The sequence below is a fragment of the Streptomyces sp. NBC_01197 genome, from assembly GCF_036010505.1.
Taxonomy (GTDB): domain Bacteria; phylum Actinomycetota; class Actinomycetes; order Streptomycetales; family Streptomycetaceae; genus Streptomyces.
In genome coordinates this window covers 5,107,936-6,028,213 of sequence record NZ_CP108569.1, presented here as the reverse complement: position 1 = coordinate 6,028,213, position 920,278 = coordinate 5,107,936, and the positions used below count along the sequence as shown (strand labels likewise).

Sequence of the window (920,278 nt, the reverse complement as noted above, 5' to 3'; positions counted from 1 at the left end):
CCGCTTGACAAGTTCCCCGGCGGCGTCAGGTCGGTACTGGAACTGCTGCCGGTCTCGGCACTCTCGGACGGCCTGCGGGACGTCCTGCAGCACGGCGCCTCGATGCCGTGGGGCGATCTAGGGATCGTCGCGGTGTGGGCGGTGCTCGGGCTCGGCGCGGCCGCCCGGTACTTCCGATGGGAGTAGAAAGCGCGACGGGAGTAGAAAGCGCCCCCTCGTGAAAGTACGCACAAGCGCCCGGCCTACGATGTCCCCGTGCCGAAACTGACCCGCGCCGAAGCCGTTGGCGCCGTGCGCAATCCGCTCGCCTTCATCGCCGACCGCTGGACGCCGGGCCCCCGGACCGTCCAGCGCGCGGCGCTCTCGGCCGTCGTGCTGGCTGTGATCATCATCGTCGCCGGCGGGGCAGTGCGGCTCACCGGTTCCGGCCTCGGCTGCCCCACCTGGCCCACGTGCACGGACCAGAGCCTCACCACGACCAGCGCGATGGGCGTCCACGGCGCGATCGAGTTCTCCAACCGGATGCTGACGTACGTCCTGTGCGCGGCAGTCGGCTGGACGATCATCGCCGCCCGCTCGGAGAAGCCGTGGCGGCGCTCGGTGACCCGGCTCGGCTGGGCCCAGTTCTGGGTGGTCATGGGCAACGCCGTGCTGGGCGGCATCGTGGTGCTGGTGGGCCTGAACCCGTACACCGTGGCTCTGCACTTCCTGCTGGCCACCGCGCTGCTCACGGTCGCCGTACTGACCTGGCAGCGCGTCCGCGAGGGCGACGGCGCGCCGCGCCCCCTGGTGGGCAAGGCGGTCGTCCAGCTGACCTGGCTGCTCGTCGTGGCGTCGGCCGGGCTGATCGCGGTCGGTACGGTCGTCTCGGGAGCGGGCCGGCACGCGGGCGACACCAGCGAGGTGGAGCGCATCCCGGTCGACTGGGCGATGATCGCGCAGCTGCACGCCGACTTCGCCTGGGTCGTGGTGGCGCTCACCGCGGCGCTCTGGTTCGTGCTGAAGGCGGTGGACGCGCCCACCGGGCCGCTGCACCGGGCCCGTGACCTCTTCCTGATCCTGATGGGCCAGGGCGTCATCGGTTATGTCCAGTACTTCACCCACACCCCCGAGATCCTGGTCGGGCTGCACATGTTCGGCGCGTCGCTGGTGTGGATCGGTGTGCTGCGGGTGCTGTTCTCGCTCCGCGAGCGGCCGACGGCCGATGCGGCGATCCCCGCACAGTCGGAGGACACGGCGCTCACCGCGGTCTAGTGCCGCGGCAGGCAAGGGCGCCGCTTCACTGGCTGCCCGCCCCTTCGAGGCCGTAGACGCGGCGGGCGTTGCCTGCCGCGATCATTGCGGCGACCCGCGTCGCGTCCGTGTGCGACCAGGCGCCGTCGTCGACCCAGCCGCCCAGTGTCCGGTCCAGCGCCTCCCGGAACATCCGTGCACGCACCACATGCAGCTCGGGAATCCCCCGGGCGCCGCTGGAGAACAGCAGCTTCCCGAACGGCGCCAGCTCCAGGATCTCCGCGAGCAGGACGGCGGCCCGCGCCCCCGTGTGCGCCAGGGCAGGGCCCAGGTCGGCGTACACATGCGGGTGGACGCTCGCCAGCCGCGCGGCGTGCCGGTGGTACGGATGGCCGGGCAGCAGCACCAGATCGGTGCCGAGTCCGGTCGCGGCGGCGATGAAGTCCGTCAGCGGCAGCGGGTCGCCCGCCCCGGTGTGCAGCTGGAGCGGGCGGCCGGACGCGACGGCGTTCCACAGCAGATGGCGCAGCAGCACCGGATCGGTGAGGCTGCCGCCGACCTGGCGGTCCGCGAGCCAGCGCCCGGCGGCGCCGCGCACCTCGCCGGCGCCCGGCGGATCGGGCGCCAGGCCGAGTCCGTGCCGTACCGGGGCGACCGAGCTGAAGGCCACAGCGGAGCCGGCCGCTCCGTGCACCGCCTCGGCCAGGTTCGCGAGGAAGGAGTCGACGGTGCCCGAGGTGTCGGCGACCTGCTCGGCGAGGAGTTCGAGGCGGACGATCTCGTGGGCGTCGGCGTCGCCGGCCGACGCCATCTCCGCGGGGCCGGTGAGGTCGCCCGGCAGCCCGGTGTCCACCAGGTAGGTGGTGATCCCGCTGGAGCGCAGCAGCCGTCTGCCCACCTCCGGCACGCCCAGCTCCCTGCGGCGGGCGAGGTAGCGCGCGGGGGCGCAGTGCGGTTCCAGACCGAGCAGCGGCGGGCACCAGCGGCGTACGGCGAAGCCGGTCTGGGTGTCGAAGAAGGTGGTGCCGGGGGCCGGCGGCCCGGGGGTGCTGCCGAGGTGCGCCTCGAAGGTCCCGAGACCGAGCTCGGTGCGGAGCACGCCATGGCAGTACTGGTCCACCAGGCTGGGTGTCTCGATCATCCGGGCCTCCGCTTCGGGCTGTTCTCCTCCAGCCCTAACGCGGAAACCCGCCCCCAGGTGTTGCCCTCAGCCGTCGGCACCGGCCCGGGAGCCGCCGAGCTGGATACCGGCCATCCGCTTCCACTCGTACGGGCCGGTGCGGACCCTGGCGGCGAGATCGCCGTCGAAGGACTCGTGGACGGTGACCCCCGCCTGCTCGGCCGCGCTCTGCGCCATCGCGTACGACGGTGCCACCAGGTCTCCCCAGCCGCCGTCCTCGCCCACGAGCACGATGCGGGCACCGAGCTCGCCGAGGTACGCGAGCTGCGCCTCGACGCCGCCGTGCTCCCGGCCGAACGCCTGGATCTGCCGGGCGAGCCTGGCCGTCTTCCGGTCGGCTCGGGCGTCCCGCTTCTCGTCAACCTGCGTGTCTGCCATGGCCGTTATGCTACTAGCGGGTAGTGGAACGCGCGATGGGCAGGCCCAGTGGCGTGAACCACTGCACCTGCCCAGTGCGGAAAGTACCGGCAGAGATCGAGAGGAGAGCCGCTACCGCAGGAAGGGGTCCACCGCGACCGCCACGAAGAGCAGCGACACATAGGTGATGGACCAGTGGAAGAGCCGCATCTCCTTGAGCTTGGCGCCCGTCACCCCGTTCTTGGCCCGGCCTCGCAGCGCGTGCGCCTCGCGCAGCCAGAAGGCGCCGGCCAGCACGGCCACCACCGTGTAGAACCAGCCCGTGTAGCCGAGCGGGGTCAGCAGCAGTGAGACGACGACCATCGCCCAGCTGTAGATGACGATCTGCTTGGCCACTACCTGGTTGGTGGCGATCACCGGCAGCATCGGGACTCCGACGCGGGCGTAGTCGTCCTTGACCCGCATCGACAGCGGCCAGTAGTGGGGCGGCGTCCAGAAGAACATCACCAGGAAGAGGATGACCGGGGCCCACGACATGGAGTCCGTGACCGAGGACCAGCCGATGAGCACCGGCATACAGCCCGCGATGCCGCCCCAGACGATGTTCTGCGAGGTACGGCGCTTGAGGATCATCGTGTAGACGACGACATAGAAGAGGAGCGCGCCCAGCGAGAGCGCCGCCGAGAGCCAGTTGACGAGCAACCCGAACCAGAGCGTGGAGAACGTGGCCAGCGCGAACGCGAAGACCAGACACTCTCGCGGCGAGACCATGCCGGTGACCAGCGGACGCTGCGACGTGCGGTCCATCAGCGCGTCGATGTCGCGGTCGATGTACATGTTGAACGCGTTGGCGCCGCCGGCGGAGAGATAACCGCCGAGGCAGGTCGCCAGGACCAGCCACAGATTGGGCACGCCCTGCTTGGCGAGGAACATCACCGGAACGGTGGTGATCAGCAGCAGTTCGATGATCCGCGGCTTGGTCAGCGCCACAAAAGCCTTGACACGGGCCCCGAATGGCCGATGGGCCCCCGGGCTGGGAGTCATGACGACCCCTGCGGGTCGGGACTCGACGGCCGTCACGTACACCCCTGACAGAGAATTTCCCAGCAAGTTCCGACCGTGAAGGGGCGGTAAGGACTTGCGCGTACCACGCCACTCTAGACGTTGCCCATACGTCGCCATCCCCGGGGGTGCGGTCGTGTTGGGCCCGTCGTTCCGGGCTGAATGGCGGGCTCTTCCGAGCGGAGAGGCGCTCTTCGACGCGCGAATCGGGAGCCGCGCACGCACCCTGGGAAGTGTCTGTCTGCCACCGGCGGGAACTCGAAAAGAGGGGCGTTGTCGCGGGGGTAGGCTCGACAACGCCCGGTGCACCGAACGTAACCGGGATTACATATGTGGAGAGGAGCCCTGACCCAGGGTGAGTACCAAGCCGACCACCACTGAACTCGCGTGGACCGAATTGGACCAGCGGGCCGTCGACACCGCCCGCGTGCTGGCCGCGGACGCCGTACAGAAGGTCGGCAACGGCCATCCCGGTACGGCCATGAGCCTGGCCCCGGCCGCGTACACCCTCTTCCAGAAGGTGATGCGGCATGACCCGGCGGACCCCGACTGGACCGGTCGTGACCGGTTCGTCCTCTCGGCCGGCCACTCCTCGCTGACCCTCTACACCCAGCTCTACCTGGCCGGATTCGGCCTGGAGCTGGCAGACCTGGAGGCGTTCCGCACCTGGGGCTCGAAGACCCCGGGGCACCCGGAGTACGGGCACACCACCGGCGTGGAGACCACCACGGGCCCGCTGGGCCAGGGTGTCGCCAACGCGGTGGGCATGGCCATGGCCGCCCGGTACGAGCGCGGCCTCTTCGACCCGGAGGCGCCCCCCGGCACCTCCCCGTTCGACCACTTCATCTACGCGATCGCCGGCGACGGCTGCCTCCAGGAGGGCATCTCCTCCGAGGCGTCGTCGCTCGCGGGCCACCAGAAGCTCGGCAACCTCGTGCTGCTGTGGGACGACAACCACATCTCGATCGAGGGCGACACCGAGACCGCGGTGTCCGAGGACACCTGCGCGCGCTACGAGGCGTACGGCTGGCACGTCCAGCGTGTGGCGCCGAAGGCGAACGGCGACCTCGACCCGGCCGCCCTGTACGCGGCGCTCCAGGCCGCCAAGGCCGAGACCGGGCGCCCGTCGTTCATCGCGATGCGCTCGATCATCGCCTGGCCGGCCCCGCACGCCCAGAACACCGGCGCCGCGCACGGCTCGGCCCTCGGCGACGAAGAGGTCGCCGCGACCAAGAAGGTCCTCGGCTTCGACCCGGAGAAGTCCTTCGAGGTGTCGGACGAGGTCCTGTCGCACACCCGCGCCCTGCTGGACCGCGGCCGCGAGGCCAAGGCCGTCTGGGAGAAGGGCTTCGCCGCCTGGCGAACCGCCAACCCGGAGCACGCCGCGCGGTTCGACCGGGTCAGGGCGGGCGAGCTGCCCGAGGGCTGGACGAAGGAACTTCCCGTCTTCGAGACCGGCGCCTCGCTCGCCACCCGCGCCGCTTCCGGCAAGGTGCTCGAAGCGCTGGGCGCCGTCATCCCTGAGCTGTGGGGCGGCTCGGCCGACCTCGCCGGGTCGAACAACACGACGATCGACAAGACGTCGTCGTTCCTACCCGATGGCAACCCGCTGCCGGGCGCCGACCCGTACGGCCGCACGGTCCACTTCGGGATCCGCGAGCACGCCATGGCTGCGGAGATGAACGGCATCGCGCTGCACGGCAACACCCGCATCTACGGCGGCACCTTCCTGGTGTTCTCCGACTACATGCGCAACGCCGTACGGCTCTCCGCGCTGATGCACCTGCCGGTCACCTATGTGTGGACGCACGACTCGGTCGGTGTCGGCGAGGACGGCCCGACCCACCAGCCGGTGGAGCACCTGGCCGCCCTGCGCGCCATCCCGGGCCTGAACGTGATCCGCCCGGCCGACGCCAACGAGACGGTCATCGCCTGGCGCGAGGTCCTGCAGCGCTACACCAAGGTGTTCGGCAAGGGAGCCCCGCACGGCTTCGCGCTGACCCGCCAGGGCGTGCCGGTGTACGAGGCGAACGACGACGTGGCCAAGGGCGGCTACGTACTGTTCGACGCCGAGGGCGGTGCGCCCGAGGTCGTCCTGATCGGCACCGGCTCCGAGGTCCAGCTGGCCGTCGAGGCGCGTGAGCAGCTCCAGGCCGCGGGAGTTCCGACCCGGGTGGTCTCGATGCCGTGCGTCGAGTGGTTCGAGGAGCAGGACCAGGCGTACCGCGACTCGGTGCTGCCGCCGGCCGTCAAGGCGCGGGTGGCCGTCGAGGCGGGTATCGGTCTGACCTGGCACCGTTTCGTCGGTGACGCGGGCCGGATCGTCTCGCTGGAGCACTACGGCGCGTCCGCCGACGGCAAGGTCCTCTTCCGCGAGTTCGGCTTCACCCCCGAGGCCGTCGCCGACGCCGCCAGGGAATCGCTCGAAGCCGCCGCGCGCTGACGCTTATATACGAACGAGTAGGAGATGCAATTCCCATGACAGACGCACTCAAGCGCCTCTCCGACGAAGGCGTCGCGATCTGGCTCGACGACCTTTCGCGCAAGCGCATCACATCCGGCAACCTCGCCGAGCTGATCGACCAGCAGCACGTGGTGGGTGTGACCACCAACCCGTCGATCTTCCAGAAGGCGATCTCGCAGGGCGACGGCTACGACCAGCAGCTCACCGACCTCGCGGCCCGGAAGGTCACCGTCGAGGAGGCTGTCCGCATGATCACGACGGCGGACGTCCGTGACGCCGCCGACATCCTGCGCCCGGTCTTCGACGCGACGGACGGCCAGGACGGCCGGGTCTCCATCGAGGTCGACCCGCGTCTCGCCCACGACACGACGGCCACCGTCGCCGAGGCCAAGCAGCTCGCCTGGCTGGTGGACCGCCCGAACACGCTCATCAAGATCCCCGCGAGCAAGGCCGGCCTGCCGGCCATCACCGAGACCATCGGCCGGGGCATCAGCGTCAACGTCACGCTGATCTTCTCGCTGGAGCGCTACCTCGCGGTCATGGACGCCTACCTGGCGGGCCTGGAGAAGGCCAAGGCCGCCGGCCTGGACCTCTCCAAGATCCACTCGGTCGCCTCCTTCTTCGTATCCCGCGTGGACACCGAGATCGACAAGCGGCTGGACGCCCTGGGCACCGACGAGGCCAAGGCCCAGAAGGGCAAGGCCGCCGTGGCCAACGCGCGCCTCGCCTACCAGGCGTACGAGGAGGTCTTCGCCTCCGACCGGTGGGCCGCCCTCGACAAGGCGCACGCCAACAAGCAGCGTCCGCTGTGGGCGTCGACCGGCGTCAAGGACCCGGCGTACCGCGACACGATGTACGTCGTGGACCTCGTCGCGCCCAACACGGTGAACACCATGCCGGAGGCGACGCTCGACGCCACCGCCGACCATGGCGAGATCAAGGGCAACGCGGTTTCCGGCACCTACGAGCAGGCCCGTGCCGAGCTCGACGCCGTGGAGAAGCTCGGGATCTCGTACGACGACGTCGTACAGGTCCTGGAGGACGAGGGCGTGGAGAAGTTCGCGACCTCCTGGAACGACCTGCTCAAGTCCACTGAGGCAGAGCTCCAGCGCCTCGCCCCTTCGAAGGGCTGAAACCTTGTCAAGCAGCAATCCGCTGCGTGACGCTGCGGACCGACGGCTCCCGCGTATCGCGGGGCCGTCGGGCCTGGTCATTTTTGGCGTCACGGGTGATTTGTCCCGTAAAAAGCTGATGCCCGCTGTCTACGACCTGGCCAATCGCGGCCTGCTCCCGCCGGGCTTCTCGCTCATCGGGTTCGCGCGCCGCGACTGGGAGGACGAGGACTTCGCCCAGGTGGTCCACGACTCGGTCAAGGAACACGCCAGGACGCCGTTCCGTGAGGAGGTCTGGCAGCAGCTCATCCAGGGGATGCGCTTCGTCCAGGGTGACTTCGACGACGACGCGGCGTTCGCCACCCTCAAAGCGACGATCGAGGAGCTGGACAAGCAGCAGGGCACCGGAGGCAACTTCGCCTTCTACCTGTCGGTCCCGCCCAAGTTCTTCCCCAAGGTCGTCCAGCAGCTCAAGAAGCACGGGCTCGCCGACCAGAAGAACGGCTCCTGGCGCCGTGCCGTCATCGAGAAGCCGTTCGGCCACGACCTGAAGAGCGCACAGGAGCTCAACAAGGTCGTGCACGAGGTCTTCCCGCCGCACGAGGTCTTCCGGATCGACCACTACCTCGGCAAGGAGACCGTCCAGAACATCCTGGCGCTCCGCTTCGCCAACACCCTCTTCGAGCCGCTCTGGAACCGGTCGTACGTCGACCACGTCCAGATCACCATGGCCGAGGACATCGGAATCGGCGGCCGGGCCGGGTACTACGACGGCATCGGCGCCGCCCGTGACGTCATCCAGAACCACCTGCTCCAGCTGCTCGCGCTGACCGCGATGGAGGAGCCCGCCTCCTTCGACGCCCATGCGCTGGTGGCCGAGAAGACCAAGGTCCTGGGCGCCGTCAGGCTGCCCAAGGACCTCGGCAAGGAGACCGTGCGCGGCCAGTACGCCGCGGGCTGGCAGGGCGGCGAGCAGGCGGTCGGCTACCTCCAGGAAGACGGCATCGACCCCAAGTCGACGACCGACACCTACGCCGCGGTGCGGCTGGAGATCGACAACCGCCGCTGGGCGGGTGTCCCCTTCTACCTCCGCACCGGCAAGCGCCTGGGCCGCCGCGTCACCGAGATCGCCGTGGTCTTCCAGCGCGCCCCGCACTCCCCGTTCGACCACACGGCGACCGAGGAACTGGGCCAGAACGCGATCGTCATCCGCGTACAGCCCGACGAGGGCATCACCATGCGGTTCGGCTCCAAGGTGCCCGGCACCTCGATGGAGATCCGGGACGTGTCGATGGACTTCGCGTACGGCGAGTCCTTCACCGAGTCCAGCCCGGAGGCGTACGAGCGGCTCATCCTCGATGTGCTGCTCGGCGACTCGAACCTCTTCCCGCGCCTGGAGGAGGTCGAGCAGTCCTGGCGGATCCTCGACCCGATCGAGCAGTACTGGGACACCCACGGAAAGCCCGCGCAGTACGAGGCGGGCACCTGGGGACCGGCCGAGGCGGAGGAAATGCTCGCACGAGAAGGACGGAGCTGGCGTCGGCCATGAAAATCGATCTGACGGAAACCACAGCCAGCAAGGTCAACAAGGCACTGGTGGAGGGACGCCGCGCCGTCGGCACCCCCGCGGTCGGCATGGTGCTGACCCTCGTCATCGTGACCGACGAGGAGAACGCCTACGACGCGCTCAAGGCCGCCAACGAGGCCTCGCGCGAGCACCCCTCGCGCACCCTCGTGGTCGTCAAGCGGGTCTCCCGCTCCCCGCGCGACCGGGCCGCGGCGCGGCTCGACGCGGAGATCCGGGTCGGTACGGACGCGGGCAGCGGCGAGACCGTCGTCCTGCGGATGTACGGCGAGGTGCTGCACCACGCACAGTCGGTGGTGCTGCCGCTGCTGCTGCCGGACGCCCCCGTGGTGGTCTGGTGGCCGGTGAACGCGCCGCTCGACCCCGCGAAGGACCCGCTCGGTGCGCTGGGCCAGCGCCGGGTCACCGACTCGTACGCGGCCGAGCAGCCCATCGCGGAGCTCTCGGGCCGGGCCGCCGCCTACACCCCGGGCGACACCGATCTGTCGTGGTCACGCATCACCCCCTGGCGTTCGATGCTCGCCGCGGCGCTGGACCAGGTGCCGAGCCGGGTGAAGGGCGCCGAGGTGGAGGGCGAGGAGTTCAATCCGAGTTGTGAGCTGCTCGCGATGTGGCTCGCCGACCGGCTCGACGTACCGGTGACCCGTTCCGTCTCGTCCGGGCCCGGTCTCACGGCCGTACGGATGCAGACGGACCACGGCGACATCGTGCTGGACCGCCCCGACGGTTCGCTGGCCACGCTCTGCATGGAGGGCCAGCCGGACCGCGCGGTGGCGCTGAAGCGCCGGGAGACCTCAGAGCTGCTCGCCGAGGAGCTGCGCAGGCTGGACCCGGACGACACCTACGCGGCCTCGTTGAAGTACGGCGTGGAGCGGCTGGTCACCCGCGCGCCGAAGCAGGAAGGCGACGGGTCGGCCACCGGATCCGGGGACGCGGCGGAGGGCTCGGACAAACCCGAGAAGGCCGCCGCCGCGAAGAAGGCACCCGCAAAGAAGGCGGCGTCGAAGTGAGTGCGCCGCAGCTCGTCGTCCACCGCGACAAGGAGCTGATGGCCCAGGCCGCGGCGGCCCGGCTGATCACGAAGATCGTGGATGCCCAGGCCGCCCGCGGCTCCGCTTCGGTGGTGCTCACCGGCGGGCGCAACGGCAACGGGCTGCTCGCGGCGCTCGCCGAGGCGCCTGCGCGGGACGCCGTGGACTGGTCGCGGATCGACCTGTGGTGGGGCGACGAGCGCTTCCTCCCGGAGGGCGATCCCGAGCGGAACGTCACGCAGGCGCGGGCCGCGCTGCTCGACTCGGTCGGCGTGGCGCCCGAGCGGGTGCACGCCATGGCCGCTTCGGACGGCCCGTACGGCAGCGACGTGGAGGCGGCCGCCGCGGCGTACGCGGCGGAGCTGGCCTCCGCCGCGGGCCCCGCGGGCCACGCCGATGTGCCGTCGTTCGATGTGCTGTTGCTGGGGGTGGGCCCGGACGCGCATGTGGCCTCGCTCTTCCCCGAGCTGCCGGCCGTACGGGAGTCCGTACGCACCGTCGTCGGGGTGCACGGCGCGCCCAAGCCGCCACCCGTGCGGCTGTCGCTGACACTGCCCGCGATCCGGGCCGCGCGCGAGGTGTGGCTGCTCGCGGCGGGCGAGGACAAGGCCGGGGCCGCGGCTCTCGCGCTCTCCGGAGCCGGCGAGGTCCAGGCCCCGGCAGCGGGCGCCCGGGGCCGCGGCAGGACGCTGTGGCTGCTCGACACGGCGGCCGCTTCGCAGCTGCCGCCGCAGCTCTACGCGCCGGCCACCGCCTGACACCGTACGGAACAGGACCGGCCCGCACTCCCCTGCGTGGGGAGGCGGGCCGGTCCTGCTGTGTCTGCCGCCGGCGCCGGTGCCGCTACTCCTTGGCCCGCAGCGCACGGTAGGTGTCGACCAGCGTGGCGGTGGAGCTGTCCAGGTCCGCGCCGCCCCTGCCGCCGGTGATGACGGACTCGACCTTCTTGGCGAGCACCTTGCCCAGCTCGACGCCCCACTGGTCGAAGGAGTCGATGTTCCAGATGGCGCCCTGGACGAAGACCTTGTGCTCGTAGAGCGCGATCAGCTGGCCCAGGACGGACGGGGTGAGCGCGTCGGCGAGGATCGTGGACGTCGGGTGGTTGCCGCGGAACGTCTTGTGCGGGACCAGCTCATCGGCGACACCCTCGGCCCGTACCTCCTCGGGCGTCTTGCCGAACGCCAGGGCCTGGGTCTGGGCGAAGAAGTTCGCCATCAGGAGGTCGTGCTGGCCCGCCAGGCCCGCCGTCAGGTCATCGACGGGCTTGGCGAAACCGATGAAGTCCGCCGGAACGACCTTGGTGCCCTGGTGCAGCAACTGGTAGTACGCGTGCTGGCCGTTGGTGCCCGGCGTCCCCCAGACCACGGGCCCCGTCTGCCAGTCGACCGGGTTGCCGTCCCGGTCCACGGACTTGCCGTTGGACTCCATGTCCAGCTGCTGGAGGTACGCGGTGAACTTGGAGAGGTAGTGCGAGTACGGCAGGACCGCGTGCGACTGGGCGTCGAAGAACGCGCCGTACCAGACGCCCAGCAGGCCGAGCAGGAGCGGGATGTTCTCCTCGGGCGGCGCGGTGCGGAAGTGCTCGTCGATCTGGTGGAAGCCGTCGAGCATCTCCCGGAAGCGCTCCGGGCCGATCGCGATCATCAGCGAGAGCCCGATCGCCGAGTCGTAGGAGTACCGCCCGCCGACCCAGTCCCAGAACTCGAACATGTTGGCCGTGTCGATACCGAAGTCCGCGACCTTCTCCGCGTTCGTCGACAGCGCCACGAAGTGCTTGGCCACCGCGTCCTGACCGGCCCGCAGATTCGTCAGCAGCCAGTTGCGCGCGGAGGTCGCGTTGGTGATGGTCTCGACGGTGGTGAAGGTCTTGGAGGCGATGATGAAAAGCGTCTCCGCCGGGTCCAAGTCCCTTACGGCCTCGTGCAGATCGGCTCCGTCGACGTTCGAGACGAAACGGAACTGGAGGTTGCGGTCGGTGAACGAGCGCAGCGCCTCGTACGCCATCGCGGGGCCCAGGTCCGAGCCGCCGATGCCGATGTTGACGACGGTCCTGATGCGCTTGCCGGTGTGGCCGGTCCACTCCCCCGACCTGACCTTGCCGGAGAAGGCGGCCATCTTGTCGAGCACGGCGTGCACGGCGGGCACGACGTTCTCGCCGTCCACCTCGACGACCGCTCCGCGCGGGGCGCGGAGCGCGGTGTGCAGTACCGCGCGGTCCTCAGTCGTGTTGATCTTCTCGCCGCGGAACATCGCGTCACGCAGCCCGGCCACCCCGGCGGCAGCGGCCAGCTCACGGAGCAGGCCGAGCGTCTGGCCGGTCACCAGGTGCTTGGAGTAGTCGAGATACAGGTCGCCCGCCCGGAGGGTGTACGTGCGCCCGCGCTCCGGATCCTTGTCGAACAGCTCCCGCAGACGCGTGTCGCCCAGCTGCGCCCGGTGCTTGCCCAGAGCGGTCCACTCTGGCATCTGGTTGAGCCTGGTACGGCCTTCTGCGTTCATCTCGGACATCAGTCCATTCTTCTCGTACCTGCGTACCTGCCCCGCTCCGTCCAACCTAATTGATCCGGCGGGCGAGCGCCGCGACAAGCGCTCCCGGCCCACGGGCCGTCGCGGGCACGGCCGGGCGGCGGCTACCACGCAGTCCGGCCGGACACCCGAGTGGGTTCCGGCCGGCATTCACGCTGTCAGATTTCGCCCCGCAGCTTCGCGAGGGCCTCGGCGAGGATCGCCTCACCGTCCTCGTCGCTGCGCCGCTCGCGTACGTAGGCGAGGTGGGTCTTGTACGGCTCGGTGCGCGGCGGATCCGGGGGGTTGTCGCTGTCCTGACCGGCCGGGAACCCACAGCGCTGGCAGTCCCAGGTCTCCGGAACCTGCGCGTCGTGGGCGAAGCTCGGCTGCGTCTCGTGCCCGTTCGAGCACCAGAAGGAGATGCGGAGGCGCGGTGCGGACTCGCCCCGCTCGGCCTCCCCCATCGGCCCCGCTCCGACCCGGCTTCCCCGGATCGCGTTGCCACTTGCCACGGTCGTAACTCCCTGCGTGATGGTGCTCGAAGATGCCCCAGTCTACGTAAGGCCCAACGCGCGTCCAGTGATTGGAGTTACACCCCCGCACCGAAACGCGGGCAACACGCGGAGAGAACGCGGATACCGACGGTCAGTTCTTCAGCTTCATCAGCAGGCCGAGCACGACGATGCACGCGAACCAGAGCAGGCCGAGCACCACGGTGATGCGGTCGAGGTTGCGCTCGGCGACCGAGGAGCCGCCGACGGACGACTGCATGCCGCCACCGAACATGTCGGAGAGGCCGCCGCCCTTCCCCTTGTGCATCAGCACCAGCAGCATCAGCAGCAGGCTGAAGACGATCAGGGCGATCGAGAACCCCAGAATCACGGCTGGACCAACTTCCTCGGAACTCAAAACGGACGAAGGGGCCGGACGGCTGCTGCCAGCCGTCTCGGCCCCGCAAGGGTACGACGGATCCGCGCTAGCGCATACTCACTGGTCGCGGAACCGGACGATCTTGACGAACTCGTCGGCGTCGAGGGCGGCGCCGCCGATCAGCGCACCGTCCACATCGGGCTGCGCCATGATCGCGGCGACGTTCCCGGACTTGACGGAGCCGCCGTACTGGATGCGGACCTTGTCGGCCAGCTCCTGCGAGTACAGCTCGGCCAGCCGGCCGCGGATCGCCCCGCAGACCTCCTGGGCGTCCTCGGGGGTGGCGACCTCGCCGGTGCCGATGGCCCATACCGGCTCGTACGCGATCACGATCGACTCGGCCTCGTCGGCGGGGATGTCCTTGAGCCCGCCGTCGAGCTGCTTCAGCGTGTACTCGACCTGCTGGCCGGCCTTGCGGACGTCCAGGCCCTCGCCGACGCAGAGGATCGGCGTGATGCCGTGCCGGTAGGCGGCCTTGACCTTGGCGTTGCAGAGCTCGTCGGTCTCGGCGTGGTACTGGCGGCGCTCGCTGTGCCCGACGGCCACGTAGGAGCACTTCAGCTTGGCCAGCATCGGCCCGGAGATCTCACCGGTGTACGCGCCGGAGTCGTGCGCCGAGATGTCCTGGGCGCCGTACTTGATCTTGATCTTGTCGCCGTCCACGAGGGTCTGGACGGAGCGCAGATCGACGAAGGGCGGCAGGACCGCCACCTCGACGGCGTCGTAGTCCTTGTCGGCGAGCGCGAAGGAGAGCTTCTGGACGTGTGCGATGGCCTCCAGGTGGTTGAGGTTCATCTTCCAGTTGCCCGCCATCAGCGGGGTGCGGGTGCTCAGATTTGTCATGAGGTTTGTCAGTTCTCCAGTGCGGCGAGGCCGGGAAGCGTCTTGCCCTCAAGGTATTCGAGGCTGGCGCCGCCACCGGTCGAGATGTGTCCGAACTTGTTCTCGTCGAAGCCCAGGATGCGGACCGCGGCGGCTGAGTCGCCGCCGCCGACGACCGTGAAGGCCGAGCTGTCGAGGAGTGCCTGCGCGACGGCGCGGGTGCCGTCGGCGTAGTCGGGGTGCTCGAAGACGCCCATCGGGCCGTTCCAGAAGACGGTGGCCGCGTCGGCGAGCTTCGATGCGTAGAGCTTGTTGGTCTCGGGGCCGTTGTCCAGGCCCATCCGCCCGGCCGGGATCGCGTCCGCGGGAACCGTCTCCGGGTGCGTCGGCGCCTTCGCCTTGAGGTCGGGGAACTCCGCGGAGACCACGACGTCGACCGGGAGCACGAACTCCACGCCCTTGGCCTTGGCGCGCTCCAGGTATTCGCGGACCACCGGGATCTGGTCCTCCTGGAGGAGGGAGCTGCCGACCTCGTGGCCCTGGGCCTTGAGGAAGGTGTACGCCATGCCGCCGCCGATGAGGATGCGGTCGGCCCGATCGAGGAGGTGGTCGATGACACCGAGCTTGTCGGAGACCTTGGCGCCGCCGAGCACCACGGCGTACGGGCGCTTGACGTCGGAGGTCAGCTTCTTCAGGACGCCGACCTCGGTGGCGATGAGGTAGCCGGCGGCGTGCGGCAGGCGCGCCGGGAGGTCGTAGACCGAGGCGTGCTTGCGGTGTACGGCGCCGAAGCCGTCGCCGACGTAGACATCGGCCAGCTCGGCGAGCCGGTCGGCGAAGGCGCCGCGCTCGGCGTCGTCCTTCGAGGTCTCACCCGCGTTGAAGCGGAGGTTCTCGATGACGGCGACCTGGCCGTCGCTGAGGGCGGCGACCGTGGCCCTCGCGGACTCGCCGACCGTGTCGGTCGCGAACGCGACGTCGGCGCCGAGGAGTTCACCGAGGCGCGCCGCGGCGGGCGCCAGTGAGAACGCCGGGTCCGGGGCGCCCTTGGGGCGGCCCAGGTGCGAGGCGACGACGACACGGGCGCCGGCCTCCGCGAGCTTGGCCACCGTCGGCTGGACGGCACGGATCCGGCCGTCGTCGGTGATGGTGGTGCCGGAGAGCGGCACATTGAGGTCGGCACGGACGAATACCCGCTTGCCCGCGACCCCTTCGGCGAGAAGTTCGTCGATGGTCTTCATGGGTTCCTGGACTCCTTGGACGATCTGGACAGGCCACGGGGCCCGGACCGCGCTTCGTCGCGCAGTCCGGGCCCCGTGCTCACATCGAGTTGCCTACCGGCCCGTGCTCAGAGCTGGTTGCCGACAAAGACGGTCAGGTCGACCAGGCGGTTGGAGTAGCCCCACTCGTTGTCGTACCAGCCGATGACCTTGACGCTCTTGCCCTGGACCATGGTCAGGGACGAGTCGAAGGTGCAGGACGCCGGCCAGTTGACGATGTCCGAGGAGACGATCGGGTCCTCGGTGTAGTCGAGGAGGCCCTTGAGCTGGCCCTCGGCGGCCTTCTGGAACGCGGCGTTGACCTCGTCCTTGGTGACCTCGCGCTCCAGCTCGACGACCAGGTCGGTCACGGAGCCGGTGGGGACCGGGACGCGCATCGCGATGCCGTCGAGCTTGCCCTCGAGCTCCGGGATGACCAGCGCGGTGGCCTTGGCGGCACCCGTGGTGGTCGGAATGATGTTCTCGGCGGCGGCGCGGGCGCGGCGCAGGTCCGAGTGCGGGTAGTCCAGGATGCGCTGGTCGTTGGTGTACGCGTGGACCGTCGTCATCATGCCCTTGACGATGCCGAAGTTCTCCAGGAGAACCTTGGCCATCGGCGCCACACAGTTGGTGGTGCAGGAGGCGTTGGAGATGACGTTGTGCTTGGCCGCGTCGTACTTGTCCTGGTTGACGCCCATCACGATGGTGATGTCCTCGCCCTTGGCCGGAGCCGAGATGAGGACCTTCTTGGCGCCGCCGGCGATGTGCTTCTCGGCGTCGGCCTTCTTCGTGAAGAAGCCGGTCGACTCGATCACGATGTCGACGCCCAGCTGACCCCAGGGGATGTCGGCCGGGTTGCGCTCGGACAGCACCTTGATGGTGTGACCGTCAACGGTGATGGTGTCTGCGGTGTGCGTGACCTCGGCCTTGAGACGGCCCAGAATCGTGTCGTACTTCAGCAGATGCGCGGTGGTCGCGGTGTCACCCAGGTCGTTGACAGCCACGATCTCGATGTCAGCACCCTGCTCCAGCAGCGCGCGGAAGTAGTTACGACCGATGCGGCCAAAGCCGTTGATGCCTACGCGGATCGTCACGAACTCGATCTCCTCGTTGGTACGCCGGGTTTCGACGCCACGGCGAGATGTATGGGATGTCCCCGACCGCTTCCGACCCTACCTCTCGAAAGCCCCCAGGGTCATATCGAACAGGCCCGTACGGAATTTGACATCCGGCACCGGCACCCCTACCCACCAGTACATTCACCGGCTCATACGTCGGTGCCGGTACCCATATGGGCACCGGCACCGACGGGTTGGACGCTGGGGGCGTTCCGGGTCGGCCACTTCCGGAATCACTTCCGGAACGCGGGAACGCAGCGGGAGGAGCTTCCGCCGGTTCCGGCGGTTCAGCCGACCAGGCTGTCGTCCATCTCCTCGGACAGCGTGGACTCCGTACCGGGGATGCCCAGATCCTGCGCCCGCTTGTCGGCCATGGCGAGCAGCCGGCGGATCCGGCCCGCGACGGCGTCCTTGGTCAGCGGCGGGTCGGCGAGCGCGCCGAGCTCCTCCAGCGACGCCTGCTTGTGCTCCATCCGCAGCCGGCCGGCCGCCGCGAGGTGCTCGGGCACCTCGTCGGCGAGGATCTCCAGCGCACGGCCCACCCTGGCCCCGGCGGCGACCGCGGCCCGTGCCGAGCGGCGGAGGTTGGCGTCGTCGAAGTTGGCGAGGCGGTTGGCGGTGGCGCGGACCTCACGGCGCATCCGCCGCTCCTCCCACGCCAGGACGGACTCGTGCGCGCCGAGCCGGGTGAGCAGGGCGCCGATCGCGTCCCCGTCCCGGACGACGACCCGGTCCACACCGCGGACCTCACGGGCCTTGGAGGCGATCTGCAGCCTGCGCGCCGCGCCCACCAGGGCCAGCGCCGCCTCGGGCCCGGGGCAGGTCACCTCGAGCGATGAGGAGCGGCCCGGCTCGGTGAGCGAGCCGTGCGCGAGGAAGGCCCCGCGCCAGGCCGCCTCGGCGTCACAGGTGGCCCCCGAGACCACCTGCGGGGGCAGCCCGCGGATGGGGCGGCCGCGGCCGTCCACCAGGCCGGTCTGGCGTGCCAGCTGATCGCCGCCCGCCACGACCCGTACGACATAGCGGCTGCCTCTGCGCAGCCCGCCGGGGGCCATCACGATCAGTTCCGAGTTGTGCCCGAAGATCTCCAGGATGTCCCGCTTGAGCCTGCGCGCCGCCATGGCGGTGTCCAGTTCCGCCTCGATCACAATCCGTCCGCTCACCAGGTGCAGCCCGCCGGCGAACCGAAGAATCGCCGAAACCTCCGCCTTCCTGCAGCAGGTCCGGGTGACGGGGAGCCGGGAGACTTCGTCCTTCACCGCTGCCGTCATCGCCATGGGCCGATCCTTCCATGCATCCGAAAAATACGGTCGTACGCGGCGGCCAGCAGCTCCCTGTCGTGGGTAGGGGAGCCGTCGGGCGAGGCCACGGGCGCCAGCTCGACCGCCGCGCCGAGCCCTTTGGCGGCTTCGGCGAGACTCGCGCGGTCGGGCACGGCGGCCTCGTCGGCAAGCACCACGTCCAGGGCGAGTTTAGGGGCGTGTCGGGCCAAAACCTCCAAATGACGCTGCGGTGAGAAGCCATCGGTTTCACCGGGTTGCGGCGCGAGATTGAGCGAGAGCACCTTGCGCGCCTTCGTCTCGACCAGCGCGTCGAGCAGTTCGGGCACCAGCAGGTGCGGGATCACGGAGGAGAACCAGGAGCCGGGGCCGAGGACCACCCAGTCCGCGTCGAGGACCGCGGCGACGGCCTCCGGGACGGCCGGCGGGTCGTTCGGCACCAGGTGCACGGACTGCACCTCGCCGGGGGTGAGGGCAACCGTGGCCTGGCCGCGGACCGTGTCGACGTCGTCCGGGCGGGCCGGGTCGTGGCCGCGGACCAGCGCCTGGAGCTCCAGCGGCACCGCGGACATCGGCAGCACCCTGCCGTGCGCGCCGAGCAGCTTGCCGACCAGGTCCAGGGCCTGCACATGGTCGCCGAGCTGCTCCCACAGGGCGACGATCAGCAGATTGCCGACCGCGTGCTCGTGCAGTTCGCCCTTGGACTGGAAGCGGTGCTGGATCACGCGGGCCCAGGTCTGCCCCCAGTCGTCGTCCCCGCAGAGCGCGGCGAGCGCCTTGCGCAGGTCGCCGGGCGGCAGCACGCCCAGCTCCTCACGGAGCCGGCCGCTGGAGCCGCCGTCGTCGGCGACCGTGACCACGGCGGTCAGATCCCCGGTGATGCGGCGCAGCGCGGCGAGCGAGGCGGAGAGCCCCCTCCCGCCGCCCAGTGCGACGACCTTCGGCTGGGTACCGCGCCTGATCCGGCCCGGTACCAGCCGTACGCGCCGCAGCTTGGCGGTGCTGCGGCCTGTCACTCGCGCCCCATGTCCCGGTGCACGAGCACCGTCTCGATCCCTTCCGACGCCAGCCGGGCGGCGAGCTTCTCGGACATCGCCACCGAGCGGTGCTTGCCGCCGGTACAGCCGACGGCGATGGTCACGTACCGCTTGCCCTCCCGGCGGTAGCCGGTGGCGATGATCTGGAGCAGCTCGCTGTACTGGTTGAGGAACTCCTTGGCGCCCGGCTGGTTGAAGACGTACGCGGACACCTCCTCGTTGAGGCCGGTGAAGGGGCGGAGCTCGGGGACCCAGTGCGGATTGGGCAGGAACCGGCAGTCGACGACGAGGTCCGCGTCGACGGGGAGCCCGTACTTGTAGCCGAAGGACATCACGGTCGCCCGCAGCTCGGGCTCCTCGTCGCCGGCGAACTGGGCGTCCATCTTGGCCCGCAGTTCGTGCACGTTGAGGCTGGAGGTGTCGATCACCAGGTCGGCGTCGCCGCGCAGCTCGCGCAGCAGGTCACGCTCGGCGGCGATGCCGTCGGTGATCCGGCCGTCCCCCTGGAGCGGGTGCGGTCTGCGGACCGATTCGAAGCGGCGCACCAGCGCGTCGTCGGACGACTCGAGGAAGACGATCCGCCGGGTGACCTGCTTGGCGGCCAGGTCCGCGAGGGACTGGCGCAGATTGTCGAAGAACCGGCGGCCGCGTACGTCGACGACAACGGCGATACGGGCCACGTTGCCCTGTGAGCGGGCGCCGAGCTCCACCATGGTGGGGATCAGCGCGGGCGGGAGGTTGTCGACGACGAACCAGCCCAGGTCCTCCAGACACTTCGCCGCGGTGGAGCGTCCGGCGCCGGACATCCCGGAGATGATCACCAGCTCCGGAATGGCTGCGTCCGTGGTCTCGGCCGGTGTGCCCGTGCCCGCACTGCCCGTACTCACGTCTGCTCCGTCCCGTTCCTGCTCGTCACTCATCTGTGTCGCCCCCGTCGTCTTCCCCGTGGTCTTCGGTTTCCCCGTGGTCTTCGGTTTCCCGGTGGTCTTCAATGATCTCTCCTGTTGCCGTGTTCACGGCAGGGGCGGCCGGGGCCGTCCGTGCGAGCGCCACGGCCACCGACTCGGCCGTCCTGCGGCCTATCCCGGGCACTTCGCAGATCTGCTCGATTGTGGCCTGTTTCAGCTTCTTGACCGAGCCGAAGTGCTTGATCAGGGCCTGTTTCCTGGTGTCGCCCAGACCGGCGACGGAGTCGAGCGGCCCCGCCTTGAAGCGCTTGGCCCGCTTGGCGCGCTGATAGGTGATGGCGAAGCGGTGGGCTTCGTCACGCACCCGCTGGAGGAGGTAGAGCCCCTCGCTGGACCGGGGCAGGACCACCGGGTCCTCGTCATCGGGCAGCCATACCTCCTCCAGCCGCTTGGCGAGACCGCAGACCGCGATGTCGTCGATGCCCAGCTCGTCGAGAGCGCGCTTCGCGGCCGCCACCTGGGGCCGGCCGCCGTCGACCACCACCAGCTGGGGCGGGTACGCGAACCGCTTGGGGCGGCCGTCCTCCTCGACGGCCCCGGCGGCCTGCTCCTCGGTCCACTCCCCCGTCCGCTCCTTCTCCTGGAGGTACCGCCGGAAGCGCCGGTTGATCACCTCGTGCATGGACCGGACGTCGTCCTGGCCCTCGAACCCCTTGATCTGGAAGCGGCGGTACTCGCCCTTGCGGACCAGACCGTCCTCGAAGACCACCATCGAGGCCACCACGTCGTCGCCCTGGAGGTGCGAGATGTCGTAGCACTCGATCCGCAGCGGCGCGCTGTCGAGACCGAGCGCGGCGGCGATCTCCTCCAGGGCCCGGGAACGGGTGGTGAGGTCGGAAGCGCGCTTCGTCTTGTGCAGCACCAGCGCCTGCTGGGCGTTGCGCTGGACGGTCGCCATCAGGTCCTTCTTGTCGCCGCGCTGCGGGATACGCAGCGAGACATGCGAACCGCGGCGGTCCGCGAGCCACTGGGAGACGGCGTCGGCCTGCTCCGGGAGGGCCGGGACCAGCACCTCCTTGGGCACGCCCTCGCCCTTCTCCTCGCCGTACAGCTGCTGGAGCGCGTGCCCGACGAGGCCGGAGGTCTCCACGGCCTCGACCTTGTCGGTCACCCAGCCGCGCTGGCCGCGGACCCGGCCGCCCCGGACGTGGAAGATCTGGACGGCCGCCTCCAGCTCGTCCTCGGCGACCGCGATCAGGTCGGCGTCGGTGGCGTCGTTGAAGACCACCGCGTTCTTCTCCAGGGCGCGCTTGAGCGCCTCTATGTCGTCGCGGAGCCTGGCGGCCTTCTCGTACTCCATCTCCTCCGCCGCGTCCCGCATCTCCTGCTCGATACGGCGTATGTACGTGCCGGTGCGGCCGGCCATGAAGTCGCAGAACTCCTCGGCGAGTTCGCGGTGCTCCTCGGGGGTGACGCGGCCCACGCAGGGCGCCGAGCACTTGCCGATGTAGCCGAGGAGGCAGGGACGGCCGATCTGCGCGGATCGTTTGAACACCCCGGCGGAGCAGGTGCGTACGGGGAAGACCCGGAGCATCAGGTCGACGGTCTCGCGGATGGCCCAGGCGTGGCCGTAGGGGCCGAAGTAGCGCACGCCCTTCTTCTTGGGACCACGCATCACCTGCACCCGGGGGAACTCCTCGTTCATCGTCACCGCGAGGGACGGATAGCTCTTGTCGTCGCGGTACTTGACGTTGAAACGGGGGTCGAATTCCTTGATCCAGGAGTATTCGAGCTGGAGCGCCTCGACCTCGGTGGAGACCACCGTCCACTCCACGGAGGCGGCCGTGGTGACCATCGTGCGGGTGCGCGGGTGGAGATTGGCCAGGTCCTGGAAGTACGAGGACAGGCGTGGGCGCAGGCTCTTCGCTTTCCCGACGTAGATCACCCGGCGGTGCTCGTCGCGGAATTTGTAGACCCCCGGGGAGTCGGGGATCTGTCCCGGCTTGGGGCGGTAACTGGAGGGGTCTGCCATGTCTCCCACCCTACTGGCGGTGACTGACAGCGCGGAGTCGCCGCGGGCGGCGTCAGGCCTTCTCGTCGGGGCCCGCGATGAGCTTTCCGCCCACCACCTTGACCGGCACGTCCGCGAGCGGGCGGCCGGCCGGGCCCTGCAGCACCTTGCCGCTCGTGACGTCGAACCGGCTGCCGTGGCAGGGGCAGATGCCCACCTTGCCCTCGATCTTCTGCAGGGGGCAGTTCTGGTGGGTGCACCGCGACCAGAGCGCCTTGTACTCGTCGGCGCTCGGCCGGCTCACGATCAGGAACTGGTCCCGGTAGTACTTGACCCCGCCGACCGGCACGGCGTCCGCCGCTCCGAGGTCGACGGGCTTGTCCGGCCCCGACGAGGTGCCACCGCCCCCGCCGGAGCAGGCGGTGAGCCCGAGCCCCGCGGCGCCCGCCAGGGCGGCTCCCATGAGGACGGAACGACGGGCGGGGGGCAGACCGGTCATGAGAGGCTCCACTGTTCAACAGGCATGGGCGACGGAACCGACCATACCGGTGGAGATCTCTGCCATCGCAGGCGGTGTTTGCGGCGTTTACGGGCCCGGGAACTTCCGCTACGTTCGGGATCTGTGATCACCGTCGCCGGAGAGTCCCTGATCGACCTGGTGCCGCAGAACGCCGCCGCGCCCGGTGAACCGCTGCCCGCCCTGCTGCCGCGGCTGGGCGGCGGGCCCTACAACACGGCCGTCGCCCTGGGGCGCCTCGGTGCCCAGGTGAGCTTCTGTTCGCGAGTGTCCACCGACGGCTTCGGCGAGGCACTGCTCGGCGGGCTGCGGGCGGCCGGAGTGGACCTTTCCCTGGTGCAGCGCGGCCCGGAGCCGACCACGCTGGCGGTGGCGGCACTCAGCGACGACGGCTCCGCCGGATACGGCTTCTACGCCGAGGGCAGCGCGGACCGGCTATTCGAACTCCCGGAGCAACTGCCTTCCGAGGTACGGGCGTTGTCGCTTGGTACCTGTTCACTGGTCCTCGAACCGGGTGCGAGTGCGTACGAGGCACTGCTGCGGCGGGAATCGGCGCGCGGGGTGTTCACCCTGCTCGACCCGAACATCAGGGCAGGACTGATCCAGGACGGGGACGCCTACCGGAAGCGGTTCCAGGGCTGGCTGCCCCATGTCACCCTCCTGAAGCTGTCGGAGGAGGACGCCCAGTGGCTCGGCGGCACCCCGGAGGAGTGGCTGGCCGCGGGGCCGCAGGCGGTGGTGGTGACGCACGGCGGCGATGGCCTGACCGTACGGACCAGGTCGGGCGGCGAGTACGCGGTCCCCGGTGCGGCGGTCGATGTGGTGGACACGATCGGCGCGGGTGACACGGTCAACGCGGCGCTGCTGCACGGCCTCGCGGAGCGGGACGCGCTGTCGGCGGGGGCGACGGGCGCGCTGTCCGGCGACGACTGGGCCCAGGTCCTGGGCTTCGCGGCCCGGGCGGCCGCGGTGACCTGCTCACGTACGGGCGCCCAGCCGCCGTACGCGCGGGAGCTGGCCTAGGGGCTCGCTCCGGCGGCCTGCCCGGGTTCCCGTTCCTCACCCCCAGGCCCTGGACGGAACGCGCGGACCGAGCCCGGGCTCGCCGTGGCAGAAGGCCGCGGCGAGCCCGGCCCGCCACTGTCAGTGCGTACCCCCGTCACGGCGCCGACTCCGTCAGGCGCCAAGCTCCCCGATCAGTCAGGGCCTCAGAGCCCCGTCACCGCCGGAGTCACAGACGGGCACAGTCCGGACTGCGCAGGTCGGGCAGCACAGTCACGAAACCCGGCGTGTACGCGTCGCCTTCTTCGCGGCTGCCTTCTTCGGCGCCGCCTTCTCCACCGCCTTCTCCGCTGCCGTCTTCTTGGCCGCTGACTTCTTCACTGCTGCCTTCTTCGCCGGCGCCTTGCTGACCGGAGTCGCGTCGCTGATCCGGTCGGCGTCCAGGATGTCCCGGAGGAACTTCCCGGTGTGGCTGGCCGGGACCCCTGCGACCTGCTCCGGAGTGCCCTCGGCGATGACCAGGCCGCCGCCGTTGCCACCTTCGGGCCCCATGTCGATGACCCAGTCCGCGGTCTTGACGACATCCAGGTTGTGCTCGATGACGATTACTGTGTTGCCCTTGTCGACCAGGCCCGACAGCACGTTGATCAGCTTGCTGATGTCCTCGAAGTGGAGGCCGGTCGTCGGCTCGTCCAGGACATAGACGGTGCGGCCGGTGGAGCGCTTCTGGAGCTCGCTCGCCAGCTTCACCCGCTGTGCCTCACCGCCCGACAGCGTCGGCGCGGACTGCCCGAGCCTGACGTAGCCGAGGCCCACCTCGTTGAGCGTGCGCAGATGACGGGCGATGGTCGGGACGGCCTCGAAGAAGTCCAGGCCCTCCTCGATCGGCATGTCCAGGACCTCGGCGATGGACTTGCCCTTGTAGTGGACCTCAAGGGTCTCCCGGTTGTAGCGCGCCCCGTGGCAGACCTCGCACGGGACGTACACATCCGGGAGGAAGTTCATCTCGATCTTGATGGTGCCGTCGCCCGAGCAGTTCTCGCAGCGGCCGCCCTTGACGTTGAAGGAGAAGCGCCCCGGCAGATAGCCCCGGACCTTGGCCTCCATCGTCTCGGCGAAGAGCCTGCGCACATGGTCGAAGACCCCGGTGTACGTCGCCGGGTTGGACCGAGGGGTACGGCCGATGGGCGACTGGTCGACGTGAACGACCTTGTCGACCAGGTCGTCGCCGTCGACCCGGGTGTGCCGGCCGGGCACCGTACGCGCGCCGTTGAGCTCACGCGCCAGGTGCGTGTAGAGGATGTCGTTGACCAGGGTCGACTTGCCGGATCCGGAGACACCGGTGACCGCGGTCAGCACCCCCAGCGGGAACGGCACGTCGATGTCCTGGAGGTTGTTCTCCCGGGCGCCGTGCACCGTAAGCCGCCGCCCCGGGTCCACGGGCCTGCGCAGGTCCGGGATCGGGATGGCCTTCTTGCCCGCCAGGTACTGGCCGGTCAGGGACTGCTTGTTGGTGAGCAGGTCCTTCAGCGACCCGGAGTGCACGACCTTGCCGCCGTGCTCACCCGCGCCGGGGCCGATGTCCACGACCCAGTCGGCGACCTTGATGGTGTCCTCGTCGTGCTCGACGACGATCAGGGTGTTGCCCATGTCGCGCAGCCGGATGAGCGTCTCGATGAGGCGGTGGTTGTCGCGCTGGTGCAGGCCGATGGACGGCTCGTCCAGCACGTACAGCACACCGACCAGACCGGAACCGATCTGCGTGGCCAGCCTGATGCGCTGCGCCTCGCCGCCGGAGAGGGTGCCCGCCGCTCGGTTGAGCGAGAGGTAGTCGAGGCCGACGTCGACCAGGAACCTCAGCCGTTCGTTGACCTCCTTGAGCACCCGCTCGGCGATCTTCTTGTCGCGGGCGTTGAGCTTCAGCCGGCCCAGGAAGTCCGCGCACTCGCTGATCGACATCGCGGCGACCTCGGCGATGGACTTCTCCATCACGGTGACCGCGAGGACGATCGGCTTCAGCCGGGTGCCCTCACAGGTCGGGCAGGGCACCTCGCGCATATAGCCCTCGAAGCGCTCCCTGCTGGAGTCGCTCTCGGCCTCCGAGTGCCGCCGCTTGACGAAGGGCACCACGCCCTCGAAGGAGGTCGTGTAGGCGCGCTCCCGCCCGTACCGGTTGCGGTAGCGGACCTCGATCTGGGTCTTGTGGCCGTACAACAGCGCCTTCTTGGCCCGCTGCGGCAGCCCGGCCCAGGGGATGTCCGTCCGGAACCCGAGCTCTGCGGAGAGCGCGCCGACCAGCCGGGCGAAGTACTCCTTGGTGTGGCCGTGCGACCACGGCGAGATAGCACCCTCGTCGAGTGACTTGTCCTCGTCCGGGATGATCAGCTCGGGGTCGACCTCCATACGCGTCCCGATGCCGGTGCAGTCGGGGCAGGCGCCGAAGGGCGAGTTGAACGAGAAGGAGCGCGGCTCCAGCTCCTCGAAGGACAGATCGTCGTACGCGCAGTAGAGGTGCTCGGAGTACATCCGCTCACGCTCGGGGTCGTCCACCGGCAGATCGACGAAGTCCAGGATGACCATGCCGCCGGCCAGCCCGAGCGCGGTCTCCACCGAGTCGGTGAGGCGACGCTTGGCGCTGTCCTTCACCGTGAGGCGGTCGATGACCACCTCGATGGTGTGCTTCTCCTGCTTCTTCAGCTTGGGCGGCTCGGAGAGCTGGATCGTCTCGCCGTCCACCCGGGCACGGCTGTACCCCTTGGTCTGCAGGTCGGAGAAGAGGTCGACGAATTCGCCCTTGCGCTCCCGCACGAGCGGCGAGAGCACCTGGAAACGGCTGCCCGCGGGCAGTTCGAGGACCTTGTCGACGATGGCCTGCGGGGACTGGCGCGAGATGGGGCGGCCGCACTGGGGGCAGTGCGGCTTGCCGATGCGCGCGAAGAGCAGCCGCAGGTAGTCGTAGACCTCGGTGATGGTGCCGACCGTCGAGCGCGGGTTGCGCGAGGTCGACTTCTGGTCGATGGAGACAGCGGGGGACAGACCCTCGATGAAGTCCACATCGGGCTTGTCCATCTGCCCGAGGAACTGCCGGGCGTACGAGGAGAGCGACTCGACATAGCGGCGCTGCCCCTCGGCGAAGATCGTGTCGAACGCGAGGGAGGACTTACCCGATCCGGAGAGCCCGGTGAAGACGATCAGGGAGTCACGCGGGAGGTCGATCGAGACGTTTTTGAGGTTGTGCTCGCGAGCGCCACGAACGATGAGACGGTCGGCCACGCCGGTCCGCACCTTTCTGGGAGGAGAAGCAGGGGCGGTGCCCCCTCCCCAGGGTATGGGGGGCGCCTCAGCGATGTCGGAAGATGGCTTGTTGGATGTCTCTCACGAGCCTATAGCACGCGCATTCGAATTACGGCCATCGGTAAACAGCTTCACCCGAAGGAGTGGAGGGGCCTATCGTCAGCTGCATGATCGATCACGCGCGCGACCTGGAATCCCTGGACGAGGCGACCGAACGGCTCCTGACCGCGGCTGCCGGACTGGACAACGCCACGGCCGCGGAACCGTCACGGCTCCCCGGCTGGTCCCGCGGTCATGTACTCGCTCATCTCTCACGTAACGCCGACGCGATCGGAAATGTTCTCGCCGGACTGCCGATGTACGCCTCCGCCGAGGTCCGCGACGCCGACATCGAGCGCGACGCGCACCGCCCGCTCGCCGTACAGCTGACTGATCTGCGCGAGAGCGCGGCCCGGCTCCGTGAGCGCACGGCACTTCCCGCGGACTGGTCCCGCACCGTGACCCTCCGCAACGGGGTCACGGAGACGGCTGCCCGCGTTCCCTTCCGGCGGTGGGTCGAGATCGAGCTGCACCACGTCGATCTCGGCATCGGCTACGAGCTGGCGGATCTTTCCGCGGAGTTCACCGAGCGGGAGATCGACTTCCTGCGGGAGCGCTTCTCCGGCGACCCCGCGGTGGCCGGCGTCACCGGGCCCGCCACGGCGCTGCTGGGGTGGCTGTCGGGCCGCGGCGACGGCGAGGGGCTGACGGTTCCCGGCGGTGGCGCTCTGCCGACCCTGCCGTCGCTCTAGTACTGCGCTCCTGCCTCCCTCGGTACGGGACGCCCCCGGCCCAGGGCCGGACTGCCGATCTAGACTCGGCAGCATGACGTACAGCGGAGTGGTGAAGGTCGGCGGCGCGGCGGACGTACACGAGCTGACAGCTCTGATGATCTCCAAGGTCGCGGTGGGCCCGATGAACAACAACGCGTATCTGCTGCGCTGCCGGGAGTCCGGGGAGCAGCTGTTGATCGACGCGGCCAACGACACCGCGACCCTGCTGCAGCTGATCGGTGACGACTCCATCGCCTCCGTGGTCACCACGCACCGCCACGGCGACCACTGGCAGTCCCTGCAGGACGTGGTGGACGCCACGGGCGCCCGCACCTACGCCGGGCGGTACGACGTCGGGGGCATCCCGGTCGCCACCGACGTCCCCGTGGAGGACGGTGACACGATCCGGGTGGGCCGGGTCGAGCTGAACGTCCGCCGGCTCATCGGCCACACCCCGGGTTCGATCGTGCTCATCTACGACGACCCGCACGGCCACCCGCACGTCTTCACCGGCGACTGTCTCTTCCCCGGCGGGGTCGGGAACACCTTCGGCGACCCGAAGGCTTTCACCAGCCTGCTCGACGGTGTTGAGGAGAAGCTCTTCGACCGGCTCTCGGACGAGAGCTGGGTCTACCCGGGGCACGGGCACGACACCACGCTGGGCGACGAGCGCCCACACCTCGCGGAGTGGCGCGCCCGCGGCTGGTGAGCCGCAACCTTCCCCGTACACCTGCCCCCGGGCCGTCAGGCGTCGATGCTGTCCCTGTCCGGCGCCCCGGCCGCCTCTGCGGCCGCCTGCTTCCTGTTGGCGAGGAGGCTGGTGGCCGTGGTGACGATCAGCACGCCGCAGATGACCGCCAGCGAGACCGGAATGGAGATCTCCGGGACGGGCACACCGGACTCGTGCAGCGCGTGCAGCAGCAGCTTGACGCCGATGAAGCCGAGGATGACCGACAGCCCGTAGCTGAGGTGCACCAGCTTCTTCAGCAGGCCGCCTATGAGGAAGTACAGCTGGCGCAGCCCCATGAGGGCGAAGGCATTGGCCGTGAAGACGATGTACGGGTCCTTGGTGAGGCCGAAGATCGCGGGGATCGAGTCCATCGCGAACAGCACGTCGGTGGTGCCGATGGCGAGCATCACGACCATCAGCGGCGTCATGATCCGCTTGCCGTTCTGCTGGATGAAGAGCTTCGTGCCGTGGTAGCGGTCGGCCACACCGAGACGCCGCTCGACCGACTTGAGGAGGCGGTTCTCCTCGAACTCCTCTTCCTCGTCGCCTGAACGCGCTTCCTTGATGAGCTTCCAGGCGGTGTAGATCAGGAACGCGCCGAAGAGGAAGAAGACCCACGAGAAGCCGGCGACGATCGCCGCGCCGGCCGCGATGAAGACCGCACGCAGCACCAGGGCTATCAGGACGCCGAACAGCAGCACTCGCTGCTGCAGGTGGGACGGCACCGAGAACTTCGCCATGATCAGGATGAAGACGAAGAGGTTGTCGACGCTCAGCGACTTCTCGGTGATGAAGCCCGCGAAGAACTCTCCGGACGCCTGACCGCCGCCGAAGAGCAGCAGTCCTAGGCCGAAGAGCGCGGCCAGGGCGATCCAGACGACGGTCCAGACACCGGCTTCTTTGACCGATACGTCATGGGGCTTGCGTCCGATCATGAAGTCGGCCGCGATCAGGGCGCCCAGGCCAAGAATGGTCAGGGCCCACAGGGTCAGTGAAACATCCATCACGCCTCCGGCGATTGCTACGGCTACTTGATCAGCGTCGTCGCTGCCGGAGGTCTCTTCCGCCCGCGCCGGAGGACCGGTGCCGGGCCGGCGCCCCGGGACCTGACAGGTCCGTACTGACGGGTGCGCCGCACTTGGGGAGCACTCCCCTCCGTGCCAAGAACAGTACAGGGAATACCAAGGAAAGGTAAAGAGATTAGTAAAGAATAGTTCAAAACGGCAGCCCGGGAGTGCAGGGGAAGTGCGAAGACATCGGCGGTCGTCCGAAGGACCGGGAGGGCCGGCGGGACTACGGCAGCAGGCGGAGTCAGGTCCGGCGGGCCGCGGCGACCTGGGTCAGCACGTTCCGCAGCACCTCACTGCCCGGTGGCGGCAGCGACGGCTCGTACGTCCAGGCATGCCCGACCCAGGGGTCGGCGAGGTGGCCGTCCGGGACCGGCGTGATGCGCAGCAGCGAACGCCACAGCGGGTCGAGCACCGGACCGAACTCCCGCGCGTCCTCCCGGTCGGCGACCATCAGCAGATGGACACCGACGGCGGGCCCCTCGTCGGCCAGGTAGCGCAGGTGTGTGAGAGCGCGGTCGTCGAAACCGTGCGGAAAGTCATTGACGATCAGCAGCTGCTCCGCCGTGTCCAAATCCGGCGGGAGGGAGTCGGCCGCACCTCCGCGCACCGCCATCTGCACCAGATCCACCCGCTGCACCAGCCGAGCCAGTACGGCAGCCACCCCCCGCGCGCCGGTCGCCGGTGGCGCGTCGAGCACTCCGGAGGCAGTCAACGGAGCCAGTGGTCCGGCACCCGAGCCCGCCGGATCGATCACCTGCACGGTGAACTCCCCCGCCGGGTGGACGGCGAGCAGGCGGGCCGCGTGGGCGACGGCGGTGTCCATGGCGCGGGTGCGCAGCGCGGCGGAATCCAGTTCCGCCCCGGATCCGGTACGGCCGCTGTCGACCCAGAAGCCACGTTCGAGCGGCAGCCGCACCAGCATCGGGATGCGCAGCTCAGGACGGACCGGTAGGTGCAGATCACCGACGCGGAGCGCCAGCGGGGGCTCCGCCGGGACGCGGTACCCGTGCCAGACCGGGTGATCCCAGCGGGCGAAGGCCGGGGCCAGCGCAGGCTCGACCACCTCGGACTCGGCGATGAGCCGGCCGAGATCCCGGTCGAGCACCTCTCGTGCCTGAGCTGCCAGCCCGTCCCGCTTCTGCTGCGCCCGCCGCCGGGCTTCGGTGCCCGCGGGACCGGTACGGATGCGCGGGTCGGAGAGCGCCCCGTCGATCTCGCGTTCCAGACGCGAGTCGGCGAAATCGACAGCACCGCGGTACGCGGCTGCCGCGCGGGCCAGATCCTCGAACATGCCCCAGACCTGGTTGTACAGGCGCTCCTCCATGGACCAGCCGGTGGCGTCGCCCGCGACGGGCCGGCGCTGCTCGCCGGGCCGGGGGCCGGGCACAGCCGGGGGCGGCGGCGTCGGTGGCGTGGTGTGTTGCCGGCGCGGATGCGTGTAGTCGACCGGGGCACCCCGCGGGTGCCCGCCGGCTCCGGGGCCGCCCGACCCCTCGTCCGGCACGGGCCGCGAAGCCGCCGGCACGGAGGCTGCGGCCCGGTCGTCGCGCGGGCCGCCGGCGCCCGGGCCGGGACGTGCCCGGTCGCCCGGTGCGGTACGCGGCGGGGCCGGCGCCACTGAGCGGGCCGCGTCGCCGACGGCTGCGGCCTGGATCTCGTCCGCGAGGCCCCGGGCGCCCTTCAGCCCCTGGTCCCCGAGCAGGTCGGCGAGGCCGCCCGCGTACCCCTGGCCGACGGCACGGACCTTCCAGGCCCCCTGCCTTCGATAGATCTCCAGGGCGACAACTGCCGACTCGGCGCCCAGCCCGGTGATCGTGTACCTGACGACCTCCGCACCGGCCGGTCCGGTGACAGCCACGAAGGGTGCGGCGGCGGAGGCGAACGAGCTGGGCCCGCCGGTGCCGGTGGGCAGAGCCAGCAGGACGTTCACCCGGTGCACGGCCTCCGGCAGTGCCTCCAGGTCCACCGCGAGCCGGTGGTCCGCCGCCGTCTGCCGGGCCACTTCGATGCCGGGCAGCTGCGGGGATCCGGGATGGGCCACCCACTCCGCGCCGCGGACCCGGCCCTGCTCGTCGCTGAGCGTCGCACCGGCCAGGACCGGCTTCCCGGCCGTCACCCGGATTTCCAGTCGGGCCACGGGCAGGGGATGGTTCTGCCCCCGAACCAGCTCGGCCGTCATCGGGCGTGCCCCCTCGTCGCGTTGCACTTGGTCGTCAGTTGGCGGTTCCGCCGCCAGAACAGCCAGTTCCCGGCAGCCTCGTGCCGCCGGGAACTGCTCGCGCACTCTTTCGCGCACTCTTCGAGAGCGCCGTGTGGTGGTGACCAGCCGAGTTGTGGTGACTACAGGTGGGGCAGGATCGCCGGCATCAGGTCCTGGAACGTGCGGCCGTTGGCAGGGTTGCCGATGGCCGTCATCTGCCAGCCACCGCCCGAGCGGTGCACCTTCGCCATGATCTGGGCCGTGAACTGGCCGCCGCCGTCGAGCGTGTAGCGGGCGAGCTCTTCACCGTTGGTCTCGTCGACGATGCGGCAGAAGGCGTTCTGCACTTCCTGGAACGTCTGCCCGGTGAACGAGTTCACCGTGAAAACGATCTGGTCGATGTGGACGGGAACCCGGGCGAGGTCGACGAGGATCGCCTCGTCGTCGCCACCCTGGCCCGCGCCGCCGACCAGGTTGTCACCGGTGTGCTTCACGGAGCCGTCGTCGCTGACGAGGTGGCGGAAGAACACCACGTCCACGGGCTGCTTGTCGGCGAACAGCACCGCCGATGCGTCGAGGTCGATCTCCCGGGTGCGGGAACCGAACAGCCCACGGCGCGGCGCCGCCTGCCAGCCGAGTCCCATCCGCACCGCAGTCAGGGTGCCCCCGTCGTTCTTCTGCAGGCTGATGGCCTGCCCCTTGGTCAGATTGACGCCAGGGCCCTTGGCAAAATTGGCCGTCACGCGCTGTCCCTTCTTCCTGTTTCCCCACGTTTTCCCCGCACCCTACGCAGTCGCGCGGACACCGCAGGAGGGCCGGGCCGTTTTTGTGTCGTTCTTGCAACAGTCGTTCTCGTAACAGCCGTTCTGGCAACCAGCCACTCCTGCGGCAACGAGGTCAGGCCAGCCCGCCCTCCTTCATCTGGCGCAACTCCTTCTTCAGTTCACCGACTTCGTCACGGAGCCGGGCGGCGACCTCGAACTGCAGATCCGCGGCAGCGGCCCGCATCCGCTCGGTCATCTCCTCGATGATTCCGGCCAGTTCCTCGGCGGGGCGGTCGGTGGGGGCCTTCCTCGCCCCCTTCGCGCTCTTGCCGCCCTTCGCGGCCGCGCCGCCCAGCGCAGGCACCGGGGCCTGCGGCTGCTTCCCGTCCTTCGCCTTGCGGTAGCCCGTGCCGAGCAGTTGCTCGGTGTCGACCTCTTCGCGCGCGATCGTCGCGACGATGTCGTTGATCTTCTTGCGCAGCGGCTGCGGGTCGAGCCCGCGCTCCTTGTTGTAGGCGACCTGCTTCTCGCGGCGGCGGTTGGTCTCCTCGATGGCCTTCTCCATCGCCGGGGTGATCCGGTCCGCGTACATGTGGACCTGCCCGGAGACGTTGCGCGCCGCACGGCCGATCGTCTGGATCAGCGACGTGCCCGACCGGAGGAAGCCTTCCTTGTCGGCGTCGAGGATGGCGACCAGCGACACCTCGGGGAGGTCGAGCCCCTCGCGCAGCAGGTTGATGCCGACCAGCACGTCGTACTCCCCGGCCCGCAACTCGCGCAGCAGCTCGATACGGCGCAGCGTGTCCACATCGCTGTGCAGATAGCGCACCTGGATGCCCAGGTTGAGGAAGTAGTCGGTCAGGTCCTCGGCCATCTTCTTGGTGAGCGTGGTGACCAGGACCCGCTCGTCCTTCTCCGTACGGGTACGGATCTCGTGCACCAGGTCGTCGATCTGGCCCTCGGTGGGCTTGACGACGACCTCGGGGTCGACGAGCCCGGTGGGGCGGATGATCTGCTCCACGAAGCCGTCGCCCCGGGAGAGCTCGTACTTCCCCGGTGTGGCGGAGAGGTAGACGGTCTGCCCGATGCGCTTCTGGAACTCCTCCCACTTCAGCGGCCTGTTGTCCAGGGCGGACGGCAGCCGGAAGCCGTGGTCGACCAGGGTGCGCTTGCGGGAGGCGTCGCCCTCGTACATCGCGCCGATCTGCGGGACGGTGACATGCGACTCGTCCAGGACGAGGAGGAAGTCCTCCGGGAAGTAGTCGATGAGGGTGTTGGGCGCAGTGCCGGGGTCGCGGCCGTCGAAGTGCATCGAGTAGTTCTCTACACCGGAGCAGCTGCCGATCTGGCGCAGCATCTCCAGGTCGTAGGTGGTGCGCATACGGAGCCGCTGGGACTCCAGCATCTTGCCCTGCTTGTCCAGCTCCGCGAGCCGCTCCTCCAGCTCCTTCTCGATGCCGTTGACCGCCTTCTCCATGCGCTCCGGGCCCGCCACGTAGTGGGTCGCCGGGAAGATGTAGAGGGACTCGTCCTCGCTGATGATCTCGCCGGTGAGGGGGTGCAGCGTCGAGAGCGCCTCGATCTCGTCGCCGAACATCTCGATCCGTACGGCGAGCTCCTCGTACACCGGGAAGATCTCGATGGTGTCGCCGCGCACCCGGAAGGTGCCCCGGGTGAACGCCACGTCATTGCGCGTGTACTGGATGTCGACAAATCGGCGCAGCAGCTCGTCCCGGTCCAGCTCCTCGCCGACCTTGAGGGACACCATCCGGTCCACGTACTCCTGCGGCGTGCCGAGGCCGTAGATGCAGGAGACCGAGGCGACCACGACCACGTCGCGACGGGTCAGCAGCGAGTTCGTCGCGGAGTGGCGGAGGCGCTCGACCTCCTCGTTGATCGAGGAGTCCTTCTCGATGTACGTATCGGACTGCGGTACGTACGCCTCGGGCTGGTAGTAGTCGTAGTACGAGACGAAGTACTCGACGGCGTTGTTGGGCAGCAGCTCGCGGAACTCGTTCGCCAGCTGGGCGGCGAGCGTCTTGTTCGGTGCCATCACGAGCGTGGGACGCTGAAGCTTCTCGATCATCCAGGCGGTGGTCGCCGACTTGCCGGTGCCGGTCGCACCGAGCAGGACGACATCCTTCTCACCTGCACGGATACGCTTTTCGAGGTCAGCGATGGCCGTCGGCTGGTCACCGCTGGGCTGGTAGGGACTGACGACCTCGAAAGGCGCCACCGTGCGTTCGATCTTGGAAACGGGCCGCATGCAACCACCGTACGACCACCCACTGACAACCGGGTCCGTCCGCCGTCCGGCCGCGCTGTCGGTGGGCCGCCGTACGGTGGGGGCGTGGACAGCGGAAAGCAGGTCGTCGGGGCCGGGGGCGCGGCCGGGATCGAGTGGACCACGGTCGGCAGTGGCATCGGTCCGCTGCTGCTGGCCGCGAGCGGCAAAGGGCTGGTGAGCGTCGTGTTCCATGCCGTTCCCGCGGTACGCCGCAGGGCGCTGGAGCAGCTCACCGCACGGTTCGCCGCCGCGCCGGTCGAGGCGCCGGAATCGGCCCGGCTGGCCGAGCCCGTGCGCCAGCTGGCTGCCTACTTCGACGGTGACCTGCGCATCTTCACGCTGCCACTGGACTGGACGCTGACCGCCGGGTTCAACCGCCGGGTGCTGCGCGAACTGGCGGACGGGGTGCCGTACGGGTCGGTCGTGGGGTACGGCGATCTCGCCCGCCGGGTGGGCCGGCCCGGGGCCGCGCAGGCAGTGGGCGTCGCGATGGCGTCGAACCCTCTGCCCGTCGTCGTGCCCTGTCACCGGGTGGTGGAGAGCGACGGCGGTCTGGGCGGATTCGGCGGCGGCACGGAGACGAAGCGACAGCTCCTGGCTCTGGAGGGCGTGCTGCCGCAGCCCCTGTTCTGAGGTTCCTCGTTGTGAGTGTTCCGTTTGTTCTGAGTGATCCTGTTCTGAGTGTTGCTCGTCGGCCGCCTCTGGTGGCCCGGCCCCTCGCCCTGAGCGCCCAGGGGCCGCACGGGCGACCGGGGCGGGGACGGCGAGCCGTGGCCGGAGGCTTCAGGGGGCTCAGAGGCTGATGTGGTACGCCTTGCGCAGCGTCTCGTGCACGGTCCAGGTCGTACGGTCGCCCTCCCGCAGCACACATGCGTCACCGGGGCCGATACGCAGCGTCTCGCCGCCCGCGACCGCGACCGTCGCCCGCCCGTTGACGACCACGAACAGTTCGTTGGCCTCGGTGTCGGTCACCACTCCGGGGGTGATCTGCCAGATACCGCGCAGCTGCGTGCCGTCCGCGGACTCCCACAGGACCTTGCCGGTGACGACGGGGTCTCCGGACACGATCTGCGCGGGGTCGAGCGGTTCGGGCTCCAGCTCGGCATCCGGTATGTGCACGGCGAAGGAGGGAGCTGTCTGATCACTTGTCGTCATGGCGGGCAACCTTAGCGACCAGGCGGGCTGGAAGAATCCGGTGTCCACAGATCGTGCCGGCCGGTCTCCGTGCCGCCCCGGTCCGCGCGAAGCCGATGTCAGTGGTGGCCTCTAGCTTGGAGTCAGTTGGACCGGCCGGAGGGGCCGGTCCTTGGGGGAGGGGTGTGTGCTGTGGCCGCTGGCGGGTCGGGAAAGACGACGTATCTGGAGCTGTCCCAGGAGGGCGCCGGAGCGCACAAGTTCTACGAAGTGACCGTGAGCGGCACGACGGTGGCCGTTCGGTACGGCCGGATCGGCGCGGACGGCCAGCGCCAGTTCTCGACCTTCCCTAACGCGGCCAAGGCACAGGCCGCCGCGGCGAAGAAGGTGGGCGAGAAGGTCCGCAAGGGGTACGCGCCAGCGGTGCGGGGGCAGCGGGCGGCCCGGGCGGTGACCCGCCGTCAGGTCACCTCCGCCCCCTCGACGGCCCGGGCCACTGCGCCCGTGCTCTGGCGCTTCCGTACCGGCACTTCGGCGTTCGGAATCCATATCGATGAGGACCACTGCTGGGTGGGCAATCAGCGCGGTGATGTGTACACGCTGGGCCACGACGGCGAGGTGCTGGCGCGCTTCTCGCTGCCCGACGGGGTCAAGTGCCTGGTCGCCGACGACTTCTGGATCTACGCGGGCTGCGACGACGGCAAGGTGTACGACCTGTCGTCGAAGGTGCCGTTCGCCGCCTACGAGATCGCGGAGGACGTGGACATCTTCTGGCTGGACATCCACGAGGGCGTGCTGAACGTGTCGGACCGCAACGGCGGTCTCACCGTCATCGACCACGAGGACGAGTTCCAGTGGTCGCGCCGCTCCAAGGGCAACAACGCCTGGATGGTGCGGGCCGACGACCACGCGGTCTACCACGGACACACTCGCGGCGTGACGGCGTACGCGGCGGACGGCAGCGGCGAGTTGTGGCACACGGACACCTTCGGGGGCGTGCTCTTCGGCTGGCAGGAGGAGACGTCGGTGTACGCGGGCACCGGCCGTCAGGTGGTCGAGCGGCTCTCCAAGGCGACCGGCCGTAGCGAAGCGCGATACCAGTGCGACGCAGCCGTGTACTCGTGTGCGACTTCCGCCGACGGTGAGTACGTCTTCGCAGGCGACCTGGCCTCCTCCGTCTACTGCTTCGCCTCGGACGGCGCCCGGCTGTGGAAGCTGGGAACGGGCGGCGGTTCGGCGCTCTCCATGCAGTACCACGACGAGAAGCTCTATGTCGTCACCACCGACGGCTCGCTGGCCTGCATCGACGCGAGCCAGGCGGCGATCACCGCGGCGCAGGGCGGAAGCCTGCCGGTCGCCGTGGATATCAAGCAGGCCGCCGCGCTGCCCACCTACACGCCGACGGCGGACGTGGCCACGGTGAGCGCGCTTCCCGCCCCGGGCGCCGGGATCGTCCTGGAGTGCGTCCAGGTCGGGGGCAGGTTGCGGGTTCAGGTGCTGTCGGACGGCTATGAGCCGACCTGGCACGTGCAGTTCCCCCGCGGGATACGGCAGCCGGGCGCCCGGTATGTGGTGGATGCCCTGCACTCCTCGTCGGGCGGCTTCTACCGGGTCCGCGGCGAGATAAAGCGGCTGGTCTAGATAAAGCGGCTGGTCCAGGGGCCTTCATGTCCAAGGGCCTTCGTAGCCAGGGGCCTTCATGTCCAGGAAATCCGTGGCCAGTGAGGCTTTCCGGATCAGGCCGGTGGTCCGCTCCAGGCGAGATGGCCGGGGTGGTCCGCCCGTACGACAACGTCCGCGGTCTCCGCGGGGGCGACCTCTTCCTCGTACCGCTGGAAGGCGGGCAGCGTCCACTGCTCGTCCGTACCGGTGCGGCGGCTGAGGGCGCCCGACGAAAGCCGCAGATGGACGCTCAAGTCGAAGGGAAACCAGTGCCCGAACAGCAACGGCCCGTGCACGATGAGCACCGCGCCGTCCGGCAGCCGCTGATACGGACTGCGTGTGGCGCGGTCGGTCACCGGGTCCCAGAGGTCGGGCAGCACACGTCCGCTGCCGCCCGCCTCCAGAGGGCCGAAGACCTCGCGCCAGAGCGCGCCGGTGTCGAACCACCCGCTGTAGTACGAGTCGGGATCACGCTTCCCGTACTCGTATCGCAGTGAGGCCGGGCGCAGGAAGCCCTGCGTACTGACCACATGGACGGAGCGGCCGCGGGCTCGCAGCGCCTCGGCGACAGCGGCCGCCAGCTCTCCGGTCGGGGCGGCGGGCGCACCGTCCACAGCGATCTTGGGCCAGGGACCGCCGTCCGCGGCCTTCAGTCCGTCGGCGCTCCGGGCCAGAGCGCCGGTCAGCCGTTCCCAGGAGATCGCTTCGAGTCGCACCCGTTCATCATCACCGAACCGGCCTCTACGGTCGGCCGTATGGATCTGGAATTCGCGCAGAAGTTCGCCGCGGAGTGGCGGGAGGACTGGAACTCACACGACTTGGAGCGCATTCTCGCGCACTACCACGAGGACGTGACCTTCAGTTCGCCGATGATCGCGCGCTTCAACGGGGACACGTCAGGAACGGTTCGCGGCAAGGACGAGCTGCGGGCGTACTGGCGGACGGGGCTCGCACGTATCCCCGATCTGCACTTCGACGTCATGGACGTGCGGGCGGGGGTGGACTCGCTAGTGATCGACTACCGGAACCAGATCGGAGGGCGGGTCTATGAGGTGCTGACGTTCCGGGACGGCCTGGTGATCGCGGGCTTCGGCGCGTACGGAACGGTCCTCGCCGTCGAAGAGCAGGGAGAAGAGCGGTAGCGCCAAGCAGAGCGGGGGAGAAGGAGAAGAGGCAGCGCGGAGAAAGCACAGAGAGTGCACAGAGAAAGCGCGGTGACATGGAGCGGGCCCGAAGGTATGTCCAACCCCCGGGCCCTGATGATGCCGCCCCACTGCACACGCCGGCACGCTTGAGGGCACAGGTCAGCTGTTACGTCGTCGCGCTCTGCCATTGAGCTACCGCCCCAGGGAGAGGGGCGGGCCGGGGTCGAACCGGCAACCGACGACCAAGCCCGTGCCCGGTCGGACCGACGATGAGCGGCGAATGCTGAGCCTGGAGCGAGAGTCTGAGATGGAACGCGGCTCATGCCGCTGCATCACGACGAACTTCAGTTTCAGCTTGCGCTCCTCGCGCACCCCGGCCGCACCGAGGCGGCCGGGGAGTCTTTGACGCTACCCCCGCCCGTCCCCGAAGAGGTAGCCGAATACCGCATCCCCCACCTGCTCGTCGGTGACATCGGCGCTGTTCGCGTCCTCCCGTGCGAACTTCACCGCCTGCTGCAGCTTCTCGATCCGGCCCACCAGCTCATTGACCCGGCGGGCGGGCAGGGCCCCGGAGAACTTCACCGTGGTCCAGTAACCGACCGGCACATCCTCGTAATACACCTCGACCTGCGCCGGATGATTCTCGGTCGCCTCGGCCTTCACGTGGTTGCGGGGCACTTTCCTCGTACGGACCGTACGCACCGGCTCGGTCTTCCAGGCGTCGGTCGACGGGTCCTGCACCCAGAATTCGGATGCGTCGAGAATCGGCAGCTTCCGCGCGAAGGAATGGAGGTCGGTGAGCTGTTTCTCCAGGAAAAGCAGATACGAGACCGGCACGCCGGTGAGCAGCACGCGTCCGTCGACCTTCACATCGGCGCGGGCGGAGCAGTTCGCCCAGTCCTTGGTGGCAGTGACATCGAAGAGCCTGGTCAGGGTGGCGGCAGTGTCCCGCAGCACATCCTCGGCCTGCACCTGCACCCGCGTGGACTCGGGCGGCAGCTGCTCACCCTCCTCATCCTTCGGCTGGTAGGTGCGGGAAATTCCCGACAGCAGGACCGGCTTCTGCAGTCCCTGCTGGGCTGCGGTGAGGTCCTGGTGGGACTTCGACTTGATTCCCTTTTCGACTGCGATGATCTGGTTGAGTTTCGCCACGGTTGGAACGTATCAGCGGCAACTCCAGCGAATCCACGGGTTATTGCTGCCGAACCTTAGGGGAGAGGAAAGGCAGCGGCACTCCCGGTAGGATCTCGGCATGCCGCCGCCCAAGCCATCGCGCACACCAGAGATTGGCAAAACCGCCATACCCGGCAGTGCGTCGTGGACTAGGATGAACAATCCAATAGCGGGCAGCGGGCAGCGGGCAGCGGGCAGCGGGCAGCGGGCAGCGGGCAGCGGGCAGCGGGCAGCGGGCAGCGGGCAGCGGGCCGATGAGTGGACCGGGAAACCCCCCTCAGAAGTCGATCCTCTTCGCAGCGCGTTCGGCAACCGCCCTGCACCGGCTCCTCGACATAGCGCCGGTGTTCGCCGGTGACCACCGGATCGGCCAGCGCCGGTTCACCCTGGTCCCCGGCTCGGACTTCGGGGTCGACGCACTCGCCGCGATAGAGGCCGCGGGTGCGCGCACCGTCCCCTGGGCGGAGGCCCTGCGTCAGCCGTACGACGTGATTGTCGCCGCCAGCCCCAAGGGCGATCTGGATCTGCTCACCGGACCGCTCGCCCTGCTCCCGCACGGAGCGGGCTTCAACAAGTCGCTCGCGGGGGAAGGCTCCGCCGGTTCGGCCTCCGGGCTCGACCCGGCCTGGCTGCTGCGCGACGGCCGGCCCCTTGCCGATCTGCACGGGCTCGCCCACCCCGGCCAGATCGCACGGCTCGCGGCCCACTGTCCGGCGGCTGCCGCCCGCGCGACCGTGGTCGGGGACCCCGTACTGGACCGTATGCTCGCCTCTCTGCCACGCCGGGACGTCTACCGCACCGCCCTGGGAACCGGAGGCCGCAGGCTCATCGCCCTCACCTCGACCTGGGGGCCGGAGTCCCTGCTGGAGCGGCGGCCGGACCTGCCCGCCGAGCTTGCCGCCCATCTCAACTGCGACACCTACCAGTTGGCACTGATCGTGCATCCGAACGAGCACAGCAGGACAGGCGCGTACGACCTGCGACAGGCCCTCTCCCCCGCGCTCGCGTCAGGGCTGATCCTGCCGGGGCCGTACGAGGAGTGGGCCTCGGTTCTCGTGGCGGCCGACGGCGTCATCACCGACCACGGCTCGACGGCGCTGTACGCGGCGGCGCTGGGCATCCCGATGGCAGCCGCGTGCGCCGGCGGCAGCGAGCTCATTCCCGGCACGCCGATGGCCGAACTCCTCTCCCGGGTAAGCGTCCTGCACACGGCAGCAGACCTGGAACCGGCGCTGGCAGCCCACTCGCCGCAAGCGCTGCGCGCCCTGGCCGCGCCGGCCTTCGCCGAGCAGGGCAGGGCACTGGACCGGCTGCGTACCGAGCTCTACGCGCTGCTCGCCATCGCTCCCCCACCAGCCGGGATCGGCGCTCGCCCTCTTCCGGCGCCCGCTCCTGCCACGAGTATCCCGACGGCCTTCGCCGTGCGAACGAAAATCCACGGCACGGAGATTGGTATCGAACGCCGACCCGCCCCCAACGAACTCCCGGCCCATCACCTCGCGGTCGAACCGGAACGCGCCACCGTCCCCCTGTCCCAGAGCGCCGCGCTGCTCTTCCGCCGCCGTACCCGGCCGGACCGGACCCCACCGCACTCGGTCACCTGGACGGCAGCCGGCTGGACCGCGCGTACGCTCGCCGATCACCCCGGGCGCCGTACCGCCGCGGTCGAACTCTCCGACTCCCGCTGGCTGCTCCGCAGGGCGCAGACTCCTCTGCTCACCGTCCGCATAGAGGGATCCGCCGACGAAGGGGCTGTCGTACGGACCGATCCGGCCGCTGTTCTCTCCGGTGTGCACGCCTGGCTCACCGACAATCCGTACCCCGGCACTCCGGTCACTCTGCACTGCGAGGTGGCGGGCCGAACGTACCGCACGCAGCTGGCTCGCGCCGGCGACGACGAGGCGGCGTACGAGCTGTAGCCCTTGCGTGGCAGGAACGTGGGGAGCCCGCCCCCCTTGCCCCACCTGGGCGGGGCGGGGGCGGCCGGCCCCATCAGGAAGGCTCGCCCGCGCCGCCCTCCGGAAGGCCGCCCTCCCGTTCGCGGATCGCCCGGGCCGACGCCCGGTGCGCCGAGGCCGCCTCCTCATCGCCGCAGTCCGCCGCCAGCGAGGCGAGCGCCTCCAGGATCCGCGCCTCGTCCCGCCCGGAGCCACGCTCACGGGCCCCGTTCAGGGCGGCGGCGTACAGAGCGGCCGCCTCCTCCCGCCTGGCGAGCCCTTGCAGCACCCGGCCCAGCTCGAAGCCGGTCCTGGCGGTCATTCGTTCGCGCTCCTGCTCCTGGGCCATCGCGTGGGCGCGCGCCAACAGCGTTGCCGCCCGGTCCTGTTCACCGAGGGCCGCGGCGGCCTGGCCCAGTAGGTGGGTCTGGAGCAGCACCCCGTACGCGTTCTGGATACGGGTGTGGATCTGCCGGGATTCCTCGAAGTCCGGCACGGCGCTCGCCCAGTCCCCCTGTTCGGAACGGACCCGGCCACGGAACTCCAGCGCGGACGCCCATAGTTTCTGCTCGTCGTGCGCCGGGGCTCCGCCGAGCAGCCGGGCGCCGCCGACCGCGAGCCCCACCTCGGTCTCCGCCTCCTCGTACCGCTCCTGTTCCCACAGCGGGCGGGCCAGTTGGCAGCGCATCCGCACCAGGGCGGCGAGGTGCCCCGCCCGCTGAGCGGCGTCCCGGCCCGTGCGGAAGGCCGCGGTCACCTCGCCGTAGTGCGCATGGTCGAGGAAGTGCGTCCACAAGGGTTCGCAGAGCGCCCAGGCCTCGGTGTCCATCCCGTACGCGTAGGCCGCGCGGACACAGCCGTACAGTGCGAGGTGCTCGCCCTCCAACCACCGCAGGGCATGCTGCTTGTCCGACCCGAACTCCACATCCGGTGCCCCCTCGACGGCGGGCATCGCGCCGGCGAACGTCATGCGCGGCCCGGCAGCGAGCGCGTCCGCCCGCTGGGCCTGGCGCAGATACCAGCGGATCACCCGCCCGCGTGCCTCGGCGGCCTCGGTTTCACCGCCGTCACGCCGCGCGCAGCGCACCGCGTGGGCCCGGAGCAGATCGTGCATCGAGAGACGGCCGCCCCGCCCCGGCAGCAGCAGACTGGCCCGCTCCAGCTCCTCCAGGGCGTCCTCAGCCGCATCCGGGCCCTCGCCGAACAGCGCGGTGACACCCTCCGGTACGAGATACGGGCCGGGGTGCACCGCGAGCAGCCGGTACAGCCGGGCGGCATCCGGCCCGAGGTCTCCGTATGCCGCGTCCCAGACGGCTTCGACCATGGGAAGCCCTCTCTCCGCCAGCTCGTCGGTCAGCTGAGCGACCAGCCGCAGCAGTGTTCTCCTGCGGTGCTTGCGCAGCCACTCTCCCGCGACCTCCAGCGCGGCGGGCAGGCCGCCGCACACCCGGGCCAGCGCCTCGGCCGCCGCGGGTTCGGTGGAGAAGCGCGGGTCGTCGGCGATGGACCGCAGCAGCTGTGCGGCGTGTTCGTCACCGAGCGGGCCCAGCGGAATCTCCAAGTCGGCGCCGCCCTTCAGGTCGTCCAGCCGGCCCTGGCCGATGGCGATCACGACGGAGTCCGCCGACGCGGGCATCAGCTGCTCGAGCTCCAGCCCGAACCGGACGTTGTCGACCACCAGGACCAGGCGTCTGCCCCGGGTGCGGGCCCAGTACTGCCGACGGCGCCCGGCGTATGACGGCTCCACCCAGTCCGGCCGCACCCCGAGCGAGCGGAGCAGCTCCCCCAGCACCTCGGCCGTCTCGACGCCACCGTCCCGGCGGTGGTCGTCGAGGTCGACGAAGCGCAGGGCATCAGGAAATTCCTCGGCCAGCCCCCGCGCGAGCCGCACCCCGAGCGCTGTTTTACCAACTCCGCGCAGCCCGTGGACCGCTACGACGAGCGGCCGCTCCGCAGCACCTCCGTCCGCTGCTCCACCGGTTCCTCGGTGTTCCTGAACGGCCCTGGCCACAGATGCCTGTTCGGCGTCCCGGTTGACGAAGTGCGCTGCGTCGGGCGGCAGCTGGAACGCGGCGGTCTCATGACTCGTATCCGCACTCTGATGAAAGTGGACCTCCCCCACGCTCCCGGCCTGGACGACCGTCTCCACTCTGGCCTGCCCGCTCACACTGTTCCGCGTCTCATCGACCACGCGTCAACTCTAAGCAGGGCCACTGACATTGGGGTGCCTCACCACGGGAAGTAATGTGCCATGACAGATCGCCCGCTGCTCCTCATCGACGTGGACGGCCCCCTCAACCCGTACGCCGCCCGCCTCGCCCGCCTGCGCGGTTACACAGCCCACCGCCTCCATCCGGCGAACTGGCTCGCCCGCCAGACACCAGGTTCCCGGGCCCACCGCCGCGGCCTGTGCGTCCGGCTCCATCCGGGACACGGGGCCCGCCTCACCGCTCTCCCCTTCGAACTCGTGTGGGCGACGACCTGGATGCACCAGGCGAACGAGATGATCGCCCCGGCCATCGGCCTGCCGCGCGCCCTTCCGGTCATCGAATGGCCCGAGCTCTTCGCCAAGGACCCCGACGGCCTCTACTGGAAGACGCGCCCACTTCTGGAGTGGGCGGCGGGCCGTCCCTTCGCCTGGGTGGACGACATGATCACGGACCTGGACACGGCTCATGTCACGACGCACCATGACGCGCCGTCGCTCCTCCTGCGGATCGCACCCCGACACGGCTTGCGGGAGCGGGACTTCACGGCTCTGACCGATTGGTCGAAGTCGTTGTGACGCCGGGGGCCGGGCCCTGCTCGGGAGGTTGAGCGTCCAGAGCCGTCCGCCGCAGTCATCCGTCCGCAGGGATCCGCCCGCGGTCTTGTCTCGGAATTAATGATGTGAACCCTCTGGCCCTCAGAGCGTTCGACCTTCCCGACCGCCTTGCCCCCAAGGCCGACCCGGCACTGATCGCTGGCGATGAGCAGCACTTCGCAGCCATCGCGGCGTGCCTCGCCCAGTCGATCGCCGATCTCCGCGCACGCCGATGGCACCGCATGCGTCATCGGCGATCCCGCGTTCCGGCCGGCGCCCCGCGTCCGGTCGCTGACCCCGGAGCTGGCGAAGGGGCTCGAATTCGACCTGGTCGTCCTGATCGACCCGGAGACGTTCGGCGACGGCATCGAGGGAGCGGTCGACCGCTACGTCGCGATGACCGGGCAACCCAGCGACTGGTCATCCTCGCCAGCCCCTGACACCGGCCCGCCCGCTTGTACCGGGCGGATGAACAGCCGATTTCCCCCCATAGCCACCGCACGAAATCACCATGTGCAATGGGGGGTTGACCCTGCCCCCACTGCCTCGTACGGTGCTCGCACCTCGCGGGTGTATCGATTAACCACCTGCTGGGCCCCCACTCCCCCGCCCCCGCAGGAGGCCGCAAACCGTGCGTTCCATGCTGAATCGCCGTGGGTTCATCTCCGCGGGTGCGGCCGTCGCCGCCGGTGTCGCCGGGCCCGGGCTTTCCGGGTGCGGGATGCTCGGAGGGGACGAGTCCGACCCCGACACCCTGGTCGTCCACAGTTCGCTGGGCGGCACCGCTCCCGGCTCCGCGACCTACCGGGCCGTTCTCGACATGTTCCGCAAGGAGAACCCGGGGCTCAAGGTCAAGAGCCTGATCAACGGGGACGAACTGGGGCAGGTCTACGAGACCTCGCGGCTGGCCCACAAAGAGGCCGACGTCGTCATGGTCAACCTCTATGACAAGACCGTCTCCTGGACCGAACTCGGCGCCACGGTGACTGTCAACGGCTATCTCGACGACTGGGACCTGCGCAAGCGCATCCTGCCCGCCGCGCTCGCGGAGTGGACCGATGAGAAGGGCAGGCTCCGCGCCCTCCCCTACATCGCGAGCAACTGGCCCGTCGCCTTCAACCGCGCTCTGCTGCGCGCAGCGGGTGTCGAGGACATCCCGCTCACCGGGGACGCCCTGATCGCCGCGGCCAGGAAGCTCCGCGCGAAGGGCACCGCCCCCGTCACCATCGGCGGCAACGACTGGACCGGGCAGAAGCTCCTCGCCCAGATCATCCAGTCCTTCCTCACCGCCGACCAGGCCAAGAAGCTGTACGCCACCGGTGACTTCAGCGGGATCAAGGGGGCGCGGGAAGGCATCGAGTACTTCGTCGAGCTGCGGGACGCCGGTGTCTTCACCGACAAGGCCCAGGGACTCACCACCGACTCGATGACCACACAGTTCAACACCGGGGCCGCCGCCATGCAGTCGGCGATGTCCTCCGCTCTCGCCCGCGTTCCTGACAACGTTGCCAGCCATACGGACGTCGGCGGCTGGCCACTGCCGCCCGGCGCTGTGCACGACAAACCGACCATCCTGCGGACCTTCACCGTCAACGGGTTCTGGGTCAGCCCCAACGGCACCAGGAAGATCGGGACCGTCGAGAAGTTCGTGCGCTTCATGTACCGGCCGGAGGTCGTCAGCCGCTTCGTCTCGGAGGGCGGCCGGGACATGGCGGTACGGACGGACACCCTCAGCGACCGGTTCCCGCTGGTCGCGAAGGCGCAGCAACTCGGCAGCGGCGTCAGCCAGGTTGTGCTGCCAGACCTCTACGTACCGCCGTCGGCCGTCCAGCCGATGATCCAGGCCACCAGCACCGCCTTCACCCCGGGCGTCAGCTCCCGCCGTATTCTCGCCGCGCTCCAGGGCGCGTACCGCAACGCCTGAGGAGGCAACCCCATGACGATGACCTCGTCCGTCAGGCCCGCCTCCCGGCAGGCCGCCCCGCCCGCCGCACGGCGCGGGCAGCGCGCTCCGCGCACCACGGTCCTCGCGCTGCCCGCCCTCGTCTGGTATCTGGTCTTCATGGCCGGGCCGATGGTCGCGATCTTCGTGATCGCCGCCCTGCACTGGCCCGGCATGCTCCAGCCGACGTCCTTCGCCGGGACCGGCAACTTCCAGGCCCTCTTCGACGATCCCGTCTTCTGGCAGGCCGTGCGCAACACCGGTCTGCAGATGGTCCTCGCCCTCCCGGTGATGATCGTCTGTGCCTACATGGTCGGTTACTACGTCGCCCGGAAGCCGCCCGGCCACCGGGTGATCCGCTATCTGCTGTTCGTCCCCGGGCTCATCTCCACCCCGGCCAAGGCCATGGTCTTCTACGCCGCCCTCGCCCCGGACGGCCTGGTCAACGGCGCACTGGAGTCCGTCGGCCTCGGATCGGTGACCGACGCCTGGCTCGCCAACCCCGACACCGCGCTCTACTGCCTGATCGCCCTGGACGTCTGGGCCGGAATCGGCTTCACCGCGGTTCTCTTCGCCGCGCGGCTCGACAGCGTGCCCGAGGAAATCGGCGAGGCGGCGCAGCTGGACGGCGCCGGGCACTGGCGCGCCATGTGGCGCATCCACTTCCCGGTCATCAAGGAGTACGTCGGTGTCGTCACGATGCTCCAGTTCCTCTGGACGCTCTTCGGCTCCGCGCAGCAGGTGCTGCTGCTGACCCAGGGCGGCCCCGCCAACTCCTCGACCACGCTGTCCTTCCTCGTCTACGAGAAGGCGTTCATGGAGAGCGACCTCGGCTACAGCCAGGCCGTCGGTGTGGTCCTCTTCCTCGCGGGTCTTGCCGGACTGCTCGCCATTCGCCGCGTCTTCCGCCAGAGCTACTGATCGGAGCCCGACCCATGGCCACCATGAAGTTCAGGAAGTCCTGGCTCCCCGCGCACATTCTGGTGTGGGCGTACGCCGTCCTGCTCGCCGTCCCGCTTTACTACTTCCTGGCGTCGGCGTTCAAGTCCAACGAGGCCATCTTCGCCCACCCGCTCGCGCCTCCGACGTCGTTCGGGGCCGGGAACTTCCGTACCGCGTTCGAGAGCGCCGGTCTCGGGATGGCGATCCTCAACTCCGGGATCGTCACGGTGTTCTCGCTGACGCTGACGCTGGGGCTCGCGATTCCGGCGGCGTTCTCGCTGGCCCGCGCGCGGGGCCGGGTAGGCGCCGCCATCGAGCGGATCTTCTCGCTCGGCTTCCTCATCCCCACCTTCGCCGCCCTCTTCCCCACCTTCCTGCTCTCCGCGGCCACCGGGCTCTTCCACACCCGGCTGTTCATGGTGCTGTTCCTGCCGGCCACCGCGATGCCGCTGTCAGTGGTGATCCTCATCCAGTTCATGCGCACCATCCCGCCCGAGATGGAGGAGGCTGCCCGGATCGACGGCGCCTCGACCTTCGGCGTACTGCGGCACATCTACACCCCGATGTGCATGCCGGGCATCGCGACGGTGCTGCTGCTGAACTTCCTGACCTTCTGGAACGAGTACCTGTACTCGCTGATCATCATCGGCCCGGACCCAGACCTGCGGACCATCCAGGTCGCTCTGCCCACCCTGAAATCGCAGATCGGCACCGACTACGGCGTCCTCACGGCCGGTACGATCCTCACTCTCGTGCCGGTCTGGATCATGTACACGCTGCTGCAGAAACGGATGCAGCAGGCCCTGGTCAGCGGCGCGGTGAAGATGTGAGCCCGGGTACGGCGGCCGGCCCCCGGCCCACGATCAAGGACGTCGCCGCGCAGGCGGGCGTCTCCACGGCGGCCGTGTCCAAGGTGTTCAACAACACCGGCCGGATCTCCGAGCCCACCCGCCGCCGCGTCCTGGAGACGGCCGCACGGCTCGGCTGGTCGCCGAGCGCGTCGGCGAGCGCGCTGCGCAGGGCCCGTACGCGCACGGTCGCGATGGTCGTTCGCCGCCCCACCGACGTCCTCGGCACCGACCTGCACTTCTCCGAGCTGATCACCGGTCTGGAGAGCGAGCTGTCGCCGCGCGGGTACGGACTGCTGCTGCACCTGGCCGGCGATGTACGCGAGGAGACCGCGCTGTACGAACGCCTCGCCGCCGAGGGCCGGGTCGACGGGGCCGTACTGACCGAGCACCGGGCCGACGACCCGCGCCCGCCGCTGCTCGAACGGCTCGGGCTGCCCGCGGTCCTGCTGGGCACGGCGAACGGCAGCGGCGTCAGTGAGGTGGTCCGCCATCTGCTGGACCTGGGACACCGGCGCATCGCATACGTCACCGGCCCGACCGGGCTGCTGCACACGCGTTTCCGGCAGCAGGTCCTCGAGGAGACCCTGGCCGTGGACGACCTGGCCCCGGTCGCGGTGCTCCACACGGACTTCACCGAAGCGGCGGCCACTTCCGCCACCGAGCACCTGCTCGCCCTCGACCCGCGGCCCACCGCCATCGTCTTCGCCAACGACTCGATGGCCGTGTGCGGCATCGGCACCGCGCAGCGCGCGGGGCTCTCGGTGCCCGCGGAACTGTCCGTCGTCGGCTACGACAACCTGCCGGTCGGCAGCTGGATCCACCCCCGGCTGACCACGGTCGACCAGTACGTCCAGCAGGCCGGCGCGGCTGCCGCCCGGGTGCTGCTCGCGCGGTGCGGCGAGGACGTACCCCATGAACCCCCCACCGGGCAACCCCGGCTTGTCGTACGCGAGTCGACCGGTCCCGTCTGATTTCTCTGGAGCACTACACATGAAGCGCCACAGCGCCCAGCTCGCCCATGACCCGGCCGTTCTGCCCTGGCTCGGCGCCAACTTCTGGTCCCGCACCGGCGGCCCGCTGATGTGGCGGAACTACGATCCACGTGTGGTGCGCGAGGAGCTCGCCGTGCTGCGCGAGCACGGGCTCAACATGACCCGCTCGTTCTTCTACTGGCCGGACTTCCACCCCGGACCGCACCGGATCGACGAGGAACTGTGCGACCGCTTCCGGGACTTCCTGGACGCGCACAGCGAGTACGGGATGGGCACCGTCCCTACCTTCGTCGTCGGCCATATGTCCGGCGAGAACTGGGACCCCGTCTGGCGCGCGGGACGCGATCTCTACGAGGATGTGTGGATGGTCGGCCGGCAGGCCTGGTTCGCGAGCGAGATGACCCGGCGCTTCAAGGACCACGCCGCCGTCACGGGGTGGCTGATCACCAATGAGATGCCGGGGTACGGGCGGATCCACCAGGTCGACCCGCCGTCGTCCGATGTGGTGACGGCGTGGGCACAGTCGATGTGCAACGCGGTGCGGGCGGCGGGCGGCACCCAGCCCGTGTCGCTCGGCGACGGCGCCTGGGGCCAGGAGGTGACCGGGCGCGACAACGGCTTCTCGCTGCGCGAGACCGCCGCGTACGTGGACTTCGTCGGCCCGCACGTCTACCGCTCGGACACCGATGTGGTCCGCCAGCACTACCGGGCGGCCTTCGAGTGCGAACTCGCGTCGGTGACGGGGCAGCCGGTGGTGCTTGAGGAGTTCGGCCTGTCCACGGACACCGTGTCGGCGCGCAACGCGGGCGTGTACTACCGCCAGACGCTGCACAATTCGCTGCTGGGCGGGGCGACGGGCTGGATCGCCTGGAACAACACCGACTACGACGACCTGTGGGACCAGTCACCCTACGACCACCACCCCTTCGAGATGCACTTCGGCATCACGGACCGCGAAGGGCGCGCGAAGGAGCCGCTGCGGGAACTCGCCGTCTTCGCCACGGTGCTCGGCCAGGTCGACTTCGCCCGGTGCCGGCGGGCGGACGCGGGGGCCGCGCTGGTGGTCCCGGCGTTCCTGGAGCGCGGTTACCCGTACAGCAGGCCGGCGGACCGTCCGCTGATCTTCTCCTCGCTCCAGCAGGGGTATGTCGCGGCGCACGGCGCGGATCTGCCGGTCGGTTTCGTACGGGAGGCGGACGGGCTCACCGAGGACGTACAGCTGTATCTGCTGCCCTCGACCCGTCAGCTGACGACCCGGACCCGGCGGGACCTGGAGCGGCGGGCCCGTGAGGGGGCGACCGTCTATCTGTCGTTCTGCTCGGGCGAGCACCCGGCGACCCGCGGGCCGTGGTTCCACGACCTGGACGGGCTCTTCGGGGTGGAGCACCAGCTGTCGTACGGGGTCGCCGAGCCGATCGAGGAGAAGGTCCTCGACTTGACCTTCGCCGAGGACTTCGGCCCGCTGAAGGCTGGTGAGACGCTTCGCTTCCCGGTCGCGGGGAACGAGGACAGCATCGCGTACCTGCCCGTCGTTCCGGTGAGCGCCCGCGTGGTGGCGACCGACGCGCACGGCCGGCCGGCGCTACTGGTGAACGAGACGGGGGCGGGCCGGACGGTGCTGGCCACCTATCCGCTGGAGCACATGGCCGCCCGCAGCGCGCGCGTCAACCCCGAGCAGACGCACCGGCTGTACGAGGTCCTGGCGGAGGTCGCGGGGGTGGTGCGCCCGGTGACGGTGGACACTCCGTACGTCAGCGCCGATGTGCTGGTCCACGAAGACGGCCGGCGCTTCGTCTGGCTGGTCAGCCAGTCGCCGGACACGCTGACCGTACGGCCGCGCGGGGGCAGGCTCTTCGGCCTCGGTACGGGGACGGAGTCACCGGAGGTCACACTGGAGCCGTACGGGGTGCAGGTCCTCGAACTGCGGCAGTCCGATGTCCTCTGACCGCCGCAGTTCAAGGAGTTGGTGTCCCTGGGGCCTTCCCGCTGATGTCGTTGCGCATGGGGCCCTCAGCCCTGCCCGCCATACGGATTCTTGAAGTTCTCGATGTTCCCGGCCTGGATCACCGTGCCGTTCCGGCTGCTGCCGGTGAAGCTGTTATTGACGACGCCGATCCTTTGGCCGGGCACCGGTGGCGCCAACTCGTCGATCAGCGCGCGCAGTTCCACTGCGGCCTCCGGGTCGGCCAGCAGCGCGCGGCGCATCCGCAGCCGCCACTCCCCCTGCACATCGGCGGCGGCCTCCTCGTCGCCGTCCTGCCGGGCCGTCGCCAGTTCCGCGCGGGCCACGTCCAGTTCGGCGGCGACCGCGGCGGGATCGGCGCTGCCGCGGCGGGCCAGGAAGGCAGCCACCCGGTCGCGTGTGCGCGCCCATGCGTCGGTCGCCATCTGCTGTACGAGGGTGGTCGCCCCCGCCGTCACCAGCGCTGTCAACTCCGCGTCCACCGTTCCCCCTTGATTCGGATCGTGTGAGTCGGACCGTGTGAGTCGGACCTTGCGGCCTGTGCGCATTCCGCTCGTGAAGGTTAGCGCCGGAGCGCCTCCACCGGGTCGGGGTGCGGGGTGTCGCGGGGCCACCAGTCGTCCCGCCCCGGGTCGGATTCGTACGCGTACCAGCGGTTGTCCCGGCCGAAACGTAGCTGGAGGGCGCCGCCGGGCACGGTCAGCCGGTTGCGCGAGGGCTGGAAGCGCGGCAGCCCGGCGGCTGCCAGGGCGGGACGGGCCCGGTCGAAGGGACCGGCGGGTGGGTCCCACGGCGTTTCGAGTACGGCCAGGCCTTCGGCGCCGCCCTGCCGCCAGGCGGCCACCGCCCGCGCCAGATCGGTGGGGGTGCGGCCGGTGGCCGACGCGAGTCCGCGGTAGAGCGTGCGGGTGGTGGCGGTCAGTCCGGCGGTGGGGCGGGCCGCTGCCAGCCGGACCGCGTCCTGCCAGGGGGTGAGGCCGCTGACCGGATCGGCTCCGGTGGTGAGCAGCGTGTGGGCGCGTGCCGCGGCGTCGGTGGCGAGGTCGTCGAGGGCCGACGGGTCGGGAGCCCCGGGCGCCTCAGGGTAGGCGGGCGGGCGACCGGGATACGGCCCGACGGGCAGCGGCACGGGCAGGGGCGGCAGGAACCGCGGGGCGAGGGCCTCCCGCGCGGGGACTCCTGGAGCGGGTGGCGCGGGGGGCTGCTCCCGTGCCTCCCGTGCGGAGTGGGCCGCGCTGCGCCGGGCCAGTTCGTCGAGGAGCTCGCGCTCGCCCCTGCCGCGCATCAGAAGCAGGACGAACGGGTCGGCGTCCAGTAGCCGGGCGGTCTCGTAACAGAGCGCTGCGGCATGCTTGCAGGGGCGGCCGCTGTCCGGGCAGGTGCAGGACGGCACGAGATCGCCCGGCGCCGGGAGCAGGGCGACACCGGCATCGGCCGCCGCGTCGGCCAGCGAGTGGGGCATGTCCTTGTCGAGCAGCGCGGCGATATGGCCAGGCTGGGCCGCGGCAGCCTCCAGGAAGTGGTCCCAGTCGTCGCCGGAGAGCGTACGCAGCCGCAGTTCCGCCCGGTAGGGACGCGGGCGGCTCCCGTGTACGTAGGCGAGGATGCGGCCCGGTGCGACGTTGACCGCGGCTACATGGCCCCCGTTCGCATAGCTCCGGCCCCTTTCGAGGCGTCCCGCGTCGAGCGACAGCCCCTCCAGGGCGGCCACCCAGGCGTTCCCCCACCAGCTGCTCACGAGGGCCTCCGCAAGGACACCAGGTCGGCGAGTTCCGCGTCGCCCAGTTCGGTCAGGGCGCTCTCACCGGAGCCGAGCACCGCGTCGGCCAGCGCACGCTTGGCCGTCAGCATCTCGGCGATCCGGTCCTCCACGGTGCCTTCCGTGATCAGCCGGTGGACCTGCACGGGCTGCGTCTGGCCGATGCGGTACGCGCGGTCCGTCGCCTGTTCCTCGACGGCTGGGTTCCACCAGCGGTCGTAGTGGATGACATGACCGGCTCTGGTGAGGTTCAGCCCGGTCCCCGCCGCCTTGAGGGAGAGCAGGAAGACCGGGCACTCGCCGGCCTGGAAGCGGTCCACCATCTCCTCGCGCCGGGCCACCGGCGTTGCACCGTGCAGCAGCTGCGAGGGGATGCCGCGCGCGGTGAGGTGTTCGGAGAGCAGCCGGGCCATCGCCACGTACTGGGTGAAGACCAGGACGGCGCCGCCGGAGCCGCCCTCCGCGAGGATGGTGTCGAGGAGTTCGTCGAGGAGGGCGAGCTTGCCCGAGCGCCCGGCGAGGCGGGAGGGGCCCTCCTTCAGATACTGCGCCGGGTGGTTGCAGATCTGCTTGAGCGCGGTGAGCAGCTTCATGATCTGGGCGCGCCGGCCGAGGCCCTCACCGGCTTCGATGACGGCCATCGACTCACGGACGACCGCCTGGTAGAGCGATGCCTGCTCCCTGGTGAGCGGGACGGGGTGGTCGGTCTCCGTCTTGGGCGGCAGCTCGGGGGCGATGCCGGGGTCGGACTTCTTGCGGCGCAGGAGGAACGGCCTGACGAGCCGCGCCAGCCGCTCGACCGCACCGTCCTCCTCGCCGTTCTCGACGATCCTCGCGTGGCGGGCGCGGAACGTCTTGAGCGGGCCGAGGAGCCCGGGGGTCGTCCAGTCGAGGAGCGCCCACAGTTCGGAGAGGTTGTTCTCCACGGGTGTGCCGGTGAGTGCGACCCGCGCCGGAGCCGGGATGGTGCGCAGAGCCTTGGCCGTCGCCGCGTTGGGGTTCTTGATGTGCTGTGCCTCGTCGGCGACGACCATGCCCCAGGGGTGCCCGGCCAGTTCGGCGGCGCTGGTGCGCATCGTCCCGTACGTCGTCAGGACGAAGCCGCCCTCGGTGCCGGTCAGCGAGCGGTCCGTGCCGTGGAAGCGGCGGACGGGCACGCCCGGGGCGAAACGGTTGATCTCGCGCTGCCAGTTGCCGAGCAGCGAGGCGGGGCAGACCACCAGCGTGGGTTCGGGCCGGGCGCGGTGCAGATGGAGGGCGATGAGCGTGATCGTCTTGCCGAGGCCCATGTCGTCGGCGAGGCAGCCGCCGAGGCCGAGCGAGGTCATCAGATCGAGCCAGCCGAGACCGCGCAGCTGGTAGTCGCGGAGCGTGGCCTCAAGGCCCGCGGGCTGCGGCAGCGGCGCCGTGTCCGACGTGAGTCTGGAGTGGAGGGCCGCGAGCGCGCCGACCGGGACCGCGTCGACCGGCTCGCCGTCCACGTCTGCGCTGCCGGTCAGTGCCACCGACAGCGCGTCCACCGGTGCGAGGAGCCCCAGTTCGCGCTTGCGCGCCTTTCGCACGAGAGCCGGGTCGATGACGACCCACTGGTCGCGCAGCCGCACGATCGGGCGGTGCGCCTCGGCCAGGACGTCCATCTCCGATTCGGTCAGCCGGTCGTCGCCGATGGCCAGCTGCCAGCTGAAGGAGAAAAGCTGCTCCGCGTCGAAGAACGGGGTGCCGTCCGTGGCCGAGCCGGGTGCCGGTCTGACGACCGCGGCGGCGGACAGCGACCGGACCAGGTCCCGTGGCCAGTGCACGGCCACGCCCGCCTCGGCGAGCCGTGCGGCAGCAGGGCCGAGCAGCTCGTACAACTCGTCCTCGGACAGCGGCAGTACGTCGGGCACGGGCCGCGCCAGGAGCCCGGCCAGCGGGGGCCAGACCCGCGCCGCGCGCCGCAGCGCCAGTACGGTGTCGATCCGCACCCGCGGTCCGAAGTGCTCGTCGCCGTCCCCGGCCCAGAGCCGGCCCGCGTCGGCCACCAGCGTCGGATCGGCGAGGCTGTGCACCTGGACGACAGCCGCGGCGGCCCGCCGCTCCTGTGCCGCGACATGACCGGCCGCTCCGGTGTCACCGGCGGCGCCGTCCGCGAGGGCGCCGTCCGCGAGGGCAGTCATGTCGTCGGCCCGGTCGAACAGCTCGTAACCGGAGAGATCGAGCCGGAGCGAGACCTGTACGCCCGCGTCCGCCCCGGCCGCCACCTCGGCCGCCCACTCGCGCAGCCCCGGCAGCCGCTGCGGTGCACTGGCGGCGTAGGCGGTCCCGGCCGCGTGCGGAGCGGCCGGGGTGCGCGGCAGGGCGTCGGCGACCGCGTCGTAGAACGCCCTGAGCAGCCCTTCGGGTTCGGGAAGTTCCAGGGGCGTGCGGCCGGGAAGCGGGACGGCGTACGCCTCGGGCGGCATGGCGGCGGCCACCGCACGCAGATGGGCGACGTCCTCCGCGTCGAGCGGCCCGGCCCGCCAGGCATCGTGGTCGTCGGCGGTCAGCCCGGGCAGGAACCGCCCGCGCGCGGCCAGTTGCAGGGCGTGCAGCGCCGCCGCGCCCCAGCAGCGGGCGGCGGGGTGGGCGACCGGGGAGTGGCGGGCGGCGGTCAGCAGCGGCAGCGCCTCGGTGAGGGGCAGCAGGACGGCCGGCACGGTACGGCGACGGGCTGCCGCGCCGTGTCGCCGTACGACCACGAGCTCGTCCGGACCGGCGGCCGGCGCCTGTCGCGCTTCCGGATCCCAGAAGGCGAACCGGCCCTTGCGGGGCACGACGGCAGGCAGGAAGATCGCGGCCTGCCGGGTGAGCGCCGCGGGTCCGGCCCCGCTCACCCCCTGCGTCTCCGCTGACTGCCGCACCCCGCTCACCTGCCTTTCCGCCCTCGTTCCTGTCTCTCTGCGAGTGTAGGTGCGGGGTCTGACAGCGGGCTGGGACGGCGGATCCGGCAGCCGGCTCGGGAGTGCGACGAGCGCGGTCCGGCCCTCGACGGACACCGGACCCGCTCAGCGCACCCCCTCCCACAGCGCCCGCTCCACGGGGCGCGGATCGTCGGCTGGGCCGGACTCCTCGGCGAAGATCATCGTGGTGCGGTCGGCCGGTCCGTACGCCGGCCACCCCGGGTCCCCGCTCTCCGCGAAGGCCACCCAGGCGCCGTGCACCGTGTCCGCCAGCGCCTGGGGCGGGTGGCTCCCGAGCATCGGGAGATACGTGGGATCGTGCAGGTTGTCGAAGACGAAGCCCAGCTCCGACGCGTGGCAGGCGCCGAGTTCCCCGTCGAACTGCGGTGAACGCCAGGCGAATTCGTAGACGTGCGAACCGGGCACGGCCTCGGCCAGCCGGAGGGCGGGAATCCGGTAGAACCAGTCGGTCGCCACCGCGTCCAACAGCTCGCCCGCGCTCGCCTGCTCACGGCCCGCGCGGTAGACGGCGAGGGCCCTGTCCGGGTCGAGTCCGTACGCCGTCGCCGCCAGTCGCAGCCGCTCCTCCGTGATCGTGTCCATCCGCCCGGTCGGGACCATGAAGAGGCGGTTCTCCTCCCGGTTGCTGCCGACGAGCAGCTCGACACCGCAGTCCCGGCCCGGCAGGGCGAGTCCGGGTGCGACCGGCTCGAAGGGCATGGCGTTGAGCGCGGCGTCCCCCCACAGCTCCGGATCGGGACGGCGCCCGATCTCCGCGCGCAGTTCCGCCTGCGCTCGGAGCAGCGTCGCGAGCGGCAGGGCGGCGAATTCCTCGGCTGTCGGAGCGACGCCGAGCCGCTCGGCGAGATGTGCGGCGACCAGCCGGGCGGACCGGGGGCGCAGGAAGTGATGTGCGCCCCCGCTCTGCAGAACGGCCCGCCGGAACAGCCCGCGTGCCGGCTCCGCCCCGAGCAGCACACCGATGCTCATCGCACCGGCCGACTCCCCGAAGACCGTGACCCGGTCGGGTGAGCCGCCGAAGGAAGCGATGTTCTCGCGTACCCATTCCAGGGCAGCGATCTGGTCGAGCAGGCCGCGGTTGTCGGGGGCGCCCTCCAAGCTCAGGAAACCGTCGGTGCCCAGCCGGTAGTTGACCGTCACGCAGACCACACCGTCGCGGGCGAACGCCCTGCCGTCGTAGGCGGACGCCGACCCCGAACCATTCGAGAAGGCCCCTCCGTGCAGCCACACCATGACCGGGAGGCCGCCGTTGGGGCCCGGCTCGGGCGTCCAGACACTGAGGTTGAGGCAGTCCTCGCCGTCCTTGCCGAGGTCCTCGGGGATGAGCGCGTCGAAGGGGGGCGCGTACGGCGCTCTGGGCGCTGTGGGACCGTGGGCATCGGCTTCCCGTACGCCCTGCCACGGCGCGGGCGGCGCCGGCGCGCGGAACCGGCGCGGTCCGAACGGCGGCGCCGCGTAGGGGATTCCGAGGAAGGACGCCACCCCTGTGTCGTCCATCCGACCGCGGACAGCGCCCTGCCGCGTCATGCACACCGGTTCCATCTGGTTCAGATCTCCACTCTTCAATTCGGGTCCCAACGGCTCGATCGGAAGCATGCGTTCACCGGCGCGCGGCCCGCCCGGCGAGAGCCGGCCGGACAGAGGACCGGACGGAGGAGGGGTGCCGGAAAAGGAGGGGTGCCGGGCGCCTCCCCCCTGGTACCGTGCCGCCGTCCTCCCGTATGGACCCCGGCTCCTCATCCCGCGTGAAAGGCGGCCCGAATGGCCCGGCACACCACGGTCCCGACGCTCTTCCCACCACCCGGCTACGCTCATGCGGCCGTGGTCGAAGCCGGGCAGCGGCTCGCCTTCATGGCCGGTTCGGTACCGCTCGACGCGGCGGGAGAGCTGGTCGGTCCCGGGGACCCGGTGCGGCAGACCGGACAGGTCATCGCCAATCTGGACGAGGCGCTGCGGGCGCTCGGGAGCGATCTCTCGCAGGTCGTCGCCAGCACCGTGTATGTCGTGGGCGACACCCCGGAAGCCCTTTCCAGCGTCTGGCAAGCCGTACGGGCCTCGGGCCTCAGCACTGGCCCGCATACCTCGACCCTGCTGGGGGTCGCCTGCCTCGGGTACCGGGGCCAGCTGGTCGAGATCACCGCGACCGCCGTCGTGAACTGAGCGCCGTCCCAGACCGCCGACGACGACCGGGCAGCGCCCCCCGGCCGCCTTCGTGGACCGGGCGCTGTCCCCCGCGCGGCCCAGCACCGGATGCCGCGGGGTCCGGAAGCGGGCAGGCTGGCTCCCACCAGTGACTCTCCGTACAGACGGGACCGCGCATGTCCGATCACCGGCGCCTCGGCTTCATCGCCTGCGCAGTGCTCCTGCCGTTCGCCGTAGCCGGGTGTTCCGGTCTCAGCCGCTCGGCGGTCGGCACGATCTCGTACACCACACCGGATTCGAAGGTCGTCACCGTCTCGAACCCGTCCGTGACCGGCTGCCACCCGCTGCCGCGCGGGGGCGCCGCGTCCGTCGCCAACAACACGCTGATCGACATGTGGCTCTACCCGGGCGCCGGCTGCACCGGAAAGCCGTCGATGTACAACGCGACCACTATGACGAACATGGTGACACCACCGCTCGTGGCCTGGCGCAGCTACACCCTGGTCCACTGACAGCGGCGCCCCGCGGGTCAGCGCGTTCACCGGCGGCCGCCCGCCCCCGGGCACCGGGCGCTCACCGGGCGGGCAGTGCCCGGACCCAGGTGCCGTCGTCCGTCAGGTATCTGTTCACAACGAGCCCGGCCTCCCGCAGGTGCCGCTCGAACTCCGCGCGGCTCAGCGGACGCGACAGGAAGGTCTGCGTCCAGGTCGCGTCGGGGTAGACGTACTCGCAGACCATCGCGTCCACGCCGTCCCCGACCGGGGTCGCGGACGTGATGCGCACGATCCCGCCCGCGCTGTTGCGCCGCTCCCTCGGTACGTCCGCGTGCCAGTCCAGGCCCTCGCGCTGCACCAGCACACAGCCGTCGTCCTTCACATGGCGACGGCAGGTCCGCAGCAGCCCCTGACGTACCCGCGGGTCCCCCGCGTGAACCAGGAAGGACGCCAGCATCACCACGTCGTAGGTCTCGCCGGTGTCCAGCTTCTCGATCGGGCTGCAGACCGTGCGGACGCCGTCGACGCCCTCGATCTGTTCCAGCATTCCGGGTGACTCGTCCACCGCGGTGACCGTGAAGCCCCGTTCGGCCAGCGGACGGGTGACCCGGCCCGCACCGCTGCCCAGTTCGAGCACGCTCGCTCCGGCCGGGACCGCTGCCGCGACGACATCCGGTTCGTCTCCGACCGGCAGCCGCTTGTACAACTCGACGGAGCACCCGTCGGGCGTTCTCGCTCCCGGCCCCGTGCCTTCGTACCCCTCGCGCATCCTGACGCTCATGCCGTACAGAACGAACGTGCCCCGGCCGTCGTTCCCGCCGCTTTCCGGAACTCCCGGTTCAGTCCTCGGAGTCGAACCGCGCGGCCCGCAGATACTCGGGCTGCGGGTCGAGCGCGGCGGCCAGCCTGAAGTGACGCCTGGCCTGTTCGGGGCGGCCGGCCCGCTCGAAGGTGCGGGCCAGGGCGAAGTGCGCGAAGGCGTTGTCCGGCTCCCGCTCCAGGACCAGCTGGAACTCCAGCTCGGCCGGGCGGAGTTGCGCGGCGGCGAAGAAGGCCCTGGCGCGCAGCAGGCGCGCCGCGGTGTTCTCCGGATGAGCCGCGATGACCTCGTCCAGCAGCTTCACCGCACCGCGCGGATCACGGGCGTCCAGCAACTGTTCGGCCGCGCGGTAGTCGATGACGTGGGTCTCGGGGTTGCTGTGTGACATCGGTTGCTGGCCTTTCTCCCTCGTGGCTGGCTGCTTTATCAAAGGTGGCCGCCCTGAACGCTGCCGCCGCCGGTCTCGTGGGACCGCGGCGGTCAGCCCCCGGCCCGCTCCGTCAGCTGCGCCCACACCGAGCGCACCTGCGGCTCCAGGGCGGCCAGCGGGCCGTCGTTGTCGATCAGGATGTCGGCGATCGCGCGGCGCTGCTCCCTGGTGGCCTGGGCGGCCATCCGGGCGCGGGCCTCGGACTCCTGCATTCCGCGCAGCCGTACCAGCCGGTCCAGCTGCGTCTCCGGCGCCGCGTCCACCACGACCACCAGGTCGTAGAGCGGAGCGAGACCGTTCTCGGCCAGCAGCGGTACGTCGTGGATGACGACCGAATCCGCCTGCGCCAAGCCCTCCAGCTCGGCCGAACGGGCTCCGACGAGCGGGTGGACGATCGAGTTCAGCGTTGCCAGGCGGTCCGGATCGGCGAAGACGATCGAGCCGAGCAGGGGACGGTCCAGGCTGCCGTCCCCGGCGAGAACGGACTCACCGAACGCCTCGACCACGGCTGCCAGACCGGGAGTTCCCGGTTCGACCACCTCACGGGCGATCCGGTCGGCGTCGATCAGTACCGCCCCGTAACTGACAAGCAGCCGGGCCACTTCGCTCTTGCCCGCGCCGATTCCACCGGTCAATCCCACTTTCAGCATGGCCAGGAGCCTAGGCCCTGTACGCCGTGGCCTTCCGCCGGGGCCTCGGAACACCGCCTCAGACGTCGCCCTCCCGCTCCGCGAGAAAGCGTTCGAATTCGCGGCCGATCTCGTCCGCCGACGGCAGCTCGACCGACTCGGCGACCAGATTGCCCCGGGTCTCCGATCCAGCCAGCGCGTCGTACTGGTGCTCAAGTCCCTGGACCAGAGCGGTCAGTTCCTCGTCGCCCTCACCGATCTGGCGCTCGATCTCGTCCTGGGTGCGCTGCGCCTCGGTGCGCAGGGCGTGCGCGACGCTCGGCAGTACGAGACCGGTCGCCGCGGTGACGGCCTCAAGGGCGGTCAGCGCCGCATCCGGGTACGAGGACCGCGCGACGTAGTGCGGCACATGGGCGGCGACGCCGAGCACGTCGTGCCCCGACTGCGCGAGCCGGAACTCCACCAGCGACTCCGCGCTGCCGGGCACCTGCGCCTCGTCGAACGGCGACTTGTGTCCGGGCATCAGGTCCGTGCGGTTGCCGTGCGGGGTGATCCCGACCGGGCGGGTATGCGGGACACCCATCGGGATGCCGTGGAAGTTCACCGAGATACGAACGCCGAGCCGGTCGACGATCTGCTCGACCGCGGCCGCGAACCGCTCCCACTCGACGTCGGGCTCGGGGCCCGAGAGCAGCAGGAAGGGCGCGCCCGTCGCGTCCTGGACCAGGCGCACATCGAGCGTCGGGGTCTCGTAGTCCGTCCACTGGTCGCGCTTGAAGGTCAGCAGGGGGCGGCGTGCGCGGTAGTCCACGAGCCGGTCGTGGTCGAAACTGGCGACCAGTTGGTGGGGAAGCGTGTCCAGCAGACCCTCGACGATCTGGTCGCCGGCCTCACCCGCGTCGATGTATCCGTCGAAGTGGTAGAGCATGACCAGTCCGGCCGACTCCTGCGCGAGCGCCACATCGACGACTGCCAGGCCCTTCGGCTCCCATGCGTACAAATCTTGCGGATCCAGCACGATTACCGCTCCTCCTCGTGTTCACCGGGGAGAACGCCCCGTACGGTCCGCGCATTCCCCGCAGCCACGCCTTCACAGGCAGCCACCGGAGTGACGGGCGTCCGCACGGAGCCGACCGGGCAACCGTGCCCGGGACATGAGTGAGGCCCGCCCCCCGGAGGGAGCGGGCCTCGACTTCAGCTATTCACCAGCTGGGACCTGAGCGTCAGCTCTGGCCACCGGCCAGCTTCTCGCGCAGGGCGGCCAGGGCCTCGTCCGACGCCAGGGCGCCGGAGTTGTCGTCCGACTCCGAGGAGTACGAACCGCCCGATGCACCCGCACCGGCGTTGCCACCGCTGGCCGCGGCCGGAGCGGCAGCACCCTCGGCAGCAGCGGCCTCGTCGGCCTCGCGGGACTTGATGACCTGGGCCTGGTGCTGCTCGAAGCGCGCCTGCGCCTCGGCGTACTGGCCTTCCCAGGCCTCGCGCTGGGTGTCGAAGCCCTCGAGCCAGTCGTTGGTCTCGGGGTCGAAGCCCTCGGGGTAGATGTAGTTCCCCTGGTCGTCGTACGACGCGGCCATGCCGTACAGCGTCGGGTCGAACTCGACCGAGGCCGGGTCCGAGCCGAAGGACTCGTTGGCCTGCTTCAGCGAGAGGCTGATGCGGCGGCGCTCAAGGTCGATGTCGATGACCTTGACGAAGATCTCGTCGTTGACCTGGACGACCTGCTCCGGGATCTCCACGTGGCGCTCGGCCAGCTCGGAGATGTGGACCAGGCCCTCGATGCCCTCGTCGACGCGCACGAACGCACCGAACGGAACGAGCTTCGTGACCTTGCCCGGGACGACCTGACCGATCTGGTGCGTACGGGCGAACTGCTGCCACGGGTCTTCCTGCGTCGCCTTGAGCGACAGGGAGACACGCTCGCGGTCCATGTCCACGTCGAGAACCTCGACGGTGACTTCCTGGCCGACCTCGACAACCTCGGAGGGGTGGTCGATGTGCTTCCAGGAGAGCTCGGAGACGTGCACGAGACCGTCGACGCCACCCAGGTCCACGAAGGCACCGAAGTTGACGATCGAGGAGACGACGCCGGAGCGGACCTGGCCCTTCTGCAGGGTCGTGAGGAACGTCTGACGCACCTCGGACTGGGTCTGCTCGAGCCAGGCACGGCGGGACAGGACCACGTTGTTGCGGTTCTTGTCCAGCTCGATGATCTTGGCCTCGAGCTCCTTGCCCACGTAGGGCTGGAGGTCGCGGACACGACGCATCTCGACCAGGGAGGCCGGCAGGAAGCCACGGAGGCCGATGTCGAGGATGAGACCACCCTTGACGACCTCGATGACGGTGCCGGTGACGATCCCGTCTTCTTCCTTGATCTTCTCGATGGTGCCCCAGGCACGCTCGTACTGAGCGCGCTTCTTCGAGAGGATCAGGCGGCCTTCCTTGTCCTCCTTCTGGAGAACCAGGGCCTCGATCTCGTCGCCGACCTTGACGACCTCGTTCGGGTCGACGTCGTGCTTGATCGAGAGCTCGCGGCTCGGGATGACGCCTTCGGTCTTGTAACCGATGTCGAGGAGAACCTCGTCCCGGTCAACCTTGACGATGACGCCGTCAACGATGTCCCCATCGTTGAAGTACTTGATCGTCTCGTCGATCGCCGCGAGGAACGCGTCCGCGTCGCCGATGTCGTTGACCGCAACCTGCGGCGTGGTGGCGGTGGTCTCGGTGCTGCTCGTCATGTGGGAAAGGGCTCCGGTACGGACATTGAAGTCGTAGGTACTGCTACGCCGGGAGCCCGTATCGCCTCTGCAGACGCCGGACAGCCCAGGAAGCGCCGATCCGGTATTCCGTGCTCGTTGCCGAACACATCGGTGGCGCCTCGATAACCGAGGGGACATACAACAGATGCAAGCGCAGCCTGCTAGGTCTGAGGAGCGCAGGCTCGCAGCGCAACTTGTAGCATACGGGGACGGCCGGACACGGTCAATGCGCGAAGACGCACACCCAGGGCGGATCGCACCAATCCCGGCACAACTTCAGTTGTACGAGGCCACATCGGCCCCGGCGCTGTCCCGGCGCCGATTTCTCCGGTGCATCCGGACGACCACCGCGACCGCGACCGCGACGACTGCCGCCGGACCCGACGATACAGACTGGCACGATGAGCGAAGAGTACGAGAACGAGCCCGAGGCGACACGCCGTGACGCCGGGGACACCGAGAGCAGCCGGGCCAACCGGGGCTGGTGGGACCGGAACGCCGACGAGTACCAGACCGAGCACGGCTCCTTCCTGGGCGACGACCGCTTCGTCTGGGGACCCGAGGGCCTCGACGAGGTGGAGGCCGAGCTGCTGGGCCCGGCCGAGGGGCTGAAGGGGCTGGACGTCCTGGAGATCGGCGCCGGGGCCGCCCAGTGCTCGCGCTGGCTGGCCGCCCAGGGCGCCCACCCGGTGGCCCTCGACGTCTCCCACCGCCAGCTCCAGCACGCGCTGCGGATCGGCGAGAACCGGCCGGGCGTGGCCTCGGTCCCGCTGGTGGCGGCCGACGCGACGGTCCTGCCGTTCCGCGACGGTTCCTTCGATCTGGCCTGTTCCGCGTACGGCGCCGTGCCCTTCGTCGCGGACCCGGTGAAGCTGTTCCGCGAGGTGCACCGGGTGCTTCGGCCCGGCGGGCGCTGGATCTTCTCCGTCACCCACCCGATCCGCTGGGCCTTCCCCGACGAACCGGGGCCCGAGGGCCTCACGGCCACGTCCTCCTACTTCGACCGCACCCCGTACGTCGAGCAGGACGAGCGGGGGAACGCGGTGTACGTCGAGCACCACCGAACCCTCGGGGACCGGGTGCGGGACGTGCTGGCGGGCGGGTTCCGGCTGGTCGACCTGGTCGAGCCGCAGTGGCCGGAGTGGAATACGTCGGAGTGGGGCGGCTGGTCCCCGCTGCGCGGGAAGCTGATTCCCGGCTCGGCGATTTTCGTCTGCGTACGGGACGACGTACGAGACTGACCGGGTGATCCGTACCGGCGCGCTCGACGTGCTTCCCGTCCGTACCGCCGTGCCCGCCCTTGAGCGGGCTCTCGACGCGCACGGCGCCGCCGTACTCTGCGCGCCGCCCGGCACCGGCAAGACCACGCTGGTGCCGCTGGTGCTGGCGGGTCTCGTCGGGGGCGTGGCCGGGAGCCGCCCGGCGCGGAAGGTGATCGTCGCCGAGCCGCGCCGGATCGCCGCCCGGGCCGCCGCGCGGCGGATGGCGTGGCTGCTCGGCGAAGAGGCCGGCGGCCGGGTCGGGTTCACGGTGCGCGGCGAGCGGACCGTGGGGCCGGACACGGTGGTGGAGGTCGTCACCACCGGTGTGCTGCTCCAGCGGCTCCAGCGCGACCAGGAGCTGGCCGGGGTGGATGTGGTCATGCTCGACGAATGCCATGAACGCCACCTCGACGCGGACACCGTCGCCGCCTTCCTCCTCGATGTGCGGGCCGCGCTCCGCCCTGAGCTGCGTCTGCTGGCGGCGTCCGCGACGACCGACGCCCAGGGGTGGGCGCGGCTGCTCGGGGACGCCCCGGTGGTGGAGGCGCACGGCGTCTCGCACCCGGTGGAGACGGTGTGGGCGCCGCCCGCCCGGCCGGTGCGGCCGCCGCACGGAATGCGGGTGGATCCCGCCCTGCTCACGCATGTCGCCTCGGTCGTACGGAGAGCGCTGGCCGAGCGGACCGGCGATGTGCTCTGCTTCCTGCCGGGGGTCGGTGAAATCACCAGGGTGGCCGGGCAGTTGGCCGGGCAGTTGGCGGGCCTGGACGTGGAGGTGCTCCAGGTGCACGGGCGGGCGCCCGCCGCCGTGCAGGACGCCGTGCTCGCGGGATCGGCCGGCCGCCGGGTGGTGCTCGCGACTTCGGTGGCCGAGTCGTCGCTGACCGTGCCGGGGGTACGGGTGGTGGTGGACGCCGGGCTGGCGCGCGAGCCGCGCACCGACCACGCGCGCGGACTGAGCGCGCTCACGACCGTACGGGTCTCGCAGGCCGCGTCGCGGCAGCGTGCGGGACGCGCGGGCCGGGAGGCGCCAGGCACTGTCTACCGCTGCTGGACGGAGGCCGAGGACACCCGGCTCACCCGCTTTCCCTCCCCCGAGATCAAGGTCGCCGATCTGGCCGCTTTCGCCCTCCAGGCGGCGTGCTGGGGCGATCCGTCGGCCGGGGGCCTCGCCCTGCTCGACCCGCCGCCCATCGGCGCGATGGGCGCGGCGCGCGAAGTGCTCGCCGCGATCGGCGCGGTGGACCCGGACGGCCGGGCCACCGGCCGGGGCGTACGGATGGCACGGCTCGGGCTGCACCCCCGGCTCGCGCGGGCGCTCCTCGACGGCGCACGCGAGGTCGGCGCACGCCGGGCGGCGGAGGTGGTGGCGCTGCTCAGCGAGGAGCCGCCCCGGGAGTACGGGGACGATCTCACCGCTGCCTGGCGTACCGCTCGCGCGGGCGGCGACGGTTATGCGGGCCGCTGGCGCCAGGAGGTCCGCAGGCTGGCTTCGGGGGTGGACGGCGCACGGACGGGACGGGGCGCGCGGGCCGGGGCCGGTGGCGGCGGGCATGACGGCGACAGCGGTCATGACAGCGACGACGCGGTGGCGGGTCTGGTGGCCGCCCTTGCCTTCCCCGAGCGGGTGGCTCGGGCCAGGGGCGAAGGCGCGTTCCTGATGGTGTCGGGGACCGGGGCTGAGACGGCGGCCGGGTCGCGGCTGCGCAGCGCGCCGTGGCTCGCGGTCGCGGTGGCCGACCGTCCGGCCACCGCCGCGTCGGCGCGGGTACGGCTGGCCGCCGTCGTCGACGAGGACACCGCACGGCTGGCGGCGGGCCATCTGCTCGGCACCGCCGACGAGGTCCGCTGGGGGGACGGTGACGTGCTGGCCAGGCGCGTGGAGCGGCTGGGCGCGGTCGAGCTGGCGGTACGGCCGCTGAAGAGCCCGCCGCCCGCACTCGTACGGGAGGCACTCCTTGACGGGCTGCGGCGCGAGGGGCTCGGGCTGCTGCGCTGGACCCCGCACGCACGGGAGTTGCGGCAGCGGCTCGCCTTTCTGCACCGTGAGGTGGGCGGCGGCTGGCCCGACGTATCGGACGAGTCCCTGCTGACGCGGGCCGACGAGTGGCTGGAGCCCGAGCTGTCCAGGGCGCGGCGGCGGAGCGACCTGGAGCGGACCGAGGCCGGGCAGGCGCTCGGCAGGCTGCTGCCCTGGGCGACCGGTGAGGCGGCGCGGCTGGACGAGCTGGCGCCCGAGCGGTACGAGGTGCCGAGCGGGTCCCGGATCCGGCTGGACTACGGCGGGGCGCAACCGGTGCTCGCGGTGAAGCTCCAGGAGATGTTCGGCCTCGCCGAGACGCCGGCCGTGGCGGGTGTGCCGGTCCTGGTGCATCTGCTCTCCCCGGCCGGGCGCCCCGCCGCGGTGACGGCCGATCTGGCGTCGTTCTGGCGGGAGGGGTACCGGTCGGTACGGGCGGAACTGCGCGGGCGCTACCCCCGGCACCCATGGCCGGAGGACCCGTCGGACGCGGCCCCGACCCGGTATACGAAGGCACGCCAGAACAGGGGGTAGGGCCCTTCTTGTCCTGCTGCTGGATCAGGCGATGACCGGTTCCGGGTCGGGCAGCCGCGCGTCCGGCCGGTCGGGCTCCCCCGGCCGGCGGCTGCGTGCCTCCAGCCAGAGCGCCAGCGCGAGCAGGCAGATACCGAGGCCCAGGAAGCCCCAGGGCAGATACGAGGTGAGCAGCAGCACGAGCAGCCGGTTCGACTTGACCAGGTTGACTGTGTAGTTGACGTAGTCGGGCCGCATTTTCACGTCTCCGGCGAACGCGGTGACCTTCGCCCGGCCGCCCAGCAGGGTGCCGCCGCGCAGCTCCTCCTTGTGGATCTCCTCGCCGTTGACGGGGGCTCCGGTGACGGGGTCGACCCAGAACATCCGCTTGGTGGAGTACCAGCGGGTGGTGCCGGTCTTCGCGACGGACTCCGGGGTGATGCCCTTGACCGGCATCTTCTTGGGCATCGACACCTTGGTCCAGGGGATGGTCTGCTCGAAGTAGTAGACGTCGAGGCCGTGGAACTTCACCGTGCCCCGGTAGTGGATCGGGGACGAGGTGCGCGTCTGCGCGTCGAAGTACTCGTAGTCGCGCTTCTGGGTGAGGAAGGGCCATTTGAACTCGATGCCCTCCCGGTTGACGGGGATGCCGTCGACCATCTCGCCGGTCGCGTGCACCGGTGCCTGGGTGTGCGCGTCGAAGATGTACCGCTCGGGGATCTCGGAGACCATCTTGCCGTCGGGTCCGGCGACATAGGACAGCGAGTCCCAGACGACGACGTCACGCCCGGCGCTCTGCTCGATGCGGTCGGATTCCGCGACGTTGCCCCGGAGCGTCTGCACGATGGTCACCTGTGAGACCTTCTTGGCCTGCATGGTGCCGTAGTCGAGGAGGGTCGCGGGCTTCGCCTGCAGGACTTCCTCCTGGTACTGGTTGGCCGGGATCTTCGCCAGCCGGGGGAAGGCGTACCAGCGCAGCAGCGGGGATATGGCGGCGCAGAAGACCGCGAAGGCTAGCAGCACCAGACTGGCTTTACGGCGCATGGCCGTCCTCCTACTGGGTCTTGGGGCCTGCTGGTTCTCGGGCGCCCACTGGCTCTGGGGGCCTACTGGCTCTTGGGTCCTGGGACGGTGGTGAGCAGCGGTTTGGGCGAGGTCTTGCCGGCGGGCGAACCGACCGCCGAGATGGTGAGGACGAGGGCGAAGGCCACGGCCAGCCCGATGGCGGCGGCGACGAGGGCGCGCATGCACGGCCTCCTACGAGATCTGATGCTTCGTCAGGGATGGGGCACCGTAGCAACGCGGCGGCGAGATGAGAACACGTTGTGCGGACCTGTTGCCCGGGCCGGCCGGGGGCGGGCACGACAGAGCCCGGCCGCACACCGCTTCCGGGTGTGCGGCCGGGCTCAGTGGCCCGGTCGGCCGTGGGCGTCCGTACTGGCTGCAGTAGCCGCATTGGCCTTGGCCTTATTGGCCGCAGTCGGCTGTACGTACCGCCGGGCCGGGTCGCTCGTGCCGGCCGGTGGAGGGTGGGCGCCGTCCGGTCAGCCGGTGGCGCAGGGGGACGGGCTGCTCCCGCTCGGCGACGGTGAGGGAGAGGGCGAACCGCTCGCGCTGCCGGACGGGGACGGGGTGGGCGAGGGTGACGGGCGGGCCGAGCCCGAAGGGGACGGCGAAGGGCCGGGGCTCGCGCTGTCCGACGGTGACGGCGAGGGGGTGGGGCAGCCGGAGCCGCTAGGCGAGGGCGACGGCGAACCGCTCGGGCTGCCCGAAGGGCTCGGCGAGGGCGAGGGCTTGCCGCTCCTGCTGGGGCCCGGCACAGGGGAGATCGTTCCGATGTCGGTCTTCGTCGGCTTGGGGCTGGGCCTGGACGACCGGGACGGCGAGGGGGCCGGGGTGTGCCGGGACGGACTGGTCCCGGCACCGGGCGCGTTGCCGCTATCGCCTCCGCCGTGTCCCTGGCCATCGGGTCCGGTGCCGGTGGGCAGCACGCCCGTGCCGTCCGGGACGTCGTGGGTGCCCTTCTTGTAGAACTCGAACCAGGACAGGACCGTACTCAGATACTCCTGCGAGTGGTTGTAGCCCAGGATCGCCTGGTCGAGATCGTGCTGCACGGCGACGTCGCGGCCGTCGGCGCAGAGGTAGCGGCCGGTGGCGAGTGACGCGTCGAAGACGTTGTTGGGGTCCTTCTTGCCGTCGCCGTTCCCGTCCTGTCCCCAGGTGGCCCAGGTGGACGGGATGAACTGCATCGGGCCGACCGCCCGATCGTGCGTCGCGTCACCGTCGTATCGCCCGTTGTCGGTGTCGGAGATGTTGGCGAAGCCCGCGCCGTTGAGTACGGGGCCGAGGATCGGGCTGAGCGTGGTGCCCGTGGCGTCCACCCGGCCGCCGCGCGCCTGGCCCGACTCGACCTTGCCGATCGCCGCGAGCAGTTCCCACGGCAGATGGCAGCCGGGGTCGGTGCCCGCGACGGTCTGCTCCGCCTTCCGGTAGGCGGCGAGCACCGAGGCCGGAATACCGGCTGCGGCCGTCCCGGCCGGTGTGGTGACGGGAGTTGCCGGCTTGGCGGGGGTGTTCAGCGGGGGAAGGTCGGTGAAGTACGGGGAGTCGCCGCTCACCGGGGTACCGGACGGTGGCGTCGCGTCAGCGGCCTGGCTGCTGTTGTCCGGGGACTGGCTGCCCATGGCGTCCGGCGCCTGCGAAGCGGTCATCGCCGCCACCGCAAGCGCGGCCACCGTGGTCGCTGTCGCCCCCTTGCGCAACCGGCTGCTGAAATGCGGTGCCATAGGTGTGGTCCCTCCGCGTCGACTGATCCCGCTCCCCAGGGCGGGACTCCGGTGACATTACGACAACCACCGCCTCCGCGGCACCGGATGCCGACCGCCTTTCACCGTTTCTTCAGCCCTGGGCCGCCCGGTGTCTGCCTGAGGCAGTGCGCAGGCCGGAGCCCTCGCCCCAAGCGGGGCCTGTCCTGGCCAGGCCGGCGTCAGTGTGCGGCGGACTCCCAGTCCGCGCCGACACCCACCGATACATCGAGCGGGGCCCGCAGTTGTGCCGCGGCCGCCATCTCCCTGCGGAGGATCTGCTCCACCTGCTTGCGCTCGCCGGATGCGATCTCCAGCACGATTTCGTCGTGCACCTGGAGCAGCATCCGCGAGGCCAGCCCGGCCTCGGTCAGTGCCCGGTCCACCTTCAGCATCGCGACCTTGACGATGTCCGCCGCGGTGCCCTGGATGGGGGCGTTGAGCGCCATCCGCTCGGCCATCTCACGGCGCTGGCGGTTGTCGCTGTTGAGGTCGGGCAGGTAGCGGCGGCGGCCCAGCATCGTCTGCGTGTACCCGGTGGCGCGGGCCTCCTCGACGACGCGCTGCAGATAGTCCCGCACCCCGCCGAACCGCTCGAAGAAGGTGTCCATCAGCCCGCGCGCCTCGCCGGCCTCGATGTTCAGCTGCTGGGAGAGACCGAACGCCGAGAGCCCGTAGGCGAGTCCGTACGACATCGCCTTGATCTTGCGCCGCATCTCCGGGTCGACGGCCGACTTCTCCACCCCGAACACCTGTGAGGCGACCGTGGTGTGCAGGTCCTCGCCCGAGGTGAACGCCTCGATCAGCCCGGCATCTTCCGACAGATGCGCCATCACCCGCAGTTCGATCTGGCTGTAGTCGGCGGTCATCAGCGATTCGTACCCCTCGCCGACGACGAAGCCGCGGCGGATGGCCCGGCCCTCGTCCGTACGCACCGGGATGTTCTGCAGGTTGGGGTCGGTGGACGACAGCCTGCCCGTCGCCGCCACCGTCTGGTTGAAGGTGGTGTGGATCCGGCCGTCCGCGGCCACCATCTTGATCAGGCCCTCGACGGTCACCCGCAGCCTGGCCTGCTCCCGGTGGCGCAGCATGATCACCGGCAGGTCGTGCTCGGTCTGCGCGGCGAGCCAGGCCAGCGCGTCCGCGTCCGTCGTGTACCCGGTCTTGGTCTTCTTCGTCTTGGGCAGACCGAGCTCGGTGAAGAAGACCTCCTGGAGCTGCTTGGGCGAGCCGAGGTTGAACTCGTGCCCGACCGCCGCGTGCGCCTCCTTCACGGCCTGCTGCACCGCGCCGGCGAACTGCTGCTCCATCCCCTCCAGATGGGCGCGGTCGGCGGCGATGCCGTGCCGTTCCAGCCGGGCCAGCAGGATCGACGTCGGCAGCTCCACATCGTGCAGCAGTCCGGCGGCGCCGACCTCCTTGAGCCGCTCGCCGAACGCGTCGCCGAGGTCGAGCACCGCGCGCGCCTGGGTCATCAGGGACTCGGCCTCGGCCTGCTCATCCGTACCGAAGGCGAGCTGGCCGTCCGCGGAGGCCGCCGGGGCGAGCTCTCGGCCCAGGTACTCCACGGCCAGTGGCTCCAGCGCGAAGGAGCGCCGGCCGGGCTTCACCAGATAGGCCGCGAGCGCGGTGTCCATCGCGACGCCCTCGACGCTCCACCCGTGCTCGGGGAAGACCCGCATCGCGTTCTTCGCGTTGTGCATGACCTTGGGCCTTTGCGGGTCCGCGATCCAGGCGGCGAAGGCCTGCTCGTCCGACTCGTCCAGCTGAGTGGTGTCGAACCAGGCGGCGGGCCCGCCCGCCGCGGCGAGCGCGATCTCACGGACGTTACCGGTGCCAAGCGCCCAGCTCTCCACGGTGGCCATGCCCAGCGGCTGCCCGCCGTGCTCGGCCAGCCAGGGCGCCAGCTCCCCGGAGGCCAGCACGGAGCCGTCCAGCTCCACTCCGGCGGCCGGGGCCCGGTCCGCTTCGTCCGCCGCACCCGGGTCCACCGCGAGCAGCCGCTCGCGCAGGCTCGGATTCCGGATCTCCAGCACATCCAGCATGTGCGCGAACGCCTCCCGGTCGTACGCGGCGCGCTCCAGGTCCGCCGGGCCCTTCGGCAGCTCGACATCGCGGACCATCTCGGTGAGCCGGCGGTTGCGCCGCACCGATTCCAGGTGGTCGCGGAAATTCTGCCCGGCCTTGCCCTTGACCTCGTCGGCGCGCTCCACCAGCTCGGCGAACGAACCGAACTGGTTGATCCACTTCGCGGCCGTCTTCTCGCCGACACCGGGGATGCCCGGAAGGTTGTCCGATGGGTCGCCGCGCAGCGCCGCGAAGTCCGGGTACTGCTGCGGGGTCAGCCCGTACTTCTCCTCGACCTTCTCCGGCGTGAATCGGGTGAGCTCGGAGACGCCCTTGGTCGGGTACAGCACGGTGACGTGGTCGGTGATCAGCTGGAACGAGTCCCGGTCACCGGTGACGATCAGTACCTCGAAGCCCGCCGCCTCGGCCTGGGTGGCGAGCGTCGCGATGACGTCGTCCGCCTCGAAGCCCTCGATCGCGAAGCGGTCCACCCGCATGGTGTCCAGCACCTCGCCGATCAGCTCCACCTGGCCCTTGAACTCGTCGGGGGTCTTGGAGCGGTTCGCCTTGTACTCCGGGAACTCGTCCGCGCGCCAGGTCTTGCGGGAGACGTCGAAAGCCACCGCGAAGTGGGTGGGCGCCTCATCACGCAGCGTGTTCGCCAGCATCGACGCGAAGCCGTAGATGGCATTCGTCGTCTGACCGCTCGCGGTCGTGAAGTTCTCCGCGGGCAGCGCGAAGAACGCCCGGTACGCCAGAGAGTGCCCGTCCATGAGGAGCAGGCGGGGGCGGGTGTCTGCGGTCTGCTTCGATGCTGTCTTTGCCACGGGTCCGATCCTGCCACGGAGCACTGACAATCCAGACCTCCGGACACCTCACCGGAACCGCTGTCAGTGGCACGTGACAGGATCGGGGCTGTACGTCGATCCGCCCGCTCGAAGGGGAGCGCCATGGCTGCCAAGCCGCCCACAGGTGACCCGGTCCAGGACGCGCCGCAGGTCACGGCCCCGCATCATGCCGCAGCCGGTCTGCCCGCCATCGGCCACACCCTGCAGATCGCACAGCAGCAGATGGGCGTGGTGCGGACCGCGAGGACCCTGCTCAAGGTCAATCAGAAGGGCGGCTTCGACTGCCCCGGCTGCGCCTGGCCGGAGGGCGCCAAGCGGCACACCGCGGAATTCTGCGAGAACGGCGCCAAGGCCGTCGCCGAGGAGGCGACGCTGCGCCGGGTCACGCCCGCGTTCTTCGCCGCGCACTCCGTGACCGATCTCGCCTCGCGCAGCGGCTACTGGCTGGGGCAGCAGGGCCGGATCACCGAGCCGATGCTCCTGCCCGAGGGCGGCGACCGGTACGAGCCGGTCAGCTGGGAGCGAGCCTTCGAGATCATCGCCGAGGAGCTGCGGGCGCTGGACTCCCCCGACGAGGCGCTCTTCTACACCTCGGGCCGCACCAGCAACGAAGCCGCGTTCCTGCTCCAGCTCTTCGCCCGCGCCTACGGCACGAACAACCTGCCCGACTGCTCCAACATGTGCCACGAGTCGTCCGGTTCCGCGCTCTCGGAGACCATCGGCATCGGCAAGGGCAGCGTCTCCCTCGACGACATGCACCAGGCGGACCTGATCATCGTCGCCGGGCAGAACCCGGGCACCAACCATCCGCGCATGCTCTCCGCACTGGAGAAGGCCAAGGCCGCGGGCGCGAAGATCATCTCCGTGAACCCGCTGCCCGAGGCGGGCCTGGAGCGCTTCAAGAACCCGCAGACCCCGCAGGGCATGATCAGGGGAGCGGCCCTCACCGACCTCTTCCTGCAGATCCGCATCGGCGGCGACCAGGCACTCTTCCGCCTCCTGAACAAACTGATCATCGAGACCGAGGGCGCGACCGACGAGCTGTTCGTACGCGAACACACCCATGGATACGAGGAGTTCGCGGCCGCCGCGCGCGCCGCCGACTGGGACTCGACGCTCACCGCCACCGGCCTCTCCCGCACGGACATCGAGCAGGCTCTCGCGATGGTCCTCGACTCCAAGCGGACCATCGTCTGCTGGGCCATGGGCCTGACCCAGCATAAGCACTCCGTGCCGACCATCCGCGAAGTCGTCAACTTCCTGCTGCTGCGCGGGAACATCGGCCGCCCCGGCGCCGGCGTCTGTCCCGTCCGCGGGCACTCCAACGTCCAGGGCGACCGCACCATGGGCATCTTCGAGCGGCCCGACCCGGCATTCCTCGACGCCCTGGACAAGGAATTCGGGATCGCCTCGCCCCGCCACCACGGCTTCGACGTCGTCCGCGCCATCGAGGCGCTGCGCGACGGCCAGGCCAAAGTCTTCTTCGCCATGGGCGGGAACTTCGTGGGCGCGACACCCGACACCGACGTCACCGAGGCAGCCATGCGCCGCGCCTCCCTCACCGTGCACGTGTCGACAAAACTGAACCGCTCGCACACCGTCACGGGCACCCGCGCCCTGATCCTCCCCACTCTGGGGCGCACGGACAAGGACGTCCAGGCGAGCGGAAAGCAGTTCGTCACCGTCGAGGACTCCATGGGGCTCGTCCATGCCTCCCGGGGCAACCTCACCCCCGCCGGCCCGCGACTCCTCTCCGAGCCGGCCATCGTCGCCCGGATGGCGCGCGCGGTCCTCGGCGCCGAATCCGCGATCGGCTGGGAGGAGTTCGAGAAGGACTACGCCACGATCCGGGACCGGATCTCGCGCGTCGTGCCGGGCTTCGAGGACTTCAACACCCGCGTCGCCGTGCCTGGCGGCTTCGCCCTCCCGCACGCCCCGCGTGACGAGCGCCGCTTCCCCACAGCCACCGGCAAGGCGAACTTCACCGCCGCGCCCGTCGAGTACCCCGAGCTCCCCGAGGGGCGGCTGCTCCTGCAGACCATGCGCTCGCACGACCAGTACAACACCACGATCTACGGCCTCGACGACCGCTACCGCGGCATCACGGGCGGCCGCCGCGTCGTCCTGGTCAACCCGGACGACGCCCGTGAGCTCGGCCTCGCCGATGGCTCGTACACCGATCTGGTCAGTGAGTGGAAGGACGGCGTCGAGCGGCGCGCCCCCGGCTTCCGGGTGGTGCACTACCCGACCGCCCGCGGCTGTGCCGCCGCGTACTACCCGGAGACGAACGTGCTGGTCCCGCTCGACGCGACCGCCGACGTCAGCAACACCCCCGTGAGCAAGTCCGTAGTGGTCCGTCTGGAACAATCCGGCACGGCCTAAGCGTTTGCTTAAGTCACCGGGCAGCGGACCCGCCAGCGGTCCGCTGCCGGCAGCCGGCGCAGCAGCCGCCACGACGATCGGAGCCGGACCACCATGGGCGAGCAGACCACCGTGAAGTTCCCTCAAGAGGTCATCGACGAGTACGCCGTGCTCGGCGTCGACCTGCCCGCACTGTTCTCCGCCGGACATCTCGGCGAGCGGATGGGCGTACGGATCACCGAGGCCGCCGCCGACCGCGTCGTCGGCACCATGCCGGTCGAGGGCAACACCCAGCCGTACGGCCTGCTGCACGGCGGCGCGTCCGCCGTACTCGCCGAGACCCTCGGCTCCGTCGGCTCGATGCTGCACGGCGGCCCCTCCAAGCTCGCTGTCGGCGTCGACCTCAACTGCACCCACCACCGGGGCGTCCGCAGCGGGCTGGTCACCGGTGTGGCCACCCCGGTCCACCGCGGCCGCTCCACCGCGACGTACGAGATCGTGATCACCGACGAACAGGACAAGCGGGTCTGCACCGCCCGGCTCACCTGCCTGCTGCGCGACGCGACCCCCGCCGGCCCCACTGGCTGACCGACCCACCCTCTGGGCCGACCGGCGCCCTCCGGGCGACGAGGCGCCCCCGCGGACATCCCCCGACGGCCGGGCCCGTCACTCAGAACACCGTTCGTCGCCCTTTAACGTAACGCTGCGTAGCAAGAACTCGATGAATGACAGATTCCGCAGCGCCCCCGCATCCCGCCGCCGGCCCGCCCGGCGGCGGATTTGCGACACCCGCACCGCGCACCCGCGGACAGCACCAAGATTGCCTCAAGCCCCTTAGCGGAACTGCACGTTCTCACATCCCGGGCAAATACATGGTGACCGCATTTCTCCCAACTGTCCGCAGTGCGCCTGCCCTTCGCCTCTCCGGGCATAACAAGACAGTCACATCCTGACCTTCAACGGTCCGCACTTCCGTCACCTGCGCTTAGAGTCACGCCCAGTCACCGCGCCGCCGGGCGCGTCTGCAGCACGGCCCAGCACCAGTCCAGTACGGCCCGGCGAGACCTACGGCGCCTCAGCAGAGGCGGCGGCGCCAGGGAGAGGATTCATCGTGCGACAGCGTTCGTTGCTCATACTCACCACCGTGCTGACCACAGGCGCACTGACACTCACCGCTTGTGGATCGCGCGACAACAAGGACAGCAAGGGCAGCGGCGGCAAGACCGAGGTCGTCATCGGCGTCGACGCACCGCTCACCGGAGCGAACTCCGCCACCGGCCTCGGCATCCAGGGCGGCGTCAGGGTCGCCATCGATGACGCGAACAAGAACAACACCGTGCCCGGCGTGAAGTTCGTCATCAAGGCGCTCGACGACAAGGCCCTGCCGCCGACCGGCCAGCAGAACGCCTCCGCGCTCGTCGCGGACAACAAGGTCCTGGGCGTCGTCGGACCGCTCAACTCCGGTGTCGCGCAGACCATGCAGCAGGTCTTCGCCACCGCCAACCTGGTCGAGATCTCGCCGGCGAACACCGCCCCCGAGCTCACCCAGGGCAAGAACTGGCAGACCTCGAAGAGCCGCCCGTACAAGACGTACTTCCGCACCGCGACCACGGACGCCCTCCAGGGCGGCTTCGCCGCGCAGTACGCCGGGCAGACGCTCAAGAAGAAGAAGGTCTTCGTCGTCGACGACAAGCAGACCTACGGCGCCGGTCTCGCCAAGCTCTTCAAGGCCAACTTCCTGAAGGCGGGCGGCAAGCTGGCCGGCCAGGACCACGTCAACACCGGGGACAAGGACTTCTCCACCCTCGTCACCAAGATCAAGAACTCCGGCGCCGACATCCTCTACTACGGCGGCCAGTACGACGAGTCCCAGATCATCACCAAGCAGCTCAAGGACGCCGGCGCCCACATCCCGCTCATGGGCGGCGACGGCATGTTCTCACCCACCTACATCAAGACCGCGGGCAAGGCGGCCGAGGGCGACCTCGCCACCTCCGTCGGCGTCCCCGTCGAGTCCCTCCCCGCCGCCAAGGACTTCATCGCGAAGTACAAGGCCGCCAAGTACACCGGTGACTACGGGACTTACGGCGGATATTCCTACGACGCCGCCACCGCCATCATCAAGGCAGTGGGCTCCGTGGTGAAGGACGGCAAGGTCCCGTCCGACGCCCGCCAGCAGATCGTGGACGCCGTCCAGAAGACCGACTTCGACGGCATCGCAGGCCACGTCTCCTTCGACCAGTACGGCGACACCACCAACAAGCAGCTCACCGTCTACCAGGTCAAGAACGGCGCCTGGAAGGCAGTCAAGAGCGGCGTCTACACGCCGGCCGGCTGACCAGGAACACCGCAGTGCACAGGGCCGCGCGGCCACGACCACGAGTCACCGCGCGGCCCGCAGTCTCCCCTCGCTCCTTCCCACCCACATGGAGGCCATGCGGTGAACTCCCTGCCGCAACAGCTGGCCAACGGGCTGTTCCTCGGCTCGATGTACGGGCTGATCGCCATCGGATACACGATGGTGTACGGCATCGTCCAGCTCATCAACTTCGCCCACGGCGAGATATTCATGACCGGCGGCTTCGGCGCGCTGACGGTCTACATGTACGTACTGCCCGACGGCACTTCGATGTGGATAGCCCTGCCGGCCATGCTGGTGGGCGGCGCCATCGTCGCCGTACTCGTCGCCGTCGGAGCCGAACGCTTCGCCTACCGGCCCCTGCGCGGCGCACCACGGCTCGCACCGCTCATCACCGCGATCGGCCTCTCCCTCGCACTGCAGCAGGCGGTCTTCAACTGGTACCCCGGCGCAGAGAACGCCCGTGTCTTCCCGCCACTGCCCGGCGGCCCGTACCACCTGGGCTCCATCGACATCCAGAGCGGCGACCTCTTCCTGATCATCGCGGCCCCCCTCTGCATGGCCGCGCTCGCCGTCTTCACCCGGACCTCCCGCACCGGCCGCGCCATGCAGGCCACCGCCCAGGACCCCGACACCGCCCAGCTCATGGGCATCGACACCAACCGCATCATCGTCATCGCGTTCGCCATCGGGGGCCTCTTCGCCGCCGTCGCCGGCATCGCGTACGGCTTCAAGATCGGCAACGTCGACTACAGCATGGGCTTCCAGGCCGGCCTCAAGGCCTTCACCGCGGCCGTTCTCGGCGGCATCGGCAACATCTACGGCGCCATGCTCGGCGGTCTCGTCCTCGGTGTCGCCGAAGTCATGGCCACCGCGTACATCGACCAGGTCCCCGGTATGCACCAGCTCGGCGGCCAGGCGTGGTCCGCGGTCTGGGCCTTCGTCCTGCTGATTCTCGTACTGCTCCTACGACCACAAGGTCTACTGGGCGAACGCGTCGCGGACAGGGCGTGACGGACATGGACACCAACGAGCACAACGAGCCCAACCCGGCCGACGGGGGCACCGCCACCACCCCCGCCAAGACCGCTGTCGACACGAACCAGTCCGCACAGCCCGCCGGGACCCCGTCGCTGATCCCGCTCCCCCTGGTCGCCGCCCGCGCACTCACCATCGCCGGCGCCGTCATCACCATCGTGAGCGCCTTCCTCTCCTGGACCTGGGAGCCCGGCTTCGCCGACGACCTGACCTACTCAGGAAACCCCTCAGGACTCCAGCTCCTCGCGGTCATCGGCGGGGTCGTCACCCTCCTCTTCGTCCTCAGCCACGCCCGCGTACGCGGACTGCGCTGGCTCAACCCCAGCGGCGCGACCGCCCCGGTCTTCCTCGCGGCGCTCGCCGCGTTCGCCGTCGTCTGGTACGTCGTCCTCGCCATCGGCTTCGAACTCGGCGGGCTCGTCAACCTCGACCCCGGCGGCTGGATCGCCGCCGTGGGCGCCGCGGTCGCCCTCATCGGCACGCTCGCACTGCCCCGGCCCGGCGCCACAGCGAAGTCCTACTTCGCCAAGGCCGACCCGATCCCGGCAGCCAAAGCTCTCCCCGCCTGGGGGCAGCGGGTGGTCATCACCGCCGCCACCGTGCTCGGCCTGATCGTCTTCACGTACGGCATCGGCGTCCCCGACGAACAGCCGGAAGTATTCGTCTCGTTCGTACTGCTCGTCGTCTTCAACGCCTGGGCACTCTTCGGCGCCGGACTCACCGACCGCTTCTCCGAACTCAACGCCCGGCACAAAGGATTCGCCACCTCCATGGCGTTCCTCGCCGCGGCGATCTTCCCGTTCACCCAGAGCCAGGACCACAACGCCAACCTCGGCGTGAACATCCTCATCTTCGGAACCGTCGCCCTCGGCCTCAACATCGTCGTCGGCCTCACCGGACTCCTCGACCTCGGATACGTCGCCTTCCTCGGCGTCGGCGCCTACGCCGCGGCCCTGGTCTCCGGCTCGGAGTTCTCCACCTTCTCCGGCGTCCAGTTCCCGTTCTGGGCAGCCGCCCTGACCGGAATGGCAGCCTCCCTGATCTTCGGCGTCCTCATCGGCGCACCCACCCTGCGACTGCGCGGCGACTACCTCGCGATCGTCACCCTGGGCTTCGGAGAGATCTTCCGCATCGCCGTGAACAGCCTGGACGGCTCGTCGGGACCCGACATCACCAATGGCCCCAACGGCATCCCTTCCATCCCGGACCTGGAACTCTTCGGGTTCAACCTCGGCGTATCCCACGACATCGCGGGCTTCACCCTCGGCCGGTTCGCCAACTACTTCCTGCTCATGCTGATCATCACCGGGCTCGTCGTCCTGGTCTTCAACCGCGCCGCCGACTCCCGAATCGGGCGCTCCTGGATCGCCATCCGCGAGGACGAGACGGCAGCCACCGCCATGGGCATCAACGGCTTCCGGGTCAAGCTCATCGCCTTCGCACTCGGCGCCACCCTCGCGGGCCTCGCCGGTACGGTCAGCGCGCACGTGACCTACAGCGTCACCCCCGCCCCGTACCAGTTCGCCGGAGCAGCCCCGCCCAACTCGGCCTTCCTGCTCGCCGCGGTGGTGCTCGGCGGTATGGGCACGGTCGGCGGCCCGATCCTCGGTGCCACCTTCCTCTACCTCATCCCGGAGAAGCTCGGCTTCCTCAAGCAGTACGAACTGCTCGCCTTCGGCATCGCACTCGTCCTGCTGATGCGCTTCCGCCCCGAGGGCGTCATCGCCAACCGGCGGCGCCAGCTCGAATTCCATGAGGACAGCGCACCCGACCTGCCGGAACAACGCACAACCGGCGACGAAACCGTCCCCGCAGGCAAGGCAGGGGCGTGAGGAACGACATGACCACGCAAACGACCGCACCGGCTCCGGAATCCACCGGCGCCCCCGTGCTCCGGGCCGAAGGCGTCATCATGCGCTTCGGCGGCCTCACCGCCGTCCGCGATGTCGACCTCACCGTCAACGCCGGAGAGATCGTCGGCCTCATCGGCCCCAACGGCGCCGGCAAAACCACCTTCTTCAACTGCCTCACCGGCCTCTACGTGCCCACCGAGGGCAAGGTCAGCTACAAGGGCACCGTCCTGCCGCCCAAACCGCACCTCGTCACCAAGGCAGGCATCGCCCGTACCTTCCAGAACATCCGGCTCTTCGCCAATATGACGGTCCTGGAGAACGTCCTCGTCGGACGCCACACCCGGACCAAGGAGGGCCTCTGGTCCGCCATCCTGCGCGGCCCCGGCTTCCACCGGGCCGAGGCCAAGTCCCGCGAACGGGCCACCGAACTCCTGGAGTTCATCGGCCTCGCCCACAAAGCGAGCCACCTCGCGCGCAACCTCCCGTACGGGGAGCAGCGCAAGCTCGAAATCGCCCGCGCCCTTGCCAGCGAACCCGGCCTGCTGCTGCTGGACGAGCCCACCGCCGGGATGAACCCGCAGGAGACCCGCGCCACCGAAGAGCTCGTCTTCGCCATCCGGGACCAGGGCATCGCCGTACTCGTCATCGAGCACGACATGCGGTTCATCTTCAACCTCTGCGACCGCGTCGCCGTCCTCGTCCAGGGCGAGAAACTCGTCGAAGGCACATCGGAGGTGGTCCAGGGCGACGAACGCGTCATCGCGGCCTACCTCGGAACGCCCTTCGAGGGCGCGCCGGGCGACGAGGAGGTGGCCGAGGTCGAAGCGGCCGAGGCCCAGAGCGCGGCAGGGCACACCAGCACCACCAGTACCACCAGCGCCACCGGTACCGAAGGAGACACCCAGTGACCGCTCTCCTGGAGGTCCAGGACCTCAGGGTCGCCTACGGCAAGATCGAGGCCGTCAAGGGCATCTCCTTCACCGTCGAAGCCGGCCAGGTCGTCACCCTGATCGGCACCAACGGCGCCGGCAAGACCACCACCCTCCGCACCCTCTCCGGACTGATCAAACCGGCCGGCGGCACGATCGCCTTCGACGGGAAACCGCTCGCGGGCATCCCCGCCCACAAGGTCGTCGCCCTCGGCCTGGCCCACTCCCCCGAGGGCCGGCACATCTTCCCGCGCCTGTCGATCTTCGAGAACCTCCAGCTCGGAGCTTTCCTCCGGGACGACAAAGAAGGCATCGAGAAGGACATCCAGCGCGCCTACGACCTCTTCCCGATCCTGGGCGAACGACGAAAGCAGGCAGCGGGCACCCTGTCCGGCGGTGAACAGCAGATGCTCGCCATGGGCCGGGCGCTGATGTCGCAGCCCAAGCTGCTGATGCTCGACGAGCCCTCCATGGGCCTCTCGCCGATCATGATGCAGAAGATCATGGAGACCATCGTCGAGCTCAAGTCCCAGGGCATGACGATCCTGCTCGTCGAACAGAACGCGCAGGCGGCGCTCTCCCTGGCCGACCACGGGTACGTCATGGAGATCGGCAAGATCTCGCTCTCCGGTACCGGCCACGACCTGCTGCACGACGAGTCGGTCCGCAAGGCGTACCTCGGCGAGGACTGAACACGGTCCCCGCAGCACACAGCCGGACGGCCCACCCCGAATCTCCCGGGGCGGGCCGTCCGGCTGTCGCCTTCGTACTGCGGACCTGGAGCCGCGCCGGAGCTACTGCTCCTTGGCCGCCTTCTTCTCCTCGGCGTCCTCGATGACCGCCTCGGCGACCTGCTGCATCGACATCCGGCGGTCCATCGAGGTCTTCTGGATCCACCGGAAGGCGGCGGGCTCGGTCAGCCCGTACTGCGTCTGCAGCACCGATTTCGCCCGGTCCACCAGCTTCCGCGTCTCCAGCCGCTGCGAGAGGTCGGCGACCTCCTGCTCCAGGGCCTTCAGCTCGGTGAAGCGGGAGACGGCCATCTCGATGGCGGGCACGACGTCGCTCTTGGAGAACGGCTTCACCAGATACGCCATCGCTCCGGCGTCCCGGGCCCGCTCCACCAGGTCGCGCTGCGAGAAAGCGGTCAGCATCAGGACCGGGGCGATGGACTCCTCGGTGATCTTCTCGGCCGCGGAGATCCCGTCCAGAACGGGCATCTTCACATCGAGGATCACCAGATCGGGCCGGTGCTCCCGGGCCAGCTCGATGGCCTGCTGACCGTCACCGGCTTCACCGACGACCGCATAGCCCTCTTCTTCGAGCATCTCTTTGAGGTCGAGGCGGATGAGGGCCTCGTCCTCTGCGATGACGACACGGGTCGTCAGCGGCGGGACGTGCGACTTGTCGTCGTCGGCGACGGGCTGGGGCGACTCGGGGGCGGTCACGGGGGCTCCTCGTTGCGGGCCGGGCAGGCGTTACTGCCTACGCAGCCTACCTAGCTGCCGCGATGAACGGTGACCCGGTATAGTTCGCGAGGCCGGTCTCGCCGGGTTGGTGGAATGGCATACACGGAGGTCTCAAACACCTCTGCCCGAGAGGGCTTGCGGGTTCGAGTCCCGCACCCGGTACCTTTGAAAGCGGATGTTCACATTCTCGTGAACATCCGCTTTCCGTTGCTCACTGCCACCGCCTGTCGCAGAGAGTGGCAGCATAAATTACTACAACCCCGATGTACGTCAGACGGCGCTTTCACTCCTGCGGAGCGGCGTCAGAAACAGAAATATTGCACGGCAGCTGAACGTGCCATGCGGAACAATTGGCTGGTGGCGACATCAGGACAGAAAGCTGCGGGGCGAAGCGTACGTACCATCCACCGACTGCCCACGGTGCACATACCGGGATTTCGACCATGCGGCTTATGCCTATCTTCCAGGGCTCTATCCAGGTGACGGCCACATCGTCTCGAAACCCAAGCAGCGCCGTCTATCCGTCTACTGCGGCGACGACTGGCCCGGCCTGATCCACGAGGCGGAAAAGGCCATGCGCACGGTGATGGCCACTCCCAGCGTGGCCCGTCGCAGAAGAAGGGTTGCACTGAGGTCATGTCCTTCTCCACCCATTGGATCTGCTTTTTCCCCAGCACGGCCCGGGGAAAAGCACGACCGAACTATCGCGCTGGAACGCTGGCAGGGGCAGTCCGAAGTACTGAACCGCGAAAGGGCCCCTCAGCAGCGAATTCGAGGGGCCCTGGTCTACTGCTGACCAGTCTGGCTACTTCGGCGAATCGTCCTCCCCGACGTGGTGGACGCGGACCAGATTGGTGGAGCCCGCGACGCCGGGCGGGGAGCCCGCGGTGATGACGACGATGTCGCCCTTCTGGCAGCGGCCCGCCTTCAGGAGTTGTTCGTCGACCTGCGCGACCATTTCGTCCGTGGATTCCACGTGCGGGCCGAGATAGGTCTCCACACCCCAAGTCAGGGTGAGCTGGGCGCGTGTGGCCGGATCCGGGGTGAAGGCCAGCAGCGGGATCGGTGAGCGGTAGCGCGAGAGCCGCTTCGCCGTGTCGCCGGACTGGGTGAAGGCCACCAGCAGCTTCGCGCCGAGGAAGTCGCCCATCTCGGCTGCCGCGCGGGCGACTGCGCCGCCCTGGGTGCGTGGCTTGTTGCGGTCGTTCAGCGGGGGCAGGCCCTGGGCGAGGATGTCCTCCTCGGCGGCCTCGACGATGCGGCCCATCGTACGGACCGTCTCCACCGGGTACTTGCCGACGCTGGTCTCGCCGGAGAGCATCACGGCGTCGGTGCCGTCGATGACCGCGTTGGCGACGTCGGAGGCCTCGGCACGGGTGGGCCGGGAGTTGTCGATCATCGAGTCGAGCATCTGGGTCGCGACGATGACGGGCTTGGCGTTGCGCTTGGCCAGCTTCACGGCGCGCTTCTGGACGATCGGCACCTGTTCGAGGGGCATCTCGACGCCGAGGTCACCTCGGGCGACCATGATTCCGTCGAAGGCCGCGACGATCCCGTCGATGTTCTCGACGGCCTGAGGCTTCTCGATCTTGGCGATAACGGGGAGCCTGCGGCCCTCCTCGTCCATGATCTGGTGGACCTCGTCGACGTCCTGGCCGCTGCGTACGAAGGAGAGCGCGATGATGTCGGCTCCAATCCGCAGTGCCCAGCGGAGGTCATCGGCGTCCTTCTCGGACATCGCGGGGACCGACACCGCGACACCGGGGAGGTTGAGCCCCTTGTGGTCGGAGACCATGCCGCCCTCGACCACCATGGTGTGGACCTGGGGGCCGTCGACCGAGGTGACTTCGAGGGCGACCTTGCCGTCGTCCACGAGGATGCGCTCGCCGGTGGTCACGTCTCCGGCGAGGCCGTCGTAGGTGGTGCCGCAGCTGCTCCGGTCGCCCCGGGCGCCGGGAGCGACGCTGATGGTGAACTCGTCTCCGCGTTCAAGGAGTACGGGGCCCTCGGCGAAGCGGCCGAGGCGGATCTTCGGGCCTTGAAGATCCGCGAGGATGCCGACGCTGCGGCCGGTCTCCTCGGCCGCCTTGCGTACGCGGCGGAAACGCTCCTCGTGCTCGGCGTAGCTACCGTGGCTGAGATTGAATCGGGCCATGTCCATACCGGCCTCGACCAGTGCTTTGATCTGGTCGTACGAGTCGGTCGCGGGGCCCAGGGTGCAAACGATCTTTGCTCGGCGCATGGTCCGAGCGTATGCCTTACCGATGGGTAAGTGATGGGTCACACATGACGTCTCAACCACCTTTACATGAAAAGCTATTGACAACTGTTGAATTGTGCGCGGGTGCGCTCCGATGAGCAATTTCGATGGCCACGATGATGACCCGGATGACCCCGATAGGGAATTGCGCCTCAGAGTGCCGGTGGTGACATGGTGAAACGGGCGTTCACCTGGGCGTGAACGGTCTGGCGCTGGGGTTCGAGGTCGATAGCGGGTGCGTCGTCCGCCGCGCCGGGTGCCGCCGCCCTGAATCCACGGGCGCCGGCGAATCCGGGGGCGGGCGGGCGTGCGCCGTCGTCCGCGCCCGGGTCGGAGAGTTCTACGAGGGCGGTCAGCTCGGCTCCGAGCGCCCCGGCGTACTCGCGGGCGCGGGTGACGGCGTCCCGTACGGCCTGCCTGCGGGCGTCGCGGCGGGCGGGTGATCCAGGGCGCAGCGCCCACCAGGGTCCTTCGACCCGGGTCAGTTCCTGGTCGGCGAGGCGGGAGGTGAGGTCCCCGAGTGCGGTGAAGTCGTTGAGCACGACGGTGATCCGGACATGACCGGAGTAGGCGCGGACCTTTTCGCCCCGGCCGTGCTGTGCCGGTTCGGGGCTGACGGAGAGCGCGCCGCTCTCCAGTTTCTCGACGGCTTCGCCGTATCCGCGCGCGAGTTCGAGGATGGCGGCGTTGCGCCGGGTGAGGTCCTGCAGCGCCGCGCGCCGGTCCTTGCCGCGTGCGCTCGTGGTGACGGTGAGGGTGGCGGTCTCGGGTTCGACTTCGAGGCTCGCTTCGCCGCGCACGGCGACGCGCGGGGTGTCGGGCGTGCCGTAGGGCACTGCGGCTCGCGGGGCGGTGGGCTGAGGGGCTGCGGGCTGAGGGGCTGCGGGCGGAGCGGCTGCGGCCTGTGCCGGGTACGGGACTTCGTCGGTCATGGTTCCCACTGTCGCACCCCGGTACGACAGTCGGCGGTCACCAGATCGAAACCTCCGGGGGGTTTTGCGCCGCGTGACTCCTGGGTCAGAATCTACGCGCGTTGTGCATGGTTGCTGTCCGCATCTACGCGCGTTGTGTAGTGACTAGGGAGACGAAATTGCCGCTCAACCGTAGGACGTTCCTGGGTACTTCGGCCGCCGCCGGTGCCGGTGTGGCCATCGCCGGCGGCACTGCGGTGCCCGCCGCCGCGCAGGGGCACGGCCATGGCCACGGGCGTCCGCAGAAGCGGTACTCCTTCACCGTGATGGGGACGACCGATCTGCATGGTCATGTCTTCAACTGGGACTACTTCACGGACAAGGAGTTCGACGACGCCGCGCACAACGATGTCGGCCTGGCGAAGATCTCGACGCTGGTCAGCGGGATCCGCGAGGAGAGAGGCCGCCACAACACGCTGATGATCGACGCGGGCGACACCATCCAGGGCACCCAACTGTCGTACTACTACGCGAAGATCGACCCGATCACGGCCAAGCACGGCCCGGTGCACCCGATGGCGCAGGCGATGAACCACATCGGCTACGACGCGGCCGCGCTGGGCAACCACGAGTTCAACTACGGCATTCCGGTGCTGCGGAAGTTCGAGGAACAGTGCCGTTTCCCGCTGCTGGGGGCTAACGCCCTGGACGCGAAGACGCTCAGGCCCGCGTTCACCCCGTACGTATTCAGGACGCTCCGCACGCCGCACGGCCGGGATGTGAAGGTCGCGATTCTCGGGCTGACGAACCCGGGCATCGCCATCTGGGACAAGGCGAACGTCCAGGGCAAGATGGTGTTTCCGGGGCTCGAGGAGCAGGCGGCGAAGTACGTGCCGCGGCTGCGTTCCATGGGCGCCGACGTGGTGATCGTCGCGGCGCACTCGGGGGCCAGCGGCACGTCCTCGTACGGTGATCAGATCCCGTACGTGGAGAACGCGGCCGCCCTGGTGGCCGAGCAGGTGCCGGGGATCGACGCGATCCTGGTGGGTCACGCGCATGTCGAGATCCCCGAGAGGTTCGTGGAGAACAAGAGGACCGGGAAGCAGGTCGTGCTCTCCGAGCCGCTGATGTGGGGCGAGCGGCTCACGGTCTTCGATTTCGACCTGGTGTGGGAGAAGGGGCGCTGGGCGGTCGAGAAGGCCGGTTCGCGGGTGCTGAACTCCAATACCGCGGCCGAGGACCCGGAGCTTGTGAAGCTGCTGACGGACGAGCACAAGAAGGTCGTTGCGTACGTCAACCAGGTGATCGGGACGTCGTCCGCGGCGATGACCACGGCGGACGCGCCGTGGAAGGACGAGCCGATCATCGATCTGATCAACGCCGTCCAGACCGACACGGTGAAGGCGGCGCTGGCCGGTGGCGAGTACGCGGCGCTGCCGGTGCTCTCGCAGGCGTCGTGCTTCTCCCGTACGGCGCAGATTCCGGCCGGGAATGTGACGATCAAGGACGCGGCGGGTCTTTACCCATTCGAGAACACGCTGGAGGCACGACTGGTGACGGGCGCGCAGATCAAGGACTACCTGGAGTTCTCGGCGCGCTACTACGTGCAGACCCCGGCGGGCGGTCCTGTCGACACCTCGAAGCTGACGAACGCGGACGACACGCCGGACTACAACTACGACGCGGTGTCGGGACTGACGTACGAGATCGACATCGCCAAGGCGGCCGGTTCGCGGATCGCGAAGCTGTCCTTCGGCGGCAAGGCGATCGATCCGGCGGCGCAGTTCGTGCTTGCGGTGAACAACTACCGGGCGAGCGGCGGCGGTAACTTCCCGCATGTGCCGGCCGCCAAGCAGCTGTGGGCCAATTCGGACGAGATCCGGAACACGATCATCGCTTGGGTGCAGGCGAAGGGGACGGTGGACGCTTCGGAGTTCGCTTCGGTGGACTGGAAGCTGACGCGGGACGGTACGCCGGTCTTCTAGGGCCTGCCGCGGCACTGGCGCGGGAAGCGGGCACACCCGGCCTGACCGGGTGTGCCGGTCCGGCCGGCGCCCTTGCCGTCAGCTGCGTTCGGCCAGCGGGATGAGGGCGCTACGGCCCTGCGGGGGCAGGCCGTGCTCGCGGTCGAGGCCGAAGCTGGTGAACGCGGTGCGCCTGGGCAGCGGGTAAGGGTCCTTGCCGGTGAGGCAGTTGAGGATCGTCGCGCTGCGCCAGGCGGCGAGGCCGAGGTCGGGGGCGCCGACGCCGTGGGTGTGGCGTTCGGCGTTCTGTACGTACACGGAGCCGGTGACTGCGGGGTCGAGGAGCAGCCGGTACTGATCGTCGATGTGGGGGCGCTCGGAGGCGTCGCGCCGCATGTAGGGGTCGAGGCCGGCGAGCATTCCCTCGAGCGGGCGCTCCCGGTAGCCGGTGGCGAGGACCACGGCGTCGGTGGTGAGGCGGGAGCGGGAGCCCTGCCGGGCGTGTTCGAGGTGGAGTTCGACCTTGGTGGCGGCGACGCGTCCGGCGGTGCGGACGGTGACGCCCGGGGTGAGGACGGCGTCGGGCCAGCCGCCGTGCTGGGTGCGGCGGTAGAGCTCGCTGTGGATGGCCGCGATGGTTTCGGCGTCGATGCCCTTGTGGAGCTGCCACTGCTGAGGGGCGAGGGAGTCGCGGGCGGCCTCGGGCAGCTGGTGGAAGTAGCGGGTGTAGTCGGGGGTGAAGTGCTCCAGGCCGAGTTTGGAGTACTCCATGGGGGCGAAGGCCTCGGTCCTGGCGAGCCAGGTGATCTTCTCGTGGCCTGCGGGGCGGGCCCGGAGCAGGTCGAGGAAGATCTCGGCACCGGACTGGCCCGCTCCGATGACGGTGATGTGTCCGGCGGTAAGGAGCCGTTCTCGGCTGGCGAGGTAGTCGGACGAGTGCACGACGGGTACGGACGGTGCTTCGGCGAGCGGCTGGAGGGCCTCCGGGATGTACGGCTCGGTGCCGACGCCGAGTGCGAGGTTGCGGGTGTGGGTGCGGCCGAGTGCCTCTGCCTCTCCGTCGGCGTCGAGCTGGGTGAAGTCGACCTCGAAGAGGGCGTGTTCGGCGTTCCAGCGGATGGCGTCGACCTGGTGGCCGAAGTGGAGCCCGGGCAGGCTCTCGCTGACCCAGCGGCAGTAGGCGTCGTACTCGGTGCGCCTGATGTGGAAGTGCTCTGCGAAGTAGAAGGGGTAGAGCCGCTCGCGTTCCTTGAGGTAGCTGAGGAACGACCAGGGGCTGGCGGGTTCCGCGAGGGTCACCAGGTCGGCGAGGAAGGGGACTTGGAGGGTGGCGTCCTCGATGAGCAGGCCGGGGTGCCAGTGGAAGGCAGGGCGCTGTTCGTAGAAGGCGGTGGAGAGTTCGGTGAGGGGGTGGGCGAGTGCCGCGAGGGAGAGGTTGAATGGTCCGATGCCGACCCCCACCAGGTCGTGGGGCCGGTCCAGGGGAGACTGCTGGTCCGTCATCGGGGCGTACTGCCTTCCAGGAGTTTGAGGAGAGCTTCCAGGTCACCGGTGGTGGCGTGGGGGTTGAGCAGGGTGGCTTTCAGCCAGAGGCGGTTGTCCGCGCGGGCCCGGCCCAGTACGGCGTGGCCCTCGGTGAGGAGGGTGCGGCGGATGGCAGCCACGGTCGCGTCGTCCGCTCCGGTGGGGCGGAAGAGCACGGTGGAGATGGTGGGCCGGTCGTAGAGATCCAGGCCGGGGTGGCCATCGATGAGGTCGGCGAGTTCCACGGCGATGGCACAGGTGCGGTCGACGAGGGCGGCGAGTCCGGTCCTGCCGAGGGCGCGGAGTGTAACCGCGATCTTGAACACGTCGGGGCGCCGGGTGGTCCGCAGCGAGCGGCCGAGGAGGTCGGGGAGGCCGGCTTCGGTGTCGTCGTCGGCATTGAGGTAGTCGGCCTGGTGGGTGAGGGCGTCCAGGGTGGCGGGGCACGGGACGGCGAGGAGTCCTGCCGCGACCGGCTGCCAGCCGAGTTTGTGCAGGTCGAGGGTTACCGAGTGGGCGCGTTCGAGTCCGGCGAGCAGGAGCCGGTGCAGGGCGCTGAAAAGGAGCGGGCCGCCGTATGCGGCGTCGATGTGGAGTTCGGCGCCGTGCCGGTCGCAGAGGTCGGCGATCTCGGGGAGCGGGTCGATGAGTCCGGCGTCGGTGGTGCCCGCGGTGGCCGTGACCAGGACCGGGCCGTGTGTCGCGGTGAGTGCTTCGTCGAGCGCGGCGAGGTCGATGGTTCCGGAGGGCGACGGGACGGTGAGGGGTTCGGGGAGGCCGAGCAGCCAGGCGGCGCGGTTCAGGGAGTGGTGGGCGTTGGCGCCGCAGACGATCCGGACGGCGCCGTGGCGTTCGCGGGCGAGGAGCAGTGCGAGCTGGTTGGACTCGCTGCCGCCGGTGGTGACGAGCGCGTCGCCCGCCGGGTAGATCTCGGCGGCGATGGCACGGGTGACGAGGGATTCGAGTTCGGAGGCCGCGGGTGCCTGGTCCCAGGAGTCCATCGAGGGGTTGAGGGCGGAGGCGGCGAGGTCGGCGGCTGCGGCGACGGCGAGCGGCGGGCAGTGCAGATGGGCCGCGCAGCGGGGGTCGGCGGGGTCGGCCGCGCCTTCGGTGATGGCGTGGACCAGGGTGCGCAGGGCTTCTTCCGCGCCGGTTCCGGTGTCGGGCAGTACGGGGTGGGCGGTGGCCCGTACACGTGCGGCGACGGCTTGCGGACCGCCGGGCGGCAGCGGGCCGATCCGGTCGGCGGCCCCGTCGTGCAGCGCGTCGAGGACGGTACCGACGAGGGGCCGCAGGGCGTTCGGCCCGGCGGCCCCTCCGGCGAGTGGCGGCGTACTCATACGGGTGTCCTTCGGTGCGCTGGGGGCTGTCACCCCAGCCTGTACGGGGGACAGGCGGCGCGCCCGAAGAGCACAACGAGCTCAACCCGAAAGTGGTATTGCCCTGGTGCGGAGGGAAGTTGGAGCCTCCTGTGGTGTACAAGGGGCTGACGCCCCCGCACCTGCGGTCATGCCCCGCGGACCTCCAGGGCGCGCCGCAGGTCGTCGAGCTGGTCGGTGAGTTTGCGGCGCAGGGCGGGGATCATGTCGGTGTCGCGCAGACAGGCTTCGCCGCGGGCGAGTGCCTCGGTGGTGATCTCGTACGCGGGGAAGGCGTACCGTCCGGCCGCGTCGGCGATGGCAGGGCCGCGCCGGCCGGCGAGTGCGACGGCGTCCGCGTAGTAGCGCTCGGCGTACTCCGCGACGAGTGCGGCCTGTCCGGGCTGCCAGAAGCCGCGTGCGGTAGCGATGAACAGGTAGTTGGAGAGGTCGTCGGAGCCGAACATCCGCTGCCAGGCCGCGGCCTTGGCCTCCGGTGCGGGCAGCGCGGCCCGGCAGCGGGCGGCGCCCTCCTGTCCGGTGGCGCTGATGTCCCGGTCGAGTTCGGCGTCGATGGCGCTCTCGTCGACGGCGCCGAGGGCGGCGAGGCGCTGGAGGATGCGCCAGCGCAGCTCCGGGTCGAGTTCGGGGCCGCCGGGGACTCCGCCGTCGTCGAGCCATGCCTGGATGCCGTCGGGCTGGCCGGCCGCGTCGATGAAGTGGCGGACGGCGATGAGGCGGAGCCCGGCGTGGTTCCCGTCCTCGGTGCGGCGGATGAGCGCGCGGCAGATCGTGCTGAGGGTGGCGAGTGCGCCGGGCCGGTCGGCGGCCGACAGGTAGCGGTCGGCGATCTGGGTGGCGGCGAAGGCGAGGACACCCTCGACGACGGCGAGGTCCGACTCGTGCGGGAGGTGGGCGAGCGCGGCGTCCAGGTAGGCGGCGGGCGGCAGTTCGCCGTCGCGGACCATGTCGCGTGCGGCGTTCCAGACGACGGCGCGGGTCAGCGGGTCGGGGAGGCCGGAGAGTGCGCGTACGGCGGTCTGCCAGGAGGCGGGGTCGAGGCGGACCTTGGCGTAGGTGAGGTCGCCGTCGTTGAGGAGGAGCAGGTCGGGGCGGCGGCCCTGGAGAGGCGTCGCGATGCCGGTGCTGTCCTCGGCGGGGACGTCGGGTTCGAAGCGTTCGCGCAGGACGAGGTGGGCGGGGTCGACCGGGTCGTGGTCGTAGGCGCCGACGGTGATGCGGTGGGGGCGGCTGCCGGTGCGGGCGATGCTGAACGACCAGTTGTTGTCGGTCTCGGTGACGGTGGGGGTGAGGGTGTCGACTCCGGTGGTGCCCAGCCACTGCGCGGCCCAGCCGTGGACGTCGCGGTCGGTGGCGGACGCCAGGTTGTCGATGAAGTCGGCGAGGGTGGCGTTACCGAAGCGGTGCCGGGCGAAGTGGGCGTTGATCCCGGCGAGGAAGTCCTTCTCGCCGAGCCAGGCGACGAGTTGGCGCAGCGCGGACGCGCCCTTGGCGTACGAGATCCCGTCGAAGTTGAGCATCGCGGACGCGGTGTCGGGGACGAGGGCCGGGTCAGGGGCGACCGGGTGGGTGGAGGGGCGCTGGTCCGCGTCGTACCCCCAGCTCTTGCGGGCGATGGCGAAGTCGACCCAGGTGCCGGTGAAGCGGGTGGCTTCGGCGAGGGTCTGGTAGCCCATGTACTCGGCGAAGGACTCGTTCAGCCAGATGTCGTCCCACCACTGGAGCGTGACGAGGTCGCCGAACCACATGTGGGCCATTTCGTGGGCGATGACCATGCCGCGGGTCTGCCGCTCGGTGTCGGTGACGGCGGAGCGGTAGATGAACTCGTCGCGGAAGGTGACCAGGCCTGGGTTCTCCATGGCGCCGGCGTTGAACTCCGGGACGAATGCCTGGTCGTACGAGTCGAAGGGGTACGGCTCGTCGAACTTCTCGTGGTACCGGTCGTAGCAGGCACGGGTGATCTCGAAGATCTCGTCGGCGTCGGCGTCGAGGTGGGGTGCGAGCGAGCGGCGGCAGTGCAGGCCGAAGGGGAGCCCGGCGTGCTCGGTGGTCACGGAGTGCCAGGGACCCGCGGCGACGGCCACGAGGTAGGTGGAGATCAGCGGGGTGGGTGCGGCCTGCCAGCGGCCGCCGCCGGTGCGCCGGGTGACGGCGTTGGCGAGGACGGTCCAGCCTTCGGGTGCGGTGACGCCGAGCTGGAAGACGGCTTTGAGGTCGGGCTGGTCGAACGCGGCGAACACCCGCTGGACGTCCTCCATGAACAGCTGGGTGTAGACGTATGTCTCGCCGTCGGTGGGGTCGGTGAACCGGTGCATGCCCTCGCCGGTGTGCGAGTAGCGCATCGCGGCGTCGATCAGCAGTTCGTGCTCGCCGGGCGTGATCCCGGTGAGCGGGAGCCGGTTCCCGGAGAGCGTGCCGGGGTCGACGGGGTGTCCGTCGAGGGTCACGGAGCGCAGCTCGGCGGGCTTGACTTCGACGAAGGTGTCTCCGGCCGCACGCGCGGTGAATCGGATGACGGTACGGGAGTCGAAGGTGTCGTCGCCCTGCGTCAGATCGAGGTCGATCGTGTACCGCTGGACATCGAGGAGCTGGGCTCGGAGCTGCGCTTCATCGCGCGTCAGTACGGACATGGGGCCATGGTGCCGTACGCCACCGGCCCTGCGCACGGGGTAATGGGGACCGGTGGCCGATCGGGAGGGGAGGGGGGAGAGCGGTCGTGACCCCACGTTTTCACGCTGTCAGAAGCCCAGTTCACACACCAATTGCTGTGGTGAACCAGAACCGGCGTCTGACCAGCGAGTACATGGAGGACGTCTCGTTTGGTGCCGCAGGGACAGGGAGCTGCGCTCGGTGGGTTCGGATGTTCAGGGGCGGGCAGTGCCGTTGAAGGGTGGCGTAGGACGGTTCAGCCGCCAGACCACGTCGATGCCGCTGCCTGAGGGAGCTACGGGCGGTTTTCCCTGTTCACGCAGGCCTCGGTGAAGCCCAACCGGCGTGGTATGGCGGCGCTGGAGGCGTTGGACAGGTCGTGCGCGATTTCCAGGTACTCCACGTCCGGCAAGGTGAACATCTCGGTGACCATGGCCGCCGGTTGCTCCAGTGGCGATGTGGGCGGGGCCGCCGTCCGCTCCAGTGGTACGGGGGCGAGCCCAGGCGCGTACCGGGCGAGGAGCGTGAGCGTCTGCCACTCGCGGTCCCAGGAGCGGAAACGCTTGACGACCGTGGTGGGGCCGATGCCGATCGTGTGGGTCGTCGTCAGGTCGGTCATCCGGTGGGCCCCCGGTCGCGGCCGGCGGCGGTCAGCTCTCGGGGGCGGAGCCGTCCGCGATGCGCTCGTGGTGTCTGATCACTTCGGCGACGATGAAGTTGAGCAGCTTCTCGGCGAAGGCTGGGTCGAGTTTCGCGCTCTCGGCGAGGCTGCGCAGCCGGGCGATCTGGCGGGCCTCGCGGGCCGGGTCGGCGGGCGGGAGCTGGTTCCGCGCCTTGAGGAGGCCGACCTGCTGGGTGGCTTTGAAGCGCTCGGCGAGCATGTGGACGACGGCGGCGTCGATGTTGTCGATGGATCCGCGCAGGCGGTCCAGTTCGGCCTGTACGGACGGGGCTGTCTCGGTCATGGTCGTCGAGCTTACGTCGTGATCGTCGGCGGGTCGTCGGGGTCCGGTATCTGGTCACTCCAGCCGCCGGGCACGGTGTGCCCCTGCTGCTGGCGGAAGACGACGGGGGCCTTTCCCACCCGGCGGGTGAAGAGCCGGGAGAAGTAGGCGGGGTCGTCGTACCCCACGCGGCGGGCGACGGCGGCGACCGGCAGATCGGTGGCGGCGAGCAGTTCCTTGGCGCGGCCGAGGCGGATGCCCAGGAGGTAGTCCTTGGGACTGCAGCCCGCCCCCTGCCGTACCGCGTTGCGCAGTTCGGCCGGGGTCATGCCGTGCCGGGCCGCGTGTTCGGCGACGGTCAGCGGCTGGAAGGCGTCGCGGGCGAGCGCCTGGAGAACGGGGGCGCCTTCCGCGTCGGTGTCGGCGCGGGCGCGGCGCAGCGCGACGAGCAGTTCATGGACCGCGGCTCCGCTCTCCACTTCGAGCAGCGGGTTCCCGCGGCGCGCGGCGCGGACGATGCGCCCCACGGCGGCGCGTGCACCCGCGACGTCGGTGAGCGTGACGACGGGCCGGTCGGGTTCGATGTAGCCGAGTTCGGTGTAGGTGGCGGTGGCGGGCCCGGTGAAGTCGACGAAGGACTCGTCCCAGCCGGTGGCCGGATCTGCTCCGTAGTGGTGGGTGGCGCCGGGGGTTATCCAGATGAGCGCGGGCGCGGTGACGGTTGTACGGCGTCCGTCGGCGCCGCGGTACCAGCCGCTGCCCGCGCCGACGATGACGGCGACATGGTGGTCGAGCGTCCGCGGCCCGACCGGGGGCAGGGTGCCGTGCTGGAGGCCCACTCCGAGGCAGACCAGGCCGAGCTTGTGGTGGGCGGGGCTCGGAGTGAAGTAGCGCATCCAGGTGTGGTACATCCCTTTTCCGGCCTCCCTGTACGGTGCGTAGCGGTCCATCACGGGTTGTTCGCCGCGGTCTCTTGCGTCCAACCAGCGTTGATCTTTGTCCATGGACCGGGCCGCCGCCAGGGGTGAGAGTGTCGACGTGGCTGATTTCACTGTGGGTGACGAGGATTTCCTGATCGACGGGCGGCCGGTCCGGCTGCTGTCGGGGGCACTGCACTACTTCCGGGTGCACGAGGAACAGTGGGGCCACCGGCTGGCCATGCTCCGGGCCATGGGGCTCAACTCCGTGGAGACATACGTCCCGTGGAATCTGCACGAGCCCCAGCAGGGCCGCTTCCATGACGTGCGGGCGCTCGGCCGGTTCCTGGACGCCGCGCACGAGGCCGGCCTGTGGGCGGTCGTCCGCCCGGGACCGTACATCTGCGCCGAGTGGGAGAACGGCGGGCTGCCGCACTGGCTGACCGGAGCACTGGGGTCGCGGGTGCGCACCCGTGACGCTGAGTATCTGCGCCAGGTGGACCGCTGGTTCCACCGGCTGCTGCGTGAGGTCGTCCCCCGGCAGATCGACCGGGGCGGCCCGGTGATCATGGTGCAGGTCGAGAACGAGTACGGCAGTTACGGATCCGACCAGGCCTATCTGCGCCATATGGCGGGGCTGCTCCGCACGCTCGGGGTGAGCGTGCCGCTGTTCACCTCGGACGGGCCCGAGGACCACATGCTGACCGGCGGTTCGGTCCCCGGGGTGCTGGCCACGGCCAACTTCGGCGCGGACGCGCGCGAGGGCTTCGACGTGCTGCGCCGGCACCGCCCGAAGGGGCCGCTGATGTGTATGGAGTTCTGGTGCGGCTGGTTCGACCACTGGGGCGCCGAGCCCGTCGTACGGGATCCGGCGGACGCCGCGCTGGCGCTGCGGGAGATCCTGGAGTGCGGGGCTTCGGTGAACCTGTACATGGCGCACGGCGGGACGAACTTCGCCGGCTGGGCGGGCGCCAACCGCGCGGGTGAGCTGCACGACGGCGAGCTGCAGCCGACCGTGACCTCGTACGACTACGGCGCGCCCATCGACGAGTACGGGCGGCCGACCCGGAAGTTCTGGCTGTTCCGCGAGGTGCTGGCGGAGTACGCCGACGGTCCGCTGCCGGAACTTCCGTCGGCCCCCGCCGCGCTGGCGGCGCCGGTACGGGCCGCGCTCCCGGAGTGGGTGCCGCTCGGCGGGGTGACGGACGCGCTGGGTGGTCCCGAGCAGGTCACGGGGGCTACGCCGTCGTTCGAGGAGCTGGATGTCGACCGGGGCCTGGTCCGCTACCGCCTGACGGTGCCGGGCCCGCGCAAGCCGTATCCGCTGACCGCGCCCGGACTGCGCGATGTGGCGCAGCTGTACGTCGACGGGGTCCGCACGGAACTGGGCACCCCGGTGGCCGGGCCCGCTTCGGTGGAGCTGTGGGTGGAGTCGCTGGGCCGGGTCAACTACGGCCCCCGGCTCGGTGAGCCGAAGGGCCTGACGGGCGGGGTGCTGCACGAGCGCCAGTACCTGCACGGGGTCCGTGCGCGGGGGCTGCGGCTCGACGCGTTCGACGACGCGTCGGCCGTCGCGAAGCTGCCGTTCCGTGCGGTGCCGCCGGGTGGGCCGGATGCCGGGGCCCGGGGGCTGCACCGGGGGACGTTCCAGGTGACCGGGGCCGGGGACGCGACGCTGGAACTGACCGGCTGGGTACGGGGGTTCGTCTGGGTGAACGGTTTCGGTCTGGGCCGCTACTGGTCGGCGGGGCCGCAGAGTTCGCTGTTCGTACCGGGCCCGGTGCTGCGCGAGGGCGAGAACGAAGTGTGGGTGCTTGAGCTCGCGGGCGCCTCGGCGGACGCGAGCGAGCCGGGGCTGACGCTCCGCTGAGCCTCCTGCGCGCGCCGGGCCGATAAGGCAGCGGGGCCGGTCCTCGGCTGAGGACCGGCCCCGCTGCCGTCGGGCGCGTCCGCTCCGCCACATCTGACGGGCCTCCGCAACACCTCACGGCGCTCCGCTACACCTCGCGGACCTCGAAGGCGTCGAGCGCGAACTCGGCTACCCCGTCGTCGCCGACCTTGCGCAGCCCCACCCAGGCGTCGCCACCGGCCGGCGCCGTGAACTCGTAGCTCAGCTCCGTCGGTTCGGTCGCGACGGGCAGCACCCTGCGGTCCAGCTCACGCGCCGCGGGCTCGTCGACGCCGGTGATCCAGGCGTACTGGCCGGCTGTGTCGTTCTCGTACCGGAAGGCGACCCGGTACCGCTTGGACGGCTCGAAACGGACGGTGTGCTGGACGGTCCGGTAGACCAGGCCGTCGTTCTCGCCGCGCGACTTGAGCGACTGGCCGCCGTCGATGACGTCGTCGATGACCTTGCCGTTCCAGCCCCGCTGGGTGAACGGCGCGTGCCGCTGCCCGATGTGGGTCCGGGGGTCGGTCGAGCCGCCGGCGTCGCCCTTGACGAAGGCGCCCCAGCCCTGCGGGACGTTCTCGAAGTCCTCGAAGGCCAGCGCGCCCGCCTTCCGGGTGGGCTTGGCCCCGGCGATCCGCAGGTTGTCGAACCGCACCTGCGCATCGCCCGCCGCGACCCGCAGCGTGAGGTCGACCCGGCCGCCGCTCTCCGGCACGGTGAAGTACGTGAACATCCGCTGGAAACGGGAGTCGTGCTTGCGGTCGGCCGCGACGTAGTTGCCCGCGCACGACGTGTCGGTCCAGTTGGCCGCGGTCACGCCGTCGGCGGTACGGATCTCCAGGGCGGCCCTGCGCCGCTCCCCCGCCTTCTTGCCGACCTCGACCTGCACCGAGGCTACGTAGGTGCCTGCGGGCAGCCGGCCCAGGCGCTGACCGACGGTGGTGGCCGCTCCGGCGCCGATCACCAGCTCGTAGTCGCCGATGGAGCTGAGTACGACGGACGCGGGCCCCTGCGTCTGCCATCCTTTCAGGGAACCGGAGTTGAAGCCCGGGTCGTACACCGGGGTGCCCTGCCCCCACTGGGGTTCGGCCGGGGCTTTCACCCTTGAGCGGTACAGCACATAGGGCTGTCCCGCGGTGGCCTCCACGGTGACCTTGCCCGAGCGGACCGCCAGGTCACCGGCGTGCACCCGGCCCTGGTCGGTGAGCCGGTAGAGCGCGACGCGCGAGGAGCCCGACCAGCCGCGCGGCAGCTGCCAGGTGGTGCTGCCGCCCTTCGGGTTGTAGTGGTAGAGCTTCTCCGGGTCGGTCGCCCTGCGGGGCTCCCAGGGCAGCAGATAGCTGCCGCCGGTGTAGACGACGCGTCCGTCGGTGGTGATGCGGCGGTTGCCGTCCGCGTCGCCGACGACGGTCCCGGTGGGGCCGAAGAAGGTGATCTCGTGCTCGGTCCACCGCTTGACCGGGTAGGCCTGGAGGTACTTCGCCGGCAGCGCCTCGGTCCAGATGATGTCGTAGAAGGCGTTCCAGTCCGTCTTGTTGACCCAGCCCTCGAAGTTGCCCATCCGGCCGGCGCCCAGCAGCGTGGGCCACTTGTTGGAGAAGACGTCCTTCTGGTGGTTGCGGATGAAGCGGATCAGCTGGGAGTTGATGCCGCGCGAGGTGTCGCCGCCGTAGTCGGTCTCGTTCGCCCAGTGCGACCAGACCGAGGAGCGCTCCAGGCCGTGGCCCCACTCGCTGCTGACCGTCCAGCCCTGCTCGCGCAGGGCGCGCTGGAGCCGGTCGCCGTTCCAGCCGGACTCCCGGAAGACATCGAAGTAGATGGCGTTGAGCGCCGGGTGGGTGTCGTCGCGCAGGTCCTGCAGCCGCTTGATGATGTCGCCGGACACCAGGTCACGCCGGGAGTCGATGCGGTAGGACTGGTCGAGCCAGTCCCACTGCTTGTCGGTCTTGTCGACGAGCTTCTCGGAGAAGGCGTGGGCGACGGGGTACGACTCGGTGGCGTTGACGTGCACGCTGAAGTCGCTGTTCCACTTGCTGCCCTCCTTGACGAGGGTGTTCAGGTCGGCGAGGCCGCCGGCCCGCTCGTTGTAGTTGCCCGCGTAGTCGGGGTGCGCGGAGTCGTGGCCCTCCGACTGGTACCCCTTGAGCAGCGTGTACTGGCGCAGCCCGTCCGTGGCGAGCGAGATCCGCTTGACGTTGTCGAGCGTCGCGAGGAACGGGTTGGTGGCCTGCGAGGCGAAGTTGAACGGGATGTGCGGGACGACCCGAAGATGGGTGTCGTCCGCGCCGAGCGGGGTCACCATGATGTCGCGGAAGGCGATCGCCGCGTCCTGCCAGTCGACCACGCCGTCGCCGTTGCGGTCCCGGGTGAGGATGACGGTCGCGTACGGCAGCGGCTCGGTGGCGTCCACCGGCGAGGAGTCCGCGCGGTGGGTCCACTGGCCGCACGCCAGCTGCGCCTTGACGTAGCCGTCCCTCTTGACGGTCTGCCGCCACATCCGGCCGTTCTCCCAGGTGGCGCCCGGGGTGTCGGCCGGCTTGTCGTAGACCGTGTTGGTCTCGACGGCGCCGCCGAGCCCGTCGTGCGCCACCACTGCGTACGCGCAGCCGACGGGCGCCGCGTCCGCCGCGCTGTCCGGTGCGACCTTCACCAGGGTGTCGCCGCTCTTGGCCTTGTCCAGGTCGAGCTTGGCGGCCAGCAGGGTGGCGCCGGGCTGGTCGCTGCGTACGGAGAGGAAGGCCAGGGCGGGGATCTCCAGCGTCCCGACACGCAGCGCCGCGGTGTCCGCGATACGGGTGACCCGCCAGTCGGTCCGCCATCCGTGGACCCGGATCTCGACGCCGATCTCGGTCCCGCCGTCGAAGGCGAGGGTGTACGCGATCCGGTCCCGGCCGGGCCCGGACGTCACCTTCGGGGTGTGCGGGGCCCCGTCGATGAGCACCGAGGTGACGGGGTCCTCCTGTCCGTGCAGCAGCGCGCCCGTCCGGCGGTCGGTGTACGACACGATGCGCGGGAAGCCGCGGTCGACGCGTACGTCGAGGGCTTCGGAACGCAGGACGGCCTCGGCCCCGCCCGCGGTCCCCGAGCCCGTGGCCCCCGCGTCCGCCGCGAAGGCGGACGGGGTGGCGAATGCCGCACCGACACCGGCCAGCGCGGTGGCGGCCACCACGGTCCTGCGGCTGGGCCCTCGGTCTTCTTCGTGCACGCTCGCTCCTCCATCGCGACGATCATCCGTGCACGTCACGATGGAGGGGCAGGGCGTGTGAGCCTATGGACAAAGGAGGGACAGGTCTTGGACTAAAGCGATATCCGGCGCTTTGTCCTGGCCTCCCGTCCACTCCTCCGACCGGTTTGGCCGTTCTTTTACCCGGCTCTCTTCACCCGGCTCTCCGTTGCCTGGCTCTCTTCTGCCTGGCTCTCTTCTGCCTGGCTGGTGTGCCGGGCGCCCGTCGCGGCGTCAGTGCAGCGCGTCCGCGGCCGACTTGATGTCCGCCGAGAGGGCCGACACCTGGGCGTACACACCCGGGTAGCCCCGCTCGGCGCAGCCCTGGCCGAAGCTCACGATCCCGACCTGGATCCAGTCGCCCTTGTCGTCCTTGCGGAACATCGGACCGCCGGAGTCGCCCTGGCAGGTGTCGACTCCGCCCTTCTCGACGTCTCCGGCGCAGATCTCGTCGCCGGCGTTGAACTGCGCTCCGTACGCCTCCGCGCACTGCTCGTCGGAGACGTACGGGACGGTCGCCTGCCGCAGATAGCGCTGCTGGCCGCCGTTCTCACTCGTCGAGCCCCAGCCCGCGATGGTGAATGTTCCCTTGTCGTACTCCGTACCGGTGACGGTGGGCAGGGTCGGCAGGTCGAAGGGCGCGGCCAGTTTGACCAGCGCCCAGTCCTTGCCCTTGCCGTTGTAGCCGGGGGCCCGGACGACCTGGGTGGACTTGATGTGGACGGCTTTCGGGCCCTGGAGGTCGACCGAGCCCGCGGTGGCGGTGATCGAGGTGTTGGGCCCGGAGCCGGTTACACAGTGGGCCGCGGTGAGGACGATGTCCTTGGCGTAGAGGGCGCCGCCGCATCCCTGGGAGAGATGCACCATAAAGGGGTACGTGCCCTCCGCCACCCGGGTGCCTCCGACGACGGGTTCCGGGGCGGTGGCCGAGGCCGGGGCGGGCTGGAGGCTGAGGACGGCGAGTGCGGCGGCGCCGATGGCCGCACATCGTCCGATGGTGCGCACTGGCTGGTTCAACGGGCTTCCTCTCGTGGGGGCTGAGGGGTCCTCAAGCCCTGTCCGGACAGGATCTGGTCGCCTCGTCCGGGAAGGGCTCTTCCCACGACAATGGACGCTGTCCGGGTTTTCCGCCCGGCCGTAGAGTGGATGCGTGACGGACGACAGCGAGGTCGTACACGGATTTCCACATCTGGAGACCGTGCAGGCGGCGATCACGGCACTGCACAGGCGCCTCTCGTACGACGGCGTCCTCGGCTACGCGCCAAGCGTCGCCCCCGCCGACGTCGCCTTCTCCGATCTGGACGATCTGCATCTGGGCTCCCAGCGGGTGGCCCGTGCGCTGGTCCACCAGCTGCGGCTGCCGGACGCCCGGATGATAGTCGGCTTCCGCGAGATGGAGCACGCGGCCGCGGTCGAACTGGCCGCGGGACCCGAGTACTTCATCGAGCTCAACGACCGTTTCCGTACCCACCGGGGTGACATCGGGGCGGCTCTCGCCCATGAGATCACGCATGTGCTGCTGCACCGGCTCGGCCTCGGCTTCGCGGGGACCCGGGACAACGAGATCCTCACCGACACCGCGACGACCTACCTCGGGGCGGGCTGGCTGCTGCTCGACGCGTTCCGGGAGGACGAGGTGTCCAGCCAGAAGCTCGGCTATCTCACCCCGGAGGAGTTCGGGTATGTCCTGGCCAAGCGGGCGCTGCTCTTCGACGAGGACCCGTCGGTCTGGTTCACCAGTCCGCAGGCGTACACGGCGTACACGAAGGGGCGGGCCCGGGCCGGTCAGGACAGCAGCCGCCCGCCGCTGACCGCCGCCGGGTGGGCCGGGCGCCGCGCCTACGCGAAACACCGCAGGTACGCGCAGGAGCACGGCGGCCGCTCCGCCCCGGGCATGCCGTACGCCTTCGAGGAGGCGGCCGACGGACTGCGCGTCAGTTTCGCCTGCCCGACCTGCCATCAGCGGATCCGGGTGCCGGTCCGGGGCCGGGTGCGGGCCCGCTGCGGGCTCTGCCGCACCGTCCTGAACTGCGACACCTAGGGTCTTTCGGTTGGGTCGGCCGGGCTCGCGGGGCCCGGCATCCGGTTCGTGACACCAGAGGAGCCACCTTCATGCGCGTAGAGACCAAGCACGCACTGGTCCGGCCGCTCCAGCGGTATCTGGTCAACCCACCGGTCCGGCTGCTGCTGCGGCTCGGGGCGGCGCCCGGATACGCGCTGCTGGAGACGCGCGGGCGGGTCACCGGGCAGATCCGCACCACCCCGGTCGGCGAGGGGCGGGAGGGGCCGGTGTTCTGGATCGTCGCGGAACACGGCACGCACGCCGGTTATGTCCGCAACATCCGGGACTGCCCGGACGTGCGGGTCCGCCTCCGTGCGGGGAGCCGCTTCGTCTGGGTGCCGGGGACAGCCCAGCTGCTGCCCGGCGACGACCCGTACGCACGGCAGCGCACCCTCGTCCGGGGGCATCCGCTGCGCGCGCTGAATGCCGTGGTCGTCCGGGCGATGGGGACGGAACTGCTGACGGTCCGTATCGACCTGCATCCCCCGAACTGACGCCGGGCCCGCTCCGCGGAGCGGAAGGGGCCCGGTTCTCACGCTGCCGTCAGGCGGCGGCCCTGCGGCCGCCCTGGCCACCACGGCCCTGGCCGCCGCCACGGCCGGCGCCGCCACGGCTCTGACCGCCCTGACCGCCGCCCTGGCCACCGCTCTGGCCCTGGCCGCCACGGCCCTGGCCACCGCGGCGGCCGCGGCCACCGCGGCCCTGCCCGGCCGGAGCGACAGCCCCGGTCGCGGGCCTGCTGGGCCTGGAGCGCCGCTGCGGGGCGGTGGCCTGCTGCGGTACGTCGATGACGATCGCCACACCCGAGGGCTCCTGCGCCCCGGTGATCCGGGTGAGTTCCTCGTCGCTGGACCTGACCCGGGCGGTCCTGGGTGTGATGCCCGCGTCCGACATCAGCCGGGTCATCTCGCGCTTCTGCTCCGGGAGCACGAGCGTGACGACGCTGCCCGACTCGCCCGCCCGCGCGGTGCGCCCGCCGCGGTGGACGTAGTCCTTGTGGTCGGTGGGCGGGTCCACGTTCACGACCAGGTCGAGGTCGTCGATGTGGATGCCGCGCGCCGCGACGTTGGTCGCGACCAATGCGGTGACCTGGCCGTTCTTGAACTGGTCGAGGGTGCGGTTGCGCTGCGGCTGGGAGCGGCCGCCGTGCAGACCGCCGGCCCGTACACCGCTGGCCAGCAGCCGTTTCACCAGCCGGTCGACGGACCGCTTGGTGTCCAGGAAGAGGATCACCCGGCCGTCGCGTGCCGCGATGCGCGTGGTGACGGCCTTCTTGTCGGTCTCGTCGGCGACGTAGAGCACGTGGTGGTCCATCGTGGTCACCGCGCCCGCCGACGGGTCAACCGAGTGGACGACCGGGTCGGTCAGGAACATCTTGACCAGCCGGTCGATGTTCTTGTCCAGGGTCGCCGAGAACAGCATCCGCTGACCGCCCGGCTCGACCTGCTTGAGCAGTGCGGTGACCTGCGGCATGAACCCCATGTCGGCCATCTGGTCGGCCTCGTCGAGCACGGTGATGCCGACCTGGTCGAGGCGGCAGTCGCCGCGCTCGATGAGGTCCTTGAGCCTCCCGGGGGTGGCGACCAGCACCTCGGCGCCGCGCCGCAGCGCGCCGGACTGCCTGGAGATCGACATCCCGCCGACGACGGTGGTCAGCCGCAGCTGGACCGAGGTGGCGTACGGCGTCAGCGCGTCGGTGACCTGCTGGGCGAGTTCGCGGGTGGGCACCAGCACGAGGGCCAGCGGCGCCTTCGGCTCGGCGCGGCGGCCCGCGACCCGGGCCAGCATCGCGAGCCCGAAAGCGAGGGTCTTGCCGGAGCCGGTCCGCCCGCGGCCGAGCAGATCGCGGCCCGCGAGGGAGTTCGGCAGGGTGGCTGCCTGGATCGGGAAGGGGTCGGTCACACCCTGCGCCGCGAGGGTCTTCAGGAGTGCGGCGGGCATGTCCAGCTCGGCGAAGGCCTCGACGGCGGGCAGCGCGGGGGTGATGGTGTCCGGCAGCGTGAATTCGGCAGGCCTGGGAGCTGCCTTGCGGGCCGGAGACTTTGCGGGGGCCTTGCCTCGGCCCCTCGGCGGACTGGTGCGTGCGGGGCGTGCCGGGCGTTCAGCGGAGCGGGTCATGCGGTTCAAGCCTTCCTGCCGGATGTAGGACAGCACAAACCGGGACCCGCACCTTGGAGGTGCGGGCCCCGGTCAGCGAGGTACGCGTCCGACAATTAGGCCGGAACGATGTTCTCCGCCTGCGGGCCCTTCTGGCCCTGCGTGACGTCGAAGGAGACCTTCTGGCCCTCCTGGAGCTCACGGAAGCCCTGGGTGGCGATGTTCGAGTAGTGGGCGAAGACGTCGGCGCCGCCGCCGTCCTGCTCGATGAAGCCGAAGCCCTTTTCCGAGTTGAACCACTTCACGGTACCGGTGGCCATAACATTCTCCTCAACAGGTGCAGTGCCGGAAATTCGCACTTTACGAATTCCGCGTCGCCGCATTGAACCCCATCCGGAGAAAGCCGGAAAACAATAAAGCGCCTGTCGGAGCATTCCCGTCAGGCGCACATAAAGTTCATGGGTACCAAAACTGCAACAACGTCAGCCTAGCACGCTTGTCGCCCGGATGTCTGGACCCAGCGGGACCCGGATGATCTCCGCGCACGCCTCCGACCGGTGGTTCCGCCCCGAACGCGACCCGGCAGCCGGTCAACTCGCCTGGACGCAAAGAGGAGTTGCCCCGGCACACCGGACCGCCCCGGAAGGCGGCGGAAGCCGGGAAGCTCCCCGCAGGACGAACCGGAAGGGTGAGAGAGTCCCCGCACTGTTCGATTGACGTTCACCCGCGCCCGCGGCGTCCGGGACGCCCCCTCCCCGTACGGGGCGCCGCAGCCCGCAGCCTAGGATTCCGGGCATGATCGCCGAATTGCAGTGCATAGTGCTGGACTGCCCCGAGCCCGCAGACCTGGCCGCGTTCTACCGGTCGGTCCTCGGCGGCAGCGTCGACCGGCCCGACCCCCGCTGGGCGCTCAGCTCCGACTGGTCCACGCTGCACACCGCGTCCGGACTGGTACTGGCCTTCCAGCGCGCCGAGAACCACCGCGCACCGGCGTGGCCCGACCCGACCCGGCCCCAGCAGTTCCATCTGGACTTCGGCGTGCCCGACCTCGACCGGGCGGAGGTCGAAGTTCTCGACGCGGGCGCCCATCTGCTCGACGACAGCGCGCCGGACTGGCGTATCTACGCGGACCCCGCGGGGCACCCCTTCTGCCTGGTCCGCCACTGACCTGCCTGGTCCGCCACTGACCGAAGGCGGGGCGGGCCACTGCCGGCGGGAGCGTGGCCGGTCAGCCCCTGGAGCGCTCGGCGGTGCTCCGCTCGACACAGAACTCATTGCCCTCGATGTCGGCCAGCGTCGCCCACCCCCGGCCGTCGGGCCTGCGGTGGTCCTCGACGAGCGTGGCGCCTAGCGTCAGCAGCCGCTCGACTTCCTCCTCCCGGGTGCGGTCCGTCGGCTGGAGGTCCAGATGCAGGCGGTTCTTGAGCTGTTTGGGCTCGGGCACCTGGATGAAGAGCAGGCCGAAACCGGTGGCCTGGATCAGCGCCTCGGGGTCGCCCGGCTTGTCATCGTCGGCGAGCGGGATGTCGAGGACCTTGGCCCAGAAACTGCCGAGCTCGTAGGCGTTGGCGCAGTCGACCGTCACATGGCGTACGAATGAAGTCATGATCGCATCATGCCTCAACACATGTGACCGGTAAGGGAATTCAGGCGCTCCGCGTCCCGCTCCGCAGGGTGACGAGGGCGGTGTGGCCATCGGCCCGCAGCACACCCGGTGACTCGCCGGTCACCACCGCCGCGTCGTACGGCGCCAGGGCGGCGCCGGCGTCCTCCAGGGCCGCGGTCCCATCCAGCGCGACGACCAGCACGGTGGCGTCCGGCGGGACGTCGAGGGTGAGTCTGCCCCGTACGACCGAGGTGAGCGCTTCGGTGAGCGTCTCCCGGTACATCACGTTGAAGTTCACGACGGGTCCTTCGAGCAGCCGTCCGTGCGTCGCCACGTCGCCGGCGAAGCGGTGCGGCACGAACCGCGCGTCCGCCCGCAGCGGGACTCCGCCGGCCGTCAGCTCCATCCCCGCACCGTCCACCACCGTCAGCACCCTGGTGACCCCGGGGAAGACGGAGAACGGCCCGTCGGCGCCGACATCCGCCAGGCTCACCCGCCAGGCGAAGGTGTCCATCCCGGCGCCTTCAGGCCCGGCGGCGATCTCACGGGTGACCCCGCCGCCGTTCTTCCAGGGCGCGGCGGCCCGGCCTGCGGCCCGCAGTATCCGTACGGTCATACCCGCACCGCCCCCGGCCCCGGTCGCCTCTGCGCCCGCTGTTCCATTCGCTGATCCGCTCTCTCGTCCGCCTTCAGCAGCCCCGGAGACTGCCGGACGCGCCACGGCGCCCACCCAGTGTCCGGTCGGGGACAAGGCAGGCGCCGCGTTCAGTTCCGCACCCCATTGTGCGGGACGTTCTGGTGGGGCCGTCAGACCATCAGTGCCCGGTCCGTCGGCTTGATCGGGGCGTGCAGCTCGCTGGCGCCGGTGAGGAAGCGGTCCACACCGCGCGCCGCCGAGCGGCCCTCGGCGATCGCCCAGACGATCAGCGACTGACCGCGGCCCGCGTCCCCAGCAACGTACACGCCGGGAACATTGGTCGCGTAGTCGGCATCGCGGGCGATGTTGCCGCGGGCGTCGAGCTCCAGGCCGAACTGCTGGACGAGGCCGTTGGCCTGGTCGGTGCCGGTGAAGCCCATGGCCAGGGTGACCAGCTCGGCGGGGATCCGGCGCTCGGTGCCGGGCTGCTGCTCCAGCTTGCCGTCCTTGAACTCCACCTCGACGAGGTGCAGGTACTTGACGTTTCCGACCGTCTCCCCCTCCTCGGGCTCGGAGCCCTCGAAGTGCGTGGTCGAGACGGCGTAGATGCGCTCGCCGCCCTCCTCGTGCGCGGAGGTGACCTTGTAGAGCATCGGGAAGGTCGGCCAGGGCTGGCCGGGGTTCCGCTCGCCGCCCGGCCGGGGCATGATCTCCAGCTGGGTGACCGACTTGGCGCCCTGGCGGTGGGCGGTGCCCACGCAGTCGGCGCCGGTGTCGCCGCCGCCGATGACCACGACGTGCTTGCCCTCGGCGGTGATCGGGGCCACCGTGAGGTCGCCCTCCTGCACCTTGTTGGCGAGCGGCAGGTACTCCATCGCGAAGTGGATGCCGTTCAGCTCGCGGCCCGGTACGGGCAGGTCGCGGGAGACCGTCGCACCGGCCGCGATGACCACCGCGTCGTACCTGCGGCGGAGCTTCGCCGCGTCGATGTCGCGGCCGATCTCCGTCTCGGTGCGGAACTTGGTGCCCTCCGCGCGCATCTGCTCGATACGCCGGTTGATGTGGGACTTCTCCATCTTGAAAGCGGGGATGCCGTACCGGAGCAGTCCCCCGATGCGGTCCGCGCGCTCATAGACGGCGACCGTGTGCCCGGCGCGGGTCAGCTGCTGGGCGGCGGCGAGTCCCGCCGGACCCGATCCGATGACCGCGACCGTCTTGCCGGAGAGCCGCTCGGGCGGCTGCGGGGTGACGTCACCGCTGTCCCACGCCTTGTCGATGATCGAGACTTCGACGTTCTTGATGGTGACGGCGGGCTGGTTGATGCCGAGGACACACGCCGACTCGCAGGGCGCCGGGCAGAGGCGCCCGGTGAACTCCGGGAAGTTGTTGGTGGCGTGCAGCCGCTCGGACGCCGCCGACCAGTCCTCGCGGTAGGCGTAGTCGTTCCACTCGGGGATGAGGTTCCCCAGCGGGCAGCCGTTGTGGCAGAACGGGATACCGCAGTCCATGCAGCGGCCGGCCTGCTTGCTGATGATCGGCAGCAGGGATCCGGGAACGTAGACCTCGTTCCAGTCCTTCACCCGCTCCTCGACGGGGCGGGTCTGCGCGACCTCGCGGTCCGTTGTCAGAAAGCCCTTGGGGTCAGCCATTGGTCGCCGCCTCCATCATCTTCTCGGTGGTCTCGTTCTCGGAGAGACCTGCCAGCTCAGCGGCGTCCTTGGCGGCGAGCACTGCCTTGTAGGTGGTCGGGATGATCTTGCTGAAGCGGTCGGCCGACGTGGCCCAGTCGGCCAGCAGCTTCTCGGCCACGGTGGAGCCGGTCTCCTCCTGGTGGCGGCGCACGACGTCGTGCAGCCACTGCTTGTCGGTGTCGTCGACGGGCTCGACCGCGCCCATGTTGCCGGCGTTGACGTTGTCGCGGTCCAGGTCGATGACGTACGCGACACCGCCCGACATACCGGCCGCGAAGTTCCGGCCGGTCTCGCCGATGACGACGGCGTGCCCGCCGGTCATGTACTCGCAGCCGTGGTCGCCCACGCCTTCCGAGACTACCGTCGCGCCGGAGTTGCGGACGCAGAACCGCTCGCCGGTGCGGCCGCGCAGGAACAGCTCGCCGCCGGTCGCGCCGTAGGCGATGGTGTTGCCAGCGATGGTTGAGTACTCGGCGAGGTGCTCGGCGCCGCGGTCAGGGCGGACGATCACCCGGCCGCCGGAGAGGCCCTTGCCGACGTAGTCGTTGGCGTCGCCCTCAAGACGGAGCGTGACCCCGCGCGGGACGAAGGCGCCGAAGGACTGGCCCGCGGAGCCGGTGAAGGTGATGTCGATGGTGTCGTCGGGCAGGCCCGCGCCACCGAACTTCTTCGTCACCTCGTGGCCGAGCATGGTGCCGACGGTCCGGTTGATGTTCCGGATGGCGACCTGCGCGCGGACCGGCTGGGCGGCCTCGGCGGAGTCGGCGGCCAGCGCGTCGGCCGCCAGCTTGATCAGCTGGTTGTCGAGCGCCTTCTCCAGGCCGTGGTCCTGCTCGGCGGTGCGGTGGCGTGCCGAGCCGTCGGGCAGTTCCGGAACGTGGAAGAGCGGGTTGAGGTCGAGCCCCTGCGCCTTCCAGTGGTCCACGGCCCGCTCGGTGTCGAGCAGCTCGGCGTGGCCGACGGCCTCTTCGAGCGTACGGAAGCCCAGCTCGGCGAGGAGCTCGCGGACCTCTTCGGCGATGAACCGGAAGAAGTTCACGATGTACTCGGCCTTGCCGGAGAAGCGCTCGCGCAGCACCGGGTTCTGGGTGGCGATGCCGACCGGGCAGGTGTCGAGGTGGCAGACGCGCATCATGACGCAGCCGGAGACGACGAGCGGCGCGGTCGCGAAACCGAACTCCTCGGCGCCGAGCAGCGCGGCGATGATGACGTCGCGGCCGGTCTTCAGCTGGCCGTCGGTCTGTACGACGATGCGGTCGCGCAAGCCGTTGAGCAGCAGCGTCTGCTGGGTCTCGGCGAGGCCGAGCTCCCAGGGGCCGCCCGCGTGCTTCAGCGAGGTGAGCGGGGAGGCGCCGGTGCCGCCGTCGTGTCCGGAGATGAGGACGACGTCCGCGTGCGCCTTGGAGACGCCCGCGGCGACCGTGCCGACACCGACCTCGGAGACCAGCTTCACGTGGATGCGGGCCGCCGGGTTGGCGTTCTTGAGGTCGTGGATCAGCTGGGCGAGGTCCTCGATGGAGTAGATGTCGTGGTGCGGCGGCGGCGAGATGAGGCCGACGCCCGGCGTCGAGTGACGCGTCTTGGCGACCCACGGGTAGACCTTGTGGCCGGGCAGCTGGCCGCCCTCGCCGGGCTTGGCGCCCTGCGCCATCTTGATCTGGATGTCGTCCGCGTTGACCAGGTACTCGCTGGTCACACCGAAGCGGCCGGACGCGACCTGCTTGATGGACGAGCGGCGCGCCGGGTCGTACAGCCGGTCGGCGTCCTCGCCGCCCTCACCGGTGTTGGACTTGCCGCCCAGCTGGTTCATGGCGATGGCGAGGGTCTCGTGCGCCTCCTTGGAGATGGAGCCGTACGACATGGCGCCGGTGGAGAAGCGCTTGACGATCTCGGAGGCGGGCTCCACCTCGTCGAGCGGGACCGGCGTGCGGCCGGCGGCGAAGCCGAAGAGGCCGCGGAGCGTCATCAGCCGCTCGGACTGCTCGTTGACCCGGTCCGTGTACTTCTTGAAGATGTCGTAACGACCGGAGCGCGCCGCGTGCTGGAGGCGGAAGACCGTGTCCGGGTCGAAGAGGTGCGGCTCGCCCTCGCGGCGCCACTGGTACTCGCCGCCGATCTCCAGCTTGCGGTGCGAGGCGGAGATGCCGGACGCGGGGTACGCCTTGGCGTGCCGGGCGGCGACCTCGGTGGCGACGACGTCGAGTCCGGCGCCGCCGATCTTGGTCGCGGTGCCGTTGAAGTACGTGTCGACGAAGGACTGGTCGAGTCCGACCGCCTCGAAGACCTGCGCGCCCCGGTAGGAGGCCACGGTCGAGATGCCCATCTTGGACATGACCTTCAGGACGCCCTTGCCCAGGGCGTAGATCAGGTTGCGGATGGCCTGCTCGGGCTCCAAGCCCTCGATGAAGGTGCCGGCGCGGACCAGGTCCTCGACGGACTCCATGGCGAGGTACGGGTTGACGGCGGCGGCGCCGTACCCGATGAGCAGGGCGATGTGGTGCACCTCGCGTACGTCACCGGCCTCGACCAGCAGCCCGACCTGGGTGCGCTGCTTGGTCCGGATGAGGTGGTGGTGGACGGCCGATGTGAGCAGCAGCGAGGGGATCGGGGCGTGCTCGGCGTCGGAGTGCCGGTCGGAGAGGACGATCAGCCGGGCGCCCGCCTCGATGGCGGCGTCGGTCTCGTCGCAGATGTCCTTGAGCCGGGCGGCGAGGGCCTCGCCGCCGCCGCCGACCCGGTAGAGACCGGCGAGCGTCGCGGCCTTCATCCCCGGCATGTCGCCGTCGGCGTTGATGTGTATGAGCTTGGCCAGCTCGTCGTTGTCGATCACCGGGAAGGGCAGCGTGACGCTGCGGCAGGCGGCCGCTGTGGGCTGAAGGATGTTGCCCGCGGGGCCGAGCGTGGAGCGCAGCGAGGTGACGAGCTCCTCGCGGATGGCGTCCAGCGGCGGGTTGGTGACCTGCGCGAAGAGCTGGGTGAAGTAGTCGAAGAGCAGCCGGGGGCGCGCGGAGAGCGCGGCGATCGGCGAGTCCGTGCCCATGGAGCCGAGCGGCTCGCCCGCGGTGCGGGCCATGGGCGCGAGGATGACGCGCAGCTCCTCCTCGGTGTACCCGAAGGTCTGCTGGCGGCGGGTGACGGAGGCGTGGGTGTGCACGATGTGCTCGCGCTCGGGGAGGTCCTCCAGTTCGATCTCGCCGCTCTCCAGCCACTCCTCGTACGGCTGCTCGGCGGCGAGGCCGGCCTTGATCTCGTCGTCCTCGATGATGCGGTGCTCGGCGGTGTCCACGAGGAACATCCGGCCGGGCTGCAGACGGCCCTTGCGGACCACCTTCGCGGGGTCGATGTCCAGGACGCCGACCTCGGAGGAGAGGACGACGAGGCCGTCGTCGGTCACCCAGTAGCGGCCGGGGCGCAGACCGTTGCGGTCGAGGACCGCGCCGACCTGGGTGCCGTCGGTGAAGGTGACGCAGGCGGGGCCGTCCCAGGGCTCCATCATCGTCGCGTGGTACTGGTAGAAGGCCCGGCGTGCCGGGTCCATCGACTCGTGGTTCTCCCACGCCTCGGGGACCATCATCAGCACGGAGTGCGGGAGCGAGCGGCCGCCGAGGTGCAGGAGCTCCAGGACCTCGTCGAAGGAGGCGGAGTCCGAGGCGTCGGGGGTGCAGAGGGGGAAGATCCGGTCCAGCTTCTGCGGTCCGAAGAGGTCGGACGCGAGCTGGGACTCGCGGGCCTTCATCCAGTTGCGGTTGCCCTTGACCGTGTTGATCTCGCCGTTGTGCGCGACGAAGCGGTACGGGTGGGCGAGCGGCCAGCTCGGGAAGGTGTTGGTCGAGAACCGCGAGTGGACCAGGGCGACGGCGGTGGCGAAGCGGCGGTCGGAGAGGTCCGGGAAGAACGGCTCCAGCTGCCCCGTCGTGAGCATGCCCTTGTAGACGATCGTGCGGGCGGAGAGCGAGGGGAAGTAGACCCCGGCCTCGCGCTCGGCGCGCTTGCGCAGGACGAAGGCCTTGCGGTCGAGCGCGATGCCCGTGGCGGGGGCGTCCTGGCTCTGCGGCGCGTCGGCGACGAAGAGCTGGCGGAACTCGGGCATGGTGGCGCGGGCGCCGCTGCCCAGCAGGTCCGGAGTGACCGGGACCTCGCGCCAGCCGAGGACGGTGAGCCCTTCCTCGGCGGCCAGCGTCTCGATCCGTGAGACGGCGCCATGGACGTCGTCGAGGGGCAGGAAGCCGGTGCCGACGGCGTACGCGCCCGCTTCGGGGAGCTCGAATCCGGTGGCCTCACGCAGAAAGGCGTCGGGCACCTGGAGCAGGATTCCCGCTCCGTCACCGGAGTCCGGCTCGGATCCGGTGGCGCCGCGGTGTTCGAGATTGCGCAGTACGGTCAGCGCCTGCTCGACCAGCTCGTGGCTGGCCACGCCGGTAAGAGTGGCCACGAACCCGACACCGCAGGCGTCGTGTTCGTTGCTGGGGTCGTACAGCCCCTGCGGGGCGGGGCGACCCTCCATGGGCGACCAGGCGTGGATGCGCATCGGCTCTCCCGTCGTCGTCGTGGCATATGCAATGGCATAGGGACGACGTTGGCCCTCTGCGAAATTTCGAGCAGGTTACATGATGGAATGCTTCTCGAAAAGCGGATGTTTCATTCCAGCATGCGGACACCGCGGAGCGGTGGAGGCGGGGCGGCACGGCCGGGATCGGCGTCCGTGGGCCCGGAACGGAGCAGGCGGCGTTGCCTGCGGCGCGTTCCCGCCTTATGCCCGGTGGTCCGGCACTCAAAACCGCCGAGTACCCGATACCTATGACGTTCAATGCATAATGCCTCACTCCGCCGGCCGGCGGAGTGAGACATAGGCGACCCGGGGGGCCTGCCGGGCTGGCCCGCCCGTCAGCTCACCGCGGTGCCGAACAGCGCACCCAGCGCATAGGTGATCCCGGCCGCCGCCCCTCCCAGCGCCAGCTGCCGGAGCCCGCTGTACCACCAGGATCGTGCGGTGACCCGCGCCACCACGGCGCCGCAGCCGAAGAGACCGATCAGGGCCAGCAGCAGGGCCGGCCACAGCGCGGTGGCGCCGAGCAGATACGGGAGCAGCGGGAGCAGGGCGCCCAGCGCGAAGGCGCCGAAGGACGACACCGCGGCGACCAGCGGGGACGGGAGGTCGTCCGGGTCGATGCCCAGCTCCTCCCTGGCGTGGATCTCCAGCGCCTGCTCGGGGTCCCTGGAGAGCTGTTCGGCGACCGCGGCCGCCAGCTGGGGCTCCACCCCGCGCGACACGTAGAGCGCCGCGAGCTCCTTCATCTCGTCCAGCGGGTGCTTGCGCAACTCCCCCCGCTCGACTTCGAGTTCGGCCTGGACCAGCTCGCGCTGCGAGGCGACCGACGTGTACTCGCCCGCGGCCATCGAGAAGGCTCCGGCCGCAAGGCCCACAAGACCCGTGATCACGATGGTGCGGTGCGAGACGTCGCCGCCCGCGACCCCGGTCATCAGCGCGAGGTTGGAGACCAGCCCGTCCATCGCACCGAAGACGGCGGGGCGCAGCCAGCCACCGTTGACATCCCGGTGGGTGTGGTTGTCGCGGTGCGCCTCGTGCAGCGCTGCCTCGTTCTCCATGATGGACATCGGTCCCCGCCCTCTCTCTTGCGTCAGCGCCCCCGTTCCGCACAGCGGACCCGGGAACACAGTCGAAAGTACGCACGAAAAATGGCTCTCGCCAGCAAGGAAGGCCGTACTTACCAGGGGCCCGAAGGGCCGGGACCAGCCCGGATGCGACCTTCCGTGAACTCCATTGAGACGTGGATCACACGACGGCCGCATTGACGCCCCGAGGTGGGGTCCTCAGTATCTGTAAACGTTTCCAGTTGCTGGAAACGTTTACAGCTCACACGTCACGGATGCTCAGGGGGCAGGCATGCCGCAGAACGGGACACCGACCATCGTGTCGATCGCCCAGCGCGCCGGGGTGTCCATCGCGTCCGTCTCCCGGGTCCTCAACGGTGTCGGCGCACGCCCCGACACCGTCGCCCGGGTCGAGCGCGCGGTCGCGGAGCTCGGTTACGTACCGAACGCCGTGGCCCGCTCGCTCAAGGGCGGCAGGACCCGGCAGCTGACCTTCGCGATGGAGGACATCGGCAACCCCGTGTACGTGGCGATGGTCCGCGGGATCCAGTCCGTCACCCGGGCCGCCGGATACCGGCTGCTGCTGCACTCCACCGACGCGGTCGTGGAGGACGAGCTCGCCGCCATCCGCAGTCTGGGCGACCGCACCAGCGACGGGCTGATCCTCTGCCCCATCCGCATCACCGGCGCCTACGCGAAGGTGCTCGGCTCGGCGGCAGCGCCGGTCGTGATCATCGGCTCGCTGCCGGAGAACGTCCAGGTCGACAGCGTGCGCGCCGACTCCGTACGCGGCGCCGGGCTCGCCGTACGCCATCTGTACGAGACGGGGCGGCGCAGAATCGCGTTCATCAACGGCCCGCTCGACACGGTGCCCGGACGTAACCGCGCCACGGGCTACCGCAAGGCCCTCGACAGCCTGGGTCTCCCCTACGACGAGGCGCTCGTGGTGAACACCGGCTTCGCCACCGAGTCCGGCGCCGCGGCGGCCGAGCGGCTGCTGGCCGCCTCCCCCGACGCGCTGTTCTGCGCCAACGACCAGCTGGCGGTCGGCGCGGTCCGCACCCTGCACTCCCGCGGGCTGCACATCCCCGACGACATCGCCGTGGCGGGGATGGACGACAGCACCCTGGCCCAGGCCGCCTGGCCGCCGCTGACCAGCGTCGACCTGGGCTCCGTCGAGCGCGGCAGGCGGGCGGCAGAACTGCTGCTCGCCCGGCTGGGCCAGGGCGCGGCCCCTGAAGCACCGCAGCACAGCACCGCCGTACCCCGCCTCGTCGTACGCGCCTCCACCGCGCCGGCGACCGACCTGGAGAACCCGAGGTCCGTATGAGTCTCACCGCAGCCCGGGGCAGAGACGCCGCGGGCCACCGCGGCACCCCACCGCCCCGCACCCCCGACCAGCGCAGACGGGCGCTGGGTCTGGACCGGGGGGCCTGGTTCCTGCTGGCGCCCGCACTGATCCCGATCCTGGTGCTCAGCGTGGGACCGCTGCTGTACGGCTTCTCGCTCGCCTTCACCGACTCGCAGGCCGGGCGCACCACGCCGACGCGGTTCACCGGACTCGCCAACTTCGGCGATCTGCTGCACGACTCACTGTTCTGGGAGTCGTTCCGGATCGGCATCGTGTGGGCGGTCAGCGTCACCGTGCTGCAATTCGTCCTGGCGCTCGGCCTCGCCCTGCTGCTCAACGAGAACCTGCGCTTCCGCTGGCTGGCCCGCACGCTCGCGCTGGTCCCGTGGGCGATGCCCGAGGTGGTCGTCGGGATCATGTGGCGGCTCGTGTACCACCCGGACGCGGGCATTCTCAACAAGACGCTGACCCAGCTGCACCTGATCAGCGACAACGTCGACTGGCTGACCAGCCTCTCGGTGGCGCTCCCGGCCGTGATCGTCGTCGGCGTCTGGGCGGGGATGCCGCAGACCACCGTGGTGCTGCTGGCCGGGCTGCAGAACGTGCCGGTTGAGCTGAAGGAAGCCGCGCAGCTCGACGGCGCCGGGCTGTGGCGCCGCTTCACCAGCGTCACCGGGCCCGCCATCAGGCCGGTGGTGGTCGCGGTGACCGCGCTGAACTTCATCTGGAACTTCAACTCGTTCGGCCTGGTCTATGTGCTGACCCAGGGCGGACCCGGCGGCAAGACCCGGCTGCCGATGCTCTTCTCGTACGAAGAGGCCTTCAAGTACGGACAGTTCGGCTACGCGGCCGCGATGGGCCTGGTGATGGTCGCCCTCATCGCGGTGTTCCTCACCGTGTTCCTGCGCAAGAAGCTCAAGGAGGAGGCGGCATGAGTGTCCCCGCACGGCTCCGCGCCCGGCGGACGGCCGGCCGCACCGGTCAGTACCTCGCCCTCCTGTGCTACCTGGTCTTCCTGGCGTTCCCGCTGGTGTGGCTGGTGTCCACCGCGTTCAAGCCCCCCAGGGAACTCGGGTCCATCAGCCCGACCTGGCTCCCAGTACACCCGACCCTGGACAACTTCAGGGCCGCCTTCGACGCGCAGCCGCTGCTGCACTCCGCGCTCAACAGCCTCATCGTGGCGGGCAGCGCGACGGTGATCTCGGTGGCGCTCGCGGTGCCCGCCGCGTACGCCCTGGTCCGCTTCCGCAGCCGGATGTCCACGGTGGCCAACGGCTGGGTGCTGGTCAGCCAGATGTTCCCGTTCGTACTGATCATCATCCCGCTGTTCCTGGTGCTGAAGAACCTGCACCTGATCAACTCGCTCGCCGGTCTGGTCGCGGTGTACGTGGTCTGGAACCTGCCGTTCTCGCTCTGGATGCTCCAGGGGTACGTCAAGGCCGTCCCGGTCACGCTGGAGGAGGCCGCGGCCGTCGACGGCGCCGGGCGGCTGCGGACGCTGGTCAGCGTGGTCTTCCCGCTGCTCACCCCGGGTCTGGTCGCGACGGCGATGTTCACCTTCGTCACCGCCTGGAACGAGTTCTTCTTCGCCCTCGTGCTGCTCAAGTCCCCGGAGAACCAGACGATGTCCGTGATCCTGACCCGTTTCCTCGGCGCCGAGGGCGTCGCCGACCTGGGGCCGCTCGCCGCGGCCTCCGTCATCGCGACCATCCCCAGCCTGCTCTTCTTCGCGCTGCTCCAGCGCAGGCTGGTCGGCGGGATGCTCGCAGGGGCGGTGAAGGGCTGATGCGCACCCGTACCCGGATCCTTACCGCGGCGCTGGCCGCCGCTGCCGGGCTGGTCCTCGTCACCGGCTGCGACCAGGGCGGCAGCGACGACTCCTCGGGCCGTGTCACGCTGCAATTCCTCAGCCTGGCCTGGCAGAAGGACTCCGTGGCCGCCAACAAGGCGCTGGTCGCGCAGTGGAACAGGCAGCACCCCGACGTCCAGGTCACGTACGTGCAGGGCAGCTGGGACGGCATCCACGACCAGCTGCTCACCTCCTTCGAGGGCGGCCAGGCGCCGGACATCATCCATGACGACGCGTCGGACCTCACGGACTTCGCGTACGGCGGCTACCTCGCCGACATACGCGGGATGCTGCCCGCGTCGCTGCGCAAGGACATCCCCCGGCAGTCCTGGGACATGGCCACCTTCGGCAAGGGGATCTACGGCGTGCCGTTCCTCCAGGAGCCGCGCGTCATGGTCGCGAACACCAAACTGCTCAAGGCGTCGGGCGTACGGATCCCGACCGTCGAACACCCCTGGAGCTGGCAGGAGTTCGAGCAGGTGTCGAAGAAGCTCACGGTCAGGGGGCCGGGCGGGAAGACCCGGCAGTACGGCGTCGCCTGGTCGATGAAGGAGCCGGTGAGCCAGTCCGTCAACAGCTCCGCTTCCACCGGCGGGCAGATCTTCAAAAAGGCCGGCGGCAAGAACAAGGTGAGCTTCGACGCCGCCGACTCGGCGGTGGCCCAGGTCATCAACCGGCAGATCAACCAGGACCACACCGCCCCCAAGAGCAGTCTGGGCATGGGCGGTTCGGACACCCTGCCCGGGTTCTTCGCCGGCAAGTACGCCATGGTGCCGCTGAACTTCTCCTTCCGGCAGCAGGTCCAGCAGCAGGCGCCGAAGGGCTTCGGCTGGACCGTCCTGCCGATGCCCGCGGGGAGCGGGCCGCGGGGCAGCTCGCAGGGGGTCGTACCGCAGACCCTGTCGGTCTCGCAGGACTCCCGGCACAAACAGGCGGCGGTCGACTTCATCTCCTTCCTCACCCAGGGCAAGAACGCCGCGCGCCTGGCCCTCGGCGACTGGCTGCTGCCCGACAGCCGCTCGGCGCTGACGGACCCGGCACTGCGCACCCCGGAGAACGGCTGGCGCACCGGCAGCGAGATGGCCGGCGGCCTGGTCCCCTCCCCCGTACTCGGGGTGCGCGGTTACGCCGAGTGGAAGGACAAGATCGCCACCCCCGCCTTCCAGGAGTACTACAACGGCTCGATCGGTCTGAGCTCGCTGCGCTCCAAGCTGACCGGCGACGGCCAGCGGGTCCTCGACCGGTACCAGCGCTGACGCCTCCCGCGCCCGCGCCCGCACAACCCCAGAAATGAGCACGATCAGCCCATGAGCGGCAGCCCAGGCCCGGCCCCCGAAGCAGACACGGCGAACGGACCACCCCCGGCCCGGCTCCGGCACGAGCGGACCGGTCTTCCCGGTACGCTCCGGGACCGCGCCCGCGGCGCCCTCCTCGGCCTCGCCGTTGGTGACGCCCTCGGGGCCCCCGCCGAGAACATGAAGCCCTCCCGGATCAGGGAGCGCTGGGGCCGTATCGAGGGCTTCGTCCTGGACGAGCCCGCGGGTACGGACGACACCGAGTACGCGATCTTCTCGGGGCTGCTGCTCGCCCAGCACGGTTCGGCGCTGACCGTCGCCCATGTCGAGGCGGCGTGGCACCTGTGGATCGCCGACCGCGACGAAGGGCCGTTCCGCGGCGCCGGGTTCAGTGAGCGCGGCACCCTGGAGAACCTGCGGCGCGGTCTTGCGGCTCCGATCTCCGCCCAGCACCGGCACGCGTGGAGCGACGGGCTCGCCATGCGGGCCGCGCCGTTCGGGGTGTACGCGACGGGGCGGCCCGCCGAGGCGGCCAGGCTGGTCGCGGTGGACGGCACGGTCAGCCATGACGGCGAGGGGATCTACGGCGGGCAGGCCGTCGCCGCCGGAGTGGCCGCCGCCATGGTGAGCGACAGCCCCGACGCGGTGGTGCAGGCCGCGCTCTCGGTGATCCCCGAGGACTCCTGGACCGCGCGCTCACTGCACCGCGCGGTCAGCGCGGCCCGCCGGGCGGTACCGGGGCCGGACGGTTCGCCGCTGCCGGTCGAACGCGCGGTGCGCTCGGCCGTCGTCATCGGCGGATACCCGTGGACCGATCTGGCACCCGAGGCGGTGGGCCTCGCCTTCGGGGCGTTCATCGCCGCACGCGGCGACTTCCGGGGCTCGGTGCTGACGGCCGTGAACATGGGCCGCGACGCCGACACCACGGCGGCCGTCGCGGGCTCCCTCGCCGGGGCACTCGGCGGCGAGAGCGGCATCCCCGCCCACTGGGCCGAAGCCATCGGGCCGGTACGCGGCAGCTGTCTGCCCGCCATGGCGGGACGCCACATCCTCGACGTCGCCGACGGTCTCCTGCCGCGGCAGGCAGCGGACAACACCGATACAGCGAACGACAACAGGCAGGCCGCCTCGTGACGACACAGCTGACCCGTCCCGCCGCCGAGCTGTCCGGCCGCGATCCGCACCGCCGGGTGGAGGGCCTGCTCCTGGGGATCGCCGCGGGTGACGCCGCCGGCTGGCCGGCCGGGCGGCACCGCGCGGCGCTGCTGCCCAACTGGACCCGCAGGCTCACCCGCGAACTGGACACCTTCGCCGAGCAGAACGCGACCACCACACTGCCGGTGCCCATCGCCCTGAACCAGCCGCCGGCCCCGCTCCAGCTGGGGCCGTCCGACGACGCCGAGTGGGCCACGTTCACCGCGCGGGCCATCCTGTCGGCCGCCACCGCCGGGCCCAGCGATCTCGCCCCGCAGCAGCGGGTGCGCTCCGCGCTGGCGCTGGCCTGGAACGCGCTCGCCGACGAGGTGGCCGCCGCGTCGGCCCGGGCCGACGAGATCGAGTCGGCGCTGATCCCGCTGCGCGCCCGGATCTCCGTACGGGCCGGTCTCGGGAATCTGGCGGCGGGGCTGCGGCCCCCCGCCACCGGCCACGACAATCCACACCACTTCGACGACGCCGCCTGTGTGCGCGCCGCGGTACTCGCCGTGGTGCACCCCGGTGACCCGGCAGCCGCCGCCGACCTCGCGGAGTTCGACGCCCGCTACACCCAGGACGGCGACGGGGTGCACGGCGCCCGCGCGATGGCAGCCGCGGTCGCCGCCGCACTGGGCGGGGCGACAGCCCCGGTCTGTGTGGACGAGGCGCTCGCGCAGCTCCCCGACGGCAGCGAGATCCGCCGCAACGCACTGCACGCGGTAGCGCTCGCCCGGACCGCGACGGCCGCCGGAACGGGCCGCCCCGGCAGTGCGTTCGCGCTGGTCCCCGTACTGGAGCACGAGATCGTCGACCACGTGTACAGCTACGGGATCGCCGCCGCCGAGACGGTGCCCGTCGCCCTGGCGATGACACTCGCGGCCGGTGGCGCGCTCACCGAGGCGGTGCCCACCGCCGCCTGTCTGTCCCGGGTCGCCGACTCGGCGCCCGCCCTGGCAGGCGCACTCACCGGTGCCATCGGCGGCGCCGGGTCCCTGCCCGACACCTGGCGGGACAGCTGCCGCACCCTCGTCGGCTGCGCCCTGCCCCAGCTGGCCGGCACCGACCTCGTCGAGGTCGCCGCACGGCTCGCCTCCCATCTGCATGTCCTCCCGGAAGGAACCCGCTCATGACCGTGCCCACCCCCTCCCTGGAGGACCGCACCACCGGAGCCCTGATCGGGGCGGCCGTCGGGGACGCGCTCGGCGGCCCGGTGGAGGGCTGGACCCCGGAGGCCATCAGCGAGCGGCACGGCGGCCGCGTGCAGGGCGTCGTGGAGCCCTTCTACAAGGAGGAGTGGCGTACGGCCCGGCCGATCGCCCCGTACCACAAGGGCGACGGGCACGTCACCGACGACACCCTGATGACCCATGCGCTGATCCGCGTCTACGAGACCGTGCGCGACCACCTCGACGCGTACGCGGTCGCCGACCACCTGGTGCCCGACCTGATGGGCACACCGCGCTGGATCCCCGAACTGGAGGCGGAGGCACTGCCGTTGCAGCGGATCTTCCTCGCCGAGAAGTGGATCGTGGCGCGGCTGCACTACGGGCACGTCGATCCGCGCGAGGCCGGCGTCGGCAACATCGTCAACTGCGGCGCCGCGATGTACATGGCGCCCGTCGGCCTGGTCAACGCGGGCAGCCCGGCGAACGCGTACGCCGAGGCACTCGACATAGCGGGCGCCCACCAGTCCAGTTACGGCCGGGAGGCGGCAGCGGTCTTCGCCGCGGCGGTGGCCGCGGCCTGCAAGCCGGGCGCGACCCCCGACTCGGTGGTCGGTGATGTGCTCGGGCTGGCGAAGGACGGCACCCGCGCGGCGATCGAGGCGGTCTGCGAAGTGGCGGCGGCGCACGACGGGTTCGAGTCGGCGCTGAAGCCGCTGCGCGAGGCGGTGGCCCCCTTCGACACGGTGGGCCCCGAGTACCGCAAGCCGTCGCTGGGCGCCCGCCGACCGTCGCGGCTGCACTCCATCGAGGAGCTGCCGGTGGCGCTCGGGATGCTGCTCGCGGGCCGCGGCGAGTTCCGTGAGACCGTACTCGGCTCCGTCAACTACGGGCGGGACTGCGACTCCATCGCGACCATGAGCGGCGCGATCGTCGGCGCGCTGTACGGCGAGAGCGCGGTACCCGCCGACTGGGCCGGCGAGGTCGCCACGGCGAGCCGTCTCGATCTGCACACTCCGGCCGCCGCGCTCGCGGCCGTCACCCGCGAGGTGTTCGCCCGCGATCTGGAGCGGCACCGGGAGCACGAGGCGCTGTTCGGCGCCATCGCGGGTGCCCGGTGACGGGCCCCGGTTCCCCGGCGCTGACCGGCCGTCCGCTGCGGCTGACCTGGGTGCAGCCCGAGGATCTGGTGGGCCACGAGCTGCGCCAGGCGGCGCAGGACGGGCGCGATCCCGCGGTGGCAGAGCAGCGGTGGACGGCGGCGGGCGGCCATCTGGCGCCGTCCCGCGCGGGTGCCTCCGCCGCACCCGCCACGTCGCAACTGCGGGCGCTCGCCTGCGAACTCCTGGACGAACTGGGCGCGACCGCCTCTCCGTTGGCGGCGGGCGAGCCGACGGAGCTCGCCTCGATCAGGGCACTGTGCCCCGAGTGGCCGGAGCCGAGCGGCGGTCCGGTGGACCGGGACGCCCTGCGCTCACGGCTTGAGGCGTCCTGGCTGGGCCGCGCCGCGGGCTGTGTGCTCGGCAAGCCGGTCGAGAAGCTGACACTGGACGGCATCCGGGCCATCGCCCGCTCCACCGGCAACTGGCCGCTGGACAGCTGGTTCACCGAGGTGGGTCTCGACCCGGAGGTGGCCGCCGCCCATCCGTGGAACCGCCGCTCGCGCCCGACCTCGCTCGCCGAGAACATCGACGGCGCCCCCGAGGACGACGACCTCAACTACCCACTGCTCGGACTGCTGTTGCTCGACCGGTACGGGCCGGACTTCAGCACCGCTGACGTGGCACAGCTGTGGCTGGACGAACTGCCGGCCGGCCGGACCTTCACCGCCGAGCGGGTCGCGTACCGCAATCTGCTCGCCGGGGCCGAACCTCCGGACACCGCCACGTACCGCAATCCGTTCCGCGAGTGGATCGGGGCGCAGATCAGGGCCGATGTCTTCGGCTGGACCCACCCGGGTGATCCGGGTGCGGCCGCCGGCGCGGCCTGGCGGGACGCGGTGCTCACCCATACGGCGAACGGGGTGTACGGCGAGATGTTCGCCGCCGCCGTGATCGCGGCGGCCGCGGGCGGCGGCGAGGACGTCCACGCGTGTCTGCGGGCCGGCCTCTCGGTGGTGCCGCCGGGTTCCCGGTACGCGGCCGCCGTGCGCTTCGGTATCGACCGGGCCGCCGCCGAACCGCTGGGAACCGCCGCCGCGTTCGAGTCGGTCGTGGACGAGCTGCACACGGCGTACGGGGACCACCACTGGGTGCACGTGCTGCCGAACGCGGCGCTGCTCGCGGCCGCGCTCACCCACGCGGACGGCGACTTCACCGGCTCCGTCTGCCGCGCGGTGTCCGGCGGCTGGGACACCGATTCCAACGGGGCGACGGCGGGCAGCGTCGCCGGACTGCTCGCGGGCAGCCCCCGCGCCGTGCCGGCCCGCTGGACCGCGCCACTGCGGAACCGGCTGGCCACCACGGTCGGCGGCCTGGACGGTATCGGATTCGACACGCTCGCCGAGCGCACGCTGCGCCATGTGCGGCGGAGGGGCAGGGCGGTATGAGCGGGGCAGCGGTACGAGCTGGGCAGCGGGGATGAGCAGGGCAGCGGAGGAGCAGCGACTCATGCACGACGACGACATCACACACCCGACGGACACGACGGACACCGCAGGCAGTCAGCCGTCCTCTCTCGAAGGGCTGCGCGTCCTCGACCTCGCGACGCTCTTCGCCGGGCCGCTGGCCGCGACCCTGCTCGGCGACTTCGGGGCCGAGGTGATCAAGGTGGAGCACCCCCGCAGGCCCGACCCCTCACGCGGGCACGGTCCCAGCAAGGACGGAGTGGGCCTGTGGTGGAAGCTGCTGGGCCGGAACAAGCGCAACATCACGCTCGACCTCTCGTCGCCGGGCGGCCGCGATGTGCTGCTGCGGCTGGTCGCCGAAGCGGATGTGGTCATCGAGAACTTCCGGCCCGGCACCCTGGAGAAGTGGGGCCTGGGCTGGCCGGAACTGTCCGCGGCCAACCCCCGGCTCGTGCTGGCGCGGGTGACCGGGTTCGGACAGTTCGGGCCGTACGCCCGGCGCCCCGGGTTCGGCACGCTCGCCGAGGCCATGAGCGGTTTCGCCGCCATGACCGGCGAACCGGAGGGACCGCCGACACTCCCGCCCTTCGGCCTCGCCGACTCGATCGCCGCGCTCTCCACCGCGTACGCCGTGATGGCGGCGCTCGCCGGGCGCGACCGCACCGGACGCGGCCAGATCGTGGACATGGCGATCATCGAACCGATGCTGGCGGTACTGGGCCCGCAGCCCCTCTGGTACGACCAGCTCGGCTACGTACAGCCGCGCACCGGAAACCGGTCGAACAACAACGCGCCGCGCAACACCTACCGCACCCGCGACGGCAGTTGGGTGGCGGTCTCCACGTCGGCCCAGTCGATCGCGGAGCGGGTGATGCGGCTGGTGGGACGGCCCGAGTTCATCGACGAGCCGTGGTTCGGGTCCGGGGCGCAGCGCGCCCGCCACGCGGACGAGCTGGACGCGGCGGTCGGCGACTGGATAGCCCGGCACGACCGGGCCGATGTGGTGAAAGCGTTCGAGGAGGCGCAGGCGGCCATCGCGCCGGTCTACGAGATCGGCGATGTCATGGCGGACCCGCAGTACAAGGCGCTGGGCACGATCGCGGAGGTTCCCGACGAGGAGCTGGGCACCATCAGGATGCAGAACGTCCTCTTCCGGCTCTCCGGGACACCGGGCGCCATCAAATGGGCGGGGCGGCCGCACGGCGCCGACACCGACGCCGTACTCACCGGGATCGGCCTGGAACCCGCCGACATCGCGGCCCTGCGGGAGTCGGGTGCGGTCAGGTGAGCGTGTCGGAGGAACTGCCCGCGCGCAGGCCGGCGCAGACCGTACTGACCTGGTTGTACGTACCGGGCGACCGGCCCGCTGTGGTGGCGAGGGCGCTGGCGGCCGGCGCCGATGTGGTGCTGGTCGATCTGGAGGACGCGGTCGCGCCCGACCGCAAGGCGTACGCACGCGAGGCCACCGCCGAACTCCTCGCCGACCTGGTCCCCGGGCCCTCGCCGGTCCATGTCCGCATCAACGCCCTGGACGGTCCGCTCGCTGAGGCGGACGTACAAGCCGTCGCCGGACTGCCGGGGCTGGCGGGGCTGCGGCTGCCGAAGGCCAACGGGCCGGCGGAGGTGCGCAGAGTGGCCGACTGGGCGGCCGCCGCGGGCCGGGAAGGCGTACCGCTCTATCCGATACTGGAGTCGGCGCTCGGTGTGGAACGTGCCTACGAGATCGCCACGGCCTCCCCGGCGGTGTGCGGACTGGCTCTCGGCGAGGCGGACCTACGGGCGGATCTCGGCGTGTACGACGAGGCGGGCCTCGCCTGGCCGCGGAGCCGCGCGGTGGTCGCGGCGCGGGCGGCGGGACTGGCCCCGCCGGCTCAGTCGGTGTACGCGGACGTACGCGATCTGGACGGGCTCGCGGCGTCCTGCGCACGGGGCCGGGCGCTGGGATTCCTGGGGCGCGCGGCGATCCATCCGAGGCAGCTGCCGGTGATCGAGCAGGCGTATCTGCCCACAGCGGCGGAGGTCCGGGCGGCGCGGGACATCGTGCTGGCCGCGTCCACCGACGAGGGGGCGCTGGCGCTCCCCGACGGCCGCTTCGTGGATGCGGCGGTGGTGGCGGGGGCCCGGCGCACGCTGGACCTCGCGGAGCGCCGGGGCATCTGAGACGCGGGGCGTCTCCCGGACGCGGACGGGTCTGAGACGCGGGGCAGGGAGCGGGCCGGTCAGCCCTTCTCGGCCTGCGCCTCCGCCTTGACCCCGGCCGGCTCCCCGCTCCCGGCTGCCTCGTCCTTGGCGTCCTCGTCCTTCGTGTCCTCAGCGTTGGTGGCCTCAGTCTCGGCGGTCTCAGCCTTGGCATCCGTGCCCTTGGCGGGCTTGGCGTCGACCTCGGCCTGGGCTCCCTCAGCCTGGGCTTCCAGGGCCGCGCCCGTGGCGGCGGGCTCGACGATCTCCTCACGGCCCGGCCGCAGCTTCGCCGAGACGACGAGATACGTCACGGCGAGCAGGAACATGACCAGCGCGGTCCAGTCGTTGAGCCGCAGCCCCAGGATGTGGTGCGCGTAGTCGACCCGCATGTGCTCGATCCAGGCGCGGCCCACGCAGTACGAAGCGACATACAGGGCGAACGCCCGCCCGTGGCCGAGCTTGAACCGGCGGTCGGCCCAGATGACGAGCAGGCCGACGCCGACGCACCAGAGCGACTCGTAGAGGAAGGTCGGGTGGTACGTCCCCGCGATCCTGTCGGGGCCCGCGCTGATCTTCAGCGCCCAGGGCAGATCGGTCGGCTTGCCGTACAGCTCCTGGTTGAACCAGTTGCCCCAGCGGCCGATGGCCTGGGCGAAAGCGAGGCCCGGGGCCAGTGTGTCGGCCCACGCGGGCAGCGGGATACCACGGCGGCGGCAGCCGATCCAGGCGCCGACCGCGCCGAGCGCGACCGCACCCCAGATACCGAGGCCGCCTTGCCAGATCTTGAAGGCGTCGACCCAGTCCCGGCCACTGCTGAAGTACAGCTCGTAGTCGGTGATGACGTGGTAGAGCCGTCCGCCGACCAGGCCGAAGGGCACGGCCCAGACCGCGATGTCGGCGACGGTGCCCGCGCTGCCGCCCCTGGCGACCCAGCGCTTGTTGCCGTACCAGACGGCGACGAAGACACCGATGATGATGCAGAACGCGTAGCCGCGCAGCGGGATCGGCCCGAGATGGACCACGCCGGTCGACGGACTGGGAATGAAGGCAAGGTTCATGGCACCGCAGACGCTACATGGCCGGGCGGGCCGTCGGACAACCCACCCGGCAACGTATGCGTAACAAGCCCCTGCCCCGGCGGGCTCAGGCCCCGGGCGCCGGTGAGACGGTGCCCGCCTTCTTGCCCTGGTTGGCCTCGGTCACCCACTTCTTCAGATTGGCGGGCGAGATCTGCTCGTTGCCCTTCTTGGGGAAGACCGACGAGCCGTTGAGCTCGACCGTCGGGGTGCCGCTGAAGCCGCCCTTCTGGAAGGCCGCGTTCGACCGCTTCACCCAGCTGTCGTGCTTCCCGCTGTTCACACAGGAGGTGAAAGCGGCCGTCTTCAGCCCCTTGACCTTCCCCGCCAGCTCGATCAGCTTGCTGTTCTGCGCGTAGGGGTCCTGGGTCTCCTCGGGCTGGTTCTCGTAGAGCACGTCGTGGTACGCGGGGAACTTTCTCTCGTCCTGCGCGCAGGCGGCCGCGTTGGCCGCGCGCAGCGAGCCCGTGCCGCCCATGTTGCTGTCGATGAGCGTGGCGAGGTGGTACTCGACCTTGAGCTGCCCGGAATTCTCCAGCTCGTGGACTGTGCTGCGGAAGCCGTTCTCGAACTGGCCGCAGGCCGGGCAGCGGAAGTCCTCCCAGACAGTGAGCGTGGACGGTGCGTCGCTCGCGCCCACGGGGACCGCCAGGGCGTCCTTTCCGGTCGCCCCGCTCGGCACGGTGAGGGGGCTGCTCGCGCTGTCACTGCCGCTGTCCGAGCCGGAGTTGGCCGCGACCACTCCGATCACCGCGGCCAGCGCCAGCACCCCGACCACGGAGCCGCCGACGATCATTCCCCGCTTGCGCCGGTCACGGGTCTTCTGCTTCTCGCGCTCTTCGATGAGCCGCTCTCGGGCGGCCCTCTTCGCGTCTCGGTTCTTCTCGCTCACACCCGCAGCAACGAACCGGGGAGGCACGAGCGTGCCTCCCCGGTCCCAGTTCCACCCGTACGAGCGACGGCGTCAGCTTCTGCGTACGCCCTTGGCCAGGTCGCCCGCCAGTTCGCGGACGCTGTCCAGCCCCGCGGCGCCGTTCTCCGCGTCGAGCATCCGCTTGACGAACGCGGACCCGACGATCACTCCGTCGGCGAATCCCGCGACCTCGGCGGCCTGTTCGGCGTTGGAGACCCCGAGCCCGACGCACACCGGCAGCCCGGTGGTGGCGCGGGTGCGCCGTACGAGCTCCTGGGCCTGCTCGCCGACGGAGTTCCTGGTGCCGGTGACCCCCATCAGCGAGGCCGCGTAGACAAAGCCGGACCCGGCCGCGGTGATCGTCGCCAGCCGTTCGTCCCTGCTGCTCGGCGCGACGACGAAGACGGTCGCGAGACCGTGCTTCTCCGCGTGTTCGCGCCACAGCGCGGACTCCTGGACCGGCAGGTCGGGCAGGATGCAGCCAGCGCCGCCCGCCTCGGCCAGCTCGGCGGTGAACCGCTCGACGCCGTACCGGTCGATGGGGTTCCAGTACGTCATGACGAGGATGGGCGCACCCGTGGCCTCGTACCCCTCGCGCACCGTGCGCAGCACGTCGGCGATCTTCACCCCGCCCTTGAGCGCGATGTCGTCGGCGGTCTGGATGACCGGGCCGTCGAGGACCGGGTCGCTGTGCGGGAGACCCACCTCGACGATGTCGGCACCGCCTTCGATGACGGCCTTCACCGCCGCGATCCCGCCGTCGACCGTGGGGAAACCGGCCGGGAGGTACGCGATGAGCGCCGCCCGGTCCTCGGCCTTCGCCCCGGCCAGGACCGAGCTCAGCAGCTCGGTGTTTCCGCCGCGCCCGCCGTGTTCGCTGTTCCCGCTCACTTGGCTGCCACCTCCGCGTCCGCGCTGTACAGCCCGAAGTAACGGGCAGCCGTGTCCATGTCCTTGTCGCCGCGGCCGGACAGGTTGACCACGATCAGCCCGTCCTTGCCCAGCTCCTTGCCGAGGTCCAGCGCCCCGGCCAGCGCGTGCGCCGACTCGATGGCCGGAATGATTCCCTCGGTGCGCGACAGCAGCCGCAGCGCCTGCATCGCCTCGTCGTCGGTCACCGCCCGGTACTCGCCGCGGCCGTTGTCCTTCAGATAGGCGTGCTCCGGGCCGATGCCGGGGTAGTCGAGCCCGGCGGAGATCGAGTAGGGCTCGGTGATCTGGCCCTCCTCGTCCTGGAGTACGTACGAGCGGGAGCCGTGCAGGATCCCGGGCTCACCGGCGGAGAGCGTCGCCGCGTGCTCGCCGGTCGCGATGCCGTGTCCGGCGGGCTCGAAGCCGACCAGCCGCACCGAGGCGTCCGGGATGAACGCGTGGAAGAGCCCGATGGCGTTGGAGCCGCCGCCGACGCACGCGGCGACGGCGTCGGGGAGCCGGCCGGCGCGCTCCAGGATCTGCCGCCGCGCCTCGACGCCGATCACCCGGTGGAAGTCGCGCACCATCGCCGGGAAGGGGTGCGGGCCGGCGACCGTACCGAAGAGGTAGTGCGTACGGTCCACGTTGGCGACCCAGTCGCGGAACGCCTCGTTGATGGCGTCCTTGAGGGTGCGGCTGCCGGACTTCACTGCGACGACTTCGGCGCCGAGCATTCGCATCCTGGCGACGTTGAGCGCCTGGCGCTCGGTGTCGATCTCGCCCATGTAGACGGTGCATTCGAGACCGAAGAGGGCGCAGGCGGTCGCCGTGGCGACGCCGTGCTGGCCGGCCCCGGTCTCCGCGATGACCCGGGTCTTGCCCATGCGCTTGGTGAGCAGGGCCTGGCCGAGCACGTTGTTGATCTTGTGTGATCCGGTGTGGTTGAGGTCCTCGCGCTTGAGGAACATCCGTACGCCACCGGCGTGTTCGGCGAACCGCGGCACCTCGGTGAGGGCGCTCGGCCTGCCGGTGTAGTCGACCATGAGGTCGTTCAGCTCGGCCGCGAATGCCGGATCGGCCTTGGCCTTGTCGTACTCGACGGCGACCTCGTCCACCGCGGCGACGAGCGCCTCGGGGATGAACTTGCCGCCGAAGGCGCCGAAGTAGCCCTCGGCGCTGGGGATCCGGCCGTCCGGATCCGGGATGAAGAACTCTGAAGGCATGCGTGATCTCCGCAGGTACGTAAGTAGGGGTACGCAGGAGGGCAGGGTATTGCTGAGCAGCTGCTCAGCGACGCCATCGCATGCCGTTGATCTGGCCGGGTTCGGACCCGATGTGATACCGCACCCGCCGCCCGTGCACGCGCCGTGCGGGCGCACGGCAGCCGCGGGGCCGGCACCCGCGCGCGAGACGGACTATGGCCATGGTGGTCAGTCCCGCCCGTGCCGCAGGGCCGGGTGGGCGCCGGCGGCGACCAGGTCGGCGACGGCACCCTTCGGGTCGCGGCCGGTGACCAGGGACTCGCCGACCAGCACGGCGTCGGCGCCCTCGTTGGCGTAGGCGATCAGGTCGTGCGGGCCGCGGACTCCGGACTCGGCGACCTTCACCACGTGCGAGGGGATCTCGGGTGCGACGCGCTCGAACGTGCCGCGGTCGACCTTGAGATCCTTGAGGTTGCGCGCGTTGACCCCGATGATCCGGGCCCCGGCTTCGACCGCCCGCTCGGCCTCGTCCTCGTCGTGGACCTCGACCAGCGGGGTGAGCCCGATGGACTCGGCGCGCTCGATCAGCGAGACGAGCGCTTCCTGCTCCAGGGCCGCGACGATCAGGAGCACCAGGTCGGCTCCGTACGCCCGTGCCTCCCAGAGCTGGTACGCGGTGACGATGAAGTCCTTGCGCAGGACCGGGATGTCGACCTTGGCCCGAACGGCCTCCAGGTCGGCCAGCGAACCGCCGAAGCGGCGCTGCTCGGTCAGTACGGAGATGACGGACGCGCCGCCCGCCTCGTAGTCGGCGGCGAGCGCCGCGGGGTCGGCGATGGCCGCCAGCGCGCCCTTCGAGGGGCTGGAGCGCTTGACCTCGCAGATGACCTTGACGCTGTCACCGCGGAGCGCCGCGACGCCGTCCTTGGCCTGGGGGGCCTTCGCGGCGCGGTCCTTGAGCTCGTCGAGGCTGACGCTCGCCTGCCGCTCCGCGAGGTCGGCGCGTACGCCTTCGATGATCTCGTCGAGCACACTCACGCGAGCGGCCCCCTTCCGGGACGTGTGGATGGATCAGGATCAGCCATTGCGATGGTATCCGTAGTAGACCCCGGGCCCCGCATCCGGTCGGTGCGAGTTCCGGTCCCGCGGACGCTCACGGGGCCAGGAAGGACCCCATGGGGAGGTTGCGCAGCACGCTGAAGACCAGGGCGACGCTGCCGATCCCCCACCAGAGGGCCGGAGGGATCGTGAACCGCTCGGACCGTCCCTGAACAGCGCGAATCAGCCACACCACCATGACCACGGCGAAGACGCCGTACCCGACGACCGCGAGCGCGTTGTCACCGAGGGCCGCCGCGAAGTCGCCGTGGGCGACGGCGTGGGCGCTGCGCAGACCGCCGCAGCCCGGACAGTAGATGCCGGTGACCGCGTACAGCGGGCAGACCGGGTAGTGGCCGGGGTGGTTGGGGTCGACGGCCCCGACATAGGTGAAGGCGGCGGCGACCGCGGCGAGCGTGCCGAGCGGTACGAGAAGCCTGCGGACGAGCGGCTCGGAGGCCGGGGGCACGGGGCGTCCGGGCGCCGGGAGCCAGGCCTGCGGCTGGGCAGGGGCCGGGGCGCGGAGGGCGGCAGGGGCTGCGTTGGGGTCCACTCGGCGATTCTCCCTGTTCGTACGGGATGGCGCAGCTCATACAGGAAGGCGCAGCCCGGAGAACCGGACTGCGCCCTGCCGGAAGGTGCTCGCGGAGCAGGCCGTCAGTGCTGCGCCTGGGCGGCCTGGGCCCGGGCCTGGATGCTGGCGTCCGACTCCTTCGGCATACCGAGGCCCGCGGCCTTCATAGCGAGCCCCACGACGCCGCCGATGACCACGACGACGAGTCCGGCGACGAACCCGATCGGGCTGGCCATCACCATGAAGGCGCCCGAGACGCAGAAGCCGATGAAGGCGATGATGACGCCGGTCCAGGCGGCCGGGGTGTGTCCGTGGCTGGTGCCCGCCATGAGTTGCTCCTCGTTGCTGTGTGTCCAGGCCCTGATGCGAGCCGTGTTCCGCGGTCGCCCGTCCCAGCCGTGGCCCGGCCGGGCGCCGGAAGCTCACGCCCATTGTCGCGCACGGCCACGCCGGGCGACGATTCGGGGGGTGAGCTGTCCGTCACGCTTCCCGCGTGGGGTCCTCGCCGCGGTCGAGCGCCTTCCAGATCTCCTCGGGCCGCTCGGGGTCCGGTGCGGTGCGCGGCCGGCGCGGTCGCGGGGTGCCGTCGCGCTCGTACCGGCTGGACATCGCGGGCCACTGCTTGCCGTAGCGGAGAGCGAGCAGGCCCGCGAAGAGGATCAGCAGGCTGCCGAACGCGGACACGTAGGGCCAGGCCGTGTGGGAGAGCGCCTCGATGGTGGTGGCGGTGTTGCCGGCGCTGGTGGCCGCCTTCTCGTCCAGTGCGGCGCTGTCGCTCGCCCCGGCGAAGGCCGCCACGGCCGCTCCGGCCCCGCAGACGGCGAGCAGGGCGGAGACGAAGACGCGGCCCGCGCTGCGTACCGCGAAGACCGCGACAAGGGCGGCCAGACCGACGATGGCGAGGGCCGTGGGCACTCCGGTGACATCACCCCCGTCGGCCGTCAGCGGCAGGACTCCGCCGCCGACCGGGGCATTGCCGCGGGCCCAGGTCTGCCCGGAAGCGAGCAGGACGACGGCAGCGCCGACTGCGCCGAGCAGCAGAGCGGTGGCAAGACTGCGGCGGCTGCCCGGGGAGGCTGCGGCCGGTCCTGCTTCGGATCGGGGCTGGGGTACGGCACTCACGTCCTCCACTATCCCCTACGCCCCGAAGCACCGGTGAGGCGGTTGGCCGAACCGACCGCGCGGAGCACGGCCGCCGCCTTGTTGCGGCACTCGTTGTCCTCGGAGACCGGATCGGAATCGGCCACCACACCCGCCCCGGCCTGGACGTAGGCGGTGCCGTCGCGCAGCAGCGCCGTACGGATGGCGATGGCGGTGTCGGAGTCGCCGGCGAAGTCGAGGTAGCCGACGCAGCCGCCGTAGAGGCCGCGCCGGGTCGGCTCCAGCTCGTCGATGATCTGCAGCGCGCGGGGCTTGGGCGCGCCGGAGAGGGTGCCGGCCGGGAAGCACGAGGTGAGAACGTCGAAGGCGGTACGTCCCCCGGCGACCCGGCCGGTCACGGTGGAGACGATGTGCATGACGTGGGAGTACTTCTCGACCGACATGAAGTCGACGACCTCGACGGAGCCCGGCTCGCAGACCCGCCCGAGGTCGTTGCGGCCGAGGTCGACCAGCATCAGGTGCTCGGCGCGCTCCTTCGGGTCGGCGAGCAGCTCGTCGGCGAGCGCCTGGTCCTCACGCGGGGTCGCGCCGCGGTGCCGGGTCCCGGCGATGGGGTGCACCATGGCGCGCCCGTCCTCGACCTTGACCAGCGCCTCGGGGCTGGAGCCGACGACGTCGAAGCCGTCGAAGCGGAAGAGGTACATGTACGGCGACGGGTTGGTGGCGCGCAGTACCCGGTAGACGTCCAGCGCGCTCGCCGTGCAGGCCGTCTCGAAGCGCTGGGACGGCACGACCTGGAAGGCCTCACCGGCCCTGATGCGCTCCTTGATGTCCTCGACCACGTCCTGGTAGTCCTTGCCGCCCCAGAGCGCGGTGTACTCGGGCAGCTCGGACGCGGGCAGTACGGCGGGCGCGGTCCCGGCGGGGCGCGCGAGGTCCGCCTCCATGGTGTCGAGCCGGGTCATGGCGTCGGCGTACGCCTCGTCCACCCCGGTGTCGAGGTCGTTGTGGTTGATCGCGTTGGCGATCAGCATGACGGTGCCCGCCCAGTGGTCGAGCACGGCCAGGTCCGAGGTGAGCAGCATGGTCAGCTCGGGGAGTTTCAGGTCGTCGCGCTCGCCGGGTCCGACCTTCTCAAGGCGGCGCACGATGTCGTATCCGAGGTAGCCGACCATGCCGCCGGTGAAGGGCGGCATCCCGCCCGCCAGGTCGCGCGGGGTGTGCAGCGCCTCGACGGTGGCGCGCAGCGCCTGCAGCGGGTCGCCGTCGACCGGGACGCCGACCGGCGGGGCGCCCTCCCAGTGGGTGGCGCCGTCGCGCTCGGTGAGGGTGGCGGCGGACCGGACGCCGATGAAGGAGTAGCGGGACCAGGTACGCCCGTTCTCGGCGGACTCCAGGAGGAAGGTGCCCGGGCGCTCCGCCGCGAGCTTCCGGTAGAGACCCACCGGGGTGTCTCCGTCGGCGAGAAGGGTGCGGCTCACGGGGATGACGCGGCGGTCGGCGGCGAGCTTGCGGAAGGTCTCCAGGTCCATGGCGGAAGTCTAGGGCGGCCGGGGCCCCTGACCGGCCGCTGTCTCAGCCCAGCAGGACGTCCGCGTCGAAGCAGGTCCGCTCGCCCGTGTGGCAGGCCGCGCCGACCTGGTCCACCTTCACCAGGAGCGTGTCTGCGTCGCAGTCGAGCGCGACCGACTTGACGTGCTGCACGTGCCCGGACGTGTCGCCCTTGACCCAGTACTCCCGGCGGCTGCGCGACCAGTACGTGCAGCGGCCGGTGGTCAGGGTGCGGTGCAGGGCCTCGTCGTCCATCCAGCCGAGCATCAGTACCTCACCGGTGTCGTACTGCTGGGCGACGGCCGGCACCAGGCCGTCGCTGCCGCGCTTGAGGCGTGCGGCGATCGCGGGGTCGAGACTGCTGGACTGCGGTGTGCCGGGCGTGCTGCTCATGGGTTCATTGTGCCGCTCCCGCGCGGCCCCGCGGACCGTCGTCCACTGGGCGGAACGGAGCGCGCGGCCGTACGCTGGCGGGCATGTCGACCCATGCCAAACGCGAACGACTTCTCCTCGCCGACCTGTTGGAGGCGGCGGGGCCCGGCGCACCGACGCTCTGCGAGGGCTGGAAGACCCGCGATCTCGCCGCCCATGTGGTGGTACGTGAGCGGCGGCTCGACGCGGCGGGCGGGATCTTGATCGGCGCGCTCAAGGGGCGCCTCGACCGGGTGCAGGGCGAATTCGCCGCGAAGCCGTACGAGGAGCTGATCCAGCTGATCCGTACGGGGCCGCCCAAGTTCTCGCCGTACTCGGTCAAGCAGGTCGACGAGGGCGCCAACGCCGTCGAGTTCTTCGTGCACGCCGAGGACGTCCGGCGGGCGCAGCCCGACTGGTCGCCCCGTGAGGTGGACCCGGTCTTCTCCGAGGCCCTGTGGCGGCGGCTGGAGAAGGGGGCCCGGCTGATGGGGCGCAGGGCGCCGGTGGGGCTCGTGCTGCGGCGCCCCGACGGCCAGACCGCGGTCGCGCACCGCGGCACGCCCGTGGTGACGGTCACCGGGGAGCCGGGCGAGCTGATGATGTTCGCCTCCGGCCGGCAGGACGCGGCGAAGGTGGAGGTCGACGGGGACGCGGACGCGTCGGCCAAGGCGATCGAGGCCAGACTCGGTATGTGAGCGGCCGGCCGCCCCCCGGGAGGGAGGCGGCCGGCCGACGGCGCCGCTACCTGACCGGGTGGCCTGCCTGTCGCAGTTCGTCCTTGACCTGGGAGATCCGCAGGTCGCCGAAGTGGAAGACCGATGCGGCGAGCACCGCGTCGGCGCCCGCGCCGACGGCCGGAGGGAAGTGTTTCAGCGCGCCCGCGCCACCGCTCGCGATGACCGGGACGGTGACGTGTGCGCGTACCGCCGCGATCATCTCGGTGTCGTAGCCGTCCTTGGTGCCGTCGGCGTCCATGGAGTTGAGCAGGATCTCGCCCGCGCCCAGCCCGGCCGCCCGGTGGGCCCATTCGACGGCGTCGATACCGGTGCCCCGGCGGCCGCCGTGCGTGGTGACCTCGAAGGTGCCATCGGCGGTGCGACGGGCGTCGACCGAGAGTACGAGCACCTGGCGCCCGAAACGCTCGGCGATCTCGCTGATGAGCTCAGGGCGGGCGATGGCCGCGGTGTTCACCCCGACCTTGTCCGCGCCCGCGCGCAGCAGCTTGTCGACGTCCTCGGTGGTGCGGACGCCGCCGCCGACCGTCAGCGGGATGAAGACCTGCTCGGCGGTGCGGCGCACCACGTCGTAGGTCGTCTCGCGGTTGCCGGATGATGCCGTGATGTCGAGGAAGGTCAGCTCGTCGGCGCCCTCGACGTCGTAGAGCCTGGCCATCTCGACGGGGTCGCCCGCGTCCCGGAGGTTCTGGAAGTTGACTCCCTTGACGACGCGGCCGTTGTCCACGTCCAGGCAGGGGATGACCCGTACGGCGAGTGTCATGACTGCTTCCCCCGGTACGCCTCCACCTCGACCTCGACCACCAGGCTGGGGTCGATGAAGCCGGAGACGATGATCATGGATGCGGCGGGCCGCACCGCGTCGAACAGTTCCTTGTGGGCGCGGCCGACCTCGTCCACGTCACGGGAGTGCGTGACGTACATCCGGGTGCGGACCACGTGCCCGGCGCCCAGGCCGAGCTCCTTGAGCGCGTCGATGGCGACGCCGAAGGCGGTGACGGCTTGTTCGTACGGGCCGCCCTCCGCGATCCGGCCGCCGGCGACCGCGGTGCAGCCGGAGACAAGGACCAGGCCGTTGGGCAGTTCCACCGCGCGGGAGTAGCCGATGGACTCCTCCCACGGGCCCCCGGACGTGATACGGCGTACGCCGTCGTCCGTGGCGCTTTCGCTCATGCCGCCACCGCTCGGAGTGCCTCTTCCAGGGTGAACGCCTTGGCGTACAGCGCCTTGCCGACGATCGCGCCCTCGACGCCGGAGGGGACGAGCGAGGAGATGGCCCGCAGGTCGTCGAGCGAGGAGACGCCGCCGGAGGCGACGACGGGCCTGTCGGTGGCCGCGCAGACGTTCTTCAGGAGCTCCAGGTTGGGGCCCTGGAGCGTGCCGTCCTTGGCGATGTCGGTGACCACGTAGCGGGCGCAGCCCTCGGAGTCGAGGCGCGCGAGCGTCTCGTAGAGGTCGCCGCCGTCCCGGGTCCAGCCGCGGCCCCGCAGGGTGGTACCGCGTACGTCGAGGCCGACCGCGATCTTGTCGCCGTGCTCGGCGATGATCTTCGCGACCCACTCGGGGGTCTCCAGCGCTGCGGTGCCGAGGTTGACCCGGGTGCAGCCGGTGGCGAGCGCGGCGGCCAGCGAGGCGTCGTCGCGGATACCGCCGGAGAGTTCGACCTTGATGTCCATCGCCGAGGCGACCTCGGAGATCAGCTTCCTGTTGTCGCCGGTGCCGAAGGCGGCGTCGAGGTCGACCAGGTGCAGCCACTCGGCGCCCGACCGCTGCCATGCGAGCGCGGCTTCCAGCGGTGAGCCGTAGGAGGTCTCGGAGCCGGACTCGCCGTGGACGAGGCGGACCGCCTGGCCGTCCCGGACATCGACGGCGGGGAGGAGTTCGAGCTTCTTCTGCAAGGCGGTCATCAGAGGGTTCCGATCCAGTTGGTCAGCAGCTGGGCGCCGGCGTCGCCGGACTTCTCGGGGTGGAACTGGGTCGCCGACAGGGGGCCGTTCTCGACGGCCGCGACGAAGCGTTCGCCGTGTGTGGCCCAGGTGACGCGCGGGGCGCGGATCCTGGCGTTGGTGACTTCGAGGGACCAGTCGTGCGCCGCGTAGGAGTGCACGAAGTAGAACCGCGCTCCCGCGTCGAGCCCGGCGAAGAGCTCGGTGTCCGCCGCGGCTTCCACGGTGTTCCACCCCATGTGCGGTACGACGTCGGCCTTGAGCGGGCCGACCGTGCCGGGCCACTCGTCGAGGCCCTCGGTCTCCACGCCGTGCTCGATACCGCGCTCGAAGAGGATCTGCATCCCGACGCAGATGCCCATGACCGGGCGGCCGCCGGCGAGCCTGCGGCCGACGATCCAGTCGCCGCGGGCCTCCTTGAGCCCCTTCATACAGGCGGAGAAGGCGCCGACACCGGGGACGAGCAGCCCTTCGGCGTTCATGGCGCGGTCGTAGTCACGGGTGATCTCGACGTCCGCGCCGGCGTGCGCGAGCGCGCGCTCGGCGGAGCGGACGTTGCCGAAGCCGTAGTCGAAGACCACGACCTTCTTACGGGCGGTCATGTCCAGATTCCCTGGATGCGCATCGCACCGGCGGCCAGGCACATCACGGCTCCGATGGAGAGCAGCACGATGAGGCTCGCGGGCATCTTCTGCTTGGCGAAGGAGTAGACGCCGCCGGCCAGGAAGAGGCCGACGACGATGAGGATGGTGTTGAGGCCAGTCATGCTTACAGGGCGCCCTTGGTCGAAGGAAGAATGCCCGCTGCCCGCGGGTCGTGCTCGGACGCGTAACGCAGCGCGCGGGCCAGGGCCTTGAACTGGCACTCCACGATGTGGTGGGCGTTGCGTCCGTACGGCACGTGGACGTGGAGCGCGATCTGGGCCTGCGCGACGAACGACTCCAGGATGTGCCGGGTCATCGTCGTGTCGTAGCTGCCGATCATCGGGGCCATGTTCTCCGGCTCGGTGTGCACCAGGTAGGGGCGGCCCGAGAGGTCGACGGTGACCTGGGCGAGCGACTCGTCCAGCGGCACCGTGCAGTTGCCGAACCGGTAGATGCCCACCTTGTCGCCGAGCGCCTGCTTGAACGCGGCGCCGATCGCCAGGGCGGTGTCCTCGATGGTGTGGTGCGAGTCGATGTGCAGGTCGCCGTCCGTCTTGACCGTGAGGTCGAAGAGGCCGTGGCGGCCCAGCTGGTCGAGCATGTGGTCGTAGAAGCCGACCCCCGTCGACACGTCGACCTTGCCGGTGCCGTCGAGATTGATCTCGACCACGACCGAGGTCTCCTTGGTGGTGCGTTCCACCCGTCCGATGCGGCCCACGCGAGTCATGCGGTGATCTCCTTGTGCAGTGTGCGTGCCACTTCGAGGAACGCGTCGTTCTCGGCCGGAGTGCCCACGGAGACCCGCAGCCATCCGGGGACCCCGTTGTCCCTGACCAGGACACCGTGGTCGAGGATCGCCCGCCAGGCAGCCGATGCGTCCTGGAAGCGGCCGAACTGGATGAAGTTGGCATCGGACTGCGTCACGTCGTACCCGATGGAGCTCAGCTCACCGACGAGCCTGTCGCGTTCGGCCTTCAGCTGCTCGACGTACCGCAACAGGGTATCGGTGTGCTCCAGGGCGGCGAGGGCGGTGGCCTGGGTGACGGACGACAGGTGGTACGGCAGCCGTACGAGCTGGACGGCGTCGACCACGGCGGGGTCCGCCGCGAGGTAGCCGAGCCGCAGTCCGGCGGCGCCGAACGCCTTGGACATGGTCCGGGAGAGGACCAGGCGGGGGCGGCCCTCGATCAGCGGGAGCAGCGAGGGAGCGTGGCTGAACTCGCCGTACGCCTCGTCCACCACGACCATCGAGGGGCCGGCCGCCTGCGCCGCCTCGTAGAGCGCGAGGACCGTCTCGGTGTCGACGGCGGTGCCCGTGGGGTTGTTGGGCGAGGTGATGAAGACGACGTCGGGCCGGTTCCCGGTGATGGAGCGCTCGGCCGCCGCCACGTCGATGGTGAAGTCCTCATTGCGCGGTCCGGAGATCCAGCCGGTGCCGGTGCCCCGGGAGATGAGGGCGTGCATCGAGTACGAGGGCTCGAAGCCGATGGCCGTGCGGCCGGGGCCGCCGAAGGTCTGGAGCAGCTGCTGGATGACCTCGTTCGAGCCGTTCGCCGCCCAGACGTTGGCCGTTTCGACCGGGTGCCCGGCGGCTTTGGTGAGGTAGCGGGCCAGCTGGGTGCGGAGCTCGACGGCGTCCCGGTCGGGGTAGCGGTTGAGCGTGCGGGCCGCCTCCCGTACGCGCTCGGTGATCCGGTCGACCAGCGCCTCGGGCAGCGGGTACGGGTTCTCGTTGGTGTTCAGCCGTACGGGGACGTCCAGTTGGGGCGCGCCGTAGGGGGACTTGCCGCGCAGTTCGTCCCGTACGGGCAGGTCGTCGATACCTGTCATGCGGTGGGCACCTTCCATCCGAACCTCGCCTTGAGGGCCGCGCCGTGCGCGGGCAGGTCCTCGGCCTCGGCGAGCGTCACCACGTGGTGGGTGACCTCGGCGAGCGCGTCCCGGGTGTAGTCGACGATGTGGATGCCGCGCAGGAACGACTGGACCGAGAGGCCCGAGGAGTGGCAGGCGCAGCCGCCGGTGGGCAGGACGTGGTTGGACCCGGCGCAGTAGTCCCCGAGGGAGACCGGCGCCCAGGGGCCGACGAAGACGGCTCCGGCGTTGCGGACCCGGGCGGCGACCGCGGCGGCGTCGGCGGTCTGGATCTCCAGGTGCTCGGCGCCGTACGCGTCCACGACCCTCAGACCGTCCTCGACCGAGTCGACGAGGACGATCGCGGACTGCTTGCCCTCAAGGGCGGGGACGATCCGCTCGGTGATGTGCTTGGTGGCGGCGACCTGCGGCGCCAGCTCCTTCTCCACCGCGTCGGCCAGCTCTGCCGAGTCGGTGACGAGGACGGCGGCGGCCATCGGGTCGTGCTCGGCCTGGCTGATCAGGTCGGCGGCCACGTGCGCGGGGTCGGCGGTGTCGTCGGCGAGTACGGCGATCTCGGTCGGGCCCGCCTCGGCGTCGATGCCGATCCGGCCGGTGAAGTACCGCTTGGCCGCGGCGACCCAGATGTTGCCGGGGCCGGTGACCATGTTGACCGGGGGGCAGGACTCGGTGCCGTGGGCGAACATCGCGACGGCGGTGGCGCCGCCCGCCGCGTACACCTCGTCGATGCCGAGCAGCGCGCAGGCGGCCAGGATCGTCGGGTGCGGCAGGCCGCCGAACTCCTTCTGGGCGGGGGACGCGAGGGCGATCGACTCGACCCCGGCCTCCTGCGCGGGCACCACGTTCATGACCACGGAGGAGGGGTAGACGGAGCGTCCGCCCGGCGCGTACAGCCCGACACGCTCGACCGGTACCCACTTCTCGGTCACTTTGCCGCCGGGGACGACCTGGGTGGTGTGCTCGGCGCGTCGCTGGGCGCGGTGGACCAGCCTGGCGCGCCTGACCGACTCCTCCAGGGCAGCCCGGACGGCCGGGTCGAGCCCGGCCAGGGCGTCGGCGAGGGCCGCTGCGGGCACCCGCACCTGTTCAAGCCGCACCCCGTCGAACTTCTCCGCGTACTCGATGAGCGCCGCGTCACCGCGATGGTGCACGTCCTCGCAGATCGGCCGCACCTTTTCCAGGGCGGCCTGTACGTCGAAGTCGGCACGGGGCAGCAGGTCGCGCAGGGCGCCACCCTCGGGGAGGGCGTCGCCGCGCAGATCGATTCGGGAGATCATGACACCAATTCTCTCAGACCGGTTATGGCCTCCGGTCGCCCGTATCAGTGGCTGATACACAACTGGCCCCCTGGCGGTGACCGCTAGCGTTCACTCCATCACTCGTGGGCAGGGAGGGGCGGCAGTGACAGAGGCGCAGCACGACGAGCATGCGCCCGACTGGCTGACCGGCGCCGAGCTGGGCATGTGGGAGGCCTTCCGCAACGGCAGTACGTACGATCTGCGCACCCGCAACCCCGTCATGGACAATCCGCTCTCGGCCCGCACCTGGGGCCCCGAGCGCACGGTCCGTGCGCGCGTGGTGGCCCTGCTGCTGCTCAGCGGGCCGCCGGCGCTGGCGGGCCGGGTCTCCTCGCTCAAGCTGACCGGGGTGCAGATCACCGGTGCGCTGGATCTCGCGGGCGGCACGGTCACGCCGTACGTGGAGCTGACCGGCTGCCGGTTCGAGGATGAGGTGCTGCTGCCGGAGTGCCGGGTCACCACGGTCCGGATGGTCGGCTGTGCGATGCCGCGTCTCGAGGCGGCCCGGCTGCACAGCGAGGGCGACCTGCATCTGCCGCGCTGCCGGGTGGCGGGCGGTATCCGGCTGACCGACGCGCAGATCGGCACGGATCTGCTGATCAACATGATGGTGGTGCACCCGGACCGCAAGGGCCGCTCCATCGCGGCCGACGGGCTGTACGTGGCGCAGGACCTGCAGGCCGAGATGATCGAGTCGCACGGCGAGGTGAGTCTGCGTTCGGCGCGGATCGGGGTCTCGCTGAGCTTCAACGGCAGCCGGCTGCTCAATCCGGACGGCCGGCGGGCGCTGAACGCGCCGCAGCTCTCGGTGGAGCGCACGCTCTATCTGTCGGCGGCCGGGGTGGCACCGGATGGTGGCGGCACCACTCCCCCGTACGGCACCGGACCGACCCCGCCGTACGGGACGAGGCTTCAGCCGTTCGAGTGCGTCGGCGGGATACGGCTGGACGACGGGCGGTTCGGGGACGCCCTCGACCTGCGGAGTGCGAAGTTCCGTATGCATCGCGACCAGGAGCTGTCGCTGCGCCGCATCCAGACCCCCGAGCTGCGCTTCCTCGGGGACCGCCCCGAGCAGGGCCGGGTGGTGCTGTCGGGCGCCAAGGTGGTCAACCTGGTCGACATGTCGACCAGCTGGCCCGGCCCCGGCGGTCTGGCGATGGGGGGCTTCAGCTACGAGAACCTCATCCCGGTCGGCAGCTTCCCGCTGGAGCAGCGGCTGGAGTGGGTGACGGCGGCGACTCCGGAGTACGCGCCGGAGCCGTACGAACGGCTGGCGTCGGTGCTGCGCAACAGCGGCGAGGACGCGGACGCCCGCGAGGTACTGCTGGCGAAGCAGCGCAGACGACGCGAGACGCTGCCGCTGGCCGCCAAGGTGTGGGGGTACCTCCAGGACTGGACGGTGGCGTACGGCTACCGGCCGGGCCGGGCCGCGCTCTGGATGGCGGTGCTGTGGGCGGCCGGAACGGTCGCGTTCTCGCACTACCGCCCGGAGCCGATGAGCCGGGACGGGCATCCGCAGTGGAACGCGGCGCTCTACGCGCTGGACCTGCTGATCCCGGTGGTCAACCTCGGCCAGGACGGCTACTGGAAGCTGTGCGGCGGCTGGCAGTGGGCGGCCGCCGCGCTGATCGTGCTCGGCTGGATCCTGGCCACGACGGTGGCGACGGGCGCCACGCGTCTGCTGCGCCGGAGCTGACGGGCCGGGTGCGGTGGCGGTGGCGGTGCGTTCCGTCCGGGGCGGGGAAGCCCCTGGCGGACAGGCCCGCGGCCGGGAAGTCCCGCGACCACCACCCCCCGCGTCCGGAGCGCGATCGCGTCCGGGAAGTCCGGTCCGCCCCCTTACCTCTTTACCGCTCCTTGACCACCCCGCGTACAACCATCGCCCCGATACGAAAGCTTCACGTCCTGCCCCTGGCGCCCTCCTCACCTGCGGTTTTCAATGGTCCGCACCATGTCCCTCATTACGTCTCTGCCCTCCCTCCGCACCATGCCCCTGCGCTCCCTGCGCTCCCTCACCGGGACGGGGCGCCGCCCGCCGCACCGGCCCGCCGCCGGGGCGGCCGACCACCGCGACGACGAGGTGCTGCTCGACGTCCCCGACGCCCGGCTGGCGCCCGTGCTCGTCGCGGCGGCCGAGGGGGACCACGGACCGGCGGCCGGACTGCTGGCCGCCACCCGCGCCACGTCCGGGTGGGAGGACCGCGACCGCTACCTCACCCGGCTCGCCGCCTTCGCCCTCAGCAGGGATGAGTGGCTCTCCGGCTGGCTCGCGGCCTCGCCGCACGACCCGGACGCGCTGCTCCTCGCGGCCGGCCTCGCGGTCCTCAGGGCCTGGGACTCCCCCGCCCGGGCCGAACTGCTGCGGGAGATCCGCCCACTGGTCGACGCGGCGGCCGCCGGCGATCCCCGGGACCCGGTGCCATGGCGCATCGCCCTGGACCACGCCCGCGGTGTGCACGCCACGCACACCGACTTCGAAACCCTCTGGGAGCAGGCGCTGCGCCGCTCCCCGTGGCACTACGGCTGCCATGTGGCCGCCCTGCGCTACCTGTCGGCGCAGTGGCACGGCTCGCACCGCGAGTGCTTCGACTTCGCGGAGCAGGCCGCCGACGACGCACCGCCCGGATCGCTGGTGCGGGCGCTGCCGGTTCGGGCGGCGTTCGCGTACCTCGCCGGCGGCGGGCGGCCCGCCGCGGTCCGGGAGCGGATCGACGGGGCGGCGGACCGCGCCATCGCCCTGTCCGCCGGTTACGGGCCGGGCGACGCGCTGCTCGCTGAGGTCCGGAATCTGCTGGTGTACGTGCTGGTCAGCCGGGAGAGGTGGGCCGAGGCGGTCGAGCAGTTCCGGCTGATCGGCCCGGACGTGACCTCGTTCCCGTGGGCTCGGCTGAGTGACGATCCACTGGGCCGTTTCCTCGAACTGCGCGGCGCGGCACGCCTGCTGGCCGCTTCCGGGGGCGCGCGGCGGGACAGTACGGGGCGCGCCCGCGGCCGCGGCCATTACGCTTGACCGCTGTGACCACCGCGCGCCTCCCTCTCTTCCCGCTGAACTCGGTGCTGTTCCCGGGCCTCGTGCTGCCTCTGAACATCTTCGAGGAGCGTTATCGCGCCATGATGCGCGACCTGCTCAAGGTGGACGACGAGGCCGAGCCACGGCGCTTCGCCGTCGTCGCCATCCGCGACGGTTCCGAGGTGGCGCCCACGCTGCCCGGGCTGCCCGGCCGCGCCGCGCTGCCCGAGCCGGGCCCGGCCGCCGGTTTCGGCGACGATCCTGCCACCGCCCTGCACCACATCGGCTGCATCGCCGACGCCGCGACGATCCGTGAGCGCGACGACGGCAGCTTCGAAGTGCTCGCCACCGGCACGGCGCGGGTGCGGATCCACTCGCTGGACGCGAGCGGCCCGTATCTGACCGCCGAGGTCGAGGAGCTGCCCGAGGACGCCGGGGACGACGCGGGCGCCCTCGCGGAGGGTGTGCTGCGCGCCTTCCGCGCCTATCAGAAGCGGCTGGCCGGTGCGCGCGAACGCTCGCTCACCACCGGGGCCGAGCTCCCGGACGAGCCCTCGGTGGTCTCGTACCTGGTCGCGGCGGCCACCGTGCTCGACGTACCCGCCAAGCAGAGGCTGCTCGAAGCGCCGGACATCGCGACCCGGCTGCGCGAGGAGCTGAAGCTGCTGCGGTCGGAGACCGCGGTGATCCGGCATCTTCCGTCGCTGCCCGCCATGGACCTGACCCGGGCCCCGACCCACCTCAACTGACCCGAGGAGCGCGCACGTGGCGAAGAAGCCCAAGAAGAGGCAGTCGGGCGGCACGCCCGCCACGGCGGCGCTGACCGCGGCAGGCACGGCGTACACGCTGCACACGTACGAGCACGACCCGGCCGCCGCCTCCTACGGCGGGGAGGCGGCCGAGGCACTCGGAGTCGCCCCCGACCGGGTCTTCAAGACGCTGGTGGCCGATGTGGACGGCGAACTGACCGTGGCCGTCGTCCCGGTCGCGGGCAGCCTGGACCTCAAGGCCCTGGCCGCCGCGGTGGGCGGCAAGCGCGCCACGATGGCGGACCCGGCCGTGGCGGAACGCACCACGGGGTATGTCCTGGGCGGCATCTCCCCCCTGGGCCAGCGCAAGCGCCTCCGTACGGTGCTGGACGCCTCGGCGTCGGCGCACGGGACGATCTGCGTATCGGCGGGGCGCAGGGGGCTTGAGGTGGAGCTGTCGCCCGCGGACCTGGCCGGGCTCACCGGGGCGTTGCTGGCCGTGGTGGGCCGGGCCGCCCAGGGATCGCGGCTGGATCCGGAGCCGGCCTGACCGGGGGGCGGCCCGGCGGCCGGACAGAACACCTAGCGCCGTTCGCCCGGCTCCGGGGCGGGGTCGTCGTACGACAGCGGCGGCAGCGTGGCGGGCGGCGACGGCGGGGTCCACTCCGGCTCGGGGTCGCGCGGTCCGAACACCGCGGTCACCCCCAGGTGCATGATCATCGCTGCCACCGGCCAAGCGAGCAGCGCGCCCTTCGCGGCCAGTTTCAGCGGCGCGTCGAAGGTGACGCCCTTGCCCGCGTGCTTCGCTGCCGCGACCACGTCCTGCGACGGGCCCAGCCAGATTCCGACGCGCCAGGCCAGCAGCGAGCCGAGCAGGCCGCCGACGGCGAGTGCGAGGACCAGCGGCACCCCGCCGCGCCTGCGGAAGAGGAAGACGGCGGCCGCGCTCACCGCGCCGAACGCCAGCCCGAGCAGCGCGAACGTGCCGTCCCCGCCGATCGCCTGCTCGCCCTCCGAGTTCTTGAGGTAGACGGCCTTGCCGTCGGAGATCAGCGGAACGCGCGGCGCGAGCCACATCCACAGCAGGCCGAGCAGGACCCCCAGGACCGTCAGCACGACCGCGACGACCGCGGCCTGCACCAGCTCGGCGCGGAGTCCGGGGCCGTCGTCCGCCGCCTGCTCCGGACCCGGCCAGGGGGTGGCTCCCGAAGGACCCTTCTGCCACGGGTCGTCGTTCGGCGGCTGGTGCGGAGGTGTCAGTGGCGCGGTCACTCTGCCATCGTGCCAGGCGGCCCTGGGTGCCGCCTCACCGGACCGCCGCCCGCCGGTAGGCCCAGGTGGCCACGGCCAGCGAGACGACCCCGACCGCCGCGCACACAGCGAGGTCGGCACCGACCATCGGCCAGTCCGGGTGGCCGCCGAAGGTACGGGCCAGCGCCTCGACCCCGTAGGTGGAGGGCAGCAGATCGCGGGCGTACGCGATCGGCTCCGGCAGCCGGCCGGCCGGGAGCACGCCCAGCAGCAGCGCGGCGGACATCCCGAGCTGGCCGAGCAGAGTGGCGAGTTCCTGGCGCGGCGCGAGCAGCCCGAGTGCGGCGCCGAGCCCGGCGAGCGCCGCTCCCGCGAGCGGGACGACGGCGGCGAGCACCCACAGATGCGCCAGCGGCAGCTGGAAGAGCACGGACCCGGCGACCGCGGTGACGACCGTGCCGGGCACCGTGAAGGAGGCGTACGCGCCGGCGGTCCCGAGCACCACGGAGGCGGGCGGCACCGGCAGGGTGGCGTAGTGGTCGAGCCCGCCGCCGGCCCGCAGCTGCCCGAAGTACTGCGCGAGCAGGTTGAGCGCGACGAACGCCACGACCAGGACGGCCGAGCCCGCCACCACGGCGCGGGCCTCGTCGCCGCCGTCGACGACCCCGCGCATCAGGATCATGATCCCGACGGACTGGAACGTCGCCACGAAGAGCAGCGGGATGCGGGCCACCCGGGCCCGCGACAGCTGGGCCCGGTAGACCGCGGCCAGCGCGGGCAGCAGCCGGGCGCGCGGCGCGAGCGGCTCGGCCTCGGTGACCGCGTCGGCGGCCCCGGCCGGGCCGCCCCGGGCGCCCGAGTCGTCAGGGGTGCGGGACTCGCCGTGCGGCGGGGTCTCCGGGTTCGGCTGCGACTGCGCGGAGACCACTGCCGTCACGCCTTCACCAGCCCGAGGGTACGGCCGCCCAGCGCCATGTACACGTCCTCCAGGCTCGGTGTGGACAGCGTGAAGTCGTCGAGTGCGGCGAAGGCGGGTCCGCCGGTCACCGTGGCGACGGCGGCCCGTGCCTCGTCGGGCGCCAGCCGCAGCACCCAGCGGCGCCCGGACTCCTGCGCGGACTCGCGCAGCGCGGCGACCTCCGGGATGTCGAGCGGCGCCCGCTCCCGCCAGACGAGCTCGACCCGGACCTCGCCCGCGACCTGGGCCTTCAGCCCGGCCGGGGTGTCGCAGGCGATCACCCGGCCGCGTTCGATGACGGCGACCCGGTCCAGCACGGTCTCGGCCTCGATGACGTTGTGGGTGACCAGCAGGACGGTCGCGCCGCGCTCGGCCCGCCGCCGGTCGACCGCGGCCCACACGGCGCGCCGCGCGACGGGGTCCATCCCGGTGGTGGGCTCGTCCAGGACGAGCAGCGAGCGCTCGCCGACGAGCGTCGCGGCGAAACAGGCGAGCCGCCGCTGGCCGCCGGACAGCTTTTTGAGCGGCCGCCCGGCGAGTTCGGTGATTCCCAGCTCCTCCAGCACGGCGTCCCGCTCCCGGCGCGCGTCCGGCACGGAGAGCCCGCGCAGCCGGCCGGTGGTCTCCGCCGCGAGGGCGACGGTCAGTTCGTCGAGTGCGGTGGACTCCTGGCCCAGATAGCCGAGCAGCCGGGCGGCGCGTTCGGGGTGGCGTACGAGATCGTGTCCGAGCACCTCGACCCGCCCGGAGTCGGGCCGCATCAGCCCGGTGAGCTGGCGTACGAGGGTGGACTTGCCCGCGCCGTTGGGGCCGAGCAGTCCGAAGATCTCGCCGCGGCGCACGGTCAGGGAGATCCCGTCGGTGGCCCGCACCTCGGGCGTGGCGGGAGCCCCCCGTCTACCGCGCGCGGCCGGGTACGTCTTCACCAGCTCGCGCACCACGCACACATTGCCCGTACTCACGAGGGACGAGCCTACGGGGTTGGACGGCCCGGAAGGGCGCCGGGGCCGGATGCGCCCGCTTCCGGCAGAGGCCGGTCGGCCCGCCTCAGCGCCCGGTCTGCTCCCCCGCGGGCGCGGGCTCCGCGGCCCGTACGTCGATCTCCCGCCAGAACCCGGCCCTGATCGCGTACCGGTCGTGCTCGTCGATCTGGTCGTCCTTGTGGGCGAGCAGCCCGAACCGGGCCGCGTACCGCAGCAGCTCACCGTCGATCCGGTGCGGGATCCGCGGGTACATGCCCGACAGCTTCTGCACATGGCCGGGGTCCGGCAGCCGCTCCATCCACCGCCTGGCGAAGACCTGCCCCACCTCGAAGGGGTCGCCGCCGACCGTGGTGATGTCCTCCTCGCGGTCCGCCCACCGCTGCTCCGCGGTGGTGACCTGGGCGAGCGTCGGCAGCGAAGCGGTCTCCGCTGGTTCACCGGCCTGGCCGCCGGGGCGCTCGATCCAGCCGCGCTCGGACGACCAGCGCAGCGTCGCGTTCGCCGGCTGCTGGGCGGGCGGCGCTCCGGGGCCGCGCAGGCCGGCGAGGTCCTTGGGGGTGGGGACACCTCCTCTGGCCGCCGCCGCGTGTGCGCGCTCCTCATCGGTCGGCTGCTCGGTGGCGGGTCCCGCCGTCGATACGTTGTGCACGGCCGCGGCCTGCGCCGCCCGCTCGGCCGACGCGGCGAGCGCCGACTCCGGGAGCGGAGCGGAGAGGATCGCGGCGATCTCCGGGCGGGACGCGGAGGCCGGCGTGCAGACCCCGCCGGTCTCCTTGGCCCGTACGGCTTTGGTGATCCAGGCCCGGTCCAGCACCCGGCGCTCGTCCGCCTCGGCTACCAGGTCCTCGGACTGGTTGTAGTCCCCGTCGCCCGCCTGCACCGCCCACAGGTGCACGGCCACGCCGTGCTCCTTCGCGGACATCAGGCCGGGCAGCAGATCTCCGTCGCCGGTGACCAGCACGATGTCCGAACAGGCGCGATTTCTGGCCAGTTCGGTCAGCTCCGCGTGCATCGCGGCGTCGACGCCCTTCTGCGCCCAGCGGCCGTCGCTCCTGGTCAGTGCGCCCAGCCGGACGGTCACCCGCGGCATCACCCGCAGCCTGCGGTGTTCGGGCTGCGGTACCCGGTCGGGGGCGCCGTCGAACCAGTAGATCCGCAGCAGCGGCTGCTCCGTGTCGTCCTCGGCGCGCTCGCGCAGGCCCTGGATGAGCGCCGCGTGGTCGACAGTGATGCGGGAGCGGGCAGGTTCTCCTGCGAGGAGACTCGCGGCGGCTCCCAGCAGGTATCCGGCGTCCACCAGGACGACGCAGCGGTCCACGCGATCCACCCTCTTTCGGGTACCTCGGGAGAAGGAGAAGTGCTTCGGGTTTCCTTCGAGTCTGCCCGACCGCACGAGGGTTAACGGCCGGAACTCGATCATCGGCGTGGCGCAGCGCGAAGTTGGTCCGAAGTGACGCGGGACAAGCCCTCATTACGCACGGTAATGATCCAAAATGCGGCAGTCTGTGCGATATGTGAATCTGGTCGCGGCCCTGGCCCCTAGTCCCCCTCAAGGAGGCATCACCATGGCCAAGCACAAGAACCGTCATAAGCACGACAGTCAGCAGGACCGTTCGTCCGCCGCCGAACGCGGCGGCCAGGACGCCCGGTCCAGCTCGTTCGAGTCGCAGAGTGAGTCCCAGCAGTCGATGCCGCAGGGCAGCCCGTCAGATGTCGCACGTAAGCACCAGAAGCGCTTCGGCCACAACTGATCTTCGCCGTAATGATGTTCGAGGGGCGCGCCGTGCACGGCGCGCCCCTCAAGCGGTCCCCAGGGGGCCGGTCAGCCCGCCAGGCAGGACGGGCCAAGCAGCACCTTCAGATCGCCGAAGAGCGCCGGGTCGGGCTGCACCCGGTGCCGGTCGAGCCTGAGCACCGTGGTCTTGCGGGAGCCCTGGAGCTTGATCCGCACCTCTGAGTTGCCCCGGTGGTGGGAGAGGATCTCGCCGAGCCTGCTGACCATCGGCGGGGTGACCTTCACGGTGGGGATCGTGATCGTCACCGGGGCGTTGGTCCCGGCGGACGACAGGTCCGGGACCTGCATCTCCATGGCGACCAGCCGCGGGATGTCCTCGCGCTTGTCGAGACGGCCCTTGACGAACACCACGGTGTCCTCGACCAGCTGGGTCGACACCAGCTGGTAGGTGGCCGGGAAGAACATGCACTCGATGGTGCCCGCGAGGTCCTCGACCGTCGCGATGGCCCAGGCGTTGCCCTGTTTGGTCATCTTGCGCTGGAGGCCGGAGATGATGCCGCCGATGGTGACCACCGCGCCGTCCGAGTGCTCCCCTCCGGTCAGCGCGGCGATGGCGGCGTCGCTCTTGTCCGAGAGCACGTGCTCCAGGCCGAAGAGCGGGTGGTCGGAGACGTAGAGACCGAGCATCTCCCGCTCCTGCGCGAGCAGATACGACTTCTCCCACTCGATGTCGGAGAACTCCACGTCGAGCCCGAAGCCCGGCTCGGAGCTGTCCTCCTCGCCGCCGCCGAAGAGGTCGAACTGCCCCTCCGCCTCCTTGCGCTTGACCGCGACCACGTTGTCGATCATCGGCTCGAAGTGCGCGGTGAGGCCCTTGCGGGTGTGTCCCATCTCGTCGAAGGCGCCCGCCTTGATGAGCGATTCGGTGGTGCGCTTGTTGCAGGCCACGGCCTCGACCTTGTCGAGGTAGTCGGGGAAGGAGCTGTACTTCCCCTTGGCCTTGCGGGAGCGGATGATCGACTCCACCACGTTGGTACCGACGTTGCGGACCGCGGAGAGGCCGAAGAGGATCACGTCGTCGCCCTGCGCGGCGAAGTTGGACTCGGACTCGTTCACATTGGGCGGCAGCACCTTGATGCCCATGCGGCGGCACTCGTTGAGGTAGATCGCCGACTTGTCCTTGTCGTCGCGCACCGAGGTGAGCAGCGCCGCCATGTACTCGGCCGGGTAGTTGGCCTTGAGGTACGCGGTCCAGTAGGTGACCAGGCCGTACGCGGAGGAGTGCGCCTTGTTGAACGCGTATCCGGCGAACGGCACCAGGACGTCCCAGAGCGCTTTGATCGCCGCGTCCGAGAAGCCCTGCTTCTTGGCTCCAGCCTCGAAGAGCACGAAGTTCTTGGCCAGTTCGTCGGCCTTCTTCTTGCCCATCACACGGCGCAGGATGTCGGCCTCGCCGAGCGAGTAGCCGGCGACGATCTGGGCGGCCTTCTGAACCTGCTCCTGGTAGACGATCAGGCCGTAGGTGAGGCCGAGTACCTCCTGGAGCGGCTCCTCCAGCTCCGGGTGGATCGGGGTGATCTCCTGGCGGTTGTTCTTGCGCTCCGCGTAGTTGATGTGCGAGTTCATGCCCATCGGGCCCGGCCGGTACAGGGCCGAGACGGCGGAAATGTCCTCGAAGTTGTCGGGCTGCATCTGGCGCAGCAGGGAGCGCATCGGGCCGCCGTCGAACTGGAACACCCCGAGGGTGTCACCACGGCAGAGCAGTTCGAAGGTCTTGGGGTCGTCCAGCGGGAGGGCCAGCATCTCCAGGTCGATGCCCTTGTTGGCCTTCACCATCTTGACGGCGTCGTCCATGATCGTCAGGTTGCGCAGGCCCAGGAAGTCCATCTTCAGCAGGCCGAGCGACTCGCACTGCGGGTAGTCCCACTGCGTGATGGTGACGTTGTCCGTGTGCCTGACCCAGACCGGGGCGTGGTCGACGATGGGTTCGCTGGACATGATCACGCCGGCCGCGTGCACACCCATCTGCCGGACCAGGCCCTCGACGCCCTTGGCGGTGTCGATGACCTTCTTCACGTCCGGTTCGTTCTCGTACATCCCCCGGATCTCGCCCGCCTCGCTGTAACGGGGGTGCTTGGGGTCGGTGATGCCGCTGAGGTCGATCCCCTTGCCGAGGACGTCGGCGGGCATCGCCTTGGTGAGGCGGTCGCCCATCGCGTACGGGTAACCCAGCACGCGCGCGGAGTCCTTGATCGCGTTCTTGGCCTTGATCTTTCCGTACGTGCCGATCATGGCGACCTTGTCGGCGCCGTACTTCTCGGTCACGTACCGGATCACTTCGACCCGCCTGCGCTCGTCGAAGTCGATGTCGACATCGGGCATCGAGACGCGCTCGGGGTTGAGGAACCGCTCGAAGATCAGCCCGTGCGTGATCGGGTCGAGGTCGGTGATGCCCATGGCGTACGAGACGATCGAGCCGGCCGCCGAGCCACGCCCGGGACCGACCGCGATGCCGTTGTTCTTGGCCCACATGATGAAGTCGGCCACGACGAGGAAGTACCCCGGGAACCCCATCTGGATGATGATGTCCATCTCGTACGCCGCCTGCCTCTGGCGGTCTTCGGGGACACCTCCCGGATACCGGCGCTCCATGCCGGCCCGGACCTCTTCCTGGAACCAGGTGATCTCGGTGTAGCCGTCCGGGATGTCGAACTTCGGCATCAGGTCACGCTTCTCGAACATGCCGGAGGTGTCGATCTGCTCGGCGACCAGGAGGGTGTTGGCGCACCCCTGCTGCCAGGCGTCCGAGGAGTCGATGGCGTACATCTCCTCGGTCGTCTTGAGGTAGTAGCCGGTCCCGTCGAAGCGGAAGCGGTCCGGGTCCGAGAGGTTCTTTCCGGTCTGGATGCAGAGCAGGGCGTCGTGCGCGCTCGCCTCGTGCGCGTAGGTGTAGTGCGAGTCGTTCGTCACCAGCGGCGGGATGCCGAGCTTCTGTCCGATCTCCACCAGGCCGTCGCGGACCCGGCGTTCGATCTCGATGCCGTGGTCCATCAGCTCCAGGAAGTACCGGCCCTCACCGAAGATGTCCTTGTAGTCGGACGCCGCCTGCATCGCCTCGTCGAACTGCCCGAGCCGCAGCCGGGTCTGCACCTCGCCGGACGGGCAGCCGGTGGAGGCGATCAGGCCATCGGACCACTGGGAGATCGTCTCCTTGTCCATACGCGGCCACTTCTGCAGCCAGCCCTCTGCGTACGCGTCGGACGACAGCTTGAAGAGGTTGTGCAGGCCCGTGCTGTTCGCCGCCCAGATCGTCTTGTGCGTGTAACCACCCGAACCGGACACGTCGTCCCGCTTCTGATGCGGCTGGCCCCACTTGACCTTGCGCTTGTTCCGCCGGGACTCCGGGGCGACGTACGCCTCGATGCCGATGATCGGTGTCACGCCCGCCTTCTTCGCCGAATGGAAGAAGTCGTACGCCCCGTGGAGGTTGCCGTGGTCGGACATGGCGATGTGCGACATGCCCATCTCGTTGCAGGCCTCGAACATGTCCTTGAGCCGCGCGGCACCGTCCAGCATGGAGTACTGCGTGTGGACGTGAAGGTGCGTGAAAGGCGGCTTGGTCACGGGGATGCCTCCTGCGGGACGAGTGGGGGAACAGCGTGGAAGTCTACGTCGGCCCACCGACAGCCGCGGGGCACTCCCGGGTGGCTCCGTGCGTTGAGCCCGTTGGAACAGCTGTCCCTTATGTGATGCACCTGGAGGCACCCGCGATGTCGGTCCCGCAGTCCAGCTCCGAGGAACGCGGCGAGCAGATTCTCGCCGTTTTCGGCGCCGCGTTCGGCGAGCTCCTGGCCGCCGATCCGGCTGCCTTCCGGGTCAAATTCCGGAAGATGGCTGCCTCGGCGTTCGCCTTCTACCGGGGCGCGGCCTGCCTCTTCTACCAGGACCTGGGCGAGAGCGCGGAGGGCGGACCGTATCTGGACGAGCGGACCGGCCGGGTCTGGGTGCACGGCGATCTGCACGCGGAGAACTTCGGCACCTATCTGGACGCCAACGGCCGACTGATCTTCAATGTGAACGACTTCGACGAGGCCTATGTGGGCCCCTTCACCTGGGACGTCCAGCGCTTCGCGGCCTCGCTGGCACTGCTCGGGCACGCCAAGGCGCTCAGCGACGACCAGATCACCGGTCTCGTGGAGACCTATGCCGCCGCCTACCGTGAGCGCATCCGGGTCCTGGCGTCCGGCGCCCAGGACGACGACGTACCTCCGTTCACGCTGGACACCGCGGAGGGGCCGCTCCTCGGCGCGCTGCGCGCGGCCAGGTCGCGCACCCGATTCGCGCTCCTCGGCTCCATGACGGAGATCCGCGACCACGAACGCCGCTTCACCGCCGACAGCAGCGCGGTCGAGCTCGACGCCGCGACGCGGTACAAGATCCTGGCCGCCTTCGACGGCTATCTGGAGACGCTGCCCGAGGAGAGCCTGGGGCGGCCCGAGTCGTACCGGGTGAAGGACGTCGTGGGCCGCAGGGGCATCGGGATCGGCTCGGCCGGGCTGCCCTCGTACAACATTCTCCTGGAGGGCCACAGCGACGCCCTGGAGAACGACGTGATCATCTACATGAAGCAGGGGCAGACCCCGGCGGTCTCCCGGCACATCACGGACCCGGCGGTCCGCGGGTACTTCCGGCACGAGGGACATCGCACGGTGATCTCGCAGCGCGCCCTGCAGGCGCACGCCGACCCGTGGCTCGGCTGGACCGAGCTGGACGGGGCGGGGCAGCTGGTGGCGGAGGTCTCGCCGTACGCGGTGGATCTCGACTGGTCGGACCTGGACGACCCCGAGGAGATCGCGGCGGTCGTCGCCGACCTCGGGCGGGCCACGGCCACCATGCACGCGGCGGCGGACGACGAGAGCGGCCACTCGCTGGTGCCGTTCTCGACGGAGCGCGCCATCGACGCGGCCATCGCGGCCGACGAGGACGGCTTCGCCAAGATGCTGGTGGACTTCGCGCATACGTATGGGGCGCAGACCCGGCATGACCACGCCATATTCGTGGAATTGTTCCGCAATGGGCGGATCCCCGGTCTCTAGACTCAGGAACCTTTAAGGGTCTCTTACCTGCACCCATGGCACACTCGGGGCCGATGGACATATCAGGGACGCAGCTCAGAGCGGTTCGCGCGGCGCTTTTCACAGCGCTGGTCGTGACCCTCTCCTCTGCGTCCCATGTGCTCCTCTCGCAGGTCCCGCTGCCGCCGGTCACCGTAGCGGCGCTCGCCGCCGCCGTCTTCGCCGTGGCCTTCGCGCTGGCGGGCCGCGAGCGGGGTTTCGGGGCGATAGCAGGTGTGCTCATTCCGCTCGAACTCGCCGCCGACACCGTCTTCACCACCGGCCAGCATGTCTGTTACGGCCCGTCGGGCGGCCCCGTCGCCGGGGCCCTGCGCTCGGTCGGGGTGGACGTGCTCTGCGGCGGCCAGGTCGGCACCCCGCTGGCCTCCGTGACCGGTCCCGGCAAGGACGCGGTGGCACTGCTCGACTCACCGGCCCCGGCGCTGCCCTGGCTGCTGCTCGGCGCGCATGTCGCCGTCGGGCTGCTGGCCGCGCTCTGGCTGCGGCGCGGCGAGAGCGCGCTGGCGTCGGTGGCCCGTTCGGTCGGCGCCCTCGCCTTCCGGCCGCTGCTCGTCGCGGTGGCCGTCGTGGGAGCGGTCTGCGCCTCCGTACGGAACGGGGCCCTCCCCGCGCACCGTCCGCGCACCTCGCGCACCCTGCTCCTCGTGCACTCCGTGGGACTGCGCGGACCTCCGTACCCGGCTGCTGTCCTGAGCTGAGTACGCAGTTCCGTTCTGCCCCCACCACGTCCCACGGAGAATCCACCATGAGTGCACGCAACAACCACACCAACAAGGCAGCGGCCCGCGAGCGGCTGCGCGCCGAGCGCGAGCGCCAGGCGAAGAGGGACAAGACCCGCCGGCAGATCGTGGTCGCCGGGTCCATCGTCGTCGTCCTCGCGATAGCCGCGGGCGTCGGTTACGGAGTCATGCAGCTGAACAAGCCCTCCGGCTGGGAGGCGGCGAAGAGCGCCAAGGTCGTCGCGCCGAAGAACACATCGGGCACGGACGGCACCACGGTCGTCGTCGGCAAGGCGTCCGCCAAGAAGACGCTGCAGATGTACGAGGACCCGCGCTGCCCGATCTGCGCGACGTTCGACCAGACGGTCGGGGCGACCGTCCAGAAGGACCTCGACGCGGGCAAGTTCAAGGTCCAGTACATCGGGGCCACGTTCATCGACAACAACGGCGGCGAGGGCTCGAAGAACGGTCTGAGCGCTCTGGGCGCCGCGCTCAACGTGAGCCCCACCGCCTTCGAGCACTACAAGACCGCGATGTACTCGGCGAAGTGGCACCCCGACGAGACCACGGACACGTTCAAGGACGACTCGTATCTCATCAAGATCGCGCAGACCGTGCCCGAGCTGAAGGACAACAAGGCCTTCCAGAAGGCCGTCAACGACGGCACCTATGACGCGTGGGCGATGAAGATGTCCGCGAAGTTCGACAAGAGCGGGGTCCAGGGCACGCCCACTCTGAAGATGGACGGCAAGAAGCTGACCACACCGGGCAGTGACAACGCGCCCATGAGCGTCGCCGGCTTCAACACCGCGCTGGACAAGGCCCTCAAGGCCTGATCCGGACGAGAGGCCCCGGGCCCCGTCCCGGCAGTGCGGCTAGAGCGTTTCGAGGAAGCCGAGTGCGACCCGCCAGGTCCGCTCGGCCGCCTCGGCGTCGTAGTCGGTCAGCCCGGGGTCGGTGTAGAGGTGGCCCGCGCCCGCGTAGCGGTGCACCTCCACATCGGCCCCGATCCGCCGCATCCGCAGATACCAGGCGTTCAGCCAGTCGTGCGGCTCGAACGGGTCGGGGTCGGCGACATGCAGCTGTACGGGCAGCTCGTCCACCGACGCGTCGTCCGCGATGTCCGACGTGCCGTGCAGAAGCAGCAGGCCACGGGCCTTCTCGTCGGCGATGGCCAGATTCTGCGCGAGGGAGCCGCCGAGCGAGAACCCGGCGTAGACGAGGCCCTCGTCGGAGTGCGGAGCGGCGGCCGTCACGGCGCGTTTCAGCAGCTCTTCGGAGCCCAGCTCCTCCTTGAAGGCCATGCCTTCCTCGACGGTCCCAAAAGTCTTACCGTCGAACAGATCGGGCACCCGCACCTGATGACCGGCCGCACGCAGCCGGTCGGCTGCCGCGTGGACGGCAGGCCGCAACCCGTACGTCGAATGGAAAAGGATGATGTTCACGTGGCCATGGTGCCAGCTTCGGCCGGAGGCATGGAGACCGTCCTGCGTCCCCTGATCGTCATCGGCGGCTCGGTGCTGCTGACGCTCGCGGTGGGCTGGCTGGTCGACCGCGCGCTCAAGCGGACCGACGCACGCCATCACGAGACCCCGCTCTGGGGCCTGCTGCGGCGCTGCCGGGTGCCGCTGCAGTCGGTGCTGACCACCGGGCTGCTGCGCGGCAGTTACCAGCAGGTGCGGCTGAAGACGGTGGAGCACCACGCCACCGCGATCGGGCAGCTCCTCACCCTGCTCCTGATCGGCTTCACGGCCTGGCTGGCCCTGCGGATCGCCACGGCGGTCGTCGACTCCTCGTACGCCCGCTACGCGGCGACCACCCGCGACCCGGCCAGGCTCCGCCGGGTCCGTACCCAGGTCACGCTCATCCAGCGGGTGGTGACGGCGATCGTCGGGACGGTGGCCGCGTCGGCGATGCTGCTGACCTTCCCCACGATGCGTACCGCGGGCACCTCGCTGCTGGCCTCCGCCGGGCTCCTCGGCATCGTCGCAGGTGTCGCGGCCCAGTCCACTCTGGGCAACCTGTTCGCCGGGTTGCAGATCGCCTTCGGCGACATGGTCCGCATCGGGGACACGGTGGTCGTGGACGGCGAGTGGGGCACCGTCGAGGAGATCACGCTGACCTTCCTCGCGGTGCGCACCTGGGACGAGCGCCGGATCACCATGCCGGTTTCGTACTTCACCGGTAAGCCCTTCGAGAACTGGTCGCGCGGCGGCGCGCAGATGTCCGGCACCGTCTTTTTCGAGCTCGACCACTCAACGCCGGTTCCGCAGATGCGCGAGAAGCTGCGGGAGATCCTGCACGAGATCCCGTCGTGGGACGGACGGAACTGGTCGCTGGCCGTCACGGACACCAGCCCGAGCACGATTCAGGTGCGGGCCGTGGTCACCGCGAAGGACTCCGACGACATCTGGACCGTGCGGTGTGCCGTACGGGAGCAGCTGATCGCCTGGCTGCGCGACGAGCACCCGTACGCCCTGCCGAAGATCGCGACCGCACCGGCCGAGCTCGCGAAGAACCACTGGGGGCCGGATCTGTTCAAGCACGACCCCGCTCCCAGGACCGGCCGGGGCTGAGGACCGTAGCCGAGTCCGGGGCCGAGCACCGTGGCCGACAGCCCGAACTGACGGCCGGGGCCGCGGAAGTGATACGCGCTACCGCAGGCTGCGCACGTCCAGATGGCGCAGCACCCGGTCCACGATCTCCGGGTCCGCGCCGGGCTCATTGCGGGCGGAGAGCACTTCGTGCCGGGCCGCCGACATCATCTCCCGCTGGATCCGCTGGGTGGTTCTGATCCGTTCGGCCCGCTTCAGATACGCGGCGTGCCGCTCCTCGTCGACCATATCGGGGCTGATTCTGACGCCGATCTCGAACGCACCGCGGGCCAGCCGTTCCATGACCTCCTCGGGCAGCTCCTCGACGTCCTGGATCTCCTTGAGCCGGTGTCTTGCCGCCTTCGCCGCCCGTACCGCCAGGCTCCGTTCGAGTTCGCGCTCGGCTCCGGTGTCCGCGCGGACGCCCAGCCTCTTCACCAGCCAGGGCAGCGTCAGTCCCTGGAAGACCAGAGTGACCATGACCACGGCGAAGGCGATGAAGATCATCTCGCTGCGCGCCGGGAAGGGGCTGCCGTCGTCCTTGGTCATCGGGATGGCGAGGGCCAGCGCAACCGAGGCCACGCCGCGCATCCCGGACCACCACATGACGATGGTCTCGCGCCAGCTGGTGGGGATTTCCTCGTCGTAGTCCCGCAGGGTGTGCAGTCTCTTCGCCAGCCAGGTCGCGGGCAGCAGCCACAGCAGGCGCAGCACGACAACCACTCCCACGGCTGCCGCGCCCCAGCCGATCATCTGGGCCAGATGCCCGTTCGCGGTGCCGAAGACCACATGCAGTTCGAGCCCGATGAGGCCGAAGGTCACCCCGGTGACGAGAGTGTCGACGATCTCCCAGAAGGCGTTGCCCTCCAGCCGTCCCCGTACGTCGTCGGCGTCGGCGGTGTGTTCGGCGAGGAACAGGGCGGAGATGAGCACGGCCAGCACGCCCGAGCCCATCAGCTCCTCGGCCAGCACATAGCTGAGGAACGGAACCAGCAGGGTCAGGCCGATCTGCAGGGTGGTGTCGCCCACCAGCCCCATCAGCTTGTTGGTGAGCCAGCCGAGCGCGAGGCCCACCGCCACGGCCACCACGGCGGAGAGCACCAACTGGCCCGCCGCGACCGGCCAGGAGAACGTTCCGGTGACGGCGGCCGCGATCGCCACGTGGTAGAGGACGATCGCCGTCACGTCGTTGAACAGCCCTTCGCCCTCCAGGATCGAGACGAGTCGGCGGGGCAGCCCGAGCGACCCGGCCACAGCCGTCGCCGCCACCGGGTCGGGCGGCGCCACCAGCGCGCCCAGCGCGACGGCCGCGGCGATCGGCAGGCCCGGCACCATCGCGCTCGCGACGGCGGCCACCGCGGCCGTCGTCACGAAGACCAGCGCCACGGCGAGCAGCAGGATCGGCCGGACGTTGGCCGTGAACTGCCGCCAGGAGGTGCGCTGTACGGCTGCGTACAGCAGCGGCGGCAGCACCAGCGGGAGGATGAAGTCCGAGGGGATGCTGACGTTCGGCACGAAGGGCAGCAGGGCGAGGCAGATCCCGCCGAGCGTCATCAGGACCGGGGCGGGCAGCCCGAGCCGCTCACCGATCGGTACGGAGACCACCGCCCCGATCAACAGCAGGAGCAGCAGTGCCAATTGGTCCACGGGGTGCCCTCCGGGGCGTCGGAATCTCCGTCGGCATCGCTGCCGAGACCTTGACGGTCAGTGGCTCAAGCGTGCCATGCAATGCGCGCGTATCAGCCCAATAGCCCCAGCCGGTCCGGCTTCACCTTCGCCACGCTCCGCCTTTCATCCGATGTCTATGGTGCCCGAGGTCTTCCCGTCCGGTGGAGGCACGGGCACTATGCAGAGTGCATGGATTCAGGGACGAGAACACTCGACACATACCTGACTGGAGCTCATATGCCCTCCGCGCATCGACCGCCGTCCAGGAGAGCAGTCCTGGGGGCCGCGGCGGCGACAGGTGCGGGCGCGCTGCTCACCCTCGGCGCCGCCCCGCATGCGTACGCCTCCACCGCACCGGCCCGGCCGACAGGCCACTCCCCGGGCAGGCGGCTGCCCTTCCTCATGGACATGGTCCAGGCGAACCCGGGCGAGCCGATGACCGAGTCCCGCTACAACGACCCGCGCACCCTTGCCTCGTACGGATATGACGGCCAGGTCATCAACGAGTTCCGCCCGCCGCACACCGGAGTCACCTTCGGCACCGTCGACGATCGGATCTTTCCGGCGGGGTCCGCGGCACGTGCCTGGGTCGAGGAGAACGCCAGGGGCATCGACGAGCACATACGGCGCTCGCACGCCGCGGGCATCGACTCGTACTTCTTCACCGACATCATCGTGCTGCCGAAACGGCTGGTCGAGCTGTACGGGGACGAGATCCTGGACGACCAGGGCCGGATCAGCCTGCACCGCCCGCGCACCCTGGAGATCCACCGCCTGATGCTCCGTGAGGTCTTCGCCCGCTTCCCCGGCATCGACGGTCTGGTCATCAGGACCGGTGAGACCTATCTGCAGAACGTGCCGTACCACACGGGCAACAACCCGATCACAGAAGGGAAGGACAGCCACCACCTGCTGCTCGGTCTGCTCCGCGATGAGGTGTGCGTCCGCGCGGGGAAGCGGCTGTTCTACCGCACCTGGTCCACCGGCGGGGACCCTCTCACCAACGACCCGGCGTTCTACCGCACCGTCACGGACGCGATCGAGCCGCACCGGAACCTGCTGTTCTCGGTGAAGCACACGGCGGTCGACTTCTGGCGGACCGTCGCCTTCAACCCGACGCTCGGCATCGGGAACCACCGCCAGATCGCCGAAGTGGAGTGCGCCCGCGAGTACGAGGCGAAGGGCGCCTGCCCGGACTACATCGGTGACGGCGTCATCAACGGCTTCGAGGAGTATGACGGGCTGCCCGGCCCACAGGGTCTCGCGGATCTCGCCGCCAGCCCGGTGTTCGCCGGGGTGTGGACCTGGTCGCGCGGCGGCGGCTGGCGCGGCCCGTACATCACCAACGAGCTCTGGTGCGACCTGAACATGTGGGTGATGGCCCGCTGGACCCGTGACACCGGGCTCGGCGAGGCGGGCGCTTTCCGCGCGTACGCCCACCGCGCCGGGCTCTCCGGCAGCGCCGTCGACAGCTTCCACCGGCTGGCGCTGCTCTCCGCCGCCGGCACCCTGCGCGGCCACTACAGCGCGCTCGCCAAGGTCAAGCGGCTGACCTGGACCCGCGACCAGTTCCTCGGCGGCTCCGACAAAGACCTCACCGACGACTACCGGGCGATCACCGCCGCGGGCAGCGTCGAGCGGATCCTGGCGGAGAAGGCGCAGGCGGCCCGGATCTGGCAGGAGATCAGCGCGCTCTCCGGCCGGCTGCCGCTGCGCGACCGAGCCGACCGCGAGTTCCTGCGCGTCTCGGCCGGTTACGGCCTGCATCTCTACTCGGTCATCCACCACGGCTGGCAGGTGATGCTGCGGGCCTACGCGGGCGAGCGGAGCCGGCTGATGGCCGCCCATCTGCGGGCATACGACAGCGCCTGGGCCTCCTGGCAGCGACTCGCCGACCGCGAGCCGTCCTGCGCCACGCTCTACCAGCCGCTGGGCTTCGGCCAGAAGGACGCGAACGGGGTGTACGGCGCCGACCCCGACCACGGCATGGGCCCGTCCGTCGACGCCTGCCGGAAGCTGCTCGCCTCATGAGGCACCGGGACCCGCTCACCGGCCCCGTACGGCCCGCCCCCGTATCGAACAGGAGTCACCCCGTGCATGACCTCTCCCGCAGACACTTCGCCGGTACGGCGGCGGGCGCGACCGCCGCCCTCTGGCTGGCCGGGTCCCGCACCGCCTGGGCGGCCCCAGCCGACGGCCGGCCCGGGTCCCACGACCCCGATGTGTACGAACGGACGGCCCGCGCCGCCGCCATGAAGTGGCGGCGGCTGCCCACCGGCTGGCAGGACGCCCCGTTCCTCGCCAACGGCTACCTCGGCGCCCAGCTCTACCGGGGCGCGTCCCCGAACACCCTGAAGCTGATGATCAGCCACACCCAGGTACAGGACCAGCGCGGCCAGTGGCGCGGCGGCACGGGCTACTCCCGGCTGCCCGTCGGGTACTTCACGCTCACCCTGGCCGGGGAGATCACTGCGGTCGACTGGACGCTCGATCCCTACGACGCGGAGCTGCGCGGCACGCTCACCACCACCCGCGGCTCCCTCACCTTCTCCGCGCTCGTCCAGAACGACTCGGGCGCGCTGCTGGTCTCCACCCGCCCGAGCGCGGGCGAGGAGTCCGCTGCCTGGTCCTTCCAGTGGCTCCAGGCCGCCAGTACCCGGCTCATCGACAAGCCGGCCGACTACACACCCAATCCGGACCCGCGGGTGGGCGCCGGCTTCGTCGAACAGCCGCTGCTGGCGGGCGGCGGCTGGACGACGGCCTGGCGGGAGCAGCGCGAGGGGTCGGGGCGGCTGCTGGCCGCGCAGCTCGTCTACCTCTTCCCGGGCGATGTGCGGCAGGCGACCGCGGACGCCGTGGCGGCGGTGGACCGCGCGCTGGCCACCGGCCCCGACCCGCTGGTCGCCCGGCACCGCGAGTGGTGGCACGCCTACTACCGGCGCAGCTTCCTCTCCGTACCGGACAAGCGGCTCCAGTCGTTCTACGTCCTCCAGCTCTACAAACTGGCCTCGGCCACCCGCGCCCAGGGCCCGACCCTGTCCGAGTGGGGGCCGTGGTTCCCGGAGGTCGGCAACAGCTGGACGGCGGTGTGGTGGAACCTCAACGTCCAGATCGGGATGCCCGCGGTCAACGGCACCAACCATCCCGAACTGGACTCGGTGACCCAGGCATTCCGCCGTTTCGAGAAGAACCTGCCGACGTCCGTACCGGCCGCCTACCGGGACGGCCACAACTACGCGCTCGGCCATCCGTCCGACTGGCAGCTGCGGGCGGGCGACAACTACGACGTCGGTGTCCCGGGCTCCGGCCACATATCCGACAACTTCGGCAATCTCACCTGGGCGCTGCACAACGTATGGCTCTCCTACCGGCACACGATGGACCTCGCCACCCTGCGCGACGTGGTGTACCCGATCCTCGCGAAGGCCATCAACTTCTACGCCAACTTCCTGCACGAGGGCGGCGACGGCAAGCTGCACCTGCTGACCACCCGCTCCCCCGAGTACGCTAACGCGGCGGACTGCACCTACGACCTCTCGCTGATCCGCTGGGGCGTCGGTACGCTCATCGATTCGGCCCGGCTGCTGCGCGTCGACGACCCCCGCGCCCGGCAGTGGCGGGACATCGCGGCGCGGCTCACGCCGTACGCCGAGGACCCGGCGGACGGGGTGATGATCGGCAAGGACGTGCCGCTGGCGGACTCGCACCGCCACCACTCCCATCTGCTCTGGCTCTATCCGCTGCGGGAGAGGAAGTGGGACAGGCCGGGCGACCGGGATCTGATGCGGCGCTCGCTGGCCCACTGGACGAGCATGCAGAGCGCCTGGCACGGCTACAGCTACGCCACCTCGTCGTCCATGTACTCCGTGATGGGCGAGCCGGAGAAGGCGCTGGACCAGCTGACCTTCTTCACCGACGGGAACACCGTCGCCGACTGTCAGATGACGCCCAACACGATGTACCGCGAGGGCAAGAACCTCGCACTCGAATCCCCGCCGGCGGCGGTCCAGTCAATGCTGGACATGGCGGTGCAGGGCGACGGCGGGGTACTGAAGGTGTTCCCCTCGGTGTCGGAGCGGTGGGCGGACGCGTCGATCGCCTCCCTGCGCACCGAGGGCGCCTTCCTGGTGGACGCGGACCGCGCGGGCGGCGCCACCCGCTGGATAAGGATCCGGAGCGAGGCCGGCGAACCGCTCACGCTCGACCACGGGATCTCCGGCACGGTGGACGTACGGGACGAGCACGGGCGACCGCTGTCCTGGCACGCGACGGGTCCTGGCCGGATCGCGGTGCGGCTGCCGCGCGGCGCGACGGCCGTGGTCACCCCGCGCGGCGCCCGCGCGTCCCGGGGGCCCAGGGACGTACCGGCGAACGGGGCGGCCGAACCGTGGGGGCTGCCGTCCTGACACCTGGTCAGGGTGCCTCCGGGTAACTGGTCCCCCCCTTCGCACTGTTGGGGTACGCGGTGGCCGCGCCCGGTGACACCGTCGCGGCCGCTACGTCCCGACAGTGCGGCGCATCGCCCGGTGCGGGATGCCCGCATCCGGGAACTCGGGTCCGTACGCCACGTACCCCAGCCGCTCGTAGAAACCCAGCGCATGGGTCTGCGCGTGCAGGTCCACCGCGGTCAGCCCGCGCTCACGGGCCGCGTCCTCTATCGCCCGGACCAGCGCGACGCCCACGCCCCTGCCCCGCGCGGCAGCGGCGACGGCGAGCCGGCCGAGCGAGCCGACGCCCGGCTCGTCCACCCCGCGCCCCGGTCCGGCGGCGGGCAGCAGCAGCCGCCCGGTCCCGAGCGGCCCGTCCGCGTCGGCGGCCAGCAGATGCACGGTGTCCGCGCCGATGGCGTCGTACGCGTCGTACTCCAGCTCGGGCGGCACGCCCTGCTCGGTCACGAAGACGTCCCTGCGGACGGCGAAGCAGGCATCGAGACCGGCCTTGTCGGCCACCACCCGCACCTCGTACTCGCTGGTCACCGCTGCTCGCTCTCGGCCCGGATCGCCTCCAGCGCGTTCCGCAGGTCCTCCGGGTACTCGCTCCGGAACTGGACCCACTGCCCGTCCGACGGGTGCTCGAAGCCCAGGCTCATCGCGTGCAGCCACTGCCGCGTGAGGCCGAGCCGCTTCGCCATGGTCGGGTCGGCGCCGTAGGTGATGTCGCCGACACAGGGGTGGCGGTGGGCGGACATGTGCACCCGGATCTGGTGCGTACGGCCGGTCTCCAGCTTGATGTCGAGCAGCGATGCCGCCCGGAACGCCTCGATCAGGTCGTAGTGCGTGACAGACGGCTTGCCCTCGGCCGTCACGGCCCACTTGTAGTCGTGGTTGGGGTGGCGCCCGATGGGGGCGTCGATCGTCCCGCTCATCGGGTCGGGGTGGCCCTGCACCAGCGCGTGGTAGCGCTTGTCGACCGTGCGCTCCCGGAACTGCTGCTTGAGCAGGGTGTACGCGCGCTCCGACTTGGCCACCACCATCAGCCCGGACGTCCCGACGTCCAGCCGGTGCACGATGCCCTGGCGCTCGGCCGCCCCTGAAGTGGAGATGCGGTACCCGGCAGCGGCGAGGCCGCCGATGACGGTGGTGCCGGTCCAGCCGGGGCTGGGGTGGGCGGCGACACCGACGGGCTTGAGGATCACCACGATGTCGTCGTCGTCATGGACGATCTCCATGCCCTCGACGGGCTCGGCGACGATCTGCACGGGCGACGCGGCCGCGGGCATCTCGACCTCCAGCCAGGCGCCGCCCCGGACCCGCTCGGACTTCCCGACCACTGACCCGTCGACCTGGACCTTTCCCGAGGCGGCGAGGTCGGCCGCCTTGGTGCGGGAAAACCCGAACATACGGGAGATGGCGGCGTCGACGCGCTCGCCCTCCAGGCCATCGGGAACGGGCAGGGTGCGGATCTCGGGAACGGTACTCACCCGTCGAGTATGCCTTGCCCGGAGGACCGGCCGGTCCGTCAGCCCTAGTGGGACGGTCCCGTCAGTCCTTGTGGACGGTCCCGTCGGGGTCGAGGCCCTTGAACGAAAGCAGCACGATCAGGATGCCGCCGCAGACGATCGCGGAGTCGGCGAGGTTGAACACCGCGAAGTGCGCGGGCCTGATGAAGTCGACAACCTCGCCCTGGAAGACGCTGGGCGAGCGGAAGATCCGGTCGGTCAGATTGCCCAGCGCGCCACCGAGCAGCAGGCCGAGCGCGACGGCCCAGGGCGCGCTGTAGAGCTTCCGGGCCAGCCGGACGATGACCACGATCACGGACGCCGCGACAATGGTGAAGATCACGGTGTACGCCGACCCGAGCCCGAAGGCGGCGCCCGGGTTCCGGATCGCGTCGAGCTGCAGCAGATCACCGATCACCTTGACGGGGGCGTGGTGCTCCAGCTTGGACACCACGATCGTCTTGCTCACCAGGTCGAGCAGGTAGGCGAGGACGGCCACGGCGAAGAGCACGGTGAGCCTGCGCTTGCCCCGGGGCCCCTCGCCGGGGCTCTCCCCGTCCGCAGCCGACTCATCAGCACCCGTCCCGTCAGCGGCCGGCCCATCGGCGGACCGCGCCCCGGGGGTGGACCGCGTCCCGGGGGCGGCCACCGCGGGGGTCTCCTCCTCGGACGACTGCTCCGGTGCGTCCCCCGCCGACTCGGGAATGTCCGGCGTACCGATGATGCGCTCCGCCTCTGCCACGTGATTCCCTCGCCCTAGTACCTGACTGAGGACGAGGGTACGACACACCGCCCCCGAAACACCGCCCCGGAGCTCTCAGGACCTGCGCTCCTGCTTCTGCTTGCACTCGACGCAGAGAGTGGCGCGCGGGAAGGCCTGCATCCGCGCCTTGCCGATCGGCTTGCCGCAGTTCTCGCAGAGCCCGTACGTCCCCGCGTCGAGCCGCTCCAGCGCCCGCTCGGTCTGCTCCAGCATCTCGCGGGCGTTGGCCGCGAGGGCCAGCTCGCTCTCCCGGGTGATGTTCTTGGTGCCGGTGTCGGCCTGGTCGTCACCCGCGCCCTCGCCGGAGTCCCGCATCAGCCCGGCGAGAGCCGTCTCCGCCGCCGCGATCTCGGCTCCCAGCCGCATGTCCTCGCTCTGCAGCTCGGCCCGCGCGTCCGCGACCTCCTCCGGGGTCCAGGGGTCCTCACCCGGCCGTACGGGCAGCTCCCCCGGGGCCACGGGCGCGGCGACCCCGGCCTTGGGCACGGCGGAGGCGGCGCCACCCGCCGTGCTTCCACCGGCGCTCTTCTTCGTAACCACCGTCTTGGCTCCCGTCTCTTCCGCGGCCTCGGCCGCCCCCTGCGCCGCGGTCGCGGCCGTGCTGTCCGGCGCCGGGTGGCCCGGTGACGTACTGGACGCGGCCTTCTTCGCGGCCTTCTTGGCTGCTGTCTTCTTGGCTGCGGTCTTCTTCGCGGGCGCCTTCTTGGCGGGCGCCCTCTTGGCTGCTGTCTTCTTCGCTGCTGTCTTCTTCGCCGCCGCGGCCTTCTTCGCGGTGGGTTTCCCGGCGACGGTCTCGTGCGCGGCGGCTCCGTGCTCGCCTGCCGCGTCCCCGGCCGTCGCCCCAGTGGATTCTGCGGACGCCGATCTCGATCCGGCGGTCTTCTTCGCCACCATGGCCGCGGCCCCTTCACATTTTGTGATCTTGCTCGCGAGTCTGCTGGGACGATAAATCGACACCAGTCCCGCGGCAACGGGGCACGCCGCCGGTTCAGCCCTCCTCACGTCCGGGACAAGCCGAGCCTGCAAGCGTTGTGCCCAGCTCCCCGCCTCGTAATCCGCCAACGGGGAGTCCCGGTATTCCGCGGGGCCGCGTGTGGCCATTCGGGTCAGCCCGGCGGCCGCGAGCACCTGGGGGAAAACCGGTCGGAACCCGTGCGGGCGGGCCCGTACACTGACCCCAGCGGAAGGCATGGACGGGACGAGTAGCGGCGCAAGCGGCCACGAGCGATCCGGGGACGGTGTGAGCCCGGAGGCAGGCACGGCGTGAATATCACCCCTGAGCCGTCGGAAGAAAGCCCCTGAGCGAGTGGACGGGGCGAGTAGAACCGGCACCGCGACCCCAATGAGGGGGCCACGGCACGACAGCCGGGGCCAAGGAGGGTGGTACCGCGGGAGCGACTGGGCTCTCGTCCCTCCGACGGAGAGAGAAACGTCCGTTGGAGGAGTTCGATGACACCGCCCCTGTACCGCCAGGTGCCCGCCCAGGTCGACCTGCCCGCCCTTGAGCACGCCGTGCTCGACTTCTGGCACGAGGCACAGGTCTTCTCGAAGAGTCTGGAGCAGTCCGAAGGACGCCCCGAGTGGGTGTTCTACGAAGGGCCGCCGACCGCCAACGGTATGCCGGGCGCGCACCACATCGAGGCCCGTGTCTTCAAGGACGTCTTCCCGCGCTTCCGCACGATGCGGGGCTACCACGTGCCGCGCAAGGCGGGCTGGGACTGCCACGGCCTGCCCGTCGAGCTGGCGGTCGAGAAGGAGCTCGGCTTCACCGGCAAGCAGGACATCGAGGCGTACGGGATCGCCGCCTTCAACGACAAGTGCCGCGCCTCGGTCACCCGGCACACCGACGCCTTCGCCGAGCTGACCACCCGGATGGGCTACTGGGTCGACCTGGACAACGCCTACCGGACGATGGACCCGTCCTACGTCGAGAGCGTCTGGTGGTCGCTGAAGGAGATCTTCAACAAGGACCTGCTGGTCCAGGACCACCGCGTCGCCCCCTGGTGCCCGCGGTGCGGCACCGGCCTCTCGGACCACGAGCTGGCCCAGGGGTACGAGACGGTCGTCGACCCCTCCGTCTTCGTACGCTTCCCGCTCACCTCCGGGCCCCTCGCAGGCGAGGCGGCCCTGCTGGTCTGGACGACCACTCCCTGGACGTTGGTCTCCAACACGGCCGTCGCCGCGCACCCCGGCGTCAGCTATGTCGTCGCGACCGACGGCGCGGAGAAGCTGGTCGTCGCGGAGCCGCTGCTCGAAAAGGCGCTCGGCGAGGGCTGGCAGACCACGGGCGAGCGTTTCACCGGCGCGGAGATGGAGCGCTGGACCTACCAGCGCCCCTTCACGCTGGTCGACTTCCCGGCCGAGGCGCACTACGTCGTCAACGCCGAGTACGTCACCACGGAGGACGGCACCGGACTCGTCCACCAGTCCCCCGCCTTCGGTGAGGACGACCTCAAGGTCTGCCGCTCGTACGGCCTGCCGGTCGTCAACCCGGTCCGCCCCGACGGCACGTTCGAGGACAACGTCCCGCTCGTCGGCGGCGTCTTCTTCAAGAAGGCGGACGAGACGCTGGTCGCCGACCTCCAGGCACGCGGCGCGCTCTTCCGGCACGTCCCGTACGAGCACAGCTACCCGCACTGCTGGCGCTGCCACACCGCGCTCCTCTACTACGCGCAGCCGTCCTGGTACATCAGGACCACCGCGGTCAAGGACGCGATGCTCCGGGAGAACGAGAAGACCAACTGGTTCCCGGACTCGGTCAAGCAGGGCCGCTTCGGCGACTGGCTGAACAACAACGTCGACTGGGCGCTCTCCCGCAACCGCTACTGGGGAACACCGCTGCCGATCTGGCGCTGCGAGGACGACCACCTCACGGTCATCGGTTCGCGCGCCGAACTGACCGACCTGACCGGCACCGACCAGTCGGACCTCGACCCGCACCGCCCGTACATCGACGCGGTCACCTTCCCGTGCCCGCAGTGCGAGAAGACCGCGACCCGGGTCCCGGAGGTCATCGACGCCTGGTACGACTCGGGTTCGATGCCGTTCGCGCAGTACGGCTACCCGTACCAGAACAAGGAGCTCTTCGAGCGGCGCTATCCGGCGCAGTTCATCTCCGAGGCCATCGACCAGACGCGCGGGTGGTTCTACACGCTCATGGCGATCGGCACGCTGGTCTTCGACAAGTCGAGTTACGAGAACGTCGTCTGCCTGGGCCACATCCTCGCCGAGGACGGCAGGAAGATGTCCAAGCACCTGGGCAACACCCTGGAGCCGATCCCGCTGATGGACCAGCACGGGGCGGACGCGGTGCGCTGGTTCATGGCGGCCGGCGGCTCCCCGTGGGCGGCCCGCCGTGTCGGCCACGGGACGATCCAGGAGGTGGTCCGCAAGACCCTCCTCACGTACTGGAACACGGTGGCCTTCCAGGCGCTGTACGCCCGTACGTCCGGCTGGGCCCCCTCGGCCTCCGACCCGGCCCCCTGCGACCGCACGGTCCTGGACCGCTGGCTGCTCAGCGAGCTCAACGCGCTGGTGGACCAGGTGACCAAGTCCCTTGACGCGTACGACACCCAGCGGGCCGGGAAGGCCCTGTCCGCCTTCGTCGACGACCTGTCGAACTGGTACGTGCGCCGCTCACGCCGGCGCTTCTGGCAGGGCGACGCGGCGGCGCTGCGCACGCTGCACGAGGTGATCGAGACGGTCACCGGACTGATGGCGCCGCTCACCCCGTTCATCACCGAGCGGGTCTGGCAGGACATGGTCACCCCGGTCACCCCGGACGCCCCGGAGTCGGTGCACCTCTCCAGCTGGCCGAAGGCGGACCTGGCGGCGATCGACCCGCAGCTCTCGCGGCAGATGGCGCTGGTGCGCCGGCTGGTGGAGCTGGGCCGCGCGACGCGCGCCGAGTCGGGCGTCAAGACCCGCCAGCCGCTCTCCCGCGCGCTGGTCGCGGCAGCAGGGTTCGAGTCACTGACGCCCGAGCTCCGCGCCCAGATCACCGAGGAGCTGAACGTCTCGTCCCTGGCCTCGCTCTCCGAGGTAGGCGGCTCGCTGGTGGACACCACGGCCAAGGCCAACTTCCGCGCGCTGGGCAAGCGTTTCGGCAAGGGCGTCCAGGCCGTGGCCAAGGCGGTGGCCGAGGCCGACGCGGCGGCGCTCTCGCTCGCGCTGCGCGAGGGAACGGCATCGGTGACGGTGGAAGGCGAGACCGTCACCCTCGCCCCCGACGAGGTGATCATCACCGAAACCCCGCGCGAGGGCTGGTCGGTGGCGTCCGACTCGGGCGCGACGGTGGCCCTGGATCTGGAGATCACCCCGGAGCTGCGCAGGGCGGGGCTGGCGCGCGACGCCATCCGCCTGATCCAGGAGGCGCGCAAGAACAGCGGACTTGACGTCGCGGACCGCATCGCGGTCCGCTGGTCCAGCACCACCCCGGAGACCAGGGACGCCCTGACCGAACACGCGGGTCTGATCGCGGACGAGGTGCTGGCGCTGGACTACGCGGAGGGCGAGGGAGAGAGCGAGGCACCGTACGGCACCCCGTTCACGGACGAGGGCCTCGCACTGACGTTCCGCCTCCACAAGACAGAGGCGTAACAGCCAGAGCACACCCGATGGGCCCGGCCGGTGGTCCCGGCCGGGCCCATCGGTCTCTCACGGCAAACTCCAGCCCGGTATTCAGCCCTTCCTGGAGGCACCTCCCATCGGCAGCTGGGGAAGATTTGAGGAGCCGGGTCCGGGGCGGAGCCCCGGTTACGGGAAGGTGGGCCCCCGGTCAGAGGCTGTGGATGGGAACAGCCCCGCCGCAGGCGCCACCCACCCGCACCCACCAAACGCCCCCGCACCCAGATCCACACCCCCCGAACCACCCACCCCCACACAAAAGGGCCGGGCCCCAGGGAAACCCCGGGGCCCGGCCCTCAGTCCACCGACCGTCAAGCGCTCAAAGCACTCGCCGTCAGTTGTCATCCTCGTCGATCAGGAACCCCCGCATGGGCGAAGGCGCCTGCTGCATCGGCTGCGGAGCCTGCGGCCGCACCGGTGCCATCGGCTGCGTCATCGCCGGCGACATCTGCTGCTGACCGCCGTACGACGGGCCACTGCCCATCGACGGCTGGCCGGCCATGGACGGGTTGCCGCCCATGCTCTGCTGCGTGTGTCCCATCGCGCCCGCACCGGCCGAAGCCATCGAGGGCGACGGCGGCAGCGAAGCGGTCGCCGGGGTCCGCGGCGGAGCCAGCGAGTCGTCCGCCTGGGTCTCCAGCTGACGCAGCTGGCTCTCCAGGTAGGACTTCAGCCTGGTCCGGTACTCACGCTCGAAGCCACGCAGATCCTCGACCTTGCGCTCCAGCGTCGCGCGGGCGGACTCCAGGGAGCCCATCGCCACGCGGTGCTTCTCCTGAGCGTCCCGCTCCAGTGCGTCGGCCTTGGCACGGGCATCCCGCTCCAGACCCTCGGCACGGCTCCGCGCCTCACCGACGATCTTGTTGGCCTCGGAACGGGCCTCCGCGATCGCCTGGTCGGCCGTCTGCTGCGCGAGCGAGAGCACGCGGGCAGCGCTGTCGCCGCCGGGGCCCTGCTGCTGCATCTGCGGGGGACCGCCGTGGCCGCCCATCGGACCGCCCATGGGGCCCTGGCCGAGCTGCCCCTGACCGCCCATCGGGCCCTGCTGGCCCATGGGGCCCTGGCCCATCGGGCCCTGCTGACCCATGGGACCCGGGCCGAGCTGGCCCTGGCCGCCCATCGGGCCCTGCTGGCCCATGGGACCCGGACCGTGCTGACCCTGCGGACCCGGGCCGTGCTGACCCTGCGGACCGGGGCCGTGCTGGCCCTGGGGACCCGGGCCGTGCTGACCCTGGGGACCCGGGCCGTGACCGCCAGGACCTGCAGGCAGCTGGGGCTGACCGCCCGGCAGTTGGGGCGGACCCATCTGCGGCTGCTGCTGGCCCTGCGGTGGACCGGATATGGCGGCGGGCACCGGAGCATTGGGACCGCCGCGGCCGTCCTGCTGCTCGGGCGGCTTGCGCATGCCCTGCTGCTGATTCTGCGCGGCGGCACGCGTGGCGGCTGCCAGCTTGGCGCGCAGATCCTCGTTCTCGCGGAGCAATCGTGTCAGTTCGGCTTCGACCTCGTCGAGGAAGGCATCGACCTCGTCCTCGTCATAGCCTTCTCGGAGGCGGACGGTCGTGAACTGTTTGTTCCGCACGTCCTCGGGGGTCAGCGGCATCTCTTCTTCACCTCTACGTAGTCGTCGGCAGTCGGCAGGACCGAATCGTTCACACCTTGCTCACAATGCTGATCAGGATGTAGACGATGATCATCAGAACGAAGAAGGACAGGTCGAGTGCCACGCCCCCGAGACGCAGCGGCGGAATGAACCGCCGCAGAAGCTTGAGCGGTGGATCGGTAACAGTGTAAGTGGCCTCCAGAACGACCACCATCACCTTGCCGGGTTGCCATGAACGGGCGAACTGGAAGACGTAGTCCATGACAAGCCGGAAGATCAACACGATGAGGAAACACATCAGCGCGATGTAGACCACATCCAATGCGATGCCCATCTAACGCTTCCCTCTCCCCTGACGTTCTCGTTCTTCCGGCCTCCCGGCCGGGGTTGTACCCGGTGTCTCGTTCTCAGCTCTGGTTGAAGAAACCGCCCTCTGCGATACGGGCCTTGTCCTCCGCCGTGACATCGACGTTAGCAGGCGACAACAGGAACACCTTCTGCGTCACCCGCTCAATGCTGCCATGCAGACCGAAGACAAGTCCTGCGGCAAAGTCGACAAGTCGCTTCGCGTCCGTGTCATCCATCTCGGTCAGATTCATGATCACCGGAGTGCCCTCACGGAAGTGTTCCCCGATGGTACGGGCCTCGTTGTAGGTCCGGGGGTGCAGCGTGGTGATGCGGTAGGGCTCCCGCTCGGACACAACCTTGGGCATGATCACCGGGGCGTTCTTCTCCATACTCGGGCGTTCAGGTGTGATGGACGCCACGGGGGCGATTCGGGCGGGTCGTCCGCTTTCCGCCGGTAGCGCAACTGGCTCGCGCTGGGCGGGCGGTTGCACCATTCGCACCGGTTCGTCCTGCTGGGACTGGTGCGAATGATGCGGAGGTTGGTGTCGCCGTCGGTCCCTCTCGGGCTCAGGCTCGGGTTCGAACTCGTCGTCGGGGTCGAACCCCGGGCCGTCGTACCCATCGTCCTCCACGAGGCCGAGGTAGACCGCCATCTTGCGCATCGCGCCGGCCATGCTCTGAGTCCTCCGCTCTGTGGTGGATCGCCCTTGTGCCAATTTCGCAGCGTCACCAAGTGCCCGCGATCCACTGGGTCTGCCCGCCGATCGGCGGGAATGACCATATTTTCTGCTGTGGTCCGACTTGCTTCGCGACGTTACCCGAGCGGGGGACGGACGCCGAGTACCGCAGTGCCGACGCGGACATGTGTCGCACCGGCCTTCACCGCCTCTTCGAGGTCCCCACTCATCCCTGCTGACACCATGTTGGCAGCAGGATGAGTCGTGCGCAGGCGGGATGAGATTTCCATCAGCCGCTCGAACGCCGCCTGTTGCCGTCCCGCATAGGGTCCGGCAAGCGGTGCGACGGTCATCAGCCCGTCGAGCCGCAGTCCTGGTGCGGCAGCCACCGAGTCGGCCAACTCCCCGACGCCGTCGGGCGCGACGCCGCCGCGCTCGCCCCGCCCGCCGGCCTCCGCGTCGAGCGCGACCTGGACCAGGCAGCCCAGTTCACGGTCCGTGCGGACGGCGGCGGTTGAGAGAGAGGTAACAAGTCTGGCCCGGTCCACTGACTGCACTACATCGGCATAACTCGCCACGGAACGGACCTTGTTCGTCTGAAGTTGACCGACAAAGTGCCAGGAAAGCGGCAGATCCGCACACTCGGTGGCCTTGGGTGCAGCGTCCTGGTCGCGGTTCTCCGCGACCTGCCGTACGCCGAGTTCCGAGAGAAGTCGCACATCGCTCGCGGGATACGTCTTGGTGACCACGATCAGGGTCACCTCCTCCCGCTTACGCCCGGCGGACGCGCACGCGGAAGCGATACGTTCCTCCACGCGGGCCAGGTTCGCGGCGAGTTCGCGCTTACGATCCGTCATGCCGTATCAGTCCAGCCAGACATATCCGGCGAGCCGCCCAGTGGTGCGGTCGCGACGGTAGGAGAAGTGGTCGGCCGATTCGAGGGTGCAGACCGGCGAGTGCTGCCGGTCCACGACGCCGAGCGCCGACAGCTGAGCGAGCACCCCGGCGGTGACATCGACCGCCGGTGTGGACCAGCTCGTCTCCGACCAGGCTTCGGGAACGGTCCTTGCGACCTCGGCCCGCATACCGGCGGGCACTTCGTAGCAGCGGCCGCAGACAGCGGGGCCGGTGCGGGCCGTGATCCGTGCGGGGTCGGCGCCGAGCGAGACCATCGCACCGACCGCGGCGGGGACCACCCCGGCGACCAGCCCGGGACGGCCCGCGTGAGCCGCGGCCACCACCCCTGCGACCGGGTCGGCGAGCAGTACGGGGACGCAGTCGGCGGTGAGCACCGCCAGCGGCACCCCCCGGCGGGTTGTCACGACGGCGTCGATGGCGGGGATTTCCGCACCGTCCCCGAGTTTCGCCGCCCAGGGGCCGTCGACCACGGCGACCTCGCGCCCGTGCACCTGGTTCATCCAGACGACCTGCGCCGGGTCGATGCCCAGCGAGCGCGCCGCGAGTTCACGGTTCGTCACGACTGCGGCCGGATCGTCGCCGACCGCCCCGCCGAGATTGAGCTCCTCGTACGGAACGGCGCTCACCCCGCCCCACCTGTCGGTGAAAGCGAAGTGCGCGCCGTTCGTGGACATCGCGATGTCGTACGCGGTTATGGGACGCCGCATCACTTCAAGAAGTCCGGTACGTCCAGCTCTTCGGCCTGGCTGTCCTGGTACGGACGGGCCGGCGGGACCTGCGGCGAGGCGACCGGTGCTGCCGGGGCCTCGTTCACACGCTCCGTCTCGGCCGGTACCGGCGTCTCCTCGCGCTGGGTGACCGCACCGAGACCGCCGAGCGAACGGGGTGCCTCGGTGGCCCGTACCGGAATGGGCTCCTCGCGCTTGGCGGAGCCGGAACCGCTGGCGCTCTCCCGGCGGGTGGGCGGCTGTCCGCCGTCGAAGCCCGCCGCGATGACCGTCACGCGTACCTCGTCACCGAGCGCGTCATCGATGACGGCGCCGAAGATGATGTTGGCCTCGGGGTGGGCGGCCTCGCTGACCAGCTGTGCGGCCTCGTTGATCTCGAAGAGACCGAGGTCCGAACCGCCGGAGATCGAGAGCAGCACTCCGCGCGCGCCGTCGATGGACGCTTCGAGCAGTGGCGAGGAGATCGCCATCTCGGCCGCGGCCACCGCGCGGTCGTCGCCGCGGGCCGAGCCGATCCCCATGAGCGCCGATCCGGCCTCGGACATCACGGACTTGACGTCCGCGAAGTCGAGGTTGATCAGGCCCGGCGTGGTGATCAGGTCGGTGATGCCCTGGACACCCGACAGCAGGACCTGGTCCGCGGACTTGAACGCGTCGAGGACGCTGACCTGGCGGTCCGAGATGGACAGCAGGCGGTCGTTGGGGATGACGATGAGGGTGTCGACCTCTTCGCGGAGTTCGGCGATGCCGTCCTCCGCCTGATTGGCGCGGCGCCGGCCCTCGAAGGTGAAAGGGCGGGTGACCACGCCGATGGTGAGTGCGCCCAGCGAACGGGCGATGTTGGCGACGACGGGTGCGCCGCCGGTGCCGGTGCCGCCGCCTTCGCCCGCGGTGACGAAGACCATGTCGGCCCCCTTGAGGACCTCCTCGATCTCCTCACGGTGGTCCTCTGCCGCCTTGCGCCCGACTGCCGGGTTGGCCCCGGCGCCGAGGCCGCGGGTCAGTTCACGGCCGACGTCGAGCTTGACGTCGGCGTCGCTCATCAACAGGGCCTGTGCGTCGGTGTTGATCGCGATGAACTCGACGCCCTTGAGGCCGACCTCGATCATTCGGTTGATGGCATTGACACCACCGCCGCCGACACCGATGACCTTGATGACTGCGAGGTAGTTCTGCGGTGCTGCCACGTCGAAGGCCTCTCGCCTCGAGTTACGTGTCGTCGCTGCGCGCTTGCCGCGTCGCGACGACGGATGCCGATGGGACGGTCCGAACGCCGACCCGAACCCTAACTGTGAAGTTGAGGGTTACCAGTGTGTCTGCTCCTTGGACTCTCCGAACAGGACACTAAGTCGACAAGTGGCGCACGTTCAATGAACACGCCGAACCTCCCGTTTTTCTTTTCACCCTATGTGATCAGCCGTTGCGCTGACCAACCAGGGTGCTGGCCAGCAAGGACGTGCGTCAACTCCCTGACGCCGCCGGGGCGGTGGGGGCGCTCACATCGAAGTGCGCCGCCTTGGGCGCCGCTTTCATGAGCGCCGTGAGCGCGCGCGCCTTAGCCGGGCCGAACTCGCTGCTCCCCCAGGCGACCGAGCGGTGCCCGGTCAGCTCCAGCGAGATGGAGTCATATGAACTGACCCGGACGAAAAGGGTTTCCCGGGCGACAGCGGACGGAAGTTCACCGGCCACCCGGACCGCCTCGACCCGCAGCCGGTCCGCGCCGAAGCGACGGAGGCTCGGTGACTGACCGGCCGTCAATTCGAGGACCGGGGCTCCGCCAGGGGCGCTTTCCACTGTGGCGAAACGCACGCCCTTCGCGTCCACTTCGGTGAAGTTACCGCCCGACTTCATGAGCAGTACCGGCTTTCGCTCGGTCACTTTCAAGCTGATGCCGTGCGGCCATGAACGGGTGACAACCACCGAGTCGATTCGGGGCAATTTCTTCCGGAGCCGGTTCTCCATCGCATCCGTATCGACGGAAATCAACGGATCGCCGATCGGAACGGCCGCGGCCGACTCCACCTGGTCCCTGGTCAGAACCCGCATCCCCGTGGTCCGAATATGCTCCACCCGCAGCCAGGAAGAGCCGTAGAGCGCCCAAATGCCGCCGCCCAGCAGAAGCAGCACGACGGCAAGCACCAGGATCACCAGCCGTCTGCCGCGCGGCCGGAGACGGCCGGGGAGCTTCCCCTGCTCTCCGGAGCGGCCGCGGCCGGACTCCGCCGCTGGATTGCGCTCACCGCGCTGTGCGGTCGTCGGTCCGGCCACGCTCGCTCCTTCGCGCGTCACGCCTGGTGGCGCGCCGCAATCGCCTCGTACACCATGCCGACGAGCAGGTCGTCGGCGTCCCGGCGGCCGAACTCGGCGGCGGCGCGGGACATCTCGAACAGCCGGTGCGGATCGGCGAGAACCGGCAGGACGTTGCCCTGCACCCACTCGGGGGTCAGCTGGGCGTCGTCCACCAGCAGGCCGCCGCCCGCGTTGACCACCGGCTGGGCGTTGAGCCGCTGTTCGCCGTTCCCGATCGGCAACGGCACATAGGCGGCGGGCAGCCCGACTGCGGAGAGTTCGGCCACGGTCATCGCGCCCGCGCGGCAGAGCATCATGTCGGCCGCGGCGTACGCGAGGTCCATCCGGTCCACGTACGGTACCGGGAGGTAGGGCGGCATTCCGGGCATGTTGTCGACACGCGGCAGTTCGTTCTTCGGGCCGACCACGTGCAGGATCTGGATCCCGGAGCGCTGCAGCACCGGGGCAACCTGCTGGACCACCTCGTTGAGGCGGCGTGCCCCCTGTGAGCCGCCGGAGACCAGCAGCGTCGGCAGGTTGGGGTCGAGCCCGAAGGCGGCACGCGCCTCGGGGCGGACCCTGGCCCGGTCGAGGACGGCGATGGTACGGCGCAGCGGGATGCCGATGTAGCGGGCGCCGCGGAGCTTGCTGTCCGGGGTGGAGACGGCCACGGCGGCCGCGTAGCGGGAGCCGATCTTGTTGGCGAGCCCCGGCCTGGCGTTGGCCTCGTGGACGATGATCGGCACCCCGAGCCGCTTGGCCGCGAGATAGCCGGGCAGCGCCACGTAGCCGCCGAAGCCGACGACGCAGTCGGCCTTGGTCCGCTCCAGGATCTGCTCGGCGGCCTTGATCGTCCCGCGCAGCCGTCCGGGGACGGTGATCAGCTCAGGGGTGGGTCTGCGGGGCAGCGGTACGGCGGGGATGAGCCCCAACTCGTAGCCTCGTTCGGGAACGAGGCGGGTTTCGAGTCCGCGCTCCGTGCCGAGGGCCGTGATGCCCACGGCCGGGTCCTGCCTGCGCAGGGCATCCGCCAGGGCGAGCGCCGGCTCGATGTGGCCGGCGGTCCCCCCGCCGGCGAGTACGACATGCACCGAAATTCACCGCTCTCCGGACGGACGCTTCTTGGCGCGCCGTCTCATCGACTTCCATCTCACCCCGGGCCTCCGCAAGGCCAGAGCCGTTCTCGCTGCGGGGTCCGACCGCGCAAAGGCGATCAGCAGCCCGACGGCGAACATGGTCGGCAGCAGGGCGGAGCCTCCGTAGGAGAACAGCGGGAGCGGGACACCGGCGATCGGCAGCAGACCGAGCACCGCACCGATGTTGATCACGGACTGGACCGTGATCCAGGTGGTCACACCTCCCGCTGCGTACCTCACGAAGGGGTCCTCCGTGCGTCCGGCCACGCGGATACCCGCATAGCCTAGAGCCGCGAAGAGGCCGAGCACCGACAGAGTCCCCGCAAGACCCAGTTCCTCCCCGGTGACGGCGAAGATGAAGTCGGTGTGCGGCTCGGGGAGTTGGCCCCATTTCTCCACGCTCGCACCCAGTCCGGATCCGAACCAGCCGCCGGACGCCAGGGCGTAGATTCCGTGCACCGCCTGCCAGCACTGGTCCTGCGGGCCCGGGTCGGTGGCGCCGATGCAGGCGAGCCTGCCCATCCGGTTCGGGCTGGTCTCGATCAGCAGGAAAGCCATGAACGCCGCGATACCGAGCACCGTCGCGAACATCCGGGTGGGCGCTCCCGCGAGCCACAGCAGCCCGAAGAGGATCGCGGTGAGGATGATCGCCGTGCCCATGTCGCCGCCGAGCATGATCAGCCCGAGCAGCATGAAGGCGACCGGGACGAGCGGTACGAGCATGTGCTTCCACTGCGTGAGCAGCTTCTTCTCCTGCTTGCGGGCGAGCAGGTCGGCGCCCCAAAGGATCAGGGCGAGCTTGCCGAACTCGCTCGGCTGGAGCATGAAGGGCCCGCCCAGCGAGATCCAGTTCTGGTTGCCGTTGACCGAACGCCCTATCCCCGGCACCTGGACGAGGACCATCAGGAAGACGGTGCCCGCGAGCAGCGGGTAGGCGAAGGCCCGGTGCAGCTTCACGGGCATCCGGGTCGCGATGAACGCGAGAGCGCCGCCGAGTACCGCGGCGAGAAGCTGTTTACGGAAGAAGAACGAGCCGGGTTCGGAGATCTCCAGCGCCTTGATCATCGAGGCGGAGTAGACCATCACCAGGCCCAGCACCGTGATCAGGAGCGCGGACCCCGCCAGCAGGTAGTAGGCCGTCAGAGGCCGGTCCAGGGCGCTCCGCGCCTGCTCGTAGGTGCGGCGCAGCTGGCTGCCGCCCGCGCCGCGCGGTGCGGAGCCGCGCCGGACCGCGGCCGGGCGGCGCACCGTACCCGTACCACCACGCCCGCCTCTGTCGTTGACCGGCATGCCTGTCCCCTCCACTCGTGCCCGGCTGCTGCCGGGTCCCGGCGCGGGGCCGTACGGCCGGCCAGGAGACATGCTCCTAGCCGCTCTCGGCGGCCAACTCGCGTACAGCGTCGGCGAATGCCTCACCACGCTTGTTGTAGTTGGCGAACATGTCCATGGAGGCACAGGCCGGAGCCAGCAGGACCGTGTCGCCCGGCCGGGCGAGCCGTGCCGCCTCCCGGACCGCCGCCGACATGGCCCCAGTGTCGGTCCGGTCGAGGTCGACCACCGGTACTTCCGGGGCGTGTCGCGCCAGGGCTTCGGCGATGAGCGCCCGCTCGGCGCCGATCAGCACGACGCCCCGCAGCCGCTTCGCCGCCCCGCCGACCAGGTCGTCGAAGACCGCGCCCTTGGCGAGACCGCCCGCGATCCAGACGATCGGGTCATAGGCGGCCAGGGAGGCCTCGGTGGCATGGGTGTTGGTGGCCTTGGAGTCGTCGACGTACGCGACACCCGCGACGTCGGCCACCTTCTCGATGCGGTGCGGATCCGGCCGGAAAGCGCGGAGTCCGTCGCGTACGGCGGCCGGCGCCACTCCGTAAGCGCGGGCCAGCGCCGCCGCCGCGAGGGCGTTGGCGATGTTGTGCGGGGCCGGCGGGTTGACGTCGCCGACCTCGGCCAGCTCCTGGGCCTGCTTCTGGCGGTCGGCCACGAAGGCGCGGTCGACCAGGATCCCGTCGACCACGCCGAGCTGCGAGGGGCCAGGCGTGCCGAGGGTGAAGCCGATGGCCCGGCAGCCCTCCTCCACGTCGGCGGCGCGGACGAGTTCCTCGGTGGCGGGGTCCGCGGCGTTGTAGACGCAGGCGACGGTGTTGCCCTCGTAGACCCGGCCCTTGTCGGCCGCGTACGCCGCCATCGAGCCGTGCCAGTCGAGGTGGTCGGGGGCCAGGTTGAGCACGGCCGCCGAGTGGACGCGCAGGCTGGGCGCCCAGTGCAGCTGGTAGCTGGAGAGCTCCACGGCCAGTACGTCGTACTCCTCGTCGCCGAGGACGGCGTCCAGGAGCGAGACGCCGATGTTGCCGACGGCCTCGGTGCGCAGCCCGGCGGCACGCAGGATCGAGGCGAGCATCCGTACGGTCGTGGTCTTGCCGTTGGTGCCGGTGACCGCGAGCCAGGGGGCGGCGCCCGGACGCCGCAGCCGCCAGGCGAGTTCGACGTCGCCCCAGACCGGCACGCCCGCTTCGGCCGCCGCCAGGAAGAGCGGCTTGTCCGGCCGCCAGCCGGGGGCGGTGACCACCAGTTCGGTGCCGTCCGGCAGGGTCGTCGCGTCGCCGAGGCGCACCGTGACGCCCAGCGCGGTGAGTTCGGCGGCCTGGGCGCGGGCGCGGTCGTCGGCGCCCTCGTTGACGACGGTGACCTCGGCGCCGAGGCCGTGCAGGGCGCGCGCCGCCGGAAGCCCGGAGACGCCCATGCCCGCGACGGTGACGCGCTTGCCCTGCCAGATCACTTGGCGGCCGCCCAGCCCGCGTAGAAGAGCCCGAGGCCGACGATCACGCACATGCCCTGGATGATCCAGAAGCGGACCACGACAAGGACTTCGGACCACCCCTTGAGTTCGAAGTGGTGCTGGAGTGGCGCCATCTTGAAGACTCGCTTGCCGGTCATCTTGAACGAACCGACCTGGATCACGACGGACATGGTGATCAGGACGAAGAGGCCGCCGAGGATGGCCATCAGGAACTCGGTGCGGGAGCAGATGGCGAGCCCGGCGAGCGCGCCGCCCAGTGCCAGCGACCCGGTGTCGCCCATGAAGATCTTGGCGGGCGACGTGTTCCACCACAGGAAGCCGAAGCAGGCGCCCATCAGAGCCGATGCGACGACTGCCAGGTCGAGTGGGTCTCTGACCTCGAAACAGGCGCTGGGGTTGGTCAGGGTCGCCGCGTTGGCGCAGGACTCCTGGAACTGCCAGACACCGATGAAGGTGTACGCGCCGAAGACCATCACGGAGGCACCGGTGGCGAGGCCGTCGAGGCCGTCGGTGAGGTTCACCCCGTTCGACATGGCCAGGATCATGAACAGCGCCCAGACGACGAAGAGGACCGGTCCGATCGACCAGCCGAAGTCCGAGACGAAGGAGAGCTTCGTGGAAGCCGGCGTGTAACCGCGCGAGTCCTTGAACATCAGGGCCAGGACGGCGAACGCGATGCCGACGATCAGCTGGCCGGCCATCTTCGCCTTGGCCCGCAGACCCAGCGAGCGCTGCTTGACGATCTTGATGTAGTCGTCAAGGAACCCGACCAGACCCATCCCCGCCATCAGGAAGAGCACCAGCACACCCGAGAACGTCATCGGATCGCCGGTGATCAGCTTGGTGGCGAGGTACGCGATGATCGTGGCCAGGATGAAGGCGATACCACCCATGGTCGGCGTACCGCGCTTGCCGTGGTGGCCGCGCGGTCCGTCGTCCCGGATGAACTGCCCGTACCCCTTGCGGGCAAGGAGCTTGATCAGCAGCGGTGTGCCGACCAGGGTCAGGAAGAGTCCGATGACTCCCGAGAAGAGAATCTGCTTCATCGGGCGGCGACCTCGCCCTCGGTACCACCTTCGAGCAGGGCGTTCGCCACCTGCTCCAACCCCACCGACCTGGACGCCTTCACCAGCACGACGTCTCCCTCACGCAGTTCACTGCGCAACAGGTCGACGGCCGCCTGCGCGTCGGACACGTGCACCGACTCCTCACCCCACGAACCCTCGTTATAGGCGCCCAGTTGCAGCCAGGACGCTTCCCTGCCCCCGACTGCCACGAGCTTGCTCACGTTGAGCCGGACAGCCAGCCGTCCGACCGCGTCGTGCTCGGCGAGTGACTCGTCTCCGAGCTCGGCCATCTCACCGAGCACCGCCCACGTACGTCCCCCCCTTGCCTGTGAGGCCTTGCCCATGGCCGCCAGCGCACGCAGCGCGGCTCGCATGGATTCGGGGTTCGCGTTGTAGGCGTCGTTGACAACCGTCACACCGTCCGGACGCTCGGTGACCTCCATGCGCCAGCGGGAGAGCGTGCCAGCTTCGGAGAGCGCCGTTGCGATCTCGTCAGCGGACATGCCCAACTCATGTGCGACGGCGGCCGCGGCGAGCGCGTTCGACACGTGGTGCTCACCGTACAGGCGCAAGGTCACCTCGCTGCACCCGGTGGGTGTGTGCAGCGTAAACGCGGGCTGTCCGGTGTCGGTCAGGCGGACCTTCTCGGCACGTACGTCCGCTTCATCCGCCTCTCCGAAGAGCAGCAGGCGTGCTCTGGTCCGGGATGACATGGCCCGTACGAGCGGGTCGTCGGCGTTGAGCACGGCGACGCCGTGCTCCGGAAGCGACTCGACCATCTCGCCCTTGGCCTGCGCGATCTGCTCGCGTCCGCCGAACTCCCCGATGTGCGCGGTCCCGACGTTGAGGACGAGACCGGTCTTCGGCGGCACCAGGCCGGTGAGGTAGCGGATGTCGCCGATGTAGCGCGCGCCCATTTCGAGGACCAGGTAACGGGTGTTCGCGTCGGCCCGCAGCGCGGTGAGCGGCAGGCCGATCTCGTTGTTCAGATTGCCTTCCGGGTAGACCGTCGGGCCCTTGCGCTCCAGGAGCTGGGCGATCAGGTCCTTGGTCGACGTCTTGCCGGCGGAGCCGGTGAGTGCGACGACTTCGGTACCCAGGCGCTCCACGACGGTACGCGCGAGCCTTCCGAGCGCGGCGGTCACGTCGGGCACCACGATGGCCGGTGCGCCGACGGGCCGGGTCGCCAGAACGGCCACCGCTCCCGCTTCGACGGCGCTCCGCGCGTAGTCGTGGCCGTCGACGCGCTCACCGGCGAACGCGACGAAGAGACTGCCGGGCCGCACCGCGCGGGAGTCGGTGACGACAGGACCGGTGACCTGGATGGACGGATCCGGTATGTCGTGCGGCTGCCCGCCGATGATGTCGGCGATCTCGGTGAGGGAAAGGGCGATCACTTGGTCATCCCTGACTGTTGTTCTCGATTGCTGCGCGCTCGATTGCTGCGCGGAGGACCTGTCGGTCGTCGAAGGGGCGTACCACTCCGGCGATGTCCTGGCCCTGCTCATGGCCCTTGCCTGCGACCAGCACGGTGTCCCCGGGGCGGGCTCGGGCCACGGCCGCGGCGATGGCCGCCGCGCGGTCGGAGTCGATCAGCACGTCGCCGCGCTCGTGCACCGGGACCTCGGCGGCTCCGGCGATCATCGCGGCGAGGATCGCGAGGGGGTCCTCGCCGCGCGGGTTGTCGGAGGTCAGTACGGCGGTGTCGGCGAGGCGGGCTGCCGCCGCGCCCATCGGGCCGCGTTTGGTCTGGTCGCGGTCACCGCCGCAGCCGAGCACGATGTGCAGGCGGCCCTCGGTGACCTTGCGCAGGGCGCGCAGTACCGACTCGACGGCGTCCGTCTTGTGCGCGTAGTCGACAACGGCGAGATACGGCTGTCCGGCGTCCACCCGCTCCAGCCGGCCCGGTACCCCGGGGACGGCAGCGATGCCGTCGGCCGCGGTCTGCGGGTCGGTGCCGGCTACGGCGAGGGTGACGATCGCGGCGAGGGTGTTGGCCACGTTGAAGGGGCCGGCCAGCGGCGAGGTGGCGGCGATGCGCTGCCCCTGCGGGCCGACGGCGGTGAAGGTGCTGGTGAACAGGGCGACTTCGACGTCCTCGGCCCGCCAGTCGGCGTCCGGGTGCCCCTCGGCGGAGAAGGTGATGATGGGGACGGTCGCCTCGTCGACGAGCCTGCGGCCGTACTCGTCGTCGTAGTTGACGACACCGACCTTGCTGCGCAGCGGGGTGAACAGCTGCGCCTTGGCCTGGAAGTAGTCCTCCATCCCGGAGTGGAACTCCATGTGCTCCGGGCTGAGGTTGTTGAAGACGGCGACGTCGAAGACGCAGGCGTCGACGCGGCCGAGCACCAGCGCGTGGCTGGAGACCTCCATGGCTACGGTATCGACCCCGCGCTCGCGCATGACCGCGAACAGCGCCTGGAGATCGGTGGCTTCGGGGGTGGTGCGCTCGGACTTGATGCGCTCGTCGCCGATCCGCATCTCGACCGTGCCGATGAGGCCGCTGAGGTGCCCGGCCGCCCGGATGCCGCCCTCGACCAGATAGGCGGTGGTGGTCTTGCCCGATGTGCCGGTGATGCCGATCTGGAGCAGGTCGTGGCCGGGGTGGCCGTAGATGTCCGCGGCCAGCTGGCCCATGACGGCCCGCGGGTCGGGGACGGTCAGCACGGGGAGCCCGGTGGCCCCCGCCCGTTCGGTGCCCGTGGGGTCCGTGAGTACCGCGGCGGCTCCCAGCCCGGCCGCCTGCTCGACGAAGTCGGCGCCGTGCAGCCGGGCGCCGGGGAGTGCGGCGTACAGGTCTCCGGGACGCACCGCCCGTGAGTCGTGGGTGATGCCGGTGACCTCGGCGTCGCCCGGTGACGCGATGCCCAGTCGTCCTGCCAGATCCCCCAGAGGGGTCGGTCGGACCTCGGCCGGACGGGGTGCTCCCGGATAGGTCACAGAAAGGTCTTTCTGGGCGATTTGGTACTGATCAGCGTGTGGCACGGCGGTGAGCGTACCGGGCGCACCGGGCTCCCCGCGAAGTGAGGGTCCGGCGGTGTTCCGGTTCCCCGGCTCCGGGGTGATGGTCGTCACTGAGGGTTCCTGAGTCACTGGTGGGGGCCGAAGGTGACCGGCAATGGGTCGGCCTTCTGGCCGGTCGGCGGGGTCTGGAGGGTCTTGAGGGCGAACTCCATGACTTTCTTGTAGACGGGGCCGCAGGTCGAGCCGCCGAAGTGGCTTCCGCTGGTGGGGTTCTGGATGGCGCAGTAGACGGTGACCCGGGGGTTGTCGGCGGGGGCGAAGCCCGCGAAGGAGGCGGTGTATCCGCTGTAGCGGCCCGTCTTCGGGTCCACCCGGTTGGCCGTTCCCGTCTTGCCCGCGACCCGGTAGCCGGGGATACGGGCGGAGATGCCGGTGCCCTCCACGTCGCTGACGACCGACTCCAGCATCCGGGAGACCGTCTTCGCCGTCTGCTCGCTCACGACCCGGCTCTTCCTGGGCGCCGGGGACGGGGTGAAGCGGCCGTCGGGGCCCTTGGTGCCGCTGATCAGCGAGGGCTGCACACGTACACCGCCGTTCGCGATCGTGGAGTACACGGAGGCCGCCTGCAGCGCGCTGAGCGAGAGCCCCTGCCCGAAGGGGATCGTGTACTGCTGGGACGTCGACCAGTCCTGCGGCTTGGCCAGGATCCCCGACGTCTCGCCGGGGAAGCCGATCCCGGTCGGGCTCCCGATGCCGAACTTGCGCAGATAGGAGTAGAGGACCCTGTTGGCCTCGGGCTGCGTCCTGCCGAGCTGGCCCGCGGCCTCGATGGTGCCGATGTTGCTGGACTTGGCCAGTACGCCGTTGAGCGTCAGCGACCAGGTGTCGTGGTCGACGTCGTCCTTGAAGAGCCGGTCCCCGCGGTGCAGCCGGTTGGGGACGGTCACATGGGTCGTCGGGGTGGCCACCCCCTGCTGGATGATCGCGGCCATGGACATGATCTTGCTGGTGGAGCCGGGCTCGAAGGCGTCCTGGACCGCGGCGTTGCCGAGTGCGGAGGGGTCCGCGTGGGTCAGGTCGTTGGGGTCGAAGCCGGGCGCGTCCGCCATGGCCAGGACCTGACCGCTCCTGGTGTCCTGCACCACCACATAGCCGCGGTCGGCCTTGGACTCCTTCACCTGGGCGGCGATCGCGCTCTGCGCGGCCCACTGGATGTCGCGGTCCAGGGTCAGTTCGACATCCGAGCCCGGGACGGCCGGCTTCTCGCTGGCCCCGGCGGTCGGTACCGTACGGCCCCCCGACTGGGCATAGGTGATCTTGCCGTTCCTGCCCGCCAGTTCCTTGTTCAGCGAGGACTCCAGGCCGCCTGCGCCCTGGCCTGCCGAGTTGACCCAGCCGAGCACCCCGGCGGCGAGATCGCCGTTCGGGTACACGCGTTTGGTGCTCGGCTCCTGGAAGACCCCGGCCATCACGTTCGCGCCCTTGCCGCCCTTGGCCTTGTCCGCGGACGCCTTCTGCGCGAAGACGTTCTTCAGGTCCTTGATCTGGTTCCAGACCTGTGGGGTCTGCCGGCTCGCCAGCAGTACGTAACGGGTGTCGGGCGTCCGGAGTTTCCGCGCGATCGCCTCGGCGTCCTCACCGAGAATCGGTGCGAGCAGCGCGCCCGCCTGCTCGGGTGCGTCGGTCGCGTGGCTCTGGGCCCGGCTGAACATCGTGGGGTCGGCCGTGATGTCGTACGCGTCGACGCTGGCAGCCAGGGCCACGCCGCTGCGGTCGGTGATCTCCCCGCGCTCGGCGGTCAGGGTGTGGCTCAGATAGCGGTTCTTGTCCGCCTTGGCCGTGTAGGCGCTCGCGTCGATGGCCTGGACCTGGAGCAGCCGTACGACGAAGACCGCCATCACGAGAGCCAGGGCGAGGCTGACGAGCCGCAGCCGGGGGCGCGGGCTGCCGAGCCGCAGCGTCCGGGCCTGGCGCGCGGGGCGCGGGCTGCGCTGCGCCGGGCGTGCGCTTCTCCGTGCGGCGGGCCGCGCCGGACGTGCGGGGCCCGGTACGCGGCGGCGCGGGGGTTCCTTGGACGGCACTGCGTCACCTGCCGGGGGTAAGGGTCGGCTCTGCTGTCGTGCCTGCCGACGCGGACGGCGCGGAGGGGGCGCCGCCCGAGGGGGTCGCGGCCGGTACCGAAGGGGTGGCGGACGGCTTGGGCGTGGCCGGGGGCGGCGGTGCGGGCTGCGCGGTGGACTCGGCAGCCTCACCCAGGACCTTGCCGTCCGGGCCGAGGAAGGCGGGGCCGCCGCCCGGCACCATGCCGAGTTCGCGGGCCCGTTTCTCCAGCGCCCCGGGTGCTGAGCGCCCGTCGACGTCCCGCTGCAGTGCCTGTTCCTCGTCCGTCAGCTCGGTGATCTGCTTCTGGTCCTTGCTGAGCTTGAAGGAACCTGCGTTCAGTGCCGAGTTGAGCAGCAGGAGCGTGATCAGACCGCCGCCGAGCAGCACGACGACCAGCAGTACGAAGGGCATCCGGGCCGCTCTGCCGGGCCCGGCGGGCAGCAGAGCGGCGAGCCGCGCGGCACGGCCCTTCAGCTGTCGGGGCGGCTTGCTCACAGGGCCTCCTCACGGATGCGCTGCGCACCCCGCAGCCGGGCGGGCGCCGCGCGCCGGTTGTCCGCGACCTCCTCCTCCGCAGGGAGTTCCGCACCGCGGGTGAGGAGTTTGAGCCGCGGCTGGTAGCGCTCGGGCACCACCGGCAGGCCGGCCGGCGCCGTGTTGGCCGCGCCTGCCGCGAAGACCTGTTTGACCAGCCGGTCCTCAAGCGAGTGGTACGAGAGAACGGCGATACGCCCGCCCACGGCGAGGGACTTCACGGCTGCCGGGACGGCCCGCTCCAGCACGGTGAGTTCGCCGTTGACCTCGATGCGCAGGGCCTGGAAGGTGCGCTTGGCGGGATTGCCGCCGGTGCGCTTGGCGGCCTGCGGCAGTGAGTCGCGGATCAGCTCGACCAGCCGGGCGCTGTTGGTGAACGGTTCCCTCTCCCGCTCCCGTACGACAGCGGAAACGATCCGCTTCGCCTGCTTCTCCTCGCCGTACGCGCGCAGGATCCGGACCAGTTCGCCGGGCGGATAGGTGTTGAGCACCTCGGCCGCGCTCACGCCGGTCGTCTGGTCCATCCGCATGTCGAGCGGGGCGTCCTGGGCGTAGGCGAATCCGCGGTCAGCCTCGTCCAGTTGCATCGACGACACCCCGAGGTCGAAGAGGACTCCCTGCACGCGCGGGACGCCCAGCCGGTCCAGGACCTCGGGCAGTTCGTCGTAGACGGCGTGCACCAGGGTGGCCCGGTCGCCGAACGGGGCGAGCCGCTCGCCGGAGAGCCGCAGGGCTTCCTTGTCTCGGTCGAGTGCGACCAGCCGGGCCGCCGGGAAGGTCGAAAGCAGCGCCTCGCTGTGGCCGCCGAGGCCGAGGGTGCAGTCGACGACGACCGCTCCCGGCTGGGCGAGCGCCGGGGCCAACAGGTCCAGGCATCGCTGGAGCATCACCGGGACATGTCGGGACTGGCTCATGCGCCCTCTCAGGTACGGCGCGGCCGGACGTACTGCCGGGTCCCCGCCCGCTCGGAAGGGGACGGCCCGCCGGCGCCGGGAAGGGCGTCGGCCGGCCGGCGAACGGGAGAGGGCCGGGCCGTACGTACGCCGCGCATGCGCGGGTGTGCGGGATGTGTCCGTCGAGTAGATGTGGCAAATGCGGCAAATGCGTCTGGGGTGGATGTGTCTGAGGTGAGTGACCGTGAGGAGTGCGCCTGTGCAGCACGTGACGACGCTCACGCCTCCCACTTCGCGCCACTTTAGTCCACTCGTCCCCCCGGTCAATCAACCACCCAGCGCGCCGCGGACCCCGGTTTTCACCCGGACGGGGTACTGGTCGCCGAAGCTGTGGATTAGGTCACAGCAGTCCGTGTTGACACTTTTTTTCCGACCCCTTGCAGGACCGTTCGATCAGCGGCGGCTACCGTCATACACATGTCGACTGCTGCGCACTCTCCCGCAGAGCCCACCCCGTCCCACCCGCACCTGGCCGTACGTGACGGCGGCACGGTGACCGACCGGCTCGTCGAGTCCAACCGCAAGTATGCCGAGGCGTTCGAGGACCCCGGCATGGACGCCCGCCCCGTGCTCCAGGTGGCGGTGGTCGCGTGTATGGACGCGAGGCTCGATCTGTACGGCGCCCTCGGGCTCGAACTCGGTGACTGCCACACGATCCGCAACGCGGGCGGTGTGGTGACCGACGACGTCATCCGGTCCCTGACCATCAGCCAGCGCGCCCTGGGCACCCGGAGCGTGGTCCTGATCCACCACACCAGCTGCGGCATGGAGAGCCTCACCGAGGACTTCCGGACCGAGCTGGAGGAAGAGGTGGGGCAGCGTCCGGCCTGGGCCGTGGAGTCCTTCCGCGATGCTGACCAGGACGTACGCCAGTCGATGCAGCGGGTGCGGACCTCGCCGTTCCTGCTGCACACCGACGATGTCCGGGGCTTCGTCTTCGACGTACGGGCGGGGCTGCTGCGGGAGATCGACCCGGCCGGCCGGAACCCTGAGGGGTGAGTTCCCGGGCTGCCGTTCGCACCCACGGAGCAGGACGAAATCGCGGCAACCTGCGACATATCCCGCCCACTTATCCACAGGCGAGTGACACGAAGCGGTAACGGCAACAACAATGCGAGGGCGGCACCTCGTCCGGATCCCTCCGGGCGGGGCGCACGCTGTTCGGGGTTGGGCCGGGCCGTACGCAGTGCCCCGGCCCGTGGATGGGGTATCCCCTGCTTCTCAGGAGCGCGGGAGTAGGGCCGAGGAGGGCCGGGTGACGACCTATGACGATCGAGCGAGCCTCACAGATCTGACGACCACGGCGGAGCGCATCCGTGGGTCGGTTGAGGGTGTGATCGAGGGCAAGCCCGAGGTCGTACGGCTTTCGCTGACCGTGCTGCTCGCCGAGGGACATCTCCTCATCGAGGATGTGCCGGGCGTCGGCAAGACCATGCTGGCCAAGGCGCTGGCCCGCAGCATCGACTGCTCGGTACGGCGTATCCAGTTCACGCCCGACCTGCTGCCTTCGGACATCACCGGTGTCTCGATCTTCGACCAGCAGCGGCGCGAATTCGAGTTCAAGCCCGGTGCGATCTTCGCGCAGATCGTGATCGGCGACGAGATCAACCGCGCCTCGCCGAAGACCCAGTCGGCGCTCCTCGAATCGATGGAGGAGCGCCAGGTCACCATCGACGGGAAGGCGTACGAACTGCCGGGCCCGTTCATGGTGGTGGCCACGCAGAACCCGGTGGAGATGGAGGGCACCTACCCGCTCCCCGAGGCGCAGCGCGACCGGTTCATGGCGCGGGTCTCCATCGGCTATCCCAGCCCCGAGGCCGAGCTCCGGATGCTCGACGTGCACGGCGGTGTCTCACCGCTCGACGACCTCCAGCCGGTGGCGCACGCCCACGAGATCCTGAAGCTCATCGACGCGGTGCGCGCGGTGCATGTCGCCGACGCGGTACGCCGGTACGCCGTGCAGCTGGTGACGGCCACCCGCAGCCATCCGGATCTCAGACTCGGCGCTTCACCGCGCGCCACCCTGCATCTGCTGCGGGCGGCCAAGGCGTCGGCCGCGCTGAGCGGGCGGGAGTACGCGCTGCCCGACGACGTCCAGGCGCTGGCCGTCGCGGTGCTCGCCCACCGGCTGCTGCCCACGGCCCAGGCCCAGTTGAACCGCCGTACCGCGGAGCAGGTCGTCCTGGAGATCCTCCAGCGGACCCCCGTCCCCGCGTACAACAACCAGCAGCCCGGCGCCCGGCGGCTGTGATGGCAGTCGGGGGTGCTCCGGCCGCCGCCGACGAGGACAACGGCGGGCTGCGGACCGCGCTGTCGGGGCTGACCACACGGGGCCGCTCGTTCATCGCGGCGGGTGTCGCCGCGGCGGTCTGCGCTTATGTCCTGGGCCAGAGCGATCTGCTGCGGGTGGGACTGCTGCTCGCCGTGCTGCCGCTGGTGTGCGTGGCCGTGCTGTTCCGTACCCGGTACCGCGTCGCGGCCAGCAGGCGGCTCTCCCCCGCCCGGGTGCCGGCCGGGTCCGAGGCCCGCGTCCGTCTGCGGATGGACAACGTCTCGCGGCTGCCCACGGGGCTGCTGATGCTCCAGGACCGCGTGCCTTACGTACTGGGGCCGCGGCCCCGTTTCGTCCTGGACCGGGTGGAGGCGGGCGGGCGGCGCGAGGTGTCGTACCGGGTCCGCTCCGATCTGCGCGGGCGGTATCCGCTGGGCCCGCTCCAGCTGCGGCTCACCGACCCGTTCGGGATGTGCGAGCTGACCAGGGCGTTCAGCGCGCACGACACCCTGACCGTGATTCCCAGGACCGAGCGGCTGCCACCGGTCCGGCTGACCGGTGAGGCGGCCGGGTACGGAGACGGCAGACAGCGCTCGCTCGCGCTGGCCGGCGAGGACGACGTGATCCCGCGCGGCTACCGGCACGGCGATGATCTGCGCCGGGTGCACTGGCGCTCCACGGCCCGCTACGGCGAGCTGATGGTGCGCCGCGAGGAGCAGCCGCAGCGGGCCCGCTGCACGGTGCTGCTCGACACCCGCCGGAACGCCTATCAGGGCGCGGGGCCGGACTCGGCCTTCGAATGGGCCGTGTCGGGGGCGGCGTCGGCGCTGGTGCACGTACTCGAACGGGGCTTCTCGGTGCGGCTGCTGACGGACACGGGCAGCTCGGTGCCGGGCGAGGGCTCGGGGGGATTCGCCGGCGCCACCCAGGAGTCCGCCGACTCGGCCGGGCTGATGATGGACACACTCGCCGAGGTCGGACACTCCGACGGGACCGGTCTCTCCCGCCCCTACGACGTGCTGCGCGGCGGGAACGAAGGACTGCTGATCGCGTTCTTCGGCGCTCTGGACGAGGAGCAGGCCGCGGTCGCGGCCCGGATGCGGCAGCGCAGCGGGGCCGCCGTCGCCTTCGTACTGAACAGCGACGCCTGGGTGCATGGCGAGGCGGCGGGGCGCGGCGCCCGGACGCTGCGGCTGCTGCGGGACGCGGGCTGGACCGCGCTGGAGGTCAGGCCCGGGGCGGTGCTCACCGAGCTGTGGCAGCAGGCGGGGCAGCAGCGCGGCAGTACGGGCCCGGCGTCCTGGTACGGCGGCACAGCGGCGACAGGTACTGGCCCGGGCAGCGGCACGGGCGCGAGCAGCAGCACAGGTACAGGGGGGCGGTCATGAGCGGCCGGGCGAGACTGGCGCTGTGTGGCTATGTGGCCACGATGCTGGCCGCGTGCGCGCTGCTGCCGCTGGTCCAGCCCGTCACCTGGATCATTGAGGCCGCACTCCTGCTCGCCGTACAGAGCGGCGTGGGCATACTGGCGCGGCGCGTTCCGCTGGCGCGGCCGCTGACGGTGGCTGCGCAGGCCGTGACCGCGCTGCTGATGCTGACGGTGGTCTTCGCGCGCGGCCAGGCGCTGGGCGGCATCGTGCCGGGCCCGGAGGCCGTGGAGCACTTCGGCGCAATGCTACGGACGGGCGCCGACGACATCGGGCAGTACTCCATACCGGCGCCGACGACCGCGAGCATCCGGCTGATGCTGTTCGGCGGGGTGCTGCTGGTCGGGCTGCTGGTGGACGCGCTGGCGGTGACGTTCCGCAGCTCCGCGCCGGCCGGACTGCCGCTGCTCGCGCTGTACTCGGTGGCGGCCGGCATCTCGCAGAACAGCGCGGCCTGGCTGTGGTTCCTGCTCGCCGCGTCCGGCTATCTGCTGCTCCTGCTGGCCGAGAGCAAGGAGAGGCTCTCCCAGTGGGGACGCGTGTTCGGCGGCTCGCCGGGCGGGAGCGGAGGAGCCGGTTCCGCGAAAGGTACGGGCGGCCCGTCGGCGCCGGTCCGCACCGGGCGTCGCATCGGGATGGCCGCGCTGGGGTTCGCCCTGGTGGTCCCGGCCGCGCTGCCCGCGATGGACACCGGGCTGCTCGGAGGTGCGGGCGCGGGCACCGGCCCGGGGAGCGGCGGCGGGACCATCTCCGCGGTCAACCCGCTGGTCTCGTTGCAGAACAGCCTCACCCAGTCCGACGACCGCGAGGTGCTGCGCTACCGCACCAACGCGGCCGACACCGACGGGATGTATCTGCGGATCGTCTCGCTCGACCGGTTCGACGGCACCGCGTGGAAGTCGTCGGAGCGCCGGATCAAGGACGTTCCGAAGGAACTGCCGAGACCGGAGGGGCTCGGCTCCGATGTGGGCACCACCGAGGTCAGGACCAATATCTCGGCGGCCGGCTGGTACGCCCAGAACTGGCTGCCGCTCCCCTACCCGGCGACGAAGGTGGACATCAAGGGCCGCTGGCGCTTCGAGCCGACCGGCCGGACACTCGTCGGCGACCGCGGTCAGACCACCCGCGGTGTGGAGTACGGCGTGGACAGCCTGGTCGTCCAGCCGACGCCGGAGCAGCTGGCCTCTGCCCCGCCGCCGCCCGCCGCGCTGCTGCGGGAGTACACGGAAGTGCCGGGCTCGCTGCCCGGCGTGGTGAAGTCCACGGCGGAGCAGGTGACGGAGGGTGCCACGAACGACTACCAGCGTGCGGTCAGACTGCAGGACTGGTTCGCGTCGGAGGGCGGCTTCACCTATGACACTCAGGTGCAGTCGGGCACCGGTACCGACGCCATCGCGCGTTTCCTGAAGCAGAAGCAGGGCTTCTGCGTCCATTTCGCCTTCACGATGGCGGCGATGGCCAGGACGCTGCACATCCCGGCCAGGGTCGCGGTGGGCTTCACCCCGGGCACCTCACAGCCTGACGGCACGATGTCGGTCGGGCTGCGCGACGCGCACGCCTGGCCCGAGCTGTATTTCGAGGGGGTTGGCTGGACGCGCTTCGAGCCGACTCCCACCCGTGGGTCCGTGCCCTCCTACACCCAGGCCGACACCTCGTCCGGCGGTCCGGCCTCTCCGGCGCAGCCGGAGTCCACGTCATCGTCGGCTCCGGATGCGACCCCGTCCGCGACGTCCGCCTGTCCGCCGCAGCTGCGCAAGCTCAGCGGGTGCGGGGCAGCGGCCCAGAGCGGCGGAGTGCCGCCGGCCGGCCGGGGAACCGGCCTGGCCACGAAGGTGGGCCTGGGGGCGGCGGTGCTGTTGGTGGCCCTGCTGCTCCTGCTGCCGATGCTCTGGCGGACCAGGGCGCGGGCCCGGCGGCTGGGGTCCGGCGGGCGGGGCCCCGGGTCTGCCGGAGCGCCGGCAGCGGAGCGGATGCTGTCGGCCTGGCGGGAGATCACCGATTCGGCGTGGGACTACGGGGTCCAGCCCGACGACTCGCTGACCCCGCGCAAGTCGGCCGACCGGATTGTACGGGAGGGCAGGCTGGCGGGTCCGGCCGCCGACGCGGTGCACCGGGCCGCGCACGCGGTGGAGCAGGTGCTGTACGCGCCCCGCGCCGGTGAGGTGAGCGGTCTCACCGACGATGTCCTGCTGGTCCGGGCCGCGCTGCGGACCGGTGCGGGCCGGATGGCACGGGTCCGTGCGGTGCTGGCGCCGCCCTCGTCCGTACGGGTGGTGTGGGAGATCTCCCGGCGCCGGGAACGTGCGGCGGACCGCTGGGGCCGCCGCCGTGCGGGGCTGGACCGGTGGCTGGCAAATCTGCGGCCCTCCCGGCAGCGCGGCTGAGCCGCGCTCAGGGGCTGGTGGGGCCGGCCGGGTCGGCCGCAACACTGCGGGCATATGCCGCAACTGACGTATGTACCTGCGCATGACCGGCATGTCACGACTAGCATATGTCATGGCCGGCGTATGCCCTGGTCGGCGTATGTCATGGCTGAGGGGCGACCGCTTCCGGCTTCCGGGCGGTCGCCCCTCAGTTGCTGATTCATAGGTGACAGTCCGGGTCAGTGGCCCTGTTCGTCGCGGCGACGCTGCCACCGCTCCTCGATGCGGTTCATCACCGAACGGTGTCTCCTGGCCGGCCGGCCCGGGGCCGCGGCTCCGGCCTGTTGCTGTTCGCCGGGCTTGGGCGCTTTGCGCCATCCGGTGATCGCGAGCAGCGCGCAGCCGAGCATGACGAGGAACCCCACCACACTGATCCAGATCTGCCGAGCGACCATTCCTGCCATGAGGAGGGCGATACCCACCAGAAAGCCAGCGATCGCCTGGTACACCCGGCGACGGGTGTACGTACGCAGCCCGCTTCCCTCAAGCGCTGTCGCGAACTTGGGATCTTCGGCGTACAGCGCTCGCTCCATCTGCTCGAGCATGCGCTGCTCGTGCTCCGAGAGCGGCACGGAGTCCTCCTACTCGTCGGTCGCGGGGTACGACCGTGATGCGGCCCTTCCAGAATAGGCAGGGATTCGCCCCCGTGAAACCCGCCCTCTACGCCAATTCACCATCCGGGCCGCCATGCAGGCACAGCTGCCGGGGCGTGCATTCCCCGACGGCCGGACCGTCATGCCGGATGGTTACCCCGATCATACGGGGACTAGCCCCCGTATGGGTGGCCTGTGTGTCAGGACGTGCGTGACCGCACTGCTGATCAGCCCTGCTTCTCGCCCAGGACGTGCAGCTGGGTGGCGACCGAGTGGAAGGCGGGCAGCTCTGCCGCGGCCGCCTCCAGCTTCAGCAGGGCCTCCAGCGCCCCCGGCTCGGTGTCGACCAGGACCCCGGGAACGAGGTCGGCGAAGACCCGGACCCCGTGCACCGCGCCGACCCGCACACCGGCCGTGGCGACCAGTCCGGTGAGCTGTTCCGCGGTGAAGCGCCGGGGCACCGGGTCGCCGTCGCCCCAGCGCCCCGCCGGGTCCGCCAGCGCCTGCCTGGCTTCGCTGAAGTGCCCGGCCAGCGCCCGGGCCAGGACGGCGCCGCCGAGTCCGGCGGCGAGCAGGCTGAGCGCACCGGAGGGGCGGAGCGCGTCCACGGCGTTCCTGATGCCCTCGGCCGGGTCCTCCACGTATTCGAGGACGCCGTGGCAGAGCACCGCGTCGTAACCGCCCCGCTCCACCACGTCGAACAGGCCGAGCACATCGCCCTGCACCCCGTGCACCCGGTCCGCGACCCCGGCCTCGGCGGCCCTGCGCTCCAGGCCGAAGAGCGCGTTGGGGCTCGGGTCCACCACGGTGACCCGGTGACCGAGGAGGGCGACGGGCACCGCGAAGTTGCCGGTGCCGCCGCCGGTGTCCAGCACATCCAGGGCGGACCGGCCGGTCGCTTCGGCCCGGCTGTCGAGGGCGTCCTTGAGTACGTCCCACACCACGGCGGTACGAAGGGAGGCGCGGGGGCGCGGCTGGTCCGACACGGCGGTTGACTCCTCGGCGCGGTGCCGCCGCGGACGGCGGGCCGTAGACAGCAAAGACTGGTTCCCACCCTATTGCCTTGGGAAGGTCCCCCTGGTCACCCCGCCTGGGGGCTCTCGTCCCCGGGCTGCGGCAGCACCGGCTGGAGTACCAGCAGCCGCTCGACCAGGCGCAGGAACATGGCCGCGTCGCGCAGCAGATCGTCGGCGTCACGGCTGCCCGCCGCGCCGGGTATGCCTGCCTCGGCCCTGGCCCTGCGGCCGGCTCCGGAGGCGAAGAGGGCGCTCCACTCGGTCAGCTCGGGTGCGAGCTCCGGCAGCAGCTCCCAGGCCGTGCGGATGGCGTTCCGCCGGCGGGCGCCGCCCGCCCTCCGGCGCGGGACGTCCTCGGGCCTGGCCCGCGAGGCGAGGACCGCGGCAGCGGTGCGCAGCGCGGCGAGGTGGGCCGTCGCGTACCGCTCGTTGGGCGCTTCGAGACCGGCGGCCTCGTCCAGTCCGGCACGGGCCTGGGCCAGCAGGTCGAGTGCGGCAGCGGGCGCCGTCGTTCGCCGGGCGACCGGGTGGATGTCGCTCGCGGGGCCGGCCTGCGGAGGCACGGCGGGCGGGGCCGGGGAAGCGGGCGTGAAGAGAGCCGGTGACGCGGGCTTGGCGGAGCGGGACGGATCGGGCGACGCGGCGAGTGAGGGGGCGGGGACAAGTGAAGGGGCAGGGGCGGTGACACGGTGCCGGTGCGCTGGTGCGGCGTTCGAGCTGGCCATGACGGAACCTCCTGTCGTCGTGTGACGGCACTGTGGCCGTCTGTGCCCATCGTGCGGGCTACCACTGACAATCGGCTCTGACCTGGGGCTTCACAGACTTCGCAGGCTCCACGGACTTCGCGGACTTCGCGGACTTCACCGAGAAAGAACGCCGCCCGTCCCGGTCCGGTCTCCCGGCCGGGACGGGCGGCGCTTCCCCCGTACTCCCCCGCTGTACTCCCCCGTACATTCCGTACTCGTCAGGGGAGCCGCGCCGTTCCGCCGCCCCGTGTCGGCAGTGCCGGCGCTGCGCCCCTTCCGTGCCCCACACTCTGCCGTCTTCGCAGGTGGGGGGCCATCCGCGTAATTACTCATCTCTGCCTCTAGGTACGGATACTCAGACGTGTGTGCGGTACCCCACGGGGGCGCGCAGGGGCACCGATAAAGTTCCTGCCATGGCACGGATTGCGGTGATCGGCGCCGGGATGGGCGCCATGGCGGCTGCCGCCCGGCTGGCTGTGGCAGGCCACCAGGTGACGGTGTACGAACGTACGGCGACCCACGGCGGGGCGGTGGGCCGCTTCGCACGCGACGGCTTCGCCTTCGACACCGGGCCCGGACTGCTCCAGCTGCCCGCCGTCTACCGCGACTTGTTCGTGAAGACGGGCCGTGAACCGCTGGAACAGTGCGTGGAACTCGTGCAGGTGGACCCGGCGTCCCGGCATCTCTTCGCCGACGGGACCGGCGTCCTGCTGCCGAACGCCTCACGCGCCGGGACCGTCGCGGCCCTGGACGCGGCGCTGGGCGGCGGGGCGGGCGCCCGCTGGGGTGCGTTCCTCGACCGGGCGCGGGAGACCTGGGACAGGACCAGGCGCCCGCTCCTCGAAGAGCCGCTGCCTGCCGATTCCGCCCCGCTCGGCCACGATCCGTACCCGGCGCTCAGGACCGGGCTGCTGCGCCGCAGCACGTCCACGCTCGGCGGGATCGGCAGCAGGGAACTGCGGGATCCGAGGCTGGCGGCCCTGCTGGCGAGCTATGCGCTGTCCTACGGTTTCGATCCGCTGACCGCGCCGGCGTCGGCGGCCGTCCTGCCGTACATGGAGCAGACCTTCGGCAACTGGTACGTACGCGGGGGGATGCGGGCGCTGGCGGACGCGGTGTACGAGCGGTGCCTGGCGCGGAGGGTCGAGTTCGTGTTCTCGGCCGAGGTCACGGACGTACGCGAGAAGGACGGCCGGGCCTGCGGTCTTCAGCTGGCCGACGGGCGCGTCATCGATGCCGACCATGTGGTCGCGGGCGCCCCGTTGCCTCCGGTCCAGCGGCGGCCGCACCGGGAGACGGACATGCGGACCGGCCGGTTCGTGGTCTGCCTCGCGCTGCGCGGGGGCCGGGAAGCGGACGCCGTCCACCGGACCGTGGTGCACCGGACGGAGAGCGCCCTGCCGATGGTCACGGTGCTGCGCCCGGACGATCCGGCGCTGGTCCCCGGCCCGGGCCACGAGGCCCTCACGCTGACGGTCACGGTCCCGGTCGTCGACGGGACCGTCGGCGGCGCGGAGGAGTGGGCCACCGGCGAGCACGCCGCGGCGTTCGCCGACCGGGTGGTGGCCGCCGCGGAGGCGGCCGTGCCCGGGCTGCGCGAGCGCGTGCTGTGGCGCGAAGTACGGACCCCCGCCGACACGCTGCGGGAAACCGGTTCGTCCGAGGTGCCGGGGCCGGCCCTGGCCGGCGCGGGAGGACAGCTGCTGCCCGCCCCCAACCGGTCACCGCTGCCCGGCCTCTGTCTGGCGGGCGGCTGGTCGCACCCCGGCGGCGGGCTCGCCCACGCGGGCATGTCCGGGGCGCTGGCCGCCGGGCTGATCGTCGAGGGCGAGGGGTTCCGCGGCTCGCAGTGAGCCGCCCCGGGTCACCGCGTCCCGGTGGCGCCGCCGGCTCTCAGTACCGCTGCTGCTCGTTGTAGCCGTTGTAGCCGCTCTGATACGGCTGCTGCCCCGAGTGCTCGGGTTGCTCGGGGTACTCCTCGTACTGCGGGGTGTGCGGTGCGCCGTACGCCGGTTCGTTGTCGCGCTGCTGCGGGACCCAGACCCCGCCGGGCGGGGTGTCGTTGGCGTACGGATCGGTGTACTGCTGCTGGCCTCCGTAGGAAGCTCCGTACTGACCGGCTCCGATGTACGGGTCCGAGTAGGCCGGGTACTGCTGCTGCTCGCCGCCGTAGCCGTACTGGCCGTCGTACGACTCGGCGTTCCGGTCGTAGCCGGAGCCGTACTGCGCCGCGGTCCCGTACACCGTGTCGCTGTATATGCCGTACTGGCCGGTGTCGTCGGGCATCGGCTGCGGGGCGTAGACGCCGGCGGCCATGGGCTCGGGGGCCTGCGGCTCCGGGAAGGTGCCGGGGTCCGCGGTGTGCGGCGGGTAGGAGGATCCGTCGTAGCCGGTTCCGTCGTCCGTCCCGAAGCCGCTGCCGCCGTACGCGGGCTGCTCGTAGCCGTCGTGTTCGTGGCCGTCGCCGTGCTGCGCGAACGCGAAGGCGTCGTGGCCGCCCTGCTCTGCGCCGTCCAGCTGGTACTGGCCGTCCGACTGGTCCTGGCCGGGCTGCTGCTCGTACTCCAGGTCCGGGACTTCGAGTACCGGCTCCTTCGCCGGGCTCCCGCCGCGCGCCCTGCGCCGCTTGTTCTCCCGGGGGGCGCCCTTTATGGCCCAGCCGGTCGAGAAGCCGCGCCGGAAGGAGAGCGTTACGTACAACTGGCCGACGGCGAACGCGATGGCCCCGACCACGATCACCGGCACGGAGTGCAGCAGCACACCGACGACCACGCCGAGGAATCCGGCGAAGGCGAGCAGACGCCAGCGCAGCCGGGCCTTGTACTGGAGGAGCACTTCGCCCAGCAGCCACAGCGCGACGAATCCGAATCCGACATAGAGGACCGTCCAGCCCATGTACGCCCCTCTCTGCGGCCACCGCCCCGTGCGGGGGGCGGGTGTGCCGGTCAGGACTGCTTGTGCAGTCCGAGATTCTCGTAGATTTCGAGGGTCGCTGTGGAGTTGTTCAGCGTGATGAAGTGCAGCCCGGGAACATCCTCGGAGAGCAGCTTCGCGCAGAACTCCGTAGCGAACTCGATGCCAATGGAGCGTACAGCGGCCGGGTCGTCCTTGACGGCGTGGATGCGTTCTTTCAGGCCTGCCGGGAAGTGCGCGTTGCTGAGCTGGGCGAATCGGTCCAACTGCCGCACATTGGTGATCGGCATGACTTCCGGAATGACCGGGGTGTCGCAGCCTGCGGCGACGACCCGGTCACGCATCCGCAGATAGTCCTCCGGGTCGAAGAACATCTGGGTGATCGCGTAGTCGGCACCGGCCCGGCACTTGTCGGTGAAGTGCCGGATGTCGCTCTCCCAGTTCTCCGAGCGCGGGTGCATCTCGGGGAAGGCCGCGACGCCGACGCAGAAGTCGCCGGACTCCTTGATCAGCCGGACCAGGTCGGCGGCGTACATGACGCCTTCCGGGTGCTTGATCCACTCGCCCATCGGGTCACCGGGCGGGTCGCCGCGTACGGCCAGGATGTTGCGGATTCCGGCGTCCGCGTACTGGCCGATGATGTTGCGGAGCTGGGCGACGGAGTGGTCGACGGCCGTGAGGTGCGCGACCGGGGTGAGCGTGGTGTCCGACGCGATCTGCTCGGTGGCCCTGACCGTGCCCGCACGCGACGAACCGCCCGCGCCATAGGTCACGGAGACGAAGCTGGGTGCCACCGCCTCGACACGGCGCAGCGCGTTCCAGAGGTTCCGCTCGCCCTTCTCGGTCTTGGGCGCCCAGAACTCGAAGGAGTACAGCGTCCTGCCGGTCGCGAGCAGCTCACGCACGGTCGGGGCGTGGTCGGTTCTGGTGGATGAGGTGCCGAAGGCCATACGGGCAGATTAGTCAGGGCTTGCCAGTCCCCCAACCAGGCCCGGACCATATGTCCGATTTGCGGGATACTTGTCCACCCATCGGACACTCCCGGTGCCCCGGAGCCGCCGAGTCCGCTGCCAGGCCCGCTCCTCCTGCCGGCTCCCGCCCCCTTCTCCTGACGGACCTCCCGCGCCGGGTCTCCTACCGGACTTCCTCCCCGGTACGGGCCCGGACCCGGGCGGCGAGACCGGCGGCGGCAGCGGCCGGGTCGTCCGCCTCGGTGATCGCGCGGACGACCACGACGCGGCGCGCTCCCGCGTCCAGCACCTCGTCCAGGTTGCCCGCGTCGATCCCGCCGATCGCGAACCAGGGGCGAGAGGTGGTGAGCGCCGCCGCGTACCGCACGAGGCCGAGCCCCGGTGCGTACCGTCCCGGCTTGGTCGGGGTGGGCCAGCAGGGCCCGGTGCAGAAGTAGTCCACGCCCGGCTCGGCGGCGGCCGCGTCCACCTCGGACTCGGCGTGTGCCGAGCGGCCGATGAGCACATCGGGGCCGAGCAGCGCACGGGCCGCGGGGACCGGCAGGTCGCCCTGGCCCAGGTGCAGCACGTCGGACGCGATGGCGTGCGCGACATCCGCCCGGTCGTTCACCGCGAGCAGCTTGCCGTGCCTGCGGCAGGCGTCGGCGAAGACCTGGAGGTGGTCGAGCTCCTCGGCCGCCTCCAGGCCCTTGTCCCGGAGCTGGACGATGTCCACGCCGTTGGCCAGGACCGCGTCCAGGAACTCGGGCAGGTCGCCCTGGCGCCTGCGCGCGTCCGTGCAGAGGTACAGGCGGGCATCGGACAGCGGTGCGGGTGCGGTGGACATCGGGCGTTCCCCCCATGGGCGGCGACGGACTGCCGGGCCGTTGGAACAGCTGGGCAGCCGGACAGCGATGGACCGCGGGGTACGGCCCGGGACGGGCCCGGTCCGTACACCGCGAGGTGATCACACTCTGCTCAGAGGGCGAGCGCCTGGGCCCGGCGCTTCACCTCCGTCCCGCGATTCTCGCTCAACGCCTGCGCGGGCGTGCCGGGCAGGGTCTCGTCGGGGGTGAAGAGCCACTCCAGCATCTCCTCGTCGCTGAAGCCGTCGTCCCGCAGGAGCGTCAGGGTCCCGGAGAGGCCCTTGACCACTTTGGTGCCGTCGATGAAGGCGGCGGGCACCTGGAGCGCCCTGTTCTCACCACGGCGTACGGCAATCAGCTTGCCGTCCTTGACCAGCTGGCGTACGCGGGTCACCTCGACGTCGAACATCTCGGCGATATCGGGGAGGTGCAGCCAGGCGGGGATGAGAGCATCGGTTTTTGCGTCAATCTCGGTCACGGGACAAGCCTGCCATCCCGCACTGACAGCCGATACCCGGACTCAGCCCTTCAGGGCCGAGGCGTACTCACACCTGCTCAAGGCCGGCGCACGTTCAGGGCCGGCTCGCCTCCGGGCGGACGGCCGACTTGAGCGGTACGGCGGGATCCGCAGCGCGGACCGGGTCCACCGGGGCACCCGACTTGATGAGCTTCCGGCCCTGGGCCAGGTCCCGGGGCCTGCCGACGGCGAGTACCGCGACCAGCCGCTCCTCCCGCAGCCAGCACACCGACCAGGCCGGACCCGACGGGTCGCCGCGCCGGATCAGCGTGTCGGCGGCGGCGTGGTGGCCCGCGTACTGGACGAAGCGGCCGAACTGCTCGGACCAGAAGTACGGCACCGGGTCGTAGATCTGCGGCGTCTCGCCGATCACGTCCGCCGCGACCGTGCGCGGCCCCTGGAGGGCGTTGTCCCAGTGGTGGATCAGCAGCCGCTCGCCGTACCGGCGGGAGGGGAAGGACGCGCAGTCGCCGACCGCGTACACATCGGCGACCGAGGTACGCAGCCGCTCGTCGGCCGTGACCGAGCCGTCTGCGCCCAGCGCGATGCCGGAGCCGGTCAGCCAGCCGGTCGCGGGCCTGGCCCCGATGCCGACGAGGACGGCCCCGGCCGGCAGCCGCCGCCCGGATTCCAGCACCACGGCGCCCGGCTCGACCCGGGCCACGCGCGCGTGGGTGACGAGTTCGGTGCCGCTGTCGGCGTACCAGTCGGCCATGGGCGCCGCGATCTCGGCCGGCAGCGCCCCGACGAGGGGCCGCCCGGCCGCCTCCACGACCGTCACCGCGCAGCCCGCCTCGCGGGCGGCCGTGGCGAACTCGGCGCCGATCCAGCCCGCGCCGACCACCACCACGTCCCGGCGGTCGGCGAGGACGGCCCGCAGCCGCCCCGCGTCGTCGAGCGTGCGCAGCAGATGGACGTCGGGGACCCCCTCGCTGCCGGGCAGTGCGACCGGACGGGCACCGGTGGCGAGGACCAGCGACCCGTACGGGACGGGACCGCGGGCGGTGTCCAGCTCCCGGTCGTGCGGGCGTACGCCGGTCACCTCGCACCCCAGCAGCAACTCGACCCCGAGCGCGCCGAAGTCGACGTCGAAGGCGGAGCCCTCGGCCTTGCCGAGCAGCACGGCCTTGGAGAGCGGCGGTCTGTCGTACGGCTGGTGGGGTTCCTCACCGATCAGCGTGACGGGTCCGGTGAAGCCCTGGTCCCGCAGGGCGACAGCGGTCTGCACTCCGGCCATGCCCGCACCGGCGATGACGACGTTCCTCGGCTCGCTCACCCGATCACCTTAAGCAGCTGACACACCGTCAGGACAGGGGGTCGTCCCGGGACGCCTTACGGACCTGCGGGGGCCGGGGTTAGGCTGGCCGTGCTTGAACCACTCGCGGGAGTCCGGGCGTACCGGGCTGAGAGGGAGGCTGGACGGCCTCCGACCGTACGAACCTGATCCGGATCATGCCGGCGAAGGGAGGGGCTGGACGCCCATGCACGCACACCACACCAACCATCAGGCGCACCGCGCCGACAACTCGGACACGCTGCCGGACGTACTGGTCGTCGGGGGCGGGATCATCGGTCTCGTCACCGCCTGGCGGTCGGCGCAGCGCGGACTGCGCACGGCGGTCGTCGACCCGCAGCCGGGCGGCGGGGCCGCCCAGGTCGCGGCCGGCATGCTGGCCGCCGTCACGGAACTCCATTACGGCGAGCAGGTCCTGCTCGGCCTGAACCTGGAGTCCGCCCGCCGCTACCCGGCGTTCGCCGCGGAGCTGGAGGAGGCGTCGGGACAGGATCTCGGCTACCGCTCCTGCGGCACCCTCGCCGTGGCGCTCGACCTCGACGACCGGGAGCATCTGCGGGAGTTGCACGCACTTCAGCGCCGTTCGGGTCTGGAGTCCGAGTGGCTCACGGGGCGCGAGTGCAGGCGCCTCGAACCGATGCTCGCGCCGGGCGTACGCGGCGGACTGCGGGTGGACGGCGACCACCAGGTCGACCCGCGGCGGCTGGCGAAGGCGCTGGTCACCGCGTGCGAGCGGGCCGGAGTCCTCTTCCACCGCGGCTGGGTCGAGCGGCTGACGGTGGAACGCGGCCGGGCCACCGGTGTGGTGCTGGCCGACGGCGTCGCGCTCGGCGCCGGCCAGGTGGTGCTGGCGGCCGGCAGCCGCAGCGGACAGCTCGCGGGCGTACCGGACTCGGTGCTTCCGCCCGTACGCCCGGTCAAGGGGCAGGTACTGCGGCTGACGGTGCCACGGGTGTACGCGCCGTTCCTCAGCCGGACCGTCCGCGCGGTCGTCCGGGGCAGCCATCTCTATCTGGTTCCGCGCGAGAACGGCGAACTCGTGATCGGCGCGACCAGCGAGGAGCTGGGCTGGGACACCACGGTCACCGCGGGCGGGGTGTACGAACTGCTCCGGGACGCCCATGAGCTGGTGCCCGGCATCACCGAACTCCCGCTCACCGAGACGTGCGCGGGGCTGCGTCCCGCGTCGCCCGACAACGCGCCGCTGCTCGGCCCGACCGCGCTGCCCGGCCTCCTGCTGGCCACCGGCCACTACCGCAACGGCGTACTGCTCACCCCCGTCACCGGCGATGTGATGGCCGAACTGCTCACCACCGGGGAGCTGCCCGCAGAAGCCCGCGCCTTCACTCCCCGGCGCTTCTCCCCCGTAGGACAGGAACAGCCCGCATGAACATGCCGCCCACGCCCACGAACGTGCCGCCGTCGGCTGCCCCGCCGGTCGGTGTGTCGGTCAACGGCGAGCCCCGCACGGTCGCGCCGGGCACCACCCTCGACGTGCTGGTCACCGGCCTCACCAGCGCTCCTTCGGGGGTCGCCGCCGCGGTCAACGAGACCGTCGTACCGCGCGGCCTCTGGCCCCGCACCCCGCTCGGCGACGGCGACCGCGTCGAGATCCTCACCGCCGTCCAAGGAGGCTGACCCGGACATGGCAGACGATTCCCTCACCATCGCGGACACCGTCTTCTCCTCCCGGCTGATCATGGGGACCGGCGGTGCGCCGAGCCTCGATGTGCTGGAGAGGTCCCTGATCGAGTCGGGCACCGAACTCACGACGGTCGCGATGCGCCGCCTGGATCCCACCGTGCAGGGCTCGGTCCTCTCGGTGCTCGAGAAGCTCGCCATCAAGGTGCTGCCTAACACCGCCGGCTGCTTCACGGCGGGCGAGGCGGTCCTGACCGCCCGCCTGGCCCGCGAGGCGCTGGGCACGAACTGGATCAAACTGGAGGTCGTGGCGGACGAGCACACCCTGCTGCCCGACCCGGTGGAGCTGCTCGACGCCGCCGAGACACTGGTCGACGACGGCTTCACGGTCCTGCCCTACACGAACGACGATCCGGTGCTGGCCCGGCGGCTCGAGGAGGCGGGCTGCGCGGCGATCATGCCGCTCGGCTCCCCCATCGGCTCGGGGCTCGGCATCCGCAACCCGCACAACTTCCAGCTGATCGTGGAGCGGGCCGGCGTGCCGGTGATCCTCGACGCGGGGGCCGGTACGGCATCGGACGCGGCGCTGGCGATGGAGCTCGGGTGCGCGGCCGTGATGCTGGCATCCGCGGTGACGCGCGCGCAGGAGCCGGAGCTGATGGCGTCGGCGATGCGCCGGGGCGTGGAGGCGGGCCGGCTCGCCTACCGGGCGGGCCGGATCCCCCGGAGGCACTTCGCCCGGGCGTCGTCACCGGAGGAGGGCCGCGCGGCCCTCGATCCGGAGCGGCCCGCCTTCTGAGGGGCGCACGGCCCCCGGCCGGAGCGGCCCGCCTGCCAGGGCCTCCCGCTCGGAGCGGGCTGGGGCGGCGGGGGGATGTGATGCCTTTCCCCCCGCCCCTGCCCCCTGTCACAGCTCGGCTTCAGTAGCGGCCGATTCACCAGGACCGCTTAGGCCCTGTCAGCGCCGACTCGTACACTCGCCAGCGTGGATACGACGCTTGGTGACCCGCAAGCCCCGCTCGTCGGGCAGCTGCTCGACGGCCGCTACCGGGTGGACGCGTGCATCGCCGTCGGTGGCATGGCCACGGTCTACCGGGCCGTCGACACCCGTCTCGACCGGGTGGTCGCCCTCAAGGTGATGCACCCGGCGCTGGCGGTCGACGCCACGTTCGTGGAGCGGTTCATCCGCGAGGCCAAGTCCGTCGCCCGCCTCGACCACCCCAATGTGGTCGGCATGTTCGACCAGGGCGCGGACGGCGCGCATGTCTACCTGGCGATGGAGTACGTCGCCGGGTGCACGCTGCGCGACGTCCTGCGCGAGCGGGGCGCGCTGTGTCCCCGCGCCGCCCTGGACATCCTGGAGCCGGTGCTGGCCGCACTCGGCGCAGCGCACCGGGCCGGGTTCGTCCACCGCGACATGAAGCCGGAGAACGTACTGATCGGGGACGACGGCCGGGTCAAGGTCGCCGACTTCGGCCTGGTCCGGGCCGTGGACACCGAGACGAACAGCACCGGCACCATCCTGGGCACCGTCTCCTATCTGGCGCCCGAGCAGATCGAGCAGGGCACGGCCGACACCCGGGCGGATGTGTACGCCTGCGGCGTGGTGCTGTACGAGATGCTGACCGGCGCCAAACCGCACAGCGGCGACACCGCGGCCCAGGTCCTCTACCAGCACCTCAACGAAGGCGTGCCCACGCCGTCCGCCGCCGTACCGGGGCTCGCCGCCAGGCTGGACGACCTGGTGTCGAGCGCCACCGCCCGGCGTCCCGATGACCGGCCGCACGGCGCCGTGGCGCTGCTCGGCCAGGTCCGTACGGCCCGCGCCGCACTGAGCGGTGCCGAGCTGGACGCCGTACCGCCGCAGGCACTCCCGGCCGGGCCCGTGGGCGCCGGGGCGGACTCGTCCGAGGACCGTACGGACGTGATCCGGCGCCCGCTGCCCGCCGCGGGGATCAACCGGACCAGCCGTCTGGTGATGCCCGCCGCGGAGGAGCCCGAGCCCGACCGGCAGCACGTGCGCCGCGGCCGGCGGGCCCGCCGGGGTCTGGTCGCGTCGGTCGTCGCCGTCCTGCTGGTGCTGGGGGTCGGAGCCGGTGTCTGGTACATCAACTCGGGCCAGTTCACCCGGGTTCCCTCACTCCTCGGCCAGCCCGAGAAGACCGCGAAGTCGCGGCTGTCGGCCGCCGGTCTCGACGTGAAGAGGACCGAACACAAATTCAGTGACACCTATGACCGCGGCCAGGTCATGAGCAGCAGTCCGGCGTCGGGCGCCCGCATCCGGGACAACGACGCGGTGTCCCTGGTCGTCTCGCGCGGGCCCGAGATCGTCCGGGTGCCCCGCGTCGAGGGTGAGCCGCTCGCCCGGGCCAGGAAGGATCTGGCGAAGGCCGCACTGGCGTCCGGCATGGTCACCAAGGAGTTCAGCGACGACATCGACCGCGGCAAGGTGATCCGTACGGACCCGGCGTCCGGCACCCGCCGGCACGCCGGCTCCGCGATCGCCCTGGTCGTCTCGGAGGGCGCCCCGGTCGACGTACCGGATGTCACGGGCGAGTCCCTCGAGGACGCCCGCGCCGACCTCCAGGACGAGAACCTCAAGGTCGTGGTGGCACCGGAGCAGGTCAACTCCCCCGAGGACGCCGGGCAGGTCGCCAAACAGTCGCCTGCCGACGGGGCCCGGGCGGCGGAGGGTGACACCGTCACGCTGACGGTCTCCAAGGGCCCCCGGATGATCACCGTCCCCGATGTCACGGGCGACAACGTGGACGACGCGAAGAGCGCGCTCACCGACAAGGGCTTCAAGGTCCACGTCGACAAGCCGTTCCTGTCCTTCAGCGACACCGTCGACACCCAGTCCGTCGACGGCGGCAGCCAGGCCCCCGAAGGCAGCACCATCACCATCAAGACAAAGGGACTCTGAACACACCGTGCGCAACCCCATCGGCGGCCATGTCCCCGTGGCCGGCGGCCTCGCCAGGGCAGGACTGTCCTACGCCCGCGAGCTGGACGCGGAGACCGTGCAGGTCTTCGTGGCCAACCCGCGCGGCTGGGCCACCCCCACCGGGAACCCAGCCCAGGACGAGCAGTTCCGCAAGGAGTGCGCGAACGAGTCGGTCACGGCGTATGTGCACGCGCCGTATCTGATCAACTTCGGCTCGCACACGGCCGCGACCGTGGAGAAGTCGGTGGAGTCGCTGCGCCACTCACTGCGCCGGGGCCGGGAGGTCGGCGCGCTGGGCGTCGTCGTGCACACCGGCTCCGCGACCGGCGGCCGTCCGCGGTCCGAAGCGCTCGCGCAGGTCCGTACGCACCTGCTGCCGCTGCTCGACGAGCTGACCCACGACGACGACCCGTTCCTGCTGCTTGAGTCGACCGCGGGCCAGGGCTCCTCGCTCTGCTCACGCACCTGGGACTTCGGCCCGTACTTCGAGGCGCTCGACTCCCACCCGCGGCTCGGGGTCTGCCTGGACACCTGCCACATCTTCGCGGCCGGGCACGATCTGGCGGGTCCCGGCGGGATGGACCAGACCCTGGACCTCCTCGTGGACACCGTCGGCGAGGGCAGGCTCAAGCTGATCCACGCCAATGACTCCAAGGAAGCCACCGGCGCCCACAAGGACAGGCACGAGAACATCGGCGCGGGTCACATCGGAGCGGAGCCGTTCAGGGAGCTGCTCGCCCACCCGGCGACCGAGGGGGTGCCGCTGATCATCGAGACACCCGGCGGCAAGGACGGGCACAGGGCGGACGTGGCCCGCCTGAAGTCGCTGCGTCTCTGAGGCGCGCCGCCCATGAACAGCCTGCTCGGGGCTCAGAGCTCGGGGCCGTCGCCGGGGCCTTCCTGGTACGAGTAGCGCTGCTCCTGCCAGGGGTCGCCGAGGTTGTGGTACCCGCGCTCCTCCCAGAAGCCACGGCGGTCCGCGGTCATGTACTCGATCCCGCGGACCCATTTGGGGCCCTTCCAGGCGTAGAGCTTCGGCACGACGAGGCGCAGCGGGAACCCGTGCTCGGCGGTCAGCAGCTCACCGGCCTTGTGGGTCGCGAAGAGAGTATTCGCATCTGTGAATTCCGCCAGGCGCAGATTGGCGCTGTAGCCGTACTCGGCCCAGACCATCACATGGGTGACCCCGGGAGCGGGCGGTGCGAGCTCGACGAGTGTCCGGGCCCGTACGCCGCCCCATTCGGCGGACAGCATGGAGAACTTCGTCACGCAGTGCAGATCGGCGACCACGGTGGAGAACGGCAGAGCCGAGAACTCCTCGTGGTTCCAGCAGTGCTTCTCACCGTCCGCGGTGGCGCCGAAGACCCGGAATTCCCACCGGTCCGGCTTGAATTTGGGGACGGGACCGTAGTGCGTCACCGGCCAGCCGCGCTGCAGCCGCTGCCCCGGTGGAAGCCCGGACTGCACCGCCCCCTGCTGCTCCCGGCTCTCCGGCTGACCCATGTATCCATGGTGACAGACCTCGCGGGGTGGTCATGACCACGCCTGCGCCGATGAGGTCAACTCGTACTAAGCCTGCACTTACTGGACTGCCTCGATGGGCGGTGACAGGATGCGCGGAATCTGCCCGGATCCACCCCTGGAAGGAGCCTCTGCAATGCAGGGCGACCCCGAGGTCATCGAGTTTCTCAACGAGCAGCTGACCGCAGAGCTCACCGCGATCAACCAGTACTTCCTGCACGCGAAGATGCAGGAGAACTTCGGCTGGACCAAGCTCGCCAAATACACCAGGTCCGAGTCGTTCGACGAGATGAAGCACGCCGAGATCCTCACCGACCGGATTCTCTTCCTCGACGGGCTGCCGAACTACCAGCGGCTCTTCCATGTCCGGGTGGGCCAGACAGTCACCGAGATGTTCCAGGCGGACCGGCAGGTCGAGGCCGAGGCCATCGACCGGCTCCGGCGCGGGATCGAGGTCATGCGCGCCAAGGGCGACATCACATCCGCGAACATCTTCGAGTCGATCCTGGCGGACGAGGAGCACCACATCGACTATCTCGACACCCAGCTGGAGCTGGTCGGGAAACTCGGTGAGCCGCTCTACATCGCCCAGGTGATCGAGCAGCCGGAGAGCTGAGACCGGAGAGCCGGGACCAAGGACCCGAGCGCGCACGGGCGGCGCCGTACGGGGATCAGGCAGCTTCGGGGAGCGGTGATCCAGCGGGCTCCGGCCGGCCGGCGGGCTCCTGGGCGGGCCGGCGCCCCTCGAGCAGTTCACGGCGGGGGCAGTTTCCCCGGCCGAGGAGCGCCTGGATGCTGCGTACGCAGCCGCCGCAGTCCGTACCGGCCTTGCAGGCCGACGCTATTTCGCGGGGGGTGCAGGCACCGGCCTCCGCGTGGTCCTTCACCTGCTTCTCGGTCACACCGAAGCACGAGCAGACGTACACGCGGGTTCACCTCCCGGACGGGATCGCTGACGGGCACCACCCCGAAGTGTTCTTTCTCGTTCGGTGAGGCAACCCTAACCTTACCCGCCACTCCGGGGGCGCAAAAGGGCCGTGGGATCCGGATCGCTGTGATCCGCGCCCCACGGCCCTTTTTACGCTGTTCTGCCGCCTACTGCGCCCGGTACATCTCCGCGACCAGGAACGCCAGGTCGAGCGACTGGCTGCGGTTGAGCCGCGGGTCGCAGGCCGTCTCGTAGCGCTGGTGCAGGTCGTCGACGAAGATCTCGTCGCCGCCGCCCACGCACTCGGTGACGTCGTCGCCCGTCAGCTCGACGTGGATACCGCCGGGGTGCGTGCCCAGGCTCTTGTGGACCTCGAAGAAGCCCTTGACCTCGTCGAGCACATCGTCGAAGCGGCGGGTCTTGTGACCCGAAGCCGCCTCGAAGGTGTTGCCGTGCATCGGGTCCGTGACCCAGACGACCTGGGCGCCGGACGCGGTGACCTTCTCGACCAGGTTCGGCAGCTTGTCGCGGACCTTGTCGGCGCCCATCCTGACGATGAAGGTCAGCCGGCCGGGCTCACGGTCCGGGTCAAGACGCTCGATGTAGCTGAGCGCCTCCTCCGGCGTCGTCGTCGGGCCGAGCTTCACGCCGACCGGGTTGCGGATCTGCGAGGCGAACTCGATGTGCGCGTGGTCCAGCTGCCGGGTGCGCTCGCCGACCCAGACCATGTGGCCCGAGGTGTCGTAGAGCTTGCCGGTACGGGAGTCCGTGCGGGTCAGCGCCGACTCGTAGTCGAGGAGCAGCGCCTCGTGCGAGGCGTAGAACTCGACCGCGCGGAACTCCGCCGGGTCGGTCCCGCACGCCTTCATGAAGTTGAGCGCGCTGTCGATCTCGCGGGCGAGCTGCTCGTAACGCTGCCCGGAAGGCGAGGACTTCACGAAGTCCTGGTTCCAGGCGTGCACCTGGCGCAGGTCGGCGTAGCCGCCGGTGGTGAAGGCGCGGACCAGGTTCAGCGTCGAGGCGGACGCGTGGTACATCCGCTTGAGCCGCTCGGGGTCCGGGATGCGGGACTTCTCGTCGAAGTCGAAGCCGTTGACCGAGTCGCCGCGGTACGTCGGCAGCGTCACGCCGTCGCGGGTCTCGGTGCCCTTGGAGCGCGGCTTGGAGTACTGGCCCGCGATCCGGCCGACCTTCACCACGGGTACGGAGGCAGCGTAGGTGAGCACGGCGCTCATCTGCAGCAGCGTCTTGAGCTTCGCCCTGATGTGCTCGGCGGACACCGCGTCGAAGGCCTCGGCGCAGTCGCCGCCCTGAAGCAGGAACGCCTCGCCCCTGGCCACGGCTCCCAGACGCTCGCGCAGCTGGTCGCACTCGCCCGCGAAGACGAGCGGCGGATACGAGGTGAGGTCCGCGACTGCATCGCGCAGGGCTCCGGCATCCGGGTACTCGGGCTGCTGCACCGCGGGAAGGTCTCGCCAGGTCGCCTCTGCGGCGGGGGCTTGGGTATCAGCGTTCACGGTCACACCGCCAACAGTACGGGGTCACCGTCACCTGTTTGCGTGGTGCCCGGTGGATGAGACGGACGGGCGCCCGGAGGGACACGCCGATGCGCTACAGTCCCCACCATGTTCGCGACGACGACTCGAAACTGGTGGTGGACCGCTCATCCGGCGGCCCACTGACATCGCGCGTACAGACGAAGCGAAGGCCGCCCGAGGGGCGGCCTTCCGTGTTTCCAGCGGCCGTTCCTCTCCGTACTCCCTCCCCGCACCGCGGGGCGCCCGGAAGGAACAACCCGATGCTCATCAGCGCACTGCTGGACGACCACCGCCCCTTCGCCCTGCTGCGCAGGCGTACTCCCGGCCATGACCACGACACCGTCGAGCTGCTGACCGGCGAGGTCCACGAGGTGGCACGGCTCGCGGACATCCCGGCGGGCGGCAGCGGTCCGGTGCTGGCCATGGTGCCGTTCCGGCAGATCGCGGAGCGCGGTTTCGACGTACGCGACGACGGGACTCCGCTGGCCGTCCTGGTCGCCGACGAGACGTACGAGCTGCCGCTCGGCGAGGTGCTCGACCAGTTGCCCGCACACGGCGTACAGGTCGAGGACGGCGGGTTCGACGTCAGCGACGACGCCTACCGGGAGATCGTCGGACGGGTCGTCGCGGACGAGATCGGCCGGGGCGAGGGGGCGAACTTCGTCGTCCGCCGTACGTACACGGGCTCGGTCCCCGGCTTCGGACGGGCGGACGCGCTGGCCCTCTTCCGGCGGCTGCTCGACGGTGAGCGCGGCGCGTACTGGACCTTCGTGGTGCACACCGGGGAACGCACCCTGGTCGGCGCGAGCCCGGAGGTGCATGTCCGGATGTCCGGCGGGACGGTGGTGATGAACCCGATCAGCGGGACCTTCCGTTATCCGCCGCAGGGGCCGACCACCGAGGCGCTGCTGGAGTTCCTCGGCGACCGCAAGGAGACCGACGAGCTCTCCATGGTGGTGGACGAGGAGCTGAAGATGATGTGCACCGTCGGCGACATGGGCGGGGTCGTCGTCGGGCCGCGGCTGAAGGAGATGGCCCATCTCGCGCACACCGAGTACGAGTTGCGGGGCCGCAGCTCGATGGATGTGCGGGAGGTGCTGAAGGAGACGATGTTCGCCGCGACCGTCACCGGTTCGCCGGTGCAGAACGCCTGCCGGGTCATCGAGCGGTACGAGGCGGACGGACGCGGCTACTACGCGGGCGCGCTGGCGCTCATCGGGCACGACGCGGGCGGGGCGCAGACGCTGGACTCGCCGATCCTGATCCGTACGGCGGACATCTCGGCCGGGGGCGCGCTGCGGGTCTCGGTCGGCGCCACGCTCGTCCGCCACTCGGACCCGGCGAGCGAGGTCGCCGAGACCCACGCCAAGGCGGCGGGGGTGCTGACGGCGCTCGGCGTACGGGAGGGCCGGCCCCGCCGGGAGGCGGCGGGGCCCCGGCTCGCGGACGATCCCCGGGTGCGGGCAGCCCTGGAGTCCCGGCGGGCCGACCTCGCGCCTTTCTGGCTGCGGATGCAGGAGACGACCACCGCTGTCGCGGGCCACGCGCTGGTGGTGGACGCGGAGGACACCTTCACCTCGATGCTGGCGCATCTGCTCCGGTCGTCGGGGCTGGACGTGACGGTGCGGCGGTACGACGAGCCCGGTCTGCGGGAGGGCGTCCTGGGGCACCGGGGTCCGGTGGTGCTCGGCCCGGGGCCCGGCGACCCGGCGGACCGCACCGACCCGAAGATGCGGTTCCTGCGGGGGCTCACCGCGGAGCTGGTCAGGGGCCACCGGCACGGGCTGCTCGGGGTGTGTCTGGGCCATGAGCTGCTGGCGGCCGAACTGGGCCTGGAGATCGTCCGGAAGGCCGTCCCCCACCAGGGCGCCCAGGAGCGTATCGACTTCTTCGGGCGCCAGGAGACGGTCGGGTTCTACAACTCGTACACGGCGCGGTGCGACGGGAGCACGGCTGCGGAGCTGGCGATGCACCGGATCGAGCTGAGCCGTGAGCCGGACGGCGGTGAGGTGCACGCACTGCGGGGGGACGGGTTCGCGGGTGTGCAGTTCCACCCCGAGTCGGTGCTGACGAAGAACGGGGCGCGGATCGTGGCCGGGCTGCTGGCGGGAGTTCTGGTGTAGGCGGCAGCCGGGGGCGGATGTACGGCGCCGGGCGGGGGCCCCGCCCGGCGTGCGGGGCGCGGGGCGGCTCAGCCGAAGAAGACCCCGGCCTCCCGGTAGAGCGCGGGGTCGACCGTTTTGAGCCGCGCGGTCGCCTCGGCGATCGGCACCCGCACGATGTCCGTCCCGCTGAGGGCGACCATCTTGCCGAAGTCCCCTTCGCGTACGGCGTCGATCGCGTGCAGGCCGAACCGGGTGGCCAGCCAGCGGTCGAAGGCGCTCGGGGTGCCGCCGCGCTGGACATGGCCGAGCACGGTGGTCCGGGCCTCCTTGCCGGTCCGCTTCTCGATCTCGGTGGCGAGCCATTCGCCGACCCCTGAGAGCCGGGTGTGGCCGAAGGAGTCGAGGGCGCCGTCCTTGAGCACCGCGTCACCGTCCCTGGGCATCGCGCCCTCGGCGACGACCACGATCGGGGCGTACGAGGCGCGGAAGCGCGAGGTCACCCAGGAGCAGACCTGGTCGATGTCGAAGCGCTGCTCGGGGATGAGGATGACGTTGGCGCCGCCGGCCAGCCCGGAGTGCAGGGCGATCCAGCCCGCGTGCCGGCCCATCACCTCGACCACCAGGACGCGCATATGCGATTCGGCGGTGGTGTGGAGGCGGTCGATGGCCTCGGTCGCGATACCCACCGCCGTGTCGAACCCGAAGGTGTAGTCGGTGGCCGAGAGGTCGTTGTCGATGGTCTTCGGTACGCCGACACAGGGGACCCCGTACTCGTCCCAGAGCCGGCCCGCCACACCCAGTGTGTCCTCGCCGCCGATCACGATCAGCGCGTCGACCCCGCCCCTGGCGAGGTTCTCCCGTACCCGGCGGACACCGTCCTCGGTGCGGAACGGGTTGGTGCGCGACGACCCGAGTATGGTGCCGCCGCGTGGCAGGATCCCGCGCACCTCCGGGATGCCGAGTGTGACGGTGGCGCCCTCCAGGGGGCCGCGCCAGCCGTCCTTGAATCCGGTGAACCCGAAGCCGTACTCCTGCACGCCCTTGCGGACGGCAGCCCGGATGACCGCGTTGAGCCCGGGGCAGTCGCCGCCCCCGGTCAGCACTCCGACCCGCATGGAACCACGTCCCTTCGCAGTGGAAGACACCGTGCCGCCCACGCTACGGTGACCCAGGTCACAAAGGGATAGGGCGGAAGGTCAATTCCCGCCTGGCTGAGGGTGGTTGACCTTGCCCGCCACGGGGTCAGACATCATCGAGGCCGCGCTCTATCGCGTACCGCACGAGCTCCACACGGTTGTGCAGCTGGAGCTTGCCGAGGGTGTTCTGTACGTGGTTCTGGACGGTGCGGTGCGAGATGACCAGGCGCTCGGCGATCTGCTTGTAGCTCAGCCCCTTCGCGACGAGCCGCAGCACCTCGGTCTCCCGCTCGGTGAGCCGCGGGGCCTTCGGCTCGTCGGAGGCCGCGGGCGCCGGGTCGGACGCGAGCCTGCGGTACTCGCCGAGCACCAGGCCCGCCAGGCCCGGCGTGAACACCGGGTCGCCTGCCGCGGTGCTGCGGACGGCGTCCGACAGCTCCTTTGTACTGGCGGACTTCAGCAGATAGCCGGTGGCGCCGGACTTCACCGCCTCCAGTACGTCGGCGTGCTCACCGCTCGCCGAGAGCACCAGGACCCGGAGCGCGGGGTCGGCTCCGACCAGTTCCTTGCAGACTTGCACGCCCGGCATACCCGGCAGATTGAGGTCGAGCACCAGGACATCGGGGGCGGCGGCCCTGGCCCGCCGCACCGCCTGCGGGCCGTCACCCGCCGTGGCGACGACGTCGAACCCGGCGGCCGCCAGGTCCCGGGCGACCGCGTCCCGCCACATCGGATGGTCGTCGACCACCATCACCTTGACCGTCCCGGCCGTCGGCTGCTCGCTCATCTCGTTCCGCTCGCTCATGTCCGTCCGCTCCCCCGTGCGTTCCGTGCGTTCCGTCGTGCGCTCCTCGGAACTTTCAGTTCCACCTCGGTGCCCTGGCCCGGTACCGAGATCAGCTCCGCGCTACCGCCCAGCTCCCGCAGCCGGCCGCGGATGGAGAGTGCGACGCCGAGGCGCCCCTCGCCCTCGGCGACCGCGAGCCTCCCCTCCGGGATGCCGGGGCCGTCGTCCCGTACCGTCACGATCACCTCGTCCGGCTCGTCCTCCACCAGGATCCACGCGCGGGCTCCGCTGCCCGCGTGTCTGCGGACATTGTCCAGGGCGGCACTGACAGCCGCGGCGAGTTCCTTCGCGGCCACGGGTTCGAGCAGCACCGGAGCACCCGGTTCCGCGAAGCTCACCGTTGAGCCGGCGTGCGGGGCGAGGAGCGCCCGCAGATCACAGGGTCCCGGCCGGCCGGCTTCCCGCACTCCGGGCTCCCGTCCGGCCCGGTCCGCGCTGTCCCGGCCGTCCCATCCATCCGGTTCGGGCCTGTCGGCATCGCCGGGGTCCCCGGCGGCGGGGTCCCGGGCCGGCGGGACGAGACCGCTGGAGACCAGGGTGCGCAGGGCCACCTCCTGCTCCCCCGCCATCCTGCCGAGCTCGGCCGACTCCCCGCCCAGCTCGGCGCCGCGCCGCTGCACCATGGCCAGCACCTGGAGCACGCTGTCGTGGATGCCGCGGGCCAGCCGCTCCCGCTCACGGGTGGCCGCCTCGATCTCCAGGGCTCGGGCGAGGGTGCGCTCGGAAGCCCGGGCGACCTCGACGATGTAACCGATGGCGATGGAGGCGATCCACACCAGGACCACATTGTGGATGGTGTCCCCGCTGGGCTCGCCGCGCTCGGTGACGTTGGCGACCGCCACCAGCGACGAGGCGAAGGCGGCCCAGCGCCAGCCGCCCTTGATGGCGAAGGCCAGGACGGAGCCGGCGGTCCATATGGACGGCATCGTGGTGGCTCCCCCGACGACCCGGGTGTGCGAGTCGGCGACGGGCGTCAGCAGGATGCCCGCGAGGGCGACGCCGAGATCGGCGCCGAGGAAGCGCTTGGTGCAGCGGGCGGCGCTGGCCACCCTGGGGAGGGTGGCCAGGGTCCAGACGGTCAGTACCGCGAAGTAGCCGATGGCCACCCACGGGCGGTGGAACTCCCGGTACGCGAAGGCGAACAGCAGGATCGCGTAGACCATCGTCAGCACGCGGTACGCGGTCAGAGCGCGCCACAGGGGCAGCTCCACCGACATCCGTATGACGCGCTCGCGTCGCTCCTTCGCCATCACACCCCCGGCGGACGGTACGGCTAGGTGCCGGACCCGTCCGTCTTCTCGCTCTTCCCGGTGTTCGCAGTGTTCGCAGTGTTCCTGGCGGCCTCGGCGGCCTTGCGGGCCTTGTCCTCGTCGGCGATGCGGCGCTTGGCAGCGGTCGCGTAGATGTCCACGTACTCCTGGCCGGAGAGCTTCATGATCTCGTACATGACCTCATCGGTCACCGAGCGCAGGATGAACCGGTCGTTCTCCATGCCGTAGTAGCGGCTGAAGTCGAGCGGCTTCCCGATCCTGATGCCCGGCCGCATCAGCTTGGGCATGACCTGTCCGGGCGGCTGGATCTTCTCGGTGTCGATCATCGCGACCGGGATGACGGGGGCACCGGACGCCAGCGCCACCCGGGCGAGACCGCCGGGCTTGCCCCGGTAGAGGCGGCCGTCAGGTGAGCGGGTGCCCTCCGGGTAGATCCCGAAGAGCTCGCCCCGGGCCAGCACCTCGACACCGCTCCTGATCGCGGCCTCGCCCGCGCCGCGGCTGCCCGAGCGGTCGACCGGCAGCTGACCGACGCCCTTGAAGAAGGCGGCGGTGAGCTTCCCCTTCACACCGGGCGACGTGAAGTACTCGGCCTTGGCGATGAAGGTGACCTTGCGGTCCATGACGGCGGGCAGGAAGAAGGAGTCCGAGAACGACAGATGGTTGCTCGCGAGGATGGCCGGCCCCTCGGCGGGGATGTTCTCAAGCCCCTCCGCCCAAGGCCTGAAGGCGACCTTCAGCGATCCCCCGATGGCGAACTTCATTGCGCCGTAGATCAACTCGCATGCCTTCCTGTGACGGTCGGACCGACCATAACCCGCGCGGGGCGTGCGCCCCCCGCCATCCGCCTCCGGTCCGGGCGTGACGGCCCTGGTCGGTGTCGGTACCGTCGCGTACGGTGAAGTACACCTTTCGAGACCTGACGAACAGGAGACCCCGGTGCCGGTGCTTCCTGGAGCCGAGCCCTACCGCCACGAAGGCGGAGAGACCGGTGTCCTCCTCTGTCATGGATTCACCGGATCGCCGCAGTCACTGCGTCCCTGGGCGGAGTATCTGGCCGACCGGGGACTGACCGTCTCGCTGCCGCTGCTTCCGGGGCACGGCACACGCTGGCAGGACATGCAGGTCACCGGCTGGCAGGACTGGTACGCGGAGGTGGACAGGGAGCTGCGCGCCCTGCTCGACCGGTGCGAGCGGGTCTTCGTCCTCGGCCTCTCGATGGGCGGCGCGCTGGCCCTGCGGCTGGCCGCCAAGCACGGCCACTCGGTGAGCGGCCTCGTCCTGGTCAATCCGCTGAACAAGATGCACGGCCTCATGCCGTACGCGCTCCCGGTCGCCCGGCATCTGGTGCGTACGACGAAGGGGGTCGCCAACGACATCGCCCTGGGCGGCTCCACCGAGCTGGGTTACGACCGGGTGCCGCTGCACTGCGCCCACTCGCTGCGGCGTTTCTGCCGGCTCGTGGACCGTGAACTGCCCCAGGTCACCCAGCCGTTGCTGCTGCTGCACAGCGCCGAGGACCATGTGGTGCGGCCCGCGGACTCGGCCCGCGTTCTCAGCCGGATCTCGTCGACGGACGTCGAGGAGGTCCTGCTGGAACAGAGCTACCACGTGGCGACGTTGGACCACGATGCGGAGCGGATCTTCGAGAAGAGCCACGCGTTCATCGGCCGCCTCGCTCCGAGCGTCGGGATGAAGGGGAGCACCACCGGTGGCTGAGAACGAGGCGGAGCGCGAACCGCAGCCGATCGACGAGGAAGCGGTGTGGGCGGCGATCGTCGCGGGGTACGGCGAGGAGCCCGCCGATCCCGCGGGCACCAAGCCCTTCAAGTCGGTGGAGGACCTCGCCCTGCTGGAGGACGGGGTCAACGCCGACAGGACCCGCGAGCCGGAGACCGGGAAGCCCGACCCGGACGCCGCGCCCGATCCGGCGAGCGGGACCGGCCGGCCGCTGGGCAGCTCGGTCGTCTTCGCCCCGGGCGTCGGCGGCCCACGCGATCACAGCCTGGCGCAGCCGTCCGATGACGACCTGGACGCTTCCGACGAGGGCCACTTCGTCCAGCCCGACCCGGATCTTCCCGAGGCGGATGTCACGGCGAAGTTCGCGTGGCTGGCCGTCGTGGGCGGGCCGGTGCTGCTGATCCTCGCCGTGGTACTGGGCTGGGACATGACGTGGTGGCTCGCGACCCTCGGTATCGGCGGGTTCCTCGGCGGGTTCGCGGCGCTGGTGATGCGGATGGGGCCGGGGGACGACGACGAGGACGATCCCGGCCGGGGCGCCGTGGTCTAGTGCCTCGGCACTAGACCTGTCCAGCGTGATCGGGCCGAACCTGATCCGGTCGCCTCAAGCTCCGGCCGTGCCGGTCCGCACCCGGAGGGCCGCCAGCACCGGGAGATGGTCGGACGCCGCCCGGAGGTCCGCCTGCGGGATGTCCGTCGGCACCCCGCACCCCAGCACCTCGACCTCCGGCGTCGCGAACACCGCGTCGATCCGCCGGTCCGGGTCCGCCGCCGGGTAGGTGTGCTCGCCGCCCCACGGCTTCACCGCCCGGCAGTCCTGGAGTTCCGCCGCCAGCCGCCGGAAACTCCGGCCGTCCGGGCGGTCGTTGAGGTCTCCGCCGACGACCGCGTGCGGGACGTCCATCGAGCCGAGCCGGTCGAGCAGCAGCCCCGCCTGCGTATGGCGCTCAGCGGGCTGCAGGCTCAGATGGCAGTTGAGCACACCGAGCCGGGCGCCCCCGATACGGACCACAGCGGTCGCGAACCCTCGCTGGTGCAACCCCGGGGTGCGCGGCAGGAGTACGTCCTCGCTGCGCTCCACGGTGGCGCGCAGCGAACAGAGCAGCAGCGGGCCGGCCGCGGGGGCTCCGCCGCCGAGTGTCACCAGGTCGGTACCGGCCGCGAGCCGGGCCGCGGCCTTGCGCCAGCGGAAGAAGCGCGGGGCCTCCTGGATGAGGACCAGATCCGGGTCGCAGGCGCGGATCACCCGGGTCAGCGCCGCGCGGTCGTCGCGCATCGAGCGGATGTTGTAGCTGAGCACCCGGATTACGGCCGAGCCGCTCTCCGTACGGGATTCGGGCAGCGTAGTGATGGCCATGGGCGACACCCTACGACGGCGGACAGCGACGGCGCCTGCCGCACCCCGGGGTGCGGCAGGCGCCGGTCCGGCTGCTCGGGTCAGCCCTGGCGTGCCAGGTCCGCGGCACCCACCAGGCCTGCCTCGCCGCCCAGTTGGGCCGCGAGGACCTGGGCGTGCGGGCGCCACGCGCCGCCGATCAGCCAGCGCCGGAACGACTTGCGGATCGGGTCGAGGACCAGTTCGCCCTCGTCCGACACACCACCGCCGACGATGAAGGCCGAAGGGTCGAAGAGCGAGGCCAGATCGGCCAGTCCGGCTCCGGCCCAGCGGGCCAGCTCGCGGAACGAGTCGATCGCCACCGGGTCGCCCTGGCGGGCGGCTTCGCTGATGTGCTTGCCCTGGATGCCGCCCGGTGTGCCGTCGCCGAGGCCGAGCAGCACCCCCGCGTTGTCCGGGGTGGCGTTGGCGCGCTGCGTCGCGTACCTGACGAGGGCCCGGCCCGACGCGTACTGCTCCCAGCAGCCCTGGCTGCCGCAGCCGCACAGCAGCCCGTCCGGGACGACCCGGATGTGGCCGAACTCGGCGGCCACGCCGAACCGCCCGCGGCGCAGCTTGTTGCCGATGATGATGCCGCCGCCGAGACCGGTGCCGATGGTGATGCAGATGACGTCCTCGTGCCCCTTGCCCGCACCGAACTTGTACTCGCCCCAGGCGGCCGCGTTGGCGTCGTTCTCCACGACCACGGGCAGGCCGATGCGCTGCTCGACCTTGTCCTTGAGCGGCTCGTGCCGCCAGTTGATGTTCGGCGCGAAGAGGACGGTCGCACGCTTGTCGTCCACGTAACCGGCGGCCCCGATGCCGACCGCCTCGATCTCGTGTCCCTTGCCGGCCTCGGAGACTGCCGCGCAGATAGCGTCGACGATGCCTTCGGCGGTCGGCGGGGTGGGCACCCTGTGCACATCGAGAATGGCGCCCTCTTCGTCGACCACTCCGGCCGCGATCTTCGTGCCGCCGATGTCGACGCCGATGGTGAGTCCCATGAGTCCCTCAGTTTTCGGTCGAGCCCCGCTGAGGGGCAACCGTACCCGAGGGCCGCAGGGGCAGGGTGATCAGTCCAGGTCGATGCGCTCGGCCGGGCCGGGGCCCTCGTCGCCGCCGTCGTCCTTGCCCGCTTCCCGGCCCTCGGCCGTCTCCCGGCCCGCAGTCCACCGCTGCTCCTGCTTCTCCACCGCCGAACGGTAGGCGGCGAGGAGTTCACCACCGGCGGCGGCCAGGTGGTCGAAGACATCCGGGTTGCGCTCGACGACCGGCTCGACCACGGACTTCGCCTGGCTGAGGAACTGCTGGACGGCGCCCTGGGCGGCCATCCCGGGGATCGACGACTGGAAGTCGGACACCTTGTCGGCGACCGCCTCGAAGAGCTTCTTGAGCTCGTCGGCGGCCGATCCCTCGGCGCTCCCGTACTGGGCGCGACGGCGGGCCTTCTCCGCTGCGAGGTCCTCGGCGCAGGCCTTCGCCCAGGCGTCCGAGTCGGTGTCGGGCTGCTCGGTGGCTTCGCTCATGGCGGACTCCTGCGACGGATACGGGTGTACTTCGGACCGTACTTACGACGTTACCCGAACGGTCCTGCGGTGTTCACCGGCCCGGCCGGCGGCGCTGTGGCCCGCCCGGCCGCCATCTCCGGTTCTCCCGGCTCTCCGGCCCGCCCGGTCAACGGCCCTGCGGCCACAGCCGCGGATCCGGCGCGAACCGGATGCCCAGCACCCCGTCCGTGAGACCCGCGCCCTCGACCGTGCAGCGGCGGAGAGCCGACGGCAGAGTGACGGTCCTGCGGAACGGTCCTGCGGTGAGCAGCAGCTCGTCCCCGCGCCTGACCAGGCCCAGCTCCTCCTTGACCGCGCCGGGCAGCGGCAGCCGCCAGACCAGGACGCCGTCGTCGGCGAGCCGGTCCTCGACGTTCCACTCCGGGGCTGCCGCGCGGCGGGCAGCCGGGCGCGCCAGTGGGGCCAGCTCGTCGGCGGTACGCGGCGCGCGGCCCAGATGGGGCAGTTCCGCCACATCCAGGTCGCCGAAACAGGCCGACAGCTCCTTGAGGTGCTCCTGCTGCTCTGCCGCGAGCGCGGCGAGCCAGGGGTCCCGGGAGCCGGTTGGCAGCAGCCGGTTCGCGACGACCAGGTCCACGGTGCGGCGGTGCAGGGCGATCCCGGTACGGGCGGTGCGCAGCGCCCGGGTCGAGGCGGGCCCCGGCTCGGCCACCAGCCGTACGGTGGTGTCCGGGTCGTCGATCCTGGCCTGGACCGCGGCCAGTTCGTCCTCCCACCGGGCGGCCGTCCCGTACAGCCACTGCGCGGGCATCGGAACGCCCGCGATCTGGGCCAGCATCGGGCGCAGCGCGCGGGCCGCCTGCCGTTCGGGCGGCAGCAGCCGGCGCAGATAGCGGCGGAGCTGCTCCGGGAGGGCGAGGACGGCCAGGGCTTCCTGGACGGGCGGCATGTCGACGACGGTCAGGTCCCACTCGGCGCTGTCGGCGGTGCGCAGCGCGTGGAGCAGCGCGAACTGCCCGGCGCCCGGCAGCTCGGTCAGCTCCTCCTCTTCCAGCCTGGCCGCGCCGAGCAGTTCCAGGGCGGCCGTGCCGCGTTCCTGGAGAGCCAGCAGTTCGGTACGGAAGTGTGCGCCGGAGTCGATCCGTTCGGCCCGCACCCCCGCGTCGCGGGCGGCGGACAGGCTCTCGCCGGGGTCGGGGTCGGTGGAGAGCAGCAGGACCCGTTCGCCTTCGCGGGCGGCCGTCAGTGCGGTGGCCGCCGCGACGGTGGTGCGGCCCGCGCCGCCGGTGCCGGTGACGAGGACCGTACGCATCGGGCGTCAGCCCTCGGGCTGCGCTGCGGCACCGGACTCGACCCGCTTCTTCAGGCCGGCCAGGGCGCGGTCGATGATGACCTTCTCGGCCTTGCGCTTGATCATCCCGAGCATCGGGATCTTGACGTCGACGGTCAGCCGGTAGGTGACCTCGGTGGCGTCGCCGGCAGCGGCGAGGAGGTACGTGCCGTCGAGGGCGCGGAGCATCTGCGACTTGACCAGCGTCCAGCTGACCTCGTTGGCGCCGGTCCAGGTGTACGCGAGGGTGTGGTCGTCCTTGATCGCGCCGGCGTCGAGCACCAGCCTGACCTGCTCGGCGCGGCCCTCGGCGTCGGTGGAGAGCACTTCGGCTTCCTTGACCTCGCCGGTCCACTCCGGGTAGCGGGCGAAGTCGGCGATCACGCCCATGACGTCGGCCGGTGCGGCCTCGATCGTGATGCTTGAGCTGGTGTGTTCAGCCATCGCCGTGGCTCCTCCAGTGCGGAATCCGGTGTGCATGCGCTGTGAAGGCTATCGCGTGCGCACCGGCCCGCCGACCGCTACCACTCCATGACCCAGGGCCGCGAGGTCGAAGCGAAGTGGCCGACGTTCACGCACTCGGTCCGGCCGACGCGGACCCGGCGGGACAGCGGCTGGTGGACATGGCCGAAGAGCGCGTACTTGGGCCGGATGCGCTGGATGGCGGCGAGCAGGGCGCGGCTGCCCCGCTCGAAACGGCGGGCCACCGTGTCGTACACCAGCTCCGGGACCTCGGGCGGGATGTGTGAGCAGAGCACGTCGACGTCCCCGAGCGCCTCGATCTTGGCCGCGTACTCCTCGTCGCTGACCTCGTAGGGCGTACGCATCGGGGTCCTGAGGCCGCCGCCCACGAAGCCGAAGACGCGGCCGCCGATCTCGACGCGCTCGCCGTCCAGGACGGCTGTACCGGGGCGGGCGTACTCGTGCCAGAGCGGCGGGATGTCGACATTGCCGTAGGTCGCGTACGTCGGAGTGGGGAAGGCCGCGAACATGTCGGCGTACTGGCTGCGCACCGCCGTCTCGATCGCGGTGTCACGGTCCACCCCGCTCCAGAGCCTGCGGCCGAGGTCCCGCGCCTCGTCGAAACGGCGCGCGGTGCGCAGCTCAACGATGCGGTCGGCGTTCTCGACTCCGAAGAGGTCGGGGAAGATGCCGCGGGAGTGGTCGGCGTAGTCCAGGAAGAGGACCAGGTCGCCGAGGCAGATCAGGGCGTCGGCCCCGTCGCCGGCCCTCGCGAGACCGCTGGTGTTGCCATGGACGTCACTGACCACATGCACGCGCATGGAGATCACCCTAGGACTCACGGGCACAACATGGATAGAGGGTGCCGGACCTGCGAATACCGCCGCCGTCCGACGTGCGTGGACTACTCTGCGCGAAGCACAGCGGTGTCGTGTGACGCATGGAACATCTGGCCGGACCCCCCTATCGGGAACCGTGTACCCATGGGTAACGTCCGGGCGGTCAGGTCCAGTCGTGGCGACAGCGATGTCGACCAGAGGAGCAGCAGTCTTGCGTGAGTTCAGCCTTCCGGCGCTGTACGAGGTCCCATCGGACGGCAATCTGACGGATCTGATCCGCCGCAACGCCGCTCAGCATCCCGATGCCGCGGTGATGGGCCGCAAGGTGGCCGGCGCCTGGACCGATGTCACCGCCGCCCGGTTCCTCACCGAGGTCCAGGACGCTGCGAAGGGCCTGATCGCCGCGGGTGTGCGGCCCGGGGACCGGGTCGCGCTGATGTCCCGCACCCGGTACGAGTGGGTGCAGCTGGACTTCGCGATCTGGAGCGCGGGCGCGATCACCGTGCCGGTGTACGAGACCAGTTCGGCCGAGCAGGTGCAGTGGATACTCGGCGACTCCGGCGCGGTCGCGGTGCTCGTGGAGAGCGACGCGCACGCCGCGACCGTCGAGGCCGTACGCCACTCGCTGCCCTCCCTGGAGCACGTCTGGCAGATCGACCGGGGCGCCGTCGAGGAGCTCAGGGCGAGTGGCGCCGAGGTAACGGACGCGACCGTGGACGAGCGCAGCTCGCGGGCGCGGGCCGACGACCCGGCCACCATCGTCTACACCTCGGGGACCACCGGCCGCCCCAAGGGCTGTGTGCTGACCCACCGCAGCTTCTTCGCCGAGTGCGGCAACATCGTGGAGCGGCTGAAGCCCCTGTTCCGTACCGGCGAGTGCTCGGTGCTGCTCTTCCTGCCCGCCGCGCATGTCTTCGGCCGGCTGGTCGAGGTCTCGTCCGTGATGGCGCCGATCAAGATCGGCTGCGTACCGGACATCAAGCACCTCACGGATGAACTGGCCTCCTTCAGGCCGACGTTGATCCTGGGCGTGCCCCGGGTCTTCGAGAAGGTCTACAACTCGGCGCGTGCCAAGGCGCAGGCCGACGGCAAGGGAAAGATCTTCGACAAGGCCGCGAACACCGCCATCGCCTACAGCCGCTCACTCGGCACCCCGCAGGGCCCGTCCGCCGGGCTGCGGATCAAGCACAAGGTCTTCGACCGGCTGGTCTTCAGCAAGCTGCGGGCGGTACTGGGCGGACGCGGTGAGTACGCGATCTCCGGCGGCGCGCCGCTGGGCGAGCGGCTCGGCCACTTCTACCGGGGCATCGGCTTCACGGTGCTGGAGGGCTACGGCCTCACCGAGTCCTGTGCGGCGACCGCCTTCAACCCGTGGGACCGGCAGAAGATCGGCACGGTCGGCCAGCCGCTGCCCGGTTCGGTCGTACGGATAGCGGACGACGGCGAGGTGCTGCTGCACGGCGAGCACCTGTTCAGCGGCTACTGGAACAACGAGACGGCGACGGCCGACGCGCTGGCTGACGGCTGGTTCCACACCGGTGACATCGGCACGCTGGACGAGGACGGCTATCTCGCGATCACTGGCCGCAAGAAGGAGATCATCGTCACCGCGGGCGGGAAGAACGTCGCCCCCGCGGTGATCGAGGACCGTATCCGTGCGCATGCCCTGGTCGCCGAGTGCATGGTGGTCGGCGACGGACGGCCGTTCATCGGCGCGCTGGTCACGCTGGACGAGGAGTTCCTGGCGCGGTGGGCCGAGGAGACCGGCAAGCCGGTGGCGTCCACCGCCCTGTCGCTGCGCGAGGACCCGGAGCTGCTCGCCGAGATCCAGCGGGCGGTCGACGACGGCAACGCGGCGGTCTCCAAGGCCGAGTCCGTCCGCAAGTTCCGGATCCTGCCCACACAGCTCACCGAGGAGGCGGGGCACATCACACCGTCTCTGAAGCTCAAGCGCGCGGTGGTGGCGAAGGACTTCGCCGACGAGATCGAATCGATCTACCGGGCTGACCTGGGCTGACCTGGTACGCAAGCAGAACCGGGTGAGGGCCGCGCGGGCCCTCACCCGGTTTGCGTTTCCGTCAGGGCAGCTCCCTCAGAGCAGTTCCCTGAGCTTCTCGGCGAGCAGGTCCCAGCGCCACTTCTCCTCGACCCACTCCCGGCCGCGCTCGCCCATCCGCCGCCGCAGCCCTGGGTCCTGGAGCAGCGTGACGATCCGGTCCGCCGCGTCATCGGCCGAGCCGCCCCGCACCACCCAGCCGGTCTCACCGTCGAGCACCGCGTCGGGCGCACCGCCCGAATCGCCCGCCACCACCGGCAGCCCGGTCGCGGACGCCTCCAGATAGACGATGCCGAGCCCCTCCACGTCGAGCCCGCCCCTGCGGGTGCGGCACGGCATGGCGAAGACGTCGCCCGCCCCGAAGTGCGCGGGCAGCTCCGCCCAGGGCACCGGCCCGGTGAAGCGCACCGAGTCCGCGACGCCCGTCCGTGCCGCCAGCTTCTCCAGGTCACCTGCGTACGGTCCGCCGCCCACGATCAGCAGCACCGCGTCCGGCACCTCCCGCAGGATCCGGGGCATCGCCAGGATCAGGGTGTCCTGTCCCTTGCGCGGGACGAGCCGGGATACGCACACCACCACCGGCCGGTCCGTGAGCCCGAGCCGGGCGCGTACCTCCGCACCGCCCGAGCCGGGGTTGAAGGTCTTCTCGTCGACACCGGGCGGCAGTTGGACCATCCGGCCCGCGGCCGCCGGGGTGAGTGCGGCGGCGATCCGCGAGCGGGTGTACTCGCCGAGGTAGGTCACAGTGTCCAGACCTTCACCGATGCGCCGCAGCAGCCGCCGCGACCCGGGCAGCTGCGCCCAGCCCGCCTCGTGGCCGTGCGTGGTGGCGACGAGCCGTTCGGCACCGGCCGCCCGCAGCGCGGGAGCCATCAGGCCGAGCGGGGCCGCCGCCCCGAACCACACCGACGTACAGCCGTGTTCGCGCAGCAGCCCGCTCGCCCTCGCCGTGACGCGCGGGGTGGGCAGGAGCATCGTGGTCCGGTCGCGTACGACCGTGAACGGCTGCTCCGCGTCGAACGCGGCGGTGGCCGCCGCTCCCTCGGCTCCGTGCTTCCACGTGGAGGCGTAGACGACGAGCTTCCCGGGGTCCAGACGCAGCGCCATGTTGTGCAGGAACGCCTGGATACCGCCGGGGCGCGGCGGGAAGTCATTGGTCACGATCAACGTCTTGTGCATCGCCGCCGACAGTACCCAACGGCCCTGCCTCACCGCTCCCGCGCGTCCTCGCACGGCATCATGACCCCGATGTCGGAGCACACCACGGCGCAGGCCGTCACAGCGGACGGGGCGGTCATGCGGGGCGTACGCGGCGCGGCGCTTCCCGTCGTGGTCTGGGCCGCGACCAGGGCCCTGCTGATGCTCTGCGTGTTCAAGGTACTGGTCCTGCCGGGGGCCGATGTCACCGTCGACGTTTCGGGGATCTACCACGGCTGGTACGAGGTGCTGCGGACCGGCACCTTCCCGCTCTCCGACGTGACCTGGCAGTACCCCCCCGGGGCGGCACTCGCGGTCCTCTCCCCCGCCCTCCTGCCGTTCCTCGGCTACGCACCGGCCTTCTTCGTGCTGACTCTCATCGCCGACGCGGGGGTACTCGGTCTGCTGCTGTACTCGGCGGGCCGGCCCGGCAGGCGGCCGGCCGGTGTCTGGGTGTGGGTGGCGGGCCTGCCGCTGCTCGGCCCGACGGCGTACGCCAGGTACGACCTGATGGTGACCGCCGTCGCGGTGGCCGCGCTGCTGGCAGGGGCCCGCCGTCCGCGCACCATGGGCGCGCTGGCCGCGTTCGGCGCCCTGCTCAAGGTCTGGCCCGCACTGCTGCTCGCGGGCGTGCGGTGCGGCCGTACGGCACGCTGGTCCTGGTCGGCATTCGCCGCGACGGCGGCGGGCCTGCTGCTGCTCGCCGGTACGGCGGTGCCCGGTGCCTTCGCCTTTCTCACCTTCCAGCGCGAGCGGGGCACCGAGGTCGAGTCGCTGGGCGGTCTGGTCTTCCAGGTGGCCCGGCAGTTCGGCTGGCAGGGACAGGTGCTGCTCACCTACGGCTCGGTGGAGTTCGTCGGACCGTACGTCCACCTGGTGAGCGCCGTCGCGCTGGGGCTCACCGCCGCGGCCTTCGGCTGGCTGCTGCTGTGGCGGCTGCGGGCCAGGGAGTACGCACCGGCGACGCCGTGCGACGCGGCGTTCACCGCGGTGTTGCTCTTCACCACGACGAGCCGGGTGATCAGCCCCCAGTACCTGGTGTGGCTGGTCGGTATCGGCGCCGTCTGCCTGGTCTTCCGTACCAGCGCGATGCCGCTCCCGGTCCTGCTGGCGGTGGTCGCCACGGCCGTGACCTTCCTGGAGTTCCCGCTCGGGTTCGATCGGGTGGTGGCCGGGGACGCGGTCGGGGTTGTGCTGATGTTCGTACGGAACGGCCTGCTGGTCGCGGCCTCGCTGACCGCGGCCCGCGCGCTGTGGCGGCACACGGTCCCGCGGCGCGGGCGGACGGCGCCGGACGGAGCTGCCACCAGGTCCGAGGACACCGCAGCCGCCGAGGACGCCGGGGCCGCCGCAGCGGCCGGAGGCGGGGCAGACACCGGAGACACCGACGCGGGCCGTGAGCCGCTCAGTCCAGCTGCGCCCTGAGGTACTCGCGCCACCGCGCCGTGAAGGCGTCCGGATCCGTACCGAGCACGTCGTTCATCGCCTTCTCCACCCCGCCGCCGCTCTGCCCGTGCGCCCCGACCGCCCGGTAGAAGTCCGTCAGTTTCTGCTCGCCCCAGTGCTCGGCGATCAGCCGGCAGGCCAGCCAGCCGCCCTCGTACGCCCGCGCCAGCCGGTCGGCGCTGTCGCTGAAACCGAAGTCGGCGTCGGTGGGCAGGGTCGCGGGCAGCGACCCTGCCCGCACCGCCCGCTGGAGTTCCGGTGCGGCCTCCCGCGGGCTGGTGCCGGTGCCCCGGTAGGCGACCCAGTCGGCGAACCCCTCGGAGAGCCAGAGCGGGGTGGCCGCGGACGTCGCGGTGCGGGTGGCGACATGGGTGGTCTCGTGGGTGATGACCACCTGCCGGCCCGACTGGCCAAGCTGGGCGTACGCCTCGGGGTTGACGATGACCCGGTCGGCGGGCGCGGCCCCGGCGCCGCCCGCCTCGCCGGTGGTGACGGCCGCGATGCCCCGGTAGGTGGCGGCCGGCGAACCGAGCAAGGCGCCCATCGCGTCCAGCGAGGACGGCACCAGCACCACCACCCGCCCTGCCCACTCGCGGTGCCACGCCTTGTCGACGGCGGGGACGGCCCGGTCCGCGACGTCGGCCACCTGCCGGAGCAGTCCGCTGGAACCGCCGACACCGAGCACCAGGCTGTGCCTGCCGCGTACGGTGCGCACCCGGCCCTGCTGCCAGAGCTGCTGCCCGGTGCCGGTGGCGGGGCTGTCGTCGTCCAGGTACCAGCGGCCGTCGCGCTCCACCATCCTGAGCGTGCGCCGGGCCGCCACCGGCGCACTGTCGTAACCGGTGATCCGGTACCGCAGCTCGGCCCGTGCGGTGGCGGTGGCGCCGTCCAGCCGTACGTCATCGAGCCGGTACTGCCAGGAACTCAGCGGTACGGAGGCCAGGTTGCGGAACTCCGCGCGCTGCGCCGTCCGCAGCCCCTTCGCCCGCGGGTCGACGACGGACAGATAGCCGCTCTCGTCATGGCCGACGACGGCGGCGGCCCGCCGGTCGAGAGTCCGGCGGATGTCGCGCTCCGCCGTGCCGGACGAGCCGGGTCCTGAAGGACCGCCGCAGGCGGGGAGCAGCAGGCAGAGGGCGAGCGCGCAGCCGAAGGCCCGCTTCCGTCCCGTCCTGCTCCCCCGCCCTGTCACGCCGCTGATCGTACGTGCCCGGGCGGACGGGCCCGACGGCCGCCCGGCACGGGTCAGACCCGGGTCACCGAGGAGACGGGCATCATCCCGACCGGGTCGTAGCGGACCCTGGCGCCGGGATACGGGGCGTGCAGCACCTGGCCGTTGCCCATGTACATCGCGACATGACTGGCGTCACTGCGGTACACCACGAGGTCGCCGGGCTGCGCCTGGGAGAGCGGGATCCGACGGCCCGCGTACCGCTGCTCCTGCGAGGTGCGCGGCAGGGAGACGCCCGCGTGCGCGTACGCCCACTGCATCAGCCCCGAACAGTCGAAGCCCGAGGGGCCGTTGGCGCCCCACACATACGGCCTGCCGAGCGCGCTGCGGGCCGCGGCCACTGCGGCTGCGGCCCGGCCGGAGACCGGCAGCGCGCCGAGCACGGGCAGTGCGCCCCGGTCCGAGCGCGAGACCTGGTCGTACTGTGCGCGCTGCTGGGCGGGCAGCGCGTCGAGCAGCCGGCGCGCGCGGGCGAGCTTGCCCTCGACGGTGCGCTTGTGGCGGGCGACCTCGGCGCGGCTGCTGCGGAGTTCGGCGAGTCTTCGGGTCGCGTCGGCGCGCCGCTGTGTCAGCGCGCGCTGGGCCTGCTGGATGCGGTGCAGTTCACCCGCCTGGACAGCGCCGAACTGCGCCAGGGCAGCAGCCTTGTCGAGATACGAGCCGGGGTCCGACGAGAGCAGCAGGGCGAGCGAGGGGTCGATGGCACCCGCGCGGTACTGGGCCCCTGCCAGCGCGCCGAGCGCCCCGCGCATCCGGTTGAGCCGTTCCTGGCCGCGTGCGACGCCGTCCTGGGCCTCGGTGACCTGATGGCGCAGCCGCTGGGCCTGCTCGTCGGCCTTGTCGTACTGCTGGGTGGCCCGCTCGGCCTGCGCGTACAGCCCGTCGACCTCGCTCTTGGCGGCCGTCGCCGACTCGTGCGGCTCGGCGCCCGCCTGCGCGGCCCCGAGGCCTGCTCCGGCCGTCGCCAGCGCGGCGGACAGCACGATGATCCGGGTACTCCGGGCGAGGCCGGACTGCGTTGCACGGCGATGGGACACCACAGGAGCCGCACTCCTTCCGCTGCGTGCGGTCCCTGCCGCCCCGATAGGCGGACGAGTTGCCGGGCACCGCACGCCGGAGAGTAGCCGCGCGACCACGCTGTGGCCAAAGACCTCGCCGTGCACACAGAGTGACGCCCCGCCGGAGACCACAAGGTCACCGACAGGGCGGGGAGTCAGCTCACAGCACCGTAATTCGCCCGATCGGGCGGTGTGGGCGGCGCCGACGGAACGGGTCCGGATCAGATGCGGACGCCGAACTGGAAGGGCATGTCGCCCATCGCCTCATACCGGACGACCGCGCCGGTGTGCGGTGCGTGCAGCACCGTGCCGTTGCCCGCGTAGATGCCGATGTGGTGCATGTCGCCGTAGAAGAGCACCAGGTCGCCCGGCTTGAGGGCGCTCTGCGAGTAGATGCGCTGACCGGCGTTGGCCTGGGCCTGGGAGGTGCGCGGGATCGTGACACCGGCCTGTGCGTACGCCCAGGACGTCAGCCCGGAGCAGTCGAAGGAGGCGGGTCCGGTGGCGCCGTACACGTACGGCTTGCCCAGCTGGGTCTTCGCCGCGTTGAGGGCGGCGGCCCCGCGGGCGGAGGCCGGCACGGAGTTGCCGAGGTCGGGACGGCTGTTGTCGCGGTTGGCGCGCTGGTTCTCCGCGGCTATCGAGGCGCGCTCGGCGGCGGTCAGGGAGCTGAGCAGCTTGCGCGCGTCGGCGAGCTTGTTCTGGACTTCCTGCTTCTTCTTGCCGAGTTCCGTGCGCGTCGACGCCAGGTCCTTGAGCTTGTCCTGCGCCTCGGCACGCTCCTGGGCGAGGGTGCGCTGCTTGGCCTGGATCTTCTTGACCGCGTCGGCCTGCTGGTTGCTCAGCTGGTCCTGCGCGGTGGCCTTGTCGAGGAAGGTGTTCGGGTCCGACGAGAGGAAGAGCTGGACCGACGGGTCGATATCGCCCGAGCGGTACTGGGCGCTCGCGATCGAACCGAGCTGGCCCCGCAGCTTGTTGAGGTCCTCCTGGCCGCGCGCGACGCTGTCCTGGAGGTCGCCGACCTCCTTCTTGAGCTTGGCCTGCTGCTCCTTGGCGCCGTCGTACTTCTGGCTGACCGCGTCGACGTCCTCGTAGAGCTTGTCGACCTTCGCCTTGACCTCACTCTTGGTCGGCTTCGGGTCTGCGTGTGCGGCCTGAGCGGTCAGGGCCACGGCTGCGGCAGCGGTCGCGGTGAGCACGGTCACGCGGGTGCGGCTCGGCTGCTTGAGTCGACGGTGGGACGCCACGGAGGCGAGCTCCTTCTTCCTCAGAGCCGCCGAACACGTAGCAAAACCGTGAGGGCTTCGGCGGTTCCTTCGCTGCCACCCCTGGATGAGTGATCGACCGCGCGAAGGTTCGAGGCCCGACCTTAGTGACCTTCTTGTGATCAGTTCAAATCCTGTTGCCAAAAATCTTGGTCACTGAGTGCATATTTTACAGACACCGCACGGGCGGTAACGGTCACTTGACGCTGTGGTGGAAACTGTCCCGCTCGAAGTCGGGCATTGTGCACAGGAGTTATCAGGCGCGCGAAAGCCTCTTCAGCAACAAGACGGACGCAACGGGCCTGGCGCCCGATCTCGCCACGCCGTCGGCGACCTCGCGGTCGGCCGACACGACCACCACAGGACGCCCGGAGGGCTCCGCCCTGACCAGCTGGCGGATCACCTCGTCCGCGGTCACCCCGGGCTTGCTGAACAGCACCCGTACGCCGCGCGGCGGCGCGAGCAGCACCGGCGCCGCGAGCTCGGCCCCGTCGAAGACACAGGTCATCTCGGCGCCGGTCTGCGCGGCGAGCATCGAGAGACCACCGAGCAGGCGCAGCCGCTGCTTCTCCAGCGGCAGTTGCGGATAGCCGGTCTTGGTGACGTTGTAGCCGTCCACCACCAGATGGGCCTGCGGCAGCGAGAGCAGCTGGTCAAGCAGGGCCGGGTCGGTGTCCGAAAGGGCCCTGGCCGCGATGTCCTTGGGCGAGAGCCGGCCGGGCTCGACCGCGTCGACGGAGTCGGCGGGGCGCGTGGTCACCGGCGGCAGGGCCAGTTCGCGCCGCAGCCCCTGGGCCGCGTCGAGCACCGTGTCGAGCAGCAGCCGCAGCCGCATGTCCTCGACCGAACGCCCCTCGCGTACGGCCCGGCGGCCGGCCTCGACCGCCGCCTCGGCCTCACCGAGCCGCGCCTTCAGCCGCCGCGACTCGCTCTCCGCCGCCGCGACCCGGGCCGTGGCGTCGGATCTGACCGTGTCGATCTCGGAGCCGGAGCGGCGCAGCGCCGCCTCGCCGCGCTTCACATCGCTCTGCGCGCTGCGCAGCTTGCGCTGAAGCGATTCAGCTTCCTTGCGGGCCGCGTCCAGCTCCGTACGCAGCCGCTCGTTCTCGGTCCTGGTCTGCGCCCGCGCGTCGGCCAGCTCTGCCCGCAGCCGCTCCAGCTCGTGCTGGACCGCCTCGTCGGCGCGCTCGGCGACCACACGCTGGGCCTCCTCGCCCGCGGCGGCGACGAGCTTCACCCAGCCGGGCGGGCGCAGTACGTAGGCGGCCGCCGCCACATCCACCGGGTCGGCGGCCGCGGGCGGTGAACCGGCTTCGAGCGCCCCGGTCAGTTCGGGCTGGGACTCCTTCAGCCGCTCGCCGATCCGCCGGCGGAACAGCGCGTCGGCCGCCAGGGCCGCGGCCATCGCGTTGCCCGCGAACTTGGCGCGCCTGGTCGGGGTGAACCGGGCGTACTGCCGCAGCTGGGCCGGGAGTTCAGGGACGGTCAGCCCGCCGAAGGCGTCGGAGACGAGCGCGACAACGCGCCGCCGTACCGCTTCGGGCAGCGGACGGTCGAGCGCCTCCGCGGCGTCGCCGGCCGCGTCGGCCGGCTCCGCACCGCGTTCGGACTCCACCATCCGTCACCCCACTGTCACTCTTCAGGGGGCTCCCTCAGGAGCCGCCGCCCGGCCTGTCCACCAGCTCGATCTGGTCCACCGCGTTGCACCACCGGCAGCGCACCTGCTCGATGGTCTCACTGACCACCTCGCGGTCCTCCACCTTGGGCTCACCGGCCAGGTCAAGATGTATGTACTCGACAACTTTCGACGAGCGCGTCACATCGAACCGGGTGAGATTGCCGCAGAGCGTGCAGCGCCACCGGGTGTCGGCGGTCGGCATGGGAACCGTCGTCATACGTGCGTCCTCTTCGTTCGTACTGTCTCGGTCGCGGTGCGCCATCGAACTGCGGATGTACTCCCCGCAACCCTACGGCCTACGGGATACCCCGGGGGCGGACCTGCCGACCGTACGGGGCCCGGCGAGGCGATCTGCCCGATTGCGTCCGGTTGGGTCATGCTCGGTCAATGTTCAAGTGGCGGGATGCACCCGGACGGAAGGCGCCGGGGCGGCGCGGGGACGCGCCCGGCGGGCCGGTGGTGACGTACGGCCTGATCGGCGTCTGCTGCCTGGTCTTCCTGCTGAGCCCCGTCTCCGGGCTCGATCCGGCCTATGGGACCGGCGACAACCTCCTCGCCGCCCAGAGCGCGTACTTCGAACACTGGGGCGTCGTCCCGACCGAACTGATGACCGGTACGGCAGGAGCCCTGCTCACCCCGCTCACCGCGCTCTTCATCCACGCGAACTGGCTGCATCTGCTGGGCAACATGCTGTTCCTCTACGTCTTCGGCGCGATGGCCGAGGAACGCATGGGGCGCCTGCACTTCACCGTCTTCTATGTGGTGAGCGGCTACCTCGCCCTGACGGCCTACGCCCTCACCCACTCGGGCTCCGACCAGACCCTGGTGGGCGCGTCGGGTGCGATCTCGGCGGTGCTCGGGGCCTTCCTGGGCCTCTTCCCCCGGGCCCGGGTGACGAGCATCTTCCCGTTCCTGCTTTTCCTGCCGCTGCGCTTCCCCGCCTGGATCGTGCTGGTCTTCTGGTTCGTCCTGCAGTGGCTGGCGGCCGGGCAGCAGTCCGGCACCGGTCCGGGGGTCGCCTACACGGCCCATCTGGTGGGGTTCTCGCTGGGCTTCGGCTACGCGGCGGTGCGGTACTGGCGTACGACTAGAGTGAAACTCCCAGCGACGGCCACCGAGGGAGAAAGCAAGCCGTGATCACCGCGATCGTGCTCATCAAGACCAGCGTGGACCGGATCCCCGAGATCGCCGAATCGCTCGCCGCCCTGGAGAACATCAGCGAGGTCTACTCCGTCACAGGGACGTACGACCTGATCGCACTGGTCCGGGTGGCCCGCCACGACGATCTGGCGGACATCATCCCCGGCCGGATCAGCAAGATCCCCGGGGTGGAGGCCACAGACACGCATGTGGCGTTCCGTACCTACTCGCAGCACGACCTGGAAGCGGCTTTCGCCATCGGCCTGGACGCCTGAGGGTCGCGGCCGCCCGGCGCGGCGAGGCCCTGAGACCCCGCCGCGCCTGGCGGCCGTACGCAATCCCCGTCGGCGCGGTCAGACGGCCGGCACGCAGCGGCCGTCCTCGGTGCGGTAGTTCCAGCGGGCACCGTCCCGCACGAGTTCCTTCACCGCACCCACGAAGCGCTCCACGTGCTCGTCCGGCGTACCGGCGCCGAAGCTCACCCGGACGGCGTTGAGTGAGCGCTCGCCCGGCTCGCCCTCCGGGGCACCGCACTCGCCCTGGTCCTGCGGGTCGCTGCCGAGCAGGGTACGGACGAGCGGGTGGGCGCAGAACAGTCCGTCGCGCACCCCGATGCCGTACTCGGCGGAGAGCGCCGCGGCGAAGTGCGAGCTGTTCCAGCCGTCCACCACGAAGGAGATGACACCGACCCGCGGGGCGTCGTCACCGAAGAGCGAGAGGACCTGGACCGCCTCCACTTCGCGGAGCCCGTCGAGGACCTTGCGGACCAGCGTCTGCTCGCGCTCGACCAAGGAGTCGAAGCCGGCGTCGGTGAGCGCCCGGCAGGCGGACGCGATGGAGTGGACGCCGATGACGTTGGGCGATCCGGCCTCGTGGCGGGCGGCCGTGGTGTGCCACTCGACGTCGACACCCCCGTCGGCACGCCGGGCCACGCTGCGGGAGGCGCCGCCGCCCGCGAGGTACGGCTCGGCGGCGAGCAGCCAGTCGGAGCGGCCGGCGAGGACCCCGGAGCCGAACGGCGCGTACAGCTTGTGGCCGGAGAAGGCGACCCAGTCGACGTCGAGCGCCGCGATGTCCACGGGGTGGTGCGGTGCGAGCTGCGCCGCGTCCAGCACGATGCGCGCCCCGTGGGCGTGGGCGGCGGCCGCCAGCTCCTTGACCGGCCACAGCTCACCGGTGACGTTGGACGCGCCCGTGACACAGACCAGAGCGGGTGCCTCCGGCGTCGTACGGTCCGCCAGTGCGCGCTCCAGGGTCTCGACGGCCTGCCGCGGGGTGCGCGGGGCGTTGAGGTAGGTCACGGCGGCGTCCCGCCAGGGCAGCAGCGATGCGTGGTGCTCAGTCTCGAAGACGAAGACCTCACAGCCCGCCGGGACCACCGCGGCCAGCAGATTGAGCGAGTCCGTGGTCGAACGGGTGAAGACGACCTGGTCGTCCGGGCGGCAGCCGAGGAACTCGGCGACAGTCGTCCGGCTGTTCTCGAAGAGGTCGGTGGAGAGCTGCGAGAGGTACCCGGCGCCGCGGTGCACGCTGCCGTAGTACGGGGCGTACGCCGCCACGTCGTCCCAGACGCGCTGGAGTGCCGGGGCGCTCGCCGCGTAGTCCAGTGCCGCGTAGGTGACCTCGCCGCCGATGACGAGCGGGACCAGGACGTCCCTTCCGAGGACGGGGAGGTTCCCGGAGGAATCCTTACAAACCGACGCGTTGACGGCAGCACTGGGAACAGACATGACGAACTCCCGGAAAAAGGCAGGCGAATTCACTGCGCGTGCCACACGCGACAGTGCAAGGAAGGGGTGCGGAGAAGGGGCCTACTGCCCTAACGCATTCGCTGAACCACGGAAGAACTCCCTCGACGACCAGGATCCCTGTCGAGGGATCCGCGCTTGCCGAGGACTTCACTGCCCACGGCCTGGTCTTCACCCAGGGCACCCCGCCACGGACGGAGGGTTGCCGGACAGCGGGCTGGGGCCGTAGTCGCTGTCACTCATGACCTGCAGAGGATCCTGCCATACGTATCCGGACGTGCCAAGGCGCAGTCCACAGCCTGAGACCGGCAGCCGGCCGGAGGCTGCGCGACTGCGCCCTGGGTGTCCGGTACCCGAGTGCCCCGGGGGCTCAGGTGTTGCTGGCCGCGACCCAGCGTTCCAGCGCCCCGGCCGCCGCCCCCGAGTCGATGGACTCGGTGGCCCGGGCGATGCCCGCCGCGATCCGCTCGTTGAGGGATCCGGGGCCCGGGTCCAGCGCGACCAGCGCGGCTGCCGAGTTCAGCAGGACCGCGTCCCGTACCGGCCCGTCCTCACCGGCCAGCAGCCTGCGGGCCACATCCGCGTTGTACGACGAGTCGCCGCCGCGCAGCGCCTCCACCGGGACCAGTCCGATGCCCACGTCGCGCGGGTCGAAGGTATCCTCGCGCACCGTGCCGTCCGCCACCGTCCAGACCCTGGACGTGGCGGTGGTGGTCAGCTCGTCCAGCCCGTCGTCACCCCGGAACACCAGGGCGGACGAACCGCGCTCGGCCAGCACCCCCGCGATGATGGGCGCCACCCGCGCGTCGGAGACACCGGTCGCCTGCGCCCGGACCTTCGCCGGGTTGGTGAGCGGACCCAGGAAGTTGAAGGTGGTGCGGATGCCCAACTCCTTCCGGGCGGCGGCCACATAGCGCAGCGCGGGGTGGAACTTCACCGCGAAGCAGTAGGTGATGCCCGCCTCTTCGGCGACCTCGGCCACCCGCTCCGGCGCCAGCTGGAGATTGACGCCCAGCTTCTCCAGGACGTCGGACGCCCCGCTCTGGGACGACGCCGCGCGGTTGCCGTGCTTGACGACCTTGGCGCCGGTGCCCGCCACGACGATGGAGGACATGGTCGAGATGTTCACGGTGTTGGCGCCGTCGCCGCCGGTGCCGACGATGTCCACGCTCGGGCCCGGTACGTCGATCAGCCTGGCGTGCGCGTACATCGCCCGGACCAGGCCGCTGATCTCCGCGACCGTCTCGCCCTTGGCCCGCAGGGCGACCACGAACCCGGCGATCTGCGCGTCCGTCGCCTCACCACGCATGATGCGGTCCATCGCCCAGGCGGTGGCGTCCGCACTCTGGTCGATGCCGCGCAGCAGGGAGTCGAGAACGCCCGGCCATGAGTGGGCCGCCACGCTGTCGCCGCCGACCGGGGTCACAACGCTCATGGTCCACTCCTGGGTCCACCGCCGAATAGGGATACGGCCAGCTTATCCAGCTCCGGGGAACAGCGAAGAGCCCCGTCCATCGAATGGGCGGGGCTCCTGCTGTGGCGACTTTTCAGTCGGTCAGGTGATCAGTGGTGACCGTGGCCGCTGGTGATCTCCTTGTACTCGTCGGCAGTGGGCTTCTCGATCTGGTTGTGCTCGCCGTAGTAGCCCCTGCTCAGCTTGGCGCGGACCCGGGTCAGACGGGACACCTTGCGCGCGACACCGTTCTCGTCGACCTCGGGGCCGATCTCGAGCGGCTGGTACTGCTCGTGCGCGGTGAGCGTGTGCAGCTGTGCGGCCTTGAGCGGCTCGTGCACCTCGATGAACTCACCGTGCGGCAGGCGCTTGATGACGCCGGACTCGCGTCCGTGCAGCACCTTCTCCCGGTCACGACGCTGCAGACCCAGGCACCAGCGCTTGGCGACGATGAACGCGATGACCGGGCCGACGAACATCCCGACCCGGACGAACCAGGTGATCGCGTTGATCGACAGATCGAAGTGCGTGGCCCAGAGGTCGTTGCCGCCGCCGACGAGCAGGATCAGGTAGAGCGTGATCCAGGCGACGCCGAGACCCGTACGCGTGGGGGCGTTGCGCGGGCGGTCCAGGATGTGGTGCTCGCGCTTGTCCCCGGTGATCCAGGACTCGATGAACGGATAGACGCCGATACCGACCAGGACCAGCGGGAAGACCACGATCGGGATGAACACGCCCAGGACGAGTGTGTGACCCCAGGCGTTGATCTCCCAGCCCGGCATGATGCGGACGAGCCCCTCCGAGAAGCCCATGTACCAGTCGGGCTGGGCGCCGGTCGACACCTGGTCCGGACGGTACGGGCCGATCTCCCAGATCGGGTTGATCGAGGCGATCGCGGCCATGGCCGCGATGACACCGAAGACCAGGAAGAAGAAGCCTCCGGCCTTGGCCATGTAGACCGGCAGCAGGGGCATACCGACGACGTTGTTGTTCGTCTTGCCCGGACCCGCGAACTGCGTGTGCTTGTGGTAGAAGACCAGGATCAGGTGGCCTACCAGCAGACCGAGCATGATGCCCGGCAGCAGCAGTACGTGGACCGAGTAGAACCGGGAGACGAAGTCGCCGCCGGGGAACTCACCGCCGTACAGGAACATCGACGCGTACGAGCCGACGATCGGGATGGAGAGCATGACGCCCTCCATGAACCGCACACCCGTTCCGGAGAGCAGGTCGTCCGGGAGGGAGTAGCCGGTGAAGCCGGTGAACATCCCGAGCACCAGCAGCAGGAAGCCGAAGAGCCAGTTGATCTCGCGCGGCTTGCGGAAGGCGCCCGTGAAGAACACGCGCATCATGTGCACCAGCATGCCGGCCAGGAAGACCAGCGCGGCCCAGTGGTGGATCTGCCGGATGAGCAGACCGCCGCGGACCTCCAGGCTGATGTTCACCGTCGAGGCGTAGGCCTCGGACATGTGGATGCCCTGGAGCGGCACGTACGGGCCGTCGTAGACGACCTCGTTCATGCTCGGGTGGAAGAACAGCGTCAGATAGACACCCGTGAGGATGATGATGATGAAGGTGTAGAGGCAGATCTCCCCGAGCATGAAGGACCAGTGGTCCGGGAAGATCTTGCGCATGTTGGTCTTGGCCAGGCCGTAGATGCCCAGACGGCCGTCGGCCCAGTCGGCCACCCGCTCGCCGGCGGGCGCCTTGCGCTGTGTATCCGTCACGGTGCTCATCCGCGCTCCCAGAAAGCAGGACCGACGGGCTCTGCGAAGTCGCCGAGCGCTTCGAGATTACCCTCGCCGTTCACACCGATCCGCAGCTGCGGAAGCGGGTGGCCGGCCGGGCCGAAGATGACGCGGGCGCCGTCGGACAGGTCGAAGGTGGACTGGTGGCACGGGCAGAGCACGTGGTGCGTCTGCTGCTCGTACAGGCTGATCGGGCAGCCGACGTGGGTGCAGATCTTCGAGAACGCGACGATGCCCTCGTGGGCCCACTCGCGCTCCTTCTTGTCCTTGATGTTCTCCGGCTGGATACGGACGATCATCAGGGCAGCCTTGGCGATCTGCGTCTGGAAGTCCTCGTCGGACTCCGAGAGGCCCTGCGGCATGGCGAACGTCAGCGAACCGACGGCCACGTCCTCGGGACGCAGCGGCTGGTTGGTGTTCATGTTGATGAGCACCTTGCCGCGCGCCCACAGCGTCTTGCGGAGCTTCTTCTCCGGCAGCGGGCCCAGGTCGCGCAGCAGCATCACACCGGCGAGCGGGACCATGGCCATGGCGCCGAACATCGTGGTGCGGATCAGCTTGCGGCGGCCGAGGCCGGACTCGGCGGCGCCTGCCGCGAAGTCGGCCAGGACCTGCGCCTTGACCTCGGCCGGGGCCTCGATCGGGTGACGGTCGGCCGGCATCTCGACGTCCGACATCAGCGTGCGGGCCCAGTGGACCGCGCCGGCGCCGATGGTGAAGAGCGCCACGCCCAGGGTCAGACCCAGGGAGAAGTTGAGCGCGCTCACGTGCCCGAACGGGAAGACAAAGATGATCTTGTCGACGGGGAAGATCACATAGGACGCGATGAACCCGATCGTCGCCAGCATCGAGAGCGTGAACAGGAAGGCGACCACGCGCTCGGAGCGCTTGGCGGCTCGCTCGTCGATGTCCTGGATACGCGGCCTGTGGGCCGGCAGCCCCGGGTCCGCGAACGGGTCGTCCGCGGTCTTCACCGCGCCGTGCGCGGGGTCCTGCTCGCTCGGCAGGTTCTCTTCGGAATTCTCTTGGCTACTCATGACTTCTTGGCCTTAGCGGTGTGGGCCGCGACCCAGATGGCAACTGCGATCAGCGCACCGAGTCCGAAGATCCAGCCGAACAGACCCTCACTGACCGGACCGAGGCCGCCCAGCTTGAGGCCGCCCTCGCTGGCGGAGTTGTCGCCGTTGACGGTCTTGATGTACGCGATGATGTTCTGCTTCTGCTTCTCCGGCATCGTGGTGTCGGGGAAGTTCGGCATGCTCTGCGGGCCGGTCTGCATGGCCTCGTAGATGTGCTTCGGATCCACGCCCTCAAGGCTCGGGGCGTACTTGCCGTGCGTCAGAGCACCGCCCTCACCCGTGAAGTTGTGGCACTGGGCGCAGTTGGTGCGGAAGAGGTCGCCACCTGCTGCGGTGTCGGCGCCCTGGTCGCTGTACTGCTTCGGGGTCGGCGCGATGGGTCCGGCACCGAGGGAGGCCACGTACGCGGCGAGCTGGTCGATCTCGCCCTGCGAGTAGATGACCTTCTTCCTCGGCACCTGCGCGCCGGGCTGCTGGGCAGGCATACGGCCGGTGCCCACCTGGAAGTCCACGGCGGCTGAGCCGACGCCGACCAGGCTGGGGGCATCGGATGAGCCCTGGCCGCCCATTCCGTGGCAGCTTGCGCAGCCCACGGAGAACAGCTTCTTGCCCTCACTGATGGCGAGGGACTGGGAGGTGTCGTCGGCCTGCGCCTTGCCCGCGGGAGCGAACGCGGCGTACAGCCCCCCGGTGGCCGCCAGCGCGAGGAGTAGGACGACGACCGCCGCCAGCGGGTGGCGTCGTCGTGCGGAGAGCTTTTTCACGGATTACCCCGGTGTCAGGATCTTCTGCGTCGGTGCTTGCTGGATGAGTGGGGCGTCGGGCCCGATTACTGGATCAGGTAGATCGTCGCGAAGAGGCCGATCCACACGACATCGACGAAGTGCCAGTAGTAGGACACGACGATGGCTGCGGTCGCCTGCTGGTGCGTGAATCTCTTGGCCGCGTATGTCCTGCCGAGAACGAACAGGAAGGCGATCAGGCCGCCTGTCACATGCAAGCCGTGGAAGCCGGTGGTCAGGTAGAACACCGAGCCGTACGGGTCGGAGGACAGCGAGAGGCCGTCATCCTTCACCAGGCTGGTGTACTCGAAGATCTGGCCTCCGATGAAGATCGCACCCATCACGAACGTGATCGAGAACCACGAGCGCAACTTCTTCACATCGCCGCGCTCGGCGGCGAAGACGCCGAGCTGGCATGTGAGAGAAGAGAGCACAAGGATCGTGGTGTTCGTCGCCGAGAAAGGAACGTTCAGCGAGGACGCCATATCCTTCCAGTGCTCGGGACCCGTCACCGATCGCAGGGTGAAGTACATCGCGAAGAGGGCCGCGAAGAACATCAGCTCGGAACTCAACCAGATGATGGTTCCGACGCTGGTGAGGTTCGGCCGATTGACCGACGGGTGCGCGTGCCCGGTTTCTACTGTCGTTGCTGTCGCCACGACCGACATTATGTCGGTCGCTTATCCCGCCCTCACCCTGGGGGGTGCCGTTCGGTGTGTCAGCGGCTCGTGTCCAGCCCTAACGGCCCATCGCGAGGCGGTCCGTAACGGTGTTGACGGGGTGTCGGACGGAGTAGCATCCGCGCCAGGGTCCGGCCTCAACGGGCCCCGCGGGCCCGGCAGATCCCGCTGATCCCGAAGACACAGCCGTCACGGAGGAACAATGCAGCCGAGCGCCACGGTCCTGGTCTACAGCGACGACGCGAACACCCGGGAGCAGGTACGGCTCGCGGCGGGTCGCAGGCCGGCGTCGGACGTGCCGCCGGTGCAGTACCTGGAGTGCGCGACGCTCGACGCGGTCCTCAGCGCCCTGGACAAGGGCGGTATCGACGCCTGTGTGCTGGACGGTGAGTCGGTCCCCGCGGGCGGTATGGGCGTCTGCCGGCAGATCAAGGACGAGGTCTTCCGGTGCCCGCCCGTGCTGCTGCTGATCGGCCGCCCGCAGGACGCCTGGCTGGCCACCTGGAGCCGCGCGGACGCCGCGGTGACCCTTCCGGTGGAGCCGGTGGAGTTCGCGGCCGCACTGGCCGCTCTGGTGCGTGAAAGGCTCGGCGCGGGCACCGTGTCCGCGGGGTCCTGACGGGTCCTGAACAGGGGCCCCTGACCCTCCCCCGCGGAAGCACGGCGCCGGTTGCTGCTCAGAGCGCGGCGGGCCGCAGCCGGGCCGTCTGCGCGGGGGTCTCCGTGTTCTGCTTTCCGCCCGTCAGCGCGCTGCCCTTGGCCCACTTGGCCCAGGAGAGGTTCCAGTCGCCGTAGCCGTTGTCGAACGGGGTCATCGTGTCGCCGTCGCTGCCGACGACCGAGACTATGTCCCCCTGGCGCACGTGGTTGAAGAACCACTCGGCGTTGCTCGTGCTCATGCCGGTGCAGCCGTGGCTGGTGTTGGCGGATCCCTGCGACCCCTCGGACCAGGGCGCGGCGTGCACGTACTCACCGCTGAGTGTGACCTGTGTCGCGTAGTAGACCGGCAGGTCGTACGAGTCGGAGCTGCCGGCGGCTATCCCGATGCTGGAACTGGTCATCCGTACGTAGTACGTCTTGCCCAGTACGACCTTGACTCCGTTGCGGGTGGAGAAGCCCGGCTTGCCGGTGGTCACCGGGATGGTGTTGATCACATGGCCGTCGCGCTTGACCGTCATCTCGTGGGCGGAGGCGTCGGTTATCGCCTCCAGACGGTCCCCCGTCCTCAGCCTGAGCGGCTTGGCCGCGCCGCCGTAGAGCTTGTCGCTGACCTTTATGCCGTTGAGATTGCTGTGCACGCTGACCGTGGCGTGCGCGGGCCAGTACTCCTTGGGCCGGTAGTGCAGCGTCTTGCTGTCCACCCAGTACCAGGCGCCGTCGACGGAGGGCACCGAGTCCACCTTCAGAGCGCGCTCGACCTGCGCCCTGGCCTTCTTGTCCTTTACCGGGGCGCTGAGTTGGGCGGTGACGGGCTGGCCCACGCCGTACTCCCCCGCCTTGGGACCGAAGGTGACGTTCAGCCGGTTGGAGGCGGGCTTGGTGTCGAACGCCATCGTCCGGTTGCCGGGTGCGCCCTGGTCGTCCTCGGTGGCGACCCGGACCGTGTAGTGCACGCCTGCGGCCAGCGGAACGGTGCTGTGCCACCGCTTGCCGTCGGCGGAGAGTTCGCCTGCCAGCTGGCGTCCTGTGCTGTCGGTGGCCGTCACATCGGTGATGCGGCCGTCGTCATCCTTGGAGGTGACTTCGAGCGGCTTGTCGGGGTCGGCCTTGCCGTCGCCCTTGGGGCCGTTGAAGGAAATCGAATCGGCCGCGTCGAACGGCGAGGCGGAGAGCGGATTGCTGCCGGAACCGCCGCACGCGGTCGCCGTTGCCCCAAGGGACACGACCAGCAGCGTGCAGCTCAGGACCGTACGGATTCGAGGTGCATGGCTCATATGCACACGTTAAGAAGATCCCCTGGTAACGGCACGCCGGATGACTGCAAACGAGGAGGCCCGGACACCTGATTGGCGTCCGGGCCTCCTCGTACGGTCCAGCGGTGGGGCTCAGCCCCTACTGGTTCTGGTTCTCTCCGCGGTAGAACTCGAAGACCCAGCCCCAGAGGCCGACCACCACGAGCGGGGCCGAGAAGTACAGCAGCCACCAGCCCATGGCGATGGCCAGGAAGGCGAGCGCGCCGCCGACGGCCAGGAAGATCGGCTGCCAGCTGTGCGGGGCGAAGAAGCCCACCTCACCGGCGTCGTCCGCGACGTCGGCCTCCTTGTTGTCCATCGCGCCGGCGTCGATCCGCCTGGCCGTGAAGGCCAGGTAGAAGCCGATCATGATGCTCAGCCCGAAGGCCATGAAGAGGGCCGTCGTTCCGGCTGCCTCCTTCGACCACACGCCGTAGACGACCGCCACGACGAGGATGAAGACGGCCAGCCAGATGAACATCTTGCCTTGGACCTTCACTTGCCTGCCTCCTTGCCGCCGGACAGGACCTTGTCACCGGAGCCGTGGTTCTCGAGCTGGTCGAGAGCCGCGATCTCCGGGTGGTGCAGGTCGAACGCCGGGGATTCGGAGCGGATCCTCGGAAGGGTCGTGAAGTTGTGCCGGGGCGGCGGGCAGGACGTCGCCCATTCGAGCGAGCGCCCGTAGCCCCACGGGTCGTCGACCTCGATCTTCTTGCCGTACTTGGCGGTCTTCCAGACGTTGTACAGGAACGGCAGGATCGACAGGCCCAGCAGGAAGGAGCTGATGGTCGAGATGGTGTTCAGCGTGGTGAAGCCGTCAACGGCGAGGTAGTCCGCGTACCGCCGCGGCATACCCTCGACACCCAGCCAGTGCTGCACCAGGAACGTGCCGTGGAAGCCCACGAACAGCGTCCAGAAGGTGATCTTGCCGAGCCGCTCGTCCAGCATCTTGCCCGTGAACTTCGGCCACCAGAAGTGGAATCCGGAGAACATCGCGAAGACGACGGTCCCGAACACCACGTAGTGGAAGTGCGCGACCACGAAGTACGAGTCGGACACATGGAAGTCCATCGGGGGCGAGGCCAGGATGACGCCGGTCAGACCACCGAAGGTGAAGGTGATCAGGAAGCCGACGGCCCAGAGCATCGGTGTCTCGAAGGACAGCGAGCCCTTCCACATCGTGCCGATCCAGTTGAAGAACTTCACACCGGTCGGCACCGCGATCAGGAAGGTCATGAAGGAGAAGAACGGCAGGAGCACACCGCCGGTGACGTACATGTGGTGGGCCCACACCGTCACCGAGAGCCCGGCGATCGAGATCGTCGCTGCGATCAGGCCGATGTATCCGAACATCGGCTTTCTCGAGAACACCGGAATCACTTCGGAAATAATTCCGAAGAATGGCAGCGCGATGATGTACACCTCTGGATGGCCGAAGAACCAGAAGAGGTGTTGCCATAGGAGCGCGCCGCCATTTGACGCATCGAATACATGAGCGCCGAACTTGCGGTCCGCCTCCAGCGCGAAGAGTGCTGCGGCGAGTACGGGGAAGGCCAGCAGCACGAGCACGGCGGTCAGCAGCACGTTCCACACGAAGATCGGCATACGGAACATCGTCATGCCGGGGGCGCGCATACAGATGATCGTGGTGATGAAGTTGACCGAACCGAGGATCGTGCCGAAGCCGGAGAAGGCCAGGCCCATGATCCACATGTCGGCGCCGACACCCGGTGACCGGACGGCGTCCGACAGCGGGGAGTAGGCGAACCAGCCGAAGTCGGCCGCGCCCTGCGGGGTGATGAAACCACCGACCGCGATGAGCGAGCCGAAGAGGTACAGCCAGTACGCGAACATGTTCAGCCGCGGGAACGCCACATCGGGCGCCCCGATCTGCAACGGCATGATCCAGTTCGCGAACCCGGCGAAGAGCGGCGTCGCGAACATCAGCAGCATGATCGTGCCGTGCATCGTGAACGCCTGGTTGAACTGCTCGTTCGACACGATCTGCGTACCCGGACGGGCCAGCTCGGCGCGCATGACGAGCGCCAGCACACCGCCGATGCAGAAGAAGGCGAACGATGTGACCAGATACATCGTGCCGATCGTCTTGTGATCAGTGGTGGTCATCCACTTGATGACGATGTTTCCCGGCTCTTTGCGCCGTACCGGCAGCTCGCTCTCGTAGGAGTCGCCTGCTGCCGCGGCACCCTGAGGTTCGTTGAGGATGCTCACAGGTTGTTCGTCTCCGCGTTCTTGGCGTGGCCAGTCTGCGCGATCCCGGCGGGGATGTAGCCGTTCTGGTGCTTGGTCGCCAGGTCCTTGAGGTGCTGCTTGTAGCGCTCCGGGGAGACGACCTTCACATTGAAGAGCATCCGGGAGTGGTCTACGCCGCACAGCTCAGCGCACTTGCCCAGGAAGGTGCCCTCCTGGTTGGGGGTCACCTCGAAGGAGTTGGTGTGGCCCGGGACAACGTCCATCTTCATGAGGAACGGCACCACCCAGAAGTCGTGGATGACGTCGCGCGAAGTGAGAACGAAGCGGACCTTCTCGCCCTTGGGCAGCCAGAGGGTCGGCCCCGGGTTGCCGGTCTGCGGGTTCCGGGAGGCCGGCGTGCCGACGTCGTAGACGCCTTCGGCTCCCTTGGGGAATTCCTTGGTGAAGCGGTCCGGGATATCGGACAGCTCTGTGGTCTTCGCCGCGTTGCCCGTGGACGGGTTGCCGTCCACGTCCTCCACGTAGTTGAAGCCCCAGCTCCACTGGAAGCCGACCACGTTGATCGTGTGGGCGGGCTTCGCCGAGAGACTGAGGACCTTCGACTCATCACGCGCGGTGAAGTAGAAGAGCACCGAGACGATGATCAGAGGGACCACGGTGTACAACGCCTCGATCGGCATGTTGTACCGGGTCTGCGGAGGTACCTCCACCTTGGTCCGGCTTCGCCGGTGGAAGATGACACTCCAGATGATCAGCCCCCACACCAGCACGCCCGTGGCGAGCGCTGCCGCCCACGAGCCCTGCCAGAGGGAGAGGATCCGAGGTGCCTCTTCCGTTACCGGGGTGGGCATACCAAGGCGGGGGAAATCCTTGTACGAGCAACCGGTAGCGGTCACAAGGATCAGGCCCGCAGTCAGCACCTGCGGCAGCTTCCGCCGCATCGGGCGCCGCGACGAGCGGTCGGAGCCGTTGGGACTCACGTAGCGCCTTCCCGAGAGTCTCGCCCGGGCGGCCGGCTGCGGCCGCATCAGGTCGGTCGCCGGTCCTGCTCGGGCAGGGGTTTGGATGTTTATGCGGACCAAACCCTACTGGAGGCCATTTGGGGCCGCGCGGGGAGGGTGCCCAACGCGCCGCCCGACACCCCGAAGGGGTGGAATCCCGGCTTCCGGCGGGGATCTGACGATCCCTCCCCCTACGAGGCGGGCCGTCCGTCCGCAGGCGCAGACTAGCGTGGCGCCGTGTCCTACTTCGATGCCGCGTCCTCCGCGCCCCTGCACCCCGTCGCACGTCAGGCCCTGCAAGCCTCCCTGGACGACGGCTGGGCCGATCCCTCCAGGCTGTACCGGGAGGGGAGGCGGGCGCGGCTGCTGCTCGACGCGGCCCGCGAGGCGGCGGCCGAGGCGGTCGGGTGCCGCCCGGACGAGCTGGTGTTCAGCTCGTCCGGCACCCGGGCGGTCCACTCCGGAATTGCCGGCGCACTTTCCGGCCGTCGGCGTGTCGGCGGCCATCTGGTGGTGTCGTCGGTCGAACACTCCTCGGTACTGCATTCGGCGGCGGCCCATGAGGCGAGTGGCGGTTCGGTGACCGAAGTGCCGGTCGGCCGGACCGGGGCGGTGGCCCCAGGCACTTACGCGGCCGCGCTGACCGCCAGGACCGCGCTGGCCTGCCTGCAGTCCGCCAACCACGAGACCGGCACCGAGCAGCCGGTCGCCGAGGTCGCCGACGCGTGCCGGGCCGCCGGGGTGCCGCTGCTCGTGGACGCCGCCCAGTCGCTGGGGTGGGGGCCGGTCGAAGGGGACTGGTCGCTGCTCACCGCCAGTGCGCACAAGTGGGGCGGGCCGGCCGGGGTGGGGCTGCTCGCCGTACGGAAGGGTGTGAGGTTCGTCCCCCAAGGCCCGGCGGACGAGCGGGAGTCGGGGCGGGCCGCCGGTTTCGAGAACCTTCCGGCGATCGTGGCCGCCGCGGCCTCACTGCGGGCCGTACGGGCCGGGGCCGCGGCTGAGTCGGTACGGCTGCGCGGTCTCGTGGACCGGATCAGGGCCTCGGTGGGCGAACGGGTGACGGATGTCGAGGTGGTCGGCGACCCGGTGCGACGGCTGCCGCATCTCGTGACGTTCTCCTGTCTCTATGTCGACGGGGAGACTCTGCTGCACGAGTTGGATATGGCCGGTTTCTCCGTGTCATCCGGTTCGTCCTGTACCAGCAGCACGCTGACGCCCAGTCACGTGCTGCGGGCTATGGGGGTGCTCTCGGAGGGGAACGTGCGCGTCTCGCTGCCGCTCGGCGTGGCGGAGGCGGACGTCGACCGGTTCCTGGAGGTGCTGCCGGGCGTGGTCCGTTCCGTACGGGAGCGGCTGGGCGCTGGGGCGGGCGCCACTCAGGGGCCGGTGCGGGGTGCGGAGACGGCGCCCCCCGCGGAAGCGGAAGCAGCGGCGGCACCGGACAGGGCGGCTGCCGCGGGGCCCGGGGCCGGCCCTGCGGCGGAACTCGTCGTGGACGCGCTCGGGAAGCGCTGCCCGGTCCCGGTCATCGAGCTGGCCAAGGTGATCGGGGACGTGCCGGTGGGCGGGGTGGTGACGGTGCTCTCGGACGACGAGGCCGCGCGGCTCGATGTGCCGGCGTGGTGCGAGATGCGGGGGCAGGAGTACGAGGGGGCGCACCCGGTCGACGGGGGAACCGCCTTCCGGGTGCGCCGCGTGTCGTGAGCCGGTCGGCAGGGCCGCACCGAAGCGCGCAGGGCCGGCCTGCGGACCGGTGGGCTACTGGAGGTGGACCTGGACCTCTTCCGCCGCGTCCTGGCCGTACGCCTTGGTGAAGCGGTCCATGAAGTTGGCGCGGCGCAGGGTGTACTCCTGCGTACCCAGCGTCTCGATCACCAGCGTGGCCAGCATGCAGCCGACCTGCGCCGCGCGCTCCAGGCCGACGCCCCACGAGAGCCCGGACAGGAAGCCCGCACGGAACGCGTCGCCCACGCCCGTCGGGTCGACCTTCGCCTCCTCCTCTGCGCAGCCGACCACGATCGGGGCCTCGCCCCGGCGGTCGATCCGGACCCCCCGGGAGCCGAGCGTGGTGACCCGGTGGCCGACCCGGTCGAGAATCTCGTCCTCGGTCCAGCCGGTCTTGGACTCGATGAGCCCCTTCTCGTACTCGTTGGAGAAGAGGTACGTCGCGCCGGCGAGCAGCGTACGGATGTCCTCACCGGTCATCCGGGCGATCTGCTGCGAGAAGTCGGCCGCGAACGGGATCGAGCGGGTGCGGCACTCCTCGGTGTGGCGGAGCATCGCCTCCGGGTCGTCGGCGCCGATCAGCACCAGGTCGAGACCGCCGACGCGCTCGGCGACCGACTGGAGCTCGATCAGACGGGCCTCGCTCATCGCACCCGTGTAGAACGAGCCGATCTGGTTGTGGTCGGCGTCCGTCGTGCACACGAAGCGGGCGGTGTGCAGGACCTCGGAGATCCGGACCGACTCGGTGTCCACGCCGTTCCGGTCGAGCCAGGCGCGGTACTCCTCGAAGTCCGAGCCGGCCGCGCCGACCAGGATCGGGGCCGTACCGAGCTGGCCCATCCCGAAGCAGATGTTGGCGCCGACGCCTCCGCGCCGCACGTCGAGGTTGTCGACCAGGAAGGAGAGGGAGACCGTGTGGAGCTGATCGGCGACCAGCTGGTCGGCGAAGCGGCCGGGGAAGGTCATGAGGTGGTCGGTGGCGATGGAGCCGGTGACTGCGATACGCACGGCGAGGACTCCTGCGGATGCGGAGGAGGGAGGCTGACACCTCACGCTACCGGTTCGCGCTCCGCGGCTCGAAGGGAGGAAACTACCCGATAGTAGAGCTTTCTCCGCAGGCCGCCCCATGCCTACGGTGGGATATGCCGAACTCCATCGCGCAGCACCCCGCAGCTCCGTCCGAGCCCGAAGACCTGACCGACCTGCGCGGCCACTGCGCGCGCATGGCCCCGCACTGGGTGGTGCCGGTGAAACCCGCACCCAAGCCCGTGCCCCCGTCCCTGATCCACGGGGTCAGGGTGCCGCCCGCCTCCGCGCGGCTCATCGACGCCATGTCCGAGTACGGGGACTGAGCGGGCCCCGACTGAGCGGTCCGGACCGATCGGCCCCGACTGAACGGCCCGGCGCGGGCCGCCGAAGCAGCAGGCAGACAGCAGGGCAGACAGCAGAGGGAACCGTGCGCTCCCCCGCCTCGTCCCACCTCCGTTCCCCCGCACGGGGGAACGGAGCCACAGCAGTGGACGGCAGCGGAGTCGAAGGAGCATGCGGTGAGCAGCGAGCGACCCGAGCACGACACGGCGCGTCCCCGGCGGCGGTCCCCCGCTGTCGTCACCTCGGTGGCGGCAGCGGTGCTGCTGGCCGGAGGCGGCGGGGCCTACTGGGCGGCGACCGCGGCCGGCCACGACAACGGCGGCACGGAGACCAGCGGCGCCCCCGGCGGCACCACCGGCCCGCCTCCCCTCGCGCTGGACCAGTCGGCGCGGAGCAGCGGCTCCCCGGGCATCGCGCCGGGGGAACCCGACCCGCGGGGCCCCGTCTACCGCTCCGACGGGACCTTTCCCGCCCCGCCGAAGACGGCTCCGGTGTACCGCGCCGACGGCGCCGTCAGCGCCGCCGACGTCGCGAAGCTGGCCGGCGCGCTCGGCGTGCCGGGCACACCGCGGCTCGTGGGTACGGACTGGAAGGTGGGCCCGGCCAAGGACGGCTCCGGCCCGCTGCTCCAGGTCGCCCGACAGGCCCCCGGCACCTGGACATTCACCCGCTTCGGTAGCGGTGGCAGCGACAACTGCCCGCGCGGGAAGGCCTGTTCCACCGGCGGGACCGCCGCGGCCGGCGACGGGAAAGCCGTGAGCGAGCGGGCGGCGAAGGCCGCGGCCGCTCCGGTGCTGAAGGCCCTGGGCGAGAGTGACGCGAAGCTCGACGCCGGCCGGGTGATGGGTTCGGTGCGGGTGGTGAACGCCGACCCCAAGATCGGCGGGCTGCCCACGTACGGCTGGACGACGGGGCTGCAGATCGGAGCGGACGGCCAACTGACCGGCGGCAGCGGCCCGTTGAAGGCTCCCCTCAAGGGGGCCGAGTATCCGCTGATCAGCGCGCCCGACGCGCTGAAACGACTGAACGCGCCCCCGACCGGGGCCCCAGGCGCCGGGACCGGGGGCTGCGCGACGATGGAGCCGCTGACCGAGCGCTCGGCCGCCGACACCGGCAGCGGCAGCGGCAGTAGCAGCGGCAGTAGCTCCAGCACAGGGAGCGCGCCGTCGTCCGGGTCCTGCGCGCCGTCGTCGCCGTCGTCGCCGCCCAAGGCTCCCGGGTCCCGGCAGGTGACCGTGAGCCACGCGGAGCTGGGCCTGGCGGTGCGGCTGGCCGGAGGGCGCCAGATCCTCGTCCCGTCATGGCTGTTCGAGACACGGCCGCCCGCGGGCGCGGCCGGACCCGGAACGGTCACCGCGACGGCGGTGGCGGACCGCTATCTGGCGAAGCCGGAGCCGCCCGCGGCCGGAAACCACCCTGGTGGCTCGTACCAGACCCCGACGGCCTACCACGCCGACGGACGGACCCTGACCCTGCGCATCACGGGTCGGATGTGCGGCCGGTACGGCGTACGGACCACCGAGAACAAGGACACGGTACGGGTGGCACTGACCGCGCCGAGCCCCAAGCCCGGGACGGTCTGCCCCGACATCATCGGCCAGGTGACGCAGAAGGTGGTGCTGGACCAGCCGCTGGGGAGCCGGCAGGTCGTCAACGCGGCGAACGGCGACCCGGTACCCCGGATGTGAGACGAGCCCCCTGCCGCAGAGGCGATCCGGCAGAGGTGAGACGACAGAGGCGGCGGCCCCGGATGTCCGGGACCGCCGCCTCTGGCCGTCTTGCCGAAAGGCCCAGCCGAAGGGTCAGCTGAACGAGTCGCCGCAGGCGCAGGAGCCGGTGGCGTTCGGGTTGTCGATCGTGAAGCCCTGCTTCTCGATGGTGTCCACGAAGTCGACGGAGGCGCCGCCCAGGTACGGGGCGCTCATCCGGTCGGTGACGACCTTGACTCCACCGAAGTCCTTGACCACATCGCCGTCGAGCGAGCGCTCGTCGAAGAAGAGCTGGTAGCGGAGGCCCGAGCAGCCGCCGGGCTGGACGGCGACGCGGAGCGCGAGGTCGTCACGGCCTTCCTGGTCGAGCAGGGCCTTGACCTTGGACGCGGCGGCGTCGGACAGGAGGATGCCGTCGCTCACCGTGGTCTTCTCGTCCGATACGGACATCTGCTTCACTCCCGGGATGGGTCTCCCCGCCGAGGCAGGGAAGTACGGACTGCTTGCCGACCATTGCAACCGGCAGGGCCACGGATTCATTCCGGGCCGGGCACTTCTTTGCCCCTTCATGCTCGCACACCCCTTCCGTCGCGTCACAGAACCGGGCGTCCAGGGATACGTCACACTGACGAGATTGGCATCGTCAATCTGACGTGAAGCGGCTATGATAAATAGCGTCATTTAGACGAGAAGGCCCCGGTGTCCGCACCGGCTCCACCGGAGCGGCACAAGCCGCACGTGTTTCTTGAGAAGAAAGGGTGCGTGTCGTGACCACCGCCCAGCCCCGTCAGGATCTCGATGTACAGCCCTCGCCGCTCGCGCTGCTGCTGCTCGGCCGGGAGGCCGACCCGAAGAGCGAGCGCGGTGTGGAGTGCCCGGGCGACCTGCCCTCTCCGTCCGACCCGGACCTGGTGGAGCGCGCCCGCGTGGCCAAGGAGAAGCTCGGGGACAAGGTCTTCGTGCTCGGCCACCACTACCAGCGCGACGAGGTCATCCAGTTCGCCGACGTGACCGGCGACTCCTTCAAGCTCGCCCGCGACGCGGCCGCCAGGCCGGAGGCCGAGTACATCGTCTTCTGCGGCGTGCACTTCATGGCCGAGTCTGCGGACATCCTGACCACCGACGACCAGAAGGTCGTGCTCCCCGACCTGGCGGCGGGCTGTTCGATGGCCGACATGGCCACCGCCGAGCAGGTCGCCGAGTGCTGGGACGTGCTGACCGACGCCGGCGTCGCCGACCGGGTCGTGCCCGTCTCGTACATGAACTCGTCCGCCGACATCAAGGCCTTCACCGGTCGGCACAGCGGCACCATCTGTACGTCGTCGAACGCGAAGCGCGCCCTGGAGTGGGCCTTCGACCAGGGCGAGCAGGTCCTCTTCCTCCCCGACCAGCACCTGGGCCGCAACACCGCGGTACGGGACCTGGGGATGTCGCTGGACGACTGCGTCCTCTACAACCCGCACAAGCCGAACGGCGGCCTCACCGCCGAGCAGCTGCGCGGCGCGAAGATGATCCTGTGGCGCGGGCACTGCTCGGTGCACGGGCGGTTCTCGCTGGACTCGGTGAACGACGTCCGCGAGCGGATACCCGGCGTACGGGTGCTGGTGCACCCCGAGTGCAAGCACGAGGTCGTCTCGGCGGCGGACGAGGTGGGCTCGACCGAGTACATCATCAAGGCGCTCGACGCGGCGCCCGCCGGTTCGAAGTGGGCGATCGGGACCGAGCTCAACCTGGTGCGCCGGGTGGCCAACGCGCACCCGGACAAGGAGATCGTCTTCCTCGACAAGACGGTGTGCTTCTGCTCGACGATGAACCGGATCGATCTGCCGCATCTGGTGTGGACGCTGGAGTCGCTGGCGGAGGGGAACCTCGTGAACCGGATCGAGGTCGATCCGGAGACCGAGAAGTACGCGAAGCTGGCGCTCGAGCGGATGCTGGCGCTGCCATAGGGGTTGCCTGCGGCGTGGCCGCAGAAGGCCCGGTCCACTGTTGGAGGTCGGTGTACCGGGCTCCCAGCGGGGCCGCCTGACGCCAACCGCCCCGCCGTCAGCCGGCGTTCCCGCCGCTCTCCAGCCGCCGGCCCCGGCTCTCCGCGATCCGCAGGGTGTCCCCCAGCGACTCGGCGAGCCGGGTGCCCGCGAACCGTAGCTCCCGCTCCCCCACCACGGTCTCCGCCAACAGCTCCCGGGCCTGCTCCAGTACGTACTCGGCCGAGGCGATCATCTCGGTCTCCAGTTCGTCGGCCACCCGGGAGAGGTGGCTGTCCGGGTTCGCCGTGCTCAGCCAGCACGGGCCGCCGCGCTCGTTGGTCCACGGGAGCAGTCGCAGGGCCCGGCCCTGTCCGTCGAACATCATGTCGGTCGCTACCTCCGGAGCTGACCCTCTGGCGCACCGCGCAAGAGGGTGGTTACGGTGTGTGCCGCAATCGTCGCCCTGGGGAACTCCACCTCAACAGGGCGCCGCTGTCCCGGCCTTGGGAACGGGACACACGAAAGGCACGCACCGTGACGTTCAAGCCCCAGCCGCTCACCCCTTATCTCTCCGCCCGCCACTACTTCGGCTCCGAGCAGCGCCGTCACCGCGAGCGGGCCGGCCTGTCGCTCGTACAGCTCGCGGGCATCGTGAACTCCAGCAAGAGCACGCTGGCCCGGATCGAGACGGCTGACCTGATGCCGCCACCGGACATCCCCAGCCGGCTGGACATGGCCTTCGGGACGGACGACCACTTCCACGGGCTGTACGAGCTGGCCCGGCGGGAGATCCATCCCGACCAGTACCAGCGGTACATGGACTTCGAGTTCCGGTCCGAGGTGATAGAGCAGTACGGCGCGCAGGCACTGCCAGGCCTGTTCCAGATCGAGGAGTACGCACGGGAGTTGCTCCGTTGCCAGGAGGACCTGAGCGCCGAACAGGTCGAGGAACGCGTCACCGCACGCATGTCGCGGCAGGAACGCCAGCGTTCGGAGGACCCACCGTTCCGGTGGGCGATCATCGATGAGGCCGTGCTGCGACGACAGGTGGGCGGGCCTGCCTGTATGCGTGAGCAACTGGCTTCGCTGCTGGAGCAGGTGGATACTCCGAACAGTAAAGTTCAGGTGATGCCGTTCAGTGCGGGGCCACACTCGCTCTTGGGTGGCGCGCTGACTCTGCTGGCCCTGCCCGACGGCACTTCGGTGGCGTACGAGGAGGGCATCCAGGCCGGTCATCTCTACGAGGACCCGGCCGCGGTGAAGAAGTGGCGACGCCAGTACGAGGTACTGCGCGCCAACTCCCTCCCCCTGGCCGAGTCGGCGGAACTGATCCGGACCACGATGGAGGACTACCGACCATGACCCACTCCCCCGAGTTGGGCACCGCCCACTGGCGCCGCAGCAGCTACAGCAACACCAACGGGGGCGAATGCGTCGAGATCACCGACGATTTCCCCGGCATCGTCCCCGTACGCGACAGCAAGAACCCCACCGGCCCGGCACTCATCGTCCAGGCCGCAGCCTGGGGTTCGTTCGTCTCCTCGCTCAAGCAGCAGTAGCGCTCAAGCAGCAAGCGGGAACCCGGAGGGGCCTGTCCCACCCGCTCGTGTGGGACAGGCCCCTCGTCATGCCAGGGCGGTCAGACGTTCGCCGGCTCCGGCTCGTCCGACGGCGACTCGGCACCCGTGGGAGCCGTATCGCCCGACTTCTTCTCGCGCTTGGCCGCCTTCTTCACCGAGCGGCGCTCCTTGCGGAGCTCCACCAGCGCGTAGAGCGTCGGCACGAGCAGCAGCGTCAGCAGCGTCGAGGTGATCAGACCGCCGATCACCACCACCGCCAGGGGCTGCGAGATGAAGCCGCCCTCGCCGGTGACGCCGAGCGCCATCGGGAGCAGCGCGAAGATCGTCGCCAGTGCGGTCATCAGGATCGGCCGCAGACGGTGCCTGCCGCCCTCCATGACCGCCTCGACCACGCCGAGGCCCTGCGAGCGGTACTGGTTGATCAGGTCGATCAGCACGATCGCGTTGGTGACCACGATGCCGATGAGCATCAGCATGCCGATCATCGCCGGGACGCCCATCGGGGTGCCGGTGGCGAGCAGCAGGCCGATGGCGCCGGTGGCCGCGAACGGGATCGAGACCAGCAGGATCAGCGGCTGGACCAGCGAGCGGAACGTCGCCACCAGCAGCATGAAGACGATCGCGACGGCGGCCAGCATGGCCAGCGCCAGGTTCTTGAACGCGTCGCTCTGGTCGGAGGAGACACCGCCGATCTGGACGGTCGCACCGCTGGGCAGCGTCTTCTCGACGTCCTTGATCCTGGACTGGAGCGCGGTGGTGACCGCGCCCGTGTTGTCACCGGTCGGCTTCGCCGTGATCGTCGCGGCGCGGGCGCCGTCGATGCGGGTCATCGAGACCGGCCCCGGGACCAGCTCGACCGTGGCGATGTCGCCGAGCTTGACCGCGCCGAGGCTGAGGTTCCTCAGCTGGGCGAGGGTGGTGGCCGGCTGCGCCGACTTCACGACGACGTCCCGCTCGGTGTCGTCCAGGATCGCCTTGCCCGACGTGGTGCCCTGGACCGCCTGGCCGACGGCCGCGCCCAGCGTCGTCTCGTTGAAGCCCGCCGCGGCCGCCTTGTCGTTGGTCTTCACCGAGATGCGCGGCACGCTCTGCGAGAGGTCGCTCTGCACGTCCTTGACGTGGTCGAGCTCGGCCACAGCGGCCCGTACCTGCTCGGACGCCTTCTTGAGGGTGTCGCCGTCGCCGGCCTTGACCACGACGCTGAGGTCCTGGTTGCCGAAGCCGCCGCCGCTGCCGACACTGGCGTCGCCGATGCCGTGCAGCTTGGCCAGGCCCTTCTCGATACGGTCCTGGGTCGCGTCGTAGTCCGACGCGTTCTTCAGGGTCACCTGGTACGAGGCCTGGTTGGCGCCCGTACCTCCGCCGAAGGCAGCGGCGAAGCCGGAGGAGCCGACCGTGACCTGGTAGTCCTTGATCGTGTCGATGCCGTCAAGCACCTTCTCGACCTTCTTGGCCGCGGTGTCGGCGGCCTGCAGGCTGGTGCCCGGGGCGAGCTTCTGGGTGAGCGACAGGGTGTCCTGGTCGCCCTGGTCGAAGAAGTTGGTCTTGAGCAGCGGGGCCATGCCGAAGGTGGCGATGAGCACCACGGCCGCGATGACCAGGCTGGTGATACGGCGCCGGGTCGCGAAGCGCAGCACCGGGACGTAGAAGCGCTGCAGACGGCTGCGCTCCTCCTTCTCCTCGGCCCTGCGGCGCAGCTCCTGCGGGTCGGCACCGGCCGAGCCCTTGGGGGCGCGCAGGAACCAGTACGAGAAGACCGGGACCACAGTCAGCGAGACCAGCAGCGAGGCGAGCAGCGCCGCGGTGATCGTGATGGAGAACGAGCCGAAGAGCTGGCCCACCATGCCGCCGACGAGGCCGATCGGCAGGAAGACCGCCACGGTGGTCAGCGTGGAGGAGGTGACCGCGCCCGCGACCTCCCGGACCGCGCTGATGATCGCCGTCCGGCGCTCCTCGCCGTAGCTCAGGTGCCGCTTGATGTTCTCCAGGACGACGATCGAGTCGTCGACCACCCGGCCGATCGCGATGGTCAGCGCGCCGAGGGTGAGCATGTTGAGCGAGAGGTCGCGGGTCCACAGCACGATCAGCGCCAGGAGCACCGAGAGCGGGATGGAGAGCGCGGTGACCAGGGTGGAGCGCAGCGACGCCAGGAAGACCAGGATGACGATCACGGCGAAGAGGAGGCCGAGCGCGCCCTCGGTGGTGAGGCCGGAGATGGACTTCGAGACGGACGGGCCCTGGTCGAAGATGACCTTCAGATCGCTGCCGGAGCCGAGGGTCCTGCGCAGCTCGGGGAGCTTGTCCTTGACCGCGTCGGAGATGGCGACGGCGCTGCCGTCCTGGTCCATCGTCAGCGAGAGGGAGAGGCTGGGCTTTCCGTCCGTACGGGTGATGGAGACCGCGCTCGCGGGCTGCTCGGCGACCTTGGCGATGTCACCGAGGCGGACCGGCTTCGGGGCCTGGCGGCCCGTGGACACACCGCCCGGCGCGGGCTGACCGGTGACGCGCAGGTCCTCGATCTGCTTCAGCGAGGTGTAGCCGCCGCCGACCTGGACCGTGCGGCTCTTGCCGTCCTCGGAGAAGGACCCGGCCGGGAGCGTGGCGCCGCCCGCCTGGAGAGCCTGGCTGAGCGTCGCCGCGTTCAGTCCGGCGCCGGCCAGCTTCTTGACGTCGGGGGTGACGGTGACCTGGAGGTCCCGCACGCCGTCGACGCTGACCTGGCCGACGCCGTCGATGTTCTGCAGAACCGGGACGACCGAACGGTCGAGCTGGTCGGAGAGCGCCTGCTGGTCCTTGTTGGAGGTGACGGCGAGGACGACCGTCGGGATGTCGTCGGTCGAACCGGCGACGACCTGCGGGTCGACCGAGTCGGGGATCTTCACCCGGGCCCGGTTCACGGCCTGCTGGACATCGGCGACGAGCTGCTTGGTGCCGTTGCCGTAGTCGAACTGGGCCATGATCACGGCGTTGCCCTCGCTCGCCGTGGAGGTCACGCCCTTGATGCCGTCGACAGCCTTGATCGTGTCTTCGAGCGGCTCGACGACCTGCTTCTCGACCACGTCGGGGGACGCGCCCTGGTACGGGGCGAGCACCGACACCATCGGCAGTTCGATGGTGGGCAGCAGCTGCTGCTTGAGCTGCGGTATCGCGATCGCACCGAAGACGACGGCGACGATCGATATCAGCCCGATCAGGGCCCGTTGCGCGAGGCTGAATCTGGACAGCCAGGACATGGGGTCTCTCTTCTGTGGCGTACGAGGCAGGTGGAGCCGGAGGAATGGCTGAGGGTGTGCGGGGGTACGAGGGGAGGGACACGTATGACCCACGTCTACCTTCAGCTATCCGGCAGGCCGGATTCGTCGCTCCCAGGTGCCCTACTTATCCGGCGCATACAGCAGCTGGAGTATGCCGCCGCTACGCCCTTGGGTGGACCAGGCCCGATTCGTAGGCGATTACCACCAATTGGGCCCGATCGCGGGCCCCGAGCTTCGCCATCGCCCGGTTCACATGGGTCTTGACGGTGAGCGGGCTGACGGACAGCCGCTCGGCGATCTCGTCGTTGGAGTGGCCGCCGCCGACCTGGACGAGGACCTCCCGCTCGCGGACGGTGAGCGCGGCGAGCCGCCCCGCGTACGCCTCGGGGCCCGATCCGTCCGAACTGCCGCCCTGGGCAAGGAAACGCGCGATGAGCCCCTTGGTTGCCACCGGGGAGAGCAGCGCCTCCCCCGCCGCCGCGATACGGATCGCGTTGAGCAGCTCCTCCGGCTCCGCGCCCTTGCCGAGGAAGCCGGAAGCGCCGGCCCGCAGCGACTGGACCACGTACTCGTCCACCTCGAAGGTCGTGAGCATCACCACGTGCACCGCGGTGAGTTCGGGGTCGGTGCTGATCATGCGGGTGGCGGCGAGTCCGTCCGTGCCGGGCATCCGGATGTCCATCAGCACCACATCGGGGGCCTCCGAGCGGGCGAGGGCCACCGCCTCCGCGCCGTCCGCCGCCTCCCCGACGACCTCCATGTCGGGCTCCGAGTCCACCAGCACCCGGAACGCGCTGCGCAGCAGCGTCTGGTCGTCGGCGAGCAACACCCTGATCGTCATACGTCCTCCCCCGCTCCGGCCGTGACCGGCAGTATCGCCTGTACGCGGAAGCCGCCGCCGTAGCGGGGCCCCGCCGAGCAGGAGCCCCGCAGCGCGGCCGCCCGCTCGCGCATCCCGGTCAGGCCGTGGCCCCCGCCGTCCGCCGCCCCGCCATGCCCGGCACTCTCCGGCCCGGCCTCCGCGCCCTGTCCCGCGCCGTCGTCGAGGACGGTGACCTCCACGGCCGGTCCCACCCGCACCACGCTGACCTCGGCCCGCGCGCCGGGCCCCGCGTGCTTGCGCACATTGGTCAGCGCCTCCTGGATGATCCGGTAGGCGGCCAGGTCGACGGCGGCGGGCATGGTGGTCTGCTCGGGGTTGCAGGCCACCTCCACCGGGAGTCCGGCGTTACGGAAGGTGTCGACCAGCTCGTCGAGCACCGCGAGTCCCGGCGCCGGTTCGGTGGGTGCCTCGGGGTCGCCGGACTGGCGCAGCAGGCCGACGGTGGCGCGCAGTTCGTTCAGCGCGGAGCGACTGGCCTCCCGTACGTGGGCGAGTGCCTCCTTGGCCTGGTCGGGGCGCTTGTCCATGACGTGGGCCGCCACCCCGGCCTGGACGTTGACCAGGGCGATGTGGTGGGCGACGACGTCGTGGAGGTCACGGGCGATCCGCAGCCGCTCCTCGGCGACCCGGCGTCTGGCCTCCTCGTCGCGGGTGCGTTCCGCCCGCTCGGCCCGCTCCCGGATGGCGTCGACGAAGGCGCGGCGGCTGCGTACGGCGTCGCCCGCCGCCGACGCCATTCCGGTCCACGCGAAGATCCCGAGGTTCTCCTGCGAGTACCAGGGGGTCCGGCTGAAGCACATCGCCGACGCCGTCAGCACCGCCATGGTGAGCAGCCCGACCCGCCAGGTGGTGGGGCGGTCGGTGCGGGAGGCGACCGTGTAGAGCGCGATGACCGCGCTCATCGCCACCGGCGCCGGCGGCTCCCCCGCGATCAGCTCGACCATGGTGACCGCGCCGGTCACCGCGAGCACGGACACCGGGCTGCGGCGCCGCAGCACCAGGGCGGCGGCGCCGACCAGCATCAGGACGACGCTGCGCAGCTCCGGGCTCCTGGTGCCGAAGGTCGGGCCGTCGGGGCCGCCGGTGGAGGCGAACGAACCGGTGATCATGCAGACGAGCACGGCCAGGGCCAGCACGGCGTCGAGGGCCGTCGGATGGGCGCGCAGCCAGCCGCGGGCCCGGGCGTAGCGGGTGGCAGCTTTCGACGGTGGTGTCACGTCGAGCAACGGTACGGCGTGCCGCAGCGTGGTCGGGCCGCCCAGCGGCGCGTGCTGTCTCCGCCGGACAGCACGGCGCCCCGCCCTGTTCCGTCCCCCGACTGGAGGGGCGGAACGGGACGGGGCGCCGGACGGAAAGTCGCCGGAGGAGTCCGGACGGGCCGTGGAGCGGCTCAGCCCGGGATCAGACCGTCGTCGTTGAGCATGTCCCTGACGTCCGCCAGGGTCGCTTCGGCGGGCGGCAGGATCAGCTCGGATGGGGCCAGGGAGTCGTCAGGGAGCGGCGTTCCCAGGTCCCGGACCTTGTCGAGCAGGGCGTGGAGTGTGCGACGGAAACCTGCTTCGTCGCCGCCCTGCACCTCGACGAGCAGGTCGTCGTCCAGCTTGTTGAGCTCCGTGAGGTGGCTGTCGGCCAGCTCCATCTGACCTTCACCCATGATCCGTACGATCATGACGCGTCCCTACTGCTTGTCCAGATTCGGATGGGGCCTGTCCTGCGGCTCACTGCCTTCGATGGCCTGCTGGGACGCGGAGGACCCGCCTGCCAGCTCGGCCTTCATGCGCTGCAGTTCCAGCTCCACATCCGTACCACCGGAGATCCGGTCCAGCTCGGCGGAGATGTCGTCCTTGCCCATGCCGGACTGGTCGTCCAGAGCGCCCGATGCGAGCAGCTCGTCGATCGCACCCGCCCTGGCCTGCAGCTGGGCCGTCTTGTCCTCGGCCCGCGCGATGGCCTGGCCGACGTCGCCCATCTCCTCGGAGATGCCCGAGAAGGACTCGGCGATCCGGGTCTGCGCCTGGGCCGCCGTGTAGGTGGCCTTGATGGTCTCCTTCTTCGTACGGAAGGCGTCGACCTTGGCCTGCAGACGCTGGGCGGCGAGAGTGAGCTTCTCCTCCTCGCCCTGCAGCGTCTGGTGCTGCGTCTCCAGGTCGGTGACCTGCTGCTGCAGCGCCGCACGGCGCGACAGCGCCTCCCGGGCCAGGTCCTCTCGGCCCAGCGCGAGGGCCTTGCGTCCCTGGTCCTCCAGCTTGGTGGACTGCCCCTGCAGCTGGTTCAGCTGCAGTTCGAGACGCTTGCGCGAGGTCGCCACGTCGGCGACCCCACGGCGTACCTTCTGAAGCAGTTCGAGCTGCTTCTGGTACGAGTAATCAAGGGTCTCGCGCGGATCCTCGGCCCGGTCCAGGGCCTTGTTGGCCTTCGCGCGGAAGATCATTCCCATACGCTTCATGACACCGCTCATGGGCTTCGCGCGCCCCCTTCTGACGGACTTCAGCTCCAGCACTTGAACCCACACTACGGGGCCTACATCCATTACCGCACTGTTCGGGAGCGGATGCGCTCCTCCTCCAGGACGAGCTGAGGCGGTTCCACTCCCGCGCAGGGAGTAGGAGCACCCCGGGGAAAGCCCCAGCAGAACCGGCGGAACCAGTACAGGGCGGCTCCCGGCCCCTGCAGACCGTTGCGGGATCGTTCCCCCTCGGTCCTGGCGCCCCGCACCGCACCCCGTACCCTTGGGTTTTGTGTTCCGAAGCCGCGCCAATGAAGAGAAGGTCCGCACCTCCAAGGTGACGCCGGACCTCTCCAAGCAGCCCCGCGACCCGCAGGCCCCCAAAGGTCGCCCCACTCCCAAGCGGAATGATGCGCAGTCCCAGCGACGCCGCGCGGTCACTCCCACGACCGACCGCAAGGAGGCCTCCAAGCGTCAGCGCGAGGCCCGCCGTGCGGACATGGCGAAGCAGCGTGAGGCTCTCGCCAGCGGCGACGAGCGTTATCTGCCGGCCCGGGACAAGGGCCCGGTCCGCCGCTTCGCGCGGGACTACGTGGACTCGCGCTGGTGCCTCGCCGAGTTCTTCCTGCCGCTCGCCGTCGTCATCCTGGTACTGAGCGTCATCCAGGTACCCGGCATCCAGAGCATCGCGCTGCTGCTCTGGCTCATCGTGATCGTGCTGATCATCATCGACTCGGCCGGAATCTGGTTCCGGATGAGGAAGCAGATGAACGAGCGCTTCCCGAACGAGCCCAAGGGCGGCGCCCTGGCCTACGGCCTGATGCGCACGCTCCAGATGCGCCGGATGCGGCTGCCGAAGCCGCAGGTCAAGCGCGGAGAGCGGCCCTGAGCACGGGCGCCTCGGGGTTCGACGGCGCTTCGGCCGCATGGCTGAAGGGGCTGGGAGGCCTGCGCAACACCGTCCGCCAGGAGCTCGTCGCGCGTCAGCTCGACGAACAGCTCGCGGCGCGTTTTCCGGTGGGGCAGCGGCTGCGGATCCTCGACGTCGGAATCGGGCAGGGCACCCAGGCCCTGCGGCTGGCCCGCGCCGGGCACACCCTGACCGGCCTGGAGTCCGACCCGGCGATGCTCAAGGTGGCCCGTGACGCGCTGGCCACCGAGCCCGAGGGCATCCGTGAGCGGATGCGGCTGATGGACGGGGACGGCCGGGAGACCGGTGCGCACTTCCTCCCCGGCAGTTTCGACGTGGTGCTCTGCCACGGCGTCCTGATGTACGCCGATGAGCCGGACGCGATGCTGGCCGGTCTGGCCAGGATGCTGGCACCCGGCGGACTGCTCTCGCTGCTCGTACGGAACGCCGACGCGCTCGCCATGCGGCCGGGATTGGCCGGTGACTGGCCGGGCGCGCTGGCCGCCTTCGACAGCGACACGTACACCAACCGGCTCGGCCTGACCGCACGCGCCGACCGGCTCGAAGCGGTCACCGCCACGCTGGCCGGGATCGCCGCCCCCCTGCATGCCTGGTACGGGGTGCGGGTCTTCACGGACAACGTGGGCAACGACGAGGAGCTGCCGTCCGCCCTTGAGCTGGACCAGCTGCTGGCGGCCGAGGACCGCGCCGGGCGGACCGAGCCGTACAAGAACGTCGCAGCGCTGCTTCATCTGTGCGGTGTACGGGGCTGACGCCCAGCTGCGTCCTCCTGGCTGGGTCTTCCGCCCCGGTCTTCCCCTGATCGGCGGCGCACCGCAGGCAGACCCCACTTGCCAAAAGCGACACTACGGACATGGATTCCTCCCGTACCCGTGGCCGTGTCCGTAGCCGCGCGCACCGGCTGCTGCTGCCGCTGACCGCAGGAATCTGTGGCGTCGCCCTGATCGGCGGCTGCTCAGGTTCCGGTTTCTCGTCCGGCCCCGCCGCCGGCTCCGGTCCTTCGGCGTCCCCGTCGGCGGCCGCCGACTCCGCCGCCACCGACGGCGGGGACGCCCTGCAGAGCAACTACGAGCAGGTGATCAAGAACGTCCTGCCCTCGGTCGTCCAGATCGAGTCGGGCAACGACCTCGGCTCGGGCATCGTCTACGACGGCAAGGGCGACATCGTCACCAACGCCCATGTGGTCGGCAAGGCCAAGCAGTTCAAGGTCACATCGGCCACCGGCGGCGGCCAGTTGCACGCCCGGCTCGTCTCCAGCTACCCCGCACAGGATCTGGCGGTCATCAAGCTCGACAAGGTCCCCTCCGGGCTGAAGGCCGCCTCCTTCAGCCAGTCGTCCAAGGTCGACATGGGGACGATCGTGCTCGCGCTGGGCTCGCCCCTCGGGCTCTCCAGCAGCGTCACCCAGGGGATCGTCTCCGCCACCGGACGCACCGTCAGTGAGGGCAGCTCGGGCGGCGGCACCGGGGCCACCATCGGGAACATGGTGCAGACCTCAGCCGCGATCAACCCCGGCAACAGCGGGGGCGCGCTGGTCGGCCTGGACGGGAAGGTCATCGGCATCCCCACGCTGGCGGCGACCGACCCGCAGCTGGGCAGCGGCGCCGCACCCGGCATCGGATTCGCCATCCCGGCGTCGATGGTGACCAACATCGCGGGCCAGATCATCAAGAACGGCAAGGTCTCCAACTCGGGCCGGGCCGCCCTGGGTATCACCGGCCGCACCGTCGTGGGCGCCAATTTCCAGCCCGCGGGGGTCGCGGTGGTCGCCCTGACGAAGGGCGGCGCGGCGGGCGCCGCCGGGCTGCGGACCGGGGACATCGTCACCCGGGTGGGCTCCACCCCGGTCACGTCGCTGACGGCGCTCTCCGAGGTACTCGCCTCGCACAAGCCCGGGCAGAAGGTCAAGGTCGGCTACGAGCGCGGCAGCAGCGTGAAGACGGCCGAGGTCACCCTCGGCACGATGTAGGGCCGGGGCGGCGGCCGGTCGGGAACAGCACCGCGCGGCGGTGACGGACGGTGCCCGTGCGGGCGCCGCCCCTCGCCGCCGCCGGAACGGGGTCTCAGTCCTCCGGACCGGCCGCGTCCGCGCCGTCCGCCGTCTCCTTGGGGTGCAGGCTCATCGGACCGTAGATCTTCGTCGCGTCCTCGAAGAGCGTCACCTGGTCGGCGCCGCCGTCGGCGAGCTCCTTCCACACCTCGCCGACCCAGGACTCCGCGTCGCCCTGCGTGGTGAACTCATCGGGCGCCACCGCCGGCTGGGTCTCCGTACCGTCGGACTTCTCGAACCGCCACGTCCATGCCATGTCCGCCTCCTGGATGCCACTGGATGACACACTGCTGCCACGCTGTATTCGGCCGGCCGGGATCCCGTACGGGTCTCCCCGGCGGGTTCACAGCCTGCTGGCAGCGTAGCCGGGCGAGCACCGCGAGCGGCCGCGCGGGAGGATCTTCCTGTGGAACTCACTCTCCTCGGCACCGGTGCCCCCGACGGGCTGCCCCGTCCCGACTGTCCCTGCGCCGTCTGTGCCGCCGCCCGGGGCGACCGGGCACGGGCGGCGACCGCGCTGCTCGTCGACGGCGTACTGCTGCTCGACCTCACTCCGGGGGCCGCACTGGCCGCCGCACGCGCCGGGCACTCGCTGGCCGGCGTACGCCAGGTGCTGCTCACCCATCCGCACGACGGGCCCCCGGTGGAGCTGCCGGCCGGGCTGCCGCAGGCCGGCCGGGTGGCCGACGGGCGCGTGCTGACGCTGATCAGCGGGCACCGGGTGCGGGCGGTCGCGATGGACTCCCCCGGTACCGGGTACGAGGTGACGTCCCCGGAGGGCGAGCGGCTGCTGTACCTGCCGCCCGGCGCCTCACCGGCCGGGTTCCCGGACGACGGCCCGGCCCCCTACGAGATGGTGCTGGCCGACGTGGTCGGACGCCCGGACGCGCTGGCCAGGCTGCGGGCGGCCGGGGCCGTCGGTGCCACCACCGATGTGCTGGCCGTCCATCTCGGCCACGAGGTGCCGCCCGGTCCCGAGCTGGCGCGACGGCTGGCCGCAGCGGGGGCGCGGGCGGTACCGGACGGGACGACGCTGATCGTCGGCGAGTACCACGCGGTGCCCGACCTGCCGCGCCGCACGCTGGTGCTCGGCGGGGCCCGCTCGGGGAAGTCCGTGGAAGCCGAACGGCGTCTGGAGGGGTTCCCCGGGGTCGTGTACGTGGCGACGGGCGGCAGCCGCGAAGGCGACGCCGAGTGGGCGTCCCGGGTGGGGCTGCACCGTGAGCGCAGGCCGGGATCCTGGCGGACCGAGGAGACCTGCGAGCTGCTGCCGCTGCTGGCGGAGCACGACGGGCCGCCGCTGCTGATCGACTGCCTGTCGCTGTGGCTGACCGACGCGATGGACCGGGTGGGTGCCTGGGACGACGAGCGGTGGACGGACGGCGGCGAACGGGCACTGCACGCGCGGGTGAGCGAGCTGGTCGCCGCGGTCAGGGCCACCGGGCGCATGGTCGTCGCCGTCAGTAACGAGGTGGGCTCGGGTGTGGTGCCCGCGACCGCGTCCGGGCGGCGCTTCCGGGACGAACTCGGGCGGCTGAACGCGGCGTTCGCCGCCGAGTGCGAGCACGTTCTCCTGGTCGTCGCCGGGCAGGCGGTCGTGCTGCGCGGCTGACAGCGCGGCCCCGGCAATCGGCGCACAGAGGGAGGTATGGGCCGCGCGGCGTCCCGCCGGGGAGGGCTGCCGGTACTGTTCGGCGAATGAGCTCGCTGAATCTCGACGACTTCTCCGATCTGATCGAACGCCCCGACAGCGGCGTACGGCGCGAAGCCGAGGAACGCCGGGAGCGGCTGGCCGTCCCGCCCGGCGCGCTCGGCCGGCTCGACGAGCTGGGTGAGTGGCTCTCGGCGGCGCAGTCCGCGGTGCCGGTCAGGCCGGTCGACAACGTCCGCGTGGTGCTGTTCGCGGGCGATCACGGTGTGGCCGAGCGGGGTGTGTCGGCGCGGCCCGCCAAGAGCGCGCATGTACTGGTGCGGGCCGTGCTCGACGGGGAGAGCCCGGTCGCGGTGCTGGCCCGCCGGCTCGGGCTGCCGGTACGGATCATCGACGCCGGCCTCGACTGCGACCCGGCGCTGCTGCCGGACGAGGTCGTACGGCACCGGGTGCGGCGCGGCACGGGACGGATCGACATCGAGGACGCCCTCACCGTCGAAGAGGCCGAGCAGGCCGTACGTCTCGGCATGGCGATCGCGGACGAGGAGGCCGATTCGGGCACCGGCCTGGTCGTGCTGGGCGATCTGAGCGTCGGCGGCACCACGGCCGCGTCCACGCTGATCGCCGCGCTCTGCGGCACGGACGCCTCGGTCGTCACCGGGCGTGGCGGAGCGGTCATCGACGATCTCGTCTGGATGCGCAAGTGCGCGGCGGTCAGGGACGCGCTGCGCCGGGCCCGCCCGGTCCTCGGCGACCAACTGGAGCTGCTCGCCGCGGTCGGCGGCGCGGATCTGGCCGCGATGACCGGGTTCCTGCTGCAGTGCTCGGTCCGGCGGCTGCCGGTGATCCTCGACGGGGTGGTCTCGGCCGCGTGCGCGCTGGTGGGCCAGCGGGCCGCCTTCCGCGCCCCCGAATCCTGGCTGGCCGGCCAGGTCAGCGGTGAACCGGCCCAGGCGAAGGCGCTGGACCGGATGGCGCTCACCCCGCTGCTCGACCACGGGGTGACGGTGGGCGAGGGCACGGGGGCGCTGCTGGCGCTGCCGCTCGTGCAGGCGGCGGCGGCACTGGCGGCTGAGCTCCCGGAGGGTTCGGCGGACAGTGCCGGGGGAGCGGAGGCGCTCGCCTCGGAAACCTCAGCGGAAACCGGGGCCGTAGCCCCCTCCGCCGAGGCTGATCCGGCCGGAAACACACCCAACGCGGCCGGGAATGACGTGACTTCGGTGGCGTCGGGGCCATCAGCGGGAGACAGTGGGGAGTAGCAACGCGGTCGGCGGCCTGCCGTCGGCCGCAGCAGGTCCCGGCAGGAAACCCGGCGCCCCATATCATCGCGTTTCATGGGAGACGTCCGTACATCTGCCGGGGGCACACCCCTGACCACGGTCCGGTCGCGCCACTGTGCGGCGTTCGCCGTCTGGTATCTGCGTGCCGTGGCGTTCATCAATCTGCTGGGCGCCGCCTGGGTCTCCCTGGGCCAGGATGTGCGGCGGCACAACACCGAGTACTTCTTCACCCCCTATCTGCTCACCGCGGGCTTCGCATCGGGTGCGTTCAGCCTCTTCCTGGCGGTCACCATGCGCCGCCGCAAGCGGGCCGCCTGGCTGCTCAACCTGGTGATGAGCGGACTCTTCCTGCTGGTCCTCGTGCTGGCGATGTGCTTCCCGGAGTTCCGCAGGTACGCGCAGAACTGGGTCTCGCTGGCGCTGACCGCAGCCTTCGTCCTGTCGCTGCTGACCGGCAGGCGGGAGTTCTACGCCAAGGGCGACCGCTCCAATCCGAAGCTGGCGGCCACCGTTGCCGTGGGAGGGCTGCTGGTCTGCTCCCTGCTGGCCTCGCTGCTGGTCACCATCACCAACACGGCCCATGACACGTACCGTTCGACGTTCCTGGACCGCTGGCGGTACGGCACGATGCGGCTGGTCTCGCTGGTCCCCAACGACTCCCGCATCCAGGGCATCGAGACCCCCGCCTGGGTCGACGTCTTCATCAACGTCATGTCCACCCTGCTGCTGCTCGCGGTGCTCTTCGCGGCCTTCCGCTCCCGGCGTGCCGTCGACCCGATCACCCCGGACGACGAGGAGCGGCTGCGCGCCCTCCTGGACAAGCACGGCGAGCGCGACTCACTCGGCTACTTCGCGCTGCGCCGCGACAAGAGCGTGGTGTGGTCCCCCACCGGCAAGGCCGCGGTCGCCTACCGGGTGCTGAGCGGGGTCTCGCTCGCCTCAGGTGATCCGATCGGCGATCCGGAGGCCTGGCCGGGGGCGATCGAGCCCTGGCTGGCCGAGGCGCGCGAGCACGGCTGGCTGCCCGCGGTGATGGGGGCGAGCGAGGAGGCGGGCACGGTCTACGCCAGGCACGGCCTCGACGCGCTGGAGTTCGGCGACGAAGCCATCGTGGACACCGCGGAGTTCACCCTGGAGGGCCGGGCCATGCGGACGGTGCGCCAGGCGTACAAGCGGGTGCAGCGCGCCGGGTACACGGTCCGGATCCGGCGGCACGAGGAGATCCCCGATGCCGAGATGGAGCACCTGCTGCACCGGGCCGACGACTGGCGCGACGGAGCCACCGAGCGGGGGTTCTCGATGGCGCTCGGACGGCTCGGCGATCCGGCGGACGGCCGCTGCATGATGCTCGAATGCACGGACGGCGAGGGCGAGTTGCGTGCCGTCCTGAGTTTCGCGCCCTGGGGCCCGGAAGGGCTCTCGCTGGATCTGATGCGCCGTGACCGGGAGGCCGAGAACGGCCTGATGGAGTTCATGATCATCGAACTCCTGCAGCGGGCGAAGGAGATCGGGATCACTCAGATCTCACTCAACTTCGCGATGTTCAGATCGGTCTTCGAACGTGGCTCGAAGCTCGGGGCCGGCCCCGTGCTGAGGCTATGGCGCTCGTTCCTCACCTTCTTCTCACGGTGGTGGCAGATCGAGTCGCTGTACCGCGCCAACGCCAAGTACCGGCCAATCTGGGAGCCCCGTTTCATGCTGTTCGAGAAAAGCGCGGATCTGCTGCGCATCGCTGTCGCCTCGGCGCGCGCCGAGGGTTTCCTGGAGGCCCCGGGCATCCTGAAGTGGCTGCACCGCAAGCCGCTCGGGACCAGACGGTGAACCGGAGCGCCCTGTGCGCCGCGGCCCGCCGCGAGTGGGGGCCGCTGTTCACCACCGTACGGACGGCGCTCGTCAGCAGGAAGTGGCGTGCCGTCCCGCTGACACTCGGCTCCGTCGCCCTGACGGCGTGCTTCCAGATCGTGCAGAACCAGTCGTGGGGGCTGCGGCCTGTGCACGACATCGGGTTCGTCCGGGCGATGGACCCGCTCTGGCTCGCGCTGCTGCGCACCCCGCTCTCACTGTTCGTACCGGCCCTGGACCTGCCGGTCTGGGGCGCGCTGGTCCAGATCCTGCTGGTGTTCGGCATGGCGGAGATCTGCATCGGCTGGTGGCGGACGCTACTGATCTCGTACGTCACCACGCTCGCCGGCACGCTGTACGCCCGCCTCGCGATCTCCTTCGGGCCGCACAACGCCTTCGGCGTGAAGGCGTCGGACGCGCTGATCGTCGACACCGGTCCCTCGGCCGCCGTGGTGGGTCTCGCCGTCTTCGTCTGCTGGCGGCTGGGCGCCCGGTGGACGACCGGCGCGGTGATCCTGGGCATGGTCCTGGAGCTGGTCCTCAAGGACAACCTGGCGGGCAAGGAGCATCTGGCGGCGATCCTGGCCGCGCTGGCGCTCTGCGCCCTGGCGGGCTGGCGGGACCGCCGGCTTCAGCGGGGCGGTCCGCCGTCCCGTCCGGGCAGCTTGGTCCGGGCCGGGTCGGGGGCGCCGCCGATGAACTCCCCCAGCCGGCGCCGTGGGCCCGCCCAGCGCCTGTCGTGACGGTAGGCGCGCCGGATCGCCCTGGCGCGGGTCCGGTGCCTGTTGCGGTAGAAGCGCTTGGCCCACGGGGACACCGGTCGGGCCAGCCGGACGGCGCCGATCAGGGCGACGAACGGGACCACGGCGCCGATCAGGGCGATCCGGGGTTTGCCCTTGCTCAGCGCGATGAGCGCGAAGGCGAAGTCCAGCACGACGTTCACCACGACCGTCGTCCGGTCGTGGGCCTCCTGCGGCGACACCTGATTGACCCCGAACGGCAGGAAGCCGCCCAGGATCAGCCCCACCAGGGCCGCCGTGAGCACCACGATCTCGACGCTCTTGCGGCCCTGTTCGCTCCAGTACACGTCGTCGAGGTGGAGGAGGAGGGCGAACTCGTCGAGGACCAGGCCCGCCCCGGCTCCGAAGACGACCGCCCAGACAGCGCCGCCCACCCCGTGTCTCCCACTGGTCACCGCGCCGAAGCCGCCGATGACCACCAGGATGACGCCGGGCACCACATGGTGGATGTGCATGCCGCCGGGGGTGACGTTCCTGAATGGTCCGCGGCCCGCCCGGATCAGCCGGGCGATGGACCGCACGATCACGAAGGACAGGACGAAGGAGAACAGCGCCAGCGTCAGCGGGAGCTTGCCGGGTTCCACAATGTTCCGCGCCCACCAGTGACCCATGCCACCTGCTTCCCTTTTGAGTGTTACACGTAACTTATCCGCCCTCGCCTGCGGATAGCCTGCGCGCCATGGACGGCATACGTTTCGCCTTCGGCACGCTCACGGTCCTCCCGGTCCGGGTGACCCGCTGGGACCGGGCCGCTGCGCGCTCGGGCATGCTCTGGGCTCCGCTGGCCGGCCTGGTCGTGGGGGTGTGCGCGGCGGCGCTCGGCGCACCGGTGCTGCTGCTCGGTCCCGGGCCGCTGCTCGCCGCGGTGGTGAGCGCGGCTGTGCCCGCGGTCCTCACCCGTGGGCTGCATCTGGACGGCCTCGCGGACGTCGCGGACGGACTCGGCAGCGCGAAGCCGGCCGATGAAGCGCTGCGCGTCATGAAGCAGTCGGACATCGGCCCGTTCGGCGTGGTGACGCTGGTCCTCGTCCTGCTCGCCCAGGTCGCCGCGCTGGCCCGGCTGTACGGGGAGGGCTGGGCGCAGGGAGCGGCCGGCGCCGTCGTCTGCGCGCTCGCGGCCAGGCTGGCGCTGACGCTCGCCTGCCGCCGGGGCGTTCCGGCCGCCCGCCCGGACGGTCTTGGCGCGGCGGTGGCCGGGGCCGTGCCCGCAGGGGCCGCGCTGGGCACGGCCGTTGGTGTCACCGCGGTGTGCGCGGCGGCGGGCGCGCTCTTCGGGCCGTACGGCGCGCTGCGCCACGCACTGGCCGTGCTGCTGGCGCTCGGCACGGCCCAACTCCTGCTGCGGCACTGCGTGAGCCGCTTCGGCGGGGTGACCGGGGACGTGTTCGGCGCGCTGGCCGAGACGGCGGCCACGGCGGCCCTGGTGGTGCTGACGTTCGGATGACAGCCGGTCCGGCGGGCCGTCGTGTCTGCCGCCCTGTCCTGTCCGGCGCTCCGTCGCGCACCGTCGCGCAGGACAAGATCTGCCGCCCCGCTCTATTTGCTGCTCTGTCTAATTAGCAGCCCGCGTGGGCGATTTCCGTCACCGAGCGTAGGCTCTGCGGCGGGGCGGCCCCATCCATCGGCCACCGACCAACTCAACGGAAGCGAGATTTCACCACCGTGACTGCTCTCACTCTCAGCACGGCCGGCGCCGCAACGCTGCGCGCCGACGCCGTCGTCGTAGGCGTGGCGAAGGGCGCCAAGGGCCCCGTGGTCGCACCGGGCGCCGAAGCCGTGGACAAGGCGTTCGGCGGAAAGCTCGCCGCCGTTCTGGAGACCCTCGGAGCCACCGGCGCCGAGGGCGAGGCGACCAAGGTCCCCGCGCCCGCCGGCCTCAAGGCCCCGGTCGTCCTGGCCGTCGGGCTCGGCGCCGTACCGGACAAGACGGACGCCGAGGCCGAGTTCGCCGAGGAGACGCTGCGCCGCGCGGCCGGTGTCGCCGCCCGCGCGCTGGCCGGTGCCAAGAAGGCCGCCTTCGCGCTGCCCGTCACGGCCGCCGAGGACGTCCAGGCGATCGGCGAGGGCGCGCTGCTCGGGGCGTACGCCTTCACCGCATTCCAGGCCGTCCCCAAGGAGGCCAAGGGCCCGCTCGGTGAGGCCGCCCTGCTGGGAGCCAAGCCGCGGGACAAGGCGCACAAGGCCGCCGCCGAGCGCGCCGTGACCGTCGCCGAGGAGATCAACCGCGCCCGCGACCTGGTCAACACCCCGCCGAACGAGCTGGATCCGGCCGCCTTCGCCGCTGTCGCCACCGCGGCCGGCAAGGAGCACGGCGTCAAGGTGCAGGTGCTCGACGAGAAGGCCCTCACCAAGGGCGGCTTCGGCGGCATCCTCGGCGTCGGTGTCGGTTCGGAGGCTCCGCCCCGGCTGGTGAAGCTCTCGTACACGCACTCCAAGGCGGAGAAGTCGCTCGCCTTCGTCGGCAAGGGCATCACGTACGACTCGGGCGGCATCTCGCTCAAGCCGGCCGGCCACAACGAGACGATGAAGTGCGACATGGCCGGCGCCGCCGCCGTGTTCGCCGCCGTCGTGGCCGCCGCGCGCCTCGGCCTCCAGGTCAACGTCACCGGCTGGCTGGCGCTCGCCGAGAACATGCCGTCCGGCTCGGCCACCCGCCCGGGTGACGTGCTGCGGATGTACAGCGGCAAGACCGTCGAGGTCCTCAACACCGACGCCGAGGGCCGGCTGGTGCTGGCCGATGCGTTGGCGAAGGCCTCCGAGGAGACGCCCGACGCGATCGTCGACGTGGCGACGCTGACCGGCGCGATGATGATGGCGCTCGGCAGCCGTACCTTCGGCATCATGTCCAACGACGACGCCTTCCGTACCGAGCTGCACGAGATCGCGGAGGAGGTCGGCGAGCCGTCCTGGCCGATGCCGCTCCCCGCCGACCTGCGCAAGGGCATGGACTCGCCCACCGCCGACATCGCCAACATGGGCGAACGGATGGGTGGCGGGCTGGTCGCCGGTCTGTTCCTGAAGGAGTTCGTCGGCGAGGGCATCACCTGGGCCCACCTGGACATCGCGGGCCCGGCCTTCAACGAGGCAGGCCCCTTCGGGTACACCCCCAAGGGCGGCACCGGCTCGGCGATCCGCACCCTGGTGCGCCTCGCGGAGCGCACTGCCGACGGCGACCTCGGCTGACCGGCGCCACCGCACCTCCCGTACGGCCCCGGGCTCCCCGCCCGGGGCCGTACGGCTTTGCCCTGTCTTTGCCGGTGTTCGCCCTGAACGAAATCCGTACGCGCGTACGCCCGGGTGAGCGGCCCGGAGGGCGGATGGGACGTACCGCACTGCGGCCCGGCGTCTCGTCGGCGGCCGACAAGTGCAAAGATGGGTCTTCGGCAGGACAGGGCCCCCACCACAGGGCCGAAATAAAAGCGGCCGTACACCCGCCGCCGCCCGGTCAGGGAAGACCGGCACCGGCGCACCATGCATGGAGGACGTGACGTGGCGAACGACGCCAGCACCGTTTTCGACCTAGTGATTCTCGGCGGCGGTAGCGGCGGTTACGCCGCGGCGCTGCGCGGGGCGCAGCTTGGTCTCGACGTCGCCCTGATCGAGAAGAACAAGCTCGGCGGCACCTGCCTGCACAACGGCTGCATCCCCACGAAGGCCCTGCTGCACGCCGGCGAGATCGCCGACCAGGCGCGTGAGAGCGAGCAGTTCGGTGTCAAGGCCACCTTCGAGGGCATCGACATCGCCGGGGTCCACAAGTACAAGGACGATGTGATCGCGGGCCTCTACAAGGGCCTGCAGGGACTGGTCGCCTCCCGCAAGGTGACCTACATCGAAGGTGCGGGGCGTCTCTCCTCCCCCACCTCCGTGGACGTGGACGGCAAGCGCATCGAGGGCCGCCACATCCTCCTCGCCACCGGCTCCGTACCGAAGTCGCTGCCCGGCCTGGAGATCGACGGCAACCGCATCATCTCCTCCGACCACGCCCTGACGCTGGACCGGGTCCCGGAGTCCGCGATCATCCTTGGCGGCGGCGTCATCGGCGTCGAGTTCGCCTCGGCGTGGAAGTCCTTCGGCACCGACGTGACGGTCGTCGAGGGCCTGAAGCACCTGGTGCCGGTCGAGGACGAGAACAGCTCGAAGCTCCTGGAGCGGGCGTTCCGCAAGCGCGGTATCAAGTTCAACCTGGGCACCTTCTTCGACAAGGCCGAGTACACCGAGAAGGGTGTCAAGGTCACGCTGGCCGACGGCAAGGAGTTCGAGGCCGAGGTGCTGCTCGTGGCCATCGGCCGCGGACCGGTCTCGCAGGGCCTCGGTTACGAGGAGCAGGGCGTCGCGATGGACCGCGGCTATGTCCTGGTCGACGAGTACATGCGCACCAACGTCGAGACGATCTCGGCCGTCGGTGACCTGGCCCCGACCCTTCAGCTCGCGCACGTCGGCTTCGCCGAGGGCATCCTCGTCGCGGAGCGGCTGGCCGGCCTGAAGACCGTGCCGATCGACTACGACGGTGTGCCGAAGGTGACGTACTGCCACCCCGAGGTCGCATCGGTCGGACTCTCCGAGGCCAAGGCCAAGGAGGTGTACGGCGCGGACAAGGTCGTCGCCCTCAAGTACAGCCTCGCGGGCAACGGCAGGAGCAAGATCCTCAAGACCGCGGGCGAGATCAAGCTCGTCCAGGTCAAGGACGGTGCCGTCGTAGGCGTCCACATGGTCGGTGACCGGATGGGTGAGCAGGTCGGCGAAGCCCAGCTGATCTACAACTGGGAAGCCCTGCCGGCCGAGGTCGCGCAGCTCATCCACGCGCACCCGACGCAGAGCGAGGCGCTCGGCGAGGCCCACCTGGCCCTCGCCGGCAAGCCCCTGCACTCCCACGACTAGCAGCCCTCCCGGGCTCTCAGTCCCTGGGCGCGACGACCACTTCCAGACTTTGTAAGGAGCAACTGAAACCATGTCGGTTTCCGTAACCCTGCCGGCGCTCGGCGAGAGCGTCACCGAGGGCACCGTCACCCGCTGGCTCAAGGCCGAGGGCGAGCGCGTCGAGGCCGACGAGCCGCTGCTTGAGGTCTCGACCGACAAGGTCGACACCGAGATCCCGGCTCCGGCTTCGGGCGTGCTGGCCGCCATCAAGGTCGCCGAGGACGAGACCGTCGAGGTCGGCGCCGAGCTGGCCGTCATCGACGACGGCACGGGCGCGCCCGCTGCCGCCCCGGCTCCGGCCGCCGCCGAGGCGCCTGCCGCCGAGGCCCCCGCGCCCGCCGCCGAGGCCCCGGCCCCCGCGGCTGCTCCGGCTGCCGAGGCGCCCGCCGCCGGCGGTTCCGCCGAGGGCACGGACGTCACCCTTCCGGCGCTCGGCGAGAGCGTCACCGAGGGCACCGTCACCCGCTGGCTCAAGGAAGTCGGCGACGACGTCGCCGAGGACGAGCCGCTGCTCGAGGTCTCGACCGACAAGGTCGACACCGAGATCCCGTCGCCCGTTTCGGGCACCCTGCTGGAGATCCTGGTCGGCGAGGACGAGACCGCCGAGGTCGGCGCCCGGCTCGCCGTCGTCGGTGCGAAGGGTGCGGCCCCGGCAGCCGCGCCCGCCGCTCCGGCACCGGCCCCGGCTGCTCCGGCACCCGCTGCCGCACCGGCCCCGGCTGCTCCGGCACCGGCCGCCGCTCCGGCTCCGGCACCCGCCCAGCAGGCTCCGGCCGCGCCCGCCGCACCGGCGCCCGCACCGGCCCCGGCCGCCGCTCCGGCTCCCGCCCCCGTCACCCCGGCCCCGACCTCCGGTGCGAGCACCGGCTCCACCGGAGAAGCTGTCGCCGCGCCCCCAGCTGCTGACGACGGCGCCTACGTGACCCCGCTGGTCCGCAAGCTCGCCGCCGAGAACGGCGTCGCGCTGGGTTCGGTCAAGGGCACCGGCGTCGGTGGCCGCATCCGCAAGCAGGACGTCATCTCCGCGGCGGAGGCCGCCAAGGCCGCCGCCCCGGCGCCGTCGGCGGCTCCCACCGCCGCTGCCAGGGCGCCGAAGCTGGAGGCGTCCCCGCTGCGCGGCCAGACCCTCAAGATGACCCGGATGCGCAAGGTCATCGGCGACAACATGATGAAGGCGCTGCACAGCCAGGCTCAGCTGACCACCGTGGTCGAGGTGGACATCACCAAGCTGATGAAGCTGCGCAACCAGGCCAAGGCGTCCTTCGCCGCCCGTGAGGGCGTCAAGCTGTCCCCGATGCCGTTCTTCGTCAAGGCCGCCGCTCAGGCGCTGAAGGCCCACCCGGTCGTCAACGCCCGGATCAACGAGGACGAGGGCACGATCACCTACTTCGACACCGAGCACATCGGTATCGCGGTGGACTCCGAGAAGGGTCTGATGACCCCGGTCATCAAGGATGCGGGCGACCTCAACCTCGCCGGTATCTCGAAGAAGACCGCTGAGCTGGCCGGCAAGGTCCGGTCCAGCAAGATCAGCCCGGACGAGCTGTCCGGTGCGACCTTCACGATCAGCAACACCGGCTCGCGCGGTGCGCTGTTCGACACGGTCATCGTCCCGCCGAACCAGGCAGCCATCCTGGGCATCGGCGCGACCGTCAAGCGTCCGGCCGTCATCGAGACCGCCGAGGGCACCGTCATCGGCGTCCGCGACATGACGTACCTGGCTCTCTCCTACGACCACCGCCTGGTGGACGGCGCCGACGCGGCCCGTTACCTGACGACGGTCAAGGAGATCCTGGAGGCCGGCGAGTTCGAGGTCGAGCTCGGCCTGTAACCAGCCTCACCTGCGGCGCCCCCCTCCGGATCCCTTCCGGACGGGGGCGCCGCCGTATTGTCATGGGGGGCCTGGTCCGCGCGACCGGCCACACCCAGACCAATACGGTCCGAAGGAGCACAAAATGACGCCGCCCGTCATCCACTCCCTGCGCGAGCAGATTCGCGAGCACATCGTGGAGGGCATCGTCCGCGGGCGCTGGCAGCCCGGTGAACGGATCGTGGAGCGGCGGATCGCCGTCGAGCTGGAGGTCAGCCAGACGCCGGTCCGGGAGGCCCTGCGCGAGCTGGAGTCGCTGCGGCTCATCGAGTCGGCCCCCAACAAGGGCGTACGCGTACGGAATCTGACCGCTGCCGACCTGGAGGAGAGCTACCCCGTCCGGGCCGGTCTTGAGCAGATCGCGGCCGAGCTGGCCGCCGACCGGCTGGCCGCCGACGTGTCCGTCCTTGAGCCCTCGGTCGCCGCCCTCTACCGGGCCGACCAGGCCGGCGACAGCGCGGCGCAGGTCAGGCACACCGTGGCCTTCCACCGCGAGCTGGTGCGGGCCGCCGGGAACAGTGTGCTGATGCACACCTGGGAGTCCCTGGGCATCGAGGTGTTCACCACGCTGTCGATCCGCTGGCTGGGGACCGTGCAGAAGTCCTACGCGGAAGAGCACGAAGCACTGGTCGAGGCCTTCCGCCGGAGGGACCCGCAGATCGGCCCTCTGGTGAAGGTCCACGTGCTCGGATGTGCACCGCGGGCCTGACGAGAGGCCCTTTCGCGGCACCGCGTGCCCCGATTACTGACACCGAATGCCGACTTTCTACGGTGCGGAAAGATTTTTCCTTCAACCCTTTGATCGATCATCGATCAGCGATTTACAGTCTCCGGAGGGCTTCACCCAGCCCGTCGCCCTGTCCTGCCAGACCGGGCCTATCTGCACCCCCTGTTCTGTCCGGAAGGCGGCGACCATGACCGACCCCGTAGGCAAGCTTCACAGCGAGCTCGACCAGCTCCCGGACCGCGACCCCGAGGAGACCGCCGAGTGGGCGGCCTCCCTGGACGCCGTCACCAAGGCCGCCGGCCCCCACCGTGCCGCATATCTGATGCGCCGCACGCTGGAGCGGGCCGACAGCGACGGTCTCGCGCTGCCCAAGCTGCTTGAGACCGATTACGTCAACACCATTCCGACTTCCGCCGAGCCCGCCTTCGACGGCGACCTGGCGATGGAGAGCCGGATCACCGCGTGGAACCGCTGGAACGCGGCCGCGATGGTCACCCGCGGCTCCCGGTTCGGCGTCGGCGGCCACATCGCCACCTTCGCCTCGGCCGCCTGGCTGTACGAGACCGGCTTCAACCACTTCTTCCGCGGCAAGGAGGGCGACGGCTCGGGTGACCAGCTCTACATCCAGGGCCACGCGTCGCCCGGCATCTACGCCCGCGCCTTCCTCGACGGACGCCTCAGCGAGCAGCAGCTCGACAACTTCCGCCAGGAGGCGGGCGGCGACGGTCTGCCGTCCTACCCGCACCCGCGCCGGCTGCCCTGGCTCTGGGAGTTCCCCACGGTCTCGATGGGCCTGGGCCCGATCTCCTCGATCTACCAGGCTCGGTTCAACCGCTATCTGACCGGCCGCGGCATCAAGGACACCTCGAAGTCGCACGTCTGGGCCTTCCTCGGCGACGGCGAGATGGACGAGCCCGAGTCGACGACCGCGCTCACCCTGGCCGCCCGTGAGGGGCTCGACAACCTCACCTTCGTCATCAACTGCAACCTGCAGCGCCTCGACGGCCCGGTGCGGGCCAACTTCCGGGTCGTGCAGGAGCTGGAGGCCCAGTTCCGCGGCGCCGGCTGGAACGTCATCAAGACGCTCTGGGGCTCCGCCTGGGACGAGCTGATCCAGCTCGACACCAACGGTGCGCTGATCCGCCGCCTCCGCGAGGTGCCGGACGCGCAGTTCCAGACGTACGCGACGCGCGACGTGGCCTACATCCGCCAGCACTTCTTCGGCGCCGAGCCCGCGCTGGCCGAGCTGGCGAAGCTGCTCACCGATGCGAAGATCGCCGAGTGCTTCCACACCTCGCGCGGTGGCCACGAGGCCCGCAAGGTGTACGCGGCGTACAAGGCGGCCCTGGAGTTCAAGGGCGCGCCGACCGTGATCCTCGCGCAGACCGTGAAGGGCTTCACGCTCGGCGAGGGCTTCGAGTCCCGCAACGCCAACCACCAGATGAAGAAGCTGGACGGCAAGCAGTTCCGCGCCATGCGCGACCTGCTGGACCTGCCGATCCCGGACGCGAAGCTGGACGAGGGCCTGGTGCCGTACGGCCACCCCGGCGCCGACTCCCCCGAGGTCCGCTACCTCCAGGAGCGCCGCGCCGAGCTCGGCGGCCCCGCCCCGGCCCGCCGGGTGCACCAGGTGGTGCTCCCGGAGCCCGAGGAGCGTGCCTTCAAGGCGCTCATCAAGGGTTCGGGACATCAGGAGATGGCCACCACGATGGCCTTCGTCCGCCTGATGAAGGACCTGATGCGGGACAAGCAGACCGGCAAGCGCTGGGTGCCGATCGTCCCCGACGAGGCCCGTACGTTCGGTATGGAGTCGCTGTTCCCCTCGGCCGGTATCTACTCGCCGAAGGGCCAGACGTACGACGCGGTCGACCGCGACCAGCTGATGTACTACAAGGAAGCCACCGACGGCCAGATCCTCAACGAGGGGATCACCGAGGCCGGCGCCATGGCCGACTTCATCGCCGCCGCCTCGTCGTACGCGACGCACGGTGAACCGATGATCCCCTTCTACATCTTCTACTCGATGTTCGGCTGGCAGCGCACGGCCGACCAGATGTGGCAGCTCGGCGACCAGCTCGGCCGCGGATTCATCGTCGGCGCCACCGCGGGCCGCACCACCCTGACCGGTGAGGGGCTCCAGCACGCGGACGGCCACTCGCACCTGATCGCCTCCACCAACCCGGCGTCGCTCAACTACGACCCGGCGTTCGCCTTCGAGATCGCGGTGATCGTCAAGGACGGTCTGCGCCGGATGTACGGCCCGGACGCGGAGAACGTCTTCTACTACCTGACGGTCTACAACGAGCCGAAGCCGCAGCCCGCGATGCCCGAGGGCGTCGAGGAGGGCATCCGCCGCGGTCTGTACCGCTTCAAGGAGGGAGCGGAGGCAGCCGGCGCCCCGCGGATGCAGCTGCTCGCATCCGGTACGGCGATCCACTGGGTACTGGAGGCGCAGGAACTGCTCGCGGCCGACTGGGGTGTCACGGCCGATGTCTGGTCGGCGACCTCGTGGGGCGAACTGCGCCGCGACGCGCTGGAGTGCGACGAGGCGCTGCTCCGCGGCGAGCAGCGCACCCCGTACGTCACCCAGGCGCTGGCCGGTGCGCCCGGTCCGGTGCTCGCGGTGAGCGACTGGATGCGACAGGTACCGGACCAGATCAGCCAGTGGGTCGAGCAGGACTGGACCTCGCTCGGCACGGACGGGTTCGGTCTGTCGGACACCCGGGAGGCGGCCCGCCGCCACTTCGGTGTCGACGCCCAGTCGGTCGTCGTCGCGGCGCTGGCCTCGCTCGCCAAGCGCGGCGAGGTACCCGTTTCGGCGGTCAAGGAAGCGCGCGAGCGCTACGGCCTGTGACCGTGTGAACATCTGGCAGCGGGCGCGTGAGCCGGGGGAACCCGACGTCACGGGCCCGTTGTCAGTGGTGGCGTGCATGCTGATTCCATGCGCGCTGCCCGCCTGATCAAGATGGTGCTCCTGCTCCAGTCCCGGCCGCTGATGACGGCGGCCGAGCTGGCGCAGGAGCTCGACGTGTCCGAGCGCACCGTCACACGGGACGCGCTCGCGCTCTCGGAGGCGGGCGTTCCGGTGTATGCGGAGCGGGGCAGGTCCGGCGGGTACCGGCTGATCGGCGGTTACCGCACCCGGCTGACCGGTCTGGCCCGCACCGAGGCCGAGGCGCTGTTCCTCTCCGGGCTGCCCGGCGCGCTGCGGGAGATGGGGCTTGAGGACGCCGCGTCGGCGGCCCGCCTGAAGGTGTCGGCGGCCCTGCTGCCCGCGCTGCGCGACGCCCCCGCGTCGGCGGACCGGCGCTTCCATCTGGACGCGCCCGGCTGGTACCAGGAGCCGAGCACGCCGGAGCTGCTGCCCGCGCTGGCCGGCGCGGTGTGGGCGGACAGACGGGTATCGGCGCGCTACCGCCGCCGGGACGGTTCCGAGGTGGAGCGCGACCTGGAGCCGTACGGCCTCGTGCTGAAGGCTGGTGTCTGGTACGTCTGCGCTCGCGCGGAAGACGGCCCGCGCGGCATAACCGATCCGCGCGACGCGACCGGCCCGCGTGATGCGGCTGACTTCCGGGTGTACCGCATCGACCGCTTCACCGCAGTCACGCTCCATGCCCACGATGGGCAGGGCTGTTTCATACGGGACGAGGCGTTCGACCTGTCCGCCTTCTGGGAGCAGCGTGCGGCGGACTTCGCCCGGTCGCTCCTCGCGGCGGAGGTGGTGGTCCGGGTCTCCGCGGCCGGCGCCGAGTCCCTCCCGCACGCCGTGGACCGCGCGGCGGCGAACGAGGCGCTGACCTCGGCCTCCGCCCCTGATGATCTCGGCCGGGTCACGGTCGCGCTGCCCGTCGAGTCACTGGAGGTGGCGTACGGTCAACTGCTCTCGCTGGGGCCGGAGGTGGAGGTCCTGGAGCCACCGGAGCTCCGGGCGCGCTTCGCCGACGCGCTGACCGCGGCGGCGCGGCTGTACGCCTGAGTCAGGGCAGCCGTTACCGGTACTCCTCCGCTGCCCGGTCCGCGCCGCCGAGCGCGACCTCCGTGATGTACCGCCAGGCGTCGGGCCGACTGCCGTCCGTGTCCGTGAAGCCGTACTCCGCGGCCAGTTGTCCGCTGGAGAGCGACTGCCCGTTCCACCGCGCCCGGTCCGCGTCGGCCGCGACCGCCGCCACCGCGCGGCCCACGAACACCGGCGACTCCGCGATGGCGAAGTGCGGTTCCCTCGCGATGGCGTCGCGCCAGGTCGCCTCAGTCACCCCGAAGTGGTCGAGCATCGCCTCCGAGCGCAGGAAGCCCGGGGTGACACAGATGGCCGTGGAACCGACGGACTCCAGCTCGTGGGCGAGGCCGGCGGCCATCCGGATGGGCGCGTTCTTGGCCAGGTCGTAGTAGAAGTTCACCCGGTAGTCGCGGTTGGACTCAGCTGTTCCGTCGGTCACTTCGACCACCAGGCCACCGGGGGTGCGGGCCAGCAGCGGGAGCAGGGCACTGCTGGTGATGATGTGGCTCTTCACCCCGAGTTCCAGCATCCGGAGCCCCTCCTCCAGCGGGATCTCCCACATCTTGACGTCCTCGCCGACCCGGGCGAGATGGTCACCGCCCCAGATGTCGTTGACCAGGATGTCCAGCCGTCCCTGCTCACGGTCGATGCGCTCGGCCAGCGCCCGGACCTGCTCCTCCTCCAGATGGTCGGTGGGCACGGCGAATCCGGTCCCGCCCGCGGCGCCGATCAGCTCGGCGGTCTCCTCGATGGTCTCGGAACGTCCCACTTCGCTGCGGTGCTCGCGGGTGGTCCGCCCGGTCGCGTACACGGTGGCGCCCGCCGCTGCCAGCTGTACGGCGATGGCCCGGCCCGCACCCCGGGTGGCTCCGGCCACCAGGGCGATTCGTCCCGTCAAAGGCTTGTCTGTCTCCATACGGTCACCGTGCCACCTATACCCGACAGCTTCGGTCCGGTTTTCCGGGGGATTCCGGATCCGGTGGTCAGCCCAGTGCCTTCAGCGTGTCCCCGTTCGCCAGCCGGGCCGACAGCACAGCCCGGTCGCTCTTTCCCGCCCGTACCGCCAGCGTCGTACCGTGCGCCGTGGCCCGTACGCCCCCGGTCGCCTCGATCTCGCGGACCTCCCTGCTGCCCGCGGCGAGCAGGTACCAGCGCCCCGAGCCTGACTCCCACTTGGCACCGGCCAGTACGTTCCGGCCGAAGCGGCTGCACAGCGCGGTGTTCTTCTGCTGCGCCACCATCGCGCCCGGCCTGGACGCCGGCCCGGGGAGCTGGAGCTGTACGGAGACCCGGCCGGGCCCCTGCCAGGTGTCCGCCCTGGTGCACACCCAGGAGGCACTGCCGCCGTTCTCGGGGAGCTGCTGGCGGGCGTACTCCCAGTTGTTCACGGCGCGTACACCGGTGCCGCGCACACCGGCCAGCGAGCAGGCGGTGTGCGCCCAGCTGAGCAGCGCCTGGCTGCCGGTCGCCTCCCTCGGCTGCCCCGCCGGGTCGCGGCCGGCCGGCGGCGGGCTGTAGGTGAGGTGGACGGGCGTGAGGTCGCCGAGGTCGGTGACGAGGAACGCGTGCTTCTCCACCACCTTGCTGGAGGAGCGGAGCTGGAGCGCGGTCCAGGAACCGCATCCGGTGCCACCCACGACCGGGGCCGGGCTCGACACCGGTGCGGTCACTCCGTCCTTGCCCTCGTCGAGCGGGCGCGCCGGGGCGTCCGGGGCGAGGAGGTCGCGGGTGCCGGACTCGGCGACCCAGGGGGCCAGCAGGAAACGGGCGTTTCCGTCGGTGCGGGCGACGACGACCGCGGCCCCGGTGGTGAGGTCCGCGCCGTCGGTGCGGGCGAAGTCGAGCGCGGGCGCACCCTTGCCGCCGGTGGGCTCGGCGTACCGGACGACCCGCTCACCGTCGGCGAACAGCACCACCGCCGCGCCGTCCACGTCGCCCGCGTAGAGCAGCCGGGGCGGCTGGGACGGCGGGACGGTCGCGGCGCCCTGGGTGGCGGAGATCCGTACCGTACGGGCGGGGCTCGCCCAGACCTTCAGCGCCCGGCCGAGCAGCGCGGTGTCCTCCTTGCGCGCGCCTCGCGCGGGCCAGACCGTGAAGTCCAGGCGCGAGCTGTCGGCCCACTCCTGCGCCGGGGCGCGCAGCAGCAGCGCCGGGTCAACGGCGCGGGCGCTGACCGCGGGATCGAACGGCCCGGTCGCTGCCGACGGCGCCGAGCCGCCCTCGCGGTCCACCACCACCAGCGCCACGGCGAGCACGGTCACGACGACGCCCACGGACCGCGCGAACCTGATGCGCTGCCTGCGCCGGAGCAGATCCGTGGGGCGGGTGTGCACCAGACAGGGGTCGAACTCGTCGGATGTCAGCAGCGCGTCTGCGCCCGTCTCCGCCGGGGTGCGGGCCAGCCGGAGCGCCGTGCGCAGCGCGGACCCCGCGTCGGTGGCGCCCGCCGTCGTCAGCAGCGTACGGGTGGCCTGTTCACTCAGCCCCTCGATGCGGTGCAGCACGAGTGCGGCCCTGGCGGCCGCTGTGGTCCCGGACAGCGCCTGTTCCAGGGCGAGTTCGTCGGCGCCACCGGCCCGGGGGAAGATCCGCAGCCCGAAGACGGCGGGCAGCGCGGGCCGCAGCGCACGCGGTGCGGGCAGTTGCCGGGGCCACCAGCCGGGACGCTGTCCGTACGCCAGGGCGGCCGTCAGCACGCGCTGTCTGACCAGGACGTAACCGGGGTCATCCGATGTGCCGCGCTGGGCGGGCACCCGCGGCTCGTCCGGGACGCTGCCGCGCGACGAGGCGGGCAGCGCCCGCTGGACGGCCGCATGGGCGGCGAGCACCCGGCGGTGGCGGCCCAGTGACGGGGGCAGCGTGATGTAGGCGAGGCGGACGAGCCGCGGATAGTGCTCGACGAGTGCGGCTTCGGCCTGTTCCACGCCCACCCGGGCGGCGCCGGACCGCGCTCCTTCCGGTTGCTCTTGCGTTCGCATGACGGGGGCGGCCCCTTTGGGGTGAGTGATCGAAACGCTTCACCCGTCAAACGAGTGATTCATCGGACGGTCACATCGCCTGGTAACAAGAGGGCCGCTGATCGGCGCTCCGCGTGCGCAGCGCCCGGCCAACCACGATGCTGGACGCGTGAGGGACGAGACGGAGTTCTGGGAGACCATCGACAGCACTCGCGCGGCCGCCGACGGCGACCCCGAGGACCATGCCGACCTGCTCACCGAGCGATTGGCGCAGCTCGACCCGGAGTCCGTGCTGGAGTTCGCCCGGTACTTCGAGACGCGCTACAACCGCGCCTACCGCTGGGACCTGTGGGGCGCGGCGGTCGTGCTGCTGCGCGAGAGCGACAGCGACTCCTTCGACTACTTCCGCTGCTGGCTCATCGGCCAGGGCCGGGAGATCTTCGAGGGCGCGCTGCAGGACCCGGACGCCCTGGCCGACCTCCTCGACGACTTCGACGAGGAGATCGACGGCGACGGCGAGGACCTGGGGTACGCGGCCGACGAGGCGTACGAACAGCTCACCGGGGCACCCACGCCCGATCTCGGTATTCCGCCGCAGGCCGCCGACCCGGAAGGGCCGCCGGTCGACTTCGACGACGAGGCACTCGCCGAACGGTATCCGCGCCTGTGGGAGCGGTTCGGCTCCTGAGCGTCCATGCGCCCCGCCGGCATGTGGCCGAGGTTCATTACGCGGTGAGGCCGCGCCCCATCAGCACGTCGTCCACATACCGGCCCGCCAGGTAGAACTCGCCCGGCAGCACGCCCTCCACCGCGAACCCCTCGGCGGCGTAGAGCTCGCGGGCCGGGGTGTTGTGCCCGAGTACCCGCAGGGTGATCCGGGATGCGCCCTGGCGCCGTGCCTCGGCGCACGCGGCCCTCAGCAGCGCCCGGCCCACACCGTGGCGGCGCGCCGTCCCGGCGACGGCCAGGCCCTGGATCTGGCGCACATGGGCGTTGCTGGCGAGCGGAGTCGGCCGTACCAGCCGGATGTAGCCCACGACCGCGCCTGCCAGCTCGGCGACCATGTGGTCGTCGGGGCGGTGCTGCTCGTCGAAGAAGGGGTGGTACGGGGGCTGGGGCGGGGGCATGACCGCGTGCAGCGAGGACCAGGTCACCCGGTCGAGCTCACCGAGCGCGTCACCGTCATCGGGTACGGCCATACGTATGTTCGGATCGGGCATGCGGGCCACTCTGCCACGGACGCGGGCGACGGCGCTGCGCGATTTCGCCGGGGTGCGTGAGGATGGGCCCATGCGTATCGCGATTGCCGGAGCATCAGGACTGATCGGTACGGCGCTGGGCCGCTCCCTGCGCGCCGACGGGCACGAGGTGGTGCGGCTGGTCCGCCGTACGGTCAGGGCAGCGGACGAGGTGGCCTGGGATCCGGCCCGTGAGCACGTGGACACGGCGGGTCTGGCGGGCTGCGACGCGGTGGTCAACCTGGCTGGTGCGGGGGTCGGCGACCACCGCTGGACGGACGCGTACAAGAAGGAGCTGCGGGACAGCCGGGTGCTGGGCACCGCCACTCTCGCGGAGGCCGTCGCCTCGCTCGACGTACCGCCGGCGGTGTTCCTGTGCGGCAGCGCGGTCGGCTACTACGGAGACACGGGCGACCGCGCGGTCGACGAGAACGCACCCCCCGGTGAGGGCTTCCTCGCCTCGCTCTGCGTCGAGTGGGAGGAGTCGGCCCGCGCGGCCGAAGAAGCGGGAATCCGGACGGCGTTCGCCCGTACGGGCCTGGTCGTGGCCAGGGAGGGCGGGGCCTGGGGCCGGCTGTTCCCGCTGTTCAAGGCGGGGCTCGGCGGCCGGATGGGCGACGGCAGCCAGTACTGGAGTTTCATCGCGCTGCTCGATCATGTCGCGGCGCTGCGCCATATCCTGGACACGGAGTCCCTGTCGGGCCCGGTGAACCTGACCGGACCTCAGCCGGTCACCAACCGCGAGGTGACAGCGGCCATGGGCCGGGTCCTGCACCGGCCCACCCTGTTCACGGCCCCGGCGCCCGCGCTGCGGGTCGCGCTGGGCGAGATGGCGGGGGACGTCCTGGGAAGCCAGCGGGTCCTCCCGAAGAAGCTCCTGGAGTCGGGCTTCACCTTCGCGTTCCCGGAGATCGACGGGGCGATCCGGGCGGCGGCGTAGGCGAGTCGGGCCCCGCGCGGACGCCACCGGGCGGAGACCGAATCCAGCCCCTCCGGAGTCCGAGGAGCGGGGTCCGGGGCGGAGCCCCCTGCAACGCAACCGCACCGGCCCCAGCGCGCACCGCCCCACGCCCCCACCGCCCGCCGTGCGACCCCGCGCCCCCATGCCCCCGCGCCGCGCGCCTGCCACCCACCGCCCCACTCCCTACTCTCAACCCGAACCAGGGCATTTCCGCGGCCGGTTGGGGGAATCAGCTCTGCACGGAAGACCGCGGCCGCGCCGACCTCGGGGAGGGGCACGTGCTCAGAACCGCACGCCATGCCGACGTGATCATCGTCGGAGCCGGGCTCGCCGGCCTGGCAGCCGCTCACCGGCTGACCAGTGCCGGTGTGTCGGTCAGTGTCCTGGAGGCCGCCCCCTCGCCGGGCGGCCGCATGTCCACCGAGCTGACCGGCGGCTTCCGCCTGGACCGCGCCGGGGGGTTCCTCAACACCTCGTACCCGGAACTGCTCCGCGCCCCGTGCCTGGGCGAGACGGACCTCAGGCTGTTCTCACCGGGCGTCCTCGTGCACAGCGGGGGCCGTCTGCACCGTACGGGCGAGGCCGGGGGCACACGGGGCGCATTCAGCGCCCTGCGGAGCGCCTCACGCGCCCCCCTGAGCAGTGCCACGGGCGGCGGCCGTGGCGCGAACAGTGCACGCGTGAGCGGCGCACTCGACCGGGCCAGGCTGGGCGCCGCGCTGGCCCGCCTCGCCGCCACCCCGGTGGACCGGCTGCCGGCCCGCCCGGAACAGACCGCGCTGGCCGCGCTCCGCTCGTACGGCCTCCCGCCGCGTGCCGCGGCCGGCTTCCTCAAGCCCCTGCTGTCCGCGCTGCTGAGCGACCCCGGGCTGACCACGTCGAGCCGGTGCGCGGATCTCGCGCTGCGGAGTTTCGCCCTCGGCCGGCTGTGCGTACCGGCGGGCGGCGCGGCCGTCCTGCCCGAGCGGCTGGCGGCGACGCTGCCGCCGGGCACGGTGCGCACCGGGGTACCCGTCACCGCCGCCTCCATCAGCTCGGTCACCACGGCGGAACTGGGCACGCTGAGCTGCCGTGCGCTCATCGTGGCCACCGACGCCCGCTCGGCCGCCCGGCTGCTGCCCGGGCTGCGGGTCCCGGACTTCCACCCGGTGACGGTCCTTCACCATGCTGCCCCGGCGCCTCCGCCCACCGGCCCGGCCCTGGTCCTGGACGCCGACCGCTCGGGCCCCGTCTCGCACAGCGCGGTCATGAGCGAGGTCGACCCCACCCGGGCCCCGGACGGCCACGCGCTGATCTCGTCGACGGTGCTCGGCGACCCGGGCGCCGGCCTGGAACGCGCGGCCCGCGCCCAACTGGCCGCGCTGCACGGCACATCGACCGACGACTGGGAGTTGCTCGCCGTCCACCACTCCCCCGACGCGGTCCCCGCCATGCCGCCGCCGCACGACATGCGCCGCCCGGTCCGTCTGCTCGCGGGTCTTTACGTGTGCGGCGACCACCGCGACACCAGCAGCGCCCAGGGCGCACTCGCCTCGGGCCGCCGCGCCGCGCAGGCGGTCATGCGGGACTTCGGCATCAAACCGGACGTCGCGGTGGACGGGCTCCCGCTCGCCGCGTGACGTGAGCCTCAGCCGAGCGCCGCGACGCGGTCCCGGTACCCCCGTACCGCCGCCGCGTCCCGGTACGGCTCCAGCCTCCGCTCGAACTCGCGCACATACTCCACGGCCCGCACCGACCGCATCTCCCCCGCCTGCTGCGCCGACTCGGCCCCCAGCGCGCACGCCTGGTCCAGTTCGCCGAGGCCCAGCCGCGCGGTGGCCAGCACGACCCGGCAGAAGAGCCGGGAGCGCGCGAAGCTGGGAGCGCGCAGCTGGAGCGAGCGTTCCGCGTACTGCGCGGCGGGCCGGTACTGCTGGAGGTCGCGGTGGCAGTGCCCGAACTCGTCCGCCAACTGCGCCTCGTCGAAGAACCGTGCCCAGTACGGCACTTCGTCGCCCGGCCGGGCCGCCTCCATGGCCCGCTCGGCCCGTGCCAGGGAGGCCGTGCAGGCCCGTACCTCGGCGAGCGCCCCGTGGCCGCGCGCCTCGGCGGCGTGCAGCAGCGCCTGGACGACCGGCGGCGCCGAGCTCCCGATGCCCTGCTGGGCCACGCGTGCGAGCTGGACGGCCTCCCTGCCGTGCCCGAGATAGACGGCCTGGCGGCTCATGGTGACGAGCACGTACGAGCCGTACGCCCGGTCCCCGGCGGCCTGCGAGAGCCGCAGGGCCTGGACGAAGTAGCGCTGGGCGAGCCCGTGGGCCGCGATGTCGTACGAGGTCCAGCCCGCCAGCCGGGTCAGGTCCGCGGCGGCCGCGAAGAGCCGCCGGCCGGTCGCCTCCCCGTACGTCCCGCGGAGCATGGGCTCCGCCTCGTGCTCCAGGTAGCGCACCAGGGCCTGCCGGGCGTGGCCGCCGCCGTACGCGTGATCGAGCGTGCGGAACAGCTCGCCCACCGAACGCAGCGCCGCGATGTCGCCCGGCCCGACCCGCTGCCCGGTCGTCCGCTCGGTCTGCCGCTGGCGCGGCACGGTCGGGCGGGGCTGCGAGGGAATCCTGGCGGCTGAGCGGGGTGGCTCGGCGCGGCCGTTCTGCCCCGGCCTCACTCCACCGGCCGAACCGGGTGCGCCCCAGTCGTCCGGGCGGCCGATCAGCCAGTCCCGGCTCGGCACGACGAGCCCGGCAGGGGTGAAGGCGATCTTGCGCAGTTCGGCATGGCTGCCGGAGTCCTTGCGCCAGAGACCGCTGACGATGTCGACGGCCTCCTCGGGCGTACCGGCGAATTCCAGCCCCGCGTACACCGGCGCGCAGGCGTCGAGCCCCAGATCCTGCGCGGAGAGCCTGCGCCCCAGACGCCTGGTGAAGACCTCGGCGATCAGCGCGGGCGTGGTGCCGCGCGGCTGCTGACCGCGCAGCCAGCGGGTCACCGACGTCTTGTCGTACCGCAGGTCGAGACCGTGCTCAAGGCCGAGCTGGTCGACTCTTCTGGCCAGCCCCGCGTTGGAGAACCCTGCCTCTCCGATGAGCGCGGCGAGCTGGCGGTTGGACGTGCGCTGCGGGGTTCGTTCCGTCATCAGCTGTGCGGTCTCCTGCCTTCCGGGCCGGGAGCAGCCCTCATGGAACGGCGCGAATTTAGCGGGCTCAACCGCTCGTTCCGCCACCTTCGCCCCGGATTCATCCGATCGTGTGAGGAGGTGTCGTTTCTGCCCGCCCAGGGGTGCCGTTCGAGGCGGTCGTACAGTTGCCGGGTGGCGCTCTCCGGGGCGTGCTGTCCGTATGCGATGAGGAGCTGCCGTGAGCGAGCTGCGGTTTGTCCGTCTGGGGTTCGGCGAGGAAGCCGTCGAGTACCGGGAGGCCTGGCAGAAGCAGCGTGAGGTGCACGCGGCGCGGTTCGCCGACGAGACGCCCGACACCGTGCTGCTCCTGGAGCATCCGCCCGTCTACACGGCGGGGCGGCGCACGGACGACAGCGAGCGCCCTCTCGACGGGACGCCGGTGGTGGATGTGGACCGCGGCGGCAAGATCACCTGGCACGGTTACGGCCAGCTGATCGGCTACCCGATCCAGAAGCTGCCGCGCCCGGTGGACGTGATCGCGCATCTGCGCCGCCTGGAGGAGGCGCTGATCCGGGTCTGTGCGGAGTTCGGTGTCGAGACCAGCCGCGTCGAGGGCCGCGCGGGTGTCTGGGTGCTGGGCGATCCGGTGGAGCAGCGCCCGTCCATCGGCGGGCTCTCGCTCGATCTGGACCCGCGGCTGCACGACGAGGAGTTCGACCCGCGGATGAACGGCCCCGAGTACGCGCCGTCCAACGCCGGGCAGCGCCGTGAGGACCGAAAGATCGCCGCCATGGGCATCCGGGTCGCGAAGGGCGTGACCATGCACGGCTTCGCGCTGAACTGCAATCCCGACACCACCTGGTTCGACCGGATCGTGCCGTGCGGGATCCGGGACGCGGGGGTGACTTCGCTCTCGTACGAGCTGGGCCGCGAGGTCACGATCGCAGAGGTGCTGCCCGTCGTGGAGAAACATCTGCGGGACGTGCTGGAGAACGCGGCCCTGGCGCCGCGTACGGTCGAGGGCGCCACCGCCTAACGCGGCCGGCGGGCTCCGTCCGGGCGGTCCGTCCCCGTCCGGAACAGGAGCGGTCCTGGCCGGTAGGGGGAATGCGCCTCAGCGGCCCCGGGTTGGCCAGAGAACAAGCCATACATATGACGGGCGTACCCTGGTGTTCGCCGAAGAATCGAAGCTGTAGGGAGCCGGACGTGTCCGCTGTCGCACCCGACGGGCGCAAGATGTTGCGTCTGGAGGTCCGGAACAGCCAGACCCCCATCGAGCGCAAGCCCGAGTGGATCAAGACTCGCGCCAAGATGGGCCCCGAGTACACGAAGATGCAGGCCCTGGTGAAGTCCGAGGGGCTGCACACGGTCTGCCAGGAGGCGGGCTGTCCCAACATCTACGAATGCTGGGAGGACCGCGAGGCCACCTTCCTCATCGGCGGCGACCAGTGCACGCGGCGCTGCGACTTCTGCCAGATCGACACCGGCAAGCCGGCCGCCCTGGACCTGGACGAGCCGCGCCGGGTGGGTGAGTCCGTCGTCACGATGGACCTGAACTACGCGACCATCACCGGCGTTGCCCGCGACGACCTGGAGGACGGCGGCGCCTGGCTGTACGCGGAGACCGTGCGGCAGATCCACGCCATGACGGCCGAGCGTGCCGAGGGCCGCACCAAGGTCGAGCTGCTCATCCCCGACTTCAACGCGGTCCCCGAGCAGCTGGCCGAGGTCTTCTCGTCCCGCCCGGAGGTCCTCGCGCACAACGTGGAGACGGTGCCGCGTATCTTCAAGCGGATCCGCCCCGGCTTCCGCTACGAGCGCTCGCTCGAAGTCATCACCAAGGCCCGTGAGGCCGGTCTGGTCACCAAGTCGAACCTCATCCTGGGCATGGGCGAGGAGCGCGAGGAGATCAGCCAGGCGCTCCAGGACCTGTACGACGCGGGCTGCGAGCTCATCACCATCACGCAGTACCTGCGCCCCTCCCCGCGCCACCACCCGGTCGAGCGGTGGGTGAAGCCGGCCGAGTTCGTGGAGCTCCAGGGCGAAGCCGAGGAGATCGGCTACTCCGGTGTGATGTCGGGCCCGCTGGTCAGGTCCTCGTACCGAGCCGGCCGCCTCTTCCGCCAGGCGATGGATCGGCGCGGCGCCGCCGCCGTGTGAATCCGGGCACAAGCCACTACTGTGCGGTAGTCGCCGTGAGACGCGGCTCGTACGGTCCTCGCAGGTAGGAGGGCCAGTACGGGCCGCGTCCTCCGTTCCACGGGGATTACCCGGCCTTCACGGGCGTTTGACCGCCTGGACATGCCTTGGTAACAACAATCAGTGACTCTGGAACTACGCACCGCCCCATCGGACCGGACACCGGCCCGGGGAACGATGCGGGGCCCGGTCCGGAGCCACGGCCCGGTGCACGAACCAAGAAGAACCGTTCCGCCCGCCGGTCCCCCGCACACCGCAGAACCGCTCCGCGTCACGCACCGCACCACGTCACACGCACCGCTCGCCGTACCGCACCACTCGCCGTACCGCTGTATCCGCTGTGTATCCGCTGCCGTCCCGAGGGGCCCCATCATGCAGGCCGCGACCCAGTCCGTACGCGTCACCGCCATCCCGACCGTCACCGGAGCACTCCGTGCGGTCGAATCACTGCTGCTGAGCAACGGCCAGCGCACCGCCCGCCGCAATGCCTGGACATCGGTCCTCGAAGACCGCCGCCGGGCCAAGGACCGGGTGGACGCAGAGCACGTACTGGAGGCCGTGGCGGCCCGCACTTCTTAGTCCGCGTAAACTTCTGGCCATGGCGAGGAAGGCAAACGCAGACTCTGAGAATCCCGGGCGACTCAAGCAGATCGCCCTGACCTACAAGATGACCCGCAAGGCCGATCCCAAGGTCGGTCTTGTCGTCGGTGGCCTGGGAATCGTCGTCTTCGGCGTCCTCCTCGGCGTCGGCTTCTTGATCGGTCACCCCATCTACCTGGGCATCCTGGGTTTCCTGCTGGCCTTCCTCGCGATGGCGATCGTCTTCGGACGCCGCGCCGAGCGAGCGGCCTTCGGACAGATGGAAGGCAAGCCCGGCGCTGCGGCGGCGGTGCTCGAGAATGTGGGCCGCGGCTGGACCACGACCCCGGCCATCGCGATGAACCGCAGCCAGGACGTCGTGCACCGCGCGGTCGGCAAGGCCGGAGTGGTCCTGGTGGCCGAGGGCAACCCGAACCGGGTGAAGTCCCTGCTGGCCGCCGAGAAGAAGAAGATGGCGCGCGTCGTGGTGGACGTGCCGGTGCACGACATCATCGTGGGCGACGGCGAGGGCCAGGTCTCGTTGAAGAGGGTGCGCACCACGCTGCTGAAGCTGCCGCGCGTCCTGACCGGTGCCCAGGTCACCGCCGCCAACGACCGGCTGCGCGCGATGGGCGACCTGATGTCGAACATGCCGCTCCCGAAGGGCCCCATGCCGAAGAGCGCCCGCGCCCCGCGCGGCGGAAAGCAGCGCTGACCCACGCCACGCACCACACACCGAAGGCGGCCCGGACCACCAGGTCCGGGCCGCCTTGTTGTCGTGTGCCCCGGGCGACGTCGCCCGGCCGAGATCGGATCCGTACGCCGGCGGTCAGATCCGTACCTGCACGGCGCGGGCCAGCCGGTCGTGGAGGCCGCGTCCGTCGCGGTCCCAGATGAGCGCGGGGATGGCTACGCAGAGCAGCAGACTGCGTACGAAGACACGGCCCGTACCGAGGCGCCCGCCGCCCTCCGCGACGACCCGCAGCCGGAGCAGACGCTTGCCCGGGGTGAATCCGACCGTCGAGACGGTGAGCAGGCTCAGTACGAAGAACACGAGCAGGGCCCAGTTCCCCGCCGACTGCTGACCGCCGCGCGAAATGAGCCCGTATGCGATAAGCATGCAGAGTGCCCAGTCGATGAAAACGGCCCCGAACCGGCGGCCCAGCGGCGCGATCGCGCCCGGCCCTTCCTCCGGCAGGCCGAGCCGCTTGCCCCGGTAGCCGAAGTCGGCGCCCATCTCTTTCGCGGCCTCGCCAGGCCCGGAGAGCCACGATCCGACTACTTGCCTGTTGTCCACCCGTCCACGGTACTGCGGCCCCCTTCCGATCCGTACGGTCGGGGGTCGTCGCAGCGGTGTCGCACCCGGGCCGGTTAACTTCAGCGAAACAAATGGGTCATGCTTGAGAAATCCGCTGTCCCTATGGTCAGGTCCAGCGTGTGCCACCGCACTGGCGCCACAACGAGCCGCAACCCCGCCCCTCCCGGGTCGGGAGTAGGAGGAGTTGGATGTTCCAGAACGCCGACGACGTGAAGAAGTTCATCGCCGACGAAGACGTCAAGTTCATCGATGTCCGGTTCTGTGACCTGCCCGGCGTGATGCAGCACTTCACCATCCCGGCGGCGGTCTTCGACCCGGCCGAGGAGCTTGCGTTCGACGGCTCGTCGATCCGCGGCTTCCAGGCCATCCACGAGTCCGACATGGCGCTCCGAGCGGACCTGTCGACCGCCCGGGTCGACCCCTTCCGCCGCGACAAGACCGTCAACATCAACTTCTTCATCCACGACCCGATCACCGGTGAGCAGTACAGCCGCGACCCGCGGAACGTGGCGAAGAAGGCCGAGGCGTACCTCACCTCGACCGGGATCGCCGACACGGCGTACTTCGGCCCCGAGGCCGAGTTCTACGTGTTCGACAGCGCCCGGTTCCAGACCTCGGCGAACGAGAGCTTCTACCACATCGACTCCGAGGCCGGCGCCTGGAACACCGGTGCGGAGGAGAACAACCGCGGATACAAGGTCCGTTACAAGGGCGGCTACTTCCCGACCCCGCCGGTCGACCACTTCGCCGACCTGCGCGCCGAGATCTCCCTGGAGCTGGACAAGAACGGCCTCCAGGTCGAGCGCCAGCACCACGAGGTCGGCACCGCGGGCCAGGCCGAGATCAACTACAAGTTCAACACGCTGCTCGCCGCGGCCGACGACCTGATGCTCTTCAAGTACATCGTGAAGAACGTCGCCTGGCGCAACAACAAGACCGCGACCTTCATGCCGAAGCCGATCTTCGGCGACAACGGCTCTGGCATGCACGTCCACCAGTCCCTGTGGACCGGCGGCTCCCCGCTCTTCTACGACGAGCAGGGCTACGCGGGCCTGTCGGACATGGCCCGCTACTACATCGGCGGCATCCTGAAGCACGCCCCCTCGCTGCTTGCCTTCACCAACCCGACGGTGAACTCGTACCACCGCCTGGTCCCCGGCTTCGAGGCCCCGGTCAACCTGGTCTACTCACAGCGCAACCGCTCGGCCGCGATGCGGATCCCGATCACCGGCTCGAACCCGAAGGCCAAGCGCGTCGAGTTCCGCGCGCCCGACCCGTCGTCCAACCCGTACCTGGCCTTCTCGGCACTGCTGATGGCCGGCCTGGACGGCGTCAAGAACAAGATCGAGCCGGCCGAGCCGATCGACAAGGACCTCTACGAGCTGGCCCCCGAGGAGCACGCGGGCGTCGCCCAGGTCCCGACCTCGCTCCCGGCGGTCCTCGACGCCCTGGAGGCCGACAACGAGTACCTCCAGGCGGGCGGCGTCTTCACTTCCGACCTGATCGAGACGTGGGTCGACTACAAGCGCACGCAGGAGATCGCCCCGATCCAGCTGCGCCCGCACCCGCACGAGTTCGAGCTGTACTTCGACCTCTAGTGCCGCCGCAGGCACTAGAACGCGCGACCGGTACGTGTGGGCGGAAGCCCGGCCACCGGTTCCGTACTCCGAAAGGGCCGCCGCCCAGTTGCTGGGCGGCGGCCCTCGGTCGTGTCCCGGTCAGTGACCGGTGCGCGAACCGGTGGGCGGCGAGGCCGTGTTCACGCTGCGACCGAGATCAGCAGGGCCATCAGCAGGCCGCAGACGCTCACGATCGTCTGGATCGCCGTGTGTGATTTCGTGGCCTGGCCAAGTGACATCCCGAAGGACTCCTTGACCAGCCAGAAACCCGCGTGGTTCACGTAGTTGAGGCCGATCGATCCTGCTCCGATCGCGACCACGAGCAGTGCCGTGTGCAGGCTGCTGCCGGAGGCCGCCAGAGGGGCCAGGATGCCCGTCGCCGCGACGATTCCCACGGTGGCCGAGCCCGTCGAGAACGACAGGAGCAGGGCCAGCAGCCAGCCCAGGATCAGGACGTTGATGTGCAGTCCCGAGGCTGCCGACTCGACTGCCTTGCCGATGCCCGAGTCCTCCAGGACCTGGTTGAACGCGCCGCCGCCCGCGATGATCAGCAGGATGCCGGCCACCGCCTTGAGGCTGTCCGTCAGGGACGACCTGATGGCGTCGGGGGTCATGTCGCTGCGGTAGCCGAGTGCGAACAGCGCGAAGAGGAAGCCCGCGAGCATGGCGATCACCGGCTCACCGGTGAAGGTCAGGACGTGCCGTACCGGGCTCGACTCGTCGTACACCAGCTCCGCGAGCGTGCGCAGCAGCATGAGTACGACCGGGACGAGTACGGCGGTCAGCGCCCAGCCGGTGCGGACCTTGTTGACGGGAGGGGCGCCGACGCCCGTGCTGTCGTCCGGGTTCTCGGGCCCGGTGAACTTCGCGACCAGTTCCGGGTCGGGGTGCACGTCGAGACGCGGCGCGATCCAGCGGCCGTACACCGGGCCGGCGATGATGATCGTCGGGATCGCGCAGACCAGACCCACCACGATCGTCATGCCGAGGTTGGCGTGCAGCCCCTCCACCGCGACCAGCGGGCCGGGGTGCGGTGCCACCATTCCGTGCAGGGTCGACAGCGCGGCGATCGCGGGGGTGGCGAGGAAGACGTACGGCGACCCCTTGATCCGGTGGGTGTCCTGGAGGCGCCGGGCCACGCTGAAGATCAGCGGGAGCAGCACGATCAGCCCGATCTCGAAGAACATCGGGATGCCGATGACGAAGGCGGCGCCCGCCATGTACCAGGGCAGGGAGCGTTCCCCGGACCGGTCGACGATCAGGCGGGCGATCTTGTCCGTGGCGCCCGACCCCGACAGCAGCCTGCCCAGCATCGCGCCGAAGGCCAGGGTCACGCCCACGTTGCCGAGGATGCCGCCGGCGCCCGACTCCAGTGACTCCGCGATCTTCTCGACGGGCTGGCCCGCGGCCAGCGCGACACCGATCGACACGGTCATCAGCGCCACGAAGGGGTGGAACCGCAACCGTGAGTTGATCAGCAGGATCAGTACGGCGATGGCTGCCGCCAGGATGATCAGCAGCGTCCAGGTGTGCCCCGTCACAGTTGGCCCCCGCGGGTGCGACGCGAGCGGGCCCGTGTTCCGGGGCGCGGTATCTTCAGCAAGAGAACTCCTGGTGCGGCTCGTTGTGTCCCGGCGGGAAGCTATCCGGCGCCTGCCACTGCTCTCCAGGTTCTGCGCACAACCCGCGTAACCCCTGTTCCGTGCGTTGTGTGCATTCTGTGCACCGGGCGTCGGCGGTTACCGTCGGCGGGGTGAGATTCTTCGGACCGTCCGCCAGGGAGCTGCCTGCCGGGAAGCCGTCTGCCAGGAAGCCGTCCGCCGCGAACCCGTCCGCCCGCCGCCCCGCCGCGCGCCGGCGGATACGCGGGCGGGTGCGGCTGCGCACCCAGGTCCTGCTGTTGCAGTGCGCGGTCGTCGCGGTGACCCTGGCCACGGCGTTCGGCGCCTACGCGTACTCCAACGAGCACCGGCTCGTCAGCGAGTACCAGCTGCGTGCGCTCGCGGTGGCCCGTACGGTCGCCGCCCAGCCCGCCGTCCGGCGTGGCGCGGCGAAGTATTCGGCGGCCAACACCCGGCCCGGCGGCGGAGCCGCGAGCACGCCGCGCGCGACGCTCGCCGCCGGACCGGTCCAGACGGCGGCGGAGGCGGCCCGCACCAGGACGGGATCGCTGTTCGTGGTGGTCACCGACGACCGCGGCATCAGGCTGGCGCATCCGGAGCGGTCCCAGCTGGGGCGGATGGTGAGCACCGATCCCAGCGGTGCGCTCTCCGGTCATGAGGTGCTGGCGCGGGACCACGCGCATCTCGGCGAGGAGGTGGTCGCGAAGGTCCCGGTGTACGCACCGGGCTCGCACCGGGTCGTCGGCGAGGCCAACGCGGGTGTCGCCGTATCCGACGTGCGGGCGCAGCTGATCCGTGTACTGCTGGGCGGTCTCGGCTGGCTGGTGGTCGCCCTGCTGCTCGGTATCGGTGCTTCGGCCCTGCTGGCCCGGCGCTGGAAGCGGCTGACGCTCGGCCTGGAACCGGAGGAGCTGGCCGGTCTGGTGCAGGAGCAGGAAGCCGTCCTGCACGGGATCGGCGAAGGGGTACTCGCCGTCGACAACGGCGGGACGGTCACCGTCGCCAACGACGAGGCGCGCCGGCTGCTGGCGACCCCGGCCCGGCCGGGATCGTCCGTGGACTCGCTGGGGCTGACACCGCGGGTGCTGGAGACGATCCGTACGCCCGTCGGCAGCCCGGTCATGGCGGCGGTCGGCGAGCGCGTCCTGGTGCTCTCGGCCCGGCCGGTCGAACGCGACGGGCAGGATCTCGGCACACTGCTGACCGTGCAGGACCGCACCGACGTCGAGTCGCTGACGCGCCAGCTCGACGCGGTGCAGGCGATGAGTTCGGCGCTGCGCGCGCAGCGCCACGAGTTCGCCAACCGGCTGCATGTGGTCTCCGCGCTGGTCCACGGCGGTCACCTCGCGGAGACGACCGAGTACATCGGCACGCTGCTCGGCACCGGTCCGCTGGGTGAGGCCCTGCCCGGTATCGACGCGGTCCGCGACTCCTACGTACGGGCTTTCCTGTCCGCCAAGGCCGCCCATGCGCGGGAGAACGGGGTGACGCTGGTGATCGGCGGGGCGACCTGGGCCGAAGGGACCGTGACAGCCCCGGTCGATGTCACCACTGTGTTCGGCAACCTGGTCGACAACGCGATCGACGCCGCCCGGCACGGGACGCGCGCCCCTTCCCTGGTCGAGGTCGAGCTGATGACCGAGGGCGCCACGCTCCTCATCACCGTCGCGGACACCGGCGACGGCATTCCGTCCGAACCGGCCGACGATGTGTTCCGCGAGGGCGTGTCGACGAAGGACCACACGTCAGCCGTCGGCGGCCGGGGCATCGGGCTGGCACTGGCGCGGCAGATCGCGCGGGCCAGGGGCGGAGACGTCCACCTCGCCGAGCACGGCGGGCCGCCGGCTGGGCCGGAGGCCGGACACGACGGCCCGCCTGGGCCGGAGGCCGAGCACCCGGGCCCCTCGGGGACGTACGGAGCAGGGGCGTCCGCTTCCGGGCCGGGCGGGGACGAGCCGGGGCGGGTCTCGGGCGGTGCCGTGTTCGTAGCCCGGCTGCCCGGAGTCATGGCGCCCGGAGAGACCGAGTCCGGAACCGTGGAGACCGAATCCGCGGTGACCCGAGCCGTGGAACCCGGAGCGGCCGGGCCAGGACTCGTGGAGCAGAAGCCGTGGGGGCAGGAAACGTGGGGCAGAAAACGTGGGGCAGGAAACGTGGATGAGGCAGGCCGATGACCGGACGTGAGCCGTTTTCCGTGCTGGTCGTCGACGACGACTTCCGGGTCGCCGGGATCCATGCGTCACTCGTGGACGGCGTACCCGGATTCCGGGCCGTCGCCCCGGCGAACTCCGCCGGGGCCGCGCTCCGGGCCGCCGAAGCCGCACCCGTTGACCTGGCACTGATCGACCTCTATCTGCCCGACGGTTCCGGGATCGACCTGCTGCGCGGCCTGGAGTGCGACGCGTTCGTACTGAGCGCGGCCGCCGAAGGAACCACGGTGCGGCGGGCGGTGTCGGCGGGAGCACTGGCCTATCTGGTCAAGCCGTTCACGCCGGAACTACTGGCCGAGAAGCTGCGCGGCTACGCCCGCTTCCGCCAGCTGACCGAAGCGGAGATCGTCGACCAGGGCGCTGTCGAGAGCGCGTACGCCGCCCTGCGGAGCCCGCCGGTCCACCGTACGGCCCGACGTCCCGCCCCCCGCACGGTGACCGGCGACGCGGTGCTCTCGGCCGTACGGAGTTCGGCCTCCCCGCTGTCGGCGGGCGAGGTCGGTGCGCTCATCGGCGTCTCGCGCGCCACCGCCCAGCGCTACCTCGCGGGGCTGGTCACCAGCGGCCTGCTGAAGATGAGACTGCGCTACGGGGCGACCGGGCGCCCCGAGCAGGAGTACCGGATTCCGTAAATGTGGCCGGCCACTGCCCCACCGTGTCGCGAGGTCGGCCTCGAAGGGCGAACGGGCGTGGTTCCCGGGGGAGTTGGCCCCCGGAAACCACGCCCGTTGCCACCCGTAGCGGTGGCCGTCGCCTTCGTCCGTCAGTGGCGCGCCGTCCGGCTCACCGTGACGTCCGCCGCGTTGACCAGGATGTACCGGTGGTTGAACTGGACCGTGTAGTAGTGCTTGGCCCCGGTGACCACCTCTCCGCCCTTGGGGAAGAAGTCCACGCCGGCGACCGGCGGTTGGGCCGCGACATAGGCCTGACCGACCGGGATCGAGTAGTTCTTCGCCGTCAGCGGGACCTGCTTCGACGGGGATAGCCCGGCCGGGTACTCGGACGGGTCCGGGTACGCCGTTCCGTACACCGGGGCGGCGGTGGTACCGGCCGGCCTGAGGATCCGTGCGCCCGGGGCGGGTGAGGTGTTGCTGCCGCCGGGGTTGTGGATCCAGCCCTTCTGGCCGTCGTACCAGATCGCCGTCCAGTCATCCTGCTCCCCGGCGACGACGAACTGCTGCCCGGCCTGGACCGTGACGCTCCAGTCGTTGACCCTGTCGGTGCCGCCCTTCGCCGCGGGGTCCGGGTGGATGACCGGGTCGAGGATCAGCGGGGCGTCGTCGCTCGGTGCGCTGCGTACGAACAGGGCGCTCGACGGTCCGGTCACCGGCGTGCAGGCGGTGACCGCACCCGTCGGGTCGTCCTCCGGGCAGACGGTGTACGTCTGCTCGTTCTCGCGGAACCCGGGGGTGATCGTCACGGCGGACCCGACGGGTCCGACGCCATGGCGGCCGAAGTCGAACGGGGCGCCGAGCAACCGCATGAAGCGCGTCCAGTCCCAGCCGTCGGCCGGGTCCCAGTGCATACCCGACAGGGTGGTGTCCGACGGACCCGGCACGTTGTCGTGGCCGAGGATGTGCTGCCGGTCCAGCGGGATGTCGTACCGGGCGGCCAGGTACCGCACGAGCCTGGCGGTCTGCTGGTAGGCCGCCGTCGTGTACCAGTCCGCGCCGTGCGCGGAGAAGCCCTCGTGCTCGATCTGGACCGCGTGCAGGTTGCTGTCGTAGTTGCCGTCACCGAACGCGACGTCCTTGTCGGCCACCATCTGGGTGACCGCGCCGTCCGACGACCGCATCACGTACTGCGCCGAGGCGCCACCAGGGGTCTGGAAGGTCTTGATCGCGTCGTCGTACGCCCCCTCCGTGGTGTGGATGATGATCTGGTTGATCTTTATGCCGTTGGCCGGGCGGTCGGACACCTGGCCGTTGGACGGATCCGCCGGGACGAACCGGCAGTTCATCGTCCGCGGGCATTCGGCCTGCGGCGACGAGGTGTCCTTGAGGTGGAGCTTGCTCAGCTGGCCGGTGACCGGCTTCGCCGACGGCACTGCGCTCATGGTGACCGCGGTGGTGGGCGCCGTGGCCGCCTTGGCCGCCGTGGCCGCCTTCGATCCGGCGGGGGCCTTCGAGTCCTGCTTGGCGCCCGATGCGATGGTGGCGAACACGTCGTCGACGTACGACGTGGCCGCCTTCCGGTCCGACATCCGGCTGTACTTGGCGATCGCCGCGGTCCACTGCGACGGGTCCTCGGACGTACTGCCGGTGAGTTGCTTCTGGTACGAGGCGAGAAGGGCGGCCCCGCCCCGGATGTTGTCCCTCCGGTTGTGCTGGAGCTGTGCGGCCGGAACTCCGGTCAGCTTCGCGGCGGCTCGCAGGGTGTGCAGTTCGGGGTGGTCGGTGAACGAGGTGAGGCCGGAGCGGCCCGCGGCGCCGGCCTCGCCGTCCGCCACCATCTCCGGTGTCACATCAGTGAGGTTCATCAGGCCCCAGCCACCGGTGTCGCTGTAGCCGGTGTGCTGCAGCCAGCCGGACTCCTCATGAGCCACGCCCTGGAGGACAGAGACCGGAACCTTGAACTCCGCAGCGGCTGCGTTGAAGTCGGCCTGCGCGGTGGTCGGCTGTTTCGCGTCGTCCTCGTTTCCCGCCTGGGCGATGGCAGGCAGGAAAGCGAGGGCTCCTGCGGCCAGGGTGCCGCCGAGAACGGCCGCCGGCAGCCATCGCTTCCCTTTTCTCTTGTGCAAGGGTGTTTCCTTCCGTGCAACTGACCCCGGAGTGCCTTCGGCTGGACGGCTGTCGCTTCGCCCCGCGGAGGCCGGGGATGGTGGGGGTGACGCTGGGGGTCTGCTGCTCACGCATACCGAGGTGGGTCGGGCCTCCTGAGCGGAGACGGCCTCGGCGTCCCGGCGCCATTCGATCTGTCACTTTGTCAGTTTCATGTGACGGAGTGAAGAACCGGAGCCGTTCCGTCGGAAAACATTCACAGCGGCTCCTGATACCGGGGACCAGATGGGGGGAACGGAGTCCCGCCGGTAGGTTGACGGGATGACCGAACAGCTTCCCGCCGGTGGTGTCGTGGTGGCTCCGGACGAGATCGACGCACGGTGGGCGGACTGCTGGCGGCCGCAGGAGGTGGCCTCGCGTCTCGCCGGAGTCAGCGCGCCCTGGTACGTCGCCGCGGGCTGGGCACTGGACCTGTTCCGGGGTGAGCAGAGCCGGGAGCACGGCGACATCGAAATCGCGGTCCCGGCGGCCCGGTTCCCCGAGATCCGCGCGCGCCTCACCGTCGGACCTGGGGCGGGAGCCCATCCGGAGGCCGGGCTTTCCCGGGGCGAGTGTGCCGGGGGCGGGCTTTCCGGGGCCCTGTTCGAGTTCGACGCGGTGGGGTCCGGACGTATCTGGGAGGCGGCCCCGGCCACGGCCCTGGCCGTGACCCATCAGACCTGGCTGCGTGACCGGGTGACCGGGACGTACCTGCTCGACGTCTTCCGCGAGCCGCACGACGGCGACATCTGGATATGCCGCCGCGATCCGGCGATCCGGCTGCCGTACACCGTGGTCATCCGGCGGACGGCCGACGGAATCCCTTATCTCGCACCGGAGTTGGTGCTGCTCTTCAAGGCCGGACGGGCCCGGCCCAAGGACCAGCAGGACTTCACCGCCACGCTGCCCCTGTTGTCGGATGCCCAACGAGCCACGCTGGCCGGTTTCCTGACGCGCGCCTACCCGGGGCACACCTGGCTGGCGGCGCTGCGGCAGTCCGCTCCGCCGTCCCGGGTTCGCGGTCAGGGCGACAGCGCCGAGGCGGCCCAGCGGTGACTGTGGGGGGCTGCGGGCGGTGGCCGTTCGGCGTCCCGGCGGGGAGCAGTTCCCCGGCTTCGAGTCCCGGCAGACCGGGGCCGCCGACGACCACCACGCCATCGCCCGCTTCAGCCGGGAGCTGGTGTCCCTCGCCGACGGCTCGGCGCCCGTCGCCGGGTTCGACGTGATCGCGCTCGCGGAGGACGGCCGTATCCGTGCACGGTTCCTGGGCCGCGTCCCCGCTGCTTGAGGGGGCGGTTCGGACTGCCCCCGGCCGGCCACTCAGCCCGGCCCGCCGCCGGACTGTTGAGGCCGGGCCGGGTGCGGTGTGACACTTCCGGCTGAACCGGTCCGGCGGCGGTCGGCGGTCCGATCCCGCCGATGCGAGGCAGAATGGCGTTATGCCTGAATTGCCGGAGGTCGAGTCCCTCACCCGGTTCCTGGGCGAGCACGTCGTCGGCCGTACCGTCGCCCGTGTCCACCCGGTGGCCGTCCACGCGCTCAAGACCTACGATCCACCGCTCACAGCGCTCGAAGGACAGTCGTTCGACCATGTGACCAGGCACGGCAAGTTCCTCGACCTCGGGATCGGCGGAGTGCATCTGGTCATGCACCTCGCCAGGGCGGGCTGGGTCCGCTGGAGCGACCGCCTGCCGGACGCGCCGCCCCGCCCGGGCAAGGGCCCGCTGGCGCTCCGGGTCAGGCTGCAGGAGCCGGAAGGCGCGGGGTTCGACGTCACCGAGGCCGGCACCCAGAAGCGGCTGGCGGTCTACGTCGTCCGGGATCCGCTGGAGGTGCCCGGCATCGCACGCCTGGGGCCCGATCCCCTCGCCGAATCCTTCACTCTCGCGGCCTTCACCGGCCTGCTTGAGGGCGAGCGCCGCCAGATCAAGGGCGTGCTGCGCGACCAGAGCGTGATCGCCGGGATCGGCAACGCGTACTCGGACGAGATCCTGCACGCGGCCCGGATGTCGCCGTTCCGGCTGGCCGCCAAGCTCTCCGACGAGGAGGTGGACGTGCTGTACGCGGCGATCGGGACGACGCTCGGCGAGGCGGTCGAACGGTCCCGCGGGCTGGCCCTGCGCAATCTCAAGGCCGAGAAGAAGAGCGGGCTGCGCGTACACGGGCGCGCGGGAGAGCCGTGCCCCGTCTGCGGGGACACCGTCCGCGAGGTGTCCTTCAGCGACTCCTCGATGCAGTACTGCCCCACCTGCCAGACCGGCGGCAGGATCCTGGCGGACCGGCGGATGTCCCGGCTGCTGAAGTAGCCGGGGCCGCGTGGCCCGACCGCGTAGCCTGGTCCGCGCCCGTGGGGCCGCGCCGGCCTTCAGGCTGACCGGTCCGGGGCTTCGGCCCCGAACCAGCCCCCGAACCGCAGCCCTCGAACCTCCGCCGTCCAGCCGTCTGGTGCACCCCGTGACTGAAGCCTCCGCCGTACTCGCCCGACTGGGCTCGGTAGGGCCGTACTTCACCGTTCAGTACGGCGAGAGGCAGGACCCGGAAGGGTTCGGACCGCTGTCCGGTCTGTACGGAACGGACAGCGCCGACACCATCAACGCGCCCGGCACCGTCCCCGATGGCGACGGCGACGGCCCGGCCGGTCCGCTCAGTGCGTATGTGCGGCTGTACGCCCGGCGGATGGGCACCGACCAGCTCCGGGTGGCCGCTTCCGCTTTCCAGCTGGGCCTCGCCTCCCGCCTCTGGTCGGTCGCGCTCGGCGCAGCCGTACTCGCCGGGCGTCTGCCGGACCTGAACCCGGAGCGGCTGCGGGTACGCCTCACCGACGACGGTCCGCTCGAACTGTGGCTGCCCGTACCGGCACTCGCCCCGCAGGGACCACAGGAGGACCATCCTGCCGACGCCGTACTCGCGGCGGTGGCCCTCGCCCATCTGCGCCCGTTCCACGCGACCCTGCGGGCCCGGTACAGCCTCTCGCCGCACACTCTGCGGGGCAACGCGGCGTCCGCGCTGGCCGGGGCGGTGCGCGTGCTGAACGGCCGGCGCCCCGGCGTCGAGGCGCGGGCCACCGCACTGGCGGCCGCCGTGCTGGCGGGCGAACCCCTCGCGGGCAGCGGCGATTTCATCGTCGAGGAGGGGCTGGGCTTCGCGTTCCTTCGCAACAACTGCTGCCTGTACTACCGGGTCCCCGGCGGCAGCCTCTGCGGCGACTGCGTCCTGCGGCATCCGCGTAACGGCCGGCCCGCCGCCCGGTAGGCCCCGGCCTTCCCCTCACCAGAACACCGGCATGAGACCGGCAAGTTATTTCTGCAAGTTGCAGGAAACTTTTGCGCAAACTCTTGAAGTGCTCATGCCTTAGCGGCAGGCTCCTCTGCGTCTCCCCCCATGGCGGTCACCCGCACGCGGCCGCCCCGGGACACCGCACTGCCCGCCCCACGAAGGAGCCGCAACGATGCGCAACCGTCTGCTCGGCACGTCCATGACCGGGGTCATGGCCGGGGTCATGGCCACCGGCGGTCTGCTCGCCCTCACCCCCTGGCAGGCGCAGGGCGCGCCTCCCGGCGACCGGACCGTCACCGCAACCCTCTTCGAGCGCCCGTACACGGACGTCGGAAAGATCTGCACGGACTCGCTCGGCCCGGCCGGTTACGGGTACGTCGAGGTGTCACCGGCCACCGAGCACATCGCGGGTTCCCAGTGGTGGACCTCGTACCAGCCCGTGAGTTACCGGATCACCGGGCGCCTCGGGGACGCCGACGCGTTCCAGGGCATGGTGAGCGCGTGCCATGCGGCCGGCGTCAAGGTGATCGCCGACGCGGTCATCAACCACATGTCGGCCGGGTCGGGCACCGGGACGGGCGGCACGCAGTACAGCAAGTACAACTACCCGGGGACGTACAGCGACCCGGATTTCCACACCTGCCGCAAGGACATCACCGACTACACCAATCGCGAGAACGTCCAGACCTGCGAACTGGTCGGCCTGGCCGACCTCGACACCGGCAGCGACTACGTCCGGTCCACCGTCGCCGGCTACCTCACCGGCCTGCGGAAGATGGGCGTCGACGGATTCCGCATCGACGCGGCGAAGCACATGGCCGCCGCCGACCTGCAGGCCATCCGGAGCAAGATGGCCGACCCCGGTTTCTGGGTCTCGGAGGTCATCTACGGCAGTGGCGAGGCCGTACAGCCAGAGGAGTACACGGGACTCGGCGACGTCGACGAGTTCCGCTACGGCACCCACCTCAAGAGCGCCTTCCAGGGCGGCGACCTCGGCAGCCTGCAGAACGTCGCCGACGGGAAGCTGCCCGGCGACAAGGCCACCACGTTCGTCGACGACTGGGACACCGAACGGAACGGCTCGACGCTCAGCTACAAGGACGGCGACACCTACAAGCTCGCCAACGCCTTCATGCTCGCGTTCCCCTACGGCTCACCGAACGTCTTCTCCGGTTACGAGTGGTCCGACAAGGACGCGGGGCCGCCCAGCGGCAGCGACGGCTGGACCAACATGCACGCGGACCCCGAGATCACCGGGATGGTCGGGTTCCACAACGCCGTCGGCGACGCGGCGGTGACCGACTGGTGGTCGCAGGGCAGCGCCATCGCCTTCGGGCGCGGCGCCAAGGGGTACGTCGCCCTCAACAACGGGGGCGGCGACCTCCAGCAGACGTTCACCACGTCACTGCCCGGCGGCACGTACTGCAACGTCGCCAAGGCGTCCCCGGGCAACTGCACGGGCAACACCGTGACGGTCGGGAACGACGGCAAGGTCACGGCGACGGTCCCGGCCAAGGGCGCACTCGCTCTCGACACGACCGCCACGTCGTAGGCCGCGGCAGCGTGCGGTTCATACGGCGCGGCGGCACGCCGTTCACACGGTGCGGCGGCCTGTAGTTCATACGGTCTTGATCGCGCCGCCGTCGATGATGTGATCCGCCCCGGTGACGCTGCCCGCGAGGGGCGACGCGAGGTAGGCGACGAGCGCCGCCACCTCGGCGGGCCGCACCAGCCGGCCGGTCACCATGCCCATGAGCGAGGGGAGCTGGGCCAGGAGTTGCTCCTGGCCCAGGTCCATCGCGGCGGCCAGTTCGGCCCCGTAGCCGTCCGGGGCCTCCCACATCGCGGTGCGGACCGGGCCCGGTGAAATCGTGTTGACGCGGACACCACGCGGGCCGAACTCCTCGGCCAGCGCCTTGCCGAACGCGGTGAGCGCCGCTTTGGCGGTCGTGTACGTGACGGGCCCAGCGTGCGGCGTCCTGGCTCCGTTGGAAGAGATGTTGACCACGGCGCCCCCGGTTCCGATGAGATGGGGCAGCGCGGCCCTGGTGGTGCGGACGGCGGCGGTGAAGTTCAGGTCGAACGAGTCCTGCCACTGCTGATCCGAGAAGCTGAGGAAGCCGCCCGTCTGTCCGGCCCCACTGTCACCACCGCCGACATTGTTGACCAGCAGGTCCAGCCTGCCGAATTCGTCCGTCGCGCGGAGCAGCAGGTCGGAGGCCCCGGCGGGGTCGGTCAGGTCCACGGATACGCCCAGCGCCCCGGTGGCTTCGAGCTCCGGAGTGACGGTCCGGGCCGCCGCCACCACCCTCATGCCCTCACCGACGAGCGCGGCCACCGTGGCCAGGCCGATGCCACGGCTCGCGCCGGTCACTACTGCCGTTTTGCCGGTCAACTGCAGATCCATCACACACTCCCGCGCCAGATACGAGTCTCGGATGACGCTTTGAATGTAGTACTTGCGACATCAATGTTGCAAGTAGGAGCTGAATCGCCACGCTGTCGTAGTCTTGGCCCGAGATCACCGCGATCATCGAGAGGTAGCCCATGGATCGCATGTATCAGCGGGGTCCGCGACGGCCTCTGCGCGCGGACGCGGAGCGCACCGTCCAGGCGATCCTCACCGCCGCCGAGCGGGTGCTGAGCGCTCAACCGGCGGCGACGATGGAGCAGATCGCCGAGGCGGCGGGCGTCGCGCGGACGACCGTGCACCGCCGCTTCGCGACCCGGGAAGCCCTGGTCGAGGCGCTGACCGCCTGGGCCACTCAGCAGTTCCACCAGGCAGTCGAGAGTGCCCGCCCCGACAGCACACCTCCGCTGGTCGCGCTCTACCAGGTGACGGCGAACGCTCTGCGGGTAAAGATCAGTTGGGGATTCGCCATGAGCAGGACGGCGCCGGAGAATCCCGAAGTGGCGCGGATCCATGCCGATGTGCTCGGCCGGTGCGACCGGCTGTTCCGGCGTGCCCGGGACGCCGGTGTGCTGCGCGCCGACGCCGATCTGGACTGGACGCGCCGCGTCTACTACGCACTGATCCACGAGGCGGCCCAGAGCCGGACCGAACCGGCCGGACCCGACGACGCCGACGATGTCGACGAGTTGGCCACCCGCGTGGTCGACACCCTTCTGCGCGGCATGGGCGGCCCGGGCACCTTCGCCCCGTGAACGGTCGGACCCCGCGGAAAGGACGGCGCTCTCATGTACTGTTGCCCTCCCCACGCCCGTGGACCGTACCGAGGAGGTGAGCCCCATTACCGCTGTAGCAGGCCGGGCGCTCCCCCTCACGGCCGTGCGGTTCATCTGACCCAGGTGAACCGAGGGAGCCCCACAGGTATCCCGAAAGGCTCACATGCCGGTCCCACCGTCACATCTGACACCTGAGTCACCGCTCTCACCTCAGTCACCGCCGTCACCTCAGTCACCGCTGCCGCTCTCCGCCATCGTCACCAGGCTCCGGGCCGCGGGCTGTGTCTTCGCCGAGGACGAAGCGGCGCTGCTTGTCTCCGCCGCCCGCGACTCCGCCGAACTGGCCGCCATGGTCGACCGGCGCGTCGTGGGGCTCCCGCTCGAACACGTACTGGGCTGGGCGGAGTTCTGCGGTCTGCGCGTCGCCGTGGACGCGGGGGTCTTCGTACCCCGCCGGCGTACCGAGTTCCTGGTCGAGCAGGCCGTCGCCCTCGCTCCGCCCGGGGCCGTCGTGGTCGACCTGTGCTGCGGCTCGGGCGCGCTGGGGGCCGCGCTCGCCGCCGCGTTGGACGGAGCCGAACTGCACGCGGCCGATGTCGACCCCGCCGCGGTCCGCTGTGCCCGCCGCAATGTCGCCGGTGCCGGGGGCCGGGTGTACGAAGGCGACCTCTACAGTCCACTGCCGCGGTCGCTGCGGGGCCGCGTCGACATCCTGCTGGCCAACGTGCCGTACGTCCCCACGGAGGAGATCGAGCTGCTGCCCGCCGAGGCCCGGGTGCACGAGGCGCGCGTCGCGCTCGACGGTGGTGCGGACGGCCTCGACGTACTGCGGCGGGTGACCGCGGCCGCGCTGCCCTGGCTGGCGCCTGGCGGCCATCTGCTGTTCGAGACCAGCGAACGGCAGGCGCCCGCGGCCGTACGGACGGTCACCCGGGACGGGCTGTCCGCACGAGTGGCCAGCAGCGTTGAGCGGTACGCCACGGTTGTCATCGGGACACGCGGCACGGACTGACGGCGGGGCCCGGCCGGTTCCGCTTCGGCCGGTGGGTGCGAGTTGATGTCCGCCCCCACCGACCGAACGACTGGTGAAGCACTCGGTGAATCAGCCGGTGGATCAGTTGGTGAAACCCGGTCGGACTACTGGTGTGCTCAGCGCCCCAAGCGGATCAGGACACGGACCATCCGGCAGGTGGTGTCGGACGGCGGGTGGATGCCCGCGAGAGCAGCCGTGGAGCGTATCTTCCGGTTCGTTGCCTGATCCGGCCGGTAGACACCGGTGTCGAGCAGCGCGATGGTCAGGCGCATCGCCTTCAGCCTGCGGTTGTGCGAGACGTACCAGTCACGTGGTTTTCCTGCGGGCAGCTTCTTCTTGACCAGGGACTCCGTCGGGAACACGGCTACGGCCATCGGCGACCTCCAGGCGCTGGTGAAAGGGCCCTCACGGGCCCTCACGAACTGCTTCCATTTTACTGCCCGGCACTGACAGAAGCCCCTGGCCAGAAGGGTCCGGACGGCCTCTCACGTACCTTTGACCCCATGGAGATCTGGATCAATCCCGCATGCTCGAAATGCCGCAGCGCGGTGGACCTGCTGGACGCGGAAGGTGCTTCGTACACCGTCCGCAGATACCTGGACGACGTGCCGGGTGAGGACGAGATCCGGGAGGTGCTCGGCCGGCTCGGACTGGAGCCGTGGGACATCACCCGGACCCAGGAGCCGGACGCGAAGGCGCTCGGGCTGAAGGACTGGCCGCGCGACGCGGAAGCGCGGGACCGGTGGATCGCCGCGCTGGCCGGGCATCCGAAGCTGATCCAGCGGCCCATCATCACGGCGGACGACGGCACGGCGGTGGTGGCGCGTACGGAGGAAGCGGTACGGGACGTTCTCGGGCGGTGAGTTCCCGCCCGGCCCCTGCTGCTCCGCCGCGCCGCCGGTCACTTCCCGGTCAGCTGCTTCTCCGCCTCCGCCAGGATCTCGGTCAGCCGCAGGCCGAACCGTACGTCGCACGGATGCGGTTCACCGGTCCGTACGGCCGCGAGCAGCGCGTCGACCGCCGCGGCGAACGGCACCCGCGCGGCGCCGCCCCGGCCTTCCGGCAGCACCGCCACCCCGTGGGTGCCGCGGAACTCGACGGTGGCGCCCGCCGCTCGGGCCGGGGCGCTCAGGCTGAGCGTCGCCGAACTGGAAGCGCCCGAGGTGTGGCGCAGCGCGAGGTGGACGGTGTCCCCGGCGCCGCCGGCCGCTGTGACCTCCGTCGCGTCCCCGAGGACCGGCAGCAGGACCGAGAGCGCGTGCGGACCCACATCCCACAGCCCGCCCTTCTCCCCGCGCCACGGGGAGGCCGCGTACGGGCTGTCCACCCCGGGTGAGAAGAGCGCCCCGAGCCACTCCGCGCGGCCGGTGAACCAGCCGTCCACGGCGGCCTGTCCGGCGATCCACTCGGCCACCCCCGGTGTGAAGCGCAGCGTGCAGAAGACCACGGACGCGACGCCGGAGCGTGCGGCCGCGGCCACGACCTCGCGTGCGCCGCTGACCGTCGTGGCGACCGGTTTGTCGAGCAGCAGATGGCATCCGGCTGCCGCGGCGCGGGTCGCGAGCGGCGCCTGGACGTCCGGTGGGAGAGCCACCGCGACCGCGTCGCTCGCCGCGAGGAGCGCGTCCACACCGTCGTATGCGGTCGTGCCGTGTTCGGCGGCGAGCTCGGCGGCCGCCTCGCGCCGTCTGCCCCAGACCCCGCTGAACTCGATGTCCGGGTGGGCGGCGAGCGCGGGGGCGTGGGTGGACCGCGCCCAGGGGCCGGTGCCGAGCAGACCGATACGCGCCTTCGTGCGGGTGGGCTTGGTACGCGATGGCTTCGTCATACCGGTCAGTGTCGGCCATCACATCCGCGCCGGGAAACACCCCGTTCACGCTCGGGCAACGGCCGGGAAACCACGGATTGCGATGCTGCGGCATGGGCCTGCCGCACCGCAGGGCTCGCACCAGCAGGGCCGCACCAGCGAAGGATGGCTTCCGTGACGTTCAAGGCCGAGTACATCTGGATCGACGGGACCGAGCCGACCGCCAAACTCCGTTCGAAGACGAAGATCCTGGCCACCGGGGAGGCCCCGCCGCTCTGGGGCTTCGACGGTTCGAGCACCAGCCAGGCGCGGGGCCACGCATCCGACCTGGTGCTCAACCCGGTGGTCAGCTGCCCGGACCCGATACGCGGCGGTGACCACGTACTCGTCCTGTGCGAGGTCCTCAACACCGACCTGACCCCGCACTCCTCCAACACCCGGGCCGCACTCGCCGAGGTCGCGGGGCGGTTCGAGGCGCAGGAGGCGATCTTCGGTATCGAGCAGGAGTACACGTTCTTCGACGGCCACCGGCCGCTCGGCTTCCCGGAGGGCGGGTACCCGGCCGCGCAGGGGGGTTACTACTGCGGGGTCGGCGCCGACGAGATCTTCGGCCGCGACATCGTGGAGAAGCACCTCGACCACTGCCTCGCAGCGGGTCTTGGCATCTCGGGCATCAACGCCGAGGTCATGCCCGGCCAGTGGGAGTTCCAGGTCGGTCCGCTGTCGCCGCTCGAAGTGTCCGACCAGCTGTGGATCGCGCGCTGGCTGCTCTACCGGACCGCCGAGGACTTCGACGTGTCGGCGACACTCGACCCGAAGCCGGTGAAGGGCGACTGGAACGGCGCGGGCGCGCACACCAACTTCTCCACGAAGGCGATGCGCGAGGGATACGACGCGATCATCACCGCGTGCGAGGCGCTGGGCGAGGGCTCGAAGCCGATGGACCACGTGAAGAACTACGGGGCCGGGATCGACGACCGGCTGACCGGTCTGCACGAGACGGCCCGGTGGAACGAGTACACCTACGGTGTCTCCGACCGCGGTGCGTCGGTCCGGATCCCGTGGCAGGTCGAGCGGGACCGGAAGGGCTACATCGAGGACCGCAGGCCCAACGCTAACGTCGACCCGTACGTGGTGACCCGGCTGGTCACCGACACCTGCTGCACCGCGCTGGAGAAGGCAGGGCAGGTCTGAGCACCCTGGACTCCCTGGGCACCCTGGACTCCTCCCTGAATACATGAGCACCCGGGTACGCATCTTCGCCGCGTTCCCCACGGGGGCGTCCGCCGCACCGGCGGGCGCCCCTGAGCCGTTCCATTGCCGGGAGCCCCTGCTGCCGCTCCGGCGGATCTGGTTCAATGGGCACATGGCCCGCCATCAGAACACCTCGACCGGTCGCTCCGACCTCGAACCGTTCTGGCCGTCCCGTCAGCATCACGACTTCGACCGAGTGTGTTGCCGTGCGACGCAGGCGCCGGCCCTCTAACGCCTCTTCCGCTTCGAAGCCTTCGGCCGGCGCGCACGACGTACGTCCATCGACGACCTCTCCGCGTGAAAGAGCTGACCACTCATGGCTGACACCCGTTCCCTCTCCGCTGCGACCGCCGTGACCACTGCGACCTCTGCGACCGCCAGTCCCTTCCCGTCCCACCGGAACCGGCTGCGGTCCGTCGACCGTGACGAGGTGGTCCCGGTCGCCGACTTCCTGCCGCCGGGCGCCACCTGGCTGCCCGCGCCCCCGCACACCCTGCCCAGCGCGCCGGGGCAGCCCCCGATGATCGGCTATCTGGTGCTGGTGCCGGCCGACCACCAGCCGGGCCCGGTACCGGCCCCCACCGCACCCGGAGGGGCGGTGCGGATCGACAGTGCACAGCGCACCGCCTCGGTGGACGGGCGGACACTGGATCTGACGTATCTGGAGTTCGAGCTGCTCGCGCATCTCGTCGCGCACCCCCACCGCGTGCACAGCCGCGACCAGTTGGTGACCACGGTGTGGGGGTACGGGCATGTGGGCGACGGCCGGACGGTCGATGTCCATGTGGCCCGGCTGCGCCGAAAGCTGGGTGCCGAGCACCGGCACACGATCCGTACGGTGCGCCGCGTCGGGTACAAGTACGCGCCCTGATCACACCCGTTCGTCCCCGCGACACCCAGCGCGGTGCCCTCCCCGGCTTGTTCCAAACCCCGTGTCCCACGTCCCATGGCACCCGGGGAGGGCGCTGCGCTGCCGCGTGCCGCCGTCTGTATTCGGTCAGATGCCTGCCGGGATCTTCGGGGCCGCGTCGCGGTAACCGGGGCCGGGCCGCCGGGGGGAAAGCCCCTTCGGCGTACGCCAGTTGCGCTCGCCCAGCAGCGTCATCACCGCGGGCAGCAGCACCATCCGCACCACGGTCGCGTCCAGCAGTACCGCCACCGCGAGGCCGACGCCCATCTGCTGCATGTCCTGCATCGAGAGCGAGCCGAAGACCGAGAACACCGCGACCATGATCACGGCGGCGCCGGTCACCGCGCCCGCGGTCCGCCGGATGCCCTCGTCGACCGCGCCCCTGGTGCTCAGCCCCCGTTCGCGCGCCTCCCGGATCCGGGACACGACGAACACGTGGTAGTCCATCGAGAGGCCGAAGAGGACGACCAGGACGAAGAGCGGCATCCAGGACTCGATCGCACCAGCCTTCTCCGAGCCGATCAGCGACGCTCCCCAGCCGTGCTGGAAGACGGCGACCATCACCCCGTACGCGGCGGCCACCGAGAGCAGGTTGAGGAGAACGGACGTCAGGGCGATGACGTACGAGCGGAAGCAGCAGAGCATCAGCAGGAAGGTCACCGCCGTGATGAAGGCGAAGACCGGAACGATTCCGTGCTTCAGCTGATGGTTGAAGTCGAGCGAATTCGCCAGTTCCCCGGTGACGTAGGCGTGGGCGCCGGTGCCGTCGAAGGCGGCGGGCAGCCGCTCGTCCCGCAGTTCCGTCAGGCCGGCCCGGCCCGTGGGCAGGGGCACCTCGATCTCCGCGACGTTCTGCCGGCTGTGCACGGCGACCTGGTCGAATCCGGCGAGTGCCTTGCGTACGCCCGGCGCTCCGATGTCGTCGGCCTTGACCACCACCGTGGCCGGGGCGGGGCCACCGGGGAAGGTGTCCGCGATATGGCGGTAGGCGACCGACAGTTCGGACGACGAGCCGAACTGCTTCTCCAGGCCGAGTTCCTCCGTCTTCATACCCAGCGCGGGTGCCGCCAGGGCGAGCAGCGCCACCACCGCTCCGGCCGCGAAGAGCGCGGGGCGGGCGAGCACCGGCTTCAGCAGCCGTCCGGCTGTCGCGCCGCTCTGCCGTACGCCGCGCCTGCTGCGCCGGTTCAGCAGCGGGACGCGCCCGCCGTCGATCCGGTCGCCCAGCCAGGAGAGCAGCGCGGGCAGCACCGTCACCGAGCCGAGCATCGCGATGAGGACCACGATGATGGTGGCGAGCGCGAAGCCCTCGAACAGCATCAGGCCGGACAGGAACATCCCGGCCATCGCCACCATCACGGTGACCCCCGAGACGAGCACGGCCCGTCCACTGGTGGCGGCCGCGATGCGCAGGGCGGTCTCGGCGTCGCGCCCCGCGGCCCGCTCGTCGCGTTCGCGCCGCAGGTAGAAGAGGCAGTAGTCGACGCCGACGGCGAAGCCCATCAGGAACATCACCGAGTACGTGGTCTGGAAGAGGTGCAGCTGGTGGCTGGCGAGCGACAGCAGCCCGAAGGCCGCCATGCACGCCGTCAGCGCGAGCCCGACGGGCAGCAGCGCGGCCACCACGGCCCCGAAGGCCACCAGCAGGATGCCCAACGCCAGTGGCACTGCCGTGAATTCGGCCGAGCGGAGATCCTTGGAGAGCAGATCGCCGAGCCACTTGCCCGCGCTGGCGTCGCCGAACTGGTAGATCCGCACGTCCGGCCGGTCGGCGCGCACCCCGGACACCGCGTCGAGCACCGGCCCCACCCGGTCGGCCGCGGTGTCCGCGTCGCCCTTCATGTCGAAGGTGATCAGCGCGGCCCTGCCGTCCTTCGAGGGGACGGGCGCCGCGATGTTCCGCACCGCTCCGGTCTTCCCGACGGCCGCGGTGACCGCGCGTGCCACAGGCTTCCAGTCGCCGGCGCCGCTGCCCGACACCATGACCATCTCGCCGGCGGGCCTGCTGAGACCGGCGTCCTCCAGGATCCGGGTGGCCTGCGCCGATTCGCCCGCGCCGTTCTCGGAGTCCGACATGTTCACCATGCCGGAGGCCCCGCCGATGCCCATGGCGAGCACCACGAACACCAGCCAGCCGAAAATGGCTGTTCTTCGGTGGTGGGCACTCCACACACCGATACGTGCCGCGAGGTTGAGCCTCATGGCGTTCCGCCCCCAGATGTAAGCGTCGGTTGGTTCGCTTCACACGCTAGGAACGGGCCGCGGGCGGCCCCAGCCGTCCAGGCACCCTGTGCGGAGCCATAGGGCGAGGGCCCGGGGTGGTGCCAGCTACACCCCCGAATCGGGTGCAGAACCCAATGCCCCGGGCGCCCCCTTGCGGCCACACTGGTGTCCAGGCCGGTGCTCACCTGGCCAGGGACGAGAGGGACATCAATGAGGGCGACGAAGGCACGCGACGCGGGGTTGACGGCCGTACGGGGCCTGGCGCTGGCCGGGATGTCACTCATCGGCTCGATCACGCTCTTCGCCCTGGCGGTCACGTCGATCGCCCTGATCCCGGTCGGCGTCGGTGTCTTCACGACGCCGGCGCTGCTGGAGCTGATCCGCTCCCACGCCAACCAGCGCCGGCTGCTGGCGGCCAAGTGGACGGGCACCCGCATTCCCGTGGTGCGCCGGCCGCTCCCGCTCCACCCGCGATCGGGCACAGCCGGTCAGGTGGAGCGCTGCACGGTGCTGGTGAAGGACCCCGCGACGTGGCGCGACATACGCTGGCTGCTGGTCGACATGACGGTGGGCGCGGTCACCGCGCTGCTCCCGCTGTCGCTGCTCAGCGAGGGTCTCTTCGGCATCCTCCTGCTGCTCGGTCTCTGGAAGCCGATCGTCCGTGCGGGCGGTGGGTACTGGTACGAGTTCGTCCGGGTCGACAGCTGGACCACCGCTGCGTTCGCGGCCCTGGTCGGTATCTGCTGGATCGCAGCCGGACTGCGTTTCGGGCCCGCTCTGATCCGTGTCCACTTCACCATCACCGGGTCGGCGCTGGCCCCCACCAGGGAGGCAGAGCTGGGCGAGCGCATCGAACGGCTCACTGAGACCCGGCACGACGCCGTGGACAGTTCGGCTGCCGAACTGCGCCGGATCGAGCGGGATCTGCACGACGGCGCGCAGGCCAGGCTGGTGGCCATGGGCATGAATCTGTCCACCATCGAGGCGCTCATCGAGAAGGACCCGGCGCAGGCGAAGAAGATGCTGTCGATGGCCCGCGAATCATCGGCGGAGGCTCTCACGGAGCTGCGTGACCTGGTGCGCGGCATCCACCCGCCGGTGCTGGCCGAGCGGGGACTCGGTGACGCGGTCAGGGCGCTGGCCTTGCGGCTGCCCGTGACGACCGAGGTCGAGGTGGACATGGCGGGCCGCGCGGAGGCCCCGGTCGAGTCGGCGGCGTACTTCGCGGTCAGCGAGGTCCTGACGAACGCCGTCAAGCACGCGGGGGCGGACCGGATCTGGGCCGACATCCACCACGCCGAGGGGATGCTGCGGATATCGGTCACCGATGACGGCCGCGGGGGTGCGTCAGCGGGAAAGGGTTCGGGGCTGAGCGGAATCGAACGCCGACTGGGTACATTCGACGGCGTACTGGCCGTCAACAGCCCAGTGGGCGGCCCGACCATGGTGACGATGGAGATTCCGTGCGCGTTGTCCTCGCCGAAGACCTCTTCCTTCTGAGAGACGGCCTGGTCCGGATGTTGGAGGCGTACGACTTCGAGATCGCGGCAGCGGTCGAGACCGGACCCGAACTGACAAAGGCCTTGGCCGAATTGCAGCCTGACGTCGCCGTGGTCGACGTCAGGCTGCCGCCGTCCCACACGGACGAGGGCCTCCAGTGCGCGCTGGCCGCCCGCCGGGCCAGACCCGGGCTGCCGGTCCTGGTCCTGTCGCAGCACGTGGAGCAGTTGTACGCCCGCGAGCTGCTGGCGGACGGTACGGGTGGCGTGGGATATCTGCTCAAGGACCGGGTGTTCGACGCCGACCAGTTCATCGACGCGGTACGCCGGGTGGCGGCGGGCGGTACCGCGATGGACCCGCAGGTGATCCAGCAACTGCTGTCCCGGCGGGCCCAGGACAAGCCGGTGGGCAGCCTCACCCCGCGCGAGCTGGAGGTCATGGAGCTGATGGCACAGGGGCGTTCCAATGCCGCTATCGCGGGTCAGCTCGTGGTGACGGAGCGGGCGGTGGCGAAGCACACGTCGAACATCTTCGCCAAGCTGAGCCTGCCGGTGTCGGACGACGACAACCGGCGGGTCCTCGCGGTGCTCGCCTATCTCGACCGGGGGTAGGGCAGGGGGCATGGCACGGTCCGTGGTCCCGTTTTATTCAGTTCGACTTTGGCGTCCCGCGAAACAGCACACATGAGCCATGAACGCGGACGTTTCCGGCCAGGTGATGGACCGGCCCTCCCCTTGAGCGGCTTGAATGCCGACCGCTCGAATGCAACGGCCGTACGCTGCGGCGCATTTCATCAATCAGTTCGGACCCAGCGACGCCGATTGCACCCGGATCCAGCCGTAATGCCCACGAACCGCGGCGTGCCCGCAGAAGATCGTCGCAGGTCAGTACCTGGTGTACCAGGCGTACGATTTCAGGCCCTCCTCGGACCTGATTCTGTTCATTACGGAATGCAGATCACCCACGCACCCGGACAGCGACCAAGCCACTGACAGAACGAAATCGCCCAGTTCGGGATCGCCGTGTGATACCCAACTCCCCACCTTGTCAATCCTGGATTCGGCGGGCCGAAAGATGGAACCGGGCCGCTTTTACGCACCCGAACCTGTGCGCCCCATTGCTCCACCTGCCCCTCGTCATTACCGTGCGCATCGCATGCATCTGTCATCGCACGGACCGTCAGCAGCATTGACGCGCAACACGAGGAGTGCCGATGCACGAGCTGTCCAGACGTACGCTGCTGAGCACCGCGGGTGTGATCGGCGCCGGCGCCGTGATCGGCGCGCAGACCCCCGCCGCAGCGGCCGGCGCACCGGCCGCCCTTCCCCTGGGCCTTCCCATGAGCCACTCCCCCGCCGCACCGGAGCCGCTCGACACCGGACCGGCCCGCGCGGCCCTGAAGCGTCTGCTGCCGCTCCACGCCGACCAGTTCACGCTCACACCCCTGACCGGTGGGGAACGCTTCCGGGTCGCCGGCTCGGCGGGCCGGATCGAGGTCGCCGCCACCGGCCCCGCCACTGCACTGACCGGCGTCCACTGGTACCTCAAGTACGTCTGCCGGGCACACATCTCGTGGAACACCTCGCAGCTCGACCTGCCCAAGCGGCTGCCCGCCCCCGGCAAGGCCATCCAGCAGTCGGCGACTGTCCCGCACCGCTTCGCGCTCAACGACACCCACGACGGCTACACCGCCCCGTACGCGGACTGGCCGCACTGGGAACGGACGATCGACGTGCTGGCCCTGCACGGCTGCAACGAAGTCCTCATCACGCCCGGTCAGGAAGCCGTCTACCACCGGCTGCTCCAGGACTTCGGGTACTCCGACACCGAGGCCCGCACCTGGCTGCCCGCCCCCTCCCACCAGCCCTGGTGGCTCCTCCAGAACATGAGCGGATACGGCGGCCCGCTCTCCACCGCGCTGATCGACCGGCGCGCCGACCTGGGCCGGCGGATCGCCGACCGGCTGCGCGAGCTGGGCATGCACCCGGTGTTCCCCGGCTACTTCGGGACAGTCCCGGACGGGTTCCCGGACCGCAACCCAGGCGCCGACGTCGTCCCGCAGGGCACCTGGAACGGGCTGCGACGCCCCGACTGGCTCGACCCGAGGTCGGAGGTGTTCGACCGGGTGGCCGCGGCCTTCTACCGGCACCAGTCCGAACTCCTCGGCGACGCCGAACACTTCAAGATGGACCTGCTCCACGAGGGCGGCACCCCCGGTGACGTCCCGGTCGCCGATGCCGCGCGGGCCGTCGAGACAGCCCTGCACACCGTCCACCCCGACGCCACCTGGGTCATCCTCGGCTGGGGAGCCAACCCGCGCGCCGAACTGCTCCGGGCCGTGGACACCGACCGGATCCTGATCGTCGACGGGCTCTCCGACATCGACACCGTCACCGACCGCGAGAAGACCTGGGGCGGCGCGCCGTACGCCTTCGGCTCCATCCCCGACTTCGGCGGCCGTACGACGATCGGCGCCGACACCGACCGCTGGACGGAGAAGTTCACCGCGTGGCGCGACAAGCCGGGCAGCGCGCTGGCCGGCACCGCGTACATGCCGGAGGCCGCCGAGCGCGACCCGGCCGCCTTCGAGCTCTTCAGCGAACTGGCCTGGCGCACCGAGAAGATCGACCGGACCGCGTGGTTCACCCAGTACGCCGGGGTGCGCTACGGCGGGGACGACCGCGCCGCGCGGACGGCGTTCGCCGCGCTCGCCACGACTGCGTACCAGCTGACCACCACCGACGGACGTCCGGTCGACTCGCTCTTCGCCCGTCGGCCCAGCCTCACCGCCTCCGTGAAGTCCGCCTTCGACACCGCCGGGTTCGACACCGCTTTCGCCGCACTGCTCGATGTCCGGGCACCGCTGCGCGGCTCGGACGCCTACCGCTACGACCTCGTCGACCTCGCCCGGCAGGCCCTCGCCGACCGGGGCCGGATCCTGCTGCCCCAACTGCACGACGCCTACACCGGCAAGGACGCCGCCACCCTCCGGGCGCTGTCCGTGCTCTGGCTGAAGCTGATGCGGCTAGCCGACACCCTGGCCGGCTGCCACCAGGCGTTCCTGCTCGGCCCCTGGCTTGAGGAGGCCAAGCGTTTCGCCACCAGCCCGGCCGAGGCGGTGCAGTTGGAGTGGACGGCCCGCACCCTCATCACCACCTGGGGTGACCGCACCGCCGCCGACCACCTCAGCAACTACGCGAACCGCGACTGGCACGGGCTGCTCAGCGACGTCCATCTCCCGCAGTGGCAGGCGTTCCTGGACGAACTGGCGGCCGCGCTCGCCGACGGCCGGGGTGCCAAAACCTTCGACTGGTACCCGGACGAGGAGTCCTGGACCCACCGGACCGGTTCGTACCCCGTGAAGGCGACCGGCGACGCGTACCGCACCGCGCAGCGGGTGTACGACACTCTGGCCACGGCCCCGTACCAGGGCGCCGCCACCGTCTCCGCCCAGCCCGTCGCCTTCACCCCGGGCAGCACCGGCACGGTCACGGCCGGCTTCCGTAACCTCAACGGGCTGCGCGCGACCGGCCAGGTCGATTTCACGCTGACCGGCCTGGACGCGGCGCCGAAGGGCGGCACCTCCCTGAAGAGGGTCGGCCCTGGCGCGTCCGGCTCGGTCTCCTGGCAGGTCACCGCCCCCGCCGACCCGCTGACCACTCCGCTGCGCCCGATGCCGTACACCCTCGTGACGCGGTTCGGACCGCAGGGCGAGAAGCAGGTGGATGTGCGGGAGCAGAGCGCGGTGTACGTGGCCGGTCCGCTCGCCGACGGGTGGCGGACGTACACCGGCAACGACGCGGTGTTCGGGCAGCTGGACGATCGGCTGGCGATCAACGGCGGCGGGCAGGACCTGTGGAAGGGCACCACCCAGTTCGGCACCGCGTTCCGCGCGGGGGCGATGTCCGACGGCACGAGCGTGACCGTACGGGTGGACTCCCAGGACAACACCGGTAGCTGGGCCCGGTCCGGCATCGTCGTACGCAACAGCCTGGCGACCCCGGGCTCGGCCGGGTTCCTGAACCTGGCGGTGACGCCGGGCCAGGGCGTCGTGCTCTCGTACGACACGGACGGCGACGGCGCGCTGGACACCTACAAGCGCGTCACCGGCATCAAGGCACCGGTCGTGCTGCGGCTCACCCGGGCGGGCACGGCGTACACCGGCTCCTTCTCGACGGACGGCGGGGGCAGTTGGCGCACGGTCGCCACCGTCGCCGTGCCGAGTGCGGCGGGCAGCCAGGACACGGGGATCTTCATGAGTGCGACGAACGGCGGAAACGGGATGCGCGGCACCGTGGACTTCAGTGGCTGGTCGCTGAGTTGAGCGGTTCGGGGGCCCCGGCGCGGCGGGGCCCCCGGTGACCAACGCACCATTCGCTCGTTCTGCTGAATGTGCCGCCAAAGGATCTCACCCGTCGCCCCGCGTCCGACTCAGCCGCCGCCGATGCCGCAGATGTCGACACCGGACAGGCCGGGGCCGCGCTCGTCGAGCACTACCCCCGGCTGGTCCGGCTGGCGTATCTGATCCTGCCGCCGTCGCTCGGCCGCAACCGCCGGGTGCTGACAGCCCACTCCATCGCGCAGCGGGCGCTGCCGCGCGGACGGCGGTCCGGGGCGGCCGATTCCTTTCCGTCGCCGCGCCGGGCGGACGACTGCGACCCGGCCTACGCCTATGTGCGGGGCCGGGTGGTCGCGGCGGCGCTGGAGGTCGCGCGGCCCCGGCGGTGGAACGCCTGGCCCCGCCGCGCCCAGTTGCCTCCGCTGCTGCCCCAGGTGTGGGGACTGCGGCTCTTCCCCCGGTCCGGCGGCGCCGATGAACTCGCCCTGGACCAGCGGCTCTCCGCCCTCTCCGGGCCGGCCCGCGCCGCGTACGCGCTGCGCGGCCTCGAAGGGCTCGACGACACCCGGGTACGGCGGGTGCTGGAGGCCGCCGGAGTGGCCGACCCCAGAACGGCGCTCGACCGGGCGGACGGCCCGTCGGCGCAGTACGGGCTGCTGGCGTCCGCCGCGTTCGACCCCTGCTCGCTCCAGGCCAGGCCGACCGATCTGCTGCGGCGCAGACGCCGCGGCCGGGGTGCGCTGGCCTCGGCCGCCGCCGTCCTGGTGTGCGGGACGCTGCTGGCGCTGCCGGCCGGCGGTCTGGGCGCCGGGCGGACCGCGGCACCGGCGTACACCGGCAACCCGGTCTCCGAGCAGGCCCTGAACCCGGCGAAGCTGACCCGGGTCGCGGGGACCGCGTGGAAGGCGTCGGCCCGTACCGACTTCTCCGTCTGGCCTGTGCGCGGCGACCGCACCGGTGACACGGCGCTGCTGCGGCGCGCGCTCGCCGTCTGGGCCCGCCCCGGCGACTCCGTACAGGTCTCGGCGACCCCCGGCACACCCGCCGGGCCGCCGATGGGCGCGCCGCAGCTGCTGTACGCGGGCACGGTGGACGACGCGGTGGTCGTGCTGCTCTACGACGGTCTTCGGGTGGTGCGGTACGCGGAGGCGAAGGACGGCGGCGGAGGCACCGCGCTGGATTTCGCGCGGGTGGACGGCGCGGACGAGGTCGCTTCGGATGCGCTGGTCGTCGGCAGGACCGACGGCAACGTCCGCTATCTGACGGCGCCCTGGGTGCGGGGCGCGAGCGTGCGGGACCTGCTCGCCCCTGCGGCGGGGGCGCGGCCGCTGGCCCGCGCGGCCGACGGTGTCACCGACCCGGTACCGGGCCCCGGTGCCTCCCGTACCTGCACCTCCTGGAACGCGCTCGCGCTGGGCGACGGTGCGGGCACGCATCTCTTCACCGACCTGGGCGAGCTGCCCCCGGCCCGGCTGCTCGCGGGTCCGCCGACCGGGCCGCACGACGTGACGGGTGCGGCGGACCTGTCGGGCTGGGCGCATACCGCCTGCCTGCTCCCCGTGGTCCGTTCGCACGGCGTACGCACGGTGAACTCCTGGCAGTTCGCCTCCCAGCAACTGCCGGCCGCGGGCGGCCGGGCGGCCTGGCTCTGCACCCGCGCGGAGACCTGGCGCGGCGCCGGGAGCCGGGTGCTCGCACAGTTCCGGGTCCCGGGCGGCCGGGGGCCGGATCCCGACACGGTGGTGGCCCGGTCGGAGAACTCACCGGCCTGCGGAAAACGGCAGCCACGGGTGCTCGCCGGAGTGCTGTGGAAGTCCCGCGACGGGCAGTGGTACGTACTGGCGGCGGGCAGCGCGCAGTTCACTTCGCTGGCCACGACGGGCGGCATCACGGGCAGCGCCATCGGCCCGCTGCTCGCCCTGCCCGCCAAGCAGGGGACGAAGGCGCAGCTGACCGGACGGCTGGCGAACGGGACCCGGGTCGGCGCGCTGCGGTGACGGGGGCCCGCGGCGCTCGCGCGGCCGGACGGCTGCGTGCAAGGCCCTGTCCCTTGGGCGTACCCGTCGGTACATTGACGCCATGTCTAATACGCAGCCCGCCCCGGTGGCTTCGGAACACATAGCACTCAAGGCCCGCAAGGTCTCCTTCGACTGGGAGTCCACCCCGCTGCACTGGGTGCCCGGTGACCCGTTCACCACGCACACCATCAATGTGCTGCATCTGCTGCTCCCCGCGGGCGAACGCTGGTTCGTGCACGTCTACAAGCAGGTGCTGCCGCTGATCCGGGACGCGCGGTTGCGCCAGGACGTCATCGGGTTCATCGGCCAGGAGGCCATGCACTCGCAGGCACACGACGACGTGCTCCCCCACCTCGCGGCGCAGGGGCTCGACCCGACCCCGTACACCGCCCAGGTCGACTGGCTCTTCGAGAAGCTGCTCGGCGACCGGACGCTGCCGCCCGGCCGGGCGAGCCGCTGGTGGCTCAAGGAGCGGGTCGCGACGATCGCCGCGATCGAGCACTACACGGCGTTCCTCGGCGACTGGGTGCTCAACGCGGAGGCGCTCGACCGGCGCGGGGCCGATCCCACCATGCTGGACCTGCTGCGCTGGCACGGCGCCGAGGAGGTCGAACACCGGTCGGTCGCCTTCGAGGTCTTCCAGCACATCGACGGCGGCTACCGCCGCAGGGTGCGCACCTGGGCGACCGCCTTCTCCGCACTGGTCTTCCTCTGGCAGCGCGGCGTCAGATTCTTCATGGAGAACGATCCGCTGCTTGTGGACGGCCGGGCGACCCTGCGGGCCTACCACCGGCGCGGCAAGCAGGGGCTGCTGCCCACGACCGGGGCCATCGCCCGGTCCGTGCCGGGGTATCTGAGCCGTACCTACCACCCCTCGCAGGAAGGCAGCACGGCGCAGGCCGTCGCCTATCTCGCGAACTCGCCGGCCGCGAACTCCCCCGCATCCAATTCCACCGTCGCGAATTCCACCGTCCCGACTGCCGCCACCGCGAACGGAGCCCACTGAGATGGCGCCGCCCCCGCCCCGCGTCCACACGGTCGTTCTGGTCGCCGGTGCGGCCCTGCTCGCCAAGCGCGCCCTGCACCGCCGTATCGCCGCGTCCCCGCTCTGGCCGCTGCCCGCGCTGGAGCCGCCGGTCTCGGGCCGTGGCCGCCACCGGACCGTCGGCCGGCGGCTGCTGATCACCGAGCGCGCCCCGGAGGCCGACGGCGTCGTGCGGCTCCGGCTGGAGAGCGCGTCCGGCGAACCGCTCGACGCCTGGACGCCGGGCGCCCATCTGGATCTGGTACTGCCGTCCGGCCTGGTCCGCCAGTACTCGCTGTGCGGGGACCCGGCCGACCGGGAGGCGTACACGGTCGCCACCCGGCTGATCGAGGACGGCCGGGGCGGCTCCCGCGAGGTCCATGAACAGCTCCACGAGGGCGCCGAGATCGAGATCCGCGGCCCCCGCAACCGCTTCCCGCTGGTCGAAGCCGCCTCGTACGTCTTCGTCGCGGGCGGCATCGGGATCACCCCGGTCCTGCCGATGCTCCGGGCGGCCGAAGCGGCGGGCGCGCGGTGGCGGCTGGTGTACTGCGGGCGTACGCGCGCCTCGATGCCGTTCCTGGCGGAGGCCGAGAAGCTGGGCGGGGGCGCGGGCCGCGTCACGGTGGTCCCGCAGGACGAACTGGGCCACCCTGGCCTGGAGTTCGGGGACGACCCGGCGGGGACCGCGTACTACTGCTGCGGCCCGGAGGGCCTGCTCGAAGCGGTGACGGCTGCGCTCCCGGCCGGAGCCGCGCTCCATCTGGAGCGGTTCGCACCGCAGGCGGCAGATGCGGCGGACGCGGACAGCTTCGACGTCGAACTGCGCCGCTCCGGCCGTACGGTGACGGTCGCGCCCGGCTCCACGGTGCTGGCCGCCGTCCGCGCGGAGGTGGCGAATGTGCCGTACTCCTGCGAGCAGGGCTTCTGCGGGACCTGCCAACAGCGCGTCATCGACGGCGAGATAGACCACCGGGACGAGCTGCTGACGGACGCGGAGCGGGACGACTCGATGCTGATCTGCGTGTCACGGGCGCGGGGCGGGCGGCTCGTCCTCGATCTGTAGGAGGCATCCGCCGGGCCGGGGTGTCAAGGCCTGCGGAGCCTTGACACCCCGGACCGGCAGGAGGAGCATCCTCACGTCGTTGACAACGTTGTCGGGCGAGCGCCGTTCCGGAGTGGTCGACGGCGCTCCTGTTCAGCACATGTTGACCGCCCGTCACACACAAGTCCGTCTCGCACGAATCGTCACACACGAGTCCGTCACACACGAAGGGCAGGAACGGGTGTCAGACACGCACAGCCGTCGGACGCGCACCGGGACCAGAGCGCTCAGCTCCGTCGTGGTGACCGCCATGGCCGCTCTGGGGATGGCGGCCACCGCCGCCCCCGCCTCGGCCGCATCCTCGCACGGCACCGTCAAGGACCCGGTGTCGTACGTCCACCCGCTGATCGGTTCCGCCAACGCGGGCAACACCTACCCGGGCGCGGTGCAGCCCTTCGGGATGCTGGCCTGGAGCCCGCAGAACTCCAGGGGCAAGCAGGTCTCCACACCCGCGCCCGGCGGCTACCAGTACGACGCCACGAAGATCCGCGGCTTCAGCCTCACCCACCTCAACGGGGTGGGCTGCTCCGGTGCGAACGGCGACATCCCGATCATGCCGTACACGGGCGATGTCGACTCGTCGCCCAGCGCGGACACCACCGACGCCAAGTACGCCAGCAGCTTCTCGCACGCCAACGAGAGCGCGTCGCCCGGCTATTACAAGGTCGGCCTGGACAACGGCGCGTCCGCCGCGCTGACCACGACTCCACGGACCGGCTCCGGGCAGTTCGGCTTCCCCAAGGACAAGCCGGCCAGCATGCTCTTCCGCACCTCCAACTCGGAGAGCGGCAGCACGGACGCCACCGTGAAGATCGACAAGGCGGCCCGGACCGTGACGGGCTCCGTCACCGCGGGCAACTTCTGCGGCCCGCAGAGCGCGAACAACCGGCACGACCTGTACACGCTGTACTTCACCGCCCACTTCGACAAGGCGTTCGCCAAGGTCGGCACCTGGAAGGACAGCACGGTCAGCCCGGGGTCCACCTCGGCGTCCGGCGGTACGGGCTACAGCTCGTCCGGCAACGCCGTGGAGGGCAAGGGCTCGGGCGCGTACATCACCTTCGCCGACGGGACCACGGAGGCGCAGGCCAAGGTCGCCGTCTCCTATGTCAGCCCGCAGAACGCCGAAGCCAACCTCCGCGCCGAGAACGCGCCCCACAAGAGCTTCGGCTCCGTGAAGTCGCAGGCGGCCGGCGCCTGGAACAAGGTGCTGAAGTCGGTCGAGGTGGGCGGCGGCACCGACGCCCAGCGTTCGACCTTCTACACCGCGCTCTACCACTCCATGCTGGAGCCGACGCTGACCAGTGACGTCGACGGCCGCTATCTTGGCGCCGACCGCAAGCCGCACCGGCTGGCCAAGAGGCAGCAGGCGCAGTACGGCACCTTCTCCGGCTGGGACCAGTACCGCGCCCAGGTGCAGCTGATGACGCTGCTCAACCCCAGGGCGGGCAGCGACTACGCACAGTCGCTCTACAACTACGCGGGACAGCGGGGCGGCGAGTGGGACCGCTGGCTCCTTGAGAACGGCAAGACGAGCGTCATGTCGGGCGACCCGTCCGACGCCGCGCTCGCCGGGATCTACGCGTTCGGCGGCCATGACTTCGACGTCAAGGGCGCACTGAAGTCGCTGGTCGAGGCGGCGACCGTACCGACGGCGAACGACTCGGACAGCTCCGGCTGCAACGTCGAGTGCGTGGGCCAGCGCCCCGCGCTCGACAAGTACCTGAAGCTCGGGTACGTACCCTCCGACAACTGCCACTGCTGGGGCGGCGCGGCCGAGACCCTGGAGGACGCGGCGGCCGACTACGGTCTCTCCGAGCTGTCCCGGCAGACCGGGAAGAGCGCCGACGCGAAGAAGTTCCTGGACCGCTCGGGCAACTGGACGAACGTCTTCGACGCCAACGCCACGCCGCAGGGCGGCTACATCCGCGACCGCAAGTCCGACGGCACCTGGGCGGGCACCTTCACACCCGGCACCGGCAGCGGCTTCGTCGAGGGCACCAGTGCCCGCTACACCTGGATGGTGTACTCGGACGTCGCGGGCCTGGCGTCCGCCATGGGCGGCGATGACAGCGCCGTGAAGCGGCTGGACGCCTTCTTCCGTACGCCGGACGGCAAGTTCGACTTCTCGGCGAAGGACGACACGCGCTACGACGCGACCAACGAACCGGACATCAACACGCCTTACCTGTACGACTACCTGGGCGCCCCGTACAAGACGCAGGAGACCGTCCGCGCGGAGATGGACCAGCTGTGGACCGACACCCCGGGCGGCATTCCCGGTAACGACGATGCCGGGACCATGTCGTCCTGGTATGTGTTCTCGGCACTCGGCATGTACCCGCAGAACCCCAGCCGCGCCGATCTGACGCTCTCGGCGCCGTTGTTCCCGCACGTGGTGGTGCACACCGGGCACGGCCGGACCATCACGGTCAACGCTCCGGCCGCTTCGGCGGACAACACGTACATCCAGGGGCTGAAGGTCAACGGCCGGACGTCCGGCAAGCCCTGGGTCCCGGCCTCACTGGTCACCCACGGCGGCACCCTCGACTACACGCTGGGCGCCAAGGCGGACACCTCGTGGGGCAGCGCGGCGGCCGACGCCCCGCCGTCCTTCCCGGGCGGCGGCGTGAAGTACTTCACCGGCGCCACCCCCGAGCAGCTGAAGATCGAGCCCGGCGCCGCCGGTGCGGACATCACGGTCAAGGTGCAGACGCTGGAGCAGGAGCCGACCACGGTGCACTGGACGGCGACACCGCCGGCCGGTGTCACGGTGCAGCCCGCGCAGGGCGACTTCACGGTCCCGGCGGGCGGCGCGGCGAGCGCGAAGCTCTCGGTGTCGGCCGCGTCCGGCACGGCGGAGGGCCGCTACACGGTCCCGGTCACACTGAAGTCCTCGGCGGGCAAGGAGCTTCCGAAGACGTCGTTCGCGGTGACCGTCGCCACGAAGAACAGCATGCTCTGGAACCGGAACAGCACGGCCATATCCTCCGACGACGACAACCCGCAGGCCAACTTCGACGGTGAGGGCTGGAGCTACTCGGGCAAGGCGCTGGCAGCGGCCGGGGCCACACCCGGGGGTACCGTCTCGTCCGGCGGCTTCGACTTCACCTGGCCGAAGGTGGCAGCCGGAGACCCCGACAACATCGAGGTGGCCGGGGACACCCCGCAGGTGCTGAACGTCCCGTCGGCGCAGGGCGCCACGGAGCTCAGCCTGCTGGGCAGCGCGGCCGAGGGTTCGGCCAGCGGTACGGCGACGCTGACGTACACCGACGGCACCACGCAGAAGGCGGACATCGGCTTCAGCGACTGGACGCTGGGCGGCGGAGGGGACAAGCCGTCGTTCGGCAACACGATCGCGGTCCACACCCCGTACCGCGATGTCCAGGGCGGTGGTACGGACCCGGTCGGCACGGAGGTCTTCGCGACCGCGCCGGTCACACTCCAGGCGGGCAAGCAGCTGGCTAGCGTGACGCTGCCGTCCACGACGAATGGCGGCGTGCTGCACGTCTTCGCGGTGGCCACCGCCTGACCCGGAACAGCCGGCCGGCGGGCCGTCGTGGCACGGAATCCGTGCCACGACGGCCCGTTTCGCCGACGCCCGCATCGGGCGCACGTGGCACAGCCCGCCCCGGTACGGCCAACGCCCGGCGGCACCACAATCGGTACCCTGTTCATATGACGACCGGGGTACGCCGCAGATTGGGCGTCGAAGAGCGCAGGCAGCAGCTGATCAGCGTCGCGCTCGAACTGTTCAGCCACCGCTCCCCCGACGATGTCTCCATCGACGAGATAGCCGCGGCCGCGGGCATTTCACGGCCGCTCGTCTACCACTACTTCCCCGGCAAGCAGAGCCTGTACGAGGCGGCGCTGCGCCGCGCGGCCGACGAGCTGGCCGAGCGGTTCGTCGAGCCGCGCGAAGGGCCGCTGGGGGCGCGGCTGCTGCGGGTGATGGAGCGGTTCTTCGACTTCGTCGAGGAGCACGGGCCCGGCTTCGCCGCGCTGATGCGCGGCGGCCCCGCCGTGGGTTCCACCACCACCAACGCGATGATCGACGAGGTCCGCACCACCGCGTATCTCCAGATCCTGTCCCATCTGGACGTCCAGGAGCCGCCCGCCAGGCTCCAGTTGGTGGTCAGGTCGTGGGTGTCGCTCGCCGAGTCGACCGCGCTGATCTGGCTCGACGGGCGGAGCATTCCGCGGTCCGAGCTGGAATTGCAGCTGGTGCACGACTTCGCCGCGCTGGCCGCGGTGAGCGCGGCGTACGACACCGAGATGGCGGCGGTCGTACGCCGGATACTGAGCGAGGAGCCCGCCGACGGGCCGTTCGGGGACCTGGTCGGCCGGCTGCTCTCGCTGGCGCCGCTGCCCGCGACGGAACTCCCCGCCCAGCGCACCGGCTGAGGACGGCCCGCGGGAACACCCGGCCCGCGCTCAGGCCTTGCGGTAGGACGCGTCCAGATCGCGGGTCTCGGCGGAGAGGTGCACCGTGCTCTGCGTGGGCTTCAGGTGGTGGCGTACGACATCGAGCACCGCCTCGCTCAGCCGCGCCTTGGCCTCGTCGGTACGGCCGGCCAGCAGCGCGATCTCCACGTGCACCACGGCGTCGTCACCCGCGCCGTCGCCCGCGACGAACCCGGCCGTCCTGACGAACCTCGTCTTGCAGGCGGGGAGCGTGGCGGAGACCGTCTCCACGACGACCGGGTGCAGGCCGAGTACGAAGCCTCTGCGGTCGAAGGCGTCCTCCAGGGACTCGGAGTACTCGACGGTGATCTGCGGCATGGCGGATTCCTCCTGGCGGGCTTCCGGTCCGGAACGGACGGCGTCCGGTCCGGTCGGCAGGGCGGAGCGGCGCGCTGCCACCGCCCAGCCTCGCACGCCGGTCCCCCCCGCCGGTCAGAGCCTGTCGGGTGGCCTTCGATCGGACAGCGGACGCGGTCTGGTGCGTGCGATTCCAAGGCGACGGGAGGCCCTCGTAGCGGAGCTACCAGGGCATTTCGGCAACGCGGGAAGCGTGCGTGCCAGGGCGTGCCCGCCCGGTCAGAGGTCACCCGACAGGCTCTCAGCCGGTGCGGCGGGCCGTGGACCCCCGTACCACCAGCTCGGGCTGGAAGACGAACTCCGTGCGCTGGACGGGGTTGCCGCCGATCTCCTCAAGGAGCGCGCCGACCGCCGCCGCGGCCATCGCCTGGACGGGCTGGCGGACCGTGGTCAGCGGCGGGCTGGTGAAGGCGATCAGCTGCGAGTCGTCGAAACCGACCACCGAGACGTCGTCGGGGACTTCGAGGCCGCGTTCGCGGGCCGCCCGTACGACGCCAAGCGCCATCATGTCGCTGCCGCAGACCACGGCCGTGCACCCCTGGTCGAACAGCGCGCCCGCCGCGGCCCGGCCGCCCTCGACGCTGAACAGGGTGTGCTGGACCAGGGCTCCGGCCTCCTCCGCCGACTGGCCGAGCCGGGCCGCCACCGCCTCGATGAACCCCTCTCGCTTGCGGCGCGACGGCACATAGCGGGGCGGCCCGACCGCCAGACCGATCCTGCGGTGCCCCAGGTCCGCGAGGTGGCGCACGGCCATATGGGCCGCCGCGTGGTCGTCGGGCGAGACGAAGGGCGCGCTGATCCGCTCGTTGTAGCCGTTGATCAGGACGAACGGCACCCCGCGCTCCGCGAGGCCGGCGTACCGCGCGGGGTCCGACGAGGTGTCGGCGTGCAGCCCGGAGAGGAAGACGATGCCGCCCACCCCGCGCTCCACCAGCTGCTCGACCAGTTCGTCCTCGGTGGCGCCGCCCGGCATCTGCGTACAGAGGACCGGGGTGTAGCCGTGGCCCGCGAGCGTCTGCTCCACGGCCTGGGCGAAGGCCGGGAAGATGGGGTTGGTCAGCTCGGGGGTCACCAGGCCGATCAGGCCCGCGCTGCGCCGGTGCAGCCGTACCGGCCGTTCGTAACCGAGGACGTCGAGCGCCGCGAGCACCCGCTGGCGCGTGGAGTCCGCGACGCCCGGCTTTCCGTTGAGTACCCGGCTCACGGTGGCCTCGCTGACGGCGGCCTGCGCGGCGATGTGCGCGAGCCGGGGCGGTGCGCTCACACCGACCACCAGACGGTGCTGTCCGCGGGCAGCTCGAACTCGCCTTCCGACAGGGTGACTTCGGTGCTGGCCAGCACCATCCGGCCGGGCACGGGCAGACGTACGGGTCGGCCGGTGGTGTTGACGGTGCAGTGGAAGCCGGGACGGGTGAACGCCAGCACTCCGTCCGGGGTGCCGGGAACCCAGTCGACGGACTCGCCGGCCCCCAGGCCCGGCAGCTCCCGGCGCAGGGCGAGCGCGCCACGGTACAGCTCCAGGGTGGAACCGCGGTCGCCGGTCTGCGCCTCGACGCTCAGCGCGCCCCAGCCCGAGGGCTGCGGGAGCCAGCTGCCGCCGCTGCCGAAGCCGTACGAGGAGCCTTCCGCGGTCCACGGGATCGGCACCCGGCAGCCGTCGCGGAATCCGTCCTGGCCTGCCGCGCGGAAGAACGACGGGTCCTGCCTGACCTCGTCGGGCAGGTCGGTGACGTCCGGGAGGCCCAGCTCCTCCCCCTGGTAGAGGTAGGCCGAGCCGGGCAGCGCCAGCATCAGCAGGGTCGCCGCACGGGCCCGCCGCAGGCCCAGCTCCCGGTCACCGGGGGTGCGGATCTGGGTGCCGGCCGGGGGGTTGGCGAAGCGGGTGGTGTGCCGGGTGACGTCGTGGTTGGAGAGCACCCAGGTGGCGGGCGCGCCCACCGGCAGCATCGCGGCGAGCGATACATCTATGACCTCGCGCAGCTCGCCGGCGTCCCAGTGGGTGCCCAGGTACTGGAAGTTGAACGCCTGGTGCAGCTCGTCGGGGCGTACGTAGTGGGCGGTGCGCTGCACGGTCGGCGTCCACGCCTCGGCGACGGCTATCCGCTCCCCCGGGTACTCATCGAGGATCGTGCGCCAGGACCGGTAGATCTCGTGGACACCGTCCTGGTCGAAGAACGGCATGACGTCATTGCCGAGCAGCCGGAGCTGCTCGGTGGTGCCGAGGTCGGGCAGGCCTGGCGCCTTGACGAGCCCGTGGGCGACGTCGACCCGGAATCCGTCGACGCCCATGTCGAGCCAGAACCGCAGGATCGAGCGGAACTCGTCGGCTACCGCCGGATTCTCCCAGTTGAGGTCCGGCTGCTCGGGGGCGAAGAGATGGAGGTACCAGGAGCCGTCGGACACCCGTGTCCAGGCCGGACCGCCGAAGACGGACTCCCAGTCGTTGGGCGGGAGTTCACCGTCCTCGCCCTTGCCCTCGCGGAAGTGGTAGCGGTCGCGGAGCGGGGAAGCGGGGCCGTCGCCGATGGCGCGCTTGAACCACTCGTACTGGTCCGACGAGTGGTTGGGCACCACGTCCACGATGATCCGCAGGCCGAGGCCGTGGGCGTCGCGGATCAGCGCGTCGGCGTCCATGAGCGTGCCGAACATGGGGTCGATGGCCCGGTAGTCGGCGACGTCGTACCCGGCGTCGGCCTGCGGCGACGCGTAGAACGGCGAGAGCCAGACGGCGTCGACGCCGAGGTCGCGCAGGTACGGCAGCCGGCTGCGGACGCCTTCGAGGTCGCCCATGCCGTCGCCGTTGCTGTCGGCGAAGCTGCGCGGATAGACCTGGTAGATCACCGCGTCCCTCCACCAGCCGGTGCGGGCGTCGGTCGTCGGGGCGGCGGCAGGGGCGGCGGAGTGCTGAGTCATGTCTTCCCTGGGTGAGTCAGTTGCGTCGTGGGGCGTACGGAAGGGGCGCGGCTCAGCCCTTGGTCCCGCCCGCCGTCAAGCCTGTGACCAGGTGCTTCTGCACCAGGTAGAAGATGACGGAGACGGGGATGGCGATGAGGACAGCGGTGGCGGCCATGTAGTTCCACTGGGCGTCGTGCTCACTGACAAAGCTGGAGAGGCCCACCGCGAGCGTGTACTTGCTGTCGTCGAGCATGAACGTCGAGGCGAAGGCGACCTCGCCCCAGGCGGTCAGGCAGGTGTAGAACCCGGCCACCGCGAGACCCGGCCTGGCGAGCGGCAGGATGAGCCGCCAGAAGGTGCCGAAGGGGCTCAGCCCGTCGACGCGCCCCGCCTCGTCGATCTCGTACGGGATGGTGTCGAAGTACCCCTTGAGCATCCAGGCGCAGTACGGCACGGCGGTGGAGCAGTACACCAGGATCAGTGCGCCGAACGTGTCGATGAGGCCGAGGTCCGCGAGGATCACGTACATCGGCACCATCAGGACGGCCACTGGGAACATCTGGGTGACCAGCAGCAGCCACATCAGCTTCTTGTGGCCGGGGAACCTCATACGGGAGACGGCGTAGCCCGCGGTGGCGGCCATGAAGACGCCGATGACGCTGGTCGCGACGGCGATCAGGGCGGTGTTGCCGAGCCAGGTGAAGAAGCGGGTGTGCTCCAGGACGAACGAGTAGTTGGAGAACGAGATCTTGGACCAGATCCGGCCCGGGTGCAGATAGTCGCTCTTGTCGGGGCCCAGCGAGAGGAAGGCCAGCCAGGCGATCGGGAAGAGCGCGATCAGGCTCGCGATGCTGAGCGCGGTGTGCGAGAGCACGGTGGCCCGGCGGCTCGGCCGGTCGCGGCGGACGGTGCGGGCGGGGCGCCGTACGGGCGGTGGTGTCCGCTCCGCCGGGGTGGGGTCTGTGGTGAGGGTCGTCATCGGCTTCCTGCCTTCTTGTGTCCGGACGGTCTCAGCTGCCGGCCTTCTCGCTACGGGCCAGCCAGCGCCGGTAGAAGGAGGTGAAGACGATCAGGATGGAGAGCAGCAGCACGCCGTACGCGGCGGACTGGGCGTAGTCCCTGGGCTGCTGGCCGAAGCCGAGGCGGTAGGCCCAGGTGACGAGGATCTGGGCGTCCGGTGCGCCGTTGCCGAACAGCAGGAAGATGATGGCGAACTGGTTGAACGTCCAGATGATGCCGAGCAGGACGACGGTGGAGCTCACCGAACACAGGCCGGGCAGAGTGACGTTGAGGAAGCGCTGCCAGGGGCCGGCGCCGTCCATCTCGGCGGCCTCGTACAGGTCGGCGGAGATCGACTGGAGCCCGCCGAGCAGCGACACCATCATGAACGGCACGCCGCACCAGGTGTTGACGATGATCGCGGCGAGCTGCTGGAAGTGCGGCTCCTCCAGCCAGGCGGGCTGGGGAAGGTGGAGGCCGCCGAGTACCGAGTTCACGATGCCGGAGTCACCGAGCATGATCCGCCAGGAGAAGACGGTGACGAACGTCGGCACCGCCCAGGGCAGGATCAGGAGCATCCGGTAGAAGGTCCGGCCGCGCAGCTTCTGGTTGAGCAGCAGGGCCAGGCCGAGGCCGATGCAGTAGTGCAGGGCCACACAGGCGGCGGTCCAGACGATGGTCCAGAGGAAGTGGGACCAGAAGCGGTCCCAGGCGGTCGGCCCCCAGAGGATGTCCGCGTAGTTGTGCAGCCCGATGAACTTGTAGGTGGCGTCGATGTGGTTGACGCCGATGGTGCGGGCCGAGTTGAGGCTGTTCGCGTCGGTCAGGGTGAGGTAGAGGCCCTGGACCAGCGGATAGCCCACCAGGACACCGAGGACGACGACGACCGGGGCCGCCATCGCGTAGGCGTACCAGTGCTTCTGCCAGGACTGCTTGATGCGCTGCGCCGGCGTAGGGCGCTCCGGGCCCGCGCCTGCGACGGCAACGGTCATCTTGACACCTTTTCAGGGGAGTTCGGGGTTGGTGCGACGTCGCGGACACGGTCGGGCGGCCGCCGGATCAGTGCGGTGCACGGACCCGGCGGCCGGGGCTCACTCGGTGAAGCCGGGGACCAGCTTGGCCATGGCGTCGTTCAGGGCCTTGACCCCGTCCTGGAGCGATTCCTTGCCGTCGGCGACCTTGGGCAGTTCGGTGTCCATCGGGCCCCAGAGCGAGCTGTACTCGGGCAGTTCGGGACGCGGCTGCGAGGCGCTGAGAACTTTCTGGAAGCCGGCGATGCCGGGGTCGGCCGTCACCTCGGCGGTGTAGGCGTCGGAGCGGGTCGGCAGCGTGGAGTTCTTGAGCGCGATCTGCTCCTGGCTCTTCGCCGAGGTCATGAAGTTCAGGAACTTCAGCGACGCGGCCTGGTGCGCCTTGTCGGAGCCCGCGTAGACGGCGAGGTTGTGGCCGCCGGTCGGGGCGCCCGCCTTGCCGGTGGAGCCGGCCGGGACGGTGGCGATGCCGAGGTTCTTCTTGTCCTTGAAGGCCGAGCCCTTGTAGAAGTTCGTGATCTCCCAGGGCCCCTGGATGATCGAGGCGACCTTGCCGTTGACGAAGGCGTCCTGCTGGTGGGCGTAGGCGTCGGCCGTGGTGTCCGCCTTGTGCAGACCGGGGCCGTCGAAGAGGCCCTTCCAGGTCTGCAGGCCCTTGACCGCTGGAGCGCCGGCGATGGTGACCTTCTTGTGCGCGAGGTCGACGGTGTCGGTGCCCTCGCCGTACAGGAAGGGCTGTGCGTAGTAGCCGGCGGTGCTGGCCCAGTAGCCGTCGACCTTCGCCTTCGACTTGACCGCGGCGGCGTCGCTCTTCAGCTCGCCCCAGGTGGCGGGGGCCTTGGTGATGCCGGCCTTGGCGAAGAGCGCCTTGTTGTAGACGAAGGCGAGAGTGTCCGTGACCAGCGGGACACCGTAGGTCTTGCCGTCGAACTGGGCCTGCTTCAGCAGGTTGGGCTCGAAGTGCGCCTTGTCCTTGAGGGCTTCGGTGCCGTCCAGCGGGAGGAAGTAGCCCTTCTTGGCGAAGGCGGGGGTCCAGCCGACCTCGGAGCGCAGCACGTCCGGGGCGCCCTTGGCGCCGGCGGCCGTGTCGAACTTGTTCTGCGCCTGGTCGAAGGGGACGTTGACGTAGGTGACCTTGATGCCCTTGTTCGCCGCTTCGAACTCCTTGACCAGAGCCCGGTAGGTCGGGGCCTCGTTCGTGGCGTTCGAGGTGTCCCACCAGGTGATGGTGGTGACACCGTCCGCCTTGCCGCTGCCGCTGTCGCCGCCGCAGGCCGTCGCCGCGAGCGCCAGGGCCGCGACCAGGGCGGTGGCCGCTATGCCACGTCGCATGTGAACTCCTTCGAGGGGTGCCGTTCCATCACGGCTCCGGGTCGTCGAGGAACGTAACAAGGATGAAAGACGACCGAAAGACCTTGCGAAGAATTTCTGCAAGAACTCGTCTTCGTTACCTCGGCGTGTCCGCACGGTTGCCGTGATGGCCCTTGTCAAACAGGGCATTGGGGCTCTTCCAGGGCTGCGGCGCGGGTCGCGGCGGCCTTCGCAAGCCCTTGCAAGGCTGTTACTTTCGGAGGGGCACCGGCGTTGTTCCCGTACGTTGCAGCCTTCCGAAAGGGACCCAACCCCCATGACGCAGCAGACGCAGCAGACGCAGCAGCTCACCGGCGCGGCCACCGCATCCGGGGCCCGCACCCGATGGTGGCGGGACGCCGTCATCTACCAGGTGTACGTGCGGTCCTTCGCGGACAGCGACGGTGACGGCATCGGCGATCTGCGGGGCATCGAGGAGCGGCTGCCGTACCTCGTGGAGCTGGGGGCCGACGCGGTCTGGCTCACCCCCTTCTACGCGTCGCCGCAGGCCGACGGAGGCTACGACGTCGCTGACTACCGGGTCGTCGACCCGCTGTTCGGGACGCTGGCCGACGCCGAATCGCTGCTGCGCGCGGCGCACCGGCTGGGGTTGCGGGTGATCGTGGACGTGGTCCCCAACCACACGTCGGACCGGCATGTGTGGTTCAGGGAGGCGCTGGCCGCCGGCGGCCCGGCCCGCGCGCGCTACCACTTCAGGACCGGCCGCGGCGCGGACGGTGAACTGCCGCCGAATGACTGGCAGTCGGTATTCGGCGGCCCTGCCTGGACGCGGGTGTCCGACGGCGCCTGGTACCTCCATCTTTTCGCCCCCGAGCAGCCCGACCTCAACTGGGAGAACCCGGAGGTGCGTGCGGAGTTCGATTCGGTCCTGCGGTTCTGGCTGGAGCTCGGCGGGCGCGGCGTGGACGGGTTCCGGGTCGATGTGGCGCACGGCATGGTCAAGGCGGCCGGGCTGCCCGACATCGGCACCGCCGAGCAGGTGCGGATGATCGGCTCCCAGACGCTCCCCTTCTTCGACCAGGACGGGGTGCACGAGATCCACCGCTCCTGGCGGAAGTTGCTCGACTCCTACCCGGGGGAACGCATCGGCGTCGCCGAGGCGTGGGCCCCGTCCGCCGGGCGCCTCGCCCTGTACGTACGCCCGGACGAACTGCACCAGGCCTTCAACTTCCAGTTCCTGCGGTGCCCCTGGGACGCGGCGGCGATGCGCGCGGTGGTGGACGACTCGCTGGCCGCGACGGCGTCGGTGGGGGCGCCCACCACCTGGGTGCTCTCCAACCACGATGTCGTACGCCATGTGACGCGGTACGGGGACGGCGCGGCCGGGCTGCGCAGGGCCCGCGCCGCCGCGCTGCTGATGCTGGCGCTGCCCGGCTCCGTCTACCTCTACCAGGGTGAGGAGCTGGGGCTGCCCGAAGTCACCGACCTGCCCGACGAACTGCGCGAGGACCCGTCGTTCTTCCGCGGCGCGGGACAGGACGGGCTGCGGGACGGCTGCCGGGTGCCGATCCCCTGGACCGGTGAAGGGCCTTCGTACGGTTTCGGGCCCGGCCCGGGATGGCTGCCGCAGCCGGAGGACTGGGGGGCACGTTCCGTGGCGGCGCAGACCGGGGACGCCGGATCGACACTGGAGCTGTACCGCGCCGCGCTCGCGCTCCGGCGCCGGGTGGACGGTCTGGGCGACGGTCCGATGAGCTGGCTCGAAGGACCCGACGGGGTGCTCGCCTTCACCCGGCCGGGTTTCGTCTGCACCGTCAACACCCTGCCTGGCGCTGTCGAACTGCGCGTACCGGGAAGGCCGCTGCTCTCGTCGGCCGCGCCGGACATCTCCGGTGAATCGGTGCGCATTCCCGGTGATTCCTGCACCTGGTGGGCAATCTGACACCCGCCCGGTACAGTCCCTTCCCATGACCGCACGGCTTGCCGACATCGCAACTCAGGCGGGGGTCAGCGAAGCGACGGTGAGCCGGGTCCTCAACGGCAAGCCCGGGGTAGCGGCGGCCACCCGCGAGTCCGTACTCGCCGCCCTCGACGTACTCGGCTACGAACGCCCGGTACGGCTGCGCCGGCGGAGCGCGGGTCTGGTCGGTCTGATCACGCCGGAGCTGGAGAACCCGATCTTCCCCGCGCTGGCCCAGGTCATCGGCCAGGCCCTGACCCGGCAGGGGTATACGCCGGTCCTGGCCACCCAGACACCCGGCGGCTCCACCGAGGACGAGCTCACCGAGATGCTGGTGGAACGCGGCGTCGCGGGCATCATCTTCGTCTCGGGACTGCACGCGGACACCACGGCCGACATGCGGCGCTACGAGCAGCTGCGCGCCCAGGGTGTGCCGTACGTCCTGGTCAACGGCTTCTCGCCGAAGGTGCAGGCGCCCTTCATCTCACCCGACGACCGCGCGGCGATGCGGCTGGCCGTCACCCACCTCGCGTCGCTCGGCCACACCCGGATAGGGCTGGCGCTCGGGCCGCGGCGCTTCGTGCCCGTGCTGCGCAAGACCGAGGGCTTCCAGGCCGAGATGCAGGCCAGGTTCGGGCTGCCGGCGGCCGAGAGCGAGAAGCTGATCCAGCACTCGCTGTACACGCTGGAGGGCGGCCAGGCGGCGGCGTCCGAACTCATCGCGTCGGGCTGTACGGCGGTGATCTGCGCCAGCGACATGATGGCACTCGGTGCCATCAGGGCCGCCCGCCAGCTGGGGTTCGACGTTCCGCGCGACATCTCCGTGGTCGGCTTCGACGACTCCCCGCTCATAGCGTTCACCGACCCGCCGATGACCACCATCAGGCAGCCGGTCACCGCCATGGGCCAGGCAGCCGTCCGCACCCTGCTCGAAGAGGTCGGCGGCACCCCCGCACCGCACAGCGAATTCGTCTTTATGACCGAGTTGGTAGTCCGTGGCTCCACGGCGGCCGCGCCGGGATCCGCGGCAGGCCCGGTATCCCGGGGTGAGGACGTCAACAAGGCGTAGCGGGTGCGAGCGCGCCCCTACCGAGGGATGATCTGTGGGAAGCCGAGTTCTGGCAGACTCTTCCCCTATGGGTGAAACGACTGTGAAGACACTGGACGGCCATTCGGCCACCGCGTCACCCGTCGTGGCCAAGGAGCCTCACATCTCATTCCTCGGGCGTCTGCGTGCGCCGCGCCGCCCCCGCATCTGGTTCGAAGTACTGCTCATCGCGGTGAGTTACTGGGGTTACTCCCTGATCCGCAACGCGGTACCGGAGCAGAAGGCGGAGGCGCTGCGCAACGCGGACTGGATCTGGCGCGCCGAGCACATTCTCGGCATCTCGGCCGAGGAGAACATCAACCATGCGCTCAATTCGGTGACATGGCTGATCGTCTCGATGAACTACTACTACGCGACACTGCACTTCATCATGACCGTCAGCGTCCTGGTGTGGCTGTTCCACTTCCATCCGGGGCGCTACGCGGCGGCCCGCCTGGCGCTCTTCGCGACGACCGCCGTGGCGCTGGCTGGCTACTACCTGTTCCCGCTGGCGCCACCGCGCCTGATGAACAACAGCCACTTCGTCGACACGGTGCTGGTGCACCACACCTGGGGTTCGATGGCCTCGGGCAACCTCAAGAACATGTCGAATCAGTACGCGGCGATGCCCTCGATGCACATCGGCTGGTCCCTCTGGTGCGGCCTGATCATCTTCGCGCTGGCCCGCGCCCCGTGGGCCCGGATCCTGGGCCTGCTGTACCCGGCCCTGACCCTTCTCGTGATCGTCGGGACGGCGAACCACTTCTGGCTGGACGCGGTGGGCGGCGTCCTGTGCCTGACCTTCGGCACGGGCCTCTCGTACGCCTGGTACGGAGCACTGCCGCACCGGCTCCCAAGGGTTCCGGAGAAGGTCAGAGGGGGCGGCAGAGCGGGCGGCACGTTCACCCAGGGCATCCACGGCACGCTGAAGCCTGTACCGGCGGAATCGGACAGCCCGCACGGCACCCGCCCCTACGCCCCGTAGAACAGCTCCTCCATAACCCCCCGCGCACGCCTGGTCGCACGCCGGTAGTCATCCAGCATGTCCCCCACGTGCCCCGTCTCGTACCCCAGGTACCGGGCCATCGCGGCCAGCTCCCGCCCGTCCGATGGGAACGTGTCACCGGCCCTCCCCCGCACCAGCATCACCGCGTTGCGCACCCGTGACGCCAGCACCCACGCCTCGTCCAGCGTCTGCGCGTCCTCCGTGGAGATCAGCTCCGCGGCGTGCGCGGCGGCCAGCGCGGTCCGGGTACGGGTGGTCCGCAGCCCCGGCACCACCCAGCCGTGCTGCATCTGCAGCAGCTGCACGGTCCACTCCACGTCGCTGAGCCCGCCCCGGCCCAGCTTCGCGTGGAGCGTCGGGTCGGCGCCGCGCGGCATCCGCTCGGACTCCATCCGCGCCTTGAGACGGCGGATCTCGCGTACGGCGTCGTCCCCGAGCCCCTCGACGGGATAGCGCAGCGGGTCGATCAGCTCGACGAAACCGCGGCCCAGCTCCATGTCGCCGGCCATCGGCTCGGCGCGCAGCAGCGCCTGGCTCTCCCAGACGCCCGACCAGCGCCGGTAGTACGCGGCGTAGGAGGCCAGTGTCCGCACCATCGGGCCGCTCTTGCCCTCGGGGCGCAGATCCGCGTCGATCATCAGCGGCGGGTCGGTGGTCGGCAGCTGGAGGAGCCTGCGCATCTCGGCGACGACGGCGTTCGCGGCGCGGGCGGCCTCCTGGTCGTCCACGCCGTCCCGCGGCTCGTGCAGGAAGAGCACGTCGGCGTCCGAGCCGTAGCTCAGCTCGTGGCCGCCGAAGCGGCCCATACCGATGACCGCGAACCGGGTGGGCAGGGTCTCACCCCACTGCGCCCGTACGGCGGCCCGCAGCGCGCCCGCGATGGTGGCGGCGTTCAGATCGGTGACGGCGTTGCCGACCCGGTCGACCAGCGCCCCGGGGTCCGATTCCGCCGGGTTCTCCTCGGTGCCGTACGAGTCGATGAGGTCGGCGGCCGCGGTACGGAACAGTTCGCGGCGGCGCACCCCGCGCGCGGACGCGACAGCCCCCTCGGGGCTCTCGGCACGGCCGACGGCCGCCAGGACCTCCTGCTCCAGGATCTCCCGGGGGCGCGGTTCGAGCCCGCCCCGCGCACCGAGCAGCGCGACAGCCTCCGGGGCGCGCAGCAGCAGGTCGGGGGCGAGCCGGCCGGCCGAGAGGACCCGGGCGAGATTCTCGGCGGCGGCGCCCTCGTCCCGCAGCAGCCGCAGGTACCAGGGGGTCTTGCCCAACGCGTCGGAGACCTTGCGGAAGCCGAGCAGCCCGGCGTCCGGGTCGGCGGAGTCCGCGAACCAGCCGAGCAGCACGGGCAGCAGGGTGCGCTGGATGGCGGCCTTCCTGGAGACCCCGGAGGACAGCGCCTCCAGATGCCGCAGGGCGCCGGCCGGGTCCGCGTAACCGAGCGCTTCGAGGCGCTGGCCCGCCGCCCTGGGGCTGAGCCGGATCTCGCCGGGCGCCAGCTGCGCGACGGCGTCCAGGAGCGGCCGGTAGAAGAGCTTCTCGTGCAGCCGCCTGACGACCGCCCCGTGGCGCTTCCACACCCTGGTGAGTTCGGCGACGGGGTCGGTTCGCAGTCCCAGCGAGCGCCCGAGCCTGCGCAGGTCCGCCGGGTCGTCCGGCACCAGATGGGTGCGCCGGAGGCGGTACAGCTGGATCCGGTGCTCCATGGCCCGCAGAAAGCGGTAGGCCGCGTCGAGCTGCGCCGCGTCGGTCCTGCCCACGTAGCCGCCGGCCGCCAGGGCCGCCAGGGCGTCCAGGGTGTTGCCGCTGCGCAGGGTCGCGTCGTTCCGGCCGTGCACGAGCTGGAGCAACTGGACGGCGAACTCCACGTCCCGCAGCCCACCGGGCCCGAGTTTCAGCTCGCGGTCGACGAGGGCCGGAGGGATGTTGTCGATGACCCGGCGGCGCATCTTCTGGGCGTCGGCGACGAAGTTCTCGCGCTCGGACGCCTGCCACACCAGGGGTCCGACCGCGTCGGTGTACTCAGCACCGAGCGCCGGATCGCCCGCGACCGCACGGGCCTTGAGGAGCGCCTGGAACTCCCAGGTCTTGGCCCAGCGCTCGTAGTAGGCGAGGTGGCTGGAGAGCGTACGGACCAGCGGTCCGTTGCGTCCCTCGGGCCGCAGGTTCGCGTCGACGGGCCAGATGGTGCCCTCGATGTTGGTGTCGGAGCAGATCCGCATGAGGTGGGCGGCGAGCCGGGTGGCGGCCTGCATGGCCCCGGCCTCGTCGGCGGCCTCGCCGATGCCGGTGGGCTCGACGGGCTCCGCGACGAAGATGACGTCCACGTCGGACACGTAGTTGAGCTCGTGGCCGCCGCACTTGCCCATCGCGACGACGGCGAGGCGGCAGAGCGCGGCGTCCTCGGGGGCGGCGGCCGACGCGATGGTGAGGGCGGCGCGCAGGGTGGCGGTGGCCAGGTCGGCCAGTTCGGCGGCGGCCTCCCGCACGTCGGTGGTGCCGCAGACGTCCCGGGCCGCGATGGCCAGCAGACACCGCCGGTAGGCGATCCGCAGCTCCACCGCGTCCGTCGCCTCCGCGAGGCCTTCCTCGAACTCGGGAACGCCGGGATGCAGATCGGAGGTCTCGTACGTGACGAGGGCGTGCCAGTCGTGCGGGTGGCGCGCCAGGTGGTCACCGAGCGCCTCGGACGCGCCGAGCACCCCGAGCAGCCGGTCGCGCAGCGGCTTGGCCGCGATCAGCGTGTCGAGGAGCGTCTGCCGCTCGTCGGGCTGCTGGGCCTCGACCATGCGGACCAGGCCGTTCAGGGCGAGGTCGGGGTCGGCGGTGGCACCGAGCGCGTCGAGCAGGACGGAGTCATCGCGTACGGAGGCCAGCTCGGGGGCGTCGAGCAGCCGCTCGGCCGCCGCGGGGTCGGTGAAACCGTGCCGGAGCAGCCGGGTGAACGTACTGCCTCTGCGTCCCGGCACGCTCATGCTGCCGCCTCTCGTCACGTGGCACCCGGTTGCTCGGAACACCGGTTGATCGAAGTCCGGTTCCGAGCGTAGTCGCAGGGGGCCGAGGTGGCGCTGCCACATCGTGTGACGCGGCGCTCAGGGGTCGACCGGGCGCTCAACGAGGCAGAGGGCGGGCGGCTGGTCCCCGGCGGCCGGAGAACCGGCTGCCCGCCGGGATCCACCGGGGTCGTGGCGGCCGCTACTGCCCGATGCCGTTCTCCTCCGTGGCTCCGGAGGCGTCCAGGGTCACCTTGGCGATGGACTGGCAGGTGTCGCTGAGGCTGGACGAGTTGTAAGTGCCCTTGCCCGCACTGGTGGTGGGGATACCGAACAGCAGCTTGGAGTACTTGGCGTCGGCGCAGACGGTGGCGGGGTCGTTCCAGTCGAAGTACTCGGTCCAGCTGTCGAAACTGGACCCGGCCATCGGGTGGTCGCCGTCGATCTTGATCTTCCCGAGGACGGTGGTGGTGCCGGCGGTCCTGTCGACGATGGAGTACTTCCAGTACGAACCGGTCTGCTGCGCCGCCTCCATCGCGTACTGGTGCCCTTCGACGGGGCGCTGGTCAAGCCGGCAGGTCTTGCCGGTGCCGCCCTCGTCGAAGTCCTGGCAGTACGTGCCGGAGCCGCCCGCGGTGGCCTCGGTGCCGTTCCAGATCGAGACGAGGAACATCCCGCCGCCGTCGGCGTGGGTCTGGAACCCCATGTACCCGGAGGCCCCGCTGCCCGCGAAGCCGAACTGGGTCGACCAGTAGGCGTTGTAGTTGCCGGGCGAATGCTGGAGCGTCATCGGGATCGAGACCGATGTGACGTCGGACGGCGCGCTCCAGTAGGCGTACGTCCCCGGGGTCTGCCCGGTGGCGGCGTCCTGTACGGGGGCCGCGGCCTGTACGGGCGCAGCGGGCCCCATGAGCAGCACGGCGACGCCCGCCGCGGTGGCCAGTGTTCCGGTGGTGAGCAGGTGCCGCATCCGCATGTGCATCCGCATGTGTGTCTCCTGTGTGGGGGTGGAGAGTGCACTGATGGCGTTACGTGGCTGTACAGCCGGGTGAGTGGTCCTGTTCACCGGAGGCGTTGAACAAGCACGTTCACGCACCAACTGACGCTTCGTCAACGGCCGGCGGCAAGCCGATGACAAAAGGACAAGCACCGCACCGCCAAAGTCCAAGAGCCACTTGACCGGCTCCGTCATTGCCTCGGCCCCCGAAGGTGCGGTGCCTGCGGAACGTTCGCGCCCTCAGAGACGGGACAAGCCGGCCAATACGGCCCGTTCGACGGGCGTCGGCGCCTGGCCGTCCAGGGCGAGCAGTCCTGTCGGCTCCAGCGGCGGCTGGGCGATGAAGCGCGGGGTAGTACCGCCGTGCCGCTGGGCGGCGTGGATCAGGAACGGATGACAGAGGAACACGTCCCCGGCCTCCCCGGTGGCAGCCACCTCACGGCGGCCCACCGAGTCCGGAACGGCCTCCGCACACAAAGGGAACCACGCCCGCCCCTTCTCACCCGCGGCGCCGAGCAGGGGCGGCACATCCAGGTGCGAGCCGACCCGGATGCGGGTCGGGGCGTCGTCCGGGCCGACGTCGGTGAAGAGAAACAGCATCAGCAACGCCCGCCCGCGCGAGCGCAGGTTCACCAGATACTCCCCCGTGTCCGCGGTCCAGCCCGCGTCGAGGTGCCAGCCGTCGTCACCGGGGTCCCTCTCACTCGGGAAGCGGAGCGGGAAGGTACCCATCCCGCCCGGCGAGCGCCATCGCCCCGCCCCGGCCAACTGGTCGTAGGCCTCATGCAGCACCGGGGGGTTGGCCGCGTCGCGGAACGCCGGAGTGGCCAGGCCGCCGATCCGCACGACCGGCTCGGTCCAGCTCGCGGGATCGTCTGGGGAGCAGCCGCTCGCCTCCCACAACTGCGCGCGGCAGTCCTCCACCGTCCCCCTGGGAACGGCCCCGGGGACACGCACGAAACCGTCCGCGACGAAGGACTCGATCTCGGCGTCGCTCAGCATCGGCATCCCCACAGGCTCGGCGGCTTTCCGGGCAGCCTCACCGAGCGGGGGAGCCGCCGCAACCCGGTTTCCACGTGGCAGGCAGCCCGGTCGCGAGTGGCCGTTGACCGACCGGACAGGGCCGTCTCCTGCTGCCAGAACGGCAGTTCGGGCCAGTCCGGCCACGTCGGGGAGAGTGAGGAGGGTTCTTGCCACGTCTGCGACGGCAATCCTCACTGACCGACGCGGTCCAGCCCGTTCCGTTCAGGCCCCGGCGCGCGCTCACGCTGGGGTCCGAGGTCCTTCCGGGCCCGCCCCGATCGGCGCGGACCCGGAATGTCGCTCAGGCATAAAACCGCCCCGCCCCTACAACACCGGCAGGTTCTTCCGCAGCTCGAACGCGGTGACCTCGCTGCGGTACTCCTCCCACTCCTGCTTCTTGTTCCGCAGGAAGAAGTCGAAGACATGCTCGCCCAGCGTCTCGGCGACCAGTTCGCTGCGCTCCATCAGCTCGATCGCCTCGCCCAGGTTCTGCGGCAGCGGCTCGATGCCCATCGCGCGGCGCTCCGAGTCGGAGAGCGCCCATACGTCGTCGTCGGCGCCGGCCGGGAGTTCGTAGCTCTCCTCGACGCCCTTGAGGCCCGCCGCGAGCAGCAGCGCGTACGTCAGGTACGGGTTGGCCCCGGAGTCGATGGAGCGGACCTCGACCCGCGCCGAGCCGGTCTTGCCCGGCTTGTACATCGGGACGCGGATCAGCGCGGAGCGGTTGTTGTGCCCCCAGCAGATGTACGAGGGTGCCTCGCCGCCCGCTCCCGCGCTGCGCGCCGAGCCGCCCCAGATGCGCTTGTAGGAGTTGACCCACTGGTTGGTGACCGCGCAGACCTCTGCCGCGTGCGTCAGCAGGCCCGCGATGAAGGACCGGCCCACCTTGGAGAGCTGGTACTCGGCACCCGACTCGTAGAAGGCGTTGCGGTCGCCCTCGAAGAGGGAGAGGTGGGTGTGCATACCCGAGCCGGGGTACTCGCTGAACGGCTTCGGCATGAAGGTGGCCTGCACGCCCTGCTCCAGCGCGACCTGCTTCATGACCAGCCGGAAAGTCATGATGTTGTCGGCGGTCGACAGCGCGTCGGCGTACCGCAGATCGATCTCCTGCTGGCCCGGGGCGCCCTCGTGGTGGCTGAACTCGACCGAGATCCCCATGGATTCGAGCATGGTGATCGCCTGGCGGCGGAAGTCCATGCCGACGTTCTGCGGAGTGTGGTCGAAGTAGCCGGAGTTGTCGGCGGGGGTGGGGCGGGTGCCGTCGAGCGGCTTGTCCTTCAGGAGGTAGAACTCGATCTCCGGGTGGGTGTAGAAGGTGAAGCCCAGGTCGGAGGTCTTGGCCAGGATCCGCTTCAGTACATAGCGGGGGTCGGCGAAGGACGGGGAGCCGTCCGGCATCAGGATGTCGCAGAACATCCGGGCGGTACCGGGAGCCTCCGCGCGCCACGGCAGGATCTGGAAGGTACTGGGGTCCGGCTTGGCGATCATGTCGGACTCGTAGACGCGCGCGAAGCCCTCGATGGCCGACCCGTCGAAACCGATGCCCTCGTCGAAGGCCTGCTCCAGCTCGGCGGGTGCCACGGCGACCGACTTCAGGAACCCGAGCACGTCGGTGAACCACAGGCGCACAAAGCGGATATCGCGCTCCTCCAGCGTACGGAGCACGAATTCCTGCTGTTTATCCATACCGTCCTACCTATCCTTGCTGGTCAGCCACCTGCTCCCACGCCTCCGGAGTCCCCGGGGCTCATGAGCATCCCACCACACGATTTCCAGCATGTTGCGAACCCTCGTCCGAACATCTGACCCCGTTCGGGTGTACCGCAGCCTCCATTGTGAGTCACGTCGAGGCCCTGAACGAGTCAGGGTCGCCGCCCTTCCGGACAGCCCCCGCGAGTGCGGGGAGCACAGCGAACACCCCCGTACGGTGTTGAGGTTGCGCGGACTGCCGGCGGGCTGCCAACGGACCATCGGCGGCCTACCAGCGGACCAGCGCACCCAGCAGGGATACCCCCGCGGCCAGCCACGCGACGTAGTCGCCGACGTGCCCCGAGTGGAGCCTGCGCAGTGACCGGAACCGGTCCGGGCCGCCGAGCAGGTCCGGCCGGCGCACAGCCACGGTGGCGAGCCCCGCGGCGAGCACCGTGGACAGCAGGCCCAGGAGCACTCCGGCGGACGACCACTCGGGCCCATGGTCCGCCTTCCCCGGAATCGCCTCGTCCAGCGCATGGCCGACCGCGCCTGCGATGCCCGGCACCGCACCTACCGCCAGCGCCCCGGCGAGCAGCACCGCCGGCACGGCGAGCATGGTGTCGGGGACGCGGGACAGCGGCCGGCCGCCGGTCTCGGGCTCCTCGTGCTCACCGCTCGTCTCGTACGGGCGGCTGTCCTCCGGAGGGCGGCCGAACCCGCCGAAGACCCGCGCGGCGACGCGCAGCACCGCTCCCCCGGTGAGCGCCGACACCGCGACGCAGAGCGCCGTGAGGGGGGTGCCCCCCGATTCCTCGATGACCGCCTTTCCCAGACCCGTGCCGAACGGCGGCAGCCCCGCGAGTGCGAGACCGCCAGCCGTGAACAGCACACCGACGACCGTGAGTCCACGGGCGCGGCCGTGCAGTTCGTGCTCGTCGATGGAGCCGTAGCGGTCGAGGAGAATCCCGGCGCAGGCGAAGAGCGCCGCCTTCACACCCGCGTGCCCGAGCACGTACAGCGCGACGCCCGCCGACGCCTGCGGGGTGAGCAGTCCGAGGCCGACCAGGAAGAGGCCGGTGTGCGCGACGGTCGAGAAGGCGAGCAGGCGTTTGAGGTGGCGCTGGTACCAGCACATGACGGCCCCGACCAGGGCGGTCAGCACACCGAGGGTCACCAGTGCCCGCTCGGCGTCGTGCGCCGGGACCCCGCCCGGGCCGCCGAAGACCGTCCAGTAGATCCGGCCCGTCCCGTACACACCGAGCTCGACCATCACACCGGAGAACAGCATGCAGACCGGGGTGGGCGCGACCGCGTGCGCGTCGGGAAGCCAGAAGTGGAAGGGGACGGTGGCCGCTTTGACCAGCAGCCCGGTGATGATGAGGACGAAGGCGGTGAGGACGAGGGCGTCAGGGCCGCCCTGCTCGTCGAGACGCCGCCCGATGGCCCGCATACCGAGTTCACCGGTGCGGGCGTAGAGCAGCACGATCCCGGTGAGCGTGGCGTACGCACCCAGCGAGTTGACGACGCCGAAGGTGAGCGCGCCCTGGACCGCTTTCGCCTCCTCGACCCGGTAGCCGGTGAGCGCGTAGGCGACCACGCTCATCAGCTCGAAGAAGACGAAGGCGTTGAAGAGGTCCCCGGTGAGGACGAAGCCGCACATACCGGCCTGGAAGAGCAGGACGAGCGCGGGGAACGCGCCGGCATGCCGATGCGGCGGCTCGTCGAAGTACCGCCAGGAGTAGGCGAGTACGGCGACGACGAGCAGGGAGATCAGCGTGGCGAGACCCAGCGCGAGCGGGTCGCCGGTCAGGACGATGCCGACGCTCTGCCCGTGCTTCGGGGTCCAGCCGCCGACCCATTCGGCTGCGTGGTCCGTGCCGCCCACGAGCAGGACGAGGGAGAGCGCCGCGGTGCCCGCCGCGAAGGCGGCACCGACCACTTCGGCGGCGAACCGGGGCAGCCTGCGGCCGGCGGCGACCAGGGCGGCGGCCCCGGCGAGCGGCAGCGCCACGATCAGCGGAAGCAGCTGGTTCAGCTGCCCGGACCCGTTCATCCGCGCAGCTCGGAGAGTTCGTCGGGGTCGACGGTGCCGTGCCGTTTGTCGATCTGTACGACGAGGGCGAGCAGCAGTGCGGTGAGGGTCGCGCCCACCACCACGTCGGTCAGGGACAGGGCCTGCACGACGGGATCCACCAGGGGCCGCGAGCCGGGCTTGAGGTCGGAGAAGACCGGGGCGGTACCGCTGTCGCGGTAGCCGACGGAGAGCAGGAGGACATAGGTGGAGGACTGGCAGACGGTGAGGCAGCCCACGGCATGGATGAGGTTGCGGCTGGTGGCGAGGCCGTAGACACCGACGATGAATACCCACCCGGCGATCGCGTACGGCAGCACGGACATCATTCCGGCCCCGCCTCCTTCGTCTTCTCCGGCTCCTCCGACTCCTCGATCTCCAGTGCCTGGTCGAGGAAGCCGGCAAGGAGGACGACCACCGCGCAGGCGACCTCCACCCCGATGGCCGCGTTGAGCAGCGGCACGGTCCCGCCCGACGCGAGTTTGTTGAAGGTGCCGTACGGCAGGAAGTTGGCGAGGAACGAGGTCCCGCAGAGCAGTCCCGCGAGCCCCAGGACCAGATAGGCGCCCTCGCCCGCCGCGTCACCGATGTGGTAGACGCCGATGGGCCGGACCCGCTCCAGCGCCCGGTAGTCGACCGCGATGTAGAGCAGGTGCAGCGCGGTGGCCATCACGACGCCGCCCTGGAATCCGCCGCCGGGGCTGAGCTGCCCGTGTGCGACCACGTACGCCCCGGCTAGCAGGGTGACGGGCAGCGCCACCAGCGCGTAGCGGCGCACGGACCGCAGGACGGGGGCGGGCTCGGGGCGGTACTGCCGCTCGTCCCGGGTCTGGCGCAGCAGTACGACCGTGCCGAGGACCGCGCCGAAGAGGATGCTCTCCTCCCCCAGGGTGTCGAAGGCCCGCTGATCGAAGTTGACGGAGGCGATGACGTTGGCGGTGTGCCGGCTCAGCGCCGCCCGCACCGCCCGGTCGCCGTACGGGTGGACGTCACCGCCGAAGTGCGGGAGCAGCCGGTACGCGCCGGCGAGCATGGCCGCGAGTCCGGCCAGGCCGAGCGCCAGGACCCACAGTCGCAGCCGCCGGCTCATCCGCTGTGCTCCTTCCGCTCGGCCCCGCGCCTGCGGCGGACCTTGCGTACGGACAGGAGCACGAGCAGCGGAGTGAGCGCCGAGCCCACCGCGAGCTGGGAGAGCGCCACGTCCGGGGCCTGGAGGACGGTGAACAGCACGGCCAGGGCGAGGCCGAGTACCGAGAGGACGAGCGCCTGCCGGGCGGGGTCCCGGACCAGGACGGCCGCGGTGGCCGCGGCGGCGACCAGCAGCAGGGCGATGATGATCAGCGCGTCAGCCACGGGGCGCCTCCGGGACCGGGACGTCCAGCGCCCGTGAAGCGATGATGTTGCCCGTGACCAGCACGGTCCCGATGACGAGCAGTTTGGCGGCCGCCCGGCCCGGCCCGGTCACCACGCACAGCGGCACGACGACCAGCACCGTGGCGGCGACGGCCGGCCAGGTGGTCCGGGAGCTGCGCGGCGGGTCGTCCGCCAGGTCGTCGGCGAGCAGCCGGGCGTACACCAGGGTGCCGGCCGGGCCGAGTACCGCCAGCACGAGGGCGAGGTCGGTGTACGCGGAGGAGCGGTCGAACCCCTGGGCGAGCAGCAGCATGGCGAGGCAGACCAGCAGGGTGGCCTGGTTCTGGGCGACGACACGGCGCCGCAGCGGGCCGGAGGCCACCGCCCACAGGGCCGGTGCCACCCCGCCCACCAGCAGCGCGGCGGCAGCGAACAGCCAGCCGTTCACCGTTGCCTCACCGCCGTCCGTGCCGCACGGGCGGCGACTGCCGCCGGCAGCGCCAGTGCCGCTCCCACCACGACTTCCAGTACGTCCACGGTGCTGATGAGAACCAGCCACAGCGCCGTCAGGGCCGCCCACCAGAGCAGCACTTCCGCGCCGATCGCATACTTGTGCACCCTTCGTCCACCTCCGTACGCCAGTGCCCCGGCCACAGTGCCGCACTTCCGCTGTCCGGTCCCTGTGCCATGCCGCATTCCCCGCCATTACGATCTGAGCCCCCGGACCGTCCGTATCGCACCAGGACTTGAGGACTCATCGATGGCTTCGACGCAGGGCTCGAAGAACGATCGCAAGACCCGAATAGAAGAGATGCGCCGCGCCGAGAGGTCGCGTGAGCGCCGGGTCCGTATCGCCGTGATCACGGTGGCGGCGGTCGCCGTGGCGGGGCTGGTCGGCTTCGGCACGTATCTCGTCAGCTCTGGCTCGGACAGCACCGCGTCCGACAGCAAGGCGTCCGACGGCGAGGCGGACAGCGGGACGACAGCCGGGCCCATCAAGGGTGAGAAGGACTGGGACATCAAGAAGCTCGGTCGCACCCACGTCACCACGAAGGTGAACTACCCGATGAGGCCGCCGGTCGGCGGGGACCACAACCAGGTCTGGATGGACTGCAACGGGAACGTCTACACCAAGCCGCTCCCCGACATGAACGCCGTCCACTCGCTGGAGCACGGCTCGGTCTGGGTCACCTACACGGACAAGGCCCCGGCGGCCGACGTGAAGAAGCTGGGCGCGAAGGTGTCGAGGACCCCGTACTCGCTGATGAGCCCGTACCCGGGCCAGTCGGGTGCGATCATGCTCAGCGCCTGGGGCAAGCAGGTCACGGTGGGCGGCGCGGACGACCCGAGGGTGAACCAGTTCTTCACCAAGTACGTGCAGGGCCCGCAGACCCCGGAACCGGGTGCGGCGTGCACGGGCGGGCTTGACGGCCAGTGAGCAGGAGCACGCGGCTGATGACTGTCGCCGCCGCCGTTCTCGTCCTGCTCTGCGCTGCCGCGGCGACGATGGCGTTCACCACGGGTCACGACACGCACACCGCTGCGCACACCGATGCGGGCGCCGCGCGGACGCCCACCGCGGGCTCGGCCGACGCCGGTTTCGCCCGTGACATGTCGGTCCACCACCAGCAGGCAGTGGAGATGTCGTTCATCGTGCGGGACCGCACGGACAACACCGATGTGCGCCGCCTCGCGTACGACATCGCCAACACCCAGGCCAACCAGCGCGGCATGATGACGGGCTGGCTGAACCTCTGGGGGCTGCCGGTGAGCGACGCGGACCGGCTGCCGATGGAGTGGATGGGGATGGGGCAGGAGCCGTCCGCCGACGGGGCGTTGATGCCCGGTATGGCCACCACGGCCCAGCTCTCCACCCTGCGGAAGCTGAGCGGCAGGAAGGCGGAGATCCTGTACCTCCAGCTGATGACGGCCCATCACAGGGGCGGTATCCATATGGCGGAGGGATGTGTGCAGCTCTGCAAGGTCGGAGCGGAGGAGAAGCTGGCGCAGGGCATGGTGGCCGCCCAGCAGTCCGAGGTGCAGCTCATGGCCGATCTGCTGAAGGAAAGGGGCGCTTCGCCACCAACGGGATCAACTGCCGGTTCATGACCGTTCCTTGAGATCTTCTTGGTCATCGCATGCCCCTGGCGTGAGCTGTTCATCGGGCAAGGTGTGGCGTACACGCGTACCTGCGACGAACCGCAACCAGGGGGTTCCATGAGATCCAGCCGCTCGAAAATGCGCGCCGGGCTGAGCGTGGCAGCGACACTGCCGCTGCTCGCCGGCGCGCTGGCTCTGTCCATACCCAGCGCCAACGCCGACTCCGGTACGGGCAGCCGCCATGCACTTCAGGGCACCAAACCGCTGTGGGCGAAGGCCTCCGCCGACCGTGGCGCGAGCGCGAACTCGGGCCAGGTGAACGCGCGCGTCTATCTGGCCGGGCGTGACGCCAAGGGCCTGACGGCGTACGCGAAGGAGGTGTCGGACCCGCAGTCCGCCTCCTACGGCAAGTACCTGAGCGCGAAGCAGGCCAAGGCCCGCTTCGGCACGACGCCCGAGCAGGTCAAGCAGGTCACCGCCTGGCTGAAGTCCTCGGGCCTGAAGGTCACCGGGACCAACGAGCACTACGTGTCGGTCAGCGGCGACGTGAGCGCGGCCGAGAAGGCCTTCTCGACGCAGCTGCACAACTACCGCAAGGGCAGCAAAACCTACCGGGCCCCGACGTCGACGGCCTCCGCGCCCGCCTCCCTCCAGGGTGCGGTGCTGACGGTGGTGGGCCTCGACAACGCCCCGCACAACGTGAAGCACGACACCACGACGCTGCCCCCGCCCAGTGCGGTCTTCAAGAACGCCGGGCCGATGTCGTCGTACTACGGCCAGAAGGTCAACAAGGACCTCCCGAACGCGTACGGCGAGAAGGCTCCCTACGCGATCAAGGGCTACACCGGCAAGCAGCTGCGCGCCGCCTACGGCGCGGGCAACAAGACCGGCAAGGGCGTCACGGTCGCCATCACGGACGCCTACGCCTCGCCGACCATCGCGCAGGACTCGGCCAAGTACGCCCAGCGCAACGGCGACAGCTCGTACGCCAAGGGCCAGCTCTCGCAGGTGCTGCCGAGCGACTACACCGACATCGACGCGTGCGGCGCGGCCGGCTGGTACGGCGAGGAGACCCTCGACGTCCAGGCCGTGCACGCGGTGGCGCCCAAGTCGGACATCGTGTACGTCGGTGCCGCGTCCTGCAACGACGACGCGCTGCTCGACTCGCTCGGCAAGGTCGTCGACAACCACCTCGCCGACATCGTCTCGAACTCCTGGGGCGACATCGAGGCCAACGAGACCCCGGCCGTGGCCGCGGCCTACGACCAGGTCTTCCAGATGGGCGCAGTCGAGGGCATCGGCTTCTACTTCTCATCCGGTGACAACGGCGACGAGGTCGCCAACACCGGTACCAAGCAGGTCGACACTCCGGCCAACTCCGCCTGGGTGACGGCGGTCGGTGGCACCTCGCTCGCCGTGGGCAAGGGCGACAAGTACCAGTGGGAGACCGGCTGGGGCACCCGGAAGTCGGCCCTCTCGGCCGACAAGAAGACCTGGACGTCCTTCCCCGGCGCCTACACCGGCGGCGCGGGCGGCGGCACCAGCAAGACCGTGGCGCAGCCGTTCTACCAGCGCGGTGTGGTGCCCGGGAAGCTCGCCACGTTCAATGGCAAGACGCCCATGCGCACCGTTCCGGACATCTCCGCGATCGCTGACCCCAACACCGGCTTCCTGGTGGGCCAGACGCAGACCTTCCCGGACGGTTCGCAGCAGTACAGCGAGTACCGCATCGGCGGCACCTCGCTGGCGTCGCCGGTCATCGCGGGCATCCAGGCGCTGGCGCAGCAGGCGCAGCACGGGGTTCCGATCGGGTTCGCCAACCCGTCGATCTACTCCCGCTACGGGACCTCGGCCTACCACGACGTGACCGACCACCCGCTGGGCGCCGGACACACCCAGTCGGTCGTCCGTGTCGACTTCGCCAACAGTGTCGACGCGAGTGGCGGTCTGCTGACCTCGCTGCGGACGCTCGGCGCGGACGCGTCACTGACCGCCACCGTCGGCTACGACGACGTGACGGGTGTCGGCACCCCGGGACGGACGTACATCAGCTCGTACGCCCGCCGCTGACCGCCACAGGCCGTCACCACTGCCGCCACCACCGCGGGCGGTAGCCACAGACGCCGCCCCGCCCTGAGACCCCGCATCGCGGGTGGGGGCGGGGCGGCGTCGCAGTGACATACCGCGCACCCTCCCAACGGGACATCGCGTCAGAGAGACGATTACACTGGCCCCGTGCCTCAACTACGCCTCGCACTGAATCAGATCGACTCGACCGTCGGTGACCTCGCCGGGAACGCCGAGGCGATCGTCCACTGGACCCGGCACTCCATCGAGCAGGGCGCCCATCTGGTGGCGTTCCCGGAGATGATGCTGACCGGATACCCCGTCGAGGACCTGGCCCTGCGGTCGTCCTTCGTCGACGCGTCCCGGGCCGCGCTGCACGCGCTCGCGGCACGGCTGGACGCCGAAGGGTTCGGGGAGGTCCCCGTCGTCGTCGGCTACCTCGACCGCACCGAGAAGGCCCAGCCCCGCTACGGGCAGCCCGCGGGCGCCCCGCGGGACGCCGGGGCCGTGCTGCACCGCGGTGAGGTCGCGCTCACCTTCTCCAAACACCATCTGCCGAACTACGGCGTCTTCGACGAGTTCCGCTACTTCGTCCCCGGGGAGACCCTCCCGGTGATCCGGGTGCACGGCGTCGACGTCGCGCTCGCCATCTGCGAGGACCTCTGGCAGGACGGCGGGCGGGTCCCCGCCACCCGGTCCGCCGGGGCCGGGCTGCTGGTCTCGATCAACGCGTCGCCGTACGAGCTGAACAAGGACGACCAGCGGCTCGAACTGGTCCGCAAGCGGGCCAGGGAGGCCGGCTGCACCACCGCGTACGTCGCGATGACCGGCGGCCAGGACGAGCTGGTCTACGACGGCGACTCGATCGTGGTCGACAAGGACGGCGAAGTCGTCGCGCGGGCGCCGCAGTTCACCGAGGGCTGTGTGGTGGTCGACCTGGAGTTGCCCGCCGCGGGCCCGGTCCCCTCCGGCGTGGTCGCCGACGGGCTGCGCATCGAGCACGTGACGCTCTCCGACGAGCCGGTCCCCGCCTACTCGGCCGAGCTGCCCGGCGGCTACGCCGAGCGGCTCGACGACGACGAGGAGCTGTACACCGCACTGGTCGTGGGCCTGCGGGCGTACGCCGCGAAGAACGGCTTCTCCTCGGTGCTGATCGGGCTCTCCGGCGGCATCGACTCGGCCCTCGTCGCGGCCATCGCCTGCGACGCCCTCGGTGCGAAGAACGTGTACGGCGTCTCCATGCCGTCCAAGTACTCGTCCGACCACTCCCGGGGCGACGCGGCCGAGCTGGCCCGGCGTACCGGGCTGAACTACCGGACCGTGGAGATCGCTCCGATGTTCGACGCGTACATGGACTCGCTCTCGCTCACAGGCCTGGCCGAGGAGAACCTCCAGTCGCGGCTGCGCGGCACCACGCTGATGGCCATCTCCAACCAGGAGGGCCAGATCGTGCTCGCACCGGGCAACAAGTCCGAGCTGGCGGTGGGGTACTCGACGCTCTACGGCGACTCGGTCGGCGCCTACGGCCCGATCAAGGACGTCTACAAGACGTCGATCTTCCGGCTCGCCGAGTGGCGTAACCGGGCGGCGGCCGAGCGGGGCCAGACCCCGCCGATCCCGGAGAACTCGATCACCAAACCCCCCAGCGCCGAGCTGCGCCCCGGCCAGGTCGACACGGACTCGCTGCCGGACTACGAGGTGCTCGACGCGATCCTGGCCCGGTACGTGGACGCCGACCAGGGCCTCGACTCCATTGTCGCGGCCGGGTTCGACCCGGAGCTGGTGGTGAAGACACTCCGGATGGTGGACACCGCCGAGTACAAGCGCCGTCAGTACCCGCCGGGCACCAAGATCTCCGCGAAGGGGTTCGGCAAGGACCGGCGGCTGCCGATCACGAACCGCTGGCGCGAGACGAGCTGAGCGCACGCTCCGTACGGGGGCCTTCCGCGACCACGCGGGAGGCCCCCTTGCGTGTACCGCGGTCAAGGACGCCCGCGGTCACCGCGATGGCCAGGCCGGTCACCGCGAGTGCCGCGCCCACCAGGGTCGGCGACATCCAGCCCCAGCCGGCCGCGATGGCGACCCCGCCGAGCCAGGCGCCGCCCGCGTTGGCCATGTTGAAGGCGGAGTGGTTGGAGGCCGACGCCAGTGTGGGGGCCGACCTGGCCTTCTCCATCACCAGCATCTGCAGCGGGGTCGTGGTCATGAAGCCGACAGCGCCGAGGAGCACCACGCTCAGCAGCGCGGCCCACTTCACATGCACGGTGAAGTCGAAGGCGACCAGCACGACGGCGAGTCCGGCCAGCGAGCCGTACACCGTGGGGCGCAGCGCCCGGTCGCTCAGCGGCCCGGCGGCCAGCGCGCCCAGCGTCATACCGATGCCGAAGAGCGCCAGCACCAGGGTCACCGAGGACTCGGAGAGGCCCATGACCTCGGTGGTGATCGAGGCGAGGTAGCTGTAGACGGCGAAGACCCCGGCGAAGCCGAAGACCGCGGTGAGCAGCCCGAGGAGCACCTGCCGGTTGCCGAGGGCGCGCACCTCGTGACGCAGGCTCTGGCGGGCGTCGACGGGGACGTACGGAATGAGCCGGGCCAGCGCGGCCAGCGCCACCAGACCGATCACGCCGACCACGACGAAGGTGGCGCGCCAGCCGAGGTGCTGTCCGAGCAGGGTCGCGGCGGGGACGCCGACGATGTTGGCGATGGTCAGGCCGAGGAACATGGTGGCGACGGCGCGGCCGCGCCTGCCCTCGTCGACCAGGCCGGAGGCGACGACCGCGCCGACGCCGAAGAAGGCGCCGTGCGGCAGCCCGGCGAGTACCCGCCCGGCCAGTAGCCAGCCGAAGCCGGGCGCGAAGGCGGATGCCAGGTTGCCGACGGTGAAGAGGGCCATCAGGAGCAGCAGCATCCGCTTGCGCGGGATACGGGAGCCGAGGGCGGTGAGCAGCGGGGCGCCGACGACGACGCCGATCGCGTAGGCGGAGACGAGATAACCCGCGGTGGGCACGGAGGTGCCCAGGTCGTCGGCGACGTTGGGCAGCAGGCCCATCATCACGAACTCGGTGGTGCCGATGCCGAACGCGGAGATGGCCAGCGCGAGCAGGGCCAGGGGCATGGAGAAAGACCTTCTCTTACGAGAGCGGGAACACGGGGACGGAAGAACGGCGGCGGGCCGGAAGGCCAGCTTAAGTTCTCCTGCTGAACAAAGTCTCCCCGCCGTGTTGTTCCAGCAGGTGAACATCCCGTTAAGTGATGCGTATCTCGTCCGGCTCTTTACCGCGGCGGGGGCCGGGGCCCCGCCGCCGCCCGCTCAGAGCCTGATGCGGGCCGCGATCGGCAGATGGTCGCTGCCGGTGCTGGGCAGCGTCCAGGAGGAGACCGGGTCGGCGCCCTTGACCAGGATCTGGTCGATCCGCGCCATCGGGAACTTCGCGGGCCAGCTGAAGCCGAAGCCGTTGCCCGCCGCGCCCTGGGTGGAGCGCAGCTGCGCGGTCACGGCGTTCAGCGAACGGTCGTTCATCGTCCCGTTGAGGTCGCCGAGGAGCACCACGTCGTGCAGCGGCTCCTTCCTGATGGCCGCACCCAGCGCGTCCGCGCTCTGGTCGCGCTGCGAGGCGGTGAACCCGGCGTCGAGCTTCACCCTTACCGAGGGGAGGTGCGCGACGTAGACGGCGGCCTTGCCCTTGGGGGTGGTGATCGTGGACCGCAGGGCGCGGACCCAGCCGAGCCTTATTCCGACGGGCCGGGTGTCGCTCATCGGGTACTTGCTCCAGAGCCCGACCGTGCCCTCCACCGAGTGGTACGGGTAGGTGGCCGCGAGGGCGTTCGTGTACGTCGAGACCTTGCCCGCGGCCAGCTCCTCCAGGGCGACCACGTCGGCACCCGACGCGGCGACCTTCTTCGCGGTGCCCACCGGGTCGGGATTCGCCGCGTTCACGTTGTGAGTGGCCACCACCAGGTCGCCGCCGGAGGCCGACTTGTCGGTGAGCAGCCCGCCGAAGATGTTCAGCCAGACGATGGCGGGCAGCAGCAGGACGATCAGGGCGGTGGCCGAGCGGCGCAGCAGCGCCAGCACGAGCAGGACCGGGATGCCGATCAGGCCCAGCCAGGGCAGGAAGGTCTCGGTGAGGCTGCCGAGGTTGCCGACGTCATTGGGGAGATGCCCGTGGAAGAGCATCGTCAGCGTGAGCAGCACCGCGAAGAACGCGAGGACGATGCCCCGGCGCCAGATGCCCCGGTCGCCCCGCCACCGCCCGCCGAACAGACGCCGGGCACCGGATTCGGAATGGCCGTGCTCCGAGCCGCCGTGTTCCGTGTCCGTGAAGTGCGCCTGCGCCATACCGTTGCCCTCGCTGACTTGCCGTGCATGCCGTCCCGGCCCTTGACACTAGGCGATGGAACGGCACTTTCCGCGCCGTGTGGACACGGCCGTACAGACACGAGGACGAGCCGGGTCCCGTACCGAGTTCCGGTTGTGACGGAACGCGCACATTTCAGTCATCCGGTCCATGATCGAGAAGATTTTACCCGGGGGCCGACGGCGGTCCCGGGGTCCACTTCCGTGCGGCGGCGGTCCGGTGCAACCATGGAGGCGGTCCGGGGACGCCGTCAGGGCGCCTCGAGATGACGAACAGGAGCGTTGCGATGACGCGCGCGTTGAACTCTGAGAACTCCACCTCCTCCGACTCCCCCGCCGGAAAGCCCGACAAGCCCGCCGACAGCAGCAAGGCGCTGTACGGCGGCCGGAGCAGCAGGCGCATCACCGTCCACGACATCGGCGGCGCCAAGGAGCGCGGCGAGAAGTGGCCCATGCTCACCGCGTACGACGCGATGACCGCTTCCGTCTTCGACGAGGCGGGCATCCCCGTGATGCTCGTAGGCGACTCGATGGGCAACTGCCATCTCGGCTACGAGACCACGGTCCCTGTCACCCTCGACGAGATGACGATGCTCTCCGCCGCCGTCGTACGGGGCACCTCGCGGGCGCTGATCGTCGGCGACCTGCCCTTCGGCAGCTACCAGGAGGGCCCGGTCCAGGCACTGCGCAGCGCGATGCGGCTGGTCAAGGATGCGGGCGTGGGCGCGGTGAAGCTGGAGGGCGGCGAGCGCTCCCACCAGCAGATCGATCTGCTGGTGCGGTCCGGCATCCCCGTCATGGGCCACATCGGGCTGACGCCGCAGTCCGTCAACTCCATGGGTTACCGGGTGCAGGGCCGCGGCGAGGAGGCCGCACAGCAGCTGCTGCGCGACGCCAAGGCCGTGCAGGACGCGGGCGCGTTCGCGGTCGTCCTCGAACTCGTACCCGCCGAGCTGGCCGCCGAGGTCACCCGCATCCTGCACATTCCGACGGTCGGGATCGGCGCCGGCCCCGAGTGCGACGCGCAGGTGCTCGTCTACACCGACATGGTCGGTCTGACCGGCGGCAAGGTGCCGCGCTTCACCAAGCAGTACGCGGACCTCCGCCGGACCCTCGGCGACGCGGCGAAGGAGTTCGCCGACGAGGTGGTCGGCGGCACCTTCCCGCTGGAGCAGCACACCTTCCACTAGGGTTACCGGCCCTTCCCGGGCCACTGCCGCACGGACCGACAGCCCGCCGACCTCCCCCATCGGCGGGCTGTCGGCATTCTGTCGGTGACTTGTCAGTGGCGGCTGCTCTGATAGTCGGCATGACGCGAATCGACAAGAACCCCGGGAACGGCGGACCCGCCGTACAGGTGCGGGGGCTGGTGAAGCACTACGGGGACACCAAGGCCCTGGACGGCGTGGACCTGGACGTACGGGAGGGCACGGTCCTCGGTGTGCTCGGGCCCAACGGCGCCGGGAAGACCACCCTCGTACGGGTCCTCTCCACCCTGCTGCAGCCCGACTCGGGCACCGCCACCGTGGCCGGCTACAACGTACTGACCCAGCCCCGGCAGCTGCGCCGGGTGATCGGGCTCACCGGGCAGTACGCATCGGTCGACGAGAAGCTCTCCGGCTGGGAGAACCTCTACCTGATCGGCAGGCTGCTCGACCTCCCCCGCAAGGACGCCAGGCGCCGAGCCGACGAGCTGCTTGAGCGGTTCTCGCTGACGGAGGCGGCCAGGAAGGCCGCGATGAACTACTCGGGCGGGATGCGCCGCAGGCTCGACCTGGCGGCCTCGATGATCGGCAACCCGTCGGTGCTCTACCTGGACGAGCCGACGACCGGTCTCGACCCCCGTACCCGCAACGAGGTCTGGGACGAGGTGCAGCGGATGGTCGCGGAGGGGGCGACCGTGCTCATCACCACCCAGTACATGGAGGAGGCCGAGCAGCTCGCCAACGAGCTGACGGTCATCGACAAGGGCAAGGTCATCGCCAACGGCGAGGTGAACGAGCTGAAGGCGAAGGTCGGCGGCCGCACCCTTCAGATCGAGCCGAGCGACCGCGCCCAGCTGCCCGCCATGGCGCGCGCCCTGGCCGAGGCCGGGCTCGACGGTGTCGCGGGCTCGCAGGCGGTTCCCGACGAGGGCCTGCTCAACGTGCCGATCCTCAGCGACGAGCAACTGACCGCGGTGGTCGGCCTGCTGGCCTCGCGCGGCTTCGGCATCACCAACATCGGCACCCATCTGCCCAGCCTGGACGAGGTGTTCCTGGCCATCACCGGCCAGAAGCCCAGCGTGCAGGACCGCTTCGACCAGAACGAGAAGACGGACCAGGTCCAGGAGGCCGCGGTATGAGCACGGCAACGATCGAGAAACCGGGACCCGCCGTGCCGGCCGCGGCCGCCGGTGAGGGGCGGATCGGGCTGCGGGCCAATCTGCGCCACATCGGAGCCCTGGCCCGGCGCAACGCGCTGCAGATCAAGGCGGATCCGGACTCGATGGTCGACGTCCTGTTCATGCCGATCATCTTCACCCTGCTGTTCGTCTTCGTCTTCGGCGGCGCCATCGCGGGCAAGGGCAACCAGACGCAGTACGTCGACTACGTCGTCCCGGGCCTGATGGCGATGATGGGCATGAACATCGCCATGGCCGTCGGCACCGGGGTCAACGACGACTTCAAGAAGGGGGTGATGGACCGGTTCCGCAGTATGCCCATCGCTCGGTCGTCCGTCCTGATCGCGAAGATCGTCGTGGAGATCGGCCGGATGCTGGTCGCCATCGCGATCCTGCTGACCGTGGGCTTCATCCTGGGTCTCACCATCCACACCTCGGTGCTCTCGCTCTTCGCGGCGATCGGCCTCTCGCTGGTGTTCGGCGCCTCGCTGATGTGGATCTTCATCCTGCTCGGACTGACCATGAAGACGGTGCAGGCCGTCCAGGGGATGGCCATGCTGGTCCTGATGCCGCTCCAGTTCGGCTCGTCGATCTTCGCCCCGCCCACCACGATGCCGGGCTGGCTCCAGGCGTTCACCGACTACAACCCGCTCTCCAACCTCGCGGACGCGGCACGGAACCTGCTGAACGGCGGCCCGGTCGCCCACTCCGTGCTGATGACGCTCGGCTGGTCGGTGGCGATCACCGCGCTCACCGCGCCGCTGGCGATCCGGAAGTTCCGCAAGAAGACCTGACCGGACCGCCGGGCCTGATGACCCGGCGGTCCCGTTCACTGATCGCGTCGCTCCACCAGAGCGGTGGCCTCCTCCGGGGTGAGGCCGCCGCCCTCGGCGTACGCACGCTCGTAGCCGGCGTCCCCCAGGGCGGCGCGGCCGGCCGCCTCGGCCTGCTCGCGGTTGGCGCGCTCCGTGGTCGCGCTGAAGTGGCCCGGCGGCAGCTGCGCGTCGGACGCCGCGATCAGCCGCACCGCGTCCCGGGCCTCCGCCGGATCGCCGGGTCCCGCCAGCGCCCAGGCGTACGTGACCAGATGGGCGGCGGGCATCTGCGGGGCCACCATCAGCGACAGCGGGTCACGGGCCCGGGTGATCGCCTTCCGCGCCTTGGCCCGGGCGTCGGCGTACTGGCCCTCCTCGTTGTCCAGCCAGGCCATCAGGCCGAACAGCATCCCCTCGAAGAAGGCCAGCGGCCCCAGCTTGAACTTCTCGTGCAGCAGGGCCAGTTCGACCCGCGCCTCGGCCGGCCGGCCGGTGCGGCCCAGCCAGGTGGCGAGCAGCATCCGGGCCACCGGCCAGACCTCGTGCCCGACGTCCGGCCCCCTCTCCTCCTCCAGGATCTGCCGCAGGATCGTCTCGCCCTCGTCGCCGCGGCCCGCTTCCATGAGCACCCCGGCGTATCGCGCCCGCAACACCGCTACCTGGGTCCGGGCGCCGAGCTGCTCGGCGTAGCCGAAGGCCATCCGGTAGTCCTCACCGGCGGGCAGGAAGTCGCCGCGCCGCTCACGCGCCTCACCCCGCGCCGAGAGTGCCTCGGCTGCGCCCCAGGCGTCACCGAGGCGGCTGAAGATGTCGAGGGCCTCCTCTGCGTCCCTGGCGGCGTCGCCCGCCCAGTCGCTCCGGTTGGCCAGGACGTTGGCCCGCATCTGCAGGGCGGCGGCCAGCTCCCACTCGTACCCGAAGTTCCGGCAGGACCGTACGGTCTCGTCGAGTACCTCCCGCAGCTGAGCAGGAGAGCCGGTGAGCATGATCGCGAAGAACCAGAGCGAGGCAGGGCTCCGGCAGGTCTGCGGCAGCCCGGGGCCGTAGGCCTCCACCACCCGGCTGAGCCGCTCCCTGCTCGCCGGTGTGGACCAGTCGTCGAAATCGTGGTCGGCGGAGGACAGATGGATCAGCCGCACCCCACGCCGCGCCTCTTCCAGCAGTTCGGGGCTCATCGGCGGCGGGGCGTCCGTGCACCGCTCATGCAGTGGCGGGGCCTTCACGACCGGCGGCTCGAACGGGTCGGGTCCGAGGTCCGCGGTCGCGGCGGCCCAGTGCCTGGCATCGCCGCGCAGATCGCGCATCTGCCAGAACCAGGCGAGGGAGTGCACCAGGATCAGCGCCTCCTGCTCGTCGCCCGTCGCCACGGCCCGGCGCAGTGCGGTGCGTACGTTCTCGTACTCACGCACCAGCAGGTCGATCGCCGCGCGCTGCCCGTGTCCGCGCAGCTCGGGGTCGGCCCGCCTGGCCAGCTCCCGGTAGTGCACCAGGTGGCCGTGTTCGGCGTCGGCGCGGTCCCCCGCCTCGTCCAGCCGCTCGGCCGCGTACTCGCCGACGGTTTCGAGGAGCTGGTAGCGCATCTCGTCCTCGCCCGAAGGGACCGCCACCACCAGGGACTTGTCGACCAGCGAGCCCAGTACGTCCAGTGCGTCGGCGCCGCACACCGCCTCCACCGCGGTGAGCCCGCAGCCCCCGGCGAAGACGGAGAGCCTGCGCAGTACGGTGCGCTCCGGCTCGTCCAGCAGGTCCCAGGACCAGTCGACGACCGCGCGCAGGGTCTGCTGGCGCGGCAGGGTGGTCCGGGCACCGCCGGTCAGCAGCCGGAACCGGTTGTCGAGACGGTCGGCGATCTGGCGCGGGGAGAGCATCCGCAGCCGGGCCGCGGCGAGTTCGATGGCGAGCGGCAGTCCGTCGAGGCGGCGGCAGATCTCGGTGGCGGCCGCCGGGTCGTCGTCGATCCGGAAGTCCGGTCTCGCGGCGCTCCCACGCTCGGCGAACAGCCGGAGCGCGGACGGCTGGGGCAGCGGCTCAACGGGGCGTACGACTTCGCCGGGCACCCCGAGCGGCTCCCGGCTGGTGGCGAGGATCGTCAGTCCGGGGCAGCGTGCGAGGAGCATCTCGGCGAGGGTGGCGGCGGCCGCGATGACGTGCTCGCAGTTGTCGAGCAGGAGCAGCATACGGCGGCGGGAGCAGTGCTCGGCGAGCCGGGTGAGGGGGTCGTCCGCGTGCCGGTCGGCGGCGCGTATCTCCTCGGCGCCCGCGCCGCGCAGCACCGTCTGGCGGGCGCCGAGTGCGCCGAGTACCGCTTCGGGCACGGTCTCCGGGTCGTCCACCGGGGCGAGTTCGGCCAGCCACACGCCGTCCGGCCAGGCTCCGGAGGCGGCCTCGGCCGCCTCCTGCGAGAGCCGGGTCTTCCCGGCCCCGCCGGGGCCGAGCAGCGTGACGAGCCGGGCCGACCCGAGGTCGGCGCGCAGGGCGTCGATGTCACTCTCGCGCCCGACGAAGCTGGTCAGCCGGGCCCGGAGGTTGCCGGGCCCACGCCCGCCGGATCCGGGGGCGGCAGCGCGCGTACCAGCAGGCTCCGGACCGGCAGACCCCTGCCCCGAGCTCTGGTCGGCGGGCGCAGCAGGCACAGCGGACGCGGCGGGCTCAGTCGGCGGGGCGGGCTCGCCGGGCGACAGCAACCCGGCGTGCAGCGCGCGCAGTTCGGGGCCCGGGTCCGCGCCGAGCAGCTCCACGAGCCCGCGCCGCACCTCCTCGTACGCCACGAGCCCCTCCGCCGTCCGCCCCGCGTCCCGCAGGGCCCGGATCCGCAGGGCCTGCAGCGGTTCGTCGATCGGGTGGTCGGCGCAGAGCGCGGCCAGCTCAGGCAGCGTCTCATCGGCCCGGCCGAGAGCGAGCGCGGCGGCGAGCGCCGCCCGGCGCGCGTCCAGCCGCCGGGCCTCCCAGCGGGCCGCCACGGCCGTGCGGTCGGGGAGGTCGGCGAGCACCATCCCCCGCCACAGCGCCAGCGCGTCCTCCAGCAGACCGGCAGCCTTGGCCGGGTCGCCCTCGTCCAGGGCCCGCGCGCCCTCCCCCGCCAGCCGCTCGAACCGGTACAGATCGACGTCGTCCGGATCCGCGCACAGCCGGTACCCGCCGTCCACGGAAGAGACGGCCGCGTGTCCGAGCGCCCGTCGCAGCCGGGCCACCAGCGCCTGGAGCGCACCGGTGGCGTCGGCGGGCGGTTCGCCGTCCCACACTTCGCCTACCAGCACGGCCGCCGGGACGGTCCGTCCGACGCGCAGCGCCAGCACGGTGAGGAGAGCACGCAGCCGCGCCCCGCCGAGGGCGACGGCCGTGCCGTCGGGGCGGAGCGCCTGGGTCGTGGAGAGGATCCGGTAGCGCACGGGCCCATTGTCCGTTACTCCGCGCACCTCAGCCGCCCGGTCTCTCCAGCTCGACCAGCACACCGGTCGCACGCCTGTCGTGACCGGGCCCGCCGGCTCCGTCCGCCTCGCGGCTGAACCACTTCGGGCAGCGCCGCACGGAGCGCAGCGCGAGCCGCCCCGGCACGGGCTCGCATCCGGACCCGTCCGGCGTCTCCGCGAACTCCTCTGTCACCACCCGGATCGACCGGACGCGCGCGGTCAGCGGCTCCGCCAGCGGGCCGCCCATGCCGTGGTTCGAGACGCAGAGCGTCCCGCCGGGCAGGCCGGGGCCGACCCCGCCGTACGGGCCCACGGTCCATGTGACCTCGTCGCCCACCGAGAACGGGGTGCCGCAGCACTCCATCTCCCAGTCCGCGTACACCACCTGCCATACCGTCATGTCCCCACCCTGCCCGGAACCCCTCCCCGACCGCGAGACGTTTACCGCGTGTCACCTGTACGGTCGGAGCTCTTGAGACCCGGCCGCCCACGCATCAGGAGCTCCGTCCATGACCACCGCCTTCCCCCGCCGCAGCGAGCGGCGGATCAGTCCGGTCTTCCTGGGGATCGTCGCTGTCATGGCGGTCACCGGCTGGGCGGTGTGGGCGGACTTCGCGAAGGTCCCCGGCTTCTCGGTGTTCCTGTTCGTGACGTCGGCGTGGGTGGTCTCACTCTGTCTGCACGAGTACGCGCACGCCCGCAGCGCCCTGCACAGCGGTGACATCTCCGTCAGCGCGAAGGGCTATCTCACCCTGAACCCGATGAAGTACACGCACGCGATGCTGTCCATCGTGCTGCCGCTGATCTTCCTGGTGCTGGGCGGGATCGGTCTGCCCGGTGGCGCGGTCTTCATCGAGCGGGGCCGGATCAGGGGCCGCTGGCGGCACAGTCTGATCTCGGCGGCGGGTCCGCTGACGAACGTGCTGTTCGCGTTCGTCTGCACGGCGCCGTTCTGGCTGCACGCGCTGGACGGCGTACCGCCGCTGTTCCGCTACGCGCTGGGCTTCCTCGCGCTGCTCCAGTTCACGGCGGCGATCCTGAACTCCCTGCCGGTGCCGGGGCTCGACGGGTACGGCGTGATCGAGCCCTGGCTGCCGTACAGCATCCGCCGCCAGGTCGAGCCGTTCGGCCAGATCGGGATGCTGGCGGTCTTCGCGCTGCTGTGGATCCCGTCGCTGAACCACGCGTTCTTCGACCTGATCGACGCGATCCTGCGTGGCGTCGGGGTCAGCGGCAACGACACGTACTGCGGGCAGAACTTCTACCGCTTCTGGTACGGGCAGCCCGCCGGGTTCTTCTGCCCGCGGTAGCGCGAGCGGCGCGGCCGGTCAGCGGGTGGCGGGGGCGCCTGCCGCCTTCGCGGCGCGGCTCTTGCGCAGATAGAACCAGGCCATGTTCGAGGAGAGTCCCGCCAGCAGGATCCAGACGATCCCGATGAAGCTGCCCTGGACGAAGGAGACCACGGCCGCTGCCACGGCGAGGGCGCAGACGACGAGGGCGTACAGAGCGAGGCGGGGCATGGGGGCGGCTCCTGTCCGGGGGCAAAGTCTTTTCGCCCCCCAGTGTCCCCCATGCCCCGGTCGCACTCACACGTCGGTGACGCGCAGCCCCGCGTGGGCCTTGTAGCGGCGGTTGACGGAGATCAGATTGGCGACCAGCGACTCGACCTGGTGGGCGTTGCGCAGCCGGCCGGCGAAGACTCCGCGCATCCCGGCGATCCGCCCCGCGAGCGCCTGCACGATCTCGACGTCCGCGCGCTCCTCGCCCAGCACCATCACATCGGTGTCGATCTCCTCGATCGCCGGGTCCTGGAGCAGCACCGCCGACAGATGGTGGAAGGCCGCGGCCACCCGGGATTCCGGCAGCAGGGCGGCGGCCTGCTCGGCGGCGCTGCCCTCCTCCGGCTTCAGGGCGTACGCGCCCTTCTTGTCGAAGCCGAGCGGGTTGACGCAGTCGACCACGAGTTTGCCGGTCAGCTCGGAGCGCAGCGACTCCAGGGTCTTGGCGTGCCCGTCCCACGGCACGGCCACGATCACCACGTCGCTGCGGCGTGCGCACTCGGCGTTCTCCACGCCCTCGACGCCGTGTCCGAGCTCTCCGGCCGCGGCCCGGGCCCGCTCGGCGGCACGGGAGCCGATGATCACTTTCTGGCCGGCCCTGGCCAGCCGGTAGGCGAGCCCGCGCCCCTGGTCACCGGTCCCGCCGAGGACGCCGACGACCAGGTCCGATACGTCGGGGAGGTCCCAGGGGTCCCTGGCGGCCGGCTGCTGTGCACTGTCGGTGGAAGTCATGGCCCGACCCTACTTGCTGGTACCCGGTACCCGTACGGATGAGGAGCGGCCAACAGCCCGCGCCGGGCGGCCCGGTGGGGCAGGATGCCGGGCCATGGATGCCGTACGGGTAGCGCTGCTCCGGGAAGTACTCGCCGGGACGGAGTGGCCGCGCGCCACCCGCCGGTTCGCCACCGCGCTGCGGTCGTCCGTGGTGCCGCACGGCGGAGGCCTGCTCCTGGTGGGGACCGAGCGGTACGAGCCGTGGCATCTGGCGGCCCATCTCGTGGACGAGGCCGCCTGGTCGGGGCTGCCCGAACTGGCACCCACGCTGGTACGGCACCGGGTCGGCGGCGGTGAGCCCGCGCATCTCTCCGTGGGACTCGGGAGGATCGAGGCGGCAGGGCGCGGCGAGACGCTGCTCGTCGTGGCGCCGGAGCTGCCGGGCGCGGGGCTTCTCGAACGGGTGCACGGGGCGCGGCGAGCGGGGGCCACCGTGCTGACGCTGGACGGCGGGGATCCGGAGGTGCACGGGCTCGCGCACGAGACGCTGACCGTGGCCGACGGCGACGAGGTGGATCTCGACACCGTGCAGCACCTGGTCAGCGCGGCCGCCGGCGAGAACAGCCTGCCCGCGCAGCGCGGGAAGCCACGCTTCCGTGACCGCCTGTCCCGCCTCGCCGACCAGCTGACCGCTCCCCCGCCGGGCCGCTGGTAATCCGGTTGGTCCGACGGCTCGTCCGCCTCCTCAGCCGGCTCGGCGTCGGTGACGTGATTCTCTGCGGCGCATGATGGAACACAACAAGCGGCGCAGTCGCGCCGCCGAACGCGATCAGTTGCCCCTCGCCAGGAGCAGCCGCAGAGGAGAGAGGTCATGACAGTTCCGGAGGGAAACCGGCCCAGGAGGGATGCCACCGCGCTCCGCCGGGCAGGCAGGACAACCCCCTCCTTGCGGCTGCTCCTCATTTCCGACACCCATGTGCCGGCCCGCGCCAAACGGTTGCCCTCCGAGTTACTGCACGAGGCGGAACAGGCCGACGTCGTCATCCACGCCGGAGACTGGGTCGACACCGCGACCCTCGACCTGCTGGAAGGACACGCACGACGGTTGATCGGTGTGTTCGGTAACAACGACGGCCCCGGGTTGCGTCGCCGGCTGCCCGAGGTGGCCCGCGCAGAGCTGGGAGGCCTGCGGTTCGGTGCTGTTCACGAGACTGGTCCCGCGCGGGGGCGGGAGACACGCTGTGCCGCACGCTTTCCCGACCTGGACGTCCTGGTCTTCGGACACAGTCACATCCCCTGGGACAGTCATGCGCCGGGTGGCCTGCGCCTGCTGAACCCGGGGTCACCCACGGACCGCAGGCGGGAGCCGTACTGCACGTACATGACTCTCCTCGTGGCAGACGGAGCCCTGGACGAGGTCACTTTGCACCGAGTACAGAGAAACCGAGTGCAGAGAAGCTGACCGCCCCACCGAGCCGCTGTTGATCCGGTTGCGGCCGGGGCGCGTGGCGAGCTCGCCGACGTGACCGGCCGGCACGAGGCCGGGCCGGGAAATCTGAGCCCCCGCTCAGGGAGCGGGGCGTCTACCTCGAGAGCGTGATGCCGCCCAGCCGGTGACGTTGCCGTTCGCGGCGGATACACAACTGAGCGGTCGCCGTGGAGTGCCTGATACACGGGTGAGGCCCGCCGGAGCACCGCCGGGTCCAGGATCAGTGGCCGGACGGGACGGCCGGGTGCTGTCCCTCCTCCGTACGAGCGCGCCGCGGCGATTGCCGGCGGCGGACGAAAGGGGAGAGACCCATGCGCAAGTGGATCAGTCCGAGGGCGGCCGCCGTCCTGACGACGGGGGTCGCCTTGACCGCGGCTGTGACGGCCGCCCAGCCGGCAGAGGCCATCGTGGGCGGCACCGAGTCGACCCACGCCTACTCATTCATGGGTTCGTTCCAGCCGGCCTATCCCATGCCGCCGCGCTCGGACGGACATGGCTGCGGGGTGGAGGTCCTCGCACCGCAGTGGGTGCTGACCGCGAGCCACTGCGCCGGCCGGAACCCGACCGGGGCGAAGGCGGGTGTCCCCCGTGGCTGGAAGGTCCGGGTCGGGTCGCTGGACACCACGTCCGGGGGCGAGGTCGCCGAGGTCGACCACTACTACCGGCTGGCGACCCCCAACGACGAGGGCGGGTTCTGGGGCCGGGACATGGCGTTGATGCACCTGCGCACCCCGGTCCGGGCCGAGCCCGTGCGGATTGCCTCGACCACGCCGGCGGACAACTCCTCCGTGCGCATCATGGGCTGGGGCATGACCTGCGACGACAACACCGATCCGGCGTGCTACCCGACGCGGCTCCGGGAGGCTGACACCGTGGTGCAGCCGATCTCGAAGTGCCCGTCATACACGAACGTCGGCGAGATGTGCGTCGGCAGCGCCGACGGCAGGATCGCCGCGTCGAACATGGATTCCGGTGGGCCCGCGCTGGTGCGCGAAGGCGGCAAGTGGGCGGTGGCCGGTGTGGTCAGCGGTCCCGACGAGAGCGGCAAGACGCTGTACACCGACGTCACCAGGCACGCCGACTGGATCAAGGGCATCATCAGCGGCACCCACGTGCCGCCCGACGACAAGATACCCAACGTGGAAGGCGCGGCGGACCTGGGCGACTGCGTGGGCTCGGTGGTGCGCGCCCCGTCCTCCCGACCGCAGGACCCGGCGCTGCTGCTGACCAACGGCCACTGTGTGCAGGGAAATCGGCCCGCGCCCGGAGCCGCGCTGGTGGACCAGCCGGCCGACCGCAAGGTGACGATCGCCGACCGCCAGGGCTACCCGCAGACCACCGCCCATGCGAAACGGCTGGTGTACGCGACGATGACCGGTACCGACGTCGCGCTCTACCGACTGGACCAGAGTTACGCGCAGTTGCAGGCCGAGGGCGCGAAGGTCTTCCGGCTCACCTCCACCCCCGTGCGCGCCGGTGATTCCCTGACCATGGCCTACACAGGCGGCCGCTTCAAGTGCACCGCCGGGGCCGTGCTCCCGCACCTGCGGGAGGGCGGCTACCAGCAGGACCATTCGATCCGCTATGCCACCAGCAAGGGCTGCACTCCCTACTACGGCTTTTCCGGTTCGGCGCTGCTGGCCCCCGACGGCTCCACGGTCGTGGGGATCCACAACACCCACAACGACGCCGGCGAGAAGTGCACCGACAACAACCCCTGCGAGGTGGGCTCGGACGGAACCGTGACCGCCGTACAGGGCCGTGGTTACGGCCAGCAGGTCTCCATGATCCCGTCCTGCCTGACCGAGGGGTCGAAGCTGGACCTGTCCCACCGGGGCTGCACGCTGTCCGGTGCCGCACCACGCTCCGACCACCACGGCGACGCCCCCAGTGAGGAGGAGCAGCGCAGCGGTCCTCCGGCACACCGACGCTGAGCGCGCCGGCCACACCGGCGGACACGGCCCCGCGCGGGCGTGCCGGGGCCAGGATTCGGCAGGGCGGGCGGGTTGGCGCATCATGGGCCCCCAGCACCCAACCACGTCCGATGGGAAGAGATGTCGGTTCCAGCCGCCGCCGGGGTGAGAGCCCCGGAGCCCGTGTCGATCCTGCTCGTCGAGGACGACGAGGTGATCCGCCGGTCGGTCACGATGGCGCTGGAGCGCTACGGCTACCGCGTCACCTCCGCCGGTGACGGGCTGACCGGTCTCGAACGGTTCCGAGAGGGCGGGCACGACCTGCTGTTGCTGGACGTCATGCTGCCGGAGCTCGACGGCATCGGGCTGTGCCGCCGGATCCGGGAAACCAGCACGAAGCCGATCCTCATCATGTCGGCTCGAGGGGGCACCCTGGAGGTCGTGTCCGGCCTGGAGGCGGGGGCCGACGACTACGTCGTCAAGCCGGTCGACACCGCGGTGCTGGTGGCCCGGATCCGCTCACTGCTGCGCCGTGCCACGTTCACACGGGCCGCGGCACCGGCGGAATCCACCACCGTGAGAGATGGGCCGACGGTTCCCCCGGTTCCCCCGCCGGACCCGTCGGCTCGCCTGGAGCAGAGCACTCCGCGCCCTCACCGCGCCCTGCTCGTCTTCGCTGACCTGGCCGTCGACACGGCCGGCCTGGAGGTGTTCCTCGCCGGTGAGCCGGTCGCACTGGCCCCGACCGAACTCCGGCTCCTGCTGGAGTTCGTCGCGTACCCGGGCATCGTCCTGGACCGGCAGACCCTTCTGCGCAACGTGTGGGACTACGACTGGGACGGCGACACCCGGGTGGTCGACCTGTGCGTGCAGCGGTTGCGGAAGAAGATCGGTGCCGGGCGCATCGAAACGGTCCGGGGCTTCGGTTACAAGCTGAGGGGCTGACATGGGAGTCCCAGGGGCCCTGTCCGACCCGGGAAACCGACGGACCCTGCTCAACCGGCACTCGCTGCGCTGGAAGATCGCGCTGCTGGTGGCAGCGGCGTGCTGCGGCATCGCGCTGACGGTCGGGCTGCTGGTGCACCACAGCACGTACGAGAGGTCCATGAACGACGGTGCGGCCAAGGCGTACGGCGCTCTGGACAGCGCGATCTCGGCGGAAAGCGGCGACGGAAGCGACAGCCTGGTACGCGCACCCGGGGAGATGCCGCCGGCTCTGGTGCGGACGGTCCGGGAACACGGCAGCGGCCACCTGTACGATGAGAGCGACGAGTACCGGCCGCGGATGTGGGCCGGCGCAGGGACGCCGGACGGACACATGGCGGCGGTCTCGATCGACATGATCCCCGACCAGCTCAGCCGCCGCTCCCTGGACCGGCACATGGAGAAGTACTCCCTGGCCGCGCTGGCCGTCATCGTCCCTCTCTCCGCCCTCGCCGCCGAGCTCCCCAACCGACGACTGCGGCGGGTGGCGCGCACCGCGCGGCGCATAGCCTCCGGCGACCTGGCCGCCAGAACCAAGGTGGGAGGCCGGGCGGGCGACGAGATCACCGCGATCTCGGACACCGTCGACTCGATGGCCGACAGCCTCCAGGACCGGTTGCGCGTCGAGCAGCGTTTCACCGCCGATGTCGCACACGAGCTGCGCACGCCGCTCATGGGGTTGGTCACCTCCGCCGAACTGCTTCCCGAGAGCGAGGCCACCGATCTCGTCCGGGACCGGGTCCGGGTGCTGCGCATCCTCGTCGAGGACCTGTTGGAGATCTCCCGACTCGACGCCGGCGTGGAACGCGCCGACCTGCGGCCCGTCGCGCTGACCGAGATGGTGCGGGGCTCGCTCCTCCGCAGCGGCCTCGACGCACGGCTCTCGCTCGGCGCCGCGCCCGCCGTGGTGGAGACTGATCCCCGCCGACTCGACCGGATCATCACCAATCTCGTCGTCAACTGCCACCGGCACGGCGCCGGCCCCGTCGAGGTCACCGTCGAGGGCGGAACCGTCATCATCCGCGACCACGGTTCCGGCTTTCCCGACCACCTCCTCGCCGAAGGACCACAGCGGTTCCGCACCGGAGCAGCTGACCGCGGCCGCGGACACGGCCTCGGGCTGACAGTCGCCTCGGGCCAGGCCCGGGTCATCGGCGCGTCACTGCTCTTCTCCAATGCCGCCGACGGCGGAGCCGTCGCCACGCTCCGGCTGCCTCAGGCGGACTGACATCACCGCACCGGTGCACGTCGGACCGGGCGGACCGACCTGTGCGGTCGGGTCCGTCCGGCCGGGGCGGTGGCCCCTGGACGGTCAGCCTTCCTCGTCGGTGGGGGTGGTCCTGTCGTCGTTCCACTTGGGGTCGGTGTCCCACTCCTCGTTGCGCTCGGCCACCTTCTCCATGGCGTGCGCCGCCTCCTCGCGGGTGGCGTAGGGGCCGAACCGGTTCTTACCCGGGCACTCGGGCCCGTCTTCGACCTTTTTGTGCTGGAGGCAGTAGTACCAGTCGCCCGGCTGCGCGGTCGTCCGCCTCTTGAACAAAGCCATGGCCGGTTCCTCTCTCATACACTCGCTGGCATGTCTGGCCAGTCACTGCTCGTACCAGGGGAGCTTTCTCCCACCCGTTCCGTACCCGGAAACATCCGGCGTCCCGAGTACGTGGGCAAGCCCGCGCCAACGCCGTACACCGGTCCGGAAGTCCAGGATGCCGACACCGTCGAGCGTATGCGCCTCGCGGGCCGTATCGCCGCGCAGGCTATGGCGGAGGCCGCCAAGCACATCGCGCCCGGTGTGACGACGGACGAACTCGACCGGGTCGCCCATGAGTTCATGTGCGACCATGGCGCCTATCCGTCGACTCTCGGCTACCGGGGGTTCAAGAAGTCTCTCTGCACCTCGGTCAACGAAGTCATCTGCCACGGGATTCCGGACTCCACCGTGCTCCGGGACGGCGACATCGTGAACCTCGACGTCACCGCGTACATCAACGGCGTGCACGGGGACAACAACGCCACCTACCTCTGCGGGGACGTCGACGAGGAGTCCCGGCTGCTGGTGGAGCGGACCCGGGAGTCGCTCAACCGTGCCATCAAGGCGGTGCGCCCCGGCCGCCAGATCAACATCATCGGGCGGGTCATCGAGTCGTACGCCAAGCGCTTCGGCTACGGCGTCGTCAAGGACTTCACCGGCCACGGCATCAGCACGTCGTTCCACTCCGGGCTGATCGTCCCGCACTACGACAGCCCGTACGCCACGGAGCTGATCCGGCCCGGCATGACGTTCACGATCGAGCCGATGCTCACCCTCGGCTCGTACGAGTACGACATGTGGGAGGACGGCTGGACCGTGGTGACCAAGGACCGTAAGCGGACCGCGCAGTTCGAGCACACGCTCGTGGTGACGGAGACCGGGGCGGAGATCCTTACGCTGCCCTGAGCCGGCTCGCGGGAGTTCACGCCGCCCCGCGCCCGCGCCCCCCGTACGCAGGGGCGCGCGAGCCGGTGAGGAGCCGGCGGGCGGCGTCCCAGCCCGCGTATCGGGCGGACGCCACGGCCGCCTCGTCGTCGCCGAGGACCCGCAGCCACGCGCCGCAGTCGTACGGCAGCACGCTGACCCCGTACGGCAGTCCCATGCCGTCGAGCGCGGCGTGCAGGGCGTCAGCCACCTCGGCAGCGGGCGACCGGCCGGTCACGACGAAGAGCGAGGCCAGCCGGGTGTGGCCGGAGAGCACCCCAGGGCCTGCCGCACCGGGCCGGCCGGGGCACAGCCGTATCGCGTCCAGGGCGAGCAGCCTGCCGTGCGGCCTGCGCACCTCCAGGTCGAGGCCGAGTACGTCGTATCCATGGCGGGCACCGGACCCCGGCCGTCCCGCCGCCACCGTCTCACCGATGACGACGGTGGCGGCGGGGTCCGCTGTGATCACGGTGCGCTGGTAGAGCCGGGCGCCGGGCAGCGGGAGCAGCGGGTCCGGCAGGTACTCCAGATACGCGTCGGGCCCCGCCGAGAGATTGACGAGGCGGGTGGCGTAGCCCCGCTCCATCGGCCGGATCTCGGTCGCTGCCCCCGTCGAGAGATGCACCTCGGTCTCGGCACCGCAGCAGACGTCGACGCGCTGGCGGTCGTCCTGGACCAGACCGCCCGTGACCGGAGCCAGCCGGACGAACGCCATCTGCGGCCGCAGCGGGTCCGGATACTGCGGCCGGCCTGTCCGCAGCGGCATTCTGCTGTACCGGCGGACCAGTTCGGTGCGTCCGCTGACCCGCTCGAACCCCATCTCGAGGAGACCGACCCGGGCGGACGGTCCGGCGGCGGACTCACCGGCGTCGGGGGCGTGCCGGGCGACCTCGGGCGGTACCCGGCCGGGGGTGTGGTGCGCGGCGCAGAGCCGCGACTCCCCCTTCGCGCGCCCCGTCCCCGACGTCTCGGGCATCTCGTCCGTGACAAGCGCCATGTCAGACCACCGCCCCGTTCCGGACACCCGGCAAAGAGAGTCCTGCGCGGCAGCGGGCCGCGCGCGACACTATGTCGTTCATGGTGATTCCTTCCGGTCTCTGGCGGCCGGGTGGGCCGGCAGGTCGTGCGCTGCGTGCTCACTCAGCCGGCGGACGCCTGTGCCGGCGCACGGCCGGGGCGCCCCGAGAGGGCTTCGGCCGCGGGTACGCAGCCGCCCAGATCGGCGAGTTCACGGCGGAGGGCCTCCGCCGTCACCTCCTCGACCACCGGGGCCGCCCCGCGCAGCAGCAGTTGCGTGGCGCTGTGGTCGGCCGCCCCCGTCCGCCGGGCCGCCCCGGCGAAGGCGGCGCAGAACGCGAACAGCTCTGCGGTTACCGCCTGTTGGCGCGGTACGCCCACACCGGCCTGGATGACGGCGGAGACCACCGCACGGTTACCGGGTGCCTCCCTGCGCGCGACCAGAGCGGCGAACTCCTCCACGGCCTCGCTGGGGAACACGGCACGGCCCAGGTCGAGCATCCGCCCGCCGGTCCGGGTCGCGGCCGCCCGCTCTTCCCGGCCGAGCTTGGCGGCGTGGAGCCGTTCGTCGATCTCGGCCACCTCACCCCAGCAGCCTTCCGTGGCGGCGGCATGGGCGAGGGCGAGGGCCGTCGCGTCGGTCGGGCCGACGGCTCGGCGCAGCAGGGTGTGGAGCAGAGGCCCCAGACCGGCCCGGTCCACCCGGTCCGGCCGGACCATGCAGTCCCATTCGTACGCGGGGTTGCACCCGCCGCCCGGGAACCCGGGGTCCGCCAGTTGCAGGCTGACCAGCAGGGAAGCGTGCGGTCCCGGGGCGGCCGGTTCTGCGGGCGTCACCGGATGCGGGGGCAGGGAGGGCAGCACGGCACACCGGGCCCGGGTTCGGCTCCGAGCGGACCATCGGCGCGTGGGACGAGCGGTGGCTCATCTCCGTACGGGTACACCGGCTGGCCGACCATGGTTGCCTCGTTTCAGCGGTTCGGGCAGATCACTGAGGGGAGTCGGGCACGGCGAGGGCCGCGCTTCCGACGCTACGAGAGCCCGGCGGAGCTGCCACTCCAGACGACCCGATGGAGTGAGCGGCGCCGCACCGGCGCGGGGCGGGGTCGCTGCGCGAAGCGGACGCCGCCTTCCAGGATCGGCCCGGCCCGGCGACGACCGGCCGTGATGCGGGGGCGACCGGACCGGCGGAATGAGACCTGAATCACAACACGGACGGGTATCGGTCAGGTAAGCCTCGGTTAAGTTAGGGCTGCCTCACTCGACCATTCACCCAGCGTGGAGCCCCTATGCGACCCGTCCGACTCTCCGTCGTCACCGCCGCCACGGCGGTGGCCGCTCTGACCGCCGTCACGGGCTGTGCCGAGAAGAGTGACGCCAAGGCGGGCAGCGGTGGCGTCGTCTCCGTCACCGCGAACGACTCCTCATGCAAGGTGTCCAAGGCCGAATTCCCGGCCGGGCACGTGCAGTTCGCCCTGGAGAACAAGGGCTCCAAGGTCACCGAGGTCTATCTGCTCTTCCCGGACGACCGCATCGTCGCGGAGCGCGAGAACATCGGCCCCGGCCTGAAGCAGAACCTGACCGCCGAGGTGAAGGCCGGTTCGTACGAGATCGCCTGCAAGCCCGGGATGAAGGGCAACGGCATCCGGCAGAAGGTCACCGCCACCGGAGGCGAAGCCGTCAAGCGCGACCCGAAGCTGGACGCCGCGGTCGCCGCTTACCGCAAGTACGTGCAGGAGCAGGCCGACGAGACGCTGCCGAAGGTGAAGGTCTTCACGGACGCCGTCCGCCGGGGCGACCTGGCGGCGGCCAAGAAGGCGTACGCCCCCTCGCGTATCGGCTGGGAGCGCACCGAGCCGGTCGCCGAGTCGTTCGGCGACATCGACCCGAAGACCGACACCCGCGCGGACGGCCTGGAGAAGGGCCAGAAGTGGACCGGCTGGCACCGCTTGGAGAAGGCGCTCTGGCACGACAAGAGGACCGGCGCCACCGAGAAGTCCCTCGCGACCGAGCTGGACACCGATCTGGCCGACTGGCAGAAGCGCGTGGGCACGGCAGCGATCACCCCGACCTCGATGGCCAACGGCGCCAAGGAGCTGCTCGACGAGGTCGCCACCGGGAAGATCACCGGTGAGGAGGACCGCTTCAGCCACACCGACCTGGTCGACTTCAAGGCGAACGTCGAGGGCGCGCAGCAGGCGTACGAGCTGCTGAAGCCGGTCGCGTCGGAGAACCAGCCGGCCCTGACCAAGGAGCTGGACCGGCAGTTCACCGCACTGAACTCGCTGCTCGACCAGTATCGCAACGACAAGGCCTCGTACGACTTCACCTCGTACGACAAGGTCTCGGAGGCGGACCGCAAGAAGCTGTCGGACGCCGTCAACGCCCTGGCCGAGCCGCTGTCGAAGCTCGCAGCGGCCGTGGTCACCAAGTAGATGCCCAACACGGAGAAGACGGCCGGACAGCAGACCGCCGGACAGCAGAGCACCGGGCAGCAGAGTCAGGAGTGCGGAATGGCAGACGAGACCAGCGTTCCTTCCCCTTCCAGACGTTCCCTGATCGGCTGGGGCGGTGCCGGACTCGCGATCGGGGCGGTGGCCGCGGGTGGCGCGGTCGCCGCGCTGCGCACCGGCGGCGACAGCGCGCCGGTGGCGGAGTCCGGCGCGGCCGTGCCGTTCCACGGCGCGCACCAGGCCGGTATCGCCACCGCGGTCCAGGACCGGCTGCACTTCGCGTCGTTCGACGTGACGACCAGCGACCGGGCCGAGCTGATCCAGCTGCTCAAGGACTGGACGGCGGCGGCCGCCCTGATGACGCAGGGGCACACCGTGGGCGACGGGGCGTACGGCGGTCTCCCCGAGGCCCCGCCGGACGACACCGGCGAGGCGCTCGGACTGAAGCCGTCCCGGCTGACGCTGACGGTGGGCTTCGGCCCCGAGCTCTTCGAGAAGGGGCGGTTCGGCCTGGAGGGCAGGCGCCCCGAAGCGCTGGTCGATCTGCCGGAGTTCCCCGGTGACAACCTCGAAGCGGCGCGCAGCGGCGGTGACTTGTGCATCCAGGCGTGCGCGGACGACCCCCAGGTCGCGGTGCACGCGATCCGCAACCTGGCCAGGATCGGCTTCGGGAAGATCGCGATCCGCTGGTCGCAGCTGGGCTTCGGCAAGACCTCGTCGACCACCCCCGACGCGCAGACCCCGCGCAACATGATGGGCTTCAAGGACGGCACCCGGAACATCTCGGGCACCGACACGGCCGCGCTGAAGCAGCATGTGTGGGCGGCGGAGAAGGACGGGGCGGCCTGGATGACCGGCGGCTCCTATCTGGTGGCCCGCCGCATCCGGATGCACATCGAGACCTGGGACCGCGCCTCGCTGCAGGAGCAGGAGGACGTCTTCGGCCGCGACAAGGGCGAGGGCGCGCCGGTGGGCAAGGCCAAGGAGCGCGACGAGCCGTTCCTGAAGGCGATGCTGCCGACGTCGCACGTGCGTCTCGCCCATCCGGACAGCAACCACGGGATCCGGATCCTGCGCCGCGGCTACTCCTTCACCGATGGCACGGACGGTCTGGGACGGCTGGACGCGGGGCTGTTCTTCCTCGCGTACCAGAAGGACACCCGGCAGGGGTTCATCCCGCTCCAGCGCGGTCTGGCCCGCCATGACGCGCTCAACGAGTACATCCAGCACGTGGGTTCGGCGCACTTCGCCGTCCCGCCGGGTGTCCGTGACAAGAGCGACTGGTGGGGCCGTGCGCTCTTCACCTGAACCTGACTCCCCTCTTTTTCCGTCGTTCTCGTAATCCGGTTCCTGCAACCAGAAAGGACCCGACGTGTTCGGCAACTATCTGATCGGTCTGCGCGAGGGGCTCGAAGCGAGCCTGGTCGTGTGCATCCTCATCGCCTATCTGGTCAAGACCGGGCGGCGTGACGCGCTGCGCCCGGTATGGATCGGTATCTCCACCGCGGTCCTGGTGGCGCTCGCCTTCGGCTTCGCGCTCGAATTCGGCTCGCAGGAGCTGACGTTCAAGGCCCAGGAGGCGCTCGGCGGTTCACTGTCGATCGTGGCCGTGGTCCTGGTGACCTGGATGGTCTTCTGGATGCGGCGCACCGCCCGGCATCTCAGGACCGAACTCCACGGCAAGCTCGACACCGCGCTGCAGATGGGGACGGGCGCGCTGGTCGCGACGGCGTTCCTGGCCGTGGGCCGGGAGGGCCTGGAGACCGCCCTGTTCATCTGGTCCTCGGTGCACACCTCGACCAACGGCGCCCAGGGGCCGATGATCGGCGCCCTGCTCGGCATCCTCAGCGCCGTCGTGCTCGGGTGGCTGTTCTACCGGGGCGCGGTCCGTATCAACCTGTCGAAGTTCTTCACCTGGACCGGCGGGATGCTGGTGGTCGTGGCGGCGGGTGTGCTGGCGTACGGCTTCCACGACCTGCAGGAGGCCGGTTTCGTCCCCGGTCTGCAGAGCCTGGCGTTCGACATCAGCTCGGCCGTCCCGCCGGACAGCTGGTTCGGGACGCTCCTGAAGGGCGTGTTCAACTTCCAGCCCGACCCGACCGTGCTCCAGGCAACGGTATGGGCGCTGTACCTGGTCCCCACGCTCGTGTTCTTCTTCGCCCCGGTAGGGTTCACCACGTCCTCGAAGGCAGCGGGATCGCAGGAGCAGAAGGCAACTCATGGGCAGGCTGGGGCGGCTGACGGCGGGGCTCGCGACGACGGCGGCGATGTCGCTGACGGCGAGCGGGTGCATGACGGTGCACGGCGAGCTGGAGGTCGTACCGTCGGCGACGAAGGCTGAGGCGGCACAGGCGCTCGCCGCTTTCACCATCGCGTACAACAAGGCGGACAAGGCGTACGACCCGGCTCTCGACGAGGGCCGGGTCACCGGTCCGCTGGGGGCCATCAACCAGGCGGGGCTGAAGGCGCGGCACGTCACCACTCCGGCCGGCAACGCGCAGCACTCGGATCTGAGGCTCACCGACGCGAAGTTCGTCATCCCGAAGAAAGCCGGGTGGCCGCGGTGGTTCGTCGCCGACACGGACTCCAACCGGGACCAGGACGGCGGCGGCAGGCTGGACACCCGCTGGCTGGTGGTGTTCGTACGGGACGCGGCAGCCCAGCCGTGGAAGGCCGCCTATCTCTCGGTCCTCCGCCCGTCGGCGGTCCCCGACTTCGTCACGGACAAGGACGGCTGGGCGCGGCCCGCCGAACCGGCCGACCCCTCGCTGGCGGTGGCTCCGGAGAAGCTCAGCGGCGAGTACGCCGGGTATCTGAAGAACGGCAGCCCGGACCACTTCGCCCCCGGCAACGACACAACTGTCTGGCGCGAAGCGCGGGCGAAGAACGCGAATCTGCCGGGGCTCTCCACGCAGTACGTCGACCGGTCGCTCACCGACGGCGACTACCGGCCACTGGGGCTGGCCATCCGGGGCGGCGGGGCGCTGGTCTTCTTCTCCACCCGGCACTACGAGCAGCAGACGGCCGCGAAGGGTCTGCATCTGGCGGTGCCCGCGGATGTGAAGGCACTGATGACCGGTGACGCGAGGAGCACCATCACCAAGGAGCGCGTCTCCAGCCAGGTGGCGCTGGTTCCGGCGAGGGGACAGGTCACGATCCTCAACCGGCTGGCCGGGCTGACGGCGGCGAAGGGCTCGTAACCTCGGGCACTTTCAGCGGGACCGGCGTGTGCACGGGTCCCGCGCCTTTGCGGGCCGGTCACCTTTACGGGCCGGGCACTTTGAGCGGGCCGGCCCGCCTCGCAGCGGGCCGGGCGTGGGGCGGATCAGCGGCCGAGTGGCCACGCCACCGCGTGAGCGTCCTGGTCTCCGTCGGCATGGCGCGCGCAGGCGTCGGTGAGCGTCTCGAGCAAGGTCAGCGGGTCGGGCAGCGGATGTTCGAGCCCGCGCACCCAGTCCACGCTCGCCTCACCGGGCAGCCGGGCGGGCGGTACGAGTACATAGCTGCCGCGGCAGTGCCAGCGCAGCCCCGGGTGCTCGTCCATCGTCTCCGGGTGGCAGTCCAGCTCGCACGGCCACCACTCGTCCTCGTCCTCGGGCGTACCCCGGGTGGCGGTGAAGAAGAGCATCCGGTCGATGCCCGACTGGGCGACGGGTCCCACCTGGATCCCCTCGGCGAGCAGCCGCTCCAGCGCGCTGCGCCCCGCGTCGAGCGGCACGTCGAGGACGTCGAGGACCATGCCGGTCGCGGTGATGAAGTTGGCCTCGGGCTGGTTGCGGACCCAGCGCTCGACCTGGGCGCGGTCGGTCGTGGACTGCGTCTGCCAGGCAAAGGAGAGGGGGTGCCTTGCGGGGGTGGGACAGCCGACCCGGTCGCAGGAGCACCGGTACCCGACGGGGTGGGCGGCAGGCGAGAGGGGCAGCCCGGCTTCGGCGGCGGCGACCAGGAGCTTCTCGCGGACGAGGTTGTCGTCAGGGGACTGTCTGGGGCGGCGGCGCAGCCACTGGGTCATCCTGCTCGCCGGGCCACGGTCTCGGCCGAACTCTGTTCCCATCTATCCCCTCACCTCACCGCTGCCGCTGCATGGTCCACGGACCCTCCATGCTGCCACCATCCTGCGCCCCGGGTGACCACACTTACCGGCCGGGGTGGTTCAGCCACCGTCCGGACGGGCCCCGATACCGCGGAGCACCTGGTCCACACAGGTGTCGGCGAAGGCGTGGGTGAGCGGCCCGGTGCGCTGGAGCCATCGGTGGGTGAGCGGCCCGACCAGCATCTCCACGGCGATCCGGATATCCACGTCCGCGCCGACCTGTCCGGCCGCGACGGCGGACCGCAGCCGTTCCTCGTACAGCCCGAGGGCCGGTTCGAGCAGCTCGCGGGTGAAGCGCCTGCCGAGTTCCGGATCGGTGGACCCGGCCGCTGTGAGGGCGCGGGCGGGCGCCTCGTACTTCTCGTCGTTGAACTGGTCGACGGTGAGCCGCAGCACATGCTTGAGGTCGGCGGCGATGTCGCCGGTGTCGGGGAAGCCGCTCCAGTCACCCTCGGTCTCGGCGTCCCCGGCGAGGGCGAGGGACGCGTCGAGCAGGACGGCCGCCTTCGAAGGCCACCAGCGGTAGATCGTCTGCTTCCCCACTCCGGCCCGGGCGGCGATGGCCTCGATGGTCAGCTTGTTGTAACCGACCTCGCCGACCAGGGCGAGGGCCGCGTCGAGGATGGCACGCCGTGAGCGTTCGCTGCGGCGGCTGGCGTCCGGCGCCCTGGCGGGCCGCCCGGAGGGCTGGGTTCCGGGCTGCCGCGCGCCGGGCTGGTGTCCGGCGGGCGGCTTCGCTGCGGGGGACGGGGAGTCGGCCATGGAGGGGAATCTAACATCGGCGGATCCGATACGTATCGTCTCGGTATCCGCGTGATGTGGGGCTTCCGTACCGATGGTGCGCGGCCCGGCGGGGTTGGCTCGGCGGGTGCTACCCCGGCCGGCCACGGTGGGTGAACCACCCGATCGGTGCACAGCGCGCGGGCCCCGCAGGGCGGACCATGGCAAGCAGCCGGCTGCACACGCGCAGCCCATGTCCGCCGTGAGGAGCCCTCATTGCCTCGTGACGCCAGACCCCGGCGCTATCTGATGTGCCCACCGGCACACTTCAGGGTGACCTACTCCATCAACCCGTGGATGGACCCTTCGAAACCGGTCGAACTCCCCCTGGCCCTCGCCCAGTGGGAGGACCTGCGCGACCGCTACCGCGCGCTCGGCCACACGGTCGACATCCTGGACCCCGGGCCCGGCCTGCCCGACATGGTCTTCGCGGCCAACGGCGCGACGGTGATCGACGGACGCGTTCTCGGCGCCCGCTTCGCCCACGCGGAGCGCGCCGAGGAGGCCGAAGCGCACCTGGAGTGGTTCCGCGCGCACGGCTTCACCGGGATCCACCAGCCCGTCCATGTCAACGAGGGTGAGGGCGACTTCGCCGTCACCTCCTCGTACATCCTGGCCGGGCGGGGCTTCCGCTCCAGCCCGCTCTCGCACGACGAGGCACAGGAGTTCTTCGGCCGCCCGGTGATCGGCCTCGATCTGGTCGACCCGCTCTACTACCACCTCGATACGGCGCTGAGCGTCCTGGACGACTCGGCGGACGAGATCATGTACTACCCGGACGCCTTTTCGCCCGGCAGCCGCTCCGTGCTGGCCAGGCTCTTCCCCGACGCGCTGATCGCGGCCCCGGAGGACGCCGCGGCGCTGGGGCTCAACGCGGTGAGCGACGGCCGCCATGTACTGCTGCCGCAGGCCGCAGTCGGCCTCTACGCACCGCTGCGGGCCCGCGGCTTCGAACCGCTCGGCATGGATCTGAGCGAGCTGCTCAAGGGCGGCGGAAGCGTCAAGTGCTGTACGCAGGAGCTGCGTTCGTAGCCCCGGCGGGATCGGACCCGGTCCGGTCGTGAAGCTCTAGTGCCGCGGCAGGCAAGGTTTGCCCGTCGAGGAGCGGCGTCCGATGCGTTCCCCCAAGCTCTGCGAGCAGCGGGTGCCCCCACTCGGAGTGCCGGCCGGAAGTCCCCGTACTGGACGTACTCGGGCCTTCGGCCGGTGCGGCGAGAGATGGGGCCTCCCCTGTTCGAGCGCAGCCGAGAACTCGGGGAAGTGCCGGGCGTCGCGACGGGGCAAACCCGCCCTGCCGCGGCACTAGGCCCTGTCCGGGGGCGGCGGCCATGCGTCGCCCCATGCGGTGTCCCGGGCCGCGCGGTAGAGGTCGCCGTGGCGCTTGGAGACGGTCTCGCGGGCGAGGCCGCCCGTCTCCCTGCACAGTTCCAGCTGGACCAGGCCCTTGCGGATCTGCGGTCTGCGTACCACCCGGGCCGGGACCGTCGCCACCTCGCCCCGGAACGCGGCGACATAGCTGAACTTCTCGTCCTCGTACGCCAGCGAGCCGCCCTTGACCTGCCGGTGCAGCGAGGACCTGCTCACCCGGGCCGAGAAGTGGCACCAGTCGGTGCCGCGCTCGATGGGGCAGGCGTCGCTGTGCGGGCAGGGGGCGGCGCTCCGCAGGCCCGCCGCGGTCAGCCGGTCCCGGGCCGCCATGATCCGCAGATAGCCGTCGGGCGTGCCGGGCTCGACCACGACGACCGCCTGGGCGGCCTCCGCTGCGGCGTCCACCACGGCGGTGCGGCCGGCCTCGGTCAGCTCCCCCAGGACGTACGAGACCGTCACCAGATCCGTGCTCTCCAGAGTGAGCCCCGGTCCGATACGAGAGCGCTGCCAGTCGGCCGCGCGCAGCGCGGACGAGCCGGACCGCGCGGCGAGTTCACGGCCGAGCACCAGCGCGGGCTCCGCCCAGTCCAGCACGGTGGTACTCCGGGTCCCCGTCCCCTCCGCCCCGTGCGGGCCGTCGTCCCAGGCCCCCGCCACCGCCCAGGTCGCCGCACCGGTGCCGCCGCCGATGTCGGTGTGCCGGGCCGGGGCCCACCCGGGCACCGCGGCACGGAAGGCGTCGAGCGCCGCCCGTACCGCTTCGAACGTGGCGGGCATCCGGTACGCGGCGTACGCGGCGACGTCCGAGCGGTCACGCAGGAGCGGGGTACCGGTGGGGGTGGTCCCCCGGTAGTTGGCGATCAGCCGCTCGACGGCCTGGGCGGCCTGTTTGGGCGGCAGTCCGTCGAGGAGCCCGGCCAGGGCGGTGCGCAGGGCTTCGGCGGTGGGGAGGGAGTCGTTCACTGAAAGAGTCTAGGTCCTGTCCGGACCGTGCCGGGCGCGCGGGGCTGGGCCGGGGGCTGCCGTCCGGCGGGTTCAGATCTTGCCGTCGGCCATGGCGATCGGCCGGTCCAGGACGGCGGCGTCGGCGCGCACCCCGTCGTGCGCGTAGGCGTCGGCGACCCAGGTCCGCAGTCCCCGGACGGCGCCCGCGGTGGCGAGGGCCTGCTCCCGGTCCACGTACATGTCGTCGTGGTAGACGGCCGCGACGGCCGGGACCTCGTTGGCGGCGAGCCTGTCCAGCTCGTAGAGGGCCGGAAGCTCTGGCCCAGTACGCTCCACGGCCGGTCGCCCTGGAGGTGGCGGCGCAGCAGTTCTGCGTCGCGGACAATCGAGTCGATCCCGATGACGGCGCAGACGGCGGAGAGCACCACCAGTATCACCAGACGAGGGGTTCCAGGACACGCGGGTGCGCGGGTTCTTCGTCAAGGCCGGTCGGCGGCGGAACGCGGGGCGGGGCCGGGACGGGGTGCGCCACGGGGGCTCCTCCTTCGGTCAGCACGGGCAGGGACGGGCGAAGCGATGCCTTCGGCGGGGGGAGCGTGCGGGGGCAGCACGCGGCGCACCGGGGACGCGGGCGGATCGCGGACGGACGGGACTGCGCGGGTGGGGTGTGGTGTGGGACTGCGGGTGAGACGGGGGCTGCTGGTGAGGTCGCGGTTTCAGGCTGGGGGCGGGGCGAGGTCAGGCGGGCGTCCGGGGGGCCGGTTCAGCCGCCCAGTGCTGCGGTGATCTCCGCCGCCCCGGCGCGTACCAGGCTCACCAGGGTGTCGGCCGCCCGGGCGCCGCGTTCCACCATGGGTGCGACCTCCTTCGCCTGCGTCGTCCGTTGGTCCGTCCGTTGCGGAAAACGCAACGCCGTTGCGTTTTCTGGCGAAAGGATGCGGGTGCGCTCAGCACGTGTCAAGAGTCTGCCGGGAACCGGATCCGGAACCGGAACCGGCGGCGGGTCGCGCAGTGCCGGTCCGCGTCAGCGCGGACCGGCACCAGGTAAGAGGCCTGCGGAGACCCCGTCAGGCGTGCTGGAAGGCGAGCACCGCATTGTGGCCGCCGAAGCCGAAGGAGTGGCTGACCGCGCGCGAGACCCGTACCCGGCGGGGCTGTTTGGTCACGCAGTCGATGTCGAACTCCGGTGCGGGGGCGGTCAGATTGGCGACCGGCGGTACGAGTCCGTGCTGGAGGGTGAGGACGGTCAGCCCGGCCTCGATGGCGCCCGCCGCGCCCATGCAGTGACCGAGCACGCCCTTGGGCGCGGTCACTGGGGGCCGGTGCGGATAGGCGCGGGCGATCAGCCCGGCCTCGGTGGCGTCGTTGAGCAGAGTGGATGTGCCGTGGGCGTTCACATGACCGACGTCAGCCGCGCCCCAGCCCGCGTCGCGCAGCGCCGCGTCCACCGCGGCCGCGGCGACGGAACCGTCGGGCCGGGGGCTGGTCGGGTGGTACGCGTCGGTGGTGGCGCCGGTTCCGGCCAGCAGGGCGCGGGGGGTGACGTTCCGGGCCTGGGCGTCGGCCTCACGCTCCAGGACCATGACGGCGGCCCCCTCCCCCATCACGACACCGCGCCGGTCGGCGGCGAACGGACGGCAGATGGCCGGGGGTTGCTCCCCGGCCCGCACCGCACCGGCCCCCGACCGTGCGAACCCGGTCAGGGCCAGCCGGTCGATGATCGATTCGGTGGCACCCGCGACAGCGATGTCGCACTGCCCGGTGACCAGCAGATCGCGGGCCACCGAGAGTGCGGTGGCGCCGGACGAGCAGGCCGTGCAGGGCGCCAGGCTCGGCCCGGTGGCCCGCAGCCGGATGGCGACCTCGGCGGCCGCCATATTGGGGACGGTGAGCAGGGTGCCCAGGGGCGAGGTGGCCTCGGGCCCCCGGCGCTCCAGGGCGACCGACTGCTCGTACAGCCCGGTCGAGCCCGCGCTGCTGGTCCCGATGACGACGGCGACCCGGGCACCGTCCCAGCCGGCCGGGGAGAGCCCGGCGTCGGCGACGGCCTCCTCGGCGGCGAGCACCGCGAACCTGACGTAGCGCCCCATGCGGTAGACGGCCCGGCCGCCGACGGCCTCCGCCAGGTCGATTCCGGTGACCCGGCAGGCGAAGTCGATGGCGCAGCCGTCCAGTTCGGGAACGGCACGGGCCGTGGAGCGGCCCGCACACACACCTCGCCAGGTGGATTCCGTGTCGTTGCCGGCCGGGGTGATCATGCCCAGGCCGGTGATGGCGACCGGAGGCAGGGTCATCGGGCGTCGGCCGCGGTGGATTCGGTCAGGAACTCGCTGATCCGGCCGAGGGTTGCCCCCTTGTACGCGGAGTCGGCGTCGGCGTCGACCCCGAGGGTCTCCTTGACGATGACCCCGAGTTCCGCGACGGCGAGGGAGTCCATCTCCAGGTCGTCCATGGTGGCCTCGGGGCGGAGTTCGACGGCGGGGACCTTGAAGGTGTTGGTCAGGACTTCGACAAGGGTCGGGTGCAGCTCGGACATGACATTCCCCTTCATGCAAAGCGGACAGACCTGCAGAGCGGACAGACCTGCAGAACGGGCCTACAGAACAGACCTATAAAACGGGCTGAATATGGATGAAACGCATCCCGTGGATATCGGTCCAACGGCTGGACGATCTTCCGGTTACGCGGTGAGGGAAGGTTTTTTCACCCCCGGGTCCGGTACCGGGAGGCTGCCTCGGAAGCCGTATCGGGAAGCCGTACCGGAAGCAGCGCCGGGCCCACCGAGGTCGACCGGGCAGTGCCTACCGGCAGAAACGGGACAGCACATGGACCGTGCCCCCGTACGCGAGCAGAACCGTGCGCAGCAGGAGCCGGTTCACGACCGCGCCTCCTCGGCCGAACGGTGCCAGGGCCCCTCGGGGTCGTCGTACGCCGATGCGTACCCGGCGCCCGCGACCGGCACATCAGCCAGCCACTCGGCCGGGAGGTCGAAGGCCTCGGTCAGCACCTGCGCCTCTCCGGCGACCCGGGCAGCCAGCCGGTCGGTCTCGGCCGGGATCGCGGCGATGTGCCGGCCCTCGACGAAACCCTCGTTCAGCAGATCACCGCTCCGGGGCGCGATGCGCTCCAGGGCGAACAGCCGGCCCAGGGTGTGCAGCAGCTCAGCGGCGGCGGAGCCCGGCGGCAGCGCGTCCGCGGCCGCCGCCACGGCCTCGGCGGCCCGGAGCTGGGCGTGCGCGGTGGCAGCCCGCAGCGCTGCGGTCGCCCCCGCGTTCCACCGGCCGAGCGCGTCTCCCGGGGCTGCCGCGGCCATCCCGGCGCGGGCCCGGTCGAGTTCGAGGCACTCGACGGCGGCCAGCAGTTCCCTGAGGAACACCGGATCGGTCAGTTCACGGCCGGCCGGGTCGGTGGGCGGCCGTGCCGGACTGTGACCCGACACCATCTGGGCCGCCGCCTTGGCGTGGATGGCCATGTTGTCGCCCTCGGCGGTGATCGCGCCCTCGATGCCCGTCACCAGCGCGGCGAGGCCGTTGTTCTCCAACAACCCCTGGGCACCGCACCGTTCGCGGCACTCGGTGATGACACCGCGCGCCTCCCAGGTGATCCACGCCTTGGCGACGGCGACCAGCCGCTCGGCCTCCGCCCGGCCGGCCCCGTCCGCCCCATCTTGCTCCGTCCGGTCTTGCTCCGTCCGCTCGTGTTCCGTCCAGGTGCGCAGGACCGTGCGGTGCAGCAGCGTCATCGCGTACGCCGTGGCCAGCGCGCCCGCGAGGGGGGCGTAGTGGCTGCGGTGCGCCATGACGGGCACCCGCTCGGGCGCCCGTACGCCGCCGATCAGCCGGTGCGAGCCGTGGCGCACCGCCACCGCCAGGGCCGCCCGTACGGACCCCACCGCTGCGGCGCTCATGCTCAGCTTCCCGGCGGTGACGCGGCCGATCGACAGCAGGAAGCGGCTGCGTCGGTTGGCGACCTCGCTGCTGAAAGTGCCGTCTGCGCCCAGTCGGCCCTGAGGCCCGGAGAGCAGCGACCCACGTGGGACGAAGACATCGTCGAAGGAGGTCAGACAGTGGTCGACCACGCTGCCCATGCGCCGGGGCAGCAGTCTGACGCGTACGCCGGGCAGCGGCCCCTCCGTCCCGGTCAGCGCGGTCAGGAACAGGAATACGCCGAGGTCCCTGCCGTCGACCAGCAGACGGGCCGCCACAACTCCGCTCTTGGGGCCGCCCGCCGTACTGGTGTTGGGCATGAACTTCTGGGCGCCCGCGTGCGGGGTGCGCAGCAGGAATCCGTCCCTGGCGCGGTCGTAGCGGGCGGTCGTCTGCAGTGCCGTCGCGTCGTTGCCATGGTCGATCTCGGTGCACAGGAAGGTCCCGACGCGGGTCAGATCCGCGAAGCCGGACAGATCCCGCCGTACGTCACCGTCGCTGTCGCTGTCGCTGTCGCTGTCATGGTCCAGCAGGGTGCCGAGGAACAGGTTGTAGTGGATGCCTGCGACCGTGGTCAGCGCGGCGTCGACCGGGCTGAGCCACTCGTGCATATTGGCCAGTGCCACCGGGTCGGCGGCCAGCCGCAAGGCGCTGTCCAGCGTGGAGTTGAGGGTGCGCAGCCGCCCGTACGCCAGCCGTAGTTGCGCGTCCGGTGCCAGACCTGACCTGCGCCGGAAGGGCTCCGTGGTGAGGAGCGCGCGCCAGGGGCCGTGGCCGGCCCGGTGGTCGTCGCCGAACAGCGCCCGGACCAGCTCACCGCGCACAGCCGGGCCGCACTCCGCGGTCGCGGTCTCGGTACCGGGTGCGGTTGCAGTGGCAGTGGCTGTGGCAGTGGCAGGCGGGCACAGGACTTCCGCGGCCAGTCCGTCCGTAGCCGTCGTTGCCGCAGTCATCGTCTCCGCTGCCATCGTCTCCGCAGTCATGTCTCAAGCTCCGCGCTGGAAGGCCAGCACCACGTTGTGCCCGCCGAAGCCGAAGGAGTGGCTGACCGCCCGCTCCACGGGCTCGCGGCGCTCCTGCTTGGTCACACAGTTCAGGTCGAACTCGACAGCGGGGGCGTCCAGATTGGCGATCGGCGGGATGACGCCCTCCTCCAGGGTCAGTACGGTCAGCGCGGCCTCGATCGCCCCGGCCGCCGCGAGCGAGTGCCCCAGAACGCCCTTGGCCGATGTCACCGGCGGCCAGTGCGGGAAGACCCGCGCGATCACGTCGGCCTCCACCGCGTCGTTGAGCGGGGTGGAGGTGCCGTGCGCGTTGACGTGCCCGACGTCGTACGGACTCCAGCCGGCGTCCCGCAGCGCCTCCTCGACGGCTGCCTGCGCACAACGGCCGTGCGGGTCCGGGGCGGTGGGGTGGTGCGCGTCGGTGGTCGATCCCACCCCGGCGAGCAGCGCCCGCGCCCGGCGGCCTCGTGCCGCCGCGTCGGCCGCCCGTTCCAGGACCAGCACCCCGGCGCCCTCGGCGATGACGAACCCGTCCCGGTCCCCGGCGAACGGCCGGGACGCCCCCGCCGGGTCGTCGCACCGCTTCGACACCGCGCCCATCTGCGCGAATCCGGACACCACAAGCGGCTGGAGCACCGACTCCGCTCCCCCGGCCACCACGACGTCGCACTGCCCGGAGGCCAGCAGATCCCGGGCGACGGCGATGGCCGTGGCGCCGGACGCGCAGGCGGTGACGGGCGCCAGACTCGGCCCGTGCGCCGACAGCGCGATGGCGACCTCGCCCGCGGCCGCGTTGGGGATCATCATCGGCACCAGCAACGGGGAGACCGCGCCCGGCCCTTCGGCTTGCAGCCGCAGGGCGTTGTCGGTGAGAACGGAGACGCCGCCGACGCCGACACCGATGACGACCCCCACCCGGCCGCCGTCCCAGCACGCGGGGTCGAGCCCTGCGTCGGCGACGGCCTGCCGGGCGGCGATCACCGCCAGTTTGACGAACCGGTGCATCCGCCAGGTCTTCCGTCCGCCGACCGCGGCGTCCAGGTCGATACCGTCCACGGGACAGCCGAAGTCGACCGGCAGACCGCGCAGTTCGGGCAGTCGGCGGGCCGTGGGCCGGCCGGCGCGGACCTCTTCCCAGGTCTCGGCCGCACCGACGCCCGCCGGGGTGATCATCCCCAGTCCGGTCACAGCGATCTCGGGTGTCCTCATGAGAGCTCCTCGGAGAGTGCGGCCGCGGCGGGCAGCGCAGCGGGGGTACGGGAAGCAGGGGTACGGAAAGCGGTGGTACGGCAAGCGGGGATGCCATCAGAAGCAGCGGAAGCAGCCGACCGCGCGGAGGCGGAGGTGGGGGCGCCCGGTGGACCGCCCCACCGCAGCGCGGCCGACCCCCACGTCAGCCCGCCGCCGAAGGCGGTCAGCAGTACGCGGTCGCCGGTCCGCAGCACACCTCTGGCGTCCGCGTCGGCGAGTGCGAGCGGGATGGAAGCGGCGCCGGTGTTGCCGACCCGGTCCAGGTGGGTCACGCACCGGGCGGAGGCGATGCCCAGCCGCTCGGCGACCGCACTGAGGATCCGGCCGTTGGCCTGGTGCGGTACGAAGTGGTCGACCTGCCCGGGGTCCCAGTCCAGCCTGTCGAGGAGGGTCCGGCAGGAGGCGGTCATCCGCTCGACGGCCTGCTGGTAGACGGCTCCGCCGCGCATCCGGAAGTAGCCGTCGCCCGGCCCTGCGGGCTCCCGCGCGGACCGCGCCCGGGAGCCGCCGCCCGCCACGGTGATCAGGTCGTGTCCGGTGCCGTCGCTGCCCAGGTCGAAGCCGAGCAGTTCCCCGGGGGCTCCGGCGGGTCCCGCGGCGACCAGCGCGGCCCCCGCGCCGTCGCCGAAGACGACCCCGGACCTGTGGTCGTCCGGGTCGAGCCAGCCGGAGTACGTGTCGGCGCCGGCCAGCAGGACACGTCCGGCGATTCCGGCGGCCACCAGACCCTGGGCACAGGCCAGCCCGTAGATGAAGCCGCTGCACACCGCCGACACGTCGACGGCCGCGACGGGGCCGAGCCCCAGCCGGGCCGCGACGGCGGGAGCCGTGGCGGGACACAGCTGGTCGGGGGTGGCCGTCGCCAGGACGAGCGCGTCGACGCGCGGATGGCCCGCGCGCTCCAGGAGCAGCCGGGCCGCCGCGTACGCAAGGTCCCCGGTGGAGACGCCGGGACCGCTCCGGTGGCGGGCCGCGATCCCGGTCCGGGTACGCACCCAGTGGTCGTCCACACCCCAGTGCGCGGGTAATTCGTCGTTGGTCACGCGCCACGGCGGGACCCACCCGGCCACCGACTCGACCAGAGCCACCCCGTCCCCCCTCGTCCGTCCGCTGTCTGCGGCAGCAGAACGGCGTACGAGGGGGAAGGGTTTCGCAGCAGGGGGCCGAACGGGTGGGCCTTGGTCAGCCGTTCGAACCGTGGGTCCGTACCGCCATGACCTGCGACGCTTCGGTGCGGACCCGCCGGGCTGCGGCGGCAGCGGGCCGCCGCAGCCCGGGTGGCTACGCTGTGGCCGTCACCGCGGGCGCCCTGCGCTGCCACGGCCGGCACAGCGCCAGGAAGCAGGTCATCGCGCCCAGCCCGCACACCAGCTGGACCACGGCCATCGGGGCGGCGGTCGCCTCGCCCGCGATGCCGACCAGCGGGGATGCCACCGCGCCGAGGAGGAAGGTGGACGAGCCGAGCAGCGCCGAGGCCGATCCCGCGGCGTGCGGAGTGCGCATCAGCGCCTGCGCGTTGGTGTTCGGCATGGCCAGGCCCATCGCCGACATCAGCACGAAGAGCCCCGCGGCGATCGGGAAGAGGCCGACATGGCCGAAGACCCCGGATGTCATCAGCAGCAGTGCCGTGGCCGCGAGCGTGATGACGGTCAGCCCGAAACCGAGCGCCTTGTCCAGGCTGACCCGGCCGACGAGCAGCTTGCCGTTGATCTGGCCGACCGCGACCAGACCGACCGAGTTGATCCCGAAGAGCAGGCTGAACATCTGCGGCGACGCCCCGTAGATGTCCTGCACGACGAAGGGCGAAGCGGAGATGTACGCGAAGAGCGCCCCGAAGGCGAGGCCCCCGGCGAGCAGATAGCCGGTGAAGACCCGGTCGGCGAGGAGCGTGCGCATCGTCCGCAGCGCGTGACCGACACCGCCGGTGTGCCGCCGCTCGGGCGGCAGCGTCTCGTGCAGCCACTTCCAGACAACGAGCGTCAGCACCGTGCCGACCACGGTGAGCAGGACGAAGACTCCGCGCCAGTCGGTGATCTGGAGGATCTGGCCGCCGATGAGCGGGGCGACGATCGGGGCGACCCCGGAGATCAGCATCAGCGTGGAGAAGAACCGCGCCATCTCCAGACCGTCATAGAGATCGCGCACCACCGCGCGTGCGATGACGATGCCCGCGGAGCCGGCCAGGCCCTGCAACAGCCGGAAGCTGATGAGCAGTTCGACACTCGGCGCGAAGGCGCAGACCGCGGTGGCGGCGACGTACACCGCCATGCCGATGAGGAGCGGCCGCCGCCTCCCCCACTTGTCGCTCATCGGACCGACGACGAGCTGGCCGAGCGCCATGCCGATCAGGCAGGCCGTGAGGGTGAGCTGAACGGTGGCGGCGGGCGAGTGCAGCGCGTCCGTGACCTCCGGCAGCGCGGGGAGGTACATGTCCATCGAGAGCGCGGGCAGCGCGGTGAGCCCGCCGAGGACGAGGGTGACCAGGATTCCGGTGGTGCGGGCGACGGCAGGGGCGGGGAGCCCGGTGCGTATGTGCTCCGGGGCAGAGGTCTTCGGCATGGCCTCTATGCTCTCAGCTCGGCGGGTGTGATAAGGACCGATTACGCGAGCCGGGGTGACGCGCGCCCCGCGCGCGGGCGGGATCGGGCCCCGCTCCGGCACCGGAGCCCGCCCCGGTCCCGGCCCTGTCGTAATCTGCGCCCCCATGAACACATCCCTGAACACATCCCGGAAGACAGCAGTGGTCACCGGCGCGGGCTCCGGCATCGGGCGCAGTGTCGCCCGCATCCTGGCGGACGCGGGCTGGTCGGTGGCGCTGGCCGGGCGCCGCATGGAGAAGCTGGCCGGGACGGTCGCGCTCACCGAGGGCGAGACCATCCCCGTAGTGGCGGATGTCACGTCCCCCGACGAGGTCGGCGCGCTCTTCGGCGCGGTGCGGGAGCGCTGGGGACGGCTGGACCTGCTCTTCAACAACGCGGGTATCTCGGGCCCCGGCGGAGTGCCGGTGGAGGACCTTCCGTACGAGGCGTGGCGTCAGGTCGTCGACACCAACCTGACGGGTTCGTTCCTGTGCGCGCAGGCCGCCTTCCGGCTCATGAAGGAGCAGGACCCGCAGGGCGGCCGGATCATCAACAACGGGTCCGTCTCGGCGCACGCCCCGCGCCCGGACTCGATCGCGTACACCGCGACGAAGCACGCCCTGACGGGTCTCACCAAGTCCCTCTCCCTGGACGGCCGTCCGTACCGCATCGCCTGCGGGCAGATCGACATCGGCAACGCGGCCACCGAGATGACCGAGCGGATGCGCAGCGGTATCAAGCAGGCCAACGGTGAGCTGCTGGCCGAGCCGGTGATGGATGTGGCGGACGTGGCGCGCACGGTGCTGCACATGGCGGAACTGCCGCTGGAGGCGAACGTGCAGTTCGCGACGGTGCTGGCGACGTCGATGCCGTACGTGGGACGCGGCTGAGCCGGGCGGGGGCCGGGCGCGAGGTGCGGACGAGTGGCCCGTGCGGACCGGGGAGTTGGCGGAAAGGCGACTTGGCGGAAAGCGGCCACGGCGGCTGCTCCCGCCCTCTACACTCCGCTACTTCAAGGTTTCTTCACACTTTTCACACCAGGAGCGCACCTTGCGCATACGTTCAACGGCCCCCTCCGCACTGCTCGTCGCCGCCCTCGCGGGGGCGCTGCTAGCCACCGCCCCGAGCGCTTCGGCGGCCACCTCGCCCGTACAGATCAGCAAGGTCCAGTATGACTCGCCGGGCAAGGACACCCGCAGCAACACGAGCCTCAACGGCGAGTGGGTGCGGCTCCAGAACCGGAGCGGGTCGACCGTCAGCATCAAGGGCTGGAAGGTGACCGACGCGAGCCGGCACAGCTACACCTTCGGCAGCGTCACGCTCAAGCGGAACCAGTCGGTCACCGTGTACACGGGCAAGGGCACGAACACGACGGCGTCCAAGTACCAGGGGCGCGGCGCGTACGTGTGGAACAACGACCGCGACACCGCGACGCTGACCGACTCCAAGGGCAAGAAGAAGGACAGCGTCTCGTGGTCGCGCCCCGGCAAGGGATACGTCACCAGCTGACCCGCTGAGTACGCGGGCATGGGCGCGGGCACGGACAAAGGCACAGGCATGACCACGGGCACAGGCATGGCAGGGTGCCGTTCATGGATGAACACGCCTGGACCACCGTCGCTCAACTCCACACCTGGCTGGCCCAGTCCGCCTCCCGGCCCCCTCACGAGGAGACCCTGCTCCGCATCCTCAAGCTCTCCGAGGAGGTCGGCGAGGTGGCCCAGGCGGTGATCGGCGCCACCGGCCAGAACCCCCGCAAGGGCACATCGCACAGCTGGCAGGACGTGGAGGCCGAGCTCTGCGATGTGATCGTGACGGCGATGGTGGCGCTGCGCACGCTGACCCCGGACGCGGCCGAGGTCTTCGCCGGTCATCTTGAGCGGGTGGCCGCCCGCTCCCTCAGCCGGCCGGACCCCGCCGGGGAATAACGTGTCATGACCGGGGAATGACCGCGACCGCCCGGCGGTTGGCGACTGACATGACGCCAACCGCCCACGGAGGCTCCGAGATTCTCCGGTACACCGCGTTCTCCACCGACCCCGCCGGAGGCAACCCCGCAGGGGTCGTGCTGGACGCCGCCGGCCTCGACGACGCGGCGCAGCTCGCGATCGCGGCGGACCTCGGGTACAGCGAGACCGCGTTCCTGACCGCGCCGCCGGAAGGGCTCGGCGGAGAGCCGGGCCGGGCCTTCACCGTCCGGTACTTCAGTCCGCAGGCCGAGGTCTCGTTCTGCGGGCACGCGACGGTCGCCACCGCCATCGCCTTCGCGGAACGGCACGGCCCCGGCGAGCTGCTCCTCGCCACCCGAGCGGGCACGGTGCCGGTCACGGTGGCCGTGGAGGGCGGCGCGCTGCGGGCGACCCTGACGAGCGTCGAGCCGGCCGTTCTCGACGTGGCCGGGGACGACGTCGGCGAAGCACTCGCCGCACTGGGCTGGCAGGCCTCCGACCTCGACCCGGCCTTTCCGCCCCGTATCGCCTACGCGGGCGCGCGCCATCTGGTGCTGGCCGCCGCGACCCGGTCCCGGCTGGCGGACCTCTCGTACGACTTCGACCGGCTGGCCGAGTTCATGCACACCCTGGACCTGACCACGCTCCAGCTGGTGTGGCGGGAATCGGAGACGGTCTTCCATGTCCGGGACCCGTTCCCGGTGGGCGGCGTGGTCGAGGATCCCGTGACCGGGGCCGCCGCTGCGGCGTTCGGTGCGTACGCCCGTGAGCTGGGCCTCGTCGCGGAGGATGCGGTCCTCACGCTCCACCAGGGCGCGGACATGGGGCGCGCCGGCGAGCTCACGGTCGCGCTGCGGGCGGGCGACACACGGGTACGGGTGAGCGGCACGGGCACCCGTATCCCGGACAGCAGCAGCTGACCGGGGCAGACGGCCTCAGCGACCTGGCCGCACAGCCCGGCCTGCACACAGCCGACGGGGCGGCCGGGCGAAGTGCCCCGGCCGCGCCCGGTGGGCGGTTCAGTGCTTGCGGGTACGGCGCGGCCGCCGGTTGCGCAGGGCCACCGTGCCGGCGGCGAGCAGTGCGGCCGCCCCGCCGCCCGCACCGAACAGCGGCCATGAGGACGAGGAGCCGCCGGAACCGCCGGAGCCCGCCTTCGCCGCGTTCGGACCCGGCGCCGGGGTTCCGGCGGCCGCAGGGCGGCCGCCCTCGCTGACCGGGGCCACGAGCGTGCCGACCGGGGTCACCTTGCCCGCCGCCCGGAAGCCCCAGTCGAGGAGCGCCGACGTGTCCTTGTACACCTGGTCGTAGCCGTTCACCGGATGCATGACGGTGACCAGCAGGGTGCGGCCGTCGCGGGTGGCGGCGCCGGTGAAGGTGTTGCCCGCGTGCGTGGTGTAGCCGTTCTTGACGCCGATCATGCCCTTGTACACGCCGAGCAGCCGGTCGGTGTTCTGGATCTGGAACTTCTTGCCGCCACGGGCGGGGAACTCCGCGATCCGGGTCCCGCAGTAGGCCCGGAAGTCGGTGTTCCGCAGCCCGTGCCGGGCGAACAGCGACAGGTCGTACGCCGATGACACCTGCCCGGGGTGGTCGTATCCGTCCGGGCTGACCACATGGGTGTCGAGAGCTTGCAGATCGACGGCCTTCGCCGCCATCTCGCGCACGGTGGCCGGCACCCCGCCGTTCATGGCGCTGAGCACATGGACGGCGTCGTTGCCGGAGCGCAGGAAGACCCCGTGCCACAACTGGTCGACGGTGTACGTCGTACCGGCCTCGACACCCACCAGGCTGCTGCCCTCCGGTATGCCCGCCAGATCGGCCGCGGCGACCCGGTGCTTCTGCGCCTTGTCGAACTTGGGCAGCACGGTGTCCGCGAAGAGCATCTTGAGCGTGGAGGCGGGGGGCAGCCGGTGGTGCGCGCGGTAGGCGGCCAGCACCTCCCCGTTCTCGCAGTCCGCGACGAGCCACGACTGGGCGGCAAGGTGCGGAACCCGGGGCGCGCCGCCGAGACTCACCTGTATCCCGTCGAGGCCGAGCCGCTCACCGCCCACGGCGGTGGCGGCCGAGGCCGGTGCGGCCCCGGTGGCGAGAAGAGCGGCGGGCACGGCAGCGGCGGCGAGGCCGAGCACTGCGCGCCTGGAGGGCGAAGCGTCGCTGGTCACTGAGGGATCGTACGAACCGGAGCTGTGCGCGGGTGCGCCGGGGGGTGCGGATCACCCGAAATGCTTCACGCGACGGTTCAGCCGGTGCGTCAGCGGGTGACTCACGAGCGGTCACCTTCGCGGTGCGTCAGCGGTGATTCACGCTGCCGGGCGGGCCCGCGACCGCGCCCTGTGGTCTCCGGCCCCCGGCCCTCCGCTCACGACCTGGCGGGCTGCCAGCCGCGGAGCGCCGGTGCGGTTTCCGTGGCCCGGCGGGCGATGTCACGCGCGGTGGTCGTGGCGACAGCCGCGTCCGGGGCCCGGATGAAGAAGGTGAGGTGGGCGCCGGCCGCTCCGGAGTGGAGGTGCAGATGTTCCAGACCGTCGCCCGGGCGGGCGGACACCCAGAAGAGATCCACGTCATGCGGGGCGAGCACGGTGGTCGGCGGAGAGGTTCCGTGGGGCGTGAGCGTGACCGTGACGATGTGCATCGACCGACCTCTATCGGGAGGGGAGCGGGCAGTTCTCGGGAGGGGAGCGGGCAGAAGCGGAGACGGGCAAGCAGGAAGTGAACAGACAGGGGAGGAAAAGCGGAGAGGGAGAGACGGTTCGCTCCGCCGATCCTGCGACCCCGCGCGGCGGGCCGGTAGGGGTGCGGCCTGGCATGAAGTGCTCACGGCAGGAGGTTGCCCGGCACGGTATGGACCTGGGAAGATCGTCACGTTCCGGGGGCGGACAGGACATCCCAATTTGTTAAGTACGGGGGGATTTGTCTTGTTGTCCGCACTGGGCATCGACGAGCGTGCCGAGGCCGTGTACCGGCTCATGCTCGATCAGTCCGACTGGGGCGTCGCCGAGATCGCCGCGCATCTGGGTCTGACCGAGACCGAGGTCAGAACAGCCCTTGACCGGCTGGCCGAGCTGAATCTGCTGCGTACCTCGCTCCTGACCGAGGGATCGCTCCGCCCGATCAACCCCGCCGTCGGTCTGCCGCTCCTGCTCGCCGAGCAGGAGCGCGAAGTGCTGCGTACGCAGCAGCAGTTCGCCGAGACGCAGGCGGCCGCCATGCGGCTGCTGGAGGAGTACGCCGACCGTGGGGCGTCCCGCCACGACATGGAGCAGCTGGTCGGCATCGATGCCATCCAGGACCGTCTCGAACAGCTCGCCCACGCCTGCACTTCGCGGGTCATCTCCTTCATGCCCGGTGGCGCGCAGTCCGCGGCGAGCCTGAAGGCGAGCAGGCCGCTGGACCTGGCAGCCCGGGAACGGGGCGTCGAACTCCTCACCGTCTACCAGGACAGCGTGCGCAACGACCCGGCGACGCGTGCGTACGCCCAGTGGCTCACCCAGCTCGGCGGGCAGGTCCGCACCGCCCCGGTGCTGCCGGTCCGCATGGTGCTCTTCGACGACCAGGCCGCGCTGCTGCCCGTCGATCCGGACAACACCAGGCGCGGAGCCGTCCAGTTGGGCGGGCCGGGGGTGATCGTGGCGCTGGTGGCGTTGTTCGACACCGTGTGGGAGCGCGCGGCCCCCTTCGGTACGGACCGCGACCGCGAGCTCAACGAAGAGGGGCTCACCGCGCAGGAGGCCCAGCTCCTCCGGCTGCTCACCCAGGGGCTGACCGACGAGATCGCAGCCCGTCGGCTGGGCATCGGGTTGCGGACCGTGCGGCGGATGATGGCCGACCTGATGGGGCGCCTGGACGCCCGTTCACGCTTCGAGGCGGGCGTGCGGGCGGCGCAGCGGGGCTGGCTCGACGAGAAGCAGTAGGACGCGGGACGACAGGACAGAGGCAGTAGGACGGGGAGCAGTGGCGCGGTGGGCCCCACGGCCTGGCCGTGCCCTGCCATCCATACCGGCCTGGCAGTGGTGACCTGCGGAAATGACGGCATGAGCGTGCCGGGTGCAGTAGCTGCCACCCGGAACCTCTACCCCTGCCGGGGCGGATCGGGAAATCTGGTCATCACCAGGGCGGCGCGCCGGACCGGAAACGACGCGACCGGCGCCCCCTGGGAGAACTTCCCGCGACTCACCGCTCTCGATTTGGGGTACCACCATGTCTGCTGCACGCCGCATTGCCACTGCTTCCACCATTGCCGCCCTCGCCTTCACCGGACTCGCCGCAGGTGCGGCGACGGGAGCCGAGCGGCCTGCCGCCGGTCCCGTCGAGGTCACCCGCACGGTGGCCGCCGGCGACGGTACGAGCATCGGCTGGGACAGCGCCACGCCCCAGGCGAGCAAGGCACCGGCCAACAAGAGCAGCATCGGCTGGGACTGACCCACGAGGGCACGGACAGAACGCACGGACAGAACGCACAGCCAGGTCGCACGGACAGAACGCACAGCCAGATCGCATTGATCGCATACAGAGAGACGTTGTGATGCAGCAGTTGGAAAAGCCCCAGGCACCGGCAGCGGCCGAGGAGGAGGCCATGTCCCCCGGTGAGGTCGTTCCCCCCGATGAGCCCGCGCCCCGTGCGGACACCGCGCCGGACGTGCGGGCCGCGTCGGCCGAGAGTGCCGGGGAGCGAACGGCCCGCGCGGTGATGTGGATCGGCCCGGTCCTCGCGACCCTCGCCACCCTCATCTGGTCCGGGAACTTCGTCATCGCCCGCGCCCTGCACGAGGACGTCGCTCCCGTACAGACCGCGTTCTGGCGGTGGATCATCGCGATGCTGGCCGTACTGCCCTTCGCCGCGAAGGCGGTCTGGCAGCAACGCCAACTGATCCGCACCCACTTGCGGTACCTCTGCGGGGCCGCCCTGCTCGGCGTCACCTTGTTCAACACCTTGATCTACCAGGCAGGACGGTCCACCAGCGCCACCAACCTGGCGCTGATCGCCGCCGCTTCACCGGTGCTGATCGTACTGTTCGGGATGATCGGCCGCGGTGGCGAGAAGGTCACGGGACGGCGCGCCGTCGGCATGGTGGTGGCGCTCGTCGGCGTCGTCGCGCTGGTGTCGAAGGGCTCCCTGTCGGTGCTGCTGCACCTGGACTTCGCCGTCGGCGACCTGTGGATGCTGGCCGCGACCGCCACCTTCGCGGGATACACCGCGCTGCTGCGCCGCAGGCCGGAGGGGATCTCCGGCATCTCGTTCCTCTTCACGACGTTCCTGCTGGGTACGGTGCTCCTCATCCCCGCCTATGTGGTGAGCCTGGTCGTGCAGGGCGGCTTCACCCCGTCGGGCGGCACGGTCGGCGCCCTGCTCTACATCGGTGTCGCCTCGTCGGCCGTCGCGTACTTCACCTGGAACAAAGCCATCGACCTTATCGGTGCGGCGCGGGCCGGAATCATCTACTACCTCCAGCCCGTCTTCGTCGCGATCGTCTCCTACTTCGCCCTGGGCGAGGACACCAGCGGGATGCAGGTCATCTGCATGGCGCTGATCATCTCCGGCATCGCGCTCGGCGCCGGCAAGAAGAACTGAACCAATCCCACCTGACCCGCAAGGACTTGACGCACCATGGACAACGCACACGTACCCGGCATCAACGCGCAGCGCCTGCTCACCGACCTCACCCACCTCTCCCAGATCGGAGCCGGTCCTGACGGCTCCATCCACCGCATCGCCGGGAACAAGGCGGACTGGGCGGGCCGTGACTGGATCGACAAGACCATGCGGGTCTCGGGTCTGCACTCGTACTACGACGACACCGGCAACGTCTTCGCCCGCAGGAAGGCCACCGGCGGCCCCTGGCTGCTGATCGGCTCGCACGCCGACACGGTGCCCGGTGGTGGCCATCTGGACGGCGCGTACGGGGTGATCGCGGCCATGGAAGTGCTGCGCACCCTGCACGAGACAGGCCATCCCATGGCCGACCACGTGGAGACCGTCGCCTGGTTCGACGAGGAGGGCGTGACACCGGAGTCGAACGGCGGGCTGGTCGGCTCGACCGCACTGACCCGCGACCCGCACGCGGACGAGCTGGTGGGCTATCTGGAGCTCCATGTGGAACAGGGCCCGCGGATGGAGGCGTCCGGCCTCGAACTGTCCCCGGTCACCGGCATCGTCGGCGTGCGCCGCTACACCCTCACCGTCCGGGGTCAGGAGAATCACGCCGGGACCACGCCGTTCCACCTGCGGGCCGACGCGGGGCGCGTGGCCTCCCGTATGGCGGCGGCCCTGCGGGACATCTGCACCGAGGCGGACCCGTTCTCCATCGGTAATGCCGGCGTCATCGAGTTCGGCCCCGGCGCGGCGAACGTCGTGCCCGGCACGGCGCGTACCGAGATCGAGATCCGGGCCGGGGAGGACGCCACCCTCGACATCATCGAGGCGGAGCTCCGGGACCGGCTGGCGCAGGTCGCCGTGGAGGAGTCCTGCACGGCGGTCCTGGACCGCACCTCAGCGAAGCCGGCCGCGCGGTTCGACAAGCGCCTGGTGGACACCGTGGACGACGTGTGCCGGAGCCGGACGGAGGCGAGCGAACCGCTGCTGTCCTACGCCGGCCACGACGCCAGCGTCATCAGCACCCGGCTGCCGACCGCGATGCTGTTCGTCCCCTCGACGGGCGGCTTCTCGCACTCCAACCGGGAGCACACACCCGACAACCAGCTGGTCCTCGGCACGCAGGCCCTACTGGACGCGGTGGTGCGGACGAGCGCGCTGCTGCTGAACACCATGGACCGCGACGTCATCCTCGCGGCCTGAGCCCCGGGCCTCCCGGGTCTCCGAGCCCCTGAGCCCGGCTCGGAAACGTCCACCCCCCGCACAGGGATGGACGATGGGCGGCTGTCCGGACGGGCGGGCGCCTGTCCGGACGGGCGGGCGGGCGCCTGCAGGGGCGACCGGGCGCCTGTACGGACAGATGTGCGGACCGGGCGGGGCGCACACTGGTCCGAAGGCGCCAAACCCCCTCCCACCAGGGAAGATTCAACGAAATGTTGAATCAAAACCGGCCGCCACCGGAGCCTTGACAGAGATCCCACACCGGCGGCTACGCTCTTGCCGGAAAATTAATTCCGCATGACGGAATAGATAGTGGAATAACACGCGCTCACCACTACCACTACCCCGGGACGACCCCATGCCCCCTGTGCCCAAGCCCCGTCCGGTTGGCGGCGCCCTGCTCCCCCTCATCGGGGCAATCCCGTTCATCGGGATCCTCGGCGGAATCTGGTTCGCGAACCGGGTGACGCCCTACGTCCTCGGAATGCCGTTCATCCTGTTCTGGATCGTCCTCTGGGTGGCCCTGATCTCGGTGGTCATGGCCGTGATCTACAAGCTCGACCCCCGCAACCGAGAGGAGCACTCGGCATGACCGCACTCGTCGTCATCCTCGGCTTCCTCCTGGTCGCCATATGCCTCGGGCTGCAGGCCCGCCGCGGCAAGGACATGGACCTCGAAGAATGGTCCGTCGGCGGCCGCAGTTTCGGAACGACCTTCGTCTTCCTGCTGCTCGCCGGCGAGATCTACACCACCTTCACCTTCCTCGGCGCCTCGGGCTGGGCGTACGGGAAGGGCGGGCCCGCCCTGTACATCCTGTGCTACGGCGCGCTGGGGTACGTGATCTCGTACTGGCTGCTGCCGGCGATCTGGCGTTACGCCAAGGAGCACCGCCTCGTCTCCCAGTCCGACTTCTTCGCCAAGAAGTTCAACAGTCCCCTGCTCGGCGCGCTGGTCGCCCTGGTCGGCGTCGTGGCGATGGTGCCGTATCTGGTCCTCCAGCTGACCGGCATGGGGATCATCGTGTCCGAGGCCTCGTACGGCCATATCTCCAAGACCGTCGCGGTGATCATCGGTACGGTCGCCCTGACCGTGTACGTGACCATCTCCGGCATCCACGGTTCTGCCTGGACCGCGGTTCTCAAGGACGTCCTGATCCTCTCGGTGGTGCTGTTCCTCGGCATCTACCTGCCGTTGCACTACGCGGGCGGCGTCGGCCACATGTTCCACACCATCAACACCGCGAAACCGGGCTTCCTGACCCTCCAGCACAGCGGCTTCAGTCCGACCTGGTTCGTCTCCACGGTCCTGCTGTCCACGCTGGGCTTCTATATGTGGCCGCACTCGTTCAGCGCCTCCTACACCGCCGAGAACGAGCGGGTGTTCCGCCGGAACGCCATCTTCATGCCGCTCTACCAACTCGTCCTGCTCTTCGTCTTCCTGGCCGGATTCGCCGCGCTGATCGCCGTTCCCGGCCTGAAGGGCGCCGACGCCGACCTGTCGATGCTGCGGATCACGGTCAAGTCCTTCGACCCGTGGTTCGTGGGCGTCATCGGCGGCGCCGGTGTGCTCACCGCGCTGGTCCCCGGCTCACTGCTCCTGCTGACCTCGGCGACCTGCCTGGCCAAGAACATCTACAAGCTCGCCCGCCCGGCGACGTCGGAACAGTCGGTGGGCCGGCTGGCCAAGCTGCTGGTGCCGGTCCTGGCACTGATCGCGCTGTTCTTCACCTTCAACGGCGGCAGCAGCATCGTGAACCTGATGCTCATGGGCTACTCCCTGGTGACGCAGCTCTTCCCGGCGCTGCTGCTCAGCCTGGCGCCGCGCAAGCTGGTCAGCAAACAGGGCGCGGCAGCGGGCATCATCGTGGGGGTCCTGATCGTCGGCGCGGTGACCATCACCGGCGCCACCGTCGGCAGCCTGCTGCCGGGGCTGCCGCAGGAGGTCAAGGACCTCAACGTCGGCGTCATCGCCCTCATCGCGAACGCCCTGGTGATGTTCGCGGTCTCGGCGGCCACCCGCACCTCGGTGAGCGAGACCCCGGTGAAAACGGCACCGAAGGTCGGCGCCGTCTGACGGCCTCGCCGCTCCGGCAGCTCCGAAAACTGAACCTGAGGGCTGAACGACGGACGACCCGGCCCGTACGCGGAGTACGGGCCGGGTGTCCGGTCCCACGGCTGTTGAGCCATGGCTACGGCCGGTGGGCGGTGACGACAGTACGGTCGTGCCCTGAGCGGGGCCGCACGGACGCGTTTCAGCCCGTACGTACCGGGTCCGGGACAGCCCCGGCGGGTATGCGAAGGGGCCTCTGACCAGCAATTAAGCGGGGCAGAGGCCCCTTGCGACAGGACGAGCCGGCCTGTACGCCGGGTTCTGTCGCCCGGAAACCTCGCGGTCGCCGGGGAGACGGCCATCCATCTACGACCGGCATTGCTGCCGGCCTCCTGCGGTCTACCCGCGGACTCGGGCGAGCAGCCCTCGAACGTCCGCGCAAGGCCGTCGTGCGACGGCCTCTCTTGACCTTGCTCCAGGTGGGGTTTACCTAGCCGCCTGAGTCACCTCAGGCGCTGGTGGTCTCTTACACCACCGTTTCACCCTTACCGGGGGCCTTGCGGACCCCGGCGGTCTGTTTTCTGTGGCACTGTCCCGCGGGTCACCCCGGGTGGCCGTTAGCCACCACCTTGCCCTGTGGAGCCCGGACGTTCCTCGGGAAGATCCAGAGGATCTCCACGCGGCCGTCCGGCCGGCTCGTCTGCCGTACCAGCCATGCTACCTGCGGGTCGACGCCCCCCGTACCCGGACTTCATCAGACGAAGTCGGCGGTCTCCAGCTCGAAGGCGAAGGGCTCCGGGAGAGCCAGGGACTTACCGAACGGGATGGTGCAGCGCTGCCGGTAGTCGTCACTCTCCGGATCGCTGAACAGCGTCACCGAGGACTCCTCGCGATCGACGAGAAGGTAGAGAGGGATCGCGCCGCGCGCATAGCAGCGCCGCTTGGCCTCCCGGTCCGCCTGCGGCTTGCTGGAGGTGACCTCGACCACCAGGGCCACACCGTCGCAGGGCATCCACGGCTCGGCTCCCCGGAACAACCGCTGAGCGGTGGGGGCGAACGTGCCATCGGGGATGGCGTGGTTCTTGGGGCAGGCTCCGCCGCTCCGCAGCTTCAAGCCTTTGTTCCCAGAGAAATCCATCTCCGTCCGCGAACGTCTGATCACCTGCTTCGCCACCATATTGATGTAGTCCTCATGATCCCCGTCCGGCGGCGGCGTCACGACAATCTCCCCCTCGATCAGCTCCGCGCGGAAGCCCTCCGGCGTTTCCAACGCCAGGAAGCCTTCCAGCAGGACCTCTGCCTGCGTGAGCGGTTCATGCGGCATGGCAGTCATGTCACGCCCCTTCCTCGGTCGCTCGCCAGCGTGGGACATCAGCTGCTCCACTGTCCGTGAGATGGGAGATCTTCCCCCGATCGTGGCACACGCCGGTACGTGCCGGGCGCTGCTCCCGGTTCCTGTGGCGGATGCGTCGGAACCGGCTGCGCGGCAGGGAGATGGGCGGCCCCTCTACCCTGGGCAGACGCTGTTGTCCGTACATGAGGAGACCCGCCGTGCTCGTGCTCTTGCCGCCGTCCGAGGGAAAGGCCGCGAGCGGCTCCGGCGCCCCGTTGAAGCCGGAGTCGCTCTCGCTGCCCGGGCTGGCCGGTGCGCGGGCCGCGGTGCTGGACGAGCTCGTCGAGCTGTGCGCGGCCGACGAGGAGAAGGCGCGCGAGGTTCTCGGGCTGAGCGAGGGGCTGCGCGGGGAGGTCGCCAAGAACACCGGTCTGCGGACCGCGGGTGCCCGGCCCGCCGGGCAGATCTACACCGGAGTGCTGTACGACGCGCTCGGCCTCGCCTCGATGGACGCGGCGGCGCGGCAGCGGGCCGAGGACTCGCTGCTGGTCTTCTCGGGGCTGTGGGGCGCGGTACGGATCGCCGACCGGATCCCCTCGTACCGCTGCTCGATGGGGGTGAAGCTGCCGGGGCTCGGCGCGCTGGGCCCGTACTGGCGCGGGCCGATGGCCGAGGTCATGCCGGAGGCGGCGGGCGACGGCCTTGTGCTCGATCTGCGGTCCGCCGCGTACACCTCGGCGTGGAAGCCGAAGGGCGAGGTCGCCGGCCGTACGGCTTCGGTGCGGGTGCTCCACGCGCCGACCCGGAAGGTCGTCAGCCACTTCAACAAGGCGACGAAGGGGCGGATCGTACGGGACCTGCTCCTCGCGGACGCGGCTCCGGCCGGGCCCGACGAGCTGGTGGAAGTGCTGCGGGAACTGGGTTACGAGGTGGAGGCCCCGGGCCCGGTGAAGCCGGGCAAGCCCCGGGAGCTGGATGTACTGGTGGCCGAGATCCACTGAGCGGCAGCGCGGATGCGGGTAGGTCGGCAGCCGCGGACGCATGGGGGCAGAAACCGCCGCGCGTTGCACGGTGCGCAACGCGCGTTGCGCATGACGTGTGCGCCGGGGCAGGATGCCCGTATGACTTCCGTGCTTGACCTCGCCCCCGTCGTCCCTGTTGTCGTCATCGACGATGCCGCCGATGCCGTACCGCTGGCGCGGGCCCTGGTCGCGGGCGGGCTGCCCGCGATCGAGGTGACGCTGCGGACGCCCGCCGCGCTGGACGCGATCCGCGCCATCACCGCCGAGGTGCCGGAGGCCGTGGTCGGCGCCGGCACGGTGATCTCCCCCGACGGGGTCAAGCAGGCGGTGGCCGCGGGGTCCAGGTTCCTGGTCAGCCCCGGCTGGTCGGACCGGCTGCTCGGCGCGATGACCGAATCCGGCGTGCCGTTCCTGCCGGGGGTCTCCACGACCTCCGAGGTCGTGGAGCTGCTGGAGCGCGGGATCACCGGGATGAAGTTCTTCCCCGCGGAGGCGGCGGGCGGCACGGCCTATCTCAAGTCCCTGGGCGGGCCGCTTCCGCAGGCCAGGTTCTGCCCCACCGGCGGTATCTCGCTGGCGTCGGCACCCTCGTATCTGGCGCTGCCCAATGTGGCGTGCGTGGGCGGCACATGGATGCTGCCGGCCGATGCGGTGGCGGCGCGGGACTGGGACCGGGTGGAGCTGCTGGCCCGGGGCGCCGCGGCGCTGCGCGGCTGAACCACCGGGGGCCGGTTCCGCACAGTCGGCCCCCGGCCCCGCCCCTCCCCCTCGAACTCTCGCTCAGCTGCCCGACTGCTCAGCGCTCAGCGCAGGTGCGACGTGTCGTTCAGGACCCGTACGGACGCGTTGCCGTCGGCGTAGTACGCCACCGTCGACACCGAAGCCGCCGACAGCTCCATCCGGAACAGGGACTCCGGCGGTGCGCCCAGCGCGAGCCGTACCAGCGTCTTGATCGGTGTGACATGCGTGACCAGCAGCACCGTCGCGCCCCGGTGGTGTCCGACGAGGCGGTCGCGGGCCGCGGCGACCCTGCGGGTCACCGTCGCGAAGCTCTCGCCGCCGCCCGTCGGCGCCGCCTTCGCCGAAGCGAGCCAGGCGTCCATGTCGGCCGGGTAGCGTTCGCGTACCTCGCCGAAGGTCAGCCCCTCCCAGGCGCCGAAGTCCGCCTCGCGCAGGCCCTCTTCGATCCTTACCTCCAGACCCAGCCGGTCAGCGACCGTCCGAGCCGTCTCACGGCAGCGGCGCAGGGGTGAGGTGACGACCGCCTGGATCGTGCCGCGGGCGGCGAACGCGGCCGCGGCGTCGGCCGCCTGCCCGCGGCCGACGGCGGACAGCTCGGGGTCCGTGCCCCCACTGCCGGAGAACCGCTTGTGCGGAGTGAGCGCCGTCTCGCCGTGGCGCAGCAGGACGAAGGTCGCCGGAGCGCCCAGATCGGCCGGGGCCCAGCCGACGGACTGCGCCACAGCGGTCACGTCCAGGGCGGCCGGGCCCCGGGCTGCCCCGGTACGGGCGGCCGCGTCCCCGGCCGTGAGCTCCGCCGTCGAGGCGGACGGCTCCCACTGCCTGCCGTCCCGGCCCGCGTCCATCGCCTCATTGGCGAGCCGGTCCGCGTGCTTGTTCTGCGCGCGCGGGATCCACTCGTACGTCACCTGCGTACCCGGCAGCACCATCGCCGCCTCGGCGGCCAGCGGCTTCATGTCGGGGTGCTTGATCTGCCAGCGCCCCGACATCTGCTCGACGACCAGCTTGGAGTCCATCCGGACCCGGACCCGGGCCGCCGGGTCCAGCGCGGCGGCGGCGCGCAGCCCTGCGATCAGGCCCCGGTACTCGGCCACGTTGTTCGTCGCGATGCCGATGTACTCCGCGGCCTCGGCGAGCGTCTCCCCGCTGACCGGGTCGATGACGACGGCGCCGTAGCCGGCGGGCCCCGGGTTGCCCCGGGAACCGCCGTCCGCCTCCACGACGAACTGCCGCATCAGATGCCCGAGTCGGCCGTACGCACCAGGATGCGGCGGCAGTTCTCGCACCGCAGCACGGTGTCGGGGGAGGCCGCCTTGACCTCGTTCACCTCGGTGATGTTGAGCTCCAGGCGGCAGCCCTCGCAGCGTCGCTGGTAGAGCCGGGCCGCACCCACGCCGCCCTGCTGCTCCCGCAGCTTCTCGTAGAGCTTCATCAGGTCGGCGGGGACCGAACCGGCGACGATCTCGCGCTCCTTGGTGAGCGTGCCGGTCTCCCGGTCGATCTCCGCGGCGGCCACGTCCCGGCGCTCGGTGGCGTCGGCCACCTTGGCCTCGACGGACGAGACGCGCTCGGTGAGCTCGGCGGCCCGCTCCTGGGCGGACTCGCGGCGCTCCATGACCTCCAGGACCACGTCCTCCAGGTCGCCCTGGCGCTTGGCCAGCGAGGCGATCTCGCGCTGGAGGTTCTCCAGGTCCTTGGGCGAGCTGACCGCGCCGGAGTCGAGGCGCTGCTGATCACGGACCGAGCGCTGACGGACCTGGTCGACGTCCTGCTCGGCCTTGGTCTGCTCGCGTGCGGTGTCGCTCTCCTCGGTCTGCACGGCGACGCGCAGGTCACGGAGCTGGGTGAGGTCCTTGGTCAGGGAGTCGATCTCGGCGTGCTCCGGCAGCGACTTGCGCTTGTGTGCGAGCTGCGACAGACGTACGTCGAGGGACTGGACGTCGAGGAGTCGGATCTGGTCGGCGTGCGCGGCGTTCAGTTGGGGGCTCCAGAAGGATCGGTTGCGGTGGACGCCGCGTGGGCGGTCCAGGGGTCTGTGACCGTACGGGACACGTGGGTGCGCAGACCCCATCCGTGGCGGTCGGAAATCTCGTCGAGCTGGGCCGCGGCCTGGGTGCACCAGGGCCACTCGGTGGCCCAGTGCGCGGCGTCGAGCAGGCCGAGCGGCGACTGCTGCACGGCCTCGGACACCGGGTGGTGGCGCAGGTCCGCGGTGAGGAAGGCATCGACTCCGGCCGCGCGTGCGTGGCCGAAGAGGCTGTCGCCGGATCCGCCGCTGACCGCGACGGTACGGACGAGTGCGTCCGGGTCGCCCGCGGCGCGGACGCCCTGCGCGGTGGCGGGCAGCCGGGCCGCGGCCAGTGCGGCGAGCTCCCGAAGCGGCAGCGGATGGACCAGCTCGCAGACGCGGCCGAGACCGCGGCGGCCGAGCGGATCGGTGGGGTCCGGTACGAGCGGACCCACCACCCGCAGGTCCAGCGCGCCCGCGAGGGCGTCGGAGACCCCGGGGTCGGCGGTGTCGGCGTTGGTGTGCGCGACGTGCAGGGCGATGCCGTGTCTGATCAGGGTGTGGACGACCCGGCCCTTGAAGGTGTCGGCCGCGACCGTCGTCGTACCGCGCAGATAGAGCGGGTGGTGCGTGACGATCAGCTGGGCACCGAGCTTCACGGCCTCGTCGGCGATCTCCTGGACGGGGTCGACGGCGAAGAGTACGCGGTCGGTCTCATCGTCGGGGTCGCCGCAGACCGTGCCGACGGCGTCCCAGGATTCGGCCCGCTCGGGCGGCCACAGGACGTCGAGTGCGGAGAGGACTTCAGACAGACGGGGCACGCCTACAAGGTTACCTGCGCTCCGTGCCCCTGCTGCCGGTCGGTCCCGCCGGAGCTGCCGCGCCGACCGTCTCCACCTTGAGCTGGTCGTACTTCTCCGCGAGCACACCCACCCCCTCCTCCTCAGGTGAATACCGGGACAGCCACCCGTATGTGTGAAGCGACCGGCCCGGGCCGACTCGGCAGGACGTGCGAAAACTAGCTTCGGTGTCCGGAGGTGACCAAAATATGACGGCCTTGGCCACGAAAACCGCGACACCGACAGCGACACCGCAAGCAACAGCGACAGCGACAGCGATCGTCGTACGGACCGCCGCAGCGGGCAGCGGGGAGGACAGGGCGGAGCGCCGCGCGGAGGACACCGCGGAGCCGGGCGCCGTACCCGAGATGGGTCTCACCATCGCCGACGACGGTTCCTACGCGGCCCGGCTGGCCCGCCGCGCCGGGGACGCCTGGTTCCCCGAGCGCTGGACCCTGGACGGCCCGGAGCCGTACGCGGTGGAGCTGCCCGGCAACCAGCCCGAGGAACCCGGTTCCGATGTGCTGCCGATGGCCGACGGCCGGGTGCTGATCCGGCGGTCCGTGGACGGCCGGCACGCCTTCTCACTGCTCTACCCGACCGGGCCCGGCACCGGTGAACTGCCGCTGGGCGCTGTCGAGTGCGAGCAGCTGACGCTGCTGCCGCCCGCGCCCGGCGGCAGCAGCGCTTACGCACTGGAGCCCCGTGCGCACATGACCACCGTCTGGCTGGTGGCGGGCGGCGCCTTCGGGCCCGAGCGCGTCGCCGATGTGCCGGGGCGCTGCACCGGCGGGGTGTGGCTGGACCGTGGAGGCCGGATGCTGGCGCTCGACCGGGAGGCGGGCGGGGTCACCAAGGCGGTCGCTGTCGATCTGGAGCGGGGCGGCGAGGTCACTCCGCTGCTCCAGATCGCCGACGGAAGCGAGGACCGGCTGCTGCTCGCCGACCCGGACAGCGGTCTGCTGCTCGTACGGTCGGACGCGCCGGGGGACGAACGGCTGGGCTGGGGGGTACTGGGGAGCAGCCGGCCGATCCGGTTCCCGGAGTCCCTGCGGCTGGAGGACGCGCTGCTGACGCCGTTCGCCGTGCAGCCCGGGCAGATGCTCATGCCGGAGAGCTGCGGTGTCGCGCTGCGGATCGCGAGCGCGGCGGGCAGCCGGCTCGGCGTGTGGCGCCCCGCGGGGCGGCGACTGCTGCAACTGGACGCGCCCGAGGGGTGGTTGCCGGGTGCGGGGCTGTGGAGCACGGAGGGAGTGCTCCGACTGCCCTGCGCCACGGGGGCCGCGCCGGTCGGCGTGGTGGACATCGCACCGCTCGGCGGGCTGCCGCTCGATCTCCGGATGGTGTCCCAGGGCGACGGGGTCACAGAACCCGCACAAGCGGAAGCCGCTGGTCAGGAACCATGCGCGGCCCAGATGTCTCCTCTTGTGTGCAAGCCCGTACCGTTGCAGCAGGCGCCTCTGCCGAGCCGCCCGCCGCGTGGTTAGAATCGCGGGCCCGCACACGCAGAATTGATCGAGTTCGCATGATCACTTGAAGCGCGGGCACAGCACCGCAGCACCGCAGTACGGCAGCACCGCAGCACAGCACGGCAAAGTACCGAACACAGCGATTTGACGGGGGAGATTTCCCATCATGTCTGAAGCCAGGACCGACATAGCCCAGTCGCGCCCGCAGCCTGCGGCCGCCGGCCGGGGCGAAGCCGGAGGCTCCGGAAAGCACCGGGGGGGTGCGGCGTCCACCGAGGCGTCCGAGGCGGAGACCAACGGCCGCCATCGCCGCTCGGCGGAACAGCAGCACTCGAACGCGGCCTGACAGTCCGCGCACGCACAACCGCTCACGCACGACGAGTTCACGTACAACCGCTCACGCAGAACTGCTCACGTACAACCGCTCCACGCGCACCGGAAGGGCCGGCCCCCGTTTCAGGCGGAGGCCGGCCCTTCCGCCGTGCCGCCGGGCGTCAGCCGTGTTTGAGGCCCAGGACCTCCGCGGCGGCGAAGGTCTCGTTCGGCGGGCGGTCGGCGTAGTACGGCGAGATCACCTCGTCCAGTTCCTCGTACGAGAACACCGTCTTCGCCGTGTCGAACTTCGCCGCCACCTTGGGCCGTTCCACCACGGCCACCATGCCGCCGTGCACCACCAGCAGCTGGCCGTTGACCTTCGAGGCCGCAGGGGAGGCGAGATAGCCGACGAGCGGTGAGACGTGTTCGGGTGCCAGCGGGTCCAGTTCGCCGGCGTCCGGTTCGCCGAAGCCCGCGAACACGTCCTCTGTCATCCGGGTCCTGGCACGCGGGCAGATCACATTGGCGGTGACGCCGTACTTGGCGAGTGCCAGCGCCGTCGACGTCGTGAGCCCCACGATGCCGCCCTTGGCCGCCGCGTAGTTCGGCTGGCCCGCCGAGCCGGCGAGGAACGCCTCCGACGAGGTGTTGACGATCCGGCCGTAGACCGGGCCGCCCGCCGCCTTGGACCGCTCACGCCAGTGCACCGAAGCGAAGTGGGTGGTGTTGAAGTGGCCCTTGAGGTGGACCCGGATCACCGAGTCCCACTCGTTCTCCGTCATCGAGAAGACCATCCGGTCCCGCAGGATGCCCGCGTTGTTGACCAGGATGTCGAGCTTTCCGTACGTGTCGACGGCCAGCTGGACGAGGGCGCGGGCCTGTTCGTGGTCCGCGACATCGCCGAGGTGGGCGACCGCCTGTCCGCCGGCCGCGCGGATCTCGGCTGCGACCTCTTCGGCGGGTGCGGCGGACGCCTCGCCGGAACCGTCGCGGCCCGGCTGGCCGAAGTCGTTGACGACGACGCTCGCACCGAGCCGGGCGAGTTCGAGCGCTTCGGCACGGCCGAGGCCGCGGCCGGCCCCGGTGACGATCGCGGACAGGCCATCAAGTGGCAAGGACATGGACGAGCTCTCCTTACAGGTCTGCGGGTACCGGCGGTCCGGCTCCGGGCGCACCGGGCACTCTCGTACTCAGGGCGCTCCGGGCGCCTGCGCTCCGGGGGCCCGGGGGCCCGCTCCGGTGCTCCGTGGGGTCCGCTCCGGTGCTCCGGTGGTCAGATCTCGATGCAGGTGCGCAGCGCCTCGCCGGAGCGCATCTGGTCCAGCGCGTCGTTGATCCCGGCGAGTTTCACCCGGTGGGTGATCAGCCCTTCGAGATCGATACGGCCCGACCGCCAGAGCGAGATGGCCCGCTCGTACGAACGGACCACATCCCCCCCGCCGTACATGGAGGGCAGGATCCGCTTCTCGTCGAAGAACAGCTCGAACATGTTGAGCTGGAGGAAGTCGTCCATGGCGCCCGCGCCGACGATGCAGAGGGTGCCGCCGCGCCGGGTCGTCTCATACGCCGTGCGGGCGGTGGCCGACTTGCCGACGACCTCGAAGACGTAGTCGAAGCCCTCCCCCGCCGTGATGCGCTGCTTGGCGTCGTTCAGCGCGTCCGGTGCCACGGCCTCCGTCGCGCCGAAGGTCAGCGCGGCCTCCCGGCGGGAGGCCACCGGGTCGACGGCGACGATCTGTGACGCGCCCTTGAGACGTGCGCCCTGGATGGCGGAGATGCCGACGCCTCCGCAGCCGATCACGGCGACCGACGAACCGGCCTCCACATCGGCGGTGTTGATGGCGGCGCCGAGTCCGGTGGTCACCCCGCAGCCGATGAGCGCCGCGATCTCGAACGGCACGTCGTCGGGGATCGGCACCGCGCACCCGGCCCCCACGACGACCTCCTCGGTGAAGGTGCCGGTTCCGGCGAAGCCGAAGACATCGCCGCCGGGGCGCTTGAAGTTGGGGGTGCCCGCGTTCATGAAACCGGCGAGGCAGAGTTCGGTCTGGCCGCGTTTGCAGGCCGGACAGGTACCGCAGGCGGGCAGCCAGCAGATCACCACCCGGTCCCCCTGCTTGACGCCCGTCACCCCGTCGCCCACGTCGAGGATCTCGCCGGCGCCCTCGTGGCCGGGCACGAACGGCGCGGGCTGCGGCAGCACGCCGTTCATCGCCGAGACGTCCGAGTGGCAGAGGCCGGTGGCCCGGACCCTGATCCTCACCTTGCCGGGGCCGAAGCCCACCGCCTCGATGTCGTCGAGGACTTCGAGCTTGTCCTGGCCAATCTCATGCAGTACGGCTGCGCGCATGGTGCGGCTCCTCACATACGGCTGGTTCCGGTGGATCAGGGGTGGATGGCCGGGCGGACCTCAGTGGTGGGTGACGACCGTGTCGGCGAGGACCGGCGCCTCGTCCCGCTCGACGGCCGAGACCGTCACCTGGACCCGGCCCGGCGACTGCCACATCCGGATCCTGAGCGTCTCGCCGGGGAAGACGACACCGGCGAAGCGGGTGGTGTACGAGTCGACGCGGGCCACGTCGCCGCCCAGCGCCGTGTCGACCACGGCCTTGAGCGTCATTCCGTACGAGCAGAGCCCGTGCAGGATGGGCCGGTCGAACCCGGCGAGCTTGGCGAACTCCGGGTCGGCGTGCAGCGGGTTCCAGTCGCCGGAGAGCCGGTAGAGCAGCGCCTGGTCCTCGCGGATGGGGCGGTCCTCGGTGCGGTCGGGGGCCCGGTCGGGCAGTTCGAGCCGGGCGGAGGGGCCGCGCTCGCCGCCGAAACCGCCCTCCCCGCGTACGAAGATCTGCGAGTCGCTGGTCCACAACGGGCCCTGTTCGTCGGCGACTTCGGAGCGCAGCACGATGACGGCCGCTTTCCCCTTGTCGTACACCGCCTGGACCCGGGCGGTGGTGACCGCCGATCCCTTGACCGGGATCGGCCGGTGCAGGACGACGGTCTGCCCGCCGTGCAGGACGGCCGCCAGGTTCACATCGATGCCCGGTGCGGCGAGACCGCCCATCAGCGCCATGCCGGCGCCCGCGACGGTCGCGAAGCTGGGCAGCACATGGAGCCTGGACTCCAGGGTGTAGCGCAGCTCGTCGGCGCCGGTGGCCGGCCGGCCCGCGCCGATTCCCAGGTGGTAGAGCTGGATGTCCTTGTGGTCCCAGGCGATCTCGCCGGAGCGGGGCTCGGCTGCGACGGCCTCTGCGGCATCAATGGGCATGGGGCAAGCGCTCCTTGACGGTGGAAAGACCTCGGTGCGACCGTCCGCACCGTCAGGCGCACCGAGGTCGTACGGGACCGGCCTCCGGCGCCCTTTATAGAACGCGTTCTAGGCCGATGGCCCCATGTATAACGCACCCCTCATGAGTTGTGAAGACTGCTGACGCCACGTCAGATCCGGCCTTGACTCGCTGCCATGACATCCGGCCACGGCGTGCGGCCGTGACATTTGTCCCGGGCGGCTGCGTACAACCGCATCTGTCCGCGGCGCCGCCCGGCTCCGTAGCGTGGGGGCATGACGCAGACAGCAGACACCGGACCCGCGGTGAGCTTCACGGGAGCGGTCAAGACGTTCGGGGCGGTGCGGGCCGTGGACGGCGCCGACCTGGAGATCCAGCGCGGGGAGACCGTCGCCCTGCTGGGGCGCAACGGGGCCGGAAAGTCCACCACGATCAGTCTGCTGCTCGGCCTCGACGAGCCCGACAGCGGGCAGGTGCGGCTCTTCGGCCGGGCCCCCGCGCAGGCGGTCGGGGCAGGTCTGGTGGGCGCGATGCTCCAGGCGGGGCAGCCCATCCCCCGCGTAACGGTGCGGGAGCTGGTGGCCTTCGTGGCCAGCACGTATCCGCGCCCGCTCCCGGTCACCGAGGCGCTGGACATGGCCGGGCTCGGCGAGTACGGAGCACGCCGGGTCGACAAGCTCTCCGGCGGCCAGATGCAGCGGGTCAGGTTCGCCGTCGCGCTCGCCGGGAATCCGGAGCTGATCGTGCTCGACGAGCCGACGGCCGCGCTCGACGTGGAGGCCAGGCGGGCGTTCTGGGAGTCGATGCGGGCGTACGCGCGGCGCGGCAACACCGTGCTCTTCTCCACGCACTACCTGGAGGAGGCCGACAGCAACGCCGACCGCATCGTGGTCATCCACCAGGGCCGCATCGTCGCCGACGGCAGCTCCGAGGTGCTCAAGCGCGCGGCGGGCGGCAGCCTGGTCTCGTTCGACCTCGCGGGGGCCGGTACCGAGGGGCTCCAGGTGCTGCCCGGGGTCACCGCCGTGGAGATCCGCGGGGACCGGGCCTCACTGCGTACGGACGACTCGGACGCCACCGTCGTCGCCCTGGCGGAGCAGGGCGCGATCCGCGGCCTCGCGGTCGCCCCGGCGACGCTGGAGGACGCCTTCCTGGCCCTGACCTCGCAGGGGAGCCCGCTCCCCAGCCGCACGGACGGCGCCGCCCCCACCCGGGGGAGCGCCGGGATCCCGTCCCGCACCACCACACAGGAAGCAGCGGTCTGATGCTGGAATACGTCAAGCTCGAAGTCCGGCGGACGCTGCGCGACCCCGGGTTCGTCATCTTCGGCATCGGTATGCCGGTCGTGATGTATCTGCTGTTCACCAACATCGGTCCGACCGACTCAGGCTCGGCGGCCTGGCGGGTCACCTCGATGGTCGGCATGGCCGCGTACGGCGCACTGGGCGCCGCCCTGGGCGTCGGCACCGGGGTCGCGTCCGACAAGTCCCTCGGCTGGCTGCGCCAGTTGCGGGTGACCCCGCTGCCGCCCTCGCAGGTGGTGCTGGGCCGGGCGGTCTCCGGTTCGGTGACCGTACTGCCGGGGATCGTGGCGGTGCTGCTGGCCGGGGCGCTCATCAACGGCGTACGGATCGACGCCTGGCAGTGGGCCGTCCTCACCCTGCTGCTGTGGATCGGCGCGCTGCCCTTCACGCTGCTGGGGATCGGCAACGGGTACCGGCTCACCGCCCAGACCACGGGTGTGGTGAACGTGGCGTGTCTGATGGGGCTCGCCATCGTGGGCGGGCTGTGGTTCCCGGTCGACGCCTTTCCCGGCTGGCTGCGGTCCGTCGCCCGCTACACCCCGACCAACCGCTTCGCCGAGCTGGGCTGGTCCACCACCCAGGGCAGCGCGCCCGCCCTCGGCACGGTGGCGGTGCTCGCCGGCTGGCTGCTGGCGTTCGGTACGTACGCGGTGATCTCGTACCGTCGGTCCGCGAGGACCGTGTGACGGGAGAGACCATGCAGGAGAAGCTGGATCCACTGCGGCAGTGGATCGGAGGGTGTGCCCAGCGCCGCAGGGAACGGGTGGCGCGCCGGCGGCCGGGGCCGCCGAACGCGTTCACGCTGATGCCCTGGCTGCTGCTCGGCCTGGGCAGTTTCTCCAACCTGATCGGCGGCCGGACACCGAACCCGTGGATCGGCGGTGCCGGACTGCTGGCCTTCAACTCCCTCTACATCTCCGTGGCGATGCGGGCGTTCGACAAGAGGAAGCGCCAGAGCCGTACGACACTCTGGCTGCTCGGTGCGCTGGCCGCCGTCACCTACGGGCTGGCTCTCGGTTACGGGGGCAGCTGGCTGCTGTTCTTCCCGCTGCTCTCGCTGGCCGTCGGCACCACGCTGCGCGACCGGAAGCTCGGCTTCACACTGATGGTCCTCTCGGCCTCCGCCGGATACATCTCCGGCACGGAGGGACACAGCCCGTGGGACCCGTGGACGCTGGGGTACGGCACGTTCATCTCGGGCGCGGTGACCGCCGGACTCCTGGCGCTCTCCGAAACAGTCATGGAACTGCGCGCCACCCGTCAGGAACTGGCCCGTACGGCCGTCGAGAAGGAGCGGCTGCGTTTCTCGCGCGATCTGCACGATCTGCTCGGTCACACCCTCTCGGTGATCGTGGTGAAGTCGGAGGCGGCCCGGCGGCTCGCACCGCGCGACATCGACGCGGCTCTCGGCCAGATCTCCGACATCGAGACCGTCGGCAGGCAGGCCCTCACCGAGATCCGCGAGGCGGTCACCGGGTACCGGGACGCCAGCCTCGCCAGCGAACTGGACAGTGCCCGCTCCATGCTGACCGCCGCCGGGATCGAGCCCCTCGTACGGCAGTCGGGGCCGCCGCTGGAGCCGCAGAGCGCGTCCCTGCTCGGCTGGGTCGTCAGGGAGGCCGTCACCAACACCGTGCGGCACAGCAAGGCCACCCGGTGCGAGATCGCCGTGGACGGCGAGAAGCCCGAACGTGTGCGGCTGGTGATCAGTGACAATGGGCGCGGCGTAGGCTCGACGCCACCCGGCAGCGGGCTGAAGGGCCTGACCGAACGTCTCGCGGCGGCGGGCGGCTCACTGGATGCGGGCCCCGGCCGGTCCGGCTTCCGCCTGGTGGCCGAACTGCCGGTGGAGACCGCCGTACCGGGCCCGGCGCCGGGGGTGGTGCCCGCCCCGGAGTGACCGGCAGACCGCCGGGCACCGATTGCCCGAGTGACCACAGATTGGGAGAGCAGCGAATGATCCGAGTCCTCCTCGCCGAAGACCAGGGCATGATGCGGGGAGCGCTCGCTCTGCTCCTCGGCCTTGAGGAGGACATCGAGGTGGTCGCCCAGGTGGCCACCGGCGACGCGATCGTCGCGGCGGTGCTGGACGCGAACCCCGATGTGGCGCTGCTCGACATCGAACTCCCCGGCCGCAGCGGGCTCGACGCGGCCGCCGAGCTGCGGACGCGGGCCCCGGGGTGCCGGGTGCTGATCCTCACCACGTTCGGCAGGCCCGGCTACCTGCGCCGCGCGATGGAGGCGGGCGCGGCGGGCTTCCTGGTCAAGGACGGTCCGGTGGAGGATCTGGCCGCCGCGATCCGCCGGGTGCTGGCCGGTGAGACGGTCATCGACCCCGCCCTGGCCGCGGCCGCCCTGAGCGCGGGGCCCAGCCCGCTGACGGCGCGCGAGTGCGATGTGCTGAACGCGTCGGTGGACGGGGCGACCGTCTCCGACATCGCGGGGAAGCTGCACCTCTCGGAGTCGACGGTCCGCAACTACCTCTCGTCCGCGATCGGCAAGACCGGCACCCGCAACCGCATGGAGGCCGTACGGTCGGCCCGGCAGCAGGGCTGGCTGTAGCCCCGCAGGCCGGTCTCCCGGCAGCGAGGCGGCGGCAGGCCCCCGCCGGCGGGGCGCGGTCAGCCGCCCGACGGCTCCGACGAGGAGACCGGGCGGCCGGTCACCCGCGTACGGGCCCCGGGCATCCACACCAGCATCAGCACCGCACCGGCGAGCAGGACGAACCCGCCGCACCGGAACGCCAGCGCGTAACCCTCGGTCAGCGCCTCGGCCCCGGTGCCGCCCCGGGCACGGGAGGCGGCGACGGTGGAGAGGACCGCCAGGCCAAGCGAACCGCCCAGCGTACGGGAGGTGTTGACCAGACCGGAGACCAGACCCGCGTCGCCCGGCGCCGCACCCGACGTGGCGAGCGAGGCGAGCGGCGTCATGGCGAGACCGGCACCGGCCATCATCAGCACACCGGGCAGCATGATCGAAGTGAGATAGGCGCCGTACGCCGTCATCGTCGACTGCCAGCCGAATCCGGCCACGGTGATCAGGATGCCGGCGACCGCCACGTTCTTGGCCGCCGAACCGGGACATCAGCCGCGGGGCGAACTTGGACCCGGCGATGACGGTCAACGAGCTGGGTACGAGGGCGAGTCCGGCCACGAACGGCGTGTAGCCCAGCACGTTCTGGGCGTACAGCGTCATGAAGAACCACATGCCGAAGCTGCCCGTGCCACAGACGAACATCGCCTGTCCGACCGCAAGCGCTCCACGCTTCGGGCGAAGCCCCCCGGGGGCTGGAGCGGGCAGACATGACGGAGCCCCCTCACCGGTTGGGAGGGGGCTCCGTCAGTGCTCGGTCAGCAGACCGCGGGCGGGATGCTCTGGTCGTACTGGAAGACGTTGTGCGGGTCGTACTTCGCCTTGATCTTGCGCAGGCGGTCGAAGTTGTTCCGCCAGTAGGCGGTCTCCCAGTCCTGCGTGCCGATGTTCGGCACGTTGACGTAGGCGCCGTCCACGTAAGGGCGCAGCTCCTGGCTGAACTCGGCGATCCATGCCTGGGCCTGCGGCGTGAGCGGGTCGCAGATGCCCGGCTCGTCACTGCGCTTGCCCCAGCCGACGCCGGGCTCGGCGTAGAAGAGCGCGTCGCGGTGCGGGAACGCCGTGCCGCATTGGGGGCTCTTCCTGACGTTCCCGCCGAACGCCTGGAGGAAGTAGTTGCTTTCGTCCGTAGGAGCGGCCCTGATGAACGAGGAGACGATGTCGATCGCCTTGGTCGGGAACGGCTTCTTGGCGAACTGCGAGTAGAACTTCCAGTTGGCCGGCTCGAGCTCGGTCGGGATCTGGAATCCCGCGTACACGTCGCCCCAGTTGCCCACCTGCGTCGTGACCTCCGGGCTGCCGATCGACAGGATCGGGGCCAGCAGCCTCTTCGTCTCCGCGGGCGTTCCCTCCGGGAGCACCGCGAACAGCAGGGTCTGGTTCCGGTGGGCCTCGAGCTGGGTGCCGAGGCGAACGTCGGTGTACGGCGCAGTGCGCTGGTAGGCCTCGAAGAGCCTGCGCAGGTCGCCGGTGCCGTCCCACGTGGCCTGGAGATACGTGACGCTCTTCAGCGGAGCCAGCTTGTAGGTGAGGGAGGTGACGATGCCGAAGTTGCCGTTGCCCGCTCCGCGCAGCGCCCACAGCAGATCCGAGTGGTGCTTCAGGTCGACCTTGATCACCTTGGCGCACTCGTCGCCTTCCGCGACGACGATCTCGGCGCCGATCAGGCTGTCACAGGCCATGCCGAGCCAGCGGGTCAGGAAGCCGAAGCCGCCGCCGAGCGTGGCGCCGGACAACCCCACGCTGCCTTCGGTACCCGTCGTCACCGCGAAGTTTCGCTTCGCGAGCGTGGTCACCGCTTCTTCCTGGTTGAGCCCGGAGCCGACGGTCGCGACGCGGGCGCCGGCGTCGATGTGGACCGACTTCAGTTCGCTGACGTCGATCACGAGGCCGCTGTCGACGTTCGACCAGCCCTCCAGGCAGTGGCGGCCGCTGCGGATCCGCAGCGCGACATCGTGCTGCCGCGCCCACGTCAGGGCGTTGACCACGTCCTGGGTGTTCTGGGCGAAGACGATGACCAACGGATAGTGGGAGAAGAGCTGATCCCAGCCCAGGCGCGCGTCCGTGTACCCGGCGTCGTGGGGCCGGACGATCCGCCCGGTCAGCTCCGCCGGCGGGCAGTGTCCGTGCCCCCCGAGCGCTCCGCTCACCGAAGCCTCCGTCACAGCGCTCGCAGCGGGGGCTGCGGCAGCAGCGATACCCGGCACGACGACGGCACCGGCGCCGACGACCGCCGAAGTCTTGAGCAACCGACGCCGGGAAAAGTCGTTCATGGTCCGTGTCCTCTCAACCACTCACGGGAGCGAATTGGCATTTTGTGGATCAACAGGGCAAAGCGGACGGTAGCAAGAGCGCCCACGACTGCCCGTCCCGACACGCTCGCCACCATGGCCAAGTCGGATGCCAGAGAGCCATCCACGCAGGTGAGATCTGTCCCGGCCCAAGGCGGGGCCCTTGCACAAGTCGCTTCCGGACGGAGGCTCTTAGTGCTCTGCGTCGTAAGTCCTTCGGCGCGTTGATCATGCTGCCGGGGCGGCAGAGGATTCTTCTGAGGTGATCGGCGGTGTGCCGGTCGAGCCTGACCAGCAGATCGTCCAGGTCGGAGGTGGTGAACTTCCCCTGGAACGGTTGTGCCGTGGCGTTGTAGAGGTCTTCGAAGGCTCGGAGCCCGTCCGCGACCTCGTTGAGGTCGGTGAAGTCGTTGGGTGTCACGACCTTGCGCTGCACGACGGAGAAGTAGATCTCCACCTTCGCGTGGTGGACGTCGTAGGCGGCCAGGAAGGCCACCGCGCCGCCGCGGCCGTAAGTGTGGTTCACCCGCATCGCCCTGGCCTGCCCGGGGGCCAGGGTGGGTGGCAGCGGCAGCGGGCCTGGATGGAGGTCTTCTCATCCGCGCTGATCACGTACTCGTCCGGGCCGAGCGCTTCGCCGTTCCAGATGCGGGCATAGAGGTCGAGCACGCGCTCGGCCTTGGCCGGAAGGCAGGGTCGGTGATGAAGGTCCAGGACTGGTACTGCCAGGGCTTGAGCGCGTCCTGCTTGGGCCAGCGCCGCACGGTGGAGGCGGAGATCGCGCCGGCGATGGCGCGGCCGACGACCTCGCGGGCCAGCTCCGGGGCCGACCAGCGCGAGAGCGGTGTGCCGCCTGGGCGCGCCGGAGCGCTCACTCCCGCCGCAGCACCGTCACCACCGCGGCCCCGCCGAGACCGATGTTGTGCGCGAGGCCGACCCGGGCCCCCGGTACCTGCCGGCCGCCGGCCTCCCCGCGCAGCTGCCAGGCCAGTTCGGCCGCCTGGGCCAGGCCCGTCGCTCCCAGCGGATGGCCTTTGGAGATCAGCCCGCCCGACGGGTTGACCACCCACCGGCCGCCGTGTGTCGTCGCCCCGCTCTCCACGAGCTTGCCCGACTCCCCGTCGGCGCACATGCCCAGAGCCTCGTACGTCAGCAGCTCATTGACCGAGAAGCAGTCGTGCAGCTCGACGACGTCGACGTCCTCGATACCGAGACCGGACCGCTCGTACGCCTGCCGCGCCGCCTCGCGCGACATCGGCCGGCCCACCGCGTCGATGCACGAACCCGACGCGAAGCTCTCCTCGGTGTCCGTCGTCATCGCCTGGCCCGCGATCTCCACCGCCTTGTCGTGCAGGCCGTGTTCGACGAGGAACCGCTCCGACACGACGACCGCCGCGGCGGCGCCGTCCGAGGTCGGCGAGCACTGGAGTTTCGTGAGCGGCCGGTGGATGGTCTTCGCCGCCAGGATCTCGTCCACCGTGTAGACGTCCTGGAACTGGGCGCGCGGGTTGTCCGCCGAGTGCCGGTGGTTCTTGGCGCCGACCGCGGCCAGCTGGGCGGCGGTCGTCCCGTACCGCTCCATGTGCTCCCGGGCCGCGTTGCCGAAGATCTGCGCGGTCGGCGGAGACATCTCGAAGCCGTGTCCCGCGGCCATGATCCCGTAGTGCCTGGCCACCGGGGACGTCTTGAAGTCCCCACTGTCCGCTCCGCCGCCGAGCGCGCCACGCTGCATCTTCTCGAAGCCGAGCGCGAGCACACAGTCCGCGATGCCGCCCTCGACGAACTGCCGCGCCATCATCAGCGCCGTCGACCCGGTGGCGCAGTTGTTGTTGACGTTGTAGACGGGTATCCCGGTGAGCCCCAGCTCGTACGCGGCGCGCTGTCCGGCCGTGGAGGCCTGGAAGCAGTAGCCGACGGGCAGTTGCTGCACCTGCCCATAGGCGACCCCGGCGTCGGCGAGCGCCTGGGTGCCTGCCTCCTTCGCCATGTCCCAGTACTGCCAGTCACGGCTCTCCGGCTTCTCGAACTTGGTCATCCCGACGCCGACGATGTACGCCTTCATGGTCCTGTCCCGCTTCCCGGGCCCGCTGCCCTGTCCCGCGCCCGGCGTGCCGCCGGACTTCCACCTGACGCCCCGTCAGATAGGTAGATAGTGGCAGCGGGAGACGGTCAGCGGAAGGCCGCGGGCCCGGTGAGTGCCCGGCCTCGTGCAGTTCGAGCGCGGTGCTCCTTACTGGCGTGGGGACGGGGCGGGGCCAGGATGGATTTCAGCCTTGGGTGAGGCGGTCGATCTCCGCCTCGACCGGGCGGCGGGGCACTCACGGATCGCGCGGCAGGCCGAGCAGACGCTCGGCGACCACATTGAGCTGCACCTGAGTGGTCCCGCCTGCGATGGTCAGGCAGCGCGACATCAGGAAGCCGTGGACGGCCTGCTCCCCCGGTCCTTCACTGACCGCGCCGGCCGGCCCCAGCAGTTCGAGGGACAGCTCTGCGACCTTCTGCTGGTGCGGGGTCTGCACCAGCTTCCGCACGGAGGCGCCCGCGCCCGGTTCGAGCCCGGAGACCTGCTGGAGGGTGGTGCGCAGCCCGATGCAGGCGAGGGCGTGCGCCTCGGCGGCGAGCGCGCCGATCCGGGCACGCTGGGCGCCGTCGAGCCCGTCCGACCTGGCGATCAGCGCTTCGAGTCCGGTGGGGAAAGTCAACTGGTCGGCCATGTGGACGCGTTCGTTGCCGAGGGTGTTGCGGGCCACCCGCCAGCCGTCGTCGACCGCGCCGAGTACCGCGTCATCGGGCAGCAGCACGTCGTCGAAGTACACCTCGTTGAAGAGCGAGTCGCCGGTGATCTCCTTGAGCGGCCTGATGTCGATCCCGGCGGTCCTCTTCATGTCCACCAGGAAGTAGGTGAGCCCCTTGTGCCGGGGGGCTTCCTGGTTCGTACGGGCGAGCAGGATGCCGTGGTCGGCCCACTGCGCGGCTGAGGTCCATAGTTTCTGGCCGTTGACCAGCCAGCCGCCCTCGACGCGGTCCGCGCGGGTACGCAGCGAGGCGAGGTCGGATCCGGCGCCGGGCTCCGAGAAGAGCTGGCACCAGAGCACGTCGCCGCGGAGCGTCGGGGCCAGATGACGAGCGCGCTGCTCCTCGGTCCCGTACGCGAGCAGGGATGGCACCACCCAGGTGGCGATCCCCAGATCGCTGATCCGCACCCCTGCCGCATTCAACTCCTGTTGTACGGCGAGTTGTTGGACCGGACCCGCGCCGAGGCCGTACGGCTCCGCAAGGTGGGGGGCCGCGTACCCGGTGGGCGCGAGGACGCGGCGCGCCTCGGCCGGGTCCAGGCCGCGGACGGCCCCGATCGCCTCGCGGGCCCGCTCCCGGTACGGGGCGGCCTCGGCGGGCAGTTCCAGGCGCAGTTCCCGGCGTGCGCCCGCGGCGGCGAGCCGCACGGCCCGCGCCCGGTGGGTGTCGCCGGGGCCGAGCAGCTGCCGGGCGACGACGGCGCGGCGCAGATGGAGGTGTGCGTCGTGTTCCCAGGTGAAGCCGGTGCCGCCGAGGATCTGGATGCAGTCCTTGGCGCAGCTGTGGGCGGCGTCCAGCGCGGTGGCGGCCGCGAGCGACGCGACGAGCCCGCGCGCCCCGGCACTCACCTCGGCACCCGCCTCGGCACTCGCCTCCCCGCTCGCATCGGAGGAGTCGCAGCCCGCTTCGGCGGCCCGCGCCGCGTCCCAGGTCAGCGCCCTGGCCTGCTCGACCCGCAGGAGCATGTCGGCGCAGAGGTGCTTGACGGCCTGGAACTGGCCGATGGGCCGCCCGAACTGCTCGCGCACCTTGGCGTGCTCGGTGGCGGTGTGCAGCGCCCAGGCCGCCGTACCGCAGGCGTCCGCGGCGAACAGGACGGCCGCCAGATCGGTGACGACCTCGGCGTCGAGTGTCAGCAGCCGGCCGGCCGGTACGTCCGCCCGCAGCCGCACATCGGCGGTCGGCCGGGTCGGGTCCACGCTCCGCTGGGCACGTACATCGAGATCCACGGCGTCCACGGCGGCCCAGTGCCCCTCGTGCCGCAGCAGGACCAGACCGGCCTCAGCCCCGCCGAGTACCGGATCGCCCGCGTCGCCCAGGGCCACCGCGCCCGTCCACCGTCCGTCCGCGAGCGGCGCCGCGAGGTCGGGGCGGCCCGCGCGGTGCAGCACGGCGGAGGCCAGCACAGTCGGGAGATAGGGGCCGGGAAGCGCCGCACGGGCGGCCTCCTCCAGGATGACGGCCTGCTCCAGGAGGCCGCCGCCCCCTCCCCCGTACTCCTCGGGGAGATGCGCTCCCAGCAGCCCCTGCGCGGCGAGGGACGCCCAGTGGGCCGGTGGCACATCGCCGCCACCGGCACTGTGACCGCCGGCACTGCCACCGCCACTGCCGCGGCCACTGCCACCGCCGTCCTCGCCGGCGCCGTCGCTGCCGGGTGGCGCGTCGAGCAGTTCGCGGGCCTTGGCGGGCGGCACCTCCCGCGCCAGCAGCCCCCGCACGGCGTCGGCCAACTCCCTCTGCTCCTGCGTGATTCCGATGCCCATACACAGCGAGGCTAGAACACGTTCCATTCTGACGGAAGGTCAGGTACCGAGGCCGGAGCAGGTGATACAGATCACGCGGCACTTATATGGCGTTTACCGGAATACACGAACCCCTCCGGAAGCTTCATAGTGCAACCACTTGGACGCCCGGTCCCCTGCCGGTCCGCCCTACGCCCTGGAGGCTTCACGCATGACACAGGCCGCTCCCTCGCTGCCCGAGATCACCACCGAGGAACCGCGCACCCCCCGTGGCAGGGGCGGCATCGTCCCCGTACTCGCCTTCGCAGGCATCGTCGTGGCCGTCATGCAGACGCTGCTCGTCCCGGTCATCAAGGACCTGCCGACGCTGCTGAGCACCGCCCCGTCGAACGCCACCTGGGTCATGACCGCCACGCTGCTCGCGGGCGCGATAGCCACCCCGATCATGGGCCGGCTCGGTGACCTCTACGGCAAGCGGCGGATGCTGCTCGCCAGCCTCGCCGTCATGGTGATCGGCTCGCTGATCTGCGGGTTCACCGACAACCTGCTGATCATGATCGTCGGCCGTGCGCTCCAGGGCTTCGCCATGGGCGCCATCCCGCTCGGTATCGGCATCATGCGCGACGAGCTGCCCCGCGAGAAGCTCGGCTCGGCCATGGCGCTGATGAGCTCCTCCATCGGCGTCGGCGGCGGGCTCGCCCTGCCGGCCGCCGCCCTGGTGGCACAGCACGCCGACTGGCACGCCCTGTTCTTCGGCGCCGCCGGTCTCGGCGTCATCTCGATGCTGCTCACCCTCGTCTTCGTACCGGAGTCCTCGACCCGCGCCCAGGGCAGCTTCGACACCATCGGCGCGCTCGGTCTCTCGGCCGGTCTGGTCTGCCTGCTGCTGCCGATCACCAAGGGCTCCGACTGGGGCTGGACCTCGGGCACCACGCTCGGCCTCTTCGGCGGTGCGCTCGCCATCCTGCTGCTGTGGGGCGTGATGGAGCTGCGGGTCGCGGCCCCGCTGGTGGACCTGCGCACCACGGCCCGCCGCGAAGTGCTGCTCACCAACCTGGCGTCGATCATGGTCGGTGTCGCGTTCTACGCCATCTCGCTGGTGCTGCCGCAGCTGCTCCAGCTGCCGAAGGCGACCGGTTACGGCCTCGGCCAGTCGATGGTGGTCGCGGGCCTGTGCGTGGCGCCGCTCGGCCTCACGATGATGCTCACCGCGCCGGTCTACGCCAAGATCGCCGCGAAGTACGGGCCCAAGGTCTCGCTGATGATCGGCATGCTGATCATCGCGATCGGGTACGGGGCGGGGCTCGCCCTCATGAGCGCGCCCTGGCAGACCATCATCATCTCGGTCGTCGTCGGCGCGGGCATCGGTCTCGCCTACTCCTCGCTCCCCGCGCTGATCATCGGCGCGGTCGACCCCTCCGAGACGGGCGCGGCCAACGGCCTGAACACGCTGATGCGTTCCATCGGCACCTCGGTGTCGAGTGCGGTGATCGGCATGGTGCTCGCGCACTCATCGACCGCGCTGGGCCCGGTGTCCGTACCGAGCATGAGCGGCTTCCGCACCTCGTTCATGATCGCCACGGCCGCGGTCGTGATCGGCCTGGCCTTCGCGGCGTTCCTCCCCTCGCGCAAGCGCGCGGCCGCGAAGTCGCGGCCCGTCGCCACGCAGGACGGCGGCACGGCTGAGGGCAGCACGGCGTCCGTCGCCGAGGCCGCGGCGGCCCTGCTCGAAGCCCAGGACCGCGGCTTCCCGGATTTCCGGGGGTTCCAGGGGCGGGTGCTCGACGCCGACGGCGCTCCGGTGCCGCGCGCCACGGTCACGCTGATCGACCACCGCGGCCGGCAGTCGGGGATCGTGGTCGCGGACGGCGCCGGCACCTTCGCGCTCGCCGCGCGGTCGGCCGGTACGTACATCCTGGCCGCCACGGCGCCCGGCCTCCCGCCGCTGGCCACCCATGTCGCGTACACGAGCGTCGATCAGCTGGTGGCGGTGGACCTGAAGCTGGGAGCGACCGTGCCGGCCAACGCGAGCCGGTAGCCATCGCCGGGGCCGGGGCGAGCCGGCAGGCGTCGCCGGGGGCCCGCTCGGGGCCCCCGGCCCCCGGGACTAGCATGGCCCGGCCCGGCCCACCGGCAAGCCCCACCCGTACCCAGCCCCGCCCAGCCCCGTCCCGCCCCGCACAGGAGGATCCCCATGGCCGCCCCCACGCCAGCGACCCTGGCCGCGTTCGAGGCCGCCAAGGGGTTCATGCCCGCGGACGAAGGGCTCGCACTGTACGAGGCGGCCGTGCTGGCCGCCGGGCTCGGCTTCCCGCTCCTGGAGGTCGGCACCTACTGCGGCCGGTCCACCCTCCTCATCGCCGACGCCGCGCGCGCGGCCGGGGTCCCCGCCATCACCGTCGACCACCACCGCGGCAGCGAGGAGCAGCAGCCCGGCTGGGAGTACCACGACCCCTCCGTCGTGGACCCCGAGGTCGGCCTCATGGACACGCTCCCCACCTTCCGCCGCACCCTGCACAGGGCGGGACTCGAAGACCATGTGATCGCGATGGTCGGCCGGTCCCCGCAGGTCGCCAAGGCCTGGGGCGGACCGCTCGGCCTGGTGTTCATCGACGGCGGCCACACCGACGAGCACGCGAGCGGCGATTACGAGGGCTGGGCCCCGCACCTCGCGGACGGCGGGCTGCTGCTCGTCCACGACGTATTCCCGGACCCGGCCGACGGCGGCCAGGCCCCGTACCGCGTCTACCTCAGGGCCCTCGCGTCCGGCGCCTTCACCGAGATCTCCGTAACCGGCTCGCTGCGCGTCCTGCGGCGCACCGGAACGGGGATCTGAGCAGCCGGACCATCCGGGCCCCCGGCCGGACGGCCGGGCCAGGACCGGTCGGCGACGGAAGGCCGGGCTGTCGCGGGGGAGGCCGTAAGCTCGCGCCGTGCTGTACGACGACGATGACGACACCCGCCCCTCCCTCGCGCGCCGCCTCCGGAAGTCACCGGGGGTGATCACGGTCGCCGTCCTGGTGCCCGCCTGTCTGGCGGGCTGGCTGATCTGGCATGCCGTGGGCGGCCCGGACGAGACGTCCGCGAAGACCCCGGCGCAGACACGGGCACAGGACAGCACCCCGAGCGCCACCCCGTCGAAGCCCTCGCATACGGCGACCGGCGACGACGACGAGCCCGGCAAGAGCGCACCCGCCGGACAGGGACCGCTCACGGGAAAGGTCGTCGTGATCGACCCGGGGCACAACCCGAGCAATTACCGTCACCCCACCGAAATCAACCGCCGGGTGAATATCGGCAATGGCACAACAGAGTGCGACACCACCGGCACTTCGACCAATAACGGTTATGCCGAGGCCCAGTTCACTCTCGATGTCTCGCACCGGCTGCGCGCCCTGCTCGAAAAGCAAGGGGCGAAGGTCACGTTGACCCAGAACGACGACCACAGTTTCGGCCCCTGTGTGACCGAACGGGCCGCCTTCGGCAACAAGGCGAAAGCGGACGCCGCCGTCTCCGTGCACGCCGACGGCTCGTCGGCCGGCCACCGGGGTTTTCATGTGATCCTTCCCGCCCTGGTGAAAGCGGGTACGGCCAACACCGCTGACATCGTGGCCCCGTCGCGTGATCTCGGGACGCGGATCGCCGGAAAGTTCGTCCGGGACACCGGAACCGCTCCTTCCAACTACATCGGCGGCGGTACGGGGTTGGACACCCGGGGTGATCTCGGCGGGCTCAATCTCTCAACCGTGCCCAAAGTGTTCATCGAATGCGGCAATATGCGTGATCCCAAGGATGCCGCTCTGCTCACAAGCGGAAGCTGGCGCCAGAAGGCCGCACAGGGGATCGCGGACGGCATCAGCAGCTTTCTCCACGCGGAGTGACGAGACCCGACACACGAGCCCCCGGGGCAGACGATAGATTCACCCCTACGATGGGGAGCCGCCCCCGAGCTCCACGCCGCCCCGACGAGCCGACCTACTAAGGATTCTTACGTGAACATCCGCTCCCTCACACGAGGCGACGGCGTGGTGATCGGAGCAGCGGTGGTGCTGTTCATCGCCTCGTTCCTCGACCTCACCTCTTACGGCAACCAGTGCAGCGGTTCGTACTGTGCCAACCTGAACAACCCCAGCGCGTGGGACTCACTGGGCACGCTGATGAGCATCTACCTGGCCGGCGTCATCGGGGCAGCCCTGATCACCGTGGCCCGCGCGCTGCCGCAGCCGCGCAAGGTCGCGGGTCTCGACATGGCTCAGTTCGGTGTCGCGTTCACTATCTTCGCCGCGTGGACGGGTTTCTGGACCCTGGTCGACGCGTCGAGCCGGGGGGCCGGACTGATCCTGGGATTCATCGCGGCGCTGGTGCTCGCGGGCGCGGCTGTCGCCGGCCCGATGCTCCCCGCGCTCAAGGGCCCGCTGATGAGCGCCCCGAAGCCGGCCGCCGTGACGCCGTCCCCGTACGGTGTGCAGGCAGCCGGTGCGCCGGGCCAGGGCTACGGGTACCCGGGCGCACAGGCCCAACAGCCCTACGGCGCCCAGCCGCAGCCGGGTCAGCCGCAGCCCGCGTTCGGAGCCCAGGCCGCCGCGCACCCCGGCCAGCCGCAGGACACCCACCAGCCCACGGCGGCCCAGCCGCAGCCTTCGGCCGACGCCCCCGCCGGGGAGTTCGCACCGTTCTGGTTCGCTGTCCCGGTGGCGCGCCCGCTGTACGGGGAGGACGGCTCGCCCGCCCCCATCGCCGAACTGGCCCCGGGGACCTGGTACCTGGCTGTCGAGCAGCGTGGCCCGGGCCTGATCGCGCAGACGCAGGACGGCCGGCGCGGCGTGCTCCAGGACACCACGGGCATCCAGCGCGGCTGACGCCCTTTCTTCCAGCCCTGACGCCTCACAGCCCCCGCCCCTTCCGGGCGGGGGCTGTTGCGTCTACAGTCGCCTGACGGGCCGTCAGTTATTTGCGACCGGGAGGCTTTACGATGCGTCTAGGACTCGCCCTCGGCTACTGGGGCCGCGGCCCGGACCCCGGTCATCTCGAACTGGCCCAGGAGGCCGAGCGGCTCGGCTACGCATCCGTCTGGACATCCGAGGCCTGGGGCTCCGACGCCTTCACCCCGCTGACCTGGATCGCGGCGCACACCTCCCGTATCCGGCTGGGCACGGCGATCGTCCAGATGGCGGCCCGCTCCCCCACGGCCACCGCGATGCACGCACTCACCCTGGACCACCTCTCCGGCGGCCGGATGATGCTGGGTCTCGGGCTTTCGGGACCGCAGGTGGTGGAGGGCTGGTACGGACGCCCGTTCCCCAGCAGCCCGCTCACCGCGACCCGTGAGTACGTCGACGTCATCCGCCAGGTCCTCAGACGGGAGGCCCCGGTCGAGCTGGAGGGCCGCTTCCACGCCCACCCGTACCGGGGCGCGGACGGCACCGGTACCGGCAAGCCGCTCAAGCCGATCACCCATCCGCTGCGGGCCGGACTGCCCATCCTGCTGGGGGCCGAGGGGCCGAAGAACATCGCCCAGACCACCCGTATCGCGGACGGCTGGCTGCCCCTGTACTGGTCGCCGACCCGCTTCGACGTCTACGAGGCGTCGCTCGCCGGCCTCCCCGATGACTTCATGATCGCGCCGATGGTCCGTGCGCACGTCTGCGACAGCGTGGCCGACGGCCTGCTGCCGGTGAAGGCGATGCTCGGCTTCTACATCGGCGGCATGGGCCACGCGGCCCGTAACTTCCACGCGGACCTGATGGCGCGGATGGGGTTCGAGGCCGAGGCCCACCGCATCCAGGAGCTGTTCCTCGCCGGCCGCAGGGAAGAGGCGGTGCTGGCGGTGCCGGACGCGTTCGCCGACGAGATCTCCCTGGTGGGACCGCGCCAACGAATCGCCGAACGGCTGGAGTTGTGGCGTAAGGGCCCCGTGACTGACCTGTTGGTGACGGCTCCGGACCTGACGACGCTGCGGGTGCTGGCAGAGCTGAACACCTGAACCGCACCGGCAGCCGCTGCCGACTCTGCCGTCCTGCCGGGGGCGGGCCGGCAGGGTCGGCGCGAGTCCCTAGAACGAGGCCCGCTCCAGCCAGAAGTCCAGCAGTTCCCGGTCGCCCAGCACCTCCACCCGGTCGCTGCCCGCGGGCAGCCGCCGGTAGAAGACCTGGAGCACGTCGGTCAGCGGCCCCCGCAGCGCCACCGTCGCCTTCTCGTGCGCCCGGCGCCAGCTGAACCCGTCGTCACCGAACTCGACCAGCCACTCCGCACCGGCCGCGTCCGTGGCGTGCAGATGGATCGACCGGCCCGCTCCCCGCAGGTCGGCCGCGTCCTTGTCGCCTGAGGCCTGCGCGAAGGCCAGGATCTCCAGCCACTCGTCGATGGTGTCGGCGGCGACGTCCGCATCGACGTCGAACGGCACACCGGCCGTCAGGGCCGCGTCCGCCCGGTGGACCACCGTCTCGTGGACCATCCGGCGCGCCCAGAACCCGGCGCGCTGATCGGCCGCCCACGTCCAGACCACCGTGTCCGGGCCCGCCGCCCGCAGGGTCGCCGCGAGCCGCGCGGCGCCCGAGGCCAGCCAGTCGCCCAGGGCCTCCGGGTCCTCGTCGGCCGGACCGGCGCTGTCCGGCACCTGGCCGGGCGGAACCGCCTCGGTTGCCTTCGTCCGTACGATCGCCTCGGCCCAGCGGTGCGCGCGGCCCAGATGGCGGGTCAGCTCCCCCAGGCTCCACTCCGGGCAGGTCGGCACCGTCGCCGCCAGGTCGGCTCCGGCCAGCGCCGCCCCGAACAGTTCGGTCTGCCGCAGGAGTTCGTCGCAGTAGTGGTCATGTCCCAGTAGCGTCATGGCCTCACCCTAACCAGCGCAGTGGCGCGGAGATCGCGGATATCCCGGGCCGGTCCGGTCACGGTCGGCCCCCGGAAAGGGCCTGACTGACCGACGGGGGTTTCACACAAGCACAAGCGGCAACACGTTCGACCATGTCCAGATATTCGAGCGCAAGCAGCCCGGCGGCGAAAGCCATCATGGTGGTCGCCGATGTCATGGCCTTCATCCTGGGCCTGTGGATTCTGATGTATCTCCTGGACGCGAACCGGGCCAATGACCTGGTGACCTTCGTCCACCACGCGGCCGACTGGCTGGCCGGCTGGTCCCGCGACCTGTTCACCTTCAATGAGGCCTGGGCCCGCGTCGTCTCGGGCTACGGCCTCGCGGCGGTCGTGTACCTCTTCATCGGCCACCTCGTCGCGGGCCGGTTGCGCCGGCACTGAGCCGCCACCCGCGCGGCCCGTGCCGAACCGTCAGCGGCAGCAGTCCGGTTCGAGCCCGGTCGGCAGCCGCTCCGCCCCGAAGACCGCGGTGGTCGCCTCGTCCCCGCCGAGCGCGGCCACCGCGAGCAGCAGTGATCCCGCCGTCCAGCTGGTGCGTTCCAGCGGCCACAGCGCCCGGTCGTCGAACACGTACCCCGTCCAGTACATACCGTCGTCCGCACGCAGGTGCCGGATCGACTGGAGTATCTCCAGCGCCCGGTCCGACTCCCCCATCACCCAGAGTGTCAGGGCGAGTTCGCAGCTCTCGCCACCGGTCACCCAGTTGTTGGGCAGCACACAGCGCACCCCGAGGTCCGGTACGACGAAGCGGTCCCACTCCCCGTCGATCCGCTGCTTCGCCGCCGATCCGCCGATCGCGCCGCCGAGCACCGGGTAGTACCAGTCCATCGAGTAGCGGCTCTTGTCGAGGAAGCGCTCGGGGTGGCTGCGGATCGCGTGCCCCAGCGCGCCAGTCGCCAACTCCCAGTCGGGTTGCGGCTCCTCGCGCTCGTCGGCGAGCGCGAGCGCGCAGCGCAGCGCCTGGTAGACGGACGAGCAACCGGTCAGCAGCGCGTCCTCGACGACCGCCCCGCCCTCCTCTGCCGGCTCCCTCTTCCAGCCGATCTCGCCGCCCGGCTGCTGGAGTTGGAGCACGAACTCGACCGCGGCCCGCACGACGGGCCACATCCGGTCGGCGAAGGTGTCGTCGCCGGTGGCCAGATAGTGGTGCCAGACGCCGACTGCGACGTACGCGCAGAAGTTGGTCTCCCGGCCCCGGTCGGTGATCCGGGCCGCGTCGCCGTCCTGGTAGGCGGCGTACCAGGAGCCGTCCTCGTTCTGGTGCCGGGCGAGCCAGGCGTACGCGCGCTCCGCGGCCTCGTGCTCGCCGGCGGCGTCGAGCGCCATGGCCGCCTCGGTGTGGTCCCACGGGTCGAGGTGGTGCCCGCGGAACCAGGGGATCGCGCCGTCCTCGCGCTGGACGGCGAGGATCCCGGCGACCGTGCGGGCGGCCTGCTCGGCGGTGAGGACTCCGGGCAGGACCAGATGTTCCGTACGGCCCGGTGAGGTCACGCGTCCACCCGCGGTGTGTGCGGCTTGGTCGCGTACGCCACGAAGCTCTTGCCGACGACCGGGTTCAGCGCGCGCTCGGCGAGCCGGGTCGCCAGCGGCTTCTTCATGATGTCCCAGACGAGGAGCTGGTGGTAGGCGCGGACCGGCAGCGCCTTGTCGTTGTCGACGCCGAAGGCGCACTTGAGCCACCAGTACGGCGCGTGCAGCGCGTGCGCGTGGTGACTGCCGTACGGACGCAGCCCCGCCTCGCGGATCTTGCCGAGGAGTTCGTCGGCCTTGTAGATCCGGATGTGGCCGCCCTCGACCTCGTGGTAGGCGTCGGAGAGCGCCCAGCAGACCTTCTCGGGTCCGTACCGGGGGACGGTGATCGCGATCCGGCCGCCGGGCTTCAGCACCCGGACCATCTCGGCGAGCACTCCTTTGTCGTCCGGGATGTGCTCCATGACCTCGGAGATGATCACGACGTCGAAGGAGGCGTCCGGGAACGGCAGATTGAGCGCGTCGCCCTCCATGGCGGTGGCGGTGGCGCCCGCGGGGGCCTCGCCCTCCTCCTTCATGGCGGCGAACCACTTGGCGACCTCGCGGATCTCCTCGCCGTTCTGGTCGAGCGCCACCACCTGCGCGCCGCGCCGATAGCACTCGAAGGCATGCCGGCCCGCGCCGCAGCCCAGGTCGAGCACACGGTCGCCCGGAGCGAGCGGGAAGCGGGAGAAGTCCACGGTCAGCACGGGGGTCTGCCTTCTTCGCTAGGGGTATGGGAGGGGATGCGGCCTAGGCCGGCACGGAAGGGGTGCCGGAGCGGCGGGCTGCGATGGCTTCGCGGTAGCGCTCCGCGGTGCCGATGGCGGCCTGCTTCCAGGTGAAGCGGGCCAGGACACGTTCGCGCCCGGCCACGCCGAGGCGGGTGCGGAGCACGGGGTCGGCGAGCAGCCGGGACAGGGCGCCGGCCAGCGCGCCCGCGTCGCCGGGTGGCACCGCGAGGCAGGTCTCGCCGTCGGCGCCGGTGACCTCGGGGATGGCTCCGCCGGTCGTGGCGACCAGCGGGGTGCCGGTGGCCATCGCCTCGGCCGCGGGCAGCGAGAAACCCTCGTAGAGCGAGGGCACACAGGCGATCTGCGCGCCGCGCACCAGGTCGACCAGCTCCTGGTCGCTGATGCCCTTGACGAACCGCACCGCCCCGTCGAGCCCGTACCGCTCGATGGCCTGCGCGACCGGTCCGTCCTCGGCTCGTCTGCCGACGACGACAAGGTGGGCGGCCGGGTGCTCGGTACGGAGCTTGGCGAGCGCCTCGACCAGATGGATCAGGCCCTTGAGCGGTACGTCGGCGCTCGATGTCGTCACGATCCGGCCGGGCACCTCGGCCACGGCCGGGTCGGGCGCCCAGAGTTCGGTGTCGGCGCCGATGTGCACGACATGGATGCGGTCCTCGCGCACCCCGAGATCCTCGATGATCTCCTGCTGCGACGAGCCGGAGACCGTGAGGACCGACGGGAGCCTGCGGGCGACCCGCTTCTGCATCCGGGTGAAGCCGTACCAGCGGCGTACGGAGGCGCGGCGGCGCCAGCCGTCCGCGGCCGCCAGGTCGAGCCGCCGGTCGACGGTGATGGGGTGGTGGACGGTGGTGACCAGCGGCGCACCGAGGTCGCCGAGCAGTCCGTAGCCGAGGGTCTGGTTGTCGTGGATGACGTCGAACTCGCCGCGCCTGGCCAGGAGATGGCGCCGGGCGCGCAGCGAGAAGGTCAGCGGCTCCGGGAAGCCGCCGGTCCACATGGTGCCCACCTCGACGGCGTCGATCCAGTCGCGGTACTCGTCGCGTCCCGGGGTACGGAAGGGGTCCGGGCTGCGGTAGAGGTCGAGGCTGGGCAGCTCGGTGAGCGGTACGCCCTCGTCCAGCACCGGGAAGGGCTGGGCGCCGATCACCTCGACGCTGTGGCCGAGCCGGGCCAGCTCCCGTGAGAGGTGCCGGGCGTAGACGCCCTGACCTCCGCAGAAAGGATTGCCCTTGTACGTGAGGAACGCGATACGCAGCGGGCCCCGGGCACCGGCGGCGGAACCACCGGCAAGGGGGCCCGCTTCTATGGCCTCAGCGGTCACACTCGGCCCCCTTCTCGCAGCAGTCCCGGCGGAGCGTAGTCGCTCACGCTAATCTAGAACAAGTTCTCGCAAGCCTGGGGCCCGAGGGCGCCCCCGGAAGAACTCAGCCAGACTTGATCGTTCAATGAGCTTCGAATCTACCGGCAGGTAGCTCCGTCGCAGCAGCCGGATCAGGTGATTCGCGCCACGGCGGGATCGGATGGGACAGATGACTGTGGAAGCCAGGCCGGCATCGCCACCCCTGACGGAGCGGCAGGAGGCGCGCCGCCGCAGGATCCTGCACGCGAGCGCCCAGCTGGCCAGCCGCGGCGGCTTCGACGCGGTGCAGATGCGTGAGGTCGCCGAGTCCTCGTCGGTGGCGCTCGGCACGCTGTACCGGTACTTCCCCTCCAAGATCCATCTCCTGGTCGCCACCATGCAGGACCAGCTCCAGCATCTGCACACCGCCCTCCGCAAGCGGCCCCCCGCGGGCGACACCCCCGCCGAGCGTGTCGCGTCGACGCTGATGGGCGCCTTCCGCGCGCTCCAGCGCGAGCCGCATCTGGCGGACGCGATGGTCCGGGCGCTGACCTTCGCCGACCGGAGCGTCAGCCCCGAGGTGGACACCGTCTCCCGTCTGACGACGGCGATCATCCTGGACGCGATGGGCCTGGAGCACCCCACCCCCGAGCAGCTGTCGGCGGTCCGGGTCATCGAGCACACCTGGCACTCCGCGCTGATCACCTGGCTGTCGGGGCGGGCGTCGATCGCCCAGGTGAAGATCGACATCGAAACGGTCTGCCGGCTGATCGACCTGACCGGCCCGGACAGCGGTCCGGGCCGGATCGCGGCACCGTAGCGGCTCCATGGCTCCCGCCCGGCAGGGCGCCACCGGCCGATGCGCTACTCGTCCGGCGGGAAGACCGTCTCGCCGCTCTCGAGCAGCGTGATCATGATGGCCTCGACCGGACAGCCCTCCGCGGCGGCCAGCACCTTCTCGTTGGCGTCGGTCTCCGGCGACCGTGGCCGGGACTGGCGCGCCGAGTCGAGTGCGAAGCCGTCCGGTGCGTGGTTCACACACATCCCGGAGCCGATGCAGACGGAGCGGTCGACCTCCACGCGCCAGCGGTCACCCATTACCCGCCTCGCCCGCTGCCGGTTCGTACCCGGCGGGAAGGTGGATCATCTTGTGCTCGAAGTACTCGCCGTACCCCTCGGGCCCGAACTCCCTGCCCACTCCGGAGTTCTTGTAGCCGCCGAACGGCCCGAGCATGTCCAGGCTGAAGGTGTTCACGCTGTACGTGCCCGTCCTGACCCGGCGCGCGATCTCGATACCGTGCTCGACGTCCGCCGTCCACACACTGCCGCTGAGCCCGTAGTCGGAGTCGTTGGCGATCTTCACGGCCTCCTCCTCGTCGCCGTAGGGCAGCAGGCAGATCACCGGGCCGAAGATCTCCTCGCGGGCGATCCGCATCGAGTTGTCGACGTCCCCGAAGAGGGTCGGCTCGACGTACCAGCCGCCGTCGATGGCCGCAGGCCGGCCGCCGCCGGTGAGGATCTTGGCGCCCTCCTCCTGGCCGATGCGGATGTAGTCCAGTGAGCGCTGCTGCTGGCGGCGTGCCACCAGCGGGCCGACCTCGGTCGCCGGGTCCATCGGGTCGCCGACCTTGAGCGCGCCCGCCGCCGCGGCGAACGCCTCGGCGATCTCGTCGTACCGGCTGCGCGGGACCAGGATCCGGGTCTGGGCGACACACGCCTGCCCGTTGATCATCCAGGCGAACGGCACGATGCCCGCGACCGTCGGTTCCAGGTCCGCGTCGGACAGGATGATCGCCGCCGACTTGCCGCCGAGCTCCAGGGTCACCCGGGTCAGATTGCGCGCCGCGACCTCCATCACGCGCTTGCCCGCGGCGACGGAGCCGGTGAACGACACCTTGTCCACGCCGGGGTGCCCGACCAGGTACTCGCTCACCTCGCGGTCGGCCGGGAGGATCGACAGGACCCCCTTCGGCAGCCCTGCCTCGCTGACGATGTCGGCGAGGACGTAGGCGTCCAGCGGGGTCTCCGGCGAGACCTTCAGGATCGCGGGGCAGCCCGCGAGCAGCGCAGGGGCGAGCTTGGCGGCGGCCGTGAACTGCGGGACGTTCCACGGGACCACCGCGGCCACCACCCCGACCGGCTCACGCCGTACGAGCAGCTTGCCGAGGACACCGTCCCGGCTCTCCTCGTACGGGAAGGCGCGGGCGGTCGTGATCGCGGCGTCCCACACCATCATCGCGGCGAGCGCCTGCACCATGGTGCTGGAGGTGTACGGGGTGCCGTTCTGGGCGCTGATGACGCGGGCGATCTCCTCGTACCGCACGGCGAACGCGTCCTTGATCCGGGTGATCACCTCGATCCGCTCGTCCAGTGACATCCGGGGCCAGGGGCCCTCGTCGAACGCCTGCCGCGCCACGGCCACAGCGCGGTCCACATCGGCCTCGGACGCGTGCGGCACGCGCCCGATGACCTGCTCGGTGTGGGGCGAGACGACTTCGATGACGTCGGTGCCGAGTGGTTCGGCCCACTCCCCGCCGATGAAGAGCTGCCGGTGTTCCACAAGCTCGGTCATGACTGACTGCCTCCCGGGGGACACTTCCTGACGCTGTATCAGAACTGATACCAGTTCTACTTCGCATCCGGAACCCCCAAGGGCGCGCGGGGGCCTGCCGGAACCGCTCCCGGCAGAACACGCGGTGTCATTGAAACCGGTTCTAGTTATAGTGAGTCGCGATCAAGGGCAGTGCCCCGGAAGAGAGTTGAGGACGCCATGGCGCAGGTGACGGAGCACGGCGGAGGCGTCTGGTCCATCGAGGTCCCGATTCCGGACAATCCCCTGGGCCACACCCTGGTCCACGTCATCGAGACGGACCGCGGCCCCGTACTGATCGACACCGGCTGGGACGACCCCGCCTCCTGGGACGCGCTGTCATCGGGTCTGGCGGCCCTCTCCCTCTCCGTGCCGGACATCCACGGCGTCCTCATCACCCACCACCACCCCGACCACCACGGCCTCTCCGGACAGGTGCGCGAGGCGTCCGGGGCCTGGCTGGCGATGCACGCCGCCGACACCGAGGTCGTCAAGCGCACCCGCGGTGCCGAACCGGCGGCCTGGCTGGAGTACCTCACCCGGAAACTCGCCGCCGCCGGAGCGCCCGACGAACACATCGCACCGCTGCGCCGGGCCCGCGCCTCCGGCGGGATGCGGACGCTCCCGGGGCTGCGGGCCGCCGTCCCCGACCGCGAGATCGTCCCCGGCGACCTGCTGCCGCTGCCCGGCCGCAGACTGCGCGCCATCTGGACGCCCGGCCACACCCCGGGCCATGTCTGCCTCCATCTGGACGAGGAGCACCCGGCGAACCTCCCGGGCAACGGGCGGCTCTTCTCCGGCGACCACCTGCTGCCGGGCATCACCCCGCACATCGGGCTCTACGAGGACCCGGACGACGCCACGGTCACCGACCCGCCCCCACTCTCAACTTCGTTCGGGCGGGGGGACCCCCTCGGCGACTACCTGGACTCCCTGGAGCGGATCGGCCGGCTGGCCCCCGCCGAGGTGCTCCCCGCCCACCAGTACGCCTTCACCGACGCCGCCGGGCGGGTACGGGAGTTGCTGGCCCACCACGAGGACCGGCTCCGGGACCTGCTGACCCTGCTGGCCCGGCCGCTCACCCCCTGGCAGACAGCCGAGCGGATGGAGTGGAACCGCCCCTGGGAGCAGATTCCGCACGGCTCACGCAACATCGCGGTCTCGGAGGCCGAGGCCCATCTGCGACGGCTGGTGAAACTGGGGCAGGCGGAAGCCCTCACCGGCAGTGACCCCGTGACCTATATGGCGGTATAGCCGGAAACATTGCCCCGTTCCTTCCGGTACGCGCGCAAGGCGGCGGCAAACCACCCCGGATCAGGCCCGCCACCCACACGTCACCCGCTCCCCGCCCGCGTCCGAACTCGGGACCAGCGGAGGATAGTCCGCAGGTCGGAGTAGCGTTAGGGTCATGCATTCAGTACCGCACATCACGAGGGGGGCGGCCGCCGATGGCGCCGGACGAGGCTGTGATCGGCTGCACGGGGAAGCTGATCCTGGCAACGCGCGGATCCGCCGGCCCCGGTGAGGTCCTGATCCAGGTCAGAGGAGGCTGGGAAGCCTTTCTCGCCTGGTCCCAGGAGCCCTTGTCGTACGGGGCGACAGTGCTCGTGATCGAATCCCGCGGTACTCGCCAGGTCGACGTCATCGAGTGGACCGATCCCGTGGACCCGCTGGATGCGCTGACCCTCGACCCCGGCGACACCGACTAAGGAGACCAAGGATGTTGGGTTATCGCGTTCCAGCGCCGGACGAGGCCATGCTCATCTCCGGAGGCAGGCGTGGTCTGGGCGGTGCGCCCTTCAGGGTCGTGACCGGCCACGGCAAGTTCGTCCTCCCGGTCTTCCGCAAGACCCGCTTCCTGACCCTCGCGATGTGCGAGGCGGAGGTCGCCGAGACCTGTGTGACACGGCAGGGCATCGTGCTGACCGTGCGGGCCGTCATCGCGTTCAAGGTCGGCAACGACACCGAGAGCATCGTCAACGCCGGCCAGCGCTTCCTCTCGGACCAGGACCAGATGTCGGTGCTGACCGGGCGGATCTTCTCCGGTCATCTGCGCTCGATCATCGGCTCGATGACCGTCGAGGAGATCGTCACCGAGCGGCAGAAGCTCGCCACCGAGGTGCTGGAGACCTCCAAGACGGAGATGGCCAAGATCGGTCTGATCGTGGACTCGCTCCAGATCCAGTCCATCGACGACGGCGAGACGGGCTATATCGCGGCCATGTCCGCCCCGCACACGGCGGCCATCCAGCGGCAGGCGCAGATCGCCCAGGCGCAGGCCACCCAGGCGTCCGTCGAGGCGCAGCAGGAAGCCACCCGTAACCAGGCCGAGTACCAGCGACAGACCGCCGTCGTACAGGCGCAGTACTCGGCGGAGGTGGACCGCGCGCAGGCGCAGGCCGCCCAGGCCGGTCCGCTCGCCCAGGCACACGCGCAGCAGGAGGTGCTCGCGGCCCAGACCGAACTGGCCCAGCGCGCCGCCCAGTTGCGCCAGCAGCAGCTGGTCGCCGAGATCGTGAAGCCCGCCGAGGCCGACGCCGAGCGCATCAGGGTGCTGGCCGTGGCCGAGGCCGAGCGGATGAAGATCCAGGCCGCGGCGGCCGCCTCGTACGACCGGGTGGCGCTCGACCGGATGCTGATCGACCAGCTCCCGCAGATCGTCAAGGAGGCCGCGTCCGGCCTCGCGGGCGCCAATGTCAACGTGCTCAACGGCGCGGACGGCCTGGGCGAGATCGCGGCCGGTCTGGTGGGCCAGGGCCTGACGATCCTCGACTCGGTACGGAAGAACCTGGGCGCGCAGGACGGCGACGCCCACCAGGGCGGCCGGGGCGCGGAGATCCAGCGCTACCTGGGCGCGAAGTCCGGCAAGGACAACGGTGACAACGGCGACAACGGGCCGATCGACATCAAGTAGGAGCGGTCGCCCGTCCCGGACAGCCCCGGGGCCGTACGGGACGGGCACGGACGAGAACGATCGAGTACGGACGGCGGCGCACCGGTTCCAGCGGTGCGCCGCCGTCCGTTCCCCCCGGCCGCCCCCAGCCACCCCGAGGGCGCTCGGTACAGTAAGAACGTCGTCATCACACCCGCACAGGGGGAAGCCGGTGCAATTCCGGCGCTGACCCCTTCCCCAAGCTCTCGGCTTCGCTCGACCGGGGGAGACCCCATCCGTGAGCCACCCTCCCGGTGGTGAGCCGGACCGCCCTGTACGGAAGTGACCGGCTCGTGCCACCGGAAGCCTCCGGTGGCCGGCACCGTCGAGGTATACGGAGCCGGAGCCCCGGTGCCTGAGTGGGCCCGTGTCCCGGCTTCCCCGCAGGAGAGGCCCCGCTCGCCATGACCTTTCGCCGCAGCGTCACCGCGCTCGCCGCATCCGCCGTACTCTGCGCGGCCGCTGCGCCGACGGCCTTCGCCGACTCCTCGCCGTCGCCCTCACCGTCCCCGGTGCTCCCCTCCGGCCTGTACGGCAAGACCGACCCCAAGTACGACGGGGTCTGGCGGCAGTCCCTCGCGCTGATCGCACAGGACGCCACCGGGGTCCGCCCCGCCGCGAAAGCCGTCGGCTGGCTGACCGGCCAGCAGTGCGCCAACGGCGCCTTCACCTCCTTCCGCGCCGACGTGACGAAGCCGTGCGGGGCGAAGGAACTCCTGGACACCAACGCCACCGCGGCCGCCGTGCAGGCGCTGAAGGTGCTCGGCGGGCACGACGCCGCCGTGAAGAAGGGCGTCGGCTGGCTGAAGTCGGTGGCGGGCAAGGACGGCGGCTGGAGCTACAACCCCGGCGGCGCGAGTGACGCGAACTCCACATCCGTGGTGATCGGCACGCTCGCCCTTGCCGGGGAGCCGACGGCCAAGGCCAAGAAGGTGCTGGTCTCGCTCTCGATCCCGTGCGACGCCAAGGAGGGCGGCGGCGGCTTCGCCTACCAGCCCGACAAGAAGTCCGGGAAGCTGTACGCGAACGCCGATGCGACGGGCGCCGCCGTGCTGGGCGCGCTGGGCGCCGGTCTGGCACCAGGCCCCGGCGGCAAGGACGCCGGCGGCACCGGCTGCCTGAACGCCTCGACGCCCGCCCAGACCGCGCACAACGGCGCCACCTACCTCGCCGGGGCAACCGCGGGGAAGGCCTATCTGAAGTCCGCGATGCCGGGCGCTGAGGACCAGCCCGACTACGGCAACACCGCCGACGCGGTGACCGCGCTCGGCGCCGACGGCCTCATCGCGCAGGCCAGGCAGCCCCTCGCCTGGCTGGAGCAGCACGCTGCGGGATGGGCCAGGCAGAGTGGCCCCGCCGCGTACGCCCAGCTGATCTTCGCGGCCCGTGCGAACGGTATTGACCCGCACGACTTCGGCGGCGCGGACCTGGTCAAGCAGCTCAACGCGACCGGCCCCGCCCCCGCCGGTTCGGTGAAGGCCGCCGACTCGAAGCAGGACAGCGACAGTTCGGGCATCAGCGTCTGGTGGATCATCGGCGTCGGCCTGATCGCCGGAATCGGCGGCGGCTTCCTGATCAGCACGCGCGGCAGGAAGCGGCAGGGCTGATGCGCAGCCCGATACCCCTCCCGGCACCACCCCGTACGCACCCCGTGCGGACCGGTTCCGTCCGGCTGATCGCCCTGGCTGTCGCGGTGGGCGCGGCACTCACCGCGCTCACCGCCTTCGGGGCGGCTCCCGCGCAGGCCGCCGGGTACCGGTACTGGTCGTTCTGGGACCGCTCGGGCAGCGGCTGGCAGTACGCCACCCAGGGCCCGTCGACGGCCCGGCCCGCCGACGGGGACGTACAGGGATTCCGGTTCGCGGTCAGCGCGGACTCCCAGGACGCGAGCAAGCCGCGCGTCCCGGCGCGGGGCACCCCCCTCACCTTCGACGGCGTCTGCGCCAAAACCCCGGCCAAGGGCGGCTCCAAGCGAATCGCGCTGGTCATCGACTTCGGTACGGTGGCCGACGCACCGGACGGCGAGAAGCCGCCGGCCGAACGCACCGTGTGCGCGCGGGTCGGCGGCGACGCGACCAGCGCCGAGGCGCTCGCCGCCGTCGCCCGACCGCTGCGCTACAACAGCGAAGCGCTGCTCTGCTCGATCGCGGGCTTTCCCAGGACGGGCTGCGGCGAGCAGGTCTCGCAGACTCAGAAGGGCGGAGGCCACGAGCAGCAGGCCGGCAGCGCCCCGCAGGACGACAGCGGCGGGCCCTCAGCGGGGCTCGTCGGCGGGATCGCCGCGGTGGTCGTGCTCGGCGCGGCCGGTGTGTGGCAGGCGCGCCGCAGGCGCAACAGCGGATGACGGTGTCGCTCCGCGCCCCTGCCGTCGGCCGCGGCAACGCCCTGCACGCGGGGGCCTGGTGGCTGTGGGCCCTCGGGCTCGCCACCGCCGCGTCCCGCACCACGGACCCGCTGCTGCTCGGCCTGCTGGTGGGCGTGGCGGGCTATGTGGTGGCGGCCCGGCGCACGGACGCGCCGTGGGCCCGCTCGTACGGCACCTTCGTGCGGCTCGGGCTGTTCGTCATCGGCATCCGGCTGGTGTTCTCGGTCGTGCTCGGCTCCCCGGTGCCCGGCTCGCACACACTGTTCACGCTGCCGGAACTCCCGCTGCCGCACTGGGCGCAGGGGGTGCGGGTCGGTGGCCGGGTGACCGCGGAGCAGCTGGTGTTCGCGCTGTACGACGGCGCCAAGCTGGCCACCCTGCTGATCTGTGTGGGCGCTGCCAACGCGCTCGCCAACCCGGCCCGGCTCCTCAAGTCCCTGCCGGGCGCCCTGTACGAAGTCGGGGTGGCCGTCGTCGTCGCGATGACTTTCGCGCCGAACATGGTCGCCGACGTGGTGCGGCTGCGGACCGCGCGGCGGCTGCGCGGCCGACCCACCGGCGGGGTCAGGGCAGTCCTGCAGATCGGGCTGCCGGTGCTGGAAGGCGCCCTGGAGCGGTCGGTCGCCGTCGCGGCCTCGATGGACGCGCGCGGGTACGGCAGGACGGCGCAGGTGCCGCGTGCGGTCCGGCACACCACGACGGTGCTGACGCTGGGCGGACTGCTCGGGGTCTGCGCGGGGACGTACGGCCTGCTGGCCGCCGAGGGAGCCTCGTACGGTCTGCCGGTGCTCGGCGTGGGGCTGCTGGCCGCGCTGGCCGGGCTCAGGCTGGGCGGCCGCCGGTCCGTGCGGACGCGCTACCGGCCGGACCGCTGGGGTCCGCGCGCCTGGCTGGTGGCGGGCTCGGGGGTCGCGGTCGCCGCTTTGATGATCTGGGCGGGTGCCCGCGACACGGCGGCGCTGCACCCCGGTGTGGTCCCGCTGGTCGCACCGGTGCTGCCGCTGTGGCCGGCCGCCGCCGTGCTGATCGGACTGGCCCCGGCCTTCGTGGCGCCCGTACCGGAAGCCCCCGTACCGGAGGCCCCCGTACCGAGAAAGAGGAGGGTGTAAGTGATCCGGTTCGAACAGGTCTCGGTCACCTACGCCGATGCCCGGGGGCCCGCCGTCCAGGGGGTCGACCTGACCGTGCCCGAAGGCGAGCTGGTGCTGCTCGTCGGCCCGTCCGGTGTCGGCAAGTCGACACTGCTCGGCGCGGTGTCCGGTCTGGTGCCGCACTTCACGGGCGGGGTGCTGCGCGGCCGGGTCACCGTCGACGGCCGGGACACCCGGACCCATAAACCCCGCGAACTCGCCGACCTGGTGGGCACGGTGGGCCAGGACCCACTCGCCCACTTCGTGACGGACACCGTCGAGGACGAGCTCGCGTACGGCATGGAGTCGCTGGGGGTCGCCCCGGACGTGATGCGCAGGCGGGTGGAGGAGACCCTCGATCTGCTGGGCCTCACCGAGCTGCGCGACCGGCCGATCGCGACGCTCTCCGGCGGCCAGCAGCAGCGGGTCGCGATCGGCTCCGTGCTGACCCCGCACCCCAAGGTGCTGGTGCTCGACGAACCGACGTCCGCGCTGGACCCGGCAGCAGCCGAAGAGGTGCTGGCCGTCCTCCAGCGGCTGGTACATGACCTCGGCACGACCGTGCTGATGGCCGAACACCGGCTGGAGCGGGTGGTGCAGTACGCGGACCAGGTGATCCTGCTGCCCGGCCCCGGCGAGGGCCCGGTCGTCGGTGCGCCCGCCGATGTGATGGCGGCGTCCCCGGTGTTCCCGCCGGTCGTTGCACTGGGCAGGCTGGCGGGCTGGGATCCGCTGCCGCTGTCCGTACGGGACGCCAGGCGCCGCGCCGCGCCGCTGCGCGAGCGGCTGTCCGGCCGCGTCCGCACGGACCCGCCCGCTCCCCCGCCCGCCGCCCCGGTCGCCACCGCGGACCGGCTCGGCCTGCGGCGCGGGCGGATCGAGGCACTGCGTCAGGTCTCCCTCTCGGTGCGGCCAGGCGAGACGGTCGCCCTGATGGGCCGCAACGGCGCCGGGAAGTCCACGCTGCTCGGCACGCTCGTCGGGATGCACGAGCCGTCGTCCGGGTCGGTCCGGGTCGGCGGCAGTACCCCGCACCGCACCTCGCCGCGCGAGATGATCCGCCGGGTCGGGCTCGTACCGCAGGAGCCGCGCGATCTGCTGTACGCGGACACGGTCGCCGCCGAGTGCGCGGCGGCCGACGCGGACGCGGGCGCGGAGACCGGCAGCTGCCGGGCTCTCGTCTGCGAACTGCTCCCCGGCGTCCCCGACTCCACCCACCCGCGTGACCTCTCCGAAGGGCAGCGCCTCGCGCTGGCGCTGGCGATCGTGCTGACCGGCCGTCCCCCGCTGCTCCTGCTCGACGAGCCGACGCGCGGTCTGGACTACGCGGCGAAGGGCCGGCTGGTCGGGATACTGCGCACGCTGGCACGGGACGGGCACGCCATCGTGCTCGCCACCCATGACGTGGAACTGGCCGCCGAACTCGCCCACCGGGTCGTCATCCTGGCCGACGGCGAGATCGTCGCGGACGGGCCGACGCCCGAGGTCGTGGTCTCATCGCCGTCCTTCGCACCGCAGGTCTCGAAGATCCTGGCGCCGCAGGACTGGCTGACGGTGACCCAGGTGCGGGAGGCGCTGTGAGGGCCATCGGGCTCGGGCCCCGCTCGGTCGCCGCGCTCGTCCTGATCACGGTGATCGGGGTGTTCGCCTTCGGCTGGCCGCTGCTCGCCGACCCCGCGTCCGGGCTCGCGCACTCGCAGGACGCCCCCTGGCTGTTCGCCGCGCTGCTTCCGCTGCTGGTGGCCGTGGTGGTGGCGACCATCGCCGACGCCGGTCTCGACGCCAAGGCGGTGGCGATGCTCGGTGTGCTGGCGGCGGTGGGCGCCGCGCTGCGCCCGCTCGGCGCCGGCACGGCGGGACTTGAGCCGATGTTCTTCCTGATGGTACTGAGCGGGCGGGTGCTGGGTCCGGGATTCGGCTTCGTGCTCGGCTCGGTCACCATGTTCGCCTCGGCCCTGCTGACCGGCGGGGTCGGGCCGTGGATGCCCTTCCAGATGCTGGCGATGGGCTGGTTCACGATGGGCGCGGGTCTGCTGCCGGGCACCCGGCGGCTGCGCGGGCGGGCCGAGTTGCTGATGCTCGCCGGTTACGGCTGCGCGGCGGCCTTCGCGTACGGCACGGTCATGAACCTGCAGGGCTGGACCTACATCGGCGGGCTCTCCACTGGGATCTCCTTCCATCCGGGTGACGCGGTCGGGGCGAATCTGACGCGCTTCTTCGCGTACTGCGCGGCCACTTCGCTCGGCTGGGACCTGGGGCGGGCGGCCGTCACCGTCATCCTGACCCTGGTCGTCGGCTCGGCCCTCCTGAAGGCGCTGCGCCGGGCGACCCGGCGGGCGGCCTTCGACGCGGAGGCCGGGTTCGAGGTGAAATCCGGGACCGAGGTGAAAGCCGGGACCGAGGTGAGGGCGGAGCCGGACCGGTCGTCCGGCTCCGCCCGCCCCGTGCCCCCGTCCGCTACAGCCGCTGAATGATCGTCCCGGTGGCCAGCGCGCCGCCCGCGCACATCGTGATCAGCGCGAACTCCTTGTCCCTGCGCTCCAGTTCGTGCAGCGCGGTGGTGATCAGCCGCGCGCCGGTCGCCCCCACCGGGTGCCCCAGCGCGATAGCCCCGCCGTTCACGTTGACCTTCTCCAGATCCTGCTCGAAGACCTTGGCCCAGCTCAGCACCACCGAGGCGAACGCCTCGTTGATCTCCACGAGGTCGATGTCCTTGAGCGACATCCCCGCCTTGCCGAGCACCGCACGCGTCGCGTCGACCGGCCCGTCCAGGTGGAAGTGCGGGTCCGAACCCACCAGCGCCTGGGCGACGATGCGCGCCCGCGGCCTGAGCTTGAGCGCACGCGCCATCCGCTTGGACGCCCACATGATCGCGCAGGCGCCGTCGGATATCTGCGAGGAGTTCCCCGCCGTGTGCACGGCGACCGGCATCACCGGCTTGAGCCGGCCGAGCCCCTCCATCGTGGTGTCACGCAGCCCCTCGTCGCGGTCGACGAGGCGCCACATGCCCTGCCCGGCGGCCTGTTCCTCCTCGGTGGTGGGGACCTGGACGGCGAAGGTCTCCCGTTTGAAACGCTCCTCGGCCCAGGCGGCGGCGGCCCGCTCCTGCGAGATGAGGCCCAGCGAGTCGACGTTCTCGCGGGTCAGCCCCCGGTGCCGGGCGATCCGCTCGGCGGCCTCGAACTGGTTCGGCAGGTCGACGTTCCACTCGTCGGGGAAGGGCTTGCCGGGACCGTGCTTGGAGCCGCTGCCCAGCGGTACCCGCGACATGGCCTCGACACCGCAGCTGATGCCGATGTCCATGACCCCGCCCGCGATCATGTTGGCCACCATGTGGCTGGCCTGTTGCGAGGATCCGCACTGACAGTCCACGGTGGTCGCAGCCGTCTCGTACGGCAGCCCCATGGCCAGCCACGCGTTGCGCGCCGGGTTCATGGACTGCTCGCCCGCGTGGGTGACCGTACCGCCGACGATCTGCTCGACGCAGTCGGCGTGGATGGCGGTGCGGCCCAGGAGTTCACGGTAGGTCTCGCCCAGCAGATAGGCGGGATGGAGATTGGCGAGGGCGCCTCCGCGCCTGCCGATGGGGGTACGTACGGCTTCGACGATGACGGGTTCCGCGGCCATGAGCTCGTCCTCTCCTCCACGTCCGCTGAGGCGTCCCGGCGCCCGCGCGGAAGAACTGATACGCGTTCTAGTTCTCTGCGCAGTCTTATGAGTGCTACCCCCGGTACGCAAGGCCCGTGCACGGGTCTTGCGGTGCCGCGCGCTCACTCGGCGCGCAACAACTCCGTCCGGAACCCTTGCTCCTTGTAGAACTCGTTACTATCTTTCGGACGACTTCTGATGGGTCGTCAGACGGTCAGCGGCCGGACACAGTCAGCCAGACCTGGAGTTGGAGGAGCCGATGCACTGCCCCCATCTGCCCGAAGGATTCGACTTGACGGATCCGGATCTGCTCCAATCCCGGGTCCCTCACCCGGAGTTCGCCCAGCTACGGCAGACCGCGCCGGTCTGGTGGTGCAGCCAGCCGGCCGGGATCGCGGGCTTCGGCGACGAGGGGTACTGGGCCGTCACGCGACACGCGGACGTCAAGTACGTCTCCACGCACCCGGAACTGCTCTCGTCCAACACCAACACCGCCGTCATCCGGTTCAACGAGTCCATCAGCCGCGACCAGATCGACGTACAGCGGCTGATCATGCTCAACATGGACCCGCCCGAGCACACCCGGGTCCGTCAGATCGTCCAGCGCGGCTTCACCCCGCGGGCCATCCGCTCGCTGGAGGACACCCTGCGCAACCGCGCGCGCTCGATCGTCGAGACCGCGCTGGCGGGCGCGGCGAACGACGGCTCCTTCGACTTCGTGACCAACATCGCGGTGGAGCTGCCGCTCCAGGCCATCGCGGAACTCATCGGCGTACCGCAGCAGGACCGGTCCAAGATCTTCGACTGGTCCAACAAGATGGCGGCGTACGACGATCCGGAGTACGCCATCACGGAGGAGGTCGGCACCGAGGCCGCGATGGAGATCGTCTCGTACGCGATGAACCTCGCGGCGGACCGCAAGGAGTGCCCGGCCGAGGACATCGTGTCCACGCTGGTCGCGGCGGAGGGCGAGGGGAACCTGTCGTCGGACGAGTTCGGCTTCTTCGTCATCCTGCTCGCGGTCGCGGGCAACGAGACCACCCGCAACGCGATCAGCCACGGTATGCACGCCTTCCTCACGCACCCCGAGCAGTGGGAGCGCTACAAGGCCGACCGGCCCGACACGACGGCCGAGGAGATCGTGCGCTGGGCCACCCCGGTGGTGTCCTTCCAGCGCACCGCGACCCAGGACCTGGAGCTGGGCGGGCAGCAGATCAAGGCGGGCGAGCGGGTCGGCGTCTTCTACTCGTCGGCCAACAACGACCCCGAGGTCTTCGAGAACCCGGAGCAGTTCGACATCACCCGCGACCCCAATCCGCACCTCGGCTTCGGCGGCGGTGGCCCGCACTTCTGCCTGGGCAAGTCCCTCGCCGTGCTGGAGATCAACCTGATCTTCAACGCCATCGCGGACGTACTGCCGGACCTGAAGCTGACCGCTGACCCGCGACGGCTGCGCTCGGCCTGGCTGAACGGGATCAAGGAACTCCAGGTGAACCGCGGCTGACCGGCCGCCGGGCAAGGTCCGGAGCCGGCGCCGTCAACCGTCAGCCGGCGCCGGCCGCCTCGGGCTCCGGCTTCGGCTCCCGCTTCGTCATGCCCTCCGGGACGTTCGTCGCCACATCGCCCGGCGGCGCCAGCAGCTTACGCGGGCCGGCCAGCAGATAGGTGAGCCCGAAGCCGAGCGCCACCACCGTCGCCCCGCCGATCGCGTCGAGCACCCAGTGGTTGGCGGTGGCGATGATCGCGCTGACCGTGAAGAGCGGGTGCAGCAGCGCGACCGCCTTCATCCAGCGCTTCGGGACCAGGACGGCGACGGTGATGCCGCACCACAGCGCCCAGCCGAAGTGCAGCGAGGGCATCGCCGCGTACTGGTTGGTCATCGCGGTCATCGCGCCGTAGTCCGGGTGCGCCAGGTCCTGCACCCCGTGCACCGTGTCGATGAAGCCCAGGCCCGGCATCAGCCGGGGCGGGGCCAGCGGGAAGAAGTAGAACCCGACCAGGCCGAGAAGGGTCGCGAACGAGAGCGACGTACGCGCCCAGCGGTAGTCGCTGGGGCGGCGGACGTACAGCACGGCGAGGATCGCCAGCGGCACCACGAAGTGGAACGACTCGTAGTAGAAGTCGAAGAACGATTCGAGCCAGTGGACCTTGACCACCGCGTGGTTGGCCCAGTGCTCGATGTTGATGTGCAGCGCCTTCTCGATCGCGACGACCGTACGGCCGTGCGCCTCGGCGGTCGACCGGCCGCCGGTCGCGGCGGCCCTGATGTGCGAGTACACCGAGTAGCCGACGCGGATCGCGAGGAGTTCGAGCAGCAGATTGGGGCGGATCAGCACCCGCCGCCAGAACGGCAGCAGCGGGACCCGGCTCCAGCGGGCCTGGACGGGTGTCGCGTGGACGGTGGGCTCCGCCGCGTCCCAGCCGGGCGCGGTGCTGCCCATGAACGGCACGGCGCAGGCCGCCGCCAGCGCGGTCAGCAGCACCGCGTTGTCCCGTACCGGGTACAGCGCCGCCATGTTGGGCAGCAGCATCGTGCCCGGCAGGGTGCTCACCAGCACGACCACGGCGGGCCAGACCATCCGGTCGGCGACGCGCCGGCCGACCCGGCCGACGACCGCGAGCAGCACCCAGAGCAGCTGGTGCTGCCAGGCGGTCGGCGAGACGGCGACCGCGGCGCAGCCCGTCACCGCGACGGCGAGCAGCAGCTGCCCGTCCTTCGCGTACCGCGCCGCGCGGCGCAGCGCGAGCACCGAGACCGCGGCGGCGAGGACCAGGAAGGCCACGATCTCCAGCGGCCCGTGCAGCCCGAAGCGCAGCAGCGCGCCGTGCATCGACTGGTTGGCGAGCCCGTCCGGGTGCGAGCCGAGGCCGGCTCCCGCCACGTGGTGGATCCAGTACGTCCAGGAGTCACGCGCCATCAGAGCCCAGGCGAGCGCGGTACAGACGGCGAAGGCGGCGCCGGCGGAGAGCGCGGCGCGTTTGCGGCCGGTCAGCCAGAGCAGCGGCACGAAGAGCAGCACGGTGGGCTGGAGCGCGGCCCCGAGCCCGATGAGCGCGCCGGAGCCGCGCTCGTCCCGTACGGCGAAGCACCCCAGCAGGACGAGCAGCACCGGAATGATGCTGGTCTGGCCCAGGTGGAAGGCGTTGCGCACCGGCAGCGAGAGCATCAGCAGACTGATCGCGACGGGGGCGGCGATCAGCGACGTACGCCGGGAGACCTCACCCGGCAGCGCGCGCGCCGCGACCACGCCGAGGGCGACGACGAGCAGCAGCGACCCGAAGGTCCAGACGACACCGAGGCTCTGCTCGGCGGAGCGGGTCAGCGGTTTCAGTACCAGACCGGCGAACGGGGTCCCGGTGAACTTCCCGGTCGCGTAGAGCGGTCCGCCGATGTGCAGCACACCGTCGGCGCCCGTCCACGTCTCCAGGTCGGTGAGGCGTCTGCTGGGCGGCAACCGCAGTATGGCCGCCACCTGCCGGATCGCCAGTGCCGCGACGACCAGCCAGAGCACCGCCCGTGCCCGCTCGATTCCCGCTCCTGCGCCCACCGCAGTCCGCGCTCCGCTGTGCCCGTCGTTCGCCACGCCGCGCCGGCCCTCCACCCGTTTCATCACCGGGAATGCCCGGTACCTGTTGTCTGATAGAGACTCGCACTGCTCCGGAGCAGGGACGCAGGCAACCCCCTGTTCACCTGACCCGGCCCCTGTGGTTCCGGCCAAGGGCCGCAGTCAGGAAGACCGTTGGCGGGTACGGAGACACCGCTGCCAAATCGTCGCCCCGGCCGGCCGGTGACGGGCCTCCTGGGCCTGTCCAGCCGGGCCATTCAAGCACTGCCCGCGCCGGTGCGCAGGCCCCTGCGGTCCGCGAGCCCCTTGAGGCGGCGTCCACCCACGGCCTTCTTGAGGGGCGCCGGACTGCCGGCAGGGTTGTCCGGAACCGGCCCCCTCCGCACGCCGTCTGTGCTCGTGTCGGACGGTGGCACGGCACGGTGAACGGCGAAGGGGAGAGGCCACGGGGGATGCGGGGACAGATGATGCGACTGCGGGGGATTTGGGCGCCGTTGCGTGCGAGGAGGCTGCGGAGCCGAACGCTCCTTGTGGTGCTCGCTCTGCTGGGGGTGCAGTTGGGATCGCTGGTGGCACCGGCGTACGCCTGCGGGTGCGGTGCGCTGGTGCACGACCCGGCGTCCCGGCTGAACGTCGACCGGGAGACGTCGGCGGTGCGCTGGGACGGTCACAGCGAGCAGATCGTGATGAGCCTGACGGTCGCGGGGAACGCGGCGCAGGCTGCCTGGATCATGCCGGTCCCGCACCGGGCCACGGTCACGCTCGGCGACAACGCGCTCTTCGACGCCCTGGATTCGGTCACAGCGCCGGTGCACCGCACCCGCGACCACTTCTGGCCGGACGGTGGCGACTGGCCGTTCGGCTCCGGGTCCGGTGGTGACGGCGCGTCCGCCGCCGCGCGCCCCGCGGGCGCCCCCGCTGTCGGGGTCGTCGGCCGCGAACGGCTTGGCCCCTTCGACGTCGCCCGGCTGACAGCCACCGACCCCAGGGCGCTGGACAGCTGGCTCCGGCTGAACGGCTTCCGGATGCCCGCCGGGATGCCGGAGGACCTCAAGCCGTACGTCGACCGGAAGTGGGAGTACGTCGCGGTGCGGCTGGCCCCCGACCGCAGGGGCGGCACGCTCGCGGGCGTACTCGACCCGCTGCGGCTGAGCTTCGCCAGCGACCGGCTGGTCTATCCGATGCGGCTGTCGCGGCGGGCACGGAACCCCCAGACGCTGGGGCTGTACGTGCTGGCCGCGCACCGGATGGAGCCGCGGGGCACCATCGGAGGGCTGCCGCCCGTCGTCACCTACGCCGGGCGGATCCCGTCCACCGGCGCGCTGGGCCGGTTCGCGGACGGGGAACGGTATCTGACCGCGCTTGAGCAGAGCTTCCCCCTGCCGTCCCGGATCAACGGGGACCACGTGCTGCGCCGCACCGCGTCCGACCGGCCCTACCAGCGGGTGATCTACGAGGAGAAACTGCTGACCGTGGGCGGGGTCGCGGTCTGGCTGCTGACTGTGGGCGGGGTGCTGCTGGTGCTCGTGGCGGCGGCGCTGCTGCTGGTGGCGGCCCGCGGCCGTCGCCCGGTGACGCCTCCGCCGCCGGTGTACGTACCGCCGCCGCTCTCCTGACCCGCCGGGGGCACGCAGCCGGGCCACGAGTAGATTCGGGGCAAGTTCCCAGAGGGAACTCACATGCGGAACTCGCGTTTCCGCGGCCCCGTGGGAGGAATCGATGGAATCCATGCCCGAGACCCAGCACCAGGCCCAGCAACATGCCCTGGCCGCCCGGGCCCAAGACCAGGCTCAGGTCCGGTGGACCGAGGTCGACCGGTACTTCACCGACCATCTGGTCCCGGCCGACGACGTCCTGGAGGCCACCCTGGCCTCCAGCGACGCCGCCGGTCTGATCCCGATGAACGTCGCCCCGAACCAGGGCAAGCTGCTGCATCTGCTGGCCCGCATCCAGGGCGCGCGCACTGTCCTCGAAATCGGCACGCTCGGCGGCTACAGCACCATCTGGCTGGCCAGGGCGCTCCCGTCCGACGGCCGTCTCGTCTCACTGGAGGCGGACCCGGCGGCCGCCGACGTGGCCCGCGCCAATCTGGCGCGGGCCGGGCTCGGTTCCGTCGCCGAGGTCAGGACGGGAGCGGCCCTCGACACCCTGCCGCTGCTGGCAGCCGAGGACGCCGGCCCCTTCGACCTGGTCTTCATCGACGCCGACAAGCCGAACAACCCGCACTACCTGGAGTGGGCCCTGAAGCTGACCCGGCCGGGCAGCGTGATCATCGGGGACAACGTGGTGCGCGACGGCGCGGTCGTCGACCCGGCGAGCACTGACCCCCGGGTCCGGGGCACCCGGGCGATGATCGAGATGATGGCCGGGCACCCCAAGCTCAGCGCGACCGCGCTCCAGACGGTCGGCAGCAAGGGCTACGACGGCTTCGTCCTGGCGCGGGTGGTCGCCTGACCCACCCGGCACCGGTGAGCGGCGGGTACGGCAGGATGGGCGATATGAGCATCGTGAAGATCAATGTCCTGACCGTGCCCGACGAGCAGCGCGAGGTGCTGGAGAAGCGGTTCGCCTCCCGCGCGGGGTCCGTGGAGAACTCCGACGGCTTCGAGTGGTTCGAGCTGCTGCGTCCGGTCGAGGGGACCGACCAGTACCTCGTCTACACCCGCTGGGCGACCGAGGCCGACTTCGAGAAGTGGATGGCGACCTCCATGCGCGGCGCCCACGCCGGCAGCGCGGAAGGCGGCGAGCGCCCCAAGCCCGCCGCCTCCGGCTCGTCCCTGTGGTCCTTCGAGGTCGTCCAGCAGGCCGCCCCGAAGAACGGCTGATCAGAGCGTCAGCAGGCGCTCCGTCACCTCACGGTAGGTGCGGAGCGCGAGCCGCAGCTCTTCCGTCTCCGCCTCCCCGTGCTTCCCACCGTCCTTGCCGTGCCAGGACAGCCGCAGACTGTTGGAGCGCTCGGTGAGGAGGGCGGTCACCGTGGTGATCGTCTCGCCGAGGACCCGGTCGGCCTGTTCGACCGCCTCCCTCGGGGCGTCGACAAAGCTGCTGACGGCTCCCTGCAGACGGCGCTCCAGCTGCTCACGTTCACCGGCGGTCACGAGTCCCGCGTCGGCCGGGACCGCAGCGGTCCGGGCGGTGGTACGCGGGCCGGCCGTGCGCGATTCGGCGAACGACCCGCCGCGGCCGATGGATGCGCCGGTGGAGTGCGCGGTCGTGTGCCGGCCCGCCTCCTCGGTCTCGTACCCGGTCCCCCGTACGTCCGCTGCGGGGTCCGCGCCCGATTCCGCGACGGAGTCCGGCACCGGCGCCGCCATCCCGTGCCCGCCGGCCGTGCCTGCCTCGAAGCCGTCGCCGCGTACGTCAGGGACACGTACACCGGGACCACGCAGGCCCTGACCGGCGCCGGCGACGGGGGCGTTGCCGTCCGCGTCGGGGGCCTCCCCGACCACCGGGTCCTGGACGCCCGCCGTCGGATCGGACACGGTCCCCGCTCGCCCGGCGCGCTCGGCCCGGGCCTGCCCCGGCGCCGCTTCCATTCGCTCCTGTTCGTACGCCATTACGCACCCTCTCCCTTCACCCGGTGCCCCATCGGCAACACCTTCTGGCGGTGGCGGTGGCGGACCGGCTCGGTCCTGCGTTCGGGACCGTGCTCCTTCGTGGACACCAGCTCACCGAAGAGCCCGCGCGCTTCGAGGAGTGCGGCCCTGAGATCCTCGGTGCCCGCGCCGGCCTCCACCGAACTGTGCAGCGCGCGGTAGCCGTTGACGTGGTACGGGTGGTGCACCGACAGGGCGTCCGCATGGTTCTCGCGGTCCTCGGGAGCCGGGAATCCCCGCTCCTGGGCGAGTGCGCCGACGAGCCGCCCGGCCTCGGCGACCGCCTGCTGCGGCGAGTCGACGAACTGCTCCTGGAGGCCGGCCCACCGGGACACATACCGTTCACGCGTTTCGGCGGTCAGCGGACGGGTCTTCAGCGAGCCATGGCGCCTCACCCGCTCTGCGAGCTCCGCCTCCGCGGCCCCGGTGTCTCCGTCATGGCGGGCCAGCACCCGGTCGTACTCGGGGCCGAAGCGTCGTCTCAGGCTGCCGCGGCGCGCTCCCCTGCCGGGCCCGAAGTACAGAAAGGCGGCGACAAGGGCGACGAACACCACGATCACTGCGACGATCAGGACTGTTGACATGAGTACCTTCCTCCTCGCGGACGGGGCGGTTGTTCGTACGCCGTTCGGGTGTCCCGGAATCCGAGTGCCAAACGACGGCGCCGCCGTCACCATGGCTCCGGTGACCTGGATCGTGGCCCCCGAGCCCTTCGACACCCCCGACGCGTACGCGCTGCGCCGCTCCTATTACGACGAGGTGGCCAGCCGTTACTGGCGGCGGCCCGCCACCGAGCAGGAGATCGATGACGGACTGGCCGTCGACGGTGTCGAGCAGCTGGCTTTCCCCACCGGGGAGTTCCTGGTCGGGCGGCACGAGGGCAAGCCCGCTTCGTGCGGTGGGGTGCTGCTGCTCGACCCGGCGACGGCCGAGCTCACCCGGATCTACACACGCCCCGGACAGCGCGGCACCGGCGGCGGCAAGATCCTGCTCGGCACGCTGGAGGACGCGGCACGGCGGCTCGGAGCGACGAGGATGGTGCTGAACACCCGCCTGGATCTCGTCGAGGCGCGCGGGCTCTACGTACGCCAGGGCTACCGGGAGATACCGGCGTACACGACCGGCCCGTACATGGAGATCTGGTACGGGAAGGGCCTGTAGGCCCACCGGACCCCGGGCGTCACACCGTCCGCTGCTCGTGCTCACGCGGCCATTCGGCGTCGGAGCCGCACAGTTCCGCGTTCAGCTCCTCGACCAGGACGACCAGGTCGGTGGGCCGTTCGGGGCCCCACCAGTCGCCGAGCAGCTCGGCGAGGGACTCCTCGCGGGCCTTGGAGAGCCGGGCCGCGACGTTCACGCCCGCGTCGGTCAGCGCGAGCTGGACCCCTTCGCGTACGGCGAGGCCGCGCTCCTCGGCCTGCCGGGCCGCCTCGGTGATGGCCCGCAGCGGGACCGGCGCGGTCTCGGCCAGCTGGCCCGGCTCGACCAGGCCGTGGCGTTTGATGCGCAGCAGCAGCCAGCTCGTGGCGGGGAGCAGGTCGTAGCCGGCCTTGGCGGTGATCGTCTCGTAGATCTCGCGGCGCCCCTCCCGGCTGCCGAGCACCGAGAGGGCCCGCATGACCTCGTCGTACGACGAGCGCTGGACCGGGTTGGACGCGAGCGTCTCGCTGATTTCCGGGGTGGTGACCGAGCCGCGCAGCTTGTCCTCCTTGAGGAACCAGGAGACGACGAAGGCGAGGAGCACCACCGGGACCGCGTACAGGAACACGTCGGTGATGGACGAGGCGTACGCGTGCAGCACCCGTGGCCGCAGCTGCGGCGGGAGTGCGGCGATGGCGCGCGGGTCGGCCTGCAGGCTACCGGCGCTCACGCCGGGCGGCAGCGGGCGGCCGGCCAGGGCGTCGCTGAGTTTTCCGTGCAGCCGGGTGGTGAAGATGGTGCCGAAGATGGCCACGCCGAAGGACGCGCCGATGGAGCGGAAGAAGGTCGCGCCCGAGGTGGCGACGCCGAGGTCCTGGTAGCTCACGGCGTTCTGCACGACGAGGACCAGGACCTGCATGACCAGGCCGAGTCCCAGGCCGAACACGAAGAAACTGACGCTCATCGACCAGGTGGAGCTGTGCTCGGTCAGCCGGTGGAGCAGCGCGAGCCCGATCGCGGTGATGCCCGTCCCGGCGATCGGGAAGACCTTCCAGCGGCCGGTGCGGCTGACGATCTGGCCGGACGCGGTCGAGGAGAGCAGCAGGCCGAAGACCATCGGCAGCATGTGCACGCCGGACAGGGTCGGCGAGACGCCCTGGACGACCTGGAGGAAGGTCGGCAGGTAGGTCATCGCGCCGAACATCGAGAAACCGACGATGAAGCTGATGACCGAGCAGAGCACGAAGGTCCTGATACGGAAGAGCTTCAGGGGCAGTACGGGTTCGGCGGCGCCCCGTTCGACGTACACGAACGCGGCGAGCAGCACGACGGCCAGCACCGCGAGGCCGATGATCGGCGCCGACGCCCAGGCCCAGGTGGAGCCGCCGAGCGAGGCGACGAGCACCAGACAGGTGGCCACGGACGCGATGAGGAACGTACCGAGGTAGTCGATGGTGTGCTTCGTCGAGCGGACCGGGATGTGCAGCACGGCGGCGATGACACCGAGCGCGATCAGACCGATGGGCAGGTTGATGTAGAACACCCAGCGCCAGCTGAGGTGTTCGGTGAACAGCCCGCCGAGCAGCGGGCCCAGAACGCTCGTCGCGCCGAAGACGGCGCCGAACAGTCCCTGGTACTTGCCGCGTTCGCGGGGCGGGACGATGTCGCCGACGATCGCCATCGACAGCACCATCAGACCACCGCCGCCGAGGCCCTGGAGCGCGCGGAAGCCGATGAGCTGCGGCATGTTCTGCGCGATGCCGCAGAGGGCGGAGCCGATGAGGAAGATGACGATGGCCGTCTGGAAGAGCTTCTTGCGGCCGTACTGGTCGCCGAGCTTGCCCCAGAGCGGTGTGGCGGCGGTCGAGGCCAGCATGTACGCCGTGACCACCCAGGACAGATGCTCCATACCGCCGAGGTCGCTGACGATCGTGGGAAGCGCGGTGGAGACGATCGTCTGGTCGAGGGCGGCGAGGAGCATTCCGAGCAGCAGGGCGCCGATCGCCACGAGGACGGACCGCTGGGGCTGCCCGTCGGCCGCCACCGGCGCCGCCGGGGGTGCCGGGGTTTCCTGAGCCATGCCTCCCATCCTGGTGCTGCGGAATAGTCGCCGCGAGTTCAAGAGGGCCGGGGTGGGAAAAGGACGCCGTAACGGCTGGCGCACAGCACACCCTGTTTTGTACTCTGGCGAAACAAAGTGGTTCCGCCCGTACTCCCTGACCGGCGGGCGGGACCGCCTTGTCTTCACTGCCACTCCCGCTCCGCCGGCCGGGAGGGACCAATCGAGGGCCATACCCGAGGTCTCCGGCGCCCAGGCCACCGAGACGACCGCGCCGAGCACCAGGAAGCCCGCGAGGATGGTCATCGAGGTGGCGAAGCCGAGGTGGTCGATGGAGAGCGACCAGACAGGGCCGTCACGGCCGGAGCCTCCCCCCGCACCCCAGCAGGTGAAGCATCCGCCCATTTTGTATCATGATGGAACAAAGAATCACGGCCGGACGACGAGCAGACGAAGACGACGAGGGTGGATGCCTTGAGCAACGAACGACTCCTGGGTGTGTTCAAGGGCGTACTCCTCGACATGGACGGGACGCTGGTGAACTCGGACGCCGTGGTCGAGCGCATCTGGCACCGCTGGGCCGTCGCCCACGGCCTGGACCCGCACGAGGCACTCAAGGTGGTGCACGGCCGCCAGGGGTACGCGACGATGGCCGTCCTGCTCCCGGACCGCCCCGTCGAGGAGAACTACGCCGACAACCGCGCGATGCTCGCCCTGGAGACCGCCGACACCGAAGGCGTCGTCCCGATCCCCGGCGCGCCGGCCTTCCTGGCGTCCCTGGCGGGCCTGCCGCACGCCCTGGTCACCTCGGCCGACGCGGCGCTCGCGCGGGCCAGGATGAGGGCCGCCGGGCTGCCGATGCCCGAGATCCGGGTCACCGCGGAAAGCGTCGGCGCCAGCAAGCCGGACCCTGAGGGCTTCCTCAAGGGCGCCGCCGAACTGGGCTTCGCCCCCGGCGAGTGTCTCGCCTTCGAGGACTCGGAGGCGGGGATCGCCGCCTGCAGGGCGGCAGGCATGCAGGTCGTCGGCGTGGGCCCGCGCGCCATCGCGCACCGGCCGACCGCGCAGGTACCCGACCTCACACGGATCCGCGTCGAGCGGGCGGACGACGGCACCGCGCGGGTCCACGTGGCGGACTGACGGGTTGCCGGACGGCCGGACTTCTCCCGTACGTCGGAACATGGGGCGTGACGCGGTGGCGCCCCCAGGCGGAGGTGCCACCGCGTCCCGCTCACGCCTCGTCGAGGGTCAGCTGCACCTTGAGTACTTCGATGTCGACGTCGCCGTCGACGTTGAACCGGTCACCGACGCTCGCGACGATCGGGCCGTTGACGTACGCCTCGGCTGCTTCCTTGGTCTCGAACAGGTAGATGCCGCCCACCCGCCCGGTCTCGTGGTCGCGCAGGTAGTACTTCTGGATGGCTCTGCCTTCGGCGCCGTCGGCGCCGTTCACCTGCGGTTCAACCTCGCCATGCCGCGCCCGCTGCTCACCGAGGCGATCCACGCCATCGGGGAAGCGGCAGGGCCCCTCGCAGACGCCGCGGGGTGACGCCGGAGCAACGCCTCCGCCGGCTCTCCCGTCCACCCGGACCTCAGCCCGCGATGGCCTCGTACAGGCTGAATCCAGCCAGCGCCAGCATCAGCGCGGCGGCGATCTTCGTGATCAGCCGCAGCGGTACGTGCTTCATCAGCTTGCGGCCGCCGAGGATCCCCAGACCGCCCACCGCCCAGAGCGCCAGCACCGCGCCGACGCCCACCGAGACCGGGCTGTCGTAGCGGGCCGCCAGGTTGGCCGTCATGATCTGGGTCAGGTCACCGAACTCGGCGACGAGAATCAGCATGAATCCGGCCCCGGCCACCTTCCAGAAGGACTGGTCGGCGGGGGGCTTCACCTCTTCCTCCTCCTCGTCCTTCTTGAAGAGCAGCATCGCCGCGCCCGCGAGGAAGAGCGCGCCGACGATCGCCTGCAGCAGCCGGTGCGGAATCAGGGTCAGCACACTGCCCGCGGCGATGGCGAGTGCGACATGGACGGCGAAGGCCGCCGCGACGCCCACGAAGACGTACGAGGCCCGGTAGCGGGTGCCCAGCATCAGGCCGGCGAGAGCGGTCTTGTCGGGAAGTTCGGCGAGAAAGACCACGCCGAAGGTGATCGCCAGGATCGTAAAGCTGAACACGGGTTGTTTTCCTCAATCGGTTCGGGCTGACCGCACCGGGAGGACCTGACTCGGAGAGAAAAGGGGTCGCTTCGGCACGGCAGGGTCAACAGGACACTGCTGCCGAAGGTCTCGCTGGCTGGTCTCCAAAGAAGATCCGCCTCCGGGCGCCGGCCGAACCGAGGTTCGGCAGTATGTCGACGTTCCGGCGAAGAGCTACTCCCCTTCTGCTCCGTACACGATACGGCACCCGCGCAACCGCAGCAGTGCACCGGCACAGCAGCCCGCTCCCCCGCCCCAGTTTCATCAGCAGCCACACATCACGGACAAAAGCCCCGATCGGGTGACCAGACCGGCCAAAAGTGCGACAACCGGCACCGGAACCGCCGCACACCTCCCCGCAGCACCCACCCCGCCGACGGGAGCGAGCCGGGCACAGGCGTCCGCCGAGGCCGCGACCAGCGGAAGTAGCCCGAGTACGACCCCGGAGGCGGCCCGGACAGAGGCGGCGGGCGCCAACCGTACGGCTGTGCGGGAAATCTGCCGGGCCGTCAAACATCGGCAGCCCTCTTGATGTGACGTGCACATGTCGCCAGGCTGTTACCTGGCGCCCACCCCACGGCAATCCGGCGCCACCACGATGGCCGAGCCGGACCGGCAAAGCCCCTCCACCCCACGGGAGTTCGCATGTCAGGTGCCTCAGGTGTCTCAAGTGTCTACGCGCGTCGAATAGCGGTACTCACCGCGACCGCCGGAATCACCCTCGCCGGCCTCGTCACCGCCCCCTCCGCCCAGGCCGCCCTGCCCACCCCGGTGAGCGCGGCCACCGCACGGACCTATCTCAGCTCCCTCACCGTCGCAGCCGAAGGGTCGTCCGACGGCTACAGCCGGGACAAGTTCCCACACTGGATCACCCAGTCCGGCGCCTGCGACACCCGCGAAGTCGTGCTCAAGCGCGACGGCACGAACGTCGTCCAGAGCTCCACCTGCGCCGCCACCAGCGGCAGTTGGTACTCCGAGTACGACGGCGCGACCTGGACCGCGTCGTCCGACGTGGACATCGACCACATGGTCCCGCTCGCCGAGGCCTGGCGCTCGGGCGCCAGCAGCTGGACCACCGCACAGCGGCAGGCGTACGCCAACGACCTGACCCGGCCACAGCTCATCGCGGTGACGGACAACGTCAACCAGTCCAAGGGTGACAAGGACCCGGCCGAGTGGCTGCCTCCGCGCGCCGCCTACAAGTGCACCTACGTCCGGGCCTGGGTGGAGGTGAAGCACTACTACAAGCTCACGGTCGACTCGGCGGAGAAGACGGCACTCCAAGGGGTACTGAACGGCTGCTGAGCGCCTGCTGAGCGGATACCGGCCGGGCGAGGGCCGGGCGAGCACTCGACGAGGGCGGGCGGGGAATCGGGCACAGGCCGGGCGGGGATCGAGCAACCTGACTAAATGTTGAACTTGCAAGTTCTAGTCAGGCATACCTAATCTAAGGCTGCTCCGTCCCCCACCGAAGGAGTTCCACCGTCATGCCATCAGCGATATCCACGGCTGTGTCCTCGCTCGGCCGGCAGACCGATCTGGCACGCCCGTACGTCCTGGCTCTCTTCCGCGCCGTGGTCGGCCTGCTGTTCGCCTGCCACGGCGCCGCTTCTCTCTTCGGTGTACTCGGCGGCGCGCCGGGCGGCGGCACGGTGTCGGCGGGCACTTGGCCCGACGGATACGCGTCCGTCATCGAACTCGTCGGCGGCGTGCTGGTGCTGGCGGGACTGCTGACGCGTCCGGCCGCGTTCGTCGCATCGGGTGCGATGGCCTTCGCGTACTTCCATGTGCACCAGCCCAACTCCCTGTGGCCGATCCAGAACGGCGGCGAGCCCTCGGCGATGTTCTGCTGGGCCTTCCTGCTGCTCGTGTTCACCGGGCCCGGCGCACTGGCGCTGGACGCCGTGCTCGCCTCCCGCCGGCGCGCCACCGAACCGGCCCCGGTGACGGCCTGATCCGCACGCCCCGCCCCGCCCGGCCTCTCTCGTGTCGGGGCCCCGCGTGCGGGGCCTCACGTGGCGGGGCCTGGCGTGCGGGGCCTTACGCGGTGGGGCCTCCCAGCGGTCCGAACGGCACCGTGAAACAGGCGACGGGGTTCGCCGCGCCGCCCCGTGCCCCGTCGATCACCACCGATCCGGCGCCGCCGGGCCGGAAGTTCCAGCTACGCCGCGCGGTAACCGTGGCCGCACCCTTCGCGTCTGTCGTGAAATCCAGCCGCACCTCGTCGTCGGGGCCCGGCTTCCGGCCGTCCGCGCTGCGCGCATACCGCGGGCCCGCAGCGCCGGGGGTACTGCCGCAGGGCCGGGTGTGCACCCGCATACCGAACGCGTGCCCGGACTCCAGCCCCGCCAGCCGCGCCGTCACCCGGGTGCCCGAGGGGTCCGTGAACTGCTCGACATCGATCCCGGAGGCCGCGGGCACCAGCTTCAAGTCGTACGTCACCGCGGACGACTGAATGAAGGCGGTGGGCGGCGCGAACCGGGCGTGGACGCGCTGCCAGTACACGCCCGCGTGAGTATCGGTGCCGGCCGCAGGCGCGCTCCCCCCTGAGGCGTGACGCGCCGGAGCGCTCCCCGCCGCGGTGCTCCCCGCGGGAGCCGCCCCGCCGCCCGTCAGCATCGCCAGCGCCGCCGCTCCGGCCAGTACCCCTGCCACCACCATCGTCCGCTCCTTGTGCTCGTTTGCCCGATGTCCGATGCCCGATGTCGAGGGCCGATTGCTCGTCGACTCGTTCGCCCGGGTTGCTCGTTCGCCACTGTTCCGCAGCTGTACGGCCCAGCCTGGCCGCAGCGCGGCCAAACCCCCGTACGGGAGCAGCCGTACGGGTGAACGGGAGCTTTCGAACATCACCGGCCCCGGCGAATGGACGCGGACCCTCCCCGCGTACGCTGTATGGCTGTACAGCCGCACCTGCCGCTCCCCTGCGACACCGCGGCGCCTTCATGAACGGGGAGTCCGGTGCTGGAGAGTGTGCGGTCGTTGACCGACAGTCCATGGATCTATGCCGTGGTCGCGCTCTCCGTCGTCCTCGACGTCTTCGTACCGCTGCTCCCCAGCGGGGTCCTGGTGATCACGGCGGCCACCGGCGCCGCCGCCGGTTCGACCACGGTGGCCGGTGAAGTCCCGCACAACGTCCCGGACTTGCTGGTCCTCACTGCCTGCGCCGCGGCCGCCTCGATCGTGGGCGACCTGATCGCGTACCGGCTGGCCTGGCGCGGAGGCGAACGCCTCGACCGGGCCATCGCCCGCTCACGGCGTCTCACCAGCGCACAGGAACGCCTCGGCACGGCGCTGGCGCGTGGCGGCGGTCTGCTCGTCGTGATAGCCCGCTTCGCACCGGCGGGCCGTTCGATCGTCTCGCTGGGCGCGGGCGCCGCGCACCGCAGGGCGAAGGAGTTCCTGCCCTGGTCGGCCCTGGCGGGCGTGGCCTGGGCGGGTTACAGCGTGGGCCTCGGATACTTCGGCGGCCAGTGGCTGGGCACGAGCTGGCTGGGTACGGCGGTCTCGCTCTTCGCGCTGTTCGGCGCGGGCTCGGTGGCAGCACTGCTGATACGGCGTCCCGCGCCGGTGGCGGCACCGGTCTCGTAACCCCGGCCCGGGGCCCCGCCTGGCCCTCACCCCCGGGTCTGCGCGGCCCCCTTCGGTGTTCCCGACCCGCTCCCCCGCACCTCCAGGTCGGCGAGCAGTGTCTGCGTCGCGCGGGCGATCTCGTCGACGGCCCGGTCGAACACCGCGCGGTTGTGCGCGGCGGGGGCCCGGAAGCCGGAGACCTTCCGTACGTACTGAAGCGCTGCGGCCCTGATGTCCTCCTCGGTCGCTTCCCCGGGGAGGACGGGCGGACGGAGAGTCTTGATACTGCGGCACATACTTCCAGTCTGACGCGGACCGGCCGTCCCGGGCACGGATCCGGCGATCGGGTTGCCGCGCATGACCCGGAGTGCGCCCGGCCGGGGGGTCAGGCAGCAGGGCTCAGGCAGCCCCCGGCTCCCGTTTCGGAGTGATGCGCGGGATCTCGTAACTCCCGTCCAGGACGGACTGCTCCGGCGTGTAGAGGCGGAGCATCGGCCGGAAGTCGCCCTCCGGCGCGGGCAGCCAGTTGGCCGCCTCCGCCGGGTCGGTGGGGCGGTCCTTCTGGATGTGCAGCGTCAGCGACCCGTCGTCGCCGTACACGAGACCTGGCGTGCGGTCGCCGATGGAGTAGCGGTCCGCGGGGTTGGCCACGAGGTAGTAGTCCGGCGAGTCGTACATGGTCACGGACCAGAACGACCGTACGGGCGGCGGAGTTTCGAAGCGCAGGGTGTATTTTCTGGAGCCGTTGAGCCAGTGGCCGTCCGCGTCTTCGAAGGTGTGCGCGTACACCGCTTCGTAGCCGTGGTTGCCCCACAGACCGACCCGCGCGGCGACCGCCCTGGTCAGATACGACGCCGTCCGGTCCTCGATGCGCCACTCCGGGGAGTCATGGGTACCCACCCCGAACCAGTCGAGGTTGTAGTCGAAGAGGTGCGGGTTCATCTCCCAGGCACCGGGGGCACGGGTGCCGTCCACCCCCGTCCGGCTCGCCTTCTCGACCCGCGCCGCTCCGCGCTTCAGCCCTTCGGTGAGCGCGTGCAGGAGCTCGGGAGCGGGGTGGACGTACGGCGATGGCCCCTCCTCCAGCAGCTGCAGCGGCTGGAAGCGGTCCTGGTAGGCACGGTCATCGGCCGACGGCGGGAAGGCCGCCATCCAGACCCGCAGCTTCTCGAAGAAGTGCAGCGGTTCCGGCACATCGGGGTCGGTGGCAGGCAGCCAGGTGTGGTGCATGAATTCCTCGAGGACCTTCAGGGTGAGCCGCTGCTGCAGCCCGTGCACACGCGGCAGGTCCGCGGGGCCCGCGCAGGCGAAGCGGCCGGCGATCGAGACGATCGTGGTCGGCGCGTCGATCACCCCGGTCATCCCCTCGGGGGTCTCACCGGCCCAGCCGGGCGGCACGATCAGCCACTTGGTCTCACCCGTGCCGGTCGCACGGCGGCCCACGTAGGCGAAGTTGTTGCTCCACGCGTCGATGAACTGCAGCACGTAGTACGCGCCGAGCGTGTCGGGTACGTGCAGCCGCAGCGGGCCGCCGGAGAGGTCGAGCTGCGCGATCGAGTACACCGTGTCGTTGTTCACGGACACGAAGTGCGCGTCGGGGGTGGCGAGCCGCGAGGAGTGGGCGAACTCATTGAAGGAGGCGGACGGCAGCGAACCGAACCCCTCGTGCAGGGCGGCCTGGACCATCGACAGGTCGAAGACCAGCGGATATCCGTAGATGTATGCCTCGGCTGCCAGCTCCGTGAGATCGGAGGGGGCGGGGGGTACGGCGGGTCCGGGGGGCGCGGCGGGCTCGGCCTGGTCGGCGGGACCGGCGGTGCCTGAGGGGCCGGGTTGGTCGGGGTGGCCTTCGTGATCAGGACGGTCGGGGCGGTCGGGGCGGTCGGGGCGGTCGGGGCGGTCGGGGCGGTCGGGGCGGTCGGGGCGGTCGGGGCGGTCGGCCTGACTGGAGCCGTCGGCTTGGTCGGTCACTTCGGACTCCTCTCGGCCGCGCACAGGCGCGCGGGAGCGCGGAGGCGGCCGTGGGAACCCTCGGATTCACGCGTCCGCCACAGTCCGGTGAGGTGTTCCGGCCCTGGTGGACCCGATGCCGTGGACCCGATGCCGCTGCCCTCCCGGTGACAGCTCCGAGCCTCCGTGAGCGCCCACCGCGCAACCAGCGGAGCGCGGCCATCCGGGTGAAGCGGAGGGCCGGAGCCGATGCCGGGGAGCGCCGACCCGCCCCGCCCCTACGGCTCCGCCACGACGCGGGGCTGCCTCCTGCCCAGCAGATCGCCCAGACCCTGCCGGGTCCCCGCGATGACAACCCGGTCCTGGGGGCGCAGGACATAGCTCTGCGGCAGGTTCCAGACCAGCTCGGCCTTGCGGCTCTCCCCGTCCGAGGAGCGGGGCACGGACAGATCGGCGCGGCGCTCGTCCGGGTCCGCGAGATCGAGCGCGAGGATCCGCCAGGCACCCTCCCGGAAGACCTCGCCGAGGGTGCGGCCCTCCAGCAGGGGGTGGCCCGCGACATCCACCGCCGCGAACAGCAGCACCTGGCGCTCGACCGGCATGGCACCGAGGATCTGGCGGCCCATCATCGCCGCGGCGAAGGCGGGCGCGGCCAGCGTGGAGACGCTCCGGCTCCGGGTGACCGCCTGCGGGTGGGCCGCACGCAGCGTACGGAAGACGGCGTAGGCGAACGCGTCGTCGAAGAGCCGCATCGCCACCCGGAGGTCGGGCTTCACTGTGCGGGCGTACAGCGCCGCCTCCAGGTTGGTGATGTCGGCGCTGGTGAGCGCGAGCAGCGCGCGGGCCCGTTCGATCTTGGCGGCCTCCAGCACGCCCTCCGTGGTCACGTCGCCGATCACGATCGGCACCCGCAGCCGCCGCGCCAGGGCGACCCCGCGCGCCTCCGGGTCGGCCTCCACGCACACGACGGGGATGTCCAGCTCCCGCAGCCGGGCCAGCACCCGTGAGCCGATCTTGCCGAGCCCGAGCAGGACGACGTGCCCGGAGAGCCCGCGCGGCGGGCGGCGCAGCGCGGCGGCGGTGCGGAACGTACCGAGCCCTTCCAGTACGGCCGCGACCAGCACCGGCAGCAGCAACAGCCCGGTCAGCCCGGACAGCATCTGGAGCACCTGGCGGCTGGTGGGCTGGCCAATCGCGGGATCGTCTATCGCGAAGATGTCGAGGATCGTCAGATACGCGGCGTGCACCGGCGGCTCGTCCGTGGTCAGCCAGGAGGCGACGGCCAGGCCGAACACCGAGGCGAAGATCCCGAAGAGGGACCAGCGCAGCCGACGCGAGAAAACCTGCCTGAGGGGCGCGCCGCGGCCGGCCAGTCTGCTCGGAGAGAGGTCGGGGCCCTGGTACGAGACCGCCTCGAGGACGACCGTGCCCCGCCCGGACGCCGCGCGGACGGACGCCTCGTCGGGGAGGAGCTGGGGTCCCGCCTCGCCGCTGCTGTCCGAACCGTCGGCTCCTCCCGGATCACCGTTGGTCGACGAGAGCAGCGCCAGGGTGCACAGGCAGGGGTCGGTGGCCGGCCCGTACCGGGCGGCCGGCGGCCGCTCCACGGCGCGCAGCAGCAGTCCGTCGGCCTGGACGACCTTGCTCGTACCGGCAACGGCGGTCGCCGCGAGGGAGGGGGCCGCGGTGTCGGCGTCCGACAGTACGGTCGTAGTGGCGTCGGCCTCCTCCCGGTCCATGTCCGGCGCGCTGACGGCGGCTGCCTGGTCGAGCAGTTCCTCCAGATGCTGGCCGAGCTTGCGGTTGTAGAGCCGGATCACCAGCCGCAGCCGGGGGTTGAGCCGCCTGGCGGCGAGCGCGGCCCGGATATTCGCCTCGTCGTCCTGGTGGACGAGCGCCAGCGCCGACGCCTCTTCCACTCCGGCGCGCAGCAGCACCTCGTCGTCCAGGCCGGACGATTCGAGCAGCCGGTCAGCCACCGCGTCCCGGTCGCCGGACGGCGGGCCCGCGACGACGCGCGACATCCGCCCGAAGAGGGCGGAGGCCCGGCCGACCGGGGTGAGTTGGGTGTGCGCCGGGACACCCGCCGCTCCGGCGGGCGGTACGACGAGGGTCACCGTCTCCCGGTACACACCGCGCAGCTCGGCGGCGAGCCGGTGGGCCAGGCCGTCGTCACCACAGACGATCATGTGGCCGTCGGGGGAGCTCTGTTGGCTCTGATTCGGGAGTGAGTACACGTCAACAGAGACTGCCCCATGGGGGTGTTCGGTTTCGCAGGCGGGTTCGGGCGGGGCCCGGCGGGGGCCGGTCCGGGTTCATGTACGGGCATCGGCCGGCGGGATTCGGCGTCAGCTCCGGCCCGGCCCTCCCCCGGTGTCCGGCCGGTCCGTGCAGCCGGCCTCGATTCCATAACGTCGATGTGACTCCGATACTTGGCAAGGGAAACCTTTACATAGGCTAAACACCTAGGGTGGGCATCCGGGAACGCACCCTGGAGGCGCCCGAGAACGCGTCCTGGAACGTGTTCGGGAACCCGCATACGTGCTCTCACGTGCAACGCAACCGCACAGATGTCCGTCTGACGGCCATGGAGGGCCGAGGAGCCACCGCCCGTCCGCGAATCGCCCGCCACACCACCGGAGAACCCTGTGCCAGAGGAGAAGAGTCCCGCGTTCGCCTCGCTGTCGGTCCTGTCGCTGTCCGTCCTGCCGTTCGCGGTGATGGCCGTGGTCGCGGGAGTGGACATCTCTGCGGGTTCGAGTGTCGGATTCCTGCCGCTGATCTCTCTCGGGCCGGCGTTTGCCGGGCTGATCGGCGGCTGGCGGCGCACGGCCGCCATCGGGATGCTGGCCCTCGTGCTCTGCTACTCACTCGCCTGGCACGACGGGGCGTTCCACGCCAGGCGCGGATACACCGCGATGTCGTCGGTGCTCGGCGTGACCATCGCCGGGGTCGCGGCCGCGGTCATGCGCCAGCGCCGCGAGGCGGAGCTGGCCAGCGTGCGCTCCATCGCCGAGGTCGCCCAGCGGGTGCTGCTCCGCCCGGTGCCGCACAGAGCGGGCCATCTGCGCGCCGCCGTCTCGTACACATCGGCCGTGGCGGAGGCGCACATCGGCGGGGATCTGTACGAGGTGGTCGCCGCCCCGGACGGGGTACGCGTGATCGTCGGGGACGTACAGGGCAAGGGGCTGGAGGCCGTCGAGACCGCGGCAGTCGTGCTCGGCGCCTTCCGGGAGGCCGCGCACGACGAGCCGGACCTGGCGGGGGTCGGAGCCCGCGTCGAACGGTCCGTGGACCGGGCGCTCCAGGGCGAGAAGTTCGTGACGGCGCTGATCGCGGAGATCAGCCCGGACGGGGGCGCGGTGTTCCTCAACTACGGGCATCCGCCGCCCCTCCTCGTACGGGCGGACGGCTCCGCGCACTTCCCCGAGCCGGCCGAGTACGCGCTCCCGCTGGGCCTCGGCGTCCACGGGACCGACGGGCCGCAGCCCTTCCGGGTCGCCTTCGGCCCCGGCGACCAGCTGCTCCTCTATACCGACGGCGTGACCGAGGCCCGGGACCACGACGGGACCTTCTACCCCCTGGGAGAGCGGCACCAGCTTCTGAGGGACGATGATCCGGAGCGTGCGCTGGAGTGCCTGCGCAAGGACCTGGTGCAGCACACGGCGGGCCCGCTCCAGGACGACGCGGCCATGCTGCTGCTCCGGTACCGGGACAACGGCGCCGTCAGCGGGACCCGGGGCACGGCGCGGTAGCAGCGCCGGGACAACGAGGCACCCGGGGCCCGGACGACTGGACACTCCGACGGCCGGACGCCGCGGACGGCCGGACGCCGCGGACGGCCGGACGCCGCGGACGGCCGGACGCCGAGACCCACCCTGACCTGCCTTTACTGCGCCTTGGTTGCTATTGCGACCAATTTGCAATTGGCTGTCTACGGCTTATCGAACCGGAAGGCAGCAAGCACCCATGAGCACCACGTCCACCGCACCACTCCCGACCCCCACGCGACGCCGGCGTCTGCAGATGTCGATGACACGCCAGGAGTGGACCCGGCTGGGCGGCATGGGCGCGTTCATCGTGGCGCTGCACGTCGTCGGGTGGCTCACGCTGGTGACGATCGTGGCCCCCGAGCACTACAGCCTCGGTACGAAGTCGTTCGGCATCGGGATCGGTGTCACCGCGTACACCCTGGGGATGCGGCACGCCTTCGACGCGGACCACATCGCGGCGATCGACAACACCACCCGCAAGCTGATGAACGAGAAGCAGCGCCCTTTGTCAGTGGGCTTCTGGTTCTCGCTCGGGCACTCCAGCGTCGTGTTCGTCCTGGCGTTCCTGCTGTCCCTCGGAGTGAAGGCCCTCGCGGGCCCGGTGCGCGACGACAACTCTCAGCTGCACAACGTCACCAGCCTGATCGGCACGACCGTCTCCGGGTTCTTCCTCTATCTGATCGCAGGCATCAACGTCCTCATCCTGGTGGGGATCTGGAAGGTCTTCCGGAAGATGCGCTCGGGCGACTTCGACGAGGCCGCCCTGGAGGAGCACCTGAACAACCGGGGCCTGATGAACCGGCTTCTGGGGCGCGTGATGAAGTCGATCACCAAGCCCTGGCAGATGTACCCGCTCGGACTGCTCTTCGGCCTCGGCTTCGACACGGCCACGGAGATCGCCCTGCTCGTCCTGGCGGGCTCCGGCGCCGCGTCCGGGCTGCCCTGGTACGCGATCCTCTGCCTGCCGGTGCTGTTCGCGGCCGGCATGTGCCTGCTGGACACCATCGACGGCTCGTTCATGAACTTCGCGTACGGCTGGGCGTTCTCGAAGCCCGTCCGCAAGGTCTACTACAACCTCACGATCACCGGCCTCTCGGTGGCGGTCGCGTTCATCATCGGGACAGTCGAACTGCTCGGCCTGCTCACCCAGAAACTCGGCCTGCACGGCGCCTTCTGGGACTGGGTGGGCGGACTGGATCTGAACATCGTCGGGTTCGTGATCGTCGGGCTGTTCTTCGTGACCTGGCTGGTGGCCATGGCGATCTGGAAGTTCGGCCGCATCGAGGAGAAGTGGACAGCGGGCCTCAGCCCGGCGGGCCCGGGCCGGAACGCCATGCACGAGGAAGCCGGTCAGACCGGCACGCCGGGCGGCCGTCCCTAGAGTTCCGGTTCGAAGGCCCTTACGCCGTCCTCGGGGCTCCACACGGCGGCGAGGGGCATCAGGTCCTTGATCCGGACACTTCTGATGCCGTCGGGGGTGGGGAGGATGACGCGGATATCCGGGTGGTAGTCGAAGAGAATCTGCCGGTCCCGCCCGCAGGGGCCGACGGGCCCGCGCCCGCAGTTCCCCACGGCGACGATGGTGACGAGTTCGCGCGCGCCGGACGCACGGGCGTGCCCGAGCGCGACGAGTTCGGCGCAGGGCCCACCGGTGAAGTGGTAGAGGTTGATACCGCCGTACATCTCACCGTCCGCCCCGCGCACGACCGCGCCCATGGTGTGGACGCCGTCTTCGCCATCGGTGTTCGTATCGACGATCTGCCGTGCGAACTCGATGAGTTCGAGGTCGTCGGGGGTCAGCTCTCGGCTCGGAAGGGACATGCGCCGCATCGTACGTAACCGCTCCGGGTGCTGCTGGGTATTAATCAGGTGCCGCCGGGGGGTCTTATTCGGTACGCGACAGCGCCGGCAGGGGCAGTGGCAGCCCCGGCAGGCCGTCGATGCTGGTCGCGATGTGCTCCTTCTTCTGGAAGTACGCGTCGAGCGACTCATCCGTTTCACGCGCGAAGCGCGACCCGTGCAGCGGGCGGTCCTCGTCATAGGTCAGGAACGGGACGGCGTAGCCGCAGGTGTCGCGGATCTTCTCGGCGGTCACCACGATGATCGCGCGCAGACCGTGCCGGGTCGGGTCGATGTCCGGGAAGTGCCCCATCAGCTCGCGCCACCGTGCGTCGTCGCGGAAGACAGGCTCTCCGCGGCCGTGCACGCGCACGATGTTGGGTGGACCGTCGAAGGCGCACCACATCAAGGTGATGCGGCCGTTCTCGCGCAGATGGGCAATGGTCTCGGCATTGCTACCGGCGAAGTCAAGGTAGGCCACGGTGACTTCATCGAGCACCGCGAACGATCCGCTCAGGCCCTTGGGCGAAAGATTGACGGTGCCATCGCCGTCCAGCGGCGCCGTCGCGGTGAAGAAGATGTGCTGCGCCTCGATGAAGTCACGCAGCCTGCCGTCTATCCGCTCGTAGCTCTTTCCCATGGGCCCATTATGGCGGGCGGGCGGGCGGGCCGGCAGCCTCTCCTTTACGACCTGGGCAGGGATCGAATCACGCCCGGAGACCGGACCGAGCCTTGCAGGCAGCCGACGAGGTCAGCTCTTCTGCGATGCGGCCAAGCCCTTCAGCATGTCTTCGGTGTTCATCACCGGCTGGATCTCGATCTCCGCGCCGAGCCCCTGGAAGAGCGGCTCCGCGATGGAGGGCAGCAGTGAGCTGTCCTGCATGTCGAAGACAAAGGTGCAGGCCCGTCCGCCCTTGGTGGGGCCGAAGTAGGCCGCCTCCGGCTTGAGCCGTTCCGACATCGACTGCATGATCTTCTGCAGCGTGCCGTTCTTGACGGCTTCGTTCGTGATCTGGGTGTCCATACGCGCTCTCAGCATGACCCTCATGGCGCCGCTCCTTACGTCCACCGTGGCCGGCGCGGTCCCGTCCGCACTCCCTGTGACTCGGTGACGTCGGGCTCAGCCTTGCTCCGGGCAATCGGGGCAGCAACATCTCAGCCACCATCCGTGGATGACAGACCTACCCAGGGATATGAAAGAGCCCCGGCCAGTGGCCGCGGCTCGATGCTCAGTCCGGCGTGGTGTCCGGGGCGGGCGATGCGATGAATGCCCGCGCGGGCCGGGGCTCCGGGTCTCGCGAGTTTGGTGTCTGCGTGTCATCCCACGCTGCCACCAGCTCGGCGTACCGGGGGTCGGTCCAGTCCATGTGGCCTCCCTTCTGCCAGCAGGCTACCGATCAGCCCTTGGGCTTGGGCTGCACCACGATCGTGCAGTCCGGGGAATGCTGGCACTTCGCCGCGACGGACACCAGCAGCTCATCAGTCGGCGGGCCCCAGAGTTCAGAGTCGGCCGTGTACCCGAGGCCGGCGATGGCCTCGCGGGTGCGCTCCAGGATGCGGGAGTCGTAGTTCGTCGGGTCATACCCCGGGAAGTGGTGGACGAATGCGCCGCCGAGGGCCGCACACAGCTCGGCGTACAGAGCGGTGTGCAGGATCAGGGCGTGCCATCCCTCGTCCACGATCCGCGACGGAGCCAGGCCGACCCCGGGCCGCCGCGAGCACGCGGCGACGAACTTCAGGGCCTCTTCGAGGATGCGGTCGGCCATGTCCTGGGACATGTCGGGGTTGGTGTCCAGGATGGTCTGGCGGCAGCTGGTGAACTGCGCGTCGGCGATGAGCGCGCGGGCGATGACGGGGATCGGGGTCGGGTCGGGGCCGGGGTTCGGAGGTACGCTCACGGTGATCTCCTCTGGTGTGTCCGGTGGGGACTGACCCGCCCCGGCCGGTGGCTCCGCCAAGAGATCTGGCCGGGGCGGGAGTTCATGGGCGGTAGCGGCGCACCGGCGGGACCCGGACCGGGCAGACGACGTGCAGGCGCACCGCGGCGACTACGCCGGTGCCCCCGCTGATCTCGTACTCCTGCGACGGCTCGTCGGGCCGGATCTGCTGGTCGCAGCTCGCGCAGATCACGAGAGCGCCACGTTCTTCGCGTCAGGCCGCCTTCGTGTCGAGCACCGGCTGCATGCGACCCGGTCCAGATCTCATGTCCACCCACTGCTGTGATGTCTGGCTGCCAGTGCCTCGATGGGCCCATGTTGACGCTCCGGTGTCCACGATGACGCCCCTTCTACTACGCTGAGTTGCCCGCTCACTACTGCACTCATGACGGTAGGGAGTAGAGATCATCGGCTGAAGTGACCGCGGGTACGGGTATCTATTCGCGGTCCACGGGCAACGGGGGCACCATGCGGAGCAGACCGCCAACTACCCCGACCGCCAGTCGGGGTTCCGCCCCGCGCCCCCGCGGCGGGGTCGTTTCCGGGTACGTATTCCGCCTCATCCGCGAACAGCTCGGCCTCACCCAGGACGAGCTCGCAGACCAGTTCGTAATCTCGGCCGACACCATCGCGGGATGGGAATCGGGGAGACGGGCGCTCACCGCGATCCCTGTGGGTCAGATGCTTGTCCACCGCCACCGCTTCATGCAGCTCGGCGCGCCCCCGGCCCTCCTCCTCGCCCTTGAGCGGGCCATTGAGGCCGACGTCCTCCTCGCCAGTGTCCTTGAGGACAATGCGTCGGGCGGCCCGAGCCCCCTCGGCGCATGGGTCATGCAGCGCGACCTTGTCGAGGTCCTCGCCTGGCCCCTCAACAACGTGCCGCCGACGCCTCTCCGACGCCTGCCCCCGCCGCCCCGCCGTCGGCACGGGCCTGTCCCCGCCGGCCCGGAACTCTCAGCCAGCGAACGGCAGCGGTTCTTCTCTCAAATGCGGAGCACGGCAGAACAGGCTCGCGGCCCTGGCGACTTCCTGCTCCGTCGGCAGGCTCTCTATCTCGCCGGATACGACACCGAGGCCGACACTCAGGAGTGGCTTGCTCACCAGCAGCGCACCGAGCGCCCCAGCGACTGGCTGACATCCTGGCTCAACTCCCGCTCCGCAGCCGCCGTCGCGGCACGCCAGGGTGACCGAGACCGCATGGGTCACTTCATCAAGACGACCCTCACTGACGACGACGCCGGCGAGATCGCCAACCTGAATTACTGGGCGTACTGGATCGGAGAGTCCCAGCATATTCATCTCTCGGACGACTTCATCGGCTCGCCCAAGCCGGGCCCCTGGCACGGCGACAAGCTGATGGAGCACCTGATCCACGGGCTGACACCCGAGCACGGGTTCTTCGACCTCAACGTCCACACCCTCTGGGCGCTGCTCGCCGCCCGGCCCGCCCTGCTGCGCTCCGGATCAACATCAGTGCGCACCCTGCGCGCACAGCTGCCGGTGATGTTGGATATCCAGGAGCTGACGGCGCGGACGCGCGGGGAGCTGGACGGCATTCGATACGCGATGCGCCTTGCAGAGGCATGAGAGGAATCAGACGTGGCTGACGACCTGTCCGCGGTAGCGCACTTCCTGTACGAGGCGGGCACGCTGAAGCAGGCACGGCGTACAGGGTGGTGGATGGCCGGTGTGCGTGATCCCGAGAGCGTCGCTGATCACTCCTGGCGCACGTCGCTCATCGCGTCGATCATCGCGAAGCTGGAGGGCGCCGATCCGGCGCGCGCGGCGTTCCTCGCGGTGTGGCACGACTCTCAGGAGTCCCGCACGGGGGACGTCAACTACCTGGGCAAGATGTACTCCTCCGGTGCGGATCCGGAGGAGGTGACCGCGGACCAGACGGCCGGCATGCCCGAGGTGCTGGCCGCGACGGTGCGCGACCTAGTCGGGGAGTATGAGGCGAAGGAGACCGCCGAGGCGGTCTGCGCCAGGGATGCCGACAAGCTGGAGTGCCTGCTCCAGGGCATCGAGTACCGGGCGCAGGGCTACGAGAACGCGCAGAGGTGGATCGACAACAGTCGCGGTCGGCTGGTCACTGAGACGGCCTGCCTCTTGGCGGACGAGTTGCTCAGCCAGGGGCCGTTGGACTGGCTGCGTAAGGCCCTCGGTGAGGCGCAGGGCTGACCGGTCCCGGACGCACGAATGCGCCCCGCCCTCCCGGAGAAGAGCGGGGCGAGGTTCGTTCAGTACCGCCAGGACGACAGGTCGAGTTCGGTTGGCGGGTCCGGGGGCGGGCCGGCCCGGGCGGTCAGCTCGACTCGGTAAGCCCACTTCAGCAGATCGAGGACAACGAGGGCGGAGGCCGCGGCGAAACTGGTGCCTCTGCAACGCTCCAACAAGATCGTCAGCACGCCCGCTCACGCAGGAAGCCCCGGACAAGGAGTCCGGGGCTTCCGAAGAACCCCCTGTTGAGGGTTCCTGGCCAGGTCAGGAATCTGACTGTTCTGTGGGCGCGGGCAGTTTCGAACTGCCGACATCTGCTTTGTAAGAGCAGCGCTCTACCCCTGAGCTACGCACCCGTGGATGAAGCAACAGGGTACATGGCCCCGGGCCCCCTCTCGCAAACCTGTTGCAGGAGCCAAGGAACACTCCTGGGCGCCCGCCCCGCGCCGCCCACCAGTCCGCCGGCCCATGGGACCGGGGGGATAACCCCACCCCCGGTCCGGTGGGTCGCTGGATCGTGTGGGGGTGGGGGCGGTCCGTACCGTTGGGGCTCTTCGGCAGGTTCGGTTCGATCTGGGGGAATGATCTACGTGGCACTCCGTCCTCGTACGCTTGTCGCGGCCGGAGGGGCCGTTCTTGTCTCCGTCGCCCTCACCGGGTGCGGCGCTGATCCTTCGGACGCGCCCGCCGAGCACAAGTCATTCGCCCTCAGCGGGAAGACGCTGACCATCCACACCGACGACTCCGCCGTCGAGCTGGTGCCCGCCGATGTGGAGTCCGTCCAGGTCACCCGGCGCGTCGACGGGTGGGTCTTCGTGGGGAGCGGGCCCGAGGCCTCCTGGTCCATGCGGGACGACACGCTCAGCCTGAAGCTGAAGTGCAGCGCCGTCATCAGCAACTGTTCGGCGCGGCACCAGATCAAGGTGCCGCGCGGGGTCTCCGTGATCGTGAAGGACGACAACGGGTCCGTGACCGCCGCCGGGTTCGACACCCCTCTGAAGCTCCGCTCGGCCAACGGCAAGGTCACCGTCCGGGACTCCAGCGGCGCCCTGGACCTGAACAGCGACAACGGGACCATCAACGCCGAGGGCGTCTCGTCCAGGCAGGTCACAGCGGACTCCAACAACGGCGAGGTACGGCTGTCGCTCACCACGGTTCCCGACCGGGTGCAGAGCGTCAGCGACAACGGGTCGATCGAGATCGCGCTGCCGAAGAAGCCGGGGCTCGCGTACAAGGTCGTGACCCACAGCAGCAACGGGAGTACCAAGGTCGGTGTGCCCACGGACGACGCCAGTCGCCACTCCGTCACTGCGCGCAGTGACAACGGAAGGATCATTGTTCGAAGCGCGAACTGACCGGCCCGTGTGTTCGTCCCTGCCTGGTGGGAGAATGGCCAGGGCAGGGCGGACCAGCACGGGAGAGGGATGTGACGGCAAGACACGGGCAGCCGTATGCGCGATCGAGTGCCGTGCGGGATGTCCTGACGCTCATGGCCCTCCCGGTGCCGTTGCTGGCCGGTCTGGCCGCCGCCTTCGCAGGTGGGGGCACACGGCGATGGTTCGGCGGGCGGGGTGAGAGCCAGCGGGCCGACGCGCAGGCCGCGAAGGACGCCGCCGCCGCCGCCTTCTACGATCTCGACACCGCTCAGCGCGATCTGCGGATCTCGATCGAGACGATCTCCGCGGTGGACAACTCGCCGGAGGCCCGCAGGGCGCTCTCGGACTTCGCCTCGCTGGGGCAGCGGATCGACGAGGTCAGCGCCTCGTACATCACCGCGGTCGACGCCCATGACCTCGACCGGGACGGTCTGGAGAGTTCCGCCCTGTCCCAGGCGCGTACGGAGCTGACCCGGGCCAAGGACGACCTCGTACGTGTGAAGGGCGAGCTCGACCGGTTCGGGCAGGGGCTGGGGCCGCTGCTCGGCAAGGCCGAGACGCAGCTCGCCCGGCTCGCGCCCGCCGTGGAGCGCGCGCGGCAGGCGCTCCTGTCCGCGAGCAATGCTCTCGACGCGGTACGGGAATCCGGGCTGAAGGCCGACGACCTCGCCACTCGTCTCGCGCATCTCGGGCCCGAGCTGACCAAGCTCAACCAGGGCGCAGGCCGGCACGGTGTGCAGGGCACCCTGGACCGCGCGGACAAGGTGATGCGTGACGCCGAAGCCGTACGGGCCGAGGCCGCGCGGCTGCCGGAGCGGGCCTCCGAGATCGACCGGCGCCTGGTGTCGCTCCGTACCCGCGCCCAGGCGCTCACCACCCGGGCCGGTACGGTCGCCCCGGTCCTCAGCGAGCTGCGGCGGCGCTTCACCGCACCGTGCTGGCAGGACCTCCAGCATGTGCCCGAGCAGGCCGCCGTGTCCGTGCGGCAGGCGGAGGAGAAGCTCAAGGAGGCCACCAGGGCGCGCGAGGAGCAGCGCTGGCCCGACGCGACGTCCCTGCTCACGACCGTCAGGTCGCTGCTCAACAGCACCGATGAGGCGGTCTCGGCCGCGGGTGCGCGGCTCGAACGGCTCAACGCTGTGGCGAAGGATCCGCAGCAGGAGATCGAGCGGACCAGGTTCACGATCCGGGACGCCCAGCGGCTGGCGATGGCCGGCCGGAACACCCCCGACCCCCGGCACGCCCGCCCGCTGGACCAGGCGGTGGAGCGGCTGGAACGAGCGGTCGCCGGGCTGGAGGGCCGGCACCCCGACTACTGGCACTTCCTCACGGAGACCGAGGAGGTGCGGAAGACCGCCACGCACGTGGTCGAGCAGATCCGCGAGGAGCGCGGCGCCGGCCATTGATCACCAGGCACCCGAAAAGGCAGGAAGAGAACAGATGGACCGCACCGACTTCACCGCGAGTCTCCGGAATGAGCGGCTGGTCGCCATCGTCCGCGGCTCGGACCCCGAGGCGTCCTTCAGGTCGGTCATGACGCTAGTCGAGAGCGGGATACCCCTGGTCGAGGTGTCGCTCAGCGGCACGGACGCGCTCGGGGTCATACGCCGGGCGCGGGCCGCACTCGGGGACGGCGCGTGGCTGGGCGCGGGCACCGTCCTCACCGCGGACGACGCACGGCGGGCCGCGGAGGCCGGAGCCGACCTCATCGTGACTCCGGGGCTCGGCGCGGGCGTGGACGAGGCCGTACGGCTGGGGCTCCCCGTACTGTCCGGAGTCGTCACCCCCACCGAGGTCATCGCCGGTATCGCGGCCGGCGCCACCGCGCTGAAGCTCTTCCCCGCGTCGGTGGGCGGCTCCTCCTATCTGAAGGCGCTGCGGGCCCCCTTCCCGGATGTTCCGTTCGTACCGGTGGGCGGGGTGGACGCGGCGGCCGCCGCCGAGTACCTGACGCTGGGTGCGGTCGCCGTGGGCGTCGGGTCGCCACTGATCGGGGACGCGGCCGACGGCGGGGACCAGGACGCGCTGCGGAAGCGGGCCGCCGCGTTCCTGAACATCGTCGGGACAGTGCGGGCCACCGAGGCAGCGGCCCCGGCGGTCCGGTCATGAGCGTGTTCACCTTCGGCGAGACGATGGTCGCGCTGCGCGGCGACGGGCAGCTGAAGCTGGGCGGCACCATGGCCGTCTCGGTCGCCGGTGCCGAGTCGAACGTGGCCATCGGCCTGGCCCGGTTGGGGCACCCGGTGCACTGGGCGGGTGCGACAGGCGCCGACGAGGCCGGTGAACTGGTGCTGCGGACGCTGCGCGCCGAGGGGGTCGGCGTCACGGCCACCACGCGTGACGAGGCCGCGCCCACCGGGCTGCTCCTCTTCGAGCCGCGGCTGCCCGGCGTGACGCGGGTGCACTACTACCGTGCGGGATCGGCCGGTTCGAGGATCGCGGCCGACGACGTGGAGCGGGCCTTCACCGCGTTCCTGGACGCCGGAACCGGGGCGGACACAGGCGCGGACACGGGTGCGAACACGAACCGCGCCACCCGCGTGCTGCATCTGACCGGTATCACCCCCGCCCTCTCCCCCACCGCCCGCTCCGCCGCCGAGCGCGCGATGGAACTGGCCGCCGAGAACGACGTGTTGATCAGTCTCGACGTCAACTTCCGCTCCCGGCTGTGGAGTACGGAGGAGGCGTCGGCGGTGCTGCGGGACTGGGCGCCGCGCGCCGACGTACTGATCGCGTCCGACGACGAGTTGCCGCTCTGTCTGCCCGCGGACTGCCCGGAAGACCCGGCCCGGCAGGCGGAAGCACTGCTGGAGGCCGGGGCGGGCGAAGTCGTGGTCAAGCTCGGTGCGGCGGGCGCCACGGCGTACACCTTGCAGGGCGAGCTGCACGCACCCGCCCGTACGGTGCCGGTCGTGGACCCGGTCGGTGCGGGCGACGCGTTCGTCGCCGGATATCTCTCGGCGCTGCTCGACGGTTCGGACACGGGGGAGCGGCTGGACCGGGCGGTGACCACGGGAGCGTTCGCGGTGGCCGCGTCCGGCGACTGGGAGGGCGCTCCGACCCGTGCCGAGCTGGGGCTCCTCGGAGCGGCGCCGGGCACCGTGGTGCGCTGAGGTGGTGCGCAGCGGCGCCCCGCACCTCTAATCTGGGCCTCATGCCCCGTTACGAGTACCGCTGCCGCTCCTGCGGCGACACCTTCGAGATCAGCCGCCCGATGGCCGAGTCCTCGGCACCCGCCGCCTGCCCCGAAGGCCACGAGGACACGGTCAAGCTGCTGTCCGCTGTTGCCGTCGGGGGGTCCGCTGCCGGAGCCCCGTCCGGCGGGGGCGGCGGAGGCGGCGGAGGCGGGTGCTGCGGCGGAGGCTGCTGCGGCTAGGTCCTAGTCCGGCAGCTCCAGCGGCGCGGCTCCGGACAGCGCCCCGCCACTGCCCGCTCCGGACAGCGACCCCGTGCCGCCCTGCGCGGCGCGGGTGAACTCCCGCAGGATCTCTTCGCCGGCCGCGACCCCGCGCCCGGCGGTCACCTCCACATGCGGCGCGCTCCACCCCGCGTCCGCGAGTTCGCCGTGCGCGGGGCGCCAGCCCCGGTCGGCGGCCAGCAGCAGGTCCGCGTCGAGGAGGGAATCGCCTGCGGCCAGGGTGAGTTCGGCGCCGGTGCGGCGGGTCACCTCGCGCACCGCCGCGCTCTTGGTCAGCGGTTTCGGCACCGCGTAGAGCTTGCGGCCCTGGAGCGAGACCGTCCAGCCCCTCGGCCCGGCCCACGCGGACAGCTCGTCCACCCAGCCCTCAGGCAGCAGGGCCCGTTCGACGACCAGATAGGCGAAGAGGTCCTCGGCCACCCGTTCCTTGAGCAGCCAGGCCGGATCGGCCGCGGACACCAGGTGGGTGCGTACCTCGGCCAGGGTGGCGCACTCGGCGGCCAGACGTCGGGCCACAGCGGACTGCCAGCCCAGGTCGGACACCCCGTCCACCAGCAGATGACCGCCGTTGGCGCAGATCGCGAACCTCGGCGGCGGGCAGGGCAGCCGGATGCGGCGGTACTGCTCGCGCGTCCTCGTGGTCGTCGGTACGAAGAGGGCCTCAGCGGCGAGCGCGCCGAGCAGCCCGGCCGCGGTCTCCGTGACGTACGAGAGCGGCCTGCTCTCGTACACCTCGACGCAGAGCAGCCTCGGCGCTTCGGCGTCCGGCATGGTCAGGCCGAGCGCGGGCGCCGAATAGATGAGGGTGCGGTCAAGATCGCTGGCGACGAGTACGGGCGCTGCCGGGTTCACGCGGTCACCGCCGCGGTGCCGTCGGCGCCGGTCGCGCCGCGGGTGAAGCGCGGGTGGATCAGACCGACGCAGCTGTACGGCAGCGAGTCGACCTCCTCGACCGGAACGCCGCGCTGCTCCGCGAGGAGCCGTACGTGGTCGAGATCGGCGCCCGCACCGCTCCTGGCGAGGATCTTCCAGGGGACGCGGCGCAGCAGGACGCGGGTGGTCTCGCCGACCCCCGGCTTGACGAGGTTGACGTCGTGGATGCCGTACTCCTCGCTGATCCGCTCGACGGCCGCCCACCCCTCCCAGGTCGGTGCGCGGTCCGCCGCCAGCTGCTCCTTCACCGCCGTGTCCACCGCGCCGGACACTCCGTCGAAGCGGGCGGCGACGGCGTCGATGAAGTCCGCCGAGACGTCGGAGTCCGCCAGCTCGCGGTAGAACTTCCCGCCGTGGAAGTCCCCGGGCCCGACCAGGTCGGCGCGGAGGACCGTACGCGAAATCAATCCGGACACCGTGGAGTTGAGGCAAGCGGAGGGGATGAGGAAGTCCTCGCGGGTGCCGTACGTACGGACGCAGCCGCCCGGGTCCGCCAGCACCGCGATCTCCGGGTCGAAGCCGGGGAACTCCGCCAGCGCGTCCGCCAGTTCACGGGTGATGGCACCCTTGCCGGTCCAGCCGTCGACGAAGACGACATCGGCCGGGTCGTGGTGGGCGGCCAGCCAGCGCAGTGCGTTGGCGTCGATGCCACGGCCCCGCACGATGGACACCGCGTAGTGCGGCAGGTCCAGGCCGTGGCGGTGCCGGGCCCAGCGGCGCATCAGTACGCCGACGGGCGTACCGGCGCGGGCGAGGGAGACCAGGACCGGCCGTGCGGACCGCTCGGCGAGCACGGTCTCGGTGACCGTGCCGACGGCCTGCGCGATCCGCGGCGCCGAGGTCTCCAGCGCAGCCCTGAACAGCTCCTGATACTGCTCGCTGGGCTGGTACTCGACAGGCAGCGACTCGGCGTAGTGGGCACCCCCCGCCTGTATCGCCTCCTCGCGCTCCTCGGTGGGCGCCTCCAGCTGCACGTCGGAGAGATCCTGGAGCAGCCAGCCGACGTCTTCGGCGGCGTAGGAGGAGAAGGCGGGGCCGCGCAACGGCTCGGGCATGGGGGCGGCTGCTTCCTGCTGTTCGGGAACGTGGGGCTGTAGGGGTACGGACGACTGCCCGGGTACATGTGGCTGTCCGGGGGCGTACGACTGTCCGGGGGCGCGCGGCTGTGGGGGGACGTACGACGGGACGACCGCCAGCAGCACCTGCGGGACGTGCGCGGCGAGTTGGGCCAGGAGGCCGTCGGGGGCGTGCAGTTCGGGGGTGTCGGCGGCCGAGTCGACGACGAGGACCACCGCGTCGAAGCCGCCGCCCGCCACGTTGTACGCGTACCGGTCGCCCGGCCCGTCGCCGGGGCTGTCGTGCGCGGGAAAGACCAGGCCGGTCCGTATCGCGTAGCCGGGAACGTCCAGGGCGAGTACCGGCGAGCGGGTGGTGGTCGATGAGCGTACGTCGTGCCCGGCCTGCTCCAGCGCGAGGCCGAGGCGGAGCGGGGTGTACATCAGCTCCTCGAATCCGAGCACGAGGACACGCGGGGCGGGCGTGGCAGGCGTGGCCGGCCGATCCGTGGCAGCAGGCTCCGAGCCCGGCACACCCCGCGCCAGCGCCTCCGCGAGCCGCGCCGCCATCCCCGGCAGCGCGGCCTCCAGGGTGGCGCGGTGGTCGGGGGTGAAGCCGTGCCGCCCGCCGTCCGGCAGCCCGTCCGGCCAGCCGAGATCCGCCCGGACGACCGGACCGCCGGGCCCGGCGCCGGGGGAAGCGTACGTGTGGCGCCGCCGCCCCTCGTGCTCCTCGACCAGACGGCGCCCCTTCTCCAGTACGCCGTCGGGCAGTTCCACCTCACCGCGCACCGAGGTCAGCAGGTCGACCCGGGCGCCGATCTCCCGGCCGAAGTCCGTCAGCCGGTCCCGGTCGGCGGCCGACCGCATGTCGACCAGCGCGACGACCACGTACCACCGGCGCGGATACCGCCCGTGCAGATCGCGGATGGTGTTGAGCACCGTGTTGCCGGTGGAGAACTCGTCGTCCACGAGGACCAGCGGGCCGTCGCCCGCCAGCAGTTCCGGGTCCTCGGGCAGCAGCAGATGCGAGGTCGCGTGCGAGTGCGACTCCTCGAAGCCGCCCGCCCGCGCCACCCCGGCGACCTCGCGGCGGGTGGAGTGCAGATACGGCGCGAGGGCCAGCCCGTCCGCGACCGAGTGGCCCAGGCCCGTCGCGGTCTCCGCGTAGCCGAGGACGACCGCCCTCCGCGCGGCCTCGTCGCCGAGCAGCCGCCGTACCGCGAGGCCGAGCCGGTGGCCGTGGCCGTACACCGTCGACGGGCGCTGCGGCACATGCTTGCCCAGCACGTTCGACACCAGCAGATGGGCGCGTTTCGGATTGCGCCGCAGCGCGAGGCCCAGCACGTCCCGGAGGCCGTCGTCCCCCGCGAGCCGCACACCGAGCCGGTCCGCGACCCATGTTCCCGACCAGACCACTTCGCCCGTCTCTTCCCTTCCGGTTCGCATCAGCCGGAGAGCCCGGCCGTGAGCAGTTCGACAAAGCCGATGTCTTCCCTGGCCACACCGAAGACCTCGGCCCGCAGGAGGGTCCGCTCGGCCCAGGCCCGGTGCGGCTTCACCTCGTTCATCTTGTTCGTGTACGCGGAGCGCAGCACCCCCCCGCCGTCCCGGTCGGGCCGGACGATGTCACGGGCGTCGCTGAACTCCTCGTGGCTGACGACCGAGAGGGCGTGCACCGGCATCACGTGCGAGGGGTGGATGCAGGTCTTCCCGAGCAGTCCGTTGGCGCGGTCGAGCCCGATCTCGCGCAGCAGTCCGTCCAGATCGTGCTCGATCAGAGTGGTCCGGAGCTGGTCGGCGCGGCCCTCCATGAAGGGGCTGCGGCGCAGCTGCGGCTTGAACATCCGTTCCTGGACTGGGAAGTACTCCCAGACCGGGCCGGTGATCGTGAAGCCCGTACCGTCCGAGCGGCCCAGGACGTTCACCACGTCGCCGATGACCGAGGCGACGATCTGGACGTCGTACGCGGTCATGTCGGGCGTCCTGCGCAGCCCGTACGCCGAGCAGAAGTCGGTGACACCGAGCCGGAGGGCGAGGATCCGGTCACGGTACTTGTCGACCGTGCGGGCTATTCCTGCGAGGGAGTCCGCACGGGTCTCCAGGTGCAGCAGCTCGGGGGATTCGAGGACAGGCATGGCGAACAGCCGCCGGCCGCCCGCCGCCTCCGCCCCGGTGAGCGCCTCCAGGAAGGCCGTGCCACGCTCCTCGGTGAACTTCGGCAGTACGAATCCGGACAGCAGCCGCGCCGACGGGCCCAGCCTGTGGACCAGGTCAGGTATCTGATCCGGCTCGCGGACCCGGATGAAGAGCAGGGGCATGTCGTCCGCGTTCCCGGCGGGCCCGCCACACCTGGCTTCCAGCTCGGCGAACTGGCGGACCAGATTGACCTCGCCGTCGGCGACATCGGCGTCGTCGATGGAGTCCTCCAGGCACAGCACCATGGAGACCACCCCGCGTGCGGCCTGTTTCAGCACGTCGTCGGCGAGTTGTGGCCGGGTGGCCGGGCTGTAGAGCGTGGCGCCGAGAGCGGCGCCGAGGACGGGTGCCGGAGACCCGGAGGTGAAGTCGGCCGGCTCCTGATGGAAGAGCTCCGACCGGACAAGGGGCGAGATATGCCCGAAATGATGCATAAGGTCCCCTCGTAGTGCCATGCCGTCCCGATGACGCGCGGCCGGTAATAGTACGTATGGACGCATGGCACTAGTTCCAACGGAGAGGGAATTCGGACCCACCCGCAACAGTCGTCCCGCCCGTCCCGCCGGGATGTACCGGACTCGCCCCAAAGCGCCCCCGCATTGTCCGGGGCCGCGCGGGGAAGGCAGGATGACCGGCATGACGCACGCGATGATGAAGGGTTCGAACGTCCCGCTGGACGCCTTGGCGGTACGGGCCGTTCTGCGCTGGACCCCGCGCCCCGACGTCCCCGACATCGACGCTTCCGCCCTGCTGCTGGGCCCCGGCGGGCGTGTGCGCTCCGACGAGGACTTCGTCTTCTACAACCAGCCGCGCCACCCGTCGGGCCTGGTGCGGCGGCTGCCGAAGAAACGTGACGCCGAAGGCCTCACCGACACCGTCGAGGCCGACCTTGCCGCCCTGGACCCCTCGGTGGAACAGGTGGTGCTGGCCGCCTCGTCCGACGACGCGCCCTTCCGCGCCGTACGGGATCTGCGGATCCTGCTCTACGACGCGGCGGCGCCGGCCGGGGACGGCACTCCGGCTCTGGCCGTCTTCGACGTACAGCCGGAGACCGGCGAGGAGACGGCGATGATCTGCGGCGAGCTGTACCGCCGCGGTGACCGCTGGAAGTTCCGGGCGGTGGGGCAGGGCTACCCGACCGGTCTGATCGGGCTTGCCACGGCGTACGGGATCTCGGTCGACGAACCCGCAGAACCCGCAGTGGACGCAGAACCCGCCGGACCCGCAGTGAACGCGGCAACGGCCGGAACGGACGGGGCCCCAGCAGGCGCGGCGGCAGAGCCCGCGCAGCCCGGCCCCATGGGTGCGACAGGCCCCACCATCCCGGCGCCCGTCGCCGGCTTCCCCCCGCCCCCGCAGTCACCGCCACCCGGTTACGGCTACCCGCAGGCCGTGCCGACCCAGCCGATGGCCCAGCCCGCCCGTTCCGCATCCGGAAACAGTGAGTGGAGCCGAGGCGGAGCGCAGCGGAGCGGCTATCCGCAGCCGGCCGCGGCGGCCGCTCCCGCGCCCGATCCGTACTTCCGACTGCCGCCGATGGGACCGCAGTTCCTGCCCAGGTGACGGCGGGGCGGGCCGGCGAAGGGCTGATGGGGGGCCGGGCTCAGATCTTGGTCTTGTAGCCCCGGCCCCACTGGAGCCCCCAGCCGTACAGCCGGTCCAGCTCGGCCTGGAAGCCGTAAACGAACTTCACCTCGCGGCGCACCAGCATGTCGCTCTTGACCTTCTCGATGGCGAAGACCGCGCATGAGCGGGCCTGCGGATGGCGCTCGTCCAGCTGGATCTCGATGCGCGGGCCGTTGCTGGGGTAGAGCGTCACTACGGCGTGCGTACGGTCGAAGGCGGGCGTCTGGTCGTAGATGTAGACGAAGACCAGCAGCCGTTTGATCTCGTCGCGGTGGTCGAGGTTGACGTAGAGCGTCTCGCCGGACGGCGACCCGAACCGGTCGTCACCGCTGAGCTGCACATACGGCGCTTCGTTGAGTCCGCCGAGGAAGTTCCCCAGGGGCTGCACCACGCCCTTGGTGCCGTCCTCCAGCTCGTAGAGGCAGCCCAGGTCGAGGTCGACGTTCACGACGCCCTGGGTGTGCGCCTGGACTACGTCGGGCTGGAACATCCGGGACGGATGGCGCAGCAGACTTCCGCGCTTCCGCGAGCTGCCGCCGAAGTCCGACGAGCGCATCCGCCAGGACAGGTTCACTCGCAGGTTTCCGGTGGTCGCGCCCTGTTTGGTCAGCGAGACCACCGGGTGCCGCTTGGTCAGCTCGATCGAGTTGGACGCCGAGCTCCCCGAATCGAAGTGCGGCGGCTTGTCCCGTCGAAGACTGTCCCAGAAGGCCATGTCCCACCCCCAGCTTGCTCGGTGACTCTTTCCCGGTTCTTCCCCGGACTTCTTCCCCCACGCGTACAGGCAGGCGTACGGGCACGCGCACGGGGCGGTCAGGAGGCTTCCGCTTCCTGACCGCCCCGTTCAGAGCGTTCCGCAATCCGGTACGGGTCACACCCCGGACGGCACTTCTGTCCGGTCTCCGGAGCTGTCCCCGCCCTCGGCCGCGATGCGCTTGTTCCTGCGGACCGACGACCAGAAGGACAAGCCGATCAGCACGACTCCGACGAGTCCGGTGATGACCTCGTTGATGTCGTACTGGATGGTGATGAGCAGGATCACCGAGAGCGCGCCGATCGCGTAGTGCGCGCCGTGCTCCAGGTAGACGTAGTCGTCCAGGGTGCCCTGGCGGACCAGGTAGACGGTGAGCGACCTGACGTACATGGCGCCGATGCCGAGGCCGAGCGTCATCAGCACGATGTCGTTGGTGATGGCGAAGGCGCCGATGACCCCGTCGAACGAGAAGGAGGCGTCGAGGACTTCCAGGTAGAGGAACATGAAGAACGCGGCCTTGCCGGCCATCATGACCGCGGGCACCGCCGAGCCGGACTTCCTGGCCTCCTCCTCGGCCTCCTGTTCACGCTCCTCGTCCTCTTCCAGCCGGTTCTCGAAGTACCCGGAGAGCCCGCCCACCACGAGGTAGGCGATGAGCCCGGCGATACCGGAGACGAGGACCGTCTGCGCCTTGTCCGCGTGCACGCCGCCGTGCTGGTGGGCGTGGGTGGCGACAGTGAAGGAGGAGATCAGCAGCACGGCGAGCGCGATGCAGACCGACAGCATGTCGACCTTGCCGAGCTTGGCCAGCGGGCGCTCGATCCAGCGCAGCCACTGGATGTCGCGGTCCTCGAAGATGAAGTCGAGGAAGATCATCATCAGGAACATGCCACCGAAGGCCGCGATCGACGGGTGGGCGTCGGTGACCAGCTGCTGGTAGTGGTCCTTCTCGTTGATGGCCAGCTTCACCGCCTCGACCGGATTGATCTTGGCGCTGATGGCGACGATCACGACGGGGAAGACCAGTCGCATACCGAAGACGGCGATGAGCACACCGACCGTGAGGAAGATCTTCTGCCAGAAGGCATTCATCTTCTTCAGGATTCCGGCGTTGATCACCGCGTTGTCGAAGGACAGCGAGATCTCCAGGACGCCCAGGATCGCCACAATGCCCACGGCGGTCCATCCGTCGTAGATCACCGCCACGGCAAGACCGACCACGGTGATCACGAATGACCACCCGAAGGTTTTCAGAAGCACTGGCTACCCCATCGTGTGTGTACGGGTTCCCCCGCGCCGTGCGCGGTCCAGGTGGTGTCCCAGCCCTGCATTCTCCCGGAGCACGAACCCTGGGTCCCCCGCACGGAAGCCGGGAGATCTCCCGGACTTGAACCACGCCGGAAGAATGCTTTAGGAAACATTGACCCCGAAGTCTAGAGCGATGCCCCGAAGTCCCGACGCGTACCCCTGCCCCACGGCACGGAACTTCCATTCGCCGCCGTACCGGTAGAGCTCGCCGAAGATCATCGCGGTCTCCGTCGAGGCGTCCTCGCTCAGGTCGTACCGCGCCAGCTCCTGGCCGTCGGCCTGGTTCACCACGCGGATGAAGGCGTTGGCGACCTGACCGAAGGTCTGGCCGCGGCTGTCCGCCTCGTGGATCGAGACGGGGAAGACGATCTTGTCGCAGTGGGCGGGCACCTTGGAGAGGTCGACGATGATCGACTCGTCGTCGCCCTCACCCTCGCCGGTGAGGTTGTCACCGGTGTGCTCCACCGAGCCGTCCGGGCTGGTCAGCTGGTTGTAGAAGATGAAGTACTCATCGCCGAGCACCCGGCCCGACTGGCACAGCAGCGCGCTGGCGTCGAGGTCGAAATCCGCTCCGGTGGTGGAGCGTGCGTCCCAGCCGAGCCCGACCAGTACTTGCGTGAGGTTGGGTGCGGCCTTCGAGAGGGAGACATTGCCGCCCTTGGCGAGCGTTACGCCCATGATCGCTGATCCTCCCCGAGGTGTGAACGGTTGACTAGCACGTCCGGCGCCGCACTGAGGTGCGGCGCCGGACGGAGTGAATCCTGCTCAGACGGTGACGCCAGACTCAGACGTTGACGCCGAAGTCCTGCGCGATACCGCGCAGCCCGGAGGCGTACCCCTGGCCGATGGCGCGGAACTTCCACTCAGCGCCGTTGCGGTAGAGCTCGCCGAAGACCATGGCGGTCTCCGTCGACGCATCCTCACTGAGGTCGTACCGCGCCAGCTCGGAGTTGTCCGCCTCGTTCACCACGCGGATATACGCGTTGCGGACCTGGCCGAAGCTCTGCTGGCGGCTCTCGGCCTCGTAGATCGAGACCGGGAACACGATCTTCGCGACATCGGCGGGCACGCCGGCGAGGTTCACCTTGATGACCTCGTCGTCGCCCTCGCCCTCACCGGTGAGGTTGTCACCGGTGTGCTCGACCGAGCCGTCGGGGCTCTTGAGGTTGTTGAAGAAAACGAAGTTCGAGTCGTTGGCGACCTTGCCCTCTTCATTCGTCAGCAGCGCGCTGGCGTCGAGGTCGAAGTCACCACCTGTGGTGGTGCGTGCATCCCATCCGAGACCGACGACGACCGCCGTCAGATTGGGTGCGGCCTTGGTCAGCGAGACGTTGCCGCCCTTGCTGAGGCTGACTCCCACGAGTCCTCCCAATTGGTTTCGAGGGGCCGAGGAGGGCCCTTGCCCCCGTTTTACGTGGCATCGGATCAACGAACCGATCCTAGTGACCGGTTCCCGGACACGGCAGGCAGTTGACCGGCCGGGTCAGAGGGTGTCGAGCGCCTTGGCGTACTCGTTCAGGTCACGAGCGTCCGGCAGACCGTTCACGACGGTCCAGCGGACGACGCCCTCCTTGTCGATGATGAAGGTCCCGCGCACCGCGCACCCCTTCTCCTCGTCGAAAACGCCGTACGCCCGCGAGGCCTCGCCGTGCGGCCAGAAGTCCGAGAGCAGCGGGTATTCGAGGCCCTCCTGCTCGGCGAAGACGCGCAGCGTGTGGATGGAGTCGTTGGAGACGGCGAGCAGCTGCACGTCGTCGTTGACGAACTTCGGCAGCTCGTCGCGGAGGGCGCAGAGCTCGCCGGTGCACACGCCGGTGAAAGCGAAGGGGTAGAAGAGCAGCACCACGTTCTTCTCGCCGCGGAAGTCCGAGAGGCGGACCGTCCGGCCGTGGTTGTCCTTCAGCTCGAAATCCGGGGCCTCGGTGCCGACCTCGATCGCCATGAAAACGCTTCCCTTCGGTGGGGCCATTCGAATGATGCCCACCACCCTATGGCCTCGCCACCGGCCACAGCGGGGGGCGGGCAGCGCCTTCGCCGGGCCAGCCGGACCACCGGACCACCCGGACCACCCGGAACCGGACGCCCGGACCAGCCGGAACCGGACGCCCGGACCACCCGGAACCGGACGCCCGGACCAGCCGGAGCCGGACTCCGGGACCAGCCGGAGCCGGACCACCCCGAACAAGGGGAAGCCCCCGCCGGCAGGATGGCCGGCGGGGGCTTCTCGGGGCTTGTGGCGACTCAGCGCTTGCCGGACCTTGCCACCTTCGGTGTGACGAGACGGCTCCCCGTCCAGTCCTTGCCGGCATTGATGCTCTTGGTCTGGGCCAGACCGGCTGTCTGAGATGCCTCGTTGATATCGCTCGGCTCGACGTAACCGTCACGGCCGGTCTTGGGGGTCAGCAGCCAGACCGCGCCGCCGTCGTCGACCAGACCGATCGCGTCCACCAGCGCGTCCGTAAGGTCGCCGTCCTCGTCGCGGAACCACAACACGACAGCGTCAGCCACGTCGTCGTAGTCCTCGTCGACGAGTTCCTGGCCGATGACGCTCTCAATACCCTCACGGAGTTCCTGCTCGACGTCGTCGTCGTAGCCGATCTCCTGGACCACTTGTCCGGGCTCGAACCCCAGGCGTGCTGCCTGATTGGTCCGCTCCTCCGCGTGGTCCGCGGTCGCGCTCACGGTTTGCCTCCTGATCGTTTTTGGAAATGCACCAGCCACGCGCGTGCGCGGGGCGTTGGCCGTAGTCCACACGGGCGGGACCGATCGCGCAAGTACCCAGCGGTCGAGACAGTCGAAACGGTGACGTTTCCTGGCACCTCATCCCAACCTCAGGCAGATCCTGACGCTCTCTGGTGATCCATCCCACACTGTTCATCCCTGTTTGCGGGGTTCTACGGCATCGGATACGTCAATTGTGCCCCGGATCCCTTTGGGAATGTCTGAGCGGGTCGGGCGTAAGGTTGCGATTTCGCCGGACCCAGCAGCGGCCTCCGGACGGGATGTCTCACCGAGTGACGTTACCCCTCGGTAGAGATGACGTCAGCGTCCTGGCGGTACACGATGGTGGCGGCGTACGCCCCGATACCGCACCACCGAACAGCGAAGGAACAGCGTGGTTTCCGGATCCGATCGCAACCCGATCATCATTGGCGGCCTTCCGAGCCAGGTCCCGGACTTCGATCCTGAAGAGACCCAGGAATGGCTCGCCTCCCTCGATGCCGCCGTCGACGAGCGCGGCCGTGAGCGTGCGCGTTATCTGATGCTCCGCCTCATCGAGCGCGCGCGTGAGAAGCGCGTGGCCGTGCCCGAGATGCGCAGCACGGACTACGTGAACACGATCGCCACCAAGGACGAACCGTTTTTCCCGGGCAACGAGGAGATCGAGCGCAAGGTCCTGAACGCCACCCGCTGGAACGCGGCCGTGATGGTCTCGCGCGCCCAGCGCCCCGGCATCGGGGTCGGCGGCCACATCGCCACCTTCGCCTCCTCCGCCTCGCTGTACGACGTGGGCTTCAACCACTTCTTCCGCGGTAAGGACGACGGCCTCGGCGGCGACCAGGTCTTCTTCCAGGGGCACGCGTCCCCGGGTATCTACGCCCGCGCCTTCCTGCTCGACCGGCTCTCCGAGCAGCAGCTCGACGGGTTCCGCCAGGAGAAGTCGAAGGCCCCCTACGGGCTGTCCAGCTATCCGCACCCGCGGCTGATGCCGGACTTCTGGGAGTTCCCGACCGTCTCGATGGGCCTCGGCCCGCTCGGCGCGATCTACCAGGCGCGGATGAACCGCTACATGGAGGCGCGCGGGATCGCGGACACCTCCAAGTCGCATGTCTGGGCCTACCTCGGCGACGGCGAGATGGACGAGCCCGAGTCGCTCGGCCAGCTCTCCATCGCCGCCCGTGAGGGCCTGGACAACCTGACCTTCGTCGTCAACTGCAACCTCCAGCGCCTCGACGGCCCGGTACGCGGCAACGGCAAGATCATCCAGGAGCTGGAGTCGCAGTTCCGCGGCGCCGGCTGGAACGTCATCAAGCTGGTCTGGGACCGGAGCTGGGACCCGCTGCTGGCCCAGGACCGCGACGGCACCCTGGTCAACAAGATGAACACCACGCCGGACGGACAGTTCCAGACGTACGCCACCGAGAGCGGTGCTTACATCCGTGAACACTTCTTCGGCACCGACCAGCGGCTGCGCAAGATGGTCGAGGACATGTCCGACGAGCAGATCCTGCACCTCGGGCGCGGCGGGCACGACCACCGGAAGGTCTTCGCGGCCTACACGGCGGCCAAGGAGCACAAGGGCCAGCCGACGGTGATCCTCGCCCAGACCATCAAGGGCTGGACGCTGGGCCCGAACTTCGAGGGCCGCAACGCGACCCACCAGATGAAGAAGCTGACCGCGGACGACCTCAAGCGCTTCCGGGACCGGCTGCACCTGCCGATCGCGGACAAGGACCTGGAGGACGGCAACCCGCCGTACTACCACCCGGGCCGGGACTCCGAAGAGATCCAGTACATGCACGACCACCGCAAGTCCTGCGGCGGTTACGTACCGACCAGGGTGGTCCGCGCCAAGCCGCTGCCGCTGCCTGCCGACAAGACGTACGCCATCGCGAAGAAGGGCTCGGGCCAGCAGTCGATCGCCACCACCATGGCGTTCGTCCGCGTCCTGAAGGACCTCATGCGGGACAAGGAGATCGGCAAGCGCTTCGTGCTGATCGCCCCCGACGAGTACCGCACCTTCGGTATGGACGCGTTCTTTCCGAGCGCGAAGATCTACAACCCGCTCGGCCAGCAGTACGAGTCGGTGGACCGCGAACTGCTGCTCGCGTACAAGGAGTCGCCTACCGGGCAGATGCTGCACGACGGCATCTCGGAGGCCGGCTGCACGGCGTCGCTGATCGCGGCCGGTTCGGCGTACGCCACGCACGGCGAGCCGATGATCCCGGTCTACGTCTTCTACTCGATGTTCGGGTTCCAGCGCACCGGCGACCAGTTCTGGCAGATGGGCGACCAGCTGGCGCGTGGTTTCGTGCTCGGCGCGACCGCCGGGCGGACCACGCTGACGGGTGAGGGCCTCCAGCACGCGGACGGCCACTCGCAGCTGCTCGCCTCGACCAACCCGGCCTGTGTCGCCTACGACCCGGCGTTCGGTTTCGAGATCGCGTACATCGTCCAGGACGGTCTGCGCCGGATGTACGGCGAGACGGCGGACGGCAGGCCGGGCGAGGACGTCTTCTACTACCTCACCGTCTACAACGAGCCGATCCAGCATCCGGCGGAGCCCGCCGATGTCGACGTCGAGGGCATCCTCCAGGGCATCCACCGCTTCAAGCCGGGCGAGCGGGGCCAGATCCCGGCGCAGATCATGGCGTCGGGCGTGGCCGTCCCGTGGGCCGTCGAGGCCCAGCAGATCCTCGCCGACGAGTGGGACGTGAAGGCCGACGTCTGGTCCGCGACCTCCTGGAACGAGCTGCGTCGCGAGGCCGTGGAGGTGGAACGGCACAATCTGCTCCACCCCGAGGAGGAGCAGCGCGTCCCGTACGTGACGCGGAAGCTCTCGGACTCCGAAGGCCCCTTCGTGGCCGTATCGGACTGGATGCGCTCGGTGCCGGACCAGATCGCACGCTGGGTGCCGGGGCCCTACCAGTCGCTGGGCGCGGACGGTTTCGGCTTCGCGGACACCCGGGGCGCGGCGCGCCGCTTCTTCCACATCGACGCGCAGTCGATCGTCGTCTCGGTCCTGACCGAGCTGTCCAAGCAGGGCAAGGTGGACCGCTCGACCCTGAAGCAGGCCATCGACCGCTACCAGCTCCTGGACGTGTCGTCGGCCGACCCGGGCGCGGCGGGCGGCGACGCGTAGGCGTCACTGAGCACGCACGAGGGCGGCGGGACCACGGCGGTCCCGCCGCCCTTGCGTGTGTCCGCTGGGGTGCGCGTCCGGTGGGGTGCGCGTTCGGTGGGGCTCAGCTCTCCCAGATCTTGAACGCCCGCACCTGGTACGGGGAGTGCGGCAGCCAGGTGCCGCCGCCCGGGTACGTCTCGAACTCGCCGGTCTCCGCGCACTCGGCGGACTGGTACGTGGTGACCGGGCGCCCTGTGCGGTTGGCGACGGACTGGGCGGTGGTACCCGCGGGAAGCGGCGTACAGCTGTCGATGCCGGTGCCGGAGAGGTCGTAGGTGCGGCGGGCGCCCTTGAAGGCGTCCTTCTCCCAGAGGCAGAGCTCGCCGGTCGCGCACTCCCCCATCCGGGGCTGCGAGGCGGCCAGCGCGGTGTGCGGGGCGAGCGCCTGGGGCGCGGCGAGCACGGTGGTCGTGACGATCCCGGCCGTGACGGTCGTGAGGGTCGTACGGAGCAGCGCCTTACGGATGCCGGCCGAAGGCGCCGTGCGCTGCGTCGGAGCGGTGGTCCCGGTGAGTGCGGTGTTCATGGTGGTCCCCCGTGTGGTGCGTCGTACGGATATCTGGGACCGCAGCCTGGCCCATGATCACGTACCTCCGGAAGGGCGCGCCGCCCGCACCACCCTGATAGGCGACAGCCCCGCCGGAGAGGTCCGGCGGGGCTGTCCTGGCGTGGAGTTGACGCCGGATCGTCAGATGTGGGCAGCGCCCGCGGCAGCCTCCGGGTTGTCACCGCGCTTGGTGAGCAGGGCCACGAAGACGGCCACGACCGCGACGCCGGTGGCGACCAGGCAGGCCAGGCCCATGCCGGACATGAACGTGTCGTGCGCGACACCGGTGATCTTCGCGGCGAGTCCGGCCGGCGCGTGCGGCGGCACCGGGGCCATGCCGACCTGGACGGCCTGCGACGCCTGGTCCAGCTGACCGGGCCCGAACGGAGGAAGTTTGGCATCCGCCCACTTGACCGGCAGGGCGCTGTCGACCTTGGAGGCCATGACCGCACCGAGCACCGCCGTACCGAGGCTGCCGCCGATCTGCATGGCGGCCTGCTGGAGACCACCGGCGACACCGGAGAGCTCCATCGGGGCGTTGCCGACGATGACCTCGGTGGCGCCGACCATGACCGGGGCGAGCCCCAGGCCGAGCAGCGCGAACCAGATCGACATGTTGACGCTGCCGGTGTCGGTCCCCAGCGTGGACATGCCGTACATCGCGACCGCGGTGCAGACCATGCCGCCGGCCAGCGGGATACGCGGGCCGAGCTTGGTGATCACCGCGCCCGCGAGCGGGGAGGCGACGATCATCATGCCGGTGAGCGGCAGCAGATGGAGACCGGCGTCGACCGGGCTCATACCGTGCACGTTCTGGAGATAGAAGGTGACGAAGAAGAGTCCGCCCATGAAGGCGATGGCCATGAGCACCATAAGCACCACACCCGCGGAGAGCGGCACCGAGCGGAAGAGCGCCATCGGGATGAGCGGCTCCCTGACCTTCGTCTCCCAGTACGCGAAGGCCGCGAAACAGACCAGCGAGACCGCCAGGAAGATCCAGACCTTGCCGTCGCCCCAGCCCCACGCCGGGGCCTTGATGAGCGCCCAGACCAGACAGAACATGGCCGCCGACAGCAGCAGGATGCCCATGATGTCGAAGGACTTCGGGGCGTTCTCGGCCCGGTGGTCCTTGAGGATCACCACACCCACGACGAGCGCGATCACACCGACCGGCACATTGATGAAGAAGACCGACTGCCAGCTGACGTGCTGGACGAGCAGGCCGCCGATGATCGGGCCGCCCGCGGTGGAGGCGCCGATGACCATGCCCCAGAGGCCGATGGCCATGTTGAGCTTCTCGGCGGGGAAGGTGGCGCGCAGCAGGCCGAGCGCGGCGGGCATCAGCAGCGCACCGAACAGCCCCTGGAGGACCCGGAAGGTCACGACCAGGCTGACGCTGTTGGAGAAGCCGATGGCGCCGGACGCGGCGGCGAAGCCGACCACGCCGATGAGGAAGGTCTGGCGGTGGCCGAAGCGGTCACCGAGCTTGCCCGCGGTGATCAGCGCCACCGCGAGGGCGAGGAAGTAGCCATTGGTGATCCACTGGATCTGGGCGAAGGTGGCCCCGAGATCCTTCTGGATGGCCGGGTTGGCGATCGCGACGATCGTGCCGTCGAGCGCGACCATCATCACGCCGATGGCCACGGAGAAGAGCGTCAGCCAAGGGTGGCCGCGGAGCCCCTTGACCGGCGGCGCCGCAATATCCTGCGGCGCCGGGTCGACAGTGGTCTGACTAGTCATACGAGTCAGATTAGTGTCAGTCGCTGACAGTTGACAAACCAATTCACAAGTCGGTAGCTGTCACGTAGCTCACAGGTAACCTGGGGACGACAAAGCACCCGAAACCGGAAGCAGTTCGGAGCCGGAGCCGGATCACACACCGCGCTCCACACGTCCCCACGCCACATCCCCCACGCCGAAAGAGGACCAGAACGTGACGATGGAGCAGACCGAGCCGTCGACGCCGGACGCGCCGACCGGACTGCGGGAGCGCAAGAAACAGCGCACCCGCGAGGCCCTGCTGCGCGTCGCACTCGAACTCTTCACGACGAAGGGGTACGAGCAGACGACCATCGACGAGATCGCCGACGCCGTCGAGGTCTCCCAGCGCACCTTCTTCCGGTACTTCGCCAGCAAGGAGGAGGCCGCGTTCGCGGTGCACGATCTGGTGGAGTCGCAGTTCTTCACCGCGCTGGAGGCCCGCCCGCCGGAGGAGACCCCGTTCGAGGCGATGCGCAACGCGGTGCTCGCCTCCTGGGACGGCATCAGTCTGACCATCGAGGACCTGGTCCCCGTCGACCTGTACATGCGGACCTGTCAGATCATCGAGTCCTCCCCGGCCCTGCTCGCGATCCATCTGCGCCGCTCGGCCGAGCTGGAGGACCGGATCGCCCAGCTGATCGCCGCACGCGAGGGGCTCGACGTGGACACCGATCCGCGGCCACGCGTGGCCGTCGCCGCGTTCGACGGCGTGATGCGGACCACCGGCCGGATCTGGGGCAAGGGCCAGGACCTGAGCATCGCCTCCATGCGGGCGGTCACCCTGGCCCACCTCGACCTGATCGGGCCTGCGCTGGCAGGGAACTGGCGTACGACAGACGCACACGGAATGTAGTCATTCGGATACATTCCCGCTACGAAACGTGATGTCCCTCACGGTCTTCGTAAGCACGCTCCCCCGTCTCCTAGGGTGGCGGGCAGTGACTTCCTTCGACTCCTCCCCCACTCTCACCGTCTGGCGCACTCTGCTCGCGCTCGCGGTGGTGTTCGTCATGCTGGCCACCACCGGCTGGACCGCCGTGCACCACCAGAGAACCGCCGGACCCCGCCAAACCGCGCTGGCCGCCTGGGGCAGAGGCTCCATCGCTGGTCACCATCTCCCCTCGCCCAACGCGTCGCCGCACCGGCTGGCGCGTTTCTTCGCCGAGCTCACCGCAGCCGAGCGTGACCGGCTCGCCGATGACTATCCACTGGTGGTCGGCAATCTCAACGGCGCCCCGGTGACCCTGCGTTATCAGGCCAACCGGCGCGCGCTGGAACAGGCCGCCGGGCAGGAACGCGAACGGCTGACCGACCCCACGCTGAACAAGCTCGGCCACCTGGACGCGCGCCAGACCTACGACCGCTACAACGCGCTGGCGCGGCCCGGCCTGCAGATCCTCGCCTTCGACCCGACCGGCACCGGCCGGGTCGCGCAGGTGATGGGCGATCTGCAGCAGGCCCGGCACATCTCCATCGTGGTGCCCGGAGTCGACACCAATCTGCTGACCTTCCAGAAGACCCAGCGGGCCTACTACACCGCGCCGGTCGGCATGGCGACGTCCCTGTACAGCGCCGAGCGCTCCGCGGCCCCCAAGTCGCGCACCGCCGTCATCGCCTGGGCCGACTACACCTCGCCCGTCGGTATCGGCGTGGACGCCGCGATCGGCAGGCTCGCCGCCGAGGGTTCGCTCCGGCTGCACGCGCTCGTCGACGCGCTGCCGGGCAAGGCACCCGTCGCGCTGTTCTGCCACAGCTACGGCTCGGTGCTCTGCGGCGTCGCCGCCCGCGACCTCCCGTCACGGGTCAGCGACATCGCGGTCGCGGGAAGCCCCGGGATGCGCGTGGAGAACGCCGCCCAGCTGGACACGGACGCCCGGGTGTGGGCGATGCGGGACAGCAGCGACTGGATCCAGGACGTCCCGCATCTGGACGTCGGCGGCCTCGGCCACGGCGCCGACCCGGTCTCACCGAAGTTCGGCGCCCGCGTCGTATCGGCGGGTGCGGCGCAGGGCCACACCGGCTATTTCACGCCTGGTACCGAGAGTCTGCACAACTTCGCGGCGGTCGGCACCGGCGAGTTCGATTCGGTGACATGTGCGAACGGTGGGAACGCCTGTCACAGCTGATTTTGCGGTGACTCAGGAGGTTCACGCGCGTAGATGCCCGTGCATCAGGTCCACCGCAGAGGGGCGACGCGCGGGCGCACGCCGCCTACGATGTGGCACATGGGTGATGTGCTGGCCGGAATTCAAGCCACCTGGGAGTTCGCGACCGACTCCGTGCTCATCCGCTTCGAACGGGGGATTCGCACGCCGAAGCTCTTCCAGGCGCTGCGTCAACGGCGTATCCCCCACGAGGCGCTGGAGTCGGTGTCGGTGACCGAGGGCAGACGGGGGACGGTGGTGCTGCGCGCGGCGCCGCGCGCGGGCGCCGACCCGCTGATAGAGGCGGCCTCGGGACAGCTGAAGGAGGGGTGCGATCCGTACCGGCTGGTCCTTCCGGCCGCGCAGCGGACGCTCGCGGAGTACTACGCGGACGAGCTGACGGCGCGGCTGGTGCCGGAGGCGGCGGAGCCGGCCGAGCGGTTCCTGGTGGCGGCGCCCGAGGCGCCGCTCCACTTCAAGGCGTACGACGGCAAGGCGTCCTTCGACGGGTCGCGGGTCTCGTTCCGGTGGTCGTGGACGGGTGCGTCGTCGGCCAAGTGGAAGTGCGGCGACCAGAACTTCCCGGTGGCCGAACTGACCGGTGTGGACTGGCGCTCCCCCGAGGCGTACGACGGCTATCTGCGGGTGCTGCGGCAGGGCGAGCCGGATGCGGCGCAGGCGGACCAGGACCCCACGGCGGTCGTCTTCGGGCTCGGTTACGGACCGGTGCACGAGTCGCTGCCCTTCGCCGCGGCCGTCCTGGGGGCGGCCCGCCACTCCAGGCCGGTGCCGGTGCCCGCCATCGCCACCGGCCGGCGCGACCCGGCGGACATCGCCGAGCGGATACGGCACCTGGGCGAGCTGCACTCGTCCGGGCTGGTCACCGACGACGAGTTCAGCGCGAAGAAGGCCGAACTGCTGGCGGAGCTGTAACGGCGGCCAACGGGACGTACGGCCGCCGCTACGGAGCCGGCCAGGGCTGCGGCTACTCGCGGGCCGTCGAAGTCGACGACATGTCCGGATAGCGGTCGCCCTTGACCTGGCCCGCGATCGGCTCAAGCAGCACCAGCTCCTCCGCGGTCAACTTCAGCCGCGTGGCGCCGGTGTTCTCCAGCAGGCGGGAACGCTTGCGGGTGCCGGGGATCGGCACGACCGCCGAAAGCCCGTGCACCTCGGCCCGCTGCTGCACCCAGGCGAGGGCCACCTGCGCGGCCGTCGCGCCGTGCGCCGCCGCGATCTTGTGCACGGGTTCGAGAAGCGCCGCGTTCGCCTTGGCGTTGTCGCCGGTGAAGCGGGGCTGGAACTTCCGGAAGTCGCTGCCTCCGAGGTCCTTGGTCGCGTCCGCGAAGGCGCCGGTGAGGAAGCCCCGGCCGAGCGGGGAGTACGGCACGATCCCCACCCCGAGCTCAGCGGCTGCACCGGTCAGGCTCCGCTCCACGTCCCGGCTGAACAGCGACCACTCGGACTGCACGGCGGTGATCGGGTGCACGGAGTGCGCCTCGCGCAGTTCGGCACCTGTCACCTCGCTCAGCCCCAGGTACTTGACCTTGCCCGCGGCCACCAGCTCGCCCATCGCGCCGACGGACTCGGCCAGCGGCACATCGGGGTTGCGGCGGTGCATGTAGTAGAGGTCGATGACATCGACGTTCAGCCGCCGCAGGCTCGCTTCGACGGCCTGCCTGATGTACGGGGCGTCGTTGCGCACCCTCCGGTAGTGCTCGTCGTCGGGGCGCCGCTCGATGGAGAACTTGGTGGCCAGCGTGATGTCGTCGCGGTGCGTGGCGACGAACGGCGCCAGGAAGCTCTCGTTGGCGCCCAGTCCGTAGATATCGGCCGTGTCGATCAGCGTGACACCGGCCTCGACGGTGGCCTCCAGGGTGTCCCTGGCCGCCACCTCGTCGGTGGCCCCGTAGAACTCGCTGATGCCCATGGCGCCGAAGCCCTGTACGCCGACCTCGGGTCCGTCCTCGCCGAGCCGCACCCTGTCGATCTTTTCGATGCTCATCAGGTTCAGAACCTCTCCGACGCCCGCCGGGCGTCCGCGTAAGAGTCGATCTTGAAGTCGAGTACGGAGAGCGTGTCCTGGAGCTCCGCGATCCGCAGCCGCACATCTCTGCGGGTCTGTTCCAGGAGCTCCCGCCGTTCCTCGAAGGTGTCCACGCCCTCGCGTACGAGTTCGGCGTAGCGGACCATCTTGGCCACCGGCATCCCGGTCAGCCGCAGCTTGCCGACGAGGGCGAGCCAGTCCAGGTCGCGGTTGGAGAAGCGGCGCTGGCCGGTGTGCGACCGGTCGACATGCGGCATCAGCCCGATCCTCTCGTACCAGCGCAGGGTGTGCGCGGTGAGACCGGTGAACGCGACGACCTGGCTGATCGTGTACTGGTCCTGCCCGTCGGGCAGCCTGCCCGTGGTGGGCGGTCCCGCGCAGAGGTCCACGGTCTCCGGCGCGGGCACGGTCTCGGTCACAGTCATGCGGTCCCAGCTCCTTCATCCTCGCGACAGCACCAACGCTAGATCCTTGGAGCGCACTCCAAGCAAGTGAAATCGAGCGGAACTTCACAGACGGCTCCCGTAGCCTCCCGGGCATGAGCACCGCCCGCCGCGCGAACCCCGATGACGCCGTCGAACTCGTACGCCTGCGCAAGCTGATGCAGGACTCCATGTCCGGGGAACCGCACCCGGACATCAGCTGGCAGCCCACCGCGGTCGAGACGCTCCGCAGGAAGCTCAGCGACCCGGAAGCCGATCTCACCGCGTTCGTCGTCGATCGGCCGGACGGCGGTCTCGCGGCCTGCGTGGTCGGCACGGTCGAGTACCGGCTCGGCGGCCCCGGTAACCCGCACGGCACGAGCGGTTACGTCTTCAGCGTCGCGACCGATCCGGACATGCGCCGCCGAGGGTACTCGCGCGCCTGTATGGAGGCGCTGCTCGGCTGGTTCCGGGAGCGCGATGTGGCCAGGGTCGACCTGCGCGCCTCAGCCGACGGCGAGCCTCTCTACGCCTCCCTCGGTTTTGTCAGGACCCCCGATCCGGCGATGCGCCTGACGCTGTAGTCAGCGTCTTTCGTTTGGATCAGGCCGGATCAGGGAGCGGGATCCGATCCAAACGAAAGGCCCTAAGCTCGTCCCTCATGAAGAGCCTGGCGACGACCGAGAACTGGCCGGTACCCGCGGTGGCCGCCGCCGTCGTACGAGCGGACGGCGGCGTCGCCGGTACGGTCGGCCCGACCGCGCGCCGCTTCCCGCTCGCCTCGGTCACCAAGCCGCTCGCCGCGTACGCCGTGCTCATGGCGTACGAGGAGGGCGCGGTCGAGCTGGACGAGCCCGCGGGCCCGCCCGGGTCCACGGTCCGGCATCTGCTCGCCCACACCAGCGGTCTCGCCTTCGACGAGAACCGGGTGATGGCGGCCCCCGGTGAGCGCCGGATCTACTCCAACGCGGGGTTCGAGGCGCTCGGCGACCACATCGCCGCGGCCACCGGCATCCCGTTCGCCGAGTACCTTCGCGAGGGCGTGCTCGAACCGCTCGGGATGGCGGACACCTCGCTGGACGGCTCCCCCGCGAAGGACGGAGTGTCCAGCGCCGACGACCTGGCCCGGTTCGCCGCCGAGCTCCAGGCGCCCCGACTGCTCGACCCGCGCACGGTCGCCGAGGCAACCTCGGTGGTCCACCCGGGGCTCAAGGGCGTGCTGCCCGGCTACGGTCTGCAGAACCCGAACGACTGGGGCCTCGGCTTCGAGATCAGGGGCGCCAAGTCCCCGCACTGGACGGGCAGTTCGTCGTCCCGGCGCACCTTCGGCCACTTCGGCCAGTCGGGTACGTTCCTCTGGGTCGACCCGGGTGCGGGGGCCGCCTGTGTGGCACTGACCGACCGGGACTTCGGACCGTGGGCGATCGAGGCCTGGCCGCCGTTCACCGAGGCGGTGCTGGCGGAGCTGGCCTCCGAGCGCTGAAGGGTCACTGATCGGCCACCTTCGAGGTCAGGCACTCGAACCACACCGTCTTGCCACACCCGTCGCGGCGCGGTTCAACGCCCCACCTGTCGGTGAGAGCGTCGACCAGGACCAGCCCCCGCCCGCCCTCGTCGAGTTCGTCACCGACGGCCGCGCTGGGCAGTTGGGGCCATCCGTCCGCGCCCTCGACCCGCACGCCTCCGGCGGGGAGCGAGAAGATGAACGTTGACGGCGTCGCGCACGAGACCGTCATCAATCATGGCCGCCGCCCCTGGGGGCTGGCAGTTGCAATCGGGAGGCTGCGCAGTGTCAGCGCACTCGGCGGGGGCAGCGGTTTGTTGGCCGTGTCGGTGCGGAACGACTGGAGCAGATAGGCCACCAGGCGCCGGGACGCTGCATCATCATCCGGTAGGGCGGTCAGCAGACCGCAGTGCGCCAACAGGACCACGGCGAGGTCGGAAGGGTGAAAATCGGCCCGCAGCGCGCCCGACGTCTGGGCCCTGCGTACCAGGGTCGCGAAGTCCCGCTCGGCTCGTTGCCGGGACTGCGCGTGTTCCGACGAGCTTTCCGGGAAGGCCGCGACGAACGCGGCCGGGAACCCGCGTTCCTTCCGTTGCAGAGCGCAGACCGTCTCGACCAGTTGCTGGAAGGCCTGCCACGGGTCAGGGGCGGCCAGAGCCTCGGTGAGCGCCCGCGCGCAGGTCTCCATCTGCTGCGCGAACGCGCCCCTCACCAGAGCGTCCCGGGTCGGGAAATGCCGGTACAGCGTCGCCACGCCGACCCCGGCCCGTCGGGCCACGGTCGCCATCGGTGCGTCGATCCCGTGCTCCGCAAAGACCGCACGGGCAGCGACGAGGACGCGCTCCCGGTTGCGCCGGGCGTCCGCCCGCACCCCGTCCTGGGCTGTGATCCAAGAGGATTCCGCCATCATTGTCTCTCACTTCCGACCCAATCGGACGATTGCGTCCACTTAAGAGCTTACGGTCGATGCCGTCCCCTGTACGGCCCCCGGCGGCAAAGGCAGAACGATGAACGACCGCATGATGAAGGCAGTGCTCTACGACCGCTACGGCGGCCCCGATGTGCTCTACACGGTCCGCGTGCCACGCCCAGAGCCGGTCCCCGGCGAGGTCCTTGTGAAGGTGCGCGCGTTCAGCGTCAACGGCGGCGAGCTGGCAGCCCGTGCCGGCCGTCTCCGCCTCCTGAGCGGCCGGAAATTCCCCAAGCGCGTCGGCTTGGACTTCACCGGCGAGGTCGCCGCACTGGGTGCCGGAGTCACACGGTTGGCGACCGGCGACCGCGTATGGGGGATCTTGGGCCGCACCTCCGGGTTCGGCAGCGCCGCCGAGTACGTGACCGTGCCCGCCGAGCGGGTCGGCCAGCTCCCCGACGGCCTTGACCTGGTGGACGCCGCCGCGCTGCCGGTGGCCACCACGGCCATCACCGCGCTGCGGGACAAAGCCGGGCTGCGCCCCGGCGAACGACTCCTCGTCCGGGGCGCGGCGGGCGGTGTCGGCAACGCCGCCGTCCAGCTCGGACGGGCGTACGGCGCCGAGGTCACGGCCCTGGCCCGCGCAGCCAACCTCGACTTCGTCCGCGGGCTCGGCGCGCACAAGGCCGTCGACCACCGGACCGTGCACCCGGCGGAACTGGGCTGCTTCGACGTGGTCCTGGACACCGCGGGGACCGACCTGCGGGCCTTCCGGCGCCTACTGAATCCCGGCGGGCGCATGGTCACCATCGCCTTCGACCTGAAACGGCCCGCTGCGTCGCTCGGCTACCTCGCGGCCAGCACGGTCCACGGACGCGGTCGGGTGCGCTTCTTCAGCGGCAACCCCACGCGGGCGGACTTCGACGACCTCGCCCGCCATGTGGTCGAGGGGACGCTGAGTCCTGCGGTGGACACGGTCTTCCCCCTGGAGGAGACAGCAGCGGCGCACCGGGCGCTGGAGACGGGCGGCGTCCAGGGCAAGTACGTGGTCAGGGTCGCGTAGGACGTCTGTGAAGGTGGCCCGATGCGGGGCACGCGGATCTTCTCCAAGACGGGTTCGAACTGCGGTGAGTCCCCGCGCTGCCCAGCGGTCACCACGATCGACATGGGTTTTTGGCCCTGCTCGACGGCCAGGTGCAGGTTGGTGGTGAACCCGCCGCGCGAGCGTCCCAGCCCGTGACCACCGGCGAGCTGGGGCCAAAGCCCCGGATGCGCCGGCTCTCCTGCTGGCGTCAGCACAGTTCTGCGGCTGCCGTCCGCAGTGCGTCCAGGGCGGCCTTCGTATGGGTCGGCAGCTCGCCGGGGTCCTGGTCGCGCGCCGGGTCCGCCCACTGGGCGAATCCGATCTCGAACGGTCGGAGAGGACCGGCTACTCAGGTGCGGGGACGGCGAAGAGATCGAGAACGCTACTGACAGTGAGGGAGTTGCCCATCAGGACCGCGATGTCAAAAAGGCCCTCCTCACCGAAGGTGGACAGGGCCTGGTCGTAGAGCGCCTGCTCGCTGCTCGATGTGATGCTCAACGGTCAGTTGACGCGCGACAGCAAAGACAAGCTCTGCCTCGCGACCGAGCTGTTCGGGGGAGCGACCCGCAGCCAGTGCGTCCGCACCGCCGGTGGAAATCCCCGCGCCTCTGGTGCTGGCCTCCAACGGTCGCGCGTTCTCCTCTGCCACCGCCAACTCAGACGGTGGCAGAGGAGAGCATCGAGTCCCGAGGCCGGCCGGCCATGCCCCTGGGGTGCGCGGGACTAACGGGTTGTCGTGCGGTCCGCGCCGACTGAGACAGCGACGAGCGTGCAGGGCTCGGTGCCGTAATTGCGCCACACGTGCCGGGTGCCGTTCTGTACGACCACGTCGCCCGCCCGCAACACGGCTCGCTCGCCGTCGTCGAGTTCGAGCGTGGCCGTGCCTTGCACGACCATCAGGTAGTCCATCGTGTCGGTGGTGTGCATCCCTGAGCCGTCGGGCTCCATTGAGGCCATCATGCCTGGCATCTGCCGCTCCAGCTCGGCGGTGGCTGCGGCTGCGTCCACGTCCGGGGGTGGGGTCACCCCCTCCGGAGGATGCGTAATGATCACGAAGCGCGATCCCTCACGCGGTGGGAAGTACGTCTCGACGCCGCTGGGCGACCCGTCGTCCGGGAACGTGGGCGGCTCGTCTCGTCCCCACAGCCGGTAAGCGGCGAAGCCGGGCGTCAGCGCAGAGATGATCGGCTCCACGTTCTGGTCGTCGACCACGCGCGACCTGCCCTCGTTGTCGTGCCCGGTGACGACCCGGCGAACCGTCATGCTCCCACCCCGCGAAAGACCACAGCGCCCTCCTCGGCCATCCCCGGCGTCGTGGCCGGCCCGATGCCGGTCGATCCGCGGGCGACGAAGGCCGTCCGGCCGGTCAGACGTCCCATGATTTTTCTCCTCGAATCCGTCCTGACAAGGCTCTGGTGATGAGTCTCAGTCTCAACACCATATACATTGACGAGACCCAGTCTCAACGCGCCGCTATGATGGGGTCATGGCCCGCTGGCAACCGGACGCGCACGCCCGGCTAGAGGAAGCCGCCCTCGAGTTGTTCGCCGAGCGCGGGTACAAGGCGGTGTCGGCCGCCGAGATCGCCGGCCGCGCCGGACTGACCAAGGCGACGTTCTTTCGACACTTTCCCGACAAGCCCGAGGTGCTGTTCTGGGGCCAAGACCTGCTCGCCGACACCTTCCGGCAGACCATCGCTGACGGCGCGCCAGGTGCCTCGCCGCTCGAGCTGGTGCGTGCCGCGGTCCTCGCCGTCGATCCCGTTTTCGACGCCGACCGGCACCGCCATGCCGCGACCCGTCAACGCCTGATCGCTTCCTCGGCGTCCTTGCACGAGCGCGCCGTACTCAAACGCGCCGCGCTTGCCCAGACGATGACCGAAGCGCTGCAGGCTCGGGGCGTCGCCGCCGGGACGGCCGAGCTGGCCGGACTGGCCGGCACCGCGGCGTTCGGCGCGGCATACGCGCGCTGGGCCGCAAGCCCGGCCTATCGCGGGTTCGCCGGCCTCGCCCGCCGCGAACTCGACCGGATCGTCAACGCCGCAGTCGGCCTAAGCCAGCCGGCCTCGATCGTTCATGAGGGGCCGTCAGCTTGTTGATGGCCCTTCGTGGTGAGTACCGGTGGGGTTTTTCGGAGTCTGGGCAGGTTGAGCGTCCGACTGTCGCCCGGGTGGGCGCCGGGTTCCACCGCTCCGGTCGGGGTAGTGCTGCGCGCGGGGATGGGAACGCTGCTGGTCAGCCGTGGTTCGAGAGGGCGTGGAGCCGGTCCAGGGCATCGATGATCACGCCGGTCCATGGCCAGTGCCTGACGAGGTGGGAATAGCGGCGGTCGGCCGGTGGTGACGAGCTGAGCAGCGGTGGAGAACAGCCGCAGGCGGCGGGGCTCCCAGAGCCGGGCTTGGCCGGTCAGGGCGAGCAGGGGCATCCAGGCCAGCGGGGCAACGGACCTGATGTCCACCCGAGGCCGGCTTGCTGATCAGCCGGGAACCGTGGGGTCGGAGGCCACCTTGCCCGAACACGGCCGGCTCGGCCCACAACATGCCCACACATCGACCAGGCAGTCCCCGCTCAGCGCCACCGCGAGCGCGACATCCAGCAGGATCTTGCCCGGCTCGTGGACTGCCCGCGGCCAGCGCCACGGCAGGAGCACCGCCGATATAGCCGCATCCAGACCGGTCTTGGGGCCCGTCTCGGCCAGGAGCAAGACCCCGGCCTGCGAGACGACTCTGCGACCGGCGCCCTCGACCCGGACACCCGCACGCAAGCCGCTCAGGCGCTTGCCGTTATCGGCGGAACGCCCCGTTCCGAGTAGTGCTCATCCGAGAGAAGCCGCCGTTCCGGTATTGGCCGATCCTGGGCCACTCCCGTCCGGGGCCGCCCGCCTCAGACCGTCTCCAGCTCCCAGAGCAGCACCTCGGCCGCCGTGTCCGCCAGCAGGTCCAGACCCTGCTCACCGGTGATCCGCACCGCGTCCCCGGGGGCCAACCCCGTCTCCCCCAGCCGCACTTCACCCCGTACGACATGCAGATACACCCCCGCCGCGTCCGGCACCGCCACGCGCTCGCCGGGGGACGGTCTGCGGACGGAGAGCAGCGCGCCCGCCGCGGGGACCGCGAAGGGCGTGGCGTCCGCGATACCTCGCACGGTCTCGTACGACGGCTCGCCGCCCGGCTCCTGGGGTGCCAGCCACATCTGTACGAAGACCAGTGGCTCCGGGCCCTCGTTGCGCTCCTCGTGGCGGACCCCGCCGGCCGACGAGAGGTGCTGGACGTCTCCGGCCCGTACGACCGTGGCACCGCCCGTCGAGTCGCGGTGGGTCAGCTCGCCCTCGACCACCCAGGTGACGATCTCGGTGTGGCTGTGCGCGTGTTCACCGAAGCCCGCGCCTGGCGCGAGCCGCTCCTCGTTGCAGGCCAGGACCGGTCCGAAACGCAGGTTGTCCGGGTCGTAGAAGGTGCCGAACGAGAAGGCGTGGCGGGAGTCGATACCGGCCGCCGGGTCGCCTCCGCGGTAGCGCTCGCCGGAGCGCCGTACATCCATCACGCCGCCCACCGTAGCCCCGCCACGCCACGCCCGGGTCCCGATAAGGCAGTCTTGTCCACGTGCCCCGATCCGATGCCGCGCCACCCGGACCCCCTCCCGCACATCCGCATGCCGCGACGCTGAAGCGACTGGAGCAGGCCTCCGGCCGGCTCTCGGCGAACGCCATCGCCCGGATGGACGAGACGTTGCCGTGGTACCGGGCGATGCCACCGGAGAACCGGTCCTGGATCGGTCTGGTCGCCCAGGCCGGGATCGCGGCGTTCACCGAGTGGTTCCGGCACCCCGAGGCCCCCCAGGCGATCTCCACCGATGTCTTCGGCACCGCCCCGCGCGAGCTGACCCGGGCCATCACGCTGCGGCAGACGGTCGAGATGGTGCGCACCACGATCGAGGTTATGGAGACCGCGATCGAGGAAGTCGCGGCCCCCGGCGACGAGTCGATCCTCCGCGAGGCGCTGCTGGTCTACGCCCGGGAGATCGCCTTCGCGACCGCCCAGGTGTACGCGCAGGCCGCCGAGGCCCGCGGCGCCTGGGACGCCCGGCTGGAGTCCCTGGTGGTCAACGCGGTGCTGTCGGGCGAGGCCGACGAGGGCGCCGTCTCCCGCGCCGCCGCGCTCGGCTGGAACTCGCCCGACCATGTCTGTGTGATTCTCGGCACCGCCCCCGAGGGCGACAGTGAACTGACCGTCGAGGCGATCCGCCGCGCCGCTCGGCACGCCAAGGTGCAGGTGCTGACCGGGGTGCTCGGCAACCGGCTCGTCGTCATCGCGGGCGGCAACGACAATCCACTCCAGGTCGCCAAGGCCCTGATCGGCCCGTACGCGGCAGGGCCGGTGGTCGCCGGGCCGATCGTGCCCGACCTGCTCGCGGCCACCCGGTCCGCGCAGGCGGCGGCCGCCGGGCTCAAGGCCGGTTACGCCTGGCAGGACGCGCCGCGCCCGGTGCTCGCCGACGATCTGCTGCCGGAGCGCGCCATCGCGTCGGACCCCTCGGCGCGTGAGCAGTTGGTGGAGGAGATCTACAGACCTCTGGAGGAGGCGGGATCGGCCCTCCTGGAAACGCTGAGTGTCTACCTGGAACAGGCGAGCAGTCTGGAAGGCGCGGCCAGGATGCTCTTCGTACACCCCAACACCGTTCGTTACCGGCTCCGACGTGTGACCGACGTCACCGGTTGGTCACCCTCCGATGTGCGCTCCGCATTCACTCTGCGCATCGCTCTGATCCTGGGGCGCCTGGCCGACGGGGATACGCAGCTCTAGACTTTTGTCGGACACCAACAATTACCCCGACGGTTCTTCGTCCCTCTCCCCACGGGCATCCGGAGCCGTCCACAAGAGAGAGTGTGAGGGTGCTCGTACTCGTCGCTCCCGGCCAAGGCGCTCAGACGCCCGGCTTCCTGACTCCCTGGCTCGAACTTCCCGGTGCCGCCGACCGCGTCGCCGCGTGGTCGGACGCCATCGGGCTCGACCTTGTCCACTACGGCACGAAGGCCGACGCGGACGCCATCCGCGACACCGCGGTGGCCCAGCCGCTGCTGGTCGCGGCCGGTCTGCTGTCCGCTTCCGCGCTGGGCGACTTCGTGCCCGACGCCGTCGCAGGACACAGCGTCGGTGAGATCACGGCCGCGGCTTTCGCGGGCGTCCTCGACGACGCGGCGGCCCTCGGTTTCGTACGGACCCGCGGGCTGGCCATGGCCGAGGCCGCGGCCGTCACGGAGACCGGGATGGCCGCGCTGCTCGGCGGCGACCCCGAAACCGTGCTCCCGCACCTGGAGAAGCTCGGGCTGACCCCGGCGAACGTGAACGGCGCCGGCCAGATCGTCGCCGCGGGCACCGCCGAGCAGATCGCCGCGCTCGTCGACGACAAGCCCGACGGGGTCCGCAGGGTCATGCCGCTCAAGGTGGCCGGTGCGTTCCACACGCACCACATGGCTCCGGCGGTCGCCGGACTCGGCAGGGCGGCGCAGGACCTGGTCGTCGCCGACCCGGCCGTCCCGTACATCTCGAACGCCGACGGCGAAGTGGTCGCGACCGGCCCCGACGTCATCGCCCGGCTGGTCAACCAGGTCTCGAACCCGGTCCGCTGGGACCTGTGCATGGAGACCGCCCAGCGGCTGGGCGCGACCGCGCTCATCGAGGTCTGCCCCGGCGGCACACTGGTGGGCATCGCCAAGCGCGCCATGCCCGGCGTGCGGACGCTGGCGCTCAAGACACCCGATGACCTCGACGCGGCCCGCGCCCTCATCGCCGAGACCCAATCACCTGCCGCTGACGCGGCGGGGGCCTAAGGAGCCCGAGAGAGCATGGCGAAGATCAAGCCCAGCCAGGGCGCCCCGTACGCACGGATCATGGGCGTCGGCGGCTACCGTCCGACCCGGGTCGTGCCCAACGAGGTGATCCTGGAGACGATCGACTCGTCCGACGAGTGGATCCGCTCCCGCTCGGGAATCGCGACCCGCCACTGGGCATCCGACGAGGAGACCGTGGCCGCGATGTCCATCGAGGCCTCCGGCAAGGCCATCGCCGACGCCGGGATCACCGCCGACCGGATCGGCGCCGTGGTCGTGTCGACGGTCTCGCACTTCGCACAGACCCCGGCCATCGCCACCGAGATCGCCCACAAGCTCGGCACCGACAAGGCGCCCGCCTTCGACATCTCGGCGGGGTGCGCCGGCTTCGGCTACGGGCTGACGCTCGCCAAGGGCATGATCGTCGAGGGTTCCGCCGAGTACGTGCTCGTGATCGGCGTCGAGCGGCTCAGCGACCTCACCGACCTGGAGGACCGCGCGACGGCCTTCCTCTTCGGCGACGGCGCGGGCGCGGTCGTGGTCGGCCCGTCCCAGGAGCCGCACATAGGCCCCACGGTATGGGGCTCGGAGGGCGACAAGTCCGAGACGATCAAGCAGACCGTGCCGTGGTCGGACTACCGCGACGGCAAGGGCCGCGCCAAGTTCCCCGCGATCACGCAGGAGGGCCAGGCGGTCTTCCGCTGGGCCGTGTTCGAGATGGCGAAGGTCGCTCAGCAGGCCCTGGACGCGGCCGGTATCGAGGCGGCCGATCTGGACGTCTTCATCCCGCACCAGGCCAACATGCGGATCATCGACTCGATGGTGAAGACCCTCAAGCTGCCGGACCACGTCATGGTCGCCCGTGACGTGGAGACCACCGGCAACACCTCCGCCGCCTCGATTCCGCTCGCGATGGAGCGGCTCCTGGCGACCGGTCAGGCGAAGAGCGGCGACACCGCGCTGGTCATCGGCTTCGGGGCGGGTCTCGTCTACGCCGCGACTGTCGTTACCCTCCCCTAGGGCATTCCGGAGGAATCCGGTTCGCTCGAACACCCCGAGCAGTCCCCGACACACACCGCTACACATCGAAGGAGCGCCAACATGGCCGCCACCCAGGAAGAGATCGTCACCGGTCTCGCCGAGATCGTCAACGAGATCGCCGGTATCCCGGTCGAGGACGTCAAGCTGGACAAGTCCTTCACCGACGACCTGGACGTCGACTCGCTGTCCATGGTCGAGGTCGTCGTCGCCGCCGAAGAGCGCTTCGACGTCAAGATCCCGGACGACGACGTCAAGAACCTCAAGACCGTCGGCGACGCTGCCGATTACATCTCGAAGCACCAGGCCTGACCCAGGCCCGCGGCTGACGCCACCCGGCGGTGGCGCCGTGATTCAGATCCCTCTACACGTGGAGAAGAAATTCCAGTGAGCCCGACCAATCGCACCGTGGTCGTCACCGGTATCGGCGCAACCACACCGCTGGGTGGCGACAGCGCATCGACCTGGGACGGTCTGCTCGCAGGCCGTTCCGGCGTCAAGCCGCTCACCGGCGAGCGCTTCGCCGAGCTCCCGGTCCGCATCGCCGCCCCGGTGGCTGTCGACCCGAGCGAGGTCCTGGCGCGCCCCCTCGCCCGCAAGCTGGACCGCTCGGCCCAGTTCGCCGTGATCGCGGCCCGTGAAGCCTGGTCCGACGCGGGCTTCACCGCGAAGGCCGGCGAGGACGACGCCATACACCCCGAGCGCCTCGGTGCGGTCGTCGCCTCCGGTATCGGTGGCATCACCACCCTGCTCGACCAGTACGACGTGCTCAAGGAGAAGGGCGTACGCCGCGTCTCCCCGCACACCGTCCCCATGCTCATGCCGAACGGCCCGTCCGCCAACGTCGGGCTCGAACTCGGCGCGCAGGCGGGTGTTCACGCGCTGGTCAGCGCGTGCGCGTCCGGCGCCGAAGCGGTCGGCTACGCGGCCGAGATGATCCGCTCGGGCCGTGCCGACGTCGTCGTCGCCGGTGGTACCGAGGCGACCATCCACCCGCTGCCCATCGCGGCCTTCGCCAACATGATGGCGATGTCCAAGAACAACGACGACCCCGAGGGTGCCTCCCGCCCGTACGACAAGGGCCGCGACGGCTTCGTACTCGGCGAGGGCGCCGGCATCGTGGTCCTGGAGTCGGCCGAGCACGCCGCCGCGCGCGGCGCCAGGGTCTACTGCGAGCTCGTGGGCCAGGGCCTGTCCTCGGACGCCCACCACATCGCGCAGCCGGAGCCGACCGGTCGCGGTATCGCGGCGGCGCTGCGGCACATGCTGGAGACCACGGATCTGAAGCCCTCCGAGGTCGTGCATGTCAACGCGCACGCCACGTCGACCCCGCAGGGTGACGTCGCCGAGATCAAGGCGCTCCGCCAGGTGCTGGGCGACGACCTCGACCATGTCGCCATCTCCGCGACGAAGTCGATGACCGGGCATCTGCTCGGCGGCGCCGGCGGCATCGAGACCGTCGCCACGGTGCTCGCGCTGTACCACCGCACGGCTCCGCCGACCATCAACGTCGACGAGCTGGACGAGGACGTCAACGCGGACATCGTCCGGGACAAGCCGCGGACGCTGCCGCAGGGGCCGATCTCCGCGGTCAACAACTCGTTCGGGTTCGGCGGTCACAACGTGATGCTGGCGTTCCGCTCGGTCTGATCACCCGGCACGCGGCGCGCCGTACACACACCACACAGGCCCGTCCCTCCCCCGTCCGGGAGGGGCGGGCCTGCCTGGTTCGGGGCCCTGTCTCAGGCCTCGAAGCTCGCGAAGTACGACGCGGCCATGTCGTCGTCTCCGTGCCCCAGCGCCCCGGCCCGGCGGAACCGCTCGGCGCCCGCGGCTGCCACGTCCAGCCGCACACCCGCCGTGCGTCCCGCCTCGACGATCAGCCGGGCGTCCTTCGCCGCCGTGGTGACCGAGAAGCTCGGGGTGTAGTCCTCGGTGACGATCGCCTGTGCCTTGAGGTGCAGATAGCCGCAGTCGAGCGAGCCGCCGCCGACCGCGTCCAGGAAATTCGCCGGGTCCACGCCAAGACCGGCCGCCAGCGCGAGTGCCTCCGCCGTGCCGTGAGTGAGGGTCAGCACCCAGCTGTTGCAGACCAGTTTGAGCCGGGTGGCCGCTCCCGTGGTGCCGTCGTCGCCGACCCAGACCGTACGGGAGCCGATGGCGTCCAGGACGGGTGCCACCTCGTCGCGTACGGAGCCGGGGCCGGCCGCCAGGACCGTGAGCTGCCCCTTCTCCGCCGGGGCCTTGGTGCCGAGGACCGGAGCGTCCACGAAGACCAGCCCGCGCTGCCTGGCCAGCGCGGCGAGCGGGAGGAGCCCCTCGGTGCCGGCGGTGGTGGACTGCAGCCAGACCGTCCCGGCGCTCAGCGAGGGCCCGGCCGCGGTCATCGCTTCGAGCGCCGCCGCGCCGTCGTACACCATGGTGATGATCACGTCCGCGTCCTCGACGGCCTCACCTGGAGTGTCGGTGACGTGGGCGCCCACCCCTGCGAGGGGTTCGGCCTTGGAGCGGGTCCGGTTCCAGACGCGGACGTCGAGCCCGGCGTGGCAGAGGTTGCGGGCCATCGCGGCGCCCATGATGCCCGTACCGAGAACAGCTACTGAGGTGTTGTCAGCCATGGCCCCACCGTAAAGGGGATCAGGGCGTTCCGTCCGGACCAGGGCCTTTCCTCCGGGACGGGACCTATACGACCTGGTGCAGCCAGCGCACCGGCGCGCCCTCGCCCGCATACCTGAACGGCTCCAGCTCGTCGTCCCACGGCTTGCCGAGCAGTCGCGCGATCTCGGCCTCCAGATCGCTCTCGCCGGCCAGCGAACGGGCCAGTGCGGCCCGCAGCCGGTCCTCGGGGATCAGGATGTCGCCGTGGATTCCGGTGACGGCGTGGAAGATGCCCAGCTCGGGCGTGGCGCTGTAGCGCTCGCCCTCGGCTGCCGGGCACGGCTCCGACGTCACTTCGAAGCGCAGCAGATTCCAGCCACGCAGCGCGGAGGCGAGCTGGGACGCGGTGCCCGTGCCGCCCTTCCAGGAGAATTCGGATCTCCAGGTGCCGGGAGAGGCAGGCTGCCTGATCCAGTCGAGATTCACCCGCGCACCGAGAACACCCGCCACGGCCCACTCGACGTGCGGGCACAGCGCGCGAGGTGCGGAGTGCAGGTACAGAACTCCACGTGTCGTCACCGGGACCTCCAGTGCGGTTCGAGGTTCGCCTTCCCCAGCGGCCTCTCGCCCGTTCTGCCCCGGGGTACAACAGTAAACAGCATCGGGAGTTAATCTCCTGAAATGGGACAGTATGTGACGTGACGTAATTTACCGGAGCGGGTGGGCGAAGTTGTCACTGCTTCGACGGGGAAAAACTACCGCGCGGTGGCCTGCCCCGTGTGACGTACTGTCGGTCCCAGCCCCGTTGAACACACAGCTTTCACTCGGCAGGACGCCCGGGTCGGCCACTTGGAGGGTCCAGAGGGTGCAGAGGAAGCCGGAATCCGCCCGGAGCCGCCGCAGCCGCACCGCTGTCGCGGGGCTGACGGCGGCACTCGTCCTGCCGCTCGGCGCGCTGGCCGGTTGTGACTCTTCCAACAGTGGCGCGAAACATGCGCAGGGGCATCGCGGTGCGTCCCCCGCACCCGCCCCGGCCTGGGACAGGTCCCCCCGGTCGGTCGCCGCCGTGGGCGATTCCATCACCCGTGGCTTCGACGCCTGTTCGGTGCTCTCCGACTGTCCCAAGGTCTCCTGGGCGACCGGTTCCGACACCCGGGTGCGCAGTCTGGTCTCCCGGCTCGGGGTGAAGAAGGGGTGGAACGACGCCAGGACCGGGGCCCGGATGGCCGATGTGCCGGCCCAGATCGGGGCCGCGGCGGCGCACCGGCCCGAGCTGGTGACGATCATGGCAGGTGCCAATGACGCGTGCCGGGACTCGGTTTCGCACATGACACCGGTGGATGAATTCCGGACCTCGTTTGCGACGGCGCTGAAACGGTTGCGCACGGCGCTGCCCAAGAGCGAGGTCTATGTGTCGAGCGTGCCGGACCTGAAGCGGCTGTGGTCGCAGGGGCGCGGCAATCCGCTGGGCAAGCAGATCTGGAAGCTGGGGATCTGCGCCTCGATGCTGCGGGACGCCGACGCGATGGACCCGGCGGCCGTGAAGCGGCGCGACGCCGTGCGGGACCGGGTCGTCGCTTACAACACGGTCCTCAGGGACGTGTGCGCGACTGACACGCACTGCCGTTACGACGGCGGCGCGGTCTTCGGGTTCCGGTTCACCGGAGCGCAGCTGAGCCCCTGGGACTGGTTCCACCCCGGCAGGGACGGCCAGGAGCGGCTGGCTGAGATCGCGTACCGCAACGTCACGGCCGCGCGGCCCCCGGCGTAGGGTCCCGGCATGAGCAGCGCGCAGCCGGAACCCTTCGGCCGTCTCCCGGACGGCACCCCAGTCCACCGCTGGACCCTGGAGCGCGGCGGCACCCGGGTGCGCGTGCTCACGTACGGCGGGATCGTGCAGTCGGCCGAGGTGCCCGACCGGGCGGGCGCGGTGGCCGGGGTGGCGCTTGGGTTCCCGGACCTGGCCGGTTATCTGGCCTTCCCCGGGCCGTACTTCGGGGCGCTGGTCGGGCGGTACGCGAACCGCATCGCGGGCGGCGTGTTCGAGCTCGACGGGCGGACGTACCGGCTGCCCCGCAACAACCCGCCGAACAGCCTGCACGGCGGCGACCGGGGCTTCGACAAGCGGGTGTGGGACGCGGAGGCGACCGATCACGGAGTGCGGCTCTCGCGGGTCAGCCCGGACGGCGAGGAGGGCTTCCCGGGGCGGCTGGCCGTCTCCGTGACGTACAGCCTGACGGAGAGCGGTGCGCTGCGGATCGCGTACGAGGCGACGACGGACGCACCGACCGTGGTGAGCCTGACCAACCACTCGTACTGGAATCTGGCCGGTGCGGGCTCCGGCAGCGCGGCCGGGCACGAACTGCGGATCGGAGCCTCGCGGGTGACGCCCGTGGACGCGGAGCTGATCCCGACCGGCGAACAGGCGCCGGTGGCGGGGACTCGCTTCGACTTCCGGCAGGCCCGGGAGGTGGGCCTCGGCTACGACCACAACTATGTGCTGGACGGTCCGGAGGCGGCGGAGCTGTCCGACCCGGCGTCCGGGCGCGTACTGACGATCACGACCAGCGAGCCGGGGCTGCAGCTCTACACCGGTGACCACATCGACGCCGGTCCTTTCGGGCCGGGCGCCGGGATCGCGCTGGAGACCCAGCGCTTCCCCGACGCGCCGAACCGGCCGGAGTTCCCTGGTGCGGTCCTCCGGCCGGGCAGCGCGTTCGTCTCCGAGACGGTGTACGGGTTCTCCGTACGGTAGGTGGGCGGACGGTAGGTGTACGCGCCGGTCCCTCAGCAGGTGACCGTGGCGGTCAGCCTGGTGTCCGTGAGGGAGCGACCGGTGCGGATCTCGTACGTTCCGGGGCGCCGCGCCCAGGTGTCGGCCGACTCGTCCCAGGTCTCGAAGGCCCGGGAGGAGAGCGCGACGGCCACCTCCACGGTCTCCCCCGGCGCCGCTTCCAGTGTGGCGAAGCCGGCCAGCTGCCGGGCGGCCCGGTCGGTTCCGGGGTCGGCCGGGGCGACGTAGACCTGGACCGTTTCGCGCCCGGTGCGGGTGCCGGTGTTGCGGATACGGACGGTGGCGGTCGTGGCGGTCGCCTGCAGGGACTCGTAACCCCACTCCGTGTAGCCCAGACCGTGGCCGAAGGGGTACGCCGGCGTCGTACCGGCCCGGTCCCAGGCCCGGTAGCCGATGAACACGCCCTCCTCGTAGGGGAGTTCACCGCCGACCGGTTCGACCCGGCGGACCGGGGCGTCCTCCAGGGCCACCGGCCAGGTGGTGGGCAGGCGCCCGCCCGGCTCCGCCGCCCCGATGAGTACGTCGGCGAGTGCGGCGCCGCCCTCCTGGCCCGGGAACCAGCTGAGCAGCACCGCCGTCACGTCCTCGCGCCAGGGCAGTTCCACCGGGGAGCCCGCGTTGACGACCACGACCGTGTTCGGATTGACGGCCGCCACGGCGTGCACCAGGTCGTCCTGGCGGCCGGGGAGCCTGAGGTCCTTGCGGTCGAAGCCCTCGGACTCGACCTCCTCGGTGGTGGCGACGACCACCACGGCGGTGTCCGCCTCGCGTGCGGCGGCCACGGCCTCGGCGATCAGTTCGTCGGGGTCGCGCTGCGGGGCACGGTGCATGAGGGAGAAGCCGATGGCCTGGAGCCGGGCTGCGGGGCTCTTGAACACGGTGTACTCGAAGGTGATCGCGACCGACTCGCCGGCGGTGAGGGTGGCGGTGCCGCGCTCGACGGGTGCGCCGAAGACCGCTGCGAACGGATCGGCCTCGTCGCCCGGCAGCTCGTCCCCGTCGAAGAGGACCTGCTCGCCCACGGTGAGCCGGAAGCCGCCGAGCCCCCTGGTGCCGAAGGTGTGCTCGCCGCTCTCCCTGGGCGTGAACGTGCCCGTGATCTCGATGGTGTGCAGCGTCTCGTGGGTCACTCCTTCGGGCAGGTCGCTGCCCACCCACTGGATGCGTCCGCCGGGCACCGACGCGACGCCGATGGTGCGGCCCGCCTTGTCGCGGCAGACCGCGCGCAGGGCGAACCCCGGCCCTGCGGTGGCCAGTTGACCGCTAGGGTCGGCGCCAAGGGCGTAGCTGACAGCGCCGTCGGGGAGCACGGCCGTCAGCCCGTCGAGCGGGGAGACCACCCGGGCGGGGAAGACGGTGGCCGAGCCGCCGCCGAGGATGCGGGCGTCACGGGCGGCGGCGCCGATGAGCGCGACCTTGCGGGTCTTCGACGCGTCGAGCGGGAGCGCGCCGCCCTCGTTCCGTACGAGGACGAAGGCGCGGCGTGCGATCTCGCGGGCCAGCTCACGCCCGTCGGTCTCCGGCGGCAGCTCGGTGACGACCGGCGGCGCGCCGTCGAGGACGCCGACCCGCGCGGCGAGCCGCAGGACGTTCCGTACCGCCTCGTCGACCGCGCTCGCGGGGACCTCGCCCGCTCTGACGGCGGCGGCCAGCGGCTCACCGTACGGGGTGGCGGGGCCCGGCATCGCGACATCGAGGCCGCCGAGGACGGCGCCGGCGGTGGAGCGCGCGGCCGTCCAGTCCGAGACGTTGAATCCGTCGAACTGCCACTCGCCGCGCAGGACTTCGTTGACGAGGTAGCGGTGCTCGGTCATCGTCGTGCCGTTGACCGTGTTGTACGCGGTCATGATGCCCCAGGGGCGGGCGTTCCTGACGATGGCCTCGAACGGCGCGAGGTACAGCTCGCGCAGCGGGCGCGGGGCGATGAGGTTGTCGACGGTGAAGCGGTCGGTCTCCGCGTCGTTGCCGACGAAGTGCTTGACGGTGGTGCCGACGCCGCCGCCCTGCACACCCCGGACGTAGCCGGTGCCGATCTCGCCGGTGAGGTACGGGTCCTCGGAGTAGCACTCGAAGTGCCGCCCACCGAGCGGGGAGCGGTGCAGGTTGACGGTCGGCGCGAGCAGGACGTGCACCCCCTTGCGGCGCGCTTCCTGGGCGAGGAGCACCCCGGCCCTGCGGGCGAGTTCCGGGTCCCAGGTGGCGGCGAGGGCGGTCGGTGACGGCAGGGCGATGGACGGGTCGTCGGCGGTCCAGCGCACCCCGCGTACCCCGATCGGGCCGTCCGACATGACGAGGGACCGCAGCCCGATCTCCGGGATCGCCGGGAGGCTCCAGAAGTCCTGACCGGAGAGCAGCCGGGCCTTGGTGTCGAGGTCGAGCGCGCCGAGCGCGGCCTCGACCGCGGCCTCGCGGACCGGGTCCGCGTCGTTGATGGGGGTGGCTGCCACCGTCGTACCTCCGCGTTGCGAGTGGTGAAGTGCTGAAGCCCTGAGCCCTGAGCCCTGAAGTGCTGAGCCTTGAAGTGCTGAAGCCGCCGTCCGGCGCGTGATGTATCCATCCTGGCGCTCGTGCCGGTAGATCGGTAGGTTTCGTCACCTCTTCGTGATGATCGATGCCGTACGGTCCTCGGGGGGTGAGCACCTACGGAGAATGCGTACGGGGAGCACGTACGGAGAGCACGTACGGGGAAAGGAGCCGGTGATGGGGAGCGCGAGAGGCGAGGGGCGCCGGGCGGAGATCCTCCGTGCGGCCCTTGAGGTCATCGCGGAGCGCGGCTACCGGGGCACGACCCTCGGCGCGCTCGCCGAGCGCGTGGGCCTCACCCAGCAGGGGCTGCTGCACTACTTCCCGAGCAAGGACGCGCTGCTTGTCGCCGTGCTGGAAGCGCGCGACCGCTGGGACCCGGGCGCGTCCGCGCGCTCCGGCGAGGCCTGGCCGCTCGAACTGCTCGGCTCACTGGTGGAGTACAACGCGATGCGGCCCGGGATCGTTCAGACCTTCGCCGCACTGCTCGGCGAGAGCGTCACGGACGGGCATCCGGCGCGGGAGTTCTTCACCCGCCGCTATGTGCAGGTGCGGGGGTCGATGGCGGCCACCCTGCGCGGCGAGTTCGGGGACCGGCTGCCGAGCGGGCTGACGCCGGAGGAAGTGGCACCACTGCTGGTGGCGGTGATGGACGGCCTGCAGTACCAGTGGCTGCTCGACCCGGAATCGGTGGACATGCCCACGGCTTTCCGGGCCTTCACGACGCTGCTCGCCGGTGGTGCGGCGGGATGACGCACGGGCGGCCGACCGGCGCTACCAGGCAGGGGCTACCAGGTACGGGAGGGGGCAGGCGGGGGCGTGGTGGGCGCGGGCGCGCCGCCTGGTGAACCCCCGGGCGCGCCTCCCGGACCGGCGGCACCGCCGGCGCCCGGTCCCGCCACCGCGTCCGGCCCCGGTACGGCATCCGGCTCCGGCGCCGTCTCCCCCGTCAGGTCGCGCGCCATCAGCGTCGCTCCCGCCACCGCGCCCGGCATGAGGAACACCGCGACCAGCGGCACCAGGAAGCAGAGCGTCAGCGGGACCCCGAAGCCGAGGGTGAGCAGGCGGCGCCTCTTCAGCAGGGCCAGCCGCTCCCGGAACTCCATACCGCGGCGCTGCAGCGCCACCGCCGTCAGCTCCTCGGCCAGGAAGAAGCCGGACACGCAGAAGCCGATCGCCGGGACGACGGTCTGGCCGACGAACGGGAGGAAACCGGCGGCGAAGAGCAGGAGGCCGTAGAACGCCACCCGCACCAGGATGCGGAGGCTGTCGCGCGCGGAGATCCACAGTTCGCGCCAGAGCGGAAGGCCGGAGCCGGGGACATCGGCACCCTCCGACGCGTCGACCCGCTCCGAGAGCGCCTCGTAGAAGGGCTGGCCGACCAGCAGGGTCATGGCGGTGAACGAGACCACGGCGAGCAGCAGCGCCAGCGCCCAGAGCAGTATGGTCAGAAAGCCCCGCAGGAGGCCCGGCCAGGGCGTGCTCCAGGTGTCGGCGAACGGTGTCGCCCAGGCGACGGCGTCATCCGCCCAGAACGCGAGCGCGACCAGCGCCGCCACGTAGAGGACGAGCGTGATCAGCCCCGGCAGCAGCCCGAATCCGTACTGCTTGCCGCGTACGCCGACCCAGCGCTGGCCCTTCACCAGATAACCGAAACCCGCCCCGAGATCACCCATGCGCGCAGCCTATCGGGGGCCGGCACGGCCGGGTCCGGCACCGGTCGGCCCCCGCACCGGCCGGTCCCCCCTCCTGCCGACCGGAACGGAGCTGTTGACGCAGGCCCATTGACGTTGCGCACGTCACCCCATTACGGTCACGCCAGGATTTCGAACGAGTGACGAAATATCGAACACGTCGGGGGCAACTGCCGTGCGCATCACCGGAATCAGCACCCATGTCGTCGGGACTCCCTGGCGCAACCTCACCTATGTGCAGGTCCACACCGACGAGGGCCTCACCGGCGTCGGCGAGACCCGGATGCTCGGGCGGACCGACGCGCTCGTCGGCTATCTGCGGGAGGCGGCCGCCAACCACATCGAGGGCTCGGACCCGTTCGCGATCGAAGACCTGGTCCGGCGGATGAAGTACGGGGACTACGGGCGGGCGGGCGAGATCGTCATGTCCGGTATCGCCGTCGTCGAGATGGCCTGCTGGGACATCAAGGGCAAGGCGCTCGGTGTCCCCGTCTGGCAGCTGCTCGGCGGCCGGGTCACCGACCGGGTGAAGGCGTACGCGAACGGCTGGTACACCACCGAGCGCACGCCCGAGGCCTACCACCAGGCCGCCCTCGGGGTGGTGGAGCGGGGCTACCGCGCCCTGAAGATCGACCCGTTCGGGACCGGGCACTACGAGCTGGACCAGGCACAGACGAACTACTCGGTCTCGCTGATCGAGGCGGTGCGGGACGCGATCGGCCCGGAGACGGAGCTGATGCTGGAGATGCACGGGCGGTTCTCGCCGTCCACCGCGGTCCGCCTCGCCCGTGATCTCGCGCCGTTCAGGCCCGCGTGGCTGGAGGAACCGGTCCCGCCGGAGAACCTCAGGGCGCTGGAGAAGGTCGCGGCGAAGGTGGACATCCCCGTCGCGACCGGTGAACGCATCCACGACCGGATCGAGTTCAGGGAACTCTTCGCCTCGCAGGCGGCCGACATCATCCAGCCGGACGTCGGCCACATCGGCGGCATCCTGGAGACCCGCAAGCTCGCCGCGACGGCCGAGACGCACTACATGCTGGTCGCCCCGCACAACGTGGGCGGCTCGGTACTGACGGCGGCGACGCTCCAAGTGGCCGGTTGCACACCGAACTTCAAGATCCTCGAACACTTCAATGACTTCGCGGACGCCGGTATCAAGGCGGTCGTGAAGGGAGCACCGCAGGTCGTGGACGGCTACTTCGAACTGCCGGACGCGCCTGGCCTGGGTGTCGAGCTGGATGTGGACGCGGCCGCCGAGTTCCCGCAGCAGCAGGCCAGGTTCGACCTGTGGGCGGACGGTTGGGAGAAGCGTTCGCCCGGGACCGCCGGATGAGCGGCGGCAGCCGTGCCGTCGTGGTCGATGCCCCGGGCTCCGTCCGCCTGGTGAGCGGCGACCGGCCGGAGCCCGGCCCCGGCGAGGTCCGGATCCGGGTGGCGGCCGCCGGGATCTGCATGAGCGACCGCGAGGTGTACGACGGCCGGCGCGACCCGGCCTATGTCCGCTACCCGGTCACGCCCGGCCATGAGTGGTCGGGGAGCGTCGACGCGGTGGGCGAAGGGGTGGACCCCTCCCTCACCGGGCGCCCGACGGTGGCCGAGGGCTTCCGGGCGTGCGGGACCTGCGAACGCTGCCGGGCGGGCGAGACCTCGCTCTGCGAAGGCGGGTACGAGGAGACGGGGTTCACCTGCCCCGGGGCCTTCGCCGACCATCTCGTCGTCCCCGCCCGGCTGTTGCACCCACTCGCGGACGGGGCGGATCTGCGCGCCGCCGCGCTGCTTGAGCCGGCCGCCGTGGTGGCCGCCGCGGTGCGGGCCGGACGGCCCGAGCCCGGCGAGCGGATCGCCGTGGTGGGCGCCGGCACCCTCGGGCTGCTCGCCGTACAGCTCATCGCCGCGGCCGCCCCCGCCGTACTCACCGTCATCGACCCGCGCACCGGACGGGCCCGACTGGCTACGGATCTCGGAGCGAGCGAGGTGTGCACTCCGGCGGAATCGGCGTCCGGGCGCGGCAGTTACGACCTGGTGGTCGAGACCGCCGGGGCGCCCACCACCGCCGCCGACTCCTGTCTCCTCGCACGGCGCGGCGGCCGGGTGGTACTCACCGGGATGTTCACGCCGGGGGCCACCGGAATCGACCCGGTGCATCTGGCGCTGAGCCAGCTCACCGTGCGGAGCGTCTTCGGCGCGCCCTCCGCCGCGTGGTCCTTCGCCGTACGGGCGTTCACCGCCGGGATTCTCGATCCGGGGCCGCTGATCACCCATGAATTCCCGCTGGAACGGTACGCCGAAGCCGTCGCACTCGTCGGAGGCGGTGGCCCGGAGACCGGGAAGGTGCTGCTGCGCCCATGAGCCGAACCGGTCCGCGGCAGCGGACCATGACCGGTCATCCCATGTCCGGTCATCCCAGCCCCCGGCCTTCCCATGCCCACCAATCCGAACCATGTTCGGTATATCGGACGTACGTGACCGGTGCATACCCCACCGGACCCGGCCCCAGTATGCGAGGAACCCGCCTGTGACCGACGTATCAGCCCCTGTCCCCCGCCGCCCCGGCGAACGGGCGCTCGCCGCGCTCGGCCTCGCCGCGCCCGCGGCCGACCCCGCCGACGCCTCACCGCGCCGCTTCCCCGACGGCGGCTCCTGGCGCACCGAAGTTCCCTCCGTCGAAGGGCCTGAGGCGCTCGGTGTCGTACTCGAAGAGTCCGCCAGGCTTGATGTGCCGGTCCACCGCATCAGCCAGGGCAGCGGTGTCTGGATGCTCACGGACTCCGAGATCGGCGAGATGGTGGCCGCCTGCGCGGAGCGCTCCGTCGAGCTGTGCCTGTTCACCGGGCCGCGCGGAACCTGGGACATCGGTGCCGCAACGCGGACGGAATCGGGCGGCGCCGGGCTCCGCGCCCGGGGCCACGACGCCGTGGCCGGGTCGCTCGAAGACGCCGTGCGCGCCACCGAACTGGGCGTGAGATGCCTGCTCGTCGCGGACGAGGGGGTGCTCTGGTCGCTGCACAGGCTCCGGGCGGCGGGCGTGCTCCCCGCCGACACCACCTTCAAGGTCTCGGCGCTGATCGGCCCGGTGAACCCCGCCTCGTACGCCGTCTTCGAGCAGCTGGGCGCCGACTCCGTCAATATCCCTTCCGACCTCACCCTGGCCCACTTCACCGAGATCCGGCGGGTCTGCGCCGCGCCGATGGACCTCTACATCGAGGCACCCGACGACCTGGGCGGCTACGTCCGGATGTACGAGACGGCCGAGCTGATCCGGCGCGGCGCCCCGATCTATCTGAAGTTCGGCCTGTCGAAGTCACCCGGCATCTACCCGTACGGGGCCCAGCTCCGCGACCACACCCTCAACACCGCCCGTGAGCGGGTCAGGCGCGGCAGGCTCGCCCTCGATCTGCTCGCCAGGCACGGCGCCGACGGCGGTATGTCACCGCTCGGCTCGCGGCTGCCGGGACCTCTCAGCCGTTTCGCCGTCCCGCCGTCACCGACGGCGGCCCCCATCCCCAAGAACCTCTCCGCCAAGAATTCCTCCCCCTTGAATTCCTCCCCCGAGAAGGACTGATGACCGCCATGCGCCACACCCGCCGAGCCGCGTTCACCCTCGTCGCCGGATCACTGGCCCTCGCTCTCACCGCCTGCGGGCAGAGCAGCGACGGCGGCAGCAAGGAGTCCAAGAGCGGCGGCAAAGGCTCCACCATCGGGATCGCCATGCCCACCAAGTCGTCCGAACGCTGGATCGCCGACGGCAGCAACATGGTCAAGCAGTTCAAGGCCCTGGGCTACAAGACGGATCTCCAGTACGGCGAGGACGACGTCGACCACCAGGTGTCGCAGATCGAGAACATGATCACCAAGGGCGCGGACGTGCTGGTGATCGCGGCCATCGACGGCAACGCGCTCACCGACGTTCTCAAGCAGGCGGCCGACCAGCACATCAGGGTGATCTCCTACGACCGGCTCATCCTCGGCACCCCGGACGTCGACTACTACGCCTCCTTCGACAACGAGAAGGTGGGCGTGCTCCAGGCGAACTACCTCATCGGCAAACTCGGCCTGAAGAGCGGGAAGAAGGGCCCGTTCAACATCGAGTTGTTCGCCGGCTCACCCGACGACAACAACACCCGCTACTTCTTCGACGGCGCGATGAAGACCCTCAAGCCGTACATCGACAAGAAGCAGCTCGTCGTGCGGAGCGGGCAGACCAAGCTCGATCAGCTGACCACCCTGCGCTGGGACGGTGCCACCGCCCAGAAGCGGATGGACGACCTGCTCACCAAGTCGTATTCGTCCGCCCGGGTCGACGCGATCCTCTCGCCGTACGACGGGATATCCATCGGCATCCTGTCCTCGCTGAAGTCGGACGGATACGGGACGCCCGCCAAGCCGTACCCGGTGGTCACCGGTTCGGACGCCGAGGTGGCATCGGTGAAGTCGATCATCGCGGGCCAGCAGACCCAGACCGTCTACAAGGACACCAGGGCGCTCGCCAAGCAGGCCGTGCAGATGGCCGACGCCATGCTCCACAAGAAGAAGCCGCAGGTGAACGACGTCACCACCTACAACAACGGGAAGAAGGTCGTTCCTGCGTACCTCCTCAAGCCGGTCAGCGTCGACAAGTCCAACTACCGTGCCGAGCTGGTGGATTCGGGGTACATCAAGGCGAGTGACCTGAAGTGACCGGCGGCAGGCAGACACCCGGAGACAACGGCGGCACAGTGGCGCCCGGGAATCGCGCCCCGGTGCTGGAGATGCGCTCGATCGTCAAGACCTTCCCCGGCGTCCGGGCCCTCTCCGACGTCTCGCTGACCGTCGCCGAGGGCGAGGTGCACGCCATCTGCGGCGAGAACGGCGCGGGCAAGTCGACCCTGATGAAGGTCCTCAGCGGGGTTCATCCGCACGGGAGTTACCAGGGGGACATCCTCTTCCGTGGCGAGGACTGCGCCTTCAAGGACATCAGGGCCAGCGAGGCGCGCGGGATCGTCATCATCCACCAGGAACTGGCGCTCATCCCTTATCTCTCGATAGCCGAGAACATCTTCCTGGGCAACGAGCACGCCACCCGTGGCGTCATCAGCTGGAACGAGACGCTGAAGCACGCGGCGAAGCTGCTGAAGCGGGTCGGCCTCCATGAGCATCCGCAGACCCGGGTCGCGGACATCGGGGTCGGCAAGCAGCAGCTCGTGGAGATAGCCAAGGCGCTCTCCAAGGAGGTGGAACTCCTCATCCTGGACGAGCCGACCGCCGCCCTGAACGACGATGACTCGGCTCAACTCCTGCAACTCATACTGGAATTGAAGGAGCAGGGCATCACCTCGATCATCATCTCGCACAAACTCAACGAGATCTCCGCGGTCGCCGACTCCGTCACCATCATCCGGGACGGCCGCACCATCGAGACCCTCGATGTGAAGGCCCCCGAGACGACCGAGGACCGGATCATCCGGGGCATGGTCGGCCGCGACCTCGACCACCGTTTCCCCGAGCGCACCCCCTACGCGGGCGACCCGGGCGCGCACCCCGCGCTCGAAGTACGGGGGTGGACCGCGCACCACCCCATCGACCAGCAGCGCAAGGTGGTCGACGACGTCTCGCTGCATGTGCGCAGGGGCGAGATCGTCGGCATCGCCGGCCTGATGGGCGCGGGCCGCACCGAGCTGGCGATGAGCCTCTTCGGGCGTTCGTACGGGCGCAGCATCAGCGGGACCGTGCTGAAGGACGGCAAGGAGATCCGCACCAGGACCGTGCCCGAAGCGGTCGGGCACGGCATCGCCTATGTCACCGAGGACCGCAAGCAGTACGGCCTCAACCTCATCGACACCATCAGCCGCAACATCACCATGAGCGCGCTGCCGAAGGTCTCCCGGCGCGGTGTGGTCGACGAGCACGAGGAGACCCGGGTCGCCGAGTCGTACCGCAGATCCATGAACATCAAGGCCCCGACCGTCTTCGAGCAGGTCGGCCGGTTGTCCGGCGGGAACCAGCAGAAGGTCGTCCTGAGCAAGTGGATCTTCGCGGGGCCCGACGTGCTGATCCTCGACGAGCCGACGCGCGGTATCGACGTCGGCGCCAAGTACGAGATCTACACCGTGATCGACCAGCTCGCCGCCGAAGGCAGAGCCGTCGTCTTCATCTCGTCCGAACTCCCCGAACTGCTCGGCATGTGTGACCGCATCTACACGATGGCGGCCGGCCGGCTCACCGGTGAGGTCGCGCGGGCGGAAGCGGACCAGGAAGTGCTGATGCGCCACATGACCATGAACAAGAGGTAGTCGCCATGGGCCCGGTCACCACCGACACCCCGAAGGGCGCCCCACCGGCGCCGAACCCACCGCGCTCCGCCACCGGAGCCCTCCTGATGGACGCCGTGCGCCGCAATATGCGCCAGTACGGGATGCTGATCGCGCTCGGTCTGATCGTCGTCCTGTTCCAGATCTGGACCGGCGGCGTGCTCCTCAAGCCGAACAACGTCACCAACCTCGTCCTCCAGAACAGCTACATCCTGGTGCTGGCCATCGGCATGATGATCGTCATCATCGCGGGCCATATCGACCTGTCCGTCGGGTCCCTCGCGGCGTTCGTCTCCGCGGCCTGCGCGGTGATGATGGTCCAGCACAAGGTCCCCTGGGTGCTCGCGCTGATCGTGGCACTTCTCATCGGGGTGGTCGCCGGGGCCTGGCAGGGCTTCTGGATCGCCTATGTGGGGATACCGTCCTTCATCGTCACGCTCGCCGGGATGCTGATCTTCCGGGGCGCGACTCAGATCCTGCTCGGCTCGCAGTCGCTCAGCCCGTTCCCCGAGGGGTTCCAGAAGATCGCCACCGGCTATCTGCCCGCGGTGGGCCCGGACACGAACTACCACAACCTCACACTCCTGCTGGGGCTTGTGCTGATCGCGGTCGTGCTGGTGCAGGAGCTGCGCTCACGGCGCCGCGAGAAGGAGTACGCACTCGACGTCCTCCCGCGCGGTCTCTTCCTCACCAAGTGCGTGGCGATGGTCGCCGCCGTGGTGGCCTTCACCATGACGCTGGCGAGCTACCGCGGTGTGCCGGTGGTGCTGCTGGTACTGGCCGCCCTGCTCATCGGCCTCGGCTTCGTGATGCGCAACGCGGTCGTCGGGCGCCATGTGTACGCACTCGGCGGCAACCGGTCCGCGGCCAAACTGTCCGGTGTCAAGGACAAGCGGGTGACCTTCCTGGTCTTCGTGAACATGGGCCTGCTCGCGGCTCTGGCGGGCATCGTCTTCGCGGCCCGTCTCAACGCGGGCACCCCCAACGCCGGCGTCAACTTCGAACTGGAGGCCATCGCCGCGTCGTTCATCGGTGGCGCCTCGATGAGCGGCGGTGTCGGCACGGTTCTCGGTGCGGTCATCGGCGGTCTGGTGCTCGGCGTGCTCAACAACGGCATGTCCCTGGTGGGCATCGGCAGCGACTACCAGCAGGTCATCAAGGGCCTGGTGCTGCTGGCCGCGGTCGGCTTCGACGTCTACAACAAGCGCCGGGTCGGTTCGTAATCCGGCTGCTTCCCATCGGAGTCGACCACGCAGCCGCTCAGCCCGCGAAGGGCGGCTGCGGCAGGCCCTGCCCCGCGCCGGGTACGACCAGCAGAGAACCGGAGAGCGGGTGCGGGGCGGCGAGTCCGCCTCGGGCCGTACTGATGTAGAGGTCGCGCAGCGCCCGGCCGCCGAACGCACAGGCGGTCGGGCGCTGCACGGGCAGTGCGACGGTACCGTCCAAGGCGCCGGCCGGGGTGTACCGGCGGACGGCCGCGCCGTCCCAGAGCGCCACCCAGACGCAGCCTTCCGCGTCGACGGTGAGCCCGTCAGGGAAGCCGGCATCCGGCTCGACCGTGGCGAACGCCCTGCGGTTGTGCGGCAGTTCACCGTCGAAGTCGAAGACATCGATGCGCCGGGTCGGGGTGTCGATGTAGTACATGAGGGCGCCGTCCGGGCTCCAGCCGGTGCCGTTGGAGACACTGGCGGGCAGTGTCCCGGAGACCGTGCCGTCCGGTGCGATCCGGCTCAGCGTGCCGCCGCCGGTGACGCCGTCCGCGTAGGGCATGGTCCCGGCCCAGAGCGCGCCGTCCGGGGCGACCGCCGCGTCGTTGGCCCGTCTCCCCGGCACCGGGTCGTGCACCAGCCAGGAGAAGACGCCGTCGGGCTCGTAGAGCCCCACGCCGTCCCGGAGGTTGACCACCAGCCCGCCGCCCGCGCGCGGTTTCGCGGCGCCGACGTGCTGCTCGGTGGCCAGGACGGTGCGGCGGCCGGACACCGGATCGTAGGTGTGGACGCGCGCGGAGAGGATGTCCACCCAGATCAGCCGGCCGGCCGCCGCGTCCCAGGTCGGTCCCTCGCCGAGCTCGGCCCGTTCCCGTACCGCCACTTCCGGACGGCTCAGGCCCGCCCGCGGTGGCCGGTGGCGGTTCATGAGCGCCCCCGGTGGCCGAGCCGGGTGGAGAGTTCCGCCGCGCCGTCGAGCGCCAGCTGTGCCAGCTCGCGCTCGCGCTCCTCGCTCCAGCGGATCATCGGGACCGAGATGGAGAGGGCGGCGACGACCTGCCCCGAACCGTCGCGCACCGGAGCGGCCACACAGCTCACGTCCGGATTGGACTCACGGTGTTCGGCCGCGACACCGCGCTCCCTGACCAGGGCGAGCGCCTCCCGCAGGGCGGCCGGGTCGGTCACGCTGTCCGGAGTCATCGCGGAGAGTTCCCGCCCGGATATCCGCGCGGTCAGTTCGGCGTCGGGCAGCGAGGCGAGCAGCATCTTGCCGACGGACGTGCAGTGCGCGGGCAGCCGCCGCCCGGCGGCCGAGACCATCCGGACCGCGTGGGTGGAGTCGACCTTCGCGACGTAGATGACGTCGGTGTCCTCCAGGATGGCGACATGGACGGTCTCGTCGCAGGTCTCGGCGACCTCCCGGGCGACTCGCCGGCCCTCGGCCGCGAGGTCGAGCTGTTCCGCGTACCGGCTGCCGAGCTGGTACGTCCGTACGCCGAGCCGGTAGTGGCCGGGCTGCTCGGGTACCGGCACCAGATAGGAGCGGGCCGCGAGGGTGGTGAGCAGTTCGTGCACGGTGGTGCGCGGCAGCTGAAGTCTGCGGGTCACATCGGGCGCTGAGAGCGAACCGTTCCCTTCGAGGAAGAGCTCAAGTATGTCCAGCGCCCGGGTCACCGCCGGGACCAGTCGTCCCATGGTGGTCCACCCACCCCTTCTGTTCGGTACTCAGCGTTCGAAACTCCGGCCAACGGTCGGGATCACGAACACACGGTACGCACAGCGCAGTTCGGCGGGCAATGGCCCCGGCGGCGACCGGGGTGGCGGACCTTGCAGCACATTCGCCGCGTAACACCCGATACATGGCCAAAGGGCCGCCCCCGCTGGAGCGGGACGCTGTTGATGCGTCCCGCCGGAGCGGGTGCGGCCCTTCCTGGTCCCGGCCGGAGCCGGGGTCAGCGGGTCATGATCAGGCGACGGCCAGGTCGACCTTGATGTTGCCGCGGGTCGCGTTCGAGTACGGGCACACCTGGTGCGCCTTCTCGATCAGCGACTGCGCGGTGGCGGCGTCGACGTTCGGGATGGAGGCCGTGATGGTGACCTCCAGGCCGAAGCCGCCGGCCTCGGTCTTGCCGATGGAGACGGCCGCGGTCACGGTCGAGCCGGAGATGTCGGCCTTCTCCTGGCGGGCGACGACACCGAGCGCACCCTGGAAGCAGGCGCTGTAACCGGCGGCGAAGAGCTGCTCCGGGTTGGTGCCCGCGCCGCTTCCGCCCATCTCCTTCGGCGGGTTGACGACGACGTCGAGGTTGCCGTCGCTGGAGGAGACCCGGCCGTCACGGCCGTTCTCCGCGGTGGCGACAGCGGTGTACGCGACATCGATCTTCTGGATTGCCATGCGAGTTCCTTCTGTTGTGTACGCCGCGTCTCGCGCCCACGACCGCGGCGGCCTGGGGTCGAGACTACTGGTTGACCGCGACGATCATCTTCCCGGTGTTCTCACCGCGGAGCAGACCGAGAAACGCCTCGACGCCCTGCTCGACACCTTCGACGACCGTTTCCTGGTACTTCAGCTCGCCCGACGCGATCCAGCCGGCGACGTCCTTGACGAACTGCGGCTGGAGCGCGGCGTGATCGCCGACCAGCATGCCCTGGAGCCGCAGCCGCTTGCCGATGACCAGCGCGAGGTTGCGCGGGGCGGGAGCCGCCTCGGTGTTGTTGTACTGCGAGATCATTCCGCAGATCGTGGCACGGCCGTGCACGTTGAACGAGCTGATGGCCGCTTCGAGGTGCTCTCCGCCCACGTTGTCGAAGTACACGTCGATGCCGTCGGGGGCGGCCTTACGCAGCTGCTCCGCCACCGGGCCGTCCTTGTAGTTGAACGCCGCGTCGAAGCCGAGGTCCTCGACGAGGTGCCTGACCTTCTCCTCCGAGCCCGCCGAACCGATGACACGTGCGGCGCCCTTGATCCTGGCCATCTGGCCGACCTGGCTGCCGACAGCGCCGGCGGCGCCGGAGACGAAGACCGTCTCGCCCTCGTTGAAGGCGGCGACGTCGAAGAGACCGGCGTAGGCGGTGAGGCCCGTCATACCGAGCACGCCGAGGTAGGCGGAGAGCGGGGCGGCCGAGGGGTCCACCTTGGTGGCGTGCTCGGCCGGCACCTGCGCGTACTCACGCCAGCCGAGGCCGTGCAGGACGTGGTCACCCACCGCGAAGCCATCGGCGTTCGAGGCGATGACCTCGCCGACCGCGCCGCCGTCCATCGGCTTGTCGAGCTGGAAGGGCGGCGTGTACGACTTCACGTCGTTCATCCGGCCGCGCATGTACGGGTCGACCGAGAAGTAGAGGTTGCGGACCAGGATCCGGCCCTCGGCGGGCTCGGACACCGGGACCTCGCGCAGCGCGAAGTCCGCCGGGGTGGGCCAGCCGCCCGGTCGGGCGGTGAGGTGCCATTCGCGGCCGGTCGTGGGGAGTGCGGACATCGGTACAGCCTCCTGGGAAAGCTTCATGACATGAAATATCTACTGCCTGAAACAACCATGCTCCTGGATATTTTAGATTGTCAAGCATGTAGGTACGATGGTTGACATGACCACTCGTACAGACCCGCTGACCCTGGAAGTCGTCGAGCTCATCGGCGACGTCGTCGCCCGGTACCACCAGGAGTACGACGAAGCGGCGGCCGTGCACTCGCTCACGGGGGCCCAGGCGCGGGTACTGGGACTGCTGTCCATCGAGGCGATGCCCATGCGCCGTCTCGCCGGGCATCTGAAGTGCGAGCCGTCGAACGTCACGGGGATCGTCGACCGGCTCGAAGCACGCGGCCTCGCCGAGCGCCGCCCCGACCCCGCCGACCGCCGGATCAAACTCGCCGCCGCCACCGAGGCGGGCCGGCGGATCTCCCGGGAGCTGCGCGCCACGATGGACTTCGCCCGTGAGCCGCTGGGCGAGCTGTCGGCCGGGGAGCGGACCGTACTGCGGGACCTGCTGAAGCGGATGCTGGGGCGTACGAAGGGGTAGGACGGCAGGACCTCTTCGCCGGGAGGTGTCCGGACGCCGAGGACCGGATCCGGGCGCGCGTGCGGTACGGGCAGGATGGGTGTATGCCGCGATCAGGAACCCCGTTCGGACCGCTCGACTTCCAGCTGGTGCTGCTGCGCCGGATGGCCGACCATCAGCCGGGCCTCGTCGAGGACGCCCGGCGTGAGCTTGGCGTCACGCTCGCCGAGATGCGCGAGGCGAACCGGCGCTGGCAGGCGATGGTCCGTTCGCCCCGGTCCCGCGGGGCTGCTCAGCGCTACCGCTCGGTGCTCGGGGTGCCGTCCGCCACGGCCCGTCGAAAGATCGGCGACCTGGAGTGCGACGCCCTCCAGTGGCCGGTGCCGCTCTGGCCGGGACTGCGGTTCGAGGTGCTGACCGGTCCCGGCGGCGCGGTGTGGAACGAGTGGCTGGTCCGCGCCCCCGGCGCTGTCGCGCCGGCCCTGCGCACGGCGGACGACCTGCGGCCCTGGTCGTGCACGGTGGACGAGGCGGCCCGCGCCTTCGCCCCCGCCCGCCCGATGGAGGGCACCGCGCCGACCCGGTGGCGGCTCGCCCTCACACTGCCCGGCGGGCGCCCCGCCGTCGCCGAGTTCACCTGGGGGCTGCTCCAGGACGTACAACCCGGCGACACACCGCGCCAGTAGCTTGCTTTCCGGCGGGACGAGGGAGAACCACCCGGGCGGCTCAGTCCAGCGCGCGCACCGGTTGCGGCCGTCGCACGATGCGATGAGGACCGGCTGCCGCCGGTGCTCCGCCTCAGCCTTTCCCGGGAGATCGTGCCGTGACCGTCAGTCTTGATCAGCTGCGCCGTTGCCAGGTAGCCGTCGACCTCGGGGCCGCGCGGACCCGGGTGTTCATCAAGGGCATGGGCCTCGTCGTGGATGAGCCGAGCGTCGTCGCGGTGAACAGCCGCACGGACGCGCTCATCGCCGTCGGCGCCTTCGCCGAGCAGATGACCGGCCGTACCCCCGGCTACATCAAGGTGGCCCGCCCCGTGTCCGGCGGCACGGTCGTCGACATCGACCTGGCCCGGCGCATGCTGGGACAGCTCCTCGGCGAGAAGCTGCGGCGCAGGCTGCGGCGCACACCGATGCTGCGCGCCGCCGCGTGCACCCCGCACGAGTCCGACCCGCTGGCGCAGCGCGCCACCGTCGAGACCCTGATCGGTCTCGGCGCCCGGAAGGTCGAGCTGGTCGACACCCTCATCGCCGCCGCCGTCGGCTGCGGGCTCCCCGTCGACCAGCCGACCGCCACCATGATCATGGTCTGCGGCGCTGCGACCACGCAGATCGCCGTCCTCTCGCTCGGCTCGATCGTGACCGCCGAGCGGATCCCGGTCGGCGGCGAGGCCATCGACCGGGCCGTCGTGCAGCATCTGCGTCAGGCCCACGAGCTGCTGCTGCCGAGCCAGTCCGTACGACCGCTGCAACTGGCGCTCAGCGGCAACGGGCTGTCCCTGGGCGGCCCCGAGTTCACCGAGATCCACGGCAGGGACGTGGCCACCGGCCTCGCCCGTTCGGTCCAGGTCGACACCGCGGCCGTACGGGAGGCCATCCACACCCCGCTGACCGCCGTACTCGACGGCATCGGCCGGGTGCTGCGCGGCTGCCCGCCGGATCTGGTCGCCGACCTGTCGGACCGCGGCATCATGATGGTCGGCGGAAGTGCCCTGCTCCCCGGCCTGGAGCAGATGCTGCGCAATGCGACGGGGATGCCGGTGCACATCGCCGAGCGGCCCGACGTCTGCTCGGTTCTCGGACTCGGCGCGATGATGGAGGGAAAGCTCGCGCCCATGACGCTGGCCCCGCTGAACAGCTGACGCCGGCCCCGGTGAACAGCTGACGGGCCCGCTCACGGGCGCGCCGCGGCAACGGCCGAGCGGCACCGCAGGGCCTGCGACGATTCGGACCGGGGGACCACGATGACCGGTGACACACGGCTGCCGCTCCTCCTCGAAGCAGTGCTGAGCGTCGGTACGGATCTCGAACTGCGCGGCACACTCCAGCACATCGTGGACTCGGCGACCCGGCTGACGGGCGCGCGGCGCGCGGCGCTCGGGGTGGTCGACCCCGAGCGCGACCGCCTCAGCGACCTGTTCGCGACCGGCACCGACGGCGACGCCCTGGTCGGCCTCCCGGACGACACCCCCGGTCTGCTGCGGCTCCCGGTCCGGGTGCACCAGCAGGTTTTCGGCACCCTCTATCTCGCGGACAAGCACGAGGGCAGCTTCGACCTGGACGACAAGGCGCTGCTGCGGGTGCTCGCCGCGCAGGCGGGCATCGCGATCGGCAACGCCCGGCTGTACGAGACGGCCAGGCTCCGGGAGCGCTGGATCAAGGGGGCGGCGGCCGTCACCAACGCGCTGCTCACCGGCGAGAGCGCGACCGACGCGCTGACCACGGTCGCCGAACAGGCCAGGGTTCTCGCCGACGCGGTCGCCGGTGTGGTGCTCCTGCCGACCGGCAGCGGCGGCATGGAGATCGTCGCCGCCTCCACCTTCGAGGACCCGGGCGACCTCATCGGCGCCACGATCGCACCGGGCTCCCCCGTCCTGGTCCAGCTGCTCAGCGGGGACCCGGTGTACATCGAGGACTCGTCGACCGATCCCCGGATGACCACCCACGTACGCGCCCGCTTCGGGCCGAGCATGATGCTGCCGCTGCAGAGCGGCGGCAAGCTCATCGGCACGCTCGCGCTGCCCAGGCGGCGCAGCGGCCGCCCCTACAACGCGGCGGACCGGACGCTGGCCCTGCAGTTCGCCTCGCAGGCCGCGCTCGCGCTCGTACTGGCCGATGCCCGGCAGAACCGCGAGCGGCTCGCGGTATACGAGGACCGCGACCGGATCGCCCGCGATCTGCACGACCTCGTCGTCCAGCGGCTCTTCGCGACCGAGATGATGCTGGAGTCGACCCGGCGGCGGGCGGCCGGCACCGAGCTCGGTGAGCTGATCGGACGGGCGGTCGACGAACTCGACTCGACCATCCAGGACGTCAGGACCGCGATCTTCGCCCTCCAGCAGCCGCCGGCCGACGCCCCGTCGACGCTGCGCGGCCAGGTGCTGCGGGAGACGGACGGCGCCCGGGTGCTGCTGGGGTTCGCTCCGTCGGTGCACTTCCTCGGCCCGGTCGACGCGCGGATCACGGAGCGGGTCGGCGAGGACCTGCTGGCCGCCCTGCGCCGGGCACTCGCCCGCGCCCACCGGCTGCCGGACGTCTCACAGGTCGCGGTGGTGGTCGACGCGCGGGAGGACCCGGTACGGCTGACGGTCACGCACGACGGGACACCGGAGGCCGAGGACGGGAACACCCTGGTGTGGGAGGCGTCGTAGCGGCCTCGTGCCCGGTTACGGCACCGGCAACCGTGCGTCGTAGCGGAGGAAGCCGCGCCGGGTCAGGCCGAGCAGGGTGACCGCGGCGACACAGGCGAGACCGCCGCCGACCACGGCTGCGGCCGGGGTGGCCAGGTCGCCCGCCGAGCCCGCGAGGAAGTCGCCCAGGCGCGGGCCGCCCGCCACGACCACGATGAAGACCCCCTGGAGCCTGCCGCGCATCTCGTCCGGCGCCGCGACCTGCATCATCGTGTTGCGGAAAACCATGGACACGGTGTCCGCCGCACCGGCGAGCGCGAGGAAGAACAGGCCGAGCCAGAGGTTCCTGGTCAGGCCGAACACCGCGATGGCGAGCCCCCACCCGGCGACCGCGAGGACGATCGCGAGGCCGTGCCGGTGGATGCCGCCCAGCCAGCCGGAGAAGACCCCGCCGAGCAGCGCGCCCACCGCGGGCGCCGCGACCAGCAGCCCCGTGGTGCGGGCGTCACCCCCGTACCAGAGGACGGCCACCGCGGGGAACAGCGCACGCGGCTGGGCCAGGATCATGGCGCAGAAGTCGGAGAAGAACGTCATCCGGAGGTTGGGGCGGGTGGCCAGGAAGCGGAGTCCGTCCAGGACCGAGGCGCGGCTCTTCGATCCGGTGGCCCGGTCGGGGAGCATCGAGGGCAGCCGCCACATCGCGTACAGGGCGGCGACGAAGGAGACGGCGTCGATCAGATACGCGGCCTGGTAGCCCCAGAAGCCGACGATGAGGCCGCCGAGCATCGGCCCGATCAGCGTTCCGAAGGTGCTGGTCATAGAGGACAGGGCGTTGGCCGCGGGCAGTTGGTCGGCGGGCAGCAGCCGGGGGATCATCGCGGATCTGGCCGGGGCGTTGAGCGCGGCGCAGACGGACTGGAGGGCCACGATGCCGTACAGGAACCAGACATGGTGGAAGCCGGCGAACGCGGCCGACGAGAGCCCGACCGAGAGGACCGCGGACCCGAGGGCGCTGGAGAGCCCGAGTTTGCGACGGTCGAGGGTGTCGGCGACGGCCCCGCCGTAGAGGCCGAACGCGACCAGCGGCACCAGTGAGAAGAGGCCGACGAGGCCGACGGAGAAGCTGGAGCGGGTGAGGTCGTAGACCTGGAGCGAGATCGCCAGGGCGGTCATGCCCTGCCCGACCCAGGAGACGGTGTTGCCGAACCAGAGCCGCCGGAAGTCGGGGGATGTGCGCAGCGGGGTGAGGTCGGCGAGTATGCGCCGACGTATCGGCGTCTCCTTGGATGCGGGTATCGGGGTCACAGGGGATGCTAACCGGCCGGGCCCTCGGCCCCCGCTCCCGCACATGGCGGGCCCCTGATCCCTGAGACTGCCTAGACCTCGACCAGAGTGATCTCGGTGGCCTTGACGCTGGTCCACACCGGTACGCCGTCCGCGAGGCCGAGTTCGAGCGCGGCCTGCGGAGTGATCTCCGCCACCAGGTCGGGCGCCTCGGCCGAGGTGATGAGGACGCGGAGCCTGCTGCCGGCCGACGTGATCTCCCGTACGGTGCCGGGCCAGACGTTGCGCGGGCTGCCCGACGGCCTGTCCCGGTGGACGGAGACGGCTTCAGGCGCGATGATCGCCAGCGCCCTGACGCCCTCGTCGAGCCCGTCGGCGATGACGAGCCGTCCGCCGCCGGTGAGGGTCAGACCGTCGGCGGAGGCGGTTCCGGTCCAGGCGTTGCGGCCGAGCATCCTGGCCACCCAGGGCGACCGCGGGTGCAGGGTCACTTCGGTGGGCGGGGCGTCCTGGAGCGTGCGGCCGTCGTCCAGTACGAGGACCCGGTCGGCCAGCGAGACCGCCTCCACCGGGTCGTGGGTGACGATCAGGCAGACACCGGCGAAGCCGCTGAGATGCGTACGCAGGGTGTGCCGCACATGGGCCCGGGTGGTCTGGTCGAGCGCGGCGAGGGGCTCGTCGAGCAGCAGCAGCCGGGGGCGGGCGGCGAGCGCCCTGGCGAGCGCGACGCGCTGGGCCTGGCCACCGGAGAGCTGGGAGGGCTTGCGGGCGGCGAGATGGCCGACGCCGAGCCGGTCCAGCCACTGGCCGGCCTCCCGGCGCGCCTCGGCACGCGGCACCCGGCGCGACCGCAGGCCGTACGCGGTGTTGGTGAGCGCACTCAGATGCGGGAAGAGCGCGCCGTCCTGCGGAACCCAGGCCACCCCCCGGCGGTGCGGCGGCAGCGGACTGACGTCGATGTCGCCGAGCCGCAGCTCCGCGCGGGCGCGCGGGGTCAGGCCGAGGAGGGCGCGCAGCAGGGTGGTCTTGCCCGCGCCGTTGGGGCCGACGACCGCGATGGTGGTGCCCGGCTCGGCGTCGAGCGTCAGCTCGTTGAAGCCGGTGACCACCGCGTGCAGCGGCCAGCGCTCCTGCGGGGGCGGGGAGTTGGGCCCCAGGCTCTTGGCTTCGCGGCCGGCCCCGTCCGTGCCGCCCGGCGCGCCACCGGTCGCGGGGTCGGCCGGTCCGAAGCCGGGGAGCGGCCGGCCGGTCTCGTCCCCGATGTCGTCGGCCGGGCGTGCGGCTTTCCCGGTGCGCGTGGACGTACCGCCGGTCCAGCGCCCGCGCAGGGACACCAGGACCGCCATCGCGATGACAAGAAGCAGCAGAGATACGGAAGTTGCGGCCGTGGGTGAGTCCTGCAGCAGGAGATACACCTGCAACGGCAGCGTCTGTGTGGAGCCCGGGAGGTTCCCGGCGAAGGTGATGGTCGCCCCGAACTCACCCAGCGCCCGCGCCCAGGTCAGCGCGGCGCCCGCGGCCAGCCCCGGCGCGACCATGGGCAGGGTGACGGTGAAGAACACCCGGACCGGCGAGGCGCCGAGCGAGGCGGCCGTCTCCTCGTAACGGGGCCGCAGCCCGGCGAGCGTGCCCTCCAGGCTGATGACCAGGAACGGCATCGCCACGAAGGTCGCCGCGACCACCGCCCCCGACGTGTGGAAGGGCAGGGTGATGCCGAAGGTGTTCTCCAGCCAGGGTCCGAGCACTCCCCGGCGGCCGAACCCGAGCAGCAGCGCCACTCCCCCGACGGTGGGCGGCAGCACCATCGGCAGCAGGACGAGAGAGCGTACGAACGCCTTGCCGGGAAAGTCGACCCGCGCGAGCACCCAGGCCAGCGGCACCCCCAGGAGCAGCGAGACGCCCAGGGCGCAGAAGGAGACCTCCAGCGACAGCCGCAGCGCCTGAGTCGTGTCCGGGCTGGTCAGATTGGTACCGAGCTCGCCCCATGAGGTGCGCGCCAGAATGCCGATCAGCGGCATCAGCAGGAACCCGACCCCGATCAGCGCGGGCACCGCGAGGGCTATGGGAGAGCCGGTGCGCGGTGTACGGGCGCGGGTGCGGATGCTTCTCATCGGGGTTCCTGTGATCGGGATGCCAGGTGCGGGATGCCGACAGTCGGCGTGCGGGAGCCGTGGCCGCGCTCCGTACAAGGCGAACCCGTACGGGGCTGTCCAGTGTCGTGCTGCAAGGACAGCCCCGTACGGCCGAGTTGGGCGTGATCCGGCTCTACTGCGACTGCTCCACTACGGCTTCTGGAAGCCCGCGCCCTGGAGGATCTTCTGCGCCTCGGGGGTGTCGAGCCAGGCGACGAACGCGGCGGCCGCGGCCGAGTTCTTCGATCCCTTGACGGTCGCCGCCGGGTAGGAGGCGACGGCGTTCTGCGCGTCTGGGATGGTGACCGTGTCGACCTTGCCGGGCGCCGTGGCGGCGTCCGTCCTGTAGACGATGCCCGCGTCGGCCTCGCCCAGCTCGACCTTGGACAGGACTGCGCGGACGTTCACCTCCTGCGAGACCGGCTTGACCTTGATCTTCTGCGCGTCCAGCACCTTCTTGCTGTAGTTGCCGACGGGCACCTGGGGCGCGGCGAGGACGACCTTCAGCTTGCTGTTGGAGAGGTCCTTCAGGCTGTGGACCTTGTCCGGGTTGCCCTTGCGGGTGACGATGACGAGCCGGTTCTTGGCGATGATCTCCGGCTTGCCGACCTCGGACTTCACACCGTCCATGGTCTTGGTGTCCGCGGTGACCAGCGCGTCGGCCGGGTCGCCCTGCTTCACCTGGGTGGCGAGGTCCTGGGAGCCTGCGAAGGAGTACTTGATCGTCGTGCCGGGGTGCTCCTTCTCGTACACCTTCTTCGCGGTGCCGAAAACATCGGTCAGCGAGGAGGCCGCGAGGACGGTCAGATCGGCCTTCGGCGTGCCGGAGGCGGCGGCCTTGGCGCCGGTGTCCTTCTTGCTGTCGTCCTTGCCGCCGCAGGCGGCCAGCGGCAGCAGCAGGGCCGCCGTCACGATCGCGGTGGCGGTACGGCGTCGGGTGAAGATGCGGGACATGAGGGTGGGACTCCTTGAGGGACGGGCGGCAGGGATGCTGCCCGAGCGAATGGGGATGAGCCACGCCGAATGGGGGCCTCCCGGCTCGGGTTGCTCCGAGGCTTCGGGGAAGGGCGACGCCGCTGCGTTGGGGAGCTGGTTGCGGGAGCGGGCACCTGAGCCGGCACGGGGCTCAGGTCCTGTCGATGTGCACACTGGTCGACTTGACGCGGGCGGTGGCCTGCATACCGACCTCCAGGCCGAGTTCCTCGACGGCCTCCCTGGTGAGGAGGGATACCAGCCGGTGCGGGCCGGCCTGGATTTCCACCTGGGCCGCCACATCGCCGAGTTTCACGGCGGTGACGATGCCCGGGAAGGCGTTGCGCGCCGAGGTGTAGGACGCACCGTCCTCGCCTGCGGTGATCTGCCCGATCTCGATCGAGAAGGCGGCGAGATCGCGTCCGTCGATGAGTCGGCGGCCGGCTTCATCGCGGTGGGTCGCGACTCTGCCGGCATCCGCCCAACGACGAGCGGTGTCGGGGCTGACGCCGAGCAGACGAGCCGCCTGACCGATCGTGTAGGACTGCATATGCGGAAAGATATGCCGAGTTGGCTCGCATTTGCAATTCATCAGGCGAAGCTATATGGCAGATGCCACAGCCCTTGGAGGAAGACCCGAAGCGCCGTTCGGCGACAGAGGGTGCACATGGGAGCGCGAGCGAGAGGGGAGGGACGTAATATCTCAAATCCGACACCCCACTCTGTGTGCGAGGTTCCTCCATGTCTCTGAGCATCCGCAACCAGCTCCCCGGCACCGTTACCGGCATCACCGGCGGAGCGGTCATGGCGACCGTCAAGGTGCGCCTCGGCGGCGGCCAGGAGGTCACCGCCGCGATCACCCTGGAGGCGGCGCGGGAGCTGGGCATCGCCGAGGGGGTCGCCGTACGGGCCCTGATCAAGTCCACCGAGATCTCCCTGGCGACCGGCACGGTCACCGGGCTGAGCATCCGCAACCGGCTTCCGGGCACGGTCACGGACGTCGCGACGGGCGGGGCCATGGCGAGCGTCAAGGTCGCGGTCGAGGGAGCCGAACTGACGGCCGCCATCACGAAGGAGTCGGCCGCCGAACTCGGTCTCGCGCCGGGCTCGTCCGTTGTCGCACTCATCAAGTCCACCGAGGTCTCCCTCGCCTCGACCTGACGGCGGCCACTACGGACACGGACACGGCTGGTGGTAGGGGTACGGGTACAGCCGCGGCTACAGCCCGGCGAAGGCGAAGGTGCCGACCCAGACACTCGTGATCGAGCTGATGTAGCGCGCGCCGCAGCGGTCGGACGGGACCACCAGCTGGCTGCCCGCCATGTCCAGGCCGCGCCCGTCCATGGCGGTGGCCAGCAGGATCGGCGAGTCCGCGAAGTCCGCGTCGATCTCCGCCCAGGACAGCACCGTACGGTGCCCGTCCCCGCCGGAGACGGCCAGCAGGAAGCGGGAGCGGTCCTTGCGCCGCGCCGGGTCGAAGGCCGGCCGGGCGTCGCCGATGACGTCGCGCAGCAGCGGCCCTTCGAAGGTGTGGTGCTGCGGGCCGTTCTTGGCACAGTCGAAGACGACATCCGCCCGGCGCTGCCCCCACCGGGTCCGCAGATCCGCCACCGTCAGCGCTGCGGGCCGGGCCAACTCCCCCTTGAGTACAAAGCTCTTGGGCGCCAGGGGGGCAGCACGGACGGAGCGAGACGGTGCGCTGATTCCACTCATGGGGTTCCCCCTCCAGACGGGCCACTCGGCGTCCGCCGTTGCCTGGAGCCCATGATGCCCACCGCATCGGGGCCTGAACCACATATGCGGGACGATTCGGCCTATCAAGCTCGCTGATAGGACTGAAATGAGCTACGGCAGGCGGCAGACGCGAGATTTCCGATGGGGTGGCGCTACTCATCAAGACCCCGGGCCCGCCGGTCCATGGCACGCCATACGCGGTCGCGGGTGACCGGAAGTTCGGTGAAGCGGATGCCGGTGGCGTCCCGCAGCGCGTTCGCCAGGGCCGGGGCAACCGGGTTGAACGGGCTCTCACTCATGGACTTCGCGCCCAGCGGACCGATCGCGTCATCGGTCTCCATGAAGTGCACCTCGGTACGGGGCACATCGGCGTAGGCGGGCAGTCGGTACATACGGAAGGCGGGCGTGGTGACCTGGCCGCGCTCTCCGAGCCGTACGTTCTCGAAGAGCGTGGCACCCAGCGCCTGGGCCACTCCGCCTTCGACCTGGCCACGGCACTGCATCGGGTTCATCACCTTGCCCGCGTCCGCCGCGTGCACACTGCGCAGGATGCGGATCTCTCCGCTGCCAGGGTCGACGGCGATCTTGAACCACTGGGCGTTGAAGGCCACCGAGCGGGGTGTGCCGCCGAAGTGGCCGTCCTCGGCGAGTTCCTGGCCCACGGCCTGCGCGGCGGCGTACAACTCTTTGAGCAGCAGACGGCGTTCGCCGCACTCCACTGCTTCCTCGACCAGTCGGCAGTCCTCCTTGGCCACCCCGAGATGGGCGGCGGCGAAGGCCAGCAGCGACGCGGCGAGCGCCTGCGACGCCCGCAGGGTCGCCTTGCCCGCCACCACGGTGCCGGTCGAGCCGAAAGCGCCTGTGTCGTGGCGCACCACATCCGTGTCCGACTGGCGAATGGTGATCTGGTCGACGGTGGTGCCGAGTTCGCCCGCGGCGACCTGCCGGTGCACGGTGGTGGTGCCGTTGCCGAACTCGGCCGTACCGACGGCGAGATCGAAGGTGCCGTCGGCGAGGAGCGTGACACGTGCGTCGGCGATATGGCCGCCGGGCGGTCCGGTGGCGATCATCGAGAGGGCCGAGCCCTCGCCGACGAGCCACCCGTCGGGCACGGAACCGCCCGGCGGCGGGGCCTGCGGGTCCGCCGCCTTCGCCTGCTTCTGCTCGTTCTCCCTCCCCCTCTCCTGCTCCTGCGCCGCGCGGACGATACCGAGGCACTGGTCGAGCCCGTAGCTGGCGATGTGCAGGTCCTCCTCCTCACCGTCGGCGGTGATCATGGGCTCGCCCGCCTTGATGATGTTGCGTGCCTTCAGCTCCATCGGGTCCATGTCCAGCCGCCTGGCCAGCTCGTCGAGCACGGACTCCATGCCGAAGACGACCTGCCCGAGCCCGTACCCACGGAACGCGCCCGCCGGAACGGCATGGGTGTAGACCGAGTAGCCGTCCGCCTTCTTGTTGGGGCAGCGGTAGACCGACAGGGACTCGCCGCAGGCGTGGAACATCACGGCCGGGCCGTGGTTCCCGTAGGCCCCCGTGTTGGAGACCACCCGCAACTGGAGCGCGGTGAGCGTGCCGTCGCGCCGGGCCCCGGCCTTGATGCGGATACGGAACGGATGGCGGGTGGTGGCGCCGTAGAATTGCTCGGCCCGGGTGTACTCCAGCTTGACCGGGCGCCCCGTCCGCAGCACGGCGAGCGCGACGATGTCCTCGACGATCATCTCCTGCTTGCCGCCGAATCCTCCGCCGACCCGGCCCGCGACCACGCGTACCTTCTCCAGCGGCAGTTCGAACAGGACACATAGTGCGCGCCGGGTCAGGAACGGGGTCTGGCTGCTCGACCGCACGACCAGGCGCTGTCCGTCCGGCGGAGCGGGAATCCCCTCGGTGCGGCCGGCGCCCGCTTCTCCCTCGGCACTGCCGGCGTGGCCGGCGCCCTCCGTGTCGCCGGTCCTGCGCACCCTGTCGGCCCCTACGGCGGAGCCCGTCTCGCCGCCCGCGCCCTCCTCCATGTCCTCGAACCAGGCGACCGCTCCGTGCGTCTCCAGGCTGGCGTGCTGCACCCGCTGGGTGCGGAAGTCCTGCTCGTACACCACATCGGCCTCGGCGAACCCGGCCTCGACGTCGCCGATCTCCCCGTGCGCCTCGCCGACGACGTTGTCCTGCGGGCGGGCGATGCGGGCCTGCTTCGCGTCCTTGGCGTGGACGACGGGGGCACCCGGCAGCATCGCCTCCTCCGGGTCGAAAACGGCGGGCAGTACGTCGTAGACGACCTCGATCCGGCGGCAGCCCTCCTCGGCGGCGCCCTCGCTGTCGGCGACGACCGCGGCGACGCGCTGGCCGACGTAGCGCACGGTGTCGTCAAGCAGCCGGGTGTCGTCCGGGTCCTCTTCGGGGTGTTCGTGGCGCGCCGTTGAGTACAGCCGCTCCGGCGCGTCGTAGTGGGTCAGGACGGTGTGCACGCCGGGCACCCGCAGTGCGGCCGAGGTGTCGATGGAGACGATGCGGGCGTGTGCGTGCGGGGAGCGCAGCAGCTTCATGTGCAGCAGCCCCGGCACATCGATGTCGAAGGTGTAGCGCGCGGTGCCGGTGACCACCTGCGGTCCCGCCGGGGCGGGCAGGCTGCGGCCGACGGCCTTGCCCGCGCAGGGCGCCTCCGCGTGCTTGACCCCCCTGATGGAGTCCTCGATCGCCCGGTAGCCCGTGCAGCGGCACAGGTTTCCCTTGAGCGCCCTGGGCAGGTCGGTCAGCTGGTCCTCGTCGAGCGCCGCGGTGGTCATCAGGAACCCGGCGGTGCAGAACCCGCACTGGAAGCCCTGCGCGTCGAGGAACTTCTGCTGTACGGGGTGGAGTTCGTCGTCCTCGGCCAGCCCCTCCACCGTGGTGACCGAACGGCCTTCGGCCCGTACGGCGGGGTAGAGGCAGCTGTGCACGGGCTCGCCGTCCACATGCACCGTGCACGCCCCGCAGTCCCCCGCGTCGCACCCCTTCTTCACACCGAACCAGCCGCGGTCCCGCAGATAGGTCCGCAGACACTGTCCGGGACGGGGCTCCGCATCGAACCGCTTCTTGTTCACTTCGATCTCGTAGGTCATCGCACACCGCCCTCGGTGAGTTCGGAACGGATCTCCTCGGCGAGACGCAGCGCCATGTGGCGGCGCCACTCGGGGAGCCCGTGGATGTCGTCGAACCAGTCGTCGTCCTGGACTTTCCGCAGGATCTCCGCGCGTAGCCGGGCCGCCGTCGGCGGCAGCGGGAACCAGAACCGGAACGGCCGTACGGTCGAGGCCGTGACCGTGATGGCCAGCGAGCCGTCCACCGGGTCGAGCGCACCGACGATCAGCGCGCCGGAGCGGCCGAGCCCGTAGAGCGACGCCTGACGGAACGCCGTACGGGAGGCGAGCGCGCGGGCGGGCAGGGTGACCGAGCGGAGCAACTCCCCCTGGCCCAGGTTCTTGACCCCGGCACCGATGATGAAGTCCGTGACCGGCAGGCGGCGCAGCGATCCGTCCTGCGCCCGGAGCAGGCAGACGCCGTCGAGAGCGGCGGTGAGCGAGATCATCGGGCCGGCCGGCAGACCGTTGCAGAGGTTCCCGCCGAGGGTCGCCATGTTCCAGATCTTGAATGAGGCGAGGAACGCCCGGCAGCACTGCTCGACGAGCGGCGCCGCGGGGGCCGGCCAGGCCTTCCCGAACCGGGAGAGCTGCGCGATCGTGCAGGTCGCCGCGATCTCCAGATCGCCGTTCGGCAGTTCCTTCAGCGGCTCCCAGCCCATCCGGCTGAGATCGATCAGCCGGCGCAGCCGGGGCTGGGGCTCGGAGAAGAGGTAGGTGCCGCCGCCCAGCCAGTAGTCGCCGGGGCGCCAGGCCGGTCCGGTGCGCGCGTCGCACACCTCGGCCACCGTATTGAGATCCATACCGCTCCCCCCTTTTCCTTCTCCGGGTTTCCTTCTCCGGGTCTTCGTTCTGCCGGTTCGTGCCCGGTCGCGCCGCCCGGGGTTTCCGCTCCCGGGTTTCCGCTCCCGGGCCGCCGAAGCTCCGCCCGGCGCCCGCACCGGCGGCACGTACTCCGTCAGTGAAGCAACGCGCCACGGTCCGGCACGACTGGTTTCAGCCACGGAAATCCGCCGAGTCCCCAGCGCGATGGTTGGATGATCAACCAAGAGGCATTCCGGCGCAGCTCCCTGGCATTTACGATGTCTCCACTCGCACTCGCCTAGTGAATGTGAGATGCCGGATCTTCAGGTCGGGCGCCGCACAAGGAGCCAGAGCATGCACGTCGAACAACTTCTCCAGCTCGAATCGCTCGATCTGGCCCTGCTCTGGGGGGACCGCCCGCTCCTCACCCGGGAGATCAGCGGTGTCACCGCCACGGATCTGGAGGACCCGGCGCGCTTCCTCCAGCAGGGCGAGATCGTGCTGAGCGGGCTGGTCTGGTGGAGCCCCGGCGACAGCCCGGCGAAGACCGACCACTTCGTCTCGGCGCTCCGCTCGGCCGGGGCGACGGCGCTCCTGGCGGGCGAGGAGACCCACGGCACCGTCCCCGCCGTCCTGGTCGACTCCTGCCGCGAACACGGTGTCCCGCTGCTCTCCGTGCCCGCGCAGACGAGCTTCCGCGCCATCACCGAGGCGGTCTATCTGCGCCAGTGGGGCGACCTCAGCCGCCGCCCGGCCCACCACTACGCGCTGCCCGCCAACGTCCGGACGGAGCTCGCCCGGCTGCTCGCGGACGGCGCGGGCCCCGCCGAACTCCTGGACCGCGCCTTCGCCCATCTCGGCCGGCTGCCGTGCTACCTGCTGGCGGCCGGGGGCCGCACCCTCGGCCGTACGCCGTCCGCCCCCGAGCTGCCCGTACAGCGGGCCGCCGCACTGCTGAGGGACACCGCACGGGACACCACCCGGGTCGCCCTGCGCATCGACGCGGACTCGGGCCCCTACGACACCTGGTACCTCTACCTCCCCGACCCGGCGGAGGCCCCGCCCCGGGTACTCCACGAGATCGCCGACGTGATGGCCCAGTACCGCCACGCCCTCGACCGGCGCCGGGCGGCGGAGCGGCGGGCCACCGACGGACTGCTGGCCCTGATCGACTCCCCGGTGGCCGACGCGACGGCCCTGGACTCCGCACTGACCGCCTGCGGCCTCCCGGCGCACGGTCACTACCGCGTGCTCGTCGCCGCGCTGGGGGCCTGCGGGCCGCAGCAGAACGAGGGGACGGGCGCGCGGGCCGCGCTCACCGAGGCGCTGAGCCACGCCGCGGCAGGCCCGTTCGCGGTGGGGCTGCGGCCCGGCGGCACGGCGGCGGCTGTCCTGCACACCGGCCGGGACGAGGACTCCGGGCGGCCCGCGGTCGACCAGGCGTGGTCGCTGCTGCACGACTGCGTCCCGGAGACACCGCTGCACGCCGGTATCAGCGACAGCACCCCGGGGCCCAGCGGCCTCAACTCCGCTCTCGGGCAGGCGCGTTACGCCCTGGCAGCGGCCGCCACCACAGCCGCCGGAGCCGACCGGGTCACCGCGGTCGACGACCTCGCCTCACTGGACGCGCTGCTGGCGGGCATCCCCGCCGACGTACGCACGGCCTTCAGCGCCAACACCCTGGGCCCCCTGTCCGACAGCTCCAGCAGTTCGCACCGGGTGCTCCTGGAAACACTGGAGGTCTTCCTCGACCACAACTGCTCCTGGACCCGCACCGCGGAGGCCCTGCATCTGCACGTCAACACGGTGCACTACCGCATCCAGCGCGTGGAGACCCTGACCGGCCGCGGGCTCTCCAACCTGGACGACAAACTCGACCTGCACGCCGCGCTGAAGTGCCGCTGATGGGCCGCCGCTGACGGACCGCCGGCCACGGACCAGCTGCCGACGGGGTGCTCAGGCGTCCAGGGCGGCGATGGCGTCGGCCAGTCGGTGCAACTGGCGGGCGAGCTGCGTGCGTTCGGCGGGCGGGAACTGGGTCAGGGTGGCGGTCTGGCGTTCACGCAGTCGCGCGCGTACGGCGCCGAGCTGGTGGGCGCCGTCATCGGTGAGGCCGACCAGGACCCGGCGCTCATCGGTGGCCGAGCGCCGACGGGTCACGCTGCCCTTGCCCTCCAGCTGCTGGAGCATCCGGGTGGCGGTAGGGACGCTGACGTCGGCCGCGGCGGCCAGTTGCCCGACCGTGAGCTCCCCCGCCGTCGCCAGCGGGGCGAGGAGGGCCAGTTGGGCGAGGGACAGACCGGAGCCCGCTTGGCCGGCCACCGAGCGGGCACGGCGCATCGCGTAGAAGAGCGCGTCCGCGGCCTGCGCCAGCTCGTCCACGCCTGCGTCCGATGTGACGGGTGCGCTCGATTCCGCGCCCTCGTCCGGGGTGCGCTTGCTTCTTCCAACCATGACCGTTAGCGTACTGAATGAATTCGTTAGCACGCTAAATGTTAGGAGAGCAGAGGAAATGAGCTTCCCGGCACGCATAGACGTCCACCAGCACATCGTTCCGCCGGTCTGGGCGAAGGCCCTGGAATCCCGCGGTATGGACTCCGGCGGCTGGGCCATCCCGGCCTGGAGCGCGGCCGACGCGATCACGATGATGGACGAGCAGGGCATCGCCACCGGCGTCCTCTCGGTCACCGCGCCCGGTGTCCGCCTCGACGACGACGTGGCCGGGGCCCGGGCCCTGGCCCGTGCCGTCAACGAGTACGGCGCCGAAAGGGTCAAGGACCACCCCGACCGGATCGGCTCCTTCGCCTCCATCCCGCTGCCGGACGTGGAGGGCGCGCTGGAAGAGACCGCCTACGCACTGGACACCCTGGGTGCCGACGGTGTGGTGCTCATGTCCAACACCCAGGGCCGCTACCTCGGCGATCCGGGCTTCGAGCCGCTCTGGGCCGAGCTGGACCGGCGTGAGGCGGTCGTGTTCATCCACCCGGCACAGCCCCCGATGGCACTGCTTCCCGGGACCCCGGCCCCACTGGCCGACTACGTCTTCGACACCACCCGCACTGCTCTGAACATGGTGCTGAACGGTGTCACGAGCCGGTACCCGAAGGTGAAGGTCATCCTGTCGCACGGCGGCGGCTTCCTGCCCTACGCGGCCTACCGGTTCTCGGGCCTGACCTCGACCGTGGTCGACACCGGCCGCGACGACGAGGACATCATCCGCGACCTCAAGCGGTTCTACTTCGACACCGCACTGGCCGCCAGCCCCAGCGCCCTGCCCGCACTGCTCGCCTTCGCCGAGCCCGGCCACGTCCTCTACGGAAGCGACTGGCCCTTCGCTCCGCAGAACACCGGCAACTACTACGACCACTTCCTGGAGACCTACCGGGACTTCACCCCCGGCCAGGCCGAGGCCGTCAATCGCGGCAGCGCCGAAGCTCTCTTCCCTCGCCTCGCCCGCCTCGCCCGCTGACCGCCGGGACCGGCTACCGCCTGCCGAGCCGGCTACTGCCTGTCGATATGAACGTTCGTCGACTTCACACGCGCCGTTGCGGTCACCCCGACCACGATCCCCAGCTCGTCGACGGCCTCCCGGCTCACCAGGGAGACCAGCCGGTGCGGCCCGGACTGGATCTCGACCTGGGCGACCACGTCGTCCACGACGACCCGGGTGACGATCCCGGCGAAGGAGTTCCGTACGGAGGTGTGGACCTCCCCCGGCACCGGATGCAGGCCCTCGGCCCGCCCCTTGGCGAAGGCCGCGAGGCTCGCCCCGTCGATGACGCGGTTCCCCGAGCCGTCCCGGTCCATGGCGATCTGCCCCCCGTCGGCCCAGCGACGGACGGTCTCAGGACTCACACCGAGCAGTCCCGCTGCCTGGCCAATGCTGTACGACGGCATTCCAGCACCCTAGAGCTTCCCGGCCCGACGGGTGACGACGGCGTCATGGGGCGGTGGTGCCGACAGTTCTGTGGGCTTTGCGCATACGGCATACGATGATGCCCATGACGCAAGACGATGGGGAGTTCGACAGCCTCGTACGCAAACGGATCCGCGCGCTGCGCGTGGCGCAGGGCTGGTCTCTGGACGAGCTGGCCACCCGCGCCCGGCTCAGCCCCTCCACGCTCAGCCGGATCGAGAACGGTCAGCGCCGCCTCGCTCTGGACCAGCTCGTCACCCTCGCCCGCGCGCTGGACACCACGCTCGACCAACTGGTCGAGACGGCCACGGACGACGTTATCTCCAGCCCGGTGATCGACTCCGCCCACCAGCTGATGCGCTGGTCCGTCCGGGCGGACCCGGGCATGACCGTCGTACGCCAGCGCATGACGGACCCACCGCCCGACAGCCCCTCACGTATGCGCGCCCACCCGGGCCGCGAATGGCTCGTCGTCCTCTCCGGCACTGCCGTCCTGCTCCTGGGCAACCGGCGCTTCCGGGTGGAGACCAACCAGGCCGCCGAGTTCCCCACGATGGTCCCGCACGCCATCGGTGCCGAAGCCGGGCCGTGCGAGCTGCTGGGCATCTTCGACCGCGACGCCCGCCGCAGCCACCAGCGCAACGACGACAGCACCGGGAGCCCGGACAGCCCGTCGCGCTGATCCCAGCAGCGCCCGGTGGCCCCCGGCGGCTCCGCCCTGCGACACCCTTCCACCCAGCCCGTTTCCACCCAGCCCGCCGGCTGCTTGCGCGGCCGGCACGGAAAGCGCCCACCCTCTTGCTCTTCCGGAAGGCGACCGGGCCGCATCCCCCGTGATCCTCGTAGCGTGGGCGCCATGACACACCCCTCCCCGCACGCGGCGCACGACCACGGCGCCCACCCGGCCCATGGACCGGAGCACGACACCGACGGCCAGGCGGAGCTCCTCGACCTGGACGCCGAGGTGCTCGCCGGACACATCGCCTCCATCACCGCCTGGCTGCCCGTCGCGGCCGACCCCCGCCACATCGTGGATCTGGGCTGCGGCACCGGGGCCGGCACCCTCGCCCTGCTCAAGCGCTTCCCCCGGGCCGAGGTGACCGCAGTCGACACCTCGGCCGACCACCTGCAACGCCTGCGGCACAAGGCCGAGGCAGCGGGTCTCGCCGACCGGGTGCGCACCCTTCAGGCCGACCTCGACGGGGCCTGGCCAGAGCTCGGCACGCCCGAACTGGTCTGGGCGTCGGCCTCCATGCACCACATGGCCGACCCCGACCGCACCCTGCGCCAGGTCCACAACACGCTTGCCCCCAAAGGGCTGTTCGCCGTCGTGGAACTGGCAGGCTTCCCGCGCTTCCTGCCCGAGGACGCACCGGCAGACCGTCCCGGACTCGAAGAACGCTGCCACGCCGCACTCGACCGCCACCATGCCGGGCAGGTGCCCCACCGCGGCGCCGACTGGGGGCCCAAGCTGACCGCCGCGGGCTTCACCGTCGAGGGCGAACGCGTCATCACCGTCAACATGGGCCCGCCCCACACCGAGGCCGTCGGCCGCTACGCACTCGGCAGTCTGACCCGCATACGCGGCGGAGTCGCCCAGGCGCTGGCACCCGAAGACCTCACCGCTCTCGACCAACTGCTCGACGCCGACGGCCCGCACAGCATCCTGCGCCGCGACGACCTGACGGTACGCACCGAGCGCACGGTGTGGGCCGCCCGCCGCCCCTGAACCACACCGGAGCCGCCCGCGCTGAGGACGGTCATGCGGGCGGAGTGCGCCGTAGGTTGGGCCGGTGACGACTACCGCAACGCAGGAAGCATTCCTGAAGGCTTTCCATGCCGAGCACCCGGCGGTTACCGCCGAGGCGTTCGGCGGCGGCCGGGCTCCGGACGGCCGGTCAAGTTACGAGATCCTGTGCGACCGGGTGGCCGGCAGCAGGCGCGTACTGGACCTCGGCTGTGGCGATGGTCCGCTGCTGGAACTCCTGGCCCGGACCGACGGGCGACAGCTGGCCGGGGTGGATCTGTCCCCGCAGGCACTGGCGCTGGCACGACGTCGGCCTGCGCTGTCCGGGGCGAGACTCGAAGAGGGCCGGGCCCAGCAACTCCCCTTCGCCGACGCCACGTTCGATGCCTGCGTCTCCCATATGGCACTGATGCTGATGGGCGAGATCGAAGAGGTCGTGACCGAGGTCGCCCGCGTACTGTCGCCCGGAGGCGTGCTGGCATGCGTGCTGGGGAGGGGCGCCCTGGGCGGCGAAGCCTATGAGCGCTTCATCAAGTTGCTGCGGTCCGCGGTACGGGAACTGCCCGCATCGCGTCGCGTTCCGCCGCTGGGAGACCGGCGAACTCGCAGTCGAGACGGGCTCGACGAAATCCTCGGGCCGGCCGGCTTCGCGGCGGTGGACTGGGAGACCGTTCCCATCGATCTGAGTGGTCCGGTGGAGCAGGTGTGGGGCTCCGTGTCCGGCCTTTACGACCTTGGCCCCCTGGACCGGGCCACCGTGGAGGGCCTGCGGGCAGCCTTCTTCGCCGAGGTGAGGGAGATGACGACGCCGGACGGGCAGGTTCCGTGCACGTTCATGGTCCACGTCGCGACTGCGCGACTGCGTTAGACGGGGCCGTGCCGTTGGGTCGCTTGCGCCGGTGGTGCGTCAGACCTGGTTCTGGCCAGGCGTGAACACCGAGCGCAGGGTGGTGGCGTAGCCGACGACTCCGATGAGCAGGAGTCCGCAGACGCCTTGTTCGATCTTCATCCACTCGGGGAAGCCCCCGGGCAGCGCGACGATGACGACGATGACCGCGACCATCACGGACGAGATCACCGTCAGACGGCGCCAGGCTCCCCGGGCGCCTCGTGCGGCGCGCACGGCGAAGGCGTACAGCAGCACGGAGCTGACGGCCACGATCGATCCGCGGATCCATACGGCGGAGTTCACCGCCGCGTGGTCGTTGCGCAGCAGCACAACCGCCAGGAGCGTCAGCACGCTCAGACCGAGGTAGGTGCCGACCAGTAGTTTGATTCTCCGGAACGTTTCCTTGGTACGAGGCTGCTCCAGGCTCCGGGAACTGGGTGTGTTCATCGTGCTCGGCCTCCTTGAGGTCCTTGGGTCCGGTCGGTCCCCGCCCGGCCGGGGTGCCGCCGGGCGGGGCTGGGGTCAATCCGTACGGGCCGGGATCATCCGGTCGACCAGTTGCACCAGGTGTTCGGCCACTTCACGGCCGTCCAGGTCGGAATAGGTCATGAACTGCTCGGAGAGCGCGTCGATGGTGGCCCGCAGCAGCACCGCTGCCGTCCAGGTGTCGAACTCCCCGAACTCACCGGCCTGTTGGCCCGCCTCCAGCAGCTGCTGGGCGACGGCGATGAGGCCGTCGTTGCCCTGGCTGGTGTACCGCAGCTTGCCCTCGTCGTCGCGCAGATTCCGGCTGATCTCCAGAACGGCCTGCGCTTCTTTCTGATGGGTCCAGGTGAAGTTCACCGATGAGCGCACATAGATCTGTACGCGCTCGCGCTCGGTGGACGCCGCCTCCCGCGCCGCCCGCAGCGGGGGCACGGCATCGGCGTACACCTGCTCCATCACGGCCTCCATCAGCTCGGAACGGGAGGTGAAGTGGTAGAGCACCACGCTCTTCGACACCCCGGCCCGCCGGGCGACTTCAGCGATCGTCGTCGCCGTGTACCCCAGCTCGACGAGGCCGTCGATCGCGCACTCCACGAACTGACGCCGGCGGGCCCGGTTCACGAACGTGCCGTCTCCCTGACCATCCACACTCTTTTTCGACCGCACGGTCTAAAAGTAGCACGCATGGATGACAGAGGCCGCTCCTCCTGGTCGAAAGGCAGGCGATTCCTACCGGGCAGCGGCCGTCAGCAGCTCCGGCAGTCCGCGCATGTCGTCGAACACGACCGTGCCCGGCCCCTCCAGCCGGGAGGCCGGCGTCAGACCGCCGCAGTAGCCGAAGGCCCGCATCCCGGCGGCTCGGGCGGCCTGAACTCCGTACGGGCTGTCCTCGATCACCACGCACCGCCCGGGGTCCACGCCCATGGAGCGGGCCGCGTGCAGAAAGAGGTCGGGCGCGGGCTTGCCCCTGGGGACATCGTCGGCGCTGAAGATGCGTCCCTTGAAGTGGTCGGTCAACGCGACGGTCTCCAGGTTCCGCCGGATGCCGTCGTGATCACCGTTGGACGCGACGCACCTGGGCGTGGTCAGGCCCTCCAGGACCTCCGCGATACCGTCGACAGCCGTCAGTTCGGCCGCGAACGCCGCCTCGTACAGATGCTCGTACCGCAGCTGCCAGTCCTTCTCCAGCCGTCGTCCGAGCCGCTCCTCCACAGCGGCCGTGTAGACCTCCGTGGACGAGCCCACGAATCGCTCAATGATCTCCGCCTCGGTGAAGTCGCACCCCAGGTCGGCCATGATCATCGCGTCTACTCTGATGCATATTCGTTCGCTGTCCACGAGCACACCGTCACAGTCGAAGATCACCAGTTCCACGGGGTTCACTGTCATGCTCGGCAGCGTAGAGGGAGCTCCGAGGGGCCGCCGGGACTTCGTTCAGGTCCGGGCTGGGAGGCGGCCGCGCTCTTCTCCTTGTCCCGGGGCTCTCCGAGACTCCCGGAATACCGTGCTCCGTAAGGCGGTTCAGAGGGTGCCCCCACACAGAACGCGTTCTCCCCGGGCGACAGCTTCCCCAGGGGCGAGCGAAGAAAGGTGACAGATGAAGTCCGTCATCCGGACGGCTGCCGGCGGTCCCGAGGTCCTGCAGCTCGTCGAGCGTCCGGTGCCCGAGCCCGGCCCGGGTGAGGTACGGGTCCGCGTGCACGTCTCGGGCATCAACCCCACCGACTGGCGCAGCCGCAGACGCGCGCTGCCGCCGGGCATGAACGAGCAGGTGCCCCACCAGGACGGTGCCGGGGTGATCGACGCCGTCGGTCCGCAGGTCGACCCGGCGCGGGTCGGGCAGCGGGTGTGGATCTGGGAAGCCGCGTGGGAGCGGCCCTGGGGAACGGCACAGCAGTTCACGCTCGTGCCCGACCGGCAGGCCGTCGCCCTGCCCGACCACGCACCGTTCGAGCTCGGCGCGGCCCTGGGCATCCCCGCCCTGACCGCCCATCGCGCGCTGACGGTTCATGACGGCGGGCCGGGGCGTATCGCGCCCGGCACTCTGCGGGGCGCGACCGTGCTGGTGGCGGGCGGCGCCGGCGCGGTCGGCAACGCGGCCGTTCAGCTCGCCCGCTGGGCCGGGGCGCGTGTGATCACCACGGTCAGCAGCCCCGCCAAGGCAGCACTGGCGCGCGCGGCAGGTGCCCACCAGGTGGTCGACTACCGCACCCAGGACGCCACCGCGGAGATTCTGGCCTTCGCCCCCAAGGGTGTCGACATCGTCGTGGAGGTCGCACCGGGCGCCAACGCCGCTCTCGACATCGCGGTGGCCGCCCAGGGTGCTGTGGTGGCCTACTACTCGGGCGGCGAGGACGAGCAGCTCGCCGTCCCGGTGCTCTCCTCGCTGGCGGCGAACCTGCGCTGGCAGAGTGTTTTCGTCTACACCGTGCCGCCCGCCGCGAAGCAGCAGGCTCTCACCGACGTCGCGGCGGCCGTGGACGCGGGCGCCCTGCGCGTGGGCGATGAGGCCGGAATGCCGCTGCACCGTTTCGCGCTGGGGCGCACCGCTGACGCCCACGCCGCGCTTGAACACGGCGTGGTCGGGAGGGTTCTGCTCGATATCCCGTGACCGCCTCGGCCCTCGCCGGAGGCCCGGCGGTACGACGTTCTGTCGCGGGTCGTAGCGATCGGCCATACGCAGGGTGAGTCGGCGCACTCGTCGCGAGGGGTGTGTTCCAGCACGGGTCCAGGGCCGCTACAATAACTTGCTCGATACAAGCAACAATAAGAATATGGAGGCGGGAGGCATGGACAAGGGGACGGTCCATGACCGCCCAGCAGAGGCGATTCCGGTCACCGGAGACGCCAGTGCCGAGGAGGCCGCAGCCGGACTCGGGAGCCAGATCGTACGGTTCTCCCGACTGCTCACAGCTCACAGACGCCGGGCCAAGTTCGAGCAGGGCGCCGGTGAGCGGCTGCTCCTCGCGCGACTGGTGCTCGACGGCGAACGGCGAGCCACCGACCTGGCCACGGACACCTTCCTGGACCTTTCGACTGTCAGTCGGCAGGTGCGGTCGATGGTGGAGAACGGCCTGATCGCGCGGCGCCCGGACCCGGAGGACCGGCGCGGTGCGCTGCTGCACGCGACCGAGGCCGGGCACGCGGCGTTCGAGGCGTACCGGCGGCAGCGCGACGCGGAGCTGGCGGATCTCCTCAGGCCATGGCCACCGGAGGACCGGTACCAGCTCATCCGGCTGATGGCACGCCTCAACGACGACCTGGCAGAGCATGAACACGCACGTCACTGCTCGGGAAACCACTCCGAAGCGGCGGCGAAGCAGGGAGCAAGCAAGCATGAGTGAGGCCGTGTCCGCGCCACGCGGAGACACCCAGACCAAAGCGATACCCACCAGTCCGGGCGGCCTGAGCCACCGGCAGATCCTGACCATCCTGAGCGGCCTCATGCTGGGCATGTTCCTGGCCGCGCTCGACCAGACCATCGTCTCGACCTCGATCCGCACCATTGCGGACGACCTGCACGGCCTGAGCCAGCAGGCGTGGGCGACGACGGCCTACCTGATCACTTCGACGATCGCCACACCGCTGTACGGCAAGCTGTCCGACCTGCACGGACGTAAGCCGTACTTCCTGACCGCGATCACTGTCTTCATCATCGGCTCGGTGCTGTGCACCTTCTCGACGTCGATGACCGAGCTGGCGTCCTTCCGTGCCCTGCAGGGCATCGGCGCCGGCGGTCTGATGTCGCTGGCCCTGGCGATCATCGGCGACATCGTGCCGCCCCGCGAACGGGCCCGCTACCAGGGCTACATGCTGGCGACCTTCGCCACGTCCAGTGTCGCCGGACCGCTGATCGGCGGCTTCCTGGCCGGCCAGCACAGCATCCTGGGCGTCACCGGCTGGCGCTGGGTGTTCCTGGTGAACGTCCCGATCGGCATCATCGCGCTGTTCGTCGTCGCGAAGGTCCTCAACATCCCGCACGTCCGCCGCGACCGCCGTATCGACTGGTGGGGCGCGGTCACCATCGCCGTCGGCGTGGTGCCGCTGCTGCTCGTCGCCGAGCAGGGCCGCGACTGGGGCTGGGGCTCGAGGAACTCGCTGATCTGCTACGGCGTCGGCGTGGTGGGCATCATCGCCTGGATCCTCGTGGAACGCCGGATGGGCGACGACGCGCTGATCCCGATGCGTCTCTTCCGCAACTCGATCTTCAGCAAGACCAGTCTGCTGTCCGTGCTCATCGGTGCGGGCATGTTCGGCGGGATGCTGATGATCCCGCAGTACCTGCAGATCGTGAAGGGCGCCAGCCCCACCCGGTCGGGCCTCGAAATGCTGCCGCTGATGCTCGGCATGATCATCGCCTCGATCGTGGCAGGTCAGCTCACCGCGAAGACCGGCCGCTACAAGATCTTCCCGACCGTCGGCACCGTCCTGATGGTCGTGGCGCTGCTGCTCTTCCACTTCAAGATCCAGTGGGACACCCCCCTGTGGGAGTCCATGGTCTTCATGCTCGTCTTCGGCCTCGGCCTCGGCGGTTGTATGCAGACGCTGGTCCTCGCGGTGCAGAACGCGGTGCCGCCGCAGGACATGGGTGTGGCGACCGCGTCGTCCACGTTCTTCCGTCAGATGGGCGCCACCGCCGGTACCGCGATCTTCCTGTCCGTGCTGTTCAGCAATGTCGGCGACAAGATCGCCTCGGCGTTCAAGTCGGCCGCGCAGACCCCGCAGTTCCAGGCCGCGCTCCACGACCCGCAGGTGCTGTCGAACCCGGCCAACAAGCCGGTGCTCGACATGGTGAAGCACCCCGGCGGGGGTGGCGGGGCCGGCGTGCTGAACGACTCCTCGTTCATCCAGCAGCTCGACCCGCGTCTGTCGGAGCCCTTCAAGCAGGGCTTCGCCGACTCCATGCACCTGGTGTTCCTGATCGCCGCGGGCGTGGTCGCGGTCGGCTTCCTGATGGTCCTGTGGACCAAGGAGGTTCCGCTGCGGAACATGTCGGGCCTGCAGGCCCGCGCCGCCGAGGAGGGCGGCGCGACCGCCATCGAGGCCGAGGCCGCCGTCGCCGCAGTCCCCGAACCGCTTCCGGCCACCGCCTCGGGACGCCATGCGGCACCCCCGCAGGAGCCGGCCGACGCAGTCGAAGCCGCCATGGCGGACGCATCGGGCGCGGGCGTCAGGGGATACATCCGCGACGCCGACGGCTCGCCCGTACCGCAGGCCGTGGTCACCCTGATCGACCTGGGCGGGCGACAGCTCGGCCGTACGACGACGGGACCGGACGGCCGGTACTTCGTCGCGGCGCCCGCCGGCGGTACGTACGTCCTGATCGGCTCCGGGGGCGCACGGCAGCCCCAGGCGACGACGGTGGCGGTCGCCGACGGCCCCGTCGACTTCGACCTGATGCTCAGCGGTGCCGCCGGGCTCTCCGGTACGGTCCTGGCGACGCCCGGCAACCGTCCGCTGCCCGGCGCGCTCGTCATCGCCACCGACATGCGCGGTGATGTCGTCGCCTCCGGCACCACCGACGGCGCCGGAGACTTCGGCTTCGGCGACCTGGTGCCCGGCAGCTACACCCTCGCGGTGAGCGCCGGCGGGCACCGGCCGACGGCCGTGCCGGTGGAGGTCACCAGCGGCTCCGCCAACCGCTACGAGGTCCGGCTCGACCCCGGCGCCCGGGTCCACGGCACCATCCGCAACAGCGCGGGCGAGCCCCTGGACGACGCCCGGGTCACGCTGCTCGACGCCGCGGGGAACACGGTGGGGTCGACCATCACGGGTGCGGACGGTGTGTACACGTTCAACGACCTCGACACCGGCGACTACACGGTGGTGGCCAGCGGATACGCGCCCAGCGCCCATTCGCTGCTGGTGGACCGCAAGGGCGGGCAGGACCTCGACCTGGACCTGAGCCACTGAGGCGGTCAGGACGCTGAGAGGCGGGAGCCGACCGTAACTCCGCCCCGAGCGTGGTGAGTCGGGGCGGCCGGGAGGCGGCTCTGCCGGAGGCCGTGGTGCGACACGAAGGTGTCGCACCACGGCCTCCGGTGCGTTTACCGCGTCGCGAGGAAGGCTTCACGGATGCAAGCCGTACTGCACGCACTGTCGATCGCCGGTTCCATGACCTGGGAGATCACCTGGGCCCTGATCCTCGGCTTCGCGCTGTCCGCTGTCGTCCAGGCGGTGGTCCGCAAGTCCACCGTGATCTCCCTGCTCGGCGACGACCGCCCCCGTACCCTCGCCGTGGCGGCCGGCCTCGGCATGGCCTCGTCCTCGTGCTCCTACGCCGCGGTGGCACTCGCCCGCTCGCTGTTCCGCAAGGGCGCGGACTTCACCGCTGCGATGGCCTTCGAGATCGCCTCGACCAACATGGTGGTCGAACTCGGTGTGATCCTGGCCCTGCTGATGGGCTGGCAGTTCACCGCGGCTGAGTTCGCCGGCGGCCCCCTCATGATCGCCGTGCTGGCCCTGCTTTTCCGGCTGTTCCTGCGGGACAGACTGCTGCGCCAGGCACGTGAACAGGCCGAGCAGGGCCTGGCCGGCTCGATGGAGGGCCACGCGGCGATGGACATGTCCGTCCAGCGGGAGGGTTCCTTCGCGCGGCGGCTGTTCTCGCGGGATGGCCTCACGGCGACCTCGCACGTCTTCGTCATGGAGTGGGCGGCCATCCTGCGCGACCTGGTGATCGGCCTGCTCGTCGCCGGGGCGATCGCCGCCTGGGTCCCGGACTCCTTCTGGCGCACGTTCTTCTTCGACGGCCGCCCCCTGGCGTCCAGACTGTGGGGCCCGGTCATCGGCCCGCTGGTGGCCATGGCCTCGTTCGTCTGCTCCATCGGGAACGTGCCGCTCGCGGTCGTGCTGTGGAAGGGCGGCATCAGCTTCGGCGGCGTGCTGGCCTTCATCTTCGCCGACCTGCTGATCCTGCCGATCCTCAACATCTACCGGAAGTACTACGGCGCGCGGATGACGGTCTTCCTGCTCGCCACCTTCTATGTGTCCATGGTCGTAGCCGGGTACGTTGTCGAGTTCGCCTTCGGCGGCCTGGGAATCGTCCCCGACCGGGCCGACGCGAGAGTCCCCATGGGCGGCGTCAGCTGGAACTACACGACCTGGCTCAACATCGCGTTCCTGATCCTCGGCGCCGCGCTCCTGGTCCGGTTCTTCCGCACCGGCGGCAGGGAGATGCTCCGCATGATGGGCAGCCCGAAAACCAGGAACAAGCGCCTGTCCGAATAGGCGCCCAGGTCAACCCCGGTGTTCCCCGCACCGCAAAGGCCCCGCACCGGATGGTGCGGGGCCGGAGAGACCTGCGTCGCGTCAGGCGAGACGCCTGAGACCTTCTAGTCCTGTGCGGTACGGCGTCGGCGCATCCACCAGACCAGTCCGCCACCAACGGCGATGACCGCGGCGGCGATGCCGGAGATCAGGCCGACGGGGGTGTCGGATCCGGTGTGGGCGAGGTCCCCGCCCGGACTGGTGGGCGGGTGGCTCGCCCCTCCGCCGCCGGCCGGCACGCTGCTCGTACCGGGGGCCGGTGTGTGACCGGCCGGCGCGGACGGCTTTCCGCTGGGCGTCGGGGTGGAGGTGGGGGCCGGGGTGGGCTTTCCTCCGCCGCTGGTGACAGGTCCCCCACCGAGGTAGAGGGTGTCGGTGTCGCGGTAGGAGGTGTCGTCGGACTGCAGGGAGTTGCTGGTGGTGTGGTCCAGGTCCCGGTTCTCCACCTTGAAGCGGACCTTGGTGATGTTCCGCTTCGGCGCCTTGGAGAAGTCGACGCCACCGACGATGTACACCATGACGCCCTTGGCGGTGTCCACGTTGTACTTGAACTCGCCGTTGATGAAGATCTTCCGGTACTCCTGGAACAGCTTGTCCTTGTCCCAGTTCTGGTTCGGAGCGCGCAGTGGCCAGGCCTTCACATCGTTGCTGTTGATGAACTTGTGGAAGTCGGTCGGCTTCTTGGCGTCCTGGCGGCGGATGTACTCGGCTGCGACGCGGGAGGTGTAGACGCGGCGCAGGTCCGCGTACTGGGGAGCGGCGTTGATGGTCTTCTCCACCGCAGGGACGATCATCCGGTCGATGACCCCCTGGGCCTGGTCACGCTGCGCCTTGGTGGGGTGGCAGATACCCTCGCCTCCGCCGGGCTGGGTGACGGTGTCCTGCTCGGTGGACTTCAGCCTGAGCGGGGCGTCGAGGATGTAGATACCGCCGTCCTGCTCACGGACCTCGGCGGGCTTGGGCTCGATCCAGTTACGGATGCCGGTGAAGCACGGACGCCCGTCCACCTCGGGGAGGGCGGCCCAGAACCGGCGGCCGAGGTCGGTCTTCGGATCCATCGTCCTGAAGAAGTCGTGCTTCATCCGGAGGTCGGCTTCCAGCAGCACGCGCCCGGCGTCGGTGGAGGCGAACTTGTCGTCCATGACCCGGTCCGGCTGGTCCGGGTTCAGGTTCACCCAGAACTTGTCGGGCGTCAGGGCCAGCCATGTGAACAGGGCGTCGGACGCCAGCTGCATCTTGGCCTGGCCGCCGTATCCGGGGTTACTGTCCGGGTCCGGCATCTGGTCGGCGCGCATGCTGTACTGCATGCCCTTGCCCTTTTCGAGGCCGCCGACATAGCGCAGCTCCAGAGTGGTGAAGTCCACGCCGCCCGGGCCGCCCCGGGGAAGAGTGCCGCGGCTGTCCAGGCGCCGGGCCTCGGCCTGGAAACGCCTGGCCTCGGCCGGAGTACGGCCCGAGTCGTTGATGCGCTCGTTCAGTGGGCCGCGGCTGCCACCGCAGTTGGACGTGGTGCCTGAGGTGAGCTGCGTACCACCGCTCTGGCAGCCGGGCGCGAACGCGCGGTCCTGACGGGAGTAGCCGGGGACCGGGGTGGTCTTGGCGACCGGGTTGTAGAAGCGCTGGTTGCCGCGGACCTGATTCGTCTTCCCCGGCCGCTCCGCGACGATCTCCTGGTTCAGGTCGCTGATCTTCTTGGCCTGACCCTTGGTGAAGTTCTTCGCGCCGGTGTAGCGGAAGGTGTGGTCGGGCATCGACTTGGCGACAACTCGGTCCTTGGCGAGCTGGGGGTTCTCCAGCCGGCTGTTGGACTTGAACTCGTTGAACTCCTTGGTCCGCTTGTTGTAGGCGTCGTAGCGGCGCTCACCGACCTTGTCGCCGTCCTTGTCGAAGAGTTCGACGTAGTACTCGCACAGCCAGTCGGGCCCGATGAGGTTGTAGTCCTTGACGAGCTGCCGTTCGAACCCGGAACCCTTGCTGTTGTTGGTCTGGTTGCGGATGTAGCGGGACTTGAACCAGTGGTCGAAGGTCAGGTTCTCCTTGTTCGCGAGGAACCGGGCGTAGATCTCCATGGCCCGGTCCGCCGGAGCCCCGGACTTGTTGGCCTGCCTGGTCCAGGCTGCGACGTTCTTCTTCGGGTCGCCCGGGACCTTGGACAGGGCCTTCTGCTGCTGGGCGGCCGTGGGTGCCTTCATCCCGTCGTACGCCTGGCCGGGAAGGTTGTAGTCGAAGTTCTTCGGCAGTTCGGTGGACTTGTGGATCAGCCCGGTCGGGTCGTCGGGGAACCCCGAGTTCGCCGGGGTGCGCTTGGCGGCCGGGAGTCCGTTGCGGACATCGCAGCGTTTGCCGGTGCCGGGCTTGGGCTTGGCCAGGACGGGCGGCCCGCCCGCCGCCTGGGCGATGTCGATGGACGGCAGACCGGTCAGGGTGACCGCAGCGGCCAGCCCGGCCGCCGCTGCCAGACGTAAGCCGGTCCGCCAGCTGCGGGAGAGTCCGAGTATGCGATTCAACGTGGGTGTCTTCCCTCGGCGGGGGCAAGGGGAATCCGGGCGGCGCGCGAGCCCCCGTGACATGTACGCGCCGCCCGACAGACCCTAGCGCCCGAGGCCGCCAGGCAAAGAACAGGCAATGGCGTGTCGGTGTGTCAACTCGACTACAACGTGCAGGAGTTGGTCAGACGAAGTAAAGGTCTTCCATCGTTCCGACAGCGTCCTCGGTGTGGCGGACACGGAACGCCGTAGCCTCGATGCCGGGGCGGTTCCACGGGTCGGCATGGCCAAGAGCCAGCGCGGCCAGAGCCGCCCACTCGGTCTCTCCGGGATCGTCCTCTTCCAGGTCGATCCCGGCGTCTTCCAGCATCCCGGCCGTCAGCCCCAGAGAAGCGACCACCGCATCCGGGTCGCCGGTGATGACGAACGGTTCGTCACCGGGCCAGCCACTGGCGTGGAACATGGCGCCGTCCGGCAGCCACACGATGTCCTCGGTGTGGTCGGCGCCTCCGTGGAAGTGGACCCGGCCGACGATCCGGGCGTCGGGGAACCGCTCCCGCAGGGCTTCGGCCTCGTACAGGAGCGGCGTGTCGTTGCCGTTGTCGGCGAACGCCGGATCACAGACACCCAGGGCAGGGCCCCACGCGCCGGCCTGGATGACGTCCAGTTCGGCACGGGTGCCCGGTTCGGGTGTGTGGAGCGCGACGCACGGCCCGGCGTCTTCGAGGACCTCCTCGACGGTGCTGATGGAGGAGGCGAACTCGGCCGCCCGCGACGGCTCGTTGACGGGCAGCGCGCCCGCGCCGGAGCGCGGCTCAAGGACGGTCAGATTGCAGTGACCCATGGAGCCGCGCACTATGCGATCGGCCGGTGAGGTCCAGAAGTCGTTGGCGGTCATGGCGGTCACCGTAGCGGCTCGCGGTTCACCGCCAGTGCTCCCGCTCAGCGCCCAAAGAGAACACAATTTCCCATTCAGCGGGACCGATAAACTCTTGACTGCATCCAAGGGTGGCATCCTCACTCCTGCGGCCGTATGAGTCGCTTATGAAGCGGTACGAAGCCTGGCTTACGGGTACGAGAATCAAATGGACGCCTCGAAATTTCAGCTCGCCGTCTCATCCAACACGGCCCTTTTCATGCTCCTGACCGGCATCGTTGTGGTTGCCGTACTACTCGCTGCTTTCGCATGGGGGCGCCGTATCCGCGCCCGGGAACTCCCGCCACCAAAGCCGAACGAGCAGCCTCACCTTCCCAAGGAAGGCGCGGTCCACGAAATCCGGGAATACCGGGAGCCGGAGGAAATGCCCCACGACGGGTCACGCCTGCTGCCGCACGAAATCAAGGGTTCCAGCACGCACCGCAGCGCTTCGCAGAAGCCGCCGACGGACGACGACGCCGATGGCTTCGGCGACGGCAGCAGTTTCGGCAGCGGCGGCCTCGGAAGCTGAGCCCGGCAGCCGAGTCCGCTCGGCCGGGCAGTGGGGCGGCGGGGCTCTCGCTCCGCCGCCCCACTGCCTGCATAGGGAACCGGTTGCCTACGCCCTGACGGTGGAAAACAGTCACTGGGATCCAGAGACAGTCACTGAGATCCAGAGCCGGGTCCGGAGCCGGATCCTGAGTCCTGGCCTTAGCCGCAGCCCCGAAGTTTCGTGACGGTCCGCCGATGGAGTCGGTGGACCGTTTTCGTGCCGCGGGCTGAGGCCGTGCAGGCCGAGGGCCCGAGTGTCGCCTCGGGGTGGCGCCGGATTCCACTGCTCCGGGCGTTGAGGTGCTGTCGGAAGGATGGGGGAATGTTCTGGTCAGGTGGCCGTAGGTCCGCTTCCACGTGGGTGCGGCGTCCTCCTTGTCCGAGTGCGCTATCACCAGCACCCCGCCCCCAGGTCCACAGTCACCGTCCCTCCCGCATCAGGCTTCCCCGTGCAACCAACAGGACCCTAGACAAGTCCCATCGTTGCAGGTCAGGGGCGTTCTCCGTTTATTTGATCCGGGCATGGACGAGCGCACCGGTCATAGGCGAAGCCGACCAGCGGGAACGAGGATCGTCCGGGTCCCTGTTCCCGCTCCGGTCAAAGGCGCTTTCCAGGTGATCGGGCGCGCCGGGTCACACTCGCACGCCCACGTTGAGGGCGGTGGTCGGGCGGGCGGCGCGGGGCGGTCAGTTAGCCGCCCTGTATGCGCCGAGGTGGGAGCGGTGCCGGTCCACGATTCCCTCGACGATCTTCATCAGCCGTTCTCCCGTCTGATCGATGCTTCCGTTCTGTGTGCTGACCTGCGCCCCTTCGAGTGCGAAGGTGATCTCGGCCGCGGCCTGTTCGGGGTCGGGCATCTGGGCTTTGGTGCACATGCCGATCAGCCTGCGGGTCTGGTGAGCCTTGTGGTCCTGGATCACTTGCCGTGCCGGATGAAGGCGGTCGGGCAGCTCGGCGAGGGAGTTGATGAACGGGCAGCCCCTGTATGAGATCGCCGGCAGCCCTTCGGCGATGAAGCGGGCCAGGCCCAGAATCTGATCCTCGGGTTGGTCGGGGTATTCGGTTTCCACGCGGTCGAAGGCCGCCCGATAATCGGCGGCGACGATCCGCAGCCATTCCGCGACCAGCGCGTCCTTGGTCTCGAAGTGCCGGTAGATCGCCATCTTGGTGGTCTCGGCCTTGTCGGCGATCGCCTGAACCCCCACCTGCCGGATCCCTTCTCTCTGGAAGAGCTCTTCGGCGGCGTCGAGGATGCGCTCACGAGGCGGCAGCTTCGCCACTCTGCTCGGCCTGCTGAGGGTCGATGCCATGACTACTCCGTCACTCCGATCGTGGGGTTCGCAACCCCTCCACGGTACCAGCCAGACCCCTTAGATACCGTAGGGTATCGTCCAGCACTCGACGGTATCGTTCTAGTCAGGGAGTGACAGTGAGAGTTCCTGAATACGTGAGCTTCGACGCGGTCGGGCTGGCGGCGCTGGTGGCCAAGGGCGAGGTGCTCCCCGCCGAACTGGAGGCAGCCGCACGCGAGGCTGTACAGGCAGTTGATCCGCGGATCAACGCCGTCGTGGAGACATGGCCGACCGACGACGAACCTGTCCCCGGCAGCACACCACTGGCCGGCGTCCCTTTTCTGATCAAAGACATCGCGGTGGCCATGGCCGGCAGGCGGATGGAGCTGGGAAGCCGTCTTGCGGCCGGTAACGTCGCCGGCGCCGACTCCTCACTGATGCAGCGCTTCCGGCGCGCGGGCCTCGTGACGTTCGGGCGCAGCGCGACACCGGAGATGGCCTATGGCATCTCGACGGAATCAGCGTTGTACGGCGCGACCCGCAACCCCTGGGACCTGGAGCGCAGCGCGGGCGGATCCAGTGGAGGCGCGGCCGCCGCTGTCGCCGCCGGGGTGGTCCCGGTCGCCCATGGCACCGACGCCGCCGGATCGCTCCGCATCCCCGCCGCCTACAACGGCCTCTTCGGGATCAAGCCCACCCGTGGCCGGGTCTCCATGGGGCCCGACGTCGACGAGGTCTTCAACGGCCTGGCCGTGCACGGCAGCGTCAGCCGCACCGTACGCGACAGTGCAGTACTGCTCGACCAGATACGCGGCCCGGAACCGGGCGACCCCTACTTCGCCCAGCAGCCGTCACGGCCGTACGCGGAGGAAGTCACCCGTCATCCGGGCTCGTTGCGAATCGGCGTCCTCACCCAAGCGTGGGGCGGACGCCGCACTACCGCACCGGTTACCGACGCCCTCTCCCGCACCGTGCGGTTGCTTGAATCCCTCGGCCACCAGGTGAACGAGGTTGAGGTCGACCTCGGCGCCGACTGGGAGGAATTCGTCCTGGCCAACGCCCGACTCATGACGGTGAACCTCACCACCCTGGTCGACGGGCTGGCCGCCGCCTTCGACCGTCCCATCGACTCCTCGACCCTTGAGCCGGCCACCCTCGCCGGCTACCACTACGGGCAGCGGGTCGGCGGCGCGCAATTCCTCACCGCTCTCGCGATGCGGAACCGGGTGGCCCGAAGCCTGGCACGGTACTTCGACGCGTACGACATCCTCCTCACGCCGACCCTGCCGGAGCCTCCCCTGCCTCTGGGCACCCATACCGAGGGCGCGGAGACACTGGACGGCCTCGGCTGGATCGAGCGCATCAATGACCTGTCGCCGTTCACCATGCCGTTCAACATGGCGGGCACGCCCGCCATGTCCGTACCCGTGACGACCGACGCCGGGACGGGGCTCCCGGTCGGCATGCAGTTCGCCGCCGGATATGGCCTTGAAAGCCGGCTCTTCCGCCTCGCCGGCCAACTCGAACAGGCAAGTCCGTGGTCAGGCCGAACCCCCACGCTATGGGCTGGGAACCACCCAGGCCACTGAAGAACGCTCCCGGCACGCTGCAGAGAGACATCGACGGATTCTTGCCGGCTCAGGACCGAAAACTCTCGCGGCGCACGGGATGGATGCCCTCAATGCCGAGGCGAAGCCGCGGGTAGGCCGACCTCGACGATTCGGGGCAGCCCTCGTGATTGCCCCCTTCCGGACGACACGTGGACGAAGGAGGTGACCCTTCAGTCCAACCGCCGCGCCCGCGCCTACGAACCCGGTCAGTGGATCTCCCGCATCGCCCCCACCCCCCTGCTGATGCTCGTGGCCAAGGGCGACGATGTCGCCCCCGCCGACATTGCCCTCGAGTCTGCAGCCTTAGCCGGAATGAGGCAGCAGCGATCCCAACGGCCCCAGATCCAGGTTGAGATCGTCCATGGTGAGGCCATATCGGTCGCAGAGTTCAGTCATCCGGTCCTGCAGAATCATCAGGGTGAGCCCTATGCGCTCTTCCTGGTCCTCGCTGAGGTCGCCCTGGTCCACCCGGTGCAGTGCTGTGCGTTCCATGAGCTGGCGCAGCAACTCCACAATGGTGAGTACCAATTTGATGAGATCGCGCTCCACGGTTTCCGGGTCCGTTTCCAGGCGCTGTGCGCTGCCACGGTGAGGAGGCGTCTCCTCCGGGCCTGCCGGAAGGAGATCGAACGCGCGCGCAGCGGCCTGCGCGATCTCGCCGAAATTCCCTTTCTCCGAAGGGCTGCTGAGGTTCTCGGCCGTCATGGGGCTCCTCACCACGGTGCCGGTTCGTCGGAAGTGATCGAGCGGATGACGGCGCGCAAGTTGATGTGCACCAGGTCCACATCGGCGATCGAGAGGACGAGATCACCGGTGAGGACCGCCCCGCCGTTGAGCAGGCGGTCCAGCAGATCGATGAGTGCGACCTGCCGCCCGGCCAGGGACTCGATGTCCGTATCGGCGTTGCCCTGTGCACCGCTCATGGTGAGCCGCCCTGCGCCACGGCCGGCGGCGTGGCGAAGGAATAGGGGGCCCAGGGCCCGGTGATCTCGATCCGTACACCGGGCATATCGCCGGCCAGCGTGTCCAGCGTGCGCCGGAATTCCCCGACCCGGGCTGCCGGGACCAGGTAGGCGTCATTGGCGATGTTCTCGCCCGGCGAGGAGGCCAGTTCGCCCTGCTGCGGCCGGTGAGCGACCCTGGCACGTGCCACGTCGGCCACCCGGCCGGGGACCTCGGCGGCCAGCTCCCCCGCGGCCCGGTAGGCGTCCTGCTGGTTACGGCGCTGCGCCCTGCGCTGCTGCAGGTACGCCCGCCCCGGACTGACCGGAGCGGCGGGGGCCGGGGCCTTCGGGGGCTGGGCCTCCGCCGGGCGGTGCGGGTCCGCGTACACCTTCACGCCGAGTTCGACATGGCCTTCGAGCCAGGAGAGCAACTCAGCGAATTCCACGTGCCGTTCGTGGAGCATGGCGGCCACTCGCTCGTCACTGAGATAGACCGTCGCCAGTCGCAGGGGGAGGACCGTCGTCGCCCCGTAGGCAGCTTCCACCACTGCGTGGTGGCCGCGGGCGATCTCCTCCAGCCGCTTCAGGTCCTCCATCTGTGCCTTCATGCCCTCCGAGCCGAAGGCCCTCTCCGGTACGGAGGAAACCAAGGCTTCGAGGCCGTCGGCACTCACCGTCCGCAGCCCGCCTCCGTCCAGGCCGGGTACGGCGCCGGACGTCACATCGCTGAGCGTGCCGGCCCGGCTCACGGCGTAGACGTAGGAGATTCCGGTGCTCACTGCTCGTCCTTCCTGCCCGCGTTCACGCTGCTCTCCGCCTCCTGCGCCGACCCTGCGGGGAGGCCTGCGGCCTGCCTCAGCTCGGCCAGTTCGGCCTTGAGGCGGGCGTTCTCCTGAGCCAGTGGGTCGTTCGTGGCGGATGAGTGCGGTTTCTCTGTCTGCTGAGGTGGACGAGCCCGGGAGGACAGGGACGGGTCGTGCTCCCACCAGTCGATGCCCATCTCCTTGGCCTTGTCCACGGAGGCGACCAGAAGCCGGAGCTTGATCGTCAGCAGCTCGATGTCCAGCAGGTTGATCTGGATGTCACCTGCGATGACGATGCCCTTGTCCAGGACACGTTCGAGAATGTCGGCCAGATTGGCAGAGGAACCCTGCTGGCCGTACGGGGACCCCCCGGAGGGAGCCCCCATACGGCCGGCCAGTGAATCGGACACCTTTGTTCAGCCCCTGTCTGTGATGTCGGCTCGGGTCAGGAACGGGCCGCGGCAGCGGTACGGCGCCGGGAGCGGCGGACCGGCCGGTCCTCTTCCTCGTCGCCGGCGACGTCGGGCTCGGCTTCGGGGGCGTCGTCGATGTCCGCTTCCCCTTCGAGGGCTTCGTCGTCCTCGTCGTCCTCGACGGCTTCGTCGTACTCGGCGGCTTCGGCGTCGGGCTCACCCTCCTCGGGGAGCTCCTCGTCGTCGTACTCGCCATCGTCGGCGTACTCGTCATCGTCATCGTCGAACGAGTCGCGCCGGCCGCCCTCGCCGCCCTCATCGGCCGAGTCGGCCGGTCCGGCGTCGTGCGCTTCCTTCTCGGAGTCCGCCTGCTCCTCCGCCACGGCGTCGTCGTGGTCCACGACGACCTCGCCGTCCCGGATCTCGCCGCGCCAGCCGTCCGTGGCCTCGCCGCGCATCATGATGAACTTGCGGTAGAGCTTGAGGTCCAGCCGGGCGCGTCGGCCCTGAGCCCGCCAAATGTTGCCGGTCTTCTCGAACAGCCCCTTGGGGAAGTACTCAAGGACCAGCAGCACTCGGGTGAGGTCGCTCGTGATGGGGTGGAACGTCACGACGCCCTTGACAGTGCCCTTCGCCCCCTCCGTGGTCCAGGTGATCCGCTCGTCCGGCACCTGCTCGGTGACGTTCGCCTTCCAACTACGCGTGGACTTGGCGACCTTCACCTTCCAGTTGCTGCTGGTGTCGTCGGCCTTCTCGACACTGACGACGCCCTTGGCGAACGTGCTGAACTCCTGGAACTGCGTCCACTGGTCGTACGCCTCGCGCACGGGTACGCCCACGTCGATGTCCTCGACGATCGTCACACTCTTGGACTTGCCTCCGCCGCCCTTGCGGCCCTTGCCGAACACACCCTTGACCTTCTCCTTGAGCGTGTCCTTGAGCTGGGCGGTCCCCGCGGAGAGTGCGGCCTGGGCCGGCGACTTGCCCTCCTTGAGGGCTTGCCCGCCCTTGGCAAGGCTGCCCGCCAGACCGCCCTCGCCGGGCTCCCCCAGCTTGCTGACGCCCTCCCCCAGCTTGTGTCCGAGCTGGGTGACCGCGTGCTCGGCCCGGGCGTGCAGGTAGTTCTGCAGTTCGTCCTTGAGCCTGTCGGTGGCCGGATTCCGCGCCACCTCGTCCTTCAGCTTGCTGAAAGCGGAGTCACTCACTACGGCCACCCCCGTTCCTGGCCCGCGTCCGCGACGCCGTCTTCCGGGTTCCGGATGCAGCCCGGCGAGCCGGCGCTGATGCCTTGCGAGCGCCCTGCGAGGCCTTGCCGCCGGCAGCGGACGACGGCTTGGACGACGTGGACCTGGCGGCCCGCTTACGGGGTGCGGGCTCGTCCTGTGCGTCCTCTTCGTCCTCAGCGGCGCGCTCCCGGCCGTCGTCCTCCTCGGGCTCCTCGTCGTCGCTCCCCCGGCTGGACGGCTCGTCGAGCCCCAGGGTCCGCTCGTGAAGAGAATCCGCCAGACCGCTCGCGCGCTTCGTCAGCGCGGACGTGGCCGCCGACTTCGTCGCCTCGACCAACTCCTTGCGGACCTGGCTGTTGAGGCTGCCGAGCACCGGCGAGTCGGCCACCATCCTGCCCAGCTGCGCCGGATCCAGACTCATCTTCTTGCCGGCCAGGAACATGCCCAGGCCGATCGCCAGCTTCGCCTTCTTGGTACGTCCCAGCAGGTATCCACCCACCAGGGCGACGCCTATCTTGCCGTTGCCTTTCATCTGTCGTGCACCTCGTTCTCCCTGTTGTCAGTCATGGGCCCGCAGCCGCCGCTGGTTGTCTTCGAGCCATTCCAGCCGGTCCAGCAGCTCGTCCTCGCGGCGATCGAACTCGTCCTCTTCGATACGTCCACTCAGCAGCTCCTTTTCGAGCGCGGCCAGTTCGGCGCGTACGGGCTCCGGGTCGTAGTACTCCCGCTCCGCCGTCACCAGCACCTGGTCGACGACCCATGCGGTGCCGCGCAACGGTGCCAGCGGCAGAGTCAGAATGTTCGTGATGAGACCCATGCCGGGTCCTCCGCTCGACCGGGATCGGTTCGCAGGCTCAGACGAAGCTGTAGGGCGGGAGCGGCCCGTTCAGGGAGTGCGTGAAAGCGTCACCCCAGCGTTCGGCCTCTTCGTGCACGGCCTGCGTGAAGGTGGCCGCTCGGTCGCGCTCGACGAGGAACGACACGTTGAGGAAATGCGTCTTGGTGGGCTCTCCGTTGACGACGCGTACCGCGGCGTGCTCGAGCCTGGAAGTGATCTCCTCCCGGCCCTGCTGCTCGCGGGCCTGGACCTCATGAGAGATCAGCTCTCCGAGTGCGACCATCTCGTCGTGGGCTCCGGGGTTCTGGCGAGTCCGCTCACGCAGCTCGCGCACCTCACCGGACTCGTTGACGATCTCCCGCAGCAGATCCTGCTCGTCACGGGCGACCTTCAGGTTGTACTCGAGGCACCCTTCGAGTTCCTTGAGCCGGACGCTGTAGTCGTCCTGCTGCCGCTCCAGTGCCGCGATCACCTGATCGTCGTCGGGCCCCAGCAGGCCGAACCGCATCGGCAGTGCGGCACCGTCCGCCAGGAGGTTCTCCAGCACCGTCTGGTGCGCGACCAGATCACGGCGCTTGGCCCGCAGGTCCGCCGGCGCGTCACTCACGACCGCGCTCAGGGCGTCCGTGCCGATGACGCGCAACTCCGACGGCGGCTGACCGACACCGACCACGTTGTCCAGGCGCAAGGGATGCGCCGCACTGGTGATGGCGTAGATGTACGTGGACACGGGCTACTCCTCCCGTCGGCTGGAGCTGCGGCGGCTGCTGCTGGAAGCGGACTTGCGCGCCGGGCGCTCCTGCTTCTCCTCCGAGTCGTCGTGGCCGCCCTGGAGCGACTCGCTGAACGCCTCCACCGCCCCTGACAGGGCGCCCTTGGACTTGCCCTTGGCGCCCTTCTCGGTCATGTCGCCCACCAGGTCGGTGAGTTGACTGGGCGCCTTGCGGCCGGATTCCAGGTCCAGCCGGTTGCACGCCTCGGCGAACCGCAGATAGGTGTCGACACTCGCGACGACCACACGCACATCGATCTTGAGTATCTCGATACCGACGAGAGACACCCGGACAAAGGCATCGATGACGAGGCCCCGATCCAGGATGAGCTCCAGGACATCGTAGAGATTTCCGGAGCCACCCCCACTCGATGACCTGGTATTTGCGCTTGATTGCTGAACAACACTCATGCTGAACTCCCTCCGGGTGAACTGCCGAGACTCAGCGGTCTCTTGGCGGGGCCCGATCCGGCCTCAGCGGTCGATCTGCCCCTTGGCGTAACGGCGAATTCGCTCGTAGCCCACGAGTTGCCCCTGCAGGTCGAGGGAAACCCGGTAAGTGGCCATCACGCTTGCGGTGTCAGGAACCTTTTCGAGCTCCACGACCTCGATGTCCGCCGACCAGCCGTCGTCCACCGCCTTCAGCGCGGATACCGAACTGGGCTCACACTGCAGCAATTCAGCGAGCTGATCTGCGGCCCGCCGCATTGCTGTAGGAACATCGAGTCGCTCGCGGCTTTCACTGTCCTTACTGTCCGTCGTCGCCATAATCCCGCCTGTCGCGCACTGAAAGACTTCACGGACCCCGATGAGAAGTCCGGCGAACCGCTTGTGCGGTTGTAGAGCGCGTGCCCCTGAGTACGGAACGTATGCCTCTCCCCTGAGGCGCCCATTTCCAGCGCCGTACGCACAGCCGTACGCATAGGGGAAGATCGGAATGGCGGCCCCAGTCCACGAGTGCAGGTCACAGCGGGGCAATGAGCCACGTCATGTCGGACTGCCGACGACCGCGGCGATCAGGACAACAGCTGACATGCATGCCCGGACACGAGTCGGGCAGGCGATGCGGGACAGCCTGGCAGGACATGGCAGACGACGGTCCGAGCCACCGAGTGGTACGGGCCGGGCCAACGAATGCTAGGTAGAATTACTAATAGATTCCGCTGCTCCGGTTGCGGAGAAAGGGGATTTACCCATGCTGACTGCAATCGCAGATGTTCTGAGGTCGATCGGCGGGGCGATCGCCACCGTCGTGACCCTTCCTTTCAGGGCTGTGGCGCGACTTTTCGGCGGAGCCGCGGACAGCGCCCACGGCCACCACTGACGCTGCGGACACGGAGATTCCGGGGGCGCGCCCGCGTGTACCCGCCCGCGGGCCGTCCCCGTCCCGCACACTCCGGGAGGTGCGGTGTCAGCGTCCGACAGCTTTGCGCAGCTGCTGCTTGTTCATCGAGGAGCGGCCTTCGACGTTCTTCTTCTTCGCCTCTTCATAGAGCTGGTCCCTGGTCGGCCCCTGCGCGCCGCTGTGTGAGCGTTCGCCGCCGCGCTGGGACGCCGATTTCGGGTCCCGTGTCGAGACCTTGCCGGCCGATTTGGCCTCGCCCGACCGCGCCCGCTCCTTATTGACGGTGCGTGCTGCGATCTCCTCGGCCCGGCCTTCCGAAGTGCCGCGTTTCTCGGCACTTTCCTTGATGTGCTCGTACTGGCGCTCGCGCTTGCGACTGGATCCTGCCGGCATGACATTCCTCCTTTTCGATGCGTGCTCTGCGCCTGCCCGAATTCCGGCGCACCTCACACACTCGGTCCGGGAAAGCACCGCGGCAATCGGAGAGCCGCCGGGCGGCATTCGGGCGAAGCGCCGGTGCGTCAGCGGGGCAGCACCCCGCCCCGTGGCCATAGTCGTCCGGGGCGATCACCAAGGGTCGTCCGTGTGATGTCCGCCAAGCCACCGACAGCGCGTACGTCCCCGCAGGTTGATCCGCCCGGCGGGGGCCGAGCAGCTCGACGCCAGGAGGGGACGACCGGTCGTGAACCACCGTAGGACGATGGAGGCCCTGCTCACGGAGCACGGCAGGACGTTCGCCGACGAGGCGGGCATCCGGCTGCGGGACACCCCGCAGCCCCTGTACCAACTCCTGGTGCTCAGTCACCTGCTGAGCGCCCGGATCAGGGCGTCCGTCGCGGTGGCCGCCGCACAGGCTCTCTTCGCACACGGCATGCGCACCCCGCGCCACATGCTCGAAGCGACCTGGCAGCAACGCGTGGACGCACTCGGGGAGGGCGGGTACCGCCGCTACGACGAGAAGACCGCCACCCAGCTCGCCGACGGGGCAGAGCTGCTGCTCGATACGTACGCCGGCGATCTCCGGCGCCTTCGCCGGTCGGCCGACGGCGATCTCGACGCGCTGCGGGACGGGCTTCGCCGGACACCCGGCATCGGTCCGACCGGCGCGGACATCTTCCTGCGCGAGGCGCAGGAGGTGTGGCCGGAGACAGCGCCGTACCTCGACAAGAAGGCGCTGCAGGGAGCGGAGCAGCTGGGCCTGCCGACGTCACCGGCGAACTTGGCGGAGCTGGCGCAACAGGCGCGGCCCGACGGGTCGGCACGGCCCCGCTGTCCTCGCGGCGGCGCTGGTACGCGCGGCACTGGACAAGAACATCGTGGCGACCGTACGGGCGAACGCCTGACCCGAGCCGCCGGCGCCGGCGAGCACACCGAAACCGCCCGCCGGCCGCGTCCCCCACCTCACGGATCAGCACGATCAGGGCGCGCTTCGAAGGGGATCCCGGCCTGGCTGCTGCCTGCGCTCGTCAGGATCGCGCTCGCGACAACCCCGGAGAGGCGATCGGCGCGTGGCGCGAGGGCGGGCTGATCGCCGAGCCAGGCGAGCATCGCCACCAGCGCGAACAGATCGGTGCCATCGATATCGCTCCTGGCCATGCCCACGGCCTGGGCACGGGTGAGGAGCCGCGCACCGGCTGCGCGCAGGGTGACACACGAGGCATGGAGAGCGGATTCGGTGTCCTCGATGGCGGCTGCCATCAGTACGGTCACGCCCCGATACTCGGTTGTCCACGCGACGCAGTCGCGCAGCCACGAAACGAGAGCGTCTACGGGTGAGCTCGACGCCTCGAACTCGCCGGCCTTTACGGTCAGTTCGTCGAAGCTCGTGCGGAGCAGGGCATCGAGCAGCGCCTCGCGCGTCGGGAAATGCCGCAGCAGCGTAGCGAGACCGACATCGGCCCTGCGGGCGATGTCGCGCAGTGACACGTCGACGCCTTGCTCGGCGATGGCTGCCCCCGCTACTGCGAGCAGGTGGTCGCGGTTCTTCCTGGCGTCGGCCCGCATCTGTCCCTCTTGACTATCCGGATCAGTGGTCCATATATTCGGATCAGTGGTCCGTTTATGTGGACCGCCGATCCGGATAAGCGTATCCCGCAGCGCGAGCAGGAGAAAATGATGCCGAAACACACGATGAGGGCGATCCGGCTCCATGAGCACGGCGGCCCCGGGGTTCTGCGGTACGACGAGGTGCCGATTCCTGAGCCGGGGCCGGGCGAGGTGCTGGTCCGGGTGCACGCGGCCGGCATCAATCCCCCCGACTGGTACCTGCGCGACGGTATGTCCAACCTGCCTCCGGAGACGAGGCCGAAGTTCGACCTGCCCGTGATTCCGGGGACGGACCTGTCGGGCGTCGTCGAGGCCGTCGCCGCGGATGTGGACGGCTTCTCCGTCGGCGATGAAGTCTTCGGTCTCCTTCGCTTCCCCAGCTTCGACGGCCACACCTATGCCGAGTACGTGGCCGCGCCCGCCTCGGACCTCGCACTCAAGCCGGCCGGTATCGATCACGTGCACGCCGCCGGGGCGCCCATGGCCGGGCTCACCGCGTGGCAGTTCCTGATCGAGCTCGGGCACGATCACCCGTCGCCCTTCCAGGCGGCGAAGCATCGCCCGGTGCCACTCGACGCCCACACGACGGTGCTCATCAACGGCGCCGCGGGCGGCGTGGGGCACCTCGCCCTACAGCTGGCGAAGTGGAAGGGCGCACGTGTCATCGCGGTGGCATCGGGCGCGCACGAATCGTTTCTGAGCGAGCTCGGCGCCGACGAGTTCATCGACTACACCAAGAGTCGCCCCGAGGAACTCGTACACGACGTCGACCTCGTTCTCGACGCCGTCGGCGGCCCCGACAGCAGGCGCTTCCTGCGCACGCTCAAGCGCGGCGGCGCCCAATTCCCCGTATTCTTCGGCGACTTCGACGAAGAAGAGACCGCCGAGCTGAGTGTCACGGTCACGGCCACCCAGGTCCGCTCGAACGGCGCTCAGCTCGCCGAACTCGGACGCCTGCTCGACACGGGCACGGTCCGCGTCGCGATCGACAGCACGTTTGCGCTCGCGGATGCCCGAGCAGCGCACGAACGCGCCGCCCGGGGGCACATCCAGGGCAAGATCGTCCTCACGGTCGCTTAGAAACCAGCCATTTCACGACTGTCCCAGTCGAAGAGCCCCCCGAGCGTCCGCTCCCGGGAAGCACGCGCACAGTCCCAGGGTGGGACGTCGGCGTCGGCCGGGACCAGGTAGCGGGCACCGGTGAGGCGGGCCAGTTCCAGCCCGCCGGTGACGTAGTCGTTGTGCACGTGCGTCTCGGCCACGTAGGCGATGCGCACCCCTCGCCGGGCGGCGGTGGCTATCACCTGGTCGATGTCCCGCGGCGGATCGACCACGACCGCTGTTCTCGGACCCCCGGCCAGGTAACTGCGGTTGCCCAGGCCCTCGAACTCCAGGGTGTCGATAAAAAACACGGTGTTGCTCCTTCTGAAATGGCGCTGGGGAGCGTGTTCGACGGTCATCCGCCGGTTCTGCTTCCGTCAGTCCTCACGTACCGCGGCTTTGGCACGGTCGCCGTTGTTCGCCGCGTCCTCGCGGTCGGGGAGGGTGACCGGCAGCCCCGCCGCTTCCCATGCCTCAAGGCCGCCCGCCACGCTGTAGACGGCGGACCGGCCTGCGCGGATCGCCTGCTCGCCGCCTCGCACGCTGCGTGTGCCCGTGCGGCATACGAACGCCAGAGGACCGTCGGGCAGATCTGACAGCGAGGCCGGCAGCGTGCTGAGCGCGGCGTGGACGGCGCCGGCGGGGTGACGCGCCGCCCATTCATCGTCTTCCCGGATATCGACCAGCGTGAGCTTCCCGTCCACGACGCGACGATGCGTATCGGCAGGAGACAGGTCCGGGGGTGTGTGACCGTGGCCGGGGCTCAGGATCTGCTCGGTGGCGGGCAGGACCGTCCGGATCGCCTCGTAGTTCGAGGCATGGGCGACGGCTATCTGCTGTCCCAGCATCGGGCAGACGTTCATCGCCTCTTCCCAGTGAGAGGTGGACTCCCATTCCGCCACGTTGACGAGAAGGAATGTGCTCCCCGGAACGATCGTGCGGAACATGTACGTCCGAATGAACCCGGGTTGAGTGGCCATCACTTCTGCGGCGCTCTGCCAGGCGTCGAGATACGAGCCTTCGTTCTCCTCGTCGATCTCGATCGGAATGATCACGACATGGCGATTTCCCATCTGCTGCCTCCGCTGTTCTGTAAGGAACCGGGCTGTAAGGAAACTGGGCCGTAAGGAAACTGGCTTCTGACGTGCCGCTCGGACCGGAGAGGTTCGCGGCGAACGGCCGATACAGGAGACGCCGGTTCGGGGCCCTTCACCGGGTAGGCCCGCGGTGACGACCATGCGTCTGCCGTTGTGGAAGTTGCAAAGCTCCATGCTGTTTCAGCATGGTGGTGGGTATGGATAACGCGAAGCAGGACAGACTGGAGGCCGTCGGGCCACGACTGCGGGAGCTGCGCCGTCGGCGCGGGCTGACTCTGGCCGGGCTCGCAGAGGAGACAGGGATCAACGAGAGCACGCTCTCGCGCCTCGAAGGCGGAACCCGCAAGCCGACCCTGGAAATGCTGCTGCCGCTCGCCGAGCTCTACGCGGTGCCCCTGGACGAACTCGTCGGCGCACCCCGCACCGGAGACCCGCGCATCCATCTGAAGCCCGTCGTCCGGGACGGCATCACGTATGTGCCGCTCAGCCGCCCCGGCGGCGCCCAGGCCCACAAACTGCTGATCCCACCCAGCCCCGGAACACAACCGGAGCTCAAGACCCACGACGGCTTCGAATGGGTCTACGTCCTGGCCGGCCGGCTCCGGCTGCTCCTGGGCGAGAAGACCGTGGTCCTCAAGCCCGGCGAGGCAGCCGAGTTCGACACCCACGTCCCCCACTGGCTCGGCCCGGACGACAAGCGGACCGTGGAACTCCTCGTCCTGTTCGGGCCCCAGGGAGAGCGGGCCCACCTCAAGGCCCGCGCCACCTGAACCGGCACCCCGCGGGCCTCAGCCGTGGTCGAACCGGGACTCCAGACCGTGGACGCGCGTGCCCAGCACACGCCGCGACACCTCTGCTTCCATCGCCCCGCCGAACACTCCGCCGTGCTCGCGGGACGCGGCAGCCCCGCGGGCGCCGGCCGTCAGCAGATCCATGTTGATCGCCGCGGCCGCGGTGACGCCGGCCGCCGCCGCGGCCGGTACACCCGCCAGCACGTCACTGACGTTCCCGGCCGCCCACACCCCCTCGACCCCGGTGAACCCGGAGGCGTCCACCGCTACCTGCTCGCCGAACCCCATCGGGTGCTCCCGCACCGTGAGGCCGAGCCCGTCGAGGAAACCGGTCCGCGCCACGAAGCGCGGCGCGACCACCAACTCCCGCACCGGCACCACCACGCCCGAAGTCAGACGCACCGCCGCCAGCCTGTCCTGGCCGTCAATCTCCAGACCGCCGATCTCACCCTCCACCACACCGACACCCAGAGCCGCCAGTTGCTCCCACTGCTCCTCCGTGAGCCCTGTCCCGGTGTCCCGGAACAGCGTGACGTCCCGCGAGAGCTGCCGGAACAGCAGCGCCTGATGGAAGCTGCCCAGGACCCCGATCGCCCGGTCACGGACCTCCCAGCCGTGGCAGTACACGCAGTGCATTACATCGCGCCCCCACCGCTCAGCCAGGCCCGGCACCTCCGGCAGCTCGTCCACCAGTCCCGTCGTCACCAGAACACGCCGAGCCCGTACCCGCTGCCCGCCCTCGGTCACCACCGAGAACTCCGCACCGTCCCGATGCACCCGTGCCACTCGGCCCGGGACGACCCGCCCCCCGTACGAGGCGACTTCCGCCCGCCCCAGCCGCAGCAACTCCAGCGGAGAAATGCCCTCACGCCCCAGAACGCCGTGCACACCGACATCCACAGCCGGAGCGTTGCGGGGCTCACCCGCATCGATGACCACGACCGACCGGCGTACCCGAGCCAAGGTCAGAGCAGCCGACAGACCAGCCGCTCCACCCCCGACCACCACGACATCCCACACCTGACCATCCGCGCGCAACCGCTCGTTCTCACTCATACGGCCACCTTGCGACCCCTCGCGCCAGTACGGCAAAGACTCATGCCGTTTCAGCAAGTTCAGCAAGAAGGAGACGGAGGAGAAGGAGCGTGGAGCCTCCCCATGGCACAGCCACACGGACACTGCACCCAGCCGGTTCGCTTACCGACACAACCCTGCGCCGCACTGACGTCCACTCCGCGCACGACAACTCGGATTCACCGGCAGCCACCGGCGAGTTCGCGCCAGCTTCCGCACCAAGCGCCTCTCGACCGACTCGAGGGTCACGTCAATCGGATCAGGATGCTCAAGCGCCGGACTTCGGCCGGCCGGCTTCGAACTCCTCAAGAGACGGGGCTGTTGCCGTAACAGATGCTGACGGTGTCACGTAAGTTGAGCCGGCTGCCCGAGTGGATGCGGGCCGAGGCAGAAGCGGTCATGGCCGTCGTCCCCCGCGACATCCCTTCCAGGAGCGCACCGTGCCGGCGGTCCCCGAGTCGGCCCGGTCAGAACGGCGTCGCCGTCGACCACCACCCGAAGGAACAGCGGCCGGACTTCTCACTCACGCGCTTCGCCCTCACCCGCTCCGAAGCTCCGGGGCCTCGAAGGGTGGGCGCTGCCGACGGGCCTGCCACACAGCCGGAAGGCCGCTCGCCGTGCTCCGAACAGGCGACCGACGGCGGCACGAGGGCCTCTGTGTCCCCTGATCCATCCCCGCGTCCCCTGTGCGTCCCCTGGATCTTGGTCTGAACGAATGAACGGGGGTCACCACCCTGGAGTGGTGACCCCCGTTCATTCGTTTCCGCAGGTAGAAACGATTCGCTGGGGGAACTTCGCGGTGGGGCGGGTGGGACTCGAACCCACGGCCGACGGATTATGAGTCCTTTTAGGATCTTGGCGGCCCTTGCCCTTCTACGCTGATTCTTGACGTTTTCCCAGCTCAGAGCACACGGCGCGTGCTGGCGCTCTCGAACCTTTGTCAGTCTGTTCCTGTCCTTGCGTCCCCAACGTGTCCCCAACGAGTCCCCACGAGGGCCGTGCTGAACGACCTGGCGACGATCGCGGCAGCTCGGAGCAGGCGGTAGAACTCCCCCGCAGCGGATTTCCCTTCCAACGCGTAGAGGCTCCGCCCCTGAACCGGGGCGGAGCCTCTGTGGCCGTTCATGCAGGCCAGACGTCTTGCGTCACTTTATCCGGCCGGTCCCCCTTATTCCAGGGTGAGCTGCCGGTCGCCAGGTGGCTGCTGCTTGGGACGCGCCGCGTGGAGGAGGAATCCCCCGCCTGGGGCCGCTCCCGCCTGATGCCGGTCGAAGGGCGGTACCGCGTAGAGCCGAAGGGGCCCGCCGGCGTCGAACCAGCCTTCCGGATATCTCGCGCGCACGTGGAGCCACCAAATCCGGGACCCCTTGTTGCTCGGAGCCCGGTCCAGAATCGGGAGGTTGCGCCACTCGGGGTGGGTGTGGTCGTGAGCGTCTTCGATCGCTGCGTCTCGGCGGCGCTGGTCCGGCCCCTCCCATGGACAGGCGAGGCAGGCGCCGCGGTGCAACCACAGGGCGTCAGTGATGATCTTGTATATGGACGTCGCCGCGTGTCGGGTGCTGGGTTCCGGTGGGGTGCCGAGCTGTGTGGTGTAGCCGGGGTCGCCGTATCCGATGGACCAGGTCTTACGGAGGATTTCCCTGTCGGTGTTCCGGAGGGACGTGTAGTGACGCTGGCGGGCTATGGCTCCGGTGTCGTTGATCATGGCGCTCCGGGAGGGGCGCGGCGGTGCCGCGCCCCTGTCGAGTCCTACGAGTCAGTTGGTGTTGGCCTTCGGGCGCCGCTTGGGCGTGCGCTTGCGGGGGCGCCGAGTCGCGGTAGGTCCGGGCTGCTCGTCTGTTCGGGCCGGTTCGGGGTCCGCGCCTGCTTCGGGCTGGACGACGGCTGCCGTCTCGGTATCGCCTCCTTGGTCGCCTTCACTCTCGGTGTTCGCCTGCATCTCCGCGTCCGGCACAGGCTCTGGCTTAGCGTGCGCCTCGACCGCGACTTCGACGTCTGGGTCCAGGTCCGGGGCGACGTCATCAACCGGCTCCGGGTCGGGCGCGATGTCGGCGGCCGACCCGGACCCGTCATCCGGCCCCCGCTCGACCTCGATGTCGGGGTCCGGCTTGGCCTGTGCGATCGGCTCGGGCACGTCGTCCGGTTGACCCTCGACCTCCGTGACCGGCTCGGGCTCACGTTCCGGCTCGGCTTCTGGTGTGGGTTCGCCTTCGCTGCTGGGATCGTCGGCCGGCGAGGTGTCGCGCTCGGCGGCGACGGCCGCGAGGGCGTTGTCGAAGAGGTCTATCCACGGTCGGTGCCCGACGTAGCGTGGCTTGTACTCGAAGGCGGGGAGGAGATCGTCTTCGAGGGTTCGCAGGATGATGGCGGCGGGGTCTTCCTCTTCCTCGGTGACGAGGGTGGTCGCCCTGTTGTAGCGGTGACCCTCGGGAAGGCGCGCGGTGATGTGCGCCTCGTGGGAAGCGCGTTCGGCGAGGGTCGCCCCATCCGGCAGCGTGGGCGCGGCGTTGCCGGTGATCCAGAGCTGAACGGTGGCTCCGCCGAGGACGGGACGAAAGCTGATGGCTCGCCCGTCGCTGTAAATCAGGTGGGCTGCGCCGTCAGCGGGTGCTTCCGGGTCGAGAATCCAGTCTCCTCCAAGGCTCTGGGCAAGGGTGGCCGCCGTTTCTCGGACTGCGGCGTCGGTGATGAGCATGGGCGTGTCTCCAAGAGGTCTGCTGGTGTGACGTCGCGCCCGCCCCAGCGCGCGGGGCGGGCGCGGCGGGCTATGCGGGGCGCACCTCGTCGCCGTCGTCCAGGAGCATCGAGAGCTTGGAGCCGCTGTCCCAGTCGACGGAGAGCTGGGCGAGGTTGACGTCGTACCGCCGGACGGTTCCCTCGTCTCCTTCGGTGAGGCCGGTGTGCGGGTCGGTGGTGTGGACGAGCGCGATGCGGTCGCCTCGCTTGTAGGTCATAGGAGAACCCCTTTCCTTGGTTCTATTCTATATGCATTCAGGGCGGGGTCAAGATCACCCACGAGAGATTTGAGGGGCATCCGACCTGATCAGGCTGCTATGCCGCGCACCAGCGTCTCGACCTTCTGGAGCGCCGCGAGGAAGACGGCCTGCGAGTGCAGCTCGTCGCGCCGCGCGAAGGAGTCGAGCGCCTGCTGAGCGGCCTTCGCTGGCAAGTTGCCGTCGTGCAGGGTGTCACCACAGGCGATCAGGACGCTCGGGCCGAGGTCCCAGATGATTGCGTTGACGGCGGCCCCGGCAGCAGCGAGTTCGTCAATGTCGGTCAGCGACCACCCGAAGTCGTGCGGGTCGATGCCCTTTTCCCGCATCACCTGCGCAGCGGCGCGGTACATGCCACCGGTTCCACCGGCGGGCTCATCGAACTTCATACCGGGCTGGAGCTGCGTGTCATCGAGGAGCATGCGGGCCATGAGGTAGGCGACTTCCGGGGGCGTGTGGACCTCCGCGAGAGCGTCGTGGGCGCCCTGGGAGCGCATGACGGCCAGCAGCGTGCCCATCACGTCTGTAGTGGAGCGAGAGTCGGGGTCATCGCTACTGGTCAGGTGCAGCAGCCCCCGGGTGAGGGCGGCCTCGACCACGGCCCTGACGGCGCGAGCGCGATTCGGCCCCGGCTCCTCGTCGTCAACCCACTTGTGTAGTGGTGTGGCCCGGTCGATGAGGTCGGGGCGCATGATCCACCAGCGCGCCCAGCATTCGCGGAAGGCCGTGAGGAGCTGGTCGTCATCGAGACTGAGCCACCAGTCGGCGGCGAGGTAGGCATCCGGGCCGCGCAGGGGCCACAGGGCAAGGGTGGCCACCACCCCCATGGGGACTTCGATGCCCGCCCCGCCCTGGGCGTGGTGCCAGGCGTAGCTGACGGCCTCGGCTATGTCGAAGGCGGTGGCGTGCGGGCTTCCCAACGAGGGGCGGTAGTGGCTCAGTTTGGTTTTGACCGTGGCCAGCTTGGGGCGGGCCTTGGCCGACACGGTGACGGGAGTGGGCGCCGGCGGGAGGTCGGTGAGGTACTTGCGGGGCGGCGCTGCGGGGGCGGGCGGGGCTGGGGGTTCGCCGGGAGTGTCATCGTCGGCGAACAGGTCGAGCTGGCTCATGCCGTTTCTCCAGGATCGTCGGGTTTCGGGGCGTCGGACCGTGGCGGCCCGCGTGGTTACGGGCCGCCACGGATGAGGGGGTCAGCGCGCTGCGCGCATCATGCGGCGGAGCATCTCGGCGGCTTCCTCGGTGAGCCCGGCGGCCGACAGAGCGGTGTGTTCAAGCAGTTCGGTCAGATCCTCGGTGGTCACCTGCGCGAGGATGTCGGTCAGGCTCATGTGACGCTGGTGGGCGCAGCGGTACGGGTATCCGGTGGCGAGCGTGAGAACGATGCCCGGCACGAACCGGTCGGTCTGCTCGTCGCTGAGGCCCAGTCGGCGGCCGACGCGGTGGATCGAGGCGGGGTCGCCGAGGAGGGCGGTCGGGGGGACGGCCTGCTGAGCACGCTCTGCCACCGCTATCTCCCGCTGTACGTACGCCTTCCAGTTCAGCCGGGCGTCAGCGTCTCTGCCGTCCGCCATGAGTGCGGCGGAGGAGAGGGTGGCCGCGAAGCGGGCCGTCTGCATGACCGTGTCCATGTAGTCGGCGGGCGAGAGTCCGGCGCGGACGACCGCTGGGTTGTGGGACTCAATGTGGAAGTGCTCAAGGGTGGCGAGCAGCGCGCTCTCAGCGGCAGCGCGGTCGACGCCCAGTCGGCTGACGAGGCTCGCGTAAAGGATCTCCGAAGCGAGGTTGAGCATGTTCTTCTCCAAGGGGTCTAGTTGGTGAGCTGGTTGGCGGCGTTGTAGGTGTCGGCTGCGGCCAGGCGCGCCGGGCTGGCGACGAGTTCTTCCGCCCAGACGCGCAGGGCGATGTCGCCAGCGGTGTCCGCATCGGGCGCGGTGATGACGTAGGCGTGCTGTCCGGCCTGGACGAATTCGGCGCACCTCTTGTCCTGGGTTTCGGGCTCGCTGGGTGCGGGTTCGACTGTGACGATCTCGATCTCGGCGGGAGTGGGTTCGTGGTAGATGACCCACCACGTGGGGATTGGACTGGTCACGGAGCTCTCCTTCGGTTGTGGTGGCGCTGGCCGGGCTTCAGTTCTGCGTCTTCGGCGGCGCGTAGTGGGTGAGGAGTTCGGTGATCTCCCGGGCGATGTGGTCCGCGAGGGTGCGGATGCGCTTTCTGTTGCCGCCGAGGTACAGGGCCAGGTCGAGGACCTGGGGGGCGGCGGCGTAGTCGAGGAGCTGCCGGTACTGCTCGACGGTGAGCGTCACGAGGGCGTCGGGGCGCAACGCCCAGGCGGCGATAGCGGCGTTGTCGGCGAGGTGGACGGCGGCCTTGAGGGTGGCGTCGTCGGGCGCGCGGGTGAGCAGGGTGAGGATCATGGCGCCGTAGTGGTGCTCGGGGGTGTTGATGATGGGTACCGCGTTGCGGGGTGGCATGGGTGCCTCCAGTCAGGAGCAGGCCGCGCGCTTCTTTTCTATGTGCATTCGAAGCGCGGTGCGGCCCTCATTCGGGCAGGGAATAGGGGGCTAGCTCTGAGGGAAGTCCACGACCAGAGCCGTGGCGTTGTCCGGAACGTCCGACCCGACCGCCTTCATGGCGTCGCCGACACACATGGTGGCCGCGTCTTTGGCATCAGTGGCGAAGTCGAGGATGTCCTCGACTCCGCGCGCCCGCTCTTCCAGGGGCACGTGAACACCGTCGGTACACAGCAGCAGTCGGCGAGCGTACTTCCGCTTGACAGCACCTGAGGCGATGGGGCCTCGCATCAGGCAGGAGGTGATGAAGTTCCGGTCATACGGTCCCGGGGTGCGGCCGCGAGCCCGCAGCTCCTCGGCGTAGTTGTGGTCCCGGGTGAGCGGGACGGCCATGCCGGTGGGGGCGAGCCGGTAGGCCCGTGTATCGCCGCACCAGGCGAAGCGGATGAGCGGCGACCGCTGGTCGGCCACGGCGACGACCGCGACGGCGCTGGGGTCGGTGGCGGGGTCGAAGTCCCACCGGTTCTCGTCCCTGGCCTGGATGCGTGCCGCAGCGAGGGCTCGGGCGGGGTCGCAGTACAGGGCTGCGGCTCGGGCGACGTACGGCGCGAACCGGCGGGCGAAGCGGCGGGCGTCGTCAGTGTCGCCGACGCCATCGAGCACTGCGAAGGCCCAGCGGCCGCTGGCCTTGTCGCGCTTGATCGCGTAGGCGTCGCACTGGTGGGCGCGTCCGCCTTGATGCTGTGCCGCGCTTACTCCGGGCGCCGCGGCGAACGTGTCCAGCAGCAGGCGCGAAGTTCGGAGCACAGCTTCGGCGCTCGGGGCGGGCAGCGGGGCGAAGTCACCGCCGCGATCGGCGGGGCCGGTGATCATGACGGGCCCGCGCAGGATGGGTGGGCGACTGCCGTCGGTGATGCTCATCCACGCCTGCTGGGCGGCGCTGTTGACCGTCTCCCTGTTCCGGCCGGCGTGCACGACGGCTCTGCGGCCGAGCGGGTAGGTGCGCGCTTGATCGACGTGGAAGCTGATGCAGCTCAGCTGGTCGGGGCGGCGGGAGTTGAGGATGATCTCGTCAACCCGGCCGTCGGGGTGGACGAGCAGAGCAGGGGTTGTGGCGATCACTGAAGCGGTCCGATCGTGCGCGGGGCGAGGCCCCGGGGGTTGGAGGGCAGAGGGACTGCGATGTCGCGGGGGTCGGGCTGCGGATGGACGTAGAAGTAGCCGGGCGGGTGGGCGTGCAGGTCGGCGAGGCGGGCAAGCAGGCACAGGTCGGCGGTGAGGCTGCCGAAGGCGGGGCCTGGCTTTTGGTGGTCGAACTGGAAGAGAAGACGACCGTTATCGCCGTGCAGGCGCCACAGGATGTAGTCGCCCGGGTCTTCGGTGGTGGTGGCGACGAGCGTCCGGATGCGGGGTTCGATTCTGGCCGCCTTCTCGGCCATGCGCTTCAGTAGAGCGCGGGCGAGGTCGCGGGTGGCCTTGCAGACCTGCCGGTCTGCTGGCGGGCAGGGGTCGTGCGGCAATTGCGGGCTCCTTGGCGCAGGTCCGCCCGGCGGCCGGGTTGTGATGTCACCGGCCGCCGGGCGGAGTTCGGGTGGGGTCCCCCCTCTTGATGGTTCTATTCTATATGCATCAGAGGGGTTTGCAAGATTTCGGGCGGATTTTCTTGATCAACGTGTGTGCTATTTCCGCAGTTCAGCGGGGGTGCCTGCTATTGCGAGTTCCCGGATGTGGATGACGAGGCGCGGCCCGCTGACCACGTGGCCGAGCCTCATGTCCGGTCCGACGACTCTCGTGTGGTCGTCGTCGTCCAGCACGCCCTGGTCCACGAGCCCGTCGACGCATGCCTTGAAGCTCGGATACCAGTTGGCCGGGTCTCGCCTCTGCCGGCCTTCGGGATGCAGTACGCCGACGATGTGGGCTCGCTCCAGATGCGGGACGCCCCGCGAGGCTGCCCAGGCCGCGCGCCGCAGGACCTTGGTGATGTCTGCGCGACGGTGATGGTGAAGCCGTTGGTTGGAGTTGATGAGCAGCAACCGCGGGGGCATGGCCACCCTGAAGCGGCGCCCTGGCAATCCGTCGAACCAGTCCGTCGTCTCGGTATCGGCTGAGTGCGCGGCCACACCGTTCACCGGTCGCCCCCCGCAGTGGCGGCAAGCACGGCTTCTCCCGTCGCCGCGAGGAGCATGTGCATGCATGCGGGCCAAAGTTCAGGGGCGTCCGAGGCGCAGGCAGCCTTATAGAGAGCCAGGGCCGTGTCCTTGTCGTTGTTGAGGTTGGCAGCGATGAACCGCGCAGCGAACAAGTGGTGCGGGGGAACCCTGTCCTCCGGCCGTGACCCGTCCGGGGTCTTGATGCCCCAGAAGCAGTCGTGGGACTGGTGACCGTGCATCTTCGTCAGCGCGGCTCTGGCGACGGTGGCGATGCCGCAGGCGACCCCGTACATCATCGATGGCGTCTGCGTCTGTGCCAGCGTGGCGAGGATCTGCACGGACTCCTCATGGCGTCCTTCCACCCAGTGGTCGACGGCGTCCCAGACCTGGTCCGCTATCTCGTCGCGCATCAGCGCACCGCCTTGCTGCGCGGCGTCTTGGGAGCCTTCTTGATGGCGCTGCCCTCTTCCGGGAGGCTCTTGGTGCCGTCGACCAGCGCCTTGAAGGAGGCTCCGGGGCGGAACTGGACCGCGCGGGTGGCCTTCACGAGCACGCGTTCGCCGGTCTGGGGGTTCCGCGCTGCGCGGGCCGGCCGCTCCACCGGTGCGATGGAGCCGAAGCCGGTGACGCGCACCCTCTTTCCTTCGGTGACTGCGCGGACGATGGAGTCGAAGACGGCTTCGACCGCCTCCGCCGCGGCGGCCCGGTTGCCGATTTTCGATGCGACTTCGTCGATGAGGAGGTTCTTGTTCATGGTCTTCCTTGTCCTGAGGAGTGGTGCCTGCGCAGAAGGTCAGGTGTGTTGGTTGTGGGGCATGCGTCCTTCTTCGTTCAGGCGACGTCGGGGAGTTCGAGCTGTCGCGTGTTGTCCTCGTCGTCCAGCGGATTAGGGCCGGGCCGGTAGAAGGGTTCGCACCCCGGGCACTGCTGCTCGACGGCTCTCCGGTGGGCGCGCGACCCGGCGGCGGTGCCACACGTCTTGCGGATGACCGCGGGCGGGAACTCGGCGGGATCGGCACCCGGCAGGGCGTGGACGATCACGCCGTTGAGCCAGATACGCCCGCCGCACACGCCGTCGAAGTCGTTCTTGGCCGGGAGAACCTGCCGAATGCAGGCGGCTCTAAACGGGCAGCCGCCACAGACGTAGAGGACGGGTTCGCATATGGCGACCAGGTCCTGGCCGGTCTTCCATCTGTCGTCGGCTACGGCAAAGTCGGGATCGCCCCAGCAGGGTGCGTGGTCGGTGACGTGGGTGCCGGGCAGGACGCTGCGGGATCCGGTCACAGGACGTGCTCCAATCGCTCGCCTATCCACCGCGCGACGTTGACGGAGACCGCGTTGCCCGCCAGCATGGTCTGTTCGGCCTGGGTGCCGTAGACGATGTACTTCCTGGGAAGCCGCTGCCCTTCGAGCTGTTCGCGAGGCTTGAGCATGCGGAAGTAGCAGTCGTTGATGTCCGGTGCGGAGCGGACCAGGGCGGCCGAGTCACGGGTGGAGAGGGTGTGGACGGGTTCGGCGGCCGTCTTCACCGCGCTTTTGCGGTACGGCACGACGAGGGTGTTCCGCGCCTGCTCGGGCACTCGGCCGGCGTGGGTGACCAGGCCGTGGTGATTGCCTTGCGCGGTGATGCCGCTCAGCGGACTACTCGCGGGGCTGGCGGTGGCGTGGTTCCGGAATTCGATGATGAACGGGTCCACCGTCAGGAGGGCTTCACTCTCGCGGGTGGTGCGAGTGCGCAGGGGTACGTCAACGGGGACGGCGTCGGTGTTCCACGAGCCGCCAGTCGGCACGAGCAAGGCGTCACCCTGCTTGGCGGTGCGGGTCGGCAGGGGTCGATCCTCGACGGCGTACGCCCGGTCACTGCCCTCCTTGCCGTGGGTGAGGGTGATCGAGCTGGGGCGGTATGGAAACTTGCTGAGACCACTGCGGATGCGGTCCATCGTGGTGTCCACGAGGGGCCTCTTGCGGTCCCCGATGCGCGTGCCGAGGTCGTCCCAGTTGATGATGTCGCTGGCCGGGCGGACGTACGGCTCGACCATGGCGTGGCGGCAGCGGGCGTTGGGGCAGCGGTAGATGTAGTCGCGCCGGTACTTCCCGATCCGTACACCTTCGACGTTCCACGACTGAACGGCGTGCACGTCCTCGCCGCAGTCCACACAAGGGGCCAGCGGCCTGGGCTTCAGGTCCGGCTTGCGCATGGTCTTGAGGGTGAAGACCACGTACATCCGGTCGCGCCACTGCGGGGCGCGCAGATTGACGTCGTCGCCGACGTGGGCGCTGCTCACGGACACGATCTGGTACTGGTAGCCGAGGAGTTCCATCGCTTCGAGCCACTTCGGGAACAAGATCCAGTCGAGACCGAACTCGACCACGTTCTCCACGACGATGGCCTTGAACCGCTTGGCCTCGGCTGCCCGGACGACGCACCAGCCGGTGACCCGGGTGCGTTCGAAGGCGTCCTTGGTCAGGGCCTCCCAGTCCTCGCCCTCGTCGATCAGGTCGAGCAGATCCATCTGGTTGGTCTCACGCCGCCGTCCGCCCGCGGGGCTGATCTCGGTGCAGATGACCGATGCCCACAGCATGTCGGCGTTGGGCAGGTAGCGCATCGGGAAGCCGGAGATGTCGATGCAGGCGTGATCGGCATTGCGGTGGTTCGCGGCGTGCGTGTCGATGGCGAGTTGCCAGTGGTTGATCCCGAGGATCAGTTCGTATCCGGCTTCGACGAGTCCGGTACTGCTGCCTCCTGCGCCGCACAGCAGGTCGATGACTTTGGCCATGGTGGTGGTCGTTCTCCAAGAGGTTCTGCGGAGCCCGGCCCCGCGAGGCGGGGCCGGGCGATGGCCGGGATCAGTGCGTGCGGAAGCCGCCGTGTGTCTGTGCGCGGCGCAGGAACGCCGTCCAGTACCGCCACGTCGGATCGCCCACGGGCATCTCAGCGATGTCCACGCTCGGGTGGGCCTCGTAGGCGCTCAGCGCCGCGCTGATCTCAGCGACGGTGACGAGGAAGCCGTCGTTGTTCACGAGCTTGTAGACCGGGATGCCGGTCGGCTCGGTCTCCGCAGCGTTCATGACGGCCTGGTACGCGGCCCGGTACTCCGCGATGCGGTTCGCCGTCGCCTGGTCGGGCTGGGCGCCGGGCTGGAAGTCCTGGACCGCCAGACCGTAGGCGGACAAAGTGGGGGCTGAGGGCACGGGCAACTCGGTGAGCATCCCGAAGTTGGCCATGACGTCGAGTGTTCGCGGCAGCGCCGTCCACGCGAAGAGGAAGCGGTTCTCGTCTCCGTCGGCGGGCTGGCCGGCAAGGGTCTGCAGGTACATCTGGTATCCCACGAGGGTGTTCTCCAAGAGGTCTGTGGTTGTCCGGCCTGACGCCGGGCCGGACAGTGTTCAGCGGTGGACGGCGTGGCGGTGGTGCTGTTCGCCGCAGGTGGAGCACCGCGGGAGCCGGTTGCGGGCCTCCCAACGGAGGTCGCCGATGACGATCACGGTGAAGCCGATGCCCACGCCGACAGCGAGCGCGAGTAGGGCGTAGACGGCGGTCATCGCGTCACCGGCTCATCGCGCGCCGGGCAGGGCTGCATGAGCTGCATGCAGGCGACGAGCACGGCGTGGGCGTCGTTGGTCTTCAGCGCGTTGTCCAGCGCGGCCTGTGCCTGCGCTCGCTCCTCGTCGTTCCGTGCGTGGGCGAATACGCAGTTGCACGGACGATTGGCGGTCTCCTCGACGGCGCTCGGCTGGCGCATCTCGGTCCCGGGCATCAGGCGCTGGCCTGACCGACGTGGGCGAGGTAGACGGTGGCGATCTCGCCGTTCAGCTCCCAAACGGTGAGCGGCCAGTCCACGCCGCCCTGTTCGTGAATGCAGCGCCAGCCGTCCTGGATGAGCCCATGGGTGGTGTAGCCGTACTCCTTGACGGCCGCATGCCGGTCGTCGAAGGGGCCCTGGACGACCTGGCTGATGCGCTTGTGCTTCCTAGTCACGCCGTCGATCTGGACCGCCACGAGGTCGATGCGCCTGGGAGCGAGGCGCCGCTCGGTGACGAAGGCGCTGATGGCCCGGAGGAGGGGCACGACGTTGTTGCTGTGTTGCGCGTGCTCGCCATCCTCGGTGGAGTTGTAGACCAACTCGTCGACGGTCGGGGTGTCCTCGTGCCCGCGCCTGACGTGCCAGCCCTCGACCTCCTTGGGGTCAAGGGGCAATTCCCCGACCGACGAGATCCACAGGTGCGATCCGTCGGTGAGCTGCGCGGTGATGCCGAACATGCCGCCGCTGATCTCGACGTCGGTCACGAGCGGGATGCGCCGCAGCGCGGTGATGACCGGCTCGTACGCGTTCCAGAGCTTCCTCCACAGCGGGTCGTCGGTGTTGCGGTGCACGGGCATCGGGGCCATCTGCGCGAGTTCGTTGCTCACGGGTTTCTCTCCAAGAGGTCTTGTGCCACTCGGCAGTACAGAGTTGGGATCTATTTTGGAACGGATTGAACGCCCGGACTAGCAGACGGGGGGCCTCCGGCGCTCCTCCCGCGCCCCCCGAGCGACGGCAGTGAAGACCGCCAACTCCTCGGCGCGCCGCTGGGCCGCGTCGGCGATGCACCGAGCCTGGTAGGCGAGGCTGCGCGCCTGCATGAGGGCGTGGTGGTTGTCGCGGGGGTCGAGGTGGGTCTCCGCGCCGCCGATCTCGTTGAGGAGTTCGGCGACGATCTCGTCCCGGACGTGCTCGGCATGGCCGAGGCCGTCGAGGTCACGCTCACGCTCGGCCTGGTCCTTGAGGTCGGCTATCTGGATGAGCATGTCGCCGACACCTTCGGCGTCTTCGCGGTAGAGGTCGGCGAGGGTGCGGATCTGCTCGTGAGCGGCGGCGCTGCTGTCGAGCACGATCGCGCCCTTGTGCTGGCGGCGAAGGATGGGCAGGTAGCTCATGTCGTCCTTCCGGTCCGAGGGGGCCTTTCCCCCTCCTTGTGGTTCTATTCTATATGCATTACTACGGATGTCCAGATTCTTGGCGAAATATTCTTTCGGGAGCCTAAGTTTTTTGCTGCCTACGGGCCTTCGATTCGAGCACCGCCTGACGCGCGGCCTTGCGGGCGGCCTCCAGCGACTCGGTCCGCTCCTCGACCTGTTGACGGCGACTGGCAGCGTCCTCGTGCCACTCGTTCCAGAAGTGCCCGTGCGCCTGGCGCTCCGCCGCCTTGGCCTCCTCCCGCTCTCTCTGGCGCTCTGCGCGCGGGTTGGTGCCGCATCCACGACAGGAGGCAGCGGGACGCCCCCGGTGGCGCGCACAGCCCTTCTGCGGCGGAGTCCCGGGGTCGGGCGACGGGGTGTCCGTCGGGGCGGACACAGGCTCCCCTACGGCGTCAGCCGTGGGGGTAGGGGGGAAAGGAAGAACAGAGGAAGGACCAGGAAAGGAAGGGGTTTCACCGGTGGAACCCAGTGGGTTCCCCCCGTGAAACTCATCGGGTTCCACCGGTGGAACCCGGTCTTCTGACTCCTCCGGGTTCCCCTCGTGGAACCCTGCACCCTCCCCAGGGTTCCCCGCGTGGAACCCTGCTTTCACCTGGGGCTTTTCCGCCTTCTGCTGCCGTTCGGCCTCGCGGGCCTCGACGTCCTGATACGTCATCGCGGGCTTGGCCGGTGTCGAACGCACGACTCCGGAACGGGCCTTGCGGGGGTTCTTGGGAGCGGCCCTGCGGGCTTCCGCAGCCGCCTTGAGGTCCGGAGTGCTGGGCGTCGGCGGTACGCCGAGCGGGAAGACACGGTAGACCGCAGAACGGCCCGCCTTGCCGATCTCGACGCGTTCGACGAGGCCCTTGGCTATCAGCTCCGTGACGATGGTGATGGCGCGCTTGTCGGTCACACCGACCCAGGCCGCGAGACGGGTAAGGCCGGGCCGCGCGAGACGCGTCTCATCGTCGGCGCTGTCCGCGATCTTCATGAGGGCGAGTTTCTGGCTCTGGCTGAGCACATCGGGCGGCAGATACGCCGCCGCGATCATCAGTTGGATGGACACGGTTCCCCTTGGGGCGGTACGAGCATGGCGGCAGGACGGGGCGCCCCGTCCGTCGTGAACGGGCGGGGCTGAAGAGTCGGGTTCCGCGTCAGGCCGGCGCGACGTTGATGACCGGGGCCGTCTTCTTCCCGGTCTTCCGCCGCGGCACGGGCAGCCCCGCCGCCTTGAGGTTCTTGACCATGCGATCCGCGTCCGGCCTCATGGGCACCGAGATGCCCGCGATCTCGTGGAGGTCGACCATCGCCTCCACGTCGTCCTTCTCCTCATCGTTCCCGCCCCGCCAGGAGAGCTTGTTGGGCCCGTAGACCCCGGCCGGGGACCGGTCCAGCTTCTTGCGCGCGAAGTTTTTGACGCGGTTGCCCTCGCTGGCGAGTTCGTGGCCCTTCACGTACTCGATGAGCGCCTGCTCGCGGTCGTCGTCGTTGTGAATGAGGGCCGTCTGCTCCGGTACACCCGGCGCAGTACCCGGCCAGCACAGGGAACGGAAGGGGCAGTAGTCGCAGATGGCGTCCAGGCCGGGCCCATTGAAGTCGCGCGGCATCGCTTCGGGATCGCTGGTCTCGCGCACGCGCTCCACCCACCACTGGGCCTCGGCGGCCCGCTGGGGGTCGAACTCGATCTCTTGGATGTGCTCCGCGCCGCTGTCACGGTTGATGAAGCGGAAGCGGATGCGGCCGATGTCGAGTGGCCCCAGGCGGGACAGGTACCGCTGGCCGGGCACGTTCTCGAACCCGCACTCGTGCAGCGCGCCCGCGTACAGGTAGACCTGGCGCAGCTCGGCGGCCGTAGCACCGTATCGGAGGACGCGGTCCCACATGTACGTGGACTTCGTCTTCACGTCCTCCACGGTGAGCACGTCGGCGGGTATCGCCGGTCTGTGCCGGGCGGGCAGGCGGGCGGCCGTAGCCGCGTCGAGCTGGACGACGTCGACATGCCCCCGGATCAGACCGTCCTGGACGCTGCGCTCCACCAGCCAGCCGTACTCCGTACGCGCCGACTCCAGCAGCCCGTAGTGGATGAACGTGCCGAGGATCGCGGCGCGCTTGTCGGCGTTGTCGGTCGGAGTGACGCCATGCAGGATGTAGGCGGCGCGTCGGCCGCACACCGTGTCGGATGCGCCGAGCTGCGTCTGTAGGGAGCGGGGACGGCGGGCGTCGACGTCATGGGCGGCGTCCCAGATGGACGGTGCGGCGCCGTCAACGATGGTGGCTACGGACATGGGAGTTCTCCAAGAGGTGAGTTCGGGCCGGTCACTGCTCGGCGTCCGCGTCCTGCTCGGCGGCCTTCCGCTTGGCGGCGGCGCGGAGCTTGTCGGCGTCGGCCAGTGGGCCGTCGCCCATCTCCGAACGTGGGTTGTCCAGCTCGGCCGCCCTCTGCTCTGTGGCGGCACGGACAGTGGCGATCTCGTCCCGGCTGAGGCGGTTGGCCGGGTCGGGGACGGAGCGCCACACCGCGCCGAGGGTTTCCTTGTCCGTGAGTTCGGCGATGCGGGTCAGCCACGGCTGAACCAGGTCTCCGGACAGCGCGGGCATGACGCGCGGCTGGGACTCGATAGAGCAGCCCAGGCCGTTGAAGACCAGGTCCTCGATGCTGAAGTCCCGCAGGGTCAGGGGCTTCCTCTGCTCCACGCGCATGCGCAGGGACCGCACCTTGACGATCTGCGGGTCGGCGTCGCGCTTCATGCGCACCCAGCAGGTGGAGTCGAAACCCAGGTCCTTCTGGGCTGAGACCTTCCACTCCGTCTGGCTCTGGATCGGCTGGCCGTTATCGTCCGTGGCACTGACTTGTTTGCCGCGGGCCAGGATGATGGCAATGCCGGGGAGAGTACGGAGCAGGTAGACGATCCTGCTCCACCGCTCGACCGCGTCGTTCCACAGGTTCCGGCCGATGTCGAAAGCGGCGTCGGGGTCCTCCTGCAGTAGCTTCCGGTTCTTGCGTGTCCTGCGGCCCCGCTCGTACGTCCAGTTGGTCAGCATTCGCCACAGGGCCGACCCGGAGTCGATAGTCAGGACGACCGGCGGTTCTCCGGCTGCTGCCGCACGCCGCGCTTCGGCGTGCACGGCCTCGACCTGTTCGAGGATGTCCCGATAGGTGCCGTCGTGCTCGATGATCAGGTAGTTTGCTCCCTCGATCGCCGCGTACTCGTCGGCCGATCCCTCATCGAGGTCGATCCAGTACATCTGGCCGATGCGCTCGGAGGCGGAGAACTGGGCCGCCGAGTAGGTCTTGCCGGCGCCTTCTTCCCCTTCGATGAGGATCAGCGGCCACGGAACGATGCCGGTCGGCTTGCGGGTCTTGAGCTTGAGGGCGGGCGGCTTTGAGGCGCCCGCGGGTGCGTTCACGATCTGGCTCCAAGAGGTCGTGTCAGTCCGCGCGCAGGGCGCGGACTTGGAATAGGGGTGTCCACTCCGGGTGGTCGACCAGCAGGAGCCGGACGTACCGGGAGCGGTAGTCGTTGTTCAGCGCGAACTCGTCACCCCGGGTCGCCGCGCCGTACTGGTAGCGCAGGAGCTCGAAGAGCATTCCGATGCCGATACGGCCGAACCCTTGCTCTGCGCAGTCGGCGGTCATCCGGGCCAGCGCCTTGAGCACCCAGGGGTTGAGGGTGTGGAACGCCTCGAACCTCTGCTGGATGGACAGGTCACCAACGTCGGCGGGGTGGCGGACGGGCTGGATGGTGCCGAACAACGGCGGCTGCTGAATCGGCAAGGTTCCCTCACAGGAATAGACCTGGCACTGTGGGGTGTTGGAATCTATCTCTGCCCAACGGAAATGTCGATCAACAAGCGCCCCGGGCACCGGCGGGCGGCCCCCGGCAAGAGTGGGACGCCAACCCGCCCTGCCGCACACCGCGCCCGGCGACCGCGGATCGCTCGGCCGACATGGCACCCCCCGAAAGAATAGAAGCGCACCCCCAACGAGTACGCTTCTATTCTATATGCAAACGGAGGTGGAATCAAAACAACTCCCACTAGCTACGGCCTAGTTGTCAGCCTTCCGCGCAGCAGGCCCACGCGGGGTGATCTTCGACCCCGGGCCGTCGTAGCTGCCCTCCCGCAGGGCAGCCAACACCCTGTCGTCCGTTACCCAGTCCACCCCGCGGGCGCTGGCCTGAAGAGCGGGCGCATCGGCAACGAACGGCTCCAGGAGCCAGATCGGCGATCCGGACAGCGTGTAGTCGGCAGGGCGCAGTCGGCCGGTACTCATCGCCTTCCGAAGCAGCGCCGCCGACGGCAGCCGAAACAGGGCCACGAGCTCGGCCTGCCCCACCAACGGTGGAAGCTGATCGACCTCGGTTACCCAACGCCCCGGACTCTGCTCCTCGACCAGGCGCGCGAGTACCACCTCGTTGAGCTGCTTCGGGCGGGGCGTGGTCGCCCCGAAGCTCTTCGCGAACTGGAGAAGCCAGTAGGGTGAGCCGCTGACGATCTTGGCGTACCGGTAGTCGAGCCGGTTATCCCGGCTGATCCACTGACTTACCTGGAGCCGCTTCACGTCGTAGAGAGCCGCGAACTCGGCACCGCCGGCCAAGTACGGCTTCCTCACGTCTGAGCTGTCTGCGCCCGCCACTCCATCGCCTCCCGGTCACGAACCTCTGCATATAGATTCTAACCAGGGAGAGGTGAGCCGCCCGCACCCCCTCGGTGGCACGGTAGTGTGGGTGCTTCCAAGAGGTCGAAGGCCCCCGCCGCGAAGCGGGGGCCTTCTTCCATGCTCGGGGAGACGGCCCGGCGACGCCCCTCCCTGTCAGGTCCGGGGGAGCACGGCCCTCGCAAGCTCGTACTTGGGCGGTCGCGCGTAGCCGAGGAGCCAGCCGAATCGCGGCGACACTTGCTCCTCCGCGAACCGGAAGGCCCCGTAGTAGGCGAACGTCACCGTCGGGGTCAGTACTCCGGTGAGAGCCGTCTCGTCCAGGTCGAGACCGTGGCGCAGCGCCACGGCAACGAGCCATCCCACTGCGGCCGGGACGCCGGTGCGCAGCAGGGATGCGTACAGGTTCATCTTCTTCTCCAGATCGCCCCCGCGCCTGGTTACTTGAACAGCCGGCGCCACGTCTCAGGACCGGGGTAGCCGTCAGCGTCCGATCCCTTCCAGCCCTGGTGGTGCTGGAAGGCCGCGACGTTGAGACGGTCGGCCTCGCCCCAGTCCTTCGACGGCCCGACCTTGTAGTGGGACCCGAACCCCTTCCTTACGAGCTGCTGGCCGAGCAACAGGATGTGGGCGTTGCTCTTCCCCGGTCCGAAGGCAGACGCGCCAGGAAATGGGTGCGGTGTCGGTTTCGGTTTGGGCTTCGGCGCCTGAGGGCTCTTGCTCGGCCAGTTCGGCATCGGGCCGGGGTCCGTGTGACCGTTCTCGGGGGCCTGGCCATGGCCGTAGTGGCCTCCCTTGGTCTCCCACACGCGCTCGCTGCGGTTGGCCTTCCAGGTCGGCTTGCCCATGGGCCAGGTGTCCGGCACGCCCCAGCCACCGGTCCACGCAAGGATCTTATCCAGGCCCTTGCACGGGGTGTCAGCGACTGTGGCGTATGTCTTGCCGCCGACACGGCAGTGTGGAAAGAACAGGGTCTCCACCTGGATGACGACCTTTCCGGCCCGGTTGGTGCGGGTGCCACCGGCCAGGTCGACTACCGACTTGGAGCGGCTGGTCGCCGGATAGAACTGGGCGATCCTGCCGCTGAAAGGGTCCCAGAGCAGATGCGGGGCCGCCGAAGAGCCGCCGCCCGTGAAGTACCGCACGAGGTTGCTGAACGGCACAAGGTCGGCGGGCTTGGAGGCTGTGGCGTTCTTGTCCCAGGTGATGTGCCAGAGCACCTTAGGCGGGTACTGCTTGTCGGTGGGTGCGGTGTCTCTGAGCGGATGCCGCTCCGCCCCGGGCAGCCAGGGATCGGTCATGGCGCGTCCTGCTTCTCCCCCGCGCCTGCTTCGTACTGCGGTCCTATTTTCCCTGGCCCGCGATCAGCCAGGTAGTGATCAACGCTACGACGATCGGGGCAATGATCGCAGAGATGGCCAGCCTCCGGTTCGTGCTCCGCTCCGACAACTCCCGGTCCCGCTCGGCCTTCACGTCCGCCAGGTCGGATTCCAGAGCCCGAAGCCGCAGTTCATCGGTGCGGCGGTCTGCGGTGTACGCCTCTTTAGTGACCATTTCAGCCAGCCGGGAGGCGAAGTCTGCGAAGTCGGAGCGCAGGTCGTCACGCATCTGCTGCATGGCGCGCAGCAGCTCCCACGGGGTGGGGTCCTGAGTGGGCGCGGACACTGGCACTCCTCAACAAGCAGCGGCCCCGCGCCGCACTCACTCTACTGCGGCCCCACCGACACCCAACGGCCCTCGCGGAACACTGCATGCAGATCCCGGCGTACACACACCCCCCTGATCAGGCCTCCCAGCACACGCAGAGGGCCCACCTGGCAATCCGGGTGGGCCCTGCAATCTGACTGAGGGGGTTCGCCCAACTCGGTCTACGGACCAACTCTGGATCGCCCCCGCTACTCCTTGCCTATGTCCCAGTTCATCAGGACACTCATTTCGGTCATCCCGAGGCTCTCATAGAGCTTCTTGTTGTGGATGTCCTCCCCCAGCAGGTTGATCCGCAGACTGAGAGCTCCCTCCGCGCGGGCGGATTGTGCGCACGCCCGCATAACGGACCTTCCGTACCCCTGCCCGCGGTACTCGGCGTCCACCTCAACATTGAGAATCATGGCGTAGCGCTGCTCACCTGCGCCTCTGAGCGCGTACCAGAGCCGCCCCACAGGTCGTTCCTCTCCATCCACGGTGATCACACAGAGAGTGTTGTCTGGGGTGTCGAGGCCTTGAGGGAGCAACCTGGTGAATTCTCGGTGGGCGCGGGCTTCCGAGTCCGCGCGCGAAACCACCCCTGCCCCAGACGTGCGGGACGCGTAGTCCGCGAGGACGTACGGGACGTAGGACTCGTAGTCCTGAGGCGTCATTGGGACCAGATCGACCTGTCCACTGGTGCTGCTCATGATGTCTTCTCCGAAGCTGACTGGTTTTCGGTGGCGGGAAGTGCTTTCGGGCTGTTGGTAGAAACGCCCACTTCCCGCACACTCCGGCTGGAGACCGAGAGGGTCGCCGCGAGGACAATCACTAGCCCACCCACGACGAGAAGGTCTCGCGTCCCAATGTTGTCCGCTAGAGGCCCGGCGAGTGCCTGCCCTACCGGGATGGCGGCAGAGGATCCGATGATTTGGAACGAGGCCACACGTGCCAGCCGATCCGGAGCGATCGTGCTTTGGACAGCCGCCCCAGAGGCAACCATGACCTGCTCCATCGAGAGGCCCGCTAGGAAACCTGCGGCCATGAGAAGCACCGGGCGAGCGCTGAATGCGAGTGCAAGTGGAAGGATCGCGCTGACCGCCGTCATTGCAACGCCCGTTGCCACCCCCCGCTGAGGCCTCCAGCGCAGGGCGACCAGGCCGCCTGCGATGGTGCCGGCGGTGTAGGAAGCGAGCACAAGCCCCCAAGCCGCCTTACCGATGTCATGCAAGGCGATAACGGGCCCGAGGACCTGGATCGATCCCGCCCACACGGCCTGCCAGACAGTGGCTTGCAGAACGACGATCCACAACCAGGTGTGCGAGACGAACTCGGACCACCCTTCCCGCATGTCCGACAGCAGCTTCCCCCGCTTGGGCAGCTTGACCTGCCCCGTCGTCTTCACGCGACTGAACAGGTAGGCGGCGAACACGTAGGTCGCAGCATCCACGATCAGTCCCCAGCCGGAACCCCAGGCCGCCACGAGAATTCCGCCGATAGACGATCCGATAACGAGGGCAAGGTTCGTCGACAGGCGGAGCAAAGCATTGGCCTGTGGCAGCAAATCCTTCGGCACAGTCTGGGGGACGACCGCCATACTGCTCGGCATTGCCAGTGCCGAAAGTGCTCCGCTCAGGGACGCGAGGACAAAGAGCAGCGGCATTGAGCAGAAGCTATAGATGAGCGCGAGGCCCACAACAGCCTGGACACACCCAGCCGCTAGTGACGACCCTTGCATAAGGAGAGCGCGTGGCATCCTGTCCGCCAGTACACCGCCATAGAGCATGACGATGGTGCTGGTTAGGGCACGCACGGCGACCAAAGCACCAAGCTGGGCTGCTGAGCCGGTAAGGTCCAGAACCGCGAACGCGAGGGCGACCGGGGCAATCCCGTTTCCCAGGAAGCTGATGAAGCGGCCCGCAGCGACGTTCTTGAAAGCCTCGTGCTTCATCGGCAGGAGAGAGTATTTGCCGGCGGCCACGTCGTCTTCTTTCTCGGTCTTCTACTGCTTGGAGGAACGGCCGGGCGCAACGTAGCGGTGCGGCATTCCGTCACCCTGGACGAGCGGTGCACCGCAGGCCATGAAGAACGTCGGGAACTCGTCGGCCTGGTCAAGACGGCAGATTTTCTCGACGTCGTCGTCGCGGAACGCCCCGGTCAAAGATGCCCCGAGGCCGAGTGCCGCCGCAGTCATGGAGAAGACCTGCGACAGGTGGCCGACGTTGTGCAGAAGTATCTTGTAGGCCCTCGGGTGTGGATACTTCCAAGCCATCCGTGAGGCGACCGCTGTGGTAAAGACGCAGAAGGCAGCACCCGCAGCAATGGTCTGGTCGTGGATCACCCGCTGAATCTCGGCGCGAGATACCTCTTCACCTACAGGAATCAGACCGTGACGGATGGCGTCGTAGCGATAGACGCCAGGCACCAGTCCCGTCACGTTGAATATCACGAGTTATGCCTCTACTTCATGCCGCGCTCCCCCTGAGGCGCTGGCACGCAGCTGAAGCACCCCCATGCTGCCAGCGTCGACGAATCTCAACGGACCGAATGTGTAATGGAGCAGCGAGGAGAATTCATCGATCGCGATGGGCTCATCACTGAAGTCGCGATGGGTCCTTCGCCCTTCCAGAACCGACTTGAAACTGTCGTTCATGTCGGCCCAAACTCGGGGCAGGAAGACAATCTCACCGTCGTCCGCAAGAGCTTTACTGTTGGCAGGTTTCTCCCCGCGCTCCGCGAGCCGCTCAAAGTACTCGGGGATCTCGTGCTCGCTGCCGCGCACAAACGGGGCATTACGGATCGATGTATGGAAGAGCCACGCGAGGTTGCCCCACTGCCGCCACGGACTGGGGACCCCAACGGTCTCTCCCTTTCCATCCGCGTCGGCTCCGTCCGTTTCGGTGAGGAAACCGAGCGAAAGCAGGCTAAGGGCGGCTTGACGAATCTGCTCGTCTCCCCCGGTCAACAAATCCAGGTCAGTCGACTCTCGGGCCGAAATGACCAGTTCAGCGATCTTAGGGTGGAGGCGGACGCGCTTAGGGACAAGTGGGGAAGATGCGAATATTTCCGCACCGTCCATGCTCACAAATACAGGGTTTACTGCACGCACCTGCATGATAAATGCTACCTAGTCCCGGTTTTCGGTCTCGAAATTACGAAGGCGGAGGCGCCTTTGATGCTCCCCGAAGAGAGAGCCGTCCGGGTGCCTACCGATCATGTAGTCCCGGGTCCACCGGGCGCCGTACTCGGGGGTCCCTGGAATCTGGGCCCGTTTGCGAAATTCATCCCGAGATCGCCGCCACTCCTGATATTCAATATCATCCGGCATGTGATCCAGAGAGGACTGTGTCGGGCGGAACGATTCCAATTGATGACGGCGCTGAGGAACGACCATGCAAATGGGATCATCAGCCGCGAAAGAGATTCGCGCATCGGAGCGCGTCACCTGCCAACTCATGAGGAACGAGGCTGGTGTCCAGTCGGTCTCGATCAGCCCTTCAAGAGGACTAACACCGTCTTTAGGAAAGTTCGCGGGGCCTCGCACCAGGAGGTTCCACCCCGGGGAAGTCCTGAAGAAATATGGAATCCTGAAGGATACGATTCCATGTCCGAATATGCTCTCCGCCGGCGCGGGAAGGCTGGCATCCTCGTAGGTAATTTTCAGATCTGCGGGTGACTGCCCACCGCGCCAAATGACCGAAAATTCCTGGCTGTTACGGAGCCACCATCCAGCCTGATTCGCTATCAGCAGCGGGAGACATCGGTTCGCGTTTCGCTTGAATGTCTCATCCATCCAGGCGCGCGCGTGACCAGCGGGCTCCAGCTGCATATCTGGGCCTCGCTGGAGTCGATATGCAGAAAGGGAGTGATCGCCTACATCCGGCAAAGATTCCCAGTCGCCCAATTCATCCATGTTTCCCGCTCGGCGATTCGCCGCTAGTCGTATTATAAAGGGCTAGTCGGCGCTCACCTTACCGGTGGCGCCGACTAGAGGTCCCGAACTAGTCGGGAACCGTGTCGAAGCAGAGGAGGGACTCGCCCTCGTTCTCCACAACGACAACAAGCGCCTCGTTGGAAGTCTCCATGTGTTTCACCCCCGTTTGCGAATGCGTTGTCGACCCCCTGTCGACGAATTGATCCTCACACGACCCACGCACCACCACAACCCCATTCGACGAAACGTTTAAGCATGAACACGCAGGGTGATGCAAAATATCTAAAACTTGCTAATAGCATTTGAACTACCCTAAACATATCCAATGCGCCGCATCTACCGCGATTCGGGCGACCACCGAGCCACCCATTAACGCGGACTCAGTAGCCACCCAAATCGACCGGGGGTAGCCGATCGATAGGTTTTACTCAGGGTTGTTGCGGAATTCGCGTGGCCGAGATGATGCGATTACCCCCTGCCGACTCGGCCCCCTGCTCGGCTCTCACTCCAGGGAGAGGAGGACGGACTCCAGGCTGAACCATTTAACGTTGCTGCCGGTGGTGTTGTAGACGGTGAAGGAGCCGTCTACGCCCCACGAAATTCTGGTTGCGGCTACGCCGGCGGCGTTGTTGCGCCCCACGGGAGCGGGCACGCTGTAGGAGGGAGTGAAGGACGTGAGCGCCGCGAAAACAGCGTCGGCTGTGAGGCCGCCCGACGCCGTCACGTTGACCGTTCCGGCCATCTGAAGGAATCGCTGCCCGGCGATGGTGATCTCCCGCCACCGGGCGTCGCCGTCGCCGTGCGTGAAACCGGACTTGAGCGAGAGCTTTGTCCAGGAGGGAGAACCGTCCACCAGGATGCCGCCTCCGCGCATGTGGACCAGGCCGTCCTTCTCGACGGTGATTCCCCCGTTGAACTGCACCCTGCCCGTTGCGCTCATACCGTCAGGTGTGATGTTCAGCTTGACCAGACCGGAACTCAGTGCCGCCTGGTCGCCGCGCAACAGGAGTATCGACGCGGGCCCGACTGTGCCGTTCTGTGCGAAGAGTTTGATCTCGGAGGTGCTGTTGTCCGTCCCGCCCATGGCGTCAATGAAGCAGAACGACCTCCGGAAGTTGGTGTCGAGCCGGAATCCAGCACCGCTTCCCAGCGCCGGTGAGCGCAGCCACATGAGGGCTGGGCCGTCGTCCGTCGTCGGCGCAGCGATCCGCACTTCCGGTACGACCGTGCCGCCCGCGCTCACCGTGTTGGAGCTGAACATGCCGGGGCCGCTTTCCTGCGGATGTCCTGAGTACATCGCGACTCCGGGCACGCCTGATCCCGCCGCTTCGGGAGCCATGATGAGCCGTGGTCCGCTCGTCCCCGTCCGCACTGTGCCGCCAGTGACGACTTTCCCGGTGATGGCATCCGCCGACAGCGCAGTCGCGGTTACAGATCCCGCGACCAGGTTCTCCGGTCCCACTGCACCCGTGTGGATCGCTTCGATCTGGAGCGCATCAACCTGCATGGTCGCCGCTGAGGTCGCGGATCTCGACTCGTAGTTCAGCAGGAAATACGGGGTGATGTAACGCACCTTGTCGTGCGCCAGTGCTGGCTGGCGAGGGTCGTGGGCCTCCGCGCTGCTGCCCTTCCCGGTGGGATCGGCGCGGCCCTTCAGGTACCCGGCGAACGTCGTCCACCCGCTGCTGGTGGGCAGCGCCACCCTGGAAGCGCCCACGTAGTACTGCGATGCGGTCGCGTCGGCGCCGGTGGCGTTGACCATGGTGACGCCGTCCGCGGCGAGGCCCATGACTCCGAAGTACAGGGTGTCCAGGCCGCCCTCGCCCGGGACCGTAGCTCTCACGCGCGCGCTGATTCGGTACAGAGCGGTCGGGTCGTACGGAATGGGGCTCGTTCCTTGCAGCCGGATGTGCCCGACGGCCTGGCCGACGCTGTTGCCCGTCTCCGCGTCTCCGAGTCCCGACTCGTACGTCCACTCGGCGCCAGGTCCCTTCGTGGTGACGGCCCACGCGGTCGGGTCATCGAGGCTGTCGGTATAAGTCCGGCGGGCCGAGTCGGCGAGAGCGCCCGTGGTACGCGTGAGGTCCACCGATCCTGCGGCGAGGTCGGGGCCCGTAGCCTGGCGGGCCTGTGCGGCCACCGCGGCAGATGCCGGTCCGGGAATGCCGGAGGTGTTGACGGCGACGAGCCGCACGAACAAGCCCGTATAGGAAGACAGGGCGATCGTGACAGAAGCCCCAGACGCCGCCTCAATCGTGGCCGCCGGCCACCGGACATCCGGCACCGCGTCCACCGAGGTCAACAGGTGGACCTGTACGCGCGTCAGGTCGAGCGGCGGGGCCAAGGCGTCGATGAAGCCGCCGTCCCACGTGACCCGCAACCCTGCGAGCGCCGGTTCCGCCAGCGGGGCGCTTGGCGTCGGTGGCGGCGGGCCGTTCACTGCCACAGCCCCGGTCGTGCCGTCAGGCTGCTGCCCGATGGCGCCGCGCAGACCCCCATCCTCGTCGTACACGTCGATCGCACCGTTTTCGATGCTCGAGTACGCCAGCCGTGAGGTGCGCGAGGCCGCGGCAAGACGCCGTTCCAGCTCCGCAACCCGAGCAGCCAGCCGCGCTACCTCCGCGTTCACCCCTGCCCTCCATACGTGAAGCGGTCGGCCCGCTGAATCTGGAGCACTGCCCTCTCGCTCTCATCCTCGGATCCGGGGCTGATCTGGTACGAGACGATGCGCGACCAGGCGTCATAGTCCGTCCACTCGTCGTGCACCCTCACCCGCACGTCGTCACCGATCTGCCACGACCCGATGGGCGCAGCCGGGTGATCCCGAACAGCGATCTCGGTGACTTCGCCGACGACCTGGCGTGAGACCCGCTCGGTGCGGGCGCGCGCGGCGAGTCGATCCTGCGCCTTCTCTGCGGGAGCTTCGACGAGTGACTCCAGGCGCAAGCGTCCGTTGCGCACAGCATCGACGACCCGGCGCCTGCTGCGCCCTTCACCGGCGCCGAGCGCGATCACGGCCTGGGCGGCCTGGTCCGCGTCGTACTCCACCGGCACGTTGGAAACGATGTTGATCCCCGTCTCGAACGCGATGTCCGTCCTGCGGGTGCCGAGCCTCGGCCAGCCGATACGGATCCGGTGACGGGGTACCTCGCCTGACCAGGACAGCGACTCGGTCCACTCCGGGCCGCCCTCGACGGCCGTCATGTCATCGATGACGTCGCCAAGCAGAGGCGCCTCCCACCAGTCGGTACGGTACGGCTCTGCCGGTGTGCCGACGGTCGTCTGCGACTCCGTGGCGTCCACGACGACACCGAGGTCACCGTCGGGTTGCTCTTGCAGGTAGCGCCAGACGTCACGGATCACCGTGCATGGGTCGGCGTTGACGTACGGGCCTCGTCCGTTGAGCTGACCGTGCAGGTCGTAACGGCGGTGCGGGTACGAGCCCGGGCCGGCCGCCTCCACCCGCATCTCAGAGCCTTCCGCGATTGCCCGCCACAACAGCCCGCCCCACAAGAGACGGCCATCCCGCTCCACGTACAGCCAGGTGTCCCCGGCGTCCACCTGGGTGCGTACCAGGTTCTGAAGTCGGGGTGCGACCGCGCCGGTGAAGGTGCCGGCGGCGCTAAGGGCGGGCCCGAACTCCACGTCGTGAAGGGGAAGATTCCAGGCCAGCACGTCGCCACTCAGTGCCCGCGCAGTGATGTACCGGTACGACATCAGCTGAGGCCCTCCACGAACTCCAAGTCCGCGACGATGGAAGTGCCGACGTCGACCGACAGATCCCCTGTCTCGGACTTGTACATGTACGTCGACAGCTTGAGTGACTGGGTGGTGCCGCGCTGCCCGGCAGAGATGGTTACGGTGTCGGCGATCATCACGGTCTGTCGGCGGATCGCTGATCCCTGGTTGTCGTCGATGTACGTGTCCTGGCCGAGGTCACCGCCGATGCTGGTCTGCATCCGGGCGAAGACGTTGGCCTTCGACATCCGCAGGCCCGCGATCGTCACCATCAGAGTGGCGGTCGCAGCCCACGGCGGGATGGTCACCGACCAGCTGGCCGCCGTCGGCCACGTGTGCCACTTGTTGTCGGAGTACGTCAGTTGGCTCATCGCGTTGGGGAACGCTGTCAGCAGCCGCCGCTCCCTGCGCGGGTTGGCGATCTTCCTGACGTCCTTGATCATTCCGTCAGTGATCGTCGCTGTGTTCGCCGGGATCTGGATCCGGGCCAATCCGATTGCGGTCATGCCCGCGGGCGCGGTAGTGGCCGTGGACGAGACACCAGGGATCACGTCAAAGAACCCGATGTCGTCCTTCGCTGGGTCCAAGACACCCTCGTATTCGGGGTCCTGCACTCGCAAGACGAGTAGATCGTTGCGGGCGCTCGCTCCGGTCGGTGCGATCGGCACCGTGCTGTCGCCGACGTTGGTCTGCGTGTACGCCCCCTGGCTGCGGGACATCGCGCCCATGAGGGTCGCAGCACCGTCGCCTACCCGAACCCCCGCTCCGGGTGTGGTCAGTTGTCGCACCTTGAGGTCGTTGCCCTCGATGACCCCCTGGTTCGACCAGGCCAAGTTTCGGGTCATCATTCGCAGCACACGGGCACTGTGCGTTGCGCCGTTGACCATGAGCGGTGGCTGTATCAGCGTCATGCGAGTTGCTCCTTACAGGGCGGTGTAGGCGTCGCGCCACGCGACGGTCAGGCGGCTTGCGTTGGTGTAGTCGGACGCGGACCAGCTGATCTCGCAGGCCCCCGGTGGGATACGAAAGAGATCCAGGCGGGAGGAACGGGTCAGGGCGTTGGAGGCGTTGGCGCCGTCCAGGAGCACCCATCGGGTTCCGGGCCGGGTCTCGATCTGGAGGACTTCCCCTGTGCGGACCGTGAGGTTCAGCTCGATGTCCCGCCGCGTGGATCCCGCCAGGTGGATCACCGGATTCGACACGGGGCCTTTGATCGTCAGAGTGGGCCAGGCCGGGGAGTCGCCGGCGTTCGCCACCCACCCGGAGCGCAGCTGCGGGTCCACCACACCCGTAGTGATCGGGGCCTTCAGCGGCGCCTTGAACCCGAGCGTGGTTGAAGCAATCGACAGCGGCAGACTGAGCTGCTGCTCTGGCTCGTCGTGCCACACCGGGTCCGTCGCGGTGAAGGACAAGGTCAGCGGAATCCAGCCGAACTTGGCCTGCGACATCGTCGCCGTCTCCAGCCGGCGCGCCCGCCCGTAAAGGCGGCGGATACCGCCGCGGCCTGGCCAGCGGACACGCAGAACGGCAAGATCCCCGGCGTCTCGCCGGATCGAAGGCATGGCAATCGCCGCGTTCAGCACCGCCAGGTCGTCAACGGCCGCCGAAGGGTCATCCGGCGTGCGTATCCCGACCTCCAGCGTCACTTCCCTGGGCTTGAAGTAGTCCACCCCCGGAAACGCCCCGTCGTCCGTCGCCAGGTCGACGTCCTGCGTGCGCAGCTCCGGCGCTCCCAGCCCGGTCACTTCTGACACCACATAGGGCGTCCCGGGGCCGAGGAGAACCCCGGCGAAGTCGTACTGGCCGTCCTTCGTGATCGTGGCCATCAGATGCGACCTCCGCGCTGCGCGTTCCGAAGGCGGCGCATGATCTCGAAGCCGACGGTGTCGGCCGTATCCCGGTCGGCGCCGCCGGTGACAGTGACGGGCATCGACCCGACGAGTGCCGCCGGCTGCTCACGCACGACCACCACCTGAACCCCGGCGGCAGGCCGGGCGTCCACGAGGCGGCTCGGCCCGCTCACACCCCGCGAGGTGAGGTGGTATCCGAACCGTCCGGCCACGTCACGAAGTACCGCGGTCGCTGAATCCCGTTGGGCTCCCCCGAGGGGGATGAAGGCTTCGCCGCTTGTCTGGGGCTCGGCGAACCGCACGAGCCCGTTACTGGTGGCGTACAGGCCAGGGGTGAGAATCCCGCCGTTCGCGTACGACAGGCCACGGTTGGCGCGGCTGAGGTCGGACACGAACCTGTCGCCCCGCCCGCCCAGGGCCCTCTTGATCTGCCCAAGGCCCTTGGTCGCAGTCTCGATGACGCTGTCCTCATCAAGTCCCGTCGTCTCCGCAACATCGTGCAAGCCGGTCCTGCTGGACTTAACAGCGGCGATGATCGACACGAGGTCCGCGACCTGATCCGATGTGAGGGCGGTGTTCGCCCTCTTCGCTGCGGAATTCGCCGCCGACGCCTTCTTGTTGTCCTTCACCGCAGCCGCTGCAAGCTCCATGGCGGCCTGGTCGTCCTGCGCTGCCAGTTGCTTGGCGAGGTCTCCGTACCCCTTACCGGCGAGGGTCGCCAGGTTCCGGGCGAAGGCGTCGTCAGCTCCGGTGGCCTTGTTGAGCTGGCGGACGTAGTCCGTCAGGCTCGCTTTCGCCTCAGCGGCCAGGCCGCGAAGCTCCTTCGCCATCTCATCGACGTACTTCTTCGAACCGCGCGCCATCTTCTTCGTGAGGGCGATCCCGTCCTCGCCCATCGACGCCAGAGCATCTGCGACGTCAGCGCCCGCCCGGTCAGCCACTGTGGAGAGGTCCTTCGCCCACACCTGGTTGGCCCTGCTGTTCGCCTTCAGCTTCCTCTCAACGGCGCCCTCATCGAAGTAGTCGACTTCGGTGACCTTGGTCGTCCACTTCCCGTTCTTGCCCTTGACCCGCTTCTTGACCTTCTTCGTCTTGTGTCCGGCGTCTCCCGCGTCCGAGGAGGAGTACAGCGACCCGGTCGCCGGGTCGTACGTCCAGTCGGTGACACCGCCCTGCGCGTTCCACTCGATGCCGGCCGGGTCGCCGCCCAGACGGCGCACGATCTCTTCCGTGATGGCGCGGGATCTGGGGCGCTTACTCACCGCCAGGGGCACATAACCCTCGCCCTGGGTCTCGTCCTCACCCCACACCCGCCATGAGCCACCCCGTGCGATCTGGGCAATGTGCTGCTCGGTCCCCTTCCGAACACCGCCATTGGCGTAGTACGACACCACTCCGCCGTCAGCCTCAGCCAAGCCCTGGTAGCCGTTCGCGTACGGTCCGTGGGTTCCGGTCGGTGAATACGGGGCATTCTTGTACGCGAAGTACACAGGGATGTTCACCGACGGCGGCTTGGACACGCTGATCGCAATGTTCTTGCTCCCGGGGATCCTCCCCACGGAAGCTCCGATCGCGTCGAGCTGGTTTTTGACCGCTGCCATGTTCCCCGACAGCAGCGCCGAGGTCAGGGCGGCTGCGGCGGCCGTGCCCTTGGTCTGGGAGACAGCCACGATGAGACTGAGCATTCCCGACCACTCGGCGTTCGACTGGATCCCCGCCGCCTTGAAGGCTCCCGTCACACCTGACAGATCCGGTGCCTCGATCGGCATGTCCGCGCCGTAGAGGTATCCGAGCTGCGTACGGATATCTTCGACGTCGCCCTTCAGGAACGACTGCGCGAGGGACGTCGACGCTTCCTTCCCGAACTTGGCGGAGACGTCGGCGAGCAGGCTCATGCCCTGTTCGAGCTGTGCGGCCGCAGCCTTGGGCAGCCTCTTCGCCGCGTTCGACATGTCGGCAACCGTCATGTCCCTCATGACCCGTGCCAGCTTGCCCGGGTCATTGGTCGCAGACGCGTCCGCCCACGCCTCGGCGGTCTTCTTCCCGTACTTCGCGGAAATCGCGGGCAGCTGCTCCATGCCTGCGCGGAAGGCCGGAGTGGCTCGCGCCGACGACTCCCGGATGATCGATTCGAGCTCGTCGGCAACCTTGCCCTTCCCGTGCTGCAACTGCTTCACGAGCTCATCGAGGAGCGGCGCCGAGTCCGGCCCGAGATCGGAGAAGTGGTCGGCGAGATCAAGGCGCCCCTCGGAAGCGAGCTCCCCCAGGTTCTTCTGGAACTCCCGCTGTGCCTTGAGCTGCTTCTGCAGCTCCTGGACGTAGTCGGACAGGGATGCCTTGGAGACGTCGGCTGACCGGCCTGCCTGCCGGTTGGCCTCTGCGACCTTGTCCTGTGCGGCCTTCCACGCCTTGGCGGGGTCAACGATGGACGCGAGAGACTTGCCCATCGCCTCCATCTGGTCGGTGAACTGGGGCGACCCCGTCTTGTCCGTAGGCAGGGACTGTGTGAGATCCCACGCGCCCAGCAGCTCCCGCCGGTTGTGCTCGATCTTGTTGTTGACGATGGCCATATTCGCGGCAAGGTCGCTCTCCTTCTTGACCGCGTTCGACCAGATCTTGTGCTGCTTGTCCAGCACCCCTTTGGCCCGGTCGAAGGAGATGTCATAGGTGTAGGTCCCCCCGGCGACCTCCCATGACGCTGCCTTCGCACTGGCCAGCTCCTCCTTGAGCTGTCGGAGTTTCTGGCCACCGGAAGTGATCGCATCGATGGCCGTCGCCACGTCCACCCCGGCGTCCTTCAGCTTCTTCACGTCGTCGCTGTTGGTGAGCTGTTCAGTCAGCGTCCGCAGTCCCGCGCCCTGCTCGCCCTCATCACGTTCCTTACGGAGGGCATCGACCAGTTCGTCGGTAGCAGCCTTCGCCTTCTGCTTGCTCGCCGAGTAGGCGGCATAGACGCCCACCCCGACGGCCATAAGGGCAGTGAGGGCTCCGACTGCGATCCCCGCGCCGCTCAAGACCGCGGGGAGCGCCGATCCTCCCGCTCTCGCTGCGGCCAGTTCGGTGCGGAATGCCGTGAGCTGCGCACCGAAACGTAGGAACGCGGCCTTCCCCAGCATCGCCACCGCCGACAGGGCTATCAGGACGCCCATCAGTGACTTCACCGGTCCGGGCAGGTCGTTGACCGCACCGGCGAGCACGTTCAGGAACTCCCCCGCCGTCTGCAAAGCAGGCAAGAGCACCCGCGCCATGTCAATGCCAAGGGCCTGGGCCTGGTTTCGGAACAAGCTCCACTGGCCGGCGGTCGTGTCCATCTGGATCGCATACGCCTTCTGCGTCGCACCAGCCCGCTGCACTTCCTGGCTGATCCCCTGGTACACGGTGGCGTAGTTCTCACCGTCGGCCGCCGACAGGGCGAGCGCAGCTCTCACCGCGCGGATGTCCCTGAGCAGAGGGACCAGCTGATCCGCGCTTCCGCCGGTGGCGTTGCGTACCTTCTGCATGACCACGTACAAACCGTCCTGCTGAAGGGCGGCCGAGGCAGACTCGTAGCCGAAGCCCTTGATCATGGCGGACAGCTCCTGAGTGGGCTTCATCATCCGCGTGAGCAGCATGTTGAGCGCCGTCACACCCTCTGCTGCGGGAATGCCCGACAGGGTGACAGCAGCGAGCGCGGAACTGATGTCGTCGAATGTGACGCCCGCGGCGGCTGCCATCGGAACGACGTCTCCGAGCTGCTGCGCCAACTCGTCAAACGACACCACGCCGTAGTTGACCGTCTGGAACATGGTGTCCATGACGTCGTTCGCCTGGGAGGCGTCCATGCCGTACGCCTTCAGCACACCGAGCAGGGCCCGGGCCGACGTCTCGGTGGTGGTCAGGCCCGCTGCGGCACCCCGCGCGGCCACACGGAGGATCGTCATCGCGTCTGCGCCGTCGAACCCGGTACTGACGATCTGGTACAAACCCTCGGCCAGCTGGTCAGCGGACTGCGGGAGCTGGGTACTCAGGTCGACGATCTGGTTCGTGAACTGCTCGATGTTGGTGTTGTTGATCTCCTGCGAGATCGTCATGACGTTCGCCATGTGCTTCTCAAGCTCGATGGCGCTACGCACGCCCATCACGAACGCACCGCCGAGAGCAACGCCCATCACGGTGAACCCGGTGGCCATCGCGCGGCGAGTCCGCTCCGACCGGGCCGCGAGCCCGTTGAGGTCACCATCGAGTCGGCGGACCTGCCCACCGAAAGCGGTGACCTGACCGGCCGCTGTGCGCAGGCCGCCAACCAGCCCGGAGACACCGGCCTGAACTTGGACGTACAGGGTGTAGGCCCCAGCCACTGGCTACGCCTTCTTCCTGGGCCGAAGCCCGACCTTCACCCCACGCCCCTCCGGACCATCCGGGACCTGCTCTTGCTCCATCGCGATCAGCTCGCACCCGACGCACCGGTGTGTTTCAGTCACGTAGGCGAAGCGGTGGCCACCCGCGTCGTCGTCCCACTCCTCCGGCCGGGTCCCGCACCCCTCGCACACCGACCGCGAGTAGGCAAGGAAGGAGACGGCTTTCGCGCGGTCGAGCGCCGACCATCGCCCCTCCCCCGCCCCCGTGAACTGCGAGTGCGGGATGCCGTGCGAAGCGCAGACCTCCATCTCCGCGCGGAAGCCCGGGTCGGAGATCAGCCTTTTCCCAGATCAGCTCGCAGCGTCTGGTTGACCAACAGGGCGCAGGTGAAGAGCGCCTTCGCCTCGGAGTCCGGCCAGGCGTCAAGGAGTTCCTGCGCATCCTGCTCGCTCATGCCGGGAACCACCTCATCCAGCTCGTTCCGCTCGATGTGGCAGGCGGAGATGAGGGCGGCCGGATAGGTCTCCACGTTGTACTCCATGCCCTGGTCGGCCTGGGCCTCCGTCGGAGAGTGGTCACGCAGAAGCTGCTCCCAGGCAGGTCGCGGCAGAGCCCGAAACGTCAGGACGACCGTCACCTCGTCCAAGGCCAGTTCGACAGCTTCAAGTCGGAGCTGAGCGGCAACTACATCCGGTTGGGCTACCGTCCAGTCCTCACGGTCGGCCTCCGAGACGCCCTGCTCTATGGACTGTGCCCGGGCCGCAGTGCGGGCCTTAGCAAGTTCCATTGCTGCGTCGGTGACGTTCTTCTTCGCCTGGTCGTCATCGCACATGCGAAGGCTGCGCTCGGGGAGCTTACGAGCTTTCAGCCGCGCCATCTTCGCCGACCAGTGGGCGTCGCGGGCGACGGCCGTCGCCGGGGGTTCGGATATCGCTGTGGTGGTCATGCGGCAGCCCCGGCTCAGACTGTCTTCGCCGGCACCGCGGCGTCGAGGGTGGGCTCGTCGGTGATGCCGAAGGTGACCTTGAACTTCGCAGGTTCGGAAGCGGTGCTGTACGAGGGGCTTCGGCTACCGACTCGGATGGGGAACACATCGAGCGACTTGGACTGCGGCACGTCGCCCTTGCGCAGGATGGCGATGAAGCCGATGACGCCCTTGGACAGCAGAGTCTCGACGTCGTCGTTGACCTTGTCCTCGTAGAACGTCAGCGCGCTGTTGTCCGCCTTGTCCTCGCCGGGGATGGTGGTGGCGAACGTCGACCCCATGTCCGGGGTATCGATCGGAGTGTTCTCCAACGACCAGCCCTCGACGTCGGAGATGGTGTCCGACAGGTTCGTGGCGTTGGTGGGCCCGAGTTCGGCGCGGGTGGGAACGTTGTCGTCGGACGCGATCTTCTGCAGGAAGTAGAAGAGGGTGGTGCCTCGGCGCATGAAACGCTGCTGCGTGGTTGCCACGCGACTCTCACTCTCCGGGGACGCTGAAAGCCCCGAAATACGGCAGGCCCGTCCCCAACAGATCAAGCTGGGAGTCAGCCCGTACCGAGTGGTCGGGCGTCCGCGATGGGCCTCCGCGGTGAGGTGCGGCGGTCAGCCGAGAGTGGTGACCTCGATCGCAAACCGCTGAACGTAACTGTATACGCCGCTGGCGACGGCCACGCCTTCCTCTTTGTCCAGTTCACGGGACATGACCACGTAGCCGGCGGCAGCGATCGGGTAGGTGTAGCCGAGCGGGGTTCGGGCGAGGATGCCCGCGCGGACTTTGTCGGCCATCCACTCCGCCTGCTCGGCCGTCGTAGCAACTGACGTGACCTGGTAGACGATTCGGGCATCTGCACTGGCGTCTCCGAAGGGCGGCCCGTCGCTGATCGACCCGACTGGGTAGAGCACGCTGTACGGGGTCGCCGTGCCAGTTGGCAGGCTGCTGGAAGTGGGCGCCGTTCCGTACCCGCAGGACCGGCCCGTCGAGCTGGCGAGCATCGCTTGGACCGCGAGACTGAGCACTCGCCCGGATACGGCCATCAGTCACCCACCGCCGCTCCGACCGCGGCCAGGAAGGCTGGACGGACCTGCTCGACAGCGGGCCCCACATGTGGGTACGGCGGCTGGTTGTAGATCCGTCCGAGGCTGTCGGCCCCGACGAAGCCGTACTCCAGGCGCCTGCTCTGCGGCTTGTTGGTCCCGACGATCGCCTCAACGTTGAGCCCACTGGTGGAGAACTCGTGGGTCCACGAACGACGGTAGTCACCCGTCGGCGCCTTCGGCCCTGGCCGACCGCTCGCGTTGGCCTTGATGGCCGTCTCCAGCAGCATGGCGTAGTGCTGCACGACGCTGGCCACCGCAGGGAGCGCGGCTGCCGCACGGGCATTCAACAAGGCGGCAATCTGAGGCGCGTTGCTGTACGAACCCGCCGACCGGTGCGCGTTCGGGTGCGGGTTACGCGGGGATGCCATCAGCTCACCCCCTGGGCTTGGTCGAACTCCCCCCGCGCCCACTGCTGGAGCTGCGCCAATATGGCCTTGGTGAAGCCGTGCGGACCGCCGTCCATGTCCGGGCGGGCCAGCGCCGCTCTCTCCAGCAGCCCGGCGTCGATGACTGAGAGGAAGTGGGCGGCTGCCGGTCCCGGCTCGTACGGGACTCCTACGGCGACCCTGGCATGGCCCTTGAAGTCAGGGCTGGTCCTGCCCCGCGCGACCTGGAGGACCAAATCGGGTGCTTGGCCCGCCTGTTGGTGAATCGTGTATCCCGACACGACGTGCGAGTAGTCGGTTCCATCTATCCGTATCGAAGCATTGCTGCCGTCCGCCGTAACCCTGACCTGCTGAAGGTCGGCGGGCGGAGTGTCCGTGATCTCCATACATTTAGCGTAGGGCGATTCCCGGACACTCCGGTTCACCTCAGGACGGCGGCGTGATCTCGTCCAGTCTCGTCACGCGCACCAGCTCCACGGTTGACGCTTCGGCCGGGTCGAGGACCTGCCAGACCCGCCCACCTGTTGCCGCGTTGCCCGAGTGCGCCACGATCACCTCAACCTGGTCGTACCGGGCTGGCACAGGCGCACTGAGCGGTGTCAGCAGCCGGTACCAGGAGACCGTGTCGTCAAGCCACTGCTTGCCGACGATCCCCTCAGCAGTCACCTGGCCGTGCCCCGACAGCATGGCACCTGGACCCTCGTAGACCAGGTCTGCGGGTACTCCTCCGAGGAGCCCTGTGTCAGGGTCGAGTGCCGGCGTGCCCGTTGGTCGGGTGACTCGCACCGTGTCGAGCAGGAGCTTGGCTTCCAGCTCCTTGCGCACTTCCTCCGGATCGAACGCCGTGGTCACTTCACGCTCCTGTCGTCTGGGTGTTCTGGTCGACCCAGGTCGTACGGACGATGCTCAGGGTGGAGGTCTCCCCGATATCAATCACACGCCACGTCCGGCCGATAGCCGACTCGTCTTCAGCCTCAACGACAGCCACGGTGTCCTCGCGCGAGGCGACCGGCGCCGACAACGGAGTGAGCAGCCGATAGCGGGACGGGGTGTCGTCTATATACGCCTGTCCGGCGAGGTGCAGGACCACGGAAGGGCCGCCGGTGGGGAAGATCGCACCCGGGCCTTCGTAGATGGTGACGGGCGGTCCGGGCTCGTACTGCCCCGTGGCCGGGTTGAAGACCGGCTCGCCAGGCCGATAGATACGGATTTTGTTGGTGAGGATCTTCTTCTCGACGATCGCGCTGACGGCCCCCAGAGTCAGCCCTTCAGTAGGCGCGCTCATACGTTCGAGCGTAGCGGGAGTCTCTGATGGCTCAGCTTCTCTGATGTCCTTTGACAGCGAAGTTAGTCCAGCGACGGCTGCTGACCTGCGTGGACTATCTTCAATGGCAACGCGGCCCTCATGACCCCATCCCAGATCTCTCAGGCGAAGGATGAGGTCGGCCGTCTAGCGGCAGATCGATCCGTTTCGGCGCGTCTGCGTCGTTCACCGCTTCGTCAGGGACTTCCAAGACCACCTGCCCGCCGCGGCGGAGGTGCCGTTGGCTCCCGACCTGATTTGCGCGTGGGTTGTGTGTTGAATCGCTCCGCCGTCACCGTCGGTGTCTCAAAGGTACCTCTTTTGTGAACGATCGATCAGTGATATCCCTAGTCACAGCCGTTGCACGGCAACCGACCGGGCTGCACGAGGGGGGAACGTGTCGGACCAGACGCGTGCGCCACAAGGCGGTCCCGCTGAACCGCCGCTGGTACTCCAGCGCCCGGCGATGCAGTTCCCGTACATGCCGAGCCCCAAGAAGATCGTCTTCGGGTACGACCCGGACGAGTTCGAGGAGTTCGTCAAGGAATGGGTTCCAGCCCTCGAACCGGACTATGAACGCGTTGAGCGCCAAGGCGGCACCGGGGACCACGGCATCGACGTGGCCGCCTACCGCAGCGTGCAAGGACTGGAAGGGCCGTGGGACAACTACCAGTGCAAGCGCTACAAGAGCGCCTTGAACTGGAGTACAGCAGCCGGCGAGATCCGCAAGATGTTCGCCGGAGCGGTACTGGGGCATTTCGTTCGGCCCATCCGGTACGTGTTCGTCGCCCCCGCCTTCGCCCGCACCCTGCGCGATGCGCTGGCGAAGCCGGAACAGACCCGTGTGAAGTTCCTGGCGGAGCTGGCGTCAACGAGTGATGAGGTCATCACCCGGTTGACGGCCGATCAGCGCCAGGAATTGACCAAGCTGGCCGAGCAGACGGATTTTTCCATGTTCTCGCCGATCGACATGGACCAAATGCTGGAGCAGCACAAGACCACCCCGTACTGGACGATGCGGTTTCCCGACGAGCAGCGCGAACGCCCTGCGATCATGACGCCCCCGGACGAGCATGACGCGGAGGAGGCGCGTTACGTTCGGCAGCTGGTGCAGGTGTATGCAGAGCGATGGAAGTCGGCGGCGAACACGCTGGAGCTGGTCGCGCAGCACCCTACGGCCAGTAAGCACATGCGGCGCCAGCGCGAGGCGTTCTACAGCGCCGAATCCTTGCGGCGCTTCGCCCGGGACGCCTATCCCGAAGGACACTTCAATGCGGTCATGGACGACGTCTGCACCGTTGCGGTAGAGGTGTGCGACAAGCGTTACGAGCTCGGCTGGGACCGGTTGCAGGATGTGCTGGAAGCGGCTGGGGGCGTTGCGCTGACACAGACAGTTCTTACTCGTTTTGTGCGGCCCCTGGACCGTATGGGGGTATGCCATCACCTGGCGAACGATTACCGACTGACATGGTGTGAGGAAGGGGGAGCCGCATGAATCCGCTCAACAGTCCACTGGAGATCGGGGTGCGGGCGCTGGTGCTGCTGGCCGAGAGCCATCCCCAGCCGCTCGACCTGGCGCAGCTGGCCGTCCTCGACCACGCCGTCCTGCATAGCGGCGACCACGACGGCCCGCCCTCCCTCCACCCCTCGCTGCCCGGGCACTCCGGAGAGCTGGGCATGAAGCGCACCGTGCTGGAGCAGGCGCTCCTCGTACTCATCCGTGCCGGGCTCGCCGGCGCCGAAGCCGACGAAACGGGTCTTGTCTACCGGGCGACCGACCGTGGGCCCGCATTCGTCGACATCCTCGAAACCCCCTATGTGGGGCGGCTGCGTGAGCGTGCCAAGTGGGCCGTGCACCAATGGGCCCCTGGCATCGACGTACGCGAGGCCACTGCGGAGCTCGTGAACGGCTCCCTGTTCGCATCCACGCCCGGCGAGGGCCACCGTGAGTGAACTGCAACTGACCCACCTGACCTACTGCGGGGCCGACCGTCCCCCGGCGCAGATCATTTTCGGCCCGGAGCTGACCGTCATTTACGGCACCTCCGACACTGGCAAGTCCTTCATCGTGAAGTCGATCGAGTACATGCTGGGCGGAGCCGACCTCGCGATGGTCCCCGAGAGCGAGGGCTACACGCAGATCCTGCTGGGCCTGCTGATGCCGAACGGCAGCCCACTGACCCTGCTGCGCGCTCCCGACAGCAACAGCATCTTCCTCTACTACGCGGACCTGCGTGCCTACGTGACAGAGATGCCGGATGCGTCCGTGACCGCGGTCCATAACGTCCGCAGCCGCAACAGCCTGTCCATCCATATGCTGCGCGAGCTGGGTCTGGACGAGGTCCTGATCCGCAAGAACGAGGCCGGCGGCACCCGCCCCCTGGCTCTGGCCGATCTGCTACATCTGGCTCTTGTCACCGAAAACCGTATGGTCGGCGACGTACCCCCAGTGCTGCGCACAGGGACGGCCAATACGCGCACTGCGGAGCTGTCGGTGATGCGGTTCCTGGTCACTGGGGAAGGCGATCCGGCCGTGGACACCGGCCCCAACGCCGGGCAGCGTCGCGTCCACAAAGGCCAGGTACAGCTGCTGGACCAGCTAGTCCTCGATCTCTCGTCCAAACTCCGTACGCAGGAGAACGAGCGCCAGCTCCGCGACCGGCACATTCGGATCCGTACCGCGCTGGACGAGCAGTCTGCGCCGCTGCGCCAGACCAACGAGTCTCACCGTGAAGCGGTCGACGCCCGCATGGAAACTGCCCGCCAGCTGGCCGCGCTCGATGAGCGGCTGACCGAGGTCAGCGACCTGCTACGGCGCTTCAAGTTGCTGGAGGCGCAGTACCGTTCGGACCTGGAACGGCTGGCCATGGTCAACGAAGCGGGCAGCATCCTGGGCTACTTCAAGATTGGGGCCTGCCCGTTCTGCGGCGCTGAGCGCGAGCACCAGCAGCCCAACCACCGCCTGGAAGAATCCACACAGCTGCACACTGCCGTTGAAGCAGAAGCCGCCAAGACCACCACACTGCTCTCTGACCTGCTGCCCACCATCTCCGATCTGGATGGTGAGCAGACGGCTTTGATGAACCGCAGGGTGCAGTGGCAATCCGACATAGGGGTATGGGATCAGGTAATCGAGGAGCTGGAAGGGGGGATCGCCGCGTTGCGCTCCGACGTCGAAGACCTGGTCGAGGAACGCTCCGTCGTTGAGCGAGAACTGGAGTTGCAAGCCCGCATTGCCGAGCTGGACGACAAGAAGTCCCGGCTTGTCGGAGAAGGCGCCGTCGCCACGACGCGCCCCGCTCAGCACATCCCTACCGCCACATTGGGTGATTTCGACTCCATCCTCCAACAGATTCTCGACGCTTGGCAGGTGCCGGCCGCCGACCACGCGGAATACGACCAGTATTACGCCGAAATCCGCGCCGGCGGCCGCAAGCGGATAGAGCGTGGCAAGGGGATGCGCTCGGTCCTGCACTCGGCGTTCACTACGGCGCTGGCTCGTTTCTGCATGGATCGGGATCTGCACCATCTCGGCTTCGTTGTCCTGGACTCCCCGGTGGTCACCTATCGCGACCCCGAGCCTGACGACATCGACGATGTGGAGCTGACCTCCACCGTCGTGGACCGGTTCTACAAGGACATGCTGTCCTTCCCCGGCCAGGCCATAATCATCGAAAACGGCGACCCGCCTACCAAGGTGCTCTCCGAGGCCGCTACCTACCACTTCACGGGAACGACGAGCGGCAGAGCGGGCTTCTTCCCCAGGCACTAGCACGGCGCCGCGAGGATGCCGGTCTCGGCTGCTGCTTTGGCTGCGCTGTACGGGGTGTTGGGGTCCGGGAGGGCGGCCTCGTTGTAGTTGATGTCAGCGCCGGAGAAGACGGCGTCGGTGGACACATGGACCATGCGGACTCGGTTCTTGGCCGCGATCATCGCCAGGTGGGTGGGGCCTTTTGCCGTGGCCGCCCAGTCGACCCCGCCGCTCGATGTGTTCACGATGAGACGTGGGCGAACTTCGTCTGCCGGGGCGTCCAGGCGATCGTGGTCTCGCAAATCCAGCGGGTTCCATACGGCATGGGAGGTGTCGCCGGGCCTGGTCGCATACGTCGCGGCTGTAGGGCGGCCGGCCGCGCACGCCTGCCTGACCAGTTCGGCCCCCAGAAAGCCACTGCCGCCGATGATGAGAGTGGTCCTGTCGATCCTCTCGAAGGGGGTGTTGCAGGGCGTGGGCGGTAGTGCGGCGAGCAGGGTCGCTCTGAGGTCGGCTCTCCAGTGGCGTCGCTTACAGCACATCGACGTTGGCGCCGGAGAGTCGGTTGCGGCAGTCGAGCACGTACGGCGCGTGCTCAAGGACCGTCTCGTAGTCGAATCCCGTGTGGTCCGTGAGCAGGACGACGGCGTCGGATGCCGCGATCTCCTCCGCGGTCGCTACTACCCGGGTCAGGCGTCTGTCGGTGCGGATGTCGTCTACGACGTGCGGGTCCGCGCCACGCACCTCGGCGCCGAGGTTGAGCAATAGCTCAGCGACCCGCCCCGACGGCGACTCGCGTGCGTCGGAGGTGTTGGGCTTGTAGGCCAGCCCAAGCAGTAATACACGAGATCCGCTGACAGCCATACGGCGCGTGTTGAACGCCTCCATGAGCCGCCGAACCACGTAGTCAGGCATGTGGGCGTTCACGTCGTTGGCGAGTTCCACGAACCGGAACGGGACCCCGGCCGCGCGTTCCACCTTCCACGAGAAGAACGATGGGTCGATCGGAAGGCAGTGTCCTCCGACGCCGGGACCGGGGGTGAAGCGCATGAAGCCGAAGGGCTTGGATGCGGCGGCGTCGATCGCATCCCATAGGTTCACGCCGAGCGGCCTGGCGAGCATCGCCATCTCGTTGACCAGCGCGATGTTGACGTGTCGGAACGTGTTCTCGATCAGCTTGGTCAGCTCGGCCACTCGCGTTCCGGAGACCGGGACCGTGGTTTCCACCATGCTGTCGTAGAAGCCCTTGACCGCGTCAAGCGATGCGGCATCGATGCCGGAGACCACCTTGGGTGTCTTCTCGAACGGCCACAACCTGTTTCCCGGGTCGATGCGCTCGGGGCTGAAGCCGAGGTGGAAGTCCGCACCGGCAGTCAGCCCGGACGTCTTCTCCAAGATCGGCAGCAACAGTTCCTCGGTAGTACCGGGGTAGGTCGTGGACTCCAAGATCACAGTCGCGCCGGAGCGCAGGTGCTCGCCGAGCGTGTGGGCACAGGCCTCGACGTAGGTCAGGTCGGGCACCCCGTCCCGCAGCGGGGTCGGCACGGTGATAACCGCGAGGTCGAACGCGGGCAGCGCGTCGGCATCGTCGGTCACGCGGTAGGCCCCGGTATCCAGCACGGCGCGGAGCCGCGCCGATGCCACGTCCTCCACGTACGACTCACCAGCGGCAAGCTGACGGACGCGATGCGGGTCCACGTCGTAGCCGACGACACGGTGGCCCACCTCTGCGGCGCGTACGGCCAGCGGCAGTCCCACATAGCCCTGACCAGCGATAACAATATGCATGGCAGCTCCTACTCGATCGCAGTGCTTGAATGGACCGTCGTTCTGGCTGAGCAAGGAGAAGCACTGTGCCCCTGGTGTCTGTCGTGATGCCCGTGTACAACTCGGCAGCCACTCTCGGCCCAGCAATCCGGTCGGTGCTCACGCAGACCCACAGCGACCTGGAGCTGCTGATCACCGACGACCAGTCGTCCGATGGCTCCATGGACCTGCTCATGGAGTTCGCCCAGCAGGACAAGCGCGTCCTGCCGGAACTGGCACCCGAACGGGGCGGTGCCGGCCGGGCACGCAACCTCGCCATCGAACGGGCCCGGGGGGACTACATCGCCTTCCTCGACAGCGACGACATGTGGCTACCGGAGAAGGCCGAGCGGCAAATCGCATTCGCGGCTGCTGGTAGTGCGCCCCTGACGTTCACCAGCTATTTCAAGATGGACGCCGATTACGACGGCGAGAGCACCGACTTCATCCCGAACGGGCGTGTAGTCCGCGCGCGTGAACACGTGGACTACCGCGCGATGCTGGTCCAGGACCACATCGGGGCCCTGACCGCCATGTACGACCGCAACGTCCTGGGCACGAGGCTGATGCCGGAGATGCGGAAGCGACAGGACTACGCCCTGTGGCTGTCGATCATGCGCGATGGCGCTCATGCCCGGGGTCTGTCCGAGCCGCTCGCCGTGTACAGGGCCCACCAGGCGGGATCACTGTCCTCCAACAAGCTGTCGCTCGTCCCGTACAACTGGGAGCTGTACCGCGAGCACGAGGGACTGTCGGTTCCGCGGGCGACGCGGGCGCTGGCCGGCGCGGTGTACCAGTCGCTGCGCAACTCGCGGATCTAGGACCCTCAACAACCTGGCCAGAGACCCGCGCACCGCCTACGAGGCAGCTGGTCCGGTGGCTTCTGCGCTGCGCAGAAACAGCTGGAGCAGCAAGCGGCGGGCCTCGGGTGCGACAGCTTGCTGGCCGGCGCCGAGCGGTTCGCGCCCGTGGACCCAGCGGTGCTGGTTCACGATCAAGAAGTCACCGCGCTGGAGTGTGAAGGAGACCTGGCCGGCGACCATCTGGTCCGCGAGTTCCCTGGCCGCACGGGCGTGTTCCTCGCCGAGTCCGGACTCGACGAGCATCTTGGCGGTGAACCGAACGAATCCGAGGTGGGCCCGTTCCCCATCCAGGACGGGGAACGGGCTGTACTCCTTGCCGACGTCAGACAGATCGAAGAACGATCCGTAGCTATACGCCTCCTCGGACAGGAGCGTGCGGCTTGCCGGCGCCAAGCGCGATACGGCCGCGCGAGCGTCGGAAAGGATGCTCGCGCCGGCACCGAGCGGGTCGGGCCGGACACACAGAAGCGTCGTGTAGTCCGGCGGCTGGGTCACGTTGACCAAGTCCATGTGGAATGCGTTGTACCCCGTCCCCGTGGACAGTCCCGGATTCGCATTGAGATTGGTCCCGATCTCCTTCCACAGCGGCCATCGCCGGAAGGGCTGAAAAGGGACCGCCACTTCGGCAAGAATCGCCGTCGCCAAGCGCAAGAACTGCTCCCCGACCCCCAGAGCCTGCACGATGGCTCCCAGACGCACCACGGCGTAACCGCCAGCTGCAACGTTCAGCTTGGCGAGTAGAGCATCCCTGATTTCAGGGAAAAGCGGTATCGAACCCAGGTTGGTCCGGTACCGCACGATCGTGGAGGCCGACAGGAAGGAGCCGTCCACGCTCCAAGCGGGGAAGGCTCTTCCCATATCGATCAGGTCGTCTATCAGCTCTTCCGGCAGGTCAATGAAACAGTCTCGGCCAGCATTCACGATCTCGGGCATTACGTCCTCCTACTGCGGCGGTCGCCGCTTCAGCCTGCGGGGTCTGTCTGGCGCGTACGGATCGATGTGCAGGGGCCCGTACCGCTCGGGAGAGCGGTGGAACGGCACGGGCCTCCCGCGGGGCGGACTCGGGGTCTCGCCCCGGCGGGAACCGGCCGCGTGCAGGGGTCACACGGCCGGAGTCAGTGGGGGTACGAGGTCATCCAGGTCCACGACGGTGAATGCGCGCAGAGTGCGTACGAGCTGGGAGGCGAGGAACCATCGCAGGGCAGGGTCGCCGTACGGGACGGGGGTGTCGTCGCCTGCCAGCGCCTGAAGGCCGCTGCTGGTGTACGCGTAAGGCGTCCCGATGACCCCGTAGAGGGGAGCACTCTGCGCCAGGATCGCGACGTGTCCGTGCTCTGCGAGGTGGTCACACCGTTTCGCAGCCACGCGCGCGTGACGCAAACAGACCGGAGGCTGAGCAGAGCGTACGGGGGCACCCGTCGCGGGCATGCCGTTCTTCGCGCTCTCCAGAAAAAGGATGCCCTCGGGCGTCCGGGTGTCTCCGACGCAGACCTGACACCGCAGCCCGAGCATGCACTCGCGCTGACGGGCAGGGTGGACCAGTCGCCACCTCGGTTCACCAGACGGCAGCCCGTCGACCCCGATCGACTGTGAGACGCGGCCCCAGAGCACGCGACGAACATCACGGTCGTCCCTGGTTTCGTCCCAGTAGCCGAGGCGCGCAACGCCGGCGGAGTCGAACGTGGCCCGCAGGGAGAGAAAGGAGTCCGCCTCCTCCCCAACCCGAGCGGTGATGTAGGGAACCGGGCACGTCTTCTCGTTCACGCCGCTGCCACCACTGCGTCGGTGGGGCGGTGTGGGGCGATGATCTTTCCGCTCGGCAGGATCTCGCCGGTGTCCTCGAAGCACAGGACGCCGTTGCACAGCAGCGTCCAGCCCATGACGTGATCGCGGGCCACCGGCTTGGCCGCTTCGCGATCCGGCCTGACAGAGGCGGGGCAGGGGGGCTGGTGCTGGCACATGCGGCGTCACTTCCTGGTCGATGGTGCAGGCAGGGGGAAAGGGAGCCCTCTTCGGCGGCCCTATGGACCCGCGGGGGAGCGGTGGTTGGTCGCCGAAGAGGGTGTTCGGGGGCCGTGCTGCGCGGCGTACTTCGCGACGGATCCGGCTATCGCGGAGTTGGTCCAGCCGTAGAACCGCCCCAGCGTGATGGGGTTGTCGTTTCCCCAGAGGGCGGGGGGTTTCTCGCCCCATTCCACGGCGTAGCAAGAGTGCGGCGAGGACACCCACCGCAGGCTCGGGTGCGGGAAGCCGTCCCTGCCGCGGAGGAAGTCGCTGACCTTAAGGGCGAAGCAGATGCAGGGCACGCGGTAGAAGCCGCCGAGCCGGGAGCCGCCGACCGGCACGGCGAGGAACGGGATTCGTAGGAGCCGCAGAGCGAGACTGCTCTCCAGGAGCCTGGGGTCCGCGAGGCGTGCTGCGTACAGCTCGTAGCCGTACGCATCGGCCGGGAACCGCATCAGCGTGACCGACACCGGCGGGTGTTTGCGGGCGTTGGGGTCGTGCATCATGCACCGTCCCCGATGATCTGTGCCTCGATCAGCAGTTCGGCCAGGTCGGACAGCAGGAAGGCCAGACTCCTGGCACGAGCCACGGCCGTCCGTTGGCAGTCGGGGGCGGGCTCCTCTCGCACGGTTCGGCCGCGCTCGATGAGCGCCACCATGACCTTCGTGGGCGGGTCCTTCTGGTCGGCGACGGCGATGTCGCTGAGCCTGATCAGGTGGCCACACAGGCGGTCGACCAGCTCCACCGTCGGGGCCTCGGGCGCTGCGGTGACCTCTGAGGTGCCTGCTTCCACGATGTAGCCGATGGCCATGTCCAGGTCGGTGAAGATCGCCTCGACGTCAAGTGGGGTCCACGCTCTGACGGCTTCCAGGAGACGCATCAAGCCGTCCGCGTCGAGTGGCGGTGTCCACCGGGCAGCCACGGACCTGCCGTGGCGCGCGGAAACCACGTTGGCCTGCGGGGCCAGAACGGTGAGTGACATCGGATCTCCTGATACGGCGCCGACTGCGAGGGGTTAGGAACGCTCGGGTTCAATTGGGGCTGCGATAAAGACCCAGACGTCTTTGCCGGCCGGAGTGATGGACACAGACATGTCGTTCGCCAGGGCCCGCACCAGCATCAGACCGCGGCCCCCTTCGGCGAGCAGGCCGGCCGAGGCCGTGCGGGCGGGCGGACAGCGGTCCTGATCACGAACGATTGCGGTCACGCCATCAGGAACCTTTTGAAGCAGCAGGCTGGCCATCCGGGCCCCGTCACCGTCTGCCGCTGTGTGCTGTATGACGTTGGTCAGCAGCTCATTGACCACAATCAGCAGGAGGTCAATGCTTCCGCTGTCGATGCGCCACAGGCACAGATGCGCTTGGACTATGTCCCGCACGGTGCCCAGGTCTTCGGCACGAACGTTGAATGTCATGTCGAGTTGGCCGCTCACGCTTCTGGACATGGCTGGAATGGAAGCGCCTTGTTCGCGTGTATCGAGGAGAAGTTGCACCCTGTTCCTTCCGTTCCACCGGAACCGCTTCAACAAGCTCCGGTTGCGGTGTGTACTGGAACCGAACCGATCAGCAACCATTCAGACAGAGCGCACCGATCGCGTGCAGTACCTGATGCCGACAGCTCGAAATATCGGCATCAACGACTTCAGGGGCAGGGAATGCCGCAGCCAATGAAAGACCTCAACCCAGGGGCTTCGCCCCAGGAGTGGTTCGGGAACGAGCTGCGCGAGCTACGGAAGGCGGCGGGCTTGTCCGCCGCAACTCTGGGGCGATTAGTCCAGGTCAGCGACGACATGATCTTGGCGATCGAGAAGGGGAAGTACCCGAGCTGTCGCCGTGATGTGGCCCAACGGCTCGACGCCTATTTCGAGACTGGAGGGTTCTTCGACCGCGCTTGGCCGATGGTCTTCGGCAACCGCGATGCCGATAAAAAGCAGGCTGATGCCGATAAACACGCAGCGGGTAGGAGGGAAGGAACAGCTCAGGCGCGGTCAAGCCGCATCCTGAGCGGAGACGAACCATCTCCTCTCCCCGGGAGCCATGAGCCAGTGGACCGACGCTCGTTCCTCCAAGTCAGCGGCCTAGCCGCCTTCGCCCCCATAGACCTCACGCAAGCCTTCGCCCCCTCTGGTCTCTCCCTCCCCGAGAGTGTCAGCCTCGGCCAGATCGACCAGGTGTTGGCAGCCGCCACCGCTATCAGCGGAATGGACAACAAGCTAGGCGGCGGCGGCATGGTCCGTGACGTGGCCAGCAGCGCGATGCAATGGTCCGCCGGGCTACTGCAAGTGCACTGCGCCGAGCACCTACGCGCCGACCTGTTCGCGGCCGTCTCACGGCTCGGAATCGTCGTCGGCGCATCGGCCTTCGACGCCTACCACCACGGCGAAGCCACCAAGACGTTCAAGTTCGCAGCCGACTGCGCCGAGGAGGCCGGAGACTGGCACCTGCGTGCCAAGACCTACTCCTTCCTCGCTCGGCAGGCTGTGTGGATCGGCTCGCCAGACGACGGCCTCACCTACGCCGAGAAGGGACTTGTGCGTTCCGACCGTCTGACCGCTACGGAACAGGCGATGCTGCACACCGCACGCGCCCGCGCCTTCGGGAAGATGGGCAATGTCCGGGACACCATGGCTGCGGTCGGGGCTGCGGACGAGGCATTCACGCGCGCACGCCCATCCGAGGACCCTCCATGGATGGCCTACTACGACGCAGCGCAGCACAACGGGGACACAGCCCACGCGCTATTCGACCTCGCCATCCTGGCGGGGCAAGACCCAGGTAGGGCAGCAGGCCGGTTCAACATGGCGGTCAAGGGACACTCCGACTCCTTCAAACGGTCCCGAGCGATCTCCCGTACGAAGCTTGCCGCCCTGATGATGGCGAAGGGCGATCCGCGGCAGGCGGCGCTGATCGGACACGACGCTTTGGACGAGGTCGGCCGGCTCACGTCCCGACGGGCGGCCGACGATCTCCGACAGCTCGGCCACTTCGCAGCCAGACACCAGAAGGTTCAGGAGGCGTCAGGCCTGCGGGAACGCATCACCGCTACGGTCTCAGCATGACCCACTCCGAAGACGAGCCCGCACGGCGGGCTCTCCAACAAGCCTGTTCTGCCGTGGGCTTGGATGCCTCGTCAGCCGAATCTGTGCGCCTGGCCGAGAACGAAATATGGCGGCTCCCAGGGCAACAGGTGATCGTGCGGATCGCCCGCACCGGCCAGGGCAGTGCGGCGGCCCGTGAGGTGCGCGTAGCACGCTGGCTCGCTCGGGAGGATGTCCCGGCCGTCCGTCTGGTCGACGTGGAGCAACCAGTTGAAGTCGAGGGGAGGCCCGTGACTTTCTGGGCGGAACTCCCGCATCAGGAACACGGGTCGGTTCACGACCTGGCCCGCCTCCTGTCACGACTCCACTCGTTGCCCGTGCCAGACATCGAGCTGGGGTACCTCGATCCATTCGTCCGGGTGGACGAGCGGCTGCAAGCCGCCGCCACGATCCCTGAAAATGACAAAGACTGGCTACGCGGCCTTCACCATGACCTCGCAGCGGCCTGGACAGAGCGGCCGGTGGGCCTCCCCGACCGGGCTGTGCACGGCGATGCCTGGCCCGGCAACTTCGTCCACACGGGCGACGGGGCTCTGATGATGGATCTGGAGCGTTTCTCTATCGGCCCCCCGGAGTGGGATCTCGTGTCTACCGCCGTACGCGCGAAGACGACCGCGGCAGTCACTGCACGAGAGTACGAGCAGTTCTGTGAGGCCTATGGGTACGACGTCACGGCCTGGGAGGGCTATCGCATCCTCGCAGGTGCCAGGGAACTGCGGATGGCGACTTACGCCGCCCAGCATGCAGCTGGACACGGGGAGTGGATCAGCCAAGCGCAGTACCGGGTCGACTGCCTTCGCGGTCGATCCGGTCCGCGGCCATGGTCGTGGAAGGGCATCCTCTGATCAAACCGCCCTGTTCGTACGAGCGCGGTTCGCACCGACTCCTCTCGACATGCGCCGCACGGAAGTTGAGCCAGAATCACAACTCGCAAATAGGGCAAGCGAGCCCGCAGGCCGCCGTTATAACGCATCCACATCTGGCCGCGGGCCGAACCCGCGACGGCACCTCGGATGGCTGATCGGCCAGTCCGCTGCTTCCTCCACGCTGCGCAGCGTCCGGTTGGCCTTGTCGGGGTCCTGGTGAGACGTCCAGCCGCAGTCGAAGCCGTCGAAGACCTCCACCACGGTGACGCCGGCCTGACGGGTGCGATTGAGGGTGCCGGCGTTGTAGGCCACGGCCGACTTGGCCAGGGTGGCGGCCTCGGCCCAGGCCCGCACCGGCACTCGCGTCCCGTTGCGGTAGACGACATGTGTCAGCTGATGCTTGGCGGCGAGCCGTTCGGCGAGGTTCTTGGCGGCCTGCTTCGCGGTCATGTTGCCTGCGGCTAGCAACGACACTTCGCGGCGCGCAGCCTCCCGCGCGGCGCGGTAGAACTGGCTGGCCATCCGCTCCGCCTCTTCGGAGCGGCGCAGGAAGTCGCCGTAGGAGTCTGCCGCGAGCGACTGGAGCGCGTCACGGTGAAACGTGGTCCACGTGAAGGTCACTCCCAGGGCCTCGGCGGCCACCCGTCCGCCCTCCTCATACAGTTGAGACAGCTGCCGCTGTACGAACTGTCTCGCTTCCTGGTCGACGCGCTGACGGAACTCCCTGATCGCCCGCTTGAACTCCTCCAAGGTCCGCAAGGTGTAGGGCGTTCGTGGATTGTCGGCGAACTTAGCGATCGCTTCCCGCTGCTTGGCCGCCAGGCGCTGCCAGGCTTCGTCGAGTACGGCTGCAACCCGGCGCGCGACCTCATCAGGGTCCCCCGGCACCAGCGGCGGCCATTCGTACGGCACGGCCGCCCTACCTCGTACGCCAAGACGGCAGAAGAGGTGCTGTCACCAAGTCGGCGCTCGCCTCTCCCGCTGCCGGATCATCCGGTGCGACGAGTTCGGTGAGGCCAGCGATCTGGCGTTCCAGCCCTGCGAGATTGTTGCTCTGGTCGATGGTGACCACGCCGTCGACCGTCATGCGCAGCGGCTCGGCGAGCAGCTTGGCTCGGCGCTCTGCCAGGACCTCAGCGACGACCGCCCGGGCCCGGCCCAGGCGTGCGTACCGGGTGGCGAGGTCCACTTCGTCTGTGGCCGTGCCGAGCTGCGCCCGCAGCCAGGCGAGAAGGATCGGGTCCATCAGTGCTCCTGGATAGCCGTCGCCCGCCCCGCCCGGACGCGGACGAGGCGGGCCGAGCCGGTCTCGTGTGCCTACGCGGTGGTGCCGGAGTCGGCGGCCCTTCTGCGGCGCTTCGGGCCGGTCGGCTCCGGCTCGGGCTCCCGGGGCGCGGTGAAGCCGAAGGCTGTCAGCCCGGACTCCTCCCGCGCCTCGTCGCCCTCGGCCGGTTCTTCGCCGTCCTCCCACGCGTACGGGTTGGTGATCTCGGCGGCCAGCTCACCGTCCGGCTCGTCTCCCGGCTCCAGAACCAGCCACTCATGCGTGACCGGATGCAGGACGTGGACCGCGGTCGCAAGGCGGCGGCCCATCAGATCACCTTCGCCACGATGTGAGCGTCCGGCGTGTGCAGCACCGGCATGCCGACTGCTGCACCCTTGGTCCAGATCTGCACCGGGTCGTCCTGCGCGCCGCGGGTGATGATGACGCCCGGCCGGTCCTCCCTGGTGATCTCCGGGTTCGTGCCGCGCGACAGGGCCAGCCCTTCGGCCGTCACGCCGAAGATGGTCTGCCCCCACTTCGTACGGTCCGGGGGAAGCATGATCCAGCGGTCCTCCGGCAGCACCTTGGTCTGCACGCCGTCGACGCGCACCTGCCCCTTGTAGAAGGTGATCGGGGGCAGGCCGTAGTTGTCGCGGACCACGTTGATCTGCTGCGGGGTCAGCGTGGAGGTCGGCGTGTTCGAGGGGTTCACCGAGCCGTAGTAGGCCGCCCGGTAACTGTTGTTGGCGGCCAGGAAGCTGAACGCCTTCCGGCTGGTGACCACCAGTTCGGGGTAGGGCGCGCCTCGGTCATCCAGATACTGAATCCACGCCAGCTCGTCCTTGATCGGGTCGGAGGTGGGATCCGACCACAGCTTCGGCGCAGTCGGCAGGTTGCCCGCCGGCACACCCCAGTCGACCTCCGTGGTGAGACCGTTCTCTCCGATGAGCGAGAACTTGCCGTCGACCAGGACGTCACCCCAGGCGAGTTCGACGCGGGATCGGATCGCCTCGACGTGCCGCTCGGTGTCGTCGTACAGCAGCTCGATCAGCCGGTCCTCGTCCGCGCCGCGCGAAGCCTCAAGAAGGATCTGCTCCTGCTCGCCGACGAGGAGCTTCTGCCCCAGCGGCGGCAGCATGCCCTCGCGGGTCGTCTGCCACGCCTCGCGGGACGCGAAAGGCACGCTGGCGTCGAACGCGCGGTACTTCGCCACGTTGACGTACCGGCCGTTGTCCTTGACCCGCCACTTCACCTCGTCCTGCTCCAACGTCGGGATGATCCCGCCGTCCTTGGTGAGCAGGTGATCGGCCGGTGAGGGGATGGCGCGGGCGAAGGTTGTGAGGTCGCGGGCAGCGACGTTCTTGATCAGGTCCTGCATGGTCATCGTCGTCCGCCTCTCACACGTACCGGATCTGGGGGCCGGTCACCGACGGGGCAACCTTGGAGGTGTCGATACCGCCGGGGACCTTCGCAGCGACCACGACGCCGTGCCAGAGGAGCGCGGCAGGCACCTTCGTGGCGGTCGGCGCGAACAGCGCCTCGGCGAAGACGTGACCAGCGAGGCTCTGGCGGCCATCAGTCGCCGTCGGATCGAAGGCCCCGTACAGGCCGCTCTCCGTGATCTTTCCGACGGGCACGCCGGACAGGACTCGGCTGTACGGCTGGGTTGTGTCGGTCGACGCGGCGGTATGCGTGCCCGCGGTCAGCTTCGACATGTCGAGCGTGATGGTCTCGGTGGAGTCGGTGCCGTGCAGTGCCGCGAGCCAGGCCCGGTCGGCGGTGTACGACGTCGACGTGGTGATGGGCTGGAGTGTCACAGCCGTCCTCCCGTGGACGTGAAGCGAATCGGATTCGCACACTCACCTGGCGGTGGCGCCGTCCACGGGAGGCGTGAGGGGCGTGGTCCCCATGTCCGGCTGTCCCGCCGGTGGGGTCATAGCGTGCGCCATGACGTCGCTGAGTTGGTCAGCCAGTGACGAATCCTCGACGCCGCGCCATCTCCAATCCGGCCTCTCCGGGCTTGGGCGGTACTCCGCCGCGCGACGGCGGGCCGCCGGCGGGAGAACCACCGGGAGCGGCGGGCGAGGTCTCGCGGCTCTGACCGAACAGCTCCGGCCGTCGTTCCTTCAACTGCTCGGCAGCCGCAGCCACCGCTTCCTCGTCGGCGTCCGGCTGGTCATCCAGCACGCGGTCGATGAGGAGGATCGCATCGCCGAGGTCTTCTCCGGCTGAGCCGAGTCCTGCGAGGGCGGCTCGCCGGATGGCGGCGCGCTCCCTGGCTGCGGCCTGAGCCTCACGGGCCTCGGCCGTCCTCAGCTTCTCCTCGGCAGCCTGCTCCCGGCGTTCGACCTCCGTCAGCGCGGCCTGCTCGGCGTCGCGCTTCGTGGTGATGAACTCGCTCAGCGCCTCGGAGTTGTCGAAGCCAAGATCGCCGAGCAGCTTCTTCACGGCTGCTCGTCCGCCTTGCGTTTTCTCGCGGGCCAGCAGCCGCGAAAGATCCTCCTGCGTAACCGAACCGACAGCCGAGCCGCTGTCGTCGTCGGGCTTGTTGGAGTCATCCTCGGGAGAAGCACCGAGGATCGGGTAGATCGGCCGCCCGTCACGGCGGCGCCCGACCAGTTCAAGCGGATTGGGGAGCGAAGGGCGCGTCATGCGTGAACCATCCACAGGTCTCCAGCGCCCCCGCGCCGATGATCAGTTTAGCGCTGACGAGCGGGACGGCTGTTGAGCACCCACGAGACTGGGTCACACCGTAGCCGCCTGTCAGCGGCGGTGAGTATCCTGGGTGATCGCTGACTTGAGGGGGACAAGTGTCAACGGTGCGCTCCAGCCGCCGAATTGAGAGGGCTGGCGTCAACGCCCTACGAACACTCCTCGAAGAGGACAACCACCTCGTCCAGGAGATCGACGGCGGAAATGATCACGGCGAAGACATGATCGTGAATTTCACACGCCACGGCAAGAGGACCGGCTACTGGATCGCCATCCAGGTAAAGAGCGGCAAAAAATACAAGAGAGCTACTGAGGCTGAACTCGTGGTGTCGTAAGGGGTGACGACTGGTCGGTGGCTGCGGTATCACCGGAGTCATGCGGTATCCACAAGGGGGCGGGCTGACCGCCGAACGACAGCAGTTTCGCGAAGAGTTACGGCTCAAGGCGGCCGAGCGGTTCGCCCTGGGCGAGGGTAGTACCGCGATCGCCAGAGATCTGCGGGTCAGTGTCCGCTCGGTCCAGCGATGGCGTCACGCGTGGGCCGAGGGCGGCCCGCGATCCTTGCGGTCGCAGGGGCCAGCGTCGCTGCCGAAACTGAGCGATCAGCAGTTCACGCAGCTTGAAGCGGAGCTGGCCAAAGGCCCGGCCGCGCATGGCTGGCAGGACCAGCGCTGGACGCTTGCCCGGGTCACGACGGTGATCGGCCGACGCTTTCACCTGACATACACGATCCAGGGCGTGCGCAAGCTGCTGGTGCGCAACGGCTGGTCTTGCCAGGTACCGGCCCGCAGAGCGATGGAGCGGGACGACGACGCGGTCGCGGGGTGGGTCAAGGAGGTGTGGCCCTGCGCGGAAGGCTCGCGGCGGCCCATGGAGCCTGGCTCGTCTTCGAAGACGAAGCCGGCTTCTCCATGACGCCGCCGCACGCAAAGACATGGTCGCCACGCGGCCGCACCCCGGTGGTCCGCGTCCGCGGCCGTTCCCGCAGGCGCATATCCATCGCAGCGCTGACCTGCTACAAACCCGGCCACCGGTCGAGGCTGGTCTACCGGCCCCGCCGCGACGACGGCAACCGTGACGGGCGCAAGAGCTTCTCCTGGCGCGACTACCGCGACCTGCTGATCTCCGCCCACCAGCAGCTCGACGGCCCCATCGTGCTCATCTGGGACAACCTCAACGTCCACAAAGCAGCCGGCCTGAGAGAGTTCGCCGAAACCCGCGACTGGCTGACCATCTACTACCTGCCGCCCTACGCACCCGACCTCAACCCCGTCGAGGGCATCTGGTCACTCCTACGGCGCGGATGGCTCTCGAACGTCGCCTTCAGCACCCCCGAACACCTCGTCCAGACCGTCCGGCGCGGCCTGCGGCACATCCAGTACCGCAGCCACCTCATCGACGGCTGTCTCACCGAGACCGGCCTGACCATCCGCCCCGCCTGACCATCAGCACGACATCCCGAGTTCAACCTCAGTAACGGCTACGCGGTGCCCGTTGAAGCGCATTTTGATGATTGGACGCAAAGTCGCATTCCAATCGTTGGCGTCGTATACGACATGCAAAAAAGAGAACTCTTCTGGGTCAACCTCACCGAACAGTTACGGTCCGCCGAAAAGAGTCCCAGCTGGGTTCAGGTACCTAAAACCTCGCGACTCAACGCGGACACGCTCCACGAGTTCTACACAGAAATGGCAGCTTACGCAGGAGATGCCAAAATGCGCATCCGGGCGTCGACCGAGGAAGAGGCGCTGACCGAAGCGGTCCGCGCCAGACAGGGGCTCGACCCCCAGACGGCGCCCAATCCGCTGTACGAAGGAATGGCGGACTTCGCCCTTCGACACGAAGACCGCCTCCACGTCTTCGCAAAAGATTTGCGACGCTCCTTCCCCGTGCAAATGTTGGTCTTGATCATGCTGTGGGAGTGGCCCCGACAAATCCGATTCGCCGAGGGTTCCGGGAACCCCGCCCCAGTGTCATGGGTAGCAGGCCTCTACTCCTTCATGCTCTTGATGGCACTAACCATTTTTTTCGAATTTAGAGCCGGCAGAATCCCCAAAGAAACCGGCAAATGGCTCGCTATCATTGCGAGCAACTTCCTCTGGATTCCAATCATGGATCCTGACGGGGATCGTGGATGGTGGGGGACAACCTGGCTCGTGGCGGGAATTATCATTCCTTCACTTGGGGTGAAATTCTTGGTGCTCAGCTTCGTTGGGTTCGCACGCGATCGAAAGAAGAGGCAACTACCGTCGGACGTCTAAAATTCGAGACGTCGCCTCTCAATAACCATCTTCATCCGAAGAATCGGATATAAGGCTGATCCCCGGGTGCTCCGCCCCTGTCTCGGGAAGACCGAGGTACTCACGCACCGCGGCGTTATCGCCTGTGGCGTCAGCCAACCGTGCAGCGGCTTCGAACGCGCGCGCCTGGATGCGCTCGATCTCCGCTTTAGCGTCATCGATGGGGTACCCGGCATCGATCAGCATGCGAATGCCGGTCTCCACGGACAGGACTCCGGCGCCAACGCCCTTGACCACCTCATCCAGGACAGCAGCACGGTCGGTCGGGGTGTGCGGTCCCCACATCAGGCGCGCGGGAAGTGACTCGCCCGCGGGCCAGCCGTCTGCCTGTCCGGCCTGGTGGAGTCGTTGCACCATGCGCAGCAGGACGGCGTACTTGTGGGTTCGGGCCAGGCGCATGGCGGCGACGAGCGTATCCAGCGGACCGAGTGCGAGTTGCAGTGCGTATCCGGAGGGCAGGGCGGTGGGGTCGAGGGTTCCCAGGCCGGCGGCGGTGAGGCGGCTGTTCGCCGCGATCCGGTCGAGGATGTGGTCGACGCGGGAGCGCAGTTCGGCGAGCTGGGCGGAGGTGTCGAGAACGTCCATGCGTCCGTTGTCGTTGAGCTGCCACACCGTCCCGGCCCGGACCTTCACCGGGAGGGGCTGGCCGGTGGCACGGTCGATGGGCAGCCGCGCCCCGGCCAGGCCGATGATCGGGGATCCGGTGGTGGCAGAGGCTCCGGAGCTGTCGGTGTCGGTGGCGGACAGCTCATCCAGGGCCTGGAGCACGGTGGCCACGGTGGGCTTGCCCCAGTGCTCGCCGCTGGCCGGGATGCTGTTGGTGACGTGGACGAGGGGGATGAAGTCCGCCATCAAGTCGAGCCGGTCGAGGAGTTCACCGTCCGAGCGGACGCGATAGGTCGCCTTGTGCATGGGCAGGTCGTACAGGATGTCGGCGTACTTGAGATCGTCCAACTCCCATTCCCCGTCCGTGAGATAGCAGGTCCACGGCGTTCGTCGGCGCGGCGCCCACGGGTAAGTGCGGGTGATCGCGCCGGATTCGGAATTGAGGGTGTCGCCCTTACCGGGGACGGGTTCGCCGTCTTCTCCATAGACGTACTCGCGCAGGGCGCGACCGTCCTTGGCCACGCCCCGCCGGCTGGCCGGAGCGATGGGGCCGAGCTCGTAGGTGACGCGGCGGAGCCGAGCTTTCAGGCCGCGCCGCTCGTCCTCGGGCAACTCCCACGCCAGGTGCACTCGTACCGGGAACTCAGCGCCGTCCTGCTCACCATCCTCGGGCCACTCCGGAAAGTACAAGCCAGGGTCCCAGGTGCGCAGTAGGACGCGGCCCTTCGCCGGGTCCCACGCGAGGCTGTAGACCGCGTCGCCCAACAGGATCGCGGTCCGCTCGGCTTGCTGGATACGCAGCGGCAGCAGCTCCTTCTCCGCCCACGCCCTCAGCTTCTCCTGCACCGCAAGCGCCATGGCGGCCTCTGCCGTCGGTTCATCGTCGGCGTGCTCCGCTCCCGCGACCGTGATGGTCTGCTCAGAGCCGAGGAGGTAGCCGAGCGCGGTGTCCACGAGCTTCGAGGCGTCGCCGAGTTCGCGGCGCTCGATCCCCGCTTCGTCGTCCCCGGTGATCGCGGCGACCTGACCGGCCTGGTTGGAGTCGTACGCGGCGAGCAGCCGGTAGGCAGCCAGGCGCCGCAGGTCCTCGTCGGGAACCCACGATGAGGTCAGCTCCGCCCAGGCGTTGCGGCCAGGGCGGCGCGGGTCGGCCATGACCGGCTTGTAGTCCAGCCAGCTCCAGGCGTCGGTGATCAGCTCGCGGAAGCCCACGGTGCCCTCCAGGCAGTCGGCCCCGCGCCGCAAGATCAGGTTACGGGTTGGAGAACCTCTACGCGTCCGGTCACGGCGCCCCCACTTTTCGACCTACCGTGTCGCCGATCGGGGAGGCTGTATGGAGTGGGGAGACGCGCCCGCGTGGGGTGCTTTGGTGATCTCTATCGCCGCGGGCGGTGTGGCCGCGATGGCCCGGAAGGACAGCAAGCGGTCTGCGGACGCGGCTGAAGCGGCATTGGCGTTACAGCAGGAAGAGGCCGAGGAACGCCGCGAGGCTGCCCGGCCCCGGCCGCGGCTAGAACTTCGCAACCCACGAGGTCACCTCTGGCAGCTTCGGAATGTCGGCGACGGGGACGCCAAGGGTGTGACCATCCTGGCCGATGGTCTGCCAGCCTTCATCGAACTGCCGGATATGCCGGTTGACCTAGTGCCTGGTGCGGCGTGTGAGTTCACCATGTCCGGGGCCATGGGCAGCCCCATCCCACCGCAGGTCAAAGTTCAGATCGAGGGTGAAGATCCAGTCGCCCTGTCCACTTAGTACTGCAACGGCGTTTGACGTGACTGGTGGCCAGGTTGGTCGTTGGGCTGGTTATGGGTGGGGTACTTGGTGATGTGAGGGTGTGGGCGGCGGGTCTGGGTGAGGTGCATGAGCGGTTCGTGCACCGGTTTGCCCGGTCGGAGCCGCGGGAGTCGGCGCTGGCGTATATGCGGGGGCTCATAGCGCCGTTGGAGCGGAAGAACGGCTGGACGCTCGCGGAGGAGGCTGGGCATGGCAGCCCTGACCGGATGCACCGGCTGCTGAACCGATGTGACTGGGACGCCGATGAGGTCCTGGACGACGTGCGTGACTATGTGGTCGAGCAACTGGGTGACCCCGGTGCGGTGCTGATCGTGGACGACACGGGCTTCCTGAAGAAGGGGGTCCGCTCGGCCGGGGTCCAGCGCCAATACTCGGGAACGGCGGGACGGACAGAGAACTGCCAGGTGGGCGTCTTCCTCGCCTATGCCGGCGAACGCGGCCGCACGTTGATCGACCGGCGTCTGTATCTGCCCACATCATGGACCGATGACCGGCAACGCTGCCGGGCCGCGGGCATCGAGGCCGCGGTCGCCTTCGAGACGAAGGTGGCCATCGCCAAGACGATGGTCCGCCGGGCGATCACGGAGAAGATCCCGTTCCGGTGGGTGACGGCGGACGCCGCCTACGGTTTCAGCAAGGGCTGGCGGACCGAGCTCGAGCGGGCTGACGTCTTCCACGTCATGGCCACCACCCGGCACGACACGGTCGTGACCCGCTGGGCCATGGATCATCCCGTCCATGACCTGTTTCCCGGGCTGCCGAGGCAGAAGTGGAAGCGTCGTTCCTGCGGCAACGGAGCCCACGGGCCACGCGTCTACGACTGGGCCAGGGTCGAGGTCCGGCCCTGGCACCGTGAGGACCGCCGGCACTGGGTCATCGCTCGCCGCAGCGTGAGGCGACCCGATCAGATCTCGTACTACATCGCCTACTGCCCAGCCGACACAACCCTCGACGAGCTGATCCATGTCGCGGGCAGTCGGTGGGCGGTCGAGGAATGCTTCCAGACCGCGAAGCAGGAGTGCGGCCTGGACGACTACCAGGTCCGCCGCTATCCCGGCTGGCACCGCCACATCACCCTGGCCATGGCCGCCCACGCCTGCCTCACCGTCCTGCGGGCCCGCGCGCTCGACACGGAGAAAGCAGAAACGGATCCTCTCTCAGCTCATCGCCCTGACCCTCCCCGAAATCCGGCGACTGACCACCCGCCTGGCCCGGCCCCGCGCGAACCTCATCGACCATGTCCTGCACTGGTCACACTGGCGCCGCCGACGACAGTTCCAAGCCCGGATCAGCCACTACAAACGACGCGGCCACATACCACCAGAAACTGCCCACACATCAGAACAAAGACCGTTGCAGTACTAGGACCTTCTCGACGCCCAGGCCGCCCTCCACGAGACGCGTGCCGCGTCCGAGGAGTACGCGCGTACCTTGCCGTGGTCGGCCGAGCCGACGCCCGGGTGGGAGGGCTGCTGGGCCGCTACGACAGCACCGGCCGCCTACGTACGACTCGTGGGCAAGACAACCCCGCTGAGACCCGGCCCGGCGCGGGACCTCGCCGGCCACCTCACCGCAGCCGGCCCGGACCACCCGTGGACCGGCGTCCGGTTCACCGCGTCCTGGAACAGCCGCACCCCCCTGGATCCGGTCTTGGTTGCCCCCGTCCTCGTGGCGGAGATCAGCGCCGACGTGTCACAGGACCACGGCGTGTGGCGCAACCCGCTGCGCTACGAACGGACTCGAGCCGAGATGCATCCAACGCAAGTTCCGAAGTTCGGAGAATCGGACGAATCGCCCACTGAAGACGATGCGCAGAGGTGAGTCCGTCTTCGCTGAGCTGGCTCTTTACGGGAGGCGGTACCGCGATGCCTCGAATGCAAACACTGGAGGAAGAGTCGACCTGCTCAGTTCGGCGTCAGGGCGCCGACCGGGGCCGCGACTTCTACGCAGGCCAGGGCGGCCAGGCCGCCCAGGGCTTTCGGGGCACGGCTCAGCCCTCAGCGGGTCCGGCATCCTCGGCGATGGTGCCCGCTGGGGTGTAGCGGGCGTGCCCGAGATACCAGGCGGCATGCTGCAGAAAGCAGTGCAGGCCTTCGGCCCAGCGCTGAGCGGCATCCTGTGTGGTCGGTGACGCACCATGACGGGCCAAGAAGGCGGGAAGTGCGGCTCGCGCGGCCTCCATTTCCTGCAATCGGGCCTCAATCCGGTCCACTGCCATCAGTGCGGCTTGAGGCAGCGAGCAGCCAGACTGTCTCTGGAGTATGAGTACAAGATTGTGTACATCACCGGCGGCATGCTCTTTGGCGGCGGAGAAAACATCGTTCGTCCAGTTGGCGATGTCGCATGTCGCATAGATCAGTTGCTGAAACAGGGGTGAGTCGTACATGTATCTGGGCAGCCGTGTGGACACTGAAAGCTCGACCAAACCAAGCTGACATTGGGTGCCCGCGCTGAAACGCCGGATTTCGCAGTAGTCCTTCAGCTCAGGGGTAACGTGCCGCTCCCTGTTCGCTGCTTCGGCGGCTAGCGCTTCGTAATAGGTGTGCAGGTGGTGGCTGAAGACTGCCCAGTGCGGTGGAGTCATCCGGTCGCGCATGCGGGTCGCGAGCTCGTCGTATGCGCGGCGGATGCGCCCTAGAAGTTCCGTCCGGGCTGTCGTCGTGGTGCCGAGCTTGGCTGGGTCGTCGGGGTTGTTCAGCGAGTTGATGAATGCGCGTGCGGATTCGACATGCGTTCCTGTCTCGCCTGTGTCGAAGAGTTCGTCCACGAAGAACAGCCAGGCGGTGAGATCTGCCGCTATGGCTAATGTCTCCACATCGGCGTGAGGGTAAGCGTAAGCGGTCACTTCGCACAGCCGCATGGTCTCCGGCCGGCAACTTTGCTCGACTAACCCGTAGCTGTGTAGCCATGCCGTGTGCCGTTTCTCTGCTGTCTCTAACGTCGGATTTATTTCTCCTTTTAGCGGCAGGGGCCACCGCGGCAGTACTGCTTCGAGTACAGCCTCACTAAGCTCGCGGGGGGTTTGCGCGGCATCGCGGCGCTCGGAGGGACTTTTGCGGTTCAAGTGATTTCCACCCTTTCGGCCTGGTGTTTGTCGGTCCCGGTCAAGCGCTGTGTCGGGTGACGGCTTTGGCCATGTGGTGCAACGCGGTGACGACGGCGGCGGGAAGGTCGCTCCTGTGGAGAGCCGCGACGGCTGTCAGTCGCTGGGCTTCGATCCTGTGCTCTACCTCTTGGCGAGCACCGGTCGCGGTGAGAACCTCGCGGATTTTCGCCGCGGTGGAGTGGTCCAGGCTTGGGTTCCCAACGAAGCGATGCAGTAGCTCGCGTTGGCCGGGGTCGGCGCGCGAAAGGGCGATGGCGAGGAGAAGGGTGGGTTTTCCCTCACGTAGGTCGTCAAGGGCGGGTTTGCCGGTGACGGCGGTGTCACCGAAGACGCCGAGGATGTCGTCGCGCAGTTGGAAGGCCTCTCCGAGTGGGATGCCGTAGGCGGTGCATGTGTCCAGGACCTCGGCGCCGGCGCCGCCTAGAACGGCGCCGAGCTGCAGGGGACGCTCAATGGTGTACTTGGCGGACTTCAGCTTGTTGATTTCCACCGGTGTCTCAAGGTTGTCGCTGTGGTGGCCGGTGGCGAGGAGTTCGATGTAGCACCCGATGAGGGCCTCTGTGCGCAGGGTGTCCAGCAGGGGGTGGGTGGCCTGGAGCTGCACAAGGTCGAGTTGCCCGCGGTAGAGCAGTTGGTCGGACCAGGAGAGCGCCAGGTCTCCCAGGATGAGGGCGGCGCTGGCGCCGAACCAGCTGCTGATGTCGCTTTCGGGAGGAGCCGCGCAGTGGGCGCGCAGGGCGTGGTGGGCGCTTGGGTGACCGCGGCGGGTGGCGGAGCGGTCGATGATGTCGTCGTGGATCATCGCAGCGGCGTGGAACATCTCGATGGCCGCGGCCAGGTGCAGGAGCGGCGGTGGGGTGCCTGATCGGCCGGCGGCGTGCCAGCCGACGACGCACAGGACCGGGCGCGTGCGTTTGCCGCCTGCGTTGATGAGCGTGCGGAGGTGTCCGACGAGAGGGCGGGCGCTGGGGTGCGGGAGGTCCCGGAGCTTCTCGTCGAGGAAGGACTGCAGAACGTCCTCGACACTTCGGCGGATGCAGTCCACGTCCAGCGCGGCAGGGTGTGAGCCGGTAGGCGCAGCGCTGGTGTGGTTGCCTGCGGCCACGCTGTTGTCCGCGCTACGGGGGGTCGGCTTCACGAGACTGTCTGCTCGCTGGTCCGTGCCTTTTCGGCCACGATGACCAGGTAGTTGAGCCGGTTGGAGCGGTACCCGTTGAGGAAGGGCTCCTCGACGCCGGTGCTCAGATCGGAGTGGGAGCGCAGCTCCCAGTAGGGCATGGCCTCGGTGGTCAGGTCGCGGACGGTGGAGGGCACCAGTCCGTTGGCTGCCAGGGCGCGGAAGTAGGTGCTGCGCCGGTGGATGTGGCAGACGTAGTGGGCGTCGATGGCGTCGACCTCGGGCCTGGTGCCGGGGGTGGCGACCGAGTCGTTCTCGCACCAGGTCACCAGGACGTAGCGGCCGCCGGGCTTGAGTAACCGGGCGAATTCGGCGAACGTCTCGAAGAGGTCGACGTACATGGTGGTCTCGTTGGTGACCACGTACTGGAACGACGCGTTCGGGAAGCCGGTCGCGGCCATGTTTGCGTAGTGGAAGCGGACGCTGTCGGCGCAGCCCCTTCGCTCGGCCAGCTCTCGGGAGAAGGCCAGGTGGTGCTCGCAGAAGTTCACGCCGTCCACGCGGCATCCGAAGCGGTCGTGGACCATGAACGACGTGCCGCCCCGTCCGGAGCCGGCGTCCAGGAGGCGGGTGGTGGGCGGGGGTGCGCCCAGGCCGTCGAGGATGAGCGCGACCTGTTCGCTTTCCATGCGGTGCATCTCGTTGAGGATGAGCTGCTGTCGCTGGTCGGTCGGGGCTGTCAGCACGGTGCGGTCGAAGTCTCCCACCGCGTAGTGGTGGTGGTAGAGGCCGTCTTCCTTGCCCAGCAGGAGGTTGATGTCGTCGTTCTGCTTGGCCTCCCAGTGGTCGTTGAGCTGGCTTTCGTAGTCGTCGCGTACGACCTTGGGCGATCGAGAGGGTACCGATGTCACGATTTCTCCTCGGTTGCGGTCTGAGATGCGGGGGAAACGTTCATGCTGAGCGCGTGACGATGAACCGGAAGAGCGCGGTGAGGGCCTGGCGTGAGGATGTCGGCACCTGCAGCTTCCGCAGATGGGCTTCAGCGGAGATGAGTTTTTCGCGGGCCAGGCGTTCGGCGGCCGTTCGCCCTCCGGCTTGGATGATCAGGTCCGCGATGTGCTCCAGGTCTTTGAGGTCGGAGCCAGTGAAGGATGCGCGGCAGAGTGCTAGTTCGCGCCCGGCGGGGGTGTCCGAAGTGAGGGCGGCCAGGACGGGAAGTGTCAGCTTTCCCTGGCGTAGGTCGCTCAGGGGTGGTTTGCCGGTGACGGCGGGGTCTCCCCAGATGTCCTCGACGTCGTTGGCGGCTTGCCAGGCAAGGCCCAGGTCGGAGCAGGCGGCCTGTAGTTGGTCGATCGTCGCCTTGTCCGCGCCCGAAAGCGTGGCACCGATACCGGCAGCGCAGGCCAGCAGGGCGCTCGTCTTGTCCGACGCCATCTGCAGGTAGTCCTCTACGGAGGCAACCCCGCTTCTCTCTAGCTCGAGGTCGGCTGCCTGTCCGGCGCAGATGCGGCGAAATGCGTCCACCAGCATCGCGAGGGCGCGTCGTGCCGGTGCTGTGTCCATCTGAGAGAGATGGCCCGCCGCGGCTGCCGCCAGCGCGTCTCCGACCAGCACAGCCGTTCCTGCCCCGTACGCCGACCACACGGTGCGGCGACCGCGACGCAGTTCGTCCTCGTCGATCACGTCGTCGTGCACGATGGAGTGGTTGTGGAGCAGTTCTACCGCGACGGCCCCGGGCACCGCGGTGTGGCAGCTTCCCCCCACCGCCTCGGCCGCCAGCAGAACCAAACTCGCGCGGAGGAACTTGCTTGGCACCGCGTCCGCCGAGGGCTCGCCGTCGGCGGTCCACCAGCCGAAGTGGTAGCCACCCGCGAGAGCCAGGTGCGGGTGCAGGGCGCCTACGGCCTCACGCAGAGATGGAAGGACGGCTTCGCGAGCTTGCGCCAGCCGGGCGTGCACGGACGCGGCCATGTCGACTTCGGTCACTGCGATACCTCCTGTTGGCCTGGGTGTGAGCGGGGGTGTGGCGCTATTCGAGCCCTTGCGGACTACGAGGCGTGTTCGTCGCCACGTGGCGGGGTATGAGGCGCCGGCCTGACCGTCGCATGCGGCGAGACCGGCGCGGTGCTGGTGGTGGTGCTGCCGTTCGGCGACGGTGCTGTGGGCGTGGGCTGTGGACTGTCCGTAGTGGCCGCTGGTGGACAGGAGGGCAGTGCGGAGGGCGTGAGGGAGGGGGAAGGCGTGGTGGAGGGCCGCGGTGCGACCTGTGTGCTGGTGGAGGGACCGGGGCCTGGCTGGGTGGCGAACTGGGCGGTCGACGGATGGGCGGGTGCGCGGGCGGGGCGTGTGGCGGGCGCTGCGGCGGGGGACTGTGCGGCGGGTATGTGCACATCGACGTGCACGGTCGGCGGATTCTGGGGGGCGGCGGGTGCGAGCCCGCATCCGGAGGCGGCGAGGGCTGCGATAAGGAGCAGATGCGGCAGCCTGAACGGGGTGTGCATGGCAGGACCCTCTTCTTGGCTGATGTGCGAGGAGGGGTAGGTCAGGACGTTTCGAGGGTGTCGATGAAGATGTCCAGGGAGTCGAAGAACTGGTTTGTGCTGCTTCGTAGTGCCAAGACGGCGTGGGCGACCTCGGTGGGGGCGGTGGCGATGACATACAGCAGGATGATCAGCACGAGCCAGAACAGAAGGCTGCGGGGACGGCTCAGCACAGCCCTTCTCCCTCGGTCGGCGGTGAAGCGGGCATTAAGCAGGTGAGGCGGCGAAGTACATGAAGGCTGGGGGGTTCTGAGCGAGCCGGCTGGTCAGTCCGGGCGGTGGCGTTGCCGGAGGGCCAGCAGCGCTAGAGCGAACGCCGGTCTGCTGAACCGGGTGTCGTGGAAACGGGTGTGGTTGTGCACAGTGAGCTGACGGTCGGCCACATCGTCGAGGGCCCGTACTGCCTGGCCTGGCCCTTGGGTGAGGCTGTGCAGGGTATGCAGGCCGTACTGCGCCAGCTGTTCCGGGGAGCAGAGGTCCCGGGCCATGTCCAGCAGAACGTCCTGCAGGGCGTCGCGGATGCTGTCGGACAGTTTCAAAGCGGGATGGATGTGCCGGACGGTGCCTTCCATGTTGGCGACGGCTTTGCCCACGATCGAGACGTTAGGTGTGGTCTGGATGCCGCGGCTGGAGGAGAAGGCGAGGACCGAGGTGAGGGCGACACCGAAGTTCAGCTCAGCCAGCGAGGCGTTCGCGATATGTGGAACGAAGCGGGCGATGTCGGCAGTGAAGCCACCGATGTCACTCCATGGGGTGGTCGAGCCCATCTGGATCCAGGACTGTGCGAGCGCCGGCCCGTCGTTGTAGGCCATGCCGATCATCGTGCCGAGCATCGCTGCGCTGGTGCTGCGGTCGATGCGACCCACCATGCCCCAGTCGATGACGTGCGCTTTCCCGTCGGGACTGACCAGAACGTTCCCGGGGTGCGGGTCGGCGTGGAAGTTTCGGTCGACGAAAAATCCTTTGAGCATGTAGGCGACGAACTCTTTGGCCATCTTCTTGCGCTGCTTGCGGCTCAGCTCGTTGTCCTTGAGCCGGTTGGCGGCCTGCCCATCGGCAAAGGTCTGGACGAGGACCCGTGGCGTGGCGACGAGGGCTTTGGGCACCTTTACCCTCTTGAACTCCTTCGCAGACTTCCGCGCGTCCTTCATGTTGCTGGCCTCACGCGTGAAGTCCAGCTCATCGCCCATGGCGCGGAAGACGACGTCGAGCATTGCCCCGGTGTCGACGACCTCATTGAACCGAGGTGCCAGCCGGCCGATCAGGCGCGTCGCGCGTCGCAGGACCACCATGTCGCCGCGCACCGTCAGTTGGGAGTCTGGGCGCTGAATTTTGACGACGCACGGTGTGCCGTCCCGGCGGGTGGCGCGGTAGACCTGCGCGAGGGACGCCGATCCCAATGGTTGGCCGGTCTCGAACGAACTGAACGACTCACGCCAGTCGGCCCCGAGCTCTTCCTCCAGCGTCGGCACGAAGGTGGCGAACGGCCGCACGGCCGCCTGATCGGTCAGCAGGGCCAGCTCATCGCGGACATAGTCCGGGACGAAGTCCGGCCTGGTTGAGAGGATCTGGCCGATCTTCACATACAGGGGCCCGAGCTGCTCCAGAGCCTGGCGGATCGCCCGCGCCCGCTGTTCCTCAGCCGTGCGCTCCGAGGCCTGAGCCTTCGAGCGACGGCGTCCGGCCGCCCGGGATACCTCGTGCATCCCGAGCCGCGTCAGTACGTGAGCGGTGTGCCGCGCGCGGTGCTCAACCACTGGGCCTGCCTTCCGTGCCGTCCTGCATCGGCGTACCGAGACCATCACCGGCTCTCTCGTGCGCTCTCAGTCGGCGTTGCGGCCCTTGCCCTGGGCGCGATCGTGCTTGATGTACTGGTCGAGCTGCACAACGAGCGCCTCGAGCGCGCGGTTGTTGCGCTTGACCAGCTTGCGGGTGCTCTTCTTCCCTTTCTTCCTCTTCTTGCCGGTGAGCGCTCGGCGTGTCATGTCCCGCGAGTCCCGGCCGACGTCGCTTGCTCGATCCAGGACGTCATCTATGAGGCTTTTGCGCTTTTTGGACATGGGTGGGTCTCCTCCGTGAATACTGTGATTTCATCCGGCGCCGGCCGGTAGGCGTGTTCCACAGCCTTCGTCCGCGACAGTGGCGAGTGCGAGTGCCCGCGCGTCCCTGATTTCCGCGGCGGGCGGTGCTGTGTCTCGCTAACAGCCGCCAATGCCACAGGTGTTGCTCCTGGTCTGCGGACCGTTCATTGCCACCATTCGGCACCCACTGTCGTGAAGGCAACTCCTGCGGTAGGAGCGCACGCAGCACGTAGGGGCGCATGCGCATCCTGCAGTACCACCGGGGGCGCAGGCTGTCCGGTACACGGGCCGGGCAACAGCCTGCAGTGCTCGACGCGCCCCAGAGGCCGGTGATCCGGTACGGGGCTCAGGAGACGATCTGAGCTGCGGAAACGATGCTCGACTCAGAGTGCCGACGCGGGATACGCAGGCCGTCTAGCCCGCCCCGCGGACCGTCCGCTGCCGCAGCTCCGGGCCGTCTCCTCTGAGGCCACTGGTGCTCGATGCGCTCACCGTTCCGACCGCCGGTGCAACAGATGGAAAGTGCGGAGGCGCACGCACTAGCCCTGATCGCGCCGACGTGACCCCAGTGCGCCCGCGACTGCGGCGCTAGCACACAAAAAATGGGGCACCTTAAGGAGCCTCACCTATACAACGGCCGTGCAGCCGCACCAGCCCTCCCGGCTGCTGGTGGCCTGGTCCGCGGAGGAAGGAAGCTCATGCCCAACCCCGCACCGCCCTCCCGCGCCACATGCCCACCGCCGTCCAAGCCCTCTTGGAGGCGCCACCACCGGAAAAGCCTGCATCGGACACACCCGCACACCTCAACCCGGCGCGTCCCAGCGCGGGGCCGGGAGGCATCATGACCGAACTTTCCCAGGCATCCGCCCACGAGCAGTCCACCACCCTCGCAGGGGCGCACCTGACCACTCTCGGCGGCCCGCACGACCTGCGTGCCCTGCCGACCGAACAGCTCTCAGACGTAGCCCAGGACATTCGTACGTTCCTGATCGAGAAGGTCTGTGCATCGGGCGGTCACCTAGGGCCCAACCTGGGCGTGGTGGAACTGACTATCGCCCTGCACCGGGTCTTCGACTCGCCCCGCGACGCAATCCTCTTCGACACCGGTCACCAGGCCTACGTCCACAAGATCGTGACCGGACGCGCTGCAGACTTCGACGGCCTACGCCAAGCCGGCGGGCTTTCCGGCTACCCCTCGCGCGCCGAGTCGGTGCACGATTGGAGCGAGAACTCCCACGCCTCCGCCTCCCTCTCCTATGCCGACGGCCTGGCCAAAGCCCACGAACTGCGCGGATACCGGGACCGGTCGGTGGTCGCCGTCATCGGCGACGGGGCGATGACCGGCGGCCAGGCATGGGAAGCGCTGAACAACATCGGCGCAAGCACACGTCCAGTCGTCGTAGTCCTTAACGACAACGGCCGCTCGTACGCCCCCACCACCGGCGCACTTGCCAGCCACCTGCAGACCCTGAAGCGTCCCGGCACCTCCACCGCATCCCCAGACCAGGCCCCTGCGAACCTGTTCACCCACCTTGGTTTCACGTATCTCGGGCCCGTCGATGGCCACGACACTGGCGCCCTGCAGTCTGTTCTGGACCAGGCGCGGGTCCTGCGGCGGCCCGTCGTCGTCCACGCGGTGACCATCAAAGGCCGGGGCTTCGGCCCGCCGAGGACGATGCAGCGGACTGTTTGCACGCGGTGAGCACCGTCAACGCCGTTACTGGCCGCCCCGCCCCCGGCCCGCCCACCGTGTCGTGGACCAGCGTCTTCGGGCAGACCCTGCTGGAGCTGGCCGATGAGCAGGAAAACCTGGTAGCCATCACCGCCTCCATGCTCCGCCCCACCGGCCTACACCCCATGGCCATGAAGTACCCCGAGCGGGTCTTCGACGTCGGAATCGCCGAGCAGCATGCCGTCACCTCCGCGGCCGGCCTGGCCATGGGCGGCTTCCACCCCGTCGTCGCCCTGTACTCCACCTTCCTCACCCGTGCTGCGGACCAGGTCCTCATGGACGTGGCACTGCACCAGTTGCCGGTCACCTTCGTCTTGGACCGGGCCGGCATCACCGGCCCCGACGGTGCGTCCCACCACGGCATGTGGGACGCACCCCTCCTCGGCATTGTGCCCGGCCTGCAACTGGCAGTGCCCCGAGACAGTGACCAACTGCGGTCGCTGCTGCGTGAAGCCACCATGCACGAGGGCCCCACAGCCCTGCGTTTCCCCAAGGGGACAGCCGAGCAAGGCTCGCAGGCCATACGACGCGCCGGAAGTGTGGATGTCCTGTCGGAGTCCGGCATCCGCGACGTCCTCCTGGTCTCCTACGGACCGATGGCTCCGACATGCCTGCGAGCCGCAGCCCAGCTGACCAAGCAGGGAATCGGGGTAACCGTCACCGACCCGCGCTGGGCGATACCCGTCGCGCCGGAACTGCTCGCCATGGCCGCCCGGCACCGGCTGGTGATCACTGTTGAGGACAGCTCCCGCACCTCAGGCCTCGGCAGCAACCTCGCCCAGACAGTGCTCGACAACGCCATCCCCACCCCCGTCCACAATTTGGGTCTGCCCCGGACCTTCCTCACACACGGCACCCGCCAAGGAGTGCTGACCGACGCTGGCCTATCGGCCGAGCAGATCACCTACGCCGTCCTGCGCGCGCACCGGAAAACCCCACCAGCACACGACGATCCCCGACGGGAGCCCTCAATGACCGCCGTCGACCTCCCACATCCCGCCCTGCCCACCACGGCCGCTTCGCCGACTCGCCGCGCCTGTCGGCAAATCCACGTCGGTAATGTCCCGGTAGGCGGCGGCGCACCAGTCTCCGTTCAGTCCATGACCACCACCCCCACAGCGAACATAGACGCGACACTGCAGCAGATCGCCGCACTGACCGCAGCCGGATGCGAAATCGTGCGCGTAGCAGTGCCCACCCAGGACGACGCCGACGCCCTGCCCGCGATAGCCGCAAAGTCGAAGATCCCCGTCATCGCCGACATCCACTTCCAGCCTCGCTACGTCCTGGCCGCCCTAGACGCCGGCTGTGCCGCGGTGCGGGTCAATCCCGGCAACATCAAAGCCTTCGACGACAGAGTCAAAGAGATCGCGAAGGCCGCCACCGCGGCCGGGGTGCCCATACGCATCGGCGTGAACGCCGGCAGTCTGGACCGGCGATTGCTGGCCAAGTACGGCAAAGCCACCCCCGAGGCACTGACGGAGTCCGCGCTGTGGGAGTGTTCCCTCTTCGAGGAACACAGCTTCACCGACCTGAAGATATCGGTCAAACACCACGACCCGCTGACCACGGTAGCCGCCTACCGTCAGCTTGCAGCCGCCTGTGACTACCCGCTGCACTTAGGCGTCACCGAAGCTGGCCCTCCGCCTCAGGGCACCATCAAGTCCGCGACCGCCTTCGCGATCCTCTTGGACGAGGGCATAGGAGACACGATCCGCGTCTCTCTCACGGCACCCCCCGTGGAAGAGGTCAAGGCCGGCCTGCAGATCCTGCAATCGCTGGGCTTACGCGCCCGCCAGCTGGAAATCGTCTCCTGCCCTTCCTGCGGCCGCGCCCAGGTCGACGTCTACACCCTTACGGAACGTGTCAGCGCTGCGCTGGACGGCTTCCCCTACCCCCTGCGCGTCGCGGTCATGGGCTGCGTCGTCAACGGACCCGGGGAAGCACGCGAGGCCGACCTCGGTGTTGCCTCCGGCAACGGCAAGGGCCAAATCTTCGTCAGGGGCGAGGTCGTCAAGACCGTCCCAGAGTCGAAAATCGTCGACGCCCTTGTCGAGGAAGCCATGCGGTTGGGTGCAGAACTGGCCCAAGGCACCGAGGAGAGCCCTAGCGATGCGTGACAACAGCCAGTCCCCTCTCTTCGCTCAGAACCTCGCGCCGCGAGCCCCACGCCGGACCCAAACCACGACGACGCACACCCAACGTGCCCCGCTATACCCCACCAAGGCGCGCACATGTCTCATCCAGGAGGAGCGATCGCTTAGACACCGCGGACCAGCATCCCCGCCACACCACAGCCATAAGGCACTCCAAGACCTTTCGCACCACGTCGAGGACGACATGACCAAACCGCCCCAAAAACTTCAACCGGCCGCACGCCCCCGCCGCGTCCTGCTCGCCTCTCCCCGCGGCTGGTGCGCGGGCGTGGGGACTGTAAAACGTTCGGTGTAACTCCCGATCATGGAAGATGCATCGATGACCAGCGACAACGTGACCGAGGCCGATCCTGCCGAGCCGTCTGAGGCGGTTCCGTCGAAGCCTGTGGACGACCGGTTGATTGACGAGCTGGTGGGCCGGGCTCAGGCCGAGGGCCTTCAGCTGACCGGCGAGGGCGGGCTGCTCCAGCAGCTGACCAAGCGGCTCCTGGAGTCGGCTCTCGAGGGCGAGATCACCGACCACCTCGGCTATGACAAACACGATCCCGCCGGGAAGAACGGTGGCAACTCCCGCAACGGCACCCGATCCAAGACCGTGCTGACGGATGTCGGCCCGGTGGAGATAACTGTGCCCCGCGACCGTGAGGGTTCCTTCGAGCCGAAGATCGTCAAGAAGCGGCAGAAGCGTCTGTCCGGCGTGGACGAGATGGTCATCTCGCTCGCGGCGAAGGGCCTGACCACCGGCGAGGTCCAGGCCCACCTTGCCGAGGTCTACGGCGCCGACGTGTCCCGTCAGACGATCTCCACGATCACCGACAAGGTTCTCGAGGGCATGGCCGAATGGCAGAACCGGCCGCTCGACGCCGTCTACCCGGTGGTCTTCATCGACGCCATCCACGTGAAGATCCGCGACGGCGCGGTCGCCAACCGGCCCATCTACGTGGCCTTGGCGGTCACGACCGAGGGTCGGCGCGACATTCTCGGGCTGTGGGCCGGCGACGGCGGCGAGGGCGCCAAGCACTGGATGCACATCCTCACCGAGATCAAGAACCGCGGCGTGAACGACGTCCTTATGCTCGTCTGCGACGGACTCAAGGGCCTGCCCGACGCGGTCGAGACCGTCTGGCCGCAGACGGTCGTGCAGACCTGTGTGGTCCACCTGCTGCGGAACTCCTTCCGCTATGCCGCCCGCCAGGACTGGGACAAGATCGCGAAACTCCTCAAGCCCGTCTACACCGCGTCGACCGAAGACGCCGCACTCGAGCGGTTCGCGGAGTTCGCCGACGCGTGGGGCAAGAAGTATCCGGCGATCGTGCGGCTCTGGGAGAACGCGTGGGAGGAGTTCACTCCCTTCCTCCGCTTCGACACCGAAATCCGCCGCATCGTCTGCACGACGAACGCGATCGAGTCCGTGAACGCGCGGATCCGACGGGCGGTGAAAGCCCGCGGCCACTTCCCCAACGAGCAGGCCGCACTGAAATGCGTCTACATGGCAATCATGTCGCTCGACCCGACCGGCAAGGGCCAAGCCCGCTGGACCATGCGCTGGAAGACAGCCTTGAACGCCTTCGACATCACCTTCGACGGCCGACTCTCCGCAGCCCGCCAGTAACCCTCAACAACCCGAGTTACACCGCTCGTTTGACAGACCCCCCTCCGTGAGCGACTTGCGGAGCTCGGGCCGACATCAGGCTGGGGCCGTTTCCTCATGGGGCCGTTTTTGCCGACTGCAGCCACCAGCTCACCGACGGCCATCGAAGCGATCATCATCGATGTCACCTGGGAGGGTGTCGAGTTGCTCGGGGTCTGCCAGTTCCGTCAGGCCGTGCACGGCGGCGTCCATACGGTCCGGACTGTCCATACCTTCGACCCAGGTGACCATTTGGTCCTCCAGGTCGGGGTACTCGCCGACGTGGTGCACGAGCTGCTGTTCGTAGAGCTGGGCCACCGGCGCTGCACGCAGGCGCTTTCCGACCTTCGCGGTGACCTCCAGGATCATCGGCATGAGGAGCCCCTTGGTGACGCCCTCACGGCGCAGCTGCTCCCACGCCTGCCTGACGATTTGCCGGGCCATGTCTCCGCCGTAGTTCTTCTCGACCACGATGGCGTCTGCTTTGAGTTCGAGCGCGAGACGGCAGGCGGCCAGGCCCCAGTCGTTGGCGCCCATGGAGCCGGAACGATCCGCGAGGACGTAGAGCTGTCGGTCGAAGTCCCGGCCGACCCCGATGACGCCGGTCTCGTCCCCGACGGTGGACTCTCCGCCGGCGGGGTCCACTGCGACCACGATGCGCGCCATGTCGAGGCCGGAGAACTGGACGGCGTTGATACGTGCCGTGTCGATCCACTCACGCTTCCACACGCCTCCCTCCGGCGGGCGCGGCTTCTGCATGTACAGGGCGCCCCAGACCCGTTCACCGACGCGCTTGCGGGTCTTGGCGTGGTGGGCTGCGTCGAAGCGTTCGGGCCAGAGGGGCTGGCCGGCTGCCCGGCCGAGCGGGTCGCCGGGGCTGTCGGCGAGGGCCGGCAGGTCAATGACCCGCCAGGCGTCTCGTTCGGTGGCGAGGATCCGCCCGGCAAGGTCGTCTTCGTGCCAGCGGGTCTGGATCAAGCAGATAGCACCGCTCGGTTCGAGCCGGGTCTGCAGTACAGAGGTCCACCAGTCCCAGGCACGCTTGCGCATAGTCGGAGAGTCCGCGTCGGCCATGTCCTTGACCGGGTCGTCCACGATGGCGATGTGGGCACCGCGCCCGGTGAGACCGCCACCGATGCCTGCGGCGAGCAAGCCGCCTTCCCCGCCGACGATGTCGAATCGGTTGGCAGCCTGCGAGCCGGTCTTGAGCTGAATGCCGAGGTCGTCCCCCCAGGTGTAGATGGCGTCCCTGATCCACCGACCGTGGTCGTCAGCCAGATCGGCGGAGTAGCTGGCGATCATCATGCGGTGGCCGGGGTTGCGCCGCAGGTACCAGAGGGGTGCCCACCGCGAGGCCCGTCGGCTCTTGCCGTGCCGCGGAGGCATCGTGAGCATGACGCGGTCGCAGCGGCCCGCAGCCATGTCGATGAACGCGCTGTCGATCAGGTCCAGGTGTGGAGCCTGCATCTCCCGGCCGCCGGTGAGGACCGCAGCGAGAGCGCCCGGCGAACGGTCCATCGCCAACTTCCGCTCCGCATGCGCCAGCTCGACCCGCAATGCCGGGGAGGCGGACCGAACGATGGCACGGCGCTGGGCCGGCGGCAGCGTCTTGTAATGGGCGACAACCCTCTCGTTGTCACGGGGCCTCATCCGGCGTCCGGGTCGGTGAGGGCGATCAGTGCGTCAAGCTCATCGGCGGTGACGTTCTCGATCTGAACCGGCCCGCCGTCGAGGCCGGACAGCTCCGCCCTCACAGGCATGTCGAGACCGAGCAACCGGGCTCGGCGTTCCATGATCCGCAAAGTTCGATCGATGGCCGCGAGGTCTTGGTCCCGGACCGCCTTCTTGTACGCCACGAAGAACAGCCGGTCGAGCCGGTCGGCCTCAAGGGCCCGCAGCTCGTCAACGTCGTCGTTCAGCTCGGCGCGACGGTCGGCGAGTGCAGTGCGAACGTCGCGGCAAGCGGCGTGGATCAGGGCCTCGTCGGTAGGCGGGTCCTGGTTCTTGCGGTACCGCTCGATGCCGTAGCCCTGGGGGTAGGCGATGCCATCAGAATTGGCGGCAGGGTCGGCGGCGAGCTTGCGGGCGATCGTGAGCCAGTCCACGCCGGCGAGTCGTAGGTCGATGGCGTCCGAGCGGCGGCGCGCGATGGCCGCACGCGCGGCTTTGTCGGGGCGTCCCACGGCGGGGGTCCTTCACAGCTCGGGTGCGCCCCCGCGCCCGTCTCCATGATCCCATCTCAGCGAGTCCGCCCTGTCCGAGCTGCTCAAATGAACAACTCCATTGGAAGCGGTGGAAGTTGGCGCTATCGACGGATATAGTCCGGAGCTGTACGGCTTAACGCCCAGTGGCCTAAGCCGCGTTAGACCCCTACCCGGGTCGATGCCATGGAGCGTCCGAACGGCTCTCCTGTCTGGCACCGGACCGTGGATTCGCCTTCTGGCCCCTCGTAGGGGGGCGGCGAGCGTAGTGCCTGTACCCGCCAGCAGGACGGGGGCTGAGCCAAGCAGCCCTCGGGTAAGACCTGAGTCTTTGCGTCGGCATGGAACTCAGTTCGATCACTAATTGTGTGTCGGACTGAGTGCATGCGTTGTCGCACGCGGTTCGACCCTTATTGGAAGGGTTTAGAGGATGGTTGCGACCATCATTTCCCTGTTCACAGCGGGCGCGTTCCTGTGGCCTATTTTGCTGGGTCTCCCCAACGCACTAAAGAAGGCCACCGAGACGCTCGATGAGGCGGGATTTCTCGTCAAGGCTTGGCGACGATTTCGCGCGACCTTGAGAGGCGAGGAAAGCCTCTCTTTGAATTCCGGGCAGGACGGCGAAGCCGCCTCACCGTCCAACCCGGAGGGTGGTACGCAGGCACTGGCACCCAGTCCAGAAGGCGACGCCGTTCAGCTTGATGATCTCGACATCACAAGCGCGAGCCCTCCAACGACCTCACATCAGTGACATCTGTTCACCCTCCTCCGGCCTCTTGGGCGGCACATACTCGGGCGGCGCGTCTGGTGCGTTGCGCTGAGTGCGCAGCCACCAGGCGAACTGGTAGTTGCGGCAGGTCCTGAATCGGGCCGAGTTGCGGCGCGGCTCGGTCGGGGGGATGTTGTGCTCGCCCCATCCTGTGATGGGGCGAGCGTTGTCCAGGTGGACGAAGAGGCCGGGCACGAGGGCGGCTCCTTTCCACTGTTCTCCCGGTGCACCCTCGAAGGCCAGGTGTGCGTTCTGGCTCCAGTTCCACGGGTTGGGCAGAGCGCACAGGTACCAGGCCAGTGGCGGGTTGTCCTGCGGAAGTTCCAGCGCCTGATGCCGGCGGCGGACGTCTACGCGGGGGCGGTCGGGTTGCCCGAAGCTGCGCAGGCAGTGCTGGTCGAGGGCGACGTGCCGTACGCCAGCCAGCCACATGATGTGGTACCGACTTCGCGACTCGATTTGGATCTGTATTCGCTGCGACATGCGCTCCCCAATTACTTCCTAACTGGCGAGAGATTCATTTCTCTCTACTACCAATTTTATCAAATTTCCCACCAATTCCAGATGCCTGTCATGGCGGAAGCCGTTCGGATAAGGCATGTTGAATTCCTCTTCAAATGCCTTCTCGTATTCCTCTTTGGGGAGTGCGATGGGGCGGCGGCATGTCGCCTTGAGATTGGACCCGCTGAGGTCGGTGACCTTCACGTCCTCGAAGTAGCGGCGGAGCATGGGCTCCAGCGTCTCGGGGGTGTGGAAGCGGAGCTTCTGCCACTTCCCCTTGACGAAGTTCATCTCCACGTTGTCGTCGTCGAGGAAGCTCATCTTCGTGGTCGCGGTCTGGGAGGTAACGCGCTTGGCCTGCTCATCGCGCAGTTCGCGGGCGAGGCTCCGCGTACCGAGGCAGACCACTCCGTCGGCGGCGCACAGGGCGTTGACGGTGGTCATCACCCAGTGCTGGTAGTCGAGCGAGGTGGTGGCGTTGACGACGGAGTCCAGGACAACGACGTCGTACAGCCCGTTGGTCTGGATGTCCTTGTCGATGTCACGGATCATGCCGACGACCGCCCGGATGTCGACGGCGTACGAGCCGTCCCGGCAGCGGTAGGGCTCGTAGTCGTGGATGTTGAAGCCCTTGGCACGCAGGTGCTTGGCGTAGTCGCCGTATCCGGCTCCGAAGTCGACCACGCGGTGTGTGGGCTTGAGCCAGGGGGTGACGAGCTGGTCCCAGGTCTCGGAGCCGTAGGCGAGTTTGCCCGCTTTGGCCTTGGAGGAGAACTGCCGGAGCCGCTTGGGCTGGACGATGTGCTGGTTCCAGACGGGTGCCTTGCTCTCGATCGCGCTCCAGTCGTAGACGCCGTACTCCCCGGTGAGGTCGGCGTGGAGCTGGGCGGCGTCGGCCGAGGTAACGGTCCAGGCGAGGAGGTCGAAGCGCGAGAAGGAGGCGACGACGGCGTACTCGGCGTTGAGGACGATGCGCCCCTGATCATCGATGACGACGCTGCCCCACGGGCCGTGGCCGGCGGTCATGTGACCGATGGCGTTGACGAAGGAGAGGTTCTTGCGCTCGGTGACGCGGATGGACTGCCACGGAATCCAGGACCAGGCGCCGATGGTGCCGGGCTCGGCGTAGACGACGCTGGCCTCGGTCTCCACTCGGTTGTGGAGCAGGTTGAACTGGATCTCGTCCTGGAGGCGGACCTTCGTGCCGAGCATGACCGCGGGGGTGTGGGTCAGGCCGATGGCCTTGAGACCCTTGGTCCTCTGGTGGCCTGCCACCAGTGTGCCGTCCGCGTTGAGGATCACCGGCTTGACGACTCCGTGGCGGCGCAGCGACGCCTGGAGCCGGACGAAGGCCGTTTCGCTGAGACGGCGCGGGTTGTAGTCGGCGGGGCGCAGTTGGTCGAGCGGGTACGCCTCGTGGAACGTCGTGGTGGGTGCCTTGCTCATGCGGCGTCGCCCTCCCGGTGGGCTTCCTGGAGGACGTGCCAGCCGAAGCCGAGGTCGCTGTTGGTGTCGTCAACGAACTTCGTGTAGATGGCGTTGAGGGCTTCGACCTCTTCAGAGGTGATCCGGACCCGCTTGGACTCCCACTGGAGGTAGCCCCACTGGAGGTAGTCGACGGTGGCGGCGGCTCCGGTGCCCGCTCCATCGGAGGTCAGCTCCAGCGTCTCGGGGAGCGAGGTGTCGTCCAGGAGCCGGTCGACGCTGTCGCGGTCGTAGCCGGTGCCGGCGAGGTCGGGAATCTCGGAGAGGACTTCGGCGAGTAGCGCGGTGTCGTAACCGGCGAGGTCGTTGGTCCGGTTGTCCACGATGACGATGCGGGCCGCCGCGTCGTCATCGACGTCGACCCAGGTGGCCGCGATGTGTTCCCAGCCGAGCTGCTGGGCGGCGGCGACGGTGTGATTGCCAGCCAGGATCTCGTTGGGCCGCCCTGTGTGGGTGCCCTTGTTGATCACGACGGGCCGGTACTGGCCGTTGACCGTCAGCGACTCGGCGATGGCCGGGATGTCGCCGCTGCGGGGGTTGCGGTAGTACGGGACCAGGTCACCGATGGCGACGGCAAGCGGCAGGAGCTGTTCGGGGATGTTGGCGAGCGCGGTCACGGGCGTCCCTTGTGTAGGCCGTTCCCCGCGCCCTACGCACGCCAACACTAGACGATCAGCCGGGGCGCTTAGCGGTTGTTGCAGCGGCAGATGCCTGGCGGCAGGCACCAGCCGTCGCAGGCGTTGCACCACTCGGCGCCCGGAACGGGTGGCTCGCGGTCTTCGGTCTGATCGGGTGCCTGGTTCTCGGTCATGCCGCTGTTCTCCTAGGTGGTCGTCTGGTTGAGATGGCTGCTTCGAGTTCCGCGCTGCGCTGAGCCGCGTTCGGGTCGGTGTCTTGGCGGGCCCTTCGGCCTGGGTCTCGCTCGTCGGCCGCCCGGACCGGCGGGCCGTCCCGTTCGATGAGCAGGCGGAGATACAGCTCGCGGTCTTCCGGATGTCCTTTGAAGTCGTCTGCGCTCATGTCGTTCCGGAGTGCACGGGACCCGCCCCCGTCGTGGGCGGGGGCGGGTCCGGTCGTGTTCGTGGCCTGCGGTCCGGGTGGCTTCGCTTCGGCGCGGAGCCGATGCCTGGCGGGTAGGGCGCGGGGGATTGGCCACCCGCCAGGCACCGAAGGGGATGCCGCATGCCACGGCATGTTGGTGGGTCGGTTCCTCGGCTGTGGCCGTTCCCTCCAACGAGATAGAACGTATCACTCTTTACTGTTGGGATCTATCTTGTGTGCGGAGTGATCCCGCCCGTCGTGCGGCGCCCCGTGTCCCAGCCCGTCAAGGGGAGCCGTTCCGTGGGAAGTTGGCTCATCCGTGAGGAACAGGTCCTGCTGAACCGAGCGAGGCCGAGCGGTGAAGTCCTCGGGCCTGAGCGTGATCTGGCGCATGCCGCGAGGAGGAGCCACGTCGCGAACCGGGATGGCCGCGATCATCGTGGCCACCCCTACCGCTGGGAAGGCGTCTGCGGGCAGCTCCCACATGGTCCCCCGCGCCTCCCATATCCGAGCGAGGAAGTCCGTGGTCCTGTGGTCGCTCCGGTAGGTGAGGCTGCCGTACATGATCGCGACGAGGAGGCCGCCGGGCTGGATGAAGCGCAGCGCCCGCTCGACGTGGCGGATGTCCTGGTGTCCGGCGAATGGCGGGTTCATGACGACCCGCTGGTAGCGGCGCTCTACCGGCACGCTGAAGAAGTCGGCGGTCGTGACCTGTCGGGCGTACCCGCCGGCGCGGATGTGCTCGGCGCGGGCAACGTCGAGTTCGACGCAATCCACGATGGCCCCGCGGGCGGCGGCGGCCTCGGCGATGGCGCCGCGCCCCGCCGAGGGTTCCAGCACTTCGCACCCAGGTTCGAGTTCGGCCAGGTCCAGGAGGCGTTCGACCGTGGGCTGCGGCGTGGGGTAGAACCCCCGGTCGACGTCGGTGATCACCTCGCCCGTGGCGAGCAGCCCGGCTATCGCGTCGGCGGCGTCGGTGGTGAAGATGTGGGCCTTCTTGTAGCGGTGCCAGACACCGCCTACCGCGTGCAGGGCGAGGTTGACGCGCTCGTACAGCTTGCGGTCGAGCTGTCCGTTCAGGCGGAGCGCCGGGCCGTCGACCGTGGCCGCGCGGAGAGCGTCGAGTACGTCGGGATCTATCTGCATGGCTGGAACTCCTGATCAGGCGTACTGAGTGCAGTTGACGGCGAGCGGGTGGCCCTTGTGGTCGGCGCAGACGGCGTCGCCGGTGGCGGGGTCCGTCCCTGCATCGCACAGCTCGCACACCCAGTAGCCGCAGACGACGCAGATTGCGGATGCGAGCTGGTTGTGGGCGTTGGCCAGGTCGGCATCGCAGAGGCGGCAGACTTCGCACGGCAGGGTTCCGTCGTCGGGCCAGGTCTTGAGGCCGTTGATGCGGGCGGGCCGCTTCACGCGGCCTCCCCCTCCGCCTCGCTCGCGTCCTTGGCGACGAACAGAGCCGCTTCGAGTTCCACCAGGCGCGCGGCCAGCATGATGGGAAAGCGGACGTAGACGGAGCGTCCGGCCTGGTTGAGGAGTTCGGCGGCAGCCTGGAAGGTTGCGTTGCTGGCCTCGTCCAGAGCCTGCGGGTCGTTGTCTCGGCGGGCCCTGACCAGATGCTGCGCGGCCTCGCGAACGAGCCGAGCGGCGTCGGGGTCGTACTCCTCAAGGGCGTTGGCCGTGACCGGCACTCCCGCGAACAGGTTCCGGTTGATGTTGCGCATAGCGTAGATGTCGTTCATCACGGTGGGTCTCCAGATGGAAAGAGGAGGGGCGGCCCGTTGAGGGCCGCCCCGAGTGGACAGTTCAGGCTGCGACGGGGACGCGCTCGGCCTCGGCGTCGTCCTCCCCCGGCTCCGGGGCGCTCTCCTGCTCCGAGTCGTCGGCGGCCTCGACCTGCGGGGCCGGGATGGCGGCCTCCGTCTCTGGTGCGACGTCGGCGGCGGGCTCGGCGCCGGGCTCCAGGCTGGCGAGCGCGGCGTCGGCCTCCGCGACGAGGTCCGGGGCAGCTGCCGCAGGGTTGACCATGATCTCGCTGGCGTCGGCGTGCGCCTTGGCCTGGCGGAGCTGGAAGCGGGCCTTCTGGACGAAGTTGGCGACCCGGTCCATCTGCTCCAGCCGCTTGCCCACCTGCCCCTCCAGGGCGCGGGCCAGCTCCATCGGGTCCGCCTTGCCGATGCTGTCCAGCAGCTCGCACATGCGCTCGACCTCGTCGAGGTCACTCTTGGTCTTCGCCTGCTCCCGGCCGTGCTGGGCCTTCTCCTCGGGGGTCATCTCCTTGACGTCGACCATGGAGTCCTGCTGCGCCGCCTTCTCCTGCTTGCGCATGGCGTAGGCGATGTGGACGAGTTGGTTGTCGCTCTTGTCGCCCTTCTTCCAGTCCTCGAAGACGGCCTTCTGGTTGTCCCGGGTCAGGGCGGCTATCTGGACGGCGGCCTGAGTGCCGATGTGTCCGAGGTCGACGGCCGTCTGGATCTCGGGGCGCAGGGCGAGCAGGGCCAGGCGCTGGTTGACGTACTGGACCGACTTGGAAAAGGTCTTCGCCACGTCCGCGATAGTGGCGTCCTCCTCCTCGTCCAGGACCTTCTTGAAGCCGCGCGCCTCCTCCAGCGGGAGCATGTCCTCGCGGTTCAGGTTCTCGGCCATCGCCTTCTTGAAAGACTCCATGTCACTGATCTCAGCGTCACCCTCGGTCAGGAGGATCTTCGTCTCGATGGAGCTGTTGCCTGCCAGCCCGTTGGCACGGAAACGGCGCTCGCCTGCGACCAGCTCGTACACGGCCGCCTGGGGCTTGTGCGGGGGGAGAGGCCCGATCTTGCGGACAACGATCGGCTGGAGGAGGCCGTGCTCCTTGATCGAGGCGGCCAGCTCGGTCAGCGCCTCCTCATTGAAGGACACACGGGGCTGGTTCGGGTTACGGCGGATCTGGCGCATCTTCAGGGTGGCGTATTTGTGGGGCATTTGAGTCTCCAAGAGGTCGGCGGGGGCTTCTCCTTCCCCCCTCCTTGTGGTTCTATTCTATATGCACCAAGGAGGGGGGTCTACAATTTTCGAGAAGTTTTTGCAGGTCAAAGGCGTGAGCGCGGACCCCCACAGGGAAGTCCGCGCCCTCTCACCCGTTTGATCAGCCTGCGACGGCGCCACTCAAGCACTCGGCGCCACGACCAGCCCTCTTCGGATCGACGACGGACAGGGCCCCCAGTACATCTAAGGCCGCATCCTCGTCCAGAACGACGGCCTCCCTGCCGTCGGACTCCGCTAATCGGGCCAGCACTCGCTCCAGCTCGATCCCCACCCAATCCTCCCAGCGTTGCAGCAGCCCGCCCCACGAAGAGCGACGGTCCACTTAGATCCCCACACAGAAAATCTCGCGGCACACAACAAGCGGATGGGGAGCTCCGGTCACGATCTCGCAGCCTTGAGGAGTGGAGAAGCGCGGGGCCCGCATGCTATGTACACGATCTACTGCTGGTCTACAGATCTTGCTTGGCAGGCCAGTCTAATGTCAATGTCAACCAACATAGACATTAGGCTGTCGAGCCAGCCTCGCCCGCCTCACGACCGCTCTGCCCGCCCCTCCTCCGGGTCTACAACGCCGCCAAAGGAGCAGCCCGCCTCATGTCGTCCGGCCCGGATATCCCTCTCGCCAGCAAGCTCGCCCTGCTGCTGCGTCGCAAGGTTGAGGCCGATGGGAAGACTCCAAGCACCCGCGCCCTTGCCGCCGCGACGGCCGCAGGGCCCGGCGAGAAGCCGGCGATGACCCACCAGGTCGTGAACGACCTGCTGAACGGGGTCAAGTCGAATCCGTCGATCTCACAACTCATCGGACTCGCACGGGCATTCGACTGTCCGGTAGGTTACCTACTCCCCCGTTACAACGGTTTGACCTCTCTATCTGTATATGAGGAGCAACAAGACGCCCGTGAGGCGCTTCGGCTTGTCCACGACCTGGGTGAGGCTGGGGCTGCCGAACTCCTGGAGGCCGCTCGTGAGATCCGACTGCGTCACGGACGTAGCGATCTCACCGTCCCCGAAGTTCCGGAACCGATTCCTCCTGCCGCGGAAGCGCCGCGGCCAGGCCGGCGGCGGCGACTCAGCTTCACTGAAGCAGCAGAACGAGCGGTCTCTGATCTGGAAGGAACCTGAACCATGGACGGCATCGTCTTCGGCTTCTGCGCGTTATTCGGCATAGCGGGCACTGCGCTCTCCGCCCGGGAAGCCTGGCGTCAGCGCAACCGGAACGAATACCGCATCGCTCGCTTCGCCCGAAGCGTGGCCTTCGGCGTCTGCACGATCGGTGTCATCCTCGCCGTGCCGCCGATCGACGGATTCGTTGAGTCCATAACCGGCATGAACAACGCCGCCAAGCTCGGAGCTCACTTCTGCGCGGTGCTATGGTGCGGCAGTCTTCAGCTCATGCTCGTCGACTGGTCTTACAACCAGCAGGTGTTGAAGGCCAGCCTGTATGCGCGCATCGCCTTCGGGGTGTGCGTCCTCGCCGCGATGCTGCCGCTGTTCGCCGAGACCACGGACGAGAGCCTGGAGTTCACGACCGAGTACGCCACGGTTCCGGGCGTCACCGTCTACCTCATGGTCTACCTGGCCTACGTTGCGGTCACGTGCGGAGAGATCGCATTCCTGTGCTCGGGCATGGCCCTGTCCGCGAAACGGGGCGGCCACGTGTGGACGGCGAGGGGCCTGGCCCTGTCAGCGACTGCCGCCGTCCTCGGCGTCGCCTATGCAGCGAGCAAGGGCTCGTATTTGGTGACGCACTACCTCAGGCACCCGTGGCCGCTGCACACCGAGGAGATCGTCTCGCCCGCTCTGGCTGGGCTCGCTGTGATCGCTCTGATCACGGGTCTGACTCTGGCGATGGTCGGCAGGCGCCTCGCCGCACGCAAGGCGCCCACCTCAGTGGCCGTCTGAAAGGCCGGGCAGCTTGCGCCAGCGCAGAACTACCCTCCCCGGCTCAACGGTGCGCACTCCACGGGCACTTGCGGGGAACACCTCCACGTCTTCCAGGAACAACCTCGTGATGGCCTTCTTTGAGGCGGAGGGCGCTGTGTTCCACCACCGCACCAGATCACTGGCACCGCCGAGGGTGAAGTTCGCCATCTGCTCGGCGTAGCGAAGGCGCGATCGGGTGTCCTTGAGGTTGACCGAGATCTCGCGGTCCGCAGTCACAAACGCGTCGCTGCTGATCTGACGCCTGCCGTAGAGGGTCGCCGCTTCGCTCCGGCGGCCTTCAAGGTCCGCGATGGTCGTCTTCATCTCCTCGACCTGGGCACGGACGGCATCTTGGGCCTTGAGGATCTGCTTGCGGATGCCGGGCTTGAGGAGCTCGGCCACGACGTACTCGCCGACGTGATTTTCCAGGAGTTCGGCGTCCATGCGGACCTCGCCACATCCGCCGCGCCCCTCCTTGTCCCTGGGGCGGCACCGGTAGCCGGGGGTTCCGGCGTTCGTCCTTGCCCCTTGGAGGTGGTGGCGGCAGTTGCCACACGTGCTCCCACCATCCACCAGCAGGTAGTCGAACGGGGGCGTCGCGTCACCCGTCTTGCGGCTCTCCTCCCGCTCCCGGAGGGCCAGGAACTCTTCGCGCGTGATGGCACCGGGGTGGCCGGCGTCGACGAGTTCACCGTCGTCGTCGTAGCGCAGTCCGGCGATCGCCGGGTTGCGGAAGAGGCGCCCGACTGACGCGTCCTTCCACTCGCCTCCGAGCGTGCCCCGGTAGCCTTCGCCGTTCGCCCACACGGCGATGTCCCCGTTGGACTGACCTTCCAGTGCCCGGCTCGCCATCTGGCGAAGCGGGTCCACTTCGTCATCTCGTAGCCGACGTTTCGACCCGTCGTCGAAACCGTAGAGCCGTGGCATGCGGTCGTCCGTTCTCGTCTGATGCGCCCCCTATAGCCGCCTGATCGTAGGTCATGGCCCTATGAGCAGAGCCATGACCTACGAAATCGATACACCCAAGCTACGCATGATCACTACGCGGGCGGCGCCACTCCGACCACTCGCCAGAGCGCAGCCGTAGGGACTCTCACCGTGCTGCCCAGCGTGAGCACCCGCACGGGGAAAGACCCCTCCCTGATCAGGTTGTAAGCCTTGTGCACACCGATCCCCAGGACCCGCGCAGCCGTCGTGACGTTCACAGTCGGCGGCAGTGCGAGCAGTTCCTCCAGGGTCATTGGACCGGCCCCGGAGTCCGTGGCTACAGAAGCGTCCTTCGTTGTCATCCCGTTGTCGCGTTCTCCCCCGCGCCAACATCCCATAAGAATACGCCAACACTGGAGTGTTGGGGCAAGATGGAGCATCGGTTCGACAAGGACCGACACAGAAGATCCACAACCGAAGGCCACGAAGGGGATGTTCGTGTTCGACCCCAGCTACTACCGACGCTGCGCGTGCAAGGCGCCGGCCGTCGATGACGACGGTTCCCCCATACTCACCGCCAGCGGCCAGCCGAAAATGCGCATGCTGGACAAAAACTGCCCGAAGCTGCCGCAGAAGGGGCACGGGACCTGGTACTTCTACTTCGAGCTCGAAGCCGGAGAGGGCGGAAAGCGTCAGCGCGTACGGCGAGGGGGCTTTGCCACCAAGAACGACGCTAAAGCGAAGGCGGAGGAGATCTACCGCGACGCCATCAGAGGTACTGATGTGCTCAGCGACGCCACCGTGGGCGAGGACCTGCACACCTGGCTCAAGAGGAAGAGGCGCTTGGCACGCACCACGCGTCACGGTTACGAAGAGCACATCGCCCTTTACCTCGAACCGCACCTCGGGCACATCAAACGCCGCGACCTGAAACTGCGCCACATCGAGGCTCTGTACGACGCGATCGAACGAGAGAACTCCGAGCGGCTGCTTCACCACGCCAAGGTCATCGAGTTGCAGGATGCGCGCGACGCCGCCCACACGGCGTGGGTCCGTACCGCGGGGATGAAGACCGCGCGCCGCCTCACACGTCGGCTCTACCTCGAAGCCAACGCTGCGCTCCGCGAGGGGCGTAAGGGGAAGCGGAAAATCACCAGCGCCGCCACAATGCACCGAATCAATGCCACCGTCAGCTCGTTCCTCGGCAGTGGCATCAAGCGCGGCGAGTACGCGACCAACTGGGCGGCGATGGTCGAGCTGCCGGCGGTCAAGCGCCCCAAGGCACTGGTCTGGACACCAGAGCGAGTCGAAGAGTGGAAGCGGACGGGCCAAAAACCCAGTCCCGTCATGGTCTGGACTCCGGAGCAGACCGGCCAGTTCCTCGACTTCATCTGCGATGACCGACTGTGCGCCATGTGGCACGGGTTCATCTTCCGTGGCCCTCGGCGAGGAGAGATGTGCGCCCTGCCCTGGACGGAGGTCAGCTTGTCGGGCTCGTGGTTCCGAATCTCCGCACAGATCGTTGAGATCGCGTACCGACAGTATGACGAGGCCCCGAAGCAGGACAGCGTGCGGACCGTCACGCTCGACTCGCAAACACGCGAACTGGTGCGTGTGTGGCGGCTAACCCAGGACAAGGAACGCGAGCAGTGGTCCGGTGAGAAAGCCTGGATTGAGAGCAACCGGGTCTGGACGCACGAGAACGGCGAGCCACTGCACCCCGACTGGATCAGCCGACGGTTCAACAGGCTCGTGGAGCTCTCGGGTCTACCGCCAATCCGCCTGCACGACACACGGCACCTGTCGGCCACGCTGGCGCTCCTCGGCAAGGCCGACATCAAGGTGGTCCAGGAGCGGCTTGGGCACAGTTCCCGTCAGATCACCTCGGACACGTACACGAGCGTCCTGCCTCAGCTCATGACCGCCGAGGCGGAGTCGACGAGCGCAGTCGTGCCGCGGCCCCCACAGAAGGGGGCCCCTCCGAACAAGGAGCACAGGAAGGCCGACAGCCGGGTCGAGGAGGCCAACAGCGAGGCGCCCGATGGTGATGAGGATGAGCCGAACGAGGGGTTGTGCGCCGCCGCGTGACCTGCGTCCTCAATTTGTCCTCACGATCATGAAAGCCTGATCGCAACGGGCCGCCAAGATCCCGGCGTACGCCGCCCCAACCAGCTAAGTAGCTGGTCAGAACGTTTTTTCGACGGGCAGTTTTGGTGGGGCGGAAGGGACTCGAACCCTTGACCGACGGATTATGAGTCCGCTGCTCTAACCGGCTGAGCTACCGCCCCATTACGGCGTGGCGCGTACACGTGTGCGCGCCGTCTGCCGCAGCATAGCCGCTCATACGATCTCCTGCCTCGGATGGTCGGCATCGCTGACCATGAGGACTGCGCCGTGGCCGGGGCGGTTCCACCCCGGCGGGAAACAGCACGAAAAAGGGCCCCTGAGGGGCCCTCTTCCGTCTTGCTCCCCCGACTGGACTCGAACCAGTAACCCTCCGGTTAACAGCCGAATGCTCTGCCAATTGAGCTACAGGGGACCGCGCTCCCCCGACTGGACTCGAACCAGTAACCTGCCGGTTAACAGCCGGCTGCTCTGCCAATTGAGCTACAGGGGATTGCTGCTGTGCACCGAACGTACCCACCGAACCGTTCCCGGGGGGCGTGTGCTCGCTGCGACACATACATTAGCGCAAGCAGGGGGGTGCTCCGCCAATCGGTTCCGCCCCGGGTGATCACGTGCCGGCCGGGTAGGCGGGCAGCACCGGCACAAGGGAAGGCAGCCATGCGGTACAAGCTGACGTTCGTCGTGGGACTCGCTCTCGGTTATGTGATCGGCACACGTGCCGGTCGGGAGCGTTACGAGCAGTTGAAGAAGTCCGCCCGTCAGGTCGCGGAGAATCCGGCCGTACGCAACGCGGCCGAGGCCGCCGCGCAGAACGGGCGGGAGGTCGCGGGCAAGGCGCTCCACACCGTGAGCGAGAAGATGGGCGACAGGATGCCCGACGCGATGGCCCACCGGGTCCGGTCGCTGCGCGAGCGGAACGGGGCCGTCGAGGACGACTGGGGCACCACCAACACCTGACGTCCCCCGCGTGCGGCACAATCGGGCCGTATGGGGATAGTCGCCGGTCTTGACAGCTCAGCCGCCTTCACGCGCATCGTCGTGTGCGACACGGACACAGGTGCCGTGCTGCGCCAGGGGTATGCGCCCCATCCACAGACGGATGGTGGGGGCGAAGAAGCCAACAGGGCCAACGAGGCCAGCAAGTACGAAGCCGATCCGCAGAGCTGGCTGCTCTCGCTCGGTGAGGCGGCGTCCGGCGGGCTGCTGGAAGGCGTGCAGGCCATTGGCGTGTCCGCCCAGCAGCACGGCCTGGTGCCGCTGGACCGGCAGGGCAATCTCGTACGGCCCGCGCTGGTAGGCAACGACAAGCGGGCGCAGGTCGCCGCGGCGGATCTGGTCGATTCGCTCGGCGGCCGGTCCGCGTGGGCCGAGGCGGTCGGCTCCGTACCGCAGGCCGCGCAGCCGGTGTCGAAGCTGCGCTGGCTGGCGCGGCAGGAGCCGGAGGCGGCCGCGAAGATCGTCGCCCTGCTCCAGCCGCACGACTGGCTCGTGTGGCAGCTGCTCGGGCGGCCCGCCCGGCGGATCACCGACCGGGGCGCCGCGTCGGGCACCGGCTACTGGTCGGCGGCGACCGGCGCCTACCGTCCCGATCTGGTGGAGCTGGCTCTCGGGCACACGGCCGCGCTGCCGGAGGTGCTCGGCCCGTCCGACTCGGCGGGGACCACCCCCGAGGGGCTGCTGATCTCGGCCGGCACCGGCGAGACGATGGCCGCCGCCTTCGGTCTGGGGGTCTCGGCCGGAGACGTGGTCGTGTCGCTCGGCGCGTCGGGTTCGGTGATGGCCGTGCACCACGAGGCGCTGTCCGACCCGTCCGGGATGATCACCTCGTTCGCCGACGCCACCGGGATGCATCTGCCGGTGGTGCACACGCTCAACGCCGTACGGGCGCTGCGCGGCACCGCCGAACTCCTCGGCGCCGAGGACCTGGAGGCCCTGTCGGCACTGGCGCTGACCTCCACCCCCGGTGCGTCCGGAGTGGTGCTCCTGCCGTATCTGGAGGGTGAACGCACCCCGCAGCTGCCGCACACCGCGGGCACTCTGTCCGGGCTGCGCCGCGAGTCGATGAAGCGTGAGCACGTGGCGCGGGCGGCCTTCGAAGGCATGCTCTGCTCGCTGGCGGACGCCATGGACGTACTGCGGGACCGCGGCGTCGAGGTGCGCCGGGTCTTCCTGCTGGGCGCCGCCGCCGAACTGCCCGCCGTCCAGGCCGCCGCACCCGGCATCTTCGGGGCGCAGGTGGTCGTCCCGCAGCCCGCCGACTACGCGGCGGTCGGTGCCGCCCGGCAGGCTGCCTGGGCGCTCGGCGTCTCCGAGGGCACGCTGGATCCGCAGACCCCGCCCGCCTGGCAGGGCGCGGCGGCGCAGGTACTCGAACCGGGCGACGGGCTCGCGGTGGGGCAGGCGGTGCGCAAGCAGTACGCGGCGACGCGTGACCAGATCCACCCCGGAGCGTTCGGCGCGCCGGCCTGACGGTCGTGTTCTTGACCCCTGTTTGAGGAAAACGGTTCGTGCAGGGCTGCGCGGTGCCGGAAACTGGGACGGCCGGACACCGTCCCTGATTTTCCCTGCCCTGCCGGAAGCCCCGCCGGACCGCCGACCCGAGAGATGCACGTGCTCATATCACTTCTGCGGACCCATTTGCGTCCGTACAAGAAACCCATGGCCATGCTGGCGCTGCTTCAGCTGCTCCAGACCTGCGCCACCCTCTATCTCCCGACGCTCAACGCGGACATCATTGACAACGGTGTCGTCAAGGGCGACTCGGGTTACATCCTGAGCTACGGCGGTCTCATGATCGCCATCAGCGTGGTTCAGGTGATCTGCAACGGCGGCGCCGTCTACTTCGGCGCCAGGACCGCGTCCGCACTCGGCCGGGACATCCGCGCCGGTGTCTTCGACCGGGTGCAGTCCTTCTCCGCCCGTGAGGTCGGGCACTTCGGCGCACCGTCCCTCATCACCCGGACGACCAATGACGTCCAGCAGATCCAGATGCTGGTCCTGATGTCGTTCACCCTGATGGCCTCGGCGCCGATCATGTGCGTGGGCGCCATCGTGCTGGCGCTCGGCCAGGACGTCCCGCTCTCGCTCGTACTGATCGCGGTCGTCCCGGTCATGCTCGTACTGGTCTCCCTGATCGTCCGGCGGATGCGGCCGCTCTTCCGGCAGATGCAGGTCCGGCTCGACACGGTGAACCGGGTGCTGCGTGAGCAGATCACCGGCAACCGCGTCATCCGCGCGTTCGTGAAGGACGCGTACGAGAAGGAGCGCTTCAAGGGCGCCAACGCCGAGCTGACCGAGGTCTCCCTGGGGACCGCCCGGCTGATGGCCCTGATGTTCCCGACGGTGATGACCGTGGTGAACGTGTCGTCGATCGCGGTGGTCTGGTTCGGTGCGCACCGGATCGACAGCGGCGCGATGCAGATCGGGGCGCTCACGGCGTTCCTCTCCTATCTGATGCAGATCGTGATGTCCGTGATGATGGCCACCTTCATGTTCATGATGGTGCCGCGCGCGGAGGTCTGCGCCGAGCGGATCCAGGAGGTGCTCTCCACCGACTCCAGCGTGGTGCCGCCGCTGAATCCCGTCACCGAGCTGGCCAGGCACGGCCATCTGGAGATCCGCGGGGCCGGGTTCAAGTACCCGGGCGCCGAGGCGTCGGTGCTGCGGGAGGTCGCCCTGGAGGCGCTGCCCGGTGAGACCACCGCGGTGATCGGGTCGACCGGCAGCGGGAAGTCGACGCTGCTCGGTCTCGTACCGCGGCTGTTCGACGCCACGGGCGGCGAGGTGCTGGTGGACGGCACGGACGTACGGGAACTCGACCCCGTCCTGCTGGCGAAGACCGTGTCCCTGGTGCCGCAGAAGCCGTATCTGTTCTCCGGGACCGTCGCGACGAACCTGCGGTACGGGAACCCGGACGCGACCGACGAGGAGCTGTGGCACGCGCTGGATGTGGCGCAGGCCAAGGGGTTCGTCGAGAAGCTCGAAGGCGGGCTGAACGCGCCGATCGCCCAGGGTGGCACCAACGTCTCCGGCGGGCAGCGCCAGCGGCTGGCGATCGCCAGGACACTGGTCCAGCGGCCGGAGATCTATCTCTTCGACGACTCGTTCTCGGCGCTGGACTACGCGACCGACGCGGCGCTGCGGACCGCGCTGCGGCGTGAGACCGCCCAGGCGACCGTGGTGATCGTCGCCCAGCGTGTCTCGACCATCCGCGACGCGGACCGGATCGTCGTCATGGACGAGGGCCAGGTCGTCGGGACGGGCCGGCACCACGAACTGATGGACGGCAATGAGACATACCGGGAGATCGTGCTCTCCCAGCTGACCGAGGCGGAGGCGGCCTGATGTCCGGTCCTGGTGGACGCATGATGGCAGGACCGACCCAGAAGTCCATGGACTTCAAGGGGTCGGGCAAGCGGCTGCTGCGGCAGCTGGCGCAGGACCGTGCCGCGCTGTTCACGATGCTGCTGGCCGTCGTCGGCAGCGTCGCGCTCTCGGTCGTCGGACCGAAGATCCTCGGCCGGGCGACCGACTTGATCTTCGCCGGGATCATCGGCCGCCATCTGCCCGCGGGCACGACCAAGGCGCAGGCTCTGAAGGGCCTGCACGCCAGGGGCCAGGGCGCGATGGCCGACATGCTCTCCGGTGTGGACTTCACGCCGGGCAAGGGCATCGACTTCACCCAGGTGGGAGAGATCCTGCTGCTCGCGCTGGCGGCCTTCGGCTGCGCGGGTCTGCTGATGCTCGTCACCACCCGGCTCGCGGCCCGGATCATCAACGAGGCCATGTACCGGATGCGTGAGGAGATCCAGGCGAAGCTCTCGCGCCTGCCGCTGTCGTACTTCGACAGGGCGAAGCGCGGTGAGGTGCTCAGCCGGACGACCAACGACGTCGACAACATCGGCCAGACGATGCAGCAGACCATGGGCCAGCTCATGAACTCGCTGCTCACCATCATCGGCGTACTGGCGATGATGTTCTGGATCTCCTGGATCCTGGCGCTGGTCGCGCTGGTGACCGTACCGCTCTCGGTGCTGGTGGCCACGCGCGTCGGCAAGCGGTCCCAGCCGCAGTTCGTGCAGCAGTGGAAGGTCACCGGCAAGCTCAACGCCCATATCGAGGAGATGTACACCGGGCACGCCCTGGTCAAGATCTTCGGACGGCAGGCGGAGTCGGCCGAGGCCTTCCGCGAGCAGAACGACGCGCTGTACGAGGCGGGGTTCAAGGCCCAGTTCAACAGCGGCATCATGCAGCCGCTGATGATGTTCGTCTCCAACATCAACTACGTGCTTGTGGCAGTCATCGGCGGGCTGCGGGTCGCTTCCGGGTCGCTGTCGATCGGTGATGTGCAGGCCTTCATCCAGTACTCGCGGCAGTTCTCGCAGCCGCTGACCCAGGTCGCGTCGATGGCGAACCTGGTGCAGTCGGGTGTGGCGTCCGCCGAGCGGATCTTCGAACTGCTCGACGCGGAGGAGCAGACGCCCGACGCCGACTCCTCCGGCACGGAATCCGACTCCGTGTCCGGCCCGGTGTCCGACGCGGTACCCGGTGCCCGTACCGCCGACCGTCCGGTGGCGGTGCGCGGCAGCATCTCGCTGGAGAAGGTCGCCTTCCGGTACGAGGCGGACAAACCGCTCATCGAAAATCTGTCCCTCTCGGTCGAACCGGGGCACACGGTCGCGATCGTCGGTCCGACCGGCGCGGGCAAGACGACACTGGTCAATCTGCTCATGCGGTTCTACGAGGTGACCGGCGGGCGGATCACGCTCGACGGGACCGACATCGCCGGCATGACGCGGGAGGAACTGCGCTCCGGGATAGGCATGGTCCTCCAGGACACCTGGTTGTTCGGCGGCACGATCGCGGAGAACATCGCGTACGGCTCGTCGCGCGCCGTCACCCGCGAGGAGATCGAGGAGGCGGCCCGGGCTGCCCACGCCGACCGGTTCATCCGCACCCTTCCCGAGGGGTACGACACGGTCATCGACGACGAGGGTACGGGGGTGAGCGCGGGAGAGAAGCAGCTGATCACGATCGCGCGGGCCTTCCTCTCCGACCCGGTGATCCTGGTGCTCGACGAGGCGACGAGCTCCGTCGACACCCGTACCGAGGTGCTGATCCAGCAGGCGATGGCGCGTCTGGCGCACGGCCGCACCAGCTTCGTCATCGCACACCGGCTCTCCACGATCCGGGACGCGGACGTGATTCTGGTGATGGAGAACGGGTCGATCGTGGAGCAGGGGTCGCACGAGGAGTTGCTGGCTGCGGACGGGGCGTATGCGCGGCTTTACGCGGCGCAGTTCGCGCAGGCGGTCGTGGAGGTGGATTAGCGGATCGGGGCCGGCGGGTCTGGATCTGTCGGTCCGTATCAGTCGGTCCGTATCAGCCGGCCCGGGTCAGCCGGTCCGGATCAGCGGCTCGCAGGGTCCCGCTGCGGGGTTGCGCTCAGTCCAGGTAGCCCCGCAGCTGGTCCGCGAAGGCGTGGTCCCGCAGTTTGTTCAGGGTCTTGGACTCGATCTGGCGGATCCGCTCCCGCGTCACCCCGAAGATCCGTCCGATCTCCTCCAGCGTGCGGGGTCTGCCGTCCGCCAGGCCGTAGCGGAGCTGGACGACCTTGCGCTCGCGTTCGCCCAGTGTGGAGAGCACCGCCTCCAGGTGCTGCCGCAGCAGCAGGAACGCCGCCGACTCCACCGGGGACGCCGCGTCGCCGTCCTCTATCAGGTCGCCCAGCGCCACCTCGTCCTCCTCCCCCACCGGGGCGTGCAGGGACACCGGTTCCTGGGCGAGACGCAGCACCTCCCCCACGCGTTCCGGGGTGAGTTCGAGCTGGGCCGCGACCTCCTCGGGGGTCGGTTCATACCCGCGTTCCTGGAGCATCCGGCGCTGGACCCGGACCACGCGGTTGATCAGCTCGACCACGTGCACCGGGACCCGTATCGTCCTGGCCTGGTCGGCCAGCGCCCGGGACATCGCCTGTCGGATCCACCAGGTCGCGTACGTGGAGAACTTGTAGCCCCGGGCGTAGTCGAACTTCTCCACCGCCCGGATCAGGCCGAGGTTTCCCTCCTGGACCAGGTCGAGCATGGTCAGCCCGCGGCCCACGTACCGCTTGGCGACGGAGACCACGAGGCGGAGGTTGGCCTCGATCAGCCGTCGTTTGGCCATCCGCCCGAGCACCACCAGGCGGTCCAGGTCCACGACGAGGCGGGAGTCGAGACCGGCCGAACTCCCCAGCCGTTCCTCGGCGAAGAGGCCCGCTTCGACACAGCGGGCGAGGTCCACCTCGTCGGCCGCCGTGAGCAGCGGGATACGGCCGATCTCCCGTAAGTACTGGCGGAAGAGGTCGGACGAGGGGCCGCCGGTGTCCGCGGTGCCGGTGCGCACGGGTGCGGGCGTTCCGTCCGGGTCCTCGACCACGACCTCGGGGACGGCTTCGGGGACGGCCTCCCGTGCGGGCCGGGCCTGACCGGGGACGGTTTCGGGGTGGCCTGCGGCCGGGCCCTGCTGAGGGACTGCCGGGGCCACATCGGTCTGGGTCGGGGTCCGGGTCTGCACGGGGGCGGCCTCCAGGATGACTGCCGGGTCGGGGCGTGCGGCAGCGGGACAGCGGCGGCCGAGCCCGCCTTCCGTCCCCCATGTGCCGGTCGGTCTCAGGCGCCGCTGCCCAGTGTGGGGCACGACACAGCGCGGCCACGAGAGGTGTGCGGTGACTTTCTGAGTCCGGTTCGTGACCCGCCGGTTACGGGAACGCCACCGGGCGGCCGGGAGCCGGCTGCCCCGACCGGTGACCGGGGGGCGGCTCAGCCCCTTCTTGTCCGGCTCAGAGCGCTTCGGCGCCGCGGTTGCGCAGGGACTGGCCGTACTGCTGGAGGGTCCACAACTCGTTCTGGACCGCCGCGTACTGCTCGGCGTCGCCCTGGGTGGAGGCCCGGGCCAGCGTGCCCTGGACGTCCGTGATCCGCCGGTCGACCGCGCGCAGCCGGACATGCACCAGCTGCTCGCCCGCGTACAGCTCGTCGACCGTACGGCGCATGATCGCCTCCACGGCCAGCTCGGTGACCACGGCCCGGACGGTGTCGTCCGGCGCCGCCGCGCGGACCCGGGTGAGGTACTCGAAGGAGTCGGTGATGCCCTGCTCGGCGCCGCCCGCCTCCATGATCGCCTCGCGTACGGCGGCGTACGGCGGGGCGGTGAACTCGTCGGCCCCGTAGGCGTCGAAGGCCGGGGAGACCAGTTCCGGGCGCTGCAGTGCCAGCTTCAGCAGCTCGCGCTCGGTGCGGTGCGCGGGGCTGCGGAGGTGGAGCGCGGGGCCGCTCGACGGGGGGCGCGCCGCCTCCACCTGCTGTGAGGGGCGGCCGCCTCGCGTGGGCGCCGGTGCGTTGCCCCGGCCGCGGGCCCACTGGGCGAGCTGGCTGATGCGCTTGACCACGAACTGGGTGTCGAGGATGCCGAGCATCCCGGCCAGCTGTACGGCGACCTCGTGCTGCGAGGCGCTGTTCTTGATCCGGGCCACCACGGGCGCCGCCTCGTCGAGCGCCGTCGCCCGGCCCGCCGGGGTCTCCAGGTCGTAGCGCGAGATGATCTGGCGGAGTGCGAACTCGAAGAGCGGGGTGCGGGGTTCGGCCAGGCCGCGCACCGACTCGTCGCCCTGCGCGAGCCTCAGGTCGCAGGGGTCCATCCCGTCCGGGGCGATGGCGATATAGGTCTCGGCGGCGAACTTCTGGTCGTCCTCGAAGGCGCGCAGGGCCGCCTTCTGTCCGGCCGCGTCCCCGTCGAACGTGAAGATCACGCGGGCGCTGCCGTTGTCCATGAGCAGCCGGCGGAGGATCTTGATGTGGTCGGTGCCGAAGGCCGTTCCGCAGGTGGCGACGGCGGTGGTCACCCCGGCCAGGTGGCAGGCCATGACGTCGGTGTACCCCTCGACGACGACGGCCCTGCTGGACTTGGCGATCTCCTTCTTGGCCAGGTCGATCCCGTAGAGGACCTGGGACTTCTTGTAGATCGACGTCTCGGGGGTGTTGAGGTACTTCGGCCCGTTGTCGTCGTCGCGCAGCTTGCGCGCACCGAAGCCGACGACCTCGCCGCTGATGTCGCGGATCGGCCACATCAGCCGGCCGCGGAAGCGGTCGATGGGCTTGCCGCCGCGCGACTCCTGGGACAGTCCGGAGGTGATGAGCTCCTTGTCGGAGAAGCCCTTGCCGCGCAGATAGCGGGTCAGGTGGTCCCAGCCGGCCGGGCTGTAGCCGACGCTGAAATGGGTGGCGGCGGCCTGGTCGAAACCGCGCTCGGCGAGGAACTTCCGGCCGATCTCGGCCTCGGCGCTGTCGAGCTGCTCGACGTAGAACTGCGCGGCCGCCTTGTGCGCCTCGACCAGCCGGATGCGCTCGCCGCGCTGGCTGTTGGGGGTGTAGCCGCCCTCCTCGTACCGGAGGGTGATGCCGGCCGTGCCCGCGAGCCGCTCGACCGCCTCGGAGAACGAGAGGTGGTCGATCTTCATGATGAAGGCGAGGGTGTCCCCGCCCTCCTGGCAGCCGAAGCAGTGGAAGAGGCCCTTGGCCGGACTGACCTGGAAGGAGGGGGACTTCTCGTCGTGGAAGGGGCAGAGCCCCTTCAGGTTCCCGCCGCCCGCGTTCCGCAGCTGGAGGTACTCGGAAACGACGGCGTCGATCGGGACCGCGTCCCGGACCGCCTTCACGTCGTCATCGTTGATCCTGCCTGCCACGGGTGAAGTCTACGGTCCGGCTCGGACACTCCGTACGGGCCTGCCCGGCCGGGCGGGCCCGTACGTCCTCTCAGGCGCCCAGCGTGGCCAGGTCCACCGACGGGTCCGCGAGCGCCTCCGGGTCCAGCGTCGCGCCGGAGCGGATCAGTCGCTGGAGCTGTTCGGTGACGTCCCACACATTGACGTTCATACCGGCCAGCAGCCGCCCTTCCTTCATCCAGAAGGCGATGAACCGCCGCTTCCCCGCGTCGCCCCGGATGAGCACCTGGTCGTACGAGCCGGGTGGCGCCCATCCCGAGTACTCCAGGCCCAGGTCGTACTGGTCGGAGAAGAAGTACGGGATCCTGTCGTACGCCACGCCCTGGCCGAGCATCGCACGGGCCGCCGCCGGGCCGCCGTTGAGCGCGTTCGCCCAGTGCTCGACGCGCAGCCGGGCGCCGAGCAGCGGGTGCTGCGCGGCCGCGACGTCGCCCGCCGCGTAGATGTCCGGGTCGGAGGTGCGCAGCGAGGAGTCGACGGCGATGCCGCCGCCGTCCGCCCGGTCCACCAGCTCAAGGCCCGCGGCCTCGGCCAGCGAGACGCGGGGGGCCGCGCCGATCGCGGCGAGCACGTCGTGGGCCGGGTGCTCCTCGCCGTCGTCGGTCCGGACGGCCAGGACCATGCCGTCCTGGCCGGTGATCCCGGTGAGGCGTGCGCCGAAGTGGAAGCGGACACCGTGCTCGGCGTGCAGGTCGGTGAAGATCTGGCCGAGCTCAGGACCGATGACCGAGTGCAGCGGGGTCTGGTGCGGTTCGACGATGGTGACCTCGGCCCCGTAGCCGCGCGCGGCCGCTGCGACCTCCAGGCCGATCCAGCCCGCTCCCGCGATCACCAGATGGCCGTTGTCCCGGCCGAGCGAGGTCAGGACGTTCCGCAGCCGGTCGGCGTGGGCGAGCCGGCGCAGATGGTGCACGCCCGCGAGACCCGTGCCGGGGATGTCCAGGCGGCGCGGCTCGGCGCCGGTCGCCAGCAGCAGCTTGTCGTAGTGGATGGCCGTGTCGTCACCGAGGCGTACGACCTTGACGGCACGGTCGATGGAGACAACGGTCTGGCCCAGGTGGAGCTCGATGTCGGCCTGTGCGTACCAGGCGGTCTCGTGGACGTAGACGCTGTCACGCTCGTCCTTGCCCGACAGGAAACCCTTGGACAGGGGCGGGCGTTCGTAGGGGTGGTCGCGTTCGTCACCGATGAGGATCACACGGCCCGCGAACCCTTCGGTGCGGAGGGTTTCGGCGGCCTTCGCCCCCGCGAGCCCGCCGCCGATGATGACGAACGTCAGATGTGCGTCGACCACTTGTTGCCTCCTTGGAGTGCTGGCGCCACTTGCGAGCGTCCCGCACGGAGTGTGATGGGGGAAGAGGTGTGAGGTGTTGAGGCTCACGCACGGTCAGGAATGGCCGGTCATGATGGCATGGCGGCGGAGAGCAGTACCACGGGCGGTCCGGCGGAGATCCGTACGGCGGTCATCCTCAGTGACTGACGGTCAGCCGCGCGTGCAGAGAGCGGGCCGCGGTGTCCGTGAGTGAGGCGATCTGGTCGACGATCACACGTTTGCGTTCGCGTTCGCCGGGTGCCGCTTCGAACAGTGCGCGGAACTGCGGGTCGAGCCCTTCGGGCGCCCGGGCCGTGAGCGCCCCGGCCAGTTCGGCGAGCACTTCGCGCTGGTTGATACGGAGCCGCTCCTGCTCCTCGCGCTGCATCACATATCGGTCCGCGACGGCCTTGAGGACAGCGCACTCCAGGCGCGCCCGGCGTGGAACGACCAGTTCCGCCGCGTATCTGGTGAGCGGCCCCGCGCCGTACGACTCCCGGGTCGCGCTCTCGGCGGCCAGGCAGAACCGGCCGATGAGCTGGCTGGTGGCGTCCTTCAGCCGGGCCTGCGCGACGGCGGTGCCGTCGTAGCCGTGCGGCCACCATTCCTGGGCGAGCAGGCCGTCGAGTGCGTCGGTGAGCTCGGCCATCTCGGTGTCGCCGGGCACGTAACGGCCGACGGCCACCGCCATGATGGCGTCCCGCTCGGGCCCGGAGGTCAGACAGCCGGGGTCGATGTGCCCGGCGTGCAGCCCGTCCTCGACGTCGTGCACGGAGTACGCCACGTCGTCGGACCAGTCCATGACCTGGGCCTCGAAGCACTTGCGGCCGGCCGGGGCGCCGAGCCTGGCCCAGTCGAAGACGGGCAGGTCGTCCTCGTACACCCCGAATTTCACCGAGCCGGGCTCGGTGGGGTGTCCGCCGCGCGGCCATGGGTACTTGGTGGCCGCGTCGAGGGCGGCCCGGGTGAGGTTCAGACCGACGCTGACCGGCTCGCCGGAGGTGTCCGACGGCACGAACCTCTTGGGTTCGATACGGGTGAGCAGGCGCAGCGACTGGGCGTTGCCCTCGAACCCGCCGCAGTCCCGGGCGAAGTCGTTGAGCGCCAGTTCGCCGTTGTGGCCGAACGGCGGGTGGCCCAGGTCGTGGGCGAGACAGGCGGCCTCGACGAGATCGGGGTCGCAGCCGAGTGCGGCGCCGAGTTCACGGCCGACCTGGGCGCATTCCAGGGAGTGCGTGAGGCGGGTGCGCGGGCTGGAGTCCCAGGTCTGGAGCGGTGGCTCCCCCGCCGTCTGCGGGAGGGAGCCCGGCGTGACCACCTGGGTCTTGCCCGCGAGCCGGCGCAGCGCACCCGAGTGCAGCACGCGCGCGCGATCGCGCTGGAAAGCGGTACGGCCGGGCCTCTTGTCCGGCTCGGTGTCCCAGCGTTCGCAGTCGGTCGGGGTGTACGCGGTGCCTTCCATGCCCCGACAGTACTGAGTCCCGGGCCCCGGACGCGGCCGGGCCCGCCATGCGGCGGTTCAGGAGGCGGCGCGCCGGGAGCACCGGGTGCGGCCTCCGGGTAGCCGGACCGTCCGTACCGGAGGAACGTGGAACGGGACGGCCGAGCAGAGCGGAGAGAACCGATGGCCAAGGTGAGCGCCAACATGTCCATGTCGCTGGACGGGTTCGTCTCCCACCCCTCCGACGGGATCGATCAGCTGTTCCGCTGGTACGGAAACGGGGACGTCGCGGTCAGGACCGCGGACCCGGACATGACGTTCAAGGTCTCGGAGGCCAGCGCCCAGCGGCTGAACCGCGGTCTTTCGGAGGTCGGTGTGCTCGTCTACGGGCGGCGTACGTTCGACGACGCGGGCGGCTGGATCGGCGGGCATCCCATGGGCAAGCCGGTGATCGTCGTCAGCCACAGCATCCCGGACGGCTGGCCCCGTGCGGACACCCCGCTGACCTTCGTCACCGACGGCGTCGAGAGCGCCATCGCGCAGGCCAAGGCGACAGCCGGCGGGAAGAAAGTCGTCATCGGCAGCGCCGACCTCACCCAGCAGTGCATCAACGCCGGGCTGCTGGACGAGCTGGATGTCGACCTGGTGCCGCTGCTGCTCGGTTCGGGCGTGCGCTTCCTCGACAACCTGCGAGAGGCGCCGCGTGCGCTGGAGGGGCCCACGGTGATCGAGGGGAACGGCGTGACTCATCTGACGTACACCCTCAGGTGACGCCGGTCGGTGGCCGGAGCGAACCGGAAGCCCGGTCGGCCGGCTGAACGGACCGGAGGACCGGTCGGCCTGCTGAGCGAACCGGACGTGCCCCTTCGCGCGTCCGGGATTCCGACACGTCCGGCGTCGGAAGGCCAGCCATGCGCAGACCCGTACCGCCCCGCATACGACTGCCCCGCATACGACGACTGCGGCCGAACCTGTCGCATCTGCGGGTGCCCGGGCTGCGGCTGCCGAGGACCAGGCGCGGCCGACGCCGTGCCGTGCAGGCCGTCATGCTCGGCTGTGTGCTGGCGCTCGCCCCTGCCACCTGGATGTTCACCGTCGCGGGCGACCGGGTGCGGACGACGGCCGACGTGCCCCCGGCCGATGTCGCCGTGGTCTTCGGCGCGGGTCTGTGGCAGGGCCGGCCGTCGCCGTACCTCGCGCACCGGCTCGACGCCGCCGCCGGTCTGTACCGGGCGGGGACGGTGAAGGTGGTGCTGGTCACCGGTGACAACAGCCGTACCGACTACGACGAGCCGGACGCGATGCGGGCCTATCTCGTACGGCACGGGGTCCCGGGCGGGAAAGTCGTCAGCGACTTCGCGGGCTTCGACACCTGGGACTCGTGCGTGCGCGCCAGGAAGGTGTTCGGGGTGCACCGGGCGGTCCTGGTCAGCCAGGGATTCCACATCCGCAGGGCCATCGCGCTCTGCCGGTCGGCCGGCATCGAGTCGTACGGCGTCGGCGTGTCCGACCCGCACGACGTGACCTGGTACTACGGCAGCACCCGAGAGATCCTCGCGGCGGGGAAGGCAGCCCTGGACGCCACGTTCAAGCCCGACCCGCACTTCCTCGGCCCCCGCGAGAAGGGCGTCACGCGAGCGCTGGGCGGCCACTGACGGTCGGCCGTCGCCCATACCCGCCGGGACGGCCGGTCGAAAACGCCCGCGCCGAGACCCGGCGCCCGACCGTACGGGCGCCTGAGCGGTGTCGTAGCGGACGGTTGCGTAGCCTTCGGATACTTGACCGATCGTTTCGTAAAAGCCTAGAGTTCGACCGTGCCCAGAACCAAGGAGTTCGACCCGGAAGCCGCACTGCAGGCAGCGCTGGAGCTGTTCTGGCAGCGGGGTTACGAGGCGACCTCGATGGCGGACCTCGTCGAACACACCGGCATCGGCCGGGCCAGCATCTACGCCACGTTCGGCAACAAACACGATCTGTACCTCAAGGCCCTGGAGCGGTACGAGGAGCTGCGCGACCCACAGCTCCTCACCGAGCTGTCCCAGCCCGGCCCCGCACTGCCCGCCGTCCGGGCAGTGGTGCGCAGGTTCGCGGCCGAGGCCGGATCGGAAGCGGAGCGGCTGCGAGGGTGTTTCGTCACCAATACGGCCGCCGAACTGAGCCCGCACGACGCCGTGTTCGCCCGACGGGTCGAGCGCAGCTGGGAGCACGTGGAGACCTTGATGCACTCCGCGCTGACCAGAGCGCAGGCCCAGGACGAGCTCCCGGCGGACCGGGACCCCCGCGCGCTCGCCAGAATGCTGCTGGTCCTGATGCAGGGGCTGCGGGTGACCGGGAAGGGCTCCAGCGAACCGGGCCGGGTACGCGACGCGGCCGAACAGGCGCTCACCGTGCTGGACTGACTCCCACCTGACACCACCCCGCTCCCACCCGCATCACCCCGCCCACAGCGCGTCCCTATTCGAGCCGCGTTCCATACGCACACCCTCCCTCGCCTGGATCCATACCAGAACGCCCGATCCAATCACGCAGCTCGATACCAGCAGCTCGATCCCATAGACAGCACACACCAGCACGGGAGCCCCTCAGATGAATGCGCGCTTCACCGGCAGAACCGTCCTCGTCACCGGCGCGGGCTCCGGGCTCGGCAGGGCCATCGCGCTGGCCTTCGCCGCCGAAGGCGCCTCGGTGGTCGTATCCGGCCGCACCGCCGCCGCGCTCGACGCGACGGCCGCGCTGATCACGAAGGACGGCGGAACCGCGCTCGCGGTCACCGCCGATGTGTCGCGCTCGGACGAGGTGCGCACGCTCGTCCGCCGTACCGTCGAGCACTTCGGCGGCCTCGATGTGGCCGTCAACAACGCCGGGGTGTTCCGGGGCGGCGCCCCCGTAGCCGACCTCACCGAGGACGACTGGCACACCCTGCTCGACACGAACGTCACGGGCGTACTGCTCTGCCTCCAGGCCGAAGTGGCGCAGATGAAGGGCCAGCCGACCGGCGGGGCCATCGTCAACATCGCGTCCAATCTCGGCGCGCACCGCCGCGCTCCGGGCGCCGCCGGGTACATCGCGGCCAAGGCGGCCGTCTCCGCGCTCACCCGCGCGGCCGCTCTCGACCACATCGGCGACGGTGTCCGGATCAACGCCGTCAGCCCCGGCGCGGCCGACACCGCCATGTCGCTGCGGCCGGGCGAGAGCGGGACGGAGCGCGCGGCCCGGATGAAGGGACAGTCGCCGCTCGGCCGGGTGGCGTCCACCTCGGAGGTCGCGGCGGCCGTGCTCTATCTGGCCTCGCAGGACGCCGCGTCCGTGGTGGGGGCCGACCTGGTGATCGACGGAGGCGCGGCTGCCTGACCGCGATGCCGGTCGTACGCTGGAACCATGACCGCTGCAACCATGACCAAGGGCTGGAACGCGGGCGACATCCCCGACCAGAGCGGGCGCACGGCGGTGGTCACCGGAGCCAACAGCGGTATCGGCCTCGTGACCGCACGTGAGCTGGCCCGGCGGGGCGCACGGGTGATCCTCGCGTGCCGCAGCGAGACGCGCGGCAAGGAGGCGGAAGCCCTGATACGGGACGAAATTCCGGGTGCGGAGGCCGAGTTCGTACGCCTGGATCTCGCGGACCTGTCGTCCGTGAGGGCGTTCGCTTCCGCCGTCCGCGCCGAGCGCCTCGACCTGCTCATCAACAACGCGGGCGTCATGGCCCTGCCGTACGGCACGACCGCCGACGGGTTCGAGACACAGTTCGGGGTGAACCACCTCGGGCACTTCGCCCTCACCGGGCTGCTCATCCCGAAGCTGCTGGACACACCGGAGGCGCGCGTGGTGAGCGTCTCCAGCGGGCTCCACGTCATCGGCAATATCGACATCCACGACCTCAACAGCGAGCGTGACTACCGCCGTTGGGTCGCCTACGGACGCTCCAAGACGGCGAATCTGCTCTTCGTCCACGAGCTGACGCGGCGCCTCGCCGCCGTCGGGTCCGGCCTCGTCGCGGCCGCCGCGCACCCCGGTTATGCGGAGACCAACCTCCAGACCGCCGGGGCGAGGATGGAGGGCCGTAAGCGCGCCGAGCGGTGGCTGGAGCTCGGCAACCGCGTGTTCGCCCAGCCGGCCGAGGTCGGTGCGCTGCCCACGCTCTACGCGGCCACCGATCCCTGCGTCCTGCCCGATTCGTTCACCGGGCCGAAATTCCTGGGCTGGCGCGGAGCCCCCGGGCCGTCCCGGCGGATGAAGTGGACGACGAACGACGTGGCGAGCGAGCGGCTCTGGACGGCGTCCGAGCAGCTCACCGGGGTGACGTACCAGGGCCTGGACACCCTGGGCACCAAGGGGCGCGGCACGGGCCCGGCCTGACCCGCCCCGCCGCCGGGCGGCCGGGGGCGGCCCTCCCGTGGATCGCGCCGGCGGCCGGGGGCAGGCCCTGACTGAACCCGCCGGCCTTAATCGGCCAGCCCTTGCTCCGTCAGCTCTGGACCGCCGCGGGGTCCATCCACATGACCTCCCAGATGTGGCCGTCCGGGTCCTGGAAGGAGCGCCCGTACATCGGCCCCTGATCCTGGGGCTCGTTCGCGGGCGAGCCGCCGGAGGCCAGCGCGGTGTCGGTCAGCCGGTCGACGTCCGCTCTGCTCTCGGCGCTGAGACAGACCAGCACCTCGGTGGTCCTGGTCGCGTCGGCGATCTCCTTCTTGGTGAACTGCTTGAAGAACGGTTCCGTGATCAGCATCGCGAAGATCGTGTCGCTGATCACGACACAGGCCGCGTTCTCATCGGTGAACTGCGGGTTGATCGTGTAACCCAGCGCCGTGAAGAAGGCCTTGGAGACCTCAAGGTCCTTGACCGGCAGATTGACGAAGATCATCTGAGGCATTGCGGGCTCTTCTCTCATCTCAGCCTGGTGGCCCGCCCAGCGGCGCGCCCTTCGGAGATGTAGACGCCGGGCCACCCGGAAACTCATCGGTCGTACGGAAACCCGTACGGGCCACCGGCCGACATGTCCGCGCAGCACCCCTGTCGCAATCCCGCACCATGGTTGATCGTTAGGGCGTACAGCAAAAGCGCGTACAGCACACCCTCGTACAGCAACCCGCGTACAACAGACCAGACACTCCAGACACCAGAGATCCAGACGCTGAGGACCGACACCGGCCGGAGCCAGGGGGACGCACCATGACCATCAGCCGCAGGCGACTTCTCGCCACCAGTGGCAGCCTCGCACTGACGGGGGCACTCGCCGCCGCGTGCGGGTCCAACACGGGCCGGGACGACGGAAGTTCGGGCGGCAACGGGCCCACGCTCCAGCAGTGGTACCACCAGTACGGCGAGGCCGGGACCGAGCAGGCCGTGCGGCGGTACGCGGCCGCCTACCGCAAGGCGACCGTCAAGATCCAGTGGCGGCCGGGCAATTACGACCAGCAGACCGCCGCCGCGCTGCTGTCCTCGTCGGGCCCCGACGTCTTCGAGGTGAACGGCCCGACCCTGGACCAGATCCAGGGCGGCCAGGTCACCGATCTGACCGATCTCTTCGACGGGGTGAAGAACGACTTCAACCAGGCGGTTCTCGCGCCGAAGACCCACGACGGGAAGATCTGGGGCATCCCGCAGACCATCGACACCCAGCTCCTCTACTACCGCAAGAGCCTGCTCAAGGACGCGAACGTCCAGCCGCCGCAGACGCTCGACGAACTCGTGGACGCGGCAAAGACGTTGACCGACAAGAAGGTCAAGGGCCTGTTCCTCGGCAACGACGGCGGCGCGGGCGTTCTCGGCGGCACTCCGCTCTACGCGGCCGGGCTCAGCCTCGTCACCGAGGACGGGAAGACGGGCTTCGACGATCCGGCTGCGGCCCGCACGCTGGCCAAGTTCCACCGGCTGTACGCCGACAAGTCGCTGCTGCTCGGCGCACCGGCGGACTGGTCCGACCCGTCCGCGTTCGTGCAGGGGCTCACCGCCATGCAGTGGTGCGGCCTGTGGGCACTTCCCGCGGTCAAGAAGGCGCTGGGTGACGACTTCGGCGTGCTCCCCTTCCCCAAGGACGGCGCGGCCGGAAAGCCCTCCGTCCCGGTCGGGGCGTACAGCTCGGCGGTCAGCGCACACAGCAAACACCGCGCAGAGGCCAAGGAGTTCGCCCAGTGGCTGTGGATCGAACGGACCTCGTACCAGGAGGATTTCGCCCTCTCGTACGGATTCCACATCCCGGCCCGGATCTCCCTCGCGAAGAAGGCGGCGAAGCTGCGGGAGGGGGCGGCGGCGGACGCGGTCCGGTACGCCACCGACAGCGGCTGGGCCCAGCCGCTGCTGTGGACACCCGCCTGCCAGGTCGCGTACCAGGACGCCCTCAACCGGATCATCAAGGACGGCGCCAACCCGGAGACCGAGGTCAAGGCGGTCGTCCGCAAGACCAACGGTGAGCTCCAGCGGGTACAGAAGAAGTCGTGAGGGACCAGTGAGACACCGCACGCTCTGGTTCTGGATCTTCGTCGGACCCTTCGCCGCCGGCCTCGGGCTCTTCACGTACGTACCGCTGCTGTGGAGCCTCTACCTGAGTTTCTTCGACGCCCACAACACGGTCTCACCGACGCACTTCATCGGCCTCGGCAACTACACGTCGATGCTGAGCGACGGCGCGTTCACCTCCAGTCTGTGGACGTTCGCGGTCTTCTCACTGTTCATCGTCCCGGCGACGTACGTGCTCTCGCTCGCCCTGGCGCTGATGGTGAACCGGCTGCGGTTCGCGCAGTCCTTCTTCCGGTCGGTCTTCTTCCTCCCGGCGGCCTGCTCCTATGTGGTCGCCTCGATGATCTGGAAGCTCTCCATCTTCAACGGGGTCCGGTTCGGGCTGGCGAACACCGTGCTCGGCTGGTTCGGCGCGGACCAGACCGCGTGGCTCTCGACGACCCACCCGCCCTGGTACTGGCTGGTGATCGTGACCCTGCGGCTCTGGCTCCAGGCGGGGTTCTACATGGTGCTGTTCCTCGCCGGGCTCCAGCGGATCGCGCCGCAGCTGTACGAGGCGGCCGCCGTCGACGGTGCGCGCCCCGGCTGGCAGGTCTTCCGGCACATCACGTTCCCGCAGCTGCGGGCGACCTCGGTCGCCGTGGTGCTGCTGCTCGTGATCAACGCGTTCCAGGCGTTCGACGAGTTCTACAACCTGCTGAGCGACTCCCGGGGCTATCCGCCGTACGCGCGGCCGCCGCTCGTGTACCTCTACTACACGGCGCTCGGGCAGGGGCAGAACCTCGGTCTGGGCAGTGCGGGGGCGGTCATTCTCGCCCTGATCATCGCGGTGGTGACGATCGTCCAGGCCCGCTGGTTCGGGCTCGGCAGGACGGAGGACTGACAATGCCCCGCAGCACCGACATGCCCCGCCGCGCCAGTACGCCCCGTCGGGACGACGCCCTGGTACGGGCAGGGCGGGCCCTGCGCACGGTCCTGCTGATCGCGCTGGCGGCGCTCTTCCTCATCCCGTTCTATCTGCTGCTGCGGAACGGGCTGTCCACCGAGCAGGACATCACCTCACCGGCGTGGACGTTCTTCCCCGCCCACCTGCAGTGGTCGAACGTCCGCGAGCTGTTCGACGACCCGGCGGTCCCGATGGCCCGCTCCCTGCTGAACTCGGCCCTGATCGCGGTGGCCACCACACTCGGCACGGTCCTGCTGGCGTCACTGGCGGGGTACGGCCTGGCCCGTATCCCGTACCGCCACGCGAACAAGGTGTTCTACGCGATCCTCGGCACCCTGATGGTCCCGGCGGCGGTGACGTTCGTACCGAGCTTCGTGCTGGTCTCCACGCTCGGCTGGATCTCCACACTGCGCGGCCTGATCATCCCGACGCTGTTCTCGGCGTTCGCCTGCTTCATCTTCCGCCAGTACTTCCTGGGCTTCCCGCAGGAACTGGAGGACGCGGCGAAGGTCGACGGCCTCGGTTACTGGCGCACGTACTGGCGCATCGTGGTCCCGAACTCCGCCCCCCTCTTCGCGGCGGTCGGCACGATCGTCTTCATCGGCGCGTGGAACGCCTTCCTGTGGCCGCTGGTGATCGGCCAGGACAAGAACGCGTGGACGGTGCAGGTCGCCCTTTCGACCTTCACGACGGGCCAAGTGGTCAACATCCACGAGCTGTTCATCGCGGCGGCGGTGTCGATCGTGCCGCTGCTGCTGGTGTTCCTGCTGCTGCAACGGCACATCGTGGCGGGGGTGGAGCGGTCGGGAATCGACGACTGAGGGGCGGTCCTGCCCCCCCTGCCGGGGGGGGGCAGCACCACCCACGGTTCAGGTTCAGGTACACCCGTACTCACCCGGCAGCCCCATCGTTCAACGGCCGGGGTCCGACAAGACTGAAGGCGTTCACCAGAACCCGCCGAAGCCGGTAACGAGCCGGTCGGCGCACGGTACTTAGTGGTCGGCTCCGGAAGTCCTTCGGGGGTTGACTCCGGAGTCGCTGGTGTGTCTGTCGCTTGGTCAGAGTTCGGGTCCGGCGAGGTGGAGCTGGCAGGCGCAGTCGAGGGCGTCTTCGGGGGTGCCGGCGAAGGTACCGGTGGGTAGCAGGGAGTCCTCGTAGCGGTCGCTGCTGGCGTAGTAGAGGGCGAAGCCCCATCGGCTCGCGGTGCCGCTGTAGCGCAGGCGCATCAGTTTGACCCGTTCGCCGTCGGCCAGTTCGCCTTCCACGTAGGCGAACTGCCCGCGGTGGCGGATGTGCAGGTCCGTCAGTTGCGGCCAGGCGGTGCGGGCGTGTTCGGTCAGCCGCTGGGCGAGTGACAGTTGGGTGTACTCCGGCGTCGTGGGCATGGCGGCCATCCTGCCGAATCGTGCCGGTGTCCTGTCTCGCCGATCCGTGACCGCTGAGGTTGGCCGCTGGACGGTAGCGCGAAAGCCCCTGGTCCGGGTGCCGGCCCTCTCGATAGGCTCACCAGCCATGACTCACACGGATGAACGAGACCGCCCGGAACCTCCCCTCGCGGGCGACGAGACCGCCGCTCTTCTGGGCTCCTTGGAGCGCCAGCGCGCGACCTTGGCGTGGAAGTGCGGCGGGCTGGATGCGGCTGGCATGAGGGCAACGGTCGGCGTCTCGTCGGTGACCCTGGGCGGCCTGCTCAAGCACATGGCCAACGTCGAGGACACCCATTTCGCCCGGCTGCTGCTCGGGCGGGGGCCGGGAGCCCCGTGGGACACGGTGGACTGGGACGCCGAACCCGACTGGGAGTGGCGCTCGGCCGCCAAGGACACCCCCGAGCAGCTGATGGCGTTCTGGCAAGAGGCCGTGGCCCGCTCCCGCTCCGTGGTCGAGGAGGCGCTGACCCACGGCGGCCCGGAGCAGTTGGGCCGATACACCACCTCCAGCGGCCAGTCACCCAATCTGCGACGCATCCTGATCGACCTGATTGAGGAGTACGCGCGGCACATCGGCCACGCCGACCTCATCAGGGAGTCGGTAGACGGCCTCGTCGGGGAGTGACCCGCCGGGCTGACGATGGCCTTCCAACCTCGCGACAGGCGGGGCACCCACAGCGTCAGGTTGAAGGCGCCACCGAGTGGCTCCGGCTTCTGGGGGGGGGTGAGAGCAGTCAGTCTTCGCTGCGGCAGGAGTGCCGGCACCGGGTGCGGCAGGCTGCGACCGTCCTGATCCGCTTCTCCCGATCGGCCCGCCTGCCATGCCCGTTGCCCTGGCCCGCCCGATAGCCCTGACCGCCGCCGTCCGCGAGCGGGTGAAGAAGATGGCCTACGGCCACAAGACCGAGTACCGGCTGCGGGTCCGCGCGCAGGTCGTCCTGCACGCGGCGCGGGGGCGCTCCAACGCGCGGATCGCCCGCGAGACGGGCCTGCACCTGGACACGGCTCGTGCCTGGCGCGGCCGGTTCGCCGCCGGCGGGCTGCCGGCCCTGGCCGACCGCAAGCGCTCCGGGCGCCCGGCGCGTTTCACGCCCGTGCAGGTCGCCGAGGCCAAGGCGCTGGCCTGCCAGTTACCCGCCGAGACCGGCGTGCCGCTGTCGCGCTGGTCCTGCCCGGAGCTGGCCGCCGAGCTGACCGCGCGCGGGATCACCGACAGCGTCTCCGCGTCCACGGTGCGCCGATGGCTGCGCGAGGACGCGCTCAAGCCCTGGCAGTACCGGTCCTGGATTTTCATCCGCGCCCCCAACTTCCGCGCCAAGGCCCAGCGTGTCCTGGACCTGTACGCCCGCACGTTCGAGGGTGTCCCGCTGGGCGAGGACGAGTACGTCGTCTCCAGCGACGAGAAGACCTCCGTCCAGGCCCGCTGCCGCTGTCATCCGACCCTGGCCCCGGGCCGGGCCCGGGCGATGCGCGTCAACCACGAGTACGGCCGTGGCGGCGCGCTGGCCTACCTGGCCGCCTACGACGTCCACCAGGCGAAGGTCTTCGGCCGCTGCGAGCCCAAGACCGGCATCATGCCGTTCATGGCCCTGGTCGAGCAGGTCATGACCACCGAGCCCTATGCCAGCGCGAAACGCGTCTTCTGGGTCGTCGACAACGGCTCCTCCCACCGCGGCCAACGGGCTATCGACCGCCTGGCCAGCAGGTTTCCGAACGCCGTCATGGTCCACACCCCCGTCCACGCCTCCTGGACGAACCAGATAGAGATCTTCTTCTCCATCGTCCAGCGCAAGGTCGTCCAACCCAACGACTTCACGGACCTCACCCAGGTCCGGGACCGGCTCCGAGCATTCGAAGACCGCTACAACGCCATGGCACAGCCGTTCCGGTGGAGGTTCACCACCTCCGACCTGGACGATCTGCTGGCCCGGCTCGACCGACACACACCAGCCGACCGACAAGAAGAATCCTCCGTCGCCCTGGCAGCCTGATCAACCCCCGAAGGACTTCCGGAGCCGACCACTTAGCCTTCAGGAGCCAGCTCATGAGTGCACGCACGACGCCGCGTCGCCGTACGGCAGTGTTCGCGACAGCGGCCCTGGCCGCGGTCGTGACGGGGGCCCTCGTGGCCTGCGGGAACTCCACCGCTTCCGCCGCGGACGCACCGGCCCGGTCGAGCCGGCCGTCGGCCACCACTACCGCGGGTTCTTCACTCCACATGATTTCGAACAACGGTCACAAACTGGCCTTCCAAGTCACGCCCGGCCACCTTCCGGCCATCGTCCTGGACGCAGGCGGGGGCCTGGACTCGTCGCAGTGGCAGAAGATCGCTCCTGCCCTGGCCAAGAAGACCGGATCCGAGGTCATCACTTATGACCGCTCCGGAATCGGGCAGAGTGACGAGGTCGTCGGCGCCTGGAACCCGCAGAACGCCGCTTCCGACCTGGAGGCCGGCCTCACCAAGCTGGGCGCCACCCATGACGTGGTTCTCGTCTCGCACTCCCAGGCGGGCGAGGTCGCCACGTACTTCGCGAAGAAGCACCCGAAATGGGTCTCGGGCGCCGTCCTCGTCGACGCCAGCCTGCCGAATTTCTACACGGACGGCGAAACCGCGAGGATCGAGGCCGCGAACCGGGCACAGGTGGCGCAACTCGACGGCCAGGTCTCGACGAAGGAAATCCGCCAGCTGCTGGCCACGGCGGACAACTACGGCCCGATGCACCACGCTTACCACCAGACCTCCTGGCCGCAGAGTGTCCCCGCGACGGTGATCGCGTCAGCGAAGACGCCCTTCGACACCCCCGCGGACGCACAGCTGTGGCGGGACGCCCAGACCCGGTTCGCGAAGGCCGCCTCCAACCGGAACCTTGTCGTCGCGAAGGGAAGCTCTCACGACGTTCCGGCTGACCGTCCGGACGTCGTCATCAAGGCGGTCGCAGCCATGGCGAAGGCGCACGGCTGACATCGCTCCGTCCCGTCGGCCGATCAGACCTTTCCACCGTGCGGTGTCCCGTCCTCCCTAGGGAGTTCCGGGCGCGGCGTGTCCGCCGACGAGTTCCGCTACCTGGCCGCCCGGCTGACCGAATCGCTCCGCGATGTTCTCCGAGTCGCGGAGAGCCGGGGCCGGAGGCTCCGCGCCTACGGAGAGGAGGCCGCTGAGGCCGACTGCGACGACCTCTGAGACGCACCCGCCCCGCCCCCGCACGCCAGGAGGGACGGCATCCCCGCACGGGTGCCGCCCCTCCGTCCGGTGCACCGGAGCCGCCGACGGGGTCGGTGAGGGTCGGGGTGAACCCGACGGCGGCTCCGGGGGTCTGTCAGCGGCTGTCGCTGCCGTCCGACTGGGCCGCTGCCCGGCCGGCTTCGAGCCTGGCCACCGGGATGCGGAACGGGGAGCACGAGACGTAGTCCAGGCCCACCTGGTGGAAGAAGTGCACCGACTCCGGGTCGCCGCCGTGTTCGCCGCAGACGCCCAGTTTGAGGTCGGGGCGGGTCGCGCGGCCCGCTTCGCAGGCGCTGCGGACCAGGGAGCCGACCCCGTCCCGGTCGATCGTCTCGAACGGGGAGACGCCGAAGATGCCCTTCTCCAGGTACGCGGTGAAGAACGAGGCCTCCACGTCGTCGCGGGAGAAGCCCCAGACCGTCTGGGTGAGGTCGTTCGTGCCGAACGAGAAGAACTGCGCGGCCTCGGCGATCTGGCCCGCCGTCAGCGCGGCACGCGGCAGTTCGATCATGGTGCCGATGGTCAGTATCAGCTCCGTGCCCGTGGCGGCCTCCACCTCCGCGATGACGCGGTCGGCCTCCTCGCGGACGATCTCCAGCTCCTGGACCGTGCCCACCAGCGGAATCATGATCTCCGCGCGCGGGTCGCCCTTGGCGGCCTTGCGGGCTGCCGCCGCCTCGGCGATGGCCCGTACCTGCATGGCGAACAGGCCCGGGATGACCAGTCCGAGACGCACCCCGCGCAGACCCAGCATCGGGTTCTGCTCGTGGAGCTTGTGCACGGCCTGCAGAAGGCGCAGGTCGTTCTCGTTGGCGTCCTTGCGGGACTCGGCGAGGGCGACACGCACCGAGAGTTCGGTGATGTCCGGGAGGAACTCGTGCAGCGGCGGATCCAGCAGCCGGACCGTGACGGGGAGCCCGTCCATCGCCTCGAACAGCTCGATGAAGTCCTTCTTCTGGAGCGGCAGCAGCGCACCGAGCGCCTTCTCGCGCTCGTCGTCCGTGTCGGCCAGGATCAGCCGCTCGACCAGCTCGCGGCGCTCGCCGAGGAACATGTGCTCGGTACGGCAGAGCCCGATGCCCTGGGCGCCGAACCGCCGGGCCCGCAGGGCGTCCTCGGCGTTGTCCGCGTTGGCCCGCACCCGCAGCCGGCGGCGCCGGTCCGCGTACGCCATGATCCGGTGGACGGCCTCGACCAGCTCGTCCGCGTCGTCGGCGCCCGCGTGCATCCGGCCCTCGAAGTACTCGACGACCGGGGACGGTACGACCGGCACCTCGCCCGCGTACACCTTGCCGGACGAGCCGTCGATCGAGACGATGTCGCCCTCCTCGACGACCACACCGTTCGGCGCGGTCAGCCGGCGGCGCTTGGTGTCGACCTCGATCTCCTCGGCGCCGCAGACACAGGTCTTGCCCATGCCGCGTGCCACCACGGCCGCGTGTGAGGTCTTGCCGCCGCGCGAGGTGAGGATGCCCTCGGCGGCGATCATGCCGTCGAGGTCGTCCGGGTTGGTCTCGCGGCGGATCAGGATGACCTTCTCGCCCGAGCGCGACCACTTGATCGCGGTGTACGAGTCGAAGACCGCCTTGCCGACCGCAGCGCCCGGTGATGCCGCGATGCCCCGCCCGATCCTGTCGACCTTCGCGGTGTCGTCGAAGCGCGGGAACATCAGCTGCGCGAGCTGTGCCCCGTTCACCCGCTGGAGCGCCTCGGCCTCGTCGATCAGTCCCTGGTCGACGAGCTGGGTGGCGATCCGGAACGCGGCGCCGGCGGTGCGCTTGCCGACGCGGGTCTGGAGCATCCACAACTGGCCGCGCTCAATGGTGAATTCGATGTCGCAGAGATCCTTGTAGTGGGTCTCCAGGGTCTCCATGATCTGCATGAGCTGGTCGTAGGACTTCTTGTCGATCTTTTCCAGATCGGCGAGTGCCACGGTATTGCGGATGCCCGCGACGACGTCCTCACCCTGCGCGTTCTGCAGGTAGTCCCCGTAGACGCCCTGGTGCCCACTGGCCGGGTCGCGGGTGAAGGCGACGCCCGTACCGGAGTCGGGACCGAGGTTGCCGAAGACCATCGAGCAGATGTTGACCGCGGTGCCGAGGTCGCCGGGGATGCGCTCCTGGCGCCGGTAGAGCTTGGCCCGGTCGGTGTTCCACGACTCGAAGACGGCCCTTATGGCGAGGTCCATCTGCTCGCGCGGGTCCTGCGGGAAATCCCGCCCCGCGGCCTGCTTGACGATCTTCTTGAAGCGGGAGACCAGCTTCTTCAGGTCGGCCGCTTCGAGATCCGTGTCGACGCTGACCTTCTTGGCCTTCTTCGCGGCCTCCAGGGCCTCCTCGAAGAGTTCGCCGTCGACGTCGAGGACGGTCTTGCCGAACATCTGGATGAGGCGGCGGTAGGAGTCCCAGGCGAAGCGCTCGTCGCCGGACTGCTTTGTGAGACCGACCACGGACTTGTCCGAGAGGCCGATGTTCAGAACGGTGTCCATCATGCCCGGCATGGAGAACTTGGCGCCCGAACGGACCGAGACGAGCAGCGGGTTGTCGGCCTGGCCGAGCTCCTTGCCCATCTTCTTCTCCAGGGCGGCGAGGTGCGCACTGACCTCGTCGCGGAGTTCGACGGGCTCGTCGCCGCTGCCGAGGTACGTCTTGCACGCCTCGGTGGTGATGGTGAAGCCCGGAGGGACGGGCAGACCGAGGTTGGTCATCTCGGCGAGGTTGGCACCCTTCCCGCCGAGCAGGTCCTTGAGGTTGCGGTTGCCTTCGGTGAAGTCATAAACGAACTTCTGCGGCGCTTGCGCCTGAGTTACGTAGGGTTCTGCGTTCTTCGATTCCGGCACGGGACTCGACTCCTCGCGGACTGGCTGCCCTGACGGCGAGGAACATACCCAGATCGAAGGCTCCTGGGTACGTCCACCTGGTCGTCGTACGGCCGTAACCACTCGTCTGCCAGCAGATCGAAAGTGATCCAGAGAGCGGCGCTCATTACCCCGATTGTTCATCTCTTGAAGGCATCGCAGCTGTACGTAGCTGAGCGGTTGCAGTTTCGGCCACGCTTGGCGATATCGGGTTCACAGCAGGAACGGGTGGCGACTGGCACCGAGTGCCAGCCTTTGAGAAGTACAGCCCATGTTTAATCGCTCATCTGAGCAAGAGCGCGATCAGAGGTGGCGAGAATCACGCCATCCGTCTGGCTCTGAAACCACTATTCGGACCTTTGGGGATCGCCAGTCGGACACTCAGCTTCAGATAGCGGTGCAGCATGCACTCAGTGCCGCGTTCGCATGGGGCTGATGGCCCCGGATTCGCGCTCTCTCCTGGGAAAAGCCGCCGCCCCTCGCTCTCGCTCTTATGAGCGGAGGGCGAGGGGCGGAAGGCGCAGGGCAGAGGCGGGCCCCGCCGGGCTGTTCTCAGCCGCTCGACGGGCCGCCGCTCTCAGCCGCCCGACGTGTCGAGTTCGGCCTCCGCGCTCACGCCCGAGCAGTCGTACGGGTCCTTCAGCCAGCCGTCGGGAAGGACGACCCGGTTGTTGCCCGACGTGCGCCCGCGCGGCCCGTCCGCACCGTCCGGCCACGGCTGGTCCAGGTTCAGCTCGTTCAGCTGGCTGCCCAGCTCGTCCAGCGACGAGGTGACCGCGAGCCGCTTGCGCATCTCCGAGCCGACCGCGAAGCCCTTCAGGTACCAGGCCACGTGCTTGCGGAAGTCGATCACGCCCCGGGTCTCGTCGCCGATCCACTCCCCCAGCAGCGTCGCGTGCCGCAGCATGACCGCCGCGACCTCGCGCAGCGTCGGCGCCTGCCGGGTCGGCGTCCCCTCGAAGCCGCTCACCAGGTCGGCGAAGAGCCAGGGCCGCCCCAGGCAGCCGCGCCCCACAACGACGCCGTCGCAGCCGGTCTCCCGCATCATGCGCAGCGCGTCGTCCGCGCACCAGATGTCGCCGTTGCCGAGGACGGGGATCTCCGGGACGTGCTCCTTGAGCCGGGCGACGGCGTCCCAGTCGGCGGTCCCGCCGTAGTGCTGGGCGGCGGTCCTGCCGTGCAGCGCGACGGCCGTGACGCCCTCGTCGACCGCGATCCGGCCCGCGTCGAGATAGGTGAGGTGGTCGTCGTTGATGCCTTTGCGCATCTTGATGGTGACCGGGAGGGCGCCCGCGTTGGAGACCGCCTCGTGCAGGATCGCGCGCAGCAGCGGCCGCTTGAACGGGAGCGCCGAGCCGCCGCCCTTGCGGGTGACCTTGGGCACCGGGCAGCCGAAGTTCAGGTCGATGTGGTCGGCCAGATCCTCGTCCACGATCATGCTGACCGCCTTGCCGACCGTGACCGGATCCACTCCGTACAGCTGGATCGAGCGCGGTGTCTCGGTCTTGTCGAAGTGGATCAGCTGCATGGTCTTGGCGTTGCGCTCCACCAGCGCCCGCGTCGTGATCATCTCGCTGACGAACAGGCCCTTCCCGCCGCTGAATTCACGGCAGAGGGTGCGGAAGGGGGCGTTGGTGATCCCCGCCATGGGGGCGAGTACGACGGGCGGCTGCACGGAGTGCGGGCCGATGGAGAGCGTGGTCATGCACCCATTGTCGCGTACCGCTTGTCGTGTACAGCTTGGCGTGTACATGGACCACATATTTCGAGGCAGGGACGCTGCATCGGGACGCGTACCGCGTGACACGTACACCGAAGTCGTTAGTTAGCCGTACTATTCATACATGCCCGAGCTCAACCACCGCCGGCGGATGCTGGTGCTCGCGATCTGCTGCATGAGTCTGCTGATCGTCAGCCTCGACAACACCGTCCTGAACGTCGCCCTCCCGTCGATGCAGAAGGAGCTGCACGCATCGGTCTCCGGACTCCAGTGGACGATCGACGCATACACCCTGGTCCTGGCCTCGCTGTTGATGCTCGCGGGCTCGACGGCCGACCGGATCGGCCGCCGCAGAGTCTTCAAGGCGGGCCTGGTGATCTTCACCCTCGGTTCGGCGCTCTGCTCGGTCGCCCCCAACCTGGAGTCGCTGGTCGTCTTCCGGATGATGCAGGCGGTCGGCGGCTCGATGCTCAACCCGGTCGCGATGTCGATCATCACCAACACCTTCACCGAGCCGCGCGAACGCGCCCGCGCCATCGGCGTCTGGGGCGGCGTCGTCGGGATCTCGATGGCGGCCGGCCCGATCGTCGGGGGCCTGCTCGTGGACTCGGTCGGCTGGCGCTCGATCTTCTGGATCAATCTGCCGGTGGGGCTCGCCGCGCTGCTGCTCACCTGGCGTTACGTACCGGAGTCGCGGGCTCCGAAGGGCCGCAGGCCGGACCCGGTGGGCCAGCTGTTCGTCATCGCGCTGCTGGGCTCGGTGACGTACGCGATCATCGAGGCGCCGGCGGCCGGGTGGACGTCACCGCTGATCCTGTCCTTCACGGGAGTGGCCCTGCTGGCACTCGCGGGGCTGGTGCTGTACGAGCCGAGGCGCCCCGAACCACTGATCGACCTGCGCTTCTTCCGCAGCGCGCCGTTCAGCGGGGCCACCGTCATAGCGATCTGCGGCTTCGCCGCGCTCGGTGGCTTCCTCTTCCTGAACACGCTGTATCTCCAGGACGTCCGCGGTCTCTCCGCGCTGCACGCCGGCGTCTACATGCTGCCGATGGCGGTGCTGACCTTTGTCTGCGCGCCGCTGTCGGGACGGCTGGTGGGCAACCGGGGTCCACGGCTCTCGCTGCTGGTCGCCGGGGTGGCGATGGCGCTGAGCGGACTGGTCTTCGCGGTGCTCGACGCGGAGACGAACACGGTGCTGCTCTTCACCGGCTACGTACTGTTCGGGATCGGCTTCGGCATGGTGAACGCTCCGATCACCAACACCGCCGTCTCCGGGATGCCCCGTGCGCAGGCCGGAGTGGCGGCGGCCGTCGCGTCGACCAGCCGGCAGATCGGATCGACGCTGGGTGTCGCCGTGATCGGGGCCGTGCTGGCCTCGGGTGTGAACGGCGCCACGCACACCGGGGGCTTCGCCGGAGCCAGCCGTACCGCCTGGTGGATCATCACCGCGTGCGGTGTCGCCGTCCTGGCCTTCGGGCTGCTGACCAGCGGGAAGTGGGCGCAGCGTTCGGCCCGGCGGACCGCGGAGCGGCTGGACGCCCCCGAGACGGCTCAGACGGTGGCGGACGCCAACGCGTAGAGCCGCTCAAGGCGCTCACGGGACTCGGCGTTCGCCGGTACGTAGGTCACCAGCCGTGGACCGGCCGCAGGGCCGAGCCAGAGGTCGGTGTGGTCCACGAGCAGCGGGCCGACGTGCCGGTTGTGGAAGCGCTTGGTCCTGCTGCCGGGGCCGACGATCTCATGCCGGGCCCAGATCTTCCGGAACTCGGGCGAAGCCGCCTCCAGCCGCTTGAGCAGCGCCTTCCAGGCGGGCTCCGCCAGATGCCCGGCCATCGACGCGCGGAACTTGGCGGCCATCACCCGGTACATGGCGTCGAGGTCGACGACCGATGACCGCCAGTCCTCGTTCGTGTACGAGAGCAGCATGCAGTTGCGGTCCTCGGGGGCGATGGCGTCGAGGTCGCAGAGCAGCCGGCCGTACGTGCGGTTGTACGCGAGGATGTCGTAACGGCTGTTCTGGATGCAGGCCGGAACGGGGTCCAGCTGCTCGATCAGCGACGAGAGCGCCGGTGTGATCGAGGGGCAGATCGCTCCGGGCGACGGGTCGACCGCACCGGCCAGCGAGAAGAGGTGCGCGCGTTCGTGCAGGTCGAGCAGGAGCGTACGGGCGACGGCGTCGAGGACCTGCGGGGAGACCGTGATGTCGCGCGCCTGCTCCAGCCACGTGTACCAGGTGACGCCCACCGCGGAGAGCTGGGCGACCTCCTCGCGGCGCAGCCCCGGTGTCCGGCGCCGGGAGCCGCGCGGCAGCCCCGCCTGCTCGGGCGTGATGCGCTCCCGGCGGCTGCGCAGGAAGTCGGCGAGCTCGTGCCTGCGTACATCGGTCTCCGGCGCCACTGTGGTCATGGAACCAGAGTGCAGCACCGGGCAGCCCATTGCCAGGTACTCCTTGTACCAGGATAAGGAGACTCTGGTACCAGGCTGAGCGGCGGAGCATTCTCGTCTCCGTGAGCAATACGACAGGCACGACAGTCAATACGACAGACACGACAGTACGGACTCCACCCACCGTCCCCGGCCCTGTCCACCGGCACGACCACCCCACCCCGGTGCTCGGCACACTGGGGCTGTTCACGGTGCTGCTCGGGGCGGCTTTGCCGCTGATCGACTTCTTCATCGTCAATGTCGCCCTGCCGACCATCGACCACGACCTGGCCGCGGGGCCCGCGATGCTGGAGCTGGTCGTCGCCGGATACGGCGTCGCCTACGCCGTGCTGCTCGTGCTCGGCGGCCGGCTCGGGGATATGGCAGGGCGGCGCAGGCTCTTCCTGGTCGGTATGGCCGCCTTCGGTCTCACCTCGCTGGCCTGCGGTCTCTCGCCCAACGCCTGGACGCTGGTCGGCGCGCGGGTGGCGCAGGGAGCCTCGTCGGCGCTGATGCTCCCGCAGGTGCTCGCCACCATCCAGGCCGCCACGGCGGGGCCGCGGCGGGCGAAGGCGATGGGGCTCTACGGGGCCACGGCCGGGCTCTCGATGGTCGCCGGCCAGATCCTCGGCGGTGTCCTGGTCGCCGCAGACGTGGCGGGCACCGGCTGGCGGTCGATCTTCCTCGTCAATGTGCCGGTGGCGCTCCTCGGCCTGGTGCTCGCGGTCCGCTCCGTACCGGAGACCCGGTCGCAGAAGCCCGCGCCCGTCGACATACCCGGCACGCTGCTGCTCGCCCTCTCGCTGGTGACGCTCCTCGCGCCGCTGACCGAGGGCCGGGCCGCCGGGTGGCCGCTGTGGACCTGGATCTCACTGGGCGTCTTCCCGTTCGCGGCGGCGGCGTTCTACCTCACCGAGCGGGCGGCCGACCGCAGGGGCGAGGTGCCGCTGGTGCCGCCGAGCCTGCTGCGGCTCGACTCGCTGCGGCGCGGACTCACGCTGGTGGTGCCGTTCTCGATCGGTTTCGGCGGATTCATGTTCGTCATCGCGGTCGCGCTCCAGCAGGGGCTGCGGATGGGTCCGGTGACGGCGGGGCTCGCGCTCGTACCGATGGCGGTGGCGTTCTTCGCCGCATCGCTGGCGGGCCCCCGGCTGGTCGGCAGGTACGCGAGCCGGGTCGTGACCGCGGGCGGTCTGATCCAGGCCGTCGGCGTCGTGGTGATGGCGGCGACCGTCTGGTGGGACTGGTCCGGTCTCGGCATCGCCGCCCTGGCTCCCGGCACCGCGCTGGCCGGGTTCGGCCAGGGACTGCAGCTGCCGGTGCTGTTCCGGATCGTGCTCTCCGACGTACCGGCTGAACGGGCCGGGGTCGGCGGCGGCGTGATGACCACGACGCAGCAGGCGTCGCTCGCGCTGGGGGTGGCCACGCTCGGCACGCTCTTCCTGTCCCTGACGACGTCGCTGGGGATGCGGGAGGCGCTGGCGGTGACGCTGCTGCTACAGCTGGCCGCGGTCGCCGTGACCGCGCTGCTCAGCCTGCGGCTGCCACGTGCGGTGCGGTAGCCGGGGCGCGGTAGCCGACGGCGGACATGACGGTGGGCCCGGATCGTGGAGACGATCCGGGCCCACCGTGCTGTGCCGTGCGGTTGTCGCTTTGCTGAGATGTTGAGTTGTACTGCGCTGTGGTGCTGCCCGGTGGGTCAGCCCTCGGCGTCGGGGGTTCCGGCCGCTCCGGCCCCCTCGGCCCGCTCGCGCATCTTCTGGAGCAGTTCCTGCTTCTGGTCAGCGGCTGACCTGCGGTCCTCGGCGCCTGCGGCGGCCGAGCTCTGCGCCCCGGAGCGGGGCATCTTCTTGCGCTGCCCGCCCACGCCAAGAAGGTTGTTGCGACTCTTTGCCATGCCGGTCAGAGTACCGGGCATACCGCAGGGGGGTGCACCGGTTTTCCGGGCGGAGGCGAGCTCCGGCCGAGGTAAACGAACAACCGTTCCCCGCGGATGCGCGCAATGAATCGCCGCAGATGGACAAGGAACCTGCATTACGGGCCACTACGCGCGCCTCGTAGTGTTCTGCCCTGTACGTGGAGCGGTGGAGACCCCCGGCTCGGCGGTCCCCTCCTGCTGTGCGCCGGGACGCGCACCCGTGGACGGCACCGTCCGCGCGGGTTCCCGCCTCCCGAGCAGGCAGCGATGAAGGAGCCTCACCGTGGCACGACCTGACGCAACGCCGATCACCAGGGACCGGGCCGGTCCGGGCCCCGTTCCCGGGGCCGGCGGTGGTGGCACCGGCTCCGGGCTGATGCGCCGCAAGCCCGTCGAGCGGCTGATAGCCGAGGGCGGGCAGGGCGAGGGCGGGCGGCTCAGGCGCTCGCTCGGCATGTGGCAGCTGACCATGATCAGCATCGGGGCGACGCTCGGCACCGGCATCTTCGTGGTCCTCGGCGAGGCGGTCCCCAAGGCCGGACCCGCCGTCGTGATCTCCTTCGTGATCGCCGGACTCACCGCCCTCTTCTCCGCGCTGTCGTACGCGGAACTGGCCGGCACCATCCCGGTCGCCGGCTCCTCGTACTCGTACACCTACGCCACGATGGGTGAGTTCGTCGCCTGGATCTGCGGCTGGTGTCTGATGCTGGAGTACGGCGTGTCCGTGGCGGCCGTGGCCGTCGGCTGGGGCCAGTACCTCAACGAGTTCCTGGACGGCACGATCGGGGTGACGATCCCCACCGCCCTGTCCGCACCGCCCGGGGAGGGCGGCATCATCAACATCCCCGCGCTGCTCGTCGTCCTGCTGGCCATGGCCTTCCTGCTGGGCGGTGCCAAGGAGAGCGCCCGCGCCAACACGATCATGGTGGTCGTGAAGATCGCCTCCCTGATCCTGTTCTGCGTGGTGGCCGCATCGGGCATCAAGGCGGGCAACTACAAGCCCTTCATGCCGCTCGGCATGACCGGCGTCAGCGCGGCCGGCGCCAGCCTCTTCTTCTCGTACATCGGCTTCGACGCCGCCTCCACCGCCGGCGAAGAGGCCCGCGACCCCAAGCGGGACATGCCTCGCGCGATCATGCTCTCGCTGCTGATCGTCACGGTTCTCTACTGCCTGGTGGCGCTGATCGCCGTCGGCGCCATGCCGTGGCAGAACTTCCATAACGCGGACGCCGCCCTCGCCCAGATCATGCGGGACGTCACCGGCCAGAGCTTCTGGGCCGTGCTGCTCGCCGCCGGGGCGGTCATCGCCATCGCCAGTGTGGTGCTGACCGTGCTCTACGGGCAGACCCGCATCCTGTTCTCCATGGCCCGCGACGGCCTGGTGCCCAAGGTCTTCGCCAAGGTCGGCCCGCGGACCGGCGCCCCCGTCGCCAACACGGTGATCGTCTCCCTGTTCTGCGGAGTCCTCGCGGCGGTCGTCCCGCTGGGCGAGCTGGCCAACGCCACCAGCATCGGCACGCTCTTCGCGTTCGCGCTGGTCAACGTGGCTGTCATCGTGCTCCGCCGGACCCAGCCCGATATGCCGCGGAACTTCCGGGTGGCGTTCTCGCCGGTGACCCCTGCCATCGGTTTCGCGCTGTGTCTGTGGATGATGACCAGCCTCGGCGCCAAGACATGGGTGTGGTTCGGTATCTGGATGGCCGCCGGGCTCGTGCTGTACTTCGGCTACGGGATGCGCCGCTCCCAGCTCGCCCGCGAAGAAGTGACCGCCCGAGAAGACGTGACCGCCCGAGAAGAAGTGTGATCCACCCGCCTTGCGACTGAACGATCTCGACGAACGCATCGTCCACGCCCTCGCGGAGGATGCCCGCCGCTCATACGCCGACATCGGCACCCGGGTCGGCCTGTCCGCGCCCGCCGTCAAACGCAGAGTCGACCGGCTGCTCGCGTCCGGCGCCATCACCGGCTTCACCGTACGGGTGGATCCCGCGGCGCTGGGCTGGGAGACGGAGGCGTTCGTCGAGATCCACTGCCGGCACAACACCTCCCCGGAGGACATCCGGCGCGGTATGGCGCGGTACCCGGAGGTGGCGTCCGCCTCGACGGTCACCGGCGACGCGGACGCGGTCATCCAGATCTACGCCGAGGACGTACGCCACTTCGAGCGGGTGCTTGAGCGCATCGCGGGCGAACCGTTCGTCGAACGCACCAAGTCGGTGCTCGTGCTGTCCCCGCTCGTACGCCGGTTCAGCTCGGGCTCACCCGCCTAGCGCGCCGGCTGTCGCCACGCCTCCTCAGGCCAAAGCATGAGGCTATGGCATGACGGATGACAGATGTTGAAATCTGTCATCCGTCATGCCATAGTCGCTGTGAACCGACTTCTGTCAGCTTCTGTTCCGGCGAAGGAGCCCCTCATGGCCACCACCCCAGTCCCCGCCCGCACCCTGGGCACAGCGGGACCGCTGACCTCCGCCCTCGGCCTCGGCTGCATGGGAATGTCCGCGCTGTACGGCGCGGCGGACCGCACCGAGTCGATCGCGACCATCCATGCCGCCCTCGACGCCGGGGTCACGCTGCTCGACACCGGTGACTTCTACGGCATGGGCCACAACGAGCTGCTGATCGGCGAAGCCCTGCGCACCGCCCCCGCTGCCCGTCGCGAACAGGCCCTCACCAGCGTCAAGTTCGGCGCTCTGCGGACCGTCGAAGGGGGCTTCACCGGCTACGACGGCCGCCCGAACGCCGTCAAGAACTTCGCCGCGTACTCACTCCAGCGGCTCGGCACCGACCACATCGACATCTACCGGATCGCCCGCGTCGACCCGGACGTACCGATCGAGGAGACCGTCGGCGCCATCGCCGAACTGATCGAAGCGGGCCATGTGCGGTACGTGGGTCTCTCCGAGGTGGGCGCCGCCACCATCCGCAGGGCCGCCGCCACCGCACCGATCACGGACCTCCAGATCGAGTACTCGCTGATCTCCCGGGGCATCGAGGCGGAGATCCTGCCCACCACCCGTGAGCTGGGCATCGGCATCACCGCGTACGGAGTGCTCTCCCGCGGTCTGATCAGCGGCCACTTCACCCGTGACCGCGAGCTGGCCCCCGGCGACTTCCGGGGCATGAGCCCCCGCTTCCAGGGCGAGAACCTGCAGCACAACCTCGATCTGGTCGAGGCGCTGCGGAAGGTCGCCGACCAGAAGGGCGCTTCCGTCGCGCAGACCGCCATCGCCTGGGTCTCGGCACGCGGCGAGGACATCGTCCCGCTGATCGGCGCCCGGACCCGCGACCGGCTGGCCGAGGCCCTCGGCTCCCTCGATGTCACGCTCGACGCCGCGGACATCGCCGCCATCGAGGAAGCCGTCCCGGCCGGATCCGCGGCGGGCGACCGCTACCCGACCGCCCAGATGGCCCACCTGGACAGCGAGCGCTGAGTCCCCGGTACCGTCGGTAGCGCTCCGCTCCCCCGGTACCCCCACTCCCCCGCAAGGCAGCGCACCCTCCGACAGGCAGCGCTGCACCGAAAGGCAGCGCAGACGCGATGACGCCCGAAGCCCTGACACCCGAGCGCATTCTTGAGGCGACCGAGGACGTGCTGCGCCGCTACGGCCCGGCCAAGGCCACGGTGGTCGACGTGGCACGGGTGCTCGGGGTCAGTCACGGCAGCGTCTACCGCCACTTCCGTACCAAGGCGGCGCTGCGCGAGGCCGTCACCGAGCGCTGGCTGCACAGGTCGGAGGCCGAGCTGGCCCGGTTCGCCGACGACCGGCAGGGCTCCGCGACCGCGCGGCTGACGAACTGGCAGTCGGCCCTCTTCGCGGCGAAGCGCCTCAAGGCGGGCGGCGATCCCGAACTGTTCGCCACCTTCGGGGTGCTGACCGGGGAGAACAGCGGAGTGGTGGAGCGTCATATCGACGCGCTCGTCGTACAGCTCGCCCGGATCATCGAGGACGGCTGCGCCCAGGGCGAGTTCGCCCCGGTCGAGGGGGACTTCACGGTGACGGCCCGCGCGGTCTTCGACGCGACGGGCCGCTTCCATGACCCGGTGTACGCGGCGGAATGGAGCCGCCCCGACATCGACGGCGACTTCGCCGCCGTACAGAATCTGCTGCTGGGCGGCCTCCGGGCCCGCTGACGGAATCCCGCCGACCGATCCCTGTACGGGATCGGGTTCCCGTACAGGCTCAGAGCCGGGAAGCGAACTCCGCGAACCACTCCAGCATTTCGGGGTGGGCCACGGCGCCTTCGGCGGACACTTCGCGGACGCGGGAGCCCTGGAGGATGCGCTTGACCGGGACTGGCCCGTACAAATACCCCCGCATCGTCACGCTCACAGACAGCCTGCCCAAGGGCGCGACCGGCAAGATCCTCAAACGGGAGATCGTGATCCGGTAGCAACTCAACTGCGGGGCCGGCCGGTCTCCGGACACAGGGCCGGCCGGGCGTGCAGGCCGACGCGGCGTTCAGGCCGGCACCGTATTTGGGCCGACGCGGCGTTCAGGCCGGCACCGTATTTGGGCCGACGCGGCGTTCAGGCCGGCACCGTATTTGGGCCGACGCGGCGTTCAGGCCGGCACCGTTTGGCATCGGTCACCACCCGGGGTATCCGATATGGACCGTCCCGGAGCGGGACGAGACATCGATACGGCGTTCCGCAGCAGGATCGGCGACGCCCTTCTCGACCGACCAGGTGCCCGAGTGCGTGCCACCCCGCACCTGGTAGCGGGAGCCGAGGGGCAGGGTCGCCTCGAACTCCCCGGCCCCCACCGAACCGGTCAGCTTCTCGGGCGGAGCGGCGAACTCGAACTTCGCCCGGCCTGACCCGGTCTGGGCGTCGACGGCCTTCGACGTGAGCGCGATGCCGTCGACCGCCCCCGATCCGGTACGGACCCGTATCTGCCCCGCGACTCCGTACAGCTGCAACTCCCCGGAGCCCGAACGCAGATCCATGGACCCGGTGAGCCCGCTCACCCGGACCTGGCCCGAGCCGGACACCACCCGCACCGCCACACCGGCCGGCACCGACAGATCAAGCCGCACGGAGCAGCCCAGGCTGGTCATCGCCAGGGTGCCGTCGCACCGGGTGCGCAGCCGCAGCGTGTCCCCGTCCCAGCTCCGGTCGACGGTGGGTCTGCGCAGCGACCAGCTCAACTCCTGGTGGACACGGACCTCTCGGCCCGTCCCGGCGCTGATGGACACCTCGGAGCTGCCCGAGTCCACATCGACTGCCTTGACCGGGTGCTGGTCGACCAGGTCGGAACTGGTGGACGAACTGCTCTGCCGGGCGAACTGCGCCCATGCCTCGGCCCCCACCGGCGCCACCAGGAGCAGCGCACTCAGCAAGGCGACCACGATCCAGGTGCCACGGCGGCGGCGCGGCCGCGGATCGGTGGTCATGCGCCGTCCAGGAAGCGCAGTACTGCGAGCACCCGTCGGTGATCGCCGTCCGCCTGGCCCAGATCGAGCTTGGCGAAGATGTTGTTGATGTGTTTGGCGACGGCGCTCTCGCTCACCACGAGTTGCTCGGCGATGCCCGCGTTGGAACGCCCCTCGGCCATCAGCGCGAGCACCTCTCGCTCGCGCGGAGTCAGCCGGTCCAGCGGGTCGGCACCACGACGGCGCAGCAGCAGCTGGGCAACGACCTGCGGGTCAAGCGCTGTCCCGCCTGCCGCGACACGCTTGAGTGCGTCCATGAACTCCTCGACGTCCGCGACGCGTTGCTTGAGCAGATAGCCCATGCCGCCCGTCTGTGCGGACAGCAGGTCGGCCGCGTACCTCTCCTCGACATACTGCGAGAGGAGCAGGACCGCCGTGTCGGGCCACTGCCGCCGGATCATCAGCGCGGCCCGCACGCCTTCGTCGCTGAAACCGGGCGGCATCCGTACATCGACCAGGGCGAGTTGGGGCCGATGCTCTTCGACCGCCGCGAGCAGCGAATCCGCGTCGTCCGTCTCGGCGGCCACCTCGAAGCCCGCCATCTCCAGGACCTTGACCAGGCCGATCCTCAGCAGGACCGAGTCCTCGGCGATCACAGCCCGCACGGCAGCTCCACAGTGATGACAGTCGGGCCCCCGGCGGGGCTGTTGATCCGGATCGTTCCGTCGACCGACCCTACGCGTTGCGCCAGTCCGGCCAGACCCGTACCGCCCGAGGGATCGGCACCCCCTCGGCCGTCGTCGACGACCGTTATCCGGAGCAGGTCACCGCGGCTGCGCAGCTCAATGGCCACCCAGCGGGCTTGGGCGTGCTTCGTGACGTTGGCCAGCGCCTCCGAAACGACGAAGTACGCAACCGCCTCCACGGTCGGCGCCGGCCGGCGCCCGATGTCCACGGTCAGGTCGACGGGCAGGGGTGCCCGTGCGGCGATCCCGGAGAGTGCGGCGTCCAGCCCGCGGTCGTCCAGTACAGCCGGGTGCAGACCTCGCACCAGGTTGTTGAGCTCCTCGATCGCCTCCTTTGCCTCCCGGTGGGCCTCGTCGATGACTTGCCTCGCCTCCGGTGGCAGGTCGGTGAGGGCCGCTCGCGCTATCCCGAGATTCATCGCGAGCGAGACGAGCCGCTGCTGCGCTCCGTCGTGCAAGTCCCTCTCGATACGCCGCCGTTCGGCGTCGGCGGCGTCGACCACACCAGCTCTGCTCTCGGCCAGGTTCTCCACCCGGCGCTCCAACTCCTCGGCCCGGTTGGGGCCGAGGAGGGCGGCGGCCGCAGTCACATCGAGCCGGGTCACGGCGGCGGCCAGCCAGGGCGTGAGCAGAAGCAGCAGCACACCGCCGGCCGTGAGCAGGACGTATCGCTCCGTCCAGCCGGGCAGCCGCGCGTCCAGCGGCAACGCCCACGCCCAGGAGAAGACCAGCGCACCGGCCATCCCGGCGACCCAGGCACAGACAACCAGTGCTCCTCCAGCGGCGGCCAGTGGAGCGGCCAGCAGGTGGTAACCGAACTGCCGCCAGGTCGCGTCGGAGCCCAGCCGCTCCACCAGCCCCTTCCATCGGAACCTCCTCTCTCTCCAGACGACTTGGGGAACGTTGAGCCCGATGAGCGACCAGAACCGGCTGCGCTGCAGTGTGGTCAGGGTCGGGCACAGGGCGAGCAGGGCGACCAGTCCACCCGGCAGATGTCCGGGGGCCGCGATCACGGTGGCCACGGCTAGTACGGCGGGCAGCGCGAGCGGCAGTCCGGCGGCGGCGAAGGCGGTATTGCGCCAGGCCCAGGCCGACCAGGGTGCATGCCCGGCTGCCCATGAGGTCAGGCGCATCGACATGGGAACACCGTAGAGGGGCCGCTCCGGGCAGCTCCATCACACTGCTGCCCGAACTTGTGGTGGTACTGGCACCACCACAGGACGGACCCATGCGTTACTGACACCGGCTCCTCCGGCGGCGAACCTTGTTGTTGTGCCCGATCAGGCGGGCCCTGGAAGGAGTCCAGCACTCATGACCCTCGTCACCCAGCCCAACCGGATCAGCCGGCCCACACGCATTACCCCGGCCACACGGATCACCCCGCCCACTCGGATCGGCCTGACCACTCGGATCAGCCCAACCGCCCGGATCAGCCCAAGCGCCCGGACGCCCCGCACTCTGCGCAGCCTTCAGCTCTCGACCGTCCTCACCGGGTGCGGTGCGGCCCTGGTCCCCTGGATGTTCGTCCTCGCCAAGACGCTTCCCCGCACCACGGAGGTCTCCAACTGGTCGACGGCCTGGGTCGGCCTCGACGCCCTCCTCGCGGTCGGACTCGGCGGGACGGGCTTTCTCCTCAGGCGACAGGACCCGCACGCCTCGGCCGCAGCCGCCGCCACCGGGGCGCTCCTGCTGGTGGACGCCTGGTTCGACGTGACGACATCGGCGCCCGGGCCCGAGCTGACCACCGCCGTGGCGCTCGCGGTCGGTGCGGAGCTTCCGCTGGCAGCGATATGTGCGGTACTGGCCGCGCGACGGGAGGCCGAGCGGAACGGGTAAGGGCTCGGCGGAAGAGCGCCCCGGTCCGGATACGCTGCCGGTATGGCCAGCCACAAGCCCGTACGGACGATCGACGCCCGAAGCCTGCGCGCCCTCGCGCACCCGCTGCGGGTGCGCATCATGGAGTCGCTGCGCCGCGACGGGCCGGCGACGTCCACCACGCTGGCCGAGGAGTTCGGCGAGAGCACCGGCACGGTCAGCTGGCATCTGCGGCAGCTCGCCGAGAACCGCTTCATCGAGGAGGATGTCGAGCGCGGCACCAAGCGGGAGCGCTGGTGGCGGGCGGTGGAGGACCACCAGGTGCTGCACACCGCGCAGTTGAGCAAGGAGGATCCCTCGGCCCGCGTCACGGCCGACGCGTATGTCCAGGAACTCATCCAGCTCTACTTCCAGCGGGCGTCCGCGTATGCCGCGCAGGAGTGGCCGGCCGAGTGGGAGAGCGCGGGCACCATCGCCAACTGGGACGATCTGCGGCTGACCCCGGCACGGCTGCGGGAACTGAACGACGAGCTGATGGCCGTGGTCGACAAGTACTACCCGGCGGAAGGCGAAGCGTCCGCACCCGGATCACTGCCGATCAGCATCCAGATCCAGTCGTTCGCCCGTCACGAGGGCAGGAGCTAGGCCGAATCGTCTGGATCACTCCCACTGGGCTACGTCCACCCTGGAGCCGCAGATCACGAGGCTGGCGTGGGGCGGGATCGCGGCTCGCGGGCTGGTCCGGAGCGTGATCGTCAGCGGGGGACCCTCCGCCCAGTCGCGGTTCGCCCGAGGTCGGGCGGCGGTACCGCTACTGCCCGGGAGGGCGAGAGGGACCGGTGCCGGGACGCGTAGCCACGCCCCGGCAGCTCCCTGTCGGGCTCAGGCCGTGGTCGACTCCTTCTCGGTCGACTGCTTCTCGGTCGACGGCTCCTCGCGGAGGGCGTTGACGACCGCGCGCTTCAGGACCGCCGACTTGTTGGTCAGGGTCCCCTTCTTGCCCATGGAGGTGTCCCTGATGAGGTAGGTCCGTTCGCCCAGGTACTGGAGGGTGGTCGAGTTGAAGATCCAGGTGGTGCGGTCACCGGAGCGGGTGTTGTCGCGGGCCACACCGATCCCGTGCCGGCCGGCCGCGTCCACCGCGTCGGAGTCCACCATCACACCGGGGATCTTCGCCGCGGCCTTGTAGAGGGCGGCCGCGGTCTTCGGCGGCATCACCGTCTCCTCCAGCAGCGCACCGATGGCGTCGAAGGTGTCCTGGGCCTGGTCCCGGTCCTTGGCGGGGGTGTCGCGCCGGTCCTGGTCCCGGGTGATCTCGGTGGTGAGCCTCCGGAGCAGGGCGTCGGGGTCGGTGGGCAGCGAGGCCAGCCACTTGTACGTCGGTCGGTTGAGGCCTGCCGGGTAGCCCACGGCGCGCTCGCCGTCCGGAACGCCGACCTCGATCGGGAAGTACGAGCCGTCCTGGTGGATCAGGCCGACATGGGTCACCGGTCCTGTCTTCTGCGACATCCAGACCTCACGCTCGCGGGGCTTGGTCAGCTTCACCGGACCGCCGAGCTTGCCCTCGCCCTCGGTCTGCAGTGTCTTGACGTACACGAACTGGTCGTCGGTGACCTTCTGTTCGCCTTTCTTCGCGGCGACCGAGGCGATCTGGTCGAGCAGCACGGCCACGCCACGCGGGGCCGTGGCCTGGGAGCTGCGGCCCGCGGCGGACGGTGCCGGAGCGCTGCCCTGGCCGGTGGCGGCGAGCGTGGTCAGCAGCACCCCGCCCAAAGCCAGTCCGGCGGCGGGCAGCAGAACGGCGGGGCGCAGGAGACGGGGGCGGGGGCGTGCGGTGGCGCGGTCGCCGTCCTGGTCGATGAGACGCATCAGGGTGTCCTTGTGGTGGAGATGACGGCCAGGGGGCAGGTCCCGTTCGGCCGGGGCCGGCAAGAGCCGGGCCAGTTCCTCGCGTTCGGCCCGCTCGGGGCCGGAGGTACGGTCGTTCATCGGGCTTCCTCCTGGATGGGCAGGGCCACGAACGCGGCCCTGCTCTCTACCTCTCCTCGGCCGGGTCCGGGTTCCCTTCCGGACCGGGCCACTTTTCCGGGTCGTGCTTCCCGCTCGGGACTGTCCGGCGTCCGGCCGAGTTCCTCGTCGGTGAGCCGGCGCAGCCGGTCACGGGCTCGGGACAGTCGCGACCGCACGGTGCCCACCGGGACGCCCAGGGCCTCGGCGGCCTCGGCGTAGTCCAGCCCGGCCCAGACGCAGAGGGCCAGCACCTCGCGTTCCCGGTGGCGTAGCCCGCCCAGCGCCTGCCTGACCGCGGCGAGCCGCCGTACATCGTCGACGCGCCCGGCCGTGGCATCCGCGATGTCCGCCACCGGTTCCGGGGCCGGGCGGCGGGCCAGGAAGGCCAGGCGCCGACCGATACCGCGATTGGCGTTGCGTGCCTTGTTGGTGGCGATCCCGAGCAGCCACGGCCGCAGCGAGTCGCCCTCCGGCTCGACGGCGTGACGGGTACGCCAGGCCGCCAGGAAGGTCTCGGACAACACCTCCTCGGCCGTCGACCAGTCACCCGACAGCCGGTAGGCGTGGTTGTAGATCCCCCGCGCGTGTTCCTCGTAGAGCGTGGCGAACGCCTCGTGGTCGCCCGCCCTGATCCGTGCGCGCATGCGCTCCCGGTCTCCCTGTTCATCACGTCTCACACCACCTACCTCTCCGGCCGGACCGAGGAGTTCCCGTGACCCGCGCCACACCACCGGGCCGAACCCGGGGTCGACCGGGGGTCAGCCGCGGAGCCAACCGCGGGGCCACCGGCCTCGCGGACCCGACCCATCGGAGGGCCCCAGGGCGGGAGCTGACGCCGACCTCGGAAATACTACAGAGGACTCTCTGCAATCTCCTTTGCAGAGAGTCCTCTGCAAGCTATCTTCATACGCATGCCGACTTCGGGTACGCCAGTGCGCTCCACCCCCCGCAGCCTCCTGCTGCGCAACCGCGACTTCCGCCTCCTCTGGACGGGCTCGACCACCGGGAAGTACGGCGCCTCGGTCACCTCCGTCGCTCTGCCCCTGGTCGCGGTCACACTGCTGCACGCTTCCACTCTTCAGGTGGGCCTGCTCACCGCCGCGACCTGGCTGCCCTGGCTGCTCATCGGCCTCCCCGCCGGCGCCTGGGTCGACCGGCTGCCGCGCCGCCCGGTCATGCTCACCGCCGACGCCGCCGCACTGCTGCTCTTCGCCGGGATACCTGTCGCCGCCTGGCTGGGGCTGCTGTCGATCGGCTATCTGCTGACCACGGCGGTACTGGCCGGCACGGCGACCGTCTTCTTCCAGACCGCGTACACCGCCCTGCTCCCCCACCTCGTCGCCTCCGGGGAACAGGCCGAGGGCAACTCCAAGCTGCACGGCAGCGAGTCGGCGGCCCAGCTCGCCGGGTTCGGCTCGGGCGGCTTCCTGGTACAGGCGGTCGGCGCGGCGAACGGGCTGTTCGTGAACGCGGCGACGTTCGCGGTGTCCTTCCTCTGCGTCCTGCGCATCAAGCACCGTGAGCCGCGCGGCCCGGAGGTCACGCGTTCGCGGGGAGCGCTCGGCCGGGAGATCCGTACCGGACTGCGGCTGACCTTCGGCGACCCGTATCTGCGCGCTCTGGCCACTTCCGGTGGCGCGTCCAATCTGGCGCTGATGGCGTACCAGTCCATTCTGGTGGTATTCTTGGTCCGCGAGGTCGATCTCTCATCGGGGACCATCGGTGCCCTGATGACCGGGGGCGGCATCGGCGGCATCATCGGCGCCTTCGCCGCCCGCCGGGTCGCCGCCCGGATCGGCAGCGCCCGCGCCCTGATCTTCTTCGAGCTGGCCGTGCCCTCGCTCGCGTTCCTGATCCCGCTGACGACTCCGGGGTTCGGCCTGGTGCTCTTCGTGATCGGCTACACGTCGGTATCCATCGGCGTGATCGCGGCGAACATCATCTCCTCGACCTTCCGTCAGCAGTACTGCCCCAAGGAGATGCTGGGCCGGATCTCCGCTTCGGCCGCGTTCCTCAACTACGGCACCATCCCCCTCGGAGCGGTCCTCGGCGGCGCGCTCGGCGAGGCGCTGGGGACCCGCACCGCACTGTGGATCACCATCACCGGGCTGCCCGTTGCCGCATCGCTCCTCTGGTTCTCCCCGATCCGCCGCGCCTGCGATCTGCCGACCGGGCCTCCGGCCACCACCCGGACGCTCCGGCCGGAGGCGGAGCCCGCGCTCTGAGCCCGGCGAGGGGCCGAACTCGCCGCAGTCCGGGCGGGGGGAGGACCGCCGCCGCCCCGGCCGATTTCCGGCCGCTGGTCGGAGGGCAGGTCCGATTGCGGACCGCGCCCCCTGTCTCGGACTTCAGCGCCGCGCCAGCGCCAGCACGCTCAACCCGAACATCAGGACACCCAGGGGGAGATGGACCGACGGCACATGCGCGATGCCGAGCACGACCTGGACCGAGGCGAGGACAAGGAAGCCGGACGCGTGCCAGACAGGCCGGGACGAGCCGCCACCCGGCTTCCACGCCAGCACCGCCGCGAGCACGTACAGCATCGACGCCCCGTACATCACGCGGGCTCCGACACTGTGCAGCGTCTCTCCGTAGGACGAGGTCAGCAGCAGTCCGGCGGTGACCGCTTGAAGGAAGATGGTCAGCGTCTGCAGCGCGATCGCGATCTGCACAAACGAGGAACTGCGTTGTGCCGTCACCTGGGTGGCCATGTCACGGTCCTCCTCTTCTGCCCGGGGGCAGTGGATCGATAAGGTCTCACCAGCCCGACGACACGGGCCTGCGAAAGGTAAGGCGAGGAGCGGTCGGGGGTCTGGGGATGGCGGGGGCGAGCACCCATGAGATAGCCGGTGAACGGCGCCAACTGCTCAACATCGCCTACCGGTTGCTCGGTTCACTGGCCGAGTCCGAGGACGCCGTGCAGGAGGCCTACGCGCGCTGGTACGCGCAGCCGCCGAGCCGGCAGGAGGAGATCGCGTCCCCTGGCGCCTGGCTGACCACGGTGACCGGCCGCATCTGCCTGGACGTGCTCGGCTCGGCGCGGGCCCGCCGTGAACGGTACGTCGGCGCGTGGCTGCCCGATCCGCTGCCCGACCGCGCCGAGCGGGGCCACAGGCCCGGCACCGACCCCGCAGACCCCGCCGACCAGATGGTCCTGGACGAGTCGGTGACCATGGCCTTCCTCGTCGTCCTGGAGTCGATGACACCCGCCGAGCGCGTGGCGTTCGTCCTGCACGACGTCTTCCGTTACCCGTTCGCCGAGATCGCCGGCGTCCTCGGGCGGACCCCTGCGGCCTGCAAACAGCTGGCGGCATCCGCCCGGCGCCGGTTGGGCGTCGCGCGCACTCCGGTCACAACGTCCGGGCAGGCCGACGCGGTGCGACGGGTCAAAGAGGCCTGGGAGGCGAAGGACATCCCAGCCCTCATCGACCTCCTCGACCCGGCCGCCGTGATGACGGCCGACGGCGGTGGCATGGTCGGTGCCGTCCTGCACCCGGTCGAAGGCGGCGCGCGCATAGCCCAGTACATGGTCGCCATCGCCGACAGGGCTCCGGGCCTGGAACTCCTGGAGCGTTCGGTCAACGGTGTGCCGGGCCTGGTGGCTCAGCGTGCCGGGGTCGTCATGACCGTAGCCTCGTTCGATGTCGCCGACGGCCGTATCACCCGGATCTGGGCGGTCCGCAATCCGGAGAAGCTGCGGCCCTGGGCGCGGGACGGCCGGTAGGGCTCTGTCAGGCGGTGTAGATCCGCCATGGGGCGGGTGCGCTGCATTCGCCCACGGTGTCCGCTGTTCGGTTGAGCCCCTGGATGGACTGCTCGAAGACCTGCTTCGGGTGTTCCGGGATTTCGTGTACGCCGAAGCCCCGGCGAGTACGAGATCCGGCGGCGCGAGGACGGGTGCGCGATCGGGGGTGTGGACTTCCACGGCCCGCCCGACGAGCAGAGCGGCGTCACCATGGGGTATGGCCCCGTCCGAAGGCAACCCTCGGCCATGCCGACCGTGCCGTTCCAGAGCACGGCCTGGCGACACTCCTGGACGGCGCGTACGACCGGGCCCTCGCGAGGTCCCCGCCGTTTCAGTACGTCTGCCAGAGCGGGTCCGCGCCCCGCGGGAACAGGAACCAGCGGCGGTCGGCCAGTCTGCGAGGGTCAGGCTGTCGCGGCGGGCCAGCGGGTCGTCGGCCCGCAGCAGCGCTCCCACCGGGCGGGCCCGCAGTTCGTGCACTGTCAGGCCGGTCTCGTCGAACGGCCCACGCGTCAGGGCGACATCGACCAGCGATGAGCCGCTACGCCACCGAGCCCGCCTCCTCCTGGCGCAGCGGCAGTACTAGCCCATGGGGCGACGCCACGTCCTGGCGGCGACGTACGTCGTCACGGCGACGGCGACTGTGCCCGTGCATGCGCAGGCGCCGAGAACAGCCAGCGAGCCGGTACGGAGCGACGCTGCCAGCAGGCAGACCCAGGCCACCCCCAAGACGATCATGAGCCAGATGTCCGACCGGCGTGCCTTTCGGCGTCCGGCCAGCGGTCGCAGTTCAACAGCGGACAGACGTCGGTCAAGTTCCGCGTCCTGTGCCAGCGATGCCTCCATTTCGGAGAGGATCTGCTGTTCGTCCTTCGACAGCGGAGGTCCGTCCATCACAGCCACCTCCACACATAGGCAGGCTGCTCGATACCTCTTCTCCGGAACTGTCACATCCATTTTAAGCCGGTTTGCGATGCGGCCCGATGGAGGCGCTCAGCTGGGGTAGCCGTGCCGGCCGAGGGTCTCCACGGGGGTCGCGCCGGGGCGGGTCCACTGCGGCACGGGCCGGCCGGTCGGGCCCCAGGTGGCGACGCCGTCGGCGTCCGTGCGCCAGTACCAGCAGATCGGCGAGCCGTGCCCGCCCACCGGCGAGCCGGCCTGAGGGGCCTCGGGCCAGCCTTCGGGGTTGTCCTGCCACCCCTCGCGGCGGCCGTAGGGCGTCATATCGAGCAGGCCGAAGGATCCGGCGACCGGCTCGTTGCCACGGCCCGTCGTGGAGTAGGTGAGGAAGACCCGGTCGCCTTCGCGCAGGAAGCAGACGATGTGCCCCATGTCTCCGCCGATCGGAGCTTCCACGTCCCGCACCGAGTACCAGGGCTGGGTGTAACCCATGAACTCGACGTAGGGAGCCACCTCGTTCCAGGGCCCTGTGGTCAGGATGGCGAACGAGACGCCGCGGGCGTTGAGATAGACGGCGTCCTTCAGGTGCCAGGCCGCCATGGTGCAGCCCTCGCACTGCCCCTGGTGCGGTGCGCCGTCGTACCACATGTGCTGGTAGACCACGAGCTCCTCGCGGCCCTGGAACAGGTCCAGGAAAGGGACCGGGCCGTCAGGCCCGACGACCTCGACCGTCCCGTCGAGCTCCACCATCGGCAGCCGGCGGCGGGCCGCGGCGATGGCGTCGCCCTCGCGGGTGTGGGCCTTCTCGCGGACCAGCAGCTCATCACGGGCGGCCTGCCAGGTGGCCCGGCCGACCACCGGCGGGCGGCCGGACAGCGCGGCCGGCGGGTCGTTCGGCGTGGGCGTCATGGTGGCCTCCGTGGTGTCGCCTGCGTGCTGTCGCGTGCTTGGCAGCGTCGTACGACGTTCTACAGCGCGCACAACGCTCACCAGGGCAGACTCGCGAACCGGCCGGAACTCATCGGCGGCAAGGGCATCGCCTTCCGCCCTGCCCCGCCCGCCTGCTCCGGCCTCCCCATGACCGAGGGCCCCGCCCCCGCCGAAGCGGGACCGGGGCCCTCAGTCATGCACGAGCCACCCGCGAGCCATGCAGCAGGACTCGCGCCAGGTCAGCAGCCCAGCAGGCGGCCGCCGAGGTACGACTGGATCTGGTCCAGCGACACCCGCTCCTGCTTCATCGTGTCGCGCTCGCGCACCGTCACCGCGTTGTCGTCGAGCGTGTCGAAGTCGACCGTGACGCAGAACGGCGTACCGATCTCGTCCTGACGACGGTAGCGGCGGCCGATGGCGCCCGCGTCGTCGAACTCGATGTTCCAGTTGCGGCGCAGATCGGTCGCCAGGCCCTTGGCCTTCGGCGACAACTGCGGGTTGCGGGAGAGCGGCAGGACCGCGACCTTGACCGGCGCGAGGCGCGGGTCGAGGCGCATCACGGTGCGCTTCTCCATGACGCCCTTGGCGTTGGGCGCCTCGTCCTCGATGTACGCGTCGAGCATGAAGGCCAGCATCGCCCGGCCGACACCCGCCGCGGGCTCGATGACGTACGGCGTCCAGCGCTCGCCCTTCTCCTGGTCGAAGTAGGAGAGGTCGGTGCCCGACGCCTTGGAGTGCGCGCCGAGGTCGTAGTCGGTGCGGTTGGCGACGCCCTCCAGCTCGCCCCACTCACTGCCGCCGAAGCGGAAGCGGTACTCGATGTCGGCGGTGCGCTTCGAGTAGTGGGAGAGCTTCTCCTTCGGGTGCTCGAACCAGCGCATGTTCTCCTCGCGCATACCGAGGTCGCGGTACCAGTTCCAGCGCTGCTCCATCCAGTATTCCTGCCACTGCTCGTCCTCGCCCGGCTTGACGAAGAACTCCATCTCCATCTGCTCGAACTCGCGGGTCCGGAAGATGAAGTTGCCCGGAGTGATCTCGTTCCGGAAGGACTTGCCCATCTGCGCGATGCCGAACGGCGGCTTCTTGCGCGAAGTCTGCAGCACCTGGCCGAAGTTGGTGAAAATACCCTGGGCCGTCTCGGGACGCAGGTAGGCGACGGAGCCGCTGTCCTGGGTCGGGCCGAGGTGGGTGGAGAGCAGGCCCGAGAAGTTCTTGGGCTCGGTGAAGGTGCCCTTGTTTCCGCAGTTGGGGCAGTTGAGGTCGGCGAGGCCGTTCGCAGGCGCGTGGCCGTGCTTCTCCTCGTACGCCTCCTCCAGGTGATCCGCGCGGAAGCGCTTGTGGCAGGAGGTGCATTCGGTCAGCGGGTCGGAGAAGGTCGCGACATGGCCGGACGCCTCCCAGGTCTCGGAGGCCAGGATGACCGACGAGTCGAGACCGACCACGTCCTCGCGCGCGGTGACCATGTAACGCCACCACTGGCGCTTGAGGTTCTCCTTCAGCTCGACACCCAGCGGCCCGTAGTCCCAGGCGGCACGCTGACCACCGTAGATCTCACTGGAGGGGTAGACGAAGCCACGGCGCTTGCTCAGGCTGACGATGGTGTCGATCTTGTCGGCGGCCACGGTGCTCTCTTCATTACGACGATTGCGAACAGCGGAATACCTCAGGTTACCGGCGGCTGCACCCCCCGGATCAAATCGGTTCCCGGTTCCTGCCGGGATCGTCCGCAGATCCACCCGGGATCGTCCGCAGATCCACCCTGGATCGTCCGTGGATCCGTCCCCGTGCGGTCGCTGACTGCTCCTGCGGCGGTCGCCGATCACCCCCGGAGCCGTCGCCGCTCGCCTCCGCAGCGGCTGGGCAGCGGCCCGCCACCAAACCCCTTGTTGACAATCGTTTCCACTTTTGTTGAAAATGACTGTCATGAACGTACGACGCCTCATACCCGCCACAGCCGTCTCCGCAGCGGTCGCCGCCGGACTGGTCGCCCTCTCCGCCTGCTCCGGTTCCGCCGCCGCCGACCACAAGGACGGCAAGCTGCACGTCGTGGCGTCGTTCTATCCGCTCCAGTACCTGACGCAGGAGATAGGCGGCGACCACGTCTCCGTCAGCAACCTGACCAAGCCGGGCGTCGAGCCGCACGACCTCGAACTCAGCCCGAAGCAGACCGTCGCCCTGTCCGGCGTGGACGCGATCATCTACCTCAAGGGCCTCCAGCCCGCCGTCGACGAGGCGATCAAGCAGTCCGGCGTGAAGCACACCGCGGACGCCGCCTCGATGACGACGCTCGAAAAGCACGGAACCGAGGTCGACGGCCACCACCACACGACCGGTGACAACGCCTCCCACTCGGAGAGCGAGGCCGGGCTCGACCCGCACATCTGGCTCGACCCGTTGCGATTCGCCCAGGTCGCCAGGGGCGTGGACAAGACACTCGCCGCGGCGGACCCCAAGCACAGCGTGGACTACCGCAAGAACACCGACGCGCTGGTGAAGAAGCTCGACGCCCTGAACCAGCAGTACGCGAACGGGCTGAAGAACCGCACCTCCGACACCTTCGTCACCACGCACGCCGCCTTCGGCTACCTCGCCGAGCGGTACGGCCTCACCGAGGAGGCCATCAGCGGGATCGACCCGGAGAGCGAGCCCAGCGTCTCGCGGATGAAGGACCTGCACAGCCTCGCCGCGAAGCACCACGTCAACACGGTCTTCTTCGAGACCATCGCGAACCCCGACACCGCCAGGACCCTCGCGGGTGACCTGCACGTGAAGACCGGCGTGCTGGACCCGCTGGAGGGGCTCACGGACAAGTCCAAGGGTCGCGACTACATCCAGGTCATGCAGTCCAACCTGGCCGCGCTCCAGAAGGCGCTCGGCGCCAAGTGACCAAGCAGACCGCCCGCCCGTCCGTACCCGGCACCGCACCCAGGACCGCATCCAGCACCGCACCCGCGACCGCACCGGAGGCACACGCGATGGACCTCGACCAGGAAATGGACTCCGAACAGGAACCCGCCGTCCAGGAACCCGTCATCTCCGTACGCGGGGCCACCGCCGCGCTCGGTTCGCGCCCCGTGCTGCGCGGTGTCGACCTCACCGTGCACCGCGGCGAGGTCGTCGCCCTGCTCGGCGCCAACGGGTCGGGCAAGTCGACCGCCGTACGCGCGGTGATCGGCCAGGTCCCGCTCACCGGCGGCTCGATCGAACTCTTCGGCAGCCCGCTGGGGCGGTTCAGGCAGTGGGCGCGCATCGGCTACGTACCGCAGCGCACCACCGCGGCCGGCGGGGTGCCCGCGACGGTGCGGGAGATCGTCTCGTCCGGCCGGCTCGCGCGTACGAAGCTGCGATGGCCGTCCAGAGCCGACCGCGCCGCCGTGGCCCGTGCGATCGAGCTGGTGGGGCTCAGCGACAGGGCAGGCGACTCCGTGGGCGCGCTCTCCGGCGGCCAGCACCAGCGGGTGCTGATCGCGCGGGCGCTGGCGTCCGAGCCCGATCTGCTGATCATGGACGAGCCGATGGCCGGGGTCGACCTGGCCAGCCAGGAGATCCTCGCCTCGACGTTGCGCGAGCAGGTGGCCGCCCGGACGACCGTGCTGCTCGTCCTGCACGAGCTCGGGCCGCTGGAACCGCTGATCGACCGCGCCGTCGTCCTGCGCGACGGCTGCGTCACCCACGACGGACCCCCGCCGGAGGCCCTGGGCCGGCACTCCCTGCCGGGCCATGACCACGTACACCCGCACGCGCCGGCCGGGCCGGCCAGGACAGGACTGCTGAGCTGATCATGGAACTTCTCCAGAGCCCCCTGATGCAACGGGCCTTGCTCGCCGCCGTCCTGGTCGGCATCACCGCCCCCGCCATCGGCATCTACCTCGTCCAGCGCCGTCAGGCCCTGATGGGCGACGGCATCGGCCACATCGCCATGACCGGGGTCGGCCTCGGCTTTCTGCTCAACTCAAGCCCGGTGTGGATGGCCACGCTGGTCTCGGTCGTCGGCGCCGTCTCGATGGAGCTGATCCGCAGCTACGGCCGGATGCGCGGGGATGTCGCGCTGGCGATGCTCTTCTACGGCGGTATGTCCGGCGGGGTGCTGCTGATCAACCTCTCCCCGTCCGGCTCGAACGCCAACCTCTCGTCGTATCTCTTCGGCTCGCTCGCGACGGTCTCGCAGAGCGATGTCACCGCGATCTGCGTCCTGGCCGCGTTCGTGATCCTGGTGACGCTCGGGCTGCGCAGGCAGCTCTTCGCGGTCAGTCAGGACGAGGAGTTCGCCCGGGTCACCGGGCTACCGGTACGGGTGCTCAACCTGCTCATCGCGGTCACAGCGGCCGTCACCGTCACCGTCGCGATGCGGGTGGTCGGACTGCTGCTGGTGAGCGCGCTGATGGTGGTCCCGGTGGCGGCGGCGCAGCAGCTGACGAAGTCGTTCGCGGTCACCTTCGTACTGGCTGTGGTGATCGGTACGGCGGTGACGCTCTCCGGCACCATCACTTCCTACTACCAGGACGTCCCGCCTGGAGCGACAATTGTCCTGCTGGCCATCCTGGTCTTCGTGGTACTGACCGCGCTCGCCGCACCTCTGGCGAGGCGGCGTGCACGGGCCGCCGAGGCGGCGGAGGCCGAGTACGGCCGCGGGGTCCCGGCGGCGCGGCGGCCGGTGGAATCGGCCGGGACCTGACGGAGCTGGCACAATGGCCCGACACATGGGCGGGCGACGCACGGCGAGGAGGCACCTGTGACCGCGGGAGCACCAGTACGAGGCCGGTCGACCCGGCAGCGCGCCGCGGTGGCCGCGGCGCTCGACGAGGTGGACGAGTTCCGCAGTGCCCAGGAGCTGCACGACGTGCTCAAGCACCGGGGCGACTCGGTCGGGCTGACCACGGTCTACCGCACCCTCCAGTCGCTGGCCGACGCCGGCGAGGTCGACGTGCTGCGCACGGGCGACGGCGAGTCGGTGTACCGGCGGTGCTCGACCGGAGAGCACCACCACCACCTGGTCTGCCGCACCTGCGGCAAGGCCGTCGAGGTGGAGGGGCCCGCGGTGGAGAAGTGGGCGGAGACGATCGCGGCGCAGCACGGGTATGTGAACGTCGCGCACACGATGGAGGTCTTCGGGACCTGCGCGGAGTGCGCGGGATCCGCGACGGAGAGCTGACCGGGGCCGGTGCCTCGACCGCCGGACGATCTCTGAGATCTCTGAGATCTTCAGGACCTTCGGGATCCCCGAGATCTTGAGGACCTTCCGGATCTTCGAGCGCGTCCGGCGGTCGGCGGTTGAGGGCGCGGCCCGGGGACCGGACCCGTACTGATCAGGCGGTCGTCGTCTCCTCGATCGCGCCGCCGAACCTCCGGTCCCGCTGGGCGAATTCGAGGCAGGCCCGCCACAGGTCTCGGCGGTCGAAGTCCGGCCACAGGACGTCCTGGAAGACCATCTCGGCGTACGCGCTCTGCCAGATCAGGTAGTTGGACGTGCGCTGCTCGCCGCTCGGGCGCAGGAAGAGGTCCACGTCCGGCATGTCCGGGTAGTAGATGTACTTCGCGAAGGTCTTCTCATTGACCTTCGCCGGGTCCAGCTTGCCCGCCGCCACGTCGCGGGCGATGGCCTGCGCCGCGTCGGCGATCTCCGCGCGCCCGCCGTAGTTGACGCAGAAGTACAGCGTCATCGCGTCGTTGTCCTTGGTCTGCTCCTGCGCGACCTGGAGCTCCTCGACCACCGACTTCCACAGCTTGGGCATCCGGCCCACCCAGCGGATCCGGATCCCCAGCTCGTCCATCTGGTCCCGGCGGCGCCTGATGACATCGCGGTTGAAGTTCATCAGGAAGCGCACCTCGTCGGGTGAGCGCTTCCAGTTCTCGGTCGAGAAGGCGTACAGCGAGAGGTTCTTGACGCCCATCTCGATGCAGCCGTTGAGCACTTCGAGGACGGTGGACTCGCCGACCTTGTGGCCCTCGGTGCGCGGCAGCCCGCGGTCCTTGGCCCAGCGGCCGTTGCCGTCCATGACGATCGCCACGTGGTTCGGCACCAGTTCGCCGGGGATCTTCGGCGGGCGGGCGCCCGACGGGTGCAGTTCGGGGGTTTTGTACTCCTGCTTGTTACGCCCCAGAATCCCGCGTCGTGCCATGTGCTCGTCTCCCTCTCACTACTTTTCTACGTACTCGCTGCTTCTCTGCGTACTCGCTGCTTCTCTGCCTGCTCGCTACTTCTCCACGTACCGCAACGAGCGCAGCCCGCGCTCCAAGTGCCAGTGCAGGTAGGCCGATACGAGCCCGCTGCCCTCCCTGACGTGCCTCGGCTCGGCCGCGTCGGCCGTCGTCCAGTCCCCCGTCAGCAGCGCGCTGAGCAGCCCGACGGCCTCCGCAGAGGGTACGACGCTGCCGGGCACCCGGCAGTCGCCGCACACCGCCCCGCCGCCCGCCACGGAGAAGAACCGGTTCGGTCCTTCCAGGCCGCACTTCGCGCAGTCCTCGAAGCTGGGCGCGTAGCCGTTGACGGCGAGCGAGCGCAGCAGGAAAGCGTCGAGGATCAGATTCGGGGCGTGCTCACCGCGGGCGAGGGTGCGCAGCCCGCCGATGAGCAGCAGATACTGCTGGACGGACGGCTCACCCTCGTGGTCGGTGAAGCGTTCCGCCGTCTCCAGCATGGCCGTGCCCGCCGTGTAGCGGGCGTAGTCGCTGACGATGCCGCCACCGTACGGAGCGATGGTCTCACTCTGGGTGCACAGCGGAAGCCCGCGCCCGATCAGTTCGCTGCCGCGCGCGAAGAACTGCACGTCGACATGGGAGAACGGTTCGAGCCGCGCCCCGAATTTGGACTTGGTGCGGCGCACGCCCCGCGCGACGGCGCGCACCCGCCCGTGGCCCCGGGTCAGCAGCGTGATGATGCGGTCGGCCTCACCCAGCTTCTGAGTCCGCAGGACGACCCCGTCGTCACGGAAAAGACTCATGGGGTCCATTGTCCCGTACGCGAGGAGCCTGTACGCGCCGAGTCCCATACGTCCGGGACGGGCAGGGCGAGCCGCCGGTCGGTGTCGGTGGTGCGGTCCTCGGCGCCCTTGGCGACGGCCCGGTCCAGATCGGCGAGCAGTACGGGGTACGGGCACGTTCTCAGGAAGGCGTCCGCGCCTCAGGAAGGTGTCCGCGCCGCTGCCGCCAGCAGCCGGGCCGTGTCCTGCGTGCAGAGCTGGAGTGCGCCGCCGACCGTCGCGAGCACCTCGCGCTCCGCGGGGCTGTACGGGCCGTCGGCGAGGGCGATCCGGGCGCCCTGGAGCAGGATCGACTCCCGGCCCACCGGGGCGAGATGCGGTGTCAGCGGCTGCAGCGACTCGTGCAGTTCGATGGTGAGCGCGGCCCCGCACGGCTCGGTGTCCGTGACGAAACGGCCGGTGTCCGCGGCGAGCGCGTCGACCAGGGCGGTGAGCTGCTCCTCGGTGCACTCGTCGAACCCGGCGGCCCGGACCGTGGAGACGGCTGTCTCGATGACCGCGTGGGAGCCGGTGCCGCCCGCGGTGAGGACGGCGAGCGTCACCGTGTGGACCGCGTCACGCAGCATCGCCGAGAAGCGCGTCGTGGTGGGGCGGTCGAGGGTGTCGGTGGAGAACTGCGTCCAGCAGGCGGCGCATTCGACCACCGGGCCGGTGCGGCCGCGCGAGAGGAGCGGCAGACCGAGCACGGTGAGCCGGCGGCGGCCTGTCAGGCGGCGGTAGTTGCGGTCTCCCCCGCAGTCCGCACAGAAGAACTCGCCGTCGCCGACCGTGTCCCAGGAGGTACGGACGGCCCAGATGATCGACTTCTTGCCGCTTCGTCCACGGACTGACAGCACGGCTCACCTCCGTAACACCGGCAGCGCTCCGTTGCGCTGCGCTCCACCACGCCCGTGTCCCCCGGTTGTTCCGTTGGACACAGGGCCGCCATGTGGACGTGATGTTAGCCACATCGATGATGCGGCGTCAGCACCCTGACAGGAGATGGCTTGGTCCCGACCATCCCGGAGCGCGGCCGGAACCCGGTAACGGAGAGGTCAGAAGGGTTCCGTACGGCCGGGACCGCCGAAAAACCGAGACCGGGGCCGTACCCGTAAGAAGAGCTTCCGGGACGGCCCCGGTCACGCGGAGCGGGGTGCTGGAGTCAGCGGGCGGGGCACATGGGTCAGCGGGCGGCCCTGTTCACAGCGGAGACGACCGCCTTCAGCGAGGCGCGTGTGGTGTTGGCGTCGATGCCGATACCCCACATGACCTTGCCGTCGATCGCGCACTCGATGTACGAGGCGGCCAGCGCGCTCGCGCCCTCGCTCATCGTGTGCTCCTGGTAGTCCAGCAGCCGGGCGTCCACGCCGGTCTCGGAGAGCGCGGCGAAGAAGGCCGAGATCGGACCGTTGCCGGTGCCCGAGAGGGCCGTCTCGACCCCGTCCACGACGGCCTCGACGGTCAGGGTGTCCCTGCCGTCGGTGTCCGTCGTGGTCTGGCCGGAACGCAGCTGGATCCGGCCCCAGCGGGCGTCGCCATCGACGGAGCTGGGCAGGTACTCGTCCTGGAAGATCGCCCAGATGTCCTTCGGCGTGACCTCGCCGCCCTCGGCGTCGGTCTTCGTCTGGATGATCTTCGAGAACTCGATCTGCATCCGGCGCGGCAGGTCCAGCTTGTGCTCGTTCTTCAGGACGTACGCGATACCGCCCTTGCCGGACTGCGAGTTGACCCGGATCACGGCCTCGTACGAGCGGCCGACGTCCTTGGGATCGATCGGCAGGTACGGGACGGCCCACTCGATGTCGTCGACCGTCTTGCCCTGGGCGGCCGCGTCGGCCTCCATCGCGTCGAAGCCCTTCTTGATGGCGTCCTGGTGGGAGCCGGAGAAGGACGTGTAGACCAGGTCACCCGCATAGGGGTGACGCGGGTGGATCTCCATCTGGTTGCAGTACTCGGCGGTGCGGCGCACCTCGTCGATCTGCGAGAAGTCGATCTGCGGGTCGACGCCCTGGCTGAAGAGGTTCATGCCCAGCGTCACCAGGTCGACGTTGCCGGTGCGCTCGCCCTGCCCGAACAGACAGCCCTCGATACGGTCGGCGCCCGCCATGACGGCCAGTTCGGCGGCGGCGACGGCGGTGCCGCGGTCGTTGTGCGGGTGGGCGGACAGGCAGACGAACTCGCGACGGGTCAGGTTGCGCGACATCCACTCGAAGCGGTCCGCGTGCGTGGACGGCGTCGAACGCTCCACGGTGGCGGGCAGGTTGAGGATGATCTCGCGTCCGGCCTCGGGCTGCCAGACGTCCATGACCGCCTCGCAGACCTCCAGGGCGAAGTCCAGCTCGGTGTCCGTGAAGATCTCCGGGCTGTACTGGTAGCCGAAGGTCGTCTCGGGGCCCAGGATCTTCTCGGCGTACTCCATCACCAGACGGGTGCCGTCCACGGCGATCTGCTTGATGTCGTCCTTGGAGCCGCGGAAGACGACCCGGCGGAAGGTCGGCGCGGTCGCGTTGTACAGGTGCACGCTCGCGCGGTGCGCGCCGCGCAGCGACTCGACGGTGCGCTCGATCAGGTCCTCACGGGCCTGGGTCAGGACGGAGATGGTCACGTCCTCGGGGATCGCGCCCTCTTCCTCGATGATCGAGCGTACGAAGTTGAAGTCGGTCTCGCCGGAGGCCGGGAAGCCGACCTCGATCTCCTTGTAGCCCATCTTCACCAGCAGGTCGAACATCTCGCGCTTGCGGGCCGGTGACATGGGGTCGATCAGCGCCTGGTTGCCGTCGCGCAGGTCGGTGGAGAGCCAGCGGGGGGCCTGGGTGATCCGGTTGTCGGGCCAGCTGCGGTCGGGGAGTTCGACGGCGTCGTACTGGCCGTACTTGTGCACCGGCATTCCGGAGGGCTTCTGCGTCCGGGTGGCATTGGTGATCGGTGTGGGGTGCGACATCTGCGTGGGGCTCCTCGGGATCCAGCGGGGGAAGGCCGACTGTGCCGCTACAGCACCAGACTCCGCGGGGAGGGGGTCGACCTACGACTACAGGCCCTCGCCGCGGCAGCTAAGGAGAAGCAGCCCGAAACGCATGATGTTCCGCAGCCTAGCCCAGCGGCACCGTGAACGCCGCTCCCGTATCAGTATGCGGGACACCCGACAGTCGGCGCCGACGCGGTGCCGGGTCACTCTTTCTCGTCAATCGCCATCGCAACCAGTGACAATTCCCTTACGCAGTGCCACATTCGAAGACATGACTGACACTCCTGAGATGACTGGCACCACCGGGATGACCGGCCCGGCCGCACCTTCCGTCTTCTGCACCATCATCCCGCCGCACATCCTCAACAAGCTCGCGGAAGCCGACGACCCGGAGCTCTCCGGCCCGGCCCGCCGCACCCTTGAGGCGGACGACTCGCACCGCAGCCGGCGCCGGACGGCCATGGCCGCCACCGCGCGCGGGGACGGTGGCGTCTCGGGGCCCGCCGACCCGGCGCCCAGGATGCCGAAGCGCACCATCTACGACGCCGGGCACGGCACCCAACTGCCCGGCACCAAGGTCCGCGCGGAGGGCGCGCAGCCGAGCAAGGACGCTACGGTCAACCGGGCCTACGCGGGCCTCGGCGCTACCTTCGAGCTGTACCTCAAGGCGTACGGGCGGTACTCGATCGACGGCAAGGGGCTGGCGCTCGACGCGAGCGTCCACTACGACCGGCAGTACAACAACGCCTTCTGGGACGGCAGCCAGATGGTCTTCGGCGACGGTGACGGGAAGATGTTCCTCGACTTCACCATCCCGGTGGACGTCATCGGCCACGAACTCACCCACGGCGTCACGCAGTACACCGCGAACCTGGCGTACTCCGGCCAGTCCGGCGCGCTCAACGAGTCGGTCTCGGACGTCTTCGGCTCGCTCATCAAGCAGTACGCCCTGGGCCAGACCGCCGACCAGGCCGACTGGTTGATCGGCGCCGGCCTCCTGGCGCCTCGCGTATCCGGGGTCGCGCTGCGCTCGATGAAGGCGCCGGGCACCGCGTACGACGACCCTGCGCTCGGCAAGGACCCGCAGCCCGGGACGATGAAGGGGTACGTCAAGACCACCGACGACAACGGCGGGGTGCACGTCAACTCCGGTATCCCCAACCACGCCTTCTACCTGCTCGCGGACGCCCTGGGCGGCAAGGCCTGGGAGCGGGCCGGGCAGATCTGGTACGACACCCTGACCGGCGGCGACCTGGCGGCCGACGCGAGCTTCGCGGACTTCGCCCGGCTGACGGTCAAGGCCGCCCAGGCCCGCTTCGGCAGCGGCGACGAGCAGGAGGCGGTGACCAAAGCCTGGTCCACGGTCGGTGTCCCGACCGGTGCGTAGGAAGTCGATCGGGCAAGAGGTCGACGGCTCGACAGGGGGTAGACAGTTCCCATGCGTATCCAGGTAAGGCGCACGGGAGGCTTCGCCGGCATCGAGCGCCGGGCCGAGGTGGACACCTCGGCCCGGCCCGATGCCGGCGAGTGGCACGAGCTGGCCGAACAGGCGGTCGCGGCGGGCCACGACGCACCGCCCCAGGGGGTGCCCGACGGGTTCAACTACCGGATCACGGTGGACGACCGGACGGTGTACTGCACGGACCCGCGGCTCAGCGAGGCGCAGCGGTCGCTGATCTCGCGGGTGCTGAAGGAGGGGGCGTAGTGCCGCGGCACGGGTGAGGGGCCCTGACGGGCGGGGCTCAGAAGCCGAGCTTCCGCAGCTGCTTCGGGTCCCGCTGCCAGTCCTTCGCCACCTTCACGTGCAGGTCCAGGAAGACCGGGGTGCCGAGCAGTGCCTCGATCTGCTTGCGGGACTTCATGCCGACGTCCTTCAGGCGGGCGCCCTTGGGCCCGATGATGATGCCCTTCTGGCTCGGCCGCTCGATGTATACGTTCGCGTGGATGTCGAGCAGCGGCTTGTCCGCGGGCCGGTTCTCGCGGGGCAGCATCTCCTCGACGACGACGGCGATGGAGTGCGGCAGCTCGTCCCGTACGCCCTCCAGCGCGGCCTCCCGGATCAGCTCCGCGACCATCACCATCTCGGGCTCGTCCGTGAGGTCGCCCTCCGGGTAGAGCGGGGGGCTCAGCGGCAGCAGCGGGGCGATGAGGTCGGCGAGGAGCGAGACCTGCTGGTCGCCGACGGCGGAGACCGGGATGATCTCGGCCCATTCGAAGCCGAGTTCCGTGGCGAGCTGGTCGATGGCGATGAGCTGCTCGGCGAGCTGCTTGCCGTCGACCAGGTCGGTCTTGGTGACCACGGCGATCTTCGGGGTCTTCCTGATCCCGGCGAGTTCCTTGGCGATGAACTTGTCACCGGGGCCCAGCTTCTGGTCGGCGGGGACGCAGAAGCCGATGACGTCGACCTCGGCCCAGGTGGTCCGTACGACGTCGTTGAGCCGCTCGCCCAGCAGCGTGCGCGGCTTGTGGAGGCCGGGGGTGTCCACCAGGATCAGCTGGGCGTCGGGGCGGTGCACGATGCCGCGCACGGTGTGGCGGGTGGTCTGCGGCCGGCTGGAGGTGATCGCCACCTTCTTGCCGACGAGAGCGTTCGTGAGAGTGGACTTGCCCGCGTTGGGGCGGCCGACGAAGCAGGCGAAACCGGCCCGGTGGGCGGCTTCGGAAGGCTGGGTGTGAACGCTCATGGCGCCCATTCTCCCCGATCGTCCGGTGGACGCCGACCAGGTGGCCCCGCGATGGGTTTCCGGTAACCGTCCGCGACACGAAATACGGACGAAACACGGGTGCAGCCGTGTGGAAACGCGAAAGCGGGAACCTCTACCGCAACGTAACCGGAGAGGTGACCCCCCTGTGACGCATGCGACGCCTGCGACACCCCTGCCACCGCTGACCACCCTGGCGGCCGGTATCGACACCGGCGACACCGCCTGGCTGCTCGCCGCGACCGCGATGGTGCTGCTGATGACGCCCGGCCTCGCGCTCTTCTACGGCGGGATGGTCCGCACCAAGAGCGTGCTGAACATGCTGATGATGAGCTTCGTGTCGATCGCGCTCGTCACCGTGGTCTGGCTGCTGGCGGGCTACTCGCTGGTCTACGGCCCCGACGCGTTCGGCGGCCTGATCGGCGGGCTCGGTCACGTCGGCATGGCCGGTATCGCCCCGGGCAGTGTGCGGGGCTCCGTGCCCACGCTGCTCTTCGCCACCTTCCAGCTCACCTTCGCGATCGTCACGGCCGCGCTGATCAGCGGGGCCATCGCGGACCGGGCGAAGTTCGGCGCGTGGCTGGTCTTCGTCCCCGTGTGGACGCTGCTCGTCTACGTCCCGGTGGCGCACTGGGTCTGGGGGCCCGGCGGCTGGATCCTCAGCGATCTGAAGGCGCTGGACTTCGCGGGCGGTATGCCGGTCGAGATCGTCTCGGGCGCTTCGGGGCTCGCGCTCTGTCTGGTGCTCGGGCCGCGGCTCGGCTTCAAGAAGGACTCGATGCGTCCGCACAACCTGCCGATGGTCGTGATGGGGGCGGGACTGCTCTGGTTCGGCTGGTTCGGCTTCAACGCGGGCTCGGCGCTCGGCGCCAACGGGCTGGCGGCCGCGGCCTTCCTGAACACCCTCGCGGCCGGCTGCACCGGTCTGCTCGGCTGGCTCTTCGTCGAACAGAAGCGGGACGGTCACCCGACCACACTGGGCGCGGCGTCCGGGGCGGTGGCCGGTCTGGTCGCGATCACTCCGTCCTGCGGTGCGGTCGGGCTGGTCGGGGCCCTGGTCGTGGGGCTCGCGGCCGGGGTGCTCTGCTCGTACGCGGTCGGCTGGAAGTTCCGGCTGAACTACGACGACTCACTGGATGTCGTGGGGGTGCACCTGGTGGGCGGGATCGTCGGGACGCTGCTGATCGGGCTGTTCGCGACAGCGGGGATGACGGGCGGCGCGCGCGGGCTGCTGTACGGCGGCGGGTTCGGGCAGCTGGGCCGGCAGAGCGCCGGTGTGCTGGCGGTCGCGGTGTACGCCTTCGCCGTGACGTACGGCATCGGCAAGGGAATCGACCGGCTGACCGGCTTCCGGGCCGACGAGGAACACGAGCAGCAGGGCCTCGACCTGACGGTGCACGCCGAGAGCGCCTACGATCACGGCGTGCTGGGCCACGGAGCCCCGCTCTCCGCCTCCGTGCTGCAGAAGGTCAAGCCATGAAGCTGGTCACCGCGGTCGTCAAGCCGCACAAGCTCGACGACGTCAAGACGGCCCTGCAGGAACTCGGGGTCAACGGCCTGACGGTCACCGAGGCGAGCGGATACGGCAGGCAGCGCGGGCACACCGAGGTCTACCGCGGCGCCGAGTACCGCGTCGACCTCGTCCCGAAGGTCCGGATCGAGGTGGTCGTCGGCGACGCGGAGAGCGAGGCGGTCATCGACGCGGTGGTACGGGCCGCCCACACCGGCAAGATCGGTGACGGCAAGGTCTGGGCTGTGCCGGTGGAGACGGTCGTACGCGTCAGGACGGACGAGCGCGGCCCCGACGCGCTCTGAACGGCTTCGACCCGCGGAACGCCGTGGAAGCGGTTCAGCCCGCCGTGACCGTCGTCCGCAGCGTGCCGTCGGGGCCCGCCAGCAGCACCGGGGTACCGGCTCCGCCCAGGTCCTTCACCGCGGCGCGGTCCTGGTCGGACACCTCCCCGGCGGCGCTGACCACGGCAGCGGCCTCCAGCGACCGCGCCCCGCTCGCGACCGCCATCGCGACGGCGGTCCGCAGCGCGGAGAGCTTCAGCGAGTCGAGATCGACGGTCCCCGCGACATACGTACGCCCGGTCTCGTCCCGTACGGCGGCGCCCTCGGGCACTCCGTTACGGGCCCGGGCGCTGCGCGCCAGCGTGATGATCTTGCGGTCCTCGGCGTCCAGGACCGGGCCCCCGGCCTCCGCGCTGCCCGTACCGATACCCGTACCGCTGTCTGCGCTGTTCGCTTCGTCGTCGCTCATGGGCAGAGCATAAAGAGCCCGCACCGGTCAGTTGGCGACCGGGTACATCGAGCCCCTGCGGCCCTCCGGCGATGCCAGCCACTGGAGCTTGGCCTCCGTCCCCGTGTCGGGCAGCGGGGTGTGCAGCACGATCGCCAGATCGGGCCGGGCCGGAACCCTCAGCTGGGTGGACTCCACGAACAGCGTGCCGACCACCGGATGCTCCAGCTCCTTGCGGATCTGCCCGCCCGGTGCGATGTCCCGGCGCTCCCACAGCTCGGCGAACTCGCCGCTGCGCTCCTTCGCCTCGGTGACGACCGCCTGGAACCCGTCGTCGTCGGGGCACTCCGAGCAGGCGGCCCGGAACTGCGCGACCACCTGGTGTGCGATGGACTCCCAGCCCTTGGCGCGCGCCCGGTAGACGGGGTCGGTGAAGAACGCGATCAGACAGTTCTGCACGAGGCCGGGGCGCATGGCCAGCGTCATCGCCGCAGCGTCGTTGTACATGATCGTGTTCCAGTACTGGTCCATGATGTGCGCCGGGAACGGCATCCACGCGTCGATCAGCCGCTTCAGCCCGTCGCACATGTCGACGTTGGCCGGATCGACCTCCTGCGGCGGCGGGTTCAGCCCGGCCAGCACATAGAGATGGCGGCGCTCGGCGCTGCTCAGCTTCAGCACCCGGCCCACCGAGTCCAGGACCTGCGGCGACACCGTGATGTCCCGGCCCTGCTCAAGCCACTGGTACCAGGAGACGCCCACGCCCGCGAGGACGGCGACCTCCTCACGCCGCAGTCCCGGCGTGCGCCGCCGGCCGCCGCCGTCGAGCAGCCCCGCCTCGGCCGGGGTGATCCTGGCCCGCCGGCTCATCAGGAACTCCCGCAGCTCACTCAGCCGGTGCGCCTTGGTGCCGGGCCTCGGCCCTTCCGCCCCGCTCTCCATCGGACTCGCCACGACATCTCCCCCTGTACGGCTGCCTGGTGGTGCGGCCACCAGCATAAGTACCCGCTCCCCACGATTGTTCCCGGAGCCCGAAGCTCAGGACATGGCGATCGATACCTCACCCGCACTCACCCCGACTCCCGCCCCACCGGCGGCCGACAACCGGCTCACCGGCCGGGCCAGGCTCGTCCTGCTCGTCCTGTGCGCGGCCCAGTTCATGGTGGCGCTCGACTTCTCCGTACTGAACGTGGCGCTCCCCGTGCTCGGCCAGGACCTGGGCATGACCAGGGCCGGGCTCCAGTGGGCCGTCACCGCCTTCGCACTGCCCTCCGGCGGCTTTCTGCTCCTCTTCGGCCGGATCGCCGACCTCTTCGGCCGGCGCAAGCTGTTCCTCACGGGTCTCACCGTCTTCGGCACGGCCTCGCTGGTCGCGACCTTCGCCTGGAACCAGGAGGTCTTCCTCACCGGCCGGGCCCTCCAGGGCCTGGGCGCCGCGGTCATCGTGCCGACCGGGATGTCCCTGTTGACCACCACGTTCCCCGAAGGCCCGCAGCGCGACCGGGCGCTGGGCATCAGCGGCACCCTGCTCTCGCTCGGCTTCACCGTCGGCATGGTGCTGGGCGGCGTCCTGACGGACACCCTGGGCTGGCGCTCGACCATGGGTCTGCTGGGCGCGGCAGCGGTAATCGTGCTCGCCCTGGCTCCCCGGCTGCTCACCGAGTCACGCCACTCCGAGCGCCCGCGCCTCGACATCCCGGGCGCGGTGACCGTCACCGGCGGGCTGCTCGCGATGATCTACGCCCTGTCGACGGCGGCCCAGCGCGGCTTCGGCCACACCGACGTCCTGGTGTCGCTGGTGCTCGGCATCGCCCTGCTGGCCGGCTTCGTGATCGTCGAATCCCGCGCCGACGCCCCGCTGGTGTCGCTGCCGATACTCAAGCGGCGCACCGTGGCCTGGGGCAACCTGGGCGGGCTCATCACCTTCTCGATGATGTCGACGGTGGTCTTCGTCCTGACCCTGTACCTCCAGGAGGTCCTGCACCTCTCCAGCTTCGAAACCGGGCTGGTCTTCGGTGTCCAGGGCCTGGCGTCGGTGGCCGCCGGAATGGCCGCCCCGAAGGTCATCGGACGGTTCGGTGCCCTCCGGGTGCTGGTCGGTTCGCTGCTCGCCCAGGGCCTGTTCATCGCCACGATGGTGGGACTCGGCGCCCACTCGGGGGTCTGGCTGGCCACGGTCGCCGTCTCGGTGGCCAGCATGGCGCACCTGGGCGCGATCATCTCGTACGGGCTGACCGTCACCTCGGGTGTGCCGGACGCCGAACAGGGCCTGGCCACCGGGCTCGTCACCACCACCCAGCAGGTCGGGATCACCATCGGCATCCCGCTCCTCGGAGTGCTGGCCACCACCCGGACCGACCTCTTCGACGGGGTGCGGACCGTGCTGGGCATCGCCGCGGCGATCCTCGTCGGGACCGCGGTGCTGGTGGCGGTGGGCCTCGGCCGGCGCAGCCGTGACCACGGCCGCGCCGCCTGACTCCGGTCCGGACGGGGTCTGTTCCAGCCGGGTCCCGTACCGGTCAGCGGCGGTCGAGCCGGAGGCGCTCCGCCTTCGGCAGACCGGCCACCACGAGATCGTACGAATCCTCGATGAGCTCACGGACCAGACGGTCGGGCAGCGGCCCGACCGTCACCGTGTTCCAGTGGCGCTTGTTGAGATGCCAGCCGGGGACGACCGCCTCGTACTCGGCGCGCAGCCGGACCGCTTCGTCCGGGTCGCACTTGAGCGAGATCTGCAGCGGGTCACCGTCGAGGTGGCTCAGCGCGAACACCTTGCCGCACACCTTGAACACCGACGTCTCCGGGCCGAACGGGAACTCCTCGGCCGCGGCGTTGAATTCCAGGCAGAACGCCCTGAGCTGCTGCGGTGTCATCCCGCTGTCTCCTCCACATCGGCGACCGGCTCGGCCAGTACTGTCACGATCTTGTTCCGGCGGCCCGCGGGGGACTCGGCGGTGAGCCGCAGCCGCCTGCCGTCCGGCAGGTCGACGATCGCGGAAGCGCCCGCGATCGGCACCCGGCCGAGGGCCTTGGCCAGCAGACCGCCGACGGTCTCCACGTCCTCGTCGTCGTACTCGTCCAGCCCGTACAGCTCGCCCAGGTCCTCGATGTCGAGGCGGGCGGTGACCCGGAAGCGGCCCTCGCCCACGTCCTCCACCTGCGGCAGCTCGCGGTCGTACTCGTCGGTGATCTCGCCGACGATCTCTTCGAGGATGTCCTCGATGGTGACGATGCCCGCCGTGCCGCCGTACTCGTCGATGACGACGGCGACATGGTTGCGGTCCTGCTGCATCTCGCGCAGGAGATCACCGGCGTTCTTGGTGTCGGGCACGAAGACGGCGGGGCGCATCACGGTGGAGACCAGGTCGGTCTCCGCGTCCCGGCTGATGTGGGTCTTCCTGACCAGGTCCTTGAGGTAGACGACGCCGACGATGTCGTCCTCGTTCTCCCCCGTCACCGGGATCCGCGAGAAGCCCGAGCGCAACGCCAGCGTGGTGGCCTGGCGGATCGTCTTCGAGCGCTCGATGCAGACCAGGTCGGTGCGCGGGACCATCACCTCGCGGACCAGGGTGTCGCCCAGCTCGAAGACGGAGTGCACCATCCGGCGCTCGTCGTCCTCGATCAGCGACTCCTGCTCGGCGAGGTCGACCATGGCGCGCAGCTCGGCCTCGGACGCGAACGGGCCCTTGCGGAAGCCCTTTCCGGGCGTCAGCGCGTTACCGATGAGGATCAGCAACTGCGGGACCGGACCCATCACGCGGGCCAGCGGCAGCAGGACATAGGCGGCAGCGGTCGCCGTGTTCAGCGGGTGCTGGCGGCCGATGGTGCGCGGCGAGACGCCGACGGCCACATAACTCACCAGCACCATCAGGGCGATGGCCAGCGCCAGCGCCTGCCAGGTCTCGGACAGCTCCCGGAGACAGACGTAGGTGACGAGGACCCCGGCCGCCATCTCGCAGGCGACCCGCACCAGCAGCGCCACATTGAGATACCGGGTCGGGTCGGTGGCGATCTGCGCCAGCTTCTCGCTGCCGCGCCGCCCCGACCGTACGGCCTCGGCGGCCCGGAAACTCGACGTACGGGCGATGCCCGTCTCGGCGCAGGCCGCCAGCCAGGCGACCACGACCAGCGCGACCGCACCGACGATCAGCTGTGCGGTCATGAGACGGTCGGCGCCGGTGAGGGGCCGGTGTGTCCCTTCTCCGTCCGCCAGCCGTCGACGATCGCGGCCTGGAGGCCGAACATCTCGGCCTTCTCGTCGGGCTCCTCGTGGTCGTAGCCCAGCAGGTGCAGCACCCCGTGGACGGTCAGGAGCTGGAGCTCCTCGTCCATGGAGTGCTGCGTCGGGGCTTCCTCGCCCTGCTGCTTGGCGACCTCGGGGCAGAGCACGATGTCACCGAGGAGCCCCTGCGGGGGCTCCTCGTCGTCCTTGGCCGGCGGACGCAGCTCGTCCATCGGGAAGGACATGACATCCGTGGGACCCGGCAGGTCCATCCACTGGATGTGCAGCTGCTCCATGGCCCCGGTGTCCACGACGATCACGGACAGCTCGGAGAGCGGGTGGATCCGCATCCGGGTGAGGGCGTAGCGGGCGATGTCGAGGATCGCCTGCTCGTCGACCTCGGTTCCGGACTCGTTGTTGACGTCGATCGACATGGGGCCTGCTGACTCTTTCGGTCTGTGCCTACAGCCGTTTCTGGCTGTTTTTCCGGCTGTCTTTCTGGCTTTCTTGCTGGTTGTCGTGCTTCTCGTACGCGTCGACGATACGGCCGACGAGCTTGTGCCGGACGACATCCTCCGTGGTGAGCCGGGAGAAGTGCACGTCGTCGATGCCCTCCAGGATGTCCTGCACCTGGCGCAGCCCGCTCTTCGTACCGCTCGGCAGGTCGACCTGGGTGACGTCACCGGTGACGACGATCTTCGAGTCGAAGCCGAGGCGGGTGAGGAACATCTTCATCTGCTCGGCGCTGGTGTTCTGCGCCTCGTCGAGGATGATGAACGCGTCATTCAGGGTGCGGCCCCTCATATAAGCCAGCGGCGCCACCTCGATCGTCCCTGCCGCCATCAGCCGGGGGATCGAGTCCGGGTCCAGCATGTCGTGGAGCGCGTCGTACAGCGGGCGCAGATACGGGTCGATCTTGTCGAAGAGAGTGCCGGGCAGGAAGCCCAGCCGCTCCCCCGCCTCGACGGCCGGGCGGGTCAGGATGATCCGGCTGACCTGCTTGGACTGCAGGGCCTGGACCGCCTTGGCCATGGCCAGGTACGTCTTGCCGGTGCCCGCCGGGCCGATGCCGAAGACGATCGTGTTCTTGTCGATGGCGTCGACGTAGCGCTTCTGGTTGAGCGTCTTGGGGCGGATCGTGCGGCCGCGGCTGGACAGGATGTTCTGGGTAAGAACCTCGGCGGGGGTCTCACCCCCCGGCTCGCCCTCGCCGTTCTCGCTGGCCCGGAGCATGGCGATCGAGCGTTCCACAGCGTCCTCCGTCATCGGCTGCCCGGTGCGGAGCACCAGCATCATCTCGTCGAACAGGCGCTGGATCAGGGCGACATCGGACGCCGCTCCTGTGGCACTGATCTCGTTTCCCCGGACATGGATGTCGGCCGCCGGGAACGCCGTTTCGATCACGCGCAGCAGCGAGTCGCCCGAACCCAGCAGCATCACCATGGGGTGTGCGGCCGGGACCGTGATGTGGGCACGCGCCTGCGGCTGTGTAGGTGTCTGAGTCATGGGCCGGCCCTCGGGCCTGCGCATACCTCCCGTTGCAGGGTTCTCGCTGCTCGACAACCTCTGGACCTCCAAGCCTACGACGCCGCACTGACAACGCCAGGGCTTTTACGGTGCGCGGAAGCCGATCGTCGGCACGGCCCGGCGCAGCGGCCAGGACCGGGCCGCCGCGGGCAGCAGTTCCTCCAGGAAGGCGTACCGGCGCAGCGCGGCCCGGTCCTGGCCCGCGCAGGTGCGTACCTGCTGCCACCAGGCGGCGACCTCGGCCCAGCCGGGTGCCGAGAGCGACCCGCCGAACTCCTGGACCGAGAGTGCCGCCGTGAGCCCGGCGAAGGCCAGCCGGTCGGCGAGCGGCCAGTCCGCCAGCGTCCCGGTGACGAAGCCCGCGACGAAGACGTCGCCCGCGCCGGTCGGGTCGAGTGCCTCGACCGCGATGGCGGGCACCGACGCGGCCTCGCCGGTCGATCCGTCCACTGCGTACGCGCCCTCGGCACCCAGCGTGACGACCGCCAGCGGGACCTTGTCGGCGAGGGCGTGGGCCGCGGCGCGCGGGCAGTCGGTGCGGGTGTAGCGCATGGCTTCCTCGGCGTTGGGCAGGAACGCCTCGCAGTGCTCCAGGTCGGCGAGGCGTCCCAGGTCCCAGCGCCCGGTCTCGTCCCAGCCGACGTCGGCGAAGACCTTCGTGCCGCGGTCGGCGGCGTGCAGCACCCACTCCTCGCGGCTGCCGGGCCCCAGTGAGGCGATGGCGGCGCGTGCGCGTGGCGGGCAGTTGGGGTGGGTGCTGAACGGCGGCGGTGCCTCGTGGCCGTGCGAGACCATGGTGCGCTCGCCGTCGTACGCCATGGAGACGGTGACCGGGGAGTGCCAGCCGGGCACGGTGTGTGAGCGCGAGAGGTCGATGTGCTCGCCCTGCTCCAGGGCGTCCCAGCAGTACTCGCCGTAGTGGTCGTCGCCGAAGGCCGCGGCGAGGGAGGTGTGCAGGCCGAGCCGGGCCAGCGCGGTGGCCATGTTGGCCACCCCGCCGGGGCTCGATCCCATGCCGCGCGCCCAGGACTCGGTGCCGCGCACCGGTGCGCTGTCGAGGCCGGTGAAGATGATGTCCAGGAAGACCGTGCCGGTCAGATAGACGTCACAGGGCGGATCGTCGGGACGGCGGGTCTCCTTCAGCGGATCCAGGGCGGGCTCGGCAGGAATGGCCACCGTATGCTCCAACGGGTCGCGAACTGGCCAACGGTGCGGATGGAGAACAGTCTGCACCACGGGGTTCGGCAGGAGCGTGGACGCGTCCCGGGCTGCGGCGTCCCACGGTGGCCGTACCCGGTTCTCAGGCCTCCGCGGGCCGTGCCGCCGCTCCGGGGGGCGCCGCGCTCCGTGGTGCCACGCCGGGGTTCGCCTTACGGGCCCGGCTCGCGGGGGCGGTTGCGGGCGTGGCCCTGATCTTGTCGTTACGTCCGCCGCCCCGCACCAGCAGCACGCTCAGCGCGGCGAGGAACCCGATCACGGTGAGCCCGACGAGCCCGCCCTTGGTGGATCCGGTGGAGTCCTCCAGCAGCCCGAAGGCGGTCGGCGCGACGAACCCGCCCAGGTTTCCGATGGAGTTGATCAGCGCGATGCCCGGGGCGGCCGCACGCGCGTCCAGGTAGCTCTGCGGGATCGTCCAGAAGATCGGCGACGCCGGCTTGAAGCCCATCGCGGCGATGCACAGGGCGCCCAGGCCCACCCATGGCGAGACGAACACGGCGAGCAGCGTGCCGGTGCCGCCGAGCAGCAGCAGGCCCATCAGGACCGGACGGCGTTTTCCGATGCGGTCGGAGATCCGGCCCGTCACGTACAGCGCGAGGAGCGCGAACAGCCAGGGCACCGCGGTCAGCAGCCCGATCTGGAACTCGCTCAGCCCGCCGAGGTCGCCGACGATCGACGGCAGCCAGAACGTCACGGCGTACAGCGCGACGTTGATGGCGAAGTAGATCCAGAGGAAGAGCAGCATCTGCGGGTCGGCGAGCAGCTTCCAGCGGGAGATCCTGGCGGCGTCGCGACGGGCGTCCCGCTCCTGCTGCTCGGTGTCGATGGCCGCGACGAGGCCCTGCTTCTCCTCGTCCGTCAGCCAGGTGGCCTTCTCGACGCTGGAGTCGAGGAAGCGGTAGACGACAAACCCGAGGACGACGGAGAAGACGCCCTCGATGAAGAACATCCACTGCCAGCCGGAGTGCCCCCAGACGCCGTGCATCTCGAGCAGGGCGCCGGAGACAGGGCCGACGACGACCGTCGCGGTCCCGGACCCCATCAGGAAGATGGAGGTCGCCCTGCCGCGATGCGAGTCGGGCAGCCAGCGGGACAGGTAGTAGATCACGGCGGGGAAGAAGCCCGCCTCCGCGACCCCGAGGAGGAAGCGCAGGGCGTAGAACATCTCCGGGCTGCTGACGAAGGCCATCGCGGTGGCGACGACGCCCCACGTGATCATGATCCGGGTGAGCCAGATCTTGGGGCCGAAGCGTTCCATCAGCATGTTGCTGGGGACTTCGAATATGGCGTACGCGACGAAGAAGATCCCGGCACCGAGCCCGAAGGCGGCGGCAGAGAGACCCACGTCGGCCCGTAGCTGATCCTGGGCGAATCCGAGGTTCACCCGGTCCATGTAGTTGGCCACGAACATGACGAAGAAGAGCGGTACGACGCGCTTGAAGATCTTGCGGATGGCGGACTGGACGGCTGGGGAGTGCTCTACGGGGGCGGGGGTTGCTGCGGACACGAGCGGCTCCGATCGTGGGCAGGGCAGGGCAGAGCAGGGGATTGGGAGGGAGCGGGAGGAGCGGGGAGGTGCTGGGGGCGGCCTCCCCCTGTGGTCACCAGCGGGGGGGACGCCGGTGGTTCACCAGCGGGGCAGCGCCGGGGACGTCCAGTCCTCGTAGCCCTTCGCCTTGCGCATCGCGGTGACGTCGTCACGGTCGCGCATGGCGCCGTCGTCCTCGGTCCAGCGCCGGTGCAGCGCGGCGAGCTTGTCCCGGTCGAGTTCGACACCGAGGCCGGGGGCTTCGGAGACCGGGAGGCAGCCGCCGGTGAAGACATGGCGGGTGGTGATCACGTCGTCGGTCTGCCATGGGTAGTGGCTGTCGCAGGCGTAGTCCAGGTTGGGCACGGTGGCCGCGACATGGGTCATCGCGGCGAGGCTGATGCCCATGTGGGTGTTGGAGTGCATGGAGAGGCCCACGCCGAACGTCCGGCAGATCGCGGCCAGTTCGCGGGTGGCGCGGAGTCCGCCCCAGTAGTGGTGGTCGGAGAGGACCACCTGGACCGCGTCGGTCAGGAAGGCCGCACGGATCTCGGGGACCGTCGTCACGCACATGTTGGTGGCGAGCGGGACGTCGGTGCCCGCGGAGACCTCTGCCATGGCGGCGGTGCCGGGGGCCGGGTCCTCCAGGTATTCGAGTACGCCGGCGAGTTCGGCGGCGACCTTCAGCGAGGTCTGCGGGGTCCAGCCGCCGTTGGGGTCGAGCCGCAGCGGGTGCCCCGGGAACGCCTCGGCCAGGGCCTTCACCGCGGCGATCTCCTGGTCCGGCGGGAAGACACCGCCCTTGAGCTTGAACGAGGTGAAGCCGTAGTCCTCCACGAATCGCCGTGCCTGCGCGACGATGCCCGCCGGGTCGACGGCCTCGCCCCAGGTGTCGGGCTCCCCCGCGCCGTCCGGGTGTCCGGCCCAGCGGTAGAAGAGATACGCGCTGTACTCGACCGAGTCGCGCACCTTCCCGCCGAGCAGCGTGTGCACCGGCAGGCCCCGTACCTTGCCCAGCGCGTCGAGGCAGGCCACCTCGAAGGCGGAGAAGACCGAGAGCCGCAGTTTGTCCGCGGTCTGGACACCGCGGAGCCCGCCCACGTCGATAGCGTCATCCACCCCAGCCCCGCCGATGCCCACTTGCCGGGCGAGCGCGGCCAGACCGTTGAGGTCCGCGATGGACCGGCCCGGCAGCAGTTCGGCGTAGGGCCGGGCTATGTCCAGGTACTTGGTGTCCCCATAGGTCTCGCCGATACCGCTGACTCCGTCCGCCGTGACGATCTCGACGACGAGCCGCGGGGTGTAGGGCTGGTGCACGCCGTGCACATTGAGCAGCGGCGGGTCGGAGATCAGTACCGGGGTGAGCCGGACCTCGGCGATCGTCAGGTCGCCTGGGGTGTCGGGTGTCATCGGGTCGCTCCTACGAGGTCGAGGCCGGCGGTCAGCAGGGTGTCCAGGGCCGCGAGGTCGTCGGGGCCGGGGTCGGTCAGGGGGGCGCGTACCGGGCCGACTTGGTGGCCGCGCAGCCGGGCGGCGGCCTTGACCAGCGAGACGGCGTAGCCGGGGACCCGGTCGCGGAGTTCGACCAGGGGCACGTAGAAGTCGCGGAGCAGCGCGTCCAGGCGTGCCTGGTCGTCCGTGCGCAGGGCGGTGAAGAAGGCTCCGGCGATCTCGGGGGCGAAGGCGTGGACGGCGGAGGAGTAGGCGGGGACGCCCACCGTGGCGTAGGCGCGGGCCTGGATCTCGGCGGTGGAGGCGCCGTTGAAGAAGAGGAAGCCGTCCGGGGCGGCGAGGGTCAGCCGCTGGAGCCGGTCGAGGTCGCTGTGGCCGTCCTTGAGTCCGATGACGCCGGGGACGGCGGCGATGCGGCGCAGCGAGGCGGCGGTGAAGGCGACTTGGCCGCGCTGGTAGGCGATGAGGGGCAGCCGGGTGCGGGCGGCGATCTGCTCCAGTTGTGCGACGAGTCCGTCCTGTGGGGCCGCCACGAGGTAGTGCGGGAGGACGAGCGCCGCGTCGGCGCCTGCCTCCTCGGCGATCCGGGCGAATCTGACGGCCTGCGCCCAGCCGTATCCGATGCCCGCGACGACGGGTGTGCGCCCGGCGGCTGCCTCGACGGTGGCGGTGACGACGCTGCGGTACTCGTCCTCGTCCAGGGAGAAGAACTCCCCGGTGCCGCAGGCCGGGAAGACCGCGCCGGGGGCGGCGGCCAACTGGGTCTCCAGGTAGGTCCGGTACCCGTCGATGTCGAGCTCTCCACCGTCGGTGAAGGCGGTCAGCGGGAAGGAGAGGACCCCGCGGGCCATGCCGTCCCGGAGCAGCGCCACTGTCCCGGCCACCTCAGCCGGTCGCGGACCGGTTCCCGTATCCGTCGCCGCGCCGGCGTTCGTGCCCGCGTTGGTCCCCGCACCCATTCATGTCTCCGTATGTAGATGATGTCCATGCATGGAAATGGACAGTAGATACATGAACGGGAGGCGTCAAGGGTTCCGACCACCCCGCGCCGCCCGCACACCTAGCGGGATCTAGGCTCTGAGGCATGCCGGAGACCGGAGGCGTACGCGAGGTGAAGTCGGCGGGCCGCACCGTCGAGCTGCTTGAGGTGCTCGCCGCGCGCGGTGACCGGCCCGCCCGGCTGCGGGAACTCGCCGACGAGCTCAGCGTCCCCCGCAGCTCCATGTACGCACTGCTGCAGACGCTGACCGACCGCGGCTGGGTCCGCACCGACGCGACGGGATCGCTGTACGGCATCGGCATCCGGGCCTTGCTCACCGGCACCAGCTATCTCGACACGGATGCCCGGGTGCGGGCGGTGAAGCCGTATCTCGACAAGGCGTCCACCACGCTGGGCGAGACCGTCCACCTGGGGCGGTTCGACCGCGGCGACGTCGTCTATCTCGCCACCCGCGAGTCGCACGAGTATCTGCGCACCCTCAGCCGCGTCGGCCGCAGGCTGCCCGCCCATGTCAGCGCGCTGGGCAAGGCACTGCTCGCCGAGCGAGCCGCTGACGGGCCGGACGGGCTGCCCGTCGGCGAGCTGGAACGGCTGACCCCGAACACCCTGGCCGACCGGGCCGCCCTCGACTCCGATCTGGCGCTGGTGCGCGAGCGGGGCTACGCGGTCGACCGGGAGGAGGGCGTCACCGGCATCGTCGGTTTCGGCTTCGCGCTGCGGTACGACACGCCTGCGATGGACGCCGTCAGCTGCTCGGTCCCGGTGACCCGGCTGACCGCCGAGCACGAGCGCCGGATCATCGCGACGATGCGCGAGGTACGGGCGGAGATCGAGGCCGCGGCACACACGCTGCCCGGTGCACCCGACTGGATCTGAGTAAAGAAACATCGCTTTTGCCCGTGCCTGCGTGACTATAAACCGAAGGTGTTATAGATCACAGAGCGGCGGCTTTTCGTTGGCTCCGCGTGGTTGATACAAATTGGCCGCGCGCTCCTGTCAATGACACGACGCCCACTTCCCCCCACTCTTCTGCCTGGTCACAGGCATGTCTCTGTCAGGAACGCCCGTGTCTTCGCGCTCGCGCGCCACATGGCCTCTCATCGCCGTGTTCACCGCTGGTTACCTCGCCTCGTACCTCCTCCCGACCATCGTCGGACGCCTCGGCTCCGGTCTCGGTCTCTCTCCTGCCGAAGCCGGTGTCGCCGGCTCGGTCCTCCTTCTCTGCTCGGCGGGCGCCGGTCTCGTACTGGCCTCGCACGTCGAGCGCATCGGCCCGCAGCGGGTCGCCCGCGCCGGGCTGCTGCTCGCCCTCACCGGATACGGCGCCGCCGCCACCACCTCGTACCTCCCCCTCGTCATCGCGGGGGCCGCCATCGGCGGAGTGGGTTCCGGCACTGCGACGGCGGTGGCCGCGGGCGGTATCGCGGGCCTGCCCGACCCCCACCGGGCCTCGGCCACCGGGCTGCTCACCGTGTCGGCGACAGCCGGCACCCTCTACCTCGTACTGCCGCAGCTCGGTGGCGGTCACCGGGCGCCGTTCGCTGCCGTCGCGCTGGTCGCCGCTCTCGTCTGGCCCGCGACCGGCCGGCTCGGCAGGACCCGCCCGCACCAGCCCGCCACCGGGGCCGGGCGCGGCCGGATCCCTCATCTGCGCACGGGCTCGGTGCTGGCCGGAGCGATGGTCTGCTGGGCCATGGCCCAGAACTCGCTCTGGGGCGTCAGCAGCCGGATCGGCCAGGACCAGGCAGGGCTGTCCGAGGTCGCGGTCGGCGCGATCTTCGCGGTGTCGCTGGGCGCCGGACTGATCGGCGTCGCGGGGGCCGGGGCACTCGGCTCGCGGCTCGGCAGGGCGCTGCCGATCGGCGGCGGCACGGTGCTCATCTCGGCCTGTATCGCGCTGAGTTCATCGGCGAGCGGGCTCGGCTCGTTCGCGTCGGGCGAGATCCTCTGGAACACCTTCTACCCGGTGGTCCTGTCCTATCTGATCGGTCTGGCCGCCTCGCTGGATCCACGCGGCCGCTGGGCCGTCCTGGTCGGCTCGGCGTCCTCGATCGGCGTGGCCTGCGGCCCGGTCGCGGGCAGTCTGCTCGCCGCGCGGACCGGTTACCCGCTGATGGGGGCGGTGTTGTGCGCACTGCTTCTGCTGCTGGCGATCCCGCTGACCGCGGTGGCGCTGCACACCTCGGGCCGCCCCCTGATGCCCGGTGCGGTACGCCGCAGGGGCGGCGCCCCGGCGGCGGTCGTCGCGGGCACCCTGGGCGCGGTCGCACCCGGCGTCCCGCAGCTCGGCGCACCCGAACTCACCGTCACCGAGATCGCCCTGGAGCCGGAGCCGGTACCCCGCCGCAAGTACCGGCTCACCGGGGGCGTTCAGCCCAGATCGAGGTCCGCGTCGAAGTCGTACGCGTCCACCTCGGCCAAGTAGCGCGCCCTGCGCTCCTCGTCGTGGTCGAGGAAGGCGGCGAGGAAGGAGTTGCGGGCCAGTGTCCGCAACTCCTCGTGCCCGAGGCCGAGCGCCTCGTGCACGGCGTGGAAGGTGTCGCCCGCGTAGCCCCCGAAGTATGCGGGGTCGTCGGAGTTGACGGTGCAGAGCAGCCCGGCGGCCATCATCTTCGGCAGCGGGTGCTGCTCCAGGGTGTCAACGGCCCGTAGCCGTACGTTCGACAGCGGGCAGAGCGTCAGCGGTACCCGGTCCCTGACCAGCCGCTCCACCAGCTCCGGGTCCTCCATCGAGCGCAGCCCGTGGTCGATCCGCTCCACTCCGAGGATGTCCAGGGCCTCGCGAACGTAGGCGGCGGGGCCCTCCTCGCCGGCGTGCGCGACCTTGCGCAGCCCCAGCTCCCCGGCCGCCGCGTACACCTCGCGGAACTTCGACGGCGGGTTCCCGACCTCGGCCGAGTCGAGGCCGACCGCCGCGATCCGGTGCAGATGGGGCTTGGCCGCCTCCAGTGTGCGGATCGCCGAATCGGCCGACTCGTCACGCAGGAAGCACATGATGAGCTGCGTGGAGATTCCGTGCCGCTCCTCGCTGCGCCCGAGCGCCCGCGAGATGCCCTCGACGACGGTGCCGATCGGCACGCCGCGCGCGGAGTGCGCCTGCGGGTCGAAGAAGATCTCCGCGTGGCGCACGCCCTGCGCGGCGGCGCGCGCGAGGTAGGCCTCGGTGAGCTCCTCGAAGTCCTCCTCGGTGCGCAGCACGGCCATCAGCCCGTAGTACAGGTCGAGGAACGACTGGAGATCGCTGAAGAGATACGCCTTGCGCAGCGCTTCGGTGTCCGTGTACGGCAGCTCGACGCCGTTGCGTGCGGCGAGCACGAAGGCCAATTCGGGTTCGAGGGTGCCTTCGATGTGGAGGTGGAGTTCGGCCTTGGGGAGGTGGTGCATCGGGGTCTCGCTCAGGTTGGTGGTGTGGGTGGGATGTGGGGGGCGGGCTTTTCGGGGGATGGCGGTCAGGCGGTGACGTGCCGGGTGGGGACCGGTACCCGCATCAGGTCCTCGGCGATGGTGAGTTCACCGTCGAAGCCCGCGGCGCGGGCCTGTCTGCCGAACTCCGCGGGGTCGGGGTACCGCTGCGAGAAGTGCGTCAGGACGAGGTGCCGTACACCGGCGTCCTGCGCGATCCGGCCCGCCTGTCCTGCGGTCAGATGGCCGTGGTCGGCCGCCAGCCGCGCGTCGTCGTCGAGGAAGGTCGACTCGATGACCAGCAGGTCGCAGCCGACGGCGAGCCGGTGGACCCCGTCGCAGAGCCGGGTGTCCATGACGAAGGCGAAGCGCTGGCCGCGCCGTACCTCGCTGACCTGGTCGAGGGTGACCCCGTCGAGCACGCCCTCCCGCTGGAGCCGTCCGATGCCGGGGCCTGACACACCGTGCTCGGTGAGCTTCTCCGGGAGCATCCGGCGCCCGTCGGGCTCGGTCAGCCGGTAGCCGTACGACTCGACGGGGTGCGAGAGCCTGACCGCCTCCAGGGCGTACGCGGGTGTCCGCGCCAGGACGCCTCCGTCGCCGGTGGCCGGGGCCTGCACCAGGGCGACGGACTCGCGGTAGGCGGTGGAGTACCGCAGCCGGTCGAAGAAGTGCTGCCCGCTCGCCGGGTAGTGCGCGGTGACCGGGTGCGGGACCTGGTCCAGGTTGATCCGCTGGATCACCCCGGCCAGGCCCAGCGAGTGGTCCCCGTGGAAGTGCGTGACGCAGATCCGGTCGATGTCGTGCGCGGCCACCCCGGCGTGCAGCATCTGGCGCTGGGTGCCCTCGCCGGGGTCGAAGAGGATGCCCTGGCCGTCCCAGCGCAGCAGATAGCCGTTGTGGTTGCGGTGCCGGGTGGGGACCTGGCTGGCGGTGCCGAGGACCACGAACTCTCGTACGGACAACGGGACTATCCGGGCGGCCAGTTGAGCCCGCGGCCGCCCAGCACGTGGGCGTGCGCGTGGAAGACGGTCTGGCCGGCGCCCGATCCGGTGTTGAAGACGATCCGGTACCCGGTCCCGTCGACCTTGTCCCCGGCGGCGACCTCGGCCGCCTCGCGCAGCACGTCCGCGGCGATCTGCGGTTCGGCCGCCGCGAGGGCGGCCGCGTCCGGGTAGTGCGCCTTGGGGATCACGAGGACGTGCGTGGGCGCCTGCGGGTTTATGTCACGGAAGGCGACGGTGGTGTCGGTCTCCCGGACGAGGGTCGCCGGGATGTCCCCCGAGACGATCTTGCAGAACAGGCAGTCGGTCTGCGGCTCTCCCGCCATGCGCTCACTCCTCGGTCATGGTGCCGGCCGGTCGCGGTGCCGGTCGGGCATGGTGTCGGTCGGTGATGGTGTCGGTCCGTGATCATCGTGTACGCGGCCATGCTAGCCGGGGGCGGCCGGTGCTCCCGCGCTCCGCCCCGGGCCACGCGCCCCCGCCCTGTGCCGGGCGGGGGCGCGGCTGTCAGCCCGGCAGGCCGGGCGGCGTCTTCGCCGGGTTCTCCTCCAGCGCGGCGAGCGCGATCCTGATCGCCTCGTCCAGCTGCGGGTCCCGGCCCGCCGCGTGGTCCTGCGGCGCCATGACCACCTCGACATCCGGGTCGACCCCGTGGTTCTCCACGCCCCAGCCGTAACCCTCCAGCCAGAAGGCGTACTTGGGCTGGGTCACCAGGGTGCCGTCGACCAGTCGGTACCTGCTGTCGATGCCGACGACGCCGCCCCAGGTGCGGGTGCCGACCACGGGCCCGATTTCCAGGGCCTTGATCGCCGCGTTCACGATGTCGCCGTCCGAGCCGGAGAACTCGTTGGCGACCGCCACCACAGGACCGCGCGGGGCGTCCTCCGGGTAGCTGGAGGGCCGCATCCCCCGCGGCAGGTCCCAGCCCACGATGCGGCGGGCCAGCTTCTCCACCACCAGCTGCGAGGTGTGGCCGCCGCGGTTCTCCCGTACGTCCACGACCAGGCCCTCCCTGGCCACCTCGACCCGCAGGTCTCGGTGGAGCTGTGCCCAGCCCGAGCCGACCATGTCGGGGACGTGCAGATAGCCGAGACGGCCGCCGGACCGCTCGTGGACGTAAGCCCGGCGGTCGGTCACCCACGCGTGGTAGCGCAGCGCCTCCTCGTCACCTGTGGGTACGACCACGACATGGCGCGGATCGCCCCCGTCGGCGGGCGAGACGGTGAGCTCGACGGGCTTGCCCGCCGAGCCGGTGAGCAGCGGGGCGGGCCCGGTGAGCGGGTCGACCGGCTGGCCGTCGACGGCCAGGACGGTGTCCCCCGCGCGGACGGCCACGCCGGGCGCGGCGAGCGGGGAGCGCGCCGCGGGGTCGGAGGTCTCCGAAGGAAGGACCCGGTCGATGCGCCAACTGCCGTCTTCCGTGCGGGAGATGTCGGCGCCGAGCAGCCCCTGCCGGGTGGTGTCGTCGCGCCAGCCGCCGGGCGGTGTCACATAGGCGTGCGAGGTGCCCAGCTCGCCCTGCACCTCCCAGAGCAGGTCGACCAGGTCGTCATGGGTCGCGACCCGGGCGAGCACCGGCCGGTAGCGGTCCAGGACCCCGTCCCAGTCGACGCCTGACATGTCGGGACGCCAGAAGTTGTCCCGCATGATGCGTCCGGCCTCGTCGTACATCTGCCGCCACTCGGCTGCCGGGTCGAGGATCCGGCGGATACGGGAGAGGTCGACGGAGATGTTGCTGTCGGTGTCCTCGTCCGCGCCGGGTTTGGCCACCCGGCTGTCCGACGGGACGACGCGCAGCTTGCCGTCCATGTGCAGTACGAGCCGCTTGCCGTCACCGCTGACCTCGAAGTGGTCGACGTCCGGGGCGATTTCCTCGTCGCGCAGCTTCTCCAGGTCGTACCGCTCAAGGACGGTGTGCGGCCAGGGCGCGTCGGGGGTGGCCCCTGACGTGCCGAGGACACCGCGCAGCGGGTGACGCAGCCAGAGCAGTCCGTCCCTGGCGGCGCGCAGCGTCGAGTAGCTGCCGGCCTCGACGGGCAGCGGCACGATGCGGTCGGCGAGACCTTCGAGGTCGATACGGGTGACGGGCAGCGCGGTCGGTGCGTCGTGCTCGTCGGCGTCCTTGTCCCGCTCGGTCGCCCGGCCGTGCCGCTGCGGGCCGAACGGCGACGGTGTGGCCGCAGCGAGTGTCAGCAGGTGAGGACGGCAGGTGCCGATGAACGCCAGGTCGAAGACGTGCGCGTCGTAGATCGGGTCGAAGGCGCGCTCGGAGAGGAAGGCGAGGTGCTTGCCGTCGGTGGTGAAGGCCGGGTCGAAGTCCCGGAAGCGCAGCGGGGTCGCCTCGGCGACGGAGAGGTCGGCGAGGTGCGCGAGTTTGAGCTGGCGCAGCGGCTCGGGGCCGGGGTGCGACCAGGCCAGCCAGGAGGAGTCGGGCGAGAAGACCAGGCCCGAGACGTCGCCGTCCTCGCTGCGATCCACCTCGTGCACATCGCCGGACTCGCGCTCGACGACCAGCACCCGCCCGTCGTGCGCGGCGACCGCGAACCGGCTGCCGTCCGGGGCCGCGGCGAGCCCGAGCACCCGGCCGACGCGGCCCTGGGCCAGGCGGCGCGGGGCGGCCGCGGGGGCGGCGCCGGTCGCGGGCGCGCACTCCAGGGCGTCCTCGCCCTCCGCGTCGGTGACCCAGACGACCTGCTCGGCGCCGTCGGCCCGGAAGGTGCGAGGCAGCCTCGCCCGTACGCCCGGCTCGGCGGCCAGCGCGCGTACCGGGCCCTCCCGGTGGGTGACCCAGTGCACGGCGCCGCGTGACTCGACGGCGCTGCCGCGGCCGGTACGGTCCGGGGACGCGGTGCCGATGTGGTGCCCGGCGCGCACCGAGTGGGGCTGGAGGTCGGCGCGCTGGCCGCCGAGCCGGACGTCGATCCGGCGGGGCTCGGCGCCTTCGAGGTCGTCGAGGATCCACAGTTCACCGGCCGCCATGTAGACGACCCGGGTGCCGTCGGTGGCCGCGTGGCGTGCGTAGAACCCGTCGGTCGGGGTGTGCCTGCGCAGCTCCGAGCCGTCCGGGAGCGAGGAGTAGAGCGCCCCGACGCCTTCGTGGTCGGAGAGGAAGGCCACCCGGTCGCCCACCCACAGCGGGCACTCGATGTTCCCGTCGATGTCGGTGTGCAGCCTTGCGAAGTCGCCGCCGGTCACACCGGTCCACAGCTTGCCCGCTGTGCCGCCCCGGTACCGCTTCCAGCTGGCGGCTTCGCGGCCCATCGTCGCCGAGAGGAGCAGCACCCGCTGGTCCGGCCCGTACGCGAGAGAGCCCACCGGCCCGTACGGCAGGGTCCGCGCCGGGCCGCCGTCGACCGGAACGGCCCGCGCCCAGCTGCGCCGCAGCGAGCTCTGGCCGTGGGTGCTGATGGCGAGCACCTCACCGTCCGGAGTCCAGCCGCGGACGGCGGTCCGTGCGTCGCCCCAGTACGTCAGACGCCTGGAGGGGCCTCCTTCGGCCGGGGCGAGATGCACTTCGGGCGCCCCGTCCCTGGTGGAGGTCCAGGCGACCCAGCGGCCGTCGGGAGATATCCGGGGATGGTTGACGGGGCTGTTGTCGGCGCTGACCCGCCAGGCGCGGCCGCCGTCGAGCGGGGCCAGCCAGACGTCGTCCTCTGCGGTGAAAGCGATCAGATCGCCCTGGACATGCGGAAACCGGAGATAGGAAGGCTGCTTCACAAGGATCACCCTATGGCGTCGCCCAGCCCGGCGAGCCTGAGTTGTCCGTACTCCCTGTGCGCCAGCGGCAGCCGGTAGGTCCCGTCGCTCCGGGCGAGCACCACCGACGAGCTCACCAGGGACGCGAGCGAGGATCCGTCGGGAAAGACGGTGCGGACCTGCTCCGCGGTGAACTCGCCGGTGAACGCCGACAGCCGTGCCCAGAGCAGCCGTTCGGCCCTGCTGCACAGCTCGTGGCTCCACTCGACGGCCCCAAGGAGTGTGCGGTGCCTGGCAGGGGCGCCGGGGCCGTCGGTGAGGACGGTGAACCGCCCGCCGGGCGCGCAGAGCGATCCGTACAGCTGCTGCGCGGTCATCAGCCGCAGGCTCCGGGCGGCGAGCAGGGTGGAGAGCGGATCGCCGTCGAGCCGGCCGGCCAGTCGCCCGGCCCAGTAGTCGGGCAACTCGACCCCGTACGAGACGGCTTGCTCCTGGAGCAGCCCGGCGGCCCGTTCGCGGGGCAGCGGAGGGACCTCCACCAGGTGTTCGCCCGGTACGTCGAGCGGTTTGCGGCTGGTGGTCAGGATCCGGAGCCCGGGGCAGCTGTCGTGCAGCCGGCCGACGAGGTAGGCGCAGCCGGTCAGCACGTGTTCGCAGGTGTCCAGGACGAGCAGCGCCCGGCTGTGGGTGAGCAGGTCGAGCACCGCGCGTACCGGGTCGGTGCCGGGTTCGGGCGCGGTGTGCAGCGCGGTGGCCACCATGTACGGGACCAGCGCCGCGTCCGGACAGCCGGAGAGGTCGACCCGGTGCACGGGCGTGCCGGTGCACGGGGGTTCCTGGCCGAGTCTGGCGGCCAGCCGTGACTTGCCGATGCCGCCGGGGCCTGTGAGGGTCACGAGGCGGGTGGCGGCAAGGCGTTCGGCGAGCGCGCCGGGCTCCGGCTCGGGGAGGGCGTCCGGTTCGGTCAGGGCAGCCATGGACCCACTCTGACGGGCGACCGCCCGCCGCGCGCGGGCCCGGGGCGAAGATCCGTACACCTAAATCCCTGGATGGGATACCTAGAGGGGATACCTAGGGATTCCGTTCGGAGCGGACCGCGCTCTCTGCTGGTTCGCGCGTTCGCTACTTGCCCGGGTACTGCGTCACGGTGGCGGTCACCGTCACGGTCGCCGTCGGCTGCGCGCCGCCGCTGTCCCCGCCGCCGCCCGGTGCGGGGGCGGTGGTGGCGTCCGGGGGCGGGGCCGCGCAGTTGCCCAGCAGGGTGGCCCTGAAAGCCAGTTCCCCGCCGATCGTGCTCGTCAGGTTGCCCCGTACACACCGTCCGTCGACTGTCCTGGTCACCTTGCCCTTGACGGTGATGTCCTTCTTGTCCTTGGTCCTGCCCTGGCAGTCGACCTGTGCCACGTCACGCGGGGCGGCGGAGGGCGCGGGCGAGGCGGCGGTAGCGGCGTCGGCCGTGCAGGTCAGCCAGTCGACGGCGACGCCGTGGTGCTCCAGGGCACTGGTGGCGGTGCGGTCGGTGGTGTAGGCGACGGACGCGGTGTTCACCCCGTCGACCGGGTCACAGGCCGCGAGGCCCGCAACTGCCGTGCAGACAGCGCCGATCGCAGCGAGAACCGACCGGTACCGTACGCGCTTCGATACGCGTCTCAATGCCCCCATACTGGGCAGGGTCCCACTGAAAGGCGCCGATGTGCAGCCCCTTCGCGCCCACTTCACTCTCGCGGGTGGCGCATCGGAGCGGGAGACGGACCGGGACGGCGGCGGGACAGGATGACGGGCGGGCTGCTCAGCCCCAGCGGCCCGTCCGGGCCAGCAGCAGCGCTCCCGCGGCCGTCCCCGCCGTTGAGGTGCGCAGCACACTGCGCCCCAGCCGGTACACCCCGGCCCCGGCCGCCGTGAACGCCGCGAGCTCCTCCGGCGACACTCCCCCTTCGGGGCCGACGACCAGCACGATGTCGCCCCGCGCGGGGAGTTCGGCCGCGGCCAGTGGCTCGCTGCCGTACTCCTGGTCCTCGTGCAGCACCCCGGCCAGGTCGGCGTCCGCGAGGAGTGCGGCGACCTGCTTGGTGCTCAGCGCATCGGTGATCTCGGGGAAGCGGGGACGCCGGGACTGCTTGCCCGACTCGCGTGCCGTACTGCGCCACTTGGCCAGGGACTTGGCGCCCCGGTCGCCGCGCCACTGGGTGATGCAGCGCGACGCCTGCCACGGCACGATCACATCGACGCCGGTCTCGGTCATGGTCTCGACGGCGACCTCACCGCGGTCGCCCTTGGGCAGCGCCTGCACGACGGTGATCCGGGGCACGGGCGGCGGATCGTCGGCACACGCGTCCACCCGGACCTCCAGCCGGTCCTTGCCCTCGGCCGCCAGGACCACGCACCGCGCCCAGCGGCCTGCGCCGTCGGTCAGTACGACCTCCTCGCCCGCCCGCAGCCGCTTCACGGACACCGCGTGCCGGCCCTCGGGGCCGTCCAGGACGAATCTGCCACCGGGGGTCACCGTGTCCAGGCCGCCGGCCGTGTCGACGACGAATACCGGGGCCGTCATGACGCACCGCCTTCGGCCAACAGCGCGCGGGCCGCGTCCACTTCGGCGACAAGCACCTCGATCAGCTGACCGGCTGGCAGCTCACGGGCGAGCCGGTGGCCCTGGCCGGCCCAGAGCGCCATGCCCTGGGCGTCCCCCACCCCGGCCGCGGCTTTGCGCAGTCCGGCCGTGAGGTAGTGCACCTGCGGGTAGGCGGCTGGGGCGTACGGACCGTGCTCGCGCATGAACCGGTTGACGAGGCCGCGCGCCGGGCGCCCGCTGAACGCGCGGGTGAGGTCGGTGCGGACGAAGAGCGGGTTGGTCAGGGCCTGCTTGTGCAGCCTGTTCGCCCCGGACTCCGGGCACACCAGGAAGGCCGTACCGAGCTGCGCCGCCTCCGCGCCCGCCGCGAGCACCGCCGCGATCTGCGAGCCGCGCATCAGACCGCCGGTCGCGAGGACCGGCAGCTGCACGGTCTCCCGTACCTGCGTGATGAGCGACAGCACACCGATGCCCGTGCCGTCGTTCTGCGGGTCGTCGCGGTGTGTGCCCTGGTGGCCGCCCGCCTCGATGCCCTGCACACAGACCGCGTCGGCGCCGCACCACTGGGCGGTCTGCGCCTCCTCGGCGGTGGTGACGGTGACGATGGTGAAGGTGTCGACCCGGTCGAAGGCGTCGAGCACATCGCGGGAGGGACAGCCAAAGGTGAAGGAGACCACCGGGACGGGGTCGTCGAGCAGGATGGCGAGCTTGGCCTCGTACCCGTCATCCGAGCTGCCGTGGACGTCGCCGAGTGGCGTCTCGTACCAGGTGGACTCACCGGCGAGCTGATGGCTGTAGACCTCGACGGCGGCCGGATCGGGGTGCTCGGACTGCGGCATGAAAAGGTTCACGCCGAAGGGCAGGGAGGTCAGCCCGCGCAGCTGCTTGATCTCCTCGTACATGCCGTCCGCGGTCTTGTACCCGGCGGCGAGGAAACCGAGACCACCGGCCTCGGAGACGGCTGCGGCGAGCTGCGGGCCCGAAGCACCGCCCGCCATGGGTGCCTGCACGATCGGATATCGGCAGAGATCGGCGAGTGCGGAGGACATGACCGCATCGTGCCATGTCCTCCGCACCGCATCGAATCGGCGCCCCCGGCGGAAGAACCGCGCTGGGCTACCGCCCGTTGTACGCGTCCTTCAACCGCGAGAACAACCCCTGCTGCCCCGGCTGACTGCATCCCCCGGGGGACGACCCCCGGACCCCCGGCAGAAGGACAACCCCCAGCTACCGCCCGTTGAACGCGTCCTTCAACCGCGAGAACAAGCCCTGCTGCCCCGGCTGGAACTGGCCGGTCGGGCGTTCCTCGCCGCGCAGCTTGGCGAACTCCCGCAGCAGCCGCTCCTGTTCGGCGTCCATCTTCGTCGGGGTGAGCACCTCGACATGCACGATCAGGTCGCCGCGGCCGCCGCCGCGCAGATGCGTGATGCCGCGCTGGTGCATCGGGATCGACTGACCGGACTGCGTGCCCGGCCGGATGTCGACCTCCTCCAGCGCGTCCAGCGTCTCCAGCGGCACCTTCGTACCGAGTGCGGCCGCCGTCATGGGGACCGTCACCGTGCAGTGCAGATCGTCGCCCCGCCGCTGGAATACCGCGTGCGGCAGTTCGTGGATCTCGACGTACAGGTCGCCGGCGGGGCCGCCGCCGGGGCCGACCTCGCCCTCGCCCGCGAGCTGGATCCGGGTGCCGTTGTCGACACCGGCCGGGATCTTCACCGTCAGCGTGCGACGGGAGCGGATGCGCCCGTCGCCCGCGCACTCGGGGCACGGGGTCGGTACGACCGTACCGAAGCCCTGGCACTGCGGGCAGGGCCGCGAGGTCATGACCTGGCCCAGGAAGGACCGGGTGACCTGCGAGACCTCACCGCGGCCGCGGCACATGTCGCAGGTCTGGGCCGAGGTGCCGGGGGCGGCGCCCTCGCCGCTGCAGGTCGTGCAGACCACAGCGGTGTCGACCTGGATGTCCTTCGTGGTGCCGAAGGCCGACTCGTTGAGGTCGATCTCCAGCCGGATCATCGCGTCCTGGCCGCGCCGCGTGCGCGACCTCGGCCCGCGCTGGGACGCCGTACCGAAGAAGGCGTCCATGATGTCCGAGAAGTTGCCGAAGCCGCCCTGGCCGAAGCCGCCGGCTCCGCCGCCGCCCGCCTGCGAGAGCGGGTCGCCGCCGAGGTCGTAGACCTGCTTCTTCTGCGGGTCCGACAGCACCTCGTAGGCGGCGTTGATCTCCTTGAAGCGTTCCTGCGTCTTGGGATCGGGATTGACGTCCGGGTGGAGCTCACGCGCCAATCGCCGGAATGCCTTCTTGATCTCGTCCTGGGAAGCGTCGCGGCGCACGCCGAGAACGGCGTAATAGTCCGTGGCCACTTACGACTCCGCCAGGATCTGTCCGACGTAACGTGCCACTGCGCGTACCGCTCCCATCGTTCCGGGGTAGTCCATGCGGGTCGGTCCGACCACGCCGAGTTTGGCGACTGCCTCGTCGCCCGAACCGTAGCCGACGGCGACGACCGATGTGGACGTCAGGCCCTCGTGGGCATTCTCATGCCCGATGCGTACGGTCATGCCCGAGTCCTCACCGAGCAGCTTGAGGAGCACGACCTGCTCCTCAAGCGCTTCCAGCACCGGCCTGATGGTCAGTGGGAAGTCATGTCCGAATCGCGTCAGATTGGCGGTTCCGCCGATCATCAGCCGTTCTTCGGTCTCCTCGACCAGCGTTTCCAGCAAGGTCGCGAGCACCGTGGAAACCGTACCCCGGTCTTCCTGTTCGAAGGACTCGGGAAGGTCCTGCACCAATTGTGGTACGTCCGCGAAGCGGCGCCCCACCACCCGGCTGTTGAGCCGGGCACGGAGGTCGGCGAGAGATGTCTCACCGAACGGCGCCGGACAGTCGATCATGCGCTGCTCGACCCGTCCGGTGTCCGTGATCAGCACGAGCATCAGCCGGGCCGGGGCCAGCGCCAGCAGCTCCACGTGCCGCACCGTGGAACGGGTCAGCGACGGGTACTGCACCACGGCGACCTGCCGGGTGAGCTGGGCGAGCAGCCGTACGGTGCGGCCCACCACGTCGTCGAGGTCGACCGCACCGTCCATGAAGTTCTGGATGGCGCGCCGCTCGGGCGACGAGAGGGGCTTGACGCCCGCGAGCCGGTCGACGAACAGCCGGTACCCCTTGTCGGTGGGGATGCGGCCCGCGCTCGTGTGCGGCTGGGCGATGAACCCCTCGTCCTCCAGGGCCGCCATGTCATTGCGGACGGTGGCCGGTGAGACACCGAGCCGGTGCCGCTCGGTGAGCGCCTTGGAGCCGACCGGCTCCTCGGTGCCCACGTAGTCCTGGACGATGGCGCGCAACACTTCGAGTCTGCGTTCGCTGAGCACCCGCGCACACCTCCAGCTGTCGATCCGGGCCTGCCTGGCACTCGGAATGTTCGAGTGCCAGCAGCGTCCCAGTGTACGGCGGAGAGGTTCACCGCTGGCAAGGGCGGCCCGTCGCACGGTCGCGCCGGTGTCCGCCCGGGATAGCGTCGCGGTATGGACGCCACTTGGGAAGACTCCGGCTGGGAACACCTGGCGGCGGGGGTGGGCCGGTGCCGTCTTCCCCGCTGGGACGCGACGGCCGGGCTCGTGGCGGGCCGGTACGGTGCGCTGCTCTTCGACACGGGGGCGACGCTGCGCGAGGGCCGGGAGATCCGGATGCGCGCGGAGGCGGCGCTGGGCCGCCGGGTGACGCACATCGCGCTGAGCCACCCGCACTTCGACCATGTGCTGGGCACCGCCGTGTTCGCGGGTGTCCAGGTCTACGGAGCGGTGGGCGCGGAGGCGCTGCTCACCCGGGGCTCGCGCGGGGCCGACGCGCTGCGCCAGGACGCGGTGCGCCACGGCGTCCCGGCGGCGGAGGCCGCCGACGCGGTGGCCCATCTGGTCGCTCCGCACCATCCGGTCTCCGGTGAGCTGACCCTGGACCTGGGCGGCCGCCGGGTCACCCTGGTGAACTGCGGCCCCGGGCACACCGGCCACGATCTGGCGCTGCTCGTCCCGGGCGGGCAGGACGCCGGCACCTGGAGCGGCGCGGGAGGCGCGGGCGACCGCGATGTCGTCTTCTGCGGCGACCTCGTCGAGGAGCCGGGCGAGCCGCAGGCGGGCCAGGACGCGATGCCCGCCCGCTGGCCCGAGGCGCTGGACCGGCTGCTGGCACTGGGTGGTGAGGACGCGCTGTACGTACCGGGGCACGGGGCCGTGGTCGACGCCTCGTTCGTCCGCGCTCAGCGTGCTGTGCTGGCAGCGCGCGCCGGGGTGTCGTAGCGTCTGCGGAATGCGCAGCTACAGCCCCGACTTCACGCCGCCGTGGAAGAAGCAGACGCCCGCCCGCGAGGTCGCGGCCGAGCCCGATCTGGTGGTCGAGGAGGTCGCCACCGGGTTCTGCGGCGCGGTTATCCGCTGTGAGAAGACGGCCGAAGGGCCGACGGTCACGCTGGAGGACCGCTTCGGCAAGCACCGGGTGTTCCCGATGGGTCCGCGCGCCTTCCTGCTGGAGGGGCGCCCTGTCACTCTCGTGCGCCCCACGGCAGCGCCCCAGCGCCCCAGCCGGACGGCATCCGGTTCGCTGGCGGTGCCCGGCGCGCGGGCACGGGTCGCGCGGGCCGGGCGGCTCTACGTCGAGGGGCGGCACGACGCGGAGCTGGTCGAGCGGGTGTGGGGCGACGACCTGCGGATCGAGGGCGTCGTCGTCGAGTACCTGGGAGGCATCGACGACCTGCCCGCGATCGTCGCGGAGTTCGGCCCGGCGGCGGACGCGCGGCTCGGAGTGCTGGTCGACCACCTGGTCCCGGGCTCGAAGGAGTCCCGTATCGCGGCGGAGGTCTCCAGCGACCACGCGCTGGTGGTGGGGCACCCGTACATCGACGTCTGGGAAGCGGTGAAGCCGTCGTCGGTGGGCATCACGGGGTGGCCGGCCGTACCGCGCGGGCAGGACTGGAAGACGGGCGTGTGCCGGGCGCTGGGCTGGCCGGAGAACACCGGGGCCGCGTGGCAGCGGATCCTGTCCGGAGTGCACTCCTACCGGGACCTGGAGCCAGCGCTGCTGGGCCGGGTCGAGGAACTGATCGACTTCGTGACGGCGCCGGCGGAGTAGGGGGTTCCAGCCGGAATTTCCTGCCCCTCAGTCCACCAGATCCCGCACCACCGCATCGGCCAGCAACCGCCCCCTCAGGGTGAGCACCGCCCGCCCCGCCTCGTACGCTCCCGCGTCGAGCAGCCCGTCCGACAGGGCGCGCCGGGACGCGGCCAGGCCCGCCGGGGCCAGGATGGCGAGCGGGCAGCCGTCGCGGAGGCGCAGTTCGAGCAGGATGCGTTCCACCCGGCGGTCCTCCGCGGGCAGGATCTCCCGGCCCGCGCCGGGTGACTTCCCGGCCGCCAGGGCTGCCGCGTACGCGCCGGGGTGCTTCACGTTCCACCAGCGCACGCCGCCGATGTGGCTGTGCGCGCCGGGGCCCGCGCCCCACCAGTCCGCGCCGCGCCAGTACAGCTCGTTGTGCAGGCAGCGGCCCGCGTCGGTGGTGGACCAGTTGGAGACCTCGTACCAGGAGAACCCCGCGTCGGCCAGGACCGAGTCCGCGATCAGATAGCGGTCCGCGTGCTCGTCGTCGTCCGTCATCGGCACCTCGCCACGCCGGATCCGGCGGGCCAGCTGGGTGCCCTCCTCGACGATGAGCGCGTACGCGGAGATGTGGTCGGGTCCGGCGCCGACCGCCGCCGAGAGCGAGGCCCGCCAGTCGTCGTCGGACTCGCCGGGCGTGCCGTAGATCAGGTCCAGATTGACGTGCTCGAAGCCCGCGGCGCGCGCCTCGGCGACGCACGCCTCGGGCCTGCCCGGGGTGTGGGTGCGGTCGAGGATCTTCAGGACGTGCTGCCGCGCGCTCTGCATCCCGAACGAGATCCGGTTGAAGCCCCCGGCCCGCAGCGTCGCCAGATACTCCGGGCCGACGGACTCGGGGTTGGCCTCGGTGGTGATCTCGGCGCCGTCGGCGAGCCCGAACTCGTCCCGTACCGCCGCGAGCATCCGTACCAGGTCCGCCGCGTCGAGCAGGGTCGGCGTGCCGCCGCCGACGAACACCGTGCTCACCGGGCGCGGGTCGTCGCCGAGCACCTTGCGGGCCAGCCGGATCTCCTCGGTGAGGGTCGACGCGTAGTTGTCCTGCGAGGCCAGCACACCGCCCGAGCCGCGCAGCTCGGTCGCGGTGTAGGTGTTGAAGTCGCAGTACCCGCAGCGCGTCGCGCAGTAGGGCACGTGCAGATAGAACCCGAGCGGCCGCTCGCCCGCGTTCTCCAGGGCATGACCGGGCAGCGCCCCGTCATCGGGCATGGGCTCACCATCGGGCAGTACGGAAGGCATGCCCCCATTGTCCCCCGGCCCGGGAACTACTCCGCCCGCAGCACCAGGAGTGCCATGTCGTCGTCCAGCGGCTCCACGCCGAACGCGTAGACCGCCTGCTTGATCCGCTCGGCGACCCCCTGCGCGGTCAGCCCCGTACAGCCCGCCAGTTCGGCCGAGAGGCCGTCGCCGTCGTCGAACATGCGCGGTCCTGCCCGCCGCTCGGTGACACCGTCGGTGACGCAGAGCAGCGTGTCGCCGGGCAGCAGGTCGAAGGTCTCGCTCTCGTACGTGACCCCCTCGATCACGCCGAGCAGCATCTGCGGTGCGGCGGCGGCCCGTACGGTGCCGTCGGGGCTCAGCAGCAGCGGCAGCGGATGGCCCGCGCTGGCCAGGGTGCACCGGACGCCTGCGCCGTCGGGCAGTGGCACCAGCTCGCCGTAGAGCAGCGAGAGGAACCGGGACTGGGGGTCCTCGTGCAGCTCCTGGCCGCCGGCCATCGCGACCATACGGGCCGCCGCCTCTGCGGTCTCCATCGCGTCGTCGAGCAGCAGCTTGTTGAGCCGGTCGAGCACCTCGGAGACCTGGTAGCCCTCACGGGCGAGCAGCCGCAGCCAGGGGCGGGCGAGTCCGGTGACGACGGCCGCCTCCGGGCCGCTGCCCTGGACGTCGCCGAGCGCGAAGCACCAGCGGCCGCCCGCGCTGTCGCCGGGGAAGACGTCGTAGAAGTCGCCGCCCGCGACGCCCTCGCCGCGCGGCTCGTAGACGAGGGCGCTGTCCATGCCGGGGATCTCGGCGACGCTGCTGGGCAGCAGGCCGCGCTGGAGGACCCTGCTGATGGTGGCCTGCCGGGTGTACTGGCGCGCGGCGCCGATCGCCAGTGCGACCCGGCGCGCGAAGTCGCCCACCAGCGCGGTCACTTCCTCGTGGGCGCGCCGCCCGGCGGCCCGGCCGAGCAGCAGGGTGCCCAGCGGGCGGCCCGCCGCGAGCAGCCGGTAGCCGAGCACTGTGCCGTCGGCACCCGCTGTGCCGTCGGCACCCGCCGTCCCGTCGGCGAAGGGCCACTCCAGGGCCACGGCGCCGCCCCGCGCGGACTCGGGCAACTGGGGCGGCTCCTTCTCCAGTACGGCCCGCAGCTCGTCGATCCGGCTCTCGTGGGCGTGCCAGACCCGCGACAGCCTCGGTCTGCGTCCGGGGCCGCCCGCCTCCGGGTCCAGCCAGACGGCGCACCAGTCGCCGAGCCTGGGCACCAGGAGCTGCGCGGCGAGTGCGGCGATCATGTCCTCGTCGAACTGCCCTGCGAGCAGTTCGGAGGCCTCGGCGAGGAAGCTCAGCGCCCCGCTGCTGCTCCACTCCCGCTCCGCGCCCTGTCTGTGCCGGGGCGCGGAGGCCAGGATCTCGGCGGCGCGCAGTCCGTGCCGGAGGCGGGGGGCGCTGCCGGCGGCGGACTGCGGGTCACCTCCGTCGAGCGGCAGCCGGGTCCAGACCGTCTTGAGCCCGGTGCGGTAGGTGATGCCCCAGGCCTCGGCCAGGGACGAGACGAGCCGCAGCCCGCGGCCGTACTCCGGCAGGCCGTCGTGGTGGTGCTCCGGGTCGTTGCGCACCTCCCGCGACGGGTGCTGGTCCGAGACCTCGATCACCAGCGCGGGCGGCTCGTCGCCTGCCGCGCCCTCCAGCCGTACGAGCACCTCGACCGTGGTGCCCGCGTGCACGACGGCGTTGGTGACGAGTTCGCTGGCGATCAGGGCGGAGTCGTCGGCGAGCTGGTCGGTGAATCCGGTGGCCGGCAGCCCGAGCGCGGTCCAGTCGGCGAGCGCGGCCCGGACGAACCGGCGCGCGGCGGACGGGGACAGCGGGTTGCCGGGCAGGCTGGTGCGGACCACCGACGGCATGCCTGCCGGTGGTCCGGAGGGGCGCACGGCATGGACCGCGGTCTCCCTCTGTACGGGAATGGACCCGGGAATGGACCCCACTCGGTGGCTCCCTGACCAGATCTGACGTTGCGCCAACGACGACACCGACAGAGTGACAGACGGAGCCCGCCCATATGCGTCGAGTTACTCAAATGGGCCGTGTCGGAAAAGGAAAGCGCTGGTGGGTGCGGTGGCCGAGACAGGAATCCGGTATGGCTCCGGTCCTGTGGAACCGTCTCCCGGGGGTGATTGCGGGTGGGGGGGCCGGCGGTGGGGTCCGCCGCCGGTCCCGCTCCGCGCCCGCGCTACGCCTCGCGCGAGCCCGCGTACATGTCGTCGATGAGCGCCTTGTACTCCCGCTCGACGACCGGCCGCTTCAGCTTGAGGCTGGGGGTCAGCTCTCCGTGCTCGATGTCCAGGTCGCGCGGCAGCAGCCGGAACTTCTTGACCGTCTGCCAGCGCTGGAGTCCCTCGTTGAGCCGCTTCACATAGCCGTCGATCAGCGACTCGACCTCCTTTGAGGCCACCACGTCGGCGTACGAGCGGCCGCCCAGGCCGTTCTCCTCGGCCCAGCCCAGGATGGTCGGCTCGTCGAGGGAGATCAGGGCCGTACAGAAGTTACGGTCCGCGCCGTGCACCAGGATGTTGGAGACGAACGGGCACACCGCCTTGAACTGGCCCTCGACCTCGGCCGGTGCGATGTACTTGCCGCCGGACGTCTTGATCAGGTCCTTCTTGCGGTCGGTGATCCGCAGATAGCCGTCGGACGACAGCTCCCCGATGTCGCCGGTGTGGAACCAGCCGTCGGACTCCAGCACTTCGGCGGTCTTCTCCGGCAGCCGGTGGTAGCCCGCCATGATGCCGGGGCCGCGGAGCATGACCTCACCGTCGTCGGCGATCCGGACCTCGGTGCCGGGCAGCGGCTTGCCGACGGTTCCGGTGCGGTAGGCCTCCCCGGGGTTGACGAAGGAGGCGGCGCTCGACTCGGTGAGGCCGTACCCCTCCAGGATGTGGATGCCAGCACCGGCGAAGAACAGCCCGATGTCGGGGGCGAGCGCGGCGGAGCCCGAGACACAGGCGCGCAGCCGCCCGCCGAACGCCTCCCGGATCTTGGCGTACACCAGCGCGTCGGCGACCTTGTGCTTGGCCGAGAGCGCGAACGGCGCCGAAGCGGAGCCGGTGTGCCGGAAGTTGTCCTGGGTGACCTTCGCGTACTCGCGTGCCACTTCGGCGGCCCACTGGAAGATCTTGTACTTGGCGCCGCCACCGGCCCGCGCCTTGGCCGCGACCCCGTTGTAGACCTTCTCGAAGATCCTCGGGACGGCTGCCATATAGGTCGGCTGGACCACCGGAAGGTTCTCGATGATCTTGTCCACCCGGCCGTCCACCGCGGTGACATGGCCGACCTCGATCTGGCCGGAGGTCAGCACCTTGCCGAAGACGTGCGCGAGCGGCAGCCAGAGGTACTGGACGTCGTCCTTGGTGATCAGCCCGGTGGAGACCGTGGCCTTGGCCATGTACGACCAGTTGTCGTGCGGCAGCCGTACGCCCTTGGGCCTGCCCGTGGTGCCCGAGGTGTAGATCAGGGTGGCGAGCTGATCAGCTGTGATGGCGCCGATCCGCTCCTTGACCGCACCGGGGTTCGCCGCCAGGTACGCGACTCCGCGGGCCTCCAGATCGGCGAGCGTACGGACCCAGCCGGCCTCGTCCGCCTGGTCGGGCTCCAGGCCCGCGCTGTCGATCACCACGACATGGCGGAGGTCCGGCAGCTCAGCGCGCCGCTCCCGCGCCTTGGCGAGCTGCCCGGCGTCCTCCGCGATCAGCACCCGGCTCTCGGAGTCGGAGAGGATGTACGCGGACTCCTCGGTGTTGGTCGACGGATAGATCGTCGTCGTCGCGGCTCCCGCGCACATCACGCCGAGGTCGGCCAGAATCCATTCGACCCGGGTCGAGGAGGCGAGCGCGACGCGCTCCTCGGGCCGCACGCCGAGTTCGATGAGGCCGGCGGCGATGGCGTACACCCGCCCGGCCGCCTGGCCCCAGCTCAGGGACTTCCACTCATCAGGTCCGTCACCGGAAGCCGCGGGTACCGGATAGCGGTACGCCTCGGCATCGGGCGTCTGGGCCACCCGCTGGGTGAAAAGGGTCGCCACGGAGGGCGGCCGGGTCTCGATCAAGGTCTGTGTGTCGCTCACGACGTCGTCCTCCGGGCCTGCGGGCAGCTCTGCGCGACTGGCTGGTGGCTGTTATTAAACTGGCGAGTAACTAGTGATCAGAGTAGAGCGCCTGTGTCCGCCACGTAAGAGGGAACGGCCGTGTGCTTCATAACGAACGGGCCCCCATGCCGCAGCGCGGGGGCCCGTCTGTTGGTTCTCGTTCCGGTTCTCGCCGGTTACCGCCGGTTCGCGCAGGTCACCTCTGGCCTCGGGCCGGTTACTTCTTCTTGCTCTCGCCGGACTCGTCGGTCGACAGCACCGCGATGAAGGCCTCCTGCGGGACCTCCACGTTGCCGACCATCTTCATCCGCTTCTTGCCCTCCTTCTGCTTCTCCAGCAGCTTCCGCTTACGGGAGATGTCACCGCCGTAGCACTTGGCGAGGACGTCCTTGCGGATGGCGCGGACGGTCTCACGGGCGATGACCCGGGCGCCGATGGCCGCCTGGATCGGCACCTCGAAGTTCTGCCGCGGAATCAGCTTCTGCAGCTTGGCGACGAGCCGCACCCCGTACGCGTACGCCTTGTCCTTGTGCGTGACGGCGGAGAACGCGTCGACCTTGTCGCCGTGCAGCAGGATGTCGACCTTGACGAGCTGGGCCGCCTGCTCGCCGGTGGGCTCGTAGTCGAGCGAGGCGTAGCCGCGGGTCTTCGACTTCAGCTGGTCGAAGAAGTCGAAGACGATCTCGGCGAGCGGAAGGGTGTAGCGGATCTCGACCCGGTCCTCGGAGAGGTAGTCCATCCCGAGCAGCGTGCCGCGGCGGTTCTGGCAGAGCTCCATGATCGCGCCGATGAACTCGCTGGGGGCCAGCACCGTGGCGCGGACGACCGGCTCGTGCACCTTGTCGATCTTCCCCTCGGGGAACTCGCTCGGGTTGGTGACGATGTGCTCGGTGCCGTCCTCCATGTCCACGCGGTAGACCACGTTGGGCGCGGTGGCGATGAGCTCCAGGTTGAACTCGCGCTCCAGCCGCTCCCGGACCACGTCGAGGTGGAGCAGGCCGAGGAAGCCGACCCGGAAGCCGAAGCCGAGAGCAGCCGACGTCTCCGGCTCGTACACCAGGGCGGCATCGTTGAGCTGGAGCTTCTCCAGGGCCTCACGGAGGTCCGGATAGTCGGAGCCGTCCAGCGGGTAGAGCCCGGAGAACACCATCGGCTTGGGGTCCTTGTAGCCGCCCAGGGCCTCCGTCGCGCCCTTGTGCAGCGAGGTGATCGTGTCACCGACCTTCGACTGCCTGACGTCCTTCACACCGGTGATGATGTAGCCGACCTCGCCGACGCCCAGGCCGTCCGAGGGGGTCATCTCCGGCGAGGAGACGCCGATCTCCAGGAGTTCGTGGGTGGCGTTGGTGGACATCATCCGGATGCGCTCGCGCTTGTTCAGCGAGCCGTCGATGACCCTGACGTACGTGACGACGCCCCGGTACGAGTCGTAGACCGAGTCGAAGATCATCGCGCGGGCGGGGGCGTCGGCCCGGCCCACCGGCGCGGGCACGTCCTTGACCACGCGGTCGAGGAGCGCGTCCACCCCGACGCCGGTCTTCGCCGAGACCTTGAGCACGTCCTCAGGCTGGCAGCCGATGAGGTTCGCCAGCTCCTCGGAGAACTTCTCGGGCTGCGCGGCCGGCAGGTCGATCTTGTTGAGGACCGGAACGATCGTGAGGTCGTTCTCCATCGCCAGATAGAGGTTGGCGAGGGTCTGTGCCTCGATGCCCTGGGCCGCGTCGACCAGCAGGACCGTGCCCTCGCAGGCGGCGAGGGAACGGGAGACCTCATAGGTGAAGTCCACGTGACCAGGGGTGTCGATCATGTTCAGGACATGGGTGGTGCCCAGGTCCCCGCCCGTGGTGGGCGCCCAGGGCAGCCGGACGGCCTGGGACTTGATCGTGATGCCGCGCTCGCGCTCGATGTCCATACGGTCGAGGTACTGAGCGCGCATCTGCCGCTGGTCGACCACCCCGGTCAGCTGGAGCATCCGGTCGGCAAGGGTCGACTTGCCGTGGTCGATGTGCGCGATGATGCAGAAGTTGCGGATCAGCGCCGGGTCGGTACGGCTCGGCTCGGGCACGTTGGTAGGAGTCGCGGGCACGCAGGGTCCTGATTCTTGAGACGCCGGGCGTCTCGTCTCGGGCGATGGCGGATCGATACGTAAGCTCCATGGTCCCATGGCCGGGGGGCTGAGCCCGTTTTGGGCCGGTGGATGGCGGGCTGGTACCGTGGTCAGCTGTGCCTCCTGGGCCTTCCGGATGAACGCTCCACACGGTTCGTGCCGGTCGGTGCGGGGGCACTCATGGAAATTCGAAATTCATCGAACCTGAAAAGGCTTTTCGTGGCGAACATCAAGTCCCAGATCAAGCGGAACAAGACCAACGAGAAGGCGCGCCTGCGCAACAAGGCCGTCAAGTCGTCGCTCAAGACCGCGATCCGCAAGTCCCGTGAGGCCGCTGCCGCGGGCGACGTCGAGAAGGCCACCGCGGCCGCTCGGCTGGCCTCGCAGCAGCTCGACAAGGCCGTCAGCAAGGGCGTCATCCACAAGAACTCCGCGGCCAACAAGAAGTCGGCGATCGCCAAGCGCGTTGCCGGTCTCTCCGCCTGAAGCTGACCGATCCGGTCCGTCCTCGCGGCTGACTGCTTTCGGGTGACTTCTCTCGTGTGACTCCGACTTACGGGGCTCTCTCCGAGCCCCAGCCCGACCCCGTCGTCCCGGGCCCAGCGGCCCCTCTACCGCTCCGGTACGACACCCCGCGCCGCACACGGCCTGCGTTCGCCACGCGGGTGCGGCGCACCAACGCTTGAGCCGAGGCCCTGCCCTCGTCCTTCCCCAGGACGGAGGCGGGGCCTTCGGCATGTACGGGGGCGTCACGCACGGGGGGCAGGTCCGGGGCCGTCATTCCGTGGGCGTCAGGACATGTCCCGAGCGGCCGTCAGTGCCGCATCCGGGCCGCCCGCGCCACCGTGACCACAGCACGCTCCAGCTCGTACTCCGGGTCGTCGCCGCCCCCCTTGACCCCGGCGTCCGCCTCCGCGACGGCGCGCAGCGCGACCGCCACCCCGTCCGGTGTCCAGCCGCGCATCTGCTGTCGCACCCGGTCGATCTTCCACGGCGGCATGCCCAGCTCACGGGCGAGATCGGCCGGGCGCCCGCCGCGCGCCGACGAGAGCTTGCCGATGGCCCGGACGCCCTGTGCCAGGGCGCTGGTGATCAGCACGGGGGCGACCCCGGTCGACAGCGACCAGCGCAGCGCCTCCAGCGCGTCGGCCGCGCGCCCTTCGACGGCCCGGTCGGCGATCGTGAAGCTGGAGGCCTCGGCGCGCCCCGTGTAGTACCGCCCGACGACCGCCTCGTCGATCGTGCCCTCGACGTCCGCGACGAGCTGGGAGACCGCGCTCGCGAGCTCCCGCAGATCGCTGCCGATGGAGTCGACCAGTGCCTGGCACGCCTCGGGGGTCGCGGAACGGCCCAGGGCCCGGAACTCCGACCGTACGAAGGAGAGCCGCTCAGCCGGTTTGGTCGTCTTCGGGCAGGCGATCTCGCGGGCGCCGGCCTTGCGCGCGGCGTCCAGCAGGCCCTTGCCCTTGGCGCCCCCGGCGTGGAGGAGCACCAGGGTGATCTCCTCGGCCGGGGCACCGAGGTAGTCCTTGACGTCCTTGATCGTGTCGGCTGAGAGGTCCTGTGCGTTCCGCACGATGACGACCTTGCGCTCCGCGAAGAGCGAGGGGCTGGTCAGCTCGGCGAGGGTGCCCGGCTGAAGCTGGTCGGACGTGAGATCGCGGACGTCGGTGTCGGCGTCGGCCGCGCGGGCGGCGGCGACCACCTGCTGGACGGCACGGTCGAGCAGCAGATCCTCCTGCCCCACGGCGAGGGTGAGTGGCACGAGCGGGTTGTCTGCGGAGTTCTGCTGACTCTGTTTCCGGATCATCGCGGTCCAGCATCCCACGCGGCACTGACAGCGCCGAGGTGGTCCCGGAGCCGTGGAAGCCGCGGAGCTGCCCGCCGGTCTCACCGCCGGTCCTGACGTGCCGGAGAATGGCCCGGTGAGCGATGTGAGACACGTACTGGTGCTGCCCGACCGCGACACCGCCGAGGAGGTGGCCGGGGAGGTCGCCGAGCGCTTCGGGGTGGCCTATGAGCCCCAGCTCGTCCGGGACGCGCTGGCCGGGGAGGACGACGCCGAGGACGCGCAGTGGCTGGTCGTCGTCGAGGATCCGCAGGAGCGGCTGGATCCCGGGACGCTGGATGCGTTCGCTGCCGAGTACGACGGGTGGCTGGAGGCGCCTTGAGTCACCGGAGACGCCTCAGTTACTGGAGGCGCCTCGGCGGAGGCGGACCGACGCCGGGACGGGTGGCGGGGCTCCGCCGCTCAGTCGGCCTTCTTCTTCACGATCTGGACGTCCAGGTCGATGGTGATGCTGTTGCCGACCACCGCGATACCGCGCGCCAGCATGGTCTGCCAGCGCACGGTGAAGTCGTCACGGTGCAGTTCGGTGGTGGCGCGGCAGGCGGCGCGCACCTCGCCCTCCATGCCGTTGCCGATGCCCAGGTACTGCGTGTCGAGCGTGACGGTGCGGCTGACGCCGTGCAGGGTGAGCGCGCCTGTCACTCCCCAGCGGCTGCCGCCGCGGTGCACGAAGCGCTCGCTGTAGAACTCCATGACCGGGAAGCGCGCCACATCGAGGAAGTCCTCCGAGCGCAGATGGTCGTCACGCATCTGGACGTTGGTGTCGATGGACGCCGCGTCGATGATGACGTGCATCGCGGACTGCTCCATGTGGTCCGCGATCCTGACCGCACCGGCGAAGGTGTTGAACCGGCCGTGGATACGGGCCAGTCCGATATGGCGGGCGGTGAAACTGATCTGCGAGTGCATCGGCTCGATCTCCCACTCGCCCGGTTCCGGCAGCGAGGGGGGCTGGGCGACCTGGAGCGTGAGGTCTCCCAGGCCGGAGTGGCCGCCCTCGGTGACGGTGGCGCTGCCGTGGAAGGGGGTGAACCCCTCGGCGGTGACGGCCAGTCGGTACTCGCCCGGCGGGACGGTGGCGAACACGGAGCCGTACGGATCGGTCTCGCCGCCGACAGTTCTGCGGCCCATGGTGTCCGTGAGGACGAACTCCGCATGCTGGACAGGCTCGTTGACGGGGTCGAGCACCCGGCAGCTGAGCATGCCCGCGTGCGCGGGCAACGTCAGTCCGCCAAGGGGGCCGCCACTGCGTCCTGCACCGGTCTGGGACCGGTTACCAAACCAACGCCTGAACACTTCTGCAGAACCCCCGCGCATCACGCCGGCCTTCGGTCGCACGCACGCTCGGACGCCATCGTCGGGGCGGCGACCCGCTGACGAATATGTATTCGATCACTGTTGGCCCGTTCTGGGCAAACGGCGCTGGTCCTGGGGGTTGGCGAGCAGCTGTCACGAGTTGTGCTTACTCAGAGGTAAAGCCCCTTGGTGTCGGCACCCGGTCGAATTCCAGCCCGAAGTGGTCGCGGTATCCCGCGAGCACGGCCGCGTCGCTTCCGAGGTCCTGCTCGTGCCGCTCGCCGCCCACGGTGGTGATCAGCCTGCTGCCGCTGAGTGTGATCCGGCCGTGGCCGCCGAGCCGCGTGCAGACGAGCGACCGGGTGAAGTGGGAGGCAGGCGAGGTCCGGTGGTACCAGGCCGCCGCCTCGAAGTCGGCCAGCTCGCGCGGGCGCTGCTCCAGCCGGTACTGCGGCTTTCCGTCGCGTACGACATCGAGGTCGCCGTCGGCCGCGCTCGCGATCCGGAACATGCCCCCGGGGTCCTGCTGGCCGCCCCGCGCGCCGAACACCAGCGGGTGATGGCTGAGATCACCGAACCCGACATCGGCGAGCCAGGGCCCGGCACCGTCGGCCGTCCCAACCCGCAGGGCGAGATGGTCGTACGGGATGCCGAGACCGCCGTCCGCGCCGTGCACCCGGGCCTGGAGCAGCGACACGTGGAAGCCCAGAGCCCGCAGCAACGCCGCGAAGGCGCCGTTGAGTTCGTAGCAGATACCGCCACGCCGGGCACCGACGATCTTGTCGATGAGCGGGGCGTCGGCGAGCACGATGTCCTCGCCACGGTGGATGGAGAGGTTCTCGAACGGCACTGTCCTCAGATGCCGCAGCTGCAACTCACGGAGAGCCGCCGAGTCCGGCGCGGCGGGACGGCTGGACCCGATACGCCGGAGGTACGCGGCCACCCACGCGGGCTCCGCCGACGGGTCCACCGGCCCGCCGTGCGGCGATGCGTCCATCGGGACCTCCGGCGGGGTCTCGGGCGGATTCTCCGGCCGTCTGTCCATGGAGGCAGTCTCACTCCGGGTACGGACTCACGCCAATCAAGCGCCGACGCCCTGCCCGGAAAAGACCTGCCCGGAGATCGGCTCGGGAGACCTGCTCGCAGGCCTCGGTGGCCTAGGCCCATACACCTAGGACCGCAGCACGATTCCCCGGTGGCCGTGCACCACTAGCGTGGTTGGCCATGACGCCCCAGGAACCGGCGCGCAGCCGGACGCAGCGACGGCAGGACACCCTCGACCGGCTGGAACACGACGTCGACTGCTGGGTGGCCACGGCCGCCGCGGACGGCGAACCGTGCCTCGTGCCCCTGTCGTTCGTGTGGCACGAGAACGGCGTGGTGGTCTGTACCCGGCGCACCAACCCGACCGGGGCCAACCTGGTGCGCGACGGACGCGCCAGGATCACGCTCGGCCACACCCGGGACGTTGTGCTCATCGAGGGCGAGGGCGAACTGCTGACGGACAGCAGCCGCACCACGGCGGCCGACGCCTTCGCGGCGAAGCTCACCTGGGACCCGCGCGACGAGAAGGGGTACGTGTATCTGCGCATCGCCCCGAAGACGGTCCAGGCCTGGCGCGAGGTGAACGAGATCGCCGGACGCGACCTGATGCGAGACGGCACCTGGCTCGACTGAGCGTCTCCGGTACGCGCCGCCTGGGCTCGCCGGTGGGGCCGGTGTCGCGGCGGGGCCCGGTGTCGCGGCGGTGGGCCCGGTGTCGCAGCGGCCCGGGGTCACCGGCCCGCCGGTATCGCCCGCAGCGTGGGCCCCGTCCCCGTCACCGCGATGGAGCCGTCCGTGTCCGTGCGCAGCACTGTGGCCCCGCCCGCCCGGAGCGACGCGACCGTACGCGGTGCCGGGTGGCCGTACGGGTTGTCCTCACCGCAAGAGATGAGGGCGAGCCGGGGACGCAGCGCACGCAGCAGTGCCGGGTCCTGGTAGGCGGAGCCGTGGTGCGCCACCTTGAGCACATCCACCGGCGGGAGCGCCGGGTAGGCCCGCAACAGGGCCTGCTGGGCGGGTGGTTCGAGATCGCCCGGCAGCAGCAGGGTCAGCCCCGCGGTGCGGACCAGCAGGGTGACACTGGCGTCGTTCGGCCCGTCGGCGACGGGCACCGGCGCTGCGGGCGGCCACAGCACCTGCCAGCTCAGATTTCCGATACGGCGCTGCTCCCCCGGTCCCGCCCTGACGAGAGGAACCCGCGCCGCCGCTGCCTCCCGTCGTACGGACGCGCTCTGGTCCGGTGGGTCCTGGAGATTCGTCGTCTCGATCGCCCCGACCGTCCGGCCGCGCAGCACGCCGGGCAGACCGGCTACGTGATCGGCGTGGAAGTGGGTGAGGAGGAGCAGCGGGACGCGGGTCACGCCGAGGGCCCGGAGGCAGCGGTCGACGAGGCGCGGGTCGGGGCCCGTGTCGATCACGACGGCCGCCCCCGCGCCGGTCGCGAGCACCGTCGCGTCGCCCTGTCCCACGTCGCACATCGCGTACTTCCACCCGGGCGGCGGCCAGCCCGTGAGGACCCGGGTGAGCGGAGCCGGCCGGACGACCATGAGCAGCAGCAGGAGGAAGCAGGCCGCGATGACCCACGGGTGGCGGTGCACTCTGCGGGCGGCCACCGCGAGGACGGCGGTGACCGCTGCGAGCAGCAGCGCGCCGGGCCATCCGCCGGGCCAGTCGATCTCCGCGCCCGGCAGCGCGGCGCCCCGGCGGGCGACGGCCGCGATCCAGCCGGCCGGCCACCCGGCACAGTGGGCCAGCACGGTGGCGGCCGCGCCCCATAGCGGAGCCACACCGAGTGCGGCGAAGCCGAGGACTGTCGCGGGCCCCACCGCGAGCTCGGCGAGAAGATTGCAGGGGATGGCCACCAGCCCGACACGGGAGGCCAGCAGAACGATCACGGGCGCGCACACCGCCTGTGCCGCGGCTGCGGCAGCGACGACCTCGGCGAGCCTCGGCGGCACCCCGCGCCGACGCAGTGCGGCGCTCCAGCGCGGGCCGACCGTGAGCAGGGCGCCGGTGGCGAGGACGGAGAGCAGGAAGCCGTAACTGCGGGCCAGCCAGGGGTCGTACAACACCAGCAGCAGGACGGCGGCGGCCAGCGCGGGGACCAGCGATCTGCGGCGGCCGGTGCCGATCGCGAGCAGGGTGACCAGCCCGCAGGCAGCAGCTCGCAGCACGCTCGGGTCCGGTCTGCACACGATCACGAAGGCCAGTGTGAGAGCCCCGCCCAGCACGGCCGTCGTCCGCAGCGGGATCCCGAGCCGTGGCGCGAGTCCGCCTCTCTCCGCCCGCAGCGCGGTGCCCGGCGGCCCGATCAGCAGAGCCAGGACCAGGGTGAGGTTACTGCCGGACACCGCGAGCAGGTGGGTGAGATCGGTGGTCCTGAAGGCGTCGGACAGGTCGGGCGGGACCCGGGAGGTGTCACCCACCACCAGCCCCGGGAGCAGCGCCCGTGCGTCCGGAGCGAGCCCTTCGCTCGCTTCGCGCAGTCCGGCGCGCAGGTGCCCCGCCAGACGCTGCACTCCGGTCGGCGCACCGATGACCTGAGGCGGCCGGTCGCCTTCGGCACTGAGCACGGCCGCGATGCGGTGGTCATCGGAGAGCGGCGGTTGCGGGCGGGCGCTCAGCCGCAGCCGTGTGGTCGGCAGCAGCCGTTGCCACTCGGCGGAGTGGGCGATCACCAGGACCGGCGTGCGGACGGTGGACGTCGTACCGTCCGGGGCCCGCACCAGGGTCACATCGGCGTCCAGGACGACGGACGCGCGAGTCGCGTGATCGCCACGGATCCGGGGGCGCGTGGGGCGGGGATCGGATGTGACGGTCAACTCCACTGTGACCCGGGCGGACTGACGCGCCAGCTCGGGTACGGGCCCGCGCCGGACGTCGGCCGCGTTCAGCCCGCCGGACGCGGCGCCGGCGGCGGCGCACAACAGAGCGGCGGCCACCGCTGTCGTATTCAGCCGCCGTCCCGGTCGGCCGGGTCCCCCTACCGCCGCACCACTCCCGAGCCGCCGTGCCGGTGCCCGCGCCAATGCCACTGCCATCACCACCGCCGCTGTACCGAGACAGACCGCGGTGGCGCAGAAGGCCCACCACCCCGGTACCGCGACGGACAGGGCCGCCGCAGCCCAGGCCGCCAGGGCGGGCGCCACCAGCCGCAGGTCGGCAGGGCCCTCCTGACGGGGATCGGCCGCGCCGAGCCGATGGCCGGACGCCGCATGAACTGCCGCGCGCGTCATGGGCGTACGAGGGGCTGGAGGTCGGAGAAACGCCGGTCGCCGATGCCGGTGACCTGCCGGAGCTCATCAATGGATGTGAATCCGCCGTGCTCCGTGCGGTAGTCGATGATGTGCTGCGCCAGTACCGGGCCGACGCCGGGCAGTGTGTCCAACTGCTCTACGGTGGCGCTGCTGAGGCTGACCGGTCCTGTGGTGGACGGGGCGGGGGCGCCGGGTCCGCCCGTACCGCCGCCGGCGCCTCCCGCTGCGGTGCCCGCCGGTAGTGGCGGGCCACCGACCACCACCTGTTCGCCGTCCGTGAGCACGCGTGCCTGATTGAGCCCGGAGGTGTCCGTGCCGTCCTTCACCCCGCCCGCCGCCCGTAACGCGTCGGTCACCCTCGATCCGGCGGGCAGCCGCTGGATTCCGGGCCGCCGGACCTTGCCGCTCACATCGACGACGATCCACGCGGCGGCTGCCCCCGGATGTGCGGGACCCGCACCCGGCGGCAGCGGTCCCGCGGACAGCGGCGGTCCCTGGGACGGGTGAGCCCCGAACGACGGCTGCTCCTCGCCGGCGGTCCGTGGTCCGGCGGTCGGCAGGCCCGCGCTGACCACGGCCGGCGCCGGGACGGAACGTGGGCGCCCCGCCCAGAAGTGCTGGGCGGCGAGAACCGCTGCCGCGACGAGTACGACCGCGAGAGCGGCGAGCGTCCGGGGCGTCAGCCCGCAGCGCGCCTGTACCCAGAGAGGCAGCCGCTCCCGCAGGGCCTCCCCCGCACGGGACGCCACCGCGCCCATACGGCTGGGACCCGGCGCAGCACTGCTGGACGCACCACCAAGTGGCACCTCCCTGCCCGGCGCGCCACCACCCAGCGCACCACCACGCGGCCGACTGCCCTCATCCACCGGTTCCGGCGCAACTGACTCACTGGCTCGGGCGGTCACATTCACCGGAGCCACCGGATCAACTGACTGCGCCGGGAAGAGCGACGCGGCGCGAAGGCGCAGCGCCGTAACCCGCACCGTCCGCGTATGCCTGAGCCGGTTACGGCGGCGCGAGCCGGTGTAGCGGGTGCGGCCGTCCGATGCCGGGGTGCGGCCGGGACCGCTGGTCGCGGAACGTGACGTGAGCGTGCGGGAAGTCATGCCACGAGACAGTAGAGAGACGGGCACAACCTTGCTGATCAAGGTAAATTCCGGTGGAAACACCGGGACTTGTGGATAACCCGGCCACCCGAACGAGCGCCTCCGTTTCGACAGGGCCGCTCATCAGTGCCGCTCATCAGAGCCGCCCCCAGCAGGGCCGCCCGGCAGACTCCACTCAGCAGAGCCGCCCGCCGGATCACTCAGCGGGGCGAGACCACCACACCGAGCAGCCCAGGGCCGGTGTGCGCGCCGATGACCGCGCCCACCTCACTGACGTGCAGATCCACAAGCCCGGGAACCCGTTCCCGCAGCCGCTCGGCGAGCGCGGCGGCCCTCTCGGGTGCCGCCAGATGGTGCACCGCGATGTCCACCTCCCCGTCCCCCGCCCGGTCGGCGGCGATCTCCTCCAGCCGGGCGATCGCCTTCGAGGCCGTCCGTACCTTCTCCAGCATCTCGATACGGCCACCGTCGAGTCGCAGCAGCGGCTTCACCGCGAGGGCCGACCCGAGCAGGGCCTGTGCGGCGCCGATCCGGCCTCCGCGACGCAGATAGTCCAGGGTGTCCACGTAGAAGTACGCGGACATCCCCCCGGCACACTTCTCCGCGGCCGCCACCGCCTCGTCCAGCGAGCCGCCAGACCCCGCCGCCCCAGCAGCCGAGAGCGCGCAGAAGCCGAGGGCCATGGCGACCATGCCGGTGTCGACCACGCGCACCGGAACGGGTGCGTCCCGCGCCGCCAGCACGGCGGCGTCGTACGTACCGGAGAACTCGGACGACAGATGGAGCGAGACGATTCCGCTCGCACCAGCGTCGGCTGCCGCACGGTAGGTGGCGGCGAACACCTCCGGGCCGGGACGGGACGTGGTCACCGATCGCCGCTTCTGCAGGGCCAGCGCCAGAGCTCGGGCCGAGGTCTCCGTACCGTCCTCCAGAGCGCGGTCCCCGAGGACCACGGTCAGTGGCACCGCTGTGATGTTGTGGAGCGCCAACGTCTGCTGCGGCAGGTAGGCCGTGGAATCGGTCACGATCGCGACATGGCGGGACATGAGCCGGAGATTACCCGCAGGCGCGGGGACCCGGCAGTGCGACCCCTCGTCAGCGGAACCGGGCGTACCGGCGGAACCGGCCAGGCTCCCGCCCGCCCCCGCACCTGTGCCTGCGCCCGGTCCCGTGCCCGAGGTCGATTCGACGGACACTCAGGTGGTGCTCTCCGGGCGCGCGGCCTTCTGCCATGGATAACGCTGCTGCCGGTTCGGGTCCCTGCCGGTGATCGCGTCGGGCCCTGCCTGAGATCCGGCCCGGGGTCCGGCGTCACTCCCGTCGGCGTCGCCGGCTCCCTCATCCGCCGACGAACCGGAACCCGCCGCCTCCGACCGCCTCTGCGACCGCCCCTGCGGATGCCCGTCGGCCGCCGGTGTCGTCCAGTGCCGCAGCGCCCCCGCCTCCACATCGATCTGCTCGTTCAGCGCGATCAGATCGTCGTCGGCGAACTTCCGCGCCCGGTCCCGGGCCGCCCAGCGCAGCGCGTCCGCCGAGTGCGTGATCTGCTCCGTACGCTCCCGGAGAGCCGGCAGCCGCTGCCCGAGCCCGGTCTTGTCCGGCTCCCGCTCCAGCCGCCGCAGCTCCGCGTCCAGCTCCAGGCCGTGCGCGCTGAGCCGCTCGAAGAGACCCAGCGTCTCGCGCAACGACTCGTCCTCGGCCACGCCCGCGTGCAGGGCGTCCTGAGTGGCCCGCATCGACGTGCGCAGCGAGAGCCTCAGCTGCGCCAGCTCGCCGGCGGCGCCCGGCTGTCCGTAACTCTTCGCGCGCAGCGCGGTGTCCTCGACGGACCGCCGGGCCTGCGAGATCGTCCGGTCCACGCTCCGCCTCGCGGCTCCCACCACCTTGACCGCCGCGTACGCCCCCACGCCGAGGAAGACGAGGAAAAGCAGCACCAGGATCAGGATCACGGCTTCCATGGAGCGTCCCTCGGTTGTCGGACTCGGTACCTCCACGGTAAACGGAAAGGGCAGGCCGAGGGTTCCATCAGAACCCCCAACCTGCCCGTAGGGGAAACCCCAGGGATTTCCCGTCCCGATCGGTCCCGATCAACTTCGATCAGGTCCAATCAACCCCGATCAGGCCGGAACGATGTTCACCAGCTTCGGCGCCCGCACGATCACCTTGCGGATCCCGGCACCGCCCAGCGCCGCGACCACACCCGGGTCCGTCAGCGCCAACTTCTCCAGGTCCTCGTCCGAGATCGACGGGGAGATCTCCAGCCGTGCCTTGACCTTTCCCTTGACCTGGACGACGCACGTCACGGTCTCGTCCACGACAAACGCCGGGTCCGCCACCGGGAAGTCCTGGTGCACCACGCACTCGGTGTGCCCCAGCCTGCGCCACAGCTCCTCGGCGATGTGCGGCGCCAGCGGCGCGACCAGCAGAACCAGCTGCTCGGCCACCGTGCGCGGCACCGGGCCGCCCGCCTTGGTCAGGTAGTTGTTCAGCTCGGTGACCTTGGCGATGGCGGTGTTGAACCGCAGCCCCGCCATGTCGTGGCCGACGCCGTCGATCGCCTTGTGCAGCGCGCGCAGCGTCTCCTCACCGGGCTCGGCGTCGGTGACAGCGGCCTCGCCGGTCTCCTCGTCCACGACGTTGCGCCACAGCCGCTGCAGCAGCCGGTACTGGCCGACCACCGCACGGGTGTCCCACGGCCGGGAGACGTCCAGCGGGCCCATGGCCATCTCGTACAGGCGCAGGGTGTCCGCGCCGTACTCCGCGCAGATCTCGTCCGGAGTGACCGCGTTCTTCAGGGACTTGCCCATCTTGCCCAGGACGCGGCTGACCTTCTCGCCCTCGAACCAGAACGCGCCGTCCCGCTCCTCGACCTCGGCGGCGGGCACCGCGATCCCGCGGCTGTCGCGGTAGACGAACGCCTGGATCATGCCCTGGTTGTACAGCTTGTGGAACGGCTCGACCGACGAGATGTGCCCCAGGTCGAACAGCACCTTGGACCAGAACCGCGCGTACAGCAGATGCAGTACGGCGTGCTCGGCGCCGCCGACGTACAGGTCGACTCCACCGTGCGGCTGGCCCTCGCGCGGGCCCATCCAGTACTGCTCGATGGCCGGGTCGACCAGCTTCTCGCTGTTGTGCGGGTCCAGGTAGCGCAGCTCGTACCAGCAGGAACCGGCCCAGTTCGGCATGGTGTTGGTCTCGCGGCGGTACTTCCTGACACCGTCGCCCAGCCCCAGGTCCAGCTCGACATTGACCCAGTCCTCGTTGCGGGACAGCGGGGTCTCGGGCGAGGTGTCCGCGTCATCCGCCCCGAAGGTGCGCGGCGAGTAGTCGTCCACCTCGGGCAGTTCCAGCGGCAGCATCGACTCGGGCAGCGGGTGCGCGATGCCGTCCTCGTCGTAGACGATCGGGAACGGCTCGCCCCAGTAGCGCTGGCGGCTGAACAGCCAGTCGCGCAGCCGGAAGTTGACCGTGCCCTCGCCTGCGCCGCGCGCGGCCAGCCACTCGGTGATCCGCTCCTTGGCTTCGGCGACGCCCAGGCCGTCCAGGGAGATGCCGTCGTGGGTGGAGTTGACCAGCTTCGCGTCGTACGAGGCGAAGGCGTCGTCCCAGGTGGAGGGGTCGGTGCCGCGGTCGTCGGACGGTTCCACGACGCAGCGCATCGGCAGCTCGAAGGCGCGCGCGAAGGCGAAGTCACGGCTGTCGTGCGCCGGGACGGCCATGATCGCGCCGGTGCCGTACCCCATCAGCACGTAGTCGGCGATGAAGACCGGGACCTGGTCGCCGCTGACCGGATTGACCGCGTACACGCCGGTGAAGACGCCGGTCTTCTCCTTGGCGTCGGCCTGCCGCTCGACGTCGGACTTGGACGCGGCGAAGGCGCGGTACGCGGCGACGGCCTCGGCCGGGGTCGCGTGCCCGCCGGTCCAGACGTCATGTGTGCCCTCGGGCCAGGCGTCCGGGATGATCGGCTTCTCGCCGGAGATCAGCTCGTGCTCGGGCGCCAGCACCATGTACGTCGCGCCGAACAGGGTGTCCTGGCGGGTGGTGAAGACCGTGATCGGACGGGACTCGCCGCCGACCGCGAAGTCCACCCGGGCGCCCTCGGAGCGGCCGATCCAGTTCCGCTGCTGCAGCTTGATCGCTTCGGGCCAGTCCAGCGCGTCCAGGTCGGACAGCAGCCGGTCCGCGTAAGCGGTGATGCGCATGTTCCACTGGCGCAGCTTCGCCTTGAAGACGGGGAAGTTGCCGCGCTCGGAGCGGCCGTCGGCGGTCACTTCCTCGTTCGCCAGGACGGTGCCCAGGCCGGGGCACCAGTTGACCGGGGCGTCCGACGCGTACGCCAGCCGGTACTCGCTCAGCAGGTCGGCGCGGGCCACCGCGTCCAGCGCGCTCCACGCACGGCCGTCGGGGACCGGGCGCTCACCGCTCTCGAACTGGGCGGCCAGTTCGGCGATCGGGCGGGCCTTCTGCGCGTCCTGGTCGTACCAGGAGTTGAAGATCTGCAGGAAGATCCACTGGGTCCACTTGTAATACTCGGGGTCGATCGTCGCGAACGACCTGCGCTTGTCGTGGCCCAGTCCCAGCCTGCGCAGCTGGGCCTTCATGTTCTCCATGTTGGCCTCGGTGGAGGCCCGCGGATGGGTGCCGGTCTGTACGGCGAACTGCTCGGCCGGCAGCCCGAAGGCGTCGAAGCCCAGGGTGTGCAGGACGTTGTGGCCGGTCATGCGCTGATGCCTGGCGTAGACGTCCGTGGCGATATAGCCCAACGGGTGGCCGACGTGCAGGCCGGTGCCCGAGGGGTACGGGAACATGTCCATGATGAACTTCTTGGGCCTGGCCGCCATGGCCGGGTCGCCCGCCAGGTCGCCCGTGGGGTTCGGTGCGTCGTACGTGCCGTCGGCGTCCCAGAAGTCCTGCCAGCGTGCCTCGATGTCGGCGGCCATGGCAGCCGTGTAGCGGTGCGCCGCGGCCACCTCGGATGAGGGCCCTCCCGCGCTTGCGGCAGCGGGGGAAGAATTCGTCTCGGTCATGATCCTCAAAGCTCCATCGGTCGTCTCTGCCCGCGATCCTCATGGCTGTGGTGCCTGTGGCACCAAACGAAAAAGCCCCTCGCACAGGAGGGGACGCCGCGCTGATGCCGACCGGGGACACTTCATCGGTCGGGACTGATCAGCGCGGCTCACTAAGCAGGAGGCGTACGGCACGCATGGCGTCAGGGTACCGCAGGCACCGTACGGCCCGCGCGGACACCTGGCTGCGCGGAGCGGGGCGAGCGTCTGAGTTTGCCGTACGCACACACGGAAGCGGGCCATCCGATCCGGATGACCCGCTTCTGCCGACCTCGTATGAGGTCTCACTGTGGAGCTAAGGAGAATTGAACTCCTGACCTCCTGCATGCCATGCAGGCGCTCTACCAACTGAGCTATAGCCCCGTACTGTCCGCCGTGCTGCGGGGTCACCCCCTCGGCTCCGCCAACATTACCGGTACCCCGTTGCTCCGCCAAATCCGTTCCGCGGTCAGGCGGTGGCGAAGGAGTAGAACCGCTTGAGCGTGCAGTGCTCCTCCAGGAGCCGGCCGTAGATCGGCTCCCCCTCCAGCTCACGGTAGGTCTCGATCGGGTCGCCTTTTATGATCAGCGCCCGCGCGCACTCCTCGCACCAGTACTGGTAGTCGGCGTTGACCGGATCCATGTCCCTGACGATGGGCGTACCACTGCCGCACCAGTCGCATTTCCTCCTGTGTGCACCCATCAGTCAGCTCCAGCTGTGGCCGCGGGGCGGGCAGTCGGGACGGGCCGGACGGACGGAAGGCGAGGGGCAGTTGAGCGGGTCCCCGCAGTGGAGGCGAGTGCGGGCCTTCGCCCCGTCGGCCAGGGCGTGAACACGATCGAGCATGCTCGCGGGCATCGCGCTCTCCCCCTCCCTCAGGGCCGGTGTCCCTCCGGCGCTCCGATTCTGCCATGGCCCCGCAAGAGGGGCAGCGACGTCGGGCGGACGGACAAACGGGGCCAGGCGGGCGGACGAAAAATCCCGCCCCCTGCTGGGGACGGGATTTCTCCTTGCTCCGAATCCGGAGCTTCCGACTGTGGAGCTAAGGAGAATTGAACTCCTGACCTCCTGCATGCCATGCAGGCGCTCTACCAACTGAGCTATAGCCCCGCTGTTCGCTTCGCTCGCTGCGTTCTCTGCGTCCTGCGGCGCGAACAAGAAGAACTTTAGCCTGCGACCAGCCGGAAAGTGAAATCCGTCCGGACGCCCCGCGCGAGGTGCTCAGTCGTCGTCGCCGAGGACCGGCTCGGGGAGGGTCCCGGCGTTGTGCTCCAGCAGCCGCCAGCCGCGGGCGCCCTCGCCCAGCACCGACCAGCAGCAGTTGGAGAGCCCGCCCAGGCTCTCCCAGTGGCGCGACTCCAGACCGAGGAGCCGGCCGATGGTGGTGCGGATGGTGCCGCCGTGGCTGACGACGACGAGCGTCCCGTCGTCGGGCAGCGCGTCGGCATGGCCGAGGACCACCGGGGCGGCCCGGTCCGCGACCTCGGACTCCAGTTCGCCGCCGCCCCGCCGCACGGGCTCGCCGCGCTTCCACGCCGCGTACTGCTCGCCGAAGCGGGCCATGATCTCGTCGTGCGTGAGCCCCTGCCAGCTGCCCGCGTACGTCTCGCGCAGGGCGGCGTCGTACGTGACGTCCTGACCGGTCACGGACCCGAGCTCACGGGCGGTGGTCGCCGCCCGGCTGAGGTCGGATGCCACGATCGCGTCGGGCTTCATCGAGGCCAGCAGCCGGGCGGCCCGGCGCGCCTGGCCGACACCGGTCTCGGTCAGCTCGATGTCCGTGGAGCCCTGGAAGCGGCGCTCCACGTTCCAGGCGGTCTGGCCGTGCCGCCAGAGAACGATGCGGCGGCCACGGCCGCCCTTGGTGCCGTTCAGTGCAGCTCACCGTCCAGGTCGGCGTCCGTTCCGGCGTCGGGGCCGTCGTAGCCCTCGATGCCATTGAGCCTGGCGTGCTCCTCGCCCTTCCCGCGGGTCTTGACCGCGTCCTCGGGCAGGTCGATCTCGGGGCAGTCCTTCCAGAGGCGCTCCAGCGCGTAGTAGACGCGCTCCTCGCTGTGCTGGACGTGGACGACGATGTCGACGTAGTCGAGGAGGATCCAGCGGGCGTCGCGGTCGCCCTCCCGGCGCACCGGCTTGGCGCCGAGCTGCTTGTTCAGCCGCTCCTCGATCTCGTCGACGATCGACTTGACCTGACGGTCGTTGGGCGCCGAAGCGAGCAGGAAGGCGTCGGTGATCGACAGCACATCGCTGACGTCGTACGCGGTGATGTCATGCGCGAGCCGGTCGGCGGCCGCCTGAGCGGCGGCGTTGATGAGCTCGATGGAACGGTCCGTGGCGGTCACTGGCAGGCTTTCGTCGGCGGTCGTGGAGTACCCAAGGGTCTCACGGACCGCCGACGGTCCCGCAATTCCTATGAACGCCCACCGGCTGACAGTCTCTTTTGCGGCCTCAGACCTCAGGTGACCTTGTAGTCCTGTCCCAGCACCACGGTGACGTCCGCGTTCGCGGCGGCCTTGCCCTTGTGGACCGATCCGGCCGGCAGGCCAAGCGTCTTCGCCACTTCGTCCGCCTTGGCCTTCTGGGCCGGGTCACCATAGCTGACCTGCGACGACGCGGTGGCGCTCGCGGTTCCGCCGACCGCGACCGAGTAGCCGCCGTTGACAAGGGCGATCCTGGCGCTCTCCGTCGCGGCCGGCCGGCCGCTGGCGTTGCTGATCCCCACGCTCACGGCCCCGCCCTGGTCGGACACCTTCACCGAACCGCCGAGGACGTCCTTGACCACACTTGCGCTCGTCTGCGGACTGACCGTGCCGTCGCTCCGCACGGGGAGCAGCTCCGTGCTGTAGTCGCCCTTCTTGGCGTGTGCGGCGAGTTTGGCCAGGGACGCGCCCAGGTCCTTGTCGGTCATGGACGGGTCCAGGATCTGCGCCAGGTTCTTCACGGTGGCCGTCGCGGCCTGCGGATCGTCCGAGATCTTCTTCAGGACGCCCTGCATGACCTGCCCGAAGCGGTCCAGCTGCTTCGCCTCGGGCTCGCCGGGCGCGCGGTAGGTGGAGTACGCGACGGCCATCTGACCGCTGAGCGTCTGGTCCTTGCCCCGGTGCACCAGCGGCTCGGCGCCCTTTTTGGTGTCCGGTACGTCGATGTCGGTGTCGACGTCGATATTGCCGACCATCTCGACCAGGTTCTCCAGATACGGGGTGTCGAGCCGCCAGGTGCCGCCGATCTTGGCCCCGAGGAGGGTGTCCAGCGCGTCCCTGGTGCCGTCCGAGCCGTCGTCGTCCACGGACTTGCCGAGCGTGGTCGTCGTGCCGTCATCGTTCGACACGGCAAGGGAGTTGGGCAGCAGGAGCGTGGTGCCCTTGCCGGTGGTGACGTTGTCGACGAGCAGCGCGGTCGATGTGCCGCCGCTCTTCGTGTTGTGCAGATGCACCACGATCGCGTTGCGCTGCTGCGCCCCGGAGGCCGTGGCGCTGCCGCCGCCCGATCCGGAGACCCCGGGCAGCTTGCCCGCGTACCAGAGATAGCCGACACCGCCCACGACGACGAGCGCCAGCACCACGACCAGTGACACGACGCGGGTACGTCCCCGGCGCCTGGCCTCCTCGCGCCGCTCGGTGCGGCTCTCGGTGAACTTCAGCCAGTCGATGACGTCTTCGGAGTCCTCGTCGGGCTCCTCGATGAAGGAGAACTGCTCGGTCTTGTACTCACCGTCGCCCGGTGCGGGACGGCGCTGACCGGGAACGGCCGGCTGCGGCTGCTCGGACTGCCGCGGCGCCTGGCTCCGGGAGGGCTGGGCCTGCGGTGCCTGGCTCTGCTGCGGGATCCACTGCTGGGCGGTGTCCACCGCGGGCTGCTGCCCGGTCTGCCCGGTGTCGTAGTCGTAACCCTGGCCCTGGCCCTGACCCTGATACGGCGCGGGCGGGGGCTGCTGCGCGTACGGGTCGTATCCGTACCCCGGGGCCTGCTGGTACTGCCGGCCGTACGGGTCGTACTGCTGCTCAGGGTGCTGGGGCTGCTGGGGCTGGTGTTGCTGCTGATCCTGCTGCGGCTGCACCTGCTGGTACACCGGCTGCCCGTACTCGTCGTACCCGACGAGCTGCATCGGCTGCCCGTACTGGTCGTACTGGACGTACGGGTTCTGTCGGTCGTTCAACGGTGCCCCTCTCCGCGGCTCATTCGCCGCGGTACAGCTGGCGCTTGTCGATGTAGCGCACCACACCGTCCGGAACCAGATACCAGACCGGGTCGCCCTGCCCGACCCGGGCGCGGCAGTCGGTCGACGAGATCGCCAGGGCGGGCACCTCCACCAGGGAGACACCGCCCTCGGGCAGGCCGTCGTCCGTCAGGACATGGCCCGGCCTGGTCACGCCGATGAAGTGGGAGAGCGCGAACAGCTCTTCGGCGTTCCGCCAGGTGAGGATCTGGGAGAGAGCGTCGGCACCGGTGATGAAGAAGAGATCCGCGTCGACGTTGAGGTCGCGCAGGTCCCGCAGGGTGTCGATGGTGTACGTCGGCCCGCCGCGGTCGATGTCGATGCGGCTGACCGAGAACTGCGGGTTGGACGCGGTCGCGATGACAGTCATCAGGTAGCGGTCCTCGGCCGGTGAGACGGCCCTGTGACTCTTCTGCCATGGCTGCCCGGTCGGTACGAACACGACCTCGTCCAGCTGGAACTGAGCAGCCACCTCACTGGCGGCCACCAGGTGCCCGTGGTGGATCGGGTCGAATGTCCCGCCCATCACGCCGAGACGCCTCTTCTGCTCTCCCATGCGTGCAGACCCTACTGGGCCGCCACCTACCCGCCCGCGCCCCGGGTCAGCGGTCGCGGTTGAAGCGGGTGGTGATCCACAGCAGCAGCAGGAGCGCGAAGAGCGCACCGCCACCGGTGAGGTACGGGCTGAGGCTTTCGTGGTTACCGCCGTGGCCGCTCTCGGAGGCGAGAGTGGCGAGGCCGGCAGTGGTGCTGTGGAGGCTCATGGTCAGCAGGACCTATCCGGGAGTCGGAGCGGGGACTTCGCCGACATCGTATGCGGGCCCGCTGGGCACGCTCACGCCGACTCAGTCGTTGTCGCGATATCCGCGCAGGAGAAACCAGGCGAGCAGGACAGCCCCGACAAGCAGGACGACGAGCAGGACCCGCAAGGTGTCGCCCGGCCCCTGCTGGTTCGTGGCAGCGGCGAGCAGTGTGGTCGCGTCCGGCATGACGGGTGCGCTCCTTCTCGTGTAGGACCCCCGCCACACGGTAGCCCCACCGCATACGCTGGGGCGCGCCAGGGGGACGAGCAGAGCTCGAAGACGGAAGGCAGGGGGACATTCATGACAGACAGCGGTCACGAGAGCGGTCACGGGAACAGTCACGAGAACGTGCCGGGCAGGAAGCGCAGGCGCTTCGAGGGCATCTCCTCACGGGCGTACGAGCATCCGGCGGACCGGTCGGCCCTGGTGGCGCTGCGCAAGCTCACCGGTTTCGACACCGTCCTCAAGGCACTCAGCGGACTGCTGCCCGAGCGGAGCCTGCGCCTCCTCTTCCTCTCCGACTCGGTGCGGGTGAGCGACGCCCAGTTCGCGCACCTCAACGTCATACTGCGCGACGCCTGTTACATCCTGGACCTGGAGAAGGTCCCCGCCATGTACGTCACGCAGAATCCCCGGCCCAACGCCATGTGCATCGGTCTGGAGGAGCCGATCATCGTGGTCACCACGGGTCTTGTCGAGCTCCTCGACGAGGAGGAGATGCGCGCGGTCGTCGGCCATGAGGCAGGGCACGCGCTCTCCGGCCACGCGGTGTACCGCACGATCCTGCTCTTCCTCACGAGCATCGCGCTGAAGGTCGCCTGGATCCCGCTGGGCAATGTGGCGATCATGGCGCTGGTGACGGGGCTGCGCGAGTGGTTCCGCAAGTCGGAGCTGTCCGCGGACCGGGCGGGGCTCCTCGTGGGCCAGGACCTCCGGGCGTCGATGCGCGGCCTGATGAAGATCGCCGGGGGCAACCATCTTCACGAGATGAACGTCGACGCGTTCCTGGAGCAGGCCGAGGAGTACGAGGCCGGCGGCGACCTGCGCGACTCGGTGCTCAAGATCATGAACGTGCTGCCGCGCAGCCACCCGTTCACCACCGTGCGCGCCGCCGAGCTGAAGAAGTGGGCGGAGAGCCGGGACTTCCAGCGGATCATGGACGGGCACTACCCCCGGCGCGACGAGGACAAGGACGCGTCGGTGGGCGAGTCCTTCCGCGAGTCCGCGTCGCACTACGCCGACACGGTACGTACCAGCAAGGACCCGCTGATGAAGCTGGTGGGCGACATCGCGGGCGGCGCCGGCGACCTGGGCGGGAAGCTGCGCGGGAAGTTCACCGGCGGCGGAGCGGGCGGTGCCGGGGGCGGAGCCGGGAAGGGCGGGCAGGGCGCGGACGGCAGCGCCGGCGACGGCCCTGCCCGTGGTACCGAAGGACCGCTTGCGGACTGATTGCAGCGTCCGGACCCGGGGCAGCCCGTCCGGATCATGCCCGGTGGCCCGCGAAGTCCGGCCTAATCCGAACCCAGGGCCTTGGCGGTGAGCGTCCCGCACAGTGCGGTGGCCTGCTGCCCGGTGGCGTACGGATCGGTGCCGGCCGGGCCGCCGTCGGCCGCGTGCTGCCCCGCGAGCAGCGGGCGCAGCCGGTTCGCCGCGTCGGCCGTGCAGCTCTGCGGCCCGGCCTGCACATCGGCGACGGTCACCTGCGCCTGGTGCAGCCGCAGATCCTCGGCGCCGAAGCGGAAGTGGACCTCGCGGCGGACGGTGAAGAGCGAGGCACCGTCCGCCTTCGCGGGTCCGGTCGTCGCGGGTCCGGCCTTCCCGCCCCGGGGGGCGGCCGGCCTGAGCGCGTAGACGAAGGTGTGGTCTGCGGTCACCTCCAGCGTCCGGTCTGCGGCCTCCGCGTACCGCAGCACGCCCGACACCCGCACATCGGAGCCGGCCAGCGCCACCTGCGCGGGGTCGAAGCGCACCAGCCAGCCGGTCGCCGCGTGGCTGCCGTCCGCCGATGGCGCGGCCAGGCTCCGGTCGAACTGCGGATACTGCTCCGGGGCGACCAGGTCCCTGACCCCCTCCGCGGAGCCGCCCATCAGCACGGTGGGTTCCAGCGAGGACGCGACGACGTACTCCCTGGCGATCTTCAGCGCCGCCAGTACCTCGCTGTACGCGAAGTGCGCGGTACTCCGGGCCCCGGGCGGGTTCACCCCGGAGGCGCCGGTACGGAACTGGGCGGCCGGGCTGTGCGCGAAGAGCCAGGCGGGTGTCCCGCCCGGCACGGCGCCTCGCGGCGCCAGCGGGATCACCGTGGTGCGTAACGGTTCGGCGCGGGTGACCTGTGGCGCCCGGTACGGGTGGTGGACGCCCATGAAGACCGCGGTACCGAAGGCCAGCACCAGCAGCGCCAGTGCGACGAGCAGGCGTACGAGGCCTCTGCCGGGCCATCCTGAGCGGCTGCGGACGGCCCGGGCGTGCCGGCCCATCCGCTCCTGCGCGGAGAACTCCTGGAGCCGCGCAGCCCTGATGAACGATTCGTCGAAGACGACGGACCGGTACTCGTCCTCGCCACCGCTGGGCAGGCCCTCGGGTGTCCCCTCGGGTGGCTCATCGCGCCCCGCCATACTTTGAGAGTAGGTCGCGGCGAGGCTGCGTAAACGCCCCGGTACGGGACATCTTCCGAGCCGGCTGGGACACCGCCCGCGCGTGGCGGCGCGGCAGCCGTGGCCGGAGGCGGGTCCGGGCCGCGGGCGCCGCGGTCAGGGCGTGCGCGGAAGCGCGGCGGCGGGCGGGGCCGAATGGTCGAGCGAGCGGCCCGCCGAGTGGCCCGCCGGAACCGATGACGACGGGGACGGCCGGGTGACGCCCACGCCGCCCTGCACAGCGCCGACCCCGGTCGTCACCGGCGCGGGCACCTGGTCCTGCCGACTGGCCGACGCTCCCCGGTAGACCGCGGCGAAGGCCAGGGCCACCATGCCGATCCCCATGACGAGGGCCAGCAACCAGGCCACCGGCCGGTGCCAGCGCGCCCGGCCGCGGTACGGGCGCAGCGCGCCGCCGTGCGGGCCGTAGGGGCCGTCTGTGCCGTCGTCGGGCCCCGTGCCGTACTCCCCGGCGCCGCCCGGCCCGTACAGCAGGCCGTGGTCCGCGGCGTTCTCGCCGAGGAACTCGTCGTACTCGTCGAAGTCCTCGCCTCCGGGGCCGCCCGCCCGCGCCCTGGCGGCCTCGGCCTCGGCGCGCGCCTCGGCGGCGGCCAGCAGCCGCTCGACCGCGGTCGGTTCGTGGATGGTGGCGGCCCTGACGAAGTCCTCGCCGAAGACCACGGAGGCGAAGTCCTCGTCCGCTCCTCCGCGGTCGTCGTCAGGCTCCCAGCCGTCCTGGAACGGCCTGCCCCCCACGTCGTCCGGCACGGAATCAGAGTAGACCCGGCGGGTGGTTTTGGGCAGGGAGAGTGCGAAGTCGACCGGTCAGTGGGTCACCGAATGTGACCGTCCCCTGTCACGATGTACTTGGTAGAGGTCAGCTCGGGCAGTCCCATCGGCCCCCGGGCGTGCAGCTTCTGTGTGGAGATACCGATCTCGGCGCCGAATCCGAACTGACCGCCGTCGGTGAACCGGGTGGACGCGTTGACAGCCACCGTCGTGGAATCGACCAGCTGGGTGAAACGGCGGGCCGCGGCCTGCGAGGTGGTGACGATCGCCTCGGTGTGGCCGGAAGTCCACAGTCTGATGTGCGCGACGGCCGCGTCCAGCGAGTCGACGACGGCGGCCGCGATGTCGTACGAGAGGTACTCGGCCTCCCAGTCGTCCGCGGTCGCCTCGACGACGGTCGCCTCCGTCCCCGCGGCGTACCCGAGCACCCGCTCGTCGCCGTGCACGGTCACGCCGGCCTCGCCGAGCGCGTCGAGCGCCTTCGGCAGGAACGCGTCCGCGATGTCCCGGTGGACCAGGAGCGTCTCGGCCGCGTTGCAGACGGATGGCCGCTGGGCCTTGGAGTTGACGAGGATGGCGACGGCCATGTCGATGTCGGCCTGCGCGTCCACGTACACATGGCAGTTGCCGGTGCCGGTCTCGATGACCGGGACGGTGGACTGCTCGACGACTGTACGGATCAGGGACGCGCCACCGCGCGGGATCAGCACGTCGACCATGCCGCGGGCGCGCATCAGCTCCCGTACGGACTCACGGGACTCCCCCGGCACGAGCTGGACGGCGTCGGCCGGCAGCCCGGAGCCCCCGACCGCGTCGCGCAGCACCCGCACGAGCGCGGTGTTGGAGGCGTACGCGGAGGCCGAGCCGCGCAACAGCACCGCGTTGCCCGACTTCAGGCAGAGCGCGGCGGCGTCCACGGTCACATTGGGCCTGGCCTCGTAGATGATCCCGACAACGCCGAGCGGCACCCGCACCTGGCGCAGATCGATGCCGTTGGGCAGCGTCGAGCCCCGTACGACCTCGCCGACGGGGTCGGGCAGCGCCGCGACGTCCCGTACGTCACCGGCGATGGCACGGATGCGCTCGGGGGTGAGGGTGAGGCGGTCGATGACCGTCTCGGCGGTACCGGCGGCCCTGGCCTTCGCGACATCCTCGGCGTTGGCCTCGACGATCTCGGACGTACGCACTTCGAGCGCGTCGGCGATGGCCAGCAGCGCGTCGTCCTTGGCCGCGCGCGGCAGTGGCGCGAGACCGGCCGCGGCGGCGCGGGACCGGTAGGCGGCCTGGATGACCGGGGACTGGTCGGAGAGCGGGGAGAGCGAGGTCATGCCCGCAGACTAATGCGCGGCCTGCGGGCGTCCGTCCGCGATCCCACGCTCCGAGACGGCCGGGCCGCTCGGGCAGCTCCCCGGGGTGTGCCCGCGGGGGCTGATCAGTACGGGTGCACCCCTACGGGCGCCGCGGGCGGTGGACCGTATCCCTCGGCTATCCGCAGGTGGTAGGTCTCGCGGTCGATGACCTCCAGGCCGACGATCTCCCAGGGCGGCAGCTGCGACGTGGAGCGGTGCTCGCCCCAGAGCCGCAGGGCCACCGCTGCGGCGTCGTGCAGATCCCGTGCCTCCTCCCAGTAGCGGATCTCCGCGTGGTCGTCGGCGTACCGGCTGGTCAGCAGGAAGGGGTGGTCGTGCGCGAGCTGTTCGAGACCACGTCTGACCTCCTTGAGCGGGGCGGGACGGCCCGAGACGCTCAGGGTGATGTGCCACAGCTTGGACAGGACGGCTTCCTCCGGGGGCTGCTGCGGCCGGTGCTCCCCGTCCGCTTCCGGGCCTTCCTCGAAGGCGGCCCCCGCGCCGACACTCGTCAGGGTCCGCTCCCCGGTTCCTCGGGGCGATGCCCCGGGACGGGCTCGTCTCACCGGCGGCCTCCTGTGTGCGATGCGGCGTCTGCCCCGCGGTGACGGGCCGGGCAGCGGTCGGGAGCGGGCTCCCGGGACAAAGTTGACCAGCCCGGCGCCCGGCGCGTGACGGTTTTCCGGAAGGTCCCTGCTGAAAGGCTGGTGTTTCAGCCGTTTCAGGGGGCCATGACCACGAGATCGTCCCTGTGTACGACTTCCCGCTCGTAGGCCGGACCGAGTTCCCGGGCCAGTTCCCGGGTGGAGCGGCCGAGTAGCTGGGGGAGCTCCTTGGCGTCGAAGTTCACCAGACCGCGGGCGACGGTGCGGCCCGCGGTGTCCCGCAGCTCCACCGGGTCCCCGGCGCTGAACTCGCCCTCGACGGCGGCGATTCCGGCGGGCAGCAGCGAGGAGTTCCGCTCCACGACCGCCCGCACCGCGCCGTCGTCCAGGGTGAGCGCGCCGCGTGGGGTCGACGCGTGCTGGAGCCAGAGCAGCCGGTCGGCCGAGCGGCGGCCGGTGCGGTGGAAGTACGTACCGGTGTCCCGGCCCGCGAGGGCGTCGGCGGCGCGCGATGCCGAGGTCAGCACCACCGGGACGGAGGCCGCGGCGGCGATCCTGGCCGCCTCGACCTTGGTGACCATGCCGCCGGTGCCGACGCCGGCCTTGCCGGCCGAGCCGATGGAGACGTGCGCGATGTCGGCGGGACCTGCCACCTCGGCGATCCGGCGGGTGTCCGGCCTGGCCGGGTCCCCGTCGTACAGGCCGTCGACGTCCGAGAGCAGGACGAGCAGGTCGGCCCGGACGAGATGGGCCACGAGAGCGGCCAGCCGGTCGTTGTCACCGAAGCGGATCTCGTCCGTGGCCACCGTGTCGTTCTCGTTGACGACCGGCAGGGCGCCCATGGCGAGGAGCTGGTCCAGGGTGCGGTAGGCGTTGCGGTAGTGGGCCCGGCGGCTGGTGTCGTCGGAGGTCAGCAGCACCTGGCCGACCCGGACGCCGTAGCGGGCGAAGGACGCGGTGTACCGGGCGACCAGCAGCCCCTGGCCGACGCTGGCGGCGGCCTGCTGCCTGGCCAGGTCCTTGGGGCGGCGGACCAGGCCGAGCGGGGCGAGTCCGGCGGCGATGGCGCCGCTGGAGACGAGCACGATCTCCTTCTCGCCGCCACTCCTGACCTTGGCGAGTACGTCGACGAGGGCGTCCACCCGGTCCGCGTCGAGGCCGCCGGCCGCGGTCGTGAGGGAGGAGGACCCGACCTTCACGACGATCCTGCGGGCTTCCGTTACGAGTTGCCTTGCCTCTGTCACACGGCCGAATCTACGTCAGCCCTGTTCGCCGGTGCGCGGGGATTCCACGCGCTGGACAGGGTTGGCAGCGGCCCACTTGCGGAGCCTGCGCAGCCGGCTGCGCCCGGCCGCGGGCAGCCGGCGCCAGACCGGGCGGCAGGACATGGCGTAGATATGGTCGGGGATTCCGGCCGATGGGTCCCTGAAATACGGCAGAGCGAGGTAGTACGTACCGGTGAGGCCCCGGCCGACGCGCGTGGGCTCCTCGCTCTCCTTGAGCTGGGTGAGCACGCCGGTGAGGAGGTCGGCCCTGCCGAGCGCGACGCAGTGCAGCCGCAGTCTCTCGGCCGGCTTGAGTCTCCTGGCCACGCCCGGGTTCCAGTACGCGGCCATCAGCGGCGCCGCGAGTTCCATCCGCTTCTGCTGGACGGCGGCGGACTGCTTGAGGAAGCCGGCGGCGAACTGCGGGAGCAGGGTGACCACGAAGGGGCGCACCATGAGCATGTCGCGCCGCGGGCCCGGCGGTACGTACTGAGCGATCAGCTCCATCAGGGCCCGCGCCGAGTCGAACCGCAGCAGGTAACTGCCGCTCTTCGTCACGTGTTTGCCGTCGTCGCGCCCCACCAGGTAGTAGCAGGTGTAGTCGGAGATGACGGACACCCCGTCGCCGCGCAGATAGGTCTCCAGGGTGAAGAGGGCGTCCTCGCCCGTCTTGAGGCTCTCGTCGAAGGTGAGCCCGAGGCGTTCGAGCAGCGCGCGCCGGAAGAGCTTCTGGGCGCTCAGGGTGAACTTGATCTGCGAGTCGAAGACGTCCGCGCGCTCGACGGTCTCCTTCCACATGGACTTGGGGGCGCCGCGGTTGACGCCGACGACCTTTCCGAGCACCACGTCCGTGCCGGCGCGGTCGCCCATCGCGACCATCCGTTCGAGCGCCTCTTCGCCGAAGTAGTCGTCCGCGTCGAGGAAGAATACGTAACGGCCGCGAGCGAGTCCGAGACCGACGTTGCGCGGTCCGCTGGGTCCTCCGGAGTTCTCCTGCCGTACGACGGTGGTCCTGATTCTCGTCCGGGCTGCGAACTCCTCGAGGTACTCCCCCGTGCCGTCCGTCGATCCGTCGTCCACGGCGACGATCTCGATACGGTCCGCGCCCAGGGTCTGGGCTTCCACGGACTCAAGACACTTCACGAGGTACGGCATTGCTTCATAGGCACCGACGACGACGGTCACGTCGGGCTCACTTGTGCTCATCACCACAGGAAGAGAGATGGTTACGGCGATTGGTTGCCTCACCGGCAGTACGGATATTCACCGAACTCGAACCAGGGGCTGCCGCATCAAACCCACCGGTGGCGGTTTCAGCCAACCCGGCCCCGGAATTTTTATATTTCCCATACGGCGGGGGCAGCCTGAGCAGGTCACTCCGCACCCGATACACTCACCGCCCGTCGGACGGCTCTCCCACAGCACGAGGCGGCACGGCACGAAGCGCACGCCGAGGGAGACGGCGAGAGGCGGGCGGCGAATTGCGGGCCCGCGGGAATTTTCCCACCGTCCGGTCACTGTGGAGATCCCCACATATTCCTGATGTCCCGGCAGCGGAAAATGCAGAGAAGGACGTGATCTGATGCGGCAGCTCGCCATCGAGGGAGCCTGGGTCCATGAGCCGAAGATCTTCCCGGACAGCCGCGGCAGCTTCCACGAGTGGTTCAAGGAGCCCGATCTGTCCGAAGCGGTCGGCCACAGCCTGCGGCTCGCCCAGGCCAACTGCTCGGTGTCCAGCAGGGGCACGCTGCGCGGAATCCACTTCGCCGACGTGCCGCCGAGCCAGGCAAAGTACGTCAAGTGCGTACGCGGCGCCATTCTCGACGTCGTCGTGGACATCCGGGTCGGCTCACCCACGTACCGGAAGTGGGAGGCCGTACGGCTCGACGACGTGGACCACCGCTCCGTCTACCTCTCCGAAGGGCTCGGCCACGCCCTGCTGGCGCTGACGGACGACGCCACCGTGGTCTACCTCTGCTCCACCGGGTACGCCCCCCAGCGCGAGCACGGCATCCACCCGCTCGACCCGGACCTGGCCATCGACTGGCCGGCGGACGTCACCCCGCTGCTCTCCGACAAGGACGCGGCGGCTCCGACGCTGGCCGAGGCCGAGGCCCAGGGGCTGCTGCCCTCGTACGCGGACTGCGTGGCGTACGCGGCGAAGCTGCGCGGCTGAGGCCCGGCACCCCGCGCGCGGAACGGCGAGCGCCGCGCCCCGGCCGGGGCGCGGCGCTCGCCGTTCGGGCACCTGCGTGGTCAGCCGGTGACGCTCTCGATCTGCCTGCGCAGACCGGCGAAGGCCGAGCGCGGGCGGTTGAGGTTGCGGGTACGGATGAGACCGGGCCAGAAGCCCGCGCCGAGCAGCACCTCAGGGGCCACCGCGCGCTTGCGGCTCAGCACCTCCTCCGGGACGTCCTGCGGATCCTCGGTGATGTACTCCGCGAGGATGGCGTCGTAGTTCTCCTTCAGCACGGTGCTCGACGGATCGGCGCCGAAGACGGCGACCACTCCGGTCGGCTTGGTGTCCACCTCGACCACCAGCAGGTCGGGGCGGAACCGCCGCAGCACTTCGGCGACCTTGTAGACATCACCCGTCCAAGCCCCCGTGTGCCGGTCGCGGGCCGCCTCGTCGACGTTGCGCGGCAGCATGTCGTCCAGGACGATCACGCTGTTCCAGCGGGCGTGCCTCTCGACGTTCATGAAGTCGCGCAGGGCGAACTCGAAGAGGTGCATACCGTCGATGAACGACAGCTCCAGGCGGGGGTCGCCGCCCAGGAGGCCCAGCGGGTCCCGGCGGGCGAGGGCCCGGAAGGGGTTGCGCCCGGGCCGCAGGTGCAGCAGCGGGTCCTTGCGGGCGAAGAAGTCGTCGCTCGTCTGCTTGACCAGGTGTACGTCACAGCTGATCGAGGTCACGACCTTGAATGCGGGGTCGACGGCGATGGAAGGCACCCGGGAAAGCGCCAGACTGCGCCCGTCATTGACGCCGATCTCCAGATAGGTGCGGGGACGGTATATGCGATGCATGCCGCGCAGGAATTCATGACGGTTCACGGGGGGAGCGCCCTTCGTCGAAAATAACGACTGGTCCGATCCCCGGCGAAGCTACATCATGAATGCCGGACCGTGAAAGCGTCGGTGCTGATGTAAACGTCCGCTTACCGGCTCACCCCGAAAGACGGCAGAACATTTACGGAATCACCGCACGCCGCCCCCGCTCTCCCCGCACCGGCAGACCCGCCCGGACCGGGCCGATCCGGCGGACCGGGCGGATCAGGAGCGCTCGGCGGCCACCAGCGCGGGGAACGCGTCGGCCAGTGCGAGCCGCCAGTCGCGGAGCGGTTCGATGCCCGCCGCCGCCCAGCGGTCGTGCCCGAGCACGCTGTACGCGGGGCGCGGCGCGGGCCGCACGAAGGCCTCGCTGGTCGTGGGCAGCACCCGCGCGGGGTCGGCGTCCAGCAGCCGGAAGATCTCCCGGGTGAGCCCGAACCAGCTCGTCGCACCGCCGCTGGTGCCGTGGTAGACGCCCGCGGGCGCGGTACCGGCGATGGCGCCCGCGCCGAGACGCACCAGCAGATCCGCCAGATCCGCGGTCCAGGTGGGCTGGCCGCGCTGGTCGTCCACCACGTCCAGGGTGTCCTTGACGCCCTCCAGCCGGATCATCGTCCGGACGAAGTTGCCGCCGCCCGCCCCGTACAGCCAGGCCGTGCGCACCACATACCCGCGCTCGGGCAGCACGCTCAGCACCGCCTCCTCCCCGGCCAGCTTGGTGCGGCCGTACGCGCTGCGCGGGGCCACCGGGGCGTCCTCGGCGTACGGCAGGGCGCCATCACCGGCGAACACGTAGTCCGTGGAGATCTGGAGCAGCACGGCGCCGGTCTCCCGGCACGCCTCCGCCAGGACCCGGGGGCCGGTGCCGTTGACGGCGAGCGCCTGGTCCTCCTTGGACTCGGCGTCGTCGACCGCCGTCCAGGCCGCGCAGTTGACGACGACCGCCGGGCGGTGCGCCGCCAGCGCGCCGCGGACGGCCTCCGGGTCGGTGATGTCGAGCGCCGCACGGTCCAGGCCTGCCGCCGGGGTGCCGTCGTCCGCCAGCCTTGCGAGGAGGTCCCGGGCGAGCATTCCGCCCGCCCCCGTGACCAGCCAACTGCCGCTCATGTCTCACCTGTTCCGTGCGTACGTCGCGTCCGTCGCGTCGCGGCCGACGCTACCCGAGGCGGCGGCCGGACGCGGCCTCCGCCCCCGTCAGGCGAGCGCCGCGCGCTCCTTCAGCGGCTCCCACCAGGCACGGTTGTCGCGGTACCACCGCACGGTCTCCGCGAGCCCGTCCGCGAACTCCTTGCGCGGCTCGTACCCCAGCTCCGTACGGATCTTGGCGCAGTCCACCGAGTACCGCCGGTCATGGCCCTTGCGGTCAGCGACGTACTCGACGCTGGTGTCCCAGTCGGCCCCGCAGGCCTTGAGCAGCAGTCCGGTGAGCTCCTTGTTGGAGAGCTCGGTGCCGCCGCCGATGTTGTACACCTCGCCCGCGCGGCCCTTCGTACGGACCAGTTCGATGCCCCGCACATGGTCGTCGATGTGCAGCCAGTCGCGGACGTTGGCCCCGTCGCCGTACAGCGGGACGGACTTGCCGTCCAGCAGGTTGGTGATGAAGAGCGGGATGACCTTCTCCGGGAAGTGGTGGTGCCCGTAGTTGTTGGAGCAACGGGTCACCCGCACGTCCAGGCCGTGGGTGCGGTGGTAGGAGAGCGCGATCAGATCGCTGGACGCCTTGGCCGACGAGTACGGCGAGTTGGGTTCCAGCGGGTGGGTCTCGGGCCAGGAGCCCTCGTCGATCGAGCCGTACACCTCGTCGGTCGAGATGTGCACGAACGTGTCGATGCCCGCCCGGTGTGCCGCGTCGATCAGGGTGTGGGTGCCGAGCACATTGGTCCGCACGAATTCGGCGCCGCCGTCGATGGAACGGTCGACATGGGACTCGGCGGCGAAGTGCACCACCTGGTCGTGCTCCGCCATCACCTTGGCGACCAGCGCGGGATCGCAGATGTCCCCCTGTATGAAGGAGAACCCGGGGTGGTCCCTGACCTCGTCGAGGTTGGCCGGGTTGCCCGCGTAGGTGAGCTTGTCGAGCACGGTGACCGCTATCTCGCCCGGGCCCTCGGGGCCGAGGACCGTGCGGACGTAGTGCGAGCCGATGAAGCCGGCGCCGCCGGTCACCAGAATCCTGTTCGTCATGAAGAGATCTGCACCTTGCTGTGGTCGCCGAGGACAAGTCGGTGGGCTGCTGGGCTGCGGGGCGATGGCGTCACCTCGACGCCCCGGCCGATCAGCGAGGCCGCGACCCTGCGGACCCCGGTGATCGAGGAGTCACGCAGGACGATGGAGTACTCGATCTCGCTGTCCTCGATCCGGCACCCCTCGGAGACCGAGGTGTACGGACCGACGTACGCGTCGCTGATGACCGTGGACTCGCCGATGATCGCGGGGCCCACGATACGGCTGCGGATGACCTGGGCGCCCTTCTCGATCCTGACCCGTCCGATGATCTCGCAGTCCTCGCCGACCGTGCCGTCCTCGCAGGGCTCGACGGTCTCCAGGACCGCGCGGTTGACCTCCAGCATGTCGGTGACGTTGCCGGTGTCCTTCCAGTAGCCGGAGATCGTCGTGGAGTGCACGTCCCGCTGCTGGTCGATCAGCCACTGGATGGCGTGCGTGATCTCCAGCTCGCCGCGCCGGGACGGCCCGATGGAGCGGACGGCCTCATGCACGGCCGGGGTGAAGAGGTAGACGCCGACGAGCGCGAGATCACTCTTGGGGACCTCCGGCTTCTCCTCCAGCGCGACGACGCGGCCCTCACGGTCGAGCTCGGCCACGCCGAACGCCGTCGGGTCGGGGACCTTGGTGAGCAGGATCTGGGCGTCGGGGCGGGCGGCGCGGAAACCGTCGACCAGGCCCGTAATGCCTCCGACGATGAAGTTGTCACCGAGGTACATGACGAAGTCGTCGTCGCCGAGGAAGTCGCGGGAGATGAGCACGGCGTGGGCCAGGCCGCGCGGTGCCTCCTGCGGGATGTAGGTGACCTCGATACCGAAGCGGGATCCGTCCCCGACGGCCTCACGGATCTCCTCCGCGGTGTCACCCACGACGATGCCGACATCGGTGATGCCCGCGTCGGCGATGGCTTCGAGCCCGTAGAACAGCACGGGCTTGTTCGCCACCGGCACGAGTTGTTTCGCGGAGGTGTGTGTGATGGGGCGCAGGCGTGTGCCCGCACCGCCGGAAAGGACGAGAGCCTTCACGTTGTGGGTCCCTTACGAGCAGTCGGGCTGGCTTGATCCGTCCTGTCGGATTTTATCCATTGTCGTGTCGCGAACCTGTAAGTACAAATGCGGTACGGCCGTCCGCGCGAGGTGCGCGGACGGCCGTACGAAGGGATCGGACCACCCTGCTCTCAGTCGCCGACCGCCGAGTCGACGGGGGTGGCGTCCGAGTCGTTCAGGCCGGGGGCGCCCTCCGGTTCGGCGGCGCCCATGCGCTGCGCGACGGCCACGTTGCGGGCGTCGGCCTTGGCCGTGAGCGCCCTCACCGCGGCGTTGAACTGCTCCATCGAGGTGGGCTCGTCGGGGCCGAGCAGGTACTCCTTCAGCTCCCGGCGGCCGTCGGCCAGCGGGTCGGCCGAGGACTCGCTGATCGCCGCGAGCAGCTGGTCGATCTCCTTGGCCTTGTTGGAGAGGATCACGGCAGCACGTACGGCGGTGTTCTGCCGCTTGAACTCCTCGACGCCCAGTTCGGCCGAGTCGGTGACGGCGTAGGGCTTGCCGCTCGCGATGAAGTCCGAGACGACGCTGGAGATGTCCGAGACCATTCCGTCCGACTCGTTGAAGCAGTCGTACAGATGCGGCTGGCCGCCGGTGATGACGCGGTGCTCCCAGTAGCCGAAGGTCCGCCAGTAGGCGCGGTTCCACTCGGAGCGCAGGGTGGCGGTCTCGTCCTCGCGCGCCGGGTCGGCCGGCGAGGCCCCCGGCTCCTCGGACACCTCGGGCACCTCGGACTCCTCGGCGTCCGCGTCGACCGGGCCGCCTTCGGCCAGTTCGTCCAGCCTGGCCTCGATACGGGTCAGCTCGGCCTGCGCGGCGGCCCGGTCGGCCGCACCTGCCGCGGCCTGCTCGGCCCAGCGGGGCTCGGCAGCTCGGTCGGCAGCGGCCTTCTCGACCATCGCCGTGATCCGCAGGTGCGCCGCCTTGGCCTTCGCGCTGCGGGTGCCGGTGAAGGGGTGCGGCTTGTAGAGCACCCGGACCGGCTTCTCGGCGCCGAGCAGCCGCCTGACGATGTTCTCCCCGGCCAGCAGCAGCGAGGTGTTGCCCGGGTTGTCGTCCCAGCCCTCCCAGGTGGGGGCGTACAGCACGGTCGGAATCTGCTGCTTCGGGGTACCGGTCCAGCTCTCGATGGGGGCCAGCTGGGGACGGCCCACCTCGACGATGTCCTCGTCGCGCACGCCGACGTCGGCCAGCGCGTAACGGTCGCGGCCGGCCCGGCCCGCTGTCCACACCTCGTCGTACGCCTTGCTGTACGGGTTGACGCTGGCGAGCTTGTCGCTGTCGCCGTGCCCGATGAAGACGTGCTTGATGGTCGGGATGCGGAGCATGTGGATGTTCTTGCCGACGTTCGCCGCGTACAGCGCGACGCGCACGGTGGAGAGGTCCATGTTCATCAGGTGCACACCGCCCGGCACACACACCACGGGCACCGTGGTCGAGCCGAGCTGCGCCAGGATGGCGCGCTCACGCAGGATGATCAGCGGGCGCCCCTCGGTCTGGGCCATCGTCTCCAGCCACATGTTCACCTGGTAGGCGGAGTCCCTGGAGCCCGAGAAGTAGAGGACGACGGTCGGCCGGTACTCACGCAGCCAGTCGTCGAGCCCGGCGAGCACCGTGGCGGCGGAGGGGACGCGGCGGCCCTTGAGGATGTACGGGACGAGTCCGGCGATGTACAGGACGGCGAGGCCCAGCGTGATGAAGATGCCGAAGTAGCCGTAGTCGTCGGTGCCGGTCTTGGCCGCGATCAGGAGGCCGACCATCGCGAAGGCGTCCAGGTGGAGCATCTTCTCGGCGGCGCGGTTCAGCAGCCGGCGCGGCGGGGGCCCGGGAATCGGGATGCTGCCGAGGTCGATGTTGCGGGTGACCACCGGCATGACGCGGCGCAGCCGGATGAGGGTGGTCAGAGTGCCGTGGGCGGCCTGGAGACCGTAGAAGAGCAGGAAGCAGGCGACGGCGGCGTAGTAGACCCGCTGCTCGGCGAGCTGAAGGCGGGCGAGCAGCAGAATAAGCAGCAGTTCGCGCAGCAGGAAGCGGATCGACAGGCCGGCGCGGACCTTGGCCAGCCGGTTGATGAGGTAGCTGCGGCGCTGGTGCAGGAACCAGTCGGACACATAGGTCACGAAGGTGGCCGCTGCGAACATCCAGATATTGGGGATCAGCGCTGCGATCATCACGCACGGGTAGCTGAGCCCCATGAAGGCTGCGGCGATCAGCTCGGACCGGCTGCCTACGCGCGCCAGTCGAATGGCGGTCGAAATCACGAAGAACCTGCTCCAGGGGGTGCCGGTTTTATTCTGGGGGGATTGATTCGATCGGGTGTGATCCGGGAAGTTCGCATGGATTTCGCCGGATGCTTTTTTGGGGAAATTGTGAAGGCGAGGCTTCACGCATTCGGGCCTCTGCGATTCGCGCGACGCGATCACAGAGGCCCGAAAAGGAACGTCTAGTTATGCCAGGGAAGTATTACACATCTTCCTGACGGTCCAGCACTGAGGCCAGGGCCTGCTCGAACCCCGACGCCTCCGCGCTGGCGTCGCGCGTCGGGTCCTGCTGGCGTACGTCGATGACGTGGCCGGTCAGCTCGGAGAGCAGGACGTCCAGCGAGGTACGGGCCACGGCCTCCGACGAGAGCAGGCTGCCCTCGGGCTCCTGGCCGAACGCCTTGGTGCGCATCGGGGTCGCCGTGCGCTCCGGATTCACGCAGTTGACCCGGACGCCGTCACCGGCCCATTCGTCCGAGAGGGCCTGGGTGAGATTCACCATGGCCGCCTTGGTGGAGGAGTACAGGCTGTATTCGGCGCGACCCCGCGTGTAGCTGCTGGAGGTGTAGAGCAGCAGCTGGCCCTTGGTCTCCGCCAGGTACTTGTACGAGGCGCGCGCGATCTGCACCGGCGCCAGGTAGTTGACGTTCAGCGCTTCCTGGATGGTGGTGTTGTCCGTCTCGGCCAGCTTGCCGATGCGCAGCACGCCCGCGGTGTTGATGACGTAGTCGATCCGGCCGGTCTCCGAGTACGCCTTGGAGAGCGCGTCGTCGACGTGCTCCGGGTTCTCGACATGCGTACCGGTGGTGGAGCGGCCCAGCGCGTACACCTTCGCGCCGTAGGACTCGGCGAGGGCGGCGATGTCGGCGCCGATGCCGTACGAACCGCCGAAGACCACCAGGGTCTTGTCGGTCAGCAGCTCGCGGTAGGCGGCCTCGTCGGCCTGGCGCGGGGCCGCGGTGGAGGCCAGCTGGAACAGCTTGTCGGTGATGAAGACATCGACGGGCTGAGTGACCTTCATGTTGTACTCGTCGCCCGCGACCACGTAGATCGGCACGTCCGGCAGGTACTTGAGCACGACCGAGCAGTCGTCGGTGGCCTGGAAGTTCGGGTCGCCCGCTGCGACGGCGTACGCCCGGCGGATCGTGGAGAGCTTGAAGGCCTGCGGGGTCTGCCCGCGGCGCAGCCGGGAGCGGTCCGGGACATCGGTGATGAACTCGCCGTCCCCGCCGTGGGTGCGGGTCACGATGATCGTGTCCGCGGACGGGATGGCGACGTCGACGGCCTGGTAGCGCTCCAGCGCGTCCACGCAGTCCTTGATCACGCGCTGCGAGAGCAGCGGGCGCACGGCGTCGTGGAAGAGGACGTTGCGGTCCTCGCCCTCGGCCAGCCCTTCGCCGAGGGCGGAGATGGCGCGCTCGGTGGTCTCGTTGCGGGTGGAGCCGCCCTCGATGATCCGGGTGACCTTGGTGAGACCGGACTTGGCGACGATCTTCTCGATGTCCGGTACGTAGCCCGGGGCCATCAGCACGATGATGTCGTCGATGGAGTCGGCCTGCTGGAAAATCGTCAGGGTGTGCTCGATCACAGCCTTCCCGGCGATCTTCAGCAGTTGCTTGGGGATCGACAGACCCACGCGCTGGCCGGTACCACCGGCGAGAACGACTGCTGTAGTCCGGGGCTTGGTTGCTTTGTGCTGCACAGACACAGACGACCTACCTTGCGATGACGAGGGAACGGTGTGATGGTCGCACTCTCCGTGACCGTCTCGCAAGGTGGACGACAAGCCTCCACAACCCTTGCGATACCGCGTGTTCACCCTAAGGGCAGGAAAGAGACCTGGATCCCCCCAGCCACTGTGAGTGACCGACGCCACAGGGTGCGAGAGTAACTCATGGCTGGACGTCCGCCACGGTGAGGGCCAGGTCGTTGCTCACGGTGTAGTACGGCCGCACCCTGACCCACTGCTGCGGCCTGCCGCGGACCTTCCGTACGGCCTTGCGCAGCGCCCCCCAGGGGCGCTTTTTGCGCACCAGGGCCGGCGGGCAGGAGTAGACGGCCTTCTTGTCCACGACGTCGTCGAGGATGCGGCCGATCTTCACGGGCCGCTCCTGCGGTGCGTACCGCAGCCACACGTCCCAGTAGTCGTTCCTGGTCAGCAGGCGGGCGGCGGGGCCCGCGGCGGGGAAGGCGACCCGGAAGCCATCGGTGCCCTCGCGGCTGCCAGGGAAGGCGAGCTCTTCACTCCTGCCACCGCGGCGGCGCAGCAGCAGGACCGGATCCCCTGAGGGTGCGGCCGACCCCATCAGCCGCCCCGATATGGTGAGTTGAGTGCCGTCGACACCGATGTCCCCGGCTTCGGCGTGCACGGGTCTGTTCCAGCTGCGCATGGTCAGGAAGCCCTTGTCCTTGAGCCGGTAGGCGACCTGGTTGCGTACGCCCTCGCCGCTCCCCGCGGGGCGCAACGGGCCGCGCTGGTCCACGGAGCGGGCGGCGATCCGAACCCGCCGCCCGGAGCCGGCCGTCTCGGCGTAGAAGTCCCAGACCCCCTCGGCGAACTTCTCGCCGGCCGGGACGACCGCGACACCGTCCGCGTCGAAGGGGTACGAGCGCTGGTCGGCCCGGTCGTCGGCGCGCGAGCAGAGCAGCCGCCGCCCGTCGTCCCCCGCCGGGTCATCGGGGCCCGGTACGAGGGTGACGGTCAGCTCGCCGTCCGGCCGCACCACACAGTCCGCCTCCGGTGCGAACGCCGGCCGTCCCGCGCGGCCCGCGGCCTGCGGGCGCAGCTCGGTGAAGAGCTTCTCGTACTGCTCGGTGACCTGACGGGGGTCGAAGCGGCGGGCGTTGGCGAGCGCCGCCGCGCTCATCCGGCGGCGCAGCTCCTCGTCGCCGATGAGTCTCAGGAGCGCGGCGGCGACCGCGGCGCTGTCGCCGACGGGCACGAGCAGCCCGTCCACGCCGTCCTCGATGATCTCGCGGGGACCGTAGTCGCAGTCCGTGGAGACGACCGGCAGCCCGCAGCGCATCGCCTCGACCAGCGTCATCCCGAAGGATTCGTGACGGGAGGTGGACACGGCGATGGCGCCCTTGGCCCACTCGGGCTCGATGGGCGAGTGGGGGCCCATGAGATGGACCCTGTTGTGCAGACCCCTGGCCTCGATGCGCTCCCTGAGTTTCGGGCGCTCGGAGCCACCGCCGTAGATCCGCAGGGTCCAGTCGGGGCGTTCGGCAGCCACCTCGGCGAAGGCGTCGACCAGTACCTGGTACTGCTTCTCCGGTGCGAGCCGCCCGGCGGCGACCACGGTGGTGCCGCTGCCGTCGGACGGTGCGACGGGCGGTTCGGGAACGCTGTTGGGGATCGCGAGCACCCGGGTCGCGGGCAGCGGCATCTTCTCGCGGTACACGGCGGCGTCGCCCTCGGAGACGGTCACGAAGGCGTCGAGCGCGGCCAGATGCTCGTACAGCTGGGAGCGCAGGGCCTGCTTGTGATGGTTGTGCGTCATGTGCTCCTGGCCGATGAGCACCGCACCGGCCGGCGCGAACTGGGCGACGTACGCCACCAGGCCCGGCCGGGTACCGATGACGACTTCCGCGTCCGACGTGGCGTAGTGCTCGCGCACCCGCTGATCGGAGAGCTTGCTGTACTCCTTGAAACGCGCCTCGGCCGCCGGCAGGCACTGGGAGGGCAGCCGCTGGAGCGGATGCTCCAGTTCATTGGCCATCGAGGCGGGATCGGTGTCGACCAGGGGTACGACGGTGATCCGGGGGTCGATCCGGAACAACGGGATCTCCCGGTGCCGGAAGACCGAGACGATCTCGACCTCGTGCCGGTCGGCGAGCTCTTCAGCCAGGTTCAGTGTGGTCTTGATCGTGCCGCCGATCCCGTAGACCGTATGGATGAGGAAGGAGATCTTCATCTGCCCCGTAACTCCGCTTCCGTTCTTCCGGGCCGGTGCACAACCCCCGTCATGACACCGCAGGCCCGCGTTCATGGGTGGTTGGTCATCCACCCGCTTGCTAGACACCTGTGGACAGCCATAGGTTGTGCGCTTTCGAAGAACCAGCCGCGGTGACAGGTCTGCGCGATGGCCCGGAACAGTCGGCGAAACGGCCGGAGGCCCGAGAACGCGTCGGCGTTCCCGGGCCTCCGCCATGCTGTGCGGTTCCGTCAGAACCTGTGCGGTTCTGCTAGAACGGCTTGAACTCGTCGTACTCCTTGTCCGACGCGTCCCGCTCGGCCTGGCGGTCCCGGCGCTTCTGCTCGGCGGGCCGGGGCGCTTCGAGGCGGTGGTCCTCGCCGCGGCGGCCCAGCATCTCGGCGCCCGCCATCATCGTCGGCTCCCAGTCGAAGACGACGGCGTTGTCCTCGGCGCCGATGGCCACGCCGTCACCCGCACGGGCACCGGCCTTCATCAGCTGGTCCTCGACGCCGAGACGGCTGAGCCGGTCGGCGAGGTAGCCGACGGCCTCGTCGTTGCTGAAGTCGGTCTGGCGTACCCAGCGTTCGGGCTTCTCGCCGCGGACGCGGTAGACGCCTTCCTCCTCCTCGAAGCTGACCGTGAAGCCCGCGTCGTCGACGGCCTTCGGGCGGATGACGACCCGGGTGGCCTCCTCGGCAGGCTTCGCGGCGCGCGCCTCGGCGATGATGCCGGCCAGCGCGAACGACAGCTCCTTCAGGCCCAGATGGGCCACCGCGGACACCTCGAAGACCTGGTAGCCGCGCGCCTCCAGATCCGGGCGGATCATGTCGGCGAGGTCCTGTCCGTCGGGGATGTCGACCTTGTTGAGGACGACGATGCGGGGCCGGTTCTCCAGGCCGCCGTACAGCTTGAGCTCCTCCTCGATCATGTCGAGGTCGGAGACCGGGTCGCGGTCGGACTCCAGGGTCGCGGTGTCCAGCACGTGCACGAGCACCGAGCAGCGCTCGACGTGCCGCAGGAACTCCAGGCCGAGCCCCTTGCCCTGACTGGCACCGGGGATGAGACCGGGGACGTCCGCGATGGTGTAGACGGTCGAACCGGCCGTCACCACACCGAGGTTGGGGACGAGCGTGGTGAACGGGTAGTCCGCGATCTTCGGCTTGGCGGCGCTCAGCACCGAGATCAGCGAGGACTTGCCGGCGCTCGGGTAGCCGACGAGCGCCACGTCGGCGACGGTCTTGAGCTCCAGGACGATGTCCCGGGACTCCCCCGGCTCGCCCAGCAGCGCGAACCCAGGTGCCTTGCGGCGGGCCGAGGCCAGCGCGTGGTTCCCGAGGCCGCCGCGGCCGCCCTGGCCCGCGACGAAGGTGGTGCCCTGGCCGACCAGGTCGGCCAGGACGTTCCCGTCCTTGTCCAGGACGACGGTGCCGTCCGGCACGGGCAGTACGAGGTCGTGCCCGTCCTTGCCCGATCGGTTGTCACCGGCGCCGGGCTGGCCGTTGGTGGCCTTGCGGTGCGGGCTGTGGTGGTAGTCGAGCAGCGTGGTCACGGCCTGCTCGACGACGAGGATGACGTCGCCGCCGCGCCCGCCGTTGCCGCCGTCGGGTCCGCCGAGCGGCTTGAACTTCTCACGGTGTACGGAGGCGCAGCCGTGGCCCCCGCTACCCGCGGCGGCATGCAGCTCGACGCGGTCCACGAAGGTGGTCATGGTTCGGTGCCTCCTGGGGGTCCCCCCACGCCTTTAGGGCAGAGGGGGCGTACGGAATTGTCTTACCTGTAACACGACGAAGGCGGACCGGCTTCCCGTAAGCAACGGGAAACCTGGTCCGCCCTCGACAGATCGCTCTACGGCAGCCCGGTGATCAGGCGACCGGAACGATGTTCACGACCTTGCGGCCGCGGTGCGTGCCGAACTCGACCGAACCGGGGTTCAGCGCGAACAGCGTGTCGTCGCCGCCACGGCCGACGCCGGTGCCCGGGTGGAAGTGGGTGCCGCGCTGGCGGACCAGGATCTCACCGGCGTTGACGACCTGACCGCCGAAGCGCTTCACGCCGAGCCGCTGAGCATTGGAATCGCGCCCGTTCCGAGTGGACGATGCGCCCTTCTTGTGTGCCATGTCTCAGTCCCTTACTTCGCAGCCGCGGGGATACCGGTGACCTTGATCGCCGTGTACTGCTGGCGGTGACCCTGGCGACGGCGGTAGCCGGTCTTGTTCTTGTAGCGAAGGATGTCGATCTTCGCGCCCTTGTGGTGGTCCACGACCTCGGCCTGGACCTTGATACCGGCAAGCACCCACGGGTCGCTGGTGACCGCGTCACCGTCGACCACGAGCAGGGTCGAGAGCTCGACCGTGTCGCCAACCTTGGCGGTGGGAATCTTGTCAACCTCAACGATGTCGTCGACAGCAACCTTGTGCTGACGACCACCGCTGCGCACGATGGCGTACACGCGGATCTCTCTTTCGCTCGGAATCGGCCCTCTGATGCCAGCCGCTCACACGGGTCCGGGGACCCGCGACGATCCGGAATGGACGAGCGGCCTCTCCCGGCGGAGCCAGGAGGGAGTTGCTCAGAGGTGTGGCGCACAGGAAACACGCCGAGGGGTAAGGCTACGGGTCGGGGTCCGGGGGGTCAAACCGGCCCCCGGGGCGGGCCCCTGAGGGACCCAGGGGTGTTGCCCCGCAGACAGGTGCGGCCCTCCCGGAGGAGGGCCGCACCTTTCGCCTGACGGACCGACGCGGGTCAGTCCTCGGTGGAGGCGGTGACTCCGGACGCCGGCTGCTCCTCGGCGGCGGCGGACTTCTTCGCCGCCTTCTTGGCCGTCGTCTTCTTGGCCGCGGTGGTCTTCTTCGCCGCGGTCTTCTTGGCCGCCGCCTTCTTCGCGGGCGCCTTCTTGGCCGTCTTGCGCGCGGCCGTCTTCTTGGCCGGTGCCTCGGCCTCCGTACCGGCGGGGGCCTCGTCCGACGGGGACTCGACCACGACGACAGCCGCATCGGCCGCGCCCGCGGGGGCGGTTGCCTTACGGGTCGCGCGGCGGCGGGCCCGGGGCGGGGCGGCGTCGGCGGCCGGCTCGGCGGGCGCCTGCGGCTCCTCGACCACGGGAGCCGGGGCCTCCTCGACCACGATCTCCGCGGTCTCGTCGGCTGCCTTGGGCGCACCGGCCGGGGCCGTGGCCTTACGGGTCGCCCGGCGGCGGCCACGGGCCGGAGCGGCCTCCTGGACCGGCTCGGGCTCAGTGGCCGGCTGCTGGGCGGCCACCGGCTCAGCGACCGGCTCGGGAGCGGCAGGCTGCTCGCTCACGGGCTCGGAAGCGACCGGCTCGGCGACGACCGGCTCGGGCTCCGGCTGCGCACCCTTCGGAGCGCCGGCCGGGGCCGACACCTTACGGGTCGCCCGGCGGCGGCCGCGGCTGCGCGTGGCGGCCGCCTCCGCCTCGGCGGGGCTGCTGTACAGCTCCTCGTCCGGTACGAAGCTCTCCGGCTCGTCCGGCACGGCGACCACATCGATGTACTCGGTGTCCGCCTCGTGGTCGTGCGCCTCGTCGGGGCCCTGCTCCGACGTGTGCTCGTGGTCGGCCGTCTGCTCCTGGTCCGCGCCGCCGCGACCGCGCTTCTTGGAGCGCTTGCCACCGCCGCCACCGGCCGACGTCGGCTGCTCCATGTGCACGATCACGCCGCGCCCGTTGCAGTGGACGCAGGTCTCGGAGAAGGACTCAAGGAGCCCCTGGCCGACCCGCTTACGGGTCATCTGGACCAGGCCGAGCGAGGTGACCTCGGCGACCTGGTGCTTCGTACGGTCCCGGCCCAGGCACTCAAGCAGGCGCCGCAGCACCAGGTCCCGGTTGGACTCCAGCACCATGTCGATGAAGTCCACGACGACGATGCCGCCCAGGTCCCGCAGCCGCAGCTGGCGGACGATCTCCTCGGCCGCCTCCAGGTTGTTCTTCGTCACGGTCTCTTCGAGGTTGCCGCCCTGACCGGTGAACTTGCCGGTGTTGACGTCGACCACGACCATCGCCTCGGTCTTGTCGATCACCAGCGACCCGCCGCTGGGCAGATAGACCTTGCGGTCCAGCGCCTTCATCAGCTGCTCGTCGATGCGGTACGTCGCGAAGACGTCGACCTCGGACGTCCAGCGCGAGAGCCGGTCGGCCAGGTCGGGGGCGACGTGGGCGACATAGCCGTGGATCGTGTCCCAGGCCTCGTTACCGCTGACGATGACCTTCGAGAAGTCCTCGTTGAAGATGTCGCGGACGACCCGGACGGTCATGTCCGGCTCGCCGTAGAGCAGCGTCGGGGCATTGCTGCTGCCGCCGCTCTTCGCCTTCTTCTCGATGTCCTCCCACTGCGCCTGGAGCCGCTCGACGTCACGGCGCAGCTCGTCCTCGCTGGCCCCCTCGGCCGCGGTGCGCACGATGACGCCCGCGTCCTCGGGGACGATCTTCTTGAGGATGGTCTTCAGCCGGGACCGCTCGGTGTCGGGCAGCTTGCGGCTGATGCCGGTCATCGAGCCCTCAGGCACGTAGACCAGGTAGCGGCCGGGCAGCGAGACCTGGCTGGTCAGGCGGGCACCCTTGTGGCCGATCGGGTCCTTGGTCACCTGGACCAGGACCGACTGGCCGGACTTGAGCGCGGTCTCGATACGGCGCGGCCCGTGGGCCATGCCGAGTGCCTCGAAGTTGACCTCACCGGCATACAGGACGGCATTGCGTCCCTTGCCGATGTCGACGAAAGCGGCCTCCATCGACGGCAGCACGTTCTGGACCTTGCCCAGGTAGACGTTGCCGACGTAGCTGGTGGCCTGCTCCTTGTTGACGTAGTGCTCGACCAGCACGTTGTCCTCGAGGACGCCGATCTGGGTGCGCTCGCCGTGCTGGCGGACGACCATCACGCGCTCGACGGCCTCACGGCGGGCCAGGAACTCGGCCTCCGTGATGATCGGGACGCGACGGCGGCCCTGCTCGCGACCCTCGCGGCGGCGCTGCTTCTTCGCCTCCATGCGGGTCGAGCCCTTGATGGACTGGACCTCGTCGAAGCCGGTGCCGGGCTCGCGCTCGGCCGCTTCCTTCTTGCGCGGCTCGCGGACCTTGACGACCGTGCGCTCCGGGTCGTCGGCCACGGCGTCGGCGTCGGTGCCCGCGTCACCGCTGCGACGGCGGCGGCGACGGCGACGGCGGCTGCTGCTGGACCCGGAGGCCGCGTGCTCGTCGTCCTCGTCGTCCGCGCCGGAGCCCTCGTGGGCTTCGGCCTCGTCCGGACCCTCCTCCTCGGCTTCGTTGTCTTCGTGGCGTCGCTCGTCACGGTCGTCGCGGTCGTTGTCGTCCGTGTCTCCGGACTCGCCACGACGGCGGCGGCGGCCGCCCCGGCGGCGGCGGCGCGAGGGCCGGTCACCGTACTCGTCGGACTCTTCTCCGTGCTGCGCTTCCTCGGCGGACTGCTCGTCGGCCTCGGCCTCATCGGCCGCGGGCTGCTCGGTCACGGGCGCGGCCACCTGCTCGGGAGCCTTCTCGGCTTCGGCGGGCTCGCCCCGGCGACGGCGGCGACGGCCGCGGGCGCCACCCTGCGGCGCGGACTCGGCCGGCTCGGGAGCCTTGGCGGTCTCCTCGACCGCGGCCACGACCTCGTCGTCCTCCTCCGGCTCGGCGGGCCGGGCGGCGGCGGCCGCGGCAGCGGTCTCCGGCGTCTGGAACATCGGCTCGGCGAAGACGGGGGCCTGGAAGACAGCCACGGCGGGGCGCTGCGCACGGCGGCGCGAGCGTCCGGGCTCCGCTGCCTCGGCGGGCTCCGCGGGGCGTTGTGCCTTCTCCTTCTCCTTCTCGCCGACAGCGGTGAACTGCGGGGACTCGGCCCTGCGGCGCTTGCGTCCGCGCGGCGCGGCCTCGGTCTCCTCGGCGAGCGCCTCGGCCACGGCCTCCGGCAGGCTCTCACCCGCGGCGTCGGGCTGCGGACTGGACTGCGGGCTGGCGGCGGGCGAGGTGGCACGGCGGCGGCTGCGACCGCGCGGTGCTTCGGCGGCCGGAGCCTCGGCGGCGGGCGCTGCGGCCTCGGCGGCCTGCGGCGCCTGCTCGGCGGCGGGCTGCTCGGCCGCGGCGGGCGCGGTGGCCTTACGGGTCGCGCGGCGGCGGGTACGCGCCGGAGCGGCGTCCTGCGTCACGGCGGACTCACCCGACTCACCGGAACCGTCGGCCGGAGCGGTCTCAGCTGCCCCGGCGGTCCCGGTCGTGGTGCTCGCCGCGTCCGGAGCCTCGGAGCTCTTCGGCGCACCGGCGGGTGCGGTGGCCTTACGGGTGGCACGGCGGCGGGTGCGCGCCGGGGCGGCGTCCTGCGTGTCGGCGGAGTCGGCCGACTCGGTGTTCCGCACGGTCTCATCGGCCACGACGGCCTCCGGCTCAGCAGCGGCCACGACGGCCTGGGTGGTCTGCGACTCGTCCACGGGTGCGCCGGTGGACCGGGTGGCCCGGCGGCGTGACCTCGTGGGCGGCGCTTCGGACGGCCCTGCCTGTTCCGCGGCCGATTCCGCGGTGGCCTCGGCCTGCGGTGCGCCCGCGGGGGCGGAGGCGCGGCGGCGGGCACGGCCGCGCGGCGCTTCGGCGGCGGGAGCCTCGTCGGCGGGCTCCTCGCTCACCGCTTCGGCGGGCGCGGCTTCGGTGGCCCTGGCGGAACCCGCGGGTGCGGTCGCCTTACGGGTGGCGCGGCGGCGGGCGGGCGGCGCCGTCTCACCGGCGCCGGAGTCGGCCGCGGCAGCCTCCGCGGCCGGTATGGCCGACGTCACTGTTCCGGCCGCTTCAGCGGTGCCGTTCCGCGCGCCGGCCGGCGGGCCTGCGGGGCGCGACGCGGCCCTGCGCCGACGGCGCGGGGGCAGCGTGTCGCTGGGACTGGTCTCTTCGTTTGCTCCGGGGGTACCGGAATCGTTCGACTCAAGCATTGCGGGCGGTTCTCCCGTCACGCTCCCGGGCGCCGCGTCTGTGTCCGGTCCGGCACGGTCCGCGTCAGATACGCGGTTCCGCTCGTCCGGGGCGCGGGCGCCGCACGGGAGCTGATGTCTGGCTCGCCGGTTCCCTACGCGATGTACGTACGGCCTGGCGAAAGTCTTCTGGTCAGTGCGCTGCCCGACCCAGGTGGCTCCCGGATACGAGGGCTGCGCTACAACAACTGGTCCTTACGCGGCGGGACCGCCTCCGCGGCCCGGGGGCCGGAGAGGTCCGTCTCACACCGTCGCGGGTGTCCCGTCGGCGGAATGCCGGTGGGTGGCGGTTCCGGCGGCCGTGGGTGGAGCGGCCGGGGCTGCCTCGCGGTCGGGCGAGAGCGGGTCGGTCACCGTGCCGGACTCCTCGTCGAAGAGCCCCTGCGCCAGCCTGGTCACCGCTGCGGGGACCGGCGGCGCGAGGTCGGCCACAACGCGGAGACCGGACAGGACGTCGTCGGGTCGCACAGCAGGTGTCACGTGCCGAACAACCAGCCGCAGTATCGCACAGCGCTCACCTCCCGGCCTATTGACCGGCTCGGCGCCGTCGGCTCCGGTGGTCCCGGCGTCCGCGCCGGGCTCGGGGCGGACGGCCCGCAGATCGGCCACGGCGCTGCGGGCGTCGAAGGTCCGTACGCCGTTCTTGGTGCGGCGCTGGACCTCGACCGTCCCGGCGGCGACGAACGCGGCCACGGCCCTCTCCGCCTCCTCGAACTCCACGCCGTCCAGGCGCAGTTCCCATACCGAGGCGGTCAGCCGGTCGGCGAGACCCGAGGTGTGCGCCTCGACCGCGTCGGTGATGTCGAGCCCGTCCGGGAGGGACTCGTCGAGCAGCTTCCGCAGCGTCCCGGGGTCACGCGCCTCGGTGAGGGCGATCTCCAGGAACTCGGCCTCGCTGCCGGTGCCGGTGGGTGCGGCATTGGCGTACGACACCTTCGGATGCGGCGTGAAGCCCGCCGAGTACGCCATCGGCACCTCGGCTCTGCGCAGCGCGCGCTCGAAGGCGCGCTGGAAGTCACGGTGGCTGGTGAACCGGAGGCGGCCGCGCTTGGTGTAGCGCAGTCGGATGCGCTGCACCGCCGGTGCGGGCGGCGGGCCTTCGGGCTGTCGCTTGCCCAGTGGTTCTTCTCCTCGGTGCGGGGCTGGCGCGGGGGGCGCGCCGCCCTACGGCGGGGTTCCCGGGGCATCGGACCGGCTCACCCCAGTCCGGCGGAGTAGGTGCCGTGCTGGGAGATCTCTGGTCCGGCTGCCGCTTCGGGGACAGTCGATGTACTACCACCCAGAGTACGCGCACGGAGCACGGCAGGTTCCCGGACGTCGGCACGACGCCGCGGAAACCGCTCCGGAACGCAGTGGAGGCCCTGCCGCAGGGCAGGGCCTCCACGCGCACGCATGGGCTATTTGTTGACGACGGTCAGCGGCAGAAGCTTCTTCCCGGTCGGCCCGATCTGGATGTCGAGGTCGAGCTGGGGGCACACCCCGCAGTCGAAGCACGGCGTCCAGCGGCAGTCCTCGACCTCGGTCTCGTCGAGCGAGTCCTGCCAGTCCTCCCAGAGCCAGTCCTTGTCGAGACCGGAGTCCAGGTGGTCCCAGGGCAGGACCTCCTCGTACGTGCGCTCACGGGTCGTGTACCAGTCGACGTCCACGCCGAAGCCGGGGAGCGTCTGCTCGGCGGCCTTCATCCAGCGGTCGTAGCTGAAGTACTCGCGCCAGCCGTCGAAGCGGCCGCCGCCCTCGTACACCGCGCGGATGACCGAGCCGACCCTGCGGTCGCCGCGCGAGAGCAGGCCCTCGACGATGCCGGGCTTGCCGTCGTGGTAGCGGAAGCCGATCGAGCGCCCGTACTTCTTGTCGCCGCGGATCTTGTCGCGCAGCTTGGTGAGCCGGGCGTCGGTGTCCTCGGCTGACAGCTGCGGGGCCCACTGGAAGGGGGTGTGCGGCTTGGGCACGAAGCCGCCGATGGAGACGGTGCAGCGGATGTCGTTCTGGCCGGAGACGCGGCGTCCCTCGGCGATGACGTTGACCGCCATGTCGCCGATCTGGAGGACGTCCTCGTCGGTCTCGGTGGGCAGGCCGCACATGAAGTACAGCTTCACCTGGCGCCAGCCGTTGCCGTACGCGGTGGAGACCGTACGGATCAGGTCCTCCTCCGAGACCATCTTGTTGATGACCTTCCGGATGCGCTCGGAGCCGCCCTCGGGGGCGAAGGTCAGGCCGGACCTGCGGCCGTTCCTGGTGAGCTCGTTGGCCAGGTCGATATTGAACGCGTCCACCCGGGTGGACGGCAGCGAGAGGCCGACCTTGTCCTCGGTGTACCGGTCGGCGAGGCCCTTGGCGATGTCACCGATCTCGCTGTGGTCGGCTGACGACAGCGACAGGAGGCCGACCTCTTCGAAACCGGTCGCCTTGAGGCCCTTCTCCACCATGTCGCCGATGCCGGTGATGCTTCGCTCCCGCACGGGGCGCGTGATCATGCCGGCCTGGCAGAAACGGCAGCCGCGGGTGCAGCCGCGGAAGATCTCGACGGACATCCGCTCGTGGACGGTCTCGGCGAGCGGGACCAGCGGCTGCTTCGGGTAGGGCCACTCGTCGAGGTCCATGACGGTGTGCTTGGAGACCCGCCACGGCACGCCCGACCTATTGGGCACGGTGCGGGCGATACGCCCGTCGGGCAGGTACTCGACATCGTAGAAGCGCGGAACGTAGACACCGCCGGTCTTCGAGAGCCGGAAGAGCACCTCGTCGCGGCCGCCGGGACGCCCTTCGGCCTTCCAGGCGCGGACGATCTCGGTGATCTCCAGGACCGCCTGCTCGCCGTCGCCGATGACCGCGCAGTCGATGAAGTCGGCGATCGGCTCGGGGTTGAACGCCGCGTGGCCGCCCGCGAGCACGATCGGGTCGTCGAGGGTCCGGTCCTCGGCGTCCAGCGGGATGCCCGCGAGATCCAGGGCGGTGAGCATGTTGGTGTAGCCGAGCTCGGTGGAGAAGGAGAGCCCGAAGACGTCGAACGCCTTCACCGGGCGGTGCGCGTCGACCGTGAACTGCGGCACCTTGTGCTCGCGCATCAGTTCTTCCAGGTCCGGCCAGACGCTGTACGTGCGCTCGGCGAGGACGCCCTCGCGCTCGTTGAGTACCTCGTAAAGGATCATGACGCCCTGGTTGGGCAGCCCGACCTCGTACGCGTCCGGGTACATCAGCGCCCAGCGGACGTCACAGCTCTCCCACGGCTTGACGGTGGAGTTCAGCTCTCCGCCCACGTACTGGATGGGCTTCTGGACGTGCGGGAGAAGCGCTTCCAGTCGCGGGAAGACCGACTCGACCGACTCGACAGGCATGGTGGTGTCTCTCATGAGCGGGCAGGGATGACCATCCAGCGTACCCCGGCGGGCGGCCCCCGCCGCCCGCCGGGGAATCCGCCGGGGGATCAGGCCGACATGGGCCGCTGCACCCGAATCGACTGGAGCAGCCCGATCGCGACCCACACGGCGAACATCGAGGACCCTCCGTACGAGACGAACGGCAGCGGAAGCCCGGCCACCGGCATGATGCCGAGCGTCATCCCGATGTTCTCGAACGCCTGGAAGGCGAACCAGGCGATGATCCCGGCCGCGACGATCGTGCCGTACAGCTCGGTCGTCTCCCGCGCGATGCGGCAGGCGCGCCAGAGCACGATGCCGAGCAGGACCAGGATCAGTCCGGCGCCCAGGAAGCCGAGTTCCTCGCCGGCGACGGTGAAGACGAAGTCGGTCTGCTGCTCGGGGACGAACTGCCCGGTGGTCTGCGAGCCGTGGAAGAGGCCCGTTCCGTGCAGGCCGCCCGAACCGATCGCGATCCTCGCCTGGTTGGTGTTGTAGCCGACGCCCGCCGGGTCGAGCGCGGGGTTGGCGAAGGCGGCGAAGCGGGCGATCTGGTACTGGTCGAGCAGCCCGGCCTTCCAGACCCCGATGGCACCGATCACGCCGGTGCCGATGAGCCCGATCACCCAGCGGTTGGAGGCGCCGGAGGCCAGCAGGATGCCGAGGACGATCATCGCGATCACCATGACCGAGCCGAGGTCCGGCATCAGCATGATGATCAGGATCGGGATGGCGGCCACCCCGAGCGACTTGGCGACCGTGCGGTGGTCGGGATGCTCCTGGTCACCCGCGTCCACCCGGGAGGCGAGGATCATCGCCATCCCCAGAATGATCGTGATCTTGGTGAACTCGGAGGGCTGGAGCGAGAATCCGCCGCCGATGACGATCCAGGCGTGCGCACCGTTCACGGTCTGCCCGAGCGGCGAGAGGACCGCCAGGATCATCAGTACGGAGATGCCGAACAGGATCGGGACCGCGCCGCGCAGGGTCCGGTGGCCGAGCCAGATGGTGCCGATCATCAGGCCGACGCCGATGCCGGTGTTCATGGCGTGGCGCAGCAGGAAGTAGTACGGGTCGCCGTGGGTGAGGGAGGTGCGGCCGCGGGTGGCCGAGTACACCAGCATCATGCCGATGAACGACAGCGCGAGCGACGACATCAGCAGCGGCCAGTCCAGCCTGCGCATCAGCGAGTCGCGGGCGGTCAGCTTGGACCAGGTGCCCTGCTCCGGGGCGTACCGCGCTACGGAGAAACCGCCCATGTCCTAGTCCTTCCTGCCCGGTCCGGCCGCGATCTGCTGCCCGCCCGATGACGACGGGGACGGCGCCGGCGGCGACGGGTCGGGCTTGGGCGGAGTGATCTTGGGCGAGATGATCGTACCGTCCTTGTTGATCTTGGGCAGGGCCGTCTGCGGCTTCGGCAGGAGCGCCTTCTTGGGATCCTGCTTGCCGTCCTTGCCGATGCCGTACATCGCCTCGTAGATCTTGCGGACCGCCGGTCCCGCGGAGCCGGACCCGGTACCGCCCTGGGAGATCGTCATCACGATCGCGTAGTCCTTGGTGTACGTGGCCAGCCACCCGGTGGTCTGCTTGCCCGCGACCTCCGCGGTGCCGGTCTTGGCGTGCAGGGGGATCTTGTTCTGCGGCCAGCCGCCGAACTGCCAGGCCGCCGTACCGCTGGTGACCACGCCCTCAAGGGCCTTGTCGATGTACGAGACGGTGGACTTGGTGTCGGGGAGCCTGCCGATGCGCTTCGGCTTCATCGGCTGGACCGTCCTGCCGTCGGCGCTGATGATCGCCTTGCCGACGCTCGGCTGGTACATCGTGCCGCCGTTGGCGATGGCCGAGTAGATCATCGCCTCCTGGACCGGGGTGAGCAGCGTGTCGCCCTGGCCGATCGCGTAGTTGACGGAGTCACCGGCGCGGACCTGCTTGCCGTCGGTGCAGTTCTCGTACTCGATCTGCTCGACGTAGGTGCCGTTCTTCTTGCCCTGCTTGCACCAGACGTCCTTGTTGGCCTCCCAGTAGGCCTTCTTCCAGTCGCGGTCCGGGACCCGGCCGGCCAGCTCGTCGGGCAGGTCGATGCCGGTCTTCTTGCCGAGCCCGAACTCGCGGGCGGTCTTGAAGAACCAGTCCTTGGGGTGCTTGGGGTTGTTGCCGCCGTCCTTCTTCCACTGGTCGTAGGCCAGGTGGTAGAAGACCGTGTCGCACGAGACCTCAAGGGCCTTGCCCAGGCTGATGCTCCCGTAGTTCTCGCCCTCGAAGTTCTTGAACTCGCGGTTGCCGATGGTCATCGACGAGGTGCAGGGGTAACCGCCGTCCGGGGCGTACCCGGCGTTGATGGCGGCGCTGGTGGAGATGACCTTGAAGGTCGAGCCGGGCGCCGACTGCCCCTGGATGGCGCGGTTCAGCAGGGGGTAGTTGGAGGACGCCTTGGTGAGCTCGGCGTAGTTCTTGGCCGAGATGCCGCCGCCCCAGACATTGGGGTTGTAGGTCGGGGCGCTGGCCATGGCGATGACCTGCCCGGTGTGCACGTCCATCACCACGGCCGCGCCCGAGTCGGCCTTGTAGTTGGAGTGGGTGACCGAGTCGTAGGTTTTCCGGAGGGACTTCATGGTCGCGTCCAGTTCCTTCTCCGTGAGCGCCTGCACCCGGGAGTCGATGCTGGTGACCAGGGAGCTGCCGGGCTGCGACGCCGTCTGCCCGGCCTTGCCGATGACCCGGCCGAGGTTGTCCACCTCGTAGCGGGTGACGCCGGACTTGCCGCGCAGCTGCTGGTCGTACGTGGACTCCAGGCCGGCCCGGCCGACCTGGTCGGAGCGGAGCAGCGGGTTGTTCGTCTTGTTCGACTTGGCGACTTCCTGGTCGGTGACCGGGCCGAGGTAGCCGAGCACCTGGGCGGCGTTGAGGCCTCCGGTGCCGGGGTAGCTGCGGACCGCGGTGGGCTCGGCGGTGATGCCGGGGAAGTCCTCGGTGCGCTCGCGGATCTGGAGCGCCTGCTGGGTGGTGGCGGTCTCGGTGACGGGGATCGGCTGGTACGGCGAACCGTTCCAGCACGGCTTCGGTGTCTTGGCGTCGCAGAGCCTGACCTTCGCGATGACGTCCGCGGGCTTCATCCCGAGCACGCCGGCCAGCCGGGTGAGGACGGCCTTGCCGTTGTCGCTCATCCTCATCAGGTCGGTGCGGTTGGCGGAGACGACGAGCTTGGTCTCGTTGTCGGCGATCGGCACCCCGCGCGCGTCATAGATGGAGCCTCGCACGGCGGGCTGGACGACCTGCTGGACGTGGTTGTTCCTGGCCTCCGCGCTGTACTCCTGACCGTTGCGGATCTGGAGGTACCAGAGCCGACCGCCGAGGGTGAGGAGGAGGGAGAAGACAAGGACCTGGATGACGACGAGCCGGATGCGGACCCGCGAGGTCCGTCCGGTCTCGGGAATATTGCTCACAGCCGTGCCCCACTGATTGTCCGGCCGGGATCCGACGGCCGTGTCCCCGCGTGTCGCAGTGTCACAGCCTCTTGACCCCCTTGATACGTCCGGCCTTCGCCGCGCGTGACTTGGCCGCCTTCATGCGCAGGCCGCCGCGCTGACTGCCGATCTTCAGTCCGGTGCCCGTCGCCAGCCAGCCGGTGGCGACATCGCTCGTGACACCGCCGGTGTCGCGGCCTTCGGCGAGCGGGTCGTTCTCGGCGCGTCTCGCCAGCGCCATGATGAGCGGGACGGTGAACGGCGCGAGCAGCAGGTCGTAGACCGCGGCGCTGAACAGCAGCCCGGTCAGGCCCACATGGCGGGCGGCGGTGTCACCGACGAGGGAGCCCACGCCGGCGTAGAGCAGGGTGGAGCCGACCGCGGCGGCGACCACCACGAGCATCGGTCCGGTGACAGACCTGATACGGCCGTTCTCCGGCTTGGCGAGCCCGGCCGCGTACCCGATGACGCACAGCACCAGCGCGTACCGCCCGGCGGCGTGGTCGGCGGGCGGGGCCAGGTCGGCCAGCAGGCCGGACCCGAAGCCGATCAGGGCGCCACCCACATGGCCGTACACCAGGGCGAGGCCCACCACCGTGAGCAGCAGCAGGTCCGGTACGGCGCCGGGGAGTTGGAGTCGGGCGAGCACGCTCACCTGGATCACCAGGGCGACCACCACCAGCGTGGCCGAGAGCAGCATCCGGTTGAGACGCATACGGATCAGCTCCTACTGCTGAGGGGCGTTGGGGTCGGTGTTGGCGTTGGCGCCGGGCGACGGCGTGGCGGTGACCGTGACGGTGGGGGTGGGCTTCGGCTTGGCGGGCTTGGCGGGGAGGACCGTGTCGCGCGGGTTGCTGCGCGGCGGCTCCACGACGACGCCGACCAGGTCGAGCTTGGTGAAGTTGACGTACGGGCGGACGTAGACCGTACGGGTGAGGTCGCCGCCCGAGGGGTCCACGCGGACGACCTGGCCGACCGGCACCCCGGGTACGAAGGGCTTGTCGTTGCTGGAGCCGAAGGTGACCAGCCGGTCGCCCTTTTTGACCTCGGCCTTGCCGTTCAGGAACTGGACCGAGAGCGGGCGGTCGCCGCGGCCGGTGGCGAACCCGACCTCATCGGTCTTCTCCATCCGGGTGCCGACGGTGAAGTCGGGGTCGTTGGCAAGCAGCACGGTGGCGGTGTTGGGGCCGACGGTGGTGACCCGGCCGACGAGTCCGTCCCCGTTGAGCACGGTCATGTCCCGCTTGATGCCGTCGGCGGTTCCGGCGTCGATGGTGACCGTCCAGGAGAACCCCTGGGCCGCTCCTATCGCGATGACCTGGGCTCCCTTGATCCCGTACTGGCCCGCGCCCGCGGTCTTGAGCATGCTGTCGAGCTGGCGCACGCGGCTGCGGTTGCGGTCGCTGCTGCCGAGCTGGTGCTTCAGAGCGGTGTTCTCACGCTCCAGCGCGCTGATGCGGCTGTGCCGGTCGCCGGAGTCCCGTACTGCACCGATAGCGTTGCCGACCGGGTTCACGGCGTCCGCGACACCGCTCTCGACCGGTCCGAACACGGTGGCGGCGGCGTGCCGGGCGCCATCCACCGGAGACGCCTCACCGCCGCGGATGTCCACCGTGATCAGCGCGAACGCGATGGCGATCAGCAGCACCAGGAGCAGCCGGCTCTCTCGTGTGTCCCTCACGTGCGGAGGCCGTGCCTTCCTCGTCGGAATTCATATGCGTTTGTGGAGTTCTGCGTCTGTGGAGCTTTTCCCTTGCGGCGGAGGCCGGCCCGGATACGGACGGACTCTTTACCTCAACGATCCGCCGTACGGGGCGGACGTGCCCCGTACGGCTCAATCCCGGGGACCGTCACCGGCGGGGCTGGGCGTCCAGGACCTGCTGGAGCGCCTCGAACTCCTCGACGCACTTGCCCGATCCGAGGGCGACGGAGTCGAGCGGGTCCTCGGCGATGTGGATGGGCATGCCCGTCTCATGGCGCAGCCGCTCGTCCAGGCCGCGGAGCAGCGCCCCGCCGCCGGTGAGGACGATGCCGCGGTCCATGACGTCGCCGGAGAGCTCGGGCGGGCACTTGTCGAGCGTCGTCTTGACGGCGTCGACAATGGCGTTGACCGGCTCCTCGATGGCCTTGCGGACCTCGGCGGCGGAGACCACCACGGTCTTGGGCAGCCCGGACACGAGGTCCCGGCCGCGGATCTCGGTGTGCTCGTCCTTCTCCAGGTCGAACGCGGAGCCGATCGTGATCTTGATCTGTTCGGCGGTGCGCTCACCGAGGAGGAGGGAGTACTCCTTCTTGATGTGCTGGATGATCGCGTTGTCCAGCTCGTCGCCGGCGACCCGGATCGACTGTGCCGTGACGATTCCGCCGAGCGAGATCACCGCGACCTCGGTGGTGCCGCCGCCGATGTCGACCACCATGTTGCCGGTGGCCTCGTGGACGGGCAGACCCGAGCCGATGGCGGCGGCCATGGGCTCTTCGATGATGTGCACCTGGCGGGCTCCCGCCTGGGTGGACGCCTCGATGACGGCGCGGCGCTCGACCCCTGTGATGCCCGAGGGGACACAGACGACGACGCGCGGCCGGGCCAGGTAGCGGCGCTTGTGAATCTTCAGGATGAAGTAGCGGAGCATCCGCTCGGTGATTTCGAAGTCGGCGATCACGCCGTCCTTCAGCGGCCGTACGGCAACGATGTTGCCCGGTGTACGGCCGATCATCTTCTTCGCCTCGGCGCCTACGGCGAGGATCCCGCCGGTGTTGGTGTTGATGGCGACGACGGAGGGTTCGTTGAGGACGATTCCTCGACCCCTGACGTACACCAGCGTGTTGGCAGTCCCGAGGTCGATAGCCATGTCACGGCCGATGAACGACATTGAGTTCCCCTTGTTCCCCATGAGGATGCGTCGGGCCTTCCCAAGTGGAGCGATTGGCTTTTTGGTAGGCGAAGTGAGCGCTAGTGGGTGTGAAGGCTTCCATCGTAATGCCGCCTGCACGGACACCGCGCTAGGGTCCTCCGCCATGTGGGCGGAAGTTGTGCCCGCCTCAGTCATGGTGACGTCATGTCGGTGCGATGCGTTCCCGAAATCGCCCGGCATATGCCGAAGGGCGACCGAATTAATTCGGTCGCCCGAGGCTGCGAGCGCTATTCGGCTGACATGATGTCAGGATACGCCCGGGAAAAAAATCTTCAATTCTCGCTCCGCGGACTCCTCCGAGTCCGAAGCGTGGATGAGGTTCTCCCGGACGATGGTGCCGAAATCACCACGAATGGAGCCGGGCGCGGCGGCGATCGGATCGGTCGGGCCTGCCAGGGCGCGTACGCCCTCGATGACCCGCTCGCCCTCGACGACCAGCGCGACGACGGGACCCGAGGCCATGAACTCGACCAGCGGCTCGTAGAAGGGCTTGCCCTTGTGCTCGCCGTAGTGCTGCTCCAGCGTGTCCTGGTCGAGCGTCCGCAGCTCCATCGCCGTGATGGTCCAGTCCGCCTTGCGCTCGATGCGGCCGACGACCTCGCCGACCAGGCGGCGGCGTACGGTGTCGGGCTTGAGCAGAACGAGCGTGCGCTGGCTCACTGTACGGACTCCTTCAGTACGGGCGGTGCGGGACCGGGGTAACGAGCCCTCAGGCTACAGGGCGTGCCGTGCGCCTATTACGCAGCGTCAGGCCCTGCGGAGGCCTGCTCCGCCCAGCGGGCCTTCGCCGCATCGACGATCCGCCCGTAGTGGACGGACGCCCACCACAGTCCGGCGAACACCGCCCCGAGGATGAACATCACCGGTACGAAGAAACCACTGGCGATCAGAGCGATCTGGAGCGCCCAGCCGATCTGGACAGCACCCGGACGGCTCAGCATTCCGCACAGCAGCACGGAAAGAAGCATGCCGATACCGCATACCGTCCAGACGGTGGTCTCCGACAGATCGCCCTTCATGGCGACCAGACCGGCGAAACCGATCACGAAGAACTCACCGATCAAGGTGGACGCGCAGAGCGTGCGCATAGGTCAGCGCCTTCCCAGGAGCAGCCGGGCCTCGCCGACCGTGATCACGGAACCGGTGACGAGGACACCCGCTCCGGCGTACTCGCCCTCCTCCTCGGCGAGCGTGATCGCCGACTCCAGAGCGTCGTCGAGCCGGGGCTCGACCACCACGCGTTCATCGCCGAAGACCTCGACGGCGATCGCGGCCAGATCGTCCGCGCTCATCGCCCGGGGCGTGGAGTTCTGAGTGATCACAACCTCCGCGAAGATCGGCTCGAACGCTTCGAGCAGCCCGCGGACGTCCTTGTCGCCGCTCGCCCCGACCACTCCGATCAGCCGCGAGAAGCTGAAAGCCTCGGTGACACCCGCGGCGGAGGCCAGCGCGCCCCCCGGGTTGTGCGCCGCGTCCAGGACCACCGTCGGGGAGCTGCGTACGACCTCGAGACGGCCGGGCGAGGTGACCGAGGCGAAGGCCTTGCGGACCACGTCGATGTCGAGCCGCTGCGCCTGCTGCGCGCCGACCCCGAAGAACGCCTCAACCGCCGCGAGGGCCACCGCAGCGTTGTGCGCCTGGTGGGCGCCGTACAGCGGGAGGAAGACATCCTCGTAGTCACCGCCGAGGCCGCGCAGCGTCAGGAGTTGGCCGCCGACAGCGATCTCCCTGCTGCCGACGCCGAACTCCATGCCCTCGCGGGCGACCGTGGCGTCCATCCCGACGGCCTTCTTCAGCATCACCTGGGCGGCGTCGACCGGCTGCTGCGCCAGGATGACCGTCGCGCCCTGCTTGATGATCCCGGCCTTCTCGCCGGCGATCTCTGCGGGCGTGGAGCCGAGGCGGTCCGTGTGGTCCAGCGAGATCGGGGTGACGACGGCGACGGGGGCCTCGATCACATTCGTCGCGTCCCAGCTGCCGCCCATCCCGACCTCGACGACGGCGACATCCACCGGCGCGTCGGCGAAGGCGGCGTACGCCATTCCGGTGAGGACCTCGAAGAAGGAGAGCCGGTGCTCCTGCCGTTTGTCGACCATCCCGACGAACGGCTTGATCTCCTCGTACGTCTCGATGAACCGCTCGGCCTCGATCGGCTCACCGTTCAGGCTGATGCGCTCGGTGATCGACTGGACGTGCGGCGAGGTGTACCGCCCGGTACGCAGCTCCAGGGCGCCGAGCAGCGCCTCGACCATGCGCGCCGTCGATGTCTTGCCGTTGGTGCCGGTGATGTGGATCGAGGGGTACGCGCGGTGCGGACCGCCCAGGACGTCGAGCAGCGCCTCCATCCGTACGAGGGAGGGGTCGAGCCTGGTCTCGGGCCAGCGGCCGATGAGCTCCTGCTCCACCGCGCGCAGCGCCCTGTCCACCTCCGGGTCGGCGGGCCTGGCCGGTACCCCGTCGCCAGGCGGAGGTCCGCCGTGGGTGCGCAGGGTGCGGCTGCCGGCCTCGATCACCGCCTGGTCGGGGGACGACGGTGTCTCCCCCGCCGGTACCGCGTCGTCGGCTGAGGGAAGGTCGGTCGCTGCGTCGACGATTTCGTCGAAAGGGTCGGGCTCGCTCACGGGACCAGTCTACGGAGGTCCCGGCGGGCCCGGACTCCGCCCGTCCCGTGCGAACCCGTACCCCCGGTTCGGAGCACTCCGGCGCGCGGAATACCCCCTTGTCAGGCCAGACTTACCAAATATGGACATAGGTATTGATCTCGGTACGGCGAACACGCTCCTCTACGTCCGCGGCAAGGGCATCGTGCTCAACGAACCCTCCGTGGTGGCGGTGCGCGAGGGCGGGCGCGGGGCCCCGGCCATCGGTGACGAGGCGCGCGAGAGCCTCGGACGCACCCCGGACTCGGTCTCCGCGCTCCGCCCGATGCGGGAGGGGGTGATCGGCGACTACGAGGCCGCCAGAGAAATGATCAGGTACTTCGTACGCAAGGCACTCAAAGGCAGGCGGACCCGCACCCGGATGGTGGTCTGCATGCCGACCGGGGTGACCCCGGTGGAGCTGCGGGCGATCGTGCAGGCCGCACAGGAGGCGGGCGGCCGTACCGTCCATCTGCTCGACGAGTCGATGGCGGCTGCGATGGGCGCGGGACTGCCGGTGGACGAGCCGCGGGGGTCCATGGTCGTCGACATCGGCGGCGGTACGACCGAGGTCGCCGTGATCTCCATGGGCGGCATCGTCACCTCGCGGTCGCTGCGGCTCGCGGGCGACCGGATGAGCGCGGCGATCGCCGAGCACATCTGCCGGGAGCGCAACCTGCTGATCGGCGAGCGGACCGCCGAGGAGGTCAAGCTGGAGATCGGCTCGGCCTGGCCGCTCCCGGACGACGAGGCGCTGGAGAGCCGGACCTGCACGGTACGGGGGCGCGAGAAGGACAACGGGGTGCCGACCGCGCTCATCCTCACCGCCGCCGAGATCCGTGCCGCGATGCACGAGCCCATCGAGGCGATCGTCGCCACAGTGCAGTCGACTCTGGCGGAGTGCCCGCCGGAGCTGGCGGCCGACGTGATGAAGCACGGGATCGTCCTGACGGGCGGCGGTTCGCTGCTGCCGGGTCTGGATCTGCGGATCGCGTCGGCCACCGGCATCAACGTGACCGTCGCCGGGACGCCGCTGGAGTGCGTGGCGCGGGGGACGGGCAAGTGCGTCGAGGACTTCGACTCGGTCAACACCAAGGTACTGACGCCTGCCACCTGACGGCTGCGCCCTGCCAAGCTGCGCCCTGCCAAGAGGAAGACCCCCGGCCGGAACCGGGGGTCTTCGTCCTGCGCTTGCTTGTCCGCGCTACGCCTGCGGCAACCCGTCGAGCTGGGCCTGGATCCGCTCGATGTCCGTCTCGGCCTTGGCGAGGCGCGTACGGATCTTGTCGACCACGTTGTCGGGTGCCTTCGCCAGGAACGCCTCGTTGCCGAGCTTCCCGAGCGCCTGTGCCTTCTCCTTCTCGGCGGCACCGACATCCTTGGTCAGCCGCTTGCGCTCGGCCGCCACGTCGATCGTCCCCGACAGGTCAAGCGCGACCTTGGCGCCCGCGACCGGCAGTGACGCGGTGGCGTGGAAGCCCTCCCCGGCCGGCTGCAGCCGCAGCACCTGGCGGATGGACCCCTCGTGGGGCGCCAGCGCCGTACCGGCCAGGTCGAGCTGGGCCGGGACCTTCTGGCCCGGCTGCAGCCCCTGGTCCGAGCGGAAGCGCCGGACCTCGGTGATGACCTGCTGGACCAGCGTGATCTCCTGCTCGGCCGCGCTGTCCCGGAAGCCGGAGTCCTTCGGCCAGTCGGCCACGACGACCGACTCCTTGCCGGTGAGCGTGGTCCACAGCGTCTCGGTGACGAACGGGACGATCGGGTGCAGCAGCCGCAGCATCACGTCGAGGACCTCACCGAGGACCCGCGCCGAGACCTTGGCGGGCTCGCCGCCCGCGAAGAACGTCGTCTTCGACAGCTCGACGTACCAGTCGAAGACCTCGTCCCACGCGAAGTGGTAGAGGGTGTCTGCGAGTTTGGCGAACTGGTAGTCGTCGTAGTACGCGTCCGCCTCGGCGACGACCGCGTTCAGCCGCGACAGGATCCACCGGTCGTTGGCCGACTGCTGCTCGACGGGCGGCAGTTCGCCCTCGACGGTGGCGCCGTTCATCAGCGCGAAGCGGGTCGCGTTCCAGATCTTGTTGGCGAAGTTGCGCGACGCCTTGACCCAGTCCTCGCCGATCGGCACGTCCGCACCGGGGTTGGCGCCGTTGGCGAGGGTGAAGCGGACGGCGTCCGAGCCGTACTCGTCCATCCAGTCCAGCGGGTCGACCACGTTGCCGAAGGACTTGGACATCTTCTTGCCGTTCTCGTCGCGGACGAGACCGTGCAGTGCGATGGTCTTGAACGGGGCCTGCCCGTCCATCGCGTAGAGACCGAACATCATCATCCGGGCGACCCAGAAGAAGATGATGTCGTGGCCGGTGACCAGGACGTCGGTCGAGTAGAACTTCTCCAGGTCCGGGGTCTGCTCCGGCCAGCCGAGCGTGGAGAACGGCCACAGGCCGGAGGAGAACCAGGTGTCGAGGACGTCCTCGTCCTGGTGCCAGCCCTCACCCGTGGGCGCCTCGTCGTCCGGTCCGACGCAGACGACCTCGCCCGCCGGTCCGTACCAGACGGGGATCCGGTGGCCCCACCACAACTGGCGTGAGATGCACCAGTCGTTGAGGTTGTCGACCCAGTCGAAGTAGCGCTTCTCCATCTCCTTCGGGTGAATCGTGACGCGGCCGTCGCGGACCGCGTCGCCCGCGTCCTTGGCGAGCGTCTCGACCTTGACCCACCACTGGAGGGAGAGCCGGGGCTCGACGGTCGTCTTGCAGCGCGAGCAGTGGCCGACGGAGTGCGTGTACGGGCGCTTCTCGGCGACGACCCGGCCCTGCTCCCGCATGGCCTCGACGATCGTGGAGCGCGCCTCGAACCGGTCGAGCCCGTGGAACGGGCCGGGGACCGTGATCACACCGCGCTCGTCCATGATCGTCATGGACTCCAGGCCGTGCCGCTGGCCGATGGCGAAGTCGTTCGGGTCATGGGCGGGCGTCACCTTGACGGCGCCGGTGCCGAATTCGGGGTCGACATGTGTGTCGGCGACGACCGGGATGGTCCGGTCGGTCAGCGGCAGCTTGATCCGCTTGCCGATGAGGTGCGCGTACCGGGCGTCGTCGGGGTGGACGGCGATCGCGGTGTCACCGAGCATCGTCTCGACCCGGGTGGTCGCGACGACCAGGGTCTCGTCGCCCTCGCCGTACTTGAGCGAGACCAGCTCGCCGTCGTCGTCCTGGTAGTCGACCTCGATGTCGGAGATCGCGGTGAGACAGCGCGGGCACCAGTTGATGATGCGCTCGGCACGGTAGATCAGCTCGTCGTCGTAGAGCTTCTTGAAGATGGTCTGGACGGCCTGGGACAGCCCTTCGTCCATGGTGAACCGCTCACGGGACCAGTCGACCCCGTCCCCGAGGCGGCGCATCTGCCCGAGGATCTTGCCGCCGTACTGCTCCTTCCACTGCCAGACACGCGCGGTGAACTCCTCGCGCCCCAGATCCTGGCGGGACTTGCCCTCCTCGGCGAGCTGCTGCTCGACCTTGTTCTGGGTGGCGATACCGGCGTGGTCCATACCGGGCAGCCACAGGGCCTCGTAACCCTGCATACGCTTACGGCGGGTGAGGGCGTCCATCAGCGTGTGCTGGAAGGCGTGGCCCAGGTGCAGGGCGCCCGTGACGTTCGGCGGCGGGATCACGATGGTGAACGGGGGCTTCTCGCTCTTGGCGTCCGCCTCGAAGTAACCGCGCTCCACCCAGCGCTCGTACAGCTTCCCCTCTACCTCGGCCGGCGCGTACTGGGTCGGCAGTTCGGTGATGGGCGCTGGAGTCTGCGATGAGTTCTCGGTCACGGGTTCAGTTTAGACCGACCGGCAAATGGGGGGCGGCGTCGCGGGGCTGGGCACGCACATCTGCGGCGTTGTCGTCAATCACCATGGCTCCTTCCCCAAGGTCTCGGCTTCGCTCGACCAGGGGAGACCCCACTTGCCTCAATCCTCCGCCTTGCAGCTGCACGCACCCAGCCCCGCTCCTTCTCCCACCCCCCATTTGCCGGTCGGTCTTGAGGGCGTCACGGTCCCGTACTGAAACGGGAATCTTTGGTGAGACTGTGGCCCCCGTCTCCCCGGTGCGCACGGGCGTCCGTCAGGATGTTCGCATCGGTAGGAATCCAGAGGGGGACCCAGTTCATGAGCTACAACCAGCCGGGACCGTACGGTCAGCAGCCGCAGCCGCAGCAGCCGGGGCCGTACGGACAGCAGCCGCCTCAGCAGGCCGGACCGTACGGACAGCCGCCCCAGCCCCAGCAGCAGCCCGGCAACCCGTACGGCCAGCCGGCCGGAGGCCAGCCGCAGCCCGGCTACGGCTACCCGCAGCAGCAACCGCAGGGCGTCCCGCCGCAGGGGTACGGCTACCCGCAGCAGCAGCCGGGCCAGCCGAACCCGTACGCCCAGCAGCCCCAGCAGCCGCCGTACGGACAGCAGCCCGCGTACGGCCAGGTGCCGCCGCCCCCGCAGGCCCCGAAGAAGAAGACGGGCCTGATCGTCGGCGCGGTGATCGTGGCGGTCGCGGTGATCGGCGGCGGCGTCTATCTGCTGACCTCCCAGGGCGGCGGCAACAGTGACGTCTCGGCCGCCACCAAGGGGTACAAGCTCGTGGCCCCCGCCTCGATCGGTGAGTACCAGAAGCAGCAGGGGGCCGACCAGTCGGCGTGGGCCGCGGGCGGCAAGGAGAAGGCCGAGGGGCTGGGCATCAAGAACCCCTCGAAGACGGGCGCCGCCTACAAGACCGGTTCGAACCTGACCGAGAAGGACCTCAATCTCTCCGGTCTCTGGGGCCAGATCGACGACCCGGAGCAGGCACTGGACGGGGCGTTCGCGCTCTCCAAGGCCAATATCACCAAGGCCGCATCCGGCGGCCTCAAGGTGGAGCTCCAGGACAGCCCCAAGTCGGTCACCCCGCCCGGCTTCAGCGGCGCTCTCATGAAGTGCCAGAACGCCAAGGTCACGAGCACCACCAGCAGCAGCGGCGACAGCAGCGATCCCGCGTCGCAGGTGCCGAAGACCTTCGTACTGCCCATCTGCATCTGGGCGGACTACAGCACCCTCGGGATCGTGCAGAACACCGATGTGTCGCTGATCATGACGCACCAGACGCTCTCGATGGACGCGGCCGCGGCCCTCACGGCCAAGGTGTACGACGGGTCCCGCGTCAAGCAGTAGCCGCCCGCGCTCACACTCACACCGAAGGGGCGCCGACCGGGTCCACATGGACCGGGGGCGCCCCTTCGGTGTACGTGATCAACGCGTTCGGACTCAACGCGGCTGCGGTCAGGCCGACTTCTCGTGGCGCCCGTCGTTGCCGACGATCCGCGGCTCGCGCGGGACCAGCGTCGGGTTCACGTTGTCCCGGACGACGTCCGCGGTGATGACGACCCGGGCGACGTCCTTGCGGGACGGCACCTCGTACATCACCGATTGGAGGACCTCCTCCATGATGGCGCGCAGGCCACGCGCCCCGGTGCCGCGCAGGATCGCCTGGTCGGCGATGGCCTCAAGCGCGGGACGGTCGAAGTCCAGCTCCACACCGTCGAGTTCGAAGAGGCGCTGGTACTGCTTCACCAGTGCGTTGCGCGGCTCGACGAGGATCTGCAGCAGCGCCTCGCGGTCCAGGTTGTGCACCGAGGTCAGGACGGGGAGGCGGCCGATGAACTCGGGGATCATCCCGAACTTCACCAGGTCCTCCGGCATGACCTCCTGGAACTGGTCGCTCGCCTCGATCTCCCGCTTGGAGCGGATGGTGGCGCCGAAGCCGATGCCCTTCGCGCCCGCCCGGGACTCGATGATCCGCTCCAGACCGGAGAACGCGCCGCCCACGATGAACAGCACGTTCGTGGTGTCGATCTGGATGAACTCCTGGTGCGGGTGCTTGCGGCCGCCCTGCGGCGGCACCGAGGCGGTCGTGCCCTCCAGGATCTTCAGCAGGGCCTGCTGGACACCCTCGCCAGAGACATCACGCGTGATCGACGGGTTCTCGCTCTTGCGCGCGACCTTGTCGATCTCGTCGATGTAGATGATGCCGGTCTCGGCCTTCTTGACGTCGTAGTCGGCGGCCTGGATCAGCTTGAGCAGGATGTTCTCGACGTCCTCGCCGACATAGCCGGCCTCCGTCAGCGCCGTCGCGTCCGCGATGGCGAACGGGACGTTGAGCATCCGGGCCAGTGTCTGGGCGAGCAGCGTCTTGCCCGAGCCGGTGGGGCCCAGCAACAGGATGTTGGACTTGGCGAGTTCGATCGCGTCCTCGCGGCCGGCGCCGCCGCCGTTCTCACCGGCCTGGACGCGCTTGTAGTGGTTGTAGACCGCTACCGAGAGGGCCTTCTTCGCGGGCTCCTGCCCGACGACGTACCCCTCGAGGAACTCGTAGATCTCGCGCGGTTTGGGCAGTTCCTCCCACCGCACCTCGGAGGTCTCCGCGAGCTCTTCCTCAATGATCTCATTGCAGAGATCAATGCACTCGTCGCAGATGTACACCCCGGGGCCTGCGATGAGCTTCTTCACCTGCTTCTGGCTCTTCCCGCAGAACGAGCACTTGAGCAGGTCGCCGCCATCACCGATGCGTGCCACGAGGTGCTTCCCCTTCGCCTGGGAGGCGCCACGTTCAGCGTCTCCTGGTGCCTCATATTCGACGGTACCTTGCCGGACCCCTCGTTCGGGCCCCCCTTGGCACGGTTCACTTTGACGTGCACCGTGCCAGGGGACGGAAGGTAAATCAAATGGCCATCAGGTGGTCATCATTCCCACGGAGCCCTTGCGGGTCGAGACGATCTGGTCGACCAGGCCGTAGGCGAGGGCGTCCTCGGCCGTGAGGATCTTGTCGCGCTCGATGTCGTCGCGGATCTTCTCCACCGGCGTCGTGGAGTGCTTGGCCAGCAGGTCTTCCAACTGGGTACGCATACGCAGGATTTCGTTGGCCGCGATCTCCAGGTCGGAGAGCTGCTCACGGCCGGTCTGCGAGGACGGCTGGTGGATCAGCACACGGGCGTTCGGGAGCGCCATGCGCTTGCCGGGGGTACCGGCCGCCAGCAGGACAGCGGCGGCGGAGGCCGCCTGGCCCATGCAGACCGTCTGGATGTCCGGCTTCACGAACTGCATCGTGTCGTAGATCGCGGTCAGCGCGGTGAACGAGCCACCGGGGCTGTTGATGTAGATGGAGATGTCCCGGTCCGGGTCCATCGACTCCAGGCAGAGCAGCTGCGCCATGACGTCGTTGGCGGAGGCGTCGTCGATCTGCACACCGAGGAAGATCACGCGCTCCTCGAAGAGCTTCGCGTACGGGTCGTACTCGCGCACGCCCTGCGAGGTGCGCTCGACGAAGCGCGGAACGATGTAGCGGTTGTCGACCTGCGGGCCGGTGTAGAGGCCGCTGGCGGAGGCGGAGTAGTCGTTCATGCTGGTGTTCACCATCCTGGTGGCGTTCAGTGGTCGGTCGGGTTCGGAGGCAGGGATCCGGAGCGTCAGTTGGCCCCGGTGCCGCCGCCGCCCGGAACGCCCGAGGCGGAGGAGATGATCTCGTCGATGAGGCCGTACTCCTTGGCCTCGTCCGCGGTGTACCAGCGGTCGCGGTCACCGTCACGGATGATCGTGTCGACGGTCTGGCCGGAGTGCCGGGCGGTGATCTCCGCCATGCGCTTCTTCGTACGCAGCAGCTGCTCGGCCTGGATCTTGATGTCCGATGCGGTGCCGCCGAGACCGGCCGAGCCCTGGTGCATCAGGATGTCGGTGTTGGGGAGCGCGAAGCGCTTGCCCGCGGTACCGCCGGTCAGCAGGAACTGGCCCATCGAGGCCGCGAGGCCCATACCGATGGTGACCACGTCGTTCGGGATGTACTGCATGGTGTCGTAGACCGCCATGCCTGCCGTCACCGAGCCGCCGGGGCTGTTGATGTAGAGGTAGATGTCCTTGTCCGGGTCGGCGGCAAGGAGGAGCAGCTGCGCGGTGATCTTGTTGGCGATATCGTCGTCGACCTGCTGGCCGAGGAAGATGATCCGCTCACCGAGCAGTCGGTTGTAGACCTGGTCGCCGAGGCCGCCACCGATGTTGGGCTCGCCGGCGGCGTAAGGCATCAGATTCGTCACGTATCCACCTGCTCGTCTCTGACGGCTCCGGCCGTCTCAGCGTCTTCGTACAGCAGGAGTCCGGGGGTGGTTTCCTACACCCGAGCTCTCCTCTTCATGGACCCTAACGCGCAGGTAGGACAACGCCATCCCGCTTCCCGAACTGTTCGCTGGGAGCGCAAGGTAGGCCCGGCGCGCGCGTACGACGAAGGGTCCGGACGTGCGGCACGCCCGGACCCTTCGCTTCGATCGAGATCAGAACCGGCCGGGTCGGAGAACGGCCCGGTCGAGACCGGTGGAGGCTCAGGCCTCCGGCTTGGCCTCGGTCTCGTCGGCGGACGCCTCGGCGGTCTCCGTGACCACTGCGTCACCGGCGGCCTCAGCGGTCTCGTCCTCGTCGTCGGTCAGATCGACGACCTCACCATTGGTGTCCTTGACCTTGACGGCCTCGACGACGACCGCGAGGGCCTTTCCGCGGGCCACCTCGCCGACGAGCATCGGAACCTGGCCACCCTCGACGACCGCCTGGGCGAACTGGTCGGGGCTCATGCCGGAGGACTGCGCACGCCGCATGAGGTGCTCGGTGAGCTCCTCCTGGTTGACGTTCAGCTTCTCCTTGTTGACCAGCTCGTCGAGAATGAACTGGGTCTTGATGCCCTTCTCGGCCTGCTCCTTGGTCTCGGCCGTGAACTCTTCCTCGGTCTTGCCCTGGATCTCCAGGTACTTGGCGAGGTCGAGGCCCATCTGGCCGAGCTGGTGGTGCTCCAGGTTGTGCTTGCGGGTGTTGATCTCGTCCTCGAGGAGCTTCTCGGGGATCGGGACCTCCGCCAGCCTCAGCAGCTCGTCGAGGACGCGCTCCTGGGCCTGGGTGGCCTGCTCGTACTGCTTGGTGCTTTCGAGGCGCTTGCGGCTGTCGGCCCTGAGCTCGTCCAGCGTGTCGAACTCGCTCGCCAGCTGCGCGAAGTCGTCGTCCAGGCCGGGAAGTTCACGAGCGGCGACCGCGGTGACCTTGACGGTGACCTCGGCGGCCTTGCCCTCGGCGGAGCCGCCCTTGAGCTCGGAGGTGAAGGTGGCCTCGCCACCGGCCTCCAGGCCGGTCACGGCCTCGTCGATCCCGTCGAGCAGCTCACCGGAGCCGATGGTGTACGAGACACCCTCGGCCACGCCGTCCTCCAGGACCTCGCCGTCGACCTTGGCCTCCAGGTCGATGGTGACGACGTCACCATCCGCGGCGGCGCGCTCGACGGGGTTGGTGGACGCGAAGCGGCCACGCAGCTCCTCGACGGCCTTGTCGACGTCCTCGTCGCTGACGTCGACCGCGTCGACCTCGACCTCGATGCCGGAGTAGTCCGGGATCTCGATCTCGGGCCGGACGTCGACCTCGGCGGTGAAGGAGAGCAGCTCGCCGTCCTTGAGCTCCGTGATGTCGACCTCGGGCTGGCCGAGGACATTCAGCTCACCCTCGTTGACGGCCTCGGTGTAGAACTTCGGGAGGGCGTCGTTGACGGCCTCCTCCAGCACGGCACCGCGGCCGAAGCGCTGGTCGATCACGCGGTTCGGGATCTTGCCCTTACGGAAGCCCTTCACCGTGACCTGCTCGTTGATCTTCTTGTACGCCGCGTCGAGGCTGTCCTTGAGCTCCTCGAAGGGCACCTCGATGCTGAGCCGAACCCGAGTCGGGTTCAGGGTCTCCACGGCGCTCTTCACGGTTCGGTCTCCTTGGGGGCTGACTTCAGAATCTCTGCCCGGTTTTAGAGACACGCGGGCACACAGCTTGCATAGTAACGGCAAGCAGGAGGAGACCCACAATGCGATCTTGCTGCTGGTCGGGGTGGCCGGATTCGAACCGACGACCTTCCGCTCCCAAAGCGGACGCGCTACCAAGCTGCGCCACACCCCGTCGGTGCGAGACGTAGGGTACATGGCCGCCCGCCGCGCCGTGGCAGGTTTCCGCGGTTCCACGCCGCGCGGTACTGGTGTGCGCGCAGCGGGTCCGACCCGCTACGATGCTTCTCGTGCCGCGGTCGCTCCGACCGGCGGCACCTGCGGGCGTAGCTCAATGGTAGAGCCCTAGTCTTCCAAACTAGCTACGCGGGTTCGATTCCCGTCGCCCGCTCCAGACAGCAGAAGGCCCGGCCGGTGAGTCCTTTCACCGGCCGGGCCGTCGTTGTTTCCGTCGCCGCATTCTCTCGCCCGCCGACACCCGCACCGGCCGGGGCGCCGCGGCCGGCGCCGTTCGCCGGCGCCGTTCGCCGGCGCCGTTCGCCGGCGCCGGACACCGGGCGTCCCGGCGCTAGAACTTGATCTGGTTGATCGTGTCGGCTATCGAGTTGAGGAACCTGTTGATCGACGGAGCCATGCCCGTCGACGCCAGGAAGAAGCCGAAGAGCATGGCGACGATCGCGGGACCGGCCTTGATGGATCCACCGCGGATCAACACCACAAGGACGATCGCCAACAGCAGCACCACTGACAGCGAAATGGCCACAACTGATCACAACCCTTGGTCGGTCCGCCTTGCCGGCCGGGAACGATGCCGCTCCAGCACTTCTTCTCTTCCGCTGGTCCATGGTGCCACCAACAGGCCTGTGGTTGTTGCCCGGTGACGAAACGGCGCCGACCGGATCGCGCCATCCCGCGCTCCCCGCGCGTCCGGCTCCGGGGCCCGGCGCGCGGGCGTCGCCGGGGCGCGCGGCGGCAATTTCCGGACGGTGTGATTTGCCACTCGCGGAGATAAATCCAAATCGATCGTTTCACTGCCCACACATTATGTTCACAGGTGATTCCGATAAGCCCGGGCGACCATCGAACAGCGCCCGAGGCGGGCACTGGGAGGCGTCGTTATGCGCCATTTAAGTGGGATGAGCCACCCCATATGCATACATAAGATCAGGGTAGTAAAGGTAAGCCGCGTGGGTACACGTACTGCGAATATCACAGACACCCGAGAGGGTTTTACGGAATCCCTCACGCGACGCTAGGGTTCCTCGAATGGTTCAAGCTCCACACGGATATCAGCGGGCCCCACTCCCCCTGGCGCGGGAGACGGAACCCGAAACCCCCACGGACTCACAGGCGCCGCCCAGACCGGACACAGCGCACGTACAGGCGCCCGCCCCCGGCGCCAAGAAGGAGCGCAACGCGCTCTTCGACAACGCGAAGTTCCTGGCCATCGTGCTCGTGGCCACGGCACACGCGTGGGAACCGATCATGGACGGCAGCCGCACCACGCGGGCGCTGTACATGTTCGTCTACACGTTCCATATGCCTGCATTCATCATTATCTCGGGGTATTTCTCCCGCAGTTTCGACATGCGGCCCGACCGGCTGCGTCGGCTGGTGACAGGTGTCGTCGTTCCTTATGTGATCTTCGAGACCGCCTACTCGCTCTACGACAAGTGGGGCAACAACGACCCCGGTCACGAGATCAGCCTGCTCGACCCGTACTTCCTGACGTGGTTTCTGGTCGCCCTCTTCATCTGGCGTCTCACCACGCCGATCTGGCTCAATCTGCGCTATCCGCTGACCCTCTCGCTCGTCATCGCGGTCCTCGCGTCGATCACCCCCAACATCGGCGACGACCTCGATCTGCAGCGGGTCCTCCAGTTCCTGCCGTTCTTCGTGCTGGGCCTCAAGCTCAAGCCCGAGCACTTCCAGTTGGTGCAGCGCCGGGGTGCACGGCCGGTGGCCGTCGCGGTCATGCTGGTCACACTGGTGTTCTCCTACTGGGCCGCGCCCAGAATGACGCTCAACTGGTTCTACCGGGGCACCAGCGCCCAGCAGCTCGGCGTCGACTGGTGGGAGGGCGTCGTGATGACGCTCGGCCTCACCGTCTGCGGGCTGGTGCTGACCGCCTGCTTCCTGGCCCTCGTGCCGCGCCGCAAGACCTGGTTCACCGCGCTCGGCGCCGGCACGCTCTGCGGCTATCTGCTGCACGGCCTGCTCATCAAGACCATCGAGTACGCGGGCCTGATCGACCACTACAGCTGGTTGAAGAGCCCGCTGGGCGAGGTCTTCGCGACCCTCTTCATGGCGGTGGCCGTGACGCTGTTCTGCACCCCGCCGGTGCGGCGCGTGATGCGCTTCGCGACGGAACCCGAGATGAAGTGGGCGTTCCGGTCCGACCCGGTGGAGAACGCACGGAAGCGGGAACGCGAGAAGGTTCCGGCTTGATCCGGAGGAAGACCCCGGCCCGGGGCCCCGCCTCCTGAGTTGGACCAGCAGTACCGCCCGTAGTCGAGCCCCGTCCGACGGAGAACCGTCGGCCGGGGCTCGGCTACGTAACGGGGCTCGGCCGCGTAACCGGGCGCGGCCCCATGAGGCGGTGCGGAGTGGCGGTGCGGAGTTGGGAAGTTACGACGCCGGAGCGGGTTACAGCACCGGCCCCGCGTCGCTGTCGCGGCATATCAGCAGCAGCGCCCTGTCGTCGTTGACGTCCTTGGCCACCGCCTCGATGAGATGCCACGCCGCGCCCTCGAAGGTGCTGGCCACATAGCGGTCGGCCTCCCCGCTCAGCCGGTCGATCCCCTCGCTGATATCGCGGCCGGGTGCCTCGACCAGGCCGTCCGTGAAGAGCATCAGGACGTCGCCGGGGCCGAGCGACCCCTTGGCGGCGTCGAACTCGGCGCCGTCGTAGACGCCGAGGAGCGGGCCCTCGCCCGACTTCTCCTCCCACAGGCCGCTGCCCGCGTGCAGTTGGAGCGCCGGGAGGTGGCCGGCCGACAGGAGTTCGTAGTCGCCCGTGTCCAGGTCGAGGACCAGATGGATCGAGGTGGCGAACCCCTCGTCCCAGTCCTGGCGCAGCAGATAGCCGTTGGCGGCCGGCAGGAAGTCATGGGGCGGCAGCGAGCCGAGCAGACCGCCGAAGGCGCCCGAGAGCAGGAGGGCCCGGGAGCCCGCGTCCATCCCCTTGCCGGAGACGTCCGTCAGGACGACTTCCAGGGTGCGTCCGCCGCTGGTGCGCGCGGCGACCACGAAGTCGCCCGAGAAGGACTGCCCGCCGGCCGGCCGCAGCGCCATCTCGCGGTGCCAGCCCTGTGGCAGCCGCGGCAGTTTGCTCTGGATTCGGATCCGTTCGCGCAGGTCGAAGAGCATGGTTCCGCCGCGCCGCCACGGCACCCCGACCCGGCTGCGGAACTGCGCGATGAGCAGGCCGAAGAGCCCGCAGGCGGCCACCGTGAGGACCGTGCCGGGGGTGACCGGCGCGGCGCCGTCGTCGTACGGACCGAGCTTGACGGATTCGACGATGAGGGCGGCGGCCGCCGCGGCGTAGAGGCCCAGCAGGCTCGCCGGGCGCAGCAGCAGTCCGCCGGCCACGATGGGCAGGACCAGCGTCGAGGGTGAGCACCAGACCGGGGTGAGGATGGTCGCCCAGGCCAGCGCGGGGACGGTCAGCAGGAGTGTGGCGAGGGCCAACCCTTCGGAGCCGTCGCCGCGGAAGTAGTCGACACCGGATCGGCGCAGCACTGTCCTGGCCCGGTGCACCGACTTCCGCATCCGGGCCGTGAACGCTTCTTCTCCGACGCGACCGGTCATTGCCCGGACCTTATCCACCCGTGCGGGTCCCGCGCAGGGGGACCCTGTGACCTCGCGTTCGAAATTGACTCGCCCGTCGTCGGCCCCCGCTGGTAGGGATGGCTCATGGATACCGAGCTGAAGGTTCTGCGCCGGGACAACGTGGACACCTGGTACTGGGGGCTGATGCGTGCCTTCGGCGGGGTGGACGAACCGCCGGAGGAGCGCGCGCTCTGGGACGATCTCACCGAGTTCGAGCGCTCGATCGGCGCCTGGGACGGTGACCAGTGCGTGGGCACGACGGGGGCGTTCAGCTTCAAGCTCTCGGTGCCGGGCGGCGCGTACGTACCGGCGGCGGGCGTGACCATGGTCAGTGTCGCGGCGACGCACCGGCGGCGCGGGATCCTGACGGCCATGATGCGGCGGCAGTTGGACGACGTACGAGCGCTCGGTGAGCCGCTGGCCATACTGACCGCGTCGGAGCCCGCGATCTACGGCCGGTTCGGATACGGCATCGCCTCCCGGCAGTTGACGGCCGAGATCGACACCTCGCGGGTGACGCTCGCGGTCCCGGCGGGGACCGACGCCGTACGGCTGCGGTACGCGCCGGTCGAGGAGGCGGCCGCGCAGTGCGAGGCGCTGTACGTGCGCTCCATCGGTTCGCGCCCCGGAATGCTCCAGCGGAATCCGGGCTGGGAGCGGCTGCCGCTGCTCGACCCGCCCGGCCAGCGTGAGGGTGCGTCGCCGCTGCAGTGCGTGCTTGCCGAGCGGGACGGCGAGTTGGTGGGATACGCCCGTTTCCACACGAAACCCGATTCGGATGCCGCGGGCCCCAGGGGCTCCGTCCGGCTGCGGCACATCGACGCGGTGGACCCGGCGGCGTGCGCGGCTCTGTGGCGGTTCCTGTTCAGCATTGATCTGATGACGACGCTCCACGTCCGCAACCGGCCGATGGACGACCCCTGGCAGTATCTGGTGTCGGACTTCCGCCGGTGCCGACTACAGATCCGCGATGTGCTGCATCTGCGCCTTGTGGACGTGGGGGCCGCGCTCGAAGCGCGTACCTACCGGGTCCCGGTGGATGTGGTGCTGGACGTCGAGGACGCCTTCTGCCCCTGGAACAGCGGGCGTTGGCGGCTGACCGGGGACACCGGAGGCGCGGCCTGCGTACGGAGCGACGACCCGGCAGATCTCGAACTGTCCGTACAGGAGCTGGGCGCCGCGTATCTCGGCGGTACGTCGCTCACCGCGCTGGCGGACGCCGGTCTGGTGCGGGAGCTGCGGCCGGGGTCGCTGGCCCTGGCGTCGCTCGCCTTCGGTTCGGAGAAGGCGCCCTGGCTGCCGCACGGCTTCTGAACGGCAGGGCAGGTCTCCAGTGCCGCGGCACTAGCGCTGCTGGCAGTCCGGGCACCAGAAGAGGTTGCGGGCGGCCAGCGGAGCGGTGCGGATCCCGGCGCCGCAGAGGTGGCAGGGCATCGCGGCCCGGCGGTAGACGTACACCTCACCGCCGTGGTCGTCGACCCGGGGCGCCCGGCCGGTCGCCTCGGGCATGTGTTCGGGGCGGACGGTGTCGATGCGGTTGTTCCGTACGCCCTCCCGCATCAGGGCCACCAGGTCGGCCCAGACCGCGTCCCACTCGGCGCGGGTCAAGTCCTTGCCCGCGCGGTACGGGTCGATGCCGTGCCGGAAGAGGATCTCGGCGCGGTAGACGTTGCCGACGCCCGCGATCACCTTCTGGTCCATGAGCAGGGCGGCCACGGTCGTACGGGAGCGGGAGATCCGGGACCAGGCGCGGTCGCCGGAGTCCGCGGGACGGAGCGGGTCGGGGCCGAGCCGGTCGTGTATCGCCTGCTTCTCGCCGTCCGTGATCAGCGTGCAGGTGGTCGGGCCGCGCAGGTCGGCGTACGCCTCTTCGTTGACCAGGCGCAGCCGGACCGTGTCGGTGGGAGGCACGGCGGGCGCGGTGCCGAAGTCCAGCTTCCCGAACAGACCCAGGTGGATATGGACCCAGCCGCCCGCGCCGAAGCCCAGGAACAGATGCTTTCCGTGCGCCTCGGCGGTCTCCAGGGTGTGGCGGTCGATGAGCGCCGCGCTGCCTGCGAACTTGCCCTGCGGGCTGGAGGCACGCACAGGCCGGCCGCCGAACCTCTCGAGGTGGTCGGCGGCCAGTCGGTGGATGGTGTGGCCCTCGGGCACCGGGGCGGTCCTAGTCCTTCTGCGGGTGGTGGGCCGGGACGGGCGGCAGCTCGCCGGTCGCCTCGTACGCGGTGAGCATGTCGATGCGGCGCTGGTGGCGCTCCTCGCCGGAGTACGGGGTGTTGAGGAAGATCTCCACGAACTTCACCGCCTCCTCCTGCGTGTGCATCCGGCCGCCGACGGAGATGACGTTGGCGTTGTTGTGCTCGCGGCCGAGCGCGGCGGTCTGCTCGCTCCAGGCGAGCACCGCCCGGACACCCTTGACCTTGTTGGCCGCGATCTGCTCACCATTGCCGGAGCCGCCGATGACGACGCCGAGGCTGTCGGGGTCCGCGGCCGTCTTCACGGCGGCCCGGAGGCAGAACGGCGGGTAGTCGTCCACGGCGTCGTAGATGTGGGGACCGCAGTCCACGGGCTCATGACCGTGGGCGGTGAGCCACTCGACGAGGTGGGTCTTGAGTTCGTAACCGGCATGATCGGAACCGAGGTACACGCGCATGCTTCGAGTGTGGCACGCCGGGTAGGTGGGTCCCCTGGTCGGGGCACGTCTTGCGTGACCCGTTCGCGACAATTAAGGACAGAGAGCATGAGTGCTGCACCTCCTTCGCGGGTCGTCGGCAGATCGCCCGACGGCGATTCCCCTGACGGACTTCAGGCAGGACTGAAGAACCGCCATCTCTCGATGATCGCCATCGGTGGTGTGATCGGCGCGGGGCTGTTCGTGGGCTCCGGGGCCGGGATCAACGCCGCGGGCCCGGGCATTCTGCTCTCGTACGCGCTGACCGGACTGCTCGTCGTCCTGGTGATGCGGATGCTGGGCGAGATGGCCGCGGCGGATCCGGTCTCCGGTTCCTTCTCCACGTACGCCGACCGGGCGCTCGGCCGGTGGGCCGGGTTCACCATCGGCTGGCTCTACTGGTTCTTCTGGGCCGTGGTGCTGGCGGTGGAAGCGACCGCGGCCGCGTCGATCCTCACCGGGTGGGTGCCGGCGATACCGCAGTGGGCGTGGGCGCTCCTGGTGATGCTGGTGCTGACCGGCACCAACCTGGTCTCGGTCGGCTCCTTCGGCGAATTCGAATTCTGGTTCGCCGGGATCAAGGTCGTCTCGATCATTGCCTTCATCGTCATCGGGCTGCTTGCCGTGTTCGGCCTGCCGCCGGGCCACGACCCGGCCGGGATGAGCAATCTGACCGGGCACGGCGGATTCCTGCCGAACGGGCCGGGCGCGATCCTCTCCGGGATGCTGCTGGTCGTCTTCTCGTTCATGGGCTCGGAGATCGTGACGCTGGCCGCCGCCGAGTCGCCCAACCCGGTGGTTGCCGTCCGCAAGGCGGTCAACAGCGTGATCTGGCGGATCGCGCTGTTCTACATCGGCTCGATCTTCGTCATCGTCACACTGCTGCCGTGGGACTCCAAGGCGGTCACCGCCAGTCCGTACGTGGCCGTGCTCGACTCGCTGAAGATCCCCGGCGCCGGCACGATCATGGACATCGTGGTGCTGACCGCGGTGCTCTCCTGTCTCAACTCCGGTCTGTACACGGCCTCCAGGATGGCCTTCTCGCTCGGTCAGCGCGGTGACGCCCCGAAGGCGTTCGCCACGGTCAACCGGGGCGGCGTGCCCGCCGTCGCGATCTGGGCCTCCGTCGCGTTCGGCTTTGTCGCGGTGTTCTTCAACTACATCGCCCAGGACACCGTCTTCCAGTTCCTGCTGAACTCGTCGGGCGCGGTGGCCCTCTTCGTCTGGCTGGTCATCTGCTTCTCGCAGCTGCGGATGCGCCGCAGGATCGAGCGGGAGAACCCGGAGCTGCTGACCGTACGGATGTGGCTTTACCCGTATCTGACCTGGGCGACGATCGCCCTGATCCTCTTCGTGGTCGGCTACATGCTGTACGACACCGACGGGCGCAAGCAGATGCTGCTCTCGGTGCTGGTGGGCGCGCTGGTACTGGTGGTCGCGGTGGTACGGGACCGTCGGCGGAAGGCCGTCGCGGAGGCGGCCCCGGCCGCGGCCGACGGCTGATCCGTACACCACCCCACGCATGCGGGAGGGGTCGCACCCGGCGAACCGGGTGCGACCCCTCCCGCATTTCTGCCTGTCGGTCGCGGGTCAGCCGCGGCGGCCCGCCAGCTTCCAGGCGCTCGGCAGCGCGCCCATCGCGAGGGCCGCCTTCAGCGCGTCGCCGATGAGGAACGGGACCAGACCGGCGGCGATGGCCGCGGAGGCCGACAGGCCGGTGGTCAGCGCCAGGTACGGGACACCGATCGCGTAGATGATCGCAGAGCCGAGCACCATGGTCCCCGCGGTGCGCAGCACGGACCGGTCACCGCCGCGCCGGGCCAGCGCGCCGACCACGGCCGATGCGAGCAGCATGCCCAGGACGTAGCCGAACGTGGCGCCGCCGGCGCCCGACGCGCCGCCGGCGAACCACGGCACACCCGCCATGCCCACCAGTGCGTACACCGCGAGGGAGAGGAAGCCGCGGCGCGCGCCGAGCGAGGCGCCGACCAGGAGCGCGGCGAAGGTCTGTCCGGTGACCGGGACCGGGGAGCCGGGGATCGGCACGGCGATCTGCGCGGCAATGCCGGTGAGCGCGGCGCCGCCGAGCACGAGCGCGATGTCGCGCGTACGGGTGGCAGGCAGCAGGTCGGCGAGAACCGCTCCGGGGCGGGTGGTGGCGGCAGCAGTACTCATCGGGACTCCGCGGGTGAGGGCAGGTGGGAACAGCCTGACGTTAGCGCGGCGGCCCGCCCCGGATCACCATCAGCGGCCCACAAAGCGGTGGTTGGGGCTTTGGTTGGTTTCATACAAAGCGAGTGGTTGAACCATCTCCCCGCGTGATGCTCGTCACTGAAGGTCCGGGGCAGGTGCATCTCCGTTGCGGAACAGGTGGCCACTTGGGGACACTGTGAGATCTCACCAAAATGACCGGCCAGATCGCCCAGCCGAAACGTCCAGCGCCACCCTCCAGAGCATCGCGAGCATTGACATGTCCGAACCACTCCAGGCGGAGCCACTCTCCGCCGGTCTCAAGCAGCGCCATCTGACCATGCTCGGCCTGGGCGGGGTGATCGGCGCCGGGCTCTTCGTGGGTTCGGGCGCGGGCATCGCGGTCGCGGGCCCCGGCATCGTCGTCTCCTATCTGATCGCGGGCACGCTCGCGATGCTGGTGATGCGGATGCTGGGCGAGATGTCGTCGGCGCTCCCCGCGTCCGGTTCGTTCTCGGTGCACGCGGAGCGGGCGCTGGGGCGCTGGGCCGGATTCACGGTGGGGTGGCTGTACTGGTTCCTGCTGGTGGTCGTCCTCGCGGTGGAGGCGACGGCCGCGGCCCAGATAGCCAACGGCTGGGTGCCCGGCATACCGCAGTGGACCTGGGTGCTGGTCTTCATGGTGGTCTTCACCGTCGCCAACCTCGCGGCCGTGCGGAACTTCGGCGAGTTCGAGTTCTGGTTCGCGGCGCTGAAGGTCGGCGCGATCGTCCTCTTCCTGGCACTCGGGCTGCTGGCGGTCTTCGGCGTGCTCCCGGACACCGACCCGGTCGGGATGACCAACCTCACCGGGAAGGGCGGCTTCCTGCCGCACGGCTGGCACGGCGTCATCTCCGGTGTGCTCGCGGTCGTCTTCGCCTTCGGCGGTCTTGAGGTCGTGACGATCGCCGCAGCCGAGACGCAGAACCCGGTGCGCGCGGTCAGCCGGGCGGTGCGCAGCGCGGTGGTCCGGATCCTCTTCTTCTACGTGGGGTCGATGCTTGTCATCGTGACGGTGCTGCCCTGGAGCGCGCAGAAGGCGGGGCTCTCGCCGTATGTGACGGTGCTCGACTCCATCGGCGTGCCGTCCGCGGGCGCCATCATGAACATCGTCGTCTTCGTCGCGATGCTGTCCGCGCTGAACGCCAATCTGTACGGTTCATCGCGGATGATCTTCTCGCTGGCCGAGCGGGGCGAGGCGCCGCGCGGGCTGCTCAAGGTCACCGGCAGCGTGCCGCGCCGGGCGGTCCTCGCCTCCGTCACCTTCGGCTTCGTGTCGGTCCTGCTCAATCTGGAGTGGCCGGACTCGGTCTTCCTCTACATGCTCAACGCGGTCGGCGCGGTGCTGCTGTTCGTCTGGGCCCTGATCGCCGCCTCCCAGCTGCGGCTGCGCCGCAAGATCGAGCGGGACACCCCGGAGCTGCTGCAGCTGAGGATGTGGGGCTTCCCGTGGCTGACCTGGGTGACGCTGGTCGGTCTGGCCGCCGTCTTCGTCCTGATGCTGACCGATGCCACGGCGCGTCCGCAGCTGCTGTGGTCGCTGGGCGCGACGGCCGTGGTACTGGTGGCCGCGGGCGTACGGGAGTTGAGCGCCCGGCGCGGTTAGAGGGCATCGCTGGAAGCTGACGCGATCCAGAGGCAGAGGTACCGGAAGGGGCGGGCGCCGTACAGGGCGCCCGCCCTTCCGGCTGTCCGCGTCCCACCGCACCGCATGACGCCCGGAGGGCAGTACGGCGAACCCTCCCGAACATATACCGCACCTGCTGCTAACCTGCACTTGCATATAGGTTGCAATAAGGAGTCGGAGGGCTCGGACGACATGGCGACTTACACACTTCCTGAACTTCCGTACGACTACGCGGCGCTGGAACCGGTGATCAGCCCCCAGATCATCGAGCTGCACCACGACAAGCACCACGCGGCGTATGTGAAGGGCGCGAACGACACGCTGGAGCAGCTGGCGGAGGCGCGCGACAAGGACCAGTGGGATGCGGTGAACGGGCTGGAGAAGAACCTCGCGTTCCATCTCTCCGGTCACATCCTGCACAGCATCTACTGGCACAACATGACCGGTGACGGCGGCGGTGAGCCCCTCGACAAGGACGGCACCGGTGAGCTCGCCGGTGCGATCGCCGAGTCGTTCGGCTCCTTCGCCAAGTTCAAGGCCCAGCTGACCAAGGCCGCTGCGACCACCCAGGGTTCGGGCTGGGGCGTCCTCGCGTACGAGCCGGTCAGCGGGCGGCTCATCGTCGAGCAGATCTACGACCACCAGGGCAACGTCGGCCAGGGCTCGGTGCCCGTCCTGGTCTTCGACGCCTGGGAGCACGCCTTCTATCTGCAGTACAAGAACCAGAAGGTGGACTTCATCGAGGCGATGTGGAAGGTCGTCAACTGGCAGGACGTGGCCAGGCGTTACGCGGCGGCCAAGGAGCGCTCCGACGTGCTGCTGCTCGCACCGTGACGGCGTAGCCCACGACGACGTGACCCCACGACGTCCTGCTCGTGATCGTCTTCTCAACCTTCACCTGCGGGCGGATGAAAACAGCCGGCCTCCACGAGGACATGACTCGCGGAGGCCGGCTGTCTGTCAGCGCCGGTCGGCCCAGGAATTCAGTCGAAGGCTCAGTCGAAGACCGGGCCCTGCGTGCGGGTCCGCTTGATCTCGTAGAAGCCGGGGATCGAGGCCACCATCAGAGTGCCGTCCCAGAGCTTCGCCGCGTCGTCGCCCTTGGGGGCCGGGGTGACGACCGGACCGAAGAACGCGATCTGCTCGCCGTCCGTGCCGGGGACCGCGATGACGGGGGTGCCGACCTCCTGGCCGACCTTGTCGATGCCGTCGTGGTGGGAGGCGCGCAGCTCCGCCTCGTAGTCGAACGGGCTCTGGTCCGCGTAGTCGAGCAGCTCGGCGGGCAGACCCACCTCGTCCAGCGCGGCCGCGATGGCCTCACGGGTCGGGCCCTGGCCCTCGTTGTGGAAACGGGTGCCCAGCGCGGTGTACAGCTTGCCGACGACCTCGTCACCGTGCTTCTGCTGGGCGGCGACGACGACCCGCACCGGCGCCCAGGCCTTGACGGCGAGCATCTCGCGGTACGCCTCGGGCAGCTCGTCGACCCGGTCCTCGTTGAGGACGGCCAGACTCATCACGTGCCAGCGGACCTCGATGTCCCGGACCTTCTCGACCTCAAGCATCCAGCGGGACGTCATCCACGCCCATGGGCACAGCGGATCGAACCAGAAGTCGACGGGGGTCTTCTCGGACATGTCTCTCCTCGGGAGGCGCACTTCTCTACTGCGGCAACTCTTCCCGTGCAACACCCGGGGGCGGCCCCGCCATTCCCGGCTGCCTCCCCCGAGCAGTGCGTGGGAGGATTCGGATACGGATCGTATACACGAAGGAGTGCCCGTGCCCGGTGAGAATCTGTCCCGCGACGAAGCCCGGAGGCGGGCCGAGCTCCTCTCTGTCGACGGGTACACGGTCGCCCTCGATCTGCGCTCGGCGGTCGGGAACGCCCCTGACGGCGAGCCGCGTACGTTCCGCTCGGTGACGACGGTGCGGTTCCGTTCAGCCGATGCGGGTGTCTCCACCTTCGCCGATCTGATCGCGCCGTCGGTGACCTCGGTGACGCTGAACGGCCGGGAGCTGGACCCGGCCGCCGTCTTCGACGGGGCCCGGATCGCGCTCGACGGGCTCGCCACCGAGAACGTCCTGGTCGTGGACGCGCAGTGCGCGTACAGCAGGACCGGCGAGGGCCTGCACCGCTTCGTCGACCCGGAGGACGGCGAGGTCTATCTCTACACGCAGTACGAGCCCGCCGACTCGCGCCGCGTCTTCACCAACTTCGAACAGCCCGACCTGAAGGCGCCCTACACCTTCGAGGTGACCGCGCCCGACGGCTGGACGGTGTGGAGCAACGGTGTCGGCGAGCAGACCGACGGGGTGTGGAACTTCGCGGAGACCAAGCCGATCTCCACGTACATCACCGCGGTCGTCGCCGGCCCGTACCACCACGTGACGGATGTCTACCGCCGGACCCTGGCCGACGGGACCGAGCTGGAGATCCCGCTCGGCGCGCTGTGCCGCAAGGGCCTCGCCAGGCACTTCGACGCCGAGGACATCTTCCTGGTGACCAAGCAGGGGCTTGACTTCTTCCACGACCATTTCGACTTCCCGTACCCATTCGGCAAGTACGACCAGGCCTTCGTGCCCGAGTACAACCTCGGCGCGATGGAGAACCCGGGTCTGGTGACGTTCCGCGAGGAGTACGTCTACCGGGGCAAGGTGACGCGCGCGGCGTACGAGCGCCGGGCCAACGTCATCCTGCACGAGATGGCCCATATGTGGTTCGGCGATCTCGTCACCATGGTCTGGTGGGACGACCTGTGGCTGAAGGAGTCCTTCGCGGACTTCATGGGCTCCTTCTCGATGGTGAACGCCACCCGCTTCACCGACGGCTGGATCACCTTCGCCAACAACCGCAAGGCCTGGGCGTACCGTGCCGACCAGCTGCCGTCGACCCATCCGGTCACGGCCGACATCCGTGACCTGGAGGACGCCAAGCTCAACTTCGACGGGATCACCTACGCCAAGGGCGCGTCGGTGCTCAAGCAACTGGTCGCCTACGTAGGGCAGGACGCCTTCCTTGAGGGCGCCCGCCGCTACTTCAAGCGGAACGCGTACGGGAACACCCGCCTCGGCGATCTGCTGTCCGTACTGGAGGAGACCAGCGGCCGGGACATGGTGTCCTGGTCGCGCTCCTGGCTCCAGACTGCCGGGGTCAACTCGCTGACGCCCGCCATCGTCCACGACGCGGAGTGCCGCGTCACGGAGCTGGCCATCCTCCAGGACGCGGCCGAGTCGCACCCCGAACTGCGGCCCCACCGGGTCGCTGTCGGGCTGTACCGGGTCGAGGACGGGACGCTGGTGCGGTACGCGCGCGCCGAGGCCGACGTGTCGGGTCCCCGTACGGTCGTGGCCGAACTGACCGGTGCCGAGCGGCCCGACCTGGTGCTGGTGAACGACGACGACCTCACGTACTGCAAGATCCGCTTCGACGAGGGCTCGCTGGACACGCTCCGCGAGCACCTCGGCGACATCACCGATCCGCTCGCGCGGGCACTCTGCTGGTCGGCGCTGTGGAACCTGACCCGGGACGCGCTGATGCCGGCCAGGGACTTCATCGCCCTGGTCCTGCGGTTCGCCGGCCGCGAGTCGGACATCGGCGTGCTCCAGATGCTGCACGCCTGGGCGCGGAGCGCGCTGCTGCACTACGCGGCGCCCGAGTGGCGCGAGGAGGGCGGGCAGCTGCTCGCCGAGGGCGCGCTGCGCGAACTGCGGCTGGCCGGGCCCGGCAGCGAGGCCCAGCTGACCTGGGCACGCTTCTTCGCGGCGACCGCGACGACGGACACCGATTTCCAGCTGATCCAGGGGCTGCTCGACGGCTCGGCGAAGATCGACGGGCTCGATGTGGACCAGGAGCTGCGCTGGGAGCTGCTGGCCCCGCTCGCCTCGCACGGTGTCGCCGACGAGCAGGGCATCGCGGCGGAGCTGGCCCGCGACGACACGGCGTCCGGCAAGCGGCACGAGGTGCGCGCGCTCGCCTCGCGCCCCTCGGCGGAGGTCAAGGCCGAGGCGTGGACGGCGCTCGTGGAGTCCGACACGCTCTCCAACGCGCTGGTGGAGGCGACGATCGGCGGGTTCGGGCAGGCGTCGCAGCGTGAGCTGACCGCCCCGTACGCGCCGAAGTACTTCGAGGTCATCGAGCGCATCTGGACCGAGCGTTCGATCCAGATCGGGATGCTCGTCGTGCGGGGCCTCTTCCCGGGGCTGCAGGACAACCGGTCGACGCTGGACGCGACGGACGCCTGGCTGGAGGGGCACCAGGACGCGGCGCCCGCGCTGCGCCGGCTCGTCCTGGAGGCGCGGGACGACCTGGCGCGGGCGCTGCGCGCCCAGGAGTGCGATGCCGGCGCGGGGTCCGCGGCGGACCGGGCCGTCTGAGAGCCCGCGCCGCAGTCTGAAAAGCAGTCGGCTGCTCCATGAGCGGGCCGTCGCCTGGGCCAATCGGGCGACGGCCTGCTCGGCCATCGAACGCGCTTACTTTAGGACGGTGTTGTCCGGTTTTGCCGACAGTTGTGTAACAGGGGTTAGCGGGCGGCGGGAGCATGGGCATCTCCGGTGCATGAACCGCGATACCTCCCTCTGCGGGGAGACCTCGTCCCCGCTCTCCCCCCGTTCCCTCTGTCACTCCGCCGGCGTCCACAGCCGGGTGCTCTCTGCGCCGCAACTGCGCGAGCACGGGGTGACGGCGGCCCGCGCGGCCGCCCAGTGCCGGCCCGGAGGCCCCTGGCAGCAGCTGCTGCCAGGGGTCTTCGTGCTGCACCCGGGCCCGCCGACCGGTGAGGAACGGGTGCACGCCGCGCTGCTGTATGCCGGGCGGCCCCCGGCGGAGCGGTCCGGGAAGGTGCCGTCCCAGCCGCGCCGGGGCGCGGGGCAGGGCGCTCCGGTACAGGACGCCTCGCTTCATGACGCTCCGGTGCAGGGCGCTTCGCCGGCCGGTCCTGTCCAGTACGGCAACACGATGGTCACCGGCCTCGCGGCGCTCGCACTGCACCGCTTCTCGGCCGCTCCCCCGCTGCTCTCCGTCGACCGGATCGACGTGCTGGTGCCGCGCACCCGCAGGCTCCGCTCCACCGGCTGCGCCCGGATCGTCCGCGCGCACACCCTGCCGGGGGCCCAGCGGATCGACGGGGTGCCGGTGGCGCCCGTGGAGCGCGCGCTGGCCGACGCGGTCGCCGAACTCTCGGACGCGGACGCGGTACGCCGGCTCCTCACCGAGGCCGTGCGCGGCGGGCACTGCGAACCGGCCGCCCTGGTCAGGGAACTGACCCTGGCCCGGCTGCTCTCGCGCGAGCAGGTGTCGGACGCGGTGGACTCGCTGCTCGCGGAGGGGCGTTCACTCGCCGAGGACCGGCTCTACGGTCTGGTGCGTGACCACGCGCTGCCCGGCCCGCTGTGGAACGTGGAGCTGCGGCTTCCCGGCGGGCCCTCGCTGGGCGGTGTGGACGCCTACTGGCCCGACGAGGCAGTGGCGGTGGAGCTTGACACCCGGGCGGCGCCCCGCGCGCGTTCCGGTCACAGGACCGGAGGGGCGGCCGACTGCGATGGGGATGTGCTCGGTTCGCCGTACGCCCGCAAGCGCGACCATCTGGAGCGGCTCGGCATCACCGTCGTACATCTGACGCCTGCCAAGCTGCGTGACGCACCGGCGCAGCAGGCGACGGTGGTGCGCACCGCACTGATGGCCGCCGAGGACCGTGCACCCGCCGCCCGTGTGGTGGTCCTGCCACGCTGACCCGGGACCCAGGGCCCGGGCACCGTGAGCAGGAGAGCCGGGGCGCCGGCGGTCGGGCGCCGCGGGCGGCAGCGCCGGCGGTCGGGCGCCGCGGGCGGCAGCGCCCCCGGGGCGCGGATCAGCGCTTCTTGAGGACCAGTTCGGTGTTCCGGTCACCCGCCGTTCCCGAGAGATCCGTACGGGAGCCGGGCGCGTTGAAGGACAGCTCCCGGTAGAGCGCGGCGAGGCCGGTCTGGGAGAGGTCGGTGAAGTCCGTACGGTGCGGGGCCGCCGACTCGACCAGGGTGGTGAAGAGCGAGAGCGTGCCGTCCTTGTTGTCGACCAGCTCGAAGACCCGGGCGAGCTGCGGGAAGTCGATGTGCGACGCGGTGGTGACCTCCCAGAAGGAGCCGTGCGGCTGGATCTTGTTGCGGTGGCTGTGTCCGTTGATCCAGGCGACCGCGTTGCGGTGCTTGCCGAGCAGCGCGACGATCTCGGCGCCCGAGTGGTTCCGCTCACCGGGGCGGGCCGGGTCGGGGTGCGTGTTGGTGATGGTCCAGCTGTTGTGGTGGCTGAAGACCAGGACGTGTTCGCCCGTGCGGGCCTTGAGGGTCCGCTCCAGCCAGTTCAGCTGCGCGGTGCCGACCGTGCCGGTGAAGTGGCCGCCCCTGCCGGTGGTGTCGAGGCTGATCCCGAGGACGCCGGGTGCGACCCGGAAGGTGTAGTAGAGGGTGTCGCTGTCGAGGTTGGCCCGGGTGTAACCGTGCCCCACCGGCCCGGCGCCCGCGTGTGCGGGGTCGAGGTGGGCGGTGAGGTACTCGCGCGGGGTGAACGGGGCGCGGGCCGGGTCCGGGGTGATGTGGCGCAGGTCCTTGCTGTGCCTGCGGACCAGGGCGGCGAAGTGGCTGCCGTCGAAGTCCCCGTTCCGCTGGTCGGCGGCCAGCTGGGTCCGCGCCTCGGCGGCCGGGATCTCGTACAGCTTCCGCCCGCCGACCGCGAAGTCGGCGAGGAAGTGCCCCCGGGCCGCCATGGATCCGCTGGTGAGCGAGTCGTGGTTGCCGACGGTCGAGTACCAGGGCATCCGCAGCCCCGGGCTGTTCACCGAGCGGACGGCCGCCGCGAGGAAGCCCTCGACGCGCGGGAAGCCGCGCTGCTTGTCCGTGTCGCGCAGGGCCGTGTCCGGGTGCCAGAAGTGCTTGATGCCGGAGTCCTGGACCCCTTCGTAGCGGTGCGGGTCACCGGTGTTGGGGGTGATACGGCCCCCGCTCATCACCTTGAGGAACCAGCCGAGTTCGGCGTGGGAGTTGTTGTCGGTGTTGTCCCCGGTGGTCATCACGAAGGAGAGCGGCGCACCGGTGGCGGGGCCCGCGCGCAGCGCGTTGACGCGTTCGACCAGGGAAACGGCGCCCGGCACCGTGAGTGCTTCCTGAGGGCGCCAGGCGGCGGTGTCGGCGGGACGCAGGAACTCGCCGCGCACCGGGTGCTGGACATCGGTGAGGTGCAGATCGGTGAGCTGGACGAAGGCGGCGAGCGTGGTGCGCCGGGCGGCACGGCCGGCGCCCGCTGGGGCGAGGCCGTCCCGTACGACCCGGTCCCAGCCGGGGCCGTCGCCCAGCCGCCGGTAGCCGCTGCCCGGGTCGCCGGTGCGGGGGGCCGCCGATGTGAGCAGGGTGGTGCCGGCCGGTGACGGCCCGGCGGGGGTGGTGGGTGCGGTGGGTGCGGAGCGGAGGGCGGCGGGTACGGCGGCGCCGGGCGTGGCCGGAGCGGGCGCGGCGGAAGCGCCGCCCCCGGTCCCGATGGCCGTACCGACGCCGGCCGATACGGCCGCTGCCCCGGCGACGGCGAGAAAGGCGCGGCGGTCGAGTGCGCGGGCGGCGGAAGCATACGTGACATGGCTCGGTCTCCCCGGGTGCGGACGCGTCTGCTTGGGCTGCGGGGCTGGAATTCCCCCGCTCCTCTGGATGGTTGGCAGCGGGCATGACCTGTGCGTGAACGAGGCCGCAACAGGCAACGCCGATCACCGCACAGGGATCACCCGCGGCCGGCAGGACGGCGGCGCGTCCCGGGCGGCGGAGTTGATCCGTTTCGGCCCGCTATGACCGGGGTGGCGTATGGCGGAAGACCGCCAAGGGGCGGCCTCCCGGCGGGCAACTCTCCCCAAGAGAGGGTCATTTAGGTAAAGCTCCGGTCATCAAGCTCCGGATTCCGGACCTTTTCTTCCACATACAGGGATGTAGATGAGCCTCGAATTCTCCAGCTCCATAACCCGGGCGAGACGCACGGCCCGGGTCGCCGCCGCCGCGGGCGTGGTTCTCGCCCTCGCCGCGGCCGGCGTCGCGCCCGCGGTCGCCGCCGCAGGTCAGGACAGGCCCGCGCCCGCCGGTGCGAAGGCCGCGAAGCCTGCCGGGTCCGCGTCGGACAAGCTCGGTGCGTCCGACGCGCAGCTGCTCGGCCGGGCCGAGCAGGACGGTACGAAGTCCGTGACCGTCATGGTCGCCACCGCCCCGGGCGCGACCGCCCAGGTGCGCAAGCAGTTCGATGCCGTACCCGGCGCGATCGTCGGCAGGACCGACGACAAGCTGGGTTACGTACGGGCCACCCTGCCGACTCCGAGTGCGGGTGCGGCCGTCAAGGCGGCCGGGAAGCTCTCATCCGTCCACGGCATCGACCTCAAGCAGGAGATCGAGCTGGACGACCCGACCCCGGCGGGTGACACCGCGAAGGGCGCCAAGTCCAGTGCGTCGGCCGGACCTTACGGCGCTCCGGGCCGGAACACCCCGGCCAGGAACCCGTACAACCCGTCCTTCGAGACGGGCGCGGTGGACTTCGTGAAGCAGCACCCGGAGTCCGACGGCCGGGGTGTGAGCATCGGCATCCTCGACTCCGGTGTCGACCTGGGCCACCCCGCGCTGCGGAAGACCAGCACCGGCGAGCGGAAGATCACCGACTGGGTGACCGCGACGGACCCGGTCTCCGACGGCGACGGCACCTGGCTGCGGATGAACACCGCCGTGACCGGCCCGTCCTTCACCGCGGCGGGCCGCACCTGGCAGGCTCCGGCCGGTTCGTACCGCTTCCAGACCTTCGCCGAGAAGGTCACCACCGGCGGCGACGAGGCGGGCGACCTCAACCGGGACGGCGACACCAGCGACGTGTGGGGCGTGCTGTACGACCCGGCCGCGGGGACCGTGCGGGTGGATCTGAACGGCGACGGTGACTTCACCGACGACGTCGCGATGAAGCCGTACAAGGACAAGTTCCAGATCGGCTACTTCGGCAAGGACGATCCGAAGACGGATGTCGTCGAGCGCGTCCCCTTCGTGGTCGAGAACCGGAAGAACGTCGTCTACAACGCGGCGGGCGACACCTCCGACTACGTCAACATCGGTGTCATCCAGAGCGAACACGCCACCCATGTCGCGGGCATCACCGCGGCGAACGGCCTGTTCGGGGGCGCGATGAACGGTGCGGCGCCCGGCGCGAAGATCGTCTCGTCGCGTGCCTGCACCTGGAGCGGCGGCTGCACCAACGTCGCCCTCACCGAAGGCATGATCGATCTGGTCGTCAACCGCGGCGTGGACATCGTGAACATGTCGATCGGAGGGCTGCCACCGCTCAACGACGGCAACAACGCGCGGGACGAGCTCTACAAGCGCCTCATCGACACCTACGGCGTCCAGCTCGTCATCTCGGCGGGCAACGAGGGCCCCGGCGTCAACACCATCGGCGACCCCGGCCTGGCCGACCACGTGATCTCCGTCGGCGCGACCGTCTCCAAGGAGACCTGGGCGGCCGACTACGGGTCAGGCGTGACGAAGAAGAACGACATGATGCCGTTCTCCTCGCGCGGCCCGCGTGAGGACGGCGGCTTCACCCCGACGCTCTCGGCGCCCGGCGCGGCCATCAACTCCACCCAGACCTGGCTCCCCGGCGCTCCGGTGAAGGAGGCGGGCTACCCGCTGCCCGCCGGGTACTCGATGCTCCAGGGCACCTCGATGGCCTCCCCCCAGGCCGCAGGCGCCGGCGCGCTGCTCCTCTCGGCCGCGAAGCAGCAGCACATCGAGCTGCCCCCGGCCGATCTGCGTACCGCGCTCACCAGCACCGCCACCCACATCAAGGGCGTACCGGCGCACGCCGAGGGCGCGGGCCTGATCAACATCATCGGCGCCTGGAAGACCATCAGGAAGAGCGCGGACTCCCGGCAGGGTCCCGCGCACGAGTACCGGGTCGACGCTCCGGTCGACACCGCGATCGACGAGGCCCTGAAGACCCCCGGGCACGGCGCCGGCATCTACGACCGCGAGGGCGGTCTGAAGGCCGGGCAGCAGAAGACGTACAAGGTCACCGTCGTGCGGACCACCGGGCCCGACCGGCCCGTCGCGCACCGGCTGTCCTTCCGGAACAACGACGGCACCTTCTCGCTGGCCGGGCCGGCCCAGGTGTCCCTGGCGCTGAACAGGGCGGTGACCGTGACCGTCCGGGCGAAGCCCGCATCGGCAGGGGTGCACAGCGCCATCCTCCAGCTCGACGACCCGAGGACGGTGGGCACCGACCAGCAGATCATGACCACCGTGGTCGTATCGGAGCCGCTCGCCAAGCCCTCGTACACCGTCAAGCACTCCGGCTCGGTGCAGCGCAACAGCACCACGTCGTACTTCCTGACGGTGCCGGAGGGCGCCAAGGCCCTTGAGGTCGGGATGAGCGCGCTGCGGTCGGGCAGCCAGACGCGGTTCATCTCGATCCACCCGTACGGGGTTCCGGTGGACGATACCGGGACGCCCAGCTGCTACCCGAACTACGACAACCCGGCCAACACCTGCCGTCCGGAGCTGCGCTCCTACCCGGACCCGGCGCCCGGTGTCTGGGAGATCGAGGTCGAGGCCCGCCGTACCTCTCCCTACCTCGACAACCCGTACAAGCTGGATGTGGCGCTGCTCGGCGCCGCCTTCGACCCGGCCGTCCAGACCCTCCCCGAGGCCAGGACGGGCACTCCGGCCCCGGTCGACTGGACGGTACGTAACGGCTTCGCCGCCATCGAGGGCAAGCTGAGGGGCGGCCCGCTCGGCTCGTCCGAGGATGCGACGCCGACCCTCGAGGAGGGCGAGAGCCGGACCACCACGGTCACCGTCCCCGAAGGCGTCGACCGGTTCGACGTGTCCATCGGCGGGACCTCCGACACCGGCGCCGACCTGGATCTCTACGTCTACCGGGGCGCCACCCAGGTCGGCTCGTCCGCGGCCGGCGGCTCTGACGAGTCGGTCAGCCTGCTGAAGCCGGCCGCCGGTACGTACACCGTCGAGGTGGACGCCTACGCGGTCCCGGCCGGGTCGACGGTGTACAGCTACCGCGATGTGTACTTCGCCCCGTCGCTCGGCTCGGTCGAGGTCGACGCGTCGAAGACGGTGAAGCTCGCCACCGGGGCGTCGGCCGGGCTCGGTGCCCGGATCGTCGCCGCCGGACCGGCACCCGCCGGACGCGAGCTCTTCGGCCAGGTGCAGCTGCTGAACGCCGGCGGTACGGTCGCGGGCACGGGCAGCGTCCGGATCGCGAAGGTCACACCGTAACTGTGTGAAACGCCGTAACCGGGCGGAATAAGGTGTGAACAACAGGGGAGCGGGGCAGGCGCCAGGATCGGCGCCCGCCCCGCTGTCCGTTCCCCGGACAATGGATTGGACAAGGCGCCGCCGGTCGTACGCATGATGGTGTGATCGGCCGTGGCCGCCCATGGCCAGCAATGACGCGCAGCAGGTGCGCAGTGAGTACGGAGGAGTCACCGTGAGGGTCGGAATCGTCGGAGCCACCGGTCAGGTCGGCACAGTCATGCGCAAGATCCTCGCTGAGCGGGAGTTCCCGGTCGACGAGCTGCGGCTGTTCGCCTCCGTGCGCTCCGCGGGCACCACCCTCGCCTGGCAGAGCAAGGGCATCACCGTCGAGGACGCGGCCACGGCCGACTACTCGGGGCTGGACATCGTGCTCTTCTCGGCGGGCGGCGCCACCTCCAAGGCGCTCGCGGAGAAGGTCGCCGCGCAGGGACCCGTCGTGATCGACAACTCCTCCGCCTGGCGCCGCGACCCCGAGGTACCGCTGGTGGTCTCCGAGGTCAACCCGCACGCCATCGCCGACCGCCCCAAGGGCATCATCGCCAACCCGAACTGCACGACGATGGCCGCGATGCCGGTGCTGCGCCCGCTGCACGACGAGGCCGGTCTCGAGGCGCTGATCGTCGCCACCTACCAGGCCGTTTCCGGCTCGGGTGTGGCCGGTGTCGCCGAGCTGCACGGCCAGGCGTCCAAGGTCGTCCCCGAAGCCGACCGGCTGACGCACGACGGCAGCGCGGTGGACTTCCCCGAGCCCGGCGTCTACAAGCGCCCGATCGCCTTCAACGTGCTGCCGCTGGCCGGTTCGATCGTCGAGGACGGGTCCTTCGAGACGGACGAGGAGCAGAAGCTCCGCAACGAGTCCCGCAAGATCCTGGAGATCCCCGAGCTGAAGGTCTCCGGCACCTGCGTCCGGGTCCCGGTCTTCTCCGGCCACTCCCTCCAGATCAACGCACGCTTCGCCCGCCCCCTCACGGTGGAGCGCGCCTACGAGCTGCTGGAGGCGGCCCCGGGTGTGGAGATCTCCGAGATCCCGACCCCCCTCCAGGCCGCCGGTACGGACCCGTCGTACGTGGGCCGTATCCGCAACGACGAGACCGTGGAGAACGGCCTCGCCCTCTTCGTCTCGAACGACAACCTCCGCAAGGGCGCCGCGCTGAACGCCGTCCAGATCGCGGAGCTGGTGGCGGCGGAGCTGCGCGGCTGAGCCACCCACCCTCAGAGTGCCAGGTGCCGCCGCAATGCCGTGTCCAGCTCGGACAGCCGTTGCGGCGGCACACTGCCGATCCGGCGCAGCAGCCGCTCCACCGCGACAGCACGGACCTGCTCGCACTGGGCCTTGGAATCCTGTACGAGGCCTGACTCCGCCGCCCTGAGAAGGACCTGAAAGGGAAAGACCCTCGCCGTGTTCGAGGTCACGGGTACGACGGTGACGACTCCGCGGCCGGTGCGCTCCACCGACTGGTTGGCGGCGTCGTTGGACACGACGACCGCCGGGCGTGCCTTGTTCGCTTCGCTCCCCCGGCCCGGTTCGAGATCGATCAGGTAGACGTCACCTCTGCGCACCGGACACCCCGTCCCCCGCGGTCCGTTCCCACAGTGCGGCGTCCTCGCCGGCTTCCCACTCGTCCCACGCCTCCGCGTAGTCCGCTTCCAGCCTTGAGCTGCGCAGCAGCTCGATCGCGTGGTGTATCACCGCGGACCGGGAGAGCTTGCCGGTGTCCGCCGCGTATCGGTCCAGGAGCGCGACATCCTCCTGCGGCAGGCTCACACTGATCTTCATACCACTAATCCTACCTTCGGTAGCACCTTTCTTGCCACCGCACGCCCGCTCCCGGCGGCGAGGCCCGCCCCGCTCCGTCCCATCCGGCCCACTCGGATGCCGCGGGGCGTGGAAGGATGAGCGGAAACGTCACATACCGAGGAGATGACCCGGGTGCCCGGCACAAATCTGACCCGCGAAGAGGCACGGCAGCGCGCGAGCCTCCTCACCGTTGACTCGTACGGGATCGACCTCGACCTCAGCGGCGCTCAGGAGGGAGGCACCTACCGGTCCGTGACCACCGTGCGCTTCCGGAGCGCGGAGGCCGGGGCCGAGACCTTCATCGACCTCATCGCGCCGACCGTGCACGAGGCCGTCCTGAACGGCACGCCCCTGGATGTCGCCGCCGTCTTCAAGGACTCGCGCATCGCGCTCTCCGGGCTGCTCGCCGGCGAGAACGAGCTGCGGGTCGTCGCGGACTGCGCGTACACCAACACCGGTGAGGGCCTGCACCGCTTCGTCGACCCGGTCGACGACCAGGCGTACCTGTACACCCAGTTCGAGGTCGCCGACGCGCGGCGCGTCTTCCCCAACTTCGAACAGCCGGACCTGAAGGCGACGTTCCAGTTCACGGTGAAGGCCCCCGAGGGCTGGACCGTGATCTCCAACTCGCCGACGCCCGAACCGCGCGACCACGTCTGGGAGTTCGAGGCGACACCGCGCATCTCGACGTACATCACGGCTCTCGTCGTCGGCCCGTACCACTCGGTGCACAGCAGCTACGAGAAGGACGGCGTGTCCGTCCCGCTCGGGATCTACTGCCGCCCCTCGCTGGCCGAGTTCCTCGACTCGGACGCGATCTTCGACGTCACCCGGCAGGGCTTCGACTGGTTCCAGGAGAAGTTCGACTACGCGTACCCGTTCGCCAAGTACGACCAGCTCTTCGTGCCGGAGTTCAACGCCGGCGCGATGGAGAACGCGGGCGCGGTGACAATTCGCGACCAGTACGTCTTCCGCTCCAAGGTCACCGACGCCGCGTACGAGACGCGCGCCGAGACGATCCTGCACGAGCTGGCGCACATGTGGTTCGGCGACCTGGTCACCATGGAGTGGTGGAACGACCTCTGGCTGAACGAGTCGTTCGCCACGTACACCTCGATCGCGTGCCAGGCGTACGCCGACGGCTCCAAGTGGCCGCAGTCATGGACGACGTTCGCCAACTCCATGAAGACCTGGGCGTACCGCCAGGACCAGCTGCCGTCCACGCACCCGATCATGGCCGACATCACCGACCTGGACGACGTGCTGGTCAACTTCGACGGCATCACGTACGCCAAGGGCGCGTCCGTACTCAAGCAGCTCGTCGCCTATGTCGGCATGGACGAGTTCTTCCGGGGCGTACAGGCGTACTTCAAGGAGCACGCCTTCGGCAACACCCGCCTCTCGGACCTGCTCGGCGCGCTGGAGAAGACCTCGGGGCGCGATCTGAAGGCCTGGTCGACGGCGTGGCTGGAGACCGCGGGGATCAACGTCCTGCGCCCGGAGATCGAGGTCGACGGCGCCGGCCACATCACCTCCTTCGCCGTACGGCAGGAGGCGCCCGAGCTGCCCGCCGGCGCCAAGGGCAAGCCGACGCTGCGCCCGCACCGCATCGCCATCGGCTGCTACGACCTGAACGAGGACGGCAAGCTCGTCCGTACGGACCGGATCGAGCTGGACGTCGAAGGCGAACGCACCGAGGTGCCGTTCCCGCAGGACACCCCGCGCCCCGCGGTGATCCTGCTCAACGACGACGACCTGTCGTACGCGAAGGTGCGCCTCGACGAGGAGTCGCTGCGCGTCGTCACCGAGCACCTCGGTGACTTCGCCGAGTCGCTGCCGCGCGCCCTGTCCTGGGCCTCCGCCTGGGACATGACCCGCGACGGCGAGCTGGCCACCCGCGACTACCTGGCACTCGTCCTGTCCGGTATCGCCAAGGAGTCGGACATCGGCGTCGTCCAGTCGCTGCACCGCCAGGTGAAGCTGGCGCTCGACCTGTACGCGGACCCCGCCTGGCGCGAGGCCGGTCTGACCCAGTGGACGGACGCGACGCTGGCGCATCTGCGGGCCGCTGAGGCGGGCAGCGACCACCAGCTGGCGTGGGCCCGCGCCTTCGCCGGGACCGCGCGTACGCCGCTCCAGCTCGATCTGCTGGGCGCGCTGCTGGAGGGTGAGGAGTCGATCGAGGGACTTGCCGTCGATACCGAGCTGCGCTGGGCGTTCGTGCACCGGCTGGCCGCTGTCGGCAGGTTCGACGAGGAGGAGATCACGGCCGAGCTGCAGCGCGACCGGACCTCTGCGGGTGAGCGGCACGCGGCGAGCGCCCGTGCCGCGCGTCCGACGGAGGCCGCCAAGGCGGAGGCGTGGGCGTCGGTCGTGGAGTCCGACCAGCTCCCCAACGCTGTCCAGGAAGCGGTCATCGGCGGCTTCGTCCAGACCGACCAGCGCGAGGTGCTCGCTCCGTACACGGAGAAGTACTTCGCGGCGGTCAAGGACGTCTGGGAGTCCCGCAGCCACGAGATGGCCCAGCAGGTCGCGGTCGGGCTCTACCCGGCGCTCCAGGTGTCGCAGGAGACGCTGGACGCGACGGACGCCTGGCTGGAGTCCGCCGGGCCGAACGCCGCGCTGCGGCGGCTGGTGTCCGAGTCGCGCTCGGGTGTGGAGCGGGCGCTGCGAGCCCAGGCGGCGGACGCTGCCGCGGCACGCGCCTGACATTGGATGCGGGGCGGGTGGTGTGAGGTCCGGCAGGACCTCCCACCACTCGCCCCTTCCTCTGTGCGGGTTTCCCCCCGGCCTCCGGACAGAGGTGTCAGCGGTGCGGGAGTGTCAGGACGCGTTGTAGCGGCGGCGCAGCTCCGCCGTGCCGGCCTCGGTGAAGGTGCCGTGCAGGCGCATCCGCGCCACGCCGCCGTCCGGGAAGGTGTCCAGACGTACGTGCGTGACGACCGCCTCGGCCGCGAGCTTGAAGCGGTGCAGGGTGTCGGGCTGGAGCTTGGTGCGCGGGATGATCTCGAACCACTCGCCCGACTCGCCGTCGCGGCCGCTCAGCGCGATCCAGCCGGCGGCGTTGCCCTTGAGGTAGGCGGTGTCGATCTCCACGGCGCGTACGGCGCCCTGGGCGGCCAGCCGGAACCGTACCCAGTCGTTGGTGTCGCGGACGCGACGGCGGCGGTTCTCCCAGCCGTCGTCCATCTTGCGGGAGGTGCCGGGCAGGATGATCTGGGTCGGCGAGGAGTAGAAGCGGTCCGACGCGTCCTCGTACGCGGCGCCGTTGAGCACCGAGGCCAGGTCGACCGTGGAGAGCAGGTCGAGCCACTCGGGGTCGGGCACGACCTCGCCGTGCACGCGGAGGCGGGCGACACCGCCGTCGGGGTGCTGGCAGAGCCGGACGTGGGTGTAGACGCGGTCGCCGGTGATCTCGAAGGCGTTGGCCGCGTGGCCGAGCACGGGGGAGCGCGGGACGATCTCCTCCCACTTCACGTCGTCGGCGAGCAGTTCCTCGGGGCTCGGGGAGCCTTCCACCGTGGCGCCCTGGACCGATATCTGCTGCGGGTAGTTGCCGCGGAAGTGGGCGGTGTCGACGATGATCCCGCGGATGACGCCGGGGGCGCCGAGACGGACGAGCGCCCAGTCGTGGTCGTCCGGGGTCGGGAAGGGCGTCTCGGCGGACGCCCCACGCCGGCGGCGGGTCTCCCAGCCGTCCATGATCTTGCCCTTGTGACCGAAGTGCTCGGGGTCGAAGACGGCACGCTCACGGACGAGCAGGTTCTCGCGCTCGGCGAAGAACTCGTCGTTGGCGGCGACGACACCCGCACCGAGGCGGCGGTCAGCCAGGTCGACCAGCTCGGTGAAGGCGTGGTCCCCAGAGCGGTAATCGGCGTACGGGTCGCCGCCTCCGTAGGGGGCCGCGTCGTTGGCGTGGGGGTCCTGGGAGCTCGCTGCATCGGTGGAAGTCATGCTCCGACTGTCACTCAGAACCAACGATCACGTCCATCGAAAGTTTCCACAGAATCCATTCAGTAGATCTGAACGAAGCCACGGATAGCCGCCTTGCCCGTCCGCGACCCCGCGCAGGGCGGTTACGGATGGCCGCCCTGCCCGTCCGCGACCTCGCGCAGCGCGTCCAGCACCCGGCCGACAGCGGCGCCTTCCTCGGCCCCGCGCCGTACCGCGGCGATCACATGGCGCTGCGGCTGGTCGGCACTGAGCACCCGGGTCACCACACCGGTACGGCGCTCGCCGCCCACCGCCATCCTGGGCACCAGCGCGACCCCCATCTCCGCCTCCACCATGGCCAGGATCGCTGTCCAGCCCGCTGCGCTGTGCGCCTGCTCGGGGACGAATCCGGCGGCCTCGCAGGCCGCTGTGGTGATCTCCGACCAAGGGCCGCTGCCACCGAAGATCCACGCCTCGCCCGAGAGGTCCGCGAGCCGCAGCCCCTCGGCCGAGGCCAGCGGGTGCCCGGCGGGCAGCGCCACGTCGAGCGGGTCGGCGAGCAGCGGTACGCGAGTGAAGCGCGGGTCGCGGGCGGTCGGGGCGTGGGCGGCCAGGGAGATCGCCAGATCGACGTCGCCGCCCGACAGCAGCTCGTACGCCTCGGCCGCCTCCGCCTCCCGGATGCGGACCTCGACGGCGGGGTGGCTGCGGCGCAGCGCGGCCACCGAGGGGACCACCAGGGCGGGTACGGCGGTGGAGAAGGCGCCCACCCTGACCTCGCCGGCCTCCCCCTGGAGGTATCCGGCCAGTTCGGCGTCCGCACGCTCCAGCTGGGCGAAGACCGCCTCGGCGTGCCGGAGCACCAGATGGGCCGCGTCGGTGAGCCTGACCCGTCTGCCCTGGGCCACGAGCAGCGGTACGCCGAGCTGCTTCGCCAGGTTGGACAGCTGCTGGGAGACCGCCGACGGGGTCATCCGGAGCGCCTCGGCGGTGGCGGTGACGGTGCCCCGCTCGCTCAGGGTGCGGAGGATCTGGAGCTTCCGGATGTCCCACTCGGTCATGCCCGCAACCTATCCCCCGCCGATCCACGCCGGTCCCCCTCGGCCACGGACGGCAGGGCAGAACAGTCGCACAACAGCCGCGGAACGCAGAGGTGCCGCGGGGCCGGTCGGGCGGCTCCGCGGCACATCGGGTCAAGAGGGCGGGTGTCAGGCCTTCTTACGGGACTTGTCGAGGACCATCACCAGTCCGGCGATGATCCCGAACAGCACGAGAGGTGTGATCACAAAGAGGCCGATCGTGTCGAAGACACTCAGGCCAGGACCGGGGTCGTCGCCGTCGTCGCGGGTCAGCGCGAGCGCGGGGGACGACATGAGCAGCATCATCAGCGTCGTACCGGCTGCTACGGCTCCGGCGCGCACGGCGTTCTTCTTGTCCACGGACCAAACGTAGCGAACGGCTATACGGTCTGCGCGCCCGGGGGTGCCGTACGCGGCCGGAACTCAGCCATCAGGCGGTGCAGACGGGGTGCGGCGGCCACTTCCTCCAGGGTCATGGGCCTGCCCTGCGGGTCGGCGACCGGCAACCGCCAGTTGGGATACTGGTCCCAGGTGCCGGGGAGATTCTGCGGCCTGCGGTCCCCCACCGCGTCCGGCAGCCAGATGCCCGTCATCCGGGCCGGGGTGCGCAGCAGGAAGCGGTGGACCGCGCGGACCTCCCCCTCCTCGTCGCCCGCGCCCTCGGGCAGCAGCCCGAGCCGGGAGAGAAAGCCGAGCCACTCGGCGAGTTCGGCCTTGTCCTCGGCCTGTTCCTGGCCCAGCGGGCGGGTCAGGAGGCCCAGGCGGTGGCGGAGTTCGACATGTTCACCGGTCAGCCGGGCCGCGGTGGACGGCAGGTCGTGGGTGGTGGCCGTCGCCACGCACTCCTCGCGCCACTTCTCCGGCGCCAGCGGCCGGCCCGTACCGCTCCACTCCCGCTCGAACCAGAGCACCGAAGTGCCCAGCACACCGCGGCGCGAGAGGGACTCACGGACGCCCGGCTCGACCGTGCCGAGGTCCTCGCCGATGACGGCCGCGCCCGCGCGGTGGGCCTCCAGCGCGAGTACGGCCAGCATCGCGTCGGCGTCATAACGGACATACGTTCCTGTGGTGGGATCGCCGCCCGCCGGTACCCACCAGAGCCGGAAGAGCCCCATCACATGGTCGATCCGGAGCGCGCCCGCGTTCCGCAGGATGCCCCTCAGCAGCCCGCGGTAGGGCGCGTAGCCGGACGCCGCGAGCGCGTCGGGGCGCCAGGGCGGCAGACCCCAGTCCTGGCCGCGGGCGTTGAAGGCGTCCGGCGGGGCGCCGACGGACATCCCCGCGGCGAAGATGGCCTGCTGGGCCCAGGCGTCCGCGCCGTCCGGATGCACTCCGACGGCGAGGTCGTGGACCAGACCGGTCTCCATGCCCGCCTCGCGGGCGGCGCGCTGGGCGTAGGCGAGCTGGGCGTCGGTCAGCCAGGCGAGCCACATATGGAAGTCGACACGGTGCTGGAGCGCCGCACGGGCGCGGGCCGTCCCGTGCGAGCGGGGGTCGCGGAGCGGCGTGGGCCAGGTGTGCCAGTCGGGTCCGTGCTCCTCGGCCAGGGCGCACCAGGTGGCGTGATCCTCCAGCGGGCGGCCCTGGGCGGCGAGGTAGTCGGCGTAGGCGGCGCGTCTGCCGGGGCCGAGCGGCACCTCGTAGACCAGCTCCAGGGCCTCCTTCTTCAGCGCCCACACGGCGTCGCGGTCGATCAGGGCGCCCCCGTGGAGCACCGCGTCCCGCAGCGCGGCGGCCCGGCGGAGATGGCTGCGGTCCTCGACGTACGCGTACTCGGGGACCGCCTCGACCCGCAGATGGACGGGGTCCGGGAAGCGCCGCGACGACGGCCGGTAGGGCGAGGGGTCGGTGGGCGCTCCGGGCGCTGCCGCGTGGAGCGGATTGACCTGGACGAATCCGGCGCCGTGCACCCGCCCCGACCACGCGGCGAGCTCGGCCAGGTCGCCGAGGTCACCCATGCCCCAGGAGCGCGCGGACAGCAGGGAGTAGAGCTGCACCAGGAAGCCGTGGCTGCGGCCGGGCGGCTGCGGCACCCGTTCGGGCGCGACCACGAGGACGGCCCGCACGGTGCGCCCGTCGGGCGCCTCGGCATCCAATTGGTGCACGCCGAGCGGCAGTTCCTGCCACTTGTCGAGGGTGCTGCCCTGCTCGGTCTCGATCCGCAGCCGGGTGCCGGGCGGGAGCTCGCGCACGGCCGGGGGGCGCTCACCGGGCCTGGCCACCACGGTCGGCGGCAGCAGCCGGCCCGCCAGGGCCGCCTCGTGCCGGGCGAGGGCCGCGCTGACTGCATCCGGTGTCGACGCGTCGATGTCGAGCGCGGCGAGCACGGCGATGACGGTGGTGTCGGAGACCGGGACGGTGACGTCCTCGGACGGTGCGTAGCTGGTGGCGACTCCATGCAGCGCGGCGAGCCTGGCAAGGCTCATGCGGACTCCCCGTTCAGGCTGCGGTCAGATCCCGGCAGCCGTTCCGTATGCGGTGGGCTCACTGGTCAACGGGGTGAAGTCGGCGAGCGGCGGTTCGCTGGTGAGGGGTGCGACATCGGAGAGCGGGGGCTCGCTGGTCAGCGGCAGCTCCATGGAGCTGGTGCTCGCGTCGGGGTCGGGCATCAGGTCCGGCACGAGCTCCGGAACGGTCTCCGGGACACGTTTGGACAGGGCCGAGAGCAGAAGCTGCGCAGAAGCGGCCACGAGAATCTCCGTAAGGTCGGCGACGAGGTTGGACTCAAGCCCTACCCAGCGGGCGCGCCCCCATCCGTATTCGTCTCACCAACGTGCGCCGGGTCACATTGCGTTCCCCGCAGATGAAATTGTCCACACCACCACCGGATCGGGCAATTCCGGCACACCGCCGCCCGCCCCGCCGCGCACCCGGGAAGGCCCTGAAGCCCATGCGGCGACTGGGCTCGGACGGTACGAACCGATGAAGCGATCAACCGATGAGGCAATAAACCTGTGAGGTGATGAACACGTGAGGTGATGAACCGGTGAAGCGATAGACAACTGAGCCGATGAACCGGCGAGCCCATCAGCTGACGAGGCGATGAGGCGATGACCTGCGTGCGCTCGCGGCGGTCAGGCAGCTGACGCGACCGCTCCCCGGTGGCCCCCGGCGGGCCACCGGGGCCCGCCCGTCAGGCCGAGACGCCGTCGATCCGTGCCATGGCGTCCTCCGCGCCGAACGGCTGCAGATACGGCAGCCAGCGCGGGTCCCGGTGACCGGTTCCGATGATGCGCCAGGCGAGGCCGCTGGGCGGGGCGGGCTGGTGGCGCAGGCGCCAGCCCAGTTCCAGCAGGTGCCGGTCGGCCTTGACGTGGTTGCAGCGGCGGCACGCGGCCACCACGTTGTCCCAGCGGTGCTGCCCGCCGCGGCTGCGCGGAATGACATGGTCGACGCTGGTTGCGACGCCACCGCAGTACATACAGCGGCCGCCGTCCCGCGCGAACAGCGCACGGCGGGTGAGCGGGACGGGCCCCCGGTAGGGGACGCGCACGAACCGCTTCAGCCGTACGACACTGGGCGCGGGGACGATGCGGGTGGCACTGTGCATGAAGGCGCCGGATTCCTCCAGGGAGACTGCCTTGTTCTCCAGGACGAGGACGAGCGCGCGACGGAGCGGTACGACGCCGAGCGGCTCGTACGACGCGTTGAGGACCAGGACGTGCGGCACGGTGGATGCCTCCTTGTACGCCGGCGGCGCGTGGCTCGCGCCGGGACGATCTGCCCTCAGTCTCTCCTCATGCCTGGTGGAAGCGCCACCAACGTCAGGTAACGGGCTCGGAGTGTTTTCGTCCGTACCTGGTCGTTCCTGACCGTTCGCACACCGTTCCCGGCAGTTTTCAGCGGCTGTCAGCGGTTCCCAGCCCTTCATGCCGGTTCCGCGCGTGGGATAGGTCTCTCCGCCGGACAGGTCGGCGGAAGTAGCGGTGATGCGCCGTTAGTGTGGAGGTTCCGCCCGCATCCCTGGAGGTTTCCGCTGTGAACGCCGTGCAAGCCGTGACCTGGTCGCTGGCGACTGGTGACAGCTCTCGGCCCGGTACGGCCGGCACTCTCGACAACGCTCAGAAGTCCGCGACGAATGCCGCCGACTGGGTGCAGCAGAACTGGTCCACCTGGCTCTCCATCGGCCTGCGGATCCTCCTGATCCTGCTCATCGCCACCGTGCTGCGCTCTCTTGTCCGGCGGGCGCTCACCCGGCTGATAGAGCACATGAACCGCAGCGCGACGGCCGTCGAGGGCACCGCTCTCGGCGGTCTTCTGGTGAACCAGGAACGCCGCCGCCAGCGCTCCGAGGCCATCGGTTCGGTGCTGCGCTCGGTGGCGTCCTTCGTGATCCTCGGCACCGCGGCCCTGATGGTGCTCTCCACGCTCAAGATCGATCTGGCGCCACTGCTCGCGTCCGCCGGGGTAGCCGGGGTCGCGATCGGGTTCGGTGCGCGCAATCTCGTCACGGACTTCCTCTCCGGTGTCTTCATGATCATGGAGGACCAGTACGGCGTCGGGGACAGCATCGACGCGGGGGTCGCGACCGGCGAGGTGATCGAGGTCGGGCTGCGGGTGACCAAACTGCGCGGTGAGAACGGCGCGATCTGGTACGTACGCAACGGCGAGATCAAGCGGATCGGCAACCTCAGTCAGGGCTGGGCGACCGCGGCCGTGGACGTCCAGGTCAGGCCGACCGAGAACCTGGAGCGGCTGCGCGAGGTGATCAGCGTGGTCGGGCAGGATCTGGCCAAGTCCGAACCGTGGAACGAACAGCTCTGGGGCCCGGTCGAGATTCTCGGTCTGGACTCCGTACTGCTGGACTCGATGGTCATCAGGATCTCCGCCAAGACCATGCCGGGCAAGGCCCTGGGCGTGGAGCGGGAGCTGCGCTGGCGGCTCAAGATCGCGCTGGAGGAGGCGGGCATCACGGTCGTGGGCGGCCCCGTCACGGTCGACACCGAGGAGCCGCCGCCGGACTCGTCGGCCGCCGTGTCGGCCCCGTCCGCACTGGCCAGCCCGACGTCACCGCAGTCGCTCGCCGCGTCGCCGATCCCGCCGCAGAACCTCTCGAAGTAGCGGCCCGGAGCGGCGACGGCTGCTTCCGGAGTCCGCCCGGTACCGCCGTTCACTCTCCGTACGCATGAGCGCCCCGCAGGCCACGCGGGGCGCTCATTTCGTGTGCCGAGGTAACTCTTTGGCCGCCGGACCGGCCCAGACCATTGACGCCCGGCTGACCCCCGGCCTACGTTCCTCACACCGAATTGGAAACTTTCCTAACAGTGCATTGCTGACAGCAGCGCGAGGGCAGGTGCGTACGAGATGGCCGGTGGCACGACTCCAGGAACCCCACGCGTGCTGCGGGCGATGAACGACCGCGCCGCCCTCGACCTGCTCCTTGAGCACGGACCGCTCTCCCGCACGAAGATCGGCAAGCTGACCGGGCTCTCCAAGCCGACCGCCTCCCAGCTGCTGGCGCGCCTGGAGGCCGCCGGGCTAGTGGTGGCCACCGGCACAAGTGAGGGCCGCCCGGGACCGAGCGCGCAGCTCTACGCGGTCAACGCCGGGGCCGGTCACGCCGCCGGGATCGATGTGAACCCGCAGCGCATCCGGGCCGCCGTCGCGGACATCACGGGCCGCACCGTCGGCGAGTTCCGCCTCGCGACCCCTGGCAGGCGCGGCACCGGCGTCGTCCGGCAGGTGACCGACGCCCTGGACGGCGCCACGAAGGCCGCCGGACTGGTGCGGGCAGATCTGCGGCGCGTGGTGGTCGGCACCCCCGGCGCCTTCGACCCGAACACCGGCCGGCTGCGGTACGCATCCCATCTGCCCGGCTGGCACTCCCCCACCCTGCTCGACGAGCTGGCGACCGCGCTGCCGATGCCTGTCGAGTACGAGAACGACGTCAATCTGGCCGCCGTCGCCGAACAGCGGCTGGGAGCGGCCCGAGGCCACGAGGACTTCGTACTGCTCTGGAACGAGGAGGGCGTCGGCGCCGCCGTCGTCCTCGGCGGCCGGCTGCACCGCGGCTTCACCGGCGGCGCGGGCGAGGTCGGCTTCATGCCGGTGCCCGGCGCCCCGCTGGTACGCCAGGTGACCAAGGCCAACGCGGGCGGCTTCCAGGAACTCGCCGGCTCCCAGGCACTGGCCAGGCTGGCCCGGGAGCTGGGCATCGCGGCCATCGGCTGCGGTTCGCACCTCGAGGTGGCGAGCGCGCTGATCTCCGAGGCCGCGCGGGCCGACGGAGGACCGTACCGCCGCCTCCTTGAGGTCTTCGCCACCGCGGTGGCGACCGGTCTCGCCTCGCTGGTGGCGGTTCTCGACCCCGAACTCCTGGTTCTCTCCGGCGATCTGATCGTCGCAGGCGGCGAACCGCTGCGGGAGCTCGTCCAGCGCGAGCTGGTCGAGCTGGCCGCGTCCCGGCCCCGGCTCGTCCTCGGCTCCGTACGGGAACAGCCCGTCCTGCGCGGAGCGTTGGAGAGCGCTCTCGCCACGACCCGCGACGAGGTGTTCGACACCTCGGCCCGCTGACCCCCGCAGCGCCGGGTCCGCCCCGCCGTACCCCTTCACTTCGCCCGTCCGCTCCCCCCGAGTTCCCCGCGGGTCCCGCTTCCCCGAGTTCCCCGCAAGCAGCTTCGCGCGTACCCCCGTACACCCCAGATCCGCCAGAGGGAGATTCCGTCATGCCCAGTAACCGCCGACCGGTCGCGGTCGCCGTCGCCGCCGCATCCATGTCCCTGCTCGCCTCTGCCTGTACGGGCCAGAGTTCGGGCGGCGCGACCGACGACGTGAACGCGAGGACCACCATCACCTTCTGGCACGGCTGGAGTGCCGCGAGCGAGGTCAAGGCGGTACAGACGGACGTCGACCGGTTCGAGAAGGTCCACCCGAACATCAAGGTGAAGGTCGTCGGCAACATGACCGACGACAAGATCAACCAGGCGCTGCGCGGCGGCGGTTCGGACGCCCCCGACGTCGTCTCCTCCTTCACCACCGACAACGTCGGCAAGTTCTGCTCGTCCGGTGCCTTCGCGGATCTGAAGCCCTTCCTCACCAAGTCGGAGATCGACCTGGACAAGACCTTCTCCAAGCCGCTCCAGGACTACACGCAGTTCGACGGCGTGCGCTGCACCCTGCCGCTGCTCAGCGACGCGTACGCGCTCTACTACAACAAGGCCGAGTTCAGGGAGGCCGGGATCACCGCCCCGCCGAAGACCTGGACCGAGTTCGACCGGGACGCCGTCAAGCTGACGAAGTCCAAGGGCGACTCGTACCAGCAGCTCGGCTTCATGCCGACCTTCCACGGCTACGAGTCGACACCTGCCCACATGGTGGCGCAGTGGAGCCCCACTTACGTCGGCAAGGACGGCAAGTCCGACGTCGCCAGGGACCCCGCCTTCGGGAAGATGTTCACCTGGCAGCGGAACCTGGTGAAGAAGCTGGGCGGTTTCGGCAAACTGGAGAAGTACCGGGCCACCTTCGGCGACGAGTGGGGCGCCAAGCACCCCTTCCAGACCGGCCAGGTCGCCATGCAGGTCGACGGCGAGTGGCGCCTCGGGATGGCCCAGGAGGCCAAGTCGAAGGTGGACATCGGCATCGCGCCGCTGCCGGTCCCCGACGACCAGGCCGCTTCGTACGGCAAGGGCTACATCACCGGCACCGTCGCCGGTATCGCGTCGACCAGCAAGAAGCAGAACGCCTCCTGGGAGTTCGTGAAGTACCTCACCACCGACACCGACGCGGTCGTGGCCTTCGCCGACGACATCCACAACATCCCGTCCACGCTGGCCGCGCTCAAGTCACCGAAGCTGAAGTTCGACCCGAGGCTGAAGACGTTCCTGGACATAGCGCAGGACCCGCAGTCCAACACCACTCCCCCGTCGGTCAACGGCGGCACCTACCAAGTGACCCTCCAGGACTTCGGATACGACTTCGAGTCCGGCAGGGCGAAGGATCTGCGGGCCGGTCTGCGGAAGACCGCGTCGCAGATCGACAAGGACGACGAGAAGGCGAAGTAGCCTCGCCATGACCACTTACACCCCACGTTCGAAGCGCCGCCGCGAGGCCGTGCGGACGGCGGCCTTCATGTCGCCCTGGCTCATCGGGTTCTGCGTCTTCTTCGTGTACCCGCTGGTCTCGACCGTCTACTTCTCCTTCACGGAGTACGACGGCTTCAAGGCCCCGTCCTTCAACGGCCTGACGAACTGGACATACGTCTTCACCGAGTACCCGGACTTCTGGCCCGCGATGCGCAACACCCTCTGGCTGGTGGTCGTGATGGTCGCCTGCCGGGTGGTCTTCGGGCTCGGCATCGGGATGCTGATCACGAAGATCAAGACGGGCGCCGGAATCTTCCGGACCCTGTTCTACCTGCCGTATCTCGCGCCGCCGGTCGCCGCGACGCTGGCCTTCGTCTTCCTGCTCAACCCCGGGACGGGGCCGGTCAACTCGATACTCGGCGGCATCGGGCTGCCGACGCCCGGCTGGTTCACCGACGCCACCTGGTCGAAGCCCGCGCTCACCATGCTCGCGGTGTGGGGCATCGGCGACCTCATGGTGATCTTCATGGCCGCACTCCTCGACGTACCCAAGGAGCAGTACGAGGCGGCGGAGCTGGACGGCGCGTCAGCGGTGCAGCGCTTCCGGTTCGTGACGCTGCCGAACATCTCGCCGATCATCATGTTCGCCGTGGTCACCGGGGTCATCCAGGCGATGCAGTACTACACCCAGCCACTGGTGGCCGGGAAGGTGGCGTCGGGCATCATCGGCGGCTCCGGGCAGCAGTTCCAGCCCGGTTTCCCCGACAAGTCCACGCTGACCCTGCCGCAGCTCGTCTACACGCTCGGCTTCCAGCGCTTCGACTACGGCTCCGCGTGCGTGGTCGCGCTCGTCCTCTTCGCCCTGGCCATGGCGTTCACCGCACTGCTGATGCGGCGCCGCAGCGGGCTCGTACAGGCAGGTGACTGACCGTCATGACACAGCTCACCCAAGTCGCGGAGAACCCCCCGCTCCGGGCCCGCGGAGACGACGATGACGCCGACTCCGCCCGGCGGACCGCCCGCCGCAAGACTCTGCTGCACTGGATCGCGGTGCACGCCCTGGGCGTGGCCGCCGCGCTCTTCTTCGTGCTGCCGTTCGTCTTCGTGATCCTCACCTCGCTGATGAGCGACCAGCAGGCGCTCACCCGTGACCTGTGGCCGCACACCTTCGAGTGGTCCAACTACCGCAAGGTCTTCGACACTCCGGGCTTCCTGACCTGGTGGCGGAACACCCTGCTGTACGCGGGACTCGGCACCGTACTGACCGTGGTGTCGTCGCTGCCCGTGGCGTACGCGCTCGCCAAGTTCCGCTTCCGCGGCCGGCAGCTGTCGCTGATGCTCGTCATCTCGATGATGATGCTGCCGCCGCAGGTCGTCATCATCCCGATGTACCTGTTCTGGGCGAAGCAGCTGGACCTGTCGGGCACGCTCTGGCCGCTGATCATCCCGATGGCGTTCGGTGACGCGTTCTCCATCTTCCTGCTGCGGCAGTTCCTGCTGACCATCCCCAACGAATACATGGACGCGGCGAAAGTCGACGGCTGCGGCGAGCTCCGCACGCTGCTGAAGGTCATCGTCCCGATGGCGAAACCGGGCATCGCCGCCGTCGCGCTCTTCCAGTTCTTCTACGCCTGGAACGACTACTTCGGCCCGCAGATCTACACCTCGGAGAACTCGGCCGCCTGGACGCTCTCCTACGGCCTGGAGTCCTTCAAGGGCGCACACCATACCGACTGGAATCTGACCATGGCCGCGACCGTCCTGGTCATGGCCCCTGTGATCCTCGTCTTCTTCTTCGCACAGAAGGCATTCGTCGAGGGCGTCACACTGACCGGAGTGAAGGGTTAGCTGAAATGAAACTCGCAGTAGTGGGGGGCGGGTCCACCTACACGCCCGAACTCATCGACGGACTCGCGCGGTTGCGGGACACGCTGCCGATCAGTGAGCTGGTACTCGTCGACCCCGCGGCCGACCGTCTCGACCTGGTGGGCGGCCTCGCCCGGCGGATCTTCGCCAGGCAGGGGCACCCGGGGGCGATCACGACGACGTCGGACCTCGACGCGGGCGTCGCCGACGCCGACGCGGTCCTGCTCCAGCTGCGCGTCGGCGGTCAGACCGCCCGGCAGCAGGACGAGACCTGGCCACTGGAGTGCGGCTGCGTCGGGCAGGAGACGACGGGCGCCGGCGGCCTGGCCAAGGCGATGCGTACGGTGCCGGTGGTGCTGGACATCGCCGAGCGCGTACGGCGCACCAACCCCGACGCCTGGATCATCGACTTCACCAACCCGGTGGGCATCGTCACCCGGGCGCTGCTCCAGGCCGGGCACAAAGCCGTCGGGCTCTGCAACGTGGCCATCGGCTTCCAGCGGAAGTTCGCCGCGCACCTCGACGTGGCGCCGGCCGACGTCTTCCTCGACCACGTGGGCCTCAACCATCTCAGCTGGGAGCTGGGTGTCCGCCTGGGCGGCCCCGACGGCGAGGACATCCTGCCGAAGCTTCTCGGCGAGCACGGCGACGCGATAGCCGACGACCTGCGTCTGCCGCGGCCGGTCGTGGACCGGCTCGGGGTGGTGCCCTCGTACTACCTGCGCTACTTCTACGCGCACGACGCGGTCGTCAGGGAGCTGGGCAGCAAGCCGTCGCGGGCCGCCGAGGTCGCCGCGATGGAGAAGGAGCTGCTCACCATGTACGGCGACCCGAAGCTGGACGAGAAGCCCGCGCTGCTCGCCAAGCGGGGCGGCGCCTTCTACTCGGAGGCGGCGGTCGACCTGGCGTCCTCGCTGCTGGGAGGAGAGAGGGGCGGGGCCGAAGACCCCTCGGACAAGGGTGGTGGTGGGCGACGGGCGGGAGGGCCCCGGTACCAGGTGGTCAACACGTACAACAACGGCACGCTGCCCTTCCTCCCCGACGACGCCGTGATCGAGGTGCAGGCGACAGTGGACGGCGGTGGCGCGACGCCGCTGGCCGTGCCCGCGCTGGACCCGCTGTACGCCGGTCTGGTCGCGAACGTCACGGCGTACGAGGACCTCGCCCTGCAAGCCGCGCTGCGCGGCGGCCGGGACCGGGTGTTCCGGGCACTGCTCGCGCACCCGCTGATCGGGCAGTACGCGTATGCCGACGAGCTGACGGACAAGCTCATCGCGCACAACCGGGAGCACTTCGCGTGGGCCTGACAGCAAGTGTGCTGGCGATCGACGCCGGCAACAGCAAGACGGACGCGGCCGTCATCTCGGCGGATGGCACCGTCCTGGGCCGGGGCCGCTCCGGCGGCTTTCAGCCGTCTGTGGTGGGGGTCGAGGCGGCGGTGGACGTGCTGGCCGTCGCGGTGGCGGCGGCGGTCGCGGGGATCGAGGCGGTCGTGGCTCACGCAGGGGCTTGTGCAGTACTGGGGAGCCGTGGCGCGGATGGAGGAGTTGCCGCAGGTGGAGACGGTGCGGCCGGTGGGGATGTTTCTCCGCCCTACGCCTCGTTCGTCTCCGCATGTCTGGCCAACGCCGATCTCCCGGTCGAGGAGCGGGAACTGGCCACCGCCATCGAGGCACGCGGCTGGGGCCCGGCGGTCGAGGTACGCAACGACACCTTCGCGATCCTGCGCGCGGGCGTGGACGAGCCGCGCGGGGTGGCCGTCGTGTGCGGGGCCGGCATCAACTGTGTCGGGATGACACCCGACGGACGCACCGCCCGCTTCCCCGCGATCGGCCGCATCTCCGGCGACTGGGGAGGCGGCGGCGGACTGGCCGAGGAGGCGCTGTTCCATGCGGCACGCGCCGAGGACGGGCGGGGCGGACGCACCGAGCTGATGCGGGCGGTACCCGCGCACTTCGGATTGCCGACGATGTACGCCGTGATCGAGGCGCTGCACCTGGGCCATATCCGGGCGGAGCGCAAGCACGAACTGGCACCGGTTCTCTTCGCGACCGCGGCGGCCGGTGACCCGGTCGCCCGCTCGGTCGTCGAGCGGCAGGCGCAGGAGGTCGTCACGCTCGCCGTGGTGGCGCTGGGCCGGCTCGGCCTGCTCGACGAGGAGACTCCGGTGCTGCTGGGCGGGAGCGTACTGGCCGCCCGGCACCCGCAGTTGGACGAGCGCATCCGGCAACTGCTGGCGGACCGAGCGCCGAAGGCCGTCCCCCGGGTGGTGCCGGCCTCCCCGGTGCTCGGCGCCGCCCTGCTGGGCCTGGACAGGATCGCGGCCCCGGCGGAGTCCTACGCGCGGGTCCGGGAGCAGTACGCCTGAGGGGTGCGGGCGATGGGTGTAGGGGGGGTTGTGTTCCGCGCGGAGCGGAGCACAACCCCCTCTCCGTGCGCCCCTCATGTGCGCTTTCCGCTGGGATGGCGCCCCGGGGGACACCCGAGCGGCGGGGCTCGAACGGGAACCGAATTGATCCCGGCGGCGTATTCAAGGTGAGGGCGTCGCGAGGCGAGCGCGGGACGGAAGTGGGGGCAGGCAGGGGATGAGGCCGAGGAGAAGGCGGGCGTAGGGGCAGGCGACAGATCGATCAAGATCGGCCCATCCTGGTGTGCGTACGGGGCTCGTGCGGCCATACTGCTGGCCGGGCACTTGTCCTCCCGGGCCACGGAGTTCGTGAACGGTCAGGGAGTTCATGGCCGGAAAGCCCAGTGAAATCGCGAAACACAGATCCGACAACTCGTGACAGCCGGACCGTGAGAGACCGATCGTGAAGGCTCGATCGAGAGACCGGTCGTGAAGGTTCGATCGTGAGAGACGGGTCGTGACAGACCGGTCGTGACAGACGGGTCGTGACAGACCGGTCGTGACAGACCGGTCGTGACAGACCGGGGGAGGTCGAGTGGTACACCCGCCGAACGGGGGCACAGCGCAGGGTCCACCGCCCGCGCAGCCGCCTCCGCCCGTGTCACACATGCCCGCGCCCGCGCCGCCCGGGCGGGCGCCGGTGCCGCCCGCGCGACGCAGCGCCTGGGCGGGGTCCCGGGACCGGCTGCGCGCCGCCGCGACCACCGAGCCGGGGCGGCTGTGGATCATGGGGACGCTGGTGGCCGCCCTGGTCGTGGCCTTCGGAGCGGTGACCGCCTTCGAGATCTCCGACCGGGCCGCCTCCACCGACGACGTGGTCAGCCGCAGCCAGCCGCTCAGCGCGGACGCCGCGAACATCTACCGCTCGCTGGCCGACGCGGACACCGCCGCGGCGAGCGGCTTCCTGGCGGGCTCCGTGGAGCCCGCGGATGTGCACGCCCGGTACGACAGCGACATCACGACGGCGTCCCGGCTGCTGGCCAAGGCCGCTTCGCACACGGACAGTTCGACCGAGTCGGGGCGCCAGATCACCCAGCTCAACGAGCAGCTCCCGCGCTACACGGGGCTGGTGGAGCGCGCCCGCGCCAACAACCGGCAGGGGCTGCCGCTCGGCGGCGCCTACTTGCGATACGCCAACCAGCAGATGAGCACGGTGCTGCTGCCGGCTGCGGAGAAGCTCTACGAAGCGGAGACGGGCCGGCTGTACGACGACTACGACTCGGCCACGCTCTGGCCGTACTTCGGCACCGCGGTGGGGATTCTGGCCCTGAGCGGCCTCGTCTACGTCCAGCGGCGCAACTACCTGCGGACCAACCGGTTGTTCAACCACGGCCTGGTCGCCGCGTCGGCCGCCTCCGTCGTGGTGCTGCTGTGGCTGGTGGCCGGGCACCTGGTCGCGTCCGCCGATCTGCAGACGTCGCGGGAGCACGGCCAGGAGTCGCTGAAGGTGCTCAACGACGCACGCATCAGCTCACTCAAGGCCCGCTCCAACGAGAACCTCACCCTGGTCTCGCGCGGCTCCGTACTGACCAAGGACGGCAAGCACGACCAGTACGAGTCCGACTACACCAAGGACATGGCCTCCCTGGTCAGCGGGCTCGACAGGGCGAACAGCCTGGCCAACGACAAGGCGGGCAGCGAGCCGGTGAAAGCCGCAGCGGACGACGTGGCCACCTGGAAGACCCGGCACGCCGCAGCGCGTCGCACGGACGACAGTGGCGACTACGACCGGGCACTCACACAGGTCATCGGCAGGACGGGCTCGACCGGCCAGTCCTTCGACCAGGTGGACGCGGCGCTGGACCAGGCCCTCGGTCATGAGCAGCAGGAGTTCACCCGGGCCGCGTCGGACGGCCGGGGTGCGCTGACCGGGCTTCCGGTGGGCGCGGCGGTGCTGGCCGTGCTCGGTGCGGCGGCTGCGGGGCTGGGCATCAGCCGCAGGCTTTCGGAGTACAGGTGAGCAGGGGCCAGGTGGGCAACGGCCAGGCGAGCGGGGACCAGGCGAGGAGGGGCAGTGTGCTGAATCAGAGGGCCGGCAGGCTCCACGGCTGGGGCGGCGTCACGGCGATGGCCGCGGCCTGTGCGCTGACCGCGGCCGCGACCGTGCTCCCGCTCATCCTGAGCAGCGGTTCCGGCGACGGTGCGGGGTCCGGCGGCAGGGCGGGGACGGGCGGTCAGCAGGTGGCCCAGGCCTCGCCCGCGAAGGCCGACACCTGCACCGACCCGGAGGCGAGCCTTACACCGTCCGGCGCCGACGGCCCCACCATCGACCGGATCAAGAAGTCCGGCCACCTCGTCGTCGGTGTCGACCAGAACAGCTACCGCTGGGGATACCGCGATCCGGCCACCCGCAGACTGGACGGCTTCGACATCGCTCTCGTCCGGGCCATAGCGAAGAACATCCTGGGCAGCGAGGACAAGGTCACCTACCGCGCCATCCCCACCAACCAGCGGGTCGAAGCGTTGCAGGAGAACAAGGTCGACATCGTCGTGAGGACGATGACGATCAACTGCGAGCGGGTCAGACAAGTCGCTTTCTCCACCGCGTACTTCCAGGCCGGCCAGCAGGTCCTGGCGCCCAAGGGGTCCACGATCACTGGGTACAACGAGACGCTCAGAGGCAAGCGGGTCTGCACGGCGACGGGCTCGACGGCGTACGACGCCCTGAAGGCCAAGTCGTACGGCGCGGTCTTCGCCGACACACCGGCCGAGCAGCGGACCGTGCCGAACCAGCTGGACTGCCTGGTCAAGCTCCAACTGGGCCTGGTCGACGCGGTGGTCACGGACAATGCCCTGGCGGCCGGCCAGGCGGCACAGGACCCGGCCGTCGACCTCAAGGGCCAGCCGTTCACCACCGAGTACTACGGCGTGGCGACAAAGCTGGGCAACGACGATCTGGTGCGCCGGGTCAACCAGGTGCTCGTCGACTACCGCGCGGGCGGCGACGGAAGCCCCTGGATGAAGGCGTACCGGCAGTGGCTCTCGGCGGATCTGAAGGGGATCAAGGCACCTCCCGCACCTAAGTACCGGTAGAACAGCGCGCTCACGGGCAGAACTTGACACTGTAGGGAGCAGCACAGGACAGCGGCACAGGACACACGCAGCGCAGGACACGCAGCACAGCCCACAGGCAGCAAGCACATAGACAGCACACAGACAGCCAGCGGAGCGGAGAGGTGAGGTGAGCGATGGGCGTCGCGGGATTCTTCCCCAGCCCCGGCGGGCCGGGAAGCGCCCCCGGGCCGGTGCTGGACCGGGACGAGGTCGACCGTGCGCTGGCGCGGCTCGGCGCGGAGCACGAGGCCATCGAGACCTCGCTCCTCGCTCTGCAGGATCACGCCGGGCGCCGGCTCCTCGAAGGCGCCGAGCTGGCAGGGGTCACCAAGGACCGCTGGGCCGCCACCGAGCAGTCGATCACCGTGCTCTGGACGTACTTCGACGCGTACGCGAAGGCGCTGGAGGAGGCCCGTACGCTGCGTTCCCGGCGGCGCTGGCCCAGCCAGGACGACCTGGCCGAGCTCACCGATGTGCTGCGCGGCCGGGGCGTCACCCTGGCGAGCACCGCCGCCCAGCTCCCGGCCGCCCTCAGGGGGCCCGCCGGGCTCACCGAGCGTTTCTCGCTCGAAGAGCTGGTGACCCGGATGAACGAGCTGTACGCGCGGTCGCTGGACATGATCGTCGCGTCGGACTCGGTGTGGTCCGCGTTACCCGCCCGGATCGACCTGCTCGCGGCGGAGCTGGCGCGCACCCGTTCGCTGGCGCACTCGGTCGGCGTACGCCCCGGTGAGCACCCGGCGGGCGACGACCTGGAGTCGATCACCCAGGAGCTGGCCGCGCTGCGCGCCGGGGTGATATCCGACCCCCTGGCCTACTGGCTTCCCACGCAGGGCAGTTCTGCCCCGGGCGGCGGGCGTGCCGACACCGGGCGCTACGACCGGGCGGCCCGCGCCCTGGAGGAGATCCGCCGCGAGATCGACGCGGTACTCACCGTCCGCCAGGACGCCGAGCAGCGTCTGCTGCGACTGCGGGACGTACTGACGCGCGCGGACCGCACGCTCACCGAGGCCAGATCGGCGCGGGGTGAGGTGCTGGCGAAGATCGCGGCGTCCGAGGTGCCCGCGGTGAGCGGCCCTTCGACGGTGCTCCAGGAGCAACTGCGGGCCGCCGCCGAGTACCGCAGGCACGCCCAGTGGCACCGGCTCTCCCCGCTCCTGGAATCCCTCGAACGGGAAGCCGAGGACGAACTGCGGCGCGCCCGCGACTCACTGTCCGCGGTCACCGCGCCGCTCGCCGTCCGTGCGGAGCTGCGGGGCCGGCTCGACGCGTACCGGGCGAAGGTCGCCCGGCACGGAATGGCGGAGGATCCCCTGCTGATCGAGCGGTATGACGCGGCCCGCAGAATGCTGTGGAGCGCGCCGTGCGATCTGCGCGTCGCCGAACAGGCGGTGCTCCGCTACCAGCAGGCCACGGCGGAGGTCCTGGTCCCGGGACAGGCCGGGCCCACCGACCACAGGGGGAACGCGTGAGGGATGCCGGATGAGCGACCAGCAGCAGTGCCAGCGGCCCGGGTGTGGGGGCAGCTATGAGGACATGGGCGGCGGCGAGCTGTACTGCGGCACCTGCGGTCTGGCGCCGGTGGTGTCGCCGACCGGCATGGTGAGTTCACCGCCGACCGGGATCGCCGGTGGCGGCCGCGGGAGCAACAGCGCGCGGTCCGGCAGCGCTTCGGTGCGCGGCGGTTCCGGGTCGTCGTCGTCCCGTTCCGCGCGGTCGTCGTCCCGTTCCTCGACCTCGCGCAGGTCGGTCTCCGGGCGGCTCTCGCGCTCCCTGTCGGGGCTGGGTTCGGGGCGTTCGGTCTCGGTGCGCAGCTCCGGGGCTTCGGCGAGTTCGTCGGGCCGCAACCGGCTGGGCGCCGGTCTCGTCTCGATCCCGGATGTGCCGCGCCCCGATCCGCAGTCCGCGGTGATGGCCAACCCCGAGGTGCCGGAGCGGAAGCGGTTCTGCTCGCGTTCCGACTGCGGTGCCCAGGTGGGCCGTTCGCGCGGTGCGCGGGCCGGGCGCACGGAGGGGTTCTGCACCAAGTGCGGCCACCCCTACTCGTTCGTACCGAAACTGAGCAGCGGCGATGTCGTGCACGGGCAGTACGAGGTGGTGGGCTGTCTGGCCCACGGCGGTCTGGGCTGGGTCTATCTCGCCGTCGACCGCGCCGTCTCCGACCGCTGGGTGGTGCTCAAGGGCCTGCTGGACACGGGTGACCAGGACGCGATGGCCGCAGCGATCTCGGAGCGGCGCTTCCTCGCCGAGATCGAGCACTCCAACATCGTGCGCATCTACAACTTCGTGGAGCACCTCGATCAGCGGACCGGCTCCATGGACGGCTACATCGTCATGGAGTACGTCGGCGGCAAGTCCCTCAAGGAGATCGCCAACGAGCGGCGCGGGCCGTCGGGCAGGCGGGACCCGCTGCCGGTTGAGCAGGCCTGTGCGTACGGGATCGAGACCCTGGAGGCGCTGGGTCATCTGCACAGCCGGGCGCTGCTGTACTGCGACTTCAAGGTCGACAACGCGATACAGCAGCAGGATCAGCTGAAGCTCATCGACATGGGCGCGGTCCGAAGGATGGACGACGACGAGTCGGCCATCTACGGGACGGTCGGCTACCAGGCGCCCGAGGTCGCCGAGGTCGGGCCGTCGGTCGCCTCCGACCTCTACACCGTGGCGCGCACCCTCGCGGTGCTGACCTTCGACTTCCAGGGCTATACGAACGTATTCGCGGACAGCCTCCCCGATCCGGACAACATCGAGGTGTTCCGGCGGTACGAGTCGTTCTACCGGCTGCTCGTACGGGCCACGGACCCGGACCCGGCCCGCAGGTTCGCATCGGCAGCGGAGATGGCGGAGCAGCTGACCGGTGTGCTGCGGGAGGTCGTCGCCGTCCAGACGGGACGGCCGCGGCCTTCGCTGTCGACGCTGTTCGGGCCCGAGGTGCGGGTCACCGACACCACGCTCTTCGCCGAGCTGACCGGGGACGCGTCCCTGCTCGGCGCACGCGGACTGCCCGCCGGACGCCGTGGCCCGAAGGCAATCCGGGGCAACGGCGGCGAGGGGGCCCGCCTTCCCACACCGCGCCGGCCGGAACCGGCCGCGCCGCGGGTGCCCGCCGCCCCGTCTGCCGCCGGCCCGGCAGCGGGCACCTCCGGCCAGTACCTCGCCGGGCTCGAAGCAGGCCCCACCGCGCTGGCGCTGCCCGTGCCGCGCATCGACCCGCACGACCCGCACGCCGGTCTTCTGGCGAGCCTGATGGCGGCGGCACCCGGCGAGCTGATCACCGCGCTGGAGTCCGCGCCCACCCCGTCGCTTGAGCGCAGTCTCCGTCACGTACGGGCCCTGCTCGACAGCCGGGACGCGTACACCGCGGTCGAGATGATCACGGGCCTGGAGACCGAGTACCCCCACGACTGGCGGGTCGTCTGGTACCGCGGTCTCGCCTCGCTCGTCACCGGCGACCGGGAGACGGCAGCGCTGTCCTTCGACGCGATCTACGACGCGTTCCCCGGTGAGCCCGCGCCGAAGCTGGCGCTCGGTGTCTGCGCGGAGGTGCTCGGTCAGCTGGACAACGCGGCCGAGTACTACCGCCTCGTGTGGACGACCGACCCCAGCTACGTCAGCGCGGCGTTCGGCCTCGCCAGAGTGCAGCTCGCGGCCGGTGACCGCGCCGCGGCCGTACACACGCTGGAGTCGGTCCCCGAGACCTCGATCCACTACACGGCGGCCCGCGTTGCCGCGGTGCGCGCCCGGCTGCGCCACCGTGTCCCGACCGACCCCCTGGTGGACGACCTGCGGTCGGCCGCGGACCAGGTGACCGCGCTCCAGCAGTTCGGCCTCGACGCCGTGCGGCGGGAGCAGCTCGGCACCGAAGTACTGGGCACCGCCCTGGACTGGGTACTCTCCGGAGGCCGGGGCGGCCAGGTGGTGCAGTCCGCCACCCTGCTCGGCAGTCCACTCGACGAGCGTGGCCTGCGCTTCGGACTCGAACGCTCGTACCGGGTACTCGCCCGGCTCGCCCAGCGCGGCGAGGAGAGGATCGACCTGGTGGAACGGGCCAACCGTTTCCGCCCCCGGACGTGGGTGTGAATTGATGTCCCAGACGAATCTGGCCACGTGCCCCAGCTGCCAGGAGCCGCTGGAGCCCGGCGACTTGTTCTGCGGCGCGTGCGGGTACGACCTGTCGGCGGCGCCCGAGCCGCCGGGCGGCCACCCGGCGAACGCCGGCGGCGGCGCGAGCCCGGCGGGTGTCCCGCACACCGCCTGGCCGGCCGCCGCCGACCAGGACAGCTCCGGCAGTCCCGCGCCCGTACAGGCGGGGTCCGATCTGCCGGGTGTCACGTCGGACGGCAATGAACTGCCCGCGGGCGTACGGTTCGACGGCCCTCCGGCGCCCGATGAGTACGCGCTGCCTGCGCCGGACCCCCGGGCCGCGGGCGCTGTGTCGGCCGCCACGGCGGAAGGTGCCGCGCAGGGCATGTCGGCACCCGGCACAAAGGTCTGCGTCGCCTGCCGCACAGGCCGCATCGACGGCGACGGCTACTGCGAGAACTGCGGCCACGCCCAGCCGCGCGAACGTGACCACATGGAACAGGAGCTGGATGCGGTGGCCGCGGTGAGCGACCGCGGGCTGCGCCACCACCGCAACGAGGACGCGTTCGCGGTGTCATCGGTGGGCCTGCCGGACGGTTCGGCCGCCACCGTGGCGATCGTCTGTGACGGGGTGTCGTCGGCGACCCGCCCCGACGAGGCATCAGCCGCTGCGGCAGCGGCGGCCAACGAGGCGCTGCTGACCGCCCTGCCGACGGGCACCCATCCCCAGCAGGCCCTGCACGAGGCGATCATCGCCGCGTCGGAGGCGGTCAACGCCCTGGCCACTGAGCCGGCCGGCGCCATGGAGCACGACCAGCACCGCCATCAGAACGCCCCGGCCTGCACCCTGGTCGCCTCCATCACGGTGGGCGCACTGCTCGTCGTCGGCTGGGTGGGCGACAGCCGGGTGTACTGGGTGCCGGACGACCGCACCGCCCATCCGTCCCGGCTCACCGAGGACGACTCGTGGGCGGCGCAGATGGTCGCCAACGGGCTGATGGGCGAGGCACAGGCGTACGCGGACGAACGGGCCCACGCCATCACGGGCTGGCTCGGCGCCGACGCATACGAACTGGAGCCGCACACGGCGTCGTTCAAACCGGACCGGTCGGGTGTGGTCGTGGTCTGCTCCGACGGCCTGTGGAACTACGCGGAGTCGGCCGAGCAGATGGCCCGGATCGTCCCGCCTGACGCGGCCACCCGGGCCCTGCACAGCGCGCAGGTACTCGTCGGCCACGCGCTCGACGGCGGGGGGCACGACAACGTAACAGTGGCTGTCGTGCCGTTCCCCCTCCCTCCGCAGAGGGCAGGCTCCGCCCACGTGAAGGCGTGAAGGCGTGAAGGCGTGAAGGCGTGAAGGCGTGAGGGCGTGAGGGCTGAACGCGTGAAGGCCACTCTGTCTCGTTAACTCTCTTGAAATTGCCGCGTTGTCGTCAAGGAGCCCGTCAGATGGCCAACTTCTCCAAATCCAACGTGCCGCAATTCTCCGTCGACGTGTACCAGAACGAGTTCCTCCCGGAGGGCGGGCGCGAGGTGAACGCGATCGTCACGGTCACCTCGACCGGGGGCGGAACCAGCGGCTCCGCACTCACCGGTGCGAGTTCCGCGTCCACATCGCCGCCAGGGCAGGCACCGGCCGCCGCTGTGGTGATCATGGTGGACTGCTCGGGTTCGATGGACTACCCGCCGACAAAGATGCGCAACGCACGGGAAGCGACGGCGGCGGCGATCGGCGCACTGCGGGACGGCACCGCGTTCTCAGTGGTGGCGGGCACCCATGTGGCGAAGGACATCTATCCGGGCAACGGCCGGCTCGCCGTCGCCGACCGGGCCACCCGCGCCCAGGCCGGGGAGGCCCTGCGCAAGCTGAGCGCCGGCGGGGGTACGGCGATCGGCACCTGGCTGCGCCTTGCCGACCGGCTGCTGAACACCCCCGACTCGGCGGGCGGCGCCGTACCGCCGATCCGGCACGGCATCCTGCTGACCGACGGCCGCAACGAGCATGAGGCGCCGGAGGATCTGCGGGCCTCGCTGGACGCCGCGGCCGGCCGGTTCACCTGTGACGCCCGCGGGGTCGGTACGGACTGGGAGGTCAAGGAGGTCACCGGTATCGCGTCGGCGTTGCTCGGCACGGCCGACATCGTGGCCGACCCCTCAGGTCTCTCGGCCGACTTCACACAGATGATGGAGAACGCGATGGGCAAGGAGGTCGCAGATGTCGCGCTGCGACTCTGGACGCCCGTCGGAGTGGAGATCAAGTACGTCAAGCAAGTGGCGCCGAGCGTCGAGCAGTTGACGGACCGCCGCACCGAGGCCGGTCCCCGCGCCGGGGACTACCCGACCGGCTCGTGGGGGGACGAGTCGCGCGACTACCACGTGTGCGTCCAGGTGCCGGAAGCGGGAATCGGCCAGGAGATGCTCGCCGCCCGGGTCTCGCTCGTCCTGCCCGACCCCTCAGGAGGTGCGCCGCAGACGCTTTCGCAGGGCCTGGTGCGCGCGGTGTGGACGGACGACATGGCCGCCTCGACCTCGATCAACCCGCAGGTCGCGCACTACACGGGGCAGGCTGAACTGGCACAGGCCATCCAACAAGGTCTGGATGCCCGCAAGTCGGGCAATCTGGACGGAGCGACAGCGAAGCTCGGCCGCGCGGTCCAGCTTGCGGCAGCCTCGGGGAACGCGGACACTGCGAAACTGCTCGCGAAGGTGGTGGACGTCGTCGACGAAGCGACCGGTACTGTGCGACTGAAGGCAAAGGTGGCGGAGGCGGACGAGATGACCCTCGAAACCCGCTCCACCAAGACAGTTCGCGTCAAGAAGTAGCCAAGAAGTAACAGAAAAGCACCACAAGCAGCAGAAGTGACGTTTTGCGGCCTCAGGGCCGGACGAGGAGAGGGGGAAGCGACTCCATGCCGACCTGCCCGAACGGACACCAGTCGGGATCCGACGACTGGTGCGAGGTCTGCGGCCACCGCATGGGCGCCGTGCCGCCGCCTCCCCCGCCGCCCCCGCCGTACGCAGGCGGCGGGGCGCCCCCGCAGCCTCCGCCGGGCCGCAACCCGGCGGCCGGTTACGGCTACCCGCCGAATGCCACCGCCCAGGCAGAGCTCTGCCCGCAGTGCCGTACGCCTCGCGAGGCCGGGGCGCCGTTCTGCGAGGAGTGCCGCTGGAACTTCCTCACCAACACCGCCACCTCGTACACGCCGGTGGCCCCGAATCTGCCGCCGGGCTTCCAGTCCCAGCAGCAGCCGCCCAGGCCGCCGGACTCGTTCGACTACCAGAGCTCGCGGCCCTCGCAGGTCAACCGTCCCGCCGAGCCGCTGACGAACGCCCCGAGCGGCCAGGCGGTCCCGCCGCCTCCGCCGCCCCCTCCCCCGTATCAGCAGCAGTCCGCTCCGCCGCCGCCCTCGTTCGCGCAGCCGCCGAGGGCGCCGCAGCCCCCGCACCCTGCCGAGCAGCGGGAAGCGGACGACTGGTTGCTCCCGCCGCCGTCCCGCGCCCAGCCGCAGGGGCCGGGTCAGGGACAGCCGCAGGGCCCCGGACACCCGCAGGGCCAGCCACAGGGGCCGGGCCGGCAGGCGCCGCCGCAGCAGTTCCAGCCCCCGCAGTCCCAGCCGCCCCAGCCCCAGTCCCCGCAGCCGCAGCAGGGGCCGGGCCAGCCGCCGCCCGACCGCCCGAGCCACCCCGGTCAGCCCGGTCAGCCGACCGGAGAGGCCCCGACGACGGCGGGCTGGTCGGCCACGGTCGGCCCCGACCGTGAGTACTTCATGGCGATGATGCAGCGCAGTGGCCCCGAAGCCACCGGGCTCAATCTGCCCGCCTACTCCCCCGAGCAGCGCCTTCCGCTCGACGGGAACCAGATCACCATCGGCCGCCGCAGGCACTCCACGGGCGAGTCACCCGACATCGACCTGTCGGTGCCGCCCGAGGACCCGGGGGTCTCGCACCAGCACGCGGTCCTGGTCCAGCAGCCCGACGGATCCTGGGCGGTGGTCGACCAGAACTCGACCAACGGCACCACGGTCAACGGCGGCGAGGACCCGATCCCGCCCTATGTGCCGATCCCGCTCCAGGAGGGCGACCGGGTGCACGTCGGTGCCTGGACGACCATCAGGATCCACCGGGGGCAGTAGTCACCGGACGGTGAGCCGGGGGGACGAGCGGCCACGCGTACGGCCCTTCGGGGTCGTCCAGCCAGGCCCACTCGTGCTCCCCGCTCACCGTCACCCCGAACCGCTCCCGCTGCGGACGCCCCTCGCGCTCCCAGAGGGAGTACGCCTCGACCGGATCGAGGCTGCCGCTCGTCAGAGTGAGCACGAAGCGGAAGAGCGCGTCGTTCAGCACGCTGGGCGGCAGCCCGCCGCTGCGCGGCACCGGCCCGGCCTCCGTCGCTCCGCGCAGCGGTACGAAGTACGCGGGCGTATCCAGGAATCGCCCCTGCGCATGCCGCTCGTCCCGCACCCGCAGCACGATCAGTCCGGTCGCGAGCGGGGCGAGGATCCGCGCCCCTGGCCGGCACTGCGCGAGCCAGGCCCTCGGTACGGACGGGAGCGCGCAGGTCACGATGATCGCGTCGAAGGGCGCCCGCGCGGGGCAGCCCAGCGCCCCGTCCCCGGTGACGACGGCGGGGGCGTAACCGGCGGCCGACAGATGGCTGCGCGCCGATTCGGTGATCTCCGGGTCGATGTCGACGGTCGTGACCCGGGAGTCGCCCAGCCGGTGGGCCAGCAGAGCCGCGTTGTACCCGCTGCCCGCCCCGATCTCCAGCACGGCGTCACCGTCCCGCAGCGCCAGCCCGTCCAGCATCCGCGCCATCAGCGAGGGCTGGCTGCTGGACGAGATCAGCTCGCCGTCCCGGATCCGGGTGGCCAGCGGCTGGTCGGTGTAGACACCCTCCAGCCAGCGCCTGCGCCGCACGATGTCCGGATCCTCGCCCCACAACCGCGCCCGCCGCCCCACCCCGTCCACGAAGTAGTACGGCACGAAGAGATGCCTCGGCACCTCGGCGAACGCGTCCCGCAAGGCCGGATCCGCCAGTGCGCCGCTCTCCGCGATCTCCCGCACCAGCGCCGCCCGCAATGCCTGGTCTGCGCCCATATCTCCACTCTGCTGCGTCCCGCCCCGCGAGGCGAACCCGAAACAGCCAGGTGCTGCCGGACAGCCCCGCGAAAGGACCCCCAGCCCGGCGAGAAGTCCCCAGCGCGCCCTGCTCAAGACGGAAGGCTCAGGACCGCAGACCTCCGCCGTGCCGTCTGCGACCATGGAGGGGTGACAGAGATCCCGCGCGGCACGCTTCAGGAGCAGACCTTCTACGAGCAGGTCGGCGGCGAGGAGACCTTCCGGCGCCTGGTCCACCACTTCTACCAGGGCGTCGCCGGAGATCCCCTGCTGCGGCCGATGTACCCGGAGGAGGACCTCGGCCCTGCCGAGGAGCGGCTCGCCCTCTTCCTGATGCAGTACTGGGGCGGCCCCCGCACCTACAGCGACAACCGCGGTCACCCCCGGCTGCGGATGCGGCACTCCCCTTTCCAGGTGGACCGGGCGGCCCATGACGCCTGGCTGAAGCACATGCGGGCGGCCGTCGACGAACTCGGCCTGGCCGAGGAGCACGAGCGGCAGCTCTGGAAGTACCTCACCTACGCGGCGGCCTCCATGGTCAACACCGACGGCTGACCGGAACCACCTACCCGCCCCAGGAAGGCGGCCCACCTCACACGGGTGGGCGGGCCCTGGCAGCAGGGCCGGCCGGGCTACCTGGGAGTGACGCTGAGCCCGCCCAGTGCGGATGCCTCACGGACGGCGGTCGACCCATACGGGGTGCGCAGCCGGAGCCAGGAGCCGGCGCAGAGCAGCGTGTACGGGCCGGGGTGGTCGGCCCCGCCGGGGGAGAGGCCGGGGACAGTCACCCGTACCGGGCGCAGAAAGCCGAGCGACTGGGCGGCGTGTGCCGCGCGGACCGGGAGGGCGGTGTCGCCGACCGGCCGGGACCAGATCTCCCGCCCGATCCGGTCGAGTTCGGCACGGGTGCGCCGGTCGGCCGGCAACTCCTCGGTACGTACCCGGAATTCGGCAACGACGGCCGCGACCGCGGAGTGCAGCGCATCGGGCGACGGCAGCCCCGGCAGTTGCCGCCAGCCGCTGCGGGGCGGCAGCAGACCGGCCCAGGGCGGGCCGGTGACAGCAGCGGGAACGGTGGCCGTGGCGCCCCGTTCGTCGATGGATTCCAGCAGTTCACCCGCCGAGACGGTGAAGTCCAGTTCGGCCGGGGCGGCCAGCCGTGCTGTCCGCACGGCCAGCACCTCGAACGAGGGCGGGCGACCGAAGACGGCCAGGCTCTGCCCCGTACCGCCGTCCGCCCGTGCCTGCAGCCGCACCGCCGCCGCACGGTCGTAGTGGATCAGCCGGGCCAGGAAGGCGGCGAGATCGGCCGCCTCCCCGGCGTCGGCGAAAGCCAGCCGCGCCGGGAGCCCCGTCATGCGGCGAGCACTCCAGGCTGGTCCAGATACTCCCGGAGGAAGGACTTCTCCTCGGCGGTTATCCGCCGCGGACGCTGCGCCTCCAGGTTGTACGGGACGACGACCGTCGACGCCCGTACGTACACCTGGTCCTCGTCCTTCACCTCGTACGCGATGGTCAGCGACGCGGCGGAGATCTTCGTCACCCAGGACTCGACGGTGACCGGCGCGTGCCGGTGCACGAGCGGGCGCACGTAGTCGATCTCGTGGCGGGCCACGACGGAACCGCCGGAGAACGACGGCGAACCGTCCCCCGGCGCCAGCCGGAACATGAAGTCGATCCGCGCCTCTTCCAGATACCGCAGGAAGACGACGTTGTTGACGTGCCCGAAGGCGTCCATGTCCGACCAGCGCAGGGGGCAGGAGTAGATGTGCCGCACGGTCAGCCTCGCGTCAGCTTCTTGTACGTGGCACGGTGCGGACGGGCCGCGTCGGCACCGAGGCGCTCGATCTTGTTCTTCTCGTACGACTCGAAGTTGCCCTCGAACCAGTACCACCGGGAGTCGCCCTCGTACGCCAGGATGTGCGTGGCGACGCGGTCGAGGAACCAGCGGTCGTGGGAGATGACCACGGCCGCACCCGGGAATTCGAGCAGCGCGTTCTCCAGCGAGGAGAGCGTCTCGACGTCCAGGTCGTTGGTGGGCTCGTCGAGGAGCAGCAGGTTGCCGCCCTCCTTGAGCGTCAGCGCCAGGTTGAGGCGGTTGCGCTCACCACCGGAGAGGACACCGGCCGGCTTCTGCTGGTCCGGGCCCTTGAAGCCGAAGGCGGAGACGTACGCCCGCGAAGGCATCTCGACCTGGCCGACGTTGATGTAGTCCAGCTCGTCCGACACAACCGCCCAGAGCGTCTTCTTGGGGTCGATGTTGGCGCGGCTCTGGTCGACGTAGGAGATCTTGACCGTGTCGCCGACCTTGATGGCGCCGTTGTCCGGCGTCTCCAGGCCCTGGATCATCTTGAACAGCGTGGTCTTGCCCGCGCCGTTCGGGCCGATGACACCGACGATGCCGTTGCGCGGCAGCGTGAACGACAGGTCGTCGATGAGGACCTTGTCGCCGAAGGCCTTCGAGAGGTTCTCGACCTCGACGACGATGGAACCGAGCCGCGGGCCCGGCGGGATCTGGATCTCCTCGAAGTCCAGCTTCCGCATCTTGTCGGCCTCGGCCGCCATCTCCTCGTAACGCGCGAGACGGGCCTTGGACTTGGTCTGACGGCCCTTGGCGTTGGAGCGGACCCACTCCAGCTCTTCCTTGAGCCGCTTGGCGCGCTTCTCGTCCTTGCGGCCCTCGACCTTGAGGCGGGCGGCCTTCTTGTCGAGGTACGTGGAGTAGTTGCCCTCGTAGGGCAGCGCGCGGCCGCGGTCGAGCTCAAGGATCCACTCGGCGACGTTGTTCAGGAAGTACCGGTCGTGAGTGACGGCCACCACAGCGCCGGGGTACTTCGAGAGGTGCTGCTCCAGCCAGTTCACCGACTCGGCGTCGAGGTGGTTGGTGGGCTCGTCGAGGAGCAGCAGGTCGGGCGCCTCGATCAGCAGCTTGCAGAGCGCGACGCGGCGCTTCTCACCGCCGGAGAGGTTCACGACGGGCCAGTCGCCGGGCGGGCAGCCCAGGGCGTCCATGGCCTGCTCCAACTGGGCGTCGAGGTCCCAGGCGTTGGCGTGGTCCAGGTCCTCCTGGAGCTTGCCCATCTCGTCCATGAGCGCGTCGGTGTAGTCGGTCGCCATCAGCTCGGCGACCTCGTTGAAGCGCTTGAGCTTGCCCATGATCTCGGCGGCGCCGTCCTGCACGTTCTCCAGGACCGTCTTCGACTCGTCCAGCTGCGGCTCCTGCATGAGGATGCCGACGCTGAATCCGGGCGAGATGTACGCCTCACCGTTGGAGGGCTGCTCAAGGCCGGCCATGATCTTCAGGACCGTGGACTTACCGGCACCGTTGGGGCCCACGACACCGATCTTCGCGCCGGGCAGGAAGTTCAGGGTGACGTCGTCGAGGATCACCTTGTCGCCGTGCGCCTTGCGCGTCTTGCGCATGGTGTAGATGAACTCAGCCAAGAGAAACCGTCCGGCATTAGATGTGTGGGCAGATACACCCCATCTTGCCTGACAGCCACCGCCGGGCGGAAACCCGTATCGCCGGTGGGCTCTGACCTGGGATTTCACTGCGGTCCCGGGGCAGGCGGCCACCCGGGCACGGCCTGGCACTGCCGGTCGCCGTCGTGTACGTCAGCGGTCCCGGGGAACTTCTCCGCGGGCGGGCGGTGTGGCGTGCCAGGACGGTGAACGGCCCAGCGTCGTCAGGATGCGGTCCAGGGTGCTCGCATCGCCGTCCGTGGCCAGGGCCGGACGGAAGGCGCTACCGGGGGCGAGGCGGTGGTCGCCCTGCGGGACCGCCCCGGCGATCGGGAGCGCGGCTCGCAGCACGTCGGGGTCGGGGTCGAACGGGAGGTCCAGGGTTCGGGCGACGTCCCAGCCGTGGACGACATAGTCGATGAGATGGAAGCCGAGCACCTGGACGGCGGGGAACGTCCGGGCTTCCGTTACCTCGGGAAGCACACACGCGCGGTCGGGCCGGTCCACGGCCGCGAAGGCCGCGATGGCCTCATCCGATGCGTGCCGGTAGTCCGCCGCGAAATCCTCGCCGAGCGGGTGGTGCGACCAGTTCGCCGGGTCCTGGCCGTGACCGTTCACGGCCGCCGCGAACCCTCGGTGCTGGGCTGTCATATGGACGAGCAGTTCGGTCAGGGTCCACGCCGAGCACGGTGTGGGCCGGGCCAGATCCGCGGGAGACACCCGGCTCACCAGCGACGCACTGTCCCGCACAGCCCCCGTATGGAGCTTCCTGAGGCTTTCCCAGTTCCCGAAATTCCCGGTGTCCTCGAAGTTGGTAGGCATACGCTTACGATCTGCTCGTGCACATGATCTGTCAAGGCGTATTTTCTTGTGCATGGCCGAGAAAGCAGCCAAGAACACAGCCGGGAACACTGCCGCCCACGGCGCCCTGTCCGGAGATCGGGCGAGCCGCCCCGATCGTCGCCCCGACCTGGCGGCGATGGTCGTGCCGTTGGGCCGCGCCATGATGGCCGCGGAACAGCCGATCCTCGACGCGCACGGTCTGACCATGTGGGCATATGCGGTACTGCTGCGGCTCGACGAAGAACCGATCCGCACCCAGAGCGCACTCGCCGAGGCGATCGGGGCGGACAAGACCCGCATCATCGGCGTGCTCGACGGTCTGGAGACCCGGGGGCTGATCCGCCGCCGACCGGACCCACACGACCGGCGGGCGCGGCTGCTGTCGCTCACCGCCGAGGGGCAACGGCTGCGCGATGCCACGCAATCGGCCATCCAGCGACGGGAGGAGGAGTTCCTGCTGCTACTGCCGACCGCGGATCGGCACGCGTTCGTCCGAGCTCTGCAGACCCTCTCGGCCCCGCCGGCCCTCTCGGAACTGACACCGAAGAAGCCGTAGCGGTCCGACCGGTTCGGGAATGTGGCCGCGGTCGAACCGGGCTCCGGTACCGGGCGAGAGCTGCGAAGCGCAGCGGTACTGCCCGCCATCGGGCCGGCCGGCCCGGGACGGCGGGCCGGGCGGACGGGGCTACTGCCCGTCAGGAAGGCGGTCAGGCAGCCGGCTGCAGTTCCTGACGCACCACGATCGCATTGAGCCGAACCACGAACGGGGCGACATCCGAGATCTTCAGGGCACCGACCCGGGTCTTGTCCAGGCCGATGGTCGCGTCCACACAGAAGGCAATGGCGTACACCCCTGCCCCGGTCTCCTCGTCCTGGAGGGCGAAGAACAGGTCCCGGTAGAAGCTGGTGCGTTCCACGCCTTCCTCGTAGAACGAGAGCCCGGGCTCGCCCTCCTGCGCGCCGAGGCCGGTGAAGGCGCGCACGAACTCCTCATCGATCGTGTCCCAGAACGCAGCATCGGCGAGCGCATCCGGCAGGGCCTGGCGCACAGCCTCCTTCAGCGAGAGCACGATCACCCCCATCGCGGCGTGCTCCTGAAGCCCCCAGCCGCGGATCATCTTGACGATTGCTCCGTCGGGTATGGCGGCGGCGGCCTCCCGGATGTTGTCGAAGTCGAAGTTGACGGTCGCGGGGGCAATCGCCTCCTGGAACACCCGGTCGATGGCTCGGGCCTGGTCGAGGTGGTCCGCGCCCACGTCGATGACGGTCTTGAAATTGCCTGCCATAACTCCTCCTGCGTATCGCGGTGATCTGGCGAAGGCAGTATGCCGAGCGGGCTTCGCGCGATGCGGCAGCGTCCCGGGGTGCGGACGACGGCAGACGGCTCCGGTACGCCGAGGCGTACCGGAGCCGCTGTACCACCATGGCCATCCTGTCCGGTGGCCACTCACTCGCTTCACTTACCGCTCGCAGCCCGGCCGCCCATAGTCCGGCCGCCCGCAGTCGGGCCGCTCGCGGTCCGGTCACCGGGAGTACCGCTCTCCGGTGACCGGTCCCGGGTCACTGACCCGCGGTGCTGTTCTTCCTGCGGAGCATGAAGACCGCGCCGCCACCGAGCACCACGAGGGCGATCGCGACACCGGCGATCACCGGGGTGGAGCTGGAGCTGCCGGTCTCGGCCAGGCCGCCGCCGTTGGTACCGGAGGTGCTGCCGCCCGCCGAGGCAGCGCTGGGCTTCGGGGAAGGGGTGCCGCTGTGGGCGGGCGTACTGCCGGCCGTCTTGCAGTCGAGGACGCCCTGGAAACGCTTCTCGAAGCCGTTCGGGCCCTTGATCGTGAAGTCGTAGGCCTGGTCCTCGGCGACCGGGACGGTCACCGTCTGCGACTTGCCTGCCTCGACCGTGTGCTTCTGGCCTGCCAGCTCGAAGGTGAACGCCTCATCGCCCTTGTTGGCGGCGGTGATGTCCACGCCGCCCTTGGCGCAGTCCTTCATGGCGGAGAGGGCCGGGACGGCGCCCTTGCTGGCAAAGTTAGCCGTGGCGACCGCGCTGACCGAAGCGGTGCTGGTGCCCGCGAGGATCTGCGTCTGGCTCTTGGAGTCACTGACGAAGGCCCGGCCGATCGGCACCGCGGTCTGCGCGGTGACGTTCAGCTTGGCCGAGCCGGGCTGCGTACCGGCCGGGACCTTGAAGAACAGCTGCGTGCCGTTGACCGCGCTGGTGACGGGCTTACCGTCCTTGCCGACGACGGTGACACCCTGCGGCGCGTCCGGGGCGAGGGAGACCTCTGCCCTGGCGGCGTTGGTGGAGACCGTCACCGGGCCGAGCGGCTCGCCCGGGTGGCCCGCCACATCGGCGGGGCCGAGCGAGAGCGACGCGGCCGGCTCGGCGACGTTGACCGCGGAGTTCTCCAGGTACTCGGTCAGCTTCCGGCCGGCCTCGTCCTTCGGCACCGCGTCGACGTGGTCCGAGAAGTGCCAGATCGCGGCCTGGGTCGCGGCGGCGGCAGTGGCGTCGGTCAGCGTGACGTTGAGGTTCGCGCCGAGGGACGCGGGCGTCACCTGCGGGAAGGAGTGCTCCAGGATCCAGCGGATCTTGCCGGCGTCCTTGTTGCCCGCGAGCGAGGACTGGCCCCAGGTGACCTCATTGTAGGAGGTGTTGGCCTGCGTGTGGTTGTGCAGGTCGATGCAGTACGTCTTGATGGACCCGCCGCCGTCGACCTTGAGCTCGAAGAGCCCGGCCGTCTCGTCGGCGCCATCGATCACGACCTTGTCCCCGACCGACACCCCGGGGTTGTCCAGGGTGGCGGTGACGCCGGAGGAGGTGGTGGTGGGAGAGTCGTCGGCCAGAGCAGGCGTGGCCGTTGCCATCGCGCCACCGGCGACCAGCCCCGCAGCCAGGGCCGCGGCGGCCAGCCGGGAGGTACCCAGCCGCCGTATGCGAGAACCAGATCCCGCAGAGAACACAGAAACCGCAGAAACCGCAGAAAACACAGAATTCCCCTTCGGGCGAGGACTCTTCGCGCGATGCGCATCATGGCGCGCGTGGGGGAAGTTCCTCGCCGGCAGACTCAAATGCCCCGTGAGTATCTGGGAATCCTAAGGACGCAGGAGCAACTCGCTCTCCATACAAGGCGTCTGATAACCATTCCGAATCGGAATCGTTACCGTGAATCCCCTCCGCGACCCGACCATTTCGACAAATCGCCACCTCTGAGGGCCCGATGGCGCCTAGGTGCCACACTGGCCCCGTTCAGGCCACCAGGTCCTTGGGGCGCTCCGTCAGAGACGCATCAGCCCTGGCTACACGCTTGAAAGCGCTGGTTCCACGCGTCATATCGTGCCCCACCGCAAGCGCTTCGATGTCCGCCGAGAATCTGCGCTGTCCGTCCTTGTCCTCATCGCGCACCTTCAACCTGCCGTGTACGACGAGTGGTTCGCCCAGGGACACGGATCCAGCCAGATTCGCAGCCAGCGACCGCCAAGACCACACCGTGTAGAAGCTGGTCGGCCCGTCGGCCCAGACCTGTTTCTGCCGGTCCCAGCGGCGTGCGGTGACCGCGAAGCGAAATCGCACCCTTCCTCCGGTGACCGAATCCCGGTATTCAGGCTGCGACGCCACATTTCCCACCAATGTCACCAAGGTGTCGTTCATGAGCCCTGCCTTCCCCCGTCCCGCCATGGTCCTGCGGGGGCCGTCCCGTAACGGCCCCGCGGATGCTTCCGGTTGCCACCGGTTGCTGATCCGGTTCCCATGCTGCCCCGGCGAGGGCCCGCTCCGCTCGCGCCTGTGGATTACTTGCCGGTTGTGGACAACCCGTTCACCGTCACGTACTGCTCCCGCACCTCCCGATAGCGCACCAGCTCGGCCGCGACCGGATCGAGCACCTTCGCCCTGCCGCACGCGGCGGCCGCCTCCCGCAGCCTGCGCTCCACCTCCTGCCCATACCGGTGCGCGGGCCCCCGTACGGCCATCCCGCACGCCCACTCCACGAGCGGGCCGCCCACGGTTCCCGCCAGCATCACCAGGACGGGCGTCAGCGGAGCGACGTCGAGCACGCCCACCATCACCCCCAGCAGCCAGAGCACACCCAGAATCTGGTGCACGGTGGTCATCACCTGGGCCAGCACGGCCGCCGGCCACCAGGCGGGCCGCCCCGAACGGCCCCCCGGCTCCTGCGCGACGGTGGTCACCGCCAGCTCGTCCAGGGCCTCGGGAAGCCCCTCGGCCCCGCGCGCGGCCGCCTCGCGCACCGCCTGCGCCCAGGGCGCCGGAAGCCCGTCGGCCGCCTCGTCGGCGACCGTACGCACGGCCAGCTCCACTTCCTGCCGGGCAGTGGCCTCGGTGCCCCCGGGCCCCGGGCCGGGCTCCGTCGGTACCGGTTCAGGGCCGCCGGGCGCGCGCGTGGACTCGTACCAGCGCCAGATCCGCATCCACGGCGTTCCGCACGCCTTCACCGCGTTCCGGCTCCACTCGCGCTCCGCGGCCTCGCCCGCGGCCAGGGCGCCGACCGCGTCGCCGAGCCGGTCACCGAACTGCTCACGCGCCAGCTCTCCGAGCCCGGCGTGACCCTCGGCCACATACACCGACCTCAGGTCGTCCGCCGCCGCGTCCACATCGGCGGCCAGCCGCCGCGCCGGGGCACCACGCTCGCGTACGAACCGGCCGACCAGCTCCCGCAGTTCGCCCACCCCCTCACCGGTGAGCGCCGACAGCGCGAGCACGGTCGCCCCGGGCTCGCCGTGCTCGCCCAGCGCCATGCCGTCCTCGTCGAGCAGCCTCCGCAGGTCGTCGAGCACCTGGTCGGCAGCCTCGCCGGGCAGCCGGTCGATCTGGTTGAGCACCACGAAGGTGATCTCGGCGTGGCCCGCGAGCGGCCTGAGATAGCGGTCGTGGAGTGCGGCGTCCGCGTACTTCTCCGGGTCGACCACCCAGATCACCGCGTCGACCAGCGCCATCGCGCGGTCCACCTGGTCGCGGTGCGCGGTCACGGCCGAGTCGTGGTCCGGCAGGTCGATGAGGACCAGCCCGTGCAGCTCGTCGCCGGGTCCCGCACTCATCCAGGGCCTGCGGCGCAATCGCCCCGGGATGGCGAGCCGGTCGAGCAGCCCGGCGGCGCCGTCCGTCCAACTGCAGGCGAGGGGCGCCGAGGTGGTGGGCCTGCGCACCCCGGTCTCGGAGATCGCCACCCCGGCAAGGGCGTTGAAGAGGGTCGACTTGCCGCTGCCGGTCGCGCCCGCGATGGCGACCACGGTGTGCTGCGAGGAGAGCCGCTGCCGGGCCGACGCCTCGTCCAGCACCCGCCCGGCCTCGGCCAGCGTCGGGCCGTCGAGACGCGTACGGGAGAGACCGACCAGTTCCCGCAGCGCGTCCAGCCTGGCGCGCAGTTCGGCGCCGTACGAGACGGAGCGCGGGAAGTCCTCGTACGACTCGGGCAGGGGGCCGAGGCTGAAGTCGCGTGCGGTGCCCGGTGCGCTGTCGCCGCGGTCGGCGGCGCGCCGGGCGATGAACCCGTCGTCCCAGCGGTGGCCGGCCTGCTCGGGCATTTTGGCCTGGCCGGAGAGCCCTGACATCCCTGATACTCCCGACATCCCTGACACTCCAGACATCTCCGCCGGCCCTGACCGCTCGGAGGCCCCGGACGTAACGAATGGACCGGACGGACCGGATGGATCCGACGGACGGGACGGACCGGGCGGTCCCGACGGGCCGAGCGGACCGGACGAGACGGCGGCCGGTGTATTCAGGGTTGCCCCCGAGGACATGCCGGAAGCCGTGACGGAGCCCGTGTCCGAGTCGCCGGGTACCGCGCCGGACGCCGTCTTCGAAGCCGTGTCCGCGTCGCTGGACACCATCGCCGATGCCGTCCCCGGCGCCACGCCGGAGGCCCCGGGCGCGGGAGCCGCGTACGGCTCCCGCACCCCCTGCGGCGGCTCCTGGCTCTCCCTGGCCCCCGACCGCTCGGGTCCCGCACCCGCCTCCGCCACTCCGGTCACCCCAGCCGCTCCGGTCACCCCAGCCGCTCCGGTCGCCCCAGCCGCTCCGACCACATCTGTCACCTCGGTCGCCTCGGTCATCGCAGGCACTTCTCCTTCTGTAGTACGGACAGCGCGGCGATCAGTTCGGCCTGCGACTCGGGACCCACGTCGAGGGCGTCCAGCGGTGCGAGCCGGCGGTCGCGCTCCGCGCCGAGCACGTCGTCGATATATGTGCTGACCAGCTCGGCGCCCTTGTCGCGCAGCCTCAGCGCCCCCTGCGCGCCGATCCGTTCGGCCAGCCGCTCCCCCGCCTTGCGCGTCCGGCGCCCGCCCAGCAGTGCGGCGGCCAGCAGCGCGGCGACCGCCTCGGGTTCCGGCGCGGCCGAGCGCTCCAGCTCCCGCACCTCTTCCTCGGCCAGCTCCTCCAGGACACGGCGCCAGCGCCGCACGGCGAGGCCGACCCGCTCGCCCGCCTCCCCCGCCTCCGCCTCAAGACCGGCCGCCGCGGGCTCGCGCCCCCAGCTCTCGCGGACCCGTTCGTCGGCGGCGGCCACCGCGCACTGGAGCAGCACGGCGAGGCTGTCCGACAGCGCGTCGAGCAGTTCGCCCGACGAGCTGTCCAGCGGATAGCCGCGCCAACGGGTCCTGGCGTCCCCGGCCAGCACCGCGCCCGCCCTGAGACGCGCCCGTACACGCTTGCCCTCGCTCCCGTACGCCTCCACGACGGTGCCGGTGAGCCGTACCGCGGCGGAGTACTGCATGGCGACGGCAGCGGCCAGTTCGGGCATCCGCGCACCGAGCGAATCGATGACCCCGCGCGCCGTACGGTCGACCGACTGCTGTCTGGTCGCGGGGTCCTGCACGTGCTGGGTCAGCCATGCGCGCAGCGGTGCCACGGCGGTGGTGGGCAGCAGTCCGCTGCCGCCGCCGGCGGACTCGGGCAGTTCGGGGATCGTGAAGCGCGGCGCGTCCCCGAGCCCGGCCCGGGTGAGCAGCGCGCCGTACTGCCGCGACACCTCGCCGACGACCTGGTGGGGCACCCGGTCGAGCACGGTGACGAGCGTCGCGTCGTACTCCTTCGCGGTACGCAGCAGATGCCAGGGCACCGCGTCGGCGTACCGGGACGCGGTGGTCACCATGACCCACACGTCGGCGGCGCAGATCAACTCGGCGGCCAGTGCCCGGTTGCCCGCGACGAGCGAGTCGATGTCGGGTGCGTCGAGCAGTGCGAGCCCGCGCGGCAGGTTCGCCGCCACTTCGACCCGCAGCGCACCGCTGGTGGCCCCGTGCGGCTCCGGGGTGCCGTCGTCGCCGGTGTCGTCCTGCTGCGGAAGCCATACGCGGGTGAGGCGCGGCAGCACGCGCAGCCCGGCGAACCAGTGGTGGTCGTCGGGATGGCAGACCAGGACCGGCGTCCGGGTGGTGGGCCGCAGCACTCCGGCCTCGCTGACCCGGCGGCCGACCAGCGAGTTGACGAGCGTGGACTTCCCCGCGCCGGTCGACCCGCCGATCACGGCGAGCAGGGGTGCTTCCGGAGCTCTGAGCCGGGGCACCAGGTAGTCGTCGAGCTGCGCGAGCAGCTCGGTCCGCGTCCGGCGGGCGCGCGGTGCGCCTGGCAACGGGAGCGGAAGGCGCACGGCGGCGACTCGGTCACGCAGGGCGGAGAGTGCGTCAATCAGCTGAGGCCGTACATCCAAGGTCACCACATGCGAAGAATGCCCAATTTCATTGGCTTTTTGAAGCGTATAGGCCCTTGTGCGGGCCAATAGTGGGCGATCAGGGCCGTTCGGACACCCGGACCACTCGGGACGAGTGGGACGCAGGCATAACGACTGCACAACACCCGGGACCCGAGGAGCCAAAAGCGGTGCGAGATCCGCACCCGCCTGCGATTATCAGTTCGCTTCACTGAACCTCCACATCGTGCCACGGAGGTGAAGCAACGGGGAGCAGGTGAATGGAGCCCTATCCTGGTCCCTGGCAAGGTCGCGCACCCGTACAACCGGGGCTCCAGGCCGCCGAGGCCACGATCCGGCCCCCGTAGCTCAGTGGATAGAGCAGGCGCCTTCTAAGCGCTTGGCCGCAGGTTCGAGTCCTGCCGGGGGCACTCTCGCCGCACAGCGGCCGGGCCCTCCCACCGGGAGGGCCTTTTCGCTGGTCCGGGTCGCTGGTGATGGCACCGTAGCGAGAGCCCTGTAGCGAGCACATAAGCGCCCGAAACCTCCCCAGGTCACGGGGAGGGTCCGACGCCGTCCGGCTGTCGTGACGGCGTCGGAGTCCGGAGAGCGAGCCTTCCCTCGCCCACCGCGGTCGGCAACGGCACCCGCGCTCAACGGGCCGAACCTGAAGGCGCCTTCAGGATGCTTCAGGTCAGCTTCAGGATGCCTCCGGCAGGGTGGAACCCATCGGCACACACGGTGCCGGAAGGCCACCCGAAGGAGCCGTCGTGAAGCGCCACTTCAGCACGGGGAATGAGCCATTCGAGCCTTCGTGACACCACGATCACGTTGAGTACACCTAAAGTCACAGCATGGATTCGGCCGTCATCAGCCGGTGACGATCGGTCATGTACGGGACGAGCCCTCATAAGAGCCCTCACAAGCCTGGAGCTTCCGGCGCCGGATCGTGCCCCGAGCCCGAGCCCCGGGAATCCAACCGATCGGCAGGAGAAGTCATGAGCACTGCAACGTCAACGCGTACCCAGACGGAGTCCGGCGAACTGTGGGCGAGCGGCGGGCCGCTTGAGCTGCACACCGTGCCGCTCGACCCCAAGGTGATAGCGGAGCTCGCCGAGGTCAGGGTGCCGACCCCCCGGTCCGTCCTCATCGGCTGGGTGGACGTGCCCCCTGGGGACCCTCGCGGGGCGACCAATCACGCCCTCTACCTCACCCCTGGCGGCTACGCCTACCGCGTCACGACCTACCTCGACGGCCGTCGCATCAACGGCGCGAACTCCAACTGAGCAGCAAAATGAGCCTGCCGGGCGGGGCTGCCACGGTCACTCCCCGGAGTCGTCCAGGTGTTCCGCGATCCGGAGCAGGGCCGGCAGGGCCGCCCGGACCGTGTCGCGGTCCGCGTCGCCCAGGGCCGCGAGCGCGGCGCCCAGGCGGCGTTCGTGCGCCTGAGCCCAGGCGGTGAGCTGGGCGCGGCCCGCGTCGGTGAGGACGACGACGGAGGCCCGTCGGTCGGCCGAGTCGACATCGCGGGTCACCAGACCGGCCGTGATCATCTGCCCGATCAGGCCCGATACCGTGCTGGCCGCCAGATGCTGGCGGGTGGCCAGGTCGCTGATGCGGGCCGGGGAGTGTTCCGCGAGGACCTGGAGCAGTTCCACCTGGGCCATGGGCAGGGTCTCCCACGGGTAGTCGGTGCGGATCGACGCCCGCAGCGAACGGCGCAGGCGCGTGACGGCCTCGGTGAGCAGTCGCGCGTCGGACGTGTGGTCGTCCGACGGCTTACGGGTCCCGGATCGGGGCTGGGGCGGCATACGCGAACTTTACTGACCCCCAGCACCGGGGTCACAGGCTCGGGGCCACAGCGGCAGCAGCGGCAGCAACAACGGCCACGCGGACACCCGCTGCGGAGGCAGGCGCCGCAGCTGCACAGCCCGCGCTCGCAGGGGGTCACGGCCCCCGACCGCAGGGGCCACAGGCGGAAGTTTCGGTCTCCGAGGTAATCTCGCTCGGGTTCCCCCGGCCCCGGTCGGCAACCTCACGTCGAGAGCGGTCCCGCCGATGAACCTGGCGTACATTCCCAGCCCTTCCCAGGGTGTCTGGCATCTCGGGCCCTTCCCGATCCGGGCGTACGCGCTGTGCATCATCGCGGGGATCTTCGCCGGGGTGTGGCTGACCGGCCGCCGCTGGGCGGCCCGTGGCGGCAACCGCGACCACATCGCCGACATCGCACTGTGGGCCGTGCCGTTCGGTGTGCTGGGCGGGCGGCTCTACCACGTCATCACCGACCCCGAGCTGTACTTCGCCGCCGGCAAGCAGCCCATCCGCGCCCTGTACATCTGGGACGGCGGGCTCGGCATCCCCGGTGCCGTCGCCCTCGGCGCGGTGGGCGCGTGGCTGGGGTGCAGGCGCCGGGGCATCAGGCTGGCGGACTTCGCGGATGCCGCCGCTCCCGGCCTGGTGCTGGCTCAGGCGATCGGGCGGTGGGGGAACTACTTCAACCAGGAGCTGTTCGGCGGTCCCACTCATCTGCCCTGGGCCCTGCTGATCGATCCCGCGCACCGGCCGGCGGACAGCCCGACCGTCGCCTTCTACCACCCGACGTTTCTCTACGAGTCGCTGTGGGATCTCGGCGTGATGGCCCTGCTCCTCTGGCTCGACCGGCGCCACCGGCCGCGCAGGGGACGGCTGTTCGCCTGCTATGTGCTGGCGTACACCGCCGGGCGGGCCTGGATCGAAGCCCTGCGGATCGACCACGCCAACCACTTTCTGGGCCTGCGGCTGAACGACTGGGTCTCGGCCGCGCTGTTCACCGGGGCGCTGGTGTACCTCATCGTCACCCGCCGTCGCGACGGTGCCGACACCGGCCTCGGTGCTGACACCACTTCCGGAAGGGGCAGCGGCTCGGACTCAGGCTCGGGCACCGGCACCGGCACCGGCACCGGCTCCGGCTCCGGCTCGGGCTCGGGCTCGGGCTCGGGCTCGGGCTCGGGCTCCGCGAGCGAAGCCGGCCATGAGAGCGACACCGGCTCCGGTTCAGCTGCCGAGTCCGCGGGCGATGGCTCCGACAGCTCACAGGGCGCTCCACCTCCCGACCGTGACCCGACGGACCGGTGACGCACGCACCAGTGACGCGCACACCACCAGCCGTACCCAGCCCTGCCCCGGCCGAGTCCCCGCTTACGTACGCGACTGATCACGTACGCGACCGAGCCCCCGCCCGGGGCCCCGAACCCGCCGCGTACACCGCCACCAGCGCCGCCATGAGCAGGACCAGTACGGCCCAGCGCGGGCCGTCCGGCACTCCGTGCGCCGGGGCGAGATGCAGGGCCAGGGCCACCAGCGCGACGCCCAGGGCCGTACCCAGGCCACGGGCCATGTTGACCAGTCCGCCGCCGGTGCCCGACGAACGCGCCGGGATCGCCCCCATGATCAGCGTGTTATTGGCCGGGGTGAAGATGCCCAGCCCCAGCCCGAGCACCGCGAGAAGCAGCGTCAGCGGTCCGGGAGTCAGCGGTGCCAGGACCACCGCCACCAGCGCCGCCACACAGATCAGCGCGCCCAGTACACAGCGGCCCCGGTCGCCCAGCGCCGCGGGCAGGGCCCTGTCCGCTGCCGTGGCGGCGACCGCGAAGCCGACCGGGAGCGCGGTCAGCACCAGCCCCGCCGTCAGCTCCGACGAGCCGCTGCCCGTCAGCACGACCGGGACCAGCACCAGGGGGCCGAAGAGCACCAGGTAGCCGCAGAGCGCCCCGATCAGCCCGGACGACACCGCCCGCACCCGCAGCAGCGCCAGGTCGAGCAGCGGCACGGCGGCCACCCGCTGGCGCACCGCGAACGCCCAGCCGGCCCCTGCGGCCAGCACGAACAGCGCGGCGACACCCCAGCCGGGTACCGGCAGTCCGGACGCGGCCGAGACCCCGAGCAGCCCGCTGGTCGTCGCCACGACGAGCAGCGCCAGGCCTGCCCGGTCGAAGCCCTCCGACCGCAGTCGGCTGCGCGTCCTCGGCAGCAGATAGTGACCCGCGACCAGCGCGAACAGCCCGATCGGCACATTGATGCCGAAGACCCAGCGCCAGCCGAGCGTCGCCACCAGCGCGCCCCCGACCGTCGGCCCCAGCGTGAGGCCGAGGGCCTGGGCGGCGGCCTGCACGCCCAGCGCGGTCCGCATCCGTTCCCGCGGCGCGCTGGTGGCCACCAGCGCGACGCTGTTGGCCTGCATCATCGCGGCGCCCGCCGCCTGCACCACCCGGAAGGCCACCAGTGTCGCCAGCGAGGGGGCGAGACCGCAGGCGGCCGAGGCCGCGGTGAAGACCACGAAACCGTAGAGGTAGAACAGCTTGCGCCCGTGCGCGTCCGACAGCCGGCCGATCGGCACCAGCAGGGCCACCAGCGTGAGCAGGTAGGCGAGGGACACCCACTCGACGGCCGCCAGCGACGCGTGGAACTCCGTGCGCACACTGCCGTACGTCAGCGTCACGATGCTCGCGTCCAGCTGCCCCATGAAGGCCCCGAAGCACACCGTGCCCACCGCGAGCCACCAGGCGCCCGGCCGCAGCCGGATCCGCTCCGGCCGGGCACGCTCCCGCAGGAGGACGCCCATCCACGAAGGGTGCCGTCCACCGGTAAGGGCCATGCGCCTGCTCACGTCTCCTCCACTCGCACGCCGGGTGCCGGGCCGCGTCCCCGCGAACACGACGGCAGGAGCCGTCGCCGGGGTTCGTCCCACAGAAGAAGATTACATCGGATACCGAAATACTTTGTCGCCGATGCGTTGCCGGGGCCCACAAGCCCCCGAAGGTGCGCCTTCGAGCAGCTCTCCCGTTACGGGCGGCTCACCAGCCCGTCCCTCTCCCGCTCCCCGCGCACCCGCCGCCCCGCCAGCAGCAGATAGGCCGCCCCCGAGACCACGATCGGCAGGAACCAGGAGAGGTCGGCGCCGCCCAGCCGGCCGCTCAGCCAGCTGGGCAGGAGGGGCGAGTTGATGGTGAGCAGGCCGGTGGCCATGCCGCAGGCGAGCGCGATCAGACCCTGGACGTTGATACCGCCGATACCCCAGTAGCGGCTGCTCCGGTCGCTGGTGTGGATGTCGTGCTGGTCGTAGTGCCAGCGGCGCAGGATGCCGTCCACGATCCAGACGGCGGCGAACGGGCCCGCCCAGACGTTGACCAGGGAGAGGAACTCGTTCAGCGCGGTCTCGAAGTCGTACACGAAGAGGATCAGCAGCACCGCGGCCAGCGCCAGGGTGGCGTCCAGGGCGGTGGCGAGCCAGCGCTTGAGCGGGATGCCGACGGCCTGGATGGCCAGCCCCGACGAGTAGAACACCGAGGCGTTGTTGGAGATCGAGCCCAGGAAGCAGGCGGCGATGTAGAGGACGTACAGCCAGCTGGGCACCAGTGGCCGGACGCCCGCCACCGGGTCGGTGAGATCCGTACGGGTCGCGATCAGGACGCCCGCGATGCCCAGGTAGACGGCCATTCCCGCGCCGCCGCCCAGTACCCGCGGGAAGACCTTGCGGACCGGGGTGTCCGATGGGAGGTAGCGGGCGTAGTCCGGCGAGACCACCAGGTACGACAGCGAACCGGACGCGATCAGCGCGGCGGCGGAGACGATCAGCGCGAGCCAGTGGCCGCCCGAAGCCGGATGCGGCGGCTGCCAGTTCCAGTCCACCCCGCCGATGGTGAAGCAGAGCAGCAGCGCGAAGACCACGGCCACCGCCACCGCGAAGTACGGCTGGACCTTCACCAGCAGCCGGTGGCCAGTGACCGCGATGACGATGGCCGCACCCAGCACGAGCAGGGTCGCCAGGACCTTGCCGGGCGCGCCGGAGTGGTGCCAGCCGAGCCGGCCGAAGAGGGCGAGCACGGCGAAGACCCCGAGGAGGCCGTTGACCGTCTTGAAGCCCAGCGACATGGCCCAGGTGAACAGCGCGTTGACGCGGTTGCCGAACACGCCGAAGGGCGCCCGGCTCAGCGTGAGCGCGGGCAGTCCGGCGCGCGGTCCTGCGATCGAGCTGTACGCGACCAGGCCGAACAGCGCGTTGCCGACCACCACCGCGACCAGGGCCTGGACGAGGGAGAGGCCGAGGGCGATGGCACCCGCGCCGAGCACGAAGAAGAACTGGTAGGAGTTGATCCCGGCCCAGAAGAAGCCCAGTTGGCGCGGGGTCATATAGCGCTCGGACTCGGGGATGAAGTCGTAGCCGTGCTGTTCGACCGCGCCCGACGCGGGGCCGCCGCCTGTGCGTTCGGCCGCGTCGGCCCCTGGCCGGTCCGGATGTGCGGTGGTGCTCATCGGTGGTGCTCCTTCACGGTGGCGGTCGCCGGTGAGGGCGGGCGGGGTGTGCCGTAATCGGTGAACAGCCTGGGTTCAGTGGGGCGCCGGATCGGCGGACGTACGGACGTGGAGAGGTGCGACGCAGGGACCCAGGCCGGTCAGGCCGTGGCGGACCAGACCAGGCGGGCGCCGATCCAGGTCTCGTCGACGCCGGCCGTGGCGAGCTGGGCAAGGTCGTCGGTCGCGTACGGGTCGGCGGCCGTGATGACGAAGTCGGCGAACGCTCCGGCGCGCAGGCTGCCCACCTCGTTCTCGCGGTGCAGCGCCCGCGCTCCGCCGAGCGTGTGCGCGCGGATGCCGTCCGCGACGGCGAGCCGCATCTCCGGCGTGCCGAGCCGGGTACCGAGCACGGTCTCCCGGCTCGCGGCGGCGGCGACCGCCTCGAACGGCCGGGGCGGCGCGACGGGCGCATCCGAGCTGAACGCGAACTCCGTGCCCGCCGACTGGAGCAGGCCCGCCGGGTTGTAGCGGTGGCCCATCTCGCCGATCGCGGTGAGCGTGCCGTCGCCGGTACGGAGGTGGTGCTGCGGCTGGAGCACGCCGTGCACACCCAGCTCCCGCATTCGGGCGATCTCGGCGTCGGTGGGCAGCCCGCAGTGCTCGACGCGGTGCCGGGCGTCCGCGCGGGGCGTGTCGGCGAGCGCCTTCTCGACGGCGTCCAGGACCATGCCGATCGCGTACGGGGACTGCGCGTGGGTCGCAGTCTGGAAGCCGGCCCGGTGGGCGCGCAGCACCAGGTCCGCGTACTCGGCGGGGTCGTGGTAGAGCTGCCCGTGGTTGCAGCAGTCGGCCGCATAGCCCTCGGGGAAGTACGCGGTCCAGCCGCCCAGCGTTCCGTCCGCGTAGAGCTTGACGCCCTGGATCCGCAGCTGGTCGTCGCCGAGCTCGCTGCCGAGACCGAGGTCGAGGGCGGTGTCGAGCAGCGCCGACGTCAGATAGACGGAGGTGCGCATCCGCAGGTCGCCCGCGTCGCGGGCGCGCAGATAGGTGGAGAGCTCGCGGCGGGAGGCCTGGGCGTCGCCGATGGTGGTGACCCCGGCGGCGAGGAAGGTCTGCTGGGCGCGGAGCAGATGGCCGCGCATGACGTCGGCCGGGTCGTCGAGGTGGAAGTTCGGGCCGTGGTTGGTGATCTTCACGCCGTCGGGGCCGGTCAGCAGATCGCAGGCGCCGTCCCACAGTTCGCCGTTGGGCTCGCCGGAGGGCGTACGGCCGATGCGGCCGCCGAGCGGGTCGGGGGTGCCTGCGGTGATGCCGTACTTGCGCAGGGTGTAGGTGTTCACGACACCACCGTGGCCGGACGCGTTCATCACGTAGACCTCGCGGTCGGTGGCGACCCGGTCGAGGTCATGGCAGGTGGGGTGGCGGCCCTCGGCCAGCCTGCGGTGCTCGTAGCCGAAGCCGCGCAGGGCGGCGTCCGGCCGGAGCCCTTCCGCGTGGCGGCGGAGCGCGGCGACCAGCCCGTCGATGTCCGCGACGGTCTCGGGCCGTACGTCGGCCCAGGCGAGGTTCTGTCCGTACATCACCGGGTGGCAGTGCGCGTCGACGAAACCGGGCAACAGTTGGCGTCCGCCCAGGTCCAGCCGCTCGTCCACACGGCCGTCCAGTGCGGCCCGGCACTCCTCGGCCGTGCCCGCGTGCACGATGCGCTCGCCGCGCACCGCGAGGGCCTCGGCGCGGCCCGCCGGGGTGAGGGTGTGGACGGTGCCGCCGGTGATGAGAAGGGTGCGGTCCGGGTGTGCTGCGGGCGTGGTGGCCATGTGGGTGCTCCGGTAGTACGGGGAGGGGCGTGCGGTCTCCCGGTGGGCGGGCGCTGCTGCCGGGGCCGGGCGTCGGCTTATGTGGTTCAAACAGGCACCGGGCGGCCCAGCGCCACGGGAAACGAATCGACACCCGAGAGAGGCATGTGCGAGCGATTCGCTGAGTGCGACAGTACGACGCAAGCGAAAAATTATCCAGAGGGGTGGATGAAGAACTTTTCACTTGCGGTGGAGGGCGGGCGCGAGCGAACCGCGTGCGGACGGGGAGGGACGGGCGGGTGTGGGAAATGGGTGGCGGTGACGGGGAAGGAGGAAAGGGAAGAGGAGACCGCTGTCAGCTCGTGGTCAGCGAGTCGTAGCGCTCCTTGACCAGCTCCAGGTGGAGCCAGCTCTCCAGACCGTGTACGCCGTCCAGCGCGCGCAGTTTCTCCAGCGAGACCAGCACATCGGCGAGAGTCTCGCCGCCCACCGTGCCGATCACGTCCGCGCGGCCCACACACTCGGCGGCGAACTGCACCTGCTCGGTGGCCAGCAGACCGCCCACCGCCGCCGCGCCGCGCACGTCACCGGAGCGGCGCATCGAGAAGCCCGCGAGATGGCCCATACCGAGCGTTCCCGGACGGACCAGGGCCGCGACCCGGAAGACACCGGCGTCCAGCAGGCGCAGTGAGCGGGCCCGCGCGGCGGCGGCCGACATGGCGATCCGGTCCGCCAACTCGGCGTAGGACATGCGCCCGTCGGCCTGGAGCGCCCGCAGGATCGCGTGATCCGTCTCGTCGAGGCTCACCACGCCGGGCGAAGTCACCGGCAGATAGGGGTCCTTGAGTACGCGCGTGTACGGGGTCGTGTCGACACCCCGTACACCGGGCAGCCGCGCCACGTCCGCCACCAGGGCGCTCAGCGCGTCGAAATCGGACGTCCGCAGCTCCGCGATGACCGGGCGCCGGCCTGCGGTCAGCGTCACGAAGACCGCTTCGGAGAGCCCGGCCACGGTCCGCGCGACGGGTTCGGCGGGCCCGACGAGGTCAATGGCCACATGCGCGCTGACCGTGCGCCCGAGCACCGCGGGGTGGATGACACCGACGATCCGCAGGACCCCCTCCTCGGTCAGCCGCAGCGCCCGTGCGCGGGCGGCGGCGCGGGAGAGACCGACGCGCGCGGCGAGCGTCTCGTAGGACGTGCGGCCGTCCTCCTGGAGGAGGTGGACGAGCGCGAGGTCGGTGGAGTCGAGGTTCATCGGACAGCCAGTCTGCCACGCGCACCGGAACCGCCGGCCGCCGTCCGGGCCCGGCGGCCATCGCCGAGTGACACCGCAGCGGGCACTTCCTGACGGGTCCGGCCGTTGTCTCTCCGTAAAGAGTGATCAAAATGGTCACGTGGTGAACGAGGAGACGGCTGATGGCCCTGTGGGACCGCTTGAAGGACTCTGCGAAGACGATGCAGACGCAGCTCGACGCGAAGAAGAACGACCTCAAGAGCGGCGGATTCCGGGATGCCAGCATGGCCATGTGCGCGCTGGTCGCCGCGGCCGACGGCTCGATCGACCCCGCGGAGCGCCAGCGCGTCGCCTCGCTGATCGCCACCAATGACGTCCTGACGAACTTCACGGCGGACGACCTGCAGGCGCGCTTCAACGACTACTGCCAGAAGCTCACCGCCGACTTCGACTTCGGCAAGGTCAGCATCCTGCAGACCATCGGCAAGGTCAGCAAGAAGCCCACCGAGGCCCGCGCCGTCATCCAGATCGGCATCGTGATCGGCGGCGCCGACGGAGACTTCGACAAGTCCGAGCGGGCCGTGGTCCGCGAGGCGTGCTTCGCGCTGGGGATCGCGCCGACGGAGTTCGACCTGTAGTCCGAGGTGGCGCCCGCCCCTTGCCCCACTCCGTGATGACCACGGTGTGAGGCGAGGGGCCACCGACGCAAAGGGGCCACCGACGCAAAGGCGCCACCGTGGCAAGGGGTTACGCGCTGAGCAGGAGCACGCTGATCACCAGCATCACCGCTGCCGTAACGCCGTGGATACCGAGCACCTACGTCTCCGCGCCCGCTCCCCGTCCGGGCAGCACGGGAGCCGGGGCCTGGCGCCGCCCTCCGCATGGGAGCCGTAGCCTCCAGCGCTGGGCAGGGCGGAGACCAGTACCAGCCCGCCCAGCAGGAGCACCCCGCCCGCCACACCTGAGGGGCTCAGCCGCTCCCCGAGCAGCGCGATCCCCAGCACCGCGGCGGCCAGGGGTTCGGCCAGGCTGAGCGCGCCGGCGGTGGCCCCGCTCTCTCTTCCCACCCCGCATGGCCGCCGCGGGGCCGCCCTCCGCTACGACACGATGTCCTTCCGGGCGAACCCCCTGAAGGCCAGCGCGAAGAGGACGAGCGCGTACGCCACCGACACGGCCGCGCCCTTGACCATGCCGCCCCATTCGAGCTGAGGCTGGAGTGCGTCCGCCCAGGCGAACTGCCAGTGCGCGGGCAGGAAGTCGCGCCAGGAGCCGAGCGCGGTCACCGCGTCCAGGACGTTCCCGACGATCGTCAGACCGACCGCGCCGCCGACCGCTCCCAGCGGCGCGTCCGTCCTGGTGGAGAGCCAGAACGCGAGTGCCGCCGTGACCAGTTGGGACACGAAGATGAACGCCACCACGAGCACCAGCCGCGGCACCGTGTCCCCCGCTGCGAGCGAGCCCCCGGTGGGCAGCTCCAGCGGCCCCCAGCCGTACGCGACCGTGCCCACCGCGAGCGCCACCACCGGCAGCACCACCATCGCCGCCAGGCTGAAGACGAGGGCAACCGTGAGCTTGCTCCACAGCAGCCGGGCGCGCGGCACGGGCGCGGCGAGCAGATAGCGCAGCGATGACCAGCCGGCCTCCGATGCCACTGTGTCGCCGCAGAACAGCGCGACCGGCACCACCAGCAGGAAGCCCGCCGACACGAACAGGCAGGTCGCCGCGTAGTTCGCGCCGGAAGCCGTCGCGGTGTCCAGCAGCGTCGGACCGTTCCGGCCGCTGCCGCTGGGGGTGCCGCCGACCGCGAACGCCGCGACCAGGATGAACGGCAGCGCGACGAGCACCGCGCCCATCGCCAGCGTGCGCCGCCGCCTGAACTGCCGTTTCGCCTCGACCAGCAGGGGCAGCGTGTGCCGTGCGCGGTATCCGGGCGCGGTGGCTGTCGCGGGGTCAGGACGAGCGGGGCCCCGGAGGGCGGGGTCGGGGGCGGCTGGGTCCGGGAGGACGGTCGTGCTCATACGGGTTGGCCTCCGATCAGGGTGAGGAACGCGTCCTCCAGGCGGCGGTGCGGTCCCATGCCGGTCAACGGCACGTCCAGCCGCAGCAGTTCCGCGACGAGGACCGCCGGGGTGGCTCCGTCCAGCCGGACGAGCAGTCCGTCGTCGGTGCGTACGGCGGAGCCGATGCCGGGCAGCGCGGCCACCTTCCCGGCCAGCGCCTCCGTGATCTCCTCGGCGGCGGTGACGAGGAGGGTGTCCCCACTGCCGATGATCTCGGCGACGGGTCCGGCCTGGACGAGCTGTCCGTGGTCCATGACGACCAGATGCGTGCAGGACTGCTCGACTTCCGCCAGCAGATGGCTGGAGACGATCACGGTCCGGCCTTCGGCCGCGTACCGGATCATCACGTCCCGCATCTCGCGGATCTGCGGCGGGTCGAGTCCGTTCGTCGGCTCATCCAGGATCAGCAGGTCGGGCAGGCCGAGCATGGCCTGGGCGATGGCGAGCCGCTGCCGCATCCCCTGCGAGTACGTACGGACCGCGCGGTCCAGCGCGTCGCCAAGACCGGCGATCTCCAGCGCCTCGGCGACGTGCGCGTCCTCGGTGGGGCGGCCGGTGGCCTGCCAGTACAGATCGAGGTTGGCCCGCCCGGAGAGGTGCGGCAGGAACCCGGCCCCCTCGACGAAAGCGCCGACCCGCGAGAGGACGGGCGCACCCGGCCGGATCGCGTGGCCGAACACCCGGATCTCGCCGCCGTCAGGCGTGATGAGCCCCATCAGCATCCGCAGCGTGGTGGTCTTGCCCGCGCCATTGGGCCCGAGCAGGCCGAGCACCTGGCCCTTTCCCACGTCGAAGGACAGATCACGGACCGCGTACCGGTCGGCGGACCTGGCGTACTTCTTGGTCAGCCCGGTGATCCGCAGCGGCAGATGCGCCAGCTCGGGGTCGGGTGCGGGGACGGACCTCACCCGCCGCGGCACCAGCAGCACGGCCGCGATCAGCGCGCCCAGCGCCGGAAGTCCCCACACCCACCAGGGGAACCCGGCACTCGCGGTGCGCAGCGCCGGCACCGTGGGGACGGTCAGTGGTCCGGCCGACGAGACGGTGTACGTGGCGGGGGACGCCGGGGACGCGTAACCGAGGTCGGTCGACGCGAGGACCAGCCGCAGCCGGTGTCCGGCCTCGACCTTGTGGTCGATGGCCGGAAGGGTCAGCTCGACCGTCCGGCCCGCCTTCGCCCCGGTGATCCGGACCGGGGCGACGAGCTGGTGGGGCAGCACCTGCTGCTTGCCGTCCGGCGGCACGTCGTACACCTTGGCGAACAGGACCGCGTCCGGCGAGGACGACGTGACCCTGACCCTGGCCTTCGGTGCGCCGGTGACGGTGAGGGCGGTGGTCACCGGTGCGGAGTCGAAGTGCGCGTACTGGCCTGGGAAGTCCAGCGAGAGCCCGACCCCGAGCCCCGAGAGCTGGGAGAGCGCGGCGACGCCCGGTACGGCGGAGATCGCGGGCGGCGCGCCGCCTGCCGGGTTCTCCACGGTCTGCTCGCGGCCGGTGAGCGCGAGTGGGTGCCCGCCGCTCTCCAGGCCGGGGTAGTGGCCACTGCTCGCACCCCTCAACTGGGCCGCGCCATCGGTCGAATCGACCCCGCCCGTACGGGTGACACGGAAGGCCGGCCCGGTGTCGGCGCCCTTGTCGCCCTTGAGATAGCGGTCGAACCAGGAGGCGATCCGTCCGTTGATCCGGCTGCTCTCCCCGTCGCCGCCGTCATGCCCGCCGGCGATCCAGTCGACCGATACGGGCGCGCCGTTGGCCTTGATCCGCTTCGCCGCGGCATCGGCCTGGCCCAGCGGGAAGAGGGAGTCAGTCTGGCCCTGGACGATCAGCGAGGGCACCTTGATCCGGCCGCCCACCCCCGATGGGCTCCGCTCGTCGAGCATCTTGCGGGCGGCGGCGTCCGGCTTGCCGCTCCCGGCGACCCGGTCGTACATCGCGCAGAGCTGTTTCTCGAAACGGGCGCAGCCGCCGCCGGAGTTGATGAAGATCCCGGCCCAGAGCTTCTTGAACACCCCGTCCGGGAAGAGCGAGTCGGCCAGGCTCCAGTAGGTGATCTGCGGCGCGATGGCGTCGACGCGGTGGTCGTACCCGGCGGCGAGCAGCGAGATCGCACCGCCGTACGAGGCTCCGGTGACGCCGACGCGCGGGTCGCCGGGCTTGTCCAGCTGGACTTCGGGGCGGGTCGCCAGCCAGTCGATCAGCCGGGACACGTCCTTGACCTCGTGGCCGGGGTCGTTGAGCCCGATGTCACCGGTCGACTTCCCGAAGCCGCGTGCCGACCAGGTCAGCACCGCGTACCCGTCCCGCGCCAACTGCTGCGCCTGGGACTTCACATCGTCCTTGCTGCCGCCGAAGCCGTGCCCGACCAGCACGGCGGGCCGCCGCCCGGAGCCGCCTGCGGTGAAGTACGACGTGTCGATACGCACCCCGTCAACCGCCATCAGCCGGTCCTCGCGGTGCACCGGCGCGGGCCCGTCGGACGCGACGGCCGTCCAGGTACCAGCCCCGGCGAGGACGGCGAGCGCGGCGGCCGCGCTCGCGAGGACCCGGCCGCGGGGTTTGCGTAGCTTCATGCCTGAACCCTAAGCGCCTGCTCGGACAGTGCGGCGGGCCACGGGGTGGAACTGCGGGGTGTACTGGCGGAGTAGCCGACCGGGGCGGCGTACCGCGGGGGGAGTAGCCACCCAGGAGGCTCCGCCCCTGTCCAGCAATGTGGAGCATGACGGAGTACGGCGCGGGGCGTCGTCTCAACCACCATAGGATCGGTCCGGGCTCAGATCGTCTCGCTCGTCAGTGGGGTTCAGGAGGAGGCAACGGTGGGATTCGGCAGGGACAAGAAGGTCGCGGAACCTCCGGTGGAGCCAGTTCCCTGGGCGGATGTCAACGAGTTCGTTCTTGGATCAGTCGAACGACCCAAGACAGCGAAGCGCACACGTTCTGGATTCGGCCCTCGCGCCGTACGAGTGCCGCAGGGCGAAAAGGACATGCAAGTCCTCGCTCCTTGCGCTTACGTGGCGACCGCGGAGAAGCACACATTCCCTTCTGAACCCGGTCTGACTCTTTACGAGGACATCGAGCAGCAACAACTGCTCTGTTACCTCGATGCCCCACAGGAAGTGAAGGGCGAAAGGCATCACGTGGTGCGGGACGCGCGGGGGGACGTCATCGGAACCCTGCGGCGCGTTCCGCCCAAGCGCCCGTTCAAGCACACCTGGCGGATCGATCAGCCAGGACGTCCGGAGATCGTCGGACGCAACAAGATGGCGAGTGGCAGCGCCAAGGAAGTGGCAGGCCGGGCTGCGGGCAGGTTTGTCACCGGCGTCTTCGACGACTTGCTCAACCCGGGCCAAGGCGATCAGCCTGGGAGCAGATACCGGCCCCTGGAGTGGCGCTCCGGAGACGAGGTCGTCATCACATCCCTGGGCAGCACGAAGATCAATATTTGTGCTGCCTGGATCGACCGCCGTCTGGCTTTCGCGTTCGCCCTCGTCGGCGACAAGTAGCACGGCGCGTGGCCCGCTCCGTCAGCCGATGAGCTGGGCCTCACGCATTCTCAAGTCCGGGCGCCGCCGACCCATGCCCGGCGAACTGAACCCCCCGAGGAAATCAGCCCACATGAGGATGGCCAATCCCGATGATCTGGAACAGCTCGCCAAGCTCCTGGACGGGAAAGGTGGCGTACAGGACAATTTGGATGAGGCGTTCACCAGGGCATCTCAACTAGGCGTCTCCGGCCATCTGGCATCACTCAAACCGCTGCGTTCCTGGACCCATGACACCGGCCCGGATCTCCGCAAGCGGGCGTCGATCGCCAGACTGGAGAGCGGTGATCCAGAAGCCGGAATGCGGTGGGCCGGGTTTTCGTCGAAGGACCTTGAGGAATATCTCAAGGAGCACGACGGCACAGGGCTGTCACCGGACGAGATCCTGCTCGCCAACTCTGTCGCCGACAGCACGAGCCCCAAGGCGTCGGCGTTCAAGAGGGAGTCCAACGAGTCACTGAGCCACTGGATCGGCCGGATCAAGGCCCATGCACTGGAACAGATACCCGGGCTCAAGCCGCATGCGGCGACCATCGTCAGCATCATGGACCTGTATGGCGACTGGAAGTCGGTCGGCGGCACCACGGCGACCGTGACCATGCAGGGAACGGTGCTCACCAAGGTCTTGGTGGGCAACTCGCTCAAAGCGGGGGTCCTTGCGCCCTGGAAGGACCGCATCGGCACGGCACTTGCGAACTCCAGCAACCGCCTGTTCAAGTGGGCCGGGCCCAAAATCGTCGCTTACTCCCCGAAGATCCGCTCACTCGGCGCGCCAGGAAGCTGGTTCCCGAGCAAGCTCAGCCAGTGGGCACAGAAGATTCCGGGAACGCGAGGAACCATCGGGGACTGGACAGGCGAGGGCTACGACGTTGTGCGCCGCCTTTCCCTCATGAAGTCGCCCCTCTGGAAGGGTGTTTCCGTCAACCGGGCCATCGATTTCGTAGTGGGATCGGACTCCCTGGCGGCACGATACGGAGGCACCACCCACGCAGGCCAGGCGGTGTCACGAGCCGGCAATGCCAACCTTTTGAGGGTTACCGGCAATGTCTACTCGAAGGCTCGCAGCCTCAACTTCAGCCGTACCACATCACTGGCGAAGGGACTGGCCGGTGCTGGGAAGGTCGCAGGAGCCCTGCGGGGTGTCGGCATCGTCGGCAGCGTGGCCGCCACCGGGTTCAGCACCGCGAATGTCATCGCCCAGGGCAACCCCGTGGCAGCCTTCAAGAGGGAGGGCGCCGGCTACGTCGCCGATGTCGCCGAAGCGGGCTTCAACGCGTCGATGACTGCTGCCATGATCGCGCCCAACCCCGTCACCATCGGCCTCGCCGTGGGATTCGGGGTCGTCTACGGTGGCGCGAAGATCGTCCAGCACTGGGGCGACATCAAGAAGGGCGCCGGGAAGGCTGCCGACTGGGTAGGCGACAAGGCATCCAAAATGGGAGGCGGCATCGCTGACGGCGCCAAGAGCCTGGCCAAGCACGCGAACCCGGCGAACTGGTTCTGAGACAGCCCGAATAGCGGAAAGCGGCGGCGCGGGGATACCCCTCACTCCACCCGTGCCGTCCGGCCATCCGACAGCAGGAACGCCGGAGCGCCCGCGGTGAGCGGCGCGGTGGCGCGGCACCAGTCGAGCACCCGGTCCGCTGACATCCCGGGCACCAGCGCTGTCAGTGCGGCGATCCGGCGGCGCAGCGCCTCCTCGTCCTTCACCCCCTCGATGGCCCAGTCGGCCGCGTCGAAGTCCGGGTCGCCGAAGGTCGGACGGGGGTCGATGGCGACGAGCCGCCGCCCCGGGCCGGCCAGCACGTTCCCCGGGTGCAGATCGCCGTGCACCAGGCCGTCGGCCGGGCCGGTCCGCGCGAGAGCGAGCGCGGCGGCGCGTCCGCGTGCCAGTACCTCCGGGCCGTGGGCAGCACGCCGGGCCGCCATGTCGTACATGAAGGTGATGCGTTCACTGAGCGGCGGGAGCCGCGGTGTGCGGGTGTGTGGTGCCGTACGCAGGTCCGTGAGGAGCCGGGCGATGTCCGCCGTCCGCCAGCCGCTCTCCCGCACCCGGGTGCCCGGTTCGACCCCGGCCAGCAGCAGTGCCCCGGCGCCGAGATCGCTGGCCAGCAGCCGGACGACGGACGTCGTGGCGGACCAGGCGTTCAGCGCCTCTGCCTCCTGGGTGGCGACGACCGGATCCGGCGTCAGCTTCAGCCACACGGTGGGTGCGGTCCCCTCGTGGCCCCCGTCGCGCAGGCAGCGGTACACCCGGGAGGTGCCACCACCGCCGGCCTCTCCGACGTCGAGGCCCCAGCGGCGGGCGAGGCCGTCCACGAGCGTGGGAAGCGCGTCGTACCAGGGGTCGGCCATGGGCCCGAAGCGCGCGATCAGGCGGGCCCGGTTGCCGGGGGCCTGTCCTGTTGTCACCATCGCGCTCCTCCTGCTGCGCCGTCCCGTCGCACGGTCCGTCGCGCCAACGTATCCGGGGACAAAGGCCACCCGCATCCCGATTACCAGCGGTCTAAACTCCTCCGGTCACAAGCGAATTCAAGGGGTGGGGACATAAACATGAGTACGAAGGTGAGCAGAGTCGCGCTGTGCGCGGCGGCGGTTGCGACGGTCGTGGGGATGACCGGCTGCTCCGCTCACACGGCGAAGAAGACGGCCGAGGGGGTGGCGAAGGTCGCCGTCCAGCCGCTGGCCGCTCTTCAGCGCGCGATGGACAGCACGGAGAAGTACGGCTCGGCCGAGGTGCGCATGACCACATCGTTCCCCGCGCACTCGACCATAGTGGGATCGTCCTCCGAGAATGAGCCGATCACGATGGAGGGGACGTACTCCTGGGGCGACGGCCTCTCCTTCGATGTGCAGACGGACGCGAAGTCCACCGGACTGGACGGGCTGACGTCCGGCAAGAGCGTCAACATGCTGCTGGTGAACGGCGCGTACTACTACCACGTCGTTCCGCGGGCGAGTGGCCAGTTGAAGGGCAAGCACTGGGTGCGGGTCGATTTGTCGGCCGTCGTGGGCGAATCCGGTGCCGCCGCGCTGACCGGCGGCAGTGACGATCCGACGCAGGGGCTCAAGTCCCTGAAGTACACCCGGAATGTCAGGCGAGTCGGAAAGGAGACCGTGCTCGGCAGGGAAACGACCCATTACCACGCCACGCTGTCGAAGGACGATCTCGGAGCGGCCGGATCCGCGCTCGGGTCCGATGACAAGAAGCGACTGCTCCAGCAGTTCCCCGGCTCGGTGGACTCGATCACCTTCGATGTCTGGGTCGACAACCATGACATGCCGGTCAGGATGAAGGAGGACCTCGACTCCATGAAGGTGTTGGTCGACTTCAAGAAGTTCGGTCCCGCGAAGCCTGTGCAGACGCCGTCGGCCTCGGACACAGCGGACCTGAGCGACACATTGCGGCAGATGCAGACGCGCCCGCCGGGCCAGATGGACACGTCGGGACAGACGGCACCCCTGATGCGCTGAGCAGGCATGCACCCGCCCGCCCGTCCGCGACGGACGGGCGGGTGCGTGCCTTCCGGGCTCAGCCCTCCGTACGGCCCCTGCGGCGGCGCACCACGAAGGCCGCGCCTCCCGCTGCCACCAGCACCGCCGCGATCCCGGCCGGCAGGGCGGCCGACGACGGGGCGCTCGCCGCGACGTCACTGGACGCCAGGTCGGAGCGGGTCGCGGCCACCGAGCCGTGTGGGTGCGACGGACGCGACGGCTGCGCCGGGATATGCCGCACCGACTGCACCGATCCGTCCGTGTTGAGCAGCACCTGCTGGTTGTTCGGGTGCTTGAAGTCGAAGGCCGACGTCAGGGAACCCGCGCGGGCGTCGAAGGAGGAATCACCGATACGGCCGGTGTGCCAGTTGTCCTCGATGAACCTGGTGACCGACGCCTGCTCGGTGCGGGTGTGGTCGACCGAATTGACCTTGCTGTACGGGGAGATGACAAGCAGCGGCTGCCGGGTGCCGGGGCCGCAGCGGTCGGCGTAGCCGCCGGCCGACCGGGGGCCGGCCTGACAGGCCGGGCTGTCGGTGGCCTTGCCGTTGGAACCGGTCGTGGTGTCCTTCGAGCCGTTCTGGGGCTTTGCGTACGCGTGGTCGTACCAGCCGTCCGAGTCGTCGTAGGCGACGACGACGGCGGTGTCCTTCCACTCCGGGGACTTCTGGAGCTTGTTGATCTGCCCGACGAGGAAGTGCTGCTCGTCGGTCGGGTCCGAGTACCCGGCGTGGCCGTCCTGGAACTCCGACGCCTTCAGGAAGCTCACCGCGGGCAGCCGGTCCGCCTTCAGGGCGCTGTCGAAGTCGGTCAGGTCGTAGTTGTGGTTCGCCTGCCCACTGTGCCCGATCTCGCCGACGTTCTTCGGGGCCAGGTGGTGCGGGTTGGACGTCGACTTGTAGTACTGGAAGGGTGAGTGGTGCGGGCTGTAGTCGACGGACGCGGCGCCGCCCACGTTGGTGTGGGTGTTCCCCGCGCACTTCGCGTAGTCGCCCTGCTTGCCGCTCCAGGCGGTGCTGGGCCGGAAGCCGCCCTGGAACCAGCCCCAGCTGACGTTCTTCTTGTTCAGCAGGTCACCGATGTTGCTGCCGTGCATCGCGGCCAGCGTGTTCTTGCTGGTGTGGTCGCTGTTCGAGCAGTCGTCGTATGCCGGGTCGGGGTCGTTGATGACCGTGCCGACGCCCTTGGCGTCCGGTG

830 protein-coding genes, 10 tRNA genes, 1 other RNA gene, 12 pseudogenes and 2 riboswitches (2 of these 855 running past the window's edge) are annotated in these 920,278 nt (G+C 70.1%); of the genes and pseudogenes, 345 read left to right on the top strand and 508 right to left on the bottom strand.

What is annotated here, in order from left to right:
• A protein-coding gene (locus OG452_RS27665; protein ID WP_327298276.1) for an ABC transporter permease crosses the window boundary here: on the top strand, positions 1–186 show its 3' portion. 582 nt of this gene lie to the left of the window's left edge; 186 of the gene's 768 nt are visible here — the last part of the coding sequence; its start codon lies off the left edge, out of view; its stop codon occupies positions 184–186.
• A gap of 69 nt (positions 187–255) precedes the next feature.
• The gene (locus OG452_RS27660) at positions 256–1,254 is read left to right on the top strand and encodes a COX15/CtaA family protein (protein WP_327298275.1); all 999 of its coding nucleotides are present in this window, start codon (positions 256–258) and stop codon (positions 1,252–1,254) included.
• Positions 1,255–1,279: 25 nt separating this feature from the next.
• Here the strand turns inward: OG452_RS27660 and OG452_RS27655 are convergent, their stop codons facing one another.
• The 3 genes from OG452_RS27655 to OG452_RS27645 form a co-directional block, all read right to left on the bottom strand.
• Positions 1,280–2,374, bottom strand: a complete 1,095-nt coding sequence (locus tag OG452_RS27655; RefSeq protein WP_327298274.1) for an amidohydrolase family protein — start codon at positions 2,372–2,374, stop codon at positions 1,280–1,282.
• A 66-nt stretch (positions 2,375–2,440) separates the two neighbouring features.
• Positions 2,441–2,791, bottom strand: a complete 351-nt coding sequence (locus tag OG452_RS27650; RefSeq protein WP_327298273.1) for a hypothetical protein — start codon at positions 2,789–2,791, stop codon at positions 2,441–2,443.
• 111 nt (positions 2,792–2,902) lie between these two features.
• The gene (locus OG452_RS27645) at positions 2,903–3,814 is read right to left on the bottom strand and encodes a heme o synthase (protein ID WP_327298272.1); all 912 of its coding nucleotides are present in this window, start codon (positions 3,812–3,814) and stop codon (positions 2,903–2,905) included.
• Positions 3,815–4,187: 373 nt separating this feature from the next.
• Between OG452_RS27645 and tkt the strand changes: the two genes are divergently transcribed.
• Genes tkt through pgl form a run of 5 tightly spaced genes read left to right on the top strand, consistent with a single transcriptional unit; the run spans position 4,188 to position 10,782 of the window.
• Positions 4,188–6,275 carry a transketolase gene (gene tkt, locus OG452_RS27640; protein ID WP_327298271.1) on the top strand — a complete coding sequence of 696 codons (2,088 nt, stop codon included), beginning with the start codon at positions 4,188–4,190 and terminating at the stop codon, positions 6,273–6,275.
• A gap of 35 nt (positions 6,276–6,310) precedes the next feature.
• The gene (tal, locus tag OG452_RS27635; RefSeq protein WP_327298270.1) at positions 6,311–7,429 is read left to right on the top strand and encodes a transaldolase; all 1,119 of its coding nucleotides are present in this window, start codon (positions 6,311–6,313) and stop codon (positions 7,427–7,429) included.
• Positions 7,430–7,433: 4 nt separating this feature from the next.
• Complete coding sequence (gene zwf, locus OG452_RS27630) at positions 7,434–8,957, top strand: glucose-6-phosphate dehydrogenase (RefSeq protein ID WP_327298269.1); 1,524 nt, start codon at positions 7,434–7,436, stop codon at positions 8,955–8,957.
• Positions 8,954–10,003, top strand: a complete 1,050-nt coding sequence (opcA, locus tag OG452_RS27625) for a glucose-6-phosphate dehydrogenase assembly protein OpcA (RefSeq protein ID WP_327298268.1) — start codon at positions 8,954–8,956, stop codon at positions 10,001–10,003. The genes zwf and opcA overlap by 4 nt, the downstream gene beginning before the upstream one ends.
• Positions 10,000–10,782: a 6-phosphogluconolactonase gene (pgl, locus tag OG452_RS27620; protein ID WP_327298267.1), complete on the top strand. Its 783-nt coding sequence runs from the start codon at positions 10,000–10,002 to the stop codon at positions 10,780–10,782. The genes opcA and pgl overlap by 4 nt, the downstream gene beginning before the upstream one ends.
• Positions 10,783–10,867: 85 nt before the next feature.
• On the opposite strand, the gene pgi is transcribed toward pgl, so the two are convergent.
• From pgi to OG452_RS27565, 11 genes are all read right to left on the bottom strand, one after another.
• Positions 10,868–12,523, bottom strand: a complete 1,656-nt coding sequence (pgi, locus tag OG452_RS27615; protein ID WP_327299807.1) for a glucose-6-phosphate isomerase — start codon at positions 12,521–12,523, stop codon at positions 10,868–10,870.
• A gap of 185 nt (positions 12,524–12,708) precedes the next feature.
• A complete protein-coding gene (locus OG452_RS27610; RefSeq protein WP_327298266.1) occupies positions 12,709–13,044 on the bottom strand; it encodes an RNA polymerase-binding protein RbpA in 336 nt (111 codons plus the stop codon).
• Positions 13,045–13,177: 133 nt separating this feature from the next.
• Positions 13,178–13,414: a preprotein translocase subunit SecG gene (secG, locus tag OG452_RS27605; RefSeq protein WP_327298265.1), complete on the bottom strand. Its 237-nt coding sequence runs from the start codon at positions 13,412–13,414 to the stop codon at positions 13,178–13,180.
• A 105-nt stretch (positions 13,415–13,519) separates the two neighbouring features.
• On the bottom strand, positions 13,520–14,296 hold the full coding sequence (gene tpiA, locus OG452_RS27600) for a triose-phosphate isomerase (RefSeq protein ID WP_327299806.1): 777 nt from the start codon (positions 14,294–14,296) through the stop codon (positions 13,520–13,522).
• Positions 14,297–14,313: 17 nt separating this feature from the next.
• A complete protein-coding gene (locus OG452_RS27595) occupies positions 14,314–15,525 on the bottom strand; it encodes a phosphoglycerate kinase (protein ID WP_327298264.1) in 1,212 nt (403 codons plus the stop codon).
• A 107-nt stretch (positions 15,526–15,632) separates the two neighbouring features.
• Entirely contained in the window at positions 15,633–16,637 is a 1,005-nt protein-coding gene (gap, locus tag OG452_RS27590) for a type I glyceraldehyde-3-phosphate dehydrogenase (protein WP_327298263.1), read from the bottom strand.
• A 311-nt stretch (positions 16,638–16,948) separates the two neighbouring features.
• Positions 16,949–17,938: a DNA-binding protein WhiA gene (gene whiA, locus OG452_RS27585; RefSeq protein WP_266858127.1), complete on the bottom strand. Its 990-nt coding sequence runs from the start codon at positions 17,936–17,938 to the stop codon at positions 16,949–16,951.
• The gene (locus tag OG452_RS27580) at positions 17,929–18,957 is read right to left on the bottom strand and encodes a gluconeogenesis factor YvcK family protein (protein WP_327298262.1); all 1,029 of its coding nucleotides are present in this window, start codon (positions 18,955–18,957) and stop codon (positions 17,929–17,931) included. Before OG452_RS27580 ends, whiA begins: the two co-directional genes overlap by 10 nt.
• Positions 18,954–19,898, bottom strand: coding sequence for an RNase adapter RapZ (gene rapZ / locus OG452_RS27575; RefSeq protein WP_327298261.1), 945 nt, complete (start codon positions 19,896–19,898; stop codon positions 18,954–18,956). Before rapZ ends, OG452_RS27580 begins: the two co-directional genes overlap by 4 nt.
• Positions 19,891–21,918, bottom strand: a complete 2,028-nt coding sequence (gene uvrC, locus OG452_RS27570; protein WP_327298260.1) for an excinuclease ABC subunit UvrC — start codon at positions 21,916–21,918, stop codon at positions 19,891–19,893. Before uvrC ends, rapZ begins: the two co-directional genes overlap by 8 nt.
• A gap of 52 nt (positions 21,919–21,970) precedes the next feature.
• Complete coding sequence (locus OG452_RS27565; protein ID WP_327298259.1) at positions 21,971–22,396, bottom strand: Rieske (2Fe-2S) protein; 426 nt, start codon at positions 22,394–22,396, stop codon at positions 21,971–21,973.
• A 123-nt stretch (positions 22,397–22,519) separates the two neighbouring features.
• Between OG452_RS27565 and OG452_RS27560 the strand changes: the two genes are divergently transcribed.
• Complete coding sequence (locus tag OG452_RS27560; RefSeq protein ID WP_327298258.1) at positions 22,520–23,437, top strand: carbohydrate kinase family protein; 918 nt, start codon at positions 22,520–22,522, stop codon at positions 23,435–23,437.
• 252 nt (positions 23,438–23,689) lie between these two features.
• On the opposite strand, the gene uvrA is transcribed toward OG452_RS27560, so the two are convergent.
• Positions 23,690–26,689: an excinuclease ABC subunit UvrA gene (uvrA, locus tag OG452_RS27555; RefSeq protein WP_327298257.1), complete on the bottom strand. Its 3,000-nt coding sequence runs from the start codon at positions 26,687–26,689 to the stop codon at positions 23,690–23,692.
• Between the two features lie 188 nt (positions 26,690–26,877).
• On the opposite strand from uvrA, the gene OG452_RS27550 reads away from it, so the two are divergent.
• Together OG452_RS27550 and OG452_RS27545 are read left to right on the top strand one after the other, a co-directional pair.
• Positions 26,878–27,501 carry a maleylpyruvate isomerase family mycothiol-dependent enzyme gene (locus tag OG452_RS27550; protein ID WP_327298256.1) on the top strand — a complete coding sequence of 208 codons (624 nt, stop codon included), beginning with the start codon at positions 26,878–26,880 and terminating at the stop codon, positions 27,499–27,501.
• Between the two features lie 73 nt (positions 27,502–27,574).
• Positions 27,575–28,231, top strand: a complete 657-nt coding sequence (locus tag OG452_RS27545) for an MBL fold metallo-hydrolase (RefSeq protein ID WP_327298255.1) — start codon at positions 27,575–27,577, stop codon at positions 28,229–28,231.
• 35 nt (positions 28,232–28,266) lie between these two features.
• Here the strand turns inward: OG452_RS27545 and OG452_RS27540 are convergent, their stop codons facing one another.
• From OG452_RS27540 to uvrB, 4 genes are all read right to left on the bottom strand, one after another.
• Positions 28,267–29,256 carry a TerC/Alx family metal homeostasis membrane protein gene (locus OG452_RS27540; RefSeq protein ID WP_327298254.1) on the bottom strand — a complete coding sequence of 330 codons (990 nt, stop codon included), beginning with the start codon at positions 29,254–29,256 and terminating at the stop codon, positions 28,267–28,269.
• Positions 29,257–29,563: 307 nt separating this feature from the next.
• Positions 29,564–31,501 (bottom strand): TerD family protein, encoded by a 1,938-nt coding sequence (locus tag OG452_RS27535; protein WP_327298253.1) that lies wholly within the window; start codon positions 31,499–31,501, stop codon positions 29,564–29,566.
• Positions 31,502–31,662: 161 nt separating this feature from the next.
• A complete protein-coding gene (locus OG452_RS27530; RefSeq protein ID WP_266861166.1) occupies positions 31,663–32,229 on the bottom strand; it encodes a TerD family protein in 567 nt (188 codons plus the stop codon).
• A 190-nt stretch (positions 32,230–32,419) separates the two neighbouring features.
• Complete coding sequence (gene uvrB / locus OG452_RS27525; RefSeq protein ID WP_327298252.1) at positions 32,420–34,552, bottom strand: excinuclease ABC subunit UvrB; 2,133 nt, start codon at positions 34,550–34,552, stop codon at positions 32,420–32,422.
• Positions 34,553–34,636: 84 nt separating this feature from the next.
• Between uvrB and OG452_RS27520 the strand changes: the two genes are divergently transcribed.
• A complete protein-coding gene (locus OG452_RS27520; RefSeq protein WP_327298251.1) occupies positions 34,637–35,206 on the top strand; it encodes a methylated-DNA--[protein]-cysteine S-methyltransferase in 570 nt (189 codons plus the stop codon).
• 159 nt (positions 35,207–35,365) lie between these two features.
• Here the strand turns inward: OG452_RS27520 and OG452_RS27515 are convergent, their stop codons facing one another.
• Positions 35,366–35,728: a cupin domain-containing protein gene (locus OG452_RS27515; RefSeq protein ID WP_327298250.1), complete on the bottom strand. Its 363-nt coding sequence runs from the start codon at positions 35,726–35,728 to the stop codon at positions 35,366–35,368.
• 171 nt (positions 35,729–35,899) lie between these two features.
• Between OG452_RS27515 and OG452_RS27510 the strand changes: the two genes are divergently transcribed.
• On the top strand, positions 35,900–37,348 hold the full coding sequence (locus tag OG452_RS27510) for a WGR domain-containing protein (protein WP_327298249.1): 1,449 nt from the start codon (positions 35,900–35,902) through the stop codon (positions 37,346–37,348).
• Positions 37,349–37,443: 95 nt separating this feature from the next.
• Here the strand turns inward: OG452_RS27510 and OG452_RS27505 are convergent, their stop codons facing one another.
• On the bottom strand, positions 37,444–38,085 hold the full coding sequence (locus OG452_RS27505; protein ID WP_327298248.1) for a uridine kinase: 642 nt from the start codon (positions 38,083–38,085) through the stop codon (positions 37,444–37,446).
• A gap of 39 nt (positions 38,086–38,124) precedes the next feature.
• Here OG452_RS27505 and OG452_RS27500 point away from each other — a divergent pair, with 39 nt between their 5' ends.
• Positions 38,125–38,511 (top strand): nuclear transport factor 2 family protein, encoded by a 387-nt coding sequence (locus OG452_RS27500; RefSeq protein WP_327298247.1) that lies wholly within the window; start codon positions 38,125–38,127, stop codon positions 38,509–38,511.
• A 411-nt stretch (positions 38,512–38,922) separates the two neighbouring features.
• Here the strand turns inward: OG452_RS27500 and OG452_RS27495 are convergent, their stop codons facing one another.
• On the bottom strand, positions 38,923–39,666 hold the full coding sequence (locus tag OG452_RS27495) for a DUF7873 family protein (RefSeq protein ID WP_327298246.1): 744 nt from the start codon (positions 39,664–39,666) through the stop codon (positions 38,923–38,925).
• Between the two features lie 275 nt (positions 39,667–39,941).
• On the opposite strand from OG452_RS27495, the gene OG452_RS27490 reads away from it, so the two are divergent.
• Positions 39,942–41,606, top strand: coding sequence for a translation initiation factor 2 (locus tag OG452_RS27490; RefSeq protein WP_327298245.1), 1,665 nt, complete (start codon positions 39,942–39,944; stop codon positions 41,604–41,606).
• A 73-nt stretch (positions 41,607–41,679) separates the two neighbouring features.
• Here the strand turns inward: OG452_RS27490 and OG452_RS27485 are convergent, their stop codons facing one another.
• Positions 41,680–43,815: an NB-ARC domain-containing protein gene (locus OG452_RS27485; protein WP_327298244.1), complete on the bottom strand. Its 2,136-nt coding sequence runs from the start codon at positions 43,813–43,815 to the stop codon at positions 41,680–41,682.
• A gap of 60 nt (positions 43,816–43,875) precedes the next feature.
• On the opposite strand from OG452_RS27485, the gene OG452_RS27480 reads away from it, so the two are divergent.
• The 7 genes and pseudogenes from OG452_RS27480 (at position 43,876) to OG452_RS27450 (ending at position 51,099) form a co-directional block, all read left to right on the top strand.
• Complete coding sequence (locus OG452_RS27480) at positions 43,876–44,409, top strand: hypothetical protein (RefSeq protein ID WP_327298243.1); 534 nt, start codon at positions 43,876–43,878, stop codon at positions 44,407–44,409.
• Between the two features lie 234 nt (positions 44,410–44,643).
• Positions 44,644–44,867, top strand: a pseudogene (locus OG452_RS27475) (AAA family ATPase); the annotation flags it as partial.
• A gap of 191 nt (positions 44,868–45,058) precedes the next feature.
• A complete protein-coding gene (locus OG452_RS27470; protein ID WP_327298242.1) occupies positions 45,059–46,351 on the top strand; it encodes an ABC transporter substrate-binding protein in 1,293 nt (430 codons plus the stop codon).
• Between the two features lie 12 nt (positions 46,352–46,363).
• Positions 46,364–47,290 carry a carbohydrate ABC transporter permease gene (locus OG452_RS27465; RefSeq protein WP_327298241.1) on the top strand — a complete coding sequence of 309 codons (927 nt, stop codon included), beginning with the start codon at positions 46,364–46,366 and terminating at the stop codon, positions 47,288–47,290.
• Between the two features lie 23 nt (positions 47,291–47,313).
• Positions 47,314–48,141 (top strand): carbohydrate ABC transporter permease, encoded by an 828-nt coding sequence (locus tag OG452_RS27460; protein ID WP_327299805.1) that lies wholly within the window; start codon positions 47,314–47,316, stop codon positions 48,139–48,141.
• Entirely contained in the window at positions 48,138–49,133 is a 996-nt protein-coding gene (locus tag OG452_RS27455; RefSeq protein WP_327298240.1) for a LacI family DNA-binding transcriptional regulator, read from the top strand. The genes OG452_RS27460 and OG452_RS27455 overlap by 4 nt, the downstream gene beginning before the upstream one ends.
• Before the next feature lie 19 nt (positions 49,134–49,152).
• Positions 49,153–51,099 (top strand): cellulase family glycosylhydrolase, encoded by a 1,947-nt coding sequence (locus OG452_RS27450; protein WP_327298239.1) that lies wholly within the window; start codon positions 49,153–49,155, stop codon positions 51,097–51,099.
• Positions 51,100–51,164: 65 nt separating this feature from the next.
• On the opposite strand, the gene OG452_RS27445 is transcribed toward OG452_RS27450, so the two are convergent.
• The 4 genes from OG452_RS27445 to OG452_RS27430 all read right to left on the bottom strand — a co-directional run bounded on the left by OG452_RS27445 (position 51,165) and on the right by OG452_RS27430 (position 57,342).
• Entirely contained in the window at positions 51,165–51,599 is a 435-nt protein-coding gene (locus tag OG452_RS27445) for a hypothetical protein (protein ID WP_327298238.1), read from the bottom strand.
• Positions 51,600–51,679: 80 nt separating this feature from the next.
• Complete coding sequence (locus OG452_RS27440; RefSeq protein ID WP_327298237.1) at positions 51,680–52,855, bottom strand: SWIM zinc finger family protein; 1,176 nt, start codon at positions 52,853–52,855, stop codon at positions 51,680–51,682.
• Positions 52,852–55,764 (bottom strand): DEAD/DEAH box helicase, encoded by a 2,913-nt coding sequence (locus OG452_RS27435; protein ID WP_405560468.1) that lies wholly within the window; start codon positions 55,762–55,764, stop codon positions 52,852–52,854. Before OG452_RS27435 ends, OG452_RS27440 begins: the two co-directional genes overlap by 4 nt.
• Before the next feature lie 135 nt (positions 55,765–55,899).
• Complete coding sequence (locus OG452_RS27430; protein WP_327298236.1) at positions 55,900–57,342, bottom strand: carboxylesterase/lipase family protein; 1,443 nt, start codon at positions 57,340–57,342, stop codon at positions 55,900–55,902.
• 234 nt (positions 57,343–57,576) lie between these two features.
• Between OG452_RS27430 and OG452_RS27425 the strand changes: the two genes are divergently transcribed.
• A complete protein-coding gene (locus OG452_RS27425; RefSeq protein ID WP_327298235.1) occupies positions 57,577–57,975 on the top strand; it encodes a RidA family protein in 399 nt (132 codons plus the stop codon).
• Between the two features lie 158 nt (positions 57,976–58,133).
• Complete coding sequence (locus OG452_RS27420) at positions 58,134–58,469, top strand: hypothetical protein (protein ID WP_327298234.1); 336 nt, start codon at positions 58,134–58,136, stop codon at positions 58,467–58,469.
• Positions 58,470–58,530: 61 nt separating this feature from the next.
• Here OG452_RS27420 and OG452_RS27415 read toward each other — a convergent pair whose 3' ends face one another.
• From OG452_RS27415 to rpsA, 5 genes are all read right to left on the bottom strand, one after another.
• On the bottom strand, positions 58,531–59,232 hold the full coding sequence (locus OG452_RS27415) for a class I SAM-dependent methyltransferase (RefSeq protein ID WP_327298233.1): 702 nt from the start codon (positions 59,230–59,232) through the stop codon (positions 58,531–58,533).
• Between the two features lie 58 nt (positions 59,233–59,290).
• Positions 59,291–59,659: a tetratricopeptide repeat protein gene (locus OG452_RS27410; protein WP_164267220.1), complete on the bottom strand. Its 369-nt coding sequence runs from the start codon at positions 59,657–59,659 to the stop codon at positions 59,291–59,293.
• 92 nt (positions 59,660–59,751) lie between these two features.
• Complete coding sequence (gene coaE / locus OG452_RS27405) at positions 59,752–60,351, bottom strand: dephospho-CoA kinase (RefSeq protein WP_327298232.1); 600 nt, start codon at positions 60,349–60,351, stop codon at positions 59,752–59,754.
• Between the two features lie 58 nt (positions 60,352–60,409).
• On the bottom strand, positions 60,410–61,348 hold the full coding sequence (locus tag OG452_RS27400) for a PAC2 family protein (protein ID WP_327298231.1): 939 nt from the start codon (positions 61,346–61,348) through the stop codon (positions 60,410–60,412).
• A 205-nt stretch (positions 61,349–61,553) separates the two neighbouring features.
• Positions 61,554–63,068 carry a 30S ribosomal protein S1 gene (rpsA, locus tag OG452_RS27395; protein WP_164267217.1) on the bottom strand — a complete coding sequence of 505 codons (1,515 nt, stop codon included), beginning with the start codon at positions 63,066–63,068 and terminating at the stop codon, positions 61,554–61,556.
• Positions 63,069–63,490: 422 nt separating this feature from the next.
• On the opposite strand from rpsA, the gene OG452_RS27390 reads away from it, so the two are divergent.
• Positions 63,491–64,330, top strand: coding sequence for a class I SAM-dependent methyltransferase (locus tag OG452_RS27390; RefSeq protein ID WP_327298230.1), 840 nt, complete (start codon positions 63,491–63,493; stop codon positions 64,328–64,330).
• Between the two features lie 4 nt (positions 64,331–64,334).
• A complete protein-coding gene (gene hrpB, locus OG452_RS27385) occupies positions 64,335–66,905 on the top strand; it encodes an ATP-dependent helicase HrpB (RefSeq protein WP_327298229.1) in 2,571 nt (856 codons plus the stop codon).
• Between the two features lie 24 nt (positions 66,906–66,929).
• On the opposite strand, the gene OG452_RS27380 is transcribed toward hrpB, so the two are convergent.
• The 4 genes from OG452_RS27380 to polA form a co-directional block, all read right to left on the bottom strand.
• Positions 66,930–67,928 (bottom strand): DUF3068 domain-containing protein, encoded by a 999-nt coding sequence (locus OG452_RS27380; protein WP_327298228.1) that lies wholly within the window; start codon positions 67,926–67,928, stop codon positions 66,930–66,932.
• Between the two features lie 62 nt (positions 67,929–67,990).
• On the bottom strand, positions 67,991–68,131 hold the full coding sequence (locus OG452_RS27375; protein WP_327298227.1) for an SPW_0924 family protein: 141 nt from the start codon (positions 68,129–68,131) through the stop codon (positions 67,991–67,993).
• A gap of 297 nt (positions 68,132–68,428) precedes the next feature.
• Positions 68,429–69,670, bottom strand: coding sequence for a lytic murein transglycosylase (locus OG452_RS27370; protein ID WP_442810099.1), 1,242 nt, complete (start codon positions 69,668–69,670; stop codon positions 68,429–68,431).
• A 200-nt stretch (positions 69,671–69,870) separates the two neighbouring features.
• The gene (polA, locus tag OG452_RS27365) at positions 69,871–72,582 is read right to left on the bottom strand and encodes a DNA polymerase I (protein ID WP_327298226.1); all 2,712 of its coding nucleotides are present in this window, start codon (positions 72,580–72,582) and stop codon (positions 69,871–69,873) included.
• 123 nt (positions 72,583–72,705) lie between these two features.
• Here polA and OG452_RS27360 point away from each other — a divergent pair, with 123 nt between their 5' ends.
• The 7 genes from OG452_RS27360 to OG452_RS27330 all read left to right on the top strand — a co-directional run bounded on the left by OG452_RS27360 (position 72,706) and on the right by OG452_RS27330 (position 81,835).
• Entirely contained in the window at positions 72,706–74,985 is a 2,280-nt protein-coding gene (locus OG452_RS27360) for an FdhF/YdeP family oxidoreductase (protein WP_327298225.1), read from the top strand.
• A gap of 93 nt (positions 74,986–75,078) precedes the next feature.
• The gene (locus tag OG452_RS27355) at positions 75,079–75,552 is read left to right on the top strand and encodes a PaaI family thioesterase (RefSeq protein WP_327298224.1); all 474 of its coding nucleotides are present in this window, start codon (positions 75,079–75,081) and stop codon (positions 75,550–75,552) included.
• 523 nt (positions 75,553–76,075) lie between these two features.
• The gene (locus tag OG452_RS27350; protein ID WP_327298223.1) at positions 76,076–77,302 is read left to right on the top strand and encodes a branched-chain amino acid ABC transporter substrate-binding protein; all 1,227 of its coding nucleotides are present in this window, start codon (positions 76,076–76,078) and stop codon (positions 77,300–77,302) included.
• Between the two features lie 102 nt (positions 77,303–77,404).
• Positions 77,405–78,337, top strand: a complete 933-nt coding sequence (locus tag OG452_RS27345; protein ID WP_266858047.1) for a branched-chain amino acid ABC transporter permease — start codon at positions 77,405–77,407, stop codon at positions 78,335–78,337.
• A gap of 5 nt (positions 78,338–78,342) precedes the next feature.
• On the top strand, positions 78,343–80,193 hold the full coding sequence (locus tag OG452_RS27340; RefSeq protein WP_327298222.1) for a branched-chain amino acid ABC transporter permease: 1,851 nt from the start codon (positions 78,343–78,345) through the stop codon (positions 80,191–80,193).
• 8 nt (positions 80,194–80,201) lie between these two features.
• On the top strand, positions 80,202–81,122 hold the full coding sequence (locus OG452_RS27335) for an ABC transporter ATP-binding protein (RefSeq protein ID WP_327298221.1): 921 nt from the start codon (positions 80,202–80,204) through the stop codon (positions 81,120–81,122).
• A complete protein-coding gene (locus OG452_RS27330; RefSeq protein ID WP_327298220.1) occupies positions 81,119–81,835 on the top strand; it encodes an ABC transporter ATP-binding protein in 717 nt (238 codons plus the stop codon). The genes OG452_RS27335 and OG452_RS27330 overlap by 4 nt, the downstream gene beginning before the upstream one ends.
• Positions 81,836–81,937: 102 nt before the next feature.
• Here the strand turns inward: OG452_RS27330 and OG452_RS27325 are convergent, their stop codons facing one another.
• On the bottom strand, positions 81,938–82,591 hold the full coding sequence (locus OG452_RS27325; RefSeq protein WP_327298219.1) for an ANTAR domain-containing response regulator: 654 nt from the start codon (positions 82,589–82,591) through the stop codon (positions 81,938–81,940).
• Between the two features lie 100 nt (positions 82,592–82,691).
• Between OG452_RS27325 and OG452_RS27320 the strand changes: the two genes are divergently transcribed.
• Positions 82,692–82,774: transfer RNA gene (locus OG452_RS27320), tRNA-Leu, on the top strand.
• Between the two features lie 643 nt (positions 82,775–83,417).
• Here the strand turns inward: OG452_RS27320 and pyk are convergent.
• Together pyk and OG452_RS27310 are read right to left on the bottom strand one after the other, a co-directional pair.
• Positions 83,418–84,854 (bottom strand): pyruvate kinase, encoded by a 1,437-nt coding sequence (pyk, locus tag OG452_RS27315; RefSeq protein WP_327298218.1) that lies wholly within the window; start codon positions 84,852–84,854, stop codon positions 83,418–83,420.
• A 170-nt stretch (positions 84,855–85,024) separates the two neighbouring features.
• Positions 85,025–85,804 carry an SIMPL domain-containing protein gene (locus OG452_RS27310; RefSeq protein ID WP_327298217.1) on the bottom strand — a complete coding sequence of 260 codons (780 nt, stop codon included), beginning with the start codon at positions 85,802–85,804 and terminating at the stop codon, positions 85,025–85,027.
• 158 nt (positions 85,805–85,962) lie between these two features.
• Between OG452_RS27310 and OG452_RS27305 the strand changes: the two genes are divergently transcribed.
• A complete protein-coding gene (locus OG452_RS27305; RefSeq protein WP_327298216.1) occupies positions 85,963–87,768 on the top strand; it encodes a bifunctional metallophosphatase/5'-nucleotidase in 1,806 nt (601 codons plus the stop codon).
• A gap of 78 nt (positions 87,769–87,846) precedes the next feature.
• Here OG452_RS27305 and OG452_RS27300 read toward each other — a convergent pair whose 3' ends face one another.
• The 6 genes from OG452_RS27300 to OG452_RS27275 form a co-directional block, all read right to left on the bottom strand.
• Positions 87,847–89,250 (bottom strand): lysine N(6)-hydroxylase/L-ornithine N(5)-oxygenase family protein, encoded by a 1,404-nt coding sequence (locus OG452_RS27300; protein WP_327298215.1) that lies wholly within the window; start codon positions 89,248–89,250, stop codon positions 87,847–87,849.
• Complete coding sequence (locus tag OG452_RS27295; protein WP_327298214.1) at positions 89,247–90,611, bottom strand: pyridoxal phosphate-dependent decarboxylase family protein; 1,365 nt, start codon at positions 90,609–90,611, stop codon at positions 89,247–89,249. The genes OG452_RS27300 and OG452_RS27295 overlap by 4 nt, the downstream gene beginning before the upstream one ends.
• Before the next feature lie 167 nt (positions 90,612–90,778).
• Positions 90,779–93,280, bottom strand: a complete 2,502-nt coding sequence (gene pepN, locus OG452_RS27290; RefSeq protein ID WP_327298213.1) for an aminopeptidase N — start codon at positions 93,278–93,280, stop codon at positions 90,779–90,781.
• A 314-nt stretch (positions 93,281–93,594) separates the two neighbouring features.
• Positions 93,595–93,918: a hypothetical protein gene (locus OG452_RS27285; protein ID WP_327298212.1), complete on the bottom strand. Its 324-nt coding sequence runs from the start codon at positions 93,916–93,918 to the stop codon at positions 93,595–93,597.
• Between the two features lie 31 nt (positions 93,919–93,949).
• Entirely contained in the window at positions 93,950–94,264 is a 315-nt protein-coding gene (locus tag OG452_RS27280) for a chorismate mutase (protein ID WP_327298211.1), read from the bottom strand.
• Between the two features lie 11 nt (positions 94,265–94,275).
• On the bottom strand, positions 94,276–95,154 hold the full coding sequence (locus tag OG452_RS27275) for a helix-turn-helix domain-containing protein (RefSeq protein WP_327299803.1): 879 nt from the start codon (positions 95,152–95,154) through the stop codon (positions 94,276–94,278).
• A gap of 127 nt (positions 95,155–95,281) precedes the next feature.
• Between OG452_RS27275 and OG452_RS27270 the strand changes: the two genes are divergently transcribed.
• A complete protein-coding gene (locus OG452_RS27270; RefSeq protein WP_327298210.1) occupies positions 95,282–97,030 on the top strand; it encodes a glycoside hydrolase family 35 protein in 1,749 nt (582 codons plus the stop codon).
• A 127-nt stretch (positions 97,031–97,157) separates the two neighbouring features.
• Here OG452_RS27270 and OG452_RS27265 read toward each other — a convergent pair whose 3' ends face one another.
• Both OG452_RS27265 and OG452_RS27260 read right to left on the bottom strand, forming a co-directional pair.
• On the bottom strand, positions 97,158–100,256 hold the full coding sequence (locus OG452_RS27265) for an endo-alpha-N-acetylgalactosaminidase family protein (RefSeq protein ID WP_327298209.1): 3,099 nt from the start codon (positions 100,254–100,256) through the stop codon (positions 97,158–97,160).
• A 252-nt stretch (positions 100,257–100,508) separates the two neighbouring features.
• Positions 100,509–101,291, bottom strand: a complete 783-nt coding sequence (locus tag OG452_RS27260) for a S1 family peptidase (RefSeq protein ID WP_327298208.1) — start codon at positions 101,289–101,291, stop codon at positions 100,509–100,511.
• A 133-nt stretch (positions 101,292–101,424) separates the two neighbouring features.
• On the opposite strand from OG452_RS27260, the gene OG452_RS27255 reads away from it, so the two are divergent.
• Positions 101,425–102,315: a hypothetical protein gene (locus OG452_RS27255; RefSeq protein WP_327298207.1), complete on the top strand. Its 891-nt coding sequence runs from the start codon at positions 101,425–101,427 to the stop codon at positions 102,313–102,315.
• A 71-nt stretch (positions 102,316–102,386) separates the two neighbouring features.
• On the top strand, positions 102,387–102,830 hold the full coding sequence (locus OG452_RS27250; protein WP_327298206.1) for a nitroreductase/quinone reductase family protein: 444 nt from the start codon (positions 102,387–102,389) through the stop codon (positions 102,828–102,830).
• 49 nt (positions 102,831–102,879) lie between these two features.
• Here the strand turns inward: OG452_RS27250 and OG452_RS27245 are convergent, their stop codons facing one another.
• Complete coding sequence (locus tag OG452_RS27245; protein ID WP_327298205.1) at positions 102,880–104,454, bottom strand: DEAD/DEAH box helicase; 1,575 nt, start codon at positions 104,452–104,454, stop codon at positions 102,880–102,882.
• 95 nt (positions 104,455–104,549) lie between these two features.
• Positions 104,550–104,753: a cold-shock protein gene (locus tag OG452_RS27240; protein WP_015607926.1), complete on the bottom strand. Its 204-nt coding sequence runs from the start codon at positions 104,751–104,753 to the stop codon at positions 104,550–104,552.
• Between the two features lie 475 nt (positions 104,754–105,228).
• Between OG452_RS27240 and OG452_RS27235 the strand changes: the two genes are divergently transcribed.
• Positions 105,229–105,600: a VOC family protein gene (locus OG452_RS27235; protein WP_327298204.1), complete on the top strand. Its 372-nt coding sequence runs from the start codon at positions 105,229–105,231 to the stop codon at positions 105,598–105,600.
• Positions 105,601–105,661: 61 nt separating this feature from the next.
• On the opposite strand, the gene OG452_RS27230 is transcribed toward OG452_RS27235, so the two are convergent.
• The 5 genes from OG452_RS27230 to OG452_RS27210 form a co-directional block, all read right to left on the bottom strand.
• The gene (locus OG452_RS27230) at positions 105,662–106,039 is read right to left on the bottom strand and encodes a VOC family protein (RefSeq protein WP_327298203.1); all 378 of its coding nucleotides are present in this window, start codon (positions 106,037–106,039) and stop codon (positions 105,662–105,664) included.
• Between the two features lie 40 nt (positions 106,040–106,079).
• Positions 106,080–106,655: a HutD/Ves family protein gene (locus OG452_RS27225; protein ID WP_327298202.1), complete on the bottom strand. Its 576-nt coding sequence runs from the start codon at positions 106,653–106,655 to the stop codon at positions 106,080–106,082.
• Between the two features lie 191 nt (positions 106,656–106,846).
• The gene (locus tag OG452_RS27220) at positions 106,847–108,325 is read right to left on the bottom strand and encodes a glutamate synthase subunit beta (protein WP_327298201.1); all 1,479 of its coding nucleotides are present in this window, start codon (positions 108,323–108,325) and stop codon (positions 106,847–106,849) included.
• On the bottom strand, positions 108,318–112,895 hold the full coding sequence (gltB, locus tag OG452_RS27215) for a glutamate synthase large subunit (RefSeq protein WP_327298200.1): 4,578 nt from the start codon (positions 112,893–112,895) through the stop codon (positions 108,318–108,320). Before gltB ends, OG452_RS27220 begins: the two co-directional genes overlap by 8 nt.
• Positions 112,896–113,251: 356 nt before the next feature.
• Positions 113,252–113,983, bottom strand: a complete 732-nt coding sequence (locus tag OG452_RS27210; RefSeq protein ID WP_327298199.1) for a VIT1/CCC1 transporter family protein — start codon at positions 113,981–113,983, stop codon at positions 113,252–113,254.
• A gap of 289 nt (positions 113,984–114,272) precedes the next feature.
• Between OG452_RS27210 and OG452_RS27205 the strand changes: the two genes are divergently transcribed.
• The 10 genes from OG452_RS27205 to OG452_RS27160 all read left to right on the top strand — a co-directional run bounded on the left by OG452_RS27205 (position 114,273) and on the right by OG452_RS27160 (position 125,558).
• A complete protein-coding gene (locus tag OG452_RS27205; RefSeq protein ID WP_327298198.1) occupies positions 114,273–115,310 on the top strand; it encodes a LacI family DNA-binding transcriptional regulator in 1,038 nt (345 codons plus the stop codon).
• Complete coding sequence (locus OG452_RS27200) at positions 115,307–116,266, top strand: carbohydrate ABC transporter permease (RefSeq protein WP_327298197.1); 960 nt, start codon at positions 115,307–115,309, stop codon at positions 116,264–116,266. Before OG452_RS27205 ends, OG452_RS27200 begins: the two co-directional genes overlap by 4 nt.
• Positions 116,263–117,117: a carbohydrate ABC transporter permease gene (locus tag OG452_RS27195; RefSeq protein ID WP_327298196.1), complete on the top strand. Its 855-nt coding sequence runs from the start codon at positions 116,263–116,265 to the stop codon at positions 117,115–117,117. The genes OG452_RS27200 and OG452_RS27195 overlap by 4 nt, the downstream gene beginning before the upstream one ends.
• Positions 117,117–118,436, top strand: a complete 1,320-nt coding sequence (locus tag OG452_RS27190) for an ABC transporter substrate-binding protein (RefSeq protein WP_327298195.1) — start codon at positions 117,117–117,119, stop codon at positions 118,434–118,436. The genes OG452_RS27195 and OG452_RS27190 overlap by 1 nt, the downstream gene beginning before the upstream one ends.
• Before the next feature lie 51 nt (positions 118,437–118,487).
• Positions 118,488–119,609, top strand: coding sequence for an ADP-ribosylglycohydrolase family protein (locus OG452_RS27185; protein ID WP_327298194.1), 1,122 nt, complete (start codon positions 118,488–118,490; stop codon positions 119,607–119,609).
• Positions 119,606–120,799: an ADP-ribosylglycohydrolase family protein gene (locus OG452_RS27180; protein ID WP_327298193.1), complete on the top strand. Its 1,194-nt coding sequence runs from the start codon at positions 119,606–119,608 to the stop codon at positions 120,797–120,799. Before OG452_RS27185 ends, OG452_RS27180 begins: the two co-directional genes overlap by 4 nt.
• Complete coding sequence (locus OG452_RS27175; RefSeq protein ID WP_327298192.1) at positions 120,796–121,953, top strand: ADP-ribosylglycohydrolase family protein; 1,158 nt, start codon at positions 120,796–120,798, stop codon at positions 121,951–121,953. Before OG452_RS27180 ends, OG452_RS27175 begins: the two co-directional genes overlap by 4 nt.
• Positions 121,950–123,380, top strand: coding sequence for an ADP-ribosylglycohydrolase family protein (locus tag OG452_RS27170; RefSeq protein ID WP_327298191.1), 1,431 nt, complete (start codon positions 121,950–121,952; stop codon positions 123,378–123,380). Before OG452_RS27175 ends, OG452_RS27170 begins: the two co-directional genes overlap by 4 nt.
• A 61-nt stretch (positions 123,381–123,441) precedes the next feature.
• The gene (locus OG452_RS27165) at positions 123,442–124,686 is read left to right on the top strand and encodes a CaiB/BaiF CoA transferase family protein (RefSeq protein WP_327298190.1); all 1,245 of its coding nucleotides are present in this window, start codon (positions 123,442–123,444) and stop codon (positions 124,684–124,686) included.
• Complete coding sequence (locus OG452_RS27160; RefSeq protein WP_327298189.1) at positions 124,683–125,558, top strand: HpcH/HpaI aldolase/citrate lyase family protein; 876 nt, start codon at positions 124,683–124,685, stop codon at positions 125,556–125,558. Before OG452_RS27165 ends, OG452_RS27160 begins: the two co-directional genes overlap by 4 nt.
• A gap of 59 nt (positions 125,559–125,617) precedes the next feature.
• Here the strand turns inward: OG452_RS27160 and lgt (OG452_RS27155) are convergent, their stop codons facing one another.
• From lgt (OG452_RS27155) to hisI, 11 genes are all read right to left on the bottom strand, one after another.
• Positions 125,618–126,637, bottom strand: a complete 1,020-nt coding sequence (lgt, locus tag OG452_RS27155) for a prolipoprotein diacylglyceryl transferase (RefSeq protein WP_327298188.1) — start codon at positions 126,635–126,637, stop codon at positions 125,618–125,620.
• Between the two features lie 85 nt (positions 126,638–126,722).
• Complete coding sequence (locus tag OG452_RS27150) at positions 126,723–127,547, bottom strand: DsbA family protein (protein ID WP_327298187.1); 825 nt, start codon at positions 127,545–127,547, stop codon at positions 126,723–126,725.
• Positions 127,548–127,619: 72 nt separating this feature from the next.
• Positions 127,620–128,459: a tryptophan synthase subunit alpha gene (gene trpA, locus OG452_RS27145; RefSeq protein ID WP_327298186.1), complete on the bottom strand. Its 840-nt coding sequence runs from the start codon at positions 128,457–128,459 to the stop codon at positions 127,620–127,622.
• Positions 128,456–129,703, bottom strand: a complete 1,248-nt coding sequence (gene trpB / locus OG452_RS27140) for a tryptophan synthase subunit beta (RefSeq protein WP_327298185.1) — start codon at positions 129,701–129,703, stop codon at positions 128,456–128,458. The genes trpA and trpB overlap by 4 nt, the downstream gene beginning before the upstream one ends.
• 64 nt (positions 129,704–129,767) lie before the next feature.
• Complete coding sequence (trpM, locus tag OG452_RS35490; RefSeq protein WP_405565297.1) at positions 129,768–129,914, bottom strand: tryptophan biosynthesis modulator TrpM; 147 nt, start codon at positions 129,912–129,914, stop codon at positions 129,768–129,770.
• Positions 129,911–130,720: an indole-3-glycerol phosphate synthase TrpC gene (trpC, locus tag OG452_RS27135; RefSeq protein WP_327298184.1), complete on the bottom strand. Its 810-nt coding sequence runs from the start codon at positions 130,718–130,720 to the stop codon at positions 129,911–129,913. The genes trpM and trpC overlap by 4 nt, the downstream gene beginning before the upstream one ends.
• Before the next feature lie 115 nt (positions 130,721–130,835).
• Positions 130,836–131,333 carry a DUF2752 domain-containing protein gene (locus tag OG452_RS27130; RefSeq protein ID WP_442810097.1) on the bottom strand — a complete coding sequence of 166 codons (498 nt, stop codon included), beginning with the start codon at positions 131,331–131,333 and terminating at the stop codon, positions 130,836–130,838.
• Positions 131,334–131,437: 104 nt separating this feature from the next.
• On the bottom strand, positions 131,438–131,683 hold the full coding sequence (locus OG452_RS27125; protein WP_327298183.1) for an HGxxPAAW family protein: 246 nt from the start codon (positions 131,681–131,683) through the stop codon (positions 131,438–131,440).
• A 151-nt stretch (positions 131,684–131,834) separates the two neighbouring features.
• A complete protein-coding gene (locus tag OG452_RS27120) occupies positions 131,835–132,485 on the bottom strand; it encodes a TIGR02234 family membrane protein (RefSeq protein WP_327298182.1) in 651 nt (216 codons plus the stop codon).
• Positions 132,485–133,987 carry an anthranilate synthase component I gene (locus tag OG452_RS27115; protein WP_327298181.1) on the bottom strand — a complete coding sequence of 501 codons (1,503 nt, stop codon included), beginning with the start codon at positions 133,985–133,987 and terminating at the stop codon, positions 132,485–132,487. The genes OG452_RS27120 and OG452_RS27115 overlap by 1 nt, the downstream gene beginning before the upstream one ends.
• Positions 133,988–134,030: 43 nt before the next feature.
• Positions 134,031–134,399, bottom strand: a complete 369-nt coding sequence (gene hisI, locus OG452_RS27110; RefSeq protein ID WP_327298180.1) for a phosphoribosyl-AMP cyclohydrolase — start codon at positions 134,397–134,399, stop codon at positions 134,031–134,033.
• Positions 134,400–134,482: 83 nt separating this feature from the next.
• On the opposite strand from hisI, the gene OG452_RS27105 reads away from it, so the two are divergent.
• A complete protein-coding gene (locus OG452_RS27105) occupies positions 134,483–135,115 on the top strand; it encodes a TIGR03085 family metal-binding protein (RefSeq protein ID WP_327298179.1) in 633 nt (210 codons plus the stop codon).
• 46 nt (positions 135,116–135,161) lie between these two features.
• On the opposite strand, the gene hisF is transcribed toward OG452_RS27105, so the two are convergent.
• From hisF to hisD, 8 genes are read right to left on the bottom strand one after another with little or no spacing between them, the layout of a single operon-like run.
• Complete coding sequence (hisF, locus tag OG452_RS27100; RefSeq protein ID WP_327298178.1) at positions 135,162–135,917, bottom strand: imidazole glycerol phosphate synthase subunit HisF; 756 nt, start codon at positions 135,915–135,917, stop codon at positions 135,162–135,164.
• Positions 135,914–136,327 (bottom strand): RidA family protein, encoded by a 414-nt coding sequence (locus OG452_RS27095; protein WP_327298177.1) that lies wholly within the window; start codon positions 136,325–136,327, stop codon positions 135,914–135,916. The genes hisF and OG452_RS27095 overlap by 4 nt, the downstream gene beginning before the upstream one ends.
• Complete coding sequence (priA, locus tag OG452_RS27090) at positions 136,324–137,061, bottom strand: bifunctional 1-(5-phosphoribosyl)-5-((5-phosphoribosylamino)methylideneamino)imidazole-4-carboxamide isomerase/phosphoribosylanthranilate isomerase PriA (RefSeq protein WP_327298176.1); 738 nt, start codon at positions 137,059–137,061, stop codon at positions 136,324–136,326. Before priA ends, OG452_RS27095 begins: the two co-directional genes overlap by 4 nt.
• Positions 137,061–137,702: an imidazole glycerol phosphate synthase subunit HisH gene (gene hisH, locus OG452_RS27085; protein WP_405560507.1), complete on the bottom strand. Its 642-nt coding sequence runs from the start codon at positions 137,700–137,702 to the stop codon at positions 137,061–137,063. Before hisH ends, priA begins: the two co-directional genes overlap by 1 nt.
• Positions 137,699–137,866, bottom strand: coding sequence for a hypothetical protein (locus OG452_RS27080; protein WP_327298175.1), 168 nt, complete (start codon positions 137,864–137,866; stop codon positions 137,699–137,701). Before OG452_RS27080 ends, hisH begins: the two co-directional genes overlap by 4 nt.
• 2 nt (positions 137,867–137,868) lie before the next feature.
• Positions 137,869–138,462, bottom strand: a complete 594-nt coding sequence (gene hisB / locus OG452_RS27075) for an imidazoleglycerol-phosphate dehydratase HisB (RefSeq protein WP_327299800.1) — start codon at positions 138,460–138,462, stop codon at positions 137,869–137,871.
• 5 nt (positions 138,463–138,467) lie between these two features.
• On the bottom strand, positions 138,468–139,574 hold the full coding sequence (locus tag OG452_RS27070) for a histidinol-phosphate transaminase (protein WP_327298174.1): 1,107 nt from the start codon (positions 139,572–139,574) through the stop codon (positions 138,468–138,470).
• Positions 139,571–140,893 (bottom strand): histidinol dehydrogenase, encoded by a 1,323-nt coding sequence (gene hisD, locus OG452_RS27065; protein ID WP_327298173.1) that lies wholly within the window; start codon positions 140,891–140,893, stop codon positions 139,571–139,573. The genes OG452_RS27070 and hisD overlap by 4 nt, the downstream gene beginning before the upstream one ends.
• Positions 140,894–141,017: 124 nt before the next feature.
• Between hisD and OG452_RS27060 the strand changes: the two genes are divergently transcribed.
• From OG452_RS27060 to ybaK, 4 genes are all read left to right on the top strand, one after another.
• On the top strand, positions 141,018–142,610 hold the full coding sequence (locus OG452_RS27060; protein WP_327298172.1) for an oxidoreductase: 1,593 nt from the start codon (positions 141,018–141,020) through the stop codon (positions 142,608–142,610).
• Positions 142,611–142,901: 291 nt separating this feature from the next.
• Entirely contained in the window at positions 142,902–143,924 is a 1,023-nt protein-coding gene (locus OG452_RS27055; protein ID WP_405565300.1) for a hypothetical protein, read from the top strand.
• A 5-nt stretch (positions 143,925–143,929) separates the two neighbouring features.
• Positions 143,930–144,673: an LON peptidase substrate-binding domain-containing protein gene (locus OG452_RS27050; RefSeq protein ID WP_327298170.1), complete on the top strand. Its 744-nt coding sequence runs from the start codon at positions 143,930–143,932 to the stop codon at positions 144,671–144,673.
• A gap of 16 nt (positions 144,674–144,689) precedes the next feature.
• Positions 144,690–145,223, top strand: coding sequence for a Cys-tRNA(Pro) deacylase (ybaK, locus tag OG452_RS27045; RefSeq protein WP_327298169.1), 534 nt, complete (start codon positions 144,690–144,692; stop codon positions 145,221–145,223).
• 32 nt (positions 145,224–145,255) lie between these two features.
• Here ybaK and OG452_RS27040 read toward each other — a convergent pair whose 3' ends face one another.
• The 4 genes from OG452_RS27040 to OG452_RS27025 form a co-directional block, all read right to left on the bottom strand.
• A complete protein-coding gene (locus tag OG452_RS27040) occupies positions 145,256–145,945 on the bottom strand; it encodes a hypothetical protein (RefSeq protein ID WP_327298168.1) in 690 nt (229 codons plus the stop codon).
• A 34-nt stretch (positions 145,946–145,979) separates the two neighbouring features.
• Positions 145,980–146,861 carry an ABC transporter permease gene (locus tag OG452_RS27035; protein ID WP_405560513.1) on the bottom strand — a complete coding sequence of 294 codons (882 nt, stop codon included), beginning with the start codon at positions 146,859–146,861 and terminating at the stop codon, positions 145,980–145,982.
• Positions 146,858–147,829, bottom strand: coding sequence for an ABC transporter ATP-binding protein (locus OG452_RS27030; protein ID WP_327299798.1), 972 nt, complete (start codon positions 147,827–147,829; stop codon positions 146,858–146,860). The genes OG452_RS27035 and OG452_RS27030 overlap by 4 nt, the downstream gene beginning before the upstream one ends.
• 100 nt (positions 147,830–147,929) lie before the next feature.
• Positions 147,930–149,192 (bottom strand): NYN domain-containing protein, encoded by a 1,263-nt coding sequence (locus OG452_RS27025; RefSeq protein WP_327298167.1) that lies wholly within the window; start codon positions 149,190–149,192, stop codon positions 147,930–147,932.
• Positions 149,193–149,430: 238 nt separating this feature from the next.
• Here OG452_RS27025 and OG452_RS27020 point away from each other — a divergent pair, with 238 nt between their 5' ends.
• Positions 149,431–149,616 (top strand): hypothetical protein, encoded by a 186-nt coding sequence (locus OG452_RS27020; protein ID WP_327298166.1) that lies wholly within the window; start codon positions 149,431–149,433, stop codon positions 149,614–149,616.
• Positions 149,617–149,687: 71 nt separating this feature from the next.
• Here OG452_RS27020 and dnaE read toward each other — a convergent pair whose 3' ends face one another.
• Positions 149,688–153,224, bottom strand: a complete 3,537-nt coding sequence (gene dnaE, locus OG452_RS27015; protein ID WP_327298165.1) for a DNA polymerase III subunit alpha — start codon at positions 153,222–153,224, stop codon at positions 149,688–149,690.
• Positions 153,225–153,370: 146 nt separating this feature from the next.
• Here dnaE and OG452_RS27010 point away from each other — a divergent pair, with 146 nt between their 5' ends.
• From OG452_RS27010 to OG452_RS27000, 3 genes are read left to right on the top strand one after another with little or no spacing between them, the layout of a single operon-like run.
• On the top strand, positions 153,371–154,696 hold the full coding sequence (locus tag OG452_RS27010) for a DUF2252 domain-containing protein (protein WP_327299797.1): 1,326 nt from the start codon (positions 153,371–153,373) through the stop codon (positions 154,694–154,696).
• 53 nt (positions 154,697–154,749) lie between these two features.
• Positions 154,750–155,433, top strand: a complete 684-nt coding sequence (locus OG452_RS27005) for a hypothetical protein (RefSeq protein ID WP_327298164.1) — start codon at positions 154,750–154,752, stop codon at positions 155,431–155,433.
• Positions 155,434–155,480: 47 nt separating this feature from the next.
• Positions 155,481–156,290 (top strand): thioredoxin domain-containing protein, encoded by an 810-nt coding sequence (locus tag OG452_RS27000; RefSeq protein WP_327298163.1) that lies wholly within the window; start codon positions 155,481–155,483, stop codon positions 156,288–156,290.
• Positions 156,291–156,329: 39 nt separating this feature from the next.
• Here the strand turns inward: OG452_RS27000 and OG452_RS26995 are convergent, their stop codons facing one another.
• Positions 156,330–156,899, bottom strand: coding sequence for a dienelactone hydrolase family protein (locus tag OG452_RS26995; RefSeq protein ID WP_327298162.1), 570 nt, complete (start codon positions 156,897–156,899; stop codon positions 156,330–156,332).
• Positions 156,900–156,929: 30 nt separating this feature from the next.
• On the opposite strand from OG452_RS26995, the gene OG452_RS26990 reads away from it, so the two are divergent.
• Positions 156,930–158,030 (top strand): mechanosensitive ion channel family protein, encoded by a 1,101-nt coding sequence (locus OG452_RS26990; protein WP_327299796.1) that lies wholly within the window; start codon positions 156,930–156,932, stop codon positions 158,028–158,030.
• Between the two features lie 78 nt (positions 158,031–158,108).
• On the opposite strand, the gene OG452_RS26985 is transcribed toward OG452_RS26990, so the two are convergent.
• Complete coding sequence (locus OG452_RS26985) at positions 158,109–159,695, bottom strand: Na+/H+ antiporter (RefSeq protein ID WP_327298161.1); 1,587 nt, start codon at positions 159,693–159,695, stop codon at positions 158,109–158,111.
• A 258-nt stretch (positions 159,696–159,953) separates the two neighbouring features.
• Here OG452_RS26985 and OG452_RS26980 point away from each other — a divergent pair, with 258 nt between their 5' ends.
• Together OG452_RS26980 and OG452_RS26975 are read left to right on the top strand one after the other, a co-directional pair.
• Positions 159,954–161,747, top strand: a complete 1,794-nt coding sequence (locus OG452_RS26980) for a hypothetical protein (protein ID WP_327298160.1) — start codon at positions 159,954–159,956, stop codon at positions 161,745–161,747.
• A gap of 62 nt (positions 161,748–161,809) precedes the next feature.
• Entirely contained in the window at positions 161,810–164,122 is a 2,313-nt protein-coding gene (locus tag OG452_RS26975) for a glycosyl hydrolase family 95 catalytic domain-containing protein (RefSeq protein WP_327298159.1), read from the top strand.
• A gap of 90 nt (positions 164,123–164,212) precedes the next feature.
• Here OG452_RS26975 and OG452_RS26970 read toward each other — a convergent pair whose 3' ends face one another.
• The 4 genes from OG452_RS26970 to OG452_RS26955 form a co-directional block, all read right to left on the bottom strand.
• A complete protein-coding gene (locus OG452_RS26970; protein ID WP_327298158.1) occupies positions 164,213–164,692 on the bottom strand; it encodes a GNAT family N-acetyltransferase in 480 nt (159 codons plus the stop codon).
• Positions 164,689–165,636: an RluA family pseudouridine synthase gene (locus tag OG452_RS26965; protein ID WP_327298157.1), complete on the bottom strand. Its 948-nt coding sequence runs from the start codon at positions 165,634–165,636 to the stop codon at positions 164,689–164,691. Before OG452_RS26965 ends, OG452_RS26970 begins: the two co-directional genes overlap by 4 nt.
• Before the next feature lie 61 nt (positions 165,637–165,697).
• The gene (gene lspA / locus OG452_RS26960) at positions 165,698–166,396 is read right to left on the bottom strand and encodes a signal peptidase II (RefSeq protein ID WP_327298156.1); all 699 of its coding nucleotides are present in this window, start codon (positions 166,394–166,396) and stop codon (positions 165,698–165,700) included.
• Positions 166,397–166,471: 75 nt separating this feature from the next.
• Entirely contained in the window at positions 166,472–167,311 is an 840-nt protein-coding gene (locus tag OG452_RS26955) for a TraR/DksA family transcriptional regulator (protein WP_327298155.1), read from the bottom strand.
• Between the two features lie 555 nt (positions 167,312–167,866).
• Here OG452_RS26955 and ileS point away from each other — a divergent pair.
• Positions 167,867–171,016, top strand: coding sequence for an isoleucine--tRNA ligase (ileS, locus tag OG452_RS26950; RefSeq protein ID WP_327298154.1), 3,150 nt, complete (start codon positions 167,867–167,869; stop codon positions 171,014–171,016).
• Between the two features lie 361 nt (positions 171,017–171,377).
• Here ileS and OG452_RS26945 read toward each other — a convergent pair whose 3' ends face one another.
• From OG452_RS26945 to rsmH, 16 genes are all read right to left on the bottom strand, one after another.
• Entirely contained in the window at positions 171,378–172,646 is a 1,269-nt protein-coding gene (locus OG452_RS26945; RefSeq protein ID WP_327298153.1) for a DivIVA domain-containing protein, read from the bottom strand.
• 49 nt (positions 172,647–172,695) lie between these two features.
• Complete coding sequence (locus OG452_RS26940) at positions 172,696–172,980, bottom strand: YggT family protein (RefSeq protein ID WP_327298152.1); 285 nt, start codon at positions 172,978–172,980, stop codon at positions 172,696–172,698.
• A gap of 73 nt (positions 172,981–173,053) precedes the next feature.
• A complete protein-coding gene (locus tag OG452_RS26935; protein WP_327298151.1) occupies positions 173,054–173,668 on the bottom strand; it encodes a cell division protein SepF in 615 nt (204 codons plus the stop codon).
• A gap of 140 nt (positions 173,669–173,808) precedes the next feature.
• Positions 173,809–174,528 (bottom strand): YggS family pyridoxal phosphate-dependent enzyme, encoded by a 720-nt coding sequence (locus tag OG452_RS26930; protein ID WP_327298150.1) that lies wholly within the window; start codon positions 174,526–174,528, stop codon positions 173,809–173,811.
• A gap of 6 nt (positions 174,529–174,534) precedes the next feature.
• A complete protein-coding gene (pgeF, locus tag OG452_RS26925) occupies positions 174,535–175,296 on the bottom strand; it encodes a peptidoglycan editing factor PgeF (RefSeq protein ID WP_327298149.1) in 762 nt (253 codons plus the stop codon).
• Positions 175,296–176,504 carry a cell division protein FtsZ gene (gene ftsZ / locus OG452_RS26920; RefSeq protein ID WP_327298148.1) on the bottom strand — a complete coding sequence of 403 codons (1,209 nt, stop codon included), beginning with the start codon at positions 176,502–176,504 and terminating at the stop codon, positions 175,296–175,298. The genes pgeF and ftsZ overlap by 1 nt, the downstream gene beginning before the upstream one ends.
• 274 nt (positions 176,505–176,778) lie before the next feature.
• Complete coding sequence (locus OG452_RS26915; RefSeq protein WP_327298147.1) at positions 176,779–177,585, bottom strand: cell division protein FtsQ/DivIB; 807 nt, start codon at positions 177,583–177,585, stop codon at positions 176,779–176,781.
• Between the two features lie 17 nt (positions 177,586–177,602).
• A complete protein-coding gene (gene murG / locus OG452_RS26910) occupies positions 177,603–178,697 on the bottom strand; it encodes an undecaprenyldiphospho-muramoylpentapeptide beta-N-acetylglucosaminyltransferase (RefSeq protein ID WP_164264964.1) in 1,095 nt (364 codons plus the stop codon).
• 6 nt (positions 178,698–178,703) lie between these two features.
• Complete coding sequence (gene ftsW, locus OG452_RS26905; protein ID WP_327298146.1) at positions 178,704–180,032, bottom strand: putative lipid II flippase FtsW; 1,329 nt, start codon at positions 180,030–180,032, stop codon at positions 178,704–178,706.
• A gap of 76 nt (positions 180,033–180,108) precedes the next feature.
• Positions 180,109–181,482 (bottom strand): UDP-N-acetylmuramoyl-L-alanine--D-glutamate ligase, encoded by a 1,374-nt coding sequence (gene murD, locus OG452_RS26900; RefSeq protein ID WP_327299795.1) that lies wholly within the window; start codon positions 181,480–181,482, stop codon positions 180,109–180,111.
• 32 nt (positions 181,483–181,514) lie between these two features.
• Positions 181,515–182,585 (bottom strand): phospho-N-acetylmuramoyl-pentapeptide-transferase, encoded by a 1,071-nt coding sequence (mraY, locus tag OG452_RS26895; RefSeq protein ID WP_266857918.1) that lies wholly within the window; start codon positions 182,583–182,585, stop codon positions 181,515–181,517.
• A complete protein-coding gene (locus OG452_RS26890; protein ID WP_327298145.1) occupies positions 182,582–184,003 on the bottom strand; it encodes a UDP-N-acetylmuramoyl-tripeptide--D-alanyl-D-alanine ligase in 1,422 nt (473 codons plus the stop codon). Before OG452_RS26890 ends, mraY begins: the two co-directional genes overlap by 4 nt.
• Positions 184,004–184,007: 4 nt before the next feature.
• Positions 184,008–185,681 carry a UDP-N-acetylmuramoyl-L-alanyl-D-glutamate--2,6-diaminopimelate ligase gene (locus OG452_RS26885; protein ID WP_327298144.1) on the bottom strand — a complete coding sequence of 558 codons (1,674 nt, stop codon included), beginning with the start codon at positions 185,679–185,681 and terminating at the stop codon, positions 184,008–184,010.
• 14 nt (positions 185,682–185,695) lie between these two features.
• Complete coding sequence (locus OG452_RS26880) at positions 185,696–187,651, bottom strand: peptidoglycan D,D-transpeptidase FtsI family protein (RefSeq protein ID WP_327298143.1); 1,956 nt, start codon at positions 187,649–187,651, stop codon at positions 185,696–185,698.
• A 4-nt stretch (positions 187,652–187,655) separates the two neighbouring features.
• Positions 187,656–188,168 (bottom strand): FtsB family cell division protein, encoded by a 513-nt coding sequence (locus tag OG452_RS26875; RefSeq protein WP_327298142.1) that lies wholly within the window; start codon positions 188,166–188,168, stop codon positions 187,656–187,658.
• On the bottom strand, positions 188,165–189,121 hold the full coding sequence (gene rsmH / locus OG452_RS26870; RefSeq protein ID WP_327298141.1) for a 16S rRNA (cytosine(1402)-N(4))-methyltransferase RsmH: 957 nt from the start codon (positions 189,119–189,121) through the stop codon (positions 188,165–188,167). Before rsmH ends, OG452_RS26875 begins: the two co-directional genes overlap by 4 nt.
• A gap of 456 nt (positions 189,122–189,577) precedes the next feature.
• Between rsmH and OG452_RS26865 the strand changes: the two genes are divergently transcribed.
• The 4 genes from OG452_RS26865 (at position 189,578) to OG452_RS26850 (ending at position 195,243) form a co-directional block, all read left to right on the top strand.
• Positions 189,578–190,159 carry a beta-class carbonic anhydrase gene (locus OG452_RS26865; protein ID WP_327298140.1) on the top strand — a complete coding sequence of 194 codons (582 nt, stop codon included), beginning with the start codon at positions 189,578–189,580 and terminating at the stop codon, positions 190,157–190,159.
• 256 nt (positions 190,160–190,415) lie between these two features.
• Entirely contained in the window at positions 190,416–191,411 is a 996-nt protein-coding gene (locus tag OG452_RS26860; protein WP_327298139.1) for an AAA family ATPase, read from the top strand.
• Positions 191,411–192,820 carry a DUF58 domain-containing protein gene (locus OG452_RS26855; RefSeq protein WP_327298138.1) on the top strand — a complete coding sequence of 470 codons (1,410 nt, stop codon included), beginning with the start codon at positions 191,411–191,413 and terminating at the stop codon, positions 192,818–192,820. Before OG452_RS26860 ends, OG452_RS26855 begins: the two co-directional genes overlap by 1 nt.
• Positions 192,817–195,243 (top strand): transglutaminase TgpA family protein, encoded by a 2,427-nt coding sequence (locus OG452_RS26850; RefSeq protein ID WP_327298137.1) that lies wholly within the window; start codon positions 192,817–192,819, stop codon positions 195,241–195,243. Before OG452_RS26855 ends, OG452_RS26850 begins: the two co-directional genes overlap by 4 nt.
• Before the next feature lie 218 nt (positions 195,244–195,461).
• On the opposite strand, the gene OG452_RS26845 is transcribed toward OG452_RS26850, so the two are convergent.
• From OG452_RS26845 to OG452_RS26835, 3 genes are all read right to left on the bottom strand, one after another.
• Entirely contained in the window at positions 195,462–195,854 is a 393-nt protein-coding gene (locus tag OG452_RS26845; protein WP_327298136.1) for a DUF3040 domain-containing protein, read from the bottom strand.
• A 248-nt stretch (positions 195,855–196,102) separates the two neighbouring features.
• Positions 196,103–196,861 carry a methyltransferase gene (locus OG452_RS26840; protein WP_327298135.1) on the bottom strand — a complete coding sequence of 253 codons (759 nt, stop codon included), beginning with the start codon at positions 196,859–196,861 and terminating at the stop codon, positions 196,103–196,105.
• A 95-nt stretch (positions 196,862–196,956) separates the two neighbouring features.
• On the bottom strand, positions 196,957–197,616 hold the full coding sequence (locus tag OG452_RS26835; protein ID WP_327298134.1) for an SAV_6107 family HEPN domain-containing protein: 660 nt from the start codon (positions 197,614–197,616) through the stop codon (positions 196,957–196,959).
• Positions 197,617–198,050: 434 nt separating this feature from the next.
• Between OG452_RS26835 and OG452_RS26830 the strand changes: the two genes are divergently transcribed.
• Positions 198,051–199,490: a phytoene desaturase family protein gene (locus OG452_RS26830; RefSeq protein WP_327298133.1), complete on the top strand. Its 1,440-nt coding sequence runs from the start codon at positions 198,051–198,053 to the stop codon at positions 199,488–199,490.
• 40 nt (positions 199,491–199,530) lie between these two features.
• On the opposite strand, the gene OG452_RS26825 is transcribed toward OG452_RS26830, so the two are convergent.
• The 5 genes from OG452_RS26825 to OG452_RS26805 all read right to left on the bottom strand — a co-directional run bounded on the left by OG452_RS26825 (position 199,531) and on the right by OG452_RS26805 (position 204,120).
• Positions 199,531–200,532, bottom strand: a complete 1,002-nt coding sequence (locus tag OG452_RS26825; RefSeq protein ID WP_327298132.1) for a hypothetical protein — start codon at positions 200,530–200,532, stop codon at positions 199,531–199,533.
• A 50-nt stretch (positions 200,533–200,582) separates the two neighbouring features.
• Positions 200,583–201,500, bottom strand: coding sequence for a methylenetetrahydrofolate reductase [NAD(P)H] (metF, locus tag OG452_RS26820; RefSeq protein WP_327298131.1), 918 nt, complete (start codon positions 201,498–201,500; stop codon positions 200,583–200,585).
• A gap of 184 nt (positions 201,501–201,684) precedes the next feature.
• A complete protein-coding gene (thiE, locus tag OG452_RS26815) occupies positions 201,685–202,347 on the bottom strand; it encodes a thiamine phosphate synthase (protein WP_327298130.1) in 663 nt (220 codons plus the stop codon).
• A gap of 131 nt (positions 202,348–202,478) precedes the next feature.
• Positions 202,479–202,844 carry an Rv2175c family DNA-binding protein gene (locus OG452_RS26810; RefSeq protein ID WP_327298129.1) on the bottom strand — a complete coding sequence of 122 codons (366 nt, stop codon included), beginning with the start codon at positions 202,842–202,844 and terminating at the stop codon, positions 202,479–202,481.
• A 94-nt stretch (positions 202,845–202,938) separates the two neighbouring features.
• Positions 202,939–204,120: an NAD(P)/FAD-dependent oxidoreductase gene (locus OG452_RS26805; RefSeq protein ID WP_327299794.1), complete on the bottom strand. Its 1,182-nt coding sequence runs from the start codon at positions 204,118–204,120 to the stop codon at positions 202,939–202,941.
• Between the two features lie 134 nt (positions 204,121–204,254).
• Positions 204,255–204,367, top strand: a riboswitch (TPP riboswitch).
• Here OG452_RS26805 and thiO point away from each other — a divergent pair.
• From thiO to OG452_RS26780, 5 genes are all read left to right on the top strand, one after another.
• Positions 204,365–205,567, top strand: a complete 1,203-nt coding sequence (gene thiO, locus OG452_RS26800; RefSeq protein WP_327298128.1) for a glycine oxidase ThiO — start codon at positions 204,365–204,367, stop codon at positions 205,565–205,567. Its footprint overlaps the riboswitch before it by 3 nt.
• A gap of 2 nt (positions 205,568–205,569) precedes the next feature.
• The gene (gene thiS / locus OG452_RS26795) at positions 205,570–205,815 is read left to right on the top strand and encodes a sulfur carrier protein ThiS (RefSeq protein ID WP_327299793.1); all 246 of its coding nucleotides are present in this window, start codon (positions 205,570–205,572) and stop codon (positions 205,813–205,815) included.
• A 7-nt stretch (positions 205,816–205,822) separates the two neighbouring features.
• On the top strand, positions 205,823–206,617 hold the full coding sequence (locus OG452_RS26790; RefSeq protein ID WP_327298127.1) for a thiazole synthase: 795 nt from the start codon (positions 205,823–205,825) through the stop codon (positions 206,615–206,617).
• Positions 206,618–206,803: 186 nt separating this feature from the next.
• Positions 206,804–208,741 carry a Stk1 family PASTA domain-containing Ser/Thr kinase gene (gene pknB / locus OG452_RS26785; protein ID WP_327298126.1) on the top strand — a complete coding sequence of 646 codons (1,938 nt, stop codon included), beginning with the start codon at positions 206,804–206,806 and terminating at the stop codon, positions 208,739–208,741.
• A gap of 7 nt (positions 208,742–208,748) precedes the next feature.
• A complete protein-coding gene (locus tag OG452_RS26780; protein ID WP_327298125.1) occupies positions 208,749–209,600 on the top strand; it encodes a deoxyribonuclease IV in 852 nt (283 codons plus the stop codon).
• Positions 209,601–209,632: 32 nt separating this feature from the next.
• On the opposite strand, the gene OG452_RS26775 is transcribed toward OG452_RS26780, so the two are convergent.
• Positions 209,633–210,265 (bottom strand): sulfite oxidase-like oxidoreductase, encoded by a 633-nt coding sequence (locus OG452_RS26775; RefSeq protein ID WP_327298124.1) that lies wholly within the window; start codon positions 210,263–210,265, stop codon positions 209,633–209,635.
• A 154-nt stretch (positions 210,266–210,419) separates the two neighbouring features.
• Here OG452_RS26775 and bfr point away from each other — a divergent pair, with 154 nt between their 5' ends.
• Positions 210,420–210,899: a bacterioferritin gene (gene bfr / locus OG452_RS26770; protein WP_327298123.1), complete on the top strand. Its 480-nt coding sequence runs from the start codon at positions 210,420–210,422 to the stop codon at positions 210,897–210,899.
• A gap of 55 nt (positions 210,900–210,954) precedes the next feature.
• On the opposite strand, the gene OG452_RS26765 is transcribed toward bfr, so the two are convergent.
• Positions 210,955–211,209, bottom strand: a complete 255-nt coding sequence (locus tag OG452_RS26765; RefSeq protein WP_327298122.1) for a (2Fe-2S)-binding protein — start codon at positions 211,207–211,209, stop codon at positions 210,955–210,957.
• A 169-nt stretch (positions 211,210–211,378) separates the two neighbouring features.
• Positions 211,379–212,734 (bottom strand): class II 3-deoxy-7-phosphoheptulonate synthase, encoded by a 1,356-nt coding sequence (locus tag OG452_RS26760; RefSeq protein WP_327298121.1) that lies wholly within the window; start codon positions 212,732–212,734, stop codon positions 211,379–211,381.
• Positions 212,735–212,836: 102 nt separating this feature from the next.
• Between OG452_RS26760 and OG452_RS35485 the strand changes: the two genes are divergently transcribed.
• Positions 212,837–212,893, top strand: coding sequence for a trp operon leader peptide (locus OG452_RS35485; RefSeq protein WP_353961846.1), 57 nt, complete (start codon positions 212,837–212,839; stop codon positions 212,891–212,893).
• 116 nt (positions 212,894–213,009) lie between these two features.
• The gene (locus tag OG452_RS26755) at positions 213,010–214,872 is read left to right on the top strand and encodes an anthranilate synthase family protein (protein ID WP_327298120.1); all 1,863 of its coding nucleotides are present in this window, start codon (positions 213,010–213,012) and stop codon (positions 214,870–214,872) included.
• 68 nt (positions 214,873–214,940) lie between these two features.
• Here the strand turns inward: OG452_RS26755 and OG452_RS26750 are convergent, their stop codons facing one another.
• From OG452_RS26750 to OG452_RS26735, 4 genes are all read right to left on the bottom strand, one after another.
• Positions 214,941–215,969, bottom strand: a complete 1,029-nt coding sequence (locus OG452_RS26750) for a 6-phosphofructokinase (protein ID WP_327298119.1) — start codon at positions 215,967–215,969, stop codon at positions 214,941–214,943.
• Between the two features lie 127 nt (positions 215,970–216,096).
• Complete coding sequence (locus OG452_RS26745; RefSeq protein ID WP_405560560.1) at positions 216,097–216,795, bottom strand: response regulator; 699 nt, start codon at positions 216,793–216,795, stop codon at positions 216,097–216,099.
• Entirely contained in the window at positions 216,792–218,087 is a 1,296-nt protein-coding gene (gene macS, locus OG452_RS26740) for a MacS family sensor histidine kinase (protein ID WP_327298118.1), read from the bottom strand. The genes OG452_RS26745 and macS overlap by 4 nt, the downstream gene beginning before the upstream one ends.
• Positions 218,088–218,110: 23 nt before the next feature.
• Positions 218,111–218,887, bottom strand: a complete 777-nt coding sequence (locus OG452_RS26735) for a lysophospholipid acyltransferase family protein (RefSeq protein WP_327298117.1) — start codon at positions 218,885–218,887, stop codon at positions 218,111–218,113.
• Between the two features lie 160 nt (positions 218,888–219,047).
• Between OG452_RS26735 and OG452_RS26730 the strand changes: the two genes are divergently transcribed.
• Positions 219,048–219,827, top strand: coding sequence for an alpha/beta hydrolase (locus OG452_RS26730; RefSeq protein ID WP_327299791.1), 780 nt, complete (start codon positions 219,048–219,050; stop codon positions 219,825–219,827).
• The gene (locus OG452_RS26725; RefSeq protein WP_327298116.1) at positions 219,820–220,398 is read left to right on the top strand and encodes a hypothetical protein; all 579 of its coding nucleotides are present in this window, start codon (positions 219,820–219,822) and stop codon (positions 220,396–220,398) included. Before OG452_RS26730 ends, OG452_RS26725 begins: the two co-directional genes overlap by 8 nt.
• Before the next feature lie 54 nt (positions 220,399–220,452).
• Here OG452_RS26725 and OG452_RS26720 read toward each other — a convergent pair whose 3' ends face one another.
• From OG452_RS26720 to OG452_RS26695, 6 genes are all read right to left on the bottom strand, one after another.
• A complete protein-coding gene (locus OG452_RS26720) occupies positions 220,453–221,205 on the bottom strand; it encodes an endonuclease/exonuclease/phosphatase family protein (protein WP_327298115.1) in 753 nt (250 codons plus the stop codon).
• 80 nt (positions 221,206–221,285) lie between these two features.
• A complete protein-coding gene (locus OG452_RS26715) occupies positions 221,286–222,227 on the bottom strand; it encodes an ROK family glucokinase (RefSeq protein WP_327298114.1) in 942 nt (313 codons plus the stop codon).
• A 69-nt stretch (positions 222,228–222,296) separates the two neighbouring features.
• Positions 222,297–222,749, bottom strand: coding sequence for a DUF5304 domain-containing protein (locus OG452_RS26710; RefSeq protein WP_327298113.1), 453 nt, complete (start codon positions 222,747–222,749; stop codon positions 222,297–222,299).
• Positions 222,750–222,897: 148 nt separating this feature from the next.
• Positions 222,898–224,043 carry an ArsA family ATPase gene (locus OG452_RS26705; protein WP_327298112.1) on the bottom strand — a complete coding sequence of 382 codons (1,146 nt, stop codon included), beginning with the start codon at positions 224,041–224,043 and terminating at the stop codon, positions 222,898–222,900.
• Positions 224,044–224,049: 6 nt separating this feature from the next.
• Positions 224,050–224,505 carry an SRPBCC family protein gene (locus tag OG452_RS26700; protein WP_327298111.1) on the bottom strand — a complete coding sequence of 152 codons (456 nt, stop codon included), beginning with the start codon at positions 224,503–224,505 and terminating at the stop codon, positions 224,050–224,052.
• A 77-nt stretch (positions 224,506–224,582) separates the two neighbouring features.
• The gene (locus OG452_RS26695) at positions 224,583–225,344 is read right to left on the bottom strand and encodes a metallophosphoesterase family protein (protein WP_327298110.1); all 762 of its coding nucleotides are present in this window, start codon (positions 225,342–225,344) and stop codon (positions 224,583–224,585) included.
• A gap of 229 nt (positions 225,345–225,573) precedes the next feature.
• Between OG452_RS26695 and OG452_RS26690 the strand changes: the two genes are divergently transcribed.
• Positions 225,574–227,379, top strand: coding sequence for an AMP-dependent synthetase/ligase (locus OG452_RS26690; protein ID WP_327298109.1), 1,806 nt, complete (start codon positions 225,574–225,576; stop codon positions 227,377–227,379).
• A gap of 75 nt (positions 227,380–227,454) precedes the next feature.
• On the opposite strand, the gene OG452_RS26685 is transcribed toward OG452_RS26690, so the two are convergent.
• Entirely contained in the window at positions 227,455–228,597 is a 1,143-nt protein-coding gene (locus OG452_RS26685; RefSeq protein WP_327298108.1) for a glycosyltransferase family 4 protein, read from the bottom strand.
• Positions 228,598–228,714: 117 nt separating this feature from the next.
• On the opposite strand from OG452_RS26685, the gene OG452_RS26680 reads away from it, so the two are divergent.
• Positions 228,715–230,040 carry a glycosyltransferase 87 family protein gene (locus tag OG452_RS26680; RefSeq protein ID WP_327299790.1) on the top strand — a complete coding sequence of 442 codons (1,326 nt, stop codon included), beginning with the start codon at positions 228,715–228,717 and terminating at the stop codon, positions 230,038–230,040.
• Here OG452_RS26680 and OG452_RS26675 read toward each other — a convergent pair.
• From OG452_RS26675 to OG452_RS26655, 5 genes are all read right to left on the bottom strand, one after another.
• Positions 230,021–231,253 carry a hypothetical protein gene (locus tag OG452_RS26675; protein ID WP_327298107.1) on the bottom strand — a complete coding sequence of 411 codons (1,233 nt, stop codon included), beginning with the start codon at positions 231,251–231,253 and terminating at the stop codon, positions 230,021–230,023. The genes OG452_RS26680 and OG452_RS26675 overlap by 20 nt on opposite strands.
• Before the next feature lie 53 nt (positions 231,254–231,306).
• The gene (locus tag OG452_RS26670) at positions 231,307–232,332 is read right to left on the bottom strand and encodes a C40 family peptidase (protein ID WP_327298106.1); all 1,026 of its coding nucleotides are present in this window, start codon (positions 232,330–232,332) and stop codon (positions 231,307–231,309) included.
• Between the two features lie 239 nt (positions 232,333–232,571).
• On the bottom strand, positions 232,572–233,597 hold the full coding sequence (locus OG452_RS26665; RefSeq protein ID WP_327298105.1) for a C40 family peptidase: 1,026 nt from the start codon (positions 233,595–233,597) through the stop codon (positions 232,572–232,574).
• Between the two features lie 274 nt (positions 233,598–233,871).
• A complete protein-coding gene (locus tag OG452_RS26660) occupies positions 233,872–235,233 on the bottom strand; it encodes an NYN domain-containing protein (RefSeq protein WP_327298104.1) in 1,362 nt (453 codons plus the stop codon).
• 34 nt (positions 235,234–235,267) lie between these two features.
• On the bottom strand, positions 235,268–235,510 hold the full coding sequence (locus OG452_RS26655) for a hypothetical protein (protein WP_327298103.1): 243 nt from the start codon (positions 235,508–235,510) through the stop codon (positions 235,268–235,270).
• 170 nt (positions 235,511–235,680) lie between these two features.
• Here OG452_RS26655 and OG452_RS26650 point away from each other — a divergent pair, with 170 nt between their 5' ends.
• Positions 235,681–236,430: a rhomboid family intramembrane serine protease gene (locus OG452_RS26650; protein WP_327298102.1), complete on the top strand. Its 750-nt coding sequence runs from the start codon at positions 235,681–235,683 to the stop codon at positions 236,428–236,430.
• A complete protein-coding gene (locus OG452_RS26645; protein WP_164264247.1) occupies positions 236,427–236,708 on the top strand; it encodes an Lrp/AsnC ligand binding domain-containing protein in 282 nt (93 codons plus the stop codon). Before OG452_RS26650 ends, OG452_RS26645 begins: the two co-directional genes overlap by 4 nt.
• 78 nt (positions 236,709–236,786) lie before the next feature.
• Here OG452_RS26645 and OG452_RS26640 read toward each other — a convergent pair whose 3' ends face one another.
• The 6 genes from OG452_RS26640 to ctaE all read right to left on the bottom strand — a co-directional run bounded on the left by OG452_RS26640 (position 236,787) and on the right by ctaE (position 243,911).
• The gene (locus tag OG452_RS26640) at positions 236,787–238,163 is read right to left on the bottom strand and encodes an aminotransferase class V-fold PLP-dependent enzyme (RefSeq protein WP_327298101.1); all 1,377 of its coding nucleotides are present in this window, start codon (positions 238,161–238,163) and stop codon (positions 236,787–236,789) included.
• Positions 238,164–238,310: 147 nt separating this feature from the next.
• Positions 238,311–238,428: riboswitch (SAM riboswitch) on the bottom strand.
• A 123-nt stretch (positions 238,429–238,551) separates the two neighbouring features.
• Positions 238,552–239,616 carry an anthranilate phosphoribosyltransferase gene (gene trpD, locus OG452_RS26635; protein ID WP_327298100.1) on the bottom strand — a complete coding sequence of 355 codons (1,065 nt, stop codon included), beginning with the start codon at positions 239,614–239,616 and terminating at the stop codon, positions 238,552–238,554.
• Positions 239,617–239,744: 128 nt separating this feature from the next.
• Positions 239,745–241,370 (bottom strand): cytochrome bc1 complex cytochrome b subunit, encoded by a 1,626-nt coding sequence (gene qcrB / locus OG452_RS26630; protein ID WP_327298099.1) that lies wholly within the window; start codon positions 241,368–241,370, stop codon positions 239,745–239,747.
• Entirely contained in the window at positions 241,367–242,419 is a 1,053-nt protein-coding gene (gene qcrA, locus OG452_RS26625) for a cytochrome bc1 complex Rieske iron-sulfur subunit (protein WP_327298098.1), read from the bottom strand. Before qcrA ends, qcrB begins: the two co-directional genes overlap by 4 nt.
• Positions 242,416–243,225: a cytochrome bc1 complex diheme cytochrome c subunit gene (gene qcrC, locus OG452_RS26620; protein ID WP_327298097.1), complete on the bottom strand. Its 810-nt coding sequence runs from the start codon at positions 243,223–243,225 to the stop codon at positions 242,416–242,418. The genes qcrA and qcrC overlap by 4 nt, the downstream gene beginning before the upstream one ends.
• A gap of 65 nt (positions 243,226–243,290) precedes the next feature.
• Positions 243,291–243,911: an aa3-type cytochrome oxidase subunit III gene (gene ctaE / locus OG452_RS26615; RefSeq protein ID WP_327298096.1), complete on the bottom strand. Its 621-nt coding sequence runs from the start codon at positions 243,909–243,911 to the stop codon at positions 243,291–243,293.
• 214 nt (positions 243,912–244,125) lie between these two features.
• On the opposite strand from ctaE, the gene OG452_RS26610 reads away from it, so the two are divergent.
• A complete protein-coding gene (locus OG452_RS26610; RefSeq protein WP_327298095.1) occupies positions 244,126–244,542 on the top strand; it encodes a hypothetical protein in 417 nt (138 codons plus the stop codon).
• Positions 244,543–244,600: 58 nt separating this feature from the next.
• On the opposite strand, the gene OG452_RS26605 is transcribed toward OG452_RS26610, so the two are convergent.
• The 4 genes from OG452_RS26605 to ctaC form a co-directional block, all read right to left on the bottom strand.
• Positions 244,601–245,857 carry a L,D-transpeptidase gene (locus OG452_RS26605; protein ID WP_327298094.1) on the bottom strand — a complete coding sequence of 419 codons (1,257 nt, stop codon included), beginning with the start codon at positions 245,855–245,857 and terminating at the stop codon, positions 244,601–244,603.
• Positions 245,858–245,975: 118 nt separating this feature from the next.
• Positions 245,976–246,374 carry a cytochrome c oxidase subunit 4 gene (locus OG452_RS26600; RefSeq protein WP_327298093.1) on the bottom strand — a complete coding sequence of 133 codons (399 nt, stop codon included), beginning with the start codon at positions 246,372–246,374 and terminating at the stop codon, positions 245,976–245,978.
• Positions 246,371–248,107, bottom strand: coding sequence for an aa3-type cytochrome oxidase subunit I (ctaD, locus tag OG452_RS26595; RefSeq protein WP_327298092.1), 1,737 nt, complete (start codon positions 248,105–248,107; stop codon positions 246,371–246,373). Before ctaD ends, OG452_RS26600 begins: the two co-directional genes overlap by 4 nt.
• On the bottom strand, positions 248,104–249,069 hold the full coding sequence (ctaC, locus tag OG452_RS26590; protein WP_327298091.1) for an aa3-type cytochrome oxidase subunit II: 966 nt from the start codon (positions 249,067–249,069) through the stop codon (positions 248,104–248,106). Before ctaC ends, ctaD begins: the two co-directional genes overlap by 4 nt.
• A 258-nt stretch (positions 249,070–249,327) precedes the next feature.
• Between ctaC and OG452_RS26585 the strand changes: the two genes are divergently transcribed.
• On the top strand, positions 249,328–250,794 hold the full coding sequence (locus OG452_RS26585; protein WP_327298090.1) for a cysteine desulfurase/sulfurtransferase TusA family protein: 1,467 nt from the start codon (positions 249,328–249,330) through the stop codon (positions 250,792–250,794).
• 54 nt (positions 250,795–250,848) lie between these two features.
• Here the strand turns inward: OG452_RS26585 and OG452_RS26580 are convergent, their stop codons facing one another.
• Positions 250,849–251,823: a carbohydrate kinase family protein gene (locus OG452_RS26580; RefSeq protein ID WP_327298089.1), complete on the bottom strand. Its 975-nt coding sequence runs from the start codon at positions 251,821–251,823 to the stop codon at positions 250,849–250,851.
• A gap of 134 nt (positions 251,824–251,957) precedes the next feature.
• Between OG452_RS26580 and OG452_RS26575 the strand changes: the two genes are divergently transcribed.
• Entirely contained in the window at positions 251,958–252,167 is a 210-nt protein-coding gene (locus OG452_RS26575) for a hypothetical protein (RefSeq protein ID WP_327298088.1), read from the top strand.
• Between the two features lie 195 nt (positions 252,168–252,362).
• The gene (locus OG452_RS26570) at positions 252,363–253,874 is read left to right on the top strand and encodes a hypothetical protein (RefSeq protein ID WP_327298087.1); all 1,512 of its coding nucleotides are present in this window, start codon (positions 252,363–252,365) and stop codon (positions 253,872–253,874) included.
• 114 nt (positions 253,875–253,988) lie between these two features.
• Here the strand turns inward: OG452_RS26570 and OG452_RS26565 are convergent, their stop codons facing one another.
• The gene (locus OG452_RS26565; RefSeq protein WP_164264231.1) at positions 253,989–254,345 is read right to left on the bottom strand and encodes a HesB/IscA family protein; all 357 of its coding nucleotides are present in this window, start codon (positions 254,343–254,345) and stop codon (positions 253,989–253,991) included.
• 308 nt (positions 254,346–254,653) lie between these two features.
• On the opposite strand from OG452_RS26565, the gene nadA reads away from it, so the two are divergent.
• On the top strand, positions 254,654–255,844 hold the full coding sequence (gene nadA / locus OG452_RS26560; protein ID WP_327298086.1) for a quinolinate synthase NadA: 1,191 nt from the start codon (positions 254,654–254,656) through the stop codon (positions 255,842–255,844).
• Between the two features lie 97 nt (positions 255,845–255,941).
• On the opposite strand, the gene OG452_RS26555 is transcribed toward nadA, so the two are convergent.
• The gene (locus tag OG452_RS26555) at positions 255,942–256,250 is read right to left on the bottom strand and encodes a hypothetical protein (protein ID WP_327298085.1); all 309 of its coding nucleotides are present in this window, start codon (positions 256,248–256,250) and stop codon (positions 255,942–255,944) included.
• 149 nt (positions 256,251–256,399) lie between these two features.
• On the opposite strand from OG452_RS26555, the gene OG452_RS26550 reads away from it, so the two are divergent.
• Positions 256,400–257,227 (top strand): helix-turn-helix domain-containing protein, encoded by an 828-nt coding sequence (locus OG452_RS26550; protein ID WP_327298084.1) that lies wholly within the window; start codon positions 256,400–256,402, stop codon positions 257,225–257,227.
• Positions 257,224–257,424, top strand: coding sequence for a DUF397 domain-containing protein (locus OG452_RS26545; protein WP_327298083.1), 201 nt, complete (start codon positions 257,224–257,226; stop codon positions 257,422–257,424). Before OG452_RS26550 ends, OG452_RS26545 begins: the two co-directional genes overlap by 4 nt.
• 80 nt (positions 257,425–257,504) lie before the next feature.
• On the opposite strand, the gene OG452_RS26540 is transcribed toward OG452_RS26545, so the two are convergent.
• The 5 genes from OG452_RS26540 to OG452_RS26520 all read right to left on the bottom strand — a co-directional run bounded on the left by OG452_RS26540 (position 257,505) and on the right by OG452_RS26520 (position 264,040).
• Positions 257,505–260,678 (bottom strand): efflux RND transporter permease subunit, encoded by a 3,174-nt coding sequence (locus tag OG452_RS26540; protein WP_327298082.1) that lies wholly within the window; start codon positions 260,676–260,678, stop codon positions 257,505–257,507.
• Positions 260,679–260,859: 181 nt separating this feature from the next.
• Entirely contained in the window at positions 260,860–261,540 is a 681-nt protein-coding gene (locus OG452_RS26535) for a response regulator transcription factor (RefSeq protein ID WP_327298081.1), read from the bottom strand.
• Complete coding sequence (locus OG452_RS26530) at positions 261,537–262,799, bottom strand: sensor histidine kinase (protein ID WP_327298080.1); 1,263 nt, start codon at positions 262,797–262,799, stop codon at positions 261,537–261,539. Before OG452_RS26530 ends, OG452_RS26535 begins: the two co-directional genes overlap by 4 nt.
• A gap of 173 nt (positions 262,800–262,972) precedes the next feature.
• Positions 262,973–263,251: a PspA-associated protein PspAA gene (gene pspAA / locus OG452_RS26525; RefSeq protein ID WP_327298079.1), complete on the bottom strand. Its 279-nt coding sequence runs from the start codon at positions 263,249–263,251 to the stop codon at positions 262,973–262,975.
• A 9-nt stretch (positions 263,252–263,260) separates the two neighbouring features.
• On the bottom strand, positions 263,261–264,040 hold the full coding sequence (locus OG452_RS26520) for a PspA/IM30 family protein (RefSeq protein WP_371538648.1): 780 nt from the start codon (positions 264,038–264,040) through the stop codon (positions 263,261–263,263).
• Between the two features lie 280 nt (positions 264,041–264,320).
• Here OG452_RS26520 and OG452_RS26515 point away from each other — a divergent pair, with 280 nt between their 5' ends.
• The 3 genes from OG452_RS26515 (at position 264,321) to OG452_RS26505 (ending at position 266,928) form a co-directional block, all read left to right on the top strand.
• Positions 264,321–264,917: a DUF3043 domain-containing protein gene (locus OG452_RS26515; protein ID WP_327298077.1), complete on the top strand. Its 597-nt coding sequence runs from the start codon at positions 264,321–264,323 to the stop codon at positions 264,915–264,917.
• 59 nt (positions 264,918–264,976) lie between these two features.
• Positions 264,977–265,711, top strand: a complete 735-nt coding sequence (locus OG452_RS26510) for a methyltransferase domain-containing protein (protein ID WP_327299789.1) — start codon at positions 264,977–264,979, stop codon at positions 265,709–265,711.
• A gap of 101 nt (positions 265,712–265,812) precedes the next feature.
• Positions 265,813–266,928 carry a S1C family serine protease gene (locus OG452_RS26505; RefSeq protein ID WP_327298076.1) on the top strand — a complete coding sequence of 372 codons (1,116 nt, stop codon included), beginning with the start codon at positions 265,813–265,815 and terminating at the stop codon, positions 266,926–266,928.
• Positions 266,929–267,022: 94 nt separating this feature from the next.
• On the opposite strand, the gene OG452_RS26500 is transcribed toward OG452_RS26505, so the two are convergent.
• Positions 267,023–267,265: a hypothetical protein gene (locus tag OG452_RS26500; protein ID WP_327298075.1), complete on the bottom strand. Its 243-nt coding sequence runs from the start codon at positions 267,263–267,265 to the stop codon at positions 267,023–267,025.
• A 150-nt stretch (positions 267,266–267,415) separates the two neighbouring features.
• Here OG452_RS26500 and OG452_RS26495 point away from each other — a divergent pair, with 150 nt between their 5' ends.
• The 4 genes from OG452_RS26495 to OG452_RS26480 all read left to right on the top strand — a co-directional run bounded on the left by OG452_RS26495 (position 267,416) and on the right by OG452_RS26480 (position 272,525).
• Positions 267,416–268,621: a bifunctional adenosylcobinamide kinase/adenosylcobinamide-phosphate guanylyltransferase gene (locus OG452_RS26495; RefSeq protein WP_327298074.1), complete on the top strand. Its 1,206-nt coding sequence runs from the start codon at positions 267,416–267,418 to the stop codon at positions 268,619–268,621.
• A gap of 86 nt (positions 268,622–268,707) precedes the next feature.
• Complete coding sequence (gene cobT, locus OG452_RS26490) at positions 268,708–269,919, top strand: nicotinate-nucleotide--dimethylbenzimidazole phosphoribosyltransferase (protein WP_327298073.1); 1,212 nt, start codon at positions 268,708–268,710, stop codon at positions 269,917–269,919.
• 75 nt (positions 269,920–269,994) lie between these two features.
• Entirely contained in the window at positions 269,995–271,761 is a 1,767-nt protein-coding gene (locus tag OG452_RS26485; protein ID WP_327298072.1) for a phosphatidylglycerol lysyltransferase domain-containing protein, read from the top strand.
• Positions 271,758–272,525: a hypothetical protein gene (locus OG452_RS26480; protein WP_327298071.1), complete on the top strand. Its 768-nt coding sequence runs from the start codon at positions 271,758–271,760 to the stop codon at positions 272,523–272,525. Before OG452_RS26485 ends, OG452_RS26480 begins: the two co-directional genes overlap by 4 nt.
• On the opposite strand, the gene OG452_RS26475 is transcribed toward OG452_RS26480, so the two are convergent.
• The gene (locus OG452_RS26475; RefSeq protein ID WP_327298070.1) at positions 272,414–273,193 is read right to left on the bottom strand and encodes a hypothetical protein; all 780 of its coding nucleotides are present in this window, start codon (positions 273,191–273,193) and stop codon (positions 272,414–272,416) included. The genes OG452_RS26480 and OG452_RS26475 overlap by 112 nt on opposite strands.
• 68 nt (positions 273,194–273,261) lie before the next feature.
• On the opposite strand from OG452_RS26475, the gene OG452_RS26470 reads away from it, so the two are divergent.
• The 7 genes from OG452_RS26470 to OG452_RS26440 all read left to right on the top strand — a co-directional run bounded on the left by OG452_RS26470 (position 273,262) and on the right by OG452_RS26440 (position 284,072).
• Complete coding sequence (locus tag OG452_RS26470) at positions 273,262–274,026, top strand: adenosylcobinamide-GDP ribazoletransferase (RefSeq protein ID WP_327298069.1); 765 nt, start codon at positions 273,262–273,264, stop codon at positions 274,024–274,026.
• A gap of 218 nt (positions 274,027–274,244) precedes the next feature.
• Entirely contained in the window at positions 274,245–275,765 is a 1,521-nt protein-coding gene (locus tag OG452_RS26465; RefSeq protein ID WP_327298068.1) for a leucyl aminopeptidase, read from the top strand.
• A 306-nt stretch (positions 275,766–276,071) separates the two neighbouring features.
• Positions 276,072–277,460 carry a dihydrolipoyl dehydrogenase gene (gene lpdA, locus OG452_RS26460; protein WP_327298067.1) on the top strand — a complete coding sequence of 463 codons (1,389 nt, stop codon included), beginning with the start codon at positions 276,072–276,074 and terminating at the stop codon, positions 277,458–277,460.
• A gap of 70 nt (positions 277,461–277,530) precedes the next feature.
• The gene (sucB, locus tag OG452_RS26455) at positions 277,531–279,330 is read left to right on the top strand and encodes a 2-oxoglutarate dehydrogenase, E2 component, dihydrolipoamide succinyltransferase (RefSeq protein ID WP_327298066.1); all 1,800 of its coding nucleotides are present in this window, start codon (positions 277,531–277,533) and stop codon (positions 279,328–279,330) included.
• A 124-nt stretch (positions 279,331–279,454) separates the two neighbouring features.
• The gene (locus OG452_RS26450; protein ID WP_327298065.1) at positions 279,455–280,078 is read left to right on the top strand and encodes a GntR family transcriptional regulator; all 624 of its coding nucleotides are present in this window, start codon (positions 279,455–279,457) and stop codon (positions 280,076–280,078) included.
• Between the two features lie 205 nt (positions 280,079–280,283).
• Positions 280,284–282,950: a pyruvate dehydrogenase (acetyl-transferring), homodimeric type gene (gene aceE / locus OG452_RS26445; protein ID WP_327298064.1), complete on the top strand. Its 2,667-nt coding sequence runs from the start codon at positions 280,284–280,286 to the stop codon at positions 282,948–282,950.
• Positions 282,951–283,037: 87 nt separating this feature from the next.
• Entirely contained in the window at positions 283,038–284,072 is a 1,035-nt protein-coding gene (locus OG452_RS26440; protein WP_327298063.1) for a helix-turn-helix transcriptional regulator, read from the top strand.
• A 13-nt stretch (positions 284,073–284,085) separates the two neighbouring features.
• Here OG452_RS26440 and OG452_RS26435 read toward each other — a convergent pair whose 3' ends face one another.
• Together OG452_RS26435 and OG452_RS26430 are read right to left on the bottom strand one after the other, a co-directional pair.
• Positions 284,086–285,009, bottom strand: a complete 924-nt coding sequence (locus OG452_RS26435; protein ID WP_327298062.1) for an SDR family oxidoreductase — start codon at positions 285,007–285,009, stop codon at positions 284,086–284,088.
• A 67-nt stretch (positions 285,010–285,076) separates the two neighbouring features.
• Entirely contained in the window at positions 285,077–287,071 is a 1,995-nt protein-coding gene (locus tag OG452_RS26430) for a hypothetical protein (protein WP_327298061.1), read from the bottom strand.
• Between the two features lie 148 nt (positions 287,072–287,219).
• On the opposite strand from OG452_RS26430, the gene OG452_RS26425 reads away from it, so the two are divergent.
• A complete protein-coding gene (locus tag OG452_RS26425) occupies positions 287,220–287,738 on the top strand; it encodes a DUF4240 domain-containing protein (RefSeq protein WP_327298060.1) in 519 nt (172 codons plus the stop codon).
• 37 nt (positions 287,739–287,775) lie between these two features.
• On the opposite strand, the gene OG452_RS26420 is transcribed toward OG452_RS26425, so the two are convergent.
• Positions 287,776–288,270, bottom strand: a complete 495-nt coding sequence (locus OG452_RS26420) for a GNAT family N-acetyltransferase (RefSeq protein ID WP_327298059.1) — start codon at positions 288,268–288,270, stop codon at positions 287,776–287,778.
• Between the two features lie 70 nt (positions 288,271–288,340).
• Here OG452_RS26420 and OG452_RS26415 point away from each other — a divergent pair, with 70 nt between their 5' ends.
• Together OG452_RS26415 and OG452_RS26410 are read left to right on the top strand one after the other, a co-directional pair.
• Positions 288,341–289,228, top strand: coding sequence for a TIGR01777 family oxidoreductase (locus OG452_RS26415; RefSeq protein WP_327298058.1), 888 nt, complete (start codon positions 288,341–288,343; stop codon positions 289,226–289,228).
• A 299-nt stretch (positions 289,229–289,527) separates the two neighbouring features.
• Positions 289,528–290,868, top strand: a complete 1,341-nt coding sequence (locus OG452_RS26410) for an FAD-dependent oxidoreductase (RefSeq protein ID WP_327298057.1) — start codon at positions 289,528–289,530, stop codon at positions 290,866–290,868.
• A gap of 8 nt (positions 290,869–290,876) precedes the next feature.
• Here the strand turns inward: OG452_RS26410 and OG452_RS26405 are convergent, their stop codons facing one another.
• On the bottom strand, positions 290,877–292,358 hold the full coding sequence (locus OG452_RS26405) for a regulator (RefSeq protein ID WP_327298056.1): 1,482 nt from the start codon (positions 292,356–292,358) through the stop codon (positions 290,877–290,879).
• 220 nt (positions 292,359–292,578) lie between these two features.
• On the opposite strand from OG452_RS26405, the gene lipB reads away from it, so the two are divergent.
• The 4 genes from lipB (at position 292,579) to OG452_RS26385 (ending at position 295,833) form a co-directional block, all read left to right on the top strand.
• Positions 292,579–293,376: a lipoyl(octanoyl) transferase LipB gene (gene lipB, locus OG452_RS26400; protein WP_327298055.1), complete on the top strand. Its 798-nt coding sequence runs from the start codon at positions 292,579–292,581 to the stop codon at positions 293,374–293,376.
• Positions 293,377–293,546: 170 nt separating this feature from the next.
• On the top strand, positions 293,547–294,500 hold the full coding sequence (gene lipA, locus OG452_RS26395) for a lipoyl synthase (RefSeq protein WP_327298054.1): 954 nt from the start codon (positions 293,547–293,549) through the stop codon (positions 294,498–294,500).
• 411 nt (positions 294,501–294,911) lie between these two features.
• Entirely contained in the window at positions 294,912–295,118 is a 207-nt protein-coding gene (locus OG452_RS26390; protein ID WP_327298053.1) for an SCO2195 family GlnR-regulated protein, read from the top strand.
• Positions 295,119–295,137: 19 nt separating this feature from the next.
• Positions 295,138–295,833: a DUF4191 domain-containing protein gene (locus tag OG452_RS26385; protein ID WP_327298052.1), complete on the top strand. Its 696-nt coding sequence runs from the start codon at positions 295,138–295,140 to the stop codon at positions 295,831–295,833.
• Between the two features lie 114 nt (positions 295,834–295,947).
• Here the strand turns inward: OG452_RS26385 and OG452_RS26380 are convergent, their stop codons facing one another.
• Positions 295,948–296,415, bottom strand: coding sequence for an RDD family protein (locus tag OG452_RS26380; protein ID WP_266857754.1), 468 nt, complete (start codon positions 296,413–296,415; stop codon positions 295,948–295,950).
• 209 nt (positions 296,416–296,624) lie between these two features.
• On the opposite strand from OG452_RS26380, the gene glnA reads away from it, so the two are divergent.
• Entirely contained in the window at positions 296,625–298,034 is a 1,410-nt protein-coding gene (gene glnA, locus OG452_RS26375) for a type I glutamate--ammonia ligase (protein ID WP_327298051.1), read from the top strand.
• 161 nt (positions 298,035–298,195) lie between these two features.
• Here glnA and OG452_RS26370 read toward each other — a convergent pair whose 3' ends face one another.
• Positions 298,196–299,596 (bottom strand): GntP family permease, encoded by a 1,401-nt coding sequence (locus OG452_RS26370; protein WP_327298050.1) that lies wholly within the window; start codon positions 299,594–299,596, stop codon positions 298,196–298,198.
• 212 nt (positions 299,597–299,808) lie between these two features.
• On the opposite strand from OG452_RS26370, the gene OG452_RS26365 reads away from it, so the two are divergent.
• Positions 299,809–301,851 carry a sensor histidine kinase gene (locus OG452_RS26365; RefSeq protein WP_327298049.1) on the top strand — a complete coding sequence of 681 codons (2,043 nt, stop codon included), beginning with the start codon at positions 299,809–299,811 and terminating at the stop codon, positions 301,849–301,851.
• Positions 301,848–302,519 carry a response regulator transcription factor gene (locus OG452_RS26360; protein WP_327298048.1) on the top strand — a complete coding sequence of 224 codons (672 nt, stop codon included), beginning with the start codon at positions 301,848–301,850 and terminating at the stop codon, positions 302,517–302,519. Before OG452_RS26365 ends, OG452_RS26360 begins: the two co-directional genes overlap by 4 nt.
• Before the next feature lie 131 nt (positions 302,520–302,650).
• Here OG452_RS26360 and OG452_RS26355 read toward each other — a convergent pair whose 3' ends face one another.
• The gene (locus OG452_RS26355; protein ID WP_327298047.1) at positions 302,651–304,627 is read right to left on the bottom strand and encodes an amidase; all 1,977 of its coding nucleotides are present in this window, start codon (positions 304,625–304,627) and stop codon (positions 302,651–302,653) included.
• 301 nt (positions 304,628–304,928) lie between these two features.
• On the opposite strand from OG452_RS26355, the gene OG452_RS26350 reads away from it, so the two are divergent.
• The 5 genes and pseudogenes from OG452_RS26350 to OG452_RS26330 all read left to right on the top strand — a co-directional run bounded on the left by OG452_RS26350 (position 304,929) and on the right by OG452_RS26330 (position 309,474).
• On the top strand, positions 304,929–305,702 hold the full coding sequence (locus OG452_RS26350) for a nucleotidyltransferase domain-containing protein (RefSeq protein WP_327298046.1): 774 nt from the start codon (positions 304,929–304,931) through the stop codon (positions 305,700–305,702).
• 37 nt (positions 305,703–305,739) lie between these two features.
• Positions 305,740–305,934, top strand: a pseudogene (locus OG452_RS26345) (nuclear transport factor 2 family protein); the annotation flags it as partial.
• A 151-nt stretch (positions 305,935–306,085) separates the two neighbouring features.
• Complete coding sequence (locus OG452_RS26340; RefSeq protein ID WP_327298045.1) at positions 306,086–306,952, top strand: Fpg/Nei family DNA glycosylase; 867 nt, start codon at positions 306,086–306,088, stop codon at positions 306,950–306,952.
• Positions 306,953–307,100: 148 nt separating this feature from the next.
• On the top strand, positions 307,101–307,898 hold the full coding sequence (locus OG452_RS26335) for a (2Fe-2S)-binding protein (RefSeq protein WP_327298044.1): 798 nt from the start codon (positions 307,101–307,103) through the stop codon (positions 307,896–307,898).
• Between the two features lie 196 nt (positions 307,899–308,094).
• Positions 308,095–309,474, top strand: a complete 1,380-nt coding sequence (locus tag OG452_RS26330; RefSeq protein WP_327298043.1) for an alpha-amylase — start codon at positions 308,095–308,097, stop codon at positions 309,472–309,474.
• 66 nt (positions 309,475–309,540) lie between these two features.
• On the opposite strand, the gene OG452_RS26325 is transcribed toward OG452_RS26330, so the two are convergent.
• A complete protein-coding gene (locus OG452_RS26325; protein ID WP_327298042.1) occupies positions 309,541–310,329 on the bottom strand; it encodes an SDR family NAD(P)-dependent oxidoreductase in 789 nt (262 codons plus the stop codon).
• 140 nt (positions 310,330–310,469) lie between these two features.
• Between OG452_RS26325 and OG452_RS26320 the strand changes: the two genes are divergently transcribed.
• Together OG452_RS26320 and OG452_RS26315 are read left to right on the top strand one after the other, a co-directional pair.
• On the top strand, positions 310,470–311,087 hold the full coding sequence (locus OG452_RS26320) for a TetR/AcrR family transcriptional regulator (protein ID WP_327298041.1): 618 nt from the start codon (positions 310,470–310,472) through the stop codon (positions 311,085–311,087).
• Positions 311,088–311,271: 184 nt separating this feature from the next.
• Positions 311,272–312,120: a putative protein N(5)-glutamine methyltransferase gene (locus OG452_RS26315; RefSeq protein WP_327298040.1), complete on the top strand. Its 849-nt coding sequence runs from the start codon at positions 311,272–311,274 to the stop codon at positions 312,118–312,120.
• 137 nt (positions 312,121–312,257) lie between these two features.
• Here OG452_RS26315 and OG452_RS26310 read toward each other — a convergent pair whose 3' ends face one another.
• Positions 312,258–312,515, bottom strand: coding sequence for a hypothetical protein (locus tag OG452_RS26310; RefSeq protein WP_327298039.1), 258 nt, complete (start codon positions 312,513–312,515; stop codon positions 312,258–312,260).
• A gap of 129 nt (positions 312,516–312,644) precedes the next feature.
• Here OG452_RS26310 and OG452_RS26305 point away from each other — a divergent pair, with 129 nt between their 5' ends.
• A complete protein-coding gene (locus tag OG452_RS26305) occupies positions 312,645–313,004 on the top strand; it encodes an arsenate reductase family protein (protein WP_327298038.1) in 360 nt (119 codons plus the stop codon).
• Between the two features lie 38 nt (positions 313,005–313,042).
• Here OG452_RS26305 and OG452_RS26300 read toward each other — a convergent pair whose 3' ends face one another.
• Positions 313,043–313,969, bottom strand: coding sequence for a Gfo/Idh/MocA family protein (locus OG452_RS26300; protein ID WP_327298037.1), 927 nt, complete (start codon positions 313,967–313,969; stop codon positions 313,043–313,045).
• Positions 313,970–314,122: 153 nt separating this feature from the next.
• Here OG452_RS26300 and glnII point away from each other — a divergent pair, with 153 nt between their 5' ends.
• Together glnII and OG452_RS26290 are read left to right on the top strand one after the other, a co-directional pair.
• Entirely contained in the window at positions 314,123–315,142 is a 1,020-nt protein-coding gene (gene glnII / locus OG452_RS26295; protein WP_327298036.1) for a glutamine synthetase, read from the top strand.
• A gap of 376 nt (positions 315,143–315,518) precedes the next feature.
• On the top strand, positions 315,519–316,073 hold the full coding sequence (locus OG452_RS26290; RefSeq protein ID WP_327298035.1) for a winged helix-turn-helix domain-containing protein: 555 nt from the start codon (positions 315,519–315,521) through the stop codon (positions 316,071–316,073).
• A 126-nt stretch (positions 316,074–316,199) separates the two neighbouring features.
• Here the strand turns inward: OG452_RS26290 and OG452_RS26285 are convergent, their stop codons facing one another.
• Positions 316,200–318,314 (bottom strand): MMPL family transporter, encoded by a 2,115-nt coding sequence (locus OG452_RS26285; protein ID WP_327298034.1) that lies wholly within the window; start codon positions 318,312–318,314, stop codon positions 316,200–316,202.
• Positions 318,315–318,545: 231 nt separating this feature from the next.
• Here OG452_RS26285 and OG452_RS26280 point away from each other — a divergent pair, with 231 nt between their 5' ends.
• From OG452_RS26280 to OG452_RS26245, 8 genes are all read left to right on the top strand, one after another.
• The gene (locus OG452_RS26280; RefSeq protein ID WP_327298033.1) at positions 318,546–319,835 is read left to right on the top strand and encodes a sensor histidine kinase; all 1,290 of its coding nucleotides are present in this window, start codon (positions 318,546–318,548) and stop codon (positions 319,833–319,835) included.
• Positions 319,799–320,446, top strand: a complete 648-nt coding sequence (locus OG452_RS26275; protein ID WP_327298032.1) for a response regulator transcription factor — start codon at positions 319,799–319,801, stop codon at positions 320,444–320,446. Before OG452_RS26280 ends, OG452_RS26275 begins: the two co-directional genes overlap by 37 nt.
• 602 nt (positions 320,447–321,048) lie before the next feature.
• On the top strand, positions 321,049–324,159 hold the full coding sequence (locus OG452_RS26270; protein ID WP_327298031.1) for an alpha-N-acetylglucosaminidase: 3,111 nt from the start codon (positions 321,049–321,051) through the stop codon (positions 324,157–324,159).
• Positions 324,160–324,227: 68 nt separating this feature from the next.
• Positions 324,228–326,171, top strand: coding sequence for a hypothetical protein (locus OG452_RS26265; protein ID WP_327298030.1), 1,944 nt, complete (start codon positions 324,228–324,230; stop codon positions 326,169–326,171).
• An 82-nt stretch (positions 326,172–326,253) separates the two neighbouring features.
• Positions 326,254–327,198 carry a metal-dependent hydrolase gene (locus tag OG452_RS26260; protein ID WP_327298029.1) on the top strand — a complete coding sequence of 315 codons (945 nt, stop codon included), beginning with the start codon at positions 326,254–326,256 and terminating at the stop codon, positions 327,196–327,198.
• Position 327,199: 1 nt separating this feature from the next.
• On the top strand, positions 327,200–328,282 hold the full coding sequence (locus OG452_RS26255; protein ID WP_327298028.1) for a PDR/VanB family oxidoreductase: 1,083 nt from the start codon (positions 327,200–327,202) through the stop codon (positions 328,280–328,282).
• Between the two features lie 289 nt (positions 328,283–328,571).
• Positions 328,572–331,853, top strand: coding sequence for a GH92 family glycosyl hydrolase (locus OG452_RS26250; RefSeq protein WP_327298027.1), 3,282 nt, complete (start codon positions 328,572–328,574; stop codon positions 331,851–331,853).
• A gap of 146 nt (positions 331,854–331,999) precedes the next feature.
• Positions 332,000–332,725, top strand: a complete 726-nt coding sequence (locus OG452_RS26245) for a TetR/AcrR family transcriptional regulator (RefSeq protein WP_327298026.1) — start codon at positions 332,000–332,002, stop codon at positions 332,723–332,725.
• A gap of 30 nt (positions 332,726–332,755) precedes the next feature.
• On the opposite strand, the gene OG452_RS26240 is transcribed toward OG452_RS26245, so the two are convergent.
• The 6 genes from OG452_RS26240 to OG452_RS26215 form a co-directional block, all read right to left on the bottom strand.
• Complete coding sequence (locus tag OG452_RS26240) at positions 332,756–333,103, bottom strand: 5-carboxymethyl-2-hydroxymuconate Delta-isomerase (protein WP_327298025.1); 348 nt, start codon at positions 333,101–333,103, stop codon at positions 332,756–332,758.
• 280 nt (positions 333,104–333,383) lie between these two features.
• Positions 333,384–334,406, bottom strand: coding sequence for a LacI family DNA-binding transcriptional regulator (locus OG452_RS26235; protein ID WP_327298024.1), 1,023 nt, complete (start codon positions 334,404–334,406; stop codon positions 333,384–333,386).
• The gene (locus tag OG452_RS26230; RefSeq protein ID WP_327298023.1) at positions 334,403–336,055 is read right to left on the bottom strand and encodes a glycoside hydrolase family 13 protein; all 1,653 of its coding nucleotides are present in this window, start codon (positions 336,053–336,055) and stop codon (positions 334,403–334,405) included. The genes OG452_RS26235 and OG452_RS26230 overlap by 4 nt, the downstream gene beginning before the upstream one ends.
• A gap of 52 nt (positions 336,056–336,107) precedes the next feature.
• Entirely contained in the window at positions 336,108–337,016 is a 909-nt protein-coding gene (locus OG452_RS26225; protein ID WP_327298022.1) for a sugar ABC transporter permease, read from the bottom strand.
• A gap of 31 nt (positions 337,017–337,047) precedes the next feature.
• Positions 337,048–338,028, bottom strand: a complete 981-nt coding sequence (locus OG452_RS26220) for a carbohydrate ABC transporter permease (RefSeq protein ID WP_327298021.1) — start codon at positions 338,026–338,028, stop codon at positions 337,048–337,050.
• A 99-nt stretch (positions 338,029–338,127) separates the two neighbouring features.
• Entirely contained in the window at positions 338,128–339,399 is a 1,272-nt protein-coding gene (locus OG452_RS26215) for an extracellular solute-binding protein (protein WP_327298020.1), read from the bottom strand.
• Between the two features lie 295 nt (positions 339,400–339,694).
• On the opposite strand from OG452_RS26215, the gene OG452_RS26210 reads away from it, so the two are divergent.
• From OG452_RS26210 to OG452_RS26200, 3 genes are all read left to right on the top strand, one after another.
• A complete protein-coding gene (locus OG452_RS26210; protein WP_327298019.1) occupies positions 339,695–341,320 on the top strand; it encodes a glycoside hydrolase family 13 protein in 1,626 nt (541 codons plus the stop codon).
• A 25-nt stretch (positions 341,321–341,345) separates the two neighbouring features.
• A complete protein-coding gene (locus tag OG452_RS26205; RefSeq protein ID WP_327298018.1) occupies positions 341,346–342,407 on the top strand; it encodes a LacI family DNA-binding transcriptional regulator in 1,062 nt (353 codons plus the stop codon).
• A 67-nt stretch (positions 342,408–342,474) separates the two neighbouring features.
• Positions 342,475–343,410 carry a phosphatase PAP2 family protein gene (locus tag OG452_RS26200; protein ID WP_327298017.1) on the top strand — a complete coding sequence of 312 codons (936 nt, stop codon included), beginning with the start codon at positions 342,475–342,477 and terminating at the stop codon, positions 343,408–343,410.
• On the opposite strand, the gene OG452_RS26195 is transcribed toward OG452_RS26200, so the two are convergent.
• The 10 genes from OG452_RS26195 to OG452_RS26150 all read right to left on the bottom strand — a co-directional run bounded on the left by OG452_RS26195 (position 343,398) and on the right by OG452_RS26150 (position 354,175).
• On the bottom strand, positions 343,398–346,403 hold the full coding sequence (locus tag OG452_RS26195; RefSeq protein WP_327298016.1) for a bifunctional [glutamine synthetase] adenylyltransferase/[glutamine synthetase]-adenylyl-L-tyrosine phosphorylase: 3,006 nt from the start codon (positions 346,401–346,403) through the stop codon (positions 343,398–343,400). The two genes, OG452_RS26200 and OG452_RS26195, sit on opposite strands and share 13 nt — an antisense overlap.
• Positions 346,404–346,623: 220 nt before the next feature.
• Complete coding sequence (locus OG452_RS26190) at positions 346,624–347,409, bottom strand: DUF3472 domain-containing protein (RefSeq protein ID WP_327298015.1); 786 nt, start codon at positions 347,407–347,409, stop codon at positions 346,624–346,626.
• A gap of 249 nt (positions 347,410–347,658) precedes the next feature.
• Positions 347,659–348,426: a phytanoyl-CoA dioxygenase family protein gene (locus OG452_RS26185; protein WP_327298014.1), complete on the bottom strand. Its 768-nt coding sequence runs from the start codon at positions 348,424–348,426 to the stop codon at positions 347,659–347,661.
• A gap of 339 nt (positions 348,427–348,765) precedes the next feature.
• The gene (locus OG452_RS26180; RefSeq protein ID WP_327298013.1) at positions 348,766–350,127 is read right to left on the bottom strand and encodes a glutamine synthetase family protein; all 1,362 of its coding nucleotides are present in this window, start codon (positions 350,125–350,127) and stop codon (positions 348,766–348,768) included.
• Positions 350,128–350,419: 292 nt separating this feature from the next.
• Positions 350,420–352,168 (bottom strand): complex I subunit 5 family protein, encoded by a 1,749-nt coding sequence (locus OG452_RS26175; RefSeq protein WP_327299788.1) that lies wholly within the window; start codon positions 352,166–352,168, stop codon positions 350,420–350,422.
• Between the two features lie 14 nt (positions 352,169–352,182).
• Positions 352,183–352,533, bottom strand: a complete 351-nt coding sequence (locus OG452_RS26170; RefSeq protein ID WP_327298012.1) for a sodium:proton antiporter — start codon at positions 352,531–352,533, stop codon at positions 352,183–352,185.
• Entirely contained in the window at positions 352,530–353,294 is a 765-nt protein-coding gene (locus OG452_RS26165; protein ID WP_327298011.1) for an MnhB domain-containing protein, read from the bottom strand. The genes OG452_RS26170 and OG452_RS26165 overlap by 4 nt, the downstream gene beginning before the upstream one ends.
• A complete protein-coding gene (locus OG452_RS26160) occupies positions 353,291–353,557 on the bottom strand; it encodes a Na(+)/H(+) antiporter subunit B (RefSeq protein WP_327298010.1) in 267 nt (88 codons plus the stop codon). Before OG452_RS26160 ends, OG452_RS26165 begins: the two co-directional genes overlap by 4 nt.
• The gene (locus tag OG452_RS26155) at positions 353,550–354,005 is read right to left on the bottom strand and encodes a monovalent cation/H+ antiporter complex subunit F (RefSeq protein ID WP_327298009.1); all 456 of its coding nucleotides are present in this window, start codon (positions 354,003–354,005) and stop codon (positions 353,550–353,552) included. The genes OG452_RS26160 and OG452_RS26155 overlap by 8 nt, the downstream gene beginning before the upstream one ends.
• Entirely contained in the window at positions 354,002–354,175 is a 174-nt protein-coding gene (locus tag OG452_RS26150) for a hypothetical protein (RefSeq protein WP_327298008.1), read from the bottom strand. The genes OG452_RS26155 and OG452_RS26150 overlap by 4 nt, the downstream gene beginning before the upstream one ends.
• A gap of 142 nt (positions 354,176–354,317) precedes the next feature.
• Between OG452_RS26150 and OG452_RS26145 the strand changes: the two genes are divergently transcribed.
• The 4 genes from OG452_RS26145 to OG452_RS26130 all read left to right on the top strand — a co-directional run bounded on the left by OG452_RS26145 (position 354,318) and on the right by OG452_RS26130 (position 359,644).
• Positions 354,318–354,995, top strand: coding sequence for a DUF3105 domain-containing protein (locus tag OG452_RS26145; RefSeq protein ID WP_327298007.1), 678 nt, complete (start codon positions 354,318–354,320; stop codon positions 354,993–354,995).
• Positions 354,996–355,012: 17 nt separating this feature from the next.
• Positions 355,013–355,666 carry a DUF305 domain-containing protein gene (locus OG452_RS26140; protein WP_405560599.1) on the top strand — a complete coding sequence of 218 codons (654 nt, stop codon included), beginning with the start codon at positions 355,013–355,015 and terminating at the stop codon, positions 355,664–355,666.
• A 108-nt stretch (positions 355,667–355,774) separates the two neighbouring features.
• Positions 355,775–357,727: a S53 family peptidase gene (locus OG452_RS26135; RefSeq protein ID WP_327298006.1), complete on the top strand. Its 1,953-nt coding sequence runs from the start codon at positions 355,775–355,777 to the stop codon at positions 357,725–357,727.
• Positions 357,728–357,892: 165 nt separating this feature from the next.
• Positions 357,893–359,644 (top strand): NAD+ synthase, encoded by a 1,752-nt coding sequence (locus tag OG452_RS26130; protein ID WP_327298005.1) that lies wholly within the window; start codon positions 357,893–357,895, stop codon positions 359,642–359,644.
• Here the strand turns inward: OG452_RS26130 and OG452_RS26125 are convergent.
• Both OG452_RS26125 and OG452_RS26120 read right to left on the bottom strand, forming a co-directional pair.
• Positions 359,616–360,839 (bottom strand): MFS transporter, encoded by a 1,224-nt coding sequence (locus tag OG452_RS26125; RefSeq protein ID WP_327298004.1) that lies wholly within the window; start codon positions 360,837–360,839, stop codon positions 359,616–359,618. The genes OG452_RS26130 and OG452_RS26125 overlap by 29 nt on opposite strands.
• Positions 360,840–361,034: 195 nt before the next feature.
• On the bottom strand, positions 361,035–362,063 hold the full coding sequence (locus OG452_RS26120) for an endonuclease/exonuclease/phosphatase family protein (RefSeq protein WP_327298003.1): 1,029 nt from the start codon (positions 362,061–362,063) through the stop codon (positions 361,035–361,037).
• Between the two features lie 305 nt (positions 362,064–362,368).
• On the opposite strand from OG452_RS26120, the gene panB reads away from it, so the two are divergent.
• The 3 genes from panB to OG452_RS26105 all read left to right on the top strand — a co-directional run bounded on the left by panB (position 362,369) and on the right by OG452_RS26105 (position 365,258).
• Positions 362,369–363,271: a 3-methyl-2-oxobutanoate hydroxymethyltransferase gene (panB, locus tag OG452_RS26115; protein ID WP_327298002.1), complete on the top strand. Its 903-nt coding sequence runs from the start codon at positions 362,369–362,371 to the stop codon at positions 363,269–363,271.
• A gap of 119 nt (positions 363,272–363,390) precedes the next feature.
• Positions 363,391–364,425: an ATP-binding cassette domain-containing protein gene (locus OG452_RS26110; protein ID WP_327298001.1), complete on the top strand. Its 1,035-nt coding sequence runs from the start codon at positions 363,391–363,393 to the stop codon at positions 364,423–364,425.
• Positions 364,422–365,258: an ABC transporter permease gene (locus tag OG452_RS26105; RefSeq protein ID WP_327298000.1), complete on the top strand. Its 837-nt coding sequence runs from the start codon at positions 364,422–364,424 to the stop codon at positions 365,256–365,258. The genes OG452_RS26110 and OG452_RS26105 overlap by 4 nt, the downstream gene beginning before the upstream one ends.
• 35 nt (positions 365,259–365,293) lie before the next feature.
• Here the strand turns inward: OG452_RS26105 and OG452_RS26100 are convergent, their stop codons facing one another.
• A complete protein-coding gene (locus OG452_RS26100; protein WP_327297999.1) occupies positions 365,294–368,668 on the bottom strand; it encodes an AfsR/SARP family transcriptional regulator in 3,375 nt (1,124 codons plus the stop codon).
• A 28-nt stretch (positions 368,669–368,696) separates the two neighbouring features.
• Positions 368,697–369,089 carry a DUF6578 domain-containing protein gene (locus tag OG452_RS26095; protein ID WP_327297998.1) on the bottom strand — a complete coding sequence of 131 codons (393 nt, stop codon included), beginning with the start codon at positions 369,087–369,089 and terminating at the stop codon, positions 368,697–368,699.
• A 109-nt stretch (positions 369,090–369,198) separates the two neighbouring features.
• Between OG452_RS26095 and OG452_RS26090 the strand changes: the two genes are divergently transcribed.
• Entirely contained in the window at positions 369,199–369,999 is an 801-nt protein-coding gene (locus OG452_RS26090) for a site-2 protease family protein (protein ID WP_327297997.1), read from the top strand.
• Between the two features lie 18 nt (positions 370,000–370,017).
• On the opposite strand, the gene OG452_RS26085 is transcribed toward OG452_RS26090, so the two are convergent.
• Together OG452_RS26085 and npdG are read right to left on the bottom strand one after the other, a co-directional pair.
• Entirely contained in the window at positions 370,018–370,209 is a 192-nt protein-coding gene (locus OG452_RS26085) for a hypothetical protein (protein WP_327297996.1), read from the bottom strand.
• Between the two features lie 66 nt (positions 370,210–370,275).
• Positions 370,276–370,980: an NADPH-dependent F420 reductase gene (npdG, locus tag OG452_RS26080; RefSeq protein WP_327297995.1), complete on the bottom strand. Its 705-nt coding sequence runs from the start codon at positions 370,978–370,980 to the stop codon at positions 370,276–370,278.
• A 94-nt stretch (positions 370,981–371,074) separates the two neighbouring features.
• Between npdG and OG452_RS26075 the strand changes: the two genes are divergently transcribed.
• The 5 genes from OG452_RS26075 to OG452_RS26055 all read left to right on the top strand — a co-directional run bounded on the left by OG452_RS26075 (position 371,075) and on the right by OG452_RS26055 (position 376,576).
• Positions 371,075–371,677, top strand: a complete 603-nt coding sequence (locus OG452_RS26075) for a hypothetical protein (protein WP_327297994.1) — start codon at positions 371,075–371,077, stop codon at positions 371,675–371,677.
• Positions 371,678–371,908: 231 nt separating this feature from the next.
• The gene (locus tag OG452_RS26070; RefSeq protein WP_327299786.1) at positions 371,909–372,424 is read left to right on the top strand and encodes a metallophosphoesterase family protein; all 516 of its coding nucleotides are present in this window, start codon (positions 371,909–371,911) and stop codon (positions 372,422–372,424) included.
• A 338-nt stretch (positions 372,425–372,762) separates the two neighbouring features.
• On the top strand, positions 372,763–374,385 hold the full coding sequence (locus OG452_RS26065) for a trypsin-like serine protease (protein ID WP_327297993.1): 1,623 nt from the start codon (positions 372,763–372,765) through the stop codon (positions 374,383–374,385).
• A gap of 120 nt (positions 374,386–374,505) precedes the next feature.
• Positions 374,506–375,309 carry a response regulator transcription factor gene (locus OG452_RS26060; protein WP_327297992.1) on the top strand — a complete coding sequence of 268 codons (804 nt, stop codon included), beginning with the start codon at positions 374,506–374,508 and terminating at the stop codon, positions 375,307–375,309.
• A 1-nt stretch (position 375,310) separates the two neighbouring features.
• Positions 375,311–376,576 carry a HAMP domain-containing sensor histidine kinase gene (locus OG452_RS26055; RefSeq protein ID WP_327297991.1) on the top strand — a complete coding sequence of 422 codons (1,266 nt, stop codon included), beginning with the start codon at positions 375,311–375,313 and terminating at the stop codon, positions 376,574–376,576.
• 84 nt (positions 376,577–376,660) lie between these two features.
• Here the strand turns inward: OG452_RS26055 and OG452_RS26050 are convergent, their stop codons facing one another.
• Positions 376,661–376,894: a hypothetical protein gene (locus tag OG452_RS26050; protein ID WP_327297990.1), complete on the bottom strand. Its 234-nt coding sequence runs from the start codon at positions 376,892–376,894 to the stop codon at positions 376,661–376,663.
• 30 nt (positions 376,895–376,924) lie between these two features.
• Here OG452_RS26050 and map point away from each other — a divergent pair, with 30 nt between their 5' ends.
• Entirely contained in the window at positions 376,925–377,782 is an 858-nt protein-coding gene (gene map / locus OG452_RS26045) for a type I methionyl aminopeptidase (RefSeq protein WP_327297989.1), read from the top strand.
• A 16-nt stretch (positions 377,783–377,798) separates the two neighbouring features.
• Here the strand turns inward: map and OG452_RS26040 are convergent, their stop codons facing one another.
• Positions 377,799–378,797 (bottom strand): urease accessory protein UreD, encoded by a 999-nt coding sequence (locus OG452_RS26040; protein ID WP_327297988.1) that lies wholly within the window; start codon positions 378,795–378,797, stop codon positions 377,799–377,801.
• Positions 378,798–378,940: 143 nt separating this feature from the next.
• The gene (locus tag OG452_RS26035) at positions 378,941–379,654 is read right to left on the bottom strand and encodes an urease accessory protein UreF (RefSeq protein ID WP_327297987.1); all 714 of its coding nucleotides are present in this window, start codon (positions 379,652–379,654) and stop codon (positions 378,941–378,943) included.
• Positions 379,655–380,106: 452 nt separating this feature from the next.
• On the opposite strand from OG452_RS26035, the gene efeO reads away from it, so the two are divergent.
• The 4 genes from efeO to OG452_RS26015 all read left to right on the top strand — a co-directional run bounded on the left by efeO (position 380,107) and on the right by OG452_RS26015 (position 384,470).
• Positions 380,107–381,252 (top strand): iron uptake system protein EfeO, encoded by a 1,146-nt coding sequence (gene efeO / locus OG452_RS26030; RefSeq protein WP_327297986.1) that lies wholly within the window; start codon positions 380,107–380,109, stop codon positions 381,250–381,252.
• Positions 381,253–381,330: 78 nt separating this feature from the next.
• Complete coding sequence (efeB, locus tag OG452_RS26025; protein ID WP_327297985.1) at positions 381,331–382,578, top strand: iron uptake transporter deferrochelatase/peroxidase subunit; 1,248 nt, start codon at positions 381,331–381,333, stop codon at positions 382,576–382,578.
• 64 nt (positions 382,579–382,642) lie between these two features.
• Complete coding sequence (gene efeU, locus OG452_RS26020; protein ID WP_327297984.1) at positions 382,643–383,611, top strand: iron uptake transporter permease EfeU; 969 nt, start codon at positions 382,643–382,645, stop codon at positions 383,609–383,611.
• Positions 383,499–384,470, top strand: a complete 972-nt coding sequence (locus OG452_RS26015) for a hypothetical protein (protein WP_405565316.1) — start codon at positions 383,499–383,501, stop codon at positions 384,468–384,470. The genes efeU and OG452_RS26015 overlap by 113 nt, the downstream gene beginning before the upstream one ends.
• A 125-nt stretch (positions 384,471–384,595) precedes the next feature.
• Here the strand turns inward: OG452_RS26015 and OG452_RS26010 are convergent, their stop codons facing one another.
• Together OG452_RS26010 and OG452_RS26005 are read right to left on the bottom strand one after the other, a co-directional pair.
• The gene (locus tag OG452_RS26010) at positions 384,596–385,324 is read right to left on the bottom strand and encodes a bifunctional DNA primase/polymerase (RefSeq protein WP_327297983.1); all 729 of its coding nucleotides are present in this window, start codon (positions 385,322–385,324) and stop codon (positions 384,596–384,598) included.
• Between the two features lie 99 nt (positions 385,325–385,423).
• The gene (locus tag OG452_RS26005; protein WP_327297982.1) at positions 385,424–386,125 is read right to left on the bottom strand and encodes a TetR/AcrR family transcriptional regulator; all 702 of its coding nucleotides are present in this window, start codon (positions 386,123–386,125) and stop codon (positions 385,424–385,426) included.
• 147 nt (positions 386,126–386,272) lie between these two features.
• Here OG452_RS26005 and ddaH point away from each other — a divergent pair, with 147 nt between their 5' ends.
• A complete protein-coding gene (ddaH, locus tag OG452_RS26000; protein WP_405560616.1) occupies positions 386,273–387,175 on the top strand; it encodes a dimethylargininase in 903 nt (300 codons plus the stop codon).
• A gap of 270 nt (positions 387,176–387,445) precedes the next feature.
• On the opposite strand, the gene OG452_RS25995 is transcribed toward ddaH, so the two are convergent.
• From OG452_RS25995 to OG452_RS25960, 8 genes and pseudogenes are all read right to left on the bottom strand, one after another.
• A complete protein-coding gene (locus OG452_RS25995) occupies positions 387,446–388,474 on the bottom strand; it encodes a small ribosomal subunit Rsm22 family protein (protein WP_327297980.1) in 1,029 nt (342 codons plus the stop codon).
• A 72-nt stretch (positions 388,475–388,546) separates the two neighbouring features.
• Positions 388,547–388,768, bottom strand: a pseudogene (locus OG452_RS25990) (alpha/beta hydrolase); the annotation flags it as partial.
• A 755-nt stretch (positions 388,769–389,523) separates the two neighbouring features.
• Complete coding sequence (locus OG452_RS25985; protein WP_327297979.1) at positions 389,524–390,750, bottom strand: beta-ketoacyl-[acyl-carrier-protein] synthase family protein; 1,227 nt, start codon at positions 390,748–390,750, stop codon at positions 389,524–389,526.
• Entirely contained in the window at positions 390,747–390,992 is a 246-nt protein-coding gene (locus OG452_RS25980) for an acyl carrier protein (protein ID WP_327297978.1), read from the bottom strand. Before OG452_RS25980 ends, OG452_RS25985 begins: the two co-directional genes overlap by 4 nt.
• A gap of 339 nt (positions 390,993–391,331) precedes the next feature.
• Positions 391,332–393,365, bottom strand: coding sequence for an acyl-CoA dehydrogenase family protein (locus tag OG452_RS25975; protein ID WP_327297977.1), 2,034 nt, complete (start codon positions 393,363–393,365; stop codon positions 391,332–391,334).
• A 3-nt stretch (positions 393,366–393,368) separates the two neighbouring features.
• The gene (locus tag OG452_RS25970; RefSeq protein WP_327297976.1) at positions 393,369–394,595 is read right to left on the bottom strand and encodes a beta-ketoacyl-[acyl-carrier-protein] synthase family protein; all 1,227 of its coding nucleotides are present in this window, start codon (positions 394,593–394,595) and stop codon (positions 393,369–393,371) included.
• A complete protein-coding gene (locus tag OG452_RS25965) occupies positions 394,592–395,725 on the bottom strand; it encodes a beta-ketoacyl-ACP synthase 3 (RefSeq protein WP_327297975.1) in 1,134 nt (377 codons plus the stop codon). Before OG452_RS25965 ends, OG452_RS25970 begins: the two co-directional genes overlap by 4 nt.
• A 193-nt stretch (positions 395,726–395,918) precedes the next feature.
• The gene (locus OG452_RS25960) at positions 395,919–397,196 is read right to left on the bottom strand and encodes a multidrug effflux MFS transporter (RefSeq protein ID WP_327297974.1); all 1,278 of its coding nucleotides are present in this window, start codon (positions 397,194–397,196) and stop codon (positions 395,919–395,921) included.
• A 145-nt stretch (positions 397,197–397,341) separates the two neighbouring features.
• Here OG452_RS25960 and OG452_RS25955 point away from each other — a divergent pair, with 145 nt between their 5' ends.
• From OG452_RS25955 to OG452_RS25940, 4 genes are all read left to right on the top strand, one after another.
• Positions 397,342–398,106: an SDR family oxidoreductase gene (locus OG452_RS25955; RefSeq protein ID WP_327297973.1), complete on the top strand. Its 765-nt coding sequence runs from the start codon at positions 397,342–397,344 to the stop codon at positions 398,104–398,106.
• A gap of 160 nt (positions 398,107–398,266) precedes the next feature.
• Positions 398,267–398,725: a lamin tail domain-containing protein gene (locus OG452_RS25950; protein WP_327297972.1), complete on the top strand. Its 459-nt coding sequence runs from the start codon at positions 398,267–398,269 to the stop codon at positions 398,723–398,725.
• Positions 398,726–398,808: 83 nt separating this feature from the next.
• On the top strand, positions 398,809–399,144 hold the full coding sequence (locus tag OG452_RS25945) for a MazG-like family protein (protein ID WP_327297971.1): 336 nt from the start codon (positions 398,809–398,811) through the stop codon (positions 399,142–399,144).
• Positions 399,145–399,194: 50 nt separating this feature from the next.
• Entirely contained in the window at positions 399,195–400,085 is an 891-nt protein-coding gene (locus OG452_RS25940) for a PhzF family phenazine biosynthesis protein (protein WP_327297970.1), read from the top strand.
• A gap of 99 nt (positions 400,086–400,184) precedes the next feature.
• On the opposite strand, the gene OG452_RS25935 is transcribed toward OG452_RS25940, so the two are convergent.
• Together OG452_RS25935 and OG452_RS25930 are read right to left on the bottom strand one after the other, a co-directional pair.
• Positions 400,185–401,330, bottom strand: a complete 1,146-nt coding sequence (locus tag OG452_RS25935) for a D-alanyl-D-alanine carboxypeptidase family protein (protein ID WP_327297969.1) — start codon at positions 401,328–401,330, stop codon at positions 400,185–400,187.
• A 197-nt stretch (positions 401,331–401,527) separates the two neighbouring features.
• On the bottom strand, positions 401,528–401,800 hold the full coding sequence (locus tag OG452_RS25930) for a hypothetical protein (protein WP_327297968.1): 273 nt from the start codon (positions 401,798–401,800) through the stop codon (positions 401,528–401,530).
• Between the two features lie 283 nt (positions 401,801–402,083).
• Between OG452_RS25930 and OG452_RS25925 the strand changes: the two genes are divergently transcribed.
• The 6 genes from OG452_RS25925 (at position 402,084) to OG452_RS25900 (ending at position 408,052) form a co-directional block, all read left to right on the top strand.
• Positions 402,084–403,079, top strand: a complete 996-nt coding sequence (locus OG452_RS25925; RefSeq protein ID WP_327297967.1) for a helix-turn-helix transcriptional regulator — start codon at positions 402,084–402,086, stop codon at positions 403,077–403,079.
• Positions 403,080–403,365: 286 nt separating this feature from the next.
• Positions 403,366–403,587, top strand: coding sequence for a hypothetical protein (locus OG452_RS25920; protein ID WP_327297966.1), 222 nt, complete (start codon positions 403,366–403,368; stop codon positions 403,585–403,587).
• Positions 403,588–403,741: 154 nt separating this feature from the next.
• Positions 403,742–404,737: a DMT family transporter gene (locus OG452_RS25915; protein WP_442810170.1), complete on the top strand. Its 996-nt coding sequence runs from the start codon at positions 403,742–403,744 to the stop codon at positions 404,735–404,737.
• A gap of 36 nt (positions 404,738–404,773) precedes the next feature.
• Positions 404,774–405,961, top strand: a complete 1,188-nt coding sequence (locus tag OG452_RS25910) for a M20/M25/M40 family metallo-hydrolase (protein WP_327297964.1) — start codon at positions 404,774–404,776, stop codon at positions 405,959–405,961.
• 376 nt (positions 405,962–406,337) lie between these two features.
• On the top strand, positions 406,338–406,571 hold the full coding sequence (locus tag OG452_RS25905; RefSeq protein ID WP_327297963.1) for a DUF3311 domain-containing protein: 234 nt from the start codon (positions 406,338–406,340) through the stop codon (positions 406,569–406,571).
• Complete coding sequence (locus tag OG452_RS25900; protein WP_327297962.1) at positions 406,568–408,052, top strand: sodium:solute symporter family protein; 1,485 nt, start codon at positions 406,568–406,570, stop codon at positions 408,050–408,052. The genes OG452_RS25905 and OG452_RS25900 overlap by 4 nt, the downstream gene beginning before the upstream one ends.
• 270 nt (positions 408,053–408,322) lie before the next feature.
• Here OG452_RS25900 and rnpB read toward each other — a convergent pair.
• Together rnpB and OG452_RS25890 are read right to left on the bottom strand one after the other, a co-directional pair.
• Positions 408,323–408,727: RNase P RNA component class A (gene rnpB, locus OG452_RS25895), an RNA gene on the bottom strand.
• A 55-nt stretch (positions 408,728–408,782) separates the two neighbouring features.
• Positions 408,783–409,352 carry a Uma2 family endonuclease gene (locus tag OG452_RS25890; protein ID WP_327299784.1) on the bottom strand — a complete coding sequence of 190 codons (570 nt, stop codon included), beginning with the start codon at positions 409,350–409,352 and terminating at the stop codon, positions 408,783–408,785.
• 227 nt (positions 409,353–409,579) lie between these two features.
• Between OG452_RS25890 and yaaA the strand changes: the two genes are divergently transcribed.
• A complete protein-coding gene (yaaA, locus tag OG452_RS25885) occupies positions 409,580–410,362 on the top strand; it encodes a peroxide stress protein YaaA (protein ID WP_327297961.1) in 783 nt (260 codons plus the stop codon).
• A 120-nt stretch (positions 410,363–410,482) separates the two neighbouring features.
• A complete protein-coding gene (gene eda / locus OG452_RS25880; protein ID WP_327297960.1) occupies positions 410,483–411,100 on the top strand; it encodes a bifunctional 4-hydroxy-2-oxoglutarate aldolase/2-dehydro-3-deoxy-phosphogluconate aldolase in 618 nt (205 codons plus the stop codon).
• Between the two features lie 86 nt (positions 411,101–411,186).
• Here the strand turns inward: eda and OG452_RS25875 are convergent, their stop codons facing one another.
• From OG452_RS25875 to OG452_RS25865, 3 genes are read right to left on the bottom strand one after another with little or no spacing between them, the layout of a single operon-like run.
• A complete protein-coding gene (locus OG452_RS25875) occupies positions 411,187–412,359 on the bottom strand; it encodes a bifunctional RNase H/acid phosphatase (RefSeq protein WP_327299783.1) in 1,173 nt (390 codons plus the stop codon).
• On the bottom strand, positions 412,359–413,102 hold the full coding sequence (locus OG452_RS25870) for a zinc ribbon domain-containing protein (protein ID WP_327299782.1): 744 nt from the start codon (positions 413,100–413,102) through the stop codon (positions 412,359–412,361). Before OG452_RS25870 ends, OG452_RS25875 begins: the two co-directional genes overlap by 1 nt.
• A complete protein-coding gene (locus OG452_RS25865; protein WP_327297959.1) occupies positions 413,099–413,953 on the bottom strand; it encodes a Nif3-like dinuclear metal center hexameric protein in 855 nt (284 codons plus the stop codon). Before OG452_RS25865 ends, OG452_RS25870 begins: the two co-directional genes overlap by 4 nt.
• 227 nt (positions 413,954–414,180) lie before the next feature.
• Here OG452_RS25865 and OG452_RS25860 point away from each other — a divergent pair, with 227 nt between their 5' ends.
• Positions 414,181–415,458, top strand: coding sequence for a hypothetical protein (locus OG452_RS25860; protein ID WP_327297958.1), 1,278 nt, complete (start codon positions 414,181–414,183; stop codon positions 415,456–415,458).
• Between the two features lie 148 nt (positions 415,459–415,606).
• Positions 415,607–415,786: a hypothetical protein gene (locus OG452_RS25855; protein WP_327297957.1), complete on the top strand. Its 180-nt coding sequence runs from the start codon at positions 415,607–415,609 to the stop codon at positions 415,784–415,786.
• A 148-nt stretch (positions 415,787–415,934) separates the two neighbouring features.
• Here the strand turns inward: OG452_RS25855 and OG452_RS25850 are convergent, their stop codons facing one another.
• From OG452_RS25850 to OG452_RS25840, 3 genes are all read right to left on the bottom strand, one after another.
• Positions 415,935–416,876 carry a 3-oxoacyl-ACP reductase gene (locus OG452_RS25850; RefSeq protein ID WP_327297956.1) on the bottom strand — a complete coding sequence of 314 codons (942 nt, stop codon included), beginning with the start codon at positions 416,874–416,876 and terminating at the stop codon, positions 415,935–415,937.
• Positions 416,877–417,028: 152 nt separating this feature from the next.
• Positions 417,029–418,105, bottom strand: coding sequence for a Zn-dependent alcohol dehydrogenase (locus OG452_RS25845; protein WP_327297955.1), 1,077 nt, complete (start codon positions 418,103–418,105; stop codon positions 417,029–417,031).
• A gap of 60 nt (positions 418,106–418,165) precedes the next feature.
• Positions 418,166–419,020, bottom strand: a complete 855-nt coding sequence (locus OG452_RS25840; RefSeq protein ID WP_327297954.1) for a MaoC/PaaZ C-terminal domain-containing protein — start codon at positions 419,018–419,020, stop codon at positions 418,166–418,168.
• Between the two features lie 324 nt (positions 419,021–419,344).
• On the opposite strand from OG452_RS25840, the gene OG452_RS25835 reads away from it, so the two are divergent.
• The 4 genes from OG452_RS25835 to OG452_RS25820 are packed head-to-tail and all read left to right on the top strand — an operon-like array spanning position 419,345 to position 422,905.
• Positions 419,345–420,304 carry an ABC transporter ATP-binding protein gene (locus tag OG452_RS25835; protein ID WP_327299781.1) on the top strand — a complete coding sequence of 320 codons (960 nt, stop codon included), beginning with the start codon at positions 419,345–419,347 and terminating at the stop codon, positions 420,302–420,304.
• Positions 420,304–421,029: an ABC transporter permease gene (locus OG452_RS25830; RefSeq protein WP_327297953.1), complete on the top strand. Its 726-nt coding sequence runs from the start codon at positions 420,304–420,306 to the stop codon at positions 421,027–421,029. The genes OG452_RS25835 and OG452_RS25830 overlap by 1 nt, the downstream gene beginning before the upstream one ends.
• A gap of 11 nt (positions 421,030–421,040) precedes the next feature.
• Positions 421,041–422,243, top strand: a complete 1,203-nt coding sequence (locus OG452_RS25825; RefSeq protein WP_442810090.1) for a sensor histidine kinase — start codon at positions 421,041–421,043, stop codon at positions 422,241–422,243.
• A gap of 56 nt (positions 422,244–422,299) precedes the next feature.
• Positions 422,300–422,905 (top strand): response regulator transcription factor, encoded by a 606-nt coding sequence (locus OG452_RS25820; RefSeq protein WP_327297952.1) that lies wholly within the window; start codon positions 422,300–422,302, stop codon positions 422,903–422,905.
• Positions 422,906–422,964: 59 nt separating this feature from the next.
• On the opposite strand, the pseudogene OG452_RS25815 reads toward OG452_RS25820, so the two are convergent.
• The 6 genes and pseudogenes from OG452_RS25815 to OG452_RS25790 form a co-directional block, all read right to left on the bottom strand.
• Positions 422,965–423,607: pseudogene (locus OG452_RS25815) on the bottom strand (MFS transporter); the annotation flags it as partial.
• 86 nt (positions 423,608–423,693) lie between these two features.
• Positions 423,694–425,208, bottom strand: a complete 1,515-nt coding sequence (locus OG452_RS25810) for an FAD-binding oxidoreductase (RefSeq protein WP_327297951.1) — start codon at positions 425,206–425,208, stop codon at positions 423,694–423,696.
• Between the two features lie 49 nt (positions 425,209–425,257).
• On the bottom strand, positions 425,258–425,752 hold the full coding sequence (locus OG452_RS25805) for a hypothetical protein (protein ID WP_327297950.1): 495 nt from the start codon (positions 425,750–425,752) through the stop codon (positions 425,258–425,260).
• Between the two features lie 82 nt (positions 425,753–425,834).
• A complete protein-coding gene (locus OG452_RS25800; protein WP_327297949.1) occupies positions 425,835–426,101 on the bottom strand; it encodes a hypothetical protein in 267 nt (88 codons plus the stop codon).
• Positions 426,098–427,288, bottom strand: a complete 1,191-nt coding sequence (locus OG452_RS25795) for a lipid-transfer protein (RefSeq protein WP_327297948.1) — start codon at positions 427,286–427,288, stop codon at positions 426,098–426,100. The genes OG452_RS25800 and OG452_RS25795 overlap by 4 nt, the downstream gene beginning before the upstream one ends.
• A 256-nt stretch (positions 427,289–427,544) precedes the next feature.
• Positions 427,545–429,785: an acyl-CoA dehydrogenase gene (locus OG452_RS25790; protein WP_327297947.1), complete on the bottom strand. Its 2,241-nt coding sequence runs from the start codon at positions 429,783–429,785 to the stop codon at positions 427,545–427,547.
• Between the two features lie 190 nt (positions 429,786–429,975).
• On the opposite strand from OG452_RS25790, the gene OG452_RS25785 reads away from it, so the two are divergent.
• From OG452_RS25785 to OG452_RS25765, 5 genes are all read left to right on the top strand, one after another.
• Positions 429,976–431,802 (top strand): MFS transporter, encoded by a 1,827-nt coding sequence (locus OG452_RS25785; protein WP_327297946.1) that lies wholly within the window; start codon positions 429,976–429,978, stop codon positions 431,800–431,802.
• A 156-nt stretch (positions 431,803–431,958) separates the two neighbouring features.
• Complete coding sequence (locus tag OG452_RS25780) at positions 431,959–432,600, top strand: class I SAM-dependent methyltransferase (protein ID WP_327297945.1); 642 nt, start codon at positions 431,959–431,961, stop codon at positions 432,598–432,600.
• Positions 432,601–432,697: 97 nt separating this feature from the next.
• Positions 432,698–433,645, top strand: coding sequence for an N-acetylmuramoyl-L-alanine amidase (locus OG452_RS25775; RefSeq protein ID WP_405560718.1), 948 nt, complete (start codon positions 432,698–432,700; stop codon positions 433,643–433,645).
• A gap of 111 nt (positions 433,646–433,756) precedes the next feature.
• Positions 433,757–434,623: a hypothetical protein gene (locus tag OG452_RS25770; protein ID WP_327297944.1), complete on the top strand. Its 867-nt coding sequence runs from the start codon at positions 433,757–433,759 to the stop codon at positions 434,621–434,623.
• Between the two features lie 113 nt (positions 434,624–434,736).
• Positions 434,737–435,747: an LLM class F420-dependent oxidoreductase gene (locus OG452_RS25765; protein ID WP_327297943.1), complete on the top strand. Its 1,011-nt coding sequence runs from the start codon at positions 434,737–434,739 to the stop codon at positions 435,745–435,747.
• 69 nt (positions 435,748–435,816) lie between these two features.
• Here OG452_RS25765 and OG452_RS25760 read toward each other — a convergent pair whose 3' ends face one another.
• Positions 435,817–436,593: a maleylpyruvate isomerase family mycothiol-dependent enzyme gene (locus tag OG452_RS25760; protein ID WP_327297942.1), complete on the bottom strand. Its 777-nt coding sequence runs from the start codon at positions 436,591–436,593 to the stop codon at positions 435,817–435,819.
• A gap of 134 nt (positions 436,594–436,727) precedes the next feature.
• Here OG452_RS25760 and OG452_RS25755 point away from each other — a divergent pair, with 134 nt between their 5' ends.
• Complete coding sequence (locus OG452_RS25755) at positions 436,728–437,018, top strand: hypothetical protein (RefSeq protein ID WP_327297941.1); 291 nt, start codon at positions 436,728–436,730, stop codon at positions 437,016–437,018.
• A gap of 30 nt (positions 437,019–437,048) precedes the next feature.
• On the opposite strand, the gene OG452_RS25750 is transcribed toward OG452_RS25755, so the two are convergent.
• The 3 genes from OG452_RS25750 to OG452_RS25740 are packed head-to-tail and all read right to left on the bottom strand — an operon-like array spanning position 437,049 to position 440,222.
• Positions 437,049–438,128, bottom strand: coding sequence for a prenyltransferase/squalene oxidase repeat-containing protein (locus OG452_RS25750; RefSeq protein WP_327297940.1), 1,080 nt, complete (start codon positions 438,126–438,128; stop codon positions 437,049–437,051).
• Entirely contained in the window at positions 438,125–438,856 is a 732-nt protein-coding gene (locus OG452_RS25745) for a class I SAM-dependent methyltransferase (RefSeq protein WP_327297939.1), read from the bottom strand. The genes OG452_RS25750 and OG452_RS25745 overlap by 4 nt, the downstream gene beginning before the upstream one ends.
• A 43-nt stretch (positions 438,857–438,899) precedes the next feature.
• Positions 438,900–440,222, bottom strand: coding sequence for a glycosyltransferase family 4 protein (locus tag OG452_RS25740; protein WP_327297938.1), 1,323 nt, complete (start codon positions 440,220–440,222; stop codon positions 438,900–438,902).
• 208 nt (positions 440,223–440,430) lie between these two features.
• On the opposite strand from OG452_RS25740, the gene OG452_RS25735 reads away from it, so the two are divergent.
• Positions 440,431–441,060 carry a TetR family transcriptional regulator gene (locus tag OG452_RS25735; protein ID WP_327297937.1) on the top strand — a complete coding sequence of 210 codons (630 nt, stop codon included), beginning with the start codon at positions 440,431–440,433 and terminating at the stop codon, positions 441,058–441,060.
• Positions 441,061–441,104: 44 nt separating this feature from the next.
• Here OG452_RS25735 and OG452_RS25730 read toward each other — a convergent pair whose 3' ends face one another.
• Together OG452_RS25730 and OG452_RS25725 are read right to left on the bottom strand one after the other, a co-directional pair.
• Positions 441,105–441,338: a ferredoxin gene (locus OG452_RS25730; RefSeq protein ID WP_327297936.1), complete on the bottom strand. Its 234-nt coding sequence runs from the start codon at positions 441,336–441,338 to the stop codon at positions 441,105–441,107.
• Positions 441,331–442,812: an aldehyde dehydrogenase gene (locus OG452_RS25725; protein WP_327297935.1), complete on the bottom strand. Its 1,482-nt coding sequence runs from the start codon at positions 442,810–442,812 to the stop codon at positions 441,331–441,333. The genes OG452_RS25730 and OG452_RS25725 overlap by 8 nt, the downstream gene beginning before the upstream one ends.
• 198 nt (positions 442,813–443,010) lie before the next feature.
• On the opposite strand from OG452_RS25725, the gene OG452_RS25720 reads away from it, so the two are divergent.
• The 8 genes from OG452_RS25720 (at position 443,011) to OG452_RS25685 (ending at position 451,731) form a co-directional block, all read left to right on the top strand.
• Complete coding sequence (locus OG452_RS25720) at positions 443,011–444,084, top strand: MBL fold metallo-hydrolase (RefSeq protein ID WP_327297934.1); 1,074 nt, start codon at positions 443,011–443,013, stop codon at positions 444,082–444,084.
• A 194-nt stretch (positions 444,085–444,278) separates the two neighbouring features.
• Positions 444,279–444,539 carry a hypothetical protein gene (locus tag OG452_RS25715; protein WP_327297933.1) on the top strand — a complete coding sequence of 87 codons (261 nt, stop codon included), beginning with the start codon at positions 444,279–444,281 and terminating at the stop codon, positions 444,537–444,539.
• Positions 444,540–444,550: 11 nt separating this feature from the next.
• Positions 444,551–445,744 (top strand): SPFH domain-containing protein, encoded by a 1,194-nt coding sequence (locus OG452_RS25710; protein WP_327297932.1) that lies wholly within the window; start codon positions 444,551–444,553, stop codon positions 445,742–445,744.
• A 422-nt stretch (positions 445,745–446,166) separates the two neighbouring features.
• Entirely contained in the window at positions 446,167–447,369 is a 1,203-nt protein-coding gene (locus tag OG452_RS25705) for a prenyltransferase/squalene oxidase repeat-containing protein (RefSeq protein WP_327297931.1), read from the top strand.
• Positions 447,369–448,106, top strand: coding sequence for an SCO2322 family protein (locus OG452_RS25700; protein WP_405560730.1), 738 nt, complete (start codon positions 447,369–447,371; stop codon positions 448,104–448,106). Before OG452_RS25705 ends, OG452_RS25700 begins: the two co-directional genes overlap by 1 nt.
• Complete coding sequence (locus OG452_RS25695; RefSeq protein WP_405560732.1) at positions 448,103–449,236, top strand: energy-coupling factor transporter transmembrane component T; 1,134 nt, start codon at positions 448,103–448,105, stop codon at positions 449,234–449,236. Before OG452_RS25700 ends, OG452_RS25695 begins: the two co-directional genes overlap by 4 nt.
• A complete protein-coding gene (locus tag OG452_RS25690; RefSeq protein WP_327297930.1) occupies positions 449,237–450,838 on the top strand; it encodes an ABC transporter ATP-binding protein in 1,602 nt (533 codons plus the stop codon). It abuts the gene before it with no gap.
• Positions 450,802–451,731 (top strand): ECF transporter S component, encoded by a 930-nt coding sequence (locus OG452_RS25685; protein ID WP_327299777.1) that lies wholly within the window; start codon positions 450,802–450,804, stop codon positions 451,729–451,731. Before OG452_RS25690 ends, OG452_RS25685 begins: the two co-directional genes overlap by 37 nt.
• Here the strand turns inward: OG452_RS25685 and OG452_RS25680 are convergent.
• Positions 451,715–452,884 carry a steroid 3-ketoacyl-CoA thiolase gene (locus OG452_RS25680; protein WP_327297929.1) on the bottom strand — a complete coding sequence of 390 codons (1,170 nt, stop codon included), beginning with the start codon at positions 452,882–452,884 and terminating at the stop codon, positions 451,715–451,717. The two genes, OG452_RS25685 and OG452_RS25680, sit on opposite strands and share 17 nt — an antisense overlap.
• 280 nt (positions 452,885–453,164) lie before the next feature.
• Between OG452_RS25680 and OG452_RS25675 the strand changes: the two genes are divergently transcribed.
• The gene (locus tag OG452_RS25675; protein ID WP_327297928.1) at positions 453,165–454,409 is read left to right on the top strand and encodes a cytochrome P450; all 1,245 of its coding nucleotides are present in this window, start codon (positions 453,165–453,167) and stop codon (positions 454,407–454,409) included.
• 40 nt (positions 454,410–454,449) lie between these two features.
• Here OG452_RS25675 and OG452_RS25670 read toward each other — a convergent pair whose 3' ends face one another.
• The gene (locus tag OG452_RS25670) at positions 454,450–456,516 is read right to left on the bottom strand and encodes a bifunctional glycosyltransferase 87/phosphatase PAP2 family protein (RefSeq protein ID WP_442810089.1); all 2,067 of its coding nucleotides are present in this window, start codon (positions 456,514–456,516) and stop codon (positions 454,450–454,452) included.
• Positions 456,517–456,938: 422 nt separating this feature from the next.
• Between OG452_RS25670 and OG452_RS25665 the strand changes: the two genes are divergently transcribed.
• From OG452_RS25665 to OG452_RS25655, 3 genes are all read left to right on the top strand, one after another.
• Complete coding sequence (locus tag OG452_RS25665; protein WP_442810169.1) at positions 456,939–458,087, top strand: DUF2330 domain-containing protein; 1,149 nt, start codon at positions 456,939–456,941, stop codon at positions 458,085–458,087.
• Positions 458,088–458,199: 112 nt separating this feature from the next.
• On the top strand, positions 458,200–458,925 hold the full coding sequence (locus tag OG452_RS25660; protein WP_327299775.1) for an O-methyltransferase: 726 nt from the start codon (positions 458,200–458,202) through the stop codon (positions 458,923–458,925).
• A 44-nt stretch (positions 458,926–458,969) separates the two neighbouring features.
• Positions 458,970–459,296, top strand: a complete 327-nt coding sequence (locus OG452_RS25655; protein ID WP_327297926.1) for an antibiotic biosynthesis monooxygenase family protein — start codon at positions 458,970–458,972, stop codon at positions 459,294–459,296.
• On the opposite strand, the gene OG452_RS25650 is transcribed toward OG452_RS25655, so the two are convergent.
• Positions 459,297–460,028 (bottom strand): hypothetical protein, encoded by a 732-nt coding sequence (locus OG452_RS25650; RefSeq protein WP_327297925.1) that lies wholly within the window; start codon positions 460,026–460,028, stop codon positions 459,297–459,299.
• Positions 460,028–460,651, bottom strand: a complete 624-nt coding sequence (locus tag OG452_RS25645) for a hypothetical protein (protein WP_327297924.1) — start codon at positions 460,649–460,651, stop codon at positions 460,028–460,030. Before OG452_RS25645 ends, OG452_RS25650 begins: the two co-directional genes overlap by 1 nt.
• A gap of 91 nt (positions 460,652–460,742) precedes the next feature.
• On the opposite strand from OG452_RS25645, the gene OG452_RS25640 reads away from it, so the two are divergent.
• Positions 460,743–461,228: a GNAT family N-acetyltransferase gene (locus OG452_RS25640; RefSeq protein ID WP_327299774.1), complete on the top strand. Its 486-nt coding sequence runs from the start codon at positions 460,743–460,745 to the stop codon at positions 461,226–461,228.
• Positions 461,229–461,247: 19 nt separating this feature from the next.
• On the opposite strand, the gene OG452_RS25635 is transcribed toward OG452_RS25640, so the two are convergent.
• The gene (locus tag OG452_RS25635) at positions 461,248–463,287 is read right to left on the bottom strand and encodes an MFS transporter (RefSeq protein WP_327297923.1); all 2,040 of its coding nucleotides are present in this window, start codon (positions 463,285–463,287) and stop codon (positions 461,248–461,250) included.
• A gap of 453 nt (positions 463,288–463,740) precedes the next feature.
• Between OG452_RS25635 and OG452_RS25630 the strand changes: the two genes are divergently transcribed.
• Complete coding sequence (locus tag OG452_RS25630; RefSeq protein ID WP_327297922.1) at positions 463,741–464,406, top strand: HAD-IA family hydrolase; 666 nt, start codon at positions 463,741–463,743, stop codon at positions 464,404–464,406.
• A 91-nt stretch (positions 464,407–464,497) separates the two neighbouring features.
• Here the strand turns inward: OG452_RS25630 and OG452_RS25625 are convergent, their stop codons facing one another.
• The gene (locus tag OG452_RS25625; protein ID WP_327297921.1) at positions 464,498–464,770 is read right to left on the bottom strand and encodes a YdhR family protein; all 273 of its coding nucleotides are present in this window, start codon (positions 464,768–464,770) and stop codon (positions 464,498–464,500) included.
• Positions 464,771–464,858: 88 nt separating this feature from the next.
• Positions 464,859–465,440, bottom strand: coding sequence for a TMEM165/GDT1 family protein (locus OG452_RS25620; RefSeq protein ID WP_327297920.1), 582 nt, complete (start codon positions 465,438–465,440; stop codon positions 464,859–464,861).
• A gap of 666 nt (positions 465,441–466,106) precedes the next feature.
• On the opposite strand from OG452_RS25620, the gene OG452_RS25615 reads away from it, so the two are divergent.
• Together OG452_RS25615 and OG452_RS25610 are read left to right on the top strand one after the other, a co-directional pair.
• Entirely contained in the window at positions 466,107–466,766 is a 660-nt protein-coding gene (locus OG452_RS25615) for an HNH endonuclease family protein (RefSeq protein ID WP_327297919.1), read from the top strand.
• A 182-nt stretch (positions 466,767–466,948) separates the two neighbouring features.
• Positions 466,949–467,416: a DoxX family protein gene (locus OG452_RS25610; protein ID WP_327297918.1), complete on the top strand. Its 468-nt coding sequence runs from the start codon at positions 466,949–466,951 to the stop codon at positions 467,414–467,416.
• Positions 467,417–467,501: 85 nt separating this feature from the next.
• Here OG452_RS25610 and OG452_RS25605 read toward each other — a convergent pair whose 3' ends face one another.
• Positions 467,502–468,122 carry a superoxide dismutase family protein gene (locus OG452_RS25605; protein WP_327297917.1) on the bottom strand — a complete coding sequence of 207 codons (621 nt, stop codon included), beginning with the start codon at positions 468,120–468,122 and terminating at the stop codon, positions 467,502–467,504.
• A gap of 297 nt (positions 468,123–468,419) precedes the next feature.
• Here OG452_RS25605 and OG452_RS25600 point away from each other — a divergent pair, with 297 nt between their 5' ends.
• A complete protein-coding gene (locus OG452_RS25600; RefSeq protein ID WP_327297916.1) occupies positions 468,420–469,049 on the top strand; it encodes a DedA family protein in 630 nt (209 codons plus the stop codon).
• Positions 469,050–469,075: 26 nt separating this feature from the next.
• Here OG452_RS25600 and OG452_RS25595 read toward each other — a convergent pair whose 3' ends face one another.
• The 3 genes from OG452_RS25595 to OG452_RS25585 all read right to left on the bottom strand — a co-directional run bounded on the left by OG452_RS25595 (position 469,076) and on the right by OG452_RS25585 (position 473,170).
• Positions 469,076–469,327: a DUF2277 domain-containing protein gene (locus OG452_RS25595; RefSeq protein WP_327297915.1), complete on the bottom strand. Its 252-nt coding sequence runs from the start codon at positions 469,325–469,327 to the stop codon at positions 469,076–469,078.
• Between the two features lie 103 nt (positions 469,328–469,430).
• Entirely contained in the window at positions 469,431–471,002 is a 1,572-nt protein-coding gene (locus OG452_RS25590; protein WP_327297914.1) for a DUF1254 domain-containing protein, read from the bottom strand.
• A gap of 257 nt (positions 471,003–471,259) precedes the next feature.
• Entirely contained in the window at positions 471,260–473,170 is a 1,911-nt protein-coding gene (locus OG452_RS25585) for an NAD-binding protein (RefSeq protein WP_327297913.1), read from the bottom strand.
• A 531-nt stretch (positions 473,171–473,701) separates the two neighbouring features.
• Between OG452_RS25585 and OG452_RS25580 the strand changes: the two genes are divergently transcribed.
• Together OG452_RS25580 and OG452_RS25575 are read left to right on the top strand one after the other, a co-directional pair.
• Entirely contained in the window at positions 473,702–474,736 is a 1,035-nt protein-coding gene (locus OG452_RS25580) for a PP2C family protein-serine/threonine phosphatase (protein WP_327299773.1), read from the top strand.
• Positions 474,737–475,013: 277 nt separating this feature from the next.
• On the top strand, positions 475,014–476,135 hold the full coding sequence (locus tag OG452_RS25575; protein WP_442810168.1) for a HoxN/HupN/NixA family nickel/cobalt transporter: 1,122 nt from the start codon (positions 475,014–475,016) through the stop codon (positions 476,133–476,135).
• On the opposite strand, the gene OG452_RS25570 is transcribed toward OG452_RS25575, so the two are convergent.
• From OG452_RS25570 to OG452_RS25550, 5 genes are all read right to left on the bottom strand, one after another.
• Positions 476,132–476,575: a cytidine deaminase family protein gene (locus OG452_RS25570; protein ID WP_327297911.1), complete on the bottom strand. Its 444-nt coding sequence runs from the start codon at positions 476,573–476,575 to the stop codon at positions 476,132–476,134. The two genes, OG452_RS25575 and OG452_RS25570, sit on opposite strands and share 4 nt — an antisense overlap.
• 64 nt (positions 476,576–476,639) lie before the next feature.
• On the bottom strand, positions 476,640–477,233 hold the full coding sequence (locus OG452_RS25565) for a pyridoxamine 5'-phosphate oxidase family protein (RefSeq protein WP_327297910.1): 594 nt from the start codon (positions 477,231–477,233) through the stop codon (positions 476,640–476,642).
• A gap of 111 nt (positions 477,234–477,344) precedes the next feature.
• Positions 477,345–477,641 (bottom strand): DUF3303 domain-containing protein, encoded by a 297-nt coding sequence (locus OG452_RS25560; protein WP_327297909.1) that lies wholly within the window; start codon positions 477,639–477,641, stop codon positions 477,345–477,347.
• Positions 477,642–477,990: 349 nt separating this feature from the next.
• Positions 477,991–478,491 carry a glycine-rich domain-containing protein gene (locus OG452_RS25555; protein ID WP_327297908.1) on the bottom strand — a complete coding sequence of 167 codons (501 nt, stop codon included), beginning with the start codon at positions 478,489–478,491 and terminating at the stop codon, positions 477,991–477,993.
• 82 nt (positions 478,492–478,573) lie between these two features.
• Complete coding sequence (locus OG452_RS25550) at positions 478,574–478,723, bottom strand: hypothetical protein (protein WP_327297907.1); 150 nt, start codon at positions 478,721–478,723, stop codon at positions 478,574–478,576.
• Between the two features lie 275 nt (positions 478,724–478,998).
• Between OG452_RS25550 and OG452_RS25545 the strand changes: the two genes are divergently transcribed.
• Positions 478,999–480,117: a helix-turn-helix domain-containing protein gene (locus OG452_RS25545; RefSeq protein WP_327297906.1), complete on the top strand. Its 1,119-nt coding sequence runs from the start codon at positions 478,999–479,001 to the stop codon at positions 480,115–480,117.
• Positions 480,118–480,129: 12 nt separating this feature from the next.
• The gene (locus tag OG452_RS25540) at positions 480,130–480,711 is read left to right on the top strand and encodes an HD domain-containing protein (RefSeq protein WP_327297905.1); all 582 of its coding nucleotides are present in this window, start codon (positions 480,130–480,132) and stop codon (positions 480,709–480,711) included.
• Between the two features lie 323 nt (positions 480,712–481,034).
• On the opposite strand, the gene OG452_RS25535 is transcribed toward OG452_RS25540, so the two are convergent.
• Positions 481,035–481,106, bottom strand: a tRNA-Val gene (locus tag OG452_RS25535).
• Positions 481,107–481,331: 225 nt separating this feature from the next.
• On the opposite strand from OG452_RS25535, the gene OG452_RS25530 reads away from it, so the two are divergent.
• From OG452_RS25530 to OG452_RS25510, 5 genes are all read left to right on the top strand, one after another.
• On the top strand, positions 481,332–482,105 hold the full coding sequence (locus OG452_RS25530) for a DUF4097 family beta strand repeat-containing protein (protein WP_327297904.1): 774 nt from the start codon (positions 481,332–481,334) through the stop codon (positions 482,103–482,105).
• 71 nt (positions 482,106–482,176) lie between these two features.
• Positions 482,177–483,532 (top strand): hypothetical protein, encoded by a 1,356-nt coding sequence (locus OG452_RS25525; RefSeq protein WP_327297903.1) that lies wholly within the window; start codon positions 482,177–482,179, stop codon positions 483,530–483,532.
• A 34-nt stretch (positions 483,533–483,566) separates the two neighbouring features.
• Positions 483,567–484,235, top strand: coding sequence for a bifunctional 4-hydroxy-2-oxoglutarate aldolase/2-dehydro-3-deoxy-phosphogluconate aldolase (locus OG452_RS25520; RefSeq protein ID WP_327297902.1), 669 nt, complete (start codon positions 483,567–483,569; stop codon positions 484,233–484,235).
• Positions 484,232–485,239 (top strand): sugar kinase, encoded by a 1,008-nt coding sequence (locus OG452_RS25515; protein WP_327297901.1) that lies wholly within the window; start codon positions 484,232–484,234, stop codon positions 485,237–485,239. Before OG452_RS25520 ends, OG452_RS25515 begins: the two co-directional genes overlap by 4 nt.
• 41 nt (positions 485,240–485,280) lie before the next feature.
• Entirely contained in the window at positions 485,281–485,502 is a 222-nt protein-coding gene (locus OG452_RS25510; protein WP_327297900.1) for an FmdB family zinc ribbon protein, read from the top strand.
• Between the two features lie 3 nt (positions 485,503–485,505).
• On the opposite strand, the gene OG452_RS25505 is transcribed toward OG452_RS25510, so the two are convergent.
• From OG452_RS25505 to OG452_RS25495, 3 genes are read right to left on the bottom strand one after another with little or no spacing between them, the layout of a single operon-like run.
• Positions 485,506–486,396: an HAD family hydrolase gene (locus OG452_RS25505; RefSeq protein ID WP_327297899.1), complete on the bottom strand. Its 891-nt coding sequence runs from the start codon at positions 486,394–486,396 to the stop codon at positions 485,506–485,508.
• Entirely contained in the window at positions 486,393–488,981 is a 2,589-nt protein-coding gene (locus OG452_RS25500) for a phosphoribosyltransferase (protein WP_327297898.1), read from the bottom strand. Before OG452_RS25500 ends, OG452_RS25505 begins: the two co-directional genes overlap by 4 nt.
• Positions 488,981–490,165, bottom strand: coding sequence for an HpcH/HpaI aldolase/citrate lyase family protein (locus OG452_RS25495; protein ID WP_327297897.1), 1,185 nt, complete (start codon positions 490,163–490,165; stop codon positions 488,981–488,983). Before OG452_RS25495 ends, OG452_RS25500 begins: the two co-directional genes overlap by 1 nt.
• A gap of 202 nt (positions 490,166–490,367) precedes the next feature.
• Here OG452_RS25495 and OG452_RS25490 point away from each other — a divergent pair, with 202 nt between their 5' ends.
• A complete protein-coding gene (locus tag OG452_RS25490; protein WP_327299772.1) occupies positions 490,368–491,294 on the top strand; it encodes a TerD family protein in 927 nt (308 codons plus the stop codon).
• Positions 491,295–491,334: 40 nt separating this feature from the next.
• Here the strand turns inward: OG452_RS25490 and OG452_RS25485 are convergent, their stop codons facing one another.
• From OG452_RS25485 to OG452_RS25460, 6 genes are all read right to left on the bottom strand, one after another.
• Positions 491,335–492,072, bottom strand: a complete 738-nt coding sequence (locus tag OG452_RS25485; RefSeq protein ID WP_327297896.1) for a TerD family protein — start codon at positions 492,070–492,072, stop codon at positions 491,335–491,337.
• Between the two features lie 156 nt (positions 492,073–492,228).
• A complete protein-coding gene (locus tag OG452_RS25480) occupies positions 492,229–493,371 on the bottom strand; it encodes a DUF475 domain-containing protein (RefSeq protein WP_327297895.1) in 1,143 nt (380 codons plus the stop codon).
• A gap of 150 nt (positions 493,372–493,521) precedes the next feature.
• Positions 493,522–494,097 carry a TerD family protein gene (locus OG452_RS25475; RefSeq protein ID WP_266857441.1) on the bottom strand — a complete coding sequence of 192 codons (576 nt, stop codon included), beginning with the start codon at positions 494,095–494,097 and terminating at the stop codon, positions 493,522–493,524.
• 106 nt (positions 494,098–494,203) lie between these two features.
• The gene (locus OG452_RS25470) at positions 494,204–494,779 is read right to left on the bottom strand and encodes a TerD family protein (RefSeq protein WP_327297894.1); all 576 of its coding nucleotides are present in this window, start codon (positions 494,777–494,779) and stop codon (positions 494,204–494,206) included.
• Between the two features lie 123 nt (positions 494,780–494,902).
• The gene (locus OG452_RS25465; protein WP_266857437.1) at positions 494,903–495,361 is read right to left on the bottom strand and encodes a peroxiredoxin; all 459 of its coding nucleotides are present in this window, start codon (positions 495,359–495,361) and stop codon (positions 494,903–494,905) included.
• Positions 495,362–495,660: 299 nt separating this feature from the next.
• Positions 495,661–496,101, bottom strand: coding sequence for a DUF3052 domain-containing protein (locus tag OG452_RS25460; protein WP_164260513.1), 441 nt, complete (start codon positions 496,099–496,101; stop codon positions 495,661–495,663).
• 433 nt (positions 496,102–496,534) lie between these two features.
• Between OG452_RS25460 and aceE (OG452_RS25455) the strand changes: the two genes are divergently transcribed.
• Entirely contained in the window at positions 496,535–499,282 is a 2,748-nt protein-coding gene (gene aceE, locus OG452_RS25455; RefSeq protein WP_327297893.1) for a pyruvate dehydrogenase (acetyl-transferring), homodimeric type, read from the top strand.
• A 103-nt stretch (positions 499,283–499,385) separates the two neighbouring features.
• Here aceE (OG452_RS25455) and OG452_RS25450 read toward each other — a convergent pair whose 3' ends face one another.
• Both OG452_RS25450 and OG452_RS25445 read right to left on the bottom strand, forming a co-directional pair.
• Positions 499,386–499,850 carry a peptidase inhibitor family I36 protein gene (locus OG452_RS25450; RefSeq protein WP_327297892.1) on the bottom strand — a complete coding sequence of 155 codons (465 nt, stop codon included), beginning with the start codon at positions 499,848–499,850 and terminating at the stop codon, positions 499,386–499,388.
• Positions 499,851–500,012: 162 nt separating this feature from the next.
• Positions 500,013–501,611 (bottom strand): MFS transporter, encoded by a 1,599-nt coding sequence (locus tag OG452_RS25445; RefSeq protein ID WP_327297891.1) that lies wholly within the window; start codon positions 501,609–501,611, stop codon positions 500,013–500,015.
• Positions 501,612–501,810: 199 nt separating this feature from the next.
• Between OG452_RS25445 and OG452_RS25440 the strand changes: the two genes are divergently transcribed.
• The 3 genes from OG452_RS25440 to OG452_RS25430 all read left to right on the top strand — a co-directional run bounded on the left by OG452_RS25440 (position 501,811) and on the right by OG452_RS25430 (position 504,709).
• A complete protein-coding gene (locus OG452_RS25440) occupies positions 501,811–502,485 on the top strand; it encodes a TetR/AcrR family transcriptional regulator (protein WP_327299771.1) in 675 nt (224 codons plus the stop codon).
• An 85-nt stretch (positions 502,486–502,570) separates the two neighbouring features.
• Complete coding sequence (locus OG452_RS25435) at positions 502,571–503,758, top strand: alpha/beta hydrolase (RefSeq protein ID WP_327297890.1); 1,188 nt, start codon at positions 502,571–502,573, stop codon at positions 503,756–503,758.
• Between the two features lie 99 nt (positions 503,759–503,857).
• Positions 503,858–504,709 (top strand): DUF4429 domain-containing protein, encoded by an 852-nt coding sequence (locus tag OG452_RS25430; RefSeq protein ID WP_327297889.1) that lies wholly within the window; start codon positions 503,858–503,860, stop codon positions 504,707–504,709.
• Between the two features lie 52 nt (positions 504,710–504,761).
• Here the strand turns inward: OG452_RS25430 and OG452_RS25425 are convergent, their stop codons facing one another.
• Both OG452_RS25425 and OG452_RS25420 read right to left on the bottom strand, forming a co-directional pair.
• Positions 504,762–505,781: an aldo/keto reductase gene (locus tag OG452_RS25425; RefSeq protein ID WP_327297888.1), complete on the bottom strand. Its 1,020-nt coding sequence runs from the start codon at positions 505,779–505,781 to the stop codon at positions 504,762–504,764.
• 5 nt (positions 505,782–505,786) lie between these two features.
• Entirely contained in the window at positions 505,787–506,248 is a 462-nt protein-coding gene (locus OG452_RS25420; RefSeq protein WP_327297887.1) for a MerR family transcriptional regulator, read from the bottom strand.
• A gap of 113 nt (positions 506,249–506,361) precedes the next feature.
• Here OG452_RS25420 and OG452_RS25415 point away from each other — a divergent pair, with 113 nt between their 5' ends.
• Both OG452_RS25415 and OG452_RS25410 read left to right on the top strand, forming a co-directional pair.
• On the top strand, positions 506,362–506,829 hold the full coding sequence (locus OG452_RS25415; RefSeq protein ID WP_327297886.1) for a GNAT family N-acetyltransferase: 468 nt from the start codon (positions 506,362–506,364) through the stop codon (positions 506,827–506,829).
• Between the two features lie 77 nt (positions 506,830–506,906).
• Complete coding sequence (locus tag OG452_RS25410; protein WP_327297885.1) at positions 506,907–507,728, top strand: serine hydrolase domain-containing protein; 822 nt, start codon at positions 506,907–506,909, stop codon at positions 507,726–507,728.
• Between the two features lie 4 nt (positions 507,729–507,732).
• Here the strand turns inward: OG452_RS25410 and OG452_RS25405 are convergent, their stop codons facing one another.
• Positions 507,733–507,981: an ATP-binding protein gene (locus OG452_RS25405; RefSeq protein WP_405560769.1), complete on the bottom strand. Its 249-nt coding sequence runs from the start codon at positions 507,979–507,981 to the stop codon at positions 507,733–507,735.
• Between the two features lie 3 nt (positions 507,982–507,984).
• Positions 507,985–508,656, bottom strand: a complete 672-nt coding sequence (locus OG452_RS25400) for a TetR/AcrR family transcriptional regulator (RefSeq protein WP_327297884.1) — start codon at positions 508,654–508,656, stop codon at positions 507,985–507,987.
• A gap of 100 nt (positions 508,657–508,756) precedes the next feature.
• Between OG452_RS25400 and OG452_RS25395 the strand changes: the two genes are divergently transcribed.
• A complete protein-coding gene (locus tag OG452_RS25395) occupies positions 508,757–509,722 on the top strand; it encodes an NAD(P)-dependent alcohol dehydrogenase (protein ID WP_327297883.1) in 966 nt (321 codons plus the stop codon).
• Positions 509,723–509,745: 23 nt separating this feature from the next.
• Here the strand turns inward: OG452_RS25395 and OG452_RS25390 are convergent.
• From OG452_RS25390 to OG452_RS25380, 3 genes and pseudogenes are all read right to left on the bottom strand, one after another.
• Positions 509,746–509,892: pseudogene (locus OG452_RS25390) on the bottom strand (IS5 family transposase); the annotation flags it as partial.
• Positions 509,893–510,088: 196 nt separating this feature from the next.
• Positions 510,089–510,241: a hypothetical protein gene (locus OG452_RS25385; RefSeq protein ID WP_327297882.1), complete on the bottom strand. Its 153-nt coding sequence runs from the start codon at positions 510,239–510,241 to the stop codon at positions 510,089–510,091.
• Between the two features lie 225 nt (positions 510,242–510,466).
• Positions 510,467–511,006: a cupin domain-containing protein gene (locus OG452_RS25380; RefSeq protein WP_327297881.1), complete on the bottom strand. Its 540-nt coding sequence runs from the start codon at positions 511,004–511,006 to the stop codon at positions 510,467–510,469.
• Positions 511,007–511,229: 223 nt separating this feature from the next.
• Here OG452_RS25380 and OG452_RS25375 point away from each other — a divergent pair, with 223 nt between their 5' ends.
• Entirely contained in the window at positions 511,230–511,841 is a 612-nt protein-coding gene (locus OG452_RS25375) for a TetR/AcrR family transcriptional regulator (RefSeq protein WP_327297880.1), read from the top strand.
• 136 nt (positions 511,842–511,977) lie between these two features.
• Here the strand turns inward: OG452_RS25375 and OG452_RS35480 are convergent.
• From OG452_RS35480 to OG452_RS25365, 3 genes and pseudogenes are all read right to left on the bottom strand, one after another.
• Positions 511,978–512,176 (bottom strand): annotated as a pseudogene (locus OG452_RS35480) (IS1380 family transposase); the annotation flags it as partial.
• A 13-nt stretch (positions 512,177–512,189) separates the two neighbouring features.
• Positions 512,190–512,515 (bottom strand): annotated as a pseudogene (locus OG452_RS25370) (transposase); the annotation flags it as partial.
• A gap of 110 nt (positions 512,516–512,625) precedes the next feature.
• Positions 512,626–513,282 carry a pirin family protein gene (locus OG452_RS25365; RefSeq protein WP_327299770.1) on the bottom strand — a complete coding sequence of 219 codons (657 nt, stop codon included), beginning with the start codon at positions 513,280–513,282 and terminating at the stop codon, positions 512,626–512,628.
• A 62-nt stretch (positions 513,283–513,344) separates the two neighbouring features.
• Between OG452_RS25365 and OG452_RS25360 the strand changes: the two genes are divergently transcribed.
• The 5 genes from OG452_RS25360 (at position 513,345) to fabF (ending at position 518,260) form a co-directional block, all read left to right on the top strand.
• Positions 513,345–514,544 carry a PucR family transcriptional regulator gene (locus OG452_RS25360; RefSeq protein WP_327297879.1) on the top strand — a complete coding sequence of 400 codons (1,200 nt, stop codon included), beginning with the start codon at positions 513,345–513,347 and terminating at the stop codon, positions 514,542–514,544.
• An 89-nt stretch (positions 514,545–514,633) separates the two neighbouring features.
• Positions 514,634–515,572 (top strand): ACP S-malonyltransferase, encoded by a 939-nt coding sequence (locus OG452_RS25355; protein WP_327299769.1) that lies wholly within the window; start codon positions 514,634–514,636, stop codon positions 515,570–515,572.
• Between the two features lie 15 nt (positions 515,573–515,587).
• Positions 515,588–516,592, top strand: a complete 1,005-nt coding sequence (locus OG452_RS25350) for a ketoacyl-ACP synthase III (protein ID WP_327297878.1) — start codon at positions 515,588–515,590, stop codon at positions 516,590–516,592.
• A gap of 81 nt (positions 516,593–516,673) precedes the next feature.
• Positions 516,674–516,922 (top strand): acyl carrier protein, encoded by a 249-nt coding sequence (locus OG452_RS25345; protein ID WP_327297877.1) that lies wholly within the window; start codon positions 516,674–516,676, stop codon positions 516,920–516,922.
• Between the two features lie 75 nt (positions 516,923–516,997).
• The gene (fabF, locus tag OG452_RS25340) at positions 516,998–518,260 is read left to right on the top strand and encodes a beta-ketoacyl-ACP synthase II (protein ID WP_327297876.1); all 1,263 of its coding nucleotides are present in this window, start codon (positions 516,998–517,000) and stop codon (positions 518,258–518,260) included.
• A 92-nt stretch (positions 518,261–518,352) separates the two neighbouring features.
• Here the strand turns inward: fabF and OG452_RS25335 are convergent, their stop codons facing one another.
• Together OG452_RS25335 and OG452_RS25330 are read right to left on the bottom strand one after the other, a co-directional pair.
• Positions 518,353–519,228, bottom strand: coding sequence for an NAD(P)-dependent oxidoreductase (locus tag OG452_RS25335; protein WP_327297875.1), 876 nt, complete (start codon positions 519,226–519,228; stop codon positions 518,353–518,355).
• Between the two features lie 64 nt (positions 519,229–519,292).
• Positions 519,293–519,787, bottom strand: coding sequence for a DUF3145 domain-containing protein (locus tag OG452_RS25330; RefSeq protein ID WP_327297874.1), 495 nt, complete (start codon positions 519,785–519,787; stop codon positions 519,293–519,295).
• A 286-nt stretch (positions 519,788–520,073) separates the two neighbouring features.
• Here OG452_RS25330 and OG452_RS25325 point away from each other — a divergent pair, with 286 nt between their 5' ends.
• Positions 520,074–520,979 (top strand): SGNH/GDSL hydrolase family protein, encoded by a 906-nt coding sequence (locus OG452_RS25325; RefSeq protein WP_327297873.1) that lies wholly within the window; start codon positions 520,074–520,076, stop codon positions 520,977–520,979.
• Between the two features lie 9 nt (positions 520,980–520,988).
• Positions 520,989–521,963 carry an aldose epimerase family protein gene (locus OG452_RS25320; RefSeq protein ID WP_327297872.1) on the top strand — a complete coding sequence of 325 codons (975 nt, stop codon included), beginning with the start codon at positions 520,989–520,991 and terminating at the stop codon, positions 521,961–521,963.
• 32 nt (positions 521,964–521,995) lie between these two features.
• Here OG452_RS25320 and OG452_RS25315 read toward each other — a convergent pair whose 3' ends face one another.
• On the bottom strand, positions 521,996–524,449 hold the full coding sequence (locus OG452_RS25315) for a beta-glucosidase family protein (protein WP_327297871.1): 2,454 nt from the start codon (positions 524,447–524,449) through the stop codon (positions 521,996–521,998).
• A 253-nt stretch (positions 524,450–524,702) separates the two neighbouring features.
• Here OG452_RS25315 and OG452_RS25310 point away from each other — a divergent pair, with 253 nt between their 5' ends.
• Positions 524,703–525,278 (top strand): TetR/AcrR family transcriptional regulator, encoded by a 576-nt coding sequence (locus tag OG452_RS25310; protein WP_327297870.1) that lies wholly within the window; start codon positions 524,703–524,705, stop codon positions 525,276–525,278.
• A gap of 35 nt (positions 525,279–525,313) precedes the next feature.
• Here the strand turns inward: OG452_RS25310 and OG452_RS25305 are convergent, their stop codons facing one another.
• Positions 525,314–526,201, bottom strand: a complete 888-nt coding sequence (locus tag OG452_RS25305; RefSeq protein ID WP_327297869.1) for an EI24 domain-containing protein — start codon at positions 526,199–526,201, stop codon at positions 525,314–525,316.
• A 193-nt stretch (positions 526,202–526,394) separates the two neighbouring features.
• Here OG452_RS25305 and OG452_RS25300 point away from each other — a divergent pair, with 193 nt between their 5' ends.
• The 6 genes from OG452_RS25300 (at position 526,395) to mmsB (ending at position 533,729) form a co-directional block, all read left to right on the top strand.
• Positions 526,395–527,552 (top strand): mandelate racemase/muconate lactonizing enzyme family protein, encoded by a 1,158-nt coding sequence (locus tag OG452_RS25300; protein ID WP_327297868.1) that lies wholly within the window; start codon positions 526,395–526,397, stop codon positions 527,550–527,552.
• Positions 527,549–528,568, top strand: coding sequence for a zinc-dependent alcohol dehydrogenase (locus OG452_RS25295; protein ID WP_327297867.1), 1,020 nt, complete (start codon positions 527,549–527,551; stop codon positions 528,566–528,568). Before OG452_RS25300 ends, OG452_RS25295 begins: the two co-directional genes overlap by 4 nt.
• A gap of 166 nt (positions 528,569–528,734) precedes the next feature.
• Positions 528,735–529,781, top strand: coding sequence for a hypothetical protein (locus tag OG452_RS25290; protein WP_327297866.1), 1,047 nt, complete (start codon positions 528,735–528,737; stop codon positions 529,779–529,781).
• 8 nt (positions 529,782–529,789) lie between these two features.
• Positions 529,790–530,896 (top strand): multiple monosaccharide ABC transporter substrate-binding protein, encoded by a 1,107-nt coding sequence (gene chvE / locus OG452_RS25285; RefSeq protein WP_327299768.1) that lies wholly within the window; start codon positions 529,790–529,792, stop codon positions 530,894–530,896.
• Positions 530,897–530,967: 71 nt separating this feature from the next.
• On the top strand, positions 530,968–532,488 hold the full coding sequence (gene mmsA / locus OG452_RS25280) for a multiple monosaccharide ABC transporter ATP-binding protein (RefSeq protein WP_327299767.1): 1,521 nt from the start codon (positions 530,968–530,970) through the stop codon (positions 532,486–532,488).
• A 5-nt stretch (positions 532,489–532,493) separates the two neighbouring features.
• Positions 532,494–533,729, top strand: a complete 1,236-nt coding sequence (mmsB, locus tag OG452_RS25275) for a multiple monosaccharide ABC transporter permease (protein ID WP_327297865.1) — start codon at positions 532,494–532,496, stop codon at positions 533,727–533,729.
• 37 nt (positions 533,730–533,766) lie between these two features.
• On the opposite strand, the gene OG452_RS25270 is transcribed toward mmsB, so the two are convergent.
• The 4 genes from OG452_RS25270 to OG452_RS25255 form a co-directional block, all read right to left on the bottom strand.
• Complete coding sequence (locus OG452_RS25270; RefSeq protein ID WP_327297864.1) at positions 533,767–534,642, bottom strand: SMP-30/gluconolactonase/LRE family protein; 876 nt, start codon at positions 534,640–534,642, stop codon at positions 533,767–533,769.
• Positions 534,639–535,409, bottom strand: a complete 771-nt coding sequence (locus OG452_RS25265; protein WP_327297863.1) for an IclR family transcriptional regulator — start codon at positions 535,407–535,409, stop codon at positions 534,639–534,641. Before OG452_RS25265 ends, OG452_RS25270 begins: the two co-directional genes overlap by 4 nt.
• Before the next feature lie 271 nt (positions 535,410–535,680).
• Positions 535,681–536,109 carry an organic hydroperoxide resistance protein gene (locus OG452_RS25260; RefSeq protein ID WP_327297862.1) on the bottom strand — a complete coding sequence of 143 codons (429 nt, stop codon included), beginning with the start codon at positions 536,107–536,109 and terminating at the stop codon, positions 535,681–535,683.
• Between the two features lie 64 nt (positions 536,110–536,173).
• Positions 536,174–537,193, bottom strand: a complete 1,020-nt coding sequence (locus OG452_RS25255) for an NADP-dependent oxidoreductase (RefSeq protein ID WP_327297861.1) — start codon at positions 537,191–537,193, stop codon at positions 536,174–536,176.
• A 106-nt stretch (positions 537,194–537,299) separates the two neighbouring features.
• On the opposite strand from OG452_RS25255, the gene OG452_RS25250 reads away from it, so the two are divergent.
• The 4 genes from OG452_RS25250 (at position 537,300) to OG452_RS25235 (ending at position 541,080) form a co-directional block, all read left to right on the top strand.
• The gene (locus OG452_RS25250; protein ID WP_327297860.1) at positions 537,300–537,731 is read left to right on the top strand and encodes a MarR family winged helix-turn-helix transcriptional regulator; all 432 of its coding nucleotides are present in this window, start codon (positions 537,300–537,302) and stop codon (positions 537,729–537,731) included.
• An 83-nt stretch (positions 537,732–537,814) separates the two neighbouring features.
• Complete coding sequence (locus tag OG452_RS25245; protein ID WP_327297859.1) at positions 537,815–538,396, top strand: hypothetical protein; 582 nt, start codon at positions 537,815–537,817, stop codon at positions 538,394–538,396.
• Between the two features lie 137 nt (positions 538,397–538,533).
• Positions 538,534–539,571, top strand: a complete 1,038-nt coding sequence (locus OG452_RS25240; RefSeq protein WP_327297858.1) for a rod shape-determining protein — start codon at positions 538,534–538,536, stop codon at positions 539,569–539,571.
• A 102-nt stretch (positions 539,572–539,673) separates the two neighbouring features.
• Entirely contained in the window at positions 539,674–541,080 is a 1,407-nt protein-coding gene (locus OG452_RS25235) for a GAF domain-containing protein (RefSeq protein ID WP_327297857.1), read from the top strand.
• 15 nt (positions 541,081–541,095) lie between these two features.
• Here OG452_RS25235 and OG452_RS25230 read toward each other — a convergent pair whose 3' ends face one another.
• The 4 genes from OG452_RS25230 to OG452_RS25215 form a co-directional block, all read right to left on the bottom strand.
• Positions 541,096–542,409: an MFS transporter gene (locus tag OG452_RS25230; RefSeq protein WP_405560793.1), complete on the bottom strand. Its 1,314-nt coding sequence runs from the start codon at positions 542,407–542,409 to the stop codon at positions 541,096–541,098.
• 26 nt (positions 542,410–542,435) lie between these two features.
• Complete coding sequence (locus tag OG452_RS25225) at positions 542,436–544,454, bottom strand: ABC transporter permease (protein WP_327297855.1); 2,019 nt, start codon at positions 544,452–544,454, stop codon at positions 542,436–542,438.
• Positions 544,455–544,625: 171 nt separating this feature from the next.
• The gene (modA, locus tag OG452_RS25220; RefSeq protein WP_327297854.1) at positions 544,626–545,429 is read right to left on the bottom strand and encodes a molybdate ABC transporter substrate-binding protein; all 804 of its coding nucleotides are present in this window, start codon (positions 545,427–545,429) and stop codon (positions 544,626–544,628) included.
• A gap of 172 nt (positions 545,430–545,601) precedes the next feature.
• A complete protein-coding gene (locus OG452_RS25215) occupies positions 545,602–545,997 on the bottom strand; it encodes a TOBE domain-containing protein (RefSeq protein WP_327297853.1) in 396 nt (131 codons plus the stop codon).
• A 191-nt stretch (positions 545,998–546,188) separates the two neighbouring features.
• Here OG452_RS25215 and OG452_RS25210 point away from each other — a divergent pair, with 191 nt between their 5' ends.
• The gene (locus OG452_RS25210; RefSeq protein ID WP_327297852.1) at positions 546,189–546,608 is read left to right on the top strand and encodes a TOBE domain-containing protein; all 420 of its coding nucleotides are present in this window, start codon (positions 546,189–546,191) and stop codon (positions 546,606–546,608) included.
• 57 nt (positions 546,609–546,665) lie between these two features.
• On the opposite strand, the gene OG452_RS25205 is transcribed toward OG452_RS25210, so the two are convergent.
• From OG452_RS25205 to OG452_RS25195, 3 genes are all read right to left on the bottom strand, one after another.
• Positions 546,666–547,160, bottom strand: coding sequence for a molybdopterin-dependent oxidoreductase (locus OG452_RS25205; RefSeq protein ID WP_327297851.1), 495 nt, complete (start codon positions 547,158–547,160; stop codon positions 546,666–546,668).
• Positions 547,161–547,333: 173 nt separating this feature from the next.
• A complete protein-coding gene (locus OG452_RS25200; protein ID WP_327297850.1) occupies positions 547,334–550,273 on the bottom strand; it encodes a molybdopterin-dependent oxidoreductase in 2,940 nt (979 codons plus the stop codon).
• Complete coding sequence (locus tag OG452_RS25195) at positions 550,270–551,094, bottom strand: FAD binding domain-containing protein (RefSeq protein WP_327297849.1); 825 nt, start codon at positions 551,092–551,094, stop codon at positions 550,270–550,272. Before OG452_RS25195 ends, OG452_RS25200 begins: the two co-directional genes overlap by 4 nt.
• Before the next feature lie 355 nt (positions 551,095–551,449).
• On the opposite strand from OG452_RS25195, the gene OG452_RS25190 reads away from it, so the two are divergent.
• Complete coding sequence (locus tag OG452_RS25190) at positions 551,450–553,000, top strand: PucR family transcriptional regulator (protein ID WP_327297848.1); 1,551 nt, start codon at positions 551,450–551,452, stop codon at positions 552,998–553,000.
• 51 nt (positions 553,001–553,051) lie between these two features.
• On the opposite strand, the gene OG452_RS25185 is transcribed toward OG452_RS25190, so the two are convergent.
• Complete coding sequence (locus tag OG452_RS25185; protein WP_327297847.1) at positions 553,052–553,549, bottom strand: MarR family winged helix-turn-helix transcriptional regulator; 498 nt, start codon at positions 553,547–553,549, stop codon at positions 553,052–553,054.
• A 58-nt stretch (positions 553,550–553,607) separates the two neighbouring features.
• Between OG452_RS25185 and OG452_RS25180 the strand changes: the two genes are divergently transcribed.
• Entirely contained in the window at positions 553,608–554,564 is a 957-nt protein-coding gene (locus OG452_RS25180; RefSeq protein ID WP_327297846.1) for an amidohydrolase family protein, read from the top strand.
• A gap of 32 nt (positions 554,565–554,596) precedes the next feature.
• Here the strand turns inward: OG452_RS25180 and OG452_RS25175 are convergent, their stop codons facing one another.
• Entirely contained in the window at positions 554,597–554,992 is a 396-nt protein-coding gene (locus OG452_RS25175) for a TOBE domain-containing protein (RefSeq protein ID WP_327297845.1), read from the bottom strand.
• 104 nt (positions 554,993–555,096) lie between these two features.
• Here OG452_RS25175 and OG452_RS25170 point away from each other — a divergent pair, with 104 nt between their 5' ends.
• The 3 genes from OG452_RS25170 (at position 555,097) to OG452_RS25160 (ending at position 557,626) form a co-directional block, all read left to right on the top strand.
• A complete protein-coding gene (locus OG452_RS25170; RefSeq protein ID WP_327297844.1) occupies positions 555,097–555,693 on the top strand; it encodes a helix-turn-helix domain-containing protein in 597 nt (198 codons plus the stop codon).
• Positions 555,694–555,867: 174 nt separating this feature from the next.
• The gene (locus OG452_RS25165; protein ID WP_327297843.1) at positions 555,868–556,740 is read left to right on the top strand and encodes a class I SAM-dependent methyltransferase; all 873 of its coding nucleotides are present in this window, start codon (positions 555,868–555,870) and stop codon (positions 556,738–556,740) included.
• Between the two features lie 64 nt (positions 556,741–556,804).
• Positions 556,805–557,626, top strand: a complete 822-nt coding sequence (locus tag OG452_RS25160; protein ID WP_327297842.1) for a class I SAM-dependent methyltransferase — start codon at positions 556,805–556,807, stop codon at positions 557,624–557,626.
• 39 nt (positions 557,627–557,665) lie between these two features.
• On the opposite strand, the gene OG452_RS25155 is transcribed toward OG452_RS25160, so the two are convergent.
• From OG452_RS25155 to OG452_RS25145, 3 genes are all read right to left on the bottom strand, one after another.
• Entirely contained in the window at positions 557,666–558,094 is a 429-nt protein-coding gene (locus tag OG452_RS25155; RefSeq protein ID WP_327297841.1) for a hypothetical protein, read from the bottom strand.
• Positions 558,095–558,169: 75 nt separating this feature from the next.
• Positions 558,170–558,754, bottom strand: coding sequence for a TetR/AcrR family transcriptional regulator (locus tag OG452_RS25150; RefSeq protein ID WP_327297840.1), 585 nt, complete (start codon positions 558,752–558,754; stop codon positions 558,170–558,172).
• Between the two features lie 108 nt (positions 558,755–558,862).
• The gene (locus OG452_RS25145; RefSeq protein WP_327297839.1) at positions 558,863–559,522 is read right to left on the bottom strand and encodes an HAD family hydrolase; all 660 of its coding nucleotides are present in this window, start codon (positions 559,520–559,522) and stop codon (positions 558,863–558,865) included.
• 208 nt (positions 559,523–559,730) lie between these two features.
• Between OG452_RS25145 and OG452_RS25140 the strand changes: the two genes are divergently transcribed.
• The 4 genes from OG452_RS25140 to OG452_RS25125 all read left to right on the top strand — a co-directional run bounded on the left by OG452_RS25140 (position 559,731) and on the right by OG452_RS25125 (position 565,363).
• On the top strand, positions 559,731–560,744 hold the full coding sequence (locus tag OG452_RS25140; protein WP_327297838.1) for an NADPH:quinone reductase: 1,014 nt from the start codon (positions 559,731–559,733) through the stop codon (positions 560,742–560,744).
• Positions 560,745–560,922: 178 nt separating this feature from the next.
• Positions 560,923–561,477 (top strand): MarR family winged helix-turn-helix transcriptional regulator, encoded by a 555-nt coding sequence (locus OG452_RS25135; protein WP_327297837.1) that lies wholly within the window; start codon positions 560,923–560,925, stop codon positions 561,475–561,477.
• Positions 561,470–564,046 (top strand): MFS transporter, encoded by a 2,577-nt coding sequence (locus tag OG452_RS25130; protein WP_327297836.1) that lies wholly within the window; start codon positions 561,470–561,472, stop codon positions 564,044–564,046. Before OG452_RS25135 ends, OG452_RS25130 begins: the two co-directional genes overlap by 8 nt.
• Positions 564,047–564,208: 162 nt before the next feature.
• Positions 564,209–565,363: a permease gene (locus OG452_RS25125; RefSeq protein ID WP_327297835.1), complete on the top strand. Its 1,155-nt coding sequence runs from the start codon at positions 564,209–564,211 to the stop codon at positions 565,361–565,363.
• Positions 565,364–565,467: 104 nt separating this feature from the next.
• Here the strand turns inward: OG452_RS25125 and OG452_RS25120 are convergent, their stop codons facing one another.
• Together OG452_RS25120 and OG452_RS25115 are read right to left on the bottom strand one after the other, a co-directional pair.
• Complete coding sequence (locus OG452_RS25120) at positions 565,468–567,909, bottom strand: LAETG motif-containing sortase-dependent surface protein (RefSeq protein WP_327297834.1); 2,442 nt, start codon at positions 567,907–567,909, stop codon at positions 565,468–565,470.
• A 163-nt stretch (positions 567,910–568,072) separates the two neighbouring features.
• Positions 568,073–568,786: a DUF6333 family protein gene (locus tag OG452_RS25115; RefSeq protein WP_327297833.1), complete on the bottom strand. Its 714-nt coding sequence runs from the start codon at positions 568,784–568,786 to the stop codon at positions 568,073–568,075.
• A gap of 187 nt (positions 568,787–568,973) precedes the next feature.
• Between OG452_RS25115 and OG452_RS25110 the strand changes: the two genes are divergently transcribed.
• Positions 568,974–569,336 (top strand): DUF6479 family protein, encoded by a 363-nt coding sequence (locus OG452_RS25110; protein ID WP_327297832.1) that lies wholly within the window; start codon positions 568,974–568,976, stop codon positions 569,334–569,336.
• Between the two features lie 304 nt (positions 569,337–569,640).
• Here the strand turns inward: OG452_RS25110 and OG452_RS35475 are convergent.
• A pseudogene (locus tag OG452_RS35475) lies at positions 569,641–569,798 on the bottom strand (IS1380 family transposase); the annotation flags it as partial.
• Positions 569,799–570,043: 245 nt separating this feature from the next.
• Positions 570,044–570,667, bottom strand: coding sequence for a TetR/AcrR family transcriptional regulator (locus OG452_RS25105; RefSeq protein ID WP_327297831.1), 624 nt, complete (start codon positions 570,665–570,667; stop codon positions 570,044–570,046).
• A gap of 119 nt (positions 570,668–570,786) precedes the next feature.
• On the opposite strand from OG452_RS25105, the gene OG452_RS25100 reads away from it, so the two are divergent.
• Positions 570,787–572,238 carry an amidase gene (locus tag OG452_RS25100; RefSeq protein ID WP_327297830.1) on the top strand — a complete coding sequence of 484 codons (1,452 nt, stop codon included), beginning with the start codon at positions 570,787–570,789 and terminating at the stop codon, positions 572,236–572,238.
• 324 nt (positions 572,239–572,562) lie between these two features.
• Here OG452_RS25100 and OG452_RS25095 read toward each other — a convergent pair whose 3' ends face one another.
• The 10 genes from OG452_RS25095 to OG452_RS25050 all read right to left on the bottom strand — a co-directional run bounded on the left by OG452_RS25095 (position 572,563) and on the right by OG452_RS25050 (position 578,023).
• Entirely contained in the window at positions 572,563–572,964 is a 402-nt protein-coding gene (locus OG452_RS25095) for a gas vesicle protein K (protein WP_327297829.1), read from the bottom strand.
• A gap of 8 nt (positions 572,965–572,972) precedes the next feature.
• Positions 572,973–573,182, bottom strand: a complete 210-nt coding sequence (locus tag OG452_RS25090) for a gas vesicle protein (RefSeq protein WP_327297828.1) — start codon at positions 573,180–573,182, stop codon at positions 572,973–572,975.
• Positions 573,179–573,982: a GvpL/GvpF family gas vesicle protein gene (locus tag OG452_RS25085; protein ID WP_327297827.1), complete on the bottom strand. Its 804-nt coding sequence runs from the start codon at positions 573,980–573,982 to the stop codon at positions 573,179–573,181. Before OG452_RS25085 ends, OG452_RS25090 begins: the two co-directional genes overlap by 4 nt.
• A complete protein-coding gene (locus OG452_RS25080; RefSeq protein ID WP_327297826.1) occupies positions 573,979–574,416 on the bottom strand; it encodes a gas vesicle protein in 438 nt (145 codons plus the stop codon). The genes OG452_RS25085 and OG452_RS25080 overlap by 4 nt, the downstream gene beginning before the upstream one ends.
• 35 nt (positions 574,417–574,451) lie before the next feature.
• Positions 574,452–575,624, bottom strand: coding sequence for an SRPBCC family protein (locus OG452_RS25075; RefSeq protein ID WP_327297825.1), 1,173 nt, complete (start codon positions 575,622–575,624; stop codon positions 574,452–574,454).
• Positions 575,617–576,177, bottom strand: a complete 561-nt coding sequence (locus OG452_RS25070) for a hypothetical protein (protein WP_327297824.1) — start codon at positions 576,175–576,177, stop codon at positions 575,617–575,619. The genes OG452_RS25075 and OG452_RS25070 overlap by 8 nt, the downstream gene beginning before the upstream one ends.
• 27 nt (positions 576,178–576,204) lie before the next feature.
• Positions 576,205–576,462: a gas vesicle protein GvpG gene (locus OG452_RS25065; protein WP_327297823.1), complete on the bottom strand. Its 258-nt coding sequence runs from the start codon at positions 576,460–576,462 to the stop codon at positions 576,205–576,207.
• 37 nt (positions 576,463–576,499) lie between these two features.
• A complete protein-coding gene (locus tag OG452_RS25060; RefSeq protein WP_327297822.1) occupies positions 576,500–577,213 on the bottom strand; it encodes a GvpL/GvpF family gas vesicle protein in 714 nt (237 codons plus the stop codon).
• Positions 577,214–577,216: 3 nt separating this feature from the next.
• Positions 577,217–577,666, bottom strand: a complete 450-nt coding sequence (locus OG452_RS25055) for a gas vesicle structural protein GvpA (protein WP_327297821.1) — start codon at positions 577,664–577,666, stop codon at positions 577,217–577,219.
• Positions 577,667–577,729: 63 nt separating this feature from the next.
• A complete protein-coding gene (locus OG452_RS25050; RefSeq protein WP_327297820.1) occupies positions 577,730–578,023 on the bottom strand; it encodes a gas vesicle protein GvpO in 294 nt (97 codons plus the stop codon).
• A 427-nt stretch (positions 578,024–578,450) separates the two neighbouring features.
• On the opposite strand from OG452_RS25050, the gene OG452_RS25045 reads away from it, so the two are divergent.
• Positions 578,451–578,579: an LPFR motif small protein gene (locus OG452_RS25045; RefSeq protein ID WP_266857292.1), complete on the top strand. Its 129-nt coding sequence runs from the start codon at positions 578,451–578,453 to the stop codon at positions 578,577–578,579.
• 87 nt (positions 578,580–578,666) lie between these two features.
• Here the strand turns inward: OG452_RS25045 and OG452_RS25040 are convergent, their stop codons facing one another.
• Complete coding sequence (locus tag OG452_RS25040) at positions 578,667–578,993, bottom strand: plasmid stabilization protein (protein WP_327297819.1); 327 nt, start codon at positions 578,991–578,993, stop codon at positions 578,667–578,669.
• A 307-nt stretch (positions 578,994–579,300) separates the two neighbouring features.
• Here OG452_RS25040 and OG452_RS25035 point away from each other — a divergent pair.
• A pseudogene (locus OG452_RS25035) lies at positions 579,301–579,943 on the top strand (endonuclease).
• 58 nt (positions 579,944–580,001) lie between these two features.
• On the opposite strand, the gene OG452_RS25030 reads toward OG452_RS25035, so the two are convergent.
• Entirely contained in the window at positions 580,002–580,604 is a 603-nt protein-coding gene (locus OG452_RS25030; protein ID WP_327297818.1) for a TetR/AcrR family transcriptional regulator, read from the bottom strand.
• Positions 580,605–580,715: 111 nt separating this feature from the next.
• On the opposite strand from OG452_RS25030, the gene OG452_RS25025 reads away from it, so the two are divergent.
• A complete protein-coding gene (locus OG452_RS25025) occupies positions 580,716–581,726 on the top strand; it encodes an NADP-dependent oxidoreductase (RefSeq protein WP_327297817.1) in 1,011 nt (336 codons plus the stop codon).
• Here OG452_RS25025 and OG452_RS25020 read toward each other — a convergent pair.
• Positions 581,723–582,058: an MBL fold metallo-hydrolase gene (locus OG452_RS25020; protein ID WP_327297816.1), complete on the bottom strand. Its 336-nt coding sequence runs from the start codon at positions 582,056–582,058 to the stop codon at positions 581,723–581,725. The genes OG452_RS25025 and OG452_RS25020 overlap by 4 nt on opposite strands.
• Positions 582,059–582,124: 66 nt before the next feature.
• On the bottom strand, positions 582,125–582,802 hold the full coding sequence (locus OG452_RS25015; protein ID WP_327297815.1) for a rhodanese-like domain-containing protein: 678 nt from the start codon (positions 582,800–582,802) through the stop codon (positions 582,125–582,127).
• A gap of 239 nt (positions 582,803–583,041) precedes the next feature.
• On the opposite strand from OG452_RS25015, the gene OG452_RS25010 reads away from it, so the two are divergent.
• Positions 583,042–583,614 (top strand): helix-turn-helix domain-containing protein, encoded by a 573-nt coding sequence (locus OG452_RS25010; RefSeq protein ID WP_327297814.1) that lies wholly within the window; start codon positions 583,042–583,044, stop codon positions 583,612–583,614.
• Positions 583,615–583,632: 18 nt separating this feature from the next.
• On the opposite strand, the gene OG452_RS25005 is transcribed toward OG452_RS25010, so the two are convergent.
• The 46 genes from OG452_RS25005 to OG452_RS24785 form a co-directional block, all read right to left on the bottom strand.
• On the bottom strand, positions 583,633–584,691 hold the full coding sequence (locus OG452_RS25005) for an NAD(P)/FAD-dependent oxidoreductase (protein WP_327297813.1): 1,059 nt from the start codon (positions 584,689–584,691) through the stop codon (positions 583,633–583,635).
• Positions 584,692–585,877: 1,186 nt separating this feature from the next.
• The gene (locus OG452_RS25000; RefSeq protein WP_327297812.1) at positions 585,878–586,414 is read right to left on the bottom strand and encodes a DUF6349 family protein; all 537 of its coding nucleotides are present in this window, start codon (positions 586,412–586,414) and stop codon (positions 585,878–585,880) included.
• Positions 586,415–586,465: 51 nt separating this feature from the next.
• The gene (locus OG452_RS24995; RefSeq protein ID WP_327297811.1) at positions 586,466–587,404 is read right to left on the bottom strand and encodes a hypothetical protein; all 939 of its coding nucleotides are present in this window, start codon (positions 587,402–587,404) and stop codon (positions 586,466–586,468) included.
• Between the two features lie 70 nt (positions 587,405–587,474).
• On the bottom strand, positions 587,475–587,663 hold the full coding sequence (locus tag OG452_RS24990; protein ID WP_327297810.1) for a DUF4314 domain-containing protein: 189 nt from the start codon (positions 587,661–587,663) through the stop codon (positions 587,475–587,477).
• A gap of 89 nt (positions 587,664–587,752) precedes the next feature.
• Positions 587,753–588,811, bottom strand: coding sequence for an N-6 DNA methylase (locus tag OG452_RS24985; protein WP_327297809.1), 1,059 nt, complete (start codon positions 588,809–588,811; stop codon positions 587,753–587,755).
• Positions 588,812–588,892: 81 nt separating this feature from the next.
• On the bottom strand, positions 588,893–589,492 hold the full coding sequence (locus OG452_RS24980; RefSeq protein ID WP_327297808.1) for a hypothetical protein: 600 nt from the start codon (positions 589,490–589,492) through the stop codon (positions 588,893–588,895).
• Positions 589,493–589,509: 17 nt separating this feature from the next.
• Positions 589,510–589,791: a hypothetical protein gene (locus OG452_RS24975; protein WP_327297807.1), complete on the bottom strand. Its 282-nt coding sequence runs from the start codon at positions 589,789–589,791 to the stop codon at positions 589,510–589,512.
• Positions 589,792–589,828: 37 nt separating this feature from the next.
• Positions 589,829–590,176, bottom strand: a complete 348-nt coding sequence (locus OG452_RS24970) for a hypothetical protein (protein ID WP_327297806.1) — start codon at positions 590,174–590,176, stop codon at positions 589,829–589,831.
• A 90-nt stretch (positions 590,177–590,266) separates the two neighbouring features.
• Positions 590,267–591,337, bottom strand: a complete 1,071-nt coding sequence (locus OG452_RS24965) for a PP2C family protein-serine/threonine phosphatase (RefSeq protein WP_327297805.1) — start codon at positions 591,335–591,337, stop codon at positions 590,267–590,269.
• Entirely contained in the window at positions 591,334–591,654 is a 321-nt protein-coding gene (locus OG452_RS24960; protein WP_327297804.1) for a hypothetical protein, read from the bottom strand. The genes OG452_RS24965 and OG452_RS24960 overlap by 4 nt, the downstream gene beginning before the upstream one ends.
• A 240-nt stretch (positions 591,655–591,894) precedes the next feature.
• A complete protein-coding gene (locus tag OG452_RS24955; RefSeq protein ID WP_327297803.1) occupies positions 591,895–592,335 on the bottom strand; it encodes a hypothetical protein in 441 nt (146 codons plus the stop codon).
• Between the two features lie 5 nt (positions 592,336–592,340).
• Positions 592,341–592,775, bottom strand: coding sequence for a hypothetical protein (locus OG452_RS24950; protein ID WP_327297802.1), 435 nt, complete (start codon positions 592,773–592,775; stop codon positions 592,341–592,343).
• The gene (locus OG452_RS24945) at positions 592,775–593,119 is read right to left on the bottom strand and encodes an HU family DNA-binding protein (protein ID WP_405560917.1); all 345 of its coding nucleotides are present in this window, start codon (positions 593,117–593,119) and stop codon (positions 592,775–592,777) included. The genes OG452_RS24950 and OG452_RS24945 overlap by 1 nt, the downstream gene beginning before the upstream one ends.
• A gap of 77 nt (positions 593,120–593,196) precedes the next feature.
• Complete coding sequence (locus OG452_RS24940) at positions 593,197–593,649, bottom strand: hypothetical protein (protein WP_327297801.1); 453 nt, start codon at positions 593,647–593,649, stop codon at positions 593,197–593,199.
• Entirely contained in the window at positions 593,646–595,142 is a 1,497-nt protein-coding gene (locus OG452_RS24935) for a DNA cytosine methyltransferase (RefSeq protein ID WP_327297800.1), read from the bottom strand. Before OG452_RS24935 ends, OG452_RS24940 begins: the two co-directional genes overlap by 4 nt.
• A 70-nt stretch (positions 595,143–595,212) precedes the next feature.
• Complete coding sequence (locus OG452_RS24930; protein ID WP_327297799.1) at positions 595,213–595,710, bottom strand: hypothetical protein; 498 nt, start codon at positions 595,708–595,710, stop codon at positions 595,213–595,215.
• A gap of 42 nt (positions 595,711–595,752) precedes the next feature.
• On the bottom strand, positions 595,753–595,908 hold the full coding sequence (locus OG452_RS24925; RefSeq protein ID WP_327297798.1) for a hypothetical protein: 156 nt from the start codon (positions 595,906–595,908) through the stop codon (positions 595,753–595,755).
• Positions 595,905–596,123: a hypothetical protein gene (locus tag OG452_RS24920; RefSeq protein ID WP_327297797.1), complete on the bottom strand. Its 219-nt coding sequence runs from the start codon at positions 596,121–596,123 to the stop codon at positions 595,905–595,907. The genes OG452_RS24925 and OG452_RS24920 overlap by 4 nt, the downstream gene beginning before the upstream one ends.
• A complete protein-coding gene (locus OG452_RS24915; protein WP_327297796.1) occupies positions 596,123–596,776 on the bottom strand; it encodes a hypothetical protein in 654 nt (217 codons plus the stop codon). The genes OG452_RS24920 and OG452_RS24915 overlap by 1 nt, the downstream gene beginning before the upstream one ends.
• A gap of 78 nt (positions 596,777–596,854) precedes the next feature.
• Entirely contained in the window at positions 596,855–597,283 is a 429-nt protein-coding gene (locus OG452_RS24910) for a hypothetical protein (protein ID WP_327297795.1), read from the bottom strand.
• Between the two features lie 103 nt (positions 597,284–597,386).
• Entirely contained in the window at positions 597,387–598,370 is a 984-nt protein-coding gene (locus OG452_RS24905; protein WP_327297794.1) for a helix-turn-helix domain-containing protein, read from the bottom strand.
• 88 nt (positions 598,371–598,458) lie between these two features.
• Positions 598,459–599,589 carry a PD-(D/E)XK nuclease family protein gene (locus tag OG452_RS24900; RefSeq protein ID WP_327297793.1) on the bottom strand — a complete coding sequence of 377 codons (1,131 nt, stop codon included), beginning with the start codon at positions 599,587–599,589 and terminating at the stop codon, positions 598,459–598,461.
• Positions 599,590–599,620: 31 nt separating this feature from the next.
• A complete protein-coding gene (locus tag OG452_RS24895) occupies positions 599,621–600,712 on the bottom strand; it encodes an AAA family ATPase (RefSeq protein WP_327297792.1) in 1,092 nt (363 codons plus the stop codon).
• Positions 600,713–600,734: 22 nt separating this feature from the next.
• Positions 600,735–601,079, bottom strand: coding sequence for a hypothetical protein (locus tag OG452_RS24890; RefSeq protein ID WP_327297791.1), 345 nt, complete (start codon positions 601,077–601,079; stop codon positions 600,735–600,737).
• Positions 601,080–601,352: 273 nt separating this feature from the next.
• Positions 601,353–601,901, bottom strand: coding sequence for a hypothetical protein (locus tag OG452_RS24885; protein ID WP_327297790.1), 549 nt, complete (start codon positions 601,899–601,901; stop codon positions 601,353–601,355).
• Between the two features lie 216 nt (positions 601,902–602,117).
• The gene (locus tag OG452_RS24880; protein ID WP_327297789.1) at positions 602,118–602,372 is read right to left on the bottom strand and encodes a hypothetical protein; all 255 of its coding nucleotides are present in this window, start codon (positions 602,370–602,372) and stop codon (positions 602,118–602,120) included.
• A 29-nt stretch (positions 602,373–602,401) separates the two neighbouring features.
• The gene (locus OG452_RS24875; protein WP_327297788.1) at positions 602,402–603,262 is read right to left on the bottom strand and encodes a peptidoglycan-binding protein; all 861 of its coding nucleotides are present in this window, start codon (positions 603,260–603,262) and stop codon (positions 602,402–602,404) included.
• A gap of 43 nt (positions 603,263–603,305) precedes the next feature.
• The gene (locus OG452_RS24870) at positions 603,306–603,626 is read right to left on the bottom strand and encodes a hypothetical protein (protein WP_327297787.1); all 321 of its coding nucleotides are present in this window, start codon (positions 603,624–603,626) and stop codon (positions 603,306–603,308) included.
• Between the two features lie 230 nt (positions 603,627–603,856).
• A complete protein-coding gene (locus tag OG452_RS24865; protein WP_327297786.1) occupies positions 603,857–604,354 on the bottom strand; it encodes a GNAT family N-acetyltransferase in 498 nt (165 codons plus the stop codon).
• Complete coding sequence (locus tag OG452_RS24860) at positions 604,351–605,625, bottom strand: MFS transporter (RefSeq protein ID WP_327297785.1); 1,275 nt, start codon at positions 605,623–605,625, stop codon at positions 604,351–604,353. Before OG452_RS24860 ends, OG452_RS24865 begins: the two co-directional genes overlap by 4 nt.
• 21 nt (positions 605,626–605,646) lie before the next feature.
• Positions 605,647–606,093, bottom strand: a complete 447-nt coding sequence (locus OG452_RS24855) for a SagB/ThcOx family dehydrogenase (protein WP_327297784.1) — start codon at positions 606,091–606,093, stop codon at positions 605,647–605,649.
• Between the two features lie 3 nt (positions 606,094–606,096).
• Positions 606,097–606,759, bottom strand: coding sequence for a hypothetical protein (locus tag OG452_RS24850; RefSeq protein WP_327297783.1), 663 nt, complete (start codon positions 606,757–606,759; stop codon positions 606,097–606,099).
• Positions 606,760–606,771: 12 nt separating this feature from the next.
• Positions 606,772–607,557 carry a DUF6065 family protein gene (locus OG452_RS35470; RefSeq protein WP_405560925.1) on the bottom strand — a complete coding sequence of 262 codons (786 nt, stop codon included), beginning with the start codon at positions 607,555–607,557 and terminating at the stop codon, positions 606,772–606,774.
• Between the two features lie 523 nt (positions 607,558–608,080).
• A complete protein-coding gene (locus OG452_RS24845; RefSeq protein WP_327297782.1) occupies positions 608,081–610,207 on the bottom strand; it encodes a hypothetical protein in 2,127 nt (708 codons plus the stop codon).
• Positions 610,204–611,295 carry a hypothetical protein gene (locus OG452_RS24840; protein WP_327297781.1) on the bottom strand — a complete coding sequence of 364 codons (1,092 nt, stop codon included), beginning with the start codon at positions 611,293–611,295 and terminating at the stop codon, positions 610,204–610,206. The genes OG452_RS24845 and OG452_RS24840 overlap by 4 nt, the downstream gene beginning before the upstream one ends.
• Positions 611,295–612,227 (bottom strand): hypothetical protein, encoded by a 933-nt coding sequence (locus OG452_RS24835; protein ID WP_327297780.1) that lies wholly within the window; start codon positions 612,225–612,227, stop codon positions 611,295–611,297. The genes OG452_RS24840 and OG452_RS24835 overlap by 1 nt, the downstream gene beginning before the upstream one ends.
• A gap of 12 nt (positions 612,228–612,239) precedes the next feature.
• Complete coding sequence (locus OG452_RS24830) at positions 612,240–613,142, bottom strand: phage distal tail protein (RefSeq protein WP_327297779.1); 903 nt, start codon at positions 613,140–613,142, stop codon at positions 612,240–612,242.
• On the bottom strand, positions 613,142–617,503 hold the full coding sequence (locus OG452_RS24825) for a phage tail tape measure protein (RefSeq protein ID WP_327297778.1): 4,362 nt from the start codon (positions 617,501–617,503) through the stop codon (positions 613,142–613,144). Before OG452_RS24825 ends, OG452_RS24830 begins: the two co-directional genes overlap by 1 nt.
• Before the next feature lie 3 nt (positions 617,504–617,506).
• Positions 617,507–617,812: a hypothetical protein gene (locus tag OG452_RS24820; RefSeq protein WP_327297777.1), complete on the bottom strand. Its 306-nt coding sequence runs from the start codon at positions 617,810–617,812 to the stop codon at positions 617,507–617,509.
• Positions 617,813–617,838: 26 nt separating this feature from the next.
• Positions 617,839–618,450 (bottom strand): hypothetical protein, encoded by a 612-nt coding sequence (locus OG452_RS24815; RefSeq protein ID WP_327297776.1) that lies wholly within the window; start codon positions 618,448–618,450, stop codon positions 617,839–617,841.
• Positions 618,451–618,464: 14 nt separating this feature from the next.
• A complete protein-coding gene (locus tag OG452_RS24810) occupies positions 618,465–618,959 on the bottom strand; it encodes a phage tail tube protein (RefSeq protein ID WP_327297775.1) in 495 nt (164 codons plus the stop codon).
• Positions 618,960–619,091: 132 nt separating this feature from the next.
• Positions 619,092–619,391 (bottom strand): hypothetical protein, encoded by a 300-nt coding sequence (locus OG452_RS24805; protein WP_327297774.1) that lies wholly within the window; start codon positions 619,389–619,391, stop codon positions 619,092–619,094.
• 131 nt (positions 619,392–619,522) lie between these two features.
• Complete coding sequence (locus OG452_RS24800) at positions 619,523–619,954, bottom strand: HK97 gp10 family phage protein (protein ID WP_327297773.1); 432 nt, start codon at positions 619,952–619,954, stop codon at positions 619,523–619,525.
• On the bottom strand, positions 619,954–620,358 hold the full coding sequence (locus OG452_RS24795) for a hypothetical protein (protein WP_327297772.1): 405 nt from the start codon (positions 620,356–620,358) through the stop codon (positions 619,954–619,956). Before OG452_RS24795 ends, OG452_RS24800 begins: the two co-directional genes overlap by 1 nt.
• Positions 620,359–620,398: 40 nt before the next feature.
• Positions 620,399–620,824 (bottom strand): DUF6093 family protein, encoded by a 426-nt coding sequence (locus OG452_RS24790; RefSeq protein WP_327297771.1) that lies wholly within the window; start codon positions 620,822–620,824, stop codon positions 620,399–620,401.
• 1 nt (position 620,825) lies between these two features.
• On the bottom strand, positions 620,826–621,257 hold the full coding sequence (locus tag OG452_RS24785) for a DUF6093 family protein (RefSeq protein WP_327297770.1): 432 nt from the start codon (positions 621,255–621,257) through the stop codon (positions 620,826–620,828).
• Positions 621,258–621,672: 415 nt separating this feature from the next.
• Between OG452_RS24785 and OG452_RS24780 the strand changes: the two genes are divergently transcribed.
• Genes OG452_RS24780 through OG452_RS24770 form a run of 3 tightly spaced genes read left to right on the top strand, consistent with a single transcriptional unit; the run spans position 621,673 to position 625,047 of the window.
• The gene (locus OG452_RS24780) at positions 621,673–622,770 is read left to right on the top strand and encodes an ABC-three component system protein (protein WP_327297769.1); all 1,098 of its coding nucleotides are present in this window, start codon (positions 621,673–621,675) and stop codon (positions 622,768–622,770) included.
• Positions 622,767–623,228, top strand: coding sequence for an ABC-three component system middle component 2 (locus OG452_RS24775; protein WP_327297768.1), 462 nt, complete (start codon positions 622,767–622,769; stop codon positions 623,226–623,228). The genes OG452_RS24780 and OG452_RS24775 overlap by 4 nt, the downstream gene beginning before the upstream one ends.
• Complete coding sequence (locus tag OG452_RS24770; RefSeq protein ID WP_327297767.1) at positions 623,221–625,047, top strand: hypothetical protein; 1,827 nt, start codon at positions 623,221–623,223, stop codon at positions 625,045–625,047. The genes OG452_RS24775 and OG452_RS24770 overlap by 8 nt, the downstream gene beginning before the upstream one ends.
• Here OG452_RS24770 and OG452_RS24765 read toward each other — a convergent pair.
• Both OG452_RS24765 and OG452_RS24760 read right to left on the bottom strand, forming a co-directional pair.
• Positions 625,044–625,568, bottom strand: coding sequence for a sugar nucleotide-binding protein (locus OG452_RS24765; protein WP_327297766.1), 525 nt, complete (start codon positions 625,566–625,568; stop codon positions 625,044–625,046). The two genes, OG452_RS24770 and OG452_RS24765, sit on opposite strands and share 4 nt — an antisense overlap.
• Positions 625,558–626,814 (bottom strand): nucleotide sugar dehydrogenase, encoded by a 1,257-nt coding sequence (locus tag OG452_RS24760; protein WP_327297765.1) that lies wholly within the window; start codon positions 626,812–626,814, stop codon positions 625,558–625,560. The genes OG452_RS24765 and OG452_RS24760 overlap by 11 nt, the downstream gene beginning before the upstream one ends.
• 65 nt (positions 626,815–626,879) lie before the next feature.
• On the opposite strand from OG452_RS24760, the gene OG452_RS24755 reads away from it, so the two are divergent.
• Positions 626,880–627,653 (top strand): glycosyltransferase family 2 protein, encoded by a 774-nt coding sequence (locus tag OG452_RS24755; RefSeq protein ID WP_327297764.1) that lies wholly within the window; start codon positions 626,880–626,882, stop codon positions 627,651–627,653.
• A gap of 36 nt (positions 627,654–627,689) precedes the next feature.
• Here OG452_RS24755 and OG452_RS24750 read toward each other — a convergent pair whose 3' ends face one another.
• The 6 genes from OG452_RS24750 to OG452_RS24725 all read right to left on the bottom strand — a co-directional run bounded on the left by OG452_RS24750 (position 627,690) and on the right by OG452_RS24725 (position 631,143).
• Entirely contained in the window at positions 627,690–628,628 is a 939-nt protein-coding gene (locus OG452_RS24750) for a TauD/TfdA family dioxygenase (protein ID WP_327297763.1), read from the bottom strand.
• A gap of 168 nt (positions 628,629–628,796) precedes the next feature.
• Positions 628,797–629,060, bottom strand: coding sequence for a hypothetical protein (locus tag OG452_RS24745; RefSeq protein WP_327297762.1), 264 nt, complete (start codon positions 629,058–629,060; stop codon positions 628,797–628,799).
• 395 nt (positions 629,061–629,455) lie between these two features.
• Positions 629,456–629,656, bottom strand: a complete 201-nt coding sequence (locus OG452_RS24740) for a DUF5999 family protein (protein ID WP_327297761.1) — start codon at positions 629,654–629,656, stop codon at positions 629,456–629,458.
• Between the two features lie 60 nt (positions 629,657–629,716).
• Positions 629,717–630,205 carry a DUF6302 family protein gene (locus OG452_RS24735; protein WP_327297760.1) on the bottom strand — a complete coding sequence of 163 codons (489 nt, stop codon included), beginning with the start codon at positions 630,203–630,205 and terminating at the stop codon, positions 629,717–629,719.
• Positions 630,202–630,681 carry a DUF6415 family natural product biosynthesis protein gene (locus OG452_RS24730; RefSeq protein ID WP_327297759.1) on the bottom strand — a complete coding sequence of 160 codons (480 nt, stop codon included), beginning with the start codon at positions 630,679–630,681 and terminating at the stop codon, positions 630,202–630,204. The genes OG452_RS24735 and OG452_RS24730 overlap by 4 nt, the downstream gene beginning before the upstream one ends.
• Positions 630,682–630,714: 33 nt before the next feature.
• Complete coding sequence (locus OG452_RS24725; RefSeq protein WP_327297758.1) at positions 630,715–631,143, bottom strand: ATP-binding protein; 429 nt, start codon at positions 631,141–631,143, stop codon at positions 630,715–630,717.
• A gap of 222 nt (positions 631,144–631,365) precedes the next feature.
• Between OG452_RS24725 and OG452_RS24720 the strand changes: the two genes are divergently transcribed.
• Both OG452_RS24720 and OG452_RS24715 read left to right on the top strand, forming a co-directional pair.
• Positions 631,366–632,757: a helix-turn-helix transcriptional regulator gene (locus OG452_RS24720; protein WP_327297757.1), complete on the top strand. Its 1,392-nt coding sequence runs from the start codon at positions 631,366–631,368 to the stop codon at positions 632,755–632,757.
• On the top strand, positions 632,754–633,641 hold the full coding sequence (locus OG452_RS24715; RefSeq protein WP_327297756.1) for a phosphotransferase family protein: 888 nt from the start codon (positions 632,754–632,756) through the stop codon (positions 633,639–633,641). Before OG452_RS24720 ends, OG452_RS24715 begins: the two co-directional genes overlap by 4 nt.
• Before the next feature lie 117 nt (positions 633,642–633,758).
• Here OG452_RS24715 and OG452_RS24710 read toward each other — a convergent pair whose 3' ends face one another.
• From OG452_RS24710 to OG452_RS24685, 6 genes are all read right to left on the bottom strand, one after another.
• Positions 633,759–634,574 (bottom strand): hypothetical protein, encoded by an 816-nt coding sequence (locus tag OG452_RS24710; protein WP_327297755.1) that lies wholly within the window; start codon positions 634,572–634,574, stop codon positions 633,759–633,761.
• Positions 634,575–634,581: 7 nt separating this feature from the next.
• On the bottom strand, positions 634,582–634,908 hold the full coding sequence (locus OG452_RS24705) for a hypothetical protein (protein ID WP_327297754.1): 327 nt from the start codon (positions 634,906–634,908) through the stop codon (positions 634,582–634,584).
• A 71-nt stretch (positions 634,909–634,979) separates the two neighbouring features.
• Positions 634,980–635,255, bottom strand: a complete 276-nt coding sequence (locus tag OG452_RS24700) for a hypothetical protein (RefSeq protein WP_327297753.1) — start codon at positions 635,253–635,255, stop codon at positions 634,980–634,982.
• Entirely contained in the window at positions 635,255–636,310 is a 1,056-nt protein-coding gene (locus OG452_RS24695) for a major capsid protein (protein ID WP_327297752.1), read from the bottom strand. Before OG452_RS24695 ends, OG452_RS24700 begins: the two co-directional genes overlap by 1 nt.
• A 13-nt stretch (positions 636,311–636,323) precedes the next feature.
• Complete coding sequence (locus OG452_RS24690) at positions 636,324–636,743, bottom strand: head decoration protein (RefSeq protein WP_327297751.1); 420 nt, start codon at positions 636,741–636,743, stop codon at positions 636,324–636,326.
• A gap of 148 nt (positions 636,744–636,891) precedes the next feature.
• Positions 636,892–637,578, bottom strand: a complete 687-nt coding sequence (locus OG452_RS24685) for a hypothetical protein (protein ID WP_327297750.1) — start codon at positions 637,576–637,578, stop codon at positions 636,892–636,894.
• A 158-nt stretch (positions 637,579–637,736) separates the two neighbouring features.
• Between OG452_RS24685 and OG452_RS24680 the strand changes: the two genes are divergently transcribed.
• The 3 genes from OG452_RS24680 to OG452_RS24665 all read left to right on the top strand — a co-directional run bounded on the left by OG452_RS24680 (position 637,737) and on the right by OG452_RS24665 (position 639,899).
• On the top strand, positions 637,737–637,973 hold the full coding sequence (locus tag OG452_RS24680) for a DUF4365 domain-containing protein (RefSeq protein WP_327297749.1): 237 nt from the start codon (positions 637,737–637,739) through the stop codon (positions 637,971–637,973).
• A gap of 40 nt (positions 637,974–638,013) precedes the next feature.
• Positions 638,014–639,080, top strand: a protein-coding gene (locus tag OG452_RS35465) for an IS630 family transposase (protein ID WP_442809945.1) whose coding sequence is annotated in 2 segments (ribosomal slippage) — positions 638,014–638,460 and positions 638,463–639,080 — 1,065 coding nt in all. Because the reading frame shifts where the segments join, the coding sequence is not laid out codon by codon here.
• A gap of 45 nt (positions 639,081–639,125) precedes the next feature.
• Positions 639,126–639,899, top strand: a complete 774-nt coding sequence (locus tag OG452_RS24665; protein ID WP_327297748.1) for a DUF4365 domain-containing protein — start codon at positions 639,126–639,128, stop codon at positions 639,897–639,899.
• An 18-nt stretch (positions 639,900–639,917) separates the two neighbouring features.
• Here the strand turns inward: OG452_RS24665 and OG452_RS24660 are convergent, their stop codons facing one another.
• Complete coding sequence (locus OG452_RS24660; RefSeq protein ID WP_327297747.1) at positions 639,918–641,789, bottom strand: hypothetical protein; 1,872 nt, start codon at positions 641,787–641,789, stop codon at positions 639,918–639,920.
• Between the two features lie 124 nt (positions 641,790–641,913).
• Here OG452_RS24660 and OG452_RS24655 point away from each other — a divergent pair, with 124 nt between their 5' ends.
• The 3 genes and pseudogenes from OG452_RS24655 (at position 641,914) to OG452_RS24645 (ending at position 644,160) form a co-directional block, all read left to right on the top strand.
• Entirely contained in the window at positions 641,914–642,297 is a 384-nt protein-coding gene (locus OG452_RS24655) for a hypothetical protein (RefSeq protein ID WP_327297746.1), read from the top strand.
• 53 nt (positions 642,298–642,350) lie between these two features.
• Positions 642,351–643,526, top strand: a pseudogene (locus tag OG452_RS24650) (IS701 family transposase); the annotation flags it as partial.
• A gap of 325 nt (positions 643,527–643,851) precedes the next feature.
• A complete protein-coding gene (locus OG452_RS24645) occupies positions 643,852–644,160 on the top strand; it encodes a hypothetical protein (RefSeq protein WP_327299895.1) in 309 nt (102 codons plus the stop codon).
• Positions 644,161–644,329: 169 nt separating this feature from the next.
• Here OG452_RS24645 and OG452_RS24640 read toward each other — a convergent pair whose 3' ends face one another.
• From OG452_RS24640 to OG452_RS24610, 7 genes are all read right to left on the bottom strand, one after another.
• Positions 644,330–645,403, bottom strand: coding sequence for a terpene synthase family protein (locus tag OG452_RS24640; RefSeq protein WP_327297745.1), 1,074 nt, complete (start codon positions 645,401–645,403; stop codon positions 644,330–644,332).
• 40 nt (positions 645,404–645,443) lie between these two features.
• Positions 645,444–646,583 (bottom strand): polyprenyl synthetase family protein, encoded by a 1,140-nt coding sequence (locus OG452_RS24635; protein ID WP_327297744.1) that lies wholly within the window; start codon positions 646,581–646,583, stop codon positions 645,444–645,446.
• Entirely contained in the window at positions 646,580–647,473 is an 894-nt protein-coding gene (locus OG452_RS24630; RefSeq protein ID WP_327297743.1) for an SAM-dependent methyltransferase, read from the bottom strand. Before OG452_RS24630 ends, OG452_RS24635 begins: the two co-directional genes overlap by 4 nt.
• Positions 647,474–647,513: 40 nt before the next feature.
• Positions 647,514–648,548, bottom strand: coding sequence for a polyprenyl synthetase family protein (locus OG452_RS24625; RefSeq protein WP_327297742.1), 1,035 nt, complete (start codon positions 648,546–648,548; stop codon positions 647,514–647,516).
• Positions 648,549–649,104: 556 nt separating this feature from the next.
• Positions 649,105–649,275: a hypothetical protein gene (locus OG452_RS24620; RefSeq protein ID WP_327297741.1), complete on the bottom strand. Its 171-nt coding sequence runs from the start codon at positions 649,273–649,275 to the stop codon at positions 649,105–649,107.
• Positions 649,276–649,368: 93 nt separating this feature from the next.
• Positions 649,369–650,859, bottom strand: coding sequence for an ABC1 kinase family protein (locus OG452_RS24615; protein WP_327297740.1), 1,491 nt, complete (start codon positions 650,857–650,859; stop codon positions 649,369–649,371).
• Between the two features lie 66 nt (positions 650,860–650,925).
• Positions 650,926–651,162: a hypothetical protein gene (locus tag OG452_RS24610; protein ID WP_327297739.1), complete on the bottom strand. Its 237-nt coding sequence runs from the start codon at positions 651,160–651,162 to the stop codon at positions 650,926–650,928.
• An 862-nt stretch (positions 651,163–652,024) separates the two neighbouring features.
• Between OG452_RS24610 and OG452_RS24605 the strand changes: the two genes are divergently transcribed.
• From OG452_RS24605 to OG452_RS24590, 4 genes and pseudogenes are all read left to right on the top strand, one after another.
• A complete protein-coding gene (locus OG452_RS24605; protein WP_327297738.1) occupies positions 652,025–652,885 on the top strand; it encodes a 1-deoxy-D-xylulose-5-phosphate synthase N-terminal domain-containing protein in 861 nt (286 codons plus the stop codon).
• Positions 652,882–653,757: pseudogene (locus OG452_RS24600) on the top strand (transketolase C-terminal domain-containing protein); the annotation flags it as partial. The gene OG452_RS24605 and the pseudogene OG452_RS24600, both read left to right, overlap by 4 nt.
• Before the next feature lie 129 nt (positions 653,758–653,886).
• Positions 653,887–655,035 (top strand): flavodoxin-dependent (E)-4-hydroxy-3-methylbut-2-enyl-diphosphate synthase, encoded by a 1,149-nt coding sequence (gene ispG, locus OG452_RS24595; RefSeq protein WP_327299766.1) that lies wholly within the window; start codon positions 653,887–653,889, stop codon positions 655,033–655,035.
• Between the two features lie 355 nt (positions 655,036–655,390).
• Complete coding sequence (locus tag OG452_RS24590; protein WP_327296320.1) at positions 655,391–656,683, top strand: IS256 family transposase; 1,293 nt, start codon at positions 655,391–655,393, stop codon at positions 656,681–656,683.
• Between the two features lie 129 nt (positions 656,684–656,812).
• Here OG452_RS24590 and OG452_RS24585 read toward each other — a convergent pair whose 3' ends face one another.
• A complete protein-coding gene (locus tag OG452_RS24585; RefSeq protein WP_327297737.1) occupies positions 656,813–658,351 on the bottom strand; it encodes a terminase large subunit domain-containing protein in 1,539 nt (512 codons plus the stop codon).
• A complete protein-coding gene (locus tag OG452_RS24580; RefSeq protein ID WP_327297736.1) occupies positions 658,348–658,884 on the bottom strand; it encodes a hypothetical protein in 537 nt (178 codons plus the stop codon). The genes OG452_RS24585 and OG452_RS24580 overlap by 4 nt, the downstream gene beginning before the upstream one ends.
• Before the next feature lie 448 nt (positions 658,885–659,332).
• Here OG452_RS24580 and OG452_RS24575 point away from each other — a divergent pair, with 448 nt between their 5' ends.
• Positions 659,333–659,653, top strand: coding sequence for a hypothetical protein (locus tag OG452_RS24575; protein WP_327297735.1), 321 nt, complete (start codon positions 659,333–659,335; stop codon positions 659,651–659,653).
• On the opposite strand, the gene OG452_RS24570 is transcribed toward OG452_RS24575, so the two are convergent.
• The 8 genes from OG452_RS24570 to OG452_RS24535 all read right to left on the bottom strand — a co-directional run bounded on the left by OG452_RS24570 (position 659,642) and on the right by OG452_RS24535 (position 665,659).
• A complete protein-coding gene (locus OG452_RS24570; protein WP_327297734.1) occupies positions 659,642–660,103 on the bottom strand; it encodes a hypothetical protein in 462 nt (153 codons plus the stop codon). The two genes, OG452_RS24575 and OG452_RS24570, sit on opposite strands and share 12 nt — an antisense overlap.
• Positions 660,104–660,172: 69 nt before the next feature.
• Positions 660,173–661,618, bottom strand: coding sequence for a methyltransferase domain-containing protein (locus tag OG452_RS24565; protein ID WP_327297733.1), 1,446 nt, complete (start codon positions 661,616–661,618; stop codon positions 660,173–660,175).
• Positions 661,615–662,274 (bottom strand): ParB/RepB/Spo0J family partition protein, encoded by a 660-nt coding sequence (locus OG452_RS24560; RefSeq protein WP_327297732.1) that lies wholly within the window; start codon positions 662,272–662,274, stop codon positions 661,615–661,617. Before OG452_RS24560 ends, OG452_RS24565 begins: the two co-directional genes overlap by 4 nt.
• Positions 662,275–662,342: 68 nt before the next feature.
• Complete coding sequence (locus tag OG452_RS24555; protein ID WP_327297731.1) at positions 662,343–662,468, bottom strand: hypothetical protein; 126 nt, start codon at positions 662,466–662,468, stop codon at positions 662,343–662,345.
• A 437-nt stretch (positions 662,469–662,905) separates the two neighbouring features.
• Complete coding sequence (locus tag OG452_RS24550) at positions 662,906–663,844, bottom strand: hypothetical protein (protein ID WP_327297730.1); 939 nt, start codon at positions 663,842–663,844, stop codon at positions 662,906–662,908.
• A 15-nt stretch (positions 663,845–663,859) separates the two neighbouring features.
• Entirely contained in the window at positions 663,860–664,111 is a 252-nt protein-coding gene (locus OG452_RS24545; protein WP_327297729.1) for a hypothetical protein, read from the bottom strand.
• Complete coding sequence (locus OG452_RS24540) at positions 664,108–664,440, bottom strand: hypothetical protein (RefSeq protein ID WP_327297728.1); 333 nt, start codon at positions 664,438–664,440, stop codon at positions 664,108–664,110. Before OG452_RS24540 ends, OG452_RS24545 begins: the two co-directional genes overlap by 4 nt.
• A gap of 64 nt (positions 664,441–664,504) precedes the next feature.
• Complete coding sequence (locus OG452_RS24535) at positions 664,505–665,659, bottom strand: ParB/RepB/Spo0J family partition protein (protein WP_327297727.1); 1,155 nt, start codon at positions 665,657–665,659, stop codon at positions 664,505–664,507.
• Positions 665,660–666,316: 657 nt separating this feature from the next.
• Here OG452_RS24535 and OG452_RS24530 point away from each other — a divergent pair.
• Complete coding sequence (locus tag OG452_RS24530; RefSeq protein WP_327297726.1) at positions 666,317–666,844, top strand: hypothetical protein; 528 nt, start codon at positions 666,317–666,319, stop codon at positions 666,842–666,844.
• Between the two features lie 3 nt (positions 666,845–666,847).
• Positions 666,848–667,624: a hypothetical protein gene (locus OG452_RS24525; RefSeq protein ID WP_327297725.1), complete on the top strand. Its 777-nt coding sequence runs from the start codon at positions 666,848–666,850 to the stop codon at positions 667,622–667,624.
• On the opposite strand, the gene OG452_RS24520 is transcribed toward OG452_RS24525, so the two are convergent.
• Together OG452_RS24520 and OG452_RS24515 are read right to left on the bottom strand one after the other, a co-directional pair.
• On the bottom strand, positions 667,610–668,572 hold the full coding sequence (locus OG452_RS24520; protein WP_327297724.1) for a recombinase family protein: 963 nt from the start codon (positions 668,570–668,572) through the stop codon (positions 667,610–667,612). The two genes, OG452_RS24525 and OG452_RS24520, sit on opposite strands and share 15 nt — an antisense overlap.
• A 113-nt stretch (positions 668,573–668,685) precedes the next feature.
• Positions 668,686–668,886, bottom strand: a complete 201-nt coding sequence (locus tag OG452_RS24515; RefSeq protein ID WP_327297723.1) for a DNA-binding protein — start codon at positions 668,884–668,886, stop codon at positions 668,686–668,688.
• A 184-nt stretch (positions 668,887–669,070) separates the two neighbouring features.
• Here OG452_RS24515 and OG452_RS24510 point away from each other — a divergent pair, with 184 nt between their 5' ends.
• Positions 669,071–670,660 (top strand): tyrosine-type recombinase/integrase, encoded by a 1,590-nt coding sequence (locus tag OG452_RS24510; protein ID WP_327297722.1) that lies wholly within the window; start codon positions 669,071–669,073, stop codon positions 670,658–670,660.
• Positions 670,661–670,783: 123 nt separating this feature from the next.
• Here OG452_RS24510 and OG452_RS24505 read toward each other — a convergent pair.
• The 3 genes from OG452_RS24505 to OG452_RS24495 form a co-directional block, all read right to left on the bottom strand.
• Positions 670,784–670,860, bottom strand: a tRNA-Ile gene (locus OG452_RS24505).
• A gap of 178 nt (positions 670,861–671,038) precedes the next feature.
• Positions 671,039–671,111 (bottom strand) — tRNA-Asn (locus OG452_RS24500).
• Positions 671,112–671,116: 5 nt separating this feature from the next.
• A tRNA-Asn gene (locus OG452_RS24495) sits at positions 671,117–671,189 on the bottom strand.
• A 167-nt stretch (positions 671,190–671,356) separates the two neighbouring features.
• On the opposite strand from OG452_RS24495, the gene OG452_RS24490 reads away from it, so the two are divergent.
• From OG452_RS24490 to OG452_RS24475, 4 genes are all read left to right on the top strand, one after another.
• Positions 671,357–671,656, top strand: a complete 300-nt coding sequence (locus tag OG452_RS24490; protein ID WP_327297721.1) for a YtxH domain-containing protein — start codon at positions 671,357–671,359, stop codon at positions 671,654–671,656.
• Positions 671,657–671,686: 30 nt separating this feature from the next.
• On the top strand, positions 671,687–673,168 hold the full coding sequence (locus OG452_RS24485) for an FGGY family carbohydrate kinase (RefSeq protein ID WP_327297720.1): 1,482 nt from the start codon (positions 671,687–671,689) through the stop codon (positions 673,166–673,168).
• Positions 673,169–673,309: 141 nt separating this feature from the next.
• Entirely contained in the window at positions 673,310–675,043 is a 1,734-nt protein-coding gene (locus OG452_RS24480) for an ABC transporter ATP-binding protein (RefSeq protein ID WP_327297719.1), read from the top strand.
• Positions 675,043–677,028, top strand: coding sequence for an ABC transporter ATP-binding protein (locus OG452_RS24475; RefSeq protein WP_327297718.1), 1,986 nt, complete (start codon positions 675,043–675,045; stop codon positions 677,026–677,028). Before OG452_RS24480 ends, OG452_RS24475 begins: the two co-directional genes overlap by 1 nt.
• A 115-nt stretch (positions 677,029–677,143) precedes the next feature.
• Here OG452_RS24475 and OG452_RS24470 read toward each other — a convergent pair whose 3' ends face one another.
• From OG452_RS24470 to OG452_RS24455, 4 genes are all read right to left on the bottom strand, one after another.
• Positions 677,144–678,376, bottom strand: coding sequence for an RNA polymerase sigma factor (locus OG452_RS24470; RefSeq protein ID WP_327297717.1), 1,233 nt, complete (start codon positions 678,374–678,376; stop codon positions 677,144–677,146).
• A gap of 142 nt (positions 678,377–678,518) precedes the next feature.
• Positions 678,519–680,420 (bottom strand): DNA primase, encoded by a 1,902-nt coding sequence (dnaG, locus tag OG452_RS24465; protein WP_327297716.1) that lies wholly within the window; start codon positions 680,418–680,420, stop codon positions 678,519–678,521.
• Positions 680,421–680,490: 70 nt separating this feature from the next.
• Entirely contained in the window at positions 680,491–681,753 is a 1,263-nt protein-coding gene (locus OG452_RS24460; protein ID WP_327297715.1) for an NAD(P)/FAD-dependent oxidoreductase, read from the bottom strand.
• Between the two features lie 175 nt (positions 681,754–681,928).
• Positions 681,929–683,233, bottom strand: a complete 1,305-nt coding sequence (locus tag OG452_RS24455) for a deoxyguanosinetriphosphate triphosphohydrolase (RefSeq protein WP_327297714.1) — start codon at positions 683,231–683,233, stop codon at positions 681,929–681,931.
• 162 nt (positions 683,234–683,395) lie between these two features.
• Between OG452_RS24455 and OG452_RS24450 the strand changes: the two genes are divergently transcribed.
• The 5 genes from OG452_RS24450 to OG452_RS24430 all read left to right on the top strand — a co-directional run bounded on the left by OG452_RS24450 (position 683,396) and on the right by OG452_RS24430 (position 687,568).
• Complete coding sequence (locus OG452_RS24450) at positions 683,396–683,983, top strand: dihydrofolate reductase family protein (RefSeq protein WP_327297713.1); 588 nt, start codon at positions 683,396–683,398, stop codon at positions 683,981–683,983.
• Between the two features lie 140 nt (positions 683,984–684,123).
• Complete coding sequence (locus tag OG452_RS24445) at positions 684,124–684,867, top strand: SanA/YdcF family protein (protein ID WP_442810085.1); 744 nt, start codon at positions 684,124–684,126, stop codon at positions 684,865–684,867.
• Between the two features lie 159 nt (positions 684,868–685,026).
• On the top strand, positions 685,027–685,611 hold the full coding sequence (locus tag OG452_RS24440) for a TetR/AcrR family transcriptional regulator (RefSeq protein ID WP_327297712.1): 585 nt from the start codon (positions 685,027–685,029) through the stop codon (positions 685,609–685,611).
• A 187-nt stretch (positions 685,612–685,798) separates the two neighbouring features.
• On the top strand, positions 685,799–686,563 hold the full coding sequence (locus OG452_RS24435) for an SDR family NAD(P)-dependent oxidoreductase (protein ID WP_327297711.1): 765 nt from the start codon (positions 685,799–685,801) through the stop codon (positions 686,561–686,563).
• A 42-nt stretch (positions 686,564–686,605) separates the two neighbouring features.
• On the top strand, positions 686,606–687,568 hold the full coding sequence (locus OG452_RS24430) for an oxidoreductase (RefSeq protein ID WP_327299764.1): 963 nt from the start codon (positions 686,606–686,608) through the stop codon (positions 687,566–687,568).
• Positions 687,569–687,677: 109 nt separating this feature from the next.
• Here the strand turns inward: OG452_RS24430 and OG452_RS24425 are convergent, their stop codons facing one another.
• Complete coding sequence (locus OG452_RS24425; protein WP_327297710.1) at positions 687,678–688,082, bottom strand: VOC family protein; 405 nt, start codon at positions 688,080–688,082, stop codon at positions 687,678–687,680.
• A gap of 299 nt (positions 688,083–688,381) precedes the next feature.
• Here OG452_RS24425 and OG452_RS24420 point away from each other — a divergent pair, with 299 nt between their 5' ends.
• Genes OG452_RS24420 through OG452_RS24410 form a run of 3 tightly spaced genes read left to right on the top strand, consistent with a single transcriptional unit; the run spans position 688,382 to position 691,435 of the window.
• On the top strand, positions 688,382–689,650 hold the full coding sequence (locus OG452_RS24420) for an ABC transporter substrate-binding protein (RefSeq protein WP_327297709.1): 1,269 nt from the start codon (positions 688,382–688,384) through the stop codon (positions 689,648–689,650).
• Positions 689,619–690,551, top strand: a complete 933-nt coding sequence (locus OG452_RS24415) for a carbohydrate ABC transporter permease (protein WP_327297708.1) — start codon at positions 689,619–689,621, stop codon at positions 690,549–690,551. The genes OG452_RS24420 and OG452_RS24415 overlap by 32 nt, the downstream gene beginning before the upstream one ends.
• Before the next feature lie 2 nt (positions 690,552–690,553).
• A complete protein-coding gene (locus OG452_RS24410; RefSeq protein ID WP_327297707.1) occupies positions 690,554–691,435 on the top strand; it encodes a carbohydrate ABC transporter permease in 882 nt (293 codons plus the stop codon).
• A 237-nt stretch (positions 691,436–691,672) separates the two neighbouring features.
• Here the strand turns inward: OG452_RS24410 and OG452_RS24405 are convergent, their stop codons facing one another.
• Positions 691,673–691,999, bottom strand: a complete 327-nt coding sequence (locus OG452_RS24405) for a hypothetical protein (RefSeq protein WP_327299894.1) — start codon at positions 691,997–691,999, stop codon at positions 691,673–691,675.
• Here OG452_RS24405 and OG452_RS24400 point away from each other — a divergent pair.
• From OG452_RS24400 to OG452_RS24385, 4 genes are all read left to right on the top strand, one after another.
• Positions 691,905–692,666: a DinB family protein gene (locus tag OG452_RS24400; RefSeq protein WP_327297706.1), complete on the top strand. Its 762-nt coding sequence runs from the start codon at positions 691,905–691,907 to the stop codon at positions 692,664–692,666. The genes OG452_RS24405 and OG452_RS24400 overlap by 95 nt on opposite strands.
• 196 nt (positions 692,667–692,862) lie before the next feature.
• Positions 692,863–694,032 (top strand): IS630 family transposase, encoded by a 1,170-nt coding sequence (locus OG452_RS24395; RefSeq protein ID WP_327297705.1) that lies wholly within the window; start codon positions 692,863–692,865, stop codon positions 694,030–694,032.
• A 53-nt stretch (positions 694,033–694,085) separates the two neighbouring features.
• Entirely contained in the window at positions 694,086–695,003 is a 918-nt protein-coding gene (locus tag OG452_RS24390) for an alpha/beta fold hydrolase (protein WP_327297704.1), read from the top strand.
• Between the two features lie 78 nt (positions 695,004–695,081).
• Positions 695,082–695,222 (top strand): hypothetical protein, encoded by a 141-nt coding sequence (locus OG452_RS24385; RefSeq protein WP_327297703.1) that lies wholly within the window; start codon positions 695,082–695,084, stop codon positions 695,220–695,222.
• Between the two features lie 136 nt (positions 695,223–695,358).
• On the opposite strand, the gene ppdK is transcribed toward OG452_RS24385, so the two are convergent.
• Positions 695,359–698,103, bottom strand: coding sequence for a pyruvate, phosphate dikinase (ppdK, locus tag OG452_RS24380; protein ID WP_327297702.1), 2,745 nt, complete (start codon positions 698,101–698,103; stop codon positions 695,359–695,361).
• A 595-nt stretch (positions 698,104–698,698) separates the two neighbouring features.
• Positions 698,699–699,826, bottom strand: a complete 1,128-nt coding sequence (dusB, locus tag OG452_RS24375) for a tRNA dihydrouridine synthase DusB (protein WP_327297701.1) — start codon at positions 699,824–699,826, stop codon at positions 698,699–698,701.
• Positions 699,827–699,965: 139 nt separating this feature from the next.
• Between dusB and OG452_RS24370 the strand changes: the two genes are divergently transcribed.
• Positions 699,966–701,420, top strand: a complete 1,455-nt coding sequence (locus OG452_RS24370) for an MFS transporter (protein WP_327297700.1) — start codon at positions 699,966–699,968, stop codon at positions 701,418–701,420.
• Here OG452_RS24370 and OG452_RS24365 read toward each other — a convergent pair.
• Positions 701,393–702,247 (bottom strand): helix-turn-helix transcriptional regulator, encoded by an 855-nt coding sequence (locus OG452_RS24365; protein ID WP_327297699.1) that lies wholly within the window; start codon positions 702,245–702,247, stop codon positions 701,393–701,395. The two genes, OG452_RS24370 and OG452_RS24365, sit on opposite strands and share 28 nt — an antisense overlap.
• Before the next feature lie 203 nt (positions 702,248–702,450).
• On the opposite strand from OG452_RS24365, the gene OG452_RS24360 reads away from it, so the two are divergent.
• Positions 702,451–703,827, top strand: coding sequence for an MFS transporter (locus OG452_RS24360; protein WP_327299763.1), 1,377 nt, complete (start codon positions 702,451–702,453; stop codon positions 703,825–703,827).
• A 137-nt stretch (positions 703,828–703,964) separates the two neighbouring features.
• Here OG452_RS24360 and OG452_RS24355 read toward each other — a convergent pair whose 3' ends face one another.
• Positions 703,965–704,162 carry a DUF6243 family protein gene (locus OG452_RS24355; RefSeq protein ID WP_327297698.1) on the bottom strand — a complete coding sequence of 66 codons (198 nt, stop codon included), beginning with the start codon at positions 704,160–704,162 and terminating at the stop codon, positions 703,965–703,967.
• A gap of 328 nt (positions 704,163–704,490) precedes the next feature.
• Here OG452_RS24355 and OG452_RS24350 point away from each other — a divergent pair, with 328 nt between their 5' ends.
• From OG452_RS24350 to OG452_RS24335, 4 genes are all read left to right on the top strand, one after another.
• On the top strand, positions 704,491–705,987 hold the full coding sequence (locus OG452_RS24350; RefSeq protein ID WP_327299762.1) for an amino acid permease: 1,497 nt from the start codon (positions 704,491–704,493) through the stop codon (positions 705,985–705,987).
• 10 nt (positions 705,988–705,997) lie between these two features.
• A complete protein-coding gene (locus tag OG452_RS24345) occupies positions 705,998–706,453 on the top strand; it encodes an Lrp/AsnC family transcriptional regulator (protein WP_327297697.1) in 456 nt (151 codons plus the stop codon).
• A gap of 144 nt (positions 706,454–706,597) precedes the next feature.
• Complete coding sequence (locus tag OG452_RS24340) at positions 706,598–707,617, top strand: aldo/keto reductase (protein ID WP_327297696.1); 1,020 nt, start codon at positions 706,598–706,600, stop codon at positions 707,615–707,617.
• 107 nt (positions 707,618–707,724) lie between these two features.
• Positions 707,725–708,318, top strand: coding sequence for a TetR/AcrR family transcriptional regulator (locus OG452_RS24335; protein WP_327297695.1), 594 nt, complete (start codon positions 707,725–707,727; stop codon positions 708,316–708,318).
• Between the two features lie 455 nt (positions 708,319–708,773).
• Here OG452_RS24335 and OG452_RS24325 read toward each other — a convergent pair whose 3' ends face one another.
• Genes OG452_RS24325 through OG452_RS24315 form a run of 3 tightly spaced genes read right to left on the bottom strand, consistent with a single transcriptional unit; the run spans position 708,774 to position 711,438 of the window.
• Positions 708,774–709,580, bottom strand: a complete 807-nt coding sequence (locus OG452_RS24325) for a DUF4097 family beta strand repeat-containing protein (RefSeq protein WP_327297694.1) — start codon at positions 709,578–709,580, stop codon at positions 708,774–708,776.
• Entirely contained in the window at positions 709,577–710,224 is a 648-nt protein-coding gene (locus OG452_RS24320) for a response regulator transcription factor (RefSeq protein WP_327297693.1), read from the bottom strand. The genes OG452_RS24325 and OG452_RS24320 overlap by 4 nt, the downstream gene beginning before the upstream one ends.
• Positions 710,212–711,438, bottom strand: a complete 1,227-nt coding sequence (locus tag OG452_RS24315) for a sensor histidine kinase (protein WP_405565352.1) — start codon at positions 711,436–711,438, stop codon at positions 710,212–710,214. The genes OG452_RS24320 and OG452_RS24315 overlap by 13 nt, the downstream gene beginning before the upstream one ends.
• A 178-nt stretch (positions 711,439–711,616) precedes the next feature.
• Between OG452_RS24315 and OG452_RS24310 the strand changes: the two genes are divergently transcribed.
• Both OG452_RS24310 and OG452_RS24305 read left to right on the top strand, forming a co-directional pair.
• A complete protein-coding gene (locus tag OG452_RS24310) occupies positions 711,617–712,141 on the top strand; it encodes a hypothetical protein (RefSeq protein WP_327297691.1) in 525 nt (174 codons plus the stop codon).
• Positions 712,142–712,183: 42 nt separating this feature from the next.
• Complete coding sequence (locus tag OG452_RS24305; protein ID WP_327297690.1) at positions 712,184–712,765, top strand: ArsR/SmtB family transcription factor; 582 nt, start codon at positions 712,184–712,186, stop codon at positions 712,763–712,765.
• 237 nt (positions 712,766–713,002) lie between these two features.
• Here the strand turns inward: OG452_RS24305 and OG452_RS24300 are convergent, their stop codons facing one another.
• On the bottom strand, positions 713,003–714,109 hold the full coding sequence (locus OG452_RS24300) for a CU044_5270 family protein (protein ID WP_327297689.1): 1,107 nt from the start codon (positions 714,107–714,109) through the stop codon (positions 713,003–713,005).
• Positions 714,106–714,774, bottom strand: coding sequence for an RNA polymerase sigma factor (locus tag OG452_RS24295; protein ID WP_327297688.1), 669 nt, complete (start codon positions 714,772–714,774; stop codon positions 714,106–714,108). The genes OG452_RS24300 and OG452_RS24295 overlap by 4 nt, the downstream gene beginning before the upstream one ends.
• A gap of 267 nt (positions 714,775–715,041) precedes the next feature.
• On the opposite strand from OG452_RS24295, the gene OG452_RS24290 reads away from it, so the two are divergent.
• The gene (locus tag OG452_RS24290) at positions 715,042–716,355 is read left to right on the top strand and encodes an MFS transporter (RefSeq protein WP_327297687.1); all 1,314 of its coding nucleotides are present in this window, start codon (positions 715,042–715,044) and stop codon (positions 716,353–716,355) included.
• 123 nt (positions 716,356–716,478) lie between these two features.
• On the opposite strand, the gene OG452_RS24285 is transcribed toward OG452_RS24290, so the two are convergent.
• Entirely contained in the window at positions 716,479–716,841 is a 363-nt protein-coding gene (locus tag OG452_RS24285) for a hypothetical protein (RefSeq protein ID WP_327297686.1), read from the bottom strand.
• A gap of 107 nt (positions 716,842–716,948) precedes the next feature.
• Here OG452_RS24285 and sigJ point away from each other — a divergent pair, with 107 nt between their 5' ends.
• On the top strand, positions 716,949–717,854 hold the full coding sequence (gene sigJ / locus OG452_RS24280; RefSeq protein ID WP_327297685.1) for an RNA polymerase sigma factor SigJ: 906 nt from the start codon (positions 716,949–716,951) through the stop codon (positions 717,852–717,854).
• 263 nt (positions 717,855–718,117) lie between these two features.
• Here the strand turns inward: sigJ and OG452_RS24270 are convergent.
• The 4 genes and pseudogenes from OG452_RS24270 to OG452_RS24255 all read right to left on the bottom strand — a co-directional run.
• Positions 718,118–718,412: pseudogene (locus tag OG452_RS24270) on the bottom strand (LysR substrate-binding domain-containing protein); the annotation flags it as partial.
• A 45-nt stretch (positions 718,413–718,457) separates the two neighbouring features.
• A complete protein-coding gene (locus OG452_RS24265; RefSeq protein WP_327297684.1) occupies positions 718,458–718,769 on the bottom strand; it encodes a DUF3040 domain-containing protein in 312 nt (103 codons plus the stop codon).
• A 99-nt stretch (positions 718,770–718,868) separates the two neighbouring features.
• A complete protein-coding gene (locus tag OG452_RS24260; RefSeq protein WP_327297683.1) occupies positions 718,869–719,684 on the bottom strand; it encodes a DUF899 domain-containing protein in 816 nt (271 codons plus the stop codon).
• 260 nt (positions 719,685–719,944) lie between these two features.
• Positions 719,945–721,327, bottom strand: a complete 1,383-nt coding sequence (locus tag OG452_RS24255; protein WP_327297682.1) for a glycine--tRNA ligase — start codon at positions 721,325–721,327, stop codon at positions 719,945–719,947.
• Positions 721,328–721,628: 301 nt separating this feature from the next.
• On the opposite strand from OG452_RS24255, the gene OG452_RS24250 reads away from it, so the two are divergent.
• The 4 genes from OG452_RS24250 (at position 721,629) to OG452_RS24235 (ending at position 724,857) form a co-directional block, all read left to right on the top strand.
• Complete coding sequence (locus tag OG452_RS24250) at positions 721,629–722,591, top strand: metal ABC transporter substrate-binding protein (RefSeq protein ID WP_327297681.1); 963 nt, start codon at positions 721,629–721,631, stop codon at positions 722,589–722,591.
• 107 nt (positions 722,592–722,698) lie between these two features.
• Positions 722,699–723,484 (top strand): metal ABC transporter ATP-binding protein, encoded by a 786-nt coding sequence (locus OG452_RS24245; RefSeq protein WP_442810167.1) that lies wholly within the window; start codon positions 722,699–722,701, stop codon positions 723,482–723,484.
• On the top strand, positions 723,481–724,380 hold the full coding sequence (locus tag OG452_RS24240; protein ID WP_327299760.1) for a metal ABC transporter permease: 900 nt from the start codon (positions 723,481–723,483) through the stop codon (positions 724,378–724,380). The genes OG452_RS24245 and OG452_RS24240 overlap by 4 nt, the downstream gene beginning before the upstream one ends.
• Before the next feature lie 57 nt (positions 724,381–724,437).
• Positions 724,438–724,857 (top strand): Fur family transcriptional regulator, encoded by a 420-nt coding sequence (locus OG452_RS24235; protein ID WP_327297680.1) that lies wholly within the window; start codon positions 724,438–724,440, stop codon positions 724,855–724,857.
• Between the two features lie 154 nt (positions 724,858–725,011).
• Here the strand turns inward: OG452_RS24235 and OG452_RS24230 are convergent, their stop codons facing one another.
• From OG452_RS24230 to leuA, 4 genes are all read right to left on the bottom strand, one after another.
• Positions 725,012–725,824 (bottom strand): isoprenyl transferase, encoded by an 813-nt coding sequence (locus OG452_RS24230; protein WP_327297679.1) that lies wholly within the window; start codon positions 725,822–725,824, stop codon positions 725,012–725,014.
• Between the two features lie 75 nt (positions 725,825–725,899).
• Positions 725,900–726,646, bottom strand: coding sequence for a DNA repair protein RecO (gene recO, locus OG452_RS24225; protein ID WP_266857187.1), 747 nt, complete (start codon positions 726,644–726,646; stop codon positions 725,900–725,902).
• A 179-nt stretch (positions 726,647–726,825) separates the two neighbouring features.
• Positions 726,826–727,521, bottom strand: a complete 696-nt coding sequence (locus OG452_RS24220) for a TerB family tellurite resistance protein (protein WP_327297678.1) — start codon at positions 727,519–727,521, stop codon at positions 726,826–726,828.
• Positions 727,522–727,847: 326 nt separating this feature from the next.
• Positions 727,848–729,605, bottom strand: coding sequence for a 2-isopropylmalate synthase (gene leuA, locus OG452_RS24215; RefSeq protein WP_327297677.1), 1,758 nt, complete (start codon positions 729,603–729,605; stop codon positions 727,848–727,850).
• Positions 729,606–729,900: 295 nt separating this feature from the next.
• On the opposite strand from leuA, the gene OG452_RS24210 reads away from it, so the two are divergent.
• Together OG452_RS24210 and OG452_RS24205 are read left to right on the top strand one after the other, a co-directional pair.
• Positions 729,901–731,016, top strand: coding sequence for a M4 family metallopeptidase (locus OG452_RS24210; protein WP_405560971.1), 1,116 nt, complete (start codon positions 729,901–729,903; stop codon positions 731,014–731,016).
• Positions 731,017–731,067: 51 nt separating this feature from the next.
• Positions 731,068–731,334 carry a protealysin inhibitor emfourin gene (locus tag OG452_RS24205; RefSeq protein ID WP_327297676.1) on the top strand — a complete coding sequence of 89 codons (267 nt, stop codon included), beginning with the start codon at positions 731,068–731,070 and terminating at the stop codon, positions 731,332–731,334.
• Between the two features lie 37 nt (positions 731,335–731,371).
• Here OG452_RS24205 and era read toward each other — a convergent pair whose 3' ends face one another.
• Positions 731,372–732,322 (bottom strand): GTPase Era, encoded by a 951-nt coding sequence (gene era, locus OG452_RS24200; protein WP_327297675.1) that lies wholly within the window; start codon positions 732,320–732,322, stop codon positions 731,372–731,374.
• Positions 732,323–732,479: 157 nt separating this feature from the next.
• Between era and OG452_RS24195 the strand changes: the two genes are divergently transcribed.
• Both OG452_RS24195 and OG452_RS24190 read left to right on the top strand, forming a co-directional pair.
• Positions 732,480–733,811: an ammonium transporter gene (locus tag OG452_RS24195; RefSeq protein WP_405560975.1), complete on the top strand. Its 1,332-nt coding sequence runs from the start codon at positions 732,480–732,482 to the stop codon at positions 733,809–733,811.
• Positions 733,808–734,146 (top strand): P-II family nitrogen regulator, encoded by a 339-nt coding sequence (locus OG452_RS24190; protein ID WP_164264502.1) that lies wholly within the window; start codon positions 733,808–733,810, stop codon positions 734,144–734,146. The genes OG452_RS24195 and OG452_RS24190 overlap by 4 nt, the downstream gene beginning before the upstream one ends.
• A gap of 34 nt (positions 734,147–734,180) precedes the next feature.
• Here OG452_RS24190 and OG452_RS24185 read toward each other — a convergent pair whose 3' ends face one another.
• Both OG452_RS24185 and OG452_RS24180 read right to left on the bottom strand, forming a co-directional pair.
• Positions 734,181–734,594 (bottom strand): cytidine deaminase, encoded by a 414-nt coding sequence (locus tag OG452_RS24185; RefSeq protein WP_327297674.1) that lies wholly within the window; start codon positions 734,592–734,594, stop codon positions 734,181–734,183.
• A 27-nt stretch (positions 734,595–734,621) separates the two neighbouring features.
• Complete coding sequence (locus tag OG452_RS24180; RefSeq protein WP_327299757.1) at positions 734,622–735,515, bottom strand: helix-turn-helix transcriptional regulator; 894 nt, start codon at positions 735,513–735,515, stop codon at positions 734,622–734,624.
• Positions 735,516–735,618: 103 nt separating this feature from the next.
• Here OG452_RS24180 and OG452_RS24175 point away from each other — a divergent pair, with 103 nt between their 5' ends.
• Entirely contained in the window at positions 735,619–737,049 is a 1,431-nt protein-coding gene (locus tag OG452_RS24175) for an MFS transporter (RefSeq protein ID WP_327297673.1), read from the top strand.
• Between the two features lie 43 nt (positions 737,050–737,092).
• Here the strand turns inward: OG452_RS24175 and OG452_RS24170 are convergent, their stop codons facing one another.
• The 8 genes from OG452_RS24170 to OG452_RS24135 form a co-directional block, all read right to left on the bottom strand.
• On the bottom strand, positions 737,093–737,446 hold the full coding sequence (locus OG452_RS24170) for an MmcQ/YjbR family DNA-binding protein (protein ID WP_327297672.1): 354 nt from the start codon (positions 737,444–737,446) through the stop codon (positions 737,093–737,095).
• Positions 737,443–738,735, bottom strand: coding sequence for a hemolysin family protein (locus OG452_RS24165; protein WP_327297671.1), 1,293 nt, complete (start codon positions 738,733–738,735; stop codon positions 737,443–737,445). Before OG452_RS24165 ends, OG452_RS24170 begins: the two co-directional genes overlap by 4 nt.
• Positions 738,732–739,229 carry an rRNA maturation RNase YbeY gene (gene ybeY, locus OG452_RS24160; RefSeq protein ID WP_327297670.1) on the bottom strand — a complete coding sequence of 166 codons (498 nt, stop codon included), beginning with the start codon at positions 739,227–739,229 and terminating at the stop codon, positions 738,732–738,734. Before ybeY ends, OG452_RS24165 begins: the two co-directional genes overlap by 4 nt.
• Positions 739,230–739,257: 28 nt before the next feature.
• Positions 739,258–740,301 carry a PhoH family protein gene (locus OG452_RS24155; RefSeq protein WP_327297669.1) on the bottom strand — a complete coding sequence of 348 codons (1,044 nt, stop codon included), beginning with the start codon at positions 740,299–740,301 and terminating at the stop codon, positions 739,258–739,260.
• A gap of 105 nt (positions 740,302–740,406) precedes the next feature.
• Entirely contained in the window at positions 740,407–741,492 is a 1,086-nt protein-coding gene (locus tag OG452_RS24150) for a carbohydrate kinase family protein (protein WP_327299756.1), read from the bottom strand.
• A gap of 130 nt (positions 741,493–741,622) precedes the next feature.
• Positions 741,623–743,047 (bottom strand): MFS transporter, encoded by a 1,425-nt coding sequence (locus OG452_RS24145; RefSeq protein ID WP_327297668.1) that lies wholly within the window; start codon positions 743,045–743,047, stop codon positions 741,623–741,625.
• A 120-nt stretch (positions 743,048–743,167) separates the two neighbouring features.
• Positions 743,168–744,478: a glucarate dehydratase family protein gene (locus OG452_RS24140; protein WP_327297667.1), complete on the bottom strand. Its 1,311-nt coding sequence runs from the start codon at positions 744,476–744,478 to the stop codon at positions 743,168–743,170.
• The gene (locus OG452_RS24135; protein WP_327299755.1) at positions 744,475–745,371 is read right to left on the bottom strand and encodes a 5-dehydro-4-deoxyglucarate dehydratase; all 897 of its coding nucleotides are present in this window, start codon (positions 745,369–745,371) and stop codon (positions 744,475–744,477) included. Before OG452_RS24135 ends, OG452_RS24140 begins: the two co-directional genes overlap by 4 nt.
• 233 nt (positions 745,372–745,604) lie before the next feature.
• On the opposite strand from OG452_RS24135, the gene OG452_RS24130 reads away from it, so the two are divergent.
• Positions 745,605–746,396 carry an IclR family transcriptional regulator gene (locus tag OG452_RS24130; protein WP_327297666.1) on the top strand — a complete coding sequence of 264 codons (792 nt, stop codon included), beginning with the start codon at positions 745,605–745,607 and terminating at the stop codon, positions 746,394–746,396.
• A gap of 190 nt (positions 746,397–746,586) precedes the next feature.
• Positions 746,587–747,945 carry an MFS transporter gene (locus tag OG452_RS24125; protein WP_327297665.1) on the top strand — a complete coding sequence of 453 codons (1,359 nt, stop codon included), beginning with the start codon at positions 746,587–746,589 and terminating at the stop codon, positions 747,943–747,945.
• Here the strand turns inward: OG452_RS24125 and OG452_RS24120 are convergent.
• The 10 genes from OG452_RS24120 to hrcA all read right to left on the bottom strand — a co-directional run bounded on the left by OG452_RS24120 (position 747,891) and on the right by hrcA (position 759,569).
• Positions 747,891–748,904 (bottom strand): adenosine deaminase, encoded by a 1,014-nt coding sequence (locus tag OG452_RS24120; protein ID WP_327297664.1) that lies wholly within the window; start codon positions 748,902–748,904, stop codon positions 747,891–747,893. The genes OG452_RS24125 and OG452_RS24120 overlap by 55 nt on opposite strands.
• Positions 748,905–748,969: 65 nt before the next feature.
• Positions 748,970–749,887 carry a ribonuclease Z gene (locus OG452_RS24115; RefSeq protein ID WP_327297663.1) on the bottom strand — a complete coding sequence of 306 codons (918 nt, stop codon included), beginning with the start codon at positions 749,885–749,887 and terminating at the stop codon, positions 748,970–748,972.
• A gap of 5 nt (positions 749,888–749,892) precedes the next feature.
• Positions 749,893–750,252 (bottom strand): histidine triad nucleotide-binding protein, encoded by a 360-nt coding sequence (locus OG452_RS24110; RefSeq protein ID WP_327297662.1) that lies wholly within the window; start codon positions 750,250–750,252, stop codon positions 749,893–749,895.
• 181 nt (positions 750,253–750,433) lie between these two features.
• Positions 750,434–753,643, bottom strand: a complete 3,210-nt coding sequence (locus OG452_RS24105; RefSeq protein ID WP_327297661.1) for a S41 family peptidase — start codon at positions 753,641–753,643, stop codon at positions 750,434–750,436.
• Positions 753,644–753,648: 5 nt separating this feature from the next.
• Positions 753,649–754,599 (bottom strand): ATP-binding protein, encoded by a 951-nt coding sequence (locus OG452_RS24100; protein WP_327297660.1) that lies wholly within the window; start codon positions 754,597–754,599, stop codon positions 753,649–753,651.
• A 145-nt stretch (positions 754,600–754,744) separates the two neighbouring features.
• Positions 754,745–755,284, bottom strand: coding sequence for a hypothetical protein (locus tag OG452_RS24095; protein WP_327297659.1), 540 nt, complete (start codon positions 755,282–755,284; stop codon positions 754,745–754,747).
• Positions 755,285–755,411: 127 nt separating this feature from the next.
• Positions 755,412–756,173: a 16S rRNA (uracil(1498)-N(3))-methyltransferase gene (locus OG452_RS24090; RefSeq protein ID WP_327297658.1), complete on the bottom strand. Its 762-nt coding sequence runs from the start codon at positions 756,171–756,173 to the stop codon at positions 755,412–755,414.
• The gene (locus OG452_RS24085) at positions 756,170–757,243 is read right to left on the bottom strand and encodes a nitronate monooxygenase (RefSeq protein ID WP_327297657.1); all 1,074 of its coding nucleotides are present in this window, start codon (positions 757,241–757,243) and stop codon (positions 756,170–756,172) included. Before OG452_RS24085 ends, OG452_RS24090 begins: the two co-directional genes overlap by 4 nt.
• A 178-nt stretch (positions 757,244–757,421) precedes the next feature.
• A complete protein-coding gene (dnaJ, locus tag OG452_RS24080; RefSeq protein WP_327297656.1) occupies positions 757,422–758,558 on the bottom strand; it encodes a molecular chaperone DnaJ in 1,137 nt (378 codons plus the stop codon).
• On the bottom strand, positions 758,559–759,569 hold the full coding sequence (hrcA, locus tag OG452_RS24075; RefSeq protein WP_164267318.1) for a heat-inducible transcriptional repressor HrcA: 1,011 nt from the start codon (positions 759,567–759,569) through the stop codon (positions 758,559–758,561).
• A gap of 153 nt (positions 759,570–759,722) precedes the next feature.
• Here hrcA and OG452_RS24070 point away from each other — a divergent pair, with 153 nt between their 5' ends.
• Positions 759,723–760,493, top strand: coding sequence for an MBL fold metallo-hydrolase (locus tag OG452_RS24070; protein WP_327297655.1), 771 nt, complete (start codon positions 759,723–759,725; stop codon positions 760,491–760,493).
• A 10-nt stretch (positions 760,494–760,503) separates the two neighbouring features.
• Entirely contained in the window at positions 760,504–761,322 is an 819-nt protein-coding gene (locus OG452_RS24065; protein WP_327297654.1) for a DUF3097 domain-containing protein, read from the top strand.
• Positions 761,323–761,349: 27 nt separating this feature from the next.
• On the opposite strand, the gene hemW is transcribed toward OG452_RS24065, so the two are convergent.
• The 4 genes from hemW to lepA all read right to left on the bottom strand — a co-directional run bounded on the left by hemW (position 761,350) and on the right by lepA (position 768,776).
• Positions 761,350–762,552, bottom strand: coding sequence for a radical SAM family heme chaperone HemW (gene hemW, locus OG452_RS24060; protein ID WP_327299754.1), 1,203 nt, complete (start codon positions 762,550–762,552; stop codon positions 761,350–761,352).
• Positions 762,553–762,608: 56 nt separating this feature from the next.
• The gene (locus OG452_RS24055; protein ID WP_327297653.1) at positions 762,609–764,453 is read right to left on the bottom strand and encodes a SpoIIE family protein phosphatase; all 1,845 of its coding nucleotides are present in this window, start codon (positions 764,451–764,453) and stop codon (positions 762,609–762,611) included.
• Between the two features lie 326 nt (positions 764,454–764,779).
• Complete coding sequence (locus OG452_RS24050) at positions 764,780–766,669, bottom strand: AMP-dependent synthetase/ligase (RefSeq protein WP_327297652.1); 1,890 nt, start codon at positions 766,667–766,669, stop codon at positions 764,780–764,782.
• A gap of 238 nt (positions 766,670–766,907) precedes the next feature.
• A complete protein-coding gene (gene lepA / locus OG452_RS24045) occupies positions 766,908–768,776 on the bottom strand; it encodes a translation elongation factor 4 (protein ID WP_327297651.1) in 1,869 nt (622 codons plus the stop codon).
• 240 nt (positions 768,777–769,016) lie between these two features.
• Here lepA and rpsT point away from each other — a divergent pair, with 240 nt between their 5' ends.
• Positions 769,017–769,283: a 30S ribosomal protein S20 gene (rpsT, locus tag OG452_RS24040; RefSeq protein WP_164266334.1), complete on the top strand. Its 267-nt coding sequence runs from the start codon at positions 769,017–769,019 to the stop codon at positions 769,281–769,283.
• Between the two features lie 328 nt (positions 769,284–769,611).
• Here the strand turns inward: rpsT and holA are convergent, their stop codons facing one another.
• Entirely contained in the window at positions 769,612–770,607 is a 996-nt protein-coding gene (gene holA, locus OG452_RS24035) for a DNA polymerase III subunit delta (RefSeq protein WP_327297650.1), read from the bottom strand.
• 115 nt (positions 770,608–770,722) lie between these two features.
• On the opposite strand from holA, the gene OG452_RS24030 reads away from it, so the two are divergent.
• Positions 770,723–770,968, top strand: coding sequence for a hypothetical protein (locus OG452_RS24030; protein WP_327297649.1), 246 nt, complete (start codon positions 770,723–770,725; stop codon positions 770,966–770,968).
• Positions 770,969–771,048: 80 nt separating this feature from the next.
• On the opposite strand, the gene OG452_RS24025 is transcribed toward OG452_RS24030, so the two are convergent.
• Positions 771,049–771,942 carry a YceI family protein gene (locus tag OG452_RS24025; RefSeq protein WP_327297648.1) on the bottom strand — a complete coding sequence of 298 codons (894 nt, stop codon included), beginning with the start codon at positions 771,940–771,942 and terminating at the stop codon, positions 771,049–771,051.
• A gap of 166 nt (positions 771,943–772,108) precedes the next feature.
• Positions 772,109–772,939 (bottom strand): arylamine N-acetyltransferase family protein, encoded by an 831-nt coding sequence (locus OG452_RS24020; protein WP_327299753.1) that lies wholly within the window; start codon positions 772,937–772,939, stop codon positions 772,109–772,111.
• 227 nt (positions 772,940–773,166) lie between these two features.
• Between OG452_RS24020 and OG452_RS24015 the strand changes: the two genes are divergently transcribed.
• On the top strand, positions 773,167–773,619 hold the full coding sequence (locus OG452_RS24015; RefSeq protein WP_327297647.1) for a pyridoxamine 5'-phosphate oxidase family protein: 453 nt from the start codon (positions 773,167–773,169) through the stop codon (positions 773,617–773,619).
• Positions 773,620–773,717: 98 nt separating this feature from the next.
• Here OG452_RS24015 and OG452_RS24010 read toward each other — a convergent pair whose 3' ends face one another.
• The 14 genes from OG452_RS24010 to OG452_RS23945 all read right to left on the bottom strand — a co-directional run bounded on the left by OG452_RS24010 (position 773,718) and on the right by OG452_RS23945 (position 787,606).
• Entirely contained in the window at positions 773,718–776,222 is a 2,505-nt protein-coding gene (locus OG452_RS24010; RefSeq protein WP_327297646.1) for a ComEC/Rec2 family competence protein, read from the bottom strand.
• A complete protein-coding gene (locus tag OG452_RS24005; RefSeq protein ID WP_405560999.1) occupies positions 776,219–777,001 on the bottom strand; it encodes a helix-hairpin-helix domain-containing protein in 783 nt (260 codons plus the stop codon). The genes OG452_RS24010 and OG452_RS24005 overlap by 4 nt, the downstream gene beginning before the upstream one ends.
• A 548-nt stretch (positions 777,002–777,549) precedes the next feature.
• A complete protein-coding gene (locus tag OG452_RS24000; RefSeq protein WP_327297644.1) occupies positions 777,550–778,395 on the bottom strand; it encodes a DegV family protein in 846 nt (281 codons plus the stop codon).
• Between the two features lie 150 nt (positions 778,396–778,545).
• On the bottom strand, positions 778,546–779,307 hold the full coding sequence (locus tag OG452_RS23995; RefSeq protein WP_327297643.1) for a hypothetical protein: 762 nt from the start codon (positions 779,305–779,307) through the stop codon (positions 778,546–778,548).
• A gap of 159 nt (positions 779,308–779,466) precedes the next feature.
• Positions 779,467–782,382 carry a leucine--tRNA ligase gene (gene leuS / locus OG452_RS23990; protein WP_327297642.1) on the bottom strand — a complete coding sequence of 972 codons (2,916 nt, stop codon included), beginning with the start codon at positions 782,380–782,382 and terminating at the stop codon, positions 779,467–779,469.
• Between the two features lie 329 nt (positions 782,383–782,711).
• Positions 782,712–782,784: transfer RNA gene (locus OG452_RS23985), tRNA-Ala, on the bottom strand.
• An 85-nt stretch (positions 782,785–782,869) separates the two neighbouring features.
• Positions 782,870–783,103, bottom strand: a complete 234-nt coding sequence (locus OG452_RS23980) for a hypothetical protein (RefSeq protein WP_018103228.1) — start codon at positions 783,101–783,103, stop codon at positions 782,870–782,872.
• A 335-nt stretch (positions 783,104–783,438) separates the two neighbouring features.
• Positions 783,439–783,511 (bottom strand) — tRNA-Ala (locus OG452_RS23975).
• 111 nt (positions 783,512–783,622) lie between these two features.
• The gene (locus tag OG452_RS23970; protein WP_327299752.1) at positions 783,623–784,276 is read right to left on the bottom strand and encodes a histidine phosphatase family protein; all 654 of its coding nucleotides are present in this window, start codon (positions 784,274–784,276) and stop codon (positions 783,623–783,625) included.
• Entirely contained in the window at positions 784,273–784,743 is a 471-nt protein-coding gene (gene rsfS / locus OG452_RS23965) for a ribosome silencing factor (protein WP_327297641.1), read from the bottom strand. The genes OG452_RS23970 and rsfS overlap by 4 nt, the downstream gene beginning before the upstream one ends.
• 113 nt (positions 784,744–784,856) lie before the next feature.
• Positions 784,857–786,557 carry an LCP family protein gene (locus OG452_RS23960; RefSeq protein WP_327297640.1) on the bottom strand — a complete coding sequence of 567 codons (1,701 nt, stop codon included), beginning with the start codon at positions 786,555–786,557 and terminating at the stop codon, positions 784,857–784,859.
• Between the two features lie 19 nt (positions 786,558–786,576).
• Positions 786,577–787,173, bottom strand: a complete 597-nt coding sequence (gene nadD, locus OG452_RS23955; RefSeq protein WP_327297639.1) for a nicotinate-nucleotide adenylyltransferase — start codon at positions 787,171–787,173, stop codon at positions 786,577–786,579.
• Positions 787,174–787,219: 46 nt separating this feature from the next.
• Positions 787,220–787,381: a hypothetical protein gene (locus OG452_RS23950; RefSeq protein ID WP_327297638.1), complete on the bottom strand. Its 162-nt coding sequence runs from the start codon at positions 787,379–787,381 to the stop codon at positions 787,220–787,222.
• Between the two features lie 81 nt (positions 787,382–787,462).
• Positions 787,463–787,606: a hypothetical protein gene (locus tag OG452_RS23945; RefSeq protein ID WP_203600251.1), complete on the bottom strand. Its 144-nt coding sequence runs from the start codon at positions 787,604–787,606 to the stop codon at positions 787,463–787,465.
• 114 nt (positions 787,607–787,720) lie between these two features.
• On the opposite strand from OG452_RS23945, the gene OG452_RS23940 reads away from it, so the two are divergent.
• Positions 787,721–788,869 (top strand): M48 family metallopeptidase, encoded by a 1,149-nt coding sequence (locus OG452_RS23940; RefSeq protein ID WP_327297637.1) that lies wholly within the window; start codon positions 787,721–787,723, stop codon positions 788,867–788,869.
• A 62-nt stretch (positions 788,870–788,931) separates the two neighbouring features.
• Here the strand turns inward: OG452_RS23940 and OG452_RS23935 are convergent, their stop codons facing one another.
• From OG452_RS23935 to OG452_RS23910, 6 genes are all read right to left on the bottom strand, one after another.
• Complete coding sequence (locus tag OG452_RS23935; RefSeq protein ID WP_327297636.1) at positions 788,932–790,035, bottom strand: SCO2583 family membrane protein; 1,104 nt, start codon at positions 790,033–790,035, stop codon at positions 788,932–788,934.
• A gap of 135 nt (positions 790,036–790,170) precedes the next feature.
• Positions 790,171–790,821 (bottom strand): SCO2584 family spore wall biosynthesis protein, encoded by a 651-nt coding sequence (locus OG452_RS23930; protein ID WP_327297635.1) that lies wholly within the window; start codon positions 790,819–790,821, stop codon positions 790,171–790,173.
• 65 nt (positions 790,822–790,886) lie between these two features.
• Entirely contained in the window at positions 790,887–792,170 is a 1,284-nt protein-coding gene (locus OG452_RS23925) for a glutamate-5-semialdehyde dehydrogenase (protein ID WP_327297634.1), read from the bottom strand.
• Positions 792,171–792,274: 104 nt separating this feature from the next.
• The gene (locus OG452_RS23920; RefSeq protein WP_327297633.1) at positions 792,275–792,757 is read right to left on the bottom strand and encodes a hypothetical protein; all 483 of its coding nucleotides are present in this window, start codon (positions 792,755–792,757) and stop codon (positions 792,275–792,277) included.
• A gap of 155 nt (positions 792,758–792,912) precedes the next feature.
• Positions 792,913–794,040, bottom strand: a complete 1,128-nt coding sequence (proB, locus tag OG452_RS23915) for a glutamate 5-kinase (RefSeq protein WP_327297632.1) — start codon at positions 794,038–794,040, stop codon at positions 792,913–792,915.
• Positions 794,041–794,055: 15 nt separating this feature from the next.
• The gene (locus OG452_RS23910; RefSeq protein ID WP_327297631.1) at positions 794,056–795,267 is read right to left on the bottom strand and encodes a glycosyltransferase family 2 protein; all 1,212 of its coding nucleotides are present in this window, start codon (positions 795,265–795,267) and stop codon (positions 794,056–794,058) included.
• 376 nt (positions 795,268–795,643) lie between these two features.
• On the opposite strand from OG452_RS23910, the gene rfbC reads away from it, so the two are divergent.
• On the top strand, positions 795,644–796,237 hold the full coding sequence (gene rfbC / locus OG452_RS23905; protein ID WP_327297630.1) for a dTDP-4-dehydrorhamnose 3,5-epimerase: 594 nt from the start codon (positions 795,644–795,646) through the stop codon (positions 796,235–796,237).
• An 80-nt stretch (positions 796,238–796,317) separates the two neighbouring features.
• Here rfbC and OG452_RS23900 read toward each other — a convergent pair whose 3' ends face one another.
• The 21 genes from OG452_RS23900 to folC form a co-directional block, all read right to left on the bottom strand.
• On the bottom strand, positions 796,318–797,085 hold the full coding sequence (locus tag OG452_RS23900) for a class I SAM-dependent methyltransferase (protein ID WP_327297629.1): 768 nt from the start codon (positions 797,083–797,085) through the stop codon (positions 796,318–796,320).
• 246 nt (positions 797,086–797,331) lie between these two features.
• The gene (gene rfbD, locus OG452_RS23895) at positions 797,332–798,216 is read right to left on the bottom strand and encodes a dTDP-4-dehydrorhamnose reductase (protein ID WP_327297628.1); all 885 of its coding nucleotides are present in this window, start codon (positions 798,214–798,216) and stop codon (positions 797,332–797,334) included.
• Positions 798,217–798,303: 87 nt separating this feature from the next.
• Positions 798,304–799,293 carry a dTDP-glucose 4,6-dehydratase gene (gene rfbB / locus OG452_RS23890; protein WP_327297627.1) on the bottom strand — a complete coding sequence of 330 codons (990 nt, stop codon included), beginning with the start codon at positions 799,291–799,293 and terminating at the stop codon, positions 798,304–798,306.
• Complete coding sequence (locus OG452_RS23885) at positions 799,290–800,357, bottom strand: glucose-1-phosphate thymidylyltransferase (RefSeq protein ID WP_327297626.1); 1,068 nt, start codon at positions 800,355–800,357, stop codon at positions 799,290–799,292. Before OG452_RS23885 ends, rfbB begins: the two co-directional genes overlap by 4 nt.
• Before the next feature lie 152 nt (positions 800,358–800,509).
• The gene (locus OG452_RS23880; protein ID WP_327297625.1) at positions 800,510–802,636 is read right to left on the bottom strand and encodes a hypothetical protein; all 2,127 of its coding nucleotides are present in this window, start codon (positions 802,634–802,636) and stop codon (positions 800,510–800,512) included.
• Positions 802,637–802,838: 202 nt separating this feature from the next.
• Entirely contained in the window at positions 802,839–804,344 is a 1,506-nt protein-coding gene (locus OG452_RS23875) for a bifunctional cytidylyltransferase/SDR family oxidoreductase (RefSeq protein ID WP_327297624.1), read from the bottom strand.
• Between the two features lie 184 nt (positions 804,345–804,528).
• Entirely contained in the window at positions 804,529–806,553 is a 2,025-nt protein-coding gene (locus OG452_RS23870) for a glycosyltransferase family 4 protein (protein WP_327297623.1), read from the bottom strand.
• Positions 806,554–806,824: 271 nt separating this feature from the next.
• Entirely contained in the window at positions 806,825–808,264 is a 1,440-nt protein-coding gene (gene obgE / locus OG452_RS23865) for a GTPase ObgE (RefSeq protein ID WP_327297622.1), read from the bottom strand.
• A 154-nt stretch (positions 808,265–808,418) separates the two neighbouring features.
• A complete protein-coding gene (rpmA, locus tag OG452_RS23860; RefSeq protein WP_164265539.1) occupies positions 808,419–808,673 on the bottom strand; it encodes a 50S ribosomal protein L27 in 255 nt (84 codons plus the stop codon).
• A gap of 11 nt (positions 808,674–808,684) precedes the next feature.
• A complete protein-coding gene (gene rplU / locus OG452_RS23855) occupies positions 808,685–809,005 on the bottom strand; it encodes a 50S ribosomal protein L21 (protein ID WP_164265538.1) in 321 nt (106 codons plus the stop codon).
• 293 nt (positions 809,006–809,298) lie between these two features.
• Positions 809,299–813,480 (bottom strand): Rne/Rng family ribonuclease, encoded by a 4,182-nt coding sequence (locus OG452_RS23850; protein WP_327297621.1) that lies wholly within the window; start codon positions 813,478–813,480, stop codon positions 809,299–809,301.
• Between the two features lie 282 nt (positions 813,481–813,762).
• The gene (locus OG452_RS23845; RefSeq protein WP_327297620.1) at positions 813,763–814,596 is read right to left on the bottom strand and encodes a TIGR03936 family radical SAM-associated protein; all 834 of its coding nucleotides are present in this window, start codon (positions 814,594–814,596) and stop codon (positions 813,763–813,765) included.
• 320 nt (positions 814,597–814,916) lie between these two features.
• On the bottom strand, positions 814,917–816,854 hold the full coding sequence (locus OG452_RS23840) for a TIGR03960 family B12-binding radical SAM protein (RefSeq protein WP_327299751.1): 1,938 nt from the start codon (positions 816,852–816,854) through the stop codon (positions 814,917–814,919).
• A gap of 89 nt (positions 816,855–816,943) precedes the next feature.
• On the bottom strand, positions 816,944–818,134 hold the full coding sequence (rodA, locus tag OG452_RS23835) for a rod shape-determining protein RodA (RefSeq protein WP_327297619.1): 1,191 nt from the start codon (positions 818,132–818,134) through the stop codon (positions 816,944–816,946).
• Between the two features lie 3 nt (positions 818,135–818,137).
• Complete coding sequence (gene mrdA, locus OG452_RS23830; protein WP_327297618.1) at positions 818,138–820,318, bottom strand: penicillin-binding protein 2; 2,181 nt, start codon at positions 820,316–820,318, stop codon at positions 818,138–818,140.
• A 61-nt stretch (positions 820,319–820,379) separates the two neighbouring features.
• Positions 820,380–821,054, bottom strand: a complete 675-nt coding sequence (gene mreD / locus OG452_RS23825) for a rod shape-determining protein MreD (RefSeq protein ID WP_327297617.1) — start codon at positions 821,052–821,054, stop codon at positions 820,380–820,382.
• 12 nt (positions 821,055–821,066) lie between these two features.
• Entirely contained in the window at positions 821,067–822,020 is a 954-nt protein-coding gene (mreC, locus tag OG452_RS23820) for a rod shape-determining protein MreC (protein WP_327297616.1), read from the bottom strand.
• Between the two features lie 169 nt (positions 822,021–822,189).
• Positions 822,190–823,209, bottom strand: a complete 1,020-nt coding sequence (locus OG452_RS23815; protein ID WP_327297615.1) for a rod shape-determining protein — start codon at positions 823,207–823,209, stop codon at positions 822,190–822,192.
• 288 nt (positions 823,210–823,497) lie between these two features.
• A complete protein-coding gene (ndk, locus tag OG452_RS23810; protein ID WP_327297614.1) occupies positions 823,498–823,911 on the bottom strand; it encodes a nucleoside-diphosphate kinase in 414 nt (137 codons plus the stop codon).
• 77 nt (positions 823,912–823,988) lie between these two features.
• Positions 823,989–824,339 carry a DUF4233 domain-containing protein gene (locus OG452_RS23805; protein WP_327297613.1) on the bottom strand — a complete coding sequence of 117 codons (351 nt, stop codon included), beginning with the start codon at positions 824,337–824,339 and terminating at the stop codon, positions 823,989–823,991.
• Between the two features lie 3 nt (positions 824,340–824,342).
• Positions 824,343–825,872, bottom strand: a complete 1,530-nt coding sequence (gene folC / locus OG452_RS23800) for a bifunctional tetrahydrofolate synthase/dihydrofolate synthase (RefSeq protein WP_327297612.1) — start codon at positions 825,870–825,872, stop codon at positions 824,343–824,345.
• Between the two features lie 121 nt (positions 825,873–825,993).
• Here folC and OG452_RS23795 point away from each other — a divergent pair, with 121 nt between their 5' ends.
• Positions 825,994–827,007, top strand: a complete 1,014-nt coding sequence (locus OG452_RS23795) for a rod shape-determining protein (protein ID WP_327297611.1) — start codon at positions 825,994–825,996, stop codon at positions 827,005–827,007.
• An 87-nt stretch (positions 827,008–827,094) separates the two neighbouring features.
• Here OG452_RS23795 and OG452_RS23790 read toward each other — a convergent pair whose 3' ends face one another.
• Complete coding sequence (locus OG452_RS23790; RefSeq protein WP_327297610.1) at positions 827,095–829,716, bottom strand: valine--tRNA ligase; 2,622 nt, start codon at positions 829,714–829,716, stop codon at positions 827,095–827,097.
• 336 nt (positions 829,717–830,052) lie between these two features.
• On the opposite strand from OG452_RS23790, the gene OG452_RS23785 reads away from it, so the two are divergent.
• Positions 830,053–831,084: a hypothetical protein gene (locus OG452_RS23785; RefSeq protein ID WP_327297609.1), complete on the top strand. Its 1,032-nt coding sequence runs from the start codon at positions 830,053–830,055 to the stop codon at positions 831,082–831,084.
• A gap of 108 nt (positions 831,085–831,192) precedes the next feature.
• Here the strand turns inward: OG452_RS23785 and clpX are convergent, their stop codons facing one another.
• The 5 genes from clpX to OG452_RS23760 all read right to left on the bottom strand — a co-directional run bounded on the left by clpX (position 831,193) and on the right by OG452_RS23760 (position 835,875).
• Positions 831,193–832,485: an ATP-dependent Clp protease ATP-binding subunit ClpX gene (gene clpX, locus OG452_RS23780; RefSeq protein ID WP_327297608.1), complete on the bottom strand. Its 1,293-nt coding sequence runs from the start codon at positions 832,483–832,485 to the stop codon at positions 831,193–831,195.
• A gap of 156 nt (positions 832,486–832,641) precedes the next feature.
• Positions 832,642–833,325, bottom strand: coding sequence for an ATP-dependent Clp protease proteolytic subunit (locus OG452_RS23775; protein ID WP_164261167.1), 684 nt, complete (start codon positions 833,323–833,325; stop codon positions 832,642–832,644).
• A 50-nt stretch (positions 833,326–833,375) separates the two neighbouring features.
• Positions 833,376–833,984, bottom strand: coding sequence for an ATP-dependent Clp protease proteolytic subunit (locus OG452_RS23770; protein WP_327299750.1), 609 nt, complete (start codon positions 833,982–833,984; stop codon positions 833,376–833,378).
• A gap of 294 nt (positions 833,985–834,278) precedes the next feature.
• The gene (gene tig, locus OG452_RS23765) at positions 834,279–835,682 is read right to left on the bottom strand and encodes a trigger factor (protein WP_327297607.1); all 1,404 of its coding nucleotides are present in this window, start codon (positions 835,680–835,682) and stop codon (positions 834,279–834,281) included.
• Between the two features lie 116 nt (positions 835,683–835,798).
• Positions 835,799–835,875: transfer RNA gene (locus OG452_RS23760), tRNA-Pro, on the bottom strand.
• Positions 835,876–836,020: 145 nt separating this feature from the next.
• Between OG452_RS23760 and OG452_RS23755 the strand changes: the two genes are divergently transcribed.
• Positions 836,021–836,094: transfer RNA gene (locus OG452_RS23755), tRNA-Gly, on the top strand.
• A gap of 174 nt (positions 836,095–836,268) precedes the next feature.
• Here OG452_RS23755 and OG452_RS23750 read toward each other — a convergent pair.
• Positions 836,269–836,463, bottom strand: a complete 195-nt coding sequence (locus OG452_RS23750) for a hypothetical protein (RefSeq protein ID WP_164261160.1) — start codon at positions 836,461–836,463, stop codon at positions 836,269–836,271.
• 503 nt (positions 836,464–836,966) lie between these two features.
• Here OG452_RS23750 and OG452_RS23745 point away from each other — a divergent pair.
• Positions 836,967–838,148, top strand: a complete 1,182-nt coding sequence (locus OG452_RS23745; protein ID WP_327297606.1) for an acyltransferase family protein — start codon at positions 836,967–836,969, stop codon at positions 838,146–838,148.
• Positions 838,149–838,346: 198 nt separating this feature from the next.
• Here the strand turns inward: OG452_RS23745 and OG452_RS23740 are convergent, their stop codons facing one another.
• Complete coding sequence (locus tag OG452_RS23740) at positions 838,347–839,510, bottom strand: PP2C family protein-serine/threonine phosphatase (protein WP_327297605.1); 1,164 nt, start codon at positions 839,508–839,510, stop codon at positions 838,347–838,349.
• 105 nt (positions 839,511–839,615) lie between these two features.
• Between OG452_RS23740 and OG452_RS23735 the strand changes: the two genes are divergently transcribed.
• Complete coding sequence (locus OG452_RS23735) at positions 839,616–840,845, top strand: GNAT family N-acetyltransferase (protein ID WP_327297604.1); 1,230 nt, start codon at positions 839,616–839,618, stop codon at positions 840,843–840,845.
• A 30-nt stretch (positions 840,846–840,875) separates the two neighbouring features.
• Here OG452_RS23735 and OG452_RS23730 read toward each other — a convergent pair whose 3' ends face one another.
• Both OG452_RS23730 and OG452_RS23725 read right to left on the bottom strand, forming a co-directional pair.
• Positions 840,876–841,685, bottom strand: coding sequence for an Fpg/Nei family DNA glycosylase (locus OG452_RS23730; protein ID WP_327297603.1), 810 nt, complete (start codon positions 841,683–841,685; stop codon positions 840,876–840,878).
• 10 nt (positions 841,686–841,695) lie between these two features.
• Positions 841,696–842,184 (bottom strand): ribose-5-phosphate isomerase, encoded by a 489-nt coding sequence (locus tag OG452_RS23725; RefSeq protein ID WP_327297602.1) that lies wholly within the window; start codon positions 842,182–842,184, stop codon positions 841,696–841,698.
• Between the two features lie 87 nt (positions 842,185–842,271).
• On the opposite strand from OG452_RS23725, the gene OG452_RS23720 reads away from it, so the two are divergent.
• Complete coding sequence (locus OG452_RS23720) at positions 842,272–843,705, top strand: amino acid permease (protein WP_327297601.1); 1,434 nt, start codon at positions 842,272–842,274, stop codon at positions 843,703–843,705.
• Positions 843,706–843,792: 87 nt separating this feature from the next.
• Here OG452_RS23720 and OG452_RS23715 read toward each other — a convergent pair whose 3' ends face one another.
• On the bottom strand, positions 843,793–844,377 hold the full coding sequence (locus OG452_RS23715; protein WP_327297600.1) for a biotin transporter BioY: 585 nt from the start codon (positions 844,375–844,377) through the stop codon (positions 843,793–843,795).
• A 295-nt stretch (positions 844,378–844,672) separates the two neighbouring features.
• Here OG452_RS23715 and OG452_RS23710 point away from each other — a divergent pair, with 295 nt between their 5' ends.
• Positions 844,673–846,037 (top strand): amino acid permease, encoded by a 1,365-nt coding sequence (locus tag OG452_RS23710; RefSeq protein WP_327297599.1) that lies wholly within the window; start codon positions 844,673–844,675, stop codon positions 846,035–846,037.
• Positions 846,038–846,250: 213 nt separating this feature from the next.
• Complete coding sequence (locus tag OG452_RS23705; RefSeq protein ID WP_327297598.1) at positions 846,251–846,892, top strand: superoxide dismutase; 642 nt, start codon at positions 846,251–846,253, stop codon at positions 846,890–846,892.
• Positions 846,893–847,053: 161 nt separating this feature from the next.
• Here OG452_RS23705 and OG452_RS23700 read toward each other — a convergent pair whose 3' ends face one another.
• A complete protein-coding gene (locus OG452_RS23700; RefSeq protein WP_327297597.1) occupies positions 847,054–847,692 on the bottom strand; it encodes a mycothiol-dependent nitroreductase Rv2466c family protein in 639 nt (212 codons plus the stop codon).
• 142 nt (positions 847,693–847,834) lie between these two features.
• Between OG452_RS23700 and pepN (OG452_RS23695) the strand changes: the two genes are divergently transcribed.
• Both pepN (OG452_RS23695) and OG452_RS23690 read left to right on the top strand, forming a co-directional pair.
• Positions 847,835–850,429: an aminopeptidase N gene (pepN, locus tag OG452_RS23695; protein ID WP_327297596.1), complete on the top strand. Its 2,595-nt coding sequence runs from the start codon at positions 847,835–847,837 to the stop codon at positions 850,427–850,429.
• Positions 850,430–850,610: 181 nt separating this feature from the next.
• Complete coding sequence (locus tag OG452_RS23690; protein ID WP_327297595.1) at positions 850,611–851,783, top strand: hypothetical protein; 1,173 nt, start codon at positions 850,611–850,613, stop codon at positions 851,781–851,783.
• 118 nt (positions 851,784–851,901) lie between these two features.
• On the opposite strand, the gene OG452_RS23685 is transcribed toward OG452_RS23690, so the two are convergent.
• Complete coding sequence (locus OG452_RS23685) at positions 851,902–853,773, bottom strand: TIGR03767 family metallophosphoesterase (protein WP_442810083.1); 1,872 nt, start codon at positions 853,771–853,773, stop codon at positions 851,902–851,904.
• A gap of 226 nt (positions 853,774–853,999) precedes the next feature.
• Here OG452_RS23685 and OG452_RS23680 point away from each other — a divergent pair, with 226 nt between their 5' ends.
• Positions 854,000–857,326 carry a S8 family serine peptidase gene (locus tag OG452_RS23680; RefSeq protein ID WP_327297594.1) on the top strand — a complete coding sequence of 1,109 codons (3,327 nt, stop codon included), beginning with the start codon at positions 854,000–854,002 and terminating at the stop codon, positions 857,324–857,326.
• Between the two features lie 211 nt (positions 857,327–857,537).
• The gene (locus OG452_RS23675; RefSeq protein WP_327297593.1) at positions 857,538–858,566 is read left to right on the top strand and encodes an aspartate-semialdehyde dehydrogenase; all 1,029 of its coding nucleotides are present in this window, start codon (positions 857,538–857,540) and stop codon (positions 858,564–858,566) included.
• Between the two features lie 11 nt (positions 858,567–858,577).
• On the opposite strand, the gene OG452_RS23670 is transcribed toward OG452_RS23675, so the two are convergent.
• A complete protein-coding gene (locus OG452_RS23670; protein WP_327297592.1) occupies positions 858,578–858,925 on the bottom strand; it encodes a type II toxin-antitoxin system PemK/MazF family toxin in 348 nt (115 codons plus the stop codon).
• Positions 858,912–859,142 (bottom strand): ribbon-helix-helix domain-containing protein, encoded by a 231-nt coding sequence (locus OG452_RS23665; protein WP_327297591.1) that lies wholly within the window; start codon positions 859,140–859,142, stop codon positions 858,912–858,914. Before OG452_RS23665 ends, OG452_RS23670 begins: the two co-directional genes overlap by 14 nt.
• Before the next feature lie 153 nt (positions 859,143–859,295).
• Here OG452_RS23665 and pepN (OG452_RS23660) point away from each other — a divergent pair, with 153 nt between their 5' ends.
• Positions 859,296–861,872: an aminopeptidase N gene (pepN, locus tag OG452_RS23660; protein WP_327297590.1), complete on the top strand. Its 2,577-nt coding sequence runs from the start codon at positions 859,296–859,298 to the stop codon at positions 861,870–861,872.
• A 114-nt stretch (positions 861,873–861,986) separates the two neighbouring features.
• Here the strand turns inward: pepN (OG452_RS23660) and alc are convergent, their stop codons facing one another.
• The 6 genes from alc to OG452_RS23630 form a co-directional block, all read right to left on the bottom strand.
• A complete protein-coding gene (alc, locus tag OG452_RS23655; protein ID WP_327297589.1) occupies positions 861,987–863,117 on the bottom strand; it encodes an allantoicase in 1,131 nt (376 codons plus the stop codon).
• A gap of 122 nt (positions 863,118–863,239) precedes the next feature.
• Positions 863,240–864,157: a LysR family transcriptional regulator gene (locus OG452_RS23650; protein ID WP_327297588.1), complete on the bottom strand. Its 918-nt coding sequence runs from the start codon at positions 864,155–864,157 to the stop codon at positions 863,240–863,242.
• Positions 864,158–864,304: 147 nt separating this feature from the next.
• Positions 864,305–864,535, bottom strand: a complete 231-nt coding sequence (locus OG452_RS23645) for a hypothetical protein (RefSeq protein WP_164265242.1) — start codon at positions 864,533–864,535, stop codon at positions 864,305–864,307.
• 20 nt (positions 864,536–864,555) lie between these two features.
• Positions 864,556–866,601, bottom strand: coding sequence for a 4-alpha-glucanotransferase (gene malQ / locus OG452_RS23640; RefSeq protein ID WP_327297587.1), 2,046 nt, complete (start codon positions 866,599–866,601; stop codon positions 864,556–864,558).
• Positions 866,602–866,625: 24 nt separating this feature from the next.
• Positions 866,626–866,865 carry a hypothetical protein gene (locus OG452_RS23635; RefSeq protein WP_327297586.1) on the bottom strand — a complete coding sequence of 80 codons (240 nt, stop codon included), beginning with the start codon at positions 866,863–866,865 and terminating at the stop codon, positions 866,626–866,628.
• A 443-nt stretch (positions 866,866–867,308) separates the two neighbouring features.
• Entirely contained in the window at positions 867,309–867,845 is a 537-nt protein-coding gene (locus OG452_RS23630; RefSeq protein ID WP_164265239.1) for an HNH endonuclease, read from the bottom strand.
• A gap of 326 nt (positions 867,846–868,171) precedes the next feature.
• Here OG452_RS23630 and OG452_RS23625 point away from each other — a divergent pair, with 326 nt between their 5' ends.
• The 14 genes from OG452_RS23625 (at position 868,172) to OG452_RS23560 (ending at position 887,739) form a co-directional block, all read left to right on the top strand.
• Positions 868,172–869,236, top strand: coding sequence for a mechanosensitive ion channel family protein (locus OG452_RS23625; RefSeq protein ID WP_405565376.1), 1,065 nt, complete (start codon positions 868,172–868,174; stop codon positions 869,234–869,236).
• Between the two features lie 243 nt (positions 869,237–869,479).
• Entirely contained in the window at positions 869,480–870,688 is a 1,209-nt protein-coding gene (locus OG452_RS23620; protein WP_327297585.1) for an ROK family transcriptional regulator, read from the top strand.
• A 152-nt stretch (positions 870,689–870,840) separates the two neighbouring features.
• Positions 870,841–872,175, top strand: coding sequence for an ABC transporter substrate-binding protein (locus OG452_RS23615; protein ID WP_327297584.1), 1,335 nt, complete (start codon positions 870,841–870,843; stop codon positions 872,173–872,175).
• 7 nt (positions 872,176–872,182) lie between these two features.
• Entirely contained in the window at positions 872,183–873,124 is a 942-nt protein-coding gene (locus tag OG452_RS23610) for a carbohydrate ABC transporter permease (RefSeq protein ID WP_327297583.1), read from the top strand.
• 5 nt (positions 873,125–873,129) lie between these two features.
• Entirely contained in the window at positions 873,130–874,044 is a 915-nt protein-coding gene (locus OG452_RS23605) for a carbohydrate ABC transporter permease (RefSeq protein WP_327297582.1), read from the top strand.
• A gap of 5 nt (positions 874,045–874,049) precedes the next feature.
• Positions 874,050–875,369, top strand: coding sequence for a 6-phospho-beta-glucosidase (locus OG452_RS23600; protein ID WP_327297581.1), 1,320 nt, complete (start codon positions 874,050–874,052; stop codon positions 875,367–875,369).
• Positions 875,360–876,430: an N-acetylglucosamine kinase gene (locus tag OG452_RS23595; protein ID WP_327297580.1), complete on the top strand. Its 1,071-nt coding sequence runs from the start codon at positions 875,360–875,362 to the stop codon at positions 876,428–876,430. The genes OG452_RS23600 and OG452_RS23595 overlap by 10 nt, the downstream gene beginning before the upstream one ends.
• Positions 876,431–877,004: 574 nt before the next feature.
• Entirely contained in the window at positions 877,005–878,429 is a 1,425-nt protein-coding gene (locus OG452_RS23590; RefSeq protein ID WP_405561069.1) for a hypothetical protein, read from the top strand.
• Positions 878,430–878,536: 107 nt separating this feature from the next.
• Complete coding sequence (locus OG452_RS23585) at positions 878,537–879,502, top strand: glutamate ABC transporter substrate-binding protein (protein WP_327299747.1); 966 nt, start codon at positions 878,537–878,539, stop codon at positions 879,500–879,502.
• A gap of 155 nt (positions 879,503–879,657) precedes the next feature.
• The gene (locus OG452_RS23580) at positions 879,658–880,995 is read left to right on the top strand and encodes a hypothetical protein (protein WP_327297578.1); all 1,338 of its coding nucleotides are present in this window, start codon (positions 879,658–879,660) and stop codon (positions 880,993–880,995) included.
• A 10-nt stretch (positions 880,996–881,005) separates the two neighbouring features.
• The gene (locus OG452_RS23575; protein ID WP_327297577.1) at positions 881,006–883,603 is read left to right on the top strand and encodes a serine/threonine-protein kinase; all 2,598 of its coding nucleotides are present in this window, start codon (positions 881,006–881,008) and stop codon (positions 883,601–883,603) included.
• 4 nt (positions 883,604–883,607) lie between these two features.
• Complete coding sequence (locus OG452_RS23570) at positions 883,608–884,939, top strand: PP2C family serine/threonine-protein phosphatase (protein ID WP_327297576.1); 1,332 nt, start codon at positions 883,608–883,610, stop codon at positions 884,937–884,939.
• Between the two features lie 116 nt (positions 884,940–885,055).
• Positions 885,056–886,429, top strand: coding sequence for a vWA domain-containing protein (locus OG452_RS23565; RefSeq protein WP_327297575.1), 1,374 nt, complete (start codon positions 885,056–885,058; stop codon positions 886,427–886,429).
• An 86-nt stretch (positions 886,430–886,515) separates the two neighbouring features.
• A complete protein-coding gene (locus tag OG452_RS23560) occupies positions 886,516–887,739 on the top strand; it encodes an FHA domain-containing protein (protein ID WP_327297574.1) in 1,224 nt (407 codons plus the stop codon).
• On the opposite strand, the gene OG452_RS23555 is transcribed toward OG452_RS23560, so the two are convergent.
• Complete coding sequence (locus tag OG452_RS23555) at positions 887,717–888,703, bottom strand: methyltransferase domain-containing protein (RefSeq protein ID WP_327297573.1); 987 nt, start codon at positions 888,701–888,703, stop codon at positions 887,717–887,719. The two genes, OG452_RS23560 and OG452_RS23555, sit on opposite strands and share 23 nt — an antisense overlap.
• A gap of 171 nt (positions 888,704–888,874) precedes the next feature.
• Here OG452_RS23555 and OG452_RS23550 point away from each other — a divergent pair, with 171 nt between their 5' ends.
• Positions 888,875–889,279 (top strand): globin, encoded by a 405-nt coding sequence (locus OG452_RS23550; protein WP_327297572.1) that lies wholly within the window; start codon positions 888,875–888,877, stop codon positions 889,277–889,279.
• Between the two features lie 77 nt (positions 889,280–889,356).
• Here OG452_RS23550 and OG452_RS23545 read toward each other — a convergent pair whose 3' ends face one another.
• From OG452_RS23545 to OG452_RS23530, 4 genes are all read right to left on the bottom strand, one after another.
• Positions 889,357–890,082 carry a hypothetical protein gene (locus OG452_RS23545; RefSeq protein ID WP_327297571.1) on the bottom strand — a complete coding sequence of 242 codons (726 nt, stop codon included), beginning with the start codon at positions 890,080–890,082 and terminating at the stop codon, positions 889,357–889,359.
• Complete coding sequence (locus OG452_RS23540; RefSeq protein WP_327297570.1) at positions 890,079–890,501, bottom strand: acyl-CoA thioesterase; 423 nt, start codon at positions 890,499–890,501, stop codon at positions 890,079–890,081. Before OG452_RS23540 ends, OG452_RS23545 begins: the two co-directional genes overlap by 4 nt.
• A gap of 2 nt (positions 890,502–890,503) precedes the next feature.
• Positions 890,504–892,168 (bottom strand): energy-dependent translational throttle protein EttA, encoded by a 1,665-nt coding sequence (gene ettA / locus OG452_RS23535; protein ID WP_327297569.1) that lies wholly within the window; start codon positions 892,166–892,168, stop codon positions 890,504–890,506.
• 171 nt (positions 892,169–892,339) lie between these two features.
• Positions 892,340–893,008: a TIGR03086 family metal-binding protein gene (locus OG452_RS23530; RefSeq protein WP_327297568.1), complete on the bottom strand. Its 669-nt coding sequence runs from the start codon at positions 893,006–893,008 to the stop codon at positions 892,340–892,342.
• Between the two features lie 52 nt (positions 893,009–893,060).
• On the opposite strand from OG452_RS23530, the gene OG452_RS23525 reads away from it, so the two are divergent.
• Complete coding sequence (locus OG452_RS23525) at positions 893,061–893,585, top strand: MarR family winged helix-turn-helix transcriptional regulator (RefSeq protein ID WP_327297567.1); 525 nt, start codon at positions 893,061–893,063, stop codon at positions 893,583–893,585.
• Positions 893,586–893,736: 151 nt separating this feature from the next.
• On the opposite strand, the gene OG452_RS23520 is transcribed toward OG452_RS23525, so the two are convergent.
• The 5 genes from OG452_RS23520 to OG452_RS23500 all read right to left on the bottom strand — a co-directional run bounded on the left by OG452_RS23520 (position 893,737) and on the right by OG452_RS23500 (position 900,702).
• Positions 893,737–894,315 (bottom strand): Type-2Aa cytolytic delta-endotoxin, encoded by a 579-nt coding sequence (locus OG452_RS23520; RefSeq protein WP_327297566.1) that lies wholly within the window; start codon positions 894,313–894,315, stop codon positions 893,737–893,739.
• A gap of 274 nt (positions 894,316–894,589) precedes the next feature.
• Complete coding sequence (locus OG452_RS23515) at positions 894,590–895,897, bottom strand: Cys-Gln thioester bond-forming surface protein (protein ID WP_327297565.1); 1,308 nt, start codon at positions 895,895–895,897, stop codon at positions 894,590–894,592.
• Positions 895,898–896,279: 382 nt separating this feature from the next.
• On the bottom strand, positions 896,280–896,681 hold the full coding sequence (locus OG452_RS23510; RefSeq protein ID WP_327297564.1) for a single-stranded DNA-binding protein: 402 nt from the start codon (positions 896,679–896,681) through the stop codon (positions 896,280–896,282).
• A 140-nt stretch (positions 896,682–896,821) separates the two neighbouring features.
• Positions 896,822–898,600, bottom strand: a complete 1,779-nt coding sequence (locus tag OG452_RS23505; protein ID WP_442810081.1) for a GTPase — start codon at positions 898,598–898,600, stop codon at positions 896,822–896,824.
• 500 nt (positions 898,601–899,100) lie between these two features.
• The gene (locus OG452_RS23500) at positions 899,101–900,702 is read right to left on the bottom strand and encodes a dynamin family protein (protein WP_327299746.1); all 1,602 of its coding nucleotides are present in this window, start codon (positions 900,700–900,702) and stop codon (positions 899,101–899,103) included.
• 337 nt (positions 900,703–901,039) lie between these two features.
• On the opposite strand from OG452_RS23500, the gene OG452_RS23495 reads away from it, so the two are divergent.
• Positions 901,040–901,112, top strand: a tRNA-Arg gene (locus tag OG452_RS23495).
• A 567-nt stretch (positions 901,113–901,679) separates the two neighbouring features.
• Entirely contained in the window at positions 901,680–901,967 is a 288-nt protein-coding gene (locus OG452_RS23490; protein WP_327297562.1) for a hypothetical protein, read from the top strand.
• A 36-nt stretch (positions 901,968–902,003) separates the two neighbouring features.
• Here OG452_RS23490 and OG452_RS23485 read toward each other — a convergent pair whose 3' ends face one another.
• On the bottom strand, positions 902,004–902,492 hold the full coding sequence (locus OG452_RS23485) for a MarR family winged helix-turn-helix transcriptional regulator (protein ID WP_327297561.1): 489 nt from the start codon (positions 902,490–902,492) through the stop codon (positions 902,004–902,006).
• 247 nt (positions 902,493–902,739) lie between these two features.
• Here OG452_RS23485 and lgt (OG452_RS23480) point away from each other — a divergent pair, with 247 nt between their 5' ends.
• The gene (gene lgt, locus OG452_RS23480; RefSeq protein ID WP_327297560.1) at positions 902,740–903,795 is read left to right on the top strand and encodes a prolipoprotein diacylglyceryl transferase; all 1,056 of its coding nucleotides are present in this window, start codon (positions 902,740–902,742) and stop codon (positions 903,793–903,795) included.
• A 79-nt stretch (positions 903,796–903,874) separates the two neighbouring features.
• Here lgt (OG452_RS23480) and OG452_RS23475 read toward each other — a convergent pair whose 3' ends face one another.
• From OG452_RS23475 to OG452_RS23460, 4 genes are all read right to left on the bottom strand, one after another.
• Complete coding sequence (locus OG452_RS23475; RefSeq protein ID WP_327297559.1) at positions 903,875–905,281, bottom strand: MFS transporter; 1,407 nt, start codon at positions 905,279–905,281, stop codon at positions 903,875–903,877.
• Between the two features lie 221 nt (positions 905,282–905,502).
• The gene (locus OG452_RS23470) at positions 905,503–906,972 is read right to left on the bottom strand and encodes a purine-cytosine permease family protein (RefSeq protein WP_327297558.1); all 1,470 of its coding nucleotides are present in this window, start codon (positions 906,970–906,972) and stop codon (positions 905,503–905,505) included.
• Positions 906,973–907,112: 140 nt separating this feature from the next.
• Positions 907,113–908,771, bottom strand: a complete 1,659-nt coding sequence (locus OG452_RS23465; RefSeq protein ID WP_327297557.1) for an amidohydrolase — start codon at positions 908,769–908,771, stop codon at positions 907,113–907,115.
• Between the two features lie 334 nt (positions 908,772–909,105).
• The gene (locus tag OG452_RS23460) at positions 909,106–910,008 is read right to left on the bottom strand and encodes an Lrp/AsnC family transcriptional regulator (protein ID WP_327297556.1); all 903 of its coding nucleotides are present in this window, start codon (positions 910,006–910,008) and stop codon (positions 909,106–909,108) included.
• A gap of 161 nt (positions 910,009–910,169) precedes the next feature.
• Here OG452_RS23460 and OG452_RS23455 point away from each other — a divergent pair, with 161 nt between their 5' ends.
• Positions 910,170–910,625: a tellurite resistance TerB family protein gene (locus tag OG452_RS23455; RefSeq protein ID WP_327297555.1), complete on the top strand. Its 456-nt coding sequence runs from the start codon at positions 910,170–910,172 to the stop codon at positions 910,623–910,625.
• A 144-nt stretch (positions 910,626–910,769) separates the two neighbouring features.
• On the opposite strand, the gene OG452_RS23450 is transcribed toward OG452_RS23455, so the two are convergent.
• The 3 genes from OG452_RS23450 to OG452_RS23440 are packed head-to-tail and all read right to left on the bottom strand — an operon-like array spanning position 910,770 to position 914,617.
• Positions 910,770–911,054: an EamA family transporter gene (locus OG452_RS23450; protein ID WP_327297554.1), complete on the bottom strand. Its 285-nt coding sequence runs from the start codon at positions 911,052–911,054 to the stop codon at positions 910,770–910,772.
• A gap of 30 nt (positions 911,055–911,084) precedes the next feature.
• Entirely contained in the window at positions 911,085–912,005 is a 921-nt protein-coding gene (locus OG452_RS23445) for an ABC transporter permease (protein ID WP_327297553.1), read from the bottom strand.
• Positions 912,002–914,617, bottom strand: coding sequence for an alpha/beta fold hydrolase (locus OG452_RS23440; RefSeq protein WP_327297552.1), 2,616 nt, complete (start codon positions 914,615–914,617; stop codon positions 912,002–912,004). The genes OG452_RS23445 and OG452_RS23440 overlap by 4 nt, the downstream gene beginning before the upstream one ends.
• Before the next feature lie 243 nt (positions 914,618–914,860).
• On the opposite strand from OG452_RS23440, the gene OG452_RS23435 reads away from it, so the two are divergent.
• Positions 914,861–915,547 (top strand): hypothetical protein, encoded by a 687-nt coding sequence (locus OG452_RS23435; RefSeq protein ID WP_327297551.1) that lies wholly within the window; start codon positions 914,861–914,863, stop codon positions 915,545–915,547.
• A gap of 112 nt (positions 915,548–915,659) precedes the next feature.
• Complete coding sequence (locus tag OG452_RS23430) at positions 915,660–917,090, top strand: PE-PGRS family protein (RefSeq protein ID WP_327297550.1); 1,431 nt, start codon at positions 915,660–915,662, stop codon at positions 917,088–917,090.
• Between the two features lie 41 nt (positions 917,091–917,131).
• On the opposite strand, the gene OG452_RS23425 is transcribed toward OG452_RS23430, so the two are convergent.
• On the bottom strand, positions 917,132–918,001 hold the full coding sequence (locus OG452_RS23425) for an aminoglycoside phosphotransferase family protein (RefSeq protein ID WP_327297549.1): 870 nt from the start codon (positions 917,999–918,001) through the stop codon (positions 917,132–917,134).
• A gap of 138 nt (positions 918,002–918,139) precedes the next feature.
• On the opposite strand from OG452_RS23425, the gene OG452_RS23420 reads away from it, so the two are divergent.
• Positions 918,140–919,060: a hypothetical protein gene (locus OG452_RS23420; protein WP_327297548.1), complete on the top strand. Its 921-nt coding sequence runs from the start codon at positions 918,140–918,142 to the stop codon at positions 919,058–919,060.
• Between the two features lie 58 nt (positions 919,061–919,118).
• Here the strand turns inward: OG452_RS23420 and OG452_RS23415 are convergent, their stop codons facing one another.
• Positions 919,119–920,278 carry the 3' portion of a phospholipase C gene (locus OG452_RS23415; RefSeq protein ID WP_327299745.1) on the bottom strand. It continues 721 nt past the right edge of the window, so the window shows 1,160 of its 1,881 coding nt (coding positions 722–1,881); its start codon lies beyond the right edge, outside the window; the stop codon is at positions 919,119–919,121.

Bases quoted from the DNA above. Each gene is read 5' to 3' on its own strand.
- OG452_RS27655 (WP_327298274.1), bottom strand. From the start codon at position 2,374: ATGATCGAGACACCCAGCCTGGTGGACCAGTACTGCCATGGCGTGCTC.
- OG452_RS27650 (WP_327298273.1), bottom strand. From the start codon at position 2,791: ATGGCAGACACGCAGGTTGACGAGAAGCGGGACGCCCGAGCCGACCGG.
- OG452_RS27645 (WP_327298272.1), bottom strand. From the start codon at position 3,814: ATGACTCCCAGCCCGGGGGCCCATCGGCCATTCGGGGCCCGTGTCAAG.
- tal (WP_327298270.1), top strand. From the start codon at position 6,311: ATGACAGACGCACTCAAGCGCCTCTCCGACGAAGGCGTCGCGATCTGG.
- opcA (WP_327298268.1), top strand. From the start codon at position 8,954: ATGAAAATCGATCTGACGGAAACCACAGCCAGCAAGGTCAACAAGGCA.
- pgi (WP_327299807.1), bottom strand. From the start codon at position 12,523: ATGAACGCAGAAGGCCGTACCAGGCTCAACCAGATGCCAGAGTGGACC.
- OG452_RS27595 (WP_327298264.1), bottom strand. From the start codon at position 15,525: ATGAAGACCATCGACGAACTTCTCGCCGAAGGGGTCGCGGGCAAGCGG.
- whiA (WP_266858127.1), bottom strand. From the start codon at position 17,938: ATGGCGATGACGGCAGCGGTGAAGGACGAAGTCTCCCGGCTCCCCGTC.
- rapZ (WP_327298261.1), bottom strand. From the start codon at position 19,898: ATGAGTGACGAGCAGGAACGGGACGGAGCAGACGTGAGTACGGGCAGT.
- uvrC (WP_327298260.1), bottom strand. From the start codon at position 21,918: ATGGCAGACCCCTCCAGTTACCGCCCCAAGCCGGGACAGATCCCCGAC.
- OG452_RS27565 (WP_327298259.1), bottom strand. From the start codon at position 22,396: ATGACCGGTCTGCCCCCCGCCCGTCGTTCCGTCCTCATGGGAGCCGCC.
- OG452_RS27550 (WP_327298256.1), top strand. From the start codon at position 26,878: ATGATCGATCACGCGCGCGACCTGGAATCCCTGGACGAGGCGACCGAA.
- OG452_RS27545 (WP_327298255.1), top strand. From the start codon at position 27,575: ATGACGTACAGCGGAGTGGTGAAGGTCGGCGGCGCGGCGGACGTACAC.
- OG452_RS27540 (WP_327298254.1), bottom strand. From the start codon at position 29,256: ATGGATGTTTCACTGACCCTGTGGGCCCTGACCATTCTTGGCCTGGGC.
- OG452_RS27535 (WP_327298253.1), bottom strand. From the start codon at position 31,501: ATGACGGCCGAGCTGGTTCGGGGGCAGAACCATCCCCTGCCCGTGGCC.
- uvrB (WP_327298252.1), bottom strand. From the start codon at position 34,552: ATGCGGCCCGTTTCCAAGATCGAACGCACGGTGGCGCCTTTCGAGGTC.
- OG452_RS27515 (WP_327298250.1), bottom strand. From the start codon at position 35,728: ATGACGACAAGTGATCAGACAGCTCCCTCCTTCGCCGTGCACATACCG.
- OG452_RS27500 (WP_327298247.1), top strand. From the start codon at position 38,125: ATGGATCTGGAATTCGCGCAGAAGTTCGCCGCGGAGTGGCGGGAGGAC.
- OG452_RS27490 (WP_327298245.1), top strand. From the start codon at position 39,942: ATGAGTGGACCGGGAAACCCCCCTCAGAAGTCGATCCTCTTCGCAGCG.
- OG452_RS27480 (WP_327298243.1), top strand. From the start codon at position 43,876: ATGACAGATCGCCCGCTGCTCCTCATCGACGTGGACGGCCCCCTCAAC.
- OG452_RS27465 (WP_327298241.1), top strand. From the start codon at position 46,364: ATGACGATGACCTCGTCCGTCAGGCCCGCCTCCCGGCAGGCCGCCCCG.
- OG452_RS27460 (WP_327299805.1), top strand. From the start codon at position 47,314: ATGAAGTTCAGGAAGTCCTGGCTCCCCGCGCACATTCTGGTGTGGGCG.
- OG452_RS27450 (WP_327298239.1), top strand. From the start codon at position 49,153: ATGAAGCGCCACAGCGCCCAGCTCGCCCATGACCCGGCCGTTCTGCCC.
- OG452_RS27430 (WP_327298236.1), bottom strand. From the start codon at position 57,342: ATGACGCGGCAGGGCGCTGTCCGCGGTCGGATGGACGACACAGGGGTG.
- OG452_RS27425 (WP_327298235.1), top strand. From the start codon at position 57,577: ATGGCCCGGCACACCACGGTCCCGACGCTCTTCCCACCACCCGGCTAC.
- OG452_RS27420 (WP_327298234.1), top strand. From the start codon at position 58,134: ATGTCCGATCACCGGCGCCTCGGCTTCATCGCCTGCGCAGTGCTCCTG.
- OG452_RS27415 (WP_327298233.1), bottom strand. From the start codon at position 59,232: ATGAGCGTCAGGATGCGCGAGGGGTACGAAGGCACGGGGCCGGGAGCG.
- OG452_RS27410 (WP_164267220.1), bottom strand. From the start codon at position 59,659: ATGTCACACAGCAACCCCGAGACCCACGTCATCGACTACCGCGCGGCC.
- coaE (WP_327298232.1), bottom strand. From the start codon at position 60,351: ATGCTGAAAGTGGGATTGACCGGTGGAATCGGCGCGGGCAAGAGCGAA.
- rpsA (WP_164267217.1), bottom strand. From the start codon at position 63,068: ATGACGAGCAGCACCGAGACCACCGCCACCACGCCGCAGGTTGCGGTC.
- OG452_RS27390 (WP_327298230.1), top strand. From the start codon at position 63,491: ATGAGCGAAGAGTACGAGAACGAGCCCGAGGCGACACGCCGTGACGCC.
- OG452_RS27380 (WP_327298228.1), bottom strand. From the start codon at position 67,928: ATGCGCCGTAAAGCCAGTCTGGTGCTGCTAGCCTTCGCGGTCTTCTGC.
- OG452_RS27375 (WP_327298227.1), bottom strand. From the start codon at position 68,131: ATGCGCGCCCTCGTCGCCGCCGCCATCGGGCTGGCCGTGGCCTTCGCC.
- OG452_RS27370 (WP_442810099.1), bottom strand. From the start codon at position 69,670: ATGGCACCGCATTTCAGCAGCCGGTTGCGCAAGGGGGCGACAGCGACC.
- OG452_RS27360 (WP_327298225.1), top strand. From the start codon at position 72,706: ATGGCTGCCAAGCCGCCCACAGGTGACCCGGTCCAGGACGCGCCGCAG.
- OG452_RS27355 (WP_327298224.1), top strand. From the start codon at position 75,079: ATGGGCGAGCAGACCACCGTGAAGTTCCCTCAAGAGGTCATCGACGAG.
- OG452_RS27340 (WP_327298222.1), top strand. From the start codon at position 78,343: ATGGACACCAACGAGCACAACGAGCCCAACCCGGCCGACGGGGGCACC.
- OG452_RS27335 (WP_327298221.1), top strand. From the start codon at position 80,202: ATGACCACGCAAACGACCGCACCGGCTCCGGAATCCACCGGCGCCCCC.
- pyk (WP_327298218.1), bottom strand. From the start codon at position 84,854: ATGCGCCGAGCAAAGATCGTTTGCACCCTGGGCCCCGCGACCGACTCG.
- OG452_RS27310 (WP_327298217.1), bottom strand. From the start codon at position 85,804: ATGACCGACGAAGTCCCGTACCCGGCACAGGCCGCAGCCGCTCCGCCC.
- OG452_RS27300 (WP_327298215.1), bottom strand. From the start codon at position 89,250: ATGACGGACCAGCAGTCTCCCCTGGACCGGCCCCACGACCTGGTGGGG.
- OG452_RS27295 (WP_327298214.1), bottom strand. From the start codon at position 90,611: ATGAGTACGCCGCCACTCGCCGGAGGGGCCGCCGGGCCGAACGCCCTG.
- pepN (WP_327298213.1), bottom strand. From the start codon at position 93,280: ATGTCCGTACTGACGCGCGATGAAGCGCAGCTCCGAGCCCAGCTCCTC.
- OG452_RS27285 (WP_327298212.1), bottom strand. From the start codon at position 93,918: ATGACCGACCTGACGACGACCCACACGATCGGCATCGGCCCCACCACG.
- OG452_RS27280 (WP_327298211.1), bottom strand. From the start codon at position 94,264: ATGACCGAGACAGCCCCGTCCGTACAGGCCGAACTGGACCGCCTGCGC.
- OG452_RS27275 (WP_327299803.1), bottom strand. From the start codon at position 95,154: ATGTACCACACCTGGATGCGCTACTTCACTCCGAGCCCCGCCCACCAC.
- OG452_RS27250 (WP_327298206.1), top strand. From the start codon at position 102,387: ATGCGCGTAGAGACCAAGCACGCACTGGTCCGGCCGCTCCAGCGGTAT.
- OG452_RS27245 (WP_327298205.1), bottom strand. From the start codon at position 104,454: ATGACCCGCTCCGCTGAACGCCCGGCACGCCCCGCACGCACCAGTCCG.
- OG452_RS27240 (WP_015607926.1), bottom strand. From the start codon at position 104,753: ATGGCCACCGGTACCGTGAAGTGGTTCAACTCGGAAAAGGGCTTCGGC.
- OG452_RS27235 (WP_327298204.1), top strand. From the start codon at position 105,229: ATGATCGCCGAATTGCAGTGCATAGTGCTGGACTGCCCCGAGCCCGCA.
- OG452_RS27230 (WP_327298203.1), bottom strand. From the start codon at position 106,039: ATGACTTCATTCGTACGCCATGTGACGGTCGACTGCGCCAACGCCTAC.
- OG452_RS27225 (WP_327298202.1), bottom strand. From the start codon at position 106,655: ATGACCGTACGGATACTGCGGGCCGCAGGCCGGGCCGCCGCGCCCTGG.
- OG452_RS27220 (WP_327298201.1), bottom strand. From the start codon at position 108,325: ATGGCTGACCCCAAGGGCTTTCTGACAACGGACCGCGAGGTCGCGCAG.
- gltB (WP_327298200.1), bottom strand. From the start codon at position 112,895: ATGCGCATCCACGCCTGGTCGCCCATGGAGGGTCGCCCCGCCCCGCAG.
- OG452_RS27210 (WP_327298199.1), bottom strand. From the start codon at position 113,983: ATGTCCATCATGGAGAACGAGGCAGCGCTGCACGAGGCGCACCGCGAC.
- OG452_RS27205 (WP_327298198.1), top strand. From the start codon at position 114,273: ATGCCGCAGAACGGGACACCGACCATCGTGTCGATCGCCCAGCGCGCC.
- OG452_RS27200 (WP_327298197.1), top strand. From the start codon at position 115,307: ATGAGTCTCACCGCAGCCCGGGGCAGAGACGCCGCGGGCCACCGCGGC.
- OG452_RS27195 (WP_327298196.1), top strand. From the start codon at position 116,263: ATGAGTGTCCCCGCACGGCTCCGCGCCCGGCGGACGGCCGGCCGCACC.
- OG452_RS27190 (WP_327298195.1), top strand. From the start codon at position 117,117: ATGCGCACCCGTACCCGGATCCTTACCGCGGCGCTGGCCGCCGCTGCC.
- OG452_RS27185 (WP_327298194.1), top strand. From the start codon at position 118,488: ATGAGCGGCAGCCCAGGCCCGGCCCCCGAAGCAGACACGGCGAACGGA.
- OG452_RS27175 (WP_327298192.1), top strand. From the start codon at position 120,796: ATGACCGTGCCCACCCCCTCCCTGGAGGACCGCACCACCGGAGCCCTG.
- OG452_RS27165 (WP_327298190.1), top strand. From the start codon at position 123,442: ATGCACGACGACGACATCACACACCCGACGGACACGACGGACACCGCA.
- lgt (WP_327298188.1), bottom strand. From the start codon at position 126,637: ATGAACCTTGCCTTCATTCCCAGTCCGTCGACCGGCGTGGTCCATCTC.
- trpB (WP_327298185.1), bottom strand. From the start codon at position 129,703: ATGCCTTCAGAGTTCTTCATCCCGGATCCGGACGGCCGGATCCCCAGC.
- OG452_RS27125 (WP_327298183.1), bottom strand. From the start codon at position 131,683: ATGGCGGGCACCAGCCACGGACACACCCCGGCCGCCTGGACCGGCGTC.
- OG452_RS27115 (WP_327298181.1), bottom strand. From the start codon at position 133,987: ATGGACCTGGAGACCTTCCGCAAGCTCGCCGCCGACCGCCGCGTCATC.
- hisI (WP_327298180.1), bottom strand. From the start codon at position 134,399: ATGAGCAGCACGCCCGGCACACCGCAGTCCAGCAGTCTCGACCCCGCG.
- OG452_RS27105 (WP_327298179.1), top strand. From the start codon at position 134,483: ATGTCGACCCATGCCAAACGCGAACGACTTCTCCTCGCCGACCTGTTG.
- hisF (WP_327298178.1), bottom strand. From the start codon at position 135,917: ATGACACTCGCCGTACGGGTCATCCCCTGCCTGGACGTGGACAACGGC.
- OG452_RS27095 (WP_327298177.1), bottom strand. From the start codon at position 136,327: ATGAGCGAAAGCGCCACGGACGACGGCGTACGCCGTATCACGTCCGGG.
- priA (WP_327298176.1), bottom strand. From the start codon at position 137,061: ATGACCGCCTTGCAGAAGAAGCTCGAACTCCTCCCCGCCGTCGATGTC.
- hisH (WP_405560507.1), bottom strand. From the start codon at position 137,702: ATGACCGCCCGTAAGAAGGTCGTGGTCTTCGACTACGGCTTCGGCAAC.
- OG452_RS27080 (WP_327298175.1), bottom strand. From the start codon at position 137,866: ATGACTGGCCTCAACACCATCCTCATCGTCGTCGGCCTCTTCCTGGCC.
- OG452_RS27070 (WP_327298174.1), bottom strand. From the start codon at position 139,574: ATGACAGGTATCGACGACCTGCCCGTACGGGACGAACTGCGCGGCAAG.
- hisD (WP_327298173.1), bottom strand. From the start codon at position 140,893: ATGATCTCCCGAATCGATCTGCGCGGCGACGCCCTCCCCGAGGGTGGC.
- OG452_RS27055 (WP_405565300.1), top strand. From the start codon at position 142,902: ATGCCCCTGCGCTCCCTGCGCTCCCTCACCGGGACGGGGCGCCGCCCG.
- OG452_RS27020 (WP_327298166.1), top strand. From the start codon at position 149,431: ATGGCCAAGCACAAGAACCGTCATAAGCACGACAGTCAGCAGGACCGT.
- OG452_RS27010 (WP_327299797.1), top strand. From the start codon at position 153,371: ATGTCGGTCCCGCAGTCCAGCTCCGAGGAACGCGGCGAGCAGATTCTC.
- OG452_RS27005 (WP_327298164.1), top strand. From the start codon at position 154,750: ATGGACATATCAGGGACGCAGCTCAGAGCGGTTCGCGCGGCGCTTTTC.
- OG452_RS27000 (WP_327298163.1), top strand. From the start codon at position 155,481: ATGAGTGCACGCAACAACCACACCAACAAGGCAGCGGCCCGCGAGCGG.
- OG452_RS26990 (WP_327299796.1), top strand. From the start codon at position 156,930: ATGGAGACCGTCCTGCGTCCCCTGATCGTCATCGGCGGCTCGGTGCTG.
- OG452_RS26980 (WP_327298160.1), top strand. From the start codon at position 159,954: ATGCCCTCCGCGCATCGACCGCCGTCCAGGAGAGCAGTCCTGGGGGCC.
- OG452_RS26955 (WP_327298155.1), bottom strand. From the start codon at position 167,311: ATGGTGGCGAAGAAGACCGCCGGATCGAGATCGGCGTCCGCAGAATCC.
- ileS (WP_327298154.1), top strand. From the start codon at position 167,867: ATGACACCGCCCCTGTACCGCCAGGTGCCCGCCCAGGTCGACCTGCCC.
- OG452_RS26945 (WP_327298153.1), bottom strand. From the start codon at position 172,646: ATGCCGCTGACCCCCGAGGACGTGCGGAACAAACAGTTCACGACCGTC.
- OG452_RS26940 (WP_327298152.1), bottom strand. From the start codon at position 172,980: ATGGGCATCGCATTGGATGTGGTCTACATCGCGCTGATGTGTTTCCTC.
- OG452_RS26935 (WP_327298151.1), bottom strand. From the start codon at position 173,668: ATGGCCGGCGCGATGCGCAAGATGGCGGTCTACCTCGGCCTCGTGGAG.
- OG452_RS26930 (WP_327298150.1), bottom strand. From the start codon at position 174,528: ATGACGGATCGTAAGCGCGAACTCGCCGCGAACCTGGCCCGCGTGGAG.
- pgeF (WP_327298149.1), bottom strand. From the start codon at position 175,296: ATGCGGCGTCCCATAACCGCGTACGACATCGCGATGTCCACGAACGGC.
- ftsW (WP_327298146.1), bottom strand. From the start codon at position 180,032: ATGCCGGTCAACGACAGAGGCGGGCGTGGTGGTACGGGTACGGTGCGC.
- murD (WP_327299795.1), bottom strand. From the start codon at position 181,482: ATGGGCGTCTCCGGGCTTCCGGCGGCGCGCGCCCTGCACGGCCTCGGC.
- mraY (WP_266857918.1), bottom strand. From the start codon at position 182,585: ATGAAGCAGATTCTCTTCTCGGGAGTCATCGGACTCTTCCTGACCCTG.
- rsmH (WP_327298141.1), bottom strand. From the start codon at position 189,121: ATGAGCCAGTCCCGACATGTCCCGGTGATGCTCCAGCGATGCCTGGAC.
- OG452_RS26865 (WP_327298140.1), top strand. From the start codon at position 189,578: ATGTCGACTGCTGCGCACTCTCCCGCAGAGCCCACCCCGTCCCACCCG.
- OG452_RS26855 (WP_327298138.1), top strand. From the start codon at position 191,411: ATGGCAGTCGGGGGTGCTCCGGCCGCCGCCGACGAGGACAACGGCGGG.
- OG452_RS26850 (WP_327298137.1), top strand. From the start codon at position 192,817: ATGAGCGGCCGGGCGAGACTGGCGCTGTGTGGCTATGTGGCCACGATG.
- OG452_RS26835 (WP_327298134.1), bottom strand. From the start codon at position 197,616: ATGGCCAGCTCGAACGCCGCACCAGCGCACCGGCACCGTGTCACCGCC.
- OG452_RS26830 (WP_327298133.1), top strand. From the start codon at position 198,051: ATGGCACGGATTGCGGTGATCGGCGCCGGGATGGGCGCCATGGCGGCT.
- OG452_RS26825 (WP_327298132.1), bottom strand. From the start codon at position 200,532: ATGGGCTGGACGGTCCTCTATGTCGGATTCGGATTCGTCGCGCTGTGG.
- metF (WP_327298131.1), bottom strand. From the start codon at position 201,500: ATGGCCTTCGGCACCTCATCCACCAGAACCGACCACGCCCCGACCGTG.
- thiE (WP_327298130.1), bottom strand. From the start codon at position 202,347: ATGTCCACCGCACCCGCACCGCTGTCCGATGCCCGCCTGTACCTCTGC.
- OG452_RS26805 (WP_327299794.1), bottom strand. From the start codon at position 204,120: ATGGCCGGAGTGCAGACCGCTGTCGCCCTGCGGGACCAGGGCTTCACC.
- thiO (WP_327298128.1), top strand. From the start codon at position 204,365: ATGCACGCACACCACACCAACCATCAGGCGCACCGCGCCGACAACTCG.
- thiS (WP_327299793.1), top strand. From the start codon at position 205,570: ATGCCGCCCACGCCCACGAACGTGCCGCCGTCGGCTGCCCCGCCGGTC.
- OG452_RS26790 (WP_327298127.1), top strand. From the start codon at position 205,823: ATGGCAGACGATTCCCTCACCATCGCGGACACCGTCTTCTCCTCCCGG.
- OG452_RS26775 (WP_327298124.1), bottom strand. From the start codon at position 210,265: ATGGGTCAGCCGGAGAGCCGGGAGCAGCAGGGGGCGGTGCAGTCCGGG.
- bfr (WP_327298123.1), top strand. From the start codon at position 210,420: ATGCAGGGCGACCCCGAGGTCATCGAGTTTCTCAACGAGCAGCTGACC.
- OG452_RS26755 (WP_327298120.1), top strand. From the start codon at position 213,010: ATGCTCATCAGCGCACTGCTGGACGACCACCGCCCCTTCGCCCTGCTG.
- OG452_RS26750 (WP_327298119.1), bottom strand. From the start codon at position 215,969: ATGCGGGTCGGAGTGCTGACCGGGGGCGGCGACTGCCCCGGGCTCAAC.
- OG452_RS26745 (WP_405560560.1), bottom strand. From the start codon at position 216,795: ATGAGCGAGCGGAACGAGATGAGCGAGCAGCCGACGGCCGGGACGGTC.
- macS (WP_327298118.1), bottom strand. From the start codon at position 218,087: ATGGCGAAGGAGCGACGCGAGCGCGTCATACGGATGTCGGTGGAGCTG.
- OG452_RS26720 (WP_327298115.1), bottom strand. From the start codon at position 221,205: ATGGCCATCACTACGCTGCCCGAATCCCGTACGGAGAGCGGCTCGGCC.
- OG452_RS26715 (WP_327298114.1), bottom strand. From the start codon at position 222,227: ATGGGACTCACCATCGGCGTCGACATCGGCGGCACGAAGATCGCGGCC.
- OG452_RS26710 (WP_327298113.1), bottom strand. From the start codon at position 222,749: ATGAGCGAAGCCACCGAGCAGCCCGACACCGACTCGGACGCCTGGGCG.
- OG452_RS26705 (WP_327298112.1), bottom strand. From the start codon at position 224,043: ATGCGTACGGTCCTCGTCACCGGCACCGGCGGCGCGGGCCGCACCACC.
- OG452_RS26700 (WP_327298111.1), bottom strand. From the start codon at position 224,505: ATGGCTGAACACACCAGCTCAAGCATCACGATCGAGGCCGCACCGGCC.
- OG452_RS26695 (WP_327298110.1), bottom strand. From the start codon at position 225,344: ATGCGCGTGCATGTGGTCAGTGACGTCCATGGCAACACCAGCGGTCTC.
- OG452_RS26685 (WP_327298108.1), bottom strand. From the start codon at position 228,597: ATGCACAAGACGTTGATCGTGACCAATGACTTCCCGCCGCGCCCCGGC.
- OG452_RS26680 (WP_327299790.1), top strand. From the start codon at position 228,715: ATGCGGGGCGTACGCGGCGCGGCGCTTCCCGTCGTGGTCTGGGCCGCG.
- OG452_RS26660 (WP_327298104.1), bottom strand. From the start codon at position 235,233: ATGGTGGAGTCCGAACGCGGTGCGGAGCCGGCCGACGCGGCCGGCGAC.
- OG452_RS26655 (WP_327298103.1), bottom strand. From the start codon at position 235,510: ATGACGACGGTTCCCATGCCGACCGCCGACACCCGGTGGCGCTGCACG.
- OG452_RS26650 (WP_327298102.1), top strand. From the start codon at position 235,681: ATGTTCAAGTGGCGGGATGCACCCGGACGGAAGGCGCCGGGGCGGCGC.
- OG452_RS26640 (WP_327298101.1), bottom strand. From the start codon at position 238,163: ATGTCTGTTCCCAGTGCTGCCGTCAACGCGTCGGTTTGTAAGGATTCC.
- trpD (WP_327298100.1), bottom strand. From the start codon at position 239,616: ATGAGCGTTGTGACCCCGGTCGGCGGCGACAGCGTGGCGGCCCACTCA.
- qcrB (WP_327298099.1), bottom strand. From the start codon at position 241,370: ATGAGCACCGTGACGGATACACAGCGCAAGGCGCCCGCCGGCGAGCGG.
- qcrA (WP_327298098.1), bottom strand. From the start codon at position 242,419: ATGAGTAGCCAAGAGAATTCCGAAGAGAACCTGCCGAGCGAGCAGGAC.
- ctaE (WP_327298096.1), bottom strand. From the start codon at position 243,911: ATGTCGGTCGTGGCGACAGCAACGACAGTAGAAACCGGGCACGCGCAC.
- OG452_RS26610 (WP_327298095.1), top strand. From the start codon at position 244,126: ATGCAGCCGAGCGCCACGGTCCTGGTCTACAGCGACGACGCGAACACC.
- OG452_RS26605 (WP_327298094.1), bottom strand. From the start codon at position 245,857: ATGAGCCATGCACCTCGAATCCGTACGGTCCTGAGCTGCACGCTGCTG.
- OG452_RS26575 (WP_327298088.1), top strand. From the start codon at position 251,958: ATGCCGAACTCCATCGCGCAGCACCCCGCAGCTCCGTCCGAGCCCGAA.
- OG452_RS26565 (WP_164264231.1), bottom strand. From the start codon at position 254,345: ATGTCCGTATCGGACGAGAAGACCACGGTGAGCGACGGCATCCTCCTG.
- OG452_RS26555 (WP_327298085.1), bottom strand. From the start codon at position 256,250: ATGATGTTCGACGGACAGGGCCGGGCCCTGCGACTGCTCCCGTGGACC.
- OG452_RS26545 (WP_327298083.1), top strand. From the start codon at position 257,224: ATGACCCACTCCCCCGAGTTGGGCACCGCCCACTGGCGCCGCAGCAGC.
- OG452_RS26540 (WP_327298082.1), bottom strand. From the start codon at position 260,678: ATGTCCTGGCTGTCCAGATTCAGCCTCGCGCAACGGGCCCTGATCGGG.
- OG452_RS26535 (WP_327298081.1), bottom strand. From the start codon at position 261,540: ATGACGATCAGGGTGTTGCTCGCCGACGACCAGACGCTGCTGCGCAGC.
- pspAA (WP_327298079.1), bottom strand. From the start codon at position 263,251: ATGATCGTACGGATCATGGGTGAAGGTCAGATGGAGCTGGCCGACAGC.
- OG452_RS26520 (WP_371538648.1), bottom strand. From the start codon at position 264,040: ATGAGCGGTGTCATGAAGCGTATGGGAATGATCTTCCGCGCGAAGGCC.
- OG452_RS26505 (WP_327298076.1), top strand. From the start codon at position 265,813: ATGGATTCCTCCCGTACCCGTGGCCGTGTCCGTAGCCGCGCGCACCGG.
- OG452_RS26500 (WP_327298075.1), bottom strand. From the start codon at position 267,265: ATGGCATGGACGTGGCGGTTCGAGAAGTCCGACGGTACGGAGACCCAG.
- cobT (WP_327298073.1), top strand. From the start codon at position 268,708: ATGAGCTCGCTGAATCTCGACGACTTCTCCGATCTGATCGAACGCCCC.
- OG452_RS26485 (WP_327298072.1), top strand. From the start codon at position 269,995: ATGGGAGACGTCCGTACATCTGCCGGGGGCACACCCCTGACCACGGTC.
- OG452_RS26475 (WP_327298070.1), bottom strand. From the start codon at position 273,193: ATGGGTCACTGGTGGGCGCGGAACATTGTGGAACCCGGCAAGCTCCCG.
- OG452_RS26470 (WP_327298069.1), top strand. From the start codon at position 273,262: ATGGACGGCATACGTTTCGCCTTCGGCACGCTCACGGTCCTCCCGGTC.
- sucB (WP_327298066.1), top strand. From the start codon at position 277,531: ATGTCGGTTTCCGTAACCCTGCCGGCGCTCGGCGAGAGCGTCACCGAG.
- OG452_RS26450 (WP_327298065.1), top strand. From the start codon at position 279,455: ATGACGCCGCCCGTCATCCACTCCCTGCGCGAGCAGATTCGCGAGCAC.
- aceE (WP_327298064.1), top strand. From the start codon at position 280,284: ATGACCGACCCCGTAGGCAAGCTTCACAGCGAGCTCGACCAGCTCCCG.
- OG452_RS26440 (WP_327298063.1), top strand. From the start codon at position 283,038: ATGCGCGCTGCCCGCCTGATCAAGATGGTGCTCCTGCTCCAGTCCCGG.
- OG452_RS26435 (WP_327298062.1), bottom strand. From the start codon at position 285,009: ATGGAGACAGACAAGCCTTTGACGGGACGAATCGCCCTGGTGGCCGGA.
- OG452_RS26430 (WP_327298061.1), bottom strand. From the start codon at position 287,071: ATGCGAACGCAAGAGCAACCGGAAGGAGCGCGGTCCGGCGCCGCCCGG.
- OG452_RS26420 (WP_327298059.1), bottom strand. From the start codon at position 288,270: ATGCCCGATCCGAACATACGTATGGCCGTACCCGATGACGGTGACGCG.
- OG452_RS26415 (WP_327298058.1), top strand. From the start codon at position 288,341: ATGCGTATCGCGATTGCCGGAGCATCAGGACTGATCGGTACGGCGCTG.
- OG452_RS26405 (WP_327298056.1), bottom strand. From the start codon at position 292,358: ATGACGGAACGAACCCCGCAGCGCACGTCCAACCGCCAGCTCGCCGCG.
- OG452_RS26390 (WP_327298053.1), top strand. From the start codon at position 294,912: ATGCAGGCCGCGACCCAGTCCGTACGCGTCACCGCCATCCCGACCGTC.
- OG452_RS26385 (WP_327298052.1), top strand. From the start codon at position 295,138: ATGGCGAGGAAGGCAAACGCAGACTCTGAGAATCCCGGGCGACTCAAG.
- glnA (WP_327298051.1), top strand. From the start codon at position 296,625: ATGTTCCAGAACGCCGACGACGTGAAGAAGTTCATCGCCGACGAAGAC.
- OG452_RS26360 (WP_327298048.1), top strand. From the start codon at position 301,848: ATGACCGGACGTGAGCCGTTTTCCGTGCTGGTCGTCGACGACGACTTC.
- OG452_RS26350 (WP_327298046.1), top strand. From the start codon at position 304,929: ATGACCGAACAGCTTCCCGCCGGTGGTGTCGTGGTGGCTCCGGACGAG.
- OG452_RS26340 (WP_327298045.1), top strand. From the start codon at position 306,086: ATGCCTGAATTGCCGGAGGTCGAGTCCCTCACCCGGTTCCTGGGCGAG.
- OG452_RS26330 (WP_327298043.1), top strand. From the start codon at position 308,095: ATGCGCAACCGTCTGCTCGGCACGTCCATGACCGGGGTCATGGCCGGG.
- OG452_RS26325 (WP_327298042.1), bottom strand. From the start codon at position 310,329: ATGGATCTGCAGTTGACCGGCAAAACGGCAGTAGTGACCGGCGCGAGC.
- OG452_RS26320 (WP_327298041.1), top strand. From the start codon at position 310,470: ATGGATCGCATGTATCAGCGGGGTCCGCGACGGCCTCTGCGCGCGGAC.
- OG452_RS26315 (WP_327298040.1), top strand. From the start codon at position 311,272: ATGCCGGTCCCACCGTCACATCTGACACCTGAGTCACCGCTCTCACCT.
- OG452_RS26310 (WP_327298039.1), bottom strand. From the start codon at position 312,515: ATGGCCGTAGCCGTGTTCCCGACGGAGTCCCTGGTCAAGAAGAAGCTG.
- OG452_RS26305 (WP_327298038.1), top strand. From the start codon at position 312,645: ATGGAGATCTGGATCAATCCCGCATGCTCGAAATGCCGCAGCGCGGTG.
- OG452_RS26300 (WP_327298037.1), bottom strand. From the start codon at position 313,969: ATGACGAAGCCATCGCGTACCAAGCCCACCCGCACGAAGGCGCGTATC.
- OG452_RS26290 (WP_327298035.1), top strand. From the start codon at position 315,519: ATGGCTGACACCCGTTCCCTCTCCGCTGCGACCGCCGTGACCACTGCG.
- OG452_RS26285 (WP_327298034.1), bottom strand. From the start codon at position 318,314: ATGAGGCTCAACCTCGCGGCACGTATCGGTGTGTGGAGTGCCCACCAC.
- OG452_RS26280 (WP_327298033.1), top strand. From the start codon at position 318,546: ATGAGGGCGACGAAGGCACGCGACGCGGGGTTGACGGCCGTACGGGGC.
- OG452_RS26270 (WP_327298031.1), top strand. From the start codon at position 321,049: ATGCACGAGCTGTCCAGACGTACGCTGCTGAGCACCGCGGGTGTGATC.
- OG452_RS26260 (WP_327298029.1), top strand. From the start codon at position 326,254: ATGTCTAATACGCAGCCCGCCCCGGTGGCTTCGGAACACATAGCACTC.
- OG452_RS26255 (WP_327298028.1), top strand. From the start codon at position 327,200: ATGGCGCCGCCCCCGCCCCGCGTCCACACGGTCGTTCTGGTCGCCGGT.
- OG452_RS26250 (WP_327298027.1), top strand. From the start codon at position 328,572: ATGGCCGCTCTGGGGATGGCGGCCACCGCCGCCCCCGCCTCGGCCGCA.
- OG452_RS26245 (WP_327298026.1), top strand. From the start codon at position 332,000: ATGACGACCGGGGTACGCCGCAGATTGGGCGTCGAAGAGCGCAGGCAG.
- OG452_RS26240 (WP_327298025.1), bottom strand. From the start codon at position 333,103: ATGCCGCAGATCACCGTCGAGTACTCCGAGTCCCTGGAGGACGCCTTC.
- OG452_RS26230 (WP_327298023.1), bottom strand. From the start codon at position 336,055: ATGACTCAGCACTCCGCCGCCCCTGCCGCCGCCCCGACGACCGACGCC.
- OG452_RS26225 (WP_327298022.1), bottom strand. From the start codon at position 337,016: ATGACGACCCTCACCACAGACCCCACCCCGGCGGAGCGGACACCACCG.
- OG452_RS26220 (WP_327298021.1), bottom strand. From the start codon at position 338,028: ATGACCGTTGCCGTCGCAGGCGCGGGCCCGGAGCGCCCTACGCCGGCG.
- OG452_RS26215 (WP_327298020.1), bottom strand. From the start codon at position 339,399: ATGCGACGTGGCATAGCGGCCACCGCCCTGGTCGCGGCCCTGGCGCTC.
- OG452_RS26210 (WP_327298019.1), top strand. From the start codon at position 339,695: ATGACGCAGCAGACGCAGCAGACGCAGCAGCTCACCGGCGCGGCCACC.
- OG452_RS26205 (WP_327298018.1), top strand. From the start codon at position 341,346: ATGACCGCACGGCTTGCCGACATCGCAACTCAGGCGGGGGTCAGCGAA.
- OG452_RS26200 (WP_327298017.1), top strand. From the start codon at position 342,475: ATGGGTGAAACGACTGTGAAGACACTGGACGGCCATTCGGCCACCGCG.
- OG452_RS26195 (WP_327298016.1), bottom strand. From the start codon at position 346,403: ATGAGCGTGCCGGGACGCAGAGGCAGTACGTTCACCCGGCTGCTCCGG.
- OG452_RS26190 (WP_327298015.1), bottom strand. From the start codon at position 347,409: ATGCGGATGCACATGCGGATGCGGCACCTGCTCACCACCGGAACACTG.
- OG452_RS26185 (WP_327298014.1), bottom strand. From the start codon at position 348,426: ATGCCGATGCTGAGCGACGCCGAGATCGAGTCCTTCGTCGCGGACGGT.
- OG452_RS26180 (WP_327298013.1), bottom strand. From the start codon at position 350,127: ATGGATAAACAGCAGGAATTCGTGCTCCGTACGCTGGAGGAGCGCGAT.
- OG452_RS26170 (WP_327298012.1), bottom strand. From the start codon at position 352,533: ATGATGTCCGTGCTGCCGTACGCGATCGCCGGGTGGGTATTCATCGTC.
- OG452_RS26165 (WP_327298011.1), bottom strand. From the start codon at position 353,294: ATGAGCCGGCGGCTGCGACTGTGGGTCCTGGCGCTCGGCCTGGCCGGA.
- OG452_RS26145 (WP_327298007.1), top strand. From the start codon at position 354,318: ATGGCTTCGACGCAGGGCTCGAAGAACGATCGCAAGACCCGAATAGAA.
- OG452_RS26140 (WP_405560599.1), top strand. From the start codon at position 355,013: ATGACTGTCGCCGCCGCCGTTCTCGTCCTGCTCTGCGCTGCCGCGGCG.
- OG452_RS26135 (WP_327298006.1), top strand. From the start codon at position 355,775: ATGAGATCCAGCCGCTCGAAAATGCGCGCCGGGCTGAGCGTGGCAGCG.
- OG452_RS26125 (WP_327298004.1), bottom strand. From the start codon at position 360,839: ATGCCCCTGGCCCTGCTCGCGCTGGCCATCTCCGCGTTCGGCATCGGC.
- OG452_RS26120 (WP_327298003.1), bottom strand. From the start codon at position 362,063: ATGGCGCAGGCGCACTTCACGGACACGGAACACGGCGGCTCGGAGCAC.
- panB (WP_327298002.1), top strand. From the start codon at position 362,369: ATGACGCGCGCGTTGAACTCTGAGAACTCCACCTCCTCCGACTCCCCC.
- OG452_RS26110 (WP_327298001.1), top strand. From the start codon at position 363,391: ATGACGCGAATCGACAAGAACCCCGGGAACGGCGGACCCGCCGTACAG.
- OG452_RS26105 (WP_327298000.1), top strand. From the start codon at position 364,422: ATGAGCACGGCAACGATCGAGAAACCGGGACCCGCCGTGCCGGCCGCG.
- OG452_RS26095 (WP_327297998.1), bottom strand. From the start codon at position 369,089: ATGACGGTATGGCAGGTGGTGTACGCGGACTGGGAGATGGAGTGCTGC.
- OG452_RS26090 (WP_327297997.1), top strand. From the start codon at position 369,199: ATGACCACCGCCTTCCCCCGCCGCAGCGAGCGGCGGATCAGTCCGGTC.
- OG452_RS26085 (WP_327297996.1), bottom strand. From the start codon at position 370,209: ATGCCCCGCCTCGCTCTGTACGCCCTCGTCGTCTGCGCCCTCGCCGTG.
- npdG (WP_327297995.1), bottom strand. From the start codon at position 370,980: ATGACTTCCACCGACAGTGCACAGCAGCCGGCCGCCAGGGACCCCTGG.
- OG452_RS26075 (WP_327297994.1), top strand. From the start codon at position 371,075: ATGGATGCCGTACGGGTAGCGCTGCTCCGGGAAGTACTCGCCGGGACG.
- OG452_RS26065 (WP_327297993.1), top strand. From the start codon at position 372,763: ATGCGCAAGTGGATCAGTCCGAGGGCGGCCGCCGTCCTGACGACGGGG.
- OG452_RS26060 (WP_327297992.1), top strand. From the start codon at position 374,506: ATGTCGGTTCCAGCCGCCGCCGGGGTGAGAGCCCCGGAGCCCGTGTCG.
- OG452_RS26055 (WP_327297991.1), top strand. From the start codon at position 375,311: ATGGGAGTCCCAGGGGCCCTGTCCGACCCGGGAAACCGACGGACCCTG.
- OG452_RS26050 (WP_327297990.1), bottom strand. From the start codon at position 376,894: ATGGCTTTGTTCAAGAGGCGGACGACCGCGCAGCCGGGCGACTGGTAC.
- map (WP_327297989.1), top strand. From the start codon at position 376,925: ATGTCTGGCCAGTCACTGCTCGTACCAGGGGAGCTTTCTCCCACCCGT.
- OG452_RS26040 (WP_327297988.1), bottom strand. From the start codon at position 378,797: ATGGCGCTTGTCACGGACGAGATGCCCGAGACGTCGGGGACGGGGCGC.
- efeO (WP_327297986.1), top strand. From the start codon at position 380,107: ATGCGACCCGTCCGACTCTCCGTCGTCACCGCCGCCACGGCGGTGGCC.
- efeB (WP_327297985.1), top strand. From the start codon at position 381,331: ATGGCAGACGAGACCAGCGTTCCTTCCCCTTCCAGACGTTCCCTGATC.
- OG452_RS26010 (WP_327297983.1), bottom strand. From the start codon at position 385,324: ATGGGAACAGAGTTCGGCCGAGACCGTGGCCCGGCGAGCAGGATGACC.
- OG452_RS26005 (WP_327297982.1), bottom strand. From the start codon at position 386,125: ATGGCCGACTCCCCGTCCCCCGCAGCGAAGCCGCCCGCCGGACACCAG.
- OG452_RS25985 (WP_327297979.1), bottom strand. From the start codon at position 390,750: ATGACCCTGCCTCCGGTCGCCATCACCGGCCTGGGCATGATCACCCCG.
- OG452_RS25980 (WP_327297978.1), bottom strand. From the start codon at position 390,992: ATGTCCGAGCTGCACCCGACCCTTGTCGAAGTCCTGACCAACACCTTC.
- OG452_RS25975 (WP_327297977.1), bottom strand. From the start codon at position 393,365: ATGACTGCGGAGACGATGGCAGCGGAGACGATGACTGCGGCAACGACG.
- OG452_RS25970 (WP_327297976.1), bottom strand. From the start codon at position 394,595: ATGAGGACACCCGAGATCGCTGTGACCGGACTGGGGATGATCACCCCG.
- OG452_RS25960 (WP_327297974.1), bottom strand. From the start codon at position 397,196: ATGCCGAAGACCTCTGCCCCGGAGCACATACGCACCGGGCTCCCCGCC.
- OG452_RS25955 (WP_327297973.1), top strand. From the start codon at position 397,342: ATGAACACATCCCTGAACACATCCCGGAAGACAGCAGTGGTCACCGGC.
- OG452_RS25945 (WP_327297971.1), top strand. From the start codon at position 398,809: ATGGATGAACACGCCTGGACCACCGTCGCTCAACTCCACACCTGGCTG.
- OG452_RS25940 (WP_327297970.1), top strand. From the start codon at position 399,195: ATGACGCCAACCGCCCACGGAGGCTCCGAGATTCTCCGGTACACCGCG.
- OG452_RS25930 (WP_327297968.1), bottom strand. From the start codon at position 401,800: ATGCACATCGTCACGGTCACGCTCACGCCCCACGGAACCTCTCCGCCG.
- OG452_RS25920 (WP_327297966.1), top strand. From the start codon at position 403,366: ATGTCTGCTGCACGCCGCATTGCCACTGCTTCCACCATTGCCGCCCTC.
- OG452_RS25915 (WP_442810170.1), top strand. From the start codon at position 403,742: ATGTCCCCCGGTGAGGTCGTTCCCCCCGATGAGCCCGCGCCCCGTGCG.
- OG452_RS25910 (WP_327297964.1), top strand. From the start codon at position 404,774: ATGGACAACGCACACGTACCCGGCATCAACGCGCAGCGCCTGCTCACC.
- OG452_RS25905 (WP_327297963.1), top strand. From the start codon at position 406,338: ATGCCCCCTGTGCCCAAGCCCCGTCCGGTTGGCGGCGCCCTGCTCCCC.
- OG452_RS25900 (WP_327297962.1), top strand. From the start codon at position 406,568: ATGACCGCACTCGTCGTCATCCTCGGCTTCCTCCTGGTCGCCATATGC.
- OG452_RS25890 (WP_327299784.1), bottom strand. From the start codon at position 409,352: ATGCCGCATGAACCGCTCACGCAGGCAGAGGTCCTGCTGGAAGGCTTC.
- eda (WP_327297960.1), top strand. From the start codon at position 410,483: ATGACTTCCGTGCTTGACCTCGCCCCCGTCGTCCCTGTTGTCGTCATC.
- OG452_RS25875 (WP_327299783.1), bottom strand. From the start codon at position 412,359: ATGCGGCAGTTCGTCGTGGAGGCGGACGGCGGTTCCCGGGGCAACCCG.
- OG452_RS25860 (WP_327297958.1), top strand. From the start codon at position 414,181: ATGACGGCCTTGGCCACGAAAACCGCGACACCGACAGCGACACCGCAA.
- OG452_RS25855 (WP_327297957.1), top strand. From the start codon at position 415,607: ATGTCTGAAGCCAGGACCGACATAGCCCAGTCGCGCCCGCAGCCTGCG.
- OG452_RS25850 (WP_327297956.1), bottom strand. From the start codon at position 416,876: ATGTCCTTGCCACTTGATGGCCTGTCCGCGATCGTCACCGGGGCCGGC.
- OG452_RS25845 (WP_327297955.1), bottom strand. From the start codon at position 418,105: ATGCGCGCAGCCGTACTGCATGAGATTGGCCAGGACAAGCTCGAAGTC.
- OG452_RS25840 (WP_327297954.1), bottom strand. From the start codon at position 419,020: ATGCCCATTGATGCCGCAGAGGCCGTCGCAGCCGAGCCCCGCTCCGGC.
- OG452_RS25830 (WP_327297953.1), top strand. From the start codon at position 420,304: ATGCTGGAATACGTCAAGCTCGAAGTCCGGCGGACGCTGCGCGACCCC.
- OG452_RS25825 (WP_442810090.1), top strand. From the start codon at position 421,041: ATGCAGGAGAAGCTGGATCCACTGCGGCAGTGGATCGGAGGGTGTGCC.
- OG452_RS25820 (WP_327297952.1), top strand. From the start codon at position 422,300: ATGATCCGAGTCCTCCTCGCCGAAGACCAGGGCATGATGCGGGGAGCG.
- OG452_RS25810 (WP_327297951.1), bottom strand. From the start codon at position 425,208: ATGAACGACTTTTCCCGGCGTCGGTTGCTCAAGACTTCGGCGGTCGTC.
- OG452_RS25795 (WP_327297948.1), bottom strand. From the start codon at position 427,288: ATGAAGGCGTACATCGTCGGCGTCGGGATGACCAAGTTCGAGAAGCCG.
- OG452_RS25790 (WP_327297947.1), bottom strand. From the start codon at position 429,785: ATGGGCATCGGAATCACGCAGGAGCAGAGGGAGTTGGCCGACGCCGTG.
- OG452_RS25785 (WP_327297946.1), top strand. From the start codon at position 429,976: ATGACACAGGCCGCTCCCTCGCTGCCCGAGATCACCACCGAGGAACCG.
- OG452_RS25780 (WP_327297945.1), top strand. From the start codon at position 431,959: ATGGCCGCCCCCACGCCAGCGACCCTGGCCGCGTTCGAGGCCGCCAAG.
- OG452_RS25765 (WP_327297943.1), top strand. From the start codon at position 434,737: ATGCGTCTAGGACTCGCCCTCGGCTACTGGGGCCGCGGCCCGGACCCC.
- OG452_RS25760 (WP_327297942.1), bottom strand. From the start codon at position 436,593: ATGACGCTACTGGGACATGACCACTACTGCGACGAACTCCTGCGGCAG.
- OG452_RS25755 (WP_327297941.1), top strand. From the start codon at position 436,728: ATGTCCAGATATTCGAGCGCAAGCAGCCCGGCGGCGAAAGCCATCATG.
- OG452_RS25735 (WP_327297937.1), top strand. From the start codon at position 440,431: ATGACTGTGGAAGCCAGGCCGGCATCGCCACCCCTGACGGAGCGGCAG.
- OG452_RS25730 (WP_327297936.1), bottom strand. From the start codon at position 441,338: ATGGGTGACCGCTGGCGCGTGGAGGTCGACCGCTCCGTCTGCATCGGC.
- OG452_RS25725 (WP_327297935.1), bottom strand. From the start codon at position 442,812: ATGACCGAGCTTGTGGAACACCGGCAGCTCTTCATCGGCGGGGAGTGG.
- OG452_RS25720 (WP_327297934.1), top strand. From the start codon at position 443,011: ATGGCGCAGGTGACGGAGCACGGCGGAGGCGTCTGGTCCATCGAGGTC.
- OG452_RS25715 (WP_327297933.1), top strand. From the start codon at position 444,279: ATGGCGCCGGACGAGGCTGTGATCGGCTGCACGGGGAAGCTGATCCTG.
- OG452_RS25710 (WP_327297932.1), top strand. From the start codon at position 444,551: ATGTTGGGTTATCGCGTTCCAGCGCCGGACGAGGCCATGCTCATCTCC.
- OG452_RS25705 (WP_327297931.1), top strand. From the start codon at position 446,167: ATGACCTTTCGCCGCAGCGTCACCGCGCTCGCCGCATCCGCCGTACTC.
- OG452_RS25700 (WP_405560730.1), top strand. From the start codon at position 447,369: ATGCGCAGCCCGATACCCCTCCCGGCACCACCCCGTACGCACCCCGTG.
- OG452_RS25695 (WP_405560732.1), top strand. From the start codon at position 448,103: ATGACGGTGTCGCTCCGCGCCCCTGCCGTCGGCCGCGGCAACGCCCTG.
- OG452_RS25680 (WP_327297929.1), bottom strand. From the start codon at position 452,884: ATGGCCGCGGAACCCGTCATCGTCGAAGCCGTACGTACCCCCATCGGC.
- OG452_RS25675 (WP_327297928.1), top strand. From the start codon at position 453,165: ATGCACTGCCCCCATCTGCCCGAAGGATTCGACTTGACGGATCCGGAT.
- OG452_RS25670 (WP_442810089.1), bottom strand. From the start codon at position 456,516: ATGAAACGGGTGGAGGGCCGGCGCGGCGTGGCGAACGACGGGCACAGC.
- OG452_RS25665 (WP_442810169.1), top strand. From the start codon at position 456,939: ATGCGACTGCGGGGGATTTGGGCGCCGTTGCGTGCGAGGAGGCTGCGG.
- OG452_RS25660 (WP_327299775.1), top strand. From the start codon at position 458,200: ATGCCCGAGACCCAGCACCAGGCCCAGCAACATGCCCTGGCCGCCCGG.
- OG452_RS25655 (WP_327297926.1), top strand. From the start codon at position 458,970: ATGAGCATCGTGAAGATCAATGTCCTGACCGTGCCCGACGAGCAGCGC.
- OG452_RS25650 (WP_327297925.1), bottom strand. From the start codon at position 460,028: ATGGCGTACGAACAGGAGCGAATGGAAGCGGCGCCGGGGCAGGCCCGG.
- OG452_RS25645 (WP_327297924.1), bottom strand. From the start codon at position 460,651: ATGTCAACAGTCCTGATCGTCGCAGTGATCGTGGTGTTCGTCGCCCTT.
- OG452_RS25640 (WP_327299774.1), top strand. From the start codon at position 460,743: ATGGCTCCGGTGACCTGGATCGTGGCCCCCGAGCCCTTCGACACCCCC.
- OG452_RS25635 (WP_327297923.1), bottom strand. From the start codon at position 463,287: ATGGCTCAGGAAACCCCGGCACCCCCGGCGGCGCCGGTGGCGGCCGAC.
- OG452_RS25615 (WP_327297919.1), top strand. From the start codon at position 466,107: ATGTCAGGTGCCTCAGGTGTCTCAAGTGTCTACGCGCGTCGAATAGCG.
- OG452_RS25610 (WP_327297918.1), top strand. From the start codon at position 466,949: ATGCCATCAGCGATATCCACGGCTGTGTCCTCGCTCGGCCGGCAGACC.
- OG452_RS25605 (WP_327297917.1), bottom strand. From the start codon at position 468,122: ATGGTGGTGGCAGGGGTACTGGCCGGAGCGGCGGCGCTGGCGATGCTG.
- OG452_RS25595 (WP_327297915.1), bottom strand. From the start codon at position 469,327: ATGTGCCGCAGTATCAAGACTCTCCGTCCGCCCGTCCTCCCCGGGGAA.
- OG452_RS25585 (WP_327297913.1), bottom strand. From the start codon at position 473,170: ATGATCGTCTGTGGTGACGACGGCCTGGCCCACCGGCTCGCCGCCGAG.
- OG452_RS25580 (WP_327299773.1), top strand. From the start codon at position 473,702: ATGGCCGTGGTCGCGGGAGTGGACATCTCTGCGGGTTCGAGTGTCGGA.
- OG452_RS25575 (WP_442810168.1), top strand. From the start codon at position 475,014: ATGACACGCCAGGAGTGGACCCGGCTGGGCGGCATGGGCGCGTTCATC.
- OG452_RS25570 (WP_327297911.1), bottom strand. From the start codon at position 476,575: ATGTCCCTTCCGAGCCGAGAGCTGACCCCCGACGACCTCGAACTCATC.
- OG452_RS25565 (WP_327297910.1), bottom strand. From the start codon at position 477,233: ATGGGAAAGAGCTACGAGCGGATAGACGGCAGGCTGCGTGACTTCATC.
- OG452_RS25560 (WP_327297909.1), bottom strand. From the start codon at position 477,641: ATGAGGGTCATGCTGAGAGCGCGTATGGACACCCAGATCACGAACGAA.
- OG452_RS25545 (WP_327297906.1), top strand. From the start codon at position 478,999: ATGCGGAGCAGACCGCCAACTACCCCGACCGCCAGTCGGGGTTCCGCC.
- OG452_RS25530 (WP_327297904.1), top strand. From the start codon at position 481,332: ATGATCTACGTGGCACTCCGTCCTCGTACGCTTGTCGCGGCCGGAGGG.
- OG452_RS25520 (WP_327297902.1), top strand. From the start codon at position 483,567: ATGGACCGCACCGACTTCACCGCGAGTCTCCGGAATGAGCGGCTGGTC.
- OG452_RS25515 (WP_327297901.1), top strand. From the start codon at position 484,232: ATGAGCGTGTTCACCTTCGGCGAGACGATGGTCGCGCTGCGCGGCGAC.
- OG452_RS25510 (WP_327297900.1), top strand. From the start codon at position 485,281: ATGCCCCGTTACGAGTACCGCTGCCGCTCCTGCGGCGACACCTTCGAG.
- OG452_RS25500 (WP_327297898.1), bottom strand. From the start codon at position 488,981: ATGCGAACCGGAAGGGAAGAGACGGGCGAAGTGGTCTGGTCGGGAACA.
- OG452_RS25495 (WP_327297897.1), bottom strand. From the start codon at position 490,165: ATGCATCATTTCGGGCATATCTCGCCCCTTGTCCGGTCGGAGCTCTTC.
- OG452_RS25490 (WP_327299772.1), top strand. From the start codon at position 490,368: ATGACGCACGCGATGATGAAGGGTTCGAACGTCCCGCTGGACGCCTTG.
- OG452_RS25485 (WP_327297896.1), bottom strand. From the start codon at position 492,072: ATGGCCTTCTGGGACAGTCTTCGACGGGACAAGCCGCCGCACTTCGAT.
- OG452_RS25475 (WP_266857441.1), bottom strand. From the start codon at position 494,097: ATGGGCGTAACGCTCGCCAAGGGCGGCAATGTCTCCCTCTCGAAGGCC.
- OG452_RS25465 (WP_266857437.1), bottom strand. From the start codon at position 495,361: ATGGCGATCGAGGTCGGCACCGAGGCCCCGGATTTCGAGCTGAAGGAC.
- OG452_RS25450 (WP_327297892.1), bottom strand. From the start codon at position 499,850: ATGAACACCGCACTCACCGGGACCACCGCTCCGACGCAGCGCACGGCG.
- OG452_RS25445 (WP_327297891.1), bottom strand. From the start codon at position 501,611: ATGACTAGTCAGACCACTGTCGACCCGGCGCCGCAGGATATTGCGGCG.
- OG452_RS25440 (WP_327299771.1), top strand. From the start codon at position 501,811: ATGGAGCAGACCGAGCCGTCGACGCCGGACGCGCCGACCGGACTGCGG.
- OG452_RS25430 (WP_327297889.1), top strand. From the start codon at position 503,858: ATGGGTGATGTGCTGGCCGGAATTCAAGCCACCTGGGAGTTCGCGACC.
- OG452_RS25425 (WP_327297888.1), bottom strand. From the start codon at position 505,781: ATGAGCATCGAAAAGATCGACAGGGTGCGGCTCGGCGAGGACGGACCC.
- OG452_RS25420 (WP_327297887.1), bottom strand. From the start codon at position 506,248: ATGACTGTGACCGAGACCGTGCCCGCGCCGGAGACCGTGGACCTCTGC.
- OG452_RS25415 (WP_327297886.1), top strand. From the start codon at position 506,362: ATGAGCACCGCCCGCCGCGCGAACCCCGATGACGCCGTCGAACTCGTA.
- OG452_RS25410 (WP_327297885.1), top strand. From the start codon at position 506,907: ATGAAGAGCCTGGCGACGACCGAGAACTGGCCGGTACCCGCGGTGGCC.
- OG452_RS25405 (WP_405560769.1), bottom strand. From the start codon at position 507,981: ATGACGGTCTCGTGCGCGACGCCGTCAACGTTCATCTTCTCGCTCCCC.
- OG452_RS25400 (WP_327297884.1), bottom strand. From the start codon at position 508,656: ATGGCGGAATCCTCTTGGATCACAGCCCAGGACGGGGTGCGGGCGGAC.
- OG452_RS25395 (WP_327297883.1), top strand. From the start codon at position 508,757: ATGAACGACCGCATGATGAAGGCAGTGCTCTACGACCGCTACGGCGGC.
- OG452_RS25380 (WP_327297881.1), bottom strand. From the start codon at position 511,006: ATGACGGTTCGCCGGGTCGTCACCGGGCACGACAACGAGGGCAGGTCG.
- OG452_RS25375 (WP_327297880.1), top strand. From the start codon at position 511,230: ATGGCCCGCTGGCAACCGGACGCGCACGCCCGGCTAGAGGAAGCCGCC.
- OG452_RS25365 (WP_327299770.1), bottom strand. From the start codon at position 513,282: ATGGATGTACGGCGCTCCGGCGAGCGCTACCGCGGAGGCGACCCGGCG.
- OG452_RS25350 (WP_327297878.1), top strand. From the start codon at position 515,588: ATGGCGAAGATCAAGCCCAGCCAGGGCGCCCCGTACGCACGGATCATG.
- OG452_RS25345 (WP_327297877.1), top strand. From the start codon at position 516,674: ATGGCCGCCACCCAGGAAGAGATCGTCACCGGTCTCGCCGAGATCGTC.
- OG452_RS25335 (WP_327297875.1), bottom strand. From the start codon at position 519,228: ATGGCTGACAACACCTCAGTAGCTGTTCTCGGTACGGGCATCATGGGC.
- OG452_RS25320 (WP_327297872.1), top strand. From the start codon at position 520,989: ATGAGCAGCGCGCAGCCGGAACCCTTCGGCCGTCTCCCGGACGGCACC.
- OG452_RS25310 (WP_327297870.1), top strand. From the start codon at position 524,703: ATGGGGAGCGCGAGAGGCGAGGGGCGCCGGGCGGAGATCCTCCGTGCG.
- OG452_RS25305 (WP_327297869.1), bottom strand. From the start codon at position 526,201: ATGGGTGATCTCGGGGCGGGTTTCGGTTATCTGGTGAAGGGCCAGCGC.
- OG452_RS25295 (WP_327297867.1), top strand. From the start codon at position 527,549: ATGAGCGGCGGCAGCCGTGCCGTCGTGGTCGATGCCCCGGGCTCCGTC.
- chvE (WP_327299768.1), top strand. From the start codon at position 529,790: ATGCGCCACACCCGCCGAGCCGCGTTCACCCTCGTCGCCGGATCACTG.
- mmsA (WP_327299767.1), top strand. From the start codon at position 530,968: ATGCGCTCGATCGTCAAGACCTTCCCCGGCGTCCGGGCCCTCTCCGAC.
- mmsB (WP_327297865.1), top strand. From the start codon at position 532,494: ATGGGCCCGGTCACCACCGACACCCCGAAGGGCGCCCCACCGGCGCCG.
- OG452_RS25270 (WP_327297864.1), bottom strand. From the start codon at position 534,642: ATGAACCGCCACCGGCCACCGCGGGCGGGCCTGAGCCGTCCGGAAGTG.
- OG452_RS25265 (WP_327297863.1), bottom strand. From the start codon at position 535,409: ATGGGACGACTGGTCCCGGCGGTGACCCGGGCGCTGGACATACTTGAG.
- OG452_RS25260 (WP_327297862.1), bottom strand. From the start codon at position 536,109: ATGGCAATCCAGAAGATCGATGTCGCGTACACCGCTGTCGCCACCGCG.
- OG452_RS25255 (WP_327297861.1), bottom strand. From the start codon at position 537,193: ATGTCCGCACTCCCCACGACCGGCCGCGAATGGCACCTCACCGCCCGA.
- OG452_RS25250 (WP_327297860.1), top strand. From the start codon at position 537,300: ATGACCACTCGTACAGACCCGCTGACCCTGGAAGTCGTCGAGCTCATC.
- OG452_RS25245 (WP_327297859.1), top strand. From the start codon at position 537,815: ATGCCGCGATCAGGAACCCCGTTCGGACCGCTCGACTTCCAGCTGGTG.
- OG452_RS25235 (WP_327297857.1), top strand. From the start codon at position 539,674: ATGACCGGTGACACACGGCTGCCGCTCCTCCTCGAAGCAGTGCTGAGC.
- OG452_RS25230 (WP_405560793.1), bottom strand. From the start codon at position 542,409: ATGTGCGGGAGCGGGGGCCGAGGGCCCGGCCGGTTAGCATCCCCTGTG.
- OG452_RS25225 (WP_327297855.1), bottom strand. From the start codon at position 544,454: ATGAGAAGCATCCGCACCCGCGCCCGTACACCGCGCACCGGCTCTCCC.
- modA (WP_327297854.1), bottom strand. From the start codon at position 545,429: ATGTCCCGCATCTTCACCCGACGCCGTACCGCCACCGCGATCGTGACG.
- OG452_RS25215 (WP_327297853.1), bottom strand. From the start codon at position 545,997: ATGCAGTCCTACACGATCGGTCAGGCGGCTCGTCTGCTCGGCGTCAGC.
- OG452_RS25210 (WP_327297852.1), top strand. From the start codon at position 546,189: ATGTCTCTGAGCATCCGCAACCAGCTCCCCGGCACCGTTACCGGCATC.
- OG452_RS25205 (WP_327297851.1), bottom strand. From the start codon at position 547,160: ATGAGTGGAATCAGCGCACCGTCTCGCTCCGTCCGTGCTGCCCCCCTG.
- OG452_RS25200 (WP_327297850.1), bottom strand. From the start codon at position 550,273: ATGACCTACGAGATCGAAGTGAACAAGAAGCGGTTCGATGCGGAGCCC.
- OG452_RS25195 (WP_327297849.1), bottom strand. From the start codon at position 551,094: ATGGATCTCAATACGGTGGCCGAGGTGTGCGACGCGCGCACCGGACCG.
- OG452_RS25190 (WP_327297848.1), top strand. From the start codon at position 551,450: ATGCACGTCGAACAACTTCTCCAGCTCGAATCGCTCGATCTGGCCCTG.
- OG452_RS25185 (WP_327297847.1), bottom strand. From the start codon at position 553,549: ATGGTTGGAAGAAGCAAGCGCACCCCGGACGAGGGCGCGGAATCGAGC.
- OG452_RS25180 (WP_327297846.1), top strand. From the start codon at position 553,608: ATGAGCTTCCCGGCACGCATAGACGTCCACCAGCACATCGTTCCGCCG.
- OG452_RS25175 (WP_327297845.1), bottom strand. From the start codon at position 554,992: ATGCCGTCGTACAGCATTGGCCAGGCAGCGGGACTGCTCGGTGTGAGT.
- OG452_RS25170 (WP_327297844.1), top strand. From the start codon at position 555,097: ATGACGCAAGACGATGGGGAGTTCGACAGCCTCGTACGCAAACGGATC.
- OG452_RS25165 (WP_327297843.1), top strand. From the start codon at position 555,868: ATGACACACCCCTCCCCGCACGCGGCGCACGACCACGGCGCCCACCCG.
- OG452_RS25155 (WP_327297841.1), bottom strand. From the start codon at position 558,094: ATGAACACACCCAGTTCCCGGAGCCTGGAGCAGCCTCGTACCAAGGAA.
- OG452_RS25145 (WP_327297839.1), bottom strand. From the start codon at position 559,522: ATGACAGTGAACCCCGTGGAACTGGTGATCTTCGACTGTGACGGTGTG.
- OG452_RS25140 (WP_327297838.1), top strand. From the start codon at position 559,731: ATGAAGTCCGTCATCCGGACGGCTGCCGGCGGTCCCGAGGTCCTGCAG.
- OG452_RS25135 (WP_327297837.1), top strand. From the start codon at position 560,923: ATGGACAAGGGGACGGTCCATGACCGCCCAGCAGAGGCGATTCCGGTC.
- OG452_RS25130 (WP_327297836.1), top strand. From the start codon at position 561,470: ATGAGTGAGGCCGTGTCCGCGCCACGCGGAGACACCCAGACCAAAGCG.
- OG452_RS25125 (WP_327297835.1), top strand. From the start codon at position 564,209: ATGCAAGCCGTACTGCACGCACTGTCGATCGCCGGTTCCATGACCTGG.
- OG452_RS25115 (WP_327297833.1), bottom strand. From the start codon at position 568,786: ATGACCGCCAACGACTTCTGGACCTCACCGGCCGATCGCATAGTGCGC.
- OG452_RS25110 (WP_327297832.1), top strand. From the start codon at position 568,974: ATGGACGCCTCGAAATTTCAGCTCGCCGTCTCATCCAACACGGCCCTT.
- OG452_RS25105 (WP_327297831.1), bottom strand. From the start codon at position 570,667: ATGGCATCGACCCTCAGCAGGCCGAGCAGAGTGGCGAAGCTGCCGCCT.
- OG452_RS25095 (WP_327297829.1), bottom strand. From the start codon at position 572,964: ATGACGGCCGAGAACCTCAGCAGCCCTTCGGAGAAAGGGAATTTCGGC.
- OG452_RS25090 (WP_327297828.1), bottom strand. From the start codon at position 573,182: ATGAGCGGTGCACAGGGCAACGCCGATACGGACATCGAGTCCCTGGCC.
- OG452_RS25070 (WP_327297824.1), bottom strand. From the start codon at position 576,177: ATGAAAGGCAACGGCAAGATAGGCGTCGCCCTGGTGGGTGGATACCTG.
- OG452_RS25065 (WP_327297823.1), bottom strand. From the start codon at position 576,462: ATGGGTCTCATCACGAACATTCTGACTCTGCCGCTGGCACCGTTGCGC.
- OG452_RS25055 (WP_327297821.1), bottom strand. From the start codon at position 577,666: ATGAGTGTTGTTCAGCAATCAAGCGCAAATACCAGGTCATCGAGTGGG.
- OG452_RS25050 (WP_327297820.1), bottom strand. From the start codon at position 578,023: ATGGCGACGACGGACAGTAAGGACAGTGAAAGCCGCGAGCGACTCGAT.
- OG452_RS25045 (WP_266857292.1), top strand. From the start codon at position 578,451: ATGCTGACTGCAATCGCAGATGTTCTGAGGTCGATCGGCGGGGCGATC.
- OG452_RS25040 (WP_327297819.1), bottom strand. From the start codon at position 578,993: ATGCCGGCAGGATCCAGTCGCAAGCGCGAGCGCCAGTACGAGCACATC.
- OG452_RS25030 (WP_327297818.1), bottom strand. From the start codon at position 580,604: ATGCGGGCCGACGCCAGGAAGAACCGCGACCACCTGCTCGCAGTAGCG.
- OG452_RS25025 (WP_327297817.1), top strand. From the start codon at position 580,716: ATGCCGAAACACACGATGAGGGCGATCCGGCTCCATGAGCACGGCGGC.
- OG452_RS25010 (WP_327297814.1), top strand. From the start codon at position 583,042: ATGGATAACGCGAAGCAGGACAGACTGGAGGCCGTCGGGCCACGACTG.
- OG452_RS25005 (WP_327297813.1), bottom strand. From the start codon at position 584,691: ATGAGTGAGAACGAGCGGTTGCGCGCGGATGGTCAGGTGTGGGATGTC.
- OG452_RS25000 (WP_327297812.1), bottom strand. From the start codon at position 586,414: ATGATCAACGACACCGGAGCCATAGCCCGCCAGCGTCACTACACGTCC.
- OG452_RS24995 (WP_327297811.1), bottom strand. From the start codon at position 587,404: ATGCTCATCACCGACGCCGCAGTCCGAGAAACGGCGGCCACCCTTGCC.
- OG452_RS24990 (WP_327297810.1), bottom strand. From the start codon at position 587,663: ATGACCTACAAGCGAGGCGACCGCATCGCGCTCGTCCACACCACCGAC.
- OG452_RS24985 (WP_327297809.1), bottom strand. From the start codon at position 588,811: ATGAGCCAGCTCGACCTGTTCGCCGACGATGACACTCCCGGCGAACCC.
- OG452_RS24980 (WP_327297808.1), bottom strand. From the start codon at position 589,492: ATGCTCAACCTCGCTTCGGAGATCCTTTACGCGAGCCTCGTCAGCCGA.
- OG452_RS24970 (WP_327297806.1), bottom strand. From the start codon at position 590,176: ATGCCACCCCGCAACGCGGTACCCATCATCAACACCCCCGAGCACCAC.
- OG452_RS24960 (WP_327297804.1), bottom strand. From the start codon at position 591,654: ATGGCCGAGAAGGCGGCCAGAATCGAACCCCGCATCCGGACGCTCGTC.
- OG452_RS24950 (WP_327297802.1), bottom strand. From the start codon at position 592,775: ATGCGCGACGAGATAGCGGACCAGGTCTGGGACGCCGTCGACCACTGG.
- OG452_RS24945 (WP_405560917.1), bottom strand. From the start codon at position 593,119: ATGAACAAGAACCTCCTCATCGACGAAGTCGCATCGAAAATCGGCAAC.
- OG452_RS24935 (WP_327297800.1), bottom strand. From the start codon at position 595,142: ATGGCCAAAGTCATCGACCTGCTGTGCGGCGCAGGAGGCAGCAGTACC.
- OG452_RS24925 (WP_327297798.1), bottom strand. From the start codon at position 595,908: ATGACCGCCGTCTACGCCCTACTCGCGCTCGCTGTCGGCGTGGGCATC.
- OG452_RS24920 (WP_327297797.1), bottom strand. From the start codon at position 596,123: ATGCCCGGGACCGAGATGCGCCAGCCGAGCGCCGTCGAGGAGACCGCC.
- OG452_RS24910 (WP_327297795.1), bottom strand. From the start codon at position 597,283: ATGAGCTACCTGCCCATCCTTCGCCGCCAGCACAAGGGCGCGATCGTG.
- OG452_RS24900 (WP_327297793.1), bottom strand. From the start codon at position 599,589: ATGTCCGTAGCCACCATCGTTGACGGCGCCGCACCGTCCATCTGGGAC.
- OG452_RS24880 (WP_327297789.1), bottom strand. From the start codon at position 602,372: ATGAACCTGTACGCATCCCTGCTGCGCACCGGCGTCCCGGCCGCAGTG.
- OG452_RS24875 (WP_327297788.1), bottom strand. From the start codon at position 603,262: ATGACCGATCCCTGGCTGCCCGGGGCGGAGCGGCATCCGCTCAGAGAC.
- OG452_RS24865 (WP_327297786.1), bottom strand. From the start codon at position 604,354: ATGAGCAGCACCAGTGGACAGGTCGATCTGGTCCCAATGACGCCTCAG.
- OG452_RS24850 (WP_327297783.1), bottom strand. From the start codon at position 606,759: ATGCAGGTGCGTGCAGTAAACCCTGTATTTGTGAGCATGGACGGTGCG.
- OG452_RS35470 (WP_405560925.1), bottom strand. From the start codon at position 607,557: ATGGATGAATTGGGCGACTGGGAATCTTTGCCGGATGTAGGCGATCAC.
- OG452_RS24840 (WP_327297781.1), bottom strand. From the start codon at position 611,295: ATGTCGTACCGGTACATCACTGCGCGGGCACTGAGTGGCGACGTGCTG.
- OG452_RS24835 (WP_327297780.1), bottom strand. From the start codon at position 612,227: ATGACGCTGATACAGCCACCGCTCATGGTCAACGGCGCAACGCACAGT.
- OG452_RS24830 (WP_327297779.1), bottom strand. From the start codon at position 613,142: ATGGCCACGATCACGAAGGACGGCCAGTACGACTTCGCCGGGGTTCTC.
- OG452_RS24820 (WP_327297777.1), bottom strand. From the start codon at position 617,812: ATGGAGGTCTGCGCTTCGCACGGCATCCCGCACTCGCAGTTCACGGGG.
- OG452_RS24815 (WP_327297776.1), bottom strand. From the start codon at position 618,450: ATGACCACCACAGCGATATCCGAACCCCCGGCGACGGCCGTCGCCCGC.
- OG452_RS24800 (WP_327297773.1), bottom strand. From the start codon at position 619,954: ATGGCATCCCCGCGTAACCCGCACCCGAACGCGCACCGGTCGGCGGGT.
- OG452_RS24795 (WP_327297772.1), bottom strand. From the start codon at position 620,358: ATGGAGATCACGGACACTCCGCCCGCCGACCTTCAGCAGGTCAGGGTT.
- OG452_RS24785 (WP_327297770.1), bottom strand. From the start codon at position 621,257: ATGAGCGCGCCTACTGAAGGGCTGACTCTGGGGGCCGTCAGCGCGATC.
- OG452_RS24775 (WP_327297768.1), top strand. From the start codon at position 622,767: ATGAATCCGCTCAACAGTCCACTGGAGATCGGGGTGCGGGCGCTGGTG.
- OG452_RS24765 (WP_327297766.1), bottom strand. From the start codon at position 625,568: ATGTGCTGTAAGCGACGCCACTGGAGAGCCGACCTCAGAGCGACCCTG.
- OG452_RS24760 (WP_327297765.1), bottom strand. From the start codon at position 626,814: ATGCATATTGTTATCGCTGGTCAGGGCTATGTGGGACTGCCGCTGGCC.
- OG452_RS24750 (WP_327297763.1), bottom strand. From the start codon at position 628,628: ATGCCCGAGATCGTGAATGCTGGCCGAGACTGTTTCATTGACCTGCCG.
- OG452_RS24740 (WP_327297761.1), bottom strand. From the start codon at position 629,656: ATGTGCCAGCACCAGCCCCCCTGCCCCGCCTCTGTCAGGCCGGATCGC.
- OG452_RS24735 (WP_327297760.1), bottom strand. From the start codon at position 630,205: ATGATGCACGACCCCAACGCCCGCAAACACCCGCCGGTGTCGGTCACG.
- OG452_RS24730 (WP_327297759.1), bottom strand. From the start codon at position 630,681: ATGTCACTCACCGTTCTGGCCCCGCAGGCCAACGTGGTTTCCGCGCGC.
- OG452_RS24725 (WP_327297758.1), bottom strand. From the start codon at position 631,143: ATGTCCAGAAGCGTGAGCGGCCAACTCGACATGACATTCAACGTTCGT.
- OG452_RS24720 (WP_327297757.1), top strand. From the start codon at position 631,366: ATGAAAGACCTCAACCCAGGGGCTTCGCCCCAGGAGTGGTTCGGGAAC.
- OG452_RS24715 (WP_327297756.1), top strand. From the start codon at position 632,754: ATGACCCACTCCGAAGACGAGCCCGCACGGCGGGCTCTCCAACAAGCC.
- OG452_RS24705 (WP_327297754.1), bottom strand. From the start codon at position 634,908: ATGGACCCGATCCTTCTCGCCTGGCTGCGGGCGCAGCTCGGCACGGCC.
- OG452_RS24700 (WP_327297753.1), bottom strand. From the start codon at position 635,255: ATGGGCCGCCGCCTTGCGACCGCGGTCCACGTCCTGCATCCGGTCACG.
- OG452_RS24695 (WP_327297752.1), bottom strand. From the start codon at position 636,310: ATGACCATGCAGGACCTGATCAAGAACGTCGCTGCCCGCGACCTCACA.
- OG452_RS24685 (WP_327297750.1), bottom strand. From the start codon at position 637,578: ATGACGCGCCCTTCGCTCCCCAATCCGCTTGAACTGGTCGGGCGCCGC.
- OG452_RS24610 (WP_327297739.1), bottom strand. From the start codon at position 651,162: ATGTCCAAAAAGCGCAAAAGCCTCATAGATGACGTCCTGGATCGAGCA.
- OG452_RS24605 (WP_327297738.1), top strand. From the start codon at position 652,025: ATGACCGAACTTTCCCAGGCATCCGCCCACGAGCAGTCCACCACCCTC.
- ispG (WP_327299766.1), top strand. From the start codon at position 653,887: ATGACCGCCGTCGACCTCCCACATCCCGCCCTGCCCACCACGGCCGCT.
- OG452_RS24590 (WP_327296320.1), top strand. From the start codon at position 655,391: ATGACCAGCGACAACGTGACCGAGGCCGATCCTGCCGAGCCGTCTGAG.
- OG452_RS24585 (WP_327297737.1), bottom strand. From the start codon at position 658,351: ATGAGGCCCCGTGACAACGAGAGGGTTGTCGCCCATTACAAGACGCTG.
- OG452_RS24575 (WP_327297735.1), top strand. From the start codon at position 659,333: ATGGTTGCGACCATCATTTCCCTGTTCACAGCGGGCGCGTTCCTGTGG.
- OG452_RS24570 (WP_327297734.1), bottom strand. From the start codon at position 660,103: ATGTGGCTGGCTGGCGTACGGCACGTCGCCCTCGACCAGCACTGCCTG.
- OG452_RS24565 (WP_327297733.1), bottom strand. From the start codon at position 661,618: ATGAGCAAGGCACCCACCACGACGTTCCACGAGGCGTACCCGCTCGAC.
- OG452_RS24555 (WP_327297731.1), bottom strand. From the start codon at position 662,468: ATGACCGAGAACCAGGCACCCGATCAGACCGAAGACCGCGAGCCACCC.
- OG452_RS24550 (WP_327297730.1), bottom strand. From the start codon at position 663,844: ATGCAGATAGATCCCGACGTACTCGACGCTCTCCGCGCGGCCACGGTC.
- OG452_RS24540 (WP_327297728.1), bottom strand. From the start codon at position 664,440: ATGAACGACATCTACGCTATGCGCAACATCAACCGGAACCTGTTCGCG.
- OG452_RS24535 (WP_327297727.1), bottom strand. From the start codon at position 665,659: ATGCCCCACAAATACGCCACCCTGAAGATGCGCCAGATCCGCCGTAAC.
- OG452_RS24530 (WP_327297726.1), top strand. From the start codon at position 666,317: ATGTCGTCCGGCCCGGATATCCCTCTCGCCAGCAAGCTCGCCCTGCTG.
- OG452_RS24525 (WP_327297725.1), top strand. From the start codon at position 666,848: ATGGACGGCATCGTCTTCGGCTTCTGCGCGTTATTCGGCATAGCGGGC.
- OG452_RS24520 (WP_327297724.1), bottom strand. From the start codon at position 668,572: ATGCCACGGCTCTACGGTTTCGACGACGGGTCGAAACGTCGGCTACGA.
- OG452_RS24515 (WP_327297723.1), bottom strand. From the start codon at position 668,886: ATGACCCTGGAGGAACTGCTCGCACTGCCGCCGACTGTGAACGTCACG.
- OG452_RS24490 (WP_327297721.1), top strand. From the start codon at position 671,357: ATGCGGTACAAGCTGACGTTCGTCGTGGGACTCGCTCTCGGTTATGTG.
- OG452_RS24485 (WP_327297720.1), top strand. From the start codon at position 671,687: ATGGGGATAGTCGCCGGTCTTGACAGCTCAGCCGCCTTCACGCGCATC.
- OG452_RS24475 (WP_327297718.1), top strand. From the start codon at position 675,043: ATGTCCGGTCCTGGTGGACGCATGATGGCAGGACCGACCCAGAAGTCC.
- OG452_RS24455 (WP_327297714.1), bottom strand. From the start codon at position 683,233: ATGGAAGGCACCGCGTACACCCCGACCGACTGCGAACGCTGGGACACC.
- OG452_RS24450 (WP_327297713.1), top strand. From the start codon at position 683,396: ATGGCCAAGGTGAGCGCCAACATGTCCATGTCGCTGGACGGGTTCGTC.
- OG452_RS24445 (WP_442810085.1), top strand. From the start codon at position 684,124: ATGCGCAGACCCGTACCGCCCCGCATACGACTGCCCCGCATACGACGA.
- OG452_RS24435 (WP_327297711.1), top strand. From the start codon at position 685,799: ATGAATGCGCGCTTCACCGGCAGAACCGTCCTCGTCACCGGCGCGGGC.
- OG452_RS24430 (WP_327299764.1), top strand. From the start codon at position 686,606: ATGACCAAGGGCTGGAACGCGGGCGACATCCCCGACCAGAGCGGGCGC.
- OG452_RS24425 (WP_327297710.1), bottom strand. From the start codon at position 688,082: ATGCCTCAGATGATCTTCGTCAATCTGCCGGTCAAGGACCTTGAGGTC.
- OG452_RS24420 (WP_327297709.1), top strand. From the start codon at position 688,382: ATGACCATCAGCCGCAGGCGACTTCTCGCCACCAGTGGCAGCCTCGCA.
- OG452_RS24410 (WP_327297707.1), top strand. From the start codon at position 690,554: ATGCCCCGCAGCACCGACATGCCCCGCCGCGCCAGTACGCCCCGTCGG.
- OG452_RS24400 (WP_327297706.1), top strand. From the start codon at position 691,905: ATGTGCAGGTCCGTCAGTTGCGGCCAGGCGGTGCGGGCGTGTTCGGTC.
- OG452_RS24405 (WP_327299894.1), bottom strand. From the start codon at position 691,999: ATGCCCACGACGCCGGAGTACACCCAACTGTCACTCGCCCAGCGGCTG.
- OG452_RS24395 (WP_327297705.1), top strand. From the start codon at position 692,863: ATGCCCGTTGCCCTGGCCCGCCCGATAGCCCTGACCGCCGCCGTCCGC.
- OG452_RS24390 (WP_327297704.1), top strand. From the start codon at position 694,086: ATGAGTGCACGCACGACGCCGCGTCGCCGTACGGCAGTGTTCGCGACA.
- dusB (WP_327297701.1), bottom strand. From the start codon at position 699,826: ATGACCACGCTCTCCATCGGCCCGCACTCCGTGCAGCCGCCCGTCGTA.
- OG452_RS24370 (WP_327297700.1), top strand. From the start codon at position 699,966: ATGCCCGAGCTCAACCACCGCCGGCGGATGCTGGTGCTCGCGATCTGC.
- OG452_RS24365 (WP_327297699.1), bottom strand. From the start codon at position 702,247: ATGACCACAGTGGCGCCGGAGACCGATGTACGCAGGCACGAGCTCGCC.
- OG452_RS24355 (WP_327297698.1), bottom strand. From the start codon at position 704,162: ATGGCAAAGAGTCGCAACAACCTTCTTGGCGTGGGCGGGCAGCGCAAG.
- OG452_RS24340 (WP_327297696.1), top strand. From the start codon at position 706,598: ATGGCCACCACCCCAGTCCCCGCCCGCACCCTGGGCACAGCGGGACCG.
- OG452_RS24335 (WP_327297695.1), top strand. From the start codon at position 707,725: ATGACGCCCGAAGCCCTGACACCCGAGCGCATTCTTGAGGCGACCGAG.
- OG452_RS24325 (WP_327297694.1), bottom strand. From the start codon at position 709,580: ATGACCACCGATCCGCGGCCGCGCCGCCGCCGTGGCACCTGGATCGTG.
- OG452_RS24315 (WP_405565352.1), bottom strand. From the start codon at position 711,438: ATGCGCCTGACCTCATGGGCAGCCGGGCATGCACCCTGGTCGGCCTGG.
- OG452_RS24310 (WP_327297691.1), top strand. From the start codon at position 711,617: ATGACCCTCGTCACCCAGCCCAACCGGATCAGCCGGCCCACACGCATT.
- OG452_RS24305 (WP_327297690.1), top strand. From the start codon at position 712,184: ATGGCCAGCCACAAGCCCGTACGGACGATCGACGCCCGAAGCCTGCGC.
- OG452_RS24300 (WP_327297689.1), bottom strand. From the start codon at position 714,109: ATGAACGACCGTACCTCCGGCCCCGAGCGGGCCGAACGCGAGGAACTG.
- OG452_RS24295 (WP_327297688.1), bottom strand. From the start codon at position 714,774: ATGCGCGCACGGATCAGGGCGGGCGACCACGAGGCGTTCGCCACGCTC.
- OG452_RS24290 (WP_327297687.1), top strand. From the start codon at position 715,042: ATGCCGACTTCGGGTACGCCAGTGCGCTCCACCCCCCGCAGCCTCCTG.
- OG452_RS24285 (WP_327297686.1), bottom strand. From the start codon at position 716,841: ATGGCCACCCAGGTGACGGCACAACGCAGTTCCTCGTTTGTGCAGATC.
- sigJ (WP_327297685.1), top strand. From the start codon at position 716,949: ATGGCGGGGGCGAGCACCCATGAGATAGCCGGTGAACGGCGCCAACTG.
- OG452_RS24265 (WP_327297684.1), bottom strand. From the start codon at position 718,769: ATGGACGGACCTCCGCTGTCGAAGGACGAACAGCAGATCCTCTCCGAA.
- OG452_RS24260 (WP_327297683.1), bottom strand. From the start codon at position 719,684: ATGACGCCCACGCCGAACGACCCGCCGGCCGCGCTGTCCGGCCGCCCG.
- OG452_RS24250 (WP_327297681.1), top strand. From the start codon at position 721,629: ATGAACGTACGACGCCTCATACCCGCCACAGCCGTCTCCGCAGCGGTC.
- OG452_RS24245 (WP_442810167.1), top strand. From the start codon at position 722,699: ATGGACTCCGAACAGGAACCCGCCGTCCAGGAACCCGTCATCTCCGTA.
- OG452_RS24230 (WP_327297679.1), bottom strand. From the start codon at position 725,824: ATGGCACGACGCGGGATTCTGGGGCGTAACAAGCAGGAGTACAAAACC.
- recO (WP_266857187.1), bottom strand. From the start codon at position 726,646: ATGAGTCTTTTCCGTGACGACGGGGTCGTCCTGCGGACTCAGAAGCTG.
- leuA (WP_327297677.1), bottom strand. From the start codon at position 729,605: ATGTCGCACCCCACACCGATCACCAATGCCACCCGGACGCAGAAGCCC.
- OG452_RS24210 (WP_405560971.1), top strand. From the start codon at position 729,901: ATGACTGACACTCCTGAGATGACTGGCACCACCGGGATGACCGGCCCG.
- OG452_RS24205 (WP_327297676.1), top strand. From the start codon at position 731,068: ATGCGTATCCAGGTAAGGCGCACGGGAGGCTTCGCCGGCATCGAGCGC.
- era (WP_327297675.1), bottom strand. From the start codon at position 732,322: ATGGGCGCCATGAGCGTTCACACCCAGCCTTCCGAAGCCGCCCACCGG.
- OG452_RS24190 (WP_164264502.1), top strand. From the start codon at position 733,808: ATGAAGCTGGTCACCGCGGTCGTCAAGCCGCACAAGCTCGACGACGTC.
- OG452_RS24185 (WP_327297674.1), bottom strand. From the start codon at position 734,594: ATGAGCGACGACGAAGCGAACAGCGCAGACAGCGGTACGGGTATCGGT.
- OG452_RS24180 (WP_327299757.1), bottom strand. From the start codon at position 735,515: ATGGAGAGCGGGGCGGAAGGGCCGAGGCCCGGCACCAAGGCGCACCGG.
- OG452_RS24175 (WP_327297673.1), top strand. From the start codon at position 735,619: ATGGCGATCGATACCTCACCCGCACTCACCCCGACTCCCGCCCCACCG.
- OG452_RS24170 (WP_327297672.1), bottom strand. From the start codon at position 737,446: ATGACACCGCAGCAGCTCAGGGCGTTCTGCCTGGAATTCAACGCCGCG.
- OG452_RS24165 (WP_327297671.1), bottom strand. From the start codon at position 738,735: ATGACCGCACAGCTGATCGTCGGTGCGGTCGCGCTGGTCGTGGTCGCC.
- ybeY (WP_327297670.1), bottom strand. From the start codon at position 739,229: ATGTCGATCGACGTCAACAACGAGTCCGGAACCGAGGTCGACGAGCAG.
- OG452_RS24155 (WP_327297669.1), bottom strand. From the start codon at position 740,301: ATGACTCAGACACCTACACAGCCGCAGGCGCGTGCCCACATCACGGTC.
- OG452_RS24140 (WP_327297667.1), bottom strand. From the start codon at position 744,478: ATGACACCCGACACCCCAGGCGACCTGACGATCGCCGAGGTCCGGCTC.
- OG452_RS24135 (WP_327299755.1), bottom strand. From the start codon at position 745,371: ATGGCCCGCGGGGTCCTCTCCTTCCCGCTGACCGCCTTCACCGACGGT.
- OG452_RS24130 (WP_327297666.1), top strand. From the start codon at position 745,605: ATGCCGGAGACCGGAGGCGTACGCGAGGTGAAGTCGGCGGGCCGCACC.
- OG452_RS24120 (WP_327297664.1), bottom strand. From the start codon at position 748,904: ATGCACCACCTCCCCAAGGCCGAACTCCACCTCCACATCGAAGGCACC.
- OG452_RS24110 (WP_327297662.1), bottom strand. From the start codon at position 750,252: ATGGCGGGAGAGCCGCAGACCGACTGCCTGTTCTGCAAGATCGTCTCG.
- OG452_RS24100 (WP_327297660.1), bottom strand. From the start codon at position 754,599: ATGGCTGCCCTGACCGAACCGGACGCCCTCCCCGAGCCGGAGCCCGGC.
- OG452_RS24095 (WP_327297659.1), bottom strand. From the start codon at position 755,284: ATGGGGGCATTGAGACGCGTATCGAAGCGCGTACGGTACCGGTCGGTT.
- OG452_RS24090 (WP_327297658.1), bottom strand. From the start codon at position 756,173: ATGACGGCCCCGGTATTCGTCGTCGACACGGCCGGCGGCCTGGACACG.
- OG452_RS24085 (WP_327297657.1), bottom strand. From the start codon at position 757,243: ATGTCCTCCGCACTCGCCGATCTCTGCCGATATCCGATCGTGCAGGCA.
- OG452_RS24070 (WP_327297655.1), top strand. From the start codon at position 759,723: ATGGACGCCACTTGGGAAGACTCCGGCTGGGAACACCTGGCGGCGGGG.
- OG452_RS24065 (WP_327297654.1), top strand. From the start codon at position 760,504: ATGCGCAGCTACAGCCCCGACTTCACGCCGCCGTGGAAGAAGCAGACG.
- hemW (WP_327299754.1), bottom strand. From the start codon at position 762,552: ATGCCCGATGACGGGGCGCTGCCCGGTCATGCCCTGGAGAACGCGGGC.
- OG452_RS24055 (WP_327297653.1), bottom strand. From the start codon at position 764,453: ATGCCGTCGGTGGTCCGCACCAGCCTGCCCGGCAACCCGCTGTCCCCG.
- holA (WP_327297650.1), bottom strand. From the start codon at position 770,607: ATGATCCGGAAACAGAGTCAGCAGAACTCCGCAGACAACCCGCTCGTG.
- OG452_RS24020 (WP_327299753.1), bottom strand. From the start codon at position 772,939: ATGGACGCATCGCCGCACGGCGGGCCGGTGGACCCGTCGGCGGAGCCC.
- OG452_RS24015 (WP_327297647.1), top strand. From the start codon at position 773,167: ATGACGCCCCAGGAACCGGCGCGCAGCCGGACGCAGCGACGGCAGGAC.
- OG452_RS24010 (WP_327297646.1), bottom strand. From the start codon at position 776,222: ATGACGCGCGCGGCAGTTCATGCGGCGTCCGGCCATCGGCTCGGCGCG.
- OG452_RS24005 (WP_405560999.1), bottom strand. From the start codon at position 777,001: ATGGGCGCGGTGGCGTCCCGTGCGGGGGAGGCCCTGCGGGAGCGGCTG.
- OG452_RS24000 (WP_327297644.1), bottom strand. From the start codon at position 778,395: ATGTCCCGCCATGTCGCGATCGTGACCGATTCCACGGCCTACCTGCCG.
- OG452_RS23995 (WP_327297643.1), bottom strand. From the start codon at position 779,307: ATGGAAGCCGTGATCCTGATCCTGGTGCTGCTTTTCCTCGTCTTCCTC.
- leuS (WP_327297642.1), bottom strand. From the start codon at position 782,382: ATGACCGAGACGAATTCTTCCCCCGCTGCCGCAAGCGCGGGAGGGCCC.
- OG452_RS23980 (WP_018103228.1), bottom strand. From the start codon at position 783,103: ATGGGTGCACACAGGAGGAAATGCGACTGGTGCGGCAGTGGTACGCCC.
- nadD (WP_327297639.1), bottom strand. From the start codon at position 787,173: ATGGGAGAGCAGAAGAGGCGTCTCGGCGTGATGGGCGGGACATTCGAC.
- OG452_RS23950 (WP_327297638.1), bottom strand. From the start codon at position 787,381: ATGAGCCTCCACAGCACCACTGCCGGCCTCGCCACTCTCGCCTCCGAG.
- OG452_RS23945 (WP_203600251.1), bottom strand. From the start codon at position 787,606: ATGCCGGACGCGACCACACTGCTCGCCGCTGCCACGAACCAGCAGGGG.
- OG452_RS23940 (WP_327297637.1), top strand. From the start codon at position 787,721: ATGACAGACAGCGGTCACGAGAGCGGTCACGGGAACAGTCACGAGAAC.
- OG452_RS23935 (WP_327297636.1), bottom strand. From the start codon at position 790,035: ATGGCGGGGCGCGATGAGCCACCCGAGGGGACACCCGAGGGCCTGCCC.
- OG452_RS23925 (WP_327297634.1), bottom strand. From the start codon at position 792,170: ATGACCTCGCTCTCCCCGCTCTCCGACCAGTCCCCGGTCATCCAGGCC.
- OG452_RS23910 (WP_327297631.1), bottom strand. From the start codon at position 795,267: ATGAGCACAAGTGAGCCCGACGTGACCGTCGTCGTCGGTGCCTATGAA.
- rfbC (WP_327297630.1), top strand. From the start codon at position 795,644: ATGCGGCAGCTCGCCATCGAGGGAGCCTGGGTCCATGAGCCGAAGATC.
- OG452_RS23900 (WP_327297629.1), bottom strand. From the start codon at position 797,085: ATGCATCGCATATACCGTCCCCGCACCTATCTGGAGATCGGCGTCAAT.
- rfbD (WP_327297628.1), bottom strand. From the start codon at position 798,216: ATGAGCGGCAGTTGGCTGGTCACGGGGGCGGGCGGAATGCTCGCCCGG.
- rfbB (WP_327297627.1), bottom strand. From the start codon at position 799,293: ATGACGAACAGGATTCTGGTGACCGGCGGCGCCGGCTTCATCGGCTCG.
- OG452_RS23870 (WP_327297623.1), bottom strand. From the start codon at position 806,553: ATGAAGATCTCCTTCCTCATCCATACGGTCTACGGGATCGGCGGCACG.
- obgE (WP_327297622.1), bottom strand. From the start codon at position 808,264: ATGACCACCTTCGTGGACCGCGTCGAGCTGCATGCCGCCGCGGGTAGC.
- rpmA (WP_164265539.1), bottom strand. From the start codon at position 808,673: ATGGCACACAAGAAGGGCGCATCGTCCACTCGGAACGGGCGCGATTCC.
- OG452_RS23850 (WP_327297621.1), bottom strand. From the start codon at position 813,480: ATGCTTGAGTCGAACGATTCCGGTACCCCCGGAGCAAACGAAGAGACC.
- OG452_RS23840 (WP_327299751.1), bottom strand. From the start codon at position 816,854: ATGCCTGTCGAGTCGGTCGAGTCGGTCTTCCCGCGACTGGAAGCGCTT.
- rodA (WP_327297619.1), bottom strand. From the start codon at position 818,134: ATGGGCGGTTTCTCCGTAGCGCGGTACGCCCCGGAGCAGGGCACCTGG.
- mreD (WP_327297617.1), bottom strand. From the start codon at position 821,054: ATGCGTCTCAACCGGATGCTGCTCTCGGCCACGCTGGTGGTGGTCGCC.
- OG452_RS23815 (WP_327297615.1), bottom strand. From the start codon at position 823,209: ATGTCGTTCATCGGCCGTGACATGGCTATCGACCTCGGGACTGCCAAC.
- OG452_RS23805 (WP_327297613.1), bottom strand. From the start codon at position 824,339: ATGCGCACGCTCTGCGCGTCCACCTTGATCGGTGAGTTCTTCGTGATC.
- OG452_RS23795 (WP_327297611.1), top strand. From the start codon at position 825,994: ATGGACATAGGTATTGATCTCGGTACGGCGAACACGCTCCTCTACGTC.
- OG452_RS23785 (WP_327297609.1), top strand. From the start codon at position 830,053: ATGAGCTACAACCAGCCGGGACCGTACGGTCAGCAGCCGCAGCCGCAG.
- OG452_RS23775 (WP_164261167.1), bottom strand. From the start codon at position 833,325: ATGGTGAACACCAGCATGAACGACTACTCCGCCTCCGCCAGCGGCCTC.
- OG452_RS23770 (WP_327299750.1), bottom strand. From the start codon at position 833,984: ATGCCTTACGCCGCCGGCGAGCCCAACATCGGTGGCGGCCTCGGCGAC.
- OG452_RS23745 (WP_327297606.1), top strand. From the start codon at position 836,967: ATGGTTCAAGCTCCACACGGATATCAGCGGGCCCCACTCCCCCTGGCG.
- OG452_RS23740 (WP_327297605.1), bottom strand. From the start codon at position 839,510: ATGACCGGTCGCGTCGGAGAAGAAGCGTTCACGGCCCGGATGCGGAAG.
- OG452_RS23735 (WP_327297604.1), top strand. From the start codon at position 839,616: ATGGATACCGAGCTGAAGGTTCTGCGCCGGGACAACGTGGACACCTGG.
- OG452_RS23725 (WP_327297602.1), bottom strand. From the start codon at position 842,184: ATGCGCGTGTACCTCGGTTCCGATCATGCCGGTTACGAACTCAAGACC.
- OG452_RS23720 (WP_327297601.1), top strand. From the start codon at position 842,272: ATGAGTGCTGCACCTCCTTCGCGGGTCGTCGGCAGATCGCCCGACGGC.
- OG452_RS23715 (WP_327297600.1), bottom strand. From the start codon at position 844,377: ATGAGTACTGCTGCCGCCACCACCCGCCCCGGAGCGGTTCTCGCCGAC.
- OG452_RS23710 (WP_327297599.1), top strand. From the start codon at position 844,673: ATGTCCGAACCACTCCAGGCGGAGCCACTCTCCGCCGGTCTCAAGCAG.
- OG452_RS23705 (WP_327297598.1), top strand. From the start codon at position 846,251: ATGGCGACTTACACACTTCCTGAACTTCCGTACGACTACGCGGCGCTG.
- OG452_RS23700 (WP_327297597.1), bottom strand. From the start codon at position 847,692: ATGTCCGAGAAGACCCCCGTCGACTTCTGGTTCGATCCGCTGTGCCCA.
- OG452_RS23690 (WP_327297595.1), top strand. From the start codon at position 850,611: ATGAACCGCGATACCTCCCTCTGCGGGGAGACCTCGTCCCCGCTCTCC.
- OG452_RS23680 (WP_327297594.1), top strand. From the start codon at position 854,000: ATGAGCCTCGAATTCTCCAGCTCCATAACCCGGGCGAGACGCACGGCC.
- OG452_RS23665 (WP_327297591.1), bottom strand. From the start codon at position 859,142: ATGAAGATCAGTGTGAGCCTGCCGCAGGAGGATGTCGCGCTCCTGGAC.
- alc (WP_327297589.1), bottom strand. From the start codon at position 863,117: ATGACTTCCACCGATGCAGCGAGCTCCCAGGACCCCCACGCCAACGAC.
- OG452_RS23650 (WP_327297588.1), bottom strand. From the start codon at position 864,157: ATGACCGAGTGGGACATCCGGAAGCTCCAGATCCTCCGCACCCTGAGC.
- malQ (WP_327297587.1), bottom strand. From the start codon at position 866,601: ATGAGCCTTGCCAGGCTCGCCGCGCTGCATGGAGTCGCCACCAGCTAC.
- OG452_RS23620 (WP_327297585.1), top strand. From the start codon at position 869,480: ATGGCCGGTGGCACGACTCCAGGAACCCCACGCGTGCTGCGGGCGATG.
- OG452_RS23615 (WP_327297584.1), top strand. From the start codon at position 870,841: ATGCCCAGTAACCGCCGACCGGTCGCGGTCGCCGTCGCCGCCGCATCC.
- OG452_RS23610 (WP_327297583.1), top strand. From the start codon at position 872,183: ATGACCACTTACACCCCACGTTCGAAGCGCCGCCGCGAGGCCGTGCGG.
- OG452_RS23605 (WP_327297582.1), top strand. From the start codon at position 873,130: ATGACACAGCTCACCCAAGTCGCGGAGAACCCCCCGCTCCGGGCCCGC.
- OG452_RS23600 (WP_327297581.1), top strand. From the start codon at position 874,050: ATGAAACTCGCAGTAGTGGGGGGCGGGTCCACCTACACGCCCGAACTC.
- OG452_RS23585 (WP_327299747.1), top strand. From the start codon at position 878,537: ATGGCCGCGGCCTGTGCGCTGACCGCGGCCGCGACCGTGCTCCCGCTC.
- OG452_RS23580 (WP_327297578.1), top strand. From the start codon at position 879,658: ATGGGCGTCGCGGGATTCTTCCCCAGCCCCGGCGGGCCGGGAAGCGCC.
- OG452_RS23575 (WP_327297577.1), top strand. From the start codon at position 881,006: ATGAGCGACCAGCAGCAGTGCCAGCGGCCCGGGTGTGGGGGCAGCTAT.
- OG452_RS23570 (WP_327297576.1), top strand. From the start codon at position 883,608: ATGTCCCAGACGAATCTGGCCACGTGCCCCAGCTGCCAGGAGCCGCTG.
- OG452_RS23565 (WP_327297575.1), top strand. From the start codon at position 885,056: ATGGCCAACTTCTCCAAATCCAACGTGCCGCAATTCTCCGTCGACGTG.
- OG452_RS23560 (WP_327297574.1), top strand. From the start codon at position 886,516: ATGCCGACCTGCCCGAACGGACACCAGTCGGGATCCGACGACTGGTGC.
- OG452_RS23555 (WP_327297573.1), bottom strand. From the start codon at position 888,703: ATGGGCGCAGACCAGGCATTGCGGGCGGCGCTGGTGCGGGAGATCGCG.
- OG452_RS23545 (WP_327297571.1), bottom strand. From the start codon at position 890,082: ATGACGGGGCTCCCGGCGCGGCTGGCTTTCGCCGACGCCGGGGAGGCG.
- OG452_RS23530 (WP_327297568.1), bottom strand. From the start codon at position 893,008: ATGCCTACCAACTTCGAGGACACCGGGAATTTCGGGAACTGGGAAAGC.
- OG452_RS23525 (WP_327297567.1), top strand. From the start codon at position 893,061: ATGGCCGAGAAAGCAGCCAAGAACACAGCCGGGAACACTGCCGCCCAC.
- OG452_RS23520 (WP_327297566.1), bottom strand. From the start codon at position 894,315: ATGGCAGGCAATTTCAAGACCGTCATCGACGTGGGCGCGGACCACCTC.
- OG452_RS23515 (WP_327297565.1), bottom strand. From the start codon at position 895,897: ATGGCAACGGCCACGCCTGCTCTGGCCGACGACTCTCCCACCACCACC.
- OG452_RS23510 (WP_327297564.1), bottom strand. From the start codon at position 896,681: ATGAACGACACCTTGGTGACATTGGTGGGAAATGTGGCGTCGCAGCCT.
- OG452_RS23505 (WP_442810081.1), bottom strand. From the start codon at position 898,600: ATGTCAGGGCTCTCCGGCCAGGCCAAAATGCCCGAGCAGGCCGGCCAC.
- OG452_RS23490 (WP_327297562.1), top strand. From the start codon at position 901,680: ATGAGCACTGCAACGTCAACGCGTACCCAGACGGAGTCCGGCGAACTG.
- OG452_RS23485 (WP_327297561.1), bottom strand. From the start codon at position 902,492: ATGCCGCCCCAGCCCCGATCCGGGACCCGTAAGCCGTCGGACGACCAC.
- lgt (WP_327297560.1), top strand. From the start codon at position 902,740: ATGAACCTGGCGTACATTCCCAGCCCTTCCCAGGGTGTCTGGCATCTC.
- OG452_RS23475 (WP_327297559.1), bottom strand. From the start codon at position 905,281: ATGGGCGTCCTCCTGCGGGAGCGTGCCCGGCCGGAGCGGATCCGGCTG.
- OG452_RS23470 (WP_327297558.1), bottom strand. From the start codon at position 906,972: ATGAGCACCACCGCACATCCGGACCGGCCAGGGGCCGACGCGGCCGAA.
- OG452_RS23465 (WP_327297557.1), bottom strand. From the start codon at position 908,771: ATGGCCACCACGCCCGCAGCACACCCGGACCGCACCCTTCTCATCACC.
- OG452_RS23460 (WP_327297556.1), bottom strand. From the start codon at position 910,008: ATGAACCTCGACTCCACCGACCTCGCGCTCGTCCACCTCCTCCAGGAG.
- OG452_RS23455 (WP_327297555.1), top strand. From the start codon at position 910,170: ATGGCCCTGTGGGACCGCTTGAAGGACTCTGCGAAGACGATGCAGACG.
- OG452_RS23445 (WP_327297553.1), bottom strand. From the start codon at position 912,005: ATGAGCACGACCGTCCTCCCGGACCCAGCCGCCCCCGACCCCGCCCTC.
- OG452_RS23440 (WP_327297552.1), bottom strand. From the start codon at position 914,617: ATGAAGCTACGCAAACCCCGCGGCCGGGTCCTCGCGAGCGCGGCCGCC.
- OG452_RS23430 (WP_327297550.1), top strand. From the start codon at position 915,660: ATGAGGATGGCCAATCCCGATGATCTGGAACAGCTCGCCAAGCTCCTG.
- OG452_RS23425 (WP_327297549.1), bottom strand. From the start codon at position 918,001: ATGGTGACAACAGGACAGGCCCCCGGCAACCGGGCCCGCCTGATCGCG.
- OG452_RS23420 (WP_327297548.1), top strand. From the start codon at position 918,140: ATGAGTACGAAGGTGAGCAGAGTCGCGCTGTGCGCGGCGGCGGTTGCG.